The sequence below is a fragment of the Ruegeria sp. BF6 genome (assembly GCF_056538665.1).
In genome coordinates, this window is sequence record NZ_JBQFTN010000001.1 from 615,883 (window position 1) to 1,518,823 (window position 902,941).

Genomic DNA, 902,941 nt, shown 5'->3' on the forward strand with positions numbered 1-902,941 from the left:
GATACCTGAAAGACCATAATGGCCGCCCTGCTCAACGCACCGGGCGGCCGTTTTTTTTTACCTTTGGTCCGCGTCAAACTATGCCTTGCGGGTCTTAACCCTTTCCACGGGCGCGCCCTTGCCCTAAAAGGCGCGCAATCTCGGCCCACTTGGACACAGGACAGAAGATGCAAGAGCCCGCAATCACACCCGATCTGATCGCCGCACACGGGCTCAAGCCCGACGAATACGACATGATCCTCGAGATCATCGGGCGTGAGCCGACCTTCACCGAACTGGGCATCTTTTCGGCCATGTGGAACGAGCATTGTTCCTATAAGTCGTCCAAGAAATGGCTGCGTACCCTGCCCACCTCGGGCCCTCAGGTGATCTGCGGACCGGGTGAGAACGCGGGTGTTGTCGACATTGGCGACGGTCAGGCGGTGGTCTTCAAAATGGAGAGCCACAACCACCCGTCCTACATCGAACCCTATCAGGGTGCGGCGACGGGTGTCGGCGGCATCCTGCGCGACGTCTTCACCATGGGCGCGCGTCCCATTGCGTCTATGAATGCTCTGTCCTTCGGCGAGCCCGGCCATCACAAGACCCGCCAACTGGTAAACGGTGTGGTCGAAGGTATCGGCGGCTATGGCAACTGTTTCGGCGTGCCCTGCGTAGGTGGTGAGGTGAGATTCCACCCGGCCTATAACGGTAACTGTCTGGTGAACGCGTTTGCTGCAGGATTGGCCGACAGCGATAAGATTTTCTACTCGGCAGCTTCGGGCGTCGGTATGCCTGTCGTCTATCTGGGTGCCAAGACCGGTCGTGACGGCGTGGGCGGCGCAACCATGGCTTCGGCTGAGTTCGACGACACAATCGAAGAAAAGCGTCCCACAGTTCAGGTCGGCGACCCATTCACTGAAAAGCGCCTGATGGAAGCCACGCTGGAATTGATGCGGACCGGGGCCGTAATCTCAATCCAGGACATGGGCGCAGCGGGTCTGACCTGTTCCGCGGTGGAAATGGGTGACAAAGGCGGTCTGGGCGTGCGTCTGGACTTAGAGAACGTCCCCCAGCGCGAAGAAAACATGACCGCTTATGAGATGATGTTGTCGGAATCTCAAGAACGCATGTTGATGGTTCTAAAGCCCGAGCTTGAGGCCGAGGCCCGCGCTGTATTCGAAAAATGGGACCTGGACTTTGCCATCGTAGGCGAAACCATTGCCGAAGACCGCTTCCTGATTGTCCATAACGGAGAGGTCAAAGCCGATCTGGTTCTGTCCAAGCTCTCGTCGACCGCACCGGAATATGACCGCCCTTGGGTGGCAACGCCCGAGGCTGAAGAACTGCCTGAGGTACCCCAAATCGACCCAATTGACGGTCTGCGTACCCTGCTCGCATCGCCCAACTATGCGGGCAAGCAATGGGTCTACGAACAATATGACACGATGGTCATGGCTGACACCGCCCGCACGCCGGGTCTGGGTGCGGGCATGGTTCGCGTGCACGGCACCGACAAGGCGCTGGCATTCACCAGTGACGTCACCCCGCGCTATGTGCGCGCCAACCCAGTCGAAGGCGGCAAGCAGGCGGTCGCCGAAGCCTATCGCAACCTGACCGCCGTGGGTGCGAAACCACTGGCAACCACCGACAACCTGAACTTCGGCAACCCCGAAAAGCCCGAAATCATGGGCCAGTTCGTCGGCGCCATTCAGGGTATCGGCGAGGCGGTTGCCGCGCTGGACATGCCCATCGTGTCAGGCAACGTGTCGCTGTATAATGAAACCGACGGTCAGGCGATCCTACCCACCCCGACCATCGGTGCGGTTGGTCTGCTGAATCACACCGACGAAATCATCGGCAATGAAGTCCGTGAAGGCCACGTCGCGCTGGTCATCGGTGAAACCCATGGCCATCTGGGTCAGTCAGCCCTGCTGGCCGAAGTGTTCAACCGCGAAGACGGCGACGCGCCGCATGTCGATCTGGACGCGGAAAAGCGTAACGGCGAGTTCATCCGCGCCAATCGCAAGATGATCAAGGCCTGCACCGATCTGGGCGATGGCGGTCTGGCACTGGCAGCGTTCGAGTTGGCCGAGGCCGCCGGCGTGGGGGTTCACCTTGATGAGGCTTCTACTGCATTTCTGTTCGGAGAGGATCAGGCCCGTTACCTAGTGGCCTGCAACTTCGATCAGGCTGAGGCACTGATGATCGCAGCAGGTCAGGCTGGCGTTCCGCTGGTCTCTGTTGGCCGCTTTACCAGCGACAGCGTGCGTATTGGCAACTCCGAGGCTTCGCTCGAGGAACTGACCGCCACTTTCCGTAACAGCTTTGCCGAAGCCGTGGCCTGAACGCTGATCACCTACTGATCGCAAAACCTGCGTCCCGATAGACGCGGGTTTTGTCGTTTTCAGCCCCCTTTCACACCCTTGCACGCCCCGCCCTGGCGCTCTACATCTTGGGAAAGACCTTCAGGAGTTACCTACATGCCGATGAGCGCCCACGAAATCGAACACCTGCTGCGCGAAGCCTTTCCGGATGCGGAAATTCAAGTCGGCGGGCATGACGGCGTGCATATGTCTGCCATGGTCGTGGATGAGAGCTTTCGCGGCAAAAACCGGGTCCAGCAGCAACGTGCGGTCTATGCAGCGTTGAAAGGTAAGATGGACGGCCCGGATGGCGACCTGCACGCACTGGCACTGACGACGAAAGCGCCTGAATAGTGGACGAACCGATCGGATGGGTTCTGCTACGACTAACCTATCTGGTCTTCGACATAGTCTACTCGTTAGCGATCTTGTTTTGTGATCTACCAAAACTGCTAAAATACGGGCCCAGATATTGGCGTGTCACAAGGAAAATGAGACGGCGCGAGTACGAACGACGAAAAAAGGTGAGTGCCTAAAATGAGTGGCTGGATGTTCTGGATAGGTGTACCCGCAGCATTGGTAGTTGCCGCCGCGCTGATCGAAGCCTATGTGAAGCGGAACAGAAAACGTAACCTCGCCGACATGCGTCCCGATCCGGACAAAATCAGCAAGGTCGGCGGCATCGAAAGATACGGGCTGGATCCGCTGGCCCTGGCGCAAGCCGAACACCGACGGTTGGAGGAAGAAGGATGGACCTCTGACCCGTCAAAGAATGAAACGACCGCCCCGGATGCGGGTGAAGAGGACAAGCAAGATGAGCGACGTTAAGACCCAAATCGATGAAACCGTCAAAGCCAATGATGTTGTGCTGTACATGAAAGGCACCAAGGAAATGCCGCAGTGTGGGTTTTCGTCCCGCGTGGCCGGTGTGCTGAACTACATGGGTGTGGAATATACCGACGTGAACGTTCTGGCCGATGAAGATGTGCGTCAGGGCATCAAGGATTATTCCGACTGGCCGACCGTGCCGCAGCTATTCGTCAAAGGCGAATTCGTCGGTGGTTGCGACATCATCACCGAAATGACCCTGTCGGGCGAGTTGGATACGCTGTTTGACGACAACGGCGTCGGCTACAACAAAGAAGCCGCAGACAAAATCCGCGAGGCGAACGCCTGATCAGCGACTGCTGCAGTTTTGTAGAATGATTTGCTCACTGGCGGCATCCGAACCTGTCGCCAGAAAGCTCACCGTGGCGTCCCAGCCTTTGGAACGCAGGATGTAAGTCCCTACCTCTCCCGCAGACTCGTAACGGATACCGGACCCGCTTTGGGCCTGCCGCAGCGTGACCAGTTGATTGTCGACGATCATCGCCGCCGCACTGGACCCGTCTGGCGCATTGAAATAGGCGACCTCCAGCGGAACTCCGTTTTCACAGGTAAATGTCACCGGTAGAATGTCGATTTCAGCCACAGCCACTCCGGCGGGCAGTGTCATCATCGCAGCAAAAGTCAGAGTTCTGACGGCGTTCATTCCGAAGACCTTTCTTCGACCACCGAAGCCAGGGCTTCGGCCCGTGCGGCTAACTCCGCCAGAGTGTCTGTAACTGAGGGCGGCACCACTGCCACCTCAATCCGTTCGGGTTCTGGTTGCGGCATATTTCTGAGCGCTTGCAACTCTGCCTCGACCGCGGCCAGTTTAGCTTCGAGAGCATGAAATTTTTCATCCGTTCCAGCGGTCTTGTCCGCCAGCATAAGACCGGCCATCAGCAACATCCGCGATTCCGGCATTCGGCCGATCTGATCGGATAGGACCTGCGCCTCATCATCCAGCATCTTGGCTGCGGAATGCAGAAACGCCTCTTCGCCTTCCTGGCACGAGACTTCAAAGCCGCGCCCACCGATTTGAATGGTCACTTCGGGCATTATTCAACCTCTCCTTCCGCCAGTTTCGCCTGCGACAACAGCGGTTCAAGCCGAGCCAGAACCGCGTGTGCCTCGGCCGCATCCGTCGCCTGCGCGGCGCGCGTCGCCTCAAGCTCGGCCACCGTGGCGCGGTTGAGCAGATCGGCATCGGGCAAGCCGTCTTCGGCCGCGGCCCGCAATTCGTCGACCGATTGGCGCAATTGCTCATTCGCCTTACGCATCCGCTGCAGATCGTCATCCAGACGCGACATCGCCGCGCCGTGGCTGGCGCGTTCCGCGCGTAGCATGTCCAACTCGGCGCTCAACTCGGCCACCCGCTCGCTGTCGGCCAATTCTGACCGAAGACGCGCATTTTCGGCCTCAACCTCTTGCGCCGCGCTGACGGCGGCTGCCAATTGTGCATTTTCAGCCTTGAGCGCTGCAAGTTCATCCTGGTTTTCCAACGCTGCCTTAGCCGCCGCCAATTCAGCGCGGGCAGCCTCGACCGAGGCCAGCTTTGCAGTTGCTGCAGCCAACTGTTCCCGTAACGAGCCATTTTCAGGATCTTCTATCGGCGCCGTCCGCAGGCTTTCCATATCGGCGCGCATGGCATCGACTTCCTGCTCGTGGCGTTCCTTCAGCGATTTCAGACGTTCTTCCAACTGCGCATTTGCAACGCGTTCATCGTCCAGTGCCGCGCGCAGGGTGTCATCCGCACCGCCGCTGGCCGGTGCTACATCCCGCAGCGCCTCGACACCCGTTCCGATCCGATCCATTGCGGCAATGATACGGCGCTGTAGTTCTTCGATCTGGCTCATGCCCCTGCCACCTCTTAACCAAGGTTCCTTGTATTGCGCCTATGTCCGAATCAACACAAGCCGCGTCTTGCCCTAGTCTAACCCAACGAGACAGAAAATACCCACTGTTTGCTTTCAACAACTTGGGCCACTTTCTTGAACCACACCTCGGCCAGATTGCCCAGTTCTGCTTGCACTTTGGGGGGCGGATGGTATTGAGCGCCCATCTGCCTGTAATCCAAAGGAACAATGCCCGTGGACCTGACTGCGCTGCGCAATGCCAATCCTGAACACTGGGACAAAGCTGCGGCCATCCGCACCCTGACCCTTGACGCCGTCGCCGCCGCCAATTCCGGCCATTCCGGCATGCCGATGGGCATGGCCGACGTTGCGACCGTGCTGTTCGAAAAGCACCTGAAATTCGATGCCTCGGCCCCGAACTGGCCTGATCGCGACCGGTTCATCCTTTCGGCGGGTCACGGCTCGATGCTGATCTATTCGCTGCTCTATCTCACGGGTCATGCTGACGTCACGCTGGACGAGATCAAGAACTTCCGCCAACTGGGAGCGAAAACCGCCGGTCACCCGGAAAATTTCCTGGTCGATGGGATCGAAACCACAACCGGTCCGCTGGGTCAGGGCATCTCAAACGCTGTGGGCTTTGCCATGGCCGAAGAAATCCAGCGCGCGCATTACGGCAAGAAGGTCGTTGATCACTATACCTATGTGATTGCGGGCGACGGTTGCCTGATGGAGGGCGTCAGCCAAGAAGCAATCACGCTGGCCGGTCGTCACGAGTTGAGCAAGCTGATCGTCTTCTGGGATAACAACAACATCACCATTGACGGCACTGTCGATATGGCCGACCGCACTGATCAGGTGCGCCGTTTCGCGGCCTCGGGCTGGCATGTGATCGAAATCGACGGCCATGATCCCAAAGCCATCGACGCGGCCATTGTTCAGGCAAAAAAGTCGAACAAGCCGACCATGATCGCCTGTGAAAGCCACATCGCTCTGGGTCACGCGGCGCAGGATACGTCCAAAGGCCACGGCGCTTTGACGGATCAGGAACAGTTGAAGGCAGCAAAAGACGGCTACGGCTGGCCGCATGACGCGTTCGAAGTCCCGGCCAACGTGAAATCCGCGTGGGAAGCCATCGGCACCCGCGGTGTCGCTGAGCGCGCCGCGTGGGAAGAGCGTTTCGCGCAGTTGTCCGAGCGCAAGCAGGCCGAGTTCAACCGCGCCTACGCGTTCGAAGCGCCGAAGAAACTGGCCGGTGCCATTCGCGCGTTCAAGAAACAGATGTCGGAAGACCAGCCGAAACTGGCCACCCGCGCCTCGTCTGAAAAGGTTCTGAACGTCGTGAACCCGATCATGACCGAGACCGTCGGCGGCTCGGCTGACCTGACCGGGTCGAACAACACCAAATCGGCCGATATGGGCGTGTTCCTGCCGGAAAACCGCAAGGGCCGCTACATCCACTACGGTATTCGTGAACACGGCATGGCCGCCGCGATGAACGGCATGGCGCTGCATGGCGGCATCCGCCCCTATGGCGGTACGTTCATGGCCTTCACCGACTATGCCCGTCCGTCCATGCGTCTGGCAGCGCTGATGAAAATACCGTCGGTCTTCGTGATGACCCACGACTCGATCGGTCTGGGCGAAGACGGCCCGACGCACCAGCCGGTCGAGCATCTGGCCATCTCGCGCGCAACGCCGAACACCTATGTGTTCCGCCCTGCCGACACGGTTGAGACCGCCGAAGCCTGGGAGCTGGCGCTGACCTTCAAGGACAGCCCCTCGGTCCTGTCGCTGACCCGTCAGGGCGTGCCTACCGTACGGACCCAGCACAAAGCCAAGAACCTAGTTGCACAAGGCGCTTACGTTCTGGCCGAAGCCGAAGGCAAGCGTCAGGCCATCCTGATTGCGACCGGTTCGGAAGTTTCGCTGGCGATGGAAGCCAAGGCCATGCTCGAGGCCGAAGGCATTGGCACCCGCGTTGTCTCCATGCCCTGCATGGAACTGTTCGCCGAGCAGGACGAAGCCTACCGCAAGCGCGTTCTGCCCGCAGGTGCCGTGCGCGTCGGTATCGAGGCCGCAGTTCGCGCCGGTGGCTGGGACCGCTGGCTGCTGGGCGAGCGTGGCCGCGAAGCCAAGGCCGGTTTCATCGGCATGTCGGGCTTTGGCGCGTCTGCTCCGGCGGGTGAACTTTTCAAGCACTTCGGCATCACCGCAGATGCAACGGTTGCCAAAGTCAAGGAACTGCTGGGCCTGTAAGCCAATCACGAAGAATAGAGCAAAGGGCGGCTTTGGCCGCCCTTTTCATTTGGATCCAGTCTTAACCTTCAGTTTGAGCGCGTCATAGGCTTTCAGAGCGTAATCCAATCGCAACTCATACCGTCCTTGCACCACCACTTTCTTGGGTGGTTGCAAGCCGATACAAGACAACGCTTGGCGAAGATGTGTACCTGAAAGGGGAACGTAAGTTGCCGATTGCCCGGTCAAAGTGTTGTAAACTCGTCCGCCCGACCAATGACTACGCTTCTGTGCCTTGAGTGCGGTATCAATACGAAAATGTAAGAATCCGTAGAGTTCTTCTTCATCAAACGGCACTTCGTCGGCGGCAATGCTCAGTGCAGAGAGAAGCGAAGATGCACCGCTCCGAGAGGACCCGCGTGATCCAATTTCTCGGATGATAGGCCCATCTATTAAGGTTTCTAAGCGGAAATGCTGCATCTTAGTGGTCAGCTTTCCTGTTGAACAACGGCCCCATGACCTTGGTTGCAACCGGGATCAAAACAAACCCCCAGGCCAGACCAAACACGCCGTCCATCGCAGCTTTGGAAATCCATTCCACAGCGCCCACCCACTGTTCCGATACCGAATGCCCAATCGCATAGGCCCAGTCGTGGATGTGATGGCCGAGCCAGCCAAAGCCCAGAACTTCCATCCCGTGAATGACAATTGATCCGCCGACCCACAGCATTGCAGCAGTTCCGACAATCGACAGAGTTTTCATCACGCCCGGCATCGCTTTGACCAGACCGCGCCCCAATCCACGCCCAATAGGCGTCGGCGCGTTCTGCGCCAGGTACAGGCCTACGTCGTCCATCTTCACGATCAGCGCGACCGATCCATAAACCGCAATTGTCACACCAATCCCCACAACCGCCAGCGTCGCTGCCTGCATCCACAGATTCGGAGCTTCAATGGCCGCCAATGCAATGGTCATGATCTCAGCCGACAGGATAAAATCTGTTTTGATGGCCCCCCTGACCTTCTGTTCCTCCAGATGTCCGGGGTCGCGCACGTTCATGTCTTCGTCGATGGCATGGCTTCCATGGGGGAACAGGACATGGAAAATCTTCTCGGCCCCTTCGAAACACAAATACGACCCGCCCAACATAAGCAAAGGCGTGATCAGCCACGGCGCGAAATTGGCCAGCAACAGCGCCACCGGCAACAACAGCACGATCTTGTTGAATACTGAGCCCCGCGCAATGCGCCAGATGATCGGCAACTCACGCGCCGGTGCAAAGCCCTGAACGTATTTCGGAGTAACCGCCGCATCGTCAATGATCACTCCCGCCGTCTTGGCCCCGGCCTTGCCCGCCGCCGCAACGACGTCATCCACCGAGGACGCCGCAACCTTGGCGATCCCCGCCACATCATCCAAAAGGGCCAACAGACCGCTCATCGCGCATCCTTTCCTGTCTCCTGCCGCAAACGGACCCTACCCGATCCCTCAGCTAGCGCAAGCGTTAGCGCAATCTCGTGAGGTTTGCGCTAACACCTTAAAATTATGCCGCTTTTACTCTTTTGAGATTCAGAAATCGCCGCTATATGGCCTGCAACGCAAGCGCATTTGGAGACGTCACATGACCATAAAGGTCGGTATCAATGGTTTTGGCCGCATCGGCCGCTGCACCCTGTCGCACATCGCCGCGTCAGGCCGTAACGACATCGAAGTGATCAAGGTCAATGCGACCGGCCCGTTGGAAACAAGCGCGCATCTATTGAAGTATGACAGCATTCATGGCCGTTTTCCCCGCGACATCGCCATCAATGGCAACACCATGGATCTGGGACGCGGCCCGATGGAAATGTTCTCGACTTACGACATGAACGAGCTGGACTGGGAAGGTTGCGACGTCGTTCTGGAATGCACCGGTAAGTTCAATGACGGCACCAAGGCGAAAACGCACCTTGAACGTGGCGCTGGCAAAGTTCTACTGTCCGCTCCGGGCAAGAATGTCGACAAGACCATCGTGTTCGGAGTGAACCACAACACTTTGACTGCAAATGATAATATGGTCTCGAACGGATCCTGCACCACGAACTGCCTTGCTCCGCTTGCCAAGGTGCTGGACGAAGGTGTCGGAATCGAAAACGGTATCATGACCACGATCCACGCCTATACCGGCGACCAGCCTACTTTGGACCGTCGTCACAGCGACCTGTACCGCGCTCGCGCTGCAGCTATGTCGATGATCCCGACCTCGACTGGTGCCGCTAAGGCTCTGGGTGAGGTTCTGCCGAACCTGAAAGGTCGCCTAGACGGTTCCGCCATCCGCGTACCCACCCCGAACGTCTCGGCCGTGGACCTGACTTTCCGCGCCTCGCGCGACGTCACCGTTGAGGAAGTCAACGAAATTGCCCGCGAAGCCGCACAAGGCCCAATGCAGCGTGTTCTGGGCTATGAACCCGCTCCGCTGGTCTCGACCGATTTCAACCACACCGAGGAAAGCTCCATCTTCGCACCAGATCAGACTCGCGTTGTCGATGGCCGACTGGTTCGCGTTTTGGCTTGGTATGACAACGAATGGGGCTTCTCGGTCCGTATGGCTGACGTCGCTGTTGCGATGGGCCGCCTTAACTAAGACCGGTTTGAAATCTTGAACCTTTTTGCCCGCTCAGGTTATCTGGGCGGGCATTTTCGTTCGGGGCCGCAATGACCAACCAAATCGCTATCTGGCTCGGCCTCTTGATCCTCGGTGCGTTCATTATCGACTACGCATTCTTTGGCCCCGAGCATTTGATCTTCCTCGGAAAAAAGCTGTACGCCTTTCTGGACTGGGTCGCCATCTGGCGCTGACAGAGGTTTTTCTTGACATTTCCGTTTATCTGACGATGTTAGCGCTAACCATATTTAGCCGACATTCGGACGGAGCAGAAAATGACACTCAAGCTGGCAATCAACGGATTCGGACGGATCGGACGCGGCGTGCTGCGCGCGGTGATGGAGACGGGGCGCACAGACGTGGAAATCGTCGCGATCAACGACTTGGCTAAGCCGGAAATGAACGCACATCTGTTCGAATTTGACAGCGTGCATGGCCGCTATCCCAACACGGTCACATTGTCCGAAGCGGGCCTGGACGTTGGCGCCGGCCCCATCCGCCTAACCAGCGAGCGCGACCCCGAGGCGCTGAACTGGTCGGATGTCGACGTGGTTCTGGAATGCACTGGCGTGTTCCGCACGCGCGAGGCCGCCGAACGTCACCAAAAAAACGGCTCGAAAAAAGTTCTGATCTCGGCTCCCGCTCGCGGAGATGGAGCAGTCAAAACGGTCGTGTTCGGTGTGAACGAACACGAACTGACAGCCGAAGACACCGTGGTTTCGAACGCTTCCTGCACCACGAACTGCCTGTCCCCCGTTGCCGCCGCACTGGATGCAGGGCTGGGCATCGTGCACGGCAACATGACCACCGTTCACGCCTATACTGCAAGCCAACCGGTTCACGATACTGCGGGCAAGGACCCCTACTTGTCGCGGGCTGCAGCTTTGTCGATGATCCCGACCACAACAGGTGCCGCTGCAGCCGTGGGTCTGGTTCTGCCGCAACTGGCAGGAAAATTGACCGGTCAGGCGATCCGCGTCCCTACCCCCAACGTATCGGTTGTGGATCTGGTGGCCGAGGTTTCGCGCCCCACCACCGAAGACGAGGTCAACGCGCTGTTTGTTGAAGCCGCTGCCAAAATCCCCGGCGTTCTGGCCGCGGAAAACCGCCCGCTGGTATCAGTGGACTTCAACCACGATGCCCACAGTTCGACCGTATCCTTGGCAGAAACCAAAGTCACCGACGGCACGCTGGTGCGCGTGCTGGCGTGGTACGACAACGAATGGGGTTTCTCGAACCGGATGCTGGACACGGCCGCCGCGATGGGTGCCCTAGCCTAGCTTTTCTCGCAGCGCGTCATTGACCTGGGGCGTGACGAATTTCGACACGTCCCCGTTCAGCCGCGCAATCTCTTTCACCAGTTTCGAGGCAATCGCCTGATGCCGGGCTTCAGCCATCAGGAACACGGTTTCGATCGAGTTATCCAGCACACGGTTCATGCCAACCATCTGAAACTCATACTCGAAATCCGCCACGGCCCGCAGACCGCGCACGATGATCTGCGCACCGACATCACGGGCACAATCGATCAGCAGGTTTTCGAAGGGATGGGCAACAATCTCGGTCCCGGTCTGTTCGGACAGAAACGCGCACTCCGCCTCGATCATGGCAACGCGCTCTTCCAGAGCAAACATCGGCCCCTTGTCGCGGTTGATGGCGACTCCGATCACCAGCTTATCCACTAGTGCCGAGGCGCGGCGAATAATATCGATATGGCCCAAAGTGATCGGGTCAAAGGTTCCAGGATATAATCCCACCCGCATCACGCCCTCCTGCGCAATAAAATTTCTGCGCAAGCAAACATAAACTTGATGCAGGTGCAAGCTATCAGTTCGGTGGTCCGGGCCGTCAATGGCCCATAATCATGCCCTGCAACGCATCTTTTTCCATCGCCAATTCCGCCAGTTGTGCCTTGACCACGTCGCCAAGCGTCACAATTCCAACCAGCTTGCCGTCTTCAACCACGGGCATATGGCGAAAGCGGCCTTCGGTCATGCGGGCCATGATATCCTGAACTGTTGCCTGCCGCGTCGTCGTGATCAGGTCTTGCGTCATGTAGGCGCTGACCGGCTGGTTCAGACATCCGCTACCACTTGCGGCCAATTCGCGAACGATATCACGTTCGGACAGAATGCCCGATGCCGTTTGCCCACCGTCCTCCGACACGATAACGGTACCGATACGTTTTTCTGCTAGAATCTTCGAAGCTTCTGAGACTGTCGCCGAAGGTTCGACCGTCACCACGCCTTCTGTAGACTTAGATGTCAGAATGGCCTGTACGAGCATGAAGAACACCTCCGAAATAATAATCTTATTCCAAAGCGTTGCGCGATTGGGTCGACCTGTCAAGCATCAGCATCGGCTTCAAGCCGCGCAATTTCGTCACGGATGCCCTGTGTCAGAGCGTCGGCAAATCGGTTCAACCGTTCATTGCGCTGATCCCCCTGATGCCGGACAAGATAAAAACTTCGGGTTAAACTCACTTGATCCGTCAAGATTTTCTTTAGGTTTCGGTGAAACGGCAAAGTGAAGTCATGTGCCACGCACACCCCAGTGCCCAGCGTTACCTGACGCAACTGAACCGAGACGGAATTCGATGCAAGCGCGACACGGTCAATGCCGATATCATTGAGATAGTCCAATTCGCGGTCGAAGATCATGTCCGGGATATACCCAATCAACCGGTGCCCCATAAGATCGGCGACGGTGTAGATGGGATCGTGGCGGTCCAAGTAATCCTGCGTCGCCACCAAATGCAGCTTGTAATCGCTGACCCTTTTGACCAGCAGCTTTCCAGCGGTTGGCGCACTGACGGTCACGGCCATATCCGCCTCGCGCCGGGACAGGTTGATGATCCGTGGCAAGGCCAGAATCTGAATGTCCAGATCGGGATTGGCATCGCTGATTTTCGCACAGACCTGCGGCAACAGGTAATTCGCGCTACCGTCAGGCGCGCCGATCCGGATTTGACCACTGAGCGACTTGGTCGAGCCCACCACGGCACCCGCCGCCGCACGCATCGCTTCTTCGGCTTGCAGACCGTGATCCAGCAGACGTTCCCCCGTCGCTGTCAGCACATATCCCTGTTGGGACTTTGTGAACAATGTTGCGTCCAGAGTCGCCTCAAGCCGGGCAATACGCCGTCCGACCGTGGCCGGGTCTATCTTCAGGATGCGCCCGGCGGAAGACAGGCTTTCCTCGCGCGCGACTGCCAGAAAAACCCGCATGTCATCCCAGTTTGGGTTCATGTGTCACCTTTTGCATTTTTGCAAAGCTCTTTTGAGATATTGCCTCTGTTCACGAAATTTCTGCAAGCCTATTGTGCGCTCAAGTCTATCGGAGGAGCAATCGATGCAAGATCTGACCCACTTTCTGAATGGCGAGATGACCGCCGGAACCTCAGGTCGTTTCGACGACATTTTCAACCCGGCAACCGGCGAGGTTCAGTACCGCTGTCCGATGGCCAGTGTTGCAGAGACCACCGCCGCTATCGAGGCCGCCGCCGCCGCACAGCCTCAATGGGGCGCAACCAATCCGCAGAAGCGTGCGCGCGTGATGATGGCCATGGTTGGCTTGATGAACCGCGACATGGACAAGCTGGCTGAGGCGCTGAGCCGCGAGCACGGTAAAACTATCCCCGACGCCAAAGGCGATCTGCAGCGCGGTCTGGAAGTGATCGAATACTGCATAGGTGCACCCCAGATGCTGAAGGGTGAATTCACCGACAGCGCAGGCCCCGGCATCGACATGTATTCGATGCGTCAGCCTCTGGGTGTGGTCGGCTCGATCATGCCGTTCAACTTCCCGGCGATGATGCCACTGTGGCACGTCGGTCCGGCTCTGGCCTGCGGCAACGCCGTGGTTCTGAAACCGTCCGAGCGTGACCCCTCTGTTCCGCTGATGCTGGCCGAACTGTTCGTTGAAGCCGGTCTGCCCAAGGGCGTCTTCCAGGTTGTGAACGGCGACAAAGAGGCCGTGGACACCATCCTCGACAGCGAGATCATCCAGGGCGTCAGCTTTGTGGGTTCGACCCCAATCGCGCAGTACATCTACAGCCGCGCAACCGCCAATGGCAAACGCGCTCAGTGCTTCGGTGGTGCCAAAAACCACATGATCGTCATGCCCGACGCGGATTTGGATCAGGCGGCTGACGCTCTGGTCGGAGCAGGTTTTGGCGCGGCGGGTGAACGCTGCATGGCCGTTTCGGTCGCTGTGCCGGTTGGTGAAGAGACCGCTGACGCGCTGATCGACAAGCTAATCCCGCGCATCGAGAAACTGAAGGTTGGCCCCTACACCGCAGGTGACGACGTGGACATGGGTCCGGTTGTGACCGCCGCCGCGAAAGAGCGTATCCTCGGCCTGATCAACTCGGGTGTCGAGCAAGGCGCGAAGCTGGTTGTCGACAATCGCGACTTCAGCCTGCAGGGGTATGAGGACGGCTTCTTTGTCGGTCCGCACCTGTTCGACAACGTCACGCCCGACATGGACATCTACAAGCAGGAAATCTTCGGTCCGGTTCTGTCGACTGTCCGCGCTGGTTCGTACGAAGAGGCGATTGGCCTAGCCATGGATCATGAATATGGCAACGGCACCGCGATCTTTACCCGCGACGGTGACACCGCGCGCGACTTTGCCAGCCGGATCAACATCGGCATGGTCGGTATCAACGTTCCAATCCCGGTTCCGCTGGCCTACCACACCTTTGGCGGCTGGAAGAAATCGATGTTCGGCGACCTGAACCAGCACGGTCCGGACAGCTTCAAGTTCTACACCCGCACCAAAACCGTCACCGCACGCTGGCCCTCGGGCATCAAGGAGGGTGGCGAGTTCAACTTTAAGGCAATGGACTGATCCACTGCTGAACCGCGAAAACCCGAACCCGGCCTTTTACAGGTCGGGTTTTTTCGGCGAAGCACCGCCAAAACTCTCGATTTCACGATAAATTCAGAGCAAGCGCCCTAGAAAACGGGGGCAAGGGTCAATACTTTACGGCAAATTATTGCTCGAGCAGTTCCTGAACCGGAGGCCAATTTGTCAAATACCCGCATGAACCGCCGCACCGCATTGTTGGGCGCAGCGTCGCTTCTGGCGACGCCAGCTATCGTGCGTGCGCAAAGCAGCGACGCTTTCCCAACCGATGAAGATGCCATCAGCACGCAACTTCCGGTGCGACGCAACGTGTCTTCATTTTCTCAACAGAACTGGCAGGATCATTTCGACGAACTGGGAGTTGGCTGTCTGCTGGCCGATATCACCAGCCGCGCAGTGCACTATTGGGGCCCGGACGGGGCATATAAACTGTACCCGAGTTCAGTTCCGATGAGCGAGGAACTGACCAAGCGCGGGTACACCAAGATCGTGCGCAAAACTGAATTCCCAAGCTGGACTCCTACCGCATCTATGCGGGAGCGTGATCCTTCTTTGCCTGTTCGAATGGAAGGCGGCGATCCTGGCAACCCACTGGGCACCCGTGCCATGTATCTGGACTGGCCGGCTTATCTGGTGCACGGCACCCATGATACGCGCAAAATCGGTCGTCAAAGTTCGTCCGGCTGTATTGGTCTCTACAATCAGCATGTCGAGGAACTGTATCCTCTGGTCCAGATCGGAACTCAGGTCAGACTGGTTTGACGCACAAAGCCCCGGCCGTCAGACCGGGGCTTTTTTCTATTCTGGACGGTGTTATTCCGGCAGGATTACTGCGTCGATTACGTGAATCACACCGTTGCTGGCTTCGATATCGGCCTGCACCACTTCGGCGTCATTGACCTTAACACCGTTCCTTGCATTCACGCTCAGACGATCCCCCTGTACGGTCAGAACCTTGGCACGCTTTCCTGCGATGTCACCCGACATCACCTTGGCCGGCACCACGTGATAGGTCAGGATTTCGACCAGCTGATCCTTGTTTTCCGGCAGCAACAGCGTTTCCACCGTACCTTCGGGCAACGCGGCAAAGGCTTCGTCGGTCGGCGCAAATACGGTGAATGGACCATCGCCTTTCAGCGTGTCGACCAGACCCGCGGCCTGTACAGCTGCAACCAGCGTGTTGAACGATCCGGCCGAAACGGCGGTGTCCACGATATCAGCGGCCTGCGCTTTTACAGGCAGGGCAAGTGCAAGTGCGGCGGCGGCGCCCATGAATGTGCGGCGAAACATGGCTGTTCTCTCCTCTCCAGCTTGTTATGGAAAGGGGTACGGAGCCTCAGCCTGCCCGGATCACTTTTCCTTGATTTGCACCCAGATACTTTGCGCCCGTCCTTCTTTCAGAAATGGCAACGCCTCAACCGCATCAGGGCGGTCCCTTTGCAAGTAGTACCCGGGCCAAAGCATTGAAAACGCGCCGGATTGCAGCAAGGCGTGAAGCACGTACTGCTCACCCCAACCCGGGCAGTCGTAGAAGAAACGCTTAGGGTATTCATAGGGCAGAAAAACATCGTGGACATGGATCACCACGCCCGGTTTCAGCGACGGAATGATCCGGCAGAACAAATGCGCTACGTCGTTGCTCATCCGAACCACATGACTGGAATCGATGAACAGAACATCGCCCGCCTCAAGCTGATCGAACAGCGCCGGATCAACTTCCTCAAGCCGTTTCTGTTCGAAGTGGTCCACAACATGCGCGATTTCTGCCCGCGGGTATGGATCAATTGCGGTGATCCGCGTGTCCAGCCCACCGTCAATGATTGCCTGACGGGTTACGCGGGTCGAGTTGCCACAGCCGACCTCGATCACCTGCTTAGGCGCAAACCGTCGGATCATCAGGTACAGCGCGTCGGCATCAGGGCTGTCGTAGTAGCCGTTTCCGATCCGATAACCGGTCTGATTGCGTGCCGGGTCCTTCAGGGCGTTCAGCGCATCGGCATGTTGGCTGTATTCAGCAACCAGTTGGCCGATATCGAACCCTTCCATTCCCGGCGACAAAGCATAGGCCGGGCGGGTCAATCCCCCTGCCCGTTCGAACGCCTCAAGCCGGGCGCGCTCGTCGTTTTCAGCGGCCTTGTCGATCAGCTTCACGCCCAGTTCATCCAGGGCTTCGTTGATCTTGGGGAATTTTCTGGGTTTCACGGGCGGCTCCACTTTCGACTCGCTTGTTCATTACCGCCGCTTGACGGGCCTCTGCAAGAAGGGCTGCGTCAAACGCTTGGCAAAACAGGAATTTCCGTATTCACTGGTCGGAATAGTTAAACGAGGGCCGCCATGCAGCAAGAATACACGCTGGGCATCGAAGAGGAATATTTGCTGGTCGATCGCGACAGCCTTGAACTCGCCGAAGCCCCCGCCGCCTTGATGGAGGCCTGCCAGTCGGATTTCGAAGGACAGGTCAGCCCCGAATTTCTGCAATGCCAGATCGAGGTCGGCACCCGGCCCCACACAACGGTCAAGTCCGCCCGAGAGGATTTGAAACGCCTGCGCTCCTGTGTGGCCGAACGCGCCGCTGAATATAACCTCGCCCCAATTGCGGTGTCCTGCCACCCGTTCGCCGATTGGAAGAAACAGCACCACACCCGCAAGGATCGCTATGACGCGCTGCAGCACGCCTTGGGCGGCGTCGCGCGGCGCATGCTGATCTGCGGCATGCATGTTCACGTCGGGGTCGAGGACCCGGCCCTGCGCGCCGACCTGATGCCACAGCTTTCGTATTTCCTGCCGCACCTGCTGGCGCTTTCGACATCCTCGCCCTATTGGAACGGAGAGGATACGGGCCTGTCTTCCTATCGCCTGACCGTCTTTGACAATCTGCCACGCACCGGGCTACCTCCGGTTCTGGCCAGTTGGTCGGATTACGAACGCACCACAGGCATTCTGGTCGAACTGGGGGTGATCGAGGACACGACGAAGATTTGGTGGGACCTGCGCCCCTCACACCGGTTTCCGACGCTGGAAACCCGGATCATGGATGTGCAGCCGAGGCTGGAACACACGCTGTCGCTAGCCGCTCTGGTACAGGCCCTGACCCGCATGTTGTGTCGTCTGAAAGACCGGAACCTTCGCTGGCGGCATTACGACCAGTTTCTGATTGGCGAAAACCGCTGGCGCGCGCAGCGTTACGGTGTCGGCGAAGGGTTGATCGATTTTGGGGATCGTTCAATCAAACCGATGCCCGAGCTGATGGGCGAACTGATGGGCCTGCTGGCCGAAGATGCCGAGGCACTAGGCACCATGACAGAATTGGCCCGCCTGCAGCAGATCGCGCAAACGGGTACCTCTGCTACGCGACAACGCCGCGTCTATGCCGAGGCCGTGGCAAAGGGTGACGACCCCGGCAAGGCTGTTGTCCGACATCTGATCGAAGAATACCACCTAGACCTTTGATACCCCGGAATGCCTCATACCGGTGATTGCTGACCGTGCAAAATTTCTGTAAGAATTCAGAAATAAACACTCGTTCAATTCATTCGGCAACGTGGGAGGCAAGCCTTGGATTTTGCACTGACAGAAGAGCAGACCGCGATCTTCGATATGGCCTATGATTTCGGGCAGGACAACATCGCACCCAACGCCCGTCAGTGGGAGGCCGACGGGACCATCCCCAAGGAACTCTGGCCTCAGATCGGCGAGTTGGGGTTCGGCGGGCTCTATGTTTCGGAAGACAGCGGCGGGTCTGGCCTGACCCGTCTGGATGCAACGCTGGTGTTCGAGGCCCTTTCGATGGCCTGCCCCTCGGTCGCGGCGTTCCTGTCGATCCACAACATGTGCGCCAAGATGTTGGACAATTTCGCCAGCGACGATCTGAAATCCCGCATCATGCCCGACGTGCTGAGCCTGAATACCGTCCTCAGTTACTGCCTGACCGAACCCGGATCAGGCTCGGACGCCGCCGCGCTGAAAACGCGCGCAGACCGCACCAATGAAGGCTACACGCTGAACGGCACCAAGGCCTTTATCTCGGGCGGCGGCTATTCCGACGCCTATGTTTGCATGGTACGCACCGGGCAGGATGGCCCCAAGGGCATCTCGACTGTTTATGTCGAGGACGGCACACCCGGCCTCAGTTTTGGGGCACTTGAACAGAAGATGGGTTGGAAAAGCCAACCGACGGCGCAGGTACAATTTGATGATTGTCACGTCCCGTCGGGCAATCTTGTGGGCACCGAAGGGGATGGCTTTAAATATGCGATGATGGGGCTGGATGGCGGGCGATTGAATATTGCCTCCTGCTCGTTGGGGGCCGCGCAGGCCGGGCTGAACATGACCTTGCAATACATGTCGGAACGCAAGGCTTTTGGCCAATCCATCGACCAGTTCCAGGCGCTGCAGTTTCGGCTGGCCGATATGGAGATCGAATTGCAGGCCGCACGAACCTTCCTGCGGCAGGCCGCGTGGAAGCTGGATCAGGGCGCGCCGGATGCGACCAAGTTCTGCGCCATGGCCAAGAAATTCGTGACCGAGACCGGGTCAAAGGTTGTGGACCAGTGCCTGCAATTGCATGGTGGCTACGGTTATCTGGCGGATTATGGGATCGAGAAACTGGTCCGCGATCTCCGCGTGCATCAGATTCTGGAAGGCACGAATGAAATCATGCGGGTCATTGTCGCCCGACAAATGCTTGCCGAACGCTGAGGGGCCCATGCCTGACGTCGACATCCGTATAACTGGCCGCGCCGGGCGTATCACCCTGACACGCCCCAAAGCGTTAAACGCGCTGACCTATGACATGTGCATGGCGATCGACACGGCGCTGCGCAACTGGCGCGAAGACGACGCCGTGGATCTGGTGATTCTGGATGCCGAAGGCGAAAAGGCCTTTTGTGCTGGCGGGGACATTGCCGACCTTTATGCAACCGGTATCAAGGGCGACTATGCCTATGGTCGCACCTTCTGGCAGGACGAATACCGTCTGAACGCGCTGATCTTTGAATACCCCAAACCGGTCGTCAGTTTCCTGCACGGGTTCACCATGGGCGGCGGTGTTGGCATCGGTTGCCACGGCAGCCATCGCATTGTTGGTGAAAGCTCTCGGATTGCGCTGCCGGAGTGTTCCATAGGGTTGGTGCCGGATGTCGGCAGCACCCTGATGTTAGCGCTGGCCCCCGGTCGGCTGGGCGAGTATCTGGGTATTACCGGCCACCGCATGGGACCCGGTGATGCGATCTTTGCCGGTTTTGCCGATCACTACATACCGCTCGCCGAGTGGTCCGATCTGATCGAGATGCTTGAGGCGTCGGGTGACACTGAAATGCTGCAGAAGCATTCAGCGGTGCCACCTGAAAGCGAACTTGGGCGTCAGCAGGCCGAGATTGACTCGTGTTTTGCCGGAGAGAGCCTTGGGGACATCCTGAACACCCTGACCAATTCCAAACACGATATGGCGGCAGATGCGCGCAAACTCATGGACCGCAATTCACCGCTTTCGATGGCGTGTACGGTTGAGATGCTGCATCGCTTACGCACCCCCAGCCTGACCCAGCGCAAAGCGCTGGAGTTGGAATATCGCTATACCTTCCGCGCGATGGAACACGGGGATTTTCTGGAAGGCATTCGCGCCCAGATCATCGACAAAGACCGCACGCCGCACTGGCAGTTTGCCGATCAAACCGTGCCTGCGGTCGCGGTTTCAAAGATGCTGCAGCCTCTGGGTAAAGACATGCTGACTTTTGAGGAGACATAAGAAATGAAAATCGGGTTTATCGGGCTTGGCAACATGGGCAATCCAATGGCCGCCAACCTGGCCAAAGCTGGGCATGAGGTGACGGGCTTTGACATGGCTGATGTCGATGTTGCGGGTGTCACCATGGCCGGTTCTGGTGCAGATGCCGCCGCTGGTGCCGACATCGTTGTCACTATGCTTCCGAACGGTCAGATTCTGCGCGCGGTCGCGAATGAGATCATCCCCGCGATGCAGTCTGGATCAGTGTGGATTGACTGTTCAACCGTCGACGTCGACAGCGCCCGCGCCGTCGCGGATCAGGCGAAAGAGGCCGGTGTCCTAGCGGTCGACGCTCCGGTTTCGGGTGGAATCGGCGGCGCGGCGGCTGGCACGCTGACCTTCATGGCAGGCGGCAGCGACGACGCCTTTGCCAAGGCCGAGCCCCTGTTTGATATCATGGGCCAAAAGGCCGTGCATTGCGGCGAGTCCGGCGCCGGTCAGGCCGCGAAAATTTGCAACAACATGATCCTGGGCGTCACCATGATTGCCACCTGCGAAGCCTTTGCGCTGGCTGACAAACTTGGACTGGACAGGCAAAAGATGTTTGACGTGGTCAGCACATCTTCGGGCTATAGCTGGACGATGAACGCTTATTGCCCTGCCCCCGGCGTCGGACCGACCAGCCCGGCGGATAACGACTATCAACCCGGTTTTGCCGCCGAACTGATGCTGAAGGACCTGCGGCTCAGCCAACAGGCTGCCGAAAGCGCGGATGCCGACACGCCGATGGGACAGGTGGCAACCTCACTTTATGAGAAATTCGTCGAAGCCGAAGATGGGCTGGGAATGGACTTTTCGGCCATGCTGCCACGGTTCGAAAAACGCGGACGAGGCTAAGAGCGCGCCCCGTGGGCAGCTTCCTGCCCATGGGGTTGACCCAAAGCGCAGCGACGGCCATCTATCCTTGGCCACAGTTTTCACGCGAAAGGATGTAAGATGTCGCGCGTTTTGACCATTTCGACGGCGATCCTAGCGCTTGCGCTCAGCTCTGGCGTGGCCATGGCCGGGAATGGCAAAGGTAAGGCCGGTCACTGCCCGCCGGGTCTGGCAAAGAAAGCCGTGCCTTGCGTGCCGCCGGGACAGGTCAAAAACCTGTATCGCACGGGCGACTACATCAACAGCGACTATCGCTGGATCAATGATCCGTACCGCTATGGGCTGAATCGCGGCAGCTACATCCGCGCCGGTGACTATGTCTATCGCGTTGATCCTGACACGCGAAAGGTGCTGAACCTGATCGGAGCGGTGGCAGATATCCTCAACTGAGGATAGCCCCCTATTCCGCCGCTACCGCCCGACCATCCAACATTTGTTTCAGGTAGCGTCCGGTATGGCTGCGCTCGACCGCAGCCACGTCCTCGGGCGTTCCGGTTGCTACGATCTCACCCCCACCATCGCCACCTTCGGGGCCTATATCGATGATATGGTCGGAGGTTTTCACGACGTCCAGATTGTGTTCGATTACAATAACCGTATTTCCCTGATCGACCAATTCGTGAAGAACTTCCAATAGCTTACGCACATCTTCGAAATGCAGCCCGGTGGTCGGCTCGTCCAGAATATACAGCGTCCGCCCGGTCGAGCGTTTGGACAGTTCCTTGGACAGCTTGACTCGCTGCGCTTCACCACCGGACAGCGTGGTCGCCTGCTGGCCGACCTTGATGTAGCCAAGCCCAACCCGCGCCAAGGCATCCATCTTGTCACGGATCGATGGCACCGCCTTAAAGAACTCCTGCGCGTCTTCCACTGTCATATCAAGGACATCGGCGATGGACTTGCCCTTGAACTTGATCTCCAGCGTCTCGCGATTGTAACGCGCGCCTTTGCAGGTTTCGCAGGTCACATAGACGTCCGGCAGAAAGTGCATCTCGATCTTGATGACACCGTCACCCTGACAGGCCTCGCATCGGCCACCTTTGACGTTGAAGCTGAAGCGTCCCGGCTTGTAACCGCGCGCCTTGGCCTCGGGCAGACCGGCGAACCAGTCCCGGATCGGGGTAAAGGCCCCGGTGTAAGTCGCTGGATTCGAACGCGGAGTCCGTCCGATGGGTCGCTGGTCAATGTCGATGACCTTATCCAGATGCTCCAACCCTTTGATCGTTTCACAGGGCGCCGGGGTCTGCCGCGCTCCGTTCAGACGCATTGAGGCGGTCTTGAACAGCGTCTCAATTGTCAGCGTGGACTTACCTCCCCCGGACACACCGGTCACACAAACGAACTTGCCCAACGGGAAATCGGCGGTGACGTTTTTCAGGTTGTTCCCGGTCGCCTTGACCACCGAAACTTTCTTCTTGTTTCCCTTGCGCCGTTTCGACGGAATCGGGATCTCTCGGGTGCCGGCGAGATACTGACCGGTCATAGAGGCCGCGTCGGCCGCGATCTTATCGGGTGTGCCCTCGCTGACCACCTGTCCGCCATGCACACCTGCACCGGGGCCGATATCGAAGACGTAATCCGCTTCACGGATGGCTTCTTCGTCATGTTCCACGACAATCACGGTGTTGCCCTGATCGCGCAGATTCTTGAGCGTGCCCAGCAGCCGATCATTATCACGCTGATGCAGTCCAATCGAAGGCTCGTCCAGCACGTACAGAACCCCGGTCAGACCCGAGCCAATCTGGCTGGCCAAACGGATACGCTGGCTTTCACCTCCGGACAGGGTGCCACTTGAACGGGATAGCGTAAGGTATTCCAAACCAACGTTATTCAGGAATCCCAGCCGCTCACGAATTTCCTTCAAAATGGCACGGGCGATCTCGTTCTTCTGAATGCTCAGATGGTTCGGCGCGTCTTCGATCCAGGCCAGAGCCTCGCGGATCGACATCTGAACCACCTGCCCGACATGCAGGCCGGCGATCTTAACGGCCAGAGCTTCGGGCCGCAGGCGGTAACCATCGCAGGCCCCACATGGTCGATTGTTCTGGTACCGTTCGAATTCTTCCCGGATCCAGGCGCTGTCGGTCTCGCGATAGCGCCGCTCCATATTGGGAATCACGCCCTCAAAGCTGCGGGTGACCTGATAGACCCGCCCGCCCTCGTCGTAACGGAACTGGATCTCTTCATCACCCGACCCACGCAGGAACACTTGCTGCACCTTGGCTGGCAGATCTTTCCAGGGCGTATTCTTGTCAAACTCGTAATGGCGCGCGATGGCCTCGATGGTTTGCAGAAAATACGGAGACTTGCCTTTGCGCCACGGGGCCAAAGCCCCGTCATAGAGCTTCAGCGTCTGGTCCGGCACTACTAGCCGCTCGTCAAAGAACAGCTCGACACCCAGACCATCGCAGTCCGGACAAGCCCCGAAGGGCGCGTTGAACGAAAACAGACGGGGCTCGATCTCGGGGATGGTGAAACCACTGACCGGGCAGGCAAAATTCTCACTGAACGTGATCCGCTCCGATTTGCCCTCGCGCGGTGCGGTCTCCAGAACCGCGATGCCGTCTGCCAGATCCAGAGCCGTGCGCAGGCTGTCGGCCAGCCGCGTCTCCATTCCTTCGCGCACAACCAGACGGTCGACCACGACGTCGATATCGTGGCGGAATTTCTTGTCCAGCGTGGGTGGCTCATCAAGCTCATAGAACTCGCCATCCACTTTCACCCGCTGAAAGCCCTGTTTTCGCAGTTCGAGAAATTCTTTTTTGTATTCCCCCTTCCGGTCCCGCACGATGGGCGCCAGAAGGTAACCTCGCGTGCCCTCCTCCATCGTCATGATCCGGTCGACCATGTCCTGCACTTGCTGCGCCTCAATCGGCTGACCAGTGGCAGGGCTGTAGGGTGTCCCTACGCGGGCAAACAAAAGGCGCAGATAGTCATAGATCTCGGTGACCGTACCGACCGTTGAGCGCGGGTTCTTCGACGTGGTTTTCTGTTCGATCGAGATCGCCGGGGACAGGCCGCTGATGTGATCCACATCGGGCTTTTCCATCATATCAAGGAACTGGCGCGCATAGGCCGACAGGCTTTCGACATATCGGCGCTGGCCTTCGGCATAGATCGTATCGAACGCTAACGAGGACTTGCCCGAGCCCGACAGTCCGGTGATTACCACCAGTTGATCCCGTGGGATATCGACGTCGATGCCCTTGAGGTTATGCTCGCGCGCACCGCGCACCTCGATATTCTTCAGCTCAGCCATTTTGGCCCCCAAAACACAAGTGTCCTAGAAATAGGCGAGCGGCACTGAGTCTCCAACAAAAAAGTTAGAACAAAATGTGAACGACCAGAAAACTGCCGACATCTCCTGACATCGTAACCCAGATCCAATACGCGCCCCTTGCAAGGGGTGAGATTTATAGGCATCAGGAGGAAAATGGCGCGGTTGACGGGGCTCGAACCCGCGACCCCCGGCGTGACAGGCCGGTACTCTAACCAACTGAGCTACAACCGCGCATCTATTTTGTGGCCTTTACCCTGGACCAAGGATGGCAGCGATGGCGCGGTTGACGGGGCTCGAACCCGCGACCCCCGGCGTGACAGGCCGGTACTCTAACCAACTGAGCTACAACCGCCCGCTGCCCGTTCGTTGCTGAACGTTGGGGTGTATTATGGCCACGCCCCGACATCGTCAAGCGGCGTTTTGAAGTTTTTTTCCAGATCGTAAAAAATGTTCGCTTCAACAGGGACCCATCCCCTGCCAGGCTTCCCATTCATGCACTGGCCGCGTATCCGGATTTGCCCTGTCTGGCAGAGGGAATCACGTCCTCAAAACACCCTGACAAAACTTTACGGATTCGCCGCTGACCGATTCCGCAAAAGACACGCATAAGATGTAGGTTTTCGTAAAATTTGTACATAAAGATTAATAGAACCATTCCCGGTCGCAACGTCATCCCGAGCACCCAACCCGGTCGTCATTTTTAGGCCACATTGCGTGTGCAAGAGGCGACATAAAGTACCAAAACTTAATAAGTTTTGACTATCGGCTTGCACCCGCAAGTTTCGAAGTTGAATGGTTGAGCAGAAAAGAAATGCTCGTAATTCGGGATCGGTAGTACGCCTAACGCAATAAGAATTGAAACCACTCACCTGGTTAGTAGTTGCGTATAAGAAGAGAGAGAAATTATCGGAAATGCCACTGGTTAGAACAACTCACCCAGGCCCAAACCCAACAGGAAACCCCTATGTGGATGGTTTGATTTGGGGAACTTCTTGGGATTTAAGATACGGCCCTTGGTTCGAATATAGTTTCGACGACGGTACACTAGGGGAAGCGCCGGTAACTGGGCGTATGAAAGCCGCCATCCGGTCTGCGCTCGATATCATTGAAGATTTGATACCTATAAGATTCGATGAGAGAAAATTAGATGTCGGCAGCCAATTTAGCGCCGATGTTACATACGCGATGGTCACGCAAGAAACACTTGGCGGCCCAGGGTATGTTGGCGCTCATCAGGTACCTGGCGATAAACCTTTATTGCAAGACTACGGATACAATTCACTGTTTGGCTTGTTTGCCTACGACTCGGTTATTTACAGCGACCAAGGGCTGCAAGAGGGCGGCGCGGGTTTCTCAACAATCCTGCATGAAATTCTGCACGGACTTGGCTTGGCCCACCCGCACGACGGCGGCGGCACTTCGACGATCTTCGATGGCGTATCCGAACCGTTCGGCGATTTCGGAACGGATGGTCAAAACCAGGGCGTCTATACGATCATGTCCTACAATTCAGGACGTGCATCTAAGGTCCCTGTGACAAGCTACACCTATGGTGACTCGGCAACCCCGATGGCGTTGGACATTGCGGCTCTCCAAGCCATTTACGGGACGGCTGAAAATGCAACTGGTAACGACATCTACCAAATCAAGGGCGTAAACGGCGCGGGGACGTTTTGGAAGGCCATTTGGGACACCGGTGGGAACGATGCGATCTCTGCCGTTGGCGTGTGGCGCGACGTGTATATCAACCTCAACGACGCCGATCTTGAGGGCCACAATGCAGGTGGAGAGATCTCGTCCGCCTCTGGCATTGCAGGCGGGTTCACCATCGCCAACACAGTTGTTATCGAAAACGCGTTTGGCGGGTATGGCAATGACTGGTTGGTTGGCAACGAACACAACAACTACCTGAACGGTGCCTATGGCAACGACACCCTTGCCGGGGGTGCTGGTAACGACAGGATTTTCGGCGGCGACGGCAATGACTGGATTACCGGCGGCAAAGGCAACGACACCCTGTCGGGTGACAATGGCAACGACACCTTTGTGAATAAAGACGGGGACGGCGACGACACGATCAACGGCGGTCAGGGCGATAACTGGTTGCGATATACAGGCACCAATGGTGTAACTGTGAACCTGTCCAACACCGGCGCGCAGAATACCGGCTATGGCACCGACACCATCCAGAACATCGGGCATGTTATAGGTACGGCGCAGGACGACGTCATCACCGGGGACGAACTGATCAACTATCTGGTGGGCAATGCTGGCAACGACCTTCTGGACGGCGGCATTAAAGACGACGTCCTGAGAGGCGGTGCCGGCAACGATACCGTGCTCGGCAGCCGAGGCTGGGATACGCTTTACGGCGGCAAAGGCACAGACACTCTGGTCGGCGGTGTCGGGCGGGACGACATGACCGGTGGCGCCGGCAATGACACTTTCGTCTTCAACTCGATCGACGAAGGCTCCGCCATTCGTCAGACCGCCGATCTGATCCGCGACTTTACGCGCGGACAGGACAAGATCGACCTGAGCACTATTGATGCCAGTACGGTTCTGGCCGGCAACGACAGTTTTGTCTTCAACGGGGAAACCCCGGCAACGAATTCCGATCAGGGCGAGGTTTATTTCGTACACAGTGACTACGAAGGCACCCTGTATGACAGAACCTTCGTCTATGTGGACACTGACGGTGACGAAGAACCCGAAATGATGATCAAACTTGTCGGTTTGCACGATCTGACCGCAAACGACTTCATCCTTTAAGGTCCTGCTTTCTTAGCAACAGGCAGCGGGAATCTGCTGCCTGTTTTTTTGTGCTTGCATTACAAAAATTGCGCGTCGGGCGCTCTTGCAAGCCGCCAGAACTCTCTGTATCACGCGTCCTCACGGGTGATTAGCTCAGTGGTAGAGCGCTTCGTTCACATCGAAGATGTCAGGAGTTCAAATCTCTTATCACCCACCATTCCCCTTTTTGGCTGCCTGCATTGGTTTTGCCCTTCCCTGACAAGTGCTTGCCAGAAATCGCCACAACTGCGTATCCTGTTTTGAACGGCCGCATCTTTATGCGGCGATGATGGATGGGGCACGGTCGTGGCCAGACTGAAACGGGATATCGGGCTGCTCGGCCTGACCTTCATCTCGGTCGGTGGCATCATTGGGTCCGGCTGGTTGTTTGGCCCCCTACTCGCGGTGCAACATGCCGGTCCGGCTGCCGTAATCTCGTGGGTCATCGGCGCCGCGGCCATGTTCGTTTTGGCGATCACATTTGCCGAGATCTCAGCCATGCTGCCAATCCCCGGAGGCATTGCGCGGGTGCCGCAGTTTTCGCATGGCAATATCGTCTCGATGGCGATGGGTTGGACGGCCTGGATTGGCTACAACACAACCGCCCCGATCGAGGTTGAGGCCATGCTGAAATACCTCGCCCCCTATGCTCCGTGGTTACACACGACCGAAACCGGAGACCTGACCGGAGCGGGCATCACCGTCGCCCTGTTCTTCATGTTGCTTTTCGTCGCGGTCAACGCGTTGGGCGTCAAGTTCTTTACTCAGGTAAACGCAACCCTGACATGGGCAAAAATTGCGATCCCGGTCATTTTGTCCGCCCTGCTAATCTACAACCGCTTCGACGCGCAGAATTTCACGCAGCCAGACGGATTCGCGCCCTACGGTTTGCAAGGCATCATGGCTGCGGTCTCGACAGGTGGGGTCATTTTCTCCTTTATCGGGTTTCGCCATGTGGTCGATATGGCCGGTGAGGTTCGAAACCCCAAATTCGCCATCCCCACAGCGCTGGTCCTGTCCATTGTGCTGTGCGCGGCCATTTACCTGGGCCTGCAAGTCGCCTTTGTCGGGGCACTGGATTCCAACATGCTTAAAAACGGTTGGGCCAACCTGAGTTTCGGCGGCCAAGGCCCGCTGGACGGCGTCATAATCTCGGTCGGTTTTGTTTGGTTCCTGAGCGTTCTGAACATCGGGTCAGTGATCGGGCCATTCGGAAACGGGTTGGTTGCAACGGGATCGAACGCCCGGATCGCCATGGCCCTCTCGAAAAACGGATTTCTGCCGAAACGGCTGATGGTTCTTTCCTCATTCGGTGTTCCGTTATGGGCGCTGGCGCTGAACTTCCTGATCGGAGTGCTGTTTTTGTTGACTGTGCCGTTCACCACCGTCATCGCGCTCAACGGTGCCGCAATCGTGCTGTCCTTTGCGGTTGGCCCGATTGCGGTCGTTTGCCTGCGCCATCTGATGCCGGATCACCCCCGGTCCATCCGCATCCCGGCGGTAAAACTGGTCGCGGTGTCAGCCTTCGCCATCGCAACCCTTGTCGTTTACTGGAGTGGCTGGGACACGGTCTGGCGACTGGGCATCGCGCTGGCCATCGGAATGATCCTGCTGTTGGTACGGTTTCACAACCGGCTGGACGAGATGGACGTGACCGAAGCACTGTGGCTGTTGCCGTACCTTATTGGAATCGGGTTGATTTCCTATCTCGGTCAATTCGGGGACGGCGCGCTGAAACAAATTCCGTTCGGATGGGACATTGCGCTATGCGTGTTGTTTTCCGCAGTGATTTTTGGCTTGGCGGTGCGCTCTGCCTTGCCTGCGGAAAAATTTCGGGAATACATCGCCGAGGAAGGGATTCTGGACCCGAAAAAACCCATCATCGGGTTGTAAAAAAGGCGGGGTCTCCCCCGCCTTTGATTTGTTTAATGTGCTGTTGCCGATCGCCCCGCATCTTCGGTCGCTTTGGCGGCAGCTGCCGCGGCCTCTTCCGCGGCCTCATCCCATTCAACCGGTTCCGGTTCGCGGATCAGCGCGTGTTTCAGCACTTCCGAGACATGCGTGACAGGGATGATCTTCAACCCTTCTTTCACATTGTCCGGAATCTCGGCCAGATCCTTTTCGTTTTCTTCCGGGATCAGGACGGTCTTGATGCCACCGCGAAGGGCCGCCAGCAGTTTTTCCTTCAAACCGCCGATCGGCATGGCGTTGCCGCGCAGCGAAACCTCACCGGTCATCGCGATATCCTTGCGTACCGGGATACCGGTCAGCACGGACACGATCGAGGTCACCATCGCCAGACCGGCGCTCGGGCCATCCTTGGGCGTTGCCCCATCCGGCACGTGGACGTGGATATCCAGCGTGTCGAACTTCGGTGGCTTCACCCCGATCTGAGGCGAAATCGACCGCACATAAGACGAGGCCGCATCGATGGATTCTTTCATCACATCGCCCAGCTTACCGGTGGTCTTCATCCGACCTTTACCGGGAAGTTTCAACGCCTCGATATGCAACAAATCACCGCCAACTGAGGTCCAGGCCAGGCCGGTGACAACACCAACCTGATCGTCCTGCTCGGCGAGACCGTAACGGAACTTGGGCACGCCCAGGAACTCATCCAAATTATCCGGCGTAACGGTAACCGAATCCGCCTCTTTCTTGATGATCTTGGTCAGCGATTTCCGAGCCACCTTGGCGATTTCACGCTCGAGGTTCCGCACACCCGCCTCGCGGGTGTAGGTACGGATCATCTTCTGCAGTGCCTCATCGGTCAGTTCAAATTCCTTGGCTTTCAGACCATGGTTTTTGACCTGCTTGCTGATCAGGTGCTGCTTGGCGATCTCGCTCTTTTCCTCTTCGGTGTAGCCGGCCAGCGGGATGATTTCCATCCGGTCCAACAGAGGCCCAGGCATGTTGTAGCTGTTCGACGTGGTCAGGAACATCACGTTTGACAGGTCGTATTCGACCTCAAGGTAGTGGTCCATGAACGTGTTGTTCTGTTCCGGGTCCAGCACCTCAAGCATGGCCGAAGCCGGGTCGCCACGGAAGTCCTGCCCCATCTTGTCGATTTCATCGAGCAGGATGAGCGGGTTCGTGGTTTTCGCCTTTTTCAACGCCTGAATGATCTTACCGGGCATCGAGCCGATATAGGTCCGACGGTGACCCCTGATCTCGGATTCGTCGCGCACACCACCCAGCGAGATGCGAATGAACTCGCGCCCCGTGGCTTTGGCAACCGACTTACCCAGCGAGGTCTTACCCACGCCCGGAGGGCCAACGAGGCACAAGATCGGGCCTTTCAGTTTTTTTGAACGCTGTTGAACCGCCAGATACTCGACGATTCGTTCCTTTACCTTTTCAAGGCCATAGTGATCAGCATCCAGAATCTCCTGCGCACGGCCCAGATCCTTTTTAACACGGGATTTGGTGCCCCACGGCAGCGAAAGAATCCAGTCCAGATAGTTTCGCACGACGGTCGCCTCGGCAGACATCGGACTCATGTTGCGCAGCTTTTTCAGCTCGCCCTCGACCTTTTCGCGCGCCTCTTTCGACAGCTTGGTCTCGGCGATCTTGGCTTCCAGTTCGGCAACTTCATTGCTGCCGTCCTCGCCATCGCCAAGTTCCTTCTGAATGGCCTTCATCTGCTCATTCAGATAGTATTCGCGCTGGGTTTTCTCCATCTGGGATTTGACGCGGGTCTTGATCTTTTTCTCGACCTGCAGAACCGACATTTCGCCCTGCATCAGGCCATAGACCTTCTCAAGCCGCTCGCTGACCGAGAGCGTCTCCAGCAGTTCCTGTTTTTGTTCGACCTCGATGCCCAGATGACCCGACACAAGATCGGCCAGCTTGGCCGGTTCGGCGGTTTCACCAACTGCAGTCAGGGCTTCTTCGGGGATGTTCTTACGCACTTTGGCATAGCGCTCAAACTCATCCGCGACGGTGCGCAGCAGCGCCTCAGTCGTGGTGACGTCGCCCGGAATTTCGGTCAGATATTCGGCGCGGGCTTCGAAGAAATCTTCGTTTTCGAGAAATTCAGTGATCTGCACGCGTGCCTGCCCTTCGACCAGCACCTTTACGGTGCCATCGGGCAGCTTCAGCAATTGCAGAACATTGGCCAGAACACCAGATCGGTAAATTCCTTCTTCGACCGGGTCGTCATCGCCCGGGTCAATCTGGCTGGACAGCAGAATCTGCTTGTCGTCCTGCATCACTTCTTCCAATGCGCGGACGGATTTTTCCCGACCCACGAACAACGGCACGATCATGTGTGGAAATACCACGATATCGCGCAGCGGAAGTACGGGGTATGAGGAATTCAGAGGCTCTTGCATGCTCAATCCTTATCGTTGGCAAGATGGCTCCGGTCCCTGAATAAGGCAACGCTTGGCCATCTCCTGTCTTGGACGATAAAGGTGGGGCCTCATCGCCCTTTTTCAACCTTACCGTCGTGTATCGCGGTTCAGAATGACCCGAGGTTTTCCGGACTGCAAGGTATCGCGCCGACATATCCACCGTTTTCGCACAATGGCGCTGTCGCGAAATGACTAAAGCGGCTCGATATCGCCATGTGCACGCTGCGCGTGGAACTCGGCCTGCCATGCCTCGAACTTGCCCGCGGCAATCGCGTCGCGCATACCCTGCATGATTTCCTGGAAGTAGTGCAGGTTGTGCCAGGTTAGCAGCATGCCCGAGATCATCTCGTTCGAACGGAACACATGGTGCAGATACGCGCGGGAGTAGTTCGAACAGGCCGGACAAGTGCAATGCTCGTCTAAAGGGCGCGGATCGTCAGCGTGGCGGGCGTTTTTGATGTTCACGACACCGTGGCGAGTAAACACCTGCCCTGTGCGGCCCGAGCGTGAGGGCAGAACGCAATCCATCATGTCGATGCCGCGCGCGACTGCACCGACGATGTCGTCGGGTTTGCCAACCCCCATCAGATACCGAGGTCTATCTGTCGGCAGGAAATCAGGGGCGTAATCGAGACAATCGAACATGGCCTGCTGCCCCTCGCCCACGGCCAGACCACCGACCGCATAGCCTTCAAAACCGATCTGCTTGAGCGCCGCGGCGCTTTCCTCGCGCAGATCCTGTTCCAGCCCGCCCTGCATGATGCCGAACAGTGCGTGGCCGGGGCGATCGCCGAACGCCTCACGCGAGCGATCAGCCCACCGCATCGACAAGCGCATCGACTCGGCAATGCGATCCCGGTCGGCAGGCAGGGCCGGGCATTCGTCAAAACACATGACAATGTCGGAGCCCAGAAGGCGCTGGATCTCCATCGACCTTTCCGGCGTCAGCTCGTGCTTTGAGCCGTCGACATGGGACTTAAACGTCACACCCTTTTCGGTCAGCTTTCGCAACCCGGCCAGCGACATGACCTGAAACCCGCCCGAGTCGGTCAGGATCGGGCGCTCCCAATTCATGAACTTGTGTAACCCGCCCAACCGGTCAATGCGTTCGGCCGTGGGACGCAACATCAGGTGATAGGTATTGCCCAGCAGGATATCCGCCCCTGTCGCACGCACGCTTTCGGGCATCATCGCCTTGACCGTCGCCGCAGTACCCACGGGCATGAAAGCGGGCGTTCGCACATCGCCGCGCGGCGTGTTGATAACACCGGTTCGGGCCTTGCCGTCAGTAGCTTTCAGATCAAAAGAAAAACGCTCGGTCATGGGGTTGCCTCGGGGTCGCTGAACCGGGTGGGATGTGCCCGATCCGCCCAGCCATTGCAACCCGTCAGGGCAGTGACGCGACGCGCTCGGTAAACAGATGGACGACCCCTGCCCCGTCCACATCCCGGCACACGCGGACCGCAGGGCGCGACGGATCGGGGCGCGTGGCGCCGATCTCTGGCCCTTCGGTTACCACGTTCAGACCGGTTTCGACCATTTCGAACATCGGTTCATGCGTGCAGGCGATCACCGCTGTTGAGTCGTGCAGGCCGCACCCTTCCAACCCGCCGACCTCTTTGTAGAACTTCAGATAGAACCGAGAGATATCCCGCAGAAACCCACCCATATCAGGCGACTGTCCGGCTAGCGCCTCGAAATCGGCGGTTTCATAGAGAGTTTTCAACGTCACATCCAACCCTACCAGCACGGTTTCCGGTGGCGTGGCAAAGACGATATCCGCGGCACGGGCGTCGTGATAGATGTTGGCCTCTGCATGAAGATTCACATTACCAGGGCAAAAGACCGCGCCGCCCATGATAACCAAGCGCCTTATATTGCGCGCAAACTCAGGGTCCAGTTGCATAGCCAGGGCGATATTGGTCAAAGGGCCAACCGCACAGACGACCAGTTCTCCCTTTTGCCTACGCGCTGTATCGACCAAAAACTCGGCCGCCGACATGCCGTGGTTTGCACCGATGTCAGGGATTTCAGTAATATCTCCAAAGCCTTCCGAGCCATGCACGTGATCGGACGGAGCGTGACGGCTTTGACCCAACGCGAATGCAGCACCCTCGGCCACTGGCGCGTCCAACCCCAGTTTATGCAGCAAAAAACGCGCGTTGCGGCTGGATTGATGTACATGCGTATTGCCGAAAACTGTGGTCAGCCCAATAAGGTCAATTTCGGGCGCGGCGGCGGCATAGGCAATCGCCATGGCATCGTCGATGCCGGGGTCTGTATCGATGATCAGTTTCATCCCTGCCCGATAACGCAAACACGGTGGGATGCAAAGCGGTCACAATCCGCATTTTCCACTGCTCATCTACGATTTCAGAGATTTGCATCCACGCCAGATCACCCCATACCAGAATTGAAAACGGGCGACTCAATCCCCATATGTATACTATAGTACACAATAAAAGAGGACAGATATGATAGGCATGAACGAAGAACAGATCATTGGATTGCTGACATCAAACATCATTTATGTGTTGGCGGCGGTGTTGATCGTCGTTGTCATTTTCAAGGGCATCAAGATCGTACCGCAATCCGAAAAATACGTGGTCGAGCGGTTCGGGCGTCTGCACTCGGTGCTTGGCCCGGGTATCAACTTTATCGTGCCTTTTCTTGACGTTGCCCGCCACAAGATATCCATTCTTGAACGCCAGCTGCCTAACGCAACGCAGGACGCGATTACCAAGGACAACGTTCTGGTACAGATTGACACCTCGGTGTTTTATCGCATTCTCGAACCGGAAAAGACGGTGTACCGTATTCGTGACGTTGACGGAGCGATTGCAACAACCGTTGCCGGTATCGTCCGGGCTGAAATTGGTAAGATGGATCTGGATGAAGTCCAGTCGAACCGCGCTCAGTTGATTGAACGCATCCAGGAAAGCGTAGAAACCGCCGTTGATGACTGGGGGATCGAAGTGACTCGTGCCGAGATTCTGGACGTGAACCTGGATCAGGCCACCCGCGACGCGATGCTGCAGCAGTTGAACGCCGAGCGCGCGCGTCGCGCACAGGTGACCGAAGCCGAGGGCCAGAAACGTGCGGTTGAGTTGAGCGCCGATGCGGAACTTTATGCGGCCGAACAGACCGCTAAGGCCCGCCGAATTCAGGCCGAAGCAGAAGCCTATGCTACCGGCGTGGTTGCCAAGGCCATTCAGGACAACGGTATCGAGGCCGCACAGTATCAGGTTGCCCTGAAACAGGTCGAGGCATTGAATGCATTGGGCAATGGCACCGGTTCTCAAACCATCGTTGTGCCCGCCAACGCGCTCGAGGCCTTTGGCGATGCCTTCAAGATGCTGAGAGGAGGTAAGTAATGGCCGATCCCTTCTGGCTGACCTGGTGGATCTGGCTGGCCGCGGCGCTAGCACTTGGAATCCTTGAGATCGTGTTGCCCGGATTTATCTTTCTGGGCTTTGCGATCGGGGCAGCCATCACCGGGTTGTTTCTTGTCATCCCCGGAATGACGCCCTCGCTGCCGGTTTTGCTGCTGATCTTTGCGGCATTATCCCTGATCGCATGGCTGGTTTTGCGGCGAGTTTATTCCCTGCCCCATGGTCAGGTGAAAACCTTCCGGCACGACATCAACGACTAAGACCTGCGGGCGCCCCTTAGGGGGCGTCATTGCGCCACTGGACGCTGCCACAGGCTTTCCCTATATAATTGCTCAGGAACTAGACCCGAGGCACGAATGACTCATCCGAGTGAACATCTGGAAGGCACACCACTGATTGCGCCTTCGTCCATTGAGCATCCCCTTTACGACGCAGTGGTAGAAGCCTGCCGTACGGTCTTTGATCCGGAAATCCCGGTGAATATCTACGATCTGGGTTTGATCTACACGATTGACATCACGCAGGAAAACGCGGTGAAAGTCATCATGACGCTGACCGCGCCCGGTTGTCCGGTCGCCGGCGAAATGCCCGGCTGGATCGTCGAAGCAATCGAACCCGTCGCGGGTGTCAAAGAGGTTGACGTCGAACTGACATGGGAACCACCCTGGGGCATGGAGATGATGTCGGACGAAGCGCGGCTGGAACTTGGCTTTATGTAAGCCAGGCAAAATAAACCTTTGTCGCAAAAGATTTATTTTTCTGTCACCGACTTGTCGAAATACCGTTACATGGTCCGCGAATAGTCCCGGCGTGCTGGTACATGCATCCCATAAAGTACACAGTACAGGCCGGGGGGAATTACACGTCCCCCGTAGTCCCCGGCCGGACGGCCTGAATAAGAGACCGCTCTTGCCCGAGAGCGGTCTTTTCTTATTTTAACCAAAAGGTTACTGAACACCGCACTTGGACTTGATCTCGGCGGCTCTTTCATCCAACGCTTTAACATAGTCGCCAGACAGCATGGACAATCTCTTGTTTTCGGTGCCGGTCGCCAATCCCAAAAGCGCGCCTGCAGGTGTAAGTGCGACCACGCTTTCGACCTGCTGATCCTGCGCGTGCTTCTTCTCTGCCGCAATCGCGCGCAAATCGCCTTCGGCAGTTGTGCAATTGACTGGATGTACTTTTTGCGCGGTTTCGGCCGACGCCATACCGGCGGTCACCACAAGAATTGACGCCAATGCCATGTTTTTGCAAAAAACTTTATTGTCAGCCATCTCATCTCACCTTGTCTGAAAACCCTTGGGCTCAGCTAAAGTCACCTGATTTCAAAAGGCAAGCATCATTCCTGGGATGGCAGAAAAGTTAGGTAAGCAGCGCTGCTATGTCTTGAGCCGTTGCCCTGTCAGCACTAAATTGAAGGCTACGTGCGACAACGGAGATCACAATGTTCGGCATTCCCGGCAAACAGGCCGTGACCATGACGCCCAAAGCGGCAGAGCAGATTGTCCGCCTGATGAAATCAGGTGGTCACGCCGGCCTGCGCATCGGCGTCAAGAAAGGCGGCTGTGCCGGCATGGAATACACCATGGACTATGTCGATCAAGCCGCTACGAATGACGAGGTCGTCGAACAGGACGGCGCGCGGATCATGATTGCTCCGATGGCGCAGATGTTCCTGTTCGGAACCGAGATCGACTATGAAGTCTCGTTGCTCGAGGCCGGTTTCAAATTCCGCAACCCAAACGTTGTCGACGCTTGCGGTTGCGGCGAGTCGATCAAGTTTGACGAAGGGCTGACGCCCCAATCCTAAGATGCCTGTAGGTGGACGTAGGTCTCATTGAACCGTCGGGTCAGATGCTCGCCGGCGCGAATGATCCGACCTGAGTTTGGTGGTGCCACGTTGGTGTCAAATGACGGGTTGAAAAACAGCGGCACGGACAGGCGCTCGTGCGGGCCACCAACCACACGGTGTAGAGTGGCCTTAACCCGCCCTGCGGTCCAGAACTCCAGCATTTCACCAAAATTGATGATAAAGGTCCCAGGCGCGGCCTCAACCTTTACCCAACTATGATCGGGCATTCGCACCTCAAGCCCCGAGGTCCCGTCAGTGGCCAGCAAAGTCAGGCAGCCGTAATCTGTATGCGCGCCGATGCCAAAGTCGCGATCTCCGGCCCAGTCCGGGCGCTGAGGATAGTAGTTGCCGCGCAGCAACGCCATCGGCGTATCAAACGCGGTATCAAAGCTGTTCTCTGCACGCCCCAGCGCCACCGCAATCGCGCGCAGAACCCGCATCGCAACCGCGCAGGCATCCGTGTAATAGGCCTGGATTGTTTCCTTGAACGCGGGCTGGTTATCCGGCCACAGATTCGGGGCATAGACGCCAAGCCCTGCATCGGCATAGGGACTGTTCACAGGCAACTCAAAGCCGCAATCGAACACCTCTTTTAAATCGGCGTTCGCCTCCGGGTCGACCTGCTCGGATCGCGACGCGCCCCAGCCCCGGTTGGACCCGGTCAGCGCCATATCGACCCGTTTCTTCTCGGCCTCGGGCAGATGAAAGAACCCACGATACGCGCCCAGAACCTGGCGCACGCGGTCAGCGTTCAGCCCGGTGTTCGAAACGGTCAGAAAACCTACTTCACCCATCGCGCGCAGCAGCTTGCCAAGTTCGACCGGATCGCGTTGGTCCAGTTTTGTCAGATCAAGGTTTTCGATCATACGCCCGTTCCTTTCTGCGCCCGGACACTGCCGTTTTGCGGTCTGCTCTGCAACCGGAATTGTCAGTCTGGACTGGCGGTGCTATCCGGTTCAAAGAACAACTATACTTCAGGGAGAATGGGACATGCGGCGTAAGCTGGCGGCTGGCAATTGGAAAATGAACGGAACCACGGCAGCCCTGAGCGAGTTGGAGGCTTTGGCCCGTGCATTCCCCTCTACGGCCATAGATGTGCTGATCTGCCCGCCTGCAACCTTGTTGCACCGCGCGGCCGAGACCGTGCGTGGAACGGGGATCACTGTCGGCGGGCAAGATTGCCATGCGGCGACTTCGGGCGCGCATACTGGCGATATCAGCGCAGACATGCTGGTGGACGCCGGTGCAAACGCGGTCATTCTGGGCCATTCCGAGCGCCGCGAGGATCACGACGAGCAGAACGAAGACGTTCGCGCCAAGGCCCGCGCTGCTATAGATGCCGGGCTGAAGGCGATAATCTGCGTCGGCGAAAGCCTGGAACAGCGCGAAGCCGCCAACACACTGGACATCATCGGCGGACAGATGTCGGGCTCGATCCCCGACCAGTCGACCGGCGAGAACCTGATCGTCGCTTATGAACCGATTTGGGCCATTGGAACCGGCAAAGTTCCCACGCTGAACGAAATCGGAGAGGTTCACGACTTTATCCGCACCCGTCTGGAACGGCGTTTCGGTGAAGGCGTCGGTCGCTCGGTGCGGCTACTTTACGGGGGTTCGGTCAAACCGTCCAACGCGACCGAAATCTTTGGTGTATCAAACGTGGACGGTGCACTGGTTGGCGGCGCTAGCCTGAAGGCTGCAGACTTCTCTGCAATTGTCGAGGCATTGGAGCAAGCCTGAGCGCTTCTCGTCTGATTTTATTCGGCGGGAAAAGAACTTGTTGAATTCGCTCGCCTCATCGTCAAACTCTCGCGCGAGGTAAATTACCCGGACCAGAATCAAACTCAATCTGTAGCAGTCGTGTGTCCCGGCACACCAACCAGACACCACACACTTTCGCCGATTTAAGGAACGTTATGAAAAGTAGTCAGCGTCACCCGAGCAAGATTTCGCTTCTTCAACAGCTTCGCGATGCCGAATTTCCCATCGAATGCGTGCTGGATGTTGGCATCCACTTTGGCACACATGAATTGATGGCCGCATTTCCAGAAAAGAAGCACTATCTGTTTGAGCCCATCGAAGAGCATTTCGAATCCATCGAAAAAGTCTACAGCGACGCAAACATAGATTACGAGCTCAACAAAGTCGCGGTTTCCAATTCTGACGGGACTGCGCAACTGACGGTCTCCACCGTCATGCAAGGACAAGACGTCACACATGCAAGGTTCGCGCACGGCGAAGCACCGACCGAAACGCTACGCACAGTGCCGACGCTGAAGCTTGATACCTTTGTCCTCGAACAGGCCCCGGCTGCCCCTTTCCTGTTGAAAATCGATGTCGACGGGGCCGAAGAAATGATTCTGGAAGGTGCGCAAGAAGCATTAGAGCACTGCTCGGTCCTGATCCTTGAATCTCCGCGAGAAAGAATATTCGAGCGAATGCAGCTGGCGATGGCCGCCGGTTTTGAGCTCTTGGAGATAATCGACCTGTGCTATTACAGCGGTTACCTCTTTCAAGTGGACCTTGTGTTCATCAACCCAAAATACGCGCCTGCCGACTATGTGGATGTCCTTAAAGGTGGATTTTCCATCGACAAATGGCACAACTACCAACCGACAACCAAAGAACCGTCCCCCCCGGAACGCATTGAGCCGTCTGAAACGACGCGAACAGACAGTGCCAAATCCAGGAAAAAACGAGGTTTTTCCCGCTTGTTCAGAAAACGCAAATAACACCCTTGTTGACTGAAGGTCCGGGTCTGTACTGATTTGGCTCAGACCCGCCTTCGGTATCATTGGCAGCCAATAGCCCGAACGGGCAGCAGGAATGTCTGATACAACCTGCCCGATCACGCGATCTTCATGACGATCAGGCCGGACACGATCAGGATCGCGGCACCGATACGCAATGGGGTCAGAGCCTCCCCCAGGAACATCGCGCCAACCAGAAACGCACCCACCGCGCCGATACCGGTCCAGATGACGTATGCCGTTCCAAGCGGCAACGTACGCATCGCAAGCGCCAGCAACCCGAAAGAGCCGATCATGGACACACCCATGATGGCAGTTGGCCACAACCGGGTGAAACCGGCCGATTGTTTCATGGCAACCGCCCACACAATTTCAAGCAGGCCAGCAAATAACAGGAAAATCCAAGACATCAGGACACCTCAATCCTGTTCGGGTCGTCCCGAATGATCACCCATTGTGGGGAGGTCGTCCTCTGACCCAGAGATAAGAACTCGCACACGGCGTTCAAGGGTCTAAGCGCTTTTGACTGAAAACAGTCACATACCTAAAATGTCCCGGGTACTAGCACCCCTGTGGCCGCCGCCGTGCGTTCGAAGCCGTTGGCAGGGTTCAGCACTAATTGCAGAAATATGACACCTGAACGAATTAAGCCGGGCCCTTGCACGGACCCGGCTCAATCTTGGTTTGTCGAAACCCGTTAGTTGGTCACGATTTCCGGCCCCATGAATGTGTTGGGCAGGAAGGTCGAAATCCACGGGATATACGTCACCATGATCAAGAAGACGAACAGCACGGCCAGGAACGGCAGCGCCGCCTTCACCACCTTCATCATCGGCATTCCCGCCACGCCCGACGTCACGAACAGGTTCAGTCCGACCGGAGGTGTGATCATCCCGATCTCCATGTTCACCACCATGATGATACCCAGATGGATCGGGTCGATACCCAACTCGATCGCAATCGGGAACACCAGGGGGGCCACGATCACCAGCAGGCCTGACGGTTCCATGAACTGGCCACCGATCAACAGGATCACGTTGACCACGATCAGGAAAGTCACAGGACCCAAACCCGCAGACAGCATCGCGTTGGCGATGTGCTGCGGTACCTGCTCGTCCGTCAGCACGTGCTTGAGGATCAGCGCGTTGGCGATCACGAACAGCAGCGTGACGGTCAGCTTGCCGGCTTCGAACAGCGTGTGTTTTGTGTCCGGGTGAATGAATGCAGTAATCAGCGCATAGGGTTTCTTAAGCAGCGGAACGTTTTCCGTTCCCTCTTCCGTACTAAGCGGTCCCATGTCCTTGTAGACAAAGCTTGCAATCAGGAAGGCATAGACCGCCGCAACCGCAGCAGCTTCAGTCGGTGTGAAGATACCACCGTAGATACCGCCCAGAATGATAACGATCAGGAACAGGCCCCAACCGGCTTCACGTGCCGAGGTTATGACCTCGCCCCAGCCCTTCCATTCGCCTTTTGGCAGGTTCTTGACCTTGGCCATGACATAGATGGTGATCATCAGCATCAGACCGGCCATCAGGCCCGGAATGACGCCCGCCAGGAACATGCGCCCGACCGAGACCTCAACGGCTGCCGCATAGACAACCATCACAATCGACGGCGGAATCAGAATGCCCAGCGTACCGGCGTTACAGATCACGCCAGCAGCGAATTCCTTGGAATAGCCAACCTGCCGCATACCGGCGATGACAATTGAACCGATGGCGACCACAGTCGCCGGGGACGACCCCGACAGTGCCGCGAACAGCATACAGGCAAACACGCCCGCAATCGCCAGACCACCGGGCAGATGCCCAACACAGGCAATCGAGAACCGGATGATCCGCCGCGCCACACCGCCCGTCGTCATGAAGGACGAGGCCAGAATGAAGAACGGGATCGCCAACAAGGTAAAGTGCCCTTCGAACGCTTCAAACAGCGTACCCGCGACAGATGCCAGCGAACTATCGGAATAGATCAGCAGGAACAGCGTCGAACTGAGGCCCAGAGCCACCGCAATCGGAACGCCGATCAGCAGCAGGCCAATGACCATCGAGAAAAGAAGTACTACGTCCATCAGTCATGCTCTCCTTGCTGAGCCCGGACCTCTTCGATCTCGTCCTCGACTTCGTGGCTGGCGACGATACGGTCGGTCTCACCGCGCCAGATCTGTACAGCGACCTGCGCGAAACGGATCACCAACAGCAGCATCGACAGCGGCAGAATGAAATAGGGAACAACCTTGGGCAGCTTCTCGTAGGACTCGCCGTAGTTGATCATTTCTTCCAGAAACCGCAGCGGGGCGACCATGGGGATGTCGTCAACTTCGTAGAAACTCTGGCTTCGTGCATCAAAATTAAACCCGGTCGGGAACCAGCGGCCCGAAGTGGGCGGCAGATCGGCAAACACGGCCCAATAGTCATACGCACCTTTGAGCATCAGCAGCGAAAACACCAGACAGCAGCCAACAGCTATCAGCGCCAAAATCCGGCGCGGTGCCGGGGCCAGCATGTTTAGTATGGCATCGACGCCCAGATGCGCGTGTTTCTTCACCGCATAAGACGCGCCCAGCAAAACCAGCCAGCCAAAGGTAAACACTGTCAGCTCAAGCGCCCACAGAATGTTGGAGTTAAAAACGAACCGCGCGATTACGTTGGCAAATGTCACGGCCGTCATGAGGCCTAGCAGCAACGCAATCAGGGTTTCTTCGATATGGTCGGTCAGCCCGCCTTGGCCGGGTTTCGCACCAGACATCTCATTGTCCCCGCAATTTATGTGATGAGAGTGATTTCAGGCGGGCCTTCGGGGGGCCCGCCCCACCTTCGCTCCGGTGACCATCCGGTCTTCGGACGCGCGGCTTTTTTCAGGATCAGAACCCGGCGTTGATCGCCTGAGCAGCGTCGATCTTGTCCTGACCAACGTCGTCGGCAAACTTGTCCCAAACCGGTTTCATCGCATCGACCCAAGCCTGACGCTGTTCAGGATCCAGTTCGCGAATGATACCGCCAGCATCTGTGATCGAGGCTTTGGCGGCTTCGTTCACAGAAAAGGCTTCCTTGTTCCGGGTCTCAGTGACCTCGGCCAGAATTGTCAGGAACTGTTCGCGCACTTCGGGGTCAAGGCTGTCCAGCCAGTCAACCGAGGTCACGACCAGATAGTCGATGATACCGTGATTGGTCTCGGTAATGCCGTCCTGCACCTCGAAGAACTTCTTGCCGTAGATGTTCGACCAGGTGTTTTCCTGCCCGTCTACAACGCCCTGTTGTAGTGCGCCATAAACTTCCGAGAATGCCATTTTCTGCGGGCTGCCGCCGATGGCTTCCATTTGCGCCACCAGAACATCCGAAGACTGTACGCGGAACTTCAAACCCTCTGCATCGGCAGGATCAACCAACGGTTTATTGGCCGACATCTGCTTCATGCCATTGTGCCAGAAAGCCAGCCCCTGAAGGCCGCGACGCTGCATGCTGTCTTTCATCGCCTGTCCTTCAGCCGAGGCCTGGAACGCATCCACGGCATCGATGTTCTTGAACATGAACGGAAGGTCAAACAGACGGAACTGTTTCGTGAACTTCTCAAACTTGGACAGCGACGGAGCGGCCAGTTGGACATCGCCCTGCAGCATTGCTTCCAACACCTTGTCGTCGTTGTAGAGCGTCGAGTTCGGATAGACCTCTACGCACAAGACACCGTTCATCTCTTCGTTGACACGCGCTTCCAGCAGCGATGCCGCGATACCTTTGGGGTGCTTGTCACTGTTTGTTACGTGCGCAAACTTTGCGACGATCTCACCGTCATCACAGGCGGCCATACCGGCGGTCGCAGTTACGGTGAGCGCGACTGCGGTTGCAGCCGTTGTCAGGAATTTCATCTGTTTTTCCTCCCAGACTTCCTCAATTTTCCAAAGGGCGCCGAAACAGCGCCTCGTGCCGGGAAGTGAACCGAATCAGTGGATGCGGCTCAACGATTTATTACAACTCTCGCTGTGTTCTGTTTTTTCCTTTTGTAACAATCGCATAAAAGCCGTCTCGCATCGTCACGTTTTCGGCACCATGACTCGGTGTGCGAATTTTCGCACATGCAAGAAGCTCGCTGTGCGGATTTCCGCACGCCTCCCGAATCGAGTCACAGAATCACGCGCCTGCTACATTGCGTCAGCTGCAGCCCACGCCTGTGGCCTTCCTTTTCGGACACTACTAACCGCATGAAAATGCGATCAAAGTGGCTGAAGCCCTTCGATCATCTGCGGTAGTCTTCAGGTCGAATCTGATACCGGGCCAGCTTGTCATAGAAAGTTTTGCGCGGAAGCTTCAGCGCCTTGGCGGCGTCCGAGGCCTTACCGTTATACCGCCCCAGTGCAGCAATCAGCAAAGACCGTTCCACCCGTGCCATCTGCTCGCTCAACCCAAGATCGGCGGACTGCGCAACCTCTTCCGGCATCCCAAGTACAAACCGCATGGCCGCGGACATCAGCGACCGGGCGTTCCCGGGCCAATCGCTGGTCATCAACAACGCCAGATGCTCGGACGAAATCTCGGGTTCCGCGATGCCTGCCTGTTCGGCTGCCTGCTCTACATAGTGTCGAAAGATCACCGGAATGTCTTCGGGTCGCTCAGCCAAAGACGGGATACGCACCCGCATCACGTCCAACCGATAGAAAAAGTCCGCATGAAACCGCCCCTCTGCCGACAAGGCGGCCAGATCAGCCGTTGTGCCGGCCAGTATCCGCGCGCCAATACCTTGCTCGACCGCCTCCAGCGCGGCGTATTGAGTGGCTTCGGGCATCGCAGAGATCTCGTCCAGAAACAGCGACCCTCCGGCCGCATCCTCACAGACCTGAACTAACGCATCGGGGGTCAGACCGGACGACGGCCTTTTTACAAAAGGGCCTTGTCCCTGCGGCGACATCAGATGCACAACTTCTGCCACTTTGGAAATCCCGCTGCCTGCAGGGCCGGTGACCAGAACCTCGGCCCCGGTCGGGGCTACGGCCCGCACCCGCTCTCTCAATGCTTCGGCCTGAGCGGACAATCCGAACAACAGGCGCGCGGCGGGGTCGCCGCGTTCCAACTCGTGTTTCAGCGTGCGCTGTTCCAATACCAGCTTACGCGCATCAAAAGCCCTGTTCAAAACCTCCAACAGGTCGGCTGCGGCACATGGCTTTTCGAGAAAATCGAAAGCACCCTGCCCCATTGCCCGAACCGCCATGGGAATATCCCCTTCTCCGGTCAACAGGATGACGGGCAGTTCAGGGTCAATTTCGCGGGCGTAGGTCAAAAGGTGAAAGCCATCCCGCCCGGGCATACGGATGTCCGACACGATGACACCGGGGAAATCGGCACGGATTTGATCTTTGGCGGCAACGAACGATCCCGCTGTGACCGGCGCGTAGTCGGCCAGTTCCAGCGTCTGCGCCAGTGCCTCACGCACAGCGGCGTCATCGTCAACCAATAAAACCTTGCGGGTCATGCCACCTCATCTTCACGGTAGTATTCAAGTTCAACGGTAAACATTGCACCGGTCGGCGCGTTGGAACCGCGAATATTCCCCCCGAAACTCTGGACCAGACCGTAGGAGATCGAAAGACCAAGCCCCATCCCCTCGGACGATCCTACCGCCTTGGTCGAATAGAAGGGTTCGAACAGTTTCTCGGTGTTTTCGATGCCCGGACCGATATCGCGCACCGTAACGGTCAGCCTTTCACCAGCCTCGATCGCAATGCGGATTAGGCGCTTATCCTGCTGGCTCATTGCGTCTGCAGCGTTATTGATCAGGTTCACAAAGACCTGAACCAGCCGCACCTCGCCTCCCCACGCAAAAACCGGTTTTTTTGGCGGATGCCAGTCCAAGGTCACTCCTTCAGCGCGCAGCCGCGCCTCGGTCAACTCCACAGCCGTTTCGATCACCTGCACCAGATCGACCTTGCCCATCGGCTCACTTTCGTTGCGGGCAAAGGCGCGCAGGTTCTTGATGATCCGTGCCATCCGAGCGGCCATGTCGGAAATGCGAGTCAGGTTTTCAGCGGCCTTTTCTTCACGCCCTCGGGACAGGAACGCCGCCCCGTTGTCGGCAAACTGCCGGATCGCCATCAAGGGCTGATTCAACTCATGACTGATGCCCGCGGACATCTGCCCCAAAGCACTCAGCTTGCCAGCTTGAATAAGCTCCTCCTGCGCATGCTTCAGTGCTGTTTCCGCTTCCTGCCGTTCATGAACCTCGCGGCGCAGGGCCGTGTTTGCGGCGGTCAGGGCGCGGGTACGCTGCGCGACTCGACTTTCCAGAACCGCGTTGGCTTCGGCCAATGTACGCCTGCGCTCGGTTGCGAGAAACAGCAACGCTCCGAACGCCAGACAGATCGCAGCGACGGTTGCGGCCTGCAATCCAGCAAGACGCCGGGCGGGCGCAACATCCACCAACACCTCAGCCGTCATGTCGATCACCGGCAGATCAAGCATCAGGTGCAACGCGCGGCTTGGCAGGTAGCGACCCCAGTTGAGCTTCCACAGTTCATGTGGCCCGACCCGGGTCGAGGAAAAATCGACCTTACCGCCCTCTGGCGGTGTCAGCCCCTGTTGCCCATCGGCACGGTGCCAGAACAACAGGTCAGACCTGTTCGAGATAAAGACCACACCGTCCCCATCAATAAAGAATACGGCCTCGGTGCTGCCACGCCAAGTCTGTTCCACATCCTGTACATCGGCTACTACCATCAGCGCGCCTTCGACCCGGCCTGAGGTATCAAACGCCGGGGCCGCATAGGAGTAGATCCGGTCGCCGCTGATTGGCATCAAACCATGCGCGCTGCCCAACGCCCCCTGCAATGCACGCTCAAAAGCGGGGTGCCCGGTCATGTTGTCCTGTTCGACGGGCTGCGCCGAAACCAGAACCTCTCCGGTTCGGTCCAGATACATCATGTTCACAGCCGCAGTCTTGTCCGCCACATCCAACAGTATCTCCCGGGCCGTGCTTTGCTGTTCCAGGGTTTCAAGCTTTCGAAGGGCTGGGTGCTTTGCCATCAGCACAGCCAGTTCCTGATAAACTTGCATCTGCGTGCTCAGCCGGTCAGCGGCCAGTTCAAGATCGGCCTCGGCCTTTTCGCTCAGCTGAGACAGCGCCTGCCTATAGCCATAGGACCAGACCCCGGCGGACAACAGCCCGACAGCACACAGAAATCCCAGGATCACCCAAACCCGTTGCATAGTATAGGGTCTTGCATTCAGCGCGCCGCATGGCAAGTCTGCACCGCATGAAGACGGTACTCCAATCCCCGGTAGATCCGGGTTTCTTGCAAAACCCCTACCCCTTTTATGACAAGGCTCGCGCGTATGGGGACCTTGTTTATTGGGAGGATTACCAAAAAGTCGCGGCTGTCTCACACCGGGCTGTGCAGGCTCTGCTGAAGGATCGCCGTTTCGGCCGCGAGGTCCCTGCCGAGTTGCAGCGCCCCGGCCCCGCCCATCTGGCGCCGTGGCTGAATGTCGAGGCGCATTCGTTGCTGGAAGCCGAACCGCCCCGCCACACACGCCTGCGGGCGCTGGTCATGCGGGCCTTTACATCACGCGCTATCTCTGCGCTTGAGCCGTCCATTCGCGATCTCAGTCACGACCTGATCGACCGCTTTCCGGATACCCCCTTTGACCTGCTGGGTGCCTTCTGTACGCAGGTTCCCGTGATCACAATCTGCCGCCTGTTGGGCGTGCCCGAGGAGATGTCCCCCGATCTGTTACGTTGGTCTCATGCCATGGTGGCGATGTATCAGGCCAGCCGCACGCGAGAAACCGAGGACTTCGCCGCAACCGCCGCACAGGATTTCACCGCTTTCCTATGCGACTACGTTGAAAAACGCCGCGCTGACCCTCAGGACGACCTGATCACCCGCCTGATTTCCGCTGAAGAGGATGGCGAGAAACTCTCACGCGACGAGCTTGTCGCCACCTGCATTCTGCTGCTGAACGCTGGGCATGAAGCCACTGTTCATTCGCTGGGCAACGGCGTGAAGACGGTTCTGCAATTGGGCCTCGACCCTCGGTCCTGGGAACTGCACGGTCTGGTCGAGGAAATCCTGCGCTTCGACCCTCCGCTGCATATGTTTACCCGCTATGCCTATAAGGAGGTCGAGCTATTCGGCCACAGATTCAAACGCGGCGATGAGGTTGCGCTGTTGCTAGGGGCGGCCAACCGAGACCCTTCGGTCTGGGCCGAACCGAACCGCTTTGATCCAACGCGCCCGATCGTGACCAATACCAGTTTCGGCGGCGGGCTGCATTTCTGTGTCGGTGCCCCGCTGGCACGGCTGGAAATGCGGATTGCCCTGAGGGCGCTGTTCGAACGCTACCCGAACCTGCGCCTTACAGCGGAACCGGAATACTCGAACACTTACCACTTCCACGGCCTGACCCGGTTGATGGTACAGGTCTGACTTGTTTCAGCTTTCGATCAGCGCATTCAGTGGCAGCATGGTGGTGGACTTTATCTCTTCCATCGATAGCAGTGCGGTCACGTTGTGCACACGCACTTCGGAAATCAGGGTCTGGTAGAATTCGTCATAGGCCCGCGCATTCTTGACCCGGACCTTGAGGATATAATCAATGTCCCCGGCCAGCCGGTGCGCCTCCTGCACTTCCGGTCGATCCCGCAGGGCTTTGAGGAACTTGCGTTGCCACTCTGCTTCATGTTCCGAGGTGCGGATCAGTACAAAGAAGGTTGCCTCGAAACCCAGCGCCTCGGCGTCCAGCAAAACGGTCTGCTGACCGATGACTCCGGCTCCTTTCAGCTTGCGGATTCGATTCCAGACCGGGGTCTTGGAACTGCCGACGCGGGCGGCTATTTCGTCCAGCGATTGGCTGGCATCGCGCTGTAGCTCGACCAGAATTTTCCGATCCGTGTCATCAATCCGCACCGACATTCCAATTTTTCCTTCGTTTCGAAACTCGCGTCCCAGATCAAAGCACTGACGGAACGTTTGTTCTTATTTGAGCGCCCATATGGCGTAATACCGGGAATATTTCCTATATTGCTGGTCAAGTCAAACCAAGCGGAACGTAACATGCAAGCTACGCATTCATATGATGGCACAGGTCACGTCGACTTCGTCGGCGCGGGTCCGGGCGATCCGGAATTGCTGACGCTCAAGGCGCTGAATGCCTTAGAGCGTGCTGATGTTGTTCTGCATGACCGTCTGATCAGCGCCGAGGTTCTGGAACTAGCCGGCAGAACAGCTGAATTGGTTGACGTGGGAAAAGCTGGGTTCGGCCCCTCGTGGAAACAGGAAGACATTGACGCACTGCTGGTCGACTACGCCGTGAAGGGCCACCACGTCGTGCGCCTGAAATCCGGTGACCCCACTGTGTTTGGCCGTCTGGATGAAGAGATCGAAGCGGTCGAGGCTGCTGGCATCTCTTGGCAGATTGTTCCCGGCATCACCGCGGCATCGGCTGCGGTTGCAGGAATTGGTCAAAGCCTGACCCGCCGCGGCCGCAATTCCTCGGTGCGGTTCCTGACCGGCCACGACATGAAAGGCTTTGCCGATCACGACTGGACCGCGCTGGCACGCGCCGGTTCCGTGGCGGCGATCTATATGGGCAAGAAATCCGCCCGTTTCATTCAGGGCCGCCTGATCATGCACGGCGCCGATCGCGAAACGCCGGTGACGCTGGTGGAAAACGCCTCACGCCCTGATCAACGCATTCTGGCCACGACGCTGGACCAGTTGCCCACCGATTTGAACGCCGCCGAAATGGACGGCCCCACCCTGACCTTTTATGGCCTCGCCCCGCGCCAAGCGGCCAAGGCCCTGACCGAATTCAAGAAGGAGCACGCCTGATGGCCCGCGCTTTTACCCCCAAAGTGGTCACCGCCAACGATCTGTTGGAAGGCGACGTTATCTATCTGACCGAAGACGACCGCTGGTCGCGTGAACTCTCCGAGGCTGAGCTGATCACGGATGAGGCCCACGCACAGGTCCGTCTGCTGGATGCCACCCGTCAGGCCAGCAAGATCGTCGGTGCCTATCTGGCCGATGCCACCGCAGGTGAAAACGGCCCCGAACCCACCCATTTCCGCGAGGATTTCCGCCGCACCGGACCCTCGAACTATGCCCATGGCAAGCAGGAAACAGCAACGCAGCCCCGGGCCTGACCCTCGGCCCTCTCTCTCCCCTTCAAGGCCCCAAGGTTCGGGGCTGCAACCAAGGACAGCTAATCATGTATCGCTACTCCGAGTTCGACACAGCATTTTTGGCAGAACGTAACGCGCAGTTCCGCGCGCAGGTCGAGCGTCGCATCGACGGCTCGCTCACCGAAGACGAATTCAAACCCCTGCGCCTTATGAATGGCCTGTATCTGCAGCTGCATGCGTACATGCTGCGGGTCGCCATTCCCTACGGCACGCTGAACAGCGCGCAAATGCGTCAGTTGGCACTGCTGGCTGAAAAATGGGACAAGGGCTATGGCCACTTCACCACCCGTCAGAACATCCAGTACAACTGGCCGAAGCTGAAAGATGTGCCGGATATGCTGGACGCGCTGGCCGAGGTTGGCATGCACGCCATCCAGACCTCGGGCAACACCATCCGCAACGTGACCGCCGACCATTTCGCAGGTGCCGCCGCGGATGAGGTCGCCGACCCGCGCCCCTATGCCGAACTGCTGCGCCAGTGGTCCACCGACCACCCGGAATTCCAGTTCATGCCGCGCAAGTTCAAGATCGCCATCACCGGCTCGGAAAACGACCGCGCGGTGATCAAGGCGCATGACATCGGCCTGCAACTGATCGAGCGTGACGGCGTTCTGGGTGCCCGCGTCATCGTCGGTGGCGGTCTGGGCCGCACGCCAATGATCGGCAAGGAACTGTCCGAATTCGTCGCCTTTGACGACCTGCTGGCGTATCTGGAGGCCACCGTTTCCGTGTGGAACCAGATCGGCCGCCGCGACAACAAGTACAAGGCGCGCATCAAGATCACCGTGCATGAGCATGGTATCGACGCGATCCGCGCCAAAGTGAATGAGCGGTTCCTTAAGGTTCGCCCGCAATTCAAGGGCGCCGACATGAACCTGTTGGAAGAGATCAAGGGCCATTTCGCCCCGCCCACCTTCCGTGAAGGTTCGGTTGCTTCGTTCGAAAGCGCCTACACCAACGATCCGGTCTTCCGTTCGTGGGTCGATACCAACATCGCGCCGCACAAGAACGCGGACCACGCGATTGTCACGATCTCGATCAAGAAACACGGCCAAACGCCGGGTGATGCGACCGCCGAACAGATGCGCGTGATGGCCGATCTGGCCGAAGAGTTCGCCTATGACGAGTTGCGCATCAGCCATGAGCAGAACGTGATCCTGCCGCATGTCCACAAGTCGGACCTACCCGCGATCCACGCGAAGCTGAAAGAGTACGAACTGGCGACTGCCAATATCGGCCTGATCAGCGACATCATCGCCTGCCCCGGCATGGACTACTGCGCGCTGGCGACGGCCCGCTCGATCCCGGTGGCGCAGGAAATTGCGACCCGCTTCGAAGACCTGAAGCTGGAGCATGATATCGGTCACCTGAAGATCAAGATATCGGGCTGCATCAACGCATGTGGTCACCACCACGTGGGTCATATCGGCATTCTGGGTCTGGATCGCGCTGGCGTCGAAAACTATCAAATCACTCTGGGTGGCGACGGCACCGAGACGGCTGCCATCGGCGATCGCACCGGTCCGGGCTTTGCCTATGACGAGATCGTACCCGCCGTGGAACGCATCGTCGACACGTACCTGGAGCAACGCGTAAGCAGCGAGGAAACTTTCCTGCAGACCTATCGTCGGGTAGGCATGGCGCCGTTCAAAGCGGCGCTCTACCCCGAGGCGCAGGCCAATGCCGCTTGACCTGATCCAGACGGAACTGGGCAAAGACCGAAGCGAACTGACCGAAAAGGTCGAGGCGCTTAACGCCCAGTTCCGCCACCACAGCGCCCATGACGTCATGCATGGCGCATTGGAGGAGATCGAAGAGCTTGCTCTGGTCTCCAGCTTTGGTGCGGAATCGGTTGTGTTGCTGCACATGGCGGCGGTGGTCAACAAGATGACCCCGGTGCTGTTTGTGGACACGCAGATGCTGTTCACCGAAACGCTGGAATACCAGCAGGAGGTAAGCGAACGTCTGGGCCTTAAAAATGTTCACATCATCCGCGCCGATGATGAAGACTTGCAGCGCGACGACCCCTATGGCGCGCTGCGTCTGCGGGACATGGATGCGTGCTGCAACCTGCGTAAGACCTTCCCGCTACAGCGGGCACTGGCAGGGTATGACGGCTGGATCACAGGGCGTAAACGGTTCCAGTCCGGCACCCGCGCCACGCTCGACTTCTTTGAAGTTGAGGACGGCACAGGCCGGATCAAGGTCAACCCGCTGGCCCATTGGGCGCCCGAGGACGTGCGCGCCTATATGGACGAAAACAACTTGCCCCGGCACCCGCTGGTGGCCAAAGGATACCCTTCGATCGGTTGTGCGCCCTGCACCTCGCCGGTCAAAGAGGGCGAAGACCCCCGCGCCGGACGCTGGCGCGATCAGAACAAAGAAGAATGCGGTATCCATTTTGTCGATGGCAAGATGGTGCGCGCCGGAGAGAAAACATGAACGTAATCGTATCGGATACGGGGTTTGCCCCCGATGACTGGACCGACGGCTTTGTCACGCTGGAAGACGCGGCCAATGATGTGGTCGCGCTGGATGTGGCCTCGGACATTGACCCGGATGAGCTGATTGACCGTCTGGGCAATGCCCAGATGGTGCGCGTTGACTTTCCGTCCTCAGCCGATGGTCGTGGCTTTACAATCGCACGTGTACTGCGCCTGAAAGGTTATACCGGCCGCTTGCGCGCCAAAGGACACGTCCTGGCTGATCAATACGCCATGGCGCGCCGCAGCGGATTTGACGAAGTCGAGATCGACGATGCTCTGGCCGCCCGTCAACCCGAAGATCAGTGGCTGGCCCGCGCAAACTGGAAAGACCACAGCTATCAGGCTCGCCTGCGCGGCTAAGACCGCCAACAGCCAGCTTAAATTAAGGAAAGGGGCAATCTGCCCCTTTTCCTGATGTGGATCAAAGCTTAAACGGAGATGTCGGTTTAGCAGACCGGCAGTGAAACGATGACAGAGATGAAGCCCGTGACCGAAGCAACCGCCGTAAAGGCCCCCGTTCTGCCGGACGCCCAGACCGTAACGGACGTCAAACACTGGACCGACAGCCTGTTTTCCTTCAAGGTTTCGCGCCCAGCCTCGCTGCGGTTCCGCTCGGGCGAGTTCGTGATGATCGGTCTGCTTGGCGACAACGGCAAACCCTTGCTGCGCGCTTATTCGATTGCCTCGCCGTCCTGGGACGAAGAACTGGAGTTCTACTCGATCAAGGTGCAGGACGGCCCGCTGACCTCGAAACTGCAGCACATCAAGCCGGGCGATCAGATCATCCTGCGCCCCAAGCCCGTTGGCACGCTGGTCCACGACGCCTTGCTGCCCGGCAAGCGTCTGTGGTTCTTCGCCACCGGCACCGGCTTTGCGCCCTTCGCCTCACTGCTGCGCGAGCCGCAGACCTATGAAGACTATGACGAGGTCATCATCACTCACACCTGCCGCGAGGTGGCGGAACTGGAATATGGCCGCCAGTTGATAGATAGCATCCGCCAGGATGAAATGTTGGCTGAACTGATGGGCGAAGGCTTTGCGGACAAGATCCGCTATTACCCGACCACCACACGGGAAGGCAGCCCCAAGATGGGCCGCATCACAAACCTGCTGAAAGACGGCACCGTATTTGCCGATTTGGGTATAGAGGGCGGCATCAAGCCGGAAACCGACCGCGCCATGGTTTGCGGTTCGCTGGCCTTCAACCTGGACATCAAAGCCATTCTGGAAGAGTTCGGTCTGCGCGAAGGCGCCAATTCCGAGCCCAAGGAATTCGTGATCGAAAAGGCCTTTGTCGGCTGATACATTCGCGCGGGCCCCTGGAATGGCCGCGGCCCGCGCATAAACCTGCTGTTAAACCTGATTAATTGAGCCCTTTCGGCAAGGTTGGAGCTTGAATCAAGACGCGCAGCAGTCTAAATTCCGGGCTCGAATTTCTGCAATTATCAAAGGAATGAACCCATAGCCCGCAGACCTCACAACGCGCCGCCGCAGAGAGACACCGGCCCGCGCGTCAATGAAAAGATCCGTGCCCCCGAAATTCGCCTGATCGGCGCCGAAGGTGAAAACGTCGGGGTGGTTCATCCCGCCAAAGCCATGCAACTTGCGGCCGATGCCGGCCTTGACCTTGTCGAGATTTCGCCCAACGCGAACCCGCCGGTCTGCAAGATCATGGACTTCGGCAAGTTCAAGTACGAACAGCAGAAACGCGAAAGTGAAGCCCGCAAAAAGCAAAAAGTCATCGAGGTGAAAGAGGTCAAGTTCCGGCCCAACACCGACACCCATGACTATGACGTCAAGATGAAGAATGTCTTCAAGTTCCTGGAAAAGGGCGACAAGGTCAAAGTGACTCTGCGCTTTCGCGGTCGCGAGATGGCGCACCAGAATCTGGGCCGTGAGCTGCTGGAACGTGTGGCCGAAGACATAAAGGATCTGGGCAAAGTCGAGAACATGCCCAAGATGGAAGGCCGTCAGATGATCATGATGATCGGGCCTCTGCCGCAGAAATAAGGTCTTGATCGACCGAAAATTCAAAACCCCCTCATCCGAGTGACGCATTCCGTGGGGTGGGACACGCCTACAACAAACCCTGTCGCGCAAGTCGCGGCAGGGTTTTAATTTTGAAGAGGAAATTGATGTACCGCTGACAGGACCACAACGCGAAATTCCTGAGAGAACTTTCTCGGGCACCGAAAGCTGTTAATCTACGCGAAAAAATTTGTTCGAACCAAGTATTTTCTCGCGCACATCGTTTCACCTGATCCAAACGGACCCAAAGGCGACGAAAAACGATCGCACCATCTCACTGCCCGTGTCGAAAACCTCATGTTGATGTGCGGTATACACCGCCGCATCATCGACGACAAAATGACATGGCGCGATTACCCTGAAAACTGCTTCTAAAAATGAAGCGAGAGCATGAAGAATGGGTTGATACAGTGCTTTCGGCCGGACTTGACAGCAGGTCCCACATTTTACAGTTCTCGGCGCCGATTGGTCCAAACGAAACAGCTGTGCCTTTCGAAGATTGCGTGGATGCAATCATTCCAAACCGGGAACCAGCTGAAAGGCGGCTGGCCGAGATCGAGGTCCGAGGTATGCACTTCAATGACAGTGACCCGACATACTGGTCCGTTCAGCCTGAAGTCCTGCGAGAAGGGTTTTCAAAGTTGATCCAAGGCCGCTTCGAAAGTGGTGAGGTTCGCCATCTGTCGGTGTTTGGCCTGCCTCCGGTCCCCCACCTGATGGACTCGGGGCGCCTCATCTCAGACATTTCGGAAGCCGACTTTAACGAGCGCCACCCTGAACCAGCGCAATGGGCATGGCCTGAGGATGGCCGAAAGTCGAATTCTCCTGTTCGAAGGGAACTCAGGGGGCCAAATGTGTGGCCTTGCAACTCTCAATCACCTCGCACATTTCTGACGATCGGATCGCCGCTAAAGCTGGTGGCGACGTTTCCATCTGGGAGATATGCAGCAATATGCAACGGTAAGGAGTTATCCGGCACAAAGGCGACTTGGGCCGTTTTGGAACGATAGTCCGCTCAACCCTTGACGAAATCAAGAATGAGCATGGCATGGATGTCAGGTAATGGTGTTTCCAGCAATCCCTGTTTCCTGCGCGGTTGAATTTGGCCGCACCTGGCAACCTAAAGCCCACCCCGACATGGAAATCTACGATCAAACCAAAGAGGATGGGTTCGTTCGAAGGCTTCTTCTGGCTGGCGTATAAGTCCGAAATACCGATTTTTAGACGTTAAAACCGCATCTTACGATGTCTCTTGGAGTCATTCAATCGCAAGTCGCCTGGACCTCCTGAAAACGGATCCTTAGGCAGACTTACTACCATTTTGAGAAGGTCCGATCGGATAGCAAAAATCCCAAAGGAGGAGCCTCGAAACACTTAATGCGCGAAGGTGTTCGATGTACTGAACTAAATATGGCCGCGTCCGGTGTGGAGGCGGCCATATCTTAAGCATCTTCGCTTACTGTAAAGCTTGCGATTTTGTGTTCCATCCTATGGAATGCATCATCATCCGAAGGGGCTTTTCCTTTTCGTCCGTCAGATCACCGCTGATATTGCCTTGCTAAGCTTTCCGACCAACTCGTCGATCTGTGCCTCTTCAATGATGAACGGCGGTGCCAGCAGGATGTGATCGCCCAACCGCCCATCCCGTGTGCCGGACATCGGGTAGCAGATCAGACCTTCGGCCAGCGCAGCCTTCTTGATCTTTCCTGCCACGCCGAGCGCTGGGTCGAACGGTGTTTTACTGTCGCGATCCGCGACCAGCTCAATGCCTCGGAACAAGCCACGGCCCCGAATATCTCCGACGTTGGAATGTTGTCCCAACGCGGCCTCAAGCGCCGATTGCAGTTTCTCACCCATGACACCTGCCCTCGCGGGCAAATCACGGCCAGTCAGTTCGCGGATAACGGCCAATGCCGCCGCGGTGGCGACCGGGTGGCCAATGTAAGTGTGGCCGTGCTGAAAGAACCCGGACCCGTCGCGGATCGCATCGTAAACCCTGCCGGTGCACATCATCGCCCCGATCGGCTGATACCCAGCCCCCAACCCTTTAGCGATGCACAGGATATCCGGAGCGACTCGGTCATGATCGCAGGCAAACAGATGCCCTGTACGACCCATTCCACACATCACCTCATCCAGAATCAGCAGCACGCCGTACTGGTCGCAGATCTCGCGGATGCGCTTAAAATACCCTTCAACCGCAGGCACTGCGCCCAAGGTCGCTCCGACAACCGGTTCAGCCATGAAGGCCATCACGGTCTCGGAACCCAGCCGCAGGATTTCAGCCTCCAGCTCGTTGGCGACACGCTGACCGTAGTCATGGCTACTCTCGCCTTCTGGCTTCTCGGCATATTCATAGCAAGGCGCGATATGGGTCATGTCGATCAACATCGGCGCAAACTGCGCCCGCCGCCATTCGTTCCCTCCAGCCGACAGGGCGCCCAGAGTATTGCCGTGGTAACTCTGCCTCCGGGCAATCACGTGCCGCCGCTCGGGCTGACCAATCTCCAGGTAATACTGTCGCGCAAGTTTGATTGCCGCCTCTGTCGCCTCGGACCCCCCCGAGACGAAATACACACGATCGAGATCGCCCGGAGCCTGCTCGACCAGCAAATCCGCCAGCGCTTCAGCCGGTTCCGACGTCATGAACCCCGTATGTGCAAAGGCGATTTTCTCTACCTGCTCCTGTACCGCCCGGATTACCGCCGGATTGGAATGGCCAAGGCAGGACACGGCGGCGTCACCACAATCCAGGTAACGGCGGCCTTGCGCATCGATCAGATAGCATCCGTCCCCCCATGCGGCGACCGGCAGGTCTGATTTCGTGTGACGCGGGAATACGTGGCTCATTCGACTGTCCCTTCCAACATGGCAACAAGCGCCGTCACCGACGCGGCATTGTCTTTCCAGAATTTTCCGTTTTGATCGGTCAGGCTGTTTTCAAAGCCAACCCGAACGTCTCCGCCCCGCCGGGCAGCATACGCCAGACAAGCATGTTCCTGCGCACCAAAGGCGCAAACCATCCAAGGCGATGGGGCTTGGGGAAACTGATCCAAATCCTGAGGTGAGGATTGTTGACCTGAAGTGTATCGCCCCAGAACCAAAATACGATCCACCTGACTATCCCGTACAATTCCGGTATTTTGCCACTGTGTCAGCAAGGCCGCGTCATCCGCGTCGTACAGGATATGCTGCACCCGCGTTCCCTGTTCGGCGCACAGCCCATACACTTGTGGTGCCAATTCGGGCGCCCGCGAGATTTCCCGGACAGACACCGAAGCCCAATCCGGCTGCACCTTTTCAAGACAGGCGAACTGGGCGGAAACGTCGAACACGCCCGCAGCCTCGGTCGTGATCTGAATATCCATCTTCGGAACGACCCGACGCAGTTCGGCCATCGTTTCAAGGTATTGACCCGCGTCCAGCGAGTGCCGCCCCAGCTTGTCCCGAACATGCAGATGCAGCCCATGCGCCCCAACCTTGAAACAGGCACGCGCCGTGTCCGCGATCTGATCAATTGAGACCGGCAATTCCAAGTGATCTGAAGCCCCCCGCCGTGCACCATTTGGAGCGACCAGCACATAAGGGCGTCGGGAGGATTCTTTATCTATTCGCGTGTCTGACATGCTCATACCTTGGATGACACCTGCCATGTAATCTAACCTCGGTCGTTTTTTACTTGCTAAACACAAAACATATGTTTTTTCTTTTCCGATGGAAAACACACCCAACCAGATCACTGACCGCCTGCGTCAGGATATCGAACGGATGCCTTCGGCCCTACAAGCCGCCGCCAAGTACATCATCGATCACCCCGGAGATTTCGGTCTGGACCCGATCCGTACAACGGCCACCCGGATCGGCGTCAGTTCGAATGTTCTGGTCCGGCTTGCGCAGCGCATGGGATTTGACGGTTTCGAAGCCTTCCGCACCCCGTTCCGCAACGCCTTGGTCACGGACCGGGAAGGCGAACTGGGTCAGGATTGGCTGAACACACTACAATCCGAGGGCGCCTTCAGTAACATCCAGTCCAAACTGGCCCAGAATGAGCAAAACGTGGTCACCCGGTCCTTGCGTCTGATGAAGCCCGACATGACACGCAAGGCCATCCGGCACATTACGACATCCCGCAGGTGTTTCGTCACCGCGACACGCGCAAGCTACGCGCTGGCGTACTACTTCTCTTATACCGGCCGCATGGCGCACCCGGGCATCCAACTGGTGCCGCGTCATATCGGGTCTGCCGCCGATGATCTACTGGATGCCGATCAAAAGGACTGCCTGGTCGCCATCACCGTCCACCCCTATTCCGCGGACACCATTCAATCGATGCGGTTCGCGAAACACAGAGGGTTGCGCCTGATCCTGATCTCGGACAGCGACGTGATTGCGCCCGGGGTCGAGCCCGACGTCGCCTTTACCGTCAGCACCCGCGCCCTGTACCCGTTTTCCTGTTTCACCGGAGCGATGGCCGTTCTGGAGTGCCTGCTGGGCCACCTCTTCGATGCCGGAGGCGACGCGGCCCGACAGCGGATCGAAGCCTATCAAAAGGCGCGTGAGGACACCGGAGCCTATTGGCAACCCGCCAAACCGCCAAGACTGCGCCGAACGTAAAAAGCCCCGGCCTTTAACCGGGGCTATTCTCAGTTACTGAGTCTCATAAACAGGCTTCGACGGCCCGTTTGGTCATGACTCCGACAAGATGCGCACGGTATTCCTTGCTGCCATGCAGATCCGCGATCATGTTGGCCGGGTTGATGCGCAAATCCATCAGCGCATCCGCACGGAATTCTTTGTTCAGCGCTTCTTCCGCCTCGGACCAACGGAACACGCCATCTTCGCCTGCACCGGTGACGGCAACACGCACGCCATCGGCAAACTTCGCCACGTAGGCACCCACAAGGGCAAACCGTGAAGCCGGTTGCAGGAACTTCTGGTAACTCGCCGCCTCCGGCACCGGGAAGCGGACCGAGGTGACGATCTCACCCTCGTCCAGCGCGGTGGAGAACAAACCCTCAAAGAAGTCGTCCGCCTCGATCTGCCGTGCATTGGTGACGACGGTCGCGCCTGAACCCAACACAGCAGCCGGATAACAGGCCGCCGGATCGTTATTGGCTATCGACCCGCCAATGGTGCCCCGGTTGCGCACCGCGGGATCACCGATCTGACCAGCCAGCGCCGCAAGGGCCGGATAGCTGCTGGCCGCATCGGCGGCGACTGTTGCATGGGTCGTCGCCCCGCCAACGGCCACCGATCCGTCATCCTCGACACAAACCCCTTTCATCTCGGCAATCCCACTCAGCGATACCAACGACGACGGGGACGCCAGCCGCTGCTTCAGCGTCGGGATCAGGGTTTGTCCACCCCCTAGCGCTTGCGCGTCCTCGGACCCCAAAGCGGCAACCGCGTCCGCAATGGTCGAGGGTTTCTCAAACTCGAAATTGTACATTTCGTCTTCCTTTCCGAAAGGCACTCTGCTGCCCTTCATCTTTTTGGAAATACTCCGGGTAGCGCGAGGGGCCGGCCCCTCGCACCCCAACCAGTCAGCTGTTCATCGCCGCCCAGACGCGCGACGGGCTTACCGGCATGTCGATGTGATCGACGGCCTTGCCACCCGAGTTCAGCGCATCCAGCACCGCATTGACCACCGCTGGCGGCGAACCAATCGCACCGGCCTCGCCACAACCCTTCACGCCCAACGGGTTATGGGTACAAGGCGTTTGGCTGGAGTGATCCACACCATAGAACGGCACGTCATCCGCACGCGGCATGGCGTAATCCATGTAGGATGCACTCAGCAGCTGGCCGTTCTCGTCATAGGCACAGTTTTCAAGCAGCGCCTGCCCGATGCCCTGACCGATGCCGCCATGCACCTGACCATCCACGATCATCGGGTTCACGATGTTTCCGAAGTCATCCGCGGCGGTGAAGGCCTCGATGGTGACCTGACCGGTCTCGGGGTCAACCTCGACCTCACAGGCATAGGCTCCGGCCGGGAAGGTGAAGTTGGCCGGGTCGTAAAACGCGGTTTCCTCCAGTCCGGGCTCGACCTCCAGCGGATAGTTGTGCGGCACATAAGCCGTTAGGGTCACATCGCCCCAGGCCACCGACTTGTCGGTGCCCGCGACGCTGAACTGACCGTCCTTCAGCTCGATATCGGCCTCAGACGCCTCCAACAAGTGGGCCGCAATCCGTTTGGCTTTCTCGATCACCTTCTCGGTCGCCTTGACCATCGCCGAGCCGCATACCGCCAGCGAACGCGAACCATAGGTGCCCATACCAAATGGGATCTTCGAAGTGTCGCCATGCACGATTTCGACCATCGACTCGTCGATGCCGATCATGTCGGCCACGACCTGCGGGAAGGCCGTCTCGTGCCCCTGCCCGTGGCTGTGCGCACCAACCATGACGCTGATCGAACCGGTGGCGTTTACACGCACAGTCGCTGCATCATAGAGACCCGCCCGAGCCCCCAACATGCCAACGATGTTCGAAGGCGCGATACCGCAAGCCTCGATGTAGCAGTTGACGCCCAGACCACGCAGCTTGCCATTGGCCTCGCTTTTCGCCCGACGCGCGGCAAAGCCTGCCAGATCGGCGGCGGCCTCAAGCTTGTCCATCGTCCCATTGTAGTCCCCAGTGTCATAGGTCAGCGCCACCGGCGTGTCATAGGGGAATTGGGTGACAAAGTTCTGACGGCGCAAGGCAATCGGGTCGACGCCTAGTTCGCGCGCGGCCTTGTCCACGACGCGTTCCAACTGGAAGGTCGCCTCGGGCCTGCCCGCGCCGCGATAGGCGTCCACCGGTACTGTGTTGGTGAACATCGCCTTCACGTTCACCTGAATGACCGGCGTCTTGTAGTTGCCTGCCATCAGCGTGCCGTGCAGCCAAGTCGGAACCGAACTGGAGAAGGTCGAAAGATACGCGCCCAGGTTGGCATAAGTATTGGTGCGCAAACCGATAAAGTTATTGTCCGCATCCAGCGCAAGTTCGATCTTGCTGACATGGTCACGGCCATGGGCGTCCGACATGAACGCCTCGGACCGGCTGGAGGTCCACTTAACCGGACGGTTGCATGCCTTGGCGGCGAAGGTGCAGAACGCCTCTTCCGCATAATGGAAAATCTTGGTGCCAAAGCCGCCGCCCACATCCGGGGCCACCACGCGCACCTTGTGTTCCGGAAGGCCCAGAACAAAGGCACACATCAACAGGCGGATCACATGCGGGTTCTGCGATGTTGTAAACAGCGTGTATTCATCTGTGCCGCGCTTGTATTCGCCCACCGCCACGCGCGGTTCCATCGGGTTTGCGACCAGGCGGTTGTTCACCAAATCCAGAGTGGTGACATGGGCTGCATTGGCAAAGACCTCATTCACCTTGGCGTCGTCGGTCTCACCCAATTGCCAGTCATAACAGATGTTGTTCTTCAGATCGTCATGGACCAGCGTTGCGCCATCCTGCGCGGCGGCCTTCATGTCGATCACTGCGGGCAGTTCCTCGATATCAACATCGATCGCTTCGGCCGCGTCGCGGGCCTGTTCCAGACTGTCGGCCACAACTGCGGCGATGGGATCGCCCACATGGCGCACTTTACCCTGCGCCAGAATGGGGTGCGGCGGCTCTTGCATCGGCGCGCCGTGCTTGTCGGTCACTTCCCAGCCGCAGGGCATCCCACCCACGCCTTCGAAATCCTTGCCGGTGAAGACCTTGACCACACCGGGTATACCCTCGGCTGCCGAAGTATCTACGGATTTGATCCGGCCATGCGCGATGTCGGACCGCAGGAAATGCACATAGGCCTGGCCATGTACGTTGATGTCGTCGGTGTAATTGCCCGCTCCGGTCAGAAAGCGTACGTCCTCGCGCCGCTTGGAACTGGCTCCGATGCCACTGTCTTTGGGCATTGCTTGTTCTCCTCCCTAATACTCGAATGGCGGAAGCGTTTGTCACTTTCCACCAATTCTGACCGTGCTTTTCCGTACCGACCACCCGATAAAGAGAGCAAAGGCCAAAACAATCAGCTTTCCTAAGAGCATCCATGGTTGCAGGTGATGTGGAACTGGATCGTTCCACTCCACAACCAAGGTCCACCCTCGCAGCAGCAGAACACAAGCAACTACCAGAGCGAAGAAAGGAAAGATGATCTTTAATCGCTTCATGTTATTCGGCAGCGATGCTGCTGACGTCCTGGCCGGATGCAGCCATGATCGACTTGACGATGTTGTGGTAGCCGGTGCAGCGACACAGGTTGCCTTCCAGATATTTGCGGATCTCGGCCTCGGTCGGACGTGGGTTGTCTTTCAGCAGGGCCGCAGCACTCATCACCATGCCCGGCGTGCAGAAACCGCATTGCAGACCGTGGTGATCCTGAAACGCCTGTTGGATGACGTTCAACGAGCCATCGGCGTTCGCCTGCCCCTCGATCGTGCCGACCTCGGCCCCGTCCGCCTCAAGCGCCAGCATATTGCAGGACTTCACCGCCTCACCGTTCACGTGCACCACACACGCGCCACATTGTGCGGTGTCGCAGCCCACATGTGTTCCGGTCAGCGACAGGTGATCACGCAGAAAGCTGGACAGCAATGTCCGGCCCTCGACATCACCGCTCACGGATTTCCCGTTCACGGTCATTGAGACCTGTGTCATATGTTCCTCCCAAAATGAAACTCTCCCTAGGCCGAGTTAAACACGGGAGTTTTTGTTTGAGAACAAAAATATTTAGCGATTGTTTTGGTCGGTCACTCGGCCAAACGCTAACACCTATATCGTTGAACCGGAAAGGCAAATAACCGCTGTGCTACACCTTGCGCCCGGCCCTTGGCTGCGGGCGCGTCGGGATTTCCTTCAGCAGCCCGCCGACCCCCATCGCCGCAATGTCCGCGCCGGTCGTTTCGATACCGCAGGCCACGCGGGACAGGACCCAATCCGCCCCGTTCAACGCAGGAGACCGCGCGCAACCCGGCAGTCCGATCACCGGGCGTTCGTCCAGAGACCCCAGAAACAGCAGGTTCCCCGGATCGACCGGCATTCCGAAACGGTCCACCTGCCCGCCTGCAGCGCGCACCGCCTCAGGGGCCACATCCGACACATCCGAGGTGGCCGAGCCGGTCAGGATCATCAACACATCCCCCCGCGTTTCCCTGATTGCCGACGCAAGCGCTTCGGTCTGGTGCGGTACAACCCGCACATCGGCCAGTTCCAATCCGAGGGCCTCCACCCGCCCCTGAATCGCCGCGATGCCTTTCTCGTTCGGCGGCCCGCCGGGAATGTCGGTCACAACCAGCCCGGCGTTTCGGTAGACGGGCGTGGCAAGGCGGATCGCCCCCTTTGCCAATCGTGACACTTCAAGAACGTCCCCCCCCGGAACGGCGTAGGAAATCACCTTGATCGTCGCAACCATGCCGCCGACAGTCATCTGCTGGAGTTGCGGCACGGTGGCCACGGTGATCATCGGGTTGACCTGATTGAACGCCTCAAGTGCGGCAACATCCAGCACGGCAACACCCGGTCCCTCCGCCAACAGGTTCACGCGGCCGGTGAACGGTTTCGTCACCCGCAACGTGGCCGACTTGGGGTCTGGCACCAGAGCGTCGGCCAGCATCCCGGCCGCTTTGTCTTCATGACAATCTCCCGGCTCCAGCCGGGCAACTGTGATCGAACTGTACCCGGCTGCGACCAATGCCTCCTGATGCTCGGCCGTCAGCAAGAGGCCCTTACGCAGTTTGGTCTTTCCGGCCTTTACGGAATGCGCCAGTATCGCTCCGTCGGCCTGATCAACGGGAACGGGACCGAACTTCACGCCTTACCCCGCAAAACGGCTGTCATTTGCGCCAGAATGGACACTGCAATTTCCGAAGGGTCCGCAGCGCCGATGTCCAGACCAACCGGCCCGTGGATGCGCGCAATCTGTTCATCAGTGAACCCGGCCTCTTTCATCCGCACCACCCGTTTGGCATGGGTTCGTGTCGAACCCAATGCGCCGATATAGAAAACTCCGGCCCGCAGAGCAGATTGCAAAGCCGGGTCATCCAGCTTGGGGTCATGGGTCAACAGTACCACCGCCGTCCGTGCGTCCATCCCCAGCTTGGCAGCGGCTTCGTCTGGCCAATCGGTCAGGATCGTCTCACCAGGAAAACGCGCACTGGATGCAAAAGCATCGCGCGGGTCAATGATGGCCGGATCGTAACCGGCGATCCGCGCCATTGGCACCAAAGCTTGTGCGATATGAACTGCGCCAACGATGATAAGCCGCAGAGGCGGGTTGTGCACCGCGACAAAGGTCTGACCGTCCTCTTCAAACCCGGATCGATCCATGCGCAGACGGTCTGCATAAGCATTGCGTCGCAGGGCGCGTTGACCTGTTTCAATATTCACCTCATAGGCCACAGCCTCCCGACGGGCGCGGGCCTCAACCAGTTCCCGCAGCATCGGTTCGAGCAGCACCTTGCCCACCGGCTCGACCAGAACGCGGATGGTGCCACCACAGGCGAGCCCCACGGCAAAGGCGTCCTCGTCGCTGACGCCGAATTCCAACAGCCGTGCTTCACCTTCGTCGATCGCCTCCAGCGCTTCGACCACGACCGCGCCTTCGACACAACCGCCCGAGACCGACCCTTCGATGCGGCCGTCGCCACCGATGACCAGTTGAGCGCCCACTCGCCGAGGCGCGCTGCCCCAGGTCTCGACCACCGTGGCTATTGCGACAGGTTTTCCGTCGCGGTACCAGCGCAAGGCCGTTTCGGGGCTGTTGTCGAATCTGTCCATTGCACCCTCCCGGAGTGTTCAAACCCAACATAGGCAGGTTTGGCGGGATGAAAAGGAACCCATGCGCCGAGGGTCGCTCCACCGGCCCCAAATACCGGGTCTTCGGCACGAAGAAGCCCGAATTCCCACAGTTTAGGCAAAGGATTGATTGTCATCGGCCCTGATTCTAGCCTACACGCGCAACTGGTGCATTCCGGTATGCGCATATATATTTTTCACAAGGGAGACAGAGAGTTGAAACGCATTTTTACACTCGGAATGGCAATTGGACTATTGGCATCGACCGCAGTCAGCGCGGATACCTTCCTGCGCTACGGTGAGGTCGAAGGATGGAAAGTTTTTATCGATCAGGACAAAAAGTCCTGTCTTATCGAAGCAGTTGATGACTCGGAAAACGTGGTTCAGATGGGGCTGACCGAGGACCGCAGCGTCGGCTATGTGGGCGTGTTCACCAAGGCCAAAACAGACATCAAACGCGGCGAGAAAGAAGCCGTGGCGATCCTCCTGGGGGACAACATCTACCTGGGCGAAGCTACCGGCATGAAGGGCAACATTACCAAAGGGTATTCCGGCGGCTATGTTCTGTCCGACGACCCTCAATTCGCCGAGGATATCGCCAAGCAAAAGGTTATGGTCGTGTTCCCCGAAAAGGAATTTGCCTTCACTGTTGATCTGACCGGCACCTACAAGGCCATGGAAATGGCGCGCAAGTGCAACGAAGAACAGGTGGGTGGCTAATCACCCCGAAAGCGCGGTCATCAGCCGCGCTTTCTCTCCCACGTCGTCGGGTTGTGAGATGACAGCGGCAAGATCCTCCAAAGACGTAATTGAATGACCCGCGCGGAAACTGTCGACATGCGGCAGCATCGCAGCAACGCCCTGCGCCTTGGGCGCGAACCCATCCCAACGTAACAACGGGTTGAGCCAGATCAGACGGCGCGCCGAGAGGTGCAAACGCTCCATCTCTTTTCCCAAAGCGTCGGGATCGCCCCGGTCCAGCCCGTCCGAGATCAGCAGCACCACCGCCCCCTGCCCCATGACCCGGCGCGACCAGTCGCGGTTGAACGCGTGAAGGCATTCTCCGATCCGGGTGCCGCCCTCCCAATCTTGCGCTTCGGCCCCGGCAGCCGCCAGCGCGGCATCCACGTCGCGCTGCTGCAAGTGACGGGTTATATTGGTTAGGCGTGTGCCGAAGGTGAACGCATGAACCTTTGCCCAACCGGCGCCCTTGGCGTTCGAAACCGAATGCAGGAAATGCAGGATGATCCGGCTGTACTGGCTCATAGACCCCGAGATATCGCAAAGCACCACGAGATTGGGCCAACGCGATTTAGGCTTCAGGCGCGCGATATCGCGCAGCTCTCCGCCCTGACGCATCGCAGCGCGCAGGGTCCGAGCACGGTCGATGCGATGACCCAGATGGCTGGCCTGCCCGCGCCGCGAGTCGATGGGTTTCACCGGCAACGTCAACCGCGCCAGCATACGTTTGGCCTGTACGATCTCGGCGGTGCTCATCTGCTCAAAATCCAGACTGCGCAATCTTTCCTCGGAGGACGCGGTTTGCGAGGCGTCAATCTCAAGCTCGGTCTCATCTTCCTGCTCGACCGCCTCGGGCAGATCGCGTTCGACCCCGTCCAGCAACGCCTCGGCCGCGCGTTTTTCGGCAGGATCGGCCATGCGTTCCTCTTGCACTCCACGGATGGCGGGCAGCATCATGGACATCATGTGCTCCATGTAGCGCGGGTCGCGCCAGTACATGCGAAAGACCTGTGCAAACACCGTCCGATGTTCGGGGCGGCTGACAAAACAGGCGTGGAGCGTCCAGTAGAAATCCCGCTTCTCCGTGAACCCGGCGGTCTGCACGGCCCGAATGGCATCAACCACCCGCCCCGTTCCAATCGGCAACCCAGCCTTGCGCAAGGCCCGCGCGAAATGAGTGATATTATGCGCCAGCTTGGGGTTGTCGGGAATATCGAGGGGGAATTGTTCGACCATCAAATCGGCTCAAGTGACGCTTTTGCCTGATCCAAAATCCGCTTCGCTTCGGATCCCTGAAGTTTCTGTATGTCGTCCTGGTATTTCAGGATCGCGCCCAGCGTGTCGCCGATCACTTCGGGGCTGAGGTTGATCACGTCCAGCGCAAGCAAACATTTGGCCCAGTCGATGGTCTCGGCCACGCCGGGTTTCTTGAACAGATCCTCTGTGCGCAGGCGCTGAACGAAGGCCACAACCTCGCGGCTAAGCTCCGCGGCTGCCTCGGGGGCGCGGGCGTGGAGGATTTCGATCTCGCGATCGAAATCGGGGTAGTCGACCCAATGATAGAGGCAACGGCGTTTCAGCGCGTCGTGCACCTCGCGCGTGCGGTTCGAGGTGACGATGACGATCGGTGGTTCCGGGGCTGTAATGGTGCCCAGTTCGGGAATAGTCACCTGAAAGTCGCTGAGCGCCTCCAGCAGGAATGCCTCGAAGGGTTCGTCGGTACGGTCCAGTTCGTCGATCAACAGCACGGGCGCGCCGTTTTCATCCGGGCGCATGGCCTGAAGCAACGGGCGCTCAATTAGGTACTCGTCCGAGAACAGCTCGGACTGCAGCGAGCCACGATCCGCGCCACCTGACGCTTCGGCTGTACGGATTGCCACCATCTGCGCCGGGAAGTTCCATTCATACACAGCCGAGGATGCGTCCAGGCCCTCGTAGCATTGGAGTCGGATCAGGCGGCGGTTCAACCCTGCGGCCAGCGCTTTGGCGATCTCGGTTTTGCCGACACCCGCCTCACCCTCCAAAAACAGAGGGCGGCCAAGTTTCAGCGACAGAAAGACTACGGTGGCCAGTGCCCGCCCGCAGACATAACCCTGCGCGCCCAGCAATTTTCGAACGGCATCAATGGTGTCTGGCTGTGTCATCTGCAATTCTCCCTCGGCACAACAGGTCACGGCAGCGCGTGCACGTCAAGGCCATGGCCTTTCCGGGACTTACGGCGATCCGGAGCGTTGACAAGGTCTTTTCCGGCGGCGGCCTGTGTGATAGCGGAGGCGCCATGACCGAAAGCATCACGATCCGCCGCCCCGACGACTGGCATCTGCACTTGCGCGATGGCGCAATGTTGCAGGCCGTCCTGCCCGAAACAGCGCGCCACTTTGCCCGTGCGATCATCATGCCCAACCTTGTTCCGCCCGTGGTACGAGGTGATCAGGCCGCCGCCTATCGCGACCGCATCATGGCCGCGCTGCCCGAGGGCATGACGTTCGAGCCATTGATGACGCTGTACCTGACCGAGGATACGGATGCCGATGATGTAGCCGCGGCCCATGCCAGCGGTCTGGTCAAGGCGGTCAAGCTGTACCCTGCGGGGGCGACAACCAACTCGGCCTCGGGCGTTCAGGATTTCGACAAAGTACGTTCGGTGTTGGAAAAGATGGCCGAGATCGGTCTGCCCATGTGTGTACACGGCGAGGTCACTGATCCCGATATCGACATCTTCGACCGCGAGGCCGTGTTTATCGACCGCGTTCTGGACCCGATCCGCAAAGCGACACCGGGTCTGCGCGTGGTGATGGAGCATATCACCACTTCCAACGGCGTGGACTACGTGAAGGCCAACGACACGGATCTGGGCGCGACTATCACTGCGCACCATCTGATCATCAACCGCAACCACATTCTGGTTGGCGGCATCAAACCGCACTATTACTGCCTGCCCGTCGCCAAGCGCGAAGAGCACCGGTTGGCGCTGCTGGCCGCTGCTACATCAGGCGACGCGCGGTATTTTCTGGGCACCGACAGTGCACCGCACACGGATGACAACAAGGAAATGGCGTGTGGCTGTGCCGGGTGCTTCACGGCGACAAACACCATGTCTCTGGTGGCTGAGATGTTTGATCGTGAAAATGCGATGGACAAGCTGGAAGGTTTCGTTTCGCTGAACGGACCTGCCTTCTACCGTCTGCCAGTGAACGAGGACACCATCACGCTGACCAAGGGCGAGCCCGAGGTTTATCCCGACAAGATCCAAACCGGAGATGGTCCGGTAACCGTCTTTGACCCCGGCTTCCCGCTGCACTGGCGCGTGGTTTAACCCGCCAGCCTGTTTGCCAGATCGTGGGCGCGGCCGCCGGTGCGCAACATCGACCAGATTGCGTCCGACTCTTCGCTGCCGATCAGTTTGCTGGCCTTGCCGCGCACGCGGTCTTCGCGGTTCGACAAGCTCATCGGCGCCATCAGGTCATGCGTCGCCTCAAGTCGGGCACCGTCACGGCGCAACAGTGTCAGGTGTGCCTGCGTTTCCGACAGGGAGTCATCCGCTACGACTGACACCCGGTCCCGCAGGGATATCACGCGCGGATCTGCGCAAACCTTGTCTGTGTAACTGCCTGGCATCGCAGTGTCATATCCAAGCGCCTGCATGGCGATCACCGTCCTATACGAGAACTTGGCCCCAAGACCAGTGATCGGAGACATCTGATTGCACACGCTCATCCAACGCGGGTGTGTCTTGATCTTGATCTCGGCCACCTCGGGTTCTGCGATGTCCAGATCACGCGCGGCCTCAAGCGCCGCATGCAGGCCATGGCAGCAGGCGTGGAACTTGTGGCTGACGGTTTCGAACAACCATTCCTCGCCCAGCCCAGCCAAAGCGGTCGGCGCATCACCTTCACCACTGTGTGTCGCACCAAACCCGTACGGCCCCTCCAACGCATCCGCGTTGGGTTCAAAGCCCCTTGCGACCAGCAAGGCAGCTTCCACTCCGGCCGAGGCCGCGAGACCCGCGTTATACGGTTTGCCCATCGTGCCGAATTGGGTCTTGAGCCCTGCCGCACGAGTCGCCGTCAGACCCAACACTTTGCGCATCCGCCCGGCCTCAAAGCCCAGAATGCGGCCCGCTGCAACGGCTGCACCAAACGCTCCCGCCGTCGCAGTTTGGTGAAACCCCGCCTGATAGTGGTCGCGCCCCAGCCAGAGGCCCATGCGGATCGAAACCTCCATCCCCACAAGCGCAGCCTCGAGAAAATCAACTAGAATACGGTCGTCCCATTCACTCAGCGCCAAAGCGGCGGGCAATACAGCAACCGAGGGGTGCCCGATATGGGCGAAATGGGTGTCGTCATAGTCCAGTGCGTGCGAGACGGTGCCATTGACCAAAGCCGCACCGCGCATCGGAGCCGCGCCACCGCCAAACAGATGCGCCTGCGCCGTGCCGTCTTCGCTCAGCACCAGATCACGCACGGCTTTTGATACCGGCTCGTCGACCCCGGCGCGTCCCACGGCGATCCAATCCAGAACGGACAGAGAGGTGACGACTCGCGTCTGCAATGTCGTCTCGATAGGCCCAGCTGCAAACGCAGCCAGAGAAGTGGAAAAACCGCTCATGGGCGCAGTTTAGCGTGCGCCGTTTGCGGGTAAAGGCCTAGCCGTACAAATCGGCAGCACGGGTTTCGAATGCCTGTACGATCCGGTGCATGGCTTCGTTGAACACCACGCCTATAATGCCTTGCAAGATGGCGTTCTTGAATTCGAAATCTACGTGAAAGGACACGTTGCAGCCCCCCTCCGGCGAGTCCTCGAACTGCCAATCTGATTTCATGTATTTGAACGGGCCGTCCAGATATTCCGTGTCGATCTTCATCTGATCCGGGAACAGCGTCACCCGGCTACCGAAACGTTCGCGGAACACCTTGAAGGAAATGACCAGATCTGCCTCCATCACCTGCGCCTCACCTGCCGCATAAGTCCGGCGGATACGGGCGGCGGCACACCAGGGCAGAAACTCGGGGTATTTCGCCACATCCGCAATCAGGTCGTACATCTGCTGAGCCGAATACGGCAGGAGGCGGGTTTCCGAATGAGTAGGCATGGCGTCCGGTATTAACAGGTGACAATGGCGCGTGATTTCGTATGTTGCGCGCCAAAGATCAAGGGGGCAGCGATGAGCGACCGCGCATATGTGATAGATGAGATGATCTCGGCCAAGGCCATTGCCGCCCGGATCGAGGAACTTTGCCGTGAAATCAGCACCGAATTCGCCGACACCGACAAGCTGGTCGTGGTTGGCCTGTTGCGTGGTAGTTTCGTCTTCATCGCTGACCTCGTACGTGAACTGGACCTGCCGATCGAAGTGGATTTCCTTGAGGCGTCCTCCTATGGAGATTCAATGGAGAGCAGCCGTGAAGTACGTATTCTCAAAGACTTACGCGGAGCAATTGAAGGGCGCGACGTTCTCGTGGTCGAGGATATAGTCGATACCGGCCACACGCTGAACCACGTGACCAAGCTGATGCTCAGCCGTAAACCCGCGCGGCTGAGATCCATCGCTCTGCTGGACAAACCCAGCCGCCGCGAGGTTGATTTCCGGTCTGACTGGATCGGGTTCGAAATTCCGGACGAGTTTGTCGTGGGCTATGGAATCGACTACGCGCAGCGCAATCGCAACCTGCCTTTCATCGGTAAGGTACGGTTTACCGAGGGCTAAGCGGGCCCAACACCTGCTGAATCGCTGCCAGGAAAATCCCGGTTCCGACCGGGATCAGGGCATCCGGGAAATCGTAATCCGGGTTGTGCAATTGCGGGTGATCCACCCCTGAGCCAAGCCAGAACATCGCGGACTTGGCGCCCTTGCCGAACTGCCCGAAATCTTCCGAGAATTTCTGCGGACTGGACGTCAACGCGCAGGGCACGCCTGTTTCGAAACAAGACCGGCTGAGGATATCGACAGCCTCGGGCGCGTTCACGCAAGCTTTGAATACATCCTCATAGCTGATCTCAAAATCCAGCCCCTGATCCAATGCAGCCCGCGCTGCCAATGCCTCAGCCGCGTTCATCAGGTCCTGCATCCGCGCGTCCGCGACGGTGCGCAGGGTCACCCATAGTTCGGCCTGTCCAGGGGCAACGCCGAAGGTCGGCTCTCCCAGTTTTGCATGTGTCACCGTCGTCAGGGCAAAGTCGGCGTCCAAAGAACCACCCTTTCCCAACCCCGCCAATTGCGGCATCAGGGACGCCAGCGCCCCAGCCGGAGATATACCATCCTGTGGCGCTGCCGCGTGTGACGTCTTGCCGGTCAGAACAATCTTCATCCCGCGCGAGGCACAATTGGCAGGTCCTTCACACAGCAAAACTTCACCCTGCGCCAATCCCGGCAAGTTGTGCAGGGAAAACACAAAGTCAGGCGCGATTCCCGCAAATTTTGGGTCAGCCCGAAATGCGATGGCACCTTGCCCGGTTTCCTCGGCCGGTTGGAAAACCAGAACCACACGGCCCGTTTCCGGGCGGGTGTGCACCAGATATTCGGCAACACCCAAAACCATCGCCATGTGGCCATCATGCCCGCACAGATGTCCTTTTCCCGGAATACGCGAGGCATAGGCCGCGTCAGAAATCTCCTGAATCGGCAGTCCATCCAACTCGCACCGAATAGCGACGGTTGGCCCGGCCTGACGGCCGTCGAAGACGCCCGCCACACCATGCCCGCCGATACCCGTCAGTACCTGATCGGCACCACGGGCGCGCAGCTCATCTGCGATCCGAGCAGCGGTTTGTTCCTCCTGCCCCGAAACCTCAGGATATTGATGCAATTCTTGGCGCAGCCGGGTCAGCCGGGCGATTGCTTCGGGTGTCACCCTTGCTCCAGCTTTTTCTGTCGGGCATCGCGCAAACGGGCAAAGTCGTCGCCTGCGTGATAGGAGGACCGGGTCAGAGGCGTTGCGGACACCATCAGGAATCCCTTGCCAAAGGCCGCCTTCTCGTAAGACGCGAACTCTTCGGGCGTGACAAACCGATCAACGCCGTGGTGTTTTGGTGTCGGTTGCAGATATTGGCCAATGGTCAGGAAATCGATATCGGCGGCGCGCATGTCGTCCATGACCTGCCTGACCTGCTGTTCGTCTTCCCCGAGGCCGACCATGATGCCGGACTTGGTAAAGATCGACGGGTCCATTTCCTTGACCCGTTGCAACAGGCGCAGCGAGTGGAAATAGCGCGCACCGGGGCGCACTTCGGGATACAGGCCGGGGACGGTTTCAAGGTTGTGGTTGAACACGTCCGGCTTGGCCTCGACCACAACTTCCAGCACCGAAGGATCGCATTTCAGGAAATCCGGCGTCAGAATTTCAATTGTCGTCTTGGGGGAACGGTGCCGCACGGCGCGAATAGTTTGCGCGAAATGCTCCGCCCCGCCGTCCGCAAGGTCATCCCGGTCCACCGAGGTGATAACCACGTGGTTCAACCCCAGTTTCTGCACCGCATGCGCGACGCGCCCGGGTTCGAATGCATCCAGATCGTCTGGGCGACCAGTCGCAATGTTGCAGAAGGTACAGCCACGAGTACAGATCTCGCCCATGATCATCATGGTGGCGTGACCCTGGCTCCAACATTCACCGACATTCGGGCACCCGGCTTCTTCGCAGACGGTCACGAGGTTGTTCTCGCGCATGATCTTGTGGGTATCGGCATACCCTTTCCCACCCGGGGCCTTCACCCGAATCCATTTCGGCTTTTTCGGCTGCGCATTGTCTTGGCGATGCGCCTTTTCGGGATGACGTTGTTCGGGGATCTTCAGATCACGCACGGTCGGCTTTCCTGACTTTGGGTCACTTTGCTTCGACATAATATAAACTGCAGCGCTTAGCTACGCCACCCGTGCATAGCTGCCATAACAGCGCACTATGCATTTGCAGAAAAACCTAACAAATCTCGACAAACACCCATTGAAAACAGCGCATTTTGCGGCATCCATCAGAATTCGCACTTGCGGCAATAATGGCGTTGAAGCCAAATTAGAACTGTTTTAAATCATCGGCAGTTCACACATGAATCACAGGAACTTAAGCATGAAATCCGGTACCAGACTGCCTGACGTAACCTTTCACACCCGCGTCCGTGACGAGTCCGTCGAAGGCCCCAACCCGTTCCGTTGGGAAGATAAGACCACCGCAGATTACTTTGCCGGCAAACGGGTGATCCTGTTCTCGCTGCCCGGTGCGTTCACCCCCACGTGTTCGACCTACCAGTTGCCCGGTTTTGAAAACGGTTATGCCGAATTCAAAGAAAAAGGAATCGACGAGATTTACTGCATGTCCGTAAATGACAGCTTTGTCATGAACAAATGGGCGCAGGATCAGGGCCTGGATAAAGTCAAGGTCATCCCGGATGGTTCGGGCGAGTTCACCCGCAAGATGGGTATGCTGGTCGACAAGGACAACCTTGGTTTTGGTATGCGCTCGTGGCGCTATGCCGCGATCGTCAACAACGGTGTGGTCGAGGCATGGTTCGAAGAGCCCGGCTTGATGGACAACTGCCCCGAAGACCCCTATGGCGTTTCGTCGCCGGAAAACCTGAAAAAGCACCTGGACGAAGCCAAGGAACCGGCTCTGGCCTAAGCCTTTTTGCGATCCAAAACAAAAAAAGGCCCGCCATCGGCGGGTCTTTTCGTTTTTAGGCTCGGGTGGCAGTCACGATGCCTTCGCCGACCCGTCGGATGACCTCGGCAAGACCGTCGAACCAGCCTTCTCCCCCAGTTGAAGCACGCCGCACCAAACCAACCGTGCGCGCCGGTTGAGGCGTACTGAAACGCATCAGCTTCAGCCCGGGTACAGCTTCGGATTCCGACCGCGCCGCAAGCTCGGGCATCAGGGTCAGGCCAAAGCCTTCGGCCACCAGTCGCGACAAGGTGGCCAGCGACGACGCGCCCATATTGATGAGACCACTACTGCGGTCCTGACCGCAGACGTCAAGCGCCTGATCCGTCAGGCAGTGGCCATCGTCCAGCAACATCAATTGCGCGGTTTTCAGATCCAGTGGGCGAAGGGCCTCGGGGTTCGTTGCCATGCCCTGCAGGCGCGCTGTGCTGCCGGCCAGAAGGAACCGGTCCTGAAACAGGGGTAGTTCGAACAGCTCATTTCCACCAACCGGCAGGGCTACAACACCGGCGTCGATTTCTCCGGCGCGCAGCATGGCCAGCAGACGCTCGGTTCTAGCTTCGCGTACCTGCACGCGCAACGAAACGTCTGAGGCGCGCAGTCCTGCCAGAACGCCAGGCAGCAAATAAGGCGCGATTGTCGGAATGATGCCAATCGCCAGCGATCTGTGCCCGCCGGACCGGTCCCTGGCGAATTGGTCCAGCCTGTCGGCGGCGCCCAGAACCTTGCGTGCATGATCCAGCACATCGCGCCCCAGCGGCGTCAGCAGTATGTCGCGGGCCTGACGTTCGAAAAGCGGGCCGCCCAAACTCTCCTCCAGCGCCTTGATCTGCACCGACAAGGCGGGTTGCGACACATGGCATGTCTGCGCCGCCCGACCGAAATTGCGCTGTTCGGCAACGGCGCTGAAGTATTGCAACTGTCTGAGGGTGAAATGCATAATCTGTGACTATCACTTGGCGTCGCGAGTGCAATCAAAACATATCACCCGATCATACGATTGCGCTCTGACTGGCATTCGTAATGCCGCTTGAGTCGTTGCAGCGCGATCCGCAGAACGATCTTACCCGACCGCGCCGACCAGCCCATACGTTTTTCGGCCAGTTCCAACCCTTCAAGGTAGCAGCAACAACGCAACGCCACATCGCTTAACCCCGGCCCGAGATCCGACAAGGCGTGCTCAACGCGATCCCGCGCATCGGACGAGCCACGCCCACCATGGGTCTCACTTTTGAAACTGCCGCGTCCACCAGCAGTCAGAAAGTGGTCCCAGTTCTGCGCAACCTGGGGACCGATTTGCGCCAGTTCAAAATCCTCACGCAGACGTTCGCCTGCAGCAACCAACGATTCATCCAGGAACGGCTTGCCATCCCGGTCTCGCCTACGCGCCAGCGCAATCAGGGGGCTTTCCGCAGCGCTGTAGCGAATGCGCCTTGGTCGGTCGGGTTTCCCAGCCGCGCCCTGCCCCTGCACCATTTGAGCCTTGAAGTGTGCCTGCGCCTCGGCCATTCCAAACTCACTGCGCTCGCGCGCCTTGTTCTCAACCTCGGCGACCAGACGGCTCAGTGCGGTCCGGCCTGCTGACGATATTCGATACCGCGAAATCCGAGCCGGATTATCGCAAGAAATCCAATCATTAAGAGCAAGCGCCTGTGCGATCCTGCATTCCACCACGGCCGTTCTGGTGGCCCCAGCGTCGCCGGTGTCGCGAACCACAACGGCCTTGTCCATTTCCTCGGCCACTGCCAAGACCGACCCCGTTTCACACAAGCGGCGCAGAATCCGTAGGGCCTCGCGATTGAACTCCTCATCTTTTGCGGCGGCCGTTTCTTCTTTAGCGACAGGCAGAATCCCATGCACGGCCCTAGTCTTACGGCCACCGGGATCGGAGAAATGTGTTTCCGCCAGCGATTGCAGCGCAGCATCCACCAAAGGGTCGTCCCGGCGCATTTCGATCCGTCTTATTTGCCTGAGAATGGTCGAAGCATGGCACCCGGCGGATCGCGCGATATCGCGGATCGACTGGCCGGTCTCTGTGTGGGCAAGATATCTTTGCACCCCTTCAGGTACCCAAGCCGGAATGGTGAAAGCCATGTTATTTTGCATAGTTCCTTGCCCTCGTCGACACAACAATCTGTTCTCAATCGCCCCCGATGAGTTTGTTAACCAATTCTAACTAGAGTTGCTTTCGTTACTCGTTCGTTAACCCGCAGGGACAAGAACCAGATTTGATTCAAAATCATAAACACTCATGAAGTCAGAGTTCGGAGCGAACCTAATCAAGGCAACACCCGCTTAAGTTGTGTGACAAAAGGGGCAACTTCCACTTGAACGAGGAACTCCCGAGATGCAGGACCTGATGACTATGATTACCACCCTCCGCCGCCCCCGCCTGCTGGCACGGGCCGCAAAATTCGGGGCGCAGAACTATAATCGGGAACGACATCTGCAACGTATTCTGGGATACGGCTCACTGCCCGGAACGGGTGCAGCACTGGTTCGACTGATGGAAATGGAACGAGAGGTCAACGCGCAGCGGTCAGAGGAAGACGCGACCTATTCGCTGGTGCGCCATCTTGACCTGCTGATTGCGTTGCTGGGCGAAGCGCAGCTGTATCAAGCCAGCCGCGCCTCGCAATATCAGTGATCAGGTGAAGGCATCCGGCATGGATGCTTTCTTTTCCGCCACGTATTCGTTCAGCGCGGCGTTGATTTCCGGGTCGAGTTGAGGCTGCTGGTAGTTGGCCAGCAGATGCTCGACCCGCGCGGCGGCCAGTGTCCGTGTGTCACGCCCGCCTTCGTCTTCCCAGGTCTCGAAAGGCTTGTAGTCCAGCACTTCGCTTTTCCAGAATGCCTCTTTGAAATTGGCCTGCGTATGGGCGCAACCCAGATAGTGGCCACCGGGACCGACTTCACGGATCGCCTCCATCGCCTGCGCGTTTTCGTCATAGGTAATGCCTTTGGCCAGACCGTGCAGAACACCCAACTGATCGGCATCCATGACGAACTTCTCAAAGTCGGCAACCAGACCGCCTTCCAGCCAGCCGCACGAATGCAGCATGAAATTCACACCAGACATCAGACCCATGTTCAGCGAGTTTGCTGTTTCATATGCCGCCTGCGCATCCGGCAGCTTCGAGCCACAGAAAGATCCGGCAGAGCGGAACGGCAGGTTCAGACGTCGCGCCAGCTGACCCGCGCCATAGGTGACCATCGAAGCCTCAGGAGTACCGAAAGTCGGCGCACCCGAGTTCATGTCGATCGACGACACGAAGGCACCAAAGATCGCAGGTGCGCCGGGGCGCACGATCTGGCTGTACGCCACACCGGCCAGAACTTCGGCCAGAACCTGCGTCAGCGTACCTGCAACCGAAACCGGCGCCATCGCGCCGCCGACAATGAACGGAGAGATGATGCAGGCCTGATTGTTCTTCGCATACACCTCAAGCGAGCCCATCATCACGTCGTCGAAAGTCATCGGCGAGTTGATGTTGGTCAGCGAGGTCATGACGGTGTTTTCCTGCACGAACTCTTTGCCGAACAGGATTTCGCACATCTCGACCGAATCCTGCGCGCGGCTTGGATCGGTGACCGAGCCCATGAACGGCTTGTCCGAAAGGGTCATGTGCGCCATCAGCATGTCCAGGTGACGCTTGTTCACAGGAATGTCTGTCGGTTCGCACACGGTCCCGCCCGAATGGTGCAGCCACTTGGACATATAGGCCAGTTTCACGAACTTGTTGAAATCGTCCATGGTCGCATAGCGACGGCCGCCATGGATATCGCGCACGAAGGGAGGACCGTAGACCGGTGCCAGAACCAGATTGCGACCCCCGATGACGACCGATTTCTCGGGGTTGCGGGCGTGCTGGGTGAACTCGCTGGGTGCCGTTTTGATCAGTTCACGCGCCAACCCGCGTGGGATGCGTACGCGCTCACCATCAACATCAGCGCCAGCGTCTTTCCAACGCTGCAACGCAGCCGGGTTGTCAACAAAGTTGACGCCAACCTCGGCCAGAATGGTTTCCGCATTTGCCTCGATAATCTCCAACGCTTCTTCGTTGAGAACCTCGAAATTCGGAATATTCCGTTCGATGTACTTCGCCGTTTCGATTCGAACCGCGGTGCGCTCGGCCCGGCGGGCGGCTCCGCCACCGCCTCTAGCTCTGCGTCGGGTGTTTGCCTCTGCCATGAGATAATCCCGTTAGTCATGTTCACGTTGCAAATCGTGTTACCGGAACCGCCGATCACACCAGACGTGGATTGCGGCGCAATAGGGGTAAAAGCGACATGATCGCCACTTCGAAATTGCTTTGACCCGTTTTTCCTAATGTTGATGATAGGAGCATGGAATCGGAAACGCAAAAAGCACCTTCCACTTTAATTGAAAGAAAATACCTTGATGCGGCGGAAATCGGCGCCGTAGCGCACCTGTACCGAGGTGAGGTTTATCGCAGCACGATCTGGCGCACCCGATTGGACACAACGACGAACTGGGCGGTTGTCACACTGGGTGTTGCGTTGTCGATTTCATTTTCTTCGCCCGAGGCCTCACCCCTGCCCCTGGTGCTTGTGGGCGTTCTGATCATCTTGTTCCTTATGCTTGAGGCGCGGCGCTACCGATACTTCAACGTATGGCGCGCACGGGCCAGATGGCTGGAGACCCATTTCTATGCACCGCTGCTTTATGATGGTGATCTTCATATGGAGGAGAACTGGCAAAAAGTCTTGGCGCAGGACTATCTGCACCCGCGCTACCATGTCACCCAGATGATCGCGATCGGGCGCCGAATCCGCAGGAACTATCTTTGGATTCTGCTGATCCAGAGCCTGGCATTCTGCGTGAAAATCTCGGTCCATCCGACCCCGGCCGAGAGTTTCGCGGAGGCCATCGAACGGGCCGATGTAGGTCCAATTCCTGGTGAGGCGCTTATCCTTACGGGCGCATTTTACATTCTTTGCTGGTCAATCATCGCGATCTGGAGCTACCGGGCAGATGTCAGCCGCGCCTCTCACCGTGGCAGTGAAAAGTCGGAATCAATGGGTTAGACACAGGCTCAGAGTGTTTTTTCCATCGCGACGGAATTGCCGCTCATTTCCGTTTCTACCCAACCCAGATGCGCATAAATCGCGCGTGTTCCCCCCATCAGCCGATGGGTGCGCAAAACCATGCGCGAACATCCTGCCTCGCGCGCTTCAACCTCGGCGGTTGCCAGCAGCTTCCCGGCGATCCCCTGTCCTTGCACCTGTGGTGAAACGGCCAAGTTAAAAATCTTCATCTCGTCGCCCAGCTGGTCAAAAATGATCACCCCGGCCAACCCGGACTCTGTAAGAGCTATCACCACCCGATGTTCCGTGATTTCCTCTGCGATCCCGGCCGTCACATCCGGAAGATCAGCAATTGTTTTGCGCGCTTCAGCATAGGCCGCTGCGATGCACTCGGTGATCGCCCCAGCGTCATCCTGTGTCGCGTTCACGAAACGAATGGCGGTCATTGATCCGATCTCCCTCTGTATCTGGCTGGAAACGCCTTCATAACGCTTGCACATAACCGCCGCGCGACCTAAGAGCCAGTCATGAGCCAGACATCCCATGACCGCCTTCTGATCATCGACTTCGGCAGCCAGGTGACGCAGCTGATCGCACGCCGCCTGCGCGAGTTGAATGTCTATTGTGAAATCCACCCCTACCAGAATGTCACCATGGACTTTGTGCGCGATATGGCGCCAAAGGCCGTGATCTTCTCGGGCGGGCCGGACAGCGTGACGCGCGAGGGCTCCCCCCGCGCCCCACAAGAGATTTTTGACTATGGCGTACCGATCCTCGGCATCTGCTATGGCCAGCAAGTGATGATGCACCAGCTGGGCGGCAAGGTCGAAAGCGGCCACGGCACCGCCGAGTTCGGGCGCGCCTTTGTCACACCGAAAGGCCAGCTGGATATTCTGGATGGCTGGTTCGACGGTGGAGACGAACAAGTCTGGATGAGCCATGGAGACCACGTCAGTGAAATCGCTCCGGGGTTCGAAGTCTTCGGAACCTCTCCCAACGCACCCTTCGCGATCACCGCCGACGCCAACCGTCACTTCTATGCCGTTCAGTTCCACCCCGAAGTGCATCACACCCCCAAGGGCGCGAAACTGTATGAGAATTTCGTCAAACTGGCCGGGTTCAGCAGCGACTGGACCATGGGCGCCTATCGCGATGAAATGATCCGCAAAATCCGCGAACAGGTCGGCGATAAGAAGGTTATCTGCGGCCTGTCCGGCGGCGTCGACAGCTCGGTCGCGGCAATCCTGATCCACGAGGCGATTGGCGATCAGCTGACCTGTGTGTTCGTCGACCACGGCCTGCTGCGCAAAAACGAAGCCGAAGAAGTCGTCGGCATGTTCCGCGACAACTACAACATTCAGCTGATTCACGCGGACGAAAGCGATCTGTTTCTGGGCGAGTTGGACGGCCAGTCCGACCCCGAGACCAAGCGCAAGATCATTGGCAAGCTGTTCATCGACGTGTTCCAGAAACATGCTGATACCATCGAAGGCGCCGAGTTCCTCGCGCAAGGTACGCTGTATCCTGACGTGATCGAATCGGTATCGTTCTCGGGCGGTCCGTCGGTCACCATCAAATCGCACCACAATGTCGGCGGCCTGCCCGAAAAGATGGGCCTAAAACTGGTCGAGCCTCTGCGCGAACTGTTCAAGGATGAGGTCCGCGCGCTGGGTCGTGAGTTGGGTCTGCCCCAGAGCTTCATCGGTCGCCATCCCTTTCCCGGGCCGGGCTTGGCGATCCGTTGCCCCGGCGAGATCACCCGCGAGAAACTGGAAATCCTACGCGAGGCCGACGCGGTTTACATCGACCAGATTCGTAAGCACGGGCTATATGACGAGATCTGGCAGGCCTTTGTCGCCATCCTGCCGGTCCGCACCGTAGGCGTGATGGGAGACGGGCGGACCTACGACTATGCCTGCGCCATGCGTGCGGTAACCTCGGTCGATGGCATGACTGCCGACTACTACCCGTTCACCCACGAATTCCTTGGCGAAACCGCCACGCGGATCATCAATGAGGTAAAGGGCATCAACCGATGCACTTATGACATCACCTCGAAACCTCCGGGAACAATCGAGTGGGAATAAAAAACGCCGGGCACTGTCCCGGCTTTTTTGTTTAAGTTCAGCCGGAAACCCGCAATTCCCTCAGGCAGATTAATGGACAGCAGTAAACCGCAGATCGGCAAGGCCGCGCTTTGGATGACCGGGGCAATAGCCTCGTTCTCGTCGATGGCTGTTGCCGGGCGAGAGTTGAGCGTCACGCATGATACTTTTGAGATCATGTTCTACCGCAGCCTTGTTGGCATCTGCGTCGTCGCGCTGGTCTTGTCGTTCACTGGCAAATGGCACCAGATTTCGACATTCAAGCTGGGTTTGCACGGTATCCGGAACCTAATGCACTTCACCGGCCAGAACCTGTGGTTCTATGCAGTCTCGGTCATCCCTCTGGCGCAGGTTTTTGCGTTGGAGTTTACCCAACCCATCTGGGTTATCTTGCTGTCCCCTCTGCTGTTGAAAGAAAAGCTGACACCGGTCCGGGTGTTGTCGGCCCTGATCGGCTTTGCCGGTATCCTGATTGTTGCCCGCCCCGGTGCCGTACCACTGAGCGCGGGCGTTCTGGCGGCCGCCCTGTCGGCGGTTTTCTTTGCGTTAACTACCATCTCCACCAAAACCCTGACGCGGATTGCCAGTATCGGCTGCATCATGTTCTGGTTGACCGTCATGCAGGCTGTTCTGGGCCTGATCGCGGCGGGGATAGACGGCCAGGTTTCGCTGCCCACACTCGCCACGGCGCCTTTTCTTTTGCTGGTGGGGCTGGCAGGCCTGTTGGCGCACTATTGCATCACCAACGCACTGGCCATTGCCCCAGCAACCGTGGTGGTGCCATTCGACTTTGCCCGCCTGCCGACAATCGCGGTGGTCGGCATGATTCTGTATCACGAGCCACTGGATCACTGGACCCTGCTGGGGGCCGCCGTGATCTTTTCGGGCATCTTTATTAACGTCCAAGCCGAGAATCGTAACAGTTTAGCAACAGATTCACGCCACAATCACCAGTAATAACGCACCGTCACCAGTTGACGGATTAATAGGCCTTAAGAAAGTATCGAGCACCATAAGTCAGGTTGATCGCAACCACTCAATAACCCGTGCCTGACCTACAGGAGACCTTAAGGGAGGAACTAATGAAAAAAGCGCTACTACAGGCGTGCGCAGTCTGTGTCGGGGCGACAGGAGCCTATGCAGGTGGCCTTGATCGCAGCGGCCAAGGCGTCAACATCTTGTTCGAGGAAGGGTCCGTCGTACAGTTCCGTCTCGGCTACACCAACCCTGACGTTAGCGGTGAGCAGTTCGGCGTCGACTCCGGCAATATCGCCAACGACTTCTTCACACCGCATCTGGCCTACAAACGTGCGTTCACCGATCGTCTGGATTTCGCACTCGTCTACGATGAACCCTTTGGCGCAGACGTACGGTACCCGACAAACTACCCTCTTTCGCAAAACCCTACGGCACCTGCTGGTGGTCGCTCCGACGTCCTGCGTGCCAAGGCGGATGTTGACGCGATCACGGCACTGCTCCGCTATAAGATCGATGGGGGATTCAGCGCCATCGGCGGTGTCCGCGCCCAACGCGCGAAGGCTAATGTCGCAGTCCCGGTGGTTGCCGGCTACGAATTTGAAACCGACGCCGAGATTGACTTTGGTTACGTCGTAGGTGTCGCTTGGGAGCGCCCCGACATCGCGGCACGTGTGGCTTTAACCTACAACTCAAAAATCACGCACAATTTCGACTCGACGGAATCGATCAACCGCGTCCCCCCCATCCCGGCGGCGCTTGTGACGGTGGACGATGAAACCGAGGTTGAGACGCCTCAGTCGGTGAACCTGGATTTCCAAACCGGTGTCGCACCCAAGACCTTGCTGTTTGGTTCGATCCGCTGGGTTGACTGGCCGCAGACCGTCCTAGCCCCGGATGTTTACGTCGGCGCAGCAAACCAAAACCTGGTCGATTATGCAGACGACACGTTCACTTACACGCTGGGTCTGGGATACCAGTTCTCCGAGGAGTTCTCAGGCGCGATCACAGCAGGATATGAAACGTCATCGGACACACCGGTTACGAACCTCGGCCCGACCGACGGCTTCTGGAGTGTGGGCCTTGGTGGCACCTACAGCTTTGAAAACGCACAGATATCCGGCGGCGTTCGCTATACCGATATCGGTGACGCGACCACCACAACCGGCGGTGAATTCTCGGGCAACTCGGCTTGGAGCGTTGGCTTTCAGATCACATACGCTCTGAACTAATTTCAAGCCTAATCTAAAAAACCCCGCTGTTTCGGCGGGGTTTTTCTTTGCACAGGTTTCGGGTCGAAAGGGTGCCCAGACAGTGCGAAAAAATGGCATGGCGGCACAAAATAATCTTTCACCGAAAGCATAGGGCGAGTTTCTTGTGTTGGGCCTGATCTGGGGCGCATCGTTCCTGTCAATCCAGTTCGCGCTGGACACGATCCCAGTGACGACCTCAGTGCTTCATCGGGTTTTATGGGCAATGCTGGCGCTTTGGATTGAGGTCTGTTTCCGGTGGCTGACCATTCCACACAGCCCTCACGTTTGGCTGGCGTTCCTGATCATGGGATTGCTGAACAACGCTATTCCGTTTTCGCTGATGACCTCGGGGCAGCTTTACATCGAGACTGGCCTGACCTCGATCCTGAATGCAATGACGGCCATTTTCGGTGTCATAGTCGCGGTGTTGTTTTTCAAGGATGAACGCCTCAGCCGCACGCGCTATCGGAGTTGGGCTTGGACTTCTTGGGGTTACATTTGCAATCGGGATACGGAACTTTGCCAGTTTCGACCCGCAGAGTATGGCCAAACTGGCGGTCAATACAGGCACGATGTCCTACGCTCTGGCCGGCGCTTGGGCGCGAGCCACTTTGACTAAACTACCCCGTAGTTGAGACAGCCGGGATTCTAACCGGATCGACCCTGCTGATCCTGCCCATTACACTGCTGGTCGATGGCGTGCCAAGTATGGACTTGCCCCTGATCACATGGGCGGCGATTGGCTGTTACGCTTTGATTGCCACGGCCGGAGCCTACCTGCTGTACTATCGGGTTCCGGCTATGGCCGGTGCAGGCAATCTGTTGCTGGTCACGCTGGTCATCCCCCCGGTCGCCATCGTACTGGGCGCGGTTTTGCGGGATGAGGCCTTACCGCCGCAGGCTTATCTGGGTTTCGCCATCCTTGCGCTGGGGCTATTGATCCTCAACCTTGCAGGCGCACGCGATTGACGCCGCCCGCCGCCCGTTTTAGCTAGGTCGGAAAAAAGGGACAGCGGACAATGATCTACGGCTCGGCAAACGACTGGCGCGGCGCGGCGCGGAAAAAGGTGCTGTTTTTTGGCATGTCGGGTCTGGGAAAGACTTATGTGTCCAACGTCCTGCGCGATTCCGGCGACTGGTTTCATTACTCGATCGATTATCGCATAGGCACCCGTTACATGGGCGAATACATCGCGGATAACGCCAAGGCCGAGGCGATGAAGATTCCTTTTCTGCGCCAGCTTCTGCTTTCGGATTCGATCTTTATTGGATCAAATATATCCTTCGAAAACCTGACCCCCGTAGCCGCGTATCTGGGCAAGCCCGGAAACCCAGAGCTGGGTGGCCTGGATCTGCCCGAATACAAACGCAGGCAGGAACAATTCCGACAGGCTGAAATTCACGCGCTTTTGGACACCGAGTATTTCATCGACCGGGCGCAGCGCCTGTACAGATATCCACATTTCATTTGTGACACGGGCGGGTCAATCTGCGAATGGGTGGATCCGACAAACCCAACGGATCACGTTCTATCCGAATTGTCCCGCCAGACCCTGATGATCTGGATTCAAGGGGACGAGGACCACACGGCCGAACTGATCCGCCGTTTCGACAAGGCGCCCAAGCCGATGTCCTATCAGGCAGAATTCCTGACCCGTGTTTGGGACGATTACCTGACCCAACACAACTGCCGGTCCGAGGACGTGGACCCTGACGCGTTCATCCGCTGGACCTATGCGCAAGCACTGGCGCATCGCCAGCCGCGTTATCAGGCGATGGCCGAGAACTGGGGCGTCACGGTCACTGCGGACGACATGCACAAGGTCCGTGATGCCGCTGATTTCGATGAGTTGATCGAACGCACACTTGAGACCCGCGCGAACGACGCTTAGTTTCCACTTTTACACTGAAACTCCAAAGGCTTGAATCTGATGCCGATTAAGATCCCCTCCGACCTTCCTGCTTTTGATGTCCTCACCAAAGAGGGCGTCTCGGTCATGGCCGAGGATCAGGCGATGCATCAGGATATTCGCCCTCTGCGGATCGGGTTGTTGAACCTGATGCCCAAGAAGATTCAGACCGAGAACCAGTTCGCGCGCCTGATCGGGGCGACTCCGCTGCAGATTGACCTGTCTTTGATCCGCATGACCGAACATCGCACCAAGAACACCGCCGCTGAGCATATGGCCGAGTTCTACCGCCCATTTCAGGAGGTCAAGAACGAGAAGTTTGATGGCCTGATCATCACCGGCGCGCCGATTGAGCATCTGGATTTCACCGACGTCACCTATTGGGACGAAATGCGCGAGGTTTTCGAATGGACACAGACAAACGTGCATTCGACCTTTGGCGTCTGCTGGGGCGGGATGGCGATGATCAATCATTTCCACGGCGTGCAGAAACATATGTTGGACGCAAAGGCTTTCGGCTGTTTCCGTCATTCGAACCTCAACCCGGCCTCGCCTTTCTTGCGCGGATTTTCAGATGACTGCGTGATCCCGGTCAGCCGCTGGACTGAGATGAAGCAAAACGAGATTGATGCCGCGAACGGCTTGGTGACCTTGCTGGGCAGTGATGATGTGGGGCCGTGCCTGGTCGAAGATCGGGCGCATCGGGCTATCTATATTTTCAACCATTTCGAGTACGACAGCGACACTCTGAAACAGGAGTATGACCGCGACGTTGCCAATGGCACCCCGATCAACGTGCCGATGAACTACTATCCGGACGACGATCCGACCCAAACGCCGCAAAACAGATGGCGCAGCCACGCGCATCTGCTTTATGGCAACTGGATCAGTGAGATTTACGGCACCACCCCCTACGACATCAGCCGGATCGGTGTCGATCAAACCGATCTGAGGGCCTGACCCCATGTTACGCGTCGGCGTCATAGTTCTGACCCTGATGGTCATGCTATGGGCCGTCGCAATCTGGCGCTCAGCCCGGAACGAGGCGCGCGCCGAGGCCGCCTTCCCCCCCGAAGGCCAGATTGTCGACGTCGATGGTGTGCCCGTCCATGCCGTTGTGATGGGCGAAGGGCCGGACGTGGTGCTGATTCACGGGTCCAGTGGCAACACGCGCGACATGACCTTTGCGCTGGCCCCGATACTGGCAGAAAACTACCGAGTGATCGTATTTGATCGCCCCGGATTAGGCTATAGTGCCGGTTTCAACCCAGACGGGGAAACCATCGAAGAACAGGCGGAAATCCTGCAAAAGGCCGCTGCCCTGCTTGGTGCAGAAAAACCCATCGTCGCAGGCCAAAGCTATGGTGGATCAGTGTCGCTCGCCTGGGCGGTGACACGGCCCGACAACATTTCGGCAATGGTTTTAATTGCGCCCGCCGCGATCCCGTGGGAGACGCCTCTGGACGGTTTCAACCAACTGGCATCCACCTCGGTCGGCAGCGCAGTAACTCTGCCTTTGATCACCGCTTTTGTACCCAGTTGGTACGTCGAAAAAGCGCTGGACGGCGTGTTCGCACCCCAGACGGCCCCTGCGGGCTATGCCGATCACTTCGGCCCAGGTCTGACCCTGCGCCGCAATTCGATGCACACCAACGCCAAGCAGCGCGCCAATCTGTTGGATGAGGTCACCGCCCTGCGACCCCGATACGGCGAGATCGACGTCCCGACCGAGATTGTTCACGGCACCGCCGATGACACCGTTGGCCTCGAATGGCATTCACATCGTTTGATCGACGAAATCCCTGGGGCAGAACTGATCGAGCTGCCGGGCATCGGGCACATGCCGCAGGTCGTGGCCGCCCCCGAGGTTGCCGCCGCCATCGACCGCGCCGCACAACGTGCGGGTTTGCGTTAAGCCCACGGCTAATCCATAGTAGGATATGGCTTTTATGGCGAGGTAACACATGGCCCGTTCCGAAAAAGGTTCCATCGAAAAGTACTTCAAAAAGGATGCCCCGAAAGAGGTGCGTTCAGCCATTGAAAGGTCTGAAAAGGACGACATTCTGAACCCGACCTACCCTTACGACGAACGCATGAAGCGTAAGGAATACGAAAAAGAAATGGAAAAACTGCAGATTGAGTTAGTCAAAATGCAGTCCTGGGTAAAAGAGACTGATAGACGTGTAGCCCTCATTTTCGAGGGCCGGGATGCGGCTGGCAAAGGCGGCACAATCAAGCGGTTCCGCGAAAACCTGAACCCGCGCGGCGCGCGCAACGTCGCGCTCAGCAAACCATCTGATACAGAGCGCAGCCAGTGGTACTTCCAGCGGTACATTCAGCATCTTCCATCAGCCGGTGAGATCGTGTTCTTCGACCGAAGCTGGTATAACCGCGGCGTCGTTGAAAACGTGTTTGGTTTCTGTACGGCAGAAGAGCGCGAACGGTTTTTTCGGCAGGTTCTGCCGCTGGAAACCGGGCTGGTCAATGACGGGATCACCTTGTTCAAGTTCTGGCTGAATGTCGGCCGTGCCGAGCAACTGAACCGGTTCCTATCTCGTGAAACGGACCCGCTGAAACAGTGGAAACTCAGCCCAATCGACGTAGCGGGCCTGAACAAATGGGACGAATACAGCGAGTCGATTTCGGAAACCCTGACCCGCAGCCATTCCGAGCATTGCCCGTGGACCATCGTTCGGTCCGACGACAAGAAACGCGCGCGGCTGGCGGCCATTCGCACTGTGCTGCATGCGTTGGACTATGATGAAAAGGACGAGGACGCAATTGGGCTGAATGATCCCAAAATCTGCGGCGGGCCGGAAATCTGGGATGCATGACCAAGAGTGGACGAAGGCCACAACGCGGATTATGTCATGTATTCCGAAAGCTTAAACAGCAAAGGCACCTGAAACGGGGATGACGAAACGCGGGTATCACCACGGGAACCTGAAACAGGCTCTGATCGAGGCTGCACTGTCTTTGATCGAGGAAAAAGGCCCAACTGGCTTTACCTTGTCCGAGGCTGCCAAAACCGCAGGGGTCACACCGGCTGCGGTCTATCGGCATTTCCACGGGCGCGAAGACCTGATCGCCGAGGCCGCCCGGCAGGGGTATGAGATGTTCGCGGACCTGATGCAGTACGCTTATGACAAAGGCCAGCCCTCGGCCCTGGCCGCGTTCGAGGCGACAGGCCGCGCCTACCTGGCCTTTGCACGCAAGCACCCGGGTCATTACATCGCCATGTTCGAAAGCGGCATTTCCATCAACCGCACGCCCGAACTGTCGCTGGCGGCGAACCGGGCAAAAGCGGTACTGGAAAAAGCAGCCTCGGATCTATCGCAGCACATTCCGCCCGAAAAACGCCCACCCGCGTCGATGTTCAGCGCCCATATCTGGGCCATGAGCCACGGCGTTGTCGAACTGTTCGCGCGCAACACTGGCGCTAGTTCCCCCTTCCCGCCCGAGGACTTGCTGGAATCTGGGATCGGTATCTATCTGCGTGGTCTGGGGCTTGTCCCGCAGGACGATTAATGGTCAGAAACGCGACAACGGCTGCGGCACGCTAAGGCCAGAGGTCACATTGATCAGATCCATTTCACCCATGCCCTTGATGTCCACACGCCCAATGTCCGAGACCTGAAACTCGTCGATCAGGGCGTATTTCATCTCTTCCGGAGCAACGATATTCATCGGGTTTGCAAAGACTTGCAGGCGCGCGGCAATGTTAACCGCCGGACCGAACACGTCATAGACGTATTTCTGTATTCCCACGACCGAGCCAACAGCAGCCCCCATTCCCAAACCGATCCGGGCCTGCCATTTATGCGGGTGGCTTTCGTTGCGCCGCTCGAGATACCGCAGGAACCGTACTGCACAATGCGCTACTGCAGTTGCATGGTCCGGCGTCGCATCGGGCATACCCGACACTGCAAGATAGGCGTCGCCAATGGTCTTGATCCGCTCGCACCCAAACTGTTCAACGATGCGGTCGAAGGCAGTGAAAATATCGTTCAGCTCGCTCAGTGTCACGGTCGGGTCGGTCTTGGCCGCAAAATCCGTGAAGCCTACGAAATCCAGCATCACCACCGACACCTGATCGTATAGCTGAGGCGTGACAACGCCGAAGGTCTTGAACTCTTCGTACACCGCGCGTGGCATCAGGTTCAGCAACAGACGTTCAACCCGCTCTTTTTCCCGCTCCAATTCACGCGTGTTGCGCTCGACCATGGTCGAGTAGCTGTCGATCATGCTTTCAAGCTCGCGGATGCGGGTGATGTTTTGACATTCGATGACCAAAACCTGTTCAGACAGGCCATTTGCCAGCGACACAGTCGTCGCGAAAATCAGCGTTCTGCGCTTTGGTTTGATCTGCAGTTCAACAGAATAGCGCAGACCGGATTGCTTTACGTCCTCCAATTCACGAACTTCAAGCGATGGAAGCACATCCAGCAGCGTCTGCCCTTCCTCTGGCTTGCCGAACCACTCCGCGAACGGCCCGTTGTGAAATACGAAACTGAGATCTGAGGCGCGAACGACCGCAACACCAACTCCGATCGCCCGAAGCAGCTGCTCATTGATGGCCAGAATACTCATGCGGCGTCACGCGCGACAATGATTGAACGTTTGGATTCAATGGCATTCAGGGCGATTTTGATATGGCTGTCTTCCATCCCGTGCATGGCCAGCGCTTCGCCAAACAGCTCAGCCATTTCGTCAAAATCCGCATGTGAGATATTGAGGTGCCGGTGAACCGCTTCGATCCGATCATCACTGAAAGATGCAGGCCCGCCCACCAAGGAAGACACGAATTTGGTTTGGTGGTCGATCAGACGTGGCATGTCTATATCTTCAAAATGGCCGCCAATTTGATCGGATTCCAAGGCCATTTCATAAAATGTCATCACGATCCGACTAATGGTTTTGAACCCGCCGTATTTTTCGTAAATAGTCTGCCCCACACCAAACACCCGAACGTTAACCACAAAAACACTGGAAGATTATATCAAATCGACAGTTTTGTTAACGCTTATGCGTTGCATGGCAGATATCAGGGGATTCAGAGCCTGATTATAAGTCACACGCTCAGGTCGTCAGCGCACGGAATGAACCCGACGAACCCGCCATCATCCAACAAACGGCGCTGACCGCCAGTGCGCCAGTACAATTTGCGCCCCGCCGCCTGCAGTTCGCGCCGAACGCGGAACCAAAATGGCCCCTTGTCCAAACCGCTGTTGGTTTTCTGGTCCTGCGACCGCTCACTGAGCTTGACGGTTTCGGCGGTCTGTTCCTGTTGTTTCGACCAGATCACCTGAACTCCTATCGCCGGAAAGCACTGATACATGCGCCAATCCGAACGCGGGATCGAGATGAAGTCGTCCAAGTGATCGGAATACTGCTCCGACCACGACAACAGCTTTCTACAGGCCGCCTGCGTCACGATATAGGCGGCCGCGCTAGGGGCCATTTCCAGCATTGGTCTGACCGGGACGTCTGCAATCCTCTGCAATACTCCGAACCGCATGGACCGCGGCGAGTAATCCAGCTTGATGAGGTCAAACCCGTTTCCACCATCCAACAGTGCAGCTATGACCGCCCCAGCCTGCGCGGACATTTCAACGTCATCCTCAAAGACAGCCACCGCCTTCAGTCCTTGATCCACAGCGGCTTGCCACACGGCGCGGTGGCTTTCGAAACAGGCAATTTCGCTTTGCTTCAGTCCCCAGCGACTGCCGGTTCCGGGGACATAGCCATTGTCCTCAAGTGCGCCGGGTTTCTGCGCGTCCAATGCGCTGAACCGTTGGGCACCGACCAAACCTGTGTGGGCGAACTGAGCTTCCATGAAGCTGGCCCGTTCCGGCACCCGGTCGAGGTTAATAAAACAGACACCCGTATCCGATGGCAGTTCGAATTGTCCCACGGCATATCCTTTCCGATAGTGTCGCCAGATACACACCTCAGAACCGGACAATCAACCCCACCATGGGCACTGAAAAAAGGAAGGGCTGGTGACCCTTCCTTGCAATGCGATCAGGCACTGATCGTGTTGTGTTCCGGGCCATACGGGAAACCGGTGATATTCTCGGCGCCGGTTTCCCCGACAACCAGAATGTCATGCTCGCGATAACCGCCTGCGCCTTTCTGGCCTTCGGGAATCCACAGCATCGGCTCGATTGAGACGACCATGCCCGGCTCCAGCACCGTGTCGATATCCTCGCGAAGCTCCAGCCCGGCTTCGCGGCCGTAGTAGTGGCTGAGGATCCCGAACGAATGGCCGTAACCAAAAGAACGGTACTGCAGCAGCCCTTCATCCGCAAAGAAGCGGTTGATCTCGGCCGTAATACCCGAGCAGGTCGCGCCGGGTTTGATCAGGCTCAGGCCCAGTTCATGCGCGGCGACGTTGGCCTTCCAGATACGCAGGCTTTCCGCATCTGGTTCTCCGAGGAACAGGGTGCGCTCCAAAGCGGTGTAATAGCCTGAGATCATGGGAAAAGTGTTCAGTGAAAGGATATCGCCTTTTTGCAGCGCACGTTTGGTAACCGGGTTATGCGCGCCATCGGTGTTCAGGCCGGACTGGAACCAGACCCAGGTATCACGGTATTCCGCATCCGGATAGGCACGCGCGATTTCGGCCTCCATCGCGTCGCGTCCGGCCATGGCAATCTCGATCTCGGTCGCGCCTTCATGAATAGCGGCGTGAATGGCTGCGCCGCCAACATCCGCAGTGCGCGCGCCGCCCTTGATCAACTCGATCTCTTCCGCAGATTTCACCATCCGAGCAGCCATCGTGTCCGGAGCAATATCCACCAGATCCGGCCCGCCCAACATGTCCAGCGCCGTATCCCGCATGGCCAGCGTCATGTGATCACCTTCGATGCCGATCCGACGGGCCGAGCCAATCAGACTAGCCACCGCGCGCCAGTAGTTGTTCCGCTTCCAGTCGGTATAGATCACGTTTTCCTCGACCGAGCGCCGCCACGGCTGGCCCGCATCGATATTCGCCGATACCGTGGTGCAGCTGTCCTGCGTTACAACGCAGCCATACGGACGGCCGAACGCGCAATACAGAAAGCCCGAGTAGTAAGCAATGTTGTGCATCGACGTCAGCAGCACTGCCGGGATATCACGCGCCGCCATCGTCGCGCGCAGACTGGCCAAACGCCGGGCGTATTCCGCTTTGCTGAAGGGCAACGGAGCCTTGTCGCCATTGTGGCTGGTGAAGAACTCGGGGCGATTTTGCAATTCAGTCATTTGGTCTCTCCTCAATGCCGGACAGGCACCGCCCGGCCACAAGCCCCGGCGTTCAGGACAAGCGGCCTCGGGAACCGAGAGCCATGCACCCCGCCCTACGTCACGACGCCATCGTGACCGGGGTGCATGGTGAAATCGCTAAATCAGCTTTCGAGTCGCGTCAAGCCGGGCTGAGGCCCCGCAGGCGTTCGGAGCGCCGCCGCAGCAGTTCAACCGTGGTCAGCAGCGCAATCGAGATCACCACAAGGATCGTCGCCACCGCCAGAATGGTCGGGCTGATCTGTTCCCGCAGGCCAGTGAACATCTGCCACGGCAGCGTTTTTTGACTGGCCGAACCAACAAACAGCACCACCACAACCTCGTCGAACGAGGTGATGAAAGCGAACAACCCGCCGGAGATCACACCCGGCAGGATCAGCGGCATCTGGATCTTGAAGAAGGTCCGCACCGGCCCTGCCCCCATATTCGCGGCTGCCCGCGTCAATGACTGATCGAAACCGACCAAAGTAGCCGTCACCGTGATGATCACGAAAGGAATGCCCAGAACCGCGTGGGCAAGGATGACCTTCACATAGCCTACGAAGTTTTTGTCCATGCCCAGCGTGCCCTCAAGGAAGCGCCCGATGTCGCTGTAGAAGAAGAACATCCCTGTCGCCGAGATGATCAGCGGCACGATCATCGGTGAGATCAGGATGCCCATGATGGCCCGGCGCCCCGGTACGTGGCTCTGACTGAGGCCGATGGCCGCCAATGTCCCTAGAGACACCGAAATGATCGTCGCAATCGGCGCGATGATCAGCGAGTTTTTGAAGCTGCGCTGCCACTCATTGTTGGTGAAGAAATCGCGGTAGTGCTTCAGTGAGTACCCCTCGGGATCCAGCCGCAGCATCTCGGGAGTGAAGGTGAAGAAATCCTGTGCGTTGAATGACAGCGGCAGAACCACAAGGATCGGCGTGATCAGGAAGACAAAGATGGCGCCGCAAATCACGCGAAACAGGTAATGCTCGAACACCTGCCGACCTGTCAGATAGGGCAACAGCTTTTGCCGATAGCGGCCCTCGTACAGCCAGAAGATGAAGAAGGCAAAGAACCAGCCGACCAGCAGCCCGGCGATCAAACCGGTGATCCCGGCAAAGAAGAACCCGATGGCGGCAAGCCCCAATACAGTGATCCAGCGCGCAACCCGTTCATTGTCGAGCACGGTGATATAGACCCAGGCCAGCGCCGCCATCAGCGCGGCGCCGATCAGGATGCCCAGGAGGACATTGCCCTGCCCGGCGCCGACGAACATGCCGACAAAACCTCCGGCAATGGCGACAGCCGGCAGAACGACCGACAACGGTTTGCGGGATATGGGTGTAAGTGCTGCCATGATCTTTATCCCAACTTCACGTTATCAATGCCCACGATCTTGTCGTAGCACCAGTAGAGCAACAGAACGACCGCCAGCAGGATCGTCCCCAGCGCCGCAGCCAGACCCCAGTTCAGCGAGGACGAGATGTGATAGGCAATCCGGTTCGAGATGAAGACACCTTTGGTGCCGCCCACGATCTCGGGCGTGATGTAGTAGCCGATGGCCAGAATGAATACGAGGATCGACCCCGCTCCGATTCCCGGAATGGACTGCGGGAAGTAGATCCGCCAGAAGGTTGTCCAGTTGGTCGCGCCCATCGACTTGGCCGCGCGGGTGTAGGATGGCGGGATCGTCTGCATCACCGAATACATCGGCAGGATCATGAACGGCAGCAGAATGTGGGTCATCGCGATGATCGTGCCAAATTGGTTGTTGATGATCACAAGTCGCGCATCATCAGCGACCAGACCCAGCCAGACCAGCGTTTCGTTGATCACGCCCTGCTGCTGCAACATGACTTTCCACGCAGAGGTTCGCACCAGCAGCGAGGTCCAGAAGGGAAGCAACACGAGGATCATCAACATGTTGGACACCCGCATCGGAAGGGTCGCCAGCAGGTACGAGACCGGGTATGCCAACAGAATGCAGGACCCGGTAATAATCAGCGACATGAACAACGTGCGCCCGAACAGCTTGATAAGGATTTGTTTGTCCTCGGGCTGCGATTGGGCGCCTTCGGGCGTGCGACGCATATCGATTGCGTTCAGGAAATAGCCATTGGTGATTGGCACCGCATGGGTCTTGATCGTGCGCCAGGTTTCCACATCACCCCAACCGTCGTGAATCTCAATCAGCTTTTCCTTGAAAGGCGCATCAGCTTCAGGGTCCAGACGTTTGATATTACGTCCTGATTTACGGAACATCGAAGACATGCCTGTCTGTTCATAGTTCAGACGCGTGCCGAGTCTGGTATGCGTTTTCTCCTCAACAGCTGCGACCATGTCCTTGGTAAAGGCGGCGTAAAGGGCTTCGTCGGGCAGCTCTCCGCTTTCAGCATCCCAGTTCTTCAGCTCAACCACAGTCAGCGGGAGCGTTTCAGCGACGATGCCGTTTTCAACCGACCGAAACAACATCGACACGATCGGGATCACAAACGAGAGTAACACAAACAACAGCAGGGGCGCGACAAGGGCCAGCGCCCGAAGTTTGCGGCGGCGAAGGGATCGCGCCAGTGATTTCTTAAGTGGCGTGCCATCGGCGGCCAGCATCGGACCGGATTGAGTAGCGTCAGTCATCTGCGTCCCTTGGTCTTTGGTGGGTCGGGGCCATTGGCGGCCCCGACCTTGCGTTTAAAGACAGGCTTATTGTGCCAGCCATGCCTGGAATTTTGCGTCGATATCGTCGCGGTAGTCAGCCCAGAACTCGTAGTTGTACAGGAACGTGTTCTTGGCATTCTCCGGATCGGTCGGCATGTGCGGTGCCATGTCGATACCCAGTTCGGCGTGCTGGCCAACCAAAGGTGCCGACGAGGCACGGGCCGGACCATACGAGATGTACTTGGCCTGATCCGCCAGACGCTGCGTGTCGGTCGCGAACATGATGTAGTCCAGCGCACGCTGCTGACGCTCTTCGCTCAGACCTGCCGGGATGATCCAGCCGTCCAGATCAAACACCTGCGCGTCCCACAACATGGCGACGGGCTGCTTTTGCTCTTCGATCACGCTGAACAGGCGGCCATTATAAGTCGACCCCATGATAACCTCACCGTCGGCCAGCAGCTGCGGCGTGTCGGCACCAGCAGACCACCAGACAACACTGTCTTTGATAGTGCCCAGCTTGGCCAGCGCCTGATCCTGCCCTTCCGGGGTCGCAAGAACATCGTAGACGTCGTCCTTGGCTACGCCATCACACAGCAGCGCCCATTCCATGTTGTTGATTGGACGTTTTTCAAGCGAACGCTTGCCGGGATAGGTTTCCAGATCAAATACAGCGCAGATATCGGTGGGTGGGGTGTCGCCAACCAGATCAGTGCGATAGCCGAATGCAGTCGAATAAACGATCTGCGGGATGAAGCAGTCACTGACCAGCAGGTCGCCGAAATCTTCTGAGGCCGGTGTTCCATCCGGCGCCGGGGCCAGTTGGGTGTCGAAATCGATCTCAAGCGCCAGACCTTCGTCGCACAGGCGGATCGCGTCCGAGGCCACAACGTCAACCACATCCCAGGTGATGTTGCCCGCTTCGTTCATCGCGCGCAGTTTGGCGACCGCTTCATTCGAGCTGTCGTCATTCAAAATGGTAATACCGGTCTTTTCCGAATAGGGTTCGTGATAGGCTTTGAGCTGCGATTTGGAGTATGCGCCGCCCCACGAAACGATCGTCATCTCTTCGGCCATCGCGCCACCGGCAACTGCGGCAACTACACTCGCCAAAAGAGTGGTTTTGGTAACTTTCATTGTTAACTCCCTGTTTTACCCGTTAATTTTAACTTTGAAGACCGGATCACGGGGCAACCCGATCAACTGATGTCCCGCGCACCCGGGCGGATCACACGGGGATTTTCTGTATCAGGCGTCAAGCGCGCGGCAGTCCTGGGCCAGCCAGCCGATCTCGACCTCTTGACCTGGACGCAACTTGACCGCATCCGGCGCGTTCCGGGTCTTGATGATGAAATCATCGTTTCCGGCCACGGACAGGCGGAAGCGGAACACGTCGCCCATATAGATGAACTCTTTTACCGTAGCCTTCAGCGTATGCGCATCGGCGTGCAGACGGTCCTTGTTGAACTCAACGCGTTCGGGGCGGATCGAAACTTTAGTTCGTTCGCCCGCCTTGTGGACGTTCACGGGTTTGGCATCAATCTCGGAACCGTCATCGAGAGCCACCACACATGAATCGCCGTCAATCGACTTAACAACACCTTCCAATGTGTTGTTTTCACCAATGAATTGCGCGACGAAACTGTTTTCGGGCTCTTCATACAGAAGGTCCGGCGGCGCCAATTGCTGAATGCGGCCGTCGTCGAATACCGCAACCCTGTCCGACATAGTCAACGCCTCGGTCTGATCGTGGGTCACGTAAACGGTAGTGATCCCCAGTTCGTGCGCCAGACGAGTGATTTCGAACTGCATATGTTCGCGCAGTTGTTTGTCCAGCGCGCCTAGCGGTTCGTCCATCAGAACCAGTTCGGGTTCGAACACTAGCGCCCGCGCCAGCGCGATCCGCTGTTGCTGACCCCCGGACAATTGCGCTGGACGACGGCTACCAAAGGCCCCCATCTGCACCATATCCAGCGCCCGCTTTACCTTTTCCTCGCGCTGATCCTTGCCCATATTCCGTACTTCCAGCGGAAAGGACAGGTTCTCGGCCACGGTCATGTGCGGGAAAAGGGCGTAGTTCTGGAACACCATTCCAATACCACGCTTATGCGGAGGGATGTTATTGATTGGACGTCCATCCAACATGATCTCACCATGAGTGGCGGTTTCGAACCCGGCCAACATCATCAGGCAGGTTGTCTTACCGGACCCCGATGGGCCCAGCATTGTCAGAAACTCACCTTTTGGCATTGAGAGGTTTAGATCTTTTACAACGAGTATTTCGCCATCATAAGACTTTTGGACACGCTGAAACTCGACGAACGCTGCGTCATTGGACATATACCGACTTGGCTCCCTGTGTGGTCTGTTGTTTGCCCGGTTTATCCGGATCTCAAAGACCTGTTGCCCTCATTAAAGGACATGCGAGACGCGGCACGCAACCAAAATGTGACAAAGGTCAGACATTTTCGATTGTGCCTGCATTACCATTAAGCGGAATTCAGTTCCCGCATGTGCCATGCAAGGCTTTGATTGCTGGACAAAACCGGCTTTTTCAAACGGCTTTCGATTTCTGGAATTGCATCAAAAGTTCTTAAATTCGTACAGCTTATGAAAACAGCTTCAACCGCTGGATCGGCCCCAAGTCTCAGCGCTGCATCAACCACTGAACGCTGTGAAATGCGTACAACTTTTGATTCTTCCGCCTCTCCGAACGAGCCGAAAACATCCATTGATACCCCATTTTCAGCAAAAGCCTGCCGCAGCGGTTCGTTCACTTCTTCGATATAAGGCGACAGTTACGCAAACTTAGAGACCCCAAAATGCGCCGCACAGGCGGACGCTGCGCGCAGAGGGTTCGTGACCTCCGCCACGTTGCAGGATTTCCGGATCATCCGTTCAATCCGGTCGGATCCGATAACCGAACTGGCCGACGTACATCCGTACCCAACCACCTTGTAGAGGTGGATCTTGGGCAGAAGGTCCGCTGCGGCAGGCAGGGTATTCTCCATTTCCGCCAGCGTATCTTTCGTCACCTCTGCCCTGCTGGGAATACCCGAGACATAGGTCGGTGCGCGCCGGTTCGGCGAAATAGGCGTAAAACTCGGGCTCGATCGTCTCGTCGGTTTGCAACACGATCAGCCCCATCGGCGTGGCGTCGGGATCGTCTTTGTCCAACGTGTTGGGTAAAAAGCTCATATCTCGGGCAACTCCGGACCGATTCTGGGGCTGATGAAGCGCGGCGCCCCTTCGGTGATGACTATATTCTCCTCGTGAACGAGGATTTTGCCGCCAACCGCTATGCCGGGTTCCAGCGTCAGAATCATTCCCTGCTCCAGTACAGTATGATCGGTAGGGATCAGAGACGGCCATTCCGTCAACGACATCCCCAGCCCATGCCCCCGTCGCCCTGCGCCAGTCTCGCCCGAGGTGCGAGACAGAACCTTGTTCATGACGTGAAACAGCTCTGCCGCCTTTGCGCCGGGGCGCGCAGCATCAAATGCGGCGTCCGAGGCCTCTATCAGCGTCGCATAGGCATCGTGAACCTGCTGGCTGGCTGCTCCGACCGACCAGTTGCGGTCGAGTCGCAGAAATATGCGTCCCAAACCAGCCCGGTATCCAGCATCAGAACATTACCGGGGCTCAGTGCGGTGGCACGGGCCGGCGAGATCACGTCGGTATATCCACCCTACTCTGCTCCGCCAGCAAGGTACGGCACCAAATCCGCGCCCTCGTCCAGACACAACACTGAAACCGGCGAAAGACCTCATCCAACGCGACGCCGTCTCTGGCAATCTCGGGCATGCACCGAAAGGCCCGCCCGGCAATGGCGCAGGCGGTTTCGATCTTGGTAATCTAAGCCGGGGATTTGACCATCCAAAAGTTGCGGTGAATACCCTCGTCACCGCTTACACGGCGCGCACCCAGCACGTATGGTAACCGGCTCAGATCAGCCAAAGGCATACGGATATGCGTCTCGTGCCCATCCGGCAGGCCGATCACCGCATCCTCCGGACAAACCTCGCGCAGAGTATCAGTCAGCAGACTTACACCGTCGTCGTCCAGATCGGGCGCGCTCCAGGTACGGATGTCATCCACCCAAGTCTGCGCCATCAGTGCAGCCCCGATCAACGGGATGACGGCTATCGGCTTGCCCGAAACGGGAAGTATCAGGAACCAAGGGCGTGTCGGGCTTTCCCAGAAACGGGTCAGGTAGCCGGTGAAATAACGAACTTCGGGCTCGGTCGTCCGCAACAACGCCGAAAGAACCGCCTGCTCCATCCGACGCTGCGCGCGCTCTGTTCGCGCGAGCGGAGTTCGGACGACTCAAAGCCCCTCATTCGGCGATCTCGGACAGGAAGCACAAGACACGGGCATCGGGTCCGGTGCCCAGAGCCTCGCGCACTTGATCATTCATGACGGCGGCTACACCCGCCCCGCCTGACGCGGTGGTGGCTATACCGGCCGAGGCCATGGCCGGAAGATGTTCGGTCACTTGCTGATCGGACAAAGTCAGAAACCTGTCTGCATCGCGAGCCAACCCGTTCAGAGCAATCAACGACGGCTCCTTACAGTCGAGCCGTCCCATCACGCTGTCGGGGCCGTCGGCGAAAACGCAGGCACCGGCCTTGATACTGGCTTGTAACGCCGGGGCCGCTTCGGGTTCGACCACGATGATCTGCGGCGCATCCCCCCAGACGGTTCGCGCGTAGGCCGCAACCGCTCCGGCCATCCCACCAACACCGGCCTGCAGTATGATATGGGTCGGCACCTGAGGGCATTGTCGAACGGCCTCGGCCGCCATCTGCAAGTACCCCTCCATCAGAGTATGCGGCAGGTCGAAATACCCCTCCCACGAACTGTCGGAGAGCAGTATCCAGTTGTTGTCCTGCGCCGCTTTGCTGGCGGCGTTCATGCTGGCGGCGTAATCTGTGCCTTCCCGCACAACCTTCGCACCTTGTTCGCGCAGGCGATCTGCAAAACTCTCGGGCACGGTATCGGCGATATAGACCACTGCGTCAGCTCCGAACCTGCGCGCGCCCGAGGCCACGCTGAGCCCGTGATTGCCTGCGCTGGCCGTGACATAGGTACGACCCGACAGCGTTGTGGCGTCGGGCGTCTCAGCAATCTCTGCCGCATGGCGCGCGATGACATAGGCGGCCCCCAATGCCTTGAACGACCCCAGCCCCATCCGTCCACGTTCATCTTTCACCCACAGGTTTGCCACATCCGCCAACCCGTGCACATCGGTTAAAGGGGTTTCGTCAGCCGACAGGCAACGCGCGATCAATTCCGAAGCGCGCGCCACATTCGTGGACGGAAATGGTACGCCCTCGATCAGTTTCTGACCGGCGCGATACGGGTTGGATGTGATTTTCAACTGAGCGTCTTCTCTGTGTTGCCCATTGACGTGATCGGATTCGTCTAGTTCTGTCAACAAAACTCAGTCACCGAAGGAAGCAGCCCATGGCCCATGCCGATCCGGCCTTCAGCCAGGCCGAATACGACCGTCGGCTGTCAAAGACGCGCGCGGCCATGGCAAAGGCAGGGCTGGATGCGCTGTTTGTCGAGGACCCGTCGAACATGGCGTGGCTGACGGGGTATGAGGGCTGGTCCTTTTACGTACACCAGGGCGTGCTGGTCCTGCATGACCAAGACCCGATTTGGTGGGGCCGCAATCAGGATGCCAACGGCGCGCGGCGGACGGTCTGGATGTCAGATGAACGGATATACGGTTATGCGGACCACTACGTGCAATCGACCGTCCGACACCCGATGCAGGACCTCGCAGCGCTGATCCGAGCCTGCGGCCTGGGCTTGGGGCGGATCGGCGTTGAACTGGACAACTACTATTACTCGGCCAAAGCACATCTAACCTTGCTGGCGGAACTTCCACAGGCTGAGTTGGTCGATGCGAATGCGCTGGTAAATTGGCAAAGAGCTGTGAAATCCGGTGAAGAGATCGCTCTGATGCGCAAGGCTGCCCGCATCTCGGAACACGTAATCGACGGGGTGCTGGAGCGGGTCGAACCAGGACTACGCAAGAATGAGTTGGTCGCGCAGATTTACCATGATGCCATCTCGGGAGTTGGGAACGACTGGGGGGATTATGCTGCTATCGTACCTCTGTTGCCTTCGGGTCCGGATGCCGCAGCCCCGCATCTGACATGGGATGGCGCACCCTTCAAACCCGGAGAGTGCACATTTTTCGAACTGTCCGGCTGTTACCGTCGCTATCACACACCGTTCTGCCGGTCAGTTTTTCTGGGCCAGCCGCCAGACCATTTGTTGCGGGCCGAGGCGGCGTTGGTCGAAGGTCTTGAGGCCGGTTTGGACGCTGCCCGCGCAGGCAACCAAGCGCGCGACATAGCCCTGGCACTTGCCGCACCACTAGAACGTGCCGGGATCGAACGAGGTGCACGCTGCGGCTATCCGGTGGGGCTCAGCTATCCGCCGGACTGGGGAGAGCGCACTATTTCCCTGCGCCCCGAGGATGAGACCGTTCTGGAACCTGGTATGGCCTTTCACTTCATGCCCGGCCTTTGGATGGACGATTGGGGCCTTGAGATTACAGAGACGATCCTGATCACCGAAACCGGACCTGCCGAATGTTTCTGCGATCGGCCCCGAAAATTATTCGTGAAACCATGACCCTGGACAGAACCACCGAAATTCTCGCCGACCTGATTGCCTTTGAATCGGTGTCCGCCGATAGCAACCTTGAGATCATTCGATATCTAACTGATCGGCTTGAAGCGCTCGGCGCTAGGTGCATCGAAACGCGGGATGCCACCGGTACCAAGGCCAACGTCTTCGCCACGCTGGGACCCGACATGCAAGGCGGCATTCTGCTGTCCGGCCATACGGATGTGGTTCCCGTGACCGATCAGGACTGGACCAAAGACCCGTTCCAGATGACTGAACGGGACGGTCGGCTGTATGGTCGCGGCACCTGCGACATGAAGGGGTTCATTGCTGCCGCGTTGGCCTTTGCCGAGACACTGGATCCCGGCAGGCTAACCCAACCGCTACACTTCGCATTCACCTATGATGAGGAGACCGGCTGTTTGGGCGCTCAAAACCTCGTCAATGACCTCTCTGAACGCGGCATTGTTCCAGACATTGCAATCATCGGCGAACCCACCGAGATGCGGGTGATCGAGGGGCACAAGGGGTGCTTCGAATACACCACCAGCTTTGTCGGCCTCGAAGGGCACAGCTCGGCCCCCGATGACGGTGTCAACGCTGCCGAATACGCGGCGCGCTATATCGGCAAGCTGCTGGAATTACGCCACATCCTGAAATCCCGCGCGCCAAAGGGCAGCCCGTTCGAGCCACCATGGACCACGGTCAACGTCGGTCGCATCTCGGGCGGCGTCGCCCATAACGTCATCGCCAGCAAGGCCGAAGTTGCGTGGGAAATGCGCCCGGTTCAATCCAGCGATGCAGAACTGGTGCGCAATACCCTGTCCGACTATGTGCAGCACACTCTCCTGCCGGAAATGCAGGCGGTTCACCCGAACGCCGGCATCACGCAAGAGGCTGTGGCCGAGGTCGAAGGGTTGGAACCCATGGACGTCAACGCAGCCCGAGACCTTGTTGCTGAATTGACCGGCGCCAATGGCATAGGTGTCGTTGCCTTCGCTACCGAGGCCGGGTTGTTCCAGCAACTGGGTGTGCACGCAATTGTCTGCGGGCCGGGTTCGATCACACAGGCACACAAGGCCGATGAGTATGTCGAGATCGAACAGCTCGATCTGTGCTGCCGGATGTTGAACCGTTTGGGGCGTCGCCTAACGTCTTAACCCGTTCCATGTGTCCGGTCATAGACGGATCGCGGCGGCTGAACATTCGACGCGCGGGCAACTTCCCCCGGATCATAGACCTCCATCACCAATGGGTAACAGGCGGCGACGTCCGACGAATGCTCGGACGAACAATCGCCGCCAGGACAGGCCGAGAGCCCGACGATCAGGTCGATCTCGGCGTAGAATTCAAGATAGTCCCCCGGACGCACCGGACTGGCCTTCATAAAGTATTGACCGGTATCGCGGGTAAAGCCGGTGCACATGAAGACATTGAGCACATCATGCACCAGCATCTCGGCCTCGTGCAGTGGCAGGTCACAATGACTGGCCAGCGCGCGTGTCAGGTTCGAATGGCAGCAATAGTGGTAGTCGTCGCCGGACAGCAACCGCCCGGTATAGGGATCGCAGCGCGTACCGATCACGTCATGGACCGAGCCACCAAAGGCATCAAACCCGTACCAGTCCAACGTGTCGTCAACTATGGTCGCCATGGGGCGCATGTTGGGAAAGCTTGACCACATGCGGTCTCCGGTCGACAAGTGCGTGCCATGCAGCGCCCGGGTTTTGCCGGAATAGAACCGCTCGGTCAGGTCGTGTTTGTTCCACATGTTCAGATCGCCGACCTGTGGACCATCGACCGACAATACCCGAACAAACGCCCCGGCGGGCACGTCGATGCAGGTGGCGTCCCGAGGGGTGGCGGTGGCTTCGGCAGTCTTGGATGCGCCCTTTCGCAGTTTGGCCAGTGTCGCCAAATCCGGCTGATCCAACGTTTCTGGCGGGTAGCAGATGACCGGAGGAATGGCTTTGCGCTCATCCGCGTCCACAGGTGCCTTGAAGTTCGGTTCTTCCAGTTTCATTAGCGCCCTCCCCTGCGTTTACACAGGCTTAGCGCATTATAAACGGGTTCGCCATCGGCTCTTGCGCGGTGCTGATCCAGGTGGTTTTGGTCCGGGTATAGTCGAGGATCGCCTCGACCCCGGCCTCTCGTCCATAACCCGACTGATTGAACCCACCAAAAGGCGCAATCGGAGAGATCGCGCGGTAGGTATTCACCCAGCAAATCCCCGCCCTGATCCGTTTCGACACCCGATGCGCCCTCGCCAGATTCTGCGTGAAGACGCCAGAACCCAACCCGTAAGGTGTACTGTTTGCCAACGCGATGGCCTCTTCCTCAGTGTCGAACGGCAGCAAAGACATGACCGGCCCGAACATCTCAACCTTAAGCGTTTCGTTCTCGGGTGAAGCGCATTGAACCAGTGTTGGTGTCATGTAATTCCCCGGACGATCCGCAGGCGCACCACCAAAGCGGATCACCGCGCCCTGACCCTGCACTGTGGCCAATGTGGCCTCGATCTTGCGCACCTGTGCAGCGGTACAGAGCGGACCGACATGCGTATCGGGTTGCAGCGGATCGCCCAGCCGAATGGCGCTGGCTTTCTGTTCGATCCGTTCAATCAACGGCTCCAGAATGGATCGATGCACCAACCCGCGCGTTCCCGCCACGCAGCTTTGACCGGACGCACCAAAGTTTCCGGCAATCAACCCGTTCGCCGCGCCATCCAGATCGGCGTCATCAAACACAAGAATCGGCGACTTGCCACCCAGTTCCAGCGAAGTGACCGCAAAGTTTTCAGCCGAGTTGCGCACCACATGCCGTGCGGTCTCTGGCCCACCGGTAAAGGCGATCCGGTCGATACCTGGATGGCGGGTCAGTGGAATCGCGCAATTCTCGGCGTCGCCGGTGATGACCGAGACGACACCGGGTGGGAACCCGGCCTGTTCGACCAACCGGGCAAACTCCAACATCGGCGCTGGCGCGATTTCCGAGGCTTTCAGAACCACCGAACACCCCGCCGCCAAGGCCGGGCCCAGCTTGGTGGCCGTCAGGAACATCTGTGCATTCCACGGAACGATGGCCGCAACAACGCCGATCGGTTCGCGCGTGGTGAAGACGTGCATGTCGGGCTTGTCGATGGGCAGAACTGTACCCTCCACCTTGTCCGCCAGCCCGGCAAAATATCTGTAGTAGTCAGACACATAGCCCGTCTGCGCCGAGGTTTCTGCCAGCAGCTTGCCGCTGTCGGTGGTCTCCAACTCTCCCAATCGTGCAGCGTTTTCCGCCACCAGATCGGCCAGACGATAGAGCAGCTTTCCCCGCGCGGTTTGAGTCATGTCGCGCCACGCCGGATCATCCAGAACCCGTCTGGCAGCAGCGACAGCGCGATTTACGTCGGCGGCCGAGGCGCAGGCAAATGTTGCCCACCCCTGTCCGGTCGCCGGGTTTTCGGATGTCATGACCTGAGCATCTGACCCCTCGGTCCATTCGCCATCAATGAACAGCTGAAAATGCGGAAGGTTTCCCATAGTGATCCTCACTGAAAGGCTGGCATGACATCGTCGATGAACCGCGCCAGAGAGGCGCGTTTGCGGTCGTTGGTCATGCCACTGTCAACCCAGAACGAAAACTCATCATAGCCCAGATCCTCGTAACGTTTGATCCGGTCAATCACCTGCTGCGCAGTCCCGACAGTCAGGTCTCGGCCCAGTTTCTCGGTAGTGTACATCGGATTTGCGTCCATTTCCTCGGGCGAGATCGGTTCGATCAGTCCTTGCTGAATGGGTCGCTTATTCAGGAACCACGCGCCGAAATAGTTATAGTAGCGCCGTAAATCCTCGACGCCCTGCGCAACATCTGCATCATCGTTGCCGACATAGGTATGATGCAAAAGCATGATCTTGGGGCGCGGCCCGGAATAGCTGTCGCAGGCATCATTGAAACGGCCTATCAACGTTTCGATCTCTTCCATCCCCTGCCACAACGGGGTGACCTGAATGTTAAAGCCGTTGTGAACGCCGAACTCGTGACTGTTGGGGTCACGCGCCGCGATCCAGATCGGTGGGCCACCGGCCTGCAGCGGTTTAGGGGCCGACGTCGTCGCAGGAAACGAATAATACTCGCCTTCATGCGCGCAATCCCCTTGCCAGATCTTCGGCAACAGAGGCGTGGACTCGCGCATTTTTTGCCCGGCCTCCCATGCGTCCATGCCCGGCGCCAGCCGCTCGTATTCAAACGAATACGCCCCGCGTGCCACCCCCAACTCAATGCGACCTTTGGTGATCTGGTCCGCTGCCGCAGCCTCCCCGGCCAGTTTGATCGGGTGCCAGAACGGCGCGATCACTGTGCCGGTACCCAGCCGCACATTTTTGGTATGATGCGCAAGATCGACCAGAGGCAGGAACGGGTTGGGCGCAATGGTAAACTCCATTCCGTGATGTTCACCGGTCCAGATCGCACGCATACCCCCTTCATCGGCCATCTTCGCCAAACCCACGAATTCGTCGTAGAGCACATCATGAGGCTGGTCGGGCGTCAGACGCTCCATATGGGCAAACAGGGAAAACTCCATCATCCGGCTCCTTTAGCGAAAACTGTGAATGTCACCCCGTTCGGCGTCGCCAAGATACAAGGCGAAATCGCCGGTCTGGGCTTCACGCGCGAAGCGGGTCATCATGTGGTGAATGCCGGGGGTGGCATAGGTCAGGTTGGGAAGGTCTTTGACCGCAATCCAGCGGGTGTTTTCGGATAGCGCGGCCGGATCGGCCGATGCCAGAAAGAACGTGTAGTGCAGCTTGGTGTCCACATCATTGAAGGCGGAATAGACCTGATCGATCCGAGCCTGAATGCCCCGTTCGGCTAACCCTTGCGCCAGCCTGTTCCGCTGGCCACCGGGTTCGGCCCCTTCGACCTGAACGGGGCGGAAACGCCCGTCATGATGCTCCAACAGAACCTTGTCATCTGCCGTTATGATTGCGCCGCAAAGCGTCGGCACTTTCGAGTCGATCTCACGCTCCAGCCCAAGGCTGAAATAGGAACCGCTTACATAGCCAAGGCCGTCACCGGCAGCGTGCGAGAACTCGCACACTTGACCCATCAGAATGGTATGATCTCCTGCGGGGATGGCTTGGTGCGTTTCACAGCAGAACTGCGCCAGCGCCCCGTCGATCAGAGGCAGGTCGTGCGCACCGCTGCGGTGGGCAACTTTGGCGAACCGATCTCCCTTGTACCCAGCAAAGGTGTTCGAGACGTCCTGCTGACCCTCGGCAAGAATGTTGACGGCAAAATATCGACAGCCTGTAAAGACCTCGTAGCTGGACAGGAACTTCCCCGGACAGACCAGTAACAACGGCGGATCGAGAGACACGGAGGAAAAGGAATTCGCCGTGAAGCCGACCGGGGTGCCGGCTGTGTCGCGTGTTGTCACCACCGTCACACCGGTCATGAAGCTGCCAAAGGCATCGCGCAGGGCGCGAGGATCAAGCATCGTCATGGCAAGCACTCCTGCAGAAAGCGCAACAGGATATCGTTGACCGCATCCGCATGGGTCATCGGGATCATATGCGCGGCGTTCGGGATGATCTCTGCCCGTCCCTTGGGCGCCAACCCGGACATGTCGCGCGACATCCGAGGGGTCGAATTCGGTTCATCCGCGCCGGTCAGAAACAAGGCCGGGCAAGCAAGTGTAGCCAATTGCGCCTTGGTCGGCCCATCACTTTCAGCGAACACCGTGTACGCCGCTTTGTAACCGCGCGGATCAACCTCTTGCAGCCAGCGCGCGCAGGCGTCGCGCTCAGCCGATGCGTCCTTGCCAAACCACCGTTGCAAAGTTGCCGTTGGATCATTTGGTTGTTGCTCATCCAGGGAATGCGCCCGCGACAGGACGGCCTGCCGAGCTGTTTCCGATCGCTGAAAAATAGCGTTCAGGGCGGCAATACCTTTGAGATTCGGATTGCCCGAGGCTGCAATCTGGGTCGCAATCAGTGCTCCCATCGAATGCCCGATTATTACGGCAGGTTCCTGTATCAACGCAGCAACCGGCGCGGTATAGCTGTCCAACCCACTGACCGCCGCGAACGGGGTTTCGCCATGCCCGGGCATATCCGGACACAGCACGCGATACCCGGCAGAGACCAGCGGTCCGATCTGTCCGCCCCATGCCTCGGCCCGCAAACCGACGCCGTGCAGCAGAACCACCAGCGGCCCCGTGCCCACTTCTATCGCGGCCAGACCGTTGAACTCAGACCGAAGCCGGGTTGTCCACGTCATGACCCAGATCCTTCAAATCCTGATAGCGATCCCCGATCCGATGGTGAGGGCGCCCCGAGGTCGCGCCACCCAGCACTATCACGACCTCATCCGCGCGCGGGGCGTCTGGAATGGCGAATTGCAGAGTCAGGTAGTGAGACCGGCGACCGGCGTCATTCTTGTCCATCAACGGCACCATGATCGGTGCATTTGCCGGACCCCTTGTATTGGTGAAGGACAGGTAGGATTTTGCCGCCACCGCCTGCCGGAAGTGATTGCCAAAATGCAGCGTGTGGATCAGGCCCGAGGCGTGCTCGACCTCACCATCCAGCCCCACAACTGCGGCCTTGCCATAGGCTTCGATGGCATCACCGCTTCCTGCCAAGGTAATCATCCGGCGGGTCAGCTCTTCGCCCAGGATCGGGGCAAAGCTCAAAATCTCGGGCCGCAAATCTTCGACATAGCGGCCCGCCCAGGGGTTCGACACAACGGCGGCCACTGCGAACATGCGCCACGGGCGCTCGGCCTTGCGAAACCCTTCGACCAGAACCTCTTCGTCATAGGTCACGATTTTCCGAATACTTGGCTTCACGAGCGCCCCCTTTTCTGTCGTTGGCAAACTATCCACGCCCGAGGGCCGCTTTGACAAACGAAAGAACTTTGGTCTTAGGTATTAGTGACTCTAATATGTAGGTTACCAATGTCGAAATCCCTGCCCCCTCTGACATGGTTCAGATCGTTCGAAGCCGCGGCCCGACGCCTGAGTTCGACCGCCGCCGCCGAGGAGATCGGGCTTACGCAATCCGCCGTCAGCCAGCAGATCAGATCGCTGGAAACGCGGCTGGGGGTGGTGCTTTTCCACCGCCACGCGCGTGGGTTGTCCCTGACCGACGAAGGTCGCAAGCTGTTGCCACAGGTCGAAGCCGCGCTTGAGATGTTGCATTCCGCCGCCTCGCCTTATCTGGCCGAGGAACGGGCGCGGCATATTACCGTTGCGGCCTCGGTCAGTGTGCTAGAATGGGTGATATCCCCAGCCCTTCCGCGATTTCAGCAACAGAACCCCGATACCTCTGTGCGGTTCGTCAGTACGATCTGGCCTGATGAATTTGCCGCATCGCGCGCGGATGTCGAGATCCGGTTCGGCTCGGAAAAGCAGGTTGGCCGGGATGCAACGGCATTGTGGCCCAACCACCTGATTGCGGTGAAAGCACCGAAGCTTTTGGGCGGCTTTCAAGACTTGCCACTTATCGGAACTGTCGGCACTTCGGACAATTGGGGGTCTTGGGCCGAAGCGACCGGCCTGCAAGTTGGTGCCCCTGTGTTAAATGTCGATTCCTATGGGCTTGCGTTGCAACTGGCCACGACCGGCAATGGTGTTGCTCTGGTCAACGCCCTGATCGCCGACCACGCTCTGCAATCCGGTCAGGTGGTACTTGCATCCGAAGCCTCCGCCCCGGCCAGTGAAGGGTACTTTCTGGCGGTTCAGCGCCGCTCGCCCGAGGTTGATGCCTTTGCGCAGTGGTTTACCAAAATTCAGCGGCAAGAGACACGCAACCAAGTCTGATTCAACCACGTTAATGTCGCATCTGAGGATATCCAAGCGCCGCAGAATAGTGAATTCTGACGAAAAAGGTCCGATTCATGCGATATTCCGGCTTTCGAGTTATTAAAGAGGCGCTTACCGGCCACAAAGGGTGGAAACCGGTCTGGCGCGAGCCCGAACCCAAGGCGCATTACGACATCATCGTCATAGGTGGCGGTGGTCATGGGCTGGCGACGGCGCACTACCTGTCCAAGGTCTATGGTCATCGTAACGTGGCTGTTGTCGAAAAAGGTTGGATCGGCGGCGGCAATGTGGGGCGAAACACGACGATTGTGCGTTCGAACTATATGCTGGACGGGAATGAACCGTTCTACGAGTTCTCGATGAAGCTGTGGGAAGGTCTCGAACAGGACCTGAACTACAACGCAATGATGAGCCAGCGCGGGATCCTCAACCTGTTCCACACCGACGGACAGCGCGATGCCTATACAAGGCGCGGCAACGCGATGATCCTGAATGGGGCAGATGCCGAGTTGCTGGATGCCGACCAGGTGCGAAAGGAGCATCCCTACCTGAATTTCGACGATGCCCGCTTTCCGATCAAGGGCGGCCTGGTTCAGCGTCGCGCAGGTACTGCCCGCCACGATGCGGTGGCCTGGGGTTTTGCGCGGTCGGCTGACCTGCACGGCGTCGACATCATCCAAAATTGCGAGGTCACCGGTCTGCGGATCGAGAACGGAAAATGTCTGGGGGTCGAGACCACCAAGGGCTTCATCGGCGCGAACAAAGTGGGTTGCGCGGTTGCCGGCAGTTCCAGCCGCGTGATGGGAATGGCCGGGATGCGCCTGCCCATCGAAAGCCACGTCCTGCAGGCCTTTGTTTCCGAGGGCCTGAAACCGATCCTGCCCAGCGTCATCACCTTTGGAGCTGGGCATTTCTATGTCAGTCAGTCCGACAAGGGCGGGCTGGTTTTTGGCGGCGATCTTGACGGCTATAATACCTACGCCCAACGCGGCAACCTGCCCGTGGTCGAGGATGTTTGTGAAGGCGGCATGGCCCTGATGCCAATGATCGGTCGCGCCCGTCTGTTGCGGATGTGGGGTGGTGTGATGGACATGTCTATGGACGGCTCGCCAGTTATAGACCGCACCCCGGTCGAAGGGCTCTTTTTCAACGGTGGATGGTGCTACGGCGGGTTCAAGGCGACCCCGGCCTCGGGCCATTGTTTCGCGCATCTTCTGGCCAAAGACGAGCCTCACCCGGTCGCCACCGCTTATCGCCTCGACCGGTTCCAGACGGGCCGAATGATCGACGAAAAAGGCGTGGGCAACCAGCCCAACCTGCATTGAGGGGGACCATTCAATGATTATCAACCATCCCCTTCTGGGCCCACGCGATGCATCGGAGTTCACCTATCTGGGTGATGCCTCGCTGATCGACCGCCCCGACTGGCAGGCCGAGAATGCAGCTGAGGCGTTTTATGAATACGGCTATTTGCGCGACAACCCGGCTGGTGAGCACCAAGAGTTGTGGTATCACGAGGCCGGAGACCGATCCTGGCTGGTCGTCACGCGCAATACGCTGACACATGAGATCTCAAAGGTGGAACTGGCCCGTGACGTGGCCCGCGCACGGGGGCGATCCAAATGACCCAAAAAAACCGGCTTAATGGCGGCCAGATCGACCGCAACACCTCTCTCTCCTTCCGGTTCGACGGGCGCAGCTATACCGCGCATCCCGGCGATACTCTGGCCTCGGCCCTTCTGGCGAACGACATGCGCTTGATCGGACGCTCATTCAAATATCACCGCCCGCGCGGGTTGCTGACCGCCGGGTCCGAGGAACCCAACGGCATGGTCGAACTGCGCACCGGTGCGCGGAAGGAACCCAACACCCGTGCCACAACGATTGAGATGTTCGACGGGCTTGAGGCGAAGTCGCAGAACCGTTGGCCCAGCCTGAAATTCGACGCGCTGGCCGTGAACGATATGTTCTCGAATTTTCTGTCTGCTGGATTCTACTACAAAACTTTTATGTGGCCCGCCGCATTCTGGGAAAAGCTGTACGAGCCGATGATCCGTCGTGCCGCCGGCTTGGGATCATTGTCGCAAGAGGACGACCCGGACGAATATGACAAAGGGTTCCGTCATTGCGATCTGCTGATCATCGGTGCCGGACCTGCCGGCTTGATGGCTGCTCTGACCGCTGGGCGTGCCGGAGCTGACGTCATTCTGGCAGATGAGGATTTCGCCCTTGGTGGCCGTCTGAACAGCGAAACCTTTGCGCTGGGAGATCACAGCGCTTCGGATTGGGCGGCTCAAGCGGTTGCAGAGCTATCGTCTTTGCCCAACGTCCGGCTGATGCCGCGCACCACCGTGATCGGCGCGTTTGATCACGGCATTTATGGCGCAGTGGAACGGACCGGGGATCACCTGTCCACCCTGCCCGCAGGCAAACCCCGTCAGATTCTGTGGCGCATCTATACGCAAAAGGCGCTGCTTTGTGCCGGGGCGACCGAGCGTCCGATTGCGTTCGAAAACAACGACCGCCCCGGTATCATGATGGCCAGCGCCTTGCGGACCTATGCCAACCGTTTCGCGGTTACGGCGTCGCAGCGCGTTGCGATTTTCACTAACAATGATGACGGCCACCGCACCGCATCGGATTTGCACGCCAAGGGCGTCAAGGTTGCTGCTGTGGTGGACGTGCGCGAGGATGCACCCTCCAGCTATGATTACGAAGTCCTTAAAGGCGCAAAAGTCGTCAACACCAGGGGTCGCCTCGGACTGAGCTTCGTCGACGTTGCGATGCCGGACGGATCGACCCGCATGCTGGATTGCGGCGCGCTGGGCGTGTCCGGGGGATGGAACCCGAATGTTCACTTGACCTGCCATCAACGTGGGCGCCCGGTCTGGAACGAACTCTTGGCCGCCTTTGTCCCCAGCGCCGAACTGCCTGTCGGCATGTCGGTCGCAGGCGCGGCGAACGGGATCATGTCGACCCACGGCGCCTTGCTGTCCGGCGCGGAAGGCGCAGCCAAAGCTCTCGACCTGACAGGTGCCCTGCCCGCCCTACCCGAGGTCGAGGACACCCCGGTCGCGCAGGCGCCCTTCTGGTACGTCCAGGGATGCAAGCGCGCCTGGGTGGATCAGCAGAACGACGTGACGGTCAAGGATGTGAAGCTGAGCTACCAAGAGGGATTCCGTTCAGTCGAGCACCTTAAACGCTATACCACGCTGGGCATGGCCACCGATCAGGGCAAGACCTCGAATATCACCGGGCTTGCGATCATGGCCGAAGTGGCCGGAAAGTCGATCCCCGAAGTTGGGACAACTATCTTCCGCCCGCCTTACACACCGGTCCCGATTGGCACCTTTGCGGGCCGGATGAAGGGAAAGGAATTCCATCCGACCCGCCTGACACCCTCGCATTATTGGGCCAAGGAGCGCGGTGCGGTGTTTGTAGAGGCCGGCAACTGGCTGCGCGCACAGTGGTTCCCCCTGCCCGGTGAGGCGCACTGGCGGCAATCGGTGGATCGCGAAGTGCGCCAGACCCGCGCCTCGGTCGGGGTGTGCGACTGCACAACGCTGGGCAAGATCGACGTGCAGGGCACCGATGCAGCCGAGTTCCTGAACCGCATCTACGCCAACGGTTTCGCCAAACTGACCGTGGGCAAGGCCCGCTATGGCCTGATGCTGCGCGAAGATGGCATGGTTATGGATGACGGCACCGCGGCGCGGCTGGCCGAGGATCACTTCGTTGTTACAACGACCACCGCAAACGCCGTCAGTGTCTATCGTCACATGGAATTTGTGCGCCAATGCCTGTGTCCGGACATGGACGTCCAGCTGATCTCGACCACCGAAGCCTGGGCCCAATACGCGGTGGCCGGACCCAACGCGCGCAAGCTGTTGCAAAAGATCGTGGACCCGGAGTTTGACATCTCGAACGAGGCCTTCCCCTTCATGGCTTGCGGCAACATCACCGTGTGCGGCGGGCTTCGGGCGCGGCTGTTCCGGATCTCGTTCTCGGGCGAGTTGGCCTATGAAATCGCGGTGCCCTCACGTTATGGCGATGCGCTGATGCGACGTTTGATGGCCGAGGGCGAAGAGTTCGACGTTATCCCCTATGGCACCGAAGCGCTGGGTGTGATGCGGGTTGAAAAAGGCCACGCCGCCGGGAACGAGCTGAACGGCACTACCACGGCATTGAACCTTGGCTTAGGTAAAATGGTGTCCAAAAAGAAGGACAGCATCGGCTCGGTCCTGTCGGAACGTGAAGCTCTGGTCGAACCGGATGGCCTGCGGCTTGTGGGGATCAAACCATTACAGTCAGAGGATAAGGTCACTGCGGGCGGACACTTGATGAATGCCGATGGCCCGGTCGATGCGGCGCATGATCAGGGTTATGTTACCTCGGCTGTCTACTCGCCCATCCTGAACAGCAATATTGGGCTGGGTCTGGTCAAAAACGGTTCGGAACGGCTGGGCGAGAAAATGCGTCTGGTCTCTCCCCTGACCAATCTGACGGTTGAGGTCGAGATTGTCTCGGCCCATTTCGTTGACCCTGAAGGAGAGCGTCTGCGTGCATGATCTTATTGCGATAACCGCCCTGGGCGGAGCTGAGCCGCGTGTGGACACCGTAGGGGGTGTCACATGCACCGAAGTTCCCGAGGTGGCGCTGGCGTCGGTCGCCGCGCGCATGGGACAGGAACCCAACGCCGCCCAGGCGCTTGCCAAGCTGGTTGACGCGCCAACGCCGGATATTGGCCGCTGGGCCGGAACGACGGTCAAAGCGTTTTGGGCCGGATCGGACCAATGGATGATAGAGGCCCCGTTTGACAGCCACGAAGAGCTTGCAGATCAGGTTAAGGCGACCGTCGGGAATACGGCTTCGGTCACGGAACAGACGGACGCGTGGACACGGTTTGATCTGAGCGGCGACGGCATTCCAACGGTGCTGGAACTGTTGTGCCAACTCGACCTGCGCAAGTTTGATGAGGGCAGCGCCGCGCGCTGTTCGATCCATCATGTGGGCTGCTTCGTACTGTGCCGGTCGCCCGAAATGGTCAGCATATACGGTCCGCGATCCTCGGCCGGATCGCTGCACCACGCCATCGTAACAGCAATGCGCGCGGCGCTATAAAGTTACTGTCAAACCGAGGGAAGTGGCGCGTTGTCCTCGACCCGAAACCGGTTTATGCGGCGCCTGTCCTCGCTGGGGCTCAGCCCGAATGCCGCGCGGTAATGAGTTACCAGCGGCGAGACCGAGCTGTATCCAACAGCCTCGGCGATCTCGGGGATCGGGTCCTTGGTATAAACCACCATCTGCCGGGCCGCTTTCATACGCATGGCGCGGTAATAGTGGGTTGGACTTTGCCCCGTCGCCTGCTTAAAGGCGCGCTCGATCTGACGGGGTGTCACACCCGCCTGCCGCGCCACGTCTGCAATCGAAATCGGCTGACTCATATGAGCAGCAAAAAGCGCAACACTGCGCGACACAAGCGGCGGCAAACTGTCACCCGTACCAGGCGCATTTGCGCTGGGAACCTGCTGCCGGACCCCCGCCCCGCGCATCATCGGATGTTGGAACCAACAGGCGACCTCATGGGCGACATCTCCGCCCAGCCGGTCCTGAATCAGATGCAGCGCCAGATCAAAACCCGCTGCGGCACCGGACACGGTGCAACGGCTGGCGGTCCTGACAATCACTTCGCTTCGAGCATCCATGTCAGGGAATTCGGCCTCGAACGCGGCTTCATAACACCAATGGACTGATACAGGATGACCCTGCATGACCCCGGATCGCACCAAGGGGAAAACGCCTGCGCTGATGCCACCAAGAACCGTCCCGTGTCGGCCAAGGCTGCGCAACATGCCATTTCCGGACGTCGAGTTGTCGAAAACCGAGGTCGGACTGCTGAGCAGGAACAGAATGTCGATGTCCTTGTATTCCGCCAGCGATCGTTCGGCCTCAAAGCCGACGCCGGCGCTGGATAGAACCTTTTGACCGTGTTCCGAGATCAGCGACCAGCAAAACGCTTCTTGCCCGGCGATTTCGTTGGCCGCCCGCAACGGTTCGATCACCGAGGTGAGGCAGGCCATGGGAAAGCCGTCAAAAAGTAGAAAGCCTATCTCGATTCTTTTTTCCATGCGCATAGGGCTGTCCTAGCAGGAAACGCACGGTAGCCCTATGCGAAGTTTACGCCCAGCGGATCAGCCCGATAACGGCCGAGGTCGCGTAGAACCCCTGAAGCAGCAGAAAGGTCCAACGCCGGTCGATCACGGCCCAAGCGGCAAACAGGCCAGCGGACAAAAGCAACAGTGCAAAGCCCAGCAGTTCCGCCCCAGTATTCGACGCGATCAGCAGTGCGTAGGCCATCGCCAGAACCGACCCGGTAACTTCAAACACGGTCGTCAGACTGCGGCGAGGGGTTTCGATCTTGGTCATGACTCACCCCTTTCGCTTAAGGAAGTCGACCAGCAGGGCCGATATCTTTTCTGGCTGGTCTTCCATCGCAAAGTGTCCGCAATTTTCCAGAATAATCAGTTCAGAGCCCGGAATGGCGTCATGTAGCTTGTACGCCCAGTCGACCACCTGCCACGCATCATTCACCCCCCAGATCAGCTGAACCGGCAAGGCGCCGAGTTTTGCATAATCGATGCTGTTGGTGTGTTTGGGTTCATAGTGGCGAACCTGATGCTGGAACAGGCTACCCTGCCCGATGGGTCCGCTGATAAAGTCCAGATACGTCTCTAACGCCGTATCGACCAGGCGCTGTTTGTTTACAACGGCCGAGGAAAGCCACTCGCGAAAATACGCCCGGTGCTGGGTATCGTCTGCATCGATCAGGTGTTGCAGGCCCGCTTGCATCTGCTCTTTGGTCCGTTTCGAGGGCCAGCTGTCAAAGCTGACGACATCGATCATGGTCAGCGACCGTATCCGGTCAGGCGACTGAACGGCAAATCGAGGAGCAACCGCGCCACCGATATCGTGCGAGATCACGTGCAGGTCATCCAGCCCCCACAGATCCAGCAGCCCCTCGAGGATCGGAACTTGTGCGGTAACCGAAGTATCAACTGACGGATCCCAGGGGCGTTCGGACAAACCAAAGCCCAACAGGTCGTAGACATGAACCTTGTAGCCAGCGGCAACCAGTTCAGACAGCACGTTTCGCCAGATATAGGACGAGGATGGCGTACCGTGGATCAGCACGACGGGTTCGCCCGCGCCATAGGTTCCATGCGAGATGCGGGTGTTGTTGATCAAAGCGTGGTCGGTGACGAGGTGTGACATGGTTGGTCTCCGGTAATTAGTCTTTCACCGTGAATAGACCGCCGTTAGTATGTGACTCAAATGAATGATTGTCATTTTTCAATTAGAATATGTCATGGCTAATAACATGAATGAACGTCTGGAAATCGATGCCCTTCGCGCACTGCTCGCCATCTCGGCCCACGGCGGCGTAACGCGGGCGGCGGAACATCTGGCACTGTCGCAATCGGCGGTCAGCCACAAGATACGGAGGCTGGAACACGCGTTGGACTGCGATCTTCTGGCCCGCCGCGCCGGTGGCCCGCTGTTCACCGACGCCGGTCAGCGGCTGTGCGAATACGCCCGCCGGATCACCGAACTGCATGACGAAGCCCTGGCAGCCCTGGGCAGGAAGCCCTTGTCCGGCACCATCCGCCTGGGCATGACCGAGGACACCACCACCAGCGGTATCGCCCGCATCCTGGGCCGTTTCACACGGCTGTACCCCGAAGTGCACGTTCGCACGCGAACCAGTCAAAGCCTAAACGTGCAGGCCTGGCTCAAGGCCGGTGAACTGGATGTGGCGGTCATGCAGATCTTTCGTCAGGACGTAATGCCCGACGACTTGATCCTGTTCGAAGATAACCTGCATTGGGTCAAATCGCCGGAGTTTCGTGTCGACCTAACCGCCTCTGTTCCGTTCCTGTCCTTTGACAGTCAGTGCTTTTATCGGCATTGGGGCATGGGTCACGGACCGCATAGGTTCGACAATGTTCTGGAATGCCCCAGCGCAGCCGGCATCCAGTCGGCGGTGCGCTCGGGGCTGGGCGTGGCTCTGCTGAACGGCCTGCACGTCACCCCGGATATGGAGATCATTGACGGCCTGTTCCCCACCCCGCCCAGGATTGCCTATGTCGCGCGGACGCACCTGAAAAGGCGAAACCCTGCGGCGACGGCACTGATCGAAGAAATCCGAAAAGAGGTTGAAAGCGCCATACCTTTGCGCATCGCAGGCTGAGCCCGGCGTTTTGTCATGGGACGTCCAGCCTGAACCCCTTGGTCATGCGCTCCCGGCGGCGTTGGATCGATTTGCGGAAAGCCCAATTGCTGAACAGGGCCAGCGGGAACATCACCCTTTCACCCAGACCGTCGATGATGACCAGTTTTCCACCACGCTCTTGCGCACGCACGATGTTTTCAAACCCCATATCGCCAACGACGATCTGGCCCCGTTCAAGATCGTCCAGCAACTCCATGAACTCTTGGTGCAACCGTTGACGCCCCGCCCGGTCTTTATTGAACTTCACCAGTTCAGATTGCAGAGTCGGCGCAAGTCCCCCGTCCGGTCCGGTCAGCTTTTCCACCGCGATAGCTGGCCCCAATGAAGTCGGAGCATAGCCCGCGAACCGCGCCAGACGTTCGATTTCAGGACACCCCCGGTTCAGCGCGGCGAGGTATTCATTCGCCTCGCGGTTCCATTGCCTGAGATTACCGTAGCGCCATTCCGAATAGCGCGGCAACGGGTGCTTGCGTTCCGGCTCATCAACGCGAACCTTCAACAACGCTCCCTCGATCTCAGGGTGCTGGAAAATCTTGTAATTGCGGCTTTCCCGTAAGGGAGTTAGGCCACTCAGGTCAATCATATTTACCGGGTCCTGTTAACCAAAAACGCACGCCTGTCAGGGCGATGGTTCTGAAATCAGCCCTCTACATAAATCGTTCTTAAATCCGTTACAATTGGCCTTTTACCGGCCCGACAAACGGGACGCTGATCGAACAGTTTCAGGAAACGGCGTCGGGCGCGGGCAACAGAATGAACACATCTTGTCCCTCGGGTTGGACGATCGGGACGTCTTCCGAACCTTTCGCGTCGAAAGGTGGCTCAACATCCATGCAACCCTTTGGCTTTTCGTCACAGAGGACCACCGTGGCCCCCGTCAGATAGGCCAGCCTGAGCCGCAACCCTCGGGTTTGCTGAATTGCCGCCTTCCGCGCACCGTGAATAGCCATGTAGTCGCCATAGACATATATGGTTTCAGTACCTTCCGGTACAGCGTTGGCCATTTCCTTGGTGGTGTACTGCCACGGCGGCAAAGCAAAGTACGAGGTCTTCGCAATCGCCAGCATGTTGAACAACAGCACGCACAGGATCGCGATGCGGGCAAGACTCAACCACCTGCCGCCGGACTTCGACAGATGAACAGCAACCGAGACAATACAGAACCCAAACAAAATCCACACCCAGCCCAGCGTTCGCAGCGGCACCTGAACGCCTGACATCAGGGCTTTGCCTACAAGCGGTGCCAGCCCCGCCAGAACGGCGGCAAGAACAGCAACGGCAACAAACCGGTTCCAAATGAACAAGGCCAGCCAAGCGGCCAGGAACATAAGCGGAATGACGACACCGTGCTTCGCGACGCCCCCACCCATCTGTTGGAGAGCTTTGTAGAGGTAATCCTTCTGTTTTTCGATGTTCGCCAGCAGATCGGCAAAGGAATGCACTTCGGTCGGTTCGCGCCATTGGGCGACCGGAATGCCGAAAACCCCGTGATAGATGTAGTTCAGCGAGTACACCGCCAAAACACCCAGGGCGAGGCTGACAACGAACACTCCCAGCGTGATCGCCATGCTTTTATAGGTTTTGGGCGCCTTGCGGGACAACAGAACCAGGGTAAGCAACAGAAACGGATAGGTCGTATAGGCCATAAAGGACAACGGCACTGCCACAACCAATAGAGCAAGCACCGTGCGATGCGGAAGAAAGACGACCGCCACCGCAAAAAGCGCGACCACCCAAACACCCGGCAACAGCGTATTGAACCAGAACGACATCAGATAGGCAGGGATCGAAAGAGCCACGAAAATGGCAAGAAACCCCTTGTACCAGCCATCAACTTCACGATCCAAAAGGCTCAGCGCTGTTGCGGCAGAAAAAAGCGACCATCCTGTCAGATAGAGGATAAAATGGACCGGTGATGGCAGGAAAACCGGGCGGAATTGCCACCAGTAGTTCAACCACCGCCCCTCATCCAACGTCTTCAACAACGCTGCCTTGCGCGTGCCAAGCAGCGCAGGAAAGTCATCATGCCGAACGAAAGGATCCTCGATCAACGGCAGATACACCAGGACCAGCAAAGAAAAGCACAGCACGAACAGACGTGCGAACTCATTCTCCAGGGGGCGGGTGTTCATTCCTTGCCCCCGTAGGAGCGTGCAATGATCGACGCCCGAGCCTGTGCGATCGCCGTGACTGTCGTGCGCGGTAGACGGCGTACGACCATCTTCCGCAGGTTCCAGCCAAATGAGCCCACTTCCTTGAGCGCTCCGTCGGCTTTGGTCTTCAGCACCTCGGACGGCAGCTTTGCTGCACCGGATTCGTTGGCGTAGAGCACCGAATTATAACGATACCAGGGCTCGATGCTGGTGTCGCCGAACAGCACCGGGCGCAGGCAGTCATAGGCCGTGTACCCACGGTCGGCGAACAGGTTCTGCCAGAATGAAAGCGGTTGCTCATTGATATGGAACTCGCCCCCCTGTCCCGGCACCGCTGCCGAAAACAACACCAGATCAGCATGAGTCGTCAGGCTTTGGACCAGACTGACCGAGGCCTCATTCGGCAGGTGCTCTCCAACTTCCAGCGACTGGGCCAGATCGAACCGCCGCCCAAGATCAATCGGCCGAACAAGGTCTTTACCGAAAAAAGAACCTGTGGGGATGGCCAGCCTTTCGCGGTCCACGTAGTCACCATCGACACCTGCGATATCGGTGCAGCCAGCCGCCGACCATTCCGACAGCCAGACCCCTCGACCGCATCCGAAATCGATAACGCTTTCCGGTTTGATCCACGCCTGAAGACAGCGGATAAGGCTGTTAGCGGAACGCCGCGCGCCCTGATCGATATAGTCAAAGAACTCGTTGGAATAGATATGCGACATGACTGATCTCTAGATTGAATTTCGCTCGCGATAGACCCAAAGGCGAAGGATCACAAAGTTGAGGATCGGCAGGACCACGACAACCGAGGCGGCCGAGACGGTCTCGGGCAACCCCATACGTGGCCCGATGATCCCGGTAATTGCCGAAGACACGACCAGCCCGACCCCGATCATGCAAAGGAAGCGCCCGAACTGTGCCGGGATCGCCAAAGGCTTGCCAAAGGTCCAGGCGGTCTGGCCGACATACTGGATCAGGATGGCAGATCCAAAGGCAATCAGGTTGGCGATCCAGGGTGAACCCAACAGGTGAAGCAACCCCAGATAAACCACCATGTAATAGGCAGCCACCCCGGTCCCGACGACCGCAAAACGAAATATGCGGCGGCGTTCGGTCATTGTTGTCTGGCTATGTGTTCTACGACGGGCTCGACCGCATCCCCGGCTTGCTCGTCGACAAAGAACAGCGGCCGGCCCTTGGCCTCGACATAAAGACGGCCCAGGTATTCCCCCATGATGCCAAGAGTCAGCAACTGAATGCCCGAGAAAAAGCTGATGATCAGAACGGTCGAGGCCCAACCGGCGACCGTATTGTACAGAATGAGTGATCCGAACACGTAGACGGCCATAAGGGCGGCAACAATGAGGGTCAGAAAGGCCATTCGCGTCGCGATCTGAAGCGGCTTGATCGAGAAGCTTGCCAACGCGTCAAAGGCGAACCGGATCATCTTGGAGAGCGGGTATTTGGTTTCGCCGGCCACACGCGGATCGCGGATATATTCGATGCCGATCTGCCGGAACCCGGCCCAGGCGAACATCCCACGGATGAAACGCGCGCGTTCAGGCATTTGCAGCACCGCGTCCAACGCCCGACGGGTGACCAGACGAAAATCGCCGGTATCGTTGGGAATCGGCACATCGGACAGCCTGTTCAGTACACGATAAAACCCGTGGGCTGTCACCTTCTTGAACCAGCTTTCACCCTTCCGTTCACTGCGGCGCCCGTAAACAACGTCATAGCCGCGATCCATCATCGCCATCATGTCCGACAACAACTCGGGCGGGTCCTGCAAATCGGCGTCGAGCATGAATATCCGCTCGCCCCTGGCTGCCATCAGACCCGCTGTCAGGGCTACCTGATGGCCGCGATTCATCGACAGTTTCAGACCACGGATCGCGGCGTGGTCCTTGCACTGCGCGCAGATCGCGTTCCACGTATCATCGGTCGATCCGTCATCGACCAGCACGATCTCGGAGTCGCCCTGCCAACCTTCGGTTGCAGCGATCAACCGTTCGACCAGCATGGGTATCGAGGCCTCCTCGTTCATGCAGGGGACGACAACGGACAATAACATTGAACCTCCGACCGAGTTTTTCGTCCGAATTCGCGCGATCAGATCGCATTTTTTTCGGAACTGGCTGCTCGTATTTTTTGTTTCACTTTTAGTTGCGGCTCTTGATATCCTAACAATCCGCTTTCGCTAATTGGTTGGCGCGAGATTTCGGGGGGTCGTTACCGTCGCGACACATAAACCCGGCCCGAAAACCTGCGATGAAGGTGACCGCACTTTATTCTGCCACAGTTTTGCACCGGGGATATGGCAGCAATAGGCCTTTCTTGCGTCATTGATCGGGTGTTCGCACATCGTGATGCCTGATTAATCCAAGGTGTGTCAGACCTGCGCACGCAGCCATGCACGTACGGCGGCAACGATCCGTAGATTTCTGGGGGCACGCGGGATAACGACGTGATACCCCTCCTGCACCTCGGTCGAAAACGAGACGGGCTGGCACAGTCGCTTTGCCCGGAGATCACCCTCAACAAATTCACGGTTGGCCAACGCCACACCCTGCCCGGCAATCGCGGCATCGATGGCCAGAGAGGTCTGGCTGAACACCATGGTTTTCAAACCGGCTGGCGGCACTTCGCCCAGTGCGGCCTCCAGAAACAGGGGCCACTGGCCATGCGTATCTTCCAGCAGGATATGGTCGAGCAAATCTGCGGGTGACCGGATTGGACTGCCTCCCGAAGCCAGATCGGGATGGCACACTGTAATCAGGTCGGCGGCAAACAAAGGCTCAGAGATCAGCCCCGGCCCAAACGGAGGCTTCCCTTGCCGCACCGCGATATCCACCCCATCCGTTTGAAAGTTTGCCAGCGCGTTTGACGCGTCCAGACGGAGCCGGATGTCCGGATGATCCTGCGAAAACGCTCCCAGTCTTGGCACCAGCCAGCGTGTAGCAAAAGATGGTGTCGTACTGATTGTAGCAACGGCGCTCTGCGGCGACAGATTGGCTGTTGCCTCGGTCATCACGTCAAAGGCCCGGCGGATCGGAGCAAGGTATTTCCGACCTTCATCCGTCAGGGATAAACCCCTGGGCTTTCGGTCGAAGAGTTTGATATTCAACAGTTCCTCTAACGACCGAACATGTTGAGCAACAGCACCCTGCGTGACGCCAAGCTCCTCGGCAGCACGGCTGAAATTCAGATGGCGCCCAGAGGCCTCAAAAGCCTTGAGCGCATTCAAGGGCGGTAATTTGCGCACTACCCGAACATCCTATTCAATAGATTTTCTACAGGATTAAGGCAGAATTACTGATTGGTCAAACGTCGCGCCTCACACCATGTTGGTTCCTGAGCATTTGCATTAATCGAACGGAGGTGAAACATGTCTGAGAGGAAAGTCGCGATCATCATGGGCGGCGGTAGCGGCATGGGGGCGGAAAGCGCGCAGCGACTGGCGGCCGAAGAGTTCAACGTCGCGATCCTGTCGTCCTCAGGAAAAGGAGAAGCCCTGGCTGCCAATCTTGGTGGCATTGGCGTAACCGGCACCAACCGGTCCAGCGCAGATATGCAAATACTGGTGGATGCGGTCCTGGACAAATGGGGCCGCGTGGATGTGTTGGTAAACTCGGCCGGGCACGGTCCCCGCGCGCCGGTTCTGGAAATCAGCGACGAAGATTGGCACGAGGGGATGGAGGTCTATTTCCTGAACGCCGTACGCGCCACGCGGATCGTTGCGCCCATCATGATTGGTCAGAAATCCGGCGCGATCATCAACATCTCTACCTTCGCCGCGTTCGAGCCGGACCCGGTCTTCCCAACCTCGGGCGTGATGCGCGCGGGACTTGCAGCCTATACCAAGCTGTTTGCCGACAAATACGCCCCCGACAACGTGCGGATGAACAATGTGCTTCCGGGTTTCATCGACAGTCTGCCCGAAAACCCGGAATGGAAGGCCCGCATCCCGATGGAGCGCTATGGCAAGGCCTATGACGAGATCGCCGCCACCGTCGCCTTTCTTGCCTCGGAGGGTGGCGGATACATCACCGGCCAAAACATCCGCGTCGACGGAGGCATCACACGATCAGTCTGACGTCGGCCACGCTAGCGCAATGAAATGGGTGGGATGGCAGTACAGTCAGACAAATTACAACCAGTCTCAGGGGAAACGATCAGCCGTTCTTTCTTTTAACCTCAACAGGTCAGATATTTCTCGACGTTTTTCTCCGAACTCGCTGGCAAATGCCCAAAAGGGTAACTCAGCCGGCAAAGCGCTTCTGGAACCGCGACCATAGTGTCGATTTCACCGGGTCGAGATCAACCTTTCCACCTGCCCTCTCATACAATTCACGGTCAGCACAGTGCCTTTCGACCAGTTTGGCATGTGTAGCCCTCGAAAGGTCTTGTTTTGTCTTAAGGCGCTGGTCACCCACTAAGTCTGATGTCCGATTCCTAATCTCCGTTTCCACGGGAGGACATCCAAATTCCTTTTCAAGAACGCTCGAGACTCCGTGGATTGAGTTTTCAATCGGAAACACCGTGAATCTCTTCAACATATTGTCAATGCTCACCCACGGGTCATCCATTAGATATCTTGACTGGAAGTTTTCCGGCACGTCCAACGCAAATTCATCCAGAGACTGTGTGACTTCATATGAAGTGCCCTTCAGGTGCGGGTTTAACAACTGATAGTTGTAGTTACTGACAATTCTTGCAACGGGCTCTCTGACGCTTGCAGCCATCAGGACTTTCCCACCGTAAAATAGCTTTCTGGCGGTACGATTTCTAAGGAACACACCAATAGGAAGGTGTCCGACAATCGCTTTGTACCTTCTTAGCTCTTGGGGTTCTAAATCCGCAAAATCTAACGGCGAAACATCAGCACCGAATGCAGGATCCCATACCTTTAGGCAATTCTCCCAACCAAAGGCCTGCTGGATCAAATTGCATATCGTTTGACCTCCAGTCTTTTGGATGTGGCAAAAGAACAAAACTCGGTCTTCCAAAGTAGCCTCCTCGACTGTGGCCACGCGTGTTACGTTGCAAAGGCTCAACAGTCAATCATCGCTCGCAACCAAGTCTAAGCTATTTCCGAACATCCACTTTGCGTGCAAATCCAGTCAGCACTTTCACATTATTTCTCGGGAGCGCCCCAAGCCCACTCACTCAGGTGAGATGGAAGTCAAAAGACCGGGTTTACCGTTCGTAGTACAGATGTCTGCAATGTAGTCAGCCAACCGAAAGCAACTGTTATGGCGAGATAGAATCGACCACAATAATGGCAGGGACCTCAGCTGGGGTTTGTGGCGGAGAGACAGGGATTCGAACCCTGGAGACGGTTTCCCGCCTACACACTTTCCAGGCGTGCGCCTTCGACCACTCGGCCACCTCTCCGTGGGCGCGATATTTGGACCATCGCCGGGGGATTTGCAAGGGGCGATTAAAGCGAAAATTCAACCTTCCGCACATCCGCCACACACGCGGTTAAACCTCGTCGCCGTCCCCGTCGCTCAGATCGGCCTCGGTCATCTCGACGGGTGCTGAGGATGGCGGATTTGAAGACGGTTTCGCCGTGTCGCTCTCTGGTTTCTGCTGCAGTACCGATGGTTTACCCTCCAAGGCCTCAGGGTTGCGCAGCCAGACATCGCGCTGCGCGAACGGGATCTCGATCCCTTCCTCGACAAAGCGGCGATTGATCTCGTGGTTCATGTCGGACTTCACCGACAGCACCCAGTTCACGTCACGCAGAATGGCGCGAATCTCGAAGTCCAGTGAATCTGCACCGAAGCCCTGAAACACCACGCTGGGAGCCGGATGCGCCAGCACCATCGGGTGCGAATTCGCTACCTCCCCTAGGATTTTCTCTACCATGCGGGTGTCGGTACCATAGGCCACTCCCACCGGCACGATGACCCGCCCAATGGTGTTGCCGCGGGTGTAGTTCGTGACTACGCCGCTGATCAGGTCCGAGTTCGGGACGATCACGTCGGTCCGGTCAAACGTCTCAATCCGCGTAGAGCGCACCGAGATGTCGCGCACATAGCCCATCATCCCGTTCACATCGATCCAGTCCCCTTTCGAGATCGGACGTTCGACCAACAAGATAATGCCCGAGACGAAATTTGATACGATGGTCTGCAGGCCGAAACCGATACCAACCGACAGCGCACCGGCGACGATGGCCAGCGACGACAGGTCGAACCCGGCCACCATGATGGCGACCAGCGCCGCAAGGAATATCCCGACATAACCGGTGCCCGCCGCAATTGCGTTCTGCCCGCCCGGATCGATGCTGGTTTTCGGCAGCAGCGAATTGCGAAGGCCGCTTTGCAGCAACCGTGTCAAGCCAAAGCCGATGGCGAACACCACCAGGAAGGTAAAGAAGTTGCTGGGTGAAATCGTGACGCCACCGATGTCAAACCCTAGCAGCAGTCGAGACCAGACTTCGAGCAGGTCGGTTCGCCGCGCGCCCCAGTACAGCGCCAGAATCGGCAGGGTCAGGATGGCGATGGCAAAGCCGGCCAACACTGAAAACAGCGAGTCCCGCGCGGACTCACCCTGCCCGCTCAGCCAACCATAAACCGAGGTCAGGAATCGGTGGAAGATCGCCAGCGCCGCAAAAAGCACCAGCGTTTTCACCGCCGGGAAGACAATCGCCTCGGCCGCATTGGTATAGCCGACGAGCGCCAGAATCGGGCTTGCCATCCCCAGCAGGAATAGAGCGCGGCGCAGAAACTCGATGATCTGAGTAAGACCGGCACCGCGTGGCGTTTCACTAGCTTCGGCGTCGTCCTCCGCCGGCCTGCTGGTTCGGATACGGCGGATACGCAGCAGGATCATAGCGGTGCCAAAAACCACCGGAAAGCTGATGACTGCCCGAGTTGCGTCTGAAATGTTCTCGATCTGATCGAACAACAGCCCGAATTCATATGCGATCAAAAAGATCGCCAGAATATCAAGATACACCCGCAGCTCGGTGACATTCTTGCGGGACAGGCGATTGAAGTTCTGCGCCGCCTGCGCCAGATACAGCTGACGTCCGATCCAGTCATAGTAAAAGATAAGGGCGGCCCAATATGGCACGTTCTGGATCAGCAATGTGCCGCGCAGCCCCAGAAGACCGGTCATGATGATCGCCTGAACCAGCAGCCAAACACCCAGCCATGGCAGCAGTATGCGCAGCAGCGAAACCAGAAACGACCAGACGCCGATACCGCGCCCGCCAAGGCTGCGCATGTATTCACCCGCGGCCTCGGACCAGTAGCGCCCGTAATACAGCAACACAGCCGCAGCGAGGGTCAGGAACAGGATACCCAGACCGCGATCCCGCAGACGGTCCTGTACGATATTGGCCTTCAGGTTTTGTACCGACTCACCAATCAGGCCGCGTACGGATTCGACAATGTCGGTCCAGGCCGGACCCCAATAAACCGGGTTGATCGGAGATGGTCCGCGTTCTAGCAGCTCTTTTTTCTGCCTGTCGCGCAACAACCGGTCGATCTCGCTGATCAGACCGTTGGCGCGGCTGAAGGCCTCTTCCGAGATGATCCGCGGAACCTGCAGGCTGGTCAGTTGATCCTCAAGGTGGGCCCGCAATTTGGCGATTTCTTCGGGCTCGGTCGCGTCGCCTTCGGGCGCGGGTCCAAGCGCCTTGATCTGGGCATCCAGCGTCTGGATGCGATCCGTATTGGCACTGCGCGCCTGGTTAAAACGTTCACGATAGTTGTGGATTTCGGACCGCAGGTTCTCCAGCGCCGCGTTCGACGTTCTGTCGGCTTCGATCTCGGTCTCGGCACGGTCCGCCGTTGCCAGCCAATTCTGGTAGAACTCGCTTTGCTGATCGGTCAGCTCGGCTGCCACTGGGCCGCCCAGCATGGCAAAGCAAACCAGAAAAAGCGCTAGAAACAGGCGGACCTGCCGCAGCATCATACGTCCTCGAACACGCCGGGGATGCTGCGTGGGGCTTCGGTCATCCAGTCCGGCACCGGCAGCTCTTTTTCACGCAGGAATTCAGGGTTGAACAGTTTCGACTGGTAGCGCGTGCCATAGTCACACAGGATCGTCACGATGGTATGACCCGGCCCCAGATCCTTGGCCAGACGCACGGCACCGGCCATGTTGATTGCAGTCGAGCCACCCATGACCAGACCTTCTTCGCGCAGCAGGTCAAAGATGTAAGGCAACGCCTCGTTGTCAGTCATCTGATAGGCATAGTCGGGCTTGAACCCTTCGAGGTTCCTGGTGATCCGCACCTGTCCGATACCTTCAGCGATCGAGCTGCCCTCCATCGCGATCTCACCGGTGGTGTAGTAGGAATAGAGCCCCGCCCCCATCGGATCGACCAAAGCGATCTTCACGCCTTTGGGCTGCAGCGCGTCGGCCACACCGGCCAGCGTACCGCCCGAGCCGACCGCGCTGACAAAGCCATCCACTTTGCCGTCTGTCTGTTCCCAAATCTCCGGACCGGTGGTTTCGACATGGGCCTGACGATTGGCAACGTTGTCGAACTGGTTTGCCCAGATCGCACCATTGGGTTCTGTCTGCGCCAGTTCCTCGGCCAGGCGACGCGAGTAATGCACAAAGTTATTCGGGTTTCGGTACGGAGCGGCCGGAACCTGCACCAGCTGGGCGCCCGCCAGTCGCAGCATGTCTTTCTTTTCTTCCGACTGGGTTTCCGGGATCACGATCACCGTCTTGAACCCCATCGACGCGCCGACCAGCGCCAGACCGATTCCGGTGTTACCCGCTGTACCTTCGACAATTGTTCCGCCGGGTTTCAGCTCACCCCGCGCGACAGCGTCACGGATGATGTAAAGCGCCGCGCGATCCTTGACCGACTGACCCGGGTTCATGAACTCGGCCTTGCCGAGTATTTCGCACCCGGTCTCTTCACTGATGCGCTTCAGCCGGATCAGCGGTGTTTTCCCGACTGCGTCGGCAAGGTCTCGTGCAATGCGCATGGCGCCCTCATATCATTACGTATCAACGAAGATTTACAGATGCCGTGCGACAACCACAAGCGGCGATCCTCACCCCCGCAGACGGTCACGATGCCGGGCCAACCAGTTGGCCAGCGACAGCAGAGGTAAATCCTTGAATTCGTTGCTGTCTACCTTCTGCATAAAGGTGTCATAGGGCAGGATTTGCGTGCGAATATCCTCGCCTTCGGATTCCAGCCCGCCGTTGTCGATGGTCCGGGTCAGATCACCCAGTCCAACATAGAGGTAGATATACTCGGTCGACGACCCGCTTGAGGAATAGGCCCCACCTGCGTATTCCAACGCGTCCAGTGTGACCTGCGCCTCTTCCTGCGCTTCACGGTATGCAGCCTGTTCCGGGGACTCTCCGGGGTCGATCATGCCAGCAACCGGTTCCCACATCCACGGCTCGGGGTCGTCGATCAGAAAAACCGGCGCTCGGAATTGCTCGACCAGCAGAACAGTATCACGGACCGGGTCATAGGGCAGCACGACCACGGCGGCCCCTTGCATCAGTCCGCTTCGGTGCAGAACCGGCCCCATGGTCCCGTCATGCTGACGGTGCTGAACCTCCAGTTCTTCGATGCCGAAATAGTTTACATAGGCGCGCTTGTGGCTTTGCACGATAACGTCCATGGCCGTGTCGCGCGGATCACCTGTCCGACGCTTACGCGCAGCCAGTCTGGCCCATGCGCGGGTACGAATAGGCGCGAAATTGCGAGCAATCGTTGCCGCATCGACCCTGCCGTAATAGGCAAGCTCTTCCTGTGCGGCCAGCAGAGTCACTTCGGACCATTCATCGACCCAACCCTGAAGTGACCACGGCCCCTCCGGGGTCCAGAGACCCGGCTCGGGAAAGAACACGCTGGTACCAGCCTTTGATCCGTCCGCAAGCAGGACATTTTGCGGACTGAGATCATAGTCAAACCCGCCTTCGTAGTAGGCCAGCCTGTTCAGGTCCTCTTGGGTAAATCCCTGCACGAGCAGACCTTCGGCCTCGCTGCCTTTCTGCGGCAAGATCATCGGAAAAGCCTGCCCAGCAACGGCGTAAACTGCGTGATCTGGCAGGCTGGCCTGCGACACCGTCAATTGCGACAAAGGGCGGCCAATCACAAGCTCAAGCAGCGGCCGATGCCTGAGCGTGCCATAAAAAAACATATCGGACACTGGATTGAAACTCGCGCTGAAATCCGGAGGATTATCGCCAGCGGCGGCTGGCTTCTTCGGTTGCAAGACCGGCGATAAGTGCTCCGATCAGCAAAGTCCACAGAATTTCCGGCGCCAGCAGAAACTGGCTGTATTCGATCCCGTTTTTGAAAATACCGATCAGGGCATCGAACGGCCCATCATACCGATGGCGCATGGCCAGGCGGAACATCTCATTGCAGCCCTGTACAAATAGACCCCAGAATACTAGTGCGGCAATGCCCGTCAGCCCGTTATTGACCGCACCGGTCCAGCCCCTGCCAACGCGCTTTCCCATGATCATCCAGCCACACACCAACCCAATGATCATGTTGACTGTCGTGAACGCGCCATAATCCTTACCCTCTTCGCCGTTGTCGATGATCATGCCTGAAACGATAAAGGCCACCACCAACAGGCAAATTGCAGCAACGAGACGCGGAGCACTAGGCATTCGGTATTTCCGTTTGTTAACTGGGTTTTGCTATAGTGATCTGTGTCACATCGCAGTTACCAGTGTCAAAGGCTGCGCCGCATGCGGTCAAATAATAATTCCACATGCGGCGGAAACGCTCATCAAACCCCATTTCGGCAATTTCGTCCCATTTTTCGTTAAACGTATCGTACCAACGGCGCAGCGTCAGATCATAGCTTTTGCCAAATTCCCGAGATTTCACCACGTTCAACCCCGCCTCCGAGACCTGCTCTTTCAGGATTGAAGGTGTCGGAAGCATTCCACCCGGAAAGATATATTTCTGAATAAAATCAACGCCATTCTTGTAAATGTCCCAACGGTGATCTGCAACGGTGATGATCTGTAACGTCGCATGTGCACCGGGTTTCAGACGCTCGCGCACGGTTTCGAAATAAACCGGCCAGTATTTTCGTCCGACGGCTTCGAACATCTCGATCGAGGCGATCCCGTCATATTGGCCCTGCTCATCGCGGTAATCCTGCAACTTGAGTTCAACAAGGTCGGAAAGTCCCGCTTTTTCAATGCGCTGTCGCGCAAAGTTCAACTGTTCCTGGCTGATCGTCAAACCTGTGACCCGAAGGCCACGTTCTTTCGCGGCATATTCGGCGAAACCACCCCAGCCGCAGCCGATCTCAAGGATGTGATCGCCGGGCTTTGCGCCCATTTCATCGACGAGGCTGGCGTATTTCGCAGTTTGCGCCTTTTCCAGACTTTCCTGCCCTGTCTCGAACAACGCGCTGGAATAGGTCATCGTCTCATCCAGCCACAAACCGTAGAAGTCATTCCCCAAGTCGTAATGATAAGAGATGTTCTTCTTGGCCTGTCGACGATGGTTCCGATGCAGCCAGAAACGCAGCCGTTCGTAAGCCTGCACCAGGAACTTACCGGTGAAATCGTCATATACAGTCTCGGTGCCCAGATGCACCAGATCCATGAAGGATCGCAGATCCGGGGTGCTCCAGTCGCCTTCCAAGTAGGCGTCGGAAAAGCCCAGTTCTCCTTCGCGGATCAGTCGAGCGAAAACGTCCGGGTCGTGGATATCAACCCGAGCGACCGGCCCGGGTTTGGACCCTTCGGACCGAAAAATTCGGCCGTCGGGCAACGCAATATCCATCCGACCGGACTCCATCCGGTTCAGCATCTTGAAAACTTGACCAAAGTACCTGGGCAGGTCTTTCTGCCCTTCCGTTGTCGTTAGGATCATCCGCTCTCCCCTGTGCGGCCTTGGTTCAAAGCTAGGTCGAGTTTGTGTTTATGGCAAGTTTTCAGTTCCTTACCCGGTTTTTCGGCCATCATAGGCCGCCAAAGCCCGCGCCCGGCCAACGGCAAGATCGACTATCGGCTCCGGGTATTCAGATGTGGGATCAAGCGCCCATGAGCGTGGCACCGCTTTAAAGTACGACAGTGCACTAGCCGAGGGCGTAGCCTGCCCTTCGGCAATCCACCGTTTCAAATAGGCTCCGTCAGGGTCGAATTTTTCCTGTTGAGTCTGCGGGTTAAATATCCGGAAGAACGGCGCGGCATCAGGCCCCGAGCCTGCAACCCACTGCCACCCCATCGCATTTGACGCTGGGTCCCAATCGATCAGACACTCAGCAAACCAGTCCATGCCGATTTTCCAGTGCGTCATCAAATGCTTGGTCAGATAGCTGGCCACGATCATGCGGGCCCGGTTATGCATGCGACCGGTCACATACATCTGCCGCAAGCCGGCATCCACCGCCGGAACGCCGGTGCGACCCCGTTGCCACGCGACGACTTCGGGGCGGCCTGCATCCGTATTCCACGGGAAAGCGTCCCATTCCTGTTTCCAGTTTTTGGTCAGCAAGTGCGGTGCGTGGAACATCAGATGATAGGCAAACTCGCGCCAGACCAGTTGGCGCAGGAAGGCCTCGGTGCCCTGCGCACCCGTCATTGCCGCACGCTGGACCGCATGCCAGACGCTGCGCGGACCGATCTCGCCCAAGGACAGATATTCGGACAAATCCGATGTGCCATCCAAATCCAGACGATCCCGATCTGCTGAATAGCCTGAGATTCGGTCCAAAAACCCGTGCAGAGCCTCAAAAGCCGCATTTTCACCAGGCCGCACATATGCGGCAACAATTTCTGCCCCGCGATTCATTTCCCGACCCAATTTCCATGCGGCCAGATCATCGGACCATGGCCATTTCCGAGGCGCCGGGATCGCCAAAGGCGCAGCCTCGGGAGCGGCAACGTCCCGCCTCTGAACGGCCCGCCACATCGGAGTGAAAACCCGGAAGGGCTGACCGGTCTTGGTGGCCACGGTCCACGGCTCGAACAACAAATGGCCCGCAAAGGACGTGGCCTCGATACCCGGCCCATTCAGAGCCGATTTGATACGGGTGTCGCGGGCAATTGCGTCCGGATCATAGGTCCGGGACCAGTAAACAGCGGTCGCCCCAGTTTCCTCGATCAGGTTCAGCAATTCAATCAAAGCGTCCCCGCGCCGCAGGATCAGGCGACTGCCAGCCTTTCCAAGGGACTGGGCCAAGACCTCGAGCCCAAGCCCAAGACGCCATTTTGGTGCCGCGCCCAATGCCTCGACAAGGTCGTCCAGAATAAAGACCGGAATGACAGGACGCCCAGTTCGAACCGCAGCACTTAGCGCGGGATGGTCCGACAGGCGCAAGTCCCGCCGGAACCACATGATGATCGGAGATTGAGTGTTTTTCATATCTGCCCGGTTGTTTTCTTCGCATTACGAAGCCGAACGGAAACCGGATCACAAAACAGCGTCAAGTGCGTTCAATAACTGATCAATTTCCTGTTGAGAGGTATAGTGCGTAAAGCTGACCCTCAGCACACCTTGAGTCGCATCCACTCCCATCGCCTGCAGCGGGCGCACGGCGTAGAAATCACCGCCACCCGCCATGACCCCGTGATTTGCGAGATCGGCCGCGACGGCTTCGGCGTTCCGGTTCAGGGCCAGTGCAACGGTTGGCGCGCGGCGTGTTGCGTCCGATGTCCCTATCAGTCGAACAGTATTGCGATCCTTGACCGCGTCCAGAACCGGTTGCAGCAAGGCCACTTCCTGACTGCGCATCAGGTCATGCACGAACGCTCCGCGTTGGGTTGCACCCCCGACGGGTCCATTGTGGTGATCACACAGCAGATCGACATAGTCCGCCATACCCGCGCTGGCCGCGATCTGCGCGTGATCGGGTCCTGCCGGTGTGAACCGCTTGTAAAGCACATCGCCGTTGAAAAAATGCGCCTGATTGGGCAGCAATTCCCCAAGAGATCGTCGGATCACCATGCAGCCCTGATGCGGGCCATAAGTTTTGTAGGCCGAGAACAGGTAGATATCCGGCCCCAGGTCACCGACATTCGGAAACCCATGCGGCGCGTAGGACACGCCGTCCACGCAGACAAACGCCCCCGCCGCGTGGGCAATGGCAGTGATGTCCGTGACCGGGTTGATCTCTCCAATCACGTTTGAGCAATGCGGGAAACAAACCAGCCGGACTTTTTCATCCAATAGGTTTTCAAGGTCCTGCGGGTTCAGCGATCCGGTTTCCGGGTCAATCTGCCATTCGCGGATTTCGATCCCGTCCTCGGCGAGACGCCGCCATGGTCCGGAATTGGCCTCGTGATCCTGATTGGTCACCACGATGGCTTCACCGGGTTGCATCCACTGCCTAAACGCCTGCGCAAGCACATAGGTGTTTTGCGTTGTAGAAGGCCCAAAGCTTAACTCATCAGCATCCACACCCAAAACCGCAGCCATGCGGGTGCGGGCATCATCCATCTCTTCTCCGGCCAAACGACTGGCGTCATAGGGGCCATAGGGCTGCACCTTGCGCTGTGTGTAATAGCGCGTAAGCCTGTCCAGTACAGGCTTGCAGGTGTACGACCCGCCCGCATTTTCAAAGAACGCCTGTCCTTGCAGACTGGGCTCGGAAAAAGCCGGGAACTGAGCCCGAACGAAATTGATATCCAGAGTGCTCATGGCACACCTCTCCTCATTCATGCAGCTTGTTCCGATACGATGCCCGCGCATGATTTCGGACAACTCGGAAATCACGGCAGGTCTTCCAGCCCAACCACAGCCCCGGTTGAAACCAAAGACATGGGCAGTCTTTCCGGGCAGAACGGGCTACCCTAAGGACGCGGATACTTAGACAAGGACGAGGATATCGGTCAACCCGGCCCGAAAGAAAAAAGCCCCGACGCATGGCCGGGGCTTTTCGTGATAAGGCTTAACTCAGCGGCGGCGCTTTTCGTTCGCCAGACCGATGAAGATCGATACGCACATAAGCACCAGCACGATCGCAAACGGAAAGCCGGTTGCAATCGCGGCGGCCTGCAAGGCGCCAAGCCCGCCGCCCAGCAACAGCACGACAGCAATCGCGCCCTCAAGGATGCACCAGAACACGCGCTGCGCCGTCGGGGCATCGGTTTTGCCGCCTGCTGTGATCGTATCGATAACCAGCGAACCCGAGTCCGAGCTGGTGACAAAGAACACGACAACCAGGATGATGCCGACAAACGAAAGCAGGCCGGTCATCGGGAAGGCTTCGAACATCTTGAACATCTTCAGCTCAAGCGCTGCGTCCGACAGGCCCTGCGCTGAACCGGACATCACCTGATCCAGCGCCGCGCCACCGAATACGCTCATCCACAGCGCGCCGACTACTGTTGGGATCAGGATCACGCAGGTCACGAATTCGCGAACGGTCCGGCCACGCGAAATGCGGGCGATGAACATGCCAACAAAAGGCGACCAGGAAATCCACCACGCCCAATAGAAGGTGGTCCAGCCCTGCATGAAGTTGGTGTCTTCGCGACCGACCCAGTTAGACAGAGCGGGCAACGCAATGAAGTACTCGATCATGCTGTCGAAAAAGCCGGTCAGAATTGCGACGGTCGGGCCGACGATCAGCACCAGCAACAGCAGAGCCGCGGCCAGGATCATGTTGGCCTCGGACAGACGCTTGACCCCCTTGTCGAGGCCGGCAACAACCGAGATCAGAGCAAATACCGTGATCAGCCCGATCAACAGCACTTTCATGCCATCGGTAATCGGAACGTCGAACAGATAGTTCAGACCGGCCAGCGCCTGCGTCGCACCCAGACCCAGCGAGGTCGCCAGACCGAAGATGGTGGCAAATACCGCCAGAACGTCAATGATGTGCCCCAGCGGACCCCAGGTCGCCTCGCCAAACAGCGGGTAGAACACCGAACGCATGGTCAGCGGCAGACCCCGGTTAAAGCTGAAAAAGGCCAGCGCCAGCGCCACGACGGCATAAACGGCCCAGGGGTGCATACCCCAATGGAATATGGTCGCAGCCATCGCCAGCTTTTTCGAGGCTTCCGGGTCTTCCAGCCCTGCCCCCAACGGCGCCCAGTCGGTGCGCAACCCTTCTTCACCGACGGCAACACCGCCAATCGATGACCCATAGTGCGAGATCGGCTCGGCCACGCCCCAGAAAACCAAGCCGATGCCCATGCCCGCAGCAAACAGCATCGAGAACCAACCGGCATAGCTGTAGTCCGGTTTGGCATCGTCGCCACCCAGGCGGATCGAGCCAAAAGGCGTGACGATCAGCAGCAGCGAAAACGCCACAAAGATGTTGGCCGCGATCATGAACACCCAGTCGAACTGGCTGGTCAGTGCCGGACGAAGCCACCCAAAGAATTCGCTCGCCTGCTCGCGGAACACGAGCGAGAAAAACACGAATGCAATGATGGTAAGCCCTGAAACGGCAAAAACAGGATTGTGAACGTCCAGTCCCATGATTTGGACGTTATCCTGACCGGCTTCATAGTCGGTCTCCGAGTTTTCGGACATAGTTCCTCTTCCTTCCTTCTTCGATGCTCAGGACATTCAATATCCCTTGCCGAAGAGGGTTGGCTGAGAAGACCACATATATCGAGAAAACGACAAAGCTCGCAAAAAACGTTTTGCGGATTGTGTCTGTTGCGAGCCTGCAGAATCGTCATCACCGCACAGAAATGGCCGGGATGAAAACCCGGCCCGCACATTCAATTTGTTCGAACTAGCCCTGAACTTTGGTGTAGGTGCCTTCACCCGCCAGAATGCCCCGGAAGCCGCCGGGCTCATCCAGACCAAAGACAATCAGCGGGAGGTTGTTGTCCCGCGCCAACGCGATGGCCGAGGCATCCATTACGCGCAGCCGCTTGGCCAACACGTCATCGTAAGTGACCGTGTCATACCGCACCGCGTCCGCGTGTTCTTTGGGGTCTTTGTCATAAACGCCGTCCACACCGTTCTTACCCATAAAGATCGCCTCACACGCCATCTCGTTGGCCCGCAAAGTAGCAGCCGTATCGGTGGTGAAATACGGGTTGCCGGTCCCGGCGGCAAAGATACAAACGCGCTTCTTTTCAAGGTGCCGTACGGCCCGTCGGCGGATGTAGGGCTCGCAGACCTCATCCATACGAATGGCCGAGATGACGCGGGTGAACACGCCGATCTCTTCCAATGCCGACTGCATACCCAGCGCGTTCATTACAGTTGCCAGCATTCCCATATAGTCAGCGGTTGTGCGCTCCATCCCCTGTGCCGAGCCGCTGAGACCGCGGAAGATGTTGCCACCTCCGATCACCATACAGATCTCAACGCCCAGATCGTGCACCGACTTGACCTCTTGCGCGATACGCTGAACCGTGGGCGGGTGCAGGCCAAACCCCTGATCCCCCATCAGTGCCTCGCCCGAGATTTTCAGCATCACGCGGCTGTACTTTGTTTTGGGGGTCTCGGTGGTTTCGAGTGTTTCGGTCAGGCTCATGTTGCGCTCCGGGCTGGCACGGGGTTAATTTCCGGCGCAAAATGAAGCAAAAACTCCGCAGGTTCAATGCGGATGGTGAGGATTGGGGCGTACCCGGATGGCCAACAACGAAAGTTCGCAGATTTGGGACCGCCTGCCCCCGATAAATGAGGATCAGCCCGTGCTGATCGCGGGGCCGACAGCCTCGGGAAAATCGGCGCTGGCCTTGCAGATCGCAGAGACCTTCGGCGGTGTAATCCTGAATGCGGATGCCAGCCAGGTCTATGATTGCTGGCGGGTGGTTTCGGCGCGACCATCAGCCGAAGAAGAAGCCCGCGCGTCGCATCTGTTGTATGGTCATATCGCCTATAACCAGGACTATTCCACCGGCCACTGGCTGCGCGAGGTAACACCGCTGCTGTCCTGTGAACGGCGACCAATTATCGTCGGCGGCACCGGCCTGTATTTCTCGGCCTTGACCGAAGGAATGGCCGATATCCCCGCCACACCGCCCGAGGTTCGAGCTGACGCTGACGCAATGGACCTGCCGTCGCTGATCGCTGGTGTGGACGCGAGGACGCTGGACCGGATCGACACTCAAAACCGCGCCCGTGTTCAACGCGCGTGGGAAGTATTGCATGCCACCGGGCGCAGCTTAAGCGACTGGCAGGCCGACACTCCGCCTCCGGTTCTAGACCTGTCTGGCACGATTCCAATCGTTTTTGACGTGGACAAGGAATGGCTGCTGGACCGCATCACCCGGCGTTTCGATCAGATGCTGGACTCCGGCGCGCTGCAAGAGGTCGAGGCGATGCGCGACCTCTATGATCCGTCCCTGCCCGCCTTCAAGGCCATCGGTGTGCCCGAACTGATGGCTTATCTGGACGGTAAGATGAGCTTGGACGCCGCCCGAGAACGCGCGACAATTGCCACCCGTCAGTTCGCCAAACGCCAGCGCACCTGGTTCCGCGCGCGGATGAGGAATTGGAATCGGGTAGATTTCTCAAAATGATACACCAGTCTCCTGATCGGTTTTTCTGAGCGATTCTCCGAAAAGGACGAATCCGCCGGTTCACCACTGTATACATCGCGATTACACCTTAACCCGGGCATTGCGGACCTTATAACAATCCCCGACCATGTCGCTTTTGTACCATTAATGACGATTTCGAACATTGACCTCATACAAATTCTGGGGCCGAATGGACCTATGGGGACATGCAGAACTCAAAAAAACCGTGAACCTGCTGCCGGAAGCTGACCGGTTCGAGCGGTTCCAATCTTCATACAAAACAAAATATGTCATCAGGGAGAGACATTGATGAAAAACCAAACCATCACCGGAGCCCCGATTCACTGGGCCGCAGAAATGCACGCTCAGGAGTATCGTGACGGCAAACTGAACCGGCGAGAATTTCTGGCGCGCGCCACCGCGCTGGGTGTTGCCGTGCCAGCGGCCTACGGTATGATCGGCCTGCAATCACCTGCTGCGGCGCAGGAGCCGCAACGAGGCGGTACCATTCGCTATCAGATGGAAGTTCGCGCGCTGAAAGATCCGCGGACTTATGACTGGACACAAATCGCTACCTTCACCGCGGGATGGCTCGAGTATCTGGTTGAGTACAACAACGACGGCTCGTTCAAACCTATGCTTCTGGAAAGCTGGGAAGCCAATGACGACGCCACCGAATACACCCTAAACGTTCGTCAGGGCGTGAAATGGAACAATGGTGACGATTTCACCGCCGAAGATGTTGCGCGTAATATCACCGGATGGTGCGATTCCTCGGTCGAGGGCAACTCGATGGCTTCACGGATGGCGTCTCTGATCGACGAGAGCACCCAGCAAGCCGCAGACGGTGCTATTACTGTTGTCGACAGCCACACGGTCAAGCTGAAGTGTAACGCCCCGGACATCACAATCATCCCCGGCATGGCCGACTATCCCGGCGCCATCGTGCACAGCAGCCATGATCCCAACACAATGTTGGACAACCCGATCGGCACCGGCTTCATGCTGCCTGAAAGCCACGAAGTTGGCGTGAAAGGTGTTCTGGTTCGCAATGAAGACTTTGACTGGTGGGGATATGAAGCCGGTAAAGGCGGCTATATCGACAGGATTGAGTTCATCGATTACGGCACCGACCCTGCCGCTTTCCTTGCTGCCTATGAGGCCGAAGAAATCGACATGAACTGGGAGTCGGTCGGTGAATTCGTCGATATCTTTGACGGCATCGGCCTTGTTCGCTCGGAAATCCCGTCGGGCTTCACCATCGTCATCCGTCCCAACCAGCTGGCCGAAGATGCAGACGGAAACAAAATCTACGGCGACAAACGCGTACGTCAGGCCCTTGCGATGGCTGTCGACAACGCGGTCTGTCTGGAGCTTGGCATGTCCGGCTACGGTATTGTTGCCGAAAACAGCCACGTTGGTCCGATGCATCCTGAATACAACTCGGAAGTGCCTCGTATTCCATATGACCCAGCCGCAGCCAAAGCGTTGATGGACGAAGCCGGTATGGGTGATTTCGAGCACGAGGTTCAGTCCATCGATGACGATTGGCGCCGGAACACTACTGCGGCAGTTGTTGCCCAGCTCAATGACGCGGGCATCAAGGCCAAACACACGGTTCTGCCGGGGTCGACCTTCTGGAATGACTGGACAAAATACCCGTACTCTTCGACAAACTGGAACCACCGCCCGCTTGGCACGCAAATCCTTGCGCTGGCCTACAAGTCAGGCGTTGCATGGAACGAGTCCGGTTTCTCGAACGAAGAGTTCGATACATTGCTGGCCGAAGCAAACTCCATTTCCGATGTGGACCGACGCCGCGAAGTAATGGGCAAGCTGCAGGCGATCATGATCGACGAAGGTGTGGTCATCCAGCCCTATTGGCGGACCGCGATGCGCCATCACCGCGACAACATGGTCGGTGTCGAAAAGCACATCGCAGACCTGCCCCAGCTCTATAAATTTGGCTTGTTGAGCTAAGCCCAAACTTATCAGGCCGCGCCTCGAAGGCGCGGCCTTTTCGTCCTAAACGCGGCGACACAAAAAAACAGCAATGCGTGGAACCAGATGACCTTCGCGCTAGCCTACCAACAGGGGCCAACATGGGACTTTTCATTCTAAAGCGTGTAGGCATCATGCTCATTACAGCATTGTGCCTGACATTCTTGGTCTTTTTCCTAACCAACCTTTATCCCAACCTCGAAAAGCTCGCGAAAACGCAGGGCAATTTCCGGATGTCGGATGAACAGGTTGCCAGCTTTCTGGAAAAAAACGGATATCTTCAGCCGATGCCGGTCAAATACGGCGAATGGCTGGGCGTTCTGCCCTCCTATCGGCATACAAATGAGGACGGCTCTGTTCAGGGCAGATGTATCTTACCGGGTGAATCTGCAGAAGATGCCCCGAAATTCTGCGGCATTCTGCAAGGGTACTGGGGCTATTCCACTGTCTTCAAAGAGGAAGTTTCTACCGTTGTCGGAACCCGTCTTGGCCTGACTGGCAGGTTGATGTTCTGGGTGATGTTGCTGATGGTCCCTTCAGCGCTGATCCTTGGCGTTCTTGCTGGTATGAAAGAAGGATCCGCCACCGACCGGACCCTTTCGACCTTTGCGATCACCACCACGGCGACACCGGAATACGTGTCGGGTGTGATTTTCATCGCCATTTTCACCTCGTCCGCTGTGGGCCTGAAATGGTTCAAGGGCACCGCAACGCAGGCGATGGAGAACCCGACCTTTGAGAACTTCTTCTTACCGGTTCTAACGATTGCGCTATACGGGATGGGCTACATCGCCCGGATGACCCGCGCGTCGATGACCGAGGTGATGACGGCACAGTACATACGGACTGCACGCCTCAAAGGTGTGTCATTCTCGAACATCGTCATGAAACACGCGCTGCGCAATGCGCTGATCGCGCCGTTTACCGTCATCATGCTGCAATTCCCGTGGCTGCTGAACGGTGTCGTGATCGTTGAGACCCTGTTCAACTACAAGGGCTTCGGCTGGGCACTTGTTCAGGCGGCAGGCAACAACGACATTCAGCTGCTGCTGGCGATTTCGGTCGTGTCGGTCTTTGTGGTGCTGGTGACGCAGCTGATATCGGATATCGGCTATGTCTACCTCAACCCGCGCATTCGCATTTCGTAAGGAAGGATAGAACATGGAACCACTTACCTGGACCGGCTCTATCGCCCTCCTGAACCCGTTGCTGATGATCGCGTTGGTGGCACTTCTGGTGTCGATCGTCGTCTGGATTGTAGGCAGCATCGTGCTGCCGGAAACGCCGGTCAGCGTGAATGTCGACGGAACGATCAGTTCTGGCTCGGGCCTGCGCGGCCTGACCCAAAAAGCACTGCAATACAGCTTTGCAGCCTGTGTAGCGTTGGCGTTGGCCTATATCGTGCTGGGTATCTTAATGGGCACCAGCGCGGGCATCATCGGCGCGATCTCGCAGCAGTTCCTGCCTGTCTGGCTGTCGCTCATCATCCTGTTCGCCATGTCGATTGCCTTTAAGCGCAAGCTGGGTCTCTACGGCAAACTTTTTGACAGCCCCATTGGCATGATCGGCTTCGGCCTTGTGATGTTCTGGGTCTTTACAGGCATCTTCGGCGCCATGGACCTGATCATCACCCACAATCCTCTGGACCAAGTATCGGGCATGAAGAACAAAGTCCCCGGAACACCCTTGCCGTCCACAGAGGAGGGTGCGTACGCCTGGTACCTGCTGGGCGGCGACAATTTAGCACGCGATGTATTCAGCCGCATGGTCAAAGGCGCATGGATCGTGGTGCAGATCGCACCCTTGGCGACCATGTTTGCCTTCATGGTCGGGATCACTCTGGGCCTGCCCGCCGGGTTCTATGGCGGCCGTCTGGACACGCTCCTTTCATTCCTTGCCAATCTGATCCTCGCCTTCCCGGTGATCCTGTTGTTCTACCTGCTGGTCACCCCGGAGATCGTGGCAACCGGAGTGCCGAACTATATGGCGGCAGTCCTGTTCGTATTCCCAATCCTGTTCCTAGGCGTTCTGCTGAACTCACGGTTCTATACAAGGCCGAACTTCCGCACCCCGTTGCTGATCGGAGTGTTGGGCATCGCGCTTTGGCTGTACCTGTCGTTGATCACGACCGGTGGCTACATCATCAATACCGACAGCTATCGCATCTGGGGACTGCCAACGTATCTGGACCTGTTCGATATTCCCGGCGGCATCCTCGTTGTGTTCGTTTCGGTTGTCTTCGTGAACTCGCCCACCGTGTTCCGTATCGTTCGGGGATTGGCCTTGGACATCAAAACGCGGGACTACGTGGCGGCGGCCCAAACGCGTGGTGAAGGTCCATGGTACATCATGCTGTGGGAAATCCTGCCCAATGCACGTGGTCCGCTAATCGTCGATTTTTGCCTGAGGATTGGCTACACCACCATTCTCCTGGGGACATTGGGCTTCTTCGGGCTGGGCCTGCCCCCGGAAAGCCCGGACTGGGGCTCGACGATCAACGAGGGGCGTAAACTCTTGTCAATCTACCTGCACCCCGCCCTTCCGCCTGCGCTTGCCTTGTTGTCACTGGTTCTTGGTCTGAACCTGCTGGCCGACGGTTTGCGCGAGGAAAGTCTTAAGGACTGATGTGATCGAGGCCGGGGGGGCAGCCCCCCGGTTCCCCGAGATTTTTAGCCAGATGATGGGACGTCCCTGACTCTCGCGAGGAGAAACACAGATGAACAAACTGGCGGAATATGACGGGCCAATTCTTGAGATCGACAAGCTGTCGATTTCCTTCTTTACCCGCCTGCGGGAAATCCCTGCGGTGATGGATTTCTCGGTCAGTGTGCAACCCGGCGAAGCCGTGGGATTGGTTGGAGAATCCGGTTGCGGCAAGTCCACCGTTGCGTTGGGCGTCATGCAGGACCTTGGCAAGAACGGACGGATCGTTGGTGGCTCGATCAAGTTCAAGGGGCGCGATCTGTCCAAGATGACAACCGAGGAACTGCGCGACATTCGCGGCAATGAAATCGCGATGATCTACCAGGAACCGATGGCCTCGCTGAACCCGGCGATGAAAATCGGCAAGCAACTGATGGAAGTGCCCATGATCCACGAGGGCGTGAGCACTGAAGAAGCCTACAACCGCGCCCTCGAAGTCGTAACTGACGTGCGCCTGCCCGACCCCGAGCGGATGTTAAACTCTTTCCCGCACCAGTTGTCGGGTGGTCAGCAACAACGGATCGTCATCGCCATGGCTCTGATGTCGAAACCGGCGCTGTTGATCCTGGACGAACCAACCACAGCCCTTGACGTGACCGTCGAGGCTGCCGTGGTCGAGTTGGTCAAGGATCTGGGTAAGAAGTACGGCACCTCGATGCTGTTCATTTCACACAATCTCGGACTGGTTCTGGAAACCTGCGACCGACTTTGTGTGATGTATTCAGGTGAGGCGGTCGAGCGCGGCTCGATCCACGACGTATTCGACGAGATGCAGCACCCCTATACGCAGGCGCTGTTCCGCTCGATCCCGTTGCCGGGGGCAGACAAGAACGCGCGGCCTCTGGTGGCAATCCCCGGGAACTTTCCACTGCCTCACGAACGCCCGCCGGGATGTAATTTTGGCCCGCGCTGCGACTATTTCGAGGAAGGCCGCTGCGACGCGCAGAGCATTCTGATGGAGCCAGTGCCCGGCAATGATCGCCACCACACGCGCTGCTTGAAGTTCCAGGAGATCGACTGGAACGCGCCGATCACTTTGGGCGAACAGAAGGATAAAGGTGAAATTGGCCGCGTTGTCCTAAAGATGGACAACCTTAAGAAATACTATGAGGTCGCCGCCAACGCCCTATTCGGCGGTGGTGAGAAGAAGGTCGTTAAAGCCAACGAGACGCTCAGTTTTGAGGCCCACGAATCCGAAACGCTTGCCATTGTGGGCGAATCCGGATGCGGTAAATCCACCTTTGCCAAGGTCTTGATGGGTTTGGAAACGGCAACAGACGGCCAAATCCTGCTGGACAACCGCAACATCGAAGATGTCCCGATCGAGGAACGCGACGCCAAAACCGTTGGCGAAGTTCAGATGGTCTTCCAGAATCCGTTTGACACGTTGAATCCATCAATGACCGTCGGCCGTCAGATCATACGCGCGCTGGAAATCTTTGGCGTGGGCAAATCCGAGGCCGAGCGCAAGAAGCGAATGCTGGAATTGCTGGACTTGGTGAAACTGCCCCGTGCCTTTGCCGAGCGCATGCCCAGACAATTGTCGGGCGGGCAAAAGCAGCGTGTCGGGATCGCCCGCGCCTTTGCAGGGGACGCCAGGATTGTGGTCGCAGACGAACCGGTGTCGGCCCTCGATGTGTCGGTGCAGGCCGCTGTGACAGATCTGCTTATGGAAATACAGCGCGAGCACAAAACCACGCTGCTGTTCATCAGCCACGACCTTTCTATCGTGCGCTATCTAAGCGACCGGGTGATGGTGATGTATCTGGGCCATGTGGTCGAGTTAGGGACCACCGATCAGGTCTTTGCGCCGCCCTATCACCCCTATACCGAAGCGTTGCTGAGCGCTGTTCCCATAGCGGACACGTCAATCGAAAAGCAGCATATCGTTCTGGAAGGGGATATCCCGTCGGCGATGAACCCGCCTCCGGGCTGCCCTTTCCAAACCCGGTGCCGGTGGAAGTCGGAAGTGGCGGGCGGGTTGTGTGAGCGCGACGTGCCTCCGGTAAAAAATCTGGCCGACGGGCATCAGGTCAAATGCCATCTGTCCGAAGAAATTCTGGCCCGCATGGAACCGGTGATCAAGATCGCGGCCGAATAAGCCAGTCAACCGCAGTTCAGGGGCGCCGGAAATGCACCGACGCCCTTGTCATCTTTCTAATACGTAGCTTTCTTATTCGTAGCGCAAATAGCGCTCGGATCTCTGCCGGTATGCAATAGATGGTCACAGTTTTATAGTGAGCACTTTATGCCGGTCGTCACCAACGGTCGCGCGCGAGCTGTATTGGGCCCGCACATGCCCGGCGCGTTCTGCACCAGCACGACGGCCCCGTTCTTTCCATTCTAAATCGTGCAGGAGTTGGGTCGCCTGCCCTGGAGTATCAGTGATTACAGCTCCTTGGCTGTCTTTCTGACGGTCACGCTCAACCGCAGCTTTGCAGCACGGTTGGGCAGCGGTCAGTGATTTGCGCCGCTGATCCATGCATCCATCCCAGTGTATGTGATCGCGTTGATGTCGGTTCTGATCTTGCCGTCTTCCAGAATGCAGATCTCGGTCGGGGTGCTGGGGCTCAATCTCAGAAAAAGTTCGTTATCGAAGATGTACGGCTTTGGCCGCATCACCGCCGAGCGCTACTGGATCGATTTATCATCACTCAACGCGTGGCTAAGGGCGATGACTTCGCAGGGGTAGATGGCAGGTCGTGCGCAGGATTTTTTTCACCGGGCAATGGGGTGCGGACTGAGGTGGCAAAGAAACCGCAAAAGCCCGGTTCCGGTGCCGACCGGGTGTCGCGGTTGGCTGTGACGGCTTGCCAACGGCGCATGTTCTGTGCAGCGGCGCCCTGACCCTGCTTTACGTGCGCAAGGCCGGTCTGCCCGATTTCGCGCGCTGGCAGTTCTGCTGATTACGGCCAAACTCCGCAAGCGCCGCGAAGTCGGTGCGACGTGACAAAAAGGATCGCTTAACCGCCCCAGATCACTTTCACATAGTCCTGGGTTTCTTTGTACGGGGGAACGCCGCCGTGTTTTTCAACGGCCTGCGGCCCGGCATTATAGGCCGCCAGTGCCAGACGCCAGGATTTGAACTTACGGTACTGCCAGGACAGATACCGCGCCCCACCCTCCAGGTTCTGCTTCGGGTCATGCGGGTTCACCCCCAAAAGCTGCGCAGTGCCGGGCATCAACTGAGCCAGCCCCAAGGCGCCCTTGTGGGATCTCGCGTGCGGGTTCCACCCGCTTTCCTGCTGCACCAGACGCAAGAACAGCTCTTCCGGGACATTGTGCTTGCGCGCGGCCTGCCGGGCCAGAGTCATATACTGCCCCCGGTACTTACCCGTGTAGCGTTTGTTGAAACTGGCACTGGACTTTGCCCTCTTGGGTTTCAACCGCTCGGAGTCGCGATACTGGGTTGCGGCACGCGAATCTAAAATCTTGGATTGTTTTAGGAAAATGTCCTTCCGGTTTTTCGTCGACAACGTCTGCGCAGTCACCGGGACCGAGACCAGAGCAAAGCACGTAACCAAAAAACAACTAACCAGAAATCGCATTTACGCCAATCTCGCTCGTTCAGGAACTCTATGGAGTATAGATATTTCAGTTAATAATGAAAGCTTGGTAAACCGAGCCCCGGTATATTCTTGCTGAGTGTTACCTACATGAACCGTGTTTCAACCACGACGCAGGCCGTATAGGGTCGCTGGGAAACTCTGCGCCAGATTCGGGCGCGCAAACGTCAATTCAAAACGGGGAAGTACATGGCGGGTTCAGTCAACAAGGTCATTCTGGTCGGAAATCTTGGCCGCGATCCCGAGGTCCGGACATTCCAGAACGGTGGCAAGGTTTGTAACCTGCGCATCGCAACGTCCGAGACCTGGAAAGACCGCAACACCGGTGAACGCCGCGAGCGCACCGAATGGCACTCGGTCGCGATCTTCAACGAAGGCCTTGTCCGCGTGGCCGAACAGTACCTGCGTAAAGGGTCCAAAGTTTACCTTGAAGGTCAGTTGCAGACCCGCAAATGGCAGGATCAATCGGGTCAGGATCGGTACTCGACCGAGGTGGTCTTGCAGGGGTTCGGCTCGACTCTGGTGATGCTGGACGCCCGCGGTGAAGGTGGCGGCGGCGGTTTTAGCGGCCAGTCGGGCAGCTACGGCGGTGGTCAGGCCGGTGGCGGCTATGGCGACCCCTATGGTGGTCAATCCAGCGCCCCTGCCCCGGCATCCGGCGGTATCGACGACGACGAGATCCCGTTCTAAGTCAAACGGAGGCAAAATATGACATGGTCCTTCTCACTCGGCCGGATACTGGGGTCGGAACTGAGGGTCCATGTCACCTTCTTCCTGCTGCTGGCCTGGGTCGGTTTCGCCGCCTATTCCAGCGGAGGGCTACCGGCCGCCATCGAAAACCTGATCTTTGTGCTGGCGTTGTTTGCCTGCGTCGTCGCGCATGAGTTTGGCCACGCACTGATGGCGAGACGCTATGGGATCAAGACCCCTGACATCACTCTGCTGCCCATCGGTGGGTTGGCCCGGCTGGAGCGGATGCCGGAGAAGCCAATGCAAGAGGTCTGGGTCGCCCTTGCGGGACCTGCCGTGAATATCGTGATCTGGGTGGTACTGGTCGTGCTAGGGGCCGGGATGCCGCTTGAGACGATGGCCCAGATTGACTCGACTGGCCCCGGGTTGTTGAACCGGCTGGCCTATGTGAACCTGCTGCTGGCGGCATTCAACATGATACCGGCCTTTCCAATGGATGGGGGGCGCGTATTCCGTGCCCTGCTGTGTCTGAGGATGGACCGGGTCAAGGCCACCAGAGTCGCCGCCCTTGCCGGACAGATCGTCGCTGTCGCGTTCGGTTTCTGGGGGCTGAGCGTGGGCAACCCGATACTGGTTCTGATCGCGGTTTTTGTCTTCATCGCAGCCAATTCCGAAAGCCACGATGTTGCTATGCGCTCGATCGCGCGGCGGGTATTAGCCCGGGATGCGATGATCACCGAGTTTCACGCCCTGTCCCCGACCGACACGCTGGCCACCGCAGCGCAGGCCGTCATTCACACCACGCAGCATGAATTTCCGGTACTGGACTCAGCGGGCGCTTTACTGGGTTTCGTTACGCGCAACGGTTTGTTCTCGGCGCTGGCGGGGGAAACTCCGCGCTCGGACCCGGCGACCTCGATCATGGTGACGGAAATCCCACAGGTGCAACTGATCAGCGGACTCGAGATGGTTCTGGACGGGCTGCACAAAGGTGCCCCGGCCATCGCGGTCTGTACGCAGGCCGGGAACATGGTCGGTTACATCACCCGCGAAAACATCGGAGAGCTGATGGTGATCCGCGGCCGTTGATCAGACCGTCGCCAAGGCGTCTTCCAGTACTGAAATCACTGCCTCACTCGGGACGTCCGAGGTGACAAAAGCCTCACCGATTCCGCGCGCCAGGATGAACCGCAGTTGGCCGTCGATAACCTTCTTGTCCTGCGCCATCAACTCAACCAGCGCCTCGGCACTTGGCAACTCGCCCGGAATGTCGGCGAGATCGGTTTTCATCCCCATTGCCCGCAGATGGGCACGGACGCGGCTTGGGTCTTCCTGCGAGCACAGCCCCAGACGCGATGACAACTCGAACGCCAGCGCGCAGCCGATGGCCACGCCTTCCCCGTGCAGCAGACGGTCGGAATATCCGGTCGCGGCCTCAAGCGCATGACAGAATGTATGGCCTAGGTTCAGCAGCGCGCGATCGCCTTGTTCGGTTTCATCACGCGCGACAATATCCGCCTTCATCTGAACCGAGCGCGTCACGGCCCGCACCCGGGCGGCCATATCACCGCTCGAAACCTCCGTTCCATTACCCTCAAGCCACTCGAAAAACGCGGCATCGCCCAGCAAACCGTATTTCACAACCTCGCCGTAACCCGACAGGAAATCGCGCTGGGTCATTGTTCCCAGAACCGAGGTATCGGCCAACACCAGCGATGGCTGATGGAACGCGCCGATCAGGTTTTTGCCCTGCGGCGCGTTGATCCCGGTCTTGCCACCCACCGAACTGTCGACCTGTGCCAGCAGCGAGGTCGGGATCTGCACGAACCGCACTCCGCGCCGCAGCACTGCAGCAGCAAAGCCGACCAAATCGCCGATAACTCCGCCACCCAAGGCAACAACCACATCCCGGCGCTCGACCTTCTCCGCCAGCAACCACTCTACGGTACGTTCAAAATGCGGCCAGCTTTTGGTTGCCTCTCCCGGAGGTAAGGCCAGGGACGTCATTTCGATGCCGGTGGCAGCCAAACCCTCCCGCAGGGCGTCCAAATGCAGCGCGCCCACGTTCTCATCGGTGACAACGGCCACTTTGGGGCGGGGCAGCAATGGCGCAATCTGTGCCCCGGCCTGCGCCAGCAGGTCCGGGCCAATTTCCACGTCATACGAGCGTTCGCCCAGCTCTACATGTACGGTTTGGTGCATTTACTTCCGTTCCAAAACATCGGGGCGTGTTGCCAACGAATCCAACACCCGGTTCACCATATTCTCGATCGAGGTTTCGCCGTCCGATTCAGCGATCAGGTCGGCCTGCCCATAAACCGGTACACGGTCCTCGTACAAGGCGCGCAAGGTCGCATACGGGTCGGCGGTGCGCAGCAAGGGGCGCGTGTCCTTGTGCTTGACCCGGTTCCACAGGACCTCAAGATCGGCGCGCAACCAGACGGACACACCGCGCTCGGTGATCATCGTACGGTTCTGCTCGGTCAGAAAGGCGCCGCCACCAGTGGACAGAATGCCTTTTTCTTCATCCAGCAGACGCCCGATAACCTGGCTTTCTTTGGCGCGAAAAAACGGCTCTCCGTCGCGAGCGAAAATCTCGGGGATGGTCATGTTGGCCGCCGATTCGATCTCGGCATCACTGTCGAGGAAGGGAACGCCCAGCCGCGCGGCCAACGCACGGCCCACAGCCGTCTTTCCTGCCCCCATCATGCCGACAAGAACCACTGTTTTGTGCAGTTCAAAGCCTGTATCCGGGCCCACGCTCGAAGAGTTATGCTTAATTTCGCTCATTTCACCGTGAATGACGTGATCTTAGGAAAAATGCTAGCTATAACTATGACAAAAGAGAAAATTGGGGCAGCGTTGAGCAATGGGCCGTCTGATCAAGTTCCTGTTATATCTGATTTGCCTGGGTTTCATCGGGCTGGTGGCATACGCCTATCTGGGCCCGTTCTTCGGCGCCGACTTTTCGGCACCGCAAGACGAGATTCGAGAGCCGGTAATCCTGAATGTCGAATAAGGCCGCACTGGTTGCGTTGTTTATGGCCGGATCGGCGCAGGCGCAGCAGGAACCTCTTTCTGTCATTGATTGGCTGAGCGACCCGCCGGAAAACCTGCCGGGGACCGTGTTGCTGGAACCGCCTGTGACGGAGACCGGCGTTCAGCCGGACGTCGAGGTCACGCCGCTTGAGGCGCTGTCGCCGCCGCTTGGGCTGGTGTCGTCCTCCGTGACCGGGCTGCCCGTGGACCTGTGGCAGAACAGCGATCCCGCCCGTCTGGCGCAGCTGATCGCCCGTGTGCCCGTCAAGTATAACCCGGCGATGCAGCGCCTGCTGTTTACCCTGCTGCTGACCGAGGCCCGCGCACCTGCGGGTCCGAACGCGAAGGAACCTTTGCTGCTGGCACGACTCGACCGGCTGATGCAACTGGGTGCGGCCGATCCGGTGCAATCGCTGGTGCAATTGGCCGGCCCCACCGACAGCCGCGAGCGATTTCAACGCTGGTTCGACGCGACGCTGCTGACCGGAGATGAGGATCGAAGCTGTACTGCGCTGATCGCCCAGCCGCATCTGTCCCAGGACTATGCGGCGCAAATCTTCTGCAAGGCTCGCCGGGGCGATTGGGAATCCGCCGCTCTGACGCTTGAGGCCGCCCACGCGCTGCAGATTTTGCCGCCCGAAGATCTGGACGTGCTGGACCGGTTCCTCAGCCCCGAACTCTACGAAGACGCCGAGTATCTGCCGCAGCCTGACGACCCCGACCCGCTGAGTTTTCGCTTGTTCGAAGCAATTGGTGAGCGTTTGCCCTCCACCCCGCTGCCGCGCGCCTTTGCAAATGCCGATCTACGCGATGTGGCCGGTTGGAAGGCACAGATCGAGGCCGCCGAGCGGCTTACGCGGATCGGGGCGCTGACACCCAACCAATTGCTCGGCTTATATACTGAGCGATCCCCTGCCGCGTCCGGCGCGGTCTGGGATCGGGTCGCGGCAGTGCAAAAGTTTGAGAGCGCGCTGCAAACTGGCAAACCGGGCGCGGTTGCCAAGGCGCTGCCCAAAGTCTGGGAACAGATGCGCAGCGTTGGGCTGGAAGTTCCGTTTGCCGAACTGTTCGCAGGCCGTTTGTCGCAGATGACTCTGCCCGATACGGCCGCCGAAAACCTGCGGTGGCGGATTTTGTTGTTGTCCGAACTGTATGAAACCGCCGCGCTGTCGCCACCGGATCAGTCGGTGAAGACGCAGTTCCTAACCGCACTGGCGCAGGGCGATCCGGGGCGGGCTAAGTCACCATCACCAATGGCCGATGCAGTAGCCGAAGGCTTTGCCTGGGCTGCCCCAGTTCCGTCAGACATTGATGCGATGCTGGCGAACGGTCAGCTGGGCGAGGCCATTCTGGAAACGATGGAATTGTTCGCCCACGGTGCGCGCGGCAACCTTGTCGATCTGACCGCCGCCGTGGCAACCCTGCGCCGTGTGGGTCTTGAGGACACCGCCCGCCGTGCGGCGCTGAACCTTCTGATCCTGCAGGACACCTGACTATGGTAGCCCCGGCAACTTCGGATCTGTGGATATCCACTTTCCTGCAGGCCCAAGCCGCTGAGATGGGGGCGGCCAACAATACCCTGCTCGCCTATGGTCGCGACCTTAAGGATTTTGCCGCCTGGCTGGAGCGCCGCAAAACCGGGTTTGCCGAGGCCGAGCGTGATCGGATCGAGGCCTATCTGATCGACTGTGATGCGCTGGGGCTGGCAAAATCCACCCGCGCGCGGCGGCTGTCGGCGATCAAGCAAATCTATCGTTTCGCTTTCGAGGAAGGTTGGCGCGAAACCAACCCCGCAATTCAGATCAAAGGTCCCGGACGACAAAAACGCCTGCCCAAAACGCTGGACGTGCCAGAGGTCGACTGGCTGTTGCAGGCCGCCCGCCAGACCGGACGCACCAAAGGAGACCGGGTGCGCAACACCTGCCTGATGGAGGTGCTTTATGCCACCGGAATGCGGGTGACCGAGTTGGTCTCGCTGCCTGTCTCATCTGCGCGGGGCGATCCACGGATGCTGCTGGTTCTGGGCAAAGGCGGCAAGGAACGGATGGTGCCGCTCTCCCCCCCGGCCCGGGAAGCGCTGGCTTCGTGGCTTATGGTTCGGGATGAAACCGAGGATCAACTGGTCGCCGAAGGCGGTCAGCGGTCCAAGTTCCTGTTCCCTTCGCGCGGGAAATCCGGGCATCTCACCCGCCACATGTTCTTTCTGCTAGTCAAGGAATTGGCGGTTCAGGGCGGGGTTTCGCCAGAAAAGGTCACGCCGCATACGCTGCGCCATGCTTTCGCTACGCATCTGCTGGCCAACGGGGCCGACCTGCGGTCAATCCAAACGCTGCTTGGCCATGCCGACGTGGCGACCACCGAAATCTATACGCACGTTCTGGATGAACGTTTGGCCGAACTGGTGCTGGAGCATCACCCGCTGGCCAAAGAGCCCGAAGACAAAGGCTAACCCCTTGATCCGCAGGGGCCGCGACCCCATAACGGATGCAGCAACACCAATAACCAAGGACCGATGGAACCCTCTTCTTCTCTGATCGACGGCGCATTCTGGTTTACCACTGGCGCCATTCTGCTTTTGCTTGTCTTGTCAGGCTTTTTCTCGGGTTCCGAAACGGCATTGACCGCCTCGTCGCGCGGCAAGTTGCGGGCGCAGGCCGACAAGGGCTCGCACGGGGCGCAAAAGGCGCTGGATATCACCGATGACAACGAACGGTTGATCGGCTCGGTCTTGCTGGGCAACAACCTCGTAAACATCCTCGCAGCTTCGCTGGCGACTGCGCTATTCACGCGCTTGTTCGGCGAAAGCGGCGTGGCGTTGGCGACACTGGTAATGACCCTTCTGGTTCTGATCTTTGCCGAGGTTCTGCCCAAGACCTACGCCATCACCAACGCAGAAAAAGCAGCCGCCGCTGTCGCGCCGATCATCAGCGTTGTGGTGACGGTTTTCTCACCCGTGGTCGCTGCGGTGCGTCTGTTGGTGCGCGGCGTTCTGCGCCTGTTCGGCGTGCAGATCGATCCCGACAGCAACATCCTTGCCGTGCGCGAGGAAATCGCCGGCGCGCTACATCTTGGCCACTCGGAAGGCGTGGTCGAAAAGGAAGACCGCGACCGTATTCTGGGCGCGCTTGATCTGGGCGACCGCACGGTCGAAGAAATCATGCTGCACCGCTCGAATATCGAGATGATCGATGCCGACGACGCGCCCGAGGCCATTCTGCAGCAATGTCTGAAAAGCCCACACACTCGCCTGCCCGTGTTCCGGGATGAGCCGGAAAACATCGTGGGCGTGGTGCACGCAAAGGACCTGTTCCGCGCCATGTATGCACATGCGGGTGCCAGCGAAGAAGAAAGCGACCGGCTGAAATCATTCGACATCTCGAAGGTAGCGAATGCCCCTTACTTTGTGCCCGAAACCACCACGCTGGACGACCAGATGCGCGAGTTTCTTCGCATGCACAGCCACTTTGCGCTGGTGGTGGACGAATACGGCTCATTGCGCGGCCTGATCACACTGGAGGACATCCTCGAAGAGATCGTTGGTGAAATCGCCGACGAGTTCGATATCGAAGAAGACGTCCCCGTCACCCGCACCGAGGACGGACAGTATCTGGTCGAAGGCGCGATGACCATCCGCGATGCCAACCGGGCGATGGACTGGTCGTTACCCGATGAAGAGGCCAACACGATTGCCGGGTTGGTCATCCACGAGGCGCAAATGATCCCGGTGACCGGACAGGTGTTCTCGTTCCACGGATTCCGTTTCGAGGTCACCGCGCGAGAGGGCAATCGGATCACCGAATTGAAAATTCGCCCCCTGTAACCTTCGGTCAGCGACAGGCAGTGTCGCGAACGAAGCAGTCAGCCTTGCCTTGCGCTTGCAGTCTTTGACCAAAATGAACGGGAGGCCGACACATGAAGACCACAACTCAGGTAGCAGTCATCGGGGGCGGCGTTGTCGGGTGTTCGGTGCTCTATCACCTGACCAAGCTGGGCTGGTCGGATGTCATGCTGCTGGAGCGGTCGGAACTGACCAGCGGTTCAACGTGGCATGCGGCCGGTGGGTTCCATACCCTGAACGGCGACACCAACATGGCCGCGCTGCAGGGTTATACGATCCGCCTGTATAAAGAGTTGGAAGAGATCACTGGCATGTCCTGCGGGTTGCATCATGTCGGTGGCGTGACGCTGGCCGACAATCAGGACCGGTTTGACATGCTGCTGGCGGAACGCGCCAAGCACCGGTTCATGGGGTTGGAGACCGAGATCGTCGGCCCGGAGGAGATCAAGAACATCGCCCCGATCACCAACACCGACGGCATCATCGGCGCGCTCTACGATCCGTTGGACGGTCACCTTGATCCCTCGGGCACCACCCATGCTTATGCCAAGGCGGCCCGGATGGGCGGCGCGACCATCCAAACCCATTGCATGGTGCGCGAAACAACCCAGCGCCCCGATGGCACCTGGGACGTGGTCACCGACAAGGGCACCGTTCACGCTGAACACGTGGTCAACGCAGGCGGCCTCTGGGCGCGAGAGGTGGGTGCCATGGCGGGCGTCTATTTCCCGCTGCACCCGATGGAGCATCAGTATCTGGTCACGGACTCGATCCCCCAGATCGAGGCGATCATCGACGCCGGGGGCGAACACCCGCATGTGATGGACCCCGCCGGAGAAAGCTATCTGCGGCAGGAAGGGCGCGGCCTGTGCATCGGGTTTTACGAACAGCCCTGCAAACCCTGGGCCGTGGACGGAACCCCGTGGGAGTTCGGGCATGAACTGCTGCCCGACGACTACGACAAGATCACCGACAGTATCGAATTCGCATACAAACGCTTTCCCGTTCTGGCCGAGGCTGGCGTGAAATCGGTGATCCACGGGCCGTTCACCTTTGCTCCCGACGGAAACCCTCTGGTCGGGCCGGTGCCGGGGATGCGCAACTATTGGTCGGCCTGCGGCGTGATGGCCGGGTTCAGTCAGGGTGGCGGTGTTGGCCTGACACTGGCGCAATGGATGATCGAGGGTGAACCCGAACGCGACGTCTTTGCCATGGATGTGTCCCGGTTCGGCGACTGGATAAGCCCGGGCTACACCCGACCGAAGGTGATCGAGAACTATCAGAAACGATTCAGCGTCGCCTACCCCAACGAGGAGCTACCTGCCGCGCGTCCCAACCGCACAACCCCGATGTACGACATTTTCAGCGATCTGGGCGCGGTCTGGGGTCAGCAATATGGGCTTGAGGTGCCGAACTACTTCGCACAGGACGGCGAACCCGGATACGAGACACCGTCATTCCGTCGTTCGGATGCGTTCGGCGCAACAGGCCGCGAGGTGCGCGGCGTCCGCAACGGCGTTGGTATCAACGAGGTCCACAATTTCGGCAAGTACCGTATCACCGGCCCCGCAGCCCGCGCCTGGCTGGATCGGCTCATGGCCGGGCGCATCCCGCAGCCCGGGCGAGTGTCTCTGACACCTATGCTATCCCCCAAGGGGAGGCTGATCGGAGATTTCACCGTCTCCTGCCTGAGTGAGACCGAGTTCCGACTGACCGCTTCATACGGTGCACAAGCCTTTCACATGCGCTGGTTCCTGCAACATCAGCAAGATGGTGTGACCATCGAGAACGTCAGTGACCGCCTGAACGGATTTCAGATCGCCGGACCAAAGGCTTCTGACGTGCTGGCCGCATCTACCCGCGACGATACCTCGGACCTGCGGTTCCTTGACGTGCGGCGTATGACGGTTGGCATGACCGACTGCATCGTGCAACGCGTCAGCTATACCGGCGATCTGGGATATGAGATTTACTGCGATCCTATGGCGCAAAGGCAGCTCTGGTGGACGCTGTGGCAAGCCGGACAGCCGCACGGCATGGTGCCCTTTGGCATGCGCGCGATGATGAGCCTGCGTCTGGACAAATTCTTTGGCTCGTGGATGCGGGAATTCTCGCCCGATTACTTCGCCTCCGAAACGGGGCTGGATCGGTTTATTGCGTTTTCTAAAACCGCCGATTTCATCGGCCGGGTCGCTGCCGAACAGGAACGGACCCAACCAACAGCACGCAAACTGGTGGCTTTCGTGGTCGAAGCGGACGACGCCGATGTAAACGCGTATGAGCCGATCTGGCTGGACGGCAAAGTCGTGGGATTCTGCACATCGGGCGGGTATTCGCACTATGCCGAAAAGTCAATTGCGCTCGGGTTCCTGCCTGCAGATCGGGCAACGGACGGTTTGGAGGTTGAAATCGAAATCCTTGGCCAATTGCGTAAAGCCAAGGTGATCTCTGAACCTCTGTTCGATGCGGACGGGGCGCGTATGCGGGGATGACACCGCACGGATACGGCGGCATGGTGGCGGCATGACGGATATACCCATCCTCTTGCTGGCCGCCGGGCAATCCAGCCGCATGGGCGGCAAGGACAAGCTGTTGCAAATCGTGGATGGCCAACCTTTGCTGCGTCGCTCGGCACAGATCGCTCGACGCGCGGCCCCAGTGATCGTTGCACTGCCCCAGGCCCCGCATCCACGGCATGACGTGCTGGACGGGCTGGACCTGCACAGGATCGGTATCGCGGATGCCCGCGAAGGCATGAATGCCAGTCTGCGCGGAGCCCTCGCGCATGTATCAGCCAATGCGCGCGCTGCGATGGTTTTGCTGGCGGACTTGCCCGACATCACAACCGAGGATCTGGCGGCCGTTCTCGGTTCGGTTCAGTCCCACCCGAATAAACTGATCTGGCGTGGCGCGACAACTGGCGGCAAACCGGGACACCCGGTCGTGTTCGATTGCAGCCTGTTTGATCATCTCAACCGTCTGACGGGCGACGAAGGCGCGCAGTCCGTCATCCGCGCCAATGCCGACAAAGTGCATCTGCACACCCTACCCGGTCAAAACGCCCTGCTGGATCTGGACACTCCAGAAGATTGGGCAGAGTGGCGCGCAAAACGCAGCACCTGAAAGTAACACGGCCCGGTCGATATCGACCGGGCCGGTACCCAAAACAGGACTACCACTTTTCATCAATCCCGGAAACGCGGCCAACAATGCCTAATGACATCCTGGCTATTCCGCCGCCGAACCTAAACAAGACCCCCTCGTTAACATGCCGCTCAGCGTTTCCAGTGACTGTGACAAGCCTGAGGCACCCCCTAGTGCCACTGGCTCCCCCTCGCTTGGGCCCTTTCATCGTCACCGATCCGATGCGATCAAACAACGTAAAATTGGAGAGAACAGTTAATTTTGCACCCTTCAGGATGGTTTTTGCGCAACATTTCCCAGACAAAAATCAACTTAAAGATGATTATATGATTTGATTGACGTCACATCATATCTGATTAAGTGCAAACCTATTGGGAAATAATACGCATTTGCTATAAATTGTTTTAGAAAATCCGGTTCAAGTTTGAACTTTGCCACAACCCAGAGGGGAGGGTCAAATATCGAAAAAAATCTGCCGCTGCTTTGTTAACAAAAATGATTCAATTCAACTCTTTTCGCACCCAAGCGCCCAAACCGGCAACAATCCACCGATTCGTGCTCGTTGATTCGCACAAATCCTCCGATTTCTGCCTTTGATCTGGCGGCATAGAACCGTCCGTTTGTGGCAAAATTAAGATTTCTTAACATTTCGCTCAGGAAACACACAGACTGAGCGCGCATCTCCTGTTCCAACGCGCGGTCGCAACCGCGTGATGTAAACAGGAGAAAAAAATGAGCATCCGCAAATCCTCTCTTCTTTTGCCCGGGACAGCCAGTTGGATTGGCGCCAGCGCGCTGAGCGCCGCATTGCTGACAACCACCGCCCTGCCCTCGATGGCCGATGAAGCGCTTGCCGATCTGGTCGAAAACGTTTCGCCGTCGGTTGTCACTATCATCGCGGAACAAGGCGCAACGCCCGTTCCGGCGCAGGGGCAAGAGTTTGACTTTGACCAGCACCCATTTGGGGAATTCTTCAAACGCTTTGGCGCACCCGACGGCTTCAACGCCCCGCAGCGCGGGCCGGCGCAGGGGCTAGGGTCTGGATTTGTCCTGGATGAGGCTGGGTACATCGTCACCAATCACCATGTCGTCGACAATGCCGAATCCGTAACGGTACGCATGGCCGATGACCGTTCCTATGAAGCCGAAGTCATCGGCACTGACCCGCTGACCGATATCGCCGTTCTGAAGATCGACGCGGACGGGGCGCTGCAAGCCGTGCAACTGGGCGATAGCGACGTCATCCGTGTGGGAGAGGACGTTGTGGCCATCGGCAACCCGTTCGGGTTGCATTCGACGGTCACGACCGGGATCGTGTCGGCCAAAGGTCGCAATATCTCGGCTGGGCCTTACGCGGAATTCATTCAGACTGATGCGGCCATCAACAAAGGCAACTCGGGCGGTCCACTGTTCAATATGGAAGGCGAAGTGGTTGGCGTGAACTCGGCCATCTACTCCCCCACCGGTGGGTCCGTGGGCCTGGGCTTTGCAGTGACGTCGAACATCGTGGAACACATCGCCGCCGACCTGCGCGATGACGGTCAGGTCAGCCGCGGTTGGCTGGGTGTATCGATCCAGAATGTCAGCCCCGAGATCGCCGCAGCTATGGGCATCGATGCCTCGCACGGCGCACTTGTCGCAGACGTTGTTGATGGCAGCCCGGCGGATGGCGTGCTGGAACAGGGGGATGTCATCCTGACCTTCAATGACGAGGCCGTCGGTTCCAGTAGCGATCTGCCGATCCTTGTCGGCACCACCAAGGTGGGCACTGACAGCGTTCTGACCGTTCTGCGCGATGGCACTGAACAGCAGATCGAGCTGACCATCGGTCGGCATCAAAGCGCCTCGGCCGAGTTCGACAAGTCGGTGGACGAAGCTGTCTCGGGCACCGCATTGGGCGTCACCGTGGCTCCGCTGACCGACACGAACCGTGCCGAGATGGGTGTGAGCGAAAATGTCGACGGCGTGATCGTCACCGACCTCAAGCCCGACAGCCCCGCGGCCAAGGCTGGTCTGCAGCGCGGCGATGTGATCGTGAAGCTGGGAGGTCAGGAAACTGCAACTCCGGACGCGCTGAAAGCCGCGCTGGACAGCGAAAAGACCGATCCCGCGCTTGTGCTGATCAATCGCGGCGGAAACCAGATCTTCGTGGCGGTGGAAATCGCCTGATCTGACACCAGCGCGCGCCACGTGATGGGGAAATCTGGCGGGCGCCTCCCTGGCGGGTTTGAATTGTCCGCAAACCGCCGGGACTGCCGGGTGCGCATCTCCGCACCCGGCAGATTACTTAGCAAAACCATGTGCTTTGCCCGAGATTTGTGCTTAACTCCCGAAAGAAAGGAACTCGCATCATGAGCCGCCGCCTGCTGATCGTCGAGGATGACGAAGACACCCGGGAGTTCATCGCCAAGGGATTTGGCGAGGAAGGTTATGTTGTCGAGGCAGCCGAAGACGGCCGCGAGGGTCTGTACCATGCCACCGACGGCGGATTTGACGCTGTGGTTCTGGACCGAATGCTGCCGGGGCTGGACGGGCTGTCCCTGATCAAATCGATGCGCGCGGCGGGTGTGAATACACCAGTTCTGATGCTGACCGCGATGAGCGCGGTGGACGAACGCGTCAAAGGGTTGCGTGCCGGGGCCGATGACTATCTGGTCAAACCGTTTTCGTTTCAAGAGCTGCACGCCCGGATCGAGGCCCTGTTGCGCCGCCCGCAAGAGGCTGAGGAAAGCCCCACCCTAACCTGCCGCGACCTCGAGATGGATTTGTTAACCCGCAAGGTCACCCGCAACGGGCGCGAGATCACGCTGACGCCGCGCGAGTTTCAGATCCTCGAATTCTTCCTGCGCCGAAAGAACCGCGTTGTGTCACGCACCATGCTGCTGGAAGGTGTTTGGGATTACCATTTCGACCCGAATACCAACGTGGTCGACGTCCATATCTCTAAGCTACGCCGACAGCTGGACGAAGGCGGTGAGGCGCCGATGATCGAAACGGTCCGGGGCGCGGGTTACATGATGTCTGATGGATAACCTTAGGCTTTCCTTCAACAATTCACGCACACGACTCGTCCTCGCCAGCATGGTTCTCAGCACCTTGCTGACGGCCACTGTACTGGCATTGGTCTATGTCACCGCCAACCGCAGTATCGAGGTCGAGACCCGCTCGGTCGTGTCGGCAGAACTGACCGGTTTGGCGGACGAATATGAACGCCGCGGTCTGATCGGGCTGCTGACCGCGATCGAGCGGCGCATTCCTACCGCCTCGGAACGGGATGCTTTGTATCTGCTGACGGATCGGTTCGGTTCCAAACTGGCGGGCAACCTCAAACAATGGCCCGAAGGAATCACTGCGGGCAGCGGCTGGGTCGATCTTGAACTCCGCCGCGCTGACAATGACCAACTGGTGCCCATCTCGGCCGCCTCGATCCGCCTGCCCGGCGGCGAACGCCTGCTGGTCGGGCGCGACGCTTTGGCCCGGCAGCAATTTGATCGGGTACTGCTGCGGTCGGTTGGCATTGCACTGGCGATTGCGCTGGCGCTGAGCGTGCTGACCGGCTGGCTGTTCACCCGCCTGGTCTTTTCCCGCTTGTCCGATATCGCCAGCACCGCCGAGAACATCGTCTCGGGTGATCTGTCCCGCCGAATGCCACTACGTGGGACCGGTGATGAGTTCGATCAGGTGGCCGGTACGCTCAACACCATGCTGGACCGGATCGAGGAACTGGTCAGCAACCTGCGCACCACGTCGAATTCTATCGCACATGATCTGCGCTCGCCCCTATCACGGCTGAAACAACGGGTTGAGGCGCTGTCAGACCCGGGTAAAACGGATCAGGAGCGTGAGATAGATGTTGCACGGGCCAGCACCGAAATCGACCATGTGTTACACGTGCTAGGGCAATTGACCGAAATCTCACGCGCCGAGGCCGGTGTTGGTCGGGAACAGTTCGAACCGGTGGACCTGCAGCAATTGGTGGCGGATGTGGCCGAGTTATACGACCCTGTCGCCGACGACCAGAGTATCCGGCTAGAGGTCACGGGCAGCGCGGGTTCCATTCCAGGGCACCGGCCCCTGTTGTCCCAGGCCCTGTCGAACCTGCTGGAAAACGCGCTGCGTTATGCCCCGCAGAACACGACAGTCACGATCAACCTGTCCGAAGACGGCCCCTATACCAGCCTCAGCGTCCGCGACCGGGGGCCCGGCGTACCCCAAGAAGACCTGCCACGTCTGCAAATGCCATTTGTCACGCTCGACCCGGCCCGGACCGAGCGTAATGCCGGGTTGGGGCTGGCCCTGGTTGCCGCAATATCCCGAATGCATGGAGGCGCATTCGAGGCGCATAATTGCGATCCGGGACTTGAGGTGGTGATCAAGCTGGCTCGCAATCGTTAGGCAGGAACCCCTTTAGTAGCCATCGTCTTGTTTTTATATCGTTTATCCGCCGTCACGTCGGCGCCGAACCATTCGGGTGGAGTATAGGCTTCGGCCTCGGCTTGGGTCTGAAACTCAACTTCGACCAAACGCAACGGCGCCAGATCACCCAGAAACACGTCCAGTTCAAACACCCGACCATCTGGCAATTGCCCTGTGTGGCGCTCCTTTTCCACCCGGCGCCCGTCTGTCTCGGGCCAAAAGGTATCAAATTGCTCGGCCGAGATTTCAGCCTCACGCTCGACCCGCACCAAAGCGCCACCGCCTTTCAGCGTCAGAAAGTACCTATCGTTTTTCTGACGCAGACGGAGTTCAGTGGAGTCGTCAGGGGCCGTCAGATAGCCCTGACGCACAACGGCCTTTTCCGCGCCACTCAAGTCAGGCAGGTCCGCGACCAGAAACTTGCGTTCAATCTCGGTACTCATTTGGTTGAAATCACTCCGTTTTCCAGTTCACCAAACAGCGCTTGATAAGCAGCACTTGCGGCGCTGCGCCCGGCATAGATGCTGACCGGGGCGCGGTTCTGACCCATACGCTCGATATCCGCGGCAAAGGGAATCTCGGATTGCAGGAACCGCTTTTTGTACGCCTTGCGCATCTTCTCCATTGTTTCCAGATGCAGGGTTTTGCGCCGCTGCACCATTGAGAAAAACGCCTTGAGCTTTTTCTTGGGTAACTTGTGATCGTTGAAGAAACTCACCAATTGCTCGAGCGTTCGTTCAGATAGTGTCGTCGGGATGACGGGCACAAGAATCTGGTCGGCGGCCTTGAAGATGTTCTCGGACAGGGTCGAGAAGTTCGGCGGGCAATCCAGAATGATCACGTCATAATCTCTGCCCGCGGTGGCCAAGGCCTTTTTCAGCCGCGACCGCTTGTTCCGCATGCGCGAGAGGAACACATCGAAATCGCGAAACGTCAGGTTGGCGGGCAATACGTCCAGCCCATCAAAATCACTGGCCCTAATCGACTTGGTGAACCGTTCAACATCTTCGAAGAACCGTGCGTCCGTCAGCTTTTTCGACGGCTTCACCCGGAAATAGAACCCCGATGCCCCCTGAGGATCGAGATCGCATAGCAGCACGGTGTACCCCGCTTGCGCATAGGCATAGGCCAGGTTCACCGAGGTCGCGGTTTTTCCCACTCCGCCCTTGTTGCTGTAGCAGGCAATGATCTTCACTCCTCAATCCTCCTTGTGGTGAAACAGAGTTCGGAACAGTTTCTGGATGTCCGGGCTGTCGAAATGCTGGAAATTTGCGATCACACGGTCGCGTTCTGCCTTTTGGCGTTGGTCGAGAACGGCGATCAACCCACCGACGGACATGGCGAGCTGGGCGTTTACCCGACCTTGCGCGTTGCTTTGGGTCGTCACGAATTCCAGCAGCGCCTCTTGCTGGACCGAGTAGTCGTTGAACAGGCCAAGGTTATCCTGCAGCTTTTTCAATGGCTTGATAAGCGTTTTAAAATCACTTTTGTCGAACAGAGGACCAAAGAACTCCATCAGGTAGCGCAGTTTCTTGCAGTCGATCCGCAGGTCATGCACGACCTTATCCGGCGTTTCCGGGGTGATGCCGCGGGCCAGCTTGCACACCTTGCGATACCGTTTCCAGATCAGCGCACAGGCATAGCCATAAGCCCCACGATCTGCATTTGGACCGGGTTCCAACCCTTTCACATCAGCAAGCAACGCCGCCAATTCATCCATCTTTTTGCTGTATGCCGCGCTGCGAAAGCGCTGCGACAGCGCGGTCAGAGCGCGGGTCCGCTCCTTCGCGAACTGCGCGAACATGGCCTCGGCGCCTTGATGAAGGTTGGGCGGTATCAGATTGAAGTAAATTTCTTTTTCCAGAAGATAGACATCCAGATCCCGCACTCGCCCGGTCGGGGCCATCAGATCCGAGAATTCGCGTTTCAGCGCGTCGGCCTGTTCCGGTGAGAACACGCCTTTGAACAGGCTCAACACTGACCGGACCCTGCGCAGCGAGACGCGGTAGTCGTGCAGGAACTCGGTGTCGATATCGGCGATCACACCCGCCTCGTTCTGGCGCGCGACGGCCAGATAGGTCCGAATGATATCCGCTGCCACTTCGATGGAAGGCTCCTGCGTGCCTAATGGGACATCGGGCTTGGCGTCATAGGGGGTGGAGTCGGGAAACAAGTTTGAGAACACCGTGTCAAATCCAGATACCGCCATAGTCTTCAACGCCGCGCACACAGCGTGAAAGGCGCGGTCATAGCCGCGCATCGGCTGTACGTTCAGAATGGTCGCCCGCCCCTTATCCGTGGACAACGTCACGACGCTGCCCCGGACCTGCGTCTTTTGCAGGTCATCCAGCACCGCAAAACTGCCGGATTCGATCAGGCCCGAGCCTATGCTCATCAACGCGCGCAGTTTGGGGAACCCCTTCACCGCCGCTTTTACAGGGCCGTCCGGCAGGTCCTGAACGAACTTCTCCTTACCGCTGCAGGCCTGAGCCAGAACATCGCCGTCGGCTTGAAGCAATTGTAATGCGCCGTCGACCTCGATCAGCAACCGCCCTTCTGCCCGCAGCGATTGATCATGACAGTCCAAAAGGTCGAACGGGCGTGCGGCTGCAGGTGTTTCGAATTCGGGCGACAGACCTTTGAGCGCGTCGGAAAACCCCGCCAGATCGAATTTGCCCGGAACGATGAAAAACCCGCTTTTCTGCCCCATCACGAACGACCCTTTTTCGACGTATCAAGATAGTCATTCACCAGTGTCTAGATGATCTTCTGAACGCTGGTCCCCTCTTCGATTGCCCGGATCTTGAGGGCTTTCAAAGTCTTGCCATCCAACCTCAGCGAGGTGTTCTTTTTGCTTTTGTCGGATTTTCCCCCGGGTTCCTTGTTCTTCGACATGGGCAACCTTATGACAGCATGACGTCATGAAATCGCACGCCATCCCATCTGGCAAGTCCGATGTTGCTCTAACCCGGCGTCAGGTCGACATCACTGCACCACAGGGCTAGAAGTTGGGCATGTCCGATCCCGTCTCTTCGATCCGCAACCTTGGCCCCGCTTTCGAACAGGCGTGTGCCCGTGCCGGAATCCACTCGGCGCAGCAACTGCGTGAGTTGGGCCCCGATGAGGCATATGCCCGCTTGGTGCGCGCCGGAACCCGGCCGCATTTCATCGGCTATTATGTTCTGGTGATGGGGTTGCAAGGACGCCCATGGAACGATTGCAAGGGTGAGGAGAAAAAGGCCCTGCGTCAGAGGTTTGATGCGATCAAGACCAGTGTCAGCGCCACACCCGAAACCAAGATGATTTCGGATCTGGATGCGGTCGGCGTGCGGGTGTCAGTGGACGACCTCAAGCCGGTATGAAAAAGGCCGCACCCGTTGCCGGGAGCGGCCTGAAATTCAGATCTTACAGCAGATTAGCCGACCAGTTCGATGCCCGAGAAGAAGTAGGCGATCTCAACAGCTGCGGTTTCCGGAGCATCCGAGCCGTGGACCGAGTTTTCGCCAACCGATTCAGCGAACTCGGCGCGGATGGTGCCGGGGGCTGCGTCTGCGGGGTTGGTTGCGCCCATGACTTCGCGGTTCTTTGCAATGGCGCCTTCGCCTTCCAGAACCTGAACAACAACCGGAGCCGACGACATGAATTCGCACAGTTCGTCATAGAACGGACGCTCAGCGTGTACTTCGTAGAATTTGCCGGCTTGTTCTTTGGTCATGTGGATGCGCTTTTGCGCGACGATGCGCAGGCCCGCTTCTTCGAACTTGGCGTTGATTTTGCCAGTCAGGTTGCGGCGGGTTGCATCGGGTTTGATGATCGAGAATGTGCGTTCCAGTGCCATGTCGGCCTCTCCTTAACATAAGGCGCGGGATCGCGCCGAAATCCATCGCGCGCCGCCTAGCATGGTCTGTCTCATATGAAAAGCACTATGATGCGCTACGGCTCAGATCGTTTCGGGCAGTGGGTCATGGCGGTCAACCCAACGCACATACAGCACCGCCAACAGCCCGGCGAAACTGCACGCCCACATCATGCCCAGAACCAGGAACGGACCGTTTTCGGGGCTAACCCAAACACCGGTGAGCGAGGTCAGAACGGCCCCAAGTGCCACGATCATTGCGCCGGACAGGCCAGCGGCGCTGCCCGCCAGTTTGGGGCGGACTGACATCGCCCCGGCGGATGCATTGGCATTGGTCAGACCATTGCCAAAGCCGACGAAGATTGCCGAACCGAAAAACACCCAGACCGAACCCAGTTCGGCAAGGAACAGAAACAGACCACCCAGCGGTCCCGTCGATGCAATAATGCGCCCGATCAGAATCATGGTGGTTAGCCGGGTACGCACCGCGATCCGTCCGGTGATAAAGTTCCCCACCATAAAACCTCCGGTGATAATCCCAATGCCAAGCCCCAGCATCGCCGGGCTGAGATCAAACCAAGCTGCTGCCACCAAGGGCGCTCCGGTGATGAAGCTATAGAACCCGCCGATCGAAAAGGCCGCGCACAGGGCATAGCCCCAGAACCGGCGCGCGCGGAACAGGTGCGGGTACTCCCTCAGTTGCGCGGCGAAGGTCGAGGACCGGTTGTCGTTGGTCTCGCCCATATCGACCCAAAGCAATAGCAGCATTCCTGCCCCCAGCACGGAATACAGAACAAAGCCAGCGCGCCAGCCAAACACACTGTCGAGCGCACCGCCCAGCATCGGCCCCAGCATCGGGGCCAGTGCCATCGCCATGGCCACATAGCCCAGTTTGCTGGCGGCCTCGTTTGGCGAGTACATGTCGCGGATAGCGGCGCTGGACAGAACAGGCCCGGCTACCACGGCGGCCTGCATCAGGCGGAAACTCAGAAAAACCCAGATCGCGTCGGCCAGCACGCAGCCGACCGACGCGGCGACGAAGACCACCATACAGATCAGCAGAACAGGTCTGCGGCCAAACCGGTCGGACAACGGTCCCATGATCAGTTGCAGCACGGCAGACACCGCTAGGTATCCCGCCACGGACAAGTTCACCAGCGCGTAATCGACCTGAAAGTCTTCCCCCATCCGCGCCAGCGACGGCAGGAACATGTTAAGCGACAGTACTGACAACGCAGTCGCAAAAACCAGTGTTACCAGAGATGGCGGTGATTGTGCCGCGCGCATGAAGAAATCCGGCTAGAAATGCAAATCACGGCAGAGCTATCACAAGGTCCGCGTCGTGCCCATGCCAATCACTTGGCGCAAAGCCTGTAGGTGTGGGCCTCTCGGACAAGGTTAAACGCGCAATGCGCCAAAGAGATAGCGCGTAAGAATGACGCGGTTGAAAGAAATCGATTTTATTGCCTGACTTTTTCTGTCAGTTATTTTGCTGTGCGGACAGAAAGTGTTAACAAAAAGGCCACTCTGATGACACCGAAAATTGCGGCTATCGCCTGCATCCTTGCCTCAACCGCCGTAGCCGATCCGGCGCCCGTGCCGATGAACTACGAACTATTCGAAACAGCGGTTGCTCACACCGATCTGGAAACCTGCCCGTTAAACCTGTCTCAGTCGGGTGTGTTTTGCCGTGCCACGTTGCACCACGACGAAGTTCACGTCTTTGCATTCAGCGAAGAAGGTGACCAGGCTTTGGTTGGTTTTGCCTCGTACCCCTTTGAAGACGTGGCCGCAGAACTAAACTGACAGGCCATCGGCGATTCACCCCATTGACAAGCGTCAGGCCGTGCCGCAGTGCTCGGCCTATGCTACGGATCGAAGACATCACCTATGCGGTCGAGGGCCGCCCCCTGTTTGACGGCGCCAGCGCCACCATTCCCGACGGCCACAAGGTTGGTCTGGTGGGGCGGAACGGCACCGGCAAGACCACTCTGTTCCGCCTGATCCGGGGCGAGTTGGCGCTGGAATCGGGCAATATCGTTTTACCGAAACGGGCGCGGATCGGGGGCGTGGCACAAGAGGCACCCTCGTCCAACGTGTCGCTGATCAACACGGTGCTGGCGGCTGATACCGAACGCAGCTCTTTGATGGCCGAGGCCGACAGCGCCGAAGATCCCGCGCGGATTGCAGAGATTCAGACCCGTTTGGCGGATATCGACGCTTGGTCGGCTGAAGCCCGCGCGGCCTCGATTCTCAAAGGGTTGGGATTTGATGATGAGGACCAGTTGCGCCCCTGCTCCGATTTCTCAGGCGGTTGGCGGATGCGTGTCGCGCTGGCTGCGGTACTGTTCTCTCAGCCCGACCTGCTGTTGCTGGACGAGCCGACCAACTATCTGGACCTCGAAGGTGCGCTATGGCTGGAGAGTTATCTGGCCAAGTACCCGCATACGGTCATCATCATCTCTCACGACCGTGGACTGCTGAACCGTGCGGTAGGGTCGATCCTGCATCTGGAAGACCGCAAGCTGACCTACTACGCGGTGCCTTATGACAAGTTCGCCGAGCGTCGCGCCGAACGTCTGGCCCAGGCAGAATCGGAAAACGCCAAGGCCAAGGCCCGCATAGCCCATCTGCAGAGCTTTGTTGACCGTTTTCGTTACAAGGCATCCAAGGCGGTGCAGGCCCAGTCGCGACTGAAAATGATCGAACGCATCCAACTGGTTTCGACCCCGCAAGAGGCCGCCCTACGCGCGTTTTCTTTCCCCGAACCCGAGGAGCTTTCGCCGCCGATCATCCAGATCGAGGGCGGAGTGACCGGCTATGGTGAGACTGAAGTTCTGCGCCGACTGAACCTGCGCATCGACCAGGACGACCGCATCGCGCTGCTGGGGAAAAACGGTCAGGGCAAGTCAACGCTTTCCAAGCTGCTGTCCGACCGCCTGCCCCTCATGGCGGGCAAGATGACCCGCAGCAACAGGCTGCGTATCGGATATTTTGCACAGCATCAGGTCGATGAGTTGCATGTGGACGAAACACCACTGGACCATCTACGTCGGCTGCGCCCGGATGAGGCTCCGGGCAAATGGCGGTCGCGCCTTGCTGGGTTCGGGTTGAATGCTGATCAGGCGGAAACTCTGGTCGGGCGGTTGTCCGGGGGCCAGAAGGCGCGGCTGTCGCTGCTGATCGCGACCATCGATGCGCCACATATGCTGATCCTCGACGAACCGACCAACCATCTGGACATTGAAAGCCGCGAAGCGCTGGTCGAGGCGTTGACCGCCTATTCCGGCGCGGTGGTCCTGGTCAGCCACGACATGCACCTGCTGTCGCTGGTAGCAGATCGACTGTGGCTGGTCTCCGACGGCACGGTCAAACCCTTCTACGGTGACCTCGAAGCCTATCGCGCCATGCTGCTGGCCCGCGACAAACCGGTCAAAGAAAACCCTCGGGTGGAGAAACCTAAACGCGCTTCGCGCGAGACTGTTTTAGCCCTGCGCGCCGACCTGCGTAAGTGCGAGGACCGGATCGAAAAGCTATCGGACATGCACGAAAAACTCTCGGCCAAGCTGGCAGACCCTGCCCTGTACGAAGACGACAAGATCAACGATCTGGAAACCTGGAACCGTAAGTTCGCCGAGGTAGTCGAAGCGATGCAAAAGGCGGAGTCGCTTTGGGTCGCCGCCGCCGAACGCCTTGAAACCGCCGAGAATGCCGCATGATGGATCTGGCCTTTTTCATTACTGCATTTACCACCTTGTTCGTGGTGATCGACCCCTTTGGCACCACCCCGATTTTCGTGGCGCTGACGCAGGGTATGGATTCGCGCGCGCGGCGCAAGGTGGCGTTGCGCACCTGTGCCGTGGCTTCGGGAATCCTGATCGCTTTTGCGGCCTTTGGCGAGGCAGTGTTGGGCTTTGTCGGCATCTCGATGGAGGCATTCAAAGTCGCCGGCGGAGCGCTGCTGTTTCTGACCGCGCTCGACATGCTGTTCGAACGCCGCACCAAACGCCGCGAAGACCGTGTCGAAGAGGAAGAAGAACACCCCGACCCATCTGTGTTCCCTCTGGCCATTCCGCTTGTCGCCGGCCCGGGATCGATTGCGACCATCATTCTTCTGGCCGGTCAACATCCGGGCATTCTGGGCATCTTTGAAGCTATTCTGGTGATGCTTGCAGTGATGGCCGTGGTTCTGACGTTCTTCCTGTCCGGTGGCCTGATTGCACGTATTCTGGGCAAAACCGGCCTGAACGTGTTGACCCGGTTGCTGGGCATGCTACTGGCGGCGCTGTCGGTTCAGTTCATATTGGATGGCCTGAAGGCCTTTGGTTTTGCGTCTTAAATCCCCATATACCTAAGAGTGAATTCAGTTAGGGTAACGGTATGGATGGCGACAGCATTGGGCGTTTGGTGTATCTGGTCGTGCTTGGCGCGGCGGTGGTGTTTTGGTTTGTCTCGCAGAACCGCCAGTCGCTGAACAAAACCATGCAGCAGGCTATGGCTTGGGTGTTCATCTTCGTCGGTGCAATCGCCGTTGTCGGCTTGTGGGAGGACATCCGCTCGACCGTTGCCCCTGCCCCGCAGATGACCGTCACCGGCGAAACCATCGAAGTTCCGCGTGCCTATGACGGACATTATTATCTGCCTGTTGTCGTGAACGGAGAGCCAATCAACTTCCTTGTCGATACCGGTGCAAGCCAGATTGTGTTCAGCGAAAAGGACGCCCGGCGTATCGGCGTTGACCCCGACCAGCTGAATTACCTTGGTCGCGCTTCGACTGCGAACGGAGAGGTGCGCACCGCGCCCATCCGGCTGGACAGTCTTGAACTTGGCCCGATCACCGATCATGGCGTTGCGGCCTGGGTCAATGAAGGCGATTTGCGTCAGTCTCTGCTTGGCATGGACTACCTACATCGGTTCTCGAACATCCAATTCACGGATGGCCGCATGATTCTGTCCCGGTAACGGGTTCATGGCAGCATTCCCAGATTGAGAACAAAATGAGAACATGCTAGGCTGGCGGCATGTCTACAAATCTTCTTGGCCGCAAGCCCGCGCGTGAAGCGCCGGGGCTGGCCCTACACTCGCAGATCACCCTGCAACTGGGCCGCGTGCACGAGGCCTGCGGCCCCGCCCGGCGCAGCTTTGCCATGTGGTTAGCGGGCCAAGCACAAGGGCCGGTGCTGTGGATTTCCCCCGCGTGGGAGCCCGGCCAACTGAACCCCGATGGGATGATGCCCTTTGCCGATCCTGCCCGGTTTATCTTCGTCCGTCCCACCCGTGCCGAGGATCTGCTGTGGTGCATGGAAGAGGCGCTGCGCAGCGGAGCGATCCCGCTCATCATCGGCGACCTGCCCGGCGCGCCGGGGCTGACGCCGGTGCGGCGAATGCATCTGGCCGCCGAACAGGGTGGCGCGATGGGGCGGGCTCCACTGGGCCTGCTACTGACACCCGGCGATGGCGGCGCGCAAGGGGTCGAGACTCGCTGGCACATGGCGGCGAACCATCAGGGAGAGGCCCGCCGCTGGACCCTGACCCGCCGCCGCGCCCGCGCCCTGCCCCCGGTTAGCTGGCAGGCCACCCAGACCAAACCGCGCGCCGGGCTGAACCTGACCCGGATCGAAACGCAAGATGTATTGGGGTGACACCTCACCGGGATCACAAAACATGTGACTGGCCAAAGCCCGACCCCGGCCCTAGCGTTTCCGTATGAGCCATCCGATCCATGACAGCCGCTACTCCTGGCTTCGCCTTCTGATCACGCTCGCCATAGCAATGGTGGCAAATGTGGGCATGTGGGCGGTGATCGTGGTGATGCCCGCCGTCGAGGCGCAGTTCGGGGCCGGACGGGCCGAGGCTTCTTTGCCCTACGTTCTGGCCATGATCGGCTTTGCGTTGGGGAACATGTGGCTGGGCCAAATGGTCGACCGGCTGGGCGTGACCAAGGCGCTGATCGGAGCCGCAATTCTAAGCGCAATAAGCTACCTGCTGGCGACATGGGCACCGAACATCCTGCTGCTGTCGGTGGCGCATCTGCTGCTGGGGCTGGGCACGTCCATTGGGTTCGGGCCGCTGATCGCCGATATCTCGCACTGGTTCATGCGGCGGCGCGGGATCGCCGTCGCGCTGGTGGCCAGCGGGAATTACCTGTCCGGGGCGATCTGGCCCACCCTCCTGTCGGGCATTCTGGCCCGCGACGGCTGGCAGCAAGTCTATCTGACGCTGGCAGTCATAACTTTGGCGATCGTCATCCCCCTGTCCCTTCTTCTACGCCGTCAGGTCCCGGTCGAGGCGCACAGCACCGCCGCCGCCAACGCGCAGATCAAAGCCCGCAGCGTTGGAATATCGCCACGCGCCCTGCAATACATTCTGGGTCTGGCGGGGATCGGATGCTGCGTGGCCATGTCGATGCCGCAGGTTCACATCGTCTCGTACTGCGTCGGTCTGGGATACGGTCCGGCCGTCGGGGCCGAGATGCTGTCGCTGATGCTGTTGGGCGGCGTGGTCAGCCGCGTGATCTCGGGACTGGTGGCCGACAAGTTGGGCGGGGTGATGACCCTGCTGATCGGCTCGGTTCTGCAATGCATCGCCCTGTTCCTGTTCCTGCCTTATGACGGGATGGTATCGCTTTACGTCATCAGCCTGCTGTTCGGGCTGGCGCAGGGCGGTATCGTGCCCAGCTATGCACTGGTGGTCCGCGAGTATATGCCTCCGCAAGAGGCTGGCGCCCGCGTCGGGTTCGTCATGATGATGACGATCATGGGCATGGCTTTGGGTGGCTGGATGTCCGGTTGGATTTACGACGTGACCGGCAATTACCAACTGGCCTTCATCAACGGCATTTTGTGGAACGGCTTGAACATTGCCATCCTGCTGGTGCTGCTGAACCGTTCACGCCCGCGCAGGCAGGAGGCCTTGGCATGACCCACCTGACCCGGCGCACACTTCTGGCCGGGTTGGCCATTCTGCCTCTGACCCGCCCGGCCCATGCGGACCTCAGCACCTACGTGCTGGTGCCCAAGGGCACATCCGTGGACTTTACCTTTGACCTGTCGGGCCTTGCCCAATCCGGCACCATGCCGATCCACTCGGCCGATATCCGGATCGACCTGAGCAACCTGACCAACAGTCGCGTCAGTGTCACCCTGAACGCCGCCGAAGCCCGCACCAAACTGCCATTCGCCAGGAACGCGATGCTGGGTGCAAGCGTATTGGACGTCGCACGGTTCCCAACCATTCACTTCGTATCGACCCGGGTACAGCTGGGTGACGGCGGGCGGATCTCCCGCGGGGCGAAAATCACCGGCAACCTGACCCTACGAGGCGTCACGAAACCGATCGCCTTGCAAGCCGACCTCTTTCGCCCGCCAGGCAGCACCTCTGACAATCTCGACATGCTGTCCATCCGCCTGACCGGCGCGCTGAACCGCCACGATTTCGGCGCGTCCGGATACCCCGATCTGGTGCAGGACACCGTCGGGCTGAACATCCGGGCCGAAATCAAAAAGGCAGGATAGACAAAAAACGACGCCTGCGCGTCGATAAGGCGCGCGCATTACTGGCGTATTGGGTAAAGGTGAGCCCATCATGCGCACGATCATTTCCTTTGCCGCCCTTTTTCTTTCTGTCATTCTGCTGCAGCTCTCCACCGGCGGCGTCGGACCGCTGGACGCCATCTCGGGCATTACACTGGATTTCACGACCGAGCAGATCGGTCTGTTGGGATCATCGCATTTCCTTGGCTTTTTTATTGGCTGCTGGTGGGCTCCACGGCTTATGGGGAACGTCGGCCACTCGCGGGCCTTTGCCGTCTGTACAGCCTTGGGGGCGATGGGGCTGATCGGGCATACTCTGACTGACAACCCTTATTTATGGGCCCTATTGCGGATCGCCTCGGGCACCTGCGTAGCAGGCAGCTACACCGTGATTGAGGCCTGGCTGAACGCCAAAGTCACCAACGAAACCCGTGGGCGCGCCATGGGGACGTATCGGTTCGTCGACATGGGGGCATCGCTGGGTGCGCAGTTGATCATTGCCGTGCTGCCGCCCGCTTCGTACGTGTCCTATAATCTGTTGGCGATCCTGTGTTGCGCTTCGCTATTGCCGCTGACATTGACCCGTGCCAGCCAGCCGATCACACCTGACGCCCCCCGCCTGAGACCGAAACTGGCCTGGCGCAGTTCCCCCCTGGCGGTGGCGGGAGTGATCGTGGCGGCGCTTAGTTCGGCCTCGTTCCGTATGGTCGGCCCCGTTTACGGGCAAGAGGTAGGGCTGGTCGTGGATCAGATTGCGTTTTTCCTCGCCTCATTTGTTTTGGGAGGGGCTCTGGCCCAATACCCGTTGGGATGGCTTGCCGATAAATATGACCGGCGCTGGGTGCTGATCTGGCTATCCGGTGCTGCCGTGCTCAGTTGTGGTGTTACGATGGCCGCAAGCGGCACCGGTACGCTGGGTGTTATGCTGGCCGCTGGAATCTTTGGCCTAACGACCTTTCCGATCTTCTCGGTTTCCTCTGCACACGCAAATGACTTTGCTACCACGGAGGAACGGGTGGAACTGTCAGCCGCGCTGATGTTCTGGTACGCGCTGGGGGCAATTGCCTCACCTTACATCTCATCCACGCTGATCCAGCAATTTGGTCCCGGTGCCCTGTTCGCCTTTGTGGCCACCGGACACTTGGTTCTGATCGTATTCGGCGTGGCGCGGATGCGCTCTCGTCCGACACCGGAAGAGCGAACCAACTATGTCTATGCCCCGCGCACCTCGTTCACCATCGGGCGTTTGCTGAAACGGTCGCGCGAGGAATAGAGCCCCGAACGCTACTCCGGCGGCGGCACGGACGGGATCATTTCATCGAGAAGCGAGCCTGCTTCATAGCCCAGTAGATCAACCTCCATGCGCCCCGGATCCCCGAATGCCCAAGCGCCCACAAGACGTTGCATCTTCTCATAGCCGACGTAATCGGCCATCGCCTTGTTGCCATGCGCATTTTCGGCAAACATAACCTGACCCGTCAGAACTTTCTGCGGCATCACGCGCTCCAGATAGAGTTCGACAACATTGATCCCCGTTACATTGGACCCGCCGTGATGAACCACATACATTTTATCCCAGTCTTCTTTGCTGATTGCCGCACGCGCCTCAGTCACGGCCTTGTGCAACGAGGCAAGCTCAGCTCGCGCCGCCTCGCGCATGTTGGCCGCCCAGATGGGACGCATGTCGTTGATCACTCTTGAGACGTCTTGTCGTGTAAGGGTTCCGCGCTGGACCGCCATATTCGTAAAGCTACGCGCGGCCTCAAGCATCTGACGTTGCCGGGCAATCTCCTCTTTTGGCAGGTCGAGCTTCTCTATCCACGGCGTCAGCGTATCGATTTCCTGCGCGATGGCCGCAAAATCCTTTTTCCATCTTGCGCCATCGGCATATTCCGTGGGCCACGGGGTCACAGCACCGATAATCCCCAGAAGAACGTGTGATGTAGATTTGAAAATCAGGTAGTTTGGCGCGTCCCTGGGAAACGACACCTGCCCATGCTCGGACAGGACCGTAACATCCCGTGCGATCACCATGACCGGGCGTGTCTGCGACGTCAGCGTATCCTGACCACGGCGGAAAATCGACAGCATCGCCTTGTCAAAGCTGTCAATCGCATCCATGGCTTCGCCTTGGTCTGCCTGAACGCTCGGCGCCAGGAAATTGATCAGACAGAGAATTGCGGTCACCTGTATCAGGCGATGAACCAAGAATAGTTTCATTTTATCCCCCGTGAACGAATTGCGCGCCCATTATACATGGTCAGGGGCCATCACGCGAAAGCCACGCGCACATGCGCATACACTTCTTTTCAGGCGCTTATCGGTGAAACCGGGCTTTTGCTGGCGGGTCACATAAGGTAGACGGGCGCGCAGATAGATACTTGGAAGCGCAAAATGGCTCGGATTCTCATCACTTCGGCGATCCCTTACATCAACGGGATCAAGCACCTCGGCAACCTGATCGGCTCGCAATTGCCTGCCGACCTGTACGCGCGCTACCAGCGTGGCCGGGGGAATGAGGTCATGTTCCTGTGCGCGACCGACGAACATGGTACGCCGGCGGAACTGGCTGCTGCCAAGGCGGGCAAACCAGTGGCCGAATACTGCGCCGACATGTATGCAGTTCAGGCGGATATCGCCAACCGTTTCGGCCTCAGTTTCGATCACTTTGGCCGTTCGTCCAGTGATCAGAACAAGCGCCTGACACAGCATTTCGCGGGTAAGCTGGATGATGCCGGATTGATCCGCGAAGTCAGTGAAAAACAGGTCTACTCCAACGCTGATGGCCGTTTCCTGCCCGACCGTTACATTGAAGGCACCTGCCCCAACTGCGGCTATGAGCGCGCACGCGGGGATCAGTGCGAGAATTGCACCAAGCAGCTGGACCCAACCGATCTGATCGAGCCGCGCTCGGCCATTTCCGGTTCAACCGATCTGGAGGTGCGAGAGACCAAACACCTGTACCTGCGGCAATCCGCGATGAAGGATCAACTGGATAAGTGGATCGATGGCAAGGCTGACTGGCCGATCCTGACCACCTCGATTGCTAAGAAGTGGCTGCATGATGGCGACGGCCTGCAGGATCGCGGCATTACCCGCGATCTGGACTGGGGTGTTCCGGTCAAGAAAGGTGATCAGGAATGGCCGGGCATGGAAGGCAAGGTCTTCTACGTCTGGTTCGACGCGCCGATCGAATACATCGCCTGTGCCAAGGAATGGGCGGATGCCAATGGCAAGTCCGATGCCGAGTGGGAGCGCTGGTGGCGTACCGACAAAGGCGCCGACGACGTGCGATATGTGCAGTTCATGGGTAAGGACAACGTGCCATTCCATACACTGTCCTTCCCGGCCACAATTCTGGGATCGGGCGAGCCGTGGAAGATGGTCGACCACCTGAAATCCTTCAACTATCTGAACTACGATGGCGGTCAGTTCTCGACCAGCCAAGGCCGTGGCGTGTTTATGGATCAGGCGCTGGAGATTCTGCCCGCCGACTATTGGCGCTGGTGGCTGCTGAGCCATGCGCCGGAAAGCAGTGACAGCGAATTCACCTGGGAAAACTTCCAGCAGTCGGTGAACAAGGATCTGGCTGATGTGCTGGGCAACTTTGTCAGCCGGATCACCAAGTTCTGCCGTTCGAAATTCTCAGAAGCCGTGCCCGAAGGCGGAAGCTATGGCGAGCGTGAACAGGCACTGATCGAGGAACTCACCCGTCGCGTCCGCGCCTATGAAGGGCATATGGAGGCAATGGAGGTTCGCAAGTCCGCGCAGGAACTGCGGGCGATCTGGGTGGCAGGTAACGAATACCTGCAAGCCGCCGCTCCGTGGTCGACATTCAAGGAAGACCCGGAACAGGCCGCAGCTCAGGTGCGCTTGGGTCTGAACCTGATCCGTCTCTATGCCGTTCTAAGCGCCCCCTTCATCCCCGAAACCTCGGCCAAAATGCTGAGCGCGATGAACACGCTGGACACAAACTGGCCCGATGATGTCGCGGCCGCGCTCAGCGCCCTGCCCGCTGGGCACGCCTTTACCGTGCCCGACGTTCTGTTCGCCAAAATTACCGACGAACAGCGCGAAGACTGGCAGACCCGATTTGCCGGCACACGCGACTGATCGAACACTTGATATTGAACGTGGAACGGGGGCATACACGGCCCCCATTTTCGTAATCCTGACGTGAATTTTGAAACGCGCGGTTAAGAAAGCCGGTCTAAGTTGACCGGATGGCGCGAAAAATTCCGCGAACCGGGACAATTTAATCGTATTCAAGAAGCTTGAGATATACACGCAAAACCGCCATCCTGACCAAGAACTCAATCGACTCGTCGGGGTGCTCAGCCTGCCTCGGCGCAAAAACCGTAGTTTTAACGAGGCGCCTGCCATGTCCCTTGCATTGAAGAATTCCCAATCCCGCTTCTGCGGGCCATTCATTGCGGCTTTGGTCTGCATGGGCATGGCACATGCGGCCGTGGCACAGGATCAAGGCGACGCACCACCGCCCAAAGTGTCCATTGCTGCGGCCTATACGCAGGAAATCACCGATGAAGCCGTGTTCATCGGGCGGGCTGAAGCCTTGGACAGAGCGGACATCGTGGCACGTGTCAGCGGCTTTCTGGAAAGTCAGGACGTGGAAGACGGGGCGCTGGTAAAACAAGGCGACGTTCTGTTCACCATCGAACCCGACCTCTACGAAGCGACACTGGAAGCCCGCAATGCCGATCTGGACCGGGCCGAAGCCAACCTGGAACTCGCCAAGGTCGAACTGGCCCGTAAGGAAGAACTCTACCTACGCGATGCCACGCCGGAATCCGAACGGGACATCGCCCGCGCCAACGAACTGGTCGCCGAGGCCGAGGTCAAATCCGCCAAGGCCGCCATCCAACAGGCCGAGCTGGACCTGAGCTATACCAAGATCCATGCCCCGTTCTCTGGCCGCATCGGTCGGGTTGCGATTAGTGTCGGTGACGTTGTCGGACCGACCAATCCTCCGCTGGTCAATATCGTCAGCGAAGCCCCAATCTATGTTAATTTTTCCCTGAATGAGAAACAATTTACGACCGTTCTTGAAACCGTAGGCGAAAACGCCTCGTCGCTGGCTGAAAGCCAGAAAAGCCCCGTTGTTCGCGTGACTTTGCCGAACGGGACCGAGTTGGACGAGACAGGAAAGATCGTTTTCGTCGACAACCGGATCGATCCCCTGACCGGCGCAATCACGATGCGCGCCGAGTTTGACAATGACAGCCGACTGATCGTCGACGGAGCCTTTTTGAACGTGCACATAGAGGCGCTTGAACCCACTCTCGAGGTTCTGATCCCTCAGGCCGCGCTGCAACGTGACCAGAGAGGCGATTTTGTGCTGGTCGTAAATGACAAGCAGATGGTCGAACAACGCTATATCACCACCGGAGATGGTGTCGACTCGGCGATCATCGTAAAAGAAGGATTGCGCGAAGGAGAAAGCGTGATCGTTGAGGGCCTGCAAAGGGTTCGTCCGGGCGTGGCCGTGGATGCGGTCGTGGCCTCTGAGCAGCCGGGAGAGTAACAGATGTTCTCTGCCCTGTTCATTAGCCGGCCCAAGCTGGCGCTTGTTATTTCGCTGGTCCTGACCATCATGGGCGGGATAGGCTATCTGGTTTTGCCGGTCGCCCAGTTCCCGGACATCACGCCGCCAGTGGTCAGTGTGACCACCACCTATACCGGCGCTAACGCCGAAACCGTGGAAAACACCGTCGCTGCGCCTATTGAGGCTCAGGTGAACGGTGTGGACGACATGATCTATATGACGTCCACCTCGTCCGATAACGGTTCCTACTCGCTGAACATCACATTCGAAGTCGGAACCGACCCCGATATCGCCTCGGTCAATGTGCAGAACCGCGTGGCGCAGGCGATGTCCTCGTTGCCGGCCGAGGTGACGTCCTCGGGTGTGGTCACGCAGAAAGCATCGACAAATATGCTGTTGCTGGTAACTCTTACCTCACCCAATGGCACCTATGACAGTGTGTTTCTGTCGAACTATGCCTCGATCAACCTGAAGGACGCTCTGGCGAGGGTTCAGGGTGTGGGTCGCGCGGACGTTTTGACCAATCTGGAATACGCAATGCGGATCTGGATGGACCCTGATCAGATGGCGGCCTTGTCCATCACACCTGGGGATGTGATCAACGCCATCCGCGAGCAGAACGTCGAAGTTTCAGCCGGTTCGATCGGTGCGCCTCCGGTGCCCGAGGGGCAAACGTTTCAATACACGATCAAAACCAAAGGCCGCCTGACTTCGGCCGATGAGTTCGGTGAGATTGTCATTCGGACCGGTGATGCCGGTTCAATTGTGCGGGTCAAGGATATCGCACGGGTAGAACTGGGCGCGGAGTACTATGCGGCCTCCGGTTTCTTTGACAGTGTTCCGGCAACCGTCATCGGCATCTATCAGGCCCCCGGCGCCAACGCGCTGGCAGTATCTGATCGGGTCGAGGCCGAACTGGAGCGGTTGTCGCGCAGCTTTCCCACGGATGTGGAATTCGCCGTGCCGTTTAACACAACTGACTTTGTAGAACAGTCGCTGAACGACGTGGTCACAACGCTGATCATGACCTTCACGCTGGTGATCACGGTTGTTTTCATCTTTCTGGGTAGTTGGCGGGCCACGATCATTCCCGCTGTCGCAATCCCGGTTTCTCTGATCGGTACATTCGCCTTCTTGCTGCTTTTCGGCATGTCGCTGAACACGATCTCATTGTTCGCGTTGGTTCTGGCCATCGGGATCGTGGTGGATGACGCCATTGTTGTGGTTGAAAACGTAGAACGGATCATTGCCGACGAGGGGCTGCCCCCTGCCGAGGCAACCCGAAAGGCCATGGGTCAGATCACCGGCCCGGTCATCGCGACCACGCTGGTTCTGCTGGCCGTGTTCGTACCAGTGACCTTTATGCCGGGTATCTCTGGGCGGCTTTATTCGCAGTTCGCTGTGACGATCTCGACCGCTGTTGTGATCTCGTCAATCAACGCGCTGACCCTGTCACCGGCCTTGTGCGGGCTGGTTCTACGTGCTCGCTCGGGTCCGCCAAAGGGGCTGTTGGCGGTGTTTGAGAATTTCATTGGCACCATTCGTGGCGGCTATGTGGCCATCGTGCGCAAGCTGCTGATCCTTCCGGTCATTGGCCTTGGTGTGATTGCCGCGCTGGCTATGGGTACCGGGACAATCATGTCAAATACGTCCAGCGGGTTCCTGCCGCTTGAGGACAACGGCTATCTGTTTGTCGACATTCAACTGCCCGATGCGGCGACGCTGGAACGTACCGAGATTGTCTCCGCCCGGGTCGATGATCAGATTCAGCAGATCCCCGGCGTGGCCAGCACCGTTCTGATCAACGGGTTCTCGATCCTGAATGGCACCACGACTAACGGCGCTGCGATCTTTGTGAACCTGGATAACTGGGATGAGCGTCAGGAAGACGGCCTGAGCGCGGAGGCGATCCTGCAAAAGGTACTGGCCATCGCCTATGGTGAGTCCGCGGCCTCGATCGTGGCCTTCAACCCGCCGCCCATTCAAGGCTTGGGCATGTCTGCAGGTGTCGAGATGGAGGTCCAGCAGACCGGGGGCGGAACGCCTCAGGATCTGGCCTCGGCCGTGGGATCGTTCGTCTATGCGGCGAACCAGCGGCCCGAGATCGGACAGGCCTACACCACTTTCCGAGCAAACGTGCCGCAGCTTTTCGTCGATCTGGACCGTGAGAAGGCCAAGACGCTGCAAGTATCCGTGGCCGAAGTGTTCCAGACCATGCAGGCGCAGTTGGGGTCCTACTACGTGAACGACTTCAACCTGTTCGGCCGTGTCTATCGCGTGATGATCCAGGCCGACGGCAGCTATCGCGACAACGTCGAGGACATTTCAAACCTCTATGTCCGCTCGCAACAGGGTGAGATGGTTCCGCTTGGAACGCTGGTCGATGTTGAAAACGTGCTGGGTCCGGTGCTTCTGAAACGCCACAATCTGTTCCGCTCGGCGACTGTGACGGCAGTTCCTGCGCCGGGGCTTTCGACGGGCGATGCGATCAATGTCATGACCGAGGAATCAGCGACCGCCCTACCCCCAGGCTATGCGTTCGAATGGACAGGGACTGCGCAGCAACAGCTGGCTTCGGGCAGTCTCGTGATCGTCATTCTGGGTCTGGCTATCCTGTTCGGCTATCTGTTCCTTGTCGGGCAATATGAAAGCTGGACGATGCCGGTTTCAATCCTGCTATCGGTGATTGTCGCCCTGTTCGGGGCCGTGGCTGCCGTGGCCATCGTGGGTAGTGACATCAACCTCTATACGCAGATCGGGATGATCATGCTTGTTGGTCTGGCCTCGAAAAACGGCATTCTGATCGTTGAGTTTGCGATGGAGCAGCGGGCCAACGGTCTTTCGATCAAGGACGCCGCCGCCGAGGCCGCATTCCAGCGATTCCGCGCGGTGATGATGACCGCGCTGTCCTTCCTGTTGGGTGTTGTGCCGCTGCTGGCAGCGAGCGGCGCAGGTGCGGCCAGCCAGAAAGCCATCGGCGTCGCCGTGTTTGGCGGCATGCTGGCGGCCACGCTGGTCGGTGTGATTCTGGTTCCGGTTCTGTATGCCCTGATGCAAAGCCTCAGGGAATGGATCAAGGGAACAAAGAATGATCCGGGACCTTCCGAGGAAGCAGCGTAACTCAACAAAAAGCCCCACCAGACAGGTGGGGCATTTTCTTAGGCAGCAGCTTGCGCGCAGTGCTGCGACATCCAATCATCGATCCGGGCAATCTGATCGGCAGTCAGCCGCAAGCCCAATTTGTTTCGGCGCCAGACGACATCATCAGCCTTGCGCGCATATTCCTGGTCCATCAGCCATACCAGTTCCCTCGCGGTCAGAGTGGCACCAAAGTCCTCTCCCAAATCGCCCGCAGATTTGGCATCGCCTAAAACAGCGCGGGCCTCGGTACCATAGGCCCGTACAAGACGTTCAGCCCAGGCGCGATCCAGAAAGTTGAAATCAGCCTCAAGTCCAGCCACCAGATCCTGCACTCCATCGACAGCGAAGTCCCCACCGGGCAAAGCAACCCCTGCCGTCCAGGGTCCAGGTAGGTCTGCAAAATGCTCAGCAACTTTCTCTAGCGCGCTCTCCGCCAAGCGCCGATAGGTGGTGATCTTGCCACCGAAGACGTTCAGCACCGGTGCTCCGCCCTGCGCGTCGACCTTCAAGGTATAATCCCGCGTCGCAGCCGTCGCACTGCTGGCCCCATCATCGTACAGGGGCCGCACGCCGGAATAGGTCCAGACGATATCATCGCGGGTCACCGGGCTTTTGAAATACTTCGTTGCGAAGGCGCACAGGTAATCCTGCTCGGCTGCAGTACAGATCGGAGGCTCGGACGGATTCGGATGATCCTGATCCGTGGTGCCAATCAGGGTGAAGTCGCGCTCATACGGGATGGCAAAGATGATGCGACCATCTTCGCCTTGGAAGAAATAGCATTTATCGTGGTCGAACAGCCTGCGGGTCACGATATGACTACCGCGCACCAGCCGAACGCCTTCACGCGAATTCACGCGGATTTTCGTCTGGATGATGTCCCCGACCCACGGACCGCCCGCGTTGATCAGCATTTTGGCCCGAACAACACATGTCTCGTCGCTGTCACGATCCCGTACCGTCACCTCCCACAGGTCGCCTACACGTTCCGCCGACAGAACCTCGGTACGGATCATGATCTTTGCCCCGCGCGCCTCGGCATCGCGGGCATTAAGAACAACCAGCCGGGAATCCTCGATCCAGCAATCCGAATACTCATAGGCCGTCTCGAACTTGTCATGCAACGGCCGCCCTTCGGGTGCGATTTTAAGGTCCAGCGCATCCGTGCCGGGCAGAATTTTACGCCCGCCCAGATGATCATACAAGAACAGGCCGAGGCGGATCAGCCACGCCGGGCGCCGCCCTTTCATCCACGGCATCACCATGCTCAGCAGGCGCGAGGTCGGGGTTTCCGAGTCAAACCGCATATCCTCGTGATACGGCAGCACAAACCGCATCGGCCAACTGATATGTGGCATCGCTCGCAGCAGGGTTTCGCGCTCGATCAACGCCTCACGCACAAGGCGGAACTCAAAGTATTCCAGATACCGCAACCCGCCGTGAAACAGCTTGGTCGAGGCCGAAGACGTCGCCGAGGCGAGATCGTTCATCTCGGCCAATGTCACCGACAGCCCCCGCCCCGCAGCATCGCGGGCAATACCGCACCCGTTGATACCGCCGCCGATGATAAAGAGATCGGAGATCTGATCCTGTGTCTGTTTCATATCCGGATGATTCCCCATTGGTGGAAAACGCGCGTTCATTAACCTTACGCACCCTCGTTTCGTCAACGTTTGTTTTCGTTTATGTTCGTTTTGTCACATATTCACGCGGATAACCTTTTCCCATCCCTCAATGAGTTGAAAATTTCTAAAAACAGAACAAAAACGAAAACACCGTATTCGGAGCCAGCCGTGTCCTTATCCTTTCGCCAATCAGATATCCTGAACATCGCCAGACAGGACGGCCGCGTGATGGTTGAAGATTTGGCCACGCGGTTCGAAGTCACGGTTCAAACCATCCGCCGTGACCTGTCCGAACTGGCCGACATGGGCAAACTCGACCGGGTACATGGCGGCGCGGTCCTGCGCTCGGGTGTGTCGAATATCGGCTATGAGGATCGCCGCGCTCTGAACGCCGACACCAAGGCGCGCATCGCTCAGACATGTGCGCAGGATATCCCAAACGGTGCGTCTGTGTTCCTGAACATCGGCACCTCGACCGAGGCCGTTGCCCGGCAACTGCTGAACCACAAAGACCTGATGGTGGTGACCAACAACATGAACGTCGCAAACATCTTGGTGGACAACCCAGATTGTCAGATAGTTGTGGCCGGTGGCGTGCTGAGACGATCCGACGGTGGATTGATCGGCAACCTGACGATATCGACCATTGAACAGTTCAAGTTTGACTATGCGATCATCGGCTGCTCCGCGCTGGACATTCACGGAGACCTTCTGGACTTCGATTTTCAGGAAGTGCGGGTCAGCCAGACCATCATCATGCAGGCGCGCAGGATCTGTCTTGTGGCCGACCAGTCCAAGTTCCAGCGCGCCGCGCCGGCGCGGATTGCCTCGCTGTCCGATGTTGATGTGCTCTACACCGACCACGCCCTGCCCGATGAGCTGACCTGGAAATGCAAGGAGTGGAAAACCCACGTCAAACTCTGCGATTAACGTTAAGTAACTCTCATTAAAAGTGAATCCTGAACGCAGGTTCTTGCCAGACCGGCTATCACCTGACACACTCGCCCCATACAGCAATCGTCGCACGGGAGGGGAGAACCGGGCCATGATAGCGCTTTTATTTGCGTTACTTACAACCACGATGGGGCTGAATTATTTCAATCGCACCACAGCCGCCAATGTGCTGTTCTTTTTCACGCTGGCGTTGAGTGTGTATTGGTTTAAGTTCCACGCCACCAGCCAACTGACGATCCAGTTGTAGGAGGGCTGAGATGACACCGGAACTCTCACGCAGCCTGAACGCGCTTGGCATGTTGGCGGTATCTATGGTGCTGTTGCTGGCCTATATCTATCAGTTGAAACTATACGAACTGCCCTGCCCATTATGTCTGTTGCAGAGGGTTGGCTTCGTCGCTGTGGGCGTGGGACTGGGGTTGAACCTGCTCTACGGTGCCCGCCCCCGGCACTACGCAATAATACTGCTCGCGGCATTGTTCGGCGGCAGTGTTTCCGTGCGCCAGATCCTGCTGCATATCGTGCCGGGAACCGGGCATTACGGCTCGCCCGTGCTGGGGCTGCATTATTACACTTGGGCCGCGATCTGTTTTTTTCTGATCCTGCTGGGCACGGCACTCATGCTGTTCTTTGACCGCCAGTTCAACAACGAGCCACAGCCCCGTTTCGGCGGCAGCACGCTGGCGAAAACCGCGTTTTTCATCATGTTCGGTTTGGCCGCGCTGAATGCGGTCTCGACCTTGGTGGAATGCGGGCCGGGTATCTGCGCCGATCCTCCCACCAGCTATAAATTGATTGACGAAATGGGTGGCAACGGCTGAGGATGAGGTAACCTTCCCAAAAGGAGGCACGAGCATGGGTTTACTGGGACAGCCGCTTGGCTTTTACGACTATCTGACCTTCGTGGCACTGATATTGCTGCTGGCAGCGGTGATGGCATTGTTTCTGTTCATCATGGGGCTGCCGGGGCGGATCGCGATCAAACGCAACCATCCACACGCCGAAGCAGTCAAGATCATGGGTTGGATGGGGTTTCTGGCGGTTGTTCCTTGGGTTCATGCCTTCATGTGGGCATTCCACGATGGCGTTACCGTTGACATTCGCCGTACGCCTGATGACGAAAAGGATGCCATTCGCAAGGAAATCAAACGGTTGGGCGGTACGGTTAACGAAGAATACCGCGACCCGCTGGACCCCGACGACACACAGAAGAGCTAAAGCCAAAGGAATTCACAGACTATGTTCGTCGCCCTCGGCATTACGCTGTTCTACATCATTTTCGTCTGGTTCATTTTTTTCAAAGTTCAATGGCTGAAGTTCAACATCACCTGGGGGATTGTCACCTTTTGGATTGGTGCACACCTGTTGCTGGTGTTTCTGGTGGCGCTACGGTTCTTTCAGCCGTTCTCGATCGACAGCCACGTTGTCCGTTCGACCATTCAGATCGTGCCGCGGTTGACCGAACCGACCATTCTGACCGAGGTGCTGGTCGAACCGAACACCGAGGTCAAGAAGGGCGATCCCCTCTACCGCTTTGACGACACCGTGTTCGCGCTAGAGGTCGAGGAGGCTACCGCGCAACTGGTCGCAGCCGAGCAGAACGCCAAGATCTTGGAACAGGATGTCATTGTCGCGGGTGAAAACGTAGAACGCGCAAACGCGCAACTGGCCTATGCGCTGACGCAACAAGCGCGCTATGAAAACCTCGTGCCTGCGGGCGGTGCACGTCAGGATGAGCTGGATCGTTGGAATGAACAGGTCACCGAGGATCAGGCGCAGATCAAAGAGGCCGAAGCCAATCTGGAAAAAGCGCAATTGGCGCTGGATTCTCAGATTGACGGAGTGAACACCGGCATCCTTCAGGCGCAGGCTCAGTTGGAAAAAGCCCAGTACTTCCTTGATAACACAACGATTTACGCACCCGAAGACGGTATGATCGTATCACAACAAGCCCGTCCGGGTCTGGTTGTGGGTGATATCCGTTTGGGTGCAATCGCCAGTTTTGTCACCAAGGACAACCCCTATATCCTGGCCACCTACCGCCAGCAGAACCTGAAATTCGTCGAAGTCGGTCAGCCGGTTGAAGTGGCATTGGACCTTTATCCCGGCGAGATTCTCACCGGCAGGGTCGAGGCGATCTGGTGGGCAACCCGTCAGGGTCAGTATCTGCCCTCGGGCCGCCTGCCCGGCTTTGAACTACCAAAACTGCCGGGGCGCATCGCGGTGCAGATCTCGGTCGATATCCCGGACGGTCACACCTTCCCCGCAGGCGGACATGCGGCGGTGGCAATCTATACCGGTCAGGGAAAAAGCTTCGAGTTTCTGCGGCGCATCAACATCCGCCTTTACTCTTTCGCCAACTTCATCAGACCTTTGGATATCTGAGGACGCATGACATGACCCGGGCCAAGCTTCACCGCACACTGATCGGCACTGCCCTATGCGCGACCCTGCTGGTCGGCTGCGCACCTGTCGGCCCGGATTTCGTGCGTCCGAATTCTCCGGTCGTGAAAGAATGGATTGAGGTCAACAGCCCCAGCGCCGGTCCTAGCGGCCTGACCTCGCGCAGCGCGCCGGTGGTGAAATGGTGGGAGACGTTCAACGATCCCACCCTGAACAAACTGATCGCCGAGGCTTATGCGCAGAACCTCGATCTGCAGGTCGCAGGAGCCCGCGTTCTGCAAGCCCGCGCGCAATTGGGGATCGCGTTCGGAGAGCTGTACCCGCAATCGCAGGCCATCGGAGGATCGATTGAGCGGCGGCAGATCAGCGATAACCTCGGACCGATTTCCGATATCCAACGGATCATTCCCTTGGATACCGAGTTTTCTACCTCGCAAGTTGGTTTCGATGCACAATGGGAACTGGACGTCTGGGGCCAACAACGCCGCGGTGTTCAGGCCGCGCGCTCAAATCTGGCGTTGCAGGTGGCAAACTATGACGACGCACTGGTTACGCTGACCGGCGACGTCGCGGCGCTGTACGTAAATATCCGCGCCTTGCAAGAGTCCCTAGCCGTCGCACGTGAAAACATCAAATTGCAACAAGAATCCGCTGACCTGACCGAATTGCGTTTCAACAACGGCGTAACAACCGAGTTGGACGTGCAGGAGTCCACGGCCCTGCTGAACAACACTAAGGCTCTGGTGCCCGAGATTGAGAGCGACATACAGCAAGCCAAGAATGCGCTAGCCGTTTTGCTGGGCACCACTCCGTCGCGGATGACCAGCCTGCTGGGCAATTCCGGGCGCATCCCCTCGGCCCGCTCCAACGTCGCCGTTGGTGTTCCGGCCGAGCTGTTGCGCCGCCGCCCGGACGTGCGCGCAGCCGAACTGGCGGCGGCAACGCAGTCGGCCCAGGTCGGAATTGCAATGGCCGATCTCTACCCCCAATTCATTCTTTCGGGGTCCATCGGCCTGCAAGCCTCGGGCGGGCGGGATCTGTTTTCTTCGGCCAGCACCACCAGTCTGGCCAATGCAGGTGTGGTCTGGAACGTGCTGAACTATGGCCGGATCAAGAACAACGTCCGCGCTCAGGACGCGGCCTATCAGGCCTTGATCGCGAATTACCAGAACACCGTTCTGACTGCCTATTCCGAGGTTGAAAGCGCGATGGTTGCCTATGCCCAGTCGCGCAAGCAGGTTGGATTCTATGAGAACAGCGTGGCGGCATCGCGCAAAGCGGCCGAGATTGCTGTGGACCAATACCGCGACGGCATTGCTGATTATTCCCGCATCCTGAACACGCAAACTGCGCTGCTGCGGTCGCAGGCCAATCTGATCGAGTCGCGACAGCAGGTGTCCAGCAATCTGGTGGCGGTGTACAAGGGTCTGGGCGGTGGCTGGCAGATCCGTCAAAATCGGGAGTTCCTGCCCGAGACCGTTCTGGCCGAAATGGCCTATCGCACAGATTGGGGCGATCTGCTGCAGGAAACCCCGACCCGCGCCAGCCTGAACTGACCCCTACTTCGTCAGCCCGCGCAGCCCGCCGGATATCAGGATATTGACCTCGTAAAGAATGCGCGGCGCAGCCAAACCGCCCGGGCTGGCCAAGTAGTTCGGGCTCCATACCGGGTCGAATTTCTGTTTGAACGACCGCAGCCCTTCAAAGTGATAGAACTGCTCACCATGCTCATAGACGAACCCGCCGACGCGGTTCCAGAATGACGCCAGCTGCCGGTTCTCAATCCCCGAAAACGGCGCCGCCCCCAGCGAGAACCAGTGGAACCCCTGCTCCGCCCCCCAGGACATCATCTCGGCAAACAAAGCGTCCATGATGAAATTCGAGCCGTCCGGCTCATACCGCATCAGGTCCAACGACAATTCGGATTTGTGCCCGCCCTGAAACAGGTTGGCGAAGGCAACGATCTGGCCTGTGTCGCCCTTTCGCAGCACGGCATGATCAAAATAGGACAGGTATTTCTCGTCGAACCCGCCAAGGGCAAACCCCTTCTCTTCGCCCGCCTTTTGCTGAAGCCAGTCATCGGAAACTTTGCGCAGCTCGGGCAGGACCGGTGCCAATTCCTCTTTCGGAATGACCTCAAAAACATAACCTTCGCGTTCCGCACGATGCTTGGCCTGTCTGAACCGCTTGCGGGATTTACCGTCCAATGAGAAGTCTTTCAGCGGCACCCGGGCGACCTCACCGATTTTCAGGATCGACAGACCAAGGTCCAGAAAGGTCGGCAGATACTTGGTCGAAACACTATAGAACGCACACAGCTTGCCCTCACGATCCGCCAATTCCCGCAGTTGCCAGATCAGTTGCTGGCCGGCTTTTTCATCCCCAACCGGCTCTCCCTTGGTGATCAGCGCGTTGCCGGTATCGGCATAGGCCAGAAACGCGCTTTCATCCGGTGCGATCAGGAATTGTTTGTCTCCGGTCAACGAAATCTGTGCCTCGGTATCTTCGCTTTCCAGTGCAAGTCGTTCAACGGCTGGCGGAATTTCGATGCGCTTCAACTGGGGAATTTCCCGCCCGAACAACGAATTCACCGCCACCACCCCAAGAATGACCGCCACCACAAGACTGGACCGAAGAAAGCGCGAGGCGTCGCCGTTCCATGCAAACTCCCACCACAGCGCGTTCTGGTATTCGACGTGGGAATAGGCGAACAGACCGATCCAGAAAATGACAGCCAGCAATGCGATGACACTGACCAACCACGGGATGTTCAGGCGAAAGATCGAGGCGCCACTGACGCGGTAAAACGCCCCGCGGAAGGTCGCCAATACCGCGATCGAGGCCAACATGCCGATCGCCTCATGCGTATCCAGCCCTTTGGTCAGTGAGGCCACAAACCCAGCCACCATCAGCAACATCGCCACGATCCACGCGCGATAGAGCTTGCGGAACAGCCCGCGCGAGACAAGGATCAGCAGAACGCCAACCGCACTGCCAGCCAAATGGGAAGCTTCGACAAAGGACAAAGGCAGGAAGTCCCGCAAGACGCCAAGGTTCTGCGTACTGGACGGCAAAGCGCCCGAAACCAGCAGGATGATTCCCGCCACCGCAGTTACACCCGCGGCCACCATCGGAACAATCGGTCGGATTGCACGATAGACCCAAGTTGCCGCTCCGCTGATGTGGTGGCGATGCGTCAACGCCGAGGCGACAGCGATTGACAGGCTGGCAATGGCAAAGGGCAGGAAGGTGTAGACCAACCGGTAAAGCAGCAAGGCCGCGATCACGTCAGACCGTCCCGAAGCCCCCAGCCCGGCGATCAGCGTTGCCTCAAACGCGCCGATTCCACCCGGTGCGTGGCTGACGATGCCAACGGCAATCGCCCCGATATAGATCGTGAAGAAATAAGGATAGCCGACCCCAATATCATCGGGCATCAGCGTATAAAGCACCATCGAGGCACCAAACAGGTCTCCGATCGCGGCCAATGTCAGCAAACCGGCCAGCTTGCCACCGGGCAAATTGAACCCAAGCCCGCCATACGCCAGCCTGCGCCCCCCCTTTGCGAGCCAGAGGAACAGGACAACGACCGCCGTCAGCAGGCACAGACCAATCACGGTTTCAATCGTGTCACTGATTGGCAGAACGTTGGAAATCCCGTCGGGGTGCAAGGTCAGAAGGATACCCAGCAACAAAACCAACCCTGACCAGAACGCGATCCACGAGGTGGCTATGACTCCGGCAACACGGCTCAGGTCCAGCCCAAGCGAGGCATAGATGCGATACCGGATGGCCGTCCCGGTAATGTAGGAAAACCCAAGACAGTTGGATACGGCATAACCGCTGGCCCCCGCCATGCCTGCAACTGGTAAGGGCACCTCTCCGTCCGCCACACTCTGCACGGCGAGCACGTCATACATGGACAGAGACAGAAAGCTGAAACATGTCCAGCAGAAGGCAACGAACAGCAGCTTCCACGAGGTGTTCGCCACATCCGTTTGCACGTCCCCCCATTTCACATGATGAGACAACTCGTGCAGCACCACCAGCGCGATCAGGGTGACCAGGATCGGCACCGCAATCCTGACCAGAGGTTTCTCGAGAAACCCGGTAACCCGCTCAGCCCAGCGTACGGCCCAGAGTTCTTTGCCTGTCTCCTGCGTGGTCATGGTTTTTCCCTGCTCTGAGGTGCTGCAATGATCCCGCGGGCGGATCGGCCGCGCGAGGGAACTCTTGCACATTTTCCTTGAACCTCAAAGCACTATGGGCGGATCAGACGCGACCCTTGCGCGTGGACAGCAACAGATTGGTCTCGGACTTGGTGATCCCTTCCATCCTCCGGATCTGAAACAGAACCTCATCCAGTTCGGCTAGAGTTTCGGTTCCGATTTCGGCGATCAGGTCCCAACTGCCATTGGTCGTATGCACGGCGCGGACCTGACGCAGGGCGGCGATGCGGGCCATCGTCCGTTCGGTTCCGCGTCCTTCGATCTCCAGCATCATCAACCCTCGCACCGGGCTTTCCGCCACGTCCTGCCGGGTCAGGACGGTAAAGCCCACGATCTCACCGGATTGCTTCAGGCGTTGCAGGCGGCTGCGGACAGTCGTGCGGGTTACGCCAAGCGTTTCGGCCAACTCGGACAGCGATGCCCGCGCGTCTCGGTGCAAAGCATTCAGCAGTCTGCTATCCAAATCGTCCATGATAGTTTCTCATTTTGTATATCTAAGTTTCATTTTGAACAATTTGCCCTCTTCTCGCAACCCGGCCCGCAGCCCTAAATAGTCATATGGATAGTAAACACGTAATATTGGTCGGCGTTCCGATGGACGCTGGCAAGCGGCGACAGGGCTGCCGGATGGGGCCTGATGCCTATCGCGTGGCGGGTCTGGATCAGGCCCTGGCGGATCTGGGACACCGGGTGACCGATCTGGGTGACATCATCCCGGACAAAACGGCAACCCCCAAGCACACACATCTGTTCGCCCTGCCCGAAGTGATCGGCTGGACCAGCGCCTTAAGCCGAACGGCGAAGGACATGGCACCGAAAGGCCTGCCAATCTTTATGGGCGGTGATCACGCCCTATCGATGGGTACCGTCTCAGGAATGGCAGTCCATGCTGAAAAACTCGGACGACCGCTCTTCGTACTCTGGTTGGATGCTCATAGCGATTTTCATACGCCCGACAGCACAGACAGCGGCAACCTGCATGGCACACCCGTGGCGTACTTCACAGGCCAGCCCGGTTTCGACGCCTTCCCGCCTGTAACAGCCCCGGTGCCAACCAACCGCGTTGGCATGATCGGCCTGCGCTCCGTCGACCCGGCCGAACGTGCCCGGCTGGAGCAGGACCACGCCATGCTGGCCGATATGCGCAGCATTGACGAGCACGGGATAAAAGCGCCTCTAATAGCGTTCCTGGATCGGGTTCGGGCTGCCAAAGGCATCCTGCACGTGTCGCTGGATGTCGATTTCCTCGATCCTTCCATCGCCCCCGCCGTCGGCACCACCGTCCCTGGCGGCGCAACCGAGCGCGAGGCGCATCTGGTGATGGAACTGCTGCACGAAAGCGGCCTCGTCTGTTCGCTGGATCTGGTCGAGTTGAACCCGTTCCTCGACGAACGCGGGCGTACCGCAAAACTTATGGTCGATCTGGCCGCCTCACTGTTGGGGCGCCGCATCTTTGACCGCCCAACCCGGAGTTTCTAATGCAGTCCCTGCAAGCCCCTTCAGCCGTTGTGATGATCCGGCCCCATGCCTTTACCTCAAACCCCGAGACGCAGGGCGACAACGCGTTCCAGACACTCGCCACGCGCTCGTCCGAACCCTCGGCCGCGGCACGCGCGGAACATGACAAAGCGGTCGCTCAGTTGCGGGACGCTGGTGTGAGGGTTCACGTCTTCGACGATCTCGGCGATCTTGACACACCAGACAGCGTTTTCCCGAACAACTGGTTTTCGACCCATCCCGGTGGGCATGTGGCGATCTATCCGATGTACGTTCCGTCGCGCAGACGCGAACGCCGGGCAGACGTCATCGAAATGCTGAAACAGGAATACCGCGTTCAGGACGTGATCGACTATTCCGGGTTGGAACAGGACAAGCTGGCGCTGGAAGGTACTGGCGCCATGGTTCTGGATCACATCGGCCGCGTCGCCTATACGGTCAAATCCAATCGCGCCGATCCCGTGTTGCTGGAAAGGTTCTGCACCCATTTCAACTATGAACCCATCGTGTTCGAGGCAAAGGATGCAGAGGGGCGCGATGTCTATCACACCAATGTTCTGATGGGCATAGGCACCAACTACGCGCTGATCTGTCTGGATATGATCACAGACGCGGAACGGCGCGCGACGGTCCAGTCGCGACTTGAGGAAAGCGGTCGTACCGTGATTGATCTGAGCTACGAGCAGATCGCCGAGTTCGCCGGCAATGCCATTGAACTCAGCGGTCGCGACGGCCTGGTGCTTGCCCTGTCCAGTCGCGCGCTCGCCGCGCTCACCCCTGAACAAATCGCCACAATCGAGGCCAGCGCCACACCGCTGCCGCTCTCGGTTCCGACAATTGAAACTGCCGGTGGATCCGTGCGCTGCATGATTGCAGGCATCCACCTGTCCCGCCGATAGGAGACCCCGATGCAACCTTCTGACAAGGCGCTTGTGCCCTTCGTGTCCGTCGACAACATGATGCGTCTGGTGCATCACGTCGGGGTCGAGCGGATGATCACCCAGATCGCAGCCCAGATCGAATCCGATTTCAAACGCTGGGAGAGCTTTGACAAGACCCCGCGCATCCCGGCCCACTCGCCGCATGGCGTAATTGAGTTGATGCCCACCTCGGATGGCGAGGCTTACGGGTTCAAATACGTCAACGGCCATCCGAAGAACACCTCAGAGGGGCTGCAGACGGTGACCGCCTTTGGCCTGTTGGCGGATGTTTACACCGGCTATCCTACCCTGCTGACCGAGATGACCATGCTGACCGCACTGCGAACAGCGGCAACTTCGGCATTGGTCGGTAGTTATCTGGCACCAAAGTCCTCAACCGTCATGGCGATGATCGGCAACGGTGCCCAGTCGGAGTTCCAGTGTCTGGCCTTCAAGGCGATGTGCGGGATCACCACCGTGCGTTTGTATGACACCGACAGTAACGCAACCAGCAAATGTGCCGCTAACTTGCAGGGCAAGGGCCTGACCGTCGTACCCTGTACCACCCCTGAAGAGGCTATCGAGGGCGCGCATATCATCACGACCTGCACGGCTGACAAGAAATACGCCACGATCCTGACCGACAACATGGTCGGCCCCGGCGTCCACATTAACGCCATCGGCGGTGACTGCCCCGGCAAAACGGAACTGCATCGCGATATCCTTCTGCGCTCGGATATCTTTGTTGAATACCCCGAGCAAACGCGGATCGAAGGCGAAATTCAGGCGCTGGAGGACGATCACCCGGTGACAGAGATGTGGCAAGTCATGACCGGACAGGCCGAAGGGCGCCGCGATGATCGTCAGATCACCCTGTTCGACAGTGTTGGCTTTGCGATCGAGGATTTTTCGGCTCTGCGTTACATCAAATCTGCCATCGAAGGCACAGACTTCTTTGAGCCTTTGGACATGCTGGCCGACCCAGATGACCCGCGTGATCTATTTGGGATGCTCATGCGGGCAAGCTGAAGAACCCGCAAAAGCAGTACCTCGCCCCCGGTTAACCCCCGGGGGCTTTTTCTATCCGGCAAGAGATGGCAGGTAGAGAACAATGCTCGGGAATGCCACAAGCAGCGCGATGGTCACGCCGTCTGCGATGAAGAATGGCGTAACGCCTTTAAACACGTCCTGAACGCTCAGGTCCGGGCGCACACCCGCGACCACGAAGCAGTTCAGGCCGATTGGGGGCGTGATCAGGCAGAACTCGGCCATTTTGACCACCAGTATTCCGAACCAGATCGCGCACATCGGGCCGGACATGCCAAACGTGCTTTCAGCGGCGCTGACAGTTTCGCCCCCATTCAGGGCCATAACGGCCGGGTAGACCACCGGCAAAGTCAGCAACAGCATACCGATGGCGTCCATGAACATGCCCAGCACCGCATAGGCCAGAAGGATGCAGATCAGGATCAGCATCGGCGACATTTCCAATGAGGTAATCCAATCCGAAAACACCCCCGGCAAATCCGCAAATCCCAGAAAACGCACATAGATCAGCACACCCCAGATGATCGTGAATATCATGGCTGTCAACTTGGCGGTTTCCAGCAGCGCCGATTTCAACTCGGTCCACCGCATCCCGTGAAACAGGGCAAAGCAGAAGACAATGAAGGCTCCGATGGCGCCGCCTTCGGTCGGAGTGCCCCAGGCCTGTTCTCCGAAAGGGTTGTAAACAAAGCAGATGATGATCAGGATCACGGCCACGATCGGGAGGGCACCGGGCAAGGACGCAAAGCGTTGTTTCCACGTGAAGCCCGTGACAGGGGGGCCGACAGTTTTGAAGAACACAGCAATGCCGACGATCAAAAGCCCGTAGATCACGGCCGAGAACGCCCCTGGAATGAAACCGGCCAGCAACAGCTTGCCCACGTCCTGCTCAACGATGATGGCGTAGATCACCAGGATGGCCGAAGGCGGAATCAACGACGCCAGAGTGCCCCCGGCGGCAACGACTCCGGCGGCGAATTGCTTATTGTAACCGACCTTCAGCATCTCGGGGATGGCGATCCGGGCGAAGACGGCAGAGGTGGCGACCGACGCACCCGATACCGCGGCGAACCTGGCAGTCGCAAACACGGTCGAAACCGCCAGCCCACCCGGCACCCACGCCACCCAGCGCTTGGCCGCTTCGAACAGCGCGCGGGTGAGGCCCGCGTAATAGGCCAGATAACCGATCAGGATGAAGGTTGGGATCAGGCTGAGCGTATGGGCGGCAACTTTGGAATGCGGCACCTGCCCGGCCGTTTTGACCGCGACCGTCAGTGCCTTGCCAAAGCGATCGGGGTCGTATCCGAATTTTGCCCAAAAAATCCAGACCAGTCCGACCAACCCGGCAAGCCCGGCCGCAAAGGCCACACGCATTCCTGTGACAACCAATAGCAGCAGGCCACCAGTGACCCACAGACCAATGTCTATCGTGTCCATACGCTAGTCCTGCCCCTCGAATTGCTCAGCTTCAGCAGCGGCTTGCGCCGCCGCATCTTGGATCAGCGGTACTGCCACAGGATGCTCTAGACCCAATACAAAGGCGCGACCATATCCCCAAACCTGTAGCACCAACCGTGCACACAGGACTGAAAAGGCCACTGGCGCCAGTAGCTTGGCGGGCCAGAGAGGGATTCCGATGTCAATCGAACTGTCGCGGCTCCACATCGGAGCACCAAAGTCGAAAGAGCGGTCGAAATGGGACCAACTGCCCCAAACCAGCGCCAGCATCAGAACAAGGATGAGGATCACCGAGATCAGCTCGAACAGCCACAACGCCCGGCCATGCAGGCGCGAGATGACAATGTCCATCCGGATGTGGCCGCCTTCGCGCTGCACATAGGAAATGCCCAGAAAGGCGATTAAGGGCATGGCCTGCTCGATCCAGTCCACATACCCCGGCAACGGCGCGTTGATCGCATTACGCCCACTGACCGAGACCACCGCCAACACCATAAGTCCGAACACGGCGAGCCCGCTGATCAGCGCCAGAAACTGCTCTAACTTCAATAGATTGCGATCCAACCGACTAAGACGGCTACCGTCCTCAAGCACCGTGGCCTGTCCTGCCATTCCGGTGACCCCCTGTCTTTTGATTGGTGTCCGGGTGCCCGATCAGGCACCCGGATCGGGCAATCAGTTGCCGCCGCGTTGCTGCTTCAGCGTTGTCTGGACCAGATCATAGAGATCCTGTGCCGGAAGCCCCTGAGCGGACATGTCCGCGATCCATTGTTCGCGGATCGGATCGGCGGCCTTGGTGCGGAATTCTTCGATCACGGCGTCGTCGATTTCAACTTTCTGGACACCTTTTTCATCCAGAACGCTGTCCCATTTCTCAAGCAGCCCGCCATAATTCGCAAGGTAATGATCAATCGCCTCGCCGATCGAGCTGTTCAGCGCCTCTTTATGTTCGGCGGGCAGCGCCTCGTAGGCTTCGATGTTGACCACAACCGGGCAGTTGACGGTGCCGGGGTTCAGGTTCGCGGTCCACCAGTCAGCCTCGTTAATGGTGCCAAATGACAGGTGGGCGTGCTGGGCAAAGGCGACCGTGTCGACGACACCAGACTCCATTGCGTTGAAAGCTTCGGTTGCGGGCACTGAGGTCGGCACACCTCCGACCGCTTCGAACGCCTGGCCCAGACCACCCGTGGCGCGCACGCGCATCCCGTCGAAGTCGGCCAGTTCATCGCGCGGATCGCCGGTGCCGACCAGATTGTACTGCGGCATGGGCGAGGTCATGATGATGCGCGCGTTCCACTGCGCCATCTCATCCTTGACCGCCGGGTGATCATATACAGCATGGCTGACAGCTACCTCTTCTTCCAGAGTGTTCACACCCAGAAACGGCAGTTCCAGCACGGTGATGGCGCGGTTCTTGTCGCGATGATAACCGGCACAAAACTGGGCCATTTCGAAGGCGCCGATCTCGATCCCGTCCAAATTCTCCTTGGGCTTGGACAGACCGCCATAGCTGACATTGATGGTGAATTCACCACCGGTCTTTTCACTGACCAGTTCAGCAAGTTTTTCAACATGTTCGGTGAAGGCGCGCCGCTTGCCCCAGACAGACGCATTCCATTCGGTTGCTGCGGCCTCTGAAACGAATGCAACGCCCAAGGCGGCGACGGCAGCGCCGCTCAATATCTTTTTCATCATGATTTCTCCCTTTGATGCGCTTCTTGTGCAAGCGCTTGAGATTCAAGCTAGCGCCAACATCGAAATGTGCCAACCCCGGTCGGGCCGTCGCAGCGGTGCGCGCCAGCGCTAACAACCGAAAGGTGAATCGAATGCGCGGAAAAACCCGAAACCACCCCACCGTGACGCGGGCAAATTTCGTTACACATATTTAATTGTTTTTATTTTGTTTTTTGAGTTTGTATGCATTTTGTTTACTGATTTATCCAAGCGGGTAAAATTTTTTTACAAACAAATGCTGAGATTTCGGTAATTTATTTCATTGTTTTCAGTTCTCCGTATTATCCATGTCGGGGAGGAAGCGGATCGACAGTGCTCGTGCGTCGGGCAAGTATTGGTCCAGAATTTTCAGTCCAGAGGGAGGAGCCTCAGAATGACAACCGCTGCCCAGGCAGATGCCAACGTTTTTCCGCCGTCCGCCGAGACCGTTGCGCGCGCGCATGTCGATGCCGACAAGTACAACGAAATGTACAAGGCATCGATCGAAGATCCCGTTGCGTTCTGGGGTGAACAAGGCAAGCGGATCGACTGGATCAAGCCGTACACCCAGGTCAAGGATGTCAACTTTGACTTCGGTTCGGTTAACATCAACTGGTATGCAGACGGCACGCTGAACGTTTCTGCCAACTGTCTGGACCGTCACCTGAAAACACGCGGCGATCAGACCGCCATCATCTGGGAGCCGGACGATCCGTCTGAGGCGGCGCAGCACATCACCTATGCGGAACTTCACCGCCGCACTTGCCGCATGGCCAACATTCTGGAATCGATGGGCGTGCGCAAAGGCGATCGTGTCGTTATCTACCTGCCGATGATCCCTGAAGCGGCTTATGCGATGTTGGCCTGCGCCCGCATTGGCGCGATCCACTCGATCGTGTTCGCTGGCTTCTCTCCTGACGCTCTGGCCGCACGTGTTAACGGAAGCAATGCCAAAGTTATCATCACCGCCGACGAAGCGCCGCGTGGCGGTCGCAAAACACCGCTTAAGTCGAACGCCGATGCCGCGCTGCTGCACTGCAAGGACACGGTGAAATGTCTGGTCGTCAAACGGACCGGCGGCCAAACCACCTGGGTTTCCGGTCGCGACTACGACTATAACGAAATGGCGCTGGAAGCGGATGACTATTGCGCACCCGCCGAGATGAGCGCCGAAGATCCCCTGTTCATCCTCTATACTTCGGGTTCGACCGGTCAGCCGAAAGGCGTTGTGCACACCACCGGCGGCTATCTGGTTTATGCCGCACTGACTCACGAGATCACGTTCGACTACCACGAAGGTGACGTGTACTGGTGTACTGCGGATGTGGGCTGGGTCACCGGTCACAGCTATATCGTCTATGGCCCGCTGGCCAACGGCGCGACTTCGGTCATGTTCGAGGGCGTCCCGACCTACCCGGATGCGGGTCGTTTCTGGGAAGTCTGCGCCAAGCACAAGGTCAATCAGTTCTATACCGCTCCGACAGCCATCCGCGCCCTGATGGGCCAAGGCAACGAGTTCGTTGAAAAACACGACCTGAGCGACCTGCGTCTGCTGGGCACCGTGGGTGAACCGATCAACCCAGAAGCCTGGAACTGGTACAACGACGTTATCGGCAAAGGCAATTGCCCCATCGTCGACACTTGGTGGCAAACAGAAACCGGGGGACACCTGATGACCCCCCTGCCCGGCGCACACGCGATGAAACCCGGTGCCGCGATGAAGCCCTTCTTTGGCATTCAGCCTGTGGTTCTGGACCCGCAATCGGGCGTCGAGATCAACGGCAATGGCGTCGAGGGTGTTCTGTGCATCAAGGACAGCTGGCCTGGTCAGATGCGCACCGTCTGGGGCGATCATGAGCGGTTCGAGAAGACCTATTTCTCGGATTACAAAGGCTACTACTTCACCGGTGACGGCTGCCGCCGTGACGAAGATGGCGATTACTGGATCACCGGCCGCGTCGACGACGTGATCAATGTCTCGGGCCACCGCATGGGCACTGCCGAGGTCGAAAGCGCACTGGTGGCACACGCCGCCGTGGCCGAGGCCGCCGTGGTTGGATACCCCCATGAAATCAAAGGGCAAGGCATCTATTGCTATGTCACTCTGATGAATGACCGAGAGCCGTCGGATGAGCTGCTGAAAGAGCTGCGCACCTGGGTCCGGACCGAGATTGGTCCGATCGCTTCACCGGATGTCATTCAGTGGGCCCCGGGCCTGCCCAAGACCCGTTCGGGCAAGATCATGCGCCGTATCCTGCGCAAGATAGCCGAGAACGACTTCGGCTCGCTGGGTGACACCTCGACCTTGGCCGATCCGTCGGTGGTCGATGACCTGATCGAAAACCGCGCGCACAAGTGAGGATGTGATGGACGCTGCCGCTACCACTACCCCCGCCGTTCTGATCCTTCTCGGTCCTCCGGGTGCCGGAAAGGGTACGCAAGCGCGTATGCTGGAAGACCAGTTCGGGCTGGTTCAGCTCAGCACCGGTGATCTGTTGCGCGAAGCAGTTGCTGCCGGCACCGAGGCCGGTCTTGCCGCCAAGGCCGTCATGGAGGCCGGTGATCTGGTCAGCGATGAAATCGTCATCGCCATCCTGCGAGACCGCATGGCCCAACCGGATTGCACCAAGGGCGTCATTCTGGACGGCTTCCCCCGCACCACGGTTCAGGCCGAGGCGCTGGATGGCTTACTGGCATCCGCCGATCAAAAGATCAGTGCCGCGATCAGCCTTGAGGTTCAGGACGCCGAAATGGTGATCCGCATCTCGGGCCGCTACACCTGCGCCGGCTGCGGTGAAGGATATCACGATCAGTTCAAACAGCCTGCCGAAAAGGGCAAGTGCGACAAGTGTGGCCACACCGAATTCAAGCGCCGCGCTGACGACAACGCTGAAACCGTTGCGTCCCGCCTTGCTGCGTATCACACGCAGACTGCACCGCTGATCGAATACTATCAGGCTCAGGGTGTGCTGAAAGGCATCGACGCCATGGGTCAGATCGATGACATCGCGAACGACCTGCAAGGGCTCGTGCACGAGGTCATGAATTAAGGGGAGGAGATAAGCCCCCGGGCTTTGATCCTACAGAAGGATACTTCAAAGGAACCGCCTTGGCGGACCGGTGGAGTTTTGCCTGACACCAATCCGGTGTTCGGCACAATCGAGAAGCGGCCCGGCGCACTGGAGGAGTTGGGTGACGGGCCGCCCAACGAGGAAGCGAAGGAGGAACCCGCAATGGCGGATCATTCAACAAACTCCGCGCAGACTGCCGAAGCCGACAAGGGCTATTGGCAGGCCAACCTGCGCCTCATTTACATCAGCCTCGCGATCTGGGCGCTGGTGTCGTTTGGATTCGGCATTCTGCTGCGTCCGTTGCTGTCGGGCATCGCCGTCGGCGGAACCGATCTGGGCTTTTGGTTCGCTCAGCAAGGATCGATCCTGGTCTTTCTTGTGCTGATCTTCAACTACGCCTGGCGCATGAACAAGCTAGACGCCGAATACGGCGTGGACGAAGAATAAGGGAGAGCGGGGAAAATGGATCAGTTTACCATCAACCTGCTGTTTGTTGGCGCTTCATTCGCGCTATACATCGGCATCGCGATCTGGGCCCGTGCGGGTTCCACATCGGAATTCTACGCCGCCGGTCGCGGCGTTCACCCGGTCACCAACGGTATGGCGACAGCGGCGGACTGGATGTCCGCGGCCTCGTTCATCTCGATGGCGGGCCTGATTGCCTTTACCGGCTATGACAACTCGACCTTCCTGATGGGTTGGACCGGTGGCTACGTGCTGCTGGCTCTGCTGCTTGCGCCGTACCTGCGTAAGTTCGGCAAATACACCGTCTCGGAGTTCATCGGCGACCGCTTTTACAGCCAAACCGCACGCATCGTTGCCGTTATCTGTCTGATCGTCGCATCGGTGACCTACGTGATTGGTCAGATGACCGGCGTGGGCGTGGCTTTTGGCCGCTTCCTCGAGGTGTCGAACACATCCGGTCTGCTGATCGGTGCCTGTGTCGTGTTTGCCTACGCGGTTTTCGGCGGGATGAAGGGTGTGACCTACACCCAGGTTGCTCAGTACTGCGTACTGATCACGGCCTACACCATCCCGGCGATCTTCATCTCGCTGCAGTTGACCGGCACGCCGATCCCGGCCCTGGGTCTGTTTGGTGACACCGCCAGCGGTGAACCCCTGCTGACCAAACTGGACGCGATCGTGACCGAGCTGGGCTTTGCTGACTACACGGCGCACCATTCGAACACGCTGAACATGGTTCTGTTCACGCTGTCGCTGATGATCGGTACCGCCGGTCTGCCGCACGTGATCATGCGCTTCTTCACCGTACCACGCGTGGCTGACGCCCGTTGGTCGGCTGGCTGGACGCTGGTCTTCATCGCTCTGCTGTACCTGACCGCCCCTGCGGTTGGCGCAATGGCGCGTCTGAACATCACCGATATGATGTGGCCCAACGGTGGCATCGAAGGTGGCGCTGTCTCGGTCGAGGAAATCGACACCGATCCGCGCTATGACTGGATGAAAACCTGGCAGAAAACCGGTCTTCTGGATTGGGAAGACAAGAACGGCGACGGCAAGATCCAGTACTATAACGACAAGTCCGAAGCCATGCAGACCATCGCGGAAGAAAAAGGCTGGGTCGGCAACGAGCTGACCAAGTTCAACCGCGACATCCTGGTTCTGGCCAACCCCGAGATTGCCAACCTGCCGGGTTGGGTGATCGGTTTGGTCGCTGCCGGTGGTCTTGCGGCTGCCCTGTCAACCGCTGCGGGCCTGTTGCTGGCGATTTCGTCGGCTGTGTCGCATGACCTTGTCAAAGGCGCAATCAACCCACAGATCTCGGAAAAAGGCGAGCTGATGGCGGCTCGGATCGCAATGGCTGTGGCTATCGTTGTTGCCACCTATCTGGGTCTGAACCCACCGGGCTTTGCGGCTCAAACCGTGGCCTTGGCCTTCGGTCTTGCAGCAGCCTCGATCTTCCCGGCGCTGATGATGGGGATCTTCTCGACCCGCATCAACAACACCGGCGCGGTTGCTGGTATGCTGGCAGGTCTGACCGTTACGCTGATCTACATCTTCCTGCACAAAGGCTGGCTGTTCATTCCGGACACCAACTCGTTCACCGATGCTGACCCGCTGCTGGGTCCGATCAAGTCGACCTCGTTCGGCGCTATCGGTGCGATGATCAACTTTGCAGTCGCATATGTTGTCGCCGGAATGACCAAAGAGACTCCGCGGGAGATCGTCGAATTGGTCGAAAGCGTTCGCATTCCCCGTGGCGCGGGCGCAGCTCAGAACAAATGAGCATGATGCGGCATCTGGCTAACTTCCATGTGCCGCATTTTTCGATCTACTACTCCCGTCCGGCACACCACCGGGCGGGATTTTTCAACCAGACGCCCAGGATTTTTTGATGCCTCTCTCTCACGACCAGATCACCCGGTTTCTGAAATCCGTACATCCTTATGACGCCCTGCCCTCTGAAGCACTGGACGATCTGGCCAAACAGATCGAGGTGCGAGAGGTTGATGAAGGCTCTCCGGTGTACACGCTGGGACATACCTTGCCCGGTGTCTTCCTGATTTACGAAGGTCAGGTCGAAATCACAGATGAAAACGGCGCGGTCGTCTCTCATCTCGGGCTCAGAAACTCTTTTGGCGAGCGCGGCCTGTTGAAAGACGGCAAAGCGGCAACTCATGCGCACGCGGATACGCCGTCGGTAGTGTTTATTCTGCCTTCGGCAGTGGTACGTCAACTGATCGACAATCATGATTTCGTCGCCAAGTTTTTTAACCGGACGCGCGGCGAGCGTTCCGGCCCGCAAAGCCTGGCAACCAGTTCGATTGATGTCCTGATGGCGCGCAATCCGGCCACCTGCCCCGCGGCCATGCCGGTTCAGGAGGCGGCGCGGCTGATGCGTGACCGCCACATTTCATCCCTGTGCGTGACCGAGGGCGACTCGTTGCTGGGCATCGCCACGCTACGCGACATCTCGGGCAAATACGTGGCAGACGCCATGCCCGACACCACTCCGGTTTCGGCGATCATGACGGTTGATCCGATCACCTTGTCGCCCACCGATATCGGCTCGGATGTGTTGCATGTGATGATGGAGCGCGGAATCGGTCACATCCCGATCGCCGAGGGTGGCAAGCTGGTCGGCATCGTGACACAGACCGATCTGACGCACTATCAAGCCGTCAGCTCAGCTGAACTGGTTCGTCAGATCGCCCTTGCCAATTCGGCAGATGAAATGGCTCAGGTCACGGTCGAAATCCCGCAATTGCTGATGCAACTGGTTGCCGCGGGCAACCGCCACGAAATCGTCACCCGTCTGATCACCGACATCGCCGACACGGCAACGCGCCGACTGCTGGCATTGGCTGAAAAAAAGCTGGGGCCAGCGCCAGTGCCCTATCTGTGGCTGGCCTGCGGCTCGCAAGGAAGGCAGGAACAGACAGGCGTATCGGATCAGGACAATTGCCTGATGCTGGATGACAGCGTGACCGAAGCCGACATGCCCTATTTTGCGGAACTTGCGAAATTCGTCTCTGACGGGCTGGATACCTGCGGGTATTTCTATTGCCCCGGAGACATGATGGCGACCAACCCTCGCTGGTGTCAGCCGGTGCGCGTCTGGCGCGACTATTTCAAGGGCTGGATCGCGAAACCGAACCCCGAGGCGCAGATGCTGGCATCGGTCATGTTCGATCTGCGCCCAATCGGCGGCGCGTTCGAACTGTTTACCGATCTTCAGGCCGACACGCTGGCCGCAGCCAATTCGAATTCGATCTTCGTGGCGCACATGATCTCAAACTCGCTGAAACACACCCCGCCACTTGGCTTGCTGCGTGGTTTCGCCACCATCCGCTCGGGCGAGCATCGCAACACGTTGGACCTGAAGCACAACGGCGTGGTTCCAGTGGTCGATCTGGCCCGTGTCTACAGCCTGCAGGGCCAATTGACCGAGGCCAACACCCGTGCCCGCCTGAAGGCCGCCGAAGCCGCCGAAGTGCTAAGCCCCTCAGGCGCGCGGGACATTCTTGACGCTTATGACCTGATTGCGGAAGCGAGGCTGGAACATCAGGTAAGGCTGATCAAATCCGGTGAAAAGCCCGACAATTATCTCCCACCATCCGCCTTGTCGGATTTCGAGAGGAGCCATCTGCGCGACGCCTTCGTTGTCGTAAAAACGATGCAATCCGCGGTGGGTCATGGCAAGGGTATGCTGGGCTAGGCCAGAAAAAACAATACGGACGCAAGCGTCTGAAATTTGGAGTGACACATGTTTCTGGAACTGATCGGTACCATCTTTGCGGGCTTTGCCTTCGCAGGTGTGGTGATGGTAGTGAACAAATTGACGGGCGGCCGCCTGCCCCGCTGGGCGGCTCCGGTCGCTGCAGGCCTGGGCATGATTGGCATGACCATCGCCAGCGAGTACTCCTGGTATGACCGCACTGTTGAGACCCTGCCAGATGGCATGGAGATCGTGCAGGAAGTCGAAAGCCGGGCCTTCTATCGCCCGTGGACCTATGCGGTGCCCTTTGTTGATCGGTTCGCCGCTATTGACACGGTCTCGGTTCGCACCAACGAGCAGGTTCCGCAACAACGGCTGGTCGATATGTACTTCTTTGGCCGCTGGGCTCCGATTTCCAAACTGCCGGTGGCCGTCGATTGCGCCGCCAACAGCCGCGCCAGTCTGGCCGATGGTGTCGAATTCGGTGATGATGGCCATTTACAGAACGTCGATTGGCTGAGTGTCGGCGACGGTGACCCGATAATTGAGGCAACCTGCGGAGTGTAACATGCTGACCCGGTTGAGCCTGCGCATTCGCATTTTTCTGTTCTTCTGCCTGCTTGCCCTGGGCGGCGTGGTGGTCAGTTCTCTGGCACTGTGGATCAGTTACAAGCGCGCCGCGGACCCGGCCCTTGCGAACGCTTTCATCTTTGCCGAAATCCTCATCGCCTTCGGTATTGTCAGTTTAATCGTAGGTGTATGGCTGCTGTTTGACGACAACGTCGCCAAACCAATCGAGAGGTTGTCAGCCCAGCTGCGCGCCCGCGCCCATGCTGGGGTCAGTACAGATGTCGATATGCAGGCTGCGCGCTATCTGGGAGATCTGGCCCCTGCGGCAGCCGGGTTGGCGGATCAATTGTCGGGCAAGACAATGGATGTCGCCGAAGCTGTGGCTGCGGAAACCGCGCATTTGTCAGCCGAAAAACAACGGCTAACTGCGTTGCTGACCGAGATACCCGTGGCAATGGTGCTGGCCAGCCCCACTCATAAGATCGTTCTCTATGACGGTCAGGCCGCCGGGGTTCTGGCCCAGATCGCGCATCCCCGTCTGAACGCCTCGTTATTCGAATACCTGCAGCCAGTGCCTCTGCAGGAAGCCTATGAAAAACTGTCAAAAACCGGGCTTGAGGTCGAATGTACACTGACCAGCATTGACGGCGCGCAGACCTATGCCGCCCGGATGAAACCGCTGGGCGACGCGCCCGGTTATCTGCTGATCTTTGACGAAAGTGCCGCCAATATCGAGCCCGAAGCCGCGCGGCCGCTGGTCTATGATTTCGACCTGCTCAACAGCGCAGCCGGAGGACAATTCGAAACGCTCGCGCTTCAGGAGTTGTGCTTTGTCGTCTTTGACACCGAAACCACCGGGTTGCTGCCGCACAAGGACGAGATCGTCCAGATCGGCGCGGTGCGGGTGGTGAACGGCCGGATTGTCGCGGGTGAGAAGCTGGATATGCTGGTCAATCCCGGCATGCCCATCCCGCCAGCCTCGACCAAGGTTCACAAGGTCAGCGACCGCATGGTCGAAGGCGCGCCGGACATTGCCGAAGCCGGTCGCACCTTTCACCAGTTCGCGCGAGATGCGGTGATCGTGGCGCATAACGCACCCTTTGACATGGCGTTTCTGCGGCGTCACGCCAAACACATGGATGTCGAATGGGATCACCCCATTCTGGACACGGTTCTGTTGTCCGCCGTTCTGTTTGGCGCCAGCGACAAACACACGCTGGATGCCCTGTGCGACAGACTGGAGATCACCATCCCGCACGAGCTGCGCCACACGGCACTGGGGGATGCGGTCGCCACGGCGCAGGCGCTGGTCAAGATGCTGCCGATGCTGAATGCACGCGGCATGACCACCTTTGGCGCTGTCATCGAAGCCACCCGTCAGCATGGTCGTTTGCTGGAAGATCTGAATTAACCGCAAAATATTCAGATAGAATTCAGCTTTTCATGGACAATCACAGTTGGCCATGGCACCTGATGCCCGGCCACTGCACGAGCGCGTAATGACGGAAAAAACCTTCATCCCCACCCCGGATCAAAGCCCCGCGTTTCGCGAAGCATTGGGGTGTTTTGGAACCGGGGTCACCGTCGTTACGACGCATTCGGCAAATGGACCGCGCGCGATCACTGTCAACTCTTTTTCGTCTGTGTCGCTGGATCCGCCACTCGTGTTATGGTGTTTGGCCAAGGATTCGCACAGGTTCAGTTCCTTTAATGCCTGCCAACACTATTCCATTCACGTGATGGCCGAAGAACAGCAGGATCAGGCTTTGCGGTTCGCGCGCGACGGGTTGGATTTCTCACATGCCGTTTGGGAAACCGATCACAAGGGCCGTCCGCAACTGGCCAACTGTCTTGCCCGGTTCGACTGCCAGCTTCATGCCAAGCACGAGGCCGGTGATCACCTGATCCTGGTTGGTGAGGTCGAACAGGTGATGTACCGAACCGGCAAAGGCCTGATCTTCAAACGCGGTCAGTTCGGCGGGTTTGCGGACCTGCTTTAATCGTCCAACGAGCCGTGGACGGCCAGCGCCTCAAGCTGTGTTTCCTGCGGGGTGATGATGCGAAACGACTCATGTACGCCGCTGTCGGACAATTCGCGCGCTACGGTCAATAGAGTATTGGGGGCGTGTTCCTCGCATAGTTCAGCCATATGGACGATCTCGGTCTGCGCCACACCCAACGCAGCCTCGACCGAGGGCGCGCCGTAGAATTGCACGAAATGTTCGGCCAGGTTCCGCGCGATCTGATCCATTTCCGCCTGTTGGATCTGGGTGACGGCGACAAAAGTCACGCGCCCAAAAGTCTCAACGCCCAGCCAGCCGTTTGAAAAGGCCTGCCGTGCCTTGCCCTCCAGATCAGCCTGCCCCCAGTTTGAAAACTCGAACCCGCCCGAGATGCACCATTCTCCGGTCCGGGCCGGGGAATGGAAGACGTTTGTGTCGCTTTCATCGAAATGGATCGCGCGGGCCAGTTTCATCATCCGTTCTCCAACAGTTCGGTCAAAGGGCGCAGGCGGGTTTCGGCACCTTCGCGGATCAGCATCCCGAACCGCTCATCCGTTCCCAGAAAAACGCCGGTCTCGCAGGGTTCTCCGACACCGCGCAGCAACCCCATCCATTCGCCATGCAGAGGCGCATTACCGTCCTCCTGCCAGCGGTTGAGCCAAGTCAGCATGTGCCGCGACCAACTCTCGACCAGTTGTAATGGCGAAACCTCGGCGCAGCCTTCGTCATACAACGCCGTGATATCCGGCGTTTTGCCCGGTGCCACGCTGGTTTGCATCAGCGTCAATTCCCATCCTACGGCCAACCAGTCGGGTTCTTCGTCCGGGATCGTCGTGGACGCTGAAACACGAAACTCACCGCATTTCGCGCCGTTCACGTAGATCAACCCGTCCCAGCCAAGATGCACGGCGACCTCGGGCGGGGCCAGTGCGCCCAGTGCGTTCTGGAACCCCACGGCGCATAGCGGCAGCATCGCCATGGCATCCTGCAAGGGAACCTCGGGCGCGAAGACAATCGCCACACGCAGCCGGTCGGCCTGAATGTTGTACACGACCGATCCGGCATCACAGCCCAGCGCTGCCATGGCTTGCGCGCGTTCGAACGGGTCTTCCCCACCCTGCACCGGATGGCCCGACAGCAAGGGCGGGAAAACTGGCTCGCTCATGCGTTGCCCTTAGCGATCATGTCCCGAGCGATCTTGCGGAAGGCTTCGGCCTGCGGGCTGTCAGGCTTGCTGACGACGATGGGGGCACCTCCGTCGGCGGCAACCCGGATATTCAAGTGAAGCGGGATTTCGCCCAGCAGCGGTACGCCCAGCGCCTCGGCCTCGGACGCAACACCGCCATGACCGAACACGTGTTCCTCATGCCCGCAGTTGGAACAGATATGAGTCGACATGTTCTCGATCATCCCAACGATCGGCGTCTTCAGCTGGTTGAACATGTCGATCCCTTTGCGGGCGTCGATTAAGGCCACGTCCTGCGGGGTGGAAACAACAATGGCGCCGTCCACCTTGAACTTTTGGCTGAGCGTCAGTTGCACGTCACCGGTTCCGGGCGGCAGGTCAACGATCAGCACGTCCAGCGCTCCCCATTGCACCTGGTTCATCATCTGCTGCAGCGCGCCCATCAGCATCGGTCCGCGCCAGACAACCGCCTGTCCTTCATTGGTCATCAGCCCCATCGACATCATGGTGACGCCGTGATTGCGCAGCGGCAGGATGGTCTTGCCATCCGGGCTGGCCGGACGGCCTGAGACGCCCAGCATCCGGGGCTGCGACGGGCCGTAAACGTCGGCGTCCAACAGACCTACACGACGACCCTCAGCCGCCAAGGCACAGGCGAGGTTTGCCGAAATGGTGGATTTACCGACACCACCCTTGCCCGAAGCTACGGCAATGATCCGGTCCACGCCCGGAACGGCCTGCGGACCGGTTTGCGAAGGTTTGGGTTTGGGTTTCAGATCCGGCGGCGCCTTGTCGGAATGCGCGGTCATCATCGCCGAGACCTTGGCCACCCCGTCCACGATCTGCGCCGCCTTCTCGGCGGTGGCGCGCACCGGCTCCATCTGCTCGGCGTGTTTCGGGTCAATCTCCAGCACAAACCGAACCGTATCGCCCTCGACGTTCAACGCACGCACCACTCCCGCGCTGACGATATCCTGGCCGGACACAGGATCAGTGATCTTCTTCAGGTTCGCCAGAACCGCGTCACGAACACTCATACCGTTACCCCTTTGACTTGTCCCACCACGAGGTTGCGTTTCATTGCATGTGTCTCCGTCTTGTTCAGTTCAATTGACGCATTCGGGGCCGGACCGTTAGGCTGGGCCATGCGCTTTGTCCTCTTGTGCCTGAGCCTGACGCTCTCTGCCAGTCCCTCTTGGTCGCAGGAGGCATTGGGTCTGGCTGCTCCGGCCGAGGTAAAAGACTCTGGTCTGTTGCAACATATCCTTCCGCGCTTCTCTCTCAAGACCGGGATACGCGTTATTGCGGATGATGCGGGCGTTTTGGTGCTGGAAACCGCGCCACCGGGCGATCCGGTCTTTGCCCGCGACGGCGTGGTCTATCACCTGCGGATCGGAGACAACGCCAGACACGAACGGTTTCGCGACTGGCTGTTGTCCGATATCGGCAAGAACACAGTTGAGACCTTTACTCCGGAACAGGGCGCGCCTTTCTCTACCCGTTTCGAGTCCACGGCGACACAAGCCGACCCGGTAATCGATGGCGACACCGCCCTCGGTGAGGAACTGTCGATGACCCATTGCGGACGCTGCCACGTAATCGGGCCAAAGAACCGCATGAACGGGTTGGGCTCGACACCCTCTTTTGCCGTGCTGCGCGCGATGCCCGACTGGTCGGAACGGTTCGAGGCGTTCTTTGCGCTGAACCCACATCCTGCCTTCACCCAGATCGACGGACTGACCCCGCCTTTCGATCCCGCACGCCCCTCGCCCATTCATCCGGTCGAGATGACCGTGCAAGAGCTGGACGCCATCCTGGCTTTTGTATCAGTCATCAAGGCAGCCGATCTGGGCGCGCCACTACAACTTCAGTGATCCTTGCGTTTTGAGAAATAGTCCTCGGTCGTGATCACCTTGGGCTTTGGGTTTGACTGAAACGGGTTGTCCTGCTGCTGGAACTGCGCGTTCACACGGCAATTGTCGCACATCTGGATCATCCGGGCCTTGTCCGAGGTGGCAAACATCGGATGTGTGCCCGAGAGTTTCTCCATTATCCGCTCGACCGTGGATTTCACACCGAACAAAGCACCGCATTCGACACAGGCGAACGGCTCTTCTTCGTTCAGCACTTGCTGCGACAGCGCAGCGTCACTGAGATCGAGTTGCGGAACCAGATTAATCGCATCTTCGGGACAAATACTTCTGCACAATCCGCACTGCAGGCAAGCATCCTGCTGGAAGTTCAACTGCGGCTTGTCGGGGTTATCAACCAAAGCACCCGACGGGCAGAGCGAAACGCAACTAAGGCACAACGTGCAGGCATCCGTATTCACTGCCACGGCCCCGTAAGGCGCGTTTTCGGGCAACGGCAACGGAGTCTCCGCCTGCGGATTCAGCGCCTGCGCCGATAATCGCGCGATTTGTCGGCGGTTGCCCAAGGGCAGCACCGGATTGGCCGGAGGTGGCGGGACTTTCTGCGCGTATAGCAAATCCACCATCGCGTCCGGGTCGGCCTCATCTATCAGCTCCATCTTACCCGGCCCGGAAATCGCCTGCGCCAGTTCAAGTTCCCGGACCAGCGCGTCGCGTTCGGTGGCCGGAGCCAGCAGCACATCGACCCGGGCAAAGCCGTGCGCCAGTGCGGCCAACATCTCGGCATGGCCAAAGCCCGAGATCACGTTCAATTCCAACGGAATGACATCTGCAGGAAGGCCGCGACCGAACCGGGCGGCCAGCCGGATCATCTTGGCCCCGTGGGCGTCATGCACCAACAACCGGGGAGCGGTGCCCCCTGCACGCCGATAAGTGCGCGCAAGAATGTGCATCCGTGACAACAGGGCTGAAACCGGCGGGTCCTCGTAGGTGATCGCCGTTGACGGGCACACCGACGCGCATTCGCCGCACCCGGCGCAGATCATTGGATCTATAGTCACATGCTCACCAGCTGGAGTGATCGCACCTGTTGGGCAGATATCCAGACAGTTGGTGCAGGCCACCTGTTCGGCGCGGGAATGGGCGCAGAGCGTCTCTTCCATTCGCACATAAAGCGGTTTCTCGAACGTCCCGACCAGTTGCACCGCCTCGAATGCGAGGCGCTCGACAGCGACCATATCCTTGGGGTCGGCACGCAAGTACCCTTCACGCTTGGCAGGGGCTTGCACAAACGGTGTTCCCCCGGTCAGGTCGATCACGATGTCACAGGCCGATTTCGCTCCGTCCCGAGGTTCGGACCATGTAAACGCACCGCGCCCGCCGGGTTCGATCTGCTGCAGGGCGTCCAGCCGTAGCGAGAACCCTCCGAGCGCGCCGGTCAAAGACCGAATCTGCCCGCGCACCACGTCAAAGGCCCGCGAGATCGGCTGGGCGTCATCGGTGACCATCACCGTAACCGCCAGCGTGGTCGCAAGACGTTCGGCCAGATCAAAACACAACTCACCCGGTCCGATGATGATGCATGTACCCTCACTGAACACATCCACACTGGACGTGATCGGCTGCGGCAGCAACGCTTCCGCAGCCAGTGCGGCCATCTTGGGCGTGGCGTCCTCACCCTGCTCGGACCACCCGGCACGGTCGCGCAGATCGACAAAGCCCGGCGTTTCTATATTCAACTCTTCGGCAAGCGCGCTGAACACCTCCTGTTCCTGACCACAGGCAATCACGACTTCCCCGTCCTGCATCAGCGATGCTGCGGCTTCCAACTCAGCGGTGCACAGGGCCGTGTGAACCTTGGAACACTCTGCTTTGCAGGTGGACGCGATTTTCTCGGCGTTCAAGTTTTGTGTCCCTGCACAGTCGCATAACAGAAATTTTGTGCCCATAGCCACCCCTCCCGGACGTCTCCCCATCTCGGGATCAGATTAGGGTGTATGCAAAAAGTGGCAATCCCTGCAGACCAAACTACTTTCGGCATTAGGCCGGTGAAATGGCTCAGACTCATAAACAAACGGTGATCGCGTCCGTGGCCAAAAAGTTCAGGCTTGGCAGAAAGCTAACTTGTGTACCATAGTAGACGCAGTGGAAGGTAGGGGAGAGCCTTCCGGGGAGGACTAAGTGGCGAAGGCCGCAAGCCAGATTGAAATGCCAATCGGCGTCGTCGTGCGCAAAACACCCGGTGTCACCCGCTGGGCGAAGTGGAACTGGCGCGCCGTTGCAGTGTTGCCCGGTGCGGGGCCTGCCGATTGGCAGGAACTGCGCCGCGAAGGCGAGGCTGTGGAGTATCACGCCGCTACCCTCCCCCTGACCCTCTGGTTTGATGAAACCGAGGCCTACATGGTCAACCTCTCCGACGGTCAGCCCTCAATCTACTTGGTTCTGCGTGACGCGCTGGATGGTGAACGCCCGATGGATGCGGTGCTTGTCACTGCATCTCCATTCGAAGGGCAGGACTACGCAGATACCGGCGAAGAGATTGTCGAGAAGATTCCGATGACCGAAGGGCTAATCGCATGGGTCCGGGATTTCGCTCTGGAACATCACCGCGAAGAGATTTTCGTCAAACGTCGCCGTGACAAGAAACGCACCGATCTGGTCGAGGACGGCAAAGGAGATGCGCGTATCCGTCAGGACTCGGATGTCTACCGCGCCCCGCGGAGGATCGTGCAATGACGCAGGCCCGCGATTTCTGGTCCCGTCGCAAAGCGGCAGTGCAGGCCGAAGCCGAAGCCGAGGTCATCGCGGTTGAAGAACAGGTACTTGCTACCCAGCAAGCCGAGCTGGAGCAGAAATCCGATGCCGAGGTTCTGGCCGAGTTCAATTTGCCCGACCCGGACGAATTGCAGGCAGGCGATGATGTCTCAGGCTTCATGGCCAAGGCAGTTCCCGACCGTCTGCGCCGTCGCGCATTGCGGAGGCTGTGGCGACTGAACCCGGTGCTGGCCAATGTGGATGGGCTGGTTGATTATGGCGAGGATTTTACCGACGCGGCTTGCGTGATCGAAAACATCCCCACTGCCTATCAGGTCGGAAAGGGCATGTTGGCCCATATCGAGGCACTGGCGGCACAAGCCGAAGAGATCGAGCCAGAATGCCTCACTGAAGAACCGGAACCAGAGGTGGTCGAGGAGCCAACGCCTGAACCGGTCGTCATGGCAGAGCCTGAAGACCTTGAAGAAGTTGATCTGCCCCCCACCCCGCGCCGCATGAAATTTGAGTTCGAAGGATAGCCCCATGACCGCAGGCAACGCGCAACAAATGGATGTTTCGGCCGAAGATCGCCTGCGCGCGGATTTCTACAATTTTCTTGGGCTGCTGTTGGCGGTTCCGCCGGATCAGATGTTGCTGGATCAGGTGGCCAGTCTGACTGGAGATGGTACCGACTTGGGTCAGGCCATTCAGGCGATGGCGCGCGTGGCCAAGGTCACGAAGCCTGCCGCGGCCGAGCGGGAGTTCAACGCCTTGTTCATCGGGCTGGGGCGTGGTGAGTTACTGCCTTATGCTAGTTTTTACCTGACCGGGTTCCTAAACGAAAAACCACTAGCCCAACTGCGCAACGACATGGCTGCACGCGGAATTACGCGGGCACAGAACGTATTCGAACCCGAGGACAATATCGCATCGTTGATGGAGATGATGGCGGGCATGATCGTTGGCCGTTTCGGCACTCCTGCCTCTCTGGAGGAACAGAAAGCGTTCTGGAACAAGCATATCGGCCCCTGGGCCATGCATTTCTATTCGGATTTGGAAGCTGCCGATGCATCGGTTCTTTATGCTTCGGTCGGCACGGCCGGACGGGTATTCATGGAGATCGAGCGCGAGGCATTCCGAATGACGACAGCGTGAAGCGCTGTCATTCGCCAACGTCTTTAGGGGCGTTAAACTGCAATTGGGAAAGGAGGATCCCATGAGCAAGACCAAGGAAGAAGGCGCCACACGCCGCGACTTCCTCAAACTGGCCGGAACGGCAGCGCCCGCTGCCGTCGCCGCCGCCAGCCTGAGCGGTCAAGCCGAAGCAGCCGAGCTGCCCACGGATGAAACCCGCATGCAGGACACAGCGCATACCCGCGCTTACCTGGACAGCGCGCGCTTCTAAGCCGCCTCGACTGCGCCCGGTTCTCTGACCGGACGATGTCACCTACCCGACGGACGGTTGCGATTGGCCCTGATGTCGGCACTCACAGTACCAAGCCAGCCATGGCTTACATGGCGAGCAAGGGAGGAAACCAATGCTAAGGAAAAAGACCAACGGGGTTGCGAGACGCCCCCAGCGGACAAGTATCCTGTCCCAGGTCGGCGAAAAAACCGTCGATCGCCGCGCATTCCTGCGTGGCTCGGGCCTGACGATCGGCGGCCTCGCCGCGATCAGCGCCACGGGTGGAACCGTGACGCCTGCCAGCGCCCAGACAGCCGCAAACCAGGCCGTTGAGAATATCAAATCCGTATGCACCCACTGCTCGGTCGGCTGTACAGTCGTCGCCGAAGTGCAGAATGGCGTCTGGATCGGGCAAGAGCCCGGTTGGGACAGCCCGTTCAATTTGGGAGCACATTGCGCCAAGGGAGCCTCGGTCCGCGAGCACGCCCACGGCGAACGTCGCCTCAAGTATCCGATGAAAAAGGAAGGCGGCGAGTGGAAGCGCATCAGCTGGGAAGAGGCGATCAACGAGATCGGCGACGGCATGATGAGCATCCGCGAGGAATCCGGGCCGGACAGCGTGTACTGGCTGGGTTCTGCGAAACATAACAACGAACAGGCCTACCTGTTCCGAAAGTTCGCCGCCTATTGGGGCACGAACAACGTGGATCATCAGGCCCGTATTTGCCACTCAACCACCGTTGCGGGTGTTGCGAACACATGGGGCTACGGCGCCATGACCAATTCGTACAACGACATCCATAACTCGCGGGCCATCTTCATCATTGGCGGCAACCCGGCCGAGGCACACCCCGTCTCGCTGCTGCATGTTCTGCGCGCGAAAGAGCAGAATAACGCCCCGCTGATCGTCTGCGACCCGCGCTTTACGCGCACGGCGGCGCATGCGGATGAATATGTCCGTTTCCGTCCCGGCACCGACGTTGCTCTGGTCTGGGGTATTCTGTGGCATATCTTCGATAACGGTTGGGAGGACAAAGAGTTCATCCGAACCCGGGTCTGGGGCATGGACCAGATTCGTGAAGAAGTTGCCAAGTGGAACCCGGACGAGGTCGAGCGCGTCACCGGCACTCCCGGTTCGCAGTTGCGCCGCGTGGCCCGCACCATGGCCAACAACCGTCCTGGTACGGTGATCTGGTGTATGGGTGGTACGCAGCACACCAACGGCAACAACAACACCCGCGCCTACTGCGTGCTTCAACTTGCGCTTGGCAACATGGGCACCTCGGGTGGTGGCACCAACATCTTCCGCGGCCATGACAACGTGCAGGGCGCGACGGACCTTGGTGTTCTGTCCCACACCCTGCCCGGCTATTACGGTCTGTCCAAAGGGGCATGGGGTCATTGGGGTCGTGTCTGGGGTGAAGATTCCGAATGGCTGGCGGGTCAGTTCGCCACGATCAAGGACAAGGAAGGCAAGGACAAACCGCTACAGAACGAGCGCGGCATCCCGGTCTCGCGCTGGATCGACGGTGTTCTGGAAGATCCGGCCAACATGGATCAGGACAACAACGTCCGCGCCATGGTTCTGTGGGGTCACGCTCCGAACTCGCAAACACGGGGGCCGGAGATGAAGACGGCGATGGAGAAGCTGGACATGCTGGTCGTAATCGACCCGTATCCCACCGTTTCCGCCGTTTTGCATGACCGAACCGATGGCGTCTTTCTGTTGCCCGCCTGTACGCAGTTCGAAACCCGTGGCTCAGTCACAGCGTCGAACCGCTCGCTGCAATGGCGCGACAAGGTGGTTGATCCGCTGTTCGAAAGCTTGCCGGACGAAGTCATCATGGCCAAGTTCGCCAACAAGTTCGGCTGGGCGGATCGATTCTTCCGCAATATCGAGATGGAAGACCCGGAAACCCCGAATGTTGAAAGCATCACGCGTGAGTTCAACAAGGGCCTCTGGACCATCGGCTATACTGGTCAGTCGCCGGAACGTCTGAAAAGCCACATGGCCAACCAGCACACGTTCGACAGAACCACGCTGCAAGCCATTGGTGGACCAAACGACGGCGAGTATTATGGTCTGCCCTGGCCTTGCTGGGGAACGCCGGAAATGGGTCATACGGGGACACCGAATCTCTATGATATGTCCAAACCGGTGGCCGAAGGCGGCCTGACTTTCCGCGCCCGTTTTGGCGTGGAACGCGATGGCGACAACCTGCTGGCCGAAGGGGTCTATAGCGCTGGGTCGGAAATTCAGGATGGTTATCCCGAATTCACGATGCAGATGCTGATGGACCTTGGTTGGGATGGCGATCTAACGGCCGAGGAACGCGCGGCCATCGACGCTGTTGCAGGACCTGAAACCAACTGGAAAACAGACCTGTCCGGCGGCATCCAGCGGGTCGCGATCGAGCATGGCTGCGCGCCCTTCGGGAACGCCAAAGCCCGCGCGGTCGTCTGGACCTTCCCGGATCCGATCCCACTGCATCGCGAGCCGCTCTATACGAACCGGCGCGATCTGGTGGAGGACTATCCGACCTACGAGGACCGTCAGGCATACCGCCTACCCACCCTTTATGCTTCGATACAAAAGAACGATTTTTCAAAGGATTACCCAATAATCCTGACGTCAGGTCGTCTTGTCGAATATGAAGGCGGCGGTGATGAGACGCGGTCAAATCCGTGGCTGGCTGAGCTGCAGCAAGACATGTTCGTCGAGATCAATCCCCGCGACGCCAACAACCTTGGTATCCGTGACGGGCAACAGGTCTGGGTCGAAGGTCCCGAAGGCGGCAAGGTCAAGGTGATGGCGATGCTGACCAACAGGGTCGGTGCCGGAGTGGCTTTCATGCCGTTCCACTTTGGCGGCCATTTCCAGGGTCAGGACTTGCGGGAGAAATACCCCGCAGGTGCCGATCCCTACGTTCTGGGTGAAAGTTCAAACACCGCCCAGACCTATGGCTATGACTCGGTAACCCAGATGCAGGAGACCAAAGCGACTCTCTGCAAAATCTCGGCAGCGTAAGGAGGACGATAATGGCTAGAGCAAAGTTTCTCTGCGACGCTGAACGCTGCATCGAGTGCAACGCCTGCGTCACCGCGTGCAAGAACGAGCACGAGGTCCCATGGGGCATCAACCGCCGTAGGGTGGTGACGATCAATGACGGCAATCCGGGCGAACGCTCGATCTCGGTTGCCTGCATGCATTGCTCGGATGCGCCCTGTATGGCGGTGTGCCCGGTCGACTGCTTCTATCAGAACGAAGAAGGGGTCGTCCTGCACTCAAAGGACCTGTGCATCGGTTGCGGTTATTGCTTCTACGCGTGCCCGTTCGGTGCGCCACAATATCCGCAGGCGGGCAACTTCGGATCGCGCGGCAAGATGGACAAATGTACCTTCTGCGCTGGTGGTCCCGAGGAAACGCACTCGACCGCAGAGTTCGCCAAATACGGTCGCAACCGGATCGCCGAGGGCAAACTGCCCCTCTGCGCCGAAATGTGTTCCACCAAGGCCCTGCTCGCCGGAGACGGTGATGTGGTCTCGGCTATTTACCGCGAGCGAGTTGTTGCGCGCGGATTTGGCTCGGGCGCATGGGGTTGGGGCACGGCCTACGACCAAAAAGACGGTTAACTCCGTTCAAAAATGGCGGCTCCGCGGTGTCAGCCACGGGGTCGCCTAAGCCCGGTCACAACCTGTTGGCCGAGCATATGTAGGCGTGACGTGTCCGAGAGGAACCTTCTATGACTTCAGATGTTTATTGGTTGCTGAAACTCGACCTGCAGGCAAATCAGGATGTCACATTCGATGCGCTGATGGCTGAAATGGTAGAGGCAACACTGAAGGAAAGCGGCGCAAAATCCTATGAATGGCATCGCAGCGGATCGGCTGTTCACATCTTTGAACGTTACGCCAGTTCCGATGACGCGATGATCCATATGCAGAACTTCGGGGCAAATTTCGCCGATCGTTTTCTAGCAATTCTAACACCGACCCAGTTAGACGTTTACGGACCCGCAAAAGAAGACCTGCGCGCAGCGCTTACACCCGTTGGTGCGACTTTTCACAAGCAAGTCGGCGGCTTTGACCGGTAAACACGAACGACACAGGAGATTCGACAGATGCGCCTGATCCAAATGCTGCTGATCCCCCTTTTTCTTGCAAGTTTCGCCTGGGCTCAGGAAAATGTGGACATCCCTCAGGAATCTGACCGCAGCACGACCGGCGGCGCAACCACTTTGGAAGACATTCTGGCCCGCCAACGGGGTGAAAAGGTCGACAATAGCTACCGCTCGGATAACACCGGACAGGGGAATGCCGAGGGCCTTTTAGGGCAACTGGGTACACGCGGCGTGGCCTCTGACAGCGATGTTTACCGCGCCATACGTTATGGCTCGGCCGATACCACCGTTTCGTCCAAAGGACCCGCAGCGGGGGTTCTGATTCAGGATGGCGGTATGTGGTGGCTGAACTTCCGCACTGGGCCGCTGCGTGAATATGGAACCTATATTCTTGGCGGGATGATCGCCATCATCGCTTTGTTCTTCCTGATCCGCGGGAAAATTCGCATAGACGGAGAAAAGACCGGCCGCACAGTCACCCGTTTCAATGGCCTTGAACGCTTCGGACACTGGCTGTTCGCCGGATCTTTCCTGGTGCTTGGGGTAACTGGACTGCTGACCCTCTATGGCCGGGATTTCCTGATCCCGATCTTCGGGAAAGAAGGTTTCGCGACCATCGCACAAGGCTGCAAATGGCTGCACAACAATTTGGCCTGGTCCTTTATGCTGGGACTGATCATCGTCACCGTGAACTGGATCGCCCATAACATCCCCAACCGGACTGACCTGAAATGGCTGGCAGCCGGGGGAGGCTTGTTCACCAAGGGCAGCCACCCGCCTGCCAGGAAATTCAACGCGGGCCAAAAGGTTATCTTCTGGGCGTGCATCCTGCTGGGCGTTTCGATCAGCCTGTCGGGCCTGTCTCTGCTCTTCCCGTTCGAGCTGCCTATGTTTGCCAAGACTTTCGAGATCGCCAACTCCACCGGTATTCCTCAGATGCTGGGTCTGAACCTGCCAACGCAGATGTCACCACAAGAAGAGATGCAGTATGCACAGGTGTGGCACGTGATGGTCGCCTATGTATTCATCGCCATCATCATCGCCCATATCTACCTCGGCTCGGTCGGCATGGAAGGCGCGTTCGATGCGATGGGCTCGGGCGAGGTCGAAGAGCAATGGGCGCGCGAGCATCACTCGCTGTGGCTGGAAGAGGTGCAGGAAAAAGAGGCTGGCAAGGCTGCGGCCTCACCCGCCGAATAGATGCGCTGGCTGGCTCTGGCACTGGCGCTGGTTCCCCTGCCCGCCTTGGCCGAGTTTTTCACGCTCAAGGGCCACGGCGGGCCGATCATGGGGATCGCCGCTGCGCCCGACGGGCGGATCGCCACGGCCAGTTTCGACAATTCCGTTGGTCTTTGGTCGGACCGCACGCCCGAATGGCTGGAGGGGCACGAGGCCGCCGTCAACTCTGTCGCCTTCAACGGGCGCGCGATCTATTCTGCCGGAGATGACTTCACTCTGCGCCGCTGGCCGGGCGGAGAGATTGTCGGCCAGCACAAGGGCAAGATCGTGGGGCTTGCGGCCTCGAAAACACACGTGGCTACTGCCAGCTGGGACGGTACGATTGGTCTGTGGCCCGAGGATGGATCGGCCCCGAAAGTGCTTGAGGCGGACAGCGGCGTGAACGCCGTGACGTTCTCGCCGGATGGCGCGACGCTGTATTCGGCAGACATGGACGGAACGCTGAGGGCCTGGGATGTAGCCACCGGGCAGGAAATCCAGCGACTGGTCGAACATGGGTTTGGTATCAACGAACTGGTTCTGAACGACCAAGACAACTGGATCGCTTATGGCGCCGTGGATGGCGTCACGCGCATTCTGGACCTGATTACCGGAGACGTGCGCGACTTTACGCTCGACCGCCGCCCTATTCTGGCCCTGGCGCTGAACCCAGATCGCAGCCTGTTGGCTGTGGGCGATGGTCAGGGCTACATCATGGTGATCGACACCGCCGAATGGCGTATCGCGCAGGATTTCCGCGCCACCCTGCGCGGGCCAGTCTGGGCGCTGGCCTTTTCGCCCGACGGCCAGAACCTGCACGCAGGCGGTCTTGATGAGGCGATGTACAGTTGGCCCGTCACCGCGCTTGGCGACCAGACGCAGATGGCCGCCGCCGAACCCAGCTTTCTGAAAAACCCTGATGAGATGAGCAACGGAGAGCGACAGTTCGCCCGCAAATGCTCGATCTGCCACAGCCTGACGCCCGACGGGCAACGGCGCGCGGGTCCAACCCTGCATGGCATCTTTGGCCGCAAGGCTGGCACGCTGCCGGGATATTTCTACTCGGACACGCTGCAAGACTCTGATATCATTTGGAATGACGAAACGATAAACGCCCTTTTCCATCAGGGGCCAGACCACTACATACCGGGGTCAAAGATGCCGATGCAGCGGATCACGCAGGCCAGCGACCGGGACGACCTGATCACTTTTCTGCGCCGTGCGACAGCACCGGAAAACGGAACCGGAGGAGACCAATGAAAGCCTTTCTTGCCGCTGTGGCCGCAATGGTCGTAATCACCGTCGCCGCGCCCTTCACATTGCAACAGGTCGGGTTCAGCGCTGCTGACGCGGGCTCTGGTGCGGCGGTGCGGCTCGACTGAATGTCCGAATATCTGACGACCAAAGAACTGGCCGACCTGCTGCGCATTGGCGAGCGCAAGGCTTATGATCTGGCTTCCTCCGGAGAGGTGCCCTGCGTCCGCGCCATGGGCAAACTGTTGTTTCCCCGGGCCGAGGTCATCGCGTGGCTGAACGCCTCTCGATCCGGACCACAGGTGGCCGAACCGCCCCTGCCCCCTATTGTCGCCGGTAGCCACGATCCGCTGCTTGACTGGGCCTTGCGCGAAAGCGGTTCGGGACTGGCCACCTATTACGACGGTTCGTTCGATGGCCTGAATCGCCTGAAGGATCGCAGCGCACAAGCCGCCGCATTGCATATACACGAAGACGACGGGTTCAACACACAAGCCCTGCGTGACACGCTGGGTGAAGCCCCGGTTGTTCTGTACGAGATAGCACACAGACAGCGCGGGTTGCTGCTGGCCCCCGGTGTGACCGGTATCTCTGGCTTTGCAGACCTGAAGGGTCGCCGAGTGATCCTGCGTCAGGACAGTGCCGCAAGCCAACGGCTGTTCGACACACAACTCGAGATCCATGGCCTGTCGCGCGAGGATCTGGACGCCCTGCCCACGTGCGCCCGCACCGAAGAGGAATTGGCCATAGCCCTGCATGACAGCAAGGCCGAGGTCGGGTTCGGCCTGGGCGCATTGGCGGGTTTCTATGATCTGAATTTTACCCCAACCCATTCCGAACGCCTGGACCTTGCGATCTGGCGGCGGGCCTATTTCGAAGACCCGATGCTCAAACTGCTTGGGTTCGTGCAATCGGACCGCTTTACTACCCGCGCCACCGAATTCGGTGGGTATGATCTGTCCGGTCTGGGCACGGTCCACCACAATGGCGCAAGCGGTTAGCCTCGGTCACTTGGCGTTGGGAAAGAACAGCTGCTCACCATCAAACTGGTATGACTCTATTGCCGCCTGCCCGTCCGGGCCGATCAGCCAGTCGATGAACCTCTGCCCGGCGGCCGCCCGCACGCGCGGGTGCTTTTCTGGGTTCACAAGGATAATGCCATACTGATTGAACAAGCGCGGATCACCTTCTACCAGAACCTCAAGGTTGCCTTTATTCCCAAAGGACTGCCAAGTCGCACGATCTGTCAGGACATAGGCGTCCATCCCGCTGGCCACATTCAAGGTCGCGCCCATACCCGAGCCCGTCTCACGATACCACTCGCCCGAGGCCTTGGTCGGATCAGTTTCCGCTACTCCCCACAAGCGCATCTCGGCCTTGTGGGTTCCGCTATCATCACCACGTGACGCAAATGGCACCTCGGCCTCGGCCACGGCACTCAGAGCCGCTACGATATCTGTGCCACCTTTCACCTTGGCAGGGTCCGATGTTGGCCCGACGAGGACAAAATCGTTGTACATCACGTCAAACCGCTCAACGCCCCAACCATCAGCAACGAACTGCTCCTCGGCCTGTTTTGCGTGCACCAGCAACACATCACCATCGCCGTTGACCGCGTTTCGGATCGCCTGACCGGTGCCAACCGCAACGACACGTACGTCGATGCCTGTCTCGGCCTCAAACCCCGGCAGGATGTAATCCAACAGGCCCGAGTTCTGGGTCGATGTTGTCGATTGCACGACGATAAACGGTTCTTCGGCGCTGACTGACGTTGCGGTCAGGCCAATAGTTACCAATGCTGCCCGAACAATATTCCGGATCATTTCGATCTCCATATTTTTTTGATTAAGTCACCAGCCCACCAGCCAAATACCGGCGTGAGGCGTCGCTTTCAGGGGTATCAAGTATCTGTTTGGCTGCCCCATGTTCAACCACATGGCCACCCTGCATCATTACGATATCGGCGGCCAACCGCCGAGCCTGCCCGATGTCATGTGTGACCATAACGATGCGCACTCCGCAGGTCGAGGCGCGCAGGACCATCTGTTCGATCATCTGCGTCGCGTTTGGATCCAGCGCGCTGGTGGGTTCGTCCAGGAACAGCGTTTCAGGATCCAATGCAAGGGCGCGCAAGATGGCCAGCCGCTGTGCCTCGCCCCCGGAAAGGGACCGCGCTGATTGCCGGGCTTTACCGTCCAGCCCACCTTCGGCCAGCAGCTCTTCGATACGGGCTTTACGGTCGCTTCGGGGCAGACCTTGCCGCTTTAAAACAAAGTCCAGATTGGCCGCAACCGACCTGCGCAACAACACGGGTTGTTGAAAAACCATCGCCTGCCGCGCCTTGTGTTCGGCGTTCAGGGCCACCTCATCCTGTCTGACCTGCCCGCGGTCAGGCACGATCAGCCCGTGCAGGCAACGCAGCAGAAGACTTTTACCGGACCCGTTCGGCCCAAGGATCAGGGTCGGCCCCGGCCCATCAAGCGCCAGGTGCGGCACGTCCAGCAGTACCTTGCCTTTGCGGGTGATCCGCACTCCATCCACCGACAGGCAGCTAGCCATTTCCGAAACCAGATCACGCATGGCGCAAACCCTCCTGCTCGGCCCGCAGGCTAAGCGAGCTGACTATGGCGTTAACCGCTACGGCAATTCCAATCAGGATGGCGCCAAGCGCCAATGCCAGCGCCAGATTGCCCTTGGATGTCTCAAGAGCGATGGTGGTGGTCATCACCCGGGTCACATGGTTGATATTGCCGCCGACGATGATTACCGCCCCGACCTCGGCAATCGCGCGGCCAAACCCGGCAAGCAGTGCAGTCACCAGCGCCAACCGCGCATCCCACAGCAGCACCGGTACCGAGGCCAGCCGGGACACGCCCAGCGAACGCAGCTGTTCCGAGTACTCCTCGGCCAGCATCTCGACCACTTGCCGGGTCAGCGCCGCGATGATTGGCGTGACAAGAACCACCTGCGCTATGATCATCGCGGTCGGCGTGTAAAGCAGCTCAAGAACACCTAACGGCCCCGTGCGCGACAGCATCAGATAGACCAGCAAACCCACAACAACCGGCGGGAACCCCATCAAGGCGTTCATCAGCACTATCAGCGCTCGCCGCCCCGGAAAACGCGCGACTGCCAGCGCGGCCCCCACGGGCATACCAATCAGAGCCGAAATCAGGACCGCAAAGATTGAAACTTTCAAGGACAACAGCACAATCGCCCACAGCTCTGCATCCCCTTGGAGGATCAAAGACAAGGCTGAACTGAATTCTAATGCAAATCCCTGCATTTTATTCCTGTATTTCGACAAATCGTATGAATTGCACCTGATTTCAGGATAATACTAACCTGCCTACGCACCAAGTACAGACACGATTCCGACATCTGAAAAAGAAAACGCGGCCCCGATTGGGACCGCGCATGTTTCCGGATTGGGGCTGGATTAATTCAGAGCAGCATCCGTGATCTGATGCGTCCAGGCACCCTCGGGTTGCTTGGTGATCACCGGATCGGACCCGCCAGCCAGCAGAGTGCCCACGGTGCGTTCGAAATCCGCCGGGTCCAGCGCACCGTTCGAACCGGCGGTCAGCTTGGCGATCTCGCCCATCATGCGCTTCTGATGCTCTTCGGTCTGGGCACCGGTGGCATCATTCTCCAGCACGATATCGGCGGCCTCGTCCGGGTGTTCCTCGGCATATTTCCAGCCTTTCATCGAAGCGCGAACAAAGCGCTCCATCTTGTCAGCGAAAGCTGCGTCGCTGAGGTTTTCTTCCAAAACATACAGACCGTCTTCCAGCGTGGCGACGCCCTGATCTTCATATTTGAAGGTCACCAGTTCGTCCGGGCTGACGCCAGCGTCGATTACCTGCCAGTACTCGTTATAGGTCATGGTGCTGATACAATCGGCCTGACGCTGCAGCAGCGGGTCAACGTTGAAGCCCTGTTTTAGAACCTCGACACCGCTTTCGCTTTTGCCACCGGTGTCGATACCCAGCTGGCTCATCCAGCTCATGAAGGGAAATTCGTTGCCAAAGAACCAAACGCCCAGCGTGCGGTTCTTCAGATCCTCGGGTGAGGAGATCCCGGCGTCTTTCCAGCAGGTCAGCATCATGCCTGAGCTTTTGAACGGCTGCGCGATGTTGACCAGCGGCAGACCCTTTTCGCGCGCGGCCAGAGCGGCAGGCATCCACTCAACAGTCACGTCGGCGCCGCCACCCGCGATCACCTGCGTCGGGGCAATGTCGGGGCCACCCGGCAAAATGGTAACGTCCAGCCCCTCTTCTTCGTAGAACCCCTTGTCCTTAGCCACGTAATAGCCCGCAAACTGTGCCTGCGTGACCCATTTGAGCTGCAAGGTCACCTCATCCGCCGCAAGCGCCGCGCTGGCTGCCAGACTGAAAGCGGCGACCGCCCCGCTGAGTAGCTTGTTCATCTTCATATCTCCTAGTTGTTGTTGGTGCCCCGTTTTCGGGGTCTGTTGAAGTCTTGTTATCCGCGTTGTGACGGGTGCCAAAAGGTCACCGCCTTTTCGATCATTGCGACAACCCCATAGAACGCCGTCCCAGCCAATGCGGCCACGACGATCTCGGCCCAAACCATATCCAGCGAGAGTTGCCCGACACTGGTTGAGATCCGGAACCCCATACCCAGGGTTGGCGAACCAAAGAACTCGGCCACGATAGCGCCGATCAGGGCCAGAGTGGTAGAAATCTTTAGGCCATTGAAAATAAACGGCATCGCGGCTGGTAGACGGAGTTTCATAAAGCTCTGCCAATAGGTCGCCGCATAGGTCTCCATCAGGTCGCGTTGCATGGCCGTAGCCTCTCTCAACCCCGCCACGGTGTTCACCAGCATCGGGAAGAAAACCATCACCACGACCACGGCAGCCTTGGAGTGCCAGTCGAATCCGAACCACATCACCAGAATGGGCGCCGTGCCCACAATCGGCAGCGCCGCTACGAAGTTCCCGACCGGCAGCAACCCAAGGCGCAGGAAATCCCAGCGGTCTACGGCAATCGCCATCAAAAAAGCCGCTCCGCAGCCAATGATGTAGCCACTGAGCGCGCCTTTGATGATGGTCTGCACGAAGTCGGCCCAAAGGACTGGCAGACTGCCACCAAAGCGCACCGCGATCACCGAGGGGGCTGGCAAGATGACCAACGGCACTTCAAGCCCGCGCACCACCAGTTCCCAAATGCCGATCACGGTCAGACCGAATACCAGCGGTGCCACGAACCGCACCATCCGCGTATCGGCATAAGGACCGCTGGCCAGACGCCCATTCATCCACCAGCCGAACAGCCACAATAGGATTCCACAGAAAACAAGGATCATTGCGCCATCCCCATCCGCTTGAGAACCATCCGCTCAATTAATCCCAGCAATCCGACCAGACAGGCCGCCAAAATGGCTGCGGCAAACAAGGCCGACCAGATTTGCACCGTCTGACCGTAATAGCTGCCCGCCAGCAGGCGCGCTCCCAATCCAGCAACCGCACCCGTCGGCAACTCACCAACGATGGCCCCGACCAGAGAGGCCGCGATGCCAATCTTCAGCGAGGTGAACAGGTACGGCATCGACGCCGGCAAGCGCAGCTTCCAGAACCCTTGCGACCTACTGGCATTATAGGTGCGCAACAGGTCCAGCTGCATCGCATCCGGGCTGCGCAGGCCTTTGACCATGCCGACCACGACCGGGAAGAAACTCAGATAGGCCGAGATGATCGCTTTGGGGATGATCCCTTGAATGCCGACCGAATACAAAACCACGATGATCATCGGCGCCAAAGCGATGATTGGAATGGTCTGGCTGACAATGGCCCAAGGCATAACCGAAAGATCCATTACCCGGCTGTGCACGATCCCGACGGCCAACAGGATGCCCAACCCGGTACCAATCGCAAAGCCCAGCATCGTCGCGCTGAGTGTTACCCAAGAATGATAGATCAAAGACCTCTTCGAGGTGATCTTCTTCTCGACTGTTGTGTCCCACAACTCCTCAGCCACCTGATGCGGAGCGGGCAGACGAGGTCGGTCCTGCTCCCAAGTTTCGTCGATGGCGTAAGGGTTGTCGATGACCAGCTCAAACTCGCTCATGTCGCGCCGATCAACCGCCTTGGGTGGATCGACCTGCTCACCTGCTCGTTCGAATTCGTTCAGAACGCCCTTGATATTCATCGGCACGCTGGCGGCGTACCAGAACAGGATAATGACGGCCACAACGGTCAAGACGGCCCAGACAGCTCTGATCCCTGCGCTAGTCATCCGAATGCCCCGCCCGCAAGCCCTCGCGCACGCGATGGGCTACTTCGATAAACTCTGGAGTATCGCGGATATCCAAAGGACGCTCTTTCGGCAGAGGGCTGTCGATCACATCCGTAATCCGCCCCGGACGCGGGCTCATGACTACGATCTTGGTGCTGAGATACACCGCCTCGGGGATGGAGTGCGTTACGAAACCGATGGTCTTTTCAGTCCGTGCCCAAAGTGCCAGAAGCTGTTCATTCAGGTGGTCGCGCACGATTTCGTCCAGAGCGCCGAAAGGTTCGTCCATCAGCAGGATATCGGCATCAAAGGCCAACGCCCGGGCAATACTTGCGCGTTGCTGCATCCCGCCCGACAGCTGCCATGGAAACTTGCCGCCAAACCCTTCAAGGTCAACGAGTTCCAGGACCTTCTTTACCCGCTCTTCCTGCTCGGCCGCAGAATAGCCCATGATCTCAAGCGGTAATTTGACATTCTTGGAAATCGTGCGCCAAGGGTACAGGCCAGCCGCCTGAAAAACGTACCCATAAGCCCGGTTCCGCCGTGCCTCATCCGGGGTCATACCGTTGACGGTCAGGGCGCCGCCTGTCGGTGTCTCCAGCGCCGCGATACAGCGCAAAAAGGTGGTTTTGCCGCAGCCCGAGGGGCCGATAAAGCTGACGAACTCGCCCTTGTCGATTGTCAGATTCACGTCTTTCAACGCGTGAACCGGTCCGTCATTGGTTTGGAAAGTAAGATCCAGTTGCCTTGCCTCGATCACGGGCTGGGTAGTGCTTTCAGTATTCATTCCATTGCCTTGAAAAGGTTAGGCTTTGGACCGCTCAGACGACGGCCCGCGCACAATCAGACGCCCGTCGCCGGGATACCCGTCCGCTCGACCGGCCTCGGCGCGGTCAGCTCTTTCCAGGTGCTCAGCGCCTTGTTCACGTGACCGTTTGGCTCACGGGCCACAAAATCACCATGCCCTTCCTGAGTGCGGATTTCGCCGTCATGCACCGCCACCTGACCGCGTGTCAGGGTAAAGCGCGGCAGACCTTTGACCTCTTTACCCTCGAACACGTTGTAGTCGATCGAGGATTGCTGCGTGTCCGCACTGATCGTCTTGGTCTTTTCAGGGTCCCACACTACGATATCCGCATCAGCCCCAACAAGGATCGCACCTTTTTTCGGGTAGCAATTCATGATCTTGGCGATGTTGGTTGACGTTACTGCTACGAACTCGTTCATCGTCAGACGCCCGGTGTTCACCCCATGGGTCCACAGCATCGGCATCCGGTCTTCCAAACCGCCAGTGCCATTCGGAATCTTGGTGAAATCACCCACGCCATAGCGTTTTTGCTCAGTTGTAAAGGCGCAATGGTCGGTCGCCACAACACTCAGCGTGCCGGAATGCAGACCGTTCCACAGGCTATCCTGATGCTGCTTATTCCGGAACGGAGGACTCATGACCCGCCGCGCCGCGTGGTCCCAGTCCTGATGGAAATACTCGCTCTCATCCAATGTCAGGTGCTGGATCAGAGGTTCCCCCCACACGCGCTTACCCTGCATCTTGGCCCGGCGAATGGCCTCATGCGCCTCTTCGCAGGAGGTGTGCACCACATAGAGCGGCACACCCGCCATATCGGCGATCATGATGGCGCGGTTGGTAGCCTCACCTTCCACCTGCGGCGGACGCGAATAGGCGTGCGCTTCGGGGCCGGTGTTGCCTTCGGCCATCAGCTTGGCCTGCAACTCGGCTACGACGTCGCCATTTTCGGCGTGCACCATGGCGATACCACCCAACTCGGCTAGTCGCTTGAACGAGGCAAAAAGTTCGTCGTCATTCACCATCAACGCGCCTTTGTAGGCCATGAAGTGCTTGAAGGTGTTGATGCCGCGCGTCTCGATCACTGTCTTGATGTCGTCGAAGACCTGCTCACCCCACCAGGTCACTGCCATGTGGAAGGAGTAGTCACAATTCGCCCGCGTCGACTTATTATCCCAGCGCTTCAAGGCATCCAACAGGCCCTCACCGGGGTTCGGCAGCGCGAAGTCCACCACCATCGTAGTGCCCCCGGCCAATGCCGCGCGTGTGCCGCTTTCGAAATCATCGCTGGAATAGGTACCCATGAACGGCATTTCCAGATGGGTGTGCGGGTCGATCCCGCCGGGCATCACATAACACCCGGTCGCATCCAGTTCCTTGTCACCTTTCAGGTCCATTCCGATCTCGGTGATCACCCCACCTTCCACCAAAACATCCGCCTTGTAAGACAGATCGGCGGTCACGACGGTCCCGTTCTTGATAACAGTGCTCATCTTAATCTCCCTGTTGCGGTCTGTGCCGCTTGCTTTATCTGGCCATTAGCATCCCGGGGGAGTCGCCCAGTCGGCGACGGGGACGGTGACCCTATTCTACGATTTCCGCCGTCTCGACGACTGCATGAAACAGAACATCCGCGCCGGCCGCAGCCCAATCCTTGCTGATCTCCTCGGCCTCATTGTGGCTCAGCCCATCCACGCAGGGGCACATCACCATCGCAGTCGGTGCCACGCGGTTGATCCAGCACGCATCATGTCCCGCGCCCGAGATGATGTCCGTATGCGAATAGCCCAGCCGCTCGGCCGCATCGCGCACGGCTGCCACACAACCTGCATCGAATTCTACCGGATCGAAACCGCCGACCTTCTCGAACTCGATCTGCAGACCCATCTCATCGACGATGCTCTCAGCAGCGACACACAGACGGTTCTCCATATCGGTGATCACGTCCAGCTCGGGTGAGCGGAAATCGACCGTGAATACCACCTTGCCCGGGATCACATTGCGCGAGTTCGGATACACATCAATGTGCCCCGCGGCGCCCACGGCATGGGGTGCATGTGACCACGCGATCTCATCCACCTTCTCAAGAATCCGCGCCATCGCAAGACCGGCATTCTTGCGCATCGGCATCGGGGTTGAACCGGTATGGGCGTCCTTGCCTGTCACTGTGATCTGGGTCCAGCTCAGGCCCTGACCGTGGGTGACAACGCCGATGTCCTTGCCTTCAGCCTCAAGGATGGGGCCCTGCTCGATGTGCAATTCAAAAAAAGCGTGCATCTTGCGGGCACCGACCTCTTCGTCGCCGCGCCAGCCAATGCGCTGCAACTCATCACCGAACTTCTTGCCCTCGGCATCCTCGCGGTCATAGGCCCAATCCTGAGTGTGGACACCTGCAAACACGCCCGAGGACAACATCGCTGGCGCATACCGCGTGCCCTCTTCGTTGGTCCAGTTGGTCGCCACAATCGGATGTTTGGTCTTGATCCCCAAATCGTTCAAAGTGCGGATAATTTCCAACCCGCCCAGAACGCCCAACACACCGTCATACTTTCCGCCCGTCGGCTGTGTGTCCAGATGCGAGCCGACATAGACCGGCAGCGCCTCGGGATCAGCACCCTCACGTCGGGCAAACATGTTTCCCATCTGGTCCAGCCCCATGGCACAGCCCGCGTCCTCGCACCATTTCAGAAACAATGCGCGCCCCTCGCCATCCTCGTCCGTCAGAGTCTGGCGATTGTTGCCGCCCGCGACGCCGGGGCCGATCTTGGCCATCTCCATCAGACTGTCCCACAACCTGTCGCCATTGATCCTGAGATTCTGCGCCGGAGCTGCCATTTTCTTCTTCCCTGTTGTTTGCGATTTGGCTCGCTTTTGGTGTCTTGATTTGACCATCTGGTCAAACTCACGCTATCACGGGTTGGTCATCAGTCAAGAAATTGCGAGACGCCGTCGATAATTTTGGCATAAACGGCGCCTGCTTGCCGGAAAAAGAGACAACCTGAAAACATGCCCAAAGATCGCGCCCCAACCAGAATTCAGAAGAAAAACCGAGCAGCGATTCTGGAAGCCGCCCTGAATGTGTTCTCGGCACACGGGTTTCGCGGCTCGACCGTTGATCAGATCGCGGCCGAAGCCGGGCTGAGCAAACCAAACCTGCTGTACTATTTCCCGTCGAAAGAGGCGATTCACACTGCCTTGCTATCCGGTCTGCTGGACGTCTGGCTCGCACCGCTGCACGATCTGGATGAGGATGGCGACCCGATGCAGGAAATCCTCTCTTACATCCACCGCAAACTACAGATGAGCCGCGAGCTCCCACGTGAAAGCCGCCTGTTCGCCAATGAACTGGTCCAGGGTGCGCCGCGCATTCACGACGCGCTGTCGCAGGATCTGAAACAGCTGGTGGATGAGAAGACCGCGGTCCTGAAGCAATGGATGGACGACGGCAAAATCGCGCAGGTTCATCCCTATCACCTGATCTTCTCGATCTGGGCGCTGACCCAGCATTACGCCGATTTCGACGTGCAGGTTCGCGCAATTCTTGGCGACGAGGACCCGTTCGAGGGCGCGGAACCGTTTATCGACACGCTCTATCGCAAACTGCTCACTCCCTAAATAAGGGGCCGTTCACCCGGTCCTTCACAGTATGTGGTGCAGGCGGCCAGTAGTGAAGCTTGGATCTTAATGTCCATTTCGAGCCCATACCGGAAGCACCCATTGAATTGTGTGTGCACTCGAAACATTCCCTTCGCCGCAAAGCAGATAGGTTTCAAGCCGTTGTGCAGCGGGAATAGCAGTTGTTGTCGCGGTTCAGGTCGTTAGTGTCGGGGTCCGCAGCCCGATTGGCCGTTCGTTTTAACGCCATTTGCTGTGCTTACCATTTTAGCGGCAGCAAATCCGGGTGCGACCTGAGACAATTTCCTCTGTTATTGAATAACAACTCACACAGGCCCTAGTCTCGGATTTAAATGTTGGTTTATCGAAGAATACGGACTGTATTTCGGTACTCTAAATTGTTGGAAAGGTGCGTTTATGAAGCGAACTGTATTGGTATTTGCTATTTTGGTGCAGGCGGGATGCGTATCAACCACCACTCCTCCATCGGCACCTATACCAAACCCCGGTCGCGCGAGCGCCCCCGTTAGCTCACAGCATGCACAAACAAGATTCCGTCAGGTCGCCTCTCGAGTAGAACCCGTGGCAGAGCAAGAATGCCGCCGCCGCACTGCGGGCGTAAATTGCGATTTTTTGATCCGCATTGATCCAAATAAACAAGCGCCCTCAAACGCCTATCAAAGTTTAAGTAAGTCGGGGCGCCCGGTGATCACAATGACCCAATCGCTGACACGAAATGTGAACAATACCGATGAGCTTGCATTTGTTATGGCGCATGAAGCCGCTCACCACATTCAAGGTCATTTAGCGCGACGCGCTCAAAACGCGGCCGCTGGTGCAGTTATTTTGGCTGGTCTGGCAACAATAGCCGGGACTGGACCGAATGACATTGCCGCAGCTCAAGATCTAGGAGCTTTTGTCGGCGGACGCAGCTATTCCAAGAACTTTGAATTGGAAGCTGATCAACTAGGTACGGTAATAGCCTACAAAGCGGGCTATGATCCACTCAAAGGTGCTCTGTACTTCGCGCGAGTTCCTGATCCTGGTGATCGCTTTCTAGGGACGCATCCGCCCAACGCTCAAAGATATCATGCGGTTCAAGCTACAATGAACCAGATTGGTGGCTAAATCACTGGAACGTTGGGTATTCGCAGAACCGCAAAACCAAAGTTCGAGCAACCCTTGATTCCACAGTTACAGCTGACAACCGTCCCGGCGGATCGCGCTGCGGCACCACGATCACCGGCTTCGGGCCGTCAGCGTCAGTTCGGGCTGTTTTAGGAATGAAGGGAAAATTGCGTTCCTCAAATATCGAACCTGAGTGCGGCGAAAGGACAGTTTCAAACACCTGAAAATGGCACTCTGAATGTCGGCTCTGGTGACACACACTGAGTTGCCGCACTGGCTGTGGTGCGTCAGCGATAGCTGCTCATGCACAAGGCTGCTTTGTCTCATAACCGGACCTCACTACTCTGCTCCCGAAGAAATCTCCGGGAGCTTTGCTCGACATAGAATAACGAACCCATAGGCCTGTGGTCACGCGTGCGACACATACGGCAAAGGACTGGCTATTCACCGGCCCTTTCTTATTCTGCAATTTGTTTTACTCGGCGGCGTTTGCCATCGGATTGTTCGGGTGTGTTGTCCAGTTGGCATAGTCGGGCTGCACCTCCAAGCCGGTGCGCGGATCGACCTCTCCGGCCGCCATCGGCACCATCGAGATACATCCGTCCACGGGGCAGACATCCACGCAAAGGTTGCAGGCGACGCATTCATCATCCATGACCTCGAACACCCGGTCCTCGGACATCGAAATCGCCTGGTGGCTGGTGTCTTCGCACGCCGCGTAGCAACGGCCGCATTTGATGCACTGGTCCTGATCGATCTTGGCCTTGGCGATATAGTTCAGGTTCAGATACTGCCAGTCGGTCACGTTCGGAACAGCCAGGCCGACGACTTCGGAAACGTCCTTGTAGCCCTTTTCGTCCATCCACTTGGACAAGCCAGCGGTCAGTTCGTCGATGATCTTGAACCCATAGGTCATGGCCGCAGTGCAGACCTGAACGGTGCCGCACCCCAGCGCCATAAACTCTGCCGCATCGCGCCACGTGGTCACGCCACCGATACCCGAGATCGGCAGGCCATGCGTGGCTTGAGCCCGCGAAATCTCGGACACCATCGACAGAGCAATCGGCTTCACCGCCGGACCGCAATAACCGCCATGGCTGCCCTTGCCGTCAATCGACGGCTCAGGGCTGAACGTGTCCAGATTGACGCTGGTGATCGAATTGATGGTGTTGATCAGCGACACCGCATCCGCGCCACCATTCTTGGCGGCTTCGGCAGGCTTGCGAATATCGGTGATGTTGGGCGTCAGCTTCACGATGACTGGGCGGTCATAGTATTGCTTGCACCAGCGGGTCACCATCTCAATATACTCCGGCACCTGCCCCACTGCGGACCCCATACCGCGTTCGCTCATCCCGTGCGGACAGCCAAAGTTCAGCTCGATCCCGTCTGCACCAGTCTCGGCAACACGCGGCAGGATGGCTTTCCATGCCTCCTCTTCGCACGGCACCATAATCGAGGCGATCAGCGCGCGATCCGGGTAGTCGGCCTTGACCCGCGCCATCTCTTCGAGGTTCACCTCAAGCGGGCGGTCAGTGATCAGCTCAATGTTGTTCAGGCCCAGCAGCCGACGATCAGCGCCATAGATCGCGCCATAGCGCGGCCCGTTCACGTTCACGACCGGAGGCCCCTCGGCCCCCAGCGTCTTCCACACAACGCCGCCCCATCCGGCCTCGAAGGCACGGCGGACGTTGTATTCCTTGTCGGTCGGTGGCGCCGAGGCCAGCCAGTACGGGTTCGGGCTTTCGATACCCAGAAAGTTTGTCTTCAAATCAGCCATTTATCCGGCCTCCCTGATGCAGTTCAGCATCTTTGTGTCTTTGAGTTTCACGCGGTTAGGCTTGCGTGGATATCCATTGCGGCGTCGCGGCCCTCGGCCACGGCGGTCACGGTCAGGTCTTCGCCACCGGCCGCACAGTCGCCCCCGGCCCAGACACCAGCCACCGAGGTTCGACCAGCCCCGGTCACGGCGATCTTGTTGCCGTCCAGCTTCAGCCCTTCCGGCGCGCCTTCCAGTGTCTGACCGATCGCCTTGAGGACCTGATCTGCAGGCAGGCGGACCGTTTCTCCGGTGCCCGCAAGCTGACCGTTGTGACTGGAAGTATACTCCAATTCGACCTCGGCCGCCGCACCGTTTCCGTGAACGGCAACGGGTTGCACATTGGTCATGATCTTGACGCCATGCGATGAGGCCAGATCCTGCTCGTAACGGCTGGCCCCCATTGCTTCGCGGCCGCGCCGATAGGCGATGGTCACATGCTCGGCACCCAGCAGTTTCGATTTCACCGCCGCATCCACGGCCGTCATTCCGCCACCGATCACCACGACGTTGCGACCAACCGGCAGACGCGCAAGATCAGAAGCCTGACGCACGTCAGAGATGAAGTCTACAGCAAAGCGCACGCCGTCCTTTTCTGCCCCATCCGCGCGCAGGGCGTTCACCCCGGCCAGCCCGATGGACAAAAATACTGCGTCGTAGTTTTCGACCAGACCGTCCAGCGAGACACCCTCGCCCAGCACCGAACCGGTCTCAATCGTGATACCGCCGATGTTCAGCAGCCAGTCCACCTCAGCCTGTGCAAAGTCATTGGTCGATTTGTAGGCGGCGATACCGTACTCGTTCAGACCGCCGGGCTTGGGCTTGCTTTCATGAATCACCACGTCATGCCCATGCATCGCCAGACGATGCGCGCAGGCCAGGCCCGCAGGCCCTGCCCCGATCACGGCAACGGTTTTGCCAGTCGGCGCGGCACGCTCGAACGGGTGGCCCCCTGCAGCCATTACGCTATCCGTCGCGTAGCGCTGCAGGCGACCGATCTCGACCGGAGCCCCCTCGGCAGTTTCGCGTACGCAGGCCTCTTCGCACAGTGTCTCGGTCGGACAAACGCGCGCGCACATGCCACCCAAAATGTTCTGCGCCAGAATGGTCTCACCTGCCGCCTCGGGTTGCCCGGCCTGAATCTGACGCATGAACAACGGAATATCGATATCCGTCGGACAGGCCGTCACACATGGCGCGTCATAGCAGAAATAGCACCGGTCTGCCGCCACAGCGGCCTCATGCGCGGCCAATGGCGGATGCAGATCGGTAAAATTCGAGGTCAGCTCATCGCTGGAAAGCCGCCCGGAGACAATGCCGGGGGCAATCTGGCCCTGTGCCATCGCTCTACTCCCTGTAGATATGTTTGTTATAATCTCAGCTTGCCACAATCTTATTTTTTATCAATTGGTAAAATTTGGAAAATCACCAAAAACCGCAAATCCAGGGTGGATTCCCCGGGTTTCGCAGGCGATTACGCCCGATTTTCTTGCATTCTGAAGACTCGTGGCAGATGCACCGCGCCCAAACGGCCTCTGGCTACAGGGAAACCCAAGATTCCCCGCATCTGCTTTTGACGGGCTTTACGGCGTGTTGTAGGTCAAGAAGAACCCGAGCAGCGCCGAACAGCGGCCTTATACGTGAAAGTCACCCGATGCAGGCCAGCCCTTCGAAATTCAACATCGTCATCATCGGGCAAAACAATCGGCTGCAATACGAGGCCCTGCTGTTTGCAGCCTCTTTGCGCCACAGCTCACCGAATTTCTCAGGGCGGTTATTTGTCGCCGTCCCTCAGCCCGGGTCGCGCTGGCGTCAGGACCCGAGCATCCAAAACGAAGATATCCTGAAAGCCCTGCGACAACTGAATGCCGAGATTCTGCCCTTTGACTCTCACGTCTTCGGCGACAGCTATCCCTATGGCAACAAGATCGAGGCCCTGTTGGCCTTGCCCGAAGGCGAACCCTTCGTATTCTTCGACAGCGATACTCTGATCACCGGCGATCTGACCTCGGTGCCGTTTGACTTCGACCGCCCCGGCGCCTCGCAAAAGGTCGAGGGCACGTGGCCCAAGCCGACGCTCTATGGCCCCGGTTTCGATGGCATCTGGAGCGCTTTGTACCGACGATTTGAGCTGGATTTCGAAAGCTCGCAGGACGCCAGCCAGCCGATGGATTACTGGCGACGGTATCTGTATTTCAACGCGGGCTATTTCTTCTATTCCTGCCCGCGCGAGTTCGGAGAGCGATTTCTGGACTATGCCCGCACGATCCGGGATGAGGAGATTCCTGAACTTGCCGGGCAGAATCTTGACCCTTGGCTGGATCAGGCCGCTCTGCCGCTGGTCATCCATTCGTTTGGCGGCGGCCGTGATGCCCTGCCCCCCGGCCTGCTGGACGGATCGGTCAGCTGCCACTATCGCCTGTTCCCACTGCTCTATGCGCGTGAGAGCGACCACGTGGTCAAAGTGCTGGAAACCGTCGCGGCCCCCAACCGGGTCAAGAAAGTGCTCAAAGGGTATGAGCCGATCAAAAAGCTGGTTCTGCAACGCAAGGGCCACAAGATCCGCGACCTGTTCGACCGGGAAAACCTGCCCCAGCGCGAGCAGGCCATTCGCAACACGATCCGCAACAACGGCCTGTGGATGCGCTGACAGGATTGTTGTGCGCGCGCGCCGGATCGCCTAGAGATTCAGCAACACACATTCCAACAGGAGATTTCGACGATGTCTGACGGCCCGACTTACGGTTTCGACACACTGCAAATTCACGCGGGAGCGCGGCCCGACCCGGCGACAGGTGCGCGTCAGACTCCGATCTACCAAACCACCGCCTATGTGTTCCGCGATGCCGACCACGCGGCCGCCCTTTTCAACCTGCAAGAGGTTGGCTTCATCTATTCCCGCCTGACCAACCCGACTGTGGCCGTTCTGCAGGAACGTATCGCCACGCTTGAGGGCGGCGTCGGCGCGGTTTGCTGTTCTTCGGGTCACGCAGCCCAGATCATGGCGCTGTTCCCGCTGATGGGTCCGGGCTGCAACGTGGTGGCCTCGACCCGTCTGTATGGCGGTACGGTCACGCAGTTCAGCCAGACCATCAAACGCTTTGGCTGGTCGGCCAAGTTCGTCGACACCGACGATCTAGACGCAGTAAAGAACGCCATCGACGAAAACACCCGCGCGGTGTTCTGCGAATCCATTGCCAACCCGGGTGGCTACGTCACCGACATCCGTGCGATGGCCGATATTGCAGATGCAGCGGGTATCCCTTTGATCGTCGACAACACCTCGGCCACGCCTTACCTGTGCCGCCCTATCGAACAGGGAGCTACTCTGGTGGTTCATTCGACCACCAAGTATCTGACCGGCAACGGCACCGTCACCGGCGGCTGCATCGTGGACTCGGGCAAGTTCGACTGGTCGGCGAATGACAAGTTCCCCTCGCTCAGCGAACCGGAAGCCGCCTATCATGGTTTGAAATTCCACGAGACCTTCGGCCCGCTGGCCTTCACCTTCCACGGCATCGCCATTGGTCTGCGTGATCTGGGCATGACCATGAACCCGCAAGCCGCCCATTACACTCTGCTGGGGATCGAGACCCTGTCCCTGCGGATGGAGCGCCATGTGGAGAACGCCCAGAAAATCGCTGCCTGGCTCGAGGCCGATGAGCGTGTGGACTATGTGACCTATGCGGGCCTGCCCTCTTCGCCTTATTACGACCGGGTTCAGGCGCAATACAAGAAGGGTGCTGGCGCGCTGTTCACCTTTGCGGTCAAGGGCGGCTATGACGCCTGCGTCAAGCTGGTGAATTCGCTCGAGATATTCAGCCACGTCGCCAACCTGGGCGATGCACGGTCGCTGATCATCCACTCGGCATCGACCACCCACCGTCAGCTGACCCCGGAGCAGCAAGAGGCGGCAGGTGCCGGGCCGAACGTGGTACGCCTGTCCATCGGCATCGAAGACGCCGACGACCTGATTGCCGATCTCGATCAGGCGCTGGCCAAAGCATCGGCCTGATCGATGAGCGGGCACGACACCAACGATCAGGGCCAACCCATCGGCAGGCCGGTTCCGGGCGACTTCCCTCGTCCGACGCCGCCCTATACGCCAATGGAGGGTCAGTATTGTTCTGTCGTTCCCTTGGACGTGAATCGGCACGCGCCCGGACTATACCGGGCGTTTGCCAACGATACGGACGGTCGCAACTGGACCTATCTGCCCTATGGGCCGTTCGACTCGGAACACGATTTTGTTGAATGGGCTCGCGCGACCTGCATGGATGCCGACCCGATGTTCCACACGGTGCTCGACAGTGATGAAACGCCGGTCGGCGTGGCTTCGTTTCTGCGGATTGCACCCGCGGCGGGTGTGATCGAGGTCGGCCATATCCACTTCTCACCCCTGTTGCAGCGCAGCCCGCAATCGACCGAAACTATGTACCTGATGATGCGCCGTGTGTTCGACGAACTGGGCTATCGTCGATACGAGTGGAAATGCGATGCTCTGAACGAGGTATCCCGCAACGCCGCCGAGCGGTTGGGCTTTACCTTCGAGGGCATTTTCCGGCAGGCAACCCATTACAAGGGTCGCAACCGCGATACGGCGTGGTATTCGATCCTCGACAGTGAATGGCCGCGCATCAAGACCGCGTTCGAGGCCTGGCTGTCACCTGACAATTTCGACCAGACGGGCCAGCAGCGACAACCGCTGAAGGCCCGCGCCAAAGCTGCCGGCTCAGTCGGAAATCCCGAATTCCATCGTCACATTGACCGAGACTGAAATCTCGCCCCCCGCAACCGGAACGCCGCCGGCCTCGGCCATGCTCATCGCACGCATCTGAGGCGCGGGACGAATGCCGCCAGCTTGTTCGCTGATCGTCTGGACTTGCCCCAGAGTCACGCTGGCTGCCTGAGCCAATTGCTCAGCTTTTGCAGTGGCTTCGGCCACGGCCTTGGCGCGCGCCTCTGCCTGCAGCGGCGCGGGATCCTGCACACCAAAGCTCAGGCCGCCAAAATCATTGGCGCCGTCCTGAATGACCGCATCCATGATGGAACCCAGCTTGGTCAGATCACGCACGCGCACCTGAACGTTGTTCGAGGCGACAAAGCCGGAAATCTCGGGCCGTTCGCCGCTGGGGTTGTTGCGCCCGGACCAGACCGGCGACAGCGACAGATCACGGGTCTGCACATCGCGGGATTCGACGCCCATGTCCTCCAGCCGCTTCAAAATCTGTGCAACGGCATCAGAGGTCGCCTGCATGGCATTCGACGCCTCGGCATCTTCGTTTGTAACGCCCAGAGTTATGGTCGCCATATCGGGCGCGGCCTGAACGGTTCCGGCCGCATCCACCGTGATGCGACGTTCTTCCGCATGGGCCATGCCCGCTGCGGTCACGGCCATCATCGCGGCCAGAAAAGCGATTTTCTTCAAGGTCTTCCCTCCAATTTCTCCAGAACCAACATGGGGATGTGAGGGCCGATCAAACAAGGGGAACATCCGGCTTTTTCTTTCCCTCGGCGGGAACCTGCTTTAATGTCACTCTGCGGACGAGATGTCGTTTGCATTGATGCTGACAATTATGGTTCTTCGGGAATATGAAACCCGCCTTTGCGCTGTCTTTTTCTGCGACCAAGATATCTGTGCACCACCAATCGGATGACGACTGGTACTGCATTGGTGCGGTCGCACTGGATGCGCCAGACCTGAACGCTCAGCTTCATGCCTTGCGGGACAAGGCGTTCGCGCTGGAAAACAACCTGAGTTGCAAGGTCGTGATTCCGGCAGATCAGGTCCGGTTCCTGTCAACGGAAACAGATGGAGAAACGCCGGAAGAACGCACAAAACAGGCCCGGTCCGCGCTGGCCGACGCAACACCATACTCGGTCGATGATCTGGTTTTTAACGTCGCAACGGTCGGCTCCACCGCCCACGTTGCGGCCATCGCGAGACAGACGCTGGGCGAAGCACGCGATTTTGCAACCGAACACGGGTTTATTCCGGTTCAGTTCACGGCGGACACCGATCAGGCCCAGTTCCCGACCGAGCCCCTGTTTTCGGACGAGAAAAGCGAAAGCCTGGCGGCACCGCAGGACAGGGATATCCCTGCATCCAACGTCCACGCTATCGCCGACACAACGGCTCCGGACTTGTTCCGCGCGCCGTCCGATGATGAGACGCCCAAGGCGAACTTTGAAGCGCTTGCCAAACGATACGCCGTACCGGCGGCAGCTGCGATCACCGCTGCGGTGGCGTTAGGGGCATGGGCTCTGATCGCGCCGGACAGTGACGAAGAGCCCGAAACGGCGCAGGTCGGAATCACCCTGCCCGAGCCTGACACTCAGGTCAGTGACACCAAGCCGGAAGTTCCGGCCGAGCCCGAAGCGCCGCCCGCTGAAACAGCCGAGCGCGAACCGGATGTCCCTCCTGTCGATGTACCTGAGCTTTCCCCCACGGATACCGCGATCCTCGAAGCGCTAAATGTGGCGCCAACGGTTGTCGAAGATATTGATCGCGACCCCGAACCGCAGCACACTCCAGCACAACCCGGCATCGAGATCACCACGCCCGCCCCTCTGACGCCCCCGGTTCTGCCCCCGCAGGACGAGCTGTATCTGGCCTCCATCGACAAATCCAACCTGTCCAGCGACGCAATTGCCCAGCCTTCCGTTGAAAGCTTTGCCACCGACGTACCTTTTGATCAGGTCGCCCTACCCAGCGTTGCCGGCTCCCGGTTTGACCTGGATGAACGAGGGCTTGTCGCTCCCAGTGCTGAGGGAACATTGAACCCCGAGGGGATTGCCGTCTATCTCGGGCGCCCTGCCAAGGCACCGCCACCACCCCCCGTCCGGTTCGAGCAGGAACCGACCCTTGAAGAGCCCTCTGACCGGTCGGCCGGGCTGCGCCCGAAACCGCGCCCTGGTGACCTGATCGAGCGGTTCGAGCGTCAGCAACTGGGTGGACGGTCTCGCGAGGAACTGGCGGCGCTGCGCCCCAAAACTCGCCCTGCGTCGCTGCAGCGACCAGAGGTTGAAGAAACACCTGCCCCTGCAGTGCTGGGGGGACTGCGCGTACCGCGTCCAAAAACACGCCCTACGGGTCTCGCCCCTTCTTCGAGCACCCAGACTGCCAGTTTGGGTTCGACGGCCGGTATTGGTCAAGTCGAAACCGGATCTTTCCAGCCCAAGGCCGTGGCGCCCAAGATTCCGTCATCAGCCTCGGTTGCGCGGCAAGCAACGATCGACAATGCGCTGAACCTGCGCAAGCTGAACCTGATCGGCGTCTATGGCACGCCCGCCAACCGTCGGGCGCTGGTGCGCTTGCCCAGCGGCCGCTACATGAAACTGAAAGTGGGTGACAGGTTGGACGGGGGCAAAGTTATTGCAATCGGTGACAGCGAGCTGCGCTATCAGAAAAAGGGCCGGAACCTGACGCTAAAAATGCCACGAGGTTAAAGCGGACGAGAACGCCCGCTTTAACTTATGATATTAAGCTGCTGAAATTTCGCCGCTTTCGATTTGCTCTCGTTCAATGGACTCGAACAGGGCCTGAAAATTCCCCTCGCCAAACCCATCATCGCCTTTGCGCTGAATGAACTCGAAAAAGATCGGTCCGATCACGGTTTTCGAGAAGATCTGCAGCAGGATTCTGGTTTCGCCGCCGTCCAAAACACCCTCACCGTCGATCAGGATGCCATGTTTCATCATCCGGTCCAGCGGCTCGTCGTGGTCGGTGACGCGATCCTTGGACATGTCATAATAGGCCTTGTTCGGTCCGGGCATGAACTTCAACCCTTTCTCGGCAATGGCATCGGTCGAAGTATAGATATCATCGCTGCCTACCGCGATATGCTGGATGCCTTCACCCTTGTACTTGTTCAGGTAGGACACGATCTGCCCGGTCTCGCCACGATCTTCGTTGATCGGAATGCGGATGCGGCCGCAAGGCGATGTCAGGGCGCGGCTGAAAAGGCCGGTATACTTGCCCTGAATGTCAAAGAACCGGATTTCGCGAAAGTTGAACAGAGTCTCGTAGAACTTAAACCACTTGTCCATATTCCCGCTATAGACGTTGTGCGTCAGGTGATCGAGGTAATAAAACCCGTCGCCGCGCGGCTTGGACTGCTTAGTCCAGGTGAACTCCTGATTATAAGGCGAAGTGTCATGGTATTGGTCGATGAAATAGATCAGCGACCCGCCGATACCCCTGATTGCGGGAACATCCATGGTCTTGTCTGCAGCATCATAGGGTTCTGCGCCTTTGGACACCGCGTGATCATAGGCCTTTTTTGCGTCCACGACACGCCAGCCCATCGCGGATGCGCAGGGGCCGTGCTCGGCAACAAACCGCGCGGCGAAGCTTTCGGTGTCGGCATTCAGAATGTACGTTACATCACCTTGCTGCCACAGCTCAACCTCAGGCCTGTCCGTGTGGTAGCCAACCTGTTCAAAGCCCATTTTGGCGAACAGATCACGCAGTTCCTGAGGCTCAGGATGCGCAAACTCCACAAACTCAAACCCGTCGGTACCGACCGGGTTTTCTTTGCTGATGACAGATTTCGGGGCGTTGTGCGGGAAAGGACCCATGGTGCACCTCATTAAAACAGGAATTTCTTTGCTGATTCTAAAATACGCCTTAATCAACGCTGTTTCTGCGCATTGTTTTCGTGTATCCTATTAAAGTACGCGCAGAAGCCGCATTATTTCGAGCAAAAACGAAGAAAGTCCGCATATGCTGGATGCCACCGACACGCGCCTGCTCTCTGCCCTGCAAAAGAATGCCCATCTAACCGCGCATCAACTGGGGGAAATGCTGAACCTGTCACCCAGCCAGGCCGGGCGGCGGCGGCAAAGGCTGGAGGCTGAGGGCTACATCACCGGATACACCGCGCGGCTGGACGCGCTGAAGCTGGGTCTACATGTTCAGGGGTTCATTCAGGTGCACCTAGGCACACATGGCCCCGAACAATCGGAGAGTTTCGCCCGCATGGTCCACTCACGCCCCGAGATCACCAGCGCCTGGACGATGACCGGTGAGGCGGATTACCTGCTGCGCGTTTATTGCGACGATCTAACTGCGCTCAACCGCTTGCTTCACGAGGTGATACTGCCGCATCCTGCGGTCGCACGGGTGCAAAGCCAAATCGTGATGGATCAGCTCAAGCGCGACGCCCCTTTACCCACCTGACCTGACCGAAAGGACCGACATGGACGATTTCCTCTATCAGGCCTCAATCTATCTGGCAGCCGCCGTGATTGCCGTGCCCCTGTCGGCGCGTCTGGGGCTGGGGTCCGTGTTGGGGTATCTTGCCGCGGGCATCGTCATCGGCCCCGTATTCGGCCTGGTCGGCGCCGAAACCGAAAGCCTACAACACGTGGCCGAGTTTGGCGTGGTCATGATGCTGTTCCTTATCGGGCTGGAGCTTGAGCCGCGCGCGCTGTGGGATATGCGTGACAGGTTGCTGGGCCTGGGCGGTCTGCAGGTCGGTCTGTCGACAGCTGCCATCGCCTGCGTCGCCATGTATGCAAACCATCCCTGGTCGGTTGCGCTGGCAGTCGGGTTGACCCTGTCCCTATCCTCGACCGCAATCGTACTGCAAACGCTGTCGGAAAAAGGGCTGATGCAGACCAATGGCGGCCGCGCCACGTTTTCGGTGCTGCTGACGCAGGACATCGCCGTCATCCCAATTCTGGCGCTGCTGCCGTTGCTTGCACTGCCTTCGATACCGCATCTGAAAAGCGACGGGTCGATCGATCGGGGCGTGAAAGACCTGCACGATGCAGGCCATCACAGCCTGTCTCTGGTCGAAGGCCTGCCGGGCTGGGCCGTGACACTGGTCACCATCGGTGCAATCGCCTTCGTGATCCTTGCGGGCGTCTACCTGACACGGCCCCTGTTCCGCTTTATCCACGCCACCCGCCTGCGCGAGATGTATACCGCGCTGGCATTGATGATCGTGGTGGGGATTTCCTTCCTGATGACGCTTGTTGGCCTGTCTCCTGCCCTTGGCGCCTTTCTGGCGGGCGTTGTTCTGGCCAGCTCGGAATTCCGGCATGAGATGGAAAGCGACCTTGAGCCGTTCAAAGGCCTGTTCCTGGGCCTTTTCTTCATCACGGTCGGCGCCGGGATCGATGTCGCCTATTTCTTTAATGACCCGCTCGAACTGTTCGGTTTGGCCCTTCTGGTAATTCTGTTCAAAGGGATCATTCTCTTCCTCGTAGGCCGCGCCTTCAAGCTGCGCGGACGGGACCACTGGCTTTTCACGTTAGGCTTGGCACAGGCGGGGGAGTTCGGCTTTGTCCTGCTGGCTTTTTCGACGCAGCAGAATGTCATCCCGTCCGACCTGTCGCAGAAACTACTGATGATCATCGCCCTGACCATGCTGATCACGCCGCTGCTGTTCATCATCTACGATCTGCTCTCCCGCCGGATTCGGGACAGCGGTCCGCAGCCGGAACCGGATAAAATAGATGAGCAAGGCCCCGTGATCATCGCGGGCATCGGCCGCTTTGGTCAGATCGTGAACCGTCTGGTCCGCGCCAGCGGTTTCAAAACCATCGTTTTGGATCATAATATCGACACCATCCAGTTGATGCGTCGCTTTGGCGTCAAAGGGTTTCTGGGTGATCCGACCCGGCCAGAGTTGTTGCGCGCCGCAGGGCTTGAGAAAGCGACCGTGCTTGTTGCCGCGATGGATGACCGCAAACAGGTGACACGTCTGGTCAGCTTTGCCCGACGTCAGCGCCCGGACCTGCACATCATCGCCCGCGCCCATGACCGAACCCATGTGTATGAGCTATATCAGGCAGGCGCGAACGATATCGTACGCGAGATGTTCGACAGTTCACTGCGAGCCGGGCGTTATGTCCTCGAAAATATCGGCCTCAGTGAATATGAGGCCGCGCAGGCCGAACAGACATTCTACCGCCACGACCGCGCATCGATCCGCGAACTTGCCGAGCTTTGGATCCCCGGGATGCCGACGGCGGAAAACAAAAAATACATCGAACGCGCGCAACAGTTCGAGAAAGATCTGGAAACAGAGCTTCTGGAACTGGCCGAGAAGCACGCCCAGAAATCGGCCTGACCCTGAAATGCGGGTCAGGCCGTTAAGTTTACCCGTCTGAAACTCCGGCCTCGGCAAAGGTGGCCATGCCCGAATGGCAGGCTACCGCGCTTTTCAGAATGTTGATCGCCAGCGCTCCGCCCGAGCCTTCGCCCAATCGCAGGCCGAGTTTCAGCAACGGTTCCTTGCCGAGCTTTTCCAGCACAGCGCCATGCGCGCCTTCTGCACTCTGGTGCCCGGCAATGGCGTGATCTAGGGCTCCTGCGGAGACGTTTGCCAGACAGGCCGCAGCCGCCGAGCAGATGAAACCGTCCAGAATGACCGGAATGCGCAGAACACGCGCGGCGGCGATGGCACCGGCCATGGCAGCAATCTCGCGCCCACCGAGGCGACGCAGAACTTCCAGACCGTCACCAGCCCCTGCGTGCAGGGCCACGCCTTCGGCCACGACGCGGGTTTTGTTGATTAGTCCGGCATCATCCACACCGGTTCCCCGCCCGGTCCAGTCAGACGCGTCTCCGCCGAACAGGGCACAGGCGATCGCAGCAGCCGGGGTGGTGTTTCCAATCCCCATCTCTCCCACAACCAGCAGATCGGCCTTGGGATCAACGGCATTCCAACCGGTGCACAGCGCCTGCAACAACTCATCCTCGGACATGGCCGGACCTGCGGTGAAATCGGCGGTGGGCGCATCCAAATCCAGCGCGTGTACATCCATCGTGGCACCGGCAGCCTTGGCCAACTGGTTGATCGCCGCGCCACCGTGTTCAAAGTTCATTACCATCTGCACGGTCACTTCCGGTGGAAAGGCCGAGACGCCTTGCGCCGTGACGCCATGATTGCCCGCAAACACAATCACTTGCGGAGAGCTAACCTGCGGACGCGCATCCCCGCGCCACCCCGCATACCATATAGCCAAATCCTCGAGCCTACCCAGCGCACCCGGCGGCTTGGTCAGCTGTCCATTGCGGTCAGCCGCCCCTTGCAGTGCAGTTTCGTCCGGAGCGGGTGCTTGGCTCAGAGTATCACGGAGTGTTTTCAGATCATTAAGTTCAGGCAGCATCGAAAGCCTCGTTGCATCAGAGTGGTCCTGTGTGTTTAACCGAAGCGTTCAATCCAACAAGACCCGGAAAGGCGCGGGAGTGTATAAAAACGACAACACCCTGATTTCCGCATGGGATATTCCGCTGGCGCTGGTGCTACTGACTCGCCTGCCAGTACCGCGCCTGCCCGAAAAAGCCTTTGCACGTCAGGCCGATTCCGCCTGGGCTTTTCCCGTGGTAGGACTGGTGGTGGGCCTGCTGGCCTGCACCGTTGGTTGGATTTCGATGGCATTGGGCTTGCCTGCAATGGTCGCTGCTGTACTCGTCACCGCAACGCTGGTGATTTCAACCGGCGCCATGCACGAAGACGGGTTGGCTGACACAGCAGACGGGCTTTGGGGCGGGTTCACGCGGGAGCGCCGGTTGGAAATCATGAAGGACAGCCATATCGGGGCCTATGGGGTTCTGACGCTGATCTTCACCCAATTGATGCGCGTCGCTTTGATCGCAGCCTTGCTGACGGCTGGAGCCTACGGTGCCGTTCTCGCCGCCTGCATCGCGTCCCGCGCGTTCATGCCGGTTCTGATGAGCACCCTGCCCAACGCCCGCAACAGCGGCCTGAGCCATACAGTCGGCGGGCCACGCGGCACAACAGTTGCGGCCGGGCTTGTACTGGCCGTTTTCTGCGCCGCGCTTTTGATGGGGTTCGCAGCCACCCTTCCCGTCCTCCTTGCTGCTATGGTCGTCGCTGTGCTTGCGAAGGTCGCGAAAACCAAAATCGGCGGCCAAACCGGTGACATTCTGGGTGCGACGCAACAACTGGCCGAACTGGCCTTTCTGGCCACAACTGTGGCGGCACTTTAGGTCGTACCGCCAGTTTCGATCCTCAGGGTTTCGCCGCAATGCTTGCAATGCACCGCGTCCGGGTCGTGACGGTAAAGTCCGCAGCTTGGGCATTTGTGCCGGACTTTCTGTGGCATGAAGATCGCCTGGGCCAACCGTACGAACAGCGCCACGCCCACCACCATGATGAACACCGAAAACAACTTACCACCCGGAGTCGCCAAGGTGATGTCACCGAACCCGGTCGTGGTCAGCGTTGCCATGGTGAAATAGAGGGCATCGATATACGCGGTCTGGCTGTTGTCGGGGATAAAGAACACAAGAACCGCCGTGGAGGTCGCGAACACGAACACCATCAGGTTGATCGCTGCGATAACGGCGTCTTCATGCGTCCGGAAAAACTGACTGTCACGCCGTAGGTCGCGCAACAGATGATAGGAATGGATCAGACGCAAGGCACGCAAAATCCGCACGAAGGCCAAGTTCCCTGGCAAGAAAGGCTCAAGCAGCAGCGAGGAGATCACGACGATATCCGCCAGCGTGTAGACCTTGCGCAGCAGCTTCCACCGGTCCTTTGCAATCCACATCCGGGCCAGAAAATCCAGCAGAATCAGAAACCCGACGCACAGGCTGGCAATGGTGATCCCCGGACCATGCGGGATGTTTGCCGTGGCCACAAAAAACACGATCGACACCGCGTCGAACAGGATCAGACCATAGCGGAACCAGACCGAAACCGGTTCATGCGCAACGTACAGAAACTTTACGGTTTGCTTTATCCCGATCATGTATCCGCCTCTGGTTACAGGAAAATTAGCGGCAAACGCAGAATTCACCAAGACCAGAGACGAAAAAGGCCACCCCTTGCAGGAGCGGCCCCAAATTCCGTGTTGGCAGCGATCAGGCAGCGCGCGAGGTTAGGACCTCATCCACCTGCTTGGCAGCCGAAACCTCGCCAGCGCCAGAGACAGCAGCCACTTCGCGGGTCAGGCGTTCGAGCGCGGCTTCGTACAGCTGACGCTCGGAATAGCTCTGCTCGCGCTGATCGTCAGTGCGGTGCAGGTCGCGAACCACCTCGGCGATCGAAATCAGATCGCCCGAGTTGATCTTTTGCTCGTACTCCTGCGCCCGGCGGGACCACATAGCACGCTTGACCTTGGCCTTGCCTTTCAGGGTTTTCATCGCCTGACTGATGACATCCGGCGAGCTGAGTGACCGCAGGCCGGATTCGGTGACCTTGTTGGTCGGCACTCGCAGGGTCATCTTGTCTTTTTCAAAGGAGATGACGAACAGCTCAAGCGAGTATCCCGCGACTTCCTGCTCTTCGATCGAGATGATCTGACCCACGCCATGCGCAGGGTAAACAACATAGTCGTTCGGGCGGAACTCAAGCTTTTTCGACTTAGACATACAGGTTCATCCTTGGTTACAGAGCGAGATACGGGACAACAAAAAAAACCTGAGCCGGAGCCTTTTTCGGCTCCGCCAAGCGGCTGGTTTGTAATTAAATCAGAACTCCAAAGCAGTCATACTTACGGAGCACATCCCCATCTCAGTCATCATTCAGCTTACGATTATATCACAAAATTACGACGCCCGAAAGGCCACGTCCATTTGCAGCCTTGAAAGCCTATGCTTTTCAAAGCAATGCAACCTGTTTTTACACCTGAACGAACAAGTTCAGAGAGCGAATCGCTCAGCCACCTTCGCCGGGCGCTTCCGAGAAATACTTCTCCATTTTACCCTCTTCACCGTCGCGTTCTTCGGCATCGGGCAGCGGGTCTTTCTTGGTCACGATCACCGGCCATTGTTCCGAGTATTTCCGGTTGAATTCGACCCACTGGTCCATGCCCGGTTCGGTGTCGGGGCGGATGGCGTCGGCGGGGCATTCAGGTTCGCACACGCCGCAGTCAATGCACTCGTCGGGGTGAATGACCAAAGTGTTCTCACCTTCGTAGAAACAGTCCACCGGGCACACCTCGACACAGTCGGTGTATTTGCAGGCGATGCAGTTTTCAGTGACAACGTAGGTCATGGTCGGATTCCCATTTGCGCTTTGGGCGTTAGCTAATCCAGTATTGCATTGTCTTCAAGGGAAGATCAGCCCTCTTTGGTGCGAGAAAGATCAAGCGCGCGCCGATCTTTCTTGGTCGGACGACCTTTTCCTTCGAATCCCGGATTTTTGGGTGGGGCGTCCCGTTTTTCCGACAAATCGAAATACAACGTCTGCGCCTCGGGTGCCGGGCCGCGTCGCTCGCCGAGCTTTTCGACCCGAACCACCCGCACGATGCGACCCTGTGGGAAGGTCAGGACGTCTCCGGGTCCTACGGCCTGCGCCGGTTTCAGGACCCGGTTTCCGTTCAGCCGGACATGGCCTCCGCTGACCTGTTTGGCGGCCAGGCTGCGGGTCTTGAAGAACCGCGCCTGCCACAGCCATTTGTCAATCCGCAGCTTGGCTTCGGCCATCGGCGTTTAGTTACCGTCCTTCAAACCCATCAACGCTGCTGCGAACGGGTTATCGGGATCGATAGCCTTTTCCTTCTTGGGCGGACGGGACGAGAAGGACTTAGCACCTTGCGGCTTGCCCCCCTTCTTACCCTGCGGCTTGCCGCGCCCGTCCTGAGGCTTCCCGCGCGGTTTGCCTTTGCCCTGCCCCTGCCGCTGTTCACGACGCGGGCCCCGGTTGGCCTGGCGCTGACGACCCCAGGTGAAGGTGTAGAATACTTCGACCCCGGGTTCCTCTGATTCCAGAACCTCAGCTACCGCCTCGGTGCTTTCGGTGGCCTCGGCTGGCGCCTCGGCGGGGGCGACGACCTCTTCGGTTTCCGCGACCGGTGCCGGGGTTTCTTCGGTTACCGGTTGTTCGGTCGCTTCCGTGTTGGGTTGCTCTGCCGGAGCAGGTTTCACCTTTTCACGCTCACCACGTTCAGCCTTGTAGCCCAGGCCCTGCATCAGGTCGGCGAACTGTTCCAGCGTCATACCGGTGATCGACAACATGTCAGGCTTCGCTTCGAATCCACCACGGCTGTCTTCGGCTCGCAGCATGTCCGCCAGACGTTCCAGCATGTCGATCCGGATCGAGCGCTCACCTGCATCGCGGTAGCCGCACATGGTGTCGTACCCTTCGGGCGCGTCCTTGGCGACCGGAACGGTGACCAGCCCGGGAGGCGGTGCTTCGGGGAATTCCTGCAGCCCATTGGCCAGTGCCCACAGAACCAGACGCAGACGCGTCGGAGCAGGTTTTAGCAGTAGCGGCATGAAGATCGTGAACTGGCCAAAGCGAATGCCGTGCTTGCGCAGCGCGCCGCGGGCGTCCTGATCCAGGTCCTTGACCTCTTGTGCAACGCCCGCGCGGGGCAGCACGCCCAGTGCTTCGACCATGCGGAAGGCGAAACCCTTGGCCAGACCGGTCAGTTCTTCGTCGCGCGACAGGTTCAGCAACGGCTCGAACAGCGCTGCGACCTTGCGGTCGATGAAATGCTGCAACCGACGCTGAACTTTCTGTTCGACATCCGGTCCTGCGGCCTCGTCCACAAAAACCTCGACCAACGGCTTAAGAGGCTCTGCCCCGGCAACCAGTTTGCCGACGGCATACTCGCCCCACATCAGGCCACCCTGATCGGTGAAATCAATTTCGGTATCGGGCGCATTGTAGAAGCGATCGGCGCGCAGATGGAATTGCGGCGCGAGAGCTTGCAGGGAGGCCGATTTCAGAGCTTTCGCCTCAGTTCCTTGCGCGCTTTTGTCCGGGCTAAACCGGAACCCTTCCAGACGACCGACGAATTCGCCTTCGACGGTCACTTCACCCTTGTCATTTACTTCGGCCAAAAGGGCCTCCTTCTGTTTGAGCCGGCGCAGCAACACAGATGTGCGCCGGTCCACAAATCTTTGCGTCAGTCGGTCATGTAATGCGTCCGACAGCCTGTCTTCTACAGTGCGCGTTTCGTCACGCCAATGTGATTCGTCACGCACCCAACCGTTTCGCTGCGCAACATATGTCCAAGTGCGAATATATGCCAACCTTTTGGACAATGCATCAATATCCCCATCCGTGCGGTCGATTCGACGGATTTGCCGCGCCATGAAATCATCCGGGATCGATCCGCGTTCATGCAAGTGACCATAGATCACTTCAAGCAGGCTGGCGTGTTCGGCATGGCTTATGCCGCGAAAATCCGGGATTCGGCACACATCCCACAGCAATCGGACGGATTGGGGGTCACTGGCGCGTACCGCTACCTCGGTCACTTGCGACAGTGATTTCAGCACATTCAGGTCATCCGCGGGCCGTGCCTTGATCAGATGTTCGTCGTTTGGACAGACCTCAAGCGAGTCGATCAGCGCCGCAACCGAGCCAAACCGCAGGGCGGCATTCCGCCAGTTCAGCTTTTTCATCGGCGTGAACCGGCTGTCCATGATGGCCTGCGCCACGCCTTCCTCTAATTGCGGAGCCTCACCGGTCACGCCAAACGTGCCATCCGACATCCCGCGACCAGCGCGGCCTGCGATCTGGGCCAACTCATTGGGAGCAAGCGGACGCATCCGGCGGCCATCGAATTTGCTTAGGGAGGAAAAGGCGACGTGATCAACATCCAGGTTCAGCCCCATGCCAATGGCATCGGTGGCGACCAGGTAGTCGACCTCGCCATTTTGATACAGGTCCACCTGCGCGTTCCGCGTGCGCGGGCTGAGCGCCCCCATGACCACGGCCGCACCGCCTTTTTGGCGGCGCAAAAGCTCGGCAATCGCATAGACACTATCGACTGAGAACCCGACAATCGCACTGCGCGGCGGCATTCGGCTGATCTTTTTCGAGCCCGCATAGACGAGTTGCGACATCCGTTCACGGCGAACAAACTGAGCCTCGGGCACCAGCGCCGCGATGGAGCCGCGCATAGTGTCTGATCCCAGAAACAGCGTCTCATTGGTGCCGCGTGCCCGCAGCAGACGGTCGGTGAAGACATGGCCGCGTTCGGGATCGGCGCAGAGCTGGATCTCGTCGATGGCCACAAAATCCGCGCCCATGCCCTCGGGCATCGCCTCGACTGTGCAAACCCAGTACTGGGTGCGCGGCGGAACGATCCGCTCTTCACCCGTGACCAGCGCCACAACGGACGGGCCGCGAATAGCGACGATCTTGTCATAAACCTCGCGCGCCAGCAGACGCAGCGGCAGACCGATTACACCGGTCCGATACCCCAGCATCCGCTCGATAGCGTAATGGGTTTTTCCTGTGTTGGTCGGGCCGAGTACGGCCACGATTCGGGATGACCCGCTCACCTTTGCCCCCTGCCCCGTCTCTTAGAGGGCCGAGCCCTCGACCTGGGGCTTCAGTCGATTCACCGCATTGGTTACTTCTTCATGATGAGGATGTATAGCCAGCGCGCGCTCATAGGCGTCGAGCGCTTTGTCGGGCTGTTCGATTATCTCGAAGATCAGCCCAAGCCCGTAGATCGCTTCGTAGTTATTCGGGTTCAACGTCAGCGCGTGCTCAAGATCGGCTGCGGCCATGCCAAAGCGATCCATTCCGAAAAACGCCGAAGCCCGCAAATGCCAGCCTTCGGCAAATCCGGGCGCGTGATCGGTCAGCGCCGTCAGGTGTTCGATAGCGGTTAAAGTATCTCCGTCTTCCAGCGCCTCGCGCCCGCGCTCCAACAGCAAATCCGCCGAGGCCGAGCCGGATTGCGACCACAGCGCCTTGAGCTGCCGATCCAATCCAATCGCCTGTTCCGGCGTGGCCAGCGCCAGTTGCTGCAACAGCGCGACCTCATCCCGCAGGTCCGCCTGTTGCGCGGCGGAACTGGTGGAAAACATGACTGTGACAAAAAATGCCGCAACGGTACCTTTGAGATTGTTGATTGCAATGCCCATAACAATGTTCAGTGTAGCGTTGCGACCGGGGATGTCCATTCACGGCGCAGAAACAATATGAGGAACACAATGAGCGACACTCTTGAAAAGGCCGCGGCCGCGCTGAACGAAAAATTGACCGGCGGCGATTTCGACGCATCGGCCAAGTTTGCCATTGCCGATCTGGGCGCTATCGTTCTGGACGCAAACGGCGCACGCGTCAGCGACGAAGAAACCGACGTAACCCTGAGCGCCGATGCAGACACGTTTGAACAGATCCTCAGCGGCGACCTGAACCCCACCGGTGCGTTCATGTCGGGCAAGCTGAGCGTGGACGGTGACATGGGTGTTGCCATGAAACTCGCTTCGGTGCTGGCCTGATGCAGGTCTCGCCGGCCCCTTTTTATGAAGACGTGGCCGGCGGACCCGCCGGTGGTGCCGCTCACTGGGTGACAACTTCGGACAACATCCGGATTCGCGTAGGCCACTGGCGCCCCGAAGGCGAGGCAAACGGCACGGTGATGCTGTTCCCCGGTCGAACGGAATACATCGAGAAATATGGCGATGCCGCAGTTGAATTTGTTGGTCGCGGCTTTGCCTGTCTGGCCGTTGACTGGCGTGGTCAGGGGCTGGCAGACCGTCTGCTTGAGGACCCGCGCGTCGGACATGTCGAGCACTTCACCGACTATCAGCAGGATGTGAAGTCCACTCTGGATCTGGCCGAGCAACTGGAGTTGCCGAAGCCATGGTACGTGATCGGCCATTCGATGGGCGGCGCGATCGGCCTGCGCGCAGTTCTTGAGCGCGACTGTTTTACCGCCTGCGCCTTTACCGGCCCCATGTGGGGCATCTTTTTCACTCCGATCATGAAACCGCTCAGCCGATTGACCGCCTATTGGGGGCCGCGCATCGGGCTGGGGGAAAAGACCCCTCCGACCACGTCGCTGGAAAGCTACGTTGCCTCGCAACCCTTTGACGGCAACGTGCTGACACGTGATCCGGCGATGTACCAGATGATGAAGGATCAACTGGTCGCGCACCCCGAACTGGCCCTCGGTGCGCCGTCGACGATCTGGCTGCGCGAAGCACTGGACGAATGCGCCTGGTTGATGGAACAAACCGCCCCCGCGACGCCCGCCCTGACCATCCTGGGCAGCCATGAGCAAATCGTTGACCGGAAGGCGATCCGCGCGCGGATGGCGAACTGGCCCAACGGTACGCTGGTCGAAATCCCCGACGGTGAACACGAGGTGCTGATGGAGCCGCCTGAGGTGCGTGGCCCTGTCTACGACCAGTTGGCCGCGCATTTTCTAGCCGCGCAATCGGGCGCTGCACCTGCGCCGGCCCTCTCGAACTAAAGATACACTCACGCAATGGCGGCTTGTGATCCGGGCCGCCCGCGCCTAGATGTTTGCGAAAGCAGATATTTCGAGGTGATCCATGCGCGACCTTCCCTTTCCCGTCCGAGACGCAAACGCAGCCGGAGGAGCCGGCGATCTTGGCAACCTGCCGGAATGGGATCTGACCGACCTTTACAGTTCGGAAAAAGCGCCGGAACTGGGCCGTGATCTGGACTGGTTGGAGGGCGAATGCGCGTCTTTTGCAGCCGACTACGAGGGTAAGCTGGCGGATCTGGATGCCGAAGGCCTGCTGACTTGCGTCCAGCGCAACGAAAAGATCAACTCGATTGCCGGTCGCATCATGTCATTCGCCGGTCTGCGGTATTACCAGCTGACCACCGATGCCGAGCGCGCCAAGTTCCTGTCGGACATGCAGGAAAAAATTACCATCTTCACTACGCCGCTGGTTTTCTTCACGCTGGAAATCAACCGGATCGACGATGACGCGCTAAAGGCGCGTTTCGACGCAAATGTCGATCTGGCACGCTATGAGCCGGTCTTCCGCCGCATCCGGGCAATGAAACCCTATCAGCTTTCGGACGAACTGGAGAAGTTCCTGCACGATCTGGGTGTTGTTGGCGACGCATGGGAGCGTTTGTTCGACGAAACCATCGCAAGTCTGACCTTCACCGTCGACGGTGAAGAGCTGAATATCGAGGGTACCCTGAACCTGCTGACGGAACAGGATCGCAGCAAACGCGAAGCCGCCTCGCGCGAATTGGCTGCTGTGTTTCAAGACAACATCAAGACCTTCGCCCGTGTGCACAACACGCAGGCCAAGGAAAAGGAAATCGTCGACCGCTGGCGCAACATGCCGACTGCGCAGACCGGCCGTCACCTGTCCAACGACGTCGAACCCGAAGTGGTCGAGGCGCTGCGCGAGGCCGTTGTGGCCGCCTATCCCAAGCTGAGCCATCGTTATTATGAATTGAAACGCAAATGGCTGGGCCTGGATGTGATGCAGGTCTGGGACCGCAACGCGCCGCTGCCGATGGAAGACACCCGGGTTGTCGGCTGGGAAGAAGCCGAGAAGACCGTAATGGATTCCTATAACGCCTTCGATCCCCGCATGGGTGAGATTGCAGCGCCGTTCTTCTCGAAAGGCTGGATCGACGCAGCTGTAAAACCGGGCAAGGCTCCGGGTGCCTTTGCACATCCGACCGTGACCGAAGTGCATCCGTATGTGATGCTAAACTATCTGGGCAAACCGCGCGATGTGATGACCCTGGCGCACGAGTTGGGCCACGGCGTCCATCAAGTGCTGGCCGCCGACCAGGGAGAGATGCTTTCTTCAACACCTCTAACACTGGCAGAAACTGCCTCGGTGTTTGGTGAGATGCTGACCTTCCGCAAGATGCTGGATCAGGCCGAAACGCCGGAACAGCGCAAGGTTCTGTTGGCCGGTAAGGTCGAAGACATGATAAATACGGTAGTCCGCCAGATCGCCTTCTACGACTTCGAATGCAAGCTCCACGCCGCCCGCCGCGAAGGCGAACTGACCCCGGACGACATCAATGCCCTGTGGATGAGCGTTCAGGCCGAAAGCCTTGGCCCGGCGTTTGAATTCATGGATGGGTATGAAACTTTCTGGGCCTATATACCGCACTTCGTTCACTCACCCTTTTACGTCTATGCCTACGCCTTCGGCGACGGCTTGGTGAACGCGCTCTATTCCGTCTACGAAAGCGGATCGGAAGGGTTCGAGGACAAGTATTTCGAGATGCTGCGCGCTGGCGGGTCCAAACATCACAAGGAACTGCTTGCCCCGTTCGGGCTGGATGCGAGCGATCCTAAGTTCTGGGACAAGGGCCTATCGATGATTTCAGGCTTCATCGACGAACTGGAAGCAATGGAAGGCTGATCACTTCTCGCTTTTGGTCGTCAGGAACACGGCGGCCACGATCAACACGGCTCCAAGGGCTGCAATCGGTGTGATTGCGGCCCCCAGAAACAAAGCCGAATTGACAAAGGTGAACACCACAGAAGCGGCAAACATCAAGGTCGCCGTCAATGTCGACACCCGCGCAGCAGCCTCGTACCAAAGGTAGTAGGCCAAAGCGGTTGGCAGTACACCCAACAGAATCAGGAACACCACGTCATTGGTGGTAGGTAGCTGCAGCGAGAACGCAGCCACAGGGACCAGCAGAACGCCCGAACACAGAAAGATTCCGAACAGGAAATTCAATCGATCGCCGGTCGATTCAGAACTCCGCATTGCGCGGCTGCTGGAGATCAGAAACAGTGCCCAGCTTAGTCCTGCGCCAATCTCAAGCAGATCACCAAACAAGGGCTCTCCGCCTCCCTGGAAGTCCCGGTAAACTGTTAGAAAAACGCCCAGAATGGCCAAAGCTGTGGCCAGAAAATCGGTGCGTGTGACCGGGGTGTCCGCAAAGAAATACAGGAACACCAGAACAAAGAAAGGAGCTGTATTTTCGAGCACCATAGCGTTGGCTGCACCGGTATGCTCCAGCCCGATATGGAAAAGGATGTAGTTGACCACTGTCGACAAAACAGCCAGACGGAAATTCCAGTCGCCTAGTCGGATCGACACAGGAATGTGCATCGCCCGCAACAAGACGAATATGGTGAGCGTGGCGATGAACAGGCGGGTCACCGCGATCTGCATCCCCCCAAGATCAGCGGTTAAATAGCGAACGATGACACTGTGCGTGCCCCACAGAAACGCAGCAAGAAACCCCAGAACCAGACCGTTTTGCAGAAGGCTGGCTTTAGGCATCCCACTGCCCCGTTTACTTCAGCTGGCTGTCTTTGGAACCGCGCCGGTTAATGCCCGAACGCGCCTTGAAGGCTCCGTCGCGTTCCTGCTGGCAATCGAGGCACAGCTTGACGCCCGGCAAGGCCAGCCGCCGCTTCTCTGGAATCGGCTCTTCGCATTCGGCGCAATGGGTCAGGCTTTCCCCTACCGGGCGCTTTTGCGCCTGCATCCGGGCCAACTCGTCCGATATGGACGCCTCAATCTGTTCACTCACCGCGCCATCGCGCGCCCAGCCGCCTGCCATGGGCCTCTCTCCTGATCAGGTACCGGCCAGATTAGCCCGGCGGTGCGTAGCGTGGCAAGTCAGAGTGGCACGGCCCTTTCCAGAACCAGATCAATCATTTCCTGCGTTCCGCGCGAAAATTCTAGAGGGCACGGATACACCGCCCCTTCGCGCACCGAGCAGCAGAACGCCTCGACCTGCAGTTTGTAGTGGTCGTCGCCGGGGAAACGCATGACCTGAACCTCAAGCCCCGGGCGGTGCAACTCCACCCGTGCCTCGCCAAAGACCCGCGCGTTAAACGGCGCAGTCAGGCGGATTACACCGCCTTCTCCGTGGAACACCATTTCCTGATGCGGGTGCATGCGGATCGAGACATAGCTGGAATAGGTAAACCCCGGAAACTGCGCGCGGATTTCCGTAAAGGTGTCGATACCATCTTCCCACCGGATCGCGGAATCGACCTGCACCGGCTCCTGACCTGTCGCAAACCGCGCACCGCCGATCACATAGACGCCGATGTCACGCAGCCCCCCACCACCTGTTTCGGCGCGATTGCGGATGTTCGTAGTATCCGCACGATTGTCGAAACTGAACGCACCGGTCACATGCGTAAGATTTCCAATAGCTCCGTCCGCGATCAGTTTTTGTACCAACTGCCACTGAGGATGATGCACGATCATATAGGCCTCGGCCGCCAGCAAACCTGTTTCATCCCGCTTTTGGATCAGCGGTGCAAACTCGGTCGCGGTCATTGTCATGGGCTTTTCGCACAGCACGTGTTTCCCCGCATCCAGCGCTTTGAGGGCCCATTCCACATGTAGGTGATTGGGCAGCGGGATATAAACGGCTTCGATCTGAGGATCGGCAAGCAGAGCCTCATAGCTGTCGTAAACCGTCAGATCGGGGCAATAGGCCTGGAACGGTTCGGCCTTGGCCGCGCTTGACGTGGCCAGCCCGGCCAGGCGCGCACCGTTGGCTGCGTGAATCGCTGGCGCCATGAATTGGCGCGCAAATTTGGCCGCGCCCAGAACACCCCATTGAACTGGTTTTTGCATATTCTCCTCCGACATACGTGATCTCAGCCGAACCCGAGAGTTAACGCTAACAGACAGTTTCTCGCCCTTCTAGCAACCTTCCGACGTTAAGTCAGGCTTTTATCTGCAAGGAACCACCCTAATCTGCCCGTACAGGTCGGGAGGGTGTGAGAATGAAGCGGGTCTTCAAATGGATAGGCGTTCTGCTCGGGTTTGCGGTGATCGTCGGTGCTGTGGTGTTTTTCGGATTTCTGCCGTCTTACATCGAAGCGAAACGCAACAGCGTGATCGACCACGCACCCTTTGAAATATCGGGGGACGCTGCCACCTTACACGAAACCCTGATTGTCGGCGACCTGCACGCAGACCCCTTGTTGTGGAGCCGAGATCTGAACGAACGCGGCACACGGGGTCAAGTCGACATCCCCCGTCTGATCGAAGGCAACGTAGCCTTGCAAGTCTTTACCGCCGTGACCAAATCCCCCGCCGGACAGAACTATGAGGCAAACTCGCCCGAGGCGTTCGACAACATCACCCTTCTGGCGATCGGGCAGCTTTGGCCCTTACGCACCTGGGACAGCCTCAAAGAACGCGCCGTCTATCAGGCCGAAAAGCTGCACCAGTTCGAGGCTTCTTCGGACAGCCAGTTGAAGATTATCAAAACCCGCGCCGACCTGGATACCGTATTGGCCGCACGTGCCGCGGGTCAGCCGGTTGTCGGAGGCATTCTGGGCATCGAAGGCGCACACGCGCTGGAAGGTGACCTGAGCAATCTGGACACGCTGTTCGATGCCGGGCACCGCGTCTTTGGATTGCACCACTTTTTCGACAATGAACTGGGCGGGTCGCTGCATGGTTACGGCGAAACCGGCCTGACCGAGTTCGGCCGTCAAGTCGTGACAGAACTGGCGCAGCGCCCTGTCGTCATCGACCTTGCCCATTCCAGCCCGCAGGTCGCCCATGAGGTAATCGCAATGACCGACGTCCCCCTGATTGTCAGCCATGGCGGCCTGTACGGGTTCTGCCCGGTCAAACGCAATTTTCCGGACAACCTGATGCAGGACATCGCCGCAACCGGGGGCGTCATTGGCATGGGCTATTGGGCGGATGTGACCTGCGGCGACATCACTCCGACCGGTATCGCCAGGATGATCAAGGCCGCGATCGATACCGTGGGAGAAGATCATGTGTCGCTGGGTTCGGACTATGACGGCTCGGTTGAAACGGCGTTTGACACCTCGGAACTGGCCACCTTGACGTCAGCTTTGCTGGCGCAGGGTCTGACCGAAATGCAGGTTCGCAAGGTGATGGGTGAGAATATGGTGCGCGTTTTCAGACAACAATTGAACTAGCTGAATCTTGCGCCGTAACCGCTTGATTTCACGACCGGGATTCACTCAAGAACCGGTGGGTAACCCCACTGTTTCAAATCTCGACATCCGAATTTCGTGATCCGTTTTTCCGCTCTCTCCGTACCAAATGTATCGCCGACGGGATGAGGTGCTTTTGCAAGCCCTTTCCCTGTCAAAGGTGGCAACTAGGGTGGGAGATGAACCGAAATGCCAGAAATGACAGACGGACCTACGATCACGGAACGCGTTATTCAGATCAGCGGAGACCCGGGAACATTTGACAACAACGGCGGGGATTTCGACATCCTCCGTGAAGCCGTAATTGCGGCGGGACTTGCAGGGACACTGGACAGCGACGCGGTCGACCTGACCGTGTTTGCACCAACCGATGCGGCCTTCGTGGCGTTGGCTCAGGCCTTGGGCTATGGCGGCTCGGATGAGGCCGGGGCGCTTGGGCACATCGTGAAGGCGCTAACCCTGCTGGGCGGCGGTGATCCCCTGCCTTTGCTGACCAACATCCTGCAATACCACGTCGTTGACGGTTCGTTCACCAAAGATGCCGTTGTCAGTCTTGGTGACGGCGCCCAGATCGAAACCTTGCTGGGAACAAGTCTGGAACTGAACCTGCTGAGTTCGCCTCCAAGCCTGGAAGACGCGGATCCGGGCATTGCGGACCCGGGCCTCATTGCCTTCGACGTCGAAGCTTCGAACGGGATCATCCACGTGCTTGACGGCGTGCTGCTTCCGGTCTCGGTTACCGGCATTCTGGGGCAGAAGAACACAGACTTCATTATTGGTGACGACTCGGACGAGTTTCATTTTACCGGACGCGGTCAGGACTTTGTGCATGGCGGCGGCGGCAGTGATTTTATCGTTGCCGGGCGCGGCAATGATGTCGCCTTGGGCGGCACTGGGCATGACACCATCTTTGGTGGCCGCGGCAAGGACATCCTGCGCGGTGATGAAGGCGACGACTCTATCTTTGGCGGCCGTGGAAAGGATCTGATCGATGGTGGAGCCGACGATGACTTTCTGGTTGGTGGTCGCGGACACGACACCTTCTTCTTCGACGATGGCGACGGAGAAGACCTCATCCTCGACTTCCAGGTCGGCAAGGACAAAATCGACCTCAGCGCCTATGACGGCATTCACAGCTTTGAGGACATCGAAGACCATATCTCGGGCGGTTTCTTCAGCACAACCATCGAGTTGGGAGATGGCGACAGCATAGACCTGCTTGGCGTGCGGGCCGGCCAGTTGTCCGAGAGCGATTTTGTATTCGCGTAACAAAAAAAGCCCGCCGTGAAAGGCGGGCTTCTTAGCTTGGGCAGGTCTCAGACCGTGCCCAGCATTCCTTTTTCACGCGCCAGTTCACGCATCTTTTTCTGCAGCTTCTCGAAGGCACGGACTTCGATCTGGCGAATGCGCTCGCGGCTGACATTGTACTGCGTGCTCAGTTCTTCCAGCGTGACGGGCTGATCCATCAGACGGCGCTGCGTCAGGATATCCTTTTCCCGATCGTTCAGCACGTCCAGAGCAGCCGCCAGCAACTCACGCCGCGCATCCAGTTCGTCACGCGCTTCATAGTCGCCAGCCTGGTCGGCATCTTCATCCTCAAGCCAGTCCTGCCACTGCATGGTTCCTTCGCCTTCGGACCCGACGGTCGCGTTCAGCGAGGCATCGCCACCGGACATCCGGCGGTTCATGCTGATGACTTCTTCCTCGGTCACGCCCAGATCATTGGCGATCTGCGCGACGTTTTCAGGTCGCAGGTCGCCCTCTTCCAGCGCACCGATGCGCGCCTTGGCCTTGCGCAGATTGAAAAACAGCTTCTTCTGCGCCGAGGTCGTTCCCAGTTTCACCAAAGACCACGACCGCAGGATGTATTCCTGAATCGAGGCGCGGATCCACCACATCGCATAGGTCGCCAAACGGAAACCCTTTTCCGGGTCGAACCGTTTGACCGCCTGCATCAGGCCCACATTGGCCTCGGAAATCACCTCGGCCTGCGGTAGGCCGTAACCGCGATACCCCATAGCGATCTTGGCCGCCAGTCGCAGGTGCGAGGTGACCATTTTATGAGCCGATTCAGTATCTTGTTCTTCCACCCAACGCTTGGCGAGCATGTACTCTTCTTCCGGTTCCAGCAGCGGGAACTTGCGAATTTCCTGCATATAGCGGTTCAGACCACCTTCCGGCGTCGGCGCGGGGAGATTTGCGTAATTTGCCATGTTTCATGTCCCTCCGACAAATGTTTAAGTCGTTAACATGGATATGGGAGGTCTTCCCAATCCGTTCAAGAGGTACCGTTAACAGTTTGGAATTAACGATTGATAAAGGAAACCTAAGAAAGTCTTATTCACGGAACTTTGCGCATTATGTCAGCGGCGCGCGAAGCTGTTCAATCAGTTTTTGCATGTCTTCCGGCAATTCGGCCTCAAAGCGCAGGTTTTCCCCCGACACCGGGTGTTCAAAACCCAAAACGGCAGCGTGAAGTGCTTGGCGTGGGAAGGCGCGGACGGCTTCGGAGGTTACGGCGCTGAACGCCTTGGCCGCCAGTTTGCGCTTACCCCCATAGACAGGATCACCCACCAACCCATGCCCGGCATGGGCCATGTGGACGCGAATCTGGTGCGTGCGGCCGGTCTCCAGCCAGCATTCGATCAGCGCCAACCCCGCCGGAATGCCGAATGCCTCGACCACGCGCGTCCGAGTAACCGCGTGGCGACCACCGTGAAACAGCACTGCCTGTCTTTGCCGGTCGGTCTTGTGACGCGCCAACTGAGTGGTCAGACGCATGATGTTTCCAGGCTCAAAGCTAACTCCCTTCACCCCACGAAGACGCGGGTCATTCGCATCAGGCACGCCGTAGCAAATGGCTCGGTAATACCGCTCGACTGTGTGCGCCTCGAACTGAGCCGCCAACCCGTGATGTGCCGCATCCGATTTCGCGACCACCAGCAAGCCACTGGTTTCCTTGTCGATACGATGCACGATTCCGGGGCGTTTCACTCCACCAACGCCAGACAGGTCGTCTCCGCAATGATGCAACAACGCGTTCACAAGTGTCCCGTTCGGAGAACCCGGCGCAGGGTGCACGACCATACCCGCCGGTTTGTTGATAACGATCAGATCAGCGTCCTCGAATACCACCTCCAACGGGATATCCTCGGGACCGATATGGCTGTCCTCGGCCTCGGCCACAGTGATGACCACGGTTGTGCCTTCCGCCATCTTAGCCTTGGGGTCGCGCACCACGGTCCCGTCGATCCGCACGGCGCCTTCATCGATCAGCTTGGCCAATCGCGTGCGTGACAGGTTTTCCTCGGCTGGCACATCGCGCGAAAGCGCCTTATCAAGGCGTGGCGGCGGATCGGCCGCGATCTGAAATTCAATCTGACGGGTGCCCATGACTGTCCCTTCCGAACCCCAAGAACCGCAGGAAACGCCGCAGCTTCGCCTGCTACGGAGAATGGTCATGCTGCTGACCGCGGTGATGATTGGCGGGGTTCTAGTGACATTCGCGCTGATTGTCATCCGACTATCGGATAGAACCCCCGCCCTGCCGGAACAAGTCGAACTGCCTGATGGCGCGAAGGCGCAGGCCGTAACCATCGGCAACAACTGGTACGCGGTGGTGACGGATGACAACCGCATTCTGATCTTTGACAAGACCACCGGCCGCCAGCGTCAGGAAATCACTATCGAGCCCTGACTCTCACTTCTCCAGCGCCATGCGGAACACGATCTCGGACGCGCGGCGCAGGGCATCGTATTCCTGGGCCGTGTCGCGACGGAATTTCTGATCCTCGTCGCTCAACTCAACCGGGTCGAACATCTGAGGGCGTTCGGGAAAAAACTCTTGCCGGAACGCGACATCGTGGCTGGCTACGAATTCGTCCAGCCAGGCCCGCTCATCCGGTTCCAAAACGTCGTACCGCCGGATCATGACCGGATCTTCGACCACGCGTCGGCGCAGACGACGGCTTTCCTGACGCCCGAGCGCCCTGGACACGATGCCAAAGGCCTCGCTGGCGGCTCGCGAATGCGACAGGTTCGAAGGTTGATCGACCACCACTTCGCCGGGCAAAGACACACCGATACGCGACATGAAATCGTCGACCACATTCCCCTGCACCATCTGAGAACGATCATAAAGAACCGGCACGATGGCGACCCCCGGAAAAGCCTGACGGATTCGATCCAGCTTTGCCGAAAAGCTGTAAATCCCCGGATCAGCCTTGATCCTGCTCAGCAAGTTCCCGACATAGTCGGTTGCACTCCCCCCCAACCGGCCGTTCTTGGCACGTTGCTTGTAGTCAGCTTCGAGGAAATCGGAATACCTGCGGCAATAGTAGGTGACCCGCAGCTCGCGCGAGGGGATTTCCGCAAAGACCTGCGCCAACCTGCTCAGGTCGCAGTTATAGAACATTTCGGATGACACCAGGCAGGTCTGATCTCTGTGCGCGTCATATTCGATGGCCATTGCCTCACGAAACGAGTCCATCGGTTGATTGGTCTGGTTCATGTGAAAGGCAATGATGTTGTGGCTGATCGCAAGACGGCCTTGGCCTTCACGGCGCCGCCGCCCGGTTTCCATATAGCGCAACCCTACATCGGCAAGCTGTACCCTGTTCTGCTGCACATATCCCTGAAGCGCAGTCGTGCCGGTCTTGGGCATACCCAAATGCAGCCAAAGCATCAGATGCCTCCTGTTTCAGATTTGATCCCGATCATTCGCTGTGACTGGCCGTAAAACCCGCCGTCATCCGCTGCATCAGGCCCTGCATCTCGGGTTGTTCACGCAGCTGCGCAATCTTCTGTCTGTGCAGGTCGCAGGACATGCGGTGCAAACGGGACGTCTCGGGGTCTGAGAGCAGTTCGTAATACTGCTCGCGCTTGCGGTCGAGGATGGCATCAATCGAGCCGTCTTCCTTGGCGTTATGGTTCATCATGTCCCAATACTCCATGCCAAGGCTTTCCCCCGTATGGTGGGCGCGGCCGCGTAGTTTCTTGACCAGGTAGCTTTCGCAGGACTTCAGCGCATAGTGGTTGATCTGGACCAGATCATAGCCAATGGAATCCCGCGCAGACCGCCAGCTGCCGGTAAAATACCGGTCCGGCATCAACTGCCCCGATCCGTTGTACCAATGGCACTCTTCCATGGACTCGACCGTGGGCCGCTTTGGCCTGTGAACGCCCAGGGTGTCCCAAAGCTCGCGCCGGAACATTGTCTTGAATCCCCAGGCTTGCGGCGGTCGGTGCTTTTTCTGCTGCGCCGCGCGTCGAAACTGATCCGACAGGAATCGGTCTTCATACCGAACGACACCTGCATTCCCGAACAGCCGCCACGTCATCGAGATCATTTTCGCGTCCGGAATCGCATCGGTCAGCGCCCTCAGCGTGTTATTCCCGGTTTTGATGTTGATGTGTTCGTCGGCGTCAATCACGAGAACCCAGTCCTGAGGCCGCGCGATCTCCATCTTCAGGAATTTCCTGTAGGCCCGTTTTTGCGGATTGCTCTGGCGGTGTGCATTGTTGTCGACATGGGTCAGGATGCCCCTTTCATCCAACCGCTGCAGCAGGGCGTCCGTGCCATCGGTGCAGTCATTGGTCATCACGACAATCTGGTCGATACCGATTGCACGGCAATGGGCCACCCACTCCAGCACAAAGGGACCCTCGTTCTTCATCGGGGTCACGCTTATAAATCGGGGATCGTGGTCAGACACTTATTCGCCTCGTGTTTTACCGCTTATTGAACCTGCGCCCGAAACCCTGCGGCTTTCGCTCGGGCCACAGCCTAGGCTTACTGGGCACAACAGCCAAGAGTAATAAGCATCGTATTGAAGACCTGCGTCTTTCTCATCATGTACGGGCCAGTTGGTTCGCAAAACGCTTGAATGGCGGAAACAGGTCATGCGCTTTTTGCAGGTATGACCTTGCCTTGCCCTTTTTGCCCCGCCGCAGGTATATTTGACCGGCTTCCCCCTGAATAACCGCTGAGTTGTCATCCAGGTCAGCCGCCTGAACGATCTGGTTTTGCCCTTGCTCGACGGTCTCATTCCTTTCCAGAAACTTCCCCATCGCGAAAACCAGAAACGGGTTTCCGGGATCACACGCCACAGCTTCGGCCAGTGTCATCCGGGCGCGGGGCAAATCACCATCCGCTTCGTAAAGCACTGACAGCCTTTTATGATAGAGCGGGTTTTCCGGCCAGTCGGACGTAATTTTCCGCATAGCATCAATGGCTTGCGATAGGCTAATGGCGTCCAATTGCCAGTGCAGTACAGCCCTGCCCGCCAGAACACCCGGGTCATCAGCACTTGTACCCACAAAACCGTCGAACCCTTCGCTCAAGCGCTCCAAACGAGAACGATCATCAAGAATCCTGCGAGCTTTTTGATCCAATGCTAGATCGGCCCAATCCAACAAGATGAAATCGAAATTGCAGGGCTGCCTGACCAGTACCTTGTGCTGCACCAAGTACAGATTGTTGAATGGTGGGAAACGCCGTCGACGAACCTGTCTCTGCACCTGCCAGTCCGTTGGTGGAAACAGCCGGGCGGAAACCTGATCGCGGTACAGCATTCGGGACGCCAGCACTGCAACATCGGGACGTAATGGCTTGCCCCAGAACGCGCGCGCCAAATAACGGCTGGCAGACCACCGTTTCTTTTGCGCCCCCAGTGTGGCCGCGCGCAATGCAAGCAATACGGCATAGTCTTCGGACCACAGGTTCCCGTTGGCCAGCCCGGCCGCGGCCAGCTTTTCGCATTCCTTCCACTTTGACAGGTAGAAACAATTTATGGCCTGCAAAAGCGGCATGAACGCGTTGTCGGCCTCTTCGTCCAAAATGGGCCGCGCCAGTTCGTAGGCTTTTTCTATTTCATCCTGCGCGCACAGATATTGAGCGGCCTTGGCATAAATATGTGCTGCCTCAGACGGGTTCAAAAAGGCATTGGGCCCCTTGGAAACACGATCAACCACACGATGATTGGCAACAGAGATTTCATCGTCGGACAGGACATCCTTGAACACCAGGCGTTGCCGCCCCGATATCCGGGCAGCGGCCATTGAAAACGCCGATATGTAAGGCGCGACCACCTGCTCGGCCCTTGACATCGTGTACAGTTCAAGAAAATCGCGCTGCGCCCGCGTCAGATCAGAGACATCCGCGATGTCCGACATCCGCAATAGCTTAGGGTAACGCGTTTGAAACCGGGTGATCAGCTCCGGCTGATCTGAAAACATGATGGCCGTTTGCCCGGAGTTTTTTTCTAGATGCGCCTCGTACAACTCTTCTGGTTCGATCTTGGCGGGCCACGTCGTGTGCTTCCAGGGCAACCCGTTCAGAATGTCACCCCGCCGGATGTGGTAGGCCGACACCCCTTGCCCGGACAGTTTCTCATCGGCGCTTGCCATCATGGCGCGGATCTCGTCCGTAAAGCCGATCTGATGGATAAAGTCCCGGTATCGCGGGCGGATCGTCTCTATATCCTCCCAGGGGAAGGCCAGCACCTCGAACCCTTCCTCGACCAGAACCGAGCGGCCCGCATTGAGATGTGCAATCAGGCGATCCGGAGTTTTGTCGCCCTGAAAGGTCCAGATGGGCAGGGCCTTTCTGGTAAGCCGATCGAATGCCTTGGCGCTGAGAAAGCGCGCATTCATCCAGTCCTGGGCGAACAGTTCCTGCGGCTGATCCAGCTCGGGCGCGTCCGATCCCTGCGGAAACCAGTTCACTTTGTATGAAGTGTCAAAATCCTCGGCCAGACGGATGCAGGTCAGCATCATCAACAGGCGCGCGCCCATGCGGTCCTTGCGCTGTCCGATGAATACCCCTTTTTCTCGCGTCATGAGGAGTTCCCGTCCAATGCAGCGCGACGCAGCGTTCGGAACCTCTGGCGGGCCTGCCGCACCAATACCGGGTGACTCTCGCCTGCCTGCGCCTCGATGGCGCGCATAACCATGGGCAGACGGCGGCGCGCGCGCATCCTCCGGTAAAACTCACCCGTCGTTAGCGTACCGTCCATCGCCTTCAGCATTACCGGCTTGAGGATATCCAGTTTGCGCAGCATCGGTGCAGCGAAGTGGTTCGAAAACCACGTCTTGAGCAAAATGACGTTTTCCCCCTGCAACCGCGTGACCTGCCGCCGGTCGAGCTCGAAAAAGGGGTCATAGAACACATAGGCCCTACCCGCCGCCTTCACCGTCTGGGCTGCGTCCCCCAAAGGCAGGTCCCAGTCCTGAACCTGACCAAAACGATACCGGGTTTCCCACGGCACCAGACGTTCATCCAGCGTGGTCTGCGGGTTGAACGCAACCACATGCGCGCCGGGCACCAGTTCGGAAAAGGTCAGCGCCCCGAAGCCGCCCATCGAAGCACCGGCAAAGACGACTTGATCAAAGTTGTCGAAAAACCCCTCAGCCGCGCGGCTCTGAAAATACGAGATGATCTCGGGGTCGCGATACCACGCCTTGGTGCGCGCAAAGACCCCCATATGAGACCAGCCTTCATCACGAAAGAACTTCCAGCCCCAGGGTTCGCGCGCAAAAGACAGATCGTTGGCATTGGCGATATTGTCAAAACTGACAACCAGTTGTGACGCGGAACGCTGGTGAAACAAAACCGAATGGCGTTCCAGCTTTTGCAGGAACCCGGAACCGTCGCCCCCCGGATAAAGCTCAACAAACCACGGCGGCGCGGGATCGGTCAAAATACGCTCGTACCCCGTCTTGCGGTCGGGGTGTTCTGGCTTAAGCTGCTCTTTCGAAAGGTCGTCTGCCATGATCCTCAGGTGAGATTATCCGCTAACCACATCCGGAAATCCATCCAATCCGGGCGCGATTTGATCTCGGCGATTTTTGCGCGGTGCCAATCGCAGGCCTGCGCGTGCAATTCACGCAGCACCGGGTCTGCTTTCAGCTCTGCCAGAAGAGGTGCCGCACGCCGTGCGATGGGCTGAATGGACGGGTCGGATTCTTTGTTGGCGTTCATGTCCTGCCAGTAGGACTGTCCCTGATCCACCTTGATATGGTTGGTCCGGCCCCGGTCGCGCTTGATCAGAAAACCGTCCAGAGACCGGACCGAATAGTGGTGCAGACGACCAAGCGAATGATCGAAATTGCGCCATGCACGCCAGCCAACCTTCTCGGCTGGGAACAGTTTACCTCCGGCATCCGACCAAGCGACCTCGCCTTCCCTGCCCTCTTCCACACCCTTCGGACGATGCGGCCCGAACCGGGTGAACTTGCCATTGTTGCGGAACAGGGTTTTCAAACCATAGGCCCGGCCCGAGTGATAGGGAAACTCCTGATCCCCCATCGCAAAGGCTTCGGTTACAGGCCGGTCTTCAAAGCTGATATTTCCGGAGCTTCCAAACAGTTTCCACGCGAATGAGATCGCATCCACCGGCTGACCTGCTCGGCTTTCGACCTCGGCGATCAATGCGTCAAAGCTGTTGTCGCCATGGCGAATGTTCCAGAACTCATCCACGTCCAGACACAGCAGCCAATCGGCTTCCTTGACCTTGGGCTGGCGCCGCGCCCGCCGCAACATCTGATGCTGCGGGTTTCCACCCTCTTTAACCTCGTTCGGGACATGGGTGGACAACCCCAGTTCCTGCAATCGGCGGGCGATATCGTCGGTGCCGTCATCGCAGTCGTTGGTGAAAATCACAAAGTGATCGACACCCAACGTCTTATGAAACGCGACCCATTCCAGCATGTAGGGGCCTTCGTTCTTCATCGTAGTGAATACGGTTATGGCCTGCGACATCAAAACTTCCCAACTTGTATTGACGTTCGTCATACACAACCCCGAGGGCGTGGGCGAGACAGGAAATCACGACAAGGATAATCCAGGGCAAACTGGTGCACCTCTACCCGCCCCAACGGGCAAATCGCCAGATTGTCTGATGAGAATGGTGCGGTCGAGAAGCATCTAGAACAATCGAACCAGCGCCTTTCACCCCTTATTTTTATGGGCAAAATGCCCTCGGGCAGCCTTCAGATTTCTCCAAATGTGTGCTGTCTTAAGGCGTATTGTGTGTTGTGGTGCCTGTCAATACAGCGCTCGGGCGTAATGGCGGCAAAGACGGACCGACGCGCGAGTTTCATAGACTAAAACGAAAGAACAGATTGTTGATTTCTTTCGCTAACTTCCTAAAATTTGCATCATTCGGCTTGTGAGGTTTTGATGAGAACTCCTTGGATTGGGATAACTATTTGCCTTTTTGGTTTTGTTTTCGCGGGTTATTTGTTTTTTGGTATTGATTGGTCTGATCCAGTTGCGGCAAAGGAGAATATGCTTCACGAACTTTTCAAGTTCTCTATTACGACAGTGTTGGTTGGTGGTGCTGCGCTGTTCTATGACGCTTTATCTAAAAGAAATGAATTGCGCCATGAACTTGCTGAGAAACAAAGCCAAGAAAGAATGGCAAACATAGAAAAGGAGCGCGCACGGCTCGAAGCACTAAATGAGCGAAAAAGAGAAGTGTCAGCCAATCGGAGACGGCGGCTTGAAGAGTTTTTTAATGATATAACTGACGCCTACAACGATATTAAGTTTACTAGGCGTGAGTTAAGACGTGCCCTTGAGCCGCTTGATGATCTCGATTTTCATATTGATCAAGAAGGCTATTGCGAACTGATGAGGAAACTTAACCGAGGGCAGTTAAAGCTAGAGCAATACAGGCGAATTTTGGAGAGTAAGCCTTCCTACCTTGCTTTCATCGAAACAAAAGGAATTCTGTGGATCGCAAGGGCGGAAAACTACCTTAGAAGTGTGACTAAAGAATATGAGAGGAGTAAGTTAAAAGTCTCCAGCAATACCAATCAGAAGTGCGTGGTAAGCCCCGATTCAAGACTTTTCCAATTTGTAACTTCAAGTAAAAACCCTTTCCATGATGGCACTGCAATGGACGAACACTTCCGCCCGCTCGACAAGTTGTTTCGTGAGTTGGCTAAGAATATTGAATATTTAGAACAAACCTAATGCTAAAGCTGGTTCTTTCTTTGTCGGAATAAAAAAGGGCCAGCCTGATGTGAACCAGACCAGCCCCCCTTAGGAACTTGTTTAGGCCCCCGCCTAAGCGGGAACCTTTAGCGGTCTTCACCTCTGTTGATCGGAGCCAGCAGCGGGTTGGCTGAGATGTCCGGTGAGATGGTGCGGTCGGTCATGGCGATCACGCCAAGCTCAACCAAGAATGAAAGCGCTTCGCTCTGTGAGACTTCACGCTCCAATTGCACGACCATGCGTTCGCGCACGGTGTTGACTGTGACCACCACTTCAGGTCGCACTCTCATGCTCGCCCAGTGGCTTGTTCGGTCGGCCCAGAGGGCAAGCTGATCGTCAATTTTGTCGTGACCCAGACGGGCACGTGCGGTTGACCTCAGGCGCTTTGTGAACGCCCGCCGCTTGTCATAGCCGATACAGCGCAACCGTTTGTCGGCCACGCGGTTCTGTTCATTCAGTTCCATTATGTTCTCCGAAATGAAAAAGACGCCCGTTATGGACGTCCTGATCGCTGGTTGGTTCTCTGGTTTGGCAACCTTAGTTGTCGTGCTGGCGGCGTTGGTGGTGGCCAAAGGGTCCCATCGGGGTCACATTGAAATAGTCTGCTTGAGCACCTTCACGCGACACCTTAGCCCAGACCTTTGGCCATGCTGTGGTTGGTTCAAAGTCATCATAAACGTCCAACGCATCACCACCCTTGTATGCGTGTGGCTTTATCTCCATGAGCTTGCAACGGCATGTTTTTTGGCACAGACAAAACTGCACCTCATCACTACCTAAAGGACGATTATCATTCGTCCATCGGTACAGACCAATGGGCGCTAAGGGGTCGCGTGAAGGTGCGCTTTGCGTTGGCAGATGTTCTTTAGTTTCACGGAACACAGGCTCAAGACCGCTTGGTTTTGCGGGAGACCAATGCTCCGCTGTTTGACCCTCAAGTACATGCTCATTCATCCAATCTAAAAAGCTGATTGTGGCGATAGGGTTTCGCCCCCTACTGGTCTTGTGCTGCAAGTCTGTAATGCTACGCGGGGAGATGAGAGACCCTCTATCCTTTCGCTTGTCATCGAATGAGAATGAGGTTTCAGAGATCTTCAATTTGTCCATGTCATGAAGTCGACCAATGGTTTTACTGTATCCGCCTCACTTGGCTTCAGGCACACCAGAAGCGGACAAGGCATCAGGTGCATACAACCACTTTCGACCGCCTGATGTGATGACGTTGATTGGCTGATCGTTGAATAAGAGAATGGCGGTGTCGAACGATTTATCGTCGAACAATGGTCTGCCGATAGCATCGGTGCGCATGTTGATCTCCGTAGATGTAGGGCGAAGAAAGGTAAGTATAACTATAAGGGTAAGGGTGGGTTGTTTTGGGGTGGGTATTCCAGTCGTGCGCTAGAAGACCCCTCCGCCTGCTTCATTGTGTGCAAGGTGGCTTTTCAATTGATCACGCCCTGATGCACAGGCAGACCGAAACGATTTGACGGGACCTAAGCCCCGCCATCTCAAGACAACAATGATCAAAAATACACATGAAGTGCCCGATAGGTTCCGCTTAAGGGAAACCCACGGGGCAACTCACGGGGTATGCTAGGGTGAGACCTCCAGCACACAGGACGCCCACCACAGATGGGCTGCTATCAGTTTCCTTGACGGTCGGTGATAACGCCATGCTGACATCATCCCGCACTTCCATCAAACGGGGCAATTCGGAAAATTTGTGTACGGCTATAGTGTGGGTGAATTGGCCGTGCAGTGGTGTGTTACTGCAATAGTGGGGGTGAATTGGTTTCTGCTTGTATGAGGGTTAACTGTTGCTCACTGACCGCTTACTTTCTGCTTGTATGGGGGCTAATTATTTCAGCCCCTCAAGCAACCACTTTGGCCAGCCTGTAAACCGTCGCTCTGCTGACCTTGAAGTCCCTTGCGATCTGGGTCGGCTTATCGCCATTCTTAAAGGCTTCACGGATGGCCGCTGCCTTTTTCTCATCCATGGCAGGGCGTCCTTTGAACTTCCCATCGGCCTTGGCCTTCGCAATCCCTTCACGTTGACGCTCAAGCATCACCTCACGTTCAAACTGAGCAACGGCCCCTAGGATGGTCTCAAGCATTTGTGCGGTGGCGCTGTCGTTCATCATTGGCATGTTCATGATGTGCAGCTTGACGCCCTTGTCCGAAAGACGCTTTCGAATATCGATGAGGTCAGGTACCGAGCGGGCCAGACGGTCCAGCTTAGTGACAACCAGAGTGTCCCCCTCACGAGCAAAGTCTATGGCAATCTCAAGCTGGTCTCGTTGCTTCACACTGCTAACCTGCTCTGCGAACACCTTCTCACACCCATGGTCTTTAAGCTCGCGCTGCTGCGCTTCAAAGCCTGCGATCTGGTCTGCTGTCGACGTCCGTGCGTATCCGATGAGCATTTGCCTGTCTCCGAAAGTGTATCTTTTAACTTTAAAGTTTAAATAAGAAAGTATGCTTTAAGCGTCAACCCCACTTAAATGAGACAGTATCTGAGGGGTTGGCACCTGTCTTGTTACACTCCGGTCAAATGAGACGCGCGTGTTCAGGCTGCCTTAGCTGTCTTCCGGTGGTTCGTGAACATCAGGCGGTAGCGGCCAACATCAACGAAAGTCTCGCCCGGTCTCTCACGGCTTACCTTAAGGGGCACTGAATGCGAGTGACTCTCGACGAGCAAGTCAAAGGGGCCGACGCAAAAGTCAAAGACGATCACTCTACTATTCCTATTCTTGGTAGTGCTGCATCAACGTGATGCAACGTGTAGATGAATCCTCAAGGAATCGCCGTCAACTCCTTATTTTTATGACGTTTTTGGGAATTTCCCGCAAGTGGAGACATGTTGCTTTTGAAAGGCTAACTCCGCCGTTCTGGGGTTGGGCATCGACACTGTACGTCCTTGGGCGTGAATTTCGGTTCTGCCCTTGTTTGGCGCAGCTTTGCCATCTCCACGGCGTCCAATGCACCGATATCTTTTACTCCTTCTTGCAGAAGTAGAGCGCAACGTAAGGTGGCATGTTTTCATGGGTTTGTGTTGGCCCGCTTGTAAATTCTGATGTGTTTGTTTGGCCGCCCGTGGTCACGGCGAACCTTTTGAAGTTCGCTCCGTATTGATCAAACTTGTGGGGTTCTTTTGCCAAATTTAAGCCATGGTGATGCGAAGGTAATTCGGTCTCTTTCAAAGCAAATGCGCGGACACCGCCGTTTTTGAACGGGTTGTCGTCCGGTCCAACGCCCACAATCATGCGGCCATTAGCTTCGCGATAGCGGTGCCAACCGGGTGGACATGGATCATCGGTCGGACCGTTTGCTTCAACGCCTTTTGGGCGAGCGACCGCAAATGCGACAACCGCATCTCTCGGAAATTCCAAACGAGAAATTAGCTTGTCATCAAGCCCTTGTAATGCCTCATCTGCTCGAGCATCTATCTGAGCAAGGACTTTTGATGCATCAACCGTTTCGTTAAGAGTTTCGATACGCACTTGAAGCGTTGAAGCGGCGTGCAGAGCCTGCTGTCTCGCAGCCTGTGCTTCAGCCACTACGTTTTCGAGTTGTATCGCCGAAACCTCCCGCATGGCTCGCACGTCGCTGCGGTACTCGGCCACCTCTCCGTGGGCATCGAAGATTATTTTTCGCTGCTCACGGAGAAACTTGACTTCTGGGTCAGATTGAAGTGCTTCTGGCAAGATCAGCGCAAGGCGCTCATCGACTTGGCGATCAACTTCTCGTAGTACCCAACCAAATGCAGCGAACGCGCCAACAATTGCAGCAATCGCGATACCGAGCGCGAACCCAACTAAACTGTTTTCAAATCTCTTCTTTGGGGGCATGGTTGTCCCCGAACTACTTGTGTTATCTGACATCTAAATCTCTCCCAGTTCCCAAAACTCCTCCGCATGCAGTCCTTCCAACCCTAGTCAAGTATCATTTGATTTCCAGTCCGTTGTGGTGACTGTGCGCACGGTTTCGGAGGCTGGGTGAGAAAAGTGACGAGCCGTGAAGCCCTTAATGATTCACCTCCGCTTCTCGTTGCGGCACCTGATGGCGCCACTTCACGGTGAGTGATGGTAGGCTATTTAATGATCGACCAATGTGATACTAAAAGGTGTTGTAGTACAATGGCCTGATGGGTTCCTGAAGTGGTGGTTTAGGTGTCTGCTTAAGGTGTACTGGTCTGTACGCCCCATTGCACGGACGCTTAGCCGATAGAAAAAAGACGGCGGCAGTTTGGTGCGCTGTCTGCGCCTCAAGTGGTGCCTGATCATACGAAAAGGATTGCATATCCCCCGCATGTCCCTTGTTTTCTGCGCTCTGGCAGCCTGATGGTGTCCTGAACGGTGACATGAGGTCGCCTTAGGTGTGCTGTCTGTGTGCTGTTCAGTGGTTCGATCAGGGGGCACCGGGGGGTACGCGCGACATCTATATCTATCTCTGCCACTCACAATTTTTTGCCGATTTTAAGCAACGCTGACGCTAGAAAAGACCATTGATGGCTAGAGGGTTTCCCAACCCCACCAACACCTTAGTAGCAACTTTTGGGGCCAGCTCTACCGTCAAACTTTAGGCTTACCTGTAGGTTCCGCAGGTCGATGACCTTGAATGCTTCCACTTTAGGTTCCCTGTAGGCTTGCTCTGGGGGTGTTCTGAGGGGTGTGTGATGGTGGGTTAAGGTTCAGACACTCTCATCAACTAACCAAAGCCGAAAGGCTCTAGGGTGCCCCTGATGGTTTGCCTGAATAATTCAGGTGCCCTATCAAGTGCTAACCTTAAGGTGCAGACTTACCTGTTCTTTCGAACATGGTGATGAAGTATCAGCCGAAAGTGATGGAAAGCTATCATCCATCCTCAATTGGTCTTTCGGAGCGAAAGCGACCCTTGAGTGTCCCCTGATGGGTCCCCTTAAGAAGGGACTGAACTAAAACTTTTTCTAACGGGAACGGGGCCTTAAGCGCCTTATTTATATGGACAAAATGGACCATCAGGAGAGTTCATCTCTCCCAGCCTCTTTGTGGAGCAATTTTCGAAGTCACCACCTCAGAAAAAGAATGACATCAAAAACTTTAGGAAATCTGCAATCGTCCCATAGGCAGCAATAGCAGCCCGCAAATCCTTCCAAACCGAAACACCTTCTTTCAACAAACTTCGCGCTTGGTTGTACGCAATCGACAAAATGCGAAACGTTCTACTAGAAAATCTATAAAGCGCATTCGAGCGTGAAACCCGATCAACAGTTGGGTCGATCGACGTACTTGCATCTTCTCGTAGTTCTTTTGCTAGCTGGGAATCCGCTGGCTGGGATATCACGTGGGCAAGATCGGGTAGAACCGATAGCTCATCAATATCAAGTTCAAGAAATTTTTCATTTGTTCGAGCCTGCGTAACCTCTCGCACTTTCAAATCTTGTTGCCGCAGGTCCATGGCAACACTCAACAACTCCATCTTGAAGTCAGCCACGAGCGCATCCGATGAGGCCGTTGGGCATTCTCCAATTTCTTCCTTGTGACCAACTCGCCGCACTACTTGAAGCGCAATATCATGAAGCCGAAGTGGTCGTTCAGAATAACGTTGTAGGCCACGTTTTAAAGTTTCGAATTCCGGATTAATCCCCATGTATTGATTGTCATCAGAAAGAACTGTCGAGAAAATTTCCAAAGCATCTGTAAGTCTATCCCGCGCATCCTGAAGAAAATCCGGGTCGGCCTCCGAAACTGGGACTGAGGTGGCGAGAAAAGATTTGGGATCAATCTCAACGACCTCAGCATTTGGGGTATTAGAGATAGCCCGATCAAGGTCGTTAGGTTCAAGAATCCTTCCCGATAGCGAACTACCCTTAAGCGCAACAGGTGAGCTAGGAGTACTCTTTCGGTGCCAAGCTTGATGGTCTGGTTTGTTTGCCAAAACACTTAAGCCAACGCTCGCGGAAAAAGCTGGGCTAGTTGCTACCTGTGGCAAGCTTCGAAATTGAAACGGCGAAGCAATTCTGACCTGTGCTTCCAGTATTTCCGTTGCCAGTGTTTCTATTCCAGAAAGCTGGGCTGCTCCGCCTGTTAAAATAATCTGCCTGCTAGGCAAACCCGCGAACCCCGCGTTGTCTAGTTCTTCTCGCACCCCTTCGAACATCAATTCGAGACGTGATCGGATAATCCCAGTTACATCTGAGCGGCGCACGACGCGATGGTCGCCGTTCTGGTTAACGACATCAGTCGCAATCTCGCCTGCCACACGTTTACCCACATCGTGAAAAGCCACGTCACCATGAAGAATTTTGAGGCGCTCTGCGGATGAAAATGAAATTTGCAGTTGCTCGGAAATATCATTTGTAACGTCATTGCCTCCATTGAGGAATGAACTTGTGAACCTTATCCCGTTCTTCGCAAATACTGTGATGCCAGTCGAACCTCCCCCCATGTCTACACAAGCTGAACCAAGCTCCTGTTCATTTTCGGTTAAGCATGAAACCCCGGAGGCCCTGACAGAATGTGTTATACCCGCCAACTTCAGACCGCATCGTTCGGAGATAAATTTGATATGGTGGACATTTTCAGCATTTGGAGAAGAGCAACAGACCAGCACGTACTTAACCTTTGCATCAGCCATTTTTTCTGCAGCATTCAATACTGTACGCACTGCGCGCTCGGTATCAGCAGGTTCTTCTATTTGCGCCAAACGTATGCCACGGGAACGCGTACTCGCGGCACCAAGCACACGAGTAGCGTCAGTTCCCATTAGCGTCTCAACATCGTCTACACCGTAAGTACCTTTGGGGTTGCCCACATCTAAAATCATGCACGCGATTTTCGACGTTCCTATGTCTAAGACGCCAATTACTCCATCATCAATTGCTGCCCTGTGCAGGTCACGTATCGAATTCATCGCCATCAATAACTCGTTGTTTAATAGGCTGCTTCGCAGCAGGGTTACAATTTCTATACCCTTTAACCAACTGCTAAGTAGCCATTTGGGACTTGCTCACCAAACTTCGCAACATCCGCATTGTGCAAAATGTAGAAGCGGATTTATGCCTAGGCAGCACTCTTAGCTAGTGGCAGTTCCGTTGCTCAAAGTAGAACAATACGATTTGCGAACGCCCCGGATGTTTCGGGTAGGTGGTCGCTACTGCCTTAAAGCCCAGCCTTCACACCCCACCTAGCGAACTCTCTAAGCCGCGCCTCACGTCCACCATAAGTATTTTCTGCAACCGATTGAGCGGAGTGGCCGAGATACCCGTGACGTACCTCTACAGGTGCCCCTGCATCCCTGAGCTTATCGCTTGCCCGGTGGCGTAGCCCATGGACCTTCATGCGCTTATCGTCAGTGTTCTTTCTGACCGCTTTCATCAGCGCTGCAGAGGCAGCCGTAGGGCCTCCGTCACGGCCATAAGAAGGGAACAGTGGCTCACTACCCTTGCGCCCCTCTACACGCGCCCTGAGGGATTCCCTGAGGCTGTCTGAGGCTATCGGAACATACCTGTCACTATTGCTGTTCTTGATGCCGTTGATTTCGTTTGGCGTGATCAAGATAGACGGGGTTTCTCCGGTCAGGTCTACATCGCTAATACGCAGACCACAGGCTTCGCCCAGCCGCATCCCTGTACCTTTCAGCACCCGCCACATATCAGGAAGGTCTTTGCTTCTGCCGCCCTCCAAGGTCTTCTGCACGGCGTCGGCAACACTGTCTGGTAGCGGGACGTTCTTATCCAGTGAGCTAACCTGCTCCTTAGGCCATGGCAGGCGCTCGAAGTGGTTTCGCTCAGACGGTATCTCCAATTCTCTGACAGCATGGTTGTAGGCTGCGGCTACTATGATCACCTCACGCTGACACGACTTGAGGGCCAGAGATTGTCCATTGGCTTTCTTGAGACCTAGCAGGTGGTCCATAAAGCTACGCGCTGTCTGACGGTCGATGCTCTCAATGCTTACATCTTCAAGGGGCTTGCCTAGGGCGTCCTTCAGTCGGCCAAAGGTGCGGTCAATTCTCACCATCGCCTTTCGGTCTTCGGCCAACCCTTTGTCCTTGGCATAGGTGTCCCTCATGTCGGCCAGAGACGGCTTAGGGGGTTCTCGGTCAGGGTTCAGGACAGCTGCTACCACTTCCGGGTCCTCACCACGGGCCGCCAGACTGTGCCCCACTACCCCACGCGCCCAGCTATCGTCAGGGTCCAAGCCCTGCACACCTTCCATGTATTGCTCCGCAAGGCGCTGTGCGTCGATGAACTTCTGAGTAGCAGACCGAGTGTCAACCTCAGGGTGCCGCTTGTAAGTATCCTCAACAATGGCGTCAAAATTTCTCAGATGAAATTGGTACTCGCGCTGAAAAGCTGCCCCGTCACGCGCCTTGATGTGCTTCTGGTAGGCATCTTCGCCACGAATTTCGCGCACCCGCTTCGGCCACCTTTTTCGGAAACGCCATTGGGTGGGGCTAATGGGGTCGATGTACTTGATCTTCATTCTAAGGGCCATTGTGTGCTGTCCGTGTGTGCTGTTTGCGTTATGCGACACACTCGGAAAATGCTGAATGCCCTTGTTTATATGGCCTAAAACTAACAGATCAAGTTAGTTCTGGTGCGGTCGAGAAGACTCGAACTTCCACGGGTGTTACCCCACAGCGACCTCAACGCTGCGCGTCTACCAATTCCGCCACGACCGCACTGCAAGTGACTTGGTAGAGGGGCGTATAGACGCTGAAGATCGAGATGTGAAGAGGCAAAAAACACGCCGGTTTGAATTCCCTTCCTGCGCCCATACCATTAGCTGCACAGTATCCCCATCACACCGACAGGAGCCCGGACATGACCACCACCGATCCCCGACCCGTCGTTCAGATTGACATTGTTTCCGACGTCGTCTGCCCCTGGTGCATTGTTGGTTTTCGACAGCTTGACGTGGCTCTGAAACAGGAAAACGTGCTAGCACGCCTGCGGTGGCATCCGTTCGAACTGAACCGCACGATGCCGCCCGAAGGTCAAAACCTGCGCGAGCACATCATGGAGAAATACGGAACGACGGCCGAGCAGAGCCAGCAGGTCCGGGATCGATTGAAACAGTTGGGCGCAGAGCTGGGGTTTGCGTTCAACTTCGACGATGACAGCAGAATGGTGAATACCTTTGCGGCGCACCAATTGCTGGACTGGGCTGAAACCCAGGGCCGTCAACATCCGCTGAAACTGGCGTTGTTCCGAGCGTATTTCACCGACCAAAAGGACATCTCGCAAACTGATGTCCTGCTTGATGCGGTTACTGCGACCGGGCTGGACGCTGACACCGCGCGATCAGCGCTCGAATCCGGTGCGCATGTCACCGCAGTCCGCCAAAAGCAGGAGTTTTGGACCAGCAAGGGTATCTCGGGCGTTCCGTCGATGGTGTTTGGCGGTAAATACCTTGTAACCGGGGCGCAGGGCACAGACACTTACGCACAGATTCTACAACGCTGCCTGGCCGAGGTCGCCTGACCCCTTTTCCTTGCCACATCTGCGCGATATGGAACCGCCATGGAATGGAAGATCACCGACGGGTTAACCGACTATACCGAAGCTGTTGCCTTCATGGAGGCGCGGGTGGCTGCAATCGCTGCGTGCGAAGCGGACGAATGCGTATGGTTGCTGGAACATCCGCCGCTTTACACGGCAGGCACCTCAGCCCGGATCGAGGACCTGACAGATCCTGACCGGTTTCCGGTTTATGAAGCCAAACGCGGCGGGGAATACACCTATCACGGCCCCGGTCAGCGCGTTGCCTATGTCATGCTGGACCTGAACAAGCGCGGCAAGGACGTGCGGGGTTTTGTCAAAAGGCTGGAAAACTGGGTGATCGCCGCGCTGGCGGAATTCAATGTGCAGGGTGAAATCCGCGACGGCCGCGTCGGTGTCTGGGTGCGCCGGGATGACAAGCCTCTGACCGCCACCGGCCAGCCCGCCGAAGACAAGATCGCAGCCATCGGTCTGCGCCTGCGCAAATGGGTCAGCTTTCACGGCATTTCCATCAATGTCGAACCGGATCTCGAGCATTTCTCGGGCATCGTTCCCTGCGGCATTACCGAGCACGGGGTCACGTCGCTGGTCGATCTCGGTTTGCCGGTAACGATCGAAGATATCGATATCGCATTGCAGAAAACGTTTTCGGATTGCTTTCAACCGGTCGAAGCCTGATCCGGATTCGAATCGCTGTTCGTCGAAATAGGGATTAACAATCTCTCGCCTCTGGTTTTTTTGTTTCCGAACCTACGCGCATTTCACCAATTTGCCTAAAAGTTTTGAGTTTAATTGGATGAAAGCTCACTCCGAGGAATACAAGTCGCGCGTTAACGGGTATGCTATCCTTACCGTTCTAGAGTGAGTGGTGTGTTAAACCGGTGATCTCGGGAAACTGGGAATTCGGTAAAGTGTTTGGTTACGAGTCTGCCGTTCCGACCCCAAATCGGAACGGCAATTCCTTTTCAGGACCTTTGCAAATTGTCATGCCCAAATCGGGGCAATGTCGCACGCGTTTGGTCGGCGCGCTCCAACTCCAACGTGACATGCCCAATTTCGAACCGTGCCTTCAGGGTGTCTTTTACTATCTGCCTTATGGTTTCAGCGTCCGTCCAGTTCAGGGTGTCGATCTCAAGATGCGCAGTCAGCGCCGCTTCCCGCTCCTGCATGCTCCACAAGTGGATATGGTGGACGCCAGCCACACCCTCTGTTTCTTCGATAGCGGAGGCTACGACTTCGGGCGTCAGATCGGGCGGTGCACCCAGCATCAGCACTCGGATGGTTTCCCCAATCTCGGATTTAACGTGCCACAGAATATAAACCGAGATCAGGATCGTCACTGCTGGGTCGACCCATGTCCATTCAAACAGGATTACGGCGGCTCCGGCGACTATGACAGCAACCGACCCCAACGCGTCAGCCACATTGTGGATAAAAGCGGCACGTATGTTCATGCTATCTTTCGACATCGTATATGTCAGCGCGGCAGTGATGAGGTCGACGACCAGAGCAAGAGCCGCGATCCAGACGACCATCCATCCGTTGACAGGCTCGGGCTGGAAAAACCGCATCACGCCTTCGTACAACAGATACACCGACAGCACTATCAGTGTGGTGTAGTTGACCAGTGCCGCCACCACCTCAGCGCGACCATAGCCAAAGCTCATGCGCGGATCAGCGGGGCGGCGGGCAATCTTGCGCGCGAAGAATGCGATGATCAGGGCGATTGCATCCGAAAAATTGTGTAACGCGTCCGCGACAAGCGCCAGAGACCCCGAAAGAATGCCGCCAATAACTTGCGCCAAAGTTAGCAACATGTTCACCGCAATCGCTCCTGCGACACGCAAATCACCCGCGTCCGGGTCTATGTGATGATGGGTGTGTCCCTCGTGGCTGTGATCATGTGCCATAGTGCCTTTGTTCCTTGTTTTGGCTGCACAGCCTATGTAATTCCTCCAGTAACTAGAGGTTCAAGAGATGAGAGCACAAAAATGTACTCAATCGGAGAGCTTTCCCGTCGAACCGGCGTCAAGGTGCCCACAATCCGGTTTTACGAAGACAAAGGGTTGCTACCACAGCCGGAAAGAACAGCCGGAAACCAACGCCGCTTTGACGATGCCGCGCTAAAACGGTTGCAGTTCATTCGCCATGGACGGGACCTTGGGTTGCCCTTGGCCGATATCGAGGCATTGCTGTCACTGGAAGGCGCCCGGGGCACCGATCTGAACCAGGCGCATGAGATCGCCGAACGTCAACTTGCAGACTTACGCGCGCGTATTTCTCAATTGCGCAGGCTTGAGGCGGAGTTGTCTCGTATCGCCTCAGCCTGTAACGGTGGGCACGATCATGTGTGTGCTGTGCTCCACACTTTTGGCGACCACAGCGCTTGTTTGGGGCCGCATGATGGTAAGGGCTGATCAGGCCAGAGCTGCTTTGATCTTTTCCGCGTGCTGCGCAATCAGATCGAAATCACCCATCTGGCCCGGGGCACGCAGCGATACACCTTCATGGCGCGGCAGGACGTGGAAATGCAGGTGGAAAACCTCCTGCCCGCCTGCGGTCTCATTGAATTGCTGGACAGTGACTCCGTCCGCGTCAAATGCCTTGACCACCGCCCGCGCCAGCTTCTGTGTGGCTGAGGTAACAGCGACGAGTTGCTCAGCCGATGCGTCCAGCAGGTTTCGGCAGGGCGTTTTCGGAATCACCAGCAGGTGTCCGTCCGAACGCGGCATGATATCCATGAAGGCCAGCGTATCTTCGTCCTCATACACGCGGGTCGAGGGGATTTCTCCGCGCAGGATCTTGGCGAAGATGTTGTCGGGATCGTAAGCGGCCATATCAAGTCTCCGATTTCGGGTATTGAGGGTAGTTCTGCGACCCTCACCCCTTTGGGTCAAGGCGGAACTCTGCCGCGCCGCGCGAATGAATGTTAGCGGCCCCTTGAATTAACGGAGACAATCGCCAGATATGCCCTGTTCAGGGCCAAGAACTCGCGGGTTTTCCTCCAACCCGCGACAATTAATCTTGATCCAGATCAAACTCGGCCATTGAAGGCGCCTCTTTCGCATTCTAAAACCAGCAGTAATACCGCGCACCGGAGAGGTCCGGCAGCGCGGTCAGTTGCAACAGGAGGCACCTATAATGGCAGACGCAGCCATTCATGGTCACGGCCATGAAGACCAGCGCAGCTTTTTCCAGCGCTGGTTCATGTCGACCAACCACAAGGACATCGGGATTCTCTACTTGGTCGTTTCGGCATTGGCCGGTCTGATCTCGGTTTTGATGACCGTTTACATGCGGCTCGAGCTGATGCACCCCGGTGTTCAGTACATGTGCCTGGAAGGCTTCATGGCCGACCCATGTACCCCCAACGGGCATCTGTGGAACGTTATGATCACCTATCACGGTGTTCTGATGATGTTCTTCGTTGTCATCCCCGCCCTGTTCGGCGGATTTGGCAACTATTTCATGCCGTTGCAGATCGGCGCGCCGGATATGGCGTTCCCGCGGATGAACAACCTGTCCTTCTGGCTGTACGTCGCCGGTACCTCGCTGGGTGTTGCGTCGCTGCTGGCGCCGGGCGGCAATGACCAAGCCGGCTCGGGCGTGGGATGGGTTCTGTACCCGCCGCTGTCCACGACCGAGGGCGGCATGTCCATGGACCTTGCGATCTTTGCCGTACACGTATCGGGCGCCTCCTCGATCCTCGGCGCGATCAACATGATCACCACCTTCCTGAATATGCGTGCCCCGGGCATGACCCTGTTCAAGGTGCCGCTGTTCAGCTGGTCGATCTTCGTCACGTCGTGGCTGATTCTGCTGTCTCTGCCGGTTCTGGCGGGCGCGATCACCATGCTTCTGATGGACCGCAACTTCGGCTTCACCTTTTTTGACCCGGCCGGTGGCGGTGACCCGATCCTGTATCAGCATATCCTCTGGTTTTTCGGCCACCCGGAAGTGTACATCGTGATCCTGCCCGGCTTTGGCATCATCAGCCATGTGATCGCCACCTTCGCGCGCAAGCCGATCTTCGGCTATCTGCCGATGGTTTGGGCGATCATCGCGATCGGTGTTCTCGGCTTTGTCGTATGGGCGCACCACATGTACACCGTCGGCATGTCGCTACGTCAGCAGGCATACTTCATGCTGGCCACAATGGTCATCGCAGTTCCGACCGGGGTTAAGGTGTTCTCGTGGATCGCGACCATGTGGGGCGGCTCCATTGAGTTCAAGACGCCCATGCTGTTCGCCTTCGGCTTCCTGTTCCTGTTCACCGTTGGCGGTGTGACCGGTGTGGTGCTGTCGCAGGCGGGTATCGACCGCGCTTATCACGACACTTACTATGTGGTTGCGCACTTCCACTATGTGATGTCGCTAGGTGCCGTCTTTGCGATCTTTGCTGGGGTCTACTTCTACTTCTCCAAGATGACTGGCCGTCAGTACTCGGAGTTCTGGGGCAAGGTTCACTTCTGGCTGTTCTTCATCGGCGCCAACCTGACCTTCTTCCCGCAACACTTTCTGGGCCGTCAGGGTATGCCGCGCCGCTACATCGACTACCCCGAAGCCTTCGCTCAGTGGAACTTCGTGTCGTCGATTGGTGCGTTCATTTCCTTTGCCTCGTTCCTGCTGTTCTTCGGCATCGTAATCTATGCACTGCTGCGTGGTGCAAAAGAGACGCGTCCGAACCCGTGGAACGAGTACGCCGACACGCTGGAATGGACCCTGCCCTCGCCGCCGCCCGAGCATACGTTCGAGCAGCTGCCCAAGCAGGAAGACTGGGACAAAGGCCACGCGCACTGATCCCGCTGTTCGGAAAACACGGAAAGCCCCGCCTCGTGCGGGGCTTTTTTTTCCTCCCCACTTGGCCAGCAGTTGCGTAGACACATCCGGTTCCCTGAGAATTGTATTCAGAAATTGATTTTCATGACGCACCTGCAAAAAAACAGATGCCGTAAAGCTGGCAGAACCATCAGCGGCAGTCTGATTTCCCCAATTGGACCGCAAGGCCAGTCGCGTCGCGTGACTTGTGAATCTCCAGGCCAGACGGTTATCGGAAAAGGCACAACAGCGGTAAATCAACAGGTTCTGGCACGTGGCCCTGATGGATTGACTGGCTCGGTTTACGGCTGCCCAGGGTCAGCGCGTCGATGGAATACACGTTTGAAAGGAACGTCACCGATGTACCGGGCTCGGCATTGTGTCGGACAATCGAGATCGATATGCGCCAGACGACCGGTTTCAGTGATCCGCATCCACCCGCGCAAGCCGTCGAAAAAGCGTTGCTCTAAAATACGCAACATCACTCTGGCCAGTCTCGCATTTCAAGCAAAGTTCGAAAAACCGACCGTTTTAGGATATGATACGAATTGAAACTCTGGGATCGGAGTGATCACATGCCCGAAATTGATTTTTGGTATTCCATCGGCAGTACATACAGTTTCCTGACCATCATGCGTCTGGACGACTGGTGCGATGAGCATGAGGTCTCAGTCAGGTGGCGGCCGTTCAATGTGCGCAGCGTGATGAAGGACCAGCAGAATATTCCGTTTACAGGCAAACCAGTGAAATCCGCGTATATGTGGCGGGATATCGAGCGTCGGGCCGCAAAGTACCACATTCACGCCAAGTTGCCCGCGCCTTACCCGATCTCTGACCTGGCGCTGACCAATCAGGTCGCCTTGCTGGGAATGGGCGACGGGTGGGGCAAGAACTTCACCCAGACGCTGTATCGCATCTGGTTCGAAGAGAATGTCGAAGCCGGCAGCGAAACCGCCATCACTGAAGCGCTACACAGGTGTCAGCAGGACCCAAGGCTGGTGCTGGCCCGCGCTCGCAGCCCCGATACTGTGGCAGCCCTTGAAGCCGAAACGGATCATGCCGCAAAACTGGGGGTGTTCGGCGCTCCCAGCCTTGTCGTCCGCGGTGAGGTTTTCTGGGGCGATGACCGGCTGGACGATGCGCTGTCATGGGCGCGCGTCGGGCATGTGGCCTAATCATTTCGCTTCGACAAGCAACTGCATTAAGCTAGTTTTCCGCCATGCCCTACCGATGGAAACATACCTCTGCAACCGAACAGGAACTGCGCCTTTGGCCGCATAACTCGCTACCGCGCCGCGGGGCGATGATCGTGATCCTGTCGGTTTTTCTGTTTGGGCTGATTCCACTTCTGGCGGTGCTGGGGTCGGTCATCCTGTGGGGCCTGCTGCCATTTCTGCTGCTGACCGTTCTGGGCCTGTGGCTGGCCATCCAGAGCAACTATCGCGCCCGTAGCGTGTTCGAGATTCTGACCCTGACCGGCACAAAGGCGCATCTGGTCCACCATGACCCACGAAGCGGCCGGCAAGAATGGACCTGCAACCGCTACTGGGCCCGGCCTGAGATGCACAAGCAAGGCGGGCCAGTTCCAAACTATGTCACGCTGACCGGAGACGGGCGCGAAGTGGAAATCGGAGCGTTCCTGTCCGAAGACGAGCGTATCGCGCTATACGATGACCTGACGCAAAAACTGCGCGAACCGGTCGCGCAGCAATAGCAGTCTCAGAATTTGTCAGGTGTCAGCAACCGCCGTTCGACGCGGCGCAGAGGTGGTCCTTGACCATCGGGCCAACTTTGCCGAAATCCATCCGGCCGGTATAACGAGTCTTGAGCTCGCCCATGACCTTGCCCATGTCGCGGATCGAACCTGCTCCTGTCGCGGTGATCGCCGTCTGGATAGCTTTGGAAACCTCGTCATCATCCAACTGCTTGGGCAGGAATTCCTCGATAACCTCAACCTCGCGCAGTTCCCGTTCCGCCAGATCCAAGCGTCCGCCCTCTTCGTAGGCGCGGGCGCTTTCCTTGCGCTGTTTGGTCATTTTCCCAAGGATTTCAAGAACCTCGGTATCGCCGCATCCCTTGGCCTCTTCGTTGTCGGAGGCCCGCGAAGCGATGTCGCGGTCTTTGATTGCAGCGTTGATCAACCGCAGCGTCGACAGGCGCTCGGCATCTTTGTCTTTCATTGCTTGCTTCAGGGCAGAGTTCACCCGTGATCGCATATCCATATGATCTGTCCATCCCCATGGAAAAGGAACCCCGACCATATCGAAACAAAAAGCGCGACACAACCGGAAGTGAATATTGCTAACTCATTGATTTTCCACAATAGCGCAAAATTTGAACAGACTTGACCCAGCGCCACAACCCCCTTAGTTATGCGCCGATTTACCCAGCAGGAGAGTCGCCCGATGGCCCAGAACGCCCCGTCCAAGCCCACCGCATGTCTGGCATTGGCCGACGGTACACTGTTCTTCGGGATGGGCTTCGGTGCCACCGGTCAGACCGTGGCCGAGTTATGCTTTAATACTGCCATGACCGGATACCAGGAGATCATGACCGATCCCTCTTATGCCGGACAAATTGTGACCTTCACCTTCCCCCATATCGGCAACGTCGGCGTGAACCCAGAAGATGACGAAACTGGTGATCCGGTTGCCGCAGGTATGGTCGTCAAATGGGACCCGACCGAGTCATCCAACTGGCGCTCGGCCGAAGAGCTGAAAACCTGGCTGACCCGCCGTGGTCGAATCGCGATCGGTGGTGTGGACACTCGCCGCCTGACCCGCGCCATTCGTCAGCAAGGCGCGCCGCATGCGGCACTGGCCCATGATCCCGAAGGCAGTTTCGACATTGAGGCATTGATTAGCGCGGCACGTGGCTTTTCTGGACTCGAGGGCATGGATCTGGCCAAAGAGGTCACCTGCGCCCAAAGCTACCGCTGGGATGAGATGCGATGGGCTTGGCCCGATGGCTATACCCGCCAGGAAGCCCCGGTGCACAAGGTGGTTGCCGTCGATTTTGGCGCCAAGCGCAACATTCTGCGCTGCCTCGCCTCGGCTGGCTGTGATGTAACCGTTCTGCCCGCCACCGCAACCGCAACAGAAGTGCTGGCGCACAACCCTGATGGCGTTTTCCTGTCCAACGGTCCGGGCGATCCGGCAGCCACTGGTGAATACGCCGTTCCAATGATCAAAGAGATTCTGGACACCACCGACCTGCCCGTCTTTGGCATCTGTCTGGGCCACCAGATGCTGGCGCTGGCTTTGGGCGGTCAGACTGTCAAGATGAACCACGGCCACCACGGCGCGAACCACCCGGTCAAGGATATGGAGACGGGCAAGGTCGAGATCACCTCGATGAACCATGGTTTCGCGGTAGACGCGCAGTCCTTGCCCGAGGGTGTGATTGAGACCCACCGGTCGCTGTTTGACGGGTCGAACTGCGGCATCCGCATGACCAACCGCCCGGTCTATTCTGTGCAGTACCACCCCGAAGCCTCGCCCGGCCCGCAGGACAGTTTCTACCTGTTCGAACGCTTTGCCGACGCGATGGCGGACAAGAAAGCAACCGCCTGATGCGGCGATATGATCAGAGTTAACCCGCTGTTAACCCTAATTGAGCAACCCTGACGCCTGCTAACAGCGTCAGGGTTGTTTCGTTATGGTCGAACTGAACCTGCAGCATTTCGCGCACGCCGCGCCGATACCTGCTCAGGAACGCAAGCCTTTGGGGGCTTGCCTGGTCGACCGTGGCCTGATCACAAACGCGCAGCTGGACGAAGCTCTGTTCCTGCAATCCTGGCAACAGGCCCCGTTGGGTGAAATTCTGGTGGCCGAGGGCTGGGTCAGCCGTCAGGACGTTCTAAGCGCCCTGTCCGAGCAAACCGGCCTGCAGATCGCTGATCTGGACAACTCGCCGCCATCTACCGATCTGTGCCAGATCAAGCCTGTTGACTTCTGGCTGTCTCATAACGTCATCCCCTGGCGTCGCTTGGGGCCCATTCTGCTGGTCGCCACAGCGCGGCCCGATTTGTTTCCGGATGTGAAACGAGAACTTGGGCATACCGGGTACACCATTATCCCGGTACTAACCGACACAGATCAGATCGATAGCGCCATCGCGCACGTGTTCTCCACCCCTTTGGCCGAAGCGGCCGAATCCCGTGTAGATCTTGACCAGAGCTGCCGATCCTGGACCCCTAAATCCCGTGCCCGACCTGCGGCCGCGCTTGCGGGCCTTGTGGTCCTGTTTGCCACCTTTCCCCTAACCGCGTTCGCCATTCTGGTGGCGGCCGCCGTGATCAGCCTGATCCTGTTTCTGACTCTGCGCCTGGCCGGTCTGCTGAGTTTCATTTGGCATCACGGGACACGCTCCACCAAAGCCCGCCCCCCCAGCCCGCCGCTGGCTTTGCCTTGCGTGTCCATTATGGTGCCGCTCTATAAAGAGAGGGAAATTGCCGATGCCCTGATCCGGCGATTGCGGCGGCTGACCTACCCCAAGGCACTGCTGGATATCATTCTGGTGCTGGAAGAAACCGACGAGGTGACGCGATCCACACTGGCGCAGGTTGATCTGCCCAGCTGGATCAGAACCGTCGAGGTGCCTGCCCTGAACGGCCTGACCACAAAACCCCGGGCCATGAACTATGCGCTGGATTTCTGCAGGGGCGATATTCTGGGCGTCTGGGATGCCGAAGATGCGCCGCAGCCAGACCAGATCGAACGCGTCGTCCGGCACTTTGCTCAGGCGGGCGACGATGTGGTTTGCCTGCAGGGTGTCCTGGATTATTATAACCCCCGCACCAACTGGCGATCACGCTGCTTTACCATCGAATACAACAGTTGGTTCCGGGTTATCCTGCAAGGTATTGCCCGGCTTGGACTTGTTGTGCCGTTGGGCGGGACCACGTTCTTTTTCCGCCGTGACAAGCTGTTGGAGCTGGGCGGCTGGGATGCCCACAACGTCACCGAAGATGCCGATCTGGGTGTAAGACTTAGCCGGGCGGGATATCGTACTGAAATGGCCGATACCGCCACTTTCGAAGAGGCCAACTTTCGCGCCTGGCCATGGGTACGGCAGCGCTCTCGCTGGCTCAAGGGGTTCATGGTCACCTACATTGTCCACATGCGGTCGCCGCTGCGATTGCTGAGGGAACTCGGCCCTTGGCGATTTTTTGGCGTACAGGCATTCTTCCTTGGGACAGTTGGACAATTCCTGCTGGCTCCGGTCCTGTGGCTGTTCTGGCTGTCAACCTTTGGCCTGCCCGGCCCGCTTCATCCGATCCTTGCCGATGCCGGGCTTAGCGCATTGTTCGGTCTGTTCCTGTTTGCAGAGGCCGTCAATACTCTTGTTGGCGCCATAGCAGTGTCCGCGCGCGAACGGCGTTTCCTGCTGCCGTGGGTGCCGACGATGCCGCTGTATTTTCCGCTGGGCGTCCTGGCTGCGTACAAGGCCTTGTGGGAACTACTGCTAGACCCGTTCTTCTGGGACAAAACACAACACGGTCAGGCCAGCGAAGAGGACCTGCCGCACTGACGGTCAGCTCTCGCGCCGGATAGCATCCTGTTTCAGGCGCGTCATGAAGGCGACCGAGATATGTTCCTTGAGGGCGCGTCCGGCGGCTTCTTCGTCGCGGGCTGCGATTGCCTCGACGATCCCCTTGTGTTCGCTCTGCGCAATCTCACCCCGGCCCTGCGCCGCCAGCGACGTCGTTGCCATCAGCGCCATGGTGCGATGTACAAGGTCCAGTTGCTGCACCAGATAACGGTTATGCGAGGCCAGATGAATCTGTTCATGAAACCGCCGGTTCGCCCGCGACAAGGCCGTCGGGTCATCGACCAACGCGTCATCGGCGGCGACCATTTCCTGCAGAACCTTGATCTCTTCTTCGGTGGCGTGCTTGGCGGCCAATTTCGCGGCCAGACCCTCCAACTCGCGCCGCACCACATACAGCTCGGCCATCTGGTTGTGGTCCAGCGAAGCCACAATCAGCGAGCGCCCGTCGCGTTCCAGCAGGGATTGCGTTTCAAGCCGCTGCAGCGCTTCGCGGATCGGCGTGCGCGACACCCCGAACCGTTCGGCCAGCTCGCTTTCAACCAGACGGTTGCCGGGCTTGTAAACGCCCACGTCAATCGCTTCGAGAATTAGGCTGTAGGCGTCTTTGGACGGCGGTCTGGATTGGGGCATCGGGTGGTTTGTCTCCTCGTTCGAACATGTCTATCCGTCACTAGCCCCCGGGATCAAGAGCGGCATTGAAAACCGATGCCCAGCACCCTAAACCAAACCCATGGTCAAACCTGCCTTTTCTCACGTCACCCACTGGGTGTTCGACCTGGACAACACGCTCTACCCGCCACATATGCGCCTGTTCGATCAGATCGAGGTGCTGATGACGGATTACGTGGTGCAAGCCATTGGCGTGGACCGGGCTGAGGCGGATCGTCTTCGCTCGCACTATTGGCGGCAATACGGCACTACGCTGGCTGGGTTGATGGCCGAGCACGATCTTGACCCGGACCCATATCTGCACGCGGTTCACCAGGTTGACATGAGCCACATGGACCCAGACGTGGATCTGGCCGATCACATCCGATCCCTGCCCGGGCGTCGCATTGTCTACACCAACGGCAGCGCGCCCTACGCCGAACGCGTTCTGGACGCGCGCGGCCTTAGTGGCTTGTTCGACGCGATCTATGGGGTCGAACACGCGGACTACAGGCCAAAGCCGGAAAAAGCCGCGTTCGAGGCGATCTTTGCCCAAGATGGAATCGACACGACTAAGGCTGCGATGTTCGAGGATGATCCGCGCAATCTGGCCGCTCCGCACGCGATGGGAATGCGCACCGTTCACGTCGCACCCGAGCCGCACGAGGCCGACCATATACACCATCACACAGACGATCTGACCGCGTTTCTGGCGCTTCTGCGATAGGCTGTCACACTGCGACGATCTGCACATTTTGCAGGTGCAGCATCACCCCTATATGCGCCTCAGCGACGAACAGAACCGGAGATTTCCATGAGCGCGATCGAGATGCCTCGGCGCCTGCCCATCTGGCAGCGCCTGTTTTTTGCAATCCCCGTTTTCGGCTGGCTGGCAAAAGATGCCGCCAATGGCGAGGCCGAAGACTGGTACTACACGGCCGCCGCGATTGTCAGCATGTGGGGATGCTCGGCCCTGCTGTTTGGCCTGCCGGGGCTATATATCCCTGCGGTCATGATGGTGCCGGTGATGTTCCTCATCCTCATCCTGATCTCACGCGGCTGACACACGGGACAGGATGTCACTTGGCACCCACCTTGTAACCGAACTAGTTTCTGCCCAAGATTTCGGAGACCAAGGCCATGAAAGACAGCTGTGACATTCTTATTTCCGGCGGAGGAATCGCCGGACTGACCGCTGCAGCGGCCTTTGGAGCTGCCGGGTTCGACGTAGTTTGCGTCGACCCCACTCCGCCCATTACCGAGCGTGACGTGGACGGATCCGACCTACGGACTACGGCGTTTCTGCAACCGGCGCATGGGCTTTTGGAACAATGCGGGTTGTGGCAGCGACTGGATGAACACGCCGCCCCCCTGCAGATCATGCGCATCGTGGATGCGGGCGGCGATGTGCCCGAACCCCGCGTGGTGCGCGATTTCAACGCCGCCGATATCTCGGACCTGCCCTTTGGCTGGAACCTGCCCAACTGGCTGTTGCGGCGCGAGATGGTGGCCCGTCTGACCGAACTGCCCAATGTCGATTTCCGCCCCGGCACAGGCACCGTCAGCCTGTTCACGCGTACCGCCGAGGCCCGCGTGGGCCTGAGCGATGGCAGCCGTATACGCTGCAAACTGGTGGTCGCCGCGGACGGGCGCAATTCCCCGATGCGCGAGGCCGCGGGGATCAACGTGCACACCACTCGTTATGGCCAGAAGGCGCTGGCATTTGCGGTTACGCACCCGATCCCGCACGAAAACGTCTCGACCGAGATACACCGCTCGGGCGGGCCGTTCACACTGGTCCCCCTGCCCGATTGGCAGGGTCAGCCCTCATCCGCGATTGTCTGGATGGAACGCGGTCCTCGCGCGGTTGAACTGTTGAACACCGAAGCCGAGGCGTTCGAAGCTCTGATGACCGAACGATCCTGCGGGCTGTTCGGGCCGTTGAAACTGGCATCGCGCCGAACCATCTGGCCGATTATTAGTCAGTCGGCGGAACGACTTTCGGGCGAGCGCATCGCCCTGATGGCTGAGGCCGCCCACGTGGTGCCACCCATCGGTGCGCAAGGATTGAACATGTCACTAGGTGATCTGCGCACTCTGTTGGACCTCGCCCAGGCTCGACCCGAAGGTCTGGGCGATGCGCAAATGCTGGACGCCTACCACAAAGCCCGCCACTCGAAGATCGAGATGCGCGTCAAAGGCATCGACTTGCTGAACCGCGCCTCGATGATCGAGGCACGGCCACTGCGCGATGCGCGGGCGATGGGGCTGAATGCGCTCTATTCTCTGCCTCCTGTGCGCAAGACGTTGATGCAGATGGGCCTCGGCGTACGCTGAGGCCCCCAGGTCACTCAGAAGATCACAGTACCTGATCCAGCACGCGCTTGAGTCGAGCAATTGTGCCATCTACGTCATACAGCTTGTCCAGCCCGAACAGACCCAGACGGAAGGTACTGAACCCCTCGGGCTCATCGCATTGCAGCGGAACACCGGCAGCGATCTGCATACCCAAGGCGGCGAATTTCTTGCCGTTCTGAATCTCGGGATCCGAGGTATAGCTGACCACAACCCCCGGCGCACCGAACCCATCGGCGGCCACAGACACGATGCCCTTGTCCTTCAGCATCGCCCGTACACCGTTGCCCAAAGCCCATTGCGCATCGCGTAGCTTTTCAAAACCGTAATCGCGGGTCTCGTTCATCGTATCCCGGAACGCCTGCAGCGCGTCAGTCGGCATCGTGGCGTGATAAGCATGCCCGCCATTCTCATAGGCCTGCATGATCTGACGCCATTTCTTCAGGTCAACGGCGAAACTATCAGAGGTCGTCTCCTCCAATCGCGCCTCGGCCCGTTCGGATAGCATGACCAGACCGGCACAGGGCGAAGCGCTCCACCCTTTCTGCGGGGCTGAGATCAGGACGTCCACTCCAGTTGCCTTCATGTCGACCCAAGCACAGCCAGAGGCGATGCAGTCCAGCACCATCAACGCGCCAACCTCATGCGCAGCCGCCGCCATGGCGGTCACATAGTCATCCGGCAGAATCAGACCTGCTGCGGTTTCAACGTGCGGAGCAAACACCACATCCGGACGTTGTTCTCGAATAGTTGATACCACCTCTTCGATCGGTGCTGGTGCAAACGGAGATGGGCTCGAATTGCCGGTTTGACGCGCCTTGAGCACCGTGGCCGACGCCGTCAGATCTGCGGATTCGACGATCTGGCTCCAACGATAGGAAAACCATCCGTTACGCACGACCAGAACGTTGGCTTTGCGTGCGAACTGTCTGGCCACGGCCTCCATTGCATAGGTCCCACCGCCCGGGATTACGGCAATACCGTCCGCGTTGTAGACATCTTTCAGCATGTTTGAGATGTCGCGCATGACGGTCTGAAACCGGGCCGACATGTGGTTCAGGGAACGGTCGGTGAAAACAACCGAGAACTCCTCGAGCCCATTGGGGTCAATGCTATCCAAAAGCGCCGGCATGATTTGTCCTTTCAAACAGTACTCGGGCAACGTGAATCTTCTGGCGAGATTGGTAAAGCAGTTTTCTTGCGCCGACAATTGACGCCACGGAACTTTATTTCCCCGTGAATTTTAGGTTCGAAACTGCACCATATAACCCCCGAAGTGACGCCAAATAGTGTCACCACCCCTTTACACCCAGAGGTGTTTCTGAACAGATACATACACTTTGTAGAAGAAAGGTTTTGCTCCTCGTGACTGCTCAAAAGCGGATCAGTTTTCAGGTTGTACGGGACGAAGTTAAACGTCGTATTGAAAGCCGAATCTGGCCTCAGGGATCTTTGCTGCCGACGGAAACGCAGCTTGCCGAAGAATTCAATTGCGCGCGCGCGACCGTAAATCGCGCCCTGCGGGAGTTATCCGATCAAGGATTTGTTGAGCGTAAGCGCAAAAGCGGCACGCGGGTCAAAAAAGAACCCAGCAAACACGCGAAACTCGAGTTTTCGCTGGCGCGCCAGGCCGTTGAGAATCAAAACTCGACTTATCGTTATGCTCTTGTCGAACGTAATGTAGTGTCCAGTCCCGGTTGGCTGGCCTCGCAACTCAGTGTCTCACCAGACGCGCGCGTGCTGCATGTGATCTGCATGCACTATGCCGACAACCGCCCATTTCAGCTGGAAGAGCGCTGGATCAACATCGATACCGTACCCGAGGTCGAGAATGCCGATCTGACCTCGCAAGGCCCGCATGAATGGCTGCTGAACATAGCCCCCTTTACCGAAGCAGAGGTTGCATTCTGTGCGATTTCCGCCGACGGGAGATTGGCCGAATTCATGGGAACCACGGCCGGCACATCGATGATCCAACTTGAACGCACGACCTGGAAAGATGGTGAGCCGATGGCCTTCGCCCGAATGACCCATCATCCCGGCTATTGCATTCGCACCAGATACTGACCCTAACCGATCGGACCGGGTAATCGCTCTTCGCTAAGCAGGACGTTGGCTTCGACGTCCCCGGCACCGGGTAGGGTCATGATCCGCCGCCGCAGAACCCGCTCAAAGTCGGACAGGTCGCGGGCGACAACCCGAAGGCGATAATCGTACAGGCCAAGGACGTGCTCGACCGTCTGAACCTCGGGGATGGCGCTGACGGCACGTTCGAAATCTTCCAGACTGACCTGACCTTTGCGGGCCAGTTTGACCCCCAAAAAGACTGTCACGCCGAATCCCAACGCCTCGGCATTCAGGCGCAGACGACGCCCCCGGATTACTCCTGCCGTTTCCAACCGCCTGATACGCCGCCAGGTCGCAGGCTGCGACAATCCAAGTTTACGACCCAGGGCTCCAGCACTCTGAGTGGCATCCTGCACCAGCGCTCGTAGGATTTGGCGGTCTGTTTCATCAAGCTCAATCATACCGGTAGAACCTCGTTTCGCTTCACTCGCGCAATATGCATCAGCGCCTCGATATCGGCGATGTGCGGCAAGGTCAGAATGCGGTCGCGGTAGATTTGCTGATAGTGTGACATGTCGCGTGCCAGCACCGAAAGACGAACATCCACACGGCCCAGAAAAGTCTGGATTTCGATTACTTCTGATACATCGCGCGCAGCAGCAGTGAATTCATCGAAGGCACGGGGCTGGGTCTTGTCCAGCGTCACGCGCAACGAAACCTCAACAGCATATCCCAGCGCCGCCCAGTCAATGATCGCCTCCTGCCCCTGAATAACGCCCGAGGCCTGCATCTTCTCGACCCGGCGCCAACACACGCCCTGGCTGATGCCACACCGCTCGGCCAGTTCGGCCATGGAAAGGGTCGGTTCGGTCTGTAAATGACGCAGAATGCGTCGGTCCATGTCATCAAGCATGATTTATTCTCTAATTCGTACTTTCGCGAATAACTTTTCACCTTTTCTCCAAATACTCAATGCTTCAACGCTCGCCAACCAAGCCACACCGAACTAAAAGCGCAGCAACCGTAACAGAAAGGACCGGAATCATGCGCGTCTATTACGATCGCGATTGCGACATCAACCTGATCAAAGACAAAAAAGTAGCCATCCTGGGCTATGGCTCGCAAGGTCACGCGCACGCGCTGAACCTGCGCGACTCGGGCGCGAAGAACCTGGTCGTCGCTCTGCGCGAAGGTTCCGCATCGGCCAGGAAAGCCGAAGCCGAAGGTCTGGAAGTCATGGGTATCGCCGAAGCGGCGGCCTGGTGCGACGTCATCATGTTCACCATGCCCGACGAACTGCAGGCAGAGACCTACAAGAAATACGTGCATGACAACATCAAGCCCGGCTCGGCCATCGCCTTCGCCCACGGTCTGAACGTCCACTTTGGCCTGATCGAGCCGAAAGAAGGCGTCGACGTCATCATGATGGCCCCCAAAGGCCCGGGCCACACCGTGCGCGGCGAATATGTCAAAGGCGGCGGCGTGCCCTGCCTGGTTGCCGTCAACAACGACGCAACCGGCAAAGCGCTGGAAATCGGTTTGTCCTACTGCTCGGCCATCGGCGGTGGCCGTTCGGGCATCATCGAAACCAACTTCCGTGAAGAATGCGAAACCGACCTGTTCGGTGAACAAGCTGTTCTGTGCGGCGGTCTGGTTGAACTGATCCGCTGCGGCTTTGAAACTCTGGTCGAGGCAGGCTACGCGCCGGAAATGGCCTATTTCGAGTGTCTGCACGAAGTGAAGCTGATCGTGGACCTGATCTACGAAGGCGGCATTGCAAACATGGACTACTCGATCTCGAACACTGCCGAGTACGGCCAGTACGTCACTGGCCCGCGTATCCTGAAATACGACGAAACCAAAGCGCGTATGAAAGAGGTTCTGAACGACATCCAGCAGGGCAAGTTCGTTCGTGACTTCATGCTGGAAAACGCTGTTGGTCAGCCGACCATCAAAGCTTCGCGCCGTGCCAATGACGAGCACATGATCGAGGAAACCGGTGCGAAACTGCGCGCTATGATGCCTTGGATTTCGGCTGGTAAAATGGTCGACAAGGAAAAGAACTGATCCTGACGGTTCTTTGCGAAAGGGCGGCCAAACGGCCGCCCTTTTTTGTCTAAACACCTCCTGATTTTAAGGCCCAACATGGTTGACCAACCCACATCCCGCGATTGGAGCGGCGTTATTACCTTGGGCCTCATCTGGGGTGGTACGTTCATGGTCGTCGCCATGGCGTTGGAAGGATACGGGCCAGTCACTGTCGCCACTGCGCGCACCACCCTTGGCGCCTTGACCTTGCTGGGGATGATGTCGCTGACCGGGCGTAAGTTGCCGTCGGGCAGTCCGAAACTCTGGGGTTACATCGCAATCATTGGCGTGTTGTCGACTGCGCTGCCTTTCCTGTTACTCAGTTGGGGGCAGCAATATGTGGCCTCGGCCTTTGCGGGCCTGTCGATGGCAGCGATACCGCTGATGGTATTACCATTGGCGCATTTCTTTTCAGACGAACCGCTGAACCTGCGCAGGCTCCTTGGGGTATCTCTGGGCTTTTGTGGTGCACTTGTACTGATCGGCCCGGGGCTGGCACAAATCGGACAGGGGGCGGAACCCTTGGCTCAGCTAGCCTGTATCGGAGCCGCCCTGTGCTATTCCTGCGCGTCGATCTTCACCCGGCGCTGCCCACCCGTTGATCCCGTCGCTTTGGCCGCGTTGTCACTGGTCGTTGGCGCGGCGCTCTTGCTGCCCATCATGCTGGTGACCGAGGGCCTCCCCCTCTGGGAAGGTACGCGCCCCGGCCTGGCGATCATAGCGCTGGGCCTTTTACCCACCGCCTTCGCCACCTTGTTGCGCGTTTCGATCATTCGCAGTGCCGGGTCTGTTTTCCTGACGCTGGTCAACTATCAGGTGCCGATCTGGTCGATGATATTTGGCGCATGGATTCTGTCCGAGGCGCTGCCCCTTCGGTTCTACATCGCGTTGATCATGATCCTAACCGGGCTGGCGATCAGCCAGTGGTTCAGCTTGCGCAAGATGCTGATCGGGCGTTAACCCGCGACCGCCTCGACCTCGGCCACGATGCCATCGACAACCTGCGTCAACAGGGCATCATCCTCACATTCAGCCATCACGCGGATCAAGGGTTCCGTCCCCGACTTCCGGATCAGCAGACGACCCTGCCCGTTCAGGCGCGCTTCGGCATCGGCGATGGCGGCTTTAACGCTGCCCGCTTCCAGCGGGCTCTGCCCGTCCTGATAACGCACGTTCTTCAACAACTGAGGCACGGATTCGAACTGCACCGACAGTTCAGAGGCCTTGCGGCCCGAGTGCACCATCTCGGCCAGAAAATGTAGCCCAGCCATCAGACCGTCGCCGGTGGTGGCATAGTCGCTCATAACGATGTGACCCGACTGTTCTCCACCCAGATTGAACCCGCCTTCGCGCATCCGTTCAACGACATAGCGATCGCCAACAGCCGTCCGCTCCAGCCGCAGCCCTTGCGCGGCCAGGTGCCGTTCCAGCCCGAGATTGGACATCACCGTCGCAACCAGCGCGCCGCCCTCAAGGCGATCCGCCTTGGCCCAACTGGTCGCCAGCAGCGCCATAAGCTGATCGCCATCAGCCACGTGCCCGCACTCATCGACCATCACGACGCGGTCGGCATCGCCGTCCAAACAGATCCCAACATCAGCGCCATGGGCCACAACCGTTTCGGCCGCCAGCTGAGGTTTGGTCGAGCCGCAATTCAGGTTGATGTTCTTGCCGTTCGGTGCGATCCCGACCGGAATGACCTCGGCGCCCAGTTCCCACAGAACCTCGGGGGCGGTGCGGTGCGCGGCGCCGTTGGCACAGTCGACCACCACTTTCAGTCCATCCAGACGCAGGTCGCGGGACAGCGAGGACTTCACCCGTTCACCGTATCGAAACCGCGCATCATCCACCCGACGCGCGCGGCCGATATTTTGAGCCTGCGTGGGTTTGACGCCCTCTTCGATCAGACGCTCAATCTCAAGCTCGGCTTGATCGGACAACTTGTATCCGTCGGGGCCAAAGAACTTGATGCCGTTGTCCTCTGCCGGATTATGACTGGCCGAAATCATCACGCCCAGATCCGCACGCATTGACCGGGTCATCAGCCCCACGGCGGGCGTTGGCACCGGACCCAGCAACAGCACGTTCATACCGGTCGAGGTCAACCCGGCGGTCAGCGCGTTTTCCAACATGTACCCGGACAGGCGCGTGTCCTTGCCAATCACCACCCGGTGCGCGCCGGATTGATTGCGACGGAAATACCGCCCAACGGCAGCCCCGATACGCAGGGCCATCTCGGCCGTTATCGGATGGGTATTGGCGGTGCCCCGCACCCCGTCGGTTCCGAACAGCTTGCGCATCGTGTCACTCCGTAATTTCTTGCCTGTGACGGGATTACCGGACGGAAGCCCACAGACGCAAGGCCTGAGCGGTCTCGGGCACGTCATGAACCCGCAGGATCTGCACGCCCTGGGACAATCCTGCCAATGCCACGGCGATTGATCCCGGCGCGCGGGCGTCCTTGCGCGGCTCCTGACCGATCTGCCCGATGAGCCCCTTGCGAGACACTCCCAGCAGAATCGGGCATCCGATGCCGTGGAACAGGCTGAGGTTTTGCAGAAGAGCCAGATTGTGCGCCTGCGTTTTGCCGAACCCGATGCCCGGATCAATCACGATCCGGTCGCGGTTCAGACCCAGTTGCTCCAACTGGGCGACCATCCCGGCAAGGAAATCGTACACATCCAGCAGAACGTCGTCATATTGAGGATCGTCCTGCATTGTAGCCGGATCGCCCTGCATGTGCATCACGCAGACCGGGGCATCAACCTCGGCGCAAAACGATGCAAGTTGCGGGTCAAAGGTGAAACCAGAGACGTCGTTGATCAGCCCGGCCCCCGCATCCCACGCCGCCCGCGCAACGCTGGCTTTGCGTGTATCGATGGAGATCAGCGCCTGCGTGTTGGCACGGATGGTCTCGACAACAGGTTGGGTTCGCGCGATTTCTTCATCATCCGGTACGTAACAAGCCCCCGGACGGGTGGATTCTCCGCCGATATCCAGAATGCTGGCCCCATGCGCCGCCATCTGATCCGCGGCGACCGTTGCAGCCTCGACCGAATTGTGCACGCCGCCATCGGAAAAACTGTCCGGTGTCGTGTTGAGGATGCCCATGATCTGAGGCCGATCCATCGCCAACCCGGCGATCTCGGCGCGCGGCCCGGTCAGTCGTGCAAGCACATCACTCGGAATGTCCTGTGCCGCAACAACAATCGGGGTTTCCGTCCGCGACAGACGTTCGGCATGTGTGAACCACAAAGGCTGTCCCGCAAGAGGCATCGCGCCAGTCGGGCGGGCCGGGCCGTGTTGCACCAGCGGTCGGAAGTATTCTGTCACAGCTGCGCCTGATCCACCGGAATGGCACGCAGGGGTGTCTTAGGCGCTTTCGGCAAAGCACCGCCGATCACCATCATTTCACTGGCTTCAAAAGTGGCCGCGAACCACGCCGCCAAGGCGACAGCGTCCGAAGGTGCGGCGGAGGGGCCGTCCACAGCATCCAGCACGATCTTGGAAGGAGCCCAAACGCAGATCTGACCGTTCCTCATCGCCCAGTCCAGTTCGGTCCGAGTTGACACCACCACACAGCGATGATCTTTCGCAGCGAGAACCCAGGCGTTCTGTTCAATCGCCAGCAAGTCAATTCGGCGCTGCGTCATCGCGTGGCCGGTTTGCGGGACATCCATATCCGCAGCACCCAGGCACAGAATCAGGGGACGTTGACGGTTTTCCAACTGGTCAATCCACCCGGCCAGATTAGACGAAGCAATCGCCTCGTTCGACAGAAACACCAACCGCGGATGGGGGCGCTCTTCCTCGACCACGTCGTGATGGATCGCGTCCCTGCCGCGAACAATTTCAACACCCAGGGCGCCAGGGCCGCGATCCAGTTTTTCGATTCTGACAAAAGCCCTTACAGCCTGAGGCTCAAGCAGAATACGCTCAGCAACGCGATCCGCCAATGTCTCAAGCAGGTTCAGTCGCTCGGCGGCCAGTTCATGCGCAATCGCCTCGGTCACGCGGTCATAGGACAGGATGCGGTCCACGTCATCGTCAATCGGGTCGGTCAGCGGGCGCACCTCGACCACGATGTTGAAACAGATACGCTGTGTCGTGCCACGCTCGGCCTGAAACGCGCCGATCTCGACCTCGACAATATGATCCCGCAATGAAATGCGGTCCAGCGGGCCGCGCGTGGCGGTCGCTTCGGACCGCTCGGACGGGTGCGCAAAGGCAAGACGGACTTCAGAGCTCATGCAACGGACCTTTTCGGGCTTGGTGGGCTGATCAGCCAAAACTATACGGTGCGCGCGCATATAACACCGCCTCAAACGCCATTCCAGACACCGAATGCGGCGTTGGGGAAAGCCAATTCGGATCAATCCACCCGTTAAGCCCTGCCCCGGCATTTCGATTCACGCCACTCTGATCGGAATTCGTGACCGCCGGCGGGTCCAGCTTGTAGGCCCACAATCAGCCGAGTTCGACAGCCCGCGCTGCTTAGATGGCAGCGCGGGAATGCCTTTTAGTTGCTCGCGGTGCGGTAGTTGTGCCTGTAGAAGATATGCACACCAATGCGCGCGGTTTCCTTGTAAACGCGCGACCACGACGGTCTCACCGCAGTGGTGTGGTAATGTGTGGCCCCTTCAGTCAGTTCCTTGGCGACGCCGTCAATTGCGGCACGCGCAACTTTGGACACACGCTCATAGGCCTTTTTCTCGCGGATCACTTCCTTGTGGCCATCACAGGTATAGGTGAACTGGCATTGATATCTTTTGCCTGTTCCCTGTTTGATCACGCCACACAGCGAATTCGGAAAACGGTTGCTTTTGACGCGGTTCAGAATGACCTCGGCCACGGCGAACTGACCGCGCACGCTTTCGCCGCGCGCTTCAAAGTACAGCGCTTCAGCCAAGCACTCAAAGTTCACGTCCCCTTTGGCCTTTGGCTGTTGGTCCAGCCAAGCCTTCGAATACGAAACTTTTACAGGCTCAAGCTCTTTGCGGGGCTTGAACAGGGTTAGATAGTCGCGAAAGTTCTGTCCGGGCAGATCGGTCCGGGTAACAAGTTCGCGTTCGGCGGTATTGGTGGCTTCCCTTTCAGCGAAAGACACACTTGGCAGCACGGTTGCCGCCAATGTGGCAGCAGCCAGTATGTATCGTAGCATCAGATAACCTCGCACAGGCACAAATCGCGCCGTACCCTCCCCCGGCGGGCGCGACGAGGCATTTAACGCAGTCTGGCCGGGACGTCCAGTTCGGAAGAAAACGCAAGTGGAAAATCGCCCGTGCGAAAAAATAATTCCGTCACAAGGTCGCCTGAAAACCACTAATCCTAGGGCATTTGGCCTGTGTCAACCCCCAAGTCTGGACGAAATCGCCAGTTGAGCGGAAGCCAGCCGAGCGACCGGCACCCGAAAGGGTGAGCATGACACATAGTCAAACCCCAGATCCCGGCAAATGGCGATTGATTCGGGGTTACCACCGTGTTCACCGCATACCGAAAGGGTAACGTTCGGCTGCGTCTGGCGCCCACGTTCGGCCCCGAGTTTCAGCAATTCTCCGACCCCGTCCGGATCGAGGACATGGAACGGATCTTCGACAAAGACACCCTGCTGCACATAGGCCGACATGAACCGGCCCGCATCGTCACGCGACAAGCCATAGGTCATCTGGGTCAGGTCGTTGGTGCCGAAACTCAGGAACGACGTGTGCGGCGCAATTTCATCAGCCCGCAGACAGGCCCGTGGCGTTTCGACCATCACACCAAGGCGATATTCGAATTCTTCTCCGCGTTCGCTGGCGACCGAGGCCGCGACCGAGTCGATACGGGATTTGACCAGTTCCACCTCTCGCTTGGCGGAAACCAGCGGGATCATCACCTCGGGCACCACGGGGGCACCGTCCTTGCTGGCCTCAAGCGTTGCCTCAAAGATTGCACGGGCCTGCATGTCGTAGATTTCAGGCACGGTTACACCCAGACGCACACCGCGCAGACCCAGCATCGGGTTGTATTCGGTCATCGCCGCCACGCGCCGTTCGACATCCGAGACCGGCAGATCCAGAGCTTCGGCCAGTTCACGCTGTCCACTGCGTGTGGTCGGCAGGAATTCGTGCAGAGGCGGGTCGAACAGGCGGATACAGACCGGCTGCCCCTCCATGATCCGGAACAATTGCACGAAATCCTCACGCTGCATCGGCAGCAGACGCTCCAGCACCGCCGCACGGCCCGAGGACGTCTGCGCAAAGATCATCTCGCGCATCACGATAAGGCGGCCGGGGTCAAAGAACATATGCTCGGTCCGGCAAAGGCCGATCCCCTGCGCCAGAAAATTCCGCGCGGTTTGCGCATCAGCCGGCGTATCCGCGTTGGCGCGGATGGCGATATCACGCTCGTCATCGGCCCAGCCCATCAACGTCTGGAAACAGTCATCCAGTGCAGCTTCCAGCATGGCAGGCTGCCCCGCCAATACCTGTCCCGAGCTCCCGTCGATCGTCAGCGTGTCGCCGGTTGTGAAAACACGTCCATCAGGCGCGGTCAGCAGCTTTTCCTTGGTCTGGAACCTCATCTCGGATGCGCCGACGATACAGGGCAGACCCAATCCGCGGCCAATCACCGCCGCGTGGCTGGTCATGCCGCCCTTTTCGGTCAGCACCGCGACGGCCGCGTGCATCCCGCGCACATCCTCGGGCGCTGTCTCGCGACGCACCAGAATACAAGGCTCACCGCGCGCGGCACTGGCCTGCGCCTCTGCGGCGGTGAACACAATCTTACCAGTCGCGGCCCCCGGGCTGGCAGCGATACCCGTGGTCAAAACATCGCGGTGCGCCTCAGGGTGGACCTGCCGGTGCAGCATCTCGTTCAAAGAATGCGGATCGACCCGCATCACTGCCTCCTGCGGTGGAATGATGCCATCTTCAGCCAACCGAACCGCGATCCGCAGCGCGGCGCGCGCGCTGCGCTGCACCCGCACGCCATCCAGAATGTGTACATGGTCGTTTTCGATCACGAACTCGACCTGCATTTCCTCGCGCAGTTTGGTGCGCATCAGTGCGGCATGGGCCTTGACGTTAGCAAAGGCTTCTGGTGCCACTTCTTCCAACGACTTCCCGCGCGGATCCTTTTCCAGATAGAGCGCTGCCACACCATCGCCCAAGGCATCCCGCCCCTGACTCTGGCTCAGGTATCGGCCGGTGATCTGCGGCATTCCCGTTGTGGAATCCACCAGTTGCAATACACCCGAGCCGCATTCACCCTGCCCCACTCCTGGGATCATCTCCTGAATGACCAAGCCCAGCCCTGCATCCGCAGGTGCGCCCTTTGCCTGCCGCAGCAACCGAGCCGAGGTTCCGTCCCATGCTCGAGCCATCGACCTTAGAACGGCAATCAGTTGCTCACCCCGTTCCTGAGGGAAGGCTTCGTCAGTTTCATCCTCATAGGCTCGCAAGGACTGGCGCAACCCCTCCCTGCCATCCGCGTCGATATCATCAAATACATCAGCGTCCAGACGGGCCACATGGATGGCAAAACTTTGGACGAAACGCAGATACAGCGCGGCAGCGGCCTCGGCCCCCATCGAATCTGACAAGTCTACGTAACGCGCGTCGTTCATGCCGATATTCAGGATAGCGCCGGGGCCGCCCCAATCGGGGTCTTCGGAGCTGGGCCGCACACACAGCAGCGCTGTCTGATCGAACTGTTCAAGGATCGCCGCGATATCGGGCACATGACCCTCCGCAATCCGATGGACCGCATCAAAGGACAGCGCCACAGTTCGCGGCACCGGCAGGTCCAGGCGGACCAGCCGTTGCAGGCATTTCGCCCGCCCGCCATGGGTGTTGGCGGTGACGGGCGCTTCGGACGTGATCAGAGTGGTATGTGGATTATTCTGCACTGCGGCACCTTTTGGTTTGCACGCAGCATAAGCCCCTGCACCAATGGCGCAAGGGCGTTATAGCTTAGCCTTCGATCTTGCTGAGATCGGCCACGCTGGAGCAGACCTGCCGGATCTGGCTCAGCAGGTTCAGGCGATTGCGGCGCAGGATGTCGTTGTCGGTATTGACCTGAACATCTTCGAAAAACGCATCCACCGGACCACGCAGCGCGGCCATTGAGGACATGGCTGACGGGAAATCCTCGGCCCTTAACGCCGCGTTGATCTTACCCTGCGTCCCGTCCAGAGCGGCAAACAGCGCCTTTTCGCTGTCCGTCTCGGCAAATTTCACATCCGCACCATAGGAGTATTCGACGCCATCCTTCTCCTCGGCCTGCGTCAGGATGTTGTTGGCGCGCTTGAAGCCCTGCACGAGGTTCTCGCCATCCTCGGTCGCGATCACCGCGTTCAGAGCACGGGCGCGTTTGACCAGCAGGTTGAGGTCGTCATTCCCCTCCATCGCGATACAGGCGTCGATGATGTCGTGGCGGATGCCCTCGTCGCGCAGGAAGACCTTGAGGCGGTCGTGGAAGAAGGAGATGAGGTCGCCTTGCTTATCCACAAACCCCTTAGGCGTCGTTGCCGACCAGGGCATATAAGATGTGTCTGCCCGATTGCGCGCGGTGCCGTTAAAGGACGAATAGGGCCAACCAAACTCGTCTTTGTAAATTCCGGTAACGAGATCCGGGTCCGGCATAGTTTGAGTGTTTACGTTTTCATCCTCAGCTTGCCACGAAAGATTCAAAGGCTTCCAACCTTCCGCTCGAGTCATCGCAAATTCGAAAGCGGCACTTACGTCTCTTTTACCCTTACTCGCCTCGATATGGGTCTGCATATCGCGGATGTAAGCCAATTCTGGCGCTTGTCCTATTTCCACAGTCTTTTCGATTACATCAGCGACCGACAAAGAAAGTTCATTCTCCAAAACCAACCGAATTACCCCCAACGCTGCGCGGCGCAGGGCAAAAGGGTCTTTCGATCCCGTCGGCTTCTCATCAATCGCCCAGAACCCGGTCAGCGTGTCCAGCTTGTCTGCCAGCGCGACAGTCACCGACAGCGGCGCGGTGGGCACGTCGTCCGAGGGACCGAGCGGCGAGTAATGCTCGTGCGCCACGGCGGCCACGGCGGCGTCTTCGCCTGCGGCTTCGATGTAATACCGCCCCATAAGCCCCTGAAGTTCCGGGAATTCATAGACCATCTCGGAACTCAGATCCGCCTTTGCCAAACGCGCGGCTTTCTCGGCCTGATCCGCATCCGCTCCCACTACGGGCGCCAGTTCGCGGGCCAGCGCGGCGATGCGGTCGATGCGTTCAGCCTGTGTGCCCAGCTTGTTGTGGAAGGTCACATTCTCCAGCGCGCGGGTCCATTGGGCGATATCCGATTTGGCGACGCGCAGGTCGTTCTCCCAGAAGAATTTCGCATCGGCCAGACGGGCCGACAGCACCTTTTGGTTGCCCGCCAGAATGGTCGCGCCATTGTCGGCGGTTTCGCGGTTGGCGACGGTGATGAAGCGTTCGATCCGCCCGGTTTTGGGATTGCGGACCGAGAAGAATTTCTGGTGCTCTTTCATCGAGGTCTGCAGCACCTCGGGCGGCAACTCCAAAAACTCCTCGTCGATCTGCCCCATCAACACCACGGGCCATTCGACCAGACCAGCGACCTCGGCCAGCAGGCCCTTGTCGTCGACCACTTCCAGACCCGCGGCAAAGGCCATGTTCTGCGCGTCGTTCCAGATATGCTCGGCGCGGTCGCCGGGGTTCAGAACCACAAAGGCGCGCTTCAATTTGGCGGCGTAGTCGTCGAAGGACGTGACCGAAAACCGGTTCGGCGCCATGAAACGGTGGCCTGCAGTGGTGTCGCCGGATGTGATGCCATCGACCTCAAGCGGCACCACCTGCGTGCCTGTTTCGTCGGACAGGATGCACAGGATCGAATGCAACGGACGCACCCAGCGCAGCGGGCCACCGCCCCAGCGCATCGACTTGGGCCAGGGGAAGTTGCGGATGGTAGCCTCAAGCACCTCGGCCACGATCTCGGCAGCAGGACGCCCGGCTTTCTCGATAGTGGCGAAGTAGACCGCACCTTTCGGAGTCTCACGTTCTTCAAGCTGGTCACGTGTCAGCCCTGCCCCGCGCAAGAACCCTTCGATAGCCTTGTCCGGTGCGCCGACTTTCGGCCCCTTGCGCTCCTCGCGAATGGTCGGGCTCTCCGCCAGCAGCCCTTCGATCGCCAGCGTCAGGCGACGCGGCGTGGTCAGGGCGGCAGCGCCAGCATAGGTCAGGCCAGCCTCGACCAAACCGTCGGTGATCCGCTTTTTCAGGTCCTCGCCCGCGCGGGTCTGCATGCGGGCGGGGATTTCCTCGGAAAACAGTTCGATCAGCAGGTCGGGCATTTTCGGTCCTTAGAAATTGACGATCGTCTGAATGACGATGGCATTGGCGATGTCCACAAAGAATGCGGATACAAGGGGCAGCACAATAAAGGCAATAGGAGACGGGCCATATCGCTTGGTAACTGCGGTCATATTGGCAATGGCGGTCGGCGTCGCGCCCAAAGCAAAGCCACCGAACCCGGCTGACAACACAGCGGCGCGATAGTTACCGCCCATCACCGGGAACAGCACCCAGATCACAAAAGCCACGGCAAATAGGGTTTGCGCGGTCATGATGACGGCTATGGCAAGACCAAGCTCGGCAATAGTCCAAAGTTGCAGGCTCATCAGCGACATGGCCAGAAACGCGCCCAGTGAGAATTCCGAGATCAGCGCCAGTGACGGCGTGCGCGACACTGGCGGAGCCTTGGGCGCCAGTGCAGTGCGGATATTGGCAATGACGATCCCCATGATCAGGCAGGGCACGAACAAGGGCAGTTTCAGCCCGGTGGCTGCAATGGCCTCGCTCAGAATGTAACCAAAGATGATCGCCAGATTCAGATAGAGCAGCACGCGCATGATGGTTAGGTGATCGATCTTGGTCTCGGCCTCAGTGGCATCATCCGGCAGCCCGACCGTGTGTTCTTCGCCAGGGCGTTCCGGGGTCAGGTTTTTGCCTTCGACCAGAAAGCGGGCAATCGGCCCGCCTACCAGAGCAGCCAGCACAAGGCCCAGCGTCGCCACGGCAACGCCCAATTCGGTCGCGCCGCCAAGACCGGTCACCGCGTCGACCTCGGGGGCCCAAGCGATAGCTGTGCCGTGCCCTCCGATCAGAGAAGCTGATCCGAAGAGAACCCCGGCCTGCGCCGGGTAACCAAAGGCGACGGCGCCGACCGCACCGACGACATTCTGGGCAACGATCGTAACCAGCGTCAATATGAGAAGCAAAAACAAAGGTTTGCCGCCGGAAATCAAATCCGCAAGTCGAGCGTTCAAACCAATTCCTGCAAAGAACACAATCAGCAGAAAATCCCGCGAGGTGAGATCGAAGGTCAACTCAAGCCCTGCCACGAGATACAGAAACAGCAACACAAGTGACGCCAGCAACCCGCCGGTGACAGGCTCGGGGATATTAAACTGACGCAGCAACGCGACATGCGCGTTGATCTCGGCCCCAATCAGATAGACCGCAATGCCAAGCGTGGCGGTCAGAAAATTGGGAACGTGAAGCGCTGCGTCGGTCATGATAGCCTCAGTTTTCAGGCCGGGGCGGACATTCCTCGCCCACTACCGTCCCGTCATAGGCCTTTTCACCGCAATTGTTCAGTGCGTGCCAGACATAGCCCTCGCCATCCGAGGTCACGGCAACAATGCGGTCTACGCCATAATGGATGTTTTTAGCCCCGATGAACGCTTGCGCCTGCCCGGATTTCAGAGCTTCTGCAATGGCCACGGCATCGTAGCAGTCAAACCAGCCCGGTGCAGTCAACGGTTCGGGGTTTTCAACTCGCCGGAATGTCGCCAAGTCTTCGGCCTTCAGATCGGTTAAAAAACACGCCCGGTACCGGATCGGAGAACTGTCAGCGTCAATCGCCTGAAACGCCGAATACTGGATTGGCTGCGGGGTCTCTGCCCCTTCCACCAATATGGAAACATCCTGACCACGCTGAGAGGGGACATCGTAGTAGAACCCATAGACCTGCAAATAATACATGCCGAAACCGGCCAAAGCCGCCGATACGACGAGGATGATTGCAAGCAGTTTTCCGGTCATCTTTTGGGCATCCTGATCACGCGGCCTCTTTCAACTTCACGGGAAATGGGCCAGTTTCCAAACTGATACAGGTTGGAACGAGGTTGTTGGAATGGACATGACCCTTGCCGTTGGTTTTTTCGGCGCGCTGTTTGCGATCATGAACCCGATCACCAACCTGCCCGTATTCCTGAGCGTCACCGATGGTCTGACACCCGCCGACCAGCGCAAGGTCGCGGCGAAGACAGCGACGTACTGCCTGATCCTCGGCGCAGCTTTCGCCGCGGTCGGCAACCAGACGCTGGGCCTGTTTGGAATCAGCGTGGACGATCTGCGCGTAGCGGGTGGTCTTGTTGTTCTGATGATCGGCCTGAACATGCTGAGCGGCAAAGAAAGCACCACGCACCACGGCACCGAGGGGGAAAAACAGGACTACCCCGAACCCGCTACGGTTGCCTTCTACCCGTTGGCCTTCCCCATTTTGGTGGGGCCCGGCACGATCACGACGCTGATCCTTTATGCTCACCATATTTCCAAGCCCATGGATGCCATCATCTATGCAAGCGTCTTCGTGGCTGTTCTGTTTCTGCTGTTCATCACATTCTGGAACGCGTCTGCTTTGGCCAAGCGATTGTCGAGCAATGCGCGCGTTATCATGAGCCGCTTCATGGGCATGATCCTGTCGGCCATCGCTATCAGCATGATTGCGGACGGCCTGAAAGTGCTGTTGCCCGGTTTGGCATGAACGCCCCATCAGGCCTCGAACCCGGCGGCCTCGGTCACCAGAAACGCGTCGGCGCATTGTTTGGCCAGCGCCCGTACTCGACCGATATAGGCCTGCCGTTCGGTCACTGAGATCACGCCACGGGCATCCAGCAGGTTAAAGACATGGCTCGCTTTAATACACTGATCATAAGCCGGGTGCGCCATAACGATGCGTTTACCGGTTTTCGGATCGTCATGTTCCTGCGCCAGAATGGCCGCGCACTCGGCCTCAGCCTCTTCGAAATGGCGCAGCAGAACTTCGGTGTTGGCCACGTCAAAGTTCCAACGGGCGTATTCCTCTTCGGTTTGTTTGAAGATGTCGCCGTAGCTCAGCGGGCTGGGTGACTGCGGGTCGTTGAAGGGCATGTCCATCACGTGATCGATGCCCAAGACATACATCGCCAGTCGTTCCAGACCATAGGTCAACTCGCCCGAAACCGGTGCACAGTCATGGCCGCCAACCTGCTGGAAATAGGTGAATTGACTAACTTCCATACCGTCACACCAGACTTCCCAACCCAGCCCCCATGCACCCAAAGTAGGGCTTTCCCAGTCATCCTCGACAAAGCGGATGTCATGCAGATTCATGTCGATGCCGATGGCCTCGAGGCTGCCCAAATACAGTTCCTGCAGGTCCGGCGGGCTGGGTTTGATCAACACTTGATACTGATAATAGTGCTGCAACCGGTTCGGGTTCTCGCCATACCGTCCATCGGTCGGACGGCGCGACGGCTGCACATAGGCTGCAGCCCACGCCTTGGACCCCAAAGCACGCAGCGTGGTCGCCGGGTGAAACGTCCCTGCCCCAACCTCCATGTCGTAGGGCTGTAGAATGGCGCAGCCTTTCGAGGCCCAATAGGACTGAAGGCGCAGGATAATTTCTTGAAAAGAACGTGGTGCGCTGGACGGTTCGGTCATGACATTCCCTTTGGGCGCGCATGCGCCCGGTTCCGGTCGGTTTTGTCCTTCCTATGCAAGGGGCCAAGGAGCGTCAACGGGCCAATCGGGTCTGGCTGTCACTGCACAGCCACACTGGAAATTCCCCGTTCTCCGGGCATGGCTTTCCGCGCCTCAAATCGCGTAATCTGCGGCAAAGCCAAAACACCGCGGATACGGGCAGACAATGACACGAGTAATCACTGCAATTTTGTTTCTATTTCTCTTCGGCACGCGCGCCGTTTTTGCACAGCAGGAGGCGGGCGTCTGGGTACAGGTCGAAGCCCGACCGTCGCTGCGCCAGGCGCAGGAGCGCGCGCAGGCCTATGCGAGTGTGTTGCCCGATGTGAACGGGTTCCGCTTGAACTCTGGCTGGTATGCCATTGTTATCGGTCCCTATTTGCGCAGCGACGCCGAACAGGTCCTGCGCGTTTACCGGGCTGAAGGACAGATCCCGGCGGACAGCTATATCGCGTTTTCAAATTCTCTGGGACAGCAGTTCTGGCCCATTGGTTCGAGCTCTCTGAATCAGGATGCAGTGACCCCGCCCGTTGAGCCCACACCACAACCTGACCAATCCACCGCCGGTCTGACGCCTCAGCCCTCGGATGAGACACGGTCGCAAGCGCTGCAATCCGAACGTCTGCTGACCGCGCAAGAGCGTAAGGATCTGCAAACCGCCCTGCAAGCCGCCGGATTTTATAGTTCGACTATCGATGGCGCGTTTGGTGCAGGCACCCGGCGTTCGATGGGGAACTGGCAGAGCTTTAATGGCTATGAGCCCACCGGTGTCCTGACAACGGCACAGCGCGAGGTGCTAATGGATGACCATAACGCACCGCTGATAAGCGTCGGCATGGAACGTCACTCGGACACGCAGGCGGGCATTGAACTGGACCTGCCGCTGGGTGTCATCGCCTTTGACCGTTATGAAGCGCCCTTTGCGCATTTCAATGGCACCACTGATATGGACGCCAAGGCGTTGCTGATAAGCCAGAAAGGCAACAAGGCCACACTGCGCGCACTCTATGAAGTGATGCAATCGCTGGAGATTGTACCTCTGGACGGCCCGCGGCAACTGCGCGGCGACCGTTTCACGCTGGAAGGTCGCGGTAACGGGATCGTGTCCTACACCGAGGCGGCGCTGAAAGACGACCAGATCAAGGGCTTTACTCTGGTCTGGCCCGAAGGCGATGAGGCCCGCCGCGCGCGGGTTCTGGCCGCGATCAAGGCCAGCTTCACCACAAATGGCGCCGTGCTGGACGCCGGTGCCGGAGCGGATGCCGATCAGCGAATCGACCTGGTCTCGGGCCTGCAAGTGCGCAAACCGCGCCTGTCCCGGTCCGGCTTCTTTACCGACGCAAACGGCACAGTTCTGACCGTGTCCGAGGCAACGGACAGCTGCACTCGGATCACCCTGAACGACGATCAGGAGGTTCAGGTGGCCTGGGCTGACCCCGATCTTGGAGTCGCTGTTCTACGCCCGCGCCGCAGCCTTGCGCCGATCAGCATCGCCGAGTTCAGCGCCGACAAGCCGCGCATTCAGTCGGATGTCGCGGTATCGGGTTTCTCGTATGAGGGCGCGTTGGGTGCACCGACACTGACCTATGGCCAGATCACTGATGTGCGGGGCCTGGATGGTGAGGACGGCGTGAAGCGCCTTGCATTGGCGGCGCGACCCGGCGATGCGGGCGGCCCGGTCTTCGACGACAATGGACAGGTTGTCGGTATGCTGTTGCCCACCCCGTCCGAGGGGCGCACCCTTCCCGCTTCGGTCAGTCTGGCGGCAACGACGGACCGCTTGAATGAAGCTTTGGAAAAGGCTGGCGTGTCTGGTCAGCCCGCTCAGTCCACGGCGGAAATCTCACCCAATGAACTCAGCCGACGAGCCAACGGAATGACCGTTCTGGTGCATTGCTGGGACTAAACTGATCTGAAGAACCAAAAACGCCGCCCCTTCGGGCGGCGTTTTTTTTCTAGGCGATGTCCGGTGTCACCCGGATCAACGTCGGAACCGAGGCGTGAAACGCGGCCTGCACGGCTGCCTGCATCTCTTCCAGATTACCCGGAGCGGCAGACAAGGCCCCGAAGGCCTCGGCCAATTTGCAGAAATCGGGATTGCGGGCCACTACCGCATTCGGGGCAATCTGGCTGCGGACCATGCTGTCTTCTATCTCTTTCAGCTTACCGTTGTCCCACAGGATGATCGGCAGAGACAGGCCCAGCTCAACCGCCGCGCCCAACTCCATCATCGTATAGTGGAAACCGTAATCCCCCGCGATCACGGCCGTGGGTTTGCCCCGACGCGCGACCGCGCCGCCGATCCCGGCAGGCAGCGCATAGCCCAGCGTGCCGAACCCGGTCGGGTGGTGCCAGTGATAGGGATAGGCCATGTCCCAGACCTCTTTCGCGACATAGGCAAACTGGGTCATGTCGGAATAGATCATCGTGTCTGCGGGCATTGCCTCGCGCAGGGCATCCAGCACAGGTACGATCCCCGGACGTTCGGCATCGGATTCCGCCCGCCAGCGTTTGCGGGCCTCGGCTACCTCTGCGGGCCTCCAGCCCGTCGCCGGATTCACGGCGTCAATCGCAGCCCAGAGAGCATGGGCAAAGCTTTCGCCATCGACCTGCAGCTTGATCCCCGCGCGGTGACGATCGGACAGAACCTGCGGATCCAGATCAACCCGCACCAGATGAGAGGTATGACCCAGCGTGTTGCGCCACAGATCAACCTCCCCCAGTTCCGCGCCCACTGCGACCACAAGATCGGCCGAACCGATCACATCAGCACTGCCCGGGCGCGGCAGAGTGGCACCGAAATCCAGCGCATAGCCAAACCCTGCCATCCCACGACCCGCGTAGGTGGTGAAACACGCCGCCCCTAACTGAGTTAGGATTTGCCGCCACAGGTTCGACCGCGCCCCGCCCCCCAGAATGAACAGCGGCCGGTGCGAGATATTCAGAAAGGACATAAGCGGCGCCAGATCGGGCGGCACCGCTTTGGACCGTAAACCGGGTTGATTTGGAAACGGTGCCGGGTCGGCCTCGGCCTCAAGCTGTGCGATTGGTATCTGAATATGCTTGGGGCGCGGGCGGGAGAGCTCAAATTCTTCAAAGGCGTGCTCGACCAGCCCATAGGCCGCCTGTGCCGTGTTTGCCTGTCGGGACCAGTCCGTCACGGTTTCGGCAGCACCGCGCTGATCCTTCATCTGGTGCAACTGGCCCTGCGTTGCGCCTGTCTCTTCCAAACAGGATGACATCACCAGCATCGGCACCGAGTCCGTATAGGCCTGCCCCATCGGCGTCATGATGTTGCACAGCCCCGGCCCGGTGATCACATATGCGACACCCGGTTTGCCGGTTGCACGAGCATAACCATCAGCCATGAACCCGGCCCCCTGCTCGTGACGGGTCAGAACATGCGTGATGCCCGCTTCTTCGATGCCCCGGTACATTTCCTGATTGTGCACGCCCGGGATACCAAAAATCACATCAACACCCCTGTCTTTCAACATATGCGAAATCTGGGCACCCAGAGGCCTTCTCATCAACTTCTCCAGAATTGGACAGTAAACAGCGCGTAGACGGCCAGCAGTTCCAGCCGCCCGACCAGCATACCGATGGATAGCAACCACTTGGCCGTATCGCTCAGCCCGGCAAAGTTGCCCGCAGGACCGATCTGATTCCCCAGCCCCGGCCCTACATTGGCGAGCGCCGTCGCCGCGCCCGAGACGGAAGTGATGAAGTCCAGTCCCGTCAATGCCAGCGCCCAGGCCAGCACGCCCATCGAGAGCACGAAAAACATGAAAAAGCTCATCACCGAGGATAAAACGTCCGGCCCGATTGTACGCCCGTCATAGCGCGGGTTGAACACACCATGCGGCGACCGGATACGGCTGATCTGGGTCTTGATCGAGGCGAACAGCAACTGATAGCGGAAGATCTTGATTGAACAGGCGGTCGATCCCGCGCATCCCCCAATCAGCCCGATCAGAAAGAACAGCATGACCGGGAAATTGCCCCAGGTCATATAGTTGACGCTGGCATAGCCCGTACCGGAAATGATCGAGGTGATGTTGAACAGCGACTCTCGGAACGCCTGCTCCCAATGATGCGGAAAGACCGAGATCAGGAATACTGCCATGACAAGGACAAGCACCAGGATCGTCGCCAGAAAGGTCTTGATCTGACTGTCTTGCCATAGAGAGTTCGTATTACCATTGGCGAACTGAACGTATCGCACGAACGGCAGCGCAGCGAGGATCATGAAGACCGCAGCCGCGTATTCGGTTGGTCCTGAAAACACCGCAAAGGAGGAATCGTAATTCGCAAACCCGCCTGTGGCGATGGTGGTCATCGCGTGCACGACGGCGTCGAAAAAGCTCATCCCCAGACCGGCATAGACCAAGCCGCAGACTAAAGTCAGAAAAACGTAGATCAGGGATATCTGGCCCGCGATCTCTTGCGCGCGCGGCAGGATTTTCCCCATGGTTTCAAACCCTTCCGAGCGGAAGATTTGCATACCGCCCACCCGAAGTTCGGGCAGGAACACCATGGCGACAACAATGATGCCAATCCCGCCCAGCCATTGCAGCACGCCGCGCCACAGCAGCAGACCCTGTGGCAAGTCATCGAGACCGGATATGACGGTCGAACCGGTGGTGGTCAGTCCTGACATCGCCTCGAAATAGGCATCGACAAAGCGCAGTTCTGTCTCACCGAACAAAAACGGGATGGCACCAAAAAGCGGCAGCGCCACCCAGACGCCGGTGGTCAGCAAAAAGGTCTGACGGATCGTCAGACCTTCGCCCACCCCGTTCGAACAGCTGATGGACAGGACAACACCCGTCAGCATGGTGATGACGCCGCTCTCAAGAAATACGTGCCATTCGCCCCGGCCTTCAATGAGATCCGCAAGCATGGGCAGCAGCATGGTCGCCCCAAGAATGGCGACCAACAGGCCAATCACATATCCAACCGGGCGCATGTCCGTCATGAGGCGCAGCGTTGGCGCGCCTACACGACCGTGTCAAGCGGATGTCCCGTTTACTCGTCCGTTTTACTGGCGGGTGTGGGCATCGAGGGTGGCTTCGAAGGCGCACGCGTCCGGCGCTGAGGCGCTACCGGCGTGGTGGCTTCTGTCTTGGGCGCGACCGGTTTGACCTCAGCCTCAGCGGTGGCAGGTTTGGCATCAGGTGCAGCGGTTTGGGCCACAGGTGCAGCAGGTTTTGCCGCAGGCGCAACCGGCTCGGCAATCTCAGCCTTCGGGACTTCGGTTTTCGCGGCCTGTGCCTTGGGTGCCACGGGCTTGGCGGCAGCTTTAGGGGCCGCAGGTTTAGGCGATTCCGCTTTTACCGGAGCCTTAGCCGCTGCGGGTTTAGCAGCCGTTTTGGCCGTGGCGGGCTCGGGCGCCTGTGCCTTGGGTGCGGGCTTGGCGGCCGCGGGCTTCGCAGTAGCCGTTCCGCGGGTGCGCGCCTGGGACTTGGGCGCGGCAGCCGCCGGTTTGGCCTCTTGCGGTATTGCTGCGTCAGCGGGCTTTGATACTGCCGGTTCAGCCGTTGCCTTGGCTGGGGGGGCCGCCTTCTTGGCCGAAGCGGTCGCTTTTTTGGCCGCGGCAGGTTTAGGCGATTCGCCCTTTGGCGTCACAGCCGCCTTGGCCCGCGCGACCGGCTTGGCCTTTGGTGCTGCCGCCAGTTTGGGCGTGGCTGTGGCCGTTTTAGACTTGAATTCCGGCTTTGCAGCTGCCGGCGCTGGACGCGCGGACGACGCGTGCAAGGCATGTACAGGTGCAAACGGCAACTCCATGGCGGAGGTGGCCAGAATTTGCATGATCTTCAGTTGGTTGCTAACCGCGTAGCCGGCCATACGAATGGCCGCCGCCTGAAATTCCAGCGGCTGGGTAATCGGATTCATTAGTCGTTTCTCCTGTGAAAGCGATGCAACCTTCAAAAAGAAGCACCCTGCTCCGCCCTGATGTCTCGGGCAGATTGCCAAGGCTTGAAGTCCCGGGGCGTCTCACGTCTCGGCTTCCTCTCAGTGTGGCGAAACGGTTCGAAAACGCGTGTGCCACGGCTGCAATCTCCCTTACTTTACGTCAAAGGAAGTGCTGCCGCAGCAATTTTCGCTGCGGTGCGGCAAAAATTCGCCATTTGTCTAATTTCGAGACTTCAAGTGCGCCTTCTCAGTCACCCGATGTGAAAGAGGGTCGAGAACAGGCGCGGGTCTAGGCTGGACGAGACAAAGGTCGGGCCTTCGGTCAGAACCGACACTGCATCATGGCTGTGCAGGCTTTCCTGATGGCTGGCCACCACACGGAAATCACCAACATGGTGGTCGGCCTGAAGCTCGGCACAGAACAGGCGGGCGGCATCCTCGACAAAGATCGGGTTGGCTGCGTTCAACTCGGCAAAGGCCTGTTCGTCTTCGCGCTTGACCATCACCTGTGTTTCCGTCGGTACCGCACGACGACAAAGCGCGATCAGGTCCTCGAACCACAGACAGTCCGCGTCGCAATCGACAACGACCGAAATACGCGCAACAGACCGCTGCGAATGCGGCGTCGCCAACTGACCACGCGTGGACCGTGCGTGTTCGCTAAGTTCCAGTGAGCAAGGACAGGTCGAGGAATAAACGTAGTCAAGATGCATGATCTTCTGACGCACACCGTTCTGTTCAACCAGTTCCAGTGCGATGTCGTAATACTGGTATCCCTCCAGACCCGAGCGCAGGCTTTTGACGCGATCCGGGTAGGAAAACCGCATCTGGATACGCGCATCAAAACTATCCAGATCGGTCATATAGTCATTCAGCGCAGCCTCTATGACCTCAAAACTGAACGTGCGCTCGGCATGTTTGTAGAACGAACGCATGATCCGGGACATGTTGATGCCCTTTTTTTCAGCCTCGAGGCTGACCGTGCCGGTAACGGATGTTTCCAGCGTAAGGTCGTCACCATGCTTACGGTGGAATCGGATCGGCAGGCGAAAGTTCGAGATGCCCACATGCTGAATCTGCTGTTTGGCCCCGCGGATCAGACTGGACGGGCCGTTCTGCAGATCCGGCAATGTCGCACGATAGGCGTCGTCGGCCTCAAACCCTTCCGGGTACTCCCGCGAAAGCGACGGGTAATTCGTTGGAGCCAGCCCCGGCACAAGGCGCGCGATGGCGGGATCAAGCTGGCTGATCTCGGCTTCGGTCGCGGTTTCGGCCCACTTGCGCAATGTTTTCAGCGCGGCGGCGGCCTCATCATGGTCAGGTGCGTCATCAATGCTGCGGGGGTGCACGTTCATCGATCGGGGCTCCTCGGGTTGGTCGCCGGACTATATACAGGTTCGGCGCGTTTTCCAGTGTAACTGTATACGCGCCGAAACACAGCCCGGATCGAATTTCCGCAAGGGACACGTGAATTTGCGCCCCTACGGTCGGATTCGACCCCGGGTATAGCTGGATATAGACTGGTCTCAGCGCTGGGAAACGTCCAATGCGCGCTTAATATCGGCAAGCAGGTCGCCTGTGTCCTCCAGACCGATGGACAGGCGGATCAATCCCGGCGTGATGCCCAGTTCATCTTTCTGTTCATCGCTTAGCCGCTGATGCGTCGTTGTGGCCGGGTGCGTCACTATCGACTTGGCATCGCCCAGGTTGTTCGAGATCACCGGGATTGTTAGGGCATTCAGAAACGCAAACGCCGCGCCCTTTCCGCCCTTGATGTCCAACGACAGTACCGTACCACCCTTGCCACCCAGCTGCGTCTGAACCAGCGTATTCTGCGCGTGGGTTTTCAGCCCCGGATACAGAGTCCGCTCCAGCGCAGGGTGACCTTCCAATGCTTCGGCCACGGTCTGAGCCGTCTCGGCCTGTGCGTTGACCCGCAGGGCCATCGTCTCCAGCCCCTTCAGCATGATCCAGGCGTTGAACGGGCTGAGTGCACCGCCGGTATGTTTCATATACGGTTCGACTGTGCCGCGGATGAATTCCTTGGTGCCGATGATGACACCGCCAAGCGCGCGCCCCTGCCCGTCGATATGCTTGGTCGCCGAATAGACAACCACATCGGCCCCCTGCTCGATCGCGCGCGAGAAGACCGGGGTGGAAAAGACGTTGTCGACAACCACCAGCGCCCCGACCGCATGGGCCAGCATGGAAACGGCGGCAATGTCGATCACCTCGAGCGTCGGATTCGACATGGATTCAAAGAACACCGCCTTGGTGTCCGGGCGGATCGCCGCTTTCCACGCGCCCAGATCGGTGCCGTCGACAAAGGTGACCTCAACGCCATAGCGGGTCAGGATGTTTTCCAGAATATACAGGCACGACCCGAACAGCGCCTTGGCGGACACGACGTGATCGCCCGCCTTCAGGATCGAGGTCAGCGCACCATTAACAGCCGCCATGCCCGACGCTGCAGCAAAAGCGTCTTCGCCCCCTTCAAGCGCAGCGATGCGCTGTTCAAACATCGAAACCGTCGGGTTGCCGTAACGGGCATAGATGAACTCATCCGGGCCGGTCTCGATGAACCGGGCCTCGGCCTGTTCGGCGTTTTCATAGACGAAGCCCTGCGTCAGAAAGATCGCCTCAGACACCTCGTTATATTGGCTGCGACGGATGCCGCCGTGGACGGCTTGGGTGCGTTTGTTCCAGCTCTCGCTCATGTCATTCCTCTCGACCCTTGTCTGGCAAGGGCATCAAAAAAACCCCAGACGCGGTCAAGCGAAAGGGGCCTTTCATCCTGACCTTTTAGCGGTGTTGTTTAGCGTGGCCCGCAATCCGGTAACAAATCGCCACGTAGCTTCTGCGACGCAAATACGCCGCGCGCACTTGGCCGTCAAGCCCGGTCGCCGCGCTGTCACGCTTTCGTAACACCCCTTGCCGATTACGCAGAATACCGCATGATCCTCTCAACCTGAGGAGGCACCATGATCGATCTGTATTTCTGGCCCACGCCCAATGGTTGGAAGGCATCCATCGCTTTGGAGGAGATGGAGCTGCCCTACACCACCCACCTGATCAATATCGGCAAGGGTGATCAGTTCGACCCCGAGTTCCTGAAGATTTCCCCCAATAATCGGATGCCCGCCATCGTCGATCCCGACGGCCCGGATGGCGCGCCTGCCTCGGTCTTCGAAAGCGGCGCGATCCTGATGTATCTGGCGCGCAAGACCGGGCAGTTCTACGGCAAAACCGAGCGTGACCGGATCGCCGTCGAAGAATGGCTGATGTGGCAGATGGGCGGCGTCGGCCCAATGGCCGGTCAGGCGCACCACTTCCTGAAATACGCTCCGCAACTGGACCCGCCGCAGGACCTGCCCTACGCCCAAGACCGCTACCGTGCCGAGGTCGGACGTCTATACGGCGTGCTCGACCGGCGATTGGCCGGGAACGAATACGTCGCGGGCGATTTCTATTCCATCGCCGACATGTCGATTTGGGGCTGGGCCAGCCTGTGGGAGGGTCAACAGCAGGTATTGGACGACAAACCCCACTTCACCCGCTGGCTGGAGACAGTCAGTGCCCGCCCGGCAGTACAGGCAGGACGCGCCCTACACGCCGAGTTGCGCGGGGATCATCGGGGTAAGCAGGAACAGGGGGTGTTGTTTAGGCGGTGAACTTTCCAGATACTCTGACTTAGACGCTCGCTTTGTCGTTGGAACAGGCTACCGCTGCGCCCCCGGAGGGTCCTCGTTGAATTGCTCGAAGAACCGGGCCAATCCGACCAGCGGCGTAATGTAAGGCAAGTCCACCAAAGCGACCGAAGGCCGCCCCTCTGACCGTTCCAACCTGCTATACATATGATCTGCACCGAATTCCTGCAGCCAAAAGCCAAGATCTTCATAGAAGTTACGGCGACTTTTTACTACGCACGTTTCACAAATCGCGCCTTGCCCGGCTGGCCGCACGGTCAGACGTTCAACGTCCACGCGGGCTTCACCCTCGATCGTATAATAACTTGAGATCACCTGAGTGGTTTCACCTTCCTGTTCGATCTTGCATTTATAAAGAAACTCTTCTCTCTCAGGGTCCAAGGTGCCCGGGTTAACCGTGTTTATGATTGAGGAAACCGTGAACAGCCCGTCATTGCCCACCGGGGCGGTTTTGTATTTCCCATCAAAACTGTCCGGAGTTGTTTTTAGGGTTTGGAACGCCCGGTCCGCTGTCATGTCGTATCGGATGCGTGACTTCCACTCACGCAGCCCGAGTGGAACGTTAATTAAGGTCGCGGGCAACCAGTTCAGGCCCAACCACAGGAATATATTGCCAAAGACGACTCCGAATATGAGCCATGCCGTAATTGCACCACGATTAGCAGTTGGCGCCAGTTCAGGTATCGCTTCTGTGACCGGCAGGAACATCAGCACGAACCCGAAGACAAACGCGGTCGTCACTGTTTCCCACCACACCCGAGGGTAAACCAGCACTAGGCCCAGAATAATCGACGTGCAGATAACGGCGACACCGGCACTTGCAGCTGGGCTTTCAAGCAATGCGGATGGGCCGAACAATTGCCAACCAATGGCCCATGGCACGAACAGTAAAATCAGACTGGTGACTATCAACCGCCGCAAACGGTAAATGCGGTACAAATATTTGTTTTGCATAAATTAACATCCCTGAATTGTACTTTCAGAATGCACTCAACTTTGGCGAAATAGTGACGGCGCAGGAGTTTCATGCCACCTGCGCGCAGAGTTGTACCCGGATTTTGCCGCACCCCGCACCAGTATATCCAGCATCCCCGAGATATCCTCGATCTCTTCCGCGATCACATGGGTCACCGAATGCGCCCGCTGCATCCGGCCGGTGACCTTCAGCAACCGCCCCGAGATCACCGCGCGGCGGAATTGTTCATAGATCTTGCGCCAGACCACCACGTTTACGATTCCGGTCTCGTCCTCAAGCGTGACGAATATCACCCCTTTGGCCGTCCCCGGCCTTTGTCGCAAAATCACCAGCCCCGCCACCGTCACGCGCGCGCCCTCGGGCGGGTCGTCCAGCCTGTCAGAAGTTAAACAGGAAGGCGGGCGCGGCCAGTCCCGGTTTGAAACCGTAGGGCGAACAGGGGTAACAAGCATAAGAACAAAGATAGAACAAACGGCGGGAAAGTCCAGACGCGGCGTGATGAGTCGCAAATGAGGCTGGAAAGACCTAAATGCCTTCACTAAGGAAGACTCCGACAATCGAAAAAGGAAGACGCACGCAATGGCAAAGATCACCTATGTCGAGCACAGCGGTACCGAGCATACAGTCGAGGTCGCCAACGGACTGACCGTCATGGAAGGCGCCCGTGACAACAACATCCCCGGCATCGAGGCCGATTGCGGCGGCGCCTGCGCCTGCTCGACCTGCCATGTTTACCTCCACCCCGATTGGGTAGAGAAGGTTCCGGCCAAGGACGACATGGAAGAGGACATGCTGGACTTCGCTTATGAGCCCGACCCAGCGCGTTCACGCCTGACCTGCCAGATCAAGGTCACGGATGAGCTGGACGGTCTGGTGGTCCAGATGCCCGAAAAGCAGATCTAATGACGCCCCGGCCGGTCGCCGCCCTAGCAATCGCCCTCTGCGTTTGTCCCATTGCGGCCCGGCCCCAGCAAATCTGGCAAAACGAGCCGTTAGTTTCGGCGGAATACTCCGAGCCTACGGCGCGTTACCCGCATTGGGTTCTCGGCGATCAGATTGAATATGGTGCGCTGGTTCTGCAATACCTGCCCGGATGGGCTGAATATACGATCCGGCTGCCCGAAGAACGAGTTTTTGAAGACATCAATCCACGTCTCGTCGATATAGACAATGACGGCAAGCGCGAAGCCATGGTGGTCGAAAGCCACCGCGACAAGGGTGCACGGCTTGCGATCTATAATGGCGGTGGCCTAGTTGCCGCAACGCCTTACATCGGCACCCGATTTCGCTGGCTCGCGCCCGTTGGCGCAGCGGATCTGGACGGCGATGGCTTCGTAGAGGTCGCCTATATCGACCGACCCCACCTTGCCAAGACCCTGCGCATCTGGCGTTTCAAGGATGGCGACCTGACCGAGATCGCCGCTTTGCCCGGCCTGACCAACCATCGCATCGGCGAAGACTTCATCACCGGCGGGATCCGAGATTGCGGACTAGGCCCTGAACTCATTGTCGCCAGCGGTGATTGGAATGACATCGTGAGTGTGCATTTCGCTGAAGGCTGGCGACGGACCGAATTAGGCCCCTTCTCAGCTGACGCAATGAACCGAGTAATAGCCTGCTCCCGCTAAGCCCAACCGCAGCCCGCGCCAGCGGGCTGCCCGGCCCAAGGCCTTTGACGTCGCATCTTTGATGCAGCGTCAGGGCGCGGGAGCCTTTCGGATCAGAGCGCCCGCCAACCGATATCGCGACGGAAAAACCCATCAGGCCAGTCGACGCTATCCACCATGTCATAGGCCCGATCCCGCGCATCTTGCAGAGTCGCGCCCCGCGCGGTGACGTTCAACACACGCCCACCCGAGGCCAGCACCTGCCCGTCCGAGGCTTTGGTTCCAGCGTGGAACACCATGTTCGAACTGTCTTCGGGCAACCCCTCAAGCCCTTTGATCACGCTGCCCTTTTCATAGGAACCAGGATACCCATTCGCCGCCATCACAATGGTAAGGGCGTGATCCTCCGCCCAATTCACCTGTGCTTCTGCCAACCGGCCTTCGGCGGCGGCGTGCATCAGGTCCATTGCCTGCGCGCCAAGACGCATCATCAGGACTTGGCATTCGGGATCTCCGAATCGAACATTGTATTCCACAAGACGCGGCTGGCCGTCCTTGATCATCAGACCGGCATAGAGAACACCCTGAAACGGCATCCCGCGCCGTTTCATCTCGGCCACGGTTGGCTTGATGATCTCTTCCATCGCGCGGGCTTCGATCTCGGCGCTCAGAACTGGCGCCGGGGAATAGGCGCCCATGCCGCCAGTGTTCAGGCCCGTGTCGCCCTCACCCACACGCTTGTGGTCCTGTGCCGTGCCCACGGACAGAATGTCATCACCGTCGCACAACACGAATAGCGATGCCTCTTCGCCTTCCATGAACTCTTCGATAACGACCTCGGCACCGGCCCCACCAAAAGCGCCACCGAACATATCGTCGATTGCATCCAGCGCGGTTTGCTCGTCCATTGCCACGATCACGCCCTTACCAGCGGCAAGACCGTCGGCCTTGACCACAATCGGCGCGCCTTGTGCGCGGATATACTTTTTCGCTGGCTCGGCCTCGGTGAACCGCGCATAAGCCGCCGTCGGAGCACCCGACGCATCGCAGACTTCCTTGGTAAAGCTCTTCGAGGCCTCCAACTGCGCCGCAGCTGCCGAAGGGCCAAACACCAGCACGCCCGCCTCACGCAGGCGATCCGCCACACCAGCGGCAAGAGGCGCCTCGGGGCCGACAATCACAAAATCAATCGCGTTTGCCTCGGCAAAGCTGACGACCGCCCCGCCGTTCTCGATATCAAGTGCGGCACACTCCGCGATCTGCGCAATCCCGGCATTGCCCGGCGCCACGATCAGGCGGTCACATTTGGGGTTCTGCATTACTGCCCAGGCCAGGCTGTGTTCCCGCCCACCACTGCCGAGAATGAGGATATTCATGACTGCTCTCCGATCTGCTTGGCCTCGCCTTGCGGGCGTTCTAAGCTGGGCGGGCATTTGACACAAGGCGCTGAAATGTCCGACCTGCTTGACGACCCCATTCCCGGCCAAAACACTCCTGAATACACTGTTTCGGACATCTCGGGCGAAGTGAAACGGACGCTCGAAGGCACCTTCGGTCGAATCCGAGTGCGCGGTGAGGTCGGGCGCGTGTTCAAGGCGCGCTCGGGGCATTTGTATTATGACATCAAGGACGACCGGAACGTGTTGGCCTGCACCACGTGGAAGGGTCAGGTTTCGGGATTGTCCGTTGTCCCTGAGGAAGGGCTAGAGGTCGTCGTCACTGGTCGGCTCACTGCCTTCGGTGCTCAGTCAAAATACAATCTGAACGTCGATGAGGTTGCGGTTGCCGGGCAAGGCGCGCTGATGGCCTTGCTGGAGAAACGCAAGAAACAGCTTGAGGCCGAAGGGTTATTCGCACCCGAACGCAAAAAGCCGCTGCCTTATTTGCCACAAATCATCGGCGTGGTGACCTCGCCTTCGGGCGCGGTGATTAGGGATATTTTGCACCGCCTGCGTGATCGTTTTCCGCGCAAGGTTTTGATCTGGCCAGTGGCCGTTCAGGGATCGAACTGCGCCCCCGAGGTCGCAAATGCGATCAAGGGCTTCAACCAAATGACACCGGGCGGAGCCCTGCCTCGCCCCGATCTGATCATCGTCGCCCGGGGTGGTGGATCGATCGAAGACCTCTGGGGCTTTAACGAAGAGATCGTGGCGCGCGCTGCTGCAGCCTCGAACATTCCGCTGATCTCGGCCGTTGGACACGAAACGGATACAACCCTGATCGACTATGTTTCCGACCGCCGCGCACCAACCCCAACCGCAGCCGCCGAACTGGCCGTGCCCGTGCGGATGGAACTGCTGGCCTGGACCGGTGAACAGGGCGCGCGCCTGTCCCGCGCTGCGACAGATGCGGTGCAGCGGAGGTCGCAGCGCCTGCGTGATCTTTCCCGTGCCTTGCCACGCCCGGGCAGCTTATTGAACACTCCACGTCAACGGCTTGATTTGATTGCCGATCGCCTGACCCCAGCACTAGAGCGCGGCGTTCAAAACCGACACCTACAAGTGGCGAAAATGTCTGCCCACTTGCGCCCTTCGACCCTGCGCAACCTCGTCACTAGTCGTCAGGAAGCGGTGCGCAACCTGTCCTCGCGCCTGTCCCTGCGCCCCATTCAGCGAGAGATCGAGATACAGCACCAGACCATCACCCGGCTGGCCGAACGGATGAACGTAGCGCAGACAACCCGCCTGGATCGGATGCGTCAACAATTGACCGCGACAGACCGGCTGCGCGAAACGCTCAGCTACAAGGCAACGTTGCAACGGGGCTATGCCGTGGTACGCGCCGACGATCACGTTCTGACAACCAAAAAGCAGGCCGAGAAACACGAGGCATTGCAAATCGAGTTTGCCGATGGCGTGCTGACCACCGGGCAATCCACCACCCAACGACCGGCTCCGAAGAAAGCACCCAAAAAAGACGCACCGGATCAGGGTTCACTGTTCTGAGTGCAGATTATACTCCGACATCCGGTCCGTAGCAGATCATCTCTTCACCGATATCTTCGGCCTCGTAGAGTTCGGTCTGCGCCGGGTCGCCCTCGAACTGAGCAATCAGGCCATTCCCAGACCGGGTGAAAACCCAGCATTGCGGGGCCAGACGATCTTCGTAGATGAAACAGATCTGTTCGTCCTGCTCATACCAGACGCCTTCCTTGCAATCGCCATCCAGAAACGACCAGACGACGCGGCGATTGGGCAAATAACGCTCGACCCCGTAGACCTTTCCCTGAAAGCCATAATACAGGGTTTTTCCGCGCGTATACTCGTCGAAATCCGACGCCGTCAGCGCTGGTTGAGCCAAAGCTGAATACGCGGGCAACGAGAGGAGAATCGCTAGATATCTGAACATGATCACATTGTGTCAGATGCGGTTATCCGGTGCCATTGCCATTTCCGCACAACCACCTGCCTTGACGTCACCGGTTGAGGTGAGCCGACAACCCGTAACATGCTGCAAAAAACGGGAGAGGTATTCATGACAACTGCATTGTTCTGGCTCGCAGCTATCTGTGCTCTGGCCTATCTGCCCCTGTCGCCGCGTCCTGCCAGCGCCTTGCGGTCGCTGTTGAAAACCGCATCGGTGGCCCTGCTGGCCCTGATTGCCTTGCTGGACGCAGCACCGCTTTTACTGGTTTTGGCGCTAGCCCTGTGCGCCCTTGGCGACGCGCTGTTGTCGCGCGAGACGGGCAATACCTTCATGGCGGGTATCGCAGCCTTTGCTGCCGGACATCTGGCCTATGTCGCGCTGTTCCTGACCTATCCCGCCAGCGATCCAGCATTGATCTTCGACAAACCCGGTTTTTTCTGGTCGCTCATCATTCTTGGGATCGTTGCCGCCACCCTGCTCGCACCGCGCGCCGGCGACCTCAAGGGCCCGGTGCTGGGCTATATCCCGATCATTCTGGGGATGGGCATTACTGTCCTGGCCCTGCCAGAAACCGGTGCCCTGCGTTGGGCCCTGCCTGCGGCCCTGGCCTTTATCGCGTCCGACCTGATCCTGGCGACCGAAAAGTTCCTGTTGCCCGCAAACCACCCCGCCTTGAGGATCACGCCCTATCTGGTCTGGCCGCTTTATTGGGGTGCGCAGGCCGGTTTGCTGATTGCCTTTCTCTGACCCTTTGCAACTGCCGCAATTCCGCATTAGGTGAAGGGAACACCTGCGGAGACCAAAAATGGCGTTTTTCTCAAAGCTCAAGGACAAGCTGTTCAAATCCTCGTCCCGCCTCGAACAGGGGCTTGAGGCCATCGTCGAAGACGGTGGAGAGGAAACGACCGCCCCCGACCCGATCATCCCCGAGCCCGAGCCGCAACCCGAACCGGTGCCGGAAGTTCCGCAACCGGTTCCCGAAGTGCCGGAACCCGCACCGGCACCACAGCCGGTCGAGGTGCCCGATCCCGCGCCTGTCGATCCGACCCCTACGCCGCCCCCACCGGAGGATGCGCCCTCCAAGGGCGTGCTGGGCCGTCTGTTCGGTCGCAGCGAGACCAAAACCGCAATACGCCGTACACTGGATGACGACATGCTCGAGCAGCTCGAAGAGCTGCTGATCGCCTCGGACATGGGCGTCGATACCGCCCTGCGCGTCACCGCAAACATGGCCGAGGGGCGCTATGGCCGCAAACTCTCGACCCAGGAAATCAAACAGCTTCTGGCGCAGGAAGTTTCACGCGTGATGGAGCCGGTCGCCAAGCCCCTACCGATCTATCCAAAACGCCCGCAGGTGGTGCTGGTCGTCGGCGTGAACGGGTCGGGCAAGACCACAACGATCGGCAAATTGGCCAGTCAGTTCAAGGCCGCTGGCAAAAAAGTCGTAATTGCTGCCGGAGATACCTTCCGCGCCGCCGCTGTCGAACAGCTTCAAGTCTGGGGCGAGCGCGCAGGTGTGCCCGTTCTGACTGCACCCGAAGGGTCCGATCCGGCCAGCCTTGCCTTCGACGCGCTGACCAAGGCGCAAGAAGACGGCGCCGACCTGCTGATGATCGACACCGCCGGTCGTCTGCAGAACCGCGCCGACTTAATGGAAGAACTGGCCAAGATCGTACGCGTTATCCGCAAGAAGGACGAAACCGCACCGCACAACACTTTGCTGGTGCTGGACGCCACCACAGGCCAAAACGCGCTGAGCCAGGTGGAAACCTTCCGCAATCTGGCCGACGTCTCGGGTCTGGTCATGACCAAGCTCGACGGAACCGCCAAGGGCGGCGTGTTGGTGGCACTGGCGGACAAGTTCGGCCTGCCTATCCACGCCATCGGCGTCGGCGAACAAATCGACGACCTTGCCCCCTTTGACCCCGATGAATTTGCCGCCGCGCTGACTGGATTGGAAAGAAGGTAGCCTTTGGTCTTTGACAATTTGATAGCCAAATTCGGGTCTTTTGAGTTCTACTTCGATGTCACCTTACTGGTGGCAATCGCAGGCGTTGTTTGGACTTTTGCCAGGAAAATCGCTCAAGAACTTTATTTCTTACTATCCCTGCGAACACAACAAATCGAATTCGAGCTAAACCCTAAGGGCCAAGCACCGGAGAGTATCACCACCCTCAACCTGCTCGTTATTCGATACGGGAACGACAAATACCTTGAGCAGCTTGCTAGCGATCGAGAGCGTTACCACGGACGATTGCAGAACAAGATCGTTCGGGTGCCTGAACGGCCAACCGATAATAACGGTCCAATCCGAGTGAGGCTCAAGGTTCACAAACGACTTGGGACACAGTTCAAGTTTTTCGTGGACGTATCAGGAGATCCGAAATCAGCCGTCGACTACCTCGAGTCACATGACACTGTAAGTGGTGTTTTTTGCAAAGAACTCCCAAACGTTCGTGTCGGTGAAGCGACGCGACATCGTATCTTCTTTTTGGTAGATCGTTTGGACACGGTCGAAACGGTCGAAGGCATTGTCAACAATTTCATCTTCCCGGTCTAAGAATTGAGTGACTGGCTAATTTCTCTGGAAGGCACCGAAGCAGGCCACCAACTCGCCCTCGGGCTTGCACTGATGGCGGCTTTCCTGCACGCGGTTTTCGGCGCCCTGCAAAAAGGCCGCCACGATCCATGGATGTCGCGCGGCGCCATCGACGCCAGCTATTGTCTTCTGGCTGCCCCCTTCGCGTTTTTCGTGGTGCCCTGGCCCGAACCCTATATGTGGCCGATTTTTGCGACCGTATGGGTAATCCACATCGCCTACAAAACCCTTCAGGCCATGGCTTATACCAAGGGGTCCTACACGGTCGTCTACCCGGTTGTCCGCGGCACTGGCCCGCTGTTCACCGTCATCGGCGCCTATCTGCTTTTCGGAGAGACCTTTACCGGCACCCAATGGTTCGGTGTGGCCGTCCTGCTGGCCGGCATTTTCGGACTGGCCGCCTATAATTTTCGCTTCCTCGAAACCAACCGCGAAACGCTGGGCATCGCATTGGTGCTGGCCGTCGCAACCGGCCTTTTCGTGGCGCTCTACACCACCTATGACGCCTACGGCATCCGCGCCACCGCCGACCCCTTCACCTTTCTGGCGTGGTTCTTCATGATCGACGGGGCGGCAATGCCTATCTACGCCTTCCTCAGATGGCGGGTGATGATCAATCGCCCGGCCATCGGCCCGCTGATGTTGCGCGGACTTGCCGGCGGCATCATCGCCCCCTTGTCTTTCGGGGCGATCATGCTGGCCACAAGGCTCGACAAGGTCGGCGAAGCCGCCGTCTTGCGGGAAACCTCGACTGTCTTTGCCGCCCTGATCGGTTGGCTGGTTCTAAAAGAAACCGTGGGCCCAAGACGGATCGGGTTGATGGCATTGATTGCACTTGGCGCCGTAATAGTTGAAATGGGCGGGTAAGCAGCAGGAAACCGTTATGACAGGCAAAAAAGAGATCAACCCGTTTCTGAAGCAGGTGCTGGAGCTTGGCCCTCCACTGGCTTTCTTCTTCATTTACCTGCGTCTGCGTGACGACAGTTTTCTGATCGGCGGCATTGAATACTCCGGCTTTATCGTCGCCACTATCATTTTTGTCCCGCTGATGCTGGCCGCCATGGCTATCCTCTGGTACCTGACCGGCAAGCTCAGCCGGATGCAAATATTCACGGCATTTATGGTCATATTCTTTGGTGGCCTGACTGCATGGTTCAATGACGAGCGATTTTTCAAGATGAAAACCACGCTTGTCTACGGGTTCTTTTCGGTGATCCTTGGCATCGGCCTGCTGCAGGGCAAGTCTTACCTCGCTTATGTCCTGGACGAGATGCTGCCAATGCGCCACGAAGGCTGGATGATCCTGACCCGACGGCTTTGCGGCTGTTTTGCGGTTCTGGCAGTGGCCAACGAATTCGTCTGGCGCACGATGTCGACCGACCTCTGGGTCAAGATCGAAACCTTCGGGTTCCCAATCGCGCTGATGGTGTTCCTGATGCTGCAATTCAATCTGCTGCAAAGCTACATGGATGATCCTGACCATCAATAGGGGAAAATAAGTGCCCCCTTTCGCCTCATGCGGTAACGGAATTTTGTTTATTCCCAGACGTAACACAGGAACAAACAGACAAAATCCTTGGCTAAACGCCAAAGCTGTGGAAAGTTGTGGCACCACTCACAGCCGGAGCACCAGAAACTCATGACGGCTTTTCCAGACAGCGGCTTTCTGTCCGAGGCATCTGACAGGCTCAAAGCCATGCTTTCCGCGCAGGCGACCGAAATTACTTTGGAACGTGGAGAGGTTCTGTTCGAGCAAGGCGACGAAGGCGACGCCCTCTTTGCTATTCTCGAAGGCACGCTCGAAGTTTCCTTTCTGGCTATGAGCGGCCGAAAACTGTCACTGACCCTGATGCGGCCCGGAGAGGTTTTTGGCGAGATTGCCCTGTTTGACAGCGGCCCACGCACTGCCACCATTGCGGCGGCAGAGCATTCACGCGTGTTGCGGGTGCGGCAAGGCGATGTGATGGATCAGATCCGGCTACATCCCGACCTTGCGGTTGATCTGATCCGTCTGGCCGGCCTGCGAATGCGGTGGATGGGATCACAACTGAACGAGCAGGTCTTTCTGCCGATGCCGATCCGCCTGGCCCGCAAGTTGTTGCACCTGTCCGAACTGCAAGATGATCCATCCAAACGGATTACCCTGTCGCAAAGCGAACTGGCCGAGTTCGTGGGCGCCACTCGGGAAGCGGTATCCAAAACCATTTCCACATGGAAACGCGATAACGTGGTCGAAGCGTCGCGCGGCGGGCTGATGATTCAGGATTTCGCTGCGCTGCGGGAATTGGCCGATTCCGACCTGATCTGAGCCCTGTGACCTGCTTCACAGACCATGGATGGCGTTAAGCCTATCGTCATAGTTGTTACCGTAGGAGGTCAGAGAATCATCCCCGATATCTGTCCACTGACCTCTCCCTGTACCAGAGCCACGCACCTCCCCGGTGCGTGGCTCACTATCTCGCAGCACAAAAAAGGCCGGAGCATAAGCTCCGGCCTAATCTCGTTTCTGATCAGGTTACTTACTCGCCAAGGCTCAACGCCACAAAGCGGGGTTCGCCACCGCGGCGCACCAGCAGCAGCAGCGATTTACGCCCTGCTTCGCGCGCCTCGTCCATGCGTGCTTCCAGGTCTTCGATCGAGCTGACCTTCTGTTGACCGGCCTCGGTGATCAGGTCACCGGCGCGCAGACCCTTGGAAAAGGCTTCGGACGCCTCGTCCACTTCGGTCACAACCAGTCCTTCAGCATCCGCATCCAGACCAAGATCTTCTCGCAACGTATCGGTCAAAGGCGAAATTGTCAGACCAAGAACATCAGCGTTTTCCTCGGCCGGAATGTCCGGCGTTTCTTCGTCACCGTTCTCGGCGCGCTCTGCGTCCTCACGCCGGCCCAGTGTCACCAGAACGGTCTGGGTGCCACCGTCACGGTGGACCACCACGCGAACTGATTTGCCAACGGTGGTTTCGCCAACCTGACGGACCAGACCGCGCGTATCTTCGACCTCGACACCGTCAAAGCTGAGGATCACGTCACCGGCCAACAGGCCCGCCTCTTTGGCCGGACCATCCGGCACGTCACTGATCAGCGCACCGCCGGGCTTGTCCAGCCCCATCGCCTCGGCCATATCCTCGGTCACGTCCTGAATGCGCACGCCCAGCCAGCCGCGGCGGGTCTCACCGAATTCGCGCAGCTGATCGACTACTTTGACCACCACATTGGAGGCCATCGAGAAGCCAATCCCGATCGAACCACCGTTAGGCGACAGGATCGCCGTGTTCACGCCGATCACTTCGCCATCCATGTTGAACAGAGGACCACCCGAGTTGCCGCGGTTGATGGCCGCATCGGTCTGGATGTAATCGTCATACGACCCGCTCAGCGCGCGGTTTCGAGCCGAGACAATGCCCGCCGAGACCGAAAAGCCTTGCCCGAGCGGGTTGCCCATAGCGATCACCCAATCACCGACACGCGCAATGTCGCTATCGCCGAATTTCACGTATTGCAGCGGACTAGTGGCCTCGACCTTGAGCAGCGCGATGTCGGTTTTTTCATCCGTACCGATCACTTTGGCCGGCAATTCCTTCTTGGGTTGCCCGTCACCGGGGAAGAATTCCACAAGGATTTCATCAGCTTCGGCGATGACGTGATTGTTGGTAACAATATAGCCGTCCTCTGAAATCACAAAGCCAGAACCCAGCGCGTTGCTGCGGCGCGGGCGGTTGTCGTCGTCACCGTTGCGGTCCTGAAACTCGCGAAAGAAATCCTCGAACGGAGAGCCCTCGGGCACAATCCCCTGCGGCCCCGTCTGCCCTTCGATCAGGGTTGTGGTGGTGATGTTGACCACTGCCGGACTGATCTTTTCGGCCAGCGGCGCCAAGCTTTCGCCCCGCGCCTGAGCAGCGACGGTCTGCGCCAGAACAAGCAGCATCCCCGCGAAAGCCAGCCACATCAGCCGCATGAAACCAACACTATCGTCCCGCCGGACCGAAATACTTCGTGCTTGTGCCTGCACTTGGGAACTCCTTGTCGACAATTCTTCTTTGGCCGCCCCTCGGCAACCCTTCTTAGCAACCAATGTAGTCAGTTTGTCCAAGCCCGCAACTCGGGATCGCAGGGAAATCACCGGCAATTGAAATGACTGTACTAAAACCCGACCTGATACGCGCCCCAAAGCAACACCAGACCGCTGACGACACACAGCAGCCCCGCCAGCCGACGCGCCTGTTCGGGCAGCGACCGCAGTGCTTCAAGCATACGTTCAATAAGCGAAGGGGCCAGCGCATAGGCCAGCCCCTCGACAATCAGTACCAGCCCGAAAGCCAGAAGGATCAGGCCCATTACCGGCCACCCTGTCCGGTAGGCGATTTCAGATAGTTGAAGAAATCAGAATCCGGGCTGAGTACCAGCGAGCTGTTGCCACCCTGCAGCGCCTGCTCATAGGCTGAAAGCGAGCGGTAGAATTCAAAGAATTCAGGGTCTGCGCCGTATGCTTCGGCAAAGATCGCGTTGCGTTCGGCGTCAGCCTCACCACGAATAATCTCGGCCTCGCGGTTGGCATCTGACACCAACTCGACCACGGTCCGGTCGGCCTGCGCGCGGATACGCTGCGCCGCTTCCTTACCACGGGCGCGTTCGTCAGTTGCCTCACGCTCCCGCTCGGCTTTCATCCGATCAAAGGTCGCCTCCAAGTTGGCCTGCGGCAGGTCGGTCGCTTTCAGACGCACGTCGATCACATTGACGCCCAGCGCGCGTGCTTCGGCAATCGCACTATTGCGGATACGCAGCATCAGTGCCGCACGATCCGAGCTGAGGATGTCACGAGATGAAACCGAACCCAGAACTTCGCGGGTTTCGGCCCGCAGGATACGGTCCAGACGATCTTCGGCCACCGGGATTCCGCCGACACCAACAGCTTGGCGGAACTGGTTCAAGTCAGCGATCCGGTAACGGGCGAACGCGTCGACCACCAGACGGCGGTCGTCCAGAGGCGTGACTTCCAGCGGCTGCACGTCAATCGACAAGATGCGGTCGTCATAACGAACGACTTCCTGAATGATCGGTATCTTGAACGCGAGTCCGGGCTCTTCCTTAACGTCGACAACACGACCGAACTGCAAAACCAGTGCACGTTCCCGTTCATCCACAATAAAAATCGAGGACAGGCCGATCACGCCAAGGATCACGACGAGGATGAGGATAATGGGTGACTTACGCATCAGTTGCTCTCCTCGGTCTGATTGCGGCGCAGTTCATTGAGAGGCAGATAAGGTACAACACCCTGCCCCGAACCGGTCGAGTTTTCGTCGAGGATAATCTTGTCCACATCCCCCAGAACCTGCTCCATACGTTCCAGATACAAGCGTTTACGGGTCACGTCGGGAGCCTTGGAGTATTCTTCCAAAACAGCGCTGAAACGGCTGGCTTCACCCTGGGCGCTGTTGACCTGCTGGGCGCGATAGGCCTCGGCCTGTTCCAGAACCTGCGCGGCTTCACCGCGGGCTTCCGCGAGAACCTGGTTTGCGTACGCGTCAGCGACGTTTTGCAGACGGTCACGCTCCTGCGCTGCGGCCTGAACGTCGCGGAATGCAGCGATCACGTCTTGCGGCGGGTCGGCCTTGTCAAAGTTCACACGGACGATGTTGATACCCGAATCGTAGCTGTCCATGGTTGCCTGTATCAGCTCCTGCAGGCGGTCCGCGATCACACCACGATCCCGGTTCAGGATCGGGGCTAGTTCGCTTTGCGCAATGATCTCACGCATCGCTGATTCAGACACGGCGCGGATTGTCTGACGCGGGTCGCGCAGGTTGAACAGAAACTTTGCCGGATCGTTGATGTTCCATACAACCTGATAGTCGATATCGACCACGTTTTCATCGCCAGTCAGCATCAGACCGTCGTCGCTGCCACGCGTACCGCCCATATCTTCGGTCTGTTCGCGTGTGACCGGGATAACCTCGGCCGTCACCAAAGGCCAAGGGGCGAAGTTCAGACCGGGATTCCCGACCGAAGAGAACTCACCCAGAAGCAGCTCAACCGATTGTTCTTCGGGTTTGACGGTGTAGAAGCTCGCAGCCGCCCATAAGCCCGCCGCAACCAGTACACCAATCGCCACGGTCCCCTTAGTAAAGATCGGACCGCCTCCACCGCCGCCTTGACTGCCGCCACGGCCACCGCCGCCGCGCCCGCCCATTAGAACGCGCAGCTGTTCCTGGCCTTTTTTCATCAGTTCGTCGATCTCGGGGATCTGCGGGCCGTCGCCTTCGGGGGGCTTGCGCCCATCCCCGTTGTTACCCCGATTTCCTCCGCCACCGGATGAGCCTCCGCCCCCCCAGGGGCCACCGCTGTTGCCCGCCATATGTATCTATTCCTTGTGTTGGACCGTGTGATCACGGTTTCCCTTGTAACTTGTGTACGCGTACTTGCAAATCAAGCAGTGCGCACAGGTTGCCGCAGTGTTACCAGTTCCTCGGCCATGACCGGGTGAACGGCAACTGTGCGGTCGAAATCTTCCTTGGTTGCACCCATCTTTACGGCAATCCCCGCCAGCTGGATCATCTCGCCCGCGCCCGGCGCAACGATATGACAACCCAGCACCTTGCGGGTGGCCTGACTGACGATCAGCTTCATCAAGACACGCTGCGTCCCGCCTGCGAATGCCTTCTGCATCGGCTTGAAAGAAGTTGCATAGACCTCGATCGGTTCCTGCGCCGCGGCTTCTTCCTCGCTGAGGCCCACGGTGCCGAATTCCGGCTGGGTGAAAATCGCGGTTGGGATCAGTTCGTGATCCACGGGTGTCGGGTTGCCTTTGAACACGGTTTCGACAAAGGCCATGCCTTCGCGGATCGCAACTGGTGTCAGGTTCACGCGGTCGGTCACGTCACCGATGGCATAGATCGACGGCACTCCGGTCTGGCTGTATTCATCCACCACGATCTCGCCCTTGCGGCCACGTTCAACTCCGATTGCTTCAAGGCCCAGGTTGTCTGCATTTGGAGCGCGCCCGGTAGCGTACATGACCACGTCAAAAACCTGTTCCGTTCCGTTGGTGGCCTTGACCCAGATTTTGTCGCCTTGCTTTTTCATCTCAAGCACGTTTGTACCAAGGTGCAGATCAATGCCGTTCTGGCACATCTCCTCGCTGATCAGGCCGCGTGCTTCTTCATCGAACCCGCGCAGGATTTGCGCACCTCGATAGAACTGAGTGGTCTTCACGCCCATCCCGTTCATGATCCCGGCGAATTCGCTGGCAATATAACCACCGCCGACGATCAGGATGCTTTCGGGCAGCTTCTCCAGGTGGAATATCTCGTTTGACGTGATAGCCAGGTCCGAGCCCGGAAACTGGGGCACGACCGGACGGCCACCAGTGGCGACAAGAATGTGCTTGGCCGTCTTGCGGGTTCCATCGGCCAGTTCGACCGTATGCGCATCGACCACATGGGCGCGCTGATCAAAGCTTTCGACGCCGTTGTTTTTTAAGATGTTGCGATAGATGCCTTCCAGTCGGTCCAGCTCGGCATAAAGCTTGCTGCGGAAGATGTCCCAGTTAAACGCACCAGGTTTGACATCCCAGCCATAGGCCTGCGCATCGTTGACCATATCCGCGTATTCACTGGCAAAGACCATCAGCTTTTTGGGCACGCACCCTCGGATGACGCAGGTCCCGCCGTAACGGTCCTCTTCGGCCAGTGCCACTTTGGCGCCGTTCTCACCGGCTGCCACACGTGCCGCGCGGACCCCGCCCGAGCCGCCTCCGATGACGAACAGATCATAGTCAAAGCTCATCCTGAGTTCCTTTATTTCGTCAGGCCAAAATTCGATGATTATCTGGGGTCGAAAGACGCGCTGCCAACCCTTTTAGGTGTGTAAACTTTACTTAAGGCAGTGCCACCAAGTGTGGTTTGCGCAAATGTCGTGGCGTCAGTTTCAGGTCTCAATCGGCCAAATCCGAGAACAGATTGTCGCCACTCTCAACCAACTGGTCCAGTTCGGTGGTGCCAGCATTGATATCGCGCAGTTCAACCCGGCCATCGCCATGGCCGATCACAACCTTGTCGCAGATGTCGATGAACAGTCCATTTTCGACCACGCCCGGCACCTGATTGAGTACCAATGCCAACTGGCGCACGTTACCGATACGCTGCAGGTGCAGGTCCAGAATGTGGTTGCCCTCGTCGGTCACAAAAGGCGCCTCACCGTTCATCCGCAGCATCGCCGAGTTGCCCAGAACATCCATCGTGTCCAGGGCCTCTTGGATCAGGGTCCGCGTGGTTTGCCAGCCAAACGGGATCACCTCGACCGGCAAGGGGAACGCACCCAGCGTTTCAACCTCTTTGCCGGCATCGGCGATCACCACCATCTGATCGCTGGCCGTTGCCACGATCTTTTCCTGCAGATGCGCGCCGCCGCCGCCCTTGATCAGGTTTAGCTCACCATCGAACTCATCAGCGCCATCGATGGTCAGGTCCAGCCATCCTGCCTGATCCAGCGAGACCACCTCGATTCCGACCTCGCGGGCCAGTTGCGCGGTGCGGATCGAGGTCGGAACCCCCTTTAACCGCAGCCCCTCGGTCTGCACCCTCTCACCCAATCGGCGCACCATCCAGGCGGCGGTCGATCCGGTCCCCAGCCCGACACGCATCCCATCCTGAACCATATCGGCGGCACGGCGGGCGGCGACAAATTTGGCTTTGTCGATGGGGGACATATCTCGGGTCATGGCAGCGTTTCCCTGTATTGCTGCAGGGTTTATACGGAATGCAATCGCCAACTGCGAGAGCCAAATCGACCCACTGGCGCGCAAAGATATCTCGAAAATACGCGTTTCCGATTGGAAACGTCGCAATCGAGGCTTCCTGTGTGGTTCCGGCGATGTACATAGATTTTATGAACGCGCCGTATCGTCTGCACTATGCCCCCGACAACGCCTCTCTGGTGATCAGACTGGCGCTGGAAGAAATGGGCCTGCCTTATGATGCTGTATTGGTGGACCGCCGCCGGAACGAGCAAGACAGTGCGGCCTACCGGCAGTTGAACCCGAACGGGCTGATTCCGGTGCTGGACACCCCACAGGGACCGATCTTTGAAACGGCGGCCATCCTGTTATGGCTGGCTGATATGCATGGTCACCTGGCCCCGTCGCCTGAATCACCAGAACGGGCGGCATTTCTGAAATGGCTGTTCTTTGCATCGAACACGCTGCACGCGGACCTCCGCATTCTGTTCTACGCCGAGAAATACATCGACGCCGCGCAGGCCGACAATCTGCGCGCCGGTATCCGCCCGCGTCTGCGCCGACATTTGCAGGTATTGGATTCTGAGGCGGAGAACGCACCAACCTGGCTGCACTCTGAGCAGCCCTCGGTTCTGACCATTTATCTGGCCTGCCAGATGCGGTGGATGGCGCTGTACCCCGCCAGCGCCGACCGCAGCTGGTTTCAGTTGTCGGATACCCCTCATCTGCAAGCGATCCTGACACGGCTTGAAAACCGCCCCGCAACCCAAGCCGCAATCGCAGCCGAAGGGTTGGGGGTTACACCATTCACATCCCCGAGTTACGCTACTCCTCAAGAAGGCTCAGCTACCTGACATGTTTCTATCTGTCTTCGATATGTTCAAAGTGGGCATCGGCCCGTCTTCGTCTCATACCATGGGGCCGATGGTGGCCGCCGCGCGTTTTCTGGACATGATGCGCGCGTCCCCGTTCGAATTTACGGGGCTACGCGGCTCGCTGCATGGATCGCTGGCTTTTACAGGGGTCGGTCATGCCACCGACCGTGCCACCATTCTGGGATTGGCCGGATTTGTGCCCGACACCTATGACAATGATAAGGCCGAGGCCGCACTGGCCGAGATTTCCGAGACGCACTCGGTGACGCCCGAAGGGTTGCCGACGCTGCAGTTCAACCCAAAGGCCGATCTGATCTTTGATTATGAAAACAATCTGCCCGGTCACGCCAACGGCATGATCTTGATGGCCACCGACGCGCAGGGCGATGTGATCCTGCGGCAGGTTTACTACTCGGTCGGCGGCGGCTTTGTCCTGACCGAAGAGGAACTGGCCGAGGGCAAAGACACCAATGACGGCCCGCCCGTGCCCTACCCGTTCAAATCGGCGGCAGAGATGCTGGAGATGGCAAAAGCCAGCGGCAAGAGTATCGCCCAGATGAAACGCGAAAACGAAGTCGCACGCGGCTGCCCTATCAGTTTCGCCAAGGGTACTGCACGCCTTTGGGAAGTCATGAACGACTGCATCGAACGCGGCCTGAAAACCGATGGCATCCTGCCCGGCGGCCTGAATGTGCGCCGTCGCGCCAAGGGCATTCACGATGCTCTTCTGTCTGAACGAGGCATGAACCTGAACGCGCCGCACACCATCAATGACTGGATGAGCGTCTATGCCATGGCGGTGAACGAGGAAAACGCTGCCGGTGGACAGGTCGTCACTGCCCCCACCAACGGGGCCGCAGGAACGATGCCTGCGGTTTTGCGCTATTATCTCGACCACGTTCCCGGTGCTTCGGAAAGCCATATCGAAGATTTCCTGCTGACCGCTGCCGCCATCGGCGGTCTGGTCAAATACAACGCCTCGATCTCTGGAGCAGAAGCTGGGTGTCAAGCCGAGGTCGGCAGTGCCTCGGCCATGGCTGCGGCAGGTCTGTGCGCCGTGATGGGCGGCACACCGGAACAGGTGGAAAACGCCGCAGAGATTGCATTGGAGCATCATCTGGGCATGACCTGTGACCCGGTCAAAGGACTGGTGCAGGTGCCTTGCATCGAGCGCAACGGGCTGGCGGCGATCAAGGCGGTCTCGGCCGCCTCGCTGGCGCTGCGCGGTGACGGTCAGCATTTCGTGCCGCTGGACGCGGCGATCGAAACCATGCGCCAGACCGGGCATGATATGCACGAAAAGTACAAGGAAACGTCTCTGGGTGGCCTGGCGGTGAACGTACCCAACTGCTGACGCTATAAAAGGAGGGGATATCATGCGGGGTCATTGTCTGTGCGGCGCCATACGATACGAGGTTAATCCTCCGACCCTGTCCTGCGTCACCTGCCATTGCGACAGTTGCAGACGGCAGTGTGCAGCTCCGATGACGACCTATTTCGGCGTACGCGACGGCCAGTGGCGCTGGACCGGCGACGCTCCGAAAACCTTCAACTCCTCCCCCGGGGTCGAGCGCAGCTTTTGCCCGAACTGCGGTACGCCTATGTCATTCCGCTCACAATCGATGTCGGGCGTGTTGCACCTGTACGTGGCGACACTAGAGGACCCGAGCCAGTTGGAACCCACGTTGCACGTGGCGCATGAGGAAAAGCTACGCTGGCTGAAACTGGGTGACGACCTGCCCACCTGCATCGGGCCCGACTATACCAAGGTCCAGCCCCTGCCCTAAGCGCGGTCCGCAGCAAGCCGATCTGCCCCGACATCAATCAGCGCGAGCGGGCCAGCGCCGAGTCTGACCCGACAGAAATGCCTGAATGACCTGATCCAAAGCTTCGCGCGGGACCATCACCAACAGTCCCGGCCCGTCCACGGTCAGTTCCACATCCGCCATGACCCGGTTGGACGTACCAACGCGGCCATTCGGTTCCAGCACCAGATCGTCGATCGGCCACTCCAACCCGGTGCAGTGGCCGGTTACGCGCTGAAACGGAAACAATGAAATCACATCGCCGGGCGTAAGGTTTAACCCGATCTGCGGGGGCGCGTGGAAAACAACCTCATGCTCTCCTAACAGGATGCACGGCCGATCCCGCAACCGTATCAGAGCATTAAGCACTGCCATCTGGTGATCCAGCCGACCGCCGAGAAACCCGATCCCCAGCACAATGGGCGCGTCGATGCTGCGCAGGGCCTTGTCGAAATCCGTGCTGTCCTGTTCACGTATCGGAAACAGGCGGTCTGCGGGTATCCGGTCAAGATACGTGCCGCTCAGCGAATCAAAGTCACCGATCACCGCGTCCGGCATCCGCCCCGAATCCATAATTGGAATCGCTCCGCCATCCGCTGCCACGACAGTATTGACGCGAACAAGCATCAGATTCAGGTCGTCGAGACCGATTTCACCACCCCCGACCAGCCCGATTGGCGCCTCAGAGAGCACAATTTGGATATTTTTTTGAAGATTGATCATTTTTCCCGGATTTGGACACATTGAGACCACAAAATGATAGGTTCATGCTGAGAGTTGCGAGCCATGGGTGTGCCCTTCGCCGGGTGAATGGCTCTTGTAGTTTGTAAAGGACGTGCGTCTGATGGTACAGAATAACAAGGTATTAACCGTCTCCTATGGAACCTTCTCGTGCACTTTAGAAGGTTTTGACGATTCCTTTGAGACGATGAAAGCGATTACGGAATACTTTTGCGATCTTGCCGCCGATGATCGGTTTTTCGGTTCTGAACCTCCGCAACCTGACACAGAAATGCTGACGAAAATCGCGCAGCGCGACGCGTCCCGCAAGGTCGAAGCCAGCCAGAGCGACGCTGGCCTGCTGATCCGTGCCACAAACGAACCCGCAACCAACACGCCGGACCTTAACATTATCAACACTCCCCCCCCCTCGCCCCCCACTCACCCCGTGTTCACCGACGCCGAAGCCGTCGAGGACGCGCCTCCCCCTGCCGGTGACAGCATCGCCGCCAAGCTACAGCGCATCCGCGCCGTCGTATCCCATTCCGAGGAAAACTCGGTCATTTACACCGAGGACGAGGAAACGGCCCTGATGAAAAGCACGGCTGGTCCGTCAGACGCGGTCGCCGCGGCTTTTGCGGCCGGTTCGCTGAACCCGACCGATCTGGAAACCACCGAAGAGGTCGACGCACTTTCCGAAACATCCGAAGCTGAACCGGCAATGTCAGAGGCCGAAGAGCCAGCCGCTCGACCCTTGGCAATCAAACCGGAGTTCTCGGCCGCTGAAGTCGAGGGCGAGGTCGAAGAATCTGCCGCTCCAGCTCTGGAAACCCAACCCGAAACTCCGGCTGTGGCAATAGAGGAAGAAGTCGAAGATGAAGCGACCGCACCGGATGCCTTGTTCTCTGATCTCGACGAGAGCGACGAAAGCGACGAGAGCGAACCTGAAGGCGATGAGGTGACCAACATACTCAGCGATGCCGACGCTGACGCAGACCCCGTTGAGGCCACTCCTGAAGGTGTCATGACGGAAAAGGACGAGATCCTTCTGCTGGATGAGATTTCCAGTGTGGAATCCATCTTGGCCGATAGTGCCGGTACCTCGGACGCAGAGAAGCTGGACTTAGAACATGATGTTTCGCGCCTGATGGACAAGGTCGGCGAGCATCTGGACAACCCGGACACAAACAACAATCGCGAAGCCTACTCTCAGTTGCGTGCAGCGGTTGCGGTAACCGAGGCCGAACGCAGTGAAAAAGGTCAGACCGATCAGAAGGATGGTGATCAAGACTACCGCGGCGATCTGTCCTCGGTCGTCAGCCCGCGCCGTCCAGAAGTTGAAATCACCAGCAAACGCCCGACCAATGATACATCGGCGCCGCTCAAGCTGGTGGCTGAGCAGCGCATCGACAACCAGACCAAGGATGCCGGACCAGTGACCCCCCGTCGCGTGACATCCGAGGCCGAGGGCGAGGAAGGTGCTGCGGAAGAAGGTGGATTTGCCCAGTTCGCTCAGGAACAAGGTGCGCAATCACTGCCGGATTTGCTGGAAGCGGCGGCCGCCTATCTGTCCTTCATCGAAGGGCAGGAGCAGTTCTCGCGACCGCAACTGATGAACAAGATTCGGTCGCTCAAGCAGGATGAATTCAATCGTGAGGAAAGCCTGCGTTCGTTCGGTCAGTTGCTGCGCGACGGCAAGATCGAAAAGGCAGGCGGCGGGCGTTTCGCAGCCTCGACGCAGATCGGGTTCCGCCCGGATGACGCGCGCGCCGCAGGTTAATCCCAACTAAACCAATTGACGATGGGCCGGAGATTTCTTCGGCCCATTTTTCTTGCACAAAAGTATCGCTTTTCCCTTTTTCTTCTTTTGCAGGCGCGCCCGCTATGCCGCAGCGCAGAAAAATGGTACGGTCAGGCGTAGGGTGACAGCTTATCCAGCTCCCGTTCAAACAAGGGCCACACCATGTATGAACTGCCTATTCGACGCCTCAGAGTATACGACAGATCAAAAATAGAGAGTCATTTCAACAGCCTGGACACCGAAGCTCTGACATCACGATTTGGTGCTCCGGTCAGTGCCGCATTTGTCCAGACCTATTTGTCCAATATGTTTGGCAACGCGGCATTGATCTTCGGCGCTTTCCCGGATTCCTATCTGCGCGGCGTGGGGGAGTTGCGCGTTCTGCCGGATAATCAGGCGCATGTGGCCGAGGCCGCTTTTACTGTCGAAACCCCGTGGCAGGATCGCGGTATCGGGGATGCTCTGTTTTCGCGGATAATTACAGCAGCCCGGAACCGCGGAATTCGAGAAGTGCACATGGTCTGCCTGGCCACCAACCAGAAAATGCGCCGCTTGGCCGCAAAGCATGATGCAGACCTGAACCTGGTGACAGGGCAGATTCAGGCAACTCTGACCGCTCCCTGGCCTACCCCGCTCAGCGTTGCTGAAGAGATTTCCGGCGAGTACCACGCAATGGCGCGCGCAATCCTTAGCTGGCCCGGGCCGGATCGGAATCCGGGGTGAACTGTCCCAAGCTGTCGCTCCGGGCAGCGTCCGGACCTGTTACTCTAGCGGCTGATCCGGATCTTCTTTGCCGACGCCTTTGAACACGAATTTGAACGGCAGCGCCCAGACAATACCCAAAGCGATGTAGACCAGCAGTTCCAGCCAGATCGGCGGGCGGTCGAGCCAATTCACAATTGTAACAACCGCCACGATATAGACCGGCAACCCAATCAACAGCAGCACCAGCGACCAGCGGCGCCGGGCCTTGTAGCTGAGGCCGGTCTTTCCGTCGTCACTCATCAGTCAGCAAACGGGTCAGTCACCAGAATGGTGTCGTCCCGCTCCGGGCTGGTGGACAGAAGGGCTACGGGGCATTCGATCAGTTCTTCGACGCGGCGCACATATTTGATCGCGTTGGCAGGAAGGTCAGCCCAGCTGCGCGCGCCTTCTGTGGATTCGCTCCACCCCGGCATTTCTTCGTAAATCGGCGTGCAGCGCGCCTGCTGATCGGCCGCAGTGGGCAGATAGTCCAGGCGTTCACCATCCAGCTGATAGCCGACACAGATCTTCAGCGTCTCAAACCCGTCCAGTACATCCAGCTTGGTCAGAGAAATCCCGTTCACGCCACTGGTCGCACAGGTCTGGCGCACCAGGCAGGCATCGAACCAACCGCAGCGGCGCTTGCGCCCGGTAGTGGTGCCAAACTCATGCCCGCGCTCACCGAGGCGCTGGCCGTCTGCATCGTCCAATTCGGTCGGGAACGGGCCTTCACCCACACGGGTCGTGTAGGCTTTGACGATGCCCAGAACGAAATCGATCGACCCCGGACCAATACCTACACCTGTTGCCGCCTGACCGGCGATCACGTTGGACGAGGTAACAAACGGATAGGTGCCAAAATCGATATCCAGCAACGCGCCCTGTGCCCCTTCGAACAAGATGCGTTTGCCCGCCTTGCGTTTTTCGTTCAAAACCTTCCAGACCGGAGCGGCAAAGGGCAGGATTTGCGGCGCGATTTCTTTCAATTGAGCAATCAGCGAGTCCCGGTCTACAGGTTCGATCCCCAATCCCTTGCGCAGGGGATCATGGTGCTGCAATGCACGGTCCACGCGGGCCTCAAGCGTGGCCTCGTCGGCAAGATCAGCGACACGAACAGACCGGCGCCCTACCTTGTCTTCGTACGCTGGGCCTATGCCACGGCCAGTGGTTCCGATCTTGGTGCCTTTGCTGGCGGCCTCTTCGCGTGCGCGATCCAATTCACCATGAATGGGCAGGATCAACGGCGTGTTCTCGGCGATCATCAGCGTTTCAGGCGAGATATCGACGCCCTGCGCGCGGATGGTTCCGATTTCCTTGATCAAATGCCACGGGTCCAGCACAACGCCGTTTCCGATGACGCTCAGCTTGCCGCCACGCACCACGCCCGAGGGCAGCGCATGCAGCTTATAGACCTCACCGTCAATGACCAGCGTATGACCGGCATTATGCCCGCCCTGAAAACGCGCGATCACGTCCGCTCGCTCGCTGAGCCAGTCGACGATCTTGCCTTTTCCTTCGTCACCCCACTGGGCGCCGACAACAACCACATTGGCCATATCCGGTCCTTTTGCGCTGAATTACCAAACTCGGCTCGTATAACGAGGACAAAGCGACAGGGAAACCGGTATTTCGCCGCAGATAGGAACCGTGCTGCGCATGGTGCCACGGGCTGGGACACTATTGGCCAGATGAATAAAGTACACCCAGTTCATCTGACCCCAAAATATCCCGGCAGAGTCGCCCGGGAAGTGCTGCGGGGGCAGCCCCCTAACCGCTTGCGACCAAACGCACGGGCTTCCCATGAGGTGTTGTCAGGTAAGCTTCTTCCCACGCATTTCTATAGTGCACGACTTCCCCCGGAACCGCTGCGCCCAGTTCGTCTAGCAACTGCTCGAGAGTGACCAGCCACGCATGGAAATAGTCGTTGCCCCCGTCCAGATCCCGTTCCAGCCCGTGGCGCCTTAGCGTTTGCGAAAAACGTGCGGCCCAGTCGTGCCAATCGAAGCGCCCAGCCTCGTTCAAGGCCACGGTTACCGCGGACACGTGGGCGTGCCAAGGTTCGGCAAAAACAGGTTCAGGTTCGGAATAATTGGCGCAATCGTTCATGCAGGTTCCAGGTAGCTTTGCCAAAGGTCCAGTACGACTTCGTCCTTTGGGTTTTCCGGGTCCGCCCACAATTCCGAAGCAGGAAAGACTACCGCATAGAGCGGCTCTGGTGCCTCGCCAAACCCGTGCGCATTCGAGTCCGGCAGCACATGCGTGCCGTGCCGCCGCATGATCTTCCCCATCGCACCAGATGCGTAAATCGGCAGGCGCGTATGCCCGCCATCAACCAGTCGATTGGCGGCCGGGTGCAGGGTGCGTACATTCTGCCCAACCTCGTACCGCGCAGGTATATCTGACGACCGATCTGCAGGCCCGCCCTTGGCAAGGGCCGCAGCAACAGATTCGGCTTTCAGAACGCGGGTCGACAATGGGTGCACATCGTCCGAACTTGCCCCGGACAGATCATCCACAGTCAGAACACCCGATTCCACAAGCAGATCAGCAAGGCCCGATATCCATTTTTCATAATAGGAAAACCGCGCGTAGTCCTTGGGCGACAATCTTTCGCGCGCATGGCGCAAGACGTCGATATTCCATTGCCCCAGAAACCCGGCGGCCAACGTCACCGCCAGCGCCCGTTTGTGCCAGTCCTCGGTAAAGACCGGAGCATCTGTAGCCTCGGGCTTTACCGCGCCATCGCCAAAGCGGCCGCCCATATCGTGCACACGAGTCACGAGAGAACCCCGGGCAGGCCCGTGCCGATCATGCTGTCACGGGTAACGAGAGCAGCCAGATCATCCTCGCCCAGCCCATCGGTGTCTTCGGGGCGCATGGGCAGCACCAGATAACGAATTTCGGCGGTTGAATCCCAGACGCGAACAGCCGTCTCGGGCGGCAGCGTTACCCCAAATTCGGAGAGAACCTTGCGCGGCTCTCGCACGGCGCGGGCCCGATATGCGTCGGACTTGTACCACCCCGGCGGGATACCCAGCAAAGGCCAAGGGTAGCAACTGCAGAGGGTGCAGACGACCATGTTGTGCAAGTCGGGCGTGTTTTCCACGGCAACGATATGTTCGCCCTGACGGCCGTAGAAGCCGAGATCAGCGACAACCGGTGTTGCGTCTGCCAGCAGAGCTTTCCTGAATTCCGGATCTACCCATGCTTTTGCAACGACACGCGCGCCGTTCTGAGGACCGATCCTGTTCTGATAGGTGTCGATGATCTCATCTAACGCAGCCGGGTCGATCAACCCTTTGCGGGTCAGAATCGTCTCAAGCGCCTTGACGCGCAGCGCAGGGTCAGGCGGCAACAAGGCGTGCGGGTGTTCGGGATCGTCATGCGGCATGGGTCGCAGCCTGCGTCAGCAATTGCCCACCTGTCCAGTCTCTTTGATGTGATATGGCCCATCACATGTTATGATGCGAACTCATCCCTTGCCCCCGCTGGCAAACTTGCATAAGTACCACGCGATACACGCCACGCTGTACAGGACCACCATGGAAAACGTCGTTCTCATCATCCACCTTCTCTTGGCTCTGGGCCTGATTGCCGTTGTTCTGATGCAGCGGTCCGAAGGCGGTGGCCTGGGTATGGGCGGTGGCGGCGGTGGCGCCATGACAGGCCGCGCGGCGGCAACCGCGTTGGGGAAAGTCACATGGATTCTGGCGGCGTGCTTTATCGTCACCTCGATCACCCTGACAATTCTGGCGGCGCAGAAATCCTCGGGCAGCTCGGTGATCGACCGTCTGGGCGTCCCTGCCCCGGCAGCGACCGAAGAAAACACACCGGCAACAACCCCGTCGGCGGATGATCTTCTGCCTCCGGCTCAGGGCGACAACGCGCCGCTGATCCCTCAGGCCGACTGATTCACTACACTTAGAAATCTGAAAGAGGGCTGCAACAGCATCTTGCGGTTCTCTTGCGCTATGCGCGCGAATCCTTTATACGTGAAGTCCCGTGATGCAGCGGTTTTTCGGAGCCGCCGGGCAGCTGATTTTGACGTCTCACGGGAGCAGCCGAAAAACATGGCGCGTTTTATTTTCATCACTGGTGGTGTGGTTTCGTCCTTGGGCAAAGGACTGGCATCGGCGGCCTTGGGAGCACTGTTGCAAGCCCGGGGATATTCGGTGCGGTTGCGCAAGCTGGACCCCTACCTGAACGTCGATCCGGGTACAATGTCGCCGTTTGAACACGGCGAGGTGTTTGTCACCGACGATGGCGCTGAGACCGATCTGGACCTTGGGCACTATGAGCGTTTCACCGGAGTGGCGGCGCGCAAGACCGACTCGGTCAGCTCGGGGCGGATATATTCGAACGTGCTCGAGAAAGAGCGCCGCGGCGATTACCTGGGCAAGACCATTCAGGTGATCCCGCACGTCACAAACGAGATCAAGGATTTCATCGCCATTGGTGAAGATGAGGTCGATTTCATGCTCTGTGAAATCGGCGGCACCGTCGGCGACATCGAGGGCCTGCCCTTCTTCGAAGCCATCCGTCAGTTCAGCCAGGATAAGCCGCGCGGGCAGTGCATCTTTATGCACCTGACGCTGCTGCCCTACATCAAGGCATCCGGAGAACTGAAAACCAAGCCGACCCAGCACTCGGTAAAAGAGCTGCGTTCGATCGGCCTGGCCCCCGATATTCTGGTTTGCCGGTCCGAAGGTGCGATCCCGAAGAAAGAGCGCGATAAGCTGGCCCTGTTCTGCAACGTCCGCCCCGACAGTGTGATTGCGGCGCAGGACCTGAGCACCATCTACGATGCCCCGCTGGCCTATCATCGCGAAGGTCTGGATCAGGCGGTTCTGGACGCGTTTCAGATCAGCCCGGCCCCCAAACCGGACCTGGCCAAATGGGAAGACGTCAGCGACCGTATCCACAACGCCGAAGGCGAAGTGCAGGTGGCCATCGTCGGCAAATACACCCAGTTGGAAGACGCTTATAAGTCGATCGCCGAGGCGCTAACTCATGGCGGCATGGCCAACCGGGTCAAGGTCAAGGTCGAGTGGGTCGATGCCGAGGTTTTCGACACCGAAGACGCCGCACCGCATCTGGAAGGTTTCCATGCAATCCTCGTACCCGGTGGGTTTGGCGAGCGCGGCACCGAGGGCAAGATCAAGGCTGCGCAATACGCCCGCGAGCACAAAGTGCCTTACCTGGGAATCTGTCTGGGTATGCAGATGGCGGTGATCGAAGCTGCCCGCAACGTCGCAGGCATCGCGGAAGCGGGGTCCGAGGAATTCGACCACGAAGCCGGCAAGAAACGCTTCGAGCCAGTCGTGTATCACCTGAAGGAATGGGTACAGGGCAGCCACAAGGTCGAGCGCAAAGTGGGCGACGACAAAGGCGGTACCATGCGTCTGGGTGCATACAATGCGGTGCTGACCGACGGCTCGAAAGTGGCCGAGGTTTATGGCGGCACTCAGATCGAAGAACGCCACCGTCATCGCTATGAAGTCGACATCAAGTACCGAGAAAAGTTGGAAAAGGCGGGCCTGAACTTCTCGGGCATGTCGCCGGACGGGCGTTTGCCGGAAATAGTCGAATGGTCGGATCATCCGTGGTTCATCGGTGTGCAATATCACCCGGAACTCAAGTCCAAACCGTTCGATCCGCACCCCCTGTTTCGCGACTTCGTGCGCGCTGCGAAGGACAGCTCGCGACTGGTCTGATCGCGAACCAGTCACCGCATTGTGACGGCGGGTGCAAAAAAACCTATACGCACCCGTCCTTTCCACGGTTAACTGTCCGCAACCCAGCGACAGGAGGCCGTCCATGACCAGTCAGATCACCCAAGCGGAGACATTTGCAGCCCTGCACAAAAAGGGCGAGCCGGTCATTCTTTACAACATCTGGGATGCAGGCAGTGCCGGTGCTGTGCGTGATGCCGGGGCCAAGGCGATTGCAACTGGCAGCGCTCCGGTCGCGATGGCGCAAGGGTTCGGCGACGGCCAGAATATCCCAATAGAAACCGCGCTGGACAATGCGCGCCGGATCGTCGCCTCGGTTGACCTGCCGGTGACGCTGGATTTCGAAGGGGCTTATACCGAGGATGTGCTGGGCGTAGCTGCAAATGTTCAGCGCGCGCTGGAGACCGGTGTGATCGGCTTCAATTTCGAAGATCAGATTGTTGGCACCAGCAACCTCTATGACATTGAAACGCAGGAAGCCCGCGTCAGGGCCATGCGCGAAGGCTGCGATGCCGCTGGTATTCCCGCCTTTATTAACGCCCGCACGGATATCTTCCTGAAGGCCAAGCCGGAAACCCACTCCGACGCCATGTTAGACGAAGCGATTGCCCGGGCGAAAGCCTATGCCGATGCCGGTGCCAGCGGCTTCTTTGCGCCGGGACTGAAGGACGAGGCAATGATCGCAAGGTTGTGCGAATCGACTACCCTGCCGGTCAACATAATCGCCCTGCCCGGCACGCCCGATACGGCCACTCTAGCCGGGTTGGGTGTGGCACGGATCAGCTATGGCCCCGTTCCGTATCGGCTGATGCTGGGATGGCTGCAAGAGCAGGCGAAACAGGCCATTCAGGCCGGTTGATCCTTTCGCACGGGGATCATGCTCAGCGTGTTTTTGCCGCTTTGGGAAACCCACCCCTAATTTGCTGCTATGACAGGTAGTCCGCGCTTGGCGGGCTACAAAATATGGAATATCCTCACGGCATGTTGAAGAAGTTCTTGCAGGCTTTTCGCCCACCGCAACACGACACCCTTGCTGACCCGGATGCCGAACTGGCGCTGGGGGCGCTTATGGTGCGCGTGGCGCAGGCGGATCGGGATTATAAGCTTGAGGAAATCAGCCTGATCGACCGTATCCTTGCCCGGCTGTATCAGCATAATGCGATCGAAGCCGCCAAGGTCCGCGCCACCTGTGAAAAGCTGCATGCCGCCGCGCCCGACACCGACACGTTCGGCAAGCTGATCCGTGAAACCACTGACCTGCACGAACGTCTGGCCGCGCTGGACGCCTTGTGGGAGGTTGTTCTGGCCGATGGCAATTCCGACGAGGGCGAAATGAAGATCGTGGAAGAGGCGCGTGTTGCCATGGGGCTGAGCTATAACGACAGCCAAGCCGCGCGTGAACGGGTGCAAAGGCGCTTGGAAGAGCGTTAGTCCCCCTCTATATCTAATTCATGTTCAGTGATTTTTTGGCCCGGCTGACACAGCCCGCCCCCGACCCGCTTGCCGATGATGATGCCCGCCTTGCCCTGACGGCCCTGCTGGTGCGCATTGCGCGGTCCGACAACGACTATGCCGACACCGAGATGGCCCGAATCGACAAGATTTCCGCCGAACGCTATGGTCTGTCTCCGTTCGAGGCCGCCGCCCTGCGCGCCCGGGCCGAGGATCTTGAGGCCGAAGCCCCCGACACAGTCCGCTTTACCCGCGCGATCAAGGAAGCCATTGCCTATGACGACCGGCTCGCCGTGGTGCAGGCGATGTGGTCAGTTGCACTTGCCGACGGGCACCGCACCGGCGAGGAAGACTCGCTGTTGCGACTAGTGGTCAGCCTGTTGGGCGTCAGCGACGTGGATTCTGCTCTGGCCCGCCAAAAGGCTGCCAAATCGTGATCGCGATGCTGGGCATGTATGACATGCCCGCGCTGCAACCGGCGAATGACCGGTTCTGGACGTTGATTCGAAACCACCTTGGGTATGGCCCCGACCACCTGACCCGAGATACGGATGTCTGGCACGTCTGGCTGAACCCCGAGTTGACCTTTGCCCAGACCTGCGGAATGCCCTATCGCACCCGCCTTCACGGAAAGGTTCAACTAGTCGGAACGCCCGACTACGGGTTGGCAGGCTGCCCGCCCGGCTATTACCGATCCATTTTTGTTTCTCGTCAGGATGACCCCCGCGATCTTGGTCAGCTGGCGAGGGGCACCTTTGCCTATAACGAAAACCTGTCACAATCGGGCTGGGCGGCGCCGATGGTTCATCTTGAAACGCGCGACCAGCAACCCAACGCCATCATCGCAACCGGTGGCCATGCGCAATCCGGATACGCAGTCGCAGAAGGTAAGGCAGATTTCGCCGCTCTGGACGCGCTGACTTGGGAACTGCTCAAGGCACACACCAACCTTGGCGCGGTACTGCGCGAAGCCGGAAACACGGTCCCGACACCCGCCCTGCCCTATATCACCGCCACGGGCCAGGACGCCGCTGCAATCGCCCGTGCCGTTCGCGCCGCGATTGGCGACCTGCCACAGCCAGATCGCGAATTGCTTCATCTTCGCGGTCTGATCGACATCCCGGCGGGTGACTACCTGTCGGTTCCAAATCCGTCTCAGGTTTAGACAACCGGGCTTGCTTGCTGACCGATTTGGTCAATACCTATGGTCAATTTGGCCGTTTCAGCCCCCGATGATGTCAATTGCGCATTGCATTGCCCCGATTTTTAAGCCCTAGTACCGCACCAACACAGACAACACATGGGCCATCCGTGACAGATTCCACTCCCGTCATCGAAATCAACAATCTCCACAAGAGTTTCGGCAATCTGGAAGTGCTGAAAGGCGTCGATATCACAGCAAGACGCGGGGATGTTGTTTCGCTGATCGGGTCGTCCGGTTCAGGCAAATCTACTCTGCTGCGTTGCTGTAACCTTCTGGAAGACAGTCAACAGGGCGAGATTCTGTTCAAGGGCGAGCCGGTGCGCTGGTCCGGCAACGCGCACCACCGTCGTCCTGCTGACCCGAAACAAGTGATGCGCATCCGCACAAACCTGTCGATGGTGTTTCAGCAGTTCAATCTGTGGTCCCATATGACCATCCTGCAAAACGTGATGGAGGCCCCCGTCACCGTGCTGGGCCGCGACCCGAAAGAGGTTGAAGACAGCGCCCGCAAATACCTGGAAAAAGTAGGCATCGGTGACAAATGCGATGTCTATCCGGCGCAACTGTCCGGCGGCCAGCAACAGCGCGCCGCCATCGCCCGCGGCCTGTGCATGGAACCCGAGGCGCTGCTGTTCGACGAACCGACCTCGGCGCTGGATCCCGAGCTTGAGCAGGAAGTCATCAAGGTGATCAAGGATCTGGCCGCTGAAGGCCGCACCATGATCATCGTGACCCACGACATGAAAATGGCCGCTGACATCTCGAGCCATGTCGTCTTCCTGCATCAGGGCCTGATCGAAGAAGAGGGTCTGCCGGAAGATATATTCACGTCCCCCGAATCCGAACGACTTCGGGGCTTTCTCTCCGCCACAAAGGCGGCTTAACTTCAGGACAGAAAACAAACTGGGGAGTATCCAATGAAAAAACTGATTCTGACCACTGCGGCTCTGGCGCTTGGCGCTGGCATGGCTATGGCGGACACCATCCGTCTGGGTACCGAGGGGGCTTATGCACCTTGGAACTTCATCAACGACGCGGGCGAGATCGACGGCTTCGAGCGCGAGTTGGGTGATGAGCTGTGCAAACGCGCCAGCCTGGAATGCGAATGGGTCAAGAACGACTGGGATTCGATCATTCCGAATCTGGTGTCCGGCAACTACGACGCGATCATCGCAGGCATGTCGATCACCGACGAACGTGATGAGGTCATCGACTTCACTCAAAACTACACGCCGCCAGATCCGTCGGCCTATCTGGCCATGTCCGATGGTGTAGACGTGACCGGCGGCGTAATCGCGGCACAAACTGGCACCATTCAGGCTGGTTATGTTGCGGATACCGGCGCCACTTTGGTTGAGTTTGCAACTCCCGAAGAAACCATCGCTGCCGTGCGCAACGGCGAAGCAGACGCGGTTCTGGCGGACAAGTCCTTTCTTGTGCCCTTCAGCGAAGATGGCTCGGGTCTGCTCTTCGTAGGTGACGACGTTCCGCTGGGCGGTGGCGTCGGCATGGGCATTCGTGAATCCGACGGTGAGCTGAAAGAAAAGTTCAACGCAGCTATCCAGTCAATGAAGGACGATGGCAGCCTGAACGAGCTGATCGCAAAGTGGGAAGTGTCCTCGACCTTCTAATACACTCTGCGGCGCGCCTGCCCCTAGGGCGCGCCGCTTCTGAGCCCTCGCCAGTCAAAGAGGCCCGCCATCTTCTCGTTCTGTACTGATCCCGAAACGCTCGGCACGTTCCGTTGGTTCTCCTGCTATCTGACCAACGGCGTGCATTGGGCGTTCTACCTGTCCTTCTTCAAGGTTTTGCTACTGCTTGCGATCACCGCTCCGGTCGCATTGAGCTTTGGCTTTTTGGGCGCCATGGCGGCCCGGTCGCATTTCCCACCGCTCGGCCTGCTGGGCAAGGGCTATATCGCCATCGTTCGCGGCGTGCCGGATATTGCTTTCTTCATGTTCTTCGTGATCGCGCTGGATCAGGCGTTCGAATGGACCCGTCACAAGGTTCTGTGCCCGGAATGGACTGACCCAATCCGGCAGGGCAATGACTTCATCGTCTGTCAGGCTGCCAAACTGCCGCTGGGGACCGCCCCGGAATGGGTGCACGAAACCTACGGCTTTTTTCTCGCTGTTATTACTTTTTCCATCGTTTTCGGCGCCTTTGCGGCCAACGTCCTGTTCGGAGGTATGCGCGCCGTCCCGCACACCCAGCTGGAAACGGCCGAGGCCTACGGCATGACCCGCCGCCAGACCTTCTGGCGCATCCTGGTGCCGCAGATGTGGGTCTATGCCCTGCCCGGCCTGTCGAACCTGTGGATGGTGCTGATCAAGGCCACGCCGCTGCTGTTCCTGCTCGGCATCGAAGATATCGTCTATTGGGCGCGCGAGCTGGGGGGGTACAAGAACCCTAAATTCACCCAATACCCGCATGGCGACTGGCGCATGTGGTATTTCCTCGCCCTGCTTGTGTTCTATCTGGGCATGACCCGCGTGTCGGAGATTGGTCTTGAACGGCTGATGCGCCGCCTGTCTCACGGTCAGGCGACCTCGGGCGGCGAGCTGTTGCGCAAGGAGACCACCGCATGAGCTGCTTGCAAACGATCCAAGACTATGGCTTGCGCTCGATCGGAATCGGCGAACGTCTGCTGCCCCGAAACGATTTCACCCTGTGTGAGCAGTTCACACTGATCGGTTCAGGCATGATCTGGAACATCTATTTCGGAATAATGGCGTTGGCGACTGGATTTTTTCTGGCCACCACCCTCGCCCTTGGCAAAGCATCCACGAACAAATGGCTACGCAAACCGTCGGAATGGTTCATCTTCCTCTTCCGGGGTTCACCGTTGTTTATCCAGTTCTTCTTTGCCTACTTCCTCTTCCTGTCGCTGAAGCACAGCTTTCCGTTCTTCGACGCGCTGACCTCAGCCTGGCTGGGTGCGTTAATCGTGCTGTTCTTCAACACCGCAGCCTATTCTGGTGAGATCTTCTATGGCGCGCTCCGGTCGATCCCCAAGGGCGATATCGAGGCCGCAGATGCTTATGGCATGACCGGCTGGTTCCGTTTCCGCCGCATCATCTGGCCGACCATGCTGCGACTGGCGTGGCCTGCCTATACCAATGAAGCGATCTTCCTGTTCCACGCCACCACGCTGGTCTTCTTTTCGGCTTTCCCGGTGTGGCAGCAACGAGGTGATGCGCTGTACTACGCGGGCTATTTCGCGGACAAAACGTTCAACCCGTTCATCCCCTACCCGATTCTGGCTTTCTACTTCATCCTGCTGACCCTCGTGGTCATTTGGGGGTTTGGCGTGGTCAATAAGCGTTTGAACCGGCACCTGCCTGCGGCTAAACGAACCAAAATGAATCTGAGACTGAACCTGGCGCGCTGATAACGGGCGCGCCACCGGTTTCTTGGACCAGAACCATCTGAAAAAGAAACAGCAAACCCATGCGCGTCACACGCGCTGTATCAAGTGCCTATGGAGGGAGATGGTACCGCCTCCCTGGCTTGAACAGGGGACCTCTGGATCCACAAGGGGCCCTCTAAATTGAAATTAAAGACACCCTTTCAAACTACTATCTGATTCGTAAATTATTTTTGGGCAGAATTTTGGGCACGGAATTTTGTGAGCCTATCTTTCATTACCATTTTAAATGGAATTCAAAGTGTAATCCGGTTAGAGAAAATGACAAAAACAGGATTTTTTCCCTGTAAGGACAAATATTTAGACACATTGACTCAAATGAAAATTGATAGTTGGCTTGACTCGTTCACCTAATTCTCGGGGTAATGAGATGTCAAAAAAGAAAGCATGCCTATCCGGAAACCCAAGAATAGAAACGACCAATGGAAAGAGCTATTGGGTTCAGGCCTACTATACACCAACCGGTCAAAGAAAGCGGGTCACGGCCCAGTCCGAACGTGCGGCCAAACAGGTGGCCAAGCAACGATTGGCCTCCGAATTGCGCGAAAAGGCGATCACACACGGTTACACCACGTTCGAGAAATTTGCAGAAAAATTCATCAGTGACAGTTCTGCTGGTCGCGATGGAGAACCAGCTCTTCAGCCATCGACGATCTCAGGGTATGAGTCTTACCTTCGCAATTGGATCAACCCACGACTTGGCCCGATTTCACTTGGTGAAATCGACAAACCTAGAATGCGAGAATTTCGCGATTACTTGATTGCGAACTGCCCAAGCCGAAACACCGCCAAGCACGCGCTAAACCTCGCGAAAGCTATCCTCGGGTATGCAGTTTTGCTCGACGCCGTTTACTCAAACCCTGCTGAGGGCGTGAAAATCAAGTTGGATTGGAGCGAGCAAGAAGACATGAAAATGGTTCGCATCCCTTCCGACCAAGAGGTTGCTGAACTAGATGAAATGGCCTTTAGTCTCTACAGGTCCGACGACACCCGTATTGCACGAACGTACCGCAGGTACTATCCGCTGTTTCTAATTCTTCGCATGACGGGCGTAAGAATATCGGAATGCCTTGGATTACAATGGAGCGATTTCGGAGTTGGGTTTTCTTCGGTTACGGTCAACAGAAAGGTTGATCGAGTACGAAAGGAGCAACCACTAAAGGAGCGCGTAGGGAAAACCAAAACAAAGAACGCGCGTCGCACGATACCCATACCGCAGTCAGTTCGCCCAACACTCGCAGAGTGGCGTCTCGCCTGCCCTGCGACCAAAGAGGGTTGGGTGTTTCCAACGCGAACAGGTCAGCCGTTGGACTACAACAACGTAAAAAACAAGTTCTGGAAACCACTGCTAAAGCGCGTCAATGATCGGCGCGGGCAACAACTCATGCCGCCAATAACGGATCATGGTCTTCACGGCTTGCGGCATTTCTTTGTTTCGGTGTTGGTCAGAGCGGGACGAATAAAGGAAGCGTCAGTACTAGCTGGTCATAGCTCTGTGGCTTTCACGCTAGATCACTATGGTCACCTAATTCCCGGCGATCAGCAGACCTTGGATGAGATCACGAGGATTGTCTCACAAAATCTCATAGTTTGAACTAACTCCACTCATTTGGATTCTGCAGCCAAAGCGCTAGCCTCGACCGCATGCGACGAAAAGCAGATCAATGGTATTGACCAATGATGCTTTCTGCACGTGCACAGAATTGCAATAAAGAAAAAAACATGTACGGAATCTGTTTCCGCTTGAGTTAAAGGGCTGTCTGCAATTCAACTCAAATCAAAGAGATCATTGCATAGACGCATTAGCAATGGAAGCTGAGTATCGTTGACCGAAATTCCGGTCTATTCCGCTCGCTAATAGGTCACTAATCAGCAAATCGATCATATGATCAAAGTGGATTTTAAATTCTGCTAGCTCAGGTTTGTGCGCAGCATATGTCCTTATGCTCGCCAAAGCCGAAGCATCTTGACCCAAGATCGTTTGTAGATAGGCAATACGAATATTGTCATCTGGCTCACGCTCGCCTAAACTTTCATCAGTGGTTTCAGCGGTTAGTCGATCAATTGCCAATTGAAAGTCTCGCTCTGAAGTCAGGTCAAATGGCGCAGGGTAGTCAGGGTTAATTGCTCGCTTTGTCAACCCCGCTACATAAGCATTGCCAACTTGATCCCCATTTTCTTGCATTGCAGAAAAAATCTCTTGGTACGCTGTCTCACGATTTCCTAGAATAAAATTCAGCCTAGCATAACGCAGAGATCGTTCGACGTTGGATTCTTCAGCACCTAATGATGAAAGTTCTGCTCTTAGCGTTTCAAGTTGCGCTAAGTTATAAGCAGATGCCTGCGTTGCCCGAATCTTTTGGAAGACGAATTCGCCGATGTGATTGGTGGGGATCAACTGCGCTCCCAAAATACCAACAATTAAACCCGCGGTCACCAAGCCTGCCTGAGGTGACCACTCTTTCAATTGCATGTTTGTGAGACGTTCTCGCAATCGATCAGAAAACGATCTAACATTTTTTTGTGAATCGATGCTGGAACTATTTTCTAACTGTCGGGCAATGGCTTCTTGTTGAAGTTCTTCGAGCACTTCTTTCGTAGGATGTAAGCCTTCCAGCAGAGCTTTGCAAAGATCGCAACTCTCGACGTGAGGACCGTAAGTTTCACGCAGCTCTTCATTTTGGTAGAAATCCAAGGCCACGTCGAAGGGTAAGTGCTGACTCCAAGAAGTTCCGTCAGAGGATAAGTCCTCCATGCGCTTCAAAAGCTCATCAGCATTTTCAATACTAGGCTCCTCTAGTATCTGTTTTCTCTTGGAAAAATCCATACTTAAACCCCAAGCTTCTAGTGTTGTGACGCACCTTCTCAACAAAAGAACTGCAGAACGTGGCAGTTTTTTACACGGAGAACGTACTTTTTTACCCTTCAATCGAAAGCACGGACCTCAACCGCTTTCGAAGCCTGTGAAGCCTGACGCCAGTAGAAACGTATGATGAGTTTGTAATGGTTGCGATTTCACTAACGGTACGACCAGCTATTGCCAGTTCAAGAACCTCTCGATCTTTGTCATTAAGAGACTTCGAAGCAACTTCTAGGTCGATCCAAGATGTATCGGTTTCCGCGGACTCTTCAATACTGTTTGAAACCTCTGCAAGAACCTCGCTTTCCTTCGTTCTTTTTCGAACGTGATCGTGGTGTAGGTTCTGCAAAGTCGCAAAGAGGTAACTAAGTGCTTGTTTTTCTGTCGTTACCTTATCTATCGCGTCGTATTTCAGAAATCTCAAAAAAGCTTCTTGTGTAAGATCTTTGGAAAGATCGCGATCCCCACGACACCTTTTGAATCCAAAGTAAAATACTGCGGGATATGCCTTGCGATACCAATCTGACCAGGCGCCTTTGCTCAGTGGCTGAGAATGGATTTTCTTAATAAGGTCATCCGTCATGAGTACTCAATCTGTACTCGACATTATTATGGCCGCGCGATTGAAACACTCGCTTGGTGTCTGACCCGTTCGTGCCGATTGCATGACTGCAAGTTTCAGCAATTTAGGTGCAATATCTTCAACCTTCTGTCTTGGAAAAAAGAACTTTGATCGTATTTCGCAAATCGAATAGTAACGACGGTATAATTCGTTGAGCAGCACAACCCTTTCTTGTGCATCATCGCAGTTCACAAACCGTTGTGACCTAATCTGAAAAACCTTAGCCAACTCTTCCTGAACATCGTCCATCAATGCTAGATATCTTACATCTGATCTGCTTGCTGGCTCCTTGATCCCTGCATGCCCTTGGTCGATCAAATGTGGCGGGGGATTGTTAAACCGCGACAAGGAAGCCTTAGAGTCGTAGCGAGAAACCACCGCATCTTTCATTGCTACATTCGTTCTGATTTTGATCTTGCGGTGATTTTTTCCTTCTTCTTCAGGCCGGTAGATACGCTCGGTTATATCTAACAGTAGCCTCTCACAATAATCTTCTCTGCTCAGATTGCGCAGTTGCCTACTAAGAATCCATTTGAATACAGTCCTTCGCGCCAACCATGCTGCCCATTTACCGTTTAACGGAGAAGCAAAAAGCGAGATAAGTTGGATTTTGTCAGATGGGTGCTGCTCCATCCGCCCTTGCATCGCTTCTTCACGCAGAGCACTCAATATCATGATCCCGCCCATGCTGTGACCAACCATCAGAACTTTGTCTTCTTGATGTACCAGTAGCTTCAAATCGCTGACAAGTCGTCTACATTCCTCGTCAAGGTCACGACCGGAAAACAATCCCGTTGGATATCCCCAAAGCAAAATATCGATTTTTGGTAAATCTGGGTCACCCGAGATGAGCTTGGTGAAGTGATGCCACGTCTCAGTGTAGTGCCCTCGCATAAAGCCATGTACGAAAACAACTGTATCAAGGTTCAATTGCGGTTCATGAAATTTAGTGCGCTTATCTACGCTCGTGGACAACGTCCCGAGATTTCTCCTGACTCCGCGGTTTGATGTGCTTAGTGGTTTCATTTTCAAAATACTGTGGTGATCAAATCACGTTGAACGATACTTAGTGCTACAACTGTTATACTAGACTAATATTTTGCTAGAACTATATAGAATTAATGTGCTTTCTTTAATATGTAAGTCTTGCTCAACGACAGGCCTTCTCAGCTCAAGAGAAGACCATCATTTGTATGACAGGCCGATTGACCGAAGTAGCATGCCTGTTAACTCTCAGACCAAAAACTTGTCCATGCAAACTAAATCCACAAATCGGTATTTTGACAGCCTTGGTTTGCAGTTTAGTTGAGCATCTCCCAATCAGTGCAATCTGAGCTTACACCCGATCGACATTTTTGGCGGTTTGAGTGTCTGTTTCACTCACATTTTTGGGCAAGTTTCGGGCAAGCTACAGTTTTACCCCCTGTTTGTTCGACATCAATCCGTAGTAAAAAGAACCCAATTGGCCATCCTATGTGCCAAGTTTCAAACAATAATCTGTCAGTGAAGTATGGTACCGCCTCCCTGGCTTGAACAGGGGACCTCTGGATCCACAATCCAGCGCTCTAACCAACTGAGCTAAGGCGGCACTCGTGAGGGGCGATGTACCGAACGCGCCGGGGGAATGCAAGAGGATTAAAGCTCAATTCTCCAGCTTTGTTCGACAAGATCGACCCCAAACGAATGCACAGATTTGCTGTCCAGTAACTGCCATCCCTTCGCCCGATACAGCGCACAAGCCGCCCGATGGCTTTCGTGGGTCCACAGCCGCATTTCCGTATACCCGGCACTGCGTGCAAAACCCATGCAGGTATCCAACATCCGCTTTCCTAACCCCTGCCCCCGGACCTCTGGCAGAAGCAGAAAGAGCCGCAGTTTTGCAGTTTGGTCATCCAGCGCGACACAGAAGATGCTACCCAACCTTTGCCCAGCGTTCTCCGCGATCCAGCCGCTCTCGCGCGTCGAATCGTGATCGGCGGTAAAGTCGTCCAGAATGCGCTGGACCAGAGCACCGAACGAGGCATCGAACCCTTCATCCCGCATGTAAAGCCGATGGTGCTGCTCTACTAACCAGGGCGTGTCTGTGGCGCGAAAGGGTCTGATCCGGACGTTCTCCATGACGCATCTGACCGCAAAGGCAGCTTGATTCTCAACCCTTTGCGCGCTAGCACGAACACTCAGTCCCGGAGGCGAACATGGGCATCAACACCGAACGCGACATTCAGGCAAACCTGCAGATCGGCCCTACCGATCAGGGCATGATACGGTTGTTCATCGAGGCCGATGGCATCGAGATTCCGATGGATTTCGACCCCGAAGAAGCCGAGGAAATCGCGGACGAAATCCGCGCAGCGGCGCAAGCGGCTCGCGCAGTAAAAGGCTGAGCCTTCAGACCCGGGGATCACGCAGCGCCTGCAACCGGCGGGCGGCATCACCTGCAAATTTCTGGATCATCTTCTTTCGTCGGGACGGCGCAAGCTTATCTTCCGGCGCCATGCGCACGATCTCGGCATCATAGGCGTCAGCAATAATCAGCCCGGTCTCGGACGGCAACAGATCGGTCGGGAAATCGGTATCGACGGCCCAGAAAAACCGATCGCACCACTCAAGATATCCCTGCCACTTGGAATCCGACTGATAATCCGCGCGGCTGGACTTGCATTCGACCACCCACAGCTCGCCTTTGGGGCCCAACCCCATGACATCGACGCGCAGGCCGCGGGTTGGCACAAATTCCTCAACAGAAACAAAACCATGTGCCCATAAATGGCGCGCTACGCCACGGGCCAGTTTCTGTCCGGGTTGCAGATCAAGGGTCATATGAGCAATGTGAACAATTCGTGAACAAAAATCAAGAACCACTTCACGCTTGACATGATACCCTTTGGTACTCCATATATATGATACCAAAAGGTATCGCTACTGGTGACGCAAATGCAGTCTCAAACCCAAAACGCATTTCGTGCGCTGGCCGACCCAACCCGCAGGGACATCGTACAGATGCTCGCTGTGCAGGACATGACCATCGCACAACTGACCCAGCGGTTCGATATGACCCGTGCCGCAGTCAAAAAGCATCTGACCGTCCTGTCAGATGGCGGTCTGATCACGGTCGAGACGCGCGGGCGGGAACGTATCAACCGACTGGAACCGCAGGGCATGGCCCCTGTTCTGGACTGGCTCAGCTATTTCGACCAATTCTGGGACGAACGCCTGAACAACCTGAAAGAAGCCATTGAAAGGAAAGACAGATGACCCATGCCGTTCTGCAAAAAACGATCTTTCTACGAGCTGAACCGGAAACTGTCTGGGCTTACCTGACCGATCCCGACCGGCTGGCCGAGTGGTTTCACAAACCCGAACGCCCCCTGGCTGCCGGTCAAAAGCTTGAGATGTTCGGAACGACTAGTGGCGACTTGTTGATCTGGGGCGAGGTGCGCGTTGCCCGGCGGCCGGAGTATCTTGAATACACATTCACCATCAAACCCATGGGCGAGGCTGTCAGCGTAGTAAAATGGACGCTGCAACCGGTCGCAGGAGGCACCCGGCTGGCCCTGCACCACGAAGGCCTGCCACAGGGGGCCGAGGCCTTTGGCCTGATCCTGTCGCTCGATAGCGGCTGGGATGAGCATTTCGGCAAAATGCGCACCGCCTTGCACGAAACAGTTGATGCCTGACCCCTTGTGCAAACCCGCCGCAACCCCTACTTAGGCGCGTGGCGGGTTCTGCCCTTCTTGTGACCGGTAGCATTCTGGTGGCCTTAAGCAATTCCGAGGGGGCTGGCTCTGTTCAGGTCCTGGCCTGATTACCTGGCGCCCACCTGTACATACAGGTCCTCGGGAATCACACCGCACGGTTGACTGGTGGTCCCGCCACATCACCACCCTAGTCGTCGACCGACAGGTCCTGTTTGGCAAACCCCTCGTCCGACAGCGCGAAATCATAGAGATTGCGCCCCTTCCACTGCGGCATGTATTCGTCGAAAAGCTGGTTCTTTCGCTCGGGCCAGGACGGCACGACGAGATCCACATCGGGTAACCCGACACCAAAGCTCAGGACATTTGCGCCCTGATACCGTCGTGCTGCCTGAAGAACCGCATGATGCAACAAGACATGTTCGATGTGACCGTATTCCCCCACGTGGTTGTGAGTGATGATGGTCGATGGCCGGACTTGCTGCATAAGGGCGAACGCCGATCCGCTCAGCAGCTCAAACAGAGGGTGGCGGCGCAAAGGCCGCAGCAGTTCAGGAGGGTTATCCGCAGGCTCGGACGGCATCTGGATAAAGCGCCGCAACCGCCTGTGATCCTCTTCGACGGCAAAGGGAAACTGAACCCTCCGAGCCCCGACCGCATCACATACGCGCTGCATGGCTGCCTCGCGCGTGTTTGTATCACGGCGGTTGGGCGCGGGTCGAAAGAAGCTGGCAACCGTCACATCCGCCTTGCCCTTCAGGCGTGACAGCGTCGAGCCACAAAACAAAGTCTCGTCATCCTGATGGCAAACACAAAGCAATATCCGTTGGCCCATAAGGTTTTCGAGACTGACCTCACCCGCGATAACATCGGGACCGATCGTCAACACATCATAGGTGGCACTTTGAATATCCTCAAAGGTTGAAGAGGTAATCCGGCGCGCGCGCCCCTCTGCAATCATTTTTTCGGAGCTGGCCTGAACATGGCCGTTCTTATTGTCGCCCTGCAGCAGCAAGCACCGTCCAGCCAACCCAGGCCATACAGCCTCGACTTCCTGAACCCTGGTTTTCTTCAAGGCATCCAGGTGCAATAAGTCAACCTGACCAAATGGTTGTTCTGTTGCCACCTGACGTAGCCCGTCTATGGCGTCTGACATGTACAGTTTTACCCGCCCTGGAAACCTGTCTTCCAACCACTTGAAGACAATTGGAACATAGATATCGACCGGCGGCCAGGACGACCTTAGCCGTTGCCCAAGATCAATTCCGATAAACGTGAGAGCGGGATTGGAATGCAACGCCAGCAAGGCTGCATGCCCCCCGGCAACGCCGACCTCGACAAAACAGGAACTGTCCTGAGCCAACAGGTGCAGAGCGCGCCGCTTGGGTTCCATACCGGGCTCCAGATCACTCAAATGGAAGTCCCGCTGCATATGGCCGTAGCAAACATTTCCATTGATGGCGACAGGTTCACCTGCCTGCGTCAGCCCCTCTGCAATGGCATGGTTCAGGTCTTCAAGATCCGCGCGAAAGGCCCGAGATGCGACGACCTCTTCGTAAGTGCTGATGTTCACAGGATATGCTCTTTCGCTGCCGGTTGGTGTGATTGACCGACATCAGATGGCAACATGTTCTGACATTCAAGCGATTTGCACCCGATCAGCGCGTAAAGGTCGGCAAGGCAAACAAGTTCTCAGCCCGCCAGCCCTGATTCGGGTGTCAGTTGTTTTCTGCCTTGACCGTAACGGGTTCGAATTTAACGGCCACCGGTGTTCCGCGGCGCGGACCCTTCGGTTTCTCGGCCATGCTCATGATCGCATAGGCGAATTGCACCCCGGCGAACACGATCCCGTTCATGAACCAGATCATGCCAAGCGCGACCAGGCCCATTTCCGAGCTTGTGATCAGATGGCGCAGATTTGCGACGTTCAGAGCCAGAAGAACACCGACAAACACTGCCGAGATCACAAATCCCCAGACAACCTGAGTGATATACAACCGGATCAGTTTGGGCATGGCGACTCTCCTTGCGCTATAACATTCAGTTTAGCGCATGTAAGTCCGAGGTAAAGGCGTCAGAACGCCTCGGGCTGGGCCTCGCGCGCCATGTGATCCAGAACGGCATTGACGAACTTCGGTTCCTTGCCTTCGGGAAAGAAGGCGCGGACCACATCTACGAATTCTGTGATCACCACCTTGGGTGGCGTATCGCTTTGGGTCAGTTCTGCACCTGCAGCGCGAAAGGTGGCGCGCAGGGTTGGGTCGATGCGCGCGATGGGCCATTTGGCCACCAGCGCGCGGTCCGTCATCTGGTCGATCGGGGCCTGATAGTTCACGGCATCCTCAACCAGCTTGCGGAAGACGCGGGTATCCCCGTCCAGCATTTCCTCGCCTTCATAGACAGCGCCAAACCGGTGATCCAGAAACTCGTTCACAACCTGTTCGGTCGTCTGGCCCGACTGTTCCATCTGGAACAGCGCCTGCACCGCATAAAGCCGGGCGGCGGATTTCATCAGGCGTTTCTGGTTGGCCGGTTTCGGCGCGTCTGTCTGGGTCATGCTGTTGTGGGTCCGTTGCTATCGCCCGCCACAAGGATGGACTCGGACGGGGGCTTGAAGCCGACGCCCTTTTTCGAAGCGCCCCACTTACGGCTGAGTGCGATCAGATGCAAGGCCGCAGCGGCTGCTCCACCACCTTTATTCATCTTTTCGGGATTTGCGCGGACTTCAGCCTGATCGTCGTTTTCCACGGTCAGGATGCCATTGCCGATCAGCAGGCCCTGCAGGCCCATCAGCTGAATGGCGCGGCTGGAGTCGTTGCAGACGGTTTCGTAATGCGTGGTCTCGCCGCGGATAACGCAGCCCAGCGCGACATAGCCGTCGAAATTACACTGACGGTCAGCCATGGCTATGGCGGTGGGGATTTCCAGCGCGCCGGGAACTTCGACCACCTCGCAGGTGCCGCCTGCGGCCTCGATCTCGGCCGTGGCACCGGCAACCAGATTGTCGGCGATTGCGCGATAGAACGGAGCCACCACGATCAACAGTTTCACCGGCTTGCCAAAGGTCGGAGTTCGCAGAACCCCGTGTTTGTCTTGTTCAGCCACGATCAGTCATCCTTGAGAATGGAGCGGGTACCGACGATGGACAGGCCAAACGCGTCGAGCCCCAGATATACGGTTTCCGGAGAGTCGGTCAGCAGCACCAGTTCCTGAATGCCCATCTTGGACAGGATCTGTGCGCCAAGGCCGGTTTGTTTGATGGTACGGGGGCCTTCGTCCTCGGCCGCGTACAGCGAGTTGCGCGGCTGGCGGAAAAGGCAAACGATACCGCGGCCCTCTTCAGCGATCTTTTCCATCGCGCGCGGCAGTTCGCGTGACGACTTGGGACCAAGGCCCAGAATGTCCGGCGCTTCGTGCAGGGCGTGGGTACGGGTCAGGACCGGCTCGGGCGTAGTGATATCGCCCTTGATCATCACGACGTGCTCGATGCCGTGGGTCTGGTCGGTGAACAGACGCATTTCCCACTCGCCACCGTACTCCGAGGTGACGGTTTCACGAGACGTCTCAACCACCAAGTTGTCGTTGCGCGAGCGGTAGGTGATCAAATCACTGATCGTACCGATCTTCATGTCGTGTTCTTTGGCGAATTCCACCAGATCAGGCAGTCGCGCCATGGTACCATCTGGCTTCATGATCTCACAGATCACGCCGGATGGGTTCAGCCCAGCCAAGCGCGAGATATCCACGGCAGCCTCGGTATGGCCCGCGCGTACCAGCACCCCGCCCCGCTTTGCGCGTAAGGGAAAGACATGGCCGGGAGTGGCGATACGCGCCATCGTGTTCTGTTCGTTGATCGCTGTCGCTACGGTCAGGGCCCGGTCGGCAGCAGAGATACCGGTCGACACGCCCTCGCGCGCTTCGATCGACACGGTGAATGCAGTCTCATGGCGGGAGGAGTTGTTCACCGCCATCATCGGCAGGCCCAGCGCCTCTATCCGCTCGGCAGTCATAGGCAGGCAAATCAGCCCGCGCCCGTGGGTTGCCATGAAGTTGATCGCCTCGGCATCCGCAAATTCAGCGGGGATTACCAGATCGCCTTCATTCTCACGATCTTCATGGTCAACCAGAATATACATCCGGCCTTTGCGCGCCTCTTCAATAATCTCTTCGATCGGGCTGATCGCGTCGCGCAGTTGCGCTTCGACGGGTCCGGGGGTTTCAAAGCTCATGAGGCAGCCTTTCGCAGAGCATGTTTGAACGGGTGGATAGACCACGACGCGCCCAAAGGCCAGCCCGCAGACGGCAAGGCCCGGTCAGGACGCGACGTTGCTCTGGTGCTTCAGGACATCTCGGCCAGACGCGCGACGTAGCGGGCCAGCGTGTCGATCTCGAGATTTACTTTGTCGCCGACCGAGACATCACCCCAGGTGGTGACCTCTTTGGTATGCGGGATAAAGTTGATCCCGAAGTCGCATCTATCCACATCGTTGACAGTCAGCGAGGTTCCGTTCAGCGCAACCGATCCCTTGGGTGCGATGAACCGGGCCAGTTCCTTGGGCGCGCGCAGGGTGACACGAGTGCTGTCGCCTTCGTCCTGAACGGCGACTACTTCAGCCACGCCATCTACGTGCCCTGACACGATATGCCCGCCCAATTCGTCACCAACCTTCAGGGCACGCTCCAGATTAACACGTTTGCCGACCTGCCAACTGTCCAGATTGGTCTTCGAAACTGTCTCGGCGCTGATCTGGACGTCGTACCAGTCATCGCCCAGCGCGATCACGGTCAGGCAGACACCATCGCTGGCAATTGAAGCGCCGATATCGATGCCCGCCGTATCATAATCCGTCTTGATCCGGGCCCGCAGATCGCCCTGTTGATCCAACTCGGTGACGGTGCCGATATCGGTGACGATCCCTGTAAACATTCCGCTAACCCTTATTCCTGACCTGGTCCAATGTTCCCCGCCGAGGTAAGCCCAACCAGCCTTACGAGCAAGCCCCACCTTGCCGCGAAAACCCGAAACAGGCATAATTTCATCAACAAACGGCCAGAGCAGTATTAATGTCATCCCCCGCAACAGCCCCGAAACGCCGTGCCTTCCTGTTTCTACAGGGGCCGCATGGTCCGTTTTTCAGTGGGCTTGGCAGGATGCTGCGATCCACCGGGGCTGACGTCTGGCGCGTCGGCTTCAATGCCGGCGATCAGGTCTTCTGGTTTGACAAGTCATCTTACATCCCTTTTCGCGACACGCCCGAGCTATGGCCGGACAGGTTGTCGGATCTGATCGACGAACGGAGCATCACGGATATCGTCCTTTATGGCGACACGCGTCCAGTTCATGCCAGTGCGGTGAAGGTTGCGCGGGCCAAGGGCGTCACTGTCCATGTCTTCGAAGAAGGTTACTTGCGCCCTTGGTGGATAACCTACGAGCGGCACGGCTCGAACGGCAACTCGCGCCTGATGTCACTGGACGTCGGTCAGATGCGGCGCGCTCTGGATCAGTCAGTTTTGCAGGTACCACCACCACCGTCGCATTGGGGGGATATGCGGCAGCATATTTTCTACGGTGCGCTGTATCATTGGTTCGTGCTGTTCCTGAACCAGAGCTACCGCAGCTTTAGGCGGCACAGGGACCTTCCCGTCTCAAAGGAATTCAGGCTGTATTTCAAACGTCTGGCCCTGATGCCGTTTCATCGAATTCAACGCCGTTGGGCTACAGCGCGAGTGTTGGGCAACGGTCATCCCTACCATCTGGTTTTGTTGCAGCTGGGACATGACAGTTCGGTTCAGGCGCATTCGGATTATTCCTGCATGTCCGATTTCCTAGAGGACGTGTTCCGGGGCTTCGCAGATGGCGCCCCCGTGCATCACCGGCTGGTGGTTAAGGAGCATCCGCTGGAAAACCATCGCGAACCCCTACACCGCCGCGTGCGTCAGTTGGCAAAGGTGCATGGTATCGCAGATCGTGTGCATTACGTGCCCGGAGGAAAACTCGCGAAACTGCTGGATGGGGCCAACTCGGCCGTCACAATCAACTCGACCGCCGGGCAGCAGGTTCTGTGGCGCGGCATCCCGCTGCGCATTTTTGGCAGGTCGGTTTACGACAAGCCCGAATTCGTGTCGCGCCAGCCTCTGGCCGCGTTCTTCGCTGATCCGATGCCCCCGGACCGGGGGGCCTATCAAAGCTATCGCCGGTTCTTGCTGAAAACCAGCCAACTGCCCGGTGGATTCTATTCGCACAGAGGTCGGCGGCAACTTCTTCGGGGCGTGGCGGACATGATGCTGGATACCAAGGACCCCTATCAATCGGTCCTGACCCACAAAGAGGCGCTGGCGCCACAGTTGAAACTGGTTGAGTGAATTAAACTGGTTGGCGCTAGAAGTTATCGTGCGAACCGGATAGCCTGCGCCAAACAAAAGACCACACAAAGACGACTGAGGATAACCGGCAGTGCAGCGTTTTCCAATCCGATGGATACGGGGGATGTCCCTTGTGGCCGCAATTGGCCTGTTGGCCGCGTGCCAACTTCCCAAAGCGGGCCCCAACAAATCCGAGATTCTGTCGGGTTCGACGGCGAATGGCGGTAATGCCTTCGTGGTCGAGGTCGATGACCGGGTTGCACAGGCAACGTCCGCTATCCCCAAATACGGGTTCTCAGCCGCCTTCAGCAGTGCGCCGAACCTGACTGCGGACACGGTGCGCGCTGGCGACATTCTGGGGCTGACGATCTGGGAAAACGTCGATGATGGTCTGCTTTCCGGTGAACTCAGCGCAGCCACTGCGCTTGAGCAGGTACAGGTGGACAGCGACGGTTTCATCTTCGTGCCCTATGCCGGACGAATTCGCGCCGCCGGCAACACGCCCGAGCAACTGCGCCAGCTGATCACCAGCAAACTGCAGGATCAGACACCCGACCCACAAGTCGAAGTGCGCCGCACCGCAGGCAACGGATCGACCGTCTCGCTGACCGGAGAAATCGGTGCGCCCGGTGTGTATCCGATCGAACGGCCCAGCAGAACCTTGCTTGGAATGCTGTCGCAGGCCGGCGGCGTCGCTGTTGGATCGGACATCGCGCTTGTGACCCTGATCCGTGGAAATGACCGCGGCACCGTCTGGTATGACGACCTTTTCCGCAACCCCAGACTGGACGTAGCGTTGCGCGGCGGTGACCGCATTCTGGTTGAAGCGGACAGCAGATCCTACATCGCGCTGGGCGCAACGGGCCAATCCCGCGTGGCCTTTGACACACAAGACCTTTCCGCTCTTGAAGCCCTGGCACAGGTGGGCGGGTTGCAATCGCTGTCCTCTGACCCGACTGGCATATTCGTTTTGCGCAACGAACGGCAAGACATTGCCCGTTCGGTCATGGGGCGCCAGGATTTGCGGGGAGATCAGCGCATGATCTACCTGCTGAACCTCACCGCGCCCAACGGGTTGTTCATCGCCCGCGATTTCGTCATTCGGGACGATGACACAATCTATGTCACCGAAGCGCCTTATGCACAGTGGAGCAAGTCGATTTCACTGATCGCGGGTGGCCTGACACCGCTTGCAAATGTCACCACTCTGACGGGCGGCTGATGCAACCTGAAGCGACAGCCGGGGCTCAGCGTACCCGGCTGTATGTCTATAACGGTGGTTTCCTGACCCAACGCCGCGTCCGGCGTATCCTGAACCTCTCCGGCTATGACATTCGCCTGGGCTTTCCCGGCGACGGGGATGTTGTCGGCGTTTGGGGCATCAGCCCGACGGCCCATCGCGGTCTGACTATTGCGGCCCGGCACGGGTCGCCCATCCTTCGGGTCGAGGACGCATTTCTACGTTCGCTGCATCCGGGGCGAGTCGGCGAGCCTCCGATGGGTCTTCTGCTCGACCGGTCCGGGGTACATTTTGATCCGGCACGGCCATCCGATCTTGAATCGTTATTGACCGCCCACCCGCTGGACGACACTGCATTGTTGAATCGGGCCAGAAATGGCATTGACCGGGTGCGCGAATTGCACCTGAGCAAGTATTCGGCCGTCGACCCCACCTTGCGGCCACCGGATCCCGGCTATGTTCTGGTGGTCGATCAGGCCCATGACGATGCCTCGGTGATCGCCAGCAACGGCGACCACGCGCGGTTCCGCGAGATGCTGGTCATGGCGCAAGAGGAAAACCCCGGCGCCCAAATTCTGATTAAAACACATCCGGAAACCGTTGCCGGATACCGAAATGGATATTTCTCGGATCAGGACCTGTCCGACAGGGTCTCGTTCATAGATACGCCCATCAGCCCCTGGACCCTGCTGGAAGGCGCAACGGGCGTTTACACCCTGTCGTCGCAATTAGGGTTCGAGGCGATTTTGGCCGGGCACAAACCGCGTGTCTTTGGCCAGCCGTTCTATGCCGGGTGGGGCCTGACAAAGGACGAGGTGCACTTTCCACGTCGCCAGCGCAATCTGACCCGGGCGCAGTTGTTTGCGGCAGCAATGATCCTCTATCCCACATGGCACGAACCATTCGGGGACCAGCTTTGCGAACTGGAGACCGTTCTGGACACGCTCGAGGCGCAAACGCGTGCGTGGCGGCAGGATCACAAGGGCTGGACTGCGTCCGGAATGCGCCTGTGGAAGCGTAAGCACCTGCAACAGATGTTCGGGCGTGAGAAGAAAATCCGATTCACGTCTGAACCGCCAGAAGTACTTGGCCGCCCGCATATGGTCTGGGCCAGCCACGCCCGTGGTGCCGAAGACGCGACCCGGATCGAAGACGGGTTTCTGCGGTCTCGCGGGCTGGGCGCCAGTCTGGTGCCGCCCCTGTCGCTGGCGACTGATGATCTGGGCATCTACTACGACCCGACACATCCCAGCAGGCTGGAAGAACTGATCGCCATGCGCGAAACCCTGCGCCCGGATCAGGAGCTGCGGGCCGAGCGTCTTGTGGCGCAAATACTTGCGGGCCAGCTCAGCAAATACAATACCGGTGGCGCGGTCCCCGACCTGCCCCTAGGACACCGCATTCTGGTGCCGGGACAGGTTCACGACGATGCCTCGATCCTGTTGGGCACCACCTCGGTGCGCACCAACACTGACCTGCTGCGTGCAACGCGCGAGGCGAACCCGAATGCGATCCTGATCTACAAGCCGCACCCCGATGTCGAAGCCGGGCTGCGCGAAGGCGAGATCGAAGACGAAAGCCTTGCCGACGTGATCGCCAGCAACACCGATCCTGCGGCCCTGCTGCCGCAGGTACAGGAGGTCTGGACCATGACCTCTCTGCTTGGGTTCGAGGCCCTGTTGCGCGGAGTTCGCGTTACCACGCTTGGCGCGCCTTTCTATGCTGGCTGGGGTCTGACGCAAGATCTGGGAACGGTCCCGGTGCGGCGGGGGGCGCGACCGTCGATGCTGGGATTGGTGCACGCGGCCCTGATCGACTATCCACGCTATATGGACCCGATCACCGGGCAACCCTGCCCCGTCGAGGTTGCGGTGAAACGCCTGACCGAAGGGTTTGAGCGCCAAGGGGGCCGGCCCCTCCGTCTGCTTTCAAAATTGCAGGGCGCACTTGCCACGAACGCGCATCTGTGGCGCCGCCGCTAGCGCAGCGACCGCGCCCAACGATGCAGAACGTCCGGCCCGACGGCTCGGGCTTCGATCAACTCAAACCTCGGGGCCGCGTCCAGTGTTTCCAAGCCCAGCGATCCGATGGCAGACAGACCCTCGGCCCCGATTGTCAGACCCGCACTGAATCCCACCAGTTCGTCCACAAGATCATCGGCCAGCAAGGACGCAGCAAGCGCCGATCCACCTTCGCAAAAGACGCGCGTCAGCCCGGCCTGCCCCAACTGCTGCAGCAGGTCGGCGGCATCAATGTGATGCTCTTCCAATGCACAAGGGATCAGACGTGCGCCCAGCCCTTCCCACGCGCGGGCGCGCTCGGGGTCCGGGGACGGGCCATGGCAGAGCCAGACCGGTATTTGCGACGCTGTACGGGCCAGTTGCCCCATTAGCGGGATGTCCAGATGGCGTGAGACGACAACCCGCACCGGCTGCACTTCGATCCCCAGATCGCGGACCGTCAGCGATGGGTCATCCGCCCGCGCCGTTCCTGCCCCCACCATCACCGCATCATGCCGCGCGCGCATGGCGTGGACCGCGCGACGCGCTTTTGGCCCGGTGATCCATTTGCTGTAACCGCTGGAGGTTGCAATCCGCCCGTCGAAACTGCTGGCCAACTTGAGCGTTACGAATGGCCGCCCCTGTTCTGTCTTCAGAAAGAACCCCGCATGGTCCCGCGCAGCCTGCTCGGCCAGGACGCCGGTAGTGACCTCGATCCCGGCCTCGCGCAGCATGGCAAAGCCCTGCCCGGCCACACGCGGATCGCTGTCCTCGATCGCCGAAACCACGCGCGATACGCCGGCCTTGATCAGCGCCTCGGCGCAAGGGGGGGTCTGACCGTGATGGGAACAGGGCTCCAGCGAGACATAGGCCGTTGCCCCGCGCGCAGCCTCGCCGGCCTGCGCCAGCGCCTGAGTTTCACCATGCGGACGACCTCCGGGCTGGGTCCAGCCGCGCCCGATAATCCGGCCGTCACGCACAACCACGCAACCCACGGCCGGGTTGGGCCAACACGTGCCCTGACTACGCTGACCCAAAGACAAGGCCAGCGCCATGTATCGCTTATCAGTTTCGCTCACTCGTCCGTCGAAGGCTGCGGCGGGCGCAGTTCGTGGACAAACTCCTCGAAGTCATCGGCCGCCTGGAAATTCTTGTACACACTCGCAAAGCGAACATAGGCCACGGTGTCGATCCGCGCCAGAGCTTCCATGACGATCTCACCGATCTTGCTGGAGGGGATGTCGGTCTCGCCCATGCTTTCCAGACGGCGGACGATGCCGGAAATCATCTGGTCGATCCGATCTGGTTCAATCGGGCGTTTCTGCATCGAAATCCGGATCGAGCGTTCCAGCTTGTCCCGGTCGAAGTCTTCGCGTTTTCCATTGGTTTTGATCACCACCAGATCGCGCAGCTGTACGCGTTCATACGTGGTAAAGCGCCCCCCACATGCGGGACAAAACCGGCGTCTGCGGATCGCGACGTGATCCTCTGCCGGGCGTGAATCTTTGACCTGAGTGTCGATATTTCCGCAAAACGGGCAGCGCATCCGCCGTCTCCTCGTCCCTGGTTCGGCCTCTTTTTGTAAGCTATGCCGCTTACTTATCCACAACTATAGGGTAGCCGCTAGGATTTGGGTAGTCGGAATTTTTCACCGCTATATCGTGAATCTATGCGAAATGCGCCGCAATCTTTCGGTGATGTGGCGCGGTGCGGTGCTCGAACAGGTAGACACCTTGCCACGTACCCAGAACCGGTTGTCCGGACACAACGGGGATCGACAGCGACACAGGTAAAAGCGCGGCCTTGATATGAGCAGGCATATCATCCGGGCCTTCATAAGTGTGCCGTAGATACGCCATCGCCGGGTGGTTCGACGGCGGCACAAGTCGATCAAAAAAGGCGCGCAAGTCCGTCTGCACTTCGGGGTCCGCGTTTTCCTGAATAACCAGCGAGCAGGAGGTGTGCCGCACGAACAGTGTCAGCACGCCATCACCTCCGGCCGATTTCATCCAGTGACGCACATCCGAGGTGAATTCATAAAGCCCCGAACCGTGCGTTGAGATTGTGAATTCGGTCTGCATCAGGCGAGCAGCCATGTATCAGTCGAAGAAGGGGCGGATGTTGCACCGACCATTGGCGGCTGAAACGGACATGCTGAAACCCGGCTGAAACCCTGCCGAGAAAACACCACTGCTTTGCTGCGGCACCCCTTCTGGCGCCGAGAGCGAGAACTGCACGGCCGTTCTGCGGCCCGTCGCTTCACTAGGGCCGTAACCACGCTTGACGTAGATACGCTGCTGCCAGCTCGCCCCCAGCGTTCTTCGCGCAAAGTCGGATGCTGCACACCAATACCCGTCCACATCTGTACGCCCTCTTGGAATCACTTCAAATTCTGTTTGGTTCAAAGCAACGGTCTGATACCCAAATCGGGCGAACGAGGCCGATGCCGAAGAGCCCAATACAATCGCGGCAAGCGCCACGTAAGTCATAACCTTTTTCATAACCATACTCTTTCCTGTTTCGAGGTAAGTATTGACCTAGTTTACTTTAAAACCAGACAAAGCCGCTTCACGATGAATTCAGCCCAAGCTCTGCGGGTCGTGAACGGGTGCCAGCCAGCCGCGATACCGGATCAACAGTCCCAGCACGGGCATATCAGCCGACACGTCAAAACAAAAAAGCCCTGTTTCGTCCTGCCATTCCACGGTGGAAGATCGCGGCAGCAGGAAAGCGGGGCAGCGCAGCCCCAAGACACTGAGGCGCCGTATGTGGATCAGCAGACGTCCGTCAGAAATCTCGGGCATCAGCCAAATGGACAACCAACTCAGTTGCTCACGAACACATTCGGCACCGTGATCAAAAGTCAGCCGAGACCGCGTGGTGTGACCGTCAAAATCCCGCACCCATCGCCATTCCTGCCCATCACGGTCGATCTTGATCTGCACCGGAATATCTTCGGCGCCCCGGGGGAAACGCCCAAGACGCAAGGCCAGAGCGATCAGCCACCCCCTGCCCTCGACAACACTGCACCGTCCAGCATAGATCCCCGGAGCATCGTGCAAGCGCCGAACAGCCCTAGGCACGTCAGCCCCCAAAGGCAGGGCTTGCAAAAAGGGGTCGGGTCGCACTCAGAACCCCTCGGGCAAAAACCTGGCCCGCAGTGCGGGATCCGGGATCAAGCAGGCCTGCGTGCGGCCAAAGATCTTGTATCTGTTGCGCGCAATCAAGTGGTAGAGCGGGTCTTTGACCCATCCTGGCAGGAACCTGCACAGAGACAGAGTTGGCCAGCATCCCGGCAAGCTTTTCATTGCAGCGGCAAAAGCATCAAGGCGCTGATGCACTCTGCCATTCACAATGACCAGATTGGTTTCGAAATCCCGCGTTGGCAGACCAAGATCGCGGTACAGCCGTTGCCCTAGAGGGGATTGTGCCGTCGCAAACTTAAAGCGCTGCGCTTTGTCCCGCACCAGCATAAAGTGAAAGAACCCCGAACACAGGACACATTCCCCATCGAATACAATGGCATCCTGAATGCCCTTGAAGTCTGCAGAAACAAGGATAGGCATATCTTTCGGGTCCGCTAAATCTTGACTTCAACCCTTTCACCCCGGCCTTGACCCGGCAATGCGACAAGAGGACGTCCAGATAATCACGAAGTTGGAACGTGCCGGGGAGCCACCGGACTGGTGAGGTTTCCAGGGCTCTGCCCCCATCCCCGGCAAGGCGCTGACCCGACAACGGGCGAAAAATAGTGTATTGCTGACCTTGGGTCTTGTGTTCTTACGCCAAAACCATTCGAATTCCAGACAACAGACATTTGCTTTGGACAGGATCTGCGCATCCTGTCACTTTGGCGTAAAAGCACATTAAAAATACGGTGGGAAAGGCCATGGAAGTTGATATCGCCCGCATCCAGTTGCTGACCCGAGCGCTTGATCAACGAACGAACGGCACTGAAGTGTCTGACCACATCCTAAAAAAATGCAATCTGACGCGGGAAACCATCTCGCCTCCAGCCACCACCTATACCGCGCATCAAGAGGCTCTTTTCGTGCGTTATGCCTGCGACGCGTTGGGGGACATCACATTTGCGGCTCAGGCCGGGTTGCTGTTCAAATCCGCCTCAAGCCTCACCGCCTATATCAGCAAATACTCACGGGACCTGCGGCAGGTCATGGAGAATACGTCCCGGTTTCACAGGATCATTGACCCCGCGCTGATGTTTAGCCTGCGGCTTGCCGGTAACTTCGCCACCATCGAAGCCGATTGGAAAGACGCCAGCTTTGCCCGCTACCATCGCAGAACCGAGTTCCTGATGTTCAGCGGTTTGGCCCGGATGCGAGCCCTGACGCAAACGAATTTCTTTCCCATAGAAATCAGATTTCAGCACGAGATTGGCGGAAACCAGAAGAGTTTTCAGAAACTTGCCGGGTGCCCTGTTGTATTTGGCTCGGAACGGCTTGAGATCGTCGTTGCGCCCTCGGCTCTGGATATGCCTGTTCCGACTTATGACCCGAACCTGCGGGCGCATCTTCTGGAATACGGAGAACGCGTTCTGACCGAGCGGCGCTCGCCCAAGCAAAAACTACGCGCGCAGGTCGAAGGGCTTATCACCCGGTCGATGCCCGGTACGGTCATTAATGCCGACGAAGCCGCCGCCAGCCTGGGAATGAGTCCGCGCACCTTTGCCCGGCGGCTCAAGGATGAGGGCGTCAGCTATCGCGATATCGTCGATGACTTGCGCTGCGATTTGGCTCAGACTTTCATCACCAACGGAATGCCCCTGTCAGAGATCGCCTTTTCCCTAGGCTATTCAGATCAACCAGCATTTTCGACTGCCTTCAAACGCTGGACCGGGCGGGCACCCAGCACGTTCCGCAGCCGTTTGGATCCTCCGGAAATCCCCTGAGCCGGGTGGCCGGGGGTCATCGGCGTCGCCACCTCGCCCCGGCCTGTCCCATGAGTGGACGCCAAAGATATAAAGGTGCATATGGGGTGGGACTTGCGAGTTGCCGCCAAATTGATCGCTGAACCAGCCAACGTGAAGGTTTCAGTTGCCAGAAAAAAGGCGCCTCGTCTGAGGCGCCTTTGACTTTACTGATCCAGGAAAGATCGCAACTTTCGCGACCGGCTGGGGTGTTTGAGCTTGCGCAGCGCTTTCGCCTCGATCTGGCGAATACGCTCACGAGTCACACTAAACTGCTGGCCTACCTCTTCCAGCGTATGGTCGGTGTTCATGCCGATGCCAAAGCGCATCCGCAGAACTCGTTCCTCACGCGGAGTAAGCGAGGCCAGAACCCGTGTGGTCGTTTCCTTGAGGTTCTCCTGAATGGCGCTGTCCAACGGCAGCACAGCATTCTTGTCCTCGATGAAATCGCCCAATTGGCTGTCTTCCTCGTCGCCAATTGGCGTTTCAAGGCTGATCGGCTCTTTGGCGATTTTCATCACCTTGCGAACCTTCTCAAGCGGCATCTGCAGCTTTTCGGCCAGTTCTTCCGGCGTCGGTTCGCGACCGATCTCGTGCAACATCTGACGGCCGGTCCTGACCAGCTTGTTGATCGTCTCGATCATGTGGACCGGAATACGAATCGTGCGCGCCTGATCCGCAATCGAGCGCGTGATCGCCTGACGGATCCACCACGTCGCATATGTCGAGAATTTATAACCGCGGCGGTATTCAAACTTGTCCACCGCTTTCATCAGGCCGATGTTGCCTTCCTGAATAAGATCAAGGAATTGCAGGCCGCGGTTCGTGTACTTTTTGGCAATCGAAATCACCAGGCGCAGGTTGGCTTCGACCATTTCCTTCTTGGCCTGCCGCGCCTCTTTCTCGCCCTTCTGAACCTGCTGCACGATGCGGCGGAATTCGGGGATGTCGAGACCGACATACTGACCGACCTGAGCCATATCGTTGCGCAGTTCCTCGACCTTTGCGGTCGAGCGTTCGATGAACATCTGCCAACCGCGACCAGGCTTTTCTGCCATCTCGGCCAGCCAGTTCGGGTCCAGTTCGCGACCGCGATAAGCGTCAATGAACTCACGACGGTTGATACGAGCCTGATCGGCCAGTTTCACCATCGAGCTGTCCAGCGACATGATCCGGCGGTTGATGCCATAAAGCTGGTCAATCAGCGCTTCGATCCGGTTGTTGTGCAGGTGCAACCCGTTTACCAGCTCGACAATCTCGGCGCGCAGCTTCTGATAGGTGTCTTCATCCTTTTCGCTGAATGATCCGTCCTCGTTCAGCGTGGCAGATATCCGGCTGTCCTGCATCTCCGACAGCATCGAGAAGTCGGTCGAGATGCGCTCCAGCGTGGTCAGCACCTGATCCTTCAGGGCCGCTTCCATCGCGGCAAGCGACATGTTGGCCTGATCGTCGTCGTCATCGTCATCGTCATTGGCAATCGGATTACCATCAGCGTCGAGTTCCGGCCCTGTGTCTTTGGCTGGTTTGGCAGTCTGAACAGCCGAAGTGTCAACGACAGGTTCCTCGACACCGCCGTCTTCGTCCATCTGGTTGCCGAATGTGGCCTCCAGATCGATGACGTCGCGCAGCAGAATGTCTTCAGACAGCAATTCGTCATGCCAGATCGTGATCGCCTGGAACGTCAGAGGGCTTTCGCACAGGCCGGCAATCATGGTGTTGCGACCGGCTTCGATCCGCTTGGCGATGGCGATCTCGCCTTCGCGGCTCAGCAGTTCAACCGAACCCATCTCGCGCAGGTACATGCGAACCGGGTCATCAGTGCGATCCAGTTTCTCGGTTGCGGCTCCGGCCAGCGCAACCTCGCGGTTGCTATCAGTGGTGGTCAGTTCGGTCGAGCCTTTATTCTCTTCCTCTTCGGCCTCTTCATCTTCGATGATGTTGATGCCCATTTCGGACAGCATCGACATAACGTCTTCGATCTGTTCCGAGCTGACCTGATCCGGCGGCAGCACCTGGTTGAGCTGGTCGTAGGTGATGTAGCCTTTCTCGCGGGCCTCAGCGATCATCTTCTTGACCTGGGCCTGGCTCATGTCCAGCGAGATTTCCTGTTCCTGCTCGTCGGACTTGCGATCTTCGGTCGTGTCTTTGGCGGCCATTCAATGCTCCTGCAGGGATGGGTGATTCGTTTGCACCGAATCATTAGCGCGTAGAAGTGATTCGGCCACCCGTTTACCTGTTTTTCTTTTCCAGTGCCTTACGAAAACACCAGTTTAGCGGCGTTTCCGTTCGAAATTGATCCCGGACATGATTGCCTTGAACGCGTCTTTCTCGTCGCGGTTGATTCTTGCGCCGTTGTCGGCGATGTCGAAAACGGCCCTGTCCTCGTTCTGGCTGCGGCTCGTGCGGTTGCGCTCTTCGGCGGCCTGCGCCAGCCGATATGTCAGCGCCTCATCAGCCAGATCGGACAGTTCCTCTGCAGCTTCGGCAATCTCAGCATCCAACCCCCGGAGCGCTTTGATCTTTGCGAGTTCCTCAGCCAGTGTCATCTCGGCCTTTTCAACGTCGCCTGGTTTGTACACACAGGGGATTACTGCGACATGGCGAAGGGCCAGCAGGTTTTCAAGGGCTTCGGCCCCCAAAGTTTCGGCAATGTGGTCCTGCAGATGATCCGGATCATCAATCGCGTGACGCAGAATGGCATGGCGCAGAACCGCGTGGTCGGGGTCGCGGCACTCCATCTCTTCCAGCTGGTGCTCGAATTGCACGACGACCCGTGGGTTCAGCGCTGCGATGGCCAGTATGGCCGCTTCACGCAGCTGGATTTCCGCCCCCTCGGATGAGGCCAGGAAAGAGGATCGCGCACCGGGTGTTGCTGGCTGTTTCTGCGGTTGCCACTTGCCGCGTGGCTGCCACTGGCGGTTCTGCGGCTGCCGCTGCGGACGGAAAAGCCGCCAGCGCAGGTCCTTGATCTCTTGCCCATAATGCGACCGGATCGAGGGATCGCGGATCAGCTTGATTTTGTCGCGTAGCACCTTGTCCAATGCCGCCTTACGTTCCGGACTGTCGAACACTTTGCCTTCGGTTTCGCGCTGCCACAACAGTTTGACCATGGGGATGGCCCCATCCAGCACAGCCTGAACCGCCCCGGCCCCTTCGGCCCGCAGCAGGTCATCCGGATCCTTACCTTCGGGCATCAGGGCAAAGCGCAGAGATTTCCCAGCCTCGAGCAGAGGCAGCGCCAGATCAACCGCCCGCATCGCAGCCCGCAAACCGGCGGTGTCGCCGTCCAGCGCGATGATCGGCTCGTCCGAGATGCGCCAGAGCAGTTGCAGTTGATGTTCCGTGATCGCCGTGCCCAAGGGCGCAACCGAAGCGCCGAACCCGGCCTCGGCCAGAGCAATCACGTCCATATACCCCTCGGCCACGATCAGCGGTTGCCCCTTCCCCGCCGCCTGACGTGCTGGGCCGTGGTTGTAAAGACTGCGACCCTTGTCGAACAACTCGGTTTCGGGCGAATTCAGATACTTGGCGTTGTCACTTGGATCCATCGCCCGGCCGCCAAAGGCAATACACCGCCCGCGCGGGTCGCGGATCGGGAACATGATCCGATTGCGGAAGGTGTCATAGGGATTCTTGCCCTTGTTTGACGGCTTGGCCAAACCAGCCCCGAGGATCAGGTCCTCGGCGACATTCTTGCCCCGCAGATGATCCCACAACGCCTGCCAGCCGTCCGGAGCAAATCCGATCTCCCACCGCTCCAACGCCTGAACGTCCAGACCCCGACGGGTCAGGTAGTCGCGCGCGGCGCCCCCTGCCCCGGTCTTGAGCTGCAGACGGAAGAACTGCGCCGCCTGCTCCATCACCTCGGCCAACTGCGCACGGCGATCCTGCTTTTCCTGCGCCTTGGGGTCGCGCGCGGGCATCGGCATACCGGCCTCACGCGCCAGAATTTCAACAGCTTCGATGAACGAGACGTTTTCGGTCTCTTTCACAAAGCTGATCGCGTCCCCTTTGGCGTGGCAGCCGAAGCAGTAATAGAACCCCTTTTGGTCATCGACATGGAAGGATGCAGTCTTTTCGTGGTGAAACGGGCACGGGGCCCACATGTCGCCCTTGCCTTGATTGGACTTGCGCTGGTCCCACATGACTTTGCGCCCGACAACCTGAGACAAGCTCAGCCGGGTGCGCAGTTCATCCAGAAATCCGGGGGGCAAAGACATTCGTCAAACCTGCCAGAAATGATAACCCGCGCCAAGGGGATGACGCGCGGTTGTCCACAGGGAAATGACGGGCCTGTGGATTATTGCTGCAGGCACAACTCCAGCCACGCCGCACCCAGATCCTTTTTGCGGACATCCCGCATCTTTTGCTCGTAAACCCAAGGCGTGATCAGCGGAATGGCGTTATTGTAGCTTTCAGGCCATGTCGGGCCTGTGTCGGCCACCGCCTGTGGCACGTCGCGCTCTTTTACCCTGTCCAGGCGCGCTTTCTGAATCGCCGCAACGACATCGGCCTGATACTGGCAGCTTTGTTCTTTGGTTTCCTGAGCTGCCAGAGGTGTGGCCAGCAACAGGGCCGCAACGGCGATACGCAACATGGGGGTCTCCCGGAATCGTTTCTTTCGCGGCAGCTTACCCGGCAGAAGTATCGCCCGCTATCACCCTTTTCACCGCGCGCGGTCGTTAGGAGCAGAGCGGCAACAGGGGCGACCGGGCCGCAACCCGACCGCCGCCAACGCCGAAAGTTACAAACCCTTGGCGCGATAGCTTTTCGCGACGCGGTCAATGGCCACGATATAGGCCGCCGTCCGCAGATCCTCGACATCGTCGCGACTGTGCCACACCTCGCGCATAGACTGGTAGGCAATGCGCATGGTGTCATCCAGACCTGAACGCACCAGTTCCAGCTCATCTGCGCCGCGAAGGTACTTGGCCTTGAAGTTTGGAGACATCGACCATGCGTCACCCAGATAACGGTCCAACCGCTCCAACTCACTGACGATCAACTCATGCCGCGCCTCTTCCTGACGGCGCTGCATCCGGCCAAAACGAATATGGCTGAGGTTCTTGACCCACTCAAAATAGGAAACCGTCACACCGCCCGCGTTTGCATACATATCCGGAATGATCACCGTACCTTTTTTGCGCAGGATTTCATCCGCGCCTGCCGTTACTGGACCATTCGCCGCCTCGATGATCAGAGGCGCCTTGATCCGCTCGGCGTTGGTCAGGTTGATCACCCCCTCAAGCGCAGCCGGGACGAGGATATCGCATTCCGCTTCAAGAACATCGGCCCCCTCGGCCGAATGTGTCGCATCCGGGTAGTTGCTGACCCCGCCATGCTTCACAATCCACTGCCGAACGGATTCCACGTCAATCCCGTCGGGGTTATACAACGCGCCATCCCATTCGATGATACCTACAATGCGCGAGCCGTCCTCCTCGCTCAGGAACTTCGCCGCGTGGTATCCCACGTTGCCCAACCCCTGCACGACAATACGCTTGCCATCCAGCTTGCCCGACAGGCCCGCCTTCTGCACATCCTCGGGGTGGCGGAAGAATTCGCGCAGAGCGTATTGAATGCCCCGTCCGGTCGCCTCGACCCGCCCCGAGATACCCCCGGCATTCAACGGCTTGCCGGTCACACTGGCGCGCGCATTGATGTCGGTGGTGTTCATTCGGGCATATTGGTCGGCCATCCAGGCCATCTCACGCTCACCTGTCCCCATATCCGGCGCGGGCACGTTCTGAGAAGGGTTGATCAGATCGCGCTTGGCCAGTTCATAGGCAAAGCGCCGGGTGATCTGCTCCAGCTCATGCTCTTCATATTGGCGGGGATCGATGCGCAGGCCACCTTTCGAGCCGCCAAACGGCGTTTCGACCAGCGCGCATTTATAGGTCATCAGCGCCGCCAGCGCCTCGACCTCGTCCTGGTTCACAGCCAAGGCGTAGCGAATACCGCCCTTGACCGGCTCCATATGTTCGGAATGAACCGAGCGATAGCCTGTGAAGGTGTGAATTTCGCCCCGCAGTCGTACACCGAACCGCACTGTATAAGTGGCGTTACAGACCCGGATCTTTTCCTCTAGCCCTGGAGGCAAGTCCATCAGGGACGCCGCCCTGTTGAACATGAGGTCCACACTCTCGCGAAAGCTGGGTTCTTTGATGGCCGTCATTTAATCCTCCGTGCCAGCGAACGACTTACGTTCTGACGTTTTGTCGCACCCAATACGTAAACGATCAATATTTAAGCGAAAATAAAACCGATGAAACCCGAAGATATTTTTTCGAAGCCCCTGAGTCGCCCGACCATGAACACCCATTTGAAATTGTCGCCTATACGACAACAGAAGCGCCTAACACCCTCAAATTATCCCGCTTTTTCCAGCAAACCGGTCAAGACAGCGGCTTTTTCGCCTAAATCCCGCCACGATTCGGCGTTAATTTTTGAAAGTTAATATTTCCTTGGCAGTTTGGATGTCTGCTCAGCGAGGTCATCAATATGGTAATGCGCGTTTTCAGAAGCGGCTCTAAGATAATTAAGAGCTTCACCACTTCGGCTCGTTGTTTCGCCCGGGACGAAGATGGTGGCGTGTTCACAATACTTGTAGTGTCGGGCTTTCTAATAATCATCTGTTTGACCGGCATGGGCGTCGACATGATGCACTTCGAGCGCGACCGGGCAAATCTTCAGGCCACGCTGGACCGCGCGGTTCTCGCTGCCGCTGACCTTGATCAGGAGCTTCCCCCAGCGGATGTTGTCAAAGAATACTTTGAGAAGTCCGGAGTGCGGGGCAAGCTGACGAAAGAACCCGAAGTTGTCGCTGGTATCGGCTCAAGACGTGTGACGGCAGACGCTGAAGTGACCGTCCACACTGCATTTATGTACCTTGCTGGCATTCCCAAGTTGCATTCTGTGGTAAGCAGCACAGCGGAAGAGTCCGTTGGGTCGATCGAGATTTCGCTGGTTCTGGATATGTCGGGCTCTATGCGTGACCCGTCTGCTGAGGCGGGTAAAACCAAAATCCAGGTTCTGCGTGAAGCGGCCAAGAAGTTCGTTGCGGCAATGTACGCAAAGGAAAACCCGGACAAGATATCAATTTCGATTATTCCTTATGCAACACAGGTGAATGCCGGGGAAAACATCCTGGGGAAATTCGTGAATGCAACATCTGAACACAGCTATTCGCATTGCGTGAACTTCACCACAGCCCAGTTTTCGGAAAAAGGGTTGAGCCCCTCGACCAGCTTGATCAGAGCGGCTCATTTCGACCCCTTCACTGGTCGATCAGGAAGCAACCTCATGACGGTTTGTCCAACAAGGGCCGGAAGTGACATCACCCCGGTCACCAATGTTATTTCGGACCTGAATGATCAGATTGACGCTCTTACTGCATCGGGAAACACGTCCATTGAAATCGGTATGAAATGGGGCGCCGCATTGGTTGACCCTGAAATTCGGCCTATCATCCAACAATTAACCCGACAGAAAGTGGACCCCACTTCGACTGAAGTGAATGCAAAAACGGTTGTACCTAAAACGTTCGACAATCGCCCCATGGACTACGATGCTGATGTTCAGAAAATCATCATCGTCATGACCGATGGTCAGAATACTTCCCAAGCAGTACTAAGATCAGACCTGCGTGATGGACTGTCAGATGTCTGGTACAACCCCGCCACTGAGTGGACGGAAAATTACTATGATAGATGGGGGCGGCCGCGCACCAGAACCGTCACTGGTGACGAATACAGCGTCCTCTCGTCGGAGAGTCCGCAAGAATACTACTGGACACGACAGGAACTGAACGGCAACGATCACCGCTATGGTGACTTGGAGGACGAACCAGGTACAGCGACACGGCTGACCTATCCAGAATTGTTCAACCAGGTGTCGCTTTATTGGAATGCTGTAAACAATTATGAGTGGGACCCCAACCACTATAACGACTGGTACGCAAATGCGTACAGCAACATTTACTCAGGCACAAAAAATACCCGCACAGCCTCTATCTGCTCAAAGATAAAAGAAAGCAAAAAAGTCAAAATCTACGGCATTGCCTTCGAAGCACCGCCAACTGGTCTCGCTACGATCCAAAACTGCGCCAGTGGTCCTGCTTTCGTCTACGTGGTCAACTCAAACGGTAACCTTGGGGAAGAAGACCTGACGCTTGAGCAAGCATTCGAGTCCATCGCTTCGTCGATCAAGCGCCTGAGGCTGACGCAATGATACGAAAAGCACTACAAAAAATAGTTCGTTTCAAACAAGCTGAAGACGGGTCATTAACCGTTGAATTCGTTATCCTTTTCCCCCTGTACATGTTCTTTATCCTGGGGGCCATTGAGTACGCGATGGTCTCGATCCAGCAATCGATGTTGGAACGATCGGTAGATCTAGTGGTGCGCGACATTCGCCTTGGAACCGGCTCAGGGCCTACGCATGACTCGATCAAAGATGCGATCTGCAGCAGATCCAGCATTATCAACAACTGCTCTGCCAATTTGCGGTTGGAGATGGTGGTTCAGGACCCCTACGCCGGCATCAATATCGACCCGACAGTGGATTGTGTTGACAGGGCGGAACCGGCCAAACCTGTACGAGAATTCTCAAATGGCGGATCGAACGAGCTGATGGTTCTACGTGCCTGCGCAAAGGTTAATCCGATTCTCGCCACAACCACCTTTGGGCGAGCGCTAACGACTGATGATGGCCTGGTTACGCTGACGGCGACGACAGCCTTTGTTCAGGAGCCTTGATATGACGCTTATATTTGCACGCATACAGCGATTTATCCGCGACTTTGTACGTCGCGAGGATGGCACTCTGTCCTTAGAAGCTATTGTTTTGTTCCCTATGCTTGTTTGGACCGTCACGGTAACCTTTTCGCTATATGACGCTTTCCGCCAGAGCACTGCTAACCTCAAAGCTTCTTACACAGTGGGCGACCTAGTTTCGCGTGAGACCAATACCATCACGGACCCGTATGTGTCGTCGATGTATGTCATGCTGCGCCAAATGGTTGGTAACCAGGCACCGTTGAAAATGCGCATGACTTTCATAATGTTTAAAGAGGAAGACGATCGCCATTATGTCGACTGGTCATCAGATTGCGGTTTTGGATTCGAGTGGCGAAATGACAACATTCACTTAATTCGCGACAGGCTTCCACCGATGTCTGACCTGGACACACTGATCATCGTCGAAACCACGAACGACTATGATCCTGTGTTCAAACCGCCATTGTTGAACGGTTGGCTGAACGGAAAGCGCAAGTTCGAAAACTTTGTCTTCACGCGCCCGCGTTTCACCGATCTGATCCCTGGGAACGTTTCCGTGCAGGGTTGTCAGCAAAATGACCTGGATGTGCCTGTAGCAACAACGAGCTAAGCACATCCGTCATGAATTTGGTTTCGGCGGCGGCGGTCATTCCGCCGACGCCCACCCGGCGCCCGACACGCCACCATAGCCCGGGCGCCCAGCTATTTTCCCCACTAACGCGTGTTTTCAGCAGAAACCCGTTCGAAGGTTTGAATGCGAATACCCCCCGATCGACGGCCTCGATATCCTCTACTTTGGCGATGAGGTGCCCTGCCCCGGTTCGGAGTTCGGAAGACGTCAACTCGATCCAGTCGTTCGTCGCGTGCCACATGCGATACGCCAGCCAGAACGCCGCGCCGCCAACCGCAAGCAGAAAGACCAGCCACAGGGGCTCGGGCGGTTGCACCAGTGCTACAGACAAAACCAAAGCGCCGACGATGCTCAGCATCCCGACGCCGAGCCAACGTCTGGCGGGTGAAGGCCTAATAGTGGCCAGAATGTCTTGCTGCATGTGAACCCCTGTTGTTACCCCGTGGGTTTACCGACTTCTGGTGGAAAAAAACAGGGGGGCTGCTACTGCCGATTTTCGCACATTCCCCGTTCTTTTCTGCCGATTGACGCTGTCCCAGTCGAAAATACATGGTGACCACAATTGAAGGAGGCCATCATGTCCCTAAGACCCGTTCTGGAAACCCGGAAAGCCATCGCCGCATTGGAAGGTGCAGGCGTCAAACTGCACCGCGCGTTCGGTTTTCAGGACCCGTCCGAGCTTGACCCGTTTCTGCTGTTCGATGATTTCCGAAACGAGCGTCCACAGGATTATCAGGCCGGGTTTCCTTGGCATCCCCATCGCGGGATCGAGACGATCACCTATGTTCTGACCGGTTCGGTTGAACACTCGGACTCGCTGGGCAACAGCGGCACACTTGGCGCTGGAGACGTTCAATGGATGACCGCCGGTTCCGGGATTCTGCATCAGGAGATGCCGGCTGGGAATCCGTTTGGCCAGATGCACGGCTTTCAGTTGTGGGGTAACCTGCCCTCGGCGAAAAAAATGACCGCGCCGCGTTATCAGGACGTCAAAAGCAAGAACATCCCGGAAATCACCGATGATGATGGCACCAAGGTGCGTGTGATCGTGGGTAAGTTCTGGGGCAAGACCGGCCCGGTCGACGGGATCGCCGCCGATCCGCAATACCTGGATGTCCATGTCCCGGCAGGGGTTAAAAAGACGCTCAAAATCGATACCTACCGCCGCGCCTTTGCCTATGTGTTCGAAGGTAATGCCGCCTTTGTCGATGCCTCGCAACCTACTGGCATCCTGCTGGAAAAAGAAGTCGCCGGACAAGAGGTCAATATCCGCGACATGTCCGGTGACCGGACGCTGGTCCGGTTTGGTACCGGGGATGAAATCACAGTTCAGGCCGGGCCTGAAGGTGTCCGGTTCCTGCTAATCTCGGGCGCGCCGATTGACGAGCCGGTCGCCTGGCACGGCCCAATCGTCATGAATACGCGGACGGAGTTGGAGCAAGCCTTTCGAGACCTTCGCAACGGCACTTTCATTCGCCCTGCGCATTAGGCCGTTCAAGCCGAAACCGACCGGCGGACCATGTCCCAATAGACCTGTTCGACCTCGTCCAGCGACAAGCGCCCGCCGGCTCGGTACCATGTCATGACACCATTGAGCATGGCAATCACCGCCAAAGTTGCGATTTTGGTATCGGCGATATCAAACACTCCGGCCGCCTGACCCGCGCGCAGGATCGCCTCAAGCGCGTCTTCATAGTGGCGGCGTAACGCTTCGATCTCTGCAAAATTCTCGGGTGTCAGGTTGCGCAATTCCATATAGGCAATAAACACCTCGTCCGGGCGCTTTAGGTGGAAGCGGATGTGAAACCCGACGAATTGACGCAAGGCTTCGGACGCATCCGCGGATTGATGCTGATCGTCATAGGCGGACAACAAGTCCTGCATATGTTCGTGCATCAGACGAAACAGCAGGCTTTGCTTGTCGGGCGTGTAGTTATACAGCGCCCCCGCCTGCACCCCGACCTCACCCGCAATCTGACGCATGGATACGGCGGCATAACCGTGGCGGGCGAACAAAGCCAGCGCCGCCTTGCGGATACGTGGGCCGGTGATATCGGAATGTGAACCTTGAGTACGTGCCATTCCCGCACCGTATCTGAACGTATGTTCAGATAGAACCCCGCTTGAACCAATGCCATAAAAGGTGCATCACGTTTGCAATCCACCGTGAAAGGGATCTGAATGAAGCCCCTGTCTATGCTGATCCTGATGCTCATCTGTGCCGGATGCGCCGATTTTCCGGAACTGGAAGGGCGTGAGCAGCCAAGCGTCAAATCAGCCCGGTATCCAGAACTCATTCCCATTCAGGAAAACCTCGGCCCGCCGGTTGATCCCGCAAACGAGGCCGCAGAGGTCGAAGAGGACCTTGTTGCCCGGCGTGAAGCGCTGGAGAAAAAGGCAGAAGAACTTCAGGCTGCGGAAATCAACTGACCCTTTGCGATTCAGGGTCCGCGCCGGGCCGCGACGCATTGCACCCTAGCGCCGAACCCGCTAAGGCAGCGCTGAACGGGCAACAGGCCTGATACGACGAAGTTTTCGAGCGGAAAGGAACCCACGGGATGACACAGGCGCTGCGGCTGGGAATTGCGGGCTTGGGAACGGTTGGCGTGGGTGTCGTGAGGATCATCCGCCGCCACGCGGACCTGCTGCAGGCGCGTACGGGGCGGCCTGTTGAAATAATCGCTGTATCGGCGCGCGATGCCAACAAAGACCGGGGTGTGAACCTTTCCGATTATGCTTGGGAAACAGACCCGGTTGCGCTGGCAAAACGTGATGACATAGACGTTTTCGTCGAACTGATCGGTGGCGAAAATGGCCCCGCCAAAGCCTCGGTCGAGGCGGCACTTGCCACCGGCAAGGATGTGGTCACCGCGAACAAGGCGCTGTTGGCGATCCACGGTCAGGAACTTGCCGAAAAAGCCGAGGCCGCCGGTCGCGTGATCCGGTTTGAAGCTGCCGTGGCCGGCGGCATCCCGGTCATCAAATCTCTGACCGAAGGGTTGGCCGGAAACGAGATTACCCGCGTCATGGGCGTGATGAACGGCACCTGCAACTACATCCTGACCCGGATGCAATCGCAGGAGTTGGGTTATAATGCCCTGTTCGAGGAATGTGCGGAATTGGGATATCTTGAAGCCGACCCGAACCTGGACGTCGGCGGTATCGATGCGGCGCATAAACTGGCGCTGCTATCCTCGATCGCTTTCGGGACCAAGCCGAATTTCGACGGCATCCAGATCGAAGGCATTCAGCATATCAGCCTGGATGACATCCATCAGGCCGACGACATGGGCTATCGCATCAAGCTGCTGGGCGTTGCGCAGCGCTCAGCGCGTGGTCTGGAACAGCGGATGCAGCCGTGCCTGGTGCCCAGCAGCTCGCCCCTTGGGCAACTGGAAGGTGGCACCAACATGGTGGTGATCCAAGGCGACGCGGTCGAGCAGGTTGTCCTGCGCGGCCCCGGCGCTGGAGAAGGCCCCACGGCCAGTGCCGTGATGGGCGATGTCTGCGATCTGGCGCGCGGGCTGCAGATCCCGACCTTTGGCCGCCCCGCGACCTCTCTACAGGACGCGCAGCCTGCCGTGACCGGTCTCCCCGCCCCATACTATCTGCGTCTTGCCCTGTTCGACAAACCGGGTGCGCTGGCAAAAGTCGCCGCGATCCTGGGCGATGCGGGCGTTTCGATCGACCGGATGCGGCAGTACGGGCATTCGGAAAGCACCGCACCGGTCCTGATCGTGACCCACAAGACCACACGCGCCACGCTGGACGTTGCCCTCGGTGGGCTACGCGAGACCGACGTGGTGGCCGGCGAACCCGTTGCATTGCGGATTGAAGAGGTTTGACCCTTGCGGCCTGCATGAAACGCAGGCTATGCCGGACAAAACGCCTTTATTGACCTGAGGATACAGAACATGAGTGCTGCCAAAGTAGATTTTAACGACCGCCTGCTGTCTCTGGGCCTTGCGCGGGTGGCGGAACAGGCTGCTCTGGCCTCTGCCTCGCTGGTCGGTCGCGGCGACGAAAAAGCCGCCGATCAGGCAGCCGTGAACGCCATGCGCGAACAGCTGAACCTGCTGGACATCGCAGGTGTCGTTGTCATCGGTGAAGGCGAGCGCGACGAAGCGCCGATGCTGTATATCGGCGAAGAGGTCGGCACTGGTGAAGGCCCTGGAGTTGACATCGCGCTGGACCCGCTGGAAGGCACCACGCTGACCGCCAAGGATATGCCCAACGCGCTGACAGTGATCGCCATGGGCCCGCGTGGATCGATGCTGCACGCGCCCGACGTCTACATGGACAAGCTGGCCATCGGTCCTGGCTTCCCCGAGGGTGTCGTCAATCTGGACATGAGCCCCCGGGAGCGTGTCGAAGCTCTGGCCAAGGCCAAGGGTTGCGAGCCTGCCGACATCACCGTCTGCATTCTGGAGCGTCCGCGTCACGAGGCGATGATCGCCGAGGTGCGCGAAACCGGCGCCTCGATCCGCCTGATCACCGATGGTGATGTGGCCGGTGTCATGCATTGCGCCGAAAGCGAAGAGACCGGCATCGATATGTATATGGGCCAGGGTGGCGCGCCCGAGGGTGTTCTGGCCGCAGCTGCGCTGAAATGCATGGGTGGCCAGATCTTTGGCCGCCTGTTGTTCCGCAACGACGACGAACGTGGCCGCGCCGCCAAGGCGGGCATCACCGACCTGGACCGCGTTTATGCCCGTGACGAAATGGTGACGGCGGATGTGATCTTTGCCGCAACCGGAGTAACCGGTGGCTCGCTGCTGCCGCGCATCAAGCGTGAGCCCGGTTGGGTTGAGACCACCACCCTGCTTATGCGGTCGAAAACCGGTTCGGTACGGCGCATGAGCTATCGCACACCGATGTGGCCGCACGACAACGCCTAACCGCTTGCGCCTGAACCACGCGCGAGGCTATCCATAAAGACAGTGAGGCCGGGTCCGAGAGGGTCCGGCCTTGGCACATCAGGGGCAGGCCATGAGCTTTCTAGGGGTTGAACAGTCATTAACCGGGCGGCGTTGGATCGGGCCAACGCCCGAAGTGGAACGTGCAACCGAGATGCTGGTACAACAGGCCGACCTGCCCCGCGCGGTGTGTCAGGTGCTGGCACGACGCGGCGTTCCCGCGATGGAGGCCGACGGGTTTCTGGAACCCAAGCTAAAGGAGCTGTTGCCCGACCCGCGATCCATGAAAGACATGGAAACGGCAGCAACACGGTTTCTGTCGGCGGTTCGAAGTAAGCAACGGATCGCGGTCTTTGCGGACTATGACGTGGACGGGGCCAGCTCAGCCGCCTTGCTGCTGGTCTGGCTACGTCAGATGGGCCTGCAAGCAACACTTTATGTGCCCGACCGGATTGACGAAGGCTATGGCCCCAATGTCCCCGCCATGCAGGAACTGGCAACCAACCACGACCTGATCATCTGTGTGGATTGCGGAACGCTCAGCCATGAGCCTATCGCGGCTGCCACGGGCGCGGACGTCATCGTTCTGGACCACCACTTGGGCGGTGAAACCCTGCCAGATTGCGTGGCTGTGGTGAACCCGAACCGGCAGGATGAAAGCGGCGATCTGGGGTATCTCTGCGCGGCTGGCGTTGTGTTTCTGATGCTGGTCGAGGCCGGGCGACAACTGCGCGAGGCCGGGGTCAAAGGCCCCGATCTGATATCACTGCTAGATCTGGTGGCGCTGGCGACGGTTGCGGACGTCGCCCCGCTGATCGGCGCGAACCGGGCATTGGTTCGTCAGGGATTGAAGGTTATGGCCCAACGACTGAGGCCGGGTCTGGTGGCCCTGTCCGACGTGGCACGCATGGACACAGCGCCTAACAGCTATCACCTGGGATTTCTGCTTGGTCCGCGCGTTAATGCGGGTGGGCGAATTGGGCAGGCCGATCTAGGAGCACGGCTGCTCAGAACAGATTCGATGCACGAGGCCGAGGCGCTGTCGCAGCGGCTGGACGAATTGAACACCGAGCGCCGCGATATCGAAAACGCCGTACGCGCGGCCGCGTTGGAACAGGCCGAGGAACGTGGTCTGGACGCGCCCCTGGTCTGGGCGGCGGGAGAGGGCTGGCATCCTGGCGTTGTGGGCATCGTAGCCTCGCGCCTGAAAGAAAACGCCAACCGCCCGGCAATTGTCATTGGCTTTGATGGAGATGAGGGCAAAGGCTCGGGACGCTCAGTGTCAGGTGTTGATTTGGGAGCTTCGATCCAGCGCTTGGCCGCCGAGGGGCTGCTGGTCAAGGGCGGCGGTCACAAGATGGCAGCCGGCCTGACTGTGATGCGCGATCAGCTGGAACCCGCGATGGAGCGGCTATCCGCATTGCTGGCCAAACAGGGCGCGGGCGAAGGCGGACCGGCCGATCTGAAACTGGACGGAACCCTGATGCCGGGCGCGGCGACGACCGACCTGATCGAACAGATCGAAAAGGCGGGCCCGTTCGGCGCCAGCGCGCCTGCCCCTCGATACGCCCTGCCGGACCTGCAGGTGCGGTTTGCCAAGCGAGTCGGCGACTCCCATCTGAAACTGTCCTTGGCCGACGGTGTTGGTGGCGGTCTGGACGCCATCGCGTTTGGGGCTTTTGACGGGCCAATGGGCGAAAAGCTGTCCAATCATGGTGGGGCGCGGTTCCATTTCGCCGGGCGGCTCGAGGTTAACACATGGGGCGGTCGGCAGAGCGTGCAACTGAGGCTCGAAGACGCTGCTGAGGCAAATTGAGCCCAGTTTCAGACTCGGGAAAAAACTTTCACATCCCTGCGTTTTTCGGCTTGCGGGGGTCACGGTGAAACCGTAAAAGGCCCTCCACAAGCCAGCGTGGCCCGTTCGTCTATCGGTTAGGACGCCAGGTTTTCAACCTGGAAAGAGGGGTTCGATTCCCCTACGGGCTACCACTTGTGCTTGTGCCATTGACAAATGGCCCGTTCGTCTATCGGTTAGGACGCCAGGTTTTCAACCTGGAAAGAGGGGTTCGATTCCCCTACGGGCTACCATTTTTCCTAATATCAAAAACTTACCAGAAAAACCTCCCTGAGCGCGATTTCAGATTGATTATGCTTTGATGGTGCAGCCTAGAGGAATTACCGTCCTACTTGTCAGCCGTGCATCTGGTCCAAAAAGACCTGCATCCACGCAGGGAACCCCCGATGTTAGCTTCTCAGGCCTCCACTGGGGGTTCTTTTTTGCTTTTTCAAGAATGCTACCTTTGCGTTTCTGCTTTAGGCTTAATAACTTAATAATATGAAATCATTTACTTAAATTCGTTGATTGCGGGGAACAAACCATGCTGCGTTCTATGGAAGTGCGCGAGTTAGACCAACGCGCAGGCCTTGATGGATTATTTGCACTGATCAGAGAGGTTGGAGGATTTACTGGAGCTATCTTCCGTGGGCAATCAAACTCTAGTTGGGAACTCGTACCCGGCCTTTATAGGCAAAAATATAGCTTCACGGTAGATAAAGCGCCGGACATGGTAGAGACCGCATTCAACGTACTGGAATTGAAGATAGCAAATCGGTTCTTCAAGGATGGGCACCCATACGTTCAGAAGGCTTTGCGATCAACTAGGAATGACTTGAGCCTGATGCAGCATTTTGGTTGCCCTACCCGACTGCTCGATTGGACCAAAGACCCGCTTGTTGCCCTCTTTTTCGCTCTTTCTTCCAAAGACGCAGAAACGGATGCGGCACTTTATGTTTTAGTCCCCAGTTCTAGCAGTGAAGCCTCAATTCTAGATGCACCATACCCAGAGGGATTACCTAATTTTCGTTCAATCGTATCAATTTACCCGACTCCAATCGACGCGCGCGTCGTCGCGCAAAAATCTGTTTTTACCCTACAACCATTCGGTGATGACAAAGACCAGTTTACTCCTTTAGACCGCAGACGGATTTTGCGGCCCGGCAAACTGTCAGGCAGTCATCCAGAGGAACAAGCCCTCGAATTTTCTAAGATAATAATTCCAGCTAAGAGCAGGTTTGGTCTGATGGCTACGCTTCTGCATATGGGGATAGATCACGCTTCCTTGTTTCCCGACCTTCAAGGTGTTGGGTCTGCCATCTCTCACAGCATAAGTTTCTGGGGCAACGTCTAACGGTGAACTTCAAGTTTCGACTACTAATTTCGTTTTGGTAAAAAGGTTAGCCTTCCATAAAAAATCTCTAAGTGCCAGTAAGGCGCAATAGACACGTGGATAGCCAACGTAAGTGATTGTTTTATTTGGCAGTCCATGTTTTCCCTACGGGCTGCCATTTCCTTCCTCACATCCCGAACTTATCTCGGCACAGATCCTGAATCTGCCCCCAGATTGATTTGAATTCCGGTGTGTTTTCAGCCACGTAGTGAAAGTTCTTCATCAGACCGGTGAGTCGCGTGAACACCTGCCGCACCTCGGCCTTATCCCCAAACTCTGCCGTCGATTGGGTCACGTCATAGACCAGCTTGAAGGTCATCTTCTGACGCGCAAGCGGAACGGTTGCGTCCACTTTGTCGAAGGCGTCTTGCTGCAGGTAGACCATGTCCACAAACAGCGCCTTTTGCTGGGTGACAAAGTCCTCGATGGTAACCCCCTCTTCGCCCGTCACCTGCATCATCTGGTCGACCTGCTCACCCTTTTCGATCAGGTCCAGAAGTTCGCGCACTTTGCCGGTCCAGCCTGGCTCAGCGTTTTTGTCGTACCAGTCCGACAGCTGATCGGTATAGCGTGACCAGCTGAGCATCGGATCGACCGCGGGATAGAACCGTTTGTAGGCACGCTCGGAGGACAGGCCAAGAAAGCACTTCACTGTGGATAGCGTCGATTGCGTGACCGGCTCATCAAAGTTTCCGCCCGCAGGTGACACCGTGCCGATCAGGGTCAGGCTTCCCAGATCGCCATCGTTGGTCTTCATGGCACCAGCGCGCTCGTAAAGGCCCTTGATCGAGCTTTCAAGATAGGCGGGGAAGCCTTCCTCACCCGGGATTTCCTCCAACTTGCCAGAGGTTTCGCGCATCGCCTGCGCCCAACGGCTGGTACTGTCTGCGATCAACAGCACGTCATAGCCCATCTGGCGGTAATACTCGCCAAGGGTGATGCCGGTGAAGATCGATGCTTCGCGCGCAGCAACCGGCATGGAGGACGTGTTACAGATGATGATCGTGCGATCCATCAGGCTGCCACCTGTCGTCGGGTCAGTCATTTTAGGGAATTCGTGAATCGTTTCAACGACCTCACCCGCGCGCTCACCGCAGGCAACAACGATCACAATATCCACCTTGGCATTTCGCGCGATCAGATTCTGCAGCACCGTTTTACCTGCCCCGAACGGCCCCGGAATACAGGCCGTACCGCCACGCGCGATGGGGAAGAACGTGTCGATCAGACGTTGAGACGTCAGAACCGGCTCGGTCGGATAGAGCCTTTCAGACAGCGCGCGTTTCAGGATGCTTTCTGGCAGTGGACGCCTCACCGGCCATTTCTGCGAGAGGGTCAGTGTGTGCTCGCCACCCTGCTCATCTTCAAGGCGTGCAACGATGTCGTGGATTGTGGCCGCACCCTTTTGCACCCAAACCACCTTGTAATCGCCCACCCAGTTGAACGGCAGCATGATCTTGTGGTTGAAATGGCCCTCGGGCACGGTCCCAATGCTGTCGCCCGCCGTGACTGTGTCGCCAACCTTGACCGACGGCGTGAACGACCACTTGGCCTGCGTATCCAGCGGAGCTACATCCGCCCCGCGCGGCAGAAAGGTACCGAATTCGGCGGCCACCTTGGGCAGCGGCGATTGCAAGCCGTCAAAGACCTGCCCCAGCAGACCTGGCCCCAGTTCAACCGACAGTAATTGCCCAGACTGTTCAACCGGATCGCCCACAGCCACCCCGTCAGTGCTTTCGTACACCTGCACGTCCGCCCTGTCGCCGCGCACCCGCAGCACCTCGGCCTTCAGGCGTTCCTGGCGCCCACCCGGACCGGGGCGTGTGGGTAGAATGAACACAACCTCGTTCTTGACCAGTTGCCCGGGTTGCCCCGAAGCATCTTGATTGGCCTGTATCTGCACCAGCCCCTCCTGCACCGAGACGACGCGGGCGGTGGCGGTCTGCGTGGTGGCGGTTGGGGCTGTCATGCGCTTGCTCCATCAAAACCAATATCGGCGATACCGGCCATGGCCTGCTGCGCCAGATGTTCAAATCTCTTGGCTGCGTCCTGCGCATTGCTTTGCGCCCAGCGGTCGAAAATATTCCAGATCAGTACATAGATCGCCACGGCCTCGAAATCGAACAGGTGGCGGGCGGCGTGCTTTTTCAGCTGCTTGTGGCTGACCGACAAGAGCAACCGCTCCAGTCCCAGCGGGTCTTCTGCTTCCAGCAACTGTTTGGCCTCCCTGATCCAGCGCATTGGCCCGTCCAGCTTAAAGGTTGGGTCGGTCCAGTTGGCCGGGATGTGCCGGGCCCAACGCCCCATGCCAAACGTCCCGGAAGACGGGCTGCCCCCTTGCTTGCGCAGGCGCAACGCGGCAACTGTCGTGCGCAGATCCATCCGTTCAAGAAACAATGTGCGCAGCGTTGCTTGCGGGATGTCGCGCAACGCCTCTTTACAGCGCTCGATGGCCTGAGCATCGGTGACGTCCATTCCGTAGTCACCCCAGTTCAGCGCATACTCCAACAGTTTCAAAACACGCGCATCCTCAGGCGTCAGCGCCGTCAGACGCCGATCCAGTCGCAACCGCGACAAGGGCGGCTGTTTGGCGACAAACAATCGTTCCGAGCCCGGAAGACTGCTGACCAGCGCGATATAGGCGTCGGGGTCCGACATATTACCGGATCACCCCTTCCAACACCGCGCGAAAGCGGGGTTGTAGGTGCTCCATCAGCAGCGAGGCCACGGCCTTGTCGGTCAGGTCCAGAACTACACCCTGATCTTCGGCACGCACTCTGATGCCATCCTGCGCGTTGTCCGAGGCGTGCAGCTCAACCTGCTCGCGTAACATGTCGGCAGTCAGGCCCAGAACGTATTTGGTCAGCTTGCCTGACTGAATGTCATCGGCGTTCTGTTTGATATCCTCTTGCGTTGCGACTTTGGTGGGCAGGATAACCTGCACCTTGCCGTCCAGCTTCGCCTCGGTGGCGGCACGGCCCACCACCTCAAGGATCATCTGTTTCAGCAGTTCCGGATCGCCCATTTCCTTAGTGACCAGACGTTCGACATCTTCGCGGAACCGGTCCGTCAGGCCTGCTTTCATAGTCAAGACCGCGTCGCGCATGGCAGTGTTCAGCGCTTCTTCACCCGCTGCACGGTAATTGTCGGATTCGCTGCGCGCCTTCTTCTGATACGCATCCGCCTTGCGTTTGGCGTCAGCCAGAATCTTTGCGGCCTCGGCCTTGGCATCCGCGCGCAGCTTATCTGCATCCGCCTGCCCAGCCGCCACCCCATCATTGCGCAGTTTGTCAATCAGAGCGTCGACACCGTGCGAGATCATCCCATCCTGTGCCATCAGCTGATCCCCGCGCTGATGACCAAGGCAAAGACAAAGGCAAAGACACCAAAACCTTCAATAATCGCGGCGGGAGCCAGCGACAGGCCGAAAATTTCCGGTTTTTCTTTGGTGGCGTTGATCGCCGCCGCACAGGCGCGGCCCTGCCAGATGCCGCAATACATCAGCGCGATGCCCGACAGGATGCCGATCCCGAACAGCCCGCCCGCGTTTTCCGGTGTCACGTCACGGTTGAGCGTGAACATGATGACGATGCCATAGATCACCATGGTTGATGGAAAGGCCGAGACACCGACGAACCGGCCATAGCCGCCCTCTGTCTCGGTCATGGCGCCGATACTGGCCATACCCGCAATCGAACAACCAATGGCGCTTGCTGCCGCACCCAAAGCCATGGGAGCGTAAATCCCCAGCCAACCCAATGTCAGAACAAGCTCATTCATTCCTGAACCTCCTTGCGGGCAAACGGGCGAAAGACGATGCCTTCATCCGGCAGACCCCATTTAAAGAATTCGATGTAATTGAGACGTAACCCGTGAACGACACCGCTCATCAATGCGAGGGCGAAGTTCAGGATGTGGCCGATGATCAGGATCAACAGACCGAACAGAATGCCCGGCCCTTTCAGCGCGTGGATCACCGACATAGCCAGATCGTTGAAGGTGATCGCCAGTGAAGCCGAGGCCAGACCCAGCGCGAACAGGCGCATATAGCTGAGCACGTCCCCAAACGCCCCCATAGCCCCGGCAAGGCATTGCACCCCGTCGATCAGGCGCCATGCCCAGTCGGTGGGTTTCTTGATCTCCCGCTCGCTGGAGAACAGCAGGATCGTCAGAGCCCCCACGATCAGGATCACCGCCCCCGGCGTCGGGGAGTTCCCTTTCATGTAGCTGAGCCACAGGACGAACCCGCCGATCAGCGCCGCAACCCAACCCAGATTGGCAATGGCTTTCCTTTGTCCCCATGCCGCCCGCGCGGCCAGTGCATTGGCCAGCACAAGGTGCAGGACCCCAACAACGATCGACACCATCATCATGGCCCCGAAATTGTTCATATCCAGCAGTTTGAGTTTGGCCCAGATTGACCCATCCGGCGGCGACACTCCGAAATAGCTTCCGACCAGAATGCCGTACACAATCGTCGCACCCGAGATGATCAGCCCGAAAAGCCGCCACGATCTCTGCCCGACGGTCCCTCCCATCCGCTTCCAAGACAGCAGCAGGCCCAGCAAGATGACGGCTCCGTATCCCGCGTCGGCCACGATCATCGCGAAAAAGAACGCAAACGAGGCAGCGACGATGACGCTCGGGTCCCAATCCTTGTAGCCGGGTACTTGATAAAACAGCGCCAAGTCCACGGCAGCACCGCGTTTTTCCGGTTGTTCCAACAGCGTAGGCGGCGTGTCGTCTGGCCCCGGCCCCTCAATCAAGACGGCGGCATCCTTGGCCTGAGCCATTTCAAGCACGGCCTCAATGCGATCTTCGGGCACCCAGCCTTGCAGGGCGAACATCGCCTCTTCGTCGCGCACTTTCTGTGTTGCATGGGCCAGTTCCGCAGCGCTTTCTGCCACGGACAAGTTCCGCCGCATTAGCGTCAGGTAGCGCGTCTGCGCAACCCGTTCGGCCTCAAGCGCTTCGATGGCGATCTCGGCCTCTTCCAGCTGCGCCTCTAACTCGTGAATGGGCAGCGACCCGGTATGAGTGCGCGCAACCGGCAGGATGTCGTCGGCGGGCTCTTCCGGGGCGATCAGGACGGCGTAGATGAACCGATGATCCTGCTCCAGAATGGCCCAGGGCAGCGTCAGGTCCGACAGCGCATCTCGATGCTTCACCGGCAATTGGAAGAACCACAGCCGATTGCCCGCCAACACATCATCGGGTGGAAAATCCAGGTCTCCCCATGGTCGCACCTGAGCGATCCGATGGGCCAGAAAGTCCCGCCGATCGGTCATGTCACGTGTGCGCTGCATCAGGTCCAAAACGTCCCTGACGAACTGGTCCATCTCAAAATCGGGGTCACGCTGTATCTGGCGGCGCGGCTCTTGCACGTCTGTCAAATACCTCAAAGCCTTATAGGCGTGTCTTGCACCACGTTCGCTGATCTTTTCGGGCTCGGCCGGTGGCGGAGCCAGCGGCAGGACGTGCATACATCCCAGATCCTGCAACGCCTCCAGTGTCTCGGTCTTCTGCCCTGCGCGTCCGACCAGCGACAGTTTCTTTAGACGCGCAACACTCATGACACGGCCTCCTGCGCGTGTTTGCGTTTGGAGATTTTCGAGCGCACGACGGCCTGCATTTGCTCGTCACTCAGATAGATGCGGATCTTCTTGATATTGGCCTTGGCGCGCGGGATCAGAACCTTTTCGAACAGGTTGACGCGTTGGGTGATCGTGGCGACGGCCTTGTCGAAAATCTTCACCCGCTCCTCGGCCACTTTAACCCGCAGGCGCGCTTCGATCATGTCGTGCAACAACTGCGCAGCGGCATCGACCCAATGGGGTTTCGCCAGCAAAGAATAGGGTCGCACGGCAACCTCAATCCGGTCGAGCGCAGGCATTTTCACACCGACAACATTGACCTCTTTGACCTGATAGTCCTTGAGTTCAACCAGCCCGTCCAGATCGACACCCTGCTGCGCCAGCATCGGCAGCTTCGCCCCGACCTGTTGCGCCAGTTCCTTGACCTCTTCCTCCAGACGTCGCACATCTTCGCGCGCTTTCGCGCGTTCCGCCATCAACTGCTGGCGCTTCAGGTCCAGCGACGGCAGGAACCGCTCATAGCTTTTCAGCTGCGTCTGCTGGCGGGCCAGCGACGATTTATTCAGCTGCAACCGCGCCATCAGCATCCTTCGGGAAGTACTTGTCGACCAAAACCTGTTTCATCAGCAACTGTTCGGGCTGGAAACACTCGGCCAGCGTTTTCCATCCCAGGTCCAGCGCATCTTCCAGCGGGATCGATACGTTGATGTCCATGAACCGCTTGCGGAACAACGCGCCGAATTTCAGCAGCTGGTGATCGTAATCAGACAGATCAAACGCCATCGCCTGTTTCTGCGCGGCATCACGGCTTTCAGAATAGAACCGGATCATCGTGTTCATGATCTGGCCGTGATCTTCGCGGGTGGTCTTGCCGATCACGTTCTGCTTGAGGCGCGAGAGGCTACCGAACGGGTCAATCACACCCGAGTGCAGATAGATCTGCCCTTCAGTGATGTAGCCGGTGTTGTCCGGAACCGGATGTGTCACGTCATTGCCGGGCATCGTGGTCACGGTCAGCACCGTCACCGATCCTCCCTTGGTGTAATCACAGGCTTTCTCGTACCGACGCGCCAACTGAGAGTATAGATCGCCCATATACCCACGCTGCGAAGGGACCCGTTCCTGACTGATGCCAACCTCTTTCATCGCATCAGCAAAGGCGGTCATGTCGGTCAACAGGACCAAAACGCGCTTACCCTCTTCCACCGCAAATTTCTCGGCCACGGCCAGTGCCATGTCGGGCACCAACAGGCGTTCGACCAGAGGATCCATCGCCTGATTGACGAACATCACCGTGCGCGAGAACACGCCCGCATCCTCGAACGACGTCCGGAATGTGTGGTAGTCATCAAAGATCAAACCCAACCCGCCGAACACCACGATATCGGCATCGGCCTGAATACCGATTCGGCTGAGGAACGCATTGAACGGCTCGCCCGACACTGAAAAGATCGGGATTTTCTGGCTTTCAACCAGCGTGTTGAATACGTCGATCATCGGCACATCCGTGCGGATCATCTTATTCGGGACCGCTCTTTCAGCCGGGTTTACAGTCGGCCCTCCGATATCGATTCGAGGCTCAGCCGACAAGTCCGGCCCGCCATCAATCGCCACCCCTGCCCCGTCAAACACACGACCCAGAATATTGGCCGAATACGGCGTCTGCATCGGGTGACCAAGGAAGGTTGCGGTTGCTTCGGTCGAGATCCCTTTGGTGCCGGAAAACACCTGCAGCGTCACCACATCGTGGTCGATGAAAATCGCCTGCGCCAAGGTTTTATGCCCATCGACCGTCTCGATCACCGCCAGGTCATTGAACCGAACCGCAGCGTCTGTAGACCCGTCCAACGGCACCCTGACCTTGATCGTATCCCCTACAATTTCCAGTACACGCGTGTATTTCAACAGACTCTGGGACATTGCCTATCCTCATGCGTCCTAGTGATTTTGCCAATCAGCGAAACGTTCGTCAGCGGCATTTTTTGTAATCGCGGGTGCAGCTTACAACGAATTCACAAATTGACAACCGAGGATGCCTTGTCGTTGCGCCACCCTCAAATTCATCAATTACTAAAAATTTAGTTTGACACATACGCAAGAAATCGCTGATGCTGTTCGCCATCCGGTTCGCGCCGGAAACCATAATTTTTGGGAGGAGACAGATGCGGAGACATCTACTTTCCGCAGTGGCGGCGGCTGCCGTCATTGCGGGGCACGGGTCCGCTTGGGCCGACGAAGCCGCAGCACAACGTTGGATCGACGACGAATTCCAGCCATCGACCCTGTCGAAAGACGAACAGATGAGCGAGATGAAGTGGTTCATCGAAGCTGCACAACCCTATGCTGGCATGGAAATCAACGTCCTGTCGGAAGGCATCCCCACCCACTCGTATGAATCCGAGGTTCTGACCAAGGCGTTCGAGGAAATCACCGGAATCAAGGTCAATCACCAGATTCTTGGTGAAGGTGAGGTTGTCCAGGCAGTTCAGACCCAACTGCAAACGAGCCGGAACCTGTATGACGGTTATGTCAATGACAGTGACCTGATCGGCACCCACTCGCGTCTGCAACAGGCTTATCCGCTGACCGATATGATGGCAGGCGACTGGGCGGCGACAACTTCGCCGACGCTGGATCTGGATGACTTCATGGGTATTCAGTTCACGACCGGTCCGGATGGCAAACTGTATCAGCTGCCCGACCAGCAGTTTGCGAACCTCTACTGGTTCCGCAAGGACTGGTTCGATGACGAGGCAAACAAAGCCGCGTTCAAAGAAAAGTACGGCTATGATTTGGGCGTTCCGGTCAACTGGTCGGCCTATGAGGACATCGCCGAGTTCTTCACCAACGACGTGAAAGAGGTCGACGGCGTAGCGATCTACGGCCACATGGACTACGGCAAGCGCGCACCTGACCTTGGTTGGCGTATGACCGATGCTTGGCTGTCAATGGCCGGTGCCGGTGACGTCGGCGAGCCGAACGGCATTCCGGTTGATGAATGGGGCATCCGCATGGAAGCGGGCACCTGTAACCCTGTTGGTGCATCCGTGTCCCGCGGTGGTGCTGCAAACGGCCCGGCTGCGGTCTACGCGATCCGCAAGTGGGACGAATGGCTGCGGGCTTATGCCCCTCCGGGTGCAGCATCCTATGACTTTTATCAGTCGCTGCCGGCGCTCAGCCAGGGCAACGTGGCCCAGCAGATCTTCTGGTACACCGCCTTTACCGCCGACATGGTGAAGCCGAAGTCCGAAGGCAACAACACCGTGGATGACGAGGGCACGCCGCTGTGGCGGATGGCGCCCAGCCCGCACGGCCCCTACTGGGAAGAAGGCCAGAAGGTTGGTTATCAGGACGTGGGTTCCTGGACTTTCCTGAAGTCGACCCCAGCGGATCGTGCTCAAGCTGCCTGGCTCTATGCCCAGTTCGTGACCTCCAAAACTGTCGATGTGAAGAAGTCCCACGTGGGTCTGACCTTCATCCGCGACAGCTCGGTCAATCACGAGTCGTTCACCGAACGCGCACCCAAGCTGGGTGGTCTGGTCGAGTTTTACCGCTCGCCTGACCGTGTGGCATGGTCGCCGACCGGCATCAACGTGCCGGACTATCCGAAGCTGGCCCAGATCTGGTGGCAGCAGATCGGTGACGTGAACTCTGGCGCGTTTACCCCGCAAGAGGCAATGGACCGTCTGGCCGAAGAGATGGACATCACCATGGCCCGTATGCAGGCCGCGGATGAAAGCGCCGGTGTCTACGGTGGCTGTGGTCCCCGTCTGAACGAACCGCAGGACCCGGAGTTCTGGCTGGAAAAAGCCGGTTCGCCGAAGGCCAAGCTTGAGAACGAAAAGCCGCAGGGGCAGACCGTCAACTATGACGAACTGGTTCAGCGCTGGCAGTCTCAGTGAACCATTGAAACCTGGGGGTGCCGGTTCAGGCATCCCCACCCCGAAGACCAGTGCGCTGCACTGAAGGACCGGAACCCACGGACATGATCGAATTACAAGACGCCACCAAAAGGGTTGGCAATGTTATCCATATCAAGCCCACAACCCTGAAGCTGCAGACCGGCCATTTCAATGTGCTGCTGGGCGCGACCGGCTCGGGCAAGACTTCTCTGATCAAGATGATGGCCGGGCTGGACCCGATCGCCCAAGGCAAGGTCCTGATGGATGGGCAGGACGTGACAAGGCTGAACACGCAGAAGCGGCAGATCAGCCTCGTGCACCAGTTCTTCGTGAACTACCCGCATATGAGTGTTTTCGACAACATCGCCTCACCCCTGCGCGTGGCTGGCATGGCGCAATCCGAGATCGAGGGCCGCGTCGAAGAAGCAGCCGACCTGCTACAATTGCGCCCGATGCTGCACCGTCGCCCGCACGAGCTGTCGGGGGGGCAACAACAGCGTACCGCTTTAGCCCGTGCGATTGCCAAGGAGAGCCGCGCGGTGTTTCTGGATGAGCCGTTGGCAAACCTCGACTACAAACTGCGCGAGGAACTGCGCGAACAGCTACCTGATCTATTTGCCGGACGCGGGGCCGTGGTCGTCTATGCTACCTCAGAACCAGAAGAAGCCCTTCTGTTGGGCGGTTACACAGCGCTGATGGAAGACGGTCGCGTGACCCAATTCGGCCCGACCGCCGACATCTATCGCAACCCCGAGAACATTGCCGCCGCGCGGGTTTTCTCGGATCCACCGATCAACGTGGCCAGCATCACTGTGTCCGGCGCCCAGGCGCAATTGGCGGGTGGCGGCGGCTGGTCGGTCACAGACATGGCCGACGGAGACTACATGGTCGCCGTGCGCCCGCACCGGGTGACACCCTTCCGAACGTCTGACGCGGATGTGGAACTGACGGGCCGCGTGATCGTGACCGAACTGTCGGGCTCAGACTCCAGCGCGCATTTCCAGCATGGCGATGAAGCGTGGGTTTCTCTCGCTGCAGGTGTGCACCCCTATCAGGTCGGTGAGGATCACAGTTTCTACATGAACCCGGCCCATTGTCGGTATTTCGGCCAAGACGGCAAAAGGGTGGCCTGACATGGCACAGATCAAGCTTTCAAACCTCCGCCATAGCTACATGCCGTCGCCGAAAGGCCCCGAGGACTATGCGCTGAAGAAAATCGACGTAACCTGGCGCGACGGCGGCGCTTATGCGCTGCTTGGCCCGTCGGGCTGTGGCAAGTCCACGTTGCTCAATATCATCTCGGGCCTGCTGATGCCCTCCGAAGGGCAAATTTTGTTCGACGGTCAGGACGTAACCGCTCTGCCCCCCGATCAGCGCAACATTGCGCAGGTGTTCCAGTTCCCGGTGATCTACGACACGATGACCGTAGGCGAAAACCTTGCCTTTCCGCTGAAGAACCGAGGAGTCGACCCCGCAACGATCAAGCGCCGCGTTGACGAGATTGCAGAGATGCTGGATGTCGCGGACATGCTGAACACCCGCGCCTCGGGTCTGAGCCCGGACAACAAGCAGAAGATCTCGATGGGACGCGGTCTGGTGCGTGACGACGTGAACGCGGTGATGTTCGATGAACCGCTGACTGTGATCGACCCGCATCTGAAATGGAAGCTGCGCTCAAAGCTGAAAGAACTGCACCAGCGCGTCAAAGCCACCATGATCTATGTGACTCACGACCAGACCGAGGCTTTGACCTTCGCTGATGAGGTCGTGGTGATGCAGGAGGGCGAAGTGGTTCAGATCGGCACCCCAGTCGAACTGTTCGAACGTCCTCAGCACACGTTTGTTGGACACTTTATCGGCTCGCCCGGCATGAACGTCCTGCCCTGCGAGACGAAAGGCGACCGCGCTGTGTTCGAAGGGCACGAGGTGAGGCTGGAAGGGCCGACCCACGGCGACGGAGGCCGTACCGATCTGGGTATCCGCCCGGAATATGTCGGCTTTGGCGACACAGGTATTCCCGCGCATGTGACCAAAGTGTCCGACATTGGTCGTCACTATGTGGTCAGCGCGATGGTCGGCAACACCGCCCTCAAGGCCGTTACGGAACACAGCGTGCCTGAGCCGGGTTCCCAAGTGTTCCTGCAATTCAAACCCGAACAATCCCGCGTCTATCGCGACGGCTGGATCGCTACCGAGGAGCGCGGCACATGAGAACAGAAAACCAAAAGGCATGGTTCTTCGTGCTGCCGGTGCTGGCACTGGTGGCGTTCAACGCGCTGGTGCCGATGATGACGGTGGTCAACTACTCGGTGCAGGAAACCTTCGGCAACAACCAGTTCTTCTGGGAAGGTCTGGGCTGGTTCGAGCAGATCCTGCGGTCTGACCGGTTTCAGGCCGCATTGGGTCGACAATTCCTGTTCACCTTCCTGATTCTGCTGATCGAGGTGCCCCTGGGCATTATCGTCGCCCTATCAATGCCCCGCAAAGGCTTCTGGGTGCCGGTCTGTCTGGTGCTGATGGCCCTGCCGATGCTGATCCCGTGGAACGTGGTTGGGTCAATGTGGAACATCTTCACCCTGCCCAAGATCGGCCTGTTGGGATACTTCCTGAATGACGTTCTGGGCATCAACTATGACATGACGCAACAGCCGATCTCGGCCTGGACCACGGTCATCGTCATGGATGTCTGGCACTGGACCTCGTTGGTGGTTCTGCTGTGCTATGCGGGTCTCGTTTCGATCCCGGACGCCTATTATCAGGCTGCTAAAATCGACGGAGCCAGCCCGTGGTCGGTGTTCCGCTATATCCAACTGCCAAAGATGAAGACCGTCCTGACCATCGCGGTTCTGCTGCGGTTCATGGACAGTTTCAATATCTACACCGAGCCCTTCGTTCTGACCGGCGGCGGCCCCGGCAACTCAACCACGCTGTTGTCGATCGACCTTGTCAAGATTGCGTTGGGACAGTTCGACCTTGGCCCTGCGGCCGCGATGAGCCTGATCTATTTCGCCATCACGCTGCTGGTCTCATGGCTCTTCTACACTCTGATGACAAAGGACGACGCAGAATGAAAAAGCGGTCCCTTATCCCGATCCTCTATATCGCGTTCCTGATGCTGCCGATCTATTGGCTGGTGGCGATGTCCTTCAAGACCACGAACGAGATTCTGTCGGGCTTTTCGCTGTTTCCCCAGACCTTTACGCTGGAAAACTACATTACGATCTTTACTGATCCGACTTGGTACTGGGGTTATATCAACTCGATCACCTATGTGACCATAAACACGGTGCTTTCCGTCTGTGTCGCTCTGCCCGCCGCCTATGCGTTCTCACGCTATCGGTTTCTTGGCGACAAGCAGCTCTTCTTCTGGCTGCTGACCAACCGAATGGCCCCGGCAGCGGTTTTTGCGCTACCGTTCTTCCAACTTTATTCGTCTATCGGCCTGTTTGATACCTATCTGGCCGTGGCGTTGGCGCATACGCTGTTCAACGTGCCGTTAGCGGTCTGGATTCTGGAAGGTTTCATGCGCGGCATCCCAAAAGAACTGGACGAAACGGCCTATGTCGACGGCTACTCTTTCCCACGCTTCTTCGTGACAATCTTCCTGCCCAACATCAAAGCGGGCGTGGGCGTCGCGGCATTCTTCTGCTTTATGTTCTCGTGGGTCGAGATGCTGCTGGCCAAAACCCTGACGGCGGTCGAGGCCAAGCCCATCGCTGCCGTGATGACCCGGACGGCCTCCAGCGCGGGGTATGAACTCGGTCTTCTGGCGGCTGCGGGAACCCTGACAATCATCCCCGGCGCCATCGTCATCTGGTTTGTCCGCAACTACATCGCGCGTGGTTTCGCGATGGGACGTGTGTGAGGTTCGATATGCGTAAACTACTTCTCACCCTTCCCTTCCTACCCACTACGGCCTTTGCCCAAGCACAGGCCGGATGGGGCAATGTCGGCCAGCAAGAGGAAAAGGGGTTCTCGTGGACCGACCCTCTGTGGCCAGATTTCTGGATGGCCTGGACCCCGGCGACTCTGGCTTTGTTTGTAGGCATTTTCTCGGCAATCGCCCTGATTGGCGTTCTCGAAGGCTTCAAATTCCGCGACGGGATTGAGCGGCGCGGTGTGTTGGGGCTGACGACCACGCTGGGTGATCGGCTGTTCATCACCCTGCTAGGTTCGGCCTATATCTTCCTGGCTTGGCTCGGGCTGGTGGGTCAGCCCGTCTGGATACCCCTTTTCCTGTCGATCGGCTGGGGCATCTTCGTCTTCTGGAAAGTTTAAGCTTTGCGAAACAGCGAAAGGATGCTTGTCTGTCAGGCATACTAAGAAATGCGACACGAAAGACCGATGCGAAAGAAAAAAACAACAAACCTGCTGACCGAAGTGGAACTTGAGTTCATGAACGAGCTCTGGGCGCTGGGTCGGGGCTCGGTCCGTGACGTGCTTGATCGCCTGCCGCCAGAGCGAAACCTGGCTTATACGTCCGGCGCAACCATCCTGAGGATTCTCGACGACAAAGGGTTTGTCGAAAGCCACAAGGACGGAAAAACGCTGATCTATACGCCGCTGCTGGAGAAGGACAGATATCAGGCACGGTCGCTGCAGAACCTGTCGCGGACCCTGTTCGACGACACACCTGCCACGCTGGTCGCGCGTCTGGTTGACGATGCAGGCCTCAGCGAAGCCGATCTGGAGGAAATTCGGGCACTGGTAGAGAGGAGACTGCAAAATGACAGCGGTTAAACCGGTTCTCGACGCGTATCTGGAATGGAATATTGTCCTCGGCCTCGCCGCAATTCTCTGGCTGGTTGCGCGGTGGCTTCTGTCCCGGACCTCATTCAGTCACGGGTTTGTGGCGCAGCTGCGGGCGCTCAAGGCGCTTTGCTTGTGCATCGTCATCAGCCCGTTGCTGGCACTGGGGATATCTGCGCTGGCCACACTCACCCAGGCCAAAGGCACCGTGGCCATTGGCGACATCGCCGTGGCGGCCTATCTGCGCGGTGACATCGCCATGCCCGCCACCCAGTTCGAGGCGCTGCTGAACACGCGCCAACGCTGGGTTGAGGTATTGTTCAGCGGGGACTACCCGGTTGTATCCGCGATCCTTGCGCTGATGGCGATTGCATCGCTGGCCTATGCCCTGCGCGTGATCCGCGACGGGCTGGCGATCCGCGAAACGGTCAACACCAGCTTTTTGTGGCGCCGTTCGGCGAAGGTGGATATCCGCCTGTCCGACCGCATCTCCGTGCCCTTCGCGGTCCGAGGCCTGCGCCGGCGTCATGTCGTGTTGCCCAGCCACCTGCTGGACACCCCGCGTGAGCTGCGCTTCGCCCTTGCGCATGAGCTTCAGCATGTGCGCGCCGGAGACGTTGAATGGGAGCTTGGGTTCGAACTCCTGCGGCCTCTATTGTTCTGGAACCCCGCCTATCTGGTGCTGAAATACCAATTCGACCGCCTGCGCGAATTGGCCTGCGATCAGTCGGTCGTGGCCCGCAAGAGCATCGACGCCCATGACTATACCAAATGCCTACTGGATTACTGCGCCCGTACTGTCACGCGCGGCAGCCCGCGTGTACTGAACGTGGCTCTGGTCACCAGTGGCAAGGCGAAACGCGTTCTGCGACAACGGGTAATTGCGCTGGCGGATTCGCCCGCGATGCAATCGTCGATGCCGTTCACGTTCCTTGGTCTTTCGATCCTGTTCGCGCTTGTCCTTGGGTTGGCCGCTGCGTCGGTCCAACAGACTGAGGATTGGAGCCATGATCGTCTGATGCTGTCGACCGTGGTCAACCTCGAACGGCTGGAAGCGCGTAATCAGGGCAACTGACCCGCTTACCAGCCGCGACGCCCGAACAGGGCCTGCAACCGGGTCTGCCCGGCAAACGGATCGGCGGGTTGCGGCGCAGCCAGATTCGCAACAACCCGTCGGACCAGAATCCAGCAGATCACGGCGAAGATGACGCCTCCCAACGCCTGCCCCAGCAGCACGCCGGGAGCGCCGGCGATATGGGCCCCGGCAACCGCAAAGGGCCATGTGCCCAACGTGTGCCGCCCCCAGTTCACCCAGGTCGAATACACCGGGTGGCCCAGATTGTTGAAGCTGGCATTCGCGACAAAGATCACCCCGTTGAAGAATGAGGCCAAGGCCAGCGGTCCGCAGAACAGATAGATCAGCGCCCGTGTCTGCCCCTGTGCCTGAAACAGATCTGCAATTGGCGCGCGCAGCAGGAACAGAGTGGCCGCCATCAGGCAGACATAAACGGCGGTGAATTTCACACCGGCCAGAAAGGTCGCTTTTACGCGGTCATACTGCCCTGCCCCAAAGTTCTGTCCAACGATTGGTCCGATGGCCCCGGACAGCGCGAACACAACCGAAAACGCCACCGGCATCAGCCGTCCGATCACCGCCATGCCGGCCACAGCTTCCGTTCCGAACTGAGCGATTTCGCGAATGACAATGGCGTTGCCGACAGGCGTAGCGATATTGGTCAGGACGGCGGGCACGGCAATCGCGCGAACAGGTCGGACATCTAACGCCAACTGCTGCAGCGATGGTCGACCAAAACCACGATGCATGCGCACTGCCGGTCTGACCGCCGCAATCAACATGCAGATCCGCGCGATAACCGAGGCGATGGCCGCGCCATCCAGGCCCAGCCCAACGGCAAAGATCAGGATCGGGTCCAGCACTGCGTTGGCCACTCCGCCGTAAATCGTGGCTTGCATCGAGCGTCGCGCATCCCCATAGGCGCGCAACACTGCCATGCCCGTCATTGCAATCGCCATCACCCACATGGTCGGCAGGATGATCGAAACATAGCGGGCGGCTAATCGCAGCACTTCGCCCTCTGCGCCCAGCAGGGACAGGCAAAATGTCAGGTTGAACAGGACGGTCACTGAGACGACCAACCCGACCAGAGCACCCAGAACCGCAACGCTGGTGCTGAATTGACGCGCTTGTTCATGCCGACCGGCCCCCAACTCCCGTGCCACCAAGGCACCAGCGGCAATCGACAGGCCGACATTGATTGAATTGGTAAAGAACAAAAGCGTTCCGGCATAGCCGACCGCAGCGGCCAACGCATCGTTACCCAGCATCGAAATGAAAATCATGTCAACGAAATCCACCGCGAAAATCGCCATCAGGCCAATGCTGGTGGTTAACGACATGCGGGTAACATGGCCCATCAGGCTACCCGTCAAAAAGACCGCTCTACCTTCGGATTGTGTTGCCATGTCTAGCTCAGCCCCTGCCCCTCTGGCCAATTTGCCCGCGTTTCCTCCGGTGATGCAACGGCAATCTCGGGGAGAGTTTTCAGCTGAGGTTAACGCATTATTCTAATTGGTCTGCCTGATACCCGCGCAGGAACTGCAGGATAAATCTCGACAACTCTGACCGCACGGCATCAGTGTCCAAAGCCACAAACCGACCTTCAAGCGACAATTTGACGATGCCATGGACCGCCGAGAACACGGTACGCGCACGCAAGGCCAAGGTGGCCTCATCCAGCCCCGGACTTAACCGCGACAACGGAGTCATCACCTCGGCAATCAGTACTGCGTGTTCTTCCAGATGACACTCCGGCACTGGCACGCCCGGTGGCATCCTGTGATCAAACAGGGCGGCCCAAAGGTTCGGGTTCTCGGTCCCGAATTCAAGATAGGCAAGCGCAAGCGCCAACAGATTTTCCTCGGGTACTTCCTGTGAGGCCGACGCGCTTTGTAAGGTCGTATGCAATCGCGCCAGCGTGCGGGAATTCACCGCCAGAACCAAGAGGTCCAGATCCTCGTATGCGTTATACAGGCTACCCAGCGCGCATCCCGCATCTTTGGTGATATCTCGAGCACGCAAAGCCGCCAACCCGTGCGACTTTATCCTGTCTTCGGCTGCGTTCAGAAGTTTTTCTTTCAAAATTTCTCTTTTGTTTTTCGCCACTTAAGTTCCCTCAACGGTAATGGTATGAACATCGTTCAATTTTTAAGTTGAACAACGTTCAGAATCATTGCATAGTCGCTTCATGAACACTGTTCATAAACGAGGAGCCGAAGATGTTCAAACAGTTTGCCACTTTGTTAAGGGGCCGGGCCTATGAGGCGGCAACCGTTGTGACGGACCGCCATGCCCTACCCATTCTGCGGCAGCAAATCCGGGATTGCGCCCATGCTGTTCAGATGTCGCGCAAGGCCGTGGCCGTGACGATGGCCCAGAACGAGCAAGAGAAGAAACAGCACGTGAGGTTGACCCAGCAGATTGCCGACCTTGAGGCCCGAACGCTGGATGCACTGCAACAGAACCGCGAGGATCTGGCCCGTGACGCCGCCGACGCCATCGCACATCTCGAGGCCGAACGCGACGTGTCCACCAAAGCTCAAGTCCGGTTCGATACCGAAATTGCCCGGCTGCGCACCGTCCTGCGCGAAGCTGAAACCCGGCTGCGGCAGTTGCAGCGCGGTCAACGCTTGGCCACAGCAACGGACAAAACGCAGCGCCTGCAGCAGGTGGCCCCTGACAGCGGCCTGTCCACATTGCGCGAGGCCGAAGACACCCTGCAACGCCTGCAGGAGCGGCAAAGCGAAATGGATGCCACCGCCCGCGCCATGACAGAGTTGGAGACCACCGGATCTGCTGAGAACATCCGCGACCGTCTGGCCGAAGCCGGCTGTGGCAAGCCCTTGCGCTCTAACGCGGATGAGGTTCTCGAACGCCTGAAAAAGAAGGCCAAAAAAACCGGCAAGTCGAAGTCGACCTGACAGCAGAATCCGAATTCAACGTACTGATAAACTGAAAGGAATAAACCAATGAACACCGAAGAAACCCTGAACCTGCCCCAATCGAACGCATGGAACATGTTCACCATCGCTTCATTTATTGTCGCAGCTGCGATGATGGCAGGCGGCATCTATTTCCTCGAGGCCAGCTTTGCGGCGAAAGGGTTCTACTCGATGTCCGCGCTGATGCTGGTACACACCACCGTCTCGATCACCAAAACGCTGCGTGACCGCGAAGAATCCCAGCGTCTGCACAATCGGATCGAAGATGCAAAGACCGAGAAACTGCTGAAAGAAGTGGGCGACAATATCGCCGCCTAAACGATCACATCGCTCAGGGAAAGGCGCGCGCGGCTGGGGGTGGCTCTGTTGGCAACCCCCAGCCGCAATGCGTTGAACAACACCCGGTCGCCGGGCACATTGAACCGATCCGAAATAGCCGCGCGCGTGACTGGATCATCCGCCAGCGCCGCTGCAGGCCAGCCCACCAACCCTCGGGCCGTAGCCTGCAACCAGGATCGGTAAAACGCCCGTCCAGCGTTGATCATCGACCCATCTTCGGGCCAGTGAAACAATACGACCGCGCTTGCGGCTCTGCTGCGCGCGGCTTCACCCGAAAGCTGCGGCCCCAGGCCCAGCGTTGACAACAGGTCGTAGACCCCGCTGCCTAGAACCGTCGGCACCAGTCTCGCGGTGACCGCGTCCAAGGCCAGAACGTCCCGGTTTAGGCCGTCGAAATCATATTTCGGGTCATCCTTGCGCAACCGCATCCATTGCAGCAACTCAGCGCGAAAGGGTCTTGGCCGCATGATCCGCGCCGAAGCGTCGTCGATCTGACCAGCCAACCAGTCGATCTGTGCCACCTCCGTTACCAGTGTCATTTCCGCGCTCGCCCATTTGTCGAAGGCGGTGATTGGCGCAGGTGAAAACCCTGCCCGATGTGTCAGGCGCTTGGGCATCTCCGCCGCCAAAGCAATATCTTCCGGGACCGCGGTGCCTCCAGGCACGACCCGAGCAACGGGCCGCAAACCGTTAACCCCTGCCCCTTCAGACAGAATTACTTTGGCCCCTACCCCACGCGCGGCAATAGCCAGAACCGTACCTTCAACTGCTGCACCGCATGAGACCTCCAAGTCACGATCCGTCGGATCACCCACAGGAAGGCGTCGGGACAGGTCGGCGAGGACGTCGATGCCGCCATCACGCAACGCCCAGCGCGCTGGCTGTGTATTATGGGCCGAGGGGGCCAGCATCGCCTGCGCCACAACGGCTTCGAATTCCACCCGGTCCATTACGTCAACTCCTTGGAAAACAGGTGTAGCCGATGCAACGGCACCGCCCCGACCTTTTCGGTTTGCCGCAGACTGGCCGTGTTTTCGTCAGCAATCCAGGTGCCGCCGACCGTTTCATACCCCGCCGCGATCATGTCGCGTGTCATTTCGCTGAGCATCAGGGGATTGACCGAACGGCCCTGAAACTCTGGCATCACGCCCTGGAAAACCACCACAGCGCGGTTCCTGCGGGCCTTGTAACGCAGAAAATGCCACGGGAGGGACAGGCGCATCCGGGAGCCAACCCGGCGTAACAGCGGGTTGAGATCGGGGATCGCTATCACTGCTCCGGCAGGTTTGCCCTGATAGTGCACCACCTTGGATATGCGCGGGTCCATGATCCATTGCATGTCTTTGGCCTGAAAGTGGAACTCTTCGGCCGTGACTGGAACGAACATTGGATTGTCTTTGAAACTGCGGTTCAGGATGGTTCGCGCGTCCTCAAGCCGCTCGGCAATGGTCGCGCGAGTGACGGGGGCAAAGGAAAAACCCTGATCCAGCAAGTGCGCACGCTGAATGTCGTGCAAGACCTGCGGAGCGGGCGTCACATTCAGACGGCGCTCAAAAGTTGTCATGGGAAAATGCGGCTTATACCCGTTCGACTTAAGTAACCCCGGCAGGTGAGGCGGCCCCCAGACTTGGTCTGTGAAAGGTGCCTGATCGAACCCACCGGTCATGACGCCGGCCTGCTGCATTGCTGTCAGGTTGAAATTGCCGGTTACCCGCGTCATGCCTTTTTCGCGGACCCAGTTTTCCGCAGCCTGCAACAGGGCCGTGGCGGCCTCAGCATCGTCGGCGCAATCAAAGAACCCAAAGCACCCCCGGGCCTCATGATGCAAGTCGTTTGAGGTCTGGTGCAGATGTGCCGTGATCCGGCCAACCGGTTCACCCTGCCGTAGAGCGGTGAAATAGGTAAAGTCCGACACCCCGGAGAACAGCGGGTTTGCGGCCGACAGGAACCGCTTCAAATCCGCCTTCATCGGTGACACGTAAAGGGTATCCGGACCATAGGCATGGAACGGGGCGACAAAGAAACTCGGGAAATCCCGCTCCAGAAGTTCGATCATGCCTGCCCCTCGGCCATCAGAACACCTGCCATCCGCTGCACCGCACGCAGGGCGGCGCCGGTGCTGTCCATCGTCGCGATATCCGGGTTGCTAAGCATTACCACCCTCAACGGTTCAGCCGAAAGCAACGCGGCATGAGTGGCATCAAAGCGGGAGAACAGCCAGTTGACCTGTTCGTCATCCGTAGCACCCACCTGTTGAACAGGCATTTCACTGAACCGGAACCGCAGGTCGTCCAGGTTCATACCAGTCAAATCGGCCTCTTCCACCAGCACCGCGTCAGGAGCCCCGGCAGCGCGGCGCAACAAGGTCAGGCCTGCCTGCGGCCCCTGCCCCCTTGCTTCGGCAATCTCGCGCAGGGCAACCAGTTGGCGGTCCTCAATCCGCAGGGCAATCGCGGCCTGCCATATCGCCAACAGGATCAGCGTGGAAACGATCACCGCCATGACCTGTATCCCGGCCCTCAGATCCAGCGAGACAAGCCCGGACAGGGTCAGGGTCAACAGTCCGGTCACCAGAAACCCGATCCCGAAGCTGCGCAGGATATCCGCGGCCCGCAACCCCGGGCGGTACATCCCAATCGACAGCCAGCACAGCACCAGGACGGCCACACCACCCAGCCTGACCGGAGCATCAACCACTGCCTCGCGCATGTAATCCGTTGCTATAAAAGGCAGAATCAACAGGAAGGACAGGCTCATTCTGTTGACGGTTCTGTTCTCGGTCGGAGACAGGCTGCACCTGTCGCGCCGCAGCACGAACGCTGCAATGCCACCCAGCCCGATCAGTTGGAACAACAGCAATCCGGTCAGTCGTAAAACCTCAAGGTTGCTAAACTGCAGCAACCCCAGCAGGCCAAGGACGACCGCCCCCCACGCGCAGATCTGTTTCAGGATGGGCGGCGCGTGACGGCGCAGCAAGCCCTCGGCTAGAACCAAAGCGGCCAAGGGCAACAGTGCCGCGCAACAGCTTGCAACAGCAGAGAAAAGCCAGCCCCAGCCACCCCAGTGCCCGATCCGGGACAGCATCAGCGCCACCAGCACCCACAGGCAGAACCGAAACCGTCTGGCAATTTCGGACCTTTGCACGAGATCGTCCAGATGCAGCAATACAACCACTGCGCCCAGCGCAGCGCAGATCGACACCCATGTGTCCGCCAGAAATGCGGCCGTATCGGTCATGAGGCCAACAACCTTTTCATCTGCCGCCGAACCAACGGCCGCACCAGGGTGGCCAGAAAACCCGGCAAAGGACGCTCGACCTTGCCCGTATAGGGGTTCAGGAACCAGCCGCGATAGTCCGCGCCATGCGGGCGCCCCAGTACGGTCTGTAGCGCCTCGCCTGCCATCAGCGCCCCAGCCATGATTACCATTGGCGCAAAGGACATCCGGCTGCGGGTGCCGGCAATGACTTCACCAGCCAGGGCCAGATCCACATGGTGCCGGGACGACGAATGGGTCAGTACATATTCAGCCTCGGCGGCAGCGGCCGCATCGCGCATCTCCGGCGTAAGCGCGCTCCAGAGGGTGCCTTGCGTGGGGTAGTCCAGACGTTCTTCCGGCATCGGGTCACCTGAACCCGTGACGTAAACCGATGGCAAGGGCGAGGCATAGGCGTCGATCACCACCCGCCTACTGATCCGCGCCGTACGATACAGCAGCAGGCTGGCGCTCAGATCATCTGTACCGTTGATAACAACATCAGCGGTCTGCACCAACCGGTCCACGTATTCCGGCCAATCCGCACCCAGCACTTCGATTTCGGCCTCGGGGTTTATTTGCAAACACTGGTCGCGGGTCGCAATCGCCTTGTCTCGGTCGATCGTTCCCAGTGTTGCGAACATTTGCCGGTTCAGGTTCGACACCTCAAAACTGTCCAGATCAGCAAGGATCAAGCGCCCAACCCCCGCACGGATCAGGGTCATGATCGCACTGCCACCCATCCCCCCGGTGCCGCAGACAAAAACGCAAGCGTTGCGCAGTCCATCCTGCTCGGCCTGAGAGACAAAGCCGATATTGCGCGTGGTGAATTCCTGATATGAAAACGTGCTCAATTACCCTGTTCCCTGGCGCGCAAAATGCCGAAATCCCGGTGTGTGTCGGCCCATTGCCACAACGGCATCGCCAGACGCTGCAATACAGCCGCAAAAACGGCCAGCGCGACAGCGGCGAATGAGCCGCGCGGAACCTCGCGCCCGACATAGGACAGCGCGGTTGGCGTATCCATCTGACCCAATTGCAGAACGTCATCACCCCGATCGTAATCCAGCTGATCCCGACAATAGTCATTCACCACCTGATCCCGGTGCTTGGGGGCGTCGGCGAAGGTCTTCTTCAAATGGTCCGAACCACCCGTATAAGCGTTGGAGATCACGAAACAGTCTTCGTCAAAACCGGCCTCGGGGCCGACACCAAAGACATGGCGGTGGTGACGCATGATTTCCCGGGCCAGCAACAGATGCAGAAGGCTGCGTCGGTTTTGCGCCCCGCCCTCCGGCGCCGGAAAAACACGCGCGAACCCGCTACCAACCAGCCCCACGACCGCTGGCACCTGCGTTACATTCGAAATCCAAAGCGGCCGCATCCCATTGCGAAACAGCATCAACACGCAGGTCAGCCCGTACAACACCCAGCTGAGCCCCTGACTGCGCAGACCGGGATCAACCATGACCAACCCCAGATGCAGCACTTCCTCGGACCGGTGCCCCAGGTCGACCTCCATCAGGGCCAGAGCATTGAAGGCCACCGGCGTTTGATCGTCGCGGCGCGATACGAGCGTGATCACCGACTGCCCCAGCCTGTCGCGATCACTGGCAAAGACCCCATAGCTCAACTCTCCGGCGGGCAGCGTTTTCGACGCCACCCGACGCAAGTCTGCAACCAGCTCATCCAATTCGGACGGAGACATCCACAGACCCGGGCGTTCAACTATGCGAACCCGATACCCGCCCGAGGCGTTCAGACGTACATCCATGTAGCGCTGAGATGCGGCGCTGAAAATGGCGCTTAACAATTCCTGTTCCCGTAAATTTCCGCTCTTAGCCAGATACGAATTCTATTATGACAAAACTAAGGTCTGGGACGTGCTATTTCGCGTCGCTGCCCCGTGCCATTCATGAACTCATGAACCGGATTTAAGCCCCACGGCACAAGTCCTGAATTCCACCAGTTCCTCATGTTGCTTTGACCGGATAAGCTCTTCTCAGGACAAAGGCATGCGTTATGAAAATCGTCTCTGGCGGGCAAACCGGTGTGGATATGGCGGCATTGGAATTCGCGCGGCAAAACGGCCTGGCTTATGGTGGATGGGTTCCCAATGGCCGAACGAATGAAGCGGGCCGGATTCCGGAGTATTTCACCGGCCTGACCGAGACGGAAACCGAAAAAGTTGTAGAAAGAACCCTCGCCAATGTCGTTTCAAGCGATGCCACGCTGATCTTTGTCGATGAGTCGCCAAGCCCGGGAACGCAGCAAACTATCGCGTTCGCTGAAGAGGCCGGGAAACCTCATCTGGTAGTCAATATCAGGGATGGAACGTCAGCCTGCACGCGGCAAGTACGAGAATGGCTGCAATCCACCCAATCGTCGGTTCTGAACATCGCGGGTCCCCGAGCGTCCGAGGCACCGCAGATCGGAGCGCAGGTCCGCGCGATACTGGATCAAAATCTGGATCTGCTCGAGCGTGAACCTTAACCGCATCTACTGGTTCGTCTAAGGCGCAGTCCTGTCCGCACCGCCAAACCTAAGAAGCACGTTGCGTGTGACCTGTTCAACCTGCCAGTCCCGCCGGACTAAACCCATCACCCATTCGCAAGTACCTGCGGTAAAGATCTCGCCCTCTCCTCGGTGCCAATGCACGATCGCGCCGTTGCCGCGGCTGCTGCGATCCAATGTCTCGGGCGTAATCTCTCCGAACAGGGCGCGGGCTTTGAAAATCGCGTCCGCGTCCGCGATATAAGCGGTCTCACCCCAAACCCCATGCGTAGGTTCAATACTGGTCGCCAAACCCATCGCCACAATCTCAAGCGTTGGGTCAGCCCCATCCGATCCGGTGGCAATGGGAAGGCCGTCTTCCATCCGATAATCCACCCCATCGACTTCGTACCCGAATATGCGGGACGCGGCCCCCAGTTGATCGCCATACCCCAACTGAGTACCCGCCAGCGCCCAATGGCCGGGCCGATACACCGAAAAGCCCCCGCTGCCCTGCCCGACACAGCGCCCCAAACCGGCATAAACCCCTTTCAGCCCGTTGACCCCAAAGGTCTGCGCGCCCGGACGGTTTGCCGGGGCGACTTCCCATGCGGTGGTTACCAGATGCTCTTGATCCGAACCGACAAGCGGGTCCTGATCAGCCGTGTACTTGTAACAAACCTGGGTGCGCCCCTCATCCTCGATGCGGGTTTGCCAGAGGAAATTGCCCCCAAACCGTGCCACGCAGCCGCCCCCGGCGGTGTATCGATCAACCGCGTCGCGCATATTTGCTGACCAGTATTCGTCGTGCCCCACGAAGACAGCGCATCTGTGGCGTTTCAAAAGTTCGGGATTAGCCTCCAGATCATGCTGTGTGGCGAAATCGAACTCGAACCCTTGTTCTTCAACCCAAGCCGCAAAGTGACGTTCGTAACTTGCCCATCCGGCCGAGGCGTACTTCTTGGAATACCCATAGGCATAGGCCCACTCCATATAGGGATACCGAACCATGGTGCCCGATTGGTGCGGCATGTCGGGCACCGCGCGTGGTACTCCTCCGGGAAGCTTGCAGAACCCCCGCGTCCACGGGCGCTGTGTTGAAACCACCGGAGAAAACGCATTGCTGTCCAGGCCGGTTATCCCTTCGTAGTGGTTGGACCCGCCCCAGCAATTATAGGCCAGCCAGGTTCCCGTGGCGCAGATCAATACATAGGGTGCAGGCGGCTTGCTGACCGCGCGGCGCAGCATAAAGAGATGGTGTTCCTCGACGCGGTCCCCGTCGCGTTCAGCGGTCAGGGTCACCAGATATCCACCTGCGCGCCAGTCATCGGGGATCGTGAACTCGTAAGCGACGTCCCACCCGCAGCCGACAACCGAACAATCCTCGGGTGTGGTCTGATGCACCCCCCGCGATATCCGTTTCCGAGAACAAGTGCTCGTAACGCACACCATCACGGCCAATCTCAAGGTTCCAGCTTTCCGCCGTGGTAGACACCCGCAACGCCAGCAGGTCACCCGGGGCATAGGTCATGCGATCCGTATACCCCCAGATCTCAAGAACCGAAGCGTTTCGAGCAGGTCCGATATAGTAATTATCCAGAATATGTCGTGCCTTTGCACGCGTTCTTGGTGTTGTTTCAGGTTGGGGTAATTCCGATCGTGTCATGAATCACAGCACTACCACACAGCAGATGATTTCAAGACTTGTGTTTTGATGCCCTTGAAAGAGAAGCTGGCCATGTCGGTATTCAGACAGGGTCCCTACCCGCATCAGGTTCCGTTTTTCTGGCCCGACCAAAAACCGATTTCGTCTCCGTCGATAATGATCGCGAGATCCCAGAACTTTCTGATTTCCGCTTCGGCGGCCAGCGCCGCGGCCGGTTCGTCGGGGACGCGCTCGACACGAAACCCAAACTGTTCGAACCCGCTGTACTCGACACGGCTTAGTATGACCGGAAAGACCTCTCGTTCCAGTGCCGCAGCGGCCAGAAGCCTCGCGACATTATGTGCGGATTCAAGAGGTTTTAGAACCCGAATACCAATATACGTGGGGCCGGCCTTGTCATGCTCCCAAAGGGCAATGGATGGTGTCAGGTCCATCTCGGGGAACACAACTTTCCCGTACGGCTTGGATTTGCGATTGTCCGTGATCAAAGCATCCAGTTGAACCGGCCGCTTTGGCGATGTCCTGCCAAGAATTTCGAACCAAGAGATGTCTGTCATTTTTCGCGCCTAACCTCTGCTAGGATTTCAGCTGCCCTCGACGCCCCCGCCTCAGGTAGTTGAATCCCATTCAACGCAGACCGATAGCGTTCCACCTCATCGTGATCCAGACATTCCGAGACTGTCCTTTCCAGCTTCATGAGGTCTGTTTCGGTGATGATCGCACAAAGGTCGCGATCAGCCAAAGCTCTGGCGCGTCGCTCCTGATTGTCCAAATAGGGGGCCGATTGCGGGATCAGGATCGCGGGGATTTGGTGGTAAAGAATTTCGAGAACGGAATTGTACCCCGCCGCTGAAATAACTAGGTCCGCGGCCAGACACAGGGATGTTGCCTCAAACGTCTGGACCACGCGTGTATTTGTCCAGCCGAACGTGGCAGGCTGAACCTTGCTGCCCGGCCACGTCACGACAAGATGCAGGCAGTCCGTCCGATCCTCCAGCATCCCGGATATCGCTTGCAGCTGAGCCGATCTATCAGACGCCACACCGCCACCCAGCATGCTGACAACTAACTGTTTGAACTCTCGCCCGAACCGCTCTGCCAGCCGCTCCCTAAGCCGGTCACGCTCGTTTTCGGACTGAACCACCTTGCGAAAAATCGGACCGACGTAGTGGACGTGGTCGCCATAGCTGTAGGCATCGTTCAGTTCGTCGAAGGCTTCGGAGGGTACGATGACACGATCGAACACACCCTCTCGTCGGAGCATCTTTTGTCGGGGTCGCCCGTCGGGCCACAGGCCCCGTCTAATCCAAACTGCCGACAGGTTTCGCTCGAGAATTACGCGGTAGACGGAATCGAAGACATGGCCGCCGTCAAAGATCAGGCTGTCGTTGTCCTGCAACGCGGCACCAAGTCGACGATATGTCAGGATATCGTTGCCGTCAGGATTATCCGACATATCGATCCGCGAAACCAACGGAATGCAATCAATGCCTTCGCGGCGGATAAGCGGCACGCAACTGGGAAAGGCCGCAAATACCGACGGCATGTTGTCCGGCAATGCATTCGCGATCACGGCGCACCGCTGAGCGTGCCCCAATCCCACGCCATTTGTCGGAAAGAACAAAGTTCTCTGTGCGGTCCGAACAGGTTCGCGTGTTTTGGGTGTAAGACCTGCAGCGCTTTCCAGACGGGAAATGTCCACAGTATGAAGCCACTGAGATTTTCTGGCCTGTTCCGCGATTTGCGACGTGTTGCCAAGTATTTTACCTGTCAGATACCCATCCAGAGAAAATGGCGTCTTGGGCCCAAGCAACGCGGGCGCGCCGGAGGACACCAGAGCCTCGTCATCCGTGCAATCTATCGCAACGCCCCCAGTAGCCATCAATTCGACTGCAAACGCCGCCATACGAACGCCGGCGATGCCGTGACCGAACATCACAAGAATGTCCGTCGAATTTGCCAGCGTAAGCGATGAAAGATCGGTATACAGGTTGGTCGGCAAATCATGGAACGGCGACGCATTGATCGCCTCGTTCTGCGCCCCGCTTACGACCAGTCGCAGATTGTATCCCCCCCGGTTACTCATTCGGGAAAAGCAGGACAGAGTCTCGGGATTATCCAGTTCCATGGAGCCTAAAACAACCGTCACATTCGGCATCCCACGTGCGGGCCGGGGCGTTGGCCGAACGTCCGCAACCAGAGGGCTGATCGCCGAAGGCATCACCGAACGCGGCTGAAAATCCGTAAGGTCGATCACCGTTGCCTCGCGCCCAAGCGCATAGGCCAGACGCGCTTTTGCCCCGATGTAGCTTTGCTGGCTCAGGAAACGACCCGTAGCAATCACCGGCACGTCGGTATCAAGCTGCTTTTGTCGAAGGGATGCAAGAAGCAGATCATCGATATCCTCGGCACCAAGCACAAAGACGGATTCAGCCTCGTGCTCTGCCGGATCGACAAGAAATCTGGCCGCCTCATAAACTCTGCCGCGTCCTGCGTTTCCCGGCAGATACTCGGCATCGATACAGCAGGTGAAACCGCGCACGGCAAGTTGCTCGGCAAAGATCAACTGCGCATCGAAGGATCGTAAGGAACGCGAACCGGCCTCAACGAAAATCATTTCAGGACCCCGCTATCAGCGGGAATGACATTGGACAGTTGCACCCTGAAGTTGTCGGCGGAGTAGCGCGCCAGCGCTGATTGCGATTTGGATACCTGTTCGTGATACCTATGCGGCTGCGCGATAAGACCGGAAATAATCCCGTCTACGTCCTTTGGGCGACAACTGAGCACTGCGTCGCCAAACGTGACCCCTATCTCCGAATTGGTAAGAACCACTTTGCCAGCGGTCAGAGCTTCGGCAATGACACGCCCAAAGCTTTCCTGCCAAGTCGGTGCGGTGAAGTAGACGAAAAAGTCAATCATTTCAAAAAACTCGTCTACCCGAATGGCGTTGAAAGGAAGCAAGGTCCAATGCGGGCGGAGGACACTGGCATCCAGTAATGCGTCCGCACCCAGGATAACATTGCTCTGCGCATGTTCGGGAAAACACCTGTCGAGATCGGCCAGAGTCGGAAACTTCTCAAACCCGGGGCGTGAATGCCTGCCGCGGCGGTCTTCGGGCACGTCGCACGGGGGCTCAATCTCGGTTTCGCAGATGTTGAACCAGTCCGCACCCAGAACCTCCCATTGTCGGGCCACACGGGACCCGACCAACCAATCGGTTATGGTTTTCCGATTATACGGCGAAATCGGTGCAAGCGTTTTTCTGAGCGCAAGAGCCGCCGCCTCAATCAAGTCCAGGCAGGATGAAACGTCGAACCCTTCTTCTCCGCCCGGACGCAAAAAATTCTCGTGCGTTACCACGATCAGGTCCCGCGCAAAAATTCTTGTACTCAAAGCGTCCTGAAACTTCAGAAATGCCGGATTGTGCAAGATCACAAAATCTGCACTAACCCGAGGAGCATCCCAAATCAGCGGAATGCGCAGCTCGTCAAGTACACGACGCAGCACCGGCGCTATGTACTGGTCGTCTCCGAACGTCCTTGAGGTTACCGCGTGAACCTCCAACTCTCCGAACTCAATGGCCACTCGAAGTTCGGCAGCGACAGCCGCCGACGTACCGCCGGAAAACCGTGGTTCAATGATGTAGGCGATTTTCGGGCGCGAGGGACAGTTGATGGTGTCAAACACGGACATGGGGCCTAGTGCTGCAGCGAACTTGCGCGCGCGGTTGTCCCAGTCGGGGCGTCAAACGGATTGTCCGGCACATTGGCGGGATAGCCGAAATCCAAACTGCCGGCGGACGCGGCGCCATAAAAATCGCGCAATTCCCGCGATAGCTCATCATCGCCCGTCAGCAACTCCGGGTTCCTCTCAAGATAGGATCGCAGCGCCCTCGTGTCGTTGGTTGACAACAGCTGATCGATAGCGATCAGGTGCTCAAGCGTGATCTCAGCACGCGCACCCCCTGTCGTCGCTAAAATAAGTAGCGCAGTTACAATGCCGACGAGTCTGCTATCAGTCATTTAAAAGAACCTTATCAATACTTGTTAACTACACTCACCATCTGTTTCAGTCTTTCGCACTCATGAACAAGAATAGCGATTTTAGTTCGATGTTGCCCGAAGTTTTTTCAGAACCTGGCTTCTGAGCTGGTTGATCGGGTTGTTTGCCGTAGCGCTTTGACTGCTTCGTTTGGTTGTTCGCTTGATCGGAGAACTGCTATAGCCGTTCCCGGCCAGATATAACTCCACCACTCCGCTGGTAGTTTTGGTTTTCGAATTGGTGAAGTCGCGCAATAACGCGCCGGCATCTTCTGCTAGGGCCGCGGCTTTGGCGGCATCCTGCCTGTGATAGAATCGAACGTTGGACTGGGACACCTTGTACCCAACGCGCGCCGTCCCATTCAACTCATGACCTGTCGTTGTTAGATCGGTAATAACCGAATCTACTGCATCCTGCGGCAGTTTGTTGGGTGCATACAGTCTGAACGCCGCGCCCGTTGCGCCGGAGCTCGCTTCTGGTGCCTCGACATCAGCGCCAGGCAGCGCCGCAAGTTGCACTGAACCCGAGGGCTCAGCTCGCGGCGTCTGAATGGGTGTTTGCAGCGCCTCCGGGCCAACTCCGGGTTCTTCAATCTGCGCCGTTGGGTCCAATGCCACGGTCGTCAATGCGTTTTCAATCGGATCGACCGATATGGGCAAATCCGGCTGGATGGCCCAAATCTGTTCCGACAGAGACCCAGGCTCTGCCGCGGGCGGCAGAAGCGCAGGTTGTCTGAACAAGACGGGCTGAATCGCAAGTTCAGGCGATCGCACCGGTGGAGTAAACGCATCTGCTGCTATTTCCATGGGATCAACAAATCCTTCTGCAGCTACAGCAGCCAGCGCGACCACCGGGTTAAAAATCTCAGGTACGTTTTCATAGGGCAGGAAACTTGGGTTCGCCTCTCGTGTTGGCAGATAACCGGGTCCACTCACGGGCAAAAACGGCTGCTCAAGCGCGGGAACATACGCCAGAACGCTTGGAGCGACATATGGTGTTTTCAGTTCGGGAGGCTCTGCCGCCTCGGTCAAACCCGAAACAGGGGGTGTCAGCAATGCAATACTGTTCAGATCCTCTCCCTCTGCCAAACTGCTATCGGGCGAAGCCGATCGGGCCGAAGTGTTGACCACATCGGTTGAAATGACGATTTCACTTTGCGCGGACGTCGACAAATCAGGCTGCAACGGAGCGACGCCCTCATCTTGCAACGGAGCGACGCCCTCATCTTGCAACGGAGAGCTAATCTCGACACCCGCAGCTTCTGATCCAGTTGCCACTCGTGGGTCTGGTCCAGAAAGAACCCAAAACACCGAAGAAGAGGCAACCGCACCAATGGCGCAGCCGAGGGCGATTAAACCCAATCTAACCTTTCGGCGCGCGCGTTGTTGAATTTCCAGTTTTTGAAGGATCTTCTTGGATAGGCGAAAGTCAATCTCTTCATTGGAAAGCCTTAAACTCAGTCCTGCATCTGTCTGATCGGCGTCGGCCGAGCTGTTATCGCCTCTCCGGGATTTGAAAGTTCCTCCGGCTTTTTCAACAGATTTGGTCTTACGGTCACCATTAGGCACACCGGACTCAAGTTCTTCCGACTCACCCCTGCGCCCGGCAAACGCCGCATTTCTTTTCTTTCTGGCTTCTTCAAGCTGAGTTGACCACGCTTTCTGCCCGACCGGAGATGGCTCACCTGTGGTTGATTGAGCATCGTTACGTTGACCCGGTTTGGGGGCTTGCGTCTCCTTGCTTTTCTGACCGCGCGCCGAAATGTTCTTCTCTCGCTCTATCCGAGCTTTTTCAAGTACCTTCTGCCATTCAGGGGATTGAACGAAGTCATAGTTACCCGGCGCCTGAGCAGCGCGTTTCTTGGCAACTTCTGGTCGAGTCTTTTGGCCGCTCGCCTTCGTCATGAATTACCCCCGACTGGCCGGCGAAATAAGCTCTAAGCTGTTGTAGCCTGGCAATCCCGAGCACAGGCCGGCGCGTCAAAAATACTAAAAAATATAGTGTAGAGTATAAAAAACTGACCGCTCGCTGACAAGTCAACCGGTTCCGCCAAACAGAATGTGAACACCCCCAGTCAAGGTCAGGATTGCTGAGCTTACCCCGCCAGACCCCAATTTCAGCGTAGTTTTTTAGTCTCACGACAATTTCAAGCTTGGCTAAGGTAAAGGGTAAGAGCCACATGAACGCTGTTGCGCCGTTCCTGGAGTTGTTTGGGTAACCAATTTTCAAAACACTTGGGTATGAATGGACCCAATTCGGAACGAACTGGTTGCACTTACTCTATTCGTCACTCCGATTCCGTTCATGCCAAAGTGGTCGTGGTGGATAGGATGCTGTGGAACGCGTGCAGCTTTTGCCCCGAGTCTTTGCCTGACGGCTCGGTCAGACGGCAAAAGACCAAGGACGTTTGCATTTTTTCACTGGATGAAACGTCACTATGTGGATGAGCGGGACAAGACTGTCTGGATCCGGTTCACGGGCGGTGAACCCACAATGCATTTCCGCAACATCGTTCTGTTGCGCAGGCGTCAGCAATTGATTTCAAAGTCAGTCTGATCAGCAATGCGTCGCGGACATCCCGGTTTTCGGAAAAGATAGGCGAATGTCTGAACGGCTTAATCCTAACCTATCACGCCGAGTTCGTGGAGCTGACCCACTTCATCCGCTTAGCGAAAATGATGGTGGTCCATATCAACGTCACGATGCACCCGGACCGCTTTGACCAAACCCTTGAAGACGCCCGGGTGCTGCGCGCGGCGCTGCCGACGGCGTCGATCTCGTTAAAGCCGTTGCGGCAGGAACTCGGTGCAAAGATATACGACTACGCGGATGACCAGATGCGGGTACTTTCGGAAGGACTGCCCTCGAAATACGCTCCGTTTGACGAAAAGCCGCACTCTCTGATGCGCGCGACCATACGGTCCGGGCAGTGCAAGACGTTGCCCCCAAATGAGTTCCTTCTCAGGGGCATGAACCGCTGACGCGTTTACAGCTGCAGTGTCGGGCTGGACCCCCTTCGGGTCAGAGGGAATGGCGATATCTACCGAGGTGTCTGCGGTGTGCAAAGGACTCCTGTTCATTTCTGGCCGACGTCCTGATCCGAAAAGAGTATTGAACCGGCGTCCCCTAAACGAGACAACCGATCAAATGGAGTTCAGGCTGCCCAGGTCGACACCGCTCCAGGCCATGCGCGGGTCGGCCAGCACCTCAAGTAGGTCTTCATGTTCAGGATGGTCGGATGAACACACATCCTGGGTTTTAAATTCCTGCGGTGTGACATGCCCCCAATTGCGCAGCCTCAGGAAGTAGACACCATCAGCGTTCATTTCATGGGCAAGATCGACGAAGGCAGGCATTTCTCTGTAATTTGCGGTCTGCACGACAAAGTCCAAACGCAACGTATCAATATCACCACGCGCGTTCAGGTCACCGAGGAAGCGCAGGTTCCTTCTCAGTATCGAGAAATTGCCTCCACGGCGCAGCACGCTGTACGTGTCGGCCTGCGCCGCGTCGATGGACACCCAGACAGACGAGACCTTGTCCCATAGCGCTAGATCGTTCCATGCCCTTTCATTGGCCAGCAACCCGTTGGTGTGCAGTTGAATGCGCCGCCCGGGCGGGCCTGACTGAGAAAGCCGCCCCAGGAGGTGGCGAAAGTGCCTGCTGCCAAATGGATCACCCGACCCGGTGACCTTGATTTTCGTGGCCTTGCTGACCAGCGGCAGAAGGTGGTCTTCAAAGACATGATTCAAACGTTCCGTGTCTTTGTGTGGCAGGTTGATCAACTGCGTTCGGCAACTGGGACAAGAGATGTTGCAGGACCGGTCATGAGACAGGATGACCCGATCGGGACCTTGCTCCAGCTCCAGTTTCAAGTTTTGCGTTTCCGGGGTGCGGGCCTGGAGCCTGCGACCGGCAATCTGTGGACAATGCCACCGGCTGCAATGGGAAAAATCACCGTCACGGACGGATCGCCTGATTTCACGTGCCCTGTCGGAATTCCAGAATCCGCCCTCGTCCGCCGTTTCTAGGCGACCGATCGGAACCGGTTGCCATGCCGAACAGCAAAAATGCACTTCACCGTTAGTCCGCGTTTCCATTTCTCGAAAAGGCGCCGGGCAGGTGCGCGTCCGAAGCCAGCGGTCGGTTTCGGTTTCCAGATCCGTCGACGTCTCGCGGGCAGCATCAATGAGCCGCTGCGCCATTAGGTCATGGTGATCGCGGCTTACGACCTCGCGCCCAAGTGTTTCGGTTGCCTGCCATTTCCCCTTCTGAAGCTCGAGCCACCCGGCGACCAACAGAGTCAAAATCTCGTGCTCTGTCGCGTTGTTCAATACCTGTGCGACAAACCGATTCAACAAACTCTGATCGTTGTTTTTCTTTATGGTTTCTGCACATTCGATCACCAGGTCTTTTGCATGAGCACCGGGCCCATCAAGAAGTCTACGCCGCCTGAGATAGGTCGCGTTTTTCTCACAAAGCGACTCGATGATTTCTGCACAGTCGACATCGCCTGTGTCGTAAAGCAATTTGGTGTTGTTGCGCGTTATAGGCATTGCGGCTGATATAGTGACAGACCGCGACATCAAATCAAGTATGCGCTTGGACGACAAAAATATCGGCAAGGAAATGAAAAAAGTGAACCGGGACTCTGGGCTAGGTATGCATCAAAAACACAGCCCAAACAGCCTCTGCCGTCACGGCGCCCACGTGGTCTAAGGTATTTCATTAACAACCGGTCAGAACCCGACCTCATCCGAGCAGACCGCAACTAACCTGCTGCGCGCACTGTCCAAACAATTCATGCTCAGGCGGTGCACCACCAGCCCCTCTTATTGCAGAGTGTCCCATGCCCCCAACCATCATATGGGGGAACCGACATTCCGACGCCAAGGCAATACTGGCTAGACCCGGTTTTCCGGCCGGAAAGACGAATGACCTCGGGACGGCCTCTAAGTACGTGAAGGCGATTGATTATTCCTGGGCGCGAGCTTCACAAACCCTTTGTTCACCTCATGACGAGCCCTTCCAAAAAAAGACGATCACGAACCAAAAGGATATCCTATCGGCTTACTTCGCCAGCGAAGCTTATTTTCGAAGGTTCAACAATGCAGTTGTCAACGCGACGGCCCGCCTTTGATTTGGTCACCCAAAACACAAGTGGCGTGAAATGTGCCGACAGCCTGCTGATCAGTTCGAGCGAGCTGTTCAACTACACCGTTCAAGGTTTCCGCCACCAACAGTGCGAATTGAAACATGGTCGGTGCTTCAAGGACCGATGGCGAGCGTTCTTCCGGTACCTCCCTTCGTTCTCCCATCAAGTTAATCGTGGCCTGAGTTGTTGTCAGAGTACCGGCCGCCAACAAGATTATGGCCCGGTCACCTTCTACCGTTCAGTTAAACACTCTGTTGAAGGTAGAAATGTTGTCGACACCCGCATTCGTCCCTGTGTGTCGGACATAAAAACCAGCCCGCAGTTCAACCGCACACCCAATGCGTAGGTCATAGAAGACTCCGTTGCTGCTGTACGACCTTCTATTGTACCGTCAATTGCTCGCCCGTTGCCCGAATTCTGCTTCCTACAACCGGGCAGCCTGCGCATAGTCCAGACCAGTTGCGACAGCAACATACCAATCATCAGGTCAAATTCCGTTCGAAACGTCGAAACCGGCCCAGCCCACCCCATCCTGGTGTACCTCTGCCCAGGCATAAACCGCATCCTGCGTCTCGGCTTCGCTCATCATCAGGTAGCCCGGGGCATAGCGCGTTGGCAGGGCAATCTTGCGAGCATATGTGATGAAGATATAGGCGTGATCCTGGCACATGCCGCTGCCCGCCTAAATGGTATCTTCCGCGCTCCGGTCTGGGCGCGAGCTTCTGACCACAGTATCGTAAATGTGGAATTTACTACTTCATTCTGAAATGTTCATCAGTTGTGCCTGTTCTGAGATTAAGAAACATCCTTGGAATAGGGAGCTTGTGATCCATCAGAACGACGAAGGAGTGCACGCGCTAATAACTTTGCAAGGCGTGTCTCCTGCATTTCGAAACCTGTGCGGCAGTATACTCGAGAAATAGTATGCGTCTCCGGGGCCCAGCACCCTGGACTGCCCATCTACGGTCACTTCAAGGCGACCTTCTATCACAACCGCGCATTCCTCTCCTTCGTGCGACAGTTCAGCCCGACCCGAGTCAGCACCGACATCGTACTCCTCTATCAGCATCTGCAACTTCCGATTTCGGCGTTCACCCGCAACAAGAAGATACGAAACACCTGTTGATCCAAGATCGCGCATGCTGCTGTGGGGAAAATAAAAGCTGTCCTCGTTCTTGAGTTCGAAGCTGAAAAAGAACCCCAGATTGACATCAACGCCCGCGAGGATCTTCTTGAGTAGTGCCACGGAAGGCTGAGTTGACCCGCTTTCGATCTGGGAAATCGTCCCGCTACCTACTCCTGCGCGCTTGGCCATCTCGCGCTGGCTGAGGCCCTTTGAAGTTCGAATCAATCGTAGCCGCCGGGCTGTTTCCAGATCAGATGTCGAAGAGTCAGCCATCGTGATTTCCTGCTTTTGATCGAAAGCACTTTAGGAGGGGCGGGTCTGTTTTTCAATGACTTACAGAAACCCACAAAGCCGGGTGTGCGGAACGCCGTAACTCTGCAAGGATTTGGCACCAAATGAAAATCTGCTTCACGAGGAATGGACGTGCTCGATCAACCCAACACAATGTCATCATTTTGGATGCCGTTTTCGGCCAATCGTGATTTCCTTCGCGAGCCCCGCATGATTCAGTCAGCCGAGGGGATGTATTACACCAGTTCTGATGGTCGCAAGGTCATGGACGGGACGGCCGGACTGTGGTGCGTTAACGCAGGTCACCGTGATCCGCTGATCGTTGAAGCGGTGCAGAAGCAGGTGCACGAGCTGGATTACGCACCGAATTTCCAGTTCTCCCACCCTCAGGCGTTTGAGTTGTCGGCAAAACTGACAGCGATGATGCCTGAGGGATTGAACCACGCCTTCTTCACCAACTCCGGCTCCGAGTCCGTTGATACGGCGCTCAAGATCGCGCTGCACTACCACCGGATGCGCGGCGATGGCGCGCGCACGCGTTTGATAGGGCGTGAGCGGGGTTACCACGGCACTGGTTTCGGCGGCATATCGGTTGGTGGCATCGTCAAGAACCGCATGCACTTCGGAACGCTTCTGACTGGAGTTGACCATCTGCGTCATACGCATGACCTGGAGAAAAATGCCTTCTCACGCGGCTGCCCGGAACATGGCGCTGAGTTGGCGGATGACCTGGAAAGATTGGTCGCGCTTCACGATGCCTCAACCATTGCAGCGGTGATCGTTGAACCGATGGCCGGGTCCACCGGTGTGCTTCTGCCGCCGAAGGGATACCTGAAGCAGCTGCGGGATATCTGTGACCGTCACGGTATCCTGTTGATCTTCGACGAAGTCATTACTGCTTTTGGTCGTTTGGGTGCAGCGACCGCATCAGAGTATTTTGATGTAAAGCCCGACATCATCACGACCGCCAAAGGCCTGACCAATGGCGTTATTCCGATGGGCGCGGTCATAGTGTCCGACAAGATCTATGACTCGGCCATGGAAAACGCCGATGCGCTAATCGAGCTGTTCCATGGCTATACCTATTCCGCCAATCCGGTTTCTTGTGCCGCAGCGCTGGCGACTCTGGAAAGCTACAAACAGAATGATTTGTTCCGACGCGCCGCCCTGCTGTCTCAGCCTTGGGAAGATCAACTTCATAGCCTCAAAGGCCTGCCGAATGTCACTGATATTCGCAATCTGGGCCTTGTCGGAGCCATCGAACTCGCGCCACGTGACGGCGCTCCGGGCGCCCGAGGCTATGATGCAATGAAGCGCGCTTGGGAAGCTGGAATCATGATCCGAGTTACAGGTGACATCATCGCCCTGTCACCGCCACTGATCATCTCTGAACCTGAAATAGCGACCCTCTGTCAAACGCTTGGAGAGGTATTGGCTGACCTGCCATGACCTCTGACCACTAACCCCAAAAAGGACTGACATCATGAAAGATGCATCCCCGATCGCTTTGATCGGCCACTACATTAATGGCCAAATCACTGTTCCTTCCGGCGAAAACACTCAGCCGGTGTTCAACCCCGCAACCGGTGCTCAAACCGGTGAAGTCTCACTGGCGAGTGTCCAAACGGTGGACGATGCAGTGGCCGCCGCCAAAGCGGCATTCCCAAAATGGTCGAACACACCACCGATCCGCCGCGCCCGCCTGATGAACAACTTCCTGGCCCTGGTGCGCGAACATAAGGACGAATTGGCACGCGCCATCACGGTCGAGCACGGCAAGGTGTTCACCGACGCTCAGGGCGAGGTTGAGCGCGGTATTGATATCATCGAGTTTGCCTGCGGCATTCCGCAACTCCTCAAGGGCGATTACACAGAGCAAGTATCCACCGGCATGGACAACTGGACCACGCGTCAGGCGTTGGGTGTTGTCGCCGGGATTACTCCCTTCAACTTCCCGGTCATGGTGCCGATGTGGATGTTCCCGATCGCCGTCGCCGCAGGCAATACGTTCATCTTGAAGCCGTCACCAACCGATCCGTCCGCATCCCTGTTTTATGCGGACCTGATGCAGAAGGCTGGTTTCCCCGACGGTGTGTTCAACGTCGTTCACGGTGACAAGGTCGCCGTTGATGCTTTGCTGAAAAATGACGACGTCAAGGCTGTGTCCTTCGTTGGTTCGACGCCGATCGCCAACTACATCTACGAGGTCGGTGCGCGTCACGGCAAGCGCGTTCAGGCGCTGGGTGGCGCAAAGAACCACATGCTGGTGATGCCGGACGCTGACATGAACAAAGCCGCCGACGCACTGATCGGCGCGGCCTATGGCTCGGCCGGCGAGCGCTGCATGGCGATCTCGGTTGCCCTGCTGGTTGGCGATGCCGCCGACAAGTTGATGCCGGTCCTGAAAGAACGCGCCGAAACCTTGAAGGTCAAAAACGGTCTTGAGCTAGACGCCGAGATGGGCCCGATTGTCACCGCCGCCGCGCGGGATCGGATTAAAGGGTACATAGACTCTGGCGTCGAAGAAGGTGCGGATCTGCTGGTCGATGGCCGCGACTATACCGTCGAAGGGCACGAGGATGGCTATTTCCTTGGTGGCACCCTGTTCGACAACGTCACCCCCGATATGAAGATCTACAAGGAAGAGATCTTCGGCCCGGTTCTGTCCTGCGTCCGCGTCTCGAGTTTCGCGGAAGGCCTGCAACTGATCAACGACCACGAGTTTGGCAACGGCGTGTCACTGTTCACCCGTGACGGCAATGTAGCGCGTGAGTTCGGTAAGCAGGTTCAGGTCGGCATGGTCGGCGTCAATGTTCCGATCCCGGTTCCGATGGCCTGGCATGGTTTTGGCGGCTGGAAGAAGAGCCTGTTCGGCGACATGCACGCATATGGCGAAGAAGGCGTTCGTTTCTACACCAAGCAGAAATCCATCATGCAGCGTTGGCCCGAAAGCATCTCGGAAGGTGCTGAGTTCGTCATGCCGACGGCGAAATGAACATCCGATCCAAGGAGTGAAACACATGTTCATTGGTGTTCCCAAGGAAATCAAGAACCACGAGTATCGCGTCGGCTTGACCCCCGAGAGTGTCGCGGAACTGGTCTCGCACGGCCACAACGTCGTCGTAGAAACCAACGCCGGTGTTGGCATTGGCGCGAACGACGACGCCTATCGCGCCGCTGGTGCCGAGATTGCGGAAACTGCTGCCGACATCTTTGCCAATGCTGAGATGATCGTGAAGGTAAAGGAACCTCAGGCGGTAGAGCGCGCCATGCTGCGTGAAGGTCAGGTTTTATATACCTACCTGCATCTGGCACCCGACCCGGAGCAGACCAAGGATCTGGTCAATTCGGGCGCGGTCTGCATTGCTTATGAAACCGTCACGGACGACAATGGCGGGCTGCCATTGCTGAAACCGATGAGCCAGGTTGCCGGTCGCATGTCGATCCAGGCCGGTGCAAGTGCTTTGGAAAAGGCAAAGGGCGGTCTGGGTGTCTTGCTGGGTGGGGTGCCCGGCGTGAAGCCCGGCAAGGTCGTGGTTATCGGGGGTGGTGTCGTTGGCTTCAACGCGGCCCAGATGGCCGTCGGCCTGCACGCGGACGTCACCATTCTGGACCGCAACCCTGCGGTTCTGGAAAAGCTGGAGAACCATTTCGAGGCGTCGGCCAAAGTTGTCTATTCGACCAAGGCTGCACTGGAAGAAGAGGTCACCAACGCAGATCTGGTTGTGGGTGCGGTTCTGATCCCGGGTGCTGCTGCACCCAAGCTGGTCACACGTGAGTTGATTTCGAAAATGAAACCCGGTGCGGTCGTCGTGGACGTGGCGATCGACCAGGGCGGCTGCTTTGAAACGTCCAAAGCCACCACTCATGCCGAGCCCACCTATGTTGTCGACGATGTTGTTCACTATTGTGTCGCCAACATGCCGGGCGCAGTCGCCCGAACGTCAACCTACGCACTGAACAACGTAACGCTCCCGCACGCTCTGGCCATCGCCAACAATGGCTGGAAGCAGGCGCTTGCAGACAATCGTCACCTGATGAATGGCCTGAACGTGGCCCACGGAAAGGTGACGTACAAGGCTGTGGCCGATGACCTTGGATACGAGTTCATCGCCCCGGAACTTTGCTGACATCAGCAAATCAACGCCCGCTCCAGCACGCCGCTGGGCGGGCGTTACTCGTCAACCAGGAGGAGATAACCGATGAGTTTTAGTAAGTTTACCACAGGTATGGCAGCAGGAGCACTGAGCGCCCTAATGTCGACTGCTGCATTCGCGGAAGACATGACTCTGCGTTTTGCCGGCGTATTCCCGATCGATCATCAGGGCACGAAGATGATGGAACAGGTCGCAGCGGATGTTGCAGCTGCGAATGTCGGCCTGAAGGTCGAGGTATTCCCGGCAAACCAGTTGGGTTCCGGTGAGGCGCTGTTCGAAGATGTTGCCCGCGGCAATATCGACCTGGCATCGGCGTTCATCTATGCCGATACCGATCCACGCCTTGAATTCCTGTCCATGCCGTTCCTGCTTGGGGGATGGGATGACATGGAGAGCACCCTGCTCAACATGGATTCCGAGTTTAACACCATCCTGCAAGAGATCACCGACGAATACGGCGTCCGCGTGATGGCGCAGAACCCTGAAGGTTTCATTGGGATTGTCTCGTCGCAGGAACCCGATAATTGGAACAGTTTTGACGACAAGGGCATGAACATACGTGTCTGGTCGTCCAGCGTTGTAAAGTCGATGGTTGAAGAGCTGGGTTACCAAGCGACAACCATGGCATGGGGCGACATCTTCCCCGCACTTCAGGCCGGTATCGTCGATGGGGCGATCTGCTGCACCAAGACCGCGACTTACTCGATCTTCGCCAAGTCGGATGTTGGCACCCATTTTGTCGAATACAACTCGATCTCAGAGCTGACTACATTCTACGCGTCGCAGCGGACACTCGACAAACTGAACGACGAACAGCGTGCCGCGCTGCAAGCTGCGATGACCAAAGCCTCGGAAGACTTCTTTGCATACAACCGTGAGAATGACGAAGTCTTCGGTCAGAAATTGCTCGACAAAGGCTACACCATCCTGCGCCTGAGCGACGAAGAACAGGCTGCGATGGCCGCTCATGTTCAGGAAACGGTCTGGCCCGCGATGGCACAAAACGTCGGTCAGGACATCATCGACCGCCTGCTGGCAGCTAAAGAACAGCAATAAACATAAAGAAAAGGGCCAGCAAATCAGTTGGCCCTTTTTTGGTCTTTAGCTCAACAAAGGGAGGGAGAAAGATGTCTAGTACAGAAGCTGAACGTCCATTGGTCGTCGAAAGCGCAGAAAAGAAAAGCTCTCAAAAAATCACTGACGAGCTGCCGGTCGTAATTGGGTATCCATTGAAAGCAGTGGCGTTCGTCATGAGACAGATCGTTATGTTTTCCGGTTTCCTGATGGCATTCACGTTTGGGGCCGTTGTTGTCATCCGGTATGGATTTGGTGGCGATCTTTTTGCCTATGAAGAATGGCTTCTGGGCATCAGCATCATCGGCTTTTTTGCAGGCGCAGTGCTGGCCTCTGCCCGCAACCTGCATATCAACGCGGACATTCTGGGCATTGTGATCCAAAACCCTCGGTTGATCTGGTGGCGCGGCTTTGTCGTCCTGACCGTCGAGATCCTGGTGATCCTGTTTCTCATGTATGCGTGTTACGTTTCGCTGCTTGATGACTTCTCATTCCCGCGATTGCGCGCAACCCCGGTGCTGCGCATTCCGTTTGTGACATGGCGGATCGCAATCATGATTGCCTTTGGCTTCATGGCAACGTTCACGGCTGCATACTTGTACGTGCATATCCGTAAGGGGCTTGGCCTTCCCTTGAGATCGGAAATGCAAAAAGGAGATACCCAATGATCATCGGAGGAAGTCTTCTTATTGTCTGTTTCATGCTGCTGTTGGGCGTCAGCGTATATGTAGCATTCGGATCGGTTTTGATTTTCATCGCCATTGTCGGGGATCAATCCATCACCGGTTATTTGCCGACCGGCTCCACAGGCATCCGCTCACTGGTACTTCTGGCGATCCCGCTCTTCATGATTGCAGGTGGCATCATGGAAAAAGGTAAAATTGCCGCCCCGCTCGTCTCACTGGCTGAAATGTTCATTGGCCATATCAAAGGCGGTCTGAGCGCCGCGGGGGTATTGGCCTGTGGGGTTTTCGGCTCCATCTCTGGTAGTGCAAATGCGACGCTGACCTGTATTGGCGGCATCATGATGCCCCACCTGAAAAAGGCCAACTATCCCGGTGGGCAATCGGCTGCGCTGATCGTGGCGGCCAGTCCGTTGGGCCTGTTGATCCCGCCCAGCTCGTCGCACATCCTGTATGGCTGGGTTGCGCAACAGCACGTTCTGAAATGCTTCTTGTCCACAGTCATTCCCGCCATCATCCTGATCACGCTTCTGATTGTGGTCAATCAGTTCATGCTGCGGAAATACGACGCCATCAATCTGACGGAACGCCCCAAGCCGTTTCTGCCGACATTCGGGGTACAGGCGCGCTTGGCCGGACCAGCGCTTATGATGCCACTCATCATTCTTGGTGGGATCTACGGTGGTATCATGACACCGACCGAGGCCGCCGGTATCGCCGTGGTTTACTCGATCCCGATCGCGATTTACTTCTACCGTGGCCTGACCTGGAAAACGCTGGCTCAGACCATCCAAAACTCAGGTGTTACGATTGGCGTGGTCATGGTCATGATCTTCATGGTTCTGATCGTGTCGGACAACCTGATCTCGCAGGGCGCGCCTCAGCTGGCCAAGGATCTGGTCTATTCCGTGTCGGACAACCCGGTCGTTATACTTCTGATGATCAACGTCGTGATGATCCTAATCGGGATGCTGATGGATGACATTTCGGGTCTGCTTCTGGCGACACCGATCTTGCTGCCCATTGCGCAGAGCACTGGCATGGACCCGATCCATTTCGCGGCTGTGATTGGTGTGAACCTGGGTATGGCGAACATTACACCCCCCACAGCACCCCTGCTCTATCTTGGTGCTCAGGTTTGTGATGAGCCGGTTTCCCGCATGTTGTGGCCGACATTAATCTTCATTGTCTTTGCCTGGCTTCCAACCTTGATGCTGACAACCTTCGTACCAGAGTTGGCTCTCTTCTTGCCGGACCTGCTGCTCAGTAGGTAGCCGCGGGAAAACCAACAAACGCAAGACAACCAAAAAAGCGCGCACCCCGTTCTTACGGTTGGGGTGTGTGAGAGCTCTCTCAAAATGGAAGTGCGGAGAGACTTGCTTGTGGACGAAAACCGAAAACCTTCAACAAGGGATTAGAAATGTACAATAACATCTTGGTAGCGCTGTCTCTTGAGCATGGCATCAGTGATCACGCACTTTCGGCGGCACACGCCCTTGTATCCGAAGGTGGAAAGATCATAGCGGCACATATTCACGAACCACCAAACAGACAGATAATGTACTATATGGATGACGGGATCGCCGAAAAATCTCTCCAAAAAGCAAAGGCGCGCTTAGCTGAACGCCTGAAGGACGAAACCGAGGTTTCTTCAGTTCTTCTTGAGAGTCAATCCGCCGGTCGGGCAATCACCGAGTACGCGAACAAGCATGGTATCGACTGTATTGTCCTTGCGTCGCATAAACCCGGGATGAAGGAGTTCTTTCTGGGATCAACTGCAGCCCTCGTCGTTCGCCACGCTCGGTGTTCGGTGCATGTGCTCCGCCCATAAAGCTTACGGTTGTACCCGATCGCTCAACGCAAGCAATTGTGCCTAACTCCTCCGGCTTCTGTAGCTTGTCGTCTCAAACCGTCGTAGAGACCACTTGTCATGCTCGCACCTCAATCACCATCAAACGATGAAAAGCAGTCTGGGAAGCTACGGAAGCACGAGTCGCAGCTTTGACAATAAAGGCACCTTTGATGATCCTGACCGGATTTGCACTGACGTAGGCGACGGCGCCCCGGATAACTCCTGCCGTTTCCAGCCGCCTGATACCCCGCCAGGTCGCGGGCAGCGACTTGTTCAAAGATCACACCGGCGATCCCCTACCTATGCCCAATATTATGTTGGGTAAATCCGGGCCTTTGGCGATTCCACTTTGAGAACGCATCTACTTGACCGCAATCGCGAAGGTTCAGTGCATCTCGAACAACTCATAGCAGGGTTTCACAAGCGCCTCGCGGAACTCTATGAACGCGAAGTGGCAAATATGCCTGCGAGGTTTGGCGCCTCATCGTCGTTCTCCATGGAACGCAACAAGAGCTTCAACTCCACTAGAAAGTTTGGCCGAGCCGTGCGACATCCCGATGAATCACAGGTCAACGATGCACTAACAATCAAATTGGACCAGTCAGATGAGGCTGCTCAATGTTCAACGTTCGGAACGCTTTGCCTTCGTTGGTTCGGCAAGCACGTCAACTTGTCGCAGCTTTTTAACTATTTCTAGCGGCTTCTCTCTCTTGTTTGCCATTCTTGGTCCTCCGTTTCTCAAACATATCGGTGGTCGAAATCAAATAACGCACTCCAGTTCTGCAATCAGGTTTAAGTCGGCCCAGAACCGACATCAATTAGCCAACCTAAATACTGCGGTCGCAACCCACTATACTTCCAATCGTTCCCCGCTAGATGAGAGGCCAAGCAAACTTATGCATCGCATAACAAAGCGTCTGTTTTCCCGCCCACCGATAGGGCTGCTACCCCCCAAAAAGCCGACATGCAAACTTGTCACCGCAGGGTGGGAACCTGACAATTACTGCAAGTGTAACAAGACTTGGCTCGACAATAATAACGACATTCAATTCATTAGTTTTCCAGTCAATCAATCATACCAAGTCGAATGTTCGTTGTTTCTAGCCAAGCGTTCAAACCGCGTATGTTCCACGGGGAAATTGACTTGCCTTGGATGATTAACAATCCGCCACCGGACCAGATGTTCCTCTCACGACACGCTCCAATTCGCAGCAGATTCTAAATGGCTCTGGATCGTCTGAGGTAATGTAGTCAGTGAACCTTTCGCCAGCCAGCTTTCCGATGGTTTCTGCAGGGATGCGAATGGTGGTGAGCCCCGGTTCAACGTCCGCGGACCCTTTGAAATCACCAATACCGATTATTGAAAGGTCATTGGGAACCTTCAAACCAAGGTTCTGGGCTGCAAACAGTGCACCTTGTGCGATGACGTCATTCCCGCACAGCAGAGCCGTAGGGCGAGTGCGTTCTGACAAAAGGGACAAGGCTGCCTGCTTGGCCTGAGATACACTGTACGGGGCCTCCGACTCATGTTCACTGGGAACGGAAATACCAATTTCGCTCAACGCATCACGGACGGCAGATAACCGATGTTGAGCTCGGTCATTGCCCGAGGTTTTGGGAAAGATCAGCCCAATATCGCGATGCCCCAAGTCCAGCAGATGCTCAGCCGCCAGACGCCCCGCCAGCCGATTATCAGCTCCAACGCAGGGAAGATCGGAATTCTCCGAATAGTTCCAAATGGCAAGAGCCGGTATTTTCTGTTGTTCGATCAGCCGCGCGGTAGGTTCGGAATGCTCCAATCCGACCAGAGCCACTCCGTCCACACGATGCTCCAGAAGCTTGCGAACCATCGCGTATTCCCGATCGAGGTCATACCCATGCGACGCCAGCAACAGGCTGAACCCGGCTTTATCGATGGAATCTGAAAAGGCCTGAATGACCTCGGCGAAAATGGCATGGTTGATCGTAGGAACAACGAGACCGACAGTGCCTGATCGCTTGCCATGCATCGTTTGCGCAGCCCGATTGCGGATATACCCCAGCCTTTGCACCGCTCGGTTGATCTTTTTCCGAGTCGCCGGGCTGACCAAGTTAGGGTGATTGAAGGTACGAGAAACCGTGGATGGCGATACTTTTGCGGCCTTTGCGACCGCTACAATGTCTACCTTACCTTTTTGAAAAATAGCCATAATATTCTTCCATCCAGTCGAATTTATGAAAACATTTGCAATACTATTTTCATCGCCTACCCTGATTTGTCAACAAAAGTAAAAGTGTGGACCGACGGGTTGGGAGGCCCTGAATGGAATTCATTTATTACTTCGGAGACGTATTCACGCCGCTGTCGTTTTTGCTGCTGTTGGGCGGCACGATTGGGGGTCTGATTCTGGGGGCGACGCCGGGTTTGTCACCTACGATGGCGGTCGCTCTTCTGATCCCCTTTACCTTCCAACTCGAGGCGGCACAGGGGCTAATCCTGTTGGGCGCCGCCTATACCTCGACCGTTGCTGGTGGTGCGGTTAGCGCCATATTGCTCAAGATCCCCGGCGCGCCGGCCAACATAGCGACGACGTTGGACGGACATACCATGGCTAAACAGGGTCAGGGTGCGCGGGCGCTGCAACTGTCGTTTCTGGCATCGGCGGTGGGCGGCATCTTTGGTGTGCTCCTGTTGATCTTTCTGACCCCGGTTTTGGCCAAATGGGCGCTGGCATTCGGTCCCTCGCACTTGTTCTGGTTAGCCATTCTGGGTGTTACTGTGATCGGGACACTGGATTCCTCCTCGGTGGTCAAAGGTTTGCTTTCGGGATGTATCGGGTTGTGGCTGGCTACCATTGGGTTTGACGACATCATGGGGGCGCAACGCTTCATCTTTCACCCTGCTTTGGGTGGAGGCATCAACATTATCGCCGCGCTGATCGGTCTGTTCGCGATCCCCCAGGTGCTGACGATGTTTGCAAAGGGTCGCCGTAACACGGGCGCCGAAATCATCGAAGTGCAGCGCCATTCGATCCTCGCTGCGTTTCGCGAACTGTTCAGCCGAACCCGCGCTCTGAGCATCGGCACATTGACAGGGTCCATCATCGGCCTGATCCCGGGCGTTGGTGGACAGATCGCCGGGTTGGTCGCCTATGATCAGACCAAGAAATTCTCAGCCGAGAAAGACAAGTTCGGTACGGGCCATTCCGAAGGCGTGATTGCTGCGGAATCCGCCAATAATGCGATGGTCGGCCCGTCCTTGGTTCCGCTGCTAACCTTGTCGATCCCGGGTAGCCCAACAGCCGCCGTTCTGCTGGGCGGATTGCTAATCCATGGAATTTTTCCGGGCTCGGACCTCTTCGACAACCACCCTGACGTGGCCTGGACCTTCATCAATTCCATGCTGATCGGCCAAGTCCTGATGTGTATCTTTGGCCTCTATGTCGCCGGTCTGGCCGCCCGCGTCGCGCAGGTTCCACAGTCGGTTATGGCAGCCATCGTTCTGGCGCTGTCGGTCTTCGGGGCCTATTCGGTGCAGGGCTCGATGGGTGATGTCTATGTCATGGCCTGCCTTGGTATAGGCATGTTTTTCCTTGAGCGTTTTGGTTTTTCAGCAGCACCACTGGTGTTGGGGTTGATCCTTGGCCCCATCGCTGAAGCCAACTTCATTCAAGGCGGGATGATCGCTGATGCGACCGTGGGCAAAGCTTCGTATTTCCTGACCGGTGGGTTGAACCTGTTGCTGATCGCAGTGGTGCTGGCCTCAATCGCCTACTCGGTTTGGATGGAACTGCGCCACCGTCGCTACACCACCAAAGAGGAGGCACAGGCATGAACCGCTCGCAACATATGATTGGGTCCGGTCTGGTCTTTGCTGTTGGCCTTTGGGTGACTTGGGTCAGCTATACCCAGCAACCCGCTGAGGCGTTCCTTTTCCCGCGTCTTATTGCATCGGTTTTTGTGGTTCTGGCTGGCTGGACCTTTGGCAAAGCGGTGTTGGGATTTTCCAAGGTTGGGAACGGCTTGACGCGTACAATGTTCATAAACATGCTGCCGGGGCTGATCGTAACGTTGATCTACGTTTTCTGGGCGGCAAAGTCGCTGGGTTTCTACACCGCGACGACCATCGCGTTTTTCATTCTGCTGTCAATCTATGATCCAGCCCCGCATTCCGAAGCCAAAACCTGGGTCAAGCGCGGCGTCATCACCGCAGTCTTTGTAGCGGTCATGTACGGGCTCTTCGCCATGCTTCTGAACGTTTACACGCCAAGGGAAATTCTGTTCTGACCGCACAGGATGCGGGTGAGCCAAATAAGGGAGGAAACGCAAATGAAACAAATACTTGCAGGGGTCGCATTGGCCCTCATGGGCCTGACAGGTGCCGTCGCGTCCGAAGAATACCCCGAACGACCGATCATGATGATGGTTAGCTATGGCGCGGGCGGTGCGACAGATTTTCAGGCGCGGATTGTCACCATGACGTCCGGGAACGAGGATGCGCTGGGAATGCCCATCGCAATCATCAATAAACCTGGAGCAGGCGGGCGCGTGGGTTGGAACTGGTTTGCAACTCAAGCCGACCCGGATGGCTATACACTGGCGGCCTATAACGTCCCGCATTTCATCGCCCAGTCGATCAAAGGCGGTGTGGAATATTCGACCGACAGCTTTGAGCCCATTGCAAACTGGGGCGCCGACCCGGCAGTCTTCGTTGTGGGTGCCGACAGCGAGTTCAACTCGATGGAAGATGTGGTCGCATATGCAAAGGACAACCCCGGCAAGCTGACGGTATCCGGAGCGGGCCTGTTTGTGGGACACCACATTGCAGCCCTGCAGATCGACAAAGCCGCAGGAACCAAAATGGCTTACATTCCGACCAAAGGCGGCGGAGCCGCGGCCATGAAAGCGGTGATCGCGGGTGAAGTCATGGGCGGTATCAACAACCTGTCGGATGCGTACCGCGCGCAAGAGGCGGGCAACGTCAAAATCCTTGGTGTCGCAGATCTTGAACGCAACACGTTCCTGCCGAACGTTCCGACGATGATGGAACAGGGGCTGGAGGTTGACAACTCATCGGTCAATTTCCGGGGCGTGATGGTGCCAAAAGGTACACCGCCTGAGGTGATCGATAAACTGGCGGCGACGGTCCCGGAGATGTTTGCCAACGACCGTGTGGCTAAAAAAATGGAGGCCGGTGGGTCCCCCATGCACATCATGACACGTGATGAAGTGATCGAGATGTGGGCAAAGCGCCAACAAACGCTGAACGAATTGCTGGCCGGCCTCTGATCCGGTGATCAAAACGGGGCGGAGCAGATCCGCCCCGAACAAAAAATCGAGGACCAAGATGAACGCTCAGGACGAGATTTCCCCAGAAATCGCTGAAGTAGATCGTATCGTAACGCAAGCTCGTGCGGCCCAGGAGGCCTTTGAAGCTCATGGCAGCCAGGGGCTTTATGACAAAGCAGCTCTCGCAGTGGGGTGGGCCATAATGGAGCCAGCACGCAACCGGAGGTTGGCCGAGACCGCCGTTAAAACCACCGGGCTGGGTAATGTTCTCGACAAGATCACAAAAAACCACCGTAAGACATTGGGTCTTTTGCGAGATATCGCTGAAGTAAAAACACACGGCATCATCAGCGACGACCCGAAAACCGGCATTACCGAGATTGCGCGTCCTATCGGCGTGGTCGGCGCGGTTGTGCCATCGACTAACCCTGCGGCAACACCTGCGAACAATATCATAAATGCGCTCAAAAGCGGCAACTCCATCGTGGTGGCACCGTCACCCAAAGGCGTGGCGTCATGCGAGATGTTGATTGACTACATCCACTCTGAATTCGACAAGCTGGGGTTGGATCGCAATCTAGTTCAGATGATCCCCGCGCCCGGTTCCAAGACTAAGACGCAACGGTTGATGGAAACTGTTGATCGGGTGATCTGCACCGGAAGCCAGAACAATGTTCACCGCGCGCAATCCTGCGGTACGCCAGCTGTGGCGGTTGGTGCTGGCAACGTGACAGTGATTGTTGACGAGACTGCTGACTTGCTGGCAGCCGCGGCCAAGATTACGGCCTCAAAGTGTTTTGACAACGCGACGTCCTGTTCTTCTGAAAATGCCTTGGTCGTTGTTGATGCAATCTATGATGCGTTCGTTGCCGCGATGGCCAGCGAAGGCGGTGCCTTGGTGCCATCCTCCGAAGCAAGTGACATCGTGGCCCGGCTTTGGCCTAATGGTCATCTCAACCGTTCTGCCATAGCGCAGGATGCCGACAAAATGCTCAAAGCTTTGGGGATGGCGGGAAAAGTGCCTGAAGGGACCAAGTATTTGGCCGTGGAGACGGACGGGATAGGTCCGGATCATCCACTGTCCGGCGAAAAACTCAGTCGGGTTTTGGCTCTCTATCGCGCGGCAGATTTCGAAGAGGCCAAGGGAATTGCCGCTCGCATTCTGGAGCATCAGGGGGCAGGACATTCGGTCGGCATCCACACGGATGACGACACCCGCGCTGTTGGGTTGGGACGTGACTTGCCCACCTGTCGGGTCATCGTAAACCAGGCGCATACCTTTGCCACAGGTGGCAGTTTCACCAATGGAATGCCCTTTTCGCTTTCGATGGGCTGCGGCAGTTGGGGCGGGAATTCCATCGATACCAACCTGCATTGGCGGCATTTCATCCAAACCACCAAGGTCGTGCGAGAAACACCTCCGCGTGAACCAGACTTGAAGGAGATTTTTGGCGACTATTGGTCGGAGGTCGGCCGATGATGGAACCGCCCAAAGGAACTGTCCGAGATTGGCTGGAATACAGAGCTACCCAGGGAGGAACCGGTTTTGTTTTCCCGGATGGGGCACCGGACTTGAGCTGGGGTGAATTGCGCGAAACAGCCCGCCGAATAGCGGTCATGTTGACCGGATCAGGTGTGGCAAAAGGTGAAAGCGTTGCGATCCTCTACCCCAATTGCCGCGAAGCGCTAGAGGTCTTGTTCGGCGTTCTCTACGGCGGATTCCGGGCAACGATGATTAACCTTGTCGCAGGCGACAGCGCCGTATCCTATGCGCTGGAGCATAGTGGGGCACGTTGTGCCTTTGTGCATCCCGGACAAATGGAATTGTTCGAACGGACAGCCGACCCCTCCGGAATCACCCAGTTGCACGTTACAGACGTTGCCGATGCCGATGGTAACTTGCACAACATCTCGTCCGATACTCATGCTCTGTTGATGTACACATCCGGAACAACTGGGCGTCCCAAGGGTGTGGTTCACACGCATTCCAGCCTGCTGGCAGGGGGCTGGACGACGGCAGTTGCTCACGAATTGACCGAGGTTGATCGCGGGTTTTGCGTATTGCCGATCTACCACATTAACGGGCTGTGTGTGACAATCATGGGAACGCTTGTTTCAGGCGGGTCTTTGGCCATGTGCGAACGGTTTTCGGCCAGTCGGTTCTGGGACAATCTGGGTAAGATTGAGGCAACATGGTTTTCGGTCGTACCAACCATCATTTCTCACTTGCTGCACTCGGATACAAATCCGGATACGCACACCCGCCAACGTGTGCGTTTCGGTCGTTCTGCGTCATCAGCATTGGCACCGGACGTGCAGCGGGCCTTTGAAGACCGTTTCGAAATACCGATTGTGGAAACTATGGGGCTGACGGAAACCGCCGCGCAGATACTGTCCAATCCTCTGCCACCGGGCGTTCGCAAGATTGGTTCTCCGGGTATCGCATTTGGGAACGAGGCAGCAGTATTCGACGCGAACCTTCAACCTGTTCCTCACGGAACGGAAGGTGAATTGGTCATTCGTGGGCCAAATGTGATGTTGGAGTACCTCAACGACCCCGATGCAACTGCAGGCACGTTTAGTTCCGATGGGTGGTTGCGAACCGGTGATCTCGCACGCATGGACGAAGACGGCTACGTTTTTGTCACCGGTCGGCTGAAAGAGCTGATCATCAAGGGCGGTGAAAACATCGCGCCGCGTGAAATAGACGAGGCACTTTATTCTCATCCCGACGTTGTTGAAGCCGCAGCTTTTGCACGCCCCTGCGAAAGCTACGGTGAAACTGTCGAAGCCGCTGTAAAAATTCGAGAGGGTTCTGAACTGACGCCGCAAAGCCTATCGAGAATTTGCGAAGATCAACTGGGTCGTTTCAAGTCCCCCGATGAAGTTCATATCTTGTCTGATCTTCCCAAAGGCCCCTCGGGAAAAATCCAAAGAAACAGGATACTCGAGATCGTTAGTGAGAAAGCTGAAAACCGGAAGATGTAGACCCAACGACTATTCAGTTGACCACGTCCTATGGACGTACGCTTTGACCGCGAAACTCATAGTAGAATGCGCAGATTGGTCGTTCGCTTAACAGTAGGTGCCGGACAGAAAATCTCAATTTTAGACATCTGACGCAAACTATCGAAGTACAGGTTGGGGAAAGGATGTCGTATTTGCAAAGGGCAATTGCGGGCGCTCTGAGAAACGTGCGCTTTTGGACTCGGTTTCAGTTATTCCTGAATTTGCATTTCCGTGTCGACTCAGAGACTGATTGCCCCCACCGGGACCGGTCCAACTTCAAATGCTTTAGGACCATCAATAGTACCCGTGGCCGAGAACGCGACCCAGTGACCAGCGTTTGCGCGCTGACGGATGTTTCCAAAATCAAGGCTGCTCCTTCGGCGAAAGTGACACCCCGAAGCGCATGTTTCGCGAAGCCGCCAAACCGCTGTTGCAGATCCGTGCTCCGTCCAATCTCCTACTGTAAGACAAGATTCAGTTGGCGGGACTTTGAAGTGCAGGTGTTTCTGCAGGACTTTGTCATACCTCCCGCGAAAACACCTTGCCCAGCAATGAACCAACAAGATGTACCCGTCTGAGTATCCGGCACGTCGTGGAAGAGGCGGCAAGGCGTGATGCGATGGATGACAGCATCATGCGTGGGATAGCGAAACTAGTGTGCCACCGACGCAAAGCAATTAAAGCAAATTCAAACCCTCACGAAAGGGATGATTACCTCCCGCCATTGCAATGTATGGTTGATTCCATTCAGATTTCACGTTTAGAAGCAAAGGCATGCCAAAAAAGAAGAGAACTATTCTGTGACCAATCGCTTCTATCTTTCGACCGCTCTTCTTTTACCCACGTTGTTCCCGCTCGCCACCGTTCACGCCGCAGAATTAGCCAAAACCCCGAATGAGGAAATGCGTTGTTATCTGTCGGTTCAAGGTCCGATCGAAGCAGGAGACGCTGACAGAATTCGCGAAGCCATGGCAAGTTTTTCTGCCGACCACCCCGAAGAGGCAAACCTTTACTACCCCAATTCGATGAACAGCTGGAAGAAAGTCTGTTTCGATAGCCCCGGGGGGAGTTTTTCAGAAGGTGTGAAGATCGCCCAGTATTTGTTGAGCGAGCAGATCGGAAGTGCCGTTCCAAAAGATGCCCAATGCCTTTCGGCCTGCGCGGTGGCGTTTATGGGTGGAACAAATGATACGCAAGGTGATGGGGGCCCAATTCCCTTCCGCCAATTGCATCCACTTGGCAGCTTGGGCTTCCACGCACCTTTTATCGAGGTCCCTGAGCGGGAGTACTCGGCACAGATTGTTCAGCAGGCATTCGAAGTGGCGCTGGCAAACATTGGCTTCCTCTTGGAACGAGGAGATCAGATGAACATTCAGCGCAGTCTCGTCTTGCGCATGCTGAACACGCCCAGCGACGAGATGCTTTTCGTGAGAACCGTTGGTGAAGCCTCACGTTGGGGTATTGCCATCGCCCCTGTCGCGCCGCAAGACAAGCTTGATGCGGTCTCAGTGATCAATGCCTGCTACAACCATGAATATTTTCTCCAGGACAACCTGTTGCCGATTTTTGCCAAAGCAGAGGAAGTGGCGATCCAAAGCGAAGGTTCGGCGACGACCGGCACGCTGCCCGACGGTTTTCGCGGAGAGCGGGCGATGCCTTGCCAAATCTTCCAGTCAGCAGTCTCGGAATATGATCGCTATGGGCCTCTGACACATCGCGCAATCCACTCGATCACCGAGTATGAAGGGGTCTATCCTTACCAAATGTACGATCCGCAAACCCCGATCACTACGCTTTTCAACCCCGATGGTAAGCCACCTGCCCGAATTGCGAGAATTGAAAAAAGCATAGATGCCGAGGCTGTTTGCCTGGTTTTCGCCGATGGCAGGTTGAGCGATCAGGACCCTTGCCGTTGGGAGGCCGTGAAGACCAGGCTCGCTGATTTGTCCGTAGAAAACGTCTGGCGGTTCCATTGGCCATCGGGCAGCCAGACTGTTGTGGAAAAGGCTATATCCGGGACCAGTCAGGCCGACACGTTGAACGGATCACCGGCGCAAAAAATCGAGAGCTGGGACCTGCCGGAAGAAACAAACAAGGCGATCAACGATGCGGCCCAGACCCTGACTGCTCCTGAAGATGGCTGGCTCAACAAAGATTGTTGGCTAAGTAGCGCAACGGAGCGCATGTTTTGCATCGGCAGCTTCAGCGTGGCCGGATACAAGTCCATGGAAGAGTTTACAGAATGATATCTTCTATCAGGATTCTACTGCTGAGCGCCACAACTCTGGTGCCGGGCCTTGCCGCCGCACAGGACGACGCATTCTTCCTCATGTCTGGCGCTCAAATCGATTGCCTTGCCAGAAATGCGGACCGCTACCTGTCTTCCTCTGAGGACACTTTGTTCATCAGGCCCGGTGACTGCGGATCCGAGCGAACCGGCGAGACTATTAGCTTCATGGAGATGACGTTGAATGCCGCGCCAGACATCAGGATCGTTGAAGAGCAGGATATTCCCGACGAAGTCGTTGTTCTGACCCGCGAAGACCTCGCCTGTATCGCGGGTCAAACCTTGCCAGTCGTTGCAAGCCTCGTCGCCTTTTACCCCGATGGCTGCCGCGTGGTGGTTAGGGCACCATGAGCAAACCACTCGCCAACTTCGACAAGATCGCAGACATCTGCTTCAAAGTTTTCAGCATCATAGCGATTTGCTTTGGCGGAATACGCTATTTTCAGGAGCGCAGCGAGATCGCGCATAAAGAAGCCCAAAGCAGATCCCTGTCCTATATCGAAGAATATGGCAGCGCGAGATATGTGGCAGCCCGTCTGGCCCTTCATGAATTCTGGTCCGAGCGTCCGGAACTGGTCCAGTTGCTGACAAATGGCAGAATTTCAGAGAGGGCTTACCGGGCCGCTCTCAGCCAGGAGGTTTTCCGGCACGAGGCCGATCACCAGATACGCGAAGCGCTTGTCCTGTTGGACAACTTCTACAGTCAGGTGACTTTCTGTCACAGAACCGAGCTTTGCGACGCCACTATTCTGAATGATTTCTTCTGCCAGGTGGCGCGGTCCGAAGCGGTGGCCTACGTTCCTTTCTTCGACCGAATGGCTGCCGAGACCGGTGACAGCGACTTGGGCGATGACTTGTCCGACTTTGGTGCACATTGTGCCTCGGCAATCGGGAAACCTTCGAAATGACACAGGGCAGCAATCGAAAGCTGCGTTTCGTTGCTCCTTCTCCCCTGAGAAAAACGTGATGCATTCCGGTATCTACCGGGAGCGGACGGCGGGCACCGGTGCAGGGCACCGCACCTCCCGTCGTCATTCTCACTTTAAGAAACAGGTATTGAACAAGGGATTTCTTCACCGTGATCGAACCGGCTTTCCCCTCTCCGAAATCGATGTAAACAAGCGATCAGCCTTGCGCGACCAACTGGTCCATCAGACCAACCCCCTGCGCGGCTACAACCGGATTGAAAACCTCAACGTATTCCATGATCTTATCGGATTTGTTGAATTTGAAGGTTGAGTATTACTTATTGCTGCACCAACCCGCGTCATTCTTCAGCTTGATCTGACCGGTGTTGCGAACGAACACCCCCTGCCCGTAATCCATCGCGCAGAGCTCGTGGACCGGGAAGATCATGCCTTCAAAGTTCGAGAAGGTCCGCGACTAACAGGCCTAAATCGCAAATCGACCTTTGGCGCCGGTTGGAAAGACACCGCAGTGATAGGCGGTGATATGTACGTTCCCCCTCAGCAAAAAAAAAGCGGCAACGACAGCCGCATCTTCAGCTTCCTAAGCCTTTAGAAAGGCGCGCATGATGGCTTTGGTGCATTCGGCATCTTCGGGACCGGCTGCCTGGATGATCTGGCCAACGGCGTTCGCGGCACCGCGGATGTCCAGGCAGCGGTCACGACAACGACCGGCAGTTTCTGCTCCTCATTCACTAGGGCAGGATGAGCATGTCCGACAGCGTTGCATCTTCGTTTTCGAATGTCACCGTGCGGCTTGGGATTCAGGTTCAGCAAAACGTGATGCACGTCCAACACATCCTCGGGTGTTCAGCCTGGATCGGCCTGAAAGTAGCGGACCGACATAAACACCGCCGCCGACACAAACACGGCGTCTTCGCTTTTCAGCAACGGAGCCGACGAGTAGATCTCGTCGTATAGCCGCGGCAAGGTTTCCTGCTCTTTAACGTTGAGACAGACTGGTTTCTGAGCATGGAAGGACTGGGCTGATTACAGCGCACCTACTTTGACACCTGTGAACCATAGCGGCTGAGGATCATGTCGACGCTGCTTTCGATGGTGGCGGTCATTTCCGGTTCGCTCAGCACGTCACCGGTGAACATCATCGGCCAGAAGGCCTTGGCTTTGATCAGGCCAATGAATTCCTGCCCGGCTCGTTCCGGGTCTTCGATCTGCAGTTGCCCGTCATCTGCGGCATCTTTCAGCATAGCGACAAAGATCCTCGTCTTATCCAGCTTGCCCTGAGCTACTGCCGCCATCTCGGGGTTGCGCAAAGTTTCGCTGATCACCATCCGCGCCATGGCGATAACCTCGGGCATCATCAGAATCCGCCCCTCGGCCCAGGCAAGCTCGGTCAATTGCTCGCGGATATCTCGGCCTGGTTGGTACCTGATGTCGAGCACGGCAGCAAACCGATTGGACAGTTCGATCACGATCGAACGAAACAGATTTTCCTTGCTCTCGAAGTACTTGTACAGTGTGCGCTTGGAAACCTCGGCGCGGGTGGAAATGCGGTCCATGCTGGCGGCTGCGAACCCCTTCTCTTGGAATTCGGCCACGGCGGCTTCGATGATCTGGGCCTGTTTGGACGCGTTCGGTGCGCAACAATCGCTCATGTTTCAAAGCTATAGACCCATTGACAGAGCAAGGTCAAACATTAGGTAAACTCACGGGTTTACACTAGAGGAAACGTAGCATACGGTAAACCCGCCAGTTTACCGACTCAGGTAACCAGCCCAACATGGAGAGTCCCCTCATGGCCTTGACCTTGAAACTGAACGGCGAGACCCACACGGTCGATGCCGAACCCGGCACACCCCTGCTGTGGGTGATCCGGGATGAACTTAAGCTGACCGGAACCAAATTCGGTTGCGGTGTTGCATCCTGCGGTGCTTGCACCGTGCATCTGAATGGTGAGCCTGTGCGCTCGTGCCAGACCTTTGTGGAAGACGTCGAAGATGCCGAGATTACCACGATCGAAGCGGTCGGTGACGACAAGATTGGTGCGGCCGTCCAGCAGGCCTGGATCGAGCTGGACGTGGTTCAATGCGGTTACTGCCAGTCGGGTCAGGTTATGTCGGCGGTCGGCCTGCTGTCGGAAAACCCGAAACCGTCAGCCGAAGAAATTGACGAATACATGTCTGGCAACGCCTGCCGCTGTGCCACCTATCAACGCATTCGCGCCGGTATCCAACGCGCATCTGAAATTCTGGAGGCCTGATCCATGACCATCAACACCTCCCGCCGTGGATTTCTGAAAGGTGCCGCTGCTGCTGGTGCCGTTCTGCTGGTTGGCGCGCGCCCTGATGGGGCGCTTGCGGCGGCGACGTCTGAGACCGCTCAGTTCAACCCGTTCGTGAAGATTGATGCGGACGGCACCGTCACCGCCATCGTCAAACACTTTGAAAAGGGTCAGGGTCCTGCGACTGGCCTGCCGACACTGATTGCCGAGGAAATCGGCCTGACCATGGATCAGATCGAATACGAATTCGCGCCCTCTGATCCGAACGTCTATAACAACCTGCTGTTCGGCCCCTTCCAGGGAACCGGTGGCTCGACCGCGATGGCGAACTCGTGGCTGCAATACCGCCAGGCCGGTGCTGCCGCACGCGAGATGCTGATCAACGCCGCCGCCCACAGTTGGGGCGTTGATGCATCCGGCATCACCATCGAGGAAGGCATCGTCAAGGCAGGCGACAAGTCGGCCCCGATTGCGGACTTCGTGGCCGCCGCCGCGCAGTTGGAAGCCCCAACCGAACCGCGCCTGAAAGACCCGTCCGAGTTCCGTCTGATCGGCAACGAAGCCGTCCGCCGCAAGGACTCGGCGATCAAAGGGAACGGCCAGGCGATGTACGCCATGGACGTTCACCTGCCGAACCAGATGGTTGCTATGATCAAGCGACCAGAATCGAAGGGTGGCATTGCCAAGGGCTTTGATGACAGCGCATCAAAAGAGGTCAAAGGCTATATCAACGCCGCCGTTCTGCCCAATCAGGCAGGCATCGCGGTCTATGCCGAAAACACCTGGGCCGCAATTCAGGCGCGCGACGCGATTGAAGTCGAATGGGACATGTCCGGTTCTGAGACCCGCGACTCGGACCAGATCAAAGCAGAGATCATGGCCGCACTGGACGCCGAACCCACCTATAACGTGAACAAGGCGGATATGGCAGCGGTGTCGGCGGCTATCGACGGGGCGGACAAGGTCGTCGAAAAGACCTTCTACTTCCCGCTGCTGGCCCACGCGCCGATGGAACCGCTGAACTGCACCATCGAGCAGACCGCCGAAGGTGATATCGTTCTGCATGATGGCGCGCAGATGCCGACCGGGCCGCATATGGCCTATCAGCAGATATTCCAACTGCCACCCGAAAAAATTCACATCAAGACGATGCTGGCCGGTGGCTCGTTCGGACGTCGCGCAACCCCGGACGCGGATTATCAGGTCGAGGCCGCGCTGGCCTTTGCCGTCACTGATCGTTCGCGCCCGGTGAAGCTGGTGTGGACGCGCGAAGATGACATCCGCAGCGGTTACTATCGCCCCGCCTTCGGCCATAAGGTCCGCGTAGGTCTGGATGCCGACGGGAATATCGTCGGATGGCAGCATCAGGTCGCCGGGCAATCGGTAATTAAAGGTACACCGTTCGAGGCAGCTCTGGTGCATGACGGTATCGATCACAGTTCGATCGAAGGGATTGCCGACAGCCCGTACATGATCCCCGGCATGTCGCTGGGGCTGACCGATACACCGAAAGCCACGACGGTTCTGTGGTGGCGCTCGGTTGGCCATACCCACACCGGCTATACGATGGAGACCATGATGGATCTGGTCGCCGAAGCCGCAGGCCGCGACCCGGTCGAGTTCCGCCTAGCGCATCTGGCCGACACCAGCGACGCGGATCAGCAACGCAAAGCGAGAGTGCTGAAACTGGTCACTGAAAAGGCGGGATGGGGCAACCCTCCGGCAGGTCGGGCACAGGGCATTGCCGTGCACAAGTCCTTTGGGTCCTATGCCGCGCAGGTTGTCGAGGTTTCGGGCGATCCGGAAAACGGAATCAAGATCGAAAAGGTCACCTGTGCCGTGGATTGCGGCATCGCCGTAAACCCCGACGTGGTGCGGGCGCAGATGGAGGGCGGCATCGGCTACGGTATCGGCCACGTCATGCGCGACCAGATCACGCTGACCGGTGGGGCCGTAGACCAGTTCAACTTCCCTGATTACGAGCCTCTACGGATCGGTGACATTGCGGAAATCGACGTCCATATCGTGCCGTCCGCCGAAGCACCGACCGGAGTTGGCGAGCCCGGCACCCCTCCCTCGGCCCCTGCCCTTGCCAACGCGATCCGGGCGCTTTCGGGCGTCAAGGTTACCTCTCTGCCGATGGTGGAAAACGGCGTCAATTTCGTCTGACGCCCTCTCGCTCCGCGCCATCCCCCTCTGGCGCGGAGCGTATCGCTTGAAAAACGCGATCGAATAATTTGATCAAATTTCGTGACAAGGCGCGCGGTCTCGATTACATCTCGGACATCCCGAGTGATGGAGACCCCAATGGACCTGAGCGCCCTGCACAGTTTTCGCGTCGCCACCAGTGACCTCAACGGTCAGATGCGCGGCAAGCGCGTGCCGCCCTCTTACGCCGACAAGCTCAGCAAAGGGACGGTGCGGATGCCGTTTTCCGCGCTGAACGTGGACCTGTGGGGCGCAGACATCGACGGCAGTCCTCTGGTTTTCGAATCCGGCGATGCTGATGGAATGTTGCTGCCGACGGATCGTGGCCCGGTACCGATGCCGTGGTTGGCGGCGGATACCGCGCTGGTACCGATGTGTCTGTACGATGACAAGGGCGCGCCGTTTGCAGGTGACCCCCGGCACGCTCTTGCCACGGTATTGCAGCGCTACGCCCAGCGCGGCTGGTCCGTCATCGCAGCAACCGAGCTGGAATTCACCCTGCTGGATGCGTCAGGCGCGCAGCCACAGCCTCCGATCAACCCGGTGACCGGGCGCAGGCTGGTGGATGAATCGGTCCTGTCGATGGCCGAGATGGATGCGTTCGACGCCTTTTTCACCGAACTTTACGACGGCTGCGCCGCGATGGGCATTCCCGCGCAGACGGCGATCTCGGAAAGCGGCATCGGCCAGTTCGAGATCAACCTGAATCATCAGGACGCCCTGCGCTGCGCGGATGATACGTGGCTTTTCAAGACCTTGACGCGCGGCCTCGCCCGTAAGCACGGGTTCACCGCCACGTTCATGTCCAAGCCTTACGCAGACGATGCGGGCAACGGAATGCATGTGCATTTCTCGGTCGTGGATGATCAAGGGCAAAACGTGTTCGACAATGGCGGCCCCGAGGGCACCGATCTGCTGCGTTGGGCGGTTGCCGGATGTCTGGCTGCAATGCCAGGATGTACGTTAATCTTCGCACCGCACGGAAACTCTTACACCCGCCTTGTTCCCGGCGCGCACGCCCCGACCGGAGCAAGTTGGGCTTATGAAAACCGTACTGCCGCGATCCGCATCCCCGGCGGTGCTCCCGCCGCGCGGCGGATCGAGCACCGCGTTGCGGGCGGTGATATCAACCCCTACCTGATGCTGGCCGCCGTCCTGGGTGCCGCGATGAACGGGATTGAGGGCGAGACCGAACCGCCCACCCCGATATCAGGCAACGCTTATGAAATCGACGGCCTGCCGCAACTGGCTGGTGACTGGGCCTCGGCGATCGCCGCCTTTGAAAGTGACCCGTTGGTCGCGCGCATCTTTCACACCGACTTGATCCGCTTTTTCGCTATGACCAAAAGGCAGGAAATCCGTCGCTTTGATGAGCGCCCGCCGGATGAGCACTGGCTCAGCTATCTCGAAGCGGTTTGACCCCCTTGCCCGCCTTAATTCGGTGGGCTAGAATAAATTTGATCAAATTTGGTGACCCATGAAAATCGGCATCCTAGTGACCGGCCACCCGCCTGACGAATTGCGTAACCAGTTCGGCGCCTATGACGCGATGTTTCGCACGCTTCTGGACGGCAACGGCTTTGAGTTCGAGACCTTTGCGGTCGTGGATAACCAGTTCCCCAAAAGCGCGGATCAGGCAGATGGCTGGATCATCACCGGCTCGCGTCACGGAGCCTACGAGGACCACGCGTGGATTCCTCGGCTTGAAAAGCTAATTCGCGAAATCCAGAAAGGCGGGCAGCCCCTTATCGGCGTTTGCTTCGGCCATCAGATCATCGCGCAGGCACTTGGCGGCAAAGTCGAAAAGTTCTCGGGCGGCTGGGCCGTCGGGCGGACGGATTATGACTATGAAGGGCAGACCGTGTCCCTGAACGCTTGGCATCAGGATCAGGTCGTCGAATTACCCCAAGGTGCCGAGGTGACCGGTTCGAACGCCTTCTGCCGAAATGCCATGGTGGCCTATGGTGACACGATCTGGACCGTTCAGGCGCACCCGGAATACGGTGACGGCTTTATCAAGGGCCTGATGGACACACGCGGCAAGGGCGTAGTACCCGATGACCTGATGCAGGCCGCGACCAACCGTCTGCCCGCCAAGGATGACAACCCCAAGATCGGGCAACATATGGCAAAGTTTCTGAAGAAAGAGAGGGCCTGATGGCCGACTGGAAAGATCAGCTGCCACAGGCAGCCCGGACCTACATTGAAGGTCAGAGACTGGACGAGGTCGAGTGTATTATCTCGGACCTGCCCGGCATCGCGCGCGGCAAGGCGGTGCCTGCGTCAAAATTTGCGAAACAGGCCTATTTCCACCTGCCCGACAGCATCTTTTACCAGACTATCACTGGCGACTGGGGTGAGGCTGCGGGCGAGGACGGGTTCATCGAGCGGGACATGATCCTGAAACCCGACTTTACGACCGCCTCCGCCGCGCCGTGGACCGGCGACTGGACGCTGCAGGTGATCCACGACGCCTATGACCGGGACGACAACCCGATCCCTTTCAGCCCGCGCAACGTGTTGAAACGCGTTGTACAGCTGTATCACGACAAGGGCTGGAAGCCGGTTGTCGCGCCTGAGATGGAGTTCTTTCTGGTCGCGCCCAATGTCGACCCGGCGCAAGGCATCAAGCCGATGATGGGCCGCTCGGGCCGTCCGGCGGCGGCACGTCAGGCCTATTCGATGACCGCAGTGGACGAATTTGGCCCCGTGATCGACGACATTTATGACTTCGCCGAACATCAGGGTTTCGAAATCGACGGCATCACTCAGGAAGGCGGTGCGGGCCAGTTGGAGATCAACCTGCGCCATGGCAACCCGGTCAAGCTGGCCGATGAGGTATTCTATTTCAAACGCCTGATCCGCGAAGCCGCCCTGCGCCACAACTGCTTTGCCACCTTCATGGCAAAACCGATCGAGGATGAACCGGGTTCGGCAATGCACATCCATCATTCGATCATTGAAATGGAAACCGGGCAAAACATCTTCTCGGGGCCACAAGGCGGAGAGACAGACGCCTTTTATCACTTCATTGCCGGGCTACAGAACCACCTGCCCGCGGGTCTGGCGGTGATGGCACCTTATGTGAACTCGTACCGGCGCTATGTGAAGGACCACGCCGCGCCGATCAATCTGGAATGGGCGCGCGATAACCGTACCACCGGCATCCGCGTGCCGCTGTCCGGCCCCGAAGCACGCCGTGTCGAAAACCGCATCGCCGGAATGGACTGCAACCCCTATCTGGGCATCGCACTGTCGCTGGCCTGTGGCTATTTGGGCCTGACTCAGCAGGAACGCCCGCGCCGTCAGTTCTATGGCGACGCTTATGAAGGCGACGGAGATATCCCGCAGGTCATGGGCAATGCGCTGGACCTGTTCGACGAGGCCACCGCGCTGCACGAAGTTCTCGGCCCCGAATTCGCCCGCGTCTACGGCATAGTCAAACGCGCCGAGTATGAGGAATTCCTGCAGGTCATCTCTCCATGGGAGCGTGAGCATCTGCTGATGAACGTCTGAGGCGCACGATGAACCTGCTTTATTCCAATGACCGCAAAGCCGAGTATCCGGCCAGTTGGTATGCCGCGACGGCCAATCCGATCGACCAGTATCCCGTGCTGACGGGGGAAGTGAAAGCAGATGTCTGCATTGTGGGCGGAGGCTATACCGGCCTCTCCGCCGCGCTGCATCTGGCCGAAGCCGGGTTCGATGTTGTGCTGCTTGAAGCGCATCGGGTGGGGTTCGGCGCGTCGGGCCGCAATGGCGGTCAGTTGGGCAGCGCACAACGGATGGATCAGGAAGACCTTGAGCGACTGGTCGGAAACGACGACGCAGCGAAGCTCTGGGAACTGGCCGAGGATGCCAAGGATCTGGTCAAGTCACTGATCGCCAAGCATCAGATCGATTGTGACCTGAAACCCGGCGTGGCGGTTCTGGGCCTGAGCAGTGGCGAGCAACAAGAACTACATGACCATGCGGCGCATCTGTCTGACCGGTACGGCTATGACCAGATGGAGTTGCTGGACGAAGGCGCAGGCCACGCTCTGTGCCCCTCGCCAGCTTATCGCGGCGGCTATCTGGACATGGGGGCCGCGCATTTGCACCCGTTGAATTTCACACTGGGGCTGGCTCAAGCCGCCGTGAAAGCCGGTGTACGCATCCACGAATGCACCGAGGTCACAGGCATTGAGGAAGGCACTCAGGCCATCTTGCATTCCGCGCAGGGCAAAGTGACCGCCGACCACGTCATTCTGGCCTGTAACGGCTATCTTGGCGATCTGAACGGCAAAGTGGCGACGCGCGTCATGCCGATCAACAACTTCATTGCGGCGACCGAGCCTCTGGGCGCAGACGCCGCCCGCGTTCTGACCCGCGATGTTGCGGTCGCCGATACCAAGTTCGTGGTAAACTACTTCCGCCTAAGCGCTGACAACCGTCTGCTGTTCGGCGGCGGCGAGAGCTATGGCTACCGCTTCCCCACTGACATCGCGGCCAAGGTTCGCAAACCGATGACCGAGATTTTCCCGCATCTGCGCGACATCAAGATCGACTACGCCTGGGGCGGAACTTTGGCCATTACCATGCGGCGGATGCCCTATTTGGCGCGGGTTGCACCGAACATCCTGTCCGCTTCGGGTTATTCCGGCCATGGGGTCGGCACCGCGACCCATGCCGGGCAACTGATGGCGCTGGCCATTCAGGGGCAGGCCGAAGGGTTCGACACCATGGCCCGCGTGCCCGCCCTGCCTTTCCCCGGCGGCCCCGCCCTGCGCAGTCCCCTGCTGGTGCTGGCAATGACGTGGTTCGCCTTGCGGGATCGCCTCGGGGTCTGACCTTAAGAAATTGCGACAGATTGGTGAAATTTCGCCCATAAGGCGATTGAGGGGTTTTATTGCCCGATAATTAGCTTTATCTTTCCCAAATATAGAATTCGGGAAAACCAAATATGACGCTTCCTCCAAACGTTCATGACGCCGAACCCATCCCCGCAGCAGCCCGCGAAGCCATCGACGCCCTGATGCAGTCGGGCGACCTGTTCCGCTATACCGCGCCGCAGGATGCTCCGGTCGCGCTGCTTGAAGCGGAATTCGCCGCACTGCTGGGCTCGAAATACGCGCTGGCGGTTTCTTCCTGCTCGGCTGCTTTGTTCCTGTCGTTGAAAGCACTAGGCTTGCCGCGGGACGCGCGGGTTCTGATCCCCGGCTTCACCTTTGCCGCCGTGCCGTCGTCAATCGTGCATGCGGATTGCGTTCCTGTTCTGTGTGAAGTGGGTGAGAACTATCGGATCGACATGGAGGATTTCGCCGCCAAGCTGGACGGCGTGCAGGCGGTGATCATCAGTCACATGCGCGGCCATACATCCGACATGGACGCGATCATGGCCCTGTGCAACGAGCGCGACATCCCGGTGATCGAGGACGCGGCCCATTCGCTGGGCACTACCTGGCACGGGCAGAATATTGGCACCATTGGTAAGGTCGGCTGCTTCTCGTTCCAGTCCTACAAGATGATTAACGCCGGCGAAGGTGGCATCCTGATCACTGACGACGCCGATCTGGTGGCCCGCGCTGTGATCATGTCAGGCGCTTATGAGCATAACTGGAAGAAACACAAAGGCCCGCACGGTGACAACTCGCCCGAGCTGGAACAGGCTTTCGCCCGCTGGCAGAACCAACTGCCGCTGTATAACCTGCGCATGAGCAACCTGAGTGCCGCTGTGATCCGGCCACAAATCCCGGAACTGGCACGCCGCGTGCGGGACGGGTTGGCGAACCACGACTATGTGGCTGATCGCCTGAACACGTCGGATTACATCGACGTTCCTGCCCCGCTGGCGCCAGAGCGCCGCGCGCCGGACTCGATCCAGTTCAATCTGATTGGAATGGATGAGGCGGAAATCCGCGCCTTTGCCGCGGCCTCTGAAACACGCGGTGTAAAGGTTCAGGTCTTCGGGCTGAGCGAGGACAACGCCCGCGCCTTCTGGAACTGGCAATTCCTGCCCGAGACCTTCGAGTTGCCGCAGACACGCGACATGCTGATGAAGGCCTGCGATGTGCGTCTGCCGGTTCGTCTGACACGCGCAGAACTGGACGTGATCGCCGATATCCTGCTGGCCTCGGTGGGTGAAGTGACTGGTCCGGTCCCGGTCTACGGCACCTGACGGCTATTGCGAGCCGAGATCGAACAGTTCGGTCGATAGGAAAAACGCTGTGACACCGTCGGGGGTTGCGGCAACTCGGGACAGGATTGCGGCCACCTGCAGACCGGTAGCCGTTTCCACCAAAAGCGGCGCACCGGAATCCCCCATCATCACAGGGCAGATCGCCGACATAACGCCGCCCTGATATCGGCGCGGCGGGCAGGCTTCGGTTCGACTGAGTATATGTGGCCGCACCCCAGGATACCCTGAGACAAAGGCCGAATTATTCTCAGCTTTCGCAAGCGGCAAAAACCCGACCTGCTGACCTATCGGCTCGCTGAGTTCCAGAACCGCCCAATCCAGATCAGCACGATCGTCGAACGCCCCGTCAATGCCCTGCTCGGGATGTAACCGATACCCTGCTATTTCGGACACCGCGGCGGCTGATCCGCGCTGATATCCGGCGGCGAACCGGATGCTCGAGGGCGGAATCCACCGCTGTCGTGGGGTGTTATACAGGCAATGAGCAGCAGTCAGAACCAGCCGATCCGACACCAGAACACCGGTGCAATGGGACCTCTGATCCCGGATGGCAAAGTTGATCCGCCCGATGGCGCGCCACGGGGCTTGATCCGCATCCAGACTCTCGCGGCTGCGAATAGCGTCACACCCTGCCCCGGACTGGGTACCCAACCTGCAGACCGGAGACCAGCTTTCCGAATAGACACCCTGCGACAGCGCGGGCTGCATCCAAAGTAACGCGATACTCAGAACCAGCCAGCGCATCCTTGGCGCGGTCAGTTCAACTTGGAGAGTTTCTTCTGCAGCTCGGCGAGCTGCTTCTTGATGTCGTCCAGATCTTCTTTTGACTCTGGTTTGTCTTCGCCATCCTTGTCCGGCCCGGACCAGTTGCCCGACAAACCACCGGTCATCGCCTTCAGAAATGCCTGTTGCTGCGCTTGCATCGCCTCGAACCCCGGCATCTGCGACATCGGGTTCATGGCGTTCATGTTTTCCATCATCTTGCTTTGGCTCTCGCGCAGCATCTCGAACGAGCTTTGCAAGAATTGCGGCATCATCCCACCGCCCGGGATCATGTAGCTGCGCACCAGATCGTTCAGCACATTCACCGGCAGCACATTCTCGCCCCGGCTTTCATGTTCGGCAATGATCTGTAGCAGGTATTGCCGGGTCAGATCGTCCCCGGTTTTCAGATCGATGATCTGCACCTCGCGCCCGTCGCGGATAAAGGCCGCGATATCTTCCAGCGTGACATAGTCGCTGGTCTCGGTGTTATACAGCCGACGGCTTGCATAGCGTTTGATCAACAGTGGCTTTTCTTGTTGTGACACCGTTTGCCCTCCCCAAGGATGATGCGTTGCAGCAGAGATTATGCGAGTGCAGAACAAAAAGAAAGGGCAGGTCAAAAGACCTGCCCAACGCGATTGCACCAGATGGGAGGAACGGGTGCGCCTCGCGGCCTTGCTTATTTAGCAGTTGCAGCTTTCTTGGCAGCAGCTGTCACGTCGTTGGTTGCTTTCTTGACGGCAGCGGTTGCGTCTTCAGCAGCTTCTTTGCCTGCAGCCATCAGCAGCTCGACGGTTTCGGTCTGCAGTTTTTTCGCGATTTCAGCGAAAGCAGCCATGTTTTCAGCAGCAACTTCAGCCGAAGCGCTGGCGAAATCGGTTGCGGCTTTTGCGTAGTCAGCCGGCTCGGCCTTTGCTTTCGACATCTCGGTCAGTTTGGCCAGGGTGTCCTTGGTCCATTTGTTCGAGATTTCAGCTGACTTTTCAGCAGCTTCCAGAGCAACGCCCGACAGCTTTTCGTTCAGCGAAGCGGTCGACTTGAAAGCACCTTCCAGAGCAGTCGTGTCAACGGGGAACGCGCCCATCATTTCTTTCATGGTCGCGGTAAAGTCTTGAGTCTTTGCCATTGTATTAATCCTTCTTGCCGAACCGGGCCCACCCCGGCTTTCATCAGCTTGAGGACAATATGAATGCTGCGACGCAGCATTTCAAGTTTTTTCTTGCTGCGCCGCAGAATTTCTTAAGTTTCAAAATGAAATCAGCCGTTTGGATTAGCTATAACATAGGTGCCGGGTGCCGGGGCCAAACGAGGATGGTCCGAATCACCGGTATCGCGGGCGGGCACCTGCTTGCCCGAGCGTTTCTTCAGCCACGCTTCCCACAGGGGCCACCACGAGCCTTCGTGGAAATCAGCCTCTTTCAGCCAGGTGTCGGCATCCGACTTCAATTCCGGATTTGTGTAGTGACCATATTTTTTCTTGCTGGGCGGATTGATAATGCCCGCGATATGGCCGGATTCCGAAACTACGAAAGTCTTGTTCCGCGACCCCATCTTCTGGACACCGCGATAACAGTCTTTCCACGCCGCAATATGGTCCGTCTCGCAGGTGATTGCCATCAGCGGCACATCCACGTCGCTGAGTTTCAACTTGTGCCCGAACAGCTCAATCCCGTCAGTGGCGAATTCGTTGCGCTGGCAAAGGCCGCGCAGATACTCAACCGTCATCCTGGCAGGAAGGTTGGCACCGTCGCCATTCCAGAACAGCAGATCAAAGGCCGGAGGCACCTCACCCAGCATATAACTGCGGATAGCCGGGCCATAGACCAGGTCGCGCGAGCGCAGGAAGGACATGGTGCGCGCCATGATCCACGACCGCAGCACACCCACTTTGTTCACCTCTTCCTCGATTCCGTCGATAAAGTCGTTCTGAAGGAAGGGCGTGAATTCACCTTGTTCGGAGAAATCCGTCAGCGCGGTAAACAATGTGGCCGACTTGACCGATTTGTCACCGCGCTTTTTCAGCAGAGCCAGCGTCAGGCTTAGCGTGGTGCCAGCGATGCAATATCCGATCGCATTGACCTGCTTGACCTTGCAGATCTTCTTGGCCTCTTCGATCGCGGTCAGGAACCCGTCCTGAATATAGTCCTCCATCCCGGTGTCCGCATAGCTTTCATCCGGGTTGACCCAACTTACGACGAACAGGGTATAGCCTTGCTCGGTCACCCATTTGATCAGGCTGTTCTGCGCTTTCAGGTCGAGAATGTAGAATTTGTTGATCCAGGGCGGGAACAGGACGATCGGCGTTTCATGGACCGTTTCGGTCGCAGGCTTGTACTGAATCAGTTCCATCATGCGGTTGCGGAACACCACGTCTCCAGGGGTCGTCGCCAGGTTGCCACCGACTTCGAATGCACTTTCGTCCGCCAGCTTCACCACCAGTTCGCCATCGTTGGCCTCAAGGTCCGAGACGAGGTTCTCAAGCCCCTTGATCAACGAGTGGCCCTCTGTTTCGACGGCCTTTTGCAGCGCGTCCGGGTTCGTTGCCAGAAAATTCGTGGGTGCCATCATGTCGACAATCTGCTGTGAGAAATACCGCAGGCGCTGCCTGTCTTTTGCATCCATATCCTCGACCGAGGCGACAGCCTGGGCGATGGCTTCGGAATTGGTTTGGTATTGCTGGCGGATCAGGCGGAAATAGGGATTGGTTTCCCAAAGGGGGTTGGAAAACCGTTTGTCATCGGGTTTGGGTTCCTCGTCTTCGACCTCGCCCTTGGTCAACGCCTGTTGCGCTTCGGCAAAATTCAGTACCGATTTCCCCCAGTATTCTATCTGCTGCTCCAGTAGTTTGGCGGGATTTTGCCATGCTTCGGTCCAATAGGCCGATGCTGCCTTTGCAAAAAGATCCTGATTCGGGCCATCCAAGGCAGGGGTATGCGGCGTTTTCACCGCCATGACGTCGATCAACCGTTTGGAGAGTTCTTCGACCTTCTCCATGTTTTCTTTAAGGCGTTCAATGTTTTCTTCGGTCACTTCTGGCATCTGGTCTTCACTTGTTGTCATTTTAACAATTCCCCCCTAACCTTGCTGCTATGCAGAATAACGTCGTGTGTCTCGGGGGGCAAAGCGGCGAATGGTCCGAACATAATAGGCTGACACGCAGGAGGCCCCTTTTTCATGCGCTACATGATGACATACGACTTGATGGAAACGATGCGCAACACCAACCAGTGGATGGGCGCAACTGCCAGCGCCATTGCATCTTATCCTATGTTCTCCATGGTGCCCAACCCCGCATTTAGCATGATGGCTGCCTGGGGTGAGGTGACCGAGCGGACATTCCAACGCATGGTCGTAAAACCCGATTGGGGCATTCGCACATTCACCTGCGAAGACGGCAAGGATCACCTGGTCGACGTCACCACTGTCGTTGAACGCCCCTTTGGTGATCTTGTCCATTTCCGGGTGAACGGTCGCGAAGAACAGCCCCGCAAGGTTCTGCTGGTTGCGCCGATGTCGGGCCATTATGCAACGCTGCTGCGGTCGACTGTGAAAAGCCTGCTGGTCAACTGCGAGGTTTACATAACCGACTGGCATAACGCGCGCGACATCCCTGTGTCCGAAGGCAAGTTCGATGTTGAGGATTACACTCTATACCTTGTCGATTTTATGAAAGAACTTGGCCCGGACACCCATGTTGTGGCCGTCTGCCAGCCGGTTCCGCTGACATTGGCCGCGACCGCCTATCTGGCCGAGCTCGAGCCCAAGGCGCAGCCCAGCACCCTGACCCTGATCGGTGGCCCGGTCGATCCTGACGCTACCCCCACAGACGTGACCGACTTTGGCCGCCGCGTCACCATGGGCCAGTTGGAAGAAACCATGATCCAGCGCGTTGGCTTCAAATACAAGGGTGTTGGCCGCATGGTCTATCCCGGCCTGTTGCAACTGGCGTCGTTCATGTCGATGAACGCGGATCGCCACTCTAAGGCGTTCTCGGACCAGATACAGCGCGTGATGCGCAACGAGGCCTCGGATCACGATGCCCATAACAGGTTCTACGACGAATATTTGGCCGTCATGGATATGACCGCCGAGTTTTACCTGTCTACGGTGGAGCGTATCTTCAAGAACCGTGAGATCGCGAAGAATGAATTTGTGGTTGCCGGCCACAAGGTCGATATCGGCAAGATTACCGATGTTGCAGTCAAAACGGTCGAAGGCGCAAATGATGACATCTCGGCCCCGGGCCAGTGCATCGCGGCACTGGGCTTGTGCACCGGTTTGCCGGATTCGAAAAAGGCCAGCCATGTTGAACCCAGTGCCGGTCACTATGGCATCTTTGCCGGGCGCAGCTGGCGCGACAATATCCGACCGCTGGTGATCGACTTCATGAATACGAATTCCCGCAAGTCTTCGCGCCGCGCCGCCAACAGCAATAAGGTCGCCTGACCCCCATGCGCAGGAGAGCGGCAGAGACGACGCCCTTCTCCTGTACTTGCGGCACCCTGAGTGGGCATATCACGGCTGCCGGTGTTCGAACCGGCACCCATGTTGTGTGCTACTGCCATGACTGCCGTGCAGCTCAGCTGTATTTCGGGCAACCCGATCCGGCCCCCGGCCCCGTCGATATTCTGCAAATGAGCCCCGAAGAAATCCGCATCGACAATGGCGCAGAATATCTTGCGCTAATGCAGCTCAGCCCCAAGGGGATGCTGCGATGGTACGCGGATTGCTGCAATGCCCCTATTGCGACGACGTCGCGAACTGCCAAGGTTCCCTTCGCCGGATTCATCGTCAAACGCATCGCCGATCCCGGCGCGCTTGGCCCGATCACCACTCGTGGCTTTGTTCCGCAGCCGGACGGCAAGCAGTCACAAGAAAAAATGCGCTATGCGGTGGTTGGACTACTGACACGCCTGACGAAATCCTGGGTGTCGGGCAGTTGGAGAAACACACCGTTCTTCAACATCGACAAGGGTGAACCCGTGGCAACCCCAACGATCCTCAGCAAGGCTGAGCGCGCGAAGTATTACACATAGGCCGCCCGCGCGGGCGCTCTCAACCATTGGGCCATAGAGTCATTCACAACATGGGGCGCTTCCAGCGTCGGCAGATGCCCAGCCCCCTCGATGACTTTCAGCTCAGCGTCGGGGATCAGGTCCGCCATGAATGCGTGTTTTCGCTGCGGTGTCAGCGTGTCATGCGCGCCGCAAAGTACCAGTGTCGGCACCGTGATGCGTCGCAGTTCGCCCTGCTGATCCGGGCGCCGCTGTAAGGCACGGATCTGACGCTCGAACACCGCAGGCCCCATATCCAGCGCCATTTCAATCAGCCCGTTCAGAATGGGAATGCGCATTGGCCCAGGGGCCAGCGTGTCTGACCCAATGATCCGCCGCATCACGTCCTCGAGCCGCCCCGCCTTAGCCCCGACGAGAAGTTCCTCGCGCGCGGCTGCCAGTTGAGGTGTATCGGCCTGAGCATCCACCGCGATCAGGCACAGGCGCGACACCCGGTCCGGCGCGCGGCGAATAAGCTCAAGCGCCACCACACCACCCATCCCCAGCCCGCCCAACGCAAAACGATGCGGCAACTGATCCAGCAGAGTCGAGGCGATCTCTTCTATTCGTTCCCCCAGTGAAACCGGTGCGACCATCACAGCGCGCTGGCGCGACAGACAATTGACCTGATGTTCAAAAATCCGTGCGTCGCACATCATTTCGGGTAATAAAACCAGCGGCTCGATCACGCGGGGCCTCGTATTATTCGACCTTTTCGGCCTGTACTCATTGCTAACAGGATGAGACGTTTTGTTGCTTCGGGCAAGTTAAACTTCAGGGGTAATTTATGCCCCGGAACGTTGGAAAATCCGCGTATCTCTGACGACGCGTCCGCAGATCCTCATCCGGCTCGGCTCCCGGGCGCAGCAAACAGCCGCGCGGGACGATATAGCTGTCTATGCGGCGGAGAGGGTTGGGCCTCCAAACCAGATTGAACGCGCAGAGCTTGGGGAACAACCAGATTTCAGAGTAGTCCAAATGGTCGTGCATCCACCACGCCAGATCCCGCCAATCCCGCCCGGCCTCAAACTGATCGGCAAACCATGGAATAACGATCGAGGCGCCTGCAATCCGAGCGTCGCCCTCCCCCCGGTCCCATATATGGCATTCCAGAGGGTTGTCGTTCCGGGCGCAGTTCAGACGGTTCTCATTCCCGAACCGGTTCAGCGAGGGCGAGCGATACCCCGACCGGACCGCAACGCGCCCAAAGGTTTCCTCAAGCGGGTCCAGCAGGGTTTGGCAAAACGCGCGGCCGGTTTCGATGGCCAGATCAGGATTGTCGGGAAGGTTCTGTTTTTCATGGAAATTCCCGATCTCGGAATACAGGAAATCCCGCATGAAGAAATGCCGGGACAGGCGCACGCGGCCAAGCGTTTCAAGGCTCCACATGCTGCCCGGCTTGCGCATCGCTACTCCACACCTATCCCTTTGAGCCAGTCCAGAATGCCCGTCACAGTGGCGTCTGTCTGTCCCGGTGACATCAATCGGCCGGCAATCACATGCGACGCGGGATCGTCCCCCGGCCCCATCGTCACAATATTGACCGTCGAGGATCCGCCCCAGCTTTCAGCCACCTTGTGCGTCCGATCCGGTCGCACCACCTGATCGTCATCCGAGAACCAGAACAACGCTGGCACCTGTGCGCCGGAAAAGTCCAGCGCATAGACGGTTTCAACCAGCACGGTCATCGGCACTACGGCCTCCCATGGGTAAACCGACGTCCAATAGGTGTTCTTCTCGGGGTCCGGGCTGGAGACATCACGTTCCTCTCCCATCACTAACGGCAACCAGTCACGCGCCCATGGCAAACCGGGAAGCCACGCGCCGGGCGTGTTCACTCCGAAATTTGGCGAAACAAAAATCATCGCTGCAACGTCCTGGCTGAGCTCCGAATCCAAGGCGGCGGCTGCAGCCAGCGTGCCACCGGTCGAGGTGGACATGACCACAACCTTGTCCCCAACGGCCCGCGCCGCGGCCAGCCCTTCGGCCATGTCCTGCATCCAACCTGACGCCGTTGCCCCGGCCATCGCAGCACCATCCCGTCCGTGACCCTGCAACCGGGTGTAAACCAGATTGGCCCCCAGAGCATCGGCCACCAAGTCAGGCACGGGCCGAATTTCCTCGGACGAAGCCGAAAAGCCGTGCACATAAAGGACCGAGATCGGCGTACGTTGTTCTTTGAAACCGTCCTGCCAGACCACCCGTTTTTCAACACCCGGAACGATGTCGTCAAAACCGGACTCGGTGCTTTCGAAATAAACCTGAACCCCCTCCCCGAATTTGCGCGGATCAAAGCGCGGGTGCAGATCAACTTCCTCGCGCGGTCCGAACCAGTAGATCAACCCGCCGAGGACAATCAGCCCCAGCAGCAGACGGCCAATTATCCATCCCAAACGCTGCATCAGGTACTCCTCATCACTTCAAGCACCGCGTTTTCGATCAACCCAAGACAAGGGCCGTCTGAAAAGCGATGGTCGGCATCCTTGACCAGCAACAGGCGCATGTCTTCCCCGCTGGCGTGGTTCAGCAAACGCATGGCCGTTTCGGTGGTTACTGCTGTATCTGCCGTGCCTTGTAGGAACCGGACCGGGAATGGCAGCTCCAGCGCGTCCCGCAAAACCAGTTGCTGCCGACCGTCCTCGATCAACCGCTTGGTGATGATGTAGGGCTCCATATAGTCCGAGGGCAGCTCCACATGACCGACGGTATCCAGAGCCGCCTTTTGCGCGTCACTGAACGACGCCCAATAGCCGTCTTCGGTAAAGTCCGGCGCGGCTGCAACAGTCACCATTCCCGCAATCCTCGCGGGCATCGCCTTGGCCAGTAACAGCGCCTGCCACCCGCCCATTGAGGATCCGACTGGAATCAGCGGTCCCTCGGTCAGTTCGGAAACGGCCGCCACCGTGTCCTGATGCCAGTCACCGATACTACCTTCTTCAAACGTCCCTGAGCTTTCGCCGTGACCGGAATAATCGAAGCGCAAGAATGCTTGTCCCCGTGCCTGCGCCCAAGCCTCAAGATGTACGGCCTTGGTGCCTTCCATATCCGACTTGAGACCACCCAGGAAAACGATGGTCGGACCAGTGCCTTCGCTCTTGTGATAGGCCAATCGCCGCCCCTGCGGTGTTTCCAGAAAATCCGTCGCTGCCATAAATCCCTCTTCCTCTTTGAGTGACATCATGCACGGCAGCCCAGTGGTCGCAATTCCCGAATTCAGATGTCCCGCTGCGTTAGTACCCGCCCCTTCCGCTCTTGACAGGTTATGCTGCACCTGCCAAATCAGCCCAACACATATAACCCGCAACCGGGCGTTCAGTGGGCGCCGAACCGACGAGGAGAGCCGATATGGCCCTGGATTCAAAATCCGTCTCTCTGACTTTTCCCGATGGCAATGCACGTTCCTTTGACGCAGGCGTCACGCCAGCGCAGGTGGCTGCCGATATCTCGACATCGCTGGCGAAAAAGGCTATCTCGGCCACTGTGAACGGCAAACACTGGGACCTGCAGTGGCCCATCGAAGCCGATGCCGATATCGCCATCCACACCATGAAGGATGAAGCACAGGCTAATGAGCTGATCCGACACGATCTGGCCCATGTCATGGCCCGTGCCGTTCAGGAGATTTGGCCAGCCACCAAGGTCACCATCGGCCCGGTCATCGAGAACGGTTGGTACTACGACTTTGACCGCGAGGAACCGTTCACGCCCGAAGATCTCGGCCTCATCGAGAAAAAGATGAAAGAGATCATCAACAAGCGTGATCCCGTCACTACCGAGGTTTGGGACCGTCAGCGCGCGATCGAGTTCTACAAGGCCAATAACGAGCCCTATAAGGTCGAGTTGATCGAGTCCATTCCGGGTGACGAGCCGCTTCGCATGTATTGGCACGGCCACTGGCAAGACCTGTGCCGTGGTCCGCACCTGCAGCACACCGGCCAATTGCCTGGCGACGCTTTCAAACTGATGTCCATCGCTGGCGCCTATTGGCGTGGCGACAGCGACCGCGCGATGCTGCAGCGTATCTATGGCGTCGCTTTTACCGGTAAAGAAAAGCTCAAAGCTCACCTGCATATGTTGGAAGAGGCCGCAAAGCGCGACCACCGCAAGCTGGGTCGCGAGATGAACCTTTTCCACATGCAGGAAGAGGCCCCCGGCCAGATCTTCTGGCATCCGAACGGCTGGCGAATCTACACCACGCTGCAGGACTACATGCGGCGGATGCAAGAGCGCGACGGCTATGTCGAGGTGAACACCCCACAGGTCGTTGACCGCAAGCTGTGGGAAGCATCGGGCCACTGGGACAAGTATCAGGAAAACATGTTCATCGTCGAAGTCGACGAGGAACACGCCCGCGAAAAGGCGATCAACGCACTTAAACCAATGAATTGCCCCTGCCACGTGCAGGTGTTCAATCAGGGTCTGAAATCCTATCGCGACCTGCCTTTGCGCATGGCCGAGTTCGGATCCTGCGCGCGGTACGAACCGTCGGGGGCGTTGCACGGGATCATGCGTGTGCGCGGGTTTACGCAGGATGATGGGCACATCTTCTGCGCCGAGGATCAGATTGAATCCGAGACCGCCAAGTTCATCGCTTTCCTGTCCAAGGTTTATGCAGATCTGGGCTTCCACGACTGGACGATCAAACTGTCCACCCGCCCGGAAAAGCGGATCGGATCGGATGAAAGCTGGGATCTGGTCGAAAAGGCGCTGGGTGATGCCTGTAAGGCAGCCGGTTATGACTATGAGGTCCTTGAAGGCGAAGGCGCGTTCTACGGGCCCAAGCTGGAATTCACTCTGACCGACGCGATCGGTCGAACGTGGCAGTGCGGAACATTGCAAGTTGACCCCAACCTGCCCGAACGTCTGGACGCCAGCTTTATCGGCGCAGATGGCGCCAAGCACCGTCCGTTCATGCTGCACCGGGCGACGCTGGGTTCTTTCGAACGCTTTATCGGCATCCTGATTGAAGAACACGCCGGTAAATTACCTTTCTGGCTGGCTCCGCGTCAGGTCGTTGTGGCCTCGATCACCTCAGAGGCCGATGACTATGTGCTGGAAGTGGTCGAAACACTCAAGGCCGCTGGCGTGCGCGCCGAGGCGGATATCCGCAACGAAAAGATCAACTACAAGGTCCGCGAGCACTCGGTCGGCAAAGTGCCGGTCATTCTGGCCGTTGGCCACCGTGAAGTTGAGGAGCGCACCGTCAGTGTCCGCCGTTTGGGCGAAAAACAGACGCAGGTTCAACCGCTTGACGTTGTAACAAATGAGCTTTCCCAGGCGGCAACCCCGCCCGACTTGCTGTAACATTCGGCATCAAATTGCCGGAAATCCGGCCCCGGATTTGGGGCCGGATTGAAACATTTACCATTTTTCATTTCAAAAACAGTTTGTTAACCTTCAAGGGGGCATGTCATGTCCTGACGGGGTTGTGAGACACGGGCTCGTGAATTCAACTGCAGCCTCGCAAGCACTACCTTTGTCATTGTCACAAGCAGACATACGCAGTCATCAAAAGGGATTACCGAGATGTCGAACACCGCAAAAACACTGGTTATCGCAAGCGCAGTCGCAGCCGCCGTTTCGGGCGCCGCCACTACTGCCACCGCACAAGCCAAAGAGAAATGCTATGGCGTATCGCTGGCCGGTCAGAACGACTGCGCAGCTGGCCCCGGCACCACCTGCGCGGGCACCTCAACAGTGGATTATCAGGGCAACGCCTGGACTCTGGTCGACGCGGGCACTTGCGCCGATATCGAACTGCCGGACAACCGCAAGGGTTCGCTGGAACCGCTGGACCGCGACCTGCCGGCATAAGCCCAAGCTTTCGAGAACCGAAGGGGCGGGCCATATCGTCCGCCTCTTTTTCGTGATTGGAGGGCGCGCACATGTTGGACAATTCGACCAGACCAAACAGGCTGCCGGCCGCTCCGGGCGTTGGCTATAAACCACAGCACTTTGCGCAGATTCTGGATCACGCAAACCCCGTCGCCTGGCTTGAGATTCATGCCGAAAATTACATGGGCGATGGCGGTCGCCCAATTGCACAGCTGCGGCACCTGTCAGAGCAGTTCCCAATTTCCGTCCATGGTGTCGGCCTGTCAATCGGTGGCGAAGGACCCTTGGACCCTGACCATCTTGCGCGCCTGAAACACCTTGTCGGCTGGCTGAACCCCGCCAGTTTTTCCGAGCATTTGGCCTGGTCTACCCATGACAGCCATTTCCTGAATGACCTGCTGCCCCTGCCCTATACTGATGAAACACTGGAGCGCGTTTGCGACCATATCGATCAAGTTCAGGAAACCGTGGGGCGGCAGATGCTGCTGGAAAACCCCTCCAGCTATCTGGCGTTTGAGGAAAGCACATGGTCCGAACCGGACTTTCTGCGCGAGATCGCGCGTCGCACGGGCTGCGGTCTATTGCTTGATGTGAACAACGTCTTTGTCTCGGCCACCAATCTGGATTTCTCACCGCAAGGCTATATCGAAGCCTATCCGCTGGACAAGGTTGGCGAGATTCACCTTGGCGGGCATGATGAGGATGAAGACGACCACGGCCACCCGTTATTGATCGATAGCCACGGGCGCGAAGTGGTCGATCCGGTCTGGGCCTTACTGGATTACGTACTGGAACGCTCGGGCCCGAAACCGGTGCTGATCGAATGGGACACGGACGTCCCCGACTGGCCCATTCTGCGGGCCGAGGCAGACCGCGCGCAGGCGGCATTGGACCGCATCCCGGCATGAGTGTTTCGCAAACAACCTTCCATACCGCGCTGCTGGACCCGTCGGCAGCCATACCCGAAGGGCTGCTGGACGCCGCCACTCAACCCGCCGGACGCCGGTTCAGCGTCTACCGGAACAACGTGGCTGTGTCGCTGACAGAGGCGATGCATCAGGCCTTTCCGGTGATCACCAAGCTTTTGGGAACGCAGAACATGGATGGTCTGTCGGGAATATTTCTGCGCAAGCATCCTCCCTCTTCGCCCCTAATGATGTTCTATGGCGAGGCGTTTCCGGACTTCCTGACCGGAATGGAACAGCTTTCCCATCTGGGCTACCTGCCCGACGTGGCGCGTTTGGAACTGGCATTGCGGCGGTCATACCATGCGGCGGACAGCACACCCGCCCCGGAAGATGCGTTGGCCGTGCCGCCGGAAGATATCATGCGGGCACGGCTGGGTTTTGCCCCGTCGATGCAGGTTCTGAACTCGAACTGGCCGGTCTTCTCGATCTGGCACTTCAACACTGAAGAGACCGCGCCCAAACCCGAACCCGGCCCCGAGTCCGTTCTGATCACTCGGCCCGACTATGATCCGGCGCCACACCTGCTGCCGACGGGCGGTGCATATTGGATTGCGGGACTTCAGGCCGGGCAAACAATTGGCGACGCGTTTGAAGAAACGGCGGCCAAATTCCCCGATTTTGACCTTGGGGCCACTCTGGCGCTGCTTTTGCAGGGCGGCGCAATAACCTCTGTGACTATCGAAAGGCTGGCAACATGACTGCCCTGATCTCATTGCACAACAACACCCTGGGACGGTTGGAAATGACCGCCGGCTGGTTGACACCAACCCTGGCCCGGCTGGTCTTTGCAGCAACATTGCTGGTGTACTACTGGAATTCGGCGAAAACCAAATTGGGCAGCGGCTTCTTTGGCTTCCTGTCCCCGTCGGACGGTGCCTACGTACAGATCTTCCCCAAGGCAATGGAAGCTGTCGGTTATGACAGCTCGCAACTGGGTATTGGTCACTGGGCCATAGCGGTCGCAGGAACATGGGCCGAATTCCTGCTGCCCGCTCTGATCGTGATTGGTCTGCTGTCGCGGTTCGCAGCCTTGGGCATGGTCACGTTTGTCTGGGTTCAGACCATCGTGGACGTCAACGGGCATGGCACCGAACTGGGCAGCTACTTTACCAACGCCGTGAGCTTGCTGGACGATCGGACACTGTGGACATTCCTACTGCTGGTGATCGTGATCAACGGCGCAGGCCCACTGTCGCTAGACCGCGTCCTGCGGATCAAGTGATTTAGAAATGTGCCTTGGGCTCGTCCGGTTTACCTGCGGCCAGCCCAAGGAAGCCCGCCACGGCCGCAAACGCCACCGGGAACATTGTGAAAACGTTGAAACCAAAGGCGTAATACATCCCCGTTGCCGAAACCAACAACAACACGCCTCCGACCAAGGCTCGTGCATGAGCCATCGCACCACCTGCGATGGCCAGAAGAGGCGCCAAGATCGACACAGCCTGAATAAACCCCGGGTTTTTCGACTGCTCCAGTAGTCCGTCGATCTCTCCGATGTGCTCGATCAGTTCGATACGGCCATAGCCAAAAAAGCCCACAATCATACCGATCAGACCGGCAATGACGCCTAGAATCATAGCTGCGTTGCGCATTTAAAACCCTCTAACTTACGTCAATTCACATAGTTACCCGTTCACGCAACGCCAAGCCCTGCCTTCGTTTCAGCCGTCCAACCCAGATACAGCGTGCCGTTCCGCTCGACCAGGGGACGCTTCATCAAAGTCGGGTGATCGGCCAGCAGGTCTAGCGGAGGCCGCGCGCGATCCGCATCACCCAATCCCCGCCAGGTTGTAGAGCGAGTGTTGAGCAAAGCCTCGCCGAAGGCGTCTAAAGCCCGCGCAAGCACCGAATCCGGCACACCATCGGCCCGAACGTCGACAAATTCAGCATCTGGAAGTGATTTCAATGCCTTGCGGCACGTATCACAGGTCTTCAGGCCATAGAGGCGCATCTGCGGAGTTCTCCTGTATCTGGTTCAATTTTCGGCAATTTCGCCTGAACGTCTCGGTAATTCTTGATTTTTTACTTCACCGTGCAATGTTGAAAAAGACGAAACACGCAATTCGGGCTGTATCGTGTGGGCGATGCGGTGATGTGTTGCGGCGGCGTCAACCACTACCCCACCAATTTTGTGGGACAACGTGAAAGTAGAAGGAGACACGGGAAATGCCAACTGGCACCGTGAAATGGTTTAATACCACGAAAGGCTACGGGTTTATTGCCCCCGATGAAGGCGGCAAGGACGTATTTGTTCATATCTCGGCCGTTGAACGGTCCGGTCTGACCGGGCTCGCTGACAATCAGAAAGTCTCGTACGAGCTGCAAGACGGACGCGACGGCCGCCAAATGGCAGCTGATTTGAAGCCACTGTAAAACAACCGCATTCTGCGGGTTATCAAAACAGGCCAACGGCCAATTACCGGCCGTTGGCCAATCTTCAAAGGTTAGAGAACCTTAGCCTCGCGCCGGGTCGACTTTGGCATGAGTTACCAGTCTTGTTCCATCGCCACGAAGCAAGATGTCCCGGTGACATAGGTGACCAACATGGTCCAGTCACCGGGTTTCTGGTCCAGACCTCCATCAATTATTCAGGCCCGCGAGTGCCGGTCGCCGCGCGTTCCCAACCGAACTGACGTTCAAGTTTATCGTGTATCCGGGCGGCGGGCTCGCAAATCACCTCGGCAGTCGAGGACTTGGCCTGTGCTTTGAGTGCAAGCACAAGGCACAGGCAAATGGTTCGGATCACGGCAGAAACCGTCATGAATGAGTTACACAGCTTCATGACGCCCCGTTTAAACAAGCGATATGGGCGGTCAGCCTTCGCGGATACCACCGTATTTCTTCTTCCAGCGGTAATAGGTTTGTTCAGTCACACCAATTTGCCGGATCGCATCCAGACGCGGCATACCTTGCCCAGTAAGGACCTCAACCTGTCGTAACTTCGTGACAATTTCCTCTGGCTTGGGTCGCTTGTCGGCCATGCGATCCCTCCGTTTTCCTAAACATAGTGGAGGACCACTTCACTGGGGGAAGACCAGGATATCTCCGACGACAAGGTCAGAGTATTCGAAGACGAAGCACCGCATCTCGATATCCCGGCCAAGGATGTCACCGGTTGGATTAAGGGTCACATGCGCCGAAGTAGCGTTTGGTATCTGGTTCGAAAAATCGCGAAGTTGGCATTTCGGGAAAATGAAACAACGTCTGACGATGAGCAGGATGGATTGTCAAATGACACCTAACCAAACGAACAATGAGGAGTATCAGAGCCGGTCTCCCGTCCTTCTACACCATTGCAAATCACTTGCGCTGGAGGACGGAAATAGAGCCTCTCCTGAAGAAGCGCTCGCACGCCCGAGAACTGGCTTTCCTAGAGCGACGAATTATTATGCAAAGTTAGCCAATTGCCCGAAAGCGTCAGATACAGATGGGAATGTCGGAAGAAAGGCCCAATAAGACGACCGAAGAATTCGAGAAACGTTGCGAGGTAGACGTCATTACGGTGGCCTTTCTCCTCGTCAAAGCAGCTCAGTTCGCCTCAGAAGATGGGCTAACGCGAAAAAGCATGAGCGCGGATGAGTGGGGAGAACTCGCCCCAAGGCAGTCCTAACAAGGGTAAGTGTCACCGGTTTTTGAAATTTTTAGATAGGCCGCAGTCAGCCCAAAGCGGACCTTCAAATCCCTGCATGGTGACTTCCAATGCGGACAAACTGCCGTTCGCTTTCATCAGCGCAATGCCTGCATCCGGTAAGCGGTATTATCTTAGGATAAAGCTCAACTATTTGGGAAATAGCAAGGTAGCTACATGTCTCATGCCCCAACCGTCGGGCCCACTATCGGGGCCGTCGGCCCAATAGCGTACTCCCCCGCCTATGCTGATAAGTTGATCCCCGAGTTGGGTAACTTTGGTGACAACACCGTTGATTGGCACCGACCATTGATCGTTTTCCCAGTCGTAGGTGGACTCAGTGTTTAAAGTGAACGTCCACGCGTTCGAATTTGTGTAGGAAATAAATGGCTGTAAGAACGTCTGGTTGATGTCGGTGTCACCATCAATGTCCCAGATGTGATTTGTCAGGCCACCATATGTCAAAGGACCCTGCTGTTTGAGTGCCACGCCGGTAACTCCAGCACCCCACTCTCCGAGACCTAAGCTGTTATCTGTCGACGTCGGCAGCAGAAAAACGGGTCCAGCCCCCCAGATCCAACCGCCCGCACTTGGTTTTTTGGGCGAAAAAAATAAGCTTTGAACAGTATCTCCTAGCCCAGTCTCGGATCCAGAACCCGGTAGGCCACCATCTATGGAGGCAATTGGAAGAATTGTTCGGGATATGAGGTTCCAATCATCCGTAAGATCAAATGGAACAACCGGTTGTACGTTTAATATCCAACGCGAACCATTTCCTTCGGCACCCAAATTCTGATCATAGTTCAGCTGGAATGGCACACTAATGAGAGCGGCCACTGGGTTAGCAAGTTGCTTTGCTAGTTCTTCTTCCTGGGACTCTGCCCACGCAGTACCATAAAGGGCACCAATCCCGGCAAGTATGGAGCAGCGTAGCAACCTTAGGTTCATAGGCGGTCTCCTTTCAGCCGGCCATTTTCTCATGGGTAGCTTGCACTTGAGATCGCCAGGTTGGCAATGACGTCAATGGCCCACTCACAGTCCGCCGCCGCCGAACTGGATGAAATTATCCAGCACGGTTGACTTATAGACAAAAAACTTGATCGAACCTGGCTTTCAGACTGTCTCCATAAGCGTGTCCGAAAGCACATCCTCGGAGAGCGCCCCCGGTGCGCCTATAGCGACAAGCCTTGTTTCGGGTTTGCGGTCACCCCAAGCACCATCCCGTGCGATGTCCATACGTTTTCCAACGACCTGAACAAGAATGCGATGATCTGGATCCTCCTCGCTAAAAACAAATCCCTTGAGACGATAAACGTCGCCCGAAAGCTTCCGAATTGCGCTCCGGAGGGAAGATAGGCTTATTGGGCGTTCAGCTTTCATCATAGTTGTTGAGAAGCTGTCTGAGTGATCAGAGTGATGACAACCACAATTTGGTCCATGTTCATGGTGATCAGGTATTTCCGTTTCGAGTTGTTCGGCGGCAAAGCGACCAACAGAAAGAAGTATGTCGAGTGGGACGTCTGCGTTTACAGCTTCGACCAGGCGATATCGACGGAAGCGAGACCCGAGCCAATCGTGCACCTTCTGAACTGTGGCCCTGTCGACAAGATCAACCTTGTTCAGAATTACCATGTCCGAAAACGCAATTTGACGGAGCTTCAGTTCCATTTGTTCCGGCGCGGCAAATAACTGTTCCGCATCGACAAGACACATGAGGCTGTCTAAGCGGATCATGTCCCGGAACCGTTGATCCGTGAACGTCATCGCGATTGACGATGGGTCCGACACACCACTTGCTTCAAGGACGATGTATTCTGGTTTCTCAGGCCGGGCGAGAACGGCTTCCACCGTTTCTATCAGGTCATCTCGTATCGAGCAGCACACGCAACCATTCGCGAGGCTCATAACGTCATCTTCGAGGCCAACCACCAAGTCGGCGTCTACGTTTATGGATCCAAAATCATTCACCAGGACTGCTACTCGTAATCCGTGATTGCCGGTGAGGATGCGGTTCAGAAGCGTTGTCTTACCGGCTCCCAGAAAGCCGGTAAGGATCGTTACGGGGATCGCAGAAGTCGAACCAAATTCAATCATTGTTCGATCTCCTCTCAGTCTTCATCACGCGGGCCGATTACATCCGAAACTTTGATGGTAAAGTCCTGCGGCCAGTCTCCGCCGGGTGCTCGGAAAACGTCAGTTGGGTAATACTCGCGTGGATCGATCTCCATATCTCGATACTTCTGGTCTTGCTGATCTGCTCGGGTGAGCCTTGGGTTCGGCAAAGTAACTTCCTCTGGAAGCTCGATGCGCCCAGCCTCTGCTGCTGCAGCCAGTTCACGGAATGGCGGGACAGTGCCAGATTTTCCGGGCAATGCGGCTTTCCTGTACCAAATCGCATCCTTAGTTACGTTGACGACGGCCACATCGAGACCCCATTGGAACAGACCGTCGTAGTGGGCACGAATACCAGCCAGCATTTCAGCGTCGATGTCTTCGTCTTGCGTGTAGTGTGTCACCATTCCCAAACGCGGCCTTGCGTCAGCAAAGAGCTTACCCACTGCATAGTGAGAGGTGTGATGCGTATCGATTGTGTAATTGAACAATTCCTGTGGGATACCGTATTTATAGGTCATCAACTGACCAATATCCTGTCCCGACATTTCGGTTACAAAGACATCAACACCTTCGCCGTATTTCCGTGATAGTTCATCCGGGCGACCATCGCCGGTCCATACAAAGCTCAGACCATTCCAATCGAGCCGATACCCAACTGCCCCGTCCTTGGCATGGCTACGAGGCCAGGATCGAACAGTCACGCCATCTTCGTCATAAACGATGCCGCCTTCCTGACGGAAGTCGAATTCATTGACTTCGATCTCGTAGCCGTCCCCAATCGGGAAAACATCAAAGGCCTCCAGATGCCATTTGAGCATCTGTTGCATGCCTTTCACCATTCCGGCTGTGCCAAGTTCGGGTGTCCGACCAGAGGGACCATGGATGCGTAGTGGCGTGTAACCACCCGACCAGGCACGGAAGGGGTAAATATAGGGAATATCGGCATAGTGGTCGACATGCAGGTGAGAGATGAAGATGTCGTTGATCAGCTGCCCCGGCACTTGCATGGCAATGATATTGCGTACACAACCGGATCCAAAATCGAAGAAGAACCTTTTTCCGTTACCCAGCTCAACCATAATACAGGTGCCCGCCTGATCTTCGCGCGGCGGATATGGCGTTGAGCCACAGAATGAGATTCGCATCTCATCTGGCCCCAACTCCTCACTCAGTGGAAAATAGTTCGCGTTTGAACCAGTCATGTACTTCGTCGGACGGAAGTATTCCGGCAAAGAGATCCCGCCTGCGGGTCGACCACCATATGGGTTCTTGAGTGTTTCTCCTAGTGGACCGTCTCCTTCGTGGGCCTCGGCACTTCCTGCCGCAAACCCAGCTGCCCCCGTTGCAGCCGCTCCAGTGGCCAAGCCCTTTAGAACACTCCGCCGCGACGGGTCTTCTATTTGGTCTGACGCCTGAACCTGTTTGTCGTCCTGGTCTTTCCTACTGTCTTCCTTGGTCATGGATTGGTCCTCAGTTAGAAGTATCTCACAGATTGCGCTTCACCATCCTGCGAAGCTCGTTGATGAGTTCAGATTTGATGTGGGCCCATTCAGCGCGCTCTGAGGCCGTGATCGATGCGTCTTTCGAAAACGCAGATGCTTTCTTCAGGTCTTCGATGACCTCGCCGAATAGTGCATCCGTTTCGATGCGCCCCGACAGCACATCGGAAAGTTCTGGAATTTCTTCAATCAGGTTCACCTTCACTGGAAAAATCCCGACACCCACTATCTATTCTTAAATCAAGATGAGTGCGGTTGACCGCAAAGGCCAAGTGAGTCACCGTGAGTTGGGGGTGAGTTGAAATTGAACAAATCCAACGATTTGCCAATTAATCAACATGTTGGACAGCCTTCTCCGGAACTGATCCGGGAAGCTCTGAGTCGAATTGTATCAAGTGACGGGTTTCAAGCTTCACCCCGACTCACGCAATTTCTCACCTATATAGTCGAGGAATCTCTATCGGGTCGAAGCACTCAGATTCGAGGCAAAGCTATCGCTGTTGAGGTCTATGGGCGGCGCATAGATGGTACTGGTGGTCAAAACCTCGTTCGCGTCGAAGCCAGGCGGCTACGTCGACTGCTACACGCGTTTTACGAAGATCAATGGGACGGTGACGGTGTTCGCATTTTTGTTGACCCTGGCGGATACAAGCCGCGGTTTTCCTACGAACCTACAACCGAAGACCGCACATCAAGTGAACTGAATATCGACAATCCTGTTGGCCGTTGGCGTTCGCTGAAATTGCTGCCAGCCGGACTGGGTGTTCTTGCATTAGTCGCTGTGCTTGGCACCTGGATGAGCCAGGATTACAGGGAGGTTGTGCCAACGACTCAATCCATCGAGAAAGCAGAACGTGCAGCACTGGGGGAGCACTCGTTGACAAGACTCCAGGCGGCCAACCTTGCGGATCAAGCCCGAGGCATGTTTTTTCCCGTTTTTGATGTCAAACGTCAGCAAATAGCATTGGGTATGTTCCAGCACGCTATGGAACTCGACCCGGCGCTGTCTGACGGCTATGCCGGATCAGCGCAGGTCCTGGCGATCCTGGCGGTTTTGTCGCCGGATGAAGCACAAAGGGATGATTTCTTCAATCAAGCCTCAGAAATGTCTGGAAAAGCGCTTCAATTGTCCCCGGCTGACGCGTGGGCAAACAGCGCAAATGGTTGGGTGCTGGCTGTCAAAGACCAGCCAAACGAGGCATTGAAATACGCAAGGATGTCGGTCGAACTGGCGCCGAATGATGCCCATATTCTCGACCTTGCAGGTATCACCGCCATCTTGGCTAACGCCCCGGAACTTGCTGCCGAGGTTAGCAACCCGGAGAGACCCAAATCAGGATCTGGTAGGTTTGGTGCGAGAAACATCTGGGGCGTGTCGCAACTTATGCTCGGGAACTACGAAAATGTTGTTGAAGCCTTTCAAGGAGCGCCAGCTGCCGGTGCGCCTGTAAGTGCGCCTTCGCTCCTATTCCAAGCCGTTGCGCACGACCAGTTGGGGCATTCGGAAGAAGCACAAAATCTAATTATGGAAATGCGAAAGACATGGCCCGAGTTTCCGTCCGAGTTTCTCGCCGACAGGATTTTCCAAAATGACGTCAATACGCGGAATACAATACTGGAGACGCTGAGTAGATACTGACGAAACGTATCGCGCCTATTGCCTCGAAACGAGCGTCAAAATCTTTTCATATAATTCCGCTTTGAAAGCACACGGGGATGATAAAATCGGCGGTAGAGCCGGACCACGCCGTCTGTGGATTGAGGGTGGGCTTTGTAGATTTGCAAAGTCTGCTTACTGCGCATTGCCGTAACTGGGGCATCCCGCAGCATCGGTCAAAGTGGGCTCAGTACCGCCGTTCTCTGCAGCTTGCATTATTGGCTGGTCGCAGCCCAAGGCGGACAGCGCTAGATAAGCGATAGGGCACAGGTGAACAAAGGAAACGTCTCATCTAAGAGATGCTTAGTCTGAATGGCGAGCCTTCAATGCGGCCAAAAACGCTGCATCAAATTCCTCTTTAGGGAGCGACTGATTTCGCATCCATTCCTGCAAGAATTGACGAAAGTCGCTATGCATTTAGATATAAAGTGCACTCAACGCGTAAGCCCAATCCTCCTTGCGGTTCCTAATCAACTTAGAGATCAGCGTTCCAGAAAAGCGACGCCATTGTCTTATCGTGAGGTCACAGACACCCCAGATTTTTTAAATTGCAGCATATGCGACCTGAAAATGAGAATAGACATCCGCATCGGGCGTGCCGAGGACGTTGGACAGAGCTTCGAAATCACCTGAGGTTTCTTTACCTTCTTGCCGCGCCACGTTCGCCAGCACATCCGAAGTCACAGCAAAGTGACCGTGCCCGCTTCGAGCCAGAAACACGCATTGAGCGCAGTAGGCGTCAAATTCTAGAAAACCCTCCTGCAACGCGAACATCAATACTGCTTGCAGCCACACACCCTGGATTCCGAACTCTTGATTAACTAGCTGTCGATAAAACATATCCTCCGACAACAGCAAACCTTGACCAAGCGCAGCGAAAGCCGGATCAAGTAAATCGACAGAAAAGCTGCTGATCAGCTCCTGTGACATCTCGGGTATGTCGTCGGGAGCTTCGCTTGGTACGATTTCGCAGAAGCCAACGACTTGATCCCGTACCTTCAACAATCGCTCATGGTACGCGGCAATTTCTTCTGCTGAATGCTCTTCACGAAAATACCGCCCGTCTATCCCGGTAAGCGAAAGCCTACCAACAGAGTTGTCTTCGGACTCGACAGCCATTCTCGTCAATTCGTCAAGGCACGTTTGCGAGATCCGAATTCGGCCAAAAACTCGCTTGACCACATCAAAGGCGTCTGCCCAATAAATAGTCCAAGCGATCAGAGCATCGATGGTCGTTCCTTCGACACGCTTTTGAGCGATTAGTTCGAGCGCGCTGCCACGCTCGTCCGCGAAACCACGGCACACTATAATATCCGACCCGAGGCTACGCAGATAACCAGCGTATTCAATTGAAGTTCCGCCTTTCAAAGCCGCCAAAATGCTGATTGGAAAACCCTGTTTTGTGTAATATTCCGACGCTTTTTGATGCTGCTCAGCATAACCGCGGATGTAGTCAAGCACCGGTTGAACGTCGCCGTCCGCCATAGCCATCTTGGACATCTGGCGTGAGCCGGGAAACCGAATGTCAAACTCATCCATTATGATGTGGCAAGCTTGAGAATACTTGTGTTTTACTTCAGAGACTGTCCATTCCGATAATTGTTGAGCAATAACACCTGCAAACTGAGAACTTTCGCCAACGCTCTTTCCTATGCACATCTGTGCCAGCTCATTCGAAGTATCGACGACCAAACCAAATAGATGCCGCGCTTCTTTCTCTGGCTCGGCGGAAATTAGGAATTCTCGACGTTCTCCGTTGTCCCTTGTGATTGCAACCCAGCTATCGCCACTGACTTGTGGTACAGATGGAACCACTCGCTCGTTTGGTCCGAGACGCGTATTCATCTGTATCAGCCCACAATAGCCGCTGTGGGGTTCAGCCTCGTTGGGCCCTGCGCTCAGTGCTGCGTATGCGGTTGATATCGCTCGCTCAGGATACCCATGTTTCATCAAGAAATGGGCGAACCAGATTTGCTCTTCACTTTCACCGCGCAGATCAAGGTTGATCATTTCTTGGACAAGTTCATCAGCGGCGGCGAGCTTCTGCGAAAGATCCAACTGTCAGAATCTCAGGTAATTGAATTAGTCGACAGAGTTGAAGCTCGAATGCTCCAAAGGGAGGTGCGTGAAAAGGAACAGGTGACCTTTGTTAAGCCAAGAATTGTTACAAACGAAAAACCCGGAAAGGAAGTAGGCAGACCGAAATCCAAGTACACTGGACAGCTGCACCTGTCGATTTTGGAAGAAGACGAAGTCTGGTTCAAAAAGACCGCGCGCGCCAATAACCTTCAATACGGAAAATTCTTCACTCACCTGCGAAGGGTTTTCGATCTTTACGGATAAAGGCAAAAGCACTCTCCGCTACTTGCGATAGTCAGCTAAGCATGTTTGCTTCCTGGGTATCCAGCTGAATTTGCTGAGCCCCACGCCTCAGGTACTCGTGCAAACAACACTTTGGCCCGTCTGACCGTAGTAGCCGCTTGTTGATCAAACGCCAGGCCTCCAGGTCAAAACTGGGGAAAAATGTATCGGCATCTTGGACTTGAATGTCGACCTCGGAAATCATCAACCTATTCGCTAGTGGGATCATCTCTTGGTAAATCCGTGCTCCTCCGATGCCATAAATTCGATCATATCCCGCATCGGCGGCGATCTTAACGGCCGCGGCCACCGAGGGAGCCACAAGATCCGCGGCGTCAGGCCGTGAAGATACAACGATATTTAGGCGCTTTGGCAGCGGTTTTACCGGAAGGCTATCCCACGTGTTACGTCCCATTATCAGTGCACCCCCGAGTGTTTCTCGCTGAAAGGACTTCAAGTCCTCGGGAAGATGCCAGGGGATATCACCATTTCGGCCGATTGCGCCATTTTCGGCACGCGCGACGATCAAAGTAATCATTGCTTAGACCGCCACTGGCGCAGGGATCGCGGGTTCAGGATCATAATCAACGATCTCGAAGTCCTCGTATCGGAAATCAAATATGGACGACACATCGCGTTTGATGCGGATAGTCGGCAGCTTTTTCGGCTTCCGAGTAAGCTGCAATTTCACCTGATCCATATGGTTGGAATATATGTGGGCATCTCCAATAGTGTGCACAAAATCACCCGCTTCGTAGCCAGTAACATGAGCGAGCATCACTAGAAGTAACGCATAGGATGCAATGTTGAATGGCACGCCAAGGAACATGTCAGCTGACCGCTGGTAGAGCTGAAGGTGCATACGACCGTTCAAGACCCGAACTTGCCAGATTGTATGGCAAGGAGGGAGCGCCATGCGCGGAACATCTCCCGGATTCCATGCAGACACAATGAGGCGGCGACTATCGGGCGTGGACTTTATCGTTTCGATTAGCTGCGTGATCTGGTCAACTCCCCTCCCGAAGTACAGGGGTTCATCATCCTTCACCTGCCCAGTCGGTTGCAGCGTGGGGAAGGCCCGCCATTGATGGCCATATACTGGACCCAGATCACCATTTTCGTCAGCCCATTCGTCCCAAATCGTGACACCATTGTCGTTCAAATATTTGATGTTGGTGTCGCCAGCTATGAACCATAAAAGTTCATGAATAATTGATCTTAAGTGTAGCTTCTTGGTAGTTACCAAAGGAAAACCATCCGCCAACCGATAGCGCGACTGCAAGCCGAATAACGAGATTGTGCCCGTACCCGTGCGGTCGGTTGATTCCTCACCACATTCTAGAATGGTGTTCAATGCATCTAGATACTGCTTCAACTTTGCCCTCGCCTTTCTTTCTTCAGCTTGGACATCACTGGCCCAAAGCTAAAAGCATCGTGCAGTCACATTGACGTTCACTCAGACTAATCTGGGAACGAGACCTGTCTACGCGGCACGATATTTCAAACAGCACCTAGCCGCCCCAACTTTCCTCGTTTGAAAAAACCAGTCAGACCAATAACGGGAAAGCTACTTCCCACTTTTTCGTAACTTACTGACTTGGAAAGCATTTTCCATAAATTGGGAGTATTCACAGCACCTAAAGCTTTCCAGTACCACTGCGTATAGATATTTGCGGGCAAATTCATCCGCGCCAGTTCGCGTGCCAGCCCCTGCTGACCATCCTGGCTGATCATCGCCTCATAGTTGTCGTAGCACCGCGCGCTGTCGGCCTTGAGCACTTCAAGAACCCGCGCGGCCTCTTCCCCCTGCAGCGCATCGCCCCTGCCCTGATTGTTCACCTCGGACTGCGCCGCGACATGATCGGGCGCTGGGATATAGAACTCACGGTCGAGAATCGAGTAGCGTGCGGAGTATTCGTTTACATTTGCCGTGCGGTGGCGAATCCATTGTCGGGCCGCGAACACGGGAAGTTTGACGTGCAGCTTGATCTCGCACATCTCGAACGGGGTCGAGTGCCAGTGACGCATCAGATAGCGGATCAGGCCCTCGTCATTCTGCACCGACTTCGTGCCCTTGCCGTAAGACACCCGTGCCGCCTGACAGATCGCCGCGTCATCGCCCATATAGTCGATCACGCGCACAAAACCGTGGTCCAGCACTTGATGGGCAGTGAAAAGATGCTCTTCCATACCCGCAGCCACAACGCGGCGTGTTTGATGCGATTGCGCCCTTTGCGCTTCGATCTCGGCCAGTTGGTCAGAGGACAGCGGCATGAAATCTCCTTTCCAGCAATGAGTCGCCCACCACTATATCTCGGCAATTCCCGGACCGGAACCGCGATATGTGCGCTCATTTCTTCAAAATTCAAAATGTGTCCCTACTGCCCCTCGACACGCAATGTCCGCGCGCTAAGCTGCTGCGCATCACCTGAACAGAAAGGAAGCCGCAGATGGGGCTGACATATCTTCACACCATGGTCCGCGTGAAAGATCTGGAAAAGTCGATGGCGTTTTATGAGTTACTAGGCCTGAAGGAAACCCGCCGCTATGACAGCGAGGCCGGACGGTTTTCTCTGATCTTCATGGCGCCTCCTGGGCAAGAGGATCGGCCGATCGAGCTGACTTATAACTGGGATGGCGACGACGCTCTGCCGAGCGACAGCCGCCATTTCGGACACTTGGCCTACGGTGTCGATAACATCTACGAAGTCTGTCAGCACCTGCAGGACAGTGGCGTCGTGATCAATCGCCCGCCGCGCGATGGACGTATGGCGTTTGTGCGGTCCCCGGACAACATTTCCGTCGAACTTCTGCAGAACGGCGACGCGTTGAAACCCGCGGAGCCCTGGGCCAGCATGGAAAGCACCGGCCACTGGTGATCCGCTGGCTGACAGCACTGGGGCTAGCCGTTCTGGCCAGCCCGCTTCGGGCCGAAACCTGCCGTCTGGCCCTGGCTTTGGCCATGGACATCTCCACTTCGGTAGACGCAAACGAAGACGCCCTGCAGCGGCAGGGCTTGGCCGCCGCGCTTGTCGCGCCCGAGGTTACCGAGGCGTTCTTTTCCTCGCCTATGCCGGTTGCGCTCGCCGTGTATGAATGGAGCGGTCGATCCACCCAGCGCGTCATTCTGAACTGGACGATGATCTACACGCAGGCCGACCTTTTCGCCGCGGCGGCGACCGTGCAGCAATCGATCCGGTCCGATAGTGGCTCGGCCACAGCGATGGGATATGCGCTGGCCTTCGGTGCAACCCTGATGCAGCAGGCCCCGCCCTGTTTGTTTCAAACCATCGATCTGTCGGGCGATGGGTCGAACAATGACGGCTATGGCCCGGACTCGGCCTATAGACACTTTCCCTTTCAGAACACGGTCGTCAACGGTTTGGTCATCAATGCCGCCGATTTCGAGGGCGAGCTGTACCTGATCCCGTTTTTCGAAAACAACGTCCTGCACGGGCCCGGCGCGTTTCTGGAAATTGCGCAGGGGTTCGAGGATTTCGAACGCGCGATGCGGCGCAAACTGGAGCGGGAACTGAAGGGGTTGCAAATCGGCGCTCTGCAGGACGCCGCGAAAAGGATGCAAGGACTGGACCTGCCCAACGCAAATCCCATCCCGCGCCCCTGATCAGTAGATATACCGGATCTGGTCGGTCCAATACCGCTCGACCCGGCGCAGAGACATGGTGATGTCGTCGATCCCTTCCAGCCCCAGCACGCCACGGGTCTGCAACCCTTCGGCATGGCGCGAGAACAGCTTGGACACGATATCGCGGATTTCCCGCCCGCGCGGGGTCAAACGAACCCGGACCGAGCGCCTGTCGATCTCGCAGCGCTGGTGGTGCATGTAGCCCATTTCAACCAGCTTCTTGAGGTTGTAGCTGACGTTGCTGCCTTGATAATAGCCACGGCTTTTAAGTTCGCCCGCCGTCACCTCATGGTCACCGATATTGAATAGCAATAAGGCCTGAACAGCGTTGATCTCCAACACTCCGACACGCTCGAACTCATCCTTGATGACGTCCAGCAGCAGGCGGTGCAGACGCTCGACCAAAGCGAGCGCCTCGAGATAGCTGGTCATAAACCCCTTGGTTTCCGGCGCGGAGACCTGCATTTCCATACTCATCCGATCCTCCGATTCACTCGCGCTGTTTCAGGCAGCATGAATCGAAATCCCGAAAAATCGGTTAAGCCGGGTTTTCTTTATTTTTGAAAGGTCTGCGCGATATCCGCGATGAGGTCGGCAAAAACACCGGGCGGTTGAACCTGACCCGTGACCCATTGATAGAGGTCCTGATCGTTTTCATGCAGCATGGCGTCGTACAGGTCTAGACCCGCCGTATCCATCTTATCCAGATTGCGTTCGGCATAGGCAGAAAGGATCAGGTCCATCTCTTTGATACCGCGCCGCATTGAGCGCATCTGCATGCGCTTGATCCGGACTTCGCGCGTTTCGGTCACTGGGCCGACTCCAACATCAATCGCAGTCGCTTTTCCAGCCGCGCGGCACGCTCAGCACTGGCGCGCATCTCGCCGCGGATGGCACGCAGTTCTGCCACTGCGTCCACCAGTTCCAGATCGCCCTCGGCCTCGTCGACCGGGGCTTCCATGCCCTCACCCTCGCCAGTCAGCAGCCACATGATCGAGACGTTGATCATGCCCGCCATCATCGACAATCGGTTGGCGCGTGGTTCGGACAGATCGTTTTCCCAGGCCGCGATCGTTGCCTTCTTGACCCCCAGGCGCCGGGCCAGCTGGGACTGTGTCATCCCTGCGGCCTCACGCGCGCCCGCCAGCCTGTCCCCGAAAGTCGCTGCATCTGCTCCATACCAGTCCGTTTCGTCGCTCATCGGGGTCTCCTAATTCATTATTCATACAGCTTGATCGTCATTCGGGCGCACCCTATGACAGACAGGTTGAACATACAAACCGAGGTCGACCATGAGTTTCCTGTCTGCGACACTGTCACGCGTAAAACCCTCTCCGACCATTGCAATGACAGCAAAAGCGGCTGAGCTGAAAGCCGCCGGTCGCGACGTGATCGGCCTGAGCGCGGGCGAGCCGGATTTTGACACTCCGCAGAACATCAAGGACGCGGCAGTGGCGGCGATCGCGGCGGGTAAGACCAAATACACCGCGCCAGACGGCATCCCCGAGCTGAAACAAGCTGCCTGTGCCAAGATGAAACGCGACCATGGGTTGGATTACACGCCTGCGCAGATCTCGGTTGGGACCGGAGGCAAGCAGACCCTGTACAACGCCCTCATGGCGACAATGAATGACGGCGATGAGGTCATTATCCCCGCACCCTATTGGGTCAGTTATCCTGATATGGTGCTGTTGGCCGGGGGCACTCCGGTTGTGGTCGAAACGACGCTGGCAAACAGCTTTAAGCTGACCGCCGAACAGCTTGAGGCCGCAATCACGCCCAAGACCAAGTGGTTCATCTTCAACTCACCGTCCAACCCGACCGGCGCGGGTTACAGCAGTGACGAGTTGAAGGCGCTGACCGATGTATTAATGCGCCATCCGCATGTCTGGATCATGTCCGACGACATGTATGAGCACCTGGCCTACGACGGGTTTGAATTCTGCACCCCGGCCGAAGTCGAGCCCGGCCTCTTTGATCGCACGCTGACCTGCAACGGGGTCTCGAAAGCCTATGCCATGACCGGATGGAGGATTGGGTATGCCGCCGGTCCGGTTGAGATCATTGCCGCGATGCGCAAGATCCAGTCACAGTCTACATCGAACCCTTGCTCGGTCAGCCAATGGGCAGCGGTCGAGGCGCTGAGTGGTACGCAAGCGTTTCTGGCCCCGAACAACGAAACCTTCAAACGTCGCCGCGATTTGGTCGTACGGATGCTAAACGAAATCGACGACATCACCTGCCCCACCCCCGAAGGCGCGTTCTATGTCTACCCCTCAATCGCCGGGCTGATCGGTAAGACCACACCGGCGGGCACGGTGATCGACTCGGATGAGGCTTTCGCTACCGCCCTGCTGGAAGAGGCAGACGTGGCCGTCGTGTTCGGCGCGGCCTTCGGCTTGTCGCCGAACTTCCGCGTCAGCTATGCAACCTCGGATGAGGCCCTGTCCGAAGCCTGCACCCGCATTCAGCGCTTCTGCGCGTCCCTGACCTGAGCCGGAGGCCCCGATGACCGCAGAACTGCCAGAATACTATTTCCGTATCCGTGAAAACGGCGCGGTTGTTTTCAGGATCGACACTGAAAATCGCCAGCGGCGGATCGAGATGGATCAGATCGCGGTCATCAACATTCGCAACGGCGAGGTGAAACCGCAAGGCCAGCGCACCCTAACCGAATCCGACCATACAGAAATTGCGCGCTGGATAGAGGAACGCAAAGCCCTACTGGCGCAGCGCGATATCGACGACATTCATCGCGCGGTCGACTACATGAACCTGACAACGCAATGGGCGCAGTCCAAGGCGTCGGAAGAACAACTCGAGGATGTCACCGACCGATTGCTGCTGGCGATGCACGATCTGCGCACCGTTCTGGTGCGCAAAAAGGCGGATCGGCTGACCAAGGGCTGACCGGGAGGCTATTCGGCCGGAACGCCAACCCCACGGACCGATCGCATCCAGAACCGCGCCATCAGCAGAACGGCGGCGCAGGCAAGGCCCAGCACGAGGCCCAGCCAGATGCCGATCCCGTCCATACCCTGCACGAAGCCAAAGTAGTACGACGCCGGTATCCCCACGACCCAATAACTGAGTCCGGCCATCACCATCGGCACCTTGGCGTCCTGCAATCCGCGCAACAGGCCCAGCGCAATCACCTGCGCCCCGTCCACCAGTTGGAACAGAGCGGCCATGGCCAGCAGCCCGGTGCCGATGGCCAGGATTTGCGGGCGCTGCGGATCGTCAGATTCCATGAACAGCGAAATCAGCGGTTCGGCACAGGTCAGGAACAGGATAACCGTGAATACGGATACCACCAGAGACATGCCCGTCACCGCGATCGCACCCTTTTCCAGATGCGGGCGGTCTTTGCGCCCAAGGGCATTCCCCGCCCGGATCGTTGCCGCATTGGACAGCCCCAAATGCACCATGAACGTGGCCGAGGCCAGGTTCAGCGCGATCCCATGTGCCGCCAGCGGCACCTGCCCCAGCCAACCCATCATGATGGCCGACATGGCGAACAGACTGACCTCGGCCAGCGTCGTCAGGCCGATGGGTACGCCAAGGCGCAGGACGCTGAAAAAAAACTCCCAATCCGGGCGCCAGAAACGTTGGAACAGGCCGTGTTCCGGCAACACACGCACCGCATACATCACCACAAAGACCAGCGACACGATCTGCGTCACGACCGAGGCGATGGCCGCGCCCATCACCCCCAATTCAGGCGCGCCCCAGTTGCCGAAGATCAGCGCATAGTTCGTCACCGCGTTCACCACCGCTGCGGTGACGGTGATCCACAGTACGATCTGAGTCCGTTCAAGCGCGGCCAGATAGGATTTCAGCACCATCACCAACAGCGCCGGGAACAGGCCCCACCCCGCAACACGCAGGTATTGTGAAGCAGTTTCAGCGACTTGCGGGTCTTGCTTCAAGGCGATCAGGATGGGTTGGGACCACCATAAGAGTGGCATCATCAACGTCGCATAAATCAGAGACAACCACAGCCCCATGCGGGTTGAGCGGCGAATGCTGGTCTCATCCTCTTCGGCGGCGGCCGTTGCCACCATGGGCATCACTGCCCAGCCAAACCCTGCGCCGAACAGAAACAGCACGAAGTAATAGCTGCTTGCCAGTGTCACGGCAGCCAGAGCCTCGACCCCGTACCAGCCCAGCATGACCGTGTCGGTCAGTCCGATCGCGAACTGCGCCAGATGCCCGCCGATCAACGGAAAGCCCAGCACGGCAATGGCCCGAAAATGGCCGCGATATGTCATCACCTTGTTCATCCCATCAGCCTTATGCCCGGCCAAAGGCCGGGACAAGAGGTGATAAGGTAAATTTCAGGTTGAGACTATCGGTGCACTAACAGTCGGCCTAACCGGTCACTACGTTTCCGGGTGCAGGGTATTGCCCAGAATATGCTCGGATCGATGGATCACGTGATGGGCCTGCCCTACGATCAGAGGATCGGGTTGCCCCACGATACCGTGATCCTTGTCCGGGTAGTCCAGCGTCGACAGGAAATGGCGCATACAATTCAGACGAGCGCGTTTCTTGTCGTTCGATTTTACGATTGTCCAGGGCGCGTCCGCAGTGTCCGTGTAGAAGAACATAGCCTCTTTCGCCTCGGTATAATCATCCCACTTGTCGAGGCTGGCCTTGTCAATCGGCGACAGTTTCCACTGTTTCAGCGGATCAGTCTCACGGCTTTTGAACCGGCGCTGTTGCTCGGACTGCGTGACAGAGAACCAGTATTTGTAAAGCTGAATGCCCGAACGGACCAACATCCGCTCAAGATCCGGCGTCTGACGCATGAACTCAAGGTATTCGTTTGGCGAGCAGAACCCCATGACGCGCTCAACACCTGCGCGGTTGTACCAGGACCGGTCGTAGAACACCATTTCGCCAACCGTCGGAAGTTCCTGAACATAGCGCTGATAGTACCACTGACCCTTTTCCTCCCAGGTCGGCTTGTTCAGGGCCACAACGCGCGCCTGACGCGGGTTCAGGTGCTCCATGAAACGTTTGATTGTGCCGCCCTTGCCGGCCGCGTCTCGACCTTCGAACAGCAGCACAAATCGCTGACCGGATTCCTGCGCCCACAACTGAACCTTCAGTAATTCAGCTTGCAGTTCGGCCTTTTGCGCCTCATAGGATTTGCGCGCCATCTTGCGGCCATAGGGGTATTTGCCACTTTCAAACGCCTGCCGAATTTTCTCGGGGCTGGGCTGAGAAGGCGCGGTTTTCGATGTTGGCGAGATTTTGACGGGGGATTGTGTTTCTTCGATTTTTACAACAGCTTCCATTCAGTCTTTCCTTTTTTCACTATCCGCGGACACGACTAGCAGAAGACGCTGTTATTCGCTTTGATTGGCGTCAAATTGATGCGCGAAAAACCCATCAATTCGAGGAGAAAGAGGAAGGTTGCAATGAACACCGACATCATCGACCTGAACGGCCAGTCCTTCTTTCTGCGGCGCTGGGGCGAACCCGACCTGCCGCCTTTGGTGATGTTGCACGGCTTTCCCGAATATGGCGGGGCCTGGAGCGATCTGGCCCTACATCTGGCCAACCATTTTCATTGCATCGCACCGGACCAGCGCGGCTATGGGCAAAGCTGGTGTCCGGACGGGGTTGGCCATTATGCACTGTCGCGACTGGTCTCGGACGTGGCGGCGCTGATTGAACAGTTCGAAGCACCGACCTGCATCTTGGGGCACGATTGGGGTGCCTCAGTGGCCTATGGTCTGGCCATGTTCCACCCGGAGCTGGTCAGCCACCTGATCATCGCAAACGGCGTCCACCCGGGGCCGTTTCAACGCGCCATGGCAGCCGGTGGCGCGCAATCCGAGGCGTCGCAATATATCAACGTCCTGCGCGCGCCAGATGCTGCGTCACACTTCTCGGCTGACAATTTCGCGCGACTCGAACAGTTCTTTCGCTTTGGCATGGGCGTCGATTGGCTGTCGGAGGAACGTATGCAGGACTATCGCTCCGAATGGGCCCGGCCCGGTCGGCTTGAGGCGATGCTGAACTGGTACCGCGCCTCGCCTCTGGTCGTCGCCATACCCGGAGAGCCCCGCACCGATCTGCCCGATTTACCGCTGGACCGCCTGATGGTCCGTTGTCCGCACCTGCTGCTGTGGGGGCCTGACGACAAAGCTCTGCTGCCCGAGGCCACTGCGGGTTTGGAAGAATTCGCACCCGACCTGACCCGCGTCGTAATCCCAGGCACCGACCACTGGCTGCATCATCAGAAACCGAAGGCCGTTGCACAGGCCATTCTGGACTGGCTCGCGGACTAACCGCTTACGAATGCCCCCAATCCTCGGGGTCGTCCGAGTTACTCGGCGACAGGCCCAGAATGTCTCCGTCAGTCGAGCAGCCCAATCCCAGAACCGTCCGGTTCGCATAGGCGAAGTAAGCACAGACCTGATTGATCTCGAGAATCTCGCCGTCATCCCAGCCAGCATCCCGCAGGGCCTGAACATCCGCCTTAACCATTTCCGCCGGAGCTTCGGTAAGCTTGCGTGCATAATTCATCGCCGCGATCTGCGCCTCATCCAACGGAGCGGCGCTCAGAGACCCCGCCTCGATCGCGGTGCGGATAGCATGACCCCGATCCGGGTCTTTCAACAACCGTTGAAGACCGCTGAAATGATGCTCAACACAATACCCGCACTGGTTCAACGAACTGACCCAAACGCCCAGAACCTCAAGAAACCACTTGGGAACCTTGTTGGCGGAATGATGAAGCACGTTCTTGTAAAGCGACATGTGGCCTTCCATCGAATGCGGCCGCAGGGAATGTGCCATCATGATGTTATCAACGTTGTTGCCCGGCCCCGTGACCCGTTCGTAAAGCTTCCGCAGCTTGCCGTTGGCCTGGTTGAACGGAACAGTCTTGATCCAGCTCATACAGTTTCCCTTCTTTTTGTCGCTCCATCCCCACTCCAGTGTCGCCCCGACAATCGACAAGACGAAACTGGATTGGTCAACCATGTCAGGCTAAGCTGACGTAAGGCAAGGGGGAGTATCCGATGGAAATGGCGGAAAAAACGGTCGCGGACTGGTATGCCAATCACCCGATTTCTGCACCGCATATTCTGACAAAGTTAAAGGACATCCGCGGTTCGCTGGATGGTATTAACCCTAAGGAACTCTACCCTTATGATCAGGATCACTATGACGGGCTCGAGGCGAACGCCCGGCTAGCCGACAAGGCCCGGATGAACGCAGGGGACAGTGTTCTGGATGTCTGCGCCGGGCTGTGCGGCCCTGCGCGCTGGTACGCGTCCGAGCGCGGCGTTCAGGTGACTGGTGTCGACATCAGCCCCAACCGAGTCGAAGGCGCGCAAGAGCTGAATACGCTGGTCGGGCTGCAGGATCGGATTCGCCCTGTTCTGGCCAGTGCGATGGATATGCCCCTTGACGATGCGCAGTTCGACGCTGCGGTCAGCCAGGAATCTTTCTTGCACATCCCCGACAAATCGAAAGCCCTGCACGAGGTGTTTCGTGTTCTGCGCCCTGGCGGTCGTTTTGCCTTCACCGATTGGGTGATGCATACGCCTTTGCCAGAAGATGAGATGGAACAATACCGCCAGCGCTTTGCTTGCCAGTCGCTGCTGAGCATTCCTGAATACGAATCCCTGCTCCGGCAAGCTGGATTCGAGATTGTGTCAGCCGACGACATTACCGGGCCGTGGGGAGATATTCTGGCGCGGCGGCTCAGCATGTATCAAACTCTGGATGCCGAGGCCGAACGCGCGGGCAATCCCTCCAAGGGGGGTGACTTCCTAAAAATGTACGCGAAATTTGTCGACGACGTGCAGCAGCGGCGCATCGGCGGTGTGCGCCTGACCGCTGAAAAACCTCAATAAGCCCACGCAAGTCAGCACCGTTATTCCTGTAATCACAGACACGGGGCGGTATGTTTCGCGCGTTCAGCACAGCCAAATGCCCACAACACCTCGCGCCCCTCTTCCCCCGGACCACATCACCTGCCATAATGGGACCCAACCTAAAAACAAGAGCAGCACCGATGCCCGACGATCTGTTGACGCCCAGCGCGACCACCACCTATGACGCCTCCTCGATCGAGGTGCTTGAAGGGCTGGAGCCGGTCCGAAAACGCCCTGGTATGTATATCGGCGGCACCGATGAGCGCGCGTTGCACCATATGGTGGCCGAAATCCTCGACAACTCGATGGACGAGGCCGTCGCTGGACATGCCAACCGGATCGAGGTCGAGCTGCACGCCGATTACGCCCTGACCGTGCGCGACAACGGGCGCGGCATTCCGATCGATCCGCATCCGAAGTTCCCTGACAAATCGGCGCTTGAGGTCATCCTGTGCACCCTGCACGCGGGCGGCAAGTTCTCGGGCAAGGCGTACCAGACCTCGGGCGGTCTGCACGGCGTGGGTGCATCCGTGGTCAACGCTCTGTCGGATTCCATGGTCGTGCAGGTGGCGCGCGACAAGACGCTGTTCGAACAACGCTTCTCGCGCGGCGTTCCTTTGGGTCCGGTCGAGAAAATCGGCGCGGCCCCCAACCGGCGCGGCACTACAGTGACCTTCCACGCGGACGAGGAAATCTTTGGCCATCACCGCTTCAAACCTGCGCGCCTGTTCAAATCCATCCGCTCCAAGGCTTACCTGTTTTCGGGTGTTGAAATCCGCTGGAAATCCCACATCGACGACGGCGAAACCCCGACCGAGGCCAGCTTTCACTTCCCCGGCGGCCTGTCGGATTACCTGAAGGAGACGATGAACGGCTCTTCCACTTATGCCGAGCAGCCCTTCGCCGGCACGGTGGATTTCAATGAGAAATTCAGAACGCCGGGCAAGGTCGAATGGGCGATCAACTGGACGCCCTCGCGTGATGGGTTCATCCAGTCCTACTGTAACACCGTCCCCACGCCTGAAGGCGGAACCCATGTGGCGGGCTTCTGGGCTGCGGTCCTCAAGGGGATCAAGGCCTATGGCGAGCTGATCAATAACAAGAAAGCCGGTCAGATTACCCGCGATGATCTGATCACCGGCGGCTGTGCTCTGGTGTCGTGCTTCATCAGCGAACCGGAATTCGTCGGTCAGACCAAGGACCGTCTGGCCACGGTCGAGGCCCAACGGCTGGTGGAAAACTCGGTCCGCGACCATTTTGACAACTGGCTGGCCGCAGACACGAAATCCGCCGGCGCGATCCTCGACTTCCTCATCCTGAGGGCCGAGGAACGTCTGCGCCGTCGGGCCGAGAAGGAAACACAACGCAAGTCCGCCACTAAGAAACTTCGTCTTCCCGGCAAGCTGGTGGACTGCTCTAGTTCAACACGCGACGGCACGGAATTATTCATCGTCGAGGGCGATTCTGCGGGCGGCTCCGCCAAGATGGGCCGCGACCGCAAGACACAGGCCCTGCTGCCCCTGCGTGGTAAGATCCTGAACGTGCTGGGCGCGGCCAGTTCGAAACTGGGCACCAATGCCGAGATCAATGACCTGACGCAGGCGCTGGGTGTCGGGCTTGGCACCAAGTTCAACGTCGACGATCTGCGCTATGACAAGGTCATCATCATGACCGACGCGGATGTGGACGGGGCGCATATCGCCTCGCTGCTGATGACGTTCTTCTTTACCCAGATGCGGCCGATGATCGACGCGGGCCACCTGTACCTCGCCTGCCCGCCGCTGTATCGCCTGACCCAAGGTGCCAAGCGCGTCTATTGTCTGGACGAGGCCGAGCGCGACGCGTGGCTGGAGAAAGGTCTGGGCGGCAAGGGCAAGATCGACGTCTCCCGCTTCAAGGGTCTGGGTGAGATGGACGCCAAGGACCTCAAAGAGACCACGATGGACCCCGCGTCCCGGAAATTGATCCGGGTCACCATCGACGAGGACGAACCCGGCGAGACCGGCGACCTGGTCGAGCGCCTGATGGGCAAAAAACCCGAACTGCGGTTCCAGTACATTCAGGAGAACGCGCGGTTTGTTGAGGAGTTGGATGTTTGAACAAAATCTCTAGCATTAGTTCCTTAAAAGAATTTGAGAACTATTTAGTGTCCAATGAAAAGGTGTATGATAGATTACGCACCACTGTATTCGGTATTATTACCAGCGAAATATCAAAATCTGGTGTAACACTCCTCCCCATCCAATCGAGATTAAAAGACAAGGATAGTGCGTTATCCAAAATTAAGAGAAAAGGGTATACCAATCCAGTTTCGGAGATGACTGACATTGTCGCATTTCGGCTGAACGTATATCTTGAATCTGATATTGAAAAAGTTGAGAAGATTCTTAGAAACTGCTTTGAAATTGATAATACGAACTCTATCAACAAACGAAATCCCGAAAAAGTCGATTTAGTTGGCTATCGGTCACTACACCTAGTGTGCCGACTCGGCAGTCACAGAATTAAACTTCCTGAGTATAGTGAAATATGCGAACTTCCCTTTGAAGTTCAAGTGAGAACGGCGCTAGAGCATACTTGGGCAGAAATAGAACACAAACAGAATTATAAAAGCCGGATATCTTTGCCAGAACCACTACAGCGGAGATTGAACATAATTTCTGGAGCACTGGAACTAGTCGACCGAGAATTGTCGTCGATCGCGGAAGAAGCCGATGACTACAAACTTAAAATATCTGAAGACATTGAACAAATAGGGGCAGACCGCCTTTCGACGACTTCTCTACACGAGATCGCAAAAAAAGTTACACAGTCACAAAGTATAAAATTAGACCCGCTCCCAAAAGGCGTTGACATTTCAGAATTAGTTAATGAACTGAGCGATTTTGGCGTCATAACGGTATCGGATTTCCAAAATTTAGCCAACTCAGTCTCAAAAAAGTACCTCAATATGCAAGGCCCTCAAACAATCTATGGTTACGTGTGAGACTTAATGATTTTATCAGACTACAAAAAATTCTTTTCTAGTGTTTATTCAGGTCAATTTACGTTCAGCACAACAGACGCAGAATATTACCATAAGATACTTGGAATTGATGATTTTGTTAAACGGGTAGAATATGCGGGGGGAGAAGTTTACGAGGATGAACAGGAAGACTATGAACTTGATTAACATTCGTTGGCGCAAGTGTCTTCATTGAATGCGGTCAACGTACTTTATCAACACGACAGTTGCACCGAAGAACGAAAAGGGCTCCCCCTTGCCTAACCCTTTGATCCCGTTCACACTTACCCTCAATCCGTCATCCAAGAACGACATTTGAGGTTCCGAGCGTCCAAGACCAATTTTTTACGAACACTGATTTCGAACGGGAGGACGACATGAAAACACTAACCCTCGGGCTGGCCTTTGCCCTGCTGGCCACGCAAGCCCCTGCGCAGCAGACGCTCAGCCTTGCATCGCCGATACCTGACGGTGCCGAGTCCCGGTTCTGTTACTACAAGGGCCTGACCTATTCCGAGGACGCCTTTGTTCTGCTGGTCGGCGACAACACCGTCACCAGCACGGTCAGTACGGTGCAAGAACGCCTGCTGCGCTGTCATCGCGACAGTGACGGCACCCTGAAATGGAAACCGCAGAGTACATTTTCGACCAACAACTGACCGTTTGGGGTGGGCGCCCTAGCCCACCTTCTGATCCAGCCAGTCTGCGATCTGCGCGGCCTGTTTTTCCCAGCCGGGCTCCATGAACAGGAAATGCGCGTGATTTTCGACGGGCATGAAGGTCGCGCGGTCTCCGTACAGATCGGCCAATGCACGGCAGGTGTTGGGGTTCACGGCCCGGTCCTCGGTGCCCGAGACGACCAGAACCGGGCAGTCGACCTTGTCGATGTCGACCTTCATCGCGTGGTGGTCGTCGAACATCCAGAAGAACATCTCGAACATCACCCGCCCGCTTTCGGCGCCGAGGCGGTCAAACACCGCGTGCTGCTGTGCCTCAGGCATCTTGTTCAGCGCAAAGGGGGCCATCAGGTCGAACTCGACCCGCATGGGCTGTTTCCAGAACGCCCCACCCTCCATCAGCGCGCGGGGAATAGCGCGTTCGTCATCGGTTTCCGGCAACGTCCCCCATGCGGCGTTCGGGTTGATCAGAACAATGGCGCGGGTCAACCCACGCGAGGCCACTTGCTGCGCCACCACCGCCGCAATGGCATGGCCGAGAAGAACGGGTTTGCTGTCAAGCCCCTGCACGAATTCCGCGATGTCATTGGCGTAATCCATGACGCTGGTATCGGTCAGGCCGGGATCGGGTTCGGCCTTGGGATCGCCGCCATGATAGCGCAGCGCCGGTGTGTGCACCGTCCAGCCGCGGTCGCGGAAGAAGCGTGCGTAATCTTCCATACACCACGGCCCGGCAAAGGCCCCGTGGATCAGTACAATCTCTTTGGTCATGAAAATCTCCCTCACCTCCGATCAGTATGAGAGGTGAGGGATACGTTCGGCAAGCCTGTTACAGTGCGGCTTTGAACAGCGTGGTGAGGTTGTCTTCGGTCAGTTCGATCGGGTTGCCGCCGCAGGACGGGTCGATGATCGCGCCTTTGACCAGTTCGGGGATTGATGCCTCGGTCACGCCCAGATCGGACAGTTTGCGCGGGATGCCGAGCGAGTCGTTGAACCCTTGCACAAAGGCGCGGAAGCCGTCGAAGCCGCCGTTGATGTTCAGATAGGCGGCTGCGGACTGGAACCGGTCCGCGATGGCGGGGGCGTTGAAATCCAGCACCGAGGGCATACAGACCGCGTTTGTGGTGCCGTGATGGGTATTGAAATGCGCACCGACGGGGTGGCTCATCGCGTGGATCGCGCCGAGACCTTTCTGGAACGCGGTCGCGCCCATTGCCGCCGCGCTCATCATCTGAGCGCGCGCTTCGATGTCAGTTCCGTCTGCATATGCACGCGGCAGGTACTCCATGACAAGACGCATCCCCTCCAGCGCGATACCCTGGCTCATTGGATGGTAATGAGGGCTGGAGAACGCTTCGACACAGTGCGCGAACGCATCCAGACCGGTACCTGCCGTAATGAATTTGGGCATCCCCACTGTCAGTTCCGGATCGCAAATCACCACGGTCGGCAACACCTTGGGGTGGAATATGATCTTCTTTGCATGCGTTTCGGAATTGGTGATGACGCTGGCGCGGCCCACCTCTGACCCGGTGCCGGCGGTGGTCGGCACCGCGATAATCGAGGCGATGGCATCGGCGTCCGCTCGGGTCCACCAATCGCCGATATCCTCGAAATCCCAGACGGGGCGCGTCTGACCGGCCATGAAAGCAACCATCTTGCCCAAATCCAGCCCCGAGCCGCCACCGAACGCGATCACCCCATCGTGGCCGCCAGCCTTATAGGCCGCGACACCCGCATCGAGGTTCTTTTCATTCGGGTTCGGGTCCACGTCGCTGAACAATCCCCGGCCCAGACCGGCGGCTTCCATGATGTCCAGTGTCGCGGTAGTGATCGGCAGATCGGCCAGGCCTTTGTCAGTGACCAACAAGGGACGCTTCATCCCGGCTGCTGCGCAGGCTTCGGGCAGTTCCTTGATACGGCCAGCACCAAACTTGATCGCGGTCGGGTAGGACCAGTTTCCAACGAGTGACATGTCAGGTTTCCTTTGTAGTTTTAGGCCTGCTCTGGCGAGGGGGTCTGTCCAGGGCAGGCCAGTGTCCTTAGCCCGTGACCTTTTTCAGGTGGTAGGATTTGGGACGTGTCAGGTTGTGATAGCCGATGACGGACAAACCGCCGCCGCGCCCGGTGTTCTTGCAACCGGTCCAGCAGAGACCGGGGTCAAGGTAGTCGGCGCGGTTCATAAACACGGTGCCGGTCTCGACCTGATCACCTACCCGCGCGGCACGGTCCACATCACGGGTCCAAAGGCTTGCGGTCAGACCAAACTCGCTGTCATTCATCAACGCGATGGCTTCCTCGTCCGAGGACACTTTCATGATGCCCACGACCGGACCAAAGCTCTCATCCCGCATCACACGCATTTCATGGGTCACATTGGTCAGGATCTGCGGCGTCAGGTAAGCACCGCCATCATCCTCTGGGAATGTCTCGATATGGGACACTGCTCCGGCTACGACAGCCTCGGCAATCTGCGCACGCACCTCGTCGGCAAACCGAACATTGGCCATCGGGCCGATCGTCGTCTCAGCGTCCAGAGGGTTGCCCAGTTTGTACCCCTTCACGACTTCAACTGCCTTGGTGACGAAATCGTCATAGAGGCTTTCGTGAACGTAAATCCGCTCGATCCCGCAGCAGCACTGACCCGAGTTGAACATGGCCCCGTCGATCAGCGTATCCACGGCGGCGTCCAGATCGGCGTCATCCATCACATAGCCGGGGTCCTTGCCGCCCAACTCGGTCCCAACGCCGGTAAAGGTGCCTGCCGCAGCGCGCTCCATCGCCTGACCGCCGCCGACCGATCCGGTGAAGTTCACGAAATCGAACGCATTGCCTGCGATCAGGTCATTGGTCACGTCGTGGCTCAGGAACACGTTCTGGAACACGTCCTCTGGCACACCTGCCGAATGGAAGGCTTGCGCCATCCGCTCGCCCACCAGCAGGGTTTGCGTGGCGTGTTTCAGGATCACCGTATTGCCAGCAATCAGCGCCGGAGCCACCGTGTTGATCGCGGTCATGTAGGGGTAATTCCAAGGCGCCACCACAAACACAACCCCATGAGGGATGCGCTTGATATAGCGCTTGAATGTCTCATCCTCGCCCACCGCGATATCGACCAGCGAAGCCTCGGCAATCTCAGCCATATGGCTGGCGCGCTCGTTGAACCCGCCGAACTCTCCGCCATAGCGTATCGGGCGGCCCATCATATGCGCCAGTTCGGGGACGATCTCGTCGTTCATCGCTCCCACTGCGGCCACGCCCGCCATCACAAGATCAATTCTCTCCTGCAATGGCCGCGCCGCCCAAACCGACTGCGCCGCACGCGCCCGGCTTGCAACCTCAAACGCCGCGTCCCGAGACAACACCTCCCGCTCCGCAAAAACCGATCCATCAATCGGTGAGACACATTTCAATATCTGCCCCATATCCACTCCATTTCCGAAGGAAACAGGATCCCCTGCTTCATCTGGCCAAAAATATCTCGGGGGTCTGGGGGCAGAGCCCCCAGCCAGCCCTCTAAGCCCGCTCGAACCCGCGAGCGATTTCCCAATCCGTCACCACACGCTCGAACTCCTCGATCTCGACCTCTGCCGCCCGTGCGTAGTGATCGACAACCTCATCGCCCATCGCAGCCCGCAACATCGCCGAGCTAAGCAGCGCCTCCCGTGCCGCGCGCAGGTTGCCGGGGATCATGCCCGTGTCGCCCTGATAGACATCACCCGTGGTTGGTGGTTGCAATTCCAGCCCCTCTTCGATGCCGGCAATCCCTGCAGCCAGCATCCCGGCCATAGCAAGATAGGGGTTCATGTCCGATCCGGGAATCCGGCACTCGACCCGGACCGCCTTGGTCCCATCCCCGCACAGGCGGAACCCTGCGGTGCGGTTGTCCACCGACCAAATGATCCGCGTTGGCGCGAAGGTGCCCTTCATGAACCGCTTGTAGCTGTTGATGTAGGGCGCCATGAAATAGGTGTAGTCGGCAGCGTATTTCAGCAGGCCCGCCATATAGCTTTTCATAACAGCCGACATGCCCAGCTCATCCTCTGCGTTATAGAACGCAGGCTTGCCGTCCGCCCACAGCGACTGGTGCACGTGCGAGGAACTGCCCACCTTGTCATGATGCCATTTCGGCAGGAAGGTCGCTGCGTGGCCATGCTGCCAGGCGATCTCCTTCACCGCGTTCTTGGCGATCGAGTGGTACTCGGCCGTCTCCATCGCACCAGCGTATTTTATGTTCAGCTCTTCCTGCCCGGTTTCGGCCTCACCCTTTGAGTTTTCAACCGGAATACCCGCATTCCACAGATGATTGCGTATCGGGCGCATCACATGCTCTTCCTTGGTGGTCTGCAGGATGTGATAGTCTTCATTGTAACCCGAGATCGGCTCCAGATCACGGAAGCCTTCCTTGCGGATCTGGTCAAAGCTCTTCTCGAACAGAAAAAACTCCAGCTCGGTCGCGCACATCGCGTCATAGCCCATGGCCTTCAAGCGGCTGACCTGCTTCTTCAGGATCGAGCGCGGCGCATGGGGCACTTCTTTGTGTGTGTGATGGTCCAACACGTCACACATCACCATCGCGGTGCCTTCCAGCCACGGCAACGGGCGCAGAGTACTGAGGTCCGGCTTCATGACATAGTCACCATAGCCCCGCTCCCAGCTGGTCGCCGCATAGCCGTCCGGGGTTGCCATCTCAAGATCGGTGGCCAGCAGGTAATTGCAGCAATGGGTTTCTTGCCAAGCGCCCGCCACGAAATGTCCGGCGTGGAACCGTTTACCCATCAAACGCCCCTGCATGTCGACCATGCAGACCAGCACGGTATCCACCTCGCCTGCGTCAACCTTGACTTTCAGGTCGTCCAAACGCCCTTCTTTGCCCATCCCGTTCTTCCTTTGTCACCCTCCGAGACCTCGGTCTCGTGCTCCCTTTCACGGCCCTTAATCGTCGGCCGCGTTCTTTTCCATTTCCATCACCAGACGCGTCTCCAGAACCTGCCCGCTCTTGTAGAGGATCGGATAGGCTACCGCGGCGACATGTCCGTGCAGCTCGCGCATGGCACGCAGCGTTTCAAGATGTAGATCGCTGGACTGGAAGCTCTCGGTCTGCCCCCGCTCAAGCCGTTTCAGATGTGCCTTGCGGCTTTGGCGCGACATCCGTTTGACCTCGGCCTTGTCCAACACCAACCGGCGGGCGCAGTCCATGTCATCGACCAGCAGCACGTGGCGGGCCAGAGAGAAGCTCTCCAGAATGGCCGCGTGCAGATCCTTCAGTTCCTTCCAGCCCTGCGTCGAAAACTCGGTACGCTCGGTGTGTTTAATCTGCGCCGTGCGGGTCATGCGGTTCGAAACCACGTCGCCTGCCGCCTCAAGCCGGATCGCGTATTCCACCAGACCGCGCGCCGCCTTGATCTGCGCCTTGCTCATGTTCTGGCGCGGCATGCGCGCGACAAAGCGGCGGATTTCGGTGAGTTGCGCGTTCACCCTCTCATCCTGCTGCCACAGGGCCGAGATGGCGTCGCTGTCGTCCTGTTCATAGATATCCAACACTGGGCGAAACATGCGTTCGACCTGCGTGACCATCTGCAACAGTTCATGCCGGACCGAAGACATCGCGACGCTTGCACGGGATGCGCTGGGATCACCCAGCGGGCTGAGCGCGTCCGTGAACTGATCCATCGCGTTTGCCTCGACTTTCGATTCCGGCAGCAGCAAGGCCATCGGGCGTTCCATCCAATTCACAAAACCGGTGGCCAGCACAAAAACAGTCAGGTTGAACCCGATATGGGCCAGGATCAGCGACTGCCCTGCCCCGGCAATCATCAACGCCTCATGCGCGCCGCTGACGTTGACCGCGATCAGCATCAGCAGCGCCGCGCTGCCCCGCAGAAGCAGGTTGGCCCACGGGATGCGCCGAGCCGTGATGGTCATGTCACGCGTCAGCCAGATCGGAATAAAGGCCGAACCCAGGTTAGCGCCCAGCACCAGCGAGAGCCCAGCGGCAAAAGGGATGGCTCCGATCTGGACCAGCGTCACACACATCAGGATCGTCGCGACCGAGCTATGCATGACAAAAGCCAGGACCGCACCCACGATGAAGGCGCTGAAGTAATCGCTTTCCAGATACCCTGCGATGGCTGGCAAAAAGGCGCTTTCCCGGATCGGATCGACCGCATCGCGCAGAAACTGCAGTGAAACCAGAATGAAGGCGATGCCCAGAACGATCCGCCCGATCAGCCGCACATTGGCCCTGTCGGACTTGAGGTAGAGCCACCCGCCCAGCGCCAGCAGCACCGGTTGCAGCCACCCCAGATCGTAAGACAGCACCTGAATGACAAGGGCCGCACCCAGATCGGCGCCTAGCACCCCGGCCAGCGCAAGGCCAAAGCTCACCATCCCCGCCGCGGCAAATCCGGTCAGCAGAACTGTTACTGCGGCCGAGCTTTGCAGGATCGTAGCCAGAACCATGCCAGCTCCGCCTGCAACAAAAGTGTTCGAGTGGCGCGTCAAGATCGACTGAAACAGTGCACCAAAACGCCGTTCGATCCCCGTGCGCACCAACCGCACGGCAAACAGCAGCAACATCGTTGCTGCGAAAATCTCGATCAAGAACCCTGCGATAGCCATCTGTTCACACTCCGCTGGCCCGGGTCGCACAGTCGGGCGCCCGGTGTTTTATTGTCTGCTTTTGAACGGATGCTAACATTCGCAGTATCGTTTCCTGTGGTCCAATTCCGGCGCGTGGTACCGCTAACGCGCCGGAATTGCGTCATTTAGCTATAGCGATAGGGCCGTCCGGCCTTGAGCATTTCGGCATTATAGCGCTTGAAGATATCCACAACCTTCGCCTTGGTTTCGGACTCGGCAGCGATTTCATCCCAGAACTTGACCGCAGCTTCCTCGACCGTTGCCCATTCCTCGTCCGGGATGGTGGTCAGCTGCATCTTGGTGCCGTTCACACGAAGATTGGCCTCTCCGCCCCAATACCACCACTGACGATAGTAGTGCGACTGGTCGCAGCAAACCTTGAACAGGGTCTGCAGGTCCTCGGGCAATTCGTTCCAGCGGTCCATATTGGCAAAGAAGTGACCTGCCCAGGCACCCGAGATGTTGTTGGTCAGGAAGTAATTTGTCACATCAGCCCACCCAACGGTGTAATCCTCGGTGATGCCCGACCATGCGATACCGTCCAACTCGCCCGTTTGCACCGCGACCTCGATGTCTTCCCACGGCAGGGTGACGGGCACGACGCCGAATTGCGACAGGAACCGGCCCGCCGTCGGGAAGGTAAAGACGCGCTTACCCTGCAGGTCCGCGAGGCTGTTGATCGGGTCCTTGGTGGCAAAGTGGCATGGGTCCCAAGCACCGGCGCTGATGTGTTTCACGCCGACCTTCGAGTATTCCTCGTCCCAGATCTCGTTCAGGCCCCACTGGTTGAACAGGACCGGCACGTCCAGCGAATAGCGCGAGGCAAAGGGGAAGTATCCACCGAAAACGGTAACTTCGGTGGGCGAGGCCATCGAGTCATCGTCCGACTGTACAGCATCGATCGTGCCTTTCTGCATGGCGCGGAACAGCTCTCCGGTCGGGACCAGCTGGTCGGAATAGAACAGCTCGATCTGCATCCGGTCGCCAGCGATCTGGTTGAACATCTTGATCGCCGGATCGATTACGTGTTCGGCCAGCGCGGGCCCTGCATAGGTCTGCATCCGCCATGTTATCGTGCCTTGCGCCAGCGCGGGCGTGGCCAGCGGTGCGGCGGCGACGCCCACCCCGGCGGTCTTCAGAAACTTACGTCTTGTCGTCATGTCAATTTCCTCTCCGTTGAAGTTTGCGTGCCCATTCTGCGGGCATTCTTGTTAATTCCCATAAACATAACCGGGCAGCCAAAGCGCGATTTCCGGAAATGCCATTATAATAATCAGGGCCAGCACCATCACACCGACAAACGGAATGATCGATTGGTAGATGTCCTTCAGCCCGATCTCTGGCGGTGCCATCGCGCGCATCAGGAACAGGTTGTAGCCGAAAGGCGGCGTCATATAGGCGATCTGCGTGGTGATCGTATACAGCACCCCGTACCAGATCAGGTCAAAACCCAGCGCACCAACCAAGGGCACATAAAGCGGCGCCACGATCACCAGCATCGCGGTGTCATCCAGAAAGGTGCCCATGACAATAAAGCTGAGCTGCATCAGCACCAGGATCATCCAGGGCGACAGGCCCAGTTGTTCGGTGAACAGGTTCTCGATGGCCTTCACCGCGCCCAATCCGTCGAACACGGCACCAAAGCCCAGCGCGGCGAGGATGATCCACATGAACATGCAGGAGATCGCCAGCGTCTGCTTCGTGCAATCCTCGAATATCTTCCACGTCATCCGGCGTTTGAGCACTGAGACGACCAATGCCGTCAGCGCCCCTATGGCCGAGCTTTCCACCAGCGAGGTCCAACCGTTCACAAACGGCACCATCATAGCAGCAAAGATGATCAGCGGTAGCGCCCCGGCCCCCAGCAACCGGATTTTCTCGGACCACGGCACCTCGTGGGCGTCTTCCATTGCAGGGCCGAGTTCCGGCTGAATGCGGCAGCGAATCCAGATATAAAGGATGAAGAGACCTGCCATCAGCAGACCCGGCAGGATACCTGCCAACCACAACTGCCCGACTGGCTGCCGCGCGATCATCGCATAAAGTACAAGCACTACAGACGGCGGCACGAGAATACCGAGACTTGATCCCGCCTGAATGACCCCGGTCACCATCGTCTTGTCATAACCACGCCGCAGAAGTTCCGGCAGCGCGATGGTTGCACCGATGGCCATCCCGGCAACGCTCAGGCCGTTCATGGCCGAAACCAGCACCATCAGCCCGATGGTACCAATCGCCAAGCCACCATTCACCGGCCCCATCCACACGTGGAACATGCGATAAAGATCATCAGCCAGACGGCTTTCACTCAGCACGTAGCCCATGAAAATGAACATCGGCAGCGTCAGTAGCGGGTACCACTTCATCAGCTTCATTGCGGCCGAGAACGTGATATCCTGCCCGCCCGTTCCCCACAGCGCCAACGCGGCGATAGTGGCAACCGCACCGATCGCGCCAAAGACGCGCTGGCCGGTGAACAGCATCAGCATCATTAGCGCGAACATGAAGATGGCGATAAATTCCTGGCTCATGCCCGGCTCACCCCGATTTCCTGCCCGTTGATCCGGGCTATGTCTTTGAAGAATTCCGAAATAGCCTGCAGCAACATCAGGAAAAAGCCGAACACCATGATGGCCTTGATCGGCCAGATGTAAGGTCGCCACGCGGTCGAGGACCGCTCCAGACGTCCGATCTCTTCACTGCCGGTCACCAGACCTACGAAATATGAGACCGGCTCATCCCCCCAATAGCCAAGACTGTACGCTGTCGATCCCAGCCCGCCATAGAGCAGCACACTCAGGTACAGGATCAGCAACAGCACGGTGAAGGCGTCGAACCATGCTTTCTTAAGCGGGCTCCAGTTGTGATAGAACAGGTCCATCCGCACGTTCGAGCCCAGCTGGATCGAATATGGTCCGCCGACGATGTAATAGGTCACCATCGCAAACTGCGCCATTTCCAGCGTCCAACGCGATGGCAGAAAAAACGTTTTCGAGATCGAGGACCACAACAGGATCCCCATCATCACGAACAGCCCCCACATCATCACCCGGCCAATCCGGTAGTTGATCGCATCAACTACCCGTACATATGACGCCATCGCCTTGATCACACAGCACCCCCTTCGCCAAACCCGGCAAGAGTGCGGTCGATCCACAGCGCCAGGTGTTCAGCCATGGCCTGCTGCTGCTGTGGCATTCCGATCAGATCATTTCGAATCTCGATCATGACGTTCAGCAATCCATTTGGATAAGCCTGCACATCCAACGTGTGGGCCACCCCATCTTTGGCGGAATACGGTTCGTTCAGACGCGTCTCAAAAGATGGCTGCGTGGGAACCGCCCCCATCATCGCCAAGGCAAAGCGGTCGTCGCGACCGTGCAGGATGCCCAGCTCAACCGAACGTTGGAGGCCATGGTAGACTGGGGTGAAACTGTGCACCGTCACCAACAGGTTCAACGACGGGCAGTGTTGCTCAATTTGTCCCGACACAGCCTGCGTGAAGGGAAGATAGATATTCTCGACCCGTGTTTGACGCTCCTTCAGCGTCATCCGGGCATTCGCGGGAATGTCATAGTGTTCACTTTTGACCGGCATGGCGCCTGCGGCTTCGGGCGGGCGGTTACAGTCGTAGACCAGACGGGAGATGCCGCCGCGAACTAACGGCGCGGACATCAATCCTGCCATCTGCTGCGCGACAGCCAAAGCGCCGGGGTCCCAAGCGATGTGGCTTTCCCGCGCCTCAGCCGTCAGACCCATGTCCCCCAAAAACGCTGGAATACGGTTCGAGGCGTGCTCGCACACTAGCAACACCGAAGGTGCGCCATCCACTGCGTCTGTATGAACAACTGTTCCGAAGTCCAATGTGCTGCCCTGCGATTCCGTGAAAGTAGTTTGTGGAAAAATTTCCACACGATGCATTCACCTGTCAATATTTTTCCTGTACAAATTTAAACGGAGCAGGTTGTGCTGAAAAATTCTGCACAGACCGCCATTTCTGACGCAGGAGGACCCACAGGTGCGGGTAACAGACAGGCTGCTGGCCCATCGAGACGAAATGACCCCGTCTGAAAGGCAACTGATAAGCGTCCTGCTGGATGACTACCCTATGGCCGGTCTTGGCAGCATTACCGAACTGGCCAGCGCGGCCTCGGTCTCGACCACAACCGTCGCTCGGATGCTGCAAAAGACCGGGTTTGGTGGCTATCCGCAGTTTCAGACGGCCCTGCGGGGTGAGGTCAAGGAGATGATCTCGGGACCCGCAGCCAAGCGCGATGTCTGGCAGAACGATCTGCCCGAGGGGCATATCCTGAACCGCTATTCCCAGCAGGCGTTGGCCAACCAGAAACGCACTATTGATGAGGTCGACCCGGCAGAGTTTGACCGTTTCTGTACTCTGCTCTGTGATCCCAACCGGCGTATTTTCATTACCGGAGGCCGCATCACCGGCGCGCTGGCCCAGTACCTCTATCTGCACATGCAGATGATCCGCCCCGATGTGCGGATGCTGCCCTTTGCGGCATCTTGGACCCATGATTTGCTGGATGTTCGCAAGGATGACGTGCTCATCGCGCTGGATGTGCGGCGCTATGAGAATTCGACCATGCTGATCGGGCAACTCTGTCAGGAGCGTCAGGCCGAGATAGTCCTGTTCACCGATCAATGGCGTTCCCCCATTCACAGACTGGCCAAACATACCTTTGCCGCACGCATCGCTGTCCCATCGGCGTGGGATTCGATGGCGGCGCTCATGGTCCTGATGGAATGCGTAATCGCCGAGGTGCAGGAACGCCTGTGGAACTCGGTCAAGGACCGCACCGCCGAGCTTGAACAAGCCTTTGACCGCACCAAGCTGTTCCGGAAATTCGGTCAAAGCTCAGGCTCTTAAGCGAAAACGGAACAACTGCGCGTGAGGAGTGTTGCCAGCACGCTGGCAGGTGGTCACTTTGGGGTCATGACTTTTGTAACCGAAAACCAGTTGCCGCTGCTGATCCTTTTCTTTCTGATCGGATCGATTGGCACCGCGTTTCTGTTTCGCAAGCCGGCAGGGCACCGGGCGTGGAAACTGGCGGATCTGGTCTGGGTCGTTCTGGGTGGTATCGGGGCGCTGGTGGCGGTTCTAGCCGGTCTTTACACCTCAGACAGCTCGCGATTGGACCGGCAGATCGACGTGGCCTATGCGGCCACGCTGGCTTTTGACCGCGACGCTGCTCGGTTCAGGTTGCGGTTCTGCGATCCGGCCTATGACCCGGACACCGCTGTATTGTGTGACAGGGTCGAGTTCCTGTCCGCCTCAACCGCCAGCAATGCCGACCTGCCCTTGTTCATCGCCGTGACCAATGAGGTCGCCCCGTTGCAAGGGCTGCATTTCCTGTTCGGGCGGCAGGAAAAGGACGAGATAGACCAGATGGCAGCCAAGGCAGACGCGTTCAATATCGACCAGTTTCTGGTCTTCACCACGCTGGACGACAAAACTCAGACCGCCATCGACAGTATGCGCCGCAAGGTGCCCGCGATTGCCGGGGACTACCTGATCCTGGCCCAAAGCTATGATGATCTGGTCGAACAGGTCGGCAAGCTGAAAGACGAGTGGGAGTATCTTCAGGCCAACGCCCATATTCTGGTGCTGCAGATCATTGCCCTGTGTCTGGTCAGCTTTGCCGCGCCGTTCCGTCTGGGTAAATCCGTGGTCGAGCTGCGAACGACCCTTACCGCCGATACGCCTGCGCCAACTGCTCCGGATCGGCCCCAAGAAAATACCGGGTCAGAGTCCACAGATTCCGCGCACCCCGACGCAGCCACCCCACCTGTACATAGCGGTCCGCACTCGTAACCGCGCGTGTCGTCAACAAAGTAATGCGGGGCACGGCGCGTGCCAACGCCACGTCCTCCATTAGCGGTTGATCGGGGTAGCCTCCGGCCTTTTCGTACATATGGCGCGGCAGAAGAATCCCCTGATCGCCATACGGCAGGCCAAACAGCCGGCTGCGCAGATTGGCCCAACCTGCCACCCAAGCGGGCCAAAACCCTTTTGCTCCGAAGGCCAAACGAAAAGCCGCCGGTTTGCCAGTGGCAAGGTGTTCACCCACCTCTTTGCTCCACCCCTCCTGCAGCACTGTATCGGCGTGCAAAACCAACAGCCAATCCCCCTTGGCCGCCGCGCAGCCTCGCCGCAACTGCCCGCCGCGTGACGGGGCACCGGTGACGATCTCGGCCCCGGCCTCATCAGCGATTTCAAGGGTCAGGTCGGTCGAGCCGCCATCGGTGACGATCAACTCGCGGATCAGACCGGTGTGCAGACCCTCCATCAGCGCTGGCAAGGTTTCCGACAGAGCCTCGCCCGCGTTCCGGGTCGGGATGACGATGCTGATCGGTGCTGGCAAGGCGGATATCCTCTGGTCATGGCGGCGGGAACTCCTATATCACGGGGCCAAGGGAAATGACGAGGACCACCCGATGCCCAATCGCCGTATTCTGCGCCTTAGCGGCTCGGACACCGACAGCTTCCTGCAAGGGCTGGTGACTAATGACATTGCCGGACTGGACACTGGACTGGTTTATGCGGCGTTGCTGACCCCTCAGGGCAAGTACCTGGCGGATTTCTTTCTAAAGCGCGATGGTGACGCGGTTCTGTTGGACGTCTCTGAAGACATCGCCGACGGATTCGTCAAACGGCTGGGCATGTACAAACTGCGCGCCGATGTTGCGATCGAGAACAGCGGCCTGAACCTGCAACGCGGCACGGGTCCGGCGCCCGAGGGTGCCCTGCCCGACCCGCGCCACGCGGATATGGGCTGGCGTGACTATACGCCCGAGGCTGAAACCGACGACGGCACCGACTGGGACGCCATCCGTGTGCAGCACTGCATCCCCGAAACCGGCATCGAACTCACGCCCGACAGCTATATCCTCGAATCCGGGTTCGAAGCGCTGCACGGCGTCGATTTCAAAAAGGGCTGCTATGTCGGGCAGGAAGTCACCGCGCGGATGAAGCACAAGATCGAACTGCGCAAAGGGTTGCGCAGAGTCCGGGTTGAAGGCGCGGCCCCTGTCGGGACGGAAATCACATCCGGCGGCAAACCGGCAGGCTCGTTATTCACCCAGTCGAATGGACAGGGGATTGCCTATCTGCGCTTTGATCGCGCTACCGAAGACATGCAGGCCGACGGGGCCACGGTCACTTTGACGACGTAACATGTTGCCAAACCGGCACGGCTGAACTGCCAAGCGGCCCGGCACGGTTTGAACTAGGCCATTGGCGCTGCCAATCTGGTGCAAGTTCAAAGACCCGGATGAGCATATGTTCAAATTGTACCGAGCGATCTGGCGCGCCAGCGCCGGGCGGCAGATTATCCTTATTATCCTGTCCCTCGCCATCGCGGGTCTGGCCGCGGTCCCGCTGGAGTTTCAGCGGGACATTATCAACCACCTCACATCTGATAATATCAGCACGGAACGGCTGATCTATCTGGGCACGGGCATGATGTCGGTCATCCTGCTGAGCCTCGCCCTGAAATGGTTGCTGGGCTTTCGCGCAGGCACTCTGGGCGAGGACATGATCCGCATGATCCGCCAGCGGCTTCTGGTCCGTGCATCGGACATAAGAGAAACGGGTGAGACGGTGCGCAAGGGCACGATGACCACAGCCATCTCGGCCGAGGCTGAAGAGCTGGGCAAGTTCGCCGGTGGCGCGTTCTCGGACCCGGTGGTGCAGATCGGCACGCTGATCAGCGTGATCGGCTATATCTCGTCAACCCAGCCCGGCTTGGGCATGATCGCCTTTTCCATGATCGTACCGCAGATCATCATCGTGCTGATCTCACAGCGCAAGGTGAACATCTTCGTGGCCGAGCGCGTTCGCATTCTGCGCAACGCCACCGACAAGCTGACGATCGAAGATATCAACGATGTGGCCCGTGACATAGACGCCCAGTTCGACGATATCTTTGAAACCCGGCGCCGCATGTTCCTGTGGAAACTATCGGCAAAGTTTCTTCTGAGCGTCATCAATGGCGCGGGAACGGTCGGCGTTCTGATGTTGGGCGGTTATCTAGTTCTGAACGGAAAAACAGATGTCGGCACTGTGGTCGCAGCCACCAGCGGCCTCAGCCGCATTCAGGGCCCCACCGCCTTTTTGATCGCCTTCTACCGACAGGTCAGCGCTAACCGCATCAAATACGAGTTGATGATGGAACTCTTCGGCCCAAACCCGGAACGCTATCGCTATCTGAAAGGCCGGCAATAAAAAAGACCGCGCGGCGGGTGCCTGCACGGTCTTTTACTGTTTCCAACGGACGAGGGTTTACGCGCGTTCGGAATACTCCATGCTTTCGGTGTTCACCACGATCATCTCATCCTGACCGATGAACGGCGGCACCATGACCTTAACACCATTGTCCAGAATCGCCGGTTTGAACGAGTTCGCAGCAGTCTGACCTTTAACCACCGGCTCGGTTTCGACGATCTTGCAGGTCACTTTTTGGGGCAGTGTGGCGTTTAGTGCCTCACTTTCATAGAATTCGACCACGATGGTCATGCCGTCCTGCAGAAACGGGCGGCGTTCGCCAAGCAGTTCGGCGGGCAGTTCGATCTGCTCATAGGTCTCTGAATCCATGAACACCAGCATGCCATCAGATTCGTACAGGAACTGCTGATCTTTCTGCTCCAGGCGCACACGTTCAACCTTGTCCGCGGAACGGAAACGCTCGTTCAATTTTGATCCATTGCGCAGGTTACGCAGCTCGACTTGCGCAAAAGCACCACCTTTACCGGGCTTTACATGGTCGACCTTAACAGCAGCCCACAGACCGTCGTTATGCTCAAGCACGTTGCCGGGGCGAATTTCGTTCCCATTTATCTTGGGCATGACATAAATCCTTCACAAACGGTTGATGCGTCAGTTCCCGTCCCTATATCTGGCAGGACACCACCTGACAAGACAACGAGACCTAGTGCTGCACTTGCAGCGAGCCATGCACATGACGCAACGCAACTATGCATTTTAGCTGTATCCGAATCACGTCGAATAGGTCATAAGAACCGTCACGCCGAAAATGCAAGAGCAAGAACAACAAGGATAACGAGATGAGAGATTTCGTTGACGGCACTGCCTTTAACAATGAGCAAGGCAATCGTGCACGCAAACTTTTCGCGGCCGTTGTGTTGGCTGCACTTGATGACGCTATCGCCGATGACAAGAAATACGGCAATGGCCCCGAACAAATCGCCCGCTGGGCGCGTTCGCGCGATGGTCGCGAAGTGCTGTCCTGCGCGGGTATTGACCCGAACGAGCGGGTTGTCAGCGGACTGATGGAGTTCGTTGGTCGTGGCGTGCGTACCTCGGTCGCACTATCGCGTGAAGAAAGCGAGCGCCGCAATGCCGCTCAGCAGGCAGAAGCCGCATAAATCAGTCGACTTCTGAAGGAAAAAACGCGCTTCCGTACTTCCGGGGCGCGTTTTTCTTTTCCCCTGTCAAAAGAATAGCAACCACTGGCGGGCGACCCAGATTTCAGCCGCCAACAGGGCGGAAAAGAACAGTTTCGCGGACAGGGACAGACCCCTGCTCCACAGCACAGCATAAGCCCCTGCGCAAATCACCACCGAGATCGGTGCAACCCAAAGGGCATGGTGGGCGCTGTCCCAATAGCTGACCGGACTGTGAAAGACCCAATCACTCAGCGGCCAGAACTGAGGCCGCCCGTCACCTGCGTGCAGCAGGAAATCCATCGCCAGGTGCAAAAGACCAGCGGACGCGGCAACCGTCAAAACCCGCCAACTGCACCAAAGACCGAGCACCAGCGCCAGCCCCCATAGGATAATCGAGTTGTCGATGGCAAATACCGTCTGCCAGGCAGATGAAAAGTAGAGTTGATCGAACACCACCTGCTCGGGAATACCCAGAACGAACATTGACACGCTCGCCATTACATAGAGCGACAAATCAGGCAGTAAGGACCCCAGCACTGCAACCCAAAGGATGCGCCCGCGCGCAGGTTGCGCAAAGGCGGCGGCACCGATCAAAAGATGCGCGGGCGTGTTCATCCGGGCTTTCCCTTTAGGCTCAAATCAGGTCATCTGCGCGCCAACGTATAGGAGACGGCTATGGTTCGCGCCATCATGATTCAGGGGACTGGCAGCAATGTCGGAAAATCGGTTTTGGTCGCCGGGCTGGCGCGCGCTTACACGCGGCGGGGGCTGAAAGTAGCTCCATTCAAGCCGCAGAACATGTCAAATAATGCCGCCGTGACGGAAAACGGAGGCGAGATTGGCCGCGCGCAGGCCCTGCAGGCACGCGCCGCGATGCGACCGACCCACACTGACATGAACCCAATCCTGCTAAAGCCGGAAACTGATACCGGTGCCCAGATCATCGTTCAAGGCCAGCGCTCCGGCACAATGAAAGCGGGGGACTATCGCAAGGACAAATCCAAATTGCTGAGTGCCGCGCTTGAGAGCTTTGACCGGCTGTGCGACGACGCCGATCTGGTGCTGATCGAGGGTGCAGGCAGCCCGGCCGAGACCAACCTGCGCAAGGGCGACATCGCCAATATGGGCTTTGCCTGTGCCGCAGAGGTGCCGGTTGTTCTGGTGGGAGATATCCACCGCGGCGGTGTGATCGCTCAGATCGTGGGCACGCAAGCAGTTCTGGACACAGGCGATCTGGAAATGATCCGAGGCTTTGCCGTCAACCGATTCAAGGGCGATGTCTCGCTGTTCGACGAAGGGCGCGATGACATTGCCGCGCGTACAGGCTGGCCGTGCCTGGGCGTTGTGCCCTGGTTTCATGACGCCTGGAAACTGCCCGCCGAGGACATGATGGACATCCGGTCCCACAGCGGGGGCGCCTGCAAGGTCGTGGTTCCGCAACTGGAGAGGATGGCCAATTTCGACGATCTAGATCCGCTGTCAGCCGAACCCGGCGTCACGGTCGAAATCATCCCGGCCGGACGCCCCCTGCCCGGCGATGCCGATCTTGTGCTGCTGCCGGGCAGCAAATCCACCATTGGGGATCTATATTATTTCCGGGCACAGGGTTGGGATATCGACCTCTATGCCCATGTCCGCCGGGGCGGCCACGTGTTGGGCCTGTGCGGAGGTTACCAGATGCTTGGCAATACCATCGCCGATCCCGATGGCGTGGATGGCCGCCCAGGCACTGTCGAGGGGCTGGGGCTGTTAGATGTGGTCACCACCATGGCAGGCAAAAAACAGGTCACCCTGCGCACCGCGTGTACCGTCCCCGAGAACGAGCCGCTCACCGGCTACGAGATACACATGGGACGAACCGAAGGCCCCGATTGCGATCGCGCCTGGCTTGAGATTGATAACCGACCAGAGGGCGCCGTTGACAAGACCGGTCGTATTCGGGGCAGCTATCTGCACGGTATTTTCTCGTCCGATCTTTTTCGCGCCCGCTATCTGCGGCAGTTGGGCGCGACCTCAGACTTGTCATATGAGGATGGGGTTGAGGAAACGCTGGACGCGCTGGCGGACCATCTGGAGCGTCACATGGATCTGGACCGTCTGCTGGACCTGGCCCGGGCGCCAAAAAGGCCCTAAGGCCTAGTCCAGTTCCCGCTCGGCCAGCGCCCGGTAAATCTCGCGCCGCACCATCTTACGGACATTGCGGGTGATGCGCTGACCCAGAACGCCTTGCAGCTCTTCCCGAACAACCTGAGCAATCAGTGCCCGAAGCGCATCTGCGTCCATCGTCAATGATTCTGGTTGCGCCTCGGGTGCATGCGGCGTGGCAGAGGCTGCAGTTTTCGGATCGCGGATAAAGGTTGCCGTGGGCTCGACCCTCTCAGCTTCGGCACCGCCTTTCCCGGCTTCGTTGGTTTCAGCCCGGGCGTTCCAGGCAAGCGGCTTGTTCGGTGTGCCGGAATAGGCGTCGTCGCTTTCACCGTCCGGCTCCCACTGGTCCTCGGTCCGGGCAATCGCGGCTTCCAGCGCTTCGATCTTGGCACTCAGGCTACCGGCAAGGCCATCCTCAGCCTCGGTGTTTGCTTGCTGTTCGACAGCAGGTTCGGCGTGTTTGACAATATCGCAAGCCCGCAGAAGCATCGGCTTGACGGAATCTTCCGCCTTGTAGGCCGATTCCTTTTTCTCAGGCTGAAGCTGCTCAATCATCACCGGTTCATTGACCCGCAACGCGTCGGTCAGAACCAGTCTGCCAGGTTTTCTTGAAAGGGACGACGCCAGGACTCCCGGCGTTTTTCGGTCTTCTTCGGTGACCAGACGCTTAATCGAGGACAGGACGTCCTCGATTCCCGCTTTTACGACTTTATCCGTCATTGTTCTCTACCGCTCTATCCTCAGGATCGAGTGTAGCTAAACAAACCGGACCTCACAACAGGTAGTATTGGCCCTTAGTCGCGACGCAACGCTTTGAGGACCCGGTCCAGATCCCTGCTTTGCCGGCTGACCTGCGCCGGAGCCTTCTTCACCAGGTTGTAGTAGAGTGTCGGATCATAGATTTGCACAGCCAGACCCAGACGCTCCGCCGTGAGCAGACCTTGCGCCTGCAGCAGCTGGTATGCCGCACGGGACCGTTCGGTGCGCGATGCGACCTCGGCCAATTGTGCGTCCAGCAGATCCTGCTGAGCGTTCAGCACGTCAAGAGTTGTCCGCGCACCCAGTGTCGCCTCTTCCCGGATACCATCAAACGCAACCTGCGAGGCGCGGACCCGTTCGGTCGATGCCCTCAGGCTGGCAGTCGCCGCCTGAAATGCAGCATAAGCGTCAGCCACCCCTTGGGTGATGTCCTTCTGCACGTTCAAAAGGTTGGCGCGCGACGCGTCCCGTGTCGCCATTGCCCGGCGGACCGTGGCAGCCAGTCGGCCACCAGCGTAGATCGGCTGTTCTAAGCGCAGCGCGATGGTTGCATCTTCGAGGCTGTCATCGTTGTCATAGCTTTCGCGGATACCTGCATCAGCGTTCAGCCTGACATTCGGACCAAGATTGGCACGCTGCTGCTGCACGACCAGGTCAAGCGCACGCACCTGGTGCTGAGCTGCCTGAATGGCCGGATGGTTACGCTGCGCCAGGCTGACAGCTTCACCCTCGGATCGCGGCAGATTCGGCAGGCTCGGCTGACCGGCCGTGCGCCCGGGGGCTTTACCAACTGCGTTGACATATTCCGCCTGCGCAATGCTCAGGTTACCACGCGCGACCGCAAGGTCCGCTTGCGAGCTGGCCAACTGCGCCTGGGACAGCGCGACGTCCGTACGGGTCACCTCACCCACATCAAAGCGGTCCTGCGAGGCCCGCAATTCCTCGGCCGACACATCGACGTTGTTCAGACGGATTTGCACTGTTTCTTCCTGCAGCAACACGCCCAAATAGGCGTTCACACCGCGGAACAGGACCTGCTGTTCGACGTCCAACAGGGTCTGACGTGTTGCCAGAACCGTTTCCTGCGCCGACTGCTTACCCAAGACCGAGAAGCCGCCGTCATAGATCAATTGACTCAGCGTGAGTCCGGTAAAAAAGTTAGTCGGTTCATTCCTGACCACGCCCAGATCTGTAGAATTGCGTGTATAGTCCTGACTGACCTCCACTGCCCAGTTTATGATCGGGCGCAGCGCCGACAATGCGATTGCGACGTCTTCATCAGCCGCACGCAGCAACGCGCGGTTCTGTTCCAGCAAGCCGCTCGTGTTGTAAGCCCCAATAAACGCATCAGTCAGGTTATCAGCCCAGACCGCGCGTCCCGGCACGGCACTCAACGCGATTCCCGCGGTCAATGCCAATGCCTTTACAAACTTGCCCCCCGTCCATGAACGCATAACGAAATCCTTCTCAAACCAAAATTACGCTGCCCTGACCGTAGTTTGCGCGTTTGTTTTCAACTAATCAAGGCAACAGAAAAATATGAGAAAGAATTATAGCGAAAATGCACACTCCGCACAAAATGCCTGTAAAACTGGGGCGTTGGCATTGAAGGCATGGCGCCAGGTCACTCGTCCCCCGGATTTGTGCCCGATCCGAACGGTGCCAAGCTTTCCTTCCACAAACAGGCAGGCAATGCGCCCGTGATCCTTGAGTTGTACGATCAGCGCCTCTGGCACCTGCTCGACGCCACCTTGAATCATAATCACGTCATACGGGCCATGCTCGGTGGCGCCCTGTGCCAGCGGGCCGACATGTACGATCGCGTTGTCGGCCTCCGCCTCCATCAGGATCGTCTGCGCCTCTGTGGCAAGGGCTTCGTCCTCTTCCACGGCCACGACCAGTTGCGCCATGCGTGCCGCTACTGCGGTGGAATATCCCATTGCGGGGGCAATATCCAAAACAATTTCATCATTCGAGATATTCAGCACGTCCAGCATCTTGGCCAGCGTCCGCGGCTCCAGCAGGCAACGCCCGTTCCCCAGATCGATCACACCCTCGGCATAGGCGGCCTCGCGCTGAGAATCCGGTACAAAGTTCTCTCTCTGGACGGTCAACATTGCGTCAATGATAGGGAATTTCGTGACATCCGAGGGTCGGACCTGCGTATCAACCATCGTACGGCGCCGAGTTGCGAAATCTGTCATTGGATCGCTCATGTTAGTCCCAAGTATGTCCGGCTTGTGCCATATTCAGACGAAACCGGCAACGGCTGTCGCGTTGAAAATTTGGCCGGATCGCAGGAACTTGGTGTCGCACCGCGCCATGTCGCACCACATGGGAACGGATTTTTGCAATCAACCCACTGGACGCCCCTGACGAAAGGTGTTAAAACGCCTGCCACACCACGGCAAGTATTTGATTTTGCTTGAAAAGGCGAGTTGGCGGAGTGGTGACGCAGCGGATTGCAAATCCGTGTACACCGGTTCGATTCCGGTACTCGCCTCCATTTAATTCTAAATCATTGACTTAACCCTGTAGTGCTCGGGTATGACACAAAGTGGGACACACCTACAATGGTGCAATCATCCTACCTAAGCCTTTCAAGACACGGTGTTTATTACTTCCGGTGGCCTATCCCTTCTTCTATTGAGGAAAAGCGGACATCTGTAGGAATATCGCTACGTACCCGCTGCCCGCACTGGACTGGTGGCTATGCAACTGCCCTGCCCCTCTCACGCAAAGTTAATCTGAAAGACCAACCCAAGTTCTTCTGACATGAACTTGCAAGAAGCCTGCTCCCCTCTCGGGTCCAGATTTTAGTCTAACTTGACCCAGGCCGCATTTCTTGAAGAGCTTTGCACGCATGCAGCTACAAACTTAACTCCATTAAGCCCGTCAAGGACCGTTGGATAGACAACCGAAGCGTCAGGTGAAAAACCATCTCGGAAAGCTTGGATGGCTGCAGCTGCTTCTCCATAGATGTTCGCAAAACCCTCCAGATATCCTTCGGGATGACCGGGAGGAACTCGGCTCAAACGACTAGCAGCATTACCAGCACCAGCTCCATTTCGGGTGATCAGACGCTTTGGTTCGTTGTAGGGCGTAAACCATAGGTAATTGGGGTCTTCCTGGGCCCACTCCAGCCCACCTTTTTCGCCATAGACGCGCAATCGAAGTGCGTTTTCATTGCCGGGAGCCACCTGAGAAGACCACAGCATACCCCGCGCTCCGCCTTCGAAGCGAAGCAACACGTGCGCGTTGTCATCGACTTTGCGCCCCGGCACAAAGGCCTGCAAGTCCGCCGCCAAGCTGTCCGCCTTCAGCCCGGTTACAAAGCAGGCAAGGTTGTATGCGTGGGTTCCGATGTCACCGGTTGATCCACCCGCGCCCGAGCGTTCGGGATCGGTTCGCCACTCAGCCTGTTTGAAATCCTGCTGCTCGGTCAGCCAGTCCTGCGGGTATTCAACCTGAACCACTCGGATTTTGCCAATGTCTCCGTTGGCAACCATTTCGCGCGCCTGCCGAACCATCGGATAGCCCGTGTAATTGTGGGTCAAAATGAATAGGGCATTCGCGCTTTCTGCTGCTTTGACCAGCTTTTTTGCATCGGCAAGGGTCGAGGTGAGTGGTTTGTCACAAATCACATGAATACCGCGCTTCAGGAACTCGCGTGCGGCTGCAAAGTGAACGTGATTTGGCGTGACAATTGAGACCGCCTCGATCCCAGATTTCAGCCGGGCTTCCCTTATCGCCATTTGTTTGAAGTCTTCATAAACCCGCTCGAGCCCCAATGCCTGACCACTTTCAAGAGATTTCTCTGGCGTCGAAGACAAAGCACCGGCGACCAGCTCGAACTTGTCGTCCAGTCGCGCGGCTATGCGATGAACACCCCCGATGAAGGCGTCGTTTCCGCCGCCAACCATGCCAAGCCGAATGCGTCCTGAGGTTTCTTCACTGCGTCCTGTGACCATCACTCAATCCCCAGCATTTTGCGATTGGCGGCTTCGTCTGCGCCACCGTCAGCGAAATCATCAAAGGCTTTCTCGGTCACACGGATTATGTGATCTGACACAAACTGAGCGCCTTCACGCGCTCCATCCTCTGGGTGTTTCAGACAGCATTCCCATTCGACAACCGCCCAGCCATCAAAGTCATTCGCCGCCATTTTTGAGAAGACAGCCCCGAAATCCACTTGACCATCGCCAAGTGACCGGAACCGACCGGCTCGATCAACCCAGCTTTGATACCCAGAATAAACTCCTTGCCGACCGGTTGGGTTGAACTCGGCATCTTTTACATGGAACATCCGTATTCGATCCCTGTAGATGTCGATGTTGTCCAGGTAGTCGAGGCATTGCAGGACGTAGTGTGACGGGTCGTACAACATGCAAGCCCTTGGGTGATTGCCTGTCCGTTCGAGAAACATCTCGTAGGTCACACCGTCGTGGAGATCCTCTCCGGGGTGAATTTCATAGCAGACATCGACACCGCATTCATCCGCGTGATTCAGGATGGGCACCCAACGGCGAGCGAGCTCATCAAATGCCGTTTCAATCAAGCCGGCAGGGCGCTGAGGCCAGGGATAAACATAGGGCCAGGCCAAGGCGCCAGAGAATGTCGCATGTGCTGAAATACCCAGGTTTTTCGAAGCTGATAGCGCTTTTTTAACCTGGTCTACCGCCCATTCTTGTCGGGCCTTCGGGTTTCCTCTGACGCTTTCGGTGGCGAATCCATCAAACGCACTGTCATAGGCAGGATGAACGGCCACTAGCTGGCCCTGAAGGTGCGTTGACAGTTCAGTGACTTCGACACCATTCTCTTTGGCTTGGCCTTTGAAGTCGTCGCAATAACCGGCGCTATAAGCGGCCTGTTCTAAGTCGAACAACCGGCCATCCCAACTGGGAACCTGAACGCCTTTGTATCCACAATCAGCCGCCCATTTGGTAATGGCGTCCCATGAATTGAACGGCGCTTCGTCACCCGCAAATTGCGCTAGAAAAAGAGCCGGACCTTTGATCGTTTTCATAGATTTCCTCCCCGAAACCAATGCCGCTAAGGCGGTAAATTTTCCTTCAGATAGATGTCGATACGGATACGTTCCTGTGCTTTATTGAATGGAACTTTGTCCGAAGTTGCGCGCAACAGACGGACGGCAGAACGAACAATATGCCCGGTGTCTTGCGAGATTAGAGCGTCAAATGTGCCTAGCCTCAGCGCCTCACGACTTAGCGGAGTAAGCTCATGTGCGATGATTACCAGATCTTTGCTAAACTCGTTCTCTGACAGAAATTGAATCAGACCAGCATTGCCCGCTGCTGACGAGTATATTCCGACCAGATCCGGGTAGGTTTCAAAGATTTCAGGCATCATCGTGTAGATCAGATCCGGATCATCCCGGCCCTCGACAGACGCCACGACTTCGAGGTGAGGAAAATCCTCAGCCACAACAAGATCAAAACCCTGGCGCCGTTCCAGGTGATCACGTGCCAAACGAGAGCCAGTCAGGACCAAAACTTTACCTTCGCGATGTACAAATCGTCCCATCAACTGAGCAGCTGTCCGTCCTGCCGAAACATTATCGATTCCTACAAAGTGATCCCGTTCAGAACTTGGCAAGTCAGACACCAAGGCAACTACCGGAACGCCCTTGTCCCTGACCCTCTTTACAGCATCGCGGACAGAAGGCGTTTCAGGTCCGAAAACGGCAACTCCATCAACGTCTAAGCTTTCGACAGTGTCCAAAATGTTGACGATATCTTGTGGCTCAAACGGAGCGACCTTCTTTATCGAAATACGAGTCCGCTCAATAAACTGATCACGCGATTGCTCTGCGATCTGACTGCTAATAGCCTCCACAAACTCGTTATCCGTGTCCGGCAGAACAAAGAGGAAGTTGTAAACTCGGTTTCGCGCTAGGTTGGCCGCGGCCGTGTCGCGCACATACCCCAGCTCATCAATCGCCTTTTGTACTTTCTGAACGGTCACGGTCCGCACGCCGGGGCGTCTGTTCAAGACCCGGTCAACAGTCGCCAGGCTAACACCCGCTACACGCGCGATGTCATTGACAGTTGGCTTTTTCACCAATTCTAGTTTTTGTTTTTGGTCTTCCACGTGTTCTTCAACCCTCAATCTCCCGCGCTAAGCCTTCAAACAACAAAGCAACAGCCTCAGCGCCAGGATCGTTATGTCCAACTAGGTTTTCTTCGGGAACATAGGCCGCGCGGCCCGCCTTCGCACGACGAATTTTAGCCGTGTTGTCCGCACCTTCGCGGGCAGCCTTTGCCGCATGGGTCATACCAGACGGGAGTGCGGCAAGTGCAGGTGCTAGAGCGTCGATCATCGTCCTGTCACCGACCTTGGCACCTCCGACTTGGCTAACGCGATTCAGGCCTTCGACCAAAGACTTCGGTACCGAAGCCCCGCTTGCGCAGGCATCTCCCGCTGCGTTGAAGAAGATTGCAAGTATCACGCCGGAAGAACCACCCATCGTCTGACTCAATTCATTGCCCAACGCTGGAAACAGTTGTGTCAAATCAGCAAGCGGCATTCGGTCAAGGCTCCCTTGTAACGCTCTTGCTGCGGTCGCCAATGTGCTCCCTGTGTCGCCATCCCCAGACTTCGCGTCCAACTCGTTCAGGTTCTTCTCAGCGTTGATGAGCAGTTCAGACAACCGAGAAATCGTTTCCCTTGTCGTGGGATTGTTCGAAGGAATTGGATCGATTGGAGTCAAGCCATCAGGCAAAGGCGCCACTTCTATTGGATCGATGGAATTGACGCCTGGCCAAGCCGCCAGATCAACACCAGCTTCAAGCGCCGATACATCGTCCTGATCTACAGGCAGTATGGATACGGAAAACCCGTGCATATCGAGCGACGTCATCATTGGTGCCGGACCAATGATACGGCGAGCGATCCCAGTCTCGCACAGGGCATGCGTGAGGACAGCCATTTCTAACGGTGTTGTGGAACCAAGGTTGTTGACCAACGCCACACAATCCCCAGAACCCACTCTTTGCTGTAGCTTCTCCACGACTGTGGACATAGCCGATACAGCATTCGAGAACTCCACCTGCTGTACTCCAGGCTCGCCATGGATGCCCAAACCGAGTTCCGCTTTGCCGGGCGCAATCCTGTCCTCTTTCGGAGAACCCGGAACGGTGCAGGTATCCAGACTCATACCGATGCTGACTACCTTGGCGATGGTGTTTCGTGCTGCATTGGTAACAGTGCCCAGGTCAGCACCACTTTCTGCAAGCGCGCCTGCAATTTTGTGCACGAACAAAGTTCCTGCCACGCCGCGTGGTTGCGGTAGGTCAGGCAGGGCGATGTCATCGTCGACAACGACCATCTCTACCTTGCGGCCCAATGCACGGGCGCGTTCAGCAGCCAGGCCGAAGTTCAACCGGTCACCGGTGTAGTTCTTGACGATAAGCAAGCACCCGGCCTCACCCGTGACCGCAAGAATGCCCGCCAGAACCGCCTCGACTGACGGGGACGCAAACACTTCCCCGCATACCGCTGCAGTCAGCATACCGGCACCAACGAAACCTGCATGGGCGGGTTCGTGACCAGACCCGCCGCCGGAAACCAGGGCGACTTTCGACTTGTCCCAATCTGACCTGTAGACAACCTTGATGTGCGGGTAGCCGTCCAACCGGGTAAGTTGCCCCCCAGAAGAGGCCAGAAGGCCGTCTATGGCCTCTATTACCAGGGTTTCTTTTGTGTTGAGGAACTGGGCCATGCTTTTGCTCCTTAGTTCACACGCGCGCCGGACGCGTCAAAATACAACGGGTTGTGGGGGCGGATTTTTATGAGTTTTCCAGAAGGGTAATCCTGATGGACATCAATCAGGGTAACCACCGGGTGACCATTCAGGTCCAGGTGCAGCCGTGTTTGGTCGCCCAGATGTTCGGCGCGTATCACACGTGCCTCACTGCCTTCACCTTCGATGATGTTTTCCGGGCGAAGACCAATCTGCGGGCCTTTGTGATCGCCTCCGAACAACTCGGACGGCAGGATGTTGATACGTGGCAGACCCAACCGGCTGGCAACGTAAACACTGCCCGGGTTTTCATAGATATCCCGGGGTGTTCCGTACTGAACCAATCGGCCGTTCTCCAAAACGCCGATATGCGTTGCCATTGTCATGGCTTCGACCTGATCGTGGGTCACGTAGAGCAAGGTTGACCCCAGATCGGCCTGAATCCTTTTCAGCTCGACCCGCAAATCCGCCCGAAGCTTGGCGTCCAAAGAGCTGAGCGGTTCATCCATCAGGAAAATCTGGGGGTCGCGCACCAGCGCCCGTCCGATTGAAACGCGCTGCATTTCACCGCCCGACAGTTCAGTGGCTTTGTTGTCCAGTTTGTGCGGGATCTGGAGGATCTCCGAGACTTCGTTGACCTTTCTCGTGATCTCATCCTCTGGTGTCTTCAGGATCGGCGATCGCAGAGGGAAAGACAGGTTCTCACGCACTGTCATATGCGGGTACAGCGAGTATTGCTGGAAGACCATCGCCACATCGCGCTGGGCGGGTGTATCTATACCAACATCGCGCCCGGCAATGCGCACTGCTCCGGAATCCAGTTTCTCAAGTCCGGATATCAATCTCAGTGTCGTTGTTTTTCCCGCTCCAGTCGGGCCCAACAACACCACAAAGGCGCCGTTGGGGATCGTCATTGAGATATCATCTACCGCTTTGACGTTGCCAAATGACTTCGAGATGTTCTCCAACACGACTTCAGCCATTGCTTAGTACCTCGTCGTTCAGAGCGGACCTCAGCGCGCGCCCGGTAGACTTTTCAAATAGGGTTACTGCGGGTGAGCGGAACTCCAATCCCACCGTCTCGCCGGGGTTAACGGCTTCGCGCGCATCAATGCGAGCTTTCAGCTCCCCGTTCGGGCTTTGCAGCGTCACGATCTGGGTGGTTCCCAAGTATTCTGCGGCCAGGACCTCGGCCCGGTAGGCACTCGCATCCGATAGAAAAACATGCTCAGGGCGAACGCCAAAAACCAAGTCACCTTCCGCCCCTTCCATCAGTTTGGGCACGGCTTCGTCATGGCCATTAAGTCGAACCATCTCCGAGCCAGGCGCGACCTTTCCCTGAAACGGCAGGAAGTTCATCGAAGGAGACCCGATAAAATCTGCAACGAACATTGTGGCTGGTTTGTCGTAGATTTCCTGCGGCGTGCCGAATTGTTCGATCACTGCGTTGTTCATAACAACGATCTTGTCGCCCATTTGCATGGCTTCCAACTGATCGTGAGTGACGTAAACAGTGGTCGCGCCCATACGATCATGAAGCGCGCGTAGTTCTTCGGCCATGTGCTCACGAAACTCGGCATCTAGGGCACCCAGCGGCTCGTCCATCATGAACGCCTTGGGTTCGCGAACAATCGCGCGACCCAGCGCCACGCGCTGCCTGTCGCCGCCTGAAAGCCCGCCTACCGGGCTATCGAGGATGTCCTTGATTCCCAGAATTCCCGCGACTTCCTCTACTTTGGCTTTGACAGCAGCACGCGGCATGCCCTGCGATATCAGTGGGTAGCTGATATTCTTGCGCACGTTCATATGCGGATACAGCGCAAACATCTGGAACACGAAAGCAATGTCTCGCTCTGAGGGTGGCCGTTGGCTGATTTCTTCGCCGTCGAGGTAGATTTCACCCGATGTTGGAAGTTCCAAGCCTGCGATCATCCGCAGCGTCGTCGTCTTTCCGCAGCCGGATGGCCCGAGCAGCATGAAAAATTCACCGTCCTCAATCGTGAACGAGCTTTCGCGAACAGCCGTGAAATCGCCGAACATCTTCTTTACATTTTTGACTACGATCTGGGCCATTTCTACTCCGGGAAATGGCTGACGATGATGAACATGACGGTTCCGATCAGCGTGACTACGAAGGAATAGGTGAAGGCCCACAGTACAAAGGGCTGCATCAGCATGAAAACACCCAGCGCGATTAGGATGGTCGCAACCATCTCCCATGGGCCGCGGCGGAGCCGCATCAATCCGGTAAGAAACTCGCTCATTTGCGTACGGCTCCGAATGTGATCCCACGCAGCAAGTGTTTGCGCATCAGGATAGTGAAAATCATGACCGGGATTAGGAAGATCGTTGCGCCAGCGGCAACGGCAGGCCAGTCTAGGCCTCCAATACCGATAATGGTCGGGATGAATGGCGGTGCAGTTTGCGCATTCGCAGATGTCAGCAGCACTGCAAATGCGTACTCGTTCCATGCGAAGATAAGGCAAAAGATGGCTGTCGAGGCTATTCCGGTGGCGGCTTGCGGCAGCACCACTTTGTAGAAAGCCTGAAACCGAGTGTAGCCATCTATTAGGGCAGCTTCTTCGTACTCTCTCGGGATTTCGTCGATGAATCCTTTCAGCAACCAGACCGCCAAGGAAATATTCACGCCCGTATACAGCAAGATCATCCCCAAATGCGTGTCGCTCAATCCAAGATTTCTGAACATCAGGAAAATCGGGATGGCGACGGCGACAGGAGGCATCATCCTTGTACTGAGGATGAAGAACAGAAGGTCGTCCTTGAGCGGAACCTTGAATCGGCTGAACGCATAGGCAGCCAGGGTGCCAAGAAAGATACTTAGAAACGTCGAGCCAAATCCGATGATAACCGAGTTCATAAAGCGCTCACCGAACTTGGAAGGTCCGACAATCACCATGTCGTATTGGCGCACGATCTCATCGGCCCAATTCTGTGGTGGGTTTGCTTCCAGAAACTCCTGCGTTTGCCGCGTGCGTGTGGTGAAAAGGTTAACATAGCCTTCTAGCGTTGGGTCAAAGACCACCTTAGGCGGATAGCTGATCGCATCAGCAGGCGATTTGAAGCCAGTCAGCAAAATCCACACCAGCGGGATCATCGTAATCAGGGCATAAGCGATTACCAGAAAACCAGCGATCCACTTGGACCGGTTCGAAGGTTCGGTGACGGAAAAACTGCTCATCTCTGTTTCACCTTGTTCAGGGCTTTGACGTAGATCGACGCAAGGCCGAACACGGTGACGAATAGGATGATCGCATAGGCCGAGGCATAGCCGGTGCGCCACTTCTCAAACGCCTCCCGTTTGAGATTGATCGAAGTGAGTTCCGTTACAGAACCCGGCCCTCCGCCGGTTAGCTGAACCACCAGGTCGAACATCTTGAAGTTCTCGATCCCACGAAACAGCACCGCGAGCATCAGGAACGGCAGCACCATCGGGATTGTGATTGTGAAGAACTGCCGCAGCTTGCTGGCACGGTCGATCTCGGCGGCTTCGTAGATATAATCGGGAATGCTGCGCAGCCCGGCCAGACAGATCAGCATCACGAAAGGTGTCCACATCCAGGTGTCGACGATCACGATCGCCCAAGGCGCCAAAGTCACCGACCCCAGCATTTCAAAGCTCGACGGGTCTTTGCCGGTGAACCAAGACACGATGTAATTGAATAAGCCGATTTGCGGTTGGTAGAGGAACTTCCAGAAGTTTCCGACGACTGCAGGAGACAGCATCATCGGCAGTACGATGATCGTCGTCCACAGGTCATTGCCCTTGAACTTTTTGTTGATCAGCCACGCTAGAGTGAACCCGATCAACACCTGGAAAAAGATTGTCCAGAACAGGAAATGCGCCGTCGCCTGCATGTTCAGCCAGGTGTCCGAGTCGGTCAGGATACGCTCGTAATTCCTGAACCCGACATCTTTGACTTCACGCCCGATCCGGTTGGCCTTGTAGTTGGTAAAGCTCAGTTGGATGGTCCAGATCAACGGAAAGATATTGATCGCCAGCAGTAGAAATATCGTTGGGGAAATGAATATCCAGGCGATCGCGCGGTCGGATAGCCCCCGGATTTTTCGCGCAACTCGCTGGGGCGTTGCCTGCGCAACGCGATCTACGGTCCTGTCAGACATCTCTTTGCCAGTTCTTGTTGGTTTCGAACTCACGGGAGGGAGAAGGTGGAGCGGGTTCGCACCCGCTCCTGCCTGCGTCCGGGCTACAGCTTGCCTTCGTCTTCGAAGACCTCCGTCCAATCTTCGATCAAAAGATCAAGCGCTTCTTGAGCTGTGCCTTGGTCGGCAACCACGTAGTCGTGGATGCGTTTCTGCATCGCCAAAAGTAGCTCCGCGTAAGCGGGCTCCTGCCAGAAGTCCTGCACCCCACCCATTGCTTCTAGGAAGTCACCGGCAAACGGTTGGCTATCTACGAAGCCAGGATCTTCCAGCACTGAGTTATGTGCCGAGTAGCCGCCTAGCTCCCACCATTTGGCCTGAACTTCTGGCTGCGCGAACCACTTTATGTACTCAAGTGCGGCATCCTGTTTATCAGAGTAGCTGACAACAGAAATGCCTTGGCCGCCCAGTGTTGAGCCAGCCTGATTTTGCGGTGGATTCACGAAAAAGTCGATTTTGTCACCGCCGGTATTGGGATCGGCATAAAGACCTGGGAAGAACGCAAACCAGTTCATAGCCATGGCAACCTGACCGGACTTAAAGGCATCCAAGCTCTCACCCATGTAAGAGTTGGTGTATCCCGGAGGCGTCGCCGTTTTGTAGAACTCCTTATAGAATTCCAAAGCCTCAACTGCTTCCGGTGAGTTTACGGCGCCTTCCATGTCGTATGAGCCCGGAGTGTTTTCGTATTTGAAACCCCATGGATACAGCGCTCCGGTCACACCCATGGTGATCCCTTCCGAGCCGCGCTCGGTAAAGATTGCTGCCCCGTAGACTGTCTTTCCGTCGATTTCACGACCTTGGAAGAACTGCGCGATCTGCAACAACTCTTTCTGGGACTGGGGTTCACGTAGGTCCTGACCAGTTGCTTCTTTGTATGCGGCTTGGATTTCGGGGTTTTCGAACCAGTCCTTGCGATAGAACCAGCCATTAGCATCACCCATCGCAGGCAGCGCGTAGTAGTTTGGTGTACCCTTAGGCCAGGTCGAGTACGCGTAGACAGTGGCCGGCGCGAAATCGTCCATGCTAATGCCTTCAGCATCAAAGAACTCGTTCAGCTGGACATAATGACCATTCTCAGCGCCACCGCCGATCCATTGGCTGTCACCAATCAATAGGTCGCAGAGCTTACCCCCAGAGTTCAGCTCGTTCAGCATCCGGTCAGCAAAATTTGGCCAGGGAACAAATTCGAAGTTCATCGTGTGGCCGGATTCTGCTTCGAATTCTTTTGATAGCTCAACAAGCGCGTTGGCCGGGTCCCATGCAGCCCAACAAAGCGTCAGATCTTCAGCATTTGCCTTGGTAGAAAGAGTAGTAGCGGCAAGGACTATTGCGCTGGCCGAGGCCAGTTTTGTGTAAGTCATCCATTCCTCCCTTTTTTCGCCGTCAATCGAGGATGTGCGAATCGCGGCATACTTCCAAGGCTATTTGAGGTACGCACCTCAAGTCCAGAAATTTTTGAGGTCCGTACCTCAAATAGCCAGAGAAGGTCGCTGATTTTGCTTCTGAGTTGTTGATTTTTAGCGAAATTGTTTAACGGCATTGATGCGCATGTATTTTCAGCAGCGAGGCATTAAATGGCCATTTCGACTAATATTGGCGCAGCCCACAATCGCTGCCATCACGTGGCCGACAAGTTTAGGAACCCGCTTCTGAAGCACTGACAGATTATTTGGTCGATACCTTTGAGAATTGGAGTTAGCGTCAAACAGCACGGATCACGCTGGATCGCGTAACTCGTTTGGTCAGGTACAGACATATGAACAATCTCTCTATCGTCCGAATAAACCGCTACCCAATTAAAGGCTTGAGTTCCGAGCCTATGCAAACCGTGACGCTGCAAGCAGGAGAGGGCCTTCCAGGTGATCGCCTGTTCGGATTTGCTCGATACAACTCCGGTTTCGACGTGCAGGACCCTAAGCCACTGCCGAAAGATCGTTTTGTCGTTTTGTTGAATGAGGCTGCATTGGCAGGCATTCAGACTAGTTTGGATGTCAGGACCCAAGATCTTGAGATCAAAGCGAACGGAAAGACACTGCGCTTTAATATGCGAATACCTGAAGATCGGATGAATGCGGAAAGTTTCCTTGCCTCAGAGATCGACTTAAATGATCCCGAACCGCCAAAGTTCGTCTCTTCAGCTCCCCATCGGTTTACAGATGTATCTGTGGTATCGCTGAAAATGATGAACGCGATATCCGTTTTGAACCTGGCCTCTGTGGAAAAGCTGGGTGAACAACTGAACGCAGAAATCCACCCTGCGCGCTTTCGAGCGAATATCGAGATCGACGGTTTACCTTCATTTTCTGAGCTGGATGCAGTTGGATCAGTCCTAAGATTTGGCGATGTCGAGTTAAAGATACTCTCACGCACGAAAAGGTGTGCGGCCACTGAAGTGAACCCGGAAACGGCCGAGCGGGACTTGAAGATACCCTACCTTATTCGGAAGTTGATGGGCCATATGGATATGGGCGTCTATGTCGAGGTGGTTAATGGTGGAACGCTAACTATCGGTCAAACTGGGGAAGTACTCGCTTGAACATTGCCCCCGCCAATGTGGCTTTTCAGGAGCCTTGAGCCGCGTTCCTTGAAGTGAGTAAAGTCTACTCCTATGCTAGTTTTTTCTAAGTCGTAGCCGAAACTGGAAGGAACCGCCGGGGTTCACAAACCAACAGCTGACGATATCTGGCGAGTTCAACAGCGGTCGCTTTGGGCTCATTGCAGACATCGGCCGCCTTGCGGGACAATCCCGACGTTGAGTACTTTGCGCTCAAACAGGAAAGAAGCGGGACACCCAGGCATACGAGATGATCGGTTGTGACTGATTGGAAAGTTGCTTTTCGCAGCCAAACCTTCGTATGTTGTTGGCAAAGTTCGAGGGCATATCCGCTTTCGAAGCCGAACGCAATCGGCACCATATGACAGCTCTACACCGTTAAGGAATCTTATAAAAAAAAGAGGTTGGACCGATGATCGGTCGAATAGCCCTCAAGAGGATCTTACTCTCGCTATCAATCGGAACAACTGGTCCCGTCGTCGCCGAGGCGCCAGATGCAAGGGCCGCTATTTCGTCCGGATCGGTTGATATCGTCGCAGTTTTCAATGCGACCTGTGCGTCTGGAAGGACAACTGCTGCAAGCTTACGGGAGAGCTTTGAATCTCAAGGCTTCACCACTGATTGGCAGAATGACACATACGGTTACTTTTCCCGTATCGGCTTTATGGCGAACTATCACATCTATCCAGGCAGCTGGAACTGCATCGTGTCCGCAGAGAGAGTTGTGGCCCCCGATCTGTGTGAGAAATTATCATCAGATGGTATTGAAGTGAGTGCACGGCTGCCCGATGGAACCTGTGTCGCCAATATACCAGAGCACGGCCTGACCGTGTTGGTCCGAAATATCTGTCCAGATTCGTCGCCAGGAGCTTGCACTTGGGTGCAGGCTACACTGACTTCGGATCGGGAATGCCACGCCGATGAGATTGTTGATTTGACCTCTTTCACCCAAGGTTTACTGAACACAAATTAGTTGGCATTGACCGGTCATCAGGTCGATGGAGGAAAATTTCCCTAGAGACTTTTGTCTGAATGCATGCACTGCAGCACAGAGAGATCGGTTGAATGCCAAGTTGGAAACATCCGTAGCCACCGTCCTGATCTTTGTTTGTTGAGCGCGCCCAATTCTCTGAACGCAGCCCCGTAAGAAGCAACCTGCCGCTTGGCTATGATCACCACGGCGAAGGCCGACGGTTGCGCTACTTCGTCTTCAATCGACTGATCTCGGGCGGCAAGGATAAATCCGGCTGGCGACTTCCCGGCCCTTCGCTGGAAAACGCTGTCATTGATGTTTTCGTCAGACATCTGCAAGACGCCTCCGCCGCGCACCAGGTACTGGCGCAGCCGGAGGCCGGGTCAGCGGAGGCAGTGCAGACTTCAGTTGCGGATTTAGTAACCCGACTTCGACGCCATGGCGGTCAGGTCGGCGCTAATATTCTGGCCAGCGGCGGAATTGCACGAGGACAGATCGACCTCGAATTGAACCGTAATACCCTGGAAAACTCACTGGGCATCGCTGCAGATCTTCTGCACCCGGATCTCACACACATCACTGCATCCTTCAATCTTCGCCGCCGCGGCGTCGAGGCTAAGGTCATCGCTGGAGACATGGCGCCCCAACCCGAACCCCACCTCCGGACTATGCTGCTCCGCGCCCATGGCTGGGCCCGTGATCTGAAAGCCAGTGTTCAACTGAAGGATATTGCGCAGCGGGAAAATCTCCCCGGCGCCTTCATCCGCACCCGCACCCAGCTCACCTTTCTCTCACCGAAGATTCAAGCCGCGATTCTCGACGGCACCCAGTCGCCCAAACTCACACTCAAGCGTCTGGTCAGCGTCACCCACCCACTTGACTGGGCCGAACAGGCGCGCCTGTTCGGCTTCTAAAACCTTCAGATGCGGCCTCCCTGATACAGGGTTTGCCCTCCCAGATCCGGCGGAACAATTCCCTGGACGCACTAGAAAATTCCCTGTTCCACTTTCCAGGAAATTCGAAGCATAAGCCTTTGAAAAACATTCAGTTCTGACATGAAATGTGCCGGATTTCAGTCTCGTTTGACGAAAACTCCCTGTAAATTGCAGGTAATCAGGGAAATCCAGCCCAAAGCGACCCCGCCAAAATGCGGCACTGAGACTGGGGCCTGAATTGTCCTCTGAATGTACGGTCTGCTCCGTCTCTGATTGATAGCGCATGCGCCAACGCGCGGGAATTGCGACACAATTCCGGATCAGAAAAGACAACTGAAGTGAGACAGGTATGGGTGGCGGGGAGACAGGGATTCGAACCCTGGGGACGCTCTCACGCCCAACGGTTTTCAAGACCGCCGCATTCGACCACTCTGCCACCTCCCCGCGTGGAGCCGGGTCTAAGGCCAAGTTGAAACGGTGGCAAGAGCAAATAGGGAAATCTCGCCGAAGCGCGCGCAGTGGTCTTTCCATGGCACTGTGCCCACGTTATGCTTTGCGGGAAAGACCGTAGCAGACCGGCACGACAGAACCGGCGATCGGCGACGGGGCTCAGGAAACGAGGCCTCTTCAGGCAAGGGATGACAAAATGAAACGAGCGAGTGAGACACGCGCAAAACCGCGATCGCTGGCGGTGCTTGTCGTGGGATTGGCAGTTCTGGCTGGTTGCGAGGAAGGCTTGTCTCCGGAAGGCGCTTCATCAGCAGACGCCCCAAGTGATGACGCCCAGACCGATGATAAGTTCGAGCTGTTCCCAGATTATTCGAAAACCTCGGCTGACTCCGTTGAAGCTCCGGAAGTATTCAACGTGGTTGAGGCCGGTCTTTGGGATGGCCGTCCTTCCTTGGGCGGCATCTGGGTCGCCCATCCCGACGTTACCCAGCCCGAACGCGTGGTAATCAAGAACACGGCCAACAACAAATCCATTACCGGTGCCTTGTTCCGGCGGGAAAGAAGCCAGCCCGGACCGGCGTTGCAATTGTCCTCGGCAGCGGCAGAGAAGCTGGGCATCCTTGCCGGGGCGCCAACCAAGGTCGAGGTCACCGCCCTGCGGCGCAAGCCGGTCGAAACAAAAGAACCGGAACCGGAAGAAACCCCGGAAATCGAAACAGTAGAAACCGCGCCTGCAACGGATGACACCAAACCTCAGGACGATGTGGCCGAATCCACAGCGGCCGACGCGGAAAAGCCAGCCAAGCGCAAGTGGTGGCAAAAGAAGGAAAAGGTTGCCGCCGCTGGCGCAACCGGAGCAGCTGCTGCAGCGGCGACCGACTCTGCAGCCGAGGCAACAACCGAAGCGGCAGAACAAGCGGTTGAAACGGTCGCCGAGGCGACTCCGGCCCCCACCCTGTCGGACCCGGAGGTCACTGCGCCCGAAGAAAAACCCGCCAAACGGAAATGGTGGCAAAAGAAGAAAACCGACACGATCACCGAAACACCTCTGGACCCCATCGCGGGCGCAGCGGCCGCCATCGACTTGGCAGAGCCGACCCCGGTCAGCACGACCGCTGCTACAAACTCTCAGCAAAAGACCCCGCGCTCGCTGGCCAAACCATTTGTTCAGGTCGGAACCTTCAATGTCGAAGCCAACGCCAAGAGCGCGGTTTCGAAGATTCAGCGAAATGGCATGTCCGCCGATATTCGTGAGTTGAAGTCCGACGACAAAAAGGTCTGGCGCGTGTTGGTTGGGCCGGCGAAAACCCGCGCGGAACGCAATGCGATACAGCGCGACGTCAAGGATCTTGGCTTTACCGACGCGTTCACTGTCAAAAACTGAAACAAAGGAGGCCCCCCGTGCTGTCCTCACTGCGATCATCTGTTTTGACCCTTGGGCTGGCGCTGTTTGCCCTGCCAGCCCATGCTTTCGACACGCAGGCCCGCGCGGCCTATGTGATGGATCAGACAACCGGAACAGTGCTTCTGTCCAAAGAGGCGGATTTGCCGCTTCCGCCAGCGTCGATGTCCAAGCTGATGACGCTTTACGTAGCCTTCGAGGCGCTGCGCGATGGCCGTTTGACGCTGGATGAAACCTTGCCGGTTTCGGAACACGCGATGAGCTATGGCGGCTCGACCATGTTCCTGAACACGCAGGACCGCGTCCGGGTCGAGGACCTGTTGCGCGGCATTATCGTACTGTCTGGTAACGACGCCTGCGTGGTGATCGCCGAAGCGCTCAGCCCCGATGGAACCGAGGCCGGGTTTGCCCGCTACATGACCCAGCGCGGCAAGCAGATGGGAATGGACAGCTCGAACTTTTCCAATTCCAACGGCTGGCCCGCAGCGGGTCACATGATGTCAGTACACGACCTTGCCGTACTTGCAGATCGGCTGATCTCGGACTTCCCGGAATACTATCCCCTGTTTGCCGAGGAAGTGTTTGAATTCGATGGCCGCGCGCCGTCGAACAAGCGCAACCGCAACCCGCTGCTGAAACTGGGGATCGGCGCAGACGGACTGAAGACCGGCCACACGCAAGAAGCCGGATATGGCCTTGTCGGCTCGGCCAAGCAAGGCGATCGCCGGGTGATCTTCGTTCTCACCGGCCTCGACAGCACCGCCCGCCGCGCAGAGGAGGCTGAGGCCGTGGTTAACTGGTCGTTTCGAAATTTTGTCGAGAGGACGGTTGCCAGCGCGGACACGCCGATAGCACAGGCCAATATCTGGATGGGGGCGAAGAAGACCGTGGATCTGGTTCCTGAAGAGGATCTGTCCCTGTTGTTCCCGGTGCTGGGCGACAAGGATATTGAGGCCGAAGTGGTCTATAACGGCCCCGTTAACGCACCGGTTGAAAAGGGTCAGCAACTGGCCGAGTTGGTTATCAAGCCCGAAGGCCTGCCGGAAATCCGACGCCCCCTGGTGGCTGCTGAGAGCGTTGCGACCGGAGGGTTTGTGGTGCGTATGATGACCGTGGGCGGTATTGTTCTGACCGACGTGATCGGCAATCCCCTGGACGCATTGTGACGAGACCCGGGTTGTTTCTGACCTTCGAAGGCATTGACGGATCAGGCAAATCCTCGCAGGCGCGTATGCTTGCGGATCACCTGCGTAATTTGGGCCAAGAGGTCGTCCTGACGCGCGAACCCGGGGGATCAGCCGGGGCCGAGGAAATCCGTCGTCTGGTTCTGGAAGGCGACCCCGACCGTTGGTCGGCCGAGACGGAACTGTTGTTGTTCACCGCCGCGCGCCGGGATCATCTGGAGCGCACCATCGAACCGGCGCTTACCGCAGGCAAGGTTGTAATCTGCGACCGGTTTGCCGACAGCACCCGCATGTATCAGGGCCTTTCGCGCGGTAACCTGCGTGGGTTGGTCGACCAGTTGCACGCACTCATGATCGGGCGCGAACCCGACCTGACCCTGTTGATCGACATGGATCCGCAAACCGGCCTGACCCGCGCCAAAGGTCGCCAGGGCACCGAAGAGCGGTTCGAGGATTTCGGCATCGATCTGCAGGAAAAGATGCGCGCGGGCTTTCTGGCGCTGGCGGATGAATTCTCGGACCGTTTCCGTGTGATCGACGGCAATCGGGACATGGACAGCGTTGCACAGGATGTGACAGAAATCGTCCGGCAATCATTGTGACAGACGATAGATGAACGACGACACCCCAACCCCGGATCAGGCCCCCGGCGCCCCGCACCCGCGCGAAACCCGGCACCTGTTCGGACAGGCTGAGGCCGAGCAGGCGTTTCTGAGCGCCTACACCTCTGACCGACTGCATCACGGCTGGCTCTTGACCGGCCCACGCGGGGTCGGCAAGGCGACCCTGGCCTGGCGTATTGCCCGCTTCTTGCTGGCAACACCTCAGGTCGAGGGGGATGGGTTGTTCGGCGCCACACCACCGCCGGAGTCGCTGGAGATCGATCCCGACCACCCCGTCGCGCACCGTATTCTGGCGGGGGCGGAACCGGGTCTCGCCGCTATCACCCGCTCACTCAACGACCAGGGCCGGTTGCGCAACGAAATCGTTGTCGACGACATCCGCAAGCTTGGAAAGTTTTTTGGCCTTTCATCCACCGATGGCGGGCGTCGGGTCGTCATCGTGGACTCGGCGGATGAGATGAATGTAAGCGCAGCCAACGCGTTGCTGAAAATGCTCGAAGAACCGCCAGCGCGAACAATCCTGCTGCTGATCTCGCACCAACCGTCGCGCCTGTTGCCGACGATTCGGTCGCGCTGCCGCACCCTGCGCCTGTCGAAGTTGGGAGCAGAAGACGTGCAAGCCGCCCTGTCGCAATCCTGTGCAGAACTGCCCACAAAAGCCGATCATCTGGCAGCACTAGCCGCAGGGTCTGTCGGCGATGCAGTGCGGCTGATTAATCTGGGCGGATTGGATATCTACGCCGAACTGATCGCCATTCTGGGCACCCTGCCCCGCATGAATCGCCAGCGCGCACTGGCGCTGGCCGAGGCCGCCGCCCAGCGCGGCGCGGCGGAACGTTTCGAACTGCTGCTGACCCTGATCGACGTCGCCTTGTCCCGCCTCGCCCTGACCGGCGCAACCGGAGCCCCTCCTATCCCCGAAGCCGCTCCAAACGAAGCGGAAACGCTGGCCCGCCTGTCTAAGTCACCTTACCAAGCCCGCCAATGGGCCGAGGTCGCCGCGACCATCACAGCCCGCGCGCGCCATGGTCAGGCGGTGAACCTTGACCCTGCCGCTCTGGTCCTAGATACGATGTTCAAGATACAGGAAACCGCCGGTCAGAACAGATGAGCGACACCCCCCAGATCACCGACAGCCATTGCCATCTGGACTTCCCCGACTTCGAGGGGCAACTGCACCAGATCATCGCAAACGCCGCCGAGGCAGGCGTGACCCGTATGGTCACGATCTGCACGCGCTTGCGCAACGAGCCCACCGTCCGCGCCATTGCAGAGGACCACGCACCCGTCTTCTATGCCGCTGGCACCCACCCCATGAACGCGGCGGATGAGCCGATGGCGACCGTCGACGAACTGGTCACTCTGTCCCAGCACCCAAAATTCGTGGGCATCGGAGAAACCGGGCTGGATTACCACTACACCGCAGACAGTGCCGAGGCGCAGAAACAATCCCTGCGCATCCATATCGAGGCTGCCCAGCGCACCGGCCTGCCCCTGATCATCCACGCCCGTGCAGCCGACGAAGACATGGCGCGCATTCTGGCCGAGGAATACCGCAGCGCGCCTTACTCCTGCGTCATGCACTGCTTTTCGTCCTCGGCGGAACTGGCCAAAGCCACGCTGGACCTGGGGTTTTACTTGTCCATGTCCGGCATCGCCGCCTTCCCCAAAAGCCAGGAACTGCGCGATATCTTCGCCGCCGCGCCTGTTGACCGCGTACTGGTGGAAACCGACGCGCCGTATCTGGCCCCGCCGCCATATCGCGGCAAACGCAATGAGCCGGCCTATACTGCCCACACCGCCCGAAAAGGGGCCGAGATATTTGGCATGGACTATGCCGATTTCGCCGCCCAGACGCAGGCTAATTTCGACCGGCTGTTCACCAAAGCCGCGACCTACAAGGCTGCCGCATGACCGAGCTGCGCTGCACCATCCTCGGCTGCGGTTCTTCCGGCGGCGTGCCCCGGCTGGGCGGGCATTGGGGCGCGTGCGACCCGAACAACCCTAGAAATATTCGCCGCCGCTGCTCGATGCTGGTAGAGCGCGACGGACCTGAAGGCACCACATCCGTCCTGATCGACACCACGCCGGACATGCGCAGCCAGTTGCTCAGCACCGGAACCGGGCGGCTGGATGGGGTGGTCTATACGCACAGCCACGCGGACCATGTTCACGGCATCGACGACCTGCGCATGATCGTTTTCAACATGAAGGCACGTGTTCCCGTCTGGGCGGATGGAGACACCCAAAACGACCTGTTGGGGCGGTTCGGATACGCGTTCGTCCAACCCGAGAGCTCTCCATACCCGCCGATCCTGGACCTGAAAACCATCTCCGGTCCGTTCGAGATCGACGGCCCCGGTGGCACAATCCCGTTTCATCCGTTCAAGGTAAACCACGGCTCGATCGACTCGCTGGGGGTCAAGATGGGCAATCTGGTCTATCTGCCGGACGTTGCCGAATTCTACGACGATTCTTGGCCCTTGCTAGAGGGGTTGGACTGTCTGGTCATCGACGCCCTGCGCCGGTCACCGCACCCCACCCACGCGCATCTGGAAAAGACGCTGGGGTGGATCGACCAGTTGAAACCCAAACGCGCGGTACTGACCAACATGCATATTGACCTGGACTATGCCACGGTCGAAGCCGAAACCGCCGATCACATCACACCAGCCTATGATGGCATGGTGATCCACCAGGCTCTGTAAAGCGCTGCGGACACAGCCTGCGATATCCCTCGGGGTGGCAATATGCTGCAAAACCTGATCGACGTCATTCTGCCGGTTTTCCTCGTGATCGGTGCGGGCTACGCCGCGACGTCATTGGGGTACTTTAAAGAGGTCCATGTGGACGGCCTCATGAAATTCACCCAAGGCTTCGCAATCCCCTGCCTGCTGTTTCTGGCAATCGCACATCTGGACCTGAGCGCCAGCTTCGACCCGCGCTTATTGGCCAGCTTTTATACGGCTGCGGCGCTGTGTTTCACTGCAGGCCTGTTTGGCGCCCGCCTGATCTTTCACCGCGAATGGGAGGATTGCGTGGCAATCGGGTTCTGCTGCCTGTTCTCGAACTCAGTATTGTTGGGCCTGCCGATTACCGAACGCGCCTACGGCCCCGAAAACCTGTCCGGCAACTATGCGATCATCGCCTTCCACGCCCCGTTTTGTTATGCCGTCGGCATCACCGTAATGGAGGTGGTCCGCAATCGCGGCAATGGTGGCACGCGCATGATCAGATCTGTCTTGACGGCCATGTTTCGCAACGCCCTGATCCTTGGCATCGCGTTGGGTTTTGTCGTCAACCTGTCCGGAACTGGCGTGCCCTCAGTGGTGGACGAAGCGCTTGGCCTCATTACCCGCGCCGCCCTTCCCGGAGCTTTGTTTGCGTTGGGCGGTGTACTGGTCAAATACAAGCCCGAGGGCGACCTGCGTGCGATTGCCTATGTCTGCGCCATTTCGCTGATGCTGCACCCCAGCCTCGTGTGGCTGTTTGGTACGACGGTGGGCTTGCCACAGGATCTGTTCCGCTCGGGGGTGCTGAACGCAGCAATGGCTCCCGGCTTTAACGCCTATATCTTTGCCAGCATGTATGGCCGGGCCAAAAGGGTCGCGGCATCGTCCGTACTGATCGGGACGGCAGCTTCCATCTTAACGGTTTGGTTCTGGCTGACACTTTTGGGCTGATATTGGGACGGATTGGATTGACTTTGGCAGGTCAGGGAACACCTATCGGGAAAGAAGACAGGATCAAGTAGATGCCATACGCCCTCATAGTTGCCCATGGCCAACCGTCTGAGCCGATCCCGGCAGAACAGGCGTTGGCCGCCTATGCCGCCGAGGTGGACGCCCTTTGTGACGGCGTGACTGTTCGCTCAGCCACTCTGGCCGCTCCGGGCGTATTCGAGCAGCGCGTGTCACAGCTGCCGGATGATGCTGTGATCTATCCGCTGTTCATGGCCAAAGGGTGGTTCGTAACCGGTGCCCTGCCCAAACGTCTTGCCGGGCGAAACCTGCGTATACTCGATCCGCTGGGGGTTGATGCCGACCTGCCAGGCCTGGTTGCGGCTGCTCTGCGTGATACGTTGAACGAATACCAATGGCCCCCAGAGGAGACCGATCTTGTGTTGGCCGCCCACGGATCCGGCCGCAGCCGCAACCCATCTGCGGTAGCCCGCGCCTTTGCGACAGACTTGGCGCAACACCTGACATTCAAGTCGATACGTCTGGGCTTTGTAGAAGAGCCGCCCTCCATTGCCGAAGCCGCAGCTGGCCTGTCCGCTCATGCGCTGTGTCTGCCGTACTTCGCCTGCCACGGCGGCCATGTGCTTGAGGACGTCCCGCAAGAGTTGAACGCGGCAGCGTTCCAGGGGCAAGTGATGCCCGTGGTCGGAGAGTTGCCCCGGATCAAACACCACATAGCAACCACCCTGTCCCGTCTATTCCACGAGACCTAACCGATCGGACAACTGCAGGTTTTGGCGCAACCGGGGCTACCGTGAGCTAATCTCGGAAGGGCCCCTCTATCGCTGCCCTACAAGCGCCGAGTAAAGGCAGTGGCGAGACCTGCCCTTTCTTTTGGCTTCATACAGTGCCAAGTCCGCCGCATTCAGGATCTCGGCGGCTTTGGGGGGCTTGAACTGAGTGGACAATGCGGTTCCGATACTGGCAGAGATCCGGCAGGTATTGTTTTCGAACTCCATCGGCTTTCGCAGCCGGTCTATGAGGCGCGCCGCAATTGCTGACAGAACAGGTTCGTCCGACAAGCCTTTAAAAATAATGACAAACTCATCCCCACCAACGCGCGCAACCGTGTCATCGTTGCGGGTCTCTTCCACCATGATCCGGGCAGCCTGTTGCAGCACATAGTCCCCCGCGGCGTGCCCGTACTGATCGTTGACAGATTTGAAGAAATCTAGATCCAGATGCATAAGGGCAAACGGAGAACTCCCAGAGATCAGATGACCCAGCAACACATCCATCGCCCGTCGGTTCTTCAGCCCGGTCAACATGTCGGTAAAGGCTTGCTCTTCGGCGGCCAGCATTGCCCCTTGCAGCCTCAGGTTCAGCGACCGCGAGGCCTCCATCGCGGCGGATTTGGCCTCGACCAGATATAGCAATTCAATGGCCAGATCGGTGCCAGAGAAATCCGCACTGGTCAGCGCATAGTCGCGCACCGCATCCAGAATCGAGATACCAAAGGACAGGTTGATGACCGCACCCTTCCCCTGCGGGAGAGGGGCGATCAGCCCCTTGAGCGCCGTGCGTGGCGTGTCATGAAGCTTAAGGTGCAGCTTGGCCCCGGCGAGGGACATCAGCGCCGACAGCGTCGTCACGGCGCGTGGTCGAACCAGTTCGAAAACCTCCAGAAAGTCTTTTCCGGCCATCGGCTGATCAGGGCGCAGTTTTTGCAACGTCGGCCCAACGCGTACAATGCTTCCGTCTTCGTCCACCAGCACAAACATCGGACATAGCGTTTCCAAAAGCGCCGCAAGATCACCGGTTTCCATCATGTTTTCCGCGCCCCCAGATCGAAGTGACGCCCTTCGGCAAATGCGCTTTCAACAAGAACGATCGAGATGACCTCTGCCTGACCCTCCTGCCCGTCATGGGACAGCATCGCCAGAGCGCCGTAATCATCGGCCATCGCACGCAGGACTCCGACCATTACGCTGGAATAACCGGGCAGGCCCGGATGGCAGAACAGTTGGTATTCCGTTGGCGCCTTCTCTCTCAGCTCCAGCGCTGGCAGGCTGAGGTCTGAAACGGCCAGCCGCACCCGGTCGGACAGATCATCCAGGGAATGCAAGAACTCAACATAGGTGACACCTCCGAAGCGTAGCAAGCGCCGCAAATCCTCCATATTGGGATGAGAAACCAGATAGGTTCCCAGATCCTCAAGGATTTCGGCGCGCGGGCGGTTCAGGTCAACACACAGCGCGTCCAGCACCCGGATAGTCATGTCGTCGTCGTAAACCAGCATGGCCTCAAATTCGACCAAGCCCAGCTTCGCCGCCTCGGTCACGCGCAGCCAGCACGATTGTCCGTAAGTCGCGCATACAAAAGACTGTACCGCCCGATTGATCAGACCATGCATGAGAAGCCCCAGATTGGTTTCTGTTCCAATCTGGCCTGACAATCCTTAACAAAACCCCAAGATGGTTCGTGAGATACCGACAATCTGATGAAGAATCACGGCGGAAGCCGTTGACAGAAAATTAGAAATCCGTTGGCGCTCCGCCTTCCGCTTTCCGTCGGGCTACAAAGTCGGCCAATTCTTCGCGGATACCGTCCTCCATCGGCGGAGGCTCAAAGCTGGTGACGATTTCCTTGAACATGTGATGCGCACGTTCCGCCGTCCAGATACCACCCGCAACGTTCCACCCTTCGTAATTTCGCCAGTCACTCAGGAAAGGTTGGTAAAACGCCGTGGTGTAACGGTCCTGCGTGTGCTGGACACCAAAGAAATGGCCGTCATTACCAACCGCGCGGATTGCCTCCAGAGCGATCTCGTCCGGACCGGTCGCTGTGATCTCGGGCTGCATATAGCGTTGGATCTGCTGCAGGATTTCGCAATCCATGACGAACTTTTCGGGACTTGCGATCAGCCCGCCCTCAAGCCAACCCGCCGCGTGATAGACCATGTTTGTGCCCGACTGAACGGCCGCCCACAGAGAGTTCGACGTCTCCCACACCGACTGCCCATCGGGCACGTTGGCCGCACACACCCCAGAGGACCGCATAGGCAGGCCGTAATACCGTGCCATTTGCCCGGTCATCTGTGTCGAACGCATGTATTCGGGCGTGCCAAAGGCGGGTGCCCCCGACTTCATGTCCACATTCGACGTGAATGTTCCGATGACACAGGGAATGCCCGGGCGAACGTATTGGAACAAAGCAATCGCACACAGCGCTTCGGCCAGCGATTGCGCCACGGCCCCGGCCATCGTCACCGGCGCCATCGCCCCGGCTAGCGTGAACGGCGTCACAACAATCGCTTGCCCTCGTCGGGCCAGCCGCAGACAACCGTCAATCATAGGATGGTCGTGCTTCAACGGTGAGGTCGAGTTGATGTTGGTGTACATCCGCGGCGATGTTTCGAACTCTTCATGGCTAAGACCACCAGCGATCCTGACCATCTCCATCACATCTTCGACGCGCTCCTTACCCAACGAATAGGCGTGCATCGCCTTGTCGGTGAGGGTCAGCTTGTCGTACAGGACGTCCAGATGCCGGATGCTGGCGTGGATATCGACCGGTTCAACAGGATAGCCCCCCGCAAAGTGGATGCAGTTGAAATACTGCGTCAGTTTCAGCAGGTTCCGACACATCTCGCGATTGCCGGGGACCTTGGTGCCGATCTCCATGTCCCAATAGTTCGGCGGAGACGACACGTTGCCGAACACCATGGTCCGGCCACCGATTTCAATTGTCCGGTCGGGGTTGCGCGGCGTGATGGTAAAGCGCGATGGCGCCTTGGCCACCATCTCCATAACAAAGTCCCGACCCATGCGGACGTTGTCGCCATCAATGGTACACCCGGCCTCACGAAGGATGCCTATGGCCTCTTCGTTGTAGAACTCGATCCCGATCTCTTCGAGGATACGCATGGCCCCGTCATGGATCGCCTCAATCCCCGCCTGATCCAGCGGTTCGGTCGGTTTGTCGATATTGATCGGAGGGTTAAACGGCATCTGGTCGATGACAGCGCTGCCCCTGCGTTCGGCGGCACCGGCCCGTCCCCCACTGCGACGTCCGCGCCTTTTCGTATCAGCCATTTGGTCCTCCGGAACTTGCGTACCCCTATGCAAGCCCCGAAGGCGGGTGTCTGGCCGCTCTGTCTGCGACAGTCTATGTCGGTTTCTTATCCCGAAACGCCGAAAGTGACCGCCGCGCGATCAGTTATTGGACAGCCAGTCCGGAATGTGCCCGATATCCGGCAGCACGACATCCGCCATTGGCGCCAGCGCTTCGGCCGGAGCCAGTCCCGTGAGGACACCGATCGTAGTCATCCCGGCGGCGCGTCCGGCCTGAAGATCGTGCAGGCTGTCCCCGACCATGGCCACCTGTTCCGGGTCAACGCCTACATGGGCCGCAAAGGCCAGCAATTGCCCGGGACCGGGCTTGAACCCATGGCCACTGTCATAACCAGCGACAAAATCGAAAAGGTCGCGAATCCCGACCGATGCCAGATGCTGCAGCGCGGGCATTTCACCATCGTTCGTCGCAACGCCCAGTTTCAGCCCGGCCCGCCGAAGCCCCGCAAGAAACGGCTCCAATGGAACTGCCTGCGCCTGCGGGGCCGAGGCCGACTCGACGTTCAGGACGTCAATCAACTCATCCAGTGTCATATTCAGCAAATGCGGGGCGAGGACTTCGGCGATTTCCTCGACTGTGCCAGCAATGACGATGCTGTCTTCGGAATAGGCGACCTGTTCCAGATCGAATCCAATAAGCCGACCCAGTTCGGCGGCGCGTGCATGATCGCCGTCGGCCAGACGCAATACTATGTTGCGCCCAAACGCGCCCCAGGTATTGGCAAAATCAAACAAGGTTCCGTCCTTGTCGAACAGGATCGCGTCGATGGGCATTGATTGCTCCTGCAAGGTTGTTGATCAGGTCCAGTGGATGTCGGCGCCACCGGACAACACCGCGCGGGCCTGACCGGGCTGATCATAGGACACGGAGTTGGCGTCACAGAAAGCGATCACCCACGAATCGTCAAGCATTAGAAACTCAAGCACCGATCCCAGAAACTCCGGTTCGCCCGCCCTGTCACGAAGATCCTGCGCCGAAGCCCCGGTCGAACCCAGAAAAACCGGCAGCAATTCTTCGTTGCCTACCAGCCAGCCCAAAACATTGAGCGCCAGAGTTTCTGCAGATTGGGGGGAGATTGACATAAAGTAGCCCCGGATCAGGTCTTGGAAAGGGTTTATTAACCAGACTCATAAACACTTTGGCAACGCATGCAATCAATGGTGACTGATATGTCCGTGCAGGGAACCATCCTTGTCCTCGACGGGACCTCGACCAATCGCATCATGCTGAAGGTCCAACTGACGGCAGCATGGTACCACGTCGTACAGGGCGAACGGCTTCAGGGTCTCACCGGGCTGTTGCGACGCGCCAACCCCGATCTGGTGCTTACGTCTCAGGCCTTGCCGGATGGCACGGCTGCGGATGTCAAAAGGCTGGTTCTGGCCGACCCAGACCTGATCGGTGTACCGGTGGTGGCAATCGCGCCTCAAAACGACAAGGCCGCCCGGTTGAAAGCACTCTCGGATGGGCTGGATGATGTTCTGGCGCATCCGTTCAAAGACACGGTCCTTCTGGCAAGGGTGCGTAGCCTGTTGCGCGCACGGGCAGAAGCGCTGGACCTGCATGTCGGGTCCGGTTCACATCCCATGGGCTTTGCGGAGTCGAGTGCCGCACCCATTTTGCCGCCCAAGGCGGCCCGTGTGACTATTCTGACGCAATCCGCGCGGACCGGAGCGTTGTGGAAAAATGCCCTGTCACAGCGAACGCGGCACAACCTGTCTGCGCATACCACGACAAACCTGCGGGGTGTATTGTCCGGGCCAGTGCCGGACGCCATCATCTTTGAAATCAGCACGAATCCGTCTGGTCTTAACCTGCTGGCCGACCTGAAATCCCGCACCACCACCCGGCATACAGTGCTGATCGGCGTTCTTGCGGAAGACGATGCCGTGCTGGCGTCAGAGGCGCTAGACCGCGGCGCCGACGCGATCTGTATGGACGGATTCTGCGCAGAAGAGGTCCTGTTGCGCCTGGAAAGCCAGATCAAGCGAAAAACCAGCTTGGATCAGATGCGCGCGTCGCTGCGGCGTGGGTTGGTCGAGTCCTGGGTGGACCCTCTGACCGGGTTGCATAATCGCCGCTATGCGATGCGTGCGATGGATCAGATCGCCCATCAATCCACCCGCACCGGCAAAGGTCTCGCTGTGATGCTGGCCGATCTGGACCATTTCAAGGCCATCAATGACAAGTTCGGCCATACAGGTGGGGATCTGGTTCTGACCGAGGCCGCCAGACGCTTGAAGCTAACCGTCGGTTCGGCAGGTTTCATTGCCCGGATCGGAGGGGAAGAGTTCATGATCGGCCTGTCGGAAACCACGCAAGCCAAGGCGCTCGAACTGGCTCGGAGCTTGTGTGAGTGCATTCGCGAGAGGCCATTCAACCTGCCAGACACCCCTGCCCCTATCCCGGTCACGATCAGCATCGGACTGATCGCAACCCAGCCCAATCTCGCCTCGCCATCGCATCAACCTGCTGGGCTGGACAGGTTGATCAAATCAGCCGACACCGCGCTCTACGCTGCCAAGACCGCTGGGCGCAATCAGGTTCAGGTCCAGCAAAGCGCGGCCTGAGACCGTCAGTTCTTGTTCTTTCGACCGTGACGTTTGCGTTTTACCACCTCTTGCAGACGGTCCGCGTAAACCTGACGCTCGGCATCCGTCATCGCTGTGATCCGGTTCAGCCACTCCTCCTGTAACGCATTTTGCAAGTCTGCCATGGCCTGCGCCTGCTGCTGCAGCAAAGCCTGTACAACCGCTGGATCGAACGGCTCCGCCCGCAAGGCGGCCTCCAGCGCGGCAAAATCCTGAGACCGGAGTTTTGCCCCTTTCACATGCCGCTCGGACAATTCCCCGCGCAAGACTTTCCGATCTTCCTTGGGCAGCGCCCGATAAATCGCTGGCCCAAATCCGGGGGGGGCCTTGCCGTGATCCCCACCCTTGACCCGGTAAACCGTGCCCAGAGCGACCCCGACAACCAAAAGGTTCAGCGCCAGCGATACGGTCAGAAGAACCGTTACCCACCGTCTTTTGGGCTTGGTATTATCGCTCATTCGGCGTCCTCCAGAAATGTTGTGTCCAGGCCAAGGTCGGCGACCACAAAGCTGTTCTCCTGCGGGTAGATAATTGTCGCCGGATCAGGCAGGAAACCTGGTGCGGACACTCCGATCCAAATACCTGCTGCACTGGCCGCGACCAGTCCGCCCATGCTCTGCCAACCGCCGATTCCATCAAGAATCCGAGCCCAAACAGAGCGCGGGGGCACTGTGGGTTTCAACCGGTCCAGACGCACCGCTTCGGCATCCGTCAGAATGCGAACCGCCAGATCATCGGGCAGTTCGGGTTGGGTTTGCCGTGCTTGGGCAAGTAACTGATCCAGGTCCATATCGTTCTCAGCCATCTTCGTACCCCAGTTCATCCTGTCGCCCGGCCAGTATTGCCGCCAGGGCGCGTTTCCCGCGCGCGGTCAGGCTTTCCACCGCTTCCGTCGAAATGCCCATGATCCCTGCAATTTCGGGGTTGGGCAACTCCTCGATATGCCTCAAGATCACCGCTTGACGTTGACGATCCGGCAATTGCGATAACGCCTCCTGCAGCGCGTCCCTGCGCGCTGCGTCCTGCAATCGATCCGCCGCGCTGAGTTCTTCGTCCTCGGGCTCTGGCACATCGTCCAGACGGTCCGGCCGTTTCTTGCGCTGCACGTCCACACACAGGTTTAATGTCACACGATAGAGCCAGGTAGACACTTTCGCCTGGCCGGGCACCCAGTTCGGCGCCATCTGCCACAGCCGCATCATTGCGTCCTGCGTCACATCTTCCGCTTCGGCCCGATTGCTGAGCATTCGTAGAGCCACCGAAAAGCATCGTGGTGCCAGCCGATCCGTCAACGTACGTGCCGCCGCTGCATCGCCCTTGGCGAACTGCCGCAGCAACGCATCGTCCGACGCGTCCGCGGCGCATGAGGCACCGCGGACTTCGTTCAGGGGGGACGTCAGGTCCTCCATCCTTCATCAGCTGTCGTCAGAGTCCGCCTTGCCGTTCCTTTTGTTCTTCCGGCCCATCCGCTCTTTTGCATCGGTGTATTCCTGTTCCGAGATCGTACCGCTGTTATCCGCGTCGATACGGTCAAACATCTTGCCAGTGCGGCGTGGTTTGGGCAACTCGTCCTCGCTCAGAAATCCGTCCTTGTTGGCGTCATTCCTTTCGAACATTTTGGTCACGCGGTCATTGGCCTTCTTTTGTGCCGTAGCCTGCATTTCCTCGACGCTCAACTGACCATCGCCATTTGTGTCGGCTTCGGTGAATCGCTTCGTTCGGTGGGCCTCCATCTCTTCCTTGGTCAGTTGACCGTCACCATTTGCGTCCAATTCCTGAAAGCTCACAGGTTCGCGATCTTTCGGCCCGGCCGCCAGAACCGAGGTGCCTGTGACTGCAACGGCCGATATCAGGATGGCCGGAATGAGTTTCGCGCTTTTCATATCGTTTTCCTTTTGTTTGCGGCCCCATCGCCGCTGCTCACATTTATTCAAACGAGTAGGACCACGGGTTCCGTCGCTAAAACCTGAAAAACTTTTGGCGACCTAATGCAGCCGACCTAAGTCACAATGCGCCGCACCCCCTTTTCTGCGGAACAAAACAAGCGCATTATCCTGCGCAATCGAACGCGCGAGTTTCAAAATGACAGATCAGACGATCGACACCACGACCGAGGATGACCGTCCGACACGGCCCGCTTTGATCAAAGGGTTTCGCGGCCGTTGCCCGAAATGCGGCGAGGGCAAGCTGTTGCACGGCTACCTGAAGGTCAACGATAGCTGCAGCAATTGCGGGCAGGAGCTGTTTCATCACCGGGCAGATGACGGCCCGGCCTACTTGACCATTTTGCTGGTCGGTCACCTGCTGGCTCCGGCGTTGCATGTGACCTATGTCGAGTTTCGACCCGAGCCCCTGACCATGTTTCTGATCTTTGCTATCGGATGCACGGCCCTGTCGCTTTTCCTGCTTCCCCGGCTTAAAGGCGCTGTGGTCGCCTATCAATGGGCACGTCGGATGCACGGGTTTGAAAAAGCTTGATGACCCGCGCGGACAGATTGATCAGCGAATGACAGAAGACAAAACAGCGATACGAAATGCAGCGACGGTTATCGTCCTGCGGAACCGTTTGACCGAACCATCAATCCTGATGGGGCAGCGCGGCGCAAAAGCCGTCTTCATGCCCAATAAGTTCGTGTTTCCCGGCGGTGCAGTTGATGCGGCGGACGGAGGCATTTCTCTGGCCTCCCCCATGCCCGAACTTTGCCGCGAACGGCTGGACGAGAAGTCCGAACCGGGGCTGCAGAACGCGCTGGCCGCGGCGGCAATCCGCGAGTTGTGGGAAGAAACCGGGCTGATCTTGGGTGAACCCGGAACTTGGAACAGCACGGTTCCAGAGGATTGGCAAAGCTTTGCCTCCATGGGGTTCCGACCAGCCGCGGATGCTCTGCAGTTTGTGTTCCGCGCCGTAACGCCGCCGGGCCGCCCTCGCCGGTTCGACGCGCGTTTCTTTCTGGTCGATGCCAACGCGATCCAGGGCGATCTGGACGATTTCGGCCACGCCTCGGATGAGCTGTCCCACCTGCAATGGGTGCCCCTCGGCCGTGCGCGCGATCTGGATTTGCCTTTTATTACCGAGGTGGTTTTGGCCGAAATTGCAGCCCGGGTTTCAAACCCCGAGCCGCCTGTAACCGTGCCCCTCTACCTGCATACCGAGGAACAAAGCCTGTTCCTGCAGCTCAAAGGCTATCCGATGCCTGAAGCGGACTAGGCATCACTTCATCCGGCTGATCACCGTGGTCACTTCGGGCTTTTTGCCGATCTCGGCCTTGGCGGTCTGACGCACGATGCGGCGCATGGCTTCTTCCAGCTTGTCATCGTCGCGCAGGGTTTTGGCGTCCGCCCGCATCAGGAACTGGTTCAGATCTTCTTCCAGCACGTCGACCAGCGCGGCTTTGGAGGTACCGATCTCGGGCAAGCCCATCGTGTCGCACCACGGTTCATCCAGCGGTTCATCTTCTTCATCCAGAATGACCGTGACCGTCACGTGCCCGTTCAGGGCCATGCGGATACGGTCCCGCACGATTCCGTCCAAAGCGCCAACCTTGACGGTGCCATCCAGATAGGTGCGACCGGTTTCAATAAAATCCGCCACCTTCGGCTCATTGCCGGTCAGGTCCAGCATCGTGCCATTCACCGCCAGAATGCCTTTGCGTCCACCAGCTTCGGCCAGCTTGGCATGTTCGCGCAGATGCCGGTGTTCACCATGCATCGGGATCACCATTTGCGGGTCGATCAGCGCGTGCACCCTTTCAAGATCGGGACGATTTGCGTGACCGGACACGTGGTACAGGCCCGAGCTGTCGTCCACCACATCCACGCCCTTTTCGCTGAGCTGGTTCATGACAACGATTACGCCGCGCTCGTTGCCGGGGATGGTTTTGGACGAGAACAGAAATAGATCACCATCTTTCAGTTCAATTCCGCGATACTTGCCGCGTGCCAGTTGTGCGCTGGCGGCACGGCGCTCGCCCTGGCTGCCGGTTACGATCAGCATCAGGTTCTGGCGCGGCATGTCCACGGCCTCTTCGGCACTGACAACCTTGGGAAAATCAGAGAGGATGCCCGTTTCAGTCGCAGCTTCGATCATCCGCCGCATGGCACGGCCCAACAGCACAACCGAACGCCCGGCCCGTGCTCCTGCCTCGGCCAGCGTTTTCACCCGCGCCACGTTCGACGCAAAGGTGGTCGCGACCACCATGCCCTCGGCGCTTTCAACCAGCTTGGTAATCTCGGGGCCGACCTCAGATTCTGAGCGGCCAGCATGGGGCGAAAACACGTTGGTGCTGTCACAGACCAGCGCCTTGACGCCGGGTTTGGCAACCTCGGCCCACAGATCGGGATCAAACGCTTCACCCACCACCGGGTCGGTGTCCAGCTTGAAATCCCCGGAATGTACGATCCGGCCTTCGGGCGTGTCGATCACCAGCGCCGCGCTTTCGGGAATGGAATGTGAAACCGGTAGAAACCCAACCTTGAACGGGCCGACAGAAATCTGCTCGGGCCAGGCCGAAACCGTCTGCACCACGTCCTCAGGGTGGCCGTGTTCTTCCATCTTACGGCGCGCGATATTGGCGGTGAAAGCGCGAGCATAGACCGGCGCGCCCAGCGCTTCATAGCAATGCGCAACCGCACCCACGTGGTCCTCATGCGCGTGAGTGACAAACACGGCATCAAGCCGGTCAGCCCGTTCCTGCAGCCACAAAATATCAGCGTGGATCAGGTCAACACCGGGAGTCGTGTCCATATCCGGAAAGGTCACCCCCAGATCGACGAGGATCAGCCGCTCTTGCCCCGGCTTGCCGTACCCATAGACATAGGCGTTCATGCCAATTTCGCCGGCACCGCCCAGCGGCAGATAGATCAGTCGTTCACTGCTCATGTCGAGCCATTTTCCTTGTTATAGCGATGGATCACGGTCAGCCCGTGCATCGTCAGATCGTCTTCGATCGCATCAAACCCGACATCCGCCTGATCGAACAAAGGCGCAAGCCCGCCGGTGCCGACCACTTTCATCGGCATTCCGTATTCCTCTTTGATCCGGGCAATCAGCCCTTCGATCAAGCCGGAATAGCCCCAATACACGCCAGATTGAATGCAGCCAACCGTGTTTGTGCCTATAACCTTTTCCGGGCGGGTGATGTCGATATGCGGCAAGGCCGCCGCCCCTTGGTGCAGTGCTTCAAGGCTGAGGTTCACGCCGGGCGCGATGATACCCCCGACATACGCCCCGTCCGAGGCGACCACGTCAAAATTGGTGGCGGTGCCGAAATCGACCACGACAACATCGCCACCGTGACGATCAAACGCGCCAACCGCATTTGCCAGACGGTCAGGGCCGGGAATAGTTCCCTCGTCAATGCGCGGCGCCACGGGCAGCAGACATTCCGGCTTGCCCACAACCAGCGGGCGGCAACCAAAGAAACGGTCGGCAAAGATGCGCAGGTTGAACACCACACGCGGTACGGTCGAGGCAATGACCACATCGGTAATGTCCGCATCGATCCCGTAGTGTTTCACCAGCGTCGAATACCAGGTGAAATAGGCATCCGCCGTGCGGGAGTGATGGGTCGAGGTGCGCAGCGTGCACAGGAACACCTCACCGTCCCAGATCGAGAAAACGGTGTTGGTGTTACCGCAGTCAATTGCCAGAAGCATCTGCGCCTCCTTCAGAAAAACACATCCGCCGCAGGAATGCTGACGCGGCCCTTGGCGGTCTTTAGGACAAGGTTGCCGTTAGAGTCCACGGTTTCAAAGGTTCCCACCGTCTCGGAGGTTGAGGTGCGGGCGGTGATTACCTCGCCCAACCGGGCAGCACGGGACAGCCACGCCGTCCGGATTGGTTCGAACCCGTAGGTCACGAACTGGGTTTCATACCCTGCGTATGCCGAGGCCAACTCAGTCAGGAAATCCTCGGGGATGACAGCCGCACCGGTTTCCGACAGCAGAGAAACAGGACGCACCGCGCTTTGTTCGACCGCATAGGTCGGGGGGGCCTCAGACAGGTTCACTCCGATCCCGATGGCCAGATGAGACAGTTCACGTCCCTGCCCGGTGCTTTCCAGCAAAATACCAGCCAGCTTGCCACCGTTCAGCAACACATCATTGGGCCATTTCAAAGACAGCCCTGCCGCCCGGCCGGTCACCGCGACACAGGCATCAAAAAGCGCCAGCGCGGCCACAAAGCTGCGCAACGCCGCCTGTTCGGGATTGCCCTGCGGGCGCATCAACAGGGTCGCTGCCAGATTGCCTTTTGGGTTGGCCCAGGCGCGGCCTCGCCGTCCCCGCGCGGCGGTCTGGTGGTGCGCCATGATCCAGACCGGACCCGGCGCCGTCGGGGCAAGCCGGGCGGCCTCATTCAGGGTGCTGTCGATCTCCTGCACGATGTGCAGTCCGTATCCTTGCGGCCAAGCAGTCATGGCAAAAAGGCCCGGTCTGTTGACCGAGCCCCCTGCATTTGGATGCCTGTCACGTCAGTTGACAAGTGTTGCCGCTGCAGCTGCCGCAGCGCCTTCGATGCCGAACTGATAGAATACACCGACCAGCATCAGAGCGGCCGACCCCATCAAAGCGACCCACAGAACCGGCGTGGAACGCGTTTCGATCGGATCTTCGTTCTCATCCCCGAAATACATGTAAAACACGATCCGCAGGTAATAGAACGCACCGATCACAGACGCGATGGCCGAGACAATAACCAACCCGGTCAGACCTGCGCTGACACCGGCCTGCCAGACGCCGAACTTGGCGAAAAAGCCCAACATCGGCGGCACGCCCGCGAGGCTGAACATCAGGATCAGAACAGCCAAAGCCTTACCAGGATCACGCTTGGAATACTGCCGCAACGCGTCGATATCAGTGACTGGTTTGCCGTCCCGTTCCATCATCAGGATGAAAGCAAAGGTGCCGATATTCATGGTCACGTAGATCGCCAGATACATCAGCATCGCCTTGATGCCCATTTCCGTACCCGCCGCCAGACCGATCAGCGCATAACCCATGTGGGCTATCGACGAAAACGCCATCAGCCGTTTGATGTTGCGCTGCCCAATCGCGGCAACCGCGCCCAGCAGCATCGACAGAACGGACAGCAGAACAATCACTTGCTGCCAGTCCTTGACCACTCCGCCAAAGGCGTCGTGCATCAGGCGGGCAAACAGCGCCATCGCCGCCACTTTCGGCGCGGTGGCAAAGAAGGCGGTGATTGGCGTGGGCGAGCCCTCGTACACGTCCGGTGTCCACATGTGGAACGGCACGGCCGAAACCTTGAACGCAAGACCCGAGATCAGGAAGATCAGGCCGAACAGAAGGCCAACCGAAATATCACCATGATGGACGGTCTGGATGATACCCGTGAACAGCGTGGTGCCGGTAAAGCCATATACCAGCGATGCGCCATACAGCAGCAGACCCGAGCTAAGTGCGCCAAGCACGAAGTATTTCAGACCGGCCTCGGTCGATTTCGCGCTGTCACGGCGCAAGGCGGCCACAACGTAAAGGGACAGCGACTGCAGTTCCAGCCCCATATACAGGGACATCAGGTCACCTGCGCTGACCATCATCATCATGCCCACAGCGGCCAGAGCCACCAGCAGCGGATATTCAAACCGCAGCAGCCCGCGACGCGACATGTAGTCCTGACTCATCACCAAAACGGCCGCGGCAGACAGCAGGATCGCAACTTTGGCAAAGCGCGAGAACCCGTCGTCGATGAACATGCCGTTGAAGGCCACGTTGACGCCATCGCCATTGGTTGCAATCCAGATGGCCAGCAGCGCCATCAGGCCAGCCGTAGACCACACGAGAACCGGCGCCAGTGCATCCTTTGCCGTATAGACAGCCCCGATCAGAGCGGCCATCGCATATACGGCCAGAACGATCTCTGGCAGGATTATTGTCAGATCAGCCTGGATCATTTCTCCAAAGCCTCCTTAGTGCGAAGCGGCCGTCTGGATCACGGCCTCAGCCGCGGCCAGAGCCGTGTCATAGTTCGAAATCAGTGCGGCGGTCGAGTTACCGATTACATCGGTCACCAACGACGGGTAGACGCCCAGAAGGATGGTCATCACGATCAGCGGCGCGAAGATCAGCCGCTCGCGCGAGGTCATGTCGGTCATCGCCTTGAGGCTTTCCTTGATCAGGTCGCCAAAGACCACGCGGCGGTACAGCCACAGCGCATAGGCCGCCGAGAAGATCACACCGGACGCCGCCACTGCGGTGACCCAGGTGTTGACCTGGAACGTGCCCATCAGGGTCAGGAACTCGCCGATAAATCCAGAGGTTCCCGGCAGGCCGACATTAGCCATGGTGAACAGCATGAAGACCAGCGCATAGGCAGGCATCCGGATTACCAGACCGCCATAAGCGTCAATGTCACGGGTATGCATCCGGTCATAGATGACGCCGACACACAGGAAGAGCGCCGCCGAGATGAAACCGTGGCTGAGCATTTGAAAGATCGCACCGTCAATACCCTGCTGGTTTGCAGCAAAGATCCCCATGGTCACAAAACCCATATGCGCGACCGAGGAATAGGCGATCAGCTTTTTCATGTCCTCCTGCACCAGCGCGACCAGCGAGGTGTAGACAACCGCAATAGCTGACATCCACAGAACCAGATCGGTCATCACCGCCGAACCCACTGGGAACATCGGCAGGCTGAACCGCAGGAAACCATAGCCGCCCATCTTCAACAGGATCGCCGCCAGCACGACCGAACCCGCCGTAGGGGCCTGCACGTGCGCATCCGGCAGCCAGGTGTGCACCGGCCACATGGGCATTTTCACCGCAAACGAGGCAAAGAACGCCAGGAACATCAACGTCTGCATACCGCCAACGATATAGATGCCCAATACGCTGAAGCTTTCGGACGAGAACTGATGGCTCATCAGTGCCTCGATATCCGTGGTGCCTGCATCCGCGTACATCGCTACCATCGCCACCAGCATCAGCACCGAACCGAGGAAAGTGTAGAGGAAGAACTTGAAGCTGGCATAGATGCGATCCTTGCCGCCCCAGATACCGATGATCAGGAACATCGGGATCAGACCTGCCTCGAAGAACAGGTAGAACAGCACCAGATCCAGCGCCATGAACACGCCCAGCATCAGCGTTTCCAGCAGCAGGAAGGCGATCATGTATTCCTTGACGCGGTCGGTGACCTGCCAGCTGGCCAGAATGGTCAGCGGCATGATGAAGGTGGTCAGCAGCACGAACAGAACGCTGATGCCATCCACGCCCATTTTGTACTTCAGGCCAAGCAGCCACTCACCCTCTTCCACCATCTGGAAGCCGGTGTTGGACGGGTCAAAGCCCGTATAGATGCCGATCGAGACCAGGAAGGTCACCGTTGTCGCAACCAGCGCAACCCATTTCGCATTGCGCTGCGCGGCCACATCATCGCCATGCAGGAACAGGGCCAGAATGCCTGCCGCCACTGCGGGGATGAAGGTGACGATGGAGAGGATATTATCCATTATTGTGCGCCTCCGCCGATCGACATCCAGGTGACCAGGGCGGCGATGCCCAGAACCATCCAGAAGGCGTAAGTAAAGATGTAGCCCGTCTGCGCCTTGCCTGCGAGGCGGGTGAAGAAGGGAACAACGCCCATGGCGACACCGTTCAGGAAGCCGTCGATGGTGTTGCCATCGCCGCGTTTCCACAGGAATCGGCCAAGCGCCACCGTGGGCTTGACGAAGACCGCGTCATAGATCTCGTCAAAATACCACTTGTTCAGCAGGAACAGGTACAACGGCCGCTGGTTCTGTGCCAGACGTCCCGGCAGCGACGGGTTCACGATATAGAACCAGTAGGCCATGACAAATCCCAGCACCATCGCAACGAACGGCGAAACCTTGACCCATTTCGGAGCCGCGTGTGCGTCGTCCAGAATATGGTTATCCGGCGCGATATACAGGGCACCCTCGCCCGGCTTGCCGGTGAAGACATAGTGGTGATCCCCACCATGGGCCGCCTCGTCACCGTGACCAGCGTCAGCGTGCGCAGCCTCATCCCCGTGGCCGTCATCCGCAAGCGTGTCCGACCCGTTGTCATCACCCGCATGAGCCGTATCAGCATGCGTATCCGCCTGGCCGTGATCGCCCGCCTCAGCATGCTCGGACGCCTCGGCAACCGGAATTCCGTAGAATTTGCCGACCTTGTCCGCGTGACCAAAGAAGTTACCGTACCAGATCATGCCGGCAAAGACCGCACCCAGCGACAGCACGCCCAGAGGCACCAGCATACTCATCGGGCTTTCATGCGCGTGGTCGTGCGTATGCTGATCGCCACGCGGCTTGCCGTAGAAAGTCAGGAAGATCAGGCGCCAGCTGTAGAATGAGGTGAACGCAGCCGCGACTACCAACAGCCAGAAACCATAAGCCGACCCACCTGCATAGGCGCTCTCGATGATCGCGTCCTTGGACAGGAACCCGGCGAAACCAAATGTGGTCAGCGGAATGCCAACACCGGTGATGGCCAGCGTGCCGATCATCATCGCCCAATAGGTATAGGGGATTTTCTTCCGCAGACCACCGTACTCGGTCATTTCCTGCTCGTGATGCATCGCATGGATCACCGAACCGGCACCAAGGAACAGCAGCGCCTTGAAAAACGCGTGCGTGAACAGGTGGAACATAGCCGCCGAGTACATGCCGACACCGGCAGCCACGAACATATAGCCCAGCTGGGAACAGGTCGAATAGGCGATGACACGCTTGATATCGGTCTGCACCAGACCCACCGTCGCGGCAAAGAATGCGGTCGAGGCCCCCAGCACGGTGATGAACCCGGTCGCACCCGGCGCGAACTCCATCAGCGGCGACATGCGGCAGACCAGGAAGACACCGGCGGTCACCATGGTTGCGGCGTGGATCAGTGCCGACACAGGCGTCGGGCCTTCCATCGCGTCCGGCAGCCAGGTGTGCAGGATAAGCTGGGCCGACTTGCCCATCGCACCAATGAACAGCAGTACACAGATCACCTCGATGGCGGTCCACTCACCCCACAGGAAGTGCAACTGCGTTTCCGCCAGTTCAGGGGCCGACGCGAAGATGTCCGAGAGGTTGATGCTGTCCGTCAGGAAGAACAGCGCAAATATGCCCAAAGCAAAGCCAAAGTCACCGACCCGGTTCACCACGAATGCTTTAATCGCAGCAGCGTTGGCCGATGGCTTGCGATAGTAGAACCCGATCAGCAGATACGAAGCAACGCCCACGCCTTCCCAGCCAAAAAACATCTGAACCAGATTATCCGACGTCACCAGCGCCAACATGGCAAAAGTAAAGAAAGAAAGATAAGCAAAGAAGCGCGGCTTATAGCTTTCGCCTTCACGCCATTGCGGATCGTTATCCATGTAGCCAAAGGAATAAAGGTGCACGAGCGCCGATACGGTCGTCACCACGATCAGCATGATCGCAGTCAGCCGGTCCAGACGCACCGCCCAGCTTGTCGACAGCGAGCCACTCTCGATCCAGCGCATAACCTCGATCTGCTGGGTGTGGCCGTCGAAGGCGAAGAACACGATCCACGACAGCAGACAGGCCAGAAACAGCAAGCCGGTGGCAGTCCACATGGCGGCTTTCTCACCGATGAACCGCCAGCCAAAGCCGCAGATCAGTGCGCCCACCAGCGGGGCAAAGAGGATGGTGGTTTCCATGTTCTCTTACCCCTTCATCATGTTGACGTCTTCAACCGCGATGGTGCCGCGGTTGCGGAAGAAGCAGACCAGAATGGCCAGACCAATCGCCGCCTCGGCCGCCGCGACTGTCAGAACGAACAGCGTAAACACCTGCCCGACCAGATCGCCTAGGAAACTGGAAAACGCCACGAGGTTGATATTCACCGCCAGCAGCATCAATTCGATGCTCATCAGCAGGATGATGACGTTCTTGCGGTTTAGGAAGAGACCGAAGATGCCGATGACGAACAGCGTCGCCGCGACCGTAAGATAGTGTTCAAGTCCGATCATAGCTTCGCTCCTGGCGAGTCGGGATAGTAGAGTTTGCAGCCACAGGTGTAGTCGATGCGCTTGTGATCTTTGGTTCGAGCAAAGAAATCTCCGACTTCTTTGGTGAACGTGTACCGGTTGTCGGTCGCAACCTCTTCAACGTTGGAAACCGTTGTTTCGGGTGTTAGTCCGATTGCACCACGCGGTTTTTGGATGAGGTCAATGGAACTCGGTGTATAGCCCGCGATTTCCGAAGCGTAGTGCAACCCCTCCACAACGATGCCTGTTCCGTCAGTGCAGTTCATAAAAAACAGGCTCTCATCCGGGCTGCAGCCTTCGCCACTGTGTATACGTTGCCCAATACGCCCGTTGCCAATGTCGACAACAGGCTTGCCGCCGAAGATTGCAAATTGCCCTCTGCCGCCATTTCGAAAACTGCAATCAGGCAGAACCTTTTTAATCTTGTAGCCTTCGTTTTGCGGCGCGCTTTCACAGGCTATTGCGCCTGTCGAAAGCGAACCAAGGCAGCCGGTCATAGCCACTACTTTTGATAGACTGCGTCTCACAACCCCTGCCCCGGTTTCACGTCCTTCAACTCCATCGCCTTGGCCGGGTCGCGCATCATCTGGCCGATGATGTCCTGACGCTTGATGTCCTGACGGTGGCGCAGCGTCAAAACAATGGCGCCGATCATGGCCACCAGCAGGATCAGGCCCGCCAGCTGGAACAGAAGGAAGTATTGATCATAGAGGATGACGCCCAACGCCTCGGTGTTATGACGGTCGACCGGGACCGGCTGCGCCAGATTGGCCGCCGCGCCCTCGGCACTGTCCCAGGCGCCGATCACCATGACGAACTGCATCAGGATCACCAAACCAATCAGCAGCGCCAGCGGCATATAGCGCGCCATCTCGGCCTTCAGCTCGGCAAAGTCCACGTCCAGCATCATCACCACGAAGAGGAACAGAACCGCGACCGCACCGACATAGACGATAACCAGAAGCATCGCCACGAACTCGGCCCCCAGCAGCACGAACAGCCCCGCCGAAGACAGGAAGGACAGGATCAGCCACAGCACCGAGTGCACGGGCTGACGGCTGATCACCGTGAACAGCCCGCCGGTGATGGCGCAGATGGCAAACAGATAGAAGGCAAAGACGGTCATTGATCCTCATCCTCGTTGTCGCCCATGACTTCCTGCGCCAGTTCCAGCGCGCGGGTCATGGCTGGGATGCCGGCAAAGACCGACATCTGACCGATCGTTTCCACGATCTCTTGTTTCTTGGCGCCTGCTTCCAGAGCGTGACGCACGGTCTGACGAACAGCCGAGTCCGCCTGTGCGCCCTGACAGGTCAGCCCGGCAAGTGTCAGCAGCAGGCGGGTTTTGGCATCCAGACCGTCCTTGTTGACGGTGTTGCCGAACATCATTTCCATGACCTCTTTGGGCATGGTCGGCCACAGCGCCTCGAACCCCTTGGGCGAGAAATTCTCCATCGCCGGGTTCATGGCCTTGGCCATGTCCTGAGCCTGCTTCATCATCAGCTCGAACGGATTTGTAGGTGTGTCGTTCATTTCGGCCACCCCAAAGTAAACACAACGGCTGAAATGCCGAGCACTACCATTGACCAGCCCAACAACTGTCTCTCAAACTTGGAAATCGCAATGTAGGCAGTGGCAAACCAGCAAAAGCCGACGATGATCACCACGGCTGGAGTAAACGCTTGGGTGAAAGTTGTCCCCGGAATAGCAAACCATTTAAAGGTCGCCGAAGCTACCAATGCAGCCAAAACCCAAAGCATATTCCTGTTGAATGGAACTCGGTCAGTCATCTGTACGGCGCATCCATTTCCAAATTTCGGGCGATTTCGGCTTCCCAGCGTTCGCCGTTATCGAGCAGCTTCTGCTTGTCGTAGAACAGCTCTTCGCGGGTTTCCGTGGCGAACTCGAAATTCGGACCTTCGACGATGGCATCGACCGGGCAGGCCTCTTGGCAGAAACCGCAATAGATGCACTTGGTCATGTCGATGTCATAGCGTGTGGTGCGGCGGCTGCCGTCCTCACGAGGTTCGGCGTCGATGGTGATGGCCTGCGCCGGGCAGATCGCCTCGCACAGTTTGCAGGCGATGCAGCGTTCCTCGCCATTCGGGTAACGGCGCAGGGCGTGCTCACCCCTGAAACGTGGCGACAGAGGGCCCTTCTCATGCGGATAGTTGATGGTGGCTTTGGGGGCGAAGAAATACTTCATTCCCAGTTTGAAGCCGACCCAGAAGTCCTGCAGAAGAAAGTACTTGGCGGCGCGGGTATAGTCGATTTGCGTCATGATCAGCCTCCTACGCTCCACCGGGCAAAGATGCCCCAGAACCATTCGAATTTCGCTGCAAAGGCCACGAACACTACCCAGGCCAGCGAGAACGGCAGGAACACTTTCCAACCCAGCCGCATCAACTGGTCATAGCGGTAGCGGGGCGTGATTGCCTTGACCATCGAGAAGATGAAGAAGAAGAACGCCATCTTGCCCACCATCCACAGAACACCGTCGGGCAGACCCGGGATCGGCGACAGCCAGCCGCCGAAGAACAACAGCGTGGTCAGCGCACACATCAGGAAGATCGCGATATATTCACCGGCCATGAACAGCAGGAACATCGTGGCCGAATATTCCACCTGATACCCGGCCACCAGTTCCGATTCCGCCTCGGGCAGGTCGAAGGGCGGGCGGTTGGTTTCGGCGAGTGCCGAGATGAAAAACAGGAAGACCATCGGGAAATGCGGCAGCCAGTACCAGCCAAAGAAGCCATAGCCGGTATCCTGCGCGCCCACGATGGAGCCGAAATTCATTGATCCGGTCGAGATGATCACACCGATGATGATCAAGCCAATGGACACTTCGTATGAGATCATCTGCGCCGCAGACCGCAGTGACCCAAGGAACGGGTACTTTGAGTTCGACGCCCAACCGCCCATAATCACGCCATAAACCTCAAGCGAGGACACGGCAAAAACATACAGAACCGCCACGTTCAGGTCTGACAGAACCCAGCCATCGTTGAACGGGATCACCGCCCAGGCGATCAGCGACAGAACAAAGCTTGTCATCGGGGCCAGAATAAAGACGGCGCGATCGGCCCCGGCGGGGATCACGACCTCTTTCACGACGTATTTCAGCGCGTCGGCTACCGATTGCAGAATGCCATAGACGCCAACCACGTTGGGTCCGCGGCGCATCTGAACTGCCGCCCAGATCTTGCGGTCGCCATAAACAAGGAACAACAGCGAGATCATCACAAAGGCAACGACTGCGAGCACTTGCGCCAGAATGATGATGGCTATTCCGCCTGGGGTGTTAAAGAAATCAGCCATTGGTCCTCACACCGTGGGTATTCCGTTTTCCGCGAGCGATGCAAAGGCCATGTGCCTGCGCAAACTGCGGCTGGGTCGGCGCGTTGGTGTAAACAGCATATGCCGCCATTGCGCCACCCTTAATCTTGGGTTTCACACACAAATCAGGCGCGGCGTACTGCCACCCGGTATTCGCATTTGCCTGTGATATGAAACAGCTTTGGTTCATTCCGCTGCGATCTTCTCGGATTTGCGAGCCTGTGCCTGCGCCGACAATTCGGCCATAAGCTGTGAAGCCCGTGCAATCGGGTTAGTCAGGTAGAAATCCCTGATCACATTGCGGAAGGTTGCCTTGCCCAGAGGGCCTGCATCCAGCGTTTGAACTTCGTTCTCAATCACCTCGTCGATGCGGGCCAGATGCGGAACCGCCTCGATCAGTGCGGTGCGCAGTTGCGCCAGCGAGTCGAAGGGCAGCGTCGCGCCCAGTTCAGCCGAAAGAGCGCGTAGAATGGCCCAGTTTTCCTTGGCTTCACCCGGCGCAAACCCTGCGCGCATCGCCAGTTGCGGGCGGCCTTCAGTGTTCACGAACAGGCCGTTTTCTTCGGTATAGGCCGCTCCCGGCAGGATCACGTCGGCGCGGTGAGCGCCCCGGTCACCATGGCTGCCCTGATAGATCACAAAGGCACCCTCGCCGATTTCGACCTCATCCGCGCCGAGGTTGTAGATGACATCCGCCGCGCCGACCGCATCCATACTACCTTCGTTTGTGGCATCCACATCCATCGCACCGACGCGCGAAGCAGCGGTGTGCAGAACGATCAGACCGCTTTCAGTGTTGGTTGCAATGGTTTGCGCGGCAGCCAGAACGGCCGCACCGTCCGCCTCTTGCAACGCGCCCTGCCCAATGATGACCAGCGAGCGTTTGCCCTTGATCTCATCATCGCCGCCCATGCCGACGACTTTCTGCAGTGCTGCGCGATCGTCACCCATGTGATGGTATTCATAGGTCAGATCGACCGACGGACCGACCAGAGCGATCTCGGCACCGTGCGCCCAAGCCTTGCGGATACGGGCGTTCAGAACCGGTGCTTCGTCACGCGGGTTGGTTCCGATCAACAGGATACGCTCGGCGCCATCGATGTCCTCAATTGCTGCGGTCCCGGCATAAGCACCTCGATTGCCAGCTGGCAGTTTGGCGCCGTCGGTGCGGCATTCCACAACACCGCCCTGCCCTTCGATCATCTGCTTCAGCGCAAACACAGCCTCGACCGGGGCCAGATCGCCCACGATCCCGGCAGGCTTCTCAGCCCCTTTCAGCGCCTCGGCCGCTTTGGTCAATGCCTCGGGCCACGAAGCAGGGCGCAGCTTGCCGTTTTCACGGACGTAGGGCTTGTCCAGACGCTGACGACGCAGGCCATCCCAGACAAATCGGGTCTTGTCGCTGATCCACTCTTCGTTCACGCCATCATGGTTGCGCGGTAGGAAGCGCATCACTTCACGCCCCTTGGTATCGACGCGGATGTTTGAACCCAGAGCGTCCATCACGTCGATGCTCTCGGTCTTGGTCAACTCCCACGGGCGCGCGGTAAAAGAGTAAGGCTTCGACGTCAGCGCCCCAACCGGACACAAGTCGATAATGTTGCCCTGCATGTTCGAGTCGAGCGTCTGGTTCAGATACGAGGTGATTTCGGCATCTTCACCGCGCCCGGTCTGGCCCATCTGTGCGATCCCGGCAACCTCGGTGGTAAAGCGCACACAACGGGTACAGCTGATGCATCGGGTCATCGCGGTGCCGACCAGCGGCCCCAGATCCAGATCATCCACCGCGCGCTTGGCTTCCTTGAAACGGGTGCCCGACAGACCATAGGCCATCGCCTGATCCTGCAGGTCACACTCACCACCCTGATCGCAGATCGGGCAATCCAGCGGGTGGTTGATAAGCAGGAACTCCATCACCCCTTCGCGGGCCTTTTTAACCATGGGCGAGTTCGTCTTGACCTCGGGTGCCTGACCTTCCGGCCCCGGACGCAAGTCGCGCACCTGCATTGCGCAGGAGGCGGCCGGTTTCGGCGGGCCGCCCACTACCTCAACCAGACACATCCGGCAGTTCCCGGCAATCGACAGACGTTCATGATAGCAGAAGCGCGGCACTTCGACCCCGGCCTCTTCACAAGCCTGGATCAGAGTCATCGCACCATCGACTTCGATTTCCTGCCCGTCGATGTTTACTTTGCGGAGGTCAGACATGGTCTAGTTCGCCCTCAAATACACGCCAATGGCGCTGTTTCTTTCGATTTCCTTCCGCCCCAGCGTGCAGAAAGAATTCGGATTTTCATACGTGACGCCGTTCTGGGCCAGATACGCTTCGCCCTTGGCGCGCATCCTGTCCTTTTCGACGTCGGAATCCACATAGGCGCGGATTTCATCGTCCGAGTACCCCAGATTGTTTGCTTTGGACTTCAGCCCCCACATCACACCTATCGCTTTCAGACGTCGCCCGCTGATCGATGGGCAATATTCCGAAATTTCGTTTGCAATGGCGATGTAGTAGAGTTCGTTGTCGATCTCTTTGACTTCGCGCAAGGGCGGCTTTGCCTCGGCAAGGGTCGGCAGGGTCAGCACCGACAACAACACGAGGGTTTTCACACCAGACATAACAACTCCTTTCGTCTTGGGAGACCCAAGACGAAAGGCACGCGGGGCGCTATGCAATAACACCCGCCGCATCATGGCCTGATATGCAAAAACACGCATCATGGTCTTTGACAGGTTCCTGCAAATGTCAGTTTGTCATCGCTGATGCGCAGGTTCTGCGGCTCGGTATCCGGACCAACCTTCCATACGATTTTCGAAGAACCAAACTGCTTGATACAGAATTTGGTTCCCTCAAACCGACCTGCCTCCCGTGCACCGTCCAACGAGGCAGAGACTCCGTTGACGACAACCGTAAAGTCAGCTGGTGAAACTTTCTTGTCGACGGGCTTTGCTTTGGCCCGGAATGCGTGACCGTCAAACAGGACCTGATTCTCGGAAGGCGAGACGATTCCGCAAGCCGACCCCGCCGCTAGCGCGACAACTGCACTCAGCATGAAGCCGTGGTTCTTAACTTGTCTTAGCCCGAACATCAGATGTTTCCCCAACCCCACCATCAGAACGCCGCCACCAGCGCCATGAGGCCGGTGATAAGCATGCAGGCCCAGCCCACAACATACAGAACCGACCGTAAACCACTGTGAGGATTGCCGATTCCGCGGATATGTACGAACAGCATTGACAGACGTGCCAACAGTGCAACCGAGGCGAGCAGGTTCACCCAAAACGGGCTTACCCCCATCAGGATCGCCGCAGCTGTAACCGCCACATAAGCGGGCAACGTCTCGGTTCCGTTCAGATATGCGCGGTTCAGCCGATACGCCTTGTCGGAATAGTCCTGTTCCGGCGTCGCCCCCGGGGCCAGCCCCTTGCCCTGTTTGGCCAAGGCGGAAAACGGAGCCAAAAACAGCACGACGAGGGTGAAAACCATAACCGAGGCGACTGCATGACCGTATTGTGCGAAAGTCTCCATCTGGCTCACTCCGCCGCCATGGCGCCCATGCGACCTGACTTCTGTGCCTTTATGCGATCCTCGATCTCTTCGCGGAAATTGCGGATCAGGCCCTGTATAGGCCAGGCCGCTGCGTCTCCAAGGGCACAGATCGTGTGGCCTTCAACCTGCTTGGTCACGTCGAACAGCATGTCGATCTCTTCCAGTTCGGCCTCGCCGCGCACCAGACGGTCCATGACGCGCATCATCCAGCCGGTGCCTTCGCGGCACGGCGTGCACTGGCCGCAGCTTTCATGCTTGTAGAACTTGGAAAGACGCCAGATCGCCTTGATGATATCGGTTGACTTGTCCATCACGATCACCGCCGCTGTCCCAAGACCCGAACCCAGATCGTTACGCAGATAATCGAAATCCATGATCGCATCGCGCATGTTCTCACCGCGCACACATGGCACCGACGATCCACCCGGAATCACGGCCAGTAGATTATCCCAGCCGCCGCGGATTCCGCCGCAATGGGTCTCGATCAACTGTTCAAAGGGGATCGACATCGCCTCTTCGACGACGCAGGGGTTGTTCACGTGCCCCGAGATCGCAAAAAGCTTGGTGCCCGCGTTGTTCTGACGGCCAAAGCCTGCAAACCAGTCGGCACCCCGGCGCAGGATCGTCGGCACAACAGCAATGGATTCGACATTGTTCACCGTGGTCGGGCAACCATACAGCCCCGCACCCGCCGGAAACGGAGGTTTCATCCGCGGCATGCCCTTCTTGCCCTCAAGGCTTTCGATCAGAGCGGTTTCTTCACCGCAAATATAGGCGCCGGCCCCATGATGCAGGAACAGATCGAAATCCCATCCCGAACCGGCCGCGTTCTTGCCCAGAAGACCCGCGTCATAGGCCTCATCAATCGCGGCCTGCAGGGCTTCACGCTCACGGATATATTCGCCGCGCAGATAGATGTAGCAGGTATGCGCATTCATCGCGAAAGAGGCGATCAGGCAGCCTTCGATCAGCGTGTGGGGATCATGGCGCATGATCTCACGGTCTTTACAGGTGCCGGGCTCGGACTCGTCCGCGTTCACCACCAGATAGGCCGGACGGCCGTCGCTTTCCTTGGGCATGAACGACCATTTCAGACCGGTCGGAAAGCCCGCGCCACCGCGGCCGCGCAGACCTGAGTCCTTCATCGTCTGGATGATCCAGTCACGGCCCTTTTCGATCAGGCCAGCAGTGCCGTCCCAATGCCCCCGGGCCTGCGCGCCTTTGAGCGTGCGCTCATGCATCCCGTAGATGTTGGTAAAGATCCGGTCCTGATCCTTCAGCATCGTGTGTTACCTTCAGCTGTCCTGACGCATGCGCCAGAGTTGAAAAATGTTGACGCCCGCATAGATAAAACCTGCCAGAGCGGCGAGATCGAACAGAAGCGCATGGCGCGTTGTCAGTCCCAATGCGGGGCCGATGAACATGTTCATGGCAAGCCAGATCACCATCGTCACAGCGATGACGATGCCGATATGTCGGCCCTTGCGGGCTATGGCTTGTTCCTTATCCTTGTCCATCTCACCCAAGGCGCCCCGGATGGGCACCGTCGTTTAGTCTTCGTAAGTGCCGTCTTCCTTGGCACGTTTGGCGAATTCGGTTTCCTCACCCGCCGCAAGCTTGGACGCCTGTTCGATCCAGCCATCGCGTTCGATCCGGCCCTTGAATTTCAGACGCGCATCTACCCAAGCGACATGTTCCGGCGTCCAGGCTGCGATCTGATCGTAGTGGTAGAAACCCAGCTCGTTCAGCGTTTCTTCCAGCTTCGGACCCACGCCTTTCAAAAGCTTGAGGTCATCCGCCCTGCCATCCCGCGCTGTGGTCAGCGTCTCGGGTTGATCTTCCTTGGCCTCTTCCGGTTTGGGCTTGGCTTTCGCCTCCTGCGCCTGTTTCACAGCCGGTTTCGGCGTTTCGGGCGCTTTCGGAGGTTTCTCCGACGCCGAGGCACCCGCCTGCTTGCCATCCTTGCCCAGCCAAGGGGTCAGGATCGGGACCTCGGTCCCGTCAATCCGCTTGACCGTGTCACTCAGATCCGTCGCCAGTTCGACGCTTGCGTTGTACTGAGGTTTCCCGGCCCCGTACTCGGCCAGACTGCTCAGGCCCTTCAGCGGTTCCGCCGCATAGCGCCCGTTCTGCGGGCCCGGAGTTGGCACCTTGCCCGCCGCCAGATCGTCGAGGATCTTGCGAAAACTCTCGGCGGTCAGGTCCTCGTAGTAATCCTTGCCAATCTGCGCCATCGGCGCGTTGGTGCAGGAACCGAGGCATTCCACCTCTTCCCAACTCAGCTTGCCATCGGCGGACAGTTCATGCGGCTTGGCGGCGATCTTTTCCTTGCAGACCGCGATCAGATCCTCGGCCCCGCAGATCATGCAGGACGTCGTGCCGCAAACCTGAATATGGGCCACCGACCCAACCGGTTGCAGCTGGAACATGAAGTAGAACGACGCCACCTCAAGCACGCGGATATAGGCCATGCCCAGCATGTCAGCGACAGATTCAATCGCCGGACGGCTTAGCCAGCCCTCCTGCTCCTGTGCACGCCACAGCAGCGGAATGACCGCGCTGGCCTGACGGCCTTCGGGGTATTTGGTGATCTGCGCTTCGGCCCATTGCTGGTTGGCAGCGGTGAAGGCAAAGCTATCGGGTTGTTCGGGGTGCAGCCTACGAAGCATTTTCTTACTCTACGATATCCAGATAACAGGTTTCATCTGACTCAAATACGGCAACAGATAAGTCACCTCCTTGGACAACAGGTGTCAAAGGTTTCACATGAGGGATGTTGCTTGGTTGACTGCACGATAAGTCCACACCGGACATACCGCCCTCCAAAGCATTGCTCATCGTTCCAATTGTGTGAAACAACAAATTTACGTCGAGGACTCTATCCCCTGCACTGTCGGCGTAAGCTTCCGCAAAAGTCTCACAAACAAATTTGACTGTGTCGTCCAGAGTGCAGAAGCGAATGTTTTGGCTATATTGCAATGCATTCGCGGGAATGCTCGCAATAAAAGCCTCTCGGTCAATGCCGCCAGCCAACGCCTGTGACGATACCGCGACGCACCCAACGCAGAGAAAACTTAGCGTCAATCTCACCGATCAATCTCCCCAAACACAACGTCCATGGTGCCGATGATGGCGGCGACGTCGGCCAGTTGGTGCCCTCCGGCAACGTGGTCCATGGCTTGCAGGTGCAGGAAGCCCGGTGCGCGCAGCTTGGCGCGGTAGGGTTTGTTGGTGCCGTCGGCGACCAGATAGACACCGAACTCGCCCTTGGGGGCCTCGACGGCGGCATAAACCTCGCCGGCCGGCACGTGAAAGCCTTCGGTGTAAAGCTTGAAGTGATGGATCAGGCTCTCCATCGAGGTCTTCATGTCCGAGCGTTTCGGCGGAGTGATTTTGCCGCGCGCCAGAACGTCACCGGGGCAGTCGCGGATTTTGGCGATGGCCTGACGGATGATCAGCAGCGACTGGCGCATCTCTTCCATCCGAACCAGATAACGGTCGTAGCAGTCGCCGTTCTTGCCGACAGGGATTTGGAATTCGAACTCGTCATAGCATTCATAGGGCTGCGCACGGCGCAGGTCCCATGCAAGGCCCGATCCGCGCACCATCACACCAGAGAAGCCGTATTTCTGGATGTCATCCTCGGTCACAACACCAATATCGGCGTTACGCTGTTTGAAGATGCGGTTTTCGGTCAGCAAACCATCAATGTCGTCCAAAACGGTGGGAAATTCGTGGCTCCACGCCTCGATATCGTCCAGCAGTTCCGGCGGCAGGTCCTGATGCACACCACCAGGGCGGAAATAAGCGGCGTGCAGACGGGCACCACAGGCGCGCTCATAGAACACCATCAGCTTTTCACGCTCTTCAAAGCCCCACAGCGGCGGGGTAAGCGCACCTACGTCCATCGCCTGTGTGGTCACGTTCAGCAAGTGGTTCAGGATGCGCCCGATTTCTGAGTACAGAACCCGGATCAGCGAGCCACGACGCGGGACCTCGACCCCGGTCAGCTTTTCAATGGCCAGACACCAGGCATGTTCCTGGTTCATTGGTGCCACGTAATCCAGACGGTCAAAATACGGCAGATTCTGCAGATACGTCCGGCTTTCCATCAGTTTTTCGGTGCCACGGTGCAGCAGGCCGATATGCGGATCACAGCGTTCGACAATCTCACCGTCCAGCTCAAGCACAAGACGCAAAACTCCGTGCGCCGCTGGGTGTTGCGGACCGAAGTTAATGTTAAAGTTGCGGATCTTCTGTTCTCCGCTCAGCGCGTCCGTGCTGCCGTCATCGTATCTTGAGCCGTCCATCAACGCCCTCGTTTCTTCTTCGCTTCGGCCCGAACCCGGACCTTTTCCGCCTCGGCCGCCTTAACTGCGGCCCCCGCCAGCAGGACCCCCAGCGCGCCCAACGCGATCAGTTCCCCCAGCAGCATCATCTCAGCGGCGCTCCAGTTCCTGTAATTTCAGCCCAACCCACCAAAGCAACGCAATCGTGCCGAATGGGATCAGACAAAGAAGGCACCAGTATTTGTTGATCCCGAAAAACGGCAAAATCTTCACCATCGGGATGATGGTCAGTGCCGATAGGATCAACCACCAGATGCCACCCATTATTCACTCTCCTGTTTCTCGTCCCCCGGCAGAATGTAATTCGCGCCTTCCCATGGGGACATGAAATCGAATTGCCGGTATTCCTGCACCAGACTGACGGGCTCGTAGACCACGCGCTTCTGCGCCTCGTCATAGCGCACTTCGGTGTAACCGGTGGTCGGGAAATCCTTGCGCAGCGGATGGCCTCGGAAACCATAGTCGGTCAGGATGCGCCGCAGGTCCGGGTGGCCCGAAAACAGGATGCCGAACATGTCGAACACCTCACGCTCGAACCAGTTGGCCGAGGGGTGAACGTCCACGATCGAGGGCACCATGTCTTCCTCGCGGATCGACACCCGCAGGCGGATACGCTGGTTCTGGTACATTGACAGGAAGTGGTAAACCACGTCGAACCGCTTGGCCCGTTCGGGATAGTCCACACCGGTGATGTCAACGAGGGTCGAGAACTTGCAGTTCTGGTCAGACCGCAGGAATTCGACAAACTCCACAATGTTCGACGGAGCTACATCGACGTTCAACTCGCCATGGGTCACGTCCCAGGACAGAACGCAATCGGCTCGCTTCAGCTCAAGCTGTGCGCCGAGTTCTTTGAGTGCTTCGCTCATCAGCTCTCTCCTCAGCGTACGATGGTGCCGGTGCGGCGGATTTTGCGTTGCAGCTGCATCAGGCCGTACAGCAACGCCTCAGCCGTCGGAGGGCAACCGGGCACATAGATGTCCACCGGAACAACCCGGTCACAGCCGCGAACAACAGAATAGGAATAGTGGTAATAGCCACCGCCATTCGCGCAGGATCCCATCGAGATCACATAGCGCGGCTCGGGCATCTGGTCGTAAACCTTACGCAGCGCAGGGGCCATCTTGTTGGTCAGGGTGCCAGCCACGATCATCACGTCCGACTGACGCGGCGAGGCGCGCGGGGCAATGCCAAAACGTTCCGCATCGTAACGGGGCATCGAAGTGTGCATCATCTCAACCGCACAGCAGGCCAGACCGAAGGTCATCCAGTGCAGAGAACCAGTGCGCGCCCAGTTGATAATATCCTCGGTTGAGGTCAGCAGAAACCCTTTGTCCTGCAGTTCGGCATTCAGGGCCTGGGTGGCGACTTCCTTGTCGACGCCAGCGGTGTTTGCACCCGTCATCACTCCCATTCCAGGGCCCCTTTCTTCCATTCATAGGCAAAGCCGACAGTCAGCACCGCCAGGAACACCATCATGGACCAGAAACCCACATCGCTGATATCCTTGAAGCCGACGGCCCACGGGAACAGGAAGGCGATTTCCAGATCAAAGATGATGAAGAGAATCGAAACCAGATAGAATCGGACGTCGAATTTCATCCGCGCATCATCGAAGGCGTTGAAACCGCACTCATATGCGCTGACCTTTTCAGGGTCGGGATTGCGGACGGCCAGTACCACAGCAGCTAGAATCAGTACGATTCCAAGGCCCACGGCAACGGCCAGAAACACCAGAATCGGGAGGTACTCCCGCAGCAGGTCTTCCACGAATAGCTCCTTTCCTGCGCATACCCCCCAGGGACGCGCCGTCAATTGGCGTGTTGACTGGACATTCTCTATCCGCGCGGGGTCAGAGGGTCAACCGAACACAAACGCGCAGGGGCTTAATATTCCACTTGCTTCCACAAATGGAAAACCTGGCATTTTCGCGAATCTGATTTCGCGCTGACAGGTGCTAAACATGACTGTTCCATGCAGGTTTTCTCTTTTCAAAGAAGGCGTTGATGCCTTCACGCGCCTCGTCGGTTTCCCACCGCTCGACCAGAGACCGGATGGTCTGGTCAATCACGGTGTCGTCAATGCGCGGGCCCAGCGTTTGCACAAGATCCTTAGCCGAGGCCACGGCCCCCGGCGCGCAGGACAGGTAGGGTTGGATTTCGGTCTCAATTGCTTCGTCCAGATTTGCGACAGGAACAGCCTTGGCCAACAGGCCAAGATCCACGGCCTCTGCCGCGTCGAACACCCGGGCCGACATGAACACGCGCCGCGCCCGGGCCGCACCCATGCGGGCGATAACATAGGGGCCAATGGTTGCCGGGATCAGACCCAGCCGGGTTTCAGTCAGCGCCATCTTCACGCCATCCACACCAACGGCCACATCGCAAACCGCGGTCAGTCCGACACCACCACCAAAAGCGTTGCCCTGAAGCGCTCCGATCAGCGGTTTGGGCATCGTGTTCAACGCCTGCAGCATTTCGGCCAGCTTGCGCGCTTCGGCGAACCGGGTTTCGGGGTCGGCGGCCATCTGGTCCTGCATCCAGCCGAGGTCGCCACCGGCACAAAAGCTTTTACCCGCGCCGGTCAGAACCACGACCCGAACCGTGTCATCCGTCCCCAACTGCGCCGCCGCCTGCGTCAGCTCGGAAATCATCTCCGCCGACATTGCATTGTGCTTTTCCGGACGGTCGAGCGTCAGAGTCGCCACACCGCGCGCGTCCTGCGTAACCGAGATCGTTTCGAACATCGCCCCTCACTCCGCTAGCATTGCTCGGGCTATCTGGGCGGCCTCTTCGACAATCGCCTGATCAATCCCAGTCTCATATCCAAGCCGCTCCAGATGCGCGACAACGGCTTCGGTTGCAACATTGCCGGAAGCGCCGGGTGCATAGGGACAACCACCTAACCCACCAACAGCCGCGTCGAATGTCCGGACGCCCAGCGCCAGCGCCGCGTCGATATTGTCGATGGCACGGCCGTTGGTGTCATGGAAATGACCTGCCAACCGGGTCACCGGCATTCGCTCTCGCACTGCCAGCAACATATGCGCGACAGTGTCAGGCGTTCCCTGCCCGATCGTGTCACCCAAGGAAACCTCATAGCAGCCCAGTGCAAACAGACGGTCCGCGACCTCGGCCACCTTCTCGGGTGGGGTCGGGCCATCATAAGGGCAGTCGGTCACGCACGAGACATAGCCCCGCACCGGCAGATCAATGTGACGCGCAGCTTCAAGGATCGGAGTGAACCGTTCAATGGATTCCTCGATCGTGGCGTTGATGTTGGCCTTCGAAAACCCCTCGGAGGCCGAAGCAAACACCGCGATCTCATCCGCCTTGGCCGCCAGAGCGTCCTCATAACCGCGCATGTTTGGTGTCAGCGCGGCAAAACGCACCCCGTCCGGCCTTTCGATTTCGGCCAGCACCTCTGCGCTGCCCGCCATCTGCGGCACCCATTTAGGTGAGACAAAACTGGCCACTTCGATCCGGTTGAACCCGGCGCGGCTGAGACAGTCGATCAGCGCAACCTTCTCGTTCACAGGAATTTCACGCTGTTCATTTTGCAGGCCATCCCGTGGACCTACCTCGAAAATCTCGACCCGCTCATCCATTGCAGCGCTCCTCCCGGTTTAGTTTTCAACATGTTGACCCGACTGTGCCACGCGATGCGTCATAGGAACAGGCTACTCCTCTTCCAACCGGACCAGGGCAGCTCCGGCCTCAACCTGCGCACCGTCTTCGGCAAGAACTTCGGCCACGATACCGTCACGGGCGGCCAGCAGCGAATGCTCCATCTTCATTGCCTCCAGAATGGCCAGCCGATCCCCCTCTTTCACCACCTGCCCGACCGAGGCAAACACTGCCTTCACCAATCCGGGCATGGGAGCTTCAATCACATTTGTATCACCGGCGGCGCTGGTATCCCGATCCAGAGGGTCGACGACATCAAAGGCCTGCCCATAGTTTTCAAACACGGTGATCCGTGACCCCGACACCGCAACACGCGGCATAGGCGCACCACTGATCGACCATCCCTGACCGCTACGTTCTGCGATGAGGGTTTCTGCGCCAACTTGCCAGATCTGCCGGTTTGGACCTTCGACCTGCACATCCAGATCAATCAACTCGTCGGCCATCAACTGAACAGCACGATGCAAAGGTGCCCACAGAGAGAACCCGGTCTCATCAGAGGTCTCACCCAGACCCAGCGCGGTCAAGGCGGCGGCAACGCACGTTGCGGCAGAGGCTGGCCCATCCCGTGTCAGCGCTTCCAGATCCCGACCGATCAGGCCGGTATCCACGTCGCCTGCCGCAAATCCTGGATGTCGGGTCAGCGCGCCAAGAAAGGCCAGATTGGTGACCGTACCCGCCACTTCTGTCTGCTGCAGGGCGCGGTGAAGCTGCTCCAACGCAACTGCGCGGGTTGACCCGTGTACGGTGACCTTTGCAATCATCGGGTCATACCACGGGCTGATCGTGTCGCCCGTGCCCACACCGCTGTCGGCGCGGCAAGCAGACGGGAACTGCAGATGCGTCAGAGTGCCGGTTGCAGGTAAGAACCCTTTGGGCACGTCTTCGGCGTAAAGCCGGGCTTCGAACGCGTGGCCATTAATCGACAAGTCGCTCTGCTGCTTGGGCAGAGCCTCACCTGAGGCGACCCGCAATTGCCATTCGACCAGATCGACGCCGGTAATTGCCTCGGTCACCGGATGTTCCACCTGCAGGCGTGTGTTCATCTCCATGAACCAGAACCGATCCGGGCGCAGCCCGTCCGACGCGTCGACGATGAACTCAACCGTCCCCGCACCCTTGTAGCCAATTGCCTCAGCCGCGCGGACGCCCGCCTGCCCCATGGCCTCCCGCATCTCAGGCGTCATGCCAGGGGCCGGGGCTTCCTCGATCACCTTCTGGTGCCGACGCTGCAGCGAACAATCCCGTTCGAACAGATGCACCGCGTGGGTGCCATCGCCAAACACCTGCACCTCGATATGACGGGGTTTGGCGACGAATTTCTCGACCAGAACAGCGTCATTACCAAAGGCGGTGCGGGCTTCGCTGCGAGCACTGTCCAAAGCTGAGGCGAATTCAATTGGGCGTTCGACCAGACGCATCCCCTTGCCGCCGCCACCGGCCACGGCCTTGATCAGAACCGGATAGCCGATGGTGTCAGCGGCACCTGCCAGATGCTCGGGGTCCTGATTGTCGCCGTGGTAGCCGGGGACAACAGGCACACCTGCCTGTTCCATCAGCACCTTGGCGGCGTCCTTGAGGCCCATTTTGCGGATCGCATCCGCCGAAGGCCCGATGAAGGTCAGGCCCGCAGCTTCGACCGCATCCACGAAATCAGGGTTCTCGGAGAGAAAGCCGTAGCCCGGGTGAATCGCCTGCGCGCCCGTCTCCAGCGCCGCCTGAATGATCACGTCGCCCTTGAGGTAACTTTCTGCTGGGGCCGCACCGCCAATATGGACCGACTCATCCGCCATATGCACATGCTTTGCCGAGGCATCAGCATCTGAATATACAGCAACGCAGGCGACTCCCATCTTCTGAGCCGTTGCCATAACCCGGCAGGCAATTTCGCCACGGTTGGCAATCAGGATTTTGTTAAACATCTCTTACCCCTCAACCGCCAGGTCTTCGATTAGGTGGAACCGTTCGCACAACAGTTCCATCTCTGGATCGAAACCACCATTACGCTCAAAGTACCGGCGATGATCTTCGCGCCATCCCTCAAGCGTTTCATTCTCACCCTCGGCCAACGCGAAATCCTCGGTCATATCGCAGAAGCGACAGATCGAAACGTCGACGGTCTCGATCACCAAAGCAGGGCTTCCATCCCACTCCAAAGCGATGTCGCGGCGCCCAACAACCGGTGTTTCGGGGCTGCCATCCGGATAGTCCCTCAGCGCGCCACAGGTTGCCGTTTTCCGGCCTGCTCGCACCAGTGAAAGCAACTCGGCACTCATATTTGCGCTGTCGCCAAATTTGAAAGTTTGTGCGCCGGGATACCGGGTCAATACATCTTGCATTGTCATGTTCATCACATCCTGAACACGCCGAAACGTGTCTCTTCGATCGGGGCGTTCAGCGCGGCATTCAGCGACAGCGCGAGCACATCGCGGCTTTTGCGCGGGTCGATGATGCCGTCATCCCAAAGGCGGGCCGAGGCATAAAGCGGGTGCGATTGCTCCTCGAACATCTCAAGCGTCGGGCGCTTGAATTCGGCTTCTTCCTCGGCCGACCACGATCCGCCCTGCCGTTCGATCCCGTCGCGCTTGACGGTGGCCAGAACGCCGGCGGCTTGCTCTCCTCCCATCACGGAAATGCGCGAGTTCGGCCAAGTCCACAGGAACCGCGGCTGATAGGCACGACCGGCCATGCCATAGTTGCCAGCCCCAAAGGACCCGCCGACCAGCATGGTGACTTTCGGCACGTTCGTCGTCGCAACAGCGGTCACCATCTTCGCCCCATGCCGCGCGATACCCTCGTTTTCGTACTTGCGACCGACCATGAAGCCGGTGATGTTCTGCAGGAAGACCAGCGGGATTTTGCGCTGCGAACACAGCTCAACGAAATGCGCGCCCTTCTGCGCGGCCTCGGAAAACAGCACACCGTTGTTGGCGATGATGCCAACCGGACAGCCTTTCACATGGGCAAACCCGGTCACCAGTGTCTCACCGAACCGAGGCTTGAATTCATCAAACCGAGAGCCATCGACCAGACGCGCGATCACTTCGCGGATATCATAAGGCGTGCGCAAATCGGCGGGAACGACACCGAGGATTTCTTCGGGATCGTAAGCGGGGTCTTCGGGGCTGGCCCAGTCCACGGTCTGCGGTTTGCACCGGCTCAACGATCCAACCGCCCGCCGTGCAAGGGCCAGCGCGTGCGCGTCGTCCTCGGCCAGATAGTCCGCCACACCTGACAGACGAGTGTGTACATCGCCGCCACCCAAGTCTTCGGCGCTGACCACCTCTCCGGTCGCGGCCTTGACCAGAGGCGGCCCGGCCAGAAAGATCGTGCCCTGTTCCTTCACGATGATGGTCACATCGGACATCGCAGGCACATAAGCCCCGCCAGCCGTACAGGACCCCATCACTACGGCGATCTGAGCGATCCCCTTCGCACTCATCCGCGCCTGATTATAGAAGATACGGCCAAAGTGGTCGCGGTCGGGGAAGACCTCATCCTGATTGGGCAGGTTCGCACCGCCGCTGTCGACCAGATAGACGCAGGGCAGATGGTTTTCCTCGGCAATCTCCTGCGCGCGGAGGTGCTTCTTGACGGTCATCGGATAGTATGTGCCGCCCTTCACGGTGGCATCGTTGCAGACCACCATGACCTCGCGCCCCTGCACCCGGCCAATGCCCGCGATGACACCCGCACTCGGCGCGGCGTCGCTATACATCCCATGCGCCGCTGTCGCCCCGATTTCCAGAAACGGAGACCCCGGGTCCAGCAGGTTCGCCACCCGACGACGCGGCAGCATCTTGCCCCGAGATTCATGCCGCGCGCGGGATTTCTCACCACCGCCCATGCGGGCCGCTTCGGCGGCGGCAGAGATTTGCGCCAGCGCGTCGAGATGGGCCGTGCGGTTTGTCTTGAAGCCCTCGGAGGCGGGCATGGCTTTGGATGTGAGTTTCATTGCTTTTTGACACCTCTGATCAGAACAGCCTCGCATCTACTAATGCGTGGTACGCTCCAAGACTATTCGGCCGTACATTTTAGCGGCTTCATTCAATTCGCACGGAGCACGCAGGCTTTCGGGCGTGGAGCTGCTATCATCAGGCCGTGAAAGTAACTGCACATAGTAATCGCAGGCTGCTTCACCAGTACGTTGCGAATGGGTAAGCTCCGCATTGAAAATTTTTTTGCCAGCTTCCGTTGTGCTTTGCCGATACTCGGCGGCGAAATCGTCCACGAATTGCACGAGGGTATCTCTCCGCCCATTGATACAAGCTGTAGTTAACTCTCTGTCGAGTTGCGTACATTCAACCAGGACAGATGTTAGGCATTCCTTTAACTCATCCTTTGACGGATAGCCCTCCTGTATGCAAATTAGCCAAGCCGGGTTCTCCTCAAGTGAAGATTGCCCACCCATCTTCGGGGCGACTTGCGCGCCTGCATTTTGGGCCAGAACAATCCCCAAGACTAACGGCGTTATCATTCTCATGCAGTTCGCTCCTTTGCAGCCCGCGCCTTCAATTCCTTGCGAATAACTTTCCCTGTCACCGTCATCGGCAGTTCCTCAAGAAACGCCACCTCGCGCGGATAGGAGTAATGCGCCAGACGGTCCTTAACCCAATCCTGTAACTCTCGTTCCTCTGCTTCGGCCTCCGGCTTCAGCACCACATAGGCCTTCACGATCTCGGTCCGCAGCGGGTCAGGCTTGCCGACCACGCCGACCGTCGCCACCGCAGGGTGGGTCAGCAGGCAATCCTCAATCTCTGCCGGGCCAATGCGGTAGCCGGCCGAGGTAATCACGTCGTCATCACGACCGACAAAGCGCAGATAGTCGCCCTCCCACACGCCGCGGTCTCCGGTGATCAGCCAATCGCCTCGGAACTTCTCCCCCGTCGCCTTAGGCCGATTCCAGTATTCCAACAGCATCGAGGCCGATCCGCGCCGGATGGCTACGTCGCCCTCCTCATCGGTCGGGAGGCCAGTCTCGTCGATCACCGCCACCTCATGCCCCGGTACAGGCTTGCCGATGCAGCCGGGGCGCACCGGAAAATCCTCGGCGCAGGAAGACACGACCATGTTGCATTCGGTCTGGCCGTAGAATTCGTTGATCGTCAGGCCGAACGCCTTTTGCCCCCAGGCCAGCATTTCAGCGCCCAATGGTTCACCACCCGAGGCGACCGAACGCAGGCCGGGGATGCTTTGATCCGCAGCCTTCAGCATCCGCAGGGCGGTCGGTGGAAAGAACACGTTCCGCACCTCACCGCGCGCGATCACGTCGGCGCAGGCTTCAGGCGTGAATTTCTCAAGTCGCGCCGCAACCACCGGGATGCCCAGCGCCAGCCCGGGCATCAGCACGTCGAACAGGCCGCCGATCCAGGCCCAGTCGGCAGGCGTCCACAGGCAATCACCGTCACGCAAATGGTTATGGCTGATCGAAACACCCGGCAGGTGACCGGTCAGAACCCGATGTCCGTGCAGCGCCCCCTTCGCGGTGCCGGTGGTGCCCGAAGTATAAATCAACACCGCCGGGTCCTCGGGGCCGGTATCAGCAAAGGGCAGCGGATCATCGGACGGCGAGATCTGATCAACGCGCACCGAGCGCGCCAGATCACCCAGCAACCCTGCGCCGTCTTCATCTGTCAGCACCAGCTTCGCCCCGGCGTCCCCAACCCGAGAGGCCAGTGCGTCATGCTTGAACAGCTTGAACAGCGGCACCGAAATCGCGCCGAGCTTCCAGATCGCCAGATGGGCCGCCGCACACCACGGCGACTGGCTGAGCAGCACACCCACTCGGTCACCGGGTTGAACCTGCTTCAGCAACGCCCGCGCAATTCCGTCGGTCATACGCCCGAGCTGACCGTAAGAGATGGCATCATGCCCCCCCGCGGTCAGATCGCTAATGGCTATGCTGCCGGTGGGGCGCGAAAGACACTGTCGCGCCATGTTAAGCCGGGCGGGAATGTTCCAGCCCCCCGCGTCCCGCATAGCCGGTATGCATTTATTGGGACGCATACGCAAAACCCCTTGTTTTCATGACAGTCTCAGGTCGAACGCACGCTTTCGAACTCGCGGGAACTTGATGCAGATCAGAGTTTACCTTGCCCCTGTTCGGCAAAACCGTCCCATCATCAAATTCAAAGGCCTTAAAATGATCAAAACACTCGCCGCTTTGACACTTTCCACCGCGCTTGTCGCGCTTGCCGCCCCTGCAATGGCCCAGAACCAAGGTGACTGGACCGTCGGTGTTGGTATTGGCTACCTCGACCCGAAATCCGACAACGGTACTCTGGCTGGCTTCGATGCCGAAGTGGATTCGGACACCCGCCCGATCTTTACCGCTGAATACTTCGTCCGCGACAACCTTGGTATCGAACTGCTGGCCGCGACCCCGTTCAGCCACACTGTTACCCTGGGTGGCAGCGTTGATGCAGGTTCGGTCAAACACCTGCCGCCCACCCTGTCGCTGAACTACCACTTCCCAACCAACAGCGCCTGGAAACCCTATGTCGGCGCCGGTATCAACTATACCATCTTCTTCGACGAGAAATCGGCTCTGGGTGATCTGGAACTGGACAACTCGGTCGGTGTCGCGCTGCAGGCCGGTCTGGACTACATGGTCACCGATAACGGTGCTGTACGACTGAACGTCCGCTGGTTCGACATCGACTCGGACGTCAAACTGAACGGCGCCGATATCGGCACCGCCGAAATCGATCCTTGGCTGGTCGGCGTATCCTACGTTCATCGCTTCTGATCCTTTGAAAGAACGCCCCGCGGTTCCCTCGACTGCGGGGCGTTTTTCTGTCACAGCACTTCGCTCATCAATTCCCGCCCGATCAGCATCCGGCGGATTTCGCTGGTCCCCGCACCGATCTCCATCAGCTTGGCATCACGGAAAATTCGGCTGACCGCCGAATCCGACAGGAACCCGGCCCCACCCATCGCCTGCACCGCCTGATGCGCCTGCACCATCGCCTGTTCCGAGGCGTAAAGACAGCAAGCCGCCGCGTCCTGGCGAGTCACGTCCCCCCGGTCACAGGCCTTGGCAACCTCATACACATAAGCCCGCGCGGAATTCATCGCGGTGTACATGTCGGCGATCTTGCCCTGCATCAGTTGAAAGTTACCGATGGGTTTGCCGAACTGCTTGCGCTCAGCCAGATAGGGCATGATCTCGTCCAGACAGGCCGCCATGATACCTGTCCCGATCCCGGCCAGAACCACGCGCTCATAGTCCAAACCGGACATCAGTACCGCGACGCCCTTACCCTCTTCGCCCAGAACGTTTTCGAACGGCACTTCGACGTCTTCGAAAATCAGCTCGGCCGTGTTCGACCCGCGCATCCCCAGCTTGTCGAAATGGGGCGAGGTCGAAAATCCCTTCATCTCTTTTTCGATCAGAAAGGCCGTGATCCCCTTTGAGCCCGCCTCCGGGTCTGTCTTGGCATAGACAACCAGAGTGTCCGCATCCGGCCCGTTGGTGATCCAGTACTTGCTGCCGTTCAGCCTATAATGTTCGTTGCGCTTTTCCGCGCGCAGTTTCATCGAAACCACATCAGATCCAGCCGAGGCCTCGGACATCGCCAATGCGCCCACATGCTCGCCTGAGATCAGACGCGGCAGATACTTCGCCTTCTGTTCGTTGGTTCCATTCAGCTTGATCTGGTTGACGCACAGATTCGAATGCGCCCCGTAAGACAGCGAAACCGAGGCCGAGGCCCGCGCCACCTCCTCGACCGCAACGGTATGGGCCAGATACGACATCCCCGCCCCGCCGTATTCCTCGGGCACCGTGATCCCAAGCATCCCGAGATCGCCCATCTCTTTCCACAACTCGTTGGGAAAAGCGTTGGACTTGTCAACTTCAGCTGCCATCGGCTTGACCCGATCCTGAGCCCAGCGGTGCACCATCTCGCGCAGGGCATTCACGTCTTCGCCCAGATCAAATTGCATTGTGGCCGAGAACATACGCGATCTCCTCCTTCGCATAAATGAACAAATGTTCAATAAACTGATAACAGCCGGATTGCATCTGGTCAACGACCCTGATCGGCACGATCCCCCAAAAAACACAGACAGCCGCCCCAAAGGGCGGCTGTCAAAAAGAGCGTGCACCGCAGGTGCACTCAATTGGATCAGGATTGATAGACCGCGCCAACCTCGGATCGGATGATACGCGCGATCAAACGGCAATCCTCCAGCGAAAAGGTCAGAGGCACACGCATGTCCATGACCCCGGCCAGAATGCGATCACTGGTGGGCAAAGGCGTGCTGTCCGCGTAACGCCAACTGTCATAGCGGGAGGTAAACCCGGTCGGCTCCGCGCCGCCAAACCACTTGAGCTCCACCCCGCGCGCGGCACAGCGCCGGATTACCTCGGCAATGCGCTCCGGCGACCAGTCGAGCAACAGGAACTGGATCGACGACCCGACATAGGTCTCCTCCTCCGGGCGCTCGACGATGGTCAGACCCGGCGTTCCGTGCAGCCCCGCCGCAATCTCATCGTAGCGTTCGTTCCAACGCTGCACCTGCCGGTCCAGATCGCGCAGTTGCGGGCGCAGAATGGCGGCGCGCAGGTTGTCCATACGGCCGGATACGTTCGGCGTTGTGTATTTGATCCGCTCGAACACCTCGGGTCCCGGCGCAGCAAGGTGGCGTTCATAAAGCATATAGGACCCCGACAGCATCGTCGCCTTGGCTGCCAGTTCTTCGTCATCGGTGATCAGCAGCCCGCCTTCACCGGAATTGACATGCTTGTAGGTCTGACAGGAATAGCACCCGATCGCCCCCTGCCGCCCCGAAAGCTGCCCGCGCCACGCCGCACCCATCGTGTGGGCGCAATCCTCGATCACGATAACGCCAGCCGCATCGCACATCTGCATCAGTCGATCCATGTCACACAGATGCCCGCGCATGTGGCTGAGCATCAGCACCCGCGCCTGATCCAGCTTTGCCTCAAGGTCACCCAGATCAATGGTCAGGCCCTCAGTCACCCCCACAAAAATTGGCCGCGCCCCGACCGAGGCAATCGCCCCCGGCACCGGGGCCAGCGTAAAGGCATTGGTCAGCACCGGATCGCCGGGCTGCACTCCTACCGCCCGCAGCGCCGTCGCCAATGCGTAGCCACCGGAGGACACCGCCAGACAGTATTTCGCCCCCATCTGCGCCGCGAATTCCTGCTCGAGCAACGCAGTTTCGCCCAGCTCTCCGGGGACAACGTTGTAACGGTGCAGGCGCCCGTGGCGCAGGACGGCCATCGCGGCCTCGATCGCCTCTTCGGGGATGGGTTCCTGCTGGGTGAAGCTGCCAGTGAATGTCTCGGTCATAGGCTTGTTCTGATGCTGTACGTGTCGCAGGTCAAGAGATCACGCCGCCGCACCGATCAGCCCTTCGACCACAGAATGCAGATCGTCGAAGTGATGTAGCAAAGCCTCGGGTTCGAGTGCAGCCATGTCATCACCAGACGGGCCGAACGTGACCAGAACCGACGGCACTCCGGCGGCTCGGGCCGTATTGCGGTCAGTATCTGAATCTCCGATCAGCACACACAGATCTGGATGCCCGCCTGCCCGGCGCGCAGCCTCGCGCAGAGGTTCCGGGTCCGGTTTGCGCACCGGCAACGTGTCCGCGCCGACAAGAGAGGCAAAGGTATCCCGTACGCCCATCTGGGTTAGCAATTGATGCGCCAATGCCTCTGGCTTGTTGGTGCAGATGCCCACGCCGTAACCCGCCGACCGCAAAACCTCGACCGCGTCCAGCGCCCCGGGATAGAACTGTGTGTGAGTGTCGATGGCCTGCGAATACGCCTCGAGCAGCGTTGGGTAATAGGCGTGAACCGTATCCTCGTCATAAGCACCGACACGCTTGAGCCCATGCGTCAGCATCATCCGCCCGCCCCGCAATGCAACCGCTGCGTCCTGTCCGTGCACCAGCACATCCCCGTGCCCCATCTCGCGAAAACAGTGGTTCGCTGCGGCCAGCAGATCGCCGGACGTATCGGCCAGGGTTCCGTCCAGATCGAAGATAACGGTGCGCATTGTGCCTCCTGTTTCGGCGGTTTTTTGCCGTGTAGTATTGCAAACGGCAATCTTGTTTGATGGCTGAACCGCTTGCGCCTTTGACCCCAGCGGATAAAACGGAAGGCAACAAAACACAAAGAGAAATCATTTTCATGAGTACTGCCCTTGTCATCCTTGCCGCCGGAAAAGGTACCAGGATGAAATCGGATCTTCCTAAAGTTCTACATCCAATCGCCCAGACTCCCTTGCTGGTCCACGCCATGCGCGCCGGGGCAATTTTGTCACCCGAGCGCACCGTGATTGTCGCAGGGCACGACTCCGAAGCCGTGGCCAAGGTTGCTACAGCCGAGGACGACACTGCCCAGATCACGGTTCAAGAAGAGCAATTGGGCACTGCCCATGCCGTTGCCCAAGCGCGCCCCGCACTAGAAGGGTTCTCGGGCGATGTCGTTGTCCTGTACGGAGACACTCCGTTTCTGAGACCCGACACACTAGAACGCATGGTTGCAGCGCGGGCGGAAAACGATCTGGTTATTCTGGGATTCGAGGCTGCCGATCCCGGGCGCTATGGCCGCCTGGTGATGAAAGGGCAAAGTCTGGAGAGGATCGTCGAATTCAGGGACGCATCTGACGAAGAACGTGCGATAACCTTCTGTAACTCTGGACTTTTGGCTTGTGACGCGCAGACGTTGTTCGCCCTGATCGAAGCAGTGGGCAACGACAATGTCGCGGGTGAATTCTATCTGACCGACGTTGTCGAAATAGCCCGTGAGCGTGGGCTGAAGGTTACGGCCGTTGCCTGTAGCGAAGCACAGACGCTGGGTGTGAACTCTCGCGCCGATCTGGCCGCGGCGGATGCCGTGTTTCAATCCAATGCGCGCGCCGAACTACTGGACCTCGGTGTAACTCTGATGGCTCCGGAAACTGTCTATCTGGCTGCCGATACGATCATTGGCAGAGATGCGGTTATTGAGCCAAACGTAGTTTTCGGCCCCGGCGTAACTGTCGAAAGCGGCGCGACAATCCGTGCTTTTTCGCATCTCGAAGGCTGCCATGTCAGCCGTGGAGCCATCATAGGTCCCTTCGCCCGCCTACGCCCGGGTACAGAACTGGCTGAAAACACCCGCATCGGCAATTTCGTTGAAATCAAGAATTCTGAAATCGCTGAAGGTACCAAAGTCAATCATCTTAGTTACATCGGAGACGCCACGGTGGGGGCAACCTCGAATATTGGCGCGGGCACGATAACGTGTAACTACGACGGAGTTTTGAAGCATCGCACGACGATAGGTGAGAATGTCTTTATCGGATCGAACACCATGCTCGTGGCGCCTGTAACGCTAGGCAACGGCGCAATGACCGCCGCAGGTACTGTGGTAGCCCGGGATGTTGAACCCGACGCTCTGGCCGTGGCCCGTGCTCGGCAGGACAACAAACCCGGCTACGCACGCAAAATATTTGATATGTTAAAGGCGAAGAAGGCTCGTCGCGATAAAGGAGTTTGATTCATGTGTGGTATTGTAGGTGTTTTGGGTCAGCACGAAGCCGCCCCAATTCTTGTTGAAGCTTTGAAGCGGCTGGAATATCGCGGATATGACAGTGCTGGCATCGCGACTGTTGACAACGGCGCATTGGGGCGTCGTCGGGCGGTCGGAAAGCTCGTGAATCTAAGCGATCTGTTGGTGCATGATCCCCTACCCGGCAAATCCGGAATTGGACACACCCGTTGGGCGACCCATGGCGCGCCTTCGGTCACAAACGCCCACCCACACAGGGCAGGCCCTGTTGCTGTTGTGCACAACGGTATCGTCGAAAACTATCGCGAGTTGCGGGCCGAATTGGCCGAGCACGGTGTAGGTTTCGCTACCGAAACCGACACCGAAACCGTAGCCCTGATGGCTGAGCACTTCCTGAAAACCGGCCTGTCCCCGGTTGAGGCGGCTTTCCAAACCATCGACAAGCTGCAGGGCGCCTTTGCGCTGGCCTTTCTGTTCGACGGTCAGGATGACCTGATAGTCGCGGCCCGAAAAGGCTCGCCCCTGGCTATCGGGCATGGAAACGGCGAGATGTACGTGGGCTCTGACGCAATTGCGCTGGCTCCATTGACCGACCGCATCACCTATCTGGAAGAAGGTGACCGAGCGGTGGTGACCCGCACCTCGCTTGATATCCGCAACGAGGCCGGAGAACTGGCCAACCGCGAAACCCGCCGCATTAAGTTGGACCAGACGCGGGCTGACAAGGCGGGCCACAAACACTTCATGGCCAAGGAGATTGCCGAACAGCCCGTGGTGGTGGCCGAGGCGATCCGGTCGTACATGCCTACCGGCGGGGACAAGGTCGTCCTGCCCGATGATCTGGATTTCACCAAGCTTGACCGCCTGACCATGGTCGCCTGCGGCACCGCTTTCTATGCCTGCCTGACGGCGAAATACTGGTTCGAACAATTGGCCAAGATGCCAGTCGAGGTCGATATCGCCAGCGAGTTCCGGTATCGCGAGCCGCCGATACCGGGCCGGACGGCGGCGCTGTTCGTCAGCCAGTCGGGCGAAACAGCCGACACGCTGGCCGCGCTGCGCTATTGCGAGGGCAAGGCCGACAAAGTCGTGTCGGTGGTCAATGTCCGCGAAAGCTCGATTGCGCGGGAAAGCGACATTGCCCTGCCCATCCATGCGGGTGTCGAGATCGGCGTCGCCTCGACCAAGGCGTTTACCTGTCAATTGAGCGTATTGCTGATGCTGGCGCTTAAAGCCGCTGCGGATCGGGGAACGCTGAGCGACGAAGAACTAGCCGATCACGCCGCAGCGTTGCGCTCTCTGCCAACGGTACTCAACGCCGCGCTGGACCAGAACCAGGCCATCAAGAAATCCGCTCAGCGCTTGTCCGAAGCGCGCGACGTGTTGTTTCTGGGGCGCGGCCTGATGTATCCGCTGGCACTGGAAGGTGCGTTGAAGCTCAAGGAAATCAGCTATATCCACGCAGAAGGTTATGCATCAGGTGAACTGAAACACGGCCCCATCGCCCTTATCGACAAGCACATGCCGGTGGTCGTCATGGCACCGCGCGATGCAGTGTTCGACAAGACTGTCTCGAACATGCAAGAAGTGATGGCGCGCAAGGGTAAAGTCATTCTGGTCTCGGACGATGACGGTGTTGCCGAGGCGGAAGACGGCGTCTGGAGAACCATCCGTATGCCTCGTGTACACCCCAGCCTAGCCCCGATCCTGTATTCCGTCCCGGCGCAGCTGCTGGCCTATCATACGGCTGTGGCGAAAGGCACGGATGTGGACCAACCGCGCAACCTGGCGAAATCTGTCACGGTGGAGTGAAGAATGGCCAAGCAATTCCCTGAACTGGATGACGCCCAGCAAAAGTTCATCACAGATCAGCACATCTTTTTCGTCGGCACGGCGGCACCTGACGGGCGGGTGAACATCTCGCCCAAGGGGATGGACTCGCTGCGTATTCTGGGGCCCAACCGGATTGTCTGGATGAACCTGACCGGCAGCGGCAATGAAACCGCTGGGCATTTGCTGGAAACCAATCGCATGACACTGATGTGGTGTTCCTTCACCACGCGCCCACTGATCCTGCGCACTTATGGGACTGCGCGCACGTCGCATGTAGGCGACGCTGGCTGGGACGAACTGGCCGATCTGTTTCCAGACCACCGCAGCGCGCGGCAGATCTATGATCTGCATATCGATCTGGTTCAGACCTCCTGCGGCTATGCGGTGCCGTTCATGGAGTATCAGTCCGACCGGGACACCATGCAGAAATGGGTGGACGGAAAGTCGGACGACGACATCCGCGCCTATTGGATGGAAAAAAACCAACAGACCATCGACGGCAAACCGACCCGCGCCGACTAATTTGATGCTGGACACCTATCTGGATCAGATCAAAGCCCATGCGGACGCCGAGCGTGCCGAGCAGATGGCGGCCTATCACAAGGCCGACCGTCCTTATCTTGGCGTCGGCAACCCGGTACTGAATGACCTGACCAAGGCATGGCGTCAGGAACTGGACGTGCCTGCGCGCGTCGAACTGGCAGATGCGCTCTGGCAAACCAACGTCCACGAAGGTCGCCTGGCCGCAGCCAAACTGCTGACACAGGCCCGCATTCGCCCTGACGAGGCTGTCTGGGAACTTCTGCAAAGCTGGCTGCCCGATTTTGACGCTTGGGCTGTGGCCGATCACGCCTGCATGGCGATGCAGAAACGTCTGTCAACCGACCCGTCCCGGCTGGATCAGGTCGAATGTTGGACAACGTCGGATCATATGTGGACTCGGCGCGCAGCGCTGGTGGCCACGCTGCCCTGGACGAAACAGAACCACCCGAAACCCGAGGATCTGGCGCGTCGCGACCGCATCCTTGGCTGGGCGGCGGGCTTTGTCCCTGACCGCAACTGGTTCATCCAGAAAGCCATTGCATGGTGGCTGCGCGAGTTATCGAAACATGACCCGGACCGTGTGATTGCCTTTCTGGCCTTACATGGCGAGGCAATGAAGCCCTTTGCCCATCGCGAAGCCGGAAAGTACCTGAAAGATCAGTTGGAATAGACCTCAAGTTCAACCAACTCGTCAAACGGCAACAATAAAGCCCGCATCGCGTCCAGCGACAACCGGCTGCCGCCACTCTCCGGCCCCGGGGCCGGGACCAGAGTGATATAGGCTTGCGACCCGGTTTTCGGCACTACCACGCGACCGGTGAATTCAGTATCGACCAGCGGTGTTTCCAACCACCGTCCTGGCGTCGTCGGGTCCCCCAATCCGGCAATGGTGGTCTTTGCACCAACCCAGCTTGCAGGCGCGACCGCAACCGGTTCCGGTTCGACCGTTTCCTCAGTCACGACCTCTTCCGCCTCGGCGGGTGCGCTACCCGCCCCCAATACACGATCTGTTGTCGACCGCACGGTGTCGCATCCCGCAACCAGAACGCACAAAGTCAAAAGCGTATATCTCATGCCGCCAGCTTACCGCCCTGTGCGCATCTGTACCAGCGCAAAGGAAATTTCGCCCTTGTCGGAGATGGGTCCCGGCTTTACCTATGTCGCATGACTGCTCCGCTTATCGACCCGTTCGCACGTGCGATTACCTATCTCCGCGTCTCCGTCACGGACCGCTGCGATTTCCGCTGCGTGTACTGCATGTCCGAGGATATGAAGTTCCTGCCGAAGAAAGACCTGCTGACGCTGGAAGAGCTGGACCGCATGTGCACCACCTTTGTGAAGTTGGGTGTGGAAAAGCTGCGCATCACCGGTGGCGAGCCGCTGGTGCGCCGTAATATCATGACGTTTTTCAACAGCATGACCCGCCATCTGGACAGCGGCGCGTTGAAAGAGCTGACGCTGACCACCAACGGTTCGCAGTTGCATCGCTTTGCAGATGATCTCTATGCAGCGGGCGTGCGGCGCGTAAATATCTCGCTGGACACGCTCGACGAGGACAAATTCGCGCAGATCACGCGATGGGGCCGCCTGAAACAGGTGCTCAACGGAATCGACGCGGCGCAAAAGGCCGGGCTACGGATCAAGATAAACGCGGTGGCCCTGAAGGGCTTCAACGAAATAGAATTGCCCACGATCACGAAATGGTGCGCCGAGCGCGACATGGACCTGACCTGGATTGAGGTCATGCCGATGGGAGACATCGGCAACGAGGATCGGCTGGATCAGTATTGGTCGCTGAAGGACGTGCGCAAAAAATACGAAAACCACTATTCGGTCACCGATCTGGCCGAACGCACTGGCGGACCCGCGCGCTATGTCCGGCTGGAAGAAACCGGGCAAAAGATCGGCTTCATCACGCCGCTATCGCATAATTTCTGCGAAAGCTGTAATCGCGTGCGCCTGACCTGCACCGGCGAATTGTACATGTGCCTCGGCCAAGAGGACATGGCCGATCTGCGTGGCGCTTTGCGTGACCATCCCGACACCGAGCAACCGCTTGAGGATGCGATCCGCGCCGCGATCAACCTCAAGCCCAAAGGCCATGATTTCGACTATTCCCGCCAAGCGGTCGACGGCCAAATGAGCCGTCACATGAGCCACACAGGCGGCTGACATGCCGGATCAGCAGAGCCAGCCGACGCTGCTCTACAACTTGTATTGCGGCCTGACCGCCGTTGCAGGCCCGCTGGTCTGGCGCACGGTGCGGAAAAAACTGCGGGCCGCCGACGTTCCCGAAATACGACAACAAGAACGACTGGGCCACGCCAGCCTGCCCCGCCCCAACGGCCGCCTTATATGGTTCCACGCGGCCAGTGTCGGGGAAACCTTGTCGGTGATCAGCCTAATTAAGCGGTTGGGAGAGCGCCTGCCCGATGCCGAGTTTCTGATCACCTCTGGCACACCGACCTCAGCAGCGCTGATTGAAAAACGCATGCCGCCGCGCGCGCGCCACCAATTCCCGCCCCTCGACATGCCCGGCCCCGTCCAGCGCTTTCTGGATCACTGGCGCCCGGACGCCGGTATCTTTGTCGAAAGCGAAATCTGGCCGCGCCTGATTGTCGAAGGCGCGACCCGTGGTATCCCGCTTGCGCTGCTCAATGCGCGCCTGTCGGACAAATCCGTAGAGGGTTGGAAGAAACGCCCCGACACGGCGCGCTTCATTCTGGACCATTTTCGCCTGTTCCTGACTCAGAATGACAAGACGGCGGCAAACCTGATCGGCATGGGCGCGCGCGCAGACCGTGTTCAGCCCGGCACGAACCTCAAGGCGATGTCCGATCCTCTGCCGGTGGAGCAAACCACACTGTCCGACACTCGCGCGCAGGTCGGAGATCGCCCCGTCTGGATCGCCAGCTCGACCCATGCGGGCGAAGAGAAAACCGTGCTGGAGGCTCATGCGGATTTGCTCAATCGATGGCCCGACCTGCTTTTGTTGCTGATCCCCCGCCACCCTGAACGCCGCAATGACGTGGCCGCGCTGATTGAGCAGGCCGGACAAACCGCAGCATTCCGGTCTGCCGGGGATCAGATCACCGGAGAAACGCAGGTCTACGTGGCTGACACTCTGGGTGAGACCGGCACATGGTACGCCCTTTGCCCCGTTGTGTTTCTGGGCGGATCACTGAAAGAAATCGGCGGCCACAACCCGTTCGAACCCGCACAGGCCGGAGCCGCAGTGATCACAGGACCGGGCTACTTCAACTTCGCCGAAACCTATGCCCCGTTGATCGAAACAGGGGGAGCCCTGCAAGTCCAATCCGCCCCCGATCTGGCCGCCGCCGTAGCAACCTTGCTGTCGGATCAAGACGCTCTGGAGACGGCGCGCAGCGCTGCAAAATCCTGCGTGAACACCCAAAAATCCGCACTGGATTCCATCGTCGAAACGCTCTGTACCCAGCTCAGCTTGTATGACCGGGATCCAGCTTCATCGGGCTATTAATTTCCCGGCTGTGCGGGGACCGAGCCCCCGCCCTGCCCATCAAGCCGCAGGCATCCGCTGCTCAACGATCCCGGCCCACCAACTGCATCCGGCAGGAATCGCTTCATCGTTGAAATTGTATTCGGGATGATGCACCGCTGCTGTATCGCCATTGCCGACCAGAATATACGCCCCCGGCCGTTCCTCGAGCATAAAGGCAAAATCCTCACCGCCCATGATCAACGGCGCCTCATCACAACTGCCGGAAATGGATCGCGCGACATCTGCGGCGAAATCGGTCTGCTCGTCGCTGTTCACCATCACCGGATAACCCCGGTAATAGGTCACCTCGACGGTCCCGCCAAAGGTTGCGGCCACACCGTTGCAGATCTCCTTGATGCGCTTTTCTGCCAGATCCCGCATTTGCGGGCTCATCGTACGGACGGTCCCTTTCAATTGCACCGTCTGCGGGATCACGTTGAATGCCGTAGTCGAGGTCTCAAATGATGTTACCGAGATCACAACCTGATCCACCGGATCGGCATTGCGCGCGGCGACTGTCTGCAAGGCCAGCACCGCTTGCGCGGCCATCACGGTGGTATCTACGGTCTCATGCGGCTTGGCTGCGTGCCCGCCTTTGCCTTCGAATGTGATGTCGAACTGATCGGTGGCGGCAAAGAAAGCGCCCGGACGAATGGCAAAGCTGCCCACGGGGCGGCCGGGCCAATTGTGCATCCCGTAAACCTCCTGAATGCCCCAGCGGTCCATCATCCCGTCTTCGCACATCTCGCGGCCGCCTCCGCCGCCCTCTTCCGCCGGCTGAAAGATCACAACAACAGTGCCGTCGAAGTTCCGTGTTTCCGACAGGTATTTCGCCGCCCCCAGCAACATCGCCGTGTGCCCATCATGGCCACACGCGTGCATCGCCCCTTCGGTCTTGGAGGCATAGTCCAACCCCGTTGCCTCGTGGATTGGCAACGCATCCATGTCCGCCCGCAGGCCAATCACCTTGCCGCCCGTATCAACCTTGCCCTTGATAACACCAACGACACCGGTGCGGCCGATGCCGGTCACCACCTCATCGCAGCCGAACTCCTTTAGCTTGTCCGCGACCAATGCGCTGGTGCGATGAGTCTCGAACAGAATCTCGGGGTTTTCATGAATATCGCGGCGCCACTCGGTGATTTCACTCTGCAGTTCGGCGAAGCGGTTCTTGATCGGCATAGTCATCTCCCAACTTGTTCTTTTGACCGGGGTACATCCCAGCGTAGTCGCGGCGTCAATCCAAAGGCGCAGGCCGCAGCGCGCCAGATAACAGGACAATCAGAATGGCCAAAGGCAGCAAAGCCGTGAACGCCAGTCGTAATGTAAGCATCTCTGCCAGAAACCCAATAAGCGGTGGGCCGATCAACAACCCTCCGTACCCCAGCGTCGCCACACTGGCGATGGCCTGCCCCGGCGGCACGTGCGGATCATTCGCGGCCCGGCTGAAGGCCAGCGGCATGATTACGGCATAGCCAACCCCCATCAGCGCAAAGCCTGCCAGCGCCAGCCCTGCCTCTGCTGCCGAGACCACAATTAACACGCCCAACGCCGCGCAAACGCCGCCGAAACGGGCAATGGCAACGGGGCCAAAGCGGGCGATCACGAAGCCCCCGGCCAGCCGGAAGGCCACCATGGTCACCGAAAACACAGCGTACCCAAGGGCCGCGATGCTTTCCGCTGCTCCGGTTACATCGCGCAGGAATATCGCGCTCCAATCCGCCACGGCACCTTCACCCAATGCGCCGCACAGGGCGGTGAAACCCACAAGGATCAGCGCACCGGAGGGTAGTGCAAAAACCGCGCCCCCTGGCGACACGGCCTTTCGGGACGACCAGCGCACCCAGGACAATGCCAACGCCAAGGCCACGACCGCGCCACCAGCCAGCAAAAAATGCTGCATCACCGTCAGTCCCATCTGTACCGCGCCAAACCCACTGAGCGCACCCAGTCCGGCCCCAAGGCTCCACATCGCGTGAAACGAGGACATGACCGGCTTGCGATAGGCCTGTTCCACTTCGGCCGCCCAGGCGTTCATCGCCACGTCCATCGAGCCATGAAAGGCCCCAAATACGAACAGGAACGCTGCCAGCGTCCAGAACCCGCCCGCCATGGCCAGCAGGATCAGAGACAGCGTGTAGAGAACCGCAATGACCCGCGTCAGCGCTACGGCGCCAAACCGGTCGGTCAGTCGCCCGGTGACGGGAAAGGAACACACCGCCCCAGCCGCCATGAACAAAAGGCCGTAGCCCAACGCCTCATGCGTCAGGTCCAGTTGGTCGCGCACAGCGGGGATACGCGACGCCCAAATTCCGAAAAGCGCACCGTTCAGGATGAACATGGCAGCCACGGCCCGCCACGCGGCCACAAGTCCGATCACCGGGTTTCCTTCGCAAACAGCGTCACTCGCCCCCGTTCTACAGGCTCGCGACGGATTGGCAAACGCCGTTCATTCCAGCCGCTTGCGGACCTGCCGGATAAAGAACCACACCGCCAGCACCACCGGGATCGTCACCGCCGCCGTCAGCATTCCCTTGCTCATTCCGGCCTTGGTCAGCGGGTACAGCACATAACTGACCAGCGAGACGGCATAATAGCTGATGGCCACCACCGAGAGCCCTTCGACAGTGTGCTGCAGACGCAGGGCCAGATCGGCACGGCGATCCATGCTTTCCAGCAGTGCCTGGTTCTGCGCGCTGCGCTCCACGTCCACCCGCGTGCGCAACAATTCTCCGGCCCGAATGGCCCTGTCGGAAAGCGCCTGCAGGCGACGCTCGGCGGCTTTCACAGTGCGCATGGCAGGATCGTAACGGCGCATCATGAAATCGGCGAAACTCTGGCGACCATCGAAACGCTCTTCCCGCAACACTTCGATCCGCTGGTTCACGATTGCCTCATATGCACCCGTGGCCCCGAACCGGAAGGAGCACTGGGCCGAGAGGGTTTCAAGCTCGGTCGAGGTAGACAAGAGATCGGGCAGCAATGCGTCGGGATGGGCCGAATTGTCGGTCATCTGCCCCATCAACCCGGTCAGTCTGCTGTCCAGCTCACCTATGCGGGACGTCAGTTGTTTGACCCGGGCAAAACCCAGCATCGACATCGCCTTGTAAGTCTCGATCTCACACAAGCGCTGAATGATACGACCAGTCCTGCGCCGCCCGGTGCCCTCGGCCACAAACAGCGCAAACCGCATATGACCGGCCGGATCGATACGGAAATCGCAGGCGCAAATGGCAGCGTCGTCCAGCACCCGCGCGACGGCCAGACTTTCGGGCTCAAACCAGTCAGCCAGCGCCGCCTGAACCGCTTCATCCTCTTGCCGCTCGACCACCCGGATCATCGCCGAGGTAACTCGTTGGCCCGGGCTCGCCATCAACCAGTCGGGTGGGAAGACTTCGAAATCAGCTGGGTTGAAGGGACGGTCACTGACGTTTTGTGTAATCGCAGTGTAGGTGACGAATTCGGTATGCTGTTCCCATTTCAACCAATGACGGCCGATCCGCCCTGCATAGTGGGTGGCCTGAGGTTGAGGATGCTGCGCCCCGTGTCGATCCAACAGGTTGATCAGATGGGTCAGATCCTCATCCCGATCCCGTGCTGCAGCGGCTTCCGGCTTTTTAACCGCCAGAAAAACCACGGTGCACGGAGTACCCGCTACCGGAAAAGGGCGTGCGTGCAGCTCATTCGCCAAAACATAGCGCAGAGGATGGTCGTCGATTGGCGTCATATGGGGCTCCGATTCATTCGGGCACTATAGGGGACATGAAAAATACATCAATTCTCTTTTATTTCATATACTTACATGGATACAACAGTATACACTATAGGCTATGTCATTGATTTGGCTGCCACAGCTCGATCGGATTGCCCTCGGGGTCGTTTATACGGGCGAGTTTTCCAACCTCACTGTCCCACTCGGCACGGCTTTCAACCTCAATCCTAGCGGCCTGCAACTGTGAGATCATCGTAGCCAGATCATCGACACGGAAATGGATCATCCATTGTTGCTCGGCCCGTCCAGAAAACTCGGTGTCCTGCGCGAATGGGGCAAACACCGTGTAGCCTTCGCGCTGCTTTCATGGCACCGGCTCGTAGTGATTGACGCAAGGTAATTTTCATACCAAGCACTCAGGGCTTCGGGATCACGCGCGAGAGAGAACACTCCGCCTATACCATTCACTTTTTTGCATCACCGATCTCCCTGATTTGCGTTTCCCCAGGGTACCCGTCTGCTTAATCTGGCCAAAATTTCTTGGGGGGCTTTGAGGGGCAATGCCCTCCATTCATAAGAAAAAGAAAAGGGCGCCCGCAGGCGCCCTTTGCAATTTGGTTAAGCCTGTTGATCAATCGATCATGGGCAGGAGTTTGTCGAGCGACTGCTTGGCATCGCCATAGAACATGCGGGTGTTCTCTTTGAAGAACAGCGGGTTTTCGATGCCCGAATACCCGGTGCCCTGACCACGTTTCGACACGAACACCTGCTTGGCCTTCCAGCATTCCAGAACCGGCATGCCGGCGATGGGGCTGTTGGGATCCTCCTGCGCCGCAGGGTTCACGATGTCGTTCGAACCGATGACGATGGCCACATCCGTATCCGGGAAATCGTCGTTGATCTCGTCCATCTCCAGCACGATGTCGTAAGGCACCTTCGCCTCGGCCAGAAGCACGTTCATGTGGCCCGGCAGACGACCCGCAACGGGGTGGATCGCAAACCGCACTTCCTTACCCTTGGCACGCAGCTTGCGGACAAGTTCCGAGACCGATTGCTGCGCCTGCGCTACCGCCATACCGTAGCCGGGGATGATGATCACGCTGTCGGCGTCATTCAGTGCGGCTGCGACACCATCGGCATCGATCGCCACCTGTTCGCCTTCTACTGCCATCTGCTCGCCCTGCGGGCCGCCAAAGCCACCCAGGATCACGCTGACAAAGTGACGGTTCATCGCCTTACACATGATATAGGACAGGATCGCACCGGACGAGCCCACCAACGCACCGACCACGATCAGAAGGTCGTTGCCCAGCGAGAAGCCGATAGCCGCCGCCGCCCAGCCCGAGTAGCTGTTCAGCATCGATACAACCACCGGCATGTCGGCGCCGCCGATGCCCATGATCAGGTGATAGCCGATGAACAGCGCCGCCAAAGTCATCAGGAACAGTGGGAAGAAGCCGCCTGATGCGGTGTACCAGATCAGGCAGATCAGCGAGAGCCCCGCCGCCGCCGCGTTCAGCGCATGACCGCCGGGCAGCTTGGTCGCTGCAGACGTTACCTTGCCCGCCAGCTTGCCATAGGCCACGACCGACCCGGTGAACGTGATCGCGCCGATGAAGACGCCCAGGAACAGTTCGACATGCAGGATCGACAGTTCCGCCGGGGTTTTCTTGGCGATCAGCTGCCCGAACCCTCCGAGACCGGTGTACAGCACCTCTTTCGAGGCATCCGCAACCGCCATCACTTCGGCGACGTTCAGAACTTCAAAATGCGCGTTGAAGCCCACGAACACAGCCGCCAGACCGACCAGCGAGTGCATCGCGGCCACCAGCTGCGGCATCTCGGTCATCTGCACGCGCTGTGCAACATACTGGCCAATGAAACCGCCACCAGCGATCAACAGCAGCGACAGCAGCCACAGGCCGGAACCGGGACCAACCAGCGTAGCAAAGACCGCCAGCGCCATACCGACGATGCCGTACCAGACCGCACGCTTGGCGCTCTCCTGGTTCGACAGACCGCCGAGCGAAAGAATGAAAAGGACAGCCGCAACGACATAGGCGGCAGTAGTGAAGCCAAATTCCATGTGCCCGGCCTCCTTAAGATTTCTGGAACATGGCGAGCATGCGCCGGGTTACGAGGAAGCCGCCGAAAATGTTGATCCCGGCCATGAAGACGGACAGCGCTGCCAGCAGAATGACGAGGAACGACCCCGATCCGATCTGCATCAAGGCACCGACGATGATGATCGACGAGATCGCGTTGGTGATCGCCATCAGCGGAGTGTGCAGGCTGTGCGAGACATTCCAGATCACCTGGAAGCCCACGAAGATCGCCAGCACGAAGACGATGAAGTGCTGCATGAAGCTGGCCGGAGCGATCAGCCCCACCAGCAGCATTAGCGCGCCGCCGACACCCAGCAGGGTGAACTGCTGCTTGGTCTGCGCCTTGAAGGCCGCGATCTCCTGCGCCTTTTTCTCTTCCGGGGTCAGTTCCTTGACCTCGGGCTTTTTCTGCGCCGCGATGGCCTGCACCTTGGGCGGCGGCGGCGGGAAGGTGATCTCGCCCTCATGGGTCACGGTCGAGCCGCGGATCACGTCATCTTCCATGTCATGGTTGATCTGACCGTCCTTCTCGGGCGTCAGGTCCGTCATCATGTGACGGATATTGGTCGCGTACAGAGACGAGGACTGCGCCGCCATCCGGCTGGGGAAATCGGTGTAGCCGATAATGGTCACACCGTTGTCGGTGACAACTTTCTCGTCCGGCACAGTGCCTTCGACGTTGCCGCCACGTTCGGCCGCAAGGTCAACGATGACCGAGCCCGGCTTCATCGCCTTGACCATATCCTCCAACCACAGCTTGGGCGCCGGGCGGTTGGGGATCAGCGCCGTTGTGATAACAATGTCCACCTCCGGCGCCAGCTCACGAAATTTGGCCAGCTGCGCGTTGCGGAATTCCTCGGACTGGACCGAGGCATAACCGCCGGTGGCCGCACCGTCCTGTTGTTCTTCTTCAAAATCCAGATAGACGAACTCGGCCCCCATGGATTCGACCTGTTCGGCCACTTCGGGGCGCACGTCGAACGCATAGGTGATCGCACCCAGCGAGGTCGAGGTTCCGATGGCTGCCAGACCGGCCACACCCGCCCCGACGATCAGAACCTTGGCAGGCGGCACCTTGCCAGCTGCCGTCACCTGACCGGTGAAGAACCGGCCGAAGTTGTTACCAGCTTCGATCACGGCACGGTAGCCTGCGATATTCGCCATCGAGGACAGCGCGTCCATCTTCTGCGCGCGGCTGATCCGAGGCACCATCTCCATGGCTATGACGTTTGCGCCCTTGGACTTGGCCAGTTCCATGCCCTCTTCGTTCCCAGCAGGGTTGAAGAAGGAAATCAACGTCTTGCCCTTGGTCAGTCGCTTTAGCTCGGCCTCGGTCGGGACCCGAACCTTGGCAATGATGTCCGAGGATTTCCACAGCGAAGCGGCGGTTTTGACAATCTCGACGCCTACGGCCTCGTACGCCGCATCCGAAAAGCCAGCAGCAGCACCCGCCCCTTTTTCAATGGCGCATTCATAGCCCAGTTTCTGCAACTGCACAGCCGAATCCGGGGTCATCGCGACCCGGTTCTCACCGTCCAGTATTTCCTTTGGTGTGCCTATCTTCACTGGCAGTCCCCCTAATTCTCGCTCGTTTCGAGTGTGTGGTCGGTTATGTTTGTTCAGCACACATGTATCTTGCGCAACATTATTTCGCAAGCGCAGCAATCGTTACGTGATGTCATGCCGTCGGCCATTCTAAATCCATCGGCGAGTCTTGCGCTCATACCGGGCGAAATCCGCGCGAAACGTACGACGCAGGCGGTCTTCTTCGGGCAGTATGAAGCGGCGTTCCAGCACCCACACGAAAACCGGAATTAAAACCAGGGACAACACTGCATCAAACCGCAGAACTAGCCCGGCCAGGATCAGAACATCACCCACATAGATCGGATTGCGGCTGCGGGTATAGATGCCTGATTGCACCAGCGACGAAGGCGTTTCGTGCGGTATAACCGTTGTCTTGTGGCGCCGGAACTCGACTACTGCCAGCAATGCGAAAAGGACACCGCCGCCGATCAGGATGCCGCTCAGCAGGCCGGTAAGTCCGCTGTCCAGGGACAGCCCCAGCGAAAAATGGCGCGCTTGCAGCCAGGCCAGCAAAGCAAACCCAACAAGCCAGACAGGCGGTAAGTCGATCCGGCGCATGTTCATTCCCCACAATTGACGAAACGTAAAGGCGTGTCGTTTCTGGGCGCTTTCCTATCGCTTTCGGAACAGATTGGCAAAAGCTCAGTATGTCGCATCAATGGACAGGCATGTGCGGATCGGATAGGCCGAAAAAGACCACCGAGCCGTAACACAAACTGGTGAGCCCCTGATGACCGATTTCTCCGCGACCAAAGCCATGTTCGATCTGCCTGAGGGTGTTATTTACCTTGACGGCAACTCACTGGGTCCTCTGCCGCTTACCGCTATAGACCGAGTGAGCGGCATGATGGGCAGAGAATGGGGTCAGATGCTGATAACTGGCTGGAACAAGGCCGGGTGGATGGCTTTGCCGACCGGGCTGGGCGACCGCATTGGTCGGCTGATCGGCGCGGCGCCCGGCACGGTGGTGACCGGCGACACGTTGTCGATCAAAGTGTATCAGGCCGTGGCCTCGGCCCTTGAATTATGCCCGGATCGCAAGGTTGTATTGTCGGACAGCGGCAACTTCCCGTCCGACCTCTATATGGTGGATGGCCTGTTGCGGTCGCTGGGGCCGGATTTCAAATTGCGGATTGTCGCGCCTGAGGACGTGGCCACCCACATCACTGAAGACGTCGCCGTCCTGATGCTGACAGAGGTCGATTACCGCAGCGGTCGGATGCACGACATGAAGGCGTTGACCGAACTCGCCCACGCCAACGGGATCGTGACCGTGTGGGATCTGGCCCATTCCGCCGGGGCGATCCCGGTGGACCTGTCCAGCTGCAATGCCGATTTCGCGGTGGGTTGCACGTACAAATACCTGAACGGAGGCCCCGGCGCGCCTGCATTCATCTATGTCGCCCCACGCCTCGCCGAAAGTGCGCGCCCCGCCCTGTCCGGCTGGCTGGGGCACGAAGCGCCCTTTGCCTTTGATCTGGACTACCGCCCCGGCAGCGGGATCGAGCGGATGCGGGTGGGCACCCCTCCGATCATCCAGATGACTGCGCTGTCGGCTGCGATGGATATCTGGGACATGGCAGACATAGCAGACGTGCGCGCCAAATCCATCGAACTTACCGAGCTGTTCATAGCCCGCGTCGAAGCCTCCTGTCCCGAGTTGGAACTGGCCAGCCCGCGCGATCCGAACCAGCGCGGCAGTCAGGTCTCCTTCCGGTTTGATGACGGGTACGCAGCGATGCAGGCCCTGATCTCCCGCGGCGTGATCGGAGATTTCCGGGCCCCGGACATTATGCGCTTTGGCTTCACACCGCTTTATATCGACGAGCAGGATGTGGAGCGCGCGGTCGAAATCCTGACCGACATCATGCAGAACCGTTTATGGGATGCACCGGAATTCAAGGTGCGTCAGCGGGTTACCTGACCTCAAGCCCCGTGCCGATCAATGCGGCGACCTGCGCCACCTGCTGTTCATAGACTTCGGCCCCGGCCCCAATCAGCTTGAGCCCCTTGAGCGTGGCCGTGATCGTCCGCCCGGTCTCGGCCGCATCGGCCAACAGGCGCACCCGCCCGGCTTGCGCTTGTTGCGTCAACCAATCGGCATAGAGGCCGGCCAGTCTGGCCTCACCTTCCGAGATGATCTCGGTCGCCATGGACTTGGTATTGTCCAGCATCTCGAGCCCATGAGGTGAGGCCAGTATCGCCGCCATCCCCTCGGTCTGGGCCTTTATCGCGCGGGTCAGAACGTCGGGCACCGACCCTGAAGAGGCCAGAGCTCCGGCGACTGCCGCGCTTTTGTCGGCATAGTAAATCTCGGTCAGCTTGCTGACGATCGCCTCTTTATTCCTGAAATGCAGATAGACGGCTGGCCGGGACATTCCCGCCCCGCGCGCTATGTCATCCATCGAGGTTTTTCGAAATCCATAACTGGCAAAGGCCTGAAATGCGGAATTCAGGATCGCCTTTTGCCGTGAATCGTCAATTATTTCCGTCATGCTGAACTCGTGACATTTTTTGTTCATTTTGTCAATTGACATACTGACACTTTAAGCCAATTATGTCACAGAACCAGCCACAGCTAGATGAGGTGCGCCATGGCGACCGCTCTTAAAATCAACGGAAAGCAACATCAGATTGACCTGCCCGATGACGTCCCCCTGCTTTGGGTGCTGCGGGATGAAGCTGGACTGACCGGAACCAAGTTTGGCTGCGGCGTGGCCGCCTGCGGTGCTTGCACCGTGCATATCGATGGCGAGGCCGTTCGGTCCTGCCAAGTGACGCTGTCGGATGTCTGGGGCGATGTGACGACAATCGAGGGGATGGGATCGCCCGACGCGATGACCACGCTCCAACAGGCCTGGGTCGATCATCAGGTGGCTCAGTGCGGCTACTGCCAGTCGGGCCAGATCATGCAGGCCGCCGCATTGCTGGCGGAAAACCCCGCCCCCTCGGACGCCGAGATTGACGAGGCGATGCAGGGTAATCTCTGTCGTTGTGGCACCTACCCCCGTATCCGCGCCGCGATCCATGACGCGGCCGGCAAATTGAAGGAGGCGTAACCGATGGCTTCTGTTGGAAAAATCCTGCGTCGCACTTTCCTGATCGGCTCCGCCGCGATTGTCGGCGGCGTGGCGTTTGGCGCCTATTACGTGAGCCGCCCCGCCGCAAATCCGCTGAAACCCGGTCAGGGTCAGGCGGCGCTGAGCCCGTTTGTTCTGATTGACCAGAACGGGGTGACCCTTTTTGCCCCTCGTGCTGAGATGGGACAGGGCGTCAGAACCACATGGGCTGCGTTGATCGCCGAAGAGTTGGACGTAGATCTGGACCAGATCAATGTCCTGCACGGCCCTGCGGCAGCGGCCTATTACAACTCGGCCCTGATGGGGGAAAGCCTGCCCAACAAGGGCTATGATATCTCGGACTTCCAGCACAATCTGGGCGATGCGTTGGGCGTGCTTGGCAAAGCGCTGAGCCTGCAGGTCACCGGCGGCTCGACCTCGATGAAAGACGGGTTCGAGCGGATGCGTCAGGCCGGAGCCTCCGCCCGCGAGACGCTGAAACAGGCCGCGGCGGACCGGTTGGGCGTTGATCGCAGCGAACTGAAAACGGCCTCGGGTCACGTCATTGCCCCAAACGGAGACAAGATCGCTTATACCGAGCTTGCCGTCGACGTTGCCAAGCTTGATCCGATCGAGGCACCTCTGCGTGACCCGTCCGAATGGCGCTATCTGGGTCAGGCCCAACCACGTCTGGACATGGTCGAAAAGGTGACCGGGACGGCTGAGTTCGGCATCGACGTCCGCCTTCCCGGCATGAAATTTGCCGCCGTCCGCATGAACCCCAAGCTGGGCGGAGCGATGAACGGTTTCGACGACAGCGCCGCGAAATCCATGCCGGGGGTCGAGAAGATTGTCGATCTGGGCAACGGAGTCGCGGTGATTGCCACTAACACATGGCTGGCCAATCAGGCGGTCGAGGCCATCGACGTGGATTGGGGTGACGCCCCCTATCCGCCCGACACGGACGGTATCTTTGCCAAGATTGCCGAAGCATTTGACGATGCCCCGAACTCGACCATGCGCGATGACGGCGATGTCAGCGTGACGCCCGAGGGCGCGACAGAGATCACAGCAGAGTATCGCCTGCCCTATCTGGCTCACGCCACGATGGAGCCGATGAACGCGACTGCGCTTTATACCGTCGATGCGTTGGAACTGTGGTGCGGCAATCAGGCCCCGACCCTGATCCGTTTTCGTGTCGCGAACACCGCGGGCCTCGATACCGAGGCCGTGCAGATCCACACCACCTATCTGGGCGGCGGCTTTGGTCGTCGGGGTGAACTCGACTTTGGCGATATCGCTACCAAGGTTGCCATGGCTATGCCCGGCACGCCGGTTCAGACCACGTGGAGCCGCGAAGAAGATATGCGCCACGACTATTTCCGCCCCGGCGCCATCGCCCGGATGCGCGGAGCGGTGCAGGACGGCAAGGCGGTCCTGATCGATGGCAAGGTCGCGGCGCAGTCCTGCACGCAACAGGCGGTGACGCGTTACACCGGTATGCCCGGCGCAGGACCGGATAAGGTGTTGGTCGAGGGCTTTTTCAACCAGCCCTACGCGGTGCCGAATTACCGGATGAGCGGCCACATCGCCAAGCTGGACGTCCCCGTCGGATTCTGGCGCTCGGTCGGCAACAGCCACAATGGATTTTTCCACGAAACTTTCATGGATGAGATGGCCCATGCCGCCGGTCAGGATCCGCTGGAATTCCGGCTGGAACTGATGAAATCCGAGCACGCGCCTTCGGCGGGTTGCCTGGAAGCAGTGAAAGAAATGTCAGGCTGGACGGGCCAAACACCGGATGGCGTTGGGCGCGGAGTTGCCTTTACCTACAGCTTCGGCACTCCGGTCGCTCAGGTGATCGAAGTGCTCGACGAAGATGGCACCATCCGCATCAACAAAGCGTGGATCGCCTGCGACATGGGGCTGGCTCTGGACCCCGAAAACGTTAAGGCGCAGATGTTCGGCGGCATGATGTATGGCCTGTCCGCGGCCTGCTACGGCGAGATCACCTTTGCCGAAGGCGAGGTCGAGCAATTCAACTTCCCCGACTATGACGCGCTGCGGATGCACACCGCGCCGCAGGTCGAAGTGCGCGTGCTGGAAACCAACCGCCATATGGGTGGCGCAGGTGAGCCCGGCACGCCTCCCTCGATGCCCGCACTCGGAAATGCGCTGTTCGACCTGACCGGAAAACGCGCCCGCACCTTACCGCTGATCAATCAGTTCAACCTGCTGGTCTGATCGCGCCGCGCCGGTCCGGCCCCTCTCTTTCGGACCGGCGCAAAATTCACGCCATTTGCTGTATCAGGCCGGCGTCCGATCCCGTCGCCCAGGCACGCACGGCTGCACCGAACGCCTCGAACAGGGGGCGGGAGACAGGATCGTTGATCGCATCCCACTCGGGGTGCCATTGCACCGACAGGGTAAATCCGGGCGCATCCTTGATATAGATCGCCTCGGGAGTACCGTCAGGCGCATGTCCGTCGATCACCACGCGCTGTCCGACTCTTTTGATGCCCTGACCGTGCAGCGTATTGGTCATGACCTCGGGCGCGCCGAACAGTTGGTGAAACACGCCACCGTCGTTCAAGGACACCACATGGCGCAGGGCGAACTTTTCCTCAAGCGTCCCGTCCGGCGGCATCCGGTGGTTCATCCGGCCCGGCAGATCGCGAATTTCTGGATAAAGCGTCCCGCCCATCGCCACGTTGACCTCTTGGAATCCTCGGCAAATGCCCATGAACGGCTGGCCGCGTTCCACGCAGGCCCGGACCAGAGGCAGGGTGATCGCATCCCGCGCCCGATCGAACTCACCATGTGCTTCGGTGGCGTCCTCACCATATTCCTCGGGGTGGACGTTCGGGCGCCCGCCGGTCAGCAGAAAGCCGTCACAAACCTCCAGCAATTCCTCGACCGTGACATAGCGAGGATCGGAGGGGATCAGCAGCGGCAGGCAGTGCGATACATTGGCCACGGCGTCGGAATTCATCGTTCCACCCGCGTGCGTCGGATATTCATCGTTCATGAGGTAAGAGTTGCCGATGATACCGACGATTGGTCGAGACATTCCGCATTCCTTGCTGCTTGATTGATTAACAGGGAAGCTATCCGCAGCAATGAAAACGTGCAACAGAACACGCCCTGCAAAACAGCGCAAGGACGTGTTCAATCACGCACAAATCGTTCCGTTTTTTGCGAATTTTTCAGAACGATATTGTGAATTTTGACGCGCCTCCGGGGCAACTTCCCGGAAAACCCGATTTGTCAGCAGTAAAGACCGTTGGAAGTCAGATTTCTCCGAGCAAACCCGCTGCCTCAATTCCGGTCAGTCCCGCGGTCGCATCATTGTCCGAGGTATCACCAGTCACGCCCACCGCACCGACAATCTCTCCTTTGCGGTCCCGCAGAAGTATGCCACCCGGAACTGGAACGACCTGCCCTCCATAGACGCCGTTCACAGCGGCCATAAAATAGGCTTGTGCCTCGGCCCGCTGCATCTGCGCGGTACCTGCCATGCCCAGCATTACCGAGCCATAGGCTTTACCATGCGCAATCGCAAAACGACCGGGGGCCGCGCCGTCCTCACGCTCAAAAGAAATCACGTGACCACCTGCGTCCAGAACGACGACGGACAGAGGCTTCAGCTCCATCTCGCGGCCTTTTTCCAGTGTTTTGCGAATGATCGTGCGGGCTTTGCGCAAAGTAATTGCCATGTTCTGTCCTCTCTGTGTGGGATTAAAGGCAGGCTTTCAGTTCAAGACGACGCGCGTGCAGGACCGGCTCGGTATAACCCGAGGGCTGGATGCACCCCTTGAATACCAGATCGCACGCTGCCTGAAAGGCGATACCGTCGAAGCCCGGTGCCATCGGTGAATACGACGGGTCGTTTTCATTCTGACGATCCACCACGGTGGCCATCTTGCGCATCGCCGCCATCACTTGTTTCTCCGAGACAATGTCGTGATGCAGCCAGTTGGCCAGCGCCTGGCTGGAAATCCGGCAGGTCGCGCGATCCTCCATCAAACCGATATCGTTGATGTCCGGCACTTTCGAGCACCCCACGCCCTGATCGACCCAGCGCACCACATAGCCCAGAATACCCTGCGCGTTGTTTTCGATTTCCCTTGTGATCTCGTCATCACCAAGGTTGCGACCGCCCAGCAACGGTATGGTCAGCAGGTCATCAAGCGAACCCCGCGCGCCGTCAGCAGCCAATTCGCCCTGACGGGCCAGAACATCGATCTTGTGGTAATGCGTCGCGTGCAGGGTCGCGGCGGTCGGTGAAGGCACCCAAGCGCAGGTGGCGCCCGATTGCGGGTGGCCGATCTTGGCGTCCAGCATGTCGCCCATCCGGTCGGGCATCGCCCACATCCCTTTGCCGATCTGCGCCTTGCCCTTCAGACCGCAGGCCAGACCGATATCGACGTTGCGATCCTCATAAGACGCAATCCACGGCGTGTTCTTGATGTCACCCTTGGGCAACATCGGGCCTGCTTCCATCGAGGTATGAATCTCATCCCCCGTCCGATCCAGGAAACCGGTATTGATGAAGGCCACGCGCGATTTTGCGGCGCGGATACATTCCTTGAGGTTGGCCGAGGTGCGGCGTTCCTCATCCATGATGCCCAGCTTAACGGTGTTGCGCGGCAGGCCGAGGATGTCTTCGACCATGTCGAATATCTCGACCGAGAACGCCACTTCTTCCGGCCCGTGCATCTTGGGCTTTACCACGTAGACCGACCCGGTGACCGAGTTTCCGCCTTCGCGAGCCAAATCGTGCATGGCGATCAGAGTGGTGCAGAGCGCATCCATCAGGCCCTCACCGATCTCATTGCCATCGGCGTCCAGAACGGCGGGGTTAGTCATCAGGTGGCCGACATTGCGCACCAGCATCAACGAACGGCCTTTCAGCGTGGCTTGATTGCCGCTGGCGGTGATGTAGTCCACGTCGCCTGCCAGTTTTCTGGTGAAGGTGTTGCCGCCCTTGGTGACCTCTTCGGTCAGGTCGCCTTTCATCAGGCCCAGCCAGTTGCTATAGGCCACCACCTTGTCTTCGGCATCGACACAGGCAACCGAATCCTCGCAATCCATAATTGTGGACAGGGCCGACTCCAGTCTGACATCCGCGATTCCCGCCGGGTCGGTCGCACCGATGGGTGTCGATCTGTCGATCACAATTTCAGCATGAAGGCCATTCTTTTCTAAGAAGACAGAAGTTGGTGAAGCCGGGTCACCTTTGTAACCCACAAAGCGGCCCGTTCCGTGCATTTGCGATCCATACATGTACGCTCTTTCACCGTCGTCCAGTGTTGCAACGAGGTTTCCGTCTTCAACAGCAATGCCAACGACACTTGTCCAATCATCGATTGCTGGCGTGCAAAAGAAGCCCAGATGATACTTTGCCCAGGCAATCACGCGTGCACCGCGCTCTGCGTCATAGCCTCCGCCCGCTGGTAAATCGCCCATCGCGTCAGTACCGTAAAGCGCATCATACAGGCTGCCCCAGCGCGCGTTGGCCGCGTTCAGGGCGAAACGGGCGTTGGTGATCGGCACGACCAGTTGCGGACCGGGGGTCAGGGCAATCTCTGGATCAACATCAGCGGTTTCGATCTGGAAGGCATCGCCTTCCTCGACCAGATAGCCAATCTCGCGCAGAAAGTCCCGGTAGGCGATGGCGTCATGCGTCTGCCCTTTGCGGTCCAGATGCCAGGCATCGATCTGTCCCTGCATCTTTTCCCGTTTTGCCAGCAGCGCACGGTTCTTTGGGCCCAATTCGGCGACCATCTGCGCAAGACCGTTCCAAAAAGCTTCGGACGAAACGCCCGTTCCCGGCAACACCTGCCCCTCTATGAACTCGGCCAAAACCGTATCGACCTTAAGTCCACTCCATGTTTGCCTGCTGCTCATGCCTCTAATCCTCGTTTGTACGCCACTGTATACGCGCCTCAATTAGGTCGGATGTTTCCGATAGGCAACACGTCTTGACCCGTTGCGGAGGTGATCCGTTGGGTCACGTGTAAACCATCACGTATTTGATGGACCGTTGAACAAGCCGCTTCACACCGCTTGCAGCCCGTCGTCGCAGCCCATAACGTCGCGCCAGACACGAACCGATGCGAGGCCCCCGATGCGTGACGCCGCCCCTACCACGATCTACCTGAAAGATTACACGCCCTTTGGGTTTCTGGTGGACAGTGTACATCTGACCTTTGATCTGGCCGATCACGCAACCCGAGTGACTTCTCGCATCGCATTTACGCCGAACCCCGATGCGACGGACCGGGCTTTCTTTCTGCATGGTGAAGACTTGGCCCTGATCCGGGCTGTCATCGATGGGGTCGAGATCACCCCCGAGGTGACAGACAAGGGCCTGACCGCTGATGTCCCCGATGCGCCCTTCATCTGGGAGGCTGTCGTCGAGATCGACCCTGGCAACAATACCGCGCTTGAGGGGTTGTATATGTCGAACGGCATGTACTGCACTCAATGTGAGGCTGAGGGCTTCCGCAAGATCACCTATTACCCCGACCGTCCCGATGTGATGTCCACCTTCACTGTGCGCATAAACGGCGACCTGCCGGTGCTGCTGTCCAACGGCAACCCCACGGGCCAGGGCGAAGGCTGGGCCGAATGGACGGATCCGTGGCCCAAACCCGCCTACCTGTTTGCGCTGGTTGCCGGAGACCTCACCGCTCATCCCGACCAGTTCACCACCATGTCGGGCCGCGACGTGGAATTGAACCTGTGGGTGCGCCCGGGCGACGAGGGCAAATGCGCCTTCGGCATGGAGGCGCTGAAGAAGTCGATGAAATGGGATGAGGACGTCTACGGCCGCGAATACGATCTGGACGTGTTCAACATCGTGGCTGTGGATGACTTCAACATGGGCGCGATGGAAAACAAGGGGTTGAACATATTCAACTCGTCCGCTGTTCTGGCCAGCCCCGAAACGTCAACCGATGCCAATTTCGAACGGATTGAGGCGATCATCGCGCATGAGTATTTCCACAACTGGACCGGCAACCGCATAACCTGCCGCGACTGGTTCCAGCTGTGCCTGAAAGAGGGCCTGACGGTGTTCCGCGACGCGCAGTTCACCTCTGACATGCGCTCGGCCCCGGTGAAACGCATCCAAGACGCCATCGACCTGCGAGCCCGGCAATTCCCCGAGGATAACGGACCGCTTTCGCACCCAGTACGCCCCGAAAGCTTTCAGGAAATCAACAACTTCTACACTGCCACCGTTTATGAAAAAGGCGCCGAAGTGATCGGGATGCTGAAACGGCTGGTGGGGGATGAGGCCTACGCGCAGGCGCTGGACCTATACTTCGACCGTCATGACGGGCAGGCCTGCACCATCGAAGACTGGATCAAGGTGTTCGAGGATACGACGGGCCGCGATCTGTCCCAGTTCAAACGCTGGTATAGCCAATCCGGTACGCCGCGCGTGGCCGTGGCCGAGGAGTACGCGGACGGCACCTACACCCTGACCCTGTCACAGCGCACCGAGCCGACCCCCGGCCAGGCCGAAAAACTGCCTCAGGTGATCCCGGTTGCTGTTGGCCTGCTAGGCCCCAACGGGGATGAGGTCCGCGCGACCGAAATTCTGGAACTGACCGAGTCCGAACAGAGCTTTCAGTTCCCCGGGTTGGCCGCCAAGCCGGTAGCCTCGATCCTTCGCGGTTTTTCGGCGCCGGTCATTCTGGAGCACGACCACACGGATGCCGAGCGCGCCTTTCTGCTCGCCCACGACACCGACCCGTTCAACCGCTGGCAGGCCGGACGGTCGCTGGCAGAGGACACGCTGCTGCGCATGATCCGCGACGATAACGTACCCGGGACCGACTATCTGGACGGCATACTGGCCGTACTGCGCGACGGCGATCTGGACCCGGCCTATCGCTCGCTGATGCTGGGCCTGCCGACGCAATCCGAACTGGCCGCCGCGCTGTTCGAAGCCGGAGAGACCCCCGATCCGATGGCGATCTGGAGGGCAGTGGAAACGCTGCGGCAGGCGACAGCGCAACATGTGCAGGACCTGTTGCCACGGCTGCACAGTGAGACCGTGGTCGACGCGCCATTCCTGCCCAATGCCGAGCAGGCGGGCAAACGCGCGCTTGCCGGCGCGGTGTTGTATCTGACATCGCGGCTGGATGGTGGCGCCAAGGCCATCGATGAGTACGCGTCCGCCAACAACATGACCCACCAGTTGACCGCCCTCTCGTGCCTGTTGCGCGCGGGGACAGGGCAGCAGGAATTGGCTGCATTCTATGATCAGTGGCAGCATGATCGGCTGGTGATGGACAAGTGGTTCGGCCTTCAGGTGACCACGGCCGACCCCGAGGCCGCAGCGGGCATCGCCCAGGCACTGACCGAGCACGCAGATTTCAACTGGAAGAACCCCAACCGCTTCCGCGCGGTCATGGGGGCGCTGGCCATGAACCACGCCGGTTTCCATCATGCGGACGGGGCCGGGTATGCCTTGCTGGCGGACTGGCTGATCCGGCTGGATCCGGTAAACCCGCAGACAACGGCGCGGATGTGTACGGCTTTCCAGACTTGGAAACGCTATGACACTGACCGTCAGGCCCTGATCCGAACTCAGCTGACCCGCATCGGCGACACGCCGGACCTGTCGCGGGATACCACGGAAATGGTGACGCGAATCCGCGGCGCATGACCCCGTTCACCTTCACGCGCCACAACCGGACACCGCGCACGGTCCTAATCCTGACCTGTGTCTACGCGGCGCTTGCGGTTCTGCGGATCCTTTTCGATGCAGCGTGGTGGCTGGTCGGACTACTGGCCCTGTCTACTCTGCCCGCCCTGTGGGACATCGTGCATGGAACACGTGCGGGCATGACGCTGGATAGCGATCGGATAGGGTGGTTCTCGGGCAATCGCGAAGCCGAGGTACCTTTGGCCGATATCGACTACATTCGCTTCGATACCCGCTGGGACTTTTCGGTGCGCGTCTCGCTGGTTCTGGCGTCGGGCAAGCGAATTCGGCTGCCAGACGAATCCACACCACCCCACAAAGAGCTTGAAACCGCCCTGCAAAAGGCCGGTTTCCGGGTTGAGCGGCATCATTTCAACGTTTTCTGAAACAATGTGCCCCAAAGGAGACCATTCCACCGGCACTGCCCCTCACATCCTGCAAAAAGCTTGAATTTGAGGTGAATTTCAGTCAAAATCCCTAGTCAGCTTACCTGTTTGTTTCGGTTTCGAGTTTTGCCATGTTTCGGTTTCTAAGGGCACGTAAGGCCCGTTCTTCTTTACCTTCCCGTCAGTTCACGCAGGACATGCGCGCAGCGGATTGCGCCGTGGCAGCTGGTCTGCCGGACAAAGGGCAATTGAACATTCCGCTGGCACGGACCTGTGCTGGGGACCTGATAGGCCATGAAACCATTAGACTTGGGCGCAAGCTGGCCAGACAGGACCGCTGGGCCGAGTTGTCCCGACAAATACGCGCTGCAGACGAAACCCGCAAAACCGCACCCGACGGGATGCCCATTGCGGATTTGCTGGCCTTTGGCGCCCGCTCCGACGTTGTTCTGGCGGTGGAACACGCCCTGTCTGACGGCGCCGCTCTGTCCGAATATGACCTTCTTGGCGGCATCTCCGAGCTGGAAGACGAAATGCGTGCGCATCCCGAAGATCCGATGATCGCACTTGTGGTCGCGCTGACGCATATTGACCTGGCTTGGGCGTGGCGCGGGACTGCAACGGATGCTTCATTGCCTCCGCTGCACCGGTCGCGCTGTGCGGCGCATTTCGACCGGGCCGCAGCGCTATTGCCGAAATGCCGCGCGGCCGCGCCGGACAGCCCAGTGGTTGCCGCAGCCGGTTGTGCCCTGCTGGCCGGTCAGCGGAAAACCGACCTTCGTGTGGCGGAAGAATACGAACGTCTGATCACGCTGGATCCGAATAACCAGCGTCATATGCGGGCAATGGGAACCCATCTTCTGCCGCGCTGGTTCGGCAGCTACGAAGAGCTTGAGGTTCAGGCACTTCGTAATGCGGCCCGCACCCGCGACGTCTGGGGGGCCGGCGGTTATACCTGGGTCCAGTTTGACGCCATCGCCTTGGATGAAGAGGCCTGCGCACGCCTGGATGTCGAGTACTTTCTGGAAGGTTTGAATGACATTCTGCACCGCCGTCCGGATCAGCAGACAGTCAACATGCTGTCGGCCTATTGCGCCACCACGATTCAGAACGGGTTGGGCCTGAACGAACAGGCCGATCTGGTGCGTTCGCAAATTCACGACGCCGCAAACTGGCTGATCCGCGACCACATGACTGAATTGCACCCGCTGATCTGGGCGCATGCTGCGAGCGGTTTCAACAATTCAGTTCGCATCAACTCGGCCGAACGGTTTGCGGCACGCGGTCAACGCCAAGCCTTGCGCGCCATCGGCGATCTGTTCCGCGACGAGTTGCGAAGCGGCATGGATGTGACGTTCACACCATCGGGCCTGCGCCTGTCTGAGAACTGATTCCCCCTTGCCCCTGGACCGCACCGGGCCTAATACGCAGGCTTAGACTTCTGCGGAAATGAGGCGCGCCATGCTCGACCTGACATACGAAATGCCCAAACCCAAAACCATTGCCGGGGCCAAGCACGATTGGGAACTGGTGATCGGGATGGAGGTGCACGCTCAGGTCTCATCCAATGCCAAACTGTTCTCGGGCGCATCGACTCAATTCGGAGCCGAGCCGAACTCGAACGTGGCCTTTGTGGACGCCGCGATGCCGGGCATGCTGCCGGTTATCAACGAGTTCTGCGTTGAACAGGCTGTTCGAACCGGCCTGGGTTTAAAAGCGGATATCAACCTGAAATCTGCCTTTGACCGCAAGAACTATTTCTACCCTGACCTGCCGCAGGGCTATCAGATCTCGCAGCTCTACCACCCCATCGTGGGCGAAGGTGAAGTGCTGGTTGAGATGGGGGATGGCACTGCACGTATGGTGCGGATCGAGCGCATCCACATGGAGCAGGACGCAGGTAAATCGATCCACGACATGGACCCGCATATGTCCTTTGTCGACCTGAACCGGACGGGTGTCTGCCTGATGGAGATCGTCTCGCGCCCGGATATTCGCGGCCCCGAAGAAGCGGCTGCATATATTGTCAAACTGCGTCAGATTCTGCGCTATCTGGGCACCTGCGACGGCAACATGCAAAACGGCAACCTGCGGGCGGACGTGAATGTCTCGATCTGTTTGCCGGGCGCGTACGAAAAGTACCAGGAAACGCAGGACTTTTCGCATCTGGGCACCCGCTGCGAGATCAAGAACATGAACTCCATGCGCTTCATCCAACAGGCGATCGAGGTTGAAGCCCGCCGCCAGATTGCCATTGTCGAAGCCGGAGGCAAGGTCGATCAGGAAACCCGCCTGTACGACCCGGACAAGGGTGAAACCCGCTCAATGCGGTCGAAGGAAGAGGCGCACGACTATCGCTATTTCCCCGACCCCGACCTGCTGCCGCTGGAGATTGAACAGGCATGGGTCGACGACATTGCCGCCAAGCTCCCGGAACTTCCCGACGACAAAAAGGCACGGTTTATCAGTGAATTCGGGCTGACCGACTATGACGCATCGGTTTTAACCGCCGAAGTGGAATCGGCTGCTTATTTCGAAGAAGTTGCCAAGGGCCGCAGCGGCAAGCTGGCTGCAAACTGGGTGATCAACGAACTGTTTGGTCGTCTGAAAAAAGAAGACCACGACATCACCGACTCGCCCGTGTCTCCGTCACAGTTGGGCGGGATCATCGACCTGATTTCCTCGGATGCCATCTCGGGCAAGATCGCCAAGGACCTGTTCGAGATTGTTTATACCGAAGGCGGTGACCCCGCGCAGATCGTCGAAGAGCGCGGTATGAAGCAGGTGACCGACACCGGCGCAATCGAGGCTGCATTGGATGAGATTATCGCCGCCAACCCTGCGCAGGTCGAAAAGGCCAAAGTAAACCCGAAACTGGCCGGCTGGTTCGTCGGTCAGGTGATGAAAGCCACCGGCGGCAAGGCCAACCCAAAGGCGGTCAACGAACTGGTCAGCCAAAAGCTGGGTTCGTAAACCGATTAGGGTACGAAATACCGACGGCGGGGTTTGCTCAAAACCCCGCCGTTTTTCTTTTCCGCCTGTTTCCGCGTGAAGATGACTTTCCCAAAATCTCCAGCATGTTAGATTGCCGGGAACCGACCACCAGGAAGATCCGATGCAGCGCTACGAATACAAAGTTGTCCCCGCCCCTCAAAAAGGCATCAAGGCCAAGGGCCAGAAAACCGCAGAGGGCCGGTTTGCCGCTTCAGTTGAACAAGTGTTGAACCAGATGGGCCAAGATGGTTGGGAGTATCAGCGCGCCGAGTTGCTGCCCAGTGAGGAACGCGCGGGCCTGACAAGTTCGACAGTGAACTGGCGTAATGTTTTGGTGTTCCGGCGTGAGATCGAAACTGATCATGTTTCGGCGCGGATGGATGAGAGCATCGCACAGGCAAAGCCCATTCCCGGCCCCGAGACAGTTCAGGCCCCGGCCCCCATTTCGGAAGAAGTAAAAGAGCCTCCTCTCTCTTTGAAAGGGACTGAAAAGGTGACAGAACCGCCCAAAGACGAAAACACGCCCTAGCCGTTTCTCAAACCTCATTTTACAAGAATTTATTAGTTATCGTGAGATCTGACCATTTCTTTTCAACGTCACTGTTGACGTTCACCTTGATGGCGCACGCAGCCGTCGCCAACCCCGTCACAGACTTGCAATGCCTTGAAGCTGAATGGTCTGAAAGCACAACCAAACTGCAGGAAAACCGCGCGACGGTCTGGCAATGGTTGCACCGCATTATCAACAGACCCGATCAGGTTGAATGCAGCGACGAAGAATTTGTCAATGCAAACCCTGACTGGCTTACATTGCCCGAGTACTCCTGGACCTGCCTCAACGGTCAATCCAGTCTGACTACGACACTGAATTTTCAATTACCTGACAAAGAACAGCGCGATGCTGCCCGATCCGGATTGATGATTCTGGGCGCGATATACAGCATTTCAAACCCGGAGTTCATAAGTGCTGCGCGAACAGCAACCGCGGACTTTGCGCAGAGGTTTGCAGAAACACTAGAGGAACTTGAGGCTGCGGGCATCGACATAACGATTCATCCCGAACCCGAAAACTCTGTGTCTACAAAGACAGATTCGGAAGAGACCGTTTCGATAGACGATTTGTTGGCAAATACACTTCCTTTGCAAAACAGGTGGGGATTGACCGCCAACCTCGTCTGGACGCCAGCCTCGTTTCAAATCCCGGAAGTCGCGGATGATCTGGCCGGGGCGCTTTATCTCGGAGAGATGCGGACCCGGATCGGGAACGTGCAACACATAGAGTACATCTTGCGAAGCCTAGAAAAAGCGAAGGGCCATCCCGGTATCGCTATGCAGAATGCCTCGGCGGCTCATGCAAGCGTTGTTGCAACAACCGAGCAGAAAGCAGACATCTGGGCTGCGGAGAACCTCGACGTCGCGACGCGGAACTTTCGCCTTTTCGGCGAGAAGGTAGATATACGGCAGCGCGACGCGAAAAGCATTTCGGTAATCGACGTACGCTCGTGGTCAAAAACACCAGAAGCCGATTGGCAAAGCACTTCAGATGCGCAGATCGTCGAAGGCGTGAATGAGCTGGTGTTCTATTTTGAACCACAGCCAGAGTTCGAACGACAAAAAAACGTGAACAGCGATTGCAGGATCACCAAAACCTTCCCATGCCCGCCGTTCAAGAAAACCAATACCATTCAGGATTTTCTTTCAGACGACTGGACCGAGGCCTGCGGGAAAGCAGAGGGGTGCCAAATTACATCCCTCCGCTGGATCAACCACCACGTGGCGATACGGACACATTTGCGTGCGAGAAACGCCGGTGCCGCATATCTTTCCCGATTTGCGGCAAAGATGTTCACCCTAAGAACCATAGCATTGCTGACCGCCTTTGAACCCGACCCTGGATTTGATCCCGGGCAAGCCTGCAGGTAGCTAGGCCAATTGGCCGTTCAGACCCCGATATCCAGCGCCAGCGCATGGATGCGCGGCACGATATCGCCCAGCGCCTTGTGGACTGCGCGATGGCTAACGACACGCGATTGTCCCTCGAAAGCGCTGGAGCGGATACGGACGTTGAAATGGCTTTCACCACCATCCTGATAACCCGCGTGACCGCGGTGGCTTTCGCTGTCGTCGATGACTTCAAGCTCATGCGGATCAAAGGCCGCCTGCAGGCGAGTTCGGATTTCGTCAGTCACAGTCATTTTTTCGCTCAGCGGTAAAAATTTTACCGCCCCCCTCTTCTACTTTCGGCTGCTTAGATTAAACTGCTGCCTCCGAGTCGAGAAGATGCGTTCTTAAGGATCACAGCATGACGAAATCAGACCCTTTCGGATTCGATATGTCCGTTTCCAGCGCCAAGAAAAAGAACCCGCGCGGGCGTCGGGGGATGTCGGGCGCGTCTGAGACCTCGGTGCGCATCTGCGACCATCCCGACTGTAATGAGGCGGGCAAGTTTCGCGCGCCCAAAGCGCCGGATGTCCTGGATGATTTCTATTGGTTCTGCCAGCAGCACGTGCGCGAGTATAACCAGAAATGGAATTTCTTCGACGGCACCACCGAAGCCGAGCTGAACGCGCAGCGATCCAAGGACAAGGTGTGGGAGCGTGAGACCAAGCCCATGGGCGATCCCGAGGCGCGCGCCTGGGCACGTCTGGGCATCGAGGACCCGCATCAGGTACTAGGTGCAAACGCCACCAAGAATCCTGGCCGTACCGCGGGCGGTGGTGGCCGTCGCCTGCCCCCAACCGAGCGCCGCGCGATCGAGATCCTTGAGGCCAAGGACAGCTGGACCAAGGCCGAGGTGCGCAAGGCTTACAAGAAGCTGATCAAGGTGCTGCACCCTGACATGAACGGCGGTGACCGGTCGCAGGAAGAACAGCTGCAGGAGGTCGTCTGGGCCTGGGATCAGATCAAGGACAGCCGGAACTTCAAGTAATTGGGTTACTGGGTAAGCATACTACTTAACGCCTCGGTCTCGGGGCGTTTCAAACAACGAATACGTGTCTGTTTCCAATTGGATGCAGGGACACGCAGTTCGGGAAAAAGCTCACGAAGCTCTTCGAGAGCTTCACGATCGAAAGACAGAAGGGCCATATCGCCTAGAAATAGGCTTTCCGTTGGCAAACCATGCGACATCAATATCGCGTGGCGGCTGCACGCAATGTGGTAGTATGTGACCGTTTCATCGGATTGTATCTGACGAATTGTTTTATCATTAACCAGATGAATTGCTGCGGCGAAGACCTTCGGCTCTCCAAACAACAATTCCGCGCGCCACCCTTCCATAACAATCCGGTGTTGGGGAGACACAAATAGATCGCGGGTTGGTAAGCCGTCCCCCATCGCTCCCTTCTGAATGCAAACTGGCCGCAAGTGTGGATTTCGCTTCAACGTTTCCGCGCTTAGGGTCTTTTCACCAATCCACAGAATAGGCAGCAATTCACCGCTGGACACGCGAACCTTGTCCCCCACAGACAGTTCTTCGACCGGGCAGTCACCTTTTTCCGTCTCTATCAAAGTCCCCTTCACGAAACACGGCACAGTTCCGGCAGGAAGGTCAACCGTCACTATGAGCGAGTCATTGTTACCGTTTCCAGGACCAGTCGATGCGAATATTTCGACGGTGAGCTGCGTGTTCAGGGGTATGTCCGCACCCGGCGTAAGTTCGACGGTCAAAACGCCGGTCGGAGAAATTGACACAGTGTAATCAGAAGGGTCCAACCCGCCTGTCCCCGTAACAACCACAGTCCATGAAGCCCCGGCTTTCGTAGCGGTGTACTGCTGCATAACGGAGGTCGATCCACCGGGAATCGCGATCGAAGACGGGCCAAAAATCGTAAGTGACATGCGAACCCTTGGAACCTAACTACAAACAGAAACACTTGGCACAGTGTACAAGATGCACATTAACTCAAAATTAACATCTAGATGTTAGAATTTGATTTTTATGCATTGGCGATGTTCTGCATTCCCTTTCGATGTCTGCATTCAGTCGCTTTGGGGTGGGGTGTTTGCTCAATCTGTTACAATTTGCCGTTACGCCCTATCTAATAAGCCGAACCCTTGGCCCATATCCAACCAGAGATCTGCCCCACTTGGGCCTGTGGCCCAGCGCCAGCGGCTGGCGGCATCACATGGCCTTTGGTCTGTTCCGGCTGTTCTGCGGAGCCACCATTGTTTTCGCCATGTCCGAGGTCTGGATGAATGGCTGGGGTCACTGGCTGCGGTACGTGATCGGTGTTCCGGTGATGCTGCTGTCTTTCGGGATCACGCTGTGGGGATATCGCTTTCTGGGCCTCGACAACACCTACTGCGACAGCGACGGGTTGGTGACCGGCGGGATGTATGCCTATTCGCGCAACCTGCAATATGTGACCTCGGTGCTAGCTACGGTGGGGCTGGGCATCTCCAGCGGATCGTGGGTGACTCTGGCGCTGGCGGCTGCGCTGTTCGTGATCTATTTCCTGTTCGTCCTGAACGAGGAACGCTGGCTGCTGCAGGGCTATGGGCAGGCGTTCCGGGACGACATGCAATCCACGCCGCGTTTTGTCGATAAGCGCAGCCTGATCCGGGTGCGGGACGCGATTCTCGATTGATCAAAGCGCGCGGATAAGGCCAGTTTCAAAGAAAGATTTGCCGAAGCCGCGGCACGCACGGCTTTCCCTTGCCCTTGCTCGCAATATGTTGCACCACACACGGGTTCAAACCCGGCAATACGGGCCAAAGGATAAGGACGACGCGCATGGCTGACGGATCGATTGATATCAACGCAAAACCCACCGAGGATATCTCGGTCCGTGAGGTGTTTGGCATTGACAGCAACATGGCGGTTAAGGGCTTTGCCGAGCGCAGCGATCGGGTGCCGGTGATCGACCATACCTACAAGTTCGACCCCGAGACCACGCTGGCGATTCTGGCAGGCTTTACTCATAACCGCCGGGTGATGATTCAGGGCTACCACGGCACCGGCAAATCGACCCATATCGAACAGGTCGCTGCCCGTCTGAACTGGCCTGCCGTGCGCGTGAACCTGGATAGCCATATCAGCCGGATCGACCTGATCGGTAAGGACGCCATCAAGCTGCGCGACGGCAAGCAGGTCACCGAATTCCACGAAGGCATCTTGCCCTGGGCGCTGCGCAACCCCGTCGCCATCGTGTTCGACGAATATGACGCAGGCCGTGCAGACGTGATGTTCGTGATCCAGCGCGTGTTGGAGCATGACGGCAAGCTGACCCTGCTGGACCAGAATGAGATTATCACACCGAACCCGAACTTCCGCCTGTTTGCCACCGCAAACACCGTGGGCCTGGGCGATACGACCGGGCTCTATCACGGCACGCAACAGATCAACCAGGCACAAATGGACCGCTGGTCGCTGGTATCGACGCTGAACTATCTCAGCCACGATGCAGAGACGATGATCGTTCTGTCCAAGGCGCCACACTATAACACCGAGAAGGGTCGCAAGACCGTCAGCCAGATGGTCACCGTCGCTGACCTGACTCGGACCGCCTTCATGAACGGCGACCTGTCCACGGTGATGAGCCCTCGAACCGTGATCAACTGGGCGCAGAACGCCGAGATTTTCCGCGACATAGGTTACGCCTTCCGCCTGTCCTTCCTGAACAAATGCGACGAGTTGGAACGCCAGACTGTTGCCGAGTTCTATCAGCGCTGCTTTGACGAAGAGCTGCCCGAAAGTGCAGCAAGCGCAAGCCTGGGCTAAGACGTGCATTTTGCCGAGCAAAAATGCGTGTTCATTCACGTCCCGAAAACCGGGGGAAACTTCTTTACGCGGTGCTTCCTTCGGTTTTCCGACGACGCGATCGTCACCAGTGGGCATCAGGACGGCACAGACCGATTTGAACTGAATGGCGAGGCGACCAAGTCCAAGCACCAAACACTGGCAGAGTACAGTGACCTGATCGGCCCGGCCTTTTCAGACTATACTGCTTATGCCTTTGCCCGGCCTCCGGTCGAGCGGATGATCTCACTGTATTATTCTCCCCACCGCTGGATGCGCGAACAGGAGGACGGCGGCTTTGGTCTCGACGCCCGCAACGAACCTATCGATTTGCGGGAATTTGAAGCGCTTGTGTCGTCCAATCATTCCATCTCGGATCTGCTCGACACCCAGAATATCCCGGCGCGCCTGATGCTCAATACCAGTGCCCTGCACACGTCCGGAGCACGTGTTTCGCTGCTGAATTTTGCAAATCTGCAAAGTGGGCTGAAAAGGTTCGGGCGGAAAAATGGGTTCGATCTATCCGACATTCCTGCCGATAAGGTGAATTCGAGCGCCGTCAACGATCCGATTGCACTGAATGCCGGTCAAATGGACCGTTTGGCGGAAACCGTTCTGGATTCGCACCACCGCAAAGATCAGGAATTCTTTCCTGCGACTGGCCTGAAAGGTGTGCTGGACAGCGTTTCAAGGTGGTTCAACCTGTACGCATAGGCGCAAACGCGACTGTTCGGCGCGGCACCCCTTTTATGTGGTGTTCTCACAACCGGCTGAGTTATTACACGCAAGCGTTTCTGTATACAAACATTGCACGTTAGACATTCGAAGCATGTCATTTTCATAGTAGTTTTAGTTGCCTCTGCCGTGGCACTGACTATTGCAATGCCGTCGCAGGCGCTTCCCGCCGGGACATCAAATCGCGTCGCGTTGGTTGCCATCTGGTCCGGACAGCCCGAGGCACCGGCCACACGCCAATGCACCCAGATGAACGAACAGGCCGCGTCGGTTACCGATCCGCAGCGGAAATTCGACCTTTTGCCGGACACAATTCCCCCTCCCCCCCGGCGCCTGCCCGGAGGGGTTGAGGCAAATCTGTCCCGGCGCTGGCCCGTGCGGTGCTGGGTCGAGGTGGCCTATCTGCTGGCCGACATGGACTACAGCATTGACGACCGGGCTGCCGCAAGGGTGGAACGATAGCCTGCGCGTCGAGTTTCCGAATGCCGCAAGGTTTTGCTGTGAACACCGCTCTGGTTTCATGGGAAAACGGGCTTGGCCCTATGGCCAAGCCCCCGGAATGGCTCTAGGTTGCCCGAACAGAACAAGTCCGGACCTGCCACCGATGAGCAAACCCAACGACAACCCCGCCGATCCGTTCAAGAAAGCCTTGGCCGAAGCCACCAAGGTGATGGCAGACGACCCGGAACTGAACGTCTCTTACACGGTCGATCCTTCGGGACTGGCGGGTGAATCGATGCGCCTGCCGCAGGTCAGCCGCCGGATGACACGCGAAGAAGTTTTACTGGCGCGCGGGACGGCGGATGCCTTGGCGTTACAGCGACGGTATCACGATGACGCGACCCATGCGCGCTATGCACCTCCGGGCGATATGGCGCGAGACCTCTATGAAGCAATGGAGGTTGCCCGATGCGAAGCGATGGGTGCGCGGGACATGCCCGGCACGGCCAGCAATATCGACGTCAAGATCGGGCACGAGGCACTGCGCCGCGGCTATGACCAATGCAAACAGCCTGCGGATGCGCCTCTGGCCGTCGCAGCAGGTTATTTGATCCGCCATCTGGCCACCGGGCGCGACCTGCCACCGGCGGCCGAAAACATCATGAACCTGTGGCGCGGGTTCATCGAGGAACAGGCTGGCGGAACGCTGGAAAACCTTGATGATATCCTCTCGGATCAGGCCGAATTTGCCAAGTTCGCGCGCCAGATGATCAAGGATCTGGGCTATGGTGACCAGCTGGGCGATGATCCGGATGAACTGGACGACGAACAGGAAGATCAGGCCGAGGACAACGCCGAGGAGCAACCCGATCCCGACAGTACCGGGCAGGACGATCAGGACGAACAGGACGCCGACGCGACCCCTGAGCAGACGCAGGAAGAACAGCAGGACCAGTCTCAGGCTCAGGTCTCGATGGATGAAATGGCCGAGGATGAGATGGGCGATGAGGCGGAGATGCCCGAAGGTGAGGCTCCGCTGGAGCCACCTGCCCCGCCGCCCGCATCCGAGGCCGATCCAGATTACAAGGTGTACCTGAACACCTATGACGAGGAAATCGCCGCCGAGGATCTGGCCGAGCCGGCCGAATTGGAACGGCTGCGCGCCTATCTGGATCAACAGTTGGAGCCGCTTAAGGGCGCGGTCAGCCGACTGGCCAACAAGTTGCAGCGCCGCCTGCAGGCGCAACAGAACCGCAGCTGGGAGTTCGACCGCGAAGAAGGCATTCTGGATGCAGGCCGTTTGGCACGCGTAGTGGCGAACCCGACCACGCCGCTGAGCTTCAAGGTCGAGAAGGACACCGAGTTCCGCGATACGGTGGTGACGCTGTTGCTGGACAACTCGGGTTCGATGCGCGGACGTCCGATTTCGATCGCTGCGATCTGTGCCGACGTTCTCGCGCGGACGCTGGAGCGCTGCAACGTGAAGGTAGAAATTCTGGGCTTTACCACCCGTGCATGGAAAGGTGGTCAAGCGCGAGAAGCATGGCTGAACGATGGTCGCCCGCAACAGCCGGGGCGTCTGAATGATCTGCGGCACATCATCTACAAGGGCGCCGATGCGCCGTGGCGGCGGGCGCGGCCCAATCTCGGTCTGATGATGAAAGAGGGCTTGCTGAAAGAAAACATTGACGGCGAGGCGCTCGAATGGGCGCATCGCCGAATGTCGGCCAGGCGCGAGCAGCGCAAGATCCTGATGGTGATTTCCGATGGTGCGCCGGTTGATGATTCAACGCTCAGCGTCAACCCCGCGAACTATCTGGAAAAACACCTGCGCGATGTGATCGCCATGGTCGAAAAACGCAAGGTGGTGGAACTTCTGGCCATCGGGATCGGCCACGACGTGACCCGCTACTATGATCGAGCGGTGACGATCACGGATGTGGAGCAACTGGCGGGTGCAATGACCGAGCAATTGGCAGCGCTGTTCGACAGCGACCCGCGGGCACGGGCCCGGGTGATGGGAATGAAGAAGGCCAGCTAGGGCTGGTCTTGCCTCCGGCGGCAGTAATTTCCAAAAAAGGGGGTCGGCCCGATTTGGGAGAGGTAGGAAATGATTCAGTCCTTTGAAGTCACCGCGCGTCCGGAACAGGGGCCGCCACGGTTGGCTGCGCTGCGCAAGGAAATCGTGCGCGAAGGGTTGGACGGGTTCCTGATCCCACGTTCGGATGCGCATCAAGGCGAATACGTGGCGCCGCGGGATGAACGGTTGGCCTGGCTGACTGGGTTCACCGGATCGGCAGGGTTTTGCGCCGTTTTGGCGGACATAGCAGGGGTGTTCGTGGATGGCCGTTATCGGACGCAGGTGAAGGTTCAGGTCGCGTCGGAGTATACACCCGTACCTTGGCCCGAAGTCAGCCTGAGCGCATGGCTGAAAGAGCAACTTCCGAACGGCGGCAAGGTGGGCTTTGATCCCTGGCTCCACGCTGCAGGTCAGATCGACAGCGTCCAGAAAGAGCTGGAAGGCACCGGGATTGAACTGCTGCGCTGCGACAATCTGGTGGACCGGGTGTGGGCAAACCAGCCCGCACCGCCGATGAATCCGGTCAAGGCGCATCCGATCGAATTTGCCGGGGAATCAGCGGACAACAAGATCGCTCGTCTGGCCGAGGCGTTGCACGAAGCCGACTGCACCGCGGCCACAATCACATTGCCGGATTCGATCATGTGGCTGCTGAACATTCGCGGCTCGGATATCGGATATAACCCGGTGGCGCATGGTTTTGCCATTTTGCACGCCAACGGGATGGTAGACCTGTTCATGACCGAAGAAAAACTGACGGTCGCTATGGGTGATCAAGTTCGGGTCCACGCACCGGACACGTTTCTGGCAGCCGTCGAAGCGCTGGAAGGCAAGGTTCAGGTCGATCTGAGTACTTTGCCTCAGGCGGTTGCGGACGTGTTGAAGGGCCGAATGCTCGATGGCGGCGATCCCTGCGCCCTGCCCAAGGCCCGCAAGAATGCCGCCGAAATCGCGGGCAGCGCCGAGGCGCATCTGCGCGACGCGGTGGCCGTGATCGAAACTCTGTGCTGGATGGACGCACAAGCGCCCGGCACACTGACCGAAACGCAGGTGGTCACCCGGCTTGAGGAAAACCGCCGCAAGGACAACGCGCTGCAGGATATTTCATTCGATACGATTGCAGGCACCGGACCCAATGGCGCGATCATGCATTACCGCGTGACCGAAGAGACCGACAGCCGCCTTGAGGACGGGCACATTCTGGTGCTCGATAGCGGCGGACAATATCTGGACGGCACGACAGACATCACCCGCACAATTGCGATTGGCAAGGTCGGTGACGAGGAAAAGTTCTGCTTCACCCGCGTGTTAAAGGGCATGATTAACCTGTCCATGCTGCGCTGGCCCGTCGGACTGGCCGGGCGCGATATCGAATGCATCGCCCGCACACCGCTTTGGGCTGCAGGACAGGATTTCAACCACGGAGTCGGGCATGGGGTCGGTGCATACCTGAGCGTTCACGAAGGTCCGCAACGCCTGTCAAAGGTCAGCCATGTACCGCTGCAACCGGGCATGATCCTGTCGAATGAGCCGGGATACTACCGCGAAGGTGCGTTTGGCATCCGCATCGAAAACCTTGTCGTCGTGCAAGAGGCTCCGGCCCTGCCCGGCGGTGACGATGAACGCGCAATGCTAAACTGGCGCACGCTGACCTATGTGCCAATCGACCGGCGGTTGATTGTGATCGACATGCTGACAACGGCAGAGCGCGACTGGCTGAATGCGTATCACCGCGACGTTGCGGAAAAGATCCGGCCAAGGCTGGGCGACGACGCCCAACTGTGGTTGGATGCCGCAACCGCGCCGGTCTGACACCGGACTGTTACATATACCGGGCAGAGGAGTGGCCCAAGAAAGACGAGGAAATTGGAATGGTTGAGATCACAATCCGCAAACTACCGGGCAAATGGAGTGTACGTTCGGGCGGCGCCGTACTGGGTGAAAGCACCGGCGCTCTGGAATTGTCGGAAGGGGACCTGACTCCGGTGATCTATTTCCCCCGTTCGGACATCGCGATGGCGTTTCTGGACGTGACCGACAAGGTCACGCATTGCCCGCATAAAGGCGATGCGACGCATTTTTCGATCGTCAACAAATCCTCGGTGACCGAGAACGCGGCCTGGAGCTTTGAGAATCCGTCGCCTACCATGGCCGAAATCAAGGACTATGTGGCCTTTTATCCGGTCGAGTCTGTAAAGGTTGAGCAAATCTAGATCATCCCGCCCCTCCGGGAATTTTGGGGTCAGATCGGTCAATTCTTAAAAAAGCACTGGCCCGCAAGCCAGTGCTTTTTTTGTTTCTGGATGTTGGTCCCGGTCTTTCTCACTCTGCCTGTCGACGCAAGGAGATCAGAATGTCCACGATCGCGTCGATCACTTCGGGATCATCCAAGGCAGGGTTCGGCATGGAAGTCTCCCCAGCCACGGATTGCGGATCGCTAAGGAAGGCTACAAGCTGACTCCGGTCCCACTCTCCGCCCACTGCAGACAGCGATTGCGAGTAGTCGAAATCCGCCAGGCCTGCGACCTTGCGTCCGTAAACCTCACCCAGAGACGGGGCGCTGGCACTGGGCAGCACACCGAAACCGTGGCATTCAGCGCAGCCTTCCAACGCGGTTTCGACAGCCTCGGCCTTGTGTTTGGACAGATCGAGGTTTCCGATTTTCGAAACGGCAAACTGATAGCTGGGATCAAACTCGCCGACAGTAAGGTGCAGCACCTTTTTCTGATCCGTCCACAGAACAATCGCGTCACCGTGTTGATGGACATACCGAATACGAAAACCCAGCGGGATGCGCTCATCAAACAGGATGCTATCGCCTTTCGTGCGGATACGAAAAAGGCTGTTGCCAGCCAGTGAGCCAGCGATTAGATCGCCGTCCCATGCGGGATGAAAATTCTCAATGGGTGCCAGCGAGCTGACAGCGACGGATGGCAACCAGGAATAAGCCGGTAGTTCGAATTCAGGGTGGCGCCCGTAATCCAGCGTGTCGGGCAGCGGCAACCGGTTATATCGCGTCCCCAACGAGACCTGCGGCCAGCCGTAGTCATTGCCTTCACGAATGAGGTTCAGCTCATCTCCACCGCGCCGACCATGTTCAACCGCCCACAACTTGCCCTCGGCATCAAAGGCAATGCCCTGCATGTTCGAATGACCCTGGCTAACAATATGGTTTTCGCCGGTTTCCAGATCGATTGCGATCACTTTGCCATACATCTGCTCGGGGTCTTGAGACAGTGGCACGGGCGCATATATCCCATCCTGAGCATAGTCACCGGCCGCCAGATAAAGCGTTCCGGTTTCGTCAACACGAAAACGTCCCCCGGCCATGTGCCCCTGAATGGCGCGGCCGTTCGGGCTTGGCGCAAGGCAGGGCTCTGTTGAAAATACAAGGCTCCAGTCATCTGCTCCGATCGATAGATCCGCAGCAGCAGTACCGTTCAAATCCGCCCGTGCGATCGAAGTTCGGTAGCAGTTTTGTCCTTCGACCCATTCGGTAAACGAAACGAGTAGAACACCATCGACAACGTCAACATCGTTATAGCGAAAGAAAAAGTGGGCGAAGTTGTAGCTTGGATTCGCGGCCTCGAAATCCAGCATGGCCTTCCACCCGTTGGGTGGGGGGGCAATGTCCAATTTGCTGGCCTCATCCCCGCTTACTTCGAAGAACCCGCCCTCATGCGTCATCAAAAGCAGATCGTTGCCCAGGCTGGCCAGGGCACCGCCGCCTCCGGCGCGTTCTACCGGGACGTCCAGCGCGCGCATGTTCAGCGCGGTGAAAATGGTCTCAACCTGCATGGTCTGATCGTCGGCCCAGACTGGCGCGGTATGCGCCACGCCACCCTGGCTTTTGCGCAATTCTTCAATCTCAAGGACCAGCAAAACAACCGCAACAGCCAAGGCCACCATGACGATTGGGCTAGTCAAAACCCGTTTTACAAAATTCATTCCCTGACCTCGTGTTATTTTTCGTTGGCCGATGTGCGAGAAAGTACTGCTGGAGCACATAGAAACTGGATTTCCTGGCAGTATCAACCCGGCTAGCCGTTTCCAACTGCCGAGATCGGCAAATGTGGTTCACGGGTCCTTCTGGCAACTGGCAGGTACCGCGAATGAGCTTACGAGTTCACGCGGCTGTTGAGTGCATGTGAGCGGTAGACCGTGCAGAATACGCGTGCTCACCACCGGAGGATGCCATGTCGATCACTCGCCGCCGTTTTGCTGGACTGTTGGGGGCAGTCGCGCTGCCCAACGCACTTTGGGCGCAACAGGATCCTGTGCTAGAGGCCGTCAGGACCACGCTTTACGGCAGCAACGCAGAATTCAAGCAGGGCATGGCCTTTCTGGTGCAGCGCGGCGACCCGGACGTAGTTCCCGCCCTGCTGACCGGAATGCGCTATGGCCGACGGCGCAGCGCCGAGATCGCCAAGGTCATACAAACCCTGACCGGGGAAAGTATCGGCGCCGACTGGTTCATCTGGATGTTGTGGCAGGAACGGAACCCGCAGCTTGTCCCCCACCCGTCATTGATCCCGTTCAAGCGCGAAGTATTGCTGGGGATCGACCAGAACTTCGACGATTTCCTGCGCCCCGAATACCTGCAGCGGGACAAGATGAAAATCCGGTTGGAAGAGATCGCCTGGGGCGGCGTGAGCAAGGATGGTATCCCGTCGCTAGACAACCCGACGCTGATACAAGCCGCGCAGGCCAATTACCTGAAAGATGACGATCTGGTTTTTGGGATCTCGATCAACGGAGATGAGCGCGCCTACCCGCTGCGCATCATGGGCTGGCACGAAATGTTCAATGAGGTGATCGGCGGCGTGCCTGTCGCGCTGGCCTATTGCACATTGTGCGGCTCGGGCATTCTGTTCGAAACGCAGGTTTCGGGGCGGCGAAAGCCATTGATCTTCGGCTCGTCGGGGTTCCTGTATCGCTCGAACAAGCTGATGTTTGACCGTGAGACGCATTCGCTGTGGAACCAGTATACCGGCAAGCCCGTCGTGGGTCCGCTGGTCGACAGCGGGATCGAACTGAAACAGCGCCCAGTGGTGATTACCACGTGGGAAAGCTGGAAGGCCTCGCATCCCGGCACTCGCGTTCTTTCGTTGAACACCGGGCATCGGCGCAACTATGGCTCGGGGGTGGTGTATCGTGAGTATTTCGCCTCGCCCGAGTTGATGTTCCCCGCGCTGGTCGATCAATCCTCGCATCGGCAAAAGGACTACGTCTTTGCCATCCGCCAGTTCGGTGCGGCGCGAGCCTGGCCGCTGGAGGCGTTCAGCAGAACCCGGGTGATCAATGACGCGATTGCCAAACACCCTCTGGTTCTGATCGGTAATGCTGACAAGCGCACCGTTCGCGCCTATGAGAGGAAATCACACCAGTTCAAAGCCTCGGACGGCGGGCTGGTGGATCAGACCGGCCGGAAATGGATTCTGACCGAAGAGGCCCTGATCGGGCCGGACGGCACCCGATTGCTGCGGGTCGCGGGTCATATCTCGTACTGGTTCGCCTGGGACAATTATCTTGGCGATGTGGCGACGGTGTATCGCGACTAGGAGTGTTCTTCGGCGGCAGTCGCCGCCAGCGCTCGGTTATAGGCCTTGAGCGCATCGATGTGATAGAGCGCACCCACCGGGTTTTCGCTGCCATCTTCCTCCAGGGTCACAACCGGAATGCAGGGGATCTCGTCGCGATCGAAATAGGGCATCGCCGCCTCCAACGTAGCGCTGGCCTGCACGCAAAGACCCTGCTCGATCAGATCCAGCGCCTCGTCCCTGGTGATTGACTTCGCATCTCCGATAGGCCGCATCACCGCCCCGGCGCGCAGCATCGCCAGCAGGTAGGCCTGCGGTCCTGCGGCCAAATGCACGTCGCGGCGTTCCAGCTGGGTCAGGAAAAAAGACCGATCCACAAGGCGCGAGGCCAGCGCCGTGGACATCGAAACCGAGACCATCACGGCGAGACCGATCTGCCAATCTCCGGTCAGTTCAAAGACGATCATGGTGGTTGAAATCGGTGCGCCCAACACGGCGGCGGCCACGGCCCCCATTCCGGCAAAAGCATAGAGCGTATGGGTCCCGGATACATCCGGCAGCAGCCCCGTGGCGATGAGGCCAAAGGCCAGCCCGGTCAGCGCCCCGATCATCAGTGAGGGCGAGAAAACCCCACCACCCATTCGCCCACCCATGGTGATCGCCAAAGCGATTGTCTTGATTACCGCAAACAGGATTGCGACAGTCAGAGTCAGATCGCCCGCCAAGGCGCGGATCGTCGTCTCGTACCCGACGCCTATGATATGTGGGAACCAAATTGCCAGAAGGCCCAGCATTGCCCCGGATACCGCTGGCCGCAGCCAGCGTGGTAAGGACAGGCGGTTTTGGATATGGGTGCCGATATCCTCGGCAAAGAAGATCGAGCGCATCAGCAGTAAGGAAACCAGCCCGCAAATGAGGCCGAGGATCAGGAAAGCGGGTAGCTCCACATAAAACTGCAATGACCCGGGGGTATCTAGAACGAATTCAGTTACGTCGCCATATTCCAGCCGGTTGATCACTGTACCTGCAACCGAGGCGATAACGATGGGCGCAAAGGCGTGCACGGCAAAGTGGCGCAGCACCACCTCAAGCGCGAACAAAGCGCCTGCGATGGGCGAATTGAAGCTGGCCGAAACCGCCGCCGCCACAGCGCATCCAAGCAGATCACGCCCGGTGATTCCATCGGCGTGGATTCGGTCGCTGACCCAGGTCGAGATCACCCCGGCCATGTGCACCACCGGCCCCTCTCGCCCGGACGAACCGCCGGTGCTGAGTGTGATCAGCGAGGCAAGGAAGGACGCGATCCCCGCCTTACCCTCGACCCGGCCATTTGTCAGCGCAGCGCCCTCGATAACGTCCGCAACCGAGCGCACCCGCCCGTCATCGGTGAACTTGTGCAGGATCAGCCCCACGATCAGCCCGCCGATAATGGGGGTGATCAGGATCAGAAACCATGGCAGTTTCTCGGCATGGCTGTGCAGCAGCAGGATGTCCTCGGTATCATAGACATAGGCCTGCAGCGCTCGGATCGCCTTGCGAAACCCCAGCGCCATGAACCCGGCGGCGACCCCGATGGCCAGCGCTATGAACCAGAACTGAATCTGGCTGGGTCCGCGCCGCCGCATAACGCGCCAAGCATCCTTCATCGCGGCCAGAGCCTGATTGAGCTGGTTGCGCAAGACGGTTCGGGTCGATTGGGTCATTGGCCCTCGGGGATCAAGTCTTATCCCTTACTAAGCTACGGGGCGCCCTTATAAAAGTGGGATCGCGACGGTTTGAGAACCGGAAAGCGGCAGAAATATCTCAGGCATCCAGCAAGGCACGGGCTGCGGCGCGGGCCTCGTCGGTGATGGTGTCTCCGGCCACCATGCGGGCGATCTCATCCACGCGGTCGGGATCGGCCAGCGGGATGACTGTGGACAGAGTCTGCCCGTCCATGACCTGCTTTTGCACCCGCCAATGATGCGCCGCGCGTGCGGCGACCTGCGGCGAGTGTGTCACCACCAGCACCTGCCCCCCCTGCGCCAGCGACGCCAAACGCCGTCCCACCGCGTCGGCCGTCGCCCCGCCGACGCCTCGGTCAATTTCGTCAAAGATCATGGTGCGTGCGCTGTCGTCACCCGTCAGACAGACCTTGAGCGCCAACAGGAAACGGCTGAGTTCACCTCCCGAGGCGATCTTGTTCAGCGGCCCGGACGGTGCACCGGGGTTGGTGGCGACGGTAAATGCCACCGCATCTGTGCCTTCAGGGCCAGGATCAGCGGCAGTGATTTCGGTCTGAAACACCGCGCGTTCCATTTTCAGCGGTGCGAGTTCGGCCATCACCGCAGCATCCAGCTGTCCGGCAGCCTGCTGCCGCGTGGCGCTTAGCACCGCGGCGGCGTTGTCATAGGCGACCTGAGCGCCCTCGACCGCGGCCCGCTGTTCAGCCAGATCGGCATCGCCCGCGTCCAAACGGTTCAGCCGGTCACGCAGCGTATCAGCAAATGCCCCCAGATCGTCCGGGGTCACATTATGCTTGCGCGCCAGCGCGCGGATGGCGAACAGGCGCTCTTCGGCGGCCTCAAGCTCTGCCGGGTTGAAATCCAGCACCTGAAGGCAGGCATTCACACCATCCTGCGCCTCACCCAATTCGATCAGGGCTCGGCCAAGCGCGGCGATGGGCTCCTCAAGCTGCCCGCCCGCATTGTCCGACACACCTTCCAACCAGCGGACTGCGTCAGACATGGACCCTTCGGCCCCGTCCCCGCCCAGCAGATCAAAAGCACGAGCCACGTCATCGCGGATACGTTCGGCCCCCTGCATCATCCGGCGGCGCGCATCCAGTTCGGCATCCTCACCCGGCTGCGGGTCCAGCTTGTCCAGTTCTGCAACCGCGTGGCGCAGGAATTCTTCTTCGGCGCGCATGGCGGCGAGGGTCGCCTCGGTGTCTGCCATAGCCTTACGCACGCGGGACATCTCGGTCCACGCAGCACGTACAGCGGCCAGGTGCGCCCCTGCGCCGGCATAGTCATCCAGCATCGCCCGATGCCCGCGCGGGTTCAGCAACCCGCGATCATCGTGCTGACCATGCAGTTCAATCAAAGTTTCGGACAGCGCCCGCAGCACCTCACCGGAACAACGCCGGTCATTGACCCAAGCGGTCTTGCGGCCTTCGGCGGTGTTGATGCGGCGCAGGATCAGCTCCTCGCCTCCGGGGAAGCCAGCTTCGGCCAGAACCGCATGGGCAGGGTGATCTGGGCCGAGTTCAAATTCGGCAACAACTTCGCCCTGAGCCGCCCCCTGACGGACAAGTTCGGCCCGCCCACGCCAGCCCAACACGAAACCCAGCGAATCCAGCAGGATCGACTTGCCCGCACCGGTTTCCCCGGTCAAAGCGTTTAAACCCGGCTGAAACGTCAGTTCCAGCCGGTCGATGATCAGCATATCGCGGATATCAAGGGCGCGCAGCATCGGGTCTCAGCGTCCCACGCCTGTAGCCATGGCGATTACAACCACTCACCTTTGATCGTCTGGCGGTAGATCTGGCTGAGCCAGTTGTTGCCGCGGCTCTTCAGCTCCAACCCGCGCGAGGTCAGCAGCTTGTAGCCCGCATCGTACCATTCGGACGACTGGTAGTTGTAACCCAGAATAGCCCCAGCCGACTGCGCCTCATCTACCAGACCCAGCGACAGATACGCCTCGATCAGACGATAGAGCGCCTCGGCTGTGTGGGTGGTGGTCTGGAAATCCTCAACCACCACGCGGAATCGGTTGATGGCCGCAGTATAATGGTCCTGACGAAGGTAATAGCGCCCGATCTCCATCTCTTTGCCAGCCAGGTGGTCAAAGGCCAGATCGAACTTCAGCACGGCCGAGGTAGCATATTCGCTGTCCGGATAGACCTCGATCACCGTCCGCAGCGATTGCAACGCCTGGAAGGTCAGACCCTGATCGCGACCGACCTCGTCGATCTGGTCATAGTAGCTGAGCGCCAGAAGGTACTGCGCATATGCCGCGTCTTCATCCGTCGGGTAAAAGTCGATATAGCGCTGCGCGGCAGCGCGGCTTTCTTCGTAATTCTTGTCCGTGTGGAACGAAAACGCCTGCATGATCAACGCGCGTTTGGCCCAGTCGGAATAAGGATACAGACGCTCCACTTCCGAGAAATACCACGCCGCATCGTCCGAGCGATTCTGCGACAGCTCAAACTCACCACGTGTGAAAATCTGTTCTGGCGTAAAGCCTTCCAGGTTCTGATTGCGGTCTGCGCCACTGTCGCCGCAGGCCGTCAAAACTGCTGTCAGAAGAATCGCGCCCGCGAACCTGACTGCCGCTTTGGTGCCAACCATTCCGCCTATCCTTGTCGTATTGCTTATCGGGGTAAGCCCCGGATTGGGCTTCGGTTTAGCACATATAATTCCGGGGCAAAACGCCTTAGTACACCCGCTGGCGGAATTGTCGGCAGAGGTGATCTAATCAGGCAACTTCGGGAATTTCGTCCCAGACAAGGCCCTGCCCCGGCAGGCGCGCGGCCTGTTCTGGGGTGCACAGCACCGGGCGTACCGCACCGGGTGTTTCGAACAGCTTGCGAAGCAGCGTGTTTGTCATGGCATGGCCGGACTTGTCACCGGTGAAGTGGCCCAGAATCGGACCACCCGCCAGATAGAGGTCACCCAGAGCGTCCAGCATCTTGTGGCGCACCGCCTCATCCGCGTGGCGGAAACCGCCCGGGGTCAGCACTTCGTTACCCTGTACGACGACGGCGTTTTCCAAGGTACCACCTAGGGCAAGGCCGTTTTCACGCATCGCTTCGACATCCGTACGGCGGCAGAAGGTGCGGCAATCGCTGAGTTCACGTGCGAAAGAGCCGTTGCGCATGTCCAGACGCTTGGTCTGACTGCCAATCGCGCTGTCCTCGAAATCGATATGGAAGTCGATGATCAAACCGTCCGCAGGTGCAATCGACGCGCTTGCGCCTTCGCGCGATGCGGTTACCGGCTTGAGAACTTCGAAGGCCAGAACCGGGCTGGCCTGACGGCGGACACCCTTGGCCATGATGCCGCGCACGAAATCGATCGACGAGCCGTCCATGATCGGAACCTCGGGACCATCGATCTCGATCAGCGCGTTATGAACGCCACATCCGGCCAGCGCGGCCATGATATGCTCGACAGTCGACACCGAGACGTTTGCTTCATTTACCAGACGGGTGCACAGTGGCGTGCGCTCTACCACGTCATAGATCGCAGGGATCAACGCATTGCCCAGCTCGATATCCGTCCGTTTGAACCAGATGCCGTGACCGGCAGCTGCCGGCTTCAGGACCATCGTCGCAGGCTTGCCGCTGTGCAGCCCAACGCCTGTAAACGTGATCGGAGATTTGAGCGTATGTTGCAAGGTGAACCTCGGTGAGTGGTTTCCGGCCTTTCTGGCCCGTGTTGGACATTCAACTAAGGAAGGTCGGGAAAAGGCTCAACTCACTCTTTGTAACTGAATGAAACATGAATGTAACAGATCGGCAAATCCCTGCTTACATACGGACAAGCCCATGTATTTAAAAATAAAAGGGCCGCCAAACGGCAGCCCCTTTTAGGTACATTGTTACCGGGTTCAGTTGGCCTGACGGCGCAGGAACGCGGGAATTTCGATCCGATCCTGCTCGGGGTCGGCCTCGTCATGCGCAGGTGCCGTAGCGTCAGCCTGGCGCATCGGAGGCTGCTGGCGCACCGGTTGGGCCGGGGTATCGGCGGCGTGGCCGGTCATCCGGTCGATCAGGCGGTTAAAGCCGAACCGGGGACGATCATGTGCATCCGCCTGCGGCGTCGCTGCCGGTTGCGGGGTCTGCGGACGGGGCGCGGGATGGCCACGCGCGGCCGCTGGGATATTCTGAACGGCGGCCTGAAGACGCTGCAGTGCCTCGGGCGACGGTGTGCCGGCCGCGGCCTGCGGCTGCGGTGCAACAAAGCTCTCGGGCGCAGGCTCAACCGGCTCGGGGGTCGGTTCGAATTCGGCCACGCGCGGCTGATATGCCGGGGGCGGCAAACCGTCATCGTCCTGCTCTGCCCGCGGCTGGAATTGCGGCTGCGCCGGTTCCTCGGCAGTTTCGAACAGCGAGGGTTCGCGGTTGACTTCAGGCTGCGGCGCAGGCTCGGCCACTTCAGCCACTGCCGCGGGGGCCTCGTCCTGCCGCGACTCTTCTGCCGAAACGGTGCGGGTCAGCGGAGCCGACATGGGGCGGCGCGCAACGGGTACGTCTTCGCTTTTCTCGCTGGCGTCGATGCCGGTGGCCACAACCGAAACACGCATTCCGCCTTCCATCGCAGTATCCAGGGTTGAACCGACGATGATGTTGGCTTCGGGGTCCACTTCCTCGCGGATGCGGTTGGCGGCTTCGTCCAGTTCGAACAGCGTCAGGTCATGGGAACCGGTGATGTTGATCAACACGCCTTTGGCGCCCTTGAGGCTGATTTCGTCCAGCAGCGGGTTGGCGATCGCCTTCTCGGCCGCCTGAACCGCGCGATCTTCGCCGGTGGCCTCACCAGTACCCATCATCGCCTTGCCCATCTCGTCCATCACCGCGCGGACATCGGCAAAGTCGAGGTTGATCAGGCCGGGACGCACCATCAGGTCGGTCACGCCCTTAACGCCCTGATACAGAACGTCATCCGCCATCGAGAACGCCTCTGTAAAGGTGGTTTTCTCGTTAGCCAGACGGAACAGGTTCTGGTTCGGAATGATGATCAGAGTGTCAACGACCTTTTGCAGCGATTCAACACCGTCTTCGGCCTGCCGCATCCGCTTGGCACCCTCAAACTGGAAAGGTTTGGTGACAACGCCGACAGTCAGTACGCCCAGTTCCCGCGCGGCCTGCGCGATGATCGGAGCCGCTCCCGTTCCGGTACCACCGCCCATACCGGCGGTGATAAAGCACATATGCGCACCAGCCAGATGATCGACGATTTGTTCTATGCTTTCTTCGGCGGCTGCGGCACCTACGGCGGGCCGCGCACCAGCGCCCAAACCTTCGGTGACTTTCACGCCCAATTGCACCCGCGCAGACGACTGGCTTTGCTGCAGCGCTTGCGCGTCGGTGTTGGCGACAACGAAATCGACGCCGTCCAGCTGTTTTTCAATCATGTTGTTAACGGCGTTTCCGCCCGCACCGCCAACGCCAAATACTGTAATCCGAGGCTTCAGTTCGTCGTGCCCGGGCATCGAAAGATTCAATGTCATGCTCTGTCCGCCTGTTTTTTTGACCCGCCAAAGCGGTGTTTTTCTTACCTATCCGCATACAATCCTACCGATCCAAACCGCAAAGGTCACGCCAAAAATCGCCAAATTCCACAAAATATGGAGGAAATATGGCGGCAATCAGCGGTATTTCGCATTGAACGCCAGATGTTGCGAAATAATCTCAACCCACCACAACGCAAGCGACACATGCGTCGTAGTCAACATGCACGTCACTTAGGGTTTCGACCGATTTTCAAGATGCGGAAAACTGCTCAGGTCCTGCCGCGGGGCCTCTGACGGGCCTTGTGGATATCTTGCGGGATAAAACTGAGGGCCGCAACCCATTTCTTTAGCTAATAGGGACACTTGGACAATTCAGCCCGTCCTCGGTGATGCTGCGCACCTCTTGAATCTCGCGGCGGCTGAAACTGGCCAGTCGAACCATCAGGCGGTCTTGATGCAGAAAGGGCCACCAGCAAACCGGCACGTCATCAGGATCGTCATCGTACAAAAAGCAGATCTGGCCGTTCGGCGTGGTGATTTGCCCGTAAACGCAACCCCGCCCCTCCATCCGCCAAACGGACAATGTGGGGCTGAGGAATTCCTCGGTACCCACCAGAAAACCGCTGGGATAGTCGACGAATGTGACCGTCTTGCCTTGGACCGCAGCCAGGAAGGTTTCAGGCGTGATGCGGGTCTGGGCATGCGCAGCGAACGGGGCTAGGGCGATCAACGCCGCGACCCCTGCCCGATTACCAATTGTCACGGAACCAGCGCATTGCACGCTTGAAGGGCCGCGCGGCATAGGTGTCGACCGGGATTTCGAAATCCCACCATTCGTCCTGCGGATGCGCGGCGAACAGGCTTAGCCCCACAGCCGATGAGAACCCCGGCCCGGTTGCCGACTGCGGCAAGCCGTGAACACGCAACGGGCGGCCAAGTCGGACACGCTGGCCCAATATACGGGTCGCAAGTCCATCAAGCCCCATGATCTGACTACCCCCGCCGGTCAGCACGATCTGCTGGCTGGGCATATGCTCGAACCCGGCCGCATCCAGACGCACTCGCACTTCTTCCAAGATCTCTTCCACGCGCGGACGCATGATTCCGATCAACTCGGCCCGGCTGACGGTGCGGCGGTCATGCTCCCAATCGCCGGTATCGCCTCTGATATCAATAAGATCCCGATCATCGGCCCCGGTTGCGTGAACGCCACCGTTGAAGGTCTTGATCCGTTCGGCCACAGCCGCCGGGACGCCCAGCCCCATCGAGATATCAGCAGTCACGTGATCCCCACCCATACGCACGCAATCAGCATAGATCATGTGTTTCTTCATGAAGATCGAAACGCTGGTCGTACCACCACCCATATCGATACAGGCCGCGCCCAATTCCTGCTCATCCTCGACCAGCGCGGAAATGCCCGACACATAGGCCGAGTTTGCAATCCCCGCCAATTCCAGATCGCAGCGTTTGATGCAGCGCACGATATTTTGGATCGCGACCGCGTCGACGGTCAGCATGTGCATGTCGACTGCCAGCGACTGCCCCATCTGCCCACGCGGGTCGATCAGGCCCGAGCGGTTATCGAGCGCGAAATTCACCGGCTGGGCGTGCAGCACTTCACGACCTGCGCCGTAGTCCGGCACGTCGCAGGCGTTCAGCACGCGGCCGACCTCGGCCTCGGAAACCACTTGTCCTTCCAAATCGACCTGCGCGTCCAGACCGTACGAACGCGGATTTGCACCCGAGAAACTTGCGATCACGTGATCCACTCGGATATCAGCCATCTTCTGAGCCGCCTGCAGAGCCGTCCGGATCGCGCGTTCGGTCTCCTGCATGGCGGTGACTTCGCCAAACTGTACGCCGCGCGACCGCGTAGTCGCTGCGCCGATCACCCGGAACCCGGTCTGACCGGCCAGAGACCCAATGCTGTTATCCTCACTCAGCCGTCCGGTACCGTCGAACCGCAGCACAAGGCAGGCGATCTTGGAACTGCCAACATCCAGAATGGCGACAACACCGCGTTGCATCGCTTGTCTGCGCATCTGCCGCATGGCACGTTGGGACTGATAAAGATCGGTCATCATGGTCGTTACTGCCCGTTACCCACTGTCACTTTTGTATTCCACCAGTCTTCGCTGGCGGCTTTGGTCATTCTGATGGTCGGACGCTGCCCAAGGCGCATATCCACCACCGCCACATCACGTTCCAAAAGATCCTGCACTTCGTTCACCGCCAGCACGCGCTCTAGCGCGCGCACGGGGCGCTCGGTTGGCAGCATGATGCGTTGGCCGCGATCCAGAACCAGATCCCAGCGGCGCTCGCCGATCCGCACCAGGCCCCGCACCCGGGTGCCAAGGCTGCGCGCGGTTGTCATCAGTTGCAGCGCTTCACCTACATGAGCATCCGCCCCCTTGCCCGCGATCAGCGGCAGGTCAGAGTGATCCTTGCGCGACGCGATCCGCTCAACATGCGCGCCGGTTTCGTCCAGCAATTCGATCCCACTGCGTGTACGCCAGACGATGACCGGCTGCCGCTCGACCACATCGACCTGAAGAATGCCACCAGGGCGGACGCGGACCGAGGCGGATTTGACCGGATCCAACCCGGTGATCGTGTCGCGGATCTGTTCGACATCCAGATCCCAGGAACTCATCGGGAAATCCAGCGGCACAACCTCGCGGATATCTTCGGACAGGTTGGTGCCTGCGCCATCGATGGCCATCAGATTGACAATGAATTCCGGGCGCTGCTGGATCGAGGTCTTGATGTCGTTGACATAGGCAACCACGGCCTCGCGCCGGTCTTCTGTGCTGAAGTACAGCCCGATGGCGGCACAGACCGCCGCAATCGGCAGCCCGACCTTCAGCCCGCGCCTAACACCCGGCGTCAGCATCCAACGTTGAAGGCGATAGCTCAAACGCGACGGGGCCGGATCGAACCGCTGCGATTTACGCCCGAACAGCTTTGTCCCGCGCAGGCGCAGTTTCGGCTCGACATCGTGATGGGCACCTGACGCGAAATCGGCATCCGGCCCGGCCAGCGGTTTCGAGCGATGGATCACCGGCGCGCGGGTAGCTCTCAGCGGTTGCACGAGGCGTCCTCCACCATCCAGGCGCAAAGCTGACCAAAAGTCATGCCGCGATGCTCGGCTTGTTCTGGCACCAGCGAGGTCGGCGTCATGCCGGGCTGCGTGTTGGTTTCCAACAGGAACAACCCATCGGCCCCCATACTGTCATCCCAGCGGAAATCGGTTCGGGAAACGCCCTTGCACCCAAGCGCGTTGTGGGCGCGCAGCGCGTAGTCCATGCAGAGGTCAAAGATGTCCTGTGGGATTTCAGCGGGCAGCACATGCCACGAGCCACCGGGCTTGTACTTGGCGTCATAGTCGTACCAGCCGCCATCGGTCATGATCTCGGTCACCGTCAGGGCACGGTCACCCATCACTGTCACGGTCAACTCGCGGCCAGCAATGTACTTCTCGACCATCACATGCTCGGGCATCTCGTCCGACAGCTGCGGCGGACCGTTCGAGCCTTCGTGAACGATATAGATACCAACGCTGGACCCTTCGTTGTTCGGCTTGGCCACGTAAGGCGGTTCCATCACGTGGACCTTGATTACTTCGACCTTGGGCACGATCACGCTGAGAACAACGGGCAGGCCTTCGACCTGAAACACCTCTTTGCTGCGTTGCTTGTCCATTGCCAATGCCGAGGCCAGCACACCGGAATGCGTATACGGGATGCGCATCCATTCCAGCAGGCCCTGTACACAGCCATCTTCACCCCAGCGGCCATGCAGAGCGTTGAAAACTACATCCGGCTTGATGTCCAAAAGGCGCGCGTGGAGATCGGGACCTGCGTCCAGCTCAACCACTTCAAAGCCTTCTCCCCTTAGGGCGGCCGCGCATTCGCGCCCAGAGCTGAGAGACACCTCGCGTTCCGCCGAGGGGCCACCCATCAATACCGCCACTTTGGGGTTTGTCCTGCTCGACAGTCCCACTTCGTGCGCCTCAATGTCCCCGGACCTTATGTGGTGGTCCGTACTGCGTTATGCCTTTGATCCGTCGCCTGATTTTGCCTGTTATGGTCTGACGGTTGGGGCTTTATTCTTTCAGCGGATCACCGACCCGCATGATTTCCCACTCTAACGTTATGCCGCTTGTTTCGTAAACCTTTTTTCGCACCTCTTCACCCAGACCTTCAAGGTCGGCGGCTGTGGCGGTGCCGGTATTGATCAGGAAATTCGAGTGCTTCGGGCTCATCTGAGCCCCGCCCAGCGTCGCTCCGCGCATCCCCGCGTCGTCGATCACCTTCCAGGCCTTGAGGTCATGTGCATCATCCGCCCGCCCGGTCGATGAAAACCCGGCCGGGTTTCGGAACGTCGACCCGGCGCTGCGGTCCTTGGTGGGTTGAGTCTCGTCGCGTTTCTGCAACTGCGCCGTCATGCGGTCGTGCAGGTCCTGCGGGTCACCCGCGGGGCCTTCGAACGTCGCCGAAACCAATACCGCCCCTTCGGGCAGGTCGGATTGCCGGTAGCGAAAGTTCAGGTCGTCAGGGGTCAAGTCAACCACCTCTCCCTGCCGCGTGACGATGGTGGCCTTGCGCAGCACGTCAGCGGTGTAGCTACCGTAACAACCGGCGTTCATCCGCACCGCGCCGCCGATCGAGCCGGGAATGGTGCGCAGGAAAGTCAGGTCCACGCCCCCATCCGCCGCCTTGCGCGCTACATGCGCATCAAGCGCGGCTGCGCCTGCGGTAACCGTGTTACCCTCAACCGTGATACCGTTGAACCCGCGCCCCAGCCGGATCACCACGGCGCGCAGACCACCATCCCGCACGATCAGGTTCGATCCGACGCCCATCGGGAAAACCGGGGCCTCTGCGGGTAGATCACGCAGGAAACGCTGCAGGTCCTCGATATCCGCGGGCTGAAACAGGTAGTCTGCCGGCCCGCCAACACGCAGCCAGGTCAGGTCGTTCAGAGATCGGGCCTGCGTCAGGCGCCCCCTGACTTCGGTCAAATTGATCATGTGTTTGCTCTTGCAGCCAGGCTACGCCCACCGACCCCGCCCACTATGACCGCCAAAAGGAAGGGCAGGACCGCTCCGGTCAGCCAGATGAAGGGCCCAAAGGCCTGTTCCTCTTCGCCAGTGCCGACGCCTGCCAGCATCACAATCAAAACCAGCGAAACGACAAAAGTCAGCCCGATCAGCAACAACAGACCCCTGAGGCCGATCCAGCGCCCCGCAACAAAGCCTGCCACGGCCCCAAGGACCAGCGTGATCAGTGGCAGATAAGCGAATGTGGCGATGTCGACCATGGGGGCCTCCTGAAAGCGGTCGTTACTTGTTGGTCGCCTTCATGCCCTGCATTTTCGCCTTTGTCCAACGGGTCAGGTAAATAACCGGCCAGCGCAGCACCGACATGCCCATCGCCAGAACCAGCAGCCCGACCCACGGGCCGTTCTGCAAAGTGACATAGCCCAATATCGGGATACCAACCGCAACCAGGATATAGGCGCGCGTCCAGTGATTGTCTTTGCTTGGGAGCATCGCCAGCACATTCGCGGCAATCCCCCACAGCGCGGCAAGGGCGATGGACCAGTTCATTCCTCGACCTCCCTACCCGACCACCGGCGCCAGTAATACCGGATTGGGTTACGGAACATGGACACAAAGCCGGCGAAGGCCAGTACCGAGAGGAACCAGCCATAGTCGTATCCCAGCCAAACGATTAAGACAGGCGCAGAGATCAGCAACACAATTCCCGGAGGAAACTGCAACCGCATCGGCAACATGGCCACGATTGTCGCGGCCACGACCCACATGGATGCGAACACAACTGAATACACCTGCTGCCCCTCCGAGGACGTTGCGACGCTACACTTTAAAGTTGCGTCACCCAAAAGTCCATTGCGTCAAACTGCTTGTTTTTGCTGCAGCCGCGCAGGCAACCCATGGGCCCAGGTACTGATCGTCCCGGCGCCCAGACAAACGACCATGTCACCGGGACGAGCCTGCTCGCGGACCAATCGTTCCAGATCGCTTTCATCCAACAGCGCGCGGGCGTGGCGGTGGCCGTGACGGATCAAACCTTGGACCAGATCGTCGCGGGATGCGCCTTCAATCGGGTCTTCTCCGGCGGCGAAGACTTCGGCGATGGCCACCACGTCTGCATCATTGAAACAGGTGCAGAAGTCGTCAAAAAGGTTGGACAGCCGAGAGTAGCGGTGCGGTTGATGCACCGCGATGACACGGCCCTCGGTCGCCTGACGCGCGGCTTTCAGCACGGCGGTTATTTCAACCGGGTGATGGCCGTAATCGTCGATGATGGTGACACCATCAACTTCGCCCACCTTGGTAAACCGGCGATTCACACCGCCGAAATTGGCCAAAGCATCGCGGATCTCTGAGGCTTTCATACCCAGATGACGGGCAACCGCAGCCGCGGACAGCGCGTTCGAGACGTTGTGATCGCCCGGCATCGGCAGGGTACAACCTTCAATCACCGTGTCTTCGTATTGCAGGTGGATGTCGAAATGGGCAACGCCGCCCTTATAGGTCAGATTCACCGCCCGCACATCAGCCTGAGCGTTAAAGCCATAGGTGCGCACGCGGCGGTCGGTGATGCGGCCCACCAGTGTTTGCACTTCGGCATGGTCGGTACAGCACACGGCCAAACCGTAAAAAGGCAGGTTCGAGACGAACTCATAGAACCCGTCGCGCAGTTTGTCGAAATCGCCCCAGTGCTCCATATGCTCGGGGTCGATATTGGTAACGATGGCAATGGTTGCGGGCAGACGGTTGAACGAGCCGTCGGATTCGTCGGCCTCGACCACCATCCATTCGCCCTGCCCCATCCGCGCGTTCGAGCCGTAGGCGTGGATGATCCCGCCATTGATCACGGTCGGGTCAAAGTCACCCGCCACCATCAACTCGGCCATCATCGTGGTCGTGGTGGTCTTACCGTGGGTTCCGGCGATGGCGATGTTTGATCTCAGCCGCATCAGCTCGGCCAGCATGTCGGCGCGGCGCACCACCGGCAAACCTTGTGCGCGGGCACCGTCCAGTTCCGGGTTGCCGGGTTTAATCGCGGTCGACACCACAACAACGGCAGCGTTTTCCAGATTTTCCGCACGTTGCCCCACGAAAATCTCGGCCCCCAAACCTGCCAGACGATCGGTGATCTTCGAGGCTTTCAGGTCTGACCCCTGAACCCGGTAACCCAAGTTCAGCAGCACCTCGGCAATCCCCGACATCCCGATCCCTCCGATCCCAACGAAGTGGATCGGCCCTACGTCTTGCGGCAGTTTGGTTGCTGGATTCATGCGGTCTCCTTCTGCGCCAGATCTTCGACAAGGTGCACCAGACGCTCGGTCGCATCCGGCGCGCCGGTCGAAAGGGCGGCATGGGCCATCTTTTGTGCGGCTTCGGGGTTTGTCAGAACGGCGGTGATTTGCTCGGTCAGCGCGGAAACGTCAAGCAGGTTTTCTGGAATCATGATCGCCCCGCCTGCCTGTACCAGCCCACGCGCATTGGCGGTCTGGTGGTCGCCTGCGGCCGCAGCAAACGGGACCAGGATCGAAGGTCGCCCGATCACCGAGATATCGGCAACACTGGACGCGCCCGAACGGCTGATGACCAACTGAGCGTCGGACATACGTCGGGGGACATCCTGAAAGAATGGTTTAACCTCGGCTCGGATGCCGTGATCGGCGTAAAAGGCGGCAACCCGCTCTCCGTCTTCGTCGCGCGCCTGATGAGCGACGCGGATATGATTACGCAGTTCGTCCGGCAAAGCAGCAATCGCGCCCGGCACCACATCGCTGAGGATGCGCGCGCCCTGCGAGCCGCCCATTACCAAGACAGACATCGGGTAATCGCCGGGCGGGATATAGCCAGCTGCTGCCCGCTCCAACACCGCGGCGCGCACCGGATTGCCGGTATGGATACCTTTGGCCCCCTCGGGCAGATCAGTGGGCCAGATTCCGCAGGCCACTTGTGACACGCGGGTCGCGAACAACTGGTTCACCCGACCCAGTATACCGTTCTGTTCGTGAATCATGCGCGGGATTTTCAGCATCGTCGCCGCGCCCAGCGCCGGAATCGACGGGTAACCGCCAAAGCCCACAACCACATCCGGCCGGTCACGCATCAACTGAACAGCCATGCCGGTCACGCCAGCGGCAATCTTCGGCCCCACCAGTGCTTTCGCAGCCAAACCGCCCCGGGCGAAGGTGGCCGAGGAGGCCTCAACAATCTCAGTCGAGTGCGGAAAACCACCGGTATAACGCGCGCCGCGCGCGTCGGTGGACAAGCGCACGCGCCAGCCCTTTTGCAACATCGCCTCGGCCAGGGCCTGCGCCGGGAACATATGGCCCCCAGTGCCGCCCGCCGCAATCAGTAGATAGGGTTTGGTCATCAACCTCGTCCGCGCAGAATATCGCCAAGCTCGCCCTGTGGGCGGGTGCGGGTAAACGCCAATAGCATCCCGACTGCAATACCGCCCGCAATCAGCGACGAACCGCCATAGCTGACAAACGGCAGCGTCATGCCCTTGGCGGGTAGCAGGCGTACCGCGACACCCATGTTGATCATCGCCTGCACGCCGAACATGCAGGCCAGACCGGTGCCCGCCAGGCGAATGAACATGTCGCGTTCCTTCATCAGCCGCAGCAAAGAGCGCACCACGATGATCGAATACAGCGCGATGATGATCAGCACCAGGATCAGGCCGAATTCCTCGGCCGCGACCGCGATGATGAAATCCGTGTGCGCATCGGGCAGAGACCACTTCACCTGCCCCTCGCCAACACCCACTCCGAACAGGCCACCCTCGCGAATTGCGTTGGTGGCGTAACCGATCTGAGTGGTCGGATCGACCTCTTGGTTCAGAAACCCATCAATCCGCCGGGCGAAGTGTTCCGAATTGGAATAGGCCAGCATACCACCCAGCACCACCGCGCCGGCCATGCCAACCAGCAGCAGCATCGGCGCGCCGGCGACGAAATACATAACGCCCCAGCCGAACAGGATCAGACAGGCTTGTCCGAAATCCGGCTGCAACACCAGCATCCCGACAATGGCCATGCACAACGCAAAGGACCACAACCGTCCCGGAGGGCCATTGATCTCCTGCGACGCAGCCAGTAACCATGCGGCCACAACAACAAAGCCGGGCTTCAGAAATTCGGAGGGCTGCAGCGAGGCAAACCCCAGCGAGTACCAGCGCACGGCGCCCTTGCCAAAGTCGGTGCCGAATACCGGCAGGAAGGCAAGCGCCACGAACGCGCCCAGAAAGCCCAGCACCGCCAGACGCCGCACCAGCGTCGGCGACATCATCGAAGTCAGCAGCATCGCAATCAACGCCAGCCCGCCGAACAGCGCCTGCCGTTCGACATAATGGAACGGATCGAATCCATTGCGCCCGGCCAGCGGCGGTGATGAGGCCAGCCCCAGCAACAATCCGATGACAAACAGGATCAAAACGCAGGACATCGTCCAGCGATCAATTGTCCGCCACCACTTTGGTAGAATCGGTTCGCCGCGCTGGTCCTGGACCGCGCCATACACCATCTCAGTCATGAGATACCGCCACTATCTGCCTCGTTAACGCCCCGTTTTCGGGGTCTGATTGAGACTCTACAGGCATTTTGGCGTTTGGGCTAGCAGAATGACAGGCCGGTTGCGGAAATCAGCGCCCTAAGGCCAACGGCTTGAATTCAAGGCTCTCCGCCCCAAGCTTCGGATCGCCTAGGCAACAAGATCGTAGTGTTTGATCGTTCTGGACTCGACCAATTCGGCTTCGGCCGGATCAATGTGCGGACTTTGATAATCGTCGCCAACAAAGGCTTTCAGCGCGTCCAAACTGCTCCAAACCATCACGAAGCTGAACTCACGCGGCGTGTCGGTCCGCGGAGCGCCCGGCAGAACCTGAACAATGCCATCGGTGCTTTGCATCAAAGGGATCGCGGTCTCGTGGAAAAACTTTGAGAATTCAGCCTCTTTGCCGGGGCGAACTGTGACTTGGAAAATTCGCATGATCATCGGGGTGCCCTCCTTTGCATTGGGCGTATTTCAGTTCTTTGACGGCAGGAGTTTATCACAAAGCCTGTCCGTCCGTTAAACACGCCCCACTTGCCATCCCCGCCAATTCACGCCATGCGCTGCACATGACCTATGACGCGATCATCCTTGGCGCCGGTGCAGCCGGAATGATGTGCGCCGCCCATTGCGGTTGCCGCGTGCTGGTCATCGACCACGCCAAGGCGCCGGGCGAGAAGATCCGCATCTCGGGCGGTGGGCGTTGCAATTTCACCAACATGTATGCGGGACCGGCTAACTTCCTGTCGCATAACCCCCATTTCTTCAAGTCCGCGCTGGCACGCTACACGCAATGGGATTTCGTCGATCTTGTCGGGCGCCATGGCATCGCCTGGCACGAGAAAACGCTGGGGCAGTTGTTCTGCGACGGGTCGTCGAAACAGATCATCCAGATGCTGCTGGACGAGATGGAGCGTGCCGGGGCCGAGCTGTGGGTGCGGACCGAGGTGAAGGACCTGCGAAAGACCGGGTCTGGGTTCGTGCTGGAGGTTGACCGCGAGGGCCAGCGCCTCAGCCTGAGTTGCGCCAATCTGGTGCTGGCCACGGGCGGTAAATCGATCCCCAAGATGGGCGCAACCGGGTTGGCCTATGACATCGCAAAACAGTTCGGCTTGCGGATGACCGAGACGCGCGCGGCACTGGTGCCGTTCACGTTTTCGGACGGGAAATTCAAGGAACTGTCGGGGCTATCCTTACCCGCGCGCCTGTCGAACGACCGCATTAGCTTTGACGAGGCGCTATTGTTTACCCATCGCGGCCTCAGCGGGCCATCGGTGCTGCAACTGTCCTCCTTCTGGCACGAGGGTGAGGCGATCCGCGTCAACCTGATCCCCGACCTGCCCCTGTTCGACCTGCTGCGCGAACAACGGCAAAACAGTGGCCGCAAGGCGCTGACAACGGAACTGGCCCGTCACCTGCCCGCGCGGCTGGTGGATTATCTGAGCGAACACTTCCCGATGCAGGGTAATCTGGCCGACCAGTCCGACACCGCGCTGACCGAGTTGATCTCGGCCCTGTCCAACTGGCAGCTCACGCCCTCGGGCACCGAAGGGTATCGCACCGCCGAGGTCACACTGGGCGGGATCGATACGGATGACTTGTCGTCCAAAACGATGGAGGCCAGGGATGTCCCCGGCCTCTATGCAATTGGTGAAGCGGTAGATGTCACCGGCTGGCTGGGCGGCTACAATTTCCAGTGGGCGTGGTCCTCGGGCCACGCCGCCGGAACCGCAATCGCGGCCCGTTAGCCTACGACGTTGTATCCACGACCGCGCATACAGTTGCGTACCAGAACCTCCTTGTTCTGGTTCTTGTTGATCACATCCGCACCCGCACCGACAAGCGCGCCAGCAATGGCTGCGCGACCCAGATTGTCGCTGCTGTCCTGAACAATCCCAGTAACCGCTGCGGCACCCGCCGCGCCGATTGCCGCATTTCCGGCGGTAGAGCCATCCACACTGGCCTGCGAGGCGGCAAGCTGCTGGCATTGCTGCAGATCGACGTTGTAGTTCGGACCGATCGGACCATCAACGATAGGCTGATAATTGGCGCCTGTATTGGTGCAGGCACCCGCAACCAGAATAGCAGGCAGGATCAGAGAAAACTTACGAAATGGCATAGTCATGACCTCGTGTTGAATTTGCCCGGAGCCAAACGTAATTGTCATGGCGCGTCAAGCTGATAGCACCGCAGCTTGGCCCAACCGGCGGTCTATTGCAAATGACTAGTTCGCCAACCGCCTCAGAACCTGTTCGGCAAAATCGTCTCCACGCTGTTCGAAGTTGTCGTACTGGTCGAAACTGGCCGCCGCCGGAGCCAGCAACACAGTCTCACCCGGCTGGGCATCGGCCATGGCCTGCGCGACAGCCTTTTCCATGGTGGTACAGACCTGCGCTTCGACCTCAAGCTGCATTGCAAAACCTGCGGCCTCGCGTCCGATCACATAGGCCTTGAGTACTTGATCCGCTGCACCGTTAAGCGCCGCCAGACCGCCTTCTTTCTCAAGCCCCCCACAAATCCACCGGATCTTCTTGAACGCAGTCAGCGCCTTCAGCGCACTGTCCACGTTGGTGGCCTTGGAATCGTTCACATAAGTTACACCATCAGCTTCGGCGATGATCTGGCTGCGATGAGGCAGTCCGGGATAGCTGTGCAGTGCGTCCTCTATCACGCGCGGCGCAAGCCCCAACGCGCGACAGGCGGCATAGGCCGCACATGCGTTCTGATGGTTATGCGTGCCAGGCAACCCCTTGATCTGGCGCAGATCAATCGACCCGGCCTGCCGCCCCTTGCGGTATTCCGACAGGAACCCCTTGCGCGAAAAGACTTGCCAGCCCGGCCCTGTTAATCTGCGCGCTACCGAGACGCGGATCACCCGGTCATCCGCCGGCCCTTCAGCCAGCTGTCCCGCCAGAAACGCGCCTTCGTTTTCGTCAATCCCGATCACCGCACGATCTGGGCCACCCTCAGCAAACAGGCGCCGCTTGGCTGCGAAGTACCCCCCCATCCCGCCGTGGCGGTCCAGATGGTCCGGCGACAGGTTGGTGAACACTGCCACATCCGGCGTCAGCGACCGGGCCAATTCGGTCTGATAACTGCTCAACTCCAGCACCACGACCGAACCATCCCCGCCCTGATCGATATCCAGCACACCACGCCCGATATTCCCCGCCAGTTGCGACGCGCGCCCGGCTTCAGTCAGGATATGTTGAATCAGCGCGGCAGTGGTCGACTTCCCGTTCGACCCGGTCACCGCGATCACGCGCGGAGGGGTGTCATAATTGTTCCATTCCGGCCCCGCAAAGGACCGGAAGAACAGCCCAATATCATTGTCCACGGGCACCCCAGCTACAAGCGCCGCAACCACCACCGGATTCGGTTCAGGATAGAGATGCGGGATACCGGGCGAGACAATTAAAGAGGCGATGTCGTCAAACGCCCCGTGACGGTGCAGATCTAGGCAGGCGAACCCTTCGGCCTCGGCTATTTCGCGGGCGGCTGGATTGTCATCCCAGCAGATCGGCTCGGCCTTACCTGCCCGCAACGCGCGCGCTGTGGCCAGACCCGATCGGCCAAGCCCCAGAACCGCAACTTTCTGCCCTGAAAACCCTTTGACCGGGATCATGCCACCTACCTTTTTCTGACGTCCAATTGGCCGCCACACTGCGCAGATGGGACCACCGAAGGCAAGAGTGACAAAAGGCTCGCGCATCAGCGCGAGCCGGACCCAACAGGAGGCAGGAGGACCGCAGGTCCGCCGAACCTGGCGGGAGTACTACCTGACTTTCAGCGTAGCCAAGCCAATCATCGCCAGGATCAACGAGATGATCCAGAACCGGATCACGATTGTCGGTTCGGCCCAGCCCTTTTTCTCGTAGTGGTGATGGATCGGCGCCATCAGGAATACACGGCGCCCAGTGCGTTTGAAATACAGCACCTGAATGATCACACTCAGCGCTTCGACCACGAACAGGCCGCCGACAACAGCCAGAACCAACTCGTGCTTAGTGGCCACCGCAATCGCACCCAGCGCACCGCCCAAGGCCAGCGACCCGGTATCGCCCATGAACACGGCCGCAGGTGGCGCATTGTACCAAAGAAAGCCCAGCCCGCCCCCGAACAACGCCGCAGTAAAGATCAGGATTTCCCCGGTTCCGGGCACGTAATGCACGTCCAGATACTCGGTAAAGTCGACCCGACCGACCGCATAGGCAATCACCCCAAGGGTCGAAGCCGCAATCATCGCCGGCATGATCGCCAACCCGTCCAGGCCATCGGTCAGGTTCACCGCATTGGCCGCCCCGACGATGACAACAATCGCAAAGGGGATATAGAACACACCCAGATTTACCAACGTATCCTTGAAGACCGGCACGGCCAGTTGGTTCTGCAGCGCCTCGGGATGGTGCAATGTTGCCCAGAGCGAGGCCAGAACCGCAATAATCACCCCCAACGCCATCCGCATCCTGCCGGAAACGCCCTTGGTGTTCTGTTTCGATACTTTGGCGTAATCGTCGGCAAAGCCGATCGCCGCATAGGCAAGCGTCACGAATAGCACCATCCAAACATAAGGGTTGTCCAACCTCGCCCAGATCAGTGTCGATGTCACCAGTGCCCCAACGATAAGCAAACCGCCCATGGTCGGCGTCCCGGCCTTGGAAAAATGCGCCTCTGGCCCATCATCCCGGATCGGCTGCCCCTTGCCCTGCTTGCGACGCAACACGTTGATCAACGGCTTGCCAAAGATGAATCCAAAGATCAGCGCCGTCAGAAAGGCCCCGCCCGCACGGAAGGTGATGTAGCGGAAGAGGTTAAAGAAATCCCCTCCATCCGACAGGGCGGTCAACCAATAGAGCATTACAATACCTTTCCTAGGCGGCAATCATGGGTCAAGCGCGCTCCCTTGCCCCATTTTCCGCAAACCGTCAACAATCTGAGCCAGCGCCATGCTGAGCGAACCCTTGGCCAGCACCGTATCCCCCGCGCGGATCAATTCCGGCAGGTGTTTTTCCATCTCGGTGCTGGTCTCGAACCAGAGCCCGCGCTTTTCGTCGGGCAACGCCTGATGCAAGGCCTTCATCAGCGGGCCTATGCAGTGAACCTGATCAACCTGCGTCATTGCCGCGACATTGGCCAGTCCGGCATGCATGGCAATTTCCTGCCCGCCCAACTCTTTCATATCGCCCAGAAACGCAATCCGACGGGCGCCTTGCGACGCGGCCAGTACATCCAGCGCGGCCTCCATCGAGGTTGGGTTGGCATTGTAGCTGTCGTCCAACAACTCGATCTGCCCACCTGTCGCCAAAGGCAGCGTTTCCCGCACGCCGCGCCCCTTGAACGGAGACCACCGGCGCAATCCGGCGATGGCCGCGTCCAGATCTACGCCCATCTCAACACAAGCCGCCAGAGCACCCAGCGCGTTCATGGCAAAATGCGTTCCTGCTGACTGCACATCATAGGTGATGACTGCATCGCCGACGGTCGCCCCGGCATGAACCGAGTCAGCGCTTTGCGTTGCGTCGGTCAGGTTGTAGTCCGCAGCACTGCGACCAAAATCCACGATTCCGGCCCCATGTTCCTGCGCGGTTTGGCGCAGGATGTCCGCGTGATCGATATCGGCATTCACAATGGCCGCGCCGCCGGGTTCAAGCCCTTCGAAGATCGCGGCCTTTTCATGGGCGATGCCCGCAACCGACTCGAAAGCCTCAAGATGCACTGCCGCCACGGTCGTCACCAATGCCACATGCGGACGCGCCTGCCGCGCCAGCGGAGCAATCTCTCCGGGATGGTTCATGCCGATCTCGATCACCGCGAATTCAGTGTCGCGCGGCATCCGTGCCAGTGTCAGAGGCACCCCCCAGTGGTTGTTGTAACTGGCCACGCTGGCATGGGTTTTTCCCTGCGTTTCCAAAATGGTGGCCAGCATTTCTTTGGTCGAGGTCTTGCCGACGCTGCCTGTTACCCCCACGACACGCGCGTCCGTCCGGGCACGGCCCGCTCGCCCCAGCGCCTCGAGTCCGGTTTGCACGTCATCGACGATTAACAGCGGTGCGTCTTCAGATACGCCCTCAGGGATGCGAGACACCAACGCCGCGCCCGCCCCTTTTTCTAGCGCCTGCGCCACGAAATCATGCCCGTCCCGCGCGGCCTTGAGCGCCACAAACAGGTCTCCGGGTTGGAGGGTTCTGGTGTCGATCGACACGCCGTTCACCACCCAATCGTTGGTGGCGCGCCCACCGGTAGCCTCAGCAGCCTCGGCCGCGGTCCAGAGCGTCATGCCACCCTCCCGTCCAGCGCGGCGACGCTGATGCTGGCTTGTTCCACATCGTCGAAGGGCAGAACCTGATCGCCGACGATCTGGCCGGTCTCGTGACCCTTCCCTGCAATCAATAAGGCATCGCCCGGTTGCAAAGCATCAATGCCGCGCAAGATGGCCTCGGCCCGGTCACCGACTTCGGTGGCCTCCGGCGCGCCCAGCAAAACAGCGGCGCGGATGGAGGCCGGATCTTCGCTGCGCGGATTGTCGTCAGTAACGAAGACGACGTCAGCGTTTTCGGCGGCGGCCTGACCCATCAACGGGCGCTTGGTCGCGTCGCGGTCCCCGCCCGCGCCAACGACAGCGATCAGACGGCCCATCACATGCGGGCGCATCGCCCTCAGCGCCGTCGCCACCGCATCCGGGGTGTGCGCGTAGTCGACAAACACCGCTGCGCCATTGTCTCGCGTCGCGGCCAGTTGCATACGGCCCCGAACAGTTGTCAGATGCGGCAAAGTTTCGAAAACACGTTCAGGTTTCTCACCAGCGGCAATGACCAGACCGCAAGCCAGCAGAACGTTCTCGGCCTGAAACCCTCCGATTAGGTTCAGGCGAGTCTGGAACACCTTGCCCTGCCATGAAAAGCGCAGGTCCTGCCCGGTCGAGTCGAAGCGCTGGTTCTTCAGGCACAGATCGGCGCCGCCCGACCCGACGGTCAGAACTGACTGACCGCGCGCTTCGGCGATCTTGCGGATTTCGTCGCCCTTGGAATCGTTCATATTGATGACCACGGTCCCGTCTTGCGGCAGAACCCGGTCGAACAGCCCAGCCTTGGCGGCGAAATAAGCCTCGAACGTTTCGTGATAGTCCAGATGATCCTGAGTGAAGTTCGAGAACCCCGCAGCGGCTAAATGCACGCCATCCAGGCGGCGCTGTTCCAGACCGTGCGAGGACGCCTCCATCGCCGCATGGGTCACGCCATTCTCGGCCGCTTCGGCAAGACAGCGGTGCAGAGTGATCGGCTCGGGCGTGGTGTGTGCCAGCGGCGCTGTCCATGCGCCCTCAACACCCGTGGTGCCGAGGTTTACTGCCGCGTAACCAAGTTCCATCCAGATCTGGCGCACAAAGGTCGATACCGAGGTCTTTCCGTTGGTTCCGGTCACGGCCACAATCGTCTGCGGTTGAGCGCCGAACCACAGCGCGGCACATCCGGCCAGTGCCTGACGCGGGTCTTCGACCACCACCAGCGCAGCGTCCGATGCGGCCAAGTCCTCGGCAGCAATCTCAGCCCCTTCGGCGTCGGTCAGAATTGCGGCAGCGCCCATGCGTAGAGCGAACTGAATATACTCTCCACCATGAACACGGGTGCCGGGAAGGGCCGCGAAGAGGTAACCGTCCTTGACCTCGCGGCTATCAACGGCCAGCCCGGTGATCTCGGGATTCGCACCGCCCCTTGCGGTCAGGGCCAGTTGGCTGAGTGTTTTCGTCCTTATGCCCATGACCCACCTTTTGTTGGACAGCCTAATTTGAGGTCAGGGTTATAGCAGCGCGGGCCTCAGGCTCAACCCGGGGACGCAGGCCCAGCAACGGGGCAATGCGGCCGATCAGTTCTGCGGCCACAGGAACCGCCGTCCACCCCGCCGTGCGGCGCTTTTCGCCATAGGCCACGATGGACGGTTCATCCAGCGTGACGATCAGCACATATTTCGGATCATAGGCCGGAAAGATCGTTGCAAAGGTCGCGATCACCTTGTCATCGTAATAGCCACCGCGCGGCTTGGGCTTATCTGCAGTGCCGGTTTTTCCAGCCACGTCATAGCCAGCCACGTCGCCAAAGCTGGCCGTGCCGTCGGTCACAACCTTGCGCAGCATTTTCTGTGCCTGCTTGGCCGCGTTTTCCGACAACACGCGCGGGCCGTACTGGGGGCCGTTCTTGCGCAGGATGGTAGGGCTGACATAGTGCCCGCCATTGGCAATCGCCGCATATCCGGCAGCCAGATGCATCGGGCTGGTCGACAACCCGTGGCCATAGGAAATGGTCACCGTGCTCAGCTCGCCCCATTTCTTGGGCTTGAGCGGCGCGCCGCCGGCGGCCTCAACAATCTCAAACGGAGTCGGATCGAACATACCCAGCGATTGCAGGAAATCCTGCTGACGCTTTGCGCCAATCTGCAGCGCCAGCCGCCCTGTGCCCCGGTTCGAGCTGTGGACGATCACGTCCGCAACGCTGATCTTGCCGTAGTTCTTGCCGTTGAATTCACCAATCGGAAAGCGACCGATTTTCATCGGACCCGAGGTGTCGATGATCGTCTCGGAATTCACCAGACCCAATTGTACCGCTTGCGCGGCTGTGAATATCTTGAAAACCGAACCCAATTCGTAGACGCCCTGCACATAGCGATTGAACAGGGGGCTGTCTGATGGATCAAACCCCGAGGTCGGCGGACGCGGGCGATCATTCGGATCAAAGGACGGAAGCGATGCGGCCGAGACAACTTCACCCGTATGCGCGTTCATCAGAACGGCCGAGGCGCCTTTGGCATTCATGATCTTCATACCGCCGTAAAGAACCTGCTCGACCGCTGCCTGAATGGTCAGGTCCAGCGACAGTTGCAGCGGTTTGTTGCCATTCGCCGGATCGCGCAAATAGTCGTCGAACTGTTTTTCGACGCCTGCCACACCGATAACCTCGGCGGCGCTCACACCCTCGCGACCAAATCCCGAGCCACCCAGGATATGCGCGGCAAGACGGCCATTCGGGTACAGCCTCATCTCACGCGGGCCGAACAGGATGCCGGGATCGCCGATGTCATGCACAGCCTGTTTCTGTTCGGGCGAGATACGCTTCTTGATCCAGAGGAACTTACGGTTACCGGTGAAGTCCTTGACCAGGCGCTCTTTTTCCAGATCGGGGAAGATCGCAACCAACTGATCAGCAGCGGCGACCGGGTCGATCATCAAAGGTGGCTGAGCGTAGACCGAATAGGTATCAAGATTGGTCGCCAGAATGCGCCCTTCCCGGTCCACGATATTGGCCCGTTGCATCGCAATCGCGGCACCGGGCGCGCTGGCCAGCGGTTCTTGTGCCTCGGAAGTGGCCAACATGCCCATGCGGACGCCCACGACCGAGAAAGCGCAGAAGAAGAACAGACCCAGCACCAAAAGGCGCCCCTCGGCGCGGGCGCGGGCGCGGTCTTTCATGTCTTCGTGGCGCTGACGGATGTTTTCCCGCTCAATCACCTTGGGATTTTCGCCCCGGGCGCGGGCGTCGAGGATTCGGGCCAAAGGGCGCAGGGGCGTGCGGGTCATGGGATCTGCACCTCACCCAGCGCCTGAGTGTTGGTGATCGCCTGCAATTCAATCGGGTCAACGATGGGCAGATCCGGGTCCTCGGCATATGAAATCTGATCGGCGCGACCGAATTGCTCGGCGCGCAGCGGCAACAGGCCCAGGCGCTCAAAGTTCAGGTCAGCCAACTCGCGCAGCCGGTCGGGACGGTTCAGATAAGCCCATTCGGCGTTCAACACGGCCAGCCGCACCTGTGCCATGCCAATCTCGCGCTGCAGCTTCTGTGTTTCCTTCACCACTTGCTGGGTGCGGTAATTCTCTTGATACGCCCAAAGCGCCAGTCCGAACACGGCCAGAGCGGTCAACACATACAAAACACTCTTCATTTCGCCCTTCCCCCAAGTTGTGGCATCCCAATGGCGCGGGCCTCAATTTCCCCTGCCGGAGCCTCGGTCCGCACCGCCACGCGCAGCTTGGCCGAGCGCGCACGTGGGTTTTCCTGCAATTCCTGCTCGTCCGGCCCTACAGCTTTGCGTGTCTTAAGCGTGAACTGCGGTTGCCCTTGCTCAATCTCGGGCGCAAAGCGGTTGGCGCGCCCGGTTTTACCCGCACGGGATTGAAAGAACCGTTTGACCATACGGTCCTCGATGGAATGGAACGTCACGACGGCCAGTTGCCCCCCGGGCTTCAACGCCCGCTCGGCTGCCATAAGACCCTGAAACAGCTCTTCATATTCGGCATTCACTGCAATTCGCAGCCCCTGAAAGCTGCGCGTCGCAGGGTGCGATTGTCCCGGCTTGGGACGCGGCAAACAGGATTCGACGATCTCAACCAGACGCAGGGTCGTGGTGATCGGCTCTTCTGCCCGCGCCTTGACGATGGTTTTGGCGATGCGTCGGCTTGCCCGTTCTTCACCATAGTGAAACAGGATGTCCGCCAGCTGCGTTTCGGTCGCCGTGTTTACCAGGTCAGCAGCACTTTCGCCTTCCTGACTCATCCGCATGTCCAGCGGGCCGTCCTTCATGAAGGAAAACCCGCGCTCGGCCTGATCCAGCTGCATCGACGACACGCCGAGGTCCAGCACGACCCCATCCAAGCCCTGCGCATATTCATCCATGCGCGAGAATACACCGGGCTGCATCACCAGCCGATCACCATAGTCACTTGCCCAGTCCGCTGCCATTTCGAAAGCCAGCGGATCACGGTCCACGCCGATTACCTTGTCCGCCCCAGCCTCCAGCAACCCGCGCGTATAGCCGCCCGCGCCAAACGTCCCGTCCAGCCAGACGCCGGACACCGGTGCCACTGCGGCCAGTAAGGGGCGCAACAGGACAGGGATATGAGGTTTATCGGAAGGGGTTTCAGCGCCGGCCATGCCGCTACGCGTCCCCGACGCCGTCTAGGTACACAAGAGGATCAAAGTCCTCGGGCTGTTCGTCCAACCAATCCTCGGCTGCGGCTAGCTCTTCGGATTCATAGGTCTCGGGCTTCCAGATCTGGAACGTGTCACCGGCAGCAATAAAGAACGCCTCGTTTTCAAGCCCGATCTTGGTGCGCAGCTTGGCGGGCAGCACCAAGCGCCCCGTCTCGTCCACCGTGGTTGGGAAGGACTGACCATGGAACATGCGTTGCAGCATCTTTCGCTGCATAGAGCCACGCGGCAGTGCGTCGATCTTGTCATCGACCTCGTTGATGGCCTGCATGGTATAGCATTCAAGGAATTTACGGCGGTGGTCCCCATAGACGATCACCAGTTCAGGCGTATCACCGGGCTGCCAGTTGGAATCAGAGGCTTCAAGCACACGGCGAAACGAGGCCGGGATCGACACCCTGCCCTTCGTATCCACCTTATGGTGGCTTTCACCTCTAAACCTGCGCGCCAAGACGATTGTCCCTTTCGCTTGCGCCCCACCTAAATCTCACGTCCCCCGGATGAAAAACGGCGGGTTGATCTGCTGCCACTGATCAACCCGCCGCATTGACCCGCTTTGCGGGATGTCCAGCTGCGCGCGCCACCTGGGGGGATGTCTGCTCGCCCGCGCGCCGGATCTCTTGAGTGATGAAAGCGAGATGCCTGTATGAAACCTGTTTTTATTGGTTCGGGGTCGTTTAGCGCCCCATGTGCCTCGTCCTCATCGGATAAACTAGGGATGCCATGGGAATTCATGGAAATCAACAAGAAAATTCATCGAGTCATCGATGGATTCACAGCATAGACAAACTGAGGACAAATGAAAACCACACACAACTTACCACAGATACGAAAAATCTCTACTTCGCACACTATATATTGTGTATATTTTCAATGCCCGCTTTGTCCCATGATTTCCCAATATTTTTTAAGTGAGCAGGGATTCTTGCGCTTAATCACCTATCCAGGTGGTACTACCCACCTCGAATCACCCCGCATTACACAATGTTGAACCGCGTTTCCAAGCCCGGCCAAAATTCACCCATGAATTCCCATAGGCCTGGAGACAACCGTCAACGGGGCTCGCCATCGATCAGCGATTTCAAAACGCACAAATTTCAAAACAAGCCGCACAAAGAAAAAGCAATCACACATACCTTGTGGCGCCCGGTCTCATGCGAATCCTGCCAACACGATAGCTAAATCCTTTATTTAAAGGCTTTTCATCACCCGAATGTTCAACTCATTGATATCTATGCAGTTGCTGCATAGCAGCATTGACGACGCGAGCTATTGTGCAATTGCAGCATTTGCCTATTTTCAATCTCAAGCAAACGCCGGGCCACACCGGCACCAACAAAAAAATCGGGTAAGGCAGATGGCTGCAGCAACACATCATTCCGCGCTAAAAAGCGCACCGGCAACCGGGCTGACTTCGCTGATTGAGGCTGTAAAGACCCGGTTCGTCCGATATCGCGCCTACCGCCAGACGGTCAACGAACTGTCTGAACTGTCGAACCGCGAGTTGGCCGATCTGGGCCTGCACCGCTCGATGATCCGCCGCCTTGCACTGCAAGCGGCCGAAGAACACGTCGCGCACTAAGCGCGCAACGACATAACCGAGATCAGGTCCTTCCTCCTCCCTTTAGGACCTGTATTTCAGCGGCGACATCTCTCCTCCTCCCTGATGTCGCCGCGCCCTATACCGGCCCTGAACGCCGGAAACTGACACATCGGGTACTCCTCCTCCCTTTCCCGGTGTTGAAAGTGCGCGGTGACGTCGTCCTCCTCCCTGACGTCGCCGCGTCTTCCTCATACCCGGATCAAACCCGGGCTCGCATACATCGGGGCTCTCCTCCTCCCTGCCCCGATGTTGAAAAGAACGGCGGTTTCCTCTCCTCCTCCCTGGAAACCGCCGTTTTTTGTTTTTCAAGGGCTGATGTAGAATGGAACCCTGAATGGATTGTCAGGAGCTTCCAATGGCCGCCTATTTCATCGCGCAGATTTCTATTCACGACCCGGATGGGTATCAGGAATATCTTGAAGGCTTCATGCCGATCTTTGACCGCCACGGAGGCCGCTTGCTGACAGTCTCATCGAAACCGGTGGACGTAGTTGAGGGCACTTGGTCTGAAAACGGCATCGTTCTGATGGAATTTCCATCGCTGGAGGCCGCCAAGGCATGGAAGGACGACCCCGACTACATCGAACTGGCAAAAGTCCGGCACCGCACAGCAAAGACAAATATGGTGTTGATCGAAGGACTCTAGAACGGCACGTCATCTTTAGCTGACAAGAAACGGGACACCACTTTCTTGGTGCCCGCCTTGTCGAAATCGACCTCGACCTTATCGCCCTCAATGCCAATCACCGCGCCATAGCCGAATTTCTGGTGAAACACGCGCTCCCCCAGCGTGAAACTGGCCAGCGCAGTGGCATCGATCACCGAATTGCGGCTTTCGCGGGGTTGTGACGTGCCGTATTGCCCCTGCCGTGCCTGCATGCGCTTCCAACCGGGCGAGTTGTAGACATTCGCCTCGGCCGCTCGGGTTTCGATGCTGGCAGTTGGCTGCCCACCGCCATAGAGGCCCGGAGGCGTCAGCACCTCCACATGATCCTCGGGCAGTTCGTCGATGAATCGCGACGGCATCGCGTTCTGCCACTGCCCGAACACCCGCCGGTTGGCGGCAAAGGAGATCGTACAGACCTCTTCCGCGCGGGTTATACCCACATAGGCCAGCCGCCGTTCTTCCTCGAGGCCTTTAAGGCCGGATTCGTCCATCGACCGTTGTGAAGGGAATAACCCATCTTCCCACCCCGGCAGGAACACGGCGGGAAACTCCAGCCCCTTGGCCGCGTGCAGCGTCATAATCGACACCTTGGCTCCATCACCGTCCTGCTCATTATCCATGACCAGACTGACATGTTCCAAGAAACCCTGAAGATTCTCAAAGTTGTCCAGCTGATTGACCAGTTCCTTAAGGTTTTCCAATCGGCCCGGAGCCTCGGGTGTCTTTTCGTTTTGCCAGTGGGCGGTATAGCCGGATTCGTCCAGAATGATCTGCGCCAGTTCGATATGCGACTCTTCGGGTTCCCCGAACCGCAGTGGCGCACCGTCATCAATCACCGAGTCGTCTTCCACCTCGATACGAGGTCCGCGCGTCATAGCGTTCCACCGGGCCAGCCCGTCGATCAACTCGCGCAGGGCTTTGCCGCCTTTGCCCTTGATCAACCCATTATCAACCGCGATCCGGGCCCCATCGATCAGAGACACGCCATTCTCTCGTGCCGTCATCTGAATCGTCTGCTGCGCCTTGTCGCCAAGGCCCCGCTTCGGCGTATTCACGATCCGCTCAAACGCTAGATCATCGCCGGGGCTGACCACCAGCCGGAAATAGGCCATGGCGTCGCGGATCTCCATCCGCTCATAGAACCGGGGACCACCGATCACCTTGTAGGGCAGACCGATGGTCAGGAACCGGTCCTCGAACGCGCGCATCTGGTGGGAGGCACGGACCAGAATGGCGATCTCATCCAGCCCTATGGGCCGAACACCGCGCGTGCCGCCCTGCATCGCGTCGATTTCCTCGCCGATCCAGCGGGCCTCTTCCTCGCCATCCCAATGGCCGATAAGGCGAACCTTTTCGCCCTCTTCCGCGTCGGTCCACAGCTCTTTGCCCAAGCGGCTTTCATTACCCCGGATGACATTGGACGCGGCGGCCAGAATATGCGGGGTCGAGCGGTAGTTCTGTTCCAGCCGCACCACATACGCGCCGGGAAAGTCCTTTTCGAACCGCAGGATGTTGCCCACTTCGGCCCCGCGCCAGCCATAGATCGACTGGTCGTCATCGCCCACACAACAGATGTTCTTGTGCGCCCCGGCCAGCAGTCGCAGCCACAGGTATTGGGCGACGTTGGTATCCTGATACTCGTCCACCAGAATATAGCGGAACCAGCGTTGATATTGCTCCAGAACGTCCTGATGGGTCTGGAAAATCGTGACCATGTGCAACAGCAGGTCACCGAAATCCACCGCGTTCAGCTCGCGCAGGCGTGTCTGGTATTGCGCGTAAAGTTCAACACCCTTGTTGTTATAAGCCCCGGCATCCGCAGCAGGCACCTTGTCGGGCGTCAGTGCGCGGTTCTTCCAGTCATCGATGATCCCGGCCAGCATCCGCGCGGGCCAGCGTTTGTCGTCGATATTCGCGGCCTGAATCAGCTGCTTGAGCAGGCGCAGCTGATCGTCCGTGTCCAGAATGGTGAAGTTCGATTTCAGATCGACCAATTCCGCATGGCGGCGCAGCAGCTTGACGCAGATTGAGTGGAATGTGCCCAGCCAGGGCATCCCTTCGGCCGGCTGGCCGAGCAAGCGCCCTATACGTTCTTTCATCTCGCGCGCGGCCTTGTTGGTAAAGGTCACCGACAAAATCTCGTTCGGGCGCGCCCGACCGGTGCTCAGCAGATGCGCGATGCGCGCGGTCAGGGCTTTGGTTTTGCCCGTCCCGGCCCCGGCCAACATCAGCACCGGACCGTCCAGCCGTTCCACCGCGTCGCGTTGGGCCGGGTTCAACTCGTCCAGATAAGGTGATGGCCGCGCGGCCATGGCTCGCGCGGAAAGCGATGCGCCCTCAAAGGCGTCCATTTCGTCGAAACTGCTCATTCCTCCAAACTACGCCGGATGCGCGCCGAGGGAAAGAGTTTGTTCACCCCTTGTTCGCGCAGTGTCTTCACCCAGTTTACCGCCAATTCTAACCAAAACGCTTTGGTACGCCGCGACCGCGTTAACTCACTGTCAAAGCTTGCATCCGATGCTGAGATCAAAGCTGTGGGAGCGCGGATCATGAAAAGCCTTGGCGGATCGGGCATGGCGTCCCGCCTGAAACTTGCCGGCATCGTTCTGACCATGGGAGGTCTCACCGCCCTGTCAGGCTGAGGCGTTTTCGCGTTTCCGGCTCAGGTGGTCGACCGGATGCTGGAAACGGACCTGCGCCACGCCGCAACGCAGATGAACCGGCAGGTGGTTTCACATCTCCAGGATGTTGATGCCACCTTTCGCACCGGCGTGCTGGACGCTCACGACGAAGAGTTTCTGGAATTGCTGTCCGCGACCTCGGATATCTAACGGTTCAAGCTTTTCAACGATGCGGGGCGCGTCCTGTGGTCAACCCGCCCATCGGATGTGGGGATGGTCAACAGCGACGCCTATTTCAGCGACGTTCTGGGCCGGGGCAACATCGTCTATAAACATGAAGAAAACCCCTAACCGAGGTGGACAATTTCGAACGCGACCCGCTTAAGGTCAGCGGGCCGCGGTCCCGCCATGTGGCCGAAGTCTATACCCCCGTCCTTCGCGAAGGGCGCTTTGTTGGTGCGATCGGGTTTTATTCGGACATTACGCAGGTTCGAAACCTGTTCATCAACCTGGTCCGGCTGTTGCTGACCGTGCTCAGCGGTGTGGCCCTGCTTGCCTTGTCGGCGGTGACACTGGTCATTTTCCGCGCGAACCGGCGGCAAGTGCGCAGCCTGCGGGGCCGCGCCGAAAAAGAGCAAGAGCTGATGGATGACCAACTGCGCCTTGCGCGCAAGGTTCGATTGCTGGGCGAGTTGAACGAATGGCTGCAATCCAGCCGGTCGCTGGATGAGTTGTTCGACATGGTCTCACGCTTCATGACCCATATCCTGCCCGAGGCCGAAGGCAGCGTGTATGTCTATTCCAATTCACGCGATGTGCTGGATGGCTGTGCCAGCTGGAATGGTGGCACTCACAAAGCGCATATCCAACCCGAGGGTGCTGGGGTCTGCGTCGGGGGCGCACATACGAATATGGCGCGACCGAGATCGACTTTGTCTGCGAACATGCGGACCCCATGACGGTCGCCCCTATTTCTGCTTTCCCATTCTGGCGCACGGGGAAACGGTTGGTCTTTTGCATCTGCGGGCCCATGAGGGTAGTGACGAGGTGTTTCATGCCAGCAAGAAGCTCGTCCAGCTTTGCGCCGAACAGTTCAGCATGGCGATAGCAAATGTCCGGATGCGTGATCAATTGCATGACCAATCAGTGCGTGATCCCCTGACCGGATTGTTCAACCGTCGCCACATGACCGAAACGCTGCGCAAATCCATAAGCCGCAGCCAGCAGACCGGCGCATCACTGAGTCTGATTGCCGTGGATGTCGACCAAATCAAGAAGTTTAACGACACCCATGGGCATGACGCCGGAGACATGTTGCTGCGCGCGGTCGGATCGGCTCTGGAACAGGGCTGTGACCGGGATGAGGTTGCCTGCCGCATCGGAGGTGAGGAGTTCATGTTGATCCTGCCGGACAACACGCCCGACGATGCCATGACCCGGGCAGAGCAATTGAGGCAGGCGGTTGAGGCTGTCTCGGTCCGGTATGGTGAGAAACCCTTGCCACGCATCACGATTTCCGTGGGTGTCGCCCACTACCCCGCACATGGCACCATGCCGCAGGATCTGATGCGCGCGGCAGACGATGCTCTTTACATGGCCAAAGATAAGGGTCGCAATCAGGTGCAGGTCGCCAAAGATGCAGCCTCGGTCACTTCGACTGCGGCAGATTCGAAACACAAACGGTCGCCTAAACCCGAGCCACCGACCTCAGCCGCCTGAAAACCTTGCAGAATCGCCCGGCAGGTTGGATCAATCCATATGGACCTGCACAGCACATTCCCCGGCATTGCCGACCTGAAACGACGCGCACAGCGCAGGGTTCCTTTTTTCGTCTGGGAATATCTGGCAAGCGGCACAGGAACCGAGACCACGCTGCGCCGCAACCGGGCCGCTCTGGATCAGGTGGAGTTTCTGCCCTCGATCCTGCATGGCCCCATCGAATGCGATACCGGAACGCGTTTTCTGGGGCAGGATTTTCCCCTGCCCTTCGGCATCGCCCCCATCGGGATGGCCGGTCTGGTCTGGCCGAACGCAGAAAAGCTGCTGGCGTGCGCCGCCGCCGAAACGGGCCTGCCCTACACCCTTTCGACAGTCGCCAGCCAGAGCCCCGAAGGTCTGGCCCCTCATCTGGGGCGGAACGCCTGGTTTCAGCTATACCCTCCGAAAGATCCGGATATTCGCACAGATATGCTGAATCGTGCCAAATCGGCGGGATTCTCGACCCTTGTGCTGACTGTTGATGTCCCGGTCGCCTCGCGCCGTGAACGGCAAACGCGATCCGGTCTGACCAATCCCCCCAGACTGACCCCGCGCCTACTGGCACAGATTGCACTGCGTCCGGCCTGGGCATTGGGTATGGCGCAGAATGGAATGCCCCGGATGCGCACGCTGGACAAGTATATCGACGGGGACAGTGCTCTGCCGCCGACCGCCCATGTCGGTTACCTGCTGCGCACTTCACCCGACATGGATTATGTCAAATGGCTGCGGGACGCATGGGACGGGCCGTTTATCGTAAAGGGCGTAATGCGGGCCGGGGATGCCGAGCGGCTGCAACAGGCCGGTGTTGATGCCCTTTGGGTCTCGAATCACGGCGGTCGTCAGTTTGACGGAGCCCCTGCAAGTATCAATGTGCTACCGTTGATCCGAGAGGCGACAAACCTGCCCCTGATTTTCGACAGCGGCGTCGAAGGTGGTCTGGACATCCTGCGCGCACTGGCTCTGGGCGCGGACTTTATCATGCTCGGGCGCGGATTTTTGTATGGTCTCAGCGCCTTGGGCGCACAAGGACCTGCGCATGTCATAGACATCCTGCGTCAGGACTTGATCGCGAATATGGGTCAAATGGGCCTGCCGAACCTGCAGGAAACTCCGTCGGCAATCACGAACATTGATGCTGCAGCGCAGCGTGTGTAAGACAATCACGTCAAAAGGCGGCGTTTGCGAGCGATAACATGCCGGTTCTACCCAGAAGGACTGATATACGAGCGCGTATTGTCCGCCTAATAAAACGGCCAAACCACTAAGACCGGGACCTGATATGACCGACTTCAACAAGATCCTGATCGCCAATCGCGGCGAGATTGCCATTCGCGTGATGCGCGCAGCGAACGAGATGGGCAAACGCACCGTCGCTGTGTTCGCCGAGGAAGACAAGCTTGGCTTGCATCGCTTCAAGGCTGACGAGGCATATCGTATTGGCGAAGGGATGGGGCCGGTCGCGGCTTATCTTTCCATCGACGAGATCATCCGCGTGGCCAAGGAATGCGGCGCGGATGCCATCCACCCAGGTTACGGCCTGCTGTCGGAAAACCCGGACTTCGTGGACGCATGTGTCCAGAACGGCATCACCTTCATCGGTCCCAAGGCCGAGACCATGCGCGCGCTTGGCGATAAGGCCAGCGCGCGGCGCGTGGCCATCGAGGCCGGAGTGCCGGTGATCCCGGCGACCGAGGTTCTAGGCGATGACATGGACGCAATCCGGGCCGAGGCCAAAGAGATCGGCTACCCGCTGATGCTCAAGGCCTCATGGGGCGGCGGCGGACGCGGTATGCGCCCGATCCACTCGGAAGACGAGTTGGAAGAAAAAGTTCTGGAAGGCCGCCGCGAGGCTGAAGCCGCTTTCGGCAACGGCGAGGGCTATCTGGAAAAGATGATCATCCGTGCCCGCCACGTTGAGGTTCAGATCCTCGGCGACAAGCACGGTGAGATTTATCACCTCTACGAACGCGACTGCTCGGTCCAGCGCCGAAACCAGAAGGTCGTGGAACGCGCCCCTGCCCCGTATCTGTCCGAAGAACAGCGTGCCGAGATTTGTGAACTGGGCCGCAAAATCTGCGCCCATGTGAACTATGAATGCGCCGGCACCGTTGAATTCCTGATGGATATGGAGACCGGCAAGTTCTACTTCATCGAGGTGAACCCGCGCGTGCAGGTTGAACACACCGTCACCGAGGAAGTCACCGGTATCGACATCGTGCAGGCGCAGATTCTGATCGCCGAGGGCAAGACGCTGGCCGAAGCGACCGGGGCCGCCAGCCAGGCCGACGTGCATCTGAACGGCCACGCCCTGCAGACCCGGATCACCACCGAGGACCCGCAGAACAACTTCATCCCCGATTACGGCCGCATCACCGCCTATCGCTCGGCGACCGGCATGGGCATCCGTCTGGACGGCGGCACAGCCTATGCGGGCGGGGTGATCACGCGGTATTACGACTCGTTGCTGACCAAGGTTACAGCCTGGGCTCCGACACCTGAAAAGGCGATCAACCGGATGGACCGGGCACTGCGCGAATTCCGCATCCGCGGCGTCAGCACCAATATCGACTTTGTTATCAACCTGCTGAAACACCCGACCTTCCTGTCGAACGAATACACCACCAAGTTCATCGACACGACGCCGAACCTGTTCACCTTCAAGCGTCGCCGCGACCGGGGCACCAAGGTTCTGACCTATATCGCGGATATCACCGTGAACGGTCACCCTGAAACCAAGGACCGTCCGGAACCGCGCGCCGACCTGAAAGAGGCCAAACCCCCCGCATTAAAGGGCGAACCCAAAATGGGCACCCGCAATCTGCTGGAGCAGAAAGGCCCGCAGGCGGTCGCCGACTGGATGAAGGCGCAGCGACAGTTGTTGATCACCGACACCACCATGCGGGACGGTCACCAATCGCTGCTGGCGACCCGAATGCGATCGATCGACATGATCAAGGTGGCGCCCAGCTATGCTGCAAACCTGCCGCAACTTTTCTCGGTCGAATGCTGGGGCGGTGCGACCTTCGATGTGGCCTATCGCTTCCTCCAGGAATGCCCGTGGCAGCGTCTGCGTGACCTGCGCGAGGCGATGCCCAACCTGATGACCCAGATGCTGCTGCGCGGTGCCAATGGGGTTGGCTACACCAACTATCCCGACAACGTGGTTCAGGAATTCGTCCGTCAGGCCGCGAAAGGCGTAGACGTGTTCCGAGTGTTCGACTCGCTGAACTGGGTCGAGAACATGCGCGTGGCTATGGATGCGGTGATCGACAACGGAAAAATCTGTGAAGGTACCGTTTGTTACACCGGTGACATTCTGGATCCGGATCGCGCCAAATACGACCTGAAATACTATGTCGGCATGGCCAAAGAACTGCGCGACGCAGGTGCGCATGTTCTGGGCCTGAAGGATATGGCAGGCCTGCTGAAACCGGCATCGGCCAAGATTCTGATCCGCGCGCTGAAAGAAGAGGTCGGCCTGCCGATCCACTTCCACACCCACGACACAGCCGGTATCGCCAGCGCCACTATTCTGGCCGCATCCGAGGCGGGCGTGGACGCGGTGGATTGCGCGATGGACAGCTTCTCGGGCAACACCTCACAAGCAACGCTGGGCACTGTGGTCGAAGCGCTGCGCCATACCGAACGTGACACCGGTCTGGACATCAAGGCGATCCGCGAGATCAGCGACTATTTCGAGGCGGTGCGCGGCCAGTACGCGGCCTTTGAGTCCAGCCTGCAGGCTCCGGCCTCGGAAGTGTATCTGCATGAAATGCCCGGCGGTCAGTTCACCAACCTCAAGGCGCAGGCACGTAGCCTCGGGCTGGAAGAACGCTGGCACGAAGTTGCTCAGATGTACGCCGACGTGAACCAGATGTTCGGTGACATCGTGAAGGTGACACCGTCGTCCAAGGTCGTTGGTGACATGGCGCTGATGATGGTCAGCCAGGGCCTGACCCGTGACGACGTGGAAAGCCCCTCGACCGATGTGGCCTTCCCCGACTCGGTGGTCGACATGATGCGTGGCAACCTTGGCCAGCCTCCGGGCGGCTTCCCCGACACCATCATCAAGAAGGTGCTTAAGGACGAGGTTCCAAACACCCAGCGCCCAGGCAAGGATGTTCCTGCAGTCGATCTGGAAGCCACCCGCACCGAGCTATCCAAACAGTTGGAGGGCAAAGAGGTCGATGACGAGGACCTGAACGGATACCTTATGTACCCCAAGGTGTTCCTGGACTACATGGGCCGCCACCGTACTTACGGCCCGGTCCGCACCCTGCCCACGCGCACCTTTTTTTACGGGATGGAGCCCGGCGAAGAGATCACCGCCGAGATCGATCCGGGCAAGACGCTGGAAATCCGTTGTCAGGCAGTCGGTGAGACCGACGAAAAGGGCGAGGTCAAAGTGTTCTTTGAACTCAACGGCCAGCCCCGGGTGATCCGGGTGCCCAACCGCCTGGTGACGTCGACCACGCAAGCCCGGCCCAAGGCCGAGGCGGGCAACCCCAATCATGTCGGCGCTCCGATGCCGGGCGTTGTCGCCACAGTGGCCGTCACTGCCGGGCAAGACGTAAAGGAAGGCGACATGCTGCTGACCATCGAAGCCATGAAAATGGAAACCGGCATCCACGCCGAGCGTGACGCAACGGTCAAAGCTGTTCACGTTCAGCCCGGCGGGCAGATTGACGCAAAGGACCTGCTGGTCGAACTGGAATAACCGGTTTAACTTTCTGGGCTAACAGGGGCCGCTCGGGGAACCGGGCGGCCTTTTTTGACCCGAAGAGGATAAACGCCCATGCTGTCCATCACACCTGTCTACGCCGCATTGCTGGCAATCTTGTTTGTCGCGCTCAGCGTCAGGGTCATCAGTCAGCGGCGCAGCGATAAGATTTCCTACGGTGACGGCGGTAATACGGCAATGCTCAAGGTGATGCGGACGCATTCCAACTTTGTCGAATACACACCCTTTGCCCTGCTGTTGATCGCGATGGTCGAATTGCAGGGAGCGAGCGGCCTGTTGCTGAACCTGCTGGGCCTGACTTTGCTGAGCGGTCGTCTGTTGCACGCTTATGGATTTGGACGCAGCCCGCAGATCGTCATTCTGCGCCAGATCGGGATGCTGCTGACGTTCACTGCGATTCTGGTAGCCGCCATCGCTAATATCGTTTTGGCGTTGTGATCTGATCGGTGGGGCTTAACCCGCCAGCACCCGCGTTTCGACCAGCGGTGCATCTCTGAGGACAGGCTCAACCTCGCCCAGCCTGTCCTGATCCGGTGCGCAAAGCACCGATGTCAGCACGATTAGTGCCGCAAGCAGGGCCATCTTCAAGTCTGCAATCCGTGTCATTTCTTCTCCTCGAACCCTCTTGTTTTGTAATGTCTTAAATCTTGAACGCATGGCGCGCAGAATTCCGTCGAAAGATTTTTCCCGATTTTTGTGTTTTTCCGCTTGCAGCCTCGCGTGGGAATTTATACATCCCTCCTCACTCAACGGCGCGGGCGTAGCTCAGGGGTAGAGCATAACCTTGCCAAGGTTAGGGTCGGGCGTTCGAATCGCCTCGCCCGCTCCATTGAGAGGTCTTCGGACCAAATATGTATCTGATGCGGGCGTAGCTCAGGGGTAGAGCATAACCTTGCCAAGGTTAGGGTCGGGCGTTCGAATCGCCTCGCCCGCTCCAGATACCAAGTCTTCTGAACATTCTGGTTCTCCGCAAAGCATTGCGTCATTCTGGTTGCATTGAGCAATACAGGATTCACCCATGTCTGAATACGTTATCCGCCCCCTCACCGCTGACGAGTTGCAGCAGGCCGTAGACTGGGCTGGGCGCGAAGGGTGGAACCCAGGCCATCATGATACGGCGTGTTTCCACAGCACCGATACTAACGGATTTCTGGGAGGTTTCTTGGACGGCGAGATGATCGCCTCAATCTCGGTGGTACATTACGACGAAACGTTTGCTTTCCTTGGCTTTTACATCGTTCGCCCCGAGTTTCGTGGCGCTGGACATGGGTTGAAGCTGTGGCAGCGCGCTTTGTCTAACAGCACTGCGCTCAATGTCGGGTTGGATGGGGTCGTTGACCAACAGCACAATTATCGCAAATCGGGGTTTACCTTTGCCTACAACAATTTCCGTTTCACCGGGTCCGTGGCGGGTATCCAGCGGGTGTTGACGCCATCGGCTGGTACCGAAGCTCTGACCGCAGTTTCAAATGAGTTGACGGCGTATGACCGTCAGCTGTTCCCGTCCCCGCGCGACGCTTTCCTGCAGAGCTGGATCAGTGCGCCGAACCATATTTCCCGCGTACATTGTGAGGACGGCCAAATAAAAGGCTATGCAACGTTGCGCCCGTGTCAGATCGGTTACAAGATCGGGCCGCTGTTCGCGGACCGCACGGACATAGCCGAATCCCTGCTCATCAGTCTGCTGCAAGCTTTACCAGACGAGCATGGCGGGCATGAGGTCTTCATCGACATGCCTCAGCCAAATGAAGCTGCTTTTGCACTGGCGACGAAGCTTGGGCTGGAGAAAGTATTTGAAACGGCCCGGATGTATTCAAGCCACCAACCGGAAATCGATCTGAACCGTATTTTTGGCGTGACGACGTTCGAACTGGGTTAAAACGCCTTGAACGTCATTGTGGTCAACGAACGTTCGATATTGGGAATCACCAGCAGGTTTTCGTTGATGAAATGGCCCACATCCTCGGTTTCGGGGATGTAGAGTTTCAGAAGCAGATCATATTCACCGCTGGTCGAATAGAGTTCGGAGTGAATTTCGCGCAGCGCGATCTCTTCGGCAACCTTGTAGGTGGTGCCGGGTTTGCAGCGGATTTGAATGAAAACGCAGGTGGACATGGGCCAGGCCTTTTTAGTTGAATTGCCTGCAGGCTTACACGCGCCGCGCCCACGTTCAATCCCCTGCAACAGATTGCGCCGAATGCGACGGGCGGGCTGGAAAAGCCTGCCCTTCCCCGTCTATAAGCGCGCTTGTAGCAAAAGGAATTCGCCCATGCGCAGCGCAAAGATCAGCCGTCAGACCGCCGAGACCGAAATCTCGGTCGAGGTCAACCTGGACGGCACCGGCCAGTACGACAACCAGACCGGTGTTGGCTTCTTTGACCATATGCTGGACCAGCTGGCGCGCCATTCGCTGATCGACATGACAATCCGCGCCAAAGGCGACTATCACATCGACGACCACCACACGGTCGAAGACACCGGTATCGCGCTGGGTCAGGCGCTGACGCAGGCATTGGGCGACAAGAAGGGCATCCGCCGCTATGGCGAGTGCCACCTGCCTATGGACGACGCACAAGTCCGCTGCGCGCTGGACCTGTCGGGCCGTCCGTTCCTGATCTGGAATGTTGACCTACCTACGCCCAAGATTGGCACGTTCGACACCGAGTTGGTGCGCGAGTTCTTTCAGGCGCTCAGCACACATGGCGGCATCACGCTGCATATCGATCAGTTGCACGGGTTCAACAGCCACCACATCGCCGAGGCCGCCTTCAAGGCCGTCGCCCGCGCCTTGCGGCTGGCGGTCGAAACCGATCCGCGCAAGGCCGATGCGATCCCGTCGACCAAGGGCGCGCTGTAAATGCTGACTGCCATTATTGACTACGAGAGCGGCAACCTGCACTCGGCCGAGAAGGCGTTTCAGCGCATGGCGCGCGAGTTGGACGCCGGCCAGGTTGTTGTGACCTCGGATGCGGATGTTGTTGCGCGGGCTGATCGGTTGGTTTTGCCCGGTGACGGCGCTTTTCCGGCCTGCGCCGCCGAGTTGCGCGGGCATAAGGGCATCTATGATGCGATGGTCGAGGCGGTCGAACAAAAAGGCCGCCCGTTTCTGGGCATCTGTGTCGGGATGCAACTGATGGCCTCAAAAGGCCACGAGTACATCGAAACGGATGGCTTGGGCTGGGTCGCAGGTGATGTGGTACGGATCGAACCTTCGGACCGCGCGCTGAAAGTTCCGCATATGGGCTGGAACGATCTGGTTGTAGAAAGCGAGCATCCCGTGTTCAACGGGGTTAAATCGGGTGACCACACCTATTTCGTCCACTCCTACCATTTCCGCGTCAGAAATCCGGCGCAGCGGTTGGCTTATGTGCAATATGGTCAAGAGGTCACGGCCGTGATCGGCCGCGACACTATGGTTGGAATGCAGTTCCACCCCGAGAAAAGCCAGGATGTTGGCCTGCGTATGATCGGGAATTTCCTGACCTGGGCTCCGTAAAGGTTACTGAACGCGCGTCCAGGTCTGCCCACGGCAAACCAGACCACCCGCGACACAGCCTTTGACAGTCAGCTTGTTCTGGTTATCGAGGGTCATTTTCGAGTTGTAGGTCTTGTCGCGATCCGGCGCCCAGATCTTGCCGCTGTCATATTGGCCACCGCCCTCGGGCAGCATGTCCCAAATGATCTGTTTGCCGAGATTTTCATATTCCAGTTGCTGGTTGCCCTCGCCGTCAAACGCGCTGTCGATGGTCCCGCAAATCGCGCTGCCGCATTCTCCAATAGAAACGTGCAAATAGCCCCCGGTATCGCCCGGCTGGGTCTTCCACAGCCCATCAACCGGATCGGCGGCAAATGCAGAGGTCGCCAGCCCTGCCAATCCTGCTGCGAGTAGAAGTTTCTTCATCATATCCTCCCTGTTTTGCCGCCAGTCTGACGAGCCGCGCCAGCCGGGGCAAGAATGACTTAGCGTCGCGTTGCATCCCCTGCCCCGCCTGTGCGATATCCCGCGCGTGTAACATTGATATAGGGCCGCCGATCATGATCCTTTACCCCGCCATCGACCTCAAAGACGGCCAGGCCGTGCGCCTACTGCGCGGAGAAATGGACAAGGCAACCGTGTTCAACGAAGACCCGGCCGCACAGGCACGTGCCTTTGTCGAGGCTGGTTGCGAATGGCTGCACCTTGTGGACCTGAACGGCGCCTTCGCGGGTGAACCGGTCAACGCAGCCCCGGTCGAAGCCATTCTGAAGGCCTGTGATGTGCCTGCCCAGCTGGGCGGCGGCATTCGCGATATGGCAACCATCGAGACCTGGATCGGCAAAGGATTAGCCCGAGTGATTCTGGGCACGGTCGCAGTCGAAAACCCTGATCTGGTGCGCAACGCCGCGCGGGAGTTCCCCGGCAAGGTCGCGGTGGGTATCGACGCCCGCAATGGCATGGTCGCCACCAAAGGTTGGGCCGAGGAAACTGACGTGCAGGTCACCGATCTGGCTCGCAGTTTCGAAGACGCTGGCGTCGCCGCAATCATCTATACCGACATCAATCGCGACGGCGCGATGCAAGGACCGAACATCGAAGCCACCGCCGACTTGGCCCGCGCCGTGTCGATCCCGGTGATTGCTTCGGGCGGTGTCAGCTCACTGGACGACCTGATAGCGCTGCGCGATTGCGGTGTGGACCTGAACGGCGCGATTTCCGGCCGCGCGCTTTATGACGGTGCGATTGACCTGGAAGAAGCCTTGTCCACTCTGAGTAAATAGAGCCGCTCAGCAGCGGGTTACTGTATTTTCCATTTGTTCCTGGGCTGCCCGTCTTTGTACGGCTGCAGTTCCTTTTCGCTTATGCGAACGAATTGAAAGCACCCCACCCAATCGCCGGTCTCTTCACACCACATGTCGCCATCGACATACCATTTGCCTTCATACTTATTGCCACCAGAGTTACCGGCAAGCTTTCCCTTTTTGCGGCCTTTGCTGTAGGCCTGCGCCCATTGGGTTTTGTTATCCTGGTTCGAAATACCGTAAATCGTCGAGCCCGGAATGGTCGCCAAAATTTCTTTTTGTGTCATGAAGTCCTGGGCCTGCGCGGCACCTGATACAGCCACAAAAAACGCTCCAGCAATCCACATCATATGCAATGATAGTTTCATGGAAAACTCCTCCCTAAATTTCTGAAATGGGAGGAATTTACCATAATCCCGGCAATCAAACAAATTGCCGAGGGGAAGATGTGCCAGCAGTCAATTCTTCCGGCACATCCGTTTTTTGTTATTGCGCCGCGACTGCAGTCAACTTAGCCAACGCACCGCGCATCTTTTCAATGACGGGGGATTTTTCGACAGCGTCCAGCTCGTCCATGGTCTCTTTCGGGTCTTCATAAGCCAACCAGACTTGGCCGTTTTCATCTTCGTAGGCCTGCACTTTCAGCGGCAAAAAAAGTCCGGCACGCGGATCGATCTGCATGGCGGGCGTGCCCAGCGCCGGGTTGCCGAAAATCAGAACCTGATTGGCCGGAATGGTCAGCCCGACCTTTTCGGCCCCCGCTGCGTGATCAATACGAGCGAACACCGTCGCGCCCGCGTTGCCAACAGCCGCCTCAAGCGCATCCAACGCCTCGGACACGGATTTGTCGGTGTTCACCTTGACGATATCGTCTGCCATTGCTGTGACAGCTCCTCCAATTACGAAAGCGGTTGCCAAAAAGAGTTTACGCATCTCATTGATCTCCTGATGAATTTGGGGACAGTGTTCACAGGTTTGAGGGATGTGGCAATCACAAGTCCGGCATCGGCGGGGCTTTGCCGGTTGCGGGGAACACTTACCTGAAGACCATCCAAGCGCGCCTTTCGATCTCGAAACGTAAACAATTCCGCACAAACGCAGTGAATTTGCACTGATAAGCCGCAAAAAGGTCAAGATTCGCCAATACGGCTGGACCGCTAGCTTATGCCGGAGTTTCACCTTGTCTTTTTCGAACGCATCACAGCCAACGGCAAATTGGCACAGTTACGCTCCGGTCATCAGTTTTTGTGCGTCAATTTTCGTCAGCGCTAGCCTACTGTTCTTTGTTCAACCGCTGTTTGCCAAACTCGTATTGCCCAAAATCGGCGGCACCCCAGCAGTCTGGACCACCGCCATGCTGTTTTTCCAGCTGATGCTGATCCTGGGATACCTGTATGCCCACATGTTGACCCGCTGGTTAACCCTGCGCTGGCAACTTGCAACACATCTGGCCTTGTGGCTGGTGGCGCTTAGTTTTCTGCCTTTGGCCACGCAGGAAGGCTGGAGGTTCGAGGCCTCGCAATCCATCGCTCTGCAAACACTTTTGTTATTTGCGGCCGGCGTGGGAGTTCCATTTGCCGTTCTGTCTGCCAACGCGCCATTGCTGCAGGCCTGGTATTCGCGATCGGGTGGTCCGTCGGCCAATGATCCGTATTTCCTGTATGCGGCGAGCAATGTTGGATCGCTGATGGCCTTATTGTCTTTTCCGCTGCTTGCCGATCCCTTCTTTGGCGCGCGGGAAATCAGCCTGTTCTGGTCTGTCGGATTTGTCGTTTTTGGCGTCCTTCTGGCACTCAGCGGCCTGATTGCATTGCGCGGACCTGCCGAAACAGCGAACCCGGAAGAACCCCGCAAGGTGGGTAAAGCGTTAAGCGCGAAAACGATTGCCTCGTGGGTGTTTATTGCCTTCATCCCCTCGTCCCTGATGCTGGCCACGACAACCAAGCTCAGCACCGACCTTGGCGCCATCCCACTGATCTGGGTCGTGCCGCTTGCGACCTACATCCTGACGTTCATTCTTGCTTTCGCAAAATGGCGCCGACATACTCTGGACGGCCTAAGGACTTCGGTTTTGCTTGTGATGGCGATCGGCATTGCAATGTTGTCCAAAATCGGTTCTTCGCAACAGCCTTTGGCCGCTATGCTGGTGTATATTCCGCTGCTGTTTTTGGTGGCCCTGTTCGCTCACAGGCTTCTCTATGAATTCCGACCACCGGCAGAACATCTCACAATATTCTACCTTGCACTGTCGGTCGGAGGTGCCTGCGGCGGGCTGTTCAACTCGATCATCGCGCCTGCGATGTTTAACCGGGAAATTGAGTTTGGCCTGACACTTCTTGCAGCAGGAGGTTTGTTTCTGCTTCAGGCTGGAACATTCAGTCTTCGCCATGCCCTGATCGGGGTTGCCGTTGCCGCCCCGATTTCAGTCGCGATCAGCGTATTGAACGAAGGACGCGCAGCGGGTGCAAACGCCATCACTACGATCGTAACTGCCGCATTGGTCGCCATGGTATTGCTGACCTTCCGGAACGCACCGACCCGCGTTGCAACGGTGCTAGTAGTGTTCCTGGTGCCAACCGTGCTCCCGAAATACGAGATGCTCTACCGCGACCGAAGCTTTTTTGGAACCCATGCTGTTTTTGATAGCGGCGGTTTCCGTGTCTATCAGAACGGCACCACCATGCATGGCTGGCAAACGCCAACCGACCCCGGCACTCGACCAGTTGCTTCTTCGTATTACCACCCAAACGGGCCGATGGCGGAAGTCCTGACATCCGAATACGGTTTGAGCACTGATAGCATTGGCATTGTCGGCCTCGGGACTGGTGCGCTGGCCTGCTACGGGCAACCCCATCAAACGTGGGAGTTCTTTGAAATCGATGAAACTGTCGATCGTATTGCCCGCAATCCGAACCTGTTCACGTATATGTCCGAATGCGCCCCGGATTCGGAAACTCATATGGGTGATGCGCGAGTCGTGCTGGAACACCAGAAGTTCGTGTTTGATATCTTGGTGCTCGACGCTTACAGCTCGGATGCAATTCCACTGCACCTGATTACACGCGAAGCGATCGAGACTTATCTAAGCCAGTTGAACCAGGGCGGCACTTTGGTCTTTCACATCTCGAACCAGTACTATGACCTTGCTCCGCAATTGGCGCGTTCCGCTGCAACGCTTGACCTGCATGCCGCGCTCCAGAAGTACTACGCCGACGAGCAGGCCAAAAGTCAGGGCGCGTCAGATACGCATGTCGTTATCCTGAGCCGTGACGAAAACCGCATCGCAACGTTTGTCGACACCGGCAGGTGGACGAAGCTGACCACAGATGGTCGGGTTCCGTGGACAGACAACAAGGGTAACCTTTTGTCGGCACTAAGAATACTGACTCCGCATTAATGCAACGCCGCGCGGTACACCTCGCGGCGCGGCATCTTCAAAACTCTCAGGTCTGGCATCGGCAGAGCTTTGTCGGTAGAGGTGCGGCAACAAAGGACGCCGACATGCTGAAAACCCGCATCATTCCCTGTCTGGATGTCGCCGATGGCCGCGTGGTCAAGGGCGTGAATTTCGTTGGCCTGCGCGATGCAGGTGACCCGGTGGAATCGGCAAAGGCCTATGACACCGCCGGCGCGGACGAAATCTGTTTTTTGGACATTCACGCCACCCATGAAAACCGCGGCACCATGTTCGATGTCGTCCAGCGCACGGCAGAACAGTGTTTTGTCCCCCTGACCGTGGGCGGCGGCGTTCGCACCAAGGATGACGTGCGTGCCCTGTTGCTGGCGGGCGCTGACAAGGTTAGCTTCAACTCGGCCGCGGTGGCGAACCCGGATGTGATCGCGGAATCGGCGGATCAGTTCGGCAGTCAGTGCATCGTCTGCGCCATCGACGCCAAGACCGTCAGTCCCGGAAAGTGGGAGATTTTCACCCATGGCGGTCGCAAACCCACCGGCATCGACGCGGTGGAATTCGCCAAGACCGTTGTCGCCAAAGGCGCCGGAGAAATCCTGTTAACGTCTATGGACCGCGACGGCACCAAGGCTGGGTTCAACCTGCCCCTGACTCGCGCTATCTCGGACGCGGTGGACGTGCCGGTGATCGCCTCAGGCGGCGTCGGCAATCTCGATCACCTTATCGAAGGCGTGACCGAGGGCGGGGCCAGCGCGGTGCTTGCCGCCTCGATCTTCCATTTTGGTGAATACACCATCCGCGAGGCCAAGGAACACATGGCCGCCGCAGGCATCCCCATGAGGCTGACATGAGCATTCTGCACGATCTGGCCGCTACTATCGAGGCCCGCAAGGGCGCCAATCCCGATTCCAGCTGGACCGCCAAGCTGCTGGCCAAAGGCCCGGAGAAATGCGCCGAGAAATTCGGAGAAGAGGCCGTTGAAGCCATCATCGAAGCTGTCAAGAACGACAAAGCCGGGCTGACGGCTGAGGCTGCGGATGTGCTCTATCATCTGCTGGTAATGCTGGCCTCGCGGGACGTGGCGCTGGATGACGTGCTGGCCGAGTTGGCGCGGCGCCAGGGCACCGGTGGTATCGTTGAAAAAGCCGCCCGCCCCAAGGGCTAATCGGCGGGGTTTCGTCCCCCCGCCCTACCCATTATGATCGGACCTCACGGTCCACAGATCGAAGGGCAAATAATGATCAGAGCTTTGGCCATTGTTCTGGCCCTTGTGACACTGGGCGCGTGTTCTGCCCCTCCGCCATCCACGGGAAACGAGGTGCAGCGGCTGGCGACCGAAATCCGCAGCCTAGGCCCGGATATCGACCCGGAAGAGGCCGACCGCGCCGCCCGTGTCGCCTATTCCTATACCGCGCAACTGGTGCAGGAATATGAAATCACCGACCCTCCTCTGGTCCATAACGCCAAGGTCAACAAGGGCCTGCGCCCGCGCGGGCTGTGCTGGCACTGGGCCGAAGATATCGAACGCCGGTTGAAGCAAGAGAACTTCCAGACGCTTGAGCTGCACCGCGCCATTGCCAATGCCGACAACCCATTCCGAATCGACCACAGCACCGCCATCATCAGCCGCAAGGGTGAGTCGATGTTTGAAGGCGTGGTGCTGGACCCTTGGCGCTATGGCGGTGTGCTGTTCTGGTCGCCACTGATCGAAGACACGAAATACGAATGGGTGCCGCGCGACGTTGTCTTGGAAAAGCGCCGGGTGGAACAATACGGTGAATTGCTGCCCTATGTCGGCGGCTAGATTTTGGACGAGATTACACCGGTGGCGAACCCACCCATGCGCAGCTCTCCATACAGGCGCTGATATTCAATCTTAGGACAGCGGTTCATGATCACATCCACGCCGCGCGCCTGTGCTTTGGCGGCCGCATCTGCGTTCTCGACACCGATTTGCATCCAGACCGTGCGTAGGTTCGGGAAGGCGGCCAGCGCCTCATCGACGATTGGCGGTACGGCCTCGGACCGGCGGAAGATATCGACCATATCCACAGACTCGGGTATCTCGGTCAATGAGGCCCGGACGGTCTGACCAAACAGCTCAGTCCCGGCATGGCCCGGGTTGACTGGAATGACCGTAAACCCCTTCAACGACAGATATCTCGCCACGTAATAACTGGGCCTGACCGGATTCATTGAAACGCCGACCACAGCAATCACCTTGGTGCGCTGTAGGATGTCTTTCAGAAACGCATCGGAATACTCGCTCATGCGGCCACCCTAATCTGGCTGCAAAAAAGAAAAAAGCGCCCAGGTCGAACCTGAGCGCCAGTTGTTGGAACGAGGGACAGTGAAATGACCCGCGGCAGTTCCGTTCCGCGGTCACTGTGACATTTAGGCATAAGTTTAGAGAAAAAAAGAGGGGGTGCGCATTTTTGTGATGACATATCACAAAAAGCGGACCGCCGCCTATTGCTCGTACAGGACAACGGGCCAGTGCGCCTCGGCCATGCGGATGTACTCGGCCGTCGCTTCGCGCCACATTTCCTCTATCTCAAGTGAGTGGGTCAGATACAAACGACCGTCGACCACCTGCCATGCCATTGGGTCTGTGCCGACCAGAATCCCCTTGGCCATGGCATAGGCACAATACCCACCGAACTGAGGCGCAAAGGCGCGCGGATCACGTTCGAACGCTTCACGGTTTTCATCTGAGGCAAAGTGCCATTCCACCCCTTTCCACATGACTGCGTATTCCGGCTGACCCAGCACGGGTGCGTCGCTTTCAAAATAAGAAACCGGATCATACCCTGCGAGGGCCGCGCCATCGGCCTCATAGTATACGGGCATCTCTTGCGCCGTCGCGGCAGGAGCAATCAAAGCGGCGGCTATCACGCCAAAAAGGAAACGTCGGGTTAGCATAACGGTGTTAGATCTTCAGACATCAGGGTCTCAAGATGCAATTTTTGCGGCCCAGTGGAACCCCATTTAACGGGGTTGTGATCGACTGTGTCGCCCAGACGTCATTTCAGTCGAAGATATCTTCGATGACGTCCCATGCTTCATCCAGAACACGTGAAAAGACACCATTCTTCTTTTTCTGTTTCTTTTTCTTGTTGTTACCGTTTGCGTTCATGGTGTCCCGTCTTGACTTGTTCTCGTTCAATTTGCGTTTTGGCACCATCTTTAGGTCATGCAACGGCGCACCGCAGCTTGAACAACTCAGCTCTTGACGTTGCTTTCCTTTCAGAACCAGCGCAGCGCGGGTTCCGCAATAGCAGCAGGTGGCGATTTTTGACGGGCTGGGAATGAGTCTCTCCTGTTTATCTGTGCCTTGAGGCATATAATGCGATTGCGGCAGCATTTGAGACGTTAAGCGAGCCAAATCCGCCAGCTGCGTCGATTTTCACCAGCCGGTCCACGGTTTCCTTGGTTTTCTGTCGCAATCCCGGCCCTTCGGCCCCCAGCACCAACGCAACAGGCTGGTCCAGCTTTCCGCCCATAGCCGACTCGACAGTGTCGCCGGCTTCTCCATCCAGACCCAGCACCAAAAAGCCCATGTTCTGCAATTCCATGATCGCGTCCGCCAGATTGCGAACCCGCAGATAAGGTTGCCGTTCCAGCGCGCCGCTTGCCGTTTTTGCCAGCGCACCAGTTTCCGGAGCTGAATGGTGTCGCGTGCCGATCACCGCACTAGCTCCCAGAACCTCAGCCGAGCGCAGAATCGCCCCGACATTGTGCGGGTCGGTCACTCGATCCAGCAGAATCACGCGGGGGTGTTCGCGCCCAATACAGTTCTCGGCCAAACTGCCCCAGTCCAACGGCTTGACCTCCAGTGCGGCGCCCTGATGAACAGACCCCGGATCAATCGGCGCCGAGAACTTGCGCGGATCAACCATTTCGGACTCGATCCCCGCAAATTCAATCGCTTCGGCCAGTTTATCACGCGCATTTCGCGTCACGATCAGGCGCAGTTTCTGCCGCTTGGGGTTCATCAGCGCATCGCGAACTGCGTGCAGACCGAACAGCCAAACAGTTTCCGCAGCAGCCGCTTTGCGCGCCTGTTCCTTTTCAACGACCCACTTGGGTTTCTTCATTTCTTGGGCCTCCGGGCCGGGAATTCGGTTTCCTGCGTCAAAGCGGTATTTTCCTGTTGACGCTCCTTTGGTGCGCTAGTAATCACGCCTCCACGTCAGGTGCAACGCCTGACAGTGGGCGACAGGCCGCAAGGTGTGGCAGGGGACTGTAACTCCCTCGCGGAGACGCACGCCTGGTTCGATTCCAGGGTCGCCCACCATCTTCCTTAGATGATGACAAAGTGCAACGGGCCGCTAATTCGGCAGGCATTCCCATTCTGCGACCACCTGATTATCCCGTACTGCCAGCATGGTTCCGAACTGGTTCAGCACGGCCTCGCTTTGGGTCGGGCGCAGTATGGCGATATCTCCGGGCGCAACCATGGCCGCGCGTGGCCCTGTCCAGACCTCCTGATTGCTGGAGCGGCCAAAGATCGTGGAATAGTGAAACCCCTTGGGAAAGACGGGTTGTGCCAGAAAATGCCCGCCGAACACTGCGATATCCGTTTTGGTTCGCCTTAGAAAATCCAACCCGGGCAGAGAATTACCAGGCATCGCCTTGAGAATCGGCGTGGCGATGAACGCCGCAGGCTGAAACTCTTGCGTCGAAGTGTGGTCGAAATCGCCTGGCTTGACCAGAACCGATCCGACGGCAACTTCGGTCGCATCGCCGTCGGCCCCATAGGACTGAAAGGTCAGGCTGCCGCCGGTATTCAGGCACAGCCCTTTTCCGCCATTGGGCAAACCGGAAACAGCCTGCCGATAGGCAACTGCACTCATAAGGGTGGCGCGTTTTCTCAAAAACCCCGGCAGTTTGGCCAGATGTGCCTCATACCCCATCATGCCTGACAGGCGTGCGTTGGGGCTGGTGTCGATTTCCTGCGCAATATCCGCGATGCAGTCAGGTTTAAAGCCTCCGCGATGCAGACCGACATCCACTTCCAGCGACAAGCGGAGGGCAGACTGCCTACCTGCCGCAAGCGCCAGATAGTCCTGCAACCGTTCCGGCGTGTCGATCAGCCACTGAACGCGCGCCGCGGCGTCAGGGCACGCGGCTAGAACCCGAGCGGCCGAACTGACCGGAAGCGGTTTGCCGATCAGATGATCCGTCTTGGGCTCGGCTTGCAACAGCGCCAGCAGCATCGGCTCGGAAAAGGTCATCAGACCCGAGGTCGAAATCCGCCCGCGGATGTGGTCGAGAAGTGGCAAACAGGGCAGAGACTTAGCGACCAGACGGCAGTCCAACACGGCATCCGTACCTCTGACGGCAAGTGTACAATTCGTCTCCAGCCGATCCAGATCGACCACCGTGACCGGTTTGTCGACACCATACGCGCGCAACGTGTCGGACAGATTCTTCAGATACTCAGTCATGGCCGAAACAGTTTGGTCAAAGCGGGTGTCAGGAATTTGCCGCCGGGATCGAACTGTTCCCGCAACGCGCAGAAGCGGTCGAAATCCGGGTAAATACCTGACAGCTCCTTGTAGGTCAGACTGTGTATCTTTCCCCAGTGCGGACGTCCGCCTGCCTCGACAAACAAAGGCTCCAGCGCGTCGAAGTATCGGCGATGGCCTTCATTCGCATCCGTGTGCACGGCAATCGAAATCCGAGGACCGCCCTGGAACGGAGACAGGCAGGCCGTGTCGCCCGCAGTCTGGCGCACCTCGATCGGGAAGTAGATATCGTTGTGATCTCGATGCAGACGAGTGATGACTTCTTTCAACACGTCTCCGGCCACGTCGGGCGGTAAGTGGTACTCCATCTCGTTGAACCGAATATGCCGGTCGCTGCACAGTACTCGCCAACTTTCACCGACATAATCTTCGTTCGAGTGGGCCAAGATCAGCAACTTCAGCAGCATACTGCGCAACCCGCCACTAAGCCGGCCTGCGTTGCGCGCGAGCTTCAGCACCTTGACGGCGATCATGTCCAGATCACGCGGCGCCGCCTCCTCGGGCGCGTCAGTCAGGTCGTGACGGATTTCGACAGCCTTGCCCGTGAAGGGAATGTAGAAGAACTCGAAATTCCGGTTCTGCGCCCAGTTTTGGTGCATGTCGGCGAGACTATCCTGCAAATCGGCCAATCGCACCCGGCGGCGCAGGTTGTATTTTGGCACGACCGAGATTTGCGCTTCGGTCAGCACGCCCAGCATCCCAAGCGTGACTTGCGCCATCTCAAGCGGAATAACTTCGGTGGACAGGATATCTCCGCCCGCGCTGACCAGTTTCGCGGCGGTGATTTCGGCGGCAAGACACGGCAGCGTCCGCCCGGTGCCATGTGTCGCGGTCGAGGCCGCCCCGGCCAGAGATTGTGCGTTGATATCGCCGAGGTTGCGAAAAGCCAGCCCCCGCGCGGCCAGCGCCGGTGACAGATCCCGCAGCCGTGCATTTGCGTTGACCCAAATCCGGTCACCGTCCCGGTCGCCCAGCGTCGGTAGATCCAGTTCAGACAGGTCCAGAATCCGGTTCCCGCCCGCAACGATCGGCGTGAATGAATGCCCTGACCCCACAACGCGCAGGCTGGGTGTTTCCGCTATTGCCTGCCGCAATTCGGCAATCGAGACAGGGCGTCTGACCGCTGTTTCGGCGCTCTGGTTTCCGGCCCAGTTGGTCCACATGTGCTGCCTCCTCCGCGGTCAGAGGATTGCAGCACATGAATGTTGAAACAAGTCAGGTTTACAGTGCGTTACCCAACGAAACTTACGTCAGGCCGCAGCCGCGCGTTGCGCTGTGACACGGTCAAACCATTCAGTAACGGCCTCGACGCTTGGCTCAATTTGTTCAGCAGCGTCGCCGGTGAACTCCTGGAACTTTTCAGTGTTCAGACCGTTCACGCCGACCAAAACCGGGATATCCTGCGCCAGCGCCTCGGCGATCACCGGGCGGAAACCGCGCCCATCAGCCTCGTGCTTGCCGAACTTGTTGATGATCAGCAGTTGCGGCGCGTCTTCAAGCGAGTTGGTGACATATCCCACCGCCTGTTCCAGCGCCGCCGGGTCCAACCGGCAGCCGCGTGCGTGTTCACCCAAGGACTGCGAGATTCGTATGACCTCTCCGTCCGGCAGGACACGTACGTCCATGTCGCATTTGCTGCTGTCCGCGCATTCGCTGTTGGTTTGAACCACACCGGCAAGATGGGCACCCTTGGCCTGCAGATGCTCGGCAACGGCGCTCAGCAGGCGGTCGGTGGCGCCGCGTTCGGTGGTGGTGACATAGGCCAGGTACATTGAAAGACCCTCGAATTAAAACTGTGACATTCCAGATAGCACGCATGACCCTGCCCGACCACTCCCTCGCGTTACGGTAACGGAGACAGGCCGATCGCAGGTGCGTGCAGATGAAGCAGTGCCGCAAATACGGCAAGTGAAACCAACCCAATCCAAATGCCGGGCCAAGGGCGCGGAGCCCGCAGGGAAAACCGCGCGGTATTGCGGGACAGGCGTGTCCATTCGATCCCCATCTCACGCGCCTTGCGGCGGTCGATCAGAGACATGCCCAGCACGGCAAAGCCCGCGAACAAACCAAACAGGATGACATGCGACAGGCTGCCATTGGCCAGCAGATGCGCCAGCGCCCACAGCATCAGCGCCGCCAGCAAAGGGTGGCGCGTTGTGCGCAGGATGCCGGGATTTTCCGGCTCGAACCGGCGGTGCCCCAGCCCGCCGAACGAAAACGGATTCTGAATCGACATCCCCGCCAAGGCTAACCAGCACACGACCGGCATCACCAGCAGCGGCACCCAGCGCAGAACGGCAAAGGGCGGGATCACCTCGACGTAAGGCGCCTGCGCGGCGGCGACGATCAGCCAGCCGAGAACAAGCAGGGATAAAACAGAGTAGGCGACAAAATAGCCTCTGCGCCCCATCACCTCGATCAACCGCCCACGCATCGCGGGCCGCGCCGGTATGGCGTGGGTCAGCAGGAATGTAATCAGCGCAGCAAGGAAAAGGCTCCAGCCCAGCATAGTGGTCTCCGTGAGTGTTGGCCCGGTTTAGGCGCCGAATGAGGGGTGGTCTTTGTCCGAAGTCAAGTCGAACGCACAAGCACTATTCGGCTCGGAACCAATACTTGCAACCCGGCGGCGAACACGCGACCTTGCCGTCGGAGGACTCTGATGCACCATTTCGACGACATCTTTACCATGGCCGCCGACCGCCACGGCGGGCCCGACGCCTTGGAGGCCAAGCTGAGCAAACCCAAAAGCGTGGCCGAATTGACGGCCATGCCGGATGATCGATGGCTTTCGATCATCACCAAATGCGTCTTTCAGGCCGGATTCAACTGGAAGGTCATCGAAAACAAGTGGGACGGGTTCGAGACCGCTTTTGACGGGTTCGATATTGGCCGCTGTGCCTTCATGGATGACGAGAAATTCGACTCGCTGTTGCAGGATACGCGCATTGTGCGCAATGGCACCAAGATTGCTACCGTCCGGGACAATGCGGCGTTACTGCTGGAACTGCGGCAGGAAGGCGGGGTCGGTCAAATTCTGGGCGGCTGGCCCTCGACCGATTATGTGGGTCTGCTGGCGATGTTGGGCAAACGCGGGTCGCGTCTGGGCGGGGCCTCGGCCCAATACGCCATGCGCTTTGCCGGGCGGGACAGTTTCATCCTGTCGCGCGATGTCACCGCGCGGTTGATTGCCGAGGGCGTGGTCGATAAAGCCCCCAGTTCGAAAAAGGCGATGGCGGCTGTACAACAGGCCTTTAACACATGGATGGACCAATCCGGGCGATCACTGACGGAAATAAGCCGCGTATTAGCGATGAGCCTGTGAAAACCGGTTGCAGCGAAGGCGCTTCACATTAGGCTTTGAGCATGGCCTGGCGCATTTTGATGACGTTACTATTCCTGCTCGCCTCCTGCGGTCGTCCGCTGACGGATCAGGAGCGCGCCTTTGCCGGTGCCGTTCAGGGCGAGACCTTGAACCTGGACCACGTGCGTCTGGTCGAAGGTGCCCCTGTCGCGCCGATCACCTTTTACCGCAAGGAACGCCCGCGTCTCGCCTGCCGTGAACGTATCCTTCCACCACCGGTCGAGGGTGTCGTGACCGCAAAACCCGCCGCCGTTGCCTTGTTCAACAAAGTCTATTTCACGCGCGACTGGTATCTTGACGACTATATGTCCGACTTCCCCGAGCAGATGAATCTGATCGCGGCGATGCTGCTGGCGCATGAGCTGACTCATGTCTGGCAATGGCAGAACCGGGAAACCACCGGCTATCACCCGCTGCGGGCCGCGGCCGAACACGGCGGCAACAAGGACCCGTATCTGTTCGATATCGAGACCTCATCCGATTTTCTGTCTTACGGGTTCGAACAGCAGGGCGCGATTGTCGAAGAATATGTCTGCTGCCGGGCGCTGGACCCAAAGGCTCCCCGCACCCAGCGCCTGCATGACATGCTGGGTGCGCATTTCGATCTGTCGCCCTTGCCGGGTCAGCCGCGCGAACGCGACATCGTGATCCCCTGGAGCGGCGCCGAAATCGACGGAATCTGCCGCTAACGCCTACTGCCCCTGCAATGTCTGCAGATATGCGACCAGATCCACAATCGGCTGGCTGGTCAGGATCGGTTGACCCTCGGGCGTTTTCATCGATGTGTCCTGACCGTCGAAATAGGGCCCATAGACCGGCATCGGACTACCATGGCTGACCAGCGGGTCGCGCCCGTCAATCCGCGCCACGACGCGAGCGGTTGGAAACACGCCATCTTCCCCGGCCAATTTGGTCAGGTCGACCGGTTGAATGACCAGTACCCCGGCCATCGGGCCATGACCGGTTGCGTCGATCCCGTGACACGTCGCGCAGTAATGCTGATACAACTCTGCGCCCGTCTCAACGTCCTGAGCGGCTGCTTGTGATGCCAGTGCCACCAAGCTTATTGAAACTGCATTCCGTATCGGTCCGATCATCGCATCCTCCTGCCCTGATTGACATTTACAGGCTTGCCCGAGGGCCAGCTTGCCGCAATGATCCAGATCAACGCAGCGAGAGGATACGGGCAATGACACAATATGTAGCCATCATGTTGGCCGCCGGGATTGGCGTGCCGATCCTTGCGGCGCTGAACGCGGCCCTGGGTCGGCTGATTGGCTCTCCGACCACCGCCGCCGTTGTCCTGTTTGCCATCGCCTTCGGCGCATCCGCTCTCGTGATGATGCTGTTTCCGGGGTTCGGAGCGCTATCCAAAGTCGCACAGGCGCCCAAACATCTGTTGTTGGCTGGCGTTCTGATCGCCTTCTACGTGCTGTCGATCACCCATGTCGCCCCGCATTTCGGCGTCGGAAACGCTGTGTTTTTCGTGCTGCTGGGTCAGCTGATCAGCACAGCAGCGATCGACCATTTTGGCCTGTTCGGGGCACAGGTGACTCCGCTCACATGGGTACGCGCAGGCGGGATCGCCGTGATGGCCGCAGGGGTTGCCATTACTCAACTGGCCTAAGCACGCCCCCGTCCAACCGCAGTTTTCGATCCATCCGCGCTGCAAGGTCCATGTTGTGCGTGGCGATCAGCGCCGAGAGTCCCTCGTCCCGAACCAGTGCCATCAACGCATCAAACACCTGATCCGAGGTCTCGGGGTCCAGATTGCCTGTCGGCTCATCCGCAAGCAGGACGCGCGGTTTATTGGCCAAGGCCCGGCAGAAGGCCACACGCTGTTGCTCGCCCCCCGACAAGGCCGCTGGGCGGTGATCCGCGCGCGGCGCTACCCCGACGCGGTCCAGCAGAGCCATCGCCCTTTCTTGTGCCGCCTTTTCGGACACGCCATTGGCCAGTTGCGGTAGGGTGATATTCTCCAGCGCGGTGAATTCAGGCAGCAGATGGTGGAACTGATAAACAAACCCCACATCCCGCCGCCGCAGAGCGGTGCGGGTACGGTCGCCTTTGCCCGTCACACTCTGGCCTGCGATCTCGACCGAGCCCTCATCAGGCGTGTCCAGCAGACCAGCTATGTGCAACAAGGTCGACTTGCCCGCGCCGGACGGCGCAACCAGCGCCACCGCCTCACCCGCGCGCAAGTCCAGATCGGCACCGCGCAGCACCTGAACCTCGCCCGGCGTGCCTTTCAGATAGGTCTTGGTCAGACCGTTCAACCGCAACGTCACATCATTCATAGCGCAGCGCCTCGACAGGGTTTAGCCGCGCCGCGCGGCGGGCGGGAAAATAGGTGACAAAAAAGGACAGACCCAGCGACAATCCAATTGCTTTGAGTACGTCCGACAGGTGCAGTTCCGCCGGCAGGGCATAGATGCCACGAATGGACGGATCCCAGACGCCGCCGCCCATGACGAAGTTCACGAACGAAAAGATCGGATCGATATAGATCGCAAACACGCAGCCCAGAACGACGCCCATCACCGTGCCTATGATGCCGGTGAACGCACCGCAGATGAAGAACACCCGCAGGACCGACCCTTCGCTCAGGCCGATGGTACGCAGGATGCCAATATCCCGGCCTTTGTTTTTGACCAACATGATCAGACCCGAGACGATGTTCATAGCTGCGATCAGAACGAGGATCGACAGGATGATGAACATCACGTTGTCTTCGACCTCAAGCGCGCGCAGGAACCCGCCCGAGGCGTCCTGCCATGTCCATATCTGGCTGCGTTCACCCGCGGCTTCGAGGATCGGGATCAGGATCGGGGTCAGCTCCTCGGGACGCTCGACCATCACTTCGATCTCGTCTGCCACACCCTCGCGGTTGAAAAAGCTCTGCGCCTGTTCGAACGGCATGTAGACGCGCGTGCGGTCAATGTCATAGCGTCCAGCCGAAAATACATAAACCACCCGATAGGCACTGACGCGCGGTGAAGTGCCAAAGGCTGTCTTCACCCCGTTGGGTGAGGTCAGCTTGACCGTATCGCCAACCGTGGCCCCAATGCTGCGTGCCACGCCTGAGCCGATGGCGATAACGAACTCGTCATTGCGAAACTCGGAGAGATCACCCGCCGCCTGTTCACTTTCAGCAATACCCGGCAGGTCAAGCAGATCGTCAGGCTGGATGCCGAACACCTCGACACCGCTGCTGCGCTCGCGATTGGTGATCAACACTTGACCCTTGACCAAAGGTGCCGCGCGCACCACACCCGGCACCTGCGCGACCCGGTCGGCCACACCGTCAAAATCCTCGATTGTGCGGTCCAGACGCCCCTGCGCATCCAAGCTTCCTGCCGAGTAGACCGTGACATGCGCATTGGCCCCCAGAATGGTGCCCACGAACTCTGACCGGAAACCCGACCGCACGGCCAGCGTGGCAATAAGAGCGAACACGGCCAGTGTGATCCCGATCAGCGAAATCCACGTCATCACGCTGACGCCGCCTTCGGCCTTGCGCGCGCGCAGGTATCGCCAGGCGATTTTCCATTCGAATGGGGCAAAGGGCGGGGGCGTCTTGGCCATGTCTGCTCCGGGCTTTTTTGTTCGGCGCGACCCTTTCGGCATTTCACCGGATGGTCAAGCTGGTTATGCGCGCCCTGCCCTGGGATGAGCGGCCTTGCGATCAGTTCGGGGTGCGATATGGGACGAATCACCTCCGAATCCGAAGCTCCCGCACTGGTATTAGGAGATGGTAAAACCGAGGGCTACACCTTTGGTTGTGATACCGTTCACAGACAAACCCTGATTGTTTCAGTTATGAATTCAATACGGCAGTTGCGTGAGGTACTGAACTCAAAATGCAACATTCGTTAAGCAATATTATTTCGTCCTTTGCTTATTTTGCGAAACTTTGTCACCCTAGCATTAGGGGGAAAGTAATTAACCATTTTAAAGAGCGGGGGTCGCTCATGTTTGTAAAGAGTAATACGGAATTGTTGGACCCTATTTTGGTCCGAAACGCATCTTCAGAATTGGATTGTGAAACCGCGGCGCTGTTGCGCGCTACGATGCGCCCACTTTTCGACACTGCGGCAAGTTGGGCAAGTTTGACCGATATCCTGAAAGACAAAGGTTATCGCCTCGCGTTCCGTCAGGGGCGGTTGTGCATCACGGATCGCGCAACTGACGCAAGGGTCTGCGGATTGCATTTTCTGGGATTTGAATTCAGGGAACTGGTAAGGCGTCTGGGTCGTCCGATCGTTGTGCCACGCGGCAACAGCGCGGATGGAGACGTTCTGGCCGAACGCCCTGAACCGAAAAGAACATAGAAGCCCGGCCAGACCTTGAGTAAGCGTTACAAGGGTTTTAGCAACCCCGGGTGCTAAGCGGTATTGAGGTTGATGCCTAGCGCGCAGCCATTGACGCAGAGTTCTGGTGGTCAGTCCGAAAAGTAATCCCAGGTTCGCCACGGCTGAAGCGTGCGCCTCAAAGTCACTTTCAAACTATGCAGGGCGGCTTTGCGCAATTGCGGCCGGTTCCGGGACTGGCGCAGCAGATTTACGCAGAACCCAAGCGGCAACTGACCTATCCGGAACCAATTCAGCATTTCGTCTTCGGAATACGTCCGCCCACCGAAGAACGGAGCGTAGTTCTTGCGCCAGCTCTTCGTCATTTCCAGCGCCGTTTTCATCTGATCCGCCGAGACGCCTCCGGGATGGAAAACCGCAATCGGAACCGACAGCATCTGGTATTCGCATCCTGCAAACAACATGCGCAGCACAAGGTCATAGTCAGCTACAATGCGAAGATCCAGATCGTGACCTCCAAAACGGTCAAACACGTCGCGCCGGATCAGCATGGAATTGTGGCAAAACGGAATGCGTTGCAAAATCGAATGGACCTTGCGCTCTCGCGACAACCGCTTGCTTCCATCCTTTTCAACAAAGATGGTTCGTCCAAAGCAGAAATCGGGACGGCCCGAACCAATCTCTTCACGTGCCTTTTGCAGACAATCCGGCGACGCCAGCTGATCATCCGAATTGAGGAAGACCACGTACTCGCCCTGGGAAATCTCAACCCCCCGGTTCATGGCGTCATAAAGACTTTTGTCCGGCAAACTTTGAAAGCGGATCGGGACAAAGCTTGGGCGCGCCTCAATCTCGGCGATCAGTTCTTTCAGAAGCGCAACTGTTCCGTCGGTGGACGCACCATCCCAAATGACATGCTCGACAATCGCGTCGCCTTGATCTTGGGCGGCCTCCAGTGCCGCCCGTATCGCATCGACACGTCCCTCATCAATGAGGTTGCGCGTTACGGTAATGATGGAAACCGTAGGCAGAGCTATGTCCGATCCAGCCATATCAGGCGCTGTTTGCAAGCTGGTAAATTTCAGCGATCTTGGTCACTGCGGCTTCGGGGCTCAGCTCTTCGCTTTCGCCGGTGCGGCGGCTGGTCAGTTCGACCACGCCGTTCTTCAGGCCGCGCGGACCGACGGTGATGCGCCACGGCAGGCCGATCAGGTCCATGGTGGCGAACTTGCCCCCTGCCCGTTCGTTGCGGTCGTCATACAGCGGCTCCAGCCCCAGCGCGGTCAGGGCGCCGTAGAGCTTCTCACACGCTCCATCCGCTTCTTCGTCGCCTTGTTTGAGATTGACGATACCGCAATGGAACGGAGTCACGCCTTCGGGCCAGATGATACCCTTTTCGTCATGGCTGGCCTCAATGATCGCACCGATCAGGCGGCTGACTCCGATGCCGTGGCTTCCCATGTGGACTGGCGTCGGTTTGCCATCGGGGCCTTGCACAGTCGCGCCCATCGCCTCGGAATACTTGGTGCCGAAATAGAAGATCTGGCCGACCTCGATCCCGCGGGCCACGCGGCGACGCTCTTCGGGCACTTGGTTGAACAGCGCTTCGTCATGGGTTTCATCCGTGCGGGCGTATTTCGAAGTGAACTCTTCCAGAATGGCCTGGCACTGTTCACGGTTGTCAAAATCGATCTGACGGTCGCCAAAGGTCAGGTCGGTGACGGCGCTGTCATAAAAGACCTCGGATTCACCAGTGTCGGCCAGTACGAGGAATTCATGCGTATCGTCACCGCCGATGGGCCCGGAATCGGCGCGCATCGGGATGGCTTGCAGGCCCATACGTTCGTAAGTGCGCAGGTAGCTGACCAGATGGCGGTTATAAGCGTGCAGCGCGTCTTCTTTGGTCAGGTCGAAATTGTAGCCGTCCTTCATGTAGAACTCGCGGCCCCGCATCACACCGAAACGTGGGCGGATCTCGTCACGGAACTTCCACTGGATCTGGTAGAGCGTCAGCGGCAGATCTTTGTAGCTGTTGACGTGGCCGCGGAAGATATCGGTCACCAGTTCTTCGGCAGTCGGCGTAAACAGCATGTCACGATCGTGGCGGTCCTTCATACGCAGCATTTCCTGACCGTAATCGTCGTAACGACCGGACTCGCGCCAAAGGTCTGCCGATTGGATAATGGGCATCTGGATCGCGATGTGGCCCGCGCGCGCCTGTTCTTCGTGGATGATGTTTTCCAGCTTGCGCAGCACTTTGAAGCCCAGCGGCAACCAAGAGTAAATTCCAGCGGATGCTTGCTTGATCATCCCCGCGCGCAGCATCAGCCGGTGGCTGACGATCTGGGCCTCGGAGGGGTTTTCCTTGAGAACGGGCAGAAAGTAACGGCTGAGGCGCATTGATGAACCTTTAAAGGTGTGAATTTGACTTCAAAGGTCCTTATTCCAAAGCCCCGCCGGGGGCAATCGGCCATTGGCGATTTTGCGACCTGAGGTCAGTCGGTTTTCTGATTGACCCGCCAGTTGGGGTTTTCAATTGTGACAGGAATGTAAAACTCAAGAGGCGCCGATGCAGACCATTCAGGAACCCGCCCGTCAAATCCCTGTAGTCCACCAATCCGATGTTCTGGTCGTTGGCTCCGGCCCCGCTGGTCTGGCCGCCGCGTTGGCCGCAGCGCGTGCCGGGGCCGAGGTGTCTCTGGTTGACCGCTTCGGCTGTATGGGCGGTAACATCACCGCCGTGGGTGTCGAGGGCTTCGCCTGGTATCGCCACGAACAGACAGTTGAGGCCGGTGGGATCGGTATGGAGTTCGAAGCTCGCGCCAAGGACATGGGCGCGGCGGTGCCGGAAAGCCAATCGCTCAGCTATGAGCTAGACAGTGAAGGTTTCAAACTGGTTGCCGACAAGCTGGTCGAAGAAGCAGGTGTGCACCCGATGCTGCATCGCCAGTTCGTCGCGCCCATTATGGATGGTGACCAGATCACCGGCATCATCACCGAATCCAAGGCCGGACGCGAGGCGATCCTGGCCAAGGTCGTGATCGACGCCACTGGTGATGCCGATGTGGCCCATCGTGCCGGTGCACCCACGCTCAAGACCCCTCGCGAAGAGATGATGGCCGCCTCTGTCATGTTCCACTTGGCCGGAGTCGACAAGCGCGCCTTCATGGAGGGCGTCAAGGCCGATCCACAGACCTACAAAGACTGGGGCGGCGGTGGAGAATGGAACATCGAAACCAGTGGCAAGGAGGACGACATGTTCTCGCCCTTCGTCAAGAAGCCGTTCCAGCAGGCCATCAAAGAGGGTCTGATCCCGCCGCATCTGAACACCATCGCGGGCACATGGGGGGCAATGCATGACACGGGTGAACTGACCTATATGAACCTCATCCATCTGGCCGAGATTGACGGCACCGACCCCGACAGCTTGACCCGTGGTGAGATCGAAGGCCGCCGTCAGTCAATGCTGGCCATCGAAGCGCTGCGTCGATACATGCCCGGCTGCGAAAATGCGCGGTTACGGAACTTCGGTATGACCATCGGCATCCGCGACACCCGCAAGATCGACGCCGTTTACAACATGACCGAGAACGACGCCCGCCATCAGGGCCGGTTTGAGGACACCATCGGCATCTACCCCGAATTCATCGACGGCTATGGCATCCTGATCCTGCCGACCACCGGGCGGTATATGCAGGTCCCCTATCGCTCAATGCTTCCCAAGGGGATAAAAGGCCTACTGGTCGCGGGCCGGTCGCACGGTGCAGACAAGGTGGCCCATGCCGCCACCCGTAACATGGCGTGCTGCGCCGTTATGGGACAAGGCGCAGGGATCGCGGCGGCACTGTCTCTGAAAAGCAATCAGGATGTGCACGAGTTGAACCTTGCTCCGGTCCATGCCGAGCTAGCCCGTCAGGGTGTGAGGATTCATTGATGGACCATATCCCCACAATCGACATCATCCCGCTGCATGATCCCGCCCATGCCGACTATGATCGAACCGTCCGGCAGGTGATGGACGCCTGCACCGAGATTGGATTTCTGTCGATCACCGGTACAGGTATTGCCCAGCAAACGGTCGCCGAGGTCCGCAGCTGCGTTCAGGCCATCTTTGCCATCGACGAAAGCGCCAAATGGGATCAGGCGATCACCCGCGAGAACTATCGCGGGTTTATTCCGATGGGGTTCTTCACGCCCAACGACGGGTCCGGCAAGGCCGACAAGTACGAAGGCTACAAGCTGCACTACGAGACCGCGCCGGACGCGCCCATTCGCAAGGACTGTACGCTCTACGGCCCGAATATCTGGCCGCCCGAAGTGCCCGAGGCAGGCCCGGTCATCCTTGGCTATTGGACGCAACTGGATCGCGTGGCGGACATGTTGCTTGGCGCACTTGAGATGGGGCTGGGTTTGCCCGAACGCCACCTGCGCGACGCATTCCACGAACCGATGACCAACATGACGCTGCTGCACTACCCTCCTCAAGCGCCGGATCAGGGCGGCTTTGGCATCCACCCGCACAAGGACACCGACGCGCTGACCATCATCGCCCCCGATCCCGTGGGCGGGCTTGAGGTTCAGACCCGCGACGGTGGCTGGATCACCCCCAGCTGCCCGCCGGGCGGCTTCGTCGTCAACATTGGCGACATGTTGGAGCTGTGGTCGGGCGGTCGTCTGAAATCCACGCCGCACCGCGTCGTCAATCGCTCGGGCCACGAACGCTACTCGTTTCCCTATTTCGCCGTGCCCCGTCATGATGTGGTGGTCGCGCCATTGCTGTCCTCCCTGCCCGGCTTCGACCGTCCTTCCGTGCATTGCGGTCACTGGTCGGCGGAAATCTGGCGCACCAACTGGCCGGATGAAAAAGCAGACGAAGCGACCCCTGAACTGGGCACGCTCAGCGACTGAAACGCCGAAATCCAAGGGGCATGAAGCGCTTGCATCAAGGCGCTGCATAAGCGAAGAACACCTGCAAGAGCCGACAACAAGGGGACAGCCATGGCTTTGCCGGTGAAAGATCAGCTCAGGTACTGGGGGGTTGCCGCTGCGGTATTTGTGCTGCTGATGTGGGCACTTGGTGACGTTTTGCTGCCCTTCGTCATCGGCGGAGCGATCGCCTATTTCCTTGATCCAGTTGCAGACCGTCTGGAAAATCTGGGTCTGTCGCGCATGGCGGCAACCGGGATCATCACCATTGTCGGCGTTTTGGGCTTTGTCCTGATGATTCTGATGGTGGTACCGGCATTGATCACCCAGCTGATCGATCTGGTCGAGGTCCTGCCCAGCCTGTTCAAAGAGCTGCGCGGCTTTATCGAGAAGCGATTCCCGTCGCTGCTGGACAGCAATTCCAGTTCGCATCAGGCTTTGGTCTCAATCGGCGAAACCCTGCAATCGAAAACCGGCGATTTGCTGCAATCGGTCGTCGCATCGCTTGGCTCTGCCATCAACGTAGCCGTTCTGCTGGTGATCGCGCCTGTCGTGGCGGTTTACCTGTTGATGGACTGGGACCGCATGATTGCCCGCATCGGAGAGCTTCTGCCCCGCGACCACGCCCCCACGATCAAACGTCTGGCAGGTGAGATCGATGACGTTCTGGCCTCGTTCGTGCGCGGCATGGGGACAGTCTGTCTGATCCTTGGAACTTACTACGCAGTAGCGCTGATGATCGTTGGTCTGCAATTCGGCCTGATCGTCGGGTTCATTGCCGGATTGGTCACCTTCATCCCTTATCTGGGCGCCCTGATCGGCGGCACGCTGGCGATTGGTCTCGCGCTTTTCCAGTTCTGGGGGGATTGGGTTCATATCGGGCTGGTCGCCGGTATTTTTGCCTTGGGTCAGGTGACCGAGGGCAATTTCCTGACCCCCAAACTGGTCGGCAGCTCGGTGGGTCTGCACCCTGTCTGGCTGCTGTTGGCATTGTCGGTGTTCGGCGCATTGTTCGGCTTTGTGGGTATGCTGGTTGCTGTGCCTGTTGCTGCGGCGCTGGGTGTCGTGGCCCGGTTCCTGACCTCGCTCTATCTGGAAAGCCGTTTGTACACCGGCCTTGAAGGGCTGAATCAGGAAGACGAATAAATGCCCCGACAACTGAGCTTTGATCTGCCGGCCAAAACCGCTCTGGGCCGTGAAGATTTCTTTGTCTCGCCTGCCAATGCACTCGCCGTTGCGATGATTTCAGCAACCTCGTGGCCCGGCAACAAACTGGTGCTCAGCGGCCCGGCCGGGGCTGGCAAGACGCATCTGGCTCATGTCTGGGCGGCCGATACCGGAGGGCGCATCATTCAGGCCCACGACCTGCGATATGACGACGTGCCAGCCTTGGCCCAAACCCCGGTTGCGGTCGAAGACGTGCCGATGATCGCGGACGATCCCGAGCAACAAAAAACCCTGTTCCACCTGCACAACCTGGTTTTGGCCGAGGGGCACGCCCTGCTGATGACCGGGCGACTGACCCCAAAGCTATGGCAACTGCCGCTGCCCGACCTGCAAAGCCGTATCGAAGGCGCGCATCACGTGGCGCTCGACCCGCCCGACGACGCGCTGCTGGGGGCTGTTCTGGCCAAGCTGTTCATCGACCGACAGCTTAACCCGGGACCCGAGGTCATTGCCTATCTGGTCAAGCACATGGACCGTCGCTTTGAAACCGCCGCCGAGGTCGTTGCGCGACTGGATCAAATTGCCCTCTCGGAAAAGCGCGAAATAACGCGCACGCTGGCAGTCAGAGTATTGAATTCGGACGGAAACGATGTCGAACCAGACAATTGACCCACACCCGGTGATTTCGCAAACTGTGACCGGAACACTTGGAAAAGACATGGATCAGACCGTCGAAACCAAAATTCCGGACTGGGGGTCTTTCGGTAAGCCATTGTTTGACAACCCCGAAGCCCGCGCCCTGTCGCGTGTGGGTGTGGTCGACGTTGGTTCAAACTCTGTCCGGATGGTGATTTTTGACGGCGCTGCGCGATCCCCGGCCTATTTCTACAACGAAAAAGTCATGTGCGAACTGGGCGCGGGTCTGTCCGAGACCGGCCGCCTGAATCCCCGCGGACGGGTGCGCGCACTGGCCGCGCTGCGCCGGTTCCGGCGTCTGTCCGACGATCTGGGCCTTCCAGGTCTACATGTTGTCGCCACCGCCGCCGTGCGCGAGGCAAAAGACGGGCCGGACTTCTGCGATGAGGTCAGATCAGAAACGGGCCTGACTGTCTCGATCATTGATGGTGAGGAAGAGGCGCGGCTGTCAGCGCAGGGCGTGCTTTTGGGCTGGCCCGGCGCCTATGGATTGATCTGCGACATCGGTGGTTCGTCCATGGAACTGGCCGAGATCGGTGCCGGTGACGTGGGACGCCGTGTGACCTCTGCCCTGGGTCCACTGAAACTGCGTGACATCAAGGGCGGTCGGCGCGCGCGTAAAGCCCACATCAAGGCCACCATGGAAGAGTTGCGCAACCAGATGGGCAGGCAACGTGACCGTCTGTTCCTTGTCGGCGGCAGTTGGCGCGCCTTCGCCCGGCTGGACATGCTGCGCCGGGGTTACCCGCTGAACGTACTGCATGAATACCGCATGACCACCAAGCAGGTTCACCAGACCATCAAGTTCATCGAAAAGGGCGACCCGGACGAAATGCGCAGCCTTGCCGGTGTTTCCAGTTCCCGTATGGCGCTGATCCCCTATGCGATGGATGTGCTGGCGCGTCTGATCCGGACGTTCAAACCAAAAGACATTGCGATCTCAAGCTATGGCATACGCGAGGGGTTGCTTTACGAGCAAATGCCGCAATCCCTGCGCGACTGCGACCCACTGATCGAGGCCAGCCGGTTTTCCGAGGCCAAGGACGCCCGCCTGCCGGGCTTCGGCAAGCACTTGTTCGATTTCGTCATGCCACTTTTCAAATCGGCCCCCGAGGCGCGCGTGCGCCTGATCAAAGCGGCCTGTTTGCTGCATGACGTCAGTTGGCGCGCTCATCCCGATTACCGGGCCGAAGTCTGTTTTGACTATGTCACCCGTGCCAATCTGGGCGGGCTGAAGCACTCTGAACGGGTCTTCATCGGCCTCGCCCTGCAGCACCGGTATCGCAACAAACGCGAGGGCAACAGGTTCGAGCCGATTTACAAGCTGCTGGACGAGAAGGGTCAGAAACAGGCAGAGGTTCTGGGCAAGGCCATGCGCTTTGGCGCCATGCTCTGGATGCAGAATGACGCCCCTATGGGGACTTTGCGCTTTTTTCCAAAAAAGCGTCAGCTTGACCTGCTGCTGCCACCTGAAGCACGCCCGTTGTTCAACGAAGTGGCCGAGGCGCGGCTGACATCACTGGCAAACGCGCTGAGGTCGAACACCCGCGTAGTCATCCGGGATTGAGGATCAGATTTCCGTTCCCTCGTCCGTTTCCTCTTCGGTGTTTGCCGGGGGGACGGGTTGATCTTGCTCGGGTTTCTTGCGGATGATGATGTCTCCGTTCGGCAAGATTTCGGGCGCTTCATAGGCGCTCCAATCCTCGATCTCACCCGCCAGCTCCGTCAAAGCAGGCCCCATCTGCTCAAAGAACGATTGCATCGCCGGACCGAATTGAGTGACCAGACCTTGCAGGTCATCCAGCGCGGGCTCCATTTCCTGTCGCAGGCCCTCAAAAAACAGCTCGGCGCCCTGCTCCATCAGAGATTTGCCGGTTTCTTCCTCGGCATGGGCGGGCAATGCCAGAGCCGCTGTTACCGCGCAGATCGGAAAAAAAAGTTTCATGACCCGAAATATAAGCCGTGATGCCCCATGATTAAAGGTCAGAGGTCGATATCCAGCGTAACCGGGAAATGGTCGGATGCCGTCAGCAGTGCCTGTTGCAGGTCCGGCAAGGCGCGGAGGCCGGCGTCCTTCAGCGGGTGCCATATCCGCCAGGCAGGACGCCGGGCGCGTAGGTTATCACTGACCATGATATAATCCAGCAGCGCCTCGAGGAATTGGCCGCCCTCGCGAGCAAACCGGGCTGTAGACAGGGCCGGACCCGCTCCTTTCGCGTGTGGATCGAACAATCCGGCCTGCAGCAAAATCTCGACCGAAGACCGCCCGAACAGATGCTCAAACTCATCCAGCCCCGGCCCGTCGTTCAAATCCCCCAAAAGAATGACCTGCTCTCCTTCCGCGATATGCGTCCTTACTCTACGGGACAGCCAAACGGCCTGCGCCAGTTGCTTTCTGCGATTCGCAATCGAGATTCGGATCGCCTCGTCCCGCGATCCGGCGCCGTGCGGTGCCTTGGATTTCAGGTGCGCTCCGATCAGCCGAACCTGCGCCCCGGCCCGGATCTGCACCGCCAACTCCATCGGCGGCTTGGAAAAACGCACATGGTCTTCGGTGGCGTCGATATCGAGGTCGATTTGAAACACCCCGTCGAAACGCGGCGCCGCTCTTTCGCCCGCGACCGGATCGTGCCGCACGGTCAGCGCATTGGGGTCGTAAAGAAGGGCAAGTTCCTGATGGGTGTCGTTTGCAAATCCCATAATCGCGTGCGAGGTGCGCAGATCGAATGCCTCGGCAAAGCCCTGCAACGCGCGGATGGTGTCCTGAGTCTTGCCAGAGTTCGGTGCCTCGACGATCAGGATCGCGTCTGCGTCGACCGCCGTCAGAACCTTGGCGATGGCCTCGACCTGCTGCGCTTTGGTGACGTTGTGGCGGCCGGACCAGCTGTCATCGACGACCAGATTGTCGTTGCGATCGAACAGGTTGGCGAACCATTCGATATTGTAGGTCGCCAGTCGCATCGCGGTTAAGCCCGCGCGCCGTTGATCTCGTCCCAGGCGCGGTTGATGTCGATCATCTTCTTTTCGGCCAGACGGATGGCTTCCTCGGGCACACCGCGCGCCATCATCGCGTCGGGATGCGTGTCTCGTACCAATTGCCGCCAGACCGTACGGATATCGGGCAGCGGCATGTCTCGGGGCACACCCAGAACCGTGTAAGGGTCCTTGGGCGCGTCGGGCACAAACCGCGCGCGCAGGGCGAGGAACTGCGCCTCTGACTGACCGAAAATGCGGCTGACCTCTTCCAGGAACTCGTTCTCGTTGGGGTGATAGAACCCGTCGGCCATGGCAATGTGAAACAGCCCCTCCATCAGATCGCAAAGGGTGGTGCTGTCATCGGCGAACATGCGGGCAATCTTGCGAGCATAGTCCTGATAGCCAGCAACATCCGTTCGGGCCATGTCGAAAACTCTTGCCGCGCCGGCCTCGTCTTCGCGCGCGATCTGGAAAACGTCGCGGAAGGCTGTCACCTCGTCGCGCGTCACCTGACCATCGGCCTTTGCCATCTTTGCGCCCAGCGCAATCACGGCAATCGCAAATGCGACCGAGCGTTCGGGCGGCGTGCGCAGTTTCTCAAAAACAGCCGTCAGGCTTTCGCCTTGGGCAAGCGCGCTCAGCGCGTCGGATATACGAGTCCAGATCGACATGAGCGCACCCTAGCGCCCCAAATCGCAACTGTCAGGTGCAACCTATTCGTCAGTCGAAAGAATTTTCTGCATCAGCACAAGGTCCAACCGTTTGCCCCATTTGCACCCGACCTCGAGCATGAGACCCACCTGCGTGTACCCAAGCGCGGCGTGAAACGCGACCGCCCCTGGGTTGGCCGAGGAAATCCCGGCGACCAACACGTGCACGCCCTCTGCCTGCGCCGCACCCTCAAGCGAAGACATCAAGGCCCGCCCTGCGCCCTGCCCGCGCGCCTCAGGGGCCAGCTGGATTGTGTGCTCGCGGCAATGCGCATAGCCCGGACCGTCACGAAACAAACTGTAAGTGGCGAAGCCCAAAACCTGTCCATCCGATTCGGCCACCAGATAGGCAGGACCGCGGGTTTTAATGTCCGCGGCAATGGCATCCACGCTGCGCTCATCGGTGGTGAAGGTCACCAGCGTGTCGCGAATGATCGCGTTGGTGATTGCAACGACTGAGGGGGCGTCTGAAACCTGCGCCGCTCTAATGATCATTCCAACACGCGTGGGCCATGCGGCGTTTCGAACTCGGCCCGCAACGCTGCGGGGCCGGTGTCAAACACCACGTTTTCCAAATCACCCAGCAATCGGGCCAGATCCAGCGCATCGGGGTGGAAGACCACAAGGCGTCGAAGGTGGCACCCGCTGTCCTGCAGCATCTGCGCCGGGTGCAGATCGCCGTGCCATTGAATCAGGGCGGGAAACAGATTGTCGAACGGCAACCTTCCGTTCGGGGGCACCGCCATTTTCCACCTCAACGCGCCACGGGCCAGATCAATCGGCTGCCCCACACCATCAGGAAACATGGACACGGAAGCTTCAATATCCGAAACCCGGCAAATCCAGTTGCTCAGGCGCGGCGCGCCTGCAAACCGGTCAAGGTCGAACCACCGTGTGCGTTCCATCCTGGGCGCCTGTGGGTCGATTGCGATGGCCTCCAGATACAGCCCATCCCGCAACCCTAACAGACGGTTGTGAGTCCCAAAGGCGTCGTGCTTGCCGCCGTCTTGCAGTGACACACCCAAAGCGCCTTCGATGTGTGCAGATGCAGCTTCCAGCGTCTCACCCGCCACCGCCAGATGATCTAGTAACACGTGCATCCTCCCAAAAGATTGCGACCAGACCCACGAAGGGCCTGGTCGCATGTTTCCGTCAAAGACGCCGGATCACAAGATTTTTTGTCGAAAAACCTCGTTGGGCTCACCCCTTGGCTTCGGCAATCAGACGCAGGATATCCTGCGCAGCTTCGGGGATATTAGTGCCCGGCCCAAAGATCGCCTTGACCCCGTGGTCATAGAGGAACTGATAGTCCTGTTGCGGAATCACACCGCCGCAAATGACGATGATATCCTCGGCACCCGCCTTCTTGAGTTCCTCGACCAGCTGCGGCGCAAGCGTCTTGTGCCCCGCTGCCTGCGAAGAGATCCCTACCACGTGCACATCATTGTCCACGGCGTCTTGCGCAGCTTCGGCTGGCGTCTGGAACAGAGGTCCGACGTCCACGTCAAAGCCAATATCCGCAAAGGCGGTGGCGATCACTTTGGCGCCCCGATCGTGGCCGTCTTGCCCCATCTTGACGACCAACAGGCGGGGGCGACGACCTTCCACCTCGGCAAAATCTTCGATGGATTTCTGGATCGCGGCAAAACCTTCGTCGCCTTCGTAGGCCGCACCATAAACTCCTGCCAGGGTTTTCACCTCGGCGCGGTGACGGCCGAATTCCTTTTCCATTGCCATGCTGATCTCTCCTACGGATGCGCGGGCACGGGCGGCCTCGACGGCGGCGGCCAGCAGGTTTCCACCCTCGCGGGCAGTGGTGGTCAGAGCGTCCAATGCCTGTTGGCAGGCTGCTTCGTCCCGCGTTGCGCGGATACGTTCCAACCGCGCGACCTGAGCTTCGCGCACGGCTACGTTGTCGACGTCCAGAATGTCGATCGGGTCTTCCTGTTCCTTGCGGTACTTGTTGACGCCGACGATCACTTCGTCGCCCCGATCGATCATGGCCTGACGCCGCGCTGCGCTTTCCTCGATCCGCAGCTTGGGCATGCCCGAGGCGACGGCCTTGGTCATGCCACCCATCTCTTCGACCTCTTCCATCAGGGCCCAGGCCTTTTCGATCAGTTCGCTGGTCAGGCTTTCGACATAGTAAGAACCTGCCAGCGGATCGACCACATCGGTCACGCCGGTCTCTTCCTGCAGCACCAACTGCGTGTTCCGCGCGATGCGGGCCGAGAAATCAGTTGGCAGCGCGATCGCCTCGTCCAGAGCGTTGGTGTGCAGCGACTGAGTACCACCCAGAACCGCGCTCATTGCTTCATAGGCGGTGCGGATCACGTTGTTATAAGGGTCTTGTTCCTGCAGCGACACGCCCGAAGTCTGGCAGTGGGTGCGCAGCATTTTGGACCGCTCGGATTTCGCGCCGAAATCTGTCATCACCCGGTGCCACAACGTACGGGCCGCACGCAGCTTGGCGATCTCCATGAAAAAGTTCATGCCGATGGCAAAAAAGAAGGACAAACGACCTGCGAACTTGTCCACGTCCATTCCAGCCTCGGTCGCGGCGCGTACATATTCGCGGCCATCAGCCAGCGTATAGGCCAGTTCCTGCACCAGGTTCGCCCCGGCCTCCTGCATGTGATAGCCCGAGATCGAGATCGAGTTGAATTTCGGCATCTCGTTCGAGGTGAACTCGATGATGTCCGAGATGATCTTCATCGACGGCTCAGGCGGGTAGATATAGGTGTTGCGGACCATAAACTCTTTCAGAATGTCATTCTGAATAGTGCCGGACAGAACCGACTTGTCATGCCCCTGTTCTTCGCCCGCTACGATGAAACTCGCCAGGATCGGAATCACCGCGCCGTTCATCGTCATCGAGACCGAGACCTTGTCCAGCGGGATGCCGTCAAAAAGGATCTTCATGTCCTCGACGCTGTCGATGGCCACACCGGCCTTACCAACATCGCCCACAACGCGCGGGTGGTCACTGTCATAGCCACGGTGCGTCGCCAGATCGAATGCCACCGAAACGCCCTGCTGACCAGCAGCTAGGTTCCGGCGGTAGAAGGCGTTCGATTCCTCGGCCGTCGAAAATCCCGCATACTGACGAATCGTCCAGGGACGCCCGGCATACATCGTCGCCTTCACCCCGCGGGTGAACGGCCCGAAGCCGGGCAGCGACCCCATATGTGGCAGGTCGGCGGTATCGTCCTGCGTATAGAGCGGTTTGACGTCGATGCCTTCCAGTGTCTCTCTGGTCAGGTCTTCCAGAGGGCGACCGCGCAGCTCTTTCTCGGCCAACACCTGCCAGTCCTTCGTATCGGTCATAGCGATATCCTTTTCTCAATTCGGGTCGCGACAGAGCATTCCCTTCGCGATGTGATGCTCTGGGCGCCCAATCCGGTCGCGCTCAAACGCAAGATTTTGAACGCCTCGCGCAATTCACCGGTCGCATTCGTGGGCACAGAGGCTATATTCATTTCAACAGGAGGCCCCATGACACGAACGCTTGCCCTTGTTTTCTCGGCACTATTCCCGCTAGCCGCGATGGCTGCCGATGGGTCTGCTCCGGCAGAGGACGAATTCGTCCGCTCTGCTGGTGATAGCGAACTCAGCGAGTTCCTCTGGGTTAATCGGCCCATCGTGGTATTCGCCGACACGCCCGCCGACCCGCGGTTCCAGCAACAGATCGACATGCTGGTCGAGGGCGAAGCAGCCATGCGCGACCGCGACGTGGTCGTACTGACCGACACCGACCCTTCAGCGCGATCACCGATCCGGTCGCAATTGCGGCCACGCGGGTTCCAGATGGTGTTTGTCGACAAGGACGGCGTCGTCAAACTGCGTAAACCGTCCCCATGGAGCGTGCGCGAGATCGGCCGGTCAATTGACAAGACACCCCTGCGTGAACGCGAGATCCGCGAACGGCGCGAGGGAGGCTGAGCGCCTTCGCTACGCCCCAAGCCCCCGGCGCGAAACGCCGGAGACCCTGTGCGATATGGCAAAAACGCGGTCATGATCATTCGAACTCGATGATCACATCGTCCACGGCGAGGCTGTCGCCGGGGCCTGCGTTGATCTTGGCGACGGTACCCTTTTTCTCGGCGCGCAGGATGTTCTCCATTTTCATCGCCTCAACGGTGCACAACGCCTGACCTTCCTGCACTTCCTGCCCCACTTCGACGTCGATCTTTACGATCAGGCCGGGCATCGGGCAGAGCAGCATTTTCGAGGTATCGGGCGGCAGTTTCTCAGGCATCAGCCTGGCCAGAGCGGCCTGATGCGGACGGCGCACATGCACCTTCAGATCCGCGCCCCGGTTGCGAATGCGGAACCCGCCCGAGATTTTGCCGACCTTCATGACCAGCGGGCTTCCGTCCACATCCACGACGGCCAGTTGATCGCCCGGGGTCCAATCCGATACAACGCGCAAGCTTTCTCCGTCGGAAAACTTGACGGTCGCGCCCTCTTTGTCGGCCTTGACTTTGACATCGAACTCCTGCCCCTGCAGCGCCACGTTCCAGCGCTTGCCGACCTTGCGTTCGTGGTTGTCCATGCGGCCCGAAACACGCGTGCGGCGGATCTCGGCCACACGATACATCGCCGCGCAGGAAGCCGCGATCCGGCGCAGATCAACTGCAGACAGTTGAACGCCTTCAAAACCGTCAGGGTATTCCTCGGCAATAAACGCGGTGGTCATGTCACCGCTGACGAATTTCGGGTGGTCCATCACGGCAGACAGGAACGGCAGGTTGTGGCCGATACCTTCGACCTCGAAACTGTCCAGCGCCACGCGCATCGCCTCGATCGCCTGTTCGCGGGTCGGGGCCCAAGTACACAGCTTGGCGATCATCGGGTCATAATACATGCTGATCTCGCCGCCTTCATAGACGCCGGTATCGTTACGCACCGCAGCCTCACCTTCAGGCGCGTCGCCCTGCCATTTTCCGTTCACCAACATCGGACCAGCAGCCGTTTCCTGCGGCGGACGATAGCGGGTCAGTCGTCCAATCGACGGCAGGAAGCCGCGATACGGATCTTCGGCATACAGACGGTTTTCAATCGCCCAACCGGTCAGAGTCACGTCATCCTGAGTGATCGTCAGCTTCTCACCGGCGGCCACGCGGATCATCTGTTCGACCAGATCGACGCCAGTGATCAACTCGGTCACCGGGTGTTCCACCTGCAGGCGGGTGTTCATTTCGAGAAAGTAGAAGTTCTTGTCGCCATCGACGATGAACTCAACCGTGCCGGCGCTGGCATAGTTCACGGCCTTGGCCAGAGCCACAGCCTGTTCCCCCATCGCCTTGCGGGTTTCGGGGTCGAGGAAAGGCGACGGGGCCTCTTCCACCACTTTCTGATTACGGCGCTGGATCGAGCATTCGCGTTCGCCCAGATAGATGCCGTTGCCATGGCTGTCGCACAGGACCTGAATTTCGATGTGTCGCGGCTGGGTCACGAATTTCTCGATAAAGATCCGGTCGTCGCCGAACGAGTTCGCAGCCTCGTTTTTGGAGGATTGGAAACCCTCACGCGCCTCGTCATCGTTCCACGCGATCCGCATGCCTTTGCCACCGCCACCGGCGCTGGCCTTAATCATCACCGGATAGCCTATTTCGTTTGAGATTTTCACGGCCTCATCAGCGTCTTCGATCAGGCCCATATATCCAGGCACCGTCGAAACCCCCGCATCCTGTGCGATTTTCTTCGAGGTGATCTTGTCGCCCATGCTTTCGATAGCCCCGACCGGAGGACCGACGAACGCCACACCTTCGGCTTCCAGCGCCTCGGCGAATTTCGAGTTTTCAGACAGGAAACCATAGCCGGGGTGAACGGCCTGCGCTCCGCTTTGGCGGATAGCGTCCATCACCTTGTCGATCACGATATAGGACTGGTTCGCGGGTGGGGGCCCAATGTGAACGGCCTCATCCGCCATCGACACGTGCAACGCGTTTCTGTCCGCGTCCGAGTAAATGGCAACAGTGCCAATGCCCATTTTACGAGCGGTCTTGATGACTCGGCAAGCGATCTCGCCCCTGTTGGCGATCAGGATCTTATTGAACATGGAACGTCCTTTGTCTTGGTGTTCTGGAAACGCAAAACGCCGCCACGGGGCTTGAACCCCACGACGGCGTGTTGCGCGATGACGGTCGGGGCGACGGGCGCCCCGTAGTTTAAGTTAGTAGCAGTTCTTTTGCGTCTTGCAGTAAAGCACGTTGCCCGCGGCACCGACTGCCGCTCCGACGAACGGATCGGCACCCAGGACCGCCGAACCCAGCGCCCCTGCGCCGCCGCCAAGCAAGGCCTGCTCGCCGAACGAGTCGCCACAGGCCGCAAGCCCAGCACAGGTCGCCACGGCAAGGATGATTTTTGAGATTCGCATACGCTCTGCCCCTTTTGGTTTCTTGATGCGTCGGGGCGCTGATGGCGTAAGTGGGGGCTGTTATTCAATAACAGGTCCCCCAAATCTGCATTTTGCGCAGAATTATGCCGCTTTAAGCGCAAAGAGCGCTCAAAGAAAAACGCGGGCGAGGTATTGTGAGTTTCACAAACCTGCCCGCGGAAGGAAGGGGTACGGAATAGTAGGTGCTTGTGCGGCGCAGGCAAAGTAGAGCCGCACGGCTCATTCACATTGCACGGCACAATCAAGGCCGCAAACAAAGTATTGTTTCCAAGAGAGATTCCGGCTGGAATTCGCCCATACGGTGAATTCCCGCGCAAATTTGCGCCGACACGCTGCGCCATCGGGTGCGCGAAACCGGTGGCCCGCACAGTCACATTGGCGTTACAAAGCTCACCATCGACACCCGTTTCTGCACGTGCAGCATCACGGCCTGGCACCGGCCACCGCTTCAAATCTCCGTTCACAGCCGTAGGGTTAACCGATCTGTTCACCCGGCTGTGAAAACTACTGAGCCCTCGCACAATTCTTCTTGAGAAATAACGCGATTCCCATCCCGTTCTCGTGATTTCCCACGCTGACATTTGCGTGAAACCTTGCCCTTGCACTTCTGCACACAAGGGAACACCCACATGATTATAAAGAGAAAAAAGGCATTCCTGCTCGCTGCCTATGCTCTTAGCGTGACCAGTACGCAGGTCTTTGCCCAAGATGCTGAAACTCAGGCTGAACTGGATGCGTTGCGTGCCCGGATCGAAGCGCTGGAATCTACAGGACCGGGCACCACCCCCGGAGAATTCAGGATCGGCAACACCACTTTGGACGTCTATGGCTATGTAAAAGCCGACTTCTTCTATGACTTCGAGTTCGACCAGGGCGACACCGCCTTCGTGAACGTCATCGGTGAGCCCTCGGCAGCCACCGACGGCACCTTCGGCGCCACCGTACGCCAATCGCGGATCGGTTTGCTTACCACCACGCCCAGCGCCATTGGCGACATCGGCGGCCAACTGGAGGTTGACCTTTTTGCCTCGAACGGCACCGCCGAATTTCGATTGCGCCATGCCAATATCCGAATCGGGGACAATTGGCTGATCGGCCAGTACTGGACCAACTTCCAGCCACTGGACACCTATCCGACCTCGGTCGAATTCAACGGACCCGTTGGCATCGCTTTCGCCCGTGTTCCACAGGTCCGCTACACCAACAGTTTCGGGACCAACACGTCTTTTGCCGTTTCGGTCGAAGAAAACGTCAGCGGGTCGAACTCGGATGATCCGGTGCTGACCGCCTCGGCGGAATACAATGACGGCACCTATATCGCCCGCGCGTCGGCCCTTTATGGCAAGGCCGAAGGCGGAGGCGTCGAGGTGGACCAGACCGGCTTTACCCTGTCCGGATCGGTGCGTCCGTGGCAGGGCGGGCTGTTTCAGGTCAACTATGTCAACGGAGAGGCCCTTGGCCCCTATCTGATCGGCCTTGGTGATGCTGTTGTTGGCGGTCAGGCCAACGACGTGGACGGCTACACCATCGAGTTCCGTCAGGACCTGGGAGAAAAGTGGAATGTCGGCATCGCTTACGGCAAGGAAGACTATGACCTGCCGACCTCGACCGGCACTTTGTCCTTCACCGAGTTGGAGACGATCCACGTCAACGCTTTCTATCAGGCCACCGAGAACCTGACGCTGAGCGCCGAGTACATCTATGGTGAGCGGAACGACGAACCCACGGGCCGGACCTTTGACGGCAACCGTATTCAGGTCGCCGCGCAGCTGAATTTCTGAACGCACTGAACCGCCCTGCCCGCAACCGGGCAGGGTTTTTTCCGAAGGTGCCCCCGGATGGATATGCGCGACAGTGGCCTGCACGGTTCAGCGCACCCCGTCGAAGACATCGGGGAACGACATCCGCGCCGCGTCCACATCAATGATCAGCAAGGCGTCATAGTTGGCCGGATCAAACGGGTCTTCGGCCGGGATCACTTCGCGCTCGAACAGCCAGCTCAGGCGGCCGGCGTCCAGATTGCCACGCTCGAAAGGCTGATCCCCGAAGTTCTGCCACAGCGCTTCCATGAAGGCGGCATCCGCACGACGGTCTGCCGGTTTGCGATCACGGAACCGCTCGCGTCGCGTAATCGGCGTGACCCCTTTGGGGTTCGCGCGGCGAATGGTGAATTGAAAATCCGTCCCCGGAAGGCGCCCGGGAAAACCGCGGTGCTTCAGCATACCGGCACCTCGCTATTCACTGAGAGTAGAGAAACAGAATCGCCCTTAAATGCAGACGGGATCATATCGCGCACCTCCAAAGCCGCATTGGTATTCAGAAACGCTCTGAGGTGAAGAAAACGGGATTTCATGGTCAGAGCGCCTCCCAGATACATTGGGATTGCTCCAACCGATAGGCTTCAAAAAACTGCGTGGCGTCAGGCGCGGATCGCCCGAATTCGACAGGCCGGTCAGACAACGAAATCACGACACGCGCCGGATCAAGCTCATGGTGCGCCAAATAGGCAACCGCTAGGGTTTGGCACAAGTGTTCCATGTCGTTCGAAGCGACGTCATAGCCAATTCGCCCAGCGGTGTAGCCGATCTTGGGCGCCACAAAACGGAACCTGACCCACAGCTCGCCCGGGGTGTTGTCCAGCAGAACATCGCTCAGATGCACGGGTTGACCCGACGGAACCGGCAACAGGCTTTCGGGCTGCGCAACAGCGGTAGATGACCATCCGAGACACATCAGAATTAAGGCGCGACCCCAGCCCCGATTGACGCGGGCTCCTCTCTCCGGGGTCGCGCGCGCATGGCTTGTGGCCCGCGCTTTTCTATGTCTGATAAGGTCAGTCATCTATCAGCATTGGTCTCAAAGTCAAACTTCCGCTCGACAGTTACGCCATGATCCGCCGACGGAGTGGCCCCCGGCAGGTGGTTCGTTTGGACACCCCTTACAACGGGATATTGTCGTGCTTTTTCCACGGGTTTTTCAGCTGCTTGTTGCGCAGGCTGGCAAACGCACGGGACACGCGGCGGCGGGTGGATTGCGGCATGATCACCTCGTCGATGAAGCCACGTTCGGCGGCGACAAAGGGGTTGGCGAACCGGTTCTCGTAATCCTGCGTGTGCTGCGCGATCTTCTCAGCATCGCCCAGATCGGCACGATGAATAATCTCGGTCGCGCCCTTGGCGCCCATCACCGCGATCTCGGCCGTGGGCCAGGCATAGTTGAAATCGCCGCGCAGATGCTTGGAGGCCATAACGTCATAGGCACCACCATAGGCTTTGCGAGTGATCACGGTGACTTTCGGGACGGTCGCTTCACCATAGGCGAACAGCAGCTTGGCACCGTGCTTGATCACACCACCATATTCCTGCGAGGTGCCCGGCAGGAAGCCCGGCACGTCTACCAGCGTCAGGATCGGAATCTCGAAACAGTCGCAGAAGCGCACGAACCGTGCCGCCTTGCGCGAGCTGTCGATGTCCAGACAGCCAGCCAGAATCATCGGCTGGTTGGCTACGACACCTACGGTCTGCCCTTCCAGACGGATAAAACCGGTGATGATGTTCTTGGCGAAATCCTCCTGGATTTCGTAGAAGTCGCCCTCATCCGCCACTTTGGTGATGAGTTCTTTCATATCATAGGGTGTGTTCGGATTGTCGGGTATCAGCGTGTCCAGCGAGGTCTCGATCCGCTCCGGGCTGTCAAAGAACGGGCGCACCGGAGGTTTCTCGCGGTTGTTGAGCGGCAGGAAGTCGACCAGGCGGCGCACTTCGGCCATCGCCTCGACGTCGTTTTCAAACGCACCATCAGCAACCGAAGACTTCTTGGTGTGGGTCGAAGCACCGCCCAATTCCTCGGCGGTGACGACCTCGTTGGTGACGGTTTTCACAACGTCAGGGCCGGTCACGAACATGTAGGAGGTGTCTTTGACCATGAAGATAAAGTCGGTCATCGCCGGGCTGTATACCGCGCCACCGGCACAGGGGCCCGTGATTACACTGATCTGCGGCACCACGCCCGAGGCCATGATGTTGCGCTGGAACACTTCGGCATAGCCCGCCAGCGAGGCCACGCCCTCCTGGATTCGCGCACCGCCCGAGTCGTTGATTCCAATCACCGGCGCACCGTTCTGGATCGCCATATCCATGATCTTGCAGATCTTCTGCGCGTGGGTTTCCGACAGCGAACCACCAAACACCGTGAAGTCCTGACTGAACACATAGACCATTCGGCCATTGATCGTGCCCCATCCGGTGACCACGCCATCGCCCGCAGTCTTTTGTTTTTCCATCCCGAAATCGGTACAGCGGTGGCTGACGAACATGTCGAACTCTTCAAAGCTGCCTTCGTCCAGCAGCAGTTCGATCCGCTCGCGCGCGGTCAGCTTGCCACGCCCATGCTGCGCGTCGATACGCTTTTGTCCGCCGCCCAGCCGGGCATCGTTGCGGCGGTCTTCAAGCTCGGTAAGGATATCTTTCATGGCGCTCATTCCCTGTGAGATTTCGCGCGACACTATACGCATACGCTTCAGGTCCAAAGCATCTTTCGGCAAATTTGCAAAGTTACCGCAACAAACTTATGGAAAACTGTAAATTTGCTAAGTTTCACAGTGAGACGCAGTCTTGGATAGCATTCCCTGAAACGGTCACTATACATGTGAACCATGCAGTTTAGTTCTTCCCGGGCGCACCGCTCGCCCCCCACGATCTCAACGCTGGTTTTGCTTTCTGGGCTGTCCGCGCTCAGCCTGAACCTGTTCCTGCCCAGCCTGCCGAACATGGCGATACATTTTCAGGCCGACTACAAGGTGATGCAGTTGTCGATTGCGCTGTACCTTCTGGTCAATGCGATATTGCAGATCCTGATCGGCCCGATCGCGGATAAGGCCGGGCGCCGGCCCGTCATGCTGTGGGGGCTGGCATTGTTTCTGATCGCAACTCTGGGCTGCATCTTCGCCCCGAGCATCGAAGTTTTTCTGGCCTTCCGGATGTGCCAGGCCATCGTGGTCGTCGGCATGGTGCTCAGCCGGGCGGCGGTGCGCGACCTGTACGATCAGGATCAAGCAGCCTCAATGATAGGCTATGTCACGATGGGCATGGCGGTTGTGCCCATGATTGGTCCGGCGATTGGTGGTCTGCTGGAAGAGAGCTTTGGTTGGAAGGCCAATTTCTGGCTTCCCTTTGCATTAGGTGTAATGACACTGGCGCTGACCTATGTCGACTTTGGCGAAACCTCGGCCAAGAGCGGCAAAACGCTGATACAGCAGTTCCGCGAATACCCGGAATTGCTGCGCTCCCCCCGGTTCTGGGGCTATTCGCTGTCGTCCGCCCTCTCCTCTGGCGCATTCTTTGCCTATCTGGGCGGGGCCCCCTTTATCGGCACCGAACTATTTGGCCTCAGCGCCGCGCTGGTCGGCATCTATTTCGGCGCGCCAGCGATTGGGTATTTCTTCGGCAATTTCGTCAGCGGGCGCTATTCGACCCGCTTTGGCGTCAACCGGATGGTGTTTTGGGGGTGTTTGCTGAACGCAATCGGCGTCGCTCTGTCAGCCATCCTGTTTCTGGCTGGCTTTGGAACGGCACTCAGCTTTTTTGGCTTCATGACCTTTGTGGGGATCGGAAACGGCATGACAATTCCCAATGCCACTTCAGGCGCATTGTCGGTACGCCCTCATCTTGCCGCCACCGCTTCGGGACTGAGTGGCGCGATCATGCTGGGCGGCGGTGCTGGTCTCAGCGCCCTGGCTGGAACCCTCCTGACCCACGAAACCGGAGCGATGCCACTGCTTTGGCTGATGCTGGCGACATCCGTTTTGGCAATCTGCGCCATTGTTTCGGTCATCCGCCGCGAACGGAAATTGGGCCTGTAACACGGCTTGCACCGATCGGTTTGCAAAGTTAGCCTGCGACAACAGAAAAGTTGCAAAGGCACGCCATGGCCACCCAAAAGCTTTATGCTGGCGCGAAACTGCGCGAAATGCGCACGCGCCTGACCCTGACGCAGAAAGAATTCGCCACAAAACTGGGCGTTTCTCTGCCCTACCTAAACCAGATGGAAAACAACAACCGTCCGATCTCGACCACGGTTGTTCTGGCGCTGGCGCAGGAATTCGGCATGGATGTGACCGAACTGAGCACCGGCGACAGTGAGCGTCTGGTCTCGGACATGCGAGAGGCGCTGGCTGACCCGGTGTTCGACGACATGCCCCCGCTGGCCGATCTACGCCTCACTGCCTCAAACGCCCCCGCTCTGGCCCGTGCATTCATCGCCTTGCACAGAACCTATCGCCAAACTCACGAACGGCTTGCCTCTCTGGACGAGGCCCTGGGCCGTGAAGACGCGCAAATTCAGGCCAGCCCGTGGGAGGAAGTGCGCGATTTTTTCCATTACTGCGACAACTATATCGACGCTGTCGATCGCGCCGCCGAGCGGTTTTCAACCCGCGCCGAAGAAGCCGGCGGTATTCGCGCCGCAGCGATCAACAGCCTCGGTGAGCGCGGCATTCGGGTACAGTTCGTGCATATTTCCGAGACCCGGAAATACGATGCTGACAGCAAAACGTTGCAGCTCTCATCCCGAACAGCACCGCAAACACAGGTGTTTCAACTGCTGCTGCAGGTGGCGCTGATCAGCCAGGACAAGCTGCTCGACGCGACGCTGGACTTCGCCAAGTTCCAAAGCGACGAGGCCCGGGCCATCGCCAAAATCGGCCTGGCCAACTATTTCGCTGGGGCCTCGCTGATGCCCTATGATGCGTTTCTGACCGCCGCGCAGGAGTACCGCCACGATCTCGAACTTCTCAGCAATCGATTCGGAGCATCCATTGAACAGGTGGCGCACCGGCTTTCGACACTGCAGCGTCCCGGCGCCAAGGGCATCCCATTCTTTTTTGTGCGCGTCGATCAGGCCGGGACCATCACCAAGCGCCACTCGGCCACGCGCCTGCAATTTGCCCGGTTCGGCGGCGCCTGCCCCCTTTGGAACGTCCACCGTGCTTTTGAAACACCCGGCCACTTCCTGCGGCAACTGGCAGAAACACCGGATGGTGTCCGCTATATCTCATTGGCAAGGGATGTGTCGAAATCAGGCGGTTCTTACGGCGCGCCCGTGCGCCGCTATGCCATCGCCCTAGGGTGCGAAGTCCGTCACGCCGAGGCGCTGGTCTACGCTGATAACCTCGATATCACCAACGCAAGCGCTTATGAACCCATTGGCATTTCCTGCCGTATCTGCGAGCGGCAAAACTGCCACCAACGCTCGGTCCCGCCTCTGGAACGCCGCCTGTCCATTGACGCCCATACCCGCGGCACCCTGCCCTACGAAGTCACCTGACTATATCCGGCCGGAAAATGCCCCGGGGAAGCCGCAGTCCGTCGCGACGGGGGCAGAGCCCCCGCCCTTGGGTCTTAAGCCTTGGACAGGATCGACCAGATCTCATCTTTAAGTGCAGCGCGCTTCTTGCGCAGCTCGCCTTCGGCCAGATCTTCCATCGGTTCGATGTTGGTTTCCGCGCGGTGTACGACGCGGTTAACTTCGTGATACTCATCCGCCAGGCGGGCAAAATGTGCATCCGATTGCTTGAGCTGGCTCATCAGTTCGACTTTTTCCGGAAACTCTTCGGCCAGTTCATGCGGGGTGTGGGACATTCCTGTTCGCTCCTAAAATATGTCGTTGCGATTCAGGTCTAGACATGTTTCCCACACCCCGCTTTGACGCGGATCAAATCACCGCTGGGCAGTCGCCCATGCCGGGTGAATCCACGGGCGATCATTGGCCTTTGGCAAGGCTTCTTTACCCAGCAGGTGATCCGACATCTTCTCGCCCACCATGATCGACGGCGCGTTGAGGTTGCCGTTGGTGATTTGCGGAAAGATCGAGCTATCGGCGACCCGCAGCCCGTCTACACCAATCACCCGACCCTCTGCATCAACAACCGCGTTTTTGTCATCGGCCCGCCCCATACGACAGGTGCCGCAGGGGTGATAGGCGCTTTCGGCATGTTCGGCGATGAACCCGTTCAGTTCTTCATCGCTCTGCACGTCCGTTCCCGGTTGGATTTCCTTTCCAGCATAGGGTTTGAACGCATCCTGCCCGAAAATCTCGCGGGTCAGACGGATACACTTGCGGAAATCCTCCCAATCTTGCTCGTGGCTCATGTAGTTGAACCGGATCTCCGGTGCGTCCTCAGGGTTGTCCGAACGCAGCGTAACCGCCCCGCGCGATGGCGAGCGCATCGGCCCCACATGCGCCTGGAACCCGTGCCCTTCCGCCGCGGCCTGGCCATCGTAACGCACAGCTATGGGCAGGAAGTGATACTGGATATCCGGATACTCGACACCCGGGTTCGAACGGATGAAGGCCGCGCTTTCGAACTGGTTCGACGCACCAAGGCCGGTCTTGGTGAACAGCCACTGCGCCCCGATCAGACCTTTGCTGACCAAGTTCCAATGCTTATACAGCGTGATCGGCTGCAGCGAGGCCTGCTGGATGTAAAGCTCCAGATGGTCCTGCAGGTTCGCGCCCACACCGGGACGATCCGCGACAGCTTCGATCCCGTGGTCGGCCAGATGCGCTGCCGGACCGATCCCCGACAGCATCAGCAACTTGGGTGAGTTGATCGAGGACGCGGCCAGAACCACCTCGCGCCGGGCACGGATGACTTCCTTTTTGCCGCCACGGATCAACTCAACGCCTGTCGCACGGCCACCCTCCATCACGACCCGAGACGCCAAGCCGCGCACGACTTCGCAATTGTCACGCTTGAGGGCGGGCTTTAGATAAGCATTTGCCGCCGACCAGCGCCGCCCTTTCCAGACGGTCTGCTCCATCGGGCCAAAGCCTTCTTGCTTTTCACCGTTATAGTCGCCGGTGACCTCATACCCCGCCTGCTGGCCCGCATCGACAAACGCCTTAAACAGAGGGTTCTCACGCGGGCCGCGTGATACGTGCAGCGGGCCGTCTTTACCGCGCCATTCGGGATCTCCGCCATGGCCGCCATCATGCCAGGTCTCCATGCGCTTGTAGTACGGAAGAACATCGGCGTAAGACCAGCCATCCGCGCCCATTTCAGACCAGGTATCAAAGTCGCGCGCGTGGCCGCGCACATAAACCATACCGTTGATCGAGGACGACCCACCGATCACCTTGCCGCGTGGGCAAGCCAGACGGCGGTTGTTCAGATGCGGTTCGGGCTCAGACTCATAACCCCAGTCATACCGCGCCATGTTCATCGGATAGCTCAGCGCAGCGGGCATCTGGATGAACGGTCCAGCGTCGGTGCCGCCATGTTCGATCACCAGAACTGAGGCCCCGGCCTCGCTCAGGCGGTAAGCCATCGCGCAGCCTGCGGACCCTGCGCCAACGATGACGAAATCTGCTTCCATATTCAGGTCTCCATAGCCCGCCGAACCACGTTTGGAACTGTTCGGCAGGAGTAATTCTCAAAAACGAAGAGGTTATTCGCCGCGCGGGAAGCGCTGGCTTTCCTCGACGGTGTTCAGATCCATATGATTGCGCATGTAGCGTTCGGACGCTTTCTGCAGCGGCTGGTAGTCCCACGGGTAGTAACCACCCTGCCGCAACGCCTCGTACACGACCCAGCGACGGGCCTGGCTGGCCCTTATTTCTGCGTCGAACTGATCCAAATCCCAGCGGGCCTCGGATTTCGCACGCAGCGATTCCAGCGTTCCGGCATGCGCGGGGTCTTCGGCGAGGTTCACCTGTTCCAGCGGGTCGGCCTCAAGATCAAACAACTGATCGGGGTCCAGCGCACAACGGTTGTACTTCCACTTGTCATAGCGCAGCGAAACCAGCGGGGCGTAGGACGCCTCGGCTGCGTATTCCATCGCCACCGGCGTGGTCCGCCCACCACCTTGCGCCAAAGGCACTAGGTCTTCACCATCAGTCCACGGCGCTATCTCGGCCATGTCCACGCCCGCCAGCGCGCCCAAAGTAGGTGTCACGTCAATCGTCGAAACCGGCGTGTCGATACGCCCTGCAGGCATACCCGGTGCCGAGATCATCAGCGGCACGCGCGACGAGCCTTCGAAGAAGGTCATCTTGAACCACAGGCCGCGCTCGCCCAGCATATCGCCGTGATCCGAAACGAAGAGGATGATCGCTTCCTGCCGCGTGGTTTCCAACACCTCGAGAATCTCGCCGATCTTGTCGTCCAGATACGAGATGTTGGCGAAATACGCGCGGCGGGACTTGCGGATATCTTCCTCAGTGATGTCGAAACTGCGCCAGTCGTTGGCGTCGAAGATGCGTTTGGAATGCGGGTCCTGGTTGTCATAACCCAGGTCTGCGACCTCGGGCAGCAAGTGTTCGCAATCCTCATAGAGGTCCCAGTATTTCCGGCGCGCAACGTAGGGGTCGTGCGGATGGGTAAAGCTGACAGTCACACACCACGGGCGGTCATCATTGCCACGCGCCAGATCATAGAGCTTGGCTTTGGCGTGATAGGCAACCTCGTCGTCGTACTCCATCTGGTTCGAGATTTCTGCCACACCCGCGCCAGTCACCGAACCCATGTTGTGATACCACCAGTCGATCCGCTCACCCGGCTTGCGGTAATCGGGAGTCCAGCCAAAGTCGGCGGGGTAGATGTCGGTGGTCAGGCGGTCTTCGAACCCGTGTAGCTGATCAGGGCCGACGAAATGCATCTTACCCGACAGGCAGGTGTAATAGCCTGCGCGACGCAGGTGGTGCGCATAGGTGGGGATGTCACTGTTGAACTCAGCGGCGTTGTCATAAACGCCGGTGCGTGAGGGCAACTGGCCGGACATGAAGCTAGCCCGCCCGGGCGCACATAACGGCGAGGCCGTGTAGGTGTTGGCAAACCGTGTCGATCTCTCGGCCAGTTTCTTCAGGTTCGGAGCATGCAGCCAGTCTGCGGGACCGTCGGGAAAGAGGGTTCCGTTGAGCTGATCCACCATCAGGATCAGAATGTTAGGTTTTGTCATTTTTCAGCCTCGAGCAGAGTGTTGAGAACACGCATCGCGTGTTGCACGGCCAGTTGGGGGTCTTCAGGCGCGCTGAGCGCGGCGCGAATATACAACCCGTCGATCAGAGCGATCATATTCTCGGCCGCTTCGACCGGGTCCTTCATCAATGGGCGCAGGGCGTCAATCAGATTGGACCGAATACGCGACTGATAAATCTGCCATAGACGCAGGGCTTCGTCGTTTGTCTGAGCCAGAACGTAAAACGTCATCCACGCGGCGATAACATCAGGCGTAAAACAGGATGGTGCAAAGGAGGCGCGGATGATGGCCTGCGCCCGCTCCTTCGGCGCAGCAGTTTTTAGCTCGCCCCGGGTCTCGGCACCAAAATCAGACAGGATGCGTCGCATCGCGGCCAGAAAAATCTGATCCTTGCCGCCAAAATAGTGATGCGCCAGGGCGCTGGACATTCCGGCCCGCTTGGCGATTTGGCTGACGGTCACGTCAAGGGACTTCTTCGACCCAAGCTCGGCAATTGTCGCGCGAACGATAGCGTCGCGACGGATTGGCTCCATTCCGAGTTTCGGCATAGCTGTCCTCTCCCAACGTTAAGTGGGGAAAACGCTACGGGGTTTTTATTGACTCGTCAATTAATAACCACTTTGACGCGCTGAATGTCGCTATAGTTTGGGCGCAATACTGGGGGTGGTCAGGTAGCTGCGGTTCAAAATCGCCTCGCGCCAGGCGATGAAGCTGACGGCCGACAGGATCAGCGAACCGCCCGCGACAACCCAGATGTCGATGCTTTCATGAAAGACCAGTGCACCCAGCAACGTGGCCCAGATCAGTTGCAGGAAGGTTACCGGCTGCGTAACCGCCACCGGTGCCGCTTTCAGCGCAATCGTCATGAAATAGTGGCCCGCCGTGGCAAAGCTGGCGACCAGAAACAGTACGCCCAGGTCGCGCAGGCTGGGCGGTGTCCAGACGGCCACCGCAAACGGGATCAGGGCAATCGTCACCCAGATCGACATATGTGCGACAACAACTGAAGGTGGAATATCCCGTACAAGCGCCTTTGCAATCAGATACGAGCCGCCGAGCGCCAGAGACGTGCCCAGCATGGCCAGGTGACCTGCCGAAACTTCGCGGAATCCGGGACGCAGGATGATGAGGACGCCGACAACTGCAACACAGATCGCCGCTATCCGGCGAAAAGCCAGTTTCTCTCCTAAAAACAACGCCGCGCCCAAAGTCACATAGACGGGCGTCATGTAGTTCATCGCCGTGACCTCGGCCAAGGGGATCTGCGTCATCGAGAAAAACCACAGCATCACAGCCACGGCATGCACGATCCCGCGCACACCGAACAGGGTCAAATGTCGGCGTGTCAGGTGCGTTGTCAGAACAAGCTTCAGGGCTGGAAGCAGAAAGATCAGACCAAAGACGAACCGAAGAAACGCCGCCTGAATCGGGTCCATCGTCGAACCCAGCGACTTGACCAGCGCGGTCATGACAACAAAGGACACCCCGGCAGCAAACATCCAGAACATGCCCACGAGGGGACGATATGCAGGCGCATGAGTTGTCATGTTAACGGTTGAACACCGAAACCCCGACCGGGGCAACCCATCACATAGCCACGAGTTTGAGAGCAATCCCCAGCATGACCACGCCGATCACCGCGTCCAGAACCTGCCAGGCTCGCGGCTTGGCAAAGACAGGGGACAGGATGCCTGCCCCGTAGCCGAGGGAAAAGAAGAACACGAAGCTGGACAGCATTGCGCCCAGCGCAAAGGCCAGCCGATCATCATACTGAGCCGAGATCGATCCGATCAGCACGACCGTGTCCAGATAGACGTGCGGGTTCAGCCAGGTGAAGGCCAGAACCGTCAGCAGGACGGTCCTCAGGCTGGCGCGCTGACCCTCGGCCACATCCATTACCGCTCCCCCACGCCATGCTGATTGCAGGCTGCGCAGGCCGTACCACGTCAGGAAAATTGCCCCGCCGTATCGCATCACCGTTTCAAACCAGGGCGCTGCCGCCGCCAGCGCGCCGAACCCCGCGACACCTGCTGCGATCAGAATGGCGTCCGACACCGCACAGGTCAGGCACAGGGGCAACACATGTTCGCGCCGCAACCCCTGACGCAGCACAAAGGCGTTCTGCGCACCTATGGCTAGAATAAGGCTGAAGCCCAAAGCAAAGCCTGCGATCAGGGATGTAGACATGTGACCTCCTGTGGTTCCGAGGTATTGACTACGGGTATTGCCGCCCTCTATCAAATTAAAGATGTTGACCTCAGTTAAGTTTGGCTAATGTTGCTCGATCCCAATCACCTTTCGGCACTGTCTTCCATCCTGCGCCATGGCAGCTTTGAGGCAGCCGCTGCCGAGCTGGCCGTGACGCCCTCGGCCATTTCGCAACGGATCAAGGCATTGGAGGATCGCGTGGGTGCCGCCCTGATCCATCGCGGCACGCCGTGCACAGGCACTCCGGCGGGGTTGCGTATCGCACAACATGCAGAGGACATCGGGCTTCTTGAGGCAAAACTGGCCCGGGAACTGACCTTGGATCAAGCGACTGGTCCTGCACGTGTCCGTGTGGCGGTTCCCGCTGACGTATTGGCGACGTGGTTCATCGATGCAATGGCGCAGGTTGACGGAATACTGTTCGATCTGGTGGTCGACGATCAGGACCATTCCGCAGAATGGTTGCGGCGCGGAGAGGTCAGCGCCGCCATCACGGTGGGCAGTCAACTGGTTGCAGGCTGCGATTCCTCTGATTTGGGGGCACTGCGTTACATCGCAACCGCAAGCCCAGGTTATATGCGCAAGTGGTTCGCCGATGGGGTGAACGCGCGCACGCTGGCCCGGGCACCTTGCCTGACCTTCAACCGCAAGGACAGCCTGCAGAAATCATGGATCACCGAACAGACCGGCCAAAGGATTAAACCGCCCTCGCATTTCCTGCCCTCACCACAGGGCTTCGTGGGCGCAGCGATGGCCGGGATGGGTTGGGGCATGAACCCGATCGGGCTGGCACAGCAGGCGCTAGATGACGGAAGGTTGGTTCCCCTGCTACACAATGCGCCCCTTGACGTGCCTCTGACATGGCAAGTGGGCCGCATTCTTTCCGCTGCGCTGGCCCCGCTGAGTGATGCAGTCAGACGGGTTGCAACGCAGACACTCCTGCCCACTCAGCCCTGACTGGGCGTGTCAGGTCGGCTCAGACATTTTCACGTTGGGTAAAACCACCCGGTAACAGGTAATAGCGGCAAACAAGCTGACGAGAACAATGAAGAAAATGGCCCAAGCAACTTCGTGCATATGAGCGATGGCAGCCAATGCGGCCGACAGGATGACCGCCGTGATCCGACAGATGCTTTTGATCGCAGCGGCCCCTTTGACGCGCTGGTCCTTGGGGGCCACGTCCAAAAAGTACAGCTTTCTCGCCCCGCTGATGCCCGTCACGGCCACCGTCACGATGAACAACGCCACCGCATGAAGATGCACCGCGTGATCGACCCCCAGAAAATGCACCACCAACAATGCGCCTCCGGTAACGGCCACCATCAGGTTGCCCACCACCATCACGGCCCGGTGCGACTTCATGTTCACCAACTGCCACAACGGAGCTGAGACCAGATACCCTGACGCGGATGAGATGATCATGGCTGTCAAACCTTTGGCTGACGCGTGATGCGCCTCGGCCGCGATCAGGGCAAAGAACGGCACCGACAGGGACACCACCACCAATGGTATGCGCATGACCATGTAGTGGCGGAACCAAGCTTGATCGAACATGGCCAAAATATCGGTGAAGTTTTCAAAGAATTTCCGTTTCCGCGCTGACGGCGCGCCGGCGTTAGTTGGTGCGTCCTTGTCGATCTCGGACATTGCCAGAATGCACAGGCCCGACAGAACGAAGAACGTGACCGAAACGGCAATCACCGCAGAATGGCGTGAAAAGGGCGGGTTTTCCTTGGTGATCTCATGCACCAGCAACACCAATCCGATGGCCCCCAACCCGCCAATGCCAAGCTGCAAGTAGTGCAAGACCATCCGCGACTTGGAATGTACGTGGTCGCCGAGCAGGTCGGTATACATCAACGACTGAATCTCTTCGATCAGACCAATCAGAAAAAACGCCGCGACGAAAGCCATTCCGATGGCTGGAACCACCCCGGTCGACGCGACCACCACCGCCATGACAAGGCAGGCACCGATGGCAATTTCAGTCAGGGCAATCCCGCGTTTCTTCCGATCCCGCGCCGCAATTGGCTGCGCCAGGAACACGTCCGAGATCATGCTGCCGACCATTCGGACCGACACCAGTCCCCCGGCAATGAACATTGGCAGTTCCAGCGAAACGGCCAGAAACGGAAGAACCACGGAGGGGCTGCCTAGTGTCCACGCAACCTGAGACAGGATACTTTGCCCGGCCAGAACCGGAATATTTCGTTTGGGTGCGGTGTCCGTCATGCGCTCATTTGGGTCATCTACGCTGCGAAGAGAACTGCCTGGCTGCAAGCCTATAGGGATACGGGCCACCGGCCAAGAACCACATGAGTCGCAAAAGAAAAACCCGGCCAACGGCCGGGTTTTCAAAGACTGCTATCTGGCGCGTGTCAGAGCTGCGCCATGACCTCGTCCGTGGCTTCGAAGTTGGTAGTAACGCGCTGCACGTCATCGTCGTCTTCCAACGCATCGACCAGCTTCATCAGCTTTTGCATGTCGTCCAGACCCAACTCGGTCGTGGTGGTAGGTTTCCAAACCAACTTGGTCGACTCGGTCTCGCCCAGCGCTGCTTCCAACGCGTTCGAAACGTCATTCAGGTCGGTATCGGCGCACCAGATGATGTGACCTTCTTCCGAGCTTTCGACGTCTTCGGCACCCGCATCGATGGCTGCTTCGAACACGGTGTCGGCATCACCCACGGATGCAGGGTATACTACCTCACCCTTGCGTTCGAACATGAATCCGACCGAGCCGGTCTCGCCCAGATTGCCACCGTTCTTGGAAAAGGTCGAACGCACGGTCGAGGCAGTCCGGTTGCGATTGTCGGTCATCGTCTCGACGATGACAGCGACGCCATTGGGGCCATAGCCCTCGTACCGGATTTCTTCGTATTCGTCGCCTTCACCTGCAACAGATTTTTTGATCGCGCGGTCGATGACGTCCTTGGGGACCGAATTCGACTTGGCCTCTTTGACAGCCAGACGCAGGCGCGGGTTCTTGTCGGGATCGGGGTCGCCCATTTTGGCAGCGACGGTGATCTCTTTCGACAGTTTGGAAAACAGCTTGGACCGCGCGGCGTCCTGACGCCCCTTGCGGTGCTGGATGTTGGCCCATTTGGAATGGCCTGCCATGTTGCGTCCTCGTAATAGTGATTGCGTATTCGGCGCTCATATAGACGTTTGCAGGGCATAGGATCAAGAGAGCGGCTTGTTCAAGACCGCCTTGTGGGTATGGTGGCGGCATGACGACAGACCAGATTATTCTTTTTGCCCTTTTCGCAACTGTATTTGGAATGCTTCTTTGGGGGCGCTTCCGTTATGATCTCGTAGCCTTTTCCGCGCTGTTGATTGGTGTCGTACTTGGGGTGGTACCCGTCGATAACGCCTTTGCCGGGTTTGGCCATCCAGCGACCATAATCGTAGCCTTGGTCCTTGTGGTCTCGGCCGGGTTGGTCCGTTCCGGCGCCGTGTTCCTGATCACCCGCACATTGGTCGATGCCTCGCGGGGCCTCGGTGCGCATATCGCGCTGATGGGTGGGATTGGCGCAGTCTTGTCGGCCTTCATGAACAATGTGGCCGCATTGGCCCTGCTAATGCCAGTCGATATCCAGACCGCGCGCAAGGCTGGGCGGTCAGTGGGCTTGACCCTGATGCCGCTTAGCTTTGCCACCATTCTGGGCGGCATGGCGACGTTAATCGGTACGCCGCCGAACATCATTATCGCTTCAATTCGGCAGGAAACACTGGGCGAGCCGTTCAGGATGTTCGACTTCGCCCCCGTCGGTGGATTGGCGGCAATAGCCGGGCTGGCCTTTGTGTCGCTGATCGGATGGCGATTGATCCCGAACCGCGGGCCGCAGAAGGAGACTTCGGAGGCGCTGGCCGAGTATATTGCCGAACTGACCATCCCGCCGGAGTCGGCCCATATCGGCAAGCGGGTCAGCGAGCTTTATGAGGCCGCCGAAAAATCCGACGTCGCCATCATCGGCCTGATCCGCGATGGCAAGCGGCGTTATGGCCGATCCGCCCATGCGACGCTTAAACAGGGCGACGCGCTGGTGTTGGAAGCCCGGCCCGAGGCACTGGATGAATTCCGCGCCGCGCTAAACCTCGACTTTTCGGACACACGCCGTCAGGAATTGCTGACCGCCGAGGGCGATGGGCTGGAGGTGATTGAGGTCGTCGCCCCCGAAAGCGCCCGTATTACCGGGCGCACTGCGCAGGGGCTGGGTCTGGCATGGCGTCAAAGCACTGTGCTGATGGGTATCTCACGCCAGGGCCGTCGCATCACCGAACAGGTCCGCAAGACCGAGGTTGAGGCCGGCGATATCCTTCTTCTTCTATGCCCGCGCGACCGCAGCGCCGATGTGACCGAATGGTTGGGTTGCCTGCCACTGGCCGAGCGCGGGCTGAACGTCACCGCCAATGACAAGGCGTGGCTGGCCATCGGTCTGTTCGCCGCCGCCGTTCTGGCAGCCAGCGTCGGGCTGATCTACCTGCCAATTGCATTGGGGTTGGTCGTGGTGGCCTATGTCCTGACCAAAATCATGCCAATCGCCGATCTCTATAACCATATTGAATGGCCGGTCGTTGTGCTGCTGGGTTCAATGATACCATTGGGCAGCGCTTTAGAAACCTCGGGCGGTACCGAACTGATCGCCAATGCGCTGGTGCAACTGACCGACGGCTTGCCCGCCTGGGCCATTCTGACAGTGCTGATGATCGTCACAATGACCCTGTCGGATGTTCTGAACAACACCGCCACCGCCATCGTCGCCGCCCCGGTCGGCATTCAGATGGCGCGCACGCTTGAGGTCTCACCGGATCCGTTCCTGATGACGGTCGCTGTGGCGGCCTCAGCCGCGTTCCTCACCCCCATCGGACACAAGAACAATACGCTGGTGCTTGGTCCCGGCGGCTATCGCTTTGGCGACTATTGGCGCATGGGGCTGCCGCTGGAAATCCTCATCGTCGCGGTTTCCATCCCCGCTATTCTTGTCTTTTGGCCGCTTTGACGGGTAAAGGCACTGCATGAAACGATTTCTGATCCTGCAACTGCGCCCTGAGACCGAGGCGTCGGATGCCGAATACGCCTCGATCCTGGACAAGACCGGCTTGTTGCCGGACCAGACCCACCGCATCCGTCTGGATCGCGAGGACCTGCCCGCAGGGCTAGACGTCACCGCCTATGCCGGAGTGATCGTCGGTGGCGGCCCCGGTTGCGTCAGTGACGATCCGGCTAGAAAGTCTGCGATGGATGCCCGCATCGAAGCCGCCATCATGGGCCTGATGCCGCAGATCACCGCAAAGGATCACCCGTTCATGGGCTGTTGCTATGGCCTGGGTATTCTGGCAGCACACCTGAACGGAGACGTCAGCAAGGACCAGTTCGGAGAACCCGTCGGCCCCTCGACCTGCCACCTGACCGAGGACGGCGCCCGCGACCCGTTGACCGCCGGGCTGGACCAGACCTTCGACGCTTTCGTTGGCCACAAAGAGGCCGTGCAGACCCTGCCTGCCGGGTGCGTTCACCTTGTGGCCTCGGACCCTTGCCCGTTTCAGATGATCCGCTGGGGCCAGAACGTCTATGCCACGCAGTTCCACCCCGAGGCCAACGCGCAGGATTTCGAAGAACGCATCAATATCTACAAACACCACGGCTATTTTCCGCCTGACGACGCGCAGCGCCTGATCGATATCTGCCACGCGGCCGACGTTACCCAGCCCGGCGAAATTCTGCGCCGTTTTGCTCAGCGCTATGCGTGACCCAACGGCGCGGTTGCCTCAAACTTCACCCCTCGCATAGGCTGGTCCGAACGGCTTTGGGAGGAGTTGTTCTTGGATCTGCTTATCAATGTCGGCCTGCCGCTGTCGCTGGCCATTATCATGCTGTCTCTGGGTATCGGGCTGCATATTGCCGATTTTCGCCGAGTTCTGACTCGGGGTTACCCTTTCGCCATCGGCGCGCTGAGTCAGGTGGTACTGCTGCCGATTGCAGCTTTCTTCACCGTCAAGCTGTTTGCCCTGCAGCCCGAGATTGCCGTGGGCTTCATGCTGCTCAGCTTTTGCCCCGGCGGTGTGACCAGTAATATCCTGACCAAATTGGCCAAGGGAGATGTTGCGCTGTCGGTTAGTCTGACCGCCGTGATCAGCCTGCTGTCGATGGTGACCGTACCTGTCTTGGCCGCCTGGTCGATCAATCACTTCATGGGGGAAGACGCACCCGAGGTCTCGATCGCAGGTCTGGCGATCGCCATGTTCCTGATCACCACCCTGCCCGTGGCCATCGGCGTCAGTATTCGCCATTTCGCGCCAACGTTCGCAGAAGGGATCGACGCACCGCTATCCAAAGTTTCGACTGTCCTTTTTGTCCTGATTGTCCTCGCGGCGCTGGCCGGGAACTGGCGGTTGTTCATCGACAACCTTGGGATCATGGGTGCTGGGCTGGTCACTTTGAACATCGCTCTGCTTGCAATCGGGTTGGGGCTGGCGCGTGCCGCGAAACTGTCGTGGAATGAAAGTAAGACAGTCTCAATCGAAACTGGCATCCAGAACTCGACGTTGGGGATCACTCTGGCGGCGCTTATCACGGGAACCGACAGCGGATTCAGCCCGCTGGCCCTGCCCTCGGCCGTCTACGGTATCATGATGTATGTCGTGGCCCTGCCGTATATCGCCTGGCTTCGCAGCCGCTGAAAGGACAAAACATGACCAACAATACTGCTGATGCTATCGTTGTGGGCGCCGGGCTGGCTGGGCTGGCCGCTGCGGCTGAACTGGGGGATCGCGGCAAGAAGGTGATCGTGCTGGATCAGGAACCCGAGCATTTTCTGGGCGGACAGGCGTTCTGGAGCCTTGGCGGGTTGTTCATGGTCGACACCCCGGAACAGCGGCGGATGGGCATCAAAGACAGTCACGATCTGGCGCTCCGCGACTGGATGGGCAGCGCGCAGTTCGACCGCGCCGAAGACGCCTGGCCGCGCAAATGGGCCGAAGCTTATGTTGAGTTCGCAGCCGGTGAAATGCGTCCTTGGTTGCACGAGATGGGTCTGCGCTGGTTCCCCATCGTAGGCTGGGCGGAACGCGGCGGGTCCTATGCGGATGGTCACGGCAACTCGGTGCCACGGTTTCACATCACATGGGGCACCGGACCGGGCGTTCTGAAACACTTCATCCGCCGTGTGCAGGACCATGTCAGCGCCGGGCTTATTGAACTGAAATTCCGCCACCAGGTCAGCCATATCATCATGCAGAACGGCGGCGCCAAGGGTGTGTCGGGCGAGATTCTGGCCGATGACACTGCCGCTCACGGAGCAAAGACAAACCGCGATGAGGTGGGTGAGTTCGAGGTCTATGCGCCCTCGGTCATCGTCACCTCGGGCGGGATCGGTGGCAATTTCAAAATGGTGCGCAAGAACTGGCCCCGCGACCGGCTGGGCCAGCCGCCCAAGGATATGGTGGCGGGTGTGCCCTTTCATGTCGATGGTCGTATGATCGGCATCAGCGAAAAGGCTGGTGGCCACGTGATCAACGGTGACCGGATGTGGCACTACACTGAAGGTGTGCGCAACTGGAACCCGATCTGGCCCTCGCATGGTATCCGCATTCTGCCCGGCCCCAGCTCAATGTGGTTCGACGCACAAGGCAATCGGCTGAAACCACCCTGCATGCCGGGATTCGACACGCTGGGCACGTTGAGAGAAATCCTGAAAACCGGTCATGAATACAGCTGGTTTGTTCTGACCCAGAAGGTGATCAAGAAGGAATTCGCCCTGTCCGGCTCGGAACAGAACCCCGACATGACCGATGGCGGCTGGCGCGAGGTGCTGTTCCAGCGCGTCCTGACGGGTTCAAAAGCCACCGCACCGGTTGAGGCCTTCAAGGAACACGGCGAGGATTTCATCGTCGCCAATACCCTGACCGAGCTGGTCAGTGGCATGAACCAGTTGGGCGGCGGTCTGATCGACGAATCTCACCTGCGCGCCCAGATCGAGGCGCGGGATAGTCAGGTCGACAACCCCTTCACCAAGGACGCGCAGATGGCGGCCATTCTGGCCGCGCGCAATTATCGGGGGGATAAGCTGATCCGCACCGCCAAGCCGCACAAATTCCTTGATCCGGCCAATGGCCCGCTGATCGCGGTGAAGCTGCACGTGCTGACACGCAAGACGCTGGGCGGGCTGCAAACCAATCTCGACAGCCAGATGATCGGCGCGGATGGTCAGGTCGTCCCCGGCCTGTTCGCGGCCGGAGAGGTCGCCGGGTTCGGCGGCGGCGGCTATCACGGTTACAACGCGCTAGAAGGCTCGTTCCTTGGCGGCTGTATCTTCTCCGGCCGCAATGCGGGGCGGTCGCGGGCAGTGGCCTGACCGCCCGGCTTTATTGCATTCTCACGAATTTCAGCACCGGCTCACCGGCGCTGTCCAGCATGACCAAACTGTCTCCGGCGACCGCGTAGGACACAACATTCTGCAGCGCGTCTAAAAACTGACGCTCGACCTGTTCCATTTCGGGCGGGCAGGCCATCAGGGTTGCCGCGATATTGTCTGGAAAGTCGATCTGCCCACCCGACATCTCTGCCTGCCCTTTAAAGCGGTTGCAACCTCCGCTGCCACCAAAAGCTCCGCCGGACTCAAACGCGATCTCGGGGCGTTTTTCCATATCCAGAACACCTCCATTCAACCCGATGGCGGACCATTTGGTATTCTCAAGACTCACTGGTTCGTTTGTGGTTTGGGCCGTGCTGTGACCGCCCAACAACCCCAATACAACTGCACTGGCCACGATGGCCTGACCGATCTTTGGAAAAGGCATGATCCTGTCCTTTCTCTTCAAGGGCTTTGAAGAGAAACATTGGGGCGGGATCAGAGATTACAAGCTAAGCCCCTAAAAACCGGCGGTTCCGCGCCGACCTTAAAGGGGCCAGATAAAGGGGATCAGTAAGGACGCCAGCAAGCCGACCGTCAGGTTTAACGGCACACCGACTTTGAGAAAATCAGTAAACCTGTAGCCGCCGGGCCCGTAAACCATCATGTTGGTCTGATATCCGATCGGCGTCGCGAACGAGGCCGAGGCCGCCACCATCACCGCCACCACCAGCGGCCGCGGGTCAATCCCGACCGCCTGCGCCAGACCGATTGCAATCGGCGTCACCACCACGGCCACCGCATTGTTCGACACCAGTTCGGTCAGCACCGAGGTCAGCAGGTAGACGGCCCAAATGATCAGGAAGGGTGGCAGAACGCTCAGGCCCGGAGCAATCGCCTCGACGATCAGCGAAACGGCTCCTGATTTGTCCAGTGCCGCGCCGATGGCCAACATGGAAAAGATCAGCGCCAACAAGCGGCCTTCGACAAAGGAAAACGCCTCATCCGCGTCGATGCAGCGGGTCAGCAGCACCACGGCCACAGCCAGAACCGACAGCAGCAGGATCGGCGCCACACCTAGCGCGGCCAGCACGACGATCCCTACCAGCGCGCCTATGGCAATCGGAGCATGGCTACGCCGGAATGCACGGGCCGAGGGTTGGGTGACATCTACCATATCCATGTCAGAGGCCAGCTTTTGGATATCTGCCGGAGACCCTTCCAGTAGCAGCGTATCGCCGACGCGAACGACCAGATCATCCAGTTGACGCCCGATATTCTGGTTCCGCCGATGCACCGCCAACACATAGACACCGTACCGGCGACGCAGACGCAGCGCGCCAAGCGTCCGACCCACCATTCGGCAACCCGGTGTGATCAGCACCTCAACTGTTTTGGTCTCAACCGCCGAAACCTGATCGACGCGCTTGAGTTCCTTGTTGCTTTGCAGGCTCAGCAGTTCTGTCATTTGGGTACGCAAAACCACACGGTCACCGACCTTCAGCTCAACCCCTTTCAGGTTTCGTCGCAGCGACTCGTCGCCCCGGATCACGTCGATCAGGCGCACGCCGGGGCGTTTGAACAACTGAACCCCCGTCACCTCGCGCCCGATCAGGTTGCTTTCCGGGGGTATGACGGCCTCGGTAAAGAATTTCATCTTGGACCGGTCGGACAGCAGCGAGGCCATGCTGTCGCGGTCCGGCAACAGGCGCGGCGCGATGAAACGCAGGTAGAACATGCCATAGATCACCAGCGCAATCCCCAGCGGCGTGACCTCGAGAATCGAGAACGCTTTCATCCCCTGCGCCCGAGCCACACCATCCACCAGCAGGTTGGTCGAGGTCCCGATCAGAGTCAGCGTACCGCCCAGAATCGCCGCGTAGCTCAGCGGGATCAGCAGTTTCGAGGCTGGAACGTTCAACGTGCGCGCGATCTGCACAAAGACCGGGATCATAACCACCACCACCGGCGTATTCGACACCACGGCCGAGGCCAACACGACAAACGCCATCAACAGACCGATGGCAAAGCGCGGATTCACCTGCGCCTGCTTTTGCGCGGTCGAGGTAAACGCATCCAACGCCCCGGTCCGCACCATGGCGCCCATGATGATGAACATCGCCGCAATGGTCCAGGGCGCGGGGTTGGACAGTACGGCCAGCGCACTCTGATAGGGCAGGATGCCAGTCACCAGCATGATGGCAACGCCACCGATGGCGACAACCTCGGTCGGGTACACCTCGCGCAGGAACATGACGAACATGCCTGCAACGACCATTAGCGCCACGATCGCGCTGCCCGTTTCTGTCAGTTGAAGGAATTGCATTCTTGGTTTTGTGTCCGAACCTTGACCTGGCTTGCGCGCCCGTCGGGCAGTTTCCCGCATTGCGCGCGGCAGAGCAAGCCTTACTGCGGCACGGCCTGCTGCAGTCGTCCGCCAACGCGCACCATCTGCACAGATTTTGCCTGTCCATCGCGGTCATCGGTCTCGACGAATACGCCGCTCAGCGTTGCCTCGCCGTTAGCCGGAGAGAACCGCGCCTTCGGCATTCCGGTGATAAAACGGCGCATCGGTTCGACCTTGTCCATGCCAATCACCGAGTCATAGTCCCCGCACATTCCCGCATCTGTCAGATAGCCCGTACCACCTGGCAAGACCTGAGCATCTGCGGTGGGCACATGGGTATGCGTTCCCACCACAAGGCTGGCGCGTTTGTCGCAATAGTGGCCCATCGCCATTTTTTCAGACGTCGCCTCGCAATGCATATCAACGATGATCGCCTGCGCCTGCCCCCCGCGCGGATGGGACTTGAGGATCGGTTCAATGGCCGAGAACGGATCATCGAAGGGCCGTTTCATGAACACCTGCCCCAGGACCTGCACGACCAGCACCTTTCGGCCTCCAGGAGCGTTGAACAAGCGATGTCCCCGCCCCGGCGCGCCTTTGGCGAAGTTCACCGGACGCACGATGCGCGCCTCTTTCTCGATGAACTGCAGCATGTCTTTCTGGTCGAAGGCATGGTCGCCCAGCGTCAGACAATCCGCACCGGCGTCCAGAAGCAGCTTGGCGTGATCTCCGGTCAGGCCCATCCCGTTCGAGGCGTTCTCGCCATTGACAACAACGAAGTCCAGCCGCCATTCGTCGCGCAAACGCGGCAGATGTTGCTGAATGGCCGTGCGTCCCGCGCGGCCCATGACGTCACCCAGAAAAAGTATCCTCATTCAACCTGTCCTAAGTGTGGTAATGCTCAAGCACAAGCGGTTAAGCTGCACTGATATCCATCTACGCGATTGCGAACGGAGAATTTGATGCATCGATTTGTACTGACCGCCGCCGGTCTTGCGATTTTGTCCGCCTGCCAACCCGTAACGCCGCCTGAGACCGCACCGCAACTGGCAAACCCCGCTGCCACCTTCTGCGTGGAAAATGGTTCGAAGTATGAAATCCGTGATGGCGATAACGGGCAATCGGGCGTTTGCATTCTGCCGGACGGGCGCGAGGTGGACGCCTGGGAGTTCTTCCGCGAAAACAGCCCGACCTGAGGCGTTCAGGCCGTAAACGTCAGCACACGGCTTTCCGTAATCACCATATCCAACTGCTGATCGGTGGGCTCCAGCGGTAGCCCTTCGGCCTCTTGCGCGTCAAAGGCAAACCCGATGGCCAGCGTCGGGCGCTTGGCGCGCAACCCTTCCAGCGTGCGGTCATAGAACCCGCCGCCATAGCCCAGCCGCCCGCCCTGCGCATCGAAGGCGACAAGAGGTACGATCAGAATCTCGGGGTCAAAATAGTCATCGACCTCGGGCACTTTGGCTCCGAAAGGGCCATCTTTCAGCGCGCCTTCGGGTGTCCAGCGGGAAAACTTCAGTGGCTGACCGGCGGCCTGGATCACCGGTACGCCGACCGGGCCATAGGCCGAAGCTTCGGCCATCGCTGCCACAGGGTCAATCTCGGTGCGGATCGGCATATAACCCGACAGGGGCACACCCCGATGCCCGGCCAGCACTTCGGACAATCGCCCGGCGGCTCCGGGCAAACGGGTGTCAAACGCAGCCTTACGGCGAGCGAAAGCCGCCTTGCGTGCGGCAGCTTTGATTTCAGTCAGGTCGGTCACAATAGCACCACGCTGGCAAGCCCAAGAAAGATGAAGAAACCCATGACATCCGTTGTGGTCGTCACAAAGGTCCCCGACGCCAGCGCGGGGTCAACACCCATGCGGTCCAGCACCACCGGTACTACCGTACCTGCAAAGCCCGCGATGATCATATTCACGACCAAGGCCGACCCGATCACGACACCCAGCATCGGAGAATCAAACCACATCATGCCCACCGTTCCCAGCACGATGGCAAAACACAGCCCGTTCAGCATCCCCACAAGCAATTCCCGCCGGATTACGCGCATGACGTTTGCATTGGTCAGGTCACGCGTTGCCAGCGCCCGCACTGCAACCGTCAATGACTGTGTTCCCGCATTACCTCCCATCGACGCCACGATCGGCATTAGAATCGCCAGCGCCACCAACTGATCAATCGCTGCCTCAAATTGCGAAATCACCAGCGAGGCACAGATCGCCGTACACAGGTTCACCGCCAGCCACGGCAGACGCCGCCGACTGGTTGCCGCCACACTGTCCGAAATCGAGCTTTCGTCACTCACACCCGCAAGACGCAGGATGTCTTCTTCATGCTCTTCATCCAGAACCACCATGGCGTCATCGATGGTGATCACACCGACCAGCCGCCCGTCCGCATCCACCACAGGGGCCGAGATCAGGTGATACTGGTTGAAAGCATAGGCCACATCCTCTTCGTCCTGATCAACGGGGATAGAGTGGAATTCCTCTTCGGCAATATCATGCAGCGACACATCGCGCCGGGTGGCCATCAATTTGCCCAGCGTGACCTGCGCCACGGGCTTCAACCGCGGATCGACCAAAACCACGTGATAGAATTGTTCCGGCAGATCGTCATTGGCGCGCATGAAATCGATGGCCTGCCCCACCGTCCAATGCTCGGGCGCCATGACCACCTCGCGCTGCATGAGACGACCAGCCGAGTTCTCGGGGTAGGCCAGCGCCTGTTGCGCTGCGATCCGTTCGGAAGCCTCCAGTGCGCCAAGGATGGCTTCCTGCTGTGGCTCTTCGAGGTCTTCCAGCAGGTCGACAACGTCGTCGCTTTCCATTTCGCGCACGGCGTCAGCCAGAACGTCGGGATTCAGGATGCCGATAATCTCTTCGCGCACCGCCTCATCGAGTTCCGAGAGGATATCGCCGTCGAACTCCTTATCATACAGACGGATCAGACGCGCGCGGTCATAGGGGTTGATCTGCTCCAGAAGGTCGGCGATGTCGGCCGGGTGCAGCGGCTCCATCAACTCGATCAGTTTATTGCGGTCGTCTACATCGACTGCATACAGAATGGCCGCTACGGTCTTGCGATCCAGCGCATAGACGTCCTCATCGCTGGTCGCCTCGGTTACGGGTTCATCAAAGCCTGTCGTCATGTCTGCCCCCGTTTCTTCGGTCATTGGCCCCTAATTAGAAGAAGCTGCTACCGGAAAACAATGACAATGCGGCGATTTACCGACAAGTTTCGCGCGCCTATGCTGTTTCGCAGTCCCATACAGGTGGAGATGAAGGATAATGGCGCAAAAAACGCTGCTGAAAGGACGTGTTCTGAGCTTCACTGGTTCGCCGTTCGACGATGAGCCGACCGAAGCCGTCAAAATCAGCGAAGCGGTTCTGGTCGAAAATGGCCGTATATCGGCCGTGGCGGATGCCGACGGCCTGCGTGCAGCCCATCCGCACGCCAGCGTAACCGACTACGGCCAGCGCGTCATCATGGCGGGTTTTGTAGACGCCCATGTCCACTATCCACAGACCGCCATGATTGCCAGTTGGGGCAAGCGCCTGATCGACTGGCTTAACACCTATACCTTCCCCGAAGAGATGAAGTTCGACGATCCCGCCTATGCGTCCGAGATCGCCAACCGGTATCTGGACCTGACGGCGGCACACGGCACGACGACCATGTGCAGTTTCTGCACCATTCATCCCGAAAGCGTCGATGCCTTCCTCGCTGCCGCGCAACAGCGCAATCAACGTGTGGTCGCCGGTAAAACCTGCATGGACCGCAATGCGCCCGAGGGGCTGCGGGACACGGCGCAGACAGCTTATGACCAGTCCGAAGCGCTGCTTAGGAAATGGCACGGGGTCGACCGGTTATCTTACGCCATCACTCCGCGCTTTTCCCCCACCTCCACACCGGAACAGCTTGAGGCGATGGGCGCGCTCTGGGCCGAGCACCCGCATTGCCTAATGCAAACCCATCTGAGCGAGCAGACCGACGAGATCGCCTGGGTTCGCGAGCTGTTCCCCGAAGCGCGGGACTATCTGGATACATATGAGAAATTCGGCCTGCTGGGCGCGCATGGCGTCTACGGCCACGTCATCCATCTCGAATCGCGCGAACGCGACCGGTTGCGCGAGGTTGATGCAGCGCTGGTCCATTGCCCGACTTCGAACACCTTCATCGGCTCGGGCCTGTTCGACATGACAGGGCTGATGCGCGATGGCCACCGGATCGGACTGGCCACGGATACCGGCGGCGGGTCGAGTTTTTCAATGCTCCGTACGATGGCTGCGGCCTACGAGATCGGACAGCTACGGGGCGCACCTTTGCACGCCGCACAGCTGTTGTGGTTGGGAACCGTCGGGTCGGCGCGCGCATTGCGGATGGACGATTGCGTCGGCAATGTCGCACCGGGGATGGAGGCTGATCTGATCGTCCTTGACCTCGCCTCGACCCCCGCCATCGCCCAGCGCGAAGCCAGCGCCGACGATCTGTGGGAGGCCATCTTCCCTACCATCATGATGGGCGATGACCGAGCGATCTCTGCCGTTTGGATTGGAGGCGAGCCCGTCGTTCAATAAAGAATGGCCTCACCCAATTCGGTGCACATTCTTGGATCAAGGCTCCACTTAGTACTCGGCTTGATCGTGCAGGCAGTTTGCGAACGCTGCCCGGACCGTTAAATTGTCCAGCCAGACGGGTAAGCCCTACAGACCCAGTTTCTTCTTATTTTTCCTTATATTGGATTTGAATTTGTCACCTTTCACGAGGCTGCTGTCATCGGTCATAGACCACCATTCGTTTTCATTCAGCCAATTGCGCCAAATTGCGCCATCTGGGGCAACAACTTGCTAGATGCATTCGAGGTCATCCGGTTTAGACCCCGTGGAATCACCCTTTGGCCAGTACCAGACCAATTCACGGCAAACACGCGCCTTTCGATCAACTTTCCATGTACCAAGGGCTACGTTGTCACTGTGCTTTTTGCACCAGGCACTCGCCCGCCAGCCTGAGCCAAAGTACATGCCAGCCTCGCATCCTTTCCAAATTTGAGTTTTTCCCGCGTAAAGCTGGGCAACCGTGTTTGGATCAGCAGGTTTCGCGCCCTGCGGTTTCGGGTCCGCCCAAGCTATTGCCGAATTCAGAAAGGTCAGGACGGCAGCGCCAACAGAAATTGCTTGAAAACTCATCTACCCACTCCTTCAAAAAGGCGGAGTGATACCACAAATGTGCGGTTTTCTAAAAATCCTTCGCCGTACCGAGCGCGGTAAAGCCAAGGAATGCCAGCTTACCGCTGCAACGCCATTGCAAGATGGTTTTGACGTTCGATGACCCGTGGCAGGTCTATCGTCGTGATCTGACAATCACGCACAATCTGACGTCCCTCTACGAACAGGTGCTTCACTTTCGCAGGACCCGCCAACAACAGAGCCGCGGTGTCCCAACTGCCTGCGCTTTCGATGCCGCGGGTGTCCCAGACTGCAATGTCGGCGCGTTTGCCGGGTTCCAACCGTCCGCAATCGGGGCGATTCAAAACGTCGGCGCCGCCGCGTGTCGCAATTTCCAGCGCTTCGCGGGACGACATCGCATCCGCACCGTTCGCGACCCGTTGCAGTAACATGGCCTGTCGCGCCTCGAGGATCAGGTTGCCGATGTCGTTGCTGGCCGACCCATCCACGCCAAGACCGACCGGAACACCGCGGTCGCGCATGGCGCGGACTGGTGCGATACCTGATCCCAGACGACAATTGGAACAAGGGCAATGGGCAACGCCAGTACGGGTTCTGGCGAACAGGTCAATCTCGGTCCCATCCAGCTTGACGCAATGGGCGTGCCAGACATCCGCGCCGGTCCAGCCCAGATCCTCGGCATACTGCCCCGGGCGACAGCCGAACTGCGCCTGCGAATAGGCGATGTCCTCGTCATTCTCCGCCAGATGGGTGTGTAGCATCACCCCCTTGTCGCGCGCCAGGATCGCCGTATCACGCATCAGATCACGACTGACCGAGAACGGGGAACACGGCGCCAGCCCTACCCGGCACATCGCACCCTCGGAGGGATCGTGAAACGCATCAACAACTCGGATTATGTCGTCGAGGATCGCAGCCTCGCCTTCGACCAACGAGTCCGGCGGCAAGCCGCCATCGCTTTCGCCAATGCTCATGGCACCGCGTGTGGGGTGAAAGCGCAGGCCAATCTCGGCGGCGGCGGCAATCGTGTCGTCCAGCCGCGTGCCGTTCGGGTACAGATACAGGTGGTCGGAACTGAGCGTGCATCCAGATAGGGCCAGATCGGCTAGGCCGATCTGGGCCGAGACGTACATCTCCTCCGGCCCAAAGCGGGACCAGATGGGATAGAGCGTTTTCAGCCAGCCAAACAAAAGCGCATCCTGCCCGCCGGGCACCGCGCGCGTCAAGGTTTGGTAAAGGTGGTGATGGGTGTTCACCAAGCCCGGCGTCACGACGCACCCGGCTGCATCGTGAACGTCGCCGGCGGTCTGCAGGCCGTGGCCGATCTGTTCGATCTGTCCGCCGCGGATCAGGATATCCGCGCCAGAAAGTTCACTGCGCGAATCGTCCATCGTCAGGATGGTGTCTGCATTCTTGATCAGGATTTCGGTCATTCCGCCCCCCTTGCGATACACCCGTTTCGTGCAAGAAGAGCATTTGCTGGCGGAAAACGGGCACAAGAACCAGCCCGACAAACCCTACCCGACAGGTTCAGACCCGGCAATAACTTTCAGTGATTGCGCAAAACCTCCAACGCCGCCGCGTGCAACACTGTATTCGCTGCCGCCAGCACGCGCCCGCCTTCATGCACCGGACCGCCTTGCCAGTCGGTGACAACACCACCTGCAGCTTCGATCACCGCAATCGGCGCCTGGATGTCATAGGCGTTCAACCCCGCCTCTATCACCAGATCAACCTGCCCCGCAGCAAGCAGGGCATAGGCATAGCAATCCATACCAAAACGCGTCAGGCGCACGTGTTGCGCCACAGCGTCGAACCCGGCGCGGTCCTCGGGGGTGCCGACCTCGGGAAACGTGGTGAACAGGATCGCCTGATCCAGACTGGATGTCGGACGCGTTTTCAGCTGTGCCGTGCCGGTTGGGCCGGTCACCTGCGCGATATCGGCAGCCCCCACGAAACGCTCTCCGATATAGGGCTGGTCGATGACGCCCATGATCGGACCGTCCTGTTTGCTCAGCGCAATCAATACGCCCCAGGTGGGTGTGCCGCTGATGAAACCGCGGGTGCCATCAATCGGATCCAGAACCCATGTCCGTCCACTGCTGCCCGGAACCTGGCCGAACTCTTCCCCAAAGATACCGTCATTGGGTCGGTGTTTGGCCAGAACCGCACGCATGGCCTGTTCGGCGTTACGGTCTGCAGCCGTTACCGGGTCAAAACCCTTTGCCAGTTTGTTGTCGGTTTCAAGATTGGATTGTCTGAAAAACGGAAGAATGGCCTCGCGCGCAGCGTCGGCCATTTCTTCGGCAACATCCAGATCGCTCAATGTCGTCTCTCGCATGCGCTACCCGTGCGGTTCGCGCGTGCCAGAGTCAACCCCGTTTGCTCAGGCGACGTCGCTCAGCACTCGGGCAAGTTCGAACAGGCGGCGGCGTTGATTTTCAGGGATTGCATAGTAGGAACGCACCAAATCCAGAGCTTCCTTGTCCCCCATCAGGTCGGCCGGAACCGATTTCTTGCCGGTTGGTTCTTTTTCAGCCTCTTCAAGACCTTCAAAGAAAAAGCTGACAGGTACGTCCAATGCCTCGGCAATGTCCCACAGACGGGATGCGCTGACACGGTTGGCACCCGTCTCATATTTCTGAATCTGTTGAAACTTAATACCAACTTGCTGCGCCAACTGCTGCTGGGTCATGCCAATCAGCCAGCGGCGATGCCGGACGCGCTTGCCCACATGGACATCGACGTGATGGGTCATTGGTAAACTCCTCTAATACACACACAACCAATTCGGGTGCGCGACATGCCTTTACTACCGCAACACTAGCAAGCCGCCCTTAACCACTCCCTAATCAGGAACATGCCCCCAAATCAGCACCCCAGACAATATTGCGCTTTTTCAGTATTTTTTCAAGAAGGTTGAATCTGTTTCCACGAACAGAGATTTAAGGTTGTGCCAAATCTGTCTGGCACACGTCCTTGCCATTGGGAAAGCCTGACATGGCCGCCACACCCTCTTGCGGGGCTTACCGGGTAAGAGATTGACAATCCCCGAGCGGAACGAACCTATGCGCCAAACCACAGGAGTGCTTTCATGTTGGCCTACAGAATTCCGTCCCAAGGTGCGGTCGCACAGCTTTGTGATATTGACATCCCGCAGCCCCTGGAAGGCCAGGTGCGCGTGGCGATCAAAGCCTGCGGACTGAACTTTGCCGATCTGCTGATGCAGAAAGGTACATATCAGGATACACCCCCCGCCCCATTTACGCAGGGAATGGAAATCGCTGGCGTGGTCGATACAACCGGCCCCGGCGTATCGCACTTGAAACCAGGTGACCGGATCGCTGTCTATTCCGGTCAGGGCGGTCTGGCGGAATTCGGAGTGTTCGACGCAGAGCGTGCGATTCCCCTGCCCGATTCGATGAGCTTCGAAGACGCTGCGGCCATGCAGATCGCCTATGGCACCAGCCACATTGCACTGGATCACCGCGCCCACCTGCAACCCGGCGAGACCCTGCTGGTCACGGGTGCGGCGGGTGGTGTCGGCCTGACGGCGGTCGAGATCGGCAAGCTGATGGGCGCAACCGTGATCGCTCAGGCCCGGGGCGCGGACAAGCTGGCCGTGGCGCAGGCATCCGGCGCAGATCACCTGATCGACGCGTCCGAGGATCTGCGCACGCGTGTCAGGGAACTTGGCGGCGCGGACGTTGTATACGATGCGATCGGTGGGGATGTTTTCAAAGCCGCCTTCCGCGCCACCAACCCCGAAGGGCGCCTGCTGCCGATCGGCTTTGCAGGCGGAGAGGTTCCGCAGATTCCCGCCAACCACCTACTGGTCAAAAACCTGACGGTGATTGGCTTCTATATCGGTGGATACCTGACCTTCCGGCCTCAGATCGTGCAGAACAGCTTTGAAACGCTGTTCCGCTGGCACGTCGAGGGAAAAATCACGCCGCATATCAGCCACGTGCTGCCCCTGTCGGACGCCGAAAAAGGCCTGAAACTGCTGCGCGACCGCACGGCAACCGGCAAGGTTGTGATTACGCCCTAGCCGACAACCGCCTTCAGAGGACTACTGCCTAGCATGCGGAAATTCTGCCGGACGAGGTCGGCCAGCGCCTCAACCACAGGGCCACGTCCGGGTTCACCTCCGTACAGGTTGATCATATGCGCAGGCAGGGTGGGCAGCACGCCGCCGTCGTCGATTTGCACCAGATGCGCGGCTTCTGTTCCGTCCAGCATGGCGTGAATCGCCAGGTCGGCAGACACGGTAGCCTCGATGGTGCGGTCGTTTTCAGTTTCCACCGACAGCTCCCACGGAAGGCCGGCCTCATCCAGTGCCGCGATCATCTGCGGCCGGAACATGCAGCGACGACCCACCGCAATGGGGATCGGCCGTTTACGCCAGGCCGAACCGCCGGGCGCACCAATCCAGCGCAGCGGCAATTCCGCGACAGTTTCAGCGCCATCTCCCCTGTTTGCTTCGGTCGTCAGAATCAAGTCGCACTCGCCGCGCTTGAGCATATCCTTCAGTTGCATTGAGTACGAAGACACCAACTGCACCCGCACTCGCGGGAAGTCCGCGTTGAATCGCTGCAACACCCGGGGAATCGCCGGGTAAACGATGTCATGCGGCACGCCCAGAACCACCTCACCTTCAAACGCCTGATCGGTGAGTTTTGAGATCACCTCATCATTCAGCGCGATCATGCGGCGGGCATAGGCCAGCAGCTGCTCACCTGACGCGGTCAGCGCGATGGTCCGGCCGCTGCGATCCAACAGTTCAAGCCCCAGCAGCTCCTCAAGCCGCTTCAACTGCATCGAAACAGCGGATTGCGTCAGGTGCAGGAAACCTGCAGCACGCGTCACACCGCCCTGATCCGCCACCGCCACGAACGAGCGTAAAGTCGTAATGTCCAGATTTCGCATCTTCACGAATCCTTATGTATCACTTCATAAATATTCATTTTCAAAATGTGTCATAACGCGCCATATAAATCAAGGAACTTGATGAGACAGCGAAAACTCATCGAGGATCGATGAGAGGACAAACATTATGACCCAAATCGCAATTGACAGACACTGCCCGCCCCGCCGCCGATTTGGCCTGACCCTGCTACGAGATGCGTTTTCCCTGCGCCGTCAGAGACGCACCCTGGCAAGGCTGGACGCCCGGGCGCTAGAAGATATCGGAATCACCCGCGAACAGGCCGAAGCAGAAGCGGCCCGCCCCATTTGGGATGCGCCGGAATTCTGGCAAAAATGACTCTGACATTCATCTTTTCCCCATGAATGGCGACCCGCACCCGCAGGTCGCCATTTTTGTTTCGTGTTTTAGCTGGATTCCGGCGCTAAACCCTTGAAACGTGACCCGCAGTTGCCGATATTTGCGTGGAACGGGGTTCGAATTTCGAACCGCGACAAGAATGATGTGAAGGGAGACCCTTTTATGGCACAATTTGACACGATCCGGACGGCGGCCGGCGCGCGCGCTGCCCAGATCCATGAGGGCCTGCGCGCCCATATGAACAAAGTTTACGGCACGATGTCCGTGGGCATGCTGATCACGGCACTCGCCGCTTGGGCGATTGCCGGGCTTGCAGTGACCGCAGACCCGACCGCCACCGGTATTCAAATCGGCACGGATCGTTACCTGACCGGCTTGGGACAGACTCTGTTTCTGACTCCGCTCAAATGGGTCGTGATGTTCGCGCCGCTTGGTTTCTTGCTGTTTGGCTGGGGCGCCCTGATGCGGCGTGGCTCCGCCGCTGCGGTTCAACTGGGTTTCTTCGTCTTCGCCGCAGTGATGGGCGTGTCGATGAGCTCGATCTTCATGATCTTCACCCCCTACTCGATCACGCAGACCTTTCTTGTTACGGCTATCGCATTTGCGGGCCTAAGCCTGTTTGGCTACACCACCAAGCGTGACCTGAGCGGCATGGGTACTTTCTTGATCATGGGTGTGATCGGCTTGCTGGTTGCTATGGTCATCAACCTATTCCTGCAGTCGGGACCGATGATGCTGGCAATCTCGGCGATTGGCCTTCTGATCTTTGCTGGGCTGACCGCGTTCTACACGCAGGACATCAAGAACACCTACGTTGCACATGCAACCCACGGTGATCAGGAATGGCTGGACAAAGCGGCTATTGACGGCGCGCTGAGCCTGTACATCTCGTTCCTGAACATGTTCCAGTTCCTGCTGATGTTCATGGGGCAGCAAGAATAAAGCTGGCCGCCAGTACAGAATCAAATGGGGCGGGCCCGCAACGGCCCGCCCCTTTCTTTTTGTCGAACATCCGTCCGCCTGAAACGCGCCGAGTTCTGTAGCTAAGGCGCCTGCACAAAAAAGGCCCCGTCCAAACGGGACCTCAACCCAACATTTGTCAGTCGCTTAGCTGCAGTTCAGCGCCACTGCAAAACCCGAACTGCGCTCGGAAGATCCCTTGCGGAATACGTCACCCGCTGGCAGGCAGCCGGTAAACTGCTCGGCATCGCGGCCAAACGTTGCGCCGACCTTGTTGTCCACGCGGGTGCTGTTGTTCGCTGTGCGCAGGACGCCGAACAGAGTACCGTTCACGTTGACCGTGCTCAGGAACAGGTTGGTGTCAGACCCGGTCAGTACCACCGCGTCGGTGTCGCTGCGTCCGCCGTTGTCGATTGCGACACGGGCAACTTTCTCGGCATCGGTCTGGTCGGTCACCACGGGAACTGCAGGCAGCACGGCCAGTTCAGCCGGTACGTTCGTCGCAGGCGGCAGGAAGGCCGCCGCACCCGGCACATCCGAGATGGAGCGGGGTTCACCATCGATCCCCGTAAACCCGACGCCTTCGCGGTTATAGGGGTCCTCGCAGGCCGCTAGGGCCAGAACGGTTATTGTGGATAACAAGATTTTTTTCATGACGGCCAACATTTTGGAACAGTTTGTTGAAGCGTAGGGGTAAGCCCCTGCAAAAAGCAACCCACCGCAAAACCGATTGCCCTGCCCGCTGATGCTTCGTTGCAACGGCGCGAGACGCCATGAAGAACCGTCCACAAAATGAACCGAAATGAAAAAGGGTCCTGCCAAGGCAGAACCCTTTGAAAATGTCCAAGCTGGACGGCAGATTACTTAATCTTGCCTTCCTTGTACTCGACATGCTTCCGAGCGACCGGATCGTATTTACGAACGGTCATTTTCTCGGTCATGGTGCGTGCGTTTTTCTTGGTCACGTAGAAGTGGCCCGTGCCCGCGGTCGAGTTCAGACGGATCTTGATTGTCGTCGGCTTCGCCATGGTTATCTCCTGCGTCCGAAAAGGCAGGGGCCTTTCGGTTGAATTCCTATGAGCGTGCGCTTTTACCCGGTCGCGCGGCTGAGTCAACCGAATTCCGCCCGTAAAGCGCACAAATCATGCGCTTGAGGTTTGCCCCTGTTTGGCTGGCTCACGGTTCTGTGATATGGTCGCGCGATTAAACCCCAGTAAAGAAGCCGATAACAGGCTCGCACCCCGAGGCGCCACGTCCAGGCGAGACGCTCTGCCAGCAGAGTTTTAATGATCACTTGGGGGGCATGACAGGTGAAGACACCGACGAGATGGCGCCGTGGCATGTCGTGGATTGCCCCGATCGGCCGGAATTGGAACCGGGAAGAACATACAGGGCGTGCCCGGTCCAGATTATCGCCTCCGTGGTGCCCCACCGGACACCTTTTCTCCTGCCAAACAGGCTTGAATGCCATCGCGTGGAAACGGGCGGACAGAGCTATCAGCCTGCCCTCAATCTCCCGGGGCAGCATGGCGTGCACCTGGTACCGGAGCCGCATTTAACGCTGTGGACGTTTGACTGATCGCGGACCCAACAGACTGCGACAGGCTGACAATCGCAAGAGGGCTGTAGGACCAGCCTGATTAAAGGTCCTGGATCAACTTTTTACAGGAGGTAGACATGCCAATTTTCATTACATACGCGTCCTATTCGCAGGATGGCGTCAAGGGGATGCTGAAAAAGCCTGTGGACCGTACGGCCCCTGTCAGGGCTTTGCTGAAAAAGGTCGGCGGCAAGCTTTTGGGATTCTATATGACGACGGGTGAAAATGACGTGGTGGTCATCAGCGAAGCCCCGGACGGTACGGATGCTGTGGCTGTTGGGATGGCCGTTGCCGCATCAGGCGCGGTGTCGAAAGTCCAAACGGTACGCGCCTGGAGGGCGAAGGACTTTGTCACCGTGACCAAGAAAGCCGCAAAACTGACCGGCGCCTATAAGCCACCGGGCAAGTGATCAAAAAGACGCGCGGAGGGCCTGTAAGCCGGATCTTGTTCCGGGGTTGCCCCCTTCGATGACCATTCCTCTAGGCCGTGCATTGCTGCGCGGCTCAAGCTGCCAACCCGGTCCCTCTCGGCCAAGACGCGCTTAGCGGCGGTATCGGCGGACGCCGACCGGCCCGCGCGGGGACCCTATTTGGCATTGCTCCCGGTGGGGCTTGCCGTGCCGCCGCTGTTGCCAGCGGCGCGGTGGGCTCTTACCCCACCGTTTCACCCTTACCGCGCTTTGCCGGGGGCGAACCTCAGCAAAGGTGCGGCGGTCTGTTTTCTGTGGCGCTTTCCGTCGGGTTGCCCCGCCCGGGCATTACCCGGCACCGTTGTCTTGTGGAGTCCGGACTTTCCTCTCGGGCTTACACCCCAGCGGCCATCCGGCCCTCCGCGCAGTGCGGTGGGTATGCTGTGGTCTGGGTGGCGTCAAGAGGTTAGGTCAATAAGGGACCAGATGAAGGCGGATCCGGACTTACGTTACGAGTGGTGCGAAATCGGCGGGGTGAAGAGCGCCGGTGGCCCAGGGACGATACCTGAGCCGTACTGCAGCCAACAGCGTGTCATCGTCGACCTCAGATGAATACCCTGCGGCGCGGGCCGAAGCCCGGAACGATTGGATCGTTGCGTTTTGCGGCGCCTTACCTTCACCGCGGCGGCCTGCGAGGTTCAAACGCTCCATTCGTTGCCATGGGAATCGGGGGCCAGGGTCGCATTTTCGACCCGGAGCCATATCGGAATGGCCGATCACATGATCCGGGCTGATCGACCACCGCTTTTGTATCTGGTGCAACAGGGTTTCGAGCGCTGCCAATTGAGGCTCTGAAAACGGATGTGCCCCGGTATTGTCTAGTTCGATACCGATTGAGCGGGAGTTGATGTCGCTTTGGCCGTTCCATTCGCCCGCGCCTGCGTGCCAGGCGCGGTCTTCCTCGCGAACCATCTGCCAGAGCGTGCCGTCAGAGCCGATCAGATAATGTGCCGAGACTTCATGAGCAGGATCGCACAATCGATCCAGAGCAGCACTGGCGCTGTCCATTGCCGTGTAGTGTAGAACGATCAAGGTGGGCGTAAGCCCATCTCTGCGCTCACCGAATTTGGGGGACGGGTGCCAGATCGGCGTCAGCGGCTTAGTTGTTAACGGCACTGCGGAACGGGCTGGGGTCCCAGCCGCAAGCGTAACCGTCACCATCCGGATCGAGGCCTTTGCGGTCACGCTGGGGGCCGCCATTTGCAAGGAACTCAATCTGGGCCTGGTCGGCCGACGGGAAGCGCGCGCAATTGCGCTGCGCCTTGGCCTGCAGGTTGAACCCGGCACGGCTATAGAGTTGCGTTCCGACCGGGTTCGACGTGTTCAGCGCGTATTGCACGATGTTGGGCTGACCATCCGAACCCCGTGCCGGAACGGCGGTCGGCGCAACAACCTCATAGGTCTGGCGATTCTGTTCGATCAGCGCTGCGTCAGATTCGATGGTGCGACGGCCAGAGACCGCCTCGAAATCCTGTTCGTCCGAAATGGTGTTGTTGATGGGGTCCTCAACGGGTGACGGTTCGTAGGTGCTTTGCCCTGACGTGCTGGCCAAAGCTGCTGCCGTTGCCGAGGCAAGGTCAGCATTCTCCCCGGCTGGCAACGGAGCACCAGCCCCGGGCGCGCCAAGCTGCTGCTCGGACACCTCAACTGGGCCAAGCAGCGGGTTTCCGGTATATCCCTGCCCCGCCAACTGCGCCTCACGCTGCGCCTGATAGGTCGGCGTGTTGAAATCCGGGCCACCCACCGGCGCCACCGTATCACAGGCGGCCACCAATCCGATTGCGGGAATCAGAAGCGTAAAGCGCATCCAGCTGCTCCGTCTTGCGTTGTCTTGCCTGACCTGAGGCTTACCACCATTTGCCCGGCTTGGCCACAAACCCGGCCGCGCTCTCCAGCGCGTAGGCCGTGTTCAGCAGATCACCCTCTTCCCACGGGCGCCCGATCAGTTGCAGACCAAGCGGCAGACCTTGCTTATCCAATCCGGCAGGCACCGAGACACCCGGCAAACCGGCCAGATTCACTGTCACGGTGAAGACGTCGTTGAGGTACATCTGAACCGGATCGGCTTCGGTCATTTCGCCCAAACCAAAAGCGGCGGACGGTGTGGCCGGGGTCAAAATCGCGTCGACGCCTGCGGCGAAGACATCCTCGAAGTCTTTCTTGATCAGGGTACGGACACGACGCGCGCGGTTGTAATAGGCATCGTAGAAACCTGCGGACAGCACATAGGTGCCGATCATGACGCGGCGCTGCACCTCGTGGCCGAAGCCCTCGGCGCGAGTTTTCTCGTACATCTCGGTGATGCCGTCGCCCTGCGCCAGCTGCGCGCGGCGGCCATAGCGGACACCGTCATAGCGCGCAAGGTTCGAGGACGCCTCGGCCGGGGCAATCACGTAATACGCAGGCAGAGCGTATTTGGTGTGCGGCAGCGAGATATCGACGATCTCGGCACCCGCAGCTTTCAGCATCTCGGCACCGTCAGCCCAGAGCTTTTCGATCTCGGCAGGCATACCATCCATACGGTATTCTTTCGGGATACCGATCTTCTTGCCCTTGATGTCGCCAGTCAGCATCGCCTCGAAGTTCGGCACGGCCAGTTCAGCGCTGGTCGAGTCCTTGGGGTCGTGACCGCACATCGTTTCCAGCATGATCGCCGCGTCACGCACATTCTTGGTCATCGGTCCGGCCTGATCCAGCGAGGACGCAAACGCTACGATGCCCCAACGCGAGCAACGACCATAGGTCGGCTTGATGCCGGTGATGCCGGTGAACGCTGCAGGCTGACGAATCGATCCGCCGGTATCAGTGCCGGTTGCGGCCAGACACAGGTCGGCGGCGACAGCCGAGGCTGACCCGCCGGACGAACCGCCCGGTGTCAGCTGTGCATCGTCATTGCCACGGCGCCACGGGCTGACCGCATTGCCGTAAACAGAGGTTTCATTGGACGAGCCCATGGCGAATTCGTCCATGTTCAGCTTGCCCAGCATCACGGCCCCAGCGTCGGCCAGCTGCTGTGACACGGTGGATTCGTATTCCGGCTTGAAGCCTTCCAGAATCTTCGAGGCCGCTTGCGACGGCACACCCTTGGTGCAGAACAGATCCTTGATGCCAATCGGCAAACCACACATCGAAGGTGCGTCACCACCCTTGATCCGCTCATCCGCGGCCTTGGCCCTTTCCAGCGCGATCTCGGGGGTCTTGTGGACAAAAGCGTTCAGCGCGTCGGCGTCGTCAACGGCCTTCAGACAGGATTCGGTCAGCTCGACCGAGGTCACTTCACCCTTGCGCAGCGCGTCGCGGGCCTCGGCCAGGCCCAGTTTGTTCAGATCGCTCATGTCTTACTCCACCACTTTGGGGACTGCGAAAAAGCCCTCGCGCGCGTCGGGGGCGTTGGCCAGAACCTTGTCCTGCTGGTTTCCGTCGGTGACCACGTCCTCACGACGCTTCAGTCGCATCGGCTCGACCGAGACCATCGGTTCGACGCCTTCGACGTCCACTTCGTTCAGCTGTTCGATGAAGCCGAGGATGGTGTTGAACTCGGACGCCAGCGCGGGCAGCGCGTCATCCTCGACCTTGATCCGGGCCAGTTTGGCCACCTTGGCGGCGGTGTTTTGGTCAATCGACATCGGAAAACCTCATTTGCGTTAAGGGGCATTTACCTGTCCGATGCTCAGGTCGCAAGGGCATGGAAGGGAGGATATGGCCTCGTTCGTGCAGATCACCGCAGCTGCCATTCAATTTTGCATACCCCCTATGCGCAAAAGTAAACCGTTTAGTTCATTTTTGTCATTGAAAATGTATACTGAACGGTTCATTTCATGAGGTACGGCACAGCCTCAAACGGAGAAAGACAATGAAAACGTTCATGACTGCATTAGTATTGTCCACCACTGTTCTTGTTGCCCAGGCGCAGGCCTTTGGCCCCACCATGAACACCCTGACGCGCGACCTGACTTTCCCCGAGACTGTATCGCAGCCCGTCACACAGGATCAGACCAAGCTGGGCAAATGATATTCCCCCTCGTTCCGGGTCGGGCATTCGACATCCGGCCCGGAAAGCTGCAATTGACTACTGCGCTTATTGCGTCCAATCGCTAGGGTGATCAAAGTGATCCGCCGGGCCAGACAGCAGGTTCGGCAAGCCAACGGAGCGGAAGATGAGCGTGCGCAAACAAGCAGTTCTGGACGCAATTGATGCGGCCAATACCCAAGATCCCAACCTTGAAGACGGCCAGCCGGTCGAGCTGCTGTACGGCCAGCGCATGAGCACCGAATTGGACCGACTTTTCCCAGACGCTTCAGATGTGTTGCAGATAGCTGCCCGGGGCCAGCACGTCGAACGCTGGAAGTTGGCACGCAGCGAATACCCCGAAGGCCGGGCCGGATACCTCGCCTGGCGCAAGGCGCAAGCTGTCCATCACGCCGAGGTCGTTATGGCGATGATGGAACAGGCCGGTTACGGCGCGGATGAAATCGATGCCGCCGGACGGATGCTGCGCAAACAGGGCATCAAGCGGGATGACGAGGTTCAGGCGCTGGAAGATGTGATCTGTTTCGTGTTCCTGAAATGGTACTTCGCGCCCTTCGCCGAGAAACACTCAACCGAGAAAATCCAGAGCATCGTCGAAAAGACCGCCCGCAAGATGTCGGCCGAGGGCCGCGCGCGGGTTCTGTCCGAATTCGATCTGCCCGAACACCTGGCCTCTGCGTTTCAAGGCTGAGATGCGCGGGCCATGTGCCTGCGATAGACCTCGATCATCCAGCCCAGCATTGTGGCGTTCAGGATGTGCCACATGAAATGTGTGCCCAATGGAAGCTGGGCGCAAAGGGGTTCGTCCAGAGCCCGGAAGGTGATCGAGGCGACCAGGATACCCGCCCCGATCGCAAGGCCACGCGCTGTTTCGGGGACGCGATTGCGCAGCAAAAATGCGTAGATCAGAATCAGCAGCGGCACCGGAGCATATGCCGACGATCCACCCAGACCCGGAATGAACTGGAACAAAGGGACCGTGGCTGCGGCATAAGGCACGAACAGGACGGTGACGATCAGGGCATAGACTGGCCGCATGTGCCAGACATCCCGATTGATCGCAAAAATATAGACCAGAATGTACAGCAGGATCGGCGCGACATCGGCCATTGCGGCCCAGACCTGCGCATGGGTGTGGAACAGATAGCTACCCACCCCGATCACCGCGAGGATGACCACCAGCCCCATCGCCAGAGGCACCCCCTGCCCGCGCACGCGCCGCCACATGATGAACGCCGCGATCAGAAATGCTGCGTTTGTCACCGCGTTGATCGGCTCGGCCCAATAGGCGGGCGACAGGCGCTCGCAATATCCGTCAATTTCCTGAAACCAGTCCATGAACTTTTACATATCCGATGCTAGGTTGATGCCAAGAGTTTGTTTTGGGAGGACGTTTTCATGAATATCATCTGGCTGGGGCACGGCAGTTTCCGTATTGAAACCGAAGGGCAGGTTCTGCTGATCGACCCTTGGCTGACCGGTAATCCGGTGCTGTCCGAAGACCAGCACGATGCCGCCGTGGACGGTGCGACGCATATCCTTTTGACGCACACGCATTTCGATCATGTGGCCGACGTAGTGTCACTGGCCAAGCACCTGAAGGTGCCGGTGGTGGGCCAATATGACCTGATGGGGTATTGGAGCGAGGCCGAAGAGCTGGAGACCATCGGTTTCAACAAGGGCGGCACGGTGAACCTGAACGGGGTCATGGTGTCGATGGTTCCGGCGTCTCACAGCTCAACTTTCTCGACGCCAGACGGTCTGCGCACCGGTGGCAGCGAGGTAGGTTTTATGATCGCCTCGGAAGGGCACATGCTCTACGTCTCCGGCGACACAGATATCATGGCGGATATGGAATGGATGGGGGATTACTACAAACCCGATATCGGCATCCTGTCGGCGGGCGGCCATTTCACCATGGACATGAAAGCGACGGCCTATGCGGCCAAGAGGTATTTCAACTTCAAGACCGTGATTCCCTGCCACTACAAGACCTTTCCGATTCTGGAACAATCCGCCCATGCGCTGATCGATGGGTTGCCGGGGGTCGACGTAGTCGAACCCGAACTGATGAAACCCATCACTCTCTAGGATCGCGTCGCGCAGCGAAGAATTCCTTCAGCAGATCGGCGGCCTCCTGCCCTGCGATGCCGTCGTATATCTCAGGGACGTGGTGCGCCTGTTTGTGTGTAAACACCCGCGCACCATGGGCCACTCCGCCGGATTTAGGATCGGCGGCGCCATAGTAAATGCGCCGGATGCGCGCCGCGGCCAATGCCGCCGCGCACATCGCACATGGTTCCAGCGTGACATAAAGATCATGATCCGGCAGCCGTTCGGACCCGGCCTCGGCGCAGGCGGCGCGAAGGGCCAGAATCTCGGCATGAGCGGTGGGATCGTTCAACTCTCGCGTCCGGTTTCCGGCTGCGGCCACAACGCGACCATCCGGCGCGACGATGACCGCACCCACCGGAACCTCTCCGCGGTCCGCGGCAGCGCGCGCCTCAACCAGCGCCCCGTCCATATGCGATCTGAACTTCATGCCTCTGACTGCATCAGAAACCTGTCTTTCGCAAGCGGGCGGGATGCGCTATGGCCAGCGGATGACTAAAACCCCTCCTCCCGGCGACCGGATCGCCAAAGTGCTTGCTCGCGCGGGTGTCGCCTCGCGCCGTGAAGCTGAACGCATGATCGAAGCGGGTCGCGTGGCCGTGAACGGCAAAACCATCGACAGCCCTGCCCTGAACGTCACCGGCAAAGACAGGATCACTGTGGACGGCAAACCGGTGTCTGAGCCCGAACCCTCGCGCCTGTGGCTGTATCACAAGCCTCCCGGTCTGGTGACGACGACACGCGACGAAAAAGGCCGCGCGACCATATTCGACAACCTGCCCGAAGACATGCCCCGCGTCATGAGCGTTGGTCGGTTGGACCTGAACTCGGAAGGCTTGCTGCTGCTGACCAACGATGGCGGCATCAAGCGCAAGCTGGAATTACCTTCTACAGGATGGCTGCGCAAATACCGTGTGCGTGTGAATGGCCGCCCCAAGGACGAAGATTTTGCGCCGCTACGCAAGGGTTTGGTGATCGACGGCGAGCGGTTTCTGCCGATGGAGGTCTCGCTGGATCGCCAGCAGGGTGCGAACGCCTGGCTGACAATCGGTCTGCGCGAAGGCAAGAACCGTGAAATCCGCCGTGCGATGGAGGACATCGGTTTTGCCGTGAACCGTCTGTTGCGTGTATCCTACGGTCCGTTTCAACTGGGCAGCCTCAAGCCCGGCGAGGTCGAGGAAGTCCGCCGCCGCGTGATGCGCGATCAGCTAGGACTGGACGCAGAACCCGAAGCCCGGCCGAAACGCACCGCGCGACCGCAACGAAAACGGGCACCCATCGGCAAGAAAACTCGCAAGTGATGCGGGTTTGGCAACCTTCCCCCTAGCGCCAAGCCCTCGTATCGCCTAAATTTTCCGAAAGGAAAGCCATTGGGGGGCGCCATGTCAGGGACCGGAGTGCAAAAACTGGCCTACGCGGCCCTTCTAGTGCTGTTGTTCGGTATCTGCACCGGCGTGCTGGGGGGCTTGTAACGCATGTCACAGCGATATGGCGGAAAATTTAGCCCACAAGGCGGTGGGTCTGACGACGACCAACAGCCGCGCGGGCAATTCCACGGCGCGCGGGTCGAACCGGCAGGCGCGCGGGTGAATATCCTGTTTCTGCCCGCCATTCCGTTGGTTTTTCTGTCTCTGAACGACGGCGCAATCGGAATGACGATCGGGCTGATCGCAGCGGGCCTGCTAACCGGCGCCGCCTTTCTGCTGCGCGAGGGTTTGCGCGCCGAAGCCGCCTATAACGCGCGCCGCTCTGCGCGCCGTCCTGCTTTTCCCCGCAAGATTTTCGCAAGCGTTTTGACTGGGCTGGGTGCCGCTCTGGCCGCGTATCGATCCGAGTATCTGGACGCCGAGGCCGCCGCGCAGGCGAGCTTGCTGGCTCCGATCCTGTTTGGAGCGGTGGCCACGGTGCTGCATTCCGTGTCTTTCGGGCTGGACCCGATGAAGGATAAAGGCATGGAAGGCGTCGACACCTTTCAGCAGGACCGTGTGGCCCGGGTGGTCGAGGATGCCGAAACCCACCTGTCTGAAATGACCGACGCCATCAAGCGCGCCGGGGACCGTCGGGTCGAGGCGCGCGTCGAACGCTTTCAGAACACCGCCCGCGATCTGTTCCGCACGGTCGAAGAAGACCCGCGCGATCTGGCCGGTGCCCGCAAATACCTGACCGTCTACCTGCAGGGCGCGCGTGATGCGACGGTGAAGTTTGCCGATGTCTTTGCCCGCACCCGCGATGCACAGGCGCTGGCCGATTACACCGCCTTGCTGGACGATCTGGAACAGAATTTCGCGGCCCGTACTCGCAAGATGCTATTGGATGACCGCAGCGATCTGACGGTTGAAATTGACGTGTTGCGCGAACGCCTGCAACGCGAAGGCGTCCGGTTGGACTGACCGGACAGTTATTTGAGAAAGGATTACCCCATGTCTGATGCGATCAAGAACAAGGCGGTTGAAGCTGAAACGCTGGTGCAGGAGGTCACGGCCGTTGCCCTACCCGACCCCACCGCCGAGGTCATCTCGCTTGAGGAAGCAGACGAACCCGTCAGCGCCGAGATCCGCAAGCGGATGGACGAAATCGACATGGAAAACACCAACTCGATCGTCTCCTTCGGATCATCCGCCCAGGCCGAACTGCAAGAGATCAGCCAGGCCATGCTGGCGGATGTCCGCAACAAGGATGTGGGTCCCGCCGGGGACAGTCTGCGCAACATCGTGACCACGATCCGCGGCTTTTCCGTCAGTGAACTGGATGTACGCCGCGAACGCAGCTGGTGGGAAAAGCTGATTGGTAAGGCCGCGCCATTCGCCAAATTCACTGCGCAATTCGAAGACGTTCAGGGACAGATCGACAGGATTACAGACGACTTGCTGGGCCATGAACACACGCTGCTTAAAGACATCAAGTCGCTGGACTTGCTGTATGAAAAAACGCTGGGATTTTATGACGAACTCGCGCTGTACATCGCAGCAGGTGAAGAAAAGCTGACCGAGCTAGACAGCCAGAACATCCCCGAAAAAGAAGCCGAAGTTCAGGCCGCGCCCGAAGACCAACAAGTGATGAAGGCGCAAGAGCTGCGTGACTTGCGCGCTGCGCGGGACGATCTGGAACGGCGCGTGCACGACCTGAAGCTGACCCGTCAGGTAACCATGCAATCCCTGCCCTCGATCCGGTTGGTGCAGGAAAATGACAAGTCGCTGGTAACCAAGATCAACTCGACCCTCGTCAACACCGTACCCCTATGGGAGACGCAATTGGCGCAGGCCGTCACCATCCAGCGCAGCGCCGAGGCGGCCTCGGCCGTGCGCGATGCGAATGATCTGACGAACGAGCTGCTGACCTCGAACGCGGCGAACCTGCGTCAGTCGAACAAGATGATCCGCGAGGAAATGGAACGCGGTGTATTCGATATCGAAGCGGTCAAACAAGCCAACGCCGACCTGATCGGCACTATCAACGAAAGTCTTGCGATCGCGGACGAAGGCAAAGCCAAGCGCGCCGCCGCCGAGCAGGAATTGAAGAAGATGGAGGCCGAATTGCGTGACACGCTGGCCTCGGCCAAGGCGCGCCGGGACGGTATCGGCGACAACGCCGGAACGGCAGTTCCGGGCTGACGGCGGGCTGCGCGTGAAGGTATCGGGATATCTGAAGCCCCTTTTGGGTTTTGTCGTTCTGTTGGCTTTGGCCAACTGCGATGAAACTCTGACGTCTTCGGTTGTCCCGCAACCGCGTCCCGCGGCGCCCGCACCTGCACCCAACGCCTATGTGCCACCGTCTGCAGCCAGTCAGGATTTGGCCCGGTTCTATCAGCGGGTCGAACGTGACCTGTTGACCCGCGGGTTGTTGCGGACGGACGGAGGAGGCCCCGATACACCGTATGACGCTGATGATTTAGCCCGCAATTTTGGGAAAATTGCTTTCATCAACGAACACTCCGGCAAATCCGCCGCATTTGTTAGCGGCCCAAGCGAGATTAAGTTAAATCGCTGGAAGAGCCCGATCCGCATCAGGACTGAGTTTGGTCCGAGCGTTTCTATGGAAAGCCGTGAAGCTGATCGGCAAACCATTCAAAACTATGCCAAGCGGCTACAGAAAGCGACCGGGCACAGCGTTAGAAGTGTAAATGGTGACGGGAACTTTCTTGTTTTCGTAGCAGGTCAGGATGATGTGGCCTATGCTCAGAACAGGCTGAAATCACTTGTTCCGGGTATCCCGGACGACAGGCTGGACCTGCTGAGAACGCTGGACAGGCCGTTTTATTGTTTTGTCTTTACGTTTTCCGGCCAAGAGGACACCAATACCGTAATCCGTGCCGTAGCTTACATACGTGCAGAACTGCCCAACCTGCTGCGTTTGAGTTGCATCCATGAGGAAATTGCACAGGGATTCGGCCTTCCAAATGATAGCCCCTCAGCCCGACCGTCGATTTTCAACGATGATGATGAGTTTGCGCTGCTGACCAGCCATGACGAAAAACTACTGACCATGCTTTACGATCCGCGTCTACAGCCCGGAGTGACCGCGGATGACGCCCGCCCCGTGGTGCGGATCATAGCACGCGAATTGATGGGCCAGCAGCTCTGAGCCCGAGGAAAGGAGACCCCAAATGGGTATTTTCGATTTTCTGACCGGAGAATTTATCGACGTCATTCACTGGGTCGACGACACCCGAGACACGATGGTCTGGCGGTTCGAGCGTGAGGGCCATGAAATCAAGTACGGCGCTAAGCTGACGGTGCGCGAAGGTCAGGCCGCTGTGTTCGTGCATGAAGGGCAGTTGGCGGATGTGTTCACGCCGGGTCTCTATATGCTTGAGACCAACAATATGCCGATCATGACGACCTTGCAGCACTGGGATCACGGCTTTCAGTCGCCCTTCAAGTCCGAGATCTATTTCGTCAATACGACCCGGTTCAATGACCTGAAATGGGGCACCAAGAACCCGATTATGCTGCGCGATCCCGAGTTCGGGCCCACGCGTATTCGGGCCTTCGGCACCTATACCGTGCGTGTAAAGGATGCGGCGAAATTCCTGACTGAGATCGTGGGCACCGATGGTGAGTTCACGATGGATGAGATCAGCTTTCAGATCCGCAACATCATCGTGCAGGAATTCAGCCGGGTGATCGCCGGGTCGGGTATCCCGGTTCTGGACATGGCCGCCAACACCGCCGATCTGGGCAAGCTGATCGCGGCCGAGGTCTCACCCGTTCTGGACGGCTATGGGTTGGAGATGCCTGAATTCTACATCGAAAACATTTCGTTGCCGCCCGCGGTTGAGGCAGCGCTGGACAAGCGGACCTCGATGGGGTTGGCGGGTGATCTGGGCAAGTTCACCCAGTATTCAGCGGCCGAGGCGATGACGGCGGCCGCCAGCAATCCCGGCCAAGGCGGCGGCATGGGTGCCGGACTTGGTATGGGGATGGGAATGGCGATGGCCAACCAGATGGCAAACATGGCAGCGGGTCAACCGAGCGGCCCGTGGGGCAGTTCCGCCGCCGCTGCCACGCAACCGGCAACGCATGCGGCACCGCCCCCTCCTCCGCCAGTTGAGCACGTGTGGCATATCGCGGTCGATGGGCAGACAAGCGGACCCTTCTCGAAGGCCAAGATGGGACGTATGGCAACGGACGGGGAAATCACCCGCGACACCTATGTCTGGACCGCCGGTCAGGATGGCTGGAAAAAGGCCGGAGATGTACAGGAGCTGGCGCAGTTGTTTACCATCCTGCCACCGCCGCCGCCGGGAGCCTAACCTTTCAGGCGTCAGCGCAAGAATAGGGTGGCACGATGACCGAAGAACACAGATTCCCTTGCGAACAATGCGGTGCGGACTACCGTTTCAACCCCGGTGACGGCAGCCTGACTTGTGACCACTGCGGGCATTCCGAGGCAATCGGCGCCGGCCCCTGGGGCGGTGGCAGCCTGAAAGAGTTGGACTTCGATGCGGCCATTGCGGATCGGCTTCCGGACAGTGAGATCGAGGAAACGCGGGTTTTGTCCTGCCCCAACTGCGCGGCTCAGGTCGAGTTCGATCCTGCCACACACGCGGCTGAATGTCCGTTCTGTGCGACACCGGTTGTGACCGATACGGGGGTCAACCGGCACATCAAACCGCGCGGCGTGCTACCCTTTGCGCTGGATGAACGCGCGGCGCACAAGGCGATGGGCGACTGGTTGGGACGGCTGTGGTTTGCACCGAACGGGCTGAAGGATTACGCCCGCAAAGGTCGCAAGATGCAGGGCATCTATGTACCCTACTGGACCTTTGATGCCGACACGCAATCCAGTTATCGCGGAGAGCGCGGCACCGTCTACTATGAGACCCGAACTGTCATGCGTGACGGCAAGCGCGTGCAGCAGCAGGTACCCAAGGTGCGGTGGTCTCCGAAATCCGGGCGGGTGAAGCGGTTTTTTGACGACGTGCTTGTGCTAGCCTCACGGTCTTTGCCCAAAAGCTACACCGACGCGCTTGAACCCTGGGACCTGCCAGCGTTGGAGCCCTATCAGCCTGAATACCTGGCTGGGTTTCGGGCCGAAGCCTATACGGTCGAATTGCAGGAAGGATACTCCGAAGCGCGCGGGTATATGGCGCGGGTTATCGAGCGGGACGTGCGCTTTGACATCGGTGGCGATCGCCAGCGGATACATGCAATCGACACGGATGTACGGGATGTGACTTTCAAGCACATCCTTCTGCCGGTGTGGATGGCGGCCTACAAATATCGCGGTCAGACCTATCGTTTCGTCGTCAACGGACAAACCGGCCGCGTTCAGGGGGAGCGCCCCTGGTCAGCCATCAAGATCACTATCGCCGTTATTCTGGGTATGCTTGTGGCGGCTGGTGTCGGATATCTGATGGCCACCGGCCAACAAGGGTAAGGCGTCCTCGAAATCCGCAATTGTTGGCGCTTGAACTCCGCTTGATCAGACGCCACTCTGCGACGCGTCAACGCCGAGCGGGGAGGCTTGTGTGAAACTATCCGATCTGAACCACTTGCTGACAGCACGATATTCGTGTCGGGCATTCCTTCCCGACCCGGTTCCGAAGGAGCAGATCGAACAAATCCTGACCAGCGCCGCGCGTGTACCCAGCTGGTGCAATGCCCAACCGTGGCACGTGATCCTCACCAGCGGCGAAGAAACCGACCGGTTTCGAGCGGCACTGCAGAAAGAAGCGACTACAGGCACACCTGCCCCGGACCTGCCGTTTCCGACCTCCTACACTGGGGTCTATCAGGACCGCCGCCGCGCGTGCGGCTGGGCTTTGTATGAGGCAGTGGGCGTGGAACGCGGCGACCGCGCGGCCTCGACCCAGCAGATGATGGAGAATTTCTCTCTGTTCGGCGCACCGCATTGTGCCATCATCACCAGCCCGAAAGAGCTTGGGGCTTATGGCGCGCTGGATTGCGGCGGGTTCGTTACAGCGTTTTCACTGGCTGCTCAGGCTCGGGGCGTGGCCACGATCCCACAAGCAGCGGTGGCTACTTACAGCCCGTTCCTACGCCGCTATTTCGACATCCCGGATGACCGAGTGATTTTATGCGCGATTTCTTTTGGCTATGCAGATAAGGACCATCCAGCCAATGGCTTTCGCACCGATCGCGCCGATCTGGGTGAGATCGTCGAATGGGTCGGATAACAAACGCACTTAGCGGAGAATAAATTTGCGCGCAGTAGTACAACGAGTTTCACGCGCCAGCGTATCGGTGGCCGGTCAGGTTATCGGCCAGACCGGGCCCGGGCTGACGATCCTGGTCTGCGCAATGCAAGGCGATGACGAGATCAAGGCGGATCAACTGGCTGCCAAGGTTTCAAAACTGCGGATTTTCAAGGATGACGCAGGGAAAATGAATCTCTCGGTGAAAGATATCGAAGGATCCGCCTTGGTTATCAGCCAGTTCACGCTATCCGCCGATACATCGCGCGGCAACAGGCCAGGCTTTTCGGAAGCCGCCGCACCGGATCTTGGCAAGCACCTGTATGAGGTTTTTGCCCAGCGACTTGTTGCGCATGGCGTGCCGGTCGAAACCGGTGAATTCGGGGCGGATATGGCGGTAGAGTTGGTCAACGACGGACCGGTCACAATTTGGATGGAAAGCTGATGGACAAAAAAGAACAGGCAATTCGCATCTGGCAGGCCGGCGTCGATGCAGTGGGCGGCCACGCTGCAACCAGCAAAGTGCTGCACGATGTCCCCGCACCCGACCAGATTCTGGCCGTAGGCAAACCCGCAGCGGCCATGGCACGCGCTGCGTTAGAGCATTTTGGCCCTCGCCCGACACTTGTGGTCACCAAGGACGATCACGGGCGCGACCTGCCGGAACATGTGACGGTGATCGAGGCCTCTCACCCGGTTCCCGACAGTCGCAGCCTTCAGGGCGGTCAAGCCCTTCGTGAAGCGGTCGAAACCATGCAGCCCGGCTCGCATCTGCTCTTGCTGGTTTCCGGTGGGGCATCCTCGCTGGCCGAGGATTTGCTGCCGGGCAAAACCCTGTCCGATCTTGAACAGCTGAACAAGAAGCTGCTGGCCGAAGGGCTGGACATCACAGCCATGAACGCTGAACGTCGCAAGCTATCGCGGATCAAAGGCGGTGGCCTGCTGTCTCATTTCAAAGGAGAAACAGCGACCGTTCTGGCAATCTCGGATGTGCCCGGGGATGATCTGAATGTTGTCGGCTCGGGGATCGGAGCGTTGCCGGACAGCTACGACTTTGAGGCAACAACGCAGATCGTGGCGTCAAATGCACATGCTCGCGCGGCCGCTACGGAATTGGCGCAGGACGAAGGCCTGACGGTTCTTTCCAACGAAGAATGCCTGCACGACGACTTTCTGAACGTCGCCAAATCTCTGGGCGCGCGTATCCGATCCATGCCAAGCGGCGTCATGGTCTTTGGCGGAGAGCCGACGGTTGTCCTGCCCGAGAACCCGGGGCGCGGTGGGCGAAATCAGGGGCTGGCGCTGGCACTGGCCCGTGAGATTGCCGGAACCGAGGGACTCACCGTGGTCGTGGGTGGAACAGATGGCACAGACGGCCCAACCGATGCGGCCGGAGCGATCATTGACGGCGCCACTTGGGGGGAAGGCGCGGAACAGGCTCTGCAGCAGGCCGATAGTGGCAGCTATCTGGATCGCGCAGGCGCATTGCTGGTGACGGGGCCGACGGGAACGAACGTAATGGATCTGCTTGTCGCAATCCGCGATTGAACTGACGATTTTGACCCAACCTGATTTGTAATTCCCCCGGACAGTGTTGAAATGACGCCGCCAGCCAACGCGCTACGCACCATCGAAGACCATCCCGACGTCGGCATTGAGATGCCTGATGGTTGCCGCTTGTCCGCGCGCGTCTGGCGTCCGACGGATGCAACGGACAACCCCGTCCCAGCCATTCTGGAATTCCTGCCCTATCGCAAGCGCGATGGAACGACAGTGCGCGACGCGCTGACTCATCCGTGGTTCACCGAGCGCGGTTGTGCCTGCATCCGCGTCGACATGCGCGGCAATGGCGACAGCGAAGGGCTGATGGAGAACAAATACAACCAGCAAGAACTTGACGGTGCCGTCGCAACGATCAATTGGCTGGCGCAGCAGCGCTGGTGTACAGGTTCGGTTGGAATGATGGGGATCAGTTGGGGCGGGTTCAACGCGCTTCAGGTCGCGGTGCTGCAGCCCGAACCGCTGAAGGCGATCATCACCCTGTGTTCCACTGCCGACCGCTGTGCGGACGACATCCATTTAAAAGGTGGCTGCCTGCTGAACGAGAACCTGGGCTGGGGCGCGACGATGTGGTCGTACTCTTCCCGACCGCCGGACCCGGAGCTGCGGTCGAACTGGCGTGAGTTGTGGCTGGAACGGCTGGAGCATGAGCCGTTTCCACCCTCGGTCTGGCTGCGCCACCAACGGCGGGACAAATATTGGCGGCACAGCTCGGTCTGCGAAAATTTTAGTGCGATTCAGGCGGCGACCCTGGCCATCGGTGGCTGGGGGAATGCCTATAAAAACACAGTGCCTTTGTTGGTTGAGCAGCTGAAAGCCCCGGTCAAAGGGATCGTTGGGCCTTGGGTGCATAAATACCCTCATTTCGCGGTGCCCGAACTGCGGATCGGATTCCTGCAGGAAGCTCTGCGCTGGTGGGATCACTGGCTGAAAGGTGTCGATACCGGCGTCGAAAACGACCCGGATTTTCGTGCCTATCTGATGGATGGCGTGCGGCCGCAGCGCGGGTACAACGAACGGCCGGGGCGCTGGATAGCCGAGGCTGATGGCGCCACGTCCCACCTGCCCGGCCTGACGCTGGGCTTGTCCGATGCCGGTTTGGGGCAGGACGGCCCACTGGACATTCGGGTGCAGTCCCCGCAAACCTGCGGCATGGAGGGCGGAGAGTATTGCGCCACCTGGCTGGGTCCTGACATGCCCGGAGATCAGCGCTCGGAAGATGCGCTTTCGGCCTGTTTCGATGGCGCATCGCTGGCTGAAGACATGGACATCGTGGGCGCGCCGCGCATCCGCCTGCGTCTGAGCACCGACCGCCCGCAGGCGCAGATTGCTGTCCGGCTGAACCATGTGCACCCTGATGGGGCTTCGACACGCATTACCTATGGTGTGCTGAACCTGTCGCATCGCGACAGCCATGCGGAACCAACGCCGCCGACACCAGGCGCCGTGTATGACGTTGCGCTGAAACTGGATCACATTGCCTATCGCGTGCCCAAGGGACACAGGCTGCGAGTCGCAATCTCCAGCGCATATTTGCCGCTGATCTGGCCGTCGCCAGAACGTACCGAACTGCACCTGACGCAAGGTGACATCACCATACCGCAACGCCCGTCCGTTGATGACGAACACACGTTTCCGCCGCCCGAGTCGGCCCCGGCCTTGGGTCAGTCATCCCTGCGTGCGCCGAACAATTCGCGGCGGGTGGAAATGGACATGAACTCGGGCGAAACCCACCTGATCATCGAGGATGATTTTGGTCTGGTCACCAACAATAACCACAGCCTGACACATGGTGGAACGGCGTATGAACGCTGGACAATTCACCCGGATGATCCCCTCTCTGCTCGGGGATATTGCAAATGGACACAAGAAATCAGCCGGAACGGTATCGACCTGCGCAAAGAGACCTCCTGCGAGATGTGGGCGGATCAGAATTCCTTTTTCCTCAAGGCCCGCATGGATGCTTTTGAGGCCGAAAAACTAGTTTCGACTAAGCAATTGGGGAATACCGTACCTCGTGACCAAATGTGATGCGGGTCGCTCAAGTGTCAGACATTTGTTCTTGCCCGTCCGACCGAATTCCGCCTACTTTGACTCATGCGTCAATAAAAAGCCCAAAAGGGCAACAATCCAATCAACTGGGAGACCATAATGAACGAACAAATCACTCACATGACCAAACAGGTCACAGCTGGCAAGCTCACCCGCCGCGAATTCATGGGGAAAGCAGCGGCTTTGGGTGTTTCTGCAGCCATGGCCAGCACCATATTTGCAGACGCCGCGCGCGCGGCTGGCCCGAAACAGGGCGGCGACGTGAAGATTGGCTCTGTCGGTGGCGAATCGACTAACTCGCTGGACCCCGCAACTTACGCCAGCCAAGTGCCCGCGCTCAACGGTCGCCAATTCGGTGACACGCTGGTGGTTGTAGCGCCGGACGGTTCGATTGAATCACGTCTGGCCGAAAGCGTGGAAGCCAGCGCGGATGCCAAGGTTTGGAACTTCAAAATTCGTCCCGGCGTTGAATTTCACAACGGCAAGACGCTGACTAGCGAAGACGTGCTAAAAACAATGCAACGCCATTCGGACGAGAACTCGAAATCCGGTGCCCTGGGCATCATGAAAGAGATCGAGTCCATGAAGACAGACGGCGACGTGTTCTCAGTCACGTTGAACAGCCCAAATGCTGATTTGCCTTATCTCATGGCAGACTATCACCTGATTATTCAGCCGGACGGTGGCCTCGATAATCCGGGCGCGGGTATCGGCACAGGGCCATACAAGATGGAAGTAAACGAGCCAGGTGTGCGTCACGTTTACACGAAGTTCGACAATTACTGGGCGGATGACGGCCATTTTGACAGTGTCGAAATTATTGCCATCAACGATGCAACCGCACGTACCGCGGCGCTTCAGTCCGGTCAGGTTCACCTGATCAACCGGGTTGAGCCCAAGGTCGCTGGCCTTCTGGGCCGCGCTCCGGGTCTGAGCGTGCAGCCCACGACGGGTCGCGGACATTACGTATTCATCATGCATTCGGATACCGCTCCGTTCGACAATCTAGACCTGCGGCTGGCTCTGAAATATGCGATCAACCGCGAAGAGCTGGTTGAAAAGATCCTGCAGGGTTATGGGTCTGTTGGCAACGACATGCCGATCAATGCGGCTTACCCGCTGTTTGACGATACAATCCCACAGCGCCCGTTCGATCTTGAAAAGGCGGCCGAGCATTACAAGAAGTCCGGCCACGACGGATCACCGATCGTTCTGCGCACCTCGGATGTTGCATTCCCGGGTGCGGTGGACGCTGCGGCGCTCTTCCAGCAGACGGCAAATCAGGCCGGTATCCCACTTGTGATCGAACGTGTGCCGGGTGATGGCTACTGGTCCGAGGTCTGGAATGTCCAACCGTTCTGCGCCTCTTACTGGACGGGCCGTCCCGTGCAGGATCAGATGTATACCACAGCGTATCTCTCGACCGCCGACTGGAACGACACACGTTGGAAACGGCCCGAGTTCGACGATATGCTGAATCAGGCGAAAGGTGAGCTCGACACCGCCAAGCGAAAAGAGATCTACTCTCAGATGGGTCGACTGCTTAACGAAGAAGGCGGCCTGATTTGTCCGATGTTCAACCAGTTCATTGACGGTGTCAGCGACCAACTGGCTGGTTGGGAGCCGGATCCGTATGATGAACTGATGGGTGGCCAGGCCACACGAAAAATGTGGTTTGCCTAATACAGGCCAAGGACAATGCATCCCATCATCAAACTGGTTTCCCAGCGCCTTGCGCTGGGTCTCCTGCTTCTCTTCGGCGCATCGGCTCTGATTTTCGGCCTCACCGAAGCTCTTCCAGGGGACGCCGCGCAAGCCGTCCTTGGTCAATCCGCAACCCCCGAATCTTTGGCAAACCTGCGCGAAGAGATGGGCCTCAACCGCCCTGCCCTGACCCGTTACTTCGAGTGGCTGGGCGGCATTCTTCAGGGTGATCTGGGTCAGTCCCTGACCAACAAACTCGATATCGCGGAAAGCATTGGAAAACGGCTAGGGAACACGCTGTTTCTGGCCTGTGTGGCGGCTGTCGTCTCCGTTCCGCTTGCCATCTTTCTGGGCTTGCTGGCCGTCCGGTACCGCGACCGCTGGCCGGACAAATTGATCTCTGCCGTCACGCTTACAACAGTGTCGATCCCAGAATTCCTAATCGGCTACCTGGTGATCTACTTCATCTCGGTGAAACTGGGATGGTTTTCTTCGCTTGCTATGATCAATGATTCAATGTCCTTCGGGGAAAAGCTCTATACCATCGCGTTACCGGCTTTCGTGCTGACTCTGGTGGTTCTGGCGCAGATGATGCGAATGACCCGTGCTGCAATCCTGAACCTGATGCAGTCGGCATATATCGAGACAGCCGAACTAAAGGGCCTGTCGAACTTTCAGGTCATTGCACGTCATGCCTTTCCCAACGCAATCTCCCCGATTGTCAACGTCGTGATGCTGAACCTGGCCTATCTGGTCGTGGGAGTCGTCGTGGTCGAGGTGGTGTTCGTCTACCCCGGCATGGGGCAATACTTGGTGGATTCGGTGACCAAACGTGACGTGCCGGTCGTTCTGGCCTGCGGTGTCGTCTTCGCCGCTGTCTATATCGGGCTGAACATGGTGGCCGATATCGTGTCGATCCTGGCCAACCCAAGACTGAGGCATCCGAAATGATGAAGAATATTCCTATTTCGGCCATGATCGGTCTGTTTTTCACCGGGCTTTACTTCTTCGTGGCATTCACCGCACCGCTGATTGCGCCCTACGGCATGGCCGAAGTGGTCGGCGATGTATGGGAACCCTCAAGCGCCGAGCACCTGCTGGGCACCGACAATATCGGGCGCGATCTGTTGACCCGCATGATCTACGGTGGCCGCACGACCATCTTTATCGCCGCAGCAGCCACGATCCTCAGCTTTGTCACCGGCACCTCTCTGGGTCTGCTAGCGGCCGTGCTGGGCGGTTGGGCCGATCAGGTGCTCAGCCGGGCGGTTGATCTGGTCATGTCGATCCCGACGCTGATTCTGGCGCTGGTTATCTTGGCGATTGTTCCGGTGACCGTTCCGATCCTGATCCTTGTAATGGGCCTGCTGGACGCCACGCGTCCCTATCGCCTGTCGCGATCTGTCGCCGTAGACATCAACGTGATGGACTATGTCGAAGCCGCCAAACTGCGCGGTGAAGGTCGCGGCTGGATCATCTTCCGGGAAATCCTGCCCAACGCCCTGTCGCCTCTGGTCGCTGAATTCGGGCTGCGGTTCATCTTCATGGTCCTGTTCATCTCGACCCTGTCGTTTCTGGGCCTGGGCGTTCAGCCACCGCTGGCGGACTGGGGCGGCATCGTGAAGGAAAACAAGGACGGCATCGTCTATGGCATCGGCGCGGCGCTGTACCCCGCTGTGGCCATCGCGACGCTGGCCATCTCGGTCAACCTTGTGGCTGACTGGGTCCTGAACCGTACCACATCGCTGAAAGGAGGCCGGGGATGAGTGATGTCCTTCTCAAGGTCCGCGACCTCAAGATCGGCGCGACCGTCTATCCACCGGGCGAAAAGCCCCATGACATCGAAATCGTGCACGGGGTCAGCTTTGACCTTGAACGCGGCAAGGTGCTGGGGCTGATCGGTGAATCCGGGGCTGGCAAGTCCACCATCGGTCTGGCCTCGATGGCCTATGGTCGGGGTGGTGTGAAAATCACCGGCGGCGAGGTCTGGGTAAACGGGCGCGATATCCTCAAAACATCTCATGGGGATATCCGCAAACTGCGCGGGGGTGAGGTCACCTATGTGTCCCAATCCGCCGCCGCGTCGTTCAACCCGGCCAAAAGGATCATGGATCAGGTGGTCGAAGCGGCAGTCGAACAGAAGAAATTCTCCCGCAAAGAGGCCGAAGGCCGCGCGCGTGAGCTGTTCGCCAAGCTGGGTCTGCCTGACCCGGACAATATCGGTGATCGCTACCCGCACCAGGTTTCGGGCGGTCAGTTGCAGCGTTGCATGACGGCGCTTGCACTGTGCCCCGAGCCTGATCTGGTGGTGTTCGACGAACCCACCACAGCCTTGGACGTGACCACTCAGATCGATGTTTTGATGGCTATCAAGGAAGCCATCGCAGCGACCGGCGTTGCCGCGCTTTACATCACCCACGATCTGGCAGTTGTGGCGCAGGTGAGCGACGACATCATGGTGCTGCGGATGGGCAATACGGTCGAATACGGCAACACCGATCAGATCATCAACAACCCGCAGGAAGACTATACCAAGGCGCTGGTCTCGGTGCGGTCGATTGAGCACGAAGAGAAAAAGCCCACACCGGAACCGGTGCTGAGCGTTGATGGTATCACCGCGCGCTACAAGGGTCTGAACTTCGACGTGCTGCACAACGTCAATGTCGAGCTTCATCCGGGGCAGACACTGGCGGTCGTGGGTGAATCCGGCTCTGGCAAGTCCACGCTGGCTCGTGTGATCACCGGCCTGTTGCCCCCGCGCGATGGAGAGATCACCTTTAACGGACGCAAGCTGAGCCGCGATTTGAAAGGGCGTTCCCGCGAAGACGTGCGTGAGCTGCAGATGATCTATCAAATGGCAGACACTGCGATGAACCCGCGTCAGACCGTTGGCACAATCATCGGCCGCCCGTTGCAGTTCTACTTCAACCTGCGCGGGTCCGAAAAGCGCAAGCGGGTCATCGAGTTGCTGGATGAGATCGAACTGGGCGAAAAGTTCATCGATCGTTATCCGGCAGAGCTGTCTGGCGGTCAGAAACAGCGCGTCTGTATCGCGCGGTCGCTGGCGGCCAAGCCCAAGTTGATCATCTGTGACGAGGTCACCTCGGCGTTGGACCCGCTGGTGGCGGACGGCATCCTCAAGCTGTTGCTGGATCTACAGCAGATCGAGGATGTGGCTTACCTGTTCATCACCCACGATCTGGCGACGGTGCGCGCGATCAGTGACAGCATCGCAGTGATGTATCAGGGCCGCGTGGCGCGGTACGGGTCTAAGAGCGAGGTGCTGAGCCCACCGTTCGACGACTATACCGACCTGTTGCTCAGCTCGGTGCCCGAGATGCATCTGGGCTGGCTGGAAGAGGTGGTCGCCCACCGCAAAATGGAGAGCGCCGGGAACTGATCCCCGTCCCCATAAAAGCTTCGAAATCCCGGCACGTGTCAAAAACAGGTGTCGGGATTTTGCAATTCGGGGCGCGAATTGGCAGCCCATACTTTGCGAATCCCCTAGGCTCGCCTGAAGTGTTAAAGAAAAGGGTCAGAATATGGACCGCAAACTCCTCCTTATCATTCTGGACGGCGTCCCGTGGCGCAACTTTCGCCGGTTGTTCGGCAACCTCGAAGGCTGGGTCGACAGTGGCGAGGCGCAGGTCTGGAAACTGCGTTCGGTGCTTCCGTCGACCTCGGCCAGTTGCTATGCCTCGATCCACACCGGCGTTACACCGCAGGAGCATGGCTGTACCGGCAATGGCAATGTCTTCCGCCTCAGCCATAAGGACGTTTTCAGCCAAGTGCGTGAGGCCAGCGGCGTGACCGGCGCGGTCACCCACAGCTATTGGTCGCAATTCTTCAACCGCCACCCGTTCGATTACGTCCGCGATGTCGAATATGACGAGCCCGACAGCAAGACCATCAACCACGGCCGGTTCCACTCCATGACGGGCTACGGCAATGCCAATCAGATGACGCCCTGTGATGTGGACCTGTTCGCGTCTCTGACCAACCTTTGCCTGCGTTTCGGTCTGGATTACGGCATCCTGCACACCTGCACACTGGACAGTATGGGGCACCGATTCCACCACGACTGTCCAGAGATGGACCACGCCTGTTTCGTTGCGGACGAAATGCTGGCCCCTTTCATCCCCCGCTGGCGGCAGTTGGGCTACGAGGTCATCGTCACCGCCGACCACGGCCAGGATGAGCGCGGCCACCACGGCGGACGCAGCCCGTTGCAGCAGGAAACCGCGCTGTATTACTTTGGCGATGCCAAAGGCCCCGAGGTGGACGCTGTGATCGACCAGCTACAGTTGGCCCCCACGATCTTGAACCGCATGGGCGCACCGATTGCCGAAACGATGAAGGCCGTGTCATTCCTGAAATAGGGGATCAGTCGTAGGGCCAAACCTCTTGGCCCAACGCTTCGATAGCGATCGAAATCCGTTCAAAACTGTCTGCGGCGCGCTTCACCGAGGTTCGCGCCCGCAGATAACCGTGCACGAGTCCGGGTTCGTTGATCCATTGTGCTCGTCCTCCAGCTGCTGTGATCTGCTCGCAATAGATCGGCCCGTCATCGCGTAACGGATCACAATCCGCCGTCACGACAATGGTCGGTGGCAAGTTCGAGAAATTCGTATCGCACAAGGGCGCAAAGGTCGGGTCATTGTGCGGAACCGTGCCGCCACAGCGTATCTTCTCGTAGAACTTGATTTCCTCAAGCGTCAATAGCGGGGCGTGCGCGTGTTCGATGTAAGACCCCGCTGATGTATCTCCGCCCAATCCGGGGTAAATCAGAACCTGGCCCAGCACATGCTCAAGCCGCCCGCGGCCATAATGTGCAACCGCAGCCGCAAGATTGCCCCCCGCGCTGTCTCCAGCCAGAACCAGAGGGTCTTCGAATTCCGCGACCACCCAGTTGACAGCGGTCCAGCTGTCCTCAAACTGCGCTGGATGCACATGCTCGGGGCAAAGGCGGTAGTCGACGGCAACAACCCGATAACCGGTCTGCGTGCAAATCTCGGCGCAGACGTCGTCGTGGCTGTCCAGCCCACCGACAACAAAACCGCCGCCATGAAAATAGACGACGGTTCGTGTTGGATCTCCGGCGGTATAAACCCGGACAGGCACGCCATCAGCGGACCCGTCCTGCACATCCAGACCCGGAGGCCGGGGTTGGCGAAATTCCTGACACATTTCGTTATAGACGCGGCGCTGATCTTCGATTTTTAGATCAACCGCGTTGTCAGGATAGCTTTCAGCCGTTCGCCTTATGAACGCCCAGGTTTCTTCATCGATCAGACGTTCATAATCCATTGTCCCTCCGCGGTCAGGTAGCCCATTCCCATGGCCGGGTGAAAGATCCCAGCACTTTCCCGACATCGTCGTCCGATGAACCGTTGGCGTCAAGCTGCGCGACAAGCCCGCGTTTCTTATCGTCGATCACCGAGACAACGCGCGCATCCAACTCGGCTTTTTCAAGCGCGCCGTTATAGATGCGGGTGATTGCCTGTTTGCGAAGCTCAGGCTTGAACACCTTTCCCACGGCGGTTTTCGGCAGCTCGTCCAGAATAGTCATGTGCTTGGGCTGTGCCGCGCGCTCATGGACATGCACGCTGCAATACTCCATCAGCTCCTTCTCGGTCACGCTGGCCCCGTCGACCAGTTCGACAAAAGCGCAAGGCACTTCGCCGGAATAGGCGTCGGGCTGGCCGATGGCCCCGGCAAAGGCGACGGCGTCGTGACCCAGCAGGGCCTCTTCGATCTCAGCCGGGTCGATGTTGTGTCCGCCACGGATGATCAGATCCTTGGCACGACCCGTAATCCACAGATAGCCATCCTCGTCAAACCGGCCCAGGTCACCGGTGCGCAGGTATTTGTCGAAATGATAGAGGTCCACATTCTTATCGACCTCGGTATAGGTGTTGCCCGCATAGACACCGGGATTCGAAATACAGATCTCACCAATCTCATCTGCATCGCATTCCTTGGGGCCGTCCGGCCCGTTTTGTAGGATTTTGACATCCGTATAGGGGAACGGAATCCCGATCGAGCCGATTTTCTTTTCCCCATCCACCGGGTTGCATGACACCAAACAGGTTGCCTCGGTCAGACCATAGCCTTCGACGATGGTCACGCCCGTGGCTTCTTCAAAGCGGCGGAACAGTTCGACGGGCAGCGGAGCCGAGCCCGAGAACGCTGTTTTCACGGTTGAGATATCCGCGTCCACCGGGCGCTGCATCTTGGCGGCAATAGCTGTGGGCACGGTGATGATGAAGGACACTTTCCAGCGTTCGATCAGCTTCCAGAAATTATCGAACACGCCGTCGCCGCGATACCCGGCAGGGGTCGGGAAGACCACATGCGCGCCCGACGACACCGCCGCCATCACGATCACATGGACGGCAAACACGTGGAACATGGGCAGCGGGCACATGATGACGTCTTCGTCCGAGAACAGCAGTGTATGACCAAGCCAGCCGTTATAGATCAGACCCGAATACTTGTGCTGCGCCACTTTGGGCATACCCGTGGTACCGCCGGTATGGAAGTAACAGGCAACACGGTCTTCCTTGCTGTCTTCGAAGGTCAGCGTCGTGGGTTGCTTGGCCAGTTCCTGATTGAAATTCTTATAATCCGCATGGGCCAGATGTTCCTTATCACCCATCTTGGGGCGCAGGAAAGGCACGAGCCAGGATTTCGGCGGTGTCAGATACCGGTTGAGGTCAATCTCAAGAATGGTATTGACCTTGGGTGCGTGTCGCACCGCCTCTTCGACCTTTTGCGCCACATCGGTCTTGGGGAAGGATTTCAGCGTCACCACCACCTTGGCGCCGGTCTCGCGCAGGATCGCGGCGATCTGTTCGGGTTCCAGTAGCGGGTTAATCGGGTTGACGATCCCGGCCACCGCGCCGCCCATCATGGTGATCAGCGTCTCGTTACAATTGGGCAGCACGTAAGCGACCACGTCCTTTTCGCCCACACCCAGCGACCGGAACAGATTGGCGGCCTGGTTGGCCTTGCCCAGCAGTTCGGACCATGTCAGCGTCTCGGCCTTGTCGGTCGGGCCGGACAAAAGCTGAAAACTGATCGCGTCGCTGTTGGGGAACTTGTCTGCTGTGCGCGACAGCAGCTGGTGGAAGGTGACCGGAACATCGCGGTCCTCCCACGACATTTCCTGCTCCATCCTCGCCTTGTCTTCCAAACCCACAAAGGCCATGTGGTTCCTCCCTTATCTCTCCCGTGTCCCGCACGGGTTTCGTATCCACGCCAAGATGGAAGCAAAACCGCGCAGGTTCAAGAAAGGCATTAGCTGTGAAGGCAGCAAAGAGGTAGAATGACGCTGCGGACTTAGCCGTTTTGCCCCAGCGTCACTTTATTCGGCAGCCAATCCGTCGGTGAATTGCAGGCGCGCCAGACGGGCATAGAGCCCATCCTGCGCCACAAGATCGTCATGGGTACCTTGTGCCACGATCTGGCCTGCCTCCATCACTACGATCCGGTCGGCCTTTTTCACCGTCGCCAACCGGTGTGCCACGATCAGCGTCGTACGGCCCGCGCGCATTTGATCTACGGCCCCCTGAACGGCACGTTCGCTTTCCGCATCCAGCGCCGAAGTTGCCTCATCCAGCAGCAGAACCGGCGCGTCGCGCAGGATCGCGCGGGCGATGGCAATACGCTGTTTCTGCCCGCCCGACAACATAACGCCGCGCTCACCGACGAAACTGTCATAGCCCTCGGGCAGCGCCGAGATGAAATCATGCGCAGCCGCGGCCCGGGCGGCGGCCTCGACCTCGGCATCCGAGGCATCCAGACGGCCAAAGCGGATGTTTTCGCGCGCTGAGGTGGCAAAGATGATCGGGTCCTGCGGCACCAGCGCCATATAGCGGCGGAAGTCGGCCCGGTCGATGTCTCGCAAATCGACGCCATCCAGCCTGACCTGCCCCGAGGCCGGGTCATAGAACCGTTGAATCATCTGGATGACGGTTGTCTTACCCGCCCCGGATGGGCCAACAAACGCTACAGTCTCACCCGGGTTGACCTGAAGCGTGAGATGCTCAAGCGCCACGACATCGGGGCGCGACGGATAGCGGAAAGTCACATCGTCAAATCGAATCTCGCCACGAACCGGCGACGGCAGCGCGGTCGGGTTGGCCGGGTCGTTGACCGTGTCCTGCGTATTCAGCAGCTCGACCAGACGCTCGGTCGCGCCGGCGGCGCGCTGCAACTCGCTCCAGATTTCCGACAGGGCTGCGACGGACCCCGCCATGATGATCGAGTAGATCACGAACTGGATCAGAACACCTTCGGTCATTACGCCGTTGCGAACGTCATTCGCACCCATCCACAGCACGCCGACGATGCCGGTGAACACCAGAAAAATTACGATGACCGTAAGAACCGCGCGGGTCTGAATTCGGCGCAGCGAGACAGTATAAGAGGTCTCGGTCATGTCATCGAACTGCTTGCGGCTGGCTTGCTCGTGGGTGAAGGCCTGCACCGTTTGCACCGCGCTCAGCGCCTCGCCCGCGTTGCCGGACGAGGCCGCGATCCAGTCCTGGTTTTCCCGACTGATCACGCGCAGACGCCGCCCCAGCAGCAGAATCGGCACCACCACAATCGGTATCAGCAACATCACCATGCCGGTCAGCTTGGCCGAAGTCAGCAACATCAGCACCAGACCGCCCAGGAACAACAGCACGTTCCGCAACGCGATAGAGACGGACGAGCCCAAAACCGACTGAATCAGGGTCGTGTCGGTGGTGATCCGGCTCAGAACCTCTCCTGTCATGATGCGTTCATAAAACTCGGGGCTCATGCCGATAACGCGATCGAACACCGCCTTGCGGATATCGGCCACCACGCGTTCCCCCAAACGGGTCACCAGCGCATAGCGCAAGCCTGTGCCTACGGCCAATACGGCGGCAATGCCCAGCGCCGCCAGAAAGTACCAATCCAGCAGTTCTCCATCTTCGATACGGAAATTATCGACCACGCGGCGCACGGCCAGCGGCAGCGTCAGCGTCATGCTGGCGGTCAACACCAGCGCCAGCGTCGCACCGATCATCAACAACCGGTATGGCCGCATGAACGGCCAGAGTGAAGCCAGAACGCCAATTCTCTTGGAGCCCGCGCGCTCTTCGCTGGCGCCCGGTGCGGATTGTTGTGCTGGACTGGCTGAGGCTCTTCTTGCCATGCTTGGCCCTTAACTCATGTTCGCGTTCGTTTGCCCGCTTCTTGGCGGCAGCGCACCGCCGGGTCAAGCTGCGCATCGCAAATTGATCCCTTCTCAGGGCCATTTGACGCAGAATTTCAGGGCTGACTTGGAGCGGGCGGCGGGAATCGAACCCGCTTCATCAGCTTGGAAGGCTGAGGTAATAGCCAGTATACGACGCCCGCTCAGCGCAGGTCGGTTTAAGCGATGCGCCTGACGCCGTCAAGCGCCGTTCGACGGTGGATTCCAATTTCTGTGCACAGCCTTGGCGAACCGTGAATAGTGGCCGTGCTACGCCTGCGCCGGAAGCCAGTCACATGTGTCGAGATCAGACGAAATCCGGATCATCGACTCATATTGCAGCGGCTGCGCAGCCGTTTGGCCGATCAGTGACGCCGGATAGGTCGTTGCAGCGACCAGCGCCTCCTGCAGTGGCACCCCCACCTGAGTAACGAGATTGCGGATGGCCGTAGTCAGGTGCAGATCGGCCCCGGCCAGTGTTCCGTCCCCAAGCGTCAACCGCCCATCTGTCCGCGCAATTCGGCGGCCTTCCAGTTCGAACGCGTTCTGATCCGTGCCCGCAACGGCCATCGCGTCGCTGACCAAAAAGATTTGACCTGGCGCGGTTTTAGCGGCCCACGCAGCGCGCATCACCTCGGGGTGAACATGGATACCGTCGGCGATCAGCCCCGCTGACAAGCCGCCATTGGCCAGCGCCGCACCGACCAGACCCGGTTCGCGGCTGCCCAGTTGGCTCATGGCATTGAACAGATGCGTCACACAGCGCGCACCTGCCATGGCATAACGCTGGCACGTCGCGAAATCTGCGTTGGTATGGCCCAACGACACCAGAACACCCGCATCGAATAAAACCTTTACCTGTTGCTCGGACACGGATTCGGGTGCGACGGTCACCATGAGGCACGGCAGTTCCCCCGCCGCCGCGATCAGAGCCGCCACGTCTGCATCCTCCATCGGGCGGATCAGCGCCCCGTCATGTGCTCCCTTACGCGCAGCAAACAGGTGCGGCCCCTCCAGGTGCAGCCCGGCCACGCCCGGAACATCCGAATGCACCGCCTCTATCGCGGCCTGGATGGCGGCCCTTGTCTTCTCGGGCGTGTCTGTAATCAGGGTAGGCAGCAAGGACGCCACACCCAACCGGCGATGCGCCTCGGCAATTCGTCGGATCGTGCCGACCGAGGGGTCGTCGTTGAACATCACCCCATCGCCGCCATTGACCTGCAGATCGACATACCCAGGGCATAGGATATCCCCGTTCAGATCAGTAACCTGCCCTTCGGATGTTGCCTGCTCCTCAGGCACTAGCGCGGCCAGCGCACCGTCGCGAAAAACAATCGCCTGGCCGAAATGCAGGCGCCCGCCATCAAACAGGGCCCCATTGCGAAATGTCACTGAACCTGAGGTCATACTTTCTCTGTCGCCTTTCTCAGATGGCGCGGCGCGTCAGGGTCGGTTCCACCGGCGCGGGCCACGGCCTCGACCATACCGTAAAAAGAGGTGATGGTGGCAATGGGATCCGTCAGCCAATGATCGGTTCGTGTGACTGGCAGGCTCTGAGAGCGTATCGCCTTGTCGGTTGACGCAAAAACCGCAGCCCCTTTGACCACCAGAGTATCTGCAGCATCGGCTGTAATCTGTTCTGCCGCATCTCATGCAGTGGAGACAATAGTGGGGAGCCCCTTTTCCGCGATCGAAACCGGCCCATGCAAGGCTTCGGCGACCGAATAACTTCCGGCTTGAATCTGGAAGGTTTTCTTGATTTTCAGCGCGGCCTAGTTGGACATCGCAAAGGACGGACCGCAGCCCAGCGTGAACAGCGACACACCCGTTATCGCCTCGGCCACCTCCGTCCAGTCACATGGCGCGGCCCGCGTCAAATGCCCCGGTATGGACTGGATCGCGCCGGACAATTCACTGTCGCCCCTGACCTCTGCCTGCAACCAAAGCCCAACCACCAAAGAGGTGACAATAGTCTTGGTCGCGGCCACGCTCAGTTCCGGCCCCGCGTGCACAGGCAGCACCGCATCGGTCATCCCGGCCAGGCGCGAGCTTTCGTCATTGGTGATGGCGACGATTACCCGCCCCCGGATTTCAAGAACCGTGTCATGCCTAAAAAACCCTTGCTTTGTCCCAACCGGGCACCGACAGGCACAACGCCCCTTGACCCGCAGACCCACACCCTAGATCGAGCTGACCGACGGCCCGACCGGGGCAGCGAGCAGGTTCAGCAGCAACTCGGCCTCACGCAGGCGATGGATGTGGAAAATCTGTTCACCGTCTTTCAGGCTCAACGCCTCAACTTCTTCGGGGGGGGGGGCGTAAAGACACCGCGCTCCTGCCACTACGAGGATGTAGCACACCTCGAATCGACATGCCCTCGGAAAAAGATGTCAGATGCGTCAGCGATTGCTCCACCCGCAGCGCGCGCTCACGAATGAACGAGCCCGAGCCCTGCCGCTACTCAGTCACGCCCTTCTGAACCAAGTCCTTTATCGCTTTGCGCACGGTAACCCGTGACAGATCGGTGATCTCTACCAGTTACCGTTCCGAGGGCAGCACGGCGTTCAGAGCCAGCACTCTGGTATCGAGCCCCTCTTGCAGCCGGAGACGCAACTGGACATAAAGCGGGCTTTTTCCGGGATTCCGCCACCGGCCGGGCAGATCGCCTCACCCGATTGCCAGCCCTGCCATTTCGCGGTTTCGGCGATGCAATCGGCCATGGCTTGCAAAACCTCTACGGCAACAGAGTTACCAGCCTGTGCGGAAGCTGAGATTGCGGTAGCAACCCCACCGATCTGCGCAGGCCTCGCAAACCCGGCGAAAGACAAGAGGCCCGCCGCACCACGCAGATCGGCCAACAGTTTCCGCGGCGGGGCAGTCATTTTCGACCCGCGCGCAGGTCAGGCCCTGCGTACCGCCTAAACGCCAGGCTAGGGCGGCACCGGCAACACCCGCAAGACCAGCAATGCGGGCCAGACGTACTGGTCGTCGATGTCAGCCCCGATCTGCCGGGACAAGGCATCAAGCCCGCCCCGAATATGCGCGAGCACCCTGTCAAAACTGGGTGAGACATTGGCGGCCCCGGCTTCAACACAACGGTTCATGTCATTGGCCTCACAAGCCACCCGGCAGCGCCTTCCGCCGCCATCAACCGCTAATTCCGCCCTATCTCAAGACTCGGCCAGAACAATACCATTACAACACCTTTTAAGACTAAGAATGCCCACACGCCCCGAAAGCCACAGTTTTTTTCCCGAAAATTGGCAAAAATAGTTCCAAAATTTCAAGGAGAAAGAAGAACCAGGACAGGTGGTGTCACATAGATATCTTATGGCGAACAAACGGGGGCACTTGATGCCCCCGCAATTGGGACACCTGCACCTTGACGAAAAACAGCTGACCTCATGCAATCTGGTCAGCGCATGGCGCGCGTTGACCGAGTCGCAGATCGCTGAGGCCACCACGTCCGTGACGCGTAGGGCTTGTCGCCCACGGATGCCTGTATGCGATTGCAAGTACCCGACGGGGTTTTGTCCGCCGTACTGGCACAAAATTGAAAACGACAAGCAAATCCAAAGGACAATGACACACTGAAGCCTTATGCTGGCCTCGCTGGACACAACCCAGATGACCACAATCGCATTTGCCAAGGACTTGACGTTGACCAACGGAAGCTGGCGCAACGATGACCTGACCCCGCGGCAGGACCAGATACTCCCCGCATTCGGAGCCAAACACCCCGGCATCTAGGATCAGTTCATCCCCTCGGCCCCGGCAGAATACAACGCCGTTCTGAACTCGAAACGCGACGCGGATTCGGTCGGCGACCTGATCACCTGCCGCCCGTTCTAAATCTTTCTGGCACTGTTTGGGGCGGCCACCTGATCGATCTGTTCGAGGTCGAGGCGATGAGCAATCTCTCGGACGTGGCGAAATTGGCGTGACAGACAGATGATGCGCAGTAAGTTTCTGCGATCCGATGGCCTCGGCGATCCACGGTTTCATCTGCCGGAATGCCCTCGCCGAAATCCACAATGAGGTTCCCAGCACCACTGAGGATGAGTTCTTTGCCGCACTTGACAAGATCACTGAGAACGGACCCCATCTCCACCGCCATCGGCCCGAACGAATGGAAGGGCGAGGCAAGCCGTCAGGTGCTGTTCACCGCTTAGCAAAATAATGACCGATAAGGACCGGGCTGCAATCTTTCCCGCCGGGTCGTGGCAAATCTTGGGCTTCAATACGAAGGCCGATTTCAGAATGGCGCATTCAAGCCGTTGATCCGCGATGCGGGTGTCACCTGTTGTTTCTCGGACAACACCGAAATCTGTATCGGCATGAACGAAGACACCAAGAAATTCAAAGCCGCTGAGATTTTTCCGACATGGCGTGCACGGCGCATGGTCGAAACATCCATTTGGCTGAACCGCAAGCCGGTCGTAGGGTATATCCTGCGCCACCATCCCTCGTGGATGCGCCTGATCGCCAAGGCATGCGATCTATGCAGACCCTGATATTCCGCCTGTACCGGAATCAACAATCCTCGAGTCCGGAGCGGGAATTGCGAAACGCGTTGATGCAAACCGCCTCGCCTGCCGCGGCCTGTAAAGTGCATTACGTGGACACGATGAACCAGATCACCGACGCGCGGCCCGTTCCAGATGGCCTTCGATAAAAGCTCGGTCGGTCGGTACGAGGCCAGAAGGTCCTTGGTGATGTCAGAGGCCGCATTTCTCGTGACAGGTATTGCCTGGACCAACGGTTCCGTTTCAATCACCGTTAGCAATAAGGGCGCATCGACCGATATCAACAGCCATACCAAGGTCGGCAGATTGCTGATCCACAAAACCGACAGAGACCGTACCATCGAAATACCCGATGAACCCGACCATCAGAAACTGAGTGACGCCGAGCAGGCCTGTTTTCTGCGCACCAATTCTGTAAACAACGACTTGACGCGCCATGGGAATGACACCGTCGAATCCCTCTCCATTTGTCTGGGCGGCGATGAAGGTACCCGCGCCGGTCAACCCGTTTCTCTACAAGTGTACAAATCATGCCCACTCTGGCCTGGACAAACGTGAAAAAAGCTTCGGCAATGTGCATGTCCTGAAGGACATTTTCCTGACGGTCGAGGACGGAAAACTTGTCGTCTTTGTCGGGCTGCGGCAAATCCAGCTTTTGTGTGTGAACGCGGATCGAATTTGCGAACCAGTACTGAGCATTGGATATCCCCATGATTTGTGTCACCCATGACCGAACCAAGTTAATGACGCTGGTCGTACTACAAGACGGGCGGGTGGCACAGGTCGGCACCTGACGGAGCTGTACAACAACTTCTCCAACCAGTTTGTTGCCGGTTTTCCGAGGTCTCTGTCGAGGAACTTCCTGCCCAAATGGCTGCTGAAAGGCTGAACACCATCGGCAGCCAACCCGAAGACTTGTTCCTGTTCGATGAAGGTCCGTTGGCTGTTTGCGTAAACCATGCCGAAAAACTGAGAAGAGACACAAACGTCATCACAAGGTTGCGGGACCATACAGCAACGGCACAACGGTTCGGTCAACTCGCAATCGCGGAAAGTCAGGAACTGAGATTCGGCATTTCGGCCGACAAGGCCTATCGAATCGCCCCGGAAGACCAACAACTGCGCCGAGAAGCGGCTACGCGCAAAGGTGATCTTTGTCCGATGCCCTCATCCACCATGCAGTGGGTGGGTTTTGGCTTGTTTTAAAACCTGAAAGAACCCCTTTCCCGATGACCCAAGCAGCGTCCTAACTAGTGCTGTCAACAACTTGTCACAAAGACGCACTACATCCGATTCAACACTTTTCATATGACCGCCAGGAGCCATCCATGAACAACGTTGACCCCACCACTTTGTCTGCCGACGACTGGGACGAGCTGCACTTTCCCCGCCCAGAGGATAACGACTTTGACCACGTTGTTGAAAGCGCCATATCGCGGCGTGGTTTTCTGGGCGGCGTGTTGGCCTTTGGCTCGGGTGCAGCGGCCATGGGTGCGGGCCTGATGGGGTCCACCTCGGCGCAGGCGCAAACCGCCTCGCGCTTTGCGTTCACTCCGATTGCAGCGCAAACCGACGGCACCGTGCACGTCCCGGAAGGGTACGAATGGAAAATGCTGATGCGTTGGGGCGACCCGTTGTTTTCCGACGCCGATGGTTATGACCTGACCGACGGTGGTGCGATCGAGAAATCAGACCGCGTGTTTGGTGAAAACACCGACGGAATGGAGACGTTCTCGTTCCAGGGTCACGAACTGATCGCGATCAACCACGAATACCCGAACCGCAAGATCAACCTGCCCGCCGCGAATGAAGGCGTGCCAGCCAATGCCGATGACGTTCTGAAGCTGCAAAACATCCAGGGCGTCACCGTCATGGAAATCACCGAAGGCCCCGATGGTTGGTCAGTTGTCAAGGACAGCCCCTTCAATCGTCGCATCCACCATAACACGCCCATGAAGATCGTTGGCCCGGCGGCTGGTCACGATCTGCTGAAGACCGAGGCCGACCCGACCGGGACCACATCGCTGGGGACAATGAATAACTGTGGTGCGGGCAAGACACCTTGGGGCACTTACCTGACTTGCGAAGAGAACTTTAATGGCTATTTCGGCTCGTCTGACGGGAATGCCAGCTATGATCAGAAGGTCGCGGATGGCATGGCACGGTACGGTATCAAGGCCGAAAGCTGGAACGGCTACGAGTTCTTTGATCCGCGTTTCGACACCTCGAAAAACCCGAATGAGCCGCACCGCGCCGGCTGGATCGTTGAAATTGACCCGACCAAGCCGGACAAAACACCGGTCAAGCACACCGGTCTGGGCCGCTTCAAGCACGAAAATGCCGAGGTGACACTTGCTGCCGATGGCCGCGTGGTTGTCTATATGGGCGACGATGAGCGCGGTGAATACCTGTACAAGTTTGTCTCGAACGGCACCTACCGGCCGGGTGGCGAGACCGAGAGTCTGCTGAACGATGGCACGCTTTACGTCGCCAAGTTCAATGATGACGCGACCGGTGCGTGGTTGCCCCTGACACCGGAAACAACCGGCATGGAAGACGCAGAGATCGCGATCTTTACCCGAATGGCCGCATCCAAGGCCGGCGGCACCACCATGGATCGTCCGGAATGGGTCGCCTCCAGCCCGGTCGTGGTCGAGGCATACTGCTGCCTGACCAACAACAAGAACCGGGGCGTCAAGCCGAATGCCGGGGGTGACGATACCTCGGTCAACGGACCTAACCCGCGCGAGGCCAACAAATACGGTCAGATCGTGAGATGGCGCCCTGCGAATAACGACCACGCCGCTGAAACTTTTGACTGGGACCTGTATGTCATGGCCGGAAACCCGACCGTGCATTCCGACGATCGCGCCGGTTCGCAGAACGTGAACGAGGGCAACCTGTTCAATTCGCCCGACGGCATGGCCATCGACTCGACCGGCCTGGTCTGGATCCAGACCGACGGCAATGACGAAAACGAGGATGATTTTGCAGGTCACGGCAACAACCAGATGCTGGTTGGTGATCCGGTCACCGGTGAGATCGCGCGCTTCATGACCGGCCCGAATGGCTGCGAAGTCACCGGTCTGGCATGGTCCAGTGACCTGCGCACCATGTTTGTCGGTATCCAGCACCCGGGCAGCAACTGGCCCGATGGCGGCACACCTCGCTCCTCAGTGATTACGATCAAACGCGCCGATAGCGGTCTGGTTGGGTAAGCCATACGAAAACGCCTCCGACCTAGCGGCTCGGGGGCGTTTTTTCCTCAGATATCCTGACCGGGCGGCTCCAGTGGACCGCCCGGCCCCAAAAGATGGCGTTCCGACAGCCACGGGTTCAGTTGCAGCGCATAATTCAAAGTCTCTCGCGCCTCATCCAACCTTTCTAGTCCCAACAAGGTCAACGCACGCCCGCTGATCGCGGCCACATGGTTCGGCGATAGTTCGATAGCCCTGTCCAGATCGGGCAGGGCGGCGGCGAAATCCTGCCCGAGGTAATACGCAAAGGCGCGCTGGTTATACCCTTCGGCATAGGTTGGGCAGTAGGCGATCAGCTTGTCGAAATCCTCGATCGCACCCAGCAAGTCCGACGCCCTGAGACGCGCCATTCCACGGTCCAGCAACCGTTGTGAACTTGCATCAGGCGCGTCCGCCCAGAACTCCCACAACTGACTCGATAGGGTTCGGGCGGCCCGCTCGGTCTCGGCCTTCTGGATTTGCGCGATAACTCCGCTGACACCCGCGCTGTGATCTGGTGCAGCCGGGCATTCCCCGGCTTGCGCGGGTGTATAAACGGTCAACAGGATGAAGGCGAAAGCGATCTGTTTCATGATCCAATGGTGGCGCCACCGAACGTTTCGTCAACCCATCCCTTCGAGGGCCCCTGATACACCGGTTTCTTTAACGGCCTCCATGGCCACGAAAGTAGAAGTATTGGCCACATGCGGCAGGGAGGAGATTTTCTCGGCCAGAACGGCGCGATATTCCGACATCGAACCGGTGCGGATTTTCAGCAGATAATCGAAATTCGACGCGATCATATGGGCTTGCTCGATCTCGGCGACCTTGCGTACCGCCGAGTTGAACTCGGCCAATGCCTTTTCGCGCGTGTCGGTCAGGCGCACCTCGACAAAGGCGACATGGTCCAGCCCAAGACGGATCGGATCCAGCAGAGCCCGATATCCGGTGATGATCCCTTCGGCCTCAAGCCTTTTTACGCGGGCTTGAGTCGGGGATTTCGACAACCCGATGCGTCGCGCCAGATCTGCGACCGAGATACGCCCGTCCTCGGCCAGAATCGTCAGGATCGCCCGGTCAAACCGGTCCAGATCGGGGCGGTTCATTTGCATCGAAACCTCACAAAATTTCAGTCCATTCGCCTCTCTCAACTCAAAATTAAGGCAATCATCCCGCAAAATCGATCCTATATTTAACAAAAGCTCGGAGGATACATGACACACAGCCTGCGCACCCATATCGACAGCCAGACCTATGCCGATCAGTCCGAAATTCTGGATGTCCTGATCGCTCAGTCGGAACTGAGCGAACCCGACCGCGTCGCGATTTGCGCGGCGGCAGCGCAGTTGGTGCGCGATATCCGGTCCAGCACCTCACCCGGTATGATGGAGGTGTTTTTGGCTGAATATGGCCTGTCCACCGATGAAGGCGTCGCGCTGATGTGTCTGGCCGAGGCGCTGCTGCGGGTCCCGGATGCCGACACGATTGACGCGCTGATCGAGGACAAGATCGCGCCGTCGGATTGGGGAAAGCATCTTGGTCAGTCCTCATCGTCTCTGGTGAACGCATCGACCTGGGCGCTGATGCTGACGGGCAAGGTACTGGATGAGGGCAGAGCCTCGCCGGTCAGTGCTCTGCGCGGGGCGATCAAAAGACTGGGTGAGCCGGTGATCCGCACCGCCGTAGGCCGTGCAATGAAAGAGATGGGCCGCCAATTCGTTCTAGGCGAGACGATCCGATCTGCCATGGACCGCGCCAACGCGATGGAAGCCAAGGGCTACACCTATTCCTACGACATGCTGGGCGAGGCAGCACGCACCGAGGCCGACGCCGCCCGCTATCACCTGTCTTACTCGCGCGCGATTGCCGCCATTGCAGATGCGTGTACCCATGATGACATTCGCGCCAATCCCGGAATTTCAGTAAAACTTTCGGCGCTGCACCCTCGCTATGAACTCGCACAGGAACAGCGCGTGATGGATGAGCTTGTGCCCCGCCTGCGCGCGCTCTGCCTGTTGGCCAAGGCGGCCGGAATGGGTCTGAACGTCGATGCCGAGGAAGCCGACCGTCTGTCGCTGTCCCTGCAGGTGATCGAAGAGGTGATGGCCGAGCCCGCCCTCGCCGGATGGGACGGGTTCGGGATCGTGGTGCAGGCTTACGGCCCGCGCGCCGGGATCGTGCTGGATACGCTCTATAACATGGCGGAGCGCCATGACCGCAAGTTGATGGTGCGGCTGGTCAAAGGTGCCTATTGGGACACCGAAATCAAGCGCGCTCAGGTCGAGGGTGTCTCAGGCTTCCCCGTGTTTACCCGCAAAGAGGCGACCGACATCTCGTACATCGCCAATGCGCGCAAGCTGTTGGGAATGACCAACCGAATCTACCCGCAATTCGCCACTCATAACGCGCATACGGTCAGTGCCATCCTGCATATGGCCAATGATCAGCCGTTCGAGTTTCAGCGCCTGCATGGCATGGGCGAGACCCTGCACCAGATCGTCAAGAACCAGGGCAACACGCGCTGCCGGATTTACGCCCCCGTTGGGGCGCATCGGGACCTTCTGGCCTATCTCGTCCGGCGCCTGCTGGAAAACGGTGCGAACTCGTCTTTCGTGAACCAGATCGTGGATGAAGCCGTGCCACCGGAAGAGGTTGCTTCGGACCCGTTCGCTACCATTCAGGAACCGAAACCCAGCCTGCCAACCGGGCCTGAACTGTTTCAGCCCGAACGTCCGAACTCCATGGGATTCGACCTGCACCATACGCCGACGCTCGACCGGATCGACGCAGCCCGGGACGATTTCCGGGCCCACCACTGGTATGCGCAACCGCTGCTGTCGGAAGATGCGCGTCCCGGAGAAGACCAGCCGATTACCAACCCTGCAAACCCGCAGGACCGGCCCGGTGCCGTCGCTGCGGCCAGCGCACAGGATGTCGAACTGGCCCTGGCTTCGGCCAGCCCGTGGCAAGCCCCTGCCGAAGACCGGGCGCGCATCCTGAACGCCGCCGCTGGTCTGTACGAAGCACATTACGGCGAGTTGTTCGCCCTGCTGGCCCGCGAGGCAGGCAAGTCCGTTCCCGACGCGGTGGCCGAACTGCGCGAGGCGGTCGATTTCCTGCGCTATTATGCGGCCAACATCCCACAGGCCGAACCGGCGGGGACGTTCACCTGCATCAGCCCGTGGAACTTTCCGCTGGCGATCTTTACTGGCCAGATTTCGGCGGCTTTGGCTACGGGCAACGCCGTGCTGGCCAAACCTGCGCCGCAGACACCGCTGATTGCCCACCGTGCAGTCCAGTTGCTGCATGAGGCTGGCGTCCCTCGCGATGTGCTGCAATTGCTGCCGGGTGGGCCGTCCGTTGGGGCGGCGCTGACCTCGGATCCGCGGGTTTCGGGGGTGGCTTTCACAGGCTCGACCGCGACGGCGCTGAAAATCCGCAAGGCCATGGCCGAAAACCTGCGGCCCGGCACGCCTCTGATCGCGGAAACCGGCGGTTTGAACGCAATGATTGTGGACAGTACCGCGCTGCCCGAACAGGCCGTACAGTCCATCATAGAAAGCGCATTTCAATCGGCGGGGCAAAGGTGTTCGGCCCTGCGATGCCTTTACGTGCAAGAAGACATCGCCGACGACCTGCTGACCATGCTGACCGGTGCGATGGGGGCGTTGCAGGTCGGAGACCCATGGATGCTGACCACCGATTGCGGCCCGGTCATTGATCAGGACGCATTGCAGGGAATCGCGGATCACATCGCACAGGCCCGTGCAGAAGGGCGGGTTCTGAAGGAACTAGCCACGCCGCCCGAGGGCACCTTCATCGCCCCTACCCTGATCGAACTCTCTGGAATTGCTGCGCTGGAACGCGAGGTCTTTGGCCCTGTTCTGCATGTGGCGCGATTCAAGGCGTCAGAGATCGATCAGGTCATCGCCGACATCAACGCAACCGGCTATGGGCTTACCTTTGGCCTGCACACCCGCATCGACGACCGTGTGCAGCACATCACCGAGGCCGTTCACGCGGGCAACATCTATGTCAACCGCAACCAGATCGGGGCCATCGTCGGTTCTCAGCCATTCGGCGGCGAAGGGTTGTCGGGCACCGGACCCAAGGCGGGTGGACCGAACTACATGGCCCGCTTCTGCGCGCCGGATCGGCAGAACAGCACGGCGCAATGGGACAGTACCATGGGTGACCTGCCCGCCCCGCAGGGCGAACCCGTCGCCATCCGCACACAGTCCCTGCCCGGCCCGACGGGCGAATCCAACCGGCTGAGCGAAACCCCTCGTGCACCCCTACTGTGTATGGGTCCGGGACCGGACGCGACACGAGCACAAGCCGAGGCCGTTAAATCTCTGGGTGGCACGGCCATCCAGGCAACTGGCATGATGGATCTGCACCGGCTCGAGAACGCCACCGGGTTTTCAGGTGTACTCTGGTGGGGCGACGAAGACACAGCGCGTGAAATCGAACGTCGCTTGGCCCGCCGCAACGGTCCCATCCTGCCGCTGATCCCGGGGCACCCTGACCGCGCGCGCGTATTGGGCGAGCGCCACGTCTGCGTCGATACTACCGCCGCAGGCGGTAACGCCGCCCTGTTGGGAGGTGCGGCGTAACCGTACCTTGACGCTGGGCTGCGAAAAGCCCAGCGTCGCCGCATGTTTCCGATCCGTGACCATAACCCCTCGGGGCGTACGCCATATGTCGTCTATCTTCTGATAGCGGCCAATATCCTGATTTTTCTCAGCTATGTGGGGTTCATGGGTAACGAGAGGCTGATAAGTCGGCTCTATTTCGACTACGCGGTCATCCCGTCGCGGATCACTGACGGGTTTGCGCTGGAAACACTCGTGACTTCGATGTTCCTGCACGGCGGTTGGATGCATCTGGCGGGCAATATGCTGTTTCTGTGGATTTTCGGCGACAACCTCGAAGACGAGATGGGCCACCTGCCCTTCTTACTGTTCTATCTGGTCGCCGGCGTAGGCGCGGGGTTGATCCACGTCATCACCGCTCCGGCCTCGGTGGTGCCGACGATTGGCGCGTCAGGCGCTATCGCCGGAGTGATGGGGGGCTATCTCCTTTTGTTCCCGAAGGCCCGCGTGGACGTCCTGTTGATCCTGATCGTCTATTTCCGGGTCTTCACAATTCCGGCCTTTATCATGCTGGGCATCTGGCTGGGCATCCAGTTCGTCGGCAGCTTCGCCAGCAATCCGGACGAAGGCGGCGTCGCCTATTGGGCGCATACCGGCGGCTTCCTTGTCGGCCTGATCCTGTGCATCCCGCTTTGGTTGAAACGCGGTGGGCCGGCATATTGGAGCCGTACCCACGGCCACCCGCCCCACCCCGAGCACAATTACAAACTGTCGCAATCCCGTATCCCGCGGATACCGCGTAAATAAAGGTCAACCCTTTGCTTGATACGGTACTCAGCCGCCGCTGAGGCGCGTGATTTCCTGCGCCGCATCTTTCACCAAAGCGCCAAATTCCAGTGCCCTGTTCCCGTGAATACGGACAGACGGGCCAGAAACGGAAATCCCGGCGCAGGGTGCGGCACGGTCGTTGTTGATGACGGCTCCGATACCGAGCATTCCTTCGTACTGTTCTTCGTGGTCCTACGACCATCCCCAGCCACGAACTTGTCTAAATCCACCGTCAGGTCCGAGCCTGGCATCTGCCTGCGGCCCATAAAACGATCGGGATTGACCGAACTGAGGAACATACTGGCCGCATGCGGATTCATCGCAGCCAGTATCGTCTTACGCGCGCCCGGCGGACATCCCGAACCGGCTGCGGCAGGCGATACACGTTCAGACCCAGGACCTCTGCACTCCGGATTTTGTTGGGACATTCTCACCGGCGCTAGAGGACAGAAAAAAGGTTTTTGAAACAACTACGGATCAGGTCATCACTTTACTTGCCAGCGGAACGAGTGAGTGGGAGGCTGCGGTGACCAACACAGTCAGCCCCAAGTACGCAGTTCTGATGGCACGGTATGGGATGTACATCCATCCTTTGATCAATCTGTGCCAGCATCACGGTCTGGACGTGCGGATCATCGGGAGCCCCTGGAGCAGCAGAGCGCCGGCGGAGAAGTTTGCCGATGCTCTGGCAGCAGACACGGACCATGAGATCAAAGCAGTCCTGGTCACCCATAACGAAACAGTCCCCTGGGTGCGCTCGGACATGGCAGCGAAGCGCAGGGTGATGGATGCCAGTGTCCAACCTGCGATCCTGTTCGTGGATTGCACCAACTCGCTGCCCTCAATGCCGTTCGACTATGATGACTAGGGCATCGATATCGCTTTGCCAGGATCGCAAAAGGGCTTCCTTCTAGCGACAGGTTTGCAATTCTCTGCGTCAACCCTGAGGACTTTAACAGCAATACCCGACTGAATATGCCTTCAACGCGGATGGCGTCAGTTTTAGCATCTGGCTGGGCGAGATGAATGGCAAGGCCTTCCGCATCTGCGATCTGGGCAACCTGACGGACGTTATGGTGCTGTCCGGCCTCGCTAGGATCAAAATGACCATGGCCGATCTGACCTAACCTATCGAACCGGGCGGCGTAAAAAAGAGATTAATCTTGAACGCGCTAACCACTGTCGGCTGCCTGACGCTCTCCTAATTTCACGAGGCGCATGAGCGGATCGAACCCCATTTCAACCGCGCACCTGCCCTGCGGTCCGACTATCCGGACGAGCTAACCGGTGCGCAACTGTTCTTCATAAGCGAGAACTATCAGGAGGCCGGGGCCTTCAATGAGCGGTCTCATCTGAGTGGTCCAAACTGGTTTTTGTGTGTGATTGGCCTCAGTTCTATCAGGATGTCGGTTTCAGGGGCCGGTGGGCGGCAGCCCAATGCACTTCGCACTTTTTTACTATGTGTTTCCCTAATAATTCGATCAGAAATTGAGCCTCGAGCAATCTGTAGAAGGTCACGCAATATCCGTTCTCCCGAAGTGCCCCTGGTTCTATGCAAGCGATCATTGTGCAGGCGGCGGCGATCCAATTTCGGACAGCATGTGCAACGAATTCAGGGCCATAGTCCGACTGGAGGAAGGCGGGAGCGCCACGCAGGATGAACAGGTCTGAAAGAACATCAATTACATCAGTGGAGTTCAGCCTGCGCTTCAACTGGTTCGCCAGACATTCCCGGCTGTGTCCATCAAGGACGTTTTTATTGCGGAACACCTTCCCATCATCTGACCGGCAATGAACGAAACCATGTGTCCAGACTTAGTTTCGATACTCTGGCCGTAATCCGACGGTAGCCATTGCAACCATATTGTCTCGCCGGCTCGATCGCATCGGCAACCAACCGATCCTCATCTGCTCGGTCTCTTGGAACATGCACCTTTGTCGAACAATGTTGCCCCATAACATGGCAGGCCCTGCGTTCAGACTCTTTAAACTGGCTGCGCACATGATCGATGCAAGCGCGACGACGAGCGGGGCTCAGAATTTTCCCTTCGCAGCTTCCCTTAAGATCAACTTGTCGAGCGCCGGTCTCAAATCCAATCACCTCAACCTGTCATTCCCCAGCTGAAGGCACTTCAGTTCCATCAGTTGATCTTCACCCATTCCACCATATTGTTTACACCAGCGTTAATAAGTTTGATCCACAACTCCGATCTGTCCGATCGCGTCCAGTCGGGACATATCCTGCCCTATCGGCACCTCAACTTGCCTTACCTTCAAGACAATCCCTTCGAGCTGCGGTCGCTTGTTTGCCATTCTTGGTCCTCCGTTTACAAAACACAGCGGTGGACCAATTCAGTTTGGAGGCTAAAGCACCGGCACAAAAGGCAAGCATATGGTCGACATCGCACCAGTGGCGCACGCCTCTGTATTCGCCGACGAGGTCGTCCAATCGATATCCATCAGCGAGGCACAACATGTCGTCGGCAGCGGTGACCTGAAGGCCGCGCAAGTTACCCCACCGACGCGGTCATCGGCCGCGATCGCCCCGGACGGACAAGCTAGGGTGAGATCATCCTGTTTGATGGAACCGGCGTCGGGCTAAAGGGCCTAACCATCGCCTCCGGTGCCGCGCGTTTTGCGGATGCGACAGGCCCGGCGCTGCGCGCCACACTCTGAAACGAAAAAGCGCACCTCCAACGGGGCGCGCTTGCTCAACGGGTATATCGGGGTATTAGCCCCGGATCACCTTGGAGAACTGATCGAAGATCGGTTCGTTCGAACAGATCACCTCACCATCCTCCAGCACGCTGCCTTCAGAGTTCAGGGCTTGCACAAAGCCGCCGGCCTCTTTCACGATGATGATCCCTGCAGCCACGTCCCAGGCGTTCAACCGACGTTCCCAGAACCCTTCATAGCGACCCGCGGCCACATAGGCCATGTCCAGCGCCGCAGCGCCCCAACGGCGCACACCGGCGCACACGGGCATCAGGCGGGCCAGATCCTGCAGCGTGGCAGGCAGGTCCGAACGGCCACCAAACGGCAGGCCAGTCGAGAAGATCGATTCGATCATGCGATGACGGCCCGAGACACGAATTCGGGTGTCGTTCATCCATGCGCCTTCGCCTTTTTCAGCGAAGAACATCTCGTCCTTGGCGGCGTCGTAGATCACACCGGCGACAATCTTGCCCTTGTGCTCCAGCGCGATCGAGATCGCCCAATGCGGCAGGCCGTGCAGGAAGTTTGTAGTGCCGTCCAGCGGGTCAACGATCCAGCGGCGGGTCGGATCTTCGCCAGCGATGGAACCGCCCTCTTCGGCCAGCCAGCCGTAGGTCGGCCGCGCGCCCAGCAGTTCCTCTTTCAGGATTTCCTCGGCTGCAATATCTGCCTTGGAGACAAAGTCACCCGCGCCTTTCATCGACACCTGAAGGTTCTCGACTTCGCGAAAATCCTTGACCAACGAACGCCCCGCCTTACGCGCGGCCTTGATCATGATGTTGAGGTTTGCACTGCCTACCATTGTCCAACGGCTCCTGTTCGGTCAAACCGCGCGTATACTGGGGCAATGCGCCCTTGCCAAGAGGAATGATGCGCATAGCAGATCCGCGTTTCGCACCTATTGCTTCTGTAGTTTGCGCGCCTCGGTTCCCGCCAGTTCGATTAGCTTTTGCACGTAGGGTTTTTCAAGATCTTCGGTGCGCACCGCAGCGTAAAGCCTGCGGGTGATTCCATCTTTTGTCAGCGGGCGGGTGACGTAGTCGGAATTGTACTTTACTTCACGCACGACCCAATCGGGCAGCACTGAAACACCCCGGTTCGACGCCACCAGCAACAGGATCACCGCGGTCAGTTCGACCTGTCGGATCGCGGCAGGTTCGACCCGTGCGGGGATCAGCAACTGGCTGAAGATATCCAGACGGGTGCGTTCGACCGGATAGGTGATCAGGGTTTGGCCACGGAAATCCTCGGCTTCGATGAAATCCTTCTGCGCCAAAGGATGCGACGAAGCCGCAACAAAAACCGCGTCATAGTCGAACAGTTCGATGAACTCGACGCCCGGCAGATCCTCGGGATCGGATGAGACGACCAGATCGACCTCTTCCTTCTGCAATGCGGGCAACGCATCAAAAGCAAGGCCCGGACGGATATCGACATCTACATCGCCCCAGGATTTACGGAAGGACTCCAGCACCGGAAACAGCCATTCAAAACAGGCGTGGCATTCGATAGCGATATGCATTCGCCCGGTGCGGCCATCGCGCAGCGACGAAAACTCCTGCTGCGTCGCTTCGACCTGCGGCAGAATCTGTTCCGCCAACCGCAACAGGCGCAACCCTGCCGCCGACAGCTTCATCGGCTTGGACCGGCGCAGAAACAGCTCGACTCCGGCTTGATCCTCTAATCCTTTGATTTGATGACTTAAAGCCGATTGCGTAATATTCAACTGGTCCGCCGCACGGGCCAGGCCACCGCATTCATGAATAGCTTTGATCGTACGCAGGTGGCGAAATTCAATGTGCATTGCAATGTGACTCATGTTGTTCTTGAGTAATATGAGTTTGTCTCACAATGCGGAAACTGGCACAAGTGTTTCAGTTTGGACCTGTGAGGCAACTATGACAAAACCAGAAATCTCATTCGAGTTCTTCCCTCCGCAATCTCTTGAGGCGTCGTTCCGCCTCTGGGACACGGTTCAGACTCTGGCACCATTGGAGCCGCGTTTTGTCTCGGTCACGTATGGTGCAGGGGGCACAACGCGAGAGTTGACGCGCGAGGCAGTGGCGACGCTGCACAAGTCGTCTGGCCTGCAGGTAGCCGCGCATCTGACTTGCGTTGACGCGTCACGCCAAGAGACACTTGAAATCGCGGATACCTTCGCACGAGCCGGAGTACAGAGTATTGTTGCCCTGCGAGGCGACCCGCCTAAAGGCCAGGATCGCTTCCAGCCACACCCAGAAGGGTTTGCCAATTCGGTTGAATTGATTGAGGCGCTGTCGGAAACCGAGATGTTCAGCATTCGCGTTGGGGCATATCCCGACAAGCACCCGGAAGCGCGTGATTTTGCGGCGGATGTTGACTGGCTCAAGGCCAAGCTGGACGCCGGTGCGGACGAAGCACTGACTCAGTTCTTCTTTGAAGCCGAGACGTATTTCCGGTTCCGCGACGCCTGCGAAAAGGCTGGCATCGACAAGCCCATCGTGCCCGGCATCCTGCCGATCGAGAACTGGAAAGGTGCCCGCAACTTTGCGCGCCGGTGTGGGACACATATTCCCGACTGGATCGAACACGCCTTTGAAAAGGCGGTACGCGACGATCGTGAAGATCTGCTGGCCACCGCCCTGTGTACTGAGCTGTGTTCCGACCTGATCGATGGCGGCGTGGACAAGCTGCATTTCTACACGCTGAACCGGCCAGAGCTGACACGTGACGTGTGCTTTGCGCTGGGTATCACACCACGGGCCGAACTGCAGAACGTCGCCTGAGTCTTCCTGTTAGTTACCTTCGCCCGGATCCCGCTCAGGCTCCGGGCTTTTTTCGTGGGGTTGCGGCGCGTTTGGAAGCCGCAGCTCATGCGAGAACAATAGTCTTCTCTGGGGCAAACTGTCCCTTGAGCCGCAATAAATTTTCGCAAAATTTGACAAAACCCTGCGCCTCCTCAAACTGAGGTTGTTGTGTTTGTTTAAAGAGTTACTTGGGCATGGAGCCATTTGAGAAGATAAATGCACGCGCTGATGCATTGGCGGCTCTGGGATTGGACCAGACTGCAGGTTCCGACGATATCCGGGATGCCTGGCGCCACATCGCATTTCGCGCTCATCCAGATCACAGAAATGGCGACTGCACCCGTTTTGCACGTGCCAAAGAGGCGTATGACTTTCTGCGCCGCGAAGGACTGACCACCAAAGGGAAAACCGCCGGCGCGCCCCGACGGCCGAAGTTGCGCAAACGCGTGATCGAACTGGAAAGCACCGACATAGACGCCTGTCGCGTATTGCTTAACACCGCTCTGGCACACAGCCCGGACGGTGCCGATCCAAACCCAGACCCACACGGCATCGCAGAAGCGGACCATGTCCCTGATGCGGTCGGTTTCTATGGCCGTCATCTGACTTATTTCGTTCCGACCCCGGTGCAGGAAGGGTCGAACCGTGTGGCGCTGCCGACCTCGTTTCTGGCTGCGGCCCGGCGATTGGAAACCGAGGTGCTAAGCTTTCAGTCCAATGATTCCGGCGCGGGTGAGGTCGTGGTTCCGGAAACGATCACAGCACGAAAATTCCCCGGAGCAAAAAGCGTGCGCATCAAGTTTGATGCGGATCAGCAAATGCGGGATGACTTTTGGCTGGCCAGCTGAATGGAAAAAACCCGGCCTTGTGAAGACCGGGTTAATCTTTAACCAGTGTCGGTTTAGTTCGCAACCGGACCTTCCGAGGTGAATTTTGGAATAACGCTTGTCGATGCGCCATCGGCTTCGATCCCCGGCCAGTTTCCTTCAGCAAGATTGATGTTCCCAGGGACATCCTCTTCCCAGAACCCGACAACCACATCCGTAATGTTCAGGTACAGTTTGTCATCAACGATCCGCCACAGGTTCGGGTTCGCCGGAACCTTACCGCCTTTCGAGACGCCATAGGCACAGTGGCCATCGTATTGCGGTGCGTAATAAGCCGGGTTTTCAAGGAACTTGTCGCGGTTCTCTTGAGACGAAAACGCCCAGGTCGCACCGTTGTAATCCGCCGTGATATCCGCATGGCCGCGCACCGCTTCGGGCTGGGACTGGCCAACTGGCACCTGATCCAGTCCGCGATAGGCGACTACGTCATAACCTGACACGGCAAAGCCGGTGCCGTCCACATATTGATCCCCGGCAAAAGCCGGAGCGGCAAGGGTCAGAGCAGTCGCGAAAGTCAGGGCAAAGCGTTTCATAGGGTCATTCCTTTTGTCCTTTGGGTATGGCGTTGCAGAGAGAATAGGTATTTTCGCTCCGATGGGCAGTCCTGCTCGCGCCGCTGTGAGGTCGGATGAAAAATCGTGAGAAGTTCGCCCCCGATTGTTACAAAACCTCTTTCACATCCGGGGTTGGACTCAGGGCATTGCAACATTAGCTGTTATGGCGGACGGACAATTCACTCGAACTTTGCTGAGAAAGACGACAGATGACCGAGCAATCCCCATATACGCCCCCCGAAGTCTGGACATGGGATAGCGAAAGCGGTGGCCAATTTGCCAATATCAACCGCCCCATCGCTGGTGCCACCCATGACAAGGACCTGCCAGTCGGACGCCATCCGCTGCAGTTGTATTCGCTGGCGACCCCGAATGGTGTCAAAGTGACCGTCATGCTGGAGGAGCTGCTGGCGCTGGGTCATGAAGGTGCTGAATACAATGCATGGCTGATCAATATCGGCGAGGGCGACCAGTTCGGCTCGGGCTTTGTCGAGGCGAACCCGAACTCGAAAATCCCCGCGCTGTGGGATCGCTCGGGTGACGCGCCTGTGCGCGTTTTCGAAAGCGCTTCGATCCTGTTCCACCTGGCCGAGAAATTCGACGCCTTCCTGCCGAAATCCGGCCACAAGCGGACTGAGGTGATGAACTGGGTCTTCTGGCAGATGGGCAGCGCGCCCTATCTGGGCGGAGGGTTCGGCCACTTCTACGCGTACGCGCCCGAGAAATGGGAATACCCGATCAACCGCTTCGCCATGGAAGCCAAGCGTCAACTGGACGTTCTTGACCGTCAACTGGCCGAGAACACCTATATCGCGGGTGAAGACTATACCATCGCTGACATGGCGATCTGGCCCTGGTATGGCCAGCTGGTTCTGGGCCGTCTGTACAGCGCGGCCGAGTTCCTGGATGTAGAGTCCTATAAAAATGTGATGCGTTGGGCCAAGGCCGTCGATGCGCGCCCTGCGGTTCAGCGGGGTCGTATGGTCAACCGCGCGTTTGGTGAGCCGCACACTCAGCTGCACGAGCGCCACGAGGCCAGCGACTTTGAAACGCGTACGCAGGACAAACTCGAAGCCGCCGCAGAATAACAACACGCGGCCCCGCGACCCAACGGGTTGCGGGGTTTGCCTATTTCAGAATTGGCGGCTTGTCCGGGTCGCGGCCCGGTGTGATCTGTTGAACTACCCTTTGTTCGGGCTGCGGCAGGTCAAACTTCAGACCGACTCGTGCCAATGCCGCCGCGGCGGGGTCATGCGGGCCAAAGAACCCGACATCCATCGCCCCGGCCTCGATACCGGAAAAGGTCAGCGCCTCCGAAGCCGCTTTGGCCAGCGCAGGCTCGGCCCCTTCAACCGCGCCGACAATGCCCAGCAAATGCCCCGCGCCTCCATCCTCTGATATAGTTCCAACCAGAAACGCGGCCTCGGCCAAACCAACGGCGGTGGCCAGCTTCGTGTCCAGCGCTTTCAGCAAATCATCCGGCAGGCCGGTCGGAGGCAGGAATTCGGCCAGACGTTGCTCCACCTCTTCCGGCGCATGTTCCAGCGTTGTAGCCAGCCAGCCCAGCGCTTCGGCCGGGATCAGCATCGAGGACGGCGCGACCTCTAGGTTCAGCCCAAGACCGACCTCCTGACCCGCCAGCATCCCGGACAGAACCCGCCCCGAAAGCGCCACGTAGGGCACCGGGCGTTCGGCAAAGCGGGCCAGCCGGTCCTCGCGGTCGAAGGCCAGAACGAACCGTCCATCGGCTACATCGAACAGCTCGGGCGTGATGTTTTCATCCTGTGCCTCTTCGGCCAGCAACAAAAACAGTTCGCTGTCAGCGAGCCGTTCGAAGAAGCGCAACCGCGCTACGTCGTCCTGTCGATTGGCCTCCATAGCGGCGTGGGCGGTATCAAGGGCGGTTGTGTCAGTCATTCAGAACCTCTTGCACCCGCGCGCGCAGAACCGGCAACAGTTCGGCCTCGAACCACGGGTTTTTCTTCAACCATGCCGTATTGCGCCAGGACGGATGAGGCAAGGGAAAGACCTGCGGCGCATAGTCTTGCCAGCGCTGCACCGTATCCGTAACCGAACCGCGTGCACCAAGGTGGTACTTGTGCGCGTGACCACCGACCAGAATGGTCAACGGTACCTGCCCCAGTTCGTCCATCACCCTGTTGTGCCACGTTCGCCCACAGACCGGCGGAGGCGGCAGGTCGGCTTTGCGTTCGTTATACCCCGGAAAGCAGAACGCCATCGGCACGATCGACACACGGGCACGGTCATAGAACACCGCCGCATCGATCCCCAGCCAGTCGCGCAAGCGGTCGCCGGACGGGTCGGTGAACGGACGGCCCGAGGCATGGACCCTCGCGCCCGGCGCCTGCCCTGCAACCAGCAGCGGGGCGCCGTGTCGAAACCAGACCACTGGGCGCGGTTCATGCGCGGTTTGCGTGGCCCGAAATCTGTCCGCGCAGATGCGACAGGCTTCAATCTCTTTCTGCAGCGAATTCATCAGATCGCAAGATTCCCTGTATCAAACTGGTTGACGGTCGAAGTGAAAGATAGTCAACGCGTTGCCCCGGTCCAACCGATGCATTAGTCACAGTGCCGATTGGTCGCTTTCACGCGCATTGATCATTTGTTTCATAATTCGACATAATGTAGCCAACATGGATCGGTAAGTTTTCCGTTCCATCACCGGCCGGATCGGTGCAACAAACGCAAGAGCAGCAGGCCTTGAATGCTTGAGTTCGAGAATGTCAGCAAGTCCTTCTGGACCGGGACACGCCGCAAGGTGATCCTGGACCGGGTCTCGTTCCGGATTGAGCTTGGCCGATCGATTGGCATTCTGGCCCCCAATGGTACCGGCAAGACCACGCTGATCAACATGATGGCCGGACTGGAAAAACCCGACGAGGGTGTAATCCGCAAATCCTGCCGAATTTCGTTCCCAATGGGGTTCTCCGGCGGCGTGGCAAAGAAACTTTCCGCCCTGGAAAATGCCCGCTACATCGCGAAAATCTATGGAATGGACCCTGATTATGTCGAAGCGTATTGTAAATGGCTCTGTGGCCTGGGTGAATACTTCGACCAACCGCTTGGAACCTATTCATCCGGTATGCGGGCACGCTTTACATTTGCCCTGATGTTGGCGTTGGATTTCGACATGTACCTGATTGACGAAGGGATGCCGGCAACAACGGATGTGGAATTCAACCGAAAGGCGGGCGACATATTGAAAGAGCGGTTGCGCACCACGACCCTGGTCATTGTATCGCACAGCCCCACCGTTCTTGAGAAATTTGCACAGCAGGCTGCCGTTCTTCTGGACGGCCAGCTTTACATGTTCGAAACCTTGGAAGAGGCACGACAGCTATATGACTACCAAGCCCAAGGCTAAGAAATACCGCTGGCGACGCGACCGTCAGGGCGCGAGCTCAGCAGCCGCGCGTGCCGATGCTATTTCGCGCATCAGAAAAGCAACACAATCACCTGAGGTTGCAAATGATCCTCAGCCCTCGACCGATATCGATGCGATCAAGCGCGAGGGCCTGACCGGGCGGCAACTGCGTGTAGCGCGGCGCCTGGCCCAGAAAAACGGCCTTGCGGCGACGTCGGATTACGACGCGGTGCGACTGCTGCGTCAAAAGGGCATCGACCCCTTCGAGAGAGCCAATCTGCTGGACTTGGCGGCCGAAAAAAAAGATGTGGAAGACAAGGCCAGGGACAAAATCACCATCCAGCTGCCGCAGACGGTCAAGGAAACGCCCCAAACCCTGCCGGGCCCCGAGTTGAGCCCTGCGGAACGGCGCAATCTGGAAATCGGTGAAATCCAAAAGGACATCGCACGCCGCCGCAGACGCAAACTGTTTGCGCTTTTTGCTCGGCTGGCGGTGTTTGTTCTGCTTCCGACCGTGATCGTCGGCGTCTATTTCTACCGGGTAGCGACACCGATGTACGCAAGCGACTCGGCCTTTTCGATCCTGCAGGCAGATGGCGGTGGCGCGTCCTTTGGCGGGTTCCTGGCAGGCACCCAATACGCTACCGCGCAAGACTCGGTCGCCACACAGGAGTTTCTGGAATCCAAAGACGCGCTGGTCCGGCTTGAGAACGACACCAATTTCTCGGAGATTTTCAAGCAGGAGTGGATAGACCCGATTCAGCGCCTGCCTCAGGACGCGACGCTGGAGGATACCTATAAACTGTACAAACGGATGATCACCATCGGGTATGACCCAAGTGACGGCATCATCCGTATGGAGGTAGCGGCCCCAAGCCCGGAAATATCGGTCGAGCTGTCCTCTCTTCTGCTGTCCTACGCCGAGGAAACCATCAACGGTTTGACGGAATTGAAGCGCGAAGACCAGATGCGCGATGCCCGGGCCGGATTTGAACTGGCGCAGGAAGAACGTAGGAAAGCGCAGGAACAATTGATCGAGTTGCAGCTGCAGGGGGCGGTGCTGGACCCGGAAAACGTCCTGGCCGGTCTGCGGGCGCGGATCAATGCGATCGAAATCGAGTTGCAGGAAAAGGAACTGCAGCTGGCGGCCCTTCTGGACAACCTGCGGCCGAACCAGGCCAAGGTTGACGGTGTCCGCGCGGACATCAAACGGCTTGAGGTCGTATTAGCTGAGCTGAACGAAGAAATGCTGGACGTTTCGGCGGGCGAAAACTCCTTGGCGCGATTGAGTGTACGGATTCAGATGGCCCAGGCCGATCTTGTGGCACGCGATATGATGCTGCAAACCGCAATGGAGCAGATGGAAACCACGCGTACCGAGGCAAACCGCAAAGTGCGTTACCTGACTGTTTCGGTGAACCCCGTCGCCAGCGAAGAACCTACCTATCCGCGCAAGTTCGAAAATACGATTTTGGCTTTCCTGTTGTTTGCTGGTATCTACCTGATGATCTCGCTTACCGCGTCAGTCCTTCGTGAACAGGTATCCTCGTAAGACACATGAAACATGTAAAAATCTCCGATCTCACGGTCGGTAATGATCTGCCTCTGACGATCATTGCCGGTCCCTGCCAGCTTGAAACCGCGGATCATGCCCAGATGATCGCCGGTAAAATGAAAGAGGCCTGCGATGCCGCCGGTGCGCAGTATGTCTTCAAGGCCTCTTATGACAAAGCCAACCGGACATCATTGTCCGGCGCGCGCGGTATGGGGATTGATGCCGGGCTGAAGGTTCTGGACGACATTCGTAAAACGATGGGCATTCCGGTTCTGACCGACGTTCACACCGAGGCCCAGTGCGCCATTGTAGCCGATGCGGTTGATGTACTGCAGATCCCTGCTTTCCTGTGTCGCCAAACCGATATGCTTCTGGCTGCGGGCAACACCGGTGCTGTGATAAACGTCAAGAAGGGTCAGTTTCTTGCCCCGTGGGAAATGCCAAACATCGTGGCCAAGATCGAAAGCACCGGGAACACGAAAATCCTGCTGACGGAACGCGGCTCGTCGTTTGGATACAATACGCTGGTTGCCGACATGCGTTCGCTGCCGCAGATGGCCCAGACAGGTTACCCGGTGGTGATGGACGCCACCCATTCGGTGCAGCAACCCGGCGGACAGGGTGGTTCGTCTGGCGGTCAAAGAGAGTTCGCTCCGGTCATGGCACGGGCCGCGGTCGCCGTTGGTACTGGCGCTGTGTTCATGGAAACGCATCAGGACCCGGACAACGCGCCTTGCGATGGTCCGAACATGATCTATATGGACCAAATGCCTCAATTAATTGACACATTGATGCGCTTTGATGCATTGGCCAAAGCCAACCCAATTCAGATTTAATTAAGAGCGATAGTATGACCAAACCCATCCCCGAGGTGACCCCGAACACCTGGAGCTTTCTGCGCGACGCGATGATCAAACCTACGGGATTTCGCGAATACGACGCCCGCTGGAAATACCCCGAAGAGATCAACCTGCCTGGCATGACGGCTTTGGGTCTGGGCCTGGGCACACAGATGCGCAGACGCGGGATCGAGCCTGTGATCGCAGTCGGCAACGACTATCGCGACTATTCTCTGGCGATCAAGAACGCGCTGATCCTGGGCCTGATGCAGGCCGGTATTCAGGTCAAGGATATCGGCCCGGCGCTTAGCCCTATGGCCTATTTCGCCCAATTCCACCTGGACGTTCCGGCGGTGGCCATGGTCACCGCCAGCCACAATCCGAACGGCTGGACCGGTGTTAAAATGGGCTTTGACCGTCCGCTGACCCATGGCCCGGACGAGATGTCGGAACTGCGCGATATCGTTCTGAACGGCGAAGGTGTTCCGCACGAGGGCGGCTCGTACGAATTCGTCGATGGCGTGAAAGAGGCTTACATCGCCGATCTGGTCGGGGACTTCAAAATGTCCCGCCCGCTCAAGGTTGTATGCGCAACCGGCAACGGCACGGCCTCGGCCTTTGCCCCTGAGATTTTCGAACGGATGGGCGTTGAAGTGGTGCCAAGCCACAACCGGCTGGATTACAATTTCCCCAACTACAACCCCAACCCCGAAGCCATGGAGATGTTGCACGACATGGCCGGTACCGTGAAATCCAGCAACGCCGATCTGGCGCTGGGGTTTGATGGTGACGGCGACCGCTGCGGCGTTGTGGATGACGAGGGTGAAGAGATTTTTGCCGACAAGGTCGGCGTGATCATGGCCCGCGATCTGGCCAAGCTGTATCCCAACGCGACCTTCGTGGCCGACGTGAAATCGACTGGCCTGTTCGCCAGCGACCCCGAGTTGCAGGCGCATGGCGTCAAGGCGGACTACTGGAAAACCGGTCACAGCCACATGAAGCGCCGGGTCAAGGAAATCAACGCTCTGGCCGGGTTCGAGAAATCGGGACATTATTTCCTGGCCGCGCCGATCGGGCGCGGTTACGACTGCGGCATGCGGGTTGCAGTTGAAATCTGCAAGCTGATGGATCGCAATCCGGACAAGAGCATGTCGGACCTGCGCAAGGCGCTTCCGAAAACCTGGTCGACCCCGACCATGTCTCCCTATGCCGCCGACACCGAAAAGTACGACATTCTCAAGCGACTGGTGGACAAGCTGGTCGCCAAGGCGGACGCTGGCGAGGCGTTTGCGGGTCGCGCGATCAAGGAGGTCGTCACCGTCAACGGCGCGCGGGTCATTCTGGACAATGGCAGCTGGGGTCTGGTGCGCGCGTCTTCGAACACACCCAACCTAGTTGTGGTCTGCGAAAGCAGCGACAGTGAAGACGAAATGCGTGCCATCTTCGCCGATATCGATGCCGTGATCCGTACCGAACCCGGCGTCGGCGATTACGACCAGACTATCTGATCCGAAACAGAATTGGGGCGCCTGCGGGCGCCCCGTTTTAGTCTCCGCCCAATAGTTTGAGCAGGCCTTTCCTGGCCTCTTCTTCCAACTTGTTTTTCAAAGCGTCCTCGGCACTTTCGGTGTCGGTCACCACGGTGCCCAGTTCATCGCTGACCTTGTCCAGCACCTTTTGCTTGGCATCGTCTTCCAGATCCTTGAGTTGCCCCTCGGCTGCGGCTTCGATCACTTTGGTCAGGTCAGGCTTTATGGACGGATCGCTCCACGGTCCTACAACACGAACCGGTACCGACAGGCCCTGCCCGGAATTGGCCCTGAGAGCGGTAGGCGTGAACAGATAGTCAATCGTTTGCGCCCCTATATTGACCTGCCCGGTTCCGTCCGCCCGGAAATTATCCAGCGACATCAACAAGTCATTATTGGTCAGAATACCCTGATCGATGATGAAGCTGGCTGTCAGACTGTTGAACACCGTCGTCCCGCCGGCCCCCTTGCCCCGCCCCATCAGGCGGTCCAGGTCAAAGCCCGAAATTACACCCTGTCCTACATTCAGGCTACCTTGGCCGCTGAGGGATCGCATAATTTGGTCCTCGGTCTGCCCGACGCCCAAAAACTCGAACTCACCTGAAGCTGCACCCGTCAAACGGTTTATCCCGGCCACTGCGGACAGGGCTTGTTGCAGGTCGATGCCTTGGGCGTTCAGCTTACCGCCGACGGACAGACCGTTCCTGTTATTGGCAACCACCTGCCCGTTCACCTGACCCGCAAACAAAGTGGCCGGACTCATCCGCAGCACCGCCCGGGACCGATCAAGGCTGAGCGTCAGGTCACTTGGCCCCAACGTCAGCTCTGGTACGGCAATGGATGAAGCCGTCAGGCGGATCTCTCCATTCGCCAAGGCCAAGGCTGAAGCATCGATTGGATCGGTTGACCAACCGCTTTCCGGCGCTGAAGTCTTACCGGATCCACCCCCGGTCGATGCAGGTGCGTCGTTGTAGCGGGACAGGTCGATATCGCCGCCCTTCAGCCGTGCTGTGATTTTGGGTGGATCCGAAATCTCGATATCTGCCTCACCGGTGAATCGGTTGTGATCCAGCTGCGCCACCAAATTTCGCAACGATATCCGGCCATCACCCGTATAGGTCATATGCCCTGACACATCGGCGGCACGACCCAACCCCAGTGGCACACCAACACCGTCCTGCCCGAATGCGGCCAGCATCTTTTCTGTACTTTTGGTCTTAACCTCCAGATTGCCGTCCATCTCACCTGCAATGTTGACGCGGCCGTCAAACCCGAACTCCCCTCCCGGCGCTGTCAGGGCCAGTTGCAGCGGCGTTACAGCGCCCGAGGCATAGGAGGGCAGGTCCGGGATTTCCAAATTCACCTTCACCTTGCCGCCCGGAACGGCCATCCGCGCCTCCATTATCATGGGAGCCGTCGGGTCAGGCCAGTTGGCAGACAGATCAACATTCGAAAAATCATACGTCGTCGTGCCATCCTCGATATAAAGAAGGCGCGCGTTGGTCAGTTCCAATCGGTCCAGAGTCACCACCCCTTGCGAAGTCGCTTCGGAAGATGCAGTGCCGCCACCAGAGGTCGGCTGAGGGCTTGGGGCGCTTAGCTCCCAATTCCCACGCCCGTCTGACAGTTCCAACCGTAGGACCGGCTTGGCTGCAATGACTCGTCGTATCCGGAAATCACCATTCCACAATCCGGCAGCATCAACCCCAACCGCCAGGCTTTCGGCACTGAGCATCGGGTCCGGCCCTGCCCAAGGCGCATTGCCGAACGTAACAGGGCCGGTCTCAACCCCCAGAACCGGCCAAAAAGACAGGTTAACATCCCCGGACAGGGTCAACTCGCGGCCCGTCTCCTTTTTGACCTGTTCTACCAGGATCGCGGCCAGCTTGTCGCCCGGCATCAGCAACAATACGCCGATGACAAGGCCGAAGGCGATCACAAACAGGAATAGAATGCGCAACAGCCACTTCATTTTTCTGCTCTCCGCTTATTGGGCATGCGTTGAAAAGATCATTCAAAGCCTAGCCCCCATTTGCAAGGGGAAGCTTTCCCCACTATATGCCGCGCCATGAGCTCGAACCCTCCAAACCTCCGCCCCGACCTGGCACCTACTGCCCGGATCACCGACACGCCGCGCCTGAACCAGCCGACCATTGGTATGGTGTCACTGGGTTGCCCCAAGGCGCTGGTCGATAGCGAGCGGATTCTGACCCGCCTGCGGGCAGAAGGATACGGTATTTCGCCGGATTACTCCGGGGCTGATGCCGTGATTGTGAACACTTGCGGGTTCCTCGACAGCGCAAAGGCTGAATCTCTGGATGCTATTGGTGAAGCTTTAGTGGAAAACGGCAAGGTCATCGTGACCGGATGTCTGGGGGCCGAGCCGGATTACATCCGCGAACATCATCCCCGTATCATGGCCGTGACGGGGCCACATCAGTACGAACAGGTACTGGATGCTGTACACATCGCTGTTCCACCCGACCCAGACCCCTTCGTGGACCTGCTGCCCGCCGCCAGCGTGCAACTGACCCCGCGCCATTACAGCTACCTAAAAATCTCCGAGGGCTGTAACCACAAGTGCAAGTTCTGCATCATCCCGGACATGCGCGGCAAACTGGTCAGCCGTCCGGCTCATGCGGTGCTGCGCGAGGCTGAAAAGCTGGTCGACAATGGCGTGCGTGAATTGCTGGTGATCTCGCAGGACACCTCGGCCTATGGGCTCGACCGCAAATACGATGTAAACCCGTGGAAAGACCGTGAGGTGCGCAGCCACATCACGGATCTCGCGCGTGAGCTTGGGCAACTCGATGCCTGGGTCCGGTTGCATTACGTCTACCCCTACCCGCATGTACGCGAGTTGATTCCGCTGATGGCGGATGCGGGCAGCAACATCCTGCCCTATTTGGATATTCCCTTTCAGCACGCCCACCCGGACGTGCTAAAGCGCATGGCCCGCCCTGCTGCGGCCGCCAGGACGCTGGACGAAATCGCCGCGTGGCGCGCGACCTGCCCCGACATCACCTTGCGGTCGACCTTCATCGTTGGCTATCCCGGCGAGACCGAAGCCGAGTTCCAGACCCTTCTGGACTGGATGGACGAGGCGCAACTGGATCGTGTGGGGTGCTTCCAATACGAAAACGTGGATGGTGCGCGGTCGAACGACTTGCCTGATCACGTTCCGACCGAGGTCAAGCAGGATCGTTGGGAAAGGTTCATGGAAAAGGCGCAAGCAATCTCTGAGGCCAAGCTGGCCGCAAAGGTTGGCCGGACGATCAATGTAATCGTGGACGAGGTCGATGACGAGTCCGCCACCTGCCGGACCAAGTCGGACGCGCCCGAAATTGATGGCAATCTGTTCATCGACGAAGGCTTTGAAACCCTCAAACCCGGCGATATCGTCTCGGTCGAGGTCGATGAGTCCGGCGAATACGACCTGTGGGGCAAACTGGTCTGATCCATTCACCCTGTCTGTACAAAACGTGAGCCAAGTTTATTGGCGTTTACAACGCGATTCGTGGATGATGAAAGGACATTCCGCCTTGTGTGAAGGAGGGTTCGATGTCCTGTCCGCGCCCCTTCGGCCTGAAATGCATAGCAGCGATCCTTGCCGCCCAGCTTTGTCCTGTGCCCGCCATTGCCGATAGCGTCAGCTCGGGCGGGTTCATTATCATCGGCTCCAAACAGCTGAGCCTTCATCTTCGCAGCAAGCACCACGTGCATAGATTCTATGGCGCGCCCAAGGCTTACCATTCCAAGGCCAGGGTTCATCAACCTAAGGCCAAGATTTATCATCACAAGGCGAAACCCAAGGTCTACTACCAAAAGACCAAGCCCAAAGCGTATTACCTGAAACCGACGAAACGACACCACCGCTCGGCGCGAGGGTTCCCAAAGAGACACACCTCGCCTTACCACATTCCACAAAACTATGGCATTCAGCGGCGGGGTTACCGCTTTGGCTGGTAGGAAAGCTGCGGCTTGCCTCAGAAAAGGCTGACCAACCCGACTATCCAGGCCACCCCTGTGGCAACAGCCGTCAAGGCAACTGCTGCGCTGGCTGCGTCCTTTGCCTGACCGGCCAGTTCGCTGTGATCGGTTGAGGTGTGGTCAACGGCACGCTCAATCGCGGTGTTGAGCAATTCGGTCACCAGAACAAGCAGCCCCAAAGCCAGTATCAATGCGCGTAATCCATCGGCAAACGGCAACCACAGCGCCAATGCTGCGGACACAAGGTTCGCCCAGACCCACGACCGGAACGAGTATTCTGCATGCCATGTGGCGACGACGCCCTGCCAGCTCCAACGGGTGCGGTCCTTGAGACGGGTAATAAATGTTCTCATCTGCCCTCGACTTTTTATGGCTGAAACAGAAACCGGAATAGTGCGCGGCAGACAAGAAAAAACCGCCCAACGGCGGCCATGTCGCTGATGTTTGTGCGGGCGGCTTTGGCAATAAGCCGCCCGCGAAGTTCTTATTGAGCGACCGGGTTACAGACGGTCTGACCAGCTTCAGTCGTGGCCAACTCGGTCCCTGCCGGGCAGCTCGGCGTGCCGTATTTGTCATACTCAGGCGTGATGTATACCGGTGCCGGCTCTTCCTGCTGAGAGCAAGCAGCCAAAACAAGGGCAAATGCACCTACGGCAGCAAATTTTAGTTTCATGTCCGTCGTTCCTCTATTAATTTCCTGATATTGCCCAAGAATTCGGGGCCGGGCATAGAATAGGGCCTTGATGGTATTATTGCAACGAATTCAATCACAGGTTTGTGAGTAAAGGCGGAACCACGCTGGTAACCCCCTCAGAAACAGCGGATTAATGAGCAAAAGCTACCGTTTTCTACGCATCCGTCTACACTCTTGGGATTACATCAGCCAAAGACGGAGTAGCCCCATGTCAGACAGCCCCATCATCGCGCAAAAAGGCCCCTTCCCGGTCGAGGTAACCGAAGGAAAAAGCTATTTCTGGTGCGCGTGCGGCCAATCCAAACGGCAACCGTTTTGCGACGGATCGCACAAGGGGACCGGCTTCGAACCGGTCAAGTACACCGCAGACAGCAGCAAAAAGGTCTTTTTCTGTGGGTGCAAACACAGCGCAAATCCACCGCTGTGCGACGGGACTCACTCCAAGGTCTGATCAGGACTTCAGCGCGTTCAACAGATCGGCATTGGCGCAGAAATCCGGGGCCGCGTGGGCCTCGGATTGTTGTTCAGACAACCAGATTGCGCATGGGCCACTGCAGTTCGATGCCCGGCAGCGTGTCACCAATTCAGCGTATCGGTCCGGTGACAACCGACCTTCGGCCATTGCTTCGGTCAGCGAGATATTCATACACCTCGCCACAGACCGGCTGAGCCAAAAGTGTTTCTCAACATCTCCCAGAGCAACCCGTTTCATGCGTTTTCCTGCACTAGTCTTGCTTTGAGCGCCGAAAACCGTTGTCGGTTCTTACAGGTTTGCGGAGCGCCAGCAACGGTTTCATGTTGATCCAGCCAGTCGGGGCACCGGTTGGCCCAACTGCAGCCCCTACAATATTGAATCATCTCCGCCCAGTCCTGCTGGGTCAGGTGCCCTTTCTGGTGCGCCTCGACCATATCCGTTCCGGTCAACCGTCCCATATGCAGGACAAGACGCAGATGGGTCATGATCTCTCCGAGATGCGGCATCGAGTTCTCCGGTAGTTAGGTGGCAAGTTTACCGAGCAGTTCCTGGTTACGACAGTACTCTGGCGTTCGGGTCACCAAGGCGGGCTGGTTCAGAAAACGTAGGCAATGACCGGGGTTCGGGCAGTCCGTGCAATTCAGTACAGCGTCGGACAACTGGTCGATCGACACGTCGCCACCGATAGCCGCCTCTTGCAAATCCACCCCCAGTTTGGAGGCCATCCGGTCCACCAGACCGGCATGGAGTTTTAGAACTTCTCGGTTGGGCATCGAAGGTCCTTTCTGTCACGCGTCCAGAACAGGATAGCTCAACGCCCCAAACGGGCCTTTGACTCAGGTCAAGACCCCATTCCGATGTGATCCAGATAGGCCCGGGTGGCATCCTGCACGCGGCGGAAACGGTCCCCACCGAGCTTCTTTCCGCCATACCAGCGGGTGACGATCACCACGTGATCATCCATCCCTGCACGTTCCAACATACGCAGGATCACCATGCCCGCGCCGCTTTCGCCGTCATCCGCCTTGAGCGCACCCGTAGGCAAAACAGCCGCCCAGGTGTTGTGCGTGGCCTTGGCATAGGCCTTGTCCGACTTGAGGTCCTGCAACGCCGCGTCAACATCCGCACGCGTTCTGACGCGTGCACCCGTCACTGCATATTTGGATCCCCGGTCCGTCAGGATCACGCCCAGTCGTGTCAAAGACGTCATTGTGTCAGACCCAACTGTCTTGCTGTATCCTGAACGATCTGAACCCGCGCTGCATTTGGGGGATGTGTGCCCAGAAACCTATCCCCCGGATCAGGAAGGCGGTCGAAATACTTTGCGCCGATCAGGGGATTGTACCCGGCGTTGTGGGTGATGATCGTTCCCAGTTGATCCGCCTCCAGTTCAAATGCTTTTACGTTCACCTGCACGCCGACCTCAGCCCCCAGCTTCTGCGAACGTTCGAGGTCTTCGCCATCCTCGCCATGCAGCTTGCCCAGATCGTTGAAGATCGCAGCACTTTCCTGCGCGTTTTGCGATTGCCGGTCGATATGTCCCAACACGTGATGCGCCGCCTCGTGCCCCATCACAAAGGCCAACTCGTCAGCATTTTCTGCGGATTGGATCATCGCGCGGGTAAAGATAATCACCGGCTGATCCTTGTCGTCCCGCGTCTGAAACGCGTTCGCCGGAGCGCGCGGGTTCAAATCGACCAGAATCGTGAAATCACAGTTGCTGACCCTGGCCTGACGCAGGCACTCGGCACGGGCTTCTTTGCTAACTGCGCGGCTGATCTGCTGAAAAGTTGCCGCGTCGACCTGAAATTCACCCGAATCCTGCGACCATTCCGCCGCCGGTTGCACACGCAGGACACCGGTGCTGCAGGCCGCCAGCACCAGAGGAAACAGCAAAAAGGTCAGACGGCGCATTCATGTTCCTTTGAAACGGCGATCCCGTTTATCAAAACCATAGCGCGGCCCGCGCGGGACTGCCACCGCGCTAATGTAGCAGAACGGGTTGCATTGCCGCCCAACGCCCTGCACTTTGGCTTCATGTTTTCGATTGAGCATGAATTCGACTCGACAGTCATTACTCTGGTGGACGAAGGCCCCAAGCCTTTGCAAGAGGATGTCGTCATCAACAGCTTCGCCGAATGTGTGACGCTTGAGCAATTGGACCCTCGTACGGACCAGATTCAGAAGATAACCCTGTCGCCCGAACAAGTGCGCGACCTGGCTGCCGCGCTGGACCTGCCCGAGGGCGTGTATCAGATCCACGAAAGACCGGATCAGGACGCATAGACAAACAGCTTGTCCCGCGCGGTCTGCCCCTTTTTCAGGGTCAAATCGGTCGGGGCAACTCCCATGGCAACGGCCAGTATCTGACGCACGGCGTCATTCGCTTTGCCGTTTTCGGGTGTAGCGGTCACGGTGATGCGGATGACGCCCTTGTCCAATGCAATGCTGTCCTTTGCCGCTTTGGGCGTCACCCGGACCGGAATTGCCGCGCCGGCAGTGGCATGGGCGGTTAAATCCGGCACATCGCGCAGTTTAGGTTTTGCCATCTTTTTCCTCTTGCTCGCAAACACTCTTGCACGGCGGACCGGGGAATGGAATTGATCCCGCATCTCCAGCTGTTTGCACTTGAAACGCGCCAGACGCTTAACCAGATACAGATTGCCCATGTAAAGGAAGTTAACATATGTCCTTGAAAAACCCGGCCGCCCTGGAATTTCTACAATCGCGCCGGTCGCGCCCTGCGAAGACACTGGTCGCTCCTGCACCAACACGCGAAGAGCTGTTGCCCCTTTTGACGGCCGCCGCACGCAGCCCGGATCACGGCAAGTTGGAGCCGTGGCGTTTTATCGTTCTCGAGAAGGGCGCAATGGACCGTCTGTCGGCGCTGACGCAGGACTGTGGCACGCGGCTGGACAAAGCCCCCGAGGATATCGCAAAAGCCCGCAGCCAGTTCGACATGGGCCATCTGGCCGTGGCGGTGATCGAGGTCCAGAAGCCATCGGAAAAAGTCCCGGTGATCGAACAGACCTACTCCGCTGGTGCTGTATGCCTGGCGCTTCTGAACGCAGCGCTGGCGGCCGGTTGGGGCGCAAACTGGTTGTCCGGCTGGCAGGTCCATGACGCCGAGTTCTGCCGGCAGGCCTTCGGGTTGCAAAACGACGAACGTGTCGCCGGCTTGATCCATATCGCCACCGAAGGCAAAGCCCCACCGGAACGTCCACGCCCCGATATGGCAGCGCTGACCGAGTGGGTCTCGGAATGATGATCTTCAAAGCGTTCTACGCAGCGCTTGGCCAGATCGGAGACCCCAGGTTCCGCGCCGTCCTGTTGCGCGGTGTTGGTCTGACGATTGTGCTGTTGATCGCAGCCTGTGCCGGTGCAATCTGGCTGATAAACTGGCTGTCCGGGGATGAGATTTCGCTGCCCTGGATCGGTGCCGTACCCTGGCTGAACGACGTGTTGAACTATTCCGGCATATTTTTGGTGCTGATCCTGCCGGTGTTCCTGATGATGCCCGTTGCCTCGGCCATCATCTCGATGTTTCTGGAAGAGGTCGCACAGGCGGTCGAGGATAAGCATTATCCCACCCTGCCCGCAGTGCCCGGTATCCCGCTCAGCGAAGGGATGCGCGACGCAGCGGAGTTCATGAGCGTGCTGATCGTCGCCAATCTACTGGCGCTGATCCTCTACGCCATTTTCACGCCGCTGGCCCCGTTCATTTTCTGGGCGATGAACGGGTTTCTGTTGGGTCGGGAATACTTCACACTGGCCGCCATGCGTCGGATCGGGCGGGACGGCGCGCGCAAACTACGCGCCAAGCACACGCCCACAATCTGGCTGGCTGGCACCTTGATGGCCATCCCGCTGTCGGTGCCGCTGGTCAATCTGGTGATCCCGATCCTCGGGGCAGCCACCTTCACCCATATCTATCACAAGCTGTCGGGTCCTGCGCCCTGATGGTTACTCGCGCGACTCAAGCTGGTTCAGCCAGTCAAAGTCGCGCACCGAAATCGCTCCCGAGATGATGATCCCGGCAATGATCGCCCAGATCACCACCGAAATCCCGGTGGTGATCCAGAGCTTTTTCTTCATGTGATGCACTTCCGGCGCACCTGAATGGGTGCCCGGAACGATGTCCCCCAGATCACCCTGCGTCTTGATGCGGATCGGCAGCACAACCAACAGCGTCATGAACCAGATGACGGCAAAAAGGACCAGTGCAGCGGTGATCGTCATGACAGCCTCGCTTGGGTCAGACCTGTTCCAGTTCGACCAGGCAGCCGTTGAAATCCTTGGGGTGCAGGAATAGCACCGGCTTGCCATGCGCGCCGATCTTGGGCTCTCCGGACCCCAGAACGCGGGCACCGGATTCCTTCAGATGGTCGCGGGCGGCGATGATATCCTCGACCTCATAGCAGACATGGTGAATGCCGCCCGCCGGGTTCTTTTCCAGAAAGCCGTTGATCGGACTGTCGTCGCCCAGTGGATACAGCAGTTCGATCTTGGTGTTGGGCAGTTCGATGAACACGACAATCACGCCATGATCTGGTTCGTCCTGTGGTGCCCCAACCTTGGCGCCCAGCGCGCTGCGGTACTGCTCGGATGCGGCCTCAAGGTCAGGCACGGCAATGGCGACATGGTTCAGACGACCAATCATGGAACTCTCCTCCGTTCTGCGTTGCAGCGGTTATGGGGGCTGTTCGACCAAAGAACAAGTGCGCCAATTTGCCGTTAACGTCGTGTTAGCCAGAACTTCCTAGCGTGGGTCATCTGCTGATTAGGAGTTCTGCCATGGACGATTCGAGCCCCTTTGCCTCTCCCGCGCAGCCGACGGCCACGCGGCCTCTGCTGGGTCAAACCATTCTGGTTGTCGAAGACAGCCGATATGCCTGTGACGCGATCCGGCTTATGTGCCTGCACAGCGGTGCCCGCATCCGGCGCGCGGATTGCCTGACCTCGGCACGGCGGCATCTGCAGATATACCGCCCTTCGGTCATACTGGTTGATATCGGCCTGCCGGATGGCTCCGGCGCGGAACTGATCGCTGAACTGACCGAGGCCAGCCCACGGATCGGCGCCATTCTGGGGATGTCCGGCGATGATGATGCGCAGGACTTCGCGTTGCAGGCCGGGGCAGACGGTTTCTTGCACAAACCTCTGAAATCACTGTCTCACTTCCAGAAGTTCATCCTGGAAAGCCTGCCCGAGGATCGCCGCCCCAACAGCCTGCACGCAGTCCGGGATGAGGTCATTCGCCCCGACCCGATGGCCTATCAGGACGACATGGCCCATATCGCGGACGTGCTGGCCGGGCCAAACGATCACCGCACATTGGACTATGCGGCGCAATTCCTGCGTGGTGTTGCCCGCGATGCCGAAGACACCATTCTGGCCGATGCGGCGCAAAAGCTGACGGAATCGCGTGCAGGCGGCACGCCCGTTACCGCTCTGGCCGCGCAGGTTGCCGGCATCGTTCAGGCGCGGCTGGAACAGCGCGAGGCGATCTGAGATGGCGACAGCTTACTTTCTGACCGCCGCGATCCTGAGCATCTGGGCCTATTACCAGACCAGAACAACAGCTCGGAGTATTCGTGTGGCACGCGGCACACGCCCCTGCCCATTGTGCTCGGCGGCGCACTCAGGCACGGCACCCGCAACCAAAGAATAACCCGCCGCAGGGTCTGCGACGGGCCTTTGATCAATCCTGCGGGATGATGCGCAATCCCAGCTCCATCAACTGATCCGAGGTCGGATCGGACGGCGCGTCCATCATCAGGTCCTCGGCTCGCTGGTTCATCGGGAACATCATGACTTCGCGGATGTTGGCCTCGTCAGCCAGCAGCATCACGATCCGGTCGATCCCGGCAGCACAGCCACCGTGCGGCGGGGCACCATAGTGGAATGCGCTGAACAGGGCACCAAAGCGGGATTTCACTTCGTCCTCGCCATACCCTGCCAGTTCAAAGGCTTTCAGCATGATCTCGGGCTTGTGGTTCCGGATCGCGCCCGACACCAGCTCATAGCCGTTGCAGGCCAGGTCATATTGATAGCCACGCACGTCCAGCGGGTTACCGTTCAGGGCTTCCAAACCACCCTGCGGCATCGAGAACGGGTTGTGTTCAAAGTCGATCGCGCCGGTTTCCTCGTCCTGCTCATAGATCGGGAAATCCACGATCCAGGCAAAGGCGAAACGGTCTTTCTCGGTCAGGTTCAGTTCATCGCCGATCACATCACGGGCCTTGCCTGCGACCTTTTCAAAGGCTTTCGGCTTGCCACCCAGGAAGAACGCGGCATCTCCGACGCCCAGACCCAGTTGCTGGCGGATCGCTTCGGTGCGTTCGGGGCCGATGTTCTTGGCCAGCGGTCCCGCAGCCTCCATACCCTCACCCTGATCGCGCCAGAAGATGTAGCCCATACCGGGCAGACCCTCTTTCTGGGCGAACGCATTCATGCGGTCGCAGAACTTGCGGCTGCCGCCGGTCGGCGCGGGGATGGCGCGGATTTCGGTGCCTTCCTGCTCCAACAGCTTCGCGAAAATCGCGAAGCCAGACCCGCGGAAGTGGTCGGAGACCACTTGCATTTTAATAGGATTGCGCAGGTCAGGCTTGTCGGTCCCGTACCACAGAGCCGAGTCCTTGTAAGAAATCTGCGGCCAGTCCTGATCAACCTTGCGGCCACCGCCAAACTCTTCGAACACCCCGGTCAGAACGGGCTGGATGGTGTCGAACACGTCCTGCTGCTCGACGAACGACATCTCGAGGTCAAGCTGATAGAAATCGGTGGGCGAACGGTCGGCGCGCGGGTCTTCATCGCGGAAACACGGTGCGATCTGGAAATACTTGTCGAAGCCCGACACCATGATCAGCTGCTTGAACAGCTGCGGCGCCTGCGGCAGCGCATAGAACTTGCCCGGATGCAGACGCGAGGGCACCAGGAAGTCACGCGCACCCTCGGGCGACGAGGCGGTGATGATCGGCGTCTGATACTCACGGAATCCCTGATCCCACATACGGCGGCGCATCGAAGCCACGACGTCCGAACGCAGGGTCATGTTCTGCTGCATCGCCTCACGGCGCAGGTCCAGATAGCGATAGCGCAGGCGGGTTTCCTCAGGGTACTCCTGATCGCCGAACACCATCAATGGCAGTTCGTCGGCGGCACCCAGAACTTCCAGTTCGCGCACGTAAACTTCGATCTCACCGGTGGGCAGTTTCGGGTTCACCAACTCGGGAGCGCGTGCCTTTACGGTGCCGTCGATCCGGATACACCACTCTGAACGCACCTTCTCCAACTCGGCAAAGGCCGCGCTGTCGCCATCGCACAGAACCTGCGTGACGCCGAAATGGTCGCGCAGGTCGATGAACAGCACGCCGCCGTGATCTCGGACACGATGCACCCAACCGGACAGGCGGACGGTTTCACCAACATTGGCGGCGGTCAGAGCGGCGCAGGTGTGGCTGCGATAGGCGTGCATGGATCATATCCCTTCGGGCGCAGAATTCGTCGCGCCGATACACCCCGTCAGGATTGGAAAGTCAAGGCGGGTATGCCGCTCAAAACGGCCTTTGCACGTTGCCCGAGTAGAAATAGATGCCCAGACCCGCAGCGAAGATGATATTCCCCGCTATCGCATGTAGAAGGACCGCATAGAAAAAAGATCTACGCTGGCGATAGGCCCAGGTGAACAGCAGCCCTCCGGCAAATGTCATGCCAGCGACGATCCAGCTCCAATACATCAGATGCGCCAGCGAAAACAGCGCCGCATTCAGCAGGTAGGCCGCCCGCCCATTCGGCAGGATCGCGTGATAGCGGCGGAAAAACAGCGAGCGGAACAGCAACTCCTGCGGCAAGGCCGACAGCAGCGGATAGCCTAGCCAGATGAGCAGCAGAAATTCGGGCCGGTTGCGCAGCAGGAAGAACGCAGCCTCGGGCCGGGTGGCCGTCACAAGCGCGGCGCAGAAAAAGATCATCGCAACTGCAAACAGCGCGACTTCGGCCCAGGACCAGTTGCGCCAATTATATCGCAGCTCGGCCCAGGAAAAGCCCGGTGTGCAGTGTAGTAGAACAATCCCGATCGCCGTGAAGGCGAACAGCGACGGGAACATCCAGTTCGGAGGGAAAAACACAGCGATCAGTACCGGCACGGCAATGAAGAACAGCCCGAATTCCAGTCGCAACCACGAGAGCGGCGCGGCGCTGTCTGCCCAATCGGTTGATTTGCTCATTGTACTGCGAACTCCGCCCGGATCAGACCACGCAACGAATTTCCCATATGGATTTTCGATGCGTTTTTCAGATCGGACAAGGTCAGGGTCGCTTCAGTAACCTGTTTATTTTCCAGCAATTCTTCGCGCAGGATGCCCGGCAGGACGCCGCTGGACAATGCAGGGGTCAGGCAGCGACCGTCCGGCATGTGCAGAAACAGATTAGTGATGGTGCCTTCGCACAATTCATCACGTTCGTTGAGGAAAACGACCTCGTCAATCCCCTTTGGCAAGGACGCGCGGGCGCTGTCATAAAGCGCGCGTTGGGTCGTTTTGTGCCGCAGCCAGATATCATCTGCGGTCAGGCGCGCCTGAGCAATCGCCACACGCCAGACCGGAGGGTTGTCTGCCAGCGCCCCGGTTGTCACATCAATCTCACCCTCTGCGCACAGCGTCATACGACAGCGCAGCGGCGATGCGCCCGAAACCGCATCCAGTTTGTCGGCGGCCAACCCGTCGTCGAACGGAAACCCAAAGGTTCTGGCCGAGCGCGCCATACGAGCCAGATGCTGATCCCTTCGCACAAATCCCTGCCCCGGCCGAAAGGCTAGCGTTTCAATCAGGCGGAATTCAGGGTCAACTGGTGGGCAAAGCGGGCTTTCCATAACGCTTCCTCATATTCGGACGGGGCCGTGCTGTCCCAGACCACGCCACCCCCCACGTTCAGGGTCGCCGTGCCATTCTCAACCATCAGGGTTCGGATTGCCACGTTGAATTCGGCACGCCCGTCGGGCGCGGCCCAGCCAATGGCGCCACAGTAAATGTCGCGTGGCCAGGGTTCGAGATCGGAAAGGATCTCCATCGCGCGGATTTTCGGCGCGCCAGTAATCGACCCACAGGGAAACAGCGCCATCAGGATATCTGACAGCTCGGCCCCCAGATGCAGCTGTGCCTGCACCAGAGAGATCATCTGGTGCACGGTGGCATAGGTTTCGACCTTGAACAGCTCGGGCACCTTGACCGAACCAGGCAGCGCGACGCGGCTGATGTCATTGCGCAGCAGGTCGACGATCATCAGGTTTTCGGCCCGGTTCTTTTCATCAATCGAAAGGAAGGCTCGCCGCCGCGCGTCCTCGGCCATATCCTCGCTGCGGGGTTGGGTGCCCTTCATCGGACGGGTTTCGATCATCCGGTCCGCCTCGATGCGAAAGAACAACTCGGGCGAGCGGCTGAGAAGATCAGGCAGACCGTCCTGCAGAACCAGCGCACCGTGACCTACCGGCTGCCCGCTCGCCAAAGCAGCGTAAATCGCGGCGCTGTCACCCTCGACGGTCAGGTCGATGGGAAAGGTTAGGTTGGCCTGATAGATATCCCCGGCCCCGATGGCATCGTGAACCAGCTGAAAGGCTCTGGTATAACGGGCCTCGTCCCAGCGCGGTTCAAAACCAGTGACGCCGCCCGAAGCCGCAGGCAGCTCACGTTGGGCAGGTGCATCATAGACGCCAAAGCACAACAAAGGCAGGCGGCGATCCTGAGGCAGACGGTCGGTCAAACGGGGCTCCAGCGCATAGCCCAACTCATAGCTGGCATAGCCCGCCAGCCATGCCCCTTCGGCACGCGCCGCATCCAGCGCCGCCAGCGCGTGGGGCACATCCTCCGCCTTGACCGCGCGGATCACCTTGGCAGGCCGGTCGAAATCGGTTCCAGGCCCGGTCGGCCCCTGATCAAAACGAATACGCAATTGCATCCTCATTTGCCGTGTTGCGCGGTATAGAGGATAGGGCGGCAAGGGAAAGAGGGGAAAGCGGCAATTTCACACCCAATTCCGATACCCCTTGAACCTTTTCGCGCGGTCCCTATAACGCAGGACAATTTGGGCGCTTGGGGGCGCCCTGACTCGCGGACAATCGAAGGAACGTGGCCATGCCGAGAAGAACCGACATCAAGTCGATCATGATCATCGGGGCGGGCCCCATTGTTATCGGTCAGGCCTGCGAGTTCGACTATTCCGGTGCCCAAGCCTGTAAGGCGCTGCGGGAAGAAGGATACCGGGTCATTCTGGTGAACTCAAACCCAGCCACCATTATGACCGATCCCGGGCTGGCGGACGCCACATATATCGAGCCGATCACCCCCGAAGTTGTTGCCAAGATCATCGAGAAAGAACGCCCCGACGCGCTGCTGCCCACCATGGGCGGGCAGACCGGCCTGAATACCTCGCTCGCGCTGGAAGAAATGGGTGTTCTGGACAGGTTCGGTGTCGAGATGATCGGTGCTAAGCGCGACGCTATCGAGATGGCCGAAGACCGCGCCTTGTTCCGCGAGGCAATGGACCGGTTGGGCCTAGAAAACCCAAAAGCGACCATCGTGACTGCTCCCAGGCGTAAAGACGGTTCCACCGATCTGGACGCCGGTGTGCAGATGGCGCTGGATGAGTTGGAAGAGATCGGCCTGCCTGCCATCATCCGCCCTGCCTTTACCTTGGGCGGTACCGGCGGTGGTGTAGCTTATAACCGCGAGGATTATATCCATTTCTGCCGCTCGGGCATGGATGCCTCGCCGGTCAACCAGATCCTCGTCGATGAAAGTCTGCTGGGTTGGAAAGAATACGAGATGGAGGTGGTGCGCGACACCGCCGACAACGCGATCATCGTCTGTTCCATCGAAAACATTGACCCGATGGGCGTGCACACCGGCGACTCGATCACCGTGGCCCCTGCCCTGACGCTGACCGACAAGGAATACCAGATCATGCGCAACGGCTCGATTGCCGTTCTGCGTGAGATTGGGGTCGAAACCGGCGGTTCAAACGTGCAATGGGCGATCAATCCTGAAGATGGCCGGATGGTCGTGATCGAGATGAACCCGCGTGTTTCTCGTTCATCGGCACTGGCATCGAAAGCGACCGGTTTCCCGATTGCCAAAATCGCGGCAAAACTGGCCGTTGGTTACACGCTGGACGAGTTGGACAACGATATTACCAAGGTCACGCCCGCCTCGTTCGAGCCGACCATCGACTATGTCGTCACCAAGATCCCGAAGTTTGCATTCGAGAAGTTCCCCGGCTCAGAGCCTTACCTGACCACCGCCATGAAGTCGGTGGGTGAGGCCATGTCTATAGGCCGCACGATCCATGAATCGATGCAAAAGGCGCTGGCCTCTATGGAATCGGGCCTGACCGGCTTTGACGAAATCGAAATCCCTGGCCTGAATGTGGGTGTGTGGGAAGAAGCCGACGACAAGGCTGCAGTGATCAAGGCGATCAGCCAACAGACGCCCGACCGGCTGCGTACCATCGCACAGGCCATACGTCACGGTCTGACTGATGACGAGATCTTTGGCGTCACTAAGTTCGACCCTTGGTTTCTTGCCCGTATCCGCGAGATTATTGAGGCCGAGCGTCAGGTCCGCAAAGACGGCCTGCCCGTCACCGAAGAAGGCATCCGTAAGCTGAAAATGCTGGGTTTCACCGATGCGCGCTTGGGTAACCTGACGGGCCGAGACGAGGACAACGTCCGCCGCGCCCGCCGCAATCTGGGCGTCAATGCCGTGTTCAAACGCATCGACACCTGTGCCGCCGAGTTCGAAGCGCAGACGCCTTATATGTATTCGACCTATGAAGCCCCGATGATGGGCGAGGTCGAGTGCGAGGCGCGGCCCAGTGATCGCAAAAAGGTCGTCATCCTCGGCGGTGGCCCGAACCGGATCGGTCAGGGGATCGAGTTCGACTATTGCTGCTGCCACGCCTGTTTCGCGCTGACCGAGGCCGGCTATGAGACCATCATGGTCAACTGCAACCCCGAGACAGTCTCGACCGACTATGACACCTCGGATCGCCTGTATTTCGAGCCGCTGACCTTTGAACACGTGATGGAAATCCTGACGAAAGAACAGGAAAACGGCACGTTGCACGGTGTTATCGTACAGTTCGGCGGCCAGACACCACTGAAACTGGCCAACGCGCTGGAGGCCGAGGGTATCCCGATCCTCGGCACCACACCGGACGCCATTGACCTGGCCGAAGACCGTGAGCGGTTCCAGGCGCTGGTCAACGAACTGGGCCTGAAACAGCCGAAAAATGGCATCGCTTCGACTGACGAAAAGGCACTTGAAATTGCCGACGAGATCGGCTTTCCGCTGGTCATCCGCCCCTCCTACGTTTTGGGTGGTCGCGCGATGGAAATCGTGCGCGATATGGACCAGTTGAGACGTTACATCAACGAGGCCGTGGTAGTGTCGGGCGACAGCCCTGTGCTGCTCGACAGTTATTTAGCAGGTGCCGTGGAACTGGATGTAGATGCGCTCTGCGATGGTATTGACGTCCATGTCGCGGGCATCATGCAGCATATCGAAGAGGCGGGTGTCCACTCGGGCGACTCCGCCTGTTCGTTGCCGCCCTACTCACTGTCGAAAGAGATCATCGGTCAGATCAAGGATCAGACCTTCAAACTGGCCAAGGCGCTGAATGTCGTTGGTCTGATGAACGTGCAATTCGCGATCAAGGACGACGAAATCTACCTGATCGAAGTGAACCCCCGTGCCTCACGCACCGTGCCCTTCGTGGCCAAGGCCACTGACAGCGCGATTGCCTCGATTGCCGCGCGCGTCATGGCAGGCGAGAAACTGTCGAATTTCCCGATGCGTCCGCCGTATCAGGAAGGCAAGGACACCAAGATCGCCGACCAAATGACCCTGGCCGACCCGGACATGCCGTGGTTCTCGGTAAAAGAGGCCGTGCTGCCCTTCGCTCGGTTCCCCGGCGTTGACACCATTTTGGGCCCGGAAATGCGCTCAACCGGCGAGGTTATGGGCTGGGATCGCGACTTCCCGCGCGCCTTTCTTAAGGCGCAGATGGGGGCTGGTATGGTGCTGCCGTCCTCGGGCCGCGCATTTATCTCGATCAAGGATGCTGACAAGACCGCTGCGATGCTCGAGGCCGCTCAGGTTCTGACCCAGCAAGGGTTCAAGCTGATTGCGACCCGCGGCACCCAAAGCTGGCTGTCCAATCACGGCGTGGACTGCGACGTGGTCAACAAGGTCTATGAAGGCCGTCCGGACGTCGTTGACATGCTGAAAGACGGTCAGGTGCAGCTGTTGATGAACACAACCGAAGGCGCACAGGCGGTCGAGGACAGCAAATCCATCCGCTCAATCGCGCTCTATGACAAGATCCCCTATTTCACCACTGCGGCCGCCAGCCATGCTGCGGCACTGGCGATCAAGGCACAGGCCGAAGGGGATGTTGAGGTGAAGTCGCTACAGGGCTAACTCGCCTGCGGCGAAACCCGCGCATTTTGAACCAAACACACCGCGCCCGTTGACCCCGTGTCTTCGGGCGCGCATCTTTTCTGCAAACGAGCAGAAGGAATACGAAATGCGCAGGTTTATGGTTCTCGCCGCTTTGATGACGCTTGCCGCATGTGATGTACCGCTGATCCCATTGATCTGACACGGCCTTCAGTACTGTTTAGCTGTCCCTGTGCGTGCGCAGGCTGCATGATGCTTTTTTAAACCAGCAGGAGAGCCATGCGCCTTTACACCACATACGGCACAAATGACCTGAAACGGGCCATCCGGTTTTATGGCGCGATCTTTGTTGTTCTGGAACAACCCCGCCTGCCAGGATGATCCGAGGATCGCGCAGGTTTGGGAAAGGAACCGGAAGACGGTACCGGATTTTGGGTCTGTTCCTCCTTTGACGGCAGGGCCGCCAGCGTGGGCAACGGGACCATGATGGCCTTCCCCGCCAACAACGCGACACAGGTCCGGCAATTTCACGCGGCGGGGCAGCACCACAGCGGCACCGACGAAGGGGTACCGGGCACACGTGATTCCTACGCGCCCGATTTCTATGTCGCCTATCCGCGCCACCCGGATGGCAACAAGCTGTCAGGTTTTTTCAATCACTACGACCCGGCAGAAGATCCGGGCGACTGAAACAGCCGCCCGGTGATTGTCAGGCCGTTGCTGCCTCGCGCTTTTCATCCCGCGCGAATAACACGAGGTAAAAGACCGGCGCCGCAACCATTGTCAGGATCGTGGCGAAGGCCAGGCCACCCATGATCGTCACCGCCATGGAGCGGAAGAACGCATCCGTCAGCAGCGGCGCCATCCCCAGTATAGTGGTGATCGCGGCCAGCATTACGGGGCGCAGACGCGAGACTGAAGCCTCGACAATCGCTTCTCTCAAGGGTTTGCCGGTGGCGCGGACCAGATCGATTTCTTCGACCAGAACGATGCCGTTCTTGATCAGCATCCCCGACAAGCTGAGCAAGCCTAGCAGCGCGGTGAAGGTGAACGGAAGACCGGTGCCCAGCAGGCCGATCACCACGCCGTTCACCGACATCGGAACCAGCAGCCAGATGATGATCGGCTGACGGATTGCATTAAAGATCAGCACCGAGATCAGCACCATGATCAGCAGGCTCAGCGGCAACTGGCGGCCAAGGCTTTCATTGGCTTCACCGGCGTTTTCGAACTCGCCTCCCCATTCCATCCGGTACCCCGGCGGAAGCTCCATACCCTCGATGGCCGCACGGACTTCGGAGTGGACCTGTGCTGCCGTCATATCCGGTGGGATGTCAGCGCCAACGGTGATTGTCAGCACCCGGTCGCGGCGATGCACCAGCGTGTTGAGCGACTTGTATTCGAACCCATCGACCATTTGCTCGATGGGAACAAATTTCTCCGACTGATCCGAGTACACAACCTGATCCACGATCGAGTAGTCCCCGTCCGCGGGGCGGCGCAGGATGATCGGGATCAAGCGGTCCCGCTCGCGGAAGCCGCCAGCAGTGATGCCATCTGTGGAAAACTGTAACGTTGCCGCAATGTCCTCGCGTGAGACACCTGCAGTCTGGGCCCGCTCGGTCGCGTAGATCGGCTGCACTGCCAATTCTTGCTCGCGCCAGTCGTGATAGACGTTCAGCGCGTTGGGCGAGGCCTCGCGCATTTTCAGCACCGCAGCATCGGCCAGTTCGCGCAACACCGCCGGGTCACTTCCCGAGAACCGCGCCTGAACCGGATCACCTCCTCCAGGGCCAAAGATCAAACGCTTGGTACGGAACTGGCCTTCGGGGAATTGCGCCTGACCGAACGCCTCAAGATCCGCCCGCAGCGCCGGGATGTCATCCAGCGTGTTGGTTCGGATGATCATATGACCGTAGCTTGGGTTTGGCTTTTCCGCCGAATAGGTCAGCAGGAACCGAGTTGCACCCTGTCCGACAAAGGTCGTGACGGACACAACATCGTCGCGCTCGGCCAGCCAGTCTTCGAACACGGCCATGTCTTCGGCTGTACGGGCAATCGGCGTACCTTGTGGCAAGTTGTAATGTACGAAGAACAGCGGCGTGTTCGAGTCTGGAAAGAACTGCTGTTTTACCAGACCGAAGCCCGCGAAGCAGGCCACCGTGATTCCGACCAAGGCTGCAATCACCAGCCAGCGCATCCGCAGCGACCAACGCAGGATCGCCCCATAGACACGAAACATGATACCGCCATAGGCATCAACCTCACCCTCTTTACCCTGTTTGAAGAAGTAGTGTCCCAACAAAGGTGTCACGGTCAGCGCCAGCACCCAACTGAGCATCAGTGAGATGCCGATCACCGCAAACAGCGAGAACAGGAATTCGCCAGTCGCATCGGGGCTGAGACCGATCCCGGCAAACGCCATGATGCCGATTACCGTGGCCCCCAGCAGCGGTATCTGCGTCTTGGACGCGGCCTCATCCGCCGCATCGCGCGAGTTCTTACCGCGCAGCATGGCAATCTGCATCCCCTCAGCGACAACGATAGCGTTGTCCACCAGCATCCCCATCGCAATGATCAGGGCGCCGAGCGAAATCCGCTCCATCTCGATCGAGAAAATCGACATGAACAACAATGTGCCCACAACAGTCAGCAACAGAGTCGAGCCAACGACCACCGCCGCGCGCCACCCCATGAATATGCCAAGCACCGCAACCACGATACTGACAGACATCGCCAGATTCACCAGGAAATCGTTGGAGGCCTGCTCGACCACAACATGCTGTTGATAGATCGGCAGGATTTCCACCCCAAATGGGATCTGGGAATCCAGCGCGGCAAACTTGGCATCCGCGCGTTGACCAACCTCGACAATGTTCTCGGTCGACAGCCCCGCAATGCCCAGCGTGAACGCCTCAGTGCCGTTGAACCGGATCATGACATCCGGGTCGGTCTGACGACCCCGGTAAACGTGGGACATGTCGAACAGGTTGATCACCTGCCCTTGCGATCCCACCGACAACCCGGCAATGGCCGAAACGGTGTCCGACCCTTCGGCCGTCAGGATGGTCGTGCGGTCATTCTCGGACCGAACCGAACCAGATGCGTTCACGGAATCTGCGTTGGCAATGGCTTCGTTGATGGTTTGAATAGGTACATTCTGATTCACGGAAATGGCAAGGTCGGGTTCAACAAAGATGGCCTCTTGCGGCAGGCCCATAACCTCGACATCCGCCACACCAGATACGGTCAGCAGCTCGCGTCGCAGAAAAGTCGCCAGTTCGTGTTTCTCGGCGTCTGTAAAACCTTCGGCCGTTACTGCATAAAACAGGCCAAACACATCGCCAAATCCGTCGTTGACCAAAGGCGCGCCAACACCCGGAGGCAAGCTTCGCCCCGCATCGCGCACCTTGGCGCGCAGTTCGGTCCAGATACTCGGCAGTTCCGTACCGTCATACGTAGATTTGATCTCGACCTCGATCAGCGAGAAACCAGGTTGGTTGACTGATGTGATGGTATCGACTTCGCCCATTTGCTGAATGGCAGATTCCAGCGGCTCCGAAACCTCCAACGCCACTTGTTCTGCAGTGGCACCCGGATACTGGGTTGCGATGACGGCGTTTTTGATGGTGAAGGCAGGGTCTTCCAAACGGCCCAGCGAAAGGAACCCCCAGATACCGCCAAACAGGGCAAACAGGATGATCAGCCAAGTATAAAGTGGCCGGTCAATTGAGGCGCGTGCGATGTTCATCTGTCCACCCTCAGTTCGCGAAACCGGCAAAGCGGCGCACGGCCTGACCATCGGTCAGTGCTCCCCCACCGGCGACAACGATTTCATCGCCATCCGACAGGCCGGTTAGCACCCGAACATCACCCGTTTGGGTCGGTTCGATAGTAACAGGCACGTAACGGATAGAGCCCTCATCGGCACCGACCGGCGAGAATACCATGACGCCCAGCGCACCATCAGCATCGGCAACGATTGCCGAAGCCGGGACGACAATGCCAGTCCGTGTATCCTGCACCTTAACGTTCACAGTCACGGACGAGCCCGGCAGAATCTGCAACCCCTCTGGCGGGGTCAGGCCGAACTGGATACGAAACGTCTGCCCCACGCTGGACGTTTCGGCATCGAACTCGCGGATCTCAAGAGGAAACACTTCATCACTGGTGGGGAATTTCGCGGTGATCGTCAGTTCATTTTCTTGAGATGACCGCTGGAACAGAATCTCGGGCACGTCGACCTCGATCCGCAACTCGGACATGTCGTGAATGCGAACAATGGGCGCACCGGCTGACACCGTGGTAAAGGCCTCGACCGCCCGGCTGGACACCAGCGCGTCAAACGGTGCTGTCAGCGTGGCGTGTTCCAGATCGTATTCCGCATCCCGCACCGCGATCTCGGCCAGTTGTGCTGCAGTTTCCGAGTCGTCCACTGCCACCTGGCTGGCTGTCGTTCCGCGCAGGCGCGACAGACGGGCCAGGGTTCGATCAGCCTGATCCTTTTGCAACACGGCTCGGTCGTAGCGGCGCTGGAATGGGGCCTGATCCAGTTGCGCAATCAACTCGCCCTTAGGGATCACAAAGCCTTCGTTCACCGGCATTTTCACAATCTGACCGGAAACCTGAAACGCCAGATCAACAGTCTGCCGGGCAGCTACACGCCCAAAAAACTGCCGCGAAAACCCCGGCGAGGTTTCCTGTACCTGCATTAACTTGACCGGCTTGGCCGTGTCTTGTGCCACAACCGTGGTCGCCAGCGCAATCAGGGTCGCGCTCAAAACAGAGAGGAGTTTCATTTCGTCAATCCCTCGGGAATTCCCGTTTTCAGAATGTTGTCTCGGATTTTGCGCGCCAGCCGCGCGAATTGGGCAGTTTCTTCCGCATCCAGACCAGAAGAGCGGTGAAACACGTCTCCGGCCACGGACACCAGCATGTTGCGCAGGTCCTGGCCCTGCTCTGTCAAAACCAGCAGCCAGGCTCGACGGTCATCCGGGTCGCGTTCGCGGATCAGTAGCCCCGCCTTTTCCAAACCATCCGCCGTTGCCGTGATGGTCGAAGGGACGGTCAACATATCAGCAGCCAATACACCCATGCGTTTCGGCTGATCCAGTTTTATCAGCATATGGCATTCGAGATGGCTCAGATCGGTTTCGACGCAGTCAAAGGCCTCTTCCAGCTTCCAGTACAAAGCATACACACCCATAATGGCCTGAATCTCAGGACTGAGACGGCTAAGCCTGGTGCTGATATCGTCTGACATACGAACTCTCCGGATGAGTCTGGCTGGTCATATACTTCGATTTTCGAACTATTCAAGATATGAAGCGCAAATAGGAAGAACCTACCACATTCCGTTAGGTCACCATACCTTGATCAAACCCTGCTGTGACTGCATTTTAGGCAAACTCGAAACGTCCAGGACCCGCCATGTATACCCCTGCAATCACCGGCACCGGTGTTTTCACGCCCGAAAGCGTCATCACCAATGCCGAGCTTGTCGCCGCCTTCAACGCCTATGCCGACAAGCAGAACGCTGTGAATGCCGACGCGATAGCAGTTGGCGAGATGGAGCCGATGCAGCATTCCTCCGAAGAGTTCATCCTAAAGGCCTCGGGCATTGAGAACCGCTATGTGATGGACAAGTCGGGTGTTCTGAACCCGGATGTGATGCACCCTCTGCTGCGCCAGCGCAGCGATGACGAGCCCGGCATCATGACCGAAATGGCTGTGGATGCCTGCAAAAAGGCGTTAGCTCAGGCCGGGCGCAGCGCCGAAGATGTCGATCTGGTGATTTGCGCCGCCTCGAACCACGAACGCGCCTATCCGGCAATTGCAATTGAAATCCAGCAGGCGCTGGGGATCAAAGGGTTCGGTTTCGATATGAACGTCGCCTGTTCCTCGGCCACGTTCGGCATTCAGGCGGCGGCGGACATGATCCGTTCGGGTTCGGTGCGGTCGGCGCTGGTGGTGAACCCCGAGATCTGCTCGGGCCATCTGGAATGGCGCGACAGAGACTGTCACTTTATCTTTGGCGACGTGGCCACGGCCACCCTGATCGAACGGATCGAAGACGCGCAAGGCCCTCATTTCGAAATCCTCTCGACCCGCTGTGCCACTTCGTTCTCGAACAACATCCGCAACAACAACGGCTTCCTGCGCCGCTCGCGCCCTGCCGGAGTGGTCGACCGACGTGACATGCAGTTCATGCAGAACGGCCGCAAGGTGTTCAAGGAAGTGCTGCCGATGGTCAGCAAACACATCTCGGATCACATGGAGTCCGAAGGTGTGACCAGCAACGAACTGAAACGCCTGTGGCTGCATCAGGCCAACAAGACGATGAACGATTTCATCGGAAAAAAGGTGCTGGGCCGTGAACCCGAAGCGGGCGAGCAACCCAACATCCTGCAGGATTATGCCAACACGTCCTCGGCCGGGTCGATCATTGCGTTCTCCAAATTTTCCGATGATCTGACGGATGGGGATGTCGGGCTGATCTGCTCGTTCGGGGCAGGTTATTCCGTTGGCTCAGTGATCGTGAAGCGGCACGGGTAATGGGCTGATTCCAGAGTTCGCACAAAAGAGTGTTTGACTGTCTGCTTTGAGCCCAAAGCGGACTTTGTCAATCCAAAAGGGTGTTGCAAGAGCGGTAGGCAGCTACAGCCCAAACCAATTTCTTGGGAACATTCAGCGCAGCGAAAAGAGCATTGGGAAGCCCGTATGAATAGAGTGAATAGCGTACCGCTAATTCTTTGCTTTTTTGGCAACAAAGAATGGGTAAATTCCGACGTCATCACGAAACTGAGCGAAATTACTTATGATGCGAAACGCAATCAACACTTCCCCTGCGTCGAAGAAGTAAATCAATGTACCTAGCGAAGGCTCTGTCCGAGACCGTGACAGTTGATATCTCCAAGCCCCATCCTCAAGGTCAATTAGTTGCAAGATACTGAAAACATCGGATAACTCGTCTTCAATATCGCAGGCACTTCTGGAACCACAACTCTGCAGCCACAACACTAAATCGCGCAACTGGTCTGGAACCATAGGCACGTGTTTTATCTCTCTTTCGTTTTTTGTGACTTTGTCACCTACTTTCGTTCCGAATGTGACAAGACCACCTTCTCCTTCGGAGACGATTTCAGCATCCTCGAGGCACAGCAACCGGCCTTTACTTTCCTCACCTTTTTGCCAGATTAGAGCGCACTCGGGGGAAACCTGCCAAGGGTACACTGGATAACTTGGGTCGGACGCCGCAAGCGAACCAACGGAAAGCATCAAATAAATCACTGAAAAGGTTGGTGGAAATACCTTCATCGACACACCAACATCAACACTTTCCTCAATCATTAGAACACACTCATCTTCTACAATCCGAAGCTGCCGTTGTCGAATGCAAGGTCGGCTTTGTCTGCAAACCAGACCTTTATAGCCCGTGTCAGAAGGTATTCGTAACGAGAAGGTCAGCGACTAACCCTAGCTCACGCTTTCCTCTTCCAGATGCAGCTTCATCTCGATCAGCACCTGTTGCAGCAGGCTGGTTTCCTTCAGCAGGCGCTTGGCTTCGTTTACGGTGATGATGCCGTCTTCGATGGCGGCCTGATATTCGGTCATCAGCATCGCGAACCGCTGGCTCAGGGCGATGACGTCCGAGTTCACCCCGCCGGTGCGCGGTGTGTCCGCATTGCGACCGTCATAGGACAAGGTGATGTTTTTCAGATCGGCCAGTGCCGAGGTGACATGCGGATAGGTAGAAACGGCCTCAAGCCGCGCGACTGAATCCACCGGCATGAACCGATCAACATGTTCGGCGTTGTCTGAATAATACCGGCCCAGAGTCGCCTTGGATTTGCCAGTGATCTCACATGCGGATTCAATGCCGACGTCCTTGACCAATGCTTCTGTGTGTTTTTTCAGATAGGCCCCGATATCTGCCATGTTTTTACCTTTTCTGCCTGTCTCTCCCACAACATCTGCCACTGTGGGGGAAAGGGAAAAGAAATTTCCCATACTCGAGTCTTAATTGAAATGTCATACATTGGCTATCCCTCAGATATTCGGGGGTTTTGTGAGTGAGTGGCGGCCGTTTAGGCCGGTGACGAGTAATTGCGGGGCAGAATACTAGCCTCGCTCTGTTTTGGCCGCATGTCGGCCAACGGCGTCGTTGTTGTGAAAGCGGGGGATCCATCCCCCTTGAGCTTAGGCTCGGCCCCTGCAACAACAGCGGCGACGTCGCTTGTTTCGTATCTTGCCCAAGGGGGTAAGGCGTTTTAGACCCGGGCGCATGGCAAAGCTGTATTTCAACTATTCGACCATGAACGCGGGTAAATCGACCGTGTTGCTGCAGGCCTCGCACAACTATCGTGAAAGGGGCATGGACACTTATCTGATGACCGCTGCTCTGGATGGACGGGCTGGCGCGGGGAAGATCGCCTCGCGGATCGGGATTTCCGCCGATGCCGATACGTTCTCGGGGGGCGATGACGTGTTTGCAATGATTGAGACGCGCCTGAACCGAGGTCAGATCGCCTGCGTTTTCGTGGATGAGGCGCAGTTTCTGACCGAAGAGCAAGTCTGGCAACTGGCCCGCGCAGTGGATGATCTGCGTGTTCCGGTCCTGACCTATGGGTTGCGGGTGGATTTTCAGGGGCACTTGTTCCCCGGATCAGCTGCCCTGCTGGCGCTAGCGGATGAGATGCGAGAGGTCCGCACGATCTGCAGATGCGGCCGCAAGGCGACGATGGTGATTCGCCAGGACGAAAACGGCAAGACCATCACCGAGGGAGCACAGGTACAGATAGGTGGGAACGAGACCTATGTCTCGCTCTGCCGCAAACACTGGCGCGAGGCAACCGGGTCTTAAACCGGATTTGGCAGCGCGCGACCCGCGACGAAGGCGGCGACGTTGTCCAGCGCAATGTGCCCCATATCGGTGCGCACCTCTTCGGTAGCGGTACCCAGATGAGGCAACAGGGTCACGTTCTCCATATTGCTCAGAGCTTGCGGAACGGCGGGTTCGAATTCGTAGACATCCAACCCCGCACCCGCAATCTGGCCCGATTGAAGCGCGGCGATCAGGGCGGTCTCGTCCACAACCTCTCCACGCGCGATGTTGATCAGGATGGCCGAGGGGTTCATCGCCTCCAACACCTGTGCGTTGATCAGGTGGCGGGTTTCGGCACCGCCAGGGACGGCCAGGATTAGAAAATCGACCGATCCGGCCAAAGCGGCCGGGTCGGGGGTGAATTCAGCGGCAAAGTCCAAGTCCTTCGGGCTGCGGGACTGATAGGCAACCTGCATTCCAAACCCGAAATGGCAACGGCGCGCGATGGCCTGACCAATCCGTCCCATGCCGACGATGCCGACTCGTTTGCCGGTGACGTGATGACCCAGCATCTGCGTCGGGTGCCAGCCCTGCCAGTAACCAGCCCGAACCAGCCGTTCGCCCTCGCCCGCGCGGCGCGCGGTCGACAGCAGCAGGGTCATGGCGATGTCGGCGGTGGCATCGGTCACTGCCCCGGGTGTATTGGTGACGGCAATGCCAGCGGCACGGGCCGCGTCTACGTCGATATGATTGTAGCCGACGCCGAAATTTGCCAGCAGTTTGCATCGCGGTTTGGGCGCTTCGGCGAGCACCTGAGCCGAGAATAGATCGCCTAATGTGGGCACAACCACGTCAAAGTCAGTCAGCGCGCGCAGCATCTCATCGCGTGTCAAAGGCAGCGTTTCACTGCGGATCTCGACATCAAACTCTGCACGGGCGCGGGCCTCGACGGTAGCCGTCATTGGGCGAGCGATAAACAGTTTCATCAGTGCATCCGCCCGCCGATGGGAACCTCGCCGTCCGGGCCGATCAGGACGATTTCACCGTTTTCATCGGGCAGGCCCAGTACCAGAACCTCAGACATGAACCGGCCGATCTGGCGTGGTGGGAAGTTCACGACGGCCATCACCTGCTTACCTACCAACGTCGCAGGATCGTAATGCGCGGTGACCTGGGCCGAGGTTTTTCGCTCGCCGATCTCATCGCCGAAATCGATCCACATCTTGATCGCGGGTTTGCGGGCTTCGGGGTACGGTTCGGCGCGGATCACCTCACCCACGCGGATATCAACCTTGAGAAAGTCGTCGAAGGTAATCTCACTCACGGGACAGCTCCTTGGATCGGTCGGTTGCAGCTTTGACAGCGCGGTGCAGCAGGTCGGGGAAGCCCTCTTCTTCGTGCATCAGCACTTCAAGCGCGGCCTGCGTGGTGCCGTTTGGTGAGGTCACGTTGATACGAAGCTGTGACGGGTCTTCCTCGGCCGCCTTCGCCAAAGCGCCTGCCCCGGCCACGGTTGATTTGGCCAGCTTCATCGCCAACTCATGCGGCAGGCCCTGCGCCTGCCCGGCAGCTGCCAGTGTTTCGATCAAATGGAAGACATAGGCCGGACCTGAGCCGCTGAGGCCGGTGACGGCGTCCATTTGCGCCTCGTCCTGCAACAGAACCGTTTCACCAATGGCCGACAGCAGGTTTTCGGTCAGCGCTAAATCAGCATCCGATGCAACCGAGTTGCCGATCAAGGCTGTGATTCCCTGCCGGATCGCGGCTGGAGTGTTTGGCATGGCGCGCACGATCGGTGTGTCGTCACCCAAAACGGATTCGAATGTGGCAATCGAGGTGCCCGCAGCGACCGACACGAACAGACTGCGACCCCCTCCCAAAGCTTTTATGGCGGGCAGGGCCTCACCCATCATCTGCGGTTTGACGGCCACCAGCACCACCGCGGGCGCTTCGGGCAAAGGTGTGTTGATATTGACACCCTGCGCCTTCAACCAGTCCGAGGGGTTCGGGTCGATCACCCAGACGGCGGACGAAGGAAGGCCATGCTCCAACCATCCGGCGAGCATGGCCGATCCCATCTTGCCGCATCCCAAAAGCACCAGCCCCTGCTCGGCGACGCGTGACATGTCCATGATTGCCCCTCCCCCTACACGGTTTGGGGCAAAGCTTTACGCGCGGCCGTAGGCCTCTGCAATGGCGACTTGCATCGCCTCTTCAGGGGTACGGTTGCCCCATGTGACCAGTTGGATTGCCGGGTAGAACCGTTCGGCGCTCAGCACCGCTGCGTTGATCAGGGTGTCGATCTGTTCTGGGCTCGCCATCTGACCGCCGGCCAGAACCAGTCCGTACCGATAGACCATCAGTTTCTGGTTGGCCCAATAGGTGAACGCCCCCGCCCAGCACTGATCATTCATCTTGTTCAGCAGCTCATACAGCTCGTTTTCGCGTTCGGACGGAGGCTCCATTTCAAAGGAGCAGACCATCCGCAGGGTTTCATCATAGTGCGACCAGGCCAAAGTGATCGAATACGTCCGCCACTGCCCTTCGACAGCCATGGCAATCTGATCATCCCCGATCCGGTCAAAGTCCCAGTCGTGATGTTCGGCCAAATGTTCAACAATATCAATCGGATGAAGGTCTTCTTCGAGAAACTGCTCGGAAAGGGCCATAATGCCACCTCACTAATCTCTAGCATTTTGGGGCTGGCAGCGCCCCAGCGCTAGTTGCCTGCTCTACAAGCCGGGCTTCCCCCGTAGGCCTGTACTAAATATGGTGCGACGCAAGATGGGTTCTGGCAACCCTATTTATTGGGGATAACAGCAATAAGTTGTGGACAGAAGGCAACTGCGATCAAAATATTGGCTCATCACGCAGCTTTGTCTTGATTAAACTCCGCAAGACGGCAAGATGCACGACACCGCACAACCCGGGTCCGGATTGTACGGTGAATGTGTTTTACCGAAAACTGAATGTGGGCTTACTTTTCCAGCTTCGCCTCAAGCGCGGCAATGCGTGCTTCAAGCGCTGCGTTCTCTTCACGCGCCTTCTGGGCCATTGCGCGAACGGCATCGAATTCCTCACGCGTGACGAAATCCCGGTCGGCTAGCCAGCGGTCGATCATAGACTTCATCGCATTCTCGGCCTCTTCCCGCGCGCCCTGAGCCACACCCATGGCATTGGTCATCAGCTGGGATACGTCGTCGAGAATCTTGTTGCGGGTTTGCATGGCTTTACTCCGAAATCGCGGTTGGTCTCTATATGGGGAATGATTGGCGCAGGCTCAAGGTTGACTTGCCCAGTAAACCCCGGGCAATGAGACGCACATGCAGGCTGTTTTGAATTTCCCCGATCTGTCTCCCGAATTGTTCTCGATCTCGCTGTTCGGGATGGAGTTCGCGCTGCGGTGGTACGCGTTGGCCTATATCGCAGGTATCCTGATTGCATGGCGGATGGGCGTTATGGCGCTGAAGCGCCCGGCACTGTGGCCCGACAAGACTCCGCCGATGAAACCCGAACAGCTTGAGGATCTGATCACCTGGATCATCCTCGGCGTGATTCTCGGGGGGCGCTTGGGGTTCGTGTTGTTCTATCAGCCGTCTTACTACCTTTCGAATCCGCTGGAGATCGTGAAAGTCTGGCAAGGCGGTATGGCCTTCCATGGCGGGTTGCTGGGGGTGGTGATTGCGTCTTTCCTCTATGCACGGCGCCACCAGATTCCGGTTCTGCCCATGGCGGACCTGATCGCCCATACCGTGCCACCGGGGTTGTTGCTGGGCCGGTTGGCAAATTTCATCAATGCGGAACTCTGGGGCCGACCGAGCGAGCTGCCCTGGGCCGTGATCTTCCCGGGTGCGGCCGCACAGGACTGCCCCGGCGTGCTGGCGGGCATGTGCGCACGGCATCCGTCGCAACTGTACGAGGCCGCATTGGAAGGGCTGCTGCTAAGCGCTCTGTTGCTGTGGCTGGTTTATCGGCGCGGCGCCTTTCACAAACCCGGCCTGATTATGGGCCTATTCATGGCGGGTTATGGTGCCTCGCGTTTCATTGTCGAGTTTTTCCGTCAGCCCGACGCGCAGTTCATCTCGGCCGGAAATCCGCTGGGACTGGCCCTGCAAGTCGGTGGATATGGCCTGACGATGGGGCAATTGCTGTCGCTTCCGATGATCGCACTTGGCTTGTGGTTTGCCTTGCGTGCAAGATCGGCATCATGAGCCTGATAGATCATCTGCTGGCGCGTATCGCGCAGGACGGCCCGATGAGCGTGGCCGATTACATGACCGAATGCCTGCTGCACCCGACGCATGGCTATTACACCACCCGCGACCCGCTGGGCGCACAGGGGGATTTCGTCACCGCCCCGGAAATCAGCCAGATGTTTGGGGAACTGATTGGCCTGTCTCTGGCGCAGAGTTGGCTGGATCAGGGGCACCCGGACCGTTTCGTGCTGGCCGAGCTTGGCCCGGGGCGCGGCACACTAATGTCGGACATGCTGCGCGCCACGGCTCGCGTACCGGGGTTTCTCGACGCCGCCGAAATTGTGCTTGTCGAGGCCTCTCCTACCCTGCGGGACATGCAGGCGCAGACCTTGAAGGAGTTTAAGCCGCGCTGGATCGATTCTGTTGCGGACCTGCCCGAAGCACCGCTGTTTCTGGTCGCGAACGAGTTTTTCGACGCCCTGCCAATCCGCCAGTTCCTGCGTGACGGCAATGGCTGGCGGGAACGTCTGATCGGTTTGGATGGCGAATCGCTGACTTGGGGGCTGGGGCCGCGGGGCGAACAAGTTGCCCTGAAGTATCGGCTGGATGACACCAAAGACGGCGATCTGGTCGAGCTGTGCGCAGCGGCGATTCCCATCATCACAGTGATCGCAGGGCGGATCGGCACCCATGGTGGTGCAGGGCAGATCGTGGATTACGGTGACTGGCGCTCTCTAGGTGACACTTTTCAGGCACTGCAGGCGCATGAACGCACTGATCCACTGGTCCTGCCCGGTCAGGCCGACCTGACAGCGCATGTGGATTTCGAACCGCTGGCCCTGGCAACCCGCGCTGCTGGATGCGCCCATTCGCGCCTGACACCGCAGGGCGTGTTCCTTGAACGACTGGGAATCACCAACCGCGCGCAGGCATTGGCAGCATCTCTCAGCGGGTCTGAGCTTGAAGCACTGGTTGCCGCACATCGGCGGTTGACCCATCCCGAGGAAATGGGAAACCTGTTCAAAGTGCTGGGCCTCTACCCTACCCCTTCGTCACCGCCACCGGGACTGGAGCCATGACCCTCGAGATTTTGACCTCAGATTTACTGTCGCCCATGCGTCACGGGTTCTTCAGCCGCCGCGGCGGTGCATCTTCGGGCGTTTTTGCCGGGCTCAACTGCGGCTATGGCTCATCCGACCAAACCGAGGCCGTCACATTGAATCGCAGCCGCGTGGCGCAGGCGATGGACGTCGTGCCCGAGGCGCTGATCGGCGTTCATCAGGTCCATTCCCCAACCGTGCTAACCGTCGATGCCCCCATCAATGGCGAAAAACCCAAGGCCGACGCGGTGGTCACGGCAACACCCGATCTGGCCCTGACGATTCTTACAGCCGACTGCCAACCGGTCCTGTTTGCCGATTCTGACGCAAATGTGATCGGGGCAGCCCATGCCGGTTGGCGCGGCGCGCTGGACGGGGTGCTTGAGGCAACCCTTGATGCGATGGAAGCCTTGGGTGCCAATCGGGAAAACACCGTAGCGGTGATCGGGCCGTCAATCTCGCAGCGCGCTTATGAGGTGGGACCCGAGTTTCTGGACGAGTTCATCGCTGATTCCCCGGAAAACCTGCAGTTCTTCGCTAATGGCAACGGTGACAGGTTGCAATTTGACCTGCCTGCCTTTGGCCTGCACCGGCTGCGCCAGGCCGGTGTCGGCCAAGCCGAATGGACCCGGCACTGCACTTACTCGGACCCTGACAGATTCTATTCCTACCGCCGGTCGACCCACGCGAAAGAGGCCGACTACGGCCGCCTGATTTCAGCCATAAAACTTTAAGAACTCGTCCGGGCTACGTTTGTCTTGCCGCTTTTTTGCCACAATTCTTCTGTCTACCTGAGTCGCAACAACTCATTTTTTATTGTCCGCTCTCAGTTGGTTATCAGCCGAAACCTTAGCCGAGCGCGACGTATCCGCAAAAGAGGAGTCGCTAGCTGCGCATTGTCCTGAATTCATCCCGGATCAGCCTTATCGCCGCCGCAATGACACTTCACATTGGGAGCTCAGAGGAAACGGGACAGACGCTCCCAAACGGGCAGGACATAACATGAAGACGAAATCGCGCTTTCTCAGCGCCGTGGTTGCGGCCACCAGAGAGCAACAGCTGGAAATGCCGTGGAAACGGGTCTCCAGCCATTCGGTCAGAGTTGCGCGCCGCCTGGCGGCACGTCGCTGATCAAAAGGCCCCGTGAACCAAGCTGCCGGTTTTTAGGGGTAAAGACGCACACGGAGGAAGGCTCCGATCCGGTGTGTGGCCTGCCGCGAGTATTGTGTGCGGATCAGGTTTGGGGCGTGTGTGCGCAGGTAATTTCGCCTGCGTTTGTGTGAGTTTGTCTGGGGGGACCAGTGGTGACTAAAAGCATAGGGAATATTGTTTCGACAAGCGCCAACCGTGCCTGTCGCCCTGCAGTCACCAGTTTCTTGCGAGACAAAAGTAAATCCAATCAGGCGGGCCTGTACGGGGGTTCAGCTTGTCTGTGCGGTAGTTAGAGGGGACGGAATTGAAATGGATATTCCACGTTCGTTATCGCGCGCTGCAAGAAATGCCGTTGAAACCTCGCCGTTGCTGCGCGACGCACCGAGGCCGACGATTCAAAAAAAGGCGCAGTTGCGGCGCTATGAGGTCAGTACTCTGATGAGAAACGGGGATGTCGTACAGACCCGTCACATTGCGCCCGCCCTGCCCATGTTCGAAGACGCATTTTGCGCCTTTACCCGGGGATCTCTGGTTGAAACCGAATTCGGGCCAATGGCGATTGAAGACTTGCTGCCCGGCGATACCGTACTGACGCAAAGCGGTGCCTCTGAAACGGTACTGTGGAAAGGGTCTGTCACTCTGGTGCCCGGGCGCGAAGACGCTCGCGGCAGGACACGACCACTGACACGGATAATGGCCGACACGTTCGGGATGCAAAAACCGATGTCGGGCGTTATCGCCGGCCCCGCCGCGCGGTTGCTGGGAACGCCTGCGCACCTGCGGCATCTACACGGCGACGATCAGGTTCTGACACCGGTCCACGAGTTCCAGGACGGTACAAGCGTTATCGAAACGCTGCCACCGACACCAGTCGAGTTGTTTCATATCTGTCTGAAACGCCATTCAGTGATCAGGGTCGACGGGTTGCAGTTCGAATCCTATCACCCCGGCATCAACACCATTCGCAGAGTCAGCCAGTCACTGAGGTCGATCTATCTGAACCTGTTTTCGCATATCGACACGTTAAACGATTTCGGGCCGCTGGTTTTGCCGCGCGCCGGGGACGGAGAGGTGAATGCGATAACCGCTTGAATCCGGGCTTTTTCTGCAATGTGGGGGCGTTATGCAGTTGTTGTTAAGTTGGGTGTTTTACATGACGGTGGCAGCTTTTCTGCCACCGATGAAGCCGCACCCGAAGGGGACGGCGCTCACGCCGTCCGATTCATTCGTTCTTCCAGAACATCAAAAGGTACGCCGGGCTCGTCTTTTGCACCGCGAATGACCAGCGAGGTCTTGACGCTGGCCACGTTTGGCGTGGTCAGCAACTCGCCCGTTAGAAATTGCTGAAAACTGCTCAGGTCCGGTGCCACGCATTTCAGGATGAAATCAACTTCGCCATTCAGCATGTGGCACTCCCGCACCAGCGGCCATTCGCGACAGCGTTCCTCAAATGCGCTCAGTTCGGATTCGGGCTGGCTTTCAAGGCCGACCATGGCAAAGACCTGAACTTCGAATCCCAGCTCGCGCGAATTCACCTCGGCGTGGTAACCGCGGATCAGGCCCGATTCTTCCAGCGTGCGCACACGCCGCAAGCACGGAGGTGCCGAAATACCAACGCGCTTTGCCAGCTCGACGTTGGTCATGCGACCGTCTGCCTGCAATTCCGCCAGAATCTTGCGGTCAATCTCATCCAGCCGTATCGCGACCATCTAATGCTCCTGATTTTTCGGTTGTTATATCAGCACCCGGCAGATGCGCAATAATCTTTCGCGGTCGCGCAATATTGTTTATTTTCAATGTCCTTTTTTTGTGCGCCATTCTCGGGGCACATAGCGGATGTGAAACAGGAAGGGGCTTTAAGCGCGGCACTGGGGTCGCTATATCCATCGGCCAAGGGCCATGCGCCCAAATCAGGCATATCGAGTTGGGGGTACCATGTCCGAAACACGTCACACCAAGGTTCTGATCATCGGGTCGGGACCGGCAGGTTATACCGCAGGCGTCTATGCAAGCCGCGCTATGCTGGAACCGATCCTGGTTCAGGGCATCGAACCCGGCGGTCAGCTGACGACCACCACGGATGTCGAGAACTACCCCGGCTTCTCTGAAGTTCAGGGCCCTGATTTGATGATCAAGATGCAGGAGCACGCGCAGGCCATGGGGTGTGAGGTGATCGGTGACTTCATCAGCGATCTCGATGTCTCCAAACGCCCCTTCACTGCCAAGGGCGACAACGGCACTACCTACACAGCTGATGCCGTCATTCTGGCCACCGGCGCGCGTGCGAAGTGGCTGGGTCTGCCGTCGGAAGAGAAATTCAAGGGCTTTGGCGTGTCAGCTTGTGCCACCTGCGACGGGTTCTTCTATCGCGGGCAGGAAATCGTCGTAGTCGGCGGCGGCAACACTGCCGTGGAAGAGGCGTTGTTCCTGACCAACTTCGCCAGCAAGGTCACTTTGATCCACCGCCGTGACGAACTGCGGGCCGAGAAAATCCTGCAGGATCGCCTGCTTAAGCACGAAAAGATCGAACCACTGTGGTTCCACGAGTTGGAAGAGGTGGTCGGCACCGATGCCCCGCTTGGCGTCGAAGGCGTCCGCGTCAAGAACGTCAAGACCGGCGAGATCACCGAGATCCCCTGCAAGGGCGTATTTGTGGCCATCGGCCACGCCCCGGCCAACGAACTGGTCAAAGATACGCTGGACACTCACATGGGCGGATATGTCGTGACCAAGTCGGGCTCGACCGAAACTTCGGTGCCTGGTGTCTTCGCCGCAGGTGACCTGACCGACCACATTTATCGTCAGGCTGTTACCAGCGCTGGCATGGGCTGCATGGCCGCGCTGGACGCGGAACGTTTTCTGGCGGAGCAGGACTAAACGCTTTTAAGAATTCCCCGGTCTGTTCGGGGAATTCTGCCCTCCTTTCCCCGCACAACCTCTGCTTGACCCACTCGCCCGCCCGTATCAGACTCGGGCGCACGCAAAGCGAATGCAGGTGACCTGATTGAATAGCGCTCTATGGCGAGGCGGGTGGGCAACCCGGCTGAGGATCGGCAGCGGCCTGATCCTGTTTACCTTTGCCTTCTTTCACTTCATCAATATCGGGTTGGGCCTGTTTCACACCGACTACTTGCACGGAATGCAGGATGGCCGCAAAGCCGTCACCCGCCACGACGTCATGAGTGTGGTTTTGTATACAGCCTTGCTGGTGCATGCCGGTCTGGCGTTGTACTCGATCAGCCAGCGCAGGACGCTACGAATGCCGGTTGCGACCGGTGTGCAGGTTGTGCTTGGCCTGCTGATCCCGCTGCAACTGATCTCTCATATCGTGCAAACGCGCTATGCACATGAGATTTACGATGTAAATGACGAGATGGGCTATATCATCATCCTGATGTGGCCCGGCACCGTGATTTGGATGCAAAGCCTGCTGTTACTGCTGGTATGGATTCATGGCTGCATCGGGCTGCACATGTGGCTGCGACTGACCCGATGGTGGTCGAAAACTGTACCCTATCTGATTGGTACGGCGGTGTTCATTCCATCCTTTGCGCTGGCCGGTCTGCTGACTGAAGGGCGGCGCATCTGGGCGGATTTCACCGATCCATTCCTGCGCGAACAGTATATCGAGCATTACAACTGGCCCTCGCCCGAGGCATTTGAGGCCATGTTCAGCGTCAAGAACAATGCACTGATGGCCTTTTGGTTCGCGCTGGGGGCCGCGCTGGCGGTGTTTGCGATCCGCAAGCTCTGGCGTCGCAGGCATTCTGTGCGGGTGAAATATGTCGAGGGCCCCGAGGTCGTGGCCGAAAAGGGCATGACCTTGCTTGAGATTTCGCAGGCCAATGGCATTCCGCACACGGCCCTGTGCGGCGGCAAGGGGCGGTGCACCACATGCCGCGTGATCGTCGAGGATGGTGGCGACAATCTCCCCGCCCCCGCTGTGGTCGAGGCCCGCAGTCTCACCGCAGTTGGTGCCCCGAAAGGCGCGCGGCTGGCTTGCCAGATCCGCCCCACCGAACCACTTACCGCGTATCGGATGTTCCGCCCGGAAGGAGGGCGGCACCGTGCCCATGCAAGCCAGGGACAGGAGCGCAAGCTGGCCGTTCTGTTTCTGGATATGCGCGGGTTCACCTCACGCACGACCGGGCATTTGCCCTATGACATCGTCTTTCTGCTGAACCGGTTTTTCGACGCCATTGTTCCATCGATCACTGCCGATGGCGGTGTGGTCGACAAATACATGGGCGATGGCCTGCTCGCCGTGTTCGAAACACCCGACGCCAAAAGCTCGGCCCGGGCAGGATTGAAGGCTGCGGCCGATGTCAGCCGCGCCCTCGCGCAGTTCAACCAGCGGCTTGAGGCCGAAGGCAGCCCACGGATACGCATTGGAATGGGGCTGCATCTGGGCGATCTGGTGCTGGGGGAAATCGGGGCTGCCGGTCATGCGGCACGCACCATCATTGGTGACGCGGTCAACGTGGCCAGTCGGCTTGAGGGTGAAACCAAGGCACTGGGGGTCGAGCTTCTGGTTTCGACGGAATTACTGCAGATGGCAGGCTATGAAGGCGACCAGAGCGGTACGAAGTCATTCGAATTGCGCGGCGTAACGCGCCTGATTCCAGCCCTGCCGGTAGCAAGCGCCGCAGATTTGACGCTGGTCACCGCAGGATAGGAACAGATGTGCTGAATCCGCACGACAACCACGCACCAGCGGGAATAAAGTCGTCAAAAGCTGATCCTGCCGAAATTTCCTTCCAATCCGGGTAAAAACCGCGCATATCGTCCTTAATTTCGTGAATGTATATGGACTTCGACCAGTAGTCGGGGCAAATGCCCCGCAAGCACCCCTGAATCACCGGTTAAACCGCACTTCGACAAGAGTATTCCCATGACGATGTTAAGCAATCTGGCTCCGATTCCCGAGCTTTATGTATCTTATGAATCGGCCCAAAAGCTGAAAGTGGAAGCCGCCGACCTGACCAGCTGGGACCTCAGCCCGCGTCAGATCTGCGATCTGGAGCTTCTGATGAATGGCGGGTTCAACCCGCTCAAAGGTTTCCTGTCCGAGGCCGATTATGAAAACGTCGTTGAAAACATGCGACTGGCCGATGGCACCCTATGGCCGATGCCGATCACGCTGGATGTCAGCGAAGATTTTGCCGAGACCATCGAACTGGGTCAGGATATCGCCCTGCGCGATCAGGAAGGTGTCATCCTTGGCACCATGACCGTGACAGACCGGTGGACTCCGAACAAGGTCCGCGAGGCCGAGAAGGTCTTTGGCGCCGATGACGATGCGCACCCGGCGGTGAACTACCTGCACAACGTGGCTGGCAAGGTCTATTTGGGTGGACCTGTGGTTGGCATTCAACAACCGATTCATTATGACTTCCGTGGCCGTCGCGACACCCCGAATGAGCTGCGCGCCTATTTCCGCAAGCTGGGCTGGCGCCGGATCGTTGCATTCCAGACCCGCAACCCGCTGCATCGAGCGCACCAGGAACTAACCTTCCGCGCCGCCAAGGAAGCGCAGGCTAACTTGCTGATCCACCCGGTCGTTGGCATGACCAAGCCCGGCGACGTGGACCACTTTACCCGTGTCCGCTGCTATGAGGCAGTGCTGGACAAATACCCGGCCTCGACAACCTCAATGTCGCTGCTGAACCTGGCGATGCGCATGGCTGGCCCGCGCGAGGCGGTCTGGCACGGTCTGATCCGCGCCAACCACGGCTGCACCCACTTTATCGTGGGCCGCGACCACGCCGGCCCCGGCAAGAACAGCCAGGGCGAGGACTTCTATGGCCCCTACGACGCGCAGGATCTGTTCCGCCAGTTCCAGGATGAAGTCGGCGTCGAAATGGTCGATTTCAAACACATGGTCTACGTGCAGGAACGCGCCCAGTACGAGCCGAATGACGAGATCGAAGACAAGGAAAACGTCACGATCCTGAACATCTCGGGCACCGAACTGCGCCGCCGTCTGCGCGAAGGTCTGGAAATTCCTGAATGGTTCTCGTTCCCAGAGGTCGTATCGGAACTGCGCCGCACATCACCGCCTCGCTCAGAGCAGGGCTTTACCGTGTTTTTCACCGGCTTCTCGGGTTCGGGCAAGTCCACCATCGCCAACGCGCTTATGGTCAAGCTGATGGAGATGGGAGGCCGTCCGGTGACGCTGCTGGATGGTGACATCGTTCGTAAGAACCTGTCCTCGGAACTGGGCTTCTCGAAAGAGCACCGCGACCTGAACATCCGTCGCATCGGTTATGTCGCCTCGGAAATCACCAAGAATGGCGGTATTGCCATCTGTGCGCCGATCGCGCCTTACGCCACCACCCGCCGCGCCGTACGGGAAGACGTCGAACAGTTCGGCGCCTTCTGCGAAGTGCACGTTGCGACCTCGATCGAGGAATGCGAACGCCGCGACCGCAAAGGCCTGTACAAGCTGGCGCGTGAAGGCAAGATCAAGGAGTTCACCGGCATCTCGGACCCCTATGACGTACCTCAGAACCCAGAACTGAGCGTCGAGACCGAGAATGTGGACGTCGACAACTGCGCCCATCAGGTTCTGCTGAAACTGGAAAGCATGGGTCTGATCGCCGCGTCGTAAGCTGGCACCAGAATCATTCCAAGGCCCTCGCATCGCGGGGGCCTTTTTTCGTGGTCAGAGTTCAGCGCGGATGGCGGCGACGGCGCGGGCTTCGAATTCTCCGAACTCGGCCGCTTGGGGCTGGATCGCCCGCAGGTGCGGCAGGCGGGCAACGTAGTCCTCGGCCGAAGCTACCTGAATTGCATGCTGAATATCGCCCTCGGATTCACACAGGATCATGCCGGACGTATCGAAGAAATCCCCGATATTCGGACAGCCCCAATAGATAGGCACCGTCGAGCACAGTATCGCGTCCGTCAGTTTTTCCGAGAAATAGTTCCGTTCCCGCACATTCTCGATCACTACGGAATAGCGATACGGGACCAGCCCGTCAGACTTGCGATCAAAGGGCGTATAACCGCGCCCCATGATATCCACGTCCGCGCCGGTTTCCCGCACCCAGTCGATCACCGAATGACGCAGCCGGTGACCCTCCAGGTCGCGCTTGGCCGAGGCGATCAGCGAGCAGGATTTAGATTTACTGACATCAAGATCCTGCCAGTCAGGCACCATGGTGACGCCATAGGGCAGGAACACCGCGTTCGGAATGCTCTGCAGCAGCACATCATGAAACGTCAGCACCCGGAAAAACCGGCACCAAGTATAGCGCAGCATCCGGTCGTGTTTGGCGTGGATGGCCGACGGCTCTCCCATCATAAGAGAGATCCGCGCGCGGGTGCCCCGACGCAGGCGTAGATGCACGGTCGAGTTCGGGTACATGATCAGGTGATCGGTGGGCTCCAGATCACCAACCGTCTTGCCGGTCAGGCGGTCGGGGCAGCCCTCGGGCCAGATCAGTTCCGACAACGGGACCGAGGCCAACTTTGGCCCCAGCCGGTGCCCATAGGGCAAAATCGCAATCGCCGGATGGATCATAGCCCGGCCTCAGGCAGGTCGACCTGACCGCGCATAAGCACATGGCCGCGACCTGCGACCTTGATGCCCGTCATTGCATCCGCCGGACCAACACGGGTGACGGTCGCTTGTCCGGGCCGCCCCATATCGTGCCCCTGTTCGGCTGTGAATGTATCTTTGGGCATCAACCCGTGTTTCCACAGATAGGCCGCCATCGCGCCGGTGGCCGATCCGGTGAACGGGTCCTCGGGCGGGCTTGGTGGCGCCATCAACAGGCGCGAGAACGTATCACCTGCGTCAGTCGCGCCTTTGAGCGTGACAAGGAAGGGTTCGGCCATGTCCGACCCGGAAAATCCGGCCAGTTTGGTGATCTTGTGCAACGCTTCCTCGTTCAGCTTAGCGGTGCGCAAAGCCTCATGATCGCGCAAAACGGTGATGCAGAATGGCAGTCCAGTGGATACGAATTGCGGCGGAGAGATGATGGCGCCGTCCGGCAGGCCAATTGCGGCGGCGACCAGATCCGCCGGTACTGAATTTCCGAATTGCGGCGCGACTTGCGTCATCTCGATCTCGTCCCCGTTCAATTGGATCGAGACGATCCCGGCGCCGGTCTCCAAAGTCAGCGTGTCGCCCTGAAACAGGCCGCGCGACCGCATCGCGGCCACAGTGGCGATGGTGGGGTGCCCGGCAAAGGGAATCTCTCGGCTGGCCAGAAAATATCGTACCCGGATATCGGCCACATCGGAGGGTCCGGTAAACGTACATTCGACCAGAGAGGTTTCGCGAACATAGGCCATACAGACTTGCTGCGACAACACCGCCCCGCCGTGGACAACAGCACAGCCATTTCCGCCAAAGGCACGGTCGCTGAAGGCGTCTACCCAGTCAAAGTCAAACCAGCTCATATCTCGCCCCTTCCGATATGCGAACCGCTTCAGGTCCGCATATCTCGCCTGCGGGGCAGCAGATGTCACGGGGAAATCGCGTGGCTCAGTGGACGGCCACCGGCGAAAAGTCATGTTCGCGCGCCAGAACAAAAGCCAGCTTGCGGTCGGCGACCAGTGCCAGTTGCTGACCGTCGGAATCGTGAACGGCATAAAGCTGATCCAGATCGCCCGCCTGCTCGCGCACTTCCCGAGGCAGATCAGCGACGTCGACAGCTTTCACATAGACGATCCGGTCGCCCTCGGTGTTCAGCTCAATCGGTGTATTCATTGCTCTTACCCCTTTCTTATGTTGATCGTTTGCACCACGGTTTCCGGCACGGCGCGGGTCAGGTCCACATGCAGCAGACCGTTCTCCATGATCGCCTCGCCCACCTCAACACCGTCGGCCAGCACGAACATGCGCTGGAATTGACGCGCCGCGATGCCACGGTGCAGGAAAATACGCCCCTCGCTGTCGTCGTGTTGACGGCCCCGGATCACCAATTGGCGATCCTCGATGGTGATCGACAGATCCTCCTCCGCAAAACCGGCCACCGCCAGGGTGATGCGGTACGAAAAATCCGAAGTCTGCTCGATGTTGTAGGGCGGGTACCCTTCGTTGCCAGCCTTTGCAGACCGTTCCAGAAGACGTTCCAGCTGCTCGAACCCCAAAAGATGCGGGTATGAGCCAAGAGTAAGTTTCGACACGTATTTTCGTCCTTTATTGTCAAAGCGACGTGTGGTGCGGCCCCGTTCTGGCAACCGCGTAGAATAGAATATGGGAATATGCAGGGATGTCCACAAGGTCTGGCCGGATAAAGCCTGACACACTATCTTGTGTTTCAAGCACCACAAAAGGCACTGAGTCGCTCATGAACGCGCCCACCGATCTTTCGATGAAAACAGACGAGGTTTTGCGGGTTGAACTGGAGGTTTTCCGCCGTCAGCACCGTGATCTGGACGAAGCAATCGAAGCGCTGCAAGCCACCGGCACAGCCGATCAACTGACGATCAAGCGGCTGAAAAAGCAGAAACTGCGGCTGAAGGACATCATTCGTCTGATCGAAGACCGTTTGACCCCTGACATCATCGCCTGACGCATTGCCACGATTTTGGATTTGGCTATAGTGCGCGCTCTTTCGGAAGGCAGGGAAACAAGCGGATGAGCGACGTCAAAGTGGGGATCATCATGGGCAGCCAGTCGGACTGGCCCACGATGAAAGAAGCCGCAGACATTCTGGATGAGCTGGGCATCGCATATGAAAAACGCATCGTTTCGGCACACCGTACTCCTGACCGGTTGTGGGACTATGGCAAGACCGCCGTTTCACGCGGCCTGCATGTGATCATTGCCGGGGCCGGAGGGGCCGCACATCTGCCGGGCATGATGGCCTCGAAAACGCGGGTGCCGGTGATTGGTGTACCAGTACAGACGCGCGCGCTGTCGGGCGTCGATTCACTGTATTCCATCGTGCAGATGCCCAAGGGTTTTCCGGTGGCAACAATGGCGATCGGATCGGCTGGCGGTGCAAATGCGGGCCTGATGGCCGCCGGCATACTTGCGTTGCAGGACGACGCGCTGGCACAGCGGCTGGACGCGTGGCGTGAGGCGTTGTCGGCCTCGATCCCCGAGGAGCCACAAGGATGAGCCGGATCGGGTTTATCGGAACCGGACATATTGCGGCTCCGATGGTTCGGTTTCTGGCTTCGAAAGGGCATTCCATAGCCGTCACTGAACGCAACACCGACGTTTCGGCGGCCCTTAAGGCCGAACTGGATGTGACGGTCACCGATGCCCAATCCGTTATCGATATCTCGGACATCGTGTTTCTGTGCCTTCGTCCGCAGATTGCGCCTGGCATTCTTGAAACCCTGAGGTTTCGCGCCGACCAGCAAATCGTATCGGTCATGGCTGCGGTATCGGCGCAGCAACTGGCGCAACTTTGCGCCCCGGCCTCGGATTTCGTGCAGACGATCCCTTTGGGCTTCCTGCTGCAGGGCGGGTGCCCGTTGGCAGCTTTTGGAAATGACACTCTGCTGGCCGATTTGTTCCAACCGGAAAACCCGGTCGTCGCAGTCTCGGACGAGGCGGCGCTGAATGCGCATTTCGCAATTTGCGCGATGGTCCCCGGAATGCTTGACCTGATAGCAACAGGTGCGGCGTGGCTGACCGAACAAACCGGCGACGCCGATGCTGCCGAATTCTACACAACACAATTGCTGTCAGGGTTCCTGTCCACGATGGAGACGGGTAAGTCGGGGCGACTGGCCACAGAGCGCGACGCCCTTGCGACCGAAGGAACGCTGAGCCTGCAGATGACGGATGGATTGCAGTCCGGTCGCGCCCATGATGTGTTGCGCGCGACCCTGGCGGCGATTGGATCACGGTTGGAGACGAAAGAATGACCGACACACTACAACCCGGTGCGAAGATCGGTATCCTGGGCGGAGGTCAGTTGGGCCGGATGTTGTCCGTGGCAGCAGCTCGTCTGGGATTTGTGACCCATATCTTTGAGCCCGGCACCAACCCGCCCGCCGGGCAGGTGGCCGACCGGGTGACAACCGCTGCCTATGACGACGCGGACGCCTTGCGCGCCTTTGCCGAGTCGGTCGACGTCATCACCTATGAGTTTGAGAACATCCCGACCGAGGCGCTGGACCTGCTGGAATCCCACCGCCCGATCCGCCCGGGGCGAGAGGCGCTGCGGGTCAGTCAGGACCGGCTGACCGAGAAGAGCTTTCTGCAGGGGCTGGGTCTGCAAACAGCACCCTTTGCCGACATCACCGATCTGGACAGTCTGAACGCGGCGATCGCTCAGATCGGCACGCCCGCTATCCTGAAAACCCGCCGCTTTGGCTATGACGGCAAGGGACAGGCGCGGTTGCGTGCGCCTGAAGACGCCGAAGCCGCCCTGGCCGATATGGCTGGCGCGCCGTCGATCCTTGAAGGGTTCGTAGAGTTCAGCCACGAGATTTCGATCATCGCAGCCCGTGGTATGGACGGACAGGTCGCCTGTTTCGACCCCGGCGAGAACGTGCACCGCGATGGTATCCTGCACACTACGACGGTCCCTGCTCGCCTGCGCCCCGCACAGCGTACGGATGCGGTGCTGTTGGCCGCCAATATCCTCAACGCGCTGGATTACGTGGGTGTCATGGGGGTTGAGCTGTTCGTCACACCCGCAGGGTTGATCGTGAATGAGATCGCGCCGCGTGTACACAACTCGGGTCACTGGACACAGAACGGTTGTGCTGTGGATCAGTTCGAACAGCATATCCGTGCGGTGGCCGGATGGCCTCTGGGTGACGGGCAACGGCATTCGGATGTGGTCATGGAGAACCTTATCGGCGACGATATGAACCGGGTGCCCGAATTGGCGCGGGAGCGCGACGTGGCTCTGCATCTTTATGGCAAAGCCGAGGTCAAGGCCGGTCGCAAAATGGGTCATTTCAACCGTATCGCACGGTAACTAGCCCACGAAACGCGCCGCGATATCACCTGCCATGTAACTCACCCGCCCCGCTGCCAACGTGGCGGCCACCCTGTAGGTAATAGCATCCAAAATGACCAGATCGGCGCGCTGGCCCGATATCAGCGTGCCCCGGTCATGCAATCCCAACACACGTGCAGGTCCCGAGGACACCAGCGCCCAAGCCCCTGCCATGTCGACCAACCCGGACTTAGCCAGCATCAGCGCCGCCCGTCTGGGGCTGGGGTAATGATAGTCTGAGGCCAGCGCGTCGCAATACCCCATCGTGATAAGGTCCAGCGCGCTGACGTTGCCCTTGTGCGAGCTCCCGCGTACTACATTGGGCGAACCTAAGATGATGTAGTCTCCAGCGGCACGGGCGGCCTCGGCGGCCGCAAGCGTTTCTGGGAATTCGGCAATCCGTGCCCCCCGGGCGCGCCAGTCAGCGCGGGATTGCGCGGTGGCATCGTCATGGCTGCCCATGCGCACGCCCTGCTTGGCGAGAATCGCACACAGCGCGTCCAGCGCCGCAGGTACCTCGGACCGACGGTCATGCATAGAAAGCAACAACTCGAAATGTTTCTCCGGGTTGCGCCCGGCTTTGAGCGCCTGCCCGGTCAGGCGCGGCGGCTTGCGTCGCTCGGCCAGACGGTCATGCGGCAGGTGGTCGTTGAACACCACATAGGGCACCTGCCACTCGGCAATACGTTGGGGCAAGCCCGCATAGTCGTCCAGCATATGCGTCTCAAACCGCAGTTGAGGCATCAGGTCAGTCACGACGCGATCCTTGACGGCGGCAATGGCGTCAAAAACCTGCCCCGCAAACTCGGGACCTCGCACGCCGCCCTCCCAACTGTGGAATTGGGCAAGAACAGCGGTAGTGATACCGTTGGCGGCCAGTTCAGCCTCGACCGAGAGGATGCCCTCGTCCATTTGCTTCATCGCCCCGCGCCGCGGCGCGATATGGCGCTCGAACCCATCTCCGTGCAGATCGATGATACCGGGCAGCACGAGGTAGCCGGACAGGTCGATCACCTGCCCAGTGAGGCCCGGCTGAATGACGCCCTCCGCCATGGCCAAGTCGGAGGGTACAAGGCCCTGTTCCGGTAACAGTACCTCTGCGCCGGTCAGCGTCAGGTTCAAGGCGGTCATTGCGATGGCTCCGAAGCGGGTTCCGAGCAATCCTGCCCGATGCAGATTTCGTCGATGACATCCAGCACCCCGTCCAGCCAGGTGATCTGGGGATCAAACTGCCCGAATTCGATGAAATGCAGCACCTGCGCCATGACCCGCGGATTGTTCATCATAAACGTATGGGTCACCGGCAGGACGATATGATCTTTCATCCCTTCGACCTTCGTCGTCTCGACCGACACCTTGCCGTCATCCCTGCCGTCGATCATTGACGAAAACACCGGATTCAAAGAGTTTTCTCCCGCGATTACGCCCAGTTCAAAATCCACCGGCGGCAACTGGCGTGGTACGCCTTCAGGGCCGGTGCCCAGCGCCAGCCCGGCCGGACCATGCAACATGCCGAACACCTCCCAGGCGCCCAATTCATCGACCAGTTGGCTGCCTTGATTGGGCGGGCCAAGCATGACCACGCGACCCAAGTTTTCGGGATGGTGATCCTGAAGCCAATAACGCAACAGAATGCCGCCCATCGAATGCGCGACGACATTCGCCGTGTCGTCTCCGCAGGCCGCAAAAGCATCCGGCAAAGTCTGGTCAGCCAGTTCCGGGATCGGCAGATCGGTAGAGGGATAGCCGGGGCGCACCACGGTGTACCCGTGCGCCTGAAAAAGTTGTTCCATAACGGTGAACGACGCCTCGGTCCGTGCAAGCCCGTGCAGCAGCACCACGCATTTCGCCTGGGCCACGGCCGGAACAAGAAACAAAAGCAGGGCGGTCAGATACCTCATAGCGGCCAGATAAGCCTTAAGCGCGGGTGATGAAACCCCTAGCGCGGTTTCAGGCGCAGGACGGCCAGCGTAATGCCGCCCAGAACCAGCAATGCCCCTAATAACAAGCGCCAGCTGGCGACCTCACCCAGTAAAAGGACGCCGCCAAGAATGGCGATGATAGGAACGCTCAGTTGTACCACCGCCGCCGTGGTGGGTGCCAGTTGCGGCAAGACGCGATACCAAAGCGCATAGCCCATCCCCGACGTGACGCCGCCGGAAACGGCTGCCAGCAGATAGCCCAAACCGGTCACCCGCCATTCTGCTCCGTTGGCCAAAAGCGCCAGTGCCGTGACCGGCAGCGCGACGACGAAATTGGCCGCCGTACCGGCCAAGGCGTCCGGTTCAGACCGCCCAACCAGCGAATAAACTGCCCAGCCCACGCCCGCGACCGTCATCAGCATCGCGCCCGCAAGGTCGACCTGTACCGCGCCGGTCGGCCAGAGCACATAGGCCAACCCTGTCAGTGCAATCACGGCACCGGCTATCTGACGGTGGGTTGGCGCGCTGCCCATCGCAGAGGTCACCGCAAACATTGTGATCTGCACCACGCCGAACAGAATCAACGCCCCCAGCCCGGCGTCCAGCGTCAGGTAGGCAAGCGAGAACCCGATCATGTAGAGCGACAGAGCCCCTGCCCCCGCGATCCGGCGCCGGTTGCGTAGGGGCAGGTGCCCTGCCCTGAGCCAGACCAGAGCGACCAGCACCACAGCCCCAGCCACGACCCGCACAACCGCGAACCCGGCGGGATCGCTGGCACCGCTGTCGATTGCCAGACGGTTCAGGATCGAGTTCGCCGCAAAAGCGCACATGGTCAGAGCGGTGAGCAGAAACAGACGCATATCAATCGCATAGCCGTTCCTCGGCGACTTGGACATCCACATTCCTGCGCGGCGCGTAAAAAAAACGGGGCCGCCCAAAGGCGACCCCGTTCCTAAGCACTATGGCCTAAGCAGCTTACATCATGCCGCCCATGCCGCCCATGTCGGGCATGCCGCCAGCGGCAGGTGCGTCTTTCTGCGGCTTGTCGGCAACCATCGCTTCGGTGGTGACCAGCAGACCAGCAACCGATGCCGCATCTTCCAGAGCGGTACGGACAACTTTTGCCGGATCGATGACTCCGAACGAGAACATGTCGCCATATTCTTCGGTCTGCGCGTTGAAGCCGAAGGCTGCGTCAGAAGATTCACGGACTTTGCCCGCAACAACCGCACCGTCGACACCTGCGTTTTCAGCGATCTGGCGCAGCGGTGCTTCGATTGCCTTGCGAACGATGTTGATGCCTGCGTTCTGGTCAGCGTTTGCACCTTCCAGAGTTTCCAGTGCTTTACCGGCCTGAACCAGAGCAACACCACCGCCGACAACAACGCCTTCCTGAACAGCAGCGCGTGTTGCGTTCAGAGCATCGTCCACACGGTCCTTACGCTCTTTCACTTCAACTTCGGTCATGCCGCCGACGCGGATAACAGCAACACCGCCTGCCAGTTTGGCAACGCGCTCTTGCAGCTTCTCACGGTCGTAGTCCGACGAGGTTTCTTCGATCTGAGTGCGGATCTGAGCAACACGTGCTTCGATCTCGGCTTTCTCGCCAGCACCGTCGACAATGGTGGTTTCGTCTTTGGTGATTTCGATTTTCTTGGCGGTGCCCAGCATGTCCATGGTGACGGACTCGAGCTTCATGCCCAGATCTTCGCTGATGACCTGACCACCGGTCAGGATTGCGATGTCCTGCAGCATTGCTTTGCGGCGATCGCCGAAGCCCGGTGCTTTGACAGCAGCAATTTTCAGGCCGCCGCGCAGTTTGTTGACAACCAGAGTTGCCAGCGCTTCGCCTTCAACGTCCTCAGCGATGATCAGCAGCGGCTTTTGCGACTGGATCACCTGCTCGAGCAGCGGAACCATCGGCTGCAGCGAGGACAGTTTCTTTTCGTGCAGCAGGATCATGCAGTCGTCGAGCTCTGCGATCATCTTGTCTGCGTTGGTGACGAAATACGGCGACAGGTAGCCACGGTCGAACTGCATACCTTCGACAACGTCGGTCTCGGTTTCCAGACCTTTGTTTTCTTCGACGGTGATGACGCCTTCGTTGCCAACCTTCTGCATCGCGTCTGCGATCTGCTGGCCGATTTCGGCTTCGCCGTTGGCCGAAATGGTTCCAACCTGAGCAACTTCTGCCGAGTCTTTCACTTCGCGCGAGGCGTTTTTGATGCCTTCAACAACCTTGGCGGTTGCCAGATCGATGCCGCGCTTCAGATCCATCGGGTTCAGGCCAGCAGCAACCTGCTTCAGACCTTCGCGAACGATTGCCTGTGCCAGAACCGTTGCGGTGGTGGTGCCGTCGCCTGCTTCGTCATTGGTGCGGCTGGCGACTTCTTTCACCATCTGCGCGCCCATGTTTTCGAACTTGTCTTCCAGTTCGATTTCCTTGGCAACCGAAACACCGTCTTTGGTGATGCGCGGTGCGCCGAAGGATTTGTCCAGAACCACGTTGCGGCCTTTGGGGCCCAGGGTCACTTTAACAGCATCGGCCAGGATGTTCACACCTGCCAGCATGCGGTTACGGGCATCGGTGTCGAACTTGACGTCCTTTGCAGCCATGTCGTTTCTCCTTGAGAAATGTGTTGGAAATGAAGATCAGAGAAGCGCGCGGCTTACTCGATGATCCCCATGATGTCGCTTTCTTTCATCATCAGCAGCTCTTCGCCGTTGACCTGAACCTCGGTGCCTGACCATTTGCCGAACAGGATCTTGTCGCCAGCTTTAACAGCCATTGCGATCAGCTCGCCGCTGTCCTTACGTGCGCCTTCGCCGGTTGCGACGACTTCGCCTTCGCTGGGCTTTTCTTTTGCGCTGTCGGGAATGATCAGGCCGCCTGCGGTTTTCTCTTCGCTTTCGGTACGGCGAACCAGCACGCGGTCATGAAGCGGTTTCAATGCCATCTTTGCAGCTCCTTGGGCTCAAAGTTTATTATCCTCCCCTCGCCGACTGGCGAGGCGTTAGCACTCAAGGGTAGAGAGTGATAACGACGCATAGCTAGGGGGTCCAAATCCTCGAGTCAACAAGCTGTGATGGATTTTTTTGGCAATTCGCTTCAGTCAGTGCTTTCCCAGCTATAGGCCCAATGTTTCAGCCCGTCACTGCCAGCCTCTGACAGGGCGTAAATGCCCTTATCGATCTTGTCAAACCAGCCATAATGGTTTTCCCGCATCAGACGTGTGGCGGTGGGCACTCCGGTCGCCTTTGCCACCTCGGCCCCCTTGGTGGCACCGCATTCGGCCAGATGAGCCGCGCATTTCAAAGCGTCCTGGCGGTAGGCCGTGACAATCCCGTGCCGGGTCGCTCCACCCGAATTGGGGTCGCCTTCCAGCCGGTCGAATTCACGCAGCAAGCGCGCGGCCTTGACCTTGTTCTTGCGCGGCGCAAAGGGGCCGGGGTCACATTGCACCTCTACCACGCCATCGGCCCGCACGGTGATCAGCCCCAGACCCAAACGGCGACACAGGGCAAGGTTGTCCTTCAACGCCCTCCGGGCCGTGCGCCCTTTAGGTTTGCAAACCCCGATATAAACTTGGTCGGTCACTTTCATCCGCGTGATCGCCTGATGAAACAACGCCAGAGTAAACCGCAGTTTGAGCTCCACGATCACAGGCGCATCGCCACCCCGCACAGCGACGATGTCAGCCGCGCCAACTTCACCTTTGACGGTATAGCCCTGACGCTCCAGCAGCGCCTTGATGGGCGGATAGAGATCCTGCTCGCGGTCCATGACCACATGCTAGGCGAATTGCCACAGAATGCCAGAGGTCGCGTGCAAACCCCTGTTCCGCCTTGCACAATGCCGGGCATCGGGTCAATCTCGGCACCAACTGACACAACCGGGATGATACGAATGCGCCTGTTCCTGTTTCTGACCTGCTTACTGCTGCCCGTCACGGTTCAGGCCGCTTGCGACGGGCGTGATCTGACGGCAGATCTGACACCCGCGGCCCGGGCGGAACTGAAACAGGCCCTTAAAGGTGTCCCCTATCCCGAAGGCAACCACTGGATCGCAACCAAGGGCGACACGATACTGCATCTGATCGGAACCATGCACCTCAATGATCCGCGCATGGACGCGATTGTAGAACGCCTGACGCCGACACTCAGCAAAGCCGATGCTTTCTATTTCGAAGTCACCCAAGACGAAATGAAAGCGTGGGAGCAGAAACTTGCCACCGACCCGAGCGCGATCATGATCACGTCCGGCCCTACCCTGATTGACCTCCTGCCCGAAGAAGATTGGACCACCCTGTCCGCAAACCTGGCCGAACGGGGAATACCGGGCTGGGTGGGTGCGAAAATGCGGCCCTGGTTCCTAAGCATGATGCTGAGCATCCCGCCTTGCATGATCGAGGATCCGGATGCCAATCACGGCATGGATGCCCGCCTGAACGCTCTGGCCGAAGACCGGGGCATCCCGCAGCATTCGCTGGAGCGGATCGAGGACCTGATGGCCATGTTTGACATCCACCCCATCGAAAAACAGGCTCAATCGCTTGCCAGAATGGCCGGTGCCTTCGAAAACAGCGAAGATCAGATGGCGACCATGACCAACGCCTATATCGACGAACAGCACGCACAGGCACTGCAACTGGCCCGCATCATGGGGCGCGACTTTTCAGGCCTTTCGCCCGAAGTGTTCGACGAGGAATGGAGCGACTTCGAACAGCAACTTCTTGTCGAACGCAACAACAACTGGATGAAACCAATTCTGAACATTCAGGTTCGGACAGCAGTGATAGCGGTAGGTGCAGGACACCTGAGTGACACACATGGTTTGCTGAACCAGTTGCAACAGGCCGGATACACCCTGACCCGCGCGCCATTTTGACCTGACACCAGCGAAAGTCAGACCAACCGTCGCAGCGTAAACTCTGCCGGGTGACAAGCCTGGCGGAGCGCCCTATAAGGCGCGCAAAATTATCATCCTCAGGACGCTGACATGACAACTCTTGTATTTGGCCATAAATCCCCCGACACCGATTCCACAGGCTCGCCGATCCTGTGGTCGTGGTACCTGAACGAAGTCAAAGGCGAACAAGCCGAGCCCGTTCTGCTGGGCGAACCAAACACCGAAGCCGCCTTCATGCTGCAACGCTGGGACCTGCCCAAGCCGCGCATCATCGATGACGTCAAAGCAGACGCGCCGGTTGTCATTGTCGACACCAACAACCCGGCAGAACTGCCCGCCAGCATCAACAGCGCAGATATCCAAGCCATCATAGACCACCACAAGCTGGTCGGCGGTCTGGAAACCAAAGGGCCGATCGACATTACCGTGCGCCCTCTGGCCTGCACCGCCACCATCATGGTCGACCTGATGGGCGACGACGCGGCCAAGATGCCCGACGCCATCAAGGGAGCAGCGCTAACCTGCATCCTGTCGGATACGTTGGAATTCCGTTCACCCACCACCACTGCGCACGACCGCGCAGTGGCCGAGAAACTGGCGGCTGATCTGGGTCTGGACGTGTCTGCCTATGCCGCCGACATGTTTGCCGCAAAATCGGATGTATCGTCTTTCTCGGACGCCGAACTGATCCGCATGGACAGCAAGGAATACGAGGTCGACGGCACCAAGTTCCGTGTCTCGGTTCTGGAAACCACGGCGCCGGGCGTCGTGCTGGATCGCAAGGCCAGCCTGGCCGACTCGATGGTAAATGTCGCGACGGAAGACGGTGTTGACCAAGTTCTGCTTTTCGTGGTCGACATCCTGAACGAAGAAGCCACCCTGCTGGTGCCGAACGATCTGGTCAAAGGCGTGGCCGAAAAGAGCTTTGGCGCATCGGTCGATGGCGACGCCGTTGTTCTGCCCGGCATCATGAGCCGCAAAAAGCAGATCATTCCGAACCTCAAGGTCTGAGACACCCGCACCATAAGTAACTCATTTAGGGCGCCCTTTTCGGCGCCCTAATTTATTCAACGTAGGTCTCGGTCTCGGAGGTATCGGCGGGCATATGAAATATGGTCCCATCCCTGCGATAGATGATCAATTTATGGTTCTTGGCCAATTCCTGCTTGCTGATAGGGTGCCACTTGCTGCTTTCTTCCGTGATTTCGCGGCTGAAATACTGGATGCACAGCCGGGTGACCCCGACCCACAGTGTATCTCCGGGACATTCGCCACCTTCCGGTCGCTCACTGGTCTCTGCTGCGAACTCAAAGCAAGTTTCAAACATCAGATAACCGCGGCACCTTTGCGCTGCATAGTAGTATACCTGATAGGTGAAAACGAAAGCCCGTTCGGTATTGGCAAAAAACAGAATTTCATTTCTCTGTTTCTCATTTCGGTCCAGCCAATACAAAGGAGAGAACAATTCAAACGCCGTTGCGCCCACAAACCTGCGTTCGCCCATGATTTCCATATATCGAAACGGCTCGTGTTTTGCAGAAGCCCAATCACGTATGGGTGGGTTGAATTCGCCATCATGATACATGAAGTCCTCCTCTCCGAAGATTGCTTTCGCAAAAATCAGGTTTAGACCGCGATGGCCGGTGTTTTTCACCACCGATGTAACCTTGACCGGCAACATACCACCGCTTTCGGCTACATCGCCTACAGTGGCCGAGACATCCACCTCGAGCACGTAATTCTTCCCTGCCTCTAGCAAACCAAACTGCAAAACAGCCCAAAGTCCTGCCAGGGTTATTGCAACAATCTGGAACCATCGGAAAAAAGTCTCTGCAAAGCCGCTTCCCTTGCCCACTTCAACCATGGCACCTCCAAAAAACTAAATGAATGACGAGCAATAATGTACCATGAATCCGGCTTACTGACGATTTGCATAAAGAGGTCGCGTACCCTGCGGGATGGTCATTCGCTGTTGGCTTTGGCATAGCTAGCGCAAACCTGCATTCTCATCCGAGGCCAATATGACCCAGATCATCCACGCCCTGTCCGACGTCTCCGATCGCTATAAAGCTTTGTTCGTTGACCTTTGGGGCTGCGTTCACAACGGCATCACCGCTTTCCCCGAGGCCGTGGCCGCCTTGCAGGCATACCGCTCAAAGGGTGGGATCGTGGTGCTGGTCACGAACTCTCCGAAACCGCGCGCGGGCGTGGCCGTGCAACTGGAGCAATTCAACGTGCCCGCTGATGCCTATGACACCATCGCCACCAGTGGCGACTCGGCGCGCTCGGCGATGTTTCGGGGTGCGGTGGGCGAAAAGGTCTATTTCATGGGGGAATGGCAACGTGATGCGGGGTTCTTTGAACCGTTGAAATTGCTACACCACCCCATTCACATCGAGCGTGTCCCGCTGGACGAAGCTGAAGGCATCGTTTGCTGTGGCCCCTTCGATCCGATGGCGGACCCGTCAGTGAACCGTCCGGATTTCCTCTATGCCAAGCAAAAGGGCATGAAGCTGCTCTGTGCCAACCCCGATATCGTGGTCGATCGGGGCGAGGTGCGCGAATGGTGCGCCGGAGCGCTGGCAAGGCTTTATACCGAGATGGGGGGTGAAAGCCTCTATTTCGGCAAGCCGCATCCGCCAATCTACGACCTGGCCCGACGCCGGTTGCAGGAACTGGGTCACGATGTCCCCGACGGCGACATTTTGGTGATCGGAGACGGCCCCCACACAGACATTCTGGGTGGCATGGGTGAAGGGATTGATTCTCTGTTCATTTCGGGCGGCTTGGCCGCGGCTGAAACAAAAACGTCGCACCATCCACACGAAGAATCCCTAACTGATTATATCGCAAGGGAAAACATCAATCCCACCTTCACAATCGGTCGTTTGAGATAGTCAGAAAAGACTTGATTTTCTGCGACTGCGAAGTAATAAAGTTGCCGAACTGGGGTGACTTTGGTTGTTTTGTTGCCCTGAAGAATCAAGTGAGGGCGACATGTTGGACAATCTTCCGCGCGGCACGATCTGTATCGAAGACATCGAAATGGGCATGACCCGTCACTTGCGCAAAGTAGTGACGGACGAAGACATCGAGATGTTCGCGCAGGTTTCCACTGACCGGAATCCGGTGCATCTGGATGACGATTACGCCCGCGACACGATCTTTGAGGGCCGCATCGCGCACGGGATGCTGACCGCTGGTCTGATCTCGGCCGTGATTGGGGAACAGCTGCCCGGACATGGCACAGTGTACATGGGCCAGTCGCTGAAATTCCTGGCCCCTGTCCGCCCCGGCGACATGGTCTACGCCGAGGTCAAAGTGATCGACATCGACTTTTCCAAGCGTCGGGTCAAACTGGATTGCCACTGCTCGGTCGACGGCAAGAAAGTTCTGATCGGTGAAGCCATGGTGCTGGCCCCGTCACGTAAGTTCGACTGATTGCGGCACCATCACATGTAAAAGGCGCCCAACAGGCGCCTTTTTTGTCATTAGGTTCAAGCGTCGAAGCGCGCAAAGTCGTCAGGATTGGCGGGCTCGCTTGCGCCCCTTCAATGCACCGGATTCCAGAATGATCTCTGATACCACGTGTTCGCGCCTGTACGCCATCACATGGACCCCTGAAACCCCGGCAATATCCCGGATTTGCTGGATTAGTTCGATGCAGATCTTTTTCCCCTCATCACCAGGTTTCTCAGCCTTTTCCATCCGCTCGATGACCTGATCCGGGATATGGATGCCGGGCACATTGCTGCGCATCCAGCGTGCCGCGCGCGCCGATGCGATGGGTCCGACGCCGGCAATTATGAAAACTTTCTTGTCCAGCCCTGCATCCCGAACCCGCGCCATGAACCTCTCAAATAGCGGAATATCGTAGATGTAGTTGGTCTGAATGTACTCAGCCCCGGCGTCTACCTTCTTTGCCAAACGATCCGGACGCCAGTCAAAGGGAGGTATGCAAGGATTTTCCGCCGCTCCCAGAAATAGTTGAGGGGGGCGTGTGATTTTGCGGCCAGAGAGAAACTTTCCCTGATCGCGCATGGTGCGGATTGTGCGCAATAAGGTCAGAGAGTCAAAATCGAAGACCGGTTTTGCACCCGGCTGATCTCCGACGCCGACACCGTCACCGGTCAGACAAAGCACGTTGCTTACCCCCAATGCAGCGGCTCCTAAAACATCGCCCTGAATGGCGATCCGGTTCCGGTCCCTGCAGGAAATCTGATAGACCGGAGAGTACCCCGCACGCGTCAGCAATGCGCAGATTCCAATTGAAGACATGTGGCAATTGGCACCCGAAGCATCGGTTGCATTGATCGCGTCAGCTACTTCGCCAAGCGGCTGAGCGGCCTGAAAAACATCCTCGGGATCGGCACTATCGGGCGGATTCAACTCTGCCGTCACTGCAAAACGGCCCGAGCGCAAAACCTTTTCCAGCCGGCTGTGCGACACATACCCATTGGGGACCGGAACATATCCGATTGGCTCGACCTCATTGCGATGTGCATCGATCATTTCCTAAGCTCCCGGTTCACCGCATTGGGTGGTTCGGCGGCCAACGGTGCCGCAGAGGGCTCATTTTCGCGCGCTTCCGGGAACGCCTGCGCCAGGGTCACCCGCGCGGCGTCACGGGCTTCGCGCTCCTGAGTCGCGATTTCCCGGCTAACTCGCAACCAGGATGACGATCCCCGCAACGTATGCTCCACCGGTGGAAGGACTTCTTTTATCTTGTCTCCTCCGTGACGCATACGGCTCGACCCATCCCAAGCCAACGCCCAGACGCATTTCATTTCGGGTTTTACCTCACAGAACTCGCCGGGGCGCACCCCCCCACAAGGACCATTGCGCAGCTGTTTTGGGCAATTCATCGGGCAGGACATGCCAGTGGATGACAACACGCATTGCCCGCACATCTTGCAGTCAAACAAAAGGGTTTTCACACCCTTCTCGACCAATGCAATTGGGCGTTCGACGCGGTTATAGCCGATTTTTGAAAATAGCGGGTCCATCGCGACCATGCCGCGTTCGACACATTTGTAAATCCACTCGAACGTGCGGGCATGGCGAATCGCGAAAAGTCGCAACCGATACATGGGTCTGCCTCCTGTGCTGGGCTCATCCAGAACCTGGCCGGGCCTCGATCCCGTTCACAGAAAATTCTGTGGACCGGGCATTCAGTCTACACTCAGGATTTTTTTTAAATCAAGAAGTTGTAGGTACGCAGCCCGGTATACTTTGGGAAACCTCTTGCGTCTTGCCGCCTATAGCTCAGTTCCGGGCTATTTCTCGGGGTAGCGCCTTCCAAATCCAAACTGCGGCTTGAACAAATGGACTCGCAACGCTACGCACTCGCCTATGCGCATCATCCGTGATTTTCAGTTTATCGAGCCTCAGGACCGCGGTGCCAGTGTGGCGATCGGGAATTTTGACGGCGTCCATATCGGGCATCAGTCGGTGATCGAATTGGCGCGCAATGCCGCCCCGGACGCCCCTTTGGGAGTGCTGACGTTCGAACCCCACCCGCGCGAGTATTTTGCACCCGACGCACCACCCTTTCGCCTGATGCGCGGAAACGCCCGCGCGCACCGGCTGGAAAAGCTGGGGGTGCGGAAACTGTACGAATTGCCCTTCAATGCCGCCTTGGCCGGGCTGACTCCGGAAGAATTCGCGCGCAACGTGATCTGCGACGGGCTGGGCCTGTCGCATGTGGTCGTGGGGGCCGATTTCTGTTTCGGCAAAGGCCGCAGCGGTACGGCGGATGACATGGCCCGCTTTGGGCAGGAAATGGAGTTCGGTGTCACCATTGCCCCGCTGATGGAGCGATCCGAAAACGTGGTATCGTCCACGGCGATCCGCACCGCCCTGTCCGAAGGCCGCCCCCGGGATGCCGCCGCCATGCTGGGCCATTGGCACCGGATCGAGGGCGAGGTGATCGGTGGCGAACAGCGGGGCCGCGAACTGGGTTTTCCCACCGCGAACATGTCCATCGAGGGGCTACACCCGCCGAAATTCGGCGTCTACGCAGTGCTGGTCGATGTGTTGGGCGGCCCCCATCAGGGCAGCTATCATGGCGCGGCCTCGGTTGGCACACGTCCGATGTTTCAGGGCGAAGTCCCCAATATCGAAACTTTCCTGTTCGATTTCTCGGGTGACCTCTACGGGGCTACCCTGTCAGTCGGGCTGGTTGAATACTTGCGGCCAGAGATGAAATTCGACGGGCTGAACGGCCTCATCACTCAAATGGGTGCTGATTGCGATAAGGCCCGCAGCATTCTGACGGCGCTATGACCACCGATCCCATTGATCGCAATGGTCTGAGCCCGCGCTTCTGGGAACGTAAACCGCTGTCCAAGATGAACCAGCGCGAATGGGAAGCGCTGTGCGACGGCTGCGGCAAGTGCTGCCTGAACAAGTTGGAGGACGAGGATACCGGCGAGGTCGCGCTGACCTGCGTCGCCTGCCGCCTGCTGGATGACGAGAGCTGCCGATGCACCCAATACGACATCCGCCACCAGTTCGTGCCGGAATGTATCGTGATGAAGCCTGACAATATCGACGACCACGCCTATTGGCTGCCGCAGACCTGCGCCTACCGGCTGCTGTGGGAGGGGAAACCTCTTTACGACTGGCACCCGTTGATATCTGGTACGCCGGACAGCGTGCACGCCGCCGGAATGTCGGTCCAGGGTCGCACGGTATCCGAGTTCGAAACACCGCTTGAAGAGTGGGAAGATTATATCATCGAGGAGCCCAGCTGATGTATTTCGCCTCTGACAATTCCGGGCCGGTTCACCCACAGGTTATGGCCGCATTGAATACAGCCAATGAGGGTTATCAGATGGCCTATGGTGCCGACACGCTGATGAACGCGGTGCGGGATCGCATTCGTGGCATCTTTGAAGCGCCCGGTGCAACGGTGTATCTGGTAGCAACCGGCACGGCGGCGAATTCGCTGGCGCTGGCGACTTTGGCAAACCCTTGGGATACCGTCTTCTGCTCGCCAGTGGCGCATATCCACGAAGATGAGTGCAACGCACCGGAATTCTACAGCGGAGCCAAACTGACGCTCGTGCCCGGCGGCGACAAGATGGACCCCGAGGCCCTGCGCGGCGCGATTCTGGCCGAGGAAACCCGCGGCGTGCACGGTCCCCAACGCGGGCCGGTGTCGATCACGCAGGTGACAGAGCGTGGCTCGGTCTATTCACTGGCCGAATTGCAGGCGTTGTGTGCCGTGGCCAAGGAGTACGGCCTGCTGGTGCATCTGGACGGTGCGCGGTTCACCAATGCGCTAGTGGCGCTGAATTGCTCTCCGGCCGAGATGACGTGGAAAGCAGGCGTGGACGCGGTCAGTTTTGGCGGCACAAAGAACGGGCTGATGGGGGTCGAGGCGGTTGTCTTTTTCGACGAATCCAAAGCCTGGGAATTCGAGTTGCGCCGCAAACGCGGGGCACATCTGTTTTCCAAACACCGCTATCTGTCGGCGCAGATGGCGGCCTATCTGCAGGATGATCTGTGGCTGAAACTGGCACGTCAGGCCAATGCCAATTGCACCCGACTGGCCGAGGGCTTGCGGATCAAAGGGGCCTCGTTCCTGCACGAGCCGCAGGCGAACATGATCTTCGCGCAGTTCTCGCGGGGGCGGCACAAACAGCTGCACGAAGCAGGTGCCGTCTATCACCTGTGGGGAGCGGAACTGGACGGGGCCGATGACGAGGAAACCCTCGCCTGCCGCTTGGTCTGCGACTGGTCGATCAGCGCCGAGGATATCGACCGGTTTCTTTCCCTGCTTTAACGGTCGCGGGCATCCTGCCAGAACTTCTGCACCAATCCCGCCGTATCTTGCGGATGTGTAATCGGCAGCATATGCCCTGCGCCCTCGACCATGGCGTAGGATGCGTTGGGCAGCCGCTGCTGCAGCCCCTTGCCGATCGCAGGCATCACCGGGTGCGTCCTTGACCCGCTGAGAATCTGCACCGGCATGGTCGCGCAGTCCAGAACGCCGGAGTTCAAAAACCCGCTCCGATCCTGAAACAATACGTCTTCCACCGCAGGAACAACGTGCACGCCCCGCACCATCGCCGCGCGCGTGCGCTCGGGCAGGTCTGGCCAGCGGGGGCTGTCATCGGTGCTCCACATCCGGTTGAACAGGCGCGCGGCCAGCGCCATGTCTCCGGCGGCCAGAGCATCCGTATAGGGCTGCGCTTCGTGGTCATGTTTCGCCACCAACTCGGGCGCATCCTGTTTCGCGACAGCAAAGAACACGGGCTCGATCAACACAGCGCTGCGGACCAGGTCGGGATGCTCGACCGCAAGACGCAGCGCGATCATACCGCCGAAGGAATGGCCGATCACGTCCATCGGTTCGGTCAGTTGAGCAGCAGCCAATTCAGTGGCGAGGTCGAAAAAATCCCCCTGCCCGTCCCAATCCGGGCTGCGGCCGTGTGACAGCATGTCGGGGGCAACCAGGGTCGCTTCACCGGCAAGCGCCGCAGCCAGACCGGACCACGCGCCGGAATGCGCAATGGTGCAGTGCAGGGCCAGCACCTTTCGTGCGCCCTGACCCAAGGTTCTGACGTGGACCGGCAACTGGTCCTTCACACCTTCATCTCGGCCAGGTGCCGATCCAGATCGTCCAGCCTATCCTGACCCCAGAACCTCTGATCATCCTTAGTGATATAGAACGGAGCACCAAAGACGCCACGATCCACGGCCTCTTCCAGATTGGCGGCATAAGTTTCCGCACCCACCAGCAGGCCACTATCAGCAAGGCTCGGATCAAACCCGGCCTGAGACAGGCAATCGCGGATTACGTCATCTTGTGAAATGTCCTTCTCCTCGGCCCAGCAGGCGCGCAGGAAGGATTGGACCAGCTTGCCCATATCCCCTGATCCATCCTTCACCGCCGCAATTACCGCATAAGACGATGGCGCCATATTGGTCGGCCAATGCGCGGGCTGCAGATTGAAATCCATGCCCAGAGCTTTCGATTGCCGCAGCAGCTCCTGCTTGCGGTATTCGATGCGCGAGATATGCCGGTCCTTCGGCGGTGTCCCACCCGTGCGTCCGAACAGCGCCATGATGTCCAGCGGTTTGTAGTTGATCGTTGCCCCATGCTTGGCCGCGACCTCCTCTAGTCGCCCGCCTGCCAAATATGTGAATGGCGAAATTGTCGCAAAAAAGTAGTCAATCTGGGCCATGTGCACTTTCTCCGCTGGGTTATCTTTGCTGGACGGTAAGGCCATGCTAAGCGGTGTCAACATCACGAATCTGTCACATTTGCCATTGCTGCCCGGGGACCTCAGCCGATGCCGACACTCAACGAACCCAAGCTTATCGCTGGGAACGCTAATCTTCCGCTTGCCGAATCCATTGCTCGCCGCATGAGCCTGTATCGCGGTGTCGATCAGGGTCTGGTCGATGCGAGAGTCGAGCGGTTTAACGACGGCGAGATTTTCGTCGAAGTGTTCGAAAACGTGCGCGGCGAGGATATGTTTATTGTCCAGCCGACCTCGAACCCGGCCAATGACAATCTGATGGAGCTGCTGATCATCGCCGATGCGCTGCGCCGGTCTTCGGCCCAGCGGATCACCGCCGTGATCCCCTATTTCGGTTATGCCCGTCAGGACCGCCGCACCAAGGCCCGCACGCCGATCAGTGCCAAGCTGGTTGCAAACATGCTGACCGGTGCCGGGATCGAGCGGATCCTGACCATGGACCTGCACGCCGCCCAGATTCAGGGGTTCTTCGACATGCCGGTCGACAACCTCTATGCCTCTCCGATTTTTGCGCTGGACGTGAAACATCAGTTCAAGAACAACCTGGATGAATTGATGGTCGTCTCGCCTGACGTGGGCGGCGTGGCGCGCGCACGCGAGCTTGCCAAGCGGATCAACGCCCCCCTGTCCATCGTAGACAAGCGCCGCGAAAAGGCTGGTGAAGTGGCCGAGATGACCGTGATCGGTGACGTGAAAGACAAGATCTGCCTGATCGTGGACGACATGTGCGACACAGCTGGTACGCTTTGCAAAGCGGCGCAGGTGCTGTTGGACAACGGCGCAAAGGAGGTGCACTCCTACATAACTCACGGCGTCATGAGTGGCCCCGCGGTCGAGCGTGTGACGAACTCAGTGATGAAATCACTGGTGCTGACCGACACGATCCAACCTACCAAAGAAGTCACCAAGGCCAAGAACATCCGTATTGTCCCGACCGCGCCGATCTTTACCCAGGCGATCCTGAACATTTGGAACGGAACCAGCGTGTCATCGCTGTTCGAGGACAAGACCCTGACACCGATCTACGAATCCATGTACCATAATATCGCCTGACAGAAACGGGCGGCCTAACAGCCGCCCTATTGCATTCCCGACAACCAATCAGGGCAGGACGTTTCCGTGACAGCCTCAAAACGCATCGTTCTTTCAAGCGACCACGCAGCCATCGACCTGCGCCAGGCCGTCGCCACCCATATCTCGGCGAAAGGCTGGGACGTGGTGGATATCGGGCCAACCACTCCCGAAAGCACGCATTACCCCAAACACGGCAAAGCCGCAGCGCAGGCTGTGGCCTCGGGTGATTGCGAGCTGGGGATTGTTCTGTGCGGCACCGGACAGGGCATTATGATGGCAGCCAACAAAGTACCAGGCATCCGTTGCGGCGTCTGCTCGGACGCGTTTTCTGCCCGAATGATCCGTCAGCACAACAATGCAAACATGCTGTCGATCGGAGCGCGTGTGGTGGGGGAAGGTCAGGCTCTGGACATCGTCGACGCCTTTCTGACTGCCGAGTTCGAAGGCGGTCGTCATGCGACGCGTGTAGATATGATTGAGGGAAATGAGGCCTAGAGCAGCATTTCAGGCCACTTCAGACCACCGCAAACCTGGCGGCGCCCGCTTGCAGAGCTCTAGTTGGACCATGTCTGGCACACGTCAATGCATGTTGGCGACGCAACCTTGTGAGCGATCTGTGCCTTAGCGCTACGAATGTTGACAATATAAGCAAAGTTCAGACGTCTCACGCCCATTTTACAGCGGCTCCTTTCTTGGCCTCGGCGCATCAACTACGCTGACGTCTGACCAATTTTCACCACATTGCCTTGGTAAAAATCCTGCAAAAACAAACTTATAGAGTTTCAGACCTCGCTCCATGTCAAACACAAGCTTTCAAGACCGCATTCAACGCATCAACGCCAACAACCTGCAAGCAACCTCTGACCTTTCGCAAAAAGAAACAAAAGCTCCGTCACTCAGACCAAATCACTGGAAGGTCCTTGTCGGCATACTGTTTTTGAGTGTCGGCCAACAAGCAATAAAACAGGCAAACGAAAGTTACGAGGTTATAAAGCAAAGCTATGGGATCGGTGCCGCAGCCGGGCTAGGTGTTGTGGGGGTAATCGCGTTAGTGGCTGGCTGTATCCTAATGTACCGCGGCATTACTGCTGGCAACAAACAGCGGAACAAGGCGATCTCGGACGCCTCCATAACGGGCGGGCGTCGAAAGCGTATTGCGTCAAACAGGGCTCGGGCCATATGTTCCATAGTGGGCTTCACCTTTGGCGTCATTGCCACATTTTACCTTATTACAGGCAAAATCGCCCACTCAATGGATACCGAGAGTGCCCGCGAGTACTCCCTTGGGGCCGGCGTGATTATGATTGGTCTCCCTCTGCTGTCCTTGCTGATAGGATTAATCGGACTTTTCGTGCGTGGTTATGCCTTGAGCCGTGTTCCGGTCTATTGCGTCCTTGGAGCCGTCATAACGATTTCCACCATAATGCTGAGTGGTACTAATCCTTACGAATGGAACTGGTTGTTTTCCAGACTACACTGATCATCCCCAAAAGTGCGCAGCATATTTTTCTAACTACTTCCAGACTCAGGCGTTCAATCATTCACGAGATATCCCAGTCATCCTCATGTGCGATCTCTCCGATTGCAGTCCAGTTCACCCGGATTCGCGCAATCCGAGTGTCAGACCATGTTCGAAAGATGGCAGTAAACCCTTCAGATGTAATATCCGAAGCCGTCACCTCAGCTCGCAACGCGGAGGACGTATCAACATCCCAAAGCGAGACACCGATCTGAACCACTGGCGCAGAGCGGAATGGTTGGCTGAAAGTAACGGCAGAACGCCGTTCGCGCGGGCCTTCTCCGGTCCACATATCGCCGCCGTCAGCGAAATCAGAAAACAGCACTGCCTCGCCTTGGTCGATACCAATTGGGTGGGTTCGAAAAGTCTTCATTTTTGATGTCTTTGTCTTTGTATTCCCTACACCTATCCTGCGACTCCGGGAAAATCACGACAAAAAAAAACGGCCCCGCACAGGCGGAGCCGTTTTAAATCACAAGAAAAGCCAGAGCCTTACAGGCTCATATGCGTTCCAAGGGCTTCCATGTCGGCCAACAGCTTGGCGGCGTCGTCGACGATGCTCTGATCGTCTCCGTTCTTGGCCACTTCGTGCGAAGCGCGGGCCTCAGCGATCAGGTCATCCAGTTGCGACCGGGTCACCTCGGTCACCGGAATGGCCTTTTCGGCCAGAACCGACAGGCTATCTCCGTTGATCTGAGCAAACCCGCCGGTGACCAGATACTCGCTGGAGCCTTCGGGTGAGTCGACCTTCAGGATGCCCGGGCGCAGGGTAGTGATGGTGGGGGCATGATCGGGCATCGCCGTCATGTCCCCGTCCGCGCCGGGAATCTGGACCGCCGTCGCCGCAAGCGAAGCTAGGCTCCGCTCGGGGCTGACGAGGTCGAATTGCATCGTGTTTGCCATCAGGGATACTCCTTAGGCGGCTTCTGCGGCCATCTTTTCCGCTTTGGCGATCACTTCTTCGATACCGCCAACCATCAGGAAGGCCGCTTCGGGCAGGTGATCGTATTCGCCAGCCACAACGGCCTTGAACGACGAGATGGTGACATCCAGCGGAACCTGAACGCCCGGCGAGCCGGTGAAGACCTCGGCCACGTCGAACGGCTGTGACAGGAAGCGTTCGATCTTACGGGCACGGGCCACGGTCAGTTTGTCCTCTTCCGACAGTTCGTCCATGCCGAGGATGGCAATGATGTCCTGCAGCGACTTGTAACGCTGGAGGATCTGCTGAACGTCGGTCGCAACCTTATAGTGCTCTTCACCAACGATGGCCGGGTCGAGCAGACGCGAGGTCGAGTCGAGCGGGTCAACGGCCGGGTAGATACCTTTTTCCGAGATCGCACGGTTAAGAACGGTGGTCGCGTCCAAGTGGGCGAACGAGGTTGCCGGCGCGGGGTCGGTAAGGTCGTCCGCAGGCACGTAGATCGCTTGAACCGAGGTGATCGAGCCCGACTTGGTCGAAGTGATGCGTTCCTGCAGGGCGCCCATGTCGGTGGCCAGCGTGGGCTGGTAGCCCACCGCCGAAGGAATACGACCCAGCAGAGCCGAAACCTCGGAGCCCGCCTGCGTGAAGCGGAAGATATTGTCGACGAAGAACAGAACGTCGGTACCGGACTGGTCGCGGAACTGCTCGGCCAGGGTCAGACCGGTCAGAGCAACTCGTGCACGCGCTCCCGGAGGTTCGTTCATCTGACCGTAAACCAGGGCCACCTGCGATTCCGACAGGTTGTCCGGCTTGATAACGTTCGATTCGATCATCTCGTGGTACAGGTCGTTCCCTTCACGGGTCCGTTCGCCAACACCCGCGAACACCGAAAAGCCCGAGTGCACTTTTGCAATGTTATTGATCAGTTCCATGATCAGAACGGTTTTACCAACGCCGGCGCCGCCGAACAGGCCGATCTTACCGCCTTTGGCGTAAGGGGCCAGCAGGTCAACAACCTTAATGCCGGTCACCAGAACTTCCGACTCGGTCGACTGTTCATCAAAGCTCGGTGCAGGCTGGTGGATTGCGCGGGCTTCGGTCGCTTCGACCGGGCCTTTTTCGTCGATCGGCTCACCAACCACGTTCAGGATGCGGCCCAGGGTGGCGTTGCCAACCGGAACCGAGATCGGTGCGCCGGTGTCCGACACTTCTTCGCCACGGACCAGACCTTCGGTCGCGTCCATCGCGATGGTGCGGACGGTGTTTTCACCCAGGTGCTGAGCAACTTCCAACACCAGGCGCTTGCCGTTGTTGGTAGTTTCCAGCGCGTTCAGAATTTCAGGCAGCTGATCTTCGAAGTGCACGTCGACGACGGCCCCGATGATCTGTGTGACTTTGCCTTTTGCATTCGCCATGTTTCGTCTCCGGTTTGTCTCTACAGCGCTTCGGCGCCGGAAATAATTTCAATCAGCTCGTTGGTGATCACGGCCTGACGCGAGCGGTTGAACTGGATCGTCAGCTTGTCGATCATCTCACCCGCGTTGCGTGTCGCGTTGTCCATCGCGGACATCCGTGCACCCTGTTCAGACGCTCCGTTTTCGAGCAGAGCCGAGAAGATCGCGGTCGCAACCCCCTTGGGCAGCAGGTCGGCCAGGATGGCCTCTTCGCTGGGCTCGTAGTCGAAGATGGCACCGCTGTCGTCACCCTCGGTGTCCTCAAACGAGGCGGGGATGACCTGCTGTGCCGTCGGGATCTGGGTCACAACGTTGACGAACTTCGAGTAGAAGATCGTGGCAACGTCGAACTCACCCCCGTCAAAGCGGGACAGAACGTCCTTCGCGATGTCCTGCGCGTTGGTGTAACCCAGACGCTTGACCTCGCTCAGGTCGACATGTCCAACGAACAGATCGCCAAGATCACGCTTCAGCGCGTCGCGACCCTTTTTGCCGACGGTCAGAACCTTGACCGTCTTGCCTTTCAGGCGCAGCTCTTCCGCTTTGACACGGGCCAGCTTGGCGATGCTCGAGTTGAAGCCGCCACACAGGCCGCGCTCAGCTGTCATGACAACCAGCAGGTGGACATCATCACTGCCCGTACCCCGGAGCAGCTTGGGGGCGCTGTCGCTGCCCCCGACCGACGCCGCCAACCCCGCCATTACAGCATTGAACTGCTTGGCATAGGGACGCGAGGCTTCGGCAGATTCCTGGGCGCGGCGCAGTTTTGCAGCCGCGACCATCTGCATGGCCTTGGTGATCTTGCGGGTCGATTTGACCGACTCGATCCTGTTTTTAAGGTCCTTAAGATTTGGCATATGCCCGCCTCTCCCTTAAGCGAAGGTTGCGGCGTATTCGTCAATCGCAGCCTTGATCTTGTCGGAAGCGTCGCCCTTGATCTTGGGATCTTCGTCCGTGATCCACTGAAGCAGATCCGCGTGCTTGCCACGCAGATGCGCCAGCAGGCCAGCTTCGTAACGGCCTACATCGGACACGTCGATCTTGTCGAGGTAACCGTTGGTACCGGCGAAGATGACGCAAACGATTTCAGCGTTGGTCAGCGGCGAGTACTGCGGCTGTTTCATCAGCTCGGTCAGACGTGCGCCACGGTTCAGCAGCTGCTGGGTCGCGGCGTCCAGGTCAGAACCGAACTGCGCAAACGCAGCCATTTCGCGATACTGAGCCAGCTCCAGCTTAACCGGACCAGCAACCGACTTCATCGAGTTGGTCTGAGCCGAGGAGCCTACACGCGAAACCGACAGACCGGTGTTCACAGCAGGACGGATGCCCTGATAGAACAGTTCGGTTTCCAGGAAGATCTGACCGTCGGTGATCGAAATCACGTTGGTCGGAATAAACGCCGAAACGTCTCCACCCTGAGTTTCGATAACCGGCAGAGCAGTCAGCGAGCCTGCACCGAAGTCCTCGTTCAGCTTCGCCGAGCGCTCAAGCAGCCGCGAGTGGAGGTAGAAAACGTCACCAGGATAGGCTTCACGTCCGGGCGGGCGGCGCAGCAGCAGCGACATCTGACGATAGGACACAGCCTGTTTCGACAGGTCATCATAGATGATCAGCGCGTGGCGGCCGTTGTCACGGAAGTACTCGGCCATTGCAGTTGCGGCGTAAGGTGCCAGGAACTGCATCGGCGCCGGGTCGGACGCGGTTGCGGCCACAACGATCGAGTAGTCGATCGCACCGGATTCTTCCAGTTTCTTCACCAGCTGCGCAACGGTCGAACGCTTTTGACCAATCGCAACGTAGACACAGTACAGCTTCTTCGACTCGTCGTCGCCTGCTGCGTCGTTATAGGTTTTCTGGTTCAGGATCGCGTCCAGAGCAACGGCAGTTTTACCGGTCTGACGGTCGCCAATGATAAGTTCCCGCTGGCCACGGCCAATCGGGATCATCGCGTCAACCGATTTCAGGCCGGTTGCCATCGGTTCGTGAACCGATTTACGCGGGATGATGCCGGGCGCTTTGACGTCTGCAACGCCACGCTTGGTTGCGTTGATCGGGCCCTTGCCGTCCAGCGGGTTACCCAGACCGTCAACAACACGGCCCAGCAGCTCGTCACCGATCGGAACGTCCACGATCGAGTTCGTGCGCTTAACAGTGTCACCTTCTTTGATGTCACGGTCCGAACCGAAGATAACGACACCGACGTTGTCGCTTTCCAGGTTCAACGCCATGCCCATGATGCCGCCGGGGAATTCGACCATCTCACCGGCTTGTACGTTGTCCAGGCCGTATACACGGGCAATCCCGTCACCGACGCTCAGCACGCGACCGATCTCGGCCACTTCGGCTTCCTGACCAAAATTTTTGATCTGGTCCTTCAGGATTGCAGAAATCTCTGCAGCTTGGATTCCCATTTATCCGACCTCTTTCATTGCATTCTGTAGGGAGTTCAGCTTCGAACGGATCGAGCTATCGATCATTTTCGAGCCCACTTTAACGACAAGACCGCCGATGAGGCTTTCATCAACGGTCGCATTGATTGTCACGGTCTTGCCCACACGCTCGGACAGCGTCTTGGACAGTTTTTCCATTTGCGTCTTGGTCAGCGCCTTGGCCGACGCAACATCTGCGGTCACTTCGCCACGCTCGTCCGCCAGCATTTCGCGCAGGACTTGAACCAGTTGCGGAACGACAAACAGGCGGCGCTTTTGCGCCATCAGACCCAGCGTGTTGCGCAGGATGGCGTGCAAACCCATCTTGTCGGCAACTGCGGTGATTGCGCCTTCTTGTTCGGCACGCGAAACCAGCGGAGATGCGATCAGGTCGCGCAATTCGGCGCTTTCGCCCAAAGCTGCAGCCAGATCATTGATGCCGGATTCCAGACCTGCAAGGTCATTGTTCTCTTTCGCAATCTCAAAGATTGCGGTGGCATAGCGCTCGGCGATGCCAGTGGAAATCGAAGCTGGTTCGGACACGTCCACCCTTCCGATATTTGAGGCCCCGATTTTGAGTAGCGGCCGCTACCTTGGGGCGTGAGGAAACCCCGTCCATGTAGGGCGGGGATCAAAATCACCGGGGATGTAGCAGAGCAGAACCAACCAAGCAATATACTATAGCGGTAACGGAATTATCCACAAAACATTACTTTTCAACATCTTACACCAAGTGCGACGGTTTGAACCCCCAAGGTCAGGTGAAAAATGTTACGAATATGCAAGTTTTTGCGATTCCTGTGACTTTTTTCCCGCGTTTTTTCCGCTCTTTTGGCGGATGAGCGGTCACGCGGGCTTTAACAAGCCATCCAGTGCCTTGATGGGGCGCCGCTCAGTGTCCTTTGTGACGCTGCCGCTGGGCGGGCGGATATGTTTGGTCGCCTCAACCATCAGAACACCACCGGCCATGACCGTGGGCAAGCGCTGCCCGGTTTTCTCGATCAGACTTCCCGATTTCAGCCAGAACCGGCGGAAGGACGGCGGCATGTACAGGGCGGAACAGTGGCTTTCAGGAAGAAAATGGTGCTCTTTCAACTGGCTCTCGAGCTGCGACGCCGAATACGGTCGCCCGAATCCGAACGGAGTCCGGTCCGTCCGCGACCACAACCCCGCCCGGTTCGGCACAACGAACAAAGCGCGCCCACCCGGGCCCAGAACGCGCCAGCATTCGTCGAGCAGTTCACTGGGACGGCTCGAAGTCTCCAGGCCGTGCATCACCACCAATTTGTCCACATGGCCGGTTTCGACCGGCCACATGGTTTCCTCGGTCAGAACTGATACGTTGGACATCCCCGGGGGCCACGGCATCACTCCCTGTGGCCCAGGCATCAGGCCGATTACCCGCCGCGCGTCGGCCAGAAAGGGGCGCAGCAAGGGCACCGCGAAGCCGAAGCCCACCACAGTCTGCCCCTTGGCTTCGGGCCATATCTCGGTCAACCGACCCCGAATAGCCGCCTGCGCCGCCCGGCCCAATGTGCTGCGGTAGTAGAAGTTCCTCAAATCCTGCACATCAAGATGCATTGCGGACACCCGGTCAATCGGCTTAGCTGAGCGCAGTCTAGCAACGAAAGGGCAAAAGGCCATGCCTCTTGAGATCGTCACCATCCCATGTCTCAGCGATAACTACGCTTTTCTGGCGCATGACGCTGCCAGTGGCCAGACCGCCCTTATTGACGCACCCGAATCCGGCCCAATTCTGGGCGAATTGGACAGGCGCGGCTGGAAGCTCAGCCATGTGCTGCTGACGCACCACCATTTCGACCACGTGGATGGTCTACCCGCAATTCTGGAAAACCACCCAGCCAAGGTTGTTGGCGCAGCTGCCGACGCCCATCGCCTGCCCCCGCTGGACCAGCAGGTCTCGGACGGCGATACTTTCGAGATCGGAGGCGAACCGGTTCAGGTCCTGGACGTTTCCGGCCACACCATCGGGCATGTAGCCTATCATATGCCGATTAGCTCTGTGGTTTTCACCGCTGACAGCCTGATGGCCCTTGGCTGCGGCCGCCTGTTCGAGGGGACTGCACCGCAAATGTGGGCGTCCCTCAGCAAACTGGCCACCCTGCCCGGCGACACTCTCGTTTGCTCTGGTCACGAATATACTCAATCCAACGCGAAATTCGCTGTCACCGTCGACCCGGACAATGCCGCACTGCAGCAACGCAAAGCTGATATTGATGCTGCCCGCGCAGCAGGACAACCCACTGTTCCGTCGACCCTGGCGCTGGAAAAGGCCACAAACCCGTTTCTGCGCGCCACTGATCCGGCGATTCAGGCGCATTTGGGGATGGAAAATGGCGACGCCGCTGAGGTTTTTGCCGAAATCCGGGCTAGAAAGGACCGCTTCTAGTGCATATTTCGCTCTCTTCTCGGACACGGTCACGTTAAATGTGACTGTCAAGAGAAAGAAAACCCTTGAAGCCGGGCCACGATCAACCAAACTCTAATAGTATGAGGACATGGTTGGATCGGGGCCATAGACGCCCCCCTTCGACCCAAGACAGAGGAGCACCCGCGTGCCTTCATTCTCGAGCACATTAGAACAAGCCATTCACGCGGCCCTGGCGGCTGCGAATGAGCGGCGACATGAATTCGCAACGCTGGAGCATCTGCTGCTGGCGCTGCTGGAGGAACCTGATGCCATCCGCGTCATGAAAGCCTGCAGCGTCGATCTGGATGAACTGCGCAGCACTCTGGTCGAATTCATTGACGAAGACCTGTCCAATCTGGTCACAGATATCGACGGCTCCGAAGCCGTACCAACGGCCGCGTTCCAACGGGTGATCCAACGCGCCGCGATCCACGTTCAAAGCTCGGGCCGAACCGAAGTGACCGGCGCCAACGTCCTGGTCGCTATCTTTGCCGAACGCGAAAGCAACGCAGCTTATTTCCTGCAGGAACAGGACATGACCCGCTATGATGCGGTGAACTTCATCGCGCATGGTGTGGCCAAAGACCCTGCGTATGGCGAAAACCGCTCGGTTTCAGGCGCCGATCAGGTCGAGGAAGAGGTTCAGTCCACCGCAGGCGAAGGCGACCAGAAAGAGAGCGCGCTTGGAAAATACTGCATTGATCTGAACGCCAAATCACGGGCGGGCGATGTAGACCCGCTGATCGGGCGCGCCGATGAGGTTGAACGCTGCATTCAGGTTCTCTGCCGTCGCCGCAAGAACAACCCGCTGCTGGTGGGTGATCCGGGCGTAGGCAAAACCGCCATCGCCGAAGGATTGGCGCACAAAATCGTCGCGGGCGAGGCACCCGATGTGCTGGCCAACACCACTATCTTTTCGCTGGACATGGGCGCGCTGCTTGCGGGCACCCGCTATCGCGGTGATTTCGAAGAACGACTCAAGGCGGTCGTCACCGAGTTGGAAGATCACCCCGACGCGGTGCTGTTCATCGACGAGATTCACACTGTGATCGGCGCCGGCGCCACCTCGGGTGGCGCAATGGATGCGTCCAACCTGCTGAAACCTGCGCTGCAGGGCGGCAAGCTGCGCACAATGGGCTCGACCACATACAAAGAGTTCCGCCAGCACTTCGAAAAAGACCGCGCGCTTAGCCGCCGGTTCCAGAAGATCGACGTGAACGAGCCTTCGGTCGAGGACAGCGTGAAAATCCTGCGCGGTCTGAAACCCTATTTCGAAGAACATCACGAGATCAAATACACCGCGGACGCGATCAAGACCGCCGTTGAACTCTCAGCGCGTTACATCAATGACCGCAAACTGCCTGACAAGGCTATCGACGTGATCGACGAGGCCGGTGCCGCACAGCATCTGGTTGCGGAAAGCAAGCGTCGCAAGACCATTGGCGTGAAAGAGATTGAGGCCGTTGTCGCCAAGATCGCCCGCATCCCACCGAAGAACGTCACCAAAGACGATGCCGAGGTTCTGAAAGACCTCGAAGCATCCTTGAAACGTGTCGTGTTCGGTCAGGATGACGCCATCGTGGCGCTGTCCAGTGCGATCAAACTGGCCCGCGCCGGTCTCCGGGAACCTGAAAAGCCTATCGGTAACTATCTGTTTGCCGGTCCGACCGGTGTGGGTAAAACCGAGGTTGCGAAACAGTTGGCGGATACGCTGGGTGTGGAACTGCTGCGCTTCGACATGTCCGAGTACATGGAGAAACACGCAGTTTCCCGTCTGATCGGTGCGCCTCCGGGCTATGTCGGTTTTGATCAGGGCGGTCTGCTAACCGACGGCGTCGACCAGCATCCGCATTGCGTATTGTTGCTGGATGAGATCGAGAAAGCGCATCCGGATGTGTTCAACATTCTGTTGCAGGTGATGGACCACGGTGAGTTGACCGATCACAACGGCCGCACAGTGAATTTCCGCAACGTGGTTCTGATCATGACCTCGAACGCGGGCGCGCAGGAACAGGCCAAGGCCGCCATCGGTTTCGGGCGCGATCGTCGCGAAGGTGAAGACACCGCCGCGATCGAGCGCATGTTCACACCTGAATTCCGCAACCGCTTGGATGCCGTGATCTCCTTCGCACCGCTGCCGAAAGAGGTCATCCTGCAGGTCGTCGAGAAGTTCGTGCTGCAACTTGAAGCGCAACTGCTGGACCGCAACGTAACCATCGACCTGACGCCCAAGGCCGCCGAATGGCTGGCCGATAAGGGCTATGACGACAAAATGGGCGCGCGTCCGCTGGGCCGCGTGATCCAGGAGCACATCAAGAAGCCCCTGGCCGAGGAACTGCTGTTCGGCAAGCTGGCCAAGGGCGGTGTGGTCCGTGTCTCGGTCAAGAAAGGCGAGTTGAACCTGGAAATCTTCGGCCCGGATCAGCCGCGCATTCCGGGCGACAAACCGCCACTGCTGACGGCGGACTAACGTCAAACCGACGACTATATCAGCAGCAAAACGCCCGGTTAGTCCTTCAACCGGGCGTTTTCATTTTTGCTCAGTCGGTGTTTTAGTCCTGGCTTCCCGACGGAAACACTCCGCCCACTCGTTTTAACTTCACAGTTAATCCGACAAGGGGATTATGATGACCAAAACCATCGTCGTTTGGAGCGTTGCCTTCGCCATTACTTCCGCCGCCGCCATCGCAACCGCTCAGCACAGGTTTCGCTACCACGATGAGACGGAAACAAGGCCGCTGACCCTGCAAGCTGCAACTCACGACCCAGGGGTCAGTCAGGTCGATATCGATGAAGGGCGCAACTCGACGCGTGTCTCGGCCAATGGGATTCCTGATCATCTTGTTGGACAGTTCCCGAACCGAGGCAACCCGCACCGGATAGCCGAACAAAAGGTCAAACTGAAGATCCCTGCAAATCCCAAATCGACGGGTTCCTTAACTCCGTTGAAATTGGGCTGGAATTTTGGCGTGTCCTTGAACGGTGTGGTATTTGACCCGCTCGCCGCTGAATTCTGGCATGGCGATCCACGTTCGGGTTGGTCTTACAACGCCCTGGGTGGAGCGGTCGCGCTGGGACTTGACGAGAACTTCGCGCATGTTCAGCCCAACGGCAAGTACCACTATCACGGGGTTCCAACCGGACTGATCGAGCTGCTGGATTACACTCCAGCTCGTCACTCTCCATTAATTGGATACGCCGCGGACGGATTCCCGATTTATGCGATGACGGGGGTAGTGGACGGGAAGGTGACTGAAATGACTTCGTCCTACAGGTTGAAAAACGGCAATCGTCCGGGCGGACGGGCGCCAGATGGAAAACACGATGGCACCTTCAACGAGGATTTTGTGTACGCATCGGGAACCGGAAATCTGGATGTATGCAATGGCGCCTTCACGACATCGCCTGAATACCCATCGGGCACATACGCATACTTCCTGACCGAGGACTATCCGGTAGTTCCCAGATGCTTTGCCGGCACACCTGACGGTAGCTTCCGCATTGGGCGACCCTAACTGACCGAATGCCGGCATTAGGTCGCGGATCTACCGCTCGGTCAACTTCAACTCAATCCGACGGTTCTGCGCCCGGGCTTCTGGGGTATCAGCGGGATTGACGGGTTGGAACTGTCCAAACCCATTGGCGGCCAGGCGGTTTGGCGGAATACCCAGCGCATCGACCATGTAGCGCACAACCGACAGCGCCCGCCCTTGGCTGAGTTCCCAGTTGTCGCGGTAACGCCCCGTCCCGGCCAAAGGCACATTGTCCGTGTGGCCATCCACCCGGATTACCCAGTTCAGGCCTTCTGGAATTTCCGCAGCCACACTGCGCAGGATAGCGGCCACCTTGGCAACCTCTTGCTGACCGATCGGAGACAGAATGGCCGAACCGGTATCGAACAGCACCTCGGAGGAAAACACGAAGCGATCGCCTTCGATCCGAACGCCTTCTTCATCACCCAACACATCACGGAGGCGACCGAAGAATTCCGAGCGATACCGTTGCAGGTCCTCAGCCTGCGCGGCAAGGTCCTGCGCCTCGGCCTCTAGGCGGGTACGTTCGGCTTCTTCCAGCAATCGACGGCGACGCTCTTCTGACGCAGCACGCGCCAGCGCGGCGTTCAGGTCCTGCCCCAGCGACTGGATGCGGATGTCAGCAGCAGCGTTACGCTCTTCGTAATCGTCCAGCAGTGCCTGCAGCCCGCCCAACTGTTCGCGCAGCGCGGCCATTTGCTGATTCAGCAGCGCGGTTTCGCGTTGCGCCTTTTCCGAGATCGCCTGCTCGGACGACAGCGTGTCACGCGCCACGGCGAGCAGGGCCGCGCGCTCCTCAGCCAATGAGCGTTGTTCCTGTGCCTCGGCCTGTGCCTCAGTCTGCCCGGCAAGAGCAGCTTCAAGTCGGGCCCGCAGGTCTTCGGCGTTCAGGTCGCCAAACTGGCGTTCCAGTTCCGCTTTCGCGGCCTGCGCTGCAGCCAGCAGAGTCAATGTGTCCTCGGCTTGCTTGCGCTGCGCTTCCAGCGCAAGGGTCATGGCGGTCAGTTCAGCATCTGCATTCTGCAGTCGAGTGCGCAGGTTTTCGGCAGCAGCGATCTCGGCCAGCCTGGCGGCCTCTTCAGTAGTCAGTTGTTCTTCAAGTTCGGAAATCCGGGTGGTCTGCGCCGCGTCCGCTTGTTCCAAATCGGCTACCAATGCCTCGAGCGCCTCGCGTTGAGCGGCGGCGAGACGGGCGGCCTCGGTCTGTTCGTCGATCTCGGTCCGGCTTTGCGCCAAAGCCAGGTTCAATGCATCCTGCTCGCTCTGCAATTCGGCGATTTCACCTTGTGACCGGGCCTGATCCAGCAACAGGGCTGCGACCTGGTCCTCAAAGTCGGTGAGTTGAATCTGCGCCTGCACCAATTCGGTCTCGACCTGTGTCAGGGTAGAGCTCAACACCCCTAACCGCGCTTGCAACCTGCTGTTTTCCCGCTCTTCGAGACCCAACGCGCCGGCCAGGGCTGCAACTTCGTCAGACAATGCTGTCAGCTCGTCCTCCTGCCCGGAAATGGTTTCGCGCAGCACGTATTGCACAACCATAAAGATGGTCAGCACAAAGGTCAGCACCATCAACAGCCCGGTGATCGCATCCACGAAGCCAGGCCAGACTGAGCCTTGGAAACGCTGACCTGTGCGGCGGGACAGGGCCATAGGTTACTCTCCTTCCGGAGCAGTACGCACGGCGCCTCGGGGCAGTGTCAGGGCTTTGACCAACAGTTCAATATCCTTGCGCAGCTCGCTCATACTCTCTTGCCGCCCGGCAGATATCTCTTCGAGAATCCGCAGCAGCTGCACGTCCATCGAGCGCAGGCGCATCCGGCTTTCGGCATCGATACCGTCGCCAGTACCCTGTTCTCGCATGTGATCCAAAAGCGCGTCTTGCCCAAGAGCCACGCGTTCCAATGCGGCTGTTACGCCATCGTTGTCGGATTGTCGTGCGTTCATTTCGCCAATCGAGTCCGCCAACTGGCCCAACTTGGTCGATACCGCCGCGCTGTCCGCCTCTTGCGCTGAAAACAGATCCTGTAGCGCGTTCATTTGTTCGGACATGGCGTCGAGCACAGGGGCCAGCACGGCAAGTTCAGCGCCGCCTTCGTCCCCTGCGGCAAATCCCACACGGGTGATCGAGGACAACCATTCCTCAAGCTCGCGGTAGAACCGGTTCTGTCCGTGGCCTGCGAACAGTTCCAGCAAGCCGACAATCAGCGACCCTGCCAGACCCAGCAGCGAGGACCCGAAGGCCACGCCCATACCCTGCAACTGTGATTCCAATCCGACCATCAGGCGGTTGAATACTGCTAGCCCCTCTTCACCCTCTTGCGGATTTAGACTGCGAATCGTGTCTACAATGGCTGGAACGGTAGTTGCCAGCCCGAAGAATGTACCCAAAAGGCCAAGGTAAATCAGAACGTTGGTGATATATCGAGTGATCTCGCGCTCTTCTTCTACCCGCTCGGCCACCGAGTCCAGAATGGACCGTGTCGAGGTGGAACTAATCTGCGACCGCGCGCCCCTTTCACGCAACAGCGACGCCAACGGTGCCAGCAATTGTGGCGTCCGGGCGTCTTCGCGGACGACACCTCCGACAAAAGCCTCGATCCAGCGAACTGAACCGATCAGCTGTGTCACCTGATAGAAGCAGGCCAACACACCGATAACGAAGACCAGTATGATAAATCCATTTAGATAAGGGTTGGCTAGAACCACCGGCATGACGTAGGGCAGTGCCATAAAGACCCCAAACCCCGCCAAGGCGATCGCGACCAGCATCGTAACGATCTGACGAATGGGTTGCGAGAAATGCGGTCTCGCGCCCTGATGTGCCTGCGCCATGCGCGTGGTTCCCGGTGTTTTGCCTGCTCTACGCTGAAACTAACGAAAACACACCGGTGACGCCAAGGGTTTATGCGGTGATGGCGCGGACCCGTTGCGCCAACCACTCAAGATCGGGATCGCGCAGGTCGATCTCGGCCAGATGTTCGGCTGTGTTGTACAGATATTCGGTATTCGGCCCGCGCCCGCCTACGGCTTGGGCGATGATCTGCGCTTGCTCTTCCAGCGGCATTCCCCCGCAATACTGCACATGGTCAGCGTCGATCACGTAGGTCACCGCAGTCACCACCTCACCGCTGTCCAGTCGAATACCCAGCATCTTTTCAACATAGGCTGATGAGATCAGCTCGCGTTCACGCAGATCGTGCAGCGTGCGGTCTTCGTGGCCGACCTCAACCGCCAGAGCCAAGCCCTTGCAATGGGCATCGGCCTGTTCATCCAGCGCCAGAACGAGGCCGGGATGGTCCTCGGTGCCGCGGTGATGGATCGAACTCATGCAGAAGGATCGGGCATAGCCGTGCAGCGTGGCGCGCTCTCTTCGGGCCACCGGAAAGCCCGGATTCCACAACAGCGATCCATATCCGAAAACCCACATCGTCATAGCACTGGTCCTTGCCCGTTTGCGCCTATAAACATCAATTCCGAGGCGGGAAAAAGGGCCATCTGTCATGCGCGGTCTGGTGCGGGTTATCATTTTCATCATTGTCGCGTGGAGCGCCTATTGGTTCATCGCCGGTTTCGGTCTGCGCAATGCAATCACGACATGGTTCGACAAACAGCAGGAACGAGGTTGGCAGGCCGAGTTTGCCGATGTTGAAACCGCCGGTTATCCGTTCCACCACATGACCCGCCTGAGCAGCCCTGCGCTGGCCGACCCAGTCAATGGCACCGCCTGGAGTGCCGACTGGATCGAATTCCAGAGCCCCGCGATCTGGCCTGGCCGACAGGTGCTGCGTTTTGCCGAAACGCCGCAGCGGTTGTCCTACTATGACCAGACGGCCACCATCAAAGCCCGCGACCTGCAGGCCGAGTTGCAATTGCAGCCCGGTGTCGCACTGGTGCTGGAAAAGATGGCGCTGACAGCCGGGCCGTGGTCAATCACTGACGACGCCGAGGCGCTGGCGGGCGGCGATACGCTTGCCCTCGTGATGGAACAGACACCGGCCCCCGAGGCATATGTGATCGGCGCCCGGATTGACGGCTTCACCCCCGGCGATGACCTGCGCGAACTGATGCGCTCGGCCACAACCCTGCCTCAGGCTTTCGAGACGCTGGAGCTGGATATGACCGTGACGTTCGACAAGACCTGGGATCGCTCGGCGCTGGAAGAAAGCAGGCCACAGCCGGTGAAGATCGATCTGCGCCTGGCTGAGATGAAGTGGGGCGCGCTGCGGCTGTTCGCCACCGGAGAGCTGGAAGTCGATCAACAAGGCATTCCCACAGGAGAGATTGCGGTCAAGGCCGAAAACTGGCGTGACATGATCGCGATGGCCAATGCGGCAGGCGCCCTGCCTGATCAAGCAGTCGATCCGGTGACCCGCGCGCTAAACTTCATGGCCGGGCTGGGCGGCAATCCCAACGCTCTGGATTTGCAACTGAATTTCCGCGATGGCTATGTGGCGCTTGGCCCTCTGCCACTCGGCCCCGCTCCGCGCCTAATCCTGCGTTAACGACAGTACGGGCCCCTGCGATGGCGTGCCGTGTCCAGGTGGAAATGATCCCGGTGATAGCGATCCGCGTTTGGTCCCAACACGGTGCCAAACGGCCCACACGCCCCCCGCCAGACTTTGGTCAACTGCCGCTTTGACGGGTTCTTGCGCCAGCCGTTCAGGACCGTCACCACTTCGCCGTCGGCCATCTTAAAGCCCGAGATGTCGATCGCCCGACCCTTGCCATGTTCGGATATCTTCGCGCCTTTGCGATTGTTGCGGGTCCGGCAAGCATAATGCGCCGCGACCTTAAGCTCGACCACCGGCCCGCGCCGTTTGAACGTGGGCTTGACGGTTTTGTCGACCCATTTGTTCAACGCAATGGCGGTGCCGCAATCCATCGTCGATGGGCGGCTAAGCGACACGCCCGAAACCGAGGTGACCTGTACGGCATCCTTGATACCACACGCCTTGTTCCGCCCCGGAACGTTGCCCACCGGCTTTCCCTGAATGTCGATGTCCCCGCACACCGAGGTTTTGCGCAGCTTGCGTTTCTTGAACAGCACTTCAAGCTCCAGGGCTTCCGGTCGCAGGAGCGGTCGGATTGGCGAAGTTTGCCCCAACGCCGTTACACCCGCCTGCGGAGCGGCTGCGGCCAGAGTGATTTGTGATTCAGGTCTCAGTTTGGGGCGGATATCACCGGGTACCGGGCTGGCAAAGGCCAGCACTTGGGCCTCGGATGGTCGCGTGACTGGAACCAGTGACTGTTCCAGAGGCGCCGCGTTGGACCATGTGGCGCTGACCGCCACGCATCCAATCATCAGAAACCTCCAGCTGCGTCTCATGAGCTTGCTTTGCCTCGTCCGAAGTCCGGCGCATCCGTATCCTGTCCGGCGTCGATGATCCCGCGCCGGATCGCGCGGGTGCGGGTGAAATAGTCGAACAAGTGTTCACCATCACCGGTCCGGATGGCACGCTGCAAGGCAAAAAGCTCCTCAGTAAAGCGCCCAAGGATTTCCAGCGTTGCATCCTTGTTGGTCAGGAACACATCGCGCCACATTGTCGGGTCCGAGGCCGCGATCCGCGTGAAGTCCCGGAAACCGGCGGCGGAATACTTGATGACCTCGGTATCGGTCACACGGCGCAGGTCATCGGCGACACCCACCATCGTGTAGGCAATCAGGTGTGGCGCGTGAGACGTGACCGCCAGAACCAGATCGTGGTGATCTGCGTCCATCTCATCGACATTCGCGCCCATGCCTTCCCACAGTGCCCGCAAACGAACGATCGCATCCGTATCTGAGCCTTCGACGGGAACCAGCAGACACCAGCGATTGTCGAACAACTCAGCAAATCCGGCTTCCGGGCCAGAGTGTTCGGTCCCTGCCAGAGGGTGCGCAGGGATGAAATGTACACCCTCCGGGATATGTGGCGATACCGCTTCAATGACGTGACGCTTGACCGATCCAACGTCCGTCACAGTCGCGCCCGGCTTCAGGACCGGAGCAATATCTGCCGCCACAGCGCCCATCGCACCTACGGGGACACAGAGCACGACAAGATCCGCGCCCTCAACCGCCTCTTGCGCGGTATCACAAACGCGGTCACACAGACCAATCCGGCGCGCAGTGTCTCGGGTGGCCTGGGACCGAGCATAGCCGATGACCTCACCCGCGAGGCCCGAGCGTTTGATGGCCCAAAACATGGACGACGCAATGAGGCCCAGCCCGATCAGAGCGACGCGATCGTAAACCTGACTCATGCGGCCCCCCCTTTGAACGCAGTGATGGCTGCAACGACACGGCGGCAGGCCTCTTCGTCGCCAACGGTGATCCGCAGGGCGTTGGGTAGGTTGTACCCCGCCACGCGACGGACGATCAGGCCTTGGGTCTTCAGGTAATCGTCACAGGCCTCGGCTTCGGCCCGATCAGCAAAACGGGCGAGGATAAAGTTGGTGCAAGACGCATCCGACGGTACTCCGATCTTGTCCAATTCCGCCGACATCCACACCCGCAGGCGCGCGTTTTCTGCCTGACAGAAAGACAGAAACTCCATATCCTTCACCGCCGCTTCGGCTGCCGCCAAAGCCGTCAAAGACAGGTTGAACGGCTGACGCACCCGATTCATTACATCGATGATCGACTGCGCGGCATATCCCCAACCGACACGCATTCCGCCCAGACCGTAGACCTTCGAAAAGGTCCGCGTCATGATCACGTTCTCGAACCGATCCACCAGCGACGCTCCACCGTCAAAACTGTCAACGAACTCGGCATAGGCCCCGTCGATCACCATGAGACAGGTTTGCGGCAGCGCCTCAGCCAGCCGCGCAAGCTCCGCCTCGGGGATCATGGTCGAGGTCGGATTGCCCGGGTTGGTCACAAACACGATCCGCGTTTGCCCGGTAACGGCGGCCAGAATGTTGTCCACGTCCACGTGACGGTCACGCTCAGGCACCATGACCGGCGTCGCACCGGCCATGCGGGCGATGATCGGGTACATGGAAAACCCGTGCTCGGTATAGATGACCTCATTCCCTGGCCCCGCATACGCCTGAGCGACGAATTGCAGCACCTCGTCACTGCCCACACCGCAGATTAGCCGCGCCGGGTCCAGCCCGTGCCGCGCGCCAATCGCTTCGCGCAAGCTGGCGTGGTCGGTGCTGGGATAGCGATGCAGGGTCGTGGCACTGTCGCGCACCGCCTCAATCGCCTTCGGGCTGGGGCCAAACGGGTTTTCGTTCGAGCTGAGTTTGATCACATGCTCGACCCCGGCCACATGCGACTGACCGCCCTGGTAGAGCGCGATGTCCATAATGCCGGGTTGAGGGGTGATCTTGTTCATAAGAGGCTCCGTTGATTGGTGCCTCTCATACCCGTCTCAACGCGTTGAGAAAAGCGGCAATTCCGTCACGCCGCTTTGAAGCGGGCGGTTGCCGGGTCAGCGTTGTAATAGGGAGCGAATTTCTCAGTCCGGCGGGACAGGTCATTGACGCTGTCGATGATGAACTGAACCGTCTCCTCGCTCATCAGATACGAGAAGTTCAGGCGCACCCAACCGGGTTTTTTCATCTCTTCCCCGGCAGACAATGCCGCGTGCAACTCGTCCGACGTATCCCGGTCGATCCCCAGCAAACGGTGCGCATACGGCCCGGCACAGGCACAACCGCCCCGCGCCTGAATGCCGTAGATATCACTGAGCATCCGGGTGAACAGTTGCTGGTGAACAGGCTGACCCGAGTTATCATGCACGAGGAAGGAATAGATCGGCAGGCGATGCGAGTATTCCGTCCCCAGTAAGGTCAGGTTCGGGTTGTCGCCCCACCCCTCCCGCGCCATGCGATTGTACTTCGCCTCACGGCGGGCAATCTCATCGGTGCCAACCACGTCTTTGACGATGAAGGCCAGCGCCGCACGGATGTCGCCTATCACGTTGGGTGTTCCGGCCTCTTCGCGGGTGGCCAGATCCTCGCTGTAATCATGCCGCCACGGTGAGACGAAACTGACCGTACCGCCACCGGGCCAACTGGGACATGTGCGTTTCACGCCGGTCTGATTGACGATCAGCACGCCCGACGCGCCCGGCCCGCCCGGGAACTTGTGCGGTGAAACAACGATGGCATCCTTGCGCGCATCCGCAGGCCCCATATTCATCGGCAGGTATGGCCCACCGCCTGCGTAATCCCAGACCGACACCGCCCCATGTTTTTTTAGCAACCGGGTGATCGGGTCCGGTTCGGTGATGATACCTGTGACATTCGATGCTGCCGAGAATGACCCGATAATCAGGTCAGAATTGGCGTTCTCGACCAAAGCCCGCTCCAGCGCATCCAGATCAACGCTACCCCCGGCGGCTTCGGGAATCTCGATCACCTGCGCCTTGCTTTCCCGCCAAGGCAATATGTTCGAATGATGCTCGTATGGCCCGATCAAAACGACCGGCCGGTCAGCCGCATCCACACCCAACAGGCTGACCAGCCGGTTCAGGCCCGCAGTGGCGCCAGACCCGGTGAAGATCACCGCGTCTTCTTCCCTTGCACCGACAATGCGGGCAATCTCTGCGCGCGCTTCTCGGCGCAGACGAGTCATGTAGGATCCGCAATAGGAGGCCTCGGTATGACTGTTGGCATAGAAAGGCAGCACCTGCTCGGCGACAAAATCCTCAACCTGCCGCAGCGCACGCCCCGAGGCGACATAATCCGCATAAACCAGCGGTACGTCCCCATGCAGACCCGGGATCAGAACATTCTCTCCGATCAGCCCGTCGCGCAGGTTTGAATTGCGAGTGGTGGATTGGATTTCTGCGCGAAATTTGGACAGGGTCATGGCGTGGTCTCCATATTGCCCCTCCAATGTGATTGATTAGGTGTGGGAAAACATCACCTTTATTTCGATAGATTTGTCGTTTTTTGTGTCATATGATCAATAATGGAGAAAAAAATAGATCATATCGACAAACGCATCCTACGCGAACTGCAAACCGACGCAACCCTATCTCAGCGTGAACTGGCGGATCGGGTCGGGCTGTCGCAGAATGCCTGCTGGCGGCGGCTCAAGGCACTGAACGAGGATGGGGTGATCACCGGCTCGACCGCACGGATCGCGCGCGAGAAACTGGGGTTGAGCCTTGTGGTTTTCGTCATGCTGCGCACGCGGCACCACTCCGCCGAATGGCTGCAAGCCTTTCGCAGCCATGTGTTGACTATCCCAGAGGTGGTCGATTTTCACCGCATTGGCGGTGATTACGATTATCAGCTGAAAGTCGTCACCGAGGATATGGCCTCGTATGACAAGGTCTATCAACGCCTGATCGAAAAAGTCGAACTGGACAGCGTGACCTCGTATTTTGCAATGGAAGCGATCGCCGAAAGCCGCCCGCTGCCGATTTGATCATGTCACGAACAACAGTCGTTTTTCACGGAAGAATGGAACGGCAATGGCGCGAAACGCCTCGAGTTTGGCCGAGGGCCAGACATCCGGATGGGCAACGATCCAGATATCCGCGTAGGGTTGCGTCTGAAATTCAGGCACCTGCACCAGTCCCGGCAGTGACCGCCCCAGAAACACGGGCATCTTGACCACGCCCAACCCTGCCTGCGCACCGGCGGCCATAGCAACCATGTCATCAAACTGCATCTTGATACGCGAGCCAGGGCGTGACGTGCGAACATGGTCTGGCAGGCCCTGCTGGCGTTCGTAGGCCAGCCAATCCACAACGCCCTCCGGGTCATTGGCAATTCGCTCGGCCAGTTCAGGCGTGGCAAAGCTGGCCGCATGCTGTTCGGCCAGGCGCAACCCTTTCAAGGTATCGCCGGGGTTCCGACTGATACGGATGGCGATATCCGCTTCACGCCTGTTGAGGTCGAGGATTTCATTTGCCGCACGGACCCGAAATGTGACCGAAGGATGTTTTCTGCTGTAGGAATCCAGCACTGGCGCAAGCATATGCGCTATCAGCAATTGTGGGGCCGTCAGGGTTAGCTCCCCTTCCAGCGTTTCGTCCCGCCCAGTAAGCCCGCGCAGCATCGCGTGCTCAGCGCTTTCCATCTCGGCCGCATGCCGGGCAACCAATTGTCCGGCCTCGGTTGGCCGATACCCATCGGCCAAACGTTCGAACAAGATCTCCCCCGTTGCCGCTTCGGCCCGTACAATGCGACGTGCAACTGTAGTGTAGTTTACGCCCAGTTCATTGGCCGCTGCAGACAAGGTCCGCCGACGCACAACTGCCAACACCGCCCGATAATCATCCCAGTGAATCTCCATGCATGCAAATTCGCATGTATAGGATGCAATCGCACGCGTTTTCGCAGTATCCCGCTCGACCTAGCTTTGCCTTACACAAATAAGGACAAGAACCATGATCTACGCATACGCCAAGCTTACCGTGAATAATCCCGAATCTCTGGCCGCCTATCGCGAACAGGCGGGCCCTGCCTTGGCCCGTCACGGCGGCAAGGTTGAACAGGCCACAGCCGAAACAACGGCGTTGGATGGCACCCCCGATCTTCCGGACGTTGCCGCCCTTTTGTCCTTTCCGGACAGAGAGGCAGCCCTTGGCTGGATCAACGACCCGGAACTGAAAGACCTACATGATCTGCGCCGCAGCACCGGTGCATCGGACATCGTTTTGCTTGGGTGAAAACAAAAAAGAGCCGCACTTCTCAGTGCGGCTCTGAATTCCAGTCGGATCAGCGAAGATTAGTTCTTCGCGTAGAATTCGACAACCAGGTTCGGTTCCATCATGACCGGGTAAGGCACATCGCTCAGGCCCGGTGCACGCACGAAAGTCGCGGTCATTTTCGAGTGGTCGGCGTCGATGTAGTCAGGAACATCACGCTCGGCCAAGCCGACAGCTTCCAGAACGACAGCCAGTTGCTTGGATTTGTCACGTACTTCGATCACGTCGCCTTCTTTGACGCGGTAAGACGGGATGTTGACCCGCTTGCCGTTCACTTTGACGTGGCCGTGGTTCACGAACTGACGTGCAGCGAAGACGGTCGGCACGAACTTGGCGCGGTAGACAACGGCGTCCAGGCGGCGCTCCAGCAGACCGATCAGGTTTTCACCGGTGTCGCCTTTGACACGCTCGGCCTCTGCGTAGATGCGGCGGAACTGCTTCTCGGTCAGGTCGCCGTAGTAGCCTTTCAGCTTCTGCTTGGCGCGCAACTGCAGACCGAAGTCCGACAGTTTACCCTTGCGGCGCTGACCGTGCTGGCCGGGACCATATTCACGGCGGTTGATTGGGGATTTCGGACGGCCCCAGATGTTTTCGCCCATCCGGCGGTCGATTTTGTACTTGGCAGACGTGCGTTTGGTCACGGCTGATCTCCTTCGTTTCGGTCGAGGCCCTGCGGGCCACTATGAAGGGCGTTGTCCTCTTGAGGTTTCCCCCATGACAGGCATCCCCTTGCGGGGGCCACCAACACCAATGAAGCCGCGCTTATATCCGCGAAACCAGCAGAGTCAACACGCCCCACTGTGCAGCAACGGATTTTCCGAAAAAAACTGAGAACTATTCGGCCCTGCGCCCGGCGGAAACCGCAACCCGAAGGTCGGCCTCATCCACATCCTGCCTTGACCGGACCGGAAACGCGACAACGGTGTTCGCCATCCCGGAGGAAGTGCGGCTTTGATGTCCGCTTTCAGCAATTTCACTGATCCAGAAATCCTGTTCCCGCTCGGGGCAATCGCCTTCGAAAACCAGCATCGGAACCGATTCTCCGGCTACAGGGAACAAGGCTGCTGTGAATGTTTGTGCGCCGTTGGTCAGAACAAGCAGCCCGTTTGCTTCGTCCGGCAGGTTTTCGACTTGAGCACAACGATCAAGAGTTGCAGCTGCACTGCCGCGGGCATGTCCGGTCCATTCCAGCGCGTGTTCGGCCGTCTCAACCAGGTGTCGCGTCTGTCCGCGCCATGACCACGCGGCTCCGATAGACAGAAAGGACAAAGGCGCCGCCTCAAGTCCATCGATTTCCGTCTGACTCCAAAATACTGCCGTTCGACCGTTTTCTCCGGCTCTCATTGTACCCGCCTGCACCTTCAACATTTCACTACTGACTAGGCTTCTCTTATCAACGCAAAATGAGGCGGAAAAGAGACGTTAACGCAACATTAACGAAATTTTTACTTAAGCGAATCGATCATTGTTCTAGGCGAAAAACACACTCCGGTTTTGCGAGCCAAATTAGCCGACCTTCACCCACGAATGTTTCAACGAGTAATTGACGACCGATCGCCACACCTCCGCCATTGATTGCGGCTTGGATCACCACATTATAGTCGTTGAGCTGCATCCGTTTCGCACCCGCAATATCTATTCCGCGCGACCCCGCCCAAGACTGCCATTCCTACTCCTTAAGGCTCGTAAGGAGTTTTTCGTCAGACAGGTCTGTGAGCGTGAGGGTTCGCTTGTAATTTGCTACGGGAGCAATCTTTTCGACATGCAGCAGTCGGGCGTCCACACCCTTCCAAGGGCCGGTTCCGAACCTCACGCCCAGATCAGCCTCGGCGCGAGCACAGCTGACAATCTCAAGTGTCGGGTCGAGGTCAATTTCAATCCCTGGATGAACAACAGCAAAAGAGGTAAGACGCGACATGAGCCACATTGAGCAGAAGGACGGCAGCGCCGTTACGCGAAGCGTCTCCCGTCCTGCCTCAGCCCGAAACTCCGCAGTCGCATCCGTGATCGTACGGAATGCGGCGTTAATTTCGACGAGACAACGCTTTCCTTTAGGTGTCAAAGAGATGCTGCGGGCATGCCGTGCGAAAAGCGGCGTTCCGAGCATCGTTTCAAACTGCCTAATGTGATGACTGACCGGGCTTTGCGGTAGAAGCAGAGGAAGGTTCGGGCTAGAGCGCAAACAGTTGGTCTCGTATTGCTCGGGGAGAGCACCACAAAGTAGTACAGCGCGTTATTGCCAAGTCCGCAAGCCCATGCGCTACTTAGCGGCAATCGCCTACGGCCCAAAGCCGACTTTTGCCGAATTATACTTTCACCGCAATGCGGCCTGACAAAGACGCCATTCGCTGCATTCGCAAAATTGGGGTCACTTGATCCGGGAAAGCAGGCGAAACACCGGCAAGAGTTCGGCGAACACTGCGTTTGTTCTTTCTGTCAGGTTCGGCTCAAGAACAAAGGCAGGAGTCTCAGCGTCCACCCAAACCGCGAAGCCTTTGCGCCGCAGCGCCTCCTGATGGGGATGATCCTTGTCAATTCCGGACGGAACGCGTTTCAATTCCGGATCACCAATCCGGAACCCGCGTTCTCGGAACTCTGTCGTGGTCTGGATCAACTCTGCTCCCAATGGGCCTGCCATCGCATCGCGGAAGGCATCCAACGCCGCTTTGCCATACTGAAAAACCCCGCATCCGAGGGACAGCTTTTCCGGGGATAGCCCAAAGAACCACATCGGCGGCTGAACCCCCTGCCCTGTCGGCATGAACGCAAGGTGCAAATGCGCGTTATAGGGTGTCTTGTCTTTGGAAAACCGAACATCGCGATAAATCCGAAAGATCTTGCTGCCGTGATCCTGACCGGTTAGGTCACGCAAGACCAACGCCAAGTCGTCAGCGAAAAGCTTGCTGGGTGCCTTCAGGTGGGTTTCATAAGTCGCTTTGTTCGCCGCAAACCAATCTTTAGTATTGTTGGCCTTCAGACCTTGCAGGAAGCCAAGTGCCTCAGGCGAGAAACAGTCAAATTGAGCCATGGAGTCCTCCGTTCAGTCTTTCTTCGGCAGCGCTGCGGCGTGCTCAAGGCAAAGGTGCAGCCAACGCAGTAAAGCGGCATCATCGCAATCTGTTTCGTCAACGTTCACAAAACCACCCAGCTTACGGGTTCCGTGGATCACGGCACGGGCGGTGACGTTCTGCAATGCGGTGGGCTCGTTCACTTTACCGACGCGGAACATGAACCGGCCCACGCCGTCCTTGTGCCGCCGCGCTCCGCACAGCATGTTGCCGTTCAAAAAGAAACACAGGCCGCCCATCATCGGCTTTTCGGAAATGCCCACATGCGCGGTCAATGCCTCTCGCATGCGGGCGTTGAGGGCTTCATCCACCGACATCAATTGGCAGCCCAAAGGTGCCAGAGGATCGCCAGCGCCAGCACCAGCATGGTCAGTGTCGTCAGCGCCGCGCCAACCGAACGCCCCTGACCATCCACCGAGGCGCTCAGGCTGAAATAGTGGACAAGACGGGCCAGCAGCAGTATGCCACCGCAGGCCGCGACCAACCAGGATGGGGTTCCCGCGATCTCTGCCCCCGCCAGCGCCAGCAGGGCAAGCGGCACATATTCGATAAAATTGCCATGCGCCCGCATCAGCCGCAGCAGGCTCTCATCTTCTCCATGCAGCAAAGGGATCCCGGTTCTGGTACGCCGCACACCTACGGCAATCGCCATCGGAATGCTCATCAAAACAAAAATGGCTGTGACAGCCAGCGCGATTTGGGGAACCTGTTCCATTTGATGTCTCCTGTCTGGTCGAACCTAAATCGCCATGCTTTCATAGGTGATCAGCGCAAACCGTGCTCCCTGCGGGTCAGTCAGCGTGGCCATACGGCCGACCCCCAGCACATCCATCGCAGGCTGAGTGATCGTGGCGCCCTTGGCTTGGGCTTTGGCGACGCTGGCATCCACATCAGCCACGGTAAAAAAGATCGTCCAACTTCCCTGATCCTCGGGCATCGGAGAAAACCCACCGATAGCGGTTTCCCCCACGACAGCAGCAGAATAGCTCGACCCGTCCTGCATGGGCATGTCTTTGATCGTCCAGCCCAGCACCTCTTGATAGAACGCCTTGGCTTTGCCCTGATCAGGGCCGGAATGTCCGATCCAGCCGGAGTTTCCGACGGTGGTCATCTCAAGAATACTCATGTGTTTCTCCCTTGGTTGCGCCCGCCACATACGGGTCTGATCCAAGGACGCACGAAACGACGCGATCCCTACACGCGGCGCAAATTTTCTTGGCTGATCGCGATTTTTTCCGTAATCGCAACACGTTCAAGGGTTGTCGGGCCAAGCGTCATCACGGTTTCAAACGCCGCAATGGCCGCACGGTGATCGCCTGTGTCCTGCAAAAGCCCGCCCCGCATCGCATGAAACCAGCGATAGGTGGACAGCTCCTGCGCCAAAGGTTCCATCGCCTTCAGCGCATGATGCGAACCGTGCAGCTTGGCCTGCGCTGCAATCTGATTGAGACGCACCACAGGCGTCGGCTGCAAGGCGTAAAGGGCAGCATAGTGGCTTTCGATCGACGCCCAGTCCGTATCCCGATCCGACGCTGCCCGAGCATGCGTCGCAGCGATTGCAGCCTGGATGATATAGACACCATGATGGCCCGTCCTCTGGGCCTTTTGCAAAAGACCGGTTGCCTCGGCTATGTCCGCGCGGTTCCAAAGAGTGCGATCTTGATCGTCCAGCGCGACAAGCTTACCCTCGGGATCAATGCGCGCGCCGCGCCTGGCGTGTTGAAACAGCAACAGCGCCAGCAACGCGGCCTGTTCCCCCATCGCCGGAAACAGCGTCGCAAGCAGACGCGCCAATCGGATCGCTTCTTCGCACAAGGTAAGCCTGATCTGATCTGGCCCGGCCGAGGTCGACCACCCCTCACTGAACATCAGGTAGACCATCAGGGACACTTCGCTCAATCGCGCGCCCCTTTTCGCCGGGCTTGGCGTTTCAAAGGCGACCGGGCTGAGCGCTATTTTCTTTTTCGCCCGGGTGATCCGCTGCTCCATGGTTTTAGACTTGATCAGAAATCCGCTGGCAATCTCATCCACGCTCAACCCCAGGACGACCCGCAAGGCAAGGGCAATCTGGTCCCGACGATCAAGTTCCGGGTGACAGCAGATGAACAGCAGCCGCAAAACGTCATCTCGCATCTCGTCCGGATCCGGTGTTTCGGCAGGCATCGGCTGAAACTCCTCGGTGTGACGCGACAGGATTGCCGCGCGGCGCTGTGATTTTCGCACATGGTCAAGACCTGCGTTGCGCGCGGTGGTTAGCAGCCAGGCCAACGGATCGCGCGGCGCCCCATCTTCCGGCCAGACCGTCAGCGCCTTCAGGCAAGCGTCGGCAAAAGCCTCTTCGGCCATGTCGATATCCCTGAACAACCGGGTCAAGGCCGCAAGCGCACGCGGGCGGTACAGGGCGAATGTGGCCTCAAGCCAGTCCGACATGGCCTATTCCGACGAGATCACACCGCCGGCCCAGGCGACCGGTCGCACCTCAAGCCGTGCAACTGGAGATGAGATCATCTTTGCGTATTCCAGCGCTTCTTCAAGATCTTTGAAATCGGCAGCATAGAACCCAAGGAAATTTTCCTTTGTTTCGGCAAACGGACCGTCAGTGATCAGTGGCCGCGCGCCGTCGGTCTGGGCGGGCTCGACCATCACTGCAGAAGTTGGCGGCATCAGCTTCATAGTGACGAAATCACCGCGGCCCGTTAACGCCGATTGCAGTTCGCTGTGGCCCAACATCACTTCGTCCTGGCGTTCCTTGGGTAGCGCCTCGAACACGCCAGGTTCCCCATAGATTGTGATTGCGTAAATCATTTTCGCCTCCATCCTTCAGTCACATGGTGCAAGGACGCGCGAAAACATGCAAATCCGACAACGGACCCAGAATGCGGGGTCATAAGATAGCAATTTGGATCACCAAGACACAAAATGCAGCCTTCCAGACTCAGGCTAAGCGGGTTCCCAAAGCTCTATTGGATTACCTTCTGGATCATTGAGCCAAGCAAACTTGCCATTTGGATAAGGCGAGTCTGGATCCCGGCGGACTTCAACACCCTTAGACTCGAGCTGTGCGATCATTTTCTCAATGTCGCGAACACGAAAATTCAGCATAAATGCCTTTTCTTGGTTCCCGAAGTATTCTGTCACCTTTTCGAACGGGGCGAATACAGTCTCACCTGCTTCCTGCGTCCAACACGGTGTTTCATAGTCGTTTGGTACGAGATCAATGCCCAATATATCACGATACCATGCCGCCAAAGCGACGGGCTCGTCTGCCCTGAAGAAAAACCCCCCAATTCCTACTACTTTTTCCATCTTAAATTTCGATCCCGGATACGCTTTCGGAAAAGGCTACTTCAATCTGTAGCATTTGATAAGCGCGGCCCTTTGCGGACCTTGGCGCATCACCCCAGACACTGCGATTTCAGCCCTCCTTCCGGACATTCGCCGTGAGAGAAATACACACATAGATCCAATTCGCGAAACGCGGACAAAGCGGTCATTGAACCTCTTCAGCAAATCGCAGCATTTTGTGGTTCACCCGGCGGGGAGATGCAGAGCGTCCAAAGTGCTTTCCACAGTTTTGAACCGGGGCATCTGACGTGCATCTGCAAGTCACGAACCTCTCGACCAATGCACGTCCAACAAAATGGCAAGACGGTCACCTTACGCCCTCTGTCACGTGGCCTTCAGCGCTGCCAATTTCCCATTTGTGGTCATTCAACCTGATGCTCTTTCAGGGTGCCAGTAATCTGCACTTCGCTGAAACGGTTTATGAGCATTGTTTGTCTCCTGGCTTGGAGAACAGGTTAACTTCAAACTGCAGACGTTTGAGGCGAGCAGCTCACGCTGAATTCTCGTTGATCACAGGCGCAGCGATAGTTTGCTGCACCCGCTCTCAATTCACGCTGCGACGGTTGGGAATACGGCAGTTTATTTCCTTCGCAATGAAAACCAGAAGCCAATCTCATAGAACAGAGAACCAAGTGAGTATTCGCTGAAGGTTCCAGAAGGGTGGTTACGGTAACCGTTCTCCTCCTGATTCAGATGAACAGATCGACCTTTTCAAACTTTGAGACGTCAATGATCCCCAAATCTGAAATCCGGATTTCGGGAATCACAACCAGCGCCAGCAGCGAATGCTGCATATAGGCGTTGGTCAGCTTGCAGCCGCATGTGCCCATAGCGGCGACAATCTCCGCGCGGTCCTCTGACATCAGGCCGGCAATGGCCAGTTCAACTGTTGCCAGCTCCTTGCCTTCGGAGAAGACGGTGATACCCCCACCGACTTTTCCCAGGTGATTGGCCGCTGCCGCCATGTCCTCGTTGGAGGTGCCAACAACAATCCCATGGTGGCTGTCATGTGCGACAGTTGAGGCCACCGCACAGGGTTTGTCATAGCCGAAACCGGATACGAAGCCATTCACCACACCGCCGGTACCTCGGTGGCGCTCGACCAGCGCGATCTGACAAACATCTTTTCCGGCATCCATGCTGACCAATCCGTTCTCGACGCTGAGATTGGCCTCCAGCGCCCGTGTCGGGGCTTGGTTTTCAATGACGCCAATGACCCGGGCTCTCACCTATGCCGCGCCCTCAGGGGCATAAATGTCAAAGTCATCCGCAGCCAGGCGCTTGCCAAGGTTGACGGTGTTCTTGGCAAATTCCGGGTAGTCGTTGACGGGAATATTTGCTGTAAGCCTTGATGAACTGCCTGAGGGTGTTTGGGGCGGCTTGGGGCCGCGCGATGGATGGCTGGCTTTCTTCATGCCGTCCGAAGGGCGTGTTGACGATGACTCCCGCTTCTTTCACCTGACCGGCCCCGTCACGTCACGTGATTGGCCGGAAGTGCCCCACACTTACTATTTCGGCACGGGAGGCGACAAAGCGCGAGAGGCGCTGGAAGCAGTGGGCTTGACAAAAGTTGACCGCTCACTGTTCGACTGGACCACCGGGGATGAAGTTGAGTTCAATATTGAAAACTTCCACTCAACGGCGAGGAGCAAAATAGACATGGCAGAGTTCAGCTAACTACAAGCTTCTGGATGTGTAACGACATGGTTTCACCCGTTCGCTAGCTGCTGCTTATTCCCTATCAATGCCGCACACTCTGAGTCCCGCAGCATTGTCGACAAAACGGTTACCTTGGGAATTGCAGCAGATGACTGCTCTTAGCGCGCTTCACGTTACTCAACACGACTATGTCTTGCTACAATGTACTAGTTCAGCCGTTTATCCACCCAAGAGATCTCTTGCGATCCGCTCGAAGATCGCTACGCCGGTTGGCAACAAGTCATCCGGGAAATCATAGTTTGGACTGTGGAGAGGGAAATAGTCTTCACCGGGCCCTAGGCACAGCATGGCCGCTTTAGCATCCCAACCGAAAACACCAAAATCTTCGGACGCACGCATTGGCAAACCAAGATCGCCATTCTGGATTCCCAGCTTGTCCATAGCGGCAATAGCAACATCGGTAGCATCAACATCGTTGATTGAAGCAGCAAAGTGATCAAACACATCAAAGTCCACTTCAAGCCCAGCTTCGCCGGCTGCCTTCGAGGCCAAGTTACGCGCATCTTTTGCGATGCCCGCCAGTGCATCGTCACTCACAGACCGAAGTGTGGCGAAAATCACCCCATCGCCTGGTGCCGTTCCAAAATTGGGCTCCCCCACCTGAAAATGAGTGACCGTGACGAGGCGGAAGTCATCGTCTAGCTTGCCACCTTGACCCAGAGCGTCGAGCGCCGGAACGATTTTCGCAACTGCCAGTGACGGCGAAATGCCATCTTCGGGATCCGCAGCATGCGCCGTTTTTCCAGACAGTTTGATCTTCAACCCCTGAGAGGCGCAATTGATCAATCCTTTGCGAGTGGACACATAACCCCACGGCCGTCCGGGCTCGATGTGAATTGCGAATGCCCAGTCAGCTCTTATTTCCTCATAGGCCGGATCTGAAATTACAGCGCGTGCTCCGCGCCCGTCTTCCTCGGACGGCTGAAACATCAATACGACACGACCTTTCGCTACCGGCCTGCGCGAAAGCAACCGCCCTAGCCCCATCAAGAACATCATGTGACCGTCATGACCACACATATGCCCCTTACCTGAAATTTCTGATGCCCATTGAGCATTGGACTTTTCCTGAATAGGAAGAGCGTCAAGTTCAGCGCGAAACAACACTGTTGGTCCTTCTTCACCGCTATCAAACACAGCGGCAACTCCATGCCCGCCGATGTTCCTCAGAACCTTAGTAGGACCTAGTAGCGCCACCTCCTTGGCAATGGTCTTTGCGGTTTCGACTTCCTGGCCAGACAACTCCGGACGGCTATGAAGCTTGCGACGAAGCGCGGTCAACTCGATCAGATCAGAATTGCTGAGCATTGGGGAGATGCCTCTTTTTTCGGTCTGTTTTTGAGACCTTTATCCTTCATTGCCATCTTCCCACAGTGCCGTCAGCGTCAATTCAGCAAAACTGCAACACTCAGAGACAGGTTCTATGTATCTGTTTACAGAAACCAGTGGATTGCAACGCCTGTGCTCAAATTTGCATACCAACCAAAGCTTGGGTGGGCACCATGACCGCTATGAGCAGTTTAAAACCCTTCGTCCCTCCGAGTTCTTGGCCTTTTGTTACGCGGCCTTAAACCCTCCGAGCGTTCAGTTTGTAAAAAGAAATGGACCATAGCCATTTCTATCGAGCACCTCGAATGCAAGCCTAAACTGAGCATGAGCAAAAATAAGAGCTTTCATTGGGCATATTGCCTCATACTTGGGAAGAAACGGCCACACCAAGAATTTCAGCGAAGAGTGCCATAGCTCCACGCCAAACTGATAGGACTTTCGCAAGAGTGAGTTCTTGCTCCCTAATGAACTAGAACTTGCTCTAAGAAGTTTTTTGTGCGTTCGCTCTTGGGGTTGTTGAAGAAACTCTCCGGGTCGTCTTCCTCGATAATTTCGCCGGCATCCATGAAGATAACCCGATCCGCAACTTTTCGTGCGAAACCCATTTCATGCGTGACGCAAATCATAGTCATCCCTTCCTGGGCCAGTGTCACCATAACGTCCAGAACCTCGCCAATCATCTCCGGGTCCAGAGCCGAAGTAGGTTCGTCAAACAGCAGAATGTCGGGCTTCATACAAAGCGCTCGCGCGATGGCTACGCGCTGCTGTTGGCCGCCGGACAGCTGGCCGGGATACTTTGGAGCTTGATTGGCGATCTGGACCTTTTCCAGATACATCATCGCGGTCTCTTCCGCCTCAGCCTGAGAGATTTTGCGGGCCAGCATCGGGGCCAATGTACAATTCTCAAGGATCGTCATGTGCGGGAACAGGTTAAAGTGCTGAAACACCATACCTACTTCCTGCCGCATCTTGTCGATATTCGGATCTTCGGCACTGATCGCGTGGCCGTTGATCTCAATCAGACCGGACTGGTGTTCCTCGAGTTGGTTGATTGTTCGGATCATGGTCGATTTACCAGATCCCGACGGTCCGCAGACGACGATTTTCTCGCCCTTGGTCACGGTCAGATTAATGTTCTTGAGGGCATGGAAAGATCCGTAGTATTTTTCCACTTTGCTTAGTCTGACGGCTGGTGTTTCGGACATGGCAATCTCCCCTTCAGGTTCTTATTGCGGCTGTGATGATGATCTCGACTTTCAGTACATCCCGCGCCAGCCGGGCCTCGCCGCAAGCACGTGCTGGCGCGTGTCCCTCAGGCACCCAGGCATCCCAGACGGCGTTCATTTCCGCAAAATCCGCCATATCTCGCAGCCAAACGATGGCCTGCAGGATGTGTTCTCGATCCGAACCCGCCTCGGCCAACAGGGCATCGATACGCGAAAGGCAGTCCTGCGTCTGGTCGGTGACACTTTCGCCAGCGCCGACCTGACCGCACAGATGGGCCACGCCATTGTGCTTGACGATTTTCGACATCCGCTCGCTGGTGTGGAGACGTTCAATCATTTCAGCAACCCCCGGCCCTTCAGTGCATCGGAAATCTCATCCAGAATGGCCGGATCATCGATGGCGGCCGGCATTTTGAATTCGACGCAATCGGCAATCTTTTGCATCGTACCGCGTAATACCTTGCCGGATCGTGTTTTCGGCAACCGTTTGACCGGAATGGCTGTTTTAAACGCTGCGACGGCCCCGATCTGTTCCCGCATCAGCGCGACCAACTCTTTTTCCAGCTCACCCGAATCCCGGTCAGCGCCATCATTGGTCACATAGAAACCCAACGGCATTTGACCTTTAAGAGCGTCCGCCGCGCCGACCACAGCACATTCCGCGATGTCGGGATGCGCCCCGATCACCTCTTCCATCGCGCCGGTCGACAAGCGATGCCCGGCCACGTTGATGATGTCATCCGTGCGGGCCATGATGAAGACATATCCGTCCTCATCAATGATCCCGGCATCAGACGTGGCGTAGTAGCCGGGGAATTCGTTCATATATGATGACAGGAACCGTTCCGGCGCATTCCACAGCGTCGGAAAGCCCGAGGGCGGCAGCGGCAGTTTGCAGACGATGTTGCCCAAGGTGCCGGGCCGGACCTCATGGCCTTCATCATCCAACACCTGAATGTCGTAGCCCGGCATTGGCTTACCGGGTGAGCCGTATTTGACCGGGAACTGTCCCAGCCCGACCGGGTTGCCCGACATCGCCCAACCGGTTTCGGTCTGCCACCAATGGTCGATAACCGGGCGCTGCAGTTTTTCCTCGGCCCATTGGATCGTCGCCGGATCCGAGCGTTCGCCGGCTAGAAACAGCGTACGGAATTTCGACAGGTCGTACTGCCCGATCAACTGCCCCTTCGGGTCTTCTTTCTTGATCGCGCGGAAAGCGGTCGGGGCGGTGAACAGCGCGGCAACCTCATGATCCTGAATGACCCGCCAGAAGGCGCCCGCATCGGGCGTGCCCACCGGCTTGCCCTCATAGACCACGGTGGCGCACCCATGCAGCAGCGGCCCGTAGCAGATGTAGGAATGCCCCACGACCCAGCCCACATCTGACGCGGCCCAGAAAACCTCACCGGGATTGATCCCGTAATGGTGCTCCATCGTCCATTTCAACGCCACCATATGCCCGCCATTGTCGCGCACAACGCCCTTGGGCTGGCCGGTGGTTCCCGAGGTGTAGAGGATATAGAGCGGATCGGTCGCCGCAACCGGCACGCATTCCGTGGTCCCCCCTGCTGCCTTTGAAGCGCCGACCAGTTCGGCATAATCCAGATCGCGGCCCGGAATCATCTCGGCCGGTTCCATGTCGCGTTGCAGGATCAGGCAATGCTCGGGCTTGGTGCTGGCTTCCTCAATGGCCGCGTCCAGCAACGGTTTGTAATGTACGATCCGTCCGGGCTCGATCCCGCAGGAGGCCGAGATGATCATCTTGGGCGCGGCGTCGTTGATACGGGTGGCCAGTTCGTGCGGCGCAAATCCGCCAAACACAACCGAATGGATTGCCCCCAGACGGGCGCAGGCCAACATCGCAAACACCGCTTGCGGCACCATCGGCATATAGATGACAACGCGGTCGCCTTTACTGACGCCATTCGCCCGCATGACCGAGGCCAGCGCGCCGACTTCGGCC

General features: G+C 58.3%; 900 protein-coding genes, 14 tRNA genes, 1 other RNA gene, 7 pseudogenes and 1 riboswitch (1 of these 923 cut by a window edge). Of the genes and pseudogenes, 411 read left to right on the forward strand and 511 right to left on the reverse strand.

Features of this window, described 5'->3' with window-relative positions:
• Window positions 1-167 precede the first annotated feature (167 nt).
• From purL to grxD, 4 genes are all read left to right on the forward strand, one after another.
• Entirely contained in the window at window positions 168-2,327 is a 2,160-nt protein-coding gene (gene purL, locus ACR0IM_RS03120) for a phosphoribosylformylglycinamidine synthase subunit PurL (RefSeq protein WP_480640460.1), read from the forward strand.
• A gap of 135 nt (window positions 2,328-2,462) precedes the next feature.
• Window positions 2,463-2,699 (forward strand): BolA/IbaG family iron-sulfur metabolism protein, encoded by a 237-nt coding sequence (locus ACR0IM_RS03125; RefSeq protein WP_170324811.1) that lies wholly within the window; start codon window positions 2,463-2,465, stop codon window positions 2,697-2,699.
• Between the two features lie 183 nt (window positions 2,700-2,882).
• The gene (locus tag ACR0IM_RS03130; RefSeq protein ID WP_480680789.1) at window positions 2,883-3,173 is read left to right on the forward strand and encodes a hypothetical protein; all 291 of its coding nucleotides are present in this window, start codon (window positions 2,883-2,885) and stop codon (window positions 3,171-3,173) included.
• Window positions 3,160-3,522 carry a Grx4 family monothiol glutaredoxin gene (gene grxD / locus ACR0IM_RS03135; RefSeq protein ID WP_480590804.1) on the forward strand — a complete coding sequence of 121 codons (363 nt, stop codon included), beginning with the start codon at window positions 3,160-3,162 and terminating at the stop codon, window positions 3,520-3,522. The genes ACR0IM_RS03130 and grxD overlap by 14 nt, the downstream gene beginning before the upstream one ends.
• Here grxD and ACR0IM_RS03140 read toward each other — a convergent pair whose 3' ends face one another.
• The 3 genes from ACR0IM_RS03140 to ACR0IM_RS03150 are packed head-to-tail and all read right to left on the reverse strand — an operon-like array spanning window position 3,523 to window position 5,065.
• The gene (locus ACR0IM_RS03140) at window positions 3,523-3,876 is read right to left on the reverse strand and encodes an MliC family protein (protein WP_480590802.1); all 354 of its coding nucleotides are present in this window, start codon (window positions 3,874-3,876) and stop codon (window positions 3,523-3,525) included.
• The gene (locus ACR0IM_RS03145) at window positions 3,873-4,268 is read right to left on the reverse strand and encodes a cell division protein ZapA (RefSeq protein ID WP_480680790.1); all 396 of its coding nucleotides are present in this window, start codon (window positions 4,266-4,268) and stop codon (window positions 3,873-3,875) included. Before ACR0IM_RS03145 ends, ACR0IM_RS03140 begins: the two co-directional genes overlap by 4 nt.
• Complete coding sequence (locus ACR0IM_RS03150) at window positions 4,268-5,065, reverse strand: hypothetical protein (protein WP_480640464.1); 798 nt, start codon at window positions 5,063-5,065, stop codon at window positions 4,268-4,270. The genes ACR0IM_RS03145 and ACR0IM_RS03150 overlap by 1 nt, the downstream gene beginning before the upstream one ends.
• Before the next feature lie 234 nt (window positions 5,066-5,299).
• On the opposite strand from ACR0IM_RS03150, the gene tkt reads away from it, so the two are divergent.
• On the forward strand, window positions 5,300-7,324 hold the full coding sequence (gene tkt, locus ACR0IM_RS03155) for a transketolase (RefSeq protein ID WP_480680791.1): 2,025 nt from the start codon (window positions 5,300-5,302) through the stop codon (window positions 7,322-7,324).
• Window positions 7,325-7,369: 45 nt separating this feature from the next.
• On the opposite strand, the gene ACR0IM_RS03160 is transcribed toward tkt, so the two are convergent.
• Together ACR0IM_RS03160 and ACR0IM_RS03165 are read right to left on the reverse strand one after the other, a co-directional pair.
• Window positions 7,370-7,783: a hypothetical protein gene (locus ACR0IM_RS03160; RefSeq protein ID WP_480640465.1), complete on the reverse strand. Its 414-nt coding sequence runs from the start codon at window positions 7,781-7,783 to the stop codon at window positions 7,370-7,372.
• Window position 7,784: 1 nt separating this feature from the next.
• A complete protein-coding gene (locus ACR0IM_RS03165; RefSeq protein WP_480640466.1) occupies window positions 7,785-8,744 on the reverse strand; it encodes a DUF808 domain-containing protein in 960 nt (319 codons plus the stop codon).
• Window positions 8,745-8,925: 181 nt separating this feature from the next.
• Here ACR0IM_RS03165 and gap (ACR0IM_RS03170) point away from each other — a divergent pair, with 181 nt between their 5' ends.
• From gap (ACR0IM_RS03170) to gap (ACR0IM_RS03180), 3 genes are all read left to right on the forward strand, one after another.
• Window positions 8,926-9,927, forward strand: coding sequence for a type I glyceraldehyde-3-phosphate dehydrogenase (gene gap / locus ACR0IM_RS03170; RefSeq protein WP_480590791.1), 1,002 nt, complete (start codon window positions 8,926-8,928; stop codon window positions 9,925-9,927).
• A 71-nt stretch (window positions 9,928-9,998) separates the two neighbouring features.
• Window positions 9,999-10,142 (forward strand): hypothetical protein, encoded by a 144-nt coding sequence (locus ACR0IM_RS03175; protein ID WP_480680792.1) that lies wholly within the window; start codon window positions 9,999-10,001, stop codon window positions 10,140-10,142.
• Window positions 10,143-10,223: 81 nt separating this feature from the next.
• A complete protein-coding gene (gene gap / locus ACR0IM_RS03180) occupies window positions 10,224-11,228 on the forward strand; it encodes a type I glyceraldehyde-3-phosphate dehydrogenase (protein ID WP_480680793.1) in 1,005 nt (334 codons plus the stop codon).
• On the opposite strand, the gene coaD is transcribed toward gap (ACR0IM_RS03180), so the two are convergent.
• The 3 genes from coaD to ACR0IM_RS03195 form a co-directional block, all read right to left on the reverse strand.
• Window positions 11,220-11,711, reverse strand: coding sequence for a pantetheine-phosphate adenylyltransferase (gene coaD, locus ACR0IM_RS03185; protein WP_480590785.1), 492 nt, complete (start codon window positions 11,709-11,711; stop codon window positions 11,220-11,222). The genes gap (ACR0IM_RS03180) and coaD overlap by 9 nt on opposite strands.
• Before the next feature lie 85 nt (window positions 11,712-11,796).
• Window positions 11,797-12,234, reverse strand: a complete 438-nt coding sequence (locus ACR0IM_RS03190; RefSeq protein ID WP_480590784.1) for a CBS domain-containing protein — start codon at window positions 12,232-12,234, stop codon at window positions 11,797-11,799.
• Window positions 12,235-12,293: 59 nt separating this feature from the next.
• The gene (locus ACR0IM_RS03195) at window positions 12,294-13,196 is read right to left on the reverse strand and encodes a LysR family transcriptional regulator (protein WP_480590782.1); all 903 of its coding nucleotides are present in this window, start codon (window positions 13,194-13,196) and stop codon (window positions 12,294-12,296) included.
• 103 nt (window positions 13,197-13,299) lie between these two features.
• Between ACR0IM_RS03195 and ACR0IM_RS03200 the strand changes: the two genes are divergently transcribed.
• Both ACR0IM_RS03200 and ACR0IM_RS03205 read left to right on the forward strand, forming a co-directional pair.
• Window positions 13,300-14,799: a CoA-acylating methylmalonate-semialdehyde dehydrogenase gene (locus ACR0IM_RS03200; RefSeq protein ID WP_480590780.1), complete on the forward strand. Its 1,500-nt coding sequence runs from the start codon at window positions 13,300-13,302 to the stop codon at window positions 14,797-14,799.
• A 195-nt stretch (window positions 14,800-14,994) separates the two neighbouring features.
• Window positions 14,995-15,579 (forward strand): L,D-transpeptidase, encoded by a 585-nt coding sequence (locus tag ACR0IM_RS03205; protein ID WP_480591087.1) that lies wholly within the window; start codon window positions 14,995-14,997, stop codon window positions 15,577-15,579.
• A gap of 51 nt (window positions 15,580-15,630) precedes the next feature.
• On the opposite strand, the gene ACR0IM_RS03210 is transcribed toward ACR0IM_RS03205, so the two are convergent.
• Both ACR0IM_RS03210 and ACR0IM_RS03215 read right to left on the reverse strand, forming a co-directional pair.
• Window positions 15,631-16,107: a fasciclin domain-containing protein gene (locus tag ACR0IM_RS03210; protein ID WP_480640470.1), complete on the reverse strand. Its 477-nt coding sequence runs from the start codon at window positions 16,105-16,107 to the stop codon at window positions 15,631-15,633.
• Between the two features lie 60 nt (window positions 16,108-16,167).
• Entirely contained in the window at window positions 16,168-17,019 is an 852-nt protein-coding gene (locus ACR0IM_RS03215; RefSeq protein ID WP_480680795.1) for a class I SAM-dependent methyltransferase, read from the reverse strand.
• Window positions 17,020-17,151: 132 nt separating this feature from the next.
• Between ACR0IM_RS03215 and ACR0IM_RS03220 the strand changes: the two genes are divergently transcribed.
• From ACR0IM_RS03220 to ACR0IM_RS03240, 5 genes are all read left to right on the forward strand, one after another.
• On the forward strand, window positions 17,152-18,267 hold the full coding sequence (locus ACR0IM_RS03220) for a carboxylate-amine ligase (RefSeq protein ID WP_480590774.1): 1,116 nt from the start codon (window positions 17,152-17,154) through the stop codon (window positions 18,265-18,267).
• A 105-nt stretch (window positions 18,268-18,372) separates the two neighbouring features.
• Window positions 18,373-19,515, forward strand: coding sequence for an acyl-CoA dehydrogenase family protein (locus ACR0IM_RS03225; RefSeq protein ID WP_480680796.1), 1,143 nt, complete (start codon window positions 18,373-18,375; stop codon window positions 19,513-19,515).
• Between the two features lie 7 nt (window positions 19,516-19,522).
• Window positions 19,523-20,563, forward strand: coding sequence for an enoyl-CoA hydratase/isomerase family protein (locus ACR0IM_RS03230; protein WP_480680798.1), 1,041 nt, complete (start codon window positions 19,523-19,525; stop codon window positions 20,561-20,563).
• Between the two features lie 3 nt (window positions 20,564-20,566).
• Window positions 20,567-21,439: a 3-hydroxyisobutyrate dehydrogenase gene (gene mmsB, locus ACR0IM_RS03235; protein ID WP_480680799.1), complete on the forward strand. Its 873-nt coding sequence runs from the start codon at window positions 20,567-20,569 to the stop codon at window positions 21,437-21,439.
• Window positions 21,440-21,538: 99 nt separating this feature from the next.
• Window positions 21,539-21,868 carry a hypothetical protein gene (locus ACR0IM_RS03240; RefSeq protein ID WP_480680800.1) on the forward strand — a complete coding sequence of 110 codons (330 nt, stop codon included), beginning with the start codon at window positions 21,539-21,541 and terminating at the stop codon, window positions 21,866-21,868.
• Between the two features lie 10 nt (window positions 21,869-21,878).
• On the opposite strand, the gene uvrA is transcribed toward ACR0IM_RS03240, so the two are convergent.
• The 3 genes from uvrA to ACR0IM_RS03255 form a co-directional block, all read right to left on the reverse strand.
• Complete coding sequence (gene uvrA / locus ACR0IM_RS03245; RefSeq protein WP_480680801.1) at window positions 21,879-24,737, reverse strand: excinuclease ABC subunit UvrA; 2,859 nt, start codon at window positions 24,735-24,737, stop codon at window positions 21,879-21,881.
• Between the two features lie 175 nt (window positions 24,738-24,912).
• Window positions 24,913-24,989 (reverse strand) — tRNA-Asp (locus tag ACR0IM_RS03250).
• Between the two features lie 44 nt (window positions 24,990-25,033).
• Window positions 25,034-25,110, reverse strand: a tRNA-Asp gene (locus ACR0IM_RS03255).
• A gap of 905 nt (window positions 25,111-26,015) precedes the next feature.
• Here ACR0IM_RS03255 and ACR0IM_RS03260 point away from each other — a divergent pair.
• The 3 genes from ACR0IM_RS03260 to ACR0IM_RS03270 all read left to right on the forward strand — a co-directional run bounded on the left by ACR0IM_RS03260 (window position 26,016) and on the right by ACR0IM_RS03270 (window position 29,444).
• Window positions 26,016-27,530: a M10 family metallopeptidase C-terminal domain-containing protein gene (locus ACR0IM_RS03260; RefSeq protein ID WP_480680802.1), complete on the forward strand. Its 1,515-nt coding sequence runs from the start codon at window positions 26,016-26,018 to the stop codon at window positions 27,528-27,530.
• A 124-nt stretch (window positions 27,531-27,654) separates the two neighbouring features.
• A tRNA-Val gene (locus ACR0IM_RS03265) sits at window positions 27,655-27,729 on the forward strand.
• Between the two features lie 128 nt (window positions 27,730-27,857).
• Complete coding sequence (locus ACR0IM_RS03270) at window positions 27,858-29,444, forward strand: APC family permease (protein WP_480680803.1); 1,587 nt, start codon at window positions 27,858-27,860, stop codon at window positions 29,442-29,444.
• A 32-nt stretch (window positions 29,445-29,476) separates the two neighbouring features.
• On the opposite strand, the gene lon is transcribed toward ACR0IM_RS03270, so the two are convergent.
• From lon to ACR0IM_RS03285, 3 genes are all read right to left on the reverse strand, one after another.
• Entirely contained in the window at window positions 29,477-31,885 is a 2,409-nt protein-coding gene (gene lon, locus ACR0IM_RS03275; RefSeq protein WP_480590759.1) for an endopeptidase La, read from the reverse strand.
• 213 nt (window positions 31,886-32,098) lie between these two features.
• Window positions 32,099-33,229 carry a tRNA guanosine(34) transglycosylase Tgt gene (gene tgt, locus ACR0IM_RS03280; RefSeq protein ID WP_480680804.1) on the reverse strand — a complete coding sequence of 377 codons (1,131 nt, stop codon included), beginning with the start codon at window positions 33,227-33,229 and terminating at the stop codon, window positions 32,099-32,101.
• Between the two features lie 64 nt (window positions 33,230-33,293).
• Window positions 33,294-34,205 carry a nucleoside hydrolase gene (locus tag ACR0IM_RS03285; RefSeq protein ID WP_480680805.1) on the reverse strand — a complete coding sequence of 304 codons (912 nt, stop codon included), beginning with the start codon at window positions 34,203-34,205 and terminating at the stop codon, window positions 33,294-33,296.
• 184 nt (window positions 34,206-34,389) lie between these two features.
• Here ACR0IM_RS03285 and ACR0IM_RS03290 point away from each other — a divergent pair, with 184 nt between their 5' ends.
• The 3 genes from ACR0IM_RS03290 to ACR0IM_RS03300 all read left to right on the forward strand — a co-directional run bounded on the left by ACR0IM_RS03290 (window position 34,390) and on the right by ACR0IM_RS03300 (window position 36,017).
• Window positions 34,390-35,280, forward strand: coding sequence for an SPFH domain-containing protein (locus tag ACR0IM_RS03290; protein ID WP_480591085.1), 891 nt, complete (start codon window positions 34,390-34,392; stop codon window positions 35,278-35,280).
• The gene (locus ACR0IM_RS03295; RefSeq protein ID WP_480640480.1) at window positions 35,280-35,558 is read left to right on the forward strand and encodes an NfeD family protein; all 279 of its coding nucleotides are present in this window, start codon (window positions 35,280-35,282) and stop codon (window positions 35,556-35,558) included. The genes ACR0IM_RS03290 and ACR0IM_RS03295 overlap by 1 nt, the downstream gene beginning before the upstream one ends.
• 96 nt (window positions 35,559-35,654) lie before the next feature.
• On the forward strand, window positions 35,655-36,017 hold the full coding sequence (locus tag ACR0IM_RS03300; RefSeq protein ID WP_475209640.1) for an SUF system Fe-S cluster assembly protein: 363 nt from the start codon (window positions 35,655-35,657) through the stop codon (window positions 36,015-36,017).
• 228 nt (window positions 36,018-36,245) lie between these two features.
• Here ACR0IM_RS03300 and ACR0IM_RS03305 read toward each other — a convergent pair whose 3' ends face one another.
• A complete protein-coding gene (locus ACR0IM_RS03305) occupies window positions 36,246-36,572 on the reverse strand; it encodes a hypothetical protein (protein WP_480680806.1) in 327 nt (108 codons plus the stop codon).
• A gap of 170 nt (window positions 36,573-36,742) precedes the next feature.
• On the opposite strand from ACR0IM_RS03305, the gene ACR0IM_RS03310 reads away from it, so the two are divergent.
• Window positions 36,743-37,108: a HesB/IscA family protein gene (locus tag ACR0IM_RS03310; RefSeq protein ID WP_480590751.1), complete on the forward strand. Its 366-nt coding sequence runs from the start codon at window positions 36,743-36,745 to the stop codon at window positions 37,106-37,108.
• Here ACR0IM_RS03310 and ACR0IM_RS03315 read toward each other — a convergent pair.
• Window positions 37,105-38,016: an isopenicillin N synthase family dioxygenase gene (locus ACR0IM_RS03315; RefSeq protein WP_480680807.1), complete on the reverse strand. Its 912-nt coding sequence runs from the start codon at window positions 38,014-38,016 to the stop codon at window positions 37,105-37,107. The two genes, ACR0IM_RS03310 and ACR0IM_RS03315, sit on opposite strands and share 4 nt — an antisense overlap.
• Window positions 38,017-38,140: 124 nt before the next feature.
• Between ACR0IM_RS03315 and tpiA the strand changes: the two genes are divergently transcribed.
• Both tpiA and ACR0IM_RS03325 read left to right on the forward strand, forming a co-directional pair.
• Entirely contained in the window at window positions 38,141-38,890 is a 750-nt protein-coding gene (tpiA, locus tag ACR0IM_RS03320) for a triose-phosphate isomerase (RefSeq protein ID WP_480640483.1), read from the forward strand.
• A 176-nt stretch (window positions 38,891-39,066) separates the two neighbouring features.
• Complete coding sequence (locus ACR0IM_RS03325; protein WP_480640484.1) at window positions 39,067-39,882, forward strand: FkbM family methyltransferase; 816 nt, start codon at window positions 39,067-39,069, stop codon at window positions 39,880-39,882.
• A gap of 116 nt (window positions 39,883-39,998) precedes the next feature.
• Here ACR0IM_RS03325 and ACR0IM_RS03330 read toward each other — a convergent pair whose 3' ends face one another.
• The 6 genes from ACR0IM_RS03330 to ACR0IM_RS03355 form a co-directional block, all read right to left on the reverse strand.
• The gene (locus tag ACR0IM_RS03330) at window positions 39,999-40,310 is read right to left on the reverse strand and encodes a DMT family transporter (protein ID WP_480590744.1); all 312 of its coding nucleotides are present in this window, start codon (window positions 40,308-40,310) and stop codon (window positions 39,999-40,001) included.
• A gap of 287 nt (window positions 40,311-40,597) precedes the next feature.
• A complete protein-coding gene (locus ACR0IM_RS03335; RefSeq protein ID WP_480590742.1) occupies window positions 40,598-41,974 on the reverse strand; it encodes a TRAP transporter large permease in 1,377 nt (458 codons plus the stop codon).
• Window positions 41,974-42,651, reverse strand: a complete 678-nt coding sequence (locus tag ACR0IM_RS03340; protein ID WP_480640485.1) for a TRAP transporter small permease — start codon at window positions 42,649-42,651, stop codon at window positions 41,974-41,976. The genes ACR0IM_RS03335 and ACR0IM_RS03340 overlap by 1 nt, the downstream gene beginning before the upstream one ends.
• A 115-nt stretch (window positions 42,652-42,766) precedes the next feature.
• On the reverse strand, window positions 42,767-43,768 hold the full coding sequence (locus ACR0IM_RS03345) for a DctP family TRAP transporter solute-binding subunit (protein WP_480590738.1): 1,002 nt from the start codon (window positions 43,766-43,768) through the stop codon (window positions 42,767-42,769).
• Window positions 43,769-44,136: 368 nt separating this feature from the next.
• Window positions 44,137-45,366, reverse strand: coding sequence for a sigma-54-dependent transcriptional regulator (locus ACR0IM_RS03350; RefSeq protein WP_480680809.1), 1,230 nt, complete (start codon window positions 45,364-45,366; stop codon window positions 44,137-44,139).
• A complete protein-coding gene (locus ACR0IM_RS03355; protein WP_480680810.1) occupies window positions 45,363-47,096 on the reverse strand; it encodes a sensor histidine kinase in 1,734 nt (577 codons plus the stop codon). Before ACR0IM_RS03355 ends, ACR0IM_RS03350 begins: the two co-directional genes overlap by 4 nt.
• Window positions 47,097-47,143: 47 nt before the next feature.
• On the opposite strand from ACR0IM_RS03355, the gene ACR0IM_RS03360 reads away from it, so the two are divergent.
• A complete protein-coding gene (locus ACR0IM_RS03360; protein ID WP_480680811.1) occupies window positions 47,144-48,316 on the forward strand; it encodes a cytochrome P450 in 1,173 nt (390 codons plus the stop codon).
• A 6-nt stretch (window positions 48,317-48,322) separates the two neighbouring features.
• On the opposite strand, the gene ACR0IM_RS03365 is transcribed toward ACR0IM_RS03360, so the two are convergent.
• Complete coding sequence (locus ACR0IM_RS03365; RefSeq protein WP_170324770.1) at window positions 48,323-48,802, reverse strand: Lrp/AsnC family transcriptional regulator; 480 nt, start codon at window positions 48,800-48,802, stop codon at window positions 48,323-48,325.
• 141 nt (window positions 48,803-48,943) lie between these two features.
• Here ACR0IM_RS03365 and cobA point away from each other — a divergent pair, with 141 nt between their 5' ends.
• From cobA to ACR0IM_RS03410, 9 genes are all read left to right on the forward strand, one after another.
• Window positions 48,944-49,720, forward strand: coding sequence for a uroporphyrinogen-III C-methyltransferase (cobA, locus tag ACR0IM_RS03370; RefSeq protein WP_480680812.1), 777 nt, complete (start codon window positions 48,944-48,946; stop codon window positions 49,718-49,720).
• A complete protein-coding gene (locus ACR0IM_RS03375; protein ID WP_480640490.1) occupies window positions 49,720-50,034 on the forward strand; it encodes a DUF2849 domain-containing protein in 315 nt (104 codons plus the stop codon). The genes cobA and ACR0IM_RS03375 overlap by 1 nt, the downstream gene beginning before the upstream one ends.
• A 65-nt stretch (window positions 50,035-50,099) precedes the next feature.
• Window positions 50,100-51,764 carry a nitrite/sulfite reductase gene (locus ACR0IM_RS03380; protein ID WP_480680814.1) on the forward strand — a complete coding sequence of 555 codons (1,665 nt, stop codon included), beginning with the start codon at window positions 50,100-50,102 and terminating at the stop codon, window positions 51,762-51,764.
• The gene (locus ACR0IM_RS03385; RefSeq protein WP_480680815.1) at window positions 51,754-52,515 is read left to right on the forward strand and encodes a phosphoadenylyl-sulfate reductase; all 762 of its coding nucleotides are present in this window, start codon (window positions 51,754-51,756) and stop codon (window positions 52,513-52,515) included. The genes ACR0IM_RS03380 and ACR0IM_RS03385 overlap by 11 nt, the downstream gene beginning before the upstream one ends.
• Window positions 52,512-52,919 carry a DUF934 domain-containing protein gene (locus tag ACR0IM_RS03390; RefSeq protein WP_480590722.1) on the forward strand — a complete coding sequence of 136 codons (408 nt, stop codon included), beginning with the start codon at window positions 52,512-52,514 and terminating at the stop codon, window positions 52,917-52,919. Before ACR0IM_RS03385 ends, ACR0IM_RS03390 begins: the two co-directional genes overlap by 4 nt.
• A 108-nt stretch (window positions 52,920-53,027) precedes the next feature.
• Window positions 53,028-53,861, forward strand: coding sequence for a ferredoxin--NADP reductase (locus tag ACR0IM_RS03395; RefSeq protein ID WP_480680816.1), 834 nt, complete (start codon window positions 53,028-53,030; stop codon window positions 53,859-53,861).
• 246 nt (window positions 53,862-54,107) lie between these two features.
• Complete coding sequence (gene infC / locus ACR0IM_RS03400) at window positions 54,108-54,569, forward strand: translation initiation factor IF-3 (protein ID WP_480640780.1); 462 nt, start codon at window positions 54,108-54,110, stop codon at window positions 54,567-54,569.
• Between the two features lie 395 nt (window positions 54,570-54,964).
• Window positions 54,965-55,597: an SAVED domain-containing protein gene (locus ACR0IM_RS03405; RefSeq protein WP_480680817.1), complete on the forward strand. Its 633-nt coding sequence runs from the start codon at window positions 54,965-54,967 to the stop codon at window positions 55,595-55,597.
• 52 nt (window positions 55,598-55,649) lie between these two features.
• The gene (locus ACR0IM_RS03410; protein WP_480640495.1) at window positions 55,650-55,790 is read left to right on the forward strand and encodes a hypothetical protein; all 141 of its coding nucleotides are present in this window, start codon (window positions 55,650-55,652) and stop codon (window positions 55,788-55,790) included.
• Between the two features lie 330 nt (window positions 55,791-56,120).
• Here ACR0IM_RS03410 and ACR0IM_RS03415 read toward each other — a convergent pair whose 3' ends face one another.
• The gene (locus ACR0IM_RS03415; protein ID WP_480680819.1) at window positions 56,121-57,437 is read right to left on the reverse strand and encodes an aspartate aminotransferase family protein; all 1,317 of its coding nucleotides are present in this window, start codon (window positions 57,435-57,437) and stop codon (window positions 56,121-56,123) included.
• Window positions 57,434-58,240, reverse strand: coding sequence for a beta-keto acid cleavage family enzyme (locus tag ACR0IM_RS03420; RefSeq protein WP_480680820.1), 807 nt, complete (start codon window positions 58,238-58,240; stop codon window positions 57,434-57,436). Before ACR0IM_RS03420 ends, ACR0IM_RS03415 begins: the two co-directional genes overlap by 4 nt.
• A 61-nt stretch (window positions 58,241-58,301) precedes the next feature.
• Here ACR0IM_RS03420 and ACR0IM_RS03425 point away from each other — a divergent pair, with 61 nt between their 5' ends.
• Window positions 58,302-59,201 carry a MurR/RpiR family transcriptional regulator gene (locus ACR0IM_RS03425; RefSeq protein WP_480680822.1) on the forward strand — a complete coding sequence of 300 codons (900 nt, stop codon included), beginning with the start codon at window positions 58,302-58,304 and terminating at the stop codon, window positions 59,199-59,201.
• Window positions 59,202-59,244: 43 nt separating this feature from the next.
• Here the strand turns inward: ACR0IM_RS03425 and ACR0IM_RS03430 are convergent, their stop codons facing one another.
• The 5 genes from ACR0IM_RS03430 to ACR0IM_RS03450 form a co-directional block, all read right to left on the reverse strand.
• Window positions 59,245-60,036: an FAD binding domain-containing protein gene (locus ACR0IM_RS03430; RefSeq protein ID WP_480680823.1), complete on the reverse strand. Its 792-nt coding sequence runs from the start codon at window positions 60,034-60,036 to the stop codon at window positions 59,245-59,247.
• 94 nt (window positions 60,037-60,130) lie between these two features.
• The gene (locus ACR0IM_RS03435) at window positions 60,131-62,491 is read right to left on the reverse strand and encodes a xanthine dehydrogenase family protein molybdopterin-binding subunit (RefSeq protein WP_480680824.1); all 2,361 of its coding nucleotides are present in this window, start codon (window positions 62,489-62,491) and stop codon (window positions 60,131-60,133) included.
• Between the two features lie 256 nt (window positions 62,492-62,747).
• Window positions 62,748-63,233, reverse strand: a complete 486-nt coding sequence (locus ACR0IM_RS03440) for a (2Fe-2S)-binding protein (RefSeq protein ID WP_480640501.1) — start codon at window positions 63,231-63,233, stop codon at window positions 62,748-62,750.
• Window positions 63,234-63,384: 151 nt separating this feature from the next.
• The gene (locus tag ACR0IM_RS03445) at window positions 63,385-64,386 is read right to left on the reverse strand and encodes a molybdopterin-binding protein (protein WP_480590704.1); all 1,002 of its coding nucleotides are present in this window, start codon (window positions 64,384-64,386) and stop codon (window positions 63,385-63,387) included.
• Window positions 64,383-65,351: an XdhC family protein gene (locus ACR0IM_RS03450; RefSeq protein WP_480680826.1), complete on the reverse strand. Its 969-nt coding sequence runs from the start codon at window positions 65,349-65,351 to the stop codon at window positions 64,383-64,385. Before ACR0IM_RS03450 ends, ACR0IM_RS03445 begins: the two co-directional genes overlap by 4 nt.
• Before the next feature lie 234 nt (window positions 65,352-65,585).
• On the opposite strand from ACR0IM_RS03450, the gene ACR0IM_RS03455 reads away from it, so the two are divergent.
• Entirely contained in the window at window positions 65,586-66,089 is a 504-nt protein-coding gene (locus tag ACR0IM_RS03455) for a hypothetical protein (protein ID WP_480590701.1), read from the forward strand.
• On the opposite strand, the gene ACR0IM_RS03460 is transcribed toward ACR0IM_RS03455, so the two are convergent.
• Window positions 66,090-67,346, reverse strand: a complete 1,257-nt coding sequence (locus tag ACR0IM_RS03460) for a vWA domain-containing protein (protein ID WP_480680827.1) — start codon at window positions 67,344-67,346, stop codon at window positions 66,090-66,092.
• On the reverse strand, window positions 67,346-68,254 hold the full coding sequence (locus ACR0IM_RS03465) for an AAA family ATPase (protein ID WP_480680828.1): 909 nt from the start codon (window positions 68,252-68,254) through the stop codon (window positions 67,346-67,348). The genes ACR0IM_RS03460 and ACR0IM_RS03465 overlap by 1 nt, the downstream gene beginning before the upstream one ends.
• Window positions 68,255-68,388: 134 nt before the next feature.
• Between ACR0IM_RS03465 and pyrC the strand changes: the two genes are divergently transcribed.
• A complete protein-coding gene (pyrC, locus tag ACR0IM_RS03470; RefSeq protein ID WP_480590695.1) occupies window positions 68,389-69,426 on the forward strand; it encodes a dihydroorotase in 1,038 nt (345 codons plus the stop codon).
• On the opposite strand, the gene ACR0IM_RS03475 is transcribed toward pyrC, so the two are convergent.
• Complete coding sequence (locus ACR0IM_RS03475; protein WP_480680829.1) at window positions 69,423-70,718, reverse strand: MmgE/PrpD family protein; 1,296 nt, start codon at window positions 70,716-70,718, stop codon at window positions 69,423-69,425. The two genes, pyrC and ACR0IM_RS03475, sit on opposite strands and share 4 nt — an antisense overlap.
• A 37-nt stretch (window positions 70,719-70,755) precedes the next feature.
• On the reverse strand, window positions 70,756-71,202 hold the full coding sequence (locus ACR0IM_RS03480; RefSeq protein ID WP_480640510.1) for a type II toxin-antitoxin system RatA family toxin: 447 nt from the start codon (window positions 71,200-71,202) through the stop codon (window positions 70,756-70,758).
• Window positions 71,203-71,274: 72 nt separating this feature from the next.
• Here ACR0IM_RS03480 and hpt point away from each other — a divergent pair, with 72 nt between their 5' ends.
• Window positions 71,275-71,817, forward strand: coding sequence for a hypoxanthine phosphoribosyltransferase (gene hpt, locus ACR0IM_RS03485; protein ID WP_480590689.1), 543 nt, complete (start codon window positions 71,275-71,277; stop codon window positions 71,815-71,817).
• Here hpt and ACR0IM_RS03490 read toward each other — a convergent pair.
• Both ACR0IM_RS03490 and lipA read right to left on the reverse strand, forming a co-directional pair.
• Window positions 71,804-72,961, reverse strand: a complete 1,158-nt coding sequence (locus tag ACR0IM_RS03490) for an amidohydrolase (RefSeq protein WP_480680830.1) — start codon at window positions 72,959-72,961, stop codon at window positions 71,804-71,806. The genes hpt and ACR0IM_RS03490 overlap by 14 nt on opposite strands.
• Window positions 72,958-73,908 carry a lipoyl synthase gene (lipA, locus tag ACR0IM_RS03495; protein ID WP_480590685.1) on the reverse strand — a complete coding sequence of 317 codons (951 nt, stop codon included), beginning with the start codon at window positions 73,906-73,908 and terminating at the stop codon, window positions 72,958-72,960. Before lipA ends, ACR0IM_RS03490 begins: the two co-directional genes overlap by 4 nt.
• A gap of 262 nt (window positions 73,909-74,170) precedes the next feature.
• On the opposite strand from lipA, the gene ACR0IM_RS03500 reads away from it, so the two are divergent.
• Window positions 74,171-74,719, forward strand: coding sequence for a redoxin family protein (locus ACR0IM_RS03500; RefSeq protein WP_480680832.1), 549 nt, complete (start codon window positions 74,171-74,173; stop codon window positions 74,717-74,719).
• A 55-nt stretch (window positions 74,720-74,774) separates the two neighbouring features.
• Here ACR0IM_RS03500 and ACR0IM_RS03505 read toward each other — a convergent pair whose 3' ends face one another.
• A complete protein-coding gene (locus ACR0IM_RS03505; RefSeq protein ID WP_480680833.1) occupies window positions 74,775-75,698 on the reverse strand; it encodes a LysR substrate-binding domain-containing protein in 924 nt (307 codons plus the stop codon).
• 44 nt (window positions 75,699-75,742) lie between these two features.
• Window positions 75,743-76,864 (reverse strand): DUF6456 domain-containing protein, encoded by a 1,122-nt coding sequence (locus ACR0IM_RS03510; protein WP_480680834.1) that lies wholly within the window; start codon window positions 76,862-76,864, stop codon window positions 75,743-75,745.
• A 241-nt stretch (window positions 76,865-77,105) separates the two neighbouring features.
• Between ACR0IM_RS03510 and ACR0IM_RS03515 the strand changes: the two genes are divergently transcribed.
• Complete coding sequence (locus ACR0IM_RS03515; RefSeq protein ID WP_480590677.1) at window positions 77,106-77,405, forward strand: DUF6477 family protein; 300 nt, start codon at window positions 77,106-77,108, stop codon at window positions 77,403-77,405.
• Here the strand turns inward: ACR0IM_RS03515 and ACR0IM_RS03520 are convergent, their stop codons facing one another.
• Window positions 77,406-78,950 (reverse strand): trimethylamine methyltransferase family protein, encoded by a 1,545-nt coding sequence (locus ACR0IM_RS03520; protein ID WP_480590675.1) that lies wholly within the window; start codon window positions 78,948-78,950, stop codon window positions 77,406-77,408.
• A 155-nt stretch (window positions 78,951-79,105) separates the two neighbouring features.
• Between ACR0IM_RS03520 and ACR0IM_RS03525 the strand changes: the two genes are divergently transcribed.
• A complete protein-coding gene (locus ACR0IM_RS03525; RefSeq protein WP_480680835.1) occupies window positions 79,106-79,807 on the forward strand; it encodes a DUF2270 domain-containing protein in 702 nt (233 codons plus the stop codon).
• A gap of 8 nt (window positions 79,808-79,815) precedes the next feature.
• Here ACR0IM_RS03525 and ACR0IM_RS03530 read toward each other — a convergent pair whose 3' ends face one another.
• Entirely contained in the window at window positions 79,816-80,253 is a 438-nt protein-coding gene (locus ACR0IM_RS03530; RefSeq protein ID WP_480680837.1) for a GNAT family N-acetyltransferase, read from the reverse strand.
• 81 nt (window positions 80,254-80,334) lie between these two features.
• Here ACR0IM_RS03530 and guaA point away from each other — a divergent pair, with 81 nt between their 5' ends.
• The 10 genes from guaA to ACR0IM_RS03580 all read left to right on the forward strand — a co-directional run bounded on the left by guaA (window position 80,335) and on the right by ACR0IM_RS03580 (window position 89,578).
• Window positions 80,335-81,894 carry a glutamine-hydrolyzing GMP synthase gene (guaA, locus tag ACR0IM_RS03535; RefSeq protein ID WP_480680838.1) on the forward strand — a complete coding sequence of 520 codons (1,560 nt, stop codon included), beginning with the start codon at window positions 80,335-80,337 and terminating at the stop codon, window positions 81,892-81,894.
• Between the two features lie 72 nt (window positions 81,895-81,966).
• On the forward strand, window positions 81,967-82,869 hold the full coding sequence (locus ACR0IM_RS03540) for a DMT family transporter (protein WP_480680839.1): 903 nt from the start codon (window positions 81,967-81,969) through the stop codon (window positions 82,867-82,869).
• Window positions 82,870-82,994: 125 nt separating this feature from the next.
• Window positions 82,995-84,119, forward strand: coding sequence for an OmpP1/FadL family transporter (locus ACR0IM_RS03545; protein ID WP_480680841.1), 1,125 nt, complete (start codon window positions 82,995-82,997; stop codon window positions 84,117-84,119).
• A 145-nt stretch (window positions 84,120-84,264) separates the two neighbouring features.
• Window positions 84,265-84,759: a DMT family transporter gene (locus ACR0IM_RS03550; RefSeq protein ID WP_480680842.1), complete on the forward strand. Its 495-nt coding sequence runs from the start codon at window positions 84,265-84,267 to the stop codon at window positions 84,757-84,759.
• A 65-nt stretch (window positions 84,760-84,824) separates the two neighbouring features.
• Window positions 84,825-85,109 carry an EamA family transporter gene (locus tag ACR0IM_RS03555; protein ID WP_480681434.1) on the forward strand — a complete coding sequence of 95 codons (285 nt, stop codon included), beginning with the start codon at window positions 84,825-84,827 and terminating at the stop codon, window positions 85,107-85,109.
• Window positions 85,110-85,159: 50 nt separating this feature from the next.
• A complete protein-coding gene (locus ACR0IM_RS03560; RefSeq protein WP_480590661.1) occupies window positions 85,160-86,032 on the forward strand; it encodes an ATPase in 873 nt (290 codons plus the stop codon).
• Window positions 86,033-86,071: 39 nt separating this feature from the next.
• A complete protein-coding gene (gene metA, locus ACR0IM_RS03565; RefSeq protein ID WP_480680843.1) occupies window positions 86,072-87,010 on the forward strand; it encodes a homoserine O-acetyltransferase MetA in 939 nt (312 codons plus the stop codon).
• Window positions 87,011-87,014: 4 nt separating this feature from the next.
• Entirely contained in the window at window positions 87,015-87,965 is a 951-nt protein-coding gene (locus tag ACR0IM_RS03570) for an alpha/beta fold hydrolase (protein WP_480680844.1), read from the forward strand.
• Between the two features lie 49 nt (window positions 87,966-88,014).
• Entirely contained in the window at window positions 88,015-88,884 is an 870-nt protein-coding gene (gene ppk2, locus ACR0IM_RS03575) for a polyphosphate kinase 2 (protein ID WP_480680845.1), read from the forward strand.
• A gap of 79 nt (window positions 88,885-88,963) precedes the next feature.
• Complete coding sequence (locus ACR0IM_RS03580) at window positions 88,964-89,578, forward strand: TetR/AcrR family transcriptional regulator (RefSeq protein WP_480590653.1); 615 nt, start codon at window positions 88,964-88,966, stop codon at window positions 89,576-89,578.
• A 3-nt stretch (window positions 89,579-89,581) separates the two neighbouring features.
• Here the strand turns inward: ACR0IM_RS03580 and ACR0IM_RS03585 are convergent, their stop codons facing one another.
• The 12 genes and pseudogenes from ACR0IM_RS03585 to ACR0IM_RS03640 form a co-directional block, all read right to left on the reverse strand.
• On the reverse strand, window positions 89,582-90,640 hold the full coding sequence (locus tag ACR0IM_RS03585) for an adenylate/guanylate cyclase domain-containing protein (protein WP_480590651.1): 1,059 nt from the start codon (window positions 90,638-90,640) through the stop codon (window positions 89,582-89,584).
• Window positions 90,637-91,014 (reverse strand): group I truncated hemoglobin, encoded by a 378-nt coding sequence (locus tag ACR0IM_RS03590; protein WP_480680846.1) that lies wholly within the window; start codon window positions 91,012-91,014, stop codon window positions 90,637-90,639. Before ACR0IM_RS03590 ends, ACR0IM_RS03585 begins: the two co-directional genes overlap by 4 nt.
• Window positions 91,015-91,121: 107 nt before the next feature.
• Window positions 91,122-91,964 (reverse strand): glycosyltransferase family 25 protein, encoded by an 843-nt coding sequence (locus tag ACR0IM_RS03595; RefSeq protein ID WP_480640524.1) that lies wholly within the window; start codon window positions 91,962-91,964, stop codon window positions 91,122-91,124.
• Between the two features lie 110 nt (window positions 91,965-92,074).
• Window positions 92,075-93,295 (reverse strand): aminopeptidase P family protein, encoded by a 1,221-nt coding sequence (locus ACR0IM_RS03600; protein WP_480680849.1) that lies wholly within the window; start codon window positions 93,293-93,295, stop codon window positions 92,075-92,077.
• 160 nt (window positions 93,296-93,455) lie between these two features.
• Window positions 93,456-94,667: an ABC transporter permease gene (locus ACR0IM_RS03605; RefSeq protein WP_480640526.1), complete on the reverse strand. Its 1,212-nt coding sequence runs from the start codon at window positions 94,665-94,667 to the stop codon at window positions 93,456-93,458.
• A 5-nt stretch (window positions 94,668-94,672) separates the two neighbouring features.
• Window positions 94,673-95,944 (reverse strand): ABC transporter permease, encoded by a 1,272-nt coding sequence (locus ACR0IM_RS03610; protein WP_480590641.1) that lies wholly within the window; start codon window positions 95,942-95,944, stop codon window positions 94,673-94,675.
• A gap of 66 nt (window positions 95,945-96,010) precedes the next feature.
• Window positions 96,011-97,102, reverse strand: a complete 1,092-nt coding sequence (locus tag ACR0IM_RS03615) for an extracellular solute-binding protein (RefSeq protein WP_480640527.1) — start codon at window positions 97,100-97,102, stop codon at window positions 96,011-96,013.
• Window positions 97,103-97,213: 111 nt separating this feature from the next.
• Complete coding sequence (locus ACR0IM_RS03620) at window positions 97,214-98,305, reverse strand: ABC transporter ATP-binding protein (protein WP_480640528.1); 1,092 nt, start codon at window positions 98,303-98,305, stop codon at window positions 97,214-97,216.
• A 149-nt stretch (window positions 98,306-98,454) separates the two neighbouring features.
• Window positions 98,455-98,742, reverse strand: coding sequence for an aspartate racemase/maleate isomerase family protein (locus ACR0IM_RS03625; protein ID WP_480680851.1), 288 nt, complete (start codon window positions 98,740-98,742; stop codon window positions 98,455-98,457).
• 121 nt (window positions 98,743-98,863) lie between these two features.
• A complete protein-coding gene (locus ACR0IM_RS03630; protein ID WP_480680852.1) occupies window positions 98,864-99,163 on the reverse strand; it encodes a hypothetical protein in 300 nt (99 codons plus the stop codon).
• Window positions 99,160-100,305, reverse strand: a pseudogene (locus tag ACR0IM_RS03635) (M24 family metallopeptidase). Before ACR0IM_RS03635 ends, ACR0IM_RS03630 begins: the two are co-directional and overlap by 4 nt.
• Window positions 100,302-101,345 (reverse strand): pyridoxal-phosphate dependent enzyme, encoded by a 1,044-nt coding sequence (locus tag ACR0IM_RS03640; protein ID WP_480680853.1) that lies wholly within the window; start codon window positions 101,343-101,345, stop codon window positions 100,302-100,304. Before ACR0IM_RS03640 ends, ACR0IM_RS03635 begins: the two are co-directional and overlap by 4 nt.
• Window positions 101,346-101,431: 86 nt before the next feature.
• Here ACR0IM_RS03640 and ACR0IM_RS03645 point away from each other — a divergent pair, with 86 nt between their 5' ends.
• A complete protein-coding gene (locus tag ACR0IM_RS03645) occupies window positions 101,432-102,616 on the forward strand; it encodes a M24 family metallopeptidase (protein ID WP_480680854.1) in 1,185 nt (394 codons plus the stop codon).
• On the forward strand, window positions 102,613-103,770 hold the full coding sequence (gene argE, locus ACR0IM_RS03650) for an acetylornithine deacetylase (protein ID WP_480680855.1): 1,158 nt from the start codon (window positions 102,613-102,615) through the stop codon (window positions 103,768-103,770). Before ACR0IM_RS03645 ends, argE begins: the two co-directional genes overlap by 4 nt.
• On the opposite strand, the gene ACR0IM_RS03655 is transcribed toward argE, so the two are convergent.
• Genes ACR0IM_RS03655 through ACR0IM_RS03680 form a run of 6 tightly spaced genes read right to left on the reverse strand, consistent with a single transcriptional unit; the run spans window position 103,767 to window position 109,451 of the window.
• Complete coding sequence (locus ACR0IM_RS03655; RefSeq protein WP_480680856.1) at window positions 103,767-104,633, reverse strand: urea carboxylase-associated family protein; 867 nt, start codon at window positions 104,631-104,633, stop codon at window positions 103,767-103,769. The two genes, argE and ACR0IM_RS03655, sit on opposite strands and share 4 nt — an antisense overlap.
• A gap of 28 nt (window positions 104,634-104,661) precedes the next feature.
• Window positions 104,662-106,140 (reverse strand): aldehyde dehydrogenase, encoded by a 1,479-nt coding sequence (locus ACR0IM_RS03660; RefSeq protein ID WP_480590618.1) that lies wholly within the window; start codon window positions 106,138-106,140, stop codon window positions 104,662-104,664.
• 8 nt (window positions 106,141-106,148) lie between these two features.
• The gene (locus tag ACR0IM_RS03665; protein WP_480590615.1) at window positions 106,149-107,183 is read right to left on the reverse strand and encodes an LLM class flavin-dependent oxidoreductase; all 1,035 of its coding nucleotides are present in this window, start codon (window positions 107,181-107,183) and stop codon (window positions 106,149-106,151) included.
• Window positions 107,184-107,195: 12 nt separating this feature from the next.
• Window positions 107,196-108,104 carry a flavin reductase family protein gene (locus ACR0IM_RS03670; protein ID WP_480680857.1) on the reverse strand — a complete coding sequence of 303 codons (909 nt, stop codon included), beginning with the start codon at window positions 108,102-108,104 and terminating at the stop codon, window positions 107,196-107,198.
• Window positions 108,101-108,880 carry an alpha/beta fold hydrolase gene (locus ACR0IM_RS03675; protein WP_480680858.1) on the reverse strand — a complete coding sequence of 260 codons (780 nt, stop codon included), beginning with the start codon at window positions 108,878-108,880 and terminating at the stop codon, window positions 108,101-108,103. The genes ACR0IM_RS03670 and ACR0IM_RS03675 overlap by 4 nt, the downstream gene beginning before the upstream one ends.
• Window positions 108,852-109,451 carry an amino acid synthesis family protein gene (locus ACR0IM_RS03680; RefSeq protein ID WP_480590606.1) on the reverse strand — a complete coding sequence of 200 codons (600 nt, stop codon included), beginning with the start codon at window positions 109,449-109,451 and terminating at the stop codon, window positions 108,852-108,854. The genes ACR0IM_RS03675 and ACR0IM_RS03680 overlap by 29 nt, the downstream gene beginning before the upstream one ends.
• A gap of 108 nt (window positions 109,452-109,559) precedes the next feature.
• Here ACR0IM_RS03680 and ACR0IM_RS03685 point away from each other — a divergent pair, with 108 nt between their 5' ends.
• From ACR0IM_RS03685 to ACR0IM_RS03705, 5 genes are all read left to right on the forward strand, one after another.
• Window positions 109,560-110,423, forward strand: coding sequence for a LysR family transcriptional regulator (locus ACR0IM_RS03685; protein WP_480680859.1), 864 nt, complete (start codon window positions 109,560-109,562; stop codon window positions 110,421-110,423).
• A gap of 77 nt (window positions 110,424-110,500) precedes the next feature.
• On the forward strand, window positions 110,501-111,751 hold the full coding sequence (locus ACR0IM_RS03690) for a sarcosine oxidase subunit beta family protein (protein WP_480680860.1): 1,251 nt from the start codon (window positions 110,501-110,503) through the stop codon (window positions 111,749-111,751).
• A 13-nt stretch (window positions 111,752-111,764) separates the two neighbouring features.
• Entirely contained in the window at window positions 111,765-112,052 is a 288-nt protein-coding gene (locus ACR0IM_RS03695) for a sarcosine oxidase subunit delta (RefSeq protein WP_420584153.1), read from the forward strand.
• Entirely contained in the window at window positions 112,049-114,994 is a 2,946-nt protein-coding gene (locus ACR0IM_RS03700) for a sarcosine oxidase subunit alpha family protein (RefSeq protein ID WP_480680861.1), read from the forward strand. The genes ACR0IM_RS03695 and ACR0IM_RS03700 overlap by 4 nt, the downstream gene beginning before the upstream one ends.
• Window positions 114,987-115,547 (forward strand): sarcosine oxidase subunit gamma, encoded by a 561-nt coding sequence (locus tag ACR0IM_RS03705; RefSeq protein ID WP_480680862.1) that lies wholly within the window; start codon window positions 114,987-114,989, stop codon window positions 115,545-115,547. Before ACR0IM_RS03700 ends, ACR0IM_RS03705 begins: the two co-directional genes overlap by 8 nt.
• Before the next feature lie 8 nt (window positions 115,548-115,555).
• Here the strand turns inward: ACR0IM_RS03705 and ACR0IM_RS03710 are convergent, their stop codons facing one another.
• From ACR0IM_RS03710 to ACR0IM_RS03720, 3 genes are read right to left on the reverse strand one after another with little or no spacing between them, the layout of a single operon-like run.
• Window positions 115,556-116,554, reverse strand: a complete 999-nt coding sequence (locus tag ACR0IM_RS03710; protein ID WP_480590588.1) for a GlxA family transcriptional regulator — start codon at window positions 116,552-116,554, stop codon at window positions 115,556-115,558.
• 49 nt (window positions 116,555-116,603) lie between these two features.
• Window positions 116,604-116,852, reverse strand: a complete 249-nt coding sequence (locus ACR0IM_RS03715) for a hypothetical protein (RefSeq protein WP_480640545.1) — start codon at window positions 116,850-116,852, stop codon at window positions 116,604-116,606.
• Window positions 116,853-116,855: 3 nt separating this feature from the next.
• Window positions 116,856-117,698 (reverse strand): alpha/beta fold hydrolase, encoded by an 843-nt coding sequence (locus ACR0IM_RS03720; RefSeq protein ID WP_480640546.1) that lies wholly within the window; start codon window positions 117,696-117,698, stop codon window positions 116,856-116,858.
• A gap of 94 nt (window positions 117,699-117,792) precedes the next feature.
• On the opposite strand from ACR0IM_RS03720, the gene ACR0IM_RS03725 reads away from it, so the two are divergent.
• Complete coding sequence (locus tag ACR0IM_RS03725; RefSeq protein WP_480640547.1) at window positions 117,793-118,674, forward strand: LysR family transcriptional regulator; 882 nt, start codon at window positions 117,793-117,795, stop codon at window positions 118,672-118,674.
• Between the two features lie 13 nt (window positions 118,675-118,687).
• Here the strand turns inward: ACR0IM_RS03725 and ACR0IM_RS03730 are convergent, their stop codons facing one another.
• The 6 genes from ACR0IM_RS03730 to gcvA form a co-directional block, all read right to left on the reverse strand.
• Window positions 118,688-119,299, reverse strand: coding sequence for a YrbL family protein (locus tag ACR0IM_RS03730; RefSeq protein ID WP_480640548.1), 612 nt, complete (start codon window positions 119,297-119,299; stop codon window positions 118,688-118,690).
• 139 nt (window positions 119,300-119,438) lie between these two features.
• Window positions 119,439-120,848, reverse strand: coding sequence for a hypothetical protein (locus tag ACR0IM_RS03735; RefSeq protein WP_480640549.1), 1,410 nt, complete (start codon window positions 120,846-120,848; stop codon window positions 119,439-119,441).
• Window positions 120,845-121,591, reverse strand: a complete 747-nt coding sequence (locus ACR0IM_RS03740) for a methyltransferase domain-containing protein (protein ID WP_480680863.1) — start codon at window positions 121,589-121,591, stop codon at window positions 120,845-120,847. Before ACR0IM_RS03740 ends, ACR0IM_RS03735 begins: the two co-directional genes overlap by 4 nt.
• 9 nt (window positions 121,592-121,600) lie before the next feature.
• A complete protein-coding gene (locus tag ACR0IM_RS03745) occupies window positions 121,601-121,987 on the reverse strand; it encodes a GtrA family protein (protein ID WP_480640550.1) in 387 nt (128 codons plus the stop codon).
• Window positions 121,984-122,943 (reverse strand): glycosyltransferase family 2 protein, encoded by a 960-nt coding sequence (locus tag ACR0IM_RS03750; RefSeq protein ID WP_480680864.1) that lies wholly within the window; start codon window positions 122,941-122,943, stop codon window positions 121,984-121,986. Before ACR0IM_RS03750 ends, ACR0IM_RS03745 begins: the two co-directional genes overlap by 4 nt.
• 318 nt (window positions 122,944-123,261) lie before the next feature.
• Window positions 123,262-124,134 carry a transcriptional regulator GcvA gene (gene gcvA, locus ACR0IM_RS03755; protein WP_480590562.1) on the reverse strand — a complete coding sequence of 291 codons (873 nt, stop codon included), beginning with the start codon at window positions 124,132-124,134 and terminating at the stop codon, window positions 123,262-123,264.
• 123 nt (window positions 124,135-124,257) lie between these two features.
• Here gcvA and ACR0IM_RS03760 point away from each other — a divergent pair, with 123 nt between their 5' ends.
• Window positions 124,258-124,965: an SDR family oxidoreductase gene (locus tag ACR0IM_RS03760; protein WP_480680865.1), complete on the forward strand. Its 708-nt coding sequence runs from the start codon at window positions 124,258-124,260 to the stop codon at window positions 124,963-124,965.
• Window positions 124,966-125,131: 166 nt separating this feature from the next.
• Here the strand turns inward: ACR0IM_RS03760 and ACR0IM_RS03765 are convergent, their stop codons facing one another.
• From ACR0IM_RS03765 to pyrH, 11 genes are all read right to left on the reverse strand, one after another.
• On the reverse strand, window positions 125,132-125,902 hold the full coding sequence (locus tag ACR0IM_RS03765; protein WP_480680866.1) for a sulfotransferase family 2 domain-containing protein: 771 nt from the start codon (window positions 125,900-125,902) through the stop codon (window positions 125,132-125,134).
• Window positions 125,903-126,176: 274 nt separating this feature from the next.
• A tRNA-Ser gene (locus ACR0IM_RS03770) sits at window positions 126,177-126,266 on the reverse strand.
• A gap of 90 nt (window positions 126,267-126,356) precedes the next feature.
• Window positions 126,357-128,798, reverse strand: coding sequence for a DUF3772 domain-containing protein (locus ACR0IM_RS03775; RefSeq protein ID WP_480640554.1), 2,442 nt, complete (start codon window positions 128,796-128,798; stop codon window positions 126,357-126,359).
• Complete coding sequence (locus ACR0IM_RS03780) at window positions 128,798-129,832, reverse strand: cysteine synthase A (RefSeq protein ID WP_480589858.1); 1,035 nt, start codon at window positions 129,830-129,832, stop codon at window positions 128,798-128,800. Before ACR0IM_RS03780 ends, ACR0IM_RS03775 begins: the two co-directional genes overlap by 1 nt.
• 69 nt (window positions 129,833-129,901) lie before the next feature.
• Complete coding sequence (locus ACR0IM_RS03785) at window positions 129,902-131,008, reverse strand: NUDIX domain-containing protein (RefSeq protein ID WP_480681435.1); 1,107 nt, start codon at window positions 131,006-131,008, stop codon at window positions 129,902-129,904.
• 40 nt (window positions 131,009-131,048) lie between these two features.
• Window positions 131,049-131,489, reverse strand: coding sequence for a TrgA family protein (locus ACR0IM_RS03790; protein ID WP_480589856.1), 441 nt, complete (start codon window positions 131,487-131,489; stop codon window positions 131,049-131,051).
• A 16-nt stretch (window positions 131,490-131,505) separates the two neighbouring features.
• Window positions 131,506-132,714 carry a class I SAM-dependent methyltransferase gene (locus ACR0IM_RS03795; protein WP_480589854.1) on the reverse strand — a complete coding sequence of 403 codons (1,209 nt, stop codon included), beginning with the start codon at window positions 132,712-132,714 and terminating at the stop codon, window positions 131,506-131,508.
• A 69-nt stretch (window positions 132,715-132,783) separates the two neighbouring features.
• Complete coding sequence (locus ACR0IM_RS03800) at window positions 132,784-134,208, reverse strand: cryptochrome/photolyase family protein (RefSeq protein WP_480680867.1); 1,425 nt, start codon at window positions 134,206-134,208, stop codon at window positions 132,784-132,786.
• 48 nt (window positions 134,209-134,256) lie between these two features.
• Window positions 134,257-135,483: an aminotransferase class V-fold PLP-dependent enzyme gene (locus ACR0IM_RS03805; protein ID WP_480680868.1), complete on the reverse strand. Its 1,227-nt coding sequence runs from the start codon at window positions 135,481-135,483 to the stop codon at window positions 134,257-134,259.
• Between the two features lie 255 nt (window positions 135,484-135,738).
• Window positions 135,739-137,325, reverse strand: a complete 1,587-nt coding sequence (locus ACR0IM_RS03810) for a BCCT family transporter (RefSeq protein ID WP_480680869.1) — start codon at window positions 137,323-137,325, stop codon at window positions 135,739-135,741.
• Window positions 137,326-137,533: 208 nt separating this feature from the next.
• On the reverse strand, window positions 137,534-138,286 hold the full coding sequence (gene pyrH, locus ACR0IM_RS03815; protein WP_480589845.1) for a UMP kinase: 753 nt from the start codon (window positions 138,284-138,286) through the stop codon (window positions 137,534-137,536).
• Window positions 138,287-138,383: 97 nt separating this feature from the next.
• Between pyrH and miaA the strand changes: the two genes are divergently transcribed.
• The 5 genes from miaA to ACR0IM_RS03840 all read left to right on the forward strand — a co-directional run bounded on the left by miaA (window position 138,384) and on the right by ACR0IM_RS03840 (window position 146,082).
• Window positions 138,384-139,277: a tRNA (adenosine(37)-N6)-dimethylallyltransferase MiaA gene (gene miaA, locus ACR0IM_RS03820; RefSeq protein ID WP_480680870.1), complete on the forward strand. Its 894-nt coding sequence runs from the start codon at window positions 138,384-138,386 to the stop codon at window positions 139,275-139,277.
• Between the two features lie 309 nt (window positions 139,278-139,586).
• Window positions 139,587-141,257, forward strand: a complete 1,671-nt coding sequence (locus ACR0IM_RS03825; protein ID WP_480589841.1) for an ABC transporter substrate-binding protein — start codon at window positions 139,587-139,589, stop codon at window positions 141,255-141,257.
• 122 nt (window positions 141,258-141,379) lie between these two features.
• Window positions 141,380-142,426, forward strand: a complete 1,047-nt coding sequence (locus tag ACR0IM_RS03830) for an ABC transporter permease (RefSeq protein WP_480640559.1) — start codon at window positions 141,380-141,382, stop codon at window positions 142,424-142,426.
• A gap of 13 nt (window positions 142,427-142,439) precedes the next feature.
• A complete protein-coding gene (locus ACR0IM_RS03835) occupies window positions 142,440-143,903 on the forward strand; it encodes an ABC transporter permease (protein WP_480589836.1) in 1,464 nt (487 codons plus the stop codon).
• Between the two features lie 91 nt (window positions 143,904-143,994).
• Window positions 143,995-146,082: a dipeptide ABC transporter ATP-binding protein gene (locus tag ACR0IM_RS03840; protein WP_480640560.1), complete on the forward strand. Its 2,088-nt coding sequence runs from the start codon at window positions 143,995-143,997 to the stop codon at window positions 146,080-146,082.
• A 123-nt stretch (window positions 146,083-146,205) separates the two neighbouring features.
• Here the strand turns inward: ACR0IM_RS03840 and ACR0IM_RS03845 are convergent, their stop codons facing one another.
• Window positions 146,206-146,463, reverse strand: a complete 258-nt coding sequence (locus ACR0IM_RS03845) for a hypothetical protein (RefSeq protein ID WP_480680871.1) — start codon at window positions 146,461-146,463, stop codon at window positions 146,206-146,208.
• 30 nt (window positions 146,464-146,493) lie between these two features.
• Between ACR0IM_RS03845 and ACR0IM_RS03850 the strand changes: the two genes are divergently transcribed.
• Entirely contained in the window at window positions 146,494-146,673 is a 180-nt protein-coding gene (locus ACR0IM_RS03850; RefSeq protein ID WP_480680872.1) for a hypothetical protein, read from the forward strand.
• Between the two features lie 271 nt (window positions 146,674-146,944).
• Here ACR0IM_RS03850 and ACR0IM_RS03855 read toward each other — a convergent pair whose 3' ends face one another.
• Window positions 146,945-147,529 (reverse strand): lytic transglycosylase domain-containing protein, encoded by a 585-nt coding sequence (locus tag ACR0IM_RS03855; RefSeq protein WP_480680873.1) that lies wholly within the window; start codon window positions 147,527-147,529, stop codon window positions 146,945-146,947.
• Between the two features lie 207 nt (window positions 147,530-147,736).
• On the opposite strand from ACR0IM_RS03855, the gene ssb reads away from it, so the two are divergent.
• A complete protein-coding gene (gene ssb, locus ACR0IM_RS03860) occupies window positions 147,737-148,237 on the forward strand; it encodes a single-stranded DNA-binding protein (protein ID WP_480589822.1) in 501 nt (166 codons plus the stop codon).
• Between the two features lie 18 nt (window positions 148,238-148,255).
• Window positions 148,256-149,326: a site-2 protease family protein gene (locus ACR0IM_RS03865; RefSeq protein ID WP_480640563.1), complete on the forward strand. Its 1,071-nt coding sequence runs from the start codon at window positions 148,256-148,258 to the stop codon at window positions 149,324-149,326.
• Here the strand turns inward: ACR0IM_RS03865 and aroB are convergent, their stop codons facing one another.
• Both aroB and ACR0IM_RS03875 read right to left on the reverse strand, forming a co-directional pair.
• Window positions 149,327-150,439 (reverse strand): 3-dehydroquinate synthase, encoded by a 1,113-nt coding sequence (gene aroB / locus ACR0IM_RS03870; protein ID WP_480680874.1) that lies wholly within the window; start codon window positions 150,437-150,439, stop codon window positions 149,327-149,329.
• Window positions 150,440-151,027 carry a shikimate kinase gene (locus ACR0IM_RS03875; RefSeq protein WP_480640565.1) on the reverse strand — a complete coding sequence of 196 codons (588 nt, stop codon included), beginning with the start codon at window positions 151,025-151,027 and terminating at the stop codon, window positions 150,440-150,442.
• 79 nt (window positions 151,028-151,106) lie between these two features.
• Between ACR0IM_RS03875 and ACR0IM_RS03880 the strand changes: the two genes are divergently transcribed.
• From ACR0IM_RS03880 to ACR0IM_RS03920, 9 genes are all read left to right on the forward strand, one after another.
• Window positions 151,107-151,256 carry a hypothetical protein gene (locus ACR0IM_RS03880; RefSeq protein ID WP_170348465.1) on the forward strand — a complete coding sequence of 50 codons (150 nt, stop codon included), beginning with the start codon at window positions 151,107-151,109 and terminating at the stop codon, window positions 151,254-151,256.
• Window positions 151,246-152,769, forward strand: a complete 1,524-nt coding sequence (locus ACR0IM_RS03885; RefSeq protein WP_480640566.1) for a hypothetical protein — start codon at window positions 151,246-151,248, stop codon at window positions 152,767-152,769. Before ACR0IM_RS03880 ends, ACR0IM_RS03885 begins: the two co-directional genes overlap by 11 nt.
• Before the next feature lie 2 nt (window positions 152,770-152,771).
• Window positions 152,772-153,725 (forward strand): site-specific tyrosine recombinase XerD, encoded by a 954-nt coding sequence (locus ACR0IM_RS03890; protein ID WP_480680875.1) that lies wholly within the window; start codon window positions 152,772-152,774, stop codon window positions 153,723-153,725.
• Window positions 153,726-153,788: 63 nt separating this feature from the next.
• Window positions 153,789-155,096, forward strand: a complete 1,308-nt coding sequence (locus ACR0IM_RS03895; protein ID WP_480680877.1) for an HlyC/CorC family transporter — start codon at window positions 153,789-153,791, stop codon at window positions 155,094-155,096.
• A gap of 92 nt (window positions 155,097-155,188) precedes the next feature.
• Window positions 155,189-157,606, forward strand: coding sequence for a GcvT family protein (locus ACR0IM_RS03900; RefSeq protein ID WP_480680878.1), 2,418 nt, complete (start codon window positions 155,189-155,191; stop codon window positions 157,604-157,606).
• Window positions 157,607-157,637: 31 nt separating this feature from the next.
• On the forward strand, window positions 157,638-158,237 hold the full coding sequence (locus ACR0IM_RS03905; protein WP_480640569.1) for a nucleotidyltransferase family protein: 600 nt from the start codon (window positions 157,638-157,640) through the stop codon (window positions 158,235-158,237).
• Between the two features lie 753 nt (window positions 158,238-158,990).
• The gene (locus ACR0IM_RS03910) at window positions 158,991-160,427 is read left to right on the forward strand and encodes a Do family serine endopeptidase (RefSeq protein WP_480680879.1); all 1,437 of its coding nucleotides are present in this window, start codon (window positions 158,991-158,993) and stop codon (window positions 160,425-160,427) included.
• Window positions 160,428-160,609: 182 nt separating this feature from the next.
• On the forward strand, window positions 160,610-161,290 hold the full coding sequence (locus ACR0IM_RS03915) for a response regulator transcription factor (protein ID WP_480589799.1): 681 nt from the start codon (window positions 160,610-160,612) through the stop codon (window positions 161,288-161,290).
• The gene (locus tag ACR0IM_RS03920; RefSeq protein WP_480589796.1) at window positions 161,283-162,653 is read left to right on the forward strand and encodes a sensor histidine kinase; all 1,371 of its coding nucleotides are present in this window, start codon (window positions 161,283-161,285) and stop codon (window positions 162,651-162,653) included. Before ACR0IM_RS03915 ends, ACR0IM_RS03920 begins: the two co-directional genes overlap by 8 nt.
• Here ACR0IM_RS03920 and ACR0IM_RS03925 read toward each other — a convergent pair.
• The 4 genes from ACR0IM_RS03925 to ACR0IM_RS03940 are packed head-to-tail and all read right to left on the reverse strand — an operon-like array spanning window position 162,650 to window position 165,569.
• Window positions 162,650-163,117, reverse strand: coding sequence for a CYTH domain-containing protein (locus ACR0IM_RS03925; protein ID WP_480589793.1), 468 nt, complete (start codon window positions 163,115-163,117; stop codon window positions 162,650-162,652). The two genes, ACR0IM_RS03920 and ACR0IM_RS03925, sit on opposite strands and share 4 nt — an antisense overlap.
• Window positions 163,114-163,869: a ParA family protein gene (locus ACR0IM_RS03930; RefSeq protein ID WP_480680881.1), complete on the reverse strand. Its 756-nt coding sequence runs from the start codon at window positions 163,867-163,869 to the stop codon at window positions 163,114-163,116. Before ACR0IM_RS03930 ends, ACR0IM_RS03925 begins: the two co-directional genes overlap by 4 nt.
• A 3-nt stretch (window positions 163,870-163,872) precedes the next feature.
• The gene (locus ACR0IM_RS03935) at window positions 163,873-165,384 is read right to left on the reverse strand and encodes a CHAD domain-containing protein (RefSeq protein ID WP_480680882.1); all 1,512 of its coding nucleotides are present in this window, start codon (window positions 165,382-165,384) and stop codon (window positions 163,873-163,875) included.
• Between the two features lie 47 nt (window positions 165,385-165,431).
• Window positions 165,432-165,569 carry a hypothetical protein gene (locus tag ACR0IM_RS03940; protein WP_480680883.1) on the reverse strand — a complete coding sequence of 46 codons (138 nt, stop codon included), beginning with the start codon at window positions 165,567-165,569 and terminating at the stop codon, window positions 165,432-165,434.
• Between the two features lie 119 nt (window positions 165,570-165,688).
• Here ACR0IM_RS03940 and ACR0IM_RS03945 point away from each other — a divergent pair, with 119 nt between their 5' ends.
• Entirely contained in the window at window positions 165,689-166,036 is a 348-nt protein-coding gene (locus ACR0IM_RS03945) for a TfoX/Sxy family protein (protein ID WP_480680885.1), read from the forward strand.
• A 53-nt stretch (window positions 166,037-166,089) separates the two neighbouring features.
• Here ACR0IM_RS03945 and ndk read toward each other — a convergent pair whose 3' ends face one another.
• Window positions 166,090-166,512, reverse strand: a complete 423-nt coding sequence (ndk, locus tag ACR0IM_RS03950) for a nucleoside-diphosphate kinase (RefSeq protein ID WP_068334875.1) — start codon at window positions 166,510-166,512, stop codon at window positions 166,090-166,092.
• Between the two features lie 102 nt (window positions 166,513-166,614).
• Entirely contained in the window at window positions 166,615-167,817 is a 1,203-nt protein-coding gene (locus tag ACR0IM_RS03955) for a multidrug effflux MFS transporter (protein WP_480589782.1), read from the reverse strand.
• A gap of 243 nt (window positions 167,818-168,060) precedes the next feature.
• On the opposite strand from ACR0IM_RS03955, the gene ACR0IM_RS03960 reads away from it, so the two are divergent.
• The 8 genes from ACR0IM_RS03960 (at window position 168,061) to ACR0IM_RS03995 (ending at window position 175,335) form a co-directional block, all read left to right on the forward strand.
• The gene (locus ACR0IM_RS03960; protein ID WP_480589779.1) at window positions 168,061-168,336 is read left to right on the forward strand and encodes a hypothetical protein; all 276 of its coding nucleotides are present in this window, start codon (window positions 168,061-168,063) and stop codon (window positions 168,334-168,336) included.
• A 59-nt stretch (window positions 168,337-168,395) separates the two neighbouring features.
• Window positions 168,396-170,249, forward strand: a complete 1,854-nt coding sequence (locus tag ACR0IM_RS03965) for an ABC-F family ATP-binding cassette domain-containing protein (protein WP_480680887.1) — start codon at window positions 168,396-168,398, stop codon at window positions 170,247-170,249.
• A complete protein-coding gene (locus tag ACR0IM_RS03970) occupies window positions 170,246-170,869 on the forward strand; it encodes a MarC family protein (RefSeq protein ID WP_058281008.1) in 624 nt (207 codons plus the stop codon). Before ACR0IM_RS03965 ends, ACR0IM_RS03970 begins: the two co-directional genes overlap by 4 nt.
• 41 nt (window positions 170,870-170,910) lie before the next feature.
• Window positions 170,911-171,492, forward strand: coding sequence for a retropepsin-like aspartic protease family protein (locus tag ACR0IM_RS03975; protein WP_480589774.1), 582 nt, complete (start codon window positions 170,911-170,913; stop codon window positions 171,490-171,492).
• 59 nt (window positions 171,493-171,551) lie between these two features.
• Entirely contained in the window at window positions 171,552-172,172 is a 621-nt protein-coding gene (locus ACR0IM_RS03980; protein ID WP_480589771.1) for an ImuA family protein, read from the forward strand.
• A gap of 64 nt (window positions 172,173-172,236) precedes the next feature.
• Window positions 172,237-173,451, forward strand: coding sequence for an MFS transporter (locus tag ACR0IM_RS03985; RefSeq protein ID WP_480680889.1), 1,215 nt, complete (start codon window positions 172,237-172,239; stop codon window positions 173,449-173,451).
• Window positions 173,448-174,044 (forward strand): YceI family protein, encoded by a 597-nt coding sequence (locus ACR0IM_RS03990; protein ID WP_480589766.1) that lies wholly within the window; start codon window positions 173,448-173,450, stop codon window positions 174,042-174,044. The genes ACR0IM_RS03985 and ACR0IM_RS03990 overlap by 4 nt, the downstream gene beginning before the upstream one ends.
• 70 nt (window positions 174,045-174,114) lie before the next feature.
• Window positions 174,115-175,335, forward strand: coding sequence for an MFS transporter (locus tag ACR0IM_RS03995; RefSeq protein WP_480589764.1), 1,221 nt, complete (start codon window positions 174,115-174,117; stop codon window positions 175,333-175,335).
• 11 nt (window positions 175,336-175,346) lie between these two features.
• Here the strand turns inward: ACR0IM_RS03995 and ACR0IM_RS04000 are convergent, their stop codons facing one another.
• A complete protein-coding gene (locus ACR0IM_RS04000; protein WP_480589762.1) occupies window positions 175,347-176,282 on the reverse strand; it encodes a hypothetical protein in 936 nt (311 codons plus the stop codon).
• 174 nt (window positions 176,283-176,456) lie between these two features.
• On the opposite strand from ACR0IM_RS04000, the gene metG reads away from it, so the two are divergent.
• The 3 genes from metG (at window position 176,457) to ACR0IM_RS04015 (ending at window position 182,745) form a co-directional block, all read left to right on the forward strand.
• Window positions 176,457-178,175 (forward strand): methionine--tRNA ligase, encoded by a 1,719-nt coding sequence (metG, locus tag ACR0IM_RS04005; protein WP_480680890.1) that lies wholly within the window; start codon window positions 176,457-176,459, stop codon window positions 178,173-178,175.
• Window positions 178,176-178,443: 268 nt separating this feature from the next.
• Window positions 178,444-179,604 carry an efflux RND transporter periplasmic adaptor subunit gene (locus tag ACR0IM_RS04010; RefSeq protein WP_480680892.1) on the forward strand — a complete coding sequence of 387 codons (1,161 nt, stop codon included), beginning with the start codon at window positions 178,444-178,446 and terminating at the stop codon, window positions 179,602-179,604.
• 3 nt (window positions 179,605-179,607) lie between these two features.
• Entirely contained in the window at window positions 179,608-182,745 is a 3,138-nt protein-coding gene (locus ACR0IM_RS04015; protein ID WP_480589754.1) for an efflux RND transporter permease subunit, read from the forward strand.
• Between the two features lie 38 nt (window positions 182,746-182,783).
• Here ACR0IM_RS04015 and glpD read toward each other — a convergent pair whose 3' ends face one another.
• Window positions 182,784-184,370, reverse strand: a complete 1,587-nt coding sequence (gene glpD / locus ACR0IM_RS04020; protein WP_480680894.1) for a glycerol-3-phosphate dehydrogenase — start codon at window positions 184,368-184,370, stop codon at window positions 182,784-182,786.
• A 189-nt stretch (window positions 184,371-184,559) separates the two neighbouring features.
• Here glpD and ACR0IM_RS04025 point away from each other — a divergent pair, with 189 nt between their 5' ends.
• The 6 genes from ACR0IM_RS04025 to ACR0IM_RS04050 all read left to right on the forward strand — a co-directional run bounded on the left by ACR0IM_RS04025 (window position 184,560) and on the right by ACR0IM_RS04050 (window position 189,304).
• Complete coding sequence (locus ACR0IM_RS04025; protein WP_480680896.1) at window positions 184,560-185,321, forward strand: DeoR/GlpR family DNA-binding transcription regulator; 762 nt, start codon at window positions 184,560-184,562, stop codon at window positions 185,319-185,321.
• Window positions 185,322-185,436: 115 nt separating this feature from the next.
• Complete coding sequence (locus ACR0IM_RS04030; RefSeq protein WP_480680898.1) at window positions 185,437-185,592, forward strand: DUF5993 family protein; 156 nt, start codon at window positions 185,437-185,439, stop codon at window positions 185,590-185,592.
• A gap of 10 nt (window positions 185,593-185,602) precedes the next feature.
• On the forward strand, window positions 185,603-186,166 hold the full coding sequence (locus ACR0IM_RS04035; protein WP_480680900.1) for a disulfide bond formation protein B: 564 nt from the start codon (window positions 185,603-185,605) through the stop codon (window positions 186,164-186,166).
• A gap of 34 nt (window positions 186,167-186,200) precedes the next feature.
• Window positions 186,201-186,563: a DUF3302 domain-containing protein gene (locus ACR0IM_RS04040; protein ID WP_480589740.1), complete on the forward strand. Its 363-nt coding sequence runs from the start codon at window positions 186,201-186,203 to the stop codon at window positions 186,561-186,563.
• 21 nt (window positions 186,564-186,584) lie between these two features.
• Window positions 186,585-187,730: an HlyD family secretion protein gene (locus ACR0IM_RS04045; protein WP_480680903.1), complete on the forward strand. Its 1,146-nt coding sequence runs from the start codon at window positions 186,585-186,587 to the stop codon at window positions 187,728-187,730.
• A gap of 11 nt (window positions 187,731-187,741) precedes the next feature.
• Window positions 187,742-189,304 carry an efflux transporter outer membrane subunit gene (locus ACR0IM_RS04050; protein WP_480589735.1) on the forward strand — a complete coding sequence of 521 codons (1,563 nt, stop codon included), beginning with the start codon at window positions 187,742-187,744 and terminating at the stop codon, window positions 189,302-189,304.
• 3 nt (window positions 189,305-189,307) lie between these two features.
• Here ACR0IM_RS04050 and mprF read toward each other — a convergent pair whose 3' ends face one another.
• The gene (gene mprF, locus ACR0IM_RS04055) at window positions 189,308-191,917 is read right to left on the reverse strand and encodes a bifunctional lysylphosphatidylglycerol flippase/synthetase MprF (RefSeq protein WP_480680905.1); all 2,610 of its coding nucleotides are present in this window, start codon (window positions 191,915-191,917) and stop codon (window positions 189,308-189,310) included.
• A 103-nt stretch (window positions 191,918-192,020) separates the two neighbouring features.
• Window positions 192,021-192,449 (reverse strand): Lrp/AsnC family transcriptional regulator, encoded by a 429-nt coding sequence (locus ACR0IM_RS04060; protein WP_170324645.1) that lies wholly within the window; start codon window positions 192,447-192,449, stop codon window positions 192,021-192,023.
• 86 nt (window positions 192,450-192,535) lie between these two features.
• Here ACR0IM_RS04060 and rocF point away from each other — a divergent pair, with 86 nt between their 5' ends.
• From rocF to ACR0IM_RS04075, 3 genes are read left to right on the forward strand one after another with little or no spacing between them, the layout of a single operon-like run.
• The gene (gene rocF, locus ACR0IM_RS04065; protein WP_480680906.1) at window positions 192,536-193,456 is read left to right on the forward strand and encodes an arginase; all 921 of its coding nucleotides are present in this window, start codon (window positions 192,536-192,538) and stop codon (window positions 193,454-193,456) included.
• A complete protein-coding gene (gene ctlX, locus ACR0IM_RS04070) occupies window positions 193,456-194,373 on the forward strand; it encodes a citrulline utilization hydrolase CtlX (RefSeq protein ID WP_480589729.1) in 918 nt (305 codons plus the stop codon). Before rocF ends, ctlX begins: the two co-directional genes overlap by 1 nt.
• A 9-nt stretch (window positions 194,374-194,382) precedes the next feature.
• Window positions 194,383-195,423: an ornithine cyclodeaminase gene (locus ACR0IM_RS04075; RefSeq protein WP_480680907.1), complete on the forward strand. Its 1,041-nt coding sequence runs from the start codon at window positions 194,383-194,385 to the stop codon at window positions 195,421-195,423.
• A 51-nt stretch (window positions 195,424-195,474) separates the two neighbouring features.
• Here ACR0IM_RS04075 and ACR0IM_RS04080 read toward each other — a convergent pair whose 3' ends face one another.
• The 3 genes from ACR0IM_RS04080 to ACR0IM_RS04090 all read right to left on the reverse strand — a co-directional run bounded on the left by ACR0IM_RS04080 (window position 195,475) and on the right by ACR0IM_RS04090 (window position 198,591).
• Window positions 195,475-196,878 carry a TRAP transporter large permease gene (locus ACR0IM_RS04080; protein WP_480680908.1) on the reverse strand — a complete coding sequence of 468 codons (1,404 nt, stop codon included), beginning with the start codon at window positions 196,876-196,878 and terminating at the stop codon, window positions 195,475-195,477.
• A 3-nt stretch (window positions 196,879-196,881) separates the two neighbouring features.
• Complete coding sequence (locus ACR0IM_RS04085; RefSeq protein ID WP_480589723.1) at window positions 196,882-197,511, reverse strand: TRAP transporter small permease subunit; 630 nt, start codon at window positions 197,509-197,511, stop codon at window positions 196,882-196,884.
• Window positions 197,512-197,574: 63 nt separating this feature from the next.
• Complete coding sequence (locus tag ACR0IM_RS04090; RefSeq protein ID WP_480681436.1) at window positions 197,575-198,591, reverse strand: C4-dicarboxylate TRAP transporter substrate-binding protein; 1,017 nt, start codon at window positions 198,589-198,591, stop codon at window positions 197,575-197,577.
• 415 nt (window positions 198,592-199,006) lie between these two features.
• Here ACR0IM_RS04090 and acs point away from each other — a divergent pair, with 415 nt between their 5' ends.
• The 8 genes from acs to ACR0IM_RS04130 all read left to right on the forward strand — a co-directional run bounded on the left by acs (window position 199,007) and on the right by ACR0IM_RS04130 (window position 208,433).
• Window positions 199,007-200,971, forward strand: coding sequence for an acetate--CoA ligase (gene acs, locus ACR0IM_RS04095; RefSeq protein ID WP_480680909.1), 1,965 nt, complete (start codon window positions 199,007-199,009; stop codon window positions 200,969-200,971).
• Between the two features lie 7 nt (window positions 200,972-200,978).
• Complete coding sequence (locus ACR0IM_RS04100) at window positions 200,979-201,662, forward strand: adenylate kinase (RefSeq protein WP_480680910.1); 684 nt, start codon at window positions 200,979-200,981, stop codon at window positions 201,660-201,662.
• 183 nt (window positions 201,663-201,845) lie between these two features.
• Complete coding sequence (locus ACR0IM_RS04105; RefSeq protein ID WP_480532861.1) at window positions 201,846-202,130, forward strand: DUF4212 domain-containing protein; 285 nt, start codon at window positions 201,846-201,848, stop codon at window positions 202,128-202,130.
• 15 nt (window positions 202,131-202,145) lie between these two features.
• Complete coding sequence (locus ACR0IM_RS04110) at window positions 202,146-203,930, forward strand: sodium:solute symporter family protein (RefSeq protein WP_480680911.1); 1,785 nt, start codon at window positions 202,146-202,148, stop codon at window positions 203,928-203,930.
• A 109-nt stretch (window positions 203,931-204,039) separates the two neighbouring features.
• Entirely contained in the window at window positions 204,040-205,863 is a 1,824-nt protein-coding gene (locus tag ACR0IM_RS04115) for a DUF294 nucleotidyltransferase-like domain-containing protein (protein ID WP_480589715.1), read from the forward strand.
• A 48-nt stretch (window positions 205,864-205,911) separates the two neighbouring features.
• Window positions 205,912-206,430 carry a hypothetical protein gene (locus tag ACR0IM_RS04120; protein WP_480589714.1) on the forward strand — a complete coding sequence of 173 codons (519 nt, stop codon included), beginning with the start codon at window positions 205,912-205,914 and terminating at the stop codon, window positions 206,428-206,430.
• A gap of 1 nt (window position 206,431) precedes the next feature.
• Window positions 206,432-207,844 (forward strand): 3'-5' exonuclease, encoded by a 1,413-nt coding sequence (locus ACR0IM_RS04125; protein ID WP_480680912.1) that lies wholly within the window; start codon window positions 206,432-206,434, stop codon window positions 207,842-207,844.
• An 88-nt stretch (window positions 207,845-207,932) separates the two neighbouring features.
• Window positions 207,933-208,433 carry a flavin reductase family protein gene (locus ACR0IM_RS04130; RefSeq protein WP_480589712.1) on the forward strand — a complete coding sequence of 167 codons (501 nt, stop codon included), beginning with the start codon at window positions 207,933-207,935 and terminating at the stop codon, window positions 208,431-208,433.
• Here ACR0IM_RS04130 and ACR0IM_RS04135 read toward each other — a convergent pair.
• From ACR0IM_RS04135 to ACR0IM_RS04145, 3 genes are read right to left on the reverse strand one after another with little or no spacing between them, the layout of a single operon-like run.
• A complete protein-coding gene (locus tag ACR0IM_RS04135) occupies window positions 208,430-208,909 on the reverse strand; it encodes a DUF6505 family protein (protein ID WP_480589711.1) in 480 nt (159 codons plus the stop codon). The genes ACR0IM_RS04130 and ACR0IM_RS04135 overlap by 4 nt on opposite strands.
• Entirely contained in the window at window positions 208,909-209,601 is a 693-nt protein-coding gene (locus tag ACR0IM_RS04140) for a biotin/lipoate--protein ligase family protein (RefSeq protein ID WP_480680913.1), read from the reverse strand. The genes ACR0IM_RS04135 and ACR0IM_RS04140 overlap by 1 nt, the downstream gene beginning before the upstream one ends.
• Window positions 209,598-210,659, reverse strand: a complete 1,062-nt coding sequence (locus tag ACR0IM_RS04145) for an Mrp/NBP35 family ATP-binding protein (RefSeq protein ID WP_480680915.1) — start codon at window positions 210,657-210,659, stop codon at window positions 209,598-209,600. The genes ACR0IM_RS04140 and ACR0IM_RS04145 overlap by 4 nt, the downstream gene beginning before the upstream one ends.
• A 108-nt stretch (window positions 210,660-210,767) precedes the next feature.
• Here ACR0IM_RS04145 and ACR0IM_RS04150 point away from each other — a divergent pair, with 108 nt between their 5' ends.
• Window positions 210,768-211,496 carry a c-type cytochrome gene (locus tag ACR0IM_RS04150; protein WP_480680916.1) on the forward strand — a complete coding sequence of 243 codons (729 nt, stop codon included), beginning with the start codon at window positions 210,768-210,770 and terminating at the stop codon, window positions 211,494-211,496.
• Here the strand turns inward: ACR0IM_RS04150 and ACR0IM_RS04155 are convergent.
• Entirely contained in the window at window positions 211,490-213,442 is a 1,953-nt protein-coding gene (locus ACR0IM_RS04155; protein ID WP_480680917.1) for a 4Fe-4S binding protein, read from the reverse strand. The genes ACR0IM_RS04150 and ACR0IM_RS04155 overlap by 7 nt on opposite strands.
• A gap of 232 nt (window positions 213,443-213,674) precedes the next feature.
• Between ACR0IM_RS04155 and ACR0IM_RS04160 the strand changes: the two genes are divergently transcribed.
• From ACR0IM_RS04160 to ACR0IM_RS04210, 11 genes are all read left to right on the forward strand, one after another.
• Window positions 213,675-214,229: a DUF3305 domain-containing protein gene (locus ACR0IM_RS04160; RefSeq protein ID WP_480680919.1), complete on the forward strand. Its 555-nt coding sequence runs from the start codon at window positions 213,675-213,677 to the stop codon at window positions 214,227-214,229.
• Entirely contained in the window at window positions 214,226-214,786 is a 561-nt protein-coding gene (locus tag ACR0IM_RS04165) for a DUF3306 domain-containing protein (RefSeq protein ID WP_480680920.1), read from the forward strand. The genes ACR0IM_RS04160 and ACR0IM_RS04165 overlap by 4 nt, the downstream gene beginning before the upstream one ends.
• Window positions 214,787-214,790: 4 nt before the next feature.
• Entirely contained in the window at window positions 214,791-215,402 is a 612-nt protein-coding gene (locus tag ACR0IM_RS04170) for a TorD/DmsD family molecular chaperone (protein ID WP_480589704.1), read from the forward strand.
• Window positions 215,403-215,463: 61 nt separating this feature from the next.
• A complete protein-coding gene (locus ACR0IM_RS04175) occupies window positions 215,464-215,652 on the forward strand; it encodes a ubiquinol-cytochrome c reductase iron-sulfur subunit N-terminal domain-containing protein (RefSeq protein ID WP_142634359.1) in 189 nt (62 codons plus the stop codon).
• A 133-nt stretch (window positions 215,653-215,785) separates the two neighbouring features.
• Entirely contained in the window at window positions 215,786-218,680 is a 2,895-nt protein-coding gene (locus tag ACR0IM_RS04180; RefSeq protein WP_480680921.1) for a formate dehydrogenase subunit alpha, read from the forward strand.
• 11 nt (window positions 218,681-218,691) lie between these two features.
• Entirely contained in the window at window positions 218,692-219,285 is a 594-nt protein-coding gene (fdh3B, locus tag ACR0IM_RS04185; RefSeq protein WP_170324620.1) for a formate dehydrogenase FDH3 subunit beta, read from the forward strand.
• Window positions 219,286-219,395: 110 nt separating this feature from the next.
• On the forward strand, window positions 219,396-219,746 hold the full coding sequence (locus tag ACR0IM_RS04190; protein ID WP_480680922.1) for a putative quinol monooxygenase: 351 nt from the start codon (window positions 219,396-219,398) through the stop codon (window positions 219,744-219,746).
• A gap of 27 nt (window positions 219,747-219,773) precedes the next feature.
• Window positions 219,774-220,973 carry a formate dehydrogenase subunit gamma gene (locus tag ACR0IM_RS04195; protein ID WP_480589701.1) on the forward strand — a complete coding sequence of 400 codons (1,200 nt, stop codon included), beginning with the start codon at window positions 219,774-219,776 and terminating at the stop codon, window positions 220,971-220,973.
• A complete protein-coding gene (locus ACR0IM_RS04200) occupies window positions 220,974-222,251 on the forward strand; it encodes a c-type cytochrome (protein WP_480589700.1) in 1,278 nt (425 codons plus the stop codon).
• Complete coding sequence (locus tag ACR0IM_RS04205) at window positions 222,248-222,373, forward strand: hypothetical protein (protein WP_480680924.1); 126 nt, start codon at window positions 222,248-222,250, stop codon at window positions 222,371-222,373. Before ACR0IM_RS04200 ends, ACR0IM_RS04205 begins: the two co-directional genes overlap by 4 nt.
• The gene (locus ACR0IM_RS04210; protein WP_480680925.1) at window positions 222,374-223,246 is read left to right on the forward strand and encodes a substrate-binding domain-containing protein; all 873 of its coding nucleotides are present in this window, start codon (window positions 222,374-222,376) and stop codon (window positions 223,244-223,246) included.
• Window positions 223,247-223,252: 6 nt separating this feature from the next.
• On the opposite strand, the gene ACR0IM_RS04215 is transcribed toward ACR0IM_RS04210, so the two are convergent.
• The 9 genes from ACR0IM_RS04215 to ACR0IM_RS04255 form a co-directional block, all read right to left on the reverse strand.
• Window positions 223,253-224,068 carry an ABC transporter substrate-binding protein gene (locus tag ACR0IM_RS04215; protein WP_480680926.1) on the reverse strand — a complete coding sequence of 272 codons (816 nt, stop codon included), beginning with the start codon at window positions 224,066-224,068 and terminating at the stop codon, window positions 223,253-223,255.
• Between the two features lie 22 nt (window positions 224,069-224,090).
• Window positions 224,091-224,825 (reverse strand): ATP-binding cassette domain-containing protein, encoded by a 735-nt coding sequence (locus ACR0IM_RS04220; protein WP_480589697.1) that lies wholly within the window; start codon window positions 224,823-224,825, stop codon window positions 224,091-224,093.
• Window positions 224,818-225,531, reverse strand: a complete 714-nt coding sequence (locus ACR0IM_RS04225; RefSeq protein ID WP_480680927.1) for an ABC transporter permease — start codon at window positions 225,529-225,531, stop codon at window positions 224,818-224,820. Before ACR0IM_RS04225 ends, ACR0IM_RS04220 begins: the two co-directional genes overlap by 8 nt.
• 153 nt (window positions 225,532-225,684) lie before the next feature.
• Window positions 225,685-226,674 carry an ABC transporter substrate-binding protein gene (locus tag ACR0IM_RS04230; RefSeq protein WP_480589695.1) on the reverse strand — a complete coding sequence of 330 codons (990 nt, stop codon included), beginning with the start codon at window positions 226,672-226,674 and terminating at the stop codon, window positions 225,685-225,687.
• Window positions 226,675-226,730: 56 nt separating this feature from the next.
• Entirely contained in the window at window positions 226,731-227,576 is an 846-nt protein-coding gene (locus ACR0IM_RS04235; protein ID WP_480589694.1) for an ABC transporter permease, read from the reverse strand.
• A complete protein-coding gene (locus ACR0IM_RS04240) occupies window positions 227,573-228,505 on the reverse strand; it encodes an ABC transporter permease (RefSeq protein WP_480680928.1) in 933 nt (310 codons plus the stop codon). Before ACR0IM_RS04240 ends, ACR0IM_RS04235 begins: the two co-directional genes overlap by 4 nt.
• Window positions 228,498-229,292, reverse strand: coding sequence for an ABC transporter ATP-binding protein (locus tag ACR0IM_RS04245; RefSeq protein ID WP_480589692.1), 795 nt, complete (start codon window positions 229,290-229,292; stop codon window positions 228,498-228,500). Before ACR0IM_RS04245 ends, ACR0IM_RS04240 begins: the two co-directional genes overlap by 8 nt.
• 56 nt (window positions 229,293-229,348) lie before the next feature.
• Window positions 229,349-230,803: a dihydropyrimidinase gene (gene hydA / locus ACR0IM_RS04250; protein WP_480640609.1), complete on the reverse strand. Its 1,455-nt coding sequence runs from the start codon at window positions 230,801-230,803 to the stop codon at window positions 229,349-229,351.
• Window positions 230,804-230,894: 91 nt separating this feature from the next.
• On the reverse strand, window positions 230,895-232,145 hold the full coding sequence (locus ACR0IM_RS04255; RefSeq protein ID WP_480680929.1) for a Zn-dependent hydrolase: 1,251 nt from the start codon (window positions 232,143-232,145) through the stop codon (window positions 230,895-230,897).
• 171 nt (window positions 232,146-232,316) lie between these two features.
• Between ACR0IM_RS04255 and ACR0IM_RS04260 the strand changes: the two genes are divergently transcribed.
• Both ACR0IM_RS04260 and ACR0IM_RS04265 read left to right on the forward strand, forming a co-directional pair.
• Window positions 232,317-232,925, forward strand: coding sequence for a TetR family transcriptional regulator C-terminal domain-containing protein (locus ACR0IM_RS04260; protein WP_480589689.1), 609 nt, complete (start codon window positions 232,317-232,319; stop codon window positions 232,923-232,925).
• A 582-nt stretch (window positions 232,926-233,507) separates the two neighbouring features.
• Window positions 233,508-234,053 carry a M48 family metalloprotease gene (locus tag ACR0IM_RS04265; protein ID WP_480589688.1) on the forward strand — a complete coding sequence of 182 codons (546 nt, stop codon included), beginning with the start codon at window positions 233,508-233,510 and terminating at the stop codon, window positions 234,051-234,053.
• Between the two features lie 475 nt (window positions 234,054-234,528).
• Here the strand turns inward: ACR0IM_RS04265 and preA are convergent, their stop codons facing one another.
• Together preA and ACR0IM_RS04275 are read right to left on the reverse strand one after the other, a co-directional pair.
• Window positions 234,529-235,833: an NAD-dependent dihydropyrimidine dehydrogenase subunit PreA gene (gene preA, locus ACR0IM_RS04270; RefSeq protein ID WP_480589687.1), complete on the reverse strand. Its 1,305-nt coding sequence runs from the start codon at window positions 235,831-235,833 to the stop codon at window positions 234,529-234,531.
• Between the two features lie 47 nt (window positions 235,834-235,880).
• Complete coding sequence (locus ACR0IM_RS04275) at window positions 235,881-237,215, reverse strand: NAD(P)-dependent oxidoreductase (RefSeq protein ID WP_480680930.1); 1,335 nt, start codon at window positions 237,213-237,215, stop codon at window positions 235,881-235,883.
• Between the two features lie 311 nt (window positions 237,216-237,526).
• Between ACR0IM_RS04275 and ACR0IM_RS04280 the strand changes: the two genes are divergently transcribed.
• From ACR0IM_RS04280 to ACR0IM_RS04290, 3 genes are all read left to right on the forward strand, one after another.
• Entirely contained in the window at window positions 237,527-238,522 is a 996-nt protein-coding gene (locus ACR0IM_RS04280; protein ID WP_480680931.1) for a hypothetical protein, read from the forward strand.
• Window positions 238,523-238,594: 72 nt separating this feature from the next.
• Window positions 238,595-239,887, forward strand: coding sequence for an O-acetylhomoserine aminocarboxypropyltransferase/cysteine synthase family protein (locus ACR0IM_RS04285; RefSeq protein WP_480680933.1), 1,293 nt, complete (start codon window positions 238,595-238,597; stop codon window positions 239,885-239,887).
• Window positions 239,888-239,890: 3 nt separating this feature from the next.
• Window positions 239,891-240,649, forward strand: coding sequence for a GNAT family N-acetyltransferase (locus ACR0IM_RS04290; RefSeq protein ID WP_480680934.1), 759 nt, complete (start codon window positions 239,891-239,893; stop codon window positions 240,647-240,649).
• Here the strand turns inward: ACR0IM_RS04290 and ACR0IM_RS04295 are convergent.
• On the reverse strand, window positions 240,605-241,300 hold the full coding sequence (locus tag ACR0IM_RS04295) for an SIMPL domain-containing protein (protein WP_480589682.1): 696 nt from the start codon (window positions 241,298-241,300) through the stop codon (window positions 240,605-240,607). The two genes, ACR0IM_RS04290 and ACR0IM_RS04295, sit on opposite strands and share 45 nt — an antisense overlap.
• A 164-nt stretch (window positions 241,301-241,464) precedes the next feature.
• Between ACR0IM_RS04295 and ACR0IM_RS04300 the strand changes: the two genes are divergently transcribed.
• Complete coding sequence (locus tag ACR0IM_RS04300) at window positions 241,465-243,321, forward strand: hypothetical protein (protein ID WP_480680935.1); 1,857 nt, start codon at window positions 241,465-241,467, stop codon at window positions 243,319-243,321.
• Between the two features lie 33 nt (window positions 243,322-243,354).
• Here the strand turns inward: ACR0IM_RS04300 and hppD are convergent, their stop codons facing one another.
• Window positions 243,355-244,452 (reverse strand): 4-hydroxyphenylpyruvate dioxygenase, encoded by a 1,098-nt coding sequence (hppD, locus tag ACR0IM_RS04305; protein ID WP_480589680.1) that lies wholly within the window; start codon window positions 244,450-244,452, stop codon window positions 243,355-243,357.
• Window positions 244,453-244,597: 145 nt separating this feature from the next.
• Here hppD and ACR0IM_RS04310 point away from each other — a divergent pair, with 145 nt between their 5' ends.
• Both ACR0IM_RS04310 and ACR0IM_RS04315 read left to right on the forward strand, forming a co-directional pair.
• Window positions 244,598-245,053, forward strand: a complete 456-nt coding sequence (locus tag ACR0IM_RS04310) for an Lrp/AsnC family transcriptional regulator (protein ID WP_480589679.1) — start codon at window positions 244,598-244,600, stop codon at window positions 245,051-245,053.
• A gap of 19 nt (window positions 245,054-245,072) precedes the next feature.
• Window positions 245,073-246,953, forward strand: a complete 1,881-nt coding sequence (locus ACR0IM_RS04315; protein WP_480589678.1) for a monovalent cation:proton antiporter-2 (CPA2) family protein — start codon at window positions 245,073-245,075, stop codon at window positions 246,951-246,953.
• Between the two features lie 28 nt (window positions 246,954-246,981).
• Here the strand turns inward: ACR0IM_RS04315 and cobT (ACR0IM_RS04320) are convergent, their stop codons facing one another.
• Complete coding sequence (cobT, locus tag ACR0IM_RS04320) at window positions 246,982-247,995, reverse strand: nicotinate-nucleotide--dimethylbenzimidazole phosphoribosyltransferase (RefSeq protein WP_480680936.1); 1,014 nt, start codon at window positions 247,993-247,995, stop codon at window positions 246,982-246,984.
• Window positions 247,996-248,074: 79 nt separating this feature from the next.
• Between cobT (ACR0IM_RS04320) and cobS (ACR0IM_RS04325) the strand changes: the two genes are divergently transcribed.
• The gene (gene cobS, locus ACR0IM_RS04325) at window positions 248,075-248,839 is read left to right on the forward strand and encodes an adenosylcobinamide-GDP ribazoletransferase (RefSeq protein ID WP_480589676.1); all 765 of its coding nucleotides are present in this window, start codon (window positions 248,075-248,077) and stop codon (window positions 248,837-248,839) included.
• Here cobS (ACR0IM_RS04325) and ACR0IM_RS04330 read toward each other — a convergent pair.
• The 6 genes from ACR0IM_RS04330 to ACR0IM_RS04355 form a co-directional block, all read right to left on the reverse strand.
• Entirely contained in the window at window positions 248,836-249,606 is a 771-nt protein-coding gene (locus tag ACR0IM_RS04330; RefSeq protein ID WP_480680937.1) for an ion channel, read from the reverse strand. The two genes, cobS (ACR0IM_RS04325) and ACR0IM_RS04330, sit on opposite strands and share 4 nt — an antisense overlap.
• Window positions 249,607-249,718: 112 nt before the next feature.
• Window positions 249,719-250,228 (reverse strand): CarD family transcriptional regulator, encoded by a 510-nt coding sequence (locus tag ACR0IM_RS04335; RefSeq protein ID WP_170381457.1) that lies wholly within the window; start codon window positions 250,226-250,228, stop codon window positions 249,719-249,721.
• Window positions 250,229-250,514: 286 nt separating this feature from the next.
• Complete coding sequence (fdxA, locus tag ACR0IM_RS04340) at window positions 250,515-250,853, reverse strand: ferredoxin FdxA (RefSeq protein WP_170742515.1); 339 nt, start codon at window positions 250,851-250,853, stop codon at window positions 250,515-250,517.
• A 65-nt stretch (window positions 250,854-250,918) separates the two neighbouring features.
• Entirely contained in the window at window positions 250,919-251,284 is a 366-nt protein-coding gene (locus tag ACR0IM_RS04345) for an RNA-binding S4 domain-containing protein (protein WP_480680938.1), read from the reverse strand.
• A gap of 6 nt (window positions 251,285-251,290) precedes the next feature.
• Entirely contained in the window at window positions 251,291-254,098 is a 2,808-nt protein-coding gene (locus tag ACR0IM_RS04350) for a helicase-related protein (protein WP_480680939.1), read from the reverse strand.
• A gap of 21 nt (window positions 254,099-254,119) precedes the next feature.
• Complete coding sequence (locus ACR0IM_RS04355; protein ID WP_480589672.1) at window positions 254,120-254,728, reverse strand: tetratricopeptide repeat protein; 609 nt, start codon at window positions 254,726-254,728, stop codon at window positions 254,120-254,122.
• 30 nt (window positions 254,729-254,758) lie between these two features.
• Between ACR0IM_RS04355 and ACR0IM_RS04360 the strand changes: the two genes are divergently transcribed.
• From ACR0IM_RS04360 to ACR0IM_RS04370, 3 genes are all read left to right on the forward strand, one after another.
• Complete coding sequence (locus tag ACR0IM_RS04360) at window positions 254,759-255,049, forward strand: SCP2 sterol-binding domain-containing protein (RefSeq protein ID WP_480589671.1); 291 nt, start codon at window positions 254,759-254,761, stop codon at window positions 255,047-255,049.
• Window positions 255,049-256,026, forward strand: a complete 978-nt coding sequence (locus ACR0IM_RS04365; protein WP_480680940.1) for an alpha/beta fold hydrolase — start codon at window positions 255,049-255,051, stop codon at window positions 256,024-256,026. Before ACR0IM_RS04360 ends, ACR0IM_RS04365 begins: the two co-directional genes overlap by 1 nt.
• Window positions 256,027-256,108: 82 nt before the next feature.
• The gene (locus ACR0IM_RS04370) at window positions 256,109-257,929 is read left to right on the forward strand and encodes a M3 family oligoendopeptidase (protein WP_480680941.1); all 1,821 of its coding nucleotides are present in this window, start codon (window positions 256,109-256,111) and stop codon (window positions 257,927-257,929) included.
• Here the strand turns inward: ACR0IM_RS04370 and ACR0IM_RS04375 are convergent, their stop codons facing one another.
• From ACR0IM_RS04375 to ACR0IM_RS04385, 3 genes are read right to left on the reverse strand one after another with little or no spacing between them, the layout of a single operon-like run.
• On the reverse strand, window positions 257,930-258,805 hold the full coding sequence (locus ACR0IM_RS04375) for a DMT family transporter (RefSeq protein ID WP_480680942.1): 876 nt from the start codon (window positions 258,803-258,805) through the stop codon (window positions 257,930-257,932).
• Window positions 258,806-258,818: 13 nt separating this feature from the next.
• Window positions 258,819-259,088: a DksA/TraR family C4-type zinc finger protein gene (locus tag ACR0IM_RS04380; protein WP_480589667.1), complete on the reverse strand. Its 270-nt coding sequence runs from the start codon at window positions 259,086-259,088 to the stop codon at window positions 258,819-258,821.
• A gap of 59 nt (window positions 259,089-259,147) precedes the next feature.
• Entirely contained in the window at window positions 259,148-260,122 is a 975-nt protein-coding gene (locus tag ACR0IM_RS04385) for a Gfo/Idh/MocA family protein (protein ID WP_480680943.1), read from the reverse strand.
• A 152-nt stretch (window positions 260,123-260,274) separates the two neighbouring features.
• Between ACR0IM_RS04385 and ACR0IM_RS04390 the strand changes: the two genes are divergently transcribed.
• Both ACR0IM_RS04390 and ACR0IM_RS04395 read left to right on the forward strand, forming a co-directional pair.
• On the forward strand, window positions 260,275-261,453 hold the full coding sequence (locus ACR0IM_RS04390; RefSeq protein ID WP_480680944.1) for a dipeptidase: 1,179 nt from the start codon (window positions 260,275-260,277) through the stop codon (window positions 261,451-261,453).
• 207 nt (window positions 261,454-261,660) lie between these two features.
• Window positions 261,661-262,740: a fasciclin domain-containing protein gene (locus ACR0IM_RS04395; RefSeq protein WP_480680946.1), complete on the forward strand. Its 1,080-nt coding sequence runs from the start codon at window positions 261,661-261,663 to the stop codon at window positions 262,738-262,740.
• 47 nt (window positions 262,741-262,787) lie between these two features.
• Here ACR0IM_RS04395 and rpoH read toward each other — a convergent pair whose 3' ends face one another.
• Both rpoH and ACR0IM_RS04405 read right to left on the reverse strand, forming a co-directional pair.
• Entirely contained in the window at window positions 262,788-263,684 is an 897-nt protein-coding gene (gene rpoH, locus ACR0IM_RS04400; protein ID WP_170324581.1) for an RNA polymerase sigma factor RpoH, read from the reverse strand.
• Window positions 263,685-263,829: 145 nt separating this feature from the next.
• A complete protein-coding gene (locus tag ACR0IM_RS04405; RefSeq protein WP_480680947.1) occupies window positions 263,830-264,864 on the reverse strand; it encodes an RluA family pseudouridine synthase in 1,035 nt (344 codons plus the stop codon).
• Between ACR0IM_RS04405 and ACR0IM_RS04410 the strand changes: the two genes are divergently transcribed.
• Complete coding sequence (locus ACR0IM_RS04410; RefSeq protein ID WP_480589662.1) at window positions 264,863-265,168, forward strand: DUF6476 family protein; 306 nt, start codon at window positions 264,863-264,865, stop codon at window positions 265,166-265,168. The two genes, ACR0IM_RS04405 and ACR0IM_RS04410, sit on opposite strands and share 2 nt — an antisense overlap.
• A 3-nt stretch (window positions 265,169-265,171) precedes the next feature.
• Here ACR0IM_RS04410 and ACR0IM_RS04415 read toward each other — a convergent pair whose 3' ends face one another.
• From ACR0IM_RS04415 to ACR0IM_RS04435, 5 genes are all read right to left on the reverse strand, one after another.
• Window positions 265,172-266,155, reverse strand: a complete 984-nt coding sequence (locus ACR0IM_RS04415; RefSeq protein ID WP_480680948.1) for a hypothetical protein — start codon at window positions 266,153-266,155, stop codon at window positions 265,172-265,174.
• A gap of 31 nt (window positions 266,156-266,186) precedes the next feature.
• On the reverse strand, window positions 266,187-267,146 hold the full coding sequence (locus ACR0IM_RS04420) for a glycosyltransferase family 2 protein (RefSeq protein ID WP_480680949.1): 960 nt from the start codon (window positions 267,144-267,146) through the stop codon (window positions 266,187-266,189).
• Between the two features lie 175 nt (window positions 267,147-267,321).
• Complete coding sequence (locus ACR0IM_RS04425; RefSeq protein ID WP_480680951.1) at window positions 267,322-269,310, reverse strand: hypothetical protein; 1,989 nt, start codon at window positions 269,308-269,310, stop codon at window positions 267,322-267,324.
• Window positions 269,307-270,242, reverse strand: coding sequence for a hypothetical protein (locus ACR0IM_RS04430; RefSeq protein ID WP_480680952.1), 936 nt, complete (start codon window positions 270,240-270,242; stop codon window positions 269,307-269,309). Before ACR0IM_RS04430 ends, ACR0IM_RS04425 begins: the two co-directional genes overlap by 4 nt.
• A 5-nt stretch (window positions 270,243-270,247) precedes the next feature.
• Window positions 270,248-271,231 carry a glycosyltransferase family 2 protein gene (locus tag ACR0IM_RS04435; protein WP_480680953.1) on the reverse strand — a complete coding sequence of 328 codons (984 nt, stop codon included), beginning with the start codon at window positions 271,229-271,231 and terminating at the stop codon, window positions 270,248-270,250.
• A 420-nt stretch (window positions 271,232-271,651) separates the two neighbouring features.
• On the opposite strand from ACR0IM_RS04435, the gene ACR0IM_RS04440 reads away from it, so the two are divergent.
• Complete coding sequence (locus tag ACR0IM_RS04440; protein WP_480680954.1) at window positions 271,652-272,449, forward strand: sensor histidine kinase; 798 nt, start codon at window positions 271,652-271,654, stop codon at window positions 272,447-272,449.
• Between the two features lie 107 nt (window positions 272,450-272,556).
• On the opposite strand, the gene ACR0IM_RS04445 is transcribed toward ACR0IM_RS04440, so the two are convergent.
• The 8 genes from ACR0IM_RS04445 to ACR0IM_RS04480 form a co-directional block, all read right to left on the reverse strand.
• The gene (locus ACR0IM_RS04445; RefSeq protein ID WP_480680955.1) at window positions 272,557-272,934 is read right to left on the reverse strand and encodes a hypothetical protein; all 378 of its coding nucleotides are present in this window, start codon (window positions 272,932-272,934) and stop codon (window positions 272,557-272,559) included.
• Window positions 272,935-273,007: 73 nt separating this feature from the next.
• The gene (locus tag ACR0IM_RS04450; protein WP_480680956.1) at window positions 273,008-273,577 is read right to left on the reverse strand and encodes a hypothetical protein; all 570 of its coding nucleotides are present in this window, start codon (window positions 273,575-273,577) and stop codon (window positions 273,008-273,010) included.
• Between the two features lie 36 nt (window positions 273,578-273,613).
• On the reverse strand, window positions 273,614-273,778 hold the full coding sequence (locus tag ACR0IM_RS04455; protein ID WP_480680957.1) for a hypothetical protein: 165 nt from the start codon (window positions 273,776-273,778) through the stop codon (window positions 273,614-273,616).
• A 563-nt stretch (window positions 273,779-274,341) separates the two neighbouring features.
• On the reverse strand, window positions 274,342-274,893 hold the full coding sequence (locus ACR0IM_RS04460; protein WP_480680958.1) for a recombinase family protein: 552 nt from the start codon (window positions 274,891-274,893) through the stop codon (window positions 274,342-274,344).
• A gap of 570 nt (window positions 274,894-275,463) precedes the next feature.
• A complete protein-coding gene (locus tag ACR0IM_RS04465; protein WP_480680960.1) occupies window positions 275,464-276,351 on the reverse strand; it encodes a hypothetical protein in 888 nt (295 codons plus the stop codon).
• 1,171 nt (window positions 276,352-277,522) lie between these two features.
• Complete coding sequence (locus tag ACR0IM_RS04470) at window positions 277,523-279,367, reverse strand: cell division protein FtsA (RefSeq protein WP_480680961.1); 1,845 nt, start codon at window positions 279,365-279,367, stop codon at window positions 277,523-277,525.
• A gap of 242 nt (window positions 279,368-279,609) precedes the next feature.
• Window positions 279,610-280,935: a tyrosine-type recombinase/integrase gene (locus ACR0IM_RS04475; RefSeq protein ID WP_480680963.1), complete on the reverse strand. Its 1,326-nt coding sequence runs from the start codon at window positions 280,933-280,935 to the stop codon at window positions 279,610-279,612.
• A 112-nt stretch (window positions 280,936-281,047) separates the two neighbouring features.
• Window positions 281,048-281,134, reverse strand: a tRNA-Leu gene (locus tag ACR0IM_RS04480).
• A gap of 142 nt (window positions 281,135-281,276) precedes the next feature.
• Here ACR0IM_RS04480 and ACR0IM_RS04485 point away from each other — a divergent pair.
• Complete coding sequence (locus tag ACR0IM_RS04485) at window positions 281,277-281,936, forward strand: DsbA family oxidoreductase (RefSeq protein ID WP_480680965.1); 660 nt, start codon at window positions 281,277-281,279, stop codon at window positions 281,934-281,936.
• 39 nt (window positions 281,937-281,975) lie between these two features.
• Window positions 281,976-282,632, forward strand: coding sequence for a lipoyl(octanoyl) transferase LipB (lipB, locus tag ACR0IM_RS04490; RefSeq protein ID WP_480680966.1), 657 nt, complete (start codon window positions 281,976-281,978; stop codon window positions 282,630-282,632).
• A gap of 287 nt (window positions 282,633-282,919) precedes the next feature.
• Here the strand turns inward: lipB and ACR0IM_RS04495 are convergent, their stop codons facing one another.
• The gene (locus ACR0IM_RS04495) at window positions 282,920-283,864 is read right to left on the reverse strand and encodes a cation diffusion facilitator family transporter (RefSeq protein WP_480680967.1); all 945 of its coding nucleotides are present in this window, start codon (window positions 283,862-283,864) and stop codon (window positions 282,920-282,922) included.
• A gap of 81 nt (window positions 283,865-283,945) precedes the next feature.
• Here ACR0IM_RS04495 and ACR0IM_RS04500 point away from each other — a divergent pair, with 81 nt between their 5' ends.
• Window positions 283,946-284,371 (forward strand): MerR family transcriptional regulator, encoded by a 426-nt coding sequence (locus tag ACR0IM_RS04500; RefSeq protein WP_480680968.1) that lies wholly within the window; start codon window positions 283,946-283,948, stop codon window positions 284,369-284,371.
• Here ACR0IM_RS04500 and ACR0IM_RS04505 read toward each other — a convergent pair whose 3' ends face one another.
• Window positions 284,372-284,791 (reverse strand): HIT family protein, encoded by a 420-nt coding sequence (locus ACR0IM_RS04505; protein WP_480680969.1) that lies wholly within the window; start codon window positions 284,789-284,791, stop codon window positions 284,372-284,374.
• A 304-nt stretch (window positions 284,792-285,095) separates the two neighbouring features.
• Between ACR0IM_RS04505 and ctaD the strand changes: the two genes are divergently transcribed.
• From ctaD to ACR0IM_RS04520, 3 genes are all read left to right on the forward strand, one after another.
• Entirely contained in the window at window positions 285,096-286,754 is a 1,659-nt protein-coding gene (ctaD, locus tag ACR0IM_RS04510; RefSeq protein WP_480589638.1) for a cytochrome c oxidase subunit I, read from the forward strand.
• Between the two features lie 593 nt (window positions 286,755-287,347).
• The gene (locus tag ACR0IM_RS04515; protein WP_480589637.1) at window positions 287,348-287,947 is read left to right on the forward strand and encodes a DsbA family protein; all 600 of its coding nucleotides are present in this window, start codon (window positions 287,348-287,350) and stop codon (window positions 287,945-287,947) included.
• 44 nt (window positions 287,948-287,991) lie between these two features.
• Window positions 287,992-288,486, forward strand: a complete 495-nt coding sequence (locus ACR0IM_RS04520; RefSeq protein WP_480680970.1) for a DUF2244 domain-containing protein — start codon at window positions 287,992-287,994, stop codon at window positions 288,484-288,486.
• A gap of 22 nt (window positions 288,487-288,508) precedes the next feature.
• Here the strand turns inward: ACR0IM_RS04520 and ACR0IM_RS04525 are convergent, their stop codons facing one another.
• On the reverse strand, window positions 288,509-288,994 hold the full coding sequence (locus ACR0IM_RS04525) for a GatB/YqeY domain-containing protein (protein WP_480589635.1): 486 nt from the start codon (window positions 288,992-288,994) through the stop codon (window positions 288,509-288,511).
• A 183-nt stretch (window positions 288,995-289,177) separates the two neighbouring features.
• On the opposite strand from ACR0IM_RS04525, the gene carA reads away from it, so the two are divergent.
• Together carA and ACR0IM_RS04535 are read left to right on the forward strand one after the other, a co-directional pair.
• A complete protein-coding gene (gene carA / locus ACR0IM_RS04530; RefSeq protein WP_480680971.1) occupies window positions 289,178-290,344 on the forward strand; it encodes a glutamine-hydrolyzing carbamoyl-phosphate synthase small subunit in 1,167 nt (388 codons plus the stop codon).
• Between the two features lie 85 nt (window positions 290,345-290,429).
• The gene (locus ACR0IM_RS04535; protein ID WP_480680972.1) at window positions 290,430-292,304 is read left to right on the forward strand and encodes a glycosyltransferase; all 1,875 of its coding nucleotides are present in this window, start codon (window positions 290,430-290,432) and stop codon (window positions 292,302-292,304) included.
• A 3-nt stretch (window positions 292,305-292,307) separates the two neighbouring features.
• Here the strand turns inward: ACR0IM_RS04535 and ACR0IM_RS04540 are convergent, their stop codons facing one another.
• Window positions 292,308-292,955 carry a GntR family transcriptional regulator gene (locus tag ACR0IM_RS04540; protein ID WP_480680973.1) on the reverse strand — a complete coding sequence of 216 codons (648 nt, stop codon included), beginning with the start codon at window positions 292,953-292,955 and terminating at the stop codon, window positions 292,308-292,310.
• Between the two features lie 100 nt (window positions 292,956-293,055).
• On the opposite strand from ACR0IM_RS04540, the gene ACR0IM_RS04545 reads away from it, so the two are divergent.
• The 3 genes from ACR0IM_RS04545 to ACR0IM_RS04555 all read left to right on the forward strand — a co-directional run bounded on the left by ACR0IM_RS04545 (window position 293,056) and on the right by ACR0IM_RS04555 (window position 295,310).
• Window positions 293,056-293,700 (forward strand): pyrimidine 5'-nucleotidase, encoded by a 645-nt coding sequence (locus ACR0IM_RS04545; protein ID WP_480589631.1) that lies wholly within the window; start codon window positions 293,056-293,058, stop codon window positions 293,698-293,700.
• A gap of 87 nt (window positions 293,701-293,787) precedes the next feature.
• Entirely contained in the window at window positions 293,788-294,036 is a 249-nt protein-coding gene (locus ACR0IM_RS04550) for a hypothetical protein (protein ID WP_480589630.1), read from the forward strand.
• 77 nt (window positions 294,037-294,113) lie between these two features.
• Window positions 294,114-295,310, forward strand: a complete 1,197-nt coding sequence (locus tag ACR0IM_RS04555) for a UbiH/UbiF family hydroxylase (RefSeq protein WP_480680974.1) — start codon at window positions 294,114-294,116, stop codon at window positions 295,308-295,310.
• Window positions 295,311-295,332: 22 nt separating this feature from the next.
• On the opposite strand, the gene ACR0IM_RS04560 is transcribed toward ACR0IM_RS04555, so the two are convergent.
• Window positions 295,333-296,460, reverse strand: a complete 1,128-nt coding sequence (locus ACR0IM_RS04560) for an aminotransferase class V-fold PLP-dependent enzyme (protein ID WP_480680975.1) — start codon at window positions 296,458-296,460, stop codon at window positions 295,333-295,335.
• Between the two features lie 233 nt (window positions 296,461-296,693).
• Between ACR0IM_RS04560 and ACR0IM_RS04565 the strand changes: the two genes are divergently transcribed.
• On the forward strand, window positions 296,694-297,395 hold the full coding sequence (locus ACR0IM_RS04565; protein WP_480589627.1) for a GntR family transcriptional regulator: 702 nt from the start codon (window positions 296,694-296,696) through the stop codon (window positions 297,393-297,395).
• Window positions 297,396-297,397: 2 nt separating this feature from the next.
• On the opposite strand, the gene ACR0IM_RS04570 is transcribed toward ACR0IM_RS04565, so the two are convergent.
• Both ACR0IM_RS04570 and ACR0IM_RS04575 read right to left on the reverse strand, forming a co-directional pair.
• Window positions 297,398-297,856, reverse strand: coding sequence for an Lrp/AsnC family transcriptional regulator (locus ACR0IM_RS04570; RefSeq protein WP_480589626.1), 459 nt, complete (start codon window positions 297,854-297,856; stop codon window positions 297,398-297,400).
• Window positions 297,853-298,308 (reverse strand): Lrp/AsnC family transcriptional regulator, encoded by a 456-nt coding sequence (locus ACR0IM_RS04575; RefSeq protein ID WP_480680977.1) that lies wholly within the window; start codon window positions 298,306-298,308, stop codon window positions 297,853-297,855. Before ACR0IM_RS04575 ends, ACR0IM_RS04570 begins: the two co-directional genes overlap by 4 nt.
• A gap of 131 nt (window positions 298,309-298,439) precedes the next feature.
• Between ACR0IM_RS04575 and ilvC the strand changes: the two genes are divergently transcribed.
• Window positions 298,440-299,462 (forward strand): ketol-acid reductoisomerase, encoded by a 1,023-nt coding sequence (gene ilvC / locus ACR0IM_RS04580; protein ID WP_480589624.1) that lies wholly within the window; start codon window positions 298,440-298,442, stop codon window positions 299,460-299,462.
• A gap of 78 nt (window positions 299,463-299,540) precedes the next feature.
• Window positions 299,541-300,443 (forward strand): DMT family transporter, encoded by a 903-nt coding sequence (locus ACR0IM_RS04585; protein ID WP_480680978.1) that lies wholly within the window; start codon window positions 299,541-299,543, stop codon window positions 300,441-300,443.
• On the opposite strand, the gene glmM is transcribed toward ACR0IM_RS04585, so the two are convergent.
• The 8 genes from glmM to ACR0IM_RS04625 form a co-directional block, all read right to left on the reverse strand.
• A complete protein-coding gene (gene glmM, locus ACR0IM_RS04590; protein WP_480589622.1) occupies window positions 300,440-301,783 on the reverse strand; it encodes a phosphoglucosamine mutase in 1,344 nt (447 codons plus the stop codon). The genes ACR0IM_RS04585 and glmM overlap by 4 nt on opposite strands.
• Window positions 301,784-301,817: 34 nt before the next feature.
• Window positions 301,818-302,816: a dihydropteroate synthase gene (gene folP, locus ACR0IM_RS04595; protein WP_480680980.1), complete on the reverse strand. Its 999-nt coding sequence runs from the start codon at window positions 302,814-302,816 to the stop codon at window positions 301,818-301,820.
• A complete protein-coding gene (locus ACR0IM_RS04600) occupies window positions 302,813-303,733 on the reverse strand; it encodes a dihydroneopterin aldolase (RefSeq protein ID WP_480680981.1) in 921 nt (306 codons plus the stop codon). Before ACR0IM_RS04600 ends, folP begins: the two co-directional genes overlap by 4 nt.
• Window positions 303,734-304,002: 269 nt before the next feature.
• Window positions 304,003-304,644: a cell wall hydrolase gene (locus tag ACR0IM_RS04605; RefSeq protein WP_480640652.1), complete on the reverse strand. Its 642-nt coding sequence runs from the start codon at window positions 304,642-304,644 to the stop codon at window positions 304,003-304,005.
• A 186-nt stretch (window positions 304,645-304,830) separates the two neighbouring features.
• Window positions 304,831-307,371, reverse strand: coding sequence for a putative PEP-binding protein (locus tag ACR0IM_RS04610; protein WP_480589618.1), 2,541 nt, complete (start codon window positions 307,369-307,371; stop codon window positions 304,831-304,833).
• Window positions 307,372-307,435: 64 nt separating this feature from the next.
• Window positions 307,436-309,802, reverse strand: a complete 2,367-nt coding sequence (gene glyS / locus ACR0IM_RS04615) for a glycine--tRNA ligase subunit beta (protein WP_480680982.1) — start codon at window positions 309,800-309,802, stop codon at window positions 307,436-307,438.
• A gap of 9 nt (window positions 309,803-309,811) precedes the next feature.
• A complete protein-coding gene (gltS, locus tag ACR0IM_RS04620) occupies window positions 309,812-311,026 on the reverse strand; it encodes a sodium/glutamate symporter (protein ID WP_480680984.1) in 1,215 nt (404 codons plus the stop codon).
• A gap of 7 nt (window positions 311,027-311,033) precedes the next feature.
• Entirely contained in the window at window positions 311,034-311,555 is a 522-nt protein-coding gene (locus ACR0IM_RS04625) for a DUF6446 family protein (RefSeq protein WP_480680986.1), read from the reverse strand.
• A 91-nt stretch (window positions 311,556-311,646) separates the two neighbouring features.
• On the opposite strand from ACR0IM_RS04625, the gene ACR0IM_RS04630 reads away from it, so the two are divergent.
• Window positions 311,647-312,279: a MarC family protein gene (locus ACR0IM_RS04630; RefSeq protein WP_480589614.1), complete on the forward strand. Its 633-nt coding sequence runs from the start codon at window positions 311,647-311,649 to the stop codon at window positions 312,277-312,279.
• 8 nt (window positions 312,280-312,287) lie between these two features.
• Here ACR0IM_RS04630 and ACR0IM_RS04635 read toward each other — a convergent pair whose 3' ends face one another.
• On the reverse strand, window positions 312,288-313,217 hold the full coding sequence (locus ACR0IM_RS04635) for a glycine--tRNA ligase subunit alpha (protein ID WP_480680987.1): 930 nt from the start codon (window positions 313,215-313,217) through the stop codon (window positions 312,288-312,290).
• 205 nt (window positions 313,218-313,422) lie between these two features.
• Between ACR0IM_RS04635 and ACR0IM_RS04640 the strand changes: the two genes are divergently transcribed.
• The gene (locus ACR0IM_RS04640; RefSeq protein ID WP_480680988.1) at window positions 313,423-315,162 is read left to right on the forward strand and encodes a serine protease; all 1,740 of its coding nucleotides are present in this window, start codon (window positions 313,423-313,425) and stop codon (window positions 315,160-315,162) included.
• A 49-nt stretch (window positions 315,163-315,211) separates the two neighbouring features.
• On the opposite strand, the gene ACR0IM_RS04645 is transcribed toward ACR0IM_RS04640, so the two are convergent.
• The 5 genes from ACR0IM_RS04645 to metZ all read right to left on the reverse strand — a co-directional run bounded on the left by ACR0IM_RS04645 (window position 315,212) and on the right by metZ (window position 321,889).
• Window positions 315,212-316,786 carry a thiamine pyrophosphate-binding protein gene (locus tag ACR0IM_RS04645; protein ID WP_480680989.1) on the reverse strand — a complete coding sequence of 525 codons (1,575 nt, stop codon included), beginning with the start codon at window positions 316,784-316,786 and terminating at the stop codon, window positions 315,212-315,214.
• Window positions 316,786-318,234: a TrkH family potassium uptake protein gene (locus tag ACR0IM_RS04650; protein ID WP_480589610.1), complete on the reverse strand. Its 1,449-nt coding sequence runs from the start codon at window positions 318,232-318,234 to the stop codon at window positions 316,786-316,788. The genes ACR0IM_RS04645 and ACR0IM_RS04650 overlap by 1 nt, the downstream gene beginning before the upstream one ends.
• A 50-nt stretch (window positions 318,235-318,284) precedes the next feature.
• Window positions 318,285-319,151, reverse strand: coding sequence for a hypothetical protein (locus ACR0IM_RS04655; protein ID WP_480680990.1), 867 nt, complete (start codon window positions 319,149-319,151; stop codon window positions 318,285-318,287).
• A 272-nt stretch (window positions 319,152-319,423) separates the two neighbouring features.
• Window positions 319,424-320,527, reverse strand: a complete 1,104-nt coding sequence (gene folE2 / locus ACR0IM_RS04660) for a GTP cyclohydrolase FolE2 (protein WP_480680991.1) — start codon at window positions 320,525-320,527, stop codon at window positions 319,424-319,426.
• 171 nt (window positions 320,528-320,698) lie between these two features.
• Window positions 320,699-321,889 carry an O-succinylhomoserine sulfhydrylase gene (gene metZ / locus ACR0IM_RS04665; RefSeq protein ID WP_480680992.1) on the reverse strand — a complete coding sequence of 397 codons (1,191 nt, stop codon included), beginning with the start codon at window positions 321,887-321,889 and terminating at the stop codon, window positions 320,699-320,701.
• A gap of 65 nt (window positions 321,890-321,954) precedes the next feature.
• Window positions 321,955-322,032: riboswitch (SAM riboswitch) on the reverse strand.
• 121 nt (window positions 322,033-322,153) lie between these two features.
• Here metZ and ACR0IM_RS04670 point away from each other — a divergent pair.
• Window positions 322,154-322,843 (forward strand): glutathione S-transferase N-terminal domain-containing protein, encoded by a 690-nt coding sequence (locus ACR0IM_RS04670; RefSeq protein ID WP_480680993.1) that lies wholly within the window; start codon window positions 322,154-322,156, stop codon window positions 322,841-322,843.
• 48 nt (window positions 322,844-322,891) lie between these two features.
• Here ACR0IM_RS04670 and ACR0IM_RS04675 read toward each other — a convergent pair whose 3' ends face one another.
• Both ACR0IM_RS04675 and ACR0IM_RS04680 read right to left on the reverse strand, forming a co-directional pair.
• Window positions 322,892-323,833 carry a hypothetical protein gene (locus ACR0IM_RS04675; RefSeq protein WP_480589605.1) on the reverse strand — a complete coding sequence of 314 codons (942 nt, stop codon included), beginning with the start codon at window positions 323,831-323,833 and terminating at the stop codon, window positions 322,892-322,894.
• A gap of 36 nt (window positions 323,834-323,869) precedes the next feature.
• The gene (locus ACR0IM_RS04680; protein WP_480680994.1) at window positions 323,870-324,307 is read right to left on the reverse strand and encodes an OB-fold nucleic acid binding domain-containing protein; all 438 of its coding nucleotides are present in this window, start codon (window positions 324,305-324,307) and stop codon (window positions 323,870-323,872) included.
• Window positions 324,308-324,434: 127 nt separating this feature from the next.
• Here ACR0IM_RS04680 and ACR0IM_RS04685 point away from each other — a divergent pair, with 127 nt between their 5' ends.
• Both ACR0IM_RS04685 and ACR0IM_RS04690 read left to right on the forward strand, forming a co-directional pair.
• The gene (locus ACR0IM_RS04685) at window positions 324,435-324,758 is read left to right on the forward strand and encodes a 2Fe-2S iron-sulfur cluster-binding protein (RefSeq protein ID WP_170324526.1); all 324 of its coding nucleotides are present in this window, start codon (window positions 324,435-324,437) and stop codon (window positions 324,756-324,758) included.
• Window positions 324,758-325,483: an FG-GAP repeat domain-containing protein gene (locus tag ACR0IM_RS04690; protein WP_480589603.1), complete on the forward strand. Its 726-nt coding sequence runs from the start codon at window positions 324,758-324,760 to the stop codon at window positions 325,481-325,483. The genes ACR0IM_RS04685 and ACR0IM_RS04690 overlap by 1 nt, the downstream gene beginning before the upstream one ends.
• A 92-nt stretch (window positions 325,484-325,575) precedes the next feature.
• On the opposite strand, the gene purD is transcribed toward ACR0IM_RS04690, so the two are convergent.
• A complete protein-coding gene (gene purD, locus ACR0IM_RS04695; protein WP_480589602.1) occupies window positions 325,576-326,838 on the reverse strand; it encodes a phosphoribosylamine--glycine ligase in 1,263 nt (420 codons plus the stop codon).
• Between the two features lie 75 nt (window positions 326,839-326,913).
• On the opposite strand from purD, the gene xseA reads away from it, so the two are divergent.
• Entirely contained in the window at window positions 326,914-328,407 is a 1,494-nt protein-coding gene (gene xseA / locus ACR0IM_RS04700; protein WP_480680995.1) for an exodeoxyribonuclease VII large subunit, read from the forward strand.
• Between the two features lie 7 nt (window positions 328,408-328,414).
• Here xseA and ACR0IM_RS04705 read toward each other — a convergent pair whose 3' ends face one another.
• Entirely contained in the window at window positions 328,415-328,810 is a 396-nt protein-coding gene (locus ACR0IM_RS04705; RefSeq protein ID WP_480589600.1) for a hypothetical protein, read from the reverse strand.
• Window positions 328,811-328,936: 126 nt separating this feature from the next.
• Between ACR0IM_RS04705 and ACR0IM_RS04710 the strand changes: the two genes are divergently transcribed.
• The 6 genes from ACR0IM_RS04710 to ACR0IM_RS04735 all read left to right on the forward strand — a co-directional run bounded on the left by ACR0IM_RS04710 (window position 328,937) and on the right by ACR0IM_RS04735 (window position 333,735).
• The gene (locus ACR0IM_RS04710) at window positions 328,937-329,575 is read left to right on the forward strand and encodes a lysoplasmalogenase family protein (RefSeq protein ID WP_480589599.1); all 639 of its coding nucleotides are present in this window, start codon (window positions 328,937-328,939) and stop codon (window positions 329,573-329,575) included.
• A 58-nt stretch (window positions 329,576-329,633) separates the two neighbouring features.
• Window positions 329,634-330,797 carry a signal recognition particle-docking protein FtsY gene (gene ftsY / locus ACR0IM_RS04715; RefSeq protein ID WP_480680996.1) on the forward strand — a complete coding sequence of 388 codons (1,164 nt, stop codon included), beginning with the start codon at window positions 329,634-329,636 and terminating at the stop codon, window positions 330,795-330,797.
• Window positions 330,798-330,800: 3 nt separating this feature from the next.
• Entirely contained in the window at window positions 330,801-331,388 is a 588-nt protein-coding gene (locus tag ACR0IM_RS04720) for a hypothetical protein (protein ID WP_480680997.1), read from the forward strand.
• Between the two features lie 3 nt (window positions 331,389-331,391).
• Window positions 331,392-332,294, forward strand: coding sequence for an EamA family transporter (locus ACR0IM_RS04725; protein ID WP_480680998.1), 903 nt, complete (start codon window positions 331,392-331,394; stop codon window positions 332,292-332,294).
• 16 nt (window positions 332,295-332,310) lie between these two features.
• The gene (locus ACR0IM_RS04730) at window positions 332,311-332,916 is read left to right on the forward strand and encodes an inner membrane-spanning protein YciB (RefSeq protein WP_480680999.1); all 606 of its coding nucleotides are present in this window, start codon (window positions 332,311-332,313) and stop codon (window positions 332,914-332,916) included.
• A gap of 150 nt (window positions 332,917-333,066) precedes the next feature.
• Window positions 333,067-333,735 carry a Crp/Fnr family transcriptional regulator gene (locus tag ACR0IM_RS04735; protein WP_480589594.1) on the forward strand — a complete coding sequence of 223 codons (669 nt, stop codon included), beginning with the start codon at window positions 333,067-333,069 and terminating at the stop codon, window positions 333,733-333,735.
• Window positions 333,736-333,946: 211 nt separating this feature from the next.
• Here ACR0IM_RS04735 and ACR0IM_RS04740 read toward each other — a convergent pair whose 3' ends face one another.
• From ACR0IM_RS04740 to rpiA, 6 genes are all read right to left on the reverse strand, one after another.
• Entirely contained in the window at window positions 333,947-335,437 is a 1,491-nt protein-coding gene (locus ACR0IM_RS04740) for a DegQ family serine endoprotease (RefSeq protein ID WP_480589593.1), read from the reverse strand.
• Window positions 335,438-335,568: 131 nt separating this feature from the next.
• Entirely contained in the window at window positions 335,569-335,763 is a 195-nt protein-coding gene (locus tag ACR0IM_RS04745; RefSeq protein ID WP_170324515.1) for a DUF2065 domain-containing protein, read from the reverse strand.
• A complete protein-coding gene (gene hflC, locus ACR0IM_RS04750; protein ID WP_480589592.1) occupies window positions 335,763-336,641 on the reverse strand; it encodes a protease modulator HflC in 879 nt (292 codons plus the stop codon). The genes ACR0IM_RS04745 and hflC overlap by 1 nt, the downstream gene beginning before the upstream one ends.
• Window positions 336,641-337,783, reverse strand: a complete 1,143-nt coding sequence (gene hflK / locus ACR0IM_RS04755; protein ID WP_480640673.1) for an FtsH protease activity modulator HflK — start codon at window positions 337,781-337,783, stop codon at window positions 336,641-336,643. The genes hflC and hflK overlap by 1 nt, the downstream gene beginning before the upstream one ends.
• Before the next feature lie 71 nt (window positions 337,784-337,854).
• Window positions 337,855-339,213: a glutathione-disulfide reductase gene (gene gor, locus ACR0IM_RS04760; RefSeq protein ID WP_480589590.1), complete on the reverse strand. Its 1,359-nt coding sequence runs from the start codon at window positions 339,211-339,213 to the stop codon at window positions 337,855-337,857.
• 148 nt (window positions 339,214-339,361) lie between these two features.
• Entirely contained in the window at window positions 339,362-340,147 is a 786-nt protein-coding gene (gene rpiA / locus ACR0IM_RS04765; protein ID WP_480589589.1) for a ribose-5-phosphate isomerase RpiA, read from the reverse strand.
• 167 nt (window positions 340,148-340,314) lie between these two features.
• Between rpiA and ACR0IM_RS04770 the strand changes: the two genes are divergently transcribed.
• From ACR0IM_RS04770 to ACR0IM_RS04780, 3 genes are read left to right on the forward strand one after another with little or no spacing between them, the layout of a single operon-like run.
• Window positions 340,315-341,016, forward strand: coding sequence for a glutathione S-transferase family protein (locus ACR0IM_RS04770; RefSeq protein ID WP_480681437.1), 702 nt, complete (start codon window positions 340,315-340,317; stop codon window positions 341,014-341,016).
• A 1-nt stretch (window position 341,017) separates the two neighbouring features.
• Window positions 341,018-342,391: an L-serine ammonia-lyase gene (locus ACR0IM_RS04775; RefSeq protein WP_480589588.1), complete on the forward strand. Its 1,374-nt coding sequence runs from the start codon at window positions 341,018-341,020 to the stop codon at window positions 342,389-342,391.
• A gap of 22 nt (window positions 342,392-342,413) precedes the next feature.
• Window positions 342,414-342,824 carry a GFA family protein gene (locus ACR0IM_RS04780; RefSeq protein WP_480640675.1) on the forward strand — a complete coding sequence of 137 codons (411 nt, stop codon included), beginning with the start codon at window positions 342,414-342,416 and terminating at the stop codon, window positions 342,822-342,824.
• A gap of 33 nt (window positions 342,825-342,857) precedes the next feature.
• Here ACR0IM_RS04780 and ACR0IM_RS04785 read toward each other — a convergent pair whose 3' ends face one another.
• A complete protein-coding gene (locus ACR0IM_RS04785; RefSeq protein WP_480681000.1) occupies window positions 342,858-343,565 on the reverse strand; it encodes a thiamine diphosphokinase in 708 nt (235 codons plus the stop codon).
• Between the two features lie 289 nt (window positions 343,566-343,854).
• Here ACR0IM_RS04785 and ACR0IM_RS04790 point away from each other — a divergent pair, with 289 nt between their 5' ends.
• Both ACR0IM_RS04790 and ACR0IM_RS04795 read left to right on the forward strand, forming a co-directional pair.
• Window positions 343,855-345,342 carry a hypothetical protein gene (locus ACR0IM_RS04790; protein ID WP_480681001.1) on the forward strand — a complete coding sequence of 496 codons (1,488 nt, stop codon included), beginning with the start codon at window positions 343,855-343,857 and terminating at the stop codon, window positions 345,340-345,342.
• Window positions 345,343-345,525: 183 nt separating this feature from the next.
• Window positions 345,526-346,086 (forward strand): N-acetyltransferase family protein, encoded by a 561-nt coding sequence (locus ACR0IM_RS04795; RefSeq protein WP_480589584.1) that lies wholly within the window; start codon window positions 345,526-345,528, stop codon window positions 346,084-346,086.
• Window positions 346,087-346,125: 39 nt separating this feature from the next.
• On the opposite strand, the gene ACR0IM_RS04800 is transcribed toward ACR0IM_RS04795, so the two are convergent.
• The 5 genes from ACR0IM_RS04800 to nthA all read right to left on the reverse strand — a co-directional run bounded on the left by ACR0IM_RS04800 (window position 346,126) and on the right by nthA (window position 349,498).
• Window positions 346,126-346,368, reverse strand: a complete 243-nt coding sequence (locus ACR0IM_RS04800) for a DUF2842 domain-containing protein (RefSeq protein WP_480640678.1) — start codon at window positions 346,366-346,368, stop codon at window positions 346,126-346,128.
• On the reverse strand, window positions 346,368-347,663 hold the full coding sequence (locus tag ACR0IM_RS04805; RefSeq protein WP_480589582.1) for an adenylosuccinate synthase: 1,296 nt from the start codon (window positions 347,661-347,663) through the stop codon (window positions 346,368-346,370). Before ACR0IM_RS04805 ends, ACR0IM_RS04800 begins: the two co-directional genes overlap by 1 nt.
• Before the next feature lie 211 nt (window positions 347,664-347,874).
• Complete coding sequence (locus ACR0IM_RS04810; protein WP_480681003.1) at window positions 347,875-348,213, reverse strand: nitrile hydratase accessory protein; 339 nt, start codon at window positions 348,211-348,213, stop codon at window positions 347,875-347,877.
• The gene (nthB, locus tag ACR0IM_RS04815) at window positions 348,210-348,887 is read right to left on the reverse strand and encodes a nitrile hydratase subunit beta (protein WP_480640680.1); all 678 of its coding nucleotides are present in this window, start codon (window positions 348,885-348,887) and stop codon (window positions 348,210-348,212) included. The genes ACR0IM_RS04810 and nthB overlap by 4 nt, the downstream gene beginning before the upstream one ends.
• On the reverse strand, window positions 348,884-349,498 hold the full coding sequence (gene nthA / locus ACR0IM_RS04820; protein ID WP_480681004.1) for a nitrile hydratase subunit alpha: 615 nt from the start codon (window positions 349,496-349,498) through the stop codon (window positions 348,884-348,886). Before nthA ends, nthB begins: the two co-directional genes overlap by 4 nt.
• Before the next feature lie 151 nt (window positions 349,499-349,649).
• Between nthA and secG the strand changes: the two genes are divergently transcribed.
• From secG to ACR0IM_RS04875, 11 genes are all read left to right on the forward strand, one after another.
• Complete coding sequence (gene secG / locus ACR0IM_RS04825; protein WP_480681006.1) at window positions 349,650-350,018, forward strand: preprotein translocase subunit SecG; 369 nt, start codon at window positions 349,650-349,652, stop codon at window positions 350,016-350,018.
• 159 nt (window positions 350,019-350,177) lie between these two features.
• Entirely contained in the window at window positions 350,178-351,821 is a 1,644-nt protein-coding gene (locus ACR0IM_RS04830; protein ID WP_480640681.1) for a CTP synthase, read from the forward strand.
• Window positions 351,822-351,924: 103 nt separating this feature from the next.
• The gene (locus ACR0IM_RS04835; RefSeq protein ID WP_480640682.1) at window positions 351,925-352,698 is read left to right on the forward strand and encodes an isocitrate lyase/PEP mutase family protein; all 774 of its coding nucleotides are present in this window, start codon (window positions 351,925-351,927) and stop codon (window positions 352,696-352,698) included.
• 122 nt (window positions 352,699-352,820) lie between these two features.
• Complete coding sequence (locus ACR0IM_RS04840; RefSeq protein ID WP_480589870.1) at window positions 352,821-353,270, forward strand: tellurite resistance TerB family protein; 450 nt, start codon at window positions 352,821-352,823, stop codon at window positions 353,268-353,270.
• Between the two features lie 20 nt (window positions 353,271-353,290).
• Window positions 353,291-353,728: a tellurite resistance TerB family protein gene (locus ACR0IM_RS04845; RefSeq protein WP_475210207.1), complete on the forward strand. Its 438-nt coding sequence runs from the start codon at window positions 353,291-353,293 to the stop codon at window positions 353,726-353,728.
• A gap of 5 nt (window positions 353,729-353,733) precedes the next feature.
• Window positions 353,734-354,456 (forward strand): phosphate/phosphite/phosphonate ABC transporter substrate-binding protein, encoded by a 723-nt coding sequence (locus tag ACR0IM_RS04850; RefSeq protein ID WP_480681439.1) that lies wholly within the window; start codon window positions 353,734-353,736, stop codon window positions 354,454-354,456.
• A 146-nt stretch (window positions 354,457-354,602) separates the two neighbouring features.
• Window positions 354,603-355,379, forward strand: coding sequence for an ABC transporter ATP-binding protein (locus tag ACR0IM_RS04855; RefSeq protein ID WP_480589575.1), 777 nt, complete (start codon window positions 354,603-354,605; stop codon window positions 355,377-355,379).
• Window positions 355,380-355,412: 33 nt separating this feature from the next.
• Window positions 355,413-356,126 (forward strand): transporter substrate-binding domain-containing protein, encoded by a 714-nt coding sequence (locus tag ACR0IM_RS04860; protein ID WP_480640683.1) that lies wholly within the window; start codon window positions 355,413-355,415, stop codon window positions 356,124-356,126.
• A gap of 69 nt (window positions 356,127-356,195) precedes the next feature.
• Entirely contained in the window at window positions 356,196-357,083 is an 888-nt protein-coding gene (locus ACR0IM_RS04865) for an ABC transporter permease (RefSeq protein WP_480681441.1), read from the forward strand.
• Window positions 357,080-357,886: an ABC transporter permease gene (locus ACR0IM_RS04870; RefSeq protein WP_480681007.1), complete on the forward strand. Its 807-nt coding sequence runs from the start codon at window positions 357,080-357,082 to the stop codon at window positions 357,884-357,886. The genes ACR0IM_RS04865 and ACR0IM_RS04870 overlap by 4 nt, the downstream gene beginning before the upstream one ends.
• 406 nt (window positions 357,887-358,292) lie before the next feature.
• A complete protein-coding gene (locus ACR0IM_RS04875; RefSeq protein ID WP_480681008.1) occupies window positions 358,293-359,516 on the forward strand; it encodes a tyrosine-type recombinase/integrase in 1,224 nt (407 codons plus the stop codon).
• Window positions 359,517-359,708: 192 nt separating this feature from the next.
• Here the strand turns inward: ACR0IM_RS04875 and ACR0IM_RS04880 are convergent, their stop codons facing one another.
• The 5 genes from ACR0IM_RS04880 to ACR0IM_RS04900 form a co-directional block, all read right to left on the reverse strand.
• Window positions 359,709-360,749: a hypothetical protein gene (locus tag ACR0IM_RS04880; protein ID WP_480681009.1), complete on the reverse strand. Its 1,041-nt coding sequence runs from the start codon at window positions 360,747-360,749 to the stop codon at window positions 359,709-359,711.
• Window positions 360,750-360,840: 91 nt separating this feature from the next.
• A complete protein-coding gene (locus tag ACR0IM_RS04885) occupies window positions 360,841-361,365 on the reverse strand; it encodes an RNA polymerase sigma factor (protein WP_480681010.1) in 525 nt (174 codons plus the stop codon).
• Between the two features lie 6 nt (window positions 361,366-361,371).
• Window positions 361,372-362,334, reverse strand: coding sequence for an alpha/beta fold hydrolase (locus tag ACR0IM_RS04890; protein ID WP_480681012.1), 963 nt, complete (start codon window positions 362,332-362,334; stop codon window positions 361,372-361,374).
• 581 nt (window positions 362,335-362,915) lie between these two features.
• A tRNA-His gene (locus ACR0IM_RS04895) sits at window positions 362,916-362,992 on the reverse strand.
• 47 nt (window positions 362,993-363,039) lie between these two features.
• Complete coding sequence (locus ACR0IM_RS04900; protein WP_480681013.1) at window positions 363,040-363,522, reverse strand: GNAT family N-acetyltransferase; 483 nt, start codon at window positions 363,520-363,522, stop codon at window positions 363,040-363,042.
• 77 nt (window positions 363,523-363,599) lie between these two features.
• Between ACR0IM_RS04900 and ACR0IM_RS04905 the strand changes: the two genes are divergently transcribed.
• Window positions 363,600-363,788 (forward strand): DUF6324 family protein, encoded by a 189-nt coding sequence (locus ACR0IM_RS04905; protein WP_068334412.1) that lies wholly within the window; start codon window positions 363,600-363,602, stop codon window positions 363,786-363,788.
• Window positions 363,789-363,792: 4 nt separating this feature from the next.
• Here the strand turns inward: ACR0IM_RS04905 and ACR0IM_RS04910 are convergent, their stop codons facing one another.
• A complete protein-coding gene (locus tag ACR0IM_RS04910; protein WP_480589571.1) occupies window positions 363,793-364,224 on the reverse strand; it encodes an MmcB family DNA repair protein in 432 nt (143 codons plus the stop codon).
• Between the two features lie 114 nt (window positions 364,225-364,338).
• Here ACR0IM_RS04910 and ACR0IM_RS04915 point away from each other — a divergent pair, with 114 nt between their 5' ends.
• The gene (locus ACR0IM_RS04915; RefSeq protein ID WP_480589570.1) at window positions 364,339-364,659 is read left to right on the forward strand and encodes an ArsR/SmtB family transcription factor; all 321 of its coding nucleotides are present in this window, start codon (window positions 364,339-364,341) and stop codon (window positions 364,657-364,659) included.
• The gene (locus tag ACR0IM_RS04920; protein WP_480681014.1) at window positions 364,656-365,081 is read left to right on the forward strand and encodes an SRPBCC family protein; all 426 of its coding nucleotides are present in this window, start codon (window positions 364,656-364,658) and stop codon (window positions 365,079-365,081) included. The genes ACR0IM_RS04915 and ACR0IM_RS04920 overlap by 4 nt, the downstream gene beginning before the upstream one ends.
• 208 nt (window positions 365,082-365,289) lie before the next feature.
• On the opposite strand, the gene ACR0IM_RS04925 is transcribed toward ACR0IM_RS04920, so the two are convergent.
• The 6 genes from ACR0IM_RS04925 to ACR0IM_RS04950 all read right to left on the reverse strand — a co-directional run bounded on the left by ACR0IM_RS04925 (window position 365,290) and on the right by ACR0IM_RS04950 (window position 370,026).
• Window positions 365,290-366,672: a PIG-L family deacetylase gene (locus tag ACR0IM_RS04925; protein WP_480681015.1), complete on the reverse strand. Its 1,383-nt coding sequence runs from the start codon at window positions 366,670-366,672 to the stop codon at window positions 365,290-365,292.
• A 145-nt stretch (window positions 366,673-366,817) separates the two neighbouring features.
• On the reverse strand, window positions 366,818-367,114 hold the full coding sequence (locus tag ACR0IM_RS04930; RefSeq protein WP_480681016.1) for a hypothetical protein: 297 nt from the start codon (window positions 367,112-367,114) through the stop codon (window positions 366,818-366,820).
• Between the two features lie 59 nt (window positions 367,115-367,173).
• A complete protein-coding gene (nusB, locus tag ACR0IM_RS04935; RefSeq protein ID WP_480589566.1) occupies window positions 367,174-367,656 on the reverse strand; it encodes a transcription antitermination factor NusB in 483 nt (160 codons plus the stop codon).
• Window positions 367,653-368,204, reverse strand: coding sequence for a 6,7-dimethyl-8-ribityllumazine synthase (locus ACR0IM_RS04940; protein WP_480589565.1), 552 nt, complete (start codon window positions 368,202-368,204; stop codon window positions 367,653-367,655). The genes nusB and ACR0IM_RS04940 overlap by 4 nt, the downstream gene beginning before the upstream one ends.
• Window positions 368,205-368,206: 2 nt before the next feature.
• Complete coding sequence (gene ribB, locus ACR0IM_RS04945; RefSeq protein WP_480589564.1) at window positions 368,207-369,328, reverse strand: 3,4-dihydroxy-2-butanone-4-phosphate synthase; 1,122 nt, start codon at window positions 369,326-369,328, stop codon at window positions 368,207-368,209.
• 110 nt (window positions 369,329-369,438) lie between these two features.
• Window positions 369,439-370,026, reverse strand: coding sequence for a riboflavin synthase (locus ACR0IM_RS04950; RefSeq protein WP_480640690.1), 588 nt, complete (start codon window positions 370,024-370,026; stop codon window positions 369,439-369,441).
• 137 nt (window positions 370,027-370,163) lie between these two features.
• Between ACR0IM_RS04950 and ACR0IM_RS04955 the strand changes: the two genes are divergently transcribed.
• The 3 genes from ACR0IM_RS04955 (at window position 370,164) to ACR0IM_RS04965 (ending at window position 374,684) form a co-directional block, all read left to right on the forward strand.
• A complete protein-coding gene (locus ACR0IM_RS04955; RefSeq protein ID WP_480640691.1) occupies window positions 370,164-371,462 on the forward strand; it encodes a capsule biosynthesis protein in 1,299 nt (432 codons plus the stop codon).
• Window positions 371,463-371,586: 124 nt separating this feature from the next.
• The gene (locus ACR0IM_RS04960; protein WP_480589561.1) at window positions 371,587-372,684 is read left to right on the forward strand and encodes a polysaccharide biosynthesis/export family protein; all 1,098 of its coding nucleotides are present in this window, start codon (window positions 371,587-371,589) and stop codon (window positions 372,682-372,684) included.
• Entirely contained in the window at window positions 372,684-374,684 is a 2,001-nt protein-coding gene (locus ACR0IM_RS04965; protein ID WP_480681017.1) for a capsular polysaccharide biosynthesis protein, read from the forward strand. The genes ACR0IM_RS04960 and ACR0IM_RS04965 overlap by 1 nt, the downstream gene beginning before the upstream one ends.
• On the opposite strand, the gene ribD is transcribed toward ACR0IM_RS04965, so the two are convergent.
• The 6 genes from ribD to ACR0IM_RS04995 form a co-directional block, all read right to left on the reverse strand.
• Window positions 374,681-375,781: a bifunctional diaminohydroxyphosphoribosylaminopyrimidine deaminase/5-amino-6-(5-phosphoribosylamino)uracil reductase RibD gene (ribD, locus tag ACR0IM_RS04970; RefSeq protein ID WP_480681018.1), complete on the reverse strand. Its 1,101-nt coding sequence runs from the start codon at window positions 375,779-375,781 to the stop codon at window positions 374,681-374,683. The two genes, ACR0IM_RS04965 and ribD, sit on opposite strands and share 4 nt — an antisense overlap.
• Window positions 375,778-376,248, reverse strand: a complete 471-nt coding sequence (gene nrdR, locus ACR0IM_RS04975) for a transcriptional regulator NrdR (protein WP_170324479.1) — start codon at window positions 376,246-376,248, stop codon at window positions 375,778-375,780. Before nrdR ends, ribD begins: the two co-directional genes overlap by 4 nt.
• Window positions 376,249-376,369: 121 nt before the next feature.
• Entirely contained in the window at window positions 376,370-376,783 is a 414-nt protein-coding gene (locus ACR0IM_RS04980; protein ID WP_480589865.1) for a secondary thiamine-phosphate synthase enzyme YjbQ, read from the reverse strand.
• A gap of 18 nt (window positions 376,784-376,801) precedes the next feature.
• Window positions 376,802-377,203 carry a hypothetical protein gene (locus ACR0IM_RS04985; protein ID WP_480640695.1) on the reverse strand — a complete coding sequence of 134 codons (402 nt, stop codon included), beginning with the start codon at window positions 377,201-377,203 and terminating at the stop codon, window positions 376,802-376,804.
• Between the two features lie 78 nt (window positions 377,204-377,281).
• On the reverse strand, window positions 377,282-377,830 hold the full coding sequence (locus ACR0IM_RS04990) for a DUF4166 domain-containing protein (protein WP_480681019.1): 549 nt from the start codon (window positions 377,828-377,830) through the stop codon (window positions 377,282-377,284).
• The gene (locus ACR0IM_RS04995) at window positions 377,831-378,268 is read right to left on the reverse strand and encodes a thiol-disulfide oxidoreductase DCC family protein (protein WP_480589556.1); all 438 of its coding nucleotides are present in this window, start codon (window positions 378,266-378,268) and stop codon (window positions 377,831-377,833) included.
• Between the two features lie 323 nt (window positions 378,269-378,591).
• Between ACR0IM_RS04995 and ACR0IM_RS05000 the strand changes: the two genes are divergently transcribed.
• Complete coding sequence (locus ACR0IM_RS05000) at window positions 378,592-379,611, forward strand: helix-turn-helix domain-containing protein (protein WP_480681020.1); 1,020 nt, start codon at window positions 378,592-378,594, stop codon at window positions 379,609-379,611.
• A gap of 185 nt (window positions 379,612-379,796) precedes the next feature.
• On the opposite strand, the gene rpoD is transcribed toward ACR0IM_RS05000, so the two are convergent.
• The 4 genes from rpoD to ACR0IM_RS05020 all read right to left on the reverse strand — a co-directional run bounded on the left by rpoD (window position 379,797) and on the right by ACR0IM_RS05020 (window position 385,804).
• Window positions 379,797-381,785, reverse strand: coding sequence for an RNA polymerase sigma factor RpoD (gene rpoD / locus ACR0IM_RS05005; protein ID WP_480589554.1), 1,989 nt, complete (start codon window positions 381,783-381,785; stop codon window positions 379,797-379,799).
• A gap of 114 nt (window positions 381,786-381,899) precedes the next feature.
• Window positions 381,900-383,849, reverse strand: coding sequence for a DNA primase (dnaG, locus tag ACR0IM_RS05010; RefSeq protein WP_480681021.1), 1,950 nt, complete (start codon window positions 383,847-383,849; stop codon window positions 381,900-381,902).
• Between the two features lie 80 nt (window positions 383,850-383,929).
• Window positions 383,930-384,226 carry a hypothetical protein gene (locus tag ACR0IM_RS05015; protein WP_480589552.1) on the reverse strand — a complete coding sequence of 99 codons (297 nt, stop codon included), beginning with the start codon at window positions 384,224-384,226 and terminating at the stop codon, window positions 383,930-383,932.
• A gap of 147 nt (window positions 384,227-384,373) precedes the next feature.
• Window positions 384,374-385,804, reverse strand: coding sequence for a Glu/Leu/Phe/Val family dehydrogenase (locus tag ACR0IM_RS05020; RefSeq protein ID WP_480681022.1), 1,431 nt, complete (start codon window positions 385,802-385,804; stop codon window positions 384,374-384,376).
• A 326-nt stretch (window positions 385,805-386,130) separates the two neighbouring features.
• On the opposite strand from ACR0IM_RS05020, the gene ACR0IM_RS05025 reads away from it, so the two are divergent.
• The 3 genes from ACR0IM_RS05025 to ACR0IM_RS05035 are packed head-to-tail and all read left to right on the forward strand — an operon-like array spanning window position 386,131 to window position 389,016.
• Window positions 386,131-387,858, forward strand: a complete 1,728-nt coding sequence (locus tag ACR0IM_RS05025) for a Tad domain-containing protein (protein ID WP_480681024.1) — start codon at window positions 386,131-386,133, stop codon at window positions 387,856-387,858.
• A complete protein-coding gene (locus tag ACR0IM_RS05030) occupies window positions 387,855-388,385 on the forward strand; it encodes a TadE/TadG family type IV pilus assembly protein (RefSeq protein WP_480681025.1) in 531 nt (176 codons plus the stop codon). Before ACR0IM_RS05025 ends, ACR0IM_RS05030 begins: the two co-directional genes overlap by 4 nt.
• Before the next feature lies 1 nt (window position 388,386).
• Window positions 388,387-389,016: a TadE/TadG family type IV pilus assembly protein gene (locus ACR0IM_RS05035; RefSeq protein ID WP_480589548.1), complete on the forward strand. Its 630-nt coding sequence runs from the start codon at window positions 388,387-388,389 to the stop codon at window positions 389,014-389,016.
• Here the strand turns inward: ACR0IM_RS05035 and ACR0IM_RS05040 are convergent.
• Entirely contained in the window at window positions 388,934-389,458 is a 525-nt protein-coding gene (locus ACR0IM_RS05040) for a hypothetical protein (RefSeq protein ID WP_480589547.1), read from the reverse strand. The two genes, ACR0IM_RS05035 and ACR0IM_RS05040, sit on opposite strands and share 83 nt — an antisense overlap.
• Before the next feature lie 156 nt (window positions 389,459-389,614).
• Here ACR0IM_RS05040 and ACR0IM_RS05045 point away from each other — a divergent pair, with 156 nt between their 5' ends.
• Window positions 389,615-390,526, forward strand: coding sequence for a pirin family protein (locus tag ACR0IM_RS05045; protein ID WP_480681026.1), 912 nt, complete (start codon window positions 389,615-389,617; stop codon window positions 390,524-390,526).
• A gap of 5 nt (window positions 390,527-390,531) precedes the next feature.
• Here the strand turns inward: ACR0IM_RS05045 and ACR0IM_RS05050 are convergent, their stop codons facing one another.
• Entirely contained in the window at window positions 390,532-391,119 is a 588-nt protein-coding gene (locus ACR0IM_RS05050) for a TetR/AcrR family transcriptional regulator (protein WP_480589545.1), read from the reverse strand.
• A gap of 99 nt (window positions 391,120-391,218) precedes the next feature.
• Here ACR0IM_RS05050 and ACR0IM_RS05055 point away from each other — a divergent pair, with 99 nt between their 5' ends.
• The 7 genes from ACR0IM_RS05055 (at window position 391,219) to ACR0IM_RS05085 (ending at window position 397,141) form a co-directional block, all read left to right on the forward strand.
• Entirely contained in the window at window positions 391,219-391,467 is a 249-nt protein-coding gene (locus ACR0IM_RS05055) for a hypothetical protein (protein WP_480640702.1), read from the forward strand.
• A 128-nt stretch (window positions 391,468-391,595) separates the two neighbouring features.
• The gene (locus ACR0IM_RS05060) at window positions 391,596-392,882 is read left to right on the forward strand and encodes a homoserine dehydrogenase (RefSeq protein ID WP_480589543.1); all 1,287 of its coding nucleotides are present in this window, start codon (window positions 391,596-391,598) and stop codon (window positions 392,880-392,882) included.
• A gap of 69 nt (window positions 392,883-392,951) precedes the next feature.
• Window positions 392,952-393,935, forward strand: a complete 984-nt coding sequence (gene glpX, locus ACR0IM_RS05065) for a class II fructose-bisphosphatase (RefSeq protein ID WP_480589542.1) — start codon at window positions 392,952-392,954, stop codon at window positions 393,933-393,935.
• 91 nt (window positions 393,936-394,026) lie between these two features.
• On the forward strand, window positions 394,027-395,769 hold the full coding sequence (gene recJ / locus ACR0IM_RS05070; RefSeq protein ID WP_480681028.1) for a single-stranded-DNA-specific exonuclease RecJ: 1,743 nt from the start codon (window positions 394,027-394,029) through the stop codon (window positions 395,767-395,769).
• 98 nt (window positions 395,770-395,867) lie between these two features.
• Window positions 395,868-395,942 (forward strand) — tRNA-Glu (locus ACR0IM_RS05075).
• 24 nt (window positions 395,943-395,966) lie between these two features.
• Window positions 395,967-396,041 (forward strand) — tRNA-Glu (locus ACR0IM_RS05080).
• Between the two features lie 290 nt (window positions 396,042-396,331).
• Window positions 396,332-397,141: an FRG domain-containing protein gene (locus ACR0IM_RS05085; RefSeq protein ID WP_480681029.1), complete on the forward strand. Its 810-nt coding sequence runs from the start codon at window positions 396,332-396,334 to the stop codon at window positions 397,139-397,141.
• A gap of 166 nt (window positions 397,142-397,307) precedes the next feature.
• Here the strand turns inward: ACR0IM_RS05085 and ACR0IM_RS05090 are convergent, their stop codons facing one another.
• The 7 genes from ACR0IM_RS05090 to ACR0IM_RS05120 are packed head-to-tail and all read right to left on the reverse strand — an operon-like array spanning window position 397,308 to window position 404,694.
• Window positions 397,308-399,149, reverse strand: a complete 1,842-nt coding sequence (locus tag ACR0IM_RS05090; protein WP_480681031.1) for a V-type ATP synthase subunit A — start codon at window positions 399,147-399,149, stop codon at window positions 397,308-397,310.
• Window positions 399,146-399,838 (reverse strand): hypothetical protein, encoded by a 693-nt coding sequence (locus ACR0IM_RS05095; protein WP_480681033.1) that lies wholly within the window; start codon window positions 399,836-399,838, stop codon window positions 399,146-399,148. Before ACR0IM_RS05095 ends, ACR0IM_RS05090 begins: the two co-directional genes overlap by 4 nt.
• 1 nt (window position 399,839) lies before the next feature.
• On the reverse strand, window positions 399,840-400,517 hold the full coding sequence (locus ACR0IM_RS05100) for a hypothetical protein (RefSeq protein WP_480681034.1): 678 nt from the start codon (window positions 400,515-400,517) through the stop codon (window positions 399,840-399,842).
• Window positions 400,517-400,960 carry an ATP synthase subunit C gene (locus ACR0IM_RS05105; RefSeq protein ID WP_170324458.1) on the reverse strand — a complete coding sequence of 148 codons (444 nt, stop codon included), beginning with the start codon at window positions 400,958-400,960 and terminating at the stop codon, window positions 400,517-400,519. The genes ACR0IM_RS05100 and ACR0IM_RS05105 overlap by 1 nt, the downstream gene beginning before the upstream one ends.
• On the reverse strand, window positions 400,957-402,753 hold the full coding sequence (locus ACR0IM_RS05110; protein WP_480681035.1) for a V-type ATP synthase subunit I: 1,797 nt from the start codon (window positions 402,751-402,753) through the stop codon (window positions 400,957-400,959). The genes ACR0IM_RS05105 and ACR0IM_RS05110 overlap by 4 nt, the downstream gene beginning before the upstream one ends.
• Complete coding sequence (locus ACR0IM_RS05115; RefSeq protein ID WP_475210282.1) at window positions 402,750-403,355, reverse strand: V-type ATP synthase subunit D; 606 nt, start codon at window positions 403,353-403,355, stop codon at window positions 402,750-402,752. Before ACR0IM_RS05115 ends, ACR0IM_RS05110 begins: the two co-directional genes overlap by 4 nt.
• Window positions 403,333-404,694, reverse strand: coding sequence for a V-type ATP synthase subunit B (locus ACR0IM_RS05120; protein WP_480589533.1), 1,362 nt, complete (start codon window positions 404,692-404,694; stop codon window positions 403,333-403,335). The genes ACR0IM_RS05115 and ACR0IM_RS05120 overlap by 23 nt, the downstream gene beginning before the upstream one ends.
• Window positions 404,695-404,936: 242 nt before the next feature.
• Between ACR0IM_RS05120 and ACR0IM_RS05125 the strand changes: the two genes are divergently transcribed.
• From ACR0IM_RS05125 to ACR0IM_RS05160, 8 genes are all read left to right on the forward strand, one after another.
• Window positions 404,937-406,676, forward strand: coding sequence for an ABC transporter substrate-binding protein (locus ACR0IM_RS05125; RefSeq protein WP_480589532.1), 1,740 nt, complete (start codon window positions 404,937-404,939; stop codon window positions 406,674-406,676).
• An 83-nt stretch (window positions 406,677-406,759) separates the two neighbouring features.
• Entirely contained in the window at window positions 406,760-407,809 is a 1,050-nt protein-coding gene (locus ACR0IM_RS05130) for an ABC transporter ATP-binding protein (protein WP_480589531.1), read from the forward strand.
• Window position 407,810: 1 nt separating this feature from the next.
• Window positions 407,811-408,887, forward strand: a complete 1,077-nt coding sequence (locus ACR0IM_RS05135; RefSeq protein WP_480681036.1) for an ABC transporter ATP-binding protein — start codon at window positions 407,811-407,813, stop codon at window positions 408,885-408,887.
• Entirely contained in the window at window positions 408,884-409,747 is an 864-nt protein-coding gene (locus ACR0IM_RS05140) for a carbohydrate ABC transporter permease (protein ID WP_480681037.1), read from the forward strand. Before ACR0IM_RS05135 ends, ACR0IM_RS05140 begins: the two co-directional genes overlap by 4 nt.
• Window positions 409,744-410,541, forward strand: a complete 798-nt coding sequence (locus ACR0IM_RS05145) for a carbohydrate ABC transporter permease (RefSeq protein WP_170389712.1) — start codon at window positions 409,744-409,746, stop codon at window positions 410,539-410,541. Before ACR0IM_RS05140 ends, ACR0IM_RS05145 begins: the two co-directional genes overlap by 4 nt.
• Before the next feature lie 143 nt (window positions 410,542-410,684).
• Window positions 410,685-410,954: a DUF2160 domain-containing protein gene (locus tag ACR0IM_RS05150; protein ID WP_480589862.1), complete on the forward strand. Its 270-nt coding sequence runs from the start codon at window positions 410,685-410,687 to the stop codon at window positions 410,952-410,954.
• A 66-nt stretch (window positions 410,955-411,020) separates the two neighbouring features.
• The gene (locus tag ACR0IM_RS05155; protein ID WP_170324448.1) at window positions 411,021-411,416 is read left to right on the forward strand and encodes a BlaI/MecI/CopY family transcriptional regulator; all 396 of its coding nucleotides are present in this window, start codon (window positions 411,021-411,023) and stop codon (window positions 411,414-411,416) included.
• On the forward strand, window positions 411,403-412,500 hold the full coding sequence (locus ACR0IM_RS05160; RefSeq protein ID WP_480681038.1) for a M56 family metallopeptidase: 1,098 nt from the start codon (window positions 411,403-411,405) through the stop codon (window positions 412,498-412,500). The genes ACR0IM_RS05155 and ACR0IM_RS05160 overlap by 14 nt, the downstream gene beginning before the upstream one ends.
• Window positions 412,501-412,505: 5 nt before the next feature.
• On the opposite strand, the gene ACR0IM_RS05165 is transcribed toward ACR0IM_RS05160, so the two are convergent.
• Entirely contained in the window at window positions 412,506-413,909 is a 1,404-nt protein-coding gene (locus tag ACR0IM_RS05165) for an MATE family efflux transporter (protein ID WP_480681039.1), read from the reverse strand.
• Window positions 413,910-414,006: 97 nt separating this feature from the next.
• Window positions 414,007-414,585, reverse strand: a complete 579-nt coding sequence (locus ACR0IM_RS05170) for a TetR/AcrR family transcriptional regulator (RefSeq protein WP_480681040.1) — start codon at window positions 414,583-414,585, stop codon at window positions 414,007-414,009.
• Window positions 414,586-414,722: 137 nt separating this feature from the next.
• On the opposite strand from ACR0IM_RS05170, the gene ACR0IM_RS05175 reads away from it, so the two are divergent.
• Together ACR0IM_RS05175 and ACR0IM_RS05180 are read left to right on the forward strand one after the other, a co-directional pair.
• Window positions 414,723-415,424 carry a PspA/IM30 family protein gene (locus tag ACR0IM_RS05175; protein ID WP_480589525.1) on the forward strand — a complete coding sequence of 234 codons (702 nt, stop codon included), beginning with the start codon at window positions 414,723-414,725 and terminating at the stop codon, window positions 415,422-415,424.
• 48 nt (window positions 415,425-415,472) lie between these two features.
• Entirely contained in the window at window positions 415,473-415,763 is a 291-nt protein-coding gene (locus tag ACR0IM_RS05180) for a YiaA/YiaB family inner membrane protein (protein WP_475159424.1), read from the forward strand.
• On the opposite strand, the gene ACR0IM_RS05185 is transcribed toward ACR0IM_RS05180, so the two are convergent.
• Genes ACR0IM_RS05185 through ACR0IM_RS05205 form a run of 5 tightly spaced genes read right to left on the reverse strand, consistent with a single transcriptional unit; the run spans window position 415,760 to window position 420,852 of the window.
• Entirely contained in the window at window positions 415,760-416,734 is a 975-nt protein-coding gene (locus ACR0IM_RS05185; RefSeq protein ID WP_480681041.1) for a hypothetical protein, read from the reverse strand. The genes ACR0IM_RS05180 and ACR0IM_RS05185 overlap by 4 nt on opposite strands.
• Window positions 416,734-417,840: a hypothetical protein gene (locus tag ACR0IM_RS05190; protein ID WP_480681043.1), complete on the reverse strand. Its 1,107-nt coding sequence runs from the start codon at window positions 417,838-417,840 to the stop codon at window positions 416,734-416,736. Before ACR0IM_RS05190 ends, ACR0IM_RS05185 begins: the two co-directional genes overlap by 1 nt.
• A complete protein-coding gene (locus ACR0IM_RS05195; protein ID WP_480681044.1) occupies window positions 417,837-419,021 on the reverse strand; it encodes a hypothetical protein in 1,185 nt (394 codons plus the stop codon). Before ACR0IM_RS05195 ends, ACR0IM_RS05190 begins: the two co-directional genes overlap by 4 nt.
• Window positions 419,018-419,893 carry a HesA/MoeB/ThiF family protein gene (locus ACR0IM_RS05200; protein WP_480640722.1) on the reverse strand — a complete coding sequence of 292 codons (876 nt, stop codon included), beginning with the start codon at window positions 419,891-419,893 and terminating at the stop codon, window positions 419,018-419,020. Before ACR0IM_RS05200 ends, ACR0IM_RS05195 begins: the two co-directional genes overlap by 4 nt.
• The gene (locus ACR0IM_RS05205) at window positions 419,890-420,852 is read right to left on the reverse strand and encodes a hypothetical protein (protein WP_480681045.1); all 963 of its coding nucleotides are present in this window, start codon (window positions 420,850-420,852) and stop codon (window positions 419,890-419,892) included. The genes ACR0IM_RS05200 and ACR0IM_RS05205 overlap by 4 nt, the downstream gene beginning before the upstream one ends.
• Window positions 420,853-421,061: 209 nt before the next feature.
• Here ACR0IM_RS05205 and ACR0IM_RS05210 point away from each other — a divergent pair, with 209 nt between their 5' ends.
• Window positions 421,062-421,532 (forward strand): putative molybdenum carrier protein, encoded by a 471-nt coding sequence (locus ACR0IM_RS05210; protein ID WP_480640725.1) that lies wholly within the window; start codon window positions 421,062-421,064, stop codon window positions 421,530-421,532.
• Window positions 421,533-421,550: 18 nt separating this feature from the next.
• Here the strand turns inward: ACR0IM_RS05210 and ACR0IM_RS05215 are convergent, their stop codons facing one another.
• The 6 genes from ACR0IM_RS05215 to ACR0IM_RS05240 all read right to left on the reverse strand — a co-directional run bounded on the left by ACR0IM_RS05215 (window position 421,551) and on the right by ACR0IM_RS05240 (window position 429,146).
• Window positions 421,551-422,936 carry a N,N-dimethylformamidase beta subunit family domain-containing protein gene (locus ACR0IM_RS05215; RefSeq protein ID WP_480681047.1) on the reverse strand — a complete coding sequence of 462 codons (1,386 nt, stop codon included), beginning with the start codon at window positions 422,934-422,936 and terminating at the stop codon, window positions 421,551-421,553.
• Between the two features lie 366 nt (window positions 422,937-423,302).
• A complete protein-coding gene (locus ACR0IM_RS05220) occupies window positions 423,303-423,755 on the reverse strand; it encodes a hypothetical protein (protein ID WP_480589517.1) in 453 nt (150 codons plus the stop codon).
• Window positions 423,752-425,815 carry a glycosyltransferase gene (locus tag ACR0IM_RS05225; protein ID WP_480681048.1) on the reverse strand — a complete coding sequence of 688 codons (2,064 nt, stop codon included), beginning with the start codon at window positions 425,813-425,815 and terminating at the stop codon, window positions 423,752-423,754. Before ACR0IM_RS05225 ends, ACR0IM_RS05220 begins: the two co-directional genes overlap by 4 nt.
• On the reverse strand, window positions 425,812-426,894 hold the full coding sequence (locus tag ACR0IM_RS05230; protein WP_480681049.1) for a hypothetical protein: 1,083 nt from the start codon (window positions 426,892-426,894) through the stop codon (window positions 425,812-425,814). The genes ACR0IM_RS05225 and ACR0IM_RS05230 overlap by 4 nt, the downstream gene beginning before the upstream one ends.
• Before the next feature lie 5 nt (window positions 426,895-426,899).
• A complete protein-coding gene (locus tag ACR0IM_RS05235; RefSeq protein ID WP_480681050.1) occupies window positions 426,900-427,223 on the reverse strand; it encodes a hypothetical protein in 324 nt (107 codons plus the stop codon).
• Window positions 427,224-427,304: 81 nt separating this feature from the next.
• Window positions 427,305-429,146 carry a hypothetical protein gene (locus ACR0IM_RS05240; protein ID WP_480681052.1) on the reverse strand — a complete coding sequence of 614 codons (1,842 nt, stop codon included), beginning with the start codon at window positions 429,144-429,146 and terminating at the stop codon, window positions 427,305-427,307.
• 738 nt (window positions 429,147-429,884) lie between these two features.
• On the opposite strand from ACR0IM_RS05240, the gene ACR0IM_RS05245 reads away from it, so the two are divergent.
• A complete protein-coding gene (locus ACR0IM_RS05245) occupies window positions 429,885-430,223 on the forward strand; it encodes a hypothetical protein (protein WP_480589512.1) in 339 nt (112 codons plus the stop codon).
• Window positions 430,224-430,385: 162 nt separating this feature from the next.
• Here the strand turns inward: ACR0IM_RS05245 and ACR0IM_RS05250 are convergent, their stop codons facing one another.
• The 3 genes from ACR0IM_RS05250 to ACR0IM_RS05260 all read right to left on the reverse strand — a co-directional run bounded on the left by ACR0IM_RS05250 (window position 430,386) and on the right by ACR0IM_RS05260 (window position 433,796).
• Window positions 430,386-431,798, reverse strand: coding sequence for a radical SAM/SPASM domain-containing protein (locus tag ACR0IM_RS05250; RefSeq protein WP_480681053.1), 1,413 nt, complete (start codon window positions 431,796-431,798; stop codon window positions 430,386-430,388).
• Window positions 431,799-432,884: 1,086 nt separating this feature from the next.
• The gene (locus ACR0IM_RS05255; protein ID WP_480681055.1) at window positions 432,885-433,067 is read right to left on the reverse strand and encodes a transglutaminase-like domain-containing protein; all 183 of its coding nucleotides are present in this window, start codon (window positions 433,065-433,067) and stop codon (window positions 432,885-432,887) included.
• Window positions 433,068-433,229: 162 nt separating this feature from the next.
• Window positions 433,230-433,796, reverse strand: a complete 567-nt coding sequence (locus ACR0IM_RS05260; RefSeq protein WP_480589508.1) for a cupin domain-containing protein — start codon at window positions 433,794-433,796, stop codon at window positions 433,230-433,232.
• Between the two features lie 144 nt (window positions 433,797-433,940).
• Between ACR0IM_RS05260 and aptA the strand changes: the two genes are divergently transcribed.
• The 7 genes from aptA to ACR0IM_RS05295 all read left to right on the forward strand — a co-directional run bounded on the left by aptA (window position 433,941) and on the right by ACR0IM_RS05295 (window position 441,559).
• Entirely contained in the window at window positions 433,941-435,263 is a 1,323-nt protein-coding gene (gene aptA / locus ACR0IM_RS05265) for an omega-aminotransferase AptA (protein ID WP_480681056.1), read from the forward strand.
• Window positions 435,264-435,297: 34 nt separating this feature from the next.
• Complete coding sequence (locus tag ACR0IM_RS05270; protein ID WP_480681057.1) at window positions 435,298-436,809, forward strand: CoA-acylating methylmalonate-semialdehyde dehydrogenase; 1,512 nt, start codon at window positions 435,298-435,300, stop codon at window positions 436,807-436,809.
• Window positions 436,810-436,834: 25 nt separating this feature from the next.
• Window positions 436,835-437,944, forward strand: a complete 1,110-nt coding sequence (gene ald / locus ACR0IM_RS05275) for an alanine dehydrogenase (protein ID WP_480681058.1) — start codon at window positions 436,835-436,837, stop codon at window positions 437,942-437,944.
• Between the two features lie 72 nt (window positions 437,945-438,016).
• Window positions 438,017-439,027, forward strand: coding sequence for a TRAP transporter substrate-binding protein DctP (gene dctP, locus ACR0IM_RS05280; protein WP_480681059.1), 1,011 nt, complete (start codon window positions 438,017-438,019; stop codon window positions 439,025-439,027).
• A gap of 71 nt (window positions 439,028-439,098) precedes the next feature.
• Window positions 439,099-439,713: a TRAP transporter small permease gene (locus ACR0IM_RS05285; RefSeq protein WP_480681060.1), complete on the forward strand. Its 615-nt coding sequence runs from the start codon at window positions 439,099-439,101 to the stop codon at window positions 439,711-439,713.
• The gene (locus ACR0IM_RS05290; protein WP_480589502.1) at window positions 439,710-441,002 is read left to right on the forward strand and encodes a TRAP transporter large permease; all 1,293 of its coding nucleotides are present in this window, start codon (window positions 439,710-439,712) and stop codon (window positions 441,000-441,002) included. Before ACR0IM_RS05285 ends, ACR0IM_RS05290 begins: the two co-directional genes overlap by 4 nt.
• Before the next feature lie 146 nt (window positions 441,003-441,148).
• The gene (locus ACR0IM_RS05295) at window positions 441,149-441,559 is read left to right on the forward strand and encodes a universal stress protein (RefSeq protein WP_480589501.1); all 411 of its coding nucleotides are present in this window, start codon (window positions 441,149-441,151) and stop codon (window positions 441,557-441,559) included.
• A 1,178-nt stretch (window positions 441,560-442,737) separates the two neighbouring features.
• On the opposite strand, the gene ACR0IM_RS05300 is transcribed toward ACR0IM_RS05295, so the two are convergent.
• Window positions 442,738-443,769 carry a LacI family DNA-binding transcriptional regulator gene (locus ACR0IM_RS05300; protein ID WP_480681061.1) on the reverse strand — a complete coding sequence of 344 codons (1,032 nt, stop codon included), beginning with the start codon at window positions 443,767-443,769 and terminating at the stop codon, window positions 442,738-442,740.
• A 113-nt stretch (window positions 443,770-443,882) separates the two neighbouring features.
• On the opposite strand from ACR0IM_RS05300, the gene ACR0IM_RS05305 reads away from it, so the two are divergent.
• From ACR0IM_RS05305 to ACR0IM_RS05345, 9 genes are all read left to right on the forward strand, one after another.
• Complete coding sequence (locus ACR0IM_RS05305) at window positions 443,883-445,394, forward strand: tripartite tricarboxylate transporter permease (protein ID WP_480595533.1); 1,512 nt, start codon at window positions 443,883-443,885, stop codon at window positions 445,392-445,394.
• A complete protein-coding gene (locus ACR0IM_RS05310) occupies window positions 445,391-445,846 on the forward strand; it encodes a tripartite tricarboxylate transporter TctB family protein (protein ID WP_480595534.1) in 456 nt (151 codons plus the stop codon). The genes ACR0IM_RS05305 and ACR0IM_RS05310 overlap by 4 nt, the downstream gene beginning before the upstream one ends.
• A 42-nt stretch (window positions 445,847-445,888) precedes the next feature.
• Window positions 445,889-446,848 carry a Bug family tripartite tricarboxylate transporter substrate binding protein gene (locus ACR0IM_RS05315; RefSeq protein ID WP_480681062.1) on the forward strand — a complete coding sequence of 320 codons (960 nt, stop codon included), beginning with the start codon at window positions 445,889-445,891 and terminating at the stop codon, window positions 446,846-446,848.
• 58 nt (window positions 446,849-446,906) lie between these two features.
• Window positions 446,907-448,328 carry an acylating sulfoacetaldehyde dehydrogenase gene (gene sauS, locus ACR0IM_RS05320; RefSeq protein ID WP_480681063.1) on the forward strand — a complete coding sequence of 474 codons (1,422 nt, stop codon included), beginning with the start codon at window positions 446,907-446,909 and terminating at the stop codon, window positions 448,326-448,328.
• Complete coding sequence (locus ACR0IM_RS05325; RefSeq protein ID WP_480681064.1) at window positions 448,325-449,836, forward strand: class I adenylate-forming enzyme family protein; 1,512 nt, start codon at window positions 448,325-448,327, stop codon at window positions 449,834-449,836. Before sauS ends, ACR0IM_RS05325 begins: the two co-directional genes overlap by 4 nt.
• A gap of 821 nt (window positions 449,837-450,657) precedes the next feature.
• Window positions 450,658-452,103, forward strand: a complete 1,446-nt coding sequence (locus ACR0IM_RS05330) for a COG3904 family protein (protein ID WP_480681066.1) — start codon at window positions 450,658-450,660, stop codon at window positions 452,101-452,103.
• A complete protein-coding gene (locus tag ACR0IM_RS05335; protein WP_480595539.1) occupies window positions 452,100-452,495 on the forward strand; it encodes a hypothetical protein in 396 nt (131 codons plus the stop codon). The genes ACR0IM_RS05330 and ACR0IM_RS05335 overlap by 4 nt, the downstream gene beginning before the upstream one ends.
• Window positions 452,492-453,052, forward strand: a complete 561-nt coding sequence (locus tag ACR0IM_RS05340; RefSeq protein WP_480681067.1) for a hypothetical protein — start codon at window positions 452,492-452,494, stop codon at window positions 453,050-453,052. Before ACR0IM_RS05335 ends, ACR0IM_RS05340 begins: the two co-directional genes overlap by 4 nt.
• Before the next feature lie 58 nt (window positions 453,053-453,110).
• Window positions 453,111-453,383 (forward strand): hypothetical protein, encoded by a 273-nt coding sequence (locus ACR0IM_RS05345; RefSeq protein ID WP_480681069.1) that lies wholly within the window; start codon window positions 453,111-453,113, stop codon window positions 453,381-453,383.
• A gap of 727 nt (window positions 453,384-454,110) precedes the next feature.
• Here ACR0IM_RS05345 and ACR0IM_RS05350 read toward each other — a convergent pair.
• Window positions 454,111-454,725: a TetR/AcrR family transcriptional regulator gene (locus ACR0IM_RS05350; RefSeq protein ID WP_480640751.1), complete on the reverse strand. Its 615-nt coding sequence runs from the start codon at window positions 454,723-454,725 to the stop codon at window positions 454,111-454,113.
• A gap of 140 nt (window positions 454,726-454,865) precedes the next feature.
• Between ACR0IM_RS05350 and ACR0IM_RS05355 the strand changes: the two genes are divergently transcribed.
• The 7 genes from ACR0IM_RS05355 to ACR0IM_RS05385 all read left to right on the forward strand — a co-directional run bounded on the left by ACR0IM_RS05355 (window position 454,866) and on the right by ACR0IM_RS05385 (window position 463,716).
• A complete protein-coding gene (locus ACR0IM_RS05355; protein WP_480681070.1) occupies window positions 454,866-455,330 on the forward strand; it encodes a (2Fe-2S)-binding protein in 465 nt (154 codons plus the stop codon).
• A gap of 3 nt (window positions 455,331-455,333) precedes the next feature.
• Window positions 455,334-457,520 (forward strand): xanthine dehydrogenase family protein molybdopterin-binding subunit, encoded by a 2,187-nt coding sequence (locus ACR0IM_RS05360; protein ID WP_480681072.1) that lies wholly within the window; start codon window positions 455,334-455,336, stop codon window positions 457,518-457,520.
• Window positions 457,521-457,658: 138 nt separating this feature from the next.
• Window positions 457,659-458,978, forward strand: a complete 1,320-nt coding sequence (locus tag ACR0IM_RS05365) for a glutamine synthetase family protein (RefSeq protein ID WP_480681073.1) — start codon at window positions 457,659-457,661, stop codon at window positions 458,976-458,978.
• 58 nt (window positions 458,979-459,036) lie between these two features.
• A complete protein-coding gene (locus ACR0IM_RS05370; RefSeq protein ID WP_480595546.1) occupies window positions 459,037-459,717 on the forward strand; it encodes a type 1 glutamine amidotransferase in 681 nt (226 codons plus the stop codon).
• Complete coding sequence (locus ACR0IM_RS05375; RefSeq protein ID WP_480640756.1) at window positions 459,717-461,075, forward strand: glutamine synthetase family protein; 1,359 nt, start codon at window positions 459,717-459,719, stop codon at window positions 461,073-461,075. Before ACR0IM_RS05370 ends, ACR0IM_RS05375 begins: the two co-directional genes overlap by 1 nt.
• An 8-nt stretch (window positions 461,076-461,083) precedes the next feature.
• Window positions 461,084-462,388, forward strand: a complete 1,305-nt coding sequence (locus tag ACR0IM_RS05380) for an NAD(P)/FAD-dependent oxidoreductase (protein WP_480681075.1) — start codon at window positions 461,084-461,086, stop codon at window positions 462,386-462,388.
• Between the two features lie 113 nt (window positions 462,389-462,501).
• Complete coding sequence (locus ACR0IM_RS05385; RefSeq protein WP_480640758.1) at window positions 462,502-463,716, forward strand: DegT/DnrJ/EryC1/StrS family aminotransferase; 1,215 nt, start codon at window positions 462,502-462,504, stop codon at window positions 463,714-463,716.
• A gap of 3 nt (window positions 463,717-463,719) precedes the next feature.
• Here ACR0IM_RS05385 and ACR0IM_RS05390 read toward each other — a convergent pair whose 3' ends face one another.
• From ACR0IM_RS05390 to ACR0IM_RS05405, 4 genes are all read right to left on the reverse strand, one after another.
• A complete protein-coding gene (locus tag ACR0IM_RS05390) occupies window positions 463,720-464,481 on the reverse strand; it encodes a trypsin-like serine peptidase (protein WP_480681076.1) in 762 nt (253 codons plus the stop codon).
• An 11-nt stretch (window positions 464,482-464,492) separates the two neighbouring features.
• A complete protein-coding gene (gene phaR / locus ACR0IM_RS05395) occupies window positions 464,493-465,047 on the reverse strand; it encodes a polyhydroxyalkanoate synthesis repressor PhaR (protein ID WP_480681077.1) in 555 nt (184 codons plus the stop codon).
• Window positions 465,048-465,181: 134 nt separating this feature from the next.
• Window positions 465,182-465,628 carry a phasin family protein gene (locus tag ACR0IM_RS05400; RefSeq protein ID WP_480595552.1) on the reverse strand — a complete coding sequence of 149 codons (447 nt, stop codon included), beginning with the start codon at window positions 465,626-465,628 and terminating at the stop codon, window positions 465,182-465,184.
• Window positions 465,629-465,759: 131 nt separating this feature from the next.
• Window positions 465,760-467,562: a PHA/PHB synthase family protein gene (locus ACR0IM_RS05405; protein WP_480681079.1), complete on the reverse strand. Its 1,803-nt coding sequence runs from the start codon at window positions 467,560-467,562 to the stop codon at window positions 465,760-465,762.
• Window positions 467,563-467,676: 114 nt separating this feature from the next.
• Here ACR0IM_RS05405 and phaZ point away from each other — a divergent pair, with 114 nt between their 5' ends.
• Window positions 467,677-468,948, forward strand: a complete 1,272-nt coding sequence (gene phaZ / locus ACR0IM_RS05410) for a polyhydroxyalkanoate depolymerase (RefSeq protein WP_480681081.1) — start codon at window positions 467,677-467,679, stop codon at window positions 468,946-468,948.
• Window positions 468,949-468,953: 5 nt separating this feature from the next.
• Window positions 468,954-469,538: a DUF6151 family protein gene (locus tag ACR0IM_RS05415; protein WP_480681082.1), complete on the forward strand. Its 585-nt coding sequence runs from the start codon at window positions 468,954-468,956 to the stop codon at window positions 469,536-469,538.
• Here ACR0IM_RS05415 and ACR0IM_RS05420 read toward each other — a convergent pair.
• From ACR0IM_RS05420 to ACR0IM_RS05435, 4 genes are all read right to left on the reverse strand, one after another.
• A complete protein-coding gene (locus ACR0IM_RS05420; RefSeq protein WP_480681083.1) occupies window positions 469,529-470,245 on the reverse strand; it encodes an alpha/beta fold hydrolase in 717 nt (238 codons plus the stop codon). The genes ACR0IM_RS05415 and ACR0IM_RS05420 overlap by 10 nt on opposite strands.
• Window positions 470,246-470,330: 85 nt before the next feature.
• Complete coding sequence (locus ACR0IM_RS05425) at window positions 470,331-470,945, reverse strand: hypothetical protein (RefSeq protein WP_480681443.1); 615 nt, start codon at window positions 470,943-470,945, stop codon at window positions 470,331-470,333.
• Window positions 470,946-470,965: 20 nt separating this feature from the next.
• Window positions 470,966-471,958, reverse strand: coding sequence for an alpha/beta hydrolase (locus tag ACR0IM_RS05430; RefSeq protein ID WP_480681084.1), 993 nt, complete (start codon window positions 471,956-471,958; stop codon window positions 470,966-470,968).
• Entirely contained in the window at window positions 471,958-472,707 is a 750-nt protein-coding gene (locus ACR0IM_RS05435) for an alpha/beta fold hydrolase (RefSeq protein WP_480681085.1), read from the reverse strand. Before ACR0IM_RS05435 ends, ACR0IM_RS05430 begins: the two co-directional genes overlap by 1 nt.
• A gap of 194 nt (window positions 472,708-472,901) precedes the next feature.
• Between ACR0IM_RS05435 and thrS the strand changes: the two genes are divergently transcribed.
• From thrS to ACR0IM_RS05460, 5 genes are all read left to right on the forward strand, one after another.
• On the forward strand, window positions 472,902-474,860 hold the full coding sequence (thrS, locus tag ACR0IM_RS05440) for a threonine--tRNA ligase (RefSeq protein WP_480681086.1): 1,959 nt from the start codon (window positions 472,902-472,904) through the stop codon (window positions 474,858-474,860).
• Window positions 474,861-475,082: 222 nt separating this feature from the next.
• On the forward strand, window positions 475,083-475,370 hold the full coding sequence (locus ACR0IM_RS05445; RefSeq protein ID WP_170325388.1) for a BufA1 family periplasmic bufferin-type metallophore: 288 nt from the start codon (window positions 475,083-475,085) through the stop codon (window positions 475,368-475,370).
• Between the two features lie 71 nt (window positions 475,371-475,441).
• Window positions 475,442-476,299 carry an MNIO family bufferin maturase gene (gene bufB, locus ACR0IM_RS05450; protein WP_480640763.1) on the forward strand — a complete coding sequence of 286 codons (858 nt, stop codon included), beginning with the start codon at window positions 475,442-475,444 and terminating at the stop codon, window positions 476,297-476,299.
• Window positions 476,296-477,057, forward strand: coding sequence for an HvfC/BufC family peptide modification chaperone (locus ACR0IM_RS05455; protein WP_480640764.1), 762 nt, complete (start codon window positions 476,296-476,298; stop codon window positions 477,055-477,057). The genes bufB and ACR0IM_RS05455 overlap by 4 nt, the downstream gene beginning before the upstream one ends.
• Window positions 477,054-477,581, forward strand: a complete 528-nt coding sequence (locus ACR0IM_RS05460; RefSeq protein ID WP_480595562.1) for a DoxX family protein — start codon at window positions 477,054-477,056, stop codon at window positions 477,579-477,581. The genes ACR0IM_RS05455 and ACR0IM_RS05460 overlap by 4 nt, the downstream gene beginning before the upstream one ends.
• Before the next feature lies 1 nt (window position 477,582).
• Here ACR0IM_RS05460 and ACR0IM_RS05465 read toward each other — a convergent pair whose 3' ends face one another.
• Together ACR0IM_RS05465 and ACR0IM_RS05470 are read right to left on the reverse strand one after the other, a co-directional pair.
• A complete protein-coding gene (locus tag ACR0IM_RS05465; protein WP_480595563.1) occupies window positions 477,583-477,951 on the reverse strand; it encodes a hypothetical protein in 369 nt (122 codons plus the stop codon).
• Between the two features lie 41 nt (window positions 477,952-477,992).
• Window positions 477,993-478,310 carry an arsenate reductase family protein gene (locus ACR0IM_RS05470; protein WP_480681087.1) on the reverse strand — a complete coding sequence of 106 codons (318 nt, stop codon included), beginning with the start codon at window positions 478,308-478,310 and terminating at the stop codon, window positions 477,993-477,995.
• 215 nt (window positions 478,311-478,525) lie between these two features.
• On the opposite strand from ACR0IM_RS05470, the gene ACR0IM_RS05475 reads away from it, so the two are divergent.
• The gene (locus ACR0IM_RS05475) at window positions 478,526-478,732 is read left to right on the forward strand and encodes a cold-shock protein (protein WP_008758035.1); all 207 of its coding nucleotides are present in this window, start codon (window positions 478,526-478,528) and stop codon (window positions 478,730-478,732) included.
• Between the two features lie 211 nt (window positions 478,733-478,943).
• On the opposite strand, the gene ACR0IM_RS05480 is transcribed toward ACR0IM_RS05475, so the two are convergent.
• From ACR0IM_RS05480 to ACR0IM_RS05505, 6 genes and pseudogenes are all read right to left on the reverse strand, one after another.
• Window positions 478,944-479,141, reverse strand: a complete 198-nt coding sequence (locus ACR0IM_RS05480) for a hypothetical protein (protein ID WP_480681088.1) — start codon at window positions 479,139-479,141, stop codon at window positions 478,944-478,946.
• A gap of 43 nt (window positions 479,142-479,184) precedes the next feature.
• Window positions 479,185-479,340, reverse strand: a pseudogene (locus tag ACR0IM_RS05485) (IS3 family transposase); the annotation flags it as partial.
• 797 nt (window positions 479,341-480,137) lie between these two features.
• On the reverse strand, window positions 480,138-480,935 hold the full coding sequence (locus ACR0IM_RS05490; protein WP_480681089.1) for a transporter family protein: 798 nt from the start codon (window positions 480,933-480,935) through the stop codon (window positions 480,138-480,140).
• A gap of 165 nt (window positions 480,936-481,100) precedes the next feature.
• Window positions 481,101-482,081, reverse strand: a complete 981-nt coding sequence (locus ACR0IM_RS05495) for a CobW family GTP-binding protein (RefSeq protein WP_480681090.1) — start codon at window positions 482,079-482,081, stop codon at window positions 481,101-481,103.
• 14 nt (window positions 482,082-482,095) lie between these two features.
• Complete coding sequence (gene gntH, locus ACR0IM_RS05500; RefSeq protein WP_480681091.1) at window positions 482,096-483,562, reverse strand: guanitoxin biosynthesis MBL fold metallo-hydrolase GntH; 1,467 nt, start codon at window positions 483,560-483,562, stop codon at window positions 482,096-482,098.
• Between the two features lie 25 nt (window positions 483,563-483,587).
• Window positions 483,588-483,806, reverse strand: coding sequence for a hypothetical protein (locus tag ACR0IM_RS05505; RefSeq protein ID WP_480681092.1), 219 nt, complete (start codon window positions 483,804-483,806; stop codon window positions 483,588-483,590).
• 93 nt (window positions 483,807-483,899) lie between these two features.
• On the opposite strand from ACR0IM_RS05505, the gene ACR0IM_RS05510 reads away from it, so the two are divergent.
• On the forward strand, window positions 483,900-485,240 hold the full coding sequence (locus ACR0IM_RS05510; protein WP_480681093.1) for a tetratricopeptide repeat protein: 1,341 nt from the start codon (window positions 483,900-483,902) through the stop codon (window positions 485,238-485,240).
• A gap of 561 nt (window positions 485,241-485,801) precedes the next feature.
• On the opposite strand, the gene ACR0IM_RS05515 is transcribed toward ACR0IM_RS05510, so the two are convergent.
• Window positions 485,802-487,103, reverse strand: a complete 1,302-nt coding sequence (locus ACR0IM_RS05515) for a PIN domain-containing protein (RefSeq protein WP_480681094.1) — start codon at window positions 487,101-487,103, stop codon at window positions 485,802-485,804.
• 96 nt (window positions 487,104-487,199) lie between these two features.
• On the opposite strand from ACR0IM_RS05515, the gene ACR0IM_RS05520 reads away from it, so the two are divergent.
• Window positions 487,200-487,601, forward strand: a complete 402-nt coding sequence (locus tag ACR0IM_RS05520) for a hypothetical protein (protein ID WP_480681095.1) — start codon at window positions 487,200-487,202, stop codon at window positions 487,599-487,601.
• A 31-nt stretch (window positions 487,602-487,632) separates the two neighbouring features.
• Here the strand turns inward: ACR0IM_RS05520 and ACR0IM_RS05525 are convergent, their stop codons facing one another.
• The 3 genes from ACR0IM_RS05525 to thyX all read right to left on the reverse strand — a co-directional run bounded on the left by ACR0IM_RS05525 (window position 487,633) and on the right by thyX (window position 489,893).
• Entirely contained in the window at window positions 487,633-488,157 is a 525-nt protein-coding gene (locus tag ACR0IM_RS05525) for a dihydrofolate reductase (protein ID WP_480681096.1), read from the reverse strand.
• Window positions 488,158-488,160: 3 nt separating this feature from the next.
• On the reverse strand, window positions 488,161-488,994 hold the full coding sequence (locus tag ACR0IM_RS05530; protein ID WP_480595570.1) for a thymidylate synthase: 834 nt from the start codon (window positions 488,992-488,994) through the stop codon (window positions 488,161-488,163).
• A gap of 125 nt (window positions 488,995-489,119) precedes the next feature.
• Complete coding sequence (gene thyX, locus ACR0IM_RS05535) at window positions 489,120-489,893, reverse strand: FAD-dependent thymidylate synthase (protein WP_480681097.1); 774 nt, start codon at window positions 489,891-489,893, stop codon at window positions 489,120-489,122.
• Between the two features lie 176 nt (window positions 489,894-490,069).
• On the opposite strand from thyX, the gene ACR0IM_RS05540 reads away from it, so the two are divergent.
• Complete coding sequence (locus ACR0IM_RS05540; protein ID WP_480595572.1) at window positions 490,070-490,498, forward strand: VOC family protein; 429 nt, start codon at window positions 490,070-490,072, stop codon at window positions 490,496-490,498.
• On the forward strand, window positions 490,495-491,244 hold the full coding sequence (locus tag ACR0IM_RS05545; RefSeq protein WP_480640793.1) for a DUF1194 domain-containing protein: 750 nt from the start codon (window positions 490,495-490,497) through the stop codon (window positions 491,242-491,244). The genes ACR0IM_RS05540 and ACR0IM_RS05545 overlap by 4 nt, the downstream gene beginning before the upstream one ends.
• Here ACR0IM_RS05545 and ACR0IM_RS05550 read toward each other — a convergent pair whose 3' ends face one another.
• The 3 genes from ACR0IM_RS05550 to ACR0IM_RS05560 form a co-directional block, all read right to left on the reverse strand.
• Window positions 491,245-491,742: a MarR family winged helix-turn-helix transcriptional regulator gene (locus ACR0IM_RS05550; protein WP_480595574.1), complete on the reverse strand. Its 498-nt coding sequence runs from the start codon at window positions 491,740-491,742 to the stop codon at window positions 491,245-491,247.
• A 77-nt stretch (window positions 491,743-491,819) separates the two neighbouring features.
• Window positions 491,820-492,077: a succinate dehydrogenase assembly factor 2 gene (locus ACR0IM_RS05555; RefSeq protein WP_480595575.1), complete on the reverse strand. Its 258-nt coding sequence runs from the start codon at window positions 492,075-492,077 to the stop codon at window positions 491,820-491,822.
• Window positions 492,074-492,466 (reverse strand): helix-turn-helix domain-containing protein, encoded by a 393-nt coding sequence (locus ACR0IM_RS05560; RefSeq protein WP_480595576.1) that lies wholly within the window; start codon window positions 492,464-492,466, stop codon window positions 492,074-492,076. The genes ACR0IM_RS05555 and ACR0IM_RS05560 overlap by 4 nt, the downstream gene beginning before the upstream one ends.
• 91 nt (window positions 492,467-492,557) lie before the next feature.
• Between ACR0IM_RS05560 and ACR0IM_RS05565 the strand changes: the two genes are divergently transcribed.
• Together ACR0IM_RS05565 and ACR0IM_RS05570 are read left to right on the forward strand one after the other, a co-directional pair.
• Complete coding sequence (locus tag ACR0IM_RS05565) at window positions 492,558-493,760, forward strand: pyridoxal phosphate-dependent aminotransferase (RefSeq protein WP_480681098.1); 1,203 nt, start codon at window positions 492,558-492,560, stop codon at window positions 493,758-493,760.
• Between the two features lie 13 nt (window positions 493,761-493,773).
• The gene (locus ACR0IM_RS05570) at window positions 493,774-494,175 is read left to right on the forward strand and encodes a hypothetical protein (RefSeq protein ID WP_480681100.1); all 402 of its coding nucleotides are present in this window, start codon (window positions 493,774-493,776) and stop codon (window positions 494,173-494,175) included.
• Window positions 494,176-494,183: 8 nt separating this feature from the next.
• Here the strand turns inward: ACR0IM_RS05570 and ACR0IM_RS05575 are convergent, their stop codons facing one another.
• Together ACR0IM_RS05575 and ppk2 (ACR0IM_RS05580) are read right to left on the reverse strand one after the other, a co-directional pair.
• Window positions 494,184-495,548 (reverse strand): MATE family efflux transporter, encoded by a 1,365-nt coding sequence (locus tag ACR0IM_RS05575; RefSeq protein ID WP_480681101.1) that lies wholly within the window; start codon window positions 495,546-495,548, stop codon window positions 494,184-494,186.
• Window positions 495,549-495,647: 99 nt separating this feature from the next.
• Complete coding sequence (ppk2, locus tag ACR0IM_RS05580; protein WP_480595580.1) at window positions 495,648-496,568, reverse strand: polyphosphate kinase 2; 921 nt, start codon at window positions 496,566-496,568, stop codon at window positions 495,648-495,650.
• A 123-nt stretch (window positions 496,569-496,691) separates the two neighbouring features.
• Between ppk2 (ACR0IM_RS05580) and ACR0IM_RS05585 the strand changes: the two genes are divergently transcribed.
• Entirely contained in the window at window positions 496,692-497,567 is an 876-nt protein-coding gene (locus ACR0IM_RS05585) for an alpha/beta fold hydrolase (RefSeq protein WP_480681102.1), read from the forward strand.
• 4 nt (window positions 497,568-497,571) lie between these two features.
• Here the strand turns inward: ACR0IM_RS05585 and ACR0IM_RS05590 are convergent, their stop codons facing one another.
• Window positions 497,572-498,180, reverse strand: a complete 609-nt coding sequence (locus tag ACR0IM_RS05590) for a carboxymuconolactone decarboxylase family protein (RefSeq protein WP_480595582.1) — start codon at window positions 498,178-498,180, stop codon at window positions 497,572-497,574.
• A gap of 128 nt (window positions 498,181-498,308) precedes the next feature.
• Here ACR0IM_RS05590 and ACR0IM_RS05595 point away from each other — a divergent pair, with 128 nt between their 5' ends.
• From ACR0IM_RS05595 to ACR0IM_RS05610, 4 genes are all read left to right on the forward strand, one after another.
• The gene (locus ACR0IM_RS05595) at window positions 498,309-499,142 is read left to right on the forward strand and encodes a class I SAM-dependent methyltransferase (RefSeq protein ID WP_480681103.1); all 834 of its coding nucleotides are present in this window, start codon (window positions 498,309-498,311) and stop codon (window positions 499,140-499,142) included.
• Between the two features lie 161 nt (window positions 499,143-499,303).
• On the forward strand, window positions 499,304-501,262 hold the full coding sequence (gene parE / locus ACR0IM_RS05600; protein WP_480595584.1) for a DNA topoisomerase IV subunit B: 1,959 nt from the start codon (window positions 499,304-499,306) through the stop codon (window positions 501,260-501,262).
• Window positions 501,259-502,149 carry a GTP pyrophosphokinase gene (locus ACR0IM_RS05605; RefSeq protein ID WP_480681104.1) on the forward strand — a complete coding sequence of 297 codons (891 nt, stop codon included), beginning with the start codon at window positions 501,259-501,261 and terminating at the stop codon, window positions 502,147-502,149. The genes parE and ACR0IM_RS05605 overlap by 4 nt, the downstream gene beginning before the upstream one ends.
• A gap of 395 nt (window positions 502,150-502,544) precedes the next feature.
• The gene (locus ACR0IM_RS05610; protein ID WP_480681106.1) at window positions 502,545-502,826 is read left to right on the forward strand and encodes a hypothetical protein; all 282 of its coding nucleotides are present in this window, start codon (window positions 502,545-502,547) and stop codon (window positions 502,824-502,826) included.
• Window positions 502,827-502,844: 18 nt separating this feature from the next.
• On the opposite strand, the gene ACR0IM_RS05615 is transcribed toward ACR0IM_RS05610, so the two are convergent.
• The 9 genes from ACR0IM_RS05615 to ACR0IM_RS05655 form a co-directional block, all read right to left on the reverse strand.
• Entirely contained in the window at window positions 502,845-503,615 is a 771-nt protein-coding gene (locus tag ACR0IM_RS05615) for an alpha/beta hydrolase (protein ID WP_480681107.1), read from the reverse strand.
• Between the two features lie 58 nt (window positions 503,616-503,673).
• Window positions 503,674-504,819, reverse strand: coding sequence for an iron-containing alcohol dehydrogenase (locus ACR0IM_RS05620; protein WP_480681109.1), 1,146 nt, complete (start codon window positions 504,817-504,819; stop codon window positions 503,674-503,676).
• Between the two features lie 67 nt (window positions 504,820-504,886).
• Window positions 504,887-506,269, reverse strand: coding sequence for an aldehyde dehydrogenase family protein (locus tag ACR0IM_RS05625; protein ID WP_480681111.1), 1,383 nt, complete (start codon window positions 506,267-506,269; stop codon window positions 504,887-504,889).
• 91 nt (window positions 506,270-506,360) lie between these two features.
• A complete protein-coding gene (locus tag ACR0IM_RS05630) occupies window positions 506,361-507,722 on the reverse strand; it encodes a glutamine synthetase family protein (RefSeq protein WP_480681112.1) in 1,362 nt (453 codons plus the stop codon).
• A gap of 57 nt (window positions 507,723-507,779) precedes the next feature.
• Window positions 507,780-509,465 carry a Na/Pi cotransporter family protein gene (locus ACR0IM_RS05635; protein WP_480640806.1) on the reverse strand — a complete coding sequence of 562 codons (1,686 nt, stop codon included), beginning with the start codon at window positions 509,463-509,465 and terminating at the stop codon, window positions 507,780-507,782.
• A 146-nt stretch (window positions 509,466-509,611) separates the two neighbouring features.
• Window positions 509,612-510,646: a TRAP transporter substrate-binding protein gene (locus ACR0IM_RS05640; protein WP_480593256.1), complete on the reverse strand. Its 1,035-nt coding sequence runs from the start codon at window positions 510,644-510,646 to the stop codon at window positions 509,612-509,614.
• Window positions 510,647-510,697: 51 nt separating this feature from the next.
• Window positions 510,698-512,017, reverse strand: a complete 1,320-nt coding sequence (locus ACR0IM_RS05645) for a TRAP transporter large permease (RefSeq protein WP_480593254.1) — start codon at window positions 512,015-512,017, stop codon at window positions 510,698-510,700.
• Window positions 512,014-512,598 (reverse strand): TRAP transporter small permease subunit, encoded by a 585-nt coding sequence (locus ACR0IM_RS05650; protein WP_480681113.1) that lies wholly within the window; start codon window positions 512,596-512,598, stop codon window positions 512,014-512,016. Before ACR0IM_RS05650 ends, ACR0IM_RS05645 begins: the two co-directional genes overlap by 4 nt.
• Window positions 512,595-513,350, reverse strand: a complete 756-nt coding sequence (locus ACR0IM_RS05655; protein WP_480681115.1) for an N-formylglutamate amidohydrolase — start codon at window positions 513,348-513,350, stop codon at window positions 512,595-512,597. The genes ACR0IM_RS05650 and ACR0IM_RS05655 overlap by 4 nt, the downstream gene beginning before the upstream one ends.
• 154 nt (window positions 513,351-513,504) lie before the next feature.
• Here ACR0IM_RS05655 and ACR0IM_RS05660 point away from each other — a divergent pair, with 154 nt between their 5' ends.
• Window positions 513,505-514,374, forward strand: a complete 870-nt coding sequence (locus ACR0IM_RS05660) for a MurR/RpiR family transcriptional regulator (protein WP_480593247.1) — start codon at window positions 513,505-513,507, stop codon at window positions 514,372-514,374.
• Between the two features lie 66 nt (window positions 514,375-514,440).
• A pseudogene (locus ACR0IM_RS05665) lies at window positions 514,441-515,187 on the forward strand (hypothetical protein); the annotation flags it as partial.
• Window positions 515,188-515,194: 7 nt separating this feature from the next.
• Here ACR0IM_RS05665 and ACR0IM_RS05670 read toward each other — a convergent pair.
• A complete protein-coding gene (locus ACR0IM_RS05670; protein WP_480681117.1) occupies window positions 515,195-515,869 on the reverse strand; it encodes a TIGR04283 family arsenosugar biosynthesis glycosyltransferase in 675 nt (224 codons plus the stop codon).
• Between the two features lie 73 nt (window positions 515,870-515,942).
• Here ACR0IM_RS05670 and ygfZ point away from each other — a divergent pair, with 73 nt between their 5' ends.
• Window positions 515,943-516,680, forward strand: a complete 738-nt coding sequence (gene ygfZ, locus ACR0IM_RS05675) for a CAF17-like 4Fe-4S cluster assembly/insertion protein YgfZ (protein ID WP_480681444.1) — start codon at window positions 515,943-515,945, stop codon at window positions 516,678-516,680.
• A gap of 106 nt (window positions 516,681-516,786) precedes the next feature.
• A complete protein-coding gene (locus tag ACR0IM_RS05680; RefSeq protein WP_480681118.1) occupies window positions 516,787-517,731 on the forward strand; it encodes an ABC transporter transmembrane domain-containing protein in 945 nt (314 codons plus the stop codon).
• 57 nt (window positions 517,732-517,788) lie between these two features.
• Here the strand turns inward: ACR0IM_RS05680 and efp are convergent, their stop codons facing one another.
• Complete coding sequence (gene efp / locus ACR0IM_RS05685; protein WP_170349189.1) at window positions 517,789-518,352, reverse strand: elongation factor P; 564 nt, start codon at window positions 518,350-518,352, stop codon at window positions 517,789-517,791.
• 218 nt (window positions 518,353-518,570) lie between these two features.
• Between efp and ACR0IM_RS05690 the strand changes: the two genes are divergently transcribed.
• The gene (locus ACR0IM_RS05690; RefSeq protein ID WP_037310273.1) at window positions 518,571-518,891 is read left to right on the forward strand and encodes a DUF6280 family protein; all 321 of its coding nucleotides are present in this window, start codon (window positions 518,571-518,573) and stop codon (window positions 518,889-518,891) included.
• A gap of 66 nt (window positions 518,892-518,957) precedes the next feature.
• Here ACR0IM_RS05690 and ACR0IM_RS05695 read toward each other — a convergent pair whose 3' ends face one another.
• Window positions 518,958-519,527, reverse strand: a complete 570-nt coding sequence (locus tag ACR0IM_RS05695; RefSeq protein WP_480681119.1) for a cobalamin biosynthesis protein CobQ — start codon at window positions 519,525-519,527, stop codon at window positions 518,958-518,960.
• Between the two features lie 60 nt (window positions 519,528-519,587).
• Here ACR0IM_RS05695 and ACR0IM_RS05700 point away from each other — a divergent pair, with 60 nt between their 5' ends.
• Complete coding sequence (locus ACR0IM_RS05700; protein WP_480681120.1) at window positions 519,588-521,045, forward strand: cobyric acid synthase; 1,458 nt, start codon at window positions 519,588-519,590, stop codon at window positions 521,043-521,045.
• A 3-nt stretch (window positions 521,046-521,048) separates the two neighbouring features.
• Here ACR0IM_RS05700 and ACR0IM_RS05705 read toward each other — a convergent pair whose 3' ends face one another.
• The 3 genes from ACR0IM_RS05705 to ACR0IM_RS05715 form a co-directional block, all read right to left on the reverse strand.
• On the reverse strand, window positions 521,049-521,780 hold the full coding sequence (locus ACR0IM_RS05705; RefSeq protein ID WP_480681121.1) for a hypothetical protein: 732 nt from the start codon (window positions 521,778-521,780) through the stop codon (window positions 521,049-521,051).
• Between the two features lie 74 nt (window positions 521,781-521,854).
• Entirely contained in the window at window positions 521,855-523,273 is a 1,419-nt protein-coding gene (locus ACR0IM_RS05710; RefSeq protein WP_480593234.1) for a TolC family outer membrane protein, read from the reverse strand.
• A 96-nt stretch (window positions 523,274-523,369) separates the two neighbouring features.
• Window positions 523,370-524,023 (reverse strand): protein-L-isoaspartate O-methyltransferase family protein, encoded by a 654-nt coding sequence (locus tag ACR0IM_RS05715; protein ID WP_480593232.1) that lies wholly within the window; start codon window positions 524,021-524,023, stop codon window positions 523,370-523,372.
• A 228-nt stretch (window positions 524,024-524,251) separates the two neighbouring features.
• Between ACR0IM_RS05715 and ACR0IM_RS05720 the strand changes: the two genes are divergently transcribed.
• Window positions 524,252-524,325: transfer RNA gene (locus tag ACR0IM_RS05720), tRNA-Cys, on the forward strand.
• Between the two features lie 310 nt (window positions 524,326-524,635).
• Here the strand turns inward: ACR0IM_RS05720 and ACR0IM_RS05725 are convergent.
• The 10 genes from ACR0IM_RS05725 to ACR0IM_RS05770 form a co-directional block, all read right to left on the reverse strand.
• Window positions 524,636-525,790, reverse strand: a complete 1,155-nt coding sequence (locus ACR0IM_RS05725) for a Gfo/Idh/MocA family protein (RefSeq protein WP_480681123.1) — start codon at window positions 525,788-525,790, stop codon at window positions 524,636-524,638.
• The gene (locus ACR0IM_RS05730) at window positions 525,790-526,845 is read right to left on the reverse strand and encodes a sugar phosphate isomerase/epimerase family protein (protein ID WP_480681125.1); all 1,056 of its coding nucleotides are present in this window, start codon (window positions 526,843-526,845) and stop codon (window positions 525,790-525,792) included. Before ACR0IM_RS05730 ends, ACR0IM_RS05725 begins: the two co-directional genes overlap by 1 nt.
• A 26-nt stretch (window positions 526,846-526,871) precedes the next feature.
• Window positions 526,872-527,930 carry a LacI family DNA-binding transcriptional regulator gene (locus ACR0IM_RS05735; RefSeq protein ID WP_480681126.1) on the reverse strand — a complete coding sequence of 353 codons (1,059 nt, stop codon included), beginning with the start codon at window positions 527,928-527,930 and terminating at the stop codon, window positions 526,872-526,874.
• Window positions 527,931-527,937: 7 nt separating this feature from the next.
• Window positions 527,938-529,560, reverse strand: coding sequence for a dihydroxyacetone kinase subunit DhaK (locus ACR0IM_RS05740; RefSeq protein ID WP_480640819.1), 1,623 nt, complete (start codon window positions 529,558-529,560; stop codon window positions 527,938-527,940).
• 11 nt (window positions 529,561-529,571) lie between these two features.
• Window positions 529,572-530,564, reverse strand: coding sequence for an ABC transporter ATP-binding protein (locus tag ACR0IM_RS05745; protein WP_480640820.1), 993 nt, complete (start codon window positions 530,562-530,564; stop codon window positions 529,572-529,574).
• Window positions 530,557-531,654, reverse strand: coding sequence for an ABC transporter ATP-binding protein (locus ACR0IM_RS05750; RefSeq protein WP_480640821.1), 1,098 nt, complete (start codon window positions 531,652-531,654; stop codon window positions 530,557-530,559). Before ACR0IM_RS05750 ends, ACR0IM_RS05745 begins: the two co-directional genes overlap by 8 nt.
• A 2-nt stretch (window positions 531,655-531,656) precedes the next feature.
• A complete protein-coding gene (locus ACR0IM_RS05755; RefSeq protein WP_480593218.1) occupies window positions 531,657-531,845 on the reverse strand; it encodes a hypothetical protein in 189 nt (62 codons plus the stop codon).
• Entirely contained in the window at window positions 531,842-532,780 is a 939-nt protein-coding gene (locus tag ACR0IM_RS05760; RefSeq protein ID WP_170336529.1) for a carbohydrate ABC transporter permease, read from the reverse strand. Before ACR0IM_RS05760 ends, ACR0IM_RS05755 begins: the two co-directional genes overlap by 4 nt.
• A complete protein-coding gene (locus tag ACR0IM_RS05765; RefSeq protein WP_475211458.1) occupies window positions 532,777-533,724 on the reverse strand; it encodes a carbohydrate ABC transporter permease in 948 nt (315 codons plus the stop codon). Before ACR0IM_RS05765 ends, ACR0IM_RS05760 begins: the two co-directional genes overlap by 4 nt.
• Before the next feature lie 83 nt (window positions 533,725-533,807).
• Window positions 533,808-535,127 (reverse strand): ABC transporter substrate-binding protein, encoded by a 1,320-nt coding sequence (locus tag ACR0IM_RS05770; RefSeq protein ID WP_480593216.1) that lies wholly within the window; start codon window positions 535,125-535,127, stop codon window positions 533,808-533,810.
• Window positions 535,128-535,522: 395 nt separating this feature from the next.
• Between ACR0IM_RS05770 and ACR0IM_RS05775 the strand changes: the two genes are divergently transcribed.
• The 3 genes from ACR0IM_RS05775 (at window position 535,523) to ACR0IM_RS05785 (ending at window position 538,207) form a co-directional block, all read left to right on the forward strand.
• Complete coding sequence (locus ACR0IM_RS05775) at window positions 535,523-536,302, forward strand: MOSC domain-containing protein (protein ID WP_480640822.1); 780 nt, start codon at window positions 535,523-535,525, stop codon at window positions 536,300-536,302.
• Window positions 536,303-536,732: 430 nt separating this feature from the next.
• Window positions 536,733-537,293, forward strand: a complete 561-nt coding sequence (locus tag ACR0IM_RS05780) for a hypothetical protein (RefSeq protein WP_480593211.1) — start codon at window positions 536,733-536,735, stop codon at window positions 537,291-537,293.
• Window positions 537,294-537,514: 221 nt separating this feature from the next.
• Window positions 537,515-538,207, forward strand: coding sequence for a hypothetical protein (locus tag ACR0IM_RS05785; RefSeq protein ID WP_480681128.1), 693 nt, complete (start codon window positions 537,515-537,517; stop codon window positions 538,205-538,207).
• Window positions 538,208-538,582: 375 nt separating this feature from the next.
• Here ACR0IM_RS05785 and ACR0IM_RS05790 read toward each other — a convergent pair.
• A tRNA-Ser gene (locus ACR0IM_RS05790) sits at window positions 538,583-538,672 on the reverse strand.
• A 202-nt stretch (window positions 538,673-538,874) separates the two neighbouring features.
• Between ACR0IM_RS05790 and ACR0IM_RS05795 the strand changes: the two genes are divergently transcribed.
• The 8 genes from ACR0IM_RS05795 (at window position 538,875) to ACR0IM_RS05830 (ending at window position 546,340) form a co-directional block, all read left to right on the forward strand.
• Window positions 538,875-540,062, forward strand: coding sequence for an SPOR domain-containing protein (locus tag ACR0IM_RS05795; protein ID WP_480681129.1), 1,188 nt, complete (start codon window positions 538,875-538,877; stop codon window positions 540,060-540,062).
• A gap of 17 nt (window positions 540,063-540,079) precedes the next feature.
• Window positions 540,080-541,246 (forward strand): D-alanyl-D-alanine carboxypeptidase family protein, encoded by a 1,167-nt coding sequence (locus ACR0IM_RS05800; protein ID WP_480593204.1) that lies wholly within the window; start codon window positions 540,080-540,082, stop codon window positions 541,244-541,246.
• Entirely contained in the window at window positions 541,243-541,866 is a 624-nt protein-coding gene (tmk, locus tag ACR0IM_RS05805) for a dTMP kinase (RefSeq protein ID WP_480681130.1), read from the forward strand. Before ACR0IM_RS05800 ends, tmk begins: the two co-directional genes overlap by 4 nt.
• Before the next feature lie 10 nt (window positions 541,867-541,876).
• Window positions 541,877-542,998: a DNA polymerase III subunit delta' gene (locus tag ACR0IM_RS05810; protein WP_480681131.1), complete on the forward strand. Its 1,122-nt coding sequence runs from the start codon at window positions 541,877-541,879 to the stop codon at window positions 542,996-542,998.
• On the forward strand, window positions 542,995-543,801 hold the full coding sequence (locus ACR0IM_RS05815) for a TatD family hydrolase (RefSeq protein ID WP_480681132.1): 807 nt from the start codon (window positions 542,995-542,997) through the stop codon (window positions 543,799-543,801). Before ACR0IM_RS05810 ends, ACR0IM_RS05815 begins: the two co-directional genes overlap by 4 nt.
• Entirely contained in the window at window positions 543,798-544,595 is a 798-nt protein-coding gene (locus ACR0IM_RS05820; RefSeq protein ID WP_480593197.1) for an MBL fold metallo-hydrolase, read from the forward strand. The genes ACR0IM_RS05815 and ACR0IM_RS05820 overlap by 4 nt, the downstream gene beginning before the upstream one ends.
• A 42-nt stretch (window positions 544,596-544,637) precedes the next feature.
• Complete coding sequence (locus ACR0IM_RS05825) at window positions 544,638-545,570, forward strand: AEC family transporter (RefSeq protein WP_480681134.1); 933 nt, start codon at window positions 544,638-544,640, stop codon at window positions 545,568-545,570.
• A 71-nt stretch (window positions 545,571-545,641) separates the two neighbouring features.
• The gene (locus ACR0IM_RS05830) at window positions 545,642-546,340 is read left to right on the forward strand and encodes a sirohydrochlorin chelatase (protein WP_480681135.1); all 699 of its coding nucleotides are present in this window, start codon (window positions 545,642-545,644) and stop codon (window positions 546,338-546,340) included.
• A 66-nt stretch (window positions 546,341-546,406) separates the two neighbouring features.
• Here ACR0IM_RS05830 and ACR0IM_RS05835 read toward each other — a convergent pair whose 3' ends face one another.
• The 5 genes from ACR0IM_RS05835 to ACR0IM_RS05855 form a co-directional block, all read right to left on the reverse strand.
• Window positions 546,407-547,396: a diguanylate cyclase domain-containing protein gene (locus ACR0IM_RS05835; RefSeq protein WP_480681137.1), complete on the reverse strand. Its 990-nt coding sequence runs from the start codon at window positions 547,394-547,396 to the stop codon at window positions 546,407-546,409.
• Window positions 547,393-547,980, reverse strand: coding sequence for a heme NO-binding domain-containing protein (locus tag ACR0IM_RS05840; protein ID WP_480681139.1), 588 nt, complete (start codon window positions 547,978-547,980; stop codon window positions 547,393-547,395). The genes ACR0IM_RS05835 and ACR0IM_RS05840 overlap by 4 nt, the downstream gene beginning before the upstream one ends.
• A 121-nt stretch (window positions 547,981-548,101) precedes the next feature.
• Window positions 548,102-549,661 carry a trimethylamine methyltransferase family protein gene (locus tag ACR0IM_RS05845; protein WP_480640834.1) on the reverse strand — a complete coding sequence of 520 codons (1,560 nt, stop codon included), beginning with the start codon at window positions 549,659-549,661 and terminating at the stop codon, window positions 548,102-548,104.
• A gap of 120 nt (window positions 549,662-549,781) precedes the next feature.
• On the reverse strand, window positions 549,782-550,474 hold the full coding sequence (locus ACR0IM_RS05850) for an HAD family hydrolase (RefSeq protein WP_480681140.1): 693 nt from the start codon (window positions 550,472-550,474) through the stop codon (window positions 549,782-549,784).
• A gap of 24 nt (window positions 550,475-550,498) precedes the next feature.
• Window positions 550,499-550,783: a DUF3572 domain-containing protein gene (locus tag ACR0IM_RS05855; protein ID WP_480681141.1), complete on the reverse strand. Its 285-nt coding sequence runs from the start codon at window positions 550,781-550,783 to the stop codon at window positions 550,499-550,501.
• An 87-nt stretch (window positions 550,784-550,870) separates the two neighbouring features.
• Between ACR0IM_RS05855 and ACR0IM_RS05860 the strand changes: the two genes are divergently transcribed.
• Complete coding sequence (locus ACR0IM_RS05860) at window positions 550,871-552,271, forward strand: diguanylate cyclase (protein ID WP_480640837.1); 1,401 nt, start codon at window positions 550,871-550,873, stop codon at window positions 552,269-552,271.
• Window positions 552,272-552,276: 5 nt separating this feature from the next.
• Here ACR0IM_RS05860 and ACR0IM_RS05865 read toward each other — a convergent pair whose 3' ends face one another.
• The 4 genes from ACR0IM_RS05865 to ACR0IM_RS05880 are packed head-to-tail and all read right to left on the reverse strand — an operon-like array spanning window position 552,277 to window position 554,175.
• Entirely contained in the window at window positions 552,277-552,750 is a 474-nt protein-coding gene (locus tag ACR0IM_RS05865) for a periplasmic heavy metal sensor (RefSeq protein WP_480640839.1), read from the reverse strand.
• Complete coding sequence (locus tag ACR0IM_RS05870; protein WP_480640840.1) at window positions 552,747-553,097, reverse strand: hypothetical protein; 351 nt, start codon at window positions 553,095-553,097, stop codon at window positions 552,747-552,749. Before ACR0IM_RS05870 ends, ACR0IM_RS05865 begins: the two co-directional genes overlap by 4 nt.
• Window positions 553,090-553,701 carry an RNA polymerase sigma factor gene (locus tag ACR0IM_RS05875; protein ID WP_480593167.1) on the reverse strand — a complete coding sequence of 204 codons (612 nt, stop codon included), beginning with the start codon at window positions 553,699-553,701 and terminating at the stop codon, window positions 553,090-553,092. The genes ACR0IM_RS05870 and ACR0IM_RS05875 overlap by 8 nt, the downstream gene beginning before the upstream one ends.
• A gap of 6 nt (window positions 553,702-553,707) precedes the next feature.
• Complete coding sequence (locus ACR0IM_RS05880; protein WP_480593165.1) at window positions 553,708-554,175, reverse strand: EF-hand domain-containing protein; 468 nt, start codon at window positions 554,173-554,175, stop codon at window positions 553,708-553,710.
• Window positions 554,176-554,374: 199 nt separating this feature from the next.
• Here ACR0IM_RS05880 and ACR0IM_RS05885 point away from each other — a divergent pair, with 199 nt between their 5' ends.
• Window positions 554,375-554,770 (forward strand): DUF983 domain-containing protein, encoded by a 396-nt coding sequence (locus ACR0IM_RS05885; RefSeq protein ID WP_480681142.1) that lies wholly within the window; start codon window positions 554,375-554,377, stop codon window positions 554,768-554,770.
• A gap of 28 nt (window positions 554,771-554,798) precedes the next feature.
• Window positions 554,799-555,500: an NUDIX hydrolase gene (locus ACR0IM_RS05890; protein ID WP_480681143.1), complete on the forward strand. Its 702-nt coding sequence runs from the start codon at window positions 554,799-554,801 to the stop codon at window positions 555,498-555,500.
• Window positions 555,501-555,503: 3 nt separating this feature from the next.
• Here the strand turns inward: ACR0IM_RS05890 and ACR0IM_RS05895 are convergent, their stop codons facing one another.
• The 34 genes from ACR0IM_RS05895 to ACR0IM_RS06060 all read right to left on the reverse strand — a co-directional run bounded on the left by ACR0IM_RS05895 (window position 555,504) and on the right by ACR0IM_RS06060 (window position 585,175).
• Complete coding sequence (locus ACR0IM_RS05895; protein WP_480681144.1) at window positions 555,504-557,171, reverse strand: ribonuclease J; 1,668 nt, start codon at window positions 557,169-557,171, stop codon at window positions 555,504-555,506.
• Window positions 557,168-557,947, reverse strand: coding sequence for a type III pantothenate kinase (locus ACR0IM_RS05900; RefSeq protein ID WP_480593155.1), 780 nt, complete (start codon window positions 557,945-557,947; stop codon window positions 557,168-557,170). The genes ACR0IM_RS05895 and ACR0IM_RS05900 overlap by 4 nt, the downstream gene beginning before the upstream one ends.
• Window positions 557,948-557,958: 11 nt before the next feature.
• On the reverse strand, window positions 557,959-558,708 hold the full coding sequence (locus tag ACR0IM_RS05905) for a biotin--[acetyl-CoA-carboxylase] ligase (protein ID WP_480593152.1): 750 nt from the start codon (window positions 558,706-558,708) through the stop codon (window positions 557,959-557,961).
• Between the two features lie 54 nt (window positions 558,709-558,762).
• Entirely contained in the window at window positions 558,763-560,205 is a 1,443-nt protein-coding gene (nuoN, locus tag ACR0IM_RS05910; protein ID WP_480593149.1) for an NADH-quinone oxidoreductase subunit NuoN, read from the reverse strand.
• Window positions 560,206-560,220: 15 nt separating this feature from the next.
• On the reverse strand, window positions 560,221-561,765 hold the full coding sequence (locus ACR0IM_RS05915; RefSeq protein WP_480593148.1) for an NADH-quinone oxidoreductase subunit M: 1,545 nt from the start codon (window positions 561,763-561,765) through the stop codon (window positions 560,221-560,223).
• On the reverse strand, window positions 561,765-563,945 hold the full coding sequence (gene nuoL, locus ACR0IM_RS05920) for an NADH-quinone oxidoreductase subunit L (protein ID WP_480640844.1): 2,181 nt from the start codon (window positions 563,943-563,945) through the stop codon (window positions 561,765-561,767). The genes ACR0IM_RS05915 and nuoL overlap by 1 nt, the downstream gene beginning before the upstream one ends.
• A 6-nt stretch (window positions 563,946-563,951) precedes the next feature.
• Window positions 563,952-564,257 (reverse strand): NADH-quinone oxidoreductase subunit NuoK, encoded by a 306-nt coding sequence (gene nuoK / locus ACR0IM_RS05925; protein ID WP_005984024.1) that lies wholly within the window; start codon window positions 564,255-564,257, stop codon window positions 563,952-563,954.
• Window positions 564,254-564,772, reverse strand: coding sequence for a hypothetical protein (locus tag ACR0IM_RS05930; protein ID WP_480681145.1), 519 nt, complete (start codon window positions 564,770-564,772; stop codon window positions 564,254-564,256). Before ACR0IM_RS05930 ends, nuoK begins: the two co-directional genes overlap by 4 nt.
• Before the next feature lie 26 nt (window positions 564,773-564,798).
• Entirely contained in the window at window positions 564,799-565,401 is a 603-nt protein-coding gene (locus ACR0IM_RS05935; protein ID WP_480681146.1) for an NADH-quinone oxidoreductase subunit J, read from the reverse strand.
• A complete protein-coding gene (locus tag ACR0IM_RS05940) occupies window positions 565,398-565,808 on the reverse strand; it encodes a carboxymuconolactone decarboxylase family protein (protein ID WP_480681147.1) in 411 nt (136 codons plus the stop codon). Before ACR0IM_RS05940 ends, ACR0IM_RS05935 begins: the two co-directional genes overlap by 4 nt.
• Window positions 565,805-566,065, reverse strand: coding sequence for a hypothetical protein (locus ACR0IM_RS05945; RefSeq protein ID WP_480681149.1), 261 nt, complete (start codon window positions 566,063-566,065; stop codon window positions 565,805-565,807). The genes ACR0IM_RS05940 and ACR0IM_RS05945 overlap by 4 nt, the downstream gene beginning before the upstream one ends.
• Window positions 566,062-566,556 (reverse strand): NADH-quinone oxidoreductase subunit NuoI, encoded by a 495-nt coding sequence (gene nuoI, locus ACR0IM_RS05950; protein ID WP_480593135.1) that lies wholly within the window; start codon window positions 566,554-566,556, stop codon window positions 566,062-566,064. Before nuoI ends, ACR0IM_RS05945 begins: the two co-directional genes overlap by 4 nt.
• 2 nt (window positions 566,557-566,558) lie before the next feature.
• Entirely contained in the window at window positions 566,559-567,596 is a 1,038-nt protein-coding gene (gene nuoH, locus ACR0IM_RS05955) for an NADH-quinone oxidoreductase subunit NuoH (protein ID WP_480593132.1), read from the reverse strand.
• Window positions 567,597-567,800: 204 nt separating this feature from the next.
• Window positions 567,801-569,822: an NADH-quinone oxidoreductase subunit NuoG gene (gene nuoG / locus ACR0IM_RS05960; RefSeq protein ID WP_480681151.1), complete on the reverse strand. Its 2,022-nt coding sequence runs from the start codon at window positions 569,820-569,822 to the stop codon at window positions 567,801-567,803.
• Between the two features lie 3 nt (window positions 569,823-569,825).
• A complete protein-coding gene (locus ACR0IM_RS05965) occupies window positions 569,826-570,230 on the reverse strand; it encodes a DUF5333 domain-containing protein (RefSeq protein WP_480681152.1) in 405 nt (134 codons plus the stop codon).
• A 98-nt stretch (window positions 570,231-570,328) separates the two neighbouring features.
• On the reverse strand, window positions 570,329-570,700 hold the full coding sequence (locus ACR0IM_RS05970) for a hypothetical protein (RefSeq protein ID WP_480681153.1): 372 nt from the start codon (window positions 570,698-570,700) through the stop codon (window positions 570,329-570,331).
• A gap of 23 nt (window positions 570,701-570,723) precedes the next feature.
• Window positions 570,724-571,140, reverse strand: coding sequence for an MAPEG family protein (locus ACR0IM_RS05975; RefSeq protein WP_480681154.1), 417 nt, complete (start codon window positions 571,138-571,140; stop codon window positions 570,724-570,726).
• Window positions 571,141-571,145: 5 nt separating this feature from the next.
• Window positions 571,146-572,444 (reverse strand): NADH-quinone oxidoreductase subunit NuoF, encoded by a 1,299-nt coding sequence (gene nuoF, locus ACR0IM_RS05980; protein ID WP_480681155.1) that lies wholly within the window; start codon window positions 572,442-572,444, stop codon window positions 571,146-571,148.
• 12 nt (window positions 572,445-572,456) lie between these two features.
• Window positions 572,457-572,678 carry a DUF5337 domain-containing protein gene (locus ACR0IM_RS05985; RefSeq protein ID WP_480593274.1) on the reverse strand — a complete coding sequence of 74 codons (222 nt, stop codon included), beginning with the start codon at window positions 572,676-572,678 and terminating at the stop codon, window positions 572,457-572,459.
• Between the two features lie 33 nt (window positions 572,679-572,711).
• Window positions 572,712-573,830 carry an NADH-quinone oxidoreductase subunit NuoE gene (nuoE, locus tag ACR0IM_RS05990; RefSeq protein WP_480681156.1) on the reverse strand — a complete coding sequence of 373 codons (1,119 nt, stop codon included), beginning with the start codon at window positions 573,828-573,830 and terminating at the stop codon, window positions 572,712-572,714.
• Window positions 573,831-573,834: 4 nt separating this feature from the next.
• On the reverse strand, window positions 573,835-574,251 hold the full coding sequence (locus ACR0IM_RS05995) for a hypothetical protein (RefSeq protein ID WP_480681157.1): 417 nt from the start codon (window positions 574,249-574,251) through the stop codon (window positions 573,835-573,837).
• Window positions 574,248-575,471 carry an NADH-quinone oxidoreductase subunit D gene (locus tag ACR0IM_RS06000; RefSeq protein ID WP_480593116.1) on the reverse strand — a complete coding sequence of 408 codons (1,224 nt, stop codon included), beginning with the start codon at window positions 575,469-575,471 and terminating at the stop codon, window positions 574,248-574,250. Before ACR0IM_RS06000 ends, ACR0IM_RS05995 begins: the two co-directional genes overlap by 4 nt.
• Window positions 575,471-575,599, reverse strand: a complete 129-nt coding sequence (locus tag ACR0IM_RS06005) for a hypothetical protein (RefSeq protein WP_480442603.1) — start codon at window positions 575,597-575,599, stop codon at window positions 575,471-575,473. Before ACR0IM_RS06005 ends, ACR0IM_RS06000 begins: the two co-directional genes overlap by 1 nt.
• A gap of 1 nt (window position 575,600) precedes the next feature.
• Window positions 575,601-575,774: a hypothetical protein gene (locus ACR0IM_RS06010; RefSeq protein WP_170433422.1), complete on the reverse strand. Its 174-nt coding sequence runs from the start codon at window positions 575,772-575,774 to the stop codon at window positions 575,601-575,603.
• Window positions 575,774-576,379, reverse strand: coding sequence for an NADH-quinone oxidoreductase subunit C (locus ACR0IM_RS06015; RefSeq protein WP_480640852.1), 606 nt, complete (start codon window positions 576,377-576,379; stop codon window positions 575,774-575,776). The genes ACR0IM_RS06010 and ACR0IM_RS06015 overlap by 1 nt, the downstream gene beginning before the upstream one ends.
• 11 nt (window positions 576,380-576,390) lie before the next feature.
• Entirely contained in the window at window positions 576,391-576,924 is a 534-nt protein-coding gene (locus tag ACR0IM_RS06020; RefSeq protein ID WP_010442777.1) for a NuoB/complex I 20 kDa subunit family protein, read from the reverse strand.
• Window positions 576,915-577,280, reverse strand: a complete 366-nt coding sequence (locus tag ACR0IM_RS06025) for an NADH-quinone oxidoreductase subunit A (RefSeq protein ID WP_480593112.1) — start codon at window positions 577,278-577,280, stop codon at window positions 576,915-576,917. Before ACR0IM_RS06025 ends, ACR0IM_RS06020 begins: the two co-directional genes overlap by 10 nt.
• A gap of 187 nt (window positions 577,281-577,467) precedes the next feature.
• Window positions 577,468-578,256 (reverse strand): crotonase/enoyl-CoA hydratase family protein, encoded by a 789-nt coding sequence (locus ACR0IM_RS06030; RefSeq protein WP_480593109.1) that lies wholly within the window; start codon window positions 578,254-578,256, stop codon window positions 577,468-577,470.
• Between the two features lie 6 nt (window positions 578,257-578,262).
• Window positions 578,263-579,117 carry a hydroxymethylglutaryl-CoA lyase gene (locus ACR0IM_RS06035; protein ID WP_480640853.1) on the reverse strand — a complete coding sequence of 285 codons (855 nt, stop codon included), beginning with the start codon at window positions 579,115-579,117 and terminating at the stop codon, window positions 578,263-578,265.
• Between the two features lie 72 nt (window positions 579,118-579,189).
• Complete coding sequence (locus ACR0IM_RS06040) at window positions 579,190-581,118, reverse strand: acetyl/propionyl/methylcrotonyl-CoA carboxylase subunit alpha (protein ID WP_480681159.1); 1,929 nt, start codon at window positions 581,116-581,118, stop codon at window positions 579,190-579,192.
• Window positions 581,119-581,121: 3 nt separating this feature from the next.
• Window positions 581,122-581,547, reverse strand: a complete 426-nt coding sequence (locus ACR0IM_RS06045; protein ID WP_480593100.1) for an ASCH domain-containing protein — start codon at window positions 581,545-581,547, stop codon at window positions 581,122-581,124.
• The gene (locus ACR0IM_RS06050; RefSeq protein ID WP_480681161.1) at window positions 581,547-583,151 is read right to left on the reverse strand and encodes a carboxyl transferase domain-containing protein; all 1,605 of its coding nucleotides are present in this window, start codon (window positions 583,149-583,151) and stop codon (window positions 581,547-581,549) included. The genes ACR0IM_RS06045 and ACR0IM_RS06050 overlap by 1 nt, the downstream gene beginning before the upstream one ends.
• A gap of 39 nt (window positions 583,152-583,190) precedes the next feature.
• Window positions 583,191-583,679, reverse strand: coding sequence for a hypothetical protein (locus tag ACR0IM_RS06055; RefSeq protein WP_480681162.1), 489 nt, complete (start codon window positions 583,677-583,679; stop codon window positions 583,191-583,193).
• The gene (locus ACR0IM_RS06060) at window positions 583,676-585,175 is read right to left on the reverse strand and encodes an AMP-binding protein (RefSeq protein ID WP_480681164.1); all 1,500 of its coding nucleotides are present in this window, start codon (window positions 585,173-585,175) and stop codon (window positions 583,676-583,678) included. The genes ACR0IM_RS06055 and ACR0IM_RS06060 overlap by 4 nt, the downstream gene beginning before the upstream one ends.
• A 163-nt stretch (window positions 585,176-585,338) precedes the next feature.
• Between ACR0IM_RS06060 and ACR0IM_RS06065 the strand changes: the two genes are divergently transcribed.
• On the forward strand, window positions 585,339-585,944 hold the full coding sequence (locus ACR0IM_RS06065; protein WP_480593090.1) for an OmpW/AlkL family protein: 606 nt from the start codon (window positions 585,339-585,341) through the stop codon (window positions 585,942-585,944).
• A gap of 50 nt (window positions 585,945-585,994) precedes the next feature.
• On the opposite strand, the gene ACR0IM_RS06070 is transcribed toward ACR0IM_RS06065, so the two are convergent.
• From ACR0IM_RS06070 to ACR0IM_RS06080, 3 genes are all read right to left on the reverse strand, one after another.
• Window positions 585,995-587,158, reverse strand: coding sequence for an isovaleryl-CoA dehydrogenase (locus ACR0IM_RS06070; RefSeq protein WP_480640858.1), 1,164 nt, complete (start codon window positions 587,156-587,158; stop codon window positions 585,995-585,997).
• A 167-nt stretch (window positions 587,159-587,325) separates the two neighbouring features.
• Entirely contained in the window at window positions 587,326-588,516 is a 1,191-nt protein-coding gene (locus ACR0IM_RS06075) for a DegT/DnrJ/EryC1/StrS family aminotransferase (protein WP_480681165.1), read from the reverse strand.
• 39 nt (window positions 588,517-588,555) lie between these two features.
• The gene (locus ACR0IM_RS06080; RefSeq protein ID WP_480640860.1) at window positions 588,556-589,227 is read right to left on the reverse strand and encodes an HAD-IA family hydrolase; all 672 of its coding nucleotides are present in this window, start codon (window positions 589,225-589,227) and stop codon (window positions 588,556-588,558) included.
• 134 nt (window positions 589,228-589,361) lie between these two features.
• On the opposite strand from ACR0IM_RS06080, the gene glmU reads away from it, so the two are divergent.
• Genes glmU through ACR0IM_RS06100 form a run of 4 tightly spaced genes read left to right on the forward strand, consistent with a single transcriptional unit; the run spans window position 589,362 to window position 593,772 of the window.
• Window positions 589,362-590,714: a bifunctional UDP-N-acetylglucosamine diphosphorylase/glucosamine-1-phosphate N-acetyltransferase GlmU gene (gene glmU, locus ACR0IM_RS06085; RefSeq protein WP_480681167.1), complete on the forward strand. Its 1,353-nt coding sequence runs from the start codon at window positions 589,362-589,364 to the stop codon at window positions 590,712-590,714.
• A 3-nt stretch (window positions 590,715-590,717) separates the two neighbouring features.
• Window positions 590,718-592,538 (forward strand): glutamine--fructose-6-phosphate transaminase (isomerizing), encoded by a 1,821-nt coding sequence (glmS, locus tag ACR0IM_RS06090; RefSeq protein WP_480593074.1) that lies wholly within the window; start codon window positions 590,718-590,720, stop codon window positions 592,536-592,538.
• Between the two features lie 3 nt (window positions 592,539-592,541).
• Window positions 592,542-593,081, forward strand: coding sequence for a pyridoxamine 5'-phosphate oxidase family protein (locus tag ACR0IM_RS06095; protein WP_480593070.1), 540 nt, complete (start codon window positions 592,542-592,544; stop codon window positions 593,079-593,081).
• 4 nt (window positions 593,082-593,085) lie between these two features.
• A complete protein-coding gene (locus tag ACR0IM_RS06100) occupies window positions 593,086-593,772 on the forward strand; it encodes a DNA alkylation repair protein (protein WP_480681168.1) in 687 nt (228 codons plus the stop codon).
• On the opposite strand, the gene ACR0IM_RS06105 is transcribed toward ACR0IM_RS06100, so the two are convergent.
• On the reverse strand, window positions 593,760-594,176 hold the full coding sequence (locus ACR0IM_RS06105; protein ID WP_480593062.1) for a hypothetical protein: 417 nt from the start codon (window positions 594,174-594,176) through the stop codon (window positions 593,760-593,762). The two genes, ACR0IM_RS06100 and ACR0IM_RS06105, sit on opposite strands and share 13 nt — an antisense overlap.
• A 90-nt stretch (window positions 594,177-594,266) precedes the next feature.
• On the opposite strand from ACR0IM_RS06105, the gene moaA reads away from it, so the two are divergent.
• A complete protein-coding gene (gene moaA, locus ACR0IM_RS06110; RefSeq protein ID WP_480681170.1) occupies window positions 594,267-595,274 on the forward strand; it encodes a GTP 3',8-cyclase MoaA in 1,008 nt (335 codons plus the stop codon).
• Window position 595,275: 1 nt separating this feature from the next.
• Complete coding sequence (locus ACR0IM_RS06115; RefSeq protein ID WP_480681171.1) at window positions 595,276-596,601, forward strand: 3-deoxy-D-manno-octulosonic acid transferase; 1,326 nt, start codon at window positions 595,276-595,278, stop codon at window positions 596,599-596,601.
• Window positions 596,602-596,640: 39 nt separating this feature from the next.
• Here ACR0IM_RS06115 and ACR0IM_RS06120 read toward each other — a convergent pair whose 3' ends face one another.
• The 7 genes from ACR0IM_RS06120 to ACR0IM_RS06150 all read right to left on the reverse strand — a co-directional run bounded on the left by ACR0IM_RS06120 (window position 596,641) and on the right by ACR0IM_RS06150 (window position 604,584).
• Window positions 596,641-597,804 (reverse strand): M20 aminoacylase family protein, encoded by a 1,164-nt coding sequence (locus tag ACR0IM_RS06120; RefSeq protein WP_480593050.1) that lies wholly within the window; start codon window positions 597,802-597,804, stop codon window positions 596,641-596,643.
• A gap of 55 nt (window positions 597,805-597,859) precedes the next feature.
• The gene (locus tag ACR0IM_RS06125; RefSeq protein WP_480593047.1) at window positions 597,860-599,002 is read right to left on the reverse strand and encodes an MFS transporter; all 1,143 of its coding nucleotides are present in this window, start codon (window positions 599,000-599,002) and stop codon (window positions 597,860-597,862) included.
• A gap of 69 nt (window positions 599,003-599,071) precedes the next feature.
• Window positions 599,072-600,349 (reverse strand): DUF3422 family protein, encoded by a 1,278-nt coding sequence (locus tag ACR0IM_RS06130; protein ID WP_480681172.1) that lies wholly within the window; start codon window positions 600,347-600,349, stop codon window positions 599,072-599,074.
• Between the two features lie 106 nt (window positions 600,350-600,455).
• The gene (locus ACR0IM_RS06135; RefSeq protein ID WP_480681173.1) at window positions 600,456-600,677 is read right to left on the reverse strand and encodes a VOC family protein; all 222 of its coding nucleotides are present in this window, start codon (window positions 600,675-600,677) and stop codon (window positions 600,456-600,458) included.
• 288 nt (window positions 600,678-600,965) lie between these two features.
• A complete protein-coding gene (locus tag ACR0IM_RS06140; RefSeq protein ID WP_170400356.1) occupies window positions 600,966-602,420 on the reverse strand; it encodes an NAD(P)(+) transhydrogenase (Re/Si-specific) subunit beta in 1,455 nt (484 codons plus the stop codon).
• Between the two features lie 13 nt (window positions 602,421-602,433).
• Window positions 602,434-604,005, reverse strand: a complete 1,572-nt coding sequence (locus ACR0IM_RS06145) for a Re/Si-specific NAD(P)(+) transhydrogenase subunit alpha (RefSeq protein ID WP_480681174.1) — start codon at window positions 604,003-604,005, stop codon at window positions 602,434-602,436.
• Window positions 604,006-604,134: 129 nt separating this feature from the next.
• Entirely contained in the window at window positions 604,135-604,584 is a 450-nt protein-coding gene (locus ACR0IM_RS06150; RefSeq protein ID WP_480640868.1) for a methyltransferase family protein, read from the reverse strand.
• A gap of 172 nt (window positions 604,585-604,756) precedes the next feature.
• Between ACR0IM_RS06150 and kynU the strand changes: the two genes are divergently transcribed.
• Complete coding sequence (gene kynU, locus ACR0IM_RS06155) at window positions 604,757-605,950, forward strand: kynureninase (protein WP_480681176.1); 1,194 nt, start codon at window positions 604,757-604,759, stop codon at window positions 605,948-605,950.
• Here the strand turns inward: kynU and ACR0IM_RS06160 are convergent.
• The gene (locus ACR0IM_RS06160) at window positions 605,943-606,521 is read right to left on the reverse strand and encodes a TetR/AcrR family transcriptional regulator (RefSeq protein ID WP_480681177.1); all 579 of its coding nucleotides are present in this window, start codon (window positions 606,519-606,521) and stop codon (window positions 605,943-605,945) included. The genes kynU and ACR0IM_RS06160 overlap by 8 nt on opposite strands.
• 99 nt (window positions 606,522-606,620) lie before the next feature.
• On the opposite strand from ACR0IM_RS06160, the gene ACR0IM_RS06165 reads away from it, so the two are divergent.
• Together ACR0IM_RS06165 and ACR0IM_RS06170 are read left to right on the forward strand one after the other, a co-directional pair.
• Window positions 606,621-607,085, forward strand: a complete 465-nt coding sequence (locus tag ACR0IM_RS06165) for a (2Fe-2S)-binding protein (protein WP_480640871.1) — start codon at window positions 606,621-606,623, stop codon at window positions 607,083-607,085.
• Between the two features lie 3 nt (window positions 607,086-607,088).
• Window positions 607,089-609,329, forward strand: a complete 2,241-nt coding sequence (locus ACR0IM_RS06170) for a xanthine dehydrogenase family protein molybdopterin-binding subunit (RefSeq protein WP_480681178.1) — start codon at window positions 607,089-607,091, stop codon at window positions 609,327-609,329.
• Window positions 609,330-609,375: 46 nt separating this feature from the next.
• Here ACR0IM_RS06170 and ACR0IM_RS06175 read toward each other — a convergent pair whose 3' ends face one another.
• The 3 genes from ACR0IM_RS06175 to ACR0IM_RS06185 form a co-directional block, all read right to left on the reverse strand.
• Window positions 609,376-610,155, reverse strand: coding sequence for a gamma-glutamyl-gamma-aminobutyrate hydrolase family protein (locus ACR0IM_RS06175; protein ID WP_480681180.1), 780 nt, complete (start codon window positions 610,153-610,155; stop codon window positions 609,376-609,378).
• Window positions 610,156-610,375: 220 nt separating this feature from the next.
• On the reverse strand, window positions 610,376-610,801 hold the full coding sequence (locus ACR0IM_RS06180; protein ID WP_480640875.1) for a GlcG/HbpS family heme-binding protein: 426 nt from the start codon (window positions 610,799-610,801) through the stop codon (window positions 610,376-610,378).
• 22 nt (window positions 610,802-610,823) lie between these two features.
• On the reverse strand, window positions 610,824-612,995 hold the full coding sequence (locus ACR0IM_RS06185) for a malate synthase G (protein WP_480681181.1): 2,172 nt from the start codon (window positions 612,993-612,995) through the stop codon (window positions 610,824-610,826).
• A 220-nt stretch (window positions 612,996-613,215) separates the two neighbouring features.
• On the opposite strand from ACR0IM_RS06185, the gene pepN reads away from it, so the two are divergent.
• The 6 genes from pepN to ACR0IM_RS06215 all read left to right on the forward strand — a co-directional run bounded on the left by pepN (window position 613,216) and on the right by ACR0IM_RS06215 (window position 621,110).
• Entirely contained in the window at window positions 613,216-615,768 is a 2,553-nt protein-coding gene (pepN, locus tag ACR0IM_RS06190; RefSeq protein WP_480681182.1) for an aminopeptidase N, read from the forward strand.
• Window positions 615,765-616,193: a hypothetical protein gene (locus ACR0IM_RS06195; protein ID WP_480681183.1), complete on the forward strand. Its 429-nt coding sequence runs from the start codon at window positions 615,765-615,767 to the stop codon at window positions 616,191-616,193. The genes pepN and ACR0IM_RS06195 overlap by 4 nt, the downstream gene beginning before the upstream one ends.
• 131 nt (window positions 616,194-616,324) lie before the next feature.
• Window positions 616,325-617,584 (forward strand): hypothetical protein, encoded by a 1,260-nt coding sequence (locus ACR0IM_RS06200; protein ID WP_480681184.1) that lies wholly within the window; start codon window positions 616,325-616,327, stop codon window positions 617,582-617,584.
• A 70-nt stretch (window positions 617,585-617,654) separates the two neighbouring features.
• On the forward strand, window positions 617,655-619,166 hold the full coding sequence (gene gatB / locus ACR0IM_RS06205) for an Asp-tRNA(Asn)/Glu-tRNA(Gln) amidotransferase subunit GatB (protein ID WP_480681185.1): 1,512 nt from the start codon (window positions 617,655-617,657) through the stop codon (window positions 619,164-619,166).
• A gap of 142 nt (window positions 619,167-619,308) precedes the next feature.
• On the forward strand, window positions 619,309-619,716 hold the full coding sequence (locus ACR0IM_RS06210; RefSeq protein ID WP_480640883.1) for a DUF4177 domain-containing protein: 408 nt from the start codon (window positions 619,309-619,311) through the stop codon (window positions 619,714-619,716).
• Window positions 619,717-619,805: 89 nt separating this feature from the next.
• Entirely contained in the window at window positions 619,806-621,110 is a 1,305-nt protein-coding gene (locus ACR0IM_RS06215; protein ID WP_480681186.1) for a hypothetical protein, read from the forward strand.
• A 17-nt stretch (window positions 621,111-621,127) separates the two neighbouring features.
• On the opposite strand, the gene ACR0IM_RS06220 is transcribed toward ACR0IM_RS06215, so the two are convergent.
• Window positions 621,128-621,382, reverse strand: a complete 255-nt coding sequence (locus tag ACR0IM_RS06220) for a BolA family protein (protein WP_480592999.1) — start codon at window positions 621,380-621,382, stop codon at window positions 621,128-621,130.
• Window positions 621,383-621,489: 107 nt separating this feature from the next.
• On the opposite strand from ACR0IM_RS06220, the gene ACR0IM_RS06225 reads away from it, so the two are divergent.
• Window positions 621,490-622,116 carry a J domain-containing protein gene (locus ACR0IM_RS06225; protein ID WP_480592997.1) on the forward strand — a complete coding sequence of 209 codons (627 nt, stop codon included), beginning with the start codon at window positions 621,490-621,492 and terminating at the stop codon, window positions 622,114-622,116.
• 5 nt (window positions 622,117-622,121) lie between these two features.
• On the opposite strand, the gene ACR0IM_RS06230 is transcribed toward ACR0IM_RS06225, so the two are convergent.
• The gene (locus tag ACR0IM_RS06230; protein WP_480681188.1) at window positions 622,122-623,027 is read right to left on the reverse strand and encodes a Hint domain-containing protein; all 906 of its coding nucleotides are present in this window, start codon (window positions 623,025-623,027) and stop codon (window positions 622,122-622,124) included.
• Between the two features lie 287 nt (window positions 623,028-623,314).
• Between ACR0IM_RS06230 and ACR0IM_RS06235 the strand changes: the two genes are divergently transcribed.
• From ACR0IM_RS06235 to ACR0IM_RS06265, 7 genes are all read left to right on the forward strand, one after another.
• Window positions 623,315-623,776: a methyltransferase family protein gene (locus ACR0IM_RS06235; protein WP_480681189.1), complete on the forward strand. Its 462-nt coding sequence runs from the start codon at window positions 623,315-623,317 to the stop codon at window positions 623,774-623,776.
• Window positions 623,777-623,922: 146 nt separating this feature from the next.
• Window positions 623,923-624,909 carry a cobaltochelatase subunit CobS gene (cobS, locus tag ACR0IM_RS06240; protein WP_480592991.1) on the forward strand — a complete coding sequence of 329 codons (987 nt, stop codon included), beginning with the start codon at window positions 623,923-623,925 and terminating at the stop codon, window positions 624,907-624,909.
• A gap of 27 nt (window positions 624,910-624,936) precedes the next feature.
• A complete protein-coding gene (locus tag ACR0IM_RS06245; protein ID WP_480681191.1) occupies window positions 624,937-625,641 on the forward strand; it encodes a sulfotransferase family 2 domain-containing protein in 705 nt (234 codons plus the stop codon).
• A 150-nt stretch (window positions 625,642-625,791) separates the two neighbouring features.
• Window positions 625,792-626,124, forward strand: a complete 333-nt coding sequence (locus ACR0IM_RS06250) for a hypothetical protein (RefSeq protein ID WP_480681192.1) — start codon at window positions 625,792-625,794, stop codon at window positions 626,122-626,124.
• A gap of 142 nt (window positions 626,125-626,266) precedes the next feature.
• Window positions 626,267-628,144: a cobaltochelatase subunit CobT gene (gene cobT, locus ACR0IM_RS06255; RefSeq protein WP_480592987.1), complete on the forward strand. Its 1,878-nt coding sequence runs from the start codon at window positions 626,267-626,269 to the stop codon at window positions 628,142-628,144.
• A gap of 69 nt (window positions 628,145-628,213) precedes the next feature.
• Entirely contained in the window at window positions 628,214-629,995 is a 1,782-nt protein-coding gene (locus ACR0IM_RS06260) for an aminopeptidase P family protein (RefSeq protein WP_480681194.1), read from the forward strand.
• 59 nt (window positions 629,996-630,054) lie between these two features.
• Window positions 630,055-630,396 carry a DUF427 domain-containing protein gene (locus ACR0IM_RS06265; RefSeq protein ID WP_480592983.1) on the forward strand — a complete coding sequence of 114 codons (342 nt, stop codon included), beginning with the start codon at window positions 630,055-630,057 and terminating at the stop codon, window positions 630,394-630,396.
• A gap of 109 nt (window positions 630,397-630,505) precedes the next feature.
• On the opposite strand, the gene ACR0IM_RS06270 is transcribed toward ACR0IM_RS06265, so the two are convergent.
• Window positions 630,506-632,131 carry a PQQ-dependent sugar dehydrogenase gene (locus ACR0IM_RS06270; protein WP_480681195.1) on the reverse strand — a complete coding sequence of 542 codons (1,626 nt, stop codon included), beginning with the start codon at window positions 632,129-632,131 and terminating at the stop codon, window positions 630,506-630,508.
• Between the two features lie 248 nt (window positions 632,132-632,379).
• Here ACR0IM_RS06270 and ACR0IM_RS06275 point away from each other — a divergent pair, with 248 nt between their 5' ends.
• On the forward strand, window positions 632,380-633,744 hold the full coding sequence (locus ACR0IM_RS06275) for a DUF3179 domain-containing protein (protein ID WP_480640891.1): 1,365 nt from the start codon (window positions 632,380-632,382) through the stop codon (window positions 633,742-633,744).
• Here ACR0IM_RS06275 and ACR0IM_RS06280 read toward each other — a convergent pair.
• The 17 genes from ACR0IM_RS06280 to ACR0IM_RS06360 all read right to left on the reverse strand — a co-directional run bounded on the left by ACR0IM_RS06280 (window position 633,741) and on the right by ACR0IM_RS06360 (window position 650,992).
• On the reverse strand, window positions 633,741-635,426 hold the full coding sequence (locus ACR0IM_RS06280; RefSeq protein WP_480640892.1) for a chloride channel protein: 1,686 nt from the start codon (window positions 635,424-635,426) through the stop codon (window positions 633,741-633,743). The two genes, ACR0IM_RS06275 and ACR0IM_RS06280, sit on opposite strands and share 4 nt — an antisense overlap.
• A gap of 100 nt (window positions 635,427-635,526) precedes the next feature.
• Entirely contained in the window at window positions 635,527-637,176 is a 1,650-nt protein-coding gene (gene recN / locus ACR0IM_RS06285) for a DNA repair protein RecN (protein ID WP_480681196.1), read from the reverse strand.
• A 35-nt stretch (window positions 637,177-637,211) separates the two neighbouring features.
• Complete coding sequence (locus ACR0IM_RS06290; protein WP_480592973.1) at window positions 637,212-638,054, reverse strand: outer membrane protein assembly factor BamD; 843 nt, start codon at window positions 638,052-638,054, stop codon at window positions 637,212-637,214.
• Between the two features lie 127 nt (window positions 638,055-638,181).
• A complete protein-coding gene (gene lpxC / locus ACR0IM_RS06295) occupies window positions 638,182-639,102 on the reverse strand; it encodes a UDP-3-O-acyl-N-acetylglucosamine deacetylase (RefSeq protein WP_480592971.1) in 921 nt (306 codons plus the stop codon).
• Window positions 639,103-639,315: 213 nt separating this feature from the next.
• The gene (gene ftsZ, locus ACR0IM_RS06300) at window positions 639,316-640,938 is read right to left on the reverse strand and encodes a cell division protein FtsZ (protein WP_480681197.1); all 1,623 of its coding nucleotides are present in this window, start codon (window positions 640,936-640,938) and stop codon (window positions 639,316-639,318) included.
• A 349-nt stretch (window positions 640,939-641,287) separates the two neighbouring features.
• Window positions 641,288-641,704, reverse strand: coding sequence for a hypothetical protein (locus ACR0IM_RS06305; RefSeq protein ID WP_480592967.1), 417 nt, complete (start codon window positions 641,702-641,704; stop codon window positions 641,288-641,290).
• The gene (gene ftsA / locus ACR0IM_RS06310; RefSeq protein WP_480593272.1) at window positions 641,691-643,025 is read right to left on the reverse strand and encodes a cell division protein FtsA; all 1,335 of its coding nucleotides are present in this window, start codon (window positions 643,023-643,025) and stop codon (window positions 641,691-641,693) included. The genes ACR0IM_RS06305 and ftsA overlap by 14 nt, the downstream gene beginning before the upstream one ends.
• A gap of 8 nt (window positions 643,026-643,033) precedes the next feature.
• Entirely contained in the window at window positions 643,034-644,035 is a 1,002-nt protein-coding gene (locus ACR0IM_RS06315) for a cell division protein FtsQ/DivIB (protein ID WP_480681198.1), read from the reverse strand.
• Window positions 644,023-644,946: a D-alanine--D-alanine ligase gene (locus ACR0IM_RS06320; protein WP_480681199.1), complete on the reverse strand. Its 924-nt coding sequence runs from the start codon at window positions 644,944-644,946 to the stop codon at window positions 644,023-644,025. Before ACR0IM_RS06320 ends, ACR0IM_RS06315 begins: the two co-directional genes overlap by 13 nt.
• Before the next feature lie 103 nt (window positions 644,947-645,049).
• Window positions 645,050-645,976 (reverse strand): UDP-N-acetylmuramate dehydrogenase, encoded by a 927-nt coding sequence (murB, locus tag ACR0IM_RS06325; RefSeq protein ID WP_480681200.1) that lies wholly within the window; start codon window positions 645,974-645,976, stop codon window positions 645,050-645,052.
• Window positions 645,973-646,266 (reverse strand): hypothetical protein, encoded by a 294-nt coding sequence (locus ACR0IM_RS06330; RefSeq protein ID WP_480681201.1) that lies wholly within the window; start codon window positions 646,264-646,266, stop codon window positions 645,973-645,975. The genes murB and ACR0IM_RS06330 overlap by 4 nt, the downstream gene beginning before the upstream one ends.
• A gap of 22 nt (window positions 646,267-646,288) precedes the next feature.
• On the reverse strand, window positions 646,289-646,555 hold the full coding sequence (locus ACR0IM_RS06335; RefSeq protein WP_480592959.1) for a DUF2484 family protein: 267 nt from the start codon (window positions 646,553-646,555) through the stop codon (window positions 646,289-646,291).
• Entirely contained in the window at window positions 646,552-646,797 is a 246-nt protein-coding gene (locus ACR0IM_RS06340; RefSeq protein ID WP_480681202.1) for a DUF2484 family protein, read from the reverse strand. The genes ACR0IM_RS06335 and ACR0IM_RS06340 overlap by 4 nt, the downstream gene beginning before the upstream one ends.
• Before the next feature lie 66 nt (window positions 646,798-646,863).
• Complete coding sequence (gene murC, locus ACR0IM_RS06345; protein ID WP_480681204.1) at window positions 646,864-648,273, reverse strand: UDP-N-acetylmuramate--L-alanine ligase; 1,410 nt, start codon at window positions 648,271-648,273, stop codon at window positions 646,864-646,866.
• Window positions 648,270-649,367, reverse strand: a complete 1,098-nt coding sequence (locus ACR0IM_RS06350) for a UDP-N-acetylglucosamine--N-acetylmuramyl-(pentapeptide) pyrophosphoryl-undecaprenol N-acetylglucosamine transferase (RefSeq protein ID WP_480681205.1) — start codon at window positions 649,365-649,367, stop codon at window positions 648,270-648,272. The genes murC and ACR0IM_RS06350 overlap by 4 nt, the downstream gene beginning before the upstream one ends.
• Window positions 649,367-650,530, reverse strand: coding sequence for a putative lipid II flippase FtsW (ftsW, locus tag ACR0IM_RS06355; protein WP_170400396.1), 1,164 nt, complete (start codon window positions 650,528-650,530; stop codon window positions 649,367-649,369). The genes ACR0IM_RS06350 and ftsW overlap by 1 nt, the downstream gene beginning before the upstream one ends.
• Before the next feature lie 168 nt (window positions 650,531-650,698).
• Entirely contained in the window at window positions 650,699-650,992 is a 294-nt protein-coding gene (locus ACR0IM_RS06360; RefSeq protein WP_480641144.1) for an antibiotic biosynthesis monooxygenase family protein, read from the reverse strand.
• A 125-nt stretch (window positions 650,993-651,117) separates the two neighbouring features.
• Here ACR0IM_RS06360 and ACR0IM_RS06365 point away from each other — a divergent pair, with 125 nt between their 5' ends.
• On the forward strand, window positions 651,118-652,296 hold the full coding sequence (locus tag ACR0IM_RS06365) for a BaiN/RdsA family NAD(P)/FAD-dependent oxidoreductase (RefSeq protein ID WP_480681206.1): 1,179 nt from the start codon (window positions 651,118-651,120) through the stop codon (window positions 652,294-652,296).
• Here ACR0IM_RS06365 and ACR0IM_RS06370 read toward each other — a convergent pair.
• From ACR0IM_RS06370 to mraZ, 9 genes are all read right to left on the reverse strand, one after another.
• On the reverse strand, window positions 652,293-652,667 hold the full coding sequence (locus tag ACR0IM_RS06370; protein ID WP_480589880.1) for a glycine zipper family protein: 375 nt from the start codon (window positions 652,665-652,667) through the stop codon (window positions 652,293-652,295). The two genes, ACR0IM_RS06365 and ACR0IM_RS06370, sit on opposite strands and share 4 nt — an antisense overlap.
• A 105-nt stretch (window positions 652,668-652,772) precedes the next feature.
• Window positions 652,773-654,173: a UDP-N-acetylmuramoyl-L-alanine--D-glutamate ligase gene (gene murD, locus ACR0IM_RS06375; RefSeq protein ID WP_480681207.1), complete on the reverse strand. Its 1,401-nt coding sequence runs from the start codon at window positions 654,171-654,173 to the stop codon at window positions 652,773-652,775.
• A gap of 150 nt (window positions 654,174-654,323) precedes the next feature.
• Window positions 654,324-655,406: a phospho-N-acetylmuramoyl-pentapeptide-transferase gene (gene mraY / locus ACR0IM_RS06380; RefSeq protein WP_480589885.1), complete on the reverse strand. Its 1,083-nt coding sequence runs from the start codon at window positions 655,404-655,406 to the stop codon at window positions 654,324-654,326.
• A gap of 24 nt (window positions 655,407-655,430) precedes the next feature.
• The gene (locus ACR0IM_RS06385) at window positions 655,431-656,825 is read right to left on the reverse strand and encodes a UDP-N-acetylmuramoyl-tripeptide--D-alanyl-D-alanine ligase (protein WP_480681208.1); all 1,395 of its coding nucleotides are present in this window, start codon (window positions 656,823-656,825) and stop codon (window positions 655,431-655,433) included.
• A complete protein-coding gene (locus tag ACR0IM_RS06390) occupies window positions 656,822-658,303 on the reverse strand; it encodes a UDP-N-acetylmuramoyl-L-alanyl-D-glutamate--2,6-diaminopimelate ligase (RefSeq protein WP_480681209.1) in 1,482 nt (493 codons plus the stop codon). Before ACR0IM_RS06390 ends, ACR0IM_RS06385 begins: the two co-directional genes overlap by 4 nt.
• 22 nt (window positions 658,304-658,325) lie before the next feature.
• Window positions 658,326-660,113 carry a peptidoglycan D,D-transpeptidase FtsI family protein gene (locus ACR0IM_RS06395; RefSeq protein WP_480681210.1) on the reverse strand — a complete coding sequence of 596 codons (1,788 nt, stop codon included), beginning with the start codon at window positions 660,111-660,113 and terminating at the stop codon, window positions 658,326-658,328.
• Window positions 660,110-660,478 (reverse strand): cell division protein FtsL, encoded by a 369-nt coding sequence (gene ftsL, locus ACR0IM_RS06400; RefSeq protein WP_480589894.1) that lies wholly within the window; start codon window positions 660,476-660,478, stop codon window positions 660,110-660,112. The genes ACR0IM_RS06395 and ftsL overlap by 4 nt, the downstream gene beginning before the upstream one ends.
• Window positions 660,475-661,467: a 16S rRNA (cytosine(1402)-N(4))-methyltransferase RsmH gene (gene rsmH / locus ACR0IM_RS06405; protein ID WP_480681211.1), complete on the reverse strand. Its 993-nt coding sequence runs from the start codon at window positions 661,465-661,467 to the stop codon at window positions 660,475-660,477. The genes ftsL and rsmH overlap by 4 nt, the downstream gene beginning before the upstream one ends.
• Window positions 661,468-661,471: 4 nt before the next feature.
• The gene (gene mraZ, locus ACR0IM_RS06410) at window positions 661,472-661,975 is read right to left on the reverse strand and encodes a division/cell wall cluster transcriptional repressor MraZ (protein ID WP_480589898.1); all 504 of its coding nucleotides are present in this window, start codon (window positions 661,973-661,975) and stop codon (window positions 661,472-661,474) included.
• A gap of 906 nt (window positions 661,976-662,881) precedes the next feature.
• Here mraZ and ACR0IM_RS06415 point away from each other — a divergent pair.
• A complete protein-coding gene (locus tag ACR0IM_RS06415; protein WP_480640904.1) occupies window positions 662,882-663,106 on the forward strand; it encodes a DUF1127 domain-containing protein in 225 nt (74 codons plus the stop codon).
• 376 nt (window positions 663,107-663,482) lie between these two features.
• Window positions 663,483-663,773, forward strand: coding sequence for a DUF1330 domain-containing protein (locus tag ACR0IM_RS06420; protein WP_480640905.1), 291 nt, complete (start codon window positions 663,483-663,485; stop codon window positions 663,771-663,773).
• Here ACR0IM_RS06420 and ACR0IM_RS06425 read toward each other — a convergent pair.
• Window positions 663,770-666,163 carry an ATP-dependent helicase gene (locus tag ACR0IM_RS06425; RefSeq protein WP_480681212.1) on the reverse strand — a complete coding sequence of 798 codons (2,394 nt, stop codon included), beginning with the start codon at window positions 666,161-666,163 and terminating at the stop codon, window positions 663,770-663,772. The two genes, ACR0IM_RS06420 and ACR0IM_RS06425, sit on opposite strands and share 4 nt — an antisense overlap.
• A gap of 309 nt (window positions 666,164-666,472) precedes the next feature.
• On the opposite strand from ACR0IM_RS06425, the gene ACR0IM_RS06430 reads away from it, so the two are divergent.
• The 6 genes from ACR0IM_RS06430 (at window position 666,473) to ACR0IM_RS06455 (ending at window position 673,355) form a co-directional block, all read left to right on the forward strand.
• Entirely contained in the window at window positions 666,473-666,625 is a 153-nt protein-coding gene (locus ACR0IM_RS06430; protein ID WP_480681213.1) for a hypothetical protein, read from the forward strand.
• Window positions 666,626-666,771: 146 nt separating this feature from the next.
• Window positions 666,772-667,374, forward strand: coding sequence for a hypothetical protein (locus ACR0IM_RS06435; protein ID WP_480681214.1), 603 nt, complete (start codon window positions 666,772-666,774; stop codon window positions 667,372-667,374).
• A 160-nt stretch (window positions 667,375-667,534) separates the two neighbouring features.
• Window positions 667,535-668,134, forward strand: coding sequence for a GGDEF domain-containing protein (locus tag ACR0IM_RS06440; RefSeq protein ID WP_480681216.1), 600 nt, complete (start codon window positions 667,535-667,537; stop codon window positions 668,132-668,134).
• Between the two features lie 39 nt (window positions 668,135-668,173).
• The gene (locus tag ACR0IM_RS06445; RefSeq protein WP_480681217.1) at window positions 668,174-669,331 is read left to right on the forward strand and encodes an alpha-hydroxy acid oxidase; all 1,158 of its coding nucleotides are present in this window, start codon (window positions 668,174-668,176) and stop codon (window positions 669,329-669,331) included.
• Window positions 669,332-669,455: 124 nt separating this feature from the next.
• On the forward strand, window positions 669,456-672,893 hold the full coding sequence (locus ACR0IM_RS06450) for a pyruvate carboxylase (protein ID WP_480681218.1): 3,438 nt from the start codon (window positions 669,456-669,458) through the stop codon (window positions 672,891-672,893).
• A 78-nt stretch (window positions 672,894-672,971) separates the two neighbouring features.
• Window positions 672,972-673,355 (forward strand): MAPEG family protein, encoded by a 384-nt coding sequence (locus ACR0IM_RS06455; protein ID WP_480681219.1) that lies wholly within the window; start codon window positions 672,972-672,974, stop codon window positions 673,353-673,355.
• 15 nt (window positions 673,356-673,370) lie between these two features.
• Here the strand turns inward: ACR0IM_RS06455 and ACR0IM_RS06460 are convergent, their stop codons facing one another.
• Window positions 673,371-673,523: a hypothetical protein gene (locus ACR0IM_RS06460; protein WP_480681220.1), complete on the reverse strand. Its 153-nt coding sequence runs from the start codon at window positions 673,521-673,523 to the stop codon at window positions 673,371-673,373.
• A gap of 148 nt (window positions 673,524-673,671) precedes the next feature.
• On the opposite strand from ACR0IM_RS06460, the gene ACR0IM_RS06465 reads away from it, so the two are divergent.
• From ACR0IM_RS06465 to ACR0IM_RS06475, 3 genes are all read left to right on the forward strand, one after another.
• Window positions 673,672-673,746: transfer RNA gene (locus ACR0IM_RS06465), tRNA-Gly, on the forward strand.
• A gap of 33 nt (window positions 673,747-673,779) precedes the next feature.
• Window positions 673,780-673,854: transfer RNA gene (locus tag ACR0IM_RS06470), tRNA-Gly, on the forward strand.
• A gap of 81 nt (window positions 673,855-673,935) precedes the next feature.
• Window positions 673,936-674,796: a GNAT family N-acetyltransferase gene (locus ACR0IM_RS06475; RefSeq protein WP_480681221.1), complete on the forward strand. Its 861-nt coding sequence runs from the start codon at window positions 673,936-673,938 to the stop codon at window positions 674,794-674,796.
• Here the strand turns inward: ACR0IM_RS06475 and ACR0IM_RS06480 are convergent.
• The gene (locus ACR0IM_RS06480; RefSeq protein WP_170325761.1) at window positions 674,793-675,032 is read right to left on the reverse strand and encodes an Lrp/AsnC family transcriptional regulator; all 240 of its coding nucleotides are present in this window, start codon (window positions 675,030-675,032) and stop codon (window positions 674,793-674,795) included. The two genes, ACR0IM_RS06475 and ACR0IM_RS06480, sit on opposite strands and share 4 nt — an antisense overlap.
• A 154-nt stretch (window positions 675,033-675,186) precedes the next feature.
• Here ACR0IM_RS06480 and hisB point away from each other — a divergent pair, with 154 nt between their 5' ends.
• Complete coding sequence (gene hisB, locus ACR0IM_RS06485; protein WP_480589924.1) at window positions 675,187-675,774, forward strand: imidazoleglycerol-phosphate dehydratase HisB; 588 nt, start codon at window positions 675,187-675,189, stop codon at window positions 675,772-675,774.
• Entirely contained in the window at window positions 675,775-676,413 is a 639-nt protein-coding gene (gene hisH, locus ACR0IM_RS06490; RefSeq protein WP_480681222.1) for an imidazole glycerol phosphate synthase subunit HisH, read from the forward strand.
• Between the two features lie 3 nt (window positions 676,414-676,416).
• Here the strand turns inward: hisH and ACR0IM_RS06495 are convergent, their stop codons facing one another.
• Complete coding sequence (locus ACR0IM_RS06495) at window positions 676,417-676,818, reverse strand: DUF2147 domain-containing protein (RefSeq protein WP_480589929.1); 402 nt, start codon at window positions 676,816-676,818, stop codon at window positions 676,417-676,419.
• Window positions 676,819-676,952: 134 nt separating this feature from the next.
• Here ACR0IM_RS06495 and hisA point away from each other — a divergent pair, with 134 nt between their 5' ends.
• Window positions 676,953-677,675 carry a 1-(5-phosphoribosyl)-5-[(5-phosphoribosylamino)methylideneamino]imidazole-4-carboxamide isomerase gene (gene hisA, locus ACR0IM_RS06500; protein WP_480640914.1) on the forward strand — a complete coding sequence of 241 codons (723 nt, stop codon included), beginning with the start codon at window positions 676,953-676,955 and terminating at the stop codon, window positions 677,673-677,675.
• Between the two features lie 17 nt (window positions 677,676-677,692).
• Here hisA and ACR0IM_RS06505 read toward each other — a convergent pair whose 3' ends face one another.
• Both ACR0IM_RS06505 and ACR0IM_RS06510 read right to left on the reverse strand, forming a co-directional pair.
• Window positions 677,693-678,064 carry a hypothetical protein gene (locus ACR0IM_RS06505; RefSeq protein WP_480640915.1) on the reverse strand — a complete coding sequence of 124 codons (372 nt, stop codon included), beginning with the start codon at window positions 678,062-678,064 and terminating at the stop codon, window positions 677,693-677,695.
• A gap of 118 nt (window positions 678,065-678,182) precedes the next feature.
• Window positions 678,183-678,575 (reverse strand): DUF302 domain-containing protein, encoded by a 393-nt coding sequence (locus tag ACR0IM_RS06510; protein ID WP_480640916.1) that lies wholly within the window; start codon window positions 678,573-678,575, stop codon window positions 678,183-678,185.
• 475 nt (window positions 678,576-679,050) lie between these two features.
• On the opposite strand from ACR0IM_RS06510, the gene ACR0IM_RS06515 reads away from it, so the two are divergent.
• The 4 genes from ACR0IM_RS06515 (at window position 679,051) to ACR0IM_RS06530 (ending at window position 682,912) form a co-directional block, all read left to right on the forward strand.
• Window positions 679,051-681,093, forward strand: a complete 2,043-nt coding sequence (locus ACR0IM_RS06515) for a fused MFS/spermidine synthase (protein WP_480681223.1) — start codon at window positions 679,051-679,053, stop codon at window positions 681,091-681,093.
• A 104-nt stretch (window positions 681,094-681,197) separates the two neighbouring features.
• Window positions 681,198-681,959, forward strand: coding sequence for an imidazole glycerol phosphate synthase subunit HisF (gene hisF / locus ACR0IM_RS06520; RefSeq protein ID WP_480681224.1), 762 nt, complete (start codon window positions 681,198-681,200; stop codon window positions 681,957-681,959).
• Window positions 681,956-682,273, forward strand: coding sequence for a phosphoribosyl-ATP diphosphatase (locus ACR0IM_RS06525; RefSeq protein ID WP_480681225.1), 318 nt, complete (start codon window positions 681,956-681,958; stop codon window positions 682,271-682,273). The genes hisF and ACR0IM_RS06525 overlap by 4 nt, the downstream gene beginning before the upstream one ends.
• Before the next feature lie 72 nt (window positions 682,274-682,345).
• Entirely contained in the window at window positions 682,346-682,912 is a 567-nt protein-coding gene (locus tag ACR0IM_RS06530; protein WP_480589946.1) for a hypothetical protein, read from the forward strand.
• Here the strand turns inward: ACR0IM_RS06530 and ACR0IM_RS06535 are convergent.
• From ACR0IM_RS06535 to rlmB, 4 genes are all read right to left on the reverse strand, one after another.
• Window positions 682,909-683,379, reverse strand: a complete 471-nt coding sequence (locus tag ACR0IM_RS06535; RefSeq protein WP_480681227.1) for a CoA-binding protein — start codon at window positions 683,377-683,379, stop codon at window positions 682,909-682,911. The two genes, ACR0IM_RS06530 and ACR0IM_RS06535, sit on opposite strands and share 4 nt — an antisense overlap.
• 198 nt (window positions 683,380-683,577) lie before the next feature.
• Window positions 683,578-683,958, reverse strand: a complete 381-nt coding sequence (locus ACR0IM_RS06540; RefSeq protein WP_480640920.1) for a YHS domain-containing (seleno)protein — start codon at window positions 683,956-683,958, stop codon at window positions 683,578-683,580.
• A gap of 178 nt (window positions 683,959-684,136) precedes the next feature.
• Entirely contained in the window at window positions 684,137-684,451 is a 315-nt protein-coding gene (locus ACR0IM_RS06545) for a hypothetical protein (RefSeq protein WP_480681446.1), read from the reverse strand.
• Window positions 684,432-685,205 (reverse strand): 23S rRNA (guanosine(2251)-2'-O)-methyltransferase RlmB, encoded by a 774-nt coding sequence (gene rlmB, locus ACR0IM_RS06550; RefSeq protein WP_480681228.1) that lies wholly within the window; start codon window positions 685,203-685,205, stop codon window positions 684,432-684,434. Before rlmB ends, ACR0IM_RS06545 begins: the two co-directional genes overlap by 20 nt.
• Before the next feature lie 116 nt (window positions 685,206-685,321).
• Here rlmB and ACR0IM_RS06555 point away from each other — a divergent pair.
• A tRNA-Tyr gene (locus ACR0IM_RS06555) sits at window positions 685,322-685,405 on the forward strand.
• Window positions 685,406-685,439: 34 nt separating this feature from the next.
• Here ACR0IM_RS06555 and ACR0IM_RS06560 read toward each other — a convergent pair.
• The 4 genes from ACR0IM_RS06560 to ACR0IM_RS06575 form a co-directional block, all read right to left on the reverse strand.
• Window positions 685,440-686,558 (reverse strand): alanine racemase, encoded by a 1,119-nt coding sequence (locus tag ACR0IM_RS06560; protein WP_480681229.1) that lies wholly within the window; start codon window positions 686,556-686,558, stop codon window positions 685,440-685,442.
• Entirely contained in the window at window positions 686,555-687,802 is a 1,248-nt protein-coding gene (locus ACR0IM_RS06565; RefSeq protein ID WP_480681230.1) for a D-arabinono-1,4-lactone oxidase, read from the reverse strand. Before ACR0IM_RS06565 ends, ACR0IM_RS06560 begins: the two co-directional genes overlap by 4 nt.
• Window positions 687,803-687,889: 87 nt before the next feature.
• The gene (locus tag ACR0IM_RS06570; protein ID WP_480589960.1) at window positions 687,890-688,411 is read right to left on the reverse strand and encodes a DUF2478 domain-containing protein; all 522 of its coding nucleotides are present in this window, start codon (window positions 688,409-688,411) and stop codon (window positions 687,890-687,892) included.
• Window positions 688,412-688,482: 71 nt separating this feature from the next.
• Entirely contained in the window at window positions 688,483-689,148 is a 666-nt protein-coding gene (locus tag ACR0IM_RS06575; RefSeq protein WP_480681231.1) for an NnrU family protein, read from the reverse strand.
• A 150-nt stretch (window positions 689,149-689,298) separates the two neighbouring features.
• On the opposite strand from ACR0IM_RS06575, the gene ACR0IM_RS06580 reads away from it, so the two are divergent.
• Both ACR0IM_RS06580 and ACR0IM_RS06585 read left to right on the forward strand, forming a co-directional pair.
• A complete protein-coding gene (locus tag ACR0IM_RS06580; protein ID WP_480681233.1) occupies window positions 689,299-689,961 on the forward strand; it encodes a DNA-3-methyladenine glycosylase I in 663 nt (220 codons plus the stop codon).
• A gap of 59 nt (window positions 689,962-690,020) precedes the next feature.
• Entirely contained in the window at window positions 690,021-690,689 is a 669-nt protein-coding gene (locus ACR0IM_RS06585; protein WP_480589966.1) for a hypothetical protein, read from the forward strand.
• A 3-nt stretch (window positions 690,690-690,692) separates the two neighbouring features.
• On the opposite strand, the gene ACR0IM_RS06590 is transcribed toward ACR0IM_RS06585, so the two are convergent.
• Window positions 690,693-691,097, reverse strand: coding sequence for a c-type cytochrome (locus ACR0IM_RS06590; RefSeq protein ID WP_480681234.1), 405 nt, complete (start codon window positions 691,095-691,097; stop codon window positions 690,693-690,695).
• 92 nt (window positions 691,098-691,189) lie between these two features.
• Between ACR0IM_RS06590 and ACR0IM_RS06595 the strand changes: the two genes are divergently transcribed.
• On the forward strand, window positions 691,190-691,627 hold the full coding sequence (locus ACR0IM_RS06595) for a DMT family transporter (RefSeq protein WP_480589970.1): 438 nt from the start codon (window positions 691,190-691,192) through the stop codon (window positions 691,625-691,627).
• On the opposite strand, the gene ACR0IM_RS06600 is transcribed toward ACR0IM_RS06595, so the two are convergent.
• The gene (locus ACR0IM_RS06600) at window positions 691,611-692,297 is read right to left on the reverse strand and encodes an ABC transporter ATP-binding protein (RefSeq protein WP_480681235.1); all 687 of its coding nucleotides are present in this window, start codon (window positions 692,295-692,297) and stop codon (window positions 691,611-691,613) included. The genes ACR0IM_RS06595 and ACR0IM_RS06600 overlap by 17 nt on opposite strands.
• Entirely contained in the window at window positions 692,290-693,585 is a 1,296-nt protein-coding gene (locus ACR0IM_RS06605; RefSeq protein WP_480589974.1) for a lipoprotein-releasing ABC transporter permease subunit, read from the reverse strand. The genes ACR0IM_RS06600 and ACR0IM_RS06605 overlap by 8 nt, the downstream gene beginning before the upstream one ends.
• Before the next feature lie 386 nt (window positions 693,586-693,971).
• On the opposite strand from ACR0IM_RS06605, the gene ACR0IM_RS06610 reads away from it, so the two are divergent.
• Complete coding sequence (locus tag ACR0IM_RS06610; RefSeq protein ID WP_480640930.1) at window positions 693,972-694,331, forward strand: hypothetical protein; 360 nt, start codon at window positions 693,972-693,974, stop codon at window positions 694,329-694,331.
• 110 nt (window positions 694,332-694,441) lie between these two features.
• Here ACR0IM_RS06610 and ACR0IM_RS06615 read toward each other — a convergent pair whose 3' ends face one another.
• Both ACR0IM_RS06615 and proS read right to left on the reverse strand, forming a co-directional pair.
• Entirely contained in the window at window positions 694,442-695,362 is a 921-nt protein-coding gene (locus ACR0IM_RS06615; protein WP_480640931.1) for a glycosyltransferase family 2 protein, read from the reverse strand.
• Between the two features lies 1 nt (window position 695,363).
• The gene (proS, locus tag ACR0IM_RS06620; protein WP_480640932.1) at window positions 695,364-696,710 is read right to left on the reverse strand and encodes a proline--tRNA ligase; all 1,347 of its coding nucleotides are present in this window, start codon (window positions 696,708-696,710) and stop codon (window positions 695,364-695,366) included.
• Between the two features lie 169 nt (window positions 696,711-696,879).
• On the opposite strand from proS, the gene ACR0IM_RS06625 reads away from it, so the two are divergent.
• From ACR0IM_RS06625 to ACR0IM_RS06645, 5 genes are all read left to right on the forward strand, one after another.
• A complete protein-coding gene (locus tag ACR0IM_RS06625; protein ID WP_480681237.1) occupies window positions 696,880-698,244 on the forward strand; it encodes an FAD-dependent oxidoreductase in 1,365 nt (454 codons plus the stop codon).
• Entirely contained in the window at window positions 698,244-699,218 is a 975-nt protein-coding gene (locus tag ACR0IM_RS06630) for an isopenicillin N synthase family dioxygenase (RefSeq protein WP_480681238.1), read from the forward strand. Before ACR0IM_RS06625 ends, ACR0IM_RS06630 begins: the two co-directional genes overlap by 1 nt.
• Before the next feature lie 90 nt (window positions 699,219-699,308).
• Window positions 699,309-700,382, forward strand: coding sequence for an AI-2E family transporter (locus ACR0IM_RS06635; protein ID WP_480640935.1), 1,074 nt, complete (start codon window positions 699,309-699,311; stop codon window positions 700,380-700,382).
• Window positions 700,383-701,072 (forward strand): HdaA/DnaA family protein, encoded by a 690-nt coding sequence (locus ACR0IM_RS06640; RefSeq protein WP_480640936.1) that lies wholly within the window; start codon window positions 700,383-700,385, stop codon window positions 701,070-701,072.
• Between the two features lie 49 nt (window positions 701,073-701,121).
• Entirely contained in the window at window positions 701,122-702,666 is a 1,545-nt protein-coding gene (locus tag ACR0IM_RS06645) for a Ppx/GppA family phosphatase (protein ID WP_480681448.1), read from the forward strand.
• A 3-nt stretch (window positions 702,667-702,669) separates the two neighbouring features.
• On the opposite strand, the gene ACR0IM_RS06650 is transcribed toward ACR0IM_RS06645, so the two are convergent.
• The 6 genes from ACR0IM_RS06650 to scpA form a co-directional block, all read right to left on the reverse strand.
• Complete coding sequence (locus tag ACR0IM_RS06650) at window positions 702,670-703,044, reverse strand: hypothetical protein (protein ID WP_480589989.1); 375 nt, start codon at window positions 703,042-703,044, stop codon at window positions 702,670-702,672.
• A 38-nt stretch (window positions 703,045-703,082) separates the two neighbouring features.
• Window positions 703,083-704,060, reverse strand: coding sequence for an endonuclease/exonuclease/phosphatase family protein (locus ACR0IM_RS06655; protein ID WP_480589991.1), 978 nt, complete (start codon window positions 704,058-704,060; stop codon window positions 703,083-703,085).
• A 5-nt stretch (window positions 704,061-704,065) separates the two neighbouring features.
• Window positions 704,066-704,746, reverse strand: a complete 681-nt coding sequence (locus tag ACR0IM_RS06660) for a TerB family tellurite resistance protein (RefSeq protein ID WP_480589993.1) — start codon at window positions 704,744-704,746, stop codon at window positions 704,066-704,068.
• A gap of 42 nt (window positions 704,747-704,788) precedes the next feature.
• On the reverse strand, window positions 704,789-705,280 hold the full coding sequence (locus tag ACR0IM_RS06665; RefSeq protein ID WP_480640937.1) for an N-acetyltransferase family protein: 492 nt from the start codon (window positions 705,278-705,280) through the stop codon (window positions 704,789-704,791).
• Window positions 705,277-705,879, reverse strand: a complete 603-nt coding sequence (locus ACR0IM_RS06670; protein ID WP_480640938.1) for a VOC family protein — start codon at window positions 705,877-705,879, stop codon at window positions 705,277-705,279. The genes ACR0IM_RS06665 and ACR0IM_RS06670 overlap by 4 nt, the downstream gene beginning before the upstream one ends.
• A 106-nt stretch (window positions 705,880-705,985) precedes the next feature.
• Window positions 705,986-708,112: a methylmalonyl-CoA mutase gene (gene scpA / locus ACR0IM_RS06675; RefSeq protein ID WP_480589998.1), complete on the reverse strand. Its 2,127-nt coding sequence runs from the start codon at window positions 708,110-708,112 to the stop codon at window positions 705,986-705,988.
• Window positions 708,113-708,280: 168 nt separating this feature from the next.
• Here scpA and ACR0IM_RS06680 point away from each other — a divergent pair, with 168 nt between their 5' ends.
• On the forward strand, window positions 708,281-708,727 hold the full coding sequence (locus tag ACR0IM_RS06680; protein ID WP_480590000.1) for a DUF4174 domain-containing protein: 447 nt from the start codon (window positions 708,281-708,283) through the stop codon (window positions 708,725-708,727).
• A gap of 76 nt (window positions 708,728-708,803) precedes the next feature.
• Here the strand turns inward: ACR0IM_RS06680 and ACR0IM_RS06685 are convergent, their stop codons facing one another.
• Together ACR0IM_RS06685 and ACR0IM_RS06690 are read right to left on the reverse strand one after the other, a co-directional pair.
• On the reverse strand, window positions 708,804-710,849 hold the full coding sequence (locus ACR0IM_RS06685) for an acetyl-CoA carboxylase biotin carboxylase subunit (protein ID WP_480681239.1): 2,046 nt from the start codon (window positions 710,847-710,849) through the stop codon (window positions 708,804-708,806).
• A 114-nt stretch (window positions 710,850-710,963) separates the two neighbouring features.
• Entirely contained in the window at window positions 710,964-711,167 is a 204-nt protein-coding gene (locus ACR0IM_RS06690) for a hypothetical protein (RefSeq protein ID WP_480590004.1), read from the reverse strand.
• A 650-nt stretch (window positions 711,168-711,817) separates the two neighbouring features.
• Here ACR0IM_RS06690 and ACR0IM_RS06695 point away from each other — a divergent pair.
• Window positions 711,818-712,969, forward strand: coding sequence for a DcaP family trimeric outer membrane transporter (locus ACR0IM_RS06695; RefSeq protein WP_480681240.1), 1,152 nt, complete (start codon window positions 711,818-711,820; stop codon window positions 712,967-712,969).
• 87 nt (window positions 712,970-713,056) lie between these two features.
• Here ACR0IM_RS06695 and ACR0IM_RS06700 read toward each other — a convergent pair whose 3' ends face one another.
• The 3 genes from ACR0IM_RS06700 to ACR0IM_RS06710 all read right to left on the reverse strand — a co-directional run bounded on the left by ACR0IM_RS06700 (window position 713,057) and on the right by ACR0IM_RS06710 (window position 715,659).
• Window positions 713,057-713,410 (reverse strand): hypothetical protein, encoded by a 354-nt coding sequence (locus ACR0IM_RS06700; RefSeq protein WP_480590008.1) that lies wholly within the window; start codon window positions 713,408-713,410, stop codon window positions 713,057-713,059.
• 133 nt (window positions 713,411-713,543) lie between these two features.
• Window positions 713,544-713,921, reverse strand: a complete 378-nt coding sequence (locus ACR0IM_RS06705) for a DUF6497 family protein (protein WP_480681241.1) — start codon at window positions 713,919-713,921, stop codon at window positions 713,544-713,546.
• 205 nt (window positions 713,922-714,126) lie between these two features.
• Window positions 714,127-715,659, reverse strand: coding sequence for an acyl-CoA carboxylase subunit beta (locus tag ACR0IM_RS06710; protein ID WP_480681243.1), 1,533 nt, complete (start codon window positions 715,657-715,659; stop codon window positions 714,127-714,129).
• A 183-nt stretch (window positions 715,660-715,842) separates the two neighbouring features.
• Between ACR0IM_RS06710 and ACR0IM_RS06715 the strand changes: the two genes are divergently transcribed.
• Both ACR0IM_RS06715 and ACR0IM_RS06720 read left to right on the forward strand, forming a co-directional pair.
• Complete coding sequence (locus tag ACR0IM_RS06715) at window positions 715,843-717,048, forward strand: multidrug effflux MFS transporter (protein WP_480590014.1); 1,206 nt, start codon at window positions 715,843-715,845, stop codon at window positions 717,046-717,048.
• Between the two features lie 65 nt (window positions 717,049-717,113).
• On the forward strand, window positions 717,114-718,511 hold the full coding sequence (locus ACR0IM_RS06720; RefSeq protein WP_480590016.1) for a helix-turn-helix domain-containing protein: 1,398 nt from the start codon (window positions 717,114-717,116) through the stop codon (window positions 718,509-718,511).
• 74 nt (window positions 718,512-718,585) lie between these two features.
• On the opposite strand, the gene ACR0IM_RS06725 is transcribed toward ACR0IM_RS06720, so the two are convergent.
• From ACR0IM_RS06725 to ACR0IM_RS06750, 6 genes are all read right to left on the reverse strand, one after another.
• The gene (locus ACR0IM_RS06725; protein ID WP_480590018.1) at window positions 718,586-718,825 is read right to left on the reverse strand and encodes an HP1242/YdcH family protein; all 240 of its coding nucleotides are present in this window, start codon (window positions 718,823-718,825) and stop codon (window positions 718,586-718,588) included.
• A 78-nt stretch (window positions 718,826-718,903) separates the two neighbouring features.
• The gene (gene betA / locus ACR0IM_RS06730) at window positions 718,904-720,562 is read right to left on the reverse strand and encodes a choline dehydrogenase (protein ID WP_480681244.1); all 1,659 of its coding nucleotides are present in this window, start codon (window positions 720,560-720,562) and stop codon (window positions 718,904-718,906) included.
• Window positions 720,563-720,634: 72 nt separating this feature from the next.
• Window positions 720,635-722,143 carry a choline-sulfatase gene (gene betC, locus ACR0IM_RS06735; protein ID WP_480590022.1) on the reverse strand — a complete coding sequence of 503 codons (1,509 nt, stop codon included), beginning with the start codon at window positions 722,141-722,143 and terminating at the stop codon, window positions 720,635-720,637.
• Window positions 722,140-722,712, reverse strand: coding sequence for a choline-binding transcriptional repressor BetI (gene betI, locus ACR0IM_RS06740; RefSeq protein WP_480590024.1), 573 nt, complete (start codon window positions 722,710-722,712; stop codon window positions 722,140-722,142). Before betI ends, betC begins: the two co-directional genes overlap by 4 nt.
• Window positions 722,713-722,802: 90 nt before the next feature.
• A complete protein-coding gene (locus ACR0IM_RS06745; protein ID WP_480681245.1) occupies window positions 722,803-723,711 on the reverse strand; it encodes a DMT family transporter in 909 nt (302 codons plus the stop codon).
• A gap of 40 nt (window positions 723,712-723,751) precedes the next feature.
• Window positions 723,752-724,351, reverse strand: a complete 600-nt coding sequence (locus ACR0IM_RS06750) for a LysE/ArgO family amino acid transporter (RefSeq protein ID WP_480681246.1) — start codon at window positions 724,349-724,351, stop codon at window positions 723,752-723,754.
• Window positions 724,352-724,438: 87 nt separating this feature from the next.
• Between ACR0IM_RS06750 and ACR0IM_RS06755 the strand changes: the two genes are divergently transcribed.
• On the forward strand, window positions 724,439-725,329 hold the full coding sequence (locus tag ACR0IM_RS06755; protein ID WP_480681247.1) for a LysR family transcriptional regulator ArgP: 891 nt from the start codon (window positions 724,439-724,441) through the stop codon (window positions 725,327-725,329).
• 9 nt (window positions 725,330-725,338) lie between these two features.
• Here the strand turns inward: ACR0IM_RS06755 and ACR0IM_RS06760 are convergent, their stop codons facing one another.
• Window positions 725,339-726,604, reverse strand: coding sequence for a permease (locus tag ACR0IM_RS06760; RefSeq protein WP_480590032.1), 1,266 nt, complete (start codon window positions 726,602-726,604; stop codon window positions 725,339-725,341).
• Between the two features lie 146 nt (window positions 726,605-726,750).
• On the reverse strand, window positions 726,751-727,491 hold the full coding sequence (locus ACR0IM_RS06765) for a YebC/PmpR family DNA-binding transcriptional regulator (RefSeq protein ID WP_480681248.1): 741 nt from the start codon (window positions 727,489-727,491) through the stop codon (window positions 726,751-726,753).
• Window positions 727,492-727,601: 110 nt separating this feature from the next.
• On the opposite strand from ACR0IM_RS06765, the gene ACR0IM_RS06770 reads away from it, so the two are divergent.
• The 4 genes from ACR0IM_RS06770 (at window position 727,602) to ACR0IM_RS06785 (ending at window position 732,728) form a co-directional block, all read left to right on the forward strand.
• Window positions 727,602-729,374, forward strand: coding sequence for an SLC13 family permease (locus tag ACR0IM_RS06770; RefSeq protein WP_480590036.1), 1,773 nt, complete (start codon window positions 727,602-727,604; stop codon window positions 729,372-729,374).
• Window positions 729,375-729,390: 16 nt separating this feature from the next.
• Window positions 729,391-730,125, forward strand: coding sequence for a glutamine amidotransferase (locus ACR0IM_RS06775; protein ID WP_480590038.1), 735 nt, complete (start codon window positions 729,391-729,393; stop codon window positions 730,123-730,125).
• A 72-nt stretch (window positions 730,126-730,197) separates the two neighbouring features.
• A complete protein-coding gene (locus ACR0IM_RS06780) occupies window positions 730,198-731,055 on the forward strand; it encodes a bile acid:sodium symporter family protein (protein ID WP_480590039.1) in 858 nt (285 codons plus the stop codon).
• Window positions 731,056-731,066: 11 nt separating this feature from the next.
• Window positions 731,067-732,728, forward strand: a complete 1,662-nt coding sequence (locus tag ACR0IM_RS06785) for an FAD-binding dehydrogenase (protein ID WP_480681249.1) — start codon at window positions 731,067-731,069, stop codon at window positions 732,726-732,728.
• 10 nt (window positions 732,729-732,738) lie between these two features.
• Here ACR0IM_RS06785 and ACR0IM_RS06790 read toward each other — a convergent pair whose 3' ends face one another.
• The 3 genes from ACR0IM_RS06790 to ACR0IM_RS06800 form a co-directional block, all read right to left on the reverse strand.
• Entirely contained in the window at window positions 732,739-733,173 is a 435-nt protein-coding gene (locus ACR0IM_RS06790; RefSeq protein WP_480590043.1) for an META domain-containing protein, read from the reverse strand.
• A 99-nt stretch (window positions 733,174-733,272) separates the two neighbouring features.
• Window positions 733,273-735,051 (reverse strand): SLC13 family permease, encoded by a 1,779-nt coding sequence (locus ACR0IM_RS06795; RefSeq protein ID WP_480590045.1) that lies wholly within the window; start codon window positions 735,049-735,051, stop codon window positions 733,273-733,275.
• 80 nt (window positions 735,052-735,131) lie between these two features.
• Window positions 735,132-735,947, reverse strand: coding sequence for a TIGR00282 family metallophosphoesterase (locus tag ACR0IM_RS06800; protein ID WP_480681250.1), 816 nt, complete (start codon window positions 735,945-735,947; stop codon window positions 735,132-735,134).
• An 87-nt stretch (window positions 735,948-736,034) separates the two neighbouring features.
• Between ACR0IM_RS06800 and ACR0IM_RS06805 the strand changes: the two genes are divergently transcribed.
• A complete protein-coding gene (locus tag ACR0IM_RS06805) occupies window positions 736,035-736,268 on the forward strand; it encodes a putative hemolysin (RefSeq protein WP_480681251.1) in 234 nt (77 codons plus the stop codon).
• Between the two features lie 5 nt (window positions 736,269-736,273).
• On the opposite strand, the gene ACR0IM_RS06810 is transcribed toward ACR0IM_RS06805, so the two are convergent.
• The gene (locus ACR0IM_RS06810) at window positions 736,274-736,837 is read right to left on the reverse strand and encodes a 5-formyltetrahydrofolate cyclo-ligase (RefSeq protein ID WP_480681252.1); all 564 of its coding nucleotides are present in this window, start codon (window positions 736,835-736,837) and stop codon (window positions 736,274-736,276) included.
• Window positions 736,834-738,228, reverse strand: a complete 1,395-nt coding sequence (mgtE, locus tag ACR0IM_RS06815) for a magnesium transporter (RefSeq protein WP_480590053.1) — start codon at window positions 738,226-738,228, stop codon at window positions 736,834-736,836. The genes ACR0IM_RS06810 and mgtE overlap by 4 nt, the downstream gene beginning before the upstream one ends.
• Window positions 738,229-738,367: 139 nt before the next feature.
• On the opposite strand from mgtE, the gene guaD reads away from it, so the two are divergent.
• On the forward strand, window positions 738,368-739,657 hold the full coding sequence (gene guaD, locus ACR0IM_RS06820) for a guanine deaminase (protein ID WP_480681253.1): 1,290 nt from the start codon (window positions 738,368-738,370) through the stop codon (window positions 739,655-739,657).
• A gap of 270 nt (window positions 739,658-739,927) precedes the next feature.
• Here the strand turns inward: guaD and ACR0IM_RS06825 are convergent, their stop codons facing one another.
• The 4 genes from ACR0IM_RS06825 to ACR0IM_RS06840 all read right to left on the reverse strand — a co-directional run bounded on the left by ACR0IM_RS06825 (window position 739,928) and on the right by ACR0IM_RS06840 (window position 743,024).
• Complete coding sequence (locus ACR0IM_RS06825; protein ID WP_480681254.1) at window positions 739,928-740,266, reverse strand: DUF995 domain-containing protein; 339 nt, start codon at window positions 740,264-740,266, stop codon at window positions 739,928-739,930.
• A gap of 98 nt (window positions 740,267-740,364) precedes the next feature.
• A complete protein-coding gene (locus ACR0IM_RS06830; RefSeq protein ID WP_480681255.1) occupies window positions 740,365-741,699 on the reverse strand; it encodes an 8-oxoguanine deaminase in 1,335 nt (444 codons plus the stop codon).
• A 116-nt stretch (window positions 741,700-741,815) separates the two neighbouring features.
• Entirely contained in the window at window positions 741,816-742,607 is a 792-nt protein-coding gene (hisN, locus tag ACR0IM_RS06835) for a histidinol-phosphatase (RefSeq protein WP_480681256.1), read from the reverse strand.
• Window positions 742,608-742,652: 45 nt separating this feature from the next.
• Window positions 742,653-743,024, reverse strand: a complete 372-nt coding sequence (locus tag ACR0IM_RS06840; RefSeq protein ID WP_480590060.1) for a helix-turn-helix domain-containing protein — start codon at window positions 743,022-743,024, stop codon at window positions 742,653-742,655.
• Window positions 743,025-743,360: 336 nt separating this feature from the next.
• Between ACR0IM_RS06840 and ACR0IM_RS06845 the strand changes: the two genes are divergently transcribed.
• Window positions 743,361-744,317: an NADPH:quinone oxidoreductase family protein gene (locus tag ACR0IM_RS06845; protein ID WP_480681257.1), complete on the forward strand. Its 957-nt coding sequence runs from the start codon at window positions 743,361-743,363 to the stop codon at window positions 744,315-744,317.
• On the opposite strand, the gene ACR0IM_RS06850 is transcribed toward ACR0IM_RS06845, so the two are convergent.
• On the reverse strand, window positions 744,314-745,195 hold the full coding sequence (locus tag ACR0IM_RS06850) for a LysR family transcriptional regulator (RefSeq protein ID WP_480590064.1): 882 nt from the start codon (window positions 745,193-745,195) through the stop codon (window positions 744,314-744,316). The two genes, ACR0IM_RS06845 and ACR0IM_RS06850, sit on opposite strands and share 4 nt — an antisense overlap.
• A 127-nt stretch (window positions 745,196-745,322) precedes the next feature.
• On the opposite strand from ACR0IM_RS06850, the gene ACR0IM_RS06855 reads away from it, so the two are divergent.
• Both ACR0IM_RS06855 and ACR0IM_RS06860 read left to right on the forward strand, forming a co-directional pair.
• Window positions 745,323-745,532, forward strand: coding sequence for a DUF1127 domain-containing protein (locus ACR0IM_RS06855; protein ID WP_480640956.1), 210 nt, complete (start codon window positions 745,323-745,325; stop codon window positions 745,530-745,532).
• A gap of 183 nt (window positions 745,533-745,715) precedes the next feature.
• A complete protein-coding gene (locus ACR0IM_RS06860; protein WP_480590068.1) occupies window positions 745,716-746,495 on the forward strand; it encodes a Bax inhibitor-1/YccA family protein in 780 nt (259 codons plus the stop codon).
• A 165-nt stretch (window positions 746,496-746,660) separates the two neighbouring features.
• Here ACR0IM_RS06860 and ACR0IM_RS06865 read toward each other — a convergent pair whose 3' ends face one another.
• Window positions 746,661-747,167 carry a hypothetical protein gene (locus ACR0IM_RS06865; RefSeq protein ID WP_480640957.1) on the reverse strand — a complete coding sequence of 169 codons (507 nt, stop codon included), beginning with the start codon at window positions 747,165-747,167 and terminating at the stop codon, window positions 746,661-746,663.
• A gap of 206 nt (window positions 747,168-747,373) precedes the next feature.
• Window positions 747,374-747,541, reverse strand: coding sequence for a 50S ribosomal protein L33 (gene rpmG, locus ACR0IM_RS06870; protein WP_005630270.1), 168 nt, complete (start codon window positions 747,539-747,541; stop codon window positions 747,374-747,376).
• Between the two features lie 649 nt (window positions 747,542-748,190).
• On the opposite strand from rpmG, the gene ACR0IM_RS06875 reads away from it, so the two are divergent.
• A complete protein-coding gene (locus ACR0IM_RS06875; protein ID WP_480590071.1) occupies window positions 748,191-748,523 on the forward strand; it encodes a GYD domain-containing protein in 333 nt (110 codons plus the stop codon).
• Between the two features lie 8 nt (window positions 748,524-748,531).
• Here the strand turns inward: ACR0IM_RS06875 and rnpB are convergent.
• The 5 genes from rnpB to gatC form a co-directional block, all read right to left on the reverse strand.
• Window positions 748,532-748,947: RNase P RNA component class A (gene rnpB / locus ACR0IM_RS06880), an RNA gene on the reverse strand.
• A gap of 80 nt (window positions 748,948-749,027) precedes the next feature.
• Entirely contained in the window at window positions 749,028-749,699 is a 672-nt protein-coding gene (locus ACR0IM_RS06885; protein ID WP_480681258.1) for an N-acetylmuramoyl-L-alanine amidase, read from the reverse strand.
• Window positions 749,683-750,390, reverse strand: a complete 708-nt coding sequence (locus ACR0IM_RS06890) for a hypothetical protein (protein WP_480681259.1) — start codon at window positions 750,388-750,390, stop codon at window positions 749,683-749,685. The genes ACR0IM_RS06885 and ACR0IM_RS06890 overlap by 17 nt, the downstream gene beginning before the upstream one ends.
• A gap of 40 nt (window positions 750,391-750,430) precedes the next feature.
• On the reverse strand, window positions 750,431-751,918 hold the full coding sequence (gene gatA / locus ACR0IM_RS06895) for an Asp-tRNA(Asn)/Glu-tRNA(Gln) amidotransferase subunit GatA (RefSeq protein WP_480681260.1): 1,488 nt from the start codon (window positions 751,916-751,918) through the stop codon (window positions 750,431-750,433).
• Between the two features lie 3 nt (window positions 751,919-751,921).
• Window positions 751,922-752,209 (reverse strand): Asp-tRNA(Asn)/Glu-tRNA(Gln) amidotransferase subunit GatC, encoded by a 288-nt coding sequence (gene gatC / locus ACR0IM_RS06900; protein WP_480640960.1) that lies wholly within the window; start codon window positions 752,207-752,209, stop codon window positions 751,922-751,924.
• Window positions 752,210-752,436: 227 nt separating this feature from the next.
• Between gatC and ACR0IM_RS06905 the strand changes: the two genes are divergently transcribed.
• Both ACR0IM_RS06905 and ACR0IM_RS06910 read left to right on the forward strand, forming a co-directional pair.
• On the forward strand, window positions 752,437-752,595 hold the full coding sequence (locus ACR0IM_RS06905; protein WP_480681262.1) for a hypothetical protein: 159 nt from the start codon (window positions 752,437-752,439) through the stop codon (window positions 752,593-752,595).
• A gap of 145 nt (window positions 752,596-752,740) precedes the next feature.
• Entirely contained in the window at window positions 752,741-753,304 is a 564-nt protein-coding gene (locus tag ACR0IM_RS06910) for a DUF4202 domain-containing protein (RefSeq protein ID WP_480681264.1), read from the forward strand.
• On the opposite strand, the gene ACR0IM_RS06915 is transcribed toward ACR0IM_RS06910, so the two are convergent.
• Complete coding sequence (locus ACR0IM_RS06915; protein ID WP_480681266.1) at window positions 753,295-753,951, reverse strand: ceramidase domain-containing protein; 657 nt, start codon at window positions 753,949-753,951, stop codon at window positions 753,295-753,297. The two genes, ACR0IM_RS06910 and ACR0IM_RS06915, sit on opposite strands and share 10 nt — an antisense overlap.
• A gap of 60 nt (window positions 753,952-754,011) precedes the next feature.
• Here ACR0IM_RS06915 and ACR0IM_RS06920 point away from each other — a divergent pair, with 60 nt between their 5' ends.
• Window positions 754,012-754,704, forward strand: a complete 693-nt coding sequence (locus tag ACR0IM_RS06920; protein ID WP_480681268.1) for a metal-dependent hydrolase — start codon at window positions 754,012-754,014, stop codon at window positions 754,702-754,704.
• On the opposite strand, the gene ACR0IM_RS06925 is transcribed toward ACR0IM_RS06920, so the two are convergent.
• A complete protein-coding gene (locus tag ACR0IM_RS06925) occupies window positions 754,694-755,155 on the reverse strand; it encodes a nucleoside deaminase (protein WP_480681269.1) in 462 nt (153 codons plus the stop codon). The genes ACR0IM_RS06920 and ACR0IM_RS06925 overlap by 11 nt on opposite strands.
• Here ACR0IM_RS06925 and ACR0IM_RS06930 point away from each other — a divergent pair.
• The 15 genes from ACR0IM_RS06930 (at window position 755,154) to ACR0IM_RS07000 (ending at window position 772,077) form a co-directional block, all read left to right on the forward strand.
• On the forward strand, window positions 755,154-756,026 hold the full coding sequence (locus ACR0IM_RS06930; protein WP_480681271.1) for a pseudouridine synthase: 873 nt from the start codon (window positions 755,154-755,156) through the stop codon (window positions 756,024-756,026). The two genes, ACR0IM_RS06925 and ACR0IM_RS06930, sit on opposite strands and share 2 nt — an antisense overlap.
• Window positions 756,027-756,200: 174 nt before the next feature.
• Complete coding sequence (locus tag ACR0IM_RS06935; protein WP_480681273.1) at window positions 756,201-757,115, forward strand: 5-bromo-4-chloroindolyl phosphate hydrolysis family protein; 915 nt, start codon at window positions 756,201-756,203, stop codon at window positions 757,113-757,115.
• A gap of 30 nt (window positions 757,116-757,145) precedes the next feature.
• Window positions 757,146-758,336, forward strand: a complete 1,191-nt coding sequence (locus ACR0IM_RS06940) for a toxic anion resistance protein (protein WP_480590091.1) — start codon at window positions 757,146-757,148, stop codon at window positions 758,334-758,336.
• A 214-nt stretch (window positions 758,337-758,550) separates the two neighbouring features.
• On the forward strand, window positions 758,551-759,306 hold the full coding sequence (locus ACR0IM_RS06945; protein ID WP_480590093.1) for a DUF2927 domain-containing protein: 756 nt from the start codon (window positions 758,551-758,553) through the stop codon (window positions 759,304-759,306).
• Between the two features lie 22 nt (window positions 759,307-759,328).
• On the forward strand, window positions 759,329-760,477 hold the full coding sequence (locus ACR0IM_RS06950; RefSeq protein ID WP_480640972.1) for an SPFH domain-containing protein: 1,149 nt from the start codon (window positions 759,329-759,331) through the stop codon (window positions 760,475-760,477).
• A gap of 35 nt (window positions 760,478-760,512) precedes the next feature.
• Window positions 760,513-761,604: a TFIIB-type zinc finger domain-containing protein gene (locus ACR0IM_RS06955; protein ID WP_480640973.1), complete on the forward strand. Its 1,092-nt coding sequence runs from the start codon at window positions 760,513-760,515 to the stop codon at window positions 761,602-761,604.
• A 91-nt stretch (window positions 761,605-761,695) separates the two neighbouring features.
• Window positions 761,696-762,364 carry a nitroreductase gene (locus ACR0IM_RS06960; RefSeq protein ID WP_480640974.1) on the forward strand — a complete coding sequence of 223 codons (669 nt, stop codon included), beginning with the start codon at window positions 761,696-761,698 and terminating at the stop codon, window positions 762,362-762,364.
• Window positions 762,365-762,389: 25 nt separating this feature from the next.
• On the forward strand, window positions 762,390-762,827 hold the full coding sequence (dtd, locus tag ACR0IM_RS06965; RefSeq protein ID WP_480640976.1) for a D-aminoacyl-tRNA deacylase: 438 nt from the start codon (window positions 762,390-762,392) through the stop codon (window positions 762,825-762,827).
• Window positions 762,827-763,930: a glycerate kinase type-2 family protein gene (locus ACR0IM_RS06970; protein ID WP_480681274.1), complete on the forward strand. Its 1,104-nt coding sequence runs from the start codon at window positions 762,827-762,829 to the stop codon at window positions 763,928-763,930. Before dtd ends, ACR0IM_RS06970 begins: the two co-directional genes overlap by 1 nt.
• A 51-nt stretch (window positions 763,931-763,981) precedes the next feature.
• Window positions 763,982-765,973 (forward strand): CocE/NonD family hydrolase, encoded by a 1,992-nt coding sequence (locus ACR0IM_RS06975; protein ID WP_480681275.1) that lies wholly within the window; start codon window positions 763,982-763,984, stop codon window positions 765,971-765,973.
• 120 nt (window positions 765,974-766,093) lie between these two features.
• Entirely contained in the window at window positions 766,094-767,677 is a 1,584-nt protein-coding gene (locus tag ACR0IM_RS06980) for an ABC transporter substrate-binding protein (RefSeq protein WP_480590107.1), read from the forward strand.
• A gap of 15 nt (window positions 767,678-767,692) precedes the next feature.
• The gene (locus tag ACR0IM_RS06985) at window positions 767,693-768,649 is read left to right on the forward strand and encodes an ABC transporter permease (RefSeq protein WP_480590109.1); all 957 of its coding nucleotides are present in this window, start codon (window positions 767,693-767,695) and stop codon (window positions 768,647-768,649) included.
• Window positions 768,649-769,464 (forward strand): ABC transporter permease, encoded by an 816-nt coding sequence (locus ACR0IM_RS06990; protein WP_170400626.1) that lies wholly within the window; start codon window positions 768,649-768,651, stop codon window positions 769,462-769,464. Before ACR0IM_RS06985 ends, ACR0IM_RS06990 begins: the two co-directional genes overlap by 1 nt.
• The gene (locus ACR0IM_RS06995; RefSeq protein ID WP_480681276.1) at window positions 769,461-771,098 is read left to right on the forward strand and encodes an ABC transporter ATP-binding protein; all 1,638 of its coding nucleotides are present in this window, start codon (window positions 769,461-769,463) and stop codon (window positions 771,096-771,098) included. The genes ACR0IM_RS06990 and ACR0IM_RS06995 overlap by 4 nt, the downstream gene beginning before the upstream one ends.
• Window positions 771,099-771,240: 142 nt before the next feature.
• Complete coding sequence (locus ACR0IM_RS07000) at window positions 771,241-772,077, forward strand: alkaline phosphatase family protein (RefSeq protein ID WP_480681277.1); 837 nt, start codon at window positions 771,241-771,243, stop codon at window positions 772,075-772,077.
• A gap of 4 nt (window positions 772,078-772,081) precedes the next feature.
• Here the strand turns inward: ACR0IM_RS07000 and ACR0IM_RS07005 are convergent, their stop codons facing one another.
• The 9 genes from ACR0IM_RS07005 to ACR0IM_RS07045 form a co-directional block, all read right to left on the reverse strand.
• Window positions 772,082-773,005, reverse strand: coding sequence for an alpha/beta hydrolase (locus ACR0IM_RS07005; protein WP_480590115.1), 924 nt, complete (start codon window positions 773,003-773,005; stop codon window positions 772,082-772,084).
• 13 nt (window positions 773,006-773,018) lie between these two features.
• Window positions 773,019-774,908: an acyl-CoA synthetase gene (locus ACR0IM_RS07010; protein WP_480681278.1), complete on the reverse strand. Its 1,890-nt coding sequence runs from the start codon at window positions 774,906-774,908 to the stop codon at window positions 773,019-773,021.
• Window positions 774,909-775,064: 156 nt separating this feature from the next.
• Window positions 775,065-776,885 (reverse strand): ABC transporter transmembrane domain-containing protein, encoded by a 1,821-nt coding sequence (locus ACR0IM_RS07015; protein ID WP_480681279.1) that lies wholly within the window; start codon window positions 776,883-776,885, stop codon window positions 775,065-775,067.
• 128 nt (window positions 776,886-777,013) lie between these two features.
• Window positions 777,014-777,088 (reverse strand) — tRNA-Gly (locus ACR0IM_RS07020).
• Window positions 777,089-777,194: 106 nt separating this feature from the next.
• Complete coding sequence (gene nagA, locus ACR0IM_RS07025) at window positions 777,195-778,331, reverse strand: N-acetylglucosamine-6-phosphate deacetylase (protein WP_480681280.1); 1,137 nt, start codon at window positions 778,329-778,331, stop codon at window positions 777,195-777,197.
• On the reverse strand, window positions 778,328-778,531 hold the full coding sequence (locus ACR0IM_RS07030) for a hypothetical protein (RefSeq protein WP_480681281.1): 204 nt from the start codon (window positions 778,529-778,531) through the stop codon (window positions 778,328-778,330). Before ACR0IM_RS07030 ends, nagA begins: the two co-directional genes overlap by 4 nt.
• Before the next feature lie 165 nt (window positions 778,532-778,696).
• On the reverse strand, window positions 778,697-779,101 hold the full coding sequence (locus ACR0IM_RS07035) for an SIS domain-containing protein (RefSeq protein WP_480681283.1): 405 nt from the start codon (window positions 779,099-779,101) through the stop codon (window positions 778,697-778,699).
• A gap of 387 nt (window positions 779,102-779,488) precedes the next feature.
• Complete coding sequence (locus ACR0IM_RS07040; protein ID WP_480681285.1) at window positions 779,489-779,806, reverse strand: hypothetical protein; 318 nt, start codon at window positions 779,804-779,806, stop codon at window positions 779,489-779,491.
• Between the two features lie 48 nt (window positions 779,807-779,854).
• Window positions 779,855-780,028 carry a hypothetical protein gene (locus ACR0IM_RS07045; RefSeq protein WP_480681286.1) on the reverse strand — a complete coding sequence of 58 codons (174 nt, stop codon included), beginning with the start codon at window positions 780,026-780,028 and terminating at the stop codon, window positions 779,855-779,857.
• 523 nt (window positions 780,029-780,551) lie between these two features.
• On the opposite strand from ACR0IM_RS07045, the gene ACR0IM_RS07050 reads away from it, so the two are divergent.
• Window positions 780,552-780,674, forward strand: coding sequence for a hypothetical protein (locus tag ACR0IM_RS07050; RefSeq protein ID WP_480681288.1), 123 nt, complete (start codon window positions 780,552-780,554; stop codon window positions 780,672-780,674).
• Between the two features lie 470 nt (window positions 780,675-781,144).
• A complete protein-coding gene (locus ACR0IM_RS07055; RefSeq protein ID WP_480681289.1) occupies window positions 781,145-781,438 on the forward strand; it encodes a hypothetical protein in 294 nt (97 codons plus the stop codon).
• Between the two features lie 255 nt (window positions 781,439-781,693).
• Here ACR0IM_RS07055 and ACR0IM_RS07060 read toward each other — a convergent pair whose 3' ends face one another.
• Entirely contained in the window at window positions 781,694-781,954 is a 261-nt protein-coding gene (locus ACR0IM_RS07060; protein WP_480681290.1) for a hypothetical protein, read from the reverse strand.
• 366 nt (window positions 781,955-782,320) lie between these two features.
• On the opposite strand from ACR0IM_RS07060, the gene ACR0IM_RS07065 reads away from it, so the two are divergent.
• Both ACR0IM_RS07065 and ACR0IM_RS07070 read left to right on the forward strand, forming a co-directional pair.
• Window positions 782,321-782,656 carry a hypothetical protein gene (locus ACR0IM_RS07065; protein ID WP_480681292.1) on the forward strand — a complete coding sequence of 112 codons (336 nt, stop codon included), beginning with the start codon at window positions 782,321-782,323 and terminating at the stop codon, window positions 782,654-782,656.
• A 122-nt stretch (window positions 782,657-782,778) separates the two neighbouring features.
• Window positions 782,779-784,668: a PhoX family protein gene (locus tag ACR0IM_RS07070; protein WP_480590138.1), complete on the forward strand. Its 1,890-nt coding sequence runs from the start codon at window positions 782,779-782,781 to the stop codon at window positions 784,666-784,668.
• Window positions 784,669-784,715: 47 nt separating this feature from the next.
• Here ACR0IM_RS07070 and ACR0IM_RS07075 read toward each other — a convergent pair whose 3' ends face one another.
• Entirely contained in the window at window positions 784,716-785,279 is a 564-nt protein-coding gene (locus ACR0IM_RS07075) for a tetratricopeptide repeat protein (protein WP_480681293.1), read from the reverse strand.
• Between the two features lie 30 nt (window positions 785,280-785,309).
• Window positions 785,310-785,798, reverse strand: a complete 489-nt coding sequence (locus ACR0IM_RS07080) for an Lrp/AsnC family transcriptional regulator (protein WP_480590142.1) — start codon at window positions 785,796-785,798, stop codon at window positions 785,310-785,312.
• A gap of 102 nt (window positions 785,799-785,900) precedes the next feature.
• Between ACR0IM_RS07080 and putA the strand changes: the two genes are divergently transcribed.
• Together putA and ACR0IM_RS07090 are read left to right on the forward strand one after the other, a co-directional pair.
• Complete coding sequence (gene putA / locus ACR0IM_RS07085; protein ID WP_480681294.1) at window positions 785,901-789,302, forward strand: bifunctional proline dehydrogenase/L-glutamate gamma-semialdehyde dehydrogenase PutA; 3,402 nt, start codon at window positions 785,901-785,903, stop codon at window positions 789,300-789,302.
• A gap of 42 nt (window positions 789,303-789,344) precedes the next feature.
• A complete protein-coding gene (locus ACR0IM_RS07090) occupies window positions 789,345-790,088 on the forward strand; it encodes a rhomboid family intramembrane serine protease (protein ID WP_480681295.1) in 744 nt (247 codons plus the stop codon).
• A 27-nt stretch (window positions 790,089-790,115) separates the two neighbouring features.
• On the opposite strand, the pseudogene ACR0IM_RS07095 reads toward ACR0IM_RS07090, so the two are convergent.
• Window positions 790,116-790,289 (reverse strand): annotated as a pseudogene (locus tag ACR0IM_RS07095) (IclR family transcriptional regulator domain-containing protein); the annotation flags it as partial.
• Between the two features lie 346 nt (window positions 790,290-790,635).
• On the opposite strand from ACR0IM_RS07095, the gene ACR0IM_RS07100 reads away from it, so the two are divergent.
• Window positions 790,636-790,977 (forward strand): hypothetical protein, encoded by a 342-nt coding sequence (locus tag ACR0IM_RS07100; RefSeq protein ID WP_480681296.1) that lies wholly within the window; start codon window positions 790,636-790,638, stop codon window positions 790,975-790,977.
• Between the two features lie 480 nt (window positions 790,978-791,457).
• On the opposite strand, the pseudogene ACR0IM_RS07105 reads toward ACR0IM_RS07100, so the two are convergent.
• The 3 genes and pseudogenes from ACR0IM_RS07105 to ACR0IM_RS07115 all read right to left on the reverse strand — a co-directional run bounded on the left by ACR0IM_RS07105 (window position 791,458) and on the right by ACR0IM_RS07115 (window position 794,628).
• Window positions 791,458-792,422: pseudogene (locus ACR0IM_RS07105) on the reverse strand (DDE-type integrase/transposase/recombinase).
• Window positions 792,423-792,840: 418 nt separating this feature from the next.
• Window positions 792,841-793,626, reverse strand: coding sequence for an inositol monophosphatase family protein (locus ACR0IM_RS07110; protein WP_480590150.1), 786 nt, complete (start codon window positions 793,624-793,626; stop codon window positions 792,841-792,843).
• A gap of 96 nt (window positions 793,627-793,722) precedes the next feature.
• Window positions 793,723-794,628, reverse strand: a complete 906-nt coding sequence (locus ACR0IM_RS07115) for a LysR family transcriptional regulator (RefSeq protein ID WP_480640998.1) — start codon at window positions 794,626-794,628, stop codon at window positions 793,723-793,725.
• A 94-nt stretch (window positions 794,629-794,722) separates the two neighbouring features.
• On the opposite strand from ACR0IM_RS07115, the gene metF reads away from it, so the two are divergent.
• Together metF and ACR0IM_RS07125 are read left to right on the forward strand one after the other, a co-directional pair.
• Window positions 794,723-795,589 (forward strand): methylenetetrahydrofolate reductase [NAD(P)H], encoded by an 867-nt coding sequence (metF, locus tag ACR0IM_RS07120; RefSeq protein ID WP_480590154.1) that lies wholly within the window; start codon window positions 794,723-794,725, stop codon window positions 795,587-795,589.
• A gap of 215 nt (window positions 795,590-795,804) precedes the next feature.
• Window positions 795,805-796,458 carry a DnaJ domain-containing protein gene (locus ACR0IM_RS07125; RefSeq protein ID WP_480681297.1) on the forward strand — a complete coding sequence of 218 codons (654 nt, stop codon included), beginning with the start codon at window positions 795,805-795,807 and terminating at the stop codon, window positions 796,456-796,458.
• Between the two features lie 53 nt (window positions 796,459-796,511).
• Here ACR0IM_RS07125 and ACR0IM_RS07130 read toward each other — a convergent pair whose 3' ends face one another.
• Entirely contained in the window at window positions 796,512-797,030 is a 519-nt protein-coding gene (locus tag ACR0IM_RS07130; protein WP_480590158.1) for a YHS domain-containing (seleno)protein, read from the reverse strand.
• A gap of 230 nt (window positions 797,031-797,260) precedes the next feature.
• Between ACR0IM_RS07130 and yghU the strand changes: the two genes are divergently transcribed.
• Window positions 797,261-798,139 carry a glutathione-dependent disulfide-bond oxidoreductase gene (gene yghU / locus ACR0IM_RS07135; protein ID WP_480681298.1) on the forward strand — a complete coding sequence of 293 codons (879 nt, stop codon included), beginning with the start codon at window positions 797,261-797,263 and terminating at the stop codon, window positions 798,137-798,139.
• Between the two features lie 40 nt (window positions 798,140-798,179).
• Here the strand turns inward: yghU and ACR0IM_RS07140 are convergent, their stop codons facing one another.
• Both ACR0IM_RS07140 and ACR0IM_RS07145 read right to left on the reverse strand, forming a co-directional pair.
• Window positions 798,180-798,968 (reverse strand): SseB family protein, encoded by a 789-nt coding sequence (locus ACR0IM_RS07140; RefSeq protein WP_480681299.1) that lies wholly within the window; start codon window positions 798,966-798,968, stop codon window positions 798,180-798,182.
• Entirely contained in the window at window positions 798,961-799,548 is a 588-nt protein-coding gene (locus tag ACR0IM_RS07145; protein ID WP_480681301.1) for a uracil-DNA glycosylase family protein, read from the reverse strand. The genes ACR0IM_RS07140 and ACR0IM_RS07145 overlap by 8 nt, the downstream gene beginning before the upstream one ends.
• Window positions 799,549-799,776: 228 nt before the next feature.
• On the opposite strand from ACR0IM_RS07145, the gene ACR0IM_RS07150 reads away from it, so the two are divergent.
• Genes ACR0IM_RS07150 through ACR0IM_RS07165 form a run of 4 tightly spaced genes read left to right on the forward strand, consistent with a single transcriptional unit; the run spans window position 799,777 to window position 804,338 of the window.
• Window positions 799,777-800,436 (forward strand): ABC transporter ATP-binding protein, encoded by a 660-nt coding sequence (locus ACR0IM_RS07150; protein WP_480590166.1) that lies wholly within the window; start codon window positions 799,777-799,779, stop codon window positions 800,434-800,436.
• A complete protein-coding gene (locus ACR0IM_RS07155) occupies window positions 800,414-801,988 on the forward strand; it encodes a KpsE/RkpR family capsule polysaccharide export protein (protein ID WP_480681302.1) in 1,575 nt (524 codons plus the stop codon). The genes ACR0IM_RS07150 and ACR0IM_RS07155 overlap by 23 nt, the downstream gene beginning before the upstream one ends.
• 5 nt (window positions 801,989-801,993) lie before the next feature.
• A complete protein-coding gene (gene kdsA / locus ACR0IM_RS07160; RefSeq protein WP_480641005.1) occupies window positions 801,994-802,827 on the forward strand; it encodes a 3-deoxy-8-phosphooctulonate synthase in 834 nt (277 codons plus the stop codon).
• A gap of 14 nt (window positions 802,828-802,841) precedes the next feature.
• Complete coding sequence (locus tag ACR0IM_RS07165) at window positions 802,842-804,338, forward strand: phosphomannomutase/phosphoglucomutase (protein WP_480681303.1); 1,497 nt, start codon at window positions 802,842-802,844, stop codon at window positions 804,336-804,338.
• Window positions 804,339-804,375: 37 nt separating this feature from the next.
• Here the strand turns inward: ACR0IM_RS07165 and ACR0IM_RS07170 are convergent, their stop codons facing one another.
• A complete protein-coding gene (locus ACR0IM_RS07170; protein WP_480641008.1) occupies window positions 804,376-806,331 on the reverse strand; it encodes an AsmA family protein in 1,956 nt (651 codons plus the stop codon).
• Between the two features lie 96 nt (window positions 806,332-806,427).
• On the opposite strand from ACR0IM_RS07170, the gene rimO reads away from it, so the two are divergent.
• Together rimO and ACR0IM_RS07180 are read left to right on the forward strand one after the other, a co-directional pair.
• On the forward strand, window positions 806,428-807,816 hold the full coding sequence (gene rimO / locus ACR0IM_RS07175) for a 30S ribosomal protein S12 methylthiotransferase RimO (protein ID WP_480590176.1): 1,389 nt from the start codon (window positions 806,428-806,430) through the stop codon (window positions 807,814-807,816).
• Window positions 807,817-807,920: 104 nt separating this feature from the next.
• Complete coding sequence (locus ACR0IM_RS07180) at window positions 807,921-808,328, forward strand: hypothetical protein (protein ID WP_480590178.1); 408 nt, start codon at window positions 807,921-807,923, stop codon at window positions 808,326-808,328.
• A 17-nt stretch (window positions 808,329-808,345) separates the two neighbouring features.
• On the opposite strand, the gene ACR0IM_RS07185 is transcribed toward ACR0IM_RS07180, so the two are convergent.
• Window positions 808,346-808,702, reverse strand: coding sequence for a diacylglycerol kinase (locus ACR0IM_RS07185; protein ID WP_480641010.1), 357 nt, complete (start codon window positions 808,700-808,702; stop codon window positions 808,346-808,348).
• 131 nt (window positions 808,703-808,833) lie between these two features.
• On the reverse strand, window positions 808,834-809,022 hold the full coding sequence (locus ACR0IM_RS07190) for a hypothetical protein (protein ID WP_170325890.1): 189 nt from the start codon (window positions 809,020-809,022) through the stop codon (window positions 808,834-808,836).
• Window positions 809,023-809,251: 229 nt separating this feature from the next.
• Here ACR0IM_RS07190 and ACR0IM_RS07195 point away from each other — a divergent pair, with 229 nt between their 5' ends.
• Window positions 809,252-809,494 (forward strand): CDGSH iron-sulfur domain-containing protein, encoded by a 243-nt coding sequence (locus ACR0IM_RS07195; RefSeq protein WP_480590182.1) that lies wholly within the window; start codon window positions 809,252-809,254, stop codon window positions 809,492-809,494.
• Here ACR0IM_RS07195 and ACR0IM_RS07200 read toward each other — a convergent pair whose 3' ends face one another.
• The 5 genes from ACR0IM_RS07200 to ACR0IM_RS07220 form a co-directional block, all read right to left on the reverse strand.
• Window positions 809,495-809,755 (reverse strand): DUF6455 family protein, encoded by a 261-nt coding sequence (locus ACR0IM_RS07200; RefSeq protein ID WP_480590184.1) that lies wholly within the window; start codon window positions 809,753-809,755, stop codon window positions 809,495-809,497. It abuts the gene before it with no gap.
• Window positions 809,752-810,024, reverse strand: a complete 273-nt coding sequence (locus ACR0IM_RS07205) for a DUF6455 family protein (protein WP_480590186.1) — start codon at window positions 810,022-810,024, stop codon at window positions 809,752-809,754. Before ACR0IM_RS07205 ends, ACR0IM_RS07200 begins: the two co-directional genes overlap by 4 nt.
• 15 nt (window positions 810,025-810,039) lie before the next feature.
• Window positions 810,040-810,291 (reverse strand): DUF6455 family protein, encoded by a 252-nt coding sequence (locus tag ACR0IM_RS07210; RefSeq protein ID WP_480641011.1) that lies wholly within the window; start codon window positions 810,289-810,291, stop codon window positions 810,040-810,042.
• Window positions 810,292-810,359: 68 nt separating this feature from the next.
• Window positions 810,360-810,728: a YigZ family protein gene (locus ACR0IM_RS07215; protein ID WP_480590190.1), complete on the reverse strand. Its 369-nt coding sequence runs from the start codon at window positions 810,726-810,728 to the stop codon at window positions 810,360-810,362.
• Complete coding sequence (locus ACR0IM_RS07220) at window positions 810,725-811,432, reverse strand: M48 family metallopeptidase (RefSeq protein WP_480681304.1); 708 nt, start codon at window positions 811,430-811,432, stop codon at window positions 810,725-810,727. Before ACR0IM_RS07220 ends, ACR0IM_RS07215 begins: the two co-directional genes overlap by 4 nt.
• 123 nt (window positions 811,433-811,555) lie before the next feature.
• Here ACR0IM_RS07220 and ACR0IM_RS07225 point away from each other — a divergent pair, with 123 nt between their 5' ends.
• Complete coding sequence (locus ACR0IM_RS07225; RefSeq protein ID WP_480590536.1) at window positions 811,556-811,804, forward strand: hypothetical protein; 249 nt, start codon at window positions 811,556-811,558, stop codon at window positions 811,802-811,804.
• Here the strand turns inward: ACR0IM_RS07225 and ACR0IM_RS07230 are convergent.
• Window positions 811,792-812,067, reverse strand: coding sequence for a DUF167 domain-containing protein (locus tag ACR0IM_RS07230; RefSeq protein WP_480590194.1), 276 nt, complete (start codon window positions 812,065-812,067; stop codon window positions 811,792-811,794). The genes ACR0IM_RS07225 and ACR0IM_RS07230 overlap by 13 nt on opposite strands.
• Before the next feature lie 137 nt (window positions 812,068-812,204).
• Here ACR0IM_RS07230 and ACR0IM_RS07235 point away from each other — a divergent pair, with 137 nt between their 5' ends.
• Window positions 812,205-812,783, forward strand: coding sequence for a nitroreductase family protein (locus ACR0IM_RS07235; protein WP_480681305.1), 579 nt, complete (start codon window positions 812,205-812,207; stop codon window positions 812,781-812,783).
• Window positions 812,780-813,478 (forward strand): EI24 domain-containing protein, encoded by a 699-nt coding sequence (locus ACR0IM_RS07240; RefSeq protein ID WP_480681307.1) that lies wholly within the window; start codon window positions 812,780-812,782, stop codon window positions 813,476-813,478. Before ACR0IM_RS07235 ends, ACR0IM_RS07240 begins: the two co-directional genes overlap by 4 nt.
• A 3-nt stretch (window positions 813,479-813,481) precedes the next feature.
• Here ACR0IM_RS07240 and ACR0IM_RS07245 read toward each other — a convergent pair whose 3' ends face one another.
• Together ACR0IM_RS07245 and mce are read right to left on the reverse strand one after the other, a co-directional pair.
• Window positions 813,482-813,757: a DUF1467 family protein gene (locus tag ACR0IM_RS07245; RefSeq protein ID WP_480681308.1), complete on the reverse strand. Its 276-nt coding sequence runs from the start codon at window positions 813,755-813,757 to the stop codon at window positions 813,482-813,484.
• 16 nt (window positions 813,758-813,773) lie between these two features.
• Entirely contained in the window at window positions 813,774-814,178 is a 405-nt protein-coding gene (mce, locus tag ACR0IM_RS07250) for a methylmalonyl-CoA epimerase (RefSeq protein WP_480681309.1), read from the reverse strand.
• A 134-nt stretch (window positions 814,179-814,312) separates the two neighbouring features.
• Between mce and ACR0IM_RS07255 the strand changes: the two genes are divergently transcribed.
• Together ACR0IM_RS07255 and ACR0IM_RS07260 are read left to right on the forward strand one after the other, a co-directional pair.
• Window positions 814,313-815,029: a response regulator gene (locus tag ACR0IM_RS07255; protein WP_480681310.1), complete on the forward strand. Its 717-nt coding sequence runs from the start codon at window positions 814,313-814,315 to the stop codon at window positions 815,027-815,029.
• A 1-nt stretch (window position 815,030) separates the two neighbouring features.
• Window positions 815,031-815,189, forward strand: a complete 159-nt coding sequence (locus tag ACR0IM_RS07260; protein WP_480590202.1) for a hypothetical protein — start codon at window positions 815,031-815,033, stop codon at window positions 815,187-815,189.
• Between the two features lie 30 nt (window positions 815,190-815,219).
• On the opposite strand, the gene aspS is transcribed toward ACR0IM_RS07260, so the two are convergent.
• The 4 genes from aspS to ACR0IM_RS07280 all read right to left on the reverse strand — a co-directional run bounded on the left by aspS (window position 815,220) and on the right by ACR0IM_RS07280 (window position 819,472).
• On the reverse strand, window positions 815,220-816,995 hold the full coding sequence (gene aspS / locus ACR0IM_RS07265) for an aspartate--tRNA ligase (protein ID WP_480590204.1): 1,776 nt from the start codon (window positions 816,993-816,995) through the stop codon (window positions 815,220-815,222).
• 79 nt (window positions 816,996-817,074) lie between these two features.
• Window positions 817,075-817,746 (reverse strand): CPBP family intramembrane glutamic endopeptidase, encoded by a 672-nt coding sequence (locus ACR0IM_RS07270; RefSeq protein WP_480681312.1) that lies wholly within the window; start codon window positions 817,744-817,746, stop codon window positions 817,075-817,077.
• Complete coding sequence (locus ACR0IM_RS07275) at window positions 817,743-818,390, reverse strand: aminotransferase class IV family protein (protein ID WP_480681313.1); 648 nt, start codon at window positions 818,388-818,390, stop codon at window positions 817,743-817,745. Before ACR0IM_RS07275 ends, ACR0IM_RS07270 begins: the two co-directional genes overlap by 4 nt.
• Window positions 818,345-819,472: an aminodeoxychorismate synthase component I gene (locus ACR0IM_RS07280; RefSeq protein ID WP_480681314.1), complete on the reverse strand. Its 1,128-nt coding sequence runs from the start codon at window positions 819,470-819,472 to the stop codon at window positions 818,345-818,347. The genes ACR0IM_RS07275 and ACR0IM_RS07280 overlap by 46 nt, the downstream gene beginning before the upstream one ends.
• A gap of 176 nt (window positions 819,473-819,648) precedes the next feature.
• Here ACR0IM_RS07280 and carB point away from each other — a divergent pair, with 176 nt between their 5' ends.
• Together carB and ACR0IM_RS07290 are read left to right on the forward strand one after the other, a co-directional pair.
• Window positions 819,649-822,993, forward strand: a complete 3,345-nt coding sequence (carB, locus tag ACR0IM_RS07285; RefSeq protein WP_480681315.1) for a carbamoyl-phosphate synthase large subunit — start codon at window positions 819,649-819,651, stop codon at window positions 822,991-822,993.
• 378 nt (window positions 822,994-823,371) lie between these two features.
• Complete coding sequence (locus tag ACR0IM_RS07290) at window positions 823,372-823,662, forward strand: VOC family protein (protein ID WP_480681316.1); 291 nt, start codon at window positions 823,372-823,374, stop codon at window positions 823,660-823,662.
• A 19-nt stretch (window positions 823,663-823,681) separates the two neighbouring features.
• On the opposite strand, the gene ACR0IM_RS07295 is transcribed toward ACR0IM_RS07290, so the two are convergent.
• Genes ACR0IM_RS07295 through ACR0IM_RS07305 form a run of 3 tightly spaced genes read right to left on the reverse strand, consistent with a single transcriptional unit; the run spans window position 823,682 to window position 828,235 of the window.
• Window positions 823,682-826,723 carry an efflux RND transporter permease subunit gene (locus ACR0IM_RS07295; protein WP_480641023.1) on the reverse strand — a complete coding sequence of 1,014 codons (3,042 nt, stop codon included), beginning with the start codon at window positions 826,721-826,723 and terminating at the stop codon, window positions 823,682-823,684.
• A gap of 10 nt (window positions 826,724-826,733) precedes the next feature.
• A complete protein-coding gene (locus tag ACR0IM_RS07300; protein ID WP_480681317.1) occupies window positions 826,734-827,771 on the reverse strand; it encodes an efflux RND transporter periplasmic adaptor subunit in 1,038 nt (345 codons plus the stop codon).
• Window positions 827,768-828,235, reverse strand: coding sequence for a MarR family winged helix-turn-helix transcriptional regulator (locus tag ACR0IM_RS07305; protein WP_480641025.1), 468 nt, complete (start codon window positions 828,233-828,235; stop codon window positions 827,768-827,770). Before ACR0IM_RS07305 ends, ACR0IM_RS07300 begins: the two co-directional genes overlap by 4 nt.
• Before the next feature lie 167 nt (window positions 828,236-828,402).
• Here ACR0IM_RS07305 and ACR0IM_RS07310 point away from each other — a divergent pair, with 167 nt between their 5' ends.
• Window positions 828,403-829,527: a beta-ketoacyl-ACP synthase III gene (locus tag ACR0IM_RS07310; protein ID WP_480681318.1), complete on the forward strand. Its 1,125-nt coding sequence runs from the start codon at window positions 828,403-828,405 to the stop codon at window positions 829,525-829,527.
• 189 nt (window positions 829,528-829,716) lie between these two features.
• Here the strand turns inward: ACR0IM_RS07310 and ACR0IM_RS07315 are convergent, their stop codons facing one another.
• Together ACR0IM_RS07315 and ACR0IM_RS07320 are read right to left on the reverse strand one after the other, a co-directional pair.
• Entirely contained in the window at window positions 829,717-830,322 is a 606-nt protein-coding gene (locus ACR0IM_RS07315) for a hypothetical protein (RefSeq protein WP_480681319.1), read from the reverse strand.
• Window positions 830,323-830,448: 126 nt separating this feature from the next.
• On the reverse strand, window positions 830,449-830,910 hold the full coding sequence (locus ACR0IM_RS07320) for a hypothetical protein (RefSeq protein WP_480590224.1): 462 nt from the start codon (window positions 830,908-830,910) through the stop codon (window positions 830,449-830,451).
• A gap of 346 nt (window positions 830,911-831,256) precedes the next feature.
• Here ACR0IM_RS07320 and ACR0IM_RS07325 point away from each other — a divergent pair, with 346 nt between their 5' ends.
• Window positions 831,257-831,835: a thymidine kinase gene (locus tag ACR0IM_RS07325; RefSeq protein WP_480681320.1), complete on the forward strand. Its 579-nt coding sequence runs from the start codon at window positions 831,257-831,259 to the stop codon at window positions 831,833-831,835.
• Here ACR0IM_RS07325 and ACR0IM_RS07330 read toward each other — a convergent pair.
• From ACR0IM_RS07330 to ACR0IM_RS07350, 5 genes are all read right to left on the reverse strand, one after another.
• Window positions 831,832-832,782 (reverse strand): 2-hydroxyacid dehydrogenase, encoded by a 951-nt coding sequence (locus ACR0IM_RS07330; protein WP_480681321.1) that lies wholly within the window; start codon window positions 832,780-832,782, stop codon window positions 831,832-831,834. The genes ACR0IM_RS07325 and ACR0IM_RS07330 overlap by 4 nt on opposite strands.
• Entirely contained in the window at window positions 832,782-833,120 is a 339-nt protein-coding gene (locus ACR0IM_RS07335; protein WP_480681322.1) for a tRNA-binding protein, read from the reverse strand. The genes ACR0IM_RS07330 and ACR0IM_RS07335 overlap by 1 nt, the downstream gene beginning before the upstream one ends.
• Window positions 833,113-833,928: a pyrroline-5-carboxylate reductase gene (proC, locus tag ACR0IM_RS07340; protein ID WP_480681324.1), complete on the reverse strand. Its 816-nt coding sequence runs from the start codon at window positions 833,926-833,928 to the stop codon at window positions 833,113-833,115. Before proC ends, ACR0IM_RS07335 begins: the two co-directional genes overlap by 8 nt.
• Before the next feature lie 36 nt (window positions 833,929-833,964).
• Window positions 833,965-834,465 (reverse strand): type III secretion system chaperone family protein, encoded by a 501-nt coding sequence (locus ACR0IM_RS07345; RefSeq protein ID WP_480590232.1) that lies wholly within the window; start codon window positions 834,463-834,465, stop codon window positions 833,965-833,967.
• Window positions 834,466-834,773: 308 nt separating this feature from the next.
• Window positions 834,774-835,022: an accessory factor UbiK family protein gene (locus tag ACR0IM_RS07350; RefSeq protein ID WP_171669487.1), complete on the reverse strand. Its 249-nt coding sequence runs from the start codon at window positions 835,020-835,022 to the stop codon at window positions 834,774-834,776.
• Window positions 835,023-835,119: 97 nt separating this feature from the next.
• Between ACR0IM_RS07350 and lgt the strand changes: the two genes are divergently transcribed.
• The 5 genes from lgt (at window position 835,120) to ACR0IM_RS07375 (ending at window position 839,336) form a co-directional block, all read left to right on the forward strand.
• A complete protein-coding gene (gene lgt, locus ACR0IM_RS07355; protein ID WP_480681325.1) occupies window positions 835,120-836,007 on the forward strand; it encodes a prolipoprotein diacylglyceryl transferase in 888 nt (295 codons plus the stop codon).
• Window positions 836,004-837,071, forward strand: a complete 1,068-nt coding sequence (locus ACR0IM_RS07360; protein ID WP_480681326.1) for a class I SAM-dependent methyltransferase — start codon at window positions 836,004-836,006, stop codon at window positions 837,069-837,071. Before lgt ends, ACR0IM_RS07360 begins: the two co-directional genes overlap by 4 nt.
• Entirely contained in the window at window positions 837,068-837,826 is a 759-nt protein-coding gene (pgeF, locus tag ACR0IM_RS07365; protein ID WP_480590238.1) for a peptidoglycan editing factor PgeF, read from the forward strand. The genes ACR0IM_RS07360 and pgeF overlap by 4 nt, the downstream gene beginning before the upstream one ends.
• A 268-nt stretch (window positions 837,827-838,094) precedes the next feature.
• Entirely contained in the window at window positions 838,095-838,223 is a 129-nt protein-coding gene (locus ACR0IM_RS07370; RefSeq protein WP_302478180.1) for a hypothetical protein, read from the forward strand.
• A gap of 330 nt (window positions 838,224-838,553) precedes the next feature.
• Window positions 838,554-839,336, forward strand: a complete 783-nt coding sequence (locus ACR0IM_RS07375) for a Hint domain-containing protein (RefSeq protein ID WP_480641033.1) — start codon at window positions 838,554-838,556, stop codon at window positions 839,334-839,336.
• A gap of 116 nt (window positions 839,337-839,452) precedes the next feature.
• Here the strand turns inward: ACR0IM_RS07375 and ACR0IM_RS07380 are convergent, their stop codons facing one another.
• The gene (locus tag ACR0IM_RS07380; RefSeq protein ID WP_480590243.1) at window positions 839,453-839,953 is read right to left on the reverse strand and encodes an Lrp/AsnC family transcriptional regulator; all 501 of its coding nucleotides are present in this window, start codon (window positions 839,951-839,953) and stop codon (window positions 839,453-839,455) included.
• Window positions 839,954-840,179: 226 nt separating this feature from the next.
• Between ACR0IM_RS07380 and trxB the strand changes: the two genes are divergently transcribed.
• From trxB to ACR0IM_RS07395, 3 genes are all read left to right on the forward strand, one after another.
• Entirely contained in the window at window positions 840,180-841,121 is a 942-nt protein-coding gene (gene trxB / locus ACR0IM_RS07385; RefSeq protein WP_480681327.1) for a thioredoxin-disulfide reductase, read from the forward strand.
• A 127-nt stretch (window positions 841,122-841,248) separates the two neighbouring features.
• The gene (locus tag ACR0IM_RS07390; protein WP_480681328.1) at window positions 841,249-842,919 is read left to right on the forward strand and encodes an adenylate/guanylate cyclase domain-containing protein; all 1,671 of its coding nucleotides are present in this window, start codon (window positions 841,249-841,251) and stop codon (window positions 842,917-842,919) included.
• A 216-nt stretch (window positions 842,920-843,135) separates the two neighbouring features.
• Entirely contained in the window at window positions 843,136-844,854 is a 1,719-nt protein-coding gene (locus tag ACR0IM_RS07395; protein ID WP_480681329.1) for a bifunctional sulfate adenylyltransferase/adenylylsulfate kinase, read from the forward strand.
• Window positions 844,855-844,908: 54 nt separating this feature from the next.
• Here ACR0IM_RS07395 and ACR0IM_RS07400 read toward each other — a convergent pair whose 3' ends face one another.
• The 4 genes from ACR0IM_RS07400 to ACR0IM_RS07415 form a co-directional block, all read right to left on the reverse strand.
• Complete coding sequence (locus ACR0IM_RS07400) at window positions 844,909-845,769, reverse strand: hypothetical protein (RefSeq protein WP_480681330.1); 861 nt, start codon at window positions 845,767-845,769, stop codon at window positions 844,909-844,911.
• Entirely contained in the window at window positions 845,766-846,653 is an 888-nt protein-coding gene (locus ACR0IM_RS07405; protein WP_480681331.1) for a PhzF family phenazine biosynthesis protein, read from the reverse strand. Before ACR0IM_RS07405 ends, ACR0IM_RS07400 begins: the two co-directional genes overlap by 4 nt.
• A gap of 85 nt (window positions 846,654-846,738) precedes the next feature.
• Window positions 846,739-846,963 carry a DUF1150 family protein gene (locus ACR0IM_RS07410; protein ID WP_170423088.1) on the reverse strand — a complete coding sequence of 75 codons (225 nt, stop codon included), beginning with the start codon at window positions 846,961-846,963 and terminating at the stop codon, window positions 846,739-846,741.
• A 5-nt stretch (window positions 846,964-846,968) separates the two neighbouring features.
• Window positions 846,969-847,382 carry an Hsp20 family protein gene (locus ACR0IM_RS07415; RefSeq protein WP_480590255.1) on the reverse strand — a complete coding sequence of 138 codons (414 nt, stop codon included), beginning with the start codon at window positions 847,380-847,382 and terminating at the stop codon, window positions 846,969-846,971.
• Between the two features lie 164 nt (window positions 847,383-847,546).
• On the opposite strand from ACR0IM_RS07415, the gene ACR0IM_RS07420 reads away from it, so the two are divergent.
• The 4 genes from ACR0IM_RS07420 (at window position 847,547) to ACR0IM_RS07435 (ending at window position 850,144) form a co-directional block, all read left to right on the forward strand.
• Window positions 847,547-847,771: a YdcH family protein gene (locus ACR0IM_RS07420; protein ID WP_170325931.1), complete on the forward strand. Its 225-nt coding sequence runs from the start codon at window positions 847,547-847,549 to the stop codon at window positions 847,769-847,771.
• Between the two features lie 65 nt (window positions 847,772-847,836).
• On the forward strand, window positions 847,837-848,322 hold the full coding sequence (gene purE, locus ACR0IM_RS07425) for a 5-(carboxyamino)imidazole ribonucleotide mutase (RefSeq protein WP_170440806.1): 486 nt from the start codon (window positions 847,837-847,839) through the stop codon (window positions 848,320-848,322).
• A complete protein-coding gene (locus ACR0IM_RS07430) occupies window positions 848,319-849,080 on the forward strand; it encodes an NAD(P)-binding domain-containing protein (RefSeq protein WP_480681333.1) in 762 nt (253 codons plus the stop codon). Before purE ends, ACR0IM_RS07430 begins: the two co-directional genes overlap by 4 nt.
• A complete protein-coding gene (locus ACR0IM_RS07435) occupies window positions 849,077-850,144 on the forward strand; it encodes a 5-(carboxyamino)imidazole ribonucleotide synthase (RefSeq protein ID WP_480681335.1) in 1,068 nt (355 codons plus the stop codon). Before ACR0IM_RS07430 ends, ACR0IM_RS07435 begins: the two co-directional genes overlap by 4 nt.
• Here the strand turns inward: ACR0IM_RS07435 and ACR0IM_RS07440 are convergent, their stop codons facing one another.
• The 6 genes from ACR0IM_RS07440 to ACR0IM_RS07465 form a co-directional block, all read right to left on the reverse strand.
• Window positions 850,145-851,296, reverse strand: coding sequence for an alpha-D-ribose 1-methylphosphonate 5-triphosphate diphosphatase (locus ACR0IM_RS07440; RefSeq protein ID WP_480681337.1), 1,152 nt, complete (start codon window positions 851,294-851,296; stop codon window positions 850,145-850,147). It abuts the gene before it with no gap.
• The gene (locus ACR0IM_RS07445; RefSeq protein WP_480681338.1) at window positions 851,293-852,066 is read right to left on the reverse strand and encodes an esterase/lipase family protein; all 774 of its coding nucleotides are present in this window, start codon (window positions 852,064-852,066) and stop codon (window positions 851,293-851,295) included. The genes ACR0IM_RS07440 and ACR0IM_RS07445 overlap by 4 nt, the downstream gene beginning before the upstream one ends.
• Before the next feature lie 38 nt (window positions 852,067-852,104).
• A complete protein-coding gene (locus ACR0IM_RS07450; RefSeq protein WP_480681449.1) occupies window positions 852,105-852,947 on the reverse strand; it encodes a DMT family transporter in 843 nt (280 codons plus the stop codon).
• Window positions 852,948-853,062: 115 nt separating this feature from the next.
• Window positions 853,063-854,703, reverse strand: a complete 1,641-nt coding sequence (gene groL, locus ACR0IM_RS07455) for a chaperonin GroEL (RefSeq protein ID WP_480641042.1) — start codon at window positions 854,701-854,703, stop codon at window positions 853,063-853,065.
• Between the two features lie 53 nt (window positions 854,704-854,756).
• Window positions 854,757-855,044, reverse strand: coding sequence for a co-chaperone GroES (groES, locus tag ACR0IM_RS07460; RefSeq protein WP_039523824.1), 288 nt, complete (start codon window positions 855,042-855,044; stop codon window positions 854,757-854,759).
• 152 nt (window positions 855,045-855,196) lie between these two features.
• Window positions 855,197-855,871 carry a DUF2161 domain-containing phosphodiesterase gene (locus ACR0IM_RS07465; protein ID WP_480681340.1) on the reverse strand — a complete coding sequence of 225 codons (675 nt, stop codon included), beginning with the start codon at window positions 855,869-855,871 and terminating at the stop codon, window positions 855,197-855,199.
• Between the two features lie 123 nt (window positions 855,872-855,994).
• Between ACR0IM_RS07465 and ACR0IM_RS07470 the strand changes: the two genes are divergently transcribed.
• Together ACR0IM_RS07470 and ACR0IM_RS07475 are read left to right on the forward strand one after the other, a co-directional pair.
• On the forward strand, window positions 855,995-856,975 hold the full coding sequence (locus ACR0IM_RS07470; RefSeq protein ID WP_480681341.1) for a TraB/GumN family protein: 981 nt from the start codon (window positions 855,995-855,997) through the stop codon (window positions 856,973-856,975).
• A gap of 111 nt (window positions 856,976-857,086) precedes the next feature.
• Window positions 857,087-858,007 (forward strand): manganese-dependent inorganic pyrophosphatase, encoded by a 921-nt coding sequence (locus ACR0IM_RS07475; protein ID WP_480681342.1) that lies wholly within the window; start codon window positions 857,087-857,089, stop codon window positions 858,005-858,007.
• A gap of 52 nt (window positions 858,008-858,059) precedes the next feature.
• On the opposite strand, the gene ACR0IM_RS07480 is transcribed toward ACR0IM_RS07475, so the two are convergent.
• Window positions 858,060-858,860 carry a hypothetical protein gene (locus ACR0IM_RS07480; protein WP_480681343.1) on the reverse strand — a complete coding sequence of 267 codons (801 nt, stop codon included), beginning with the start codon at window positions 858,858-858,860 and terminating at the stop codon, window positions 858,060-858,062.
• 157 nt (window positions 858,861-859,017) lie between these two features.
• On the opposite strand from ACR0IM_RS07480, the gene ACR0IM_RS07485 reads away from it, so the two are divergent.
• A complete protein-coding gene (locus ACR0IM_RS07485; RefSeq protein ID WP_480681344.1) occupies window positions 859,018-859,893 on the forward strand; it encodes an HAD family hydrolase in 876 nt (291 codons plus the stop codon).
• A 100-nt stretch (window positions 859,894-859,993) separates the two neighbouring features.
• Window positions 859,994-860,437: a MaoC family dehydratase gene (locus ACR0IM_RS07490; protein WP_170325944.1), complete on the forward strand. Its 444-nt coding sequence runs from the start codon at window positions 859,994-859,996 to the stop codon at window positions 860,435-860,437.
• Window positions 860,438-860,518: 81 nt separating this feature from the next.
• On the opposite strand, the gene ACR0IM_RS07495 is transcribed toward ACR0IM_RS07490, so the two are convergent.
• Window positions 860,519-861,508 carry a methylenetetrahydrofolate reductase gene (locus ACR0IM_RS07495; RefSeq protein WP_480590274.1) on the reverse strand — a complete coding sequence of 330 codons (990 nt, stop codon included), beginning with the start codon at window positions 861,506-861,508 and terminating at the stop codon, window positions 860,519-860,521.
• Window positions 861,505-862,086, reverse strand: coding sequence for a methylenetetrahydrofolate reductase C-terminal domain-containing protein (locus ACR0IM_RS07500; RefSeq protein ID WP_480641048.1), 582 nt, complete (start codon window positions 862,084-862,086; stop codon window positions 861,505-861,507). The genes ACR0IM_RS07495 and ACR0IM_RS07500 overlap by 4 nt, the downstream gene beginning before the upstream one ends.
• A gap of 262 nt (window positions 862,087-862,348) precedes the next feature.
• Here ACR0IM_RS07500 and ACR0IM_RS07505 point away from each other — a divergent pair, with 262 nt between their 5' ends.
• Genes ACR0IM_RS07505 through ACR0IM_RS07515 form a run of 3 tightly spaced genes read left to right on the forward strand, consistent with a single transcriptional unit; the run spans window position 862,349 to window position 864,785 of the window.
• On the forward strand, window positions 862,349-863,281 hold the full coding sequence (locus ACR0IM_RS07505; RefSeq protein ID WP_480681345.1) for a bifunctional riboflavin kinase/FAD synthetase: 933 nt from the start codon (window positions 862,349-862,351) through the stop codon (window positions 863,279-863,281).
• Window positions 863,278-863,751: a YcgN family cysteine cluster protein gene (locus ACR0IM_RS07510; protein WP_480681346.1), complete on the forward strand. Its 474-nt coding sequence runs from the start codon at window positions 863,278-863,280 to the stop codon at window positions 863,749-863,751. Before ACR0IM_RS07505 ends, ACR0IM_RS07510 begins: the two co-directional genes overlap by 4 nt.
• Complete coding sequence (locus tag ACR0IM_RS07515; RefSeq protein WP_480681347.1) at window positions 863,751-864,785, forward strand: threonine aldolase family protein; 1,035 nt, start codon at window positions 863,751-863,753, stop codon at window positions 864,783-864,785. Before ACR0IM_RS07510 ends, ACR0IM_RS07515 begins: the two co-directional genes overlap by 1 nt.
• Here the strand turns inward: ACR0IM_RS07515 and ACR0IM_RS07520 are convergent.
• Together ACR0IM_RS07520 and ACR0IM_RS07525 are read right to left on the reverse strand one after the other, a co-directional pair.
• Entirely contained in the window at window positions 864,782-865,591 is an 810-nt protein-coding gene (locus tag ACR0IM_RS07520) for an alpha/beta fold hydrolase (RefSeq protein WP_480641053.1), read from the reverse strand. The genes ACR0IM_RS07515 and ACR0IM_RS07520 overlap by 4 nt on opposite strands.
• Window positions 865,588-866,190: a DsbA family protein gene (locus tag ACR0IM_RS07525; protein ID WP_480590285.1), complete on the reverse strand. Its 603-nt coding sequence runs from the start codon at window positions 866,188-866,190 to the stop codon at window positions 865,588-865,590. The genes ACR0IM_RS07520 and ACR0IM_RS07525 overlap by 4 nt, the downstream gene beginning before the upstream one ends.
• A 108-nt stretch (window positions 866,191-866,298) precedes the next feature.
• On the opposite strand from ACR0IM_RS07525, the gene ACR0IM_RS07530 reads away from it, so the two are divergent.
• From ACR0IM_RS07530 to ACR0IM_RS07540, 3 genes are all read left to right on the forward strand, one after another.
• The gene (locus ACR0IM_RS07530; RefSeq protein WP_480590287.1) at window positions 866,299-867,321 is read left to right on the forward strand and encodes a ribose-phosphate pyrophosphokinase; all 1,023 of its coding nucleotides are present in this window, start codon (window positions 866,299-866,301) and stop codon (window positions 867,319-867,321) included.
• A gap of 66 nt (window positions 867,322-867,387) precedes the next feature.
• Complete coding sequence (gene rpiB / locus ACR0IM_RS07535) at window positions 867,388-867,837, forward strand: ribose 5-phosphate isomerase B (RefSeq protein ID WP_480590289.1); 450 nt, start codon at window positions 867,388-867,390, stop codon at window positions 867,835-867,837.
• Between the two features lie 301 nt (window positions 867,838-868,138).
• A complete protein-coding gene (locus ACR0IM_RS07540; RefSeq protein ID WP_480641054.1) occupies window positions 868,139-868,822 on the forward strand; it encodes a hypothetical protein in 684 nt (227 codons plus the stop codon).
• Between the two features lie 61 nt (window positions 868,823-868,883).
• On the opposite strand, the gene ACR0IM_RS07545 is transcribed toward ACR0IM_RS07540, so the two are convergent.
• The 7 genes from ACR0IM_RS07545 to ACR0IM_RS07575 all read right to left on the reverse strand — a co-directional run bounded on the left by ACR0IM_RS07545 (window position 868,884) and on the right by ACR0IM_RS07575 (window position 875,250).
• Window positions 868,884-869,234, reverse strand: coding sequence for an H-type lectin domain-containing protein (locus tag ACR0IM_RS07545; protein WP_480590293.1), 351 nt, complete (start codon window positions 869,232-869,234; stop codon window positions 868,884-868,886).
• Between the two features lie 119 nt (window positions 869,235-869,353).
• Window positions 869,354-869,764 carry a F0F1 ATP synthase subunit epsilon gene (locus ACR0IM_RS07550; protein WP_480590295.1) on the reverse strand — a complete coding sequence of 137 codons (411 nt, stop codon included), beginning with the start codon at window positions 869,762-869,764 and terminating at the stop codon, window positions 869,354-869,356.
• A gap of 12 nt (window positions 869,765-869,776) precedes the next feature.
• A complete protein-coding gene (atpD, locus tag ACR0IM_RS07555) occupies window positions 869,777-871,201 on the reverse strand; it encodes a F0F1 ATP synthase subunit beta (RefSeq protein WP_480590297.1) in 1,425 nt (474 codons plus the stop codon).
• Between the two features lie 20 nt (window positions 871,202-871,221).
• Window positions 871,222-872,097: a F0F1 ATP synthase subunit gamma gene (locus ACR0IM_RS07560; protein WP_480681349.1), complete on the reverse strand. Its 876-nt coding sequence runs from the start codon at window positions 872,095-872,097 to the stop codon at window positions 871,222-871,224.
• Between the two features lie 15 nt (window positions 872,098-872,112).
• On the reverse strand, window positions 872,113-873,651 hold the full coding sequence (gene atpA, locus ACR0IM_RS07565) for a F0F1 ATP synthase subunit alpha (RefSeq protein ID WP_480590301.1): 1,539 nt from the start codon (window positions 873,649-873,651) through the stop codon (window positions 872,113-872,115).
• Window positions 873,652-874,212, reverse strand: coding sequence for a F0F1 ATP synthase subunit delta (locus tag ACR0IM_RS07570; RefSeq protein WP_480590304.1), 561 nt, complete (start codon window positions 874,210-874,212; stop codon window positions 873,652-873,654). It lies immediately after the preceding gene.
• Between the two features lie 303 nt (window positions 874,213-874,515).
• Window positions 874,516-875,250 carry a methyltransferase domain-containing protein gene (locus tag ACR0IM_RS07575; RefSeq protein ID WP_480590306.1) on the reverse strand — a complete coding sequence of 245 codons (735 nt, stop codon included), beginning with the start codon at window positions 875,248-875,250 and terminating at the stop codon, window positions 874,516-874,518.
• A 61-nt stretch (window positions 875,251-875,311) separates the two neighbouring features.
• On the opposite strand from ACR0IM_RS07575, the gene gloB reads away from it, so the two are divergent.
• The 3 genes from gloB (at window position 875,312) to ACR0IM_RS07590 (ending at window position 879,615) form a co-directional block, all read left to right on the forward strand.
• Entirely contained in the window at window positions 875,312-876,079 is a 768-nt protein-coding gene (gene gloB / locus ACR0IM_RS07580) for a hydroxyacylglutathione hydrolase (RefSeq protein WP_480681351.1), read from the forward strand.
• A gap of 166 nt (window positions 876,080-876,245) precedes the next feature.
• On the forward strand, window positions 876,246-878,570 hold the full coding sequence (gene clpA, locus ACR0IM_RS07585) for an ATP-dependent Clp protease ATP-binding subunit ClpA (protein ID WP_480590311.1): 2,325 nt from the start codon (window positions 876,246-876,248) through the stop codon (window positions 878,568-878,570).
• A gap of 157 nt (window positions 878,571-878,727) precedes the next feature.
• Window positions 878,728-879,615 carry a YHYH protein gene (locus ACR0IM_RS07590; protein WP_480641057.1) on the forward strand — a complete coding sequence of 296 codons (888 nt, stop codon included), beginning with the start codon at window positions 878,728-878,730 and terminating at the stop codon, window positions 879,613-879,615.
• Between the two features lie 30 nt (window positions 879,616-879,645).
• Here ACR0IM_RS07590 and ACR0IM_RS07595 read toward each other — a convergent pair whose 3' ends face one another.
• The 3 genes from ACR0IM_RS07595 to ACR0IM_RS07605 form a co-directional block, all read right to left on the reverse strand.
• Window positions 879,646-881,283, reverse strand: coding sequence for a peptidoglycan -binding protein (locus tag ACR0IM_RS07595; protein WP_480681352.1), 1,638 nt, complete (start codon window positions 881,281-881,283; stop codon window positions 879,646-879,648).
• Between the two features lie 3 nt (window positions 881,284-881,286).
• A complete protein-coding gene (locus tag ACR0IM_RS07600) occupies window positions 881,287-882,465 on the reverse strand; it encodes a biopolymer transporter ExbB (protein WP_480590317.1) in 1,179 nt (392 codons plus the stop codon).
• Between the two features lie 70 nt (window positions 882,466-882,535).
• Window positions 882,536-883,066, reverse strand: a complete 531-nt coding sequence (locus ACR0IM_RS07605) for a gamma-glutamylcyclotransferase (protein WP_480590320.1) — start codon at window positions 883,064-883,066, stop codon at window positions 882,536-882,538.
• Window positions 883,067-883,133: 67 nt separating this feature from the next.
• Here ACR0IM_RS07605 and ACR0IM_RS07610 point away from each other — a divergent pair, with 67 nt between their 5' ends.
• Window positions 883,134-884,135, forward strand: a complete 1,002-nt coding sequence (locus tag ACR0IM_RS07610) for a DUF2125 domain-containing protein (RefSeq protein WP_480681353.1) — start codon at window positions 883,134-883,136, stop codon at window positions 884,133-884,135.
• Here the strand turns inward: ACR0IM_RS07610 and ACR0IM_RS07615 are convergent.
• From ACR0IM_RS07615 to ACR0IM_RS07630, 4 genes are all read right to left on the reverse strand, one after another.
• Window positions 884,132-884,935 (reverse strand): extensin-like domain-containing protein, encoded by an 804-nt coding sequence (locus ACR0IM_RS07615; RefSeq protein ID WP_480681354.1) that lies wholly within the window; start codon window positions 884,933-884,935, stop codon window positions 884,132-884,134. The genes ACR0IM_RS07610 and ACR0IM_RS07615 overlap by 4 nt on opposite strands.
• A 20-nt stretch (window positions 884,936-884,955) precedes the next feature.
• Window positions 884,956-885,876, reverse strand: a complete 921-nt coding sequence (locus tag ACR0IM_RS07620) for a prephenate/arogenate dehydrogenase family protein (RefSeq protein ID WP_480590329.1) — start codon at window positions 885,874-885,876, stop codon at window positions 884,956-884,958.
• Window positions 885,873-886,958: a histidinol-phosphate transaminase gene (hisC, locus tag ACR0IM_RS07625; protein WP_480681355.1), complete on the reverse strand. Its 1,086-nt coding sequence runs from the start codon at window positions 886,956-886,958 to the stop codon at window positions 885,873-885,875. Before hisC ends, ACR0IM_RS07620 begins: the two co-directional genes overlap by 4 nt.
• 65 nt (window positions 886,959-887,023) lie before the next feature.
• A complete protein-coding gene (locus ACR0IM_RS07630) occupies window positions 887,024-888,439 on the reverse strand; it encodes an aminotransferase class V-fold PLP-dependent enzyme (RefSeq protein WP_480681357.1) in 1,416 nt (471 codons plus the stop codon).
• A 102-nt stretch (window positions 888,440-888,541) separates the two neighbouring features.
• Here ACR0IM_RS07630 and ACR0IM_RS07635 point away from each other — a divergent pair, with 102 nt between their 5' ends.
• Complete coding sequence (locus ACR0IM_RS07635) at window positions 888,542-889,003, forward strand: Lrp/AsnC family transcriptional regulator (RefSeq protein ID WP_480681358.1); 462 nt, start codon at window positions 888,542-888,544, stop codon at window positions 889,001-889,003.
• On the opposite strand, the gene ACR0IM_RS07640 is transcribed toward ACR0IM_RS07635, so the two are convergent.
• Window positions 889,004-889,876 (reverse strand): LysR family transcriptional regulator, encoded by an 873-nt coding sequence (locus ACR0IM_RS07640; protein ID WP_480681359.1) that lies wholly within the window; start codon window positions 889,874-889,876, stop codon window positions 889,004-889,006. It lies immediately after the preceding gene.
• A gap of 94 nt (window positions 889,877-889,970) precedes the next feature.
• On the opposite strand from ACR0IM_RS07640, the gene ACR0IM_RS07645 reads away from it, so the two are divergent.
• Complete coding sequence (locus tag ACR0IM_RS07645) at window positions 889,971-890,252, forward strand: DUF1330 domain-containing protein (protein WP_480641064.1); 282 nt, start codon at window positions 889,971-889,973, stop codon at window positions 890,250-890,252.
• 59 nt (window positions 890,253-890,311) lie between these two features.
• On the opposite strand, the gene rpsD is transcribed toward ACR0IM_RS07645, so the two are convergent.
• The 11 genes and pseudogenes from rpsD to ACR0IM_RS07700 all read right to left on the reverse strand — a co-directional run.
• Window positions 890,312-890,932, reverse strand: coding sequence for a 30S ribosomal protein S4 (gene rpsD, locus ACR0IM_RS07650; protein WP_170332083.1), 621 nt, complete (start codon window positions 890,930-890,932; stop codon window positions 890,312-890,314).
• Between the two features lie 193 nt (window positions 890,933-891,125).
• A complete protein-coding gene (locus ACR0IM_RS07655) occupies window positions 891,126-891,635 on the reverse strand; it encodes a hypothetical protein (RefSeq protein WP_480681360.1) in 510 nt (169 codons plus the stop codon).
• 118 nt (window positions 891,636-891,753) lie between these two features.
• Window positions 891,754-892,473: pseudogene (locus ACR0IM_RS07660) on the reverse strand (LysR substrate-binding domain-containing protein).
• Window positions 892,474-892,659: 186 nt separating this feature from the next.
• A complete protein-coding gene (locus ACR0IM_RS07665; RefSeq protein ID WP_480681361.1) occupies window positions 892,660-893,319 on the reverse strand; it encodes a DUF2461 domain-containing protein in 660 nt (219 codons plus the stop codon).
• 12 nt (window positions 893,320-893,331) lie between these two features.
• On the reverse strand, window positions 893,332-893,676 hold the full coding sequence (locus ACR0IM_RS07670) for a TfoX/Sxy family protein (protein WP_480681362.1): 345 nt from the start codon (window positions 893,674-893,676) through the stop codon (window positions 893,332-893,334).
• Entirely contained in the window at window positions 893,676-894,074 is a 399-nt protein-coding gene (locus ACR0IM_RS07675) for an MAPEG family protein (RefSeq protein WP_480590352.1), read from the reverse strand. The genes ACR0IM_RS07670 and ACR0IM_RS07675 overlap by 1 nt, the downstream gene beginning before the upstream one ends.
• Window positions 894,075-894,098: 24 nt before the next feature.
• The gene (locus ACR0IM_RS07680) at window positions 894,099-894,485 is read right to left on the reverse strand and encodes a VOC family protein (protein ID WP_480590355.1); all 387 of its coding nucleotides are present in this window, start codon (window positions 894,483-894,485) and stop codon (window positions 894,099-894,101) included.
• 68 nt (window positions 894,486-894,553) lie between these two features.
• Window positions 894,554-895,789, reverse strand: coding sequence for an RNA polymerase sigma factor (locus ACR0IM_RS07685; RefSeq protein ID WP_480681363.1), 1,236 nt, complete (start codon window positions 895,787-895,789; stop codon window positions 894,554-894,556).
• Window positions 895,790-895,792: 3 nt separating this feature from the next.
• Complete coding sequence (locus tag ACR0IM_RS07690; protein WP_480590359.1) at window positions 895,793-896,164, reverse strand: YciI family protein; 372 nt, start codon at window positions 896,162-896,164, stop codon at window positions 895,793-895,795.
• Window positions 896,165-896,299: 135 nt separating this feature from the next.
• Window positions 896,300-896,665: a VOC family protein gene (locus ACR0IM_RS07695; RefSeq protein ID WP_480681365.1), complete on the reverse strand. Its 366-nt coding sequence runs from the start codon at window positions 896,663-896,665 to the stop codon at window positions 896,300-896,302.
• A gap of 728 nt (window positions 896,666-897,393) precedes the next feature.
• Window positions 897,394-898,050 (reverse strand): annotated as a pseudogene (locus tag ACR0IM_RS07700) (adenine deaminase C-terminal domain-containing protein); the annotation flags it as partial.
• On the opposite strand from ACR0IM_RS07700, the gene ACR0IM_RS07705 reads away from it, so the two are divergent.
• On the forward strand, window positions 898,028-898,381 hold the full coding sequence (locus ACR0IM_RS07705; protein WP_480681451.1) for a hypothetical protein: 354 nt from the start codon (window positions 898,028-898,030) through the stop codon (window positions 898,379-898,381). The pseudogene ACR0IM_RS07700 and the gene ACR0IM_RS07705 sit on opposite strands and share 23 nt — an antisense overlap.
• 201 nt (window positions 898,382-898,582) lie before the next feature.
• Here ACR0IM_RS07705 and ACR0IM_RS07710 read toward each other — a convergent pair whose 3' ends face one another.
• The 4 genes from ACR0IM_RS07710 to ACR0IM_RS07725 form a co-directional block, all read right to left on the reverse strand.
• Window positions 898,583-899,731 carry an amidohydrolase gene (locus ACR0IM_RS07710; protein WP_480681366.1) on the reverse strand — a complete coding sequence of 383 codons (1,149 nt, stop codon included), beginning with the start codon at window positions 899,729-899,731 and terminating at the stop codon, window positions 898,583-898,585.
• A 482-nt stretch (window positions 899,732-900,213) separates the two neighbouring features.
• Complete coding sequence (locus ACR0IM_RS07715) at window positions 900,214-900,957, reverse strand: amino acid ABC transporter ATP-binding protein (protein ID WP_480590363.1); 744 nt, start codon at window positions 900,955-900,957, stop codon at window positions 900,214-900,216.
• Window positions 900,958-900,970: 13 nt separating this feature from the next.
• A complete protein-coding gene (locus ACR0IM_RS07720; protein ID WP_480681367.1) occupies window positions 900,971-901,315 on the reverse strand; it encodes a RidA family protein in 345 nt (114 codons plus the stop codon).
• On the reverse strand, window positions 901,312-902,941 hold the 3' portion of the coding sequence (locus ACR0IM_RS07725) for a propionyl-CoA synthetase (protein WP_480681368.1). 272 nt of this gene lie beyond the right edge of the window; 1,630 of the gene's 1,902 nt are visible here — the last part of the coding sequence; its start codon lies off the right edge, out of view — the gene reads right to left on this strand; the stop codon is at window positions 901,312-901,314. The genes ACR0IM_RS07720 and ACR0IM_RS07725 overlap by 4 nt, the downstream gene beginning before the upstream one ends.

Excerpts from the sequence above, each read along its gene's own strand:
- purL (WP_480640460.1), top strand. The coding sequence starts at position 168 with ATGCAAGAGCCCGCAATCACACCCGATCTGATCGCCGCACACGGGCTC.
- ACR0IM_RS03125 (WP_170324811.1), top strand. The coding sequence starts at position 2,463 with ATGCCGATGAGCGCCCACGAAATCGAACACCTGCTGCGCGAAGCCTTT.
- ACR0IM_RS03130 (WP_480680789.1), top strand. The coding sequence starts at position 2,883 with ATGAGTGGCTGGATGTTCTGGATAGGTGTACCCGCAGCATTGGTAGTT.
- grxD (WP_480590804.1), top strand. The coding sequence starts at position 3,160 with ATGAGCGACGTTAAGACCCAAATCGATGAAACCGTCAAAGCCAATGAT.
- ACR0IM_RS03140 (WP_480590802.1), bottom strand. The coding sequence starts at position 3,876 with ATGAACGCCGTCAGAACTCTGACTTTTGCTGCGATGATGACACTGCCC.
- ACR0IM_RS03145 (WP_480680790.1), bottom strand. The coding sequence starts at position 4,268 with ATGCCCGAAGTGACCATTCAAATCGGTGGGCGCGGCTTTGAAGTCTCG.
- ACR0IM_RS03150 (WP_480640464.1), bottom strand. The coding sequence starts at position 5,065 with ATGAGCCAGATCGAAGAACTACAGCGCCGTATCATTGCCGCAATGGAT.
- ACR0IM_RS03160 (WP_480640465.1), bottom strand. The coding sequence starts at position 7,783 with ATGCAGCATTTCCGCTTAGAAACCTTAATAGATGGGCCTATCATCCGA.
- ACR0IM_RS03165 (WP_480640466.1), bottom strand. The coding sequence starts at position 8,744 with ATGAGCGGTCTGTTGGCCCTTTTGGATGATGTGGCGGGGATCGCCAAG.
- gap (WP_480590791.1), top strand. The coding sequence starts at position 8,926 with ATGACCATAAAGGTCGGTATCAATGGTTTTGGCCGCATCGGCCGCTGC.
- ACR0IM_RS03175 (WP_480680792.1), top strand. The coding sequence starts at position 9,999 with ATGACCAACCAAATCGCTATCTGGCTCGGCCTCTTGATCCTCGGTGCG.
- gap (WP_480680793.1), top strand. The coding sequence starts at position 10,224 with ATGACACTCAAGCTGGCAATCAACGGATTCGGACGGATCGGACGCGGC.
- coaD (WP_480590785.1), bottom strand. The coding sequence starts at position 11,711 with ATGCGGGTGGGATTATATCCTGGAACCTTTGACCCGATCACTTTGGGC.
- ACR0IM_RS03190 (WP_480590784.1), bottom strand. The coding sequence starts at position 12,234 with ATGCTCGTACAGGCCATTCTGACATCTAAGTCTACAGAAGGCGTGGTG.
- ACR0IM_RS03195 (WP_480590782.1), bottom strand. The coding sequence starts at position 13,196 with ATGAACCCAAACTGGGATGACATGCGGGTTTTTCTGGCAGTCGCGCGC.
- ACR0IM_RS03200 (WP_480590780.1), top strand. The coding sequence starts at position 13,300 with ATGCAAGATCTGACCCACTTTCTGAATGGCGAGATGACCGCCGGAACC.
- ACR0IM_RS03205 (WP_480591087.1), top strand. The coding sequence starts at position 14,995 with ATGAACCGCCGCACCGCATTGTTGGGCGCAGCGTCGCTTCTGGCGACG.
- ACR0IM_RS03210 (WP_480640470.1), bottom strand. The coding sequence starts at position 16,107 with ATGTTTCGCCGCACATTCATGGGCGCCGCCGCCGCACTTGCACTTGCC.
- ACR0IM_RS03220 (WP_480590774.1), top strand. The coding sequence starts at position 17,152 with ATGCAGCAAGAATACACGCTGGGCATCGAAGAGGAATATTTGCTGGTC.
- ACR0IM_RS03230 (WP_480680798.1), top strand. The coding sequence starts at position 19,523 with ATGCCTGACGTCGACATCCGTATAACTGGCCGCGCCGGGCGTATCACC.
- mmsB (WP_480680799.1), top strand. The coding sequence starts at position 20,567 with ATGAAAATCGGGTTTATCGGGCTTGGCAACATGGGCAATCCAATGGCC.
- ACR0IM_RS03240 (WP_480680800.1), top strand. The coding sequence starts at position 21,539 with ATGTCGCGCGTTTTGACCATTTCGACGGCGATCCTAGCGCTTGCGCTC.
- uvrA (WP_480680801.1), bottom strand. The coding sequence starts at position 24,737 with ATGGCTGAGCTGAAGAATATCGAGGTGCGCGGTGCGCGCGAGCATAAC.
- lon (WP_480590759.1), bottom strand. The coding sequence starts at position 31,885 with ATGCAAGAGCCTCTGAATTCCTCATACCCCGTACTTCCGCTGCGCGAT.
- tgt (WP_480680804.1), bottom strand. The coding sequence starts at position 33,229 with ATGACCGAGCGTTTTTCTTTTGATCTGAAAGCTACTGACGGCAAGGCC.
- ACR0IM_RS03285 (WP_480680805.1), bottom strand. The coding sequence starts at position 34,205 with ATGAAACTGATCATCGATACAGACCCCGGCATCGACGATGCCATGGCG.
- ACR0IM_RS03290 (WP_480591085.1), top strand. The coding sequence starts at position 34,390 with ATGAACGAAGAACAGATCATTGGATTGCTGACATCAAACATCATTTAT.
- ACR0IM_RS03295 (WP_480640480.1), top strand. The coding sequence starts at position 35,280 with ATGGCCGATCCCTTCTGGCTGACCTGGTGGATCTGGCTGGCCGCGGCG.
- ACR0IM_RS03300 (WP_475209640.1), top strand. The coding sequence starts at position 35,655 with ATGACTCATCCGAGTGAACATCTGGAAGGCACACCACTGATTGCGCCT.
- ACR0IM_RS03305 (WP_480680806.1), bottom strand. The coding sequence starts at position 36,572 with ATGGCTGACAATAAAGTTTTTTGCAAAAACATGGCATTGGCGTCAATT.
- ACR0IM_RS03310 (WP_480590751.1), top strand. The coding sequence starts at position 36,743 with ATGTTCGGCATTCCCGGCAAACAGGCCGTGACCATGACGCCCAAAGCG.
- ACR0IM_RS03315 (WP_480680807.1), bottom strand. The coding sequence starts at position 38,016 with ATGATCGAAAACCTTGATCTGACAAAACTGGACCAACGCGATCCGGTC.
- tpiA (WP_480640483.1), top strand. The coding sequence starts at position 38,141 with ATGCGGCGTAAGCTGGCGGCTGGCAATTGGAAAATGAACGGAACCACG.
- ACR0IM_RS03325 (WP_480640484.1), top strand. The coding sequence starts at position 39,067 with ATGAAAAGTAGTCAGCGTCACCCGAGCAAGATTTCGCTTCTTCAACAG.
- ACR0IM_RS03330 (WP_480590744.1), bottom strand. The coding sequence starts at position 40,310 with ATGTCTTGGATTTTCCTGTTATTTGCTGGCCTGCTTGAAATTGTGTGG.
- ACR0IM_RS03335 (WP_480590742.1), bottom strand. The coding sequence starts at position 41,974 with ATGGACGTAGTACTTCTTTTCTCGATGGTCATTGGCCTGCTGCTGATC.
- ACR0IM_RS03340 (WP_480640485.1), bottom strand. The coding sequence starts at position 42,651 with ATGTCTGGTGCGAAACCCGGCCAAGGCGGGCTGACCGACCATATCGAA.
- ACR0IM_RS03345 (WP_480590738.1), bottom strand. The coding sequence starts at position 43,768 with ATGAAATTCCTGACAACGGCTGCAACCGCAGTCGCGCTCACCGTAACT.
- ACR0IM_RS03350 (WP_480680809.1), bottom strand. The coding sequence starts at position 45,366 with ATGACCCGCAAGGTTTTATTGGTTGACGATGACGCCGCTGTGCGTGAG.
- ACR0IM_RS03355 (WP_480680810.1), bottom strand. The coding sequence starts at position 47,096 with ATGCAACGGGTTTGGGTGATCCTGGGATTTCTGTGTGCTGTCGGGCTG.
- ACR0IM_RS03360 (WP_480680811.1), top strand. The coding sequence starts at position 47,144 with ATGAAGACGGTACTCCAATCCCCGGTAGATCCGGGTTTCTTGCAAAAC.
- ACR0IM_RS03365 (WP_170324770.1), bottom strand. The coding sequence starts at position 48,802 with ATGTCGGTGCGGATTGATGACACGGATCGGAAAATTCTGGTCGAGCTA.
- cobA (WP_480680812.1), top strand. The coding sequence starts at position 48,944 with ATGCAAGCTACGCATTCATATGATGGCACAGGTCACGTCGACTTCGTC.
- ACR0IM_RS03375 (WP_480640490.1), top strand. The coding sequence starts at position 49,720 with ATGGCCCGCGCTTTTACCCCCAAAGTGGTCACCGCCAACGATCTGTTG.
- ACR0IM_RS03380 (WP_480680814.1), top strand. The coding sequence starts at position 50,100 with ATGTATCGCTACTCCGAGTTCGACACAGCATTTTTGGCAGAACGTAAC.
- ACR0IM_RS03385 (WP_480680815.1), top strand. The coding sequence starts at position 51,754 with ATGCCGCTTGACCTGATCCAGACGGAACTGGGCAAAGACCGAAGCGAA.
- ACR0IM_RS03390 (WP_480590722.1), top strand. The coding sequence starts at position 52,512 with ATGAACGTAATCGTATCGGATACGGGGTTTGCCCCCGATGACTGGACC.
- ACR0IM_RS03395 (WP_480680816.1), top strand. The coding sequence starts at position 53,028 with ATGACAGAGATGAAGCCCGTGACCGAAGCAACCGCCGTAAAGGCCCCC.
- ACR0IM_RS03405 (WP_480680817.1), top strand. The coding sequence starts at position 54,965 with ATGAAGCGAGAGCATGAAGAATGGGTTGATACAGTGCTTTCGGCCGGA.
- ACR0IM_RS03410 (WP_480640495.1), top strand. The coding sequence starts at position 55,650 with ATGGTGTTTCCAGCAATCCCTGTTTCCTGCGCGGTTGAATTTGGCCGC.
- ACR0IM_RS03415 (WP_480680819.1), bottom strand. The coding sequence starts at position 57,437 with ATGAGCCACGTATTCCCGCGTCACACGAAATCAGACCTGCCGGTCGCC.
- ACR0IM_RS03420 (WP_480680820.1), bottom strand. The coding sequence starts at position 58,240 with ATGGCAGGTGTCATCCAAGGTATGAGCATGTCAGACACGCGAATAGAT.
- ACR0IM_RS03425 (WP_480680822.1), top strand. The coding sequence starts at position 58,302 with ATGGAAAACACACCCAACCAGATCACTGACCGCCTGCGTCAGGATATC.
- ACR0IM_RS03430 (WP_480680823.1), bottom strand. The coding sequence starts at position 60,036 with ATGTACAATTTCGAGTTTGAGAAACCCTCGACCATTGCGGACGCGGTT.
- ACR0IM_RS03435 (WP_480680824.1), bottom strand. The coding sequence starts at position 62,491 with ATGCCCAAAGACAGTGGCATCGGAGCCAGTTCCAAGCGGCGCGAGGAC.
- ACR0IM_RS03440 (WP_480640501.1), bottom strand. The coding sequence starts at position 63,233 with ATGACACAGGTCTCAATGACCGTGAACGGGAAATCCGTGAGCGGTGAT.
- ACR0IM_RS03450 (WP_480680826.1), bottom strand. The coding sequence starts at position 65,351 with ATGGACAGATTCGACAACAGCCCCGAAACGGCCTTGCGCTGGTACCGC.
- ACR0IM_RS03460 (WP_480680827.1), bottom strand. The coding sequence starts at position 67,346 with ATGGTCGAACAATTCCCCCTCGATATTCCCGACAACCCCAAGCTGGCG.
- ACR0IM_RS03465 (WP_480680828.1), bottom strand. The coding sequence starts at position 68,254 with ATGACACAGCCAGACACCATTGATGCCGTTCGAAAATTGCTGGGCGCG.
- pyrC (WP_480590695.1), top strand. The coding sequence starts at position 68,389 with ATGACCGAAAGCATCACGATCCGCCGCCCCGACGACTGGCATCTGCAC.
- ACR0IM_RS03475 (WP_480680829.1), bottom strand. The coding sequence starts at position 70,718 with ATGAGCGGTTTTTCCACTTCTCTGGCTGCGTTTGCAGCTGGGCCTATC.
- ACR0IM_RS03480 (WP_480640510.1), bottom strand. The coding sequence starts at position 71,202 with ATGCCTACTCATTCGGAAACCCGCCTCCTGCCGTATTCGGCTCAGCAG.
- hpt (WP_480590689.1), top strand. The coding sequence starts at position 71,275 with ATGAGCGACCGCGCATATGTGATAGATGAGATGATCTCGGCCAAGGCC.
- ACR0IM_RS03500 (WP_480680832.1), top strand. The coding sequence starts at position 74,171 with ATGAAATCCGGTACCAGACTGCCTGACGTAACCTTTCACACCCGCGTC.
- ACR0IM_RS03505 (WP_480680833.1), bottom strand. The coding sequence starts at position 75,698 with ATGCATTTCACCCTCAGACAGTTGCAATACTTCAGCGCCGTTGCCGAA.
- ACR0IM_RS03510 (WP_480680834.1), bottom strand. The coding sequence starts at position 76,864 with ATGCAAAATAACATGGCTTTCACCATTCCGGCTTGGGTACCTGAAGGG.
- ACR0IM_RS03515 (WP_480590677.1), top strand. The coding sequence starts at position 77,106 with ATGCAGGACCTGATGACTATGATTACCACCCTCCGCCGCCCCCGCCTG.
- ACR0IM_RS03520 (WP_480590675.1), bottom strand. The coding sequence starts at position 78,950 with ATGGCAGAGGCAAACACCCGACGCAGAGCTAGAGGCGGTGGCGGAGCC.
- ACR0IM_RS03525 (WP_480680835.1), top strand. The coding sequence starts at position 79,106 with ATGGAATCGGAAACGCAAAAAGCACCTTCCACTTTAATTGAAAGAAAA.
- ACR0IM_RS03530 (WP_480680837.1), bottom strand. The coding sequence starts at position 80,253 with ATGACCGCCATTCGTTTCGTGAACGCGACACAGGATGACGCTGGGGCG.
- guaA (WP_480680838.1), top strand. The coding sequence starts at position 80,335 with ATGAGCCAGACATCCCATGACCGCCTTCTGATCATCGACTTCGGCAGC.
- ACR0IM_RS03540 (WP_480680839.1), top strand. The coding sequence starts at position 81,967 with ATGGACAGCAGTAAACCGCAGATCGGCAAGGCCGCGCTTTGGATGACC.
- ACR0IM_RS03545 (WP_480680841.1), top strand. The coding sequence starts at position 82,995 with ATGAAAAAAGCGCTACTACAGGCGTGCGCAGTCTGTGTCGGGGCGACA.
- ACR0IM_RS03560 (WP_480590661.1), top strand. The coding sequence starts at position 85,160 with ATGATCTACGGCTCGGCAAACGACTGGCGCGGCGCGGCGCGGAAAAAG.
- metA (WP_480680843.1), top strand. The coding sequence starts at position 86,072 with ATGCCGATTAAGATCCCCTCCGACCTTCCTGCTTTTGATGTCCTCACC.
- ACR0IM_RS03570 (WP_480680844.1), top strand. The coding sequence starts at position 87,015 with ATGTTACGCGTCGGCGTCATAGTTCTGACCCTGATGGTCATGCTATGG.
- ppk2 (WP_480680845.1), top strand. The coding sequence starts at position 88,015 with ATGGCCCGTTCCGAAAAAGGTTCCATCGAAAAGTACTTCAAAAAGGAT.
- ACR0IM_RS03580 (WP_480590653.1), top strand. The coding sequence starts at position 88,964 with ATGACGAAACGCGGGTATCACCACGGGAACCTGAAACAGGCTCTGATC.
- ACR0IM_RS03585 (WP_480590651.1), bottom strand. The coding sequence starts at position 90,640 with ATGAGTATTCTGGCCATCAATGAGCAGCTGCTTCGGGCGATCGGAGTT.
- ACR0IM_RS03600 (WP_480680849.1), bottom strand. The coding sequence starts at position 93,295 with ATGACTGAATTGCAAAATCGCCCCGAGTTCTTCACCAGCCACAATGGC.
- ACR0IM_RS03605 (WP_480640526.1), bottom strand. The coding sequence starts at position 94,667 with ATGGCAGCACTTACACCCATATCCCGCAAACCGTTGTCGGTCGTTCTG.
- ACR0IM_RS03610 (WP_480590641.1), bottom strand. The coding sequence starts at position 95,944 with ATGACTGACGCTACTCAATCCGGTCCGATGCTGGCCGCCGATGGCACG.
- ACR0IM_RS03615 (WP_480640527.1), bottom strand. The coding sequence starts at position 97,102 with ATGAAAGTTACCAAAACCACTCTTTTGGCGAGTGTAGTTGCCGCAGTT.
- ACR0IM_RS03620 (WP_480640528.1), bottom strand. The coding sequence starts at position 98,305 with ATGTCCAATGACGCAGCGTTCGTCGAGTTTCAGCGTGTCCAAAAGTCT.
- ACR0IM_RS03630 (WP_480680852.1), bottom strand. The coding sequence starts at position 99,163 with ATGAGCTTTTTACCCAACACGTTGGACAAAGACGATCCCGACGCCACG.
- ACR0IM_RS03645 (WP_480680854.1), top strand. The coding sequence starts at position 101,432 with ATGGCCCATGCCGATCCGGCCTTCAGCCAGGCCGAATACGACCGTCGG.
- argE (WP_480680855.1), top strand. The coding sequence starts at position 102,613 with ATGACCCTGGACAGAACCACCGAAATTCTCGCCGACCTGATTGCCTTT.
- ACR0IM_RS03655 (WP_480680856.1), bottom strand. The coding sequence starts at position 104,633 with ATGAAACTGGAAGAACCGAACTTCAAGGCACCTGTGGACGCGGATGAG.
- ACR0IM_RS03660 (WP_480590618.1), bottom strand. The coding sequence starts at position 106,140 with ATGGGAAACCTTCCGCATTTTCAGCTGTTCATTGATGGCGAATGGACC.
- ACR0IM_RS03665 (WP_480590615.1), bottom strand. The coding sequence starts at position 107,183 with ATGGAGTTTTCCCTGTTTGCCCATATGGAGCGTCTGACGCCCGACCAG.
- ACR0IM_RS03670 (WP_480680857.1), bottom strand. The coding sequence starts at position 108,104 with ATGACGATGCTTGATCCTCGCGCCCTGCGCGATGCCTTTGGCAGCTTC.
- ACR0IM_RS03675 (WP_480680858.1), bottom strand. The coding sequence starts at position 108,880 with ATGACGTGGACAACCCGGCTTCGGTCTGAGTTCAACGGTCTGGCCGCG.
- ACR0IM_RS03685 (WP_480680859.1), top strand. The coding sequence starts at position 109,560 with ATGTCGAAATCCCTGCCCCCTCTGACATGGTTCAGATCGTTCGAAGCC.
- ACR0IM_RS03690 (WP_480680860.1), top strand. The coding sequence starts at position 110,501 with ATGCGATATTCCGGCTTTCGAGTTATTAAAGAGGCGCTTACCGGCCAC.
- ACR0IM_RS03695 (WP_420584153.1), top strand. The coding sequence starts at position 111,765 with ATGATTATCAACCATCCCCTTCTGGGCCCACGCGATGCATCGGAGTTC.
- ACR0IM_RS03700 (WP_480680861.1), top strand. The coding sequence starts at position 112,049 with ATGACCCAAAAAAACCGGCTTAATGGCGGCCAGATCGACCGCAACACC.
- ACR0IM_RS03710 (WP_480590588.1), bottom strand. The coding sequence starts at position 116,554 with ATGGAAAAAAGAATCGAGATAGGCTTTCTACTTTTTGACGGCTTTCCC.
- ACR0IM_RS03715 (WP_480640545.1), bottom strand. The coding sequence starts at position 116,852 with ATGACCAAGATCGAAACCCCTCGCCGCAGTCTGACGACCGTGTTTGAA.
- ACR0IM_RS03720 (WP_480640546.1), bottom strand. The coding sequence starts at position 117,698 with ATGTCACACCTCGTCACCGACCACGCTTTGATCAACAACACCCGCATC.
- ACR0IM_RS03725 (WP_480640547.1), top strand. The coding sequence starts at position 117,793 with ATGGCTAATAACATGAATGAACGTCTGGAAATCGATGCCCTTCGCGCA.
- ACR0IM_RS03730 (WP_480640548.1), bottom strand. The coding sequence starts at position 119,299 with ATGATTGACCTGAGTGGCCTAACTCCCTTACGGGAAAGCCGCAATTAC.
- ACR0IM_RS03735 (WP_480640549.1), bottom strand. The coding sequence starts at position 120,848 with ATGAACACCCGCCCCCTGGAGAATGAGTTCGCACGTCTGTTCGTGCTG.
- ACR0IM_RS03740 (WP_480680863.1), bottom strand. The coding sequence starts at position 121,591 with ATGTCGCATATCTATTCCAACGAGTTCTTTGACTATATCGATCAGGGC.
- ACR0IM_RS03745 (WP_480640550.1), bottom strand. The coding sequence starts at position 121,987 with ATGACCGAACGCCGCCGCATATTTCGTTTTGCGGTCGTCGGGACCGGG.
- ACR0IM_RS03750 (WP_480680864.1), bottom strand. The coding sequence starts at position 122,943 with ATGTTATTGTCCGTTGTCGTCCCCTGCATGAACGAGGAGGCCTCGATA.
- ACR0IM_RS03760 (WP_480680865.1), top strand. The coding sequence starts at position 124,258 with ATGTCTGAGAGGAAAGTCGCGATCATCATGGGCGGCGGTAGCGGCATG.
- ACR0IM_RS03775 (WP_480640554.1), bottom strand. The coding sequence starts at position 128,798 with ATGCTGCGGCAGGTCCGCCTGTTTCTAGCGCTTTTTCTGGTTTGCTTT.
- ACR0IM_RS03780 (WP_480589858.1), bottom strand. The coding sequence starts at position 129,832 with ATGCGCATTGCACGAGACCTTGCCGACGCAGTCGGGAAAACACCGCTG.
- ACR0IM_RS03785 (WP_480681435.1), bottom strand. The coding sequence starts at position 131,008 with ATGTTTTTTTATGGCACGCTCAGGCATCGGCCGCTGCTTGAGCTTGTG.
- ACR0IM_RS03790 (WP_480589856.1), bottom strand. The coding sequence starts at position 131,489 with ATGCCTAGTGCTCCGCGTCTCGTTGCTGCAATTTGCCTGTTGGTGGTG.
- ACR0IM_RS03795 (WP_480589854.1), bottom strand. The coding sequence starts at position 132,714 with ATGATCCTAACGACAACGGAAGGGCAGAAAGACCTGCCCAGGTACTTT.
- ACR0IM_RS03800 (WP_480680867.1), bottom strand. The coding sequence starts at position 134,208 with ATGAAAAACACTCAATCTCCGATCATCATGTGGTTCCGGCGGGACTTG.
- ACR0IM_RS03805 (WP_480680868.1), bottom strand. The coding sequence starts at position 135,483 with ATGAGCACTCTGGATATCAATTTCGTTCGGGCTCAGTTCCCGGCTTTT.
- ACR0IM_RS03810 (WP_480680869.1), bottom strand. The coding sequence starts at position 137,325 with ATGTCCGAAAACTCGGAGACCGACTATGAAGCCGGTCAGGATAACGTC.
- pyrH (WP_480589845.1), bottom strand. The coding sequence starts at position 138,286 with ATGAGCCTGACCGAAACACTCGAAACCACCGAGACCCCCAAAACAAAG.
- miaA (WP_480680870.1), top strand. The coding sequence starts at position 138,384 with ATGGCCAACAACGAAAGTTCGCAGATTTGGGACCGCCTGCCCCCGATA.
- ACR0IM_RS03825 (WP_480589841.1), top strand. The coding sequence starts at position 139,587 with ATGAAAAACCAAACCATCACCGGAGCCCCGATTCACTGGGCCGCAGAA.
- ACR0IM_RS03830 (WP_480640559.1), top strand. The coding sequence starts at position 141,380 with ATGGGACTTTTCATTCTAAAGCGTGTAGGCATCATGCTCATTACAGCA.
- ACR0IM_RS03835 (WP_480589836.1), top strand. The coding sequence starts at position 142,440 with ATGGAACCACTTACCTGGACCGGCTCTATCGCCCTCCTGAACCCGTTG.
- ACR0IM_RS03840 (WP_480640560.1), top strand. The coding sequence starts at position 143,995 with ATGAACAAACTGGCGGAATATGACGGGCCAATTCTTGAGATCGACAAG.
- ACR0IM_RS03845 (WP_480680871.1), bottom strand. The coding sequence starts at position 146,463 with ATGGATCAGCGGCGCAAATCACTGACCGCTGCCCAACCGTGCTGCAAA.
- ACR0IM_RS03850 (WP_480680872.1), top strand. The coding sequence starts at position 146,494 with ATGTCGGTTCTGATCTTGCCGTCTTCCAGAATGCAGATCTCGGTCGGG.
- ACR0IM_RS03855 (WP_480680873.1), bottom strand. The coding sequence starts at position 147,529 with ATGCGATTTCTGGTTAGTTGTTTTTTGGTTACGTGCTTTGCTCTGGTC.
- ssb (WP_480589822.1), top strand. The coding sequence starts at position 147,737 with ATGGCGGGTTCAGTCAACAAGGTCATTCTGGTCGGAAATCTTGGCCGC.
- ACR0IM_RS03865 (WP_480640563.1), top strand. The coding sequence starts at position 148,256 with ATGACATGGTCCTTCTCACTCGGCCGGATACTGGGGTCGGAACTGAGG.
- aroB (WP_480680874.1), bottom strand. The coding sequence starts at position 150,439 with ATGCACCAAACCGTACATGTAGAGCTGGGCGAACGCTCGTATGACGTG.
- ACR0IM_RS03875 (WP_480640565.1), bottom strand. The coding sequence starts at position 151,027 with ATGAGCGAAATTAAGCATAACTCTTCGAGCGTGGGCCCGGATACAGGC.
- ACR0IM_RS03880 (WP_170348465.1), top strand. The coding sequence starts at position 151,107 with ATGGGCCGTCTGATCAAGTTCCTGTTATATCTGATTTGCCTGGGTTTC.
- ACR0IM_RS03885 (WP_480640566.1), top strand. The coding sequence starts at position 151,246 with ATGTCGAATAAGGCCGCACTGGTTGCGTTGTTTATGGCCGGATCGGCG.
- ACR0IM_RS03890 (WP_480680875.1), top strand. The coding sequence starts at position 152,772 with ATGGTAGCCCCGGCAACTTCGGATCTGTGGATATCCACTTTCCTGCAG.
- ACR0IM_RS03895 (WP_480680877.1), top strand. The coding sequence starts at position 153,789 with ATGGAACCCTCTTCTTCTCTGATCGACGGCGCATTCTGGTTTACCACT.
- ACR0IM_RS03900 (WP_480680878.1), top strand. The coding sequence starts at position 155,189 with ATGAAGACCACAACTCAGGTAGCAGTCATCGGGGGCGGCGTTGTCGGG.
- ACR0IM_RS03905 (WP_480640569.1), top strand. The coding sequence starts at position 157,638 with ATGACGGATATACCCATCCTCTTGCTGGCCGCCGGGCAATCCAGCCGC.
- ACR0IM_RS03910 (WP_480680879.1), top strand. The coding sequence starts at position 158,991 with ATGAGCATCCGCAAATCCTCTCTTCTTTTGCCCGGGACAGCCAGTTGG.
- ACR0IM_RS03915 (WP_480589799.1), top strand. The coding sequence starts at position 160,610 with ATGAGCCGCCGCCTGCTGATCGTCGAGGATGACGAAGACACCCGGGAG.
- ACR0IM_RS03920 (WP_480589796.1), top strand. The coding sequence starts at position 161,283 with ATGGATAACCTTAGGCTTTCCTTCAACAATTCACGCACACGACTCGTC.
- ACR0IM_RS03925 (WP_480589793.1), bottom strand. The coding sequence starts at position 163,117 with ATGAGTACCGAGATTGAACGCAAGTTTCTGGTCGCGGACCTGCCTGAC.
- ACR0IM_RS03935 (WP_480680882.1), bottom strand. The coding sequence starts at position 165,384 with ATGGGGCAGAAAAGCGGGTTTTTCATCGTTCCGGGCAAATTCGATCTG.
- ACR0IM_RS03940 (WP_480680883.1), bottom strand. The coding sequence starts at position 165,569 with ATGTCGAAGAACAAGGAACCCGGGGGAAAATCCGACAAAAGCAAAAAG.
- ACR0IM_RS03945 (WP_480680885.1), top strand. The coding sequence starts at position 165,689 with ATGTCCGATCCCGTCTCTTCGATCCGCAACCTTGGCCCCGCTTTCGAA.
- ndk (WP_068334875.1), bottom strand. The coding sequence starts at position 166,512 with ATGGCACTGGAACGCACATTCTCGATCATCAAACCCGATGCAACCCGC.
- ACR0IM_RS03955 (WP_480589782.1), bottom strand. The coding sequence starts at position 167,817 with ATGCGCGCGGCACAATCACCGCCATCTCTGGTAACACTGGTTTTTGCG.
- ACR0IM_RS03960 (WP_480589779.1), top strand. The coding sequence starts at position 168,061 with ATGACACCGAAAATTGCGGCTATCGCCTGCATCCTTGCCTCAACCGCC.
- ACR0IM_RS03965 (WP_480680887.1), top strand. The coding sequence starts at position 168,396 with ATGCTACGGATCGAAGACATCACCTATGCGGTCGAGGGCCGCCCCCTG.
- ACR0IM_RS03970 (WP_058281008.1), top strand. The coding sequence starts at position 170,246 with ATGATGGATCTGGCCTTTTTCATTACTGCATTTACCACCTTGTTCGTG.
- ACR0IM_RS03975 (WP_480589774.1), top strand. The coding sequence starts at position 170,911 with ATGGATGGCGACAGCATTGGGCGTTTGGTGTATCTGGTCGTGCTTGGC.
- ACR0IM_RS03980 (WP_480589771.1), top strand. The coding sequence starts at position 171,552 with ATGTCTACAAATCTTCTTGGCCGCAAGCCCGCGCGTGAAGCGCCGGGG.
- ACR0IM_RS03985 (WP_480680889.1), top strand. The coding sequence starts at position 172,237 with ATGAGCCATCCGATCCATGACAGCCGCTACTCCTGGCTTCGCCTTCTG.
- ACR0IM_RS03990 (WP_480589766.1), top strand. The coding sequence starts at position 173,448 with ATGACCCACCTGACCCGGCGCACACTTCTGGCCGGGTTGGCCATTCTG.
- ACR0IM_RS03995 (WP_480589764.1), top strand. The coding sequence starts at position 174,115 with ATGCGCACGATCATTTCCTTTGCCGCCCTTTTTCTTTCTGTCATTCTG.
- ACR0IM_RS04000 (WP_480589762.1), bottom strand. The coding sequence starts at position 176,282 with ATGAAACTATTCTTGGTTCATCGCCTGATACAGGTGACCGCAATTCTC.
- metG (WP_480680890.1), top strand. The coding sequence starts at position 176,457 with ATGGCTCGGATTCTCATCACTTCGGCGATCCCTTACATCAACGGGATC.
- ACR0IM_RS04010 (WP_480680892.1), top strand. The coding sequence starts at position 178,444 with ATGTCCCTTGCATTGAAGAATTCCCAATCCCGCTTCTGCGGGCCATTC.
- ACR0IM_RS04015 (WP_480589754.1), top strand. The coding sequence starts at position 179,608 with ATGTTCTCTGCCCTGTTCATTAGCCGGCCCAAGCTGGCGCTTGTTATT.
- glpD (WP_480680894.1), bottom strand. The coding sequence starts at position 184,370 with ATGAAACAGACACAGGATCAGATCTCCGATCTCTTTATCATCGGCGGC.
- ACR0IM_RS04030 (WP_480680898.1), top strand. The coding sequence starts at position 185,437 with ATGATAGCGCTTTTATTTGCGTTACTTACAACCACGATGGGGCTGAAT.
- ACR0IM_RS04035 (WP_480680900.1), top strand. The coding sequence starts at position 185,603 with ATGACACCGGAACTCTCACGCAGCCTGAACGCGCTTGGCATGTTGGCG.
- ACR0IM_RS04040 (WP_480589740.1), top strand. The coding sequence starts at position 186,201 with ATGGGTTTACTGGGACAGCCGCTTGGCTTTTACGACTATCTGACCTTC.
- ACR0IM_RS04045 (WP_480680903.1), top strand. The coding sequence starts at position 186,585 with ATGTTCGTCGCCCTCGGCATTACGCTGTTCTACATCATTTTCGTCTGG.
- ACR0IM_RS04050 (WP_480589735.1), top strand. The coding sequence starts at position 187,742 with ATGACCCGGGCCAAGCTTCACCGCACACTGATCGGCACTGCCCTATGC.
- mprF (WP_480680905.1), bottom strand. The coding sequence starts at position 191,917 with ATGACCACGCAGGAGACAGGCAAAGAACTCTGGGCCGTACGCTGGGCT.
- ACR0IM_RS04060 (WP_170324645.1), bottom strand. The coding sequence starts at position 192,449 with ATGGACGATTTGGATAGCAGACTGCTGAATGCTTTGCACCGAGACGCG.
- rocF (WP_480680906.1), top strand. The coding sequence starts at position 192,536 with ATGGATAGTAAACACGTAATATTGGTCGGCGTTCCGATGGACGCTGGC.
- ctlX (WP_480589729.1), top strand. The coding sequence starts at position 193,456 with ATGCAGTCCCTGCAAGCCCCTTCAGCCGTTGTGATGATCCGGCCCCAT.
- ACR0IM_RS04075 (WP_480680907.1), top strand. The coding sequence starts at position 194,383 with ATGCAACCTTCTGACAAGGCGCTTGTGCCCTTCGTGTCCGTCGACAAC.
- ACR0IM_RS04080 (WP_480680908.1), bottom strand. The coding sequence starts at position 196,878 with ATGGACACGATAGACATTGGTCTGTGGGTCACTGGTGGCCTGCTGCTA.
- ACR0IM_RS04085 (WP_480589723.1), bottom strand. The coding sequence starts at position 197,511 with ATGGCAGGACAGGCCACGGTGCTTGAGGACGGTAGCCGTCTTAGTCGG.
- ACR0IM_RS04090 (WP_480681436.1), bottom strand. The coding sequence starts at position 198,591 with ATGAAAAAGATATTGAGCGGCGCTGCCGTCGCCGCCTTGGGCGTTGCA.
- acs (WP_480680909.1), top strand. The coding sequence starts at position 199,007 with ATGACAACCGCTGCCCAGGCAGATGCCAACGTTTTTCCGCCGTCCGCC.
- ACR0IM_RS04100 (WP_480680910.1), top strand. The coding sequence starts at position 200,979 with ATGGACGCTGCCGCTACCACTACCCCCGCCGTTCTGATCCTTCTCGGT.
- ACR0IM_RS04105 (WP_480532861.1), top strand. The coding sequence starts at position 201,846 with ATGGCGGATCATTCAACAAACTCCGCGCAGACTGCCGAAGCCGACAAG.
- ACR0IM_RS04110 (WP_480680911.1), top strand. The coding sequence starts at position 202,146 with ATGGATCAGTTTACCATCAACCTGCTGTTTGTTGGCGCTTCATTCGCG.
- ACR0IM_RS04115 (WP_480589715.1), top strand. The coding sequence starts at position 204,040 with ATGCCTCTCTCTCACGACCAGATCACCCGGTTTCTGAAATCCGTACAT.
- ACR0IM_RS04120 (WP_480589714.1), top strand. The coding sequence starts at position 205,912 with ATGTTTCTGGAACTGATCGGTACCATCTTTGCGGGCTTTGCCTTCGCA.
- ACR0IM_RS04125 (WP_480680912.1), top strand. The coding sequence starts at position 206,432 with ATGCTGACCCGGTTGAGCCTGCGCATTCGCATTTTTCTGTTCTTCTGC.
- ACR0IM_RS04130 (WP_480589712.1), top strand. The coding sequence starts at position 207,933 with ATGACGGAAAAAACCTTCATCCCCACCCCGGATCAAAGCCCCGCGTTT.
- ACR0IM_RS04135 (WP_480589711.1), bottom strand. The coding sequence starts at position 208,909 with ATGAAACTGGCCCGCGCGATCCATTTCGATGAAAGCGACACAAACGTC.
- ACR0IM_RS04140 (WP_480680913.1), bottom strand. The coding sequence starts at position 209,601 with ATGAGCGAGCCAGTTTTCCCGCCCTTGCTGTCGGGCCATCCGGTGCAG.
- ACR0IM_RS04145 (WP_480680915.1), bottom strand. The coding sequence starts at position 210,659 with ATGAGTGTTCGTGACGCGGTTCTGGCGAACCTGAAGAAGATCACTGAT.
- ACR0IM_RS04150 (WP_480680916.1), top strand. The coding sequence starts at position 210,768 with ATGCGCTTTGTCCTCTTGTGCCTGAGCCTGACGCTCTCTGCCAGTCCC.
- ACR0IM_RS04155 (WP_480680917.1), bottom strand. The coding sequence starts at position 213,442 with ATGGGCACAAAATTTCTGTTATGCGACTGTGCAGGGACACAAAACTTG.
- ACR0IM_RS04165 (WP_480680920.1), top strand. The coding sequence starts at position 214,226 with ATGACGCAGGCCCGCGATTTCTGGTCCCGTCGCAAAGCGGCAGTGCAG.
- ACR0IM_RS04170 (WP_480589704.1), top strand. The coding sequence starts at position 214,791 with ATGACCGCAGGCAACGCGCAACAAATGGATGTTTCGGCCGAAGATCGC.
- ACR0IM_RS04175 (WP_142634359.1), top strand. The coding sequence starts at position 215,464 with ATGAGCAAGACCAAGGAAGAAGGCGCCACACGCCGCGACTTCCTCAAA.
- ACR0IM_RS04180 (WP_480680921.1), top strand. The coding sequence starts at position 215,786 with ATGCTAAGGAAAAAGACCAACGGGGTTGCGAGACGCCCCCAGCGGACA.
- fdh3B (WP_170324620.1), top strand. The coding sequence starts at position 218,692 with ATGGCTAGAGCAAAGTTTCTCTGCGACGCTGAACGCTGCATCGAGTGC.
- ACR0IM_RS04190 (WP_480680922.1), top strand. The coding sequence starts at position 219,396 with ATGACTTCAGATGTTTATTGGTTGCTGAAACTCGACCTGCAGGCAAAT.
- ACR0IM_RS04195 (WP_480589701.1), top strand. The coding sequence starts at position 219,774 with ATGCGCCTGATCCAAATGCTGCTGATCCCCCTTTTTCTTGCAAGTTTC.
- ACR0IM_RS04200 (WP_480589700.1), top strand. The coding sequence starts at position 220,974 with ATGCGCTGGCTGGCTCTGGCACTGGCGCTGGTTCCCCTGCCCGCCTTG.
- ACR0IM_RS04205 (WP_480680924.1), top strand. The coding sequence starts at position 222,248 with ATGAAAGCCTTTCTTGCCGCTGTGGCCGCAATGGTCGTAATCACCGTC.
- ACR0IM_RS04210 (WP_480680925.1), top strand. The coding sequence starts at position 222,374 with ATGTCCGAATATCTGACGACCAAAGAACTGGCCGACCTGCTGCGCATT.
- ACR0IM_RS04215 (WP_480680926.1), bottom strand. The coding sequence starts at position 224,068 with ATGATCCGGAATATTGTTCGGGCAGCATTGGTAACTATTGGCCTGACC.
- ACR0IM_RS04220 (WP_480589697.1), bottom strand. The coding sequence starts at position 224,825 with ATGCGTGATCTGGTTTCGGAAATGGCTAGCTGCCTGTCGGTGGATGGA.
- ACR0IM_RS04225 (WP_480680927.1), bottom strand. The coding sequence starts at position 225,531 with ATGCAGGGATTTGCATTAGAATTCAGTTCAGCCTTGTCTTTGATCCTC.
- ACR0IM_RS04230 (WP_480589695.1), bottom strand. The coding sequence starts at position 226,674 with ATGAACAAGCTACTCAGCGGGGCGGTCGCCGCTTTCAGTCTGGCAGCC.
- ACR0IM_RS04235 (WP_480589694.1), bottom strand. The coding sequence starts at position 227,576 with ATGATCCTTGTTTTCTGTGGAATCCTATTGTGGCTGTTCGGCTGGTGG.
- ACR0IM_RS04240 (WP_480680928.1), bottom strand. The coding sequence starts at position 228,505 with ATGACTAGCGCAGGGATCAGAGCTGTCTGGGCCGTCTTGACCGTTGTG.
- ACR0IM_RS04245 (WP_480589692.1), bottom strand. The coding sequence starts at position 229,292 with ATGAATACTGAAAGCACTACCCAGCCCGTGATCGAGGCAAGGCAACTG.
- hydA (WP_480640609.1), bottom strand. The coding sequence starts at position 230,803 with ATGAGCACTGTTATCAAGAACGGGACCGTCGTGACCGCCGATCTGTCT.
- ACR0IM_RS04255 (WP_480680929.1), bottom strand. The coding sequence starts at position 232,145 with ATGGCAGCTCCGGCGCAGAATCTCAGGATCAATGGCGACAGGTTGTGG.
- ACR0IM_RS04260 (WP_480589689.1), top strand. The coding sequence starts at position 232,317 with ATGCCCAAAGATCGCGCCCCAACCAGAATTCAGAAGAAAAACCGAGCA.
- preA (WP_480589687.1), bottom strand. The coding sequence starts at position 235,833 with ATGGCTGATTTGAAGACAAACTTTCTGGGTATCGAAAGCCCGAACCCG.
- ACR0IM_RS04275 (WP_480680930.1), bottom strand. The coding sequence starts at position 237,215 with ATGGCACAGGGCCAGATTGCCCCCGGCATTGTCTCCGGGCGGCTTTCC.
- ACR0IM_RS04280 (WP_480680931.1), top strand. The coding sequence starts at position 237,527 with ATGCAGGCCAGCCCTTCGAAATTCAACATCGTCATCATCGGGCAAAAC.
- ACR0IM_RS04285 (WP_480680933.1), top strand. The coding sequence starts at position 238,595 with ATGTCTGACGGCCCGACTTACGGTTTCGACACACTGCAAATTCACGCG.
- ACR0IM_RS04290 (WP_480680934.1), top strand. The coding sequence starts at position 239,891 with ATGAGCGGGCACGACACCAACGATCAGGGCCAACCCATCGGCAGGCCG.
- ACR0IM_RS04300 (WP_480680935.1), top strand. The coding sequence starts at position 241,465 with ATGAAACCCGCCTTTGCGCTGTCTTTTTCTGCGACCAAGATATCTGTG.
- hppD (WP_480589680.1), bottom strand. The coding sequence starts at position 244,452 with ATGGGTCCTTTCCCGCACAACGCCCCGAAATCTGTCATCAGCAAAGAA.
- ACR0IM_RS04310 (WP_480589679.1), top strand. The coding sequence starts at position 244,598 with ATGCTGGATGCCACCGACACGCGCCTGCTCTCTGCCCTGCAAAAGAAT.
- ACR0IM_RS04315 (WP_480589678.1), top strand. The coding sequence starts at position 245,073 with ATGGACGATTTCCTCTATCAGGCCTCAATCTATCTGGCAGCCGCCGTG.
- cobT (WP_480680936.1), bottom strand. The coding sequence starts at position 247,995 with ATGCTGCCTGAACTTAATGATCTGAAAACACTCCGTGATACTCTGAGC.
- ACR0IM_RS04330 (WP_480680937.1), bottom strand. The coding sequence starts at position 249,606 with ATGATCGGGATAAAGCAAACCGTAAAGTTTCTGTACGTTGCGCATGAA.
- ACR0IM_RS04335 (WP_170381457.1), bottom strand. The coding sequence starts at position 250,228 with ATGTCTAAGTCGAAAAAGCTTGAGTTCCGCCCGAACGACTATGTTGTT.
- fdxA (WP_170742515.1), bottom strand. The coding sequence starts at position 250,853 with ATGACCTACGTTGTCACTGAAAACTGCATCGCCTGCAAATACACCGAC.
- ACR0IM_RS04345 (WP_480680938.1), bottom strand. The coding sequence starts at position 251,284 with ATGGCCGAAGCCAAGCTGCGGATTGACAAATGGCTGTGGCAGGCGCGG.
- ACR0IM_RS04355 (WP_480589672.1), bottom strand. The coding sequence starts at position 254,728 with ATGGACATCCCCGGTCGCAACGCTACACTGAACATTGTTATGGGCATT.
- ACR0IM_RS04360 (WP_480589671.1), top strand. The coding sequence starts at position 254,759 with ATGAGCGACACTCTTGAAAAGGCCGCGGCCGCGCTGAACGAAAAATTG.
- ACR0IM_RS04365 (WP_480680940.1), top strand. The coding sequence starts at position 255,049 with ATGCAGGTCTCGCCGGCCCCTTTTTATGAAGACGTGGCCGGCGGACCC.
- ACR0IM_RS04370 (WP_480680941.1), top strand. The coding sequence starts at position 256,109 with ATGCGCGACCTTCCCTTTCCCGTCCGAGACGCAAACGCAGCCGGAGGA.
- ACR0IM_RS04375 (WP_480680942.1), bottom strand. The coding sequence starts at position 258,805 with ATGCCTAAAGCCAGCCTTCTGCAAAACGGTCTGGTTCTGGGGTTTCTT.
- ACR0IM_RS04380 (WP_480589667.1), bottom strand. The coding sequence starts at position 259,088 with ATGGCAGGCGGCTGGGCGCGCGATGGCGCGGTGAGTGAACAGATTGAG.
- ACR0IM_RS04385 (WP_480680943.1), bottom strand. The coding sequence starts at position 260,122 with ATGCAAAAACCAGTTCAATGGGGTGTTCTGGGCGCGGCCAAATTTGCG.
- ACR0IM_RS04390 (WP_480680944.1), top strand. The coding sequence starts at position 260,275 with ATGAAGCGGGTCTTCAAATGGATAGGCGTTCTGCTCGGGTTTGCGGTG.
- ACR0IM_RS04395 (WP_480680946.1), top strand. The coding sequence starts at position 261,661 with ATGCCAGAAATGACAGACGGACCTACGATCACGGAACGCGTTATTCAG.
- rpoH (WP_170324581.1), bottom strand. The coding sequence starts at position 263,684 with ATGGCAAATTACGCAAATCTCCCCGCGCCGACGCCGGAAGGTGGTCTG.
- ACR0IM_RS04410 (WP_480589662.1), top strand. The coding sequence starts at position 264,863 with ATGACTGTCCCTTCCGAACCCCAAGAACCGCAGGAAACGCCGCAGCTT.
- ACR0IM_RS04405 (WP_480680947.1), bottom strand. The coding sequence starts at position 264,864 with ATGGGCACCCGTCAGATTGAATTTCAGATCGCGGCCGATCCGCCGCCA.
- ACR0IM_RS04415 (WP_480680948.1), bottom strand. The coding sequence starts at position 266,155 with ATGCTTTGGCTGCATTTGGGTATGCCCAAGACCGGCACGACTGCGCTT.
- ACR0IM_RS04420 (WP_480680949.1), bottom strand. The coding sequence starts at position 267,146 with ATGAAGAACGAGGGTCCCTTTGTGCTGGAGTGGGTGGCCCATTGCCGT.
- ACR0IM_RS04425 (WP_480680951.1), bottom strand. The coding sequence starts at position 269,310 with ATGACGCGAGAAAAAGGGGTATTCATCGGACAGCGCAAGGACCGCATG.
- ACR0IM_RS04430 (WP_480680952.1), bottom strand. The coding sequence starts at position 270,242 with ATGGCAGACGACCTTTCGAAAGAGCAGCTTAAGCCAGAACACCCCGAC.
- ACR0IM_RS04435 (WP_480680953.1), bottom strand. The coding sequence starts at position 271,231 with ATGTCGCAGGCCATAACCGTATTCACTACGATGAAGAACGAAGGCCCC.
- ACR0IM_RS04440 (WP_480680954.1), top strand. The coding sequence starts at position 271,652 with ATGAGAACTCCTTGGATTGGGATAACTATTTGCCTTTTTGGTTTTGTT.
- ACR0IM_RS04445 (WP_480680955.1), bottom strand. The coding sequence starts at position 272,934 with ATGGAACTGAATGAACAGAACCGCGTGGCCGACAAACGGTTGCGCTGT.
- ACR0IM_RS04450 (WP_480680956.1), bottom strand. The coding sequence starts at position 273,577 with ATGGACAAATTGAAGATCTCTGAAACCTCATTCTCATTCGATGACAAG.
- ACR0IM_RS04455 (WP_480680957.1), bottom strand. The coding sequence starts at position 273,778 with ATGCGCACCGATGCTATCGGCAGACCATTGTTCGACGATAAATCGTTC.
- ACR0IM_RS04460 (WP_480680958.1), bottom strand. The coding sequence starts at position 274,893 with ATGCTCATCGGATACGCACGGACGTCGACAGCAGACCAGATCGCAGGC.
- ACR0IM_RS04465 (WP_480680960.1), bottom strand. The coding sequence starts at position 276,351 with ATGTCAGATAACACAAGTAGTTCGGGGACAACCATGCCCCCAAAGAAG.
- ACR0IM_RS04470 (WP_480680961.1), bottom strand. The coding sequence starts at position 279,367 with ATGGCGATGAATTCGATACGTGACCTGCACAGGGCAGCAATTGATGAT.
- ACR0IM_RS04475 (WP_480680963.1), bottom strand. The coding sequence starts at position 280,935 with ATGAAGATCAAGTACATCGACCCCATTAGCCCCACCCAATGGCGTTTC.
- ACR0IM_RS04485 (WP_480680965.1), top strand. The coding sequence starts at position 281,277 with ATGACCACCACCGATCCCCGACCCGTCGTTCAGATTGACATTGTTTCC.
- lipB (WP_480680966.1), top strand. The coding sequence starts at position 281,976 with ATGGAATGGAAGATCACCGACGGGTTAACCGACTATACCGAAGCTGTT.
- ACR0IM_RS04495 (WP_480680967.1), bottom strand. The coding sequence starts at position 283,864 with ATGGCACATGATCACAGCCACGAGGGACACACCCATCATCACATAGAC.
- ACR0IM_RS04500 (WP_480680968.1), top strand. The coding sequence starts at position 283,946 with ATGTACTCAATCGGAGAGCTTTCCCGTCGAACCGGCGTCAAGGTGCCC.
- ACR0IM_RS04505 (WP_480680969.1), bottom strand. The coding sequence starts at position 284,791 with ATGGCCGCTTACGATCCCGACAACATCTTCGCCAAGATCCTGCGCGGA.
- ctaD (WP_480589638.1), top strand. The coding sequence starts at position 285,096 with ATGGCAGACGCAGCCATTCATGGTCACGGCCATGAAGACCAGCGCAGC.
- ACR0IM_RS04515 (WP_480589637.1), top strand. The coding sequence starts at position 287,348 with ATGCCCGAAATTGATTTTTGGTATTCCATCGGCAGTACATACAGTTTC.
- ACR0IM_RS04520 (WP_480680970.1), top strand. The coding sequence starts at position 287,992 with ATGCCCTACCGATGGAAACATACCTCTGCAACCGAACAGGAACTGCGC.
- ACR0IM_RS04525 (WP_480589635.1), bottom strand. The coding sequence starts at position 288,994 with ATGGATATGCGATCACGGGTGAACTCTGCCCTGAAGCAAGCAATGAAA.
- carA (WP_480680971.1), top strand. The coding sequence starts at position 289,178 with ATGGCCCAGAACGCCCCGTCCAAGCCCACCGCATGTCTGGCATTGGCC.
- ACR0IM_RS04535 (WP_480680972.1), top strand. The coding sequence starts at position 290,430 with ATGGTCGAACTGAACCTGCAGCATTTCGCGCACGCCGCGCCGATACCT.
- ACR0IM_RS04540 (WP_480680973.1), bottom strand. The coding sequence starts at position 292,955 with ATGCCCCAATCCAGACCGCCGTCCAAAGACGCCTACAGCCTAATTCTC.
- ACR0IM_RS04545 (WP_480589631.1), top strand. The coding sequence starts at position 293,056 with ATGGTCAAACCTGCCTTTTCTCACGTCACCCACTGGGTGTTCGACCTG.
- ACR0IM_RS04550 (WP_480589630.1), top strand. The coding sequence starts at position 293,788 with ATGAGCGCGATCGAGATGCCTCGGCGCCTGCCCATCTGGCAGCGCCTG.
- ACR0IM_RS04555 (WP_480680974.1), top strand. The coding sequence starts at position 294,114 with ATGAAAGACAGCTGTGACATTCTTATTTCCGGCGGAGGAATCGCCGGA.
- ACR0IM_RS04560 (WP_480680975.1), bottom strand. The coding sequence starts at position 296,460 with ATGCCGGCGCTTTTGGATAGCATTGACCCCAATGGGCTCGAGGAGTTC.
- ACR0IM_RS04570 (WP_480589626.1), bottom strand. The coding sequence starts at position 297,856 with ATGATTGAGCTTGATGAAACAGACCGCCAAATCCTACGAGCGCTGGTG.
- ACR0IM_RS04575 (WP_480680977.1), bottom strand. The coding sequence starts at position 298,308 with ATGCTTGATGACATGGACCGACGCATTCTGCGTCATTTACAGACCGAA.
- ilvC (WP_480589624.1), top strand. The coding sequence starts at position 298,440 with ATGCGCGTCTATTACGATCGCGATTGCGACATCAACCTGATCAAAGAC.
- ACR0IM_RS04585 (WP_480680978.1), top strand. The coding sequence starts at position 299,541 with ATGGTTGACCAACCCACATCCCGCGATTGGAGCGGCGTTATTACCTTG.
- glmM (WP_480589622.1), bottom strand. The coding sequence starts at position 301,783 with ATGCGCAAGCTGTTCGGAACCGACGGGGTGCGGGGCACCGCCAATACC.
- ACR0IM_RS04600 (WP_480680981.1), bottom strand. The coding sequence starts at position 303,733 with ATGAGCTCTGAAGTCCGTCTTGCCTTTGCGCACCCGTCCGAGCGGTCC.
- ACR0IM_RS04605 (WP_480640652.1), bottom strand. The coding sequence starts at position 304,644 with ATGCTACGATACATACTGGCTGCTGCCACATTGGCGGCAACCGTGCTG.
- glyS (WP_480680982.1), bottom strand. The coding sequence starts at position 309,802 with ATGCCCGACCTGCTGATCGAACTGTTTTCCGAGGAAATCCCCGCCCGC.
- gltS (WP_480680984.1), bottom strand. The coding sequence starts at position 311,026 with ATGACCGACGCAGCGCTTCACGTTCCCAATTTTCTGACCGCCACGCTT.
- ACR0IM_RS04625 (WP_480680986.1), bottom strand. The coding sequence starts at position 311,555 with ATGACCGGAAAACTGCTTGCAATCATCCTCGTCGTATCGGCGGCTTTG.
- ACR0IM_RS04630 (WP_480589614.1), top strand. The coding sequence starts at position 311,647 with ATGGACATGACCCTTGCCGTTGGTTTTTTCGGCGCGCTGTTTGCGATC.
- ACR0IM_RS04635 (WP_480680987.1), bottom strand. The coding sequence starts at position 313,217 with ATGACCGAACCGTCCAGCGCACCACGTTCTTTTCAAGAAATTATCCTG.
- ACR0IM_RS04640 (WP_480680988.1), top strand. The coding sequence starts at position 313,423 with ATGACACGAGTAATCACTGCAATTTTGTTTCTATTTCTCTTCGGCACG.
- ACR0IM_RS04645 (WP_480680989.1), bottom strand. The coding sequence starts at position 316,786 with ATGAGAAGGCCTCTGGGTGCCCAGATTTCGCATATGTTGAAAGACAGG.
- ACR0IM_RS04650 (WP_480589610.1), bottom strand. The coding sequence starts at position 318,234 with ATGACGGACATGCGCCCGGTTGGATATGTGATTGGCCTGTTGGTCGCC.
- ACR0IM_RS04655 (WP_480680990.1), bottom strand. The coding sequence starts at position 319,151 with ATGAATCCGATTACCCAGCCGCTGGAATTTCAGGCGGCGGCCATTCGT.
- folE2 (WP_480680991.1), bottom strand. The coding sequence starts at position 320,527 with ATGAACGTGCACCCCCGCAGCATTGATGACGCACCTGACCATGATGAG.
- metZ (WP_480680992.1), bottom strand. The coding sequence starts at position 321,889 with ATGAGCGAGAGCTGGAACAAACGCACCCAAGCCGTCCACGGCGGCATC.
- ACR0IM_RS04670 (WP_480680993.1), top strand. The coding sequence starts at position 322,154 with ATGATCGATCTGTATTTCTGGCCCACGCCCAATGGTTGGAAGGCATCC.
- ACR0IM_RS04675 (WP_480589605.1), bottom strand. The coding sequence starts at position 323,833 with ATGCAAAACAAATATTTGTACCGCATTTACCGTTTGCGGCGGTTGATA.
- ACR0IM_RS04680 (WP_480680994.1), bottom strand. The coding sequence starts at position 324,307 with ATGCTTGTTACCCCTGTTCGCCCTACGGTTTCAAACCGGGACTGGCCG.
- ACR0IM_RS04685 (WP_170324526.1), top strand. The coding sequence starts at position 324,435 with ATGGCAAAGATCACCTATGTCGAGCACAGCGGTACCGAGCATACAGTC.
- ACR0IM_RS04690 (WP_480589603.1), top strand. The coding sequence starts at position 324,758 with ATGACGCCCCGGCCGGTCGCCGCCCTAGCAATCGCCCTCTGCGTTTGT.
- purD (WP_480589602.1), bottom strand. The coding sequence starts at position 326,838 with ATGAATATCCTCATTCTCGGCAGTGGTGGGCGGGAACACAGCCTGGCC.
- xseA (WP_480680995.1), top strand. The coding sequence starts at position 326,914 with ATGTCCGACCTGCTTGACGACCCCATTCCCGGCCAAAACACTCCTGAA.
- ACR0IM_RS04705 (WP_480589600.1), bottom strand. The coding sequence starts at position 328,810 with ATGTTCAGATATCTAGCGATTCTCCTCTCGTTGCCCGCGTATTCAGCT.
- ACR0IM_RS04710 (WP_480589599.1), top strand. The coding sequence starts at position 328,937 with ATGACAACTGCATTGTTCTGGCTCGCAGCTATCTGTGCTCTGGCCTAT.
- ftsY (WP_480680996.1), top strand. The coding sequence starts at position 329,634 with ATGGCGTTTTTCTCAAAGCTCAAGGACAAGCTGTTCAAATCCTCGTCC.
- ACR0IM_RS04730 (WP_480680999.1), top strand. The coding sequence starts at position 332,311 with ATGACAGGCAAAAAAGAGATCAACCCGTTTCTGAAGCAGGTGCTGGAG.
- ACR0IM_RS04735 (WP_480589594.1), top strand. The coding sequence starts at position 333,067 with ATGACGGCTTTTCCAGACAGCGGCTTTCTGTCCGAGGCATCTGACAGG.
- ACR0IM_RS04745 (WP_170324515.1), bottom strand. The coding sequence starts at position 335,763 with ATGGGCCTGATCCTTCTGGCTTTCGGGCTGGTACTGATTGTCGAGGGG.
- hflC (WP_480589592.1), bottom strand. The coding sequence starts at position 336,641 with ATGCGTAAGTCACCCATTATCCTCATCCTCGTCGTGATCCTTGGCGTG.
- hflK (WP_480640673.1), bottom strand. The coding sequence starts at position 337,783 with ATGGCGGGCAACAGCGGTGGCCCCTGGGGGGGCGGAGGCTCATCCGGT.
- gor (WP_480589590.1), bottom strand. The coding sequence starts at position 339,213 with ATGAGCTTTGACTATGATCTGTTCGTCATCGGAGGCGGCTCGGGCGGG.
- rpiA (WP_480589589.1), bottom strand. The coding sequence starts at position 340,147 with ATGACCCGAGATATGTCCCCCATCGACAAAGCCAAATTTGTCGCCGCC.
- ACR0IM_RS04770 (WP_480681437.1), top strand. The coding sequence starts at position 340,315 with ATGAACGCGCCGTATCGTCTGCACTATGCCCCCGACAACGCCTCTCTG.
- ACR0IM_RS04775 (WP_480589588.1), top strand. The coding sequence starts at position 341,018 with ATGTTTCTATCTGTCTTCGATATGTTCAAAGTGGGCATCGGCCCGTCT.
- ACR0IM_RS04780 (WP_480640675.1), top strand. The coding sequence starts at position 342,414 with ATGCGGGGTCATTGTCTGTGCGGCGCCATACGATACGAGGTTAATCCT.
- ACR0IM_RS04785 (WP_480681000.1), bottom strand. The coding sequence starts at position 343,565 with ATGATCAATCTTCAAAAAAATATCCAAATTGTGCTCTCTGAGGCGCCA.
- ACR0IM_RS04790 (WP_480681001.1), top strand. The coding sequence starts at position 343,855 with ATGCTGACGAAAATCGCGCAGCGCGACGCGTCCCGCAAGGTCGAAGCC.
- ACR0IM_RS04795 (WP_480589584.1), top strand. The coding sequence starts at position 345,526 with ATGTATGAACTGCCTATTCGACGCCTCAGAGTATACGACAGATCAAAA.
- ACR0IM_RS04800 (WP_480640678.1), bottom strand. The coding sequence starts at position 346,368 with ATGAGTGACGACGGAAAGACCGGCCTCAGCTACAAGGCCCGGCGCCGC.
- ACR0IM_RS04805 (WP_480589582.1), bottom strand. The coding sequence starts at position 347,663 with ATGGCCAATGTGGTTGTTGTCGGCGCCCAGTGGGGTGACGAAGGAAAA.
- ACR0IM_RS04810 (WP_480681003.1), bottom strand. The coding sequence starts at position 348,213 with ATGAACGATTGCGCCAATTATTCCGAACCTGAACCTGTTTTTGCCGAA.
- nthA (WP_480681004.1), bottom strand. The coding sequence starts at position 349,498 with ATGCCGCATGACGATCCCGAACACCCGCACGCCTTGTTGCCGCCTGAC.
- secG (WP_480681006.1), top strand. The coding sequence starts at position 349,650 with ATGGAAAACGTCGTTCTCATCATCCACCTTCTCTTGGCTCTGGGCCTG.
- ACR0IM_RS04830 (WP_480640681.1), top strand. The coding sequence starts at position 350,178 with ATGGCGCGTTTTATTTTCATCACTGGTGGTGTGGTTTCGTCCTTGGGC.
- ACR0IM_RS04835 (WP_480640682.1), top strand. The coding sequence starts at position 351,925 with ATGACCAGTCAGATCACCCAAGCGGAGACATTTGCAGCCCTGCACAAA.
- ACR0IM_RS04840 (WP_480589870.1), top strand. The coding sequence starts at position 352,821 with ATGTTGAAGAAGTTCTTGCAGGCTTTTCGCCCACCGCAACACGACACC.
- ACR0IM_RS04845 (WP_475210207.1), top strand. The coding sequence starts at position 353,291 with ATGTTCAGTGATTTTTTGGCCCGGCTGACACAGCCCGCCCCCGACCCG.
- ACR0IM_RS04850 (WP_480681439.1), top strand. The coding sequence starts at position 353,734 with ATGCTGGGCATGTATGACATGCCCGCGCTGCAACCGGCGAATGACCGG.
- ACR0IM_RS04860 (WP_480640683.1), top strand. The coding sequence starts at position 355,413 with ATGAAAAAACTGATTCTGACCACTGCGGCTCTGGCGCTTGGCGCTGGC.
- ACR0IM_RS04870 (WP_480681007.1), top strand. The coding sequence starts at position 357,080 with ATGAGCTGCTTGCAAACGATCCAAGACTATGGCTTGCGCTCGATCGGA.
- ACR0IM_RS04875 (WP_480681008.1), top strand. The coding sequence starts at position 358,293 with ATGTCAAAAAAGAAAGCATGCCTATCCGGAAACCCAAGAATAGAAACG.
- ACR0IM_RS04880 (WP_480681009.1), bottom strand. The coding sequence starts at position 360,749 with ATGGATTTTTCCAAGAGAAAACAGATACTAGAGGAGCCTAGTATTGAA.
- ACR0IM_RS04885 (WP_480681010.1), bottom strand. The coding sequence starts at position 361,365 with ATGACGGATGACCTTATTAAGAAAATCCATTCTCAGCCACTGAGCAAA.
- ACR0IM_RS04900 (WP_480681013.1), bottom strand. The coding sequence starts at position 363,522 with ATGGAGAACGTCCGGATCAGACCCTTTCGCGCCACAGACACGCCCTGG.
- ACR0IM_RS04905 (WP_068334412.1), top strand. The coding sequence starts at position 363,600 with ATGGGCATCAACACCGAACGCGACATTCAGGCAAACCTGCAGATCGGC.
- ACR0IM_RS04910 (WP_480589571.1), bottom strand. The coding sequence starts at position 364,224 with ATGACCCTTGATCTGCAACCCGGACAGAAACTGGCCCGTGGCGTAGCG.
- ACR0IM_RS04915 (WP_480589570.1), top strand. The coding sequence starts at position 364,339 with ATGCAGTCTCAAACCCAAAACGCATTTCGTGCGCTGGCCGACCCAACC.
- ACR0IM_RS04920 (WP_480681014.1), top strand. The coding sequence starts at position 364,656 with ATGACCCATGCCGTTCTGCAAAAAACGATCTTTCTACGAGCTGAACCG.
- ACR0IM_RS04930 (WP_480681016.1), bottom strand. The coding sequence starts at position 367,114 with ATGCCCAAACTGATCCGGTTGTATATCACTCAGGTTGTCTGGGGATTT.
- nusB (WP_480589566.1), bottom strand. The coding sequence starts at position 367,656 with ATGACCCAGACAGACGCGCCGAAACCGGCCAACCAGAAACGCCTGATG.
- ribB (WP_480589564.1), bottom strand. The coding sequence starts at position 369,328 with ATGAGCTTTGAAACCCCCGGACCCGTCGAAGCGCAACTGCGCGACGCG.
- ACR0IM_RS04950 (WP_480640690.1), bottom strand. The coding sequence starts at position 370,026 with ATGTTTACAGGGATCGTCACCGATATCGGCACCGTCACCGAGTTGGAT.
- ACR0IM_RS04955 (WP_480640691.1), top strand. The coding sequence starts at position 370,164 with ATGTCATCCCCCGCAACAGCCCCGAAACGCCGTGCCTTCCTGTTTCTA.
- ACR0IM_RS04960 (WP_480589561.1), top strand. The coding sequence starts at position 371,587 with ATGTCCCTTGTGGCCGCAATTGGCCTGTTGGCCGCGTGCCAACTTCCC.
- ACR0IM_RS04965 (WP_480681017.1), top strand. The coding sequence starts at position 372,684 with ATGCAACCTGAAGCGACAGCCGGGGCTCAGCGTACCCGGCTGTATGTC.
- nrdR (WP_170324479.1), bottom strand. The coding sequence starts at position 376,248 with ATGCGCTGCCCGTTTTGCGGAAATATCGACACTCAGGTCAAAGATTCA.
- ACR0IM_RS04980 (WP_480589865.1), bottom strand. The coding sequence starts at position 376,783 with ATGCAGACCGAATTCACAATCTCAACGCACGGTTCGGGGCTTTATGAA.
- ACR0IM_RS04985 (WP_480640695.1), bottom strand. The coding sequence starts at position 377,203 with ATGAAAAAGGTTATGACTTACGTGGCGCTTGCCGCGATTGTATTGGGC.
- ACR0IM_RS04995 (WP_480589556.1), bottom strand. The coding sequence starts at position 378,268 with ATGCCTATCCTTGTTTCTGCAGACTTCAAGGGCATTCAGGATGCCATT.
- ACR0IM_RS05000 (WP_480681020.1), top strand. The coding sequence starts at position 378,592 with ATGGAAGTTGATATCGCCCGCATCCAGTTGCTGACCCGAGCGCTTGAT.
- rpoD (WP_480589554.1), bottom strand. The coding sequence starts at position 381,785 with ATGGCCGCCAAAGACACGACCGAAGATCGCAAGTCCGACGAGCAGGAA.
- dnaG (WP_480681021.1), bottom strand. The coding sequence starts at position 383,849 with ATGTCTTTGCCCCCCGGATTTCTGGATGAACTGCGCACCCGGCTGAGC.
- ACR0IM_RS05015 (WP_480589552.1), bottom strand. The coding sequence starts at position 384,226 with ATGTTGCGTATCGCCGTTGCGGCCCTGTTGCTGGCCACACCTCTGGCA.
- ACR0IM_RS05020 (WP_480681022.1), bottom strand. The coding sequence starts at position 385,804 with ATGACGGCCATCAAAGAACCCAGCTTTCGCGAGAGTGTGGACCTCATG.
- ACR0IM_RS05025 (WP_480681024.1), top strand. The coding sequence starts at position 386,131 with ATGGTAATGCGCGTTTTCAGAAGCGGCTCTAAGATAATTAAGAGCTTC.
- ACR0IM_RS05030 (WP_480681025.1), top strand. The coding sequence starts at position 387,855 with ATGATACGAAAAGCACTACAAAAAATAGTTCGTTTCAAACAAGCTGAA.
- ACR0IM_RS05035 (WP_480589548.1), top strand. The coding sequence starts at position 388,387 with ATGACGCTTATATTTGCACGCATACAGCGATTTATCCGCGACTTTGTA.
- ACR0IM_RS05040 (WP_480589547.1), bottom strand. The coding sequence starts at position 389,458 with ATGCAGCAAGACATTCTGGCCACTATTAGGCCTTCACCCGCCAGACGT.
- ACR0IM_RS05045 (WP_480681026.1), top strand. The coding sequence starts at position 389,615 with ATGTCCCTAAGACCCGTTCTGGAAACCCGGAAAGCCATCGCCGCATTG.
- ACR0IM_RS05050 (WP_480589545.1), bottom strand. The coding sequence starts at position 391,119 with ATGGCACGTACTCAAGGTTCACATTCCGATATCACCGGCCCACGTATC.
- ACR0IM_RS05055 (WP_480640702.1), top strand. The coding sequence starts at position 391,219 with ATGAAGCCCCTGTCTATGCTGATCCTGATGCTCATCTGTGCCGGATGC.
- ACR0IM_RS05060 (WP_480589543.1), top strand. The coding sequence starts at position 391,596 with ATGACACAGGCGCTGCGGCTGGGAATTGCGGGCTTGGGAACGGTTGGC.
- glpX (WP_480589542.1), top strand. The coding sequence starts at position 392,952 with ATGAGTGCTGCCAAAGTAGATTTTAACGACCGCCTGCTGTCTCTGGGC.
- recJ (WP_480681028.1), top strand. The coding sequence starts at position 394,027 with ATGAGCTTTCTAGGGGTTGAACAGTCATTAACCGGGCGGCGTTGGATC.
- ACR0IM_RS05085 (WP_480681029.1), top strand. The coding sequence starts at position 396,332 with ATGCTGCGTTCTATGGAAGTGCGCGAGTTAGACCAACGCGCAGGCCTT.
- ACR0IM_RS05090 (WP_480681031.1), bottom strand. The coding sequence starts at position 399,149 with ATGACAGCCCCAACCGCCACCACGCAGACCGCCACCGCCCGCGTCGTC.
- ACR0IM_RS05095 (WP_480681033.1), bottom strand. The coding sequence starts at position 399,838 with ATGTCGGACCCCGACGCCTATATCGCGCTGGTCAGCAGTCTTCCGGGC.
- ACR0IM_RS05100 (WP_480681034.1), bottom strand. The coding sequence starts at position 400,517 with ATGGCACAGGATGGGATGATCTCGCACGGTGTCGACGCTCTGATTGAC.
- ACR0IM_RS05105 (WP_170324458.1), bottom strand. The coding sequence starts at position 400,960 with ATGAATGAGCTTGTTCTGACATTGGGTTGGCTGGGGATTTACGCTCCC.
- ACR0IM_RS05110 (WP_480681035.1), bottom strand. The coding sequence starts at position 402,753 with ATGAGTGTTGCGCGTCTAAAGAAACTGTCGCTGGTCGGACGCGCAGGG.
- ACR0IM_RS05115 (WP_475210282.1), bottom strand. The coding sequence starts at position 403,355 with ATGGCGCGGTTGCAGCTGAATAAATCGTCGCTGGCCCGCCAGCAGACG.
- ACR0IM_RS05120 (WP_480589533.1), bottom strand. The coding sequence starts at position 404,694 with ATGTCCCAGAGTCTGTTGAAATACACGCGTGTACTGGAAATTGTAGGG.
- ACR0IM_RS05125 (WP_480589532.1), top strand. The coding sequence starts at position 404,937 with ATGCGGAGACATCTACTTTCCGCAGTGGCGGCGGCTGCCGTCATTGCG.
- ACR0IM_RS05130 (WP_480589531.1), top strand. The coding sequence starts at position 406,760 with ATGATCGAATTACAAGACGCCACCAAAAGGGTTGGCAATGTTATCCAT.
- ACR0IM_RS05135 (WP_480681036.1), top strand. The coding sequence starts at position 407,811 with ATGGCACAGATCAAGCTTTCAAACCTCCGCCATAGCTACATGCCGTCG.
- ACR0IM_RS05140 (WP_480681037.1), top strand. The coding sequence starts at position 408,884 with ATGAGAACAGAAAACCAAAAGGCATGGTTCTTCGTGCTGCCGGTGCTG.
- ACR0IM_RS05145 (WP_170389712.1), top strand. The coding sequence starts at position 409,744 with ATGAAAAAGCGGTCCCTTATCCCGATCCTCTATATCGCGTTCCTGATG.
- ACR0IM_RS05150 (WP_480589862.1), top strand. The coding sequence starts at position 410,685 with ATGGCCTGGACCCCGGCGACTCTGGCTTTGTTTGTAGGCATTTTCTCG.
- ACR0IM_RS05155 (WP_170324448.1), top strand. The coding sequence starts at position 411,021 with ATGCGAAAGAAAAAAACAACAAACCTGCTGACCGAAGTGGAACTTGAG.
- ACR0IM_RS05160 (WP_480681038.1), top strand. The coding sequence starts at position 411,403 with ATGACAGCGGTTAAACCGGTTCTCGACGCGTATCTGGAATGGAATATT.
- ACR0IM_RS05165 (WP_480681039.1), bottom strand. The coding sequence starts at position 413,909 with ATGGCAACACAATCCGAAGGTAGAGCGGTCTTTTTGACGGGTAGCCTG.
- ACR0IM_RS05175 (WP_480589525.1), top strand. The coding sequence starts at position 414,723 with ATGTTCAAACAGTTTGCCACTTTGTTAAGGGGCCGGGCCTATGAGGCG.
- ACR0IM_RS05180 (WP_475159424.1), top strand. The coding sequence starts at position 415,473 with ATGAACACCGAAGAAACCCTGAACCTGCCCCAATCGAACGCATGGAAC.
- ACR0IM_RS05185 (WP_480681041.1), bottom strand. The coding sequence starts at position 416,734 with ATGGACCGGGTGGAATTCGAAGCCGTTGTGGCGCAGGCGATGCTGGCC.
- ACR0IM_RS05190 (WP_480681043.1), bottom strand. The coding sequence starts at position 417,840 with ATGATCGAACTTCTGGAGCGGGATTTCCCGAGTTTCTTTGTCGCCCCG.
- ACR0IM_RS05195 (WP_480681044.1), bottom strand. The coding sequence starts at position 419,021 with ATGACCGATACGGCCGCATTTCTGGCGGACACATGGGTGTCGATCTGC.
- ACR0IM_RS05210 (WP_480640725.1), top strand. The coding sequence starts at position 421,062 with ATGAAAATCGTCTCTGGCGGGCAAACCGGTGTGGATATGGCGGCATTG.
- ACR0IM_RS05220 (WP_480589517.1), bottom strand. The coding sequence starts at position 423,755 with ATGACAGACATCTCTTGGTTCGAAATTCTTGGCAGGACATCGCCAAAG.
- ACR0IM_RS05225 (WP_480681048.1), bottom strand. The coding sequence starts at position 425,815 with ATGATTTTCGTTGAGGCCGGTTCGCGTTCCTTACGATCCTTCGATGCG.
- ACR0IM_RS05230 (WP_480681049.1), bottom strand. The coding sequence starts at position 426,894 with ATGTCCGTGTTTGACACCATCAACTGTCCCTCGCGCCCGAAAATCGCC.
- ACR0IM_RS05235 (WP_480681050.1), bottom strand. The coding sequence starts at position 427,223 with ATGACTGATAGCAGACTCGTCGGCATTGTAACTGCGCTACTTATTTTA.
- ACR0IM_RS05240 (WP_480681052.1), bottom strand. The coding sequence starts at position 429,146 with ATGACGAAGGCGAGCGGCCAAAAGACTCGACCAGAAGTTGCCAAGAAA.
- ACR0IM_RS05250 (WP_480681053.1), bottom strand. The coding sequence starts at position 431,798 with ATGCCTATAACGCGCAACAACACCAAATTGCTTTACGACACAGGCGAT.
- ACR0IM_RS05255 (WP_480681055.1), bottom strand. The coding sequence starts at position 433,067 with ATGTGCCAGGATCACGCCTATATCTTCATCACATATGCTCGCAAGATT.
- ACR0IM_RS05260 (WP_480589508.1), bottom strand. The coding sequence starts at position 433,796 with ATGGCTGACTCTTCGACATCTGATCTGGAAACAGCCCGGCGGCTACGA.
- aptA (WP_480681056.1), top strand. The coding sequence starts at position 433,941 with ATGGACGTGCTCGATCAACCCAACACAATGTCATCATTTTGGATGCCG.
- ACR0IM_RS05270 (WP_480681057.1), top strand. The coding sequence starts at position 435,298 with ATGAAAGATGCATCCCCGATCGCTTTGATCGGCCACTACATTAATGGC.
- ald (WP_480681058.1), top strand. The coding sequence starts at position 436,835 with ATGTTCATTGGTGTTCCCAAGGAAATCAAGAACCACGAGTATCGCGTC.
- dctP (WP_480681059.1), top strand. The coding sequence starts at position 438,017 with ATGAGTTTTAGTAAGTTTACCACAGGTATGGCAGCAGGAGCACTGAGC.
- ACR0IM_RS05285 (WP_480681060.1), top strand. The coding sequence starts at position 439,099 with ATGTCTAGTACAGAAGCTGAACGTCCATTGGTCGTCGAAAGCGCAGAA.
- ACR0IM_RS05290 (WP_480589502.1), top strand. The coding sequence starts at position 439,710 with ATGATCATCGGAGGAAGTCTTCTTATTGTCTGTTTCATGCTGCTGTTG.
- ACR0IM_RS05295 (WP_480589501.1), top strand. The coding sequence starts at position 441,149 with ATGTACAATAACATCTTGGTAGCGCTGTCTCTTGAGCATGGCATCAGT.
- ACR0IM_RS05300 (WP_480681061.1), bottom strand. The coding sequence starts at position 443,769 with ATGGCTATTTTTCAAAAAGGTAAGGTAGACATTGTAGCGGTCGCAAAG.
- ACR0IM_RS05305 (WP_480595533.1), top strand. The coding sequence starts at position 443,883 with ATGGAATTCATTTATTACTTCGGAGACGTATTCACGCCGCTGTCGTTT.
- ACR0IM_RS05310 (WP_480595534.1), top strand. The coding sequence starts at position 445,391 with ATGAACCGCTCGCAACATATGATTGGGTCCGGTCTGGTCTTTGCTGTT.
- ACR0IM_RS05315 (WP_480681062.1), top strand. The coding sequence starts at position 445,889 with ATGAAACAAATACTTGCAGGGGTCGCATTGGCCCTCATGGGCCTGACA.
- sauS (WP_480681063.1), top strand. The coding sequence starts at position 446,907 with ATGAACGCTCAGGACGAGATTTCCCCAGAAATCGCTGAAGTAGATCGT.
- ACR0IM_RS05325 (WP_480681064.1), top strand. The coding sequence starts at position 448,325 with ATGATGGAACCGCCCAAAGGAACTGTCCGAGATTGGCTGGAATACAGA.
- ACR0IM_RS05335 (WP_480595539.1), top strand. The coding sequence starts at position 452,100 with ATGATATCTTCTATCAGGATTCTACTGCTGAGCGCCACAACTCTGGTG.
- ACR0IM_RS05340 (WP_480681067.1), top strand. The coding sequence starts at position 452,492 with ATGAGCAAACCACTCGCCAACTTCGACAAGATCGCAGACATCTGCTTC.
- ACR0IM_RS05345 (WP_480681069.1), top strand. The coding sequence starts at position 453,111 with ATGCATTCCGGTATCTACCGGGAGCGGACGGCGGGCACCGGTGCAGGG.
- ACR0IM_RS05350 (WP_480640751.1), bottom strand. The coding sequence starts at position 454,725 with ATGAGCGATTGTTGCGCACCGAACGCGTCCAAACAGGCCCAGATCATC.
- ACR0IM_RS05355 (WP_480681070.1), top strand. The coding sequence starts at position 454,866 with ATGGCCTTGACCTTGAAACTGAACGGCGAGACCCACACGGTCGATGCC.
- ACR0IM_RS05360 (WP_480681072.1), top strand. The coding sequence starts at position 455,334 with ATGACCATCAACACCTCCCGCCGTGGATTTCTGAAAGGTGCCGCTGCT.
- ACR0IM_RS05365 (WP_480681073.1), top strand. The coding sequence starts at position 457,659 with ATGGACCTGAGCGCCCTGCACAGTTTTCGCGTCGCCACCAGTGACCTC.
- ACR0IM_RS05370 (WP_480595546.1), top strand. The coding sequence starts at position 459,037 with ATGAAAATCGGCATCCTAGTGACCGGCCACCCGCCTGACGAATTGCGT.
- ACR0IM_RS05375 (WP_480640756.1), top strand. The coding sequence starts at position 459,717 with ATGGCCGACTGGAAAGATCAGCTGCCACAGGCAGCCCGGACCTACATT.
- ACR0IM_RS05380 (WP_480681075.1), top strand. The coding sequence starts at position 461,084 with ATGAACCTGCTTTATTCCAATGACCGCAAAGCCGAGTATCCGGCCAGT.
- ACR0IM_RS05385 (WP_480640758.1), top strand. The coding sequence starts at position 462,502 with ATGACGCTTCCTCCAAACGTTCATGACGCCGAACCCATCCCCGCAGCA.
- ACR0IM_RS05390 (WP_480681076.1), bottom strand. The coding sequence starts at position 464,481 with ATGCGCTGGCTGGTTCTGAGTATCGCGTTACTTTGGATGCAGCCCGCG.
- ACR0IM_RS05400 (WP_480595552.1), bottom strand. The coding sequence starts at position 465,628 with ATGGCAAAGACTCAAGACTTTACCGCGACCATGAAAGAAATGATGGGC.
- ACR0IM_RS05405 (WP_480681079.1), bottom strand. The coding sequence starts at position 467,562 with ATGACAACAAGTGAAGACCAGATGCCAGAAGTGACCGAAGAAAACATT.
- phaZ (WP_480681081.1), top strand. The coding sequence starts at position 467,677 with ATGCGCTACATGATGACATACGACTTGATGGAAACGATGCGCAACACC.
- ACR0IM_RS05415 (WP_480681082.1), top strand. The coding sequence starts at position 468,954 with ATGCGCAGGAGAGCGGCAGAGACGACGCCCTTCTCCTGTACTTGCGGC.
- ACR0IM_RS05425 (WP_480681443.1), bottom strand. The coding sequence starts at position 470,945 with ATGTGGAGCCTTGAAACGCTTGGCCGCGTGCGCCTGTCCCGGCATTTC.
- ACR0IM_RS05430 (WP_480681084.1), bottom strand. The coding sequence starts at position 471,958 with ATGCAGCGTTTGGGATGGATAATTGGCCGTCTGCTGCTGGGGCTGATT.
- ACR0IM_RS05435 (WP_480681085.1), bottom strand. The coding sequence starts at position 472,707 with ATGGCAGCGACGGATTTTCTGGAAACACCGCAGGGGCGGCGATTGGCC.
- thrS (WP_480681086.1), top strand. The coding sequence starts at position 472,902 with ATGGCCCTGGATTCAAAATCCGTCTCTCTGACTTTTCCCGATGGCAAT.
- ACR0IM_RS05445 (WP_170325388.1), top strand. The coding sequence starts at position 475,083 with ATGTCGAACACCGCAAAAACACTGGTTATCGCAAGCGCAGTCGCAGCC.
- bufB (WP_480640763.1), top strand. The coding sequence starts at position 475,442 with ATGTTGGACAATTCGACCAGACCAAACAGGCTGCCGGCCGCTCCGGGC.
- ACR0IM_RS05455 (WP_480640764.1), top strand. The coding sequence starts at position 476,296 with ATGAGTGTTTCGCAAACAACCTTCCATACCGCGCTGCTGGACCCGTCG.
- ACR0IM_RS05460 (WP_480595562.1), top strand. The coding sequence starts at position 477,054 with ATGACTGCCCTGATCTCATTGCACAACAACACCCTGGGACGGTTGGAA.
- ACR0IM_RS05465 (WP_480595563.1), bottom strand. The coding sequence starts at position 477,951 with ATGCGCAACGCAGCTATGATTCTAGGCGTCATTGCCGGTCTGATCGGT.
- ACR0IM_RS05470 (WP_480681087.1), bottom strand. The coding sequence starts at position 478,310 with ATGCGCCTCTATGGCCTGAAGACCTGTGATACGTGCCGCAAGGCATTG.
- ACR0IM_RS05475 (WP_008758035.1), top strand. The coding sequence starts at position 478,526 with ATGCCAACTGGCACCGTGAAATGGTTTAATACCACGAAAGGCTACGGG.
- ACR0IM_RS05480 (WP_480681088.1), bottom strand. The coding sequence starts at position 479,141 with ATGAAGCTGTGTAACTCATTCATGACGGTTTCTGCCGTGATCCGAACC.
- ACR0IM_RS05490 (WP_480681089.1), bottom strand. The coding sequence starts at position 480,935 with ATGAACCTAAGGTTGCTACGCTGCTCCATACTTGCCGGGATTGGTGCC.
- ACR0IM_RS05495 (WP_480681090.1), bottom strand. The coding sequence starts at position 482,081 with ATGATTGAATTTGGTTCGACTTCTGCGATCCCCGTAACGATCCTTACC.
- gntH (WP_480681091.1), bottom strand. The coding sequence starts at position 483,562 with ATGACCAAGGAAGACAGTAGGAAAGACCAGGACGACAAACAGGTTCAG.
- ACR0IM_RS05515 (WP_480681094.1), bottom strand. The coding sequence starts at position 487,103 with ATGAATACGCGTCTCGGACCAAACGAGCGAGTGGTTCCATCTGTACCA.
- ACR0IM_RS05520 (WP_480681095.1), top strand. The coding sequence starts at position 487,200 with ATGTTTCATCAAGAAATGGGCGAACCAGATTTGCTCTTCACTTTCACC.
- ACR0IM_RS05525 (WP_480681096.1), bottom strand. The coding sequence starts at position 488,157 with ATGATTACTTTGATCGTCGCGCGTGCCGAAAATGGCGCAATCGGCCGA.
- thyX (WP_480681097.1), bottom strand. The coding sequence starts at position 489,893 with ATGCCGCTGTCCTCTGACCAACTGGCCGAGATCGAAGCGCAAAGGGCG.
- ACR0IM_RS05540 (WP_480595572.1), top strand. The coding sequence starts at position 490,070 with ATGGGGCTGACATATCTTCACACCATGGTCCGCGTGAAAGATCTGGAA.
- ACR0IM_RS05550 (WP_480595574.1), bottom strand. The coding sequence starts at position 491,742 with ATGAGTATGGAAATGCAGGTCTCCGCGCCGGAAACCAAGGGGTTTATG.
- ACR0IM_RS05560 (WP_480595576.1), bottom strand. The coding sequence starts at position 492,466 with ATGAGCGACGAAACGGACTGGTATGGAGCAGATGCAGCGACTTTCGGG.
- ACR0IM_RS05565 (WP_480681098.1), top strand. The coding sequence starts at position 492,558 with ATGAGTTTCCTGTCTGCGACACTGTCACGCGTAAAACCCTCTCCGACC.
- ACR0IM_RS05570 (WP_480681100.1), top strand. The coding sequence starts at position 493,774 with ATGACCGCAGAACTGCCAGAATACTATTTCCGTATCCGTGAAAACGGC.
- ACR0IM_RS05575 (WP_480681101.1), bottom strand. The coding sequence starts at position 495,548 with ATGAACAAGGTGATGACATATCGCGGCCATTTTCGGGCCATTGCCGTG.
- ppk2 (WP_480595580.1), bottom strand. The coding sequence starts at position 496,568 with ATGGAAGCTGTTGTAAAAATCGAAGAAACACAATCCCCCGTCAAAATC.
- ACR0IM_RS05585 (WP_480681102.1), top strand. The coding sequence starts at position 496,692 with ATGAACACCGACATCATCGACCTGAACGGCCAGTCCTTCTTTCTGCGG.
- ACR0IM_RS05590 (WP_480595582.1), bottom strand. The coding sequence starts at position 498,180 with ATGAGCTGGATCAAGACTGTTCCGTTCAACCAGGCCAACGGCAAGCTG.
- ACR0IM_RS05595 (WP_480681103.1), top strand. The coding sequence starts at position 498,309 with ATGGCGGAAAAAACGGTCGCGGACTGGTATGCCAATCACCCGATTTCT.
- parE (WP_480595584.1), top strand. The coding sequence starts at position 499,304 with ATGCCCGACGATCTGTTGACGCCCAGCGCGACCACCACCTATGACGCC.
- ACR0IM_RS05610 (WP_480681106.1), top strand. The coding sequence starts at position 502,545 with ATGAAAACACTAACCCTCGGGCTGGCCTTTGCCCTGCTGGCCACGCAA.
- ACR0IM_RS05615 (WP_480681107.1), bottom strand. The coding sequence starts at position 503,615 with ATGACCAAAGAGATTGTACTGATCCACGGGGCCTTTGCCGGGCCGTGG.
- ACR0IM_RS05620 (WP_480681109.1), bottom strand. The coding sequence starts at position 504,819 with ATGTCACTCGTTGGAAACTGGTCCTACCCGACCGCGATCAAGTTTGGT.
- ACR0IM_RS05625 (WP_480681111.1), bottom strand. The coding sequence starts at position 506,269 with ATGGGGCAGATATTGAAATGTGTCTCACCGATTGATGGATCGGTTTTT.
- ACR0IM_RS05630 (WP_480681112.1), bottom strand. The coding sequence starts at position 507,722 with ATGGGCAAAGAAGGGCGTTTGGACGACCTGAAAGTCAAGGTTGACGCA.
- ACR0IM_RS05635 (WP_480640806.1), bottom strand. The coding sequence starts at position 509,465 with ATGGCTATCGCAGGGTTCTTGATCGAGATTTTCGCAGCAACGATGTTG.
- ACR0IM_RS05640 (WP_480593256.1), bottom strand. The coding sequence starts at position 510,646 with ATGACGACAAGACGTAAGTTTCTGAAGACCGCCGGGGTGGGCGTCGCC.
- ACR0IM_RS05645 (WP_480593254.1), bottom strand. The coding sequence starts at position 512,017 with ATGAGCCAGGAATTTATCGCCATCTTCATGTTCGCGCTAATGATGCTG.
- ygfZ (WP_480681444.1), top strand. The coding sequence starts at position 515,943 with ATGCCCAATCGCCGTATTCTGCGCCTTAGCGGCTCGGACACCGACAGC.
- ACR0IM_RS05680 (WP_480681118.1), top strand. The coding sequence starts at position 516,787 with ATGTTCAAATTGTACCGAGCGATCTGGCGCGCCAGCGCCGGGCGGCAG.
- efp (WP_170349189.1), bottom strand. The coding sequence starts at position 518,352 with ATGCCCAAGATAAATGGGAACGAAATTCGCCCCGGCAACGTGCTTGAG.
- ACR0IM_RS05690 (WP_037310273.1), top strand. The coding sequence starts at position 518,571 with ATGAGAGATTTCGTTGACGGCACTGCCTTTAACAATGAGCAAGGCAAT.
- ACR0IM_RS05695 (WP_480681119.1), bottom strand. The coding sequence starts at position 519,527 with ATGAACACGCCCGCGCATCTTTTGATCGGTGCCGCCGCCTTTGCGCAA.
- ACR0IM_RS05700 (WP_480681120.1), top strand. The coding sequence starts at position 519,588 with ATGGTTCGCGCCATCATGATTCAGGGGACTGGCAGCAATGTCGGAAAA.
- ACR0IM_RS05705 (WP_480681121.1), bottom strand. The coding sequence starts at position 521,780 with ATGACGGATAAAGTCGTAAAAGCGGGAATCGAGGACGTCCTGTCCTCG.
- ACR0IM_RS05710 (WP_480593234.1), bottom strand. The coding sequence starts at position 523,273 with ATGCGTTCATGGACGGGGGGCAAGTTTGTAAAGGCATTGGCATTGACC.
- ACR0IM_RS05715 (WP_480593232.1), bottom strand. The coding sequence starts at position 524,023 with ATGACAGATTTCGCAACTCGGCGCCGTACGATGGTTGATACGCAGGTC.
- ACR0IM_RS05725 (WP_480681123.1), bottom strand. The coding sequence starts at position 525,790 with ATGGTCACAGGACGCAGTGAAGAAACCTCAGGACGCATTCGGCTTGGC.
- ACR0IM_RS05730 (WP_480681125.1), bottom strand. The coding sequence starts at position 526,845 with ATGAAAACGATCAAAGGTCCGGCTCTTTTTCTAGCGCAATTTGCGGGT.
- ACR0IM_RS05740 (WP_480640819.1), bottom strand. The coding sequence starts at position 529,560 with ATGGCCCAGTTCCTCAACACAAAAGAAACCCTGGTAATAGAGGCCATA.
- ACR0IM_RS05745 (WP_480640820.1), bottom strand. The coding sequence starts at position 530,564 with ATGGCTGAAGTCGTGTTGGAGAACATCTCGAAGTCATTTGGCAACGTC.
- ACR0IM_RS05750 (WP_480640821.1), bottom strand. The coding sequence starts at position 531,654 with ATGGCCCAGATCGTAGTCAAAAATGTAAAGAAGATGTTCGGCGATTTC.
- ACR0IM_RS05755 (WP_480593218.1), bottom strand. The coding sequence starts at position 531,845 with ATGAGCGAGTTTCTTACCGGATTGATGCGGCTCCGCCGCGGCCCATGG.
- ACR0IM_RS05760 (WP_170336529.1), bottom strand. The coding sequence starts at position 532,780 with ATGAGCAGTTTTTCCGTCACCGAACCTTCGAACCGGTCCAAGTGGATC.
- ACR0IM_RS05765 (WP_475211458.1), bottom strand. The coding sequence starts at position 533,724 with ATGTCTGACAGGACCGTAGATCGCGTTGCGCAGGCAACGCCCCAGCGA.
- ACR0IM_RS05770 (WP_480593216.1), bottom strand. The coding sequence starts at position 535,127 with ATGACTTACACAAAACTGGCCTCGGCCAGCGCAATAGTCCTTGCCGCT.
- ACR0IM_RS05775 (WP_480640822.1), top strand. The coding sequence starts at position 535,523 with ATGAACAATCTCTCTATCGTCCGAATAAACCGCTACCCAATTAAAGGC.
- ACR0IM_RS05780 (WP_480593211.1), top strand. The coding sequence starts at position 536,733 with ATGATCGGTCGAATAGCCCTCAAGAGGATCTTACTCTCGCTATCAATC.
- ACR0IM_RS05795 (WP_480681129.1), top strand. The coding sequence starts at position 538,875 with ATGAAACGAGCGAGTGAGACACGCGCAAAACCGCGATCGCTGGCGGTG.
- ACR0IM_RS05810 (WP_480681131.1), top strand. The coding sequence starts at position 541,877 with ATGAACGACGACACCCCAACCCCGGATCAGGCCCCCGGCGCCCCGCAC.
- ACR0IM_RS05815 (WP_480681132.1), top strand. The coding sequence starts at position 542,995 with ATGAGCGACACCCCCCAGATCACCGACAGCCATTGCCATCTGGACTTC.
- ACR0IM_RS05820 (WP_480593197.1), top strand. The coding sequence starts at position 543,798 with ATGACCGAGCTGCGCTGCACCATCCTCGGCTGCGGTTCTTCCGGCGGC.
- ACR0IM_RS05825 (WP_480681134.1), top strand. The coding sequence starts at position 544,638 with ATGCTGCAAAACCTGATCGACGTCATTCTGCCGGTTTTCCTCGTGATC.
- ACR0IM_RS05830 (WP_480681135.1), top strand. The coding sequence starts at position 545,642 with ATGCCATACGCCCTCATAGTTGCCCATGGCCAACCGTCTGAGCCGATC.
- ACR0IM_RS05835 (WP_480681137.1), bottom strand. The coding sequence starts at position 547,396 with ATGATGGAAACCGGTGATCTTGCGGCGCTTTTGGAAACGCTATGTCCG.
- ACR0IM_RS05840 (WP_480681139.1), bottom strand. The coding sequence starts at position 547,980 with ATGCATGGTCTGATCAATCGGGCGGTACAGTCTTTTGTATGCGCGACT.
- ACR0IM_RS05845 (WP_480640834.1), bottom strand. The coding sequence starts at position 549,661 with ATGGCTGATACGAAAAGGCGCGGACGTCGCAGTGGGGGACGGGCCGGT.
- ACR0IM_RS05850 (WP_480681140.1), bottom strand. The coding sequence starts at position 550,474 with ATGCCCATCGACGCGATCCTGTTCGACAAGGACGGAACCTTGTTTGAT.
- ACR0IM_RS05855 (WP_480681141.1), bottom strand. The coding sequence starts at position 550,783 with ATGTCAATCTCCCCCCAATCTGCAGAAACTCTGGCGCTCAATGTTTTG.
- ACR0IM_RS05860 (WP_480640837.1), top strand. The coding sequence starts at position 550,871 with ATGTCCGTGCAGGGAACCATCCTTGTCCTCGACGGGACCTCGACCAAT.
- ACR0IM_RS05865 (WP_480640839.1), bottom strand. The coding sequence starts at position 552,750 with ATGAGCGATAATACCAAGCCCAAAAGACGGTGGGTAACGGTTCTTCTG.
- ACR0IM_RS05870 (WP_480640840.1), bottom strand. The coding sequence starts at position 553,097 with ATGGCTGAGAACGATATGGACCTGGATCAGTTACTTGCCCAAGCACGG.
- ACR0IM_RS05875 (WP_480593167.1), bottom strand. The coding sequence starts at position 553,701 with ATGGAGGACCTGACGTCCCCCCTGAACGAAGTCCGCGGTGCCTCATGC.
- ACR0IM_RS05880 (WP_480593165.1), bottom strand. The coding sequence starts at position 554,175 with ATGAAAAGCGCGAAACTCATTCCGGCCATCCTGATATCGGCCGTTGCA.
- ACR0IM_RS05885 (WP_480681142.1), top strand. The coding sequence starts at position 554,375 with ATGACAGATCAGACGATCGACACCACGACCGAGGATGACCGTCCGACA.
- ACR0IM_RS05890 (WP_480681143.1), top strand. The coding sequence starts at position 554,799 with ATGACAGAAGACAAAACAGCGATACGAAATGCAGCGACGGTTATCGTC.
- ACR0IM_RS05895 (WP_480681144.1), bottom strand. The coding sequence starts at position 557,171 with ATGAGCAGTGAACGACTGATCTATCTGCCGCTGGGCGGTGCCGGCGAA.
- ACR0IM_RS05900 (WP_480593155.1), bottom strand. The coding sequence starts at position 557,947 with ATGCTTCTGGCAATTGACTGCGGTAACACCAACACCGTTTTCTCGATC.
- ACR0IM_RS05905 (WP_480593152.1), bottom strand. The coding sequence starts at position 558,708 with ATGACTGCTTGGCCGCAAGGATACGGACTGCACATCGTGCAGGAGATC.
- nuoN (WP_480593149.1), bottom strand. The coding sequence starts at position 560,205 with ATGATCCAGGCTGATCTGACAATAATCCTGCCAGAGATCGTTCTGGCC.
- ACR0IM_RS05915 (WP_480593148.1), bottom strand. The coding sequence starts at position 561,765 with ATGGATAATATCCTCTCCATCGTCACCTTCATCCCCGCAGTGGCGGCA.
- nuoL (WP_480640844.1), bottom strand. The coding sequence starts at position 563,945 with ATGGAAACCACCATCCTCTTTGCCCCGCTGGTGGGCGCACTGATCTGC.
- nuoK (WP_005984024.1), bottom strand. The coding sequence starts at position 564,257 with ATGATCGGACTTGAACACTATCTTACGGTCGCGGCGACGCTGTTCGTC.
- ACR0IM_RS05930 (WP_480681145.1), bottom strand. The coding sequence starts at position 564,772 with ATGACCGGCTGCCTTGGTTCGCTTTCGACAGGCGCAATAGCCTGTGAA.
- ACR0IM_RS05935 (WP_480681146.1), bottom strand. The coding sequence starts at position 565,401 with ATGACCGTCTTTGCCTTCTATCTGTTTGCCATCTGCGCCATCACCGGC.
- ACR0IM_RS05940 (WP_480681147.1), bottom strand. The coding sequence starts at position 565,808 with ATGAACGACACACCTACAAATCCGTTCGAGCTGATGATGAAGCAGGCT.
- ACR0IM_RS05945 (WP_480681149.1), bottom strand. The coding sequence starts at position 566,065 with ATGACTGACCGAGTTCCATTCAACAGGAATATGCTTTGGGTTTTGGCT.
- nuoI (WP_480593135.1), bottom strand. The coding sequence starts at position 566,556 with ATGACGCAAATCGACTATACCCGCGCCGCCAAGTACTTTCTTCTGCAG.
- nuoH (WP_480593132.1), bottom strand. The coding sequence starts at position 567,596 with ATGGCTGATTTCTTTAACACCCCAGGCGGAATAGCCATCATCATTCTG.
- nuoG (WP_480681151.1), bottom strand. The coding sequence starts at position 569,822 with ATGTCTGACCTCCGCAAAGTAAACATCGACGGGCAGGAAATCGAAGTC.
- ACR0IM_RS05965 (WP_480681152.1), bottom strand. The coding sequence starts at position 570,230 with ATGTCTGGTGTGAAAACCCTCGTGTTGTTGTCGGTGCTGACCCTGCCG.
- ACR0IM_RS05970 (WP_480681153.1), bottom strand. The coding sequence starts at position 570,700 with ATGTTCGGGCTAAGACAAGTTAAGAACCACGGCTTCATGCTGAGTGCA.
- ACR0IM_RS05975 (WP_480681154.1), bottom strand. The coding sequence starts at position 571,140 with ATGGAGACTTTCGCACAATACGGTCATGCAGTCGCCTCGGTTATGGTT.
- nuoF (WP_480681155.1), bottom strand. The coding sequence starts at position 572,444 with ATGCTGAAGGATCAGGACCGGATCTTTACCAACATCTACGGGATGCAT.
- ACR0IM_RS05985 (WP_480593274.1), bottom strand. The coding sequence starts at position 572,678 with ATGGACAAGGATAAGGAACAAGCCATAGCCCGCAAGGGCCGACATATC.
- nuoE (WP_480681156.1), bottom strand. The coding sequence starts at position 573,830 with ATGCTTCGTAGGCTGCACCCCGAACAACCCGATAGCTTTGCCTTCACC.
- ACR0IM_RS06000 (WP_480593116.1), bottom strand. The coding sequence starts at position 575,471 with ATGGACGGCTCAAGATACGATGACGGCAGCACGGACGCGCTGAGCGGA.
- ACR0IM_RS06005 (WP_480442603.1), bottom strand. The coding sequence starts at position 575,599 with ATGATGCTGCTGGGGGAACTGATCGCGTTGGGCGCGCTGGGGGTCCTG.
- ACR0IM_RS06010 (WP_170433422.1), bottom strand. The coding sequence starts at position 575,774 with ATGGGTGGCATCTGGTGGTTGATCCTATCGGCACTGACCATCATCCCG.
- ACR0IM_RS06015 (WP_480640852.1), bottom strand. The coding sequence starts at position 576,379 with ATGAGCGAAGCACTCAAAGAACTCGGCGCACAGCTTGAGCTGAAGCGA.
- ACR0IM_RS06020 (WP_010442777.1), bottom strand. The coding sequence starts at position 576,924 with ATGGGAGTGATGACGGGTGCAAACACCGCTGGCGTCGACAAGGAAGTC.
- ACR0IM_RS06030 (WP_480593109.1), bottom strand. The coding sequence starts at position 578,256 with ATGTTCGAAACGATCTCGGTTACGCAGGACGCGCGCGGTGTGGCGACT.
- ACR0IM_RS06035 (WP_480640853.1), bottom strand. The coding sequence starts at position 579,117 with ATGGATGAGCGGGTCGAGATTTTCGAGGTAGGTCCACGGGATGGCCTG.
- ACR0IM_RS06040 (WP_480681159.1), bottom strand. The coding sequence starts at position 581,118 with ATGTTTAACAAAATCCTGATTGCCAACCGTGGCGAAATTGCCTGCCGG.
- ACR0IM_RS06045 (WP_480593100.1), bottom strand. The coding sequence starts at position 581,547 with ATGAACATGACAATGCAAGATGTATTGACCCGGTATCCCGGCGCACAA.
- ACR0IM_RS06050 (WP_480681161.1), bottom strand. The coding sequence starts at position 583,151 with ATGAAACTCACATCCAAAGCCATGCCCGCCTCCGAGGGCTTCAAGACA.
- ACR0IM_RS06055 (WP_480681162.1), bottom strand. The coding sequence starts at position 583,679 with ATGAGAATGATAACGCCGTTAGTCTTGGGGATTGTTCTGGCCCAAAAT.
- ACR0IM_RS06060 (WP_480681164.1), bottom strand. The coding sequence starts at position 585,175 with ATGCGGGACGCGGGGGGCTGGAACATTCCCGCCCGGCTTAACATGGCG.
- ACR0IM_RS06065 (WP_480593090.1), top strand. The coding sequence starts at position 585,339 with ATGATCAAAACACTCGCCGCTTTGACACTTTCCACCGCGCTTGTCGCG.
- ACR0IM_RS06070 (WP_480640858.1), bottom strand. The coding sequence starts at position 587,158 with ATGTTCTCGGCCACAATGCAATTTGATCTGGGCGAAGACGTGAATGCC.
- ACR0IM_RS06075 (WP_480681165.1), bottom strand. The coding sequence starts at position 588,516 with ATGACCGAGACATTCACTGGCAGCTTCACCCAGCAGGAACCCATCCCC.
- ACR0IM_RS06080 (WP_480640860.1), bottom strand. The coding sequence starts at position 589,227 with ATGCGCACCGTTATCTTCGATCTGGACGGAACCCTGGCCGATACGTCC.
- glmU (WP_480681167.1), top strand. The coding sequence starts at position 589,362 with ATGAGTACTGCCCTTGTCATCCTTGCCGCCGGAAAAGGTACCAGGATG.
- glmS (WP_480593074.1), top strand. The coding sequence starts at position 590,718 with ATGTGTGGTATTGTAGGTGTTTTGGGTCAGCACGAAGCCGCCCCAATT.
- ACR0IM_RS06095 (WP_480593070.1), top strand. The coding sequence starts at position 592,542 with ATGGCCAAGCAATTCCCTGAACTGGATGACGCCCAGCAAAAGTTCATC.
- ACR0IM_RS06100 (WP_480681168.1), top strand. The coding sequence starts at position 593,086 with ATGCTGGACACCTATCTGGATCAGATCAAAGCCCATGCGGACGCCGAG.
- ACR0IM_RS06105 (WP_480593062.1), bottom strand. The coding sequence starts at position 594,176 with ATGAGATATACGCTTTTGACTTTGTGCGTTCTGGTTGCGGGATGCGAC.
- moaA (WP_480681170.1), top strand. The coding sequence starts at position 594,267 with ATGACTGCTCCGCTTATCGACCCGTTCGCACGTGCGATTACCTATCTC.
- ACR0IM_RS06115 (WP_480681171.1), top strand. The coding sequence starts at position 595,276 with ATGCCGGATCAGCAGAGCCAGCCGACGCTGCTCTACAACTTGTATTGC.
- ACR0IM_RS06120 (WP_480593050.1), bottom strand. The coding sequence starts at position 597,804 with ATGCCGATCAAGAACCGCTTCGCCGAACTGCAGAGTGAAATCACCGAG.
- ACR0IM_RS06130 (WP_480681172.1), bottom strand. The coding sequence starts at position 600,349 with ATGACGCCAATCGACGACCATCCTCTGCGCTATGTTTTGGCGAATGAG.
- ACR0IM_RS06140 (WP_170400356.1), bottom strand. The coding sequence starts at position 602,420 with ATGGAATTTGGCTTCACTACTGCCGCCTATGTCGTTGCGGCTGTCCTT.
- ACR0IM_RS06150 (WP_480640868.1), bottom strand. The coding sequence starts at position 604,584 with ATGCGCCGGATCGACTTACCGCCTGTCTGGCTTGTTGGGTTTGCTTTG.
- kynU (WP_480681176.1), top strand. The coding sequence starts at position 604,757 with ATGACCGATTTCTCCGCGACCAAAGCCATGTTCGATCTGCCTGAGGGT.
- ACR0IM_RS06160 (WP_480681177.1), bottom strand. The coding sequence starts at position 606,521 with ATGACGGAAATAATTGACGATTCACGGCAAAAGGCGATCCTGAATTCC.
- ACR0IM_RS06165 (WP_480640871.1), top strand. The coding sequence starts at position 606,621 with ATGGCGACCGCTCTTAAAATCAACGGAAAGCAACATCAGATTGACCTG.
- ACR0IM_RS06170 (WP_480681178.1), top strand. The coding sequence starts at position 607,089 with ATGGCTTCTGTTGGAAAAATCCTGCGTCGCACTTTCCTGATCGGCTCC.
- ACR0IM_RS06175 (WP_480681180.1), bottom strand. The coding sequence starts at position 610,155 with ATGTCTCGACCAATCGTCGGTATCATCGGCAACTCTTACCTCATGAAC.
- ACR0IM_RS06180 (WP_480640875.1), bottom strand. The coding sequence starts at position 610,801 with ATGGCAATTACTTTGCGCAAAGCCCGCACGATCATTCGCAAAACACTG.
- ACR0IM_RS06185 (WP_480681181.1), bottom strand. The coding sequence starts at position 612,995 with ATGAGCAGCAGGCAAACATGGAGTGGACTTAAGGTCGATACGGTTTTG.
- pepN (WP_480681182.1), top strand. The coding sequence starts at position 613,216 with ATGCGTGACGCCGCCCCTACCACGATCTACCTGAAAGATTACACGCCC.
- ACR0IM_RS06195 (WP_480681183.1), top strand. The coding sequence starts at position 615,765 with ATGACCCCGTTCACCTTCACGCGCCACAACCGGACACCGCGCACGGTC.
- ACR0IM_RS06200 (WP_480681184.1), top strand. The coding sequence starts at position 616,325 with ATGTTTCGGTTTCTAAGGGCACGTAAGGCCCGTTCTTCTTTACCTTCC.
- gatB (WP_480681185.1), top strand. The coding sequence starts at position 617,655 with ATGCTCGACCTGACATACGAAATGCCCAAACCCAAAACCATTGCCGGG.
- ACR0IM_RS06210 (WP_480640883.1), top strand. The coding sequence starts at position 619,309 with ATGCAGCGCTACGAATACAAAGTTGTCCCCGCCCCTCAAAAAGGCATC.
- ACR0IM_RS06215 (WP_480681186.1), top strand. The coding sequence starts at position 619,806 with ATGGCGCACGCAGCCGTCGCCAACCCCGTCACAGACTTGCAATGCCTT.
- ACR0IM_RS06220 (WP_480592999.1), bottom strand. The coding sequence starts at position 621,382 with ATGACTGTGACTGACGAAATCCGAACTCGCCTGCAGGCGGCCTTTGAT.
- ACR0IM_RS06225 (WP_480592997.1), top strand. The coding sequence starts at position 621,490 with ATGACGAAATCAGACCCTTTCGGATTCGATATGTCCGTTTCCAGCGCC.
- ACR0IM_RS06230 (WP_480681188.1), bottom strand. The coding sequence starts at position 623,027 with ATGTCACTTACGATTTTTGGCCCGTCTTCGATCGCGATTCCCGGTGGA.
- ACR0IM_RS06235 (WP_480681189.1), top strand. The coding sequence starts at position 623,315 with ATGGCCTTTGGTCTGTTCCGGCTGTTCTGCGGAGCCACCATTGTTTTC.
- cobS (WP_480592991.1), top strand. The coding sequence starts at position 623,923 with ATGGCTGACGGATCGATTGATATCAACGCAAAACCCACCGAGGATATC.
- cobT (WP_480592987.1), top strand. The coding sequence starts at position 626,267 with ATGAGCAAACCCAACGACAACCCCGCCGATCCGTTCAAGAAAGCCTTG.
- ACR0IM_RS06260 (WP_480681194.1), top strand. The coding sequence starts at position 628,214 with ATGATTCAGTCCTTTGAAGTCACCGCGCGTCCGGAACAGGGGCCGCCA.
- ACR0IM_RS06265 (WP_480592983.1), top strand. The coding sequence starts at position 630,055 with ATGGTTGAGATCACAATCCGCAAACTACCGGGCAAATGGAGTGTACGT.
- ACR0IM_RS06270 (WP_480681195.1), bottom strand. The coding sequence starts at position 632,131 with ATGAATTTTGTAAAACGGGTTTTGACTAGCCCAATCGTCATGGTGGCC.
- ACR0IM_RS06275 (WP_480640891.1), top strand. The coding sequence starts at position 632,380 with ATGTCGATCACTCGCCGCCGTTTTGCTGGACTGTTGGGGGCAGTCGCG.
- ACR0IM_RS06280 (WP_480640892.1), bottom strand. The coding sequence starts at position 635,426 with ATGACCCAATCGACCCGAACCGTCTTGCGCAACCAGCTCAATCAGGCT.
- recN (WP_480681196.1), bottom strand. The coding sequence starts at position 637,176 with ATGCTGCGCGCCCTTGATATCCGCGATATGCTGATCATCGACCGGCTG.
- ACR0IM_RS06290 (WP_480592973.1), bottom strand. The coding sequence starts at position 638,054 with ATGGTTGGCACCAAAGCGGCAGTCAGGTTCGCGGGCGCGATTCTTCTG.
- ftsZ (WP_480681197.1), bottom strand. The coding sequence starts at position 640,938 with ATGACATTGAATCTTTCGATGCCCGGGCACGACGAACTGAAGCCTCGG.
- ftsA (WP_480593272.1), bottom strand. The coding sequence starts at position 643,025 with ATGACCGATCTTTATCAGTCCCAACGTGCCATGCGGCAGATGCGCAGA.
- murB (WP_480681200.1), bottom strand. The coding sequence starts at position 645,976 with ATGATCAATTTGACCGAAGTCAGGGGGCGCCTGACGCAGGCCCGATCT.
- ACR0IM_RS06330 (WP_480681201.1), bottom strand. The coding sequence starts at position 646,266 with ATGGTCGACATCGCCACATTCGCTTATCTGCCACTGATCACGCTGGTC.
- ACR0IM_RS06335 (WP_480592959.1), bottom strand. The coding sequence starts at position 646,555 with ATGAACTGGTCCATCGCCCTTGCCGCGCTGTGGGGGATTGCCGCGAAT.
- murC (WP_480681204.1), bottom strand. The coding sequence starts at position 648,273 with ATGAATCCAGCAACCAAACTGCCGCAAGACGTAGGGCCGATCCACTTC.
- ACR0IM_RS06350 (WP_480681205.1), bottom strand. The coding sequence starts at position 649,367 with ATGACCAAACCCTATCTACTGATTGCGGCGGGCGGCACTGGGGGCCAT.
- ftsW (WP_170400396.1), bottom strand. The coding sequence starts at position 650,530 with ATGACTGAGATGGTGTATGGCGCGGTCCAGGACCAGCGCGGCGAACCG.
- ACR0IM_RS06360 (WP_480641144.1), bottom strand. The coding sequence starts at position 650,992 with ATGATCATGCGAATTTTCCAAGTCACAGTTCGCCCCGGCAAAGAGGCT.
- ACR0IM_RS06365 (WP_480681206.1), top strand. The coding sequence starts at position 651,118 with ATGACCTATGACGCGATCATCCTTGGCGCCGGTGCAGCCGGAATGATG.
- ACR0IM_RS06370 (WP_480589880.1), bottom strand. The coding sequence starts at position 652,667 with ATGCCATTTCGTAAGTTTTCTCTGATCCTGCCTGCTATTCTGGTTGCG.
- murD (WP_480681207.1), bottom strand. The coding sequence starts at position 654,173 with ATGATCCCGGTCAAAGGGTTTTCAGGGCAGAAAGTTGCGGTTCTGGGG.
- mraY (WP_480589885.1), bottom strand. The coding sequence starts at position 655,406 with ATGCTCTATTGGTTGACCGCCCTGTCGGATGGAGGGGATTTCTTTAAC.
- ACR0IM_RS06385 (WP_480681208.1), bottom strand. The coding sequence starts at position 656,825 with ATGACGCTCTGGACCGCGGCCGAGGCTGCTGAGGCTACCGGTGGGCGC.
- ACR0IM_RS06390 (WP_480681209.1), bottom strand. The coding sequence starts at position 658,303 with ATGGGCATAAGGACGAAAACACTCAGCCAACTGGCCCTGACCGCAAGG.
- ACR0IM_RS06395 (WP_480681210.1), bottom strand. The coding sequence starts at position 660,113 with ATGACCCGCACGCCCCTGCGCCCTTTGGCCCGAATCCTCGACGCCCGC.
- ftsL (WP_480589894.1), bottom strand. The coding sequence starts at position 660,478 with ATGAAGAGTGTTTTGTATGTGTTGACCGCTCTGGCCGTGTTCGGACTG.
- rsmH (WP_480681211.1), bottom strand. The coding sequence starts at position 661,467 with ATGGCCGGCGCTGAAACCCCTTCCGATAAACCTCATATCCCTGTCCTG.
- ACR0IM_RS06415 (WP_480640904.1), top strand. The coding sequence starts at position 662,882 with ATGGCTGCAGCAACACATCATTCCGCGCTAAAAAGCGCACCGGCAACC.
- ACR0IM_RS06420 (WP_480640905.1), top strand. The coding sequence starts at position 663,483 with ATGGCCGCCTATTTCATCGCGCAGATTTCTATTCACGACCCGGATGGG.
- ACR0IM_RS06425 (WP_480681212.1), bottom strand. The coding sequence starts at position 666,163 with ATGAGCAGTTTCGACGAAATGGACGCCTTTGAGGGCGCATCGCTTTCC.
- ACR0IM_RS06430 (WP_480681213.1), top strand. The coding sequence starts at position 666,473 with ATGCTGGAAACGGACCTGCGCCACGCCGCAACGCAGATGAACCGGCAG.
- ACR0IM_RS06440 (WP_480681216.1), top strand. The coding sequence starts at position 667,535 with ATGCGTGATCAATTGCATGACCAATCAGTGCGTGATCCCCTGACCGGA.
- ACR0IM_RS06445 (WP_480681217.1), top strand. The coding sequence starts at position 668,174 with ATGGACCTGCACAGCACATTCCCCGGCATTGCCGACCTGAAACGACGC.
- ACR0IM_RS06450 (WP_480681218.1), top strand. The coding sequence starts at position 669,456 with ATGACCGACTTCAACAAGATCCTGATCGCCAATCGCGGCGAGATTGCC.
- ACR0IM_RS06455 (WP_480681219.1), top strand. The coding sequence starts at position 672,972 with ATGCTGTCCATCACACCTGTCTACGCCGCATTGCTGGCAATCTTGTTT.
- ACR0IM_RS06460 (WP_480681220.1), bottom strand. The coding sequence starts at position 673,523 with ATGACACGGATTGCAGACTTGAAGATGGCCCTGCTTGCGGCACTAATC.
- ACR0IM_RS06475 (WP_480681221.1), top strand. The coding sequence starts at position 673,936 with ATGTCTGAATACGTTATCCGCCCCCTCACCGCTGACGAGTTGCAGCAG.
- ACR0IM_RS06480 (WP_170325761.1), bottom strand. The coding sequence starts at position 675,032 with ATGTCCACCTGCGTTTTCATTCAAATCCGCTGCAAACCCGGCACCACC.
- hisB (WP_480589924.1), top strand. The coding sequence starts at position 675,187 with ATGCGCAGCGCAAAGATCAGCCGTCAGACCGCCGAGACCGAAATCTCG.
- hisH (WP_480681222.1), top strand. The coding sequence starts at position 675,775 with ATGCTGACTGCCATTATTGACTACGAGAGCGGCAACCTGCACTCGGCC.
- ACR0IM_RS06495 (WP_480589929.1), bottom strand. The coding sequence starts at position 676,818 with ATGAAGAAACTTCTACTCGCAGCAGGATTGGCAGGGCTGGCGACCTCT.
- hisA (WP_480640914.1), top strand. The coding sequence starts at position 676,953 with ATGATCCTTTACCCCGCCATCGACCTCAAAGACGGCCAGGCCGTGCGC.
- ACR0IM_RS06505 (WP_480640915.1), bottom strand. The coding sequence starts at position 678,064 with ATGAAACTATCATTGCATATGATGTGGATTGCTGGAGCGTTTTTTGTG.
- ACR0IM_RS06510 (WP_480640916.1), bottom strand. The coding sequence starts at position 678,575 with ATGGCAGACGATATCGTCAAGGTGAACACCGACAAATCCGTGTCCGAG.
- ACR0IM_RS06515 (WP_480681223.1), top strand. The coding sequence starts at position 679,051 with ATGCTGTTTTTCCAGCTGATGCTGATCCTGGGATACCTGTATGCCCAC.
- hisF (WP_480681224.1), top strand. The coding sequence starts at position 681,198 with ATGCTGAAAACCCGCATCATTCCCTGTCTGGATGTCGCCGATGGCCGC.
- ACR0IM_RS06525 (WP_480681225.1), top strand. The coding sequence starts at position 681,956 with ATGAGCATTCTGCACGATCTGGCCGCTACTATCGAGGCCCGCAAGGGC.
- ACR0IM_RS06530 (WP_480589946.1), top strand. The coding sequence starts at position 682,346 with ATGATCAGAGCTTTGGCCATTGTTCTGGCCCTTGTGACACTGGGCGCG.
- ACR0IM_RS06535 (WP_480681227.1), bottom strand. The coding sequence starts at position 683,379 with ATGAGCGAGTATTCCGATGCGTTTCTGAAAGACATCCTACAGCGCACC.
- ACR0IM_RS06540 (WP_480640920.1), bottom strand. The coding sequence starts at position 683,958 with ATGCCCGTATACTATGAGGCCGATGGCGCGGCCCTCGCAGGGTATGAT.
- ACR0IM_RS06545 (WP_480681446.1), bottom strand. The coding sequence starts at position 684,451 with ATGCCTCAAGGCACAGATAAACAGGAGAGACTCATTCCCAGCCCGTCA.
- rlmB (WP_480681228.1), bottom strand. The coding sequence starts at position 685,205 with ATGAAGAAACCCAAGTGGGTCGTTGAAAAGGAACAGGCGCGCAAAGCG.
- ACR0IM_RS06560 (WP_480681229.1), bottom strand. The coding sequence starts at position 686,558 with ATGACTGAGTATCTGAAGAATCTGTCCGACACGTTGCGCGCGTATGGT.
- ACR0IM_RS06565 (WP_480681230.1), bottom strand. The coding sequence starts at position 687,802 with ATGTGGACCAACTGGGCCGGAAACCAGAGCGCCGAAACAGCGGTCAGA.
- ACR0IM_RS06570 (WP_480589960.1), bottom strand. The coding sequence starts at position 688,411 with ATGTACCTGGCCTATGTCACCACCACCGAACGCGGCGCCACCGACCGC.
- ACR0IM_RS06575 (WP_480681231.1), bottom strand. The coding sequence starts at position 689,148 with ATGCTGGGCTGGAGCCTTTTCCTTGCTGCGCTGATTACATTCCTGCTG.
- ACR0IM_RS06580 (WP_480681233.1), top strand. The coding sequence starts at position 689,299 with ATGCACCATTTCGACGACATCTTTACCATGGCCGCCGACCGCCACGGC.
- ACR0IM_RS06585 (WP_480589966.1), top strand. The coding sequence starts at position 690,021 with ATGACGTTACTATTCCTGCTCGCCTCCTGCGGTCGTCCGCTGACGGAT.
- ACR0IM_RS06590 (WP_480681234.1), bottom strand. The coding sequence starts at position 691,097 with ATGATCGGACCGATACGGAATGCAGTTTCAATAAGCTTGGTGGCACTG.
- ACR0IM_RS06595 (WP_480589970.1), top strand. The coding sequence starts at position 691,190 with ATGACACAATATGTAGCCATCATGTTGGCCGCCGGGATTGGCGTGCCG.
- ACR0IM_RS06600 (WP_480681235.1), bottom strand. The coding sequence starts at position 692,297 with ATGAATGATGTGACGTTGCGGTTGAACGGTCTGACCAAGACCTATCTG.
- ACR0IM_RS06605 (WP_480589974.1), bottom strand. The coding sequence starts at position 693,585 with ATGGCCAAGACGCCCCCGCCCTTTGCCCCATTCGAATGGAAAATCGCC.
- ACR0IM_RS06610 (WP_480640930.1), top strand. The coding sequence starts at position 693,972 with ATGTTTGTAAAGAGTAATACGGAATTGTTGGACCCTATTTTGGTCCGA.
- ACR0IM_RS06615 (WP_480640931.1), bottom strand. The coding sequence starts at position 695,362 with ATGGCTGGATCGGACATAGCTCTGCCTACGGTTTCCATCATTACCGTA.
- proS (WP_480640932.1), bottom strand. The coding sequence starts at position 696,710 with ATGCGCCTCAGCCGTTACTTTCTGCCCGTTCTCAAGGAAAACCCCTCC.
- ACR0IM_RS06625 (WP_480681237.1), top strand. The coding sequence starts at position 696,880 with ATGCAGACCATTCAGGAACCCGCCCGTCAAATCCCTGTAGTCCACCAA.
- ACR0IM_RS06630 (WP_480681238.1), top strand. The coding sequence starts at position 698,244 with ATGGACCATATCCCCACAATCGACATCATCCCGCTGCATGATCCCGCC.
- ACR0IM_RS06635 (WP_480640935.1), top strand. The coding sequence starts at position 699,309 with ATGGCTTTGCCGGTGAAAGATCAGCTCAGGTACTGGGGGGTTGCCGCT.
- ACR0IM_RS06640 (WP_480640936.1), top strand. The coding sequence starts at position 700,383 with ATGCCCCGACAACTGAGCTTTGATCTGCCGGCCAAAACCGCTCTGGGC.
- ACR0IM_RS06645 (WP_480681448.1), top strand. The coding sequence starts at position 701,122 with ATGGATCAGACCGTCGAAACCAAAATTCCGGACTGGGGGTCTTTCGGT.
- ACR0IM_RS06650 (WP_480589989.1), bottom strand. The coding sequence starts at position 703,044 with ATGAAACTTTTTTTTCCGATCTGCGCGGTAACAGCGGCTCTGGCATTG.
- ACR0IM_RS06655 (WP_480589991.1), bottom strand. The coding sequence starts at position 704,060 with ATGCGACTGGCGACCTACAATATCGAATGGTTCGCCAACCTGTTCGAT.
- ACR0IM_RS06660 (WP_480589993.1), bottom strand. The coding sequence starts at position 704,746 with ATGTCGATCTGGACTCGTATATCCGACGCGCTGAGCGCGCTTGCCCAA.
- ACR0IM_RS06665 (WP_480640937.1), bottom strand. The coding sequence starts at position 705,280 with ATGATCATTAGAGCGGCGCAGGTTTCAGACGCCCCCTCAGTCGTTGCA.
- scpA (WP_480589998.1), bottom strand. The coding sequence starts at position 708,112 with ATGACCGATACGAAGGACTGGCAGGTGTTGGCCGAGAAAGAGCTGCGC.
- ACR0IM_RS06680 (WP_480590000.1), top strand. The coding sequence starts at position 708,281 with ATGACACGAACGCTTGCCCTTGTTTTCTCGGCACTATTCCCGCTAGCC.
- ACR0IM_RS06685 (WP_480681239.1), bottom strand. The coding sequence starts at position 710,849 with ATGTTCAATAAGATCCTGATCGCCAACAGGGGCGAGATCGCTTGCCGA.
- ACR0IM_RS06690 (WP_480590004.1), bottom strand. The coding sequence starts at position 711,167 with ATGCGAATCTCAAAAATCATCCTTGCCGTGGCGACCTGTGCTGGGCTT.
- ACR0IM_RS06695 (WP_480681240.1), top strand. The coding sequence starts at position 711,818 with ATGATTATAAAGAGAAAAAAGGCATTCCTGCTCGCTGCCTATGCTCTT.
- ACR0IM_RS06700 (WP_480590008.1), bottom strand. The coding sequence starts at position 713,410 with ATGCTGAAGCACCGCGGTTTTCCCGGGCGCCTTCCGGGGACGGATTTT.
- ACR0IM_RS06705 (WP_480681241.1), bottom strand. The coding sequence starts at position 713,921 with ATGTGTCTCGGATGGTCATCTACCGCTGTTGCGCAGCCCGAAAGCCTG.
- ACR0IM_RS06710 (WP_480681243.1), bottom strand. The coding sequence starts at position 715,659 with ATGAAAGATATCCTTACCGAGCTTGAAGACCGCCGCAACGATGCCCGG.
- ACR0IM_RS06715 (WP_480590014.1), top strand. The coding sequence starts at position 715,843 with ATGCAGTTTAGTTCTTCCCGGGCGCACCGCTCGCCCCCCACGATCTCA.
- ACR0IM_RS06720 (WP_480590016.1), top strand. The coding sequence starts at position 717,114 with ATGGCCACCCAAAAGCTTTATGCTGGCGCGAAACTGCGCGAAATGCGC.
- ACR0IM_RS06725 (WP_480590018.1), bottom strand. The coding sequence starts at position 718,825 with ATGTCCCACACCCCGCATGAACTGGCCGAAGAGTTTCCGGAAAAAGTC.
- betA (WP_480681244.1), bottom strand. The coding sequence starts at position 720,562 with ATGGAAGCAGATTTCGTCATCGTTGGCGCAGGGTCCGCAGGCTGCGCG.
- betC (WP_480590022.1), bottom strand. The coding sequence starts at position 722,143 with ATGACAAAACCTAACATTCTGATCCTGATGGTGGATCAGCTCAACGGA.
- betI (WP_480590024.1), bottom strand. The coding sequence starts at position 722,712 with ATGCCGAAACTCGGAATGGAGCCAATCCGTCGCGACGCTATCGTTCGC.
- ACR0IM_RS06745 (WP_480681245.1), bottom strand. The coding sequence starts at position 723,711 with ATGACAACTCATGCGCCTGCATATCGTCCCCTCGTGGGCATGTTCTGG.
- ACR0IM_RS06750 (WP_480681246.1), bottom strand. The coding sequence starts at position 724,351 with ATGTCTACATCCCTGATCGCAGGCTTTGCTTTGGGCTTCAGCCTTATT.
- ACR0IM_RS06755 (WP_480681247.1), top strand. The coding sequence starts at position 724,439 with ATGTTGCTCGATCCCAATCACCTTTCGGCACTGTCTTCCATCCTGCGC.
- ACR0IM_RS06760 (WP_480590032.1), bottom strand. The coding sequence starts at position 726,604 with ATGACGGACACCGCACCCAAACGAAATATTCCGGTTCTGGCCGGGCAA.
- ACR0IM_RS06765 (WP_480681248.1), bottom strand. The coding sequence starts at position 727,491 with ATGGCAGGCCATTCCAAATGGGCCAACATCCAGCACCGCAAGGGGCGT.
- ACR0IM_RS06770 (WP_480590036.1), top strand. The coding sequence starts at position 727,602 with ATGACGACAGACCAGATTATTCTTTTTGCCCTTTTCGCAACTGTATTT.
- ACR0IM_RS06775 (WP_480590038.1), top strand. The coding sequence starts at position 729,391 with ATGAAACGATTTCTGATCCTGCAACTGCGCCCTGAGACCGAGGCGTCG.
- ACR0IM_RS06785 (WP_480681249.1), top strand. The coding sequence starts at position 731,067 with ATGACCAACAATACTGCTGATGCTATCGTTGTGGGCGCCGGGCTGGCT.
- ACR0IM_RS06790 (WP_480590043.1), bottom strand. The coding sequence starts at position 733,173 with ATGCCTTTTCCAAAGATCGGTCAGGCCATCGTGGCCAGTGCAGTTGTA.
- ACR0IM_RS06795 (WP_480590045.1), bottom strand. The coding sequence starts at position 735,051 with ATGCAATTCCTTCAACTGACAGAAACGGGCAGCGCGATCGTGGCGCTA.
- ACR0IM_RS06800 (WP_480681250.1), bottom strand. The coding sequence starts at position 735,947 with ATGAGGATACTTTTTCTGGGTGACGTCATGGGCCGCGCGGGACGCACG.
- ACR0IM_RS06805 (WP_480681251.1), top strand. The coding sequence starts at position 736,035 with ATGCATCGATTTGTACTGACCGCCGCCGGTCTTGCGATTTTGTCCGCC.
- mgtE (WP_480590053.1), bottom strand. The coding sequence starts at position 738,228 with ATGACGACAGGCTTTGATGAACCCGTAACCGAGGCGACCAGCGATGAG.
- guaD (WP_480681253.1), top strand. The coding sequence starts at position 738,368 with ATGGCGCAAAAAACGCTGCTGAAAGGACGTGTTCTGAGCTTCACTGGT.
- ACR0IM_RS06825 (WP_480681254.1), bottom strand. The coding sequence starts at position 740,266 with ATGAGTTTTCAAGCAATTTCTGTTGGCGCTGCCGTCCTGACCTTTCTG.
- ACR0IM_RS06830 (WP_480681255.1), bottom strand. The coding sequence starts at position 741,699 with ATGACCGAAATCCTGATCAAGAATGCAGACACCATCCTGACGATGGAC.
- hisN (WP_480681256.1), bottom strand. The coding sequence starts at position 742,607 with ATGCGAGAGACGACATTGAGCGATCTGGATGTTGCCGAAGAAATGGCC.
- ACR0IM_RS06840 (WP_480590060.1), bottom strand. The coding sequence starts at position 743,024 with ATGACCCATCACGTCGATGTCCATGTGGGCAAGCGCGTCCGGCATCGC.
- ACR0IM_RS06845 (WP_480681257.1), top strand. The coding sequence starts at position 743,361 with ATGTTGGCCTACAGAATTCCGTCCCAAGGTGCGGTCGCACAGCTTTGT.
- ACR0IM_RS06850 (WP_480590064.1), bottom strand. The coding sequence starts at position 745,195 with ATGCGAAATCTGGACATTACGACTTTACGCTCGTTCGTGGCGGTGGCG.
- ACR0IM_RS06855 (WP_480640956.1), top strand. The coding sequence starts at position 745,323 with ATGACCCAAATCGCAATTGACAGACACTGCCCGCCCCGCCGCCGATTT.
- ACR0IM_RS06860 (WP_480590068.1), top strand. The coding sequence starts at position 745,716 with ATGGCACAATTTGACACGATCCGGACGGCGGCCGGCGCGCGCGCTGCC.
- ACR0IM_RS06865 (WP_480640957.1), bottom strand. The coding sequence starts at position 747,167 with ATGAAAAAAATCTTGTTATCCACAATAACCGTTCTGGCCCTAGCGGCC.
- rpmG (WP_005630270.1), bottom strand. The coding sequence starts at position 747,541 with ATGGCGAAGCCGACGACAATCAAGATCCGTCTGAACTCGACCGCGGGC.
- ACR0IM_RS06875 (WP_480590071.1), top strand. The coding sequence starts at position 748,191 with ATGCCAATTTTCATTACATACGCGTCCTATTCGCAGGATGGCGTCAAG.
- ACR0IM_RS06890 (WP_480681259.1), bottom strand. The coding sequence starts at position 750,390 with ATGCGCTTTACGCTTCTGATTCCCGCAATCGGATTGGTGGCCGCCTGT.
- gatA (WP_480681260.1), bottom strand. The coding sequence starts at position 751,918 with ATGAGCGATCTGAACAAACTGGGCCTGGCCGAGGCCCGCGACGCGCTG.
- gatC (WP_480640960.1), bottom strand. The coding sequence starts at position 752,209 with ATGTCGATTGACCAAAACACCGCCGCCAAGGTGGCCAAACTGGCCCGG.
- ACR0IM_RS06905 (WP_480681262.1), top strand. The coding sequence starts at position 752,437 with ATGAAAACGTTCATGACTGCATTAGTATTGTCCACCACTGTTCTTGTT.
- ACR0IM_RS06910 (WP_480681264.1), top strand. The coding sequence starts at position 752,741 with ATGAGCGTGCGCAAACAAGCAGTTCTGGACGCAATTGATGCGGCCAAT.
- ACR0IM_RS06915 (WP_480681266.1), bottom strand. The coding sequence starts at position 753,951 with ATGGACTGGTTTCAGGAAATTGACGGATATTGCGAGCGCCTGTCGCCC.
- ACR0IM_RS06920 (WP_480681268.1), top strand. The coding sequence starts at position 754,012 with ATGAATATCATCTGGCTGGGGCACGGCAGTTTCCGTATTGAAACCGAA.
- ACR0IM_RS06930 (WP_480681271.1), top strand. The coding sequence starts at position 755,154 with ATGCCTCTGACTGCATCAGAAACCTGTCTTTCGCAAGCGGGCGGGATG.
- ACR0IM_RS06925 (WP_480681269.1), bottom strand. The coding sequence starts at position 755,155 with ATGAAGTTCAGATCGCATATGGACGGGGCGCTGGTTGAGGCGCGCGCT.
- ACR0IM_RS06935 (WP_480681273.1), top strand. The coding sequence starts at position 756,201 with ATGTCACAGCGATATGGCGGAAAATTTAGCCCACAAGGCGGTGGGTCT.
- ACR0IM_RS06940 (WP_480590091.1), top strand. The coding sequence starts at position 757,146 with ATGTCTGATGCGATCAAGAACAAGGCGGTTGAAGCTGAAACGCTGGTG.
- ACR0IM_RS06950 (WP_480640972.1), top strand. The coding sequence starts at position 759,329 with ATGGGTATTTTCGATTTTCTGACCGGAGAATTTATCGACGTCATTCAC.
- ACR0IM_RS06955 (WP_480640973.1), top strand. The coding sequence starts at position 760,513 with ATGACCGAAGAACACAGATTCCCTTGCGAACAATGCGGTGCGGACTAC.
- ACR0IM_RS06970 (WP_480681274.1), top strand. The coding sequence starts at position 762,827 with ATGGACAAAAAAGAACAGGCAATTCGCATCTGGCAGGCCGGCGTCGAT.
- ACR0IM_RS06975 (WP_480681275.1), top strand. The coding sequence starts at position 763,982 with ATGACGCCGCCAGCCAACGCGCTACGCACCATCGAAGACCATCCCGAC.
- ACR0IM_RS06980 (WP_480590107.1), top strand. The coding sequence starts at position 766,094 with ATGAACGAACAAATCACTCACATGACCAAACAGGTCACAGCTGGCAAG.
- ACR0IM_RS06985 (WP_480590109.1), top strand. The coding sequence starts at position 767,693 with ATGCATCCCATCATCAAACTGGTTTCCCAGCGCCTTGCGCTGGGTCTC.
- ACR0IM_RS06990 (WP_170400626.1), top strand. The coding sequence starts at position 768,649 with ATGAAGAATATTCCTATTTCGGCCATGATCGGTCTGTTTTTCACCGGG.
- ACR0IM_RS06995 (WP_480681276.1), top strand. The coding sequence starts at position 769,461 with ATGAGTGATGTCCTTCTCAAGGTCCGCGACCTCAAGATCGGCGCGACC.
- ACR0IM_RS07000 (WP_480681277.1), top strand. The coding sequence starts at position 771,241 with ATGGACCGCAAACTCCTCCTTATCATTCTGGACGGCGTCCCGTGGCGC.
- ACR0IM_RS07005 (WP_480590115.1), bottom strand. The coding sequence starts at position 773,005 with ATGGATTATGAACGTCTGATCGATGAAGAAACCTGGGCGTTCATAAGG.
- ACR0IM_RS07010 (WP_480681278.1), bottom strand. The coding sequence starts at position 774,908 with ATGGCCTTTGTGGGTTTGGAAGACAAGGCGAGGATGGAGCAGGAAATG.
- ACR0IM_RS07015 (WP_480681279.1), bottom strand. The coding sequence starts at position 776,885 with ATGGCAAGAAGAGCCTCAGCCAGTCCAGCACAACAATCCGCACCGGGC.
- nagA (WP_480681280.1), bottom strand. The coding sequence starts at position 778,331 with ATGACCTCAGGTTCAGTGACATTTCGCAATGGGGCCCTGTTTGATGGC.
- ACR0IM_RS07040 (WP_480681285.1), bottom strand. The coding sequence starts at position 779,806 with ATGACTGCCCCGCCGCGGAAACTGTTGGCCGATCTGCGTGGTGCGGCG.
- ACR0IM_RS07045 (WP_480681286.1), bottom strand. The coding sequence starts at position 780,028 with ATGAACCGTTGTGTTGAAGCCGGGGCCGCCAATGTCTCACCCAGTTTT.
- ACR0IM_RS07050 (WP_480681288.1), top strand. The coding sequence starts at position 780,552 with ATGACCACAATCGCATTTGCCAAGGACTTGACGTTGACCAACGGAAGC.
- ACR0IM_RS07065 (WP_480681292.1), top strand. The coding sequence starts at position 782,321 with ATGGCTGCTGAAAGGCTGAACACCATCGGCAGCCAACCCGAAGACTTG.
- ACR0IM_RS07070 (WP_480590138.1), top strand. The coding sequence starts at position 782,779 with ATGAACAACGTTGACCCCACCACTTTGTCTGCCGACGACTGGGACGAG.
- ACR0IM_RS07075 (WP_480681293.1), bottom strand. The coding sequence starts at position 785,279 with ATGAAACAGATCGCTTTCGCCTTCATCCTGTTGACCGTTTATACACCC.
- ACR0IM_RS07080 (WP_480590142.1), bottom strand. The coding sequence starts at position 785,798 with ATGCAAATGAACCGCCCCGATCTGGACCGGTTTGACCGGGCGATCCTG.
- putA (WP_480681294.1), top strand. The coding sequence starts at position 785,901 with ATGACACACAGCCTGCGCACCCATATCGACAGCCAGACCTATGCCGAT.
- ACR0IM_RS07090 (WP_480681295.1), top strand. The coding sequence starts at position 789,345 with ATGTTTCCGATCCGTGACCATAACCCCTCGGGGCGTACGCCATATGTC.
- ACR0IM_RS07110 (WP_480590150.1), bottom strand. The coding sequence starts at position 793,626 with ATGGTAGGCAGTGCAAACCTCAACATCATGATCAAGGCCGCGCGTAAG.
- ACR0IM_RS07115 (WP_480640998.1), bottom strand. The coding sequence starts at position 794,628 with ATGCACATTGAATTTCGCCACCTGCGTACGATCAAAGCTATTCATGAA.
- metF (WP_480590154.1), top strand. The coding sequence starts at position 794,723 with ATGACAAAACCAGAAATCTCATTCGAGTTCTTCCCTCCGCAATCTCTT.
- ACR0IM_RS07125 (WP_480681297.1), top strand. The coding sequence starts at position 795,805 with ATGGAGCCATTTGAGAAGATAAATGCACGCGCTGATGCATTGGCGGCT.
- ACR0IM_RS07130 (WP_480590158.1), bottom strand. The coding sequence starts at position 797,030 with ATGAAACGCTTTGCCCTGACTTTCGCGACTGCTCTGACCCTTGCCGCT.
- yghU (WP_480681298.1), top strand. The coding sequence starts at position 797,261 with ATGACCGAGCAATCCCCATATACGCCCCCCGAAGTCTGGACATGGGAT.
- ACR0IM_RS07140 (WP_480681299.1), bottom strand. The coding sequence starts at position 798,968 with ATGACTGACACAACCGCCCTTGATACCGCCCACGCCGCTATGGAGGCC.
- ACR0IM_RS07145 (WP_480681301.1), bottom strand. The coding sequence starts at position 799,548 with ATGAATTCGCTGCAGAAAGAGATTGAAGCCTGTCGCATCTGCGCGGAC.
- ACR0IM_RS07150 (WP_480590166.1), top strand. The coding sequence starts at position 799,777 with ATGCTTGAGTTCGAGAATGTCAGCAAGTCCTTCTGGACCGGGACACGC.
- ACR0IM_RS07155 (WP_480681302.1), top strand. The coding sequence starts at position 800,414 with ATGACTACCAAGCCCAAGGCTAAGAAATACCGCTGGCGACGCGACCGT.
- kdsA (WP_480641005.1), top strand. The coding sequence starts at position 801,994 with ATGAAACATGTAAAAATCTCCGATCTCACGGTCGGTAATGATCTGCCT.
- ACR0IM_RS07165 (WP_480681303.1), top strand. The coding sequence starts at position 802,842 with ATGACCAAACCCATCCCCGAGGTGACCCCGAACACCTGGAGCTTTCTG.
- ACR0IM_RS07170 (WP_480641008.1), bottom strand. The coding sequence starts at position 806,331 with ATGAAGTGGCTGTTGCGCATTCTATTCCTGTTTGTGATCGCCTTCGGC.
- rimO (WP_480590176.1), top strand. The coding sequence starts at position 806,428 with ATGAGCTCGAACCCTCCAAACCTCCGCCCCGACCTGGCACCTACTGCC.
- ACR0IM_RS07180 (WP_480590178.1), top strand. The coding sequence starts at position 807,921 with ATGTCCTGTCCGCGCCCCTTCGGCCTGAAATGCATAGCAGCGATCCTT.
- ACR0IM_RS07185 (WP_480641010.1), bottom strand. The coding sequence starts at position 808,702 with ATGAGAACATTTATTACCCGTCTCAAGGACCGCACCCGTTGGAGCTGG.
- ACR0IM_RS07190 (WP_170325890.1), bottom strand. The coding sequence starts at position 809,022 with ATGAAACTAAAATTTGCTGCCGTAGGTGCATTTGCCCTTGTTTTGGCT.
- ACR0IM_RS07195 (WP_480590182.1), top strand. The coding sequence starts at position 809,252 with ATGTCAGACAGCCCCATCATCGCGCAAAAAGGCCCCTTCCCGGTCGAG.
- ACR0IM_RS07200 (WP_480590184.1), bottom strand. The coding sequence starts at position 809,755 with ATGAAACGGGTTGCTCTGGGAGATGTTGAGAAACACTTTTGGCTCAGC.
- ACR0IM_RS07205 (WP_480590186.1), bottom strand. The coding sequence starts at position 810,024 with ATGCCGCATCTCGGAGAGATCATGACCCATCTGCGTCTTGTCCTGCAT.
- ACR0IM_RS07210 (WP_480641011.1), bottom strand. The coding sequence starts at position 810,291 with ATGCCCAACCGAGAAGTTCTAAAACTCCATGCCGGTCTGGTGGACCGG.
- ACR0IM_RS07215 (WP_480590190.1), bottom strand. The coding sequence starts at position 810,728 with ATGACGTCTTTGACACGACTGGGCGTGATCCTGACGGACCGGGGATCC.
- ACR0IM_RS07220 (WP_480681304.1), bottom strand. The coding sequence starts at position 811,432 with ATGCGCCGTCTGACCTTTTTGCTGTTTCCTCTGGTGCTGGCGGCCTGC.
- ACR0IM_RS07225 (WP_480590536.1), top strand. The coding sequence starts at position 811,556 with ATGTTTTCGATTGAGCATGAATTCGACTCGACAGTCATTACTCTGGTG.
- ACR0IM_RS07230 (WP_480590194.1), bottom strand. The coding sequence starts at position 812,067 with ATGGCAAAACCTAAACTGCGCGATGTGCCGGATTTAACCGCCCATGCC.
- ACR0IM_RS07235 (WP_480681305.1), top strand. The coding sequence starts at position 812,205 with ATGTCCTTGAAAAACCCGGCCGCCCTGGAATTTCTACAATCGCGCCGG.
- ACR0IM_RS07240 (WP_480681307.1), top strand. The coding sequence starts at position 812,780 with ATGATGATCTTCAAAGCGTTCTACGCAGCGCTTGGCCAGATCGGAGAC.
- ACR0IM_RS07245 (WP_480681308.1), bottom strand. The coding sequence starts at position 813,757 with ATGACGATCACCGCTGCACTGGTCCTTTTTGCCGTCATCTGGTTCATG.
- mce (WP_480681309.1), bottom strand. The coding sequence starts at position 814,178 with ATGATTGGTCGTCTGAACCATGTCGCCATTGCCGTGCCTGACCTTGAG.
- ACR0IM_RS07255 (WP_480681310.1), top strand. The coding sequence starts at position 814,313 with ATGGACGATTCGAGCCCCTTTGCCTCTCCCGCGCAGCCGACGGCCACG.
- ACR0IM_RS07260 (WP_480590202.1), top strand. The coding sequence starts at position 815,031 with ATGGCGACAGCTTACTTTCTGACCGCCGCGATCCTGAGCATCTGGGCC.
- aspS (WP_480590204.1), bottom strand. The coding sequence starts at position 816,995 with ATGCACGCCTATCGCAGCCACACCTGCGCCGCTCTGACCGCCGCCAAT.
- ACR0IM_RS07270 (WP_480681312.1), bottom strand. The coding sequence starts at position 817,746 with ATGAGCAAATCAACCGATTGGGCAGACAGCGCCGCGCCGCTCTCGTGG.
- ACR0IM_RS07275 (WP_480681313.1), bottom strand. The coding sequence starts at position 818,390 with ATGGAAAGCCCGCTTTGCCCACCAGTTGACCCTGAATTCCGCCTGATT.
- ACR0IM_RS07280 (WP_480681314.1), bottom strand. The coding sequence starts at position 819,472 with ATGCAATTGCGTATTCGTTTTGATCAGGGGCCGACCGGGCCTGGAACC.
- carB (WP_480681315.1), top strand. The coding sequence starts at position 819,649 with ATGCCGAGAAGAACCGACATCAAGTCGATCATGATCATCGGGGCGGGC.
- ACR0IM_RS07295 (WP_480641023.1), bottom strand. The coding sequence starts at position 826,723 with ATGAACATCGCACGCGCCTCAATTGACCGGCCACTTTATACTTGGCTG.
- ACR0IM_RS07300 (WP_480681317.1), bottom strand. The coding sequence starts at position 827,771 with ATGAAACTCCTCTCTGTTTTGAGCGCGACCCTGATTGCGCTGGCGACC.
- ACR0IM_RS07305 (WP_480641025.1), bottom strand. The coding sequence starts at position 828,235 with ATGTCAGACGATATCAGCACCAGGCTTAGCCGTCTCAGTCCTGAGATT.
- ACR0IM_RS07310 (WP_480681318.1), top strand. The coding sequence starts at position 828,403 with ATGTATACCCCTGCAATCACCGGCACCGGTGTTTTCACGCCCGAAAGC.
- ACR0IM_RS07315 (WP_480681319.1), bottom strand. The coding sequence starts at position 830,322 with ATGATTGAGGAAAGTGTTGATGTTGGTGTGTCGATGAAGGTATTTCCA.
- ACR0IM_RS07320 (WP_480590224.1), bottom strand. The coding sequence starts at position 830,910 with ATGGCAGATATCGGGGCCTATCTGAAAAAACACACAGAAGCATTGGTC.
- ACR0IM_RS07325 (WP_480681320.1), top strand. The coding sequence starts at position 831,257 with ATGGCAAAGCTGTATTTCAACTATTCGACCATGAACGCGGGTAAATCG.
- ACR0IM_RS07330 (WP_480681321.1), bottom strand. The coding sequence starts at position 832,782 with ATGAAACTGTTTATCGCTCGCCCAATGACGGCTACCGTCGAGGCCCGC.
- proC (WP_480681324.1), bottom strand. The coding sequence starts at position 833,928 with ATGGACATGTCACGCGTCGCCGAGCAGGGGCTGGTGCTTTTGGGATGC.
- ACR0IM_RS07345 (WP_480590232.1), bottom strand. The coding sequence starts at position 834,465 with ATGGCCCTTTCCGAGCAGTTTCTCGAAGAAGACCTTCATCCGATTGAT.
- ACR0IM_RS07350 (WP_171669487.1), bottom strand. The coding sequence starts at position 835,022 with ATGCAAACCCGCAACAAGATTCTCGACGACGTATCCCAGCTGATGACC.
- lgt (WP_480681325.1), top strand. The coding sequence starts at position 835,120 with ATGCAGGCTGTTTTGAATTTCCCCGATCTGTCTCCCGAATTGTTCTCG.
- ACR0IM_RS07360 (WP_480681326.1), top strand. The coding sequence starts at position 836,004 with ATGAGCCTGATAGATCATCTGCTGGCGCGTATCGCGCAGGACGGCCCG.
- pgeF (WP_480590238.1), top strand. The coding sequence starts at position 837,068 with ATGACCCTCGAGATTTTGACCTCAGATTTACTGTCGCCCATGCGTCAC.
- ACR0IM_RS07370 (WP_302478180.1), top strand. The coding sequence starts at position 838,095 with ATGAAGACGAAATCGCGCTTTCTCAGCGCCGTGGTTGCGGCCACCAGA.
- ACR0IM_RS07375 (WP_480641033.1), top strand. The coding sequence starts at position 838,554 with ATGGATATTCCACGTTCGTTATCGCGCGCTGCAAGAAATGCCGTTGAA.
- ACR0IM_RS07380 (WP_480590243.1), bottom strand. The coding sequence starts at position 839,953 with ATGGTCGCGATACGGCTGGATGAGATTGACCGCAAGATTCTGGCGGAA.
- trxB (WP_480681327.1), top strand. The coding sequence starts at position 840,180 with ATGTCCGAAACACGTCACACCAAGGTTCTGATCATCGGGTCGGGACCG.
- ACR0IM_RS07395 (WP_480681329.1), top strand. The coding sequence starts at position 843,136 with ATGACGATGTTAAGCAATCTGGCTCCGATTCCCGAGCTTTATGTATCT.
- ACR0IM_RS07400 (WP_480681330.1), bottom strand. The coding sequence starts at position 845,769 with ATGATCCATCCGGCGATTGCGATTTTGCCCTATGGGCACCGGCTGGGG.
- ACR0IM_RS07405 (WP_480681331.1), bottom strand. The coding sequence starts at position 846,653 with ATGAGCTGGTTTGACTTTGACTGGGTAGACGCCTTCAGCGACCGTGCC.
- ACR0IM_RS07410 (WP_170423088.1), bottom strand. The coding sequence starts at position 846,963 with ATGAATACACCGATTGAGCTGAACACCGAGGGCGACCGGATCGTCTAT.
- ACR0IM_RS07420 (WP_170325931.1), top strand. The coding sequence starts at position 847,547 with ATGAACGCGCCCACCGATCTTTCGATGAAAACAGACGAGGTTTTGCGG.
- purE (WP_170440806.1), top strand. The coding sequence starts at position 847,837 with ATGAGCGACGTCAAAGTGGGGATCATCATGGGCAGCCAGTCGGACTGG.
- ACR0IM_RS07430 (WP_480681333.1), top strand. The coding sequence starts at position 848,319 with ATGAGCCGGATCGGGTTTATCGGAACCGGACATATTGCGGCTCCGATG.
- ACR0IM_RS07435 (WP_480681335.1), top strand. The coding sequence starts at position 849,077 with ATGACCGACACACTACAACCCGGTGCGAAGATCGGTATCCTGGGCGGA.
- ACR0IM_RS07440 (WP_480681337.1), bottom strand. The coding sequence starts at position 851,296 with ATGACCGCCTTGAACCTGACGCTGACCGGCGCAGAGGTACTGTTACCG.
- ACR0IM_RS07445 (WP_480681338.1), bottom strand. The coding sequence starts at position 852,066 with ATGAGGTATCTGACCGCCCTGCTTTTGTTTCTTGTTCCGGCCGTGGCC.
- ACR0IM_RS07450 (WP_480681449.1), bottom strand. The coding sequence starts at position 852,947 with ATGCGTCTGTTTCTGCTCACCGCTCTGACCATGTGCGCTTTTGCGGCG.
- groL (WP_480641042.1), bottom strand. The coding sequence starts at position 854,703 with ATGGCTGCAAAGGACGTCAAGTTCGACACCGATGCCCGTAACCGCATG.
- groES (WP_039523824.1), bottom strand. The coding sequence starts at position 855,044 with ATGGCATTGAAACCGCTTCATGACCGCGTGCTGGTTCGCCGTACCGAA.
- ACR0IM_RS07465 (WP_480681340.1), bottom strand. The coding sequence starts at position 855,871 with ATGGACCGCGAGCAGGATCTCTATCCGCCCATCAAGGCGCTGCTGGAG.
- ACR0IM_RS07470 (WP_480681341.1), top strand. The coding sequence starts at position 855,995 with ATGCGCCTGTTCCTGTTTCTGACCTGCTTACTGCTGCCCGTCACGGTT.
- ACR0IM_RS07475 (WP_480681342.1), top strand. The coding sequence starts at position 857,087 with ATGACAACTCTTGTATTTGGCCATAAATCCCCCGACACCGATTCCACA.
- ACR0IM_RS07480 (WP_480681343.1), bottom strand. The coding sequence starts at position 858,860 with ATGGTTGAAGTGGGCAAGGGAAGCGGCTTTGCAGAGACTTTTTTCCGA.
- ACR0IM_RS07485 (WP_480681344.1), top strand. The coding sequence starts at position 859,018 with ATGACCCAGATCATCCACGCCCTGTCCGACGTCTCCGATCGCTATAAA.
- ACR0IM_RS07490 (WP_170325944.1), top strand. The coding sequence starts at position 859,994 with ATGTTGGACAATCTTCCGCGCGGCACGATCTGTATCGAAGACATCGAA.
- ACR0IM_RS07495 (WP_480590274.1), bottom strand. The coding sequence starts at position 861,508 with ATGATCGATGCACATCGCAATGAGGTCGAGCCAATCGGATATGTTCCG.
- ACR0IM_RS07500 (WP_480641048.1), bottom strand. The coding sequence starts at position 862,086 with ATGTATCGGTTGCGACTTTTCGCGATTCGCCATGCCCGCACGTTCGAG.
- ACR0IM_RS07505 (WP_480681345.1), top strand. The coding sequence starts at position 862,349 with ATGCGCATCATCCGTGATTTTCAGTTTATCGAGCCTCAGGACCGCGGT.
- ACR0IM_RS07510 (WP_480681346.1), top strand. The coding sequence starts at position 863,278 with ATGACCACCGATCCCATTGATCGCAATGGTCTGAGCCCGCGCTTCTGG.
- ACR0IM_RS07515 (WP_480681347.1), top strand. The coding sequence starts at position 863,751 with ATGTATTTCGCCTCTGACAATTCCGGGCCGGTTCACCCACAGGTTATG.
- ACR0IM_RS07525 (WP_480590285.1), bottom strand. The coding sequence starts at position 866,190 with ATGGCCCAGATTGACTACTTTTTTGCGACAATTTCGCCATTCACATAT.
- ACR0IM_RS07530 (WP_480590287.1), top strand. The coding sequence starts at position 866,299 with ATGCCGACACTCAACGAACCCAAGCTTATCGCTGGGAACGCTAATCTT.
- ACR0IM_RS07540 (WP_480641054.1), top strand. The coding sequence starts at position 868,139 with ATGTCAAACACAAGCTTTCAAGACCGCATTCAACGCATCAACGCCAAC.
- ACR0IM_RS07545 (WP_480590293.1), bottom strand. The coding sequence starts at position 869,234 with ATGAAGACTTTTCGAACCCACCCAATTGGTATCGACCAAGGCGAGGCA.
- ACR0IM_RS07550 (WP_480590295.1), bottom strand. The coding sequence starts at position 869,764 with ATGGCAAACACGATGCAATTCGACCTCGTCAGCCCCGAGCGGAGCCTA.
- atpD (WP_480590297.1), bottom strand. The coding sequence starts at position 871,201 with ATGGCGAATGCAAAAGGCAAAGTCACACAGATCATCGGGGCCGTCGTC.
- ACR0IM_RS07560 (WP_480681349.1), bottom strand. The coding sequence starts at position 872,097 with ATGCCAAATCTTAAGGACCTTAAAAACAGGATCGAGTCGGTCAAATCG.
- atpA (WP_480590301.1), bottom strand. The coding sequence starts at position 873,651 with ATGGGAATCCAAGCTGCAGAGATTTCTGCAATCCTGAAGGACCAGATC.
- ACR0IM_RS07575 (WP_480590306.1), bottom strand. The coding sequence starts at position 875,250 with ATGCATCTTGATGTGCAGGATTTGAGGAACTTCTACTACCGCAGCACA.
- gloB (WP_480681351.1), top strand. The coding sequence starts at position 875,312 with ATGCCTCTTGAGATCGTCACCATCCCATGTCTCAGCGATAACTACGCT.
- ACR0IM_RS07590 (WP_480641057.1), top strand. The coding sequence starts at position 878,728 with ATGACCAAAACCATCGTCGTTTGGAGCGTTGCCTTCGCCATTACTTCC.
- ACR0IM_RS07595 (WP_480681352.1), bottom strand. The coding sequence starts at position 881,283 with ATGGCCCTGTCCCGCCGCACAGGTCAGCGTTTCCAAGGCTCAGTCTGG.
- ACR0IM_RS07600 (WP_480590317.1), bottom strand. The coding sequence starts at position 882,465 with ATGGCGCAGGCACATCAGGGCGCGAGACCGCATTTCTCGCAACCCATT.
- ACR0IM_RS07605 (WP_480590320.1), bottom strand. The coding sequence starts at position 883,066 with ATGACGATGTGGGTTTTCGGATATGGATCGCTGTTGTGGAATCCGGGC.
- ACR0IM_RS07610 (WP_480681353.1), top strand. The coding sequence starts at position 883,134 with ATGCGCGGTCTGGTGCGGGTTATCATTTTCATCATTGTCGCGTGGAGC.
- ACR0IM_RS07615 (WP_480681354.1), bottom strand. The coding sequence starts at position 884,935 with ATGATTGGATGCGTGGCGGTCAGCGCCACATGGTCCAACGCGGCGCCT.
- ACR0IM_RS07620 (WP_480590329.1), bottom strand. The coding sequence starts at position 885,876 with ATGAGTCAGGTTTACGATCGCGTCGCTCTGATCGGGCTGGGCCTCATT.
- hisC (WP_480681355.1), bottom strand. The coding sequence starts at position 886,958 with ATGAACAAGATCACCCCTCAACCCGGCATTATGGACATCGCGCTCTAC.
- ACR0IM_RS07630 (WP_480681357.1), bottom strand. The coding sequence starts at position 888,439 with ATGACCCTGTCCAAATTTCGCGCAGAAATCCAATCCACCACTCGCAAT.
- ACR0IM_RS07635 (WP_480681358.1), top strand. The coding sequence starts at position 888,542 with ATGGAGAAAAAAATAGATCATATCGACAAACGCATCCTACGCGAACTG.
- ACR0IM_RS07640 (WP_480681359.1), bottom strand. The coding sequence starts at position 889,876 with ATGGAGATTCACTGGGATGATTATCGGGCGGTGTTGGCAGTTGTGCGT.
- ACR0IM_RS07645 (WP_480641064.1), top strand. The coding sequence starts at position 889,971 with ATGATCTACGCATACGCCAAGCTTACCGTGAATAATCCCGAATCTCTG.
- ACR0IM_RS07655 (WP_480681360.1), bottom strand. The coding sequence starts at position 891,635 with ATGAGAGCCGGAGAAAACGGTCGAACGGCAGTATTTTGGAGTCAGACG.
- ACR0IM_RS07665 (WP_480681361.1), bottom strand. The coding sequence starts at position 893,319 with ATGGCTCAATTTGACTGTTTCTCGCCTGAGGCACTTGGCTTCCTGCAA.
- ACR0IM_RS07670 (WP_480681362.1), bottom strand. The coding sequence starts at position 893,676 with ATGTCGGTGGATGAAGCCCTCAACGCCCGCATGCGAGAGGCATTGACC.
- ACR0IM_RS07675 (WP_480590352.1), bottom strand. The coding sequence starts at position 894,074 with ATGGAACAGGTTCCCCAAATCGCGCTGGCTGTCACAGCCATTTTTGTT.
- ACR0IM_RS07680 (WP_480590355.1), bottom strand. The coding sequence starts at position 894,485 with ATGAGTATTCTTGAGATGACCACCGTCGGAAACTCCGGCTGGATCGGA.
- ACR0IM_RS07685 (WP_480681363.1), bottom strand. The coding sequence starts at position 895,789 with ATGTCGGACTGGCTTGAGGCCACATTCGCCCTGTACCGCCCGCGTGCG.
- ACR0IM_RS07690 (WP_480590359.1), bottom strand. The coding sequence starts at position 896,164 with ATGATTTACGCAATCACAATCTATGGGGAACCTGGCGTGTTCGAGGCG.
- ACR0IM_RS07695 (WP_480681365.1), bottom strand. The coding sequence starts at position 896,665 with ATGGAAAAAGTAGTAGGAATTGGGGGGTTTTTCTTCAGGGCAGACGAG.
- ACR0IM_RS07710 (WP_480681366.1), bottom strand. The coding sequence starts at position 899,731 with ATGCTCAGCAATTCTGATCTGATCGAGTTGACCGCGCTTCGTCGCAAG.
- ACR0IM_RS07715 (WP_480590363.1), bottom strand. The coding sequence starts at position 900,957 with ATGTCCGAAACACCAGCCGTCAGACTAAGCAAAGTGGAAAAATACTAC.
- ACR0IM_RS07720 (WP_480681367.1), bottom strand. The coding sequence starts at position 901,315 with ATGATTGAACGTCTCCACACCAGCGAGCGGATGTCGAAAATCGTCAAG.